Annotated in this window: 900 protein-coding genes, 22 tRNA genes, 3 rRNA genes, 3 other RNA genes and 15 pseudogenes; 312 read left to right on the top strand and 631 right to left on the bottom strand. The window is 39.2% G+C overall.

Annotated features, from left to right (window positions below; translation table 11 throughout):
* Positions 1–74 precede the first annotated feature (74 nt).
* From CVT00_RS04645 to CVT00_RS04635, 3 genes are read left to right on the top strand one after another with little or no spacing between them, the layout of a single operon-like run.
* Complete coding sequence (locus CVT00_RS04645) at positions 75–707, top strand: nucleoside recognition domain-containing protein (RefSeq protein WP_103558114.1); 633 nt, start codon at positions 75–77, stop codon at positions 705–707.
* Between the two features lie 3 nt (positions 708–710).
* A complete protein-coding gene (locus CVT00_RS04640; RefSeq protein WP_002942766.1) occupies positions 711–1,166 on the top strand; it encodes a YjiG family protein in 456 nt (151 codons plus the stop codon).
* A gap of 9 nt (positions 1,167–1,175) precedes the next feature.
* On the top strand, positions 1,176–2,294 hold the full coding sequence (locus CVT00_RS04635; RefSeq protein WP_107715152.1) for a M20/M25/M40 family metallo-hydrolase: 1,119 nt from the start codon (positions 1,176–1,178) through the stop codon (positions 2,292–2,294).
* 60 nt (positions 2,295–2,354) lie between these two features.
* On the opposite strand, the gene CVT00_RS10195 is transcribed toward CVT00_RS04635, so the two are convergent.
* The 5 genes from CVT00_RS10195 to CVT00_RS04610 form a co-directional block, all read right to left on the bottom strand.
* Positions 2,355–2,534 carry a 3-octaprenyl-4-hydroxybenzoate carboxy-lyase gene (locus CVT00_RS10195; RefSeq protein ID WP_107915246.1) on the bottom strand — a complete coding sequence of 60 codons (180 nt, stop codon included), beginning with the start codon at positions 2,532–2,534 and terminating at the stop codon, positions 2,355–2,357.
* A 445-nt stretch (positions 2,535–2,979) separates the two neighbouring features.
* A complete protein-coding gene (locus tag CVT00_RS04625; protein ID WP_103558117.1) occupies positions 2,980–3,783 on the bottom strand; it encodes a 3'-5' exonuclease in 804 nt (267 codons plus the stop codon).
* Positions 3,780–4,427, bottom strand: coding sequence for a ribulose-phosphate 3-epimerase (gene rpe, locus CVT00_RS04620; protein WP_103558118.1), 648 nt, complete (start codon positions 4,425–4,427; stop codon positions 3,780–3,782). The genes CVT00_RS04625 and rpe overlap by 4 nt, the downstream gene beginning before the upstream one ends.
* 9 nt (positions 4,428–4,436) lie before the next feature.
* Entirely contained in the window at positions 4,437–5,810 is a 1,374-nt protein-coding gene (locus CVT00_RS04615; protein ID WP_107915245.1) for a prephenate dehydrogenase, read from the bottom strand.
* The gene (locus CVT00_RS04610; protein ID WP_196376891.1) at positions 5,807–6,532 is read right to left on the bottom strand and encodes a hypothetical protein; all 726 of its coding nucleotides are present in this window, start codon (positions 6,530–6,532) and stop codon (positions 5,807–5,809) included. Before CVT00_RS04610 ends, CVT00_RS04615 begins: the two co-directional genes overlap by 4 nt.
* A gap of 174 nt (positions 6,533–6,706) precedes the next feature.
* Between CVT00_RS04610 and rpmB the strand changes: the two genes are divergently transcribed.
* The 3 genes from rpmB (at position 6,707) to CVT00_RS04595 (ending at position 8,381) form a co-directional block, all read left to right on the top strand.
* Positions 6,707–6,898 carry a 50S ribosomal protein L28 gene (gene rpmB / locus CVT00_RS04605; protein ID WP_002942221.1) on the top strand — a complete coding sequence of 64 codons (192 nt, stop codon included), beginning with the start codon at positions 6,707–6,709 and terminating at the stop codon, positions 6,896–6,898.
* Positions 6,899–6,920: 22 nt separating this feature from the next.
* Positions 6,921–8,051, top strand: a complete 1,131-nt coding sequence (locus tag CVT00_RS04600; protein ID WP_009293929.1) for a potassium channel family protein — start codon at positions 6,921–6,923, stop codon at positions 8,049–8,051.
* 123 nt (positions 8,052–8,174) lie between these two features.
* Positions 8,175–8,381 carry a DUF465 domain-containing protein gene (locus CVT00_RS04595; protein ID WP_021089071.1) on the top strand — a complete coding sequence of 69 codons (207 nt, stop codon included), beginning with the start codon at positions 8,175–8,177 and terminating at the stop codon, positions 8,379–8,381.
* Between the two features lie 105 nt (positions 8,382–8,486).
* Here CVT00_RS04595 and htpG read toward each other — a convergent pair whose 3' ends face one another.
* The 11 genes from htpG to CVT00_RS04540 form a co-directional block, all read right to left on the bottom strand.
* Positions 8,487–10,343, bottom strand: coding sequence for a molecular chaperone HtpG (gene htpG / locus CVT00_RS04590; RefSeq protein ID WP_107915587.1), 1,857 nt, complete (start codon positions 10,341–10,343; stop codon positions 8,487–8,489).
* A 717-nt stretch (positions 10,344–11,060) separates the two neighbouring features.
* On the bottom strand, positions 11,061–11,600 hold the full coding sequence (gene mog, locus CVT00_RS04585; protein WP_021092391.1) for a molybdopterin adenylyltransferase: 540 nt from the start codon (positions 11,598–11,600) through the stop codon (positions 11,061–11,063).
* Positions 11,601–11,613: 13 nt separating this feature from the next.
* Positions 11,614–13,266 carry an ATP-dependent metallopeptidase FtsH/Yme1/Tma family protein gene (locus CVT00_RS04580; protein ID WP_107915591.1) on the bottom strand — a complete coding sequence of 551 codons (1,653 nt, stop codon included), beginning with the start codon at positions 13,264–13,266 and terminating at the stop codon, positions 11,614–11,616.
* Positions 13,253–14,491 (bottom strand): tRNA (N(6)-L-threonylcarbamoyladenosine(37)-C(2))-methylthiotransferase MtaB, encoded by a 1,239-nt coding sequence (gene mtaB / locus CVT00_RS04575; RefSeq protein WP_107915585.1) that lies wholly within the window; start codon positions 14,489–14,491, stop codon positions 13,253–13,255. The genes CVT00_RS04580 and mtaB overlap by 14 nt, the downstream gene beginning before the upstream one ends.
* Entirely contained in the window at positions 14,491–16,080 is a 1,590-nt protein-coding gene (locus CVT00_RS04570; protein ID WP_107915583.1) for a mechanosensitive ion channel domain-containing protein, read from the bottom strand. The genes mtaB and CVT00_RS04570 overlap by 1 nt, the downstream gene beginning before the upstream one ends.
* A complete protein-coding gene (gene aroB / locus CVT00_RS04565) occupies positions 16,077–17,114 on the bottom strand; it encodes a 3-dehydroquinate synthase (protein ID WP_107915581.1) in 1,038 nt (345 codons plus the stop codon). The genes CVT00_RS04570 and aroB overlap by 4 nt, the downstream gene beginning before the upstream one ends.
* Positions 17,115–17,117: 3 nt before the next feature.
* Positions 17,118–18,536 (bottom strand): COG3400 family protein, encoded by a 1,419-nt coding sequence (locus tag CVT00_RS04560; protein ID WP_107915579.1) that lies wholly within the window; start codon positions 18,534–18,536, stop codon positions 17,118–17,120.
* A 103-nt stretch (positions 18,537–18,639) separates the two neighbouring features.
* Positions 18,640–19,200, bottom strand: coding sequence for an ABC-type transport auxiliary lipoprotein family protein (locus tag CVT00_RS04555; RefSeq protein WP_107915578.1), 561 nt, complete (start codon positions 19,198–19,200; stop codon positions 18,640–18,642).
* Complete coding sequence (locus tag CVT00_RS04550; protein ID WP_107915576.1) at positions 19,197–20,129, bottom strand: MlaD family protein; 933 nt, start codon at positions 20,127–20,129, stop codon at positions 19,197–19,199. Before CVT00_RS04550 ends, CVT00_RS04555 begins: the two co-directional genes overlap by 4 nt.
* The gene (locus CVT00_RS04545) at positions 20,130–20,870 is read right to left on the bottom strand and encodes an ABC transporter ATP-binding protein (RefSeq protein WP_012001687.1); all 741 of its coding nucleotides are present in this window, start codon (positions 20,868–20,870) and stop codon (positions 20,130–20,132) included.
* The gene (locus tag CVT00_RS04540; protein WP_107915573.1) at positions 20,867–21,973 is read right to left on the bottom strand and encodes an MlaE family ABC transporter permease; all 1,107 of its coding nucleotides are present in this window, start codon (positions 21,971–21,973) and stop codon (positions 20,867–20,869) included. Before CVT00_RS04540 ends, CVT00_RS04545 begins: the two co-directional genes overlap by 4 nt.
* A gap of 79 nt (positions 21,974–22,052) precedes the next feature.
* On the opposite strand from CVT00_RS04540, the gene tgt reads away from it, so the two are divergent.
* The gene (gene tgt, locus CVT00_RS04535; protein WP_107915571.1) at positions 22,053–23,183 is read left to right on the top strand and encodes a tRNA guanosine(34) transglycosylase Tgt; all 1,131 of its coding nucleotides are present in this window, start codon (positions 22,053–22,055) and stop codon (positions 23,181–23,183) included.
* The gene (locus CVT00_RS04530) at positions 23,173–23,871 is read left to right on the top strand and encodes a CorA family divalent cation transporter (protein WP_103620347.1); all 699 of its coding nucleotides are present in this window, start codon (positions 23,173–23,175) and stop codon (positions 23,869–23,871) included. Before tgt ends, CVT00_RS04530 begins: the two co-directional genes overlap by 11 nt.
* 50 nt (positions 23,872–23,921) lie before the next feature.
* Here CVT00_RS04530 and CVT00_RS04525 read toward each other — a convergent pair whose 3' ends face one another.
* On the bottom strand, positions 23,922–26,495 hold the full coding sequence (locus CVT00_RS04525) for an ATP-dependent Clp protease ATP-binding subunit (RefSeq protein ID WP_107915570.1): 2,574 nt from the start codon (positions 26,493–26,495) through the stop codon (positions 23,922–23,924).
* A 252-nt stretch (positions 26,496–26,747) separates the two neighbouring features.
* Between CVT00_RS04525 and CVT00_RS04520 the strand changes: the two genes are divergently transcribed.
* Genes CVT00_RS04520 through CVT00_RS04495 form a run of 6 tightly spaced genes read left to right on the top strand, consistent with a single transcriptional unit; the run spans position 26,748 to position 31,612 of the window.
* Positions 26,748–28,022, top strand: coding sequence for a S41 family peptidase (locus CVT00_RS04520; protein WP_230853806.1), 1,275 nt, complete (start codon positions 26,748–26,750; stop codon positions 28,020–28,022).
* A gap of 16 nt (positions 28,023–28,038) precedes the next feature.
* A complete protein-coding gene (purC, locus tag CVT00_RS04515) occupies positions 28,039–28,749 on the top strand; it encodes a phosphoribosylaminoimidazolesuccinocarboxamide synthase (RefSeq protein ID WP_009293856.1) in 711 nt (236 codons plus the stop codon).
* An 8-nt stretch (positions 28,750–28,757) separates the two neighbouring features.
* Positions 28,758–28,994: a phosphoribosylformylglycinamidine synthase subunit PurS gene (purS, locus tag CVT00_RS04510; RefSeq protein WP_009293857.1), complete on the top strand. Its 237-nt coding sequence runs from the start codon at positions 28,758–28,760 to the stop codon at positions 28,992–28,994.
* Positions 28,991–29,656 carry a phosphoribosylformylglycinamidine synthase I gene (purQ, locus tag CVT00_RS04505; RefSeq protein ID WP_107915566.1) on the top strand — a complete coding sequence of 222 codons (666 nt, stop codon included), beginning with the start codon at positions 28,991–28,993 and terminating at the stop codon, positions 29,654–29,656. Before purS ends, purQ begins: the two co-directional genes overlap by 4 nt.
* Entirely contained in the window at positions 29,650–30,957 is a 1,308-nt protein-coding gene (locus CVT00_RS04500; RefSeq protein ID WP_107915564.1) for an SH3 domain-containing protein, read from the top strand. Before purQ ends, CVT00_RS04500 begins: the two co-directional genes overlap by 7 nt.
* A complete protein-coding gene (locus CVT00_RS04495) occupies positions 30,944–31,612 on the top strand; it encodes a lysophospholipid acyltransferase family protein (protein WP_107915562.1) in 669 nt (222 codons plus the stop codon). Before CVT00_RS04500 ends, CVT00_RS04495 begins: the two co-directional genes overlap by 14 nt.
* Before the next feature lie 540 nt (positions 31,613–32,152).
* Here the strand turns inward: CVT00_RS04495 and lpxD are convergent.
* From lpxD to CVT00_RS04430, 13 genes are all read right to left on the bottom strand, one after another.
* A complete protein-coding gene (gene lpxD / locus CVT00_RS04490; RefSeq protein ID WP_107915560.1) occupies positions 32,153–33,106 on the bottom strand; it encodes a UDP-3-O-(3-hydroxymyristoyl)glucosamine N-acyltransferase in 954 nt (317 codons plus the stop codon).
* Positions 33,106–33,567 carry an acetolactate synthase small subunit gene (gene ilvN / locus CVT00_RS04485; protein ID WP_223227413.1) on the bottom strand — a complete coding sequence of 154 codons (462 nt, stop codon included), beginning with the start codon at positions 33,565–33,567 and terminating at the stop codon, positions 33,106–33,108. The genes lpxD and ilvN overlap by 1 nt, the downstream gene beginning before the upstream one ends.
* Before the next feature lie 2 nt (positions 33,568–33,569).
* Complete coding sequence (locus CVT00_RS04480; RefSeq protein WP_230853805.1) at positions 33,570–35,264, bottom strand: acetolactate synthase large subunit; 1,695 nt, start codon at positions 35,262–35,264, stop codon at positions 33,570–33,572.
* 207 nt (positions 35,265–35,471) lie between these two features.
* Positions 35,472–36,038 (bottom strand): hypothetical protein, encoded by a 567-nt coding sequence (locus tag CVT00_RS04475; protein ID WP_196376890.1) that lies wholly within the window; start codon positions 36,036–36,038, stop codon positions 35,472–35,474.
* A gap of 113 nt (positions 36,039–36,151) precedes the next feature.
* Positions 36,152–37,159 carry a tRNA 2-selenouridine(34) synthase MnmH gene (mnmH, locus tag CVT00_RS04470; protein ID WP_103636839.1) on the bottom strand — a complete coding sequence of 336 codons (1,008 nt, stop codon included), beginning with the start codon at positions 37,157–37,159 and terminating at the stop codon, positions 36,152–36,154.
* On the bottom strand, positions 37,146–37,631 hold the full coding sequence (locus tag CVT00_RS04465) for an HIT family protein (RefSeq protein WP_103636860.1): 486 nt from the start codon (positions 37,629–37,631) through the stop codon (positions 37,146–37,148). Before CVT00_RS04465 ends, mnmH begins: the two co-directional genes overlap by 14 nt.
* Entirely contained in the window at positions 37,631–38,416 is a 786-nt protein-coding gene (trpC, locus tag CVT00_RS04460; protein WP_087583171.1) for an indole-3-glycerol phosphate synthase TrpC, read from the bottom strand. Before trpC ends, CVT00_RS04465 begins: the two co-directional genes overlap by 1 nt.
* Positions 38,413–39,675 carry a tetratricopeptide repeat protein gene (locus CVT00_RS04455; protein ID WP_107915556.1) on the bottom strand — a complete coding sequence of 421 codons (1,263 nt, stop codon included), beginning with the start codon at positions 39,673–39,675 and terminating at the stop codon, positions 38,413–38,415. The genes trpC and CVT00_RS04455 overlap by 4 nt, the downstream gene beginning before the upstream one ends.
* On the bottom strand, positions 39,654–40,019 hold the full coding sequence (locus CVT00_RS04450) for a YkgJ family cysteine cluster protein (RefSeq protein WP_103575896.1): 366 nt from the start codon (positions 40,017–40,019) through the stop codon (positions 39,654–39,656). Before CVT00_RS04450 ends, CVT00_RS04455 begins: the two co-directional genes overlap by 22 nt.
* Entirely contained in the window at positions 40,016–40,723 is a 708-nt protein-coding gene (locus CVT00_RS04445; protein WP_107915554.1) for a tRNA1(Val) (adenine(37)-N6)-methyltransferase, read from the bottom strand. The genes CVT00_RS04450 and CVT00_RS04445 overlap by 4 nt, the downstream gene beginning before the upstream one ends.
* Positions 40,720–42,972 (bottom strand): vesicular transport factor Uso1p, encoded by a 2,253-nt coding sequence (locus CVT00_RS04440; protein ID WP_107915552.1) that lies wholly within the window; start codon positions 42,970–42,972, stop codon positions 40,720–40,722. Before CVT00_RS04440 ends, CVT00_RS04445 begins: the two co-directional genes overlap by 4 nt.
* Entirely contained in the window at positions 42,969–43,931 is a 963-nt protein-coding gene (locus tag CVT00_RS04435; protein WP_103558145.1) for an NAD(P)/FAD-dependent oxidoreductase, read from the bottom strand. Before CVT00_RS04435 ends, CVT00_RS04440 begins: the two co-directional genes overlap by 4 nt.
* A 24-nt stretch (positions 43,932–43,955) precedes the next feature.
* On the bottom strand, positions 43,956–45,296 hold the full coding sequence (locus tag CVT00_RS04430) for a class II 3-deoxy-7-phosphoheptulonate synthase (protein WP_107915550.1): 1,341 nt from the start codon (positions 45,294–45,296) through the stop codon (positions 43,956–43,958).
* Positions 45,297–45,439: 143 nt separating this feature from the next.
* Between CVT00_RS04430 and rarD (CVT00_RS04425) the strand changes: the two genes are divergently transcribed.
* Genes rarD (CVT00_RS04425) through CVT00_RS04415 form a run of 3 tightly spaced genes read left to right on the top strand, consistent with a single transcriptional unit; the run spans position 45,440 to position 47,643 of the window.
* The gene (rarD, locus tag CVT00_RS04425) at positions 45,440–46,327 is read left to right on the top strand and encodes an EamA family transporter RarD (protein WP_021092375.1); all 888 of its coding nucleotides are present in this window, start codon (positions 45,440–45,442) and stop codon (positions 46,325–46,327) included.
* Complete coding sequence (gene rarD / locus CVT00_RS04420) at positions 46,311–47,198, top strand: EamA family transporter RarD (protein WP_107915548.1); 888 nt, start codon at positions 46,311–46,313, stop codon at positions 47,196–47,198. Before rarD (CVT00_RS04425) ends, rarD (CVT00_RS04420) begins: the two co-directional genes overlap by 17 nt.
* Positions 47,191–47,643: an aryl-sulfate sulfotransferase gene (locus CVT00_RS04415; RefSeq protein WP_107915546.1), complete on the top strand. Its 453-nt coding sequence runs from the start codon at positions 47,191–47,193 to the stop codon at positions 47,641–47,643. The genes rarD (CVT00_RS04420) and CVT00_RS04415 overlap by 8 nt, the downstream gene beginning before the upstream one ends.
* 109 nt (positions 47,644–47,752) lie before the next feature.
* Here CVT00_RS04415 and CVT00_RS04410 read toward each other — a convergent pair whose 3' ends face one another.
* From CVT00_RS04410 to gatB, 3 genes are read right to left on the bottom strand one after another with little or no spacing between them, the layout of a single operon-like run.
* Complete coding sequence (locus CVT00_RS04410; RefSeq protein ID WP_103558148.1) at positions 47,753–48,808, bottom strand: glycoside hydrolase family 3 N-terminal domain-containing protein; 1,056 nt, start codon at positions 48,806–48,808, stop codon at positions 47,753–47,755.
* Entirely contained in the window at positions 48,805–49,695 is an 891-nt protein-coding gene (locus tag CVT00_RS04405) for an NAD(P)H-dependent glycerol-3-phosphate dehydrogenase (RefSeq protein WP_103558149.1), read from the bottom strand. Before CVT00_RS04405 ends, CVT00_RS04410 begins: the two co-directional genes overlap by 4 nt.
* A 12-nt stretch (positions 49,696–49,707) precedes the next feature.
* Positions 49,708–51,129, bottom strand: a complete 1,422-nt coding sequence (gene gatB / locus CVT00_RS04400; protein ID WP_103558150.1) for an Asp-tRNA(Asn)/Glu-tRNA(Gln) amidotransferase subunit GatB — start codon at positions 51,127–51,129, stop codon at positions 49,708–49,710.
* 213 nt (positions 51,130–51,342) lie between these two features.
* Here gatB and CVT00_RS04395 point away from each other — a divergent pair, with 213 nt between their 5' ends.
* Both CVT00_RS04395 and CVT00_RS04390 read left to right on the top strand, forming a co-directional pair.
* The gene (locus CVT00_RS04395) at positions 51,343–52,725 is read left to right on the top strand and encodes a purine-cytosine permease family protein (RefSeq protein WP_107915544.1); all 1,383 of its coding nucleotides are present in this window, start codon (positions 51,343–51,345) and stop codon (positions 52,723–52,725) included.
* Positions 52,722–53,495, top strand: coding sequence for a creatininase family protein (locus CVT00_RS04390; RefSeq protein ID WP_021089789.1), 774 nt, complete (start codon positions 52,722–52,724; stop codon positions 53,493–53,495). The genes CVT00_RS04395 and CVT00_RS04390 overlap by 4 nt, the downstream gene beginning before the upstream one ends.
* Before the next feature lie 127 nt (positions 53,496–53,622).
* Here the strand turns inward: CVT00_RS04390 and CVT00_RS04385 are convergent, their stop codons facing one another.
* The 11 genes from CVT00_RS04385 to CVT00_RS04335 all read right to left on the bottom strand — a co-directional run bounded on the left by CVT00_RS04385 (position 53,623) and on the right by CVT00_RS04335 (position 61,545).
* Complete coding sequence (locus CVT00_RS04385) at positions 53,623–54,306, bottom strand: F0F1 ATP synthase subunit A (protein ID WP_103595324.1); 684 nt, start codon at positions 54,304–54,306, stop codon at positions 53,623–53,625.
* A 65-nt stretch (positions 54,307–54,371) separates the two neighbouring features.
* On the bottom strand, positions 54,372–55,133 hold the full coding sequence (locus CVT00_RS04380; protein ID WP_103558152.1) for a TSUP family transporter: 762 nt from the start codon (positions 55,131–55,133) through the stop codon (positions 54,372–54,374).
* 144 nt (positions 55,134–55,277) lie between these two features.
* Positions 55,278–55,814 (bottom strand): superoxide dismutase family protein, encoded by a 537-nt coding sequence (locus CVT00_RS04375; RefSeq protein WP_002942317.1) that lies wholly within the window; start codon positions 55,812–55,814, stop codon positions 55,278–55,280.
* 66 nt (positions 55,815–55,880) lie between these two features.
* Positions 55,881–56,648: a TIGR02757 family protein gene (locus tag CVT00_RS04370; RefSeq protein WP_107915543.1), complete on the bottom strand. Its 768-nt coding sequence runs from the start codon at positions 56,646–56,648 to the stop codon at positions 55,881–55,883.
* Positions 56,645–58,516 carry a flagellar hook-associated protein FlgK gene (gene flgK, locus CVT00_RS04365; protein ID WP_002942291.1) on the bottom strand — a complete coding sequence of 624 codons (1,872 nt, stop codon included), beginning with the start codon at positions 58,514–58,516 and terminating at the stop codon, positions 56,645–56,647. The genes CVT00_RS04370 and flgK overlap by 4 nt, the downstream gene beginning before the upstream one ends.
* A 3-nt stretch (positions 58,517–58,519) precedes the next feature.
* Positions 58,520–58,951, bottom strand: a complete 432-nt coding sequence (locus CVT00_RS04360; protein WP_107915541.1) for a flagellar export chaperone FlgN — start codon at positions 58,949–58,951, stop codon at positions 58,520–58,522.
* 16 nt (positions 58,952–58,967) lie between these two features.
* Entirely contained in the window at positions 58,968–59,171 is a 204-nt protein-coding gene (locus tag CVT00_RS04355; RefSeq protein WP_035142326.1) for a flagellar biosynthesis anti-sigma factor FlgM, read from the bottom strand.
* Between the two features lie 58 nt (positions 59,172–59,229).
* Positions 59,230–59,529 (bottom strand): rod-binding protein, encoded by a 300-nt coding sequence (locus CVT00_RS04350; RefSeq protein ID WP_107915539.1) that lies wholly within the window; start codon positions 59,527–59,529, stop codon positions 59,230–59,232.
* Positions 59,529–60,581 carry a flagellar basal body P-ring protein FlgI gene (locus CVT00_RS04345; RefSeq protein ID WP_107915537.1) on the bottom strand — a complete coding sequence of 351 codons (1,053 nt, stop codon included), beginning with the start codon at positions 60,579–60,581 and terminating at the stop codon, positions 59,529–59,531. The genes CVT00_RS04350 and CVT00_RS04345 overlap by 1 nt, the downstream gene beginning before the upstream one ends.
* 56 nt (positions 60,582–60,637) lie before the next feature.
* On the bottom strand, positions 60,638–61,204 hold the full coding sequence (gene rsmD, locus CVT00_RS04340) for a 16S rRNA (guanine(966)-N(2))-methyltransferase RsmD (protein WP_107915535.1): 567 nt from the start codon (positions 61,202–61,204) through the stop codon (positions 60,638–60,640).
* On the bottom strand, positions 61,201–61,545 hold the full coding sequence (locus tag CVT00_RS04335) for a hypothetical protein (protein WP_012001654.1): 345 nt from the start codon (positions 61,543–61,545) through the stop codon (positions 61,201–61,203). The genes rsmD and CVT00_RS04335 overlap by 4 nt, the downstream gene beginning before the upstream one ends.
* Positions 61,546–61,664: 119 nt before the next feature.
* Between CVT00_RS04335 and CVT00_RS04330 the strand changes: the two genes are divergently transcribed.
* Genes CVT00_RS04330 through CVT00_RS04315 form a run of 4 tightly spaced genes read left to right on the top strand, consistent with a single transcriptional unit; the run spans position 61,665 to position 64,424 of the window.
* Positions 61,665–62,060 (top strand): FlaG family protein, encoded by a 396-nt coding sequence (locus CVT00_RS04330; protein WP_002942325.1) that lies wholly within the window; start codon positions 61,665–61,667, stop codon positions 62,058–62,060.
* Between the two features lie 2 nt (positions 62,061–62,062).
* Complete coding sequence (gene fliD, locus CVT00_RS04325; RefSeq protein ID WP_107915533.1) at positions 62,063–63,823, top strand: flagellar filament capping protein FliD; 1,761 nt, start codon at positions 62,063–62,065, stop codon at positions 63,821–63,823.
* Positions 63,824–63,832: 9 nt separating this feature from the next.
* Positions 63,833–64,204: a flagellar export chaperone FliS gene (gene fliS, locus CVT00_RS04320; RefSeq protein WP_009293744.1), complete on the top strand. Its 372-nt coding sequence runs from the start codon at positions 63,833–63,835 to the stop codon at positions 64,202–64,204.
* Positions 64,197–64,424, top strand: a complete 228-nt coding sequence (locus CVT00_RS04315; RefSeq protein ID WP_012001652.1) for a hypothetical protein — start codon at positions 64,197–64,199, stop codon at positions 64,422–64,424. The genes fliS and CVT00_RS04315 overlap by 8 nt, the downstream gene beginning before the upstream one ends.
* Before the next feature lie 101 nt (positions 64,425–64,525).
* Here the strand turns inward: CVT00_RS04315 and rnpB are convergent.
* An RNA gene (rnpB, locus tag CVT00_RS04310) (RNase P RNA component class A) lies at positions 64,526–64,852 on the bottom strand.
* Between the two features lie 508 nt (positions 64,853–65,360).
* On the opposite strand from rnpB, the pseudogene CVT00_RS10475 reads away from it, so the two are divergent.
* Together CVT00_RS10475 and CVT00_RS10470 are read left to right on the top strand one after the other, a co-directional pair.
* A pseudogene (locus tag CVT00_RS10475) lies at positions 65,361–66,473 on the top strand (Cache 3/Cache 2 fusion domain-containing protein); the annotation flags it as partial.
* A 303-nt stretch (positions 66,474–66,776) separates the two neighbouring features.
* A pseudogene (locus CVT00_RS10470) lies at positions 66,777–67,331 on the top strand (methyl-accepting chemotaxis protein); the annotation flags it as partial.
* A gap of 113 nt (positions 67,332–67,444) precedes the next feature.
* Here the strand turns inward: CVT00_RS10470 and truD are convergent.
* Positions 67,445–68,569, bottom strand: coding sequence for a tRNA pseudouridine(13) synthase TruD (gene truD / locus CVT00_RS04300; RefSeq protein WP_103559046.1), 1,125 nt, complete (start codon positions 68,567–68,569; stop codon positions 67,445–67,447).
* Complete coding sequence (locus CVT00_RS04295) at positions 68,547–69,368, bottom strand: thiamine-phosphate kinase (RefSeq protein WP_107915451.1); 822 nt, start codon at positions 69,366–69,368, stop codon at positions 68,547–68,549. Before CVT00_RS04295 ends, truD begins: the two co-directional genes overlap by 23 nt.
* 63 nt (positions 69,369–69,431) lie before the next feature.
* Here CVT00_RS04295 and CVT00_RS04290 point away from each other — a divergent pair, with 63 nt between their 5' ends.
* The 3 genes and pseudogenes from CVT00_RS04290 to CVT00_RS10465 form a co-directional block, all read left to right on the top strand.
* Positions 69,432–70,451 carry a hypothetical protein gene (locus CVT00_RS04290; RefSeq protein WP_107915449.1) on the top strand — a complete coding sequence of 340 codons (1,020 nt, stop codon included), beginning with the start codon at positions 69,432–69,434 and terminating at the stop codon, positions 70,449–70,451.
* Between the two features lie 527 nt (positions 70,452–70,978).
* The gene (locus CVT00_RS04285; RefSeq protein ID WP_159071278.1) at positions 70,979–71,131 is read left to right on the top strand and encodes a hypothetical protein; all 153 of its coding nucleotides are present in this window, start codon (positions 70,979–70,981) and stop codon (positions 71,129–71,131) included.
* A gap of 804 nt (positions 71,132–71,935) precedes the next feature.
* Positions 71,936–72,107 (top strand): annotated as a pseudogene (locus tag CVT00_RS10465) (UbiD family decarboxylase domain-containing protein); the annotation flags it as partial.
* 24 nt (positions 72,108–72,131) lie between these two features.
* Here CVT00_RS10465 and CVT00_RS04280 read toward each other — a convergent pair.
* Positions 72,132–73,940, bottom strand: a complete 1,809-nt coding sequence (locus tag CVT00_RS04280; RefSeq protein WP_103559049.1) for a menaquinone biosynthesis decarboxylase — start codon at positions 73,938–73,940, stop codon at positions 72,132–72,134.
* A 186-nt stretch (positions 73,941–74,126) separates the two neighbouring features.
* Here CVT00_RS04280 and CVT00_RS04275 point away from each other — a divergent pair, with 186 nt between their 5' ends.
* Positions 74,127–74,849 carry a lecithin retinol acyltransferase family protein gene (locus CVT00_RS04275; protein WP_103607809.1) on the top strand — a complete coding sequence of 241 codons (723 nt, stop codon included), beginning with the start codon at positions 74,127–74,129 and terminating at the stop codon, positions 74,847–74,849.
* A gap of 569 nt (positions 74,850–75,418) precedes the next feature.
* On the opposite strand, the gene CVT00_RS04270 is transcribed toward CVT00_RS04275, so the two are convergent.
* From CVT00_RS04270 to CVT00_RS04225, 10 genes are read right to left on the bottom strand one after another with little or no spacing between them, the layout of a single operon-like run.
* Positions 75,419–75,769 (bottom strand): Imm10 family immunity protein, encoded by a 351-nt coding sequence (locus CVT00_RS04270; protein ID WP_103559051.1) that lies wholly within the window; start codon positions 75,767–75,769, stop codon positions 75,419–75,421.
* Positions 75,770–75,771: 2 nt separating this feature from the next.
* Positions 75,772–76,701, bottom strand: coding sequence for a hydroxymethylbilane synthase (hemC, locus tag CVT00_RS04265; protein WP_103559052.1), 930 nt, complete (start codon positions 76,699–76,701; stop codon positions 75,772–75,774).
* An 8-nt stretch (positions 76,702–76,709) separates the two neighbouring features.
* Positions 76,710–77,141, bottom strand: a complete 432-nt coding sequence (locus tag CVT00_RS04260) for an FxsA family protein (RefSeq protein WP_103559053.1) — start codon at positions 77,139–77,141, stop codon at positions 76,710–76,712.
* Positions 77,138–78,838: a proline--tRNA ligase gene (locus tag CVT00_RS04255; RefSeq protein WP_103559054.1), complete on the bottom strand. Its 1,701-nt coding sequence runs from the start codon at positions 78,836–78,838 to the stop codon at positions 77,138–77,140. The genes CVT00_RS04260 and CVT00_RS04255 overlap by 4 nt, the downstream gene beginning before the upstream one ends.
* Positions 78,828–80,111 (bottom strand): glutamyl-tRNA reductase, encoded by a 1,284-nt coding sequence (gene hemA, locus CVT00_RS04250; RefSeq protein ID WP_002940193.1) that lies wholly within the window; start codon positions 80,109–80,111, stop codon positions 78,828–78,830. Before hemA ends, CVT00_RS04255 begins: the two co-directional genes overlap by 11 nt.
* Positions 80,111–81,004 carry a polyprenyl synthetase family protein gene (locus CVT00_RS04245; protein ID WP_103607803.1) on the bottom strand — a complete coding sequence of 298 codons (894 nt, stop codon included), beginning with the start codon at positions 81,002–81,004 and terminating at the stop codon, positions 80,111–80,113. Before CVT00_RS04245 ends, hemA begins: the two co-directional genes overlap by 1 nt.
* 10 nt (positions 81,005–81,014) lie before the next feature.
* A complete protein-coding gene (locus CVT00_RS04240; protein ID WP_103607802.1) occupies positions 81,015–81,446 on the bottom strand; it encodes a hypothetical protein in 432 nt (143 codons plus the stop codon).
* Entirely contained in the window at positions 81,439–81,693 is a 255-nt protein-coding gene (locus CVT00_RS04235; RefSeq protein ID WP_103606987.1) for a DUF2018 family protein, read from the bottom strand. Before CVT00_RS04235 ends, CVT00_RS04240 begins: the two co-directional genes overlap by 8 nt.
* 48 nt (positions 81,694–81,741) lie before the next feature.
* Entirely contained in the window at positions 81,742–82,365 is a 624-nt protein-coding gene (locus CVT00_RS04230; RefSeq protein ID WP_107915447.1) for an HAD family hydrolase, read from the bottom strand.
* Complete coding sequence (locus CVT00_RS04225) at positions 82,362–82,694, bottom strand: hypothetical protein (RefSeq protein WP_107915445.1); 333 nt, start codon at positions 82,692–82,694, stop codon at positions 82,362–82,364. The genes CVT00_RS04230 and CVT00_RS04225 overlap by 4 nt, the downstream gene beginning before the upstream one ends.
* A 106-nt stretch (positions 82,695–82,800) precedes the next feature.
* On the opposite strand from CVT00_RS04225, the gene CVT00_RS04220 reads away from it, so the two are divergent.
* On the top strand, positions 82,801–84,072 hold the full coding sequence (locus tag CVT00_RS04220; protein WP_107915444.1) for an O-acetylhomoserine aminocarboxypropyltransferase/cysteine synthase family protein: 1,272 nt from the start codon (positions 82,801–82,803) through the stop codon (positions 84,070–84,072).
* A 38-nt stretch (positions 84,073–84,110) separates the two neighbouring features.
* On the opposite strand, the gene CVT00_RS04215 is transcribed toward CVT00_RS04220, so the two are convergent.
* The 5 genes from CVT00_RS04215 to CVT00_RS04195 all read right to left on the bottom strand — a co-directional run bounded on the left by CVT00_RS04215 (position 84,111) and on the right by CVT00_RS04195 (position 88,473).
* On the bottom strand, positions 84,111–84,290 hold the full coding sequence (locus tag CVT00_RS04215; RefSeq protein ID WP_103559060.1) for a transformation system protein: 180 nt from the start codon (positions 84,288–84,290) through the stop codon (positions 84,111–84,113).
* Between the two features lie 295 nt (positions 84,291–84,585).
* Positions 84,586–85,023: a pyridoxal-5'-phosphate-dependent protein gene (locus CVT00_RS04210; RefSeq protein ID WP_103559061.1), complete on the bottom strand. Its 438-nt coding sequence runs from the start codon at positions 85,021–85,023 to the stop codon at positions 84,586–84,588.
* Between the two features lie 30 nt (positions 85,024–85,053).
* Positions 85,054–86,295, bottom strand: coding sequence for an ArsS family sensor histidine kinase (locus CVT00_RS04205; protein ID WP_103559062.1), 1,242 nt, complete (start codon positions 86,293–86,295; stop codon positions 85,054–85,056).
* Complete coding sequence (locus tag CVT00_RS04200) at positions 86,295–86,972, bottom strand: response regulator transcription factor (RefSeq protein WP_002940190.1); 678 nt, start codon at positions 86,970–86,972, stop codon at positions 86,295–86,297. Before CVT00_RS04200 ends, CVT00_RS04205 begins: the two co-directional genes overlap by 1 nt.
* Before the next feature lie 97 nt (positions 86,973–87,069).
* Positions 87,070–88,473: a Do family serine endopeptidase gene (locus CVT00_RS04195; protein WP_103559063.1), complete on the bottom strand. Its 1,404-nt coding sequence runs from the start codon at positions 88,471–88,473 to the stop codon at positions 87,070–87,072.
* A gap of 155 nt (positions 88,474–88,628) precedes the next feature.
* Between CVT00_RS04195 and CVT00_RS04190 the strand changes: the two genes are divergently transcribed.
* From CVT00_RS04190 to CVT00_RS04180, 3 genes are read left to right on the top strand one after another with little or no spacing between them, the layout of a single operon-like run.
* Positions 88,629–89,525, top strand: a complete 897-nt coding sequence (locus CVT00_RS04190; protein WP_103559064.1) for a DnaJ C-terminal domain-containing protein — start codon at positions 88,629–88,631, stop codon at positions 89,523–89,525.
* 3 nt (positions 89,526–89,528) lie between these two features.
* Complete coding sequence (locus tag CVT00_RS04185) at positions 89,529–89,903, top strand: heat shock protein transcriptional repressor HspR (protein ID WP_107791571.1); 375 nt, start codon at positions 89,529–89,531, stop codon at positions 89,901–89,903.
* Between the two features lie 3 nt (positions 89,904–89,906).
* Positions 89,907–91,532: a cation:proton antiporter gene (locus CVT00_RS04180; RefSeq protein ID WP_107915442.1), complete on the top strand. Its 1,626-nt coding sequence runs from the start codon at positions 89,907–89,909 to the stop codon at positions 91,530–91,532.
* A 271-nt stretch (positions 91,533–91,803) separates the two neighbouring features.
* On the opposite strand, the gene CVT00_RS04175 is transcribed toward CVT00_RS04180, so the two are convergent.
* The 3 genes and pseudogenes from CVT00_RS04175 to secA all read right to left on the bottom strand — a co-directional run.
* The gene (locus CVT00_RS04175; RefSeq protein WP_103559066.1) at positions 91,804–93,003 is read right to left on the bottom strand and encodes an ABC transporter permease; all 1,200 of its coding nucleotides are present in this window, start codon (positions 93,001–93,003) and stop codon (positions 91,804–91,806) included.
* Between the two features lie 51 nt (positions 93,004–93,054).
* Positions 93,055–93,156, bottom strand: a pseudogene (locus CVT00_RS10460) (SEC-C metal-binding domain-containing protein); the annotation flags it as partial.
* A gap of 108 nt (positions 93,157–93,264) precedes the next feature.
* Positions 93,265–95,661, bottom strand: a pseudogene (gene secA / locus CVT00_RS04170) (preprotein translocase subunit SecA); the annotation flags it as partial.
* Between the two features lie 97 nt (positions 95,662–95,758).
* Here secA and lolA point away from each other — a divergent pair.
* Entirely contained in the window at positions 95,759–96,271 is a 513-nt protein-coding gene (gene lolA, locus CVT00_RS04165; RefSeq protein ID WP_103559068.1) for a LolA-like outer membrane lipoprotein chaperone, read from the top strand.
* Positions 96,272–96,298: 27 nt separating this feature from the next.
* Here the strand turns inward: lolA and CVT00_RS04160 are convergent, their stop codons facing one another.
* From CVT00_RS04160 to CVT00_RS04135, 6 genes are read right to left on the bottom strand one after another with little or no spacing between them, the layout of a single operon-like run.
* Positions 96,299–96,838: a hypothetical protein gene (locus tag CVT00_RS04160; protein ID WP_009293697.1), complete on the bottom strand. Its 540-nt coding sequence runs from the start codon at positions 96,836–96,838 to the stop codon at positions 96,299–96,301.
* The gene (locus CVT00_RS04155; protein WP_107915441.1) at positions 96,835–98,154 is read right to left on the bottom strand and encodes an ATP-dependent DNA helicase; all 1,320 of its coding nucleotides are present in this window, start codon (positions 98,152–98,154) and stop codon (positions 96,835–96,837) included. Before CVT00_RS04155 ends, CVT00_RS04160 begins: the two co-directional genes overlap by 4 nt.
* Positions 98,155–100,170, bottom strand: coding sequence for an SH3 domain-containing protein (locus CVT00_RS04150; RefSeq protein WP_107915439.1), 2,016 nt, complete (start codon positions 100,168–100,170; stop codon positions 98,155–98,157).
* On the bottom strand, positions 100,167–100,661 hold the full coding sequence (locus CVT00_RS04145) for a chemotaxis protein (RefSeq protein ID WP_103559071.1): 495 nt from the start codon (positions 100,659–100,661) through the stop codon (positions 100,167–100,169). The genes CVT00_RS04150 and CVT00_RS04145 overlap by 4 nt, the downstream gene beginning before the upstream one ends.
* Positions 100,654–101,097: a DUF523 domain-containing protein gene (locus CVT00_RS04140; protein ID WP_103559072.1), complete on the bottom strand. Its 444-nt coding sequence runs from the start codon at positions 101,095–101,097 to the stop codon at positions 100,654–100,656. The genes CVT00_RS04145 and CVT00_RS04140 overlap by 8 nt, the downstream gene beginning before the upstream one ends.
* Positions 101,094–101,960, bottom strand: coding sequence for a D-amino acid aminotransferase (locus CVT00_RS04135; RefSeq protein ID WP_107915437.1), 867 nt, complete (start codon positions 101,958–101,960; stop codon positions 101,094–101,096). Before CVT00_RS04135 ends, CVT00_RS04140 begins: the two co-directional genes overlap by 4 nt.
* A gap of 104 nt (positions 101,961–102,064) precedes the next feature.
* Here CVT00_RS04135 and CVT00_RS04130 point away from each other — a divergent pair, with 104 nt between their 5' ends.
* The gene (locus CVT00_RS04130; RefSeq protein ID WP_103559074.1) at positions 102,065–102,571 is read left to right on the top strand and encodes a hypothetical protein; all 507 of its coding nucleotides are present in this window, start codon (positions 102,065–102,067) and stop codon (positions 102,569–102,571) included.
* On the opposite strand, the gene CVT00_RS04125 is transcribed toward CVT00_RS04130, so the two are convergent.
* From CVT00_RS04125 to rsmH, 3 genes are read right to left on the bottom strand one after another with little or no spacing between them, the layout of a single operon-like run.
* Positions 102,550–104,499, bottom strand: a complete 1,950-nt coding sequence (locus CVT00_RS04125) for an FUSC family protein (RefSeq protein ID WP_103559075.1) — start codon at positions 104,497–104,499, stop codon at positions 102,550–102,552. The genes CVT00_RS04130 and CVT00_RS04125 overlap by 22 nt on opposite strands.
* Positions 104,490–104,783 carry a hypothetical protein gene (locus CVT00_RS04120; protein ID WP_002940285.1) on the bottom strand — a complete coding sequence of 98 codons (294 nt, stop codon included), beginning with the start codon at positions 104,781–104,783 and terminating at the stop codon, positions 104,490–104,492. The genes CVT00_RS04125 and CVT00_RS04120 overlap by 10 nt, the downstream gene beginning before the upstream one ends.
* Before the next feature lie 2 nt (positions 104,784–104,785).
* Positions 104,786–105,709: a 16S rRNA (cytosine(1402)-N(4))-methyltransferase RsmH gene (gene rsmH, locus CVT00_RS04115; RefSeq protein WP_103559076.1), complete on the bottom strand. Its 924-nt coding sequence runs from the start codon at positions 105,707–105,709 to the stop codon at positions 104,786–104,788.
* 126 nt (positions 105,710–105,835) lie between these two features.
* Between rsmH and CVT00_RS04110 the strand changes: the two genes are divergently transcribed.
* From CVT00_RS04110 to ftsZ, 4 genes are all read left to right on the top strand, one after another.
* Positions 105,836–106,423, top strand: coding sequence for a class II aldolase and adducin N-terminal domain-containing protein (locus tag CVT00_RS04110; protein ID WP_103559077.1), 588 nt, complete (start codon positions 105,836–105,838; stop codon positions 106,421–106,423).
* A 139-nt stretch (positions 106,424–106,562) separates the two neighbouring features.
* A complete protein-coding gene (locus CVT00_RS04105) occupies positions 106,563–108,020 on the top strand; it encodes a peptidylprolyl isomerase (protein WP_103559078.1) in 1,458 nt (485 codons plus the stop codon).
* A gap of 5 nt (positions 108,021–108,025) precedes the next feature.
* Positions 108,026–109,444: a cell division protein FtsA gene (ftsA, locus tag CVT00_RS04100; RefSeq protein WP_103559079.1), complete on the top strand. Its 1,419-nt coding sequence runs from the start codon at positions 108,026–108,028 to the stop codon at positions 109,442–109,444.
* Between the two features lie 14 nt (positions 109,445–109,458).
* Positions 109,459–110,598: a cell division protein FtsZ gene (gene ftsZ, locus CVT00_RS04095; RefSeq protein ID WP_087581845.1), complete on the top strand. Its 1,140-nt coding sequence runs from the start codon at positions 109,459–109,461 to the stop codon at positions 110,596–110,598.
* 276 nt (positions 110,599–110,874) lie between these two features.
* Here ftsZ and CVT00_RS04090 read toward each other — a convergent pair whose 3' ends face one another.
* The 17 genes from CVT00_RS04090 to rpmH all read right to left on the bottom strand — a co-directional run bounded on the left by CVT00_RS04090 (position 110,875) and on the right by rpmH (position 126,234).
* Positions 110,875–111,171 (bottom strand): metal-sulfur cluster assembly factor, encoded by a 297-nt coding sequence (locus tag CVT00_RS04090; protein WP_012001609.1) that lies wholly within the window; start codon positions 111,169–111,171, stop codon positions 110,875–110,877.
* Positions 111,172–111,174: 3 nt separating this feature from the next.
* A complete protein-coding gene (locus tag CVT00_RS04085) occupies positions 111,175–112,365 on the bottom strand; it encodes a peptidase M50 (RefSeq protein WP_107915435.1) in 1,191 nt (396 codons plus the stop codon).
* Between the two features lies 1 nt (position 112,366).
* Positions 112,367–112,705: a hypothetical protein gene (locus CVT00_RS04080; protein ID WP_107915433.1), complete on the bottom strand. Its 339-nt coding sequence runs from the start codon at positions 112,703–112,705 to the stop codon at positions 112,367–112,369.
* 73 nt (positions 112,706–112,778) lie between these two features.
* Positions 112,779–113,819: a peptide-methionine (R)-S-oxide reductase MsrB gene (gene msrB / locus CVT00_RS04075; RefSeq protein WP_107915431.1), complete on the bottom strand. Its 1,041-nt coding sequence runs from the start codon at positions 113,817–113,819 to the stop codon at positions 112,779–112,781.
* Positions 113,820–113,896: 77 nt separating this feature from the next.
* Positions 113,897–115,429: a bifunctional phosphoribosylaminoimidazolecarboxamide formyltransferase/IMP cyclohydrolase gene (purH, locus tag CVT00_RS04070; RefSeq protein WP_107915429.1), complete on the bottom strand. Its 1,533-nt coding sequence runs from the start codon at positions 115,427–115,429 to the stop codon at positions 113,897–113,899.
* 22 nt (positions 115,430–115,451) lie between these two features.
* Positions 115,452–116,024 carry a hypothetical protein gene (locus CVT00_RS04065; RefSeq protein WP_107915427.1) on the bottom strand — a complete coding sequence of 191 codons (573 nt, stop codon included), beginning with the start codon at positions 116,022–116,024 and terminating at the stop codon, positions 115,452–115,454.
* A complete protein-coding gene (locus tag CVT00_RS04060; protein ID WP_107915425.1) occupies positions 116,025–116,759 on the bottom strand; it encodes a TerB family tellurite resistance protein in 735 nt (244 codons plus the stop codon).
* A 1-nt stretch (position 116,760) separates the two neighbouring features.
* Positions 116,761–117,813 (bottom strand): SDH family Clp fold serine proteinase, encoded by a 1,053-nt coding sequence (locus CVT00_RS04055; protein WP_107915423.1) that lies wholly within the window; start codon positions 117,811–117,813, stop codon positions 116,761–116,763.
* 3 nt (positions 117,814–117,816) lie between these two features.
* Positions 117,817–120,006 carry a phosphoribosylformylglycinamidine synthase subunit PurL gene (purL, locus tag CVT00_RS04050; protein ID WP_107915421.1) on the bottom strand — a complete coding sequence of 730 codons (2,190 nt, stop codon included), beginning with the start codon at positions 120,004–120,006 and terminating at the stop codon, positions 117,817–117,819.
* Positions 120,007–120,062: 56 nt separating this feature from the next.
* Positions 120,063–120,782 (bottom strand): hypothetical protein, encoded by a 720-nt coding sequence (locus CVT00_RS04045; RefSeq protein ID WP_107915419.1) that lies wholly within the window; start codon positions 120,780–120,782, stop codon positions 120,063–120,065.
* 74 nt (positions 120,783–120,856) lie between these two features.
* On the bottom strand, positions 120,857–121,438 hold the full coding sequence (locus CVT00_RS04040; protein WP_103559090.1) for an NAD(P)H-dependent oxidoreductase: 582 nt from the start codon (positions 121,436–121,438) through the stop codon (positions 120,857–120,859).
* 42 nt (positions 121,439–121,480) lie between these two features.
* On the bottom strand, positions 121,481–122,806 hold the full coding sequence (mnmE, locus tag CVT00_RS04035; protein WP_103559091.1) for a tRNA uridine-5-carboxymethylaminomethyl(34) synthesis GTPase MnmE: 1,326 nt from the start codon (positions 122,804–122,806) through the stop codon (positions 121,481–121,483).
* Positions 122,803–123,885, bottom strand: a complete 1,083-nt coding sequence (locus tag CVT00_RS04030; protein WP_103559092.1) for a Jag N-terminal domain-containing protein — start codon at positions 123,883–123,885, stop codon at positions 122,803–122,805. The genes mnmE and CVT00_RS04030 overlap by 4 nt, the downstream gene beginning before the upstream one ends.
* Positions 123,882–125,438, bottom strand: a complete 1,557-nt coding sequence (yidC, locus tag CVT00_RS04025) for a membrane protein insertase YidC (RefSeq protein ID WP_103559093.1) — start codon at positions 125,436–125,438, stop codon at positions 123,882–123,884. Before yidC ends, CVT00_RS04030 begins: the two co-directional genes overlap by 4 nt.
* The gene (gene yidD, locus CVT00_RS04020) at positions 125,439–125,780 is read right to left on the bottom strand and encodes a membrane protein insertion efficiency factor YidD (RefSeq protein ID WP_103559094.1); all 342 of its coding nucleotides are present in this window, start codon (positions 125,778–125,780) and stop codon (positions 125,439–125,441) included.
* Positions 125,777–126,112, bottom strand: a complete 336-nt coding sequence (rnpA, locus tag CVT00_RS04015; protein ID WP_035142427.1) for a ribonuclease P protein component — start codon at positions 126,110–126,112, stop codon at positions 125,777–125,779. Before rnpA ends, yidD begins: the two co-directional genes overlap by 4 nt.
* Entirely contained in the window at positions 126,100–126,234 is a 135-nt protein-coding gene (rpmH, locus tag CVT00_RS04010; RefSeq protein WP_002940373.1) for a 50S ribosomal protein L34, read from the bottom strand. The genes rnpA and rpmH overlap by 13 nt, the downstream gene beginning before the upstream one ends.
* A 285-nt stretch (positions 126,235–126,519) precedes the next feature.
* On the opposite strand from rpmH, the gene CVT00_RS04005 reads away from it, so the two are divergent.
* Positions 126,520–127,011, top strand: coding sequence for a uracil-DNA glycosylase family protein (locus CVT00_RS04005; RefSeq protein ID WP_230853798.1), 492 nt, complete (start codon positions 126,520–126,522; stop codon positions 127,009–127,011).
* On the top strand, positions 127,008–128,288 hold the full coding sequence (locus tag CVT00_RS04000) for a hypothetical protein (RefSeq protein WP_107915417.1): 1,281 nt from the start codon (positions 127,008–127,010) through the stop codon (positions 128,286–128,288). Before CVT00_RS04005 ends, CVT00_RS04000 begins: the two co-directional genes overlap by 4 nt.
* Positions 128,289–128,300: 12 nt before the next feature.
* Here the strand turns inward: CVT00_RS04000 and CVT00_RS03995 are convergent, their stop codons facing one another.
* From CVT00_RS03995 to abc-f, 14 genes are all read right to left on the bottom strand, one after another.
* Positions 128,301–128,690 (bottom strand): YbgC/FadM family acyl-CoA thioesterase, encoded by a 390-nt coding sequence (locus tag CVT00_RS03995; RefSeq protein WP_107915415.1) that lies wholly within the window; start codon positions 128,688–128,690, stop codon positions 128,301–128,303.
* 20 nt (positions 128,691–128,710) lie between these two features.
* Positions 128,711–129,226 (bottom strand): threonine/serine exporter family protein, encoded by a 516-nt coding sequence (locus tag CVT00_RS03990; RefSeq protein ID WP_002940362.1) that lies wholly within the window; start codon positions 129,224–129,226, stop codon positions 128,711–128,713.
* The gene (locus tag CVT00_RS03985) at positions 129,219–130,001 is read right to left on the bottom strand and encodes a threonine/serine exporter family protein (protein WP_009293667.1); all 783 of its coding nucleotides are present in this window, start codon (positions 129,999–130,001) and stop codon (positions 129,219–129,221) included. Before CVT00_RS03985 ends, CVT00_RS03990 begins: the two co-directional genes overlap by 8 nt.
* Positions 129,985–130,464, bottom strand: a complete 480-nt coding sequence (locus tag CVT00_RS03980; protein WP_107915413.1) for a DUF4149 domain-containing protein — start codon at positions 130,462–130,464, stop codon at positions 129,985–129,987. Before CVT00_RS03980 ends, CVT00_RS03985 begins: the two co-directional genes overlap by 17 nt.
* 10 nt (positions 130,465–130,474) lie before the next feature.
* The gene (gene prmC / locus CVT00_RS03975) at positions 130,475–131,287 is read right to left on the bottom strand and encodes a peptide chain release factor N(5)-glutamine methyltransferase (RefSeq protein ID WP_107915411.1); all 813 of its coding nucleotides are present in this window, start codon (positions 131,285–131,287) and stop codon (positions 130,475–130,477) included.
* On the bottom strand, positions 131,277–132,479 hold the full coding sequence (locus CVT00_RS03970) for a M48 family metallopeptidase (protein ID WP_103559101.1): 1,203 nt from the start codon (positions 132,477–132,479) through the stop codon (positions 131,277–131,279). Before CVT00_RS03970 ends, prmC begins: the two co-directional genes overlap by 11 nt.
* 8 nt (positions 132,480–132,487) lie before the next feature.
* Entirely contained in the window at positions 132,488–133,606 is a 1,119-nt protein-coding gene (locus CVT00_RS03965; RefSeq protein ID WP_107915409.1) for a hypothetical protein, read from the bottom strand.
* 4 nt (positions 133,607–133,610) lie between these two features.
* On the bottom strand, positions 133,611–134,984 hold the full coding sequence (locus CVT00_RS03960; RefSeq protein ID WP_103559102.1) for a sodium-dependent transporter: 1,374 nt from the start codon (positions 134,982–134,984) through the stop codon (positions 133,611–133,613).
* 161 nt (positions 134,985–135,145) lie between these two features.
* Positions 135,146–135,592, bottom strand: a complete 447-nt coding sequence (locus CVT00_RS03955; protein WP_196376889.1) for a hypothetical protein — start codon at positions 135,590–135,592, stop codon at positions 135,146–135,148.
* Between the two features lie 586 nt (positions 135,593–136,178).
* Positions 136,179–138,119 carry a BCCT family transporter gene (locus CVT00_RS03950; RefSeq protein ID WP_107915501.1) on the bottom strand — a complete coding sequence of 647 codons (1,941 nt, stop codon included), beginning with the start codon at positions 138,117–138,119 and terminating at the stop codon, positions 136,179–136,181.
* Between the two features lie 126 nt (positions 138,120–138,245).
* Positions 138,246–139,691, bottom strand: a complete 1,446-nt coding sequence (locus tag CVT00_RS03945) for a DKNYY domain-containing protein (RefSeq protein WP_107915499.1) — start codon at positions 139,689–139,691, stop codon at positions 138,246–138,248.
* Complete coding sequence (locus tag CVT00_RS03940; protein WP_107915497.1) at positions 139,691–141,202, bottom strand: DKNYY domain-containing protein; 1,512 nt, start codon at positions 141,200–141,202, stop codon at positions 139,691–139,693. The genes CVT00_RS03945 and CVT00_RS03940 overlap by 1 nt, the downstream gene beginning before the upstream one ends.
* 74 nt (positions 141,203–141,276) lie before the next feature.
* A complete protein-coding gene (locus tag CVT00_RS03935) occupies positions 141,277–141,711 on the bottom strand; it encodes a hypothetical protein (protein ID WP_107915495.1) in 435 nt (144 codons plus the stop codon).
* Between the two features lies 1 nt (position 141,712).
* Positions 141,713–143,644: a ribosomal protection-like ABC-F family protein gene (gene abc-f, locus CVT00_RS03930; protein WP_107915493.1), complete on the bottom strand. Its 1,932-nt coding sequence runs from the start codon at positions 143,642–143,644 to the stop codon at positions 141,713–141,715.
* 95 nt (positions 143,645–143,739) lie between these two features.
* Between abc-f and CVT00_RS03925 the strand changes: the two genes are divergently transcribed.
* From CVT00_RS03925 to CVT00_RS03915, 3 genes are all read left to right on the top strand, one after another.
* The gene (locus CVT00_RS03925; RefSeq protein ID WP_107915503.1) at positions 143,740–145,059 is read left to right on the top strand and encodes an MATE family efflux transporter; all 1,320 of its coding nucleotides are present in this window, start codon (positions 143,740–143,742) and stop codon (positions 145,057–145,059) included.
* On the top strand, positions 145,035–145,697 hold the full coding sequence (locus CVT00_RS03920) for a M48 family metallopeptidase (protein ID WP_230853797.1): 663 nt from the start codon (positions 145,035–145,037) through the stop codon (positions 145,695–145,697). The genes CVT00_RS03925 and CVT00_RS03920 overlap by 25 nt, the downstream gene beginning before the upstream one ends.
* Before the next feature lie 70 nt (positions 145,698–145,767).
* Positions 145,768–146,253: a tetratricopeptide repeat protein gene (locus CVT00_RS03915; protein WP_103558193.1), complete on the top strand. Its 486-nt coding sequence runs from the start codon at positions 145,768–145,770 to the stop codon at positions 146,251–146,253.
* A 94-nt stretch (positions 146,254–146,347) separates the two neighbouring features.
* On the opposite strand, the gene CVT00_RS03910 is transcribed toward CVT00_RS03915, so the two are convergent.
* From CVT00_RS03910 to CVT00_RS03885, 6 genes are all read right to left on the bottom strand, one after another.
* Positions 146,348–148,414, bottom strand: a complete 2,067-nt coding sequence (locus CVT00_RS03910; protein WP_107915491.1) for a TRAP transporter permease — start codon at positions 148,412–148,414, stop codon at positions 146,348–146,350.
* A gap of 86 nt (positions 148,415–148,500) precedes the next feature.
* On the bottom strand, positions 148,501–149,442 hold the full coding sequence (locus CVT00_RS03905; RefSeq protein WP_103575974.1) for a TAXI family TRAP transporter solute-binding subunit: 942 nt from the start codon (positions 149,440–149,442) through the stop codon (positions 148,501–148,503).
* A gap of 204 nt (positions 149,443–149,646) precedes the next feature.
* Complete coding sequence (locus CVT00_RS03900; protein ID WP_107915489.1) at positions 149,647–150,519, bottom strand: carbon-nitrogen hydrolase; 873 nt, start codon at positions 150,517–150,519, stop codon at positions 149,647–149,649.
* A gap of 1 nt (position 150,520) precedes the next feature.
* On the bottom strand, positions 150,521–151,447 hold the full coding sequence (locus CVT00_RS03895; protein WP_107915487.1) for a cation diffusion facilitator family transporter: 927 nt from the start codon (positions 151,445–151,447) through the stop codon (positions 150,521–150,523).
* A 2-nt stretch (positions 151,448–151,449) separates the two neighbouring features.
* A complete protein-coding gene (locus CVT00_RS03890) occupies positions 151,450–152,418 on the bottom strand; it encodes an agmatine deiminase family protein (protein ID WP_107915485.1) in 969 nt (322 codons plus the stop codon).
* Positions 152,415–152,660, bottom strand: a complete 246-nt coding sequence (locus CVT00_RS03885) for a CBU_0592 family membrane protein (RefSeq protein WP_021089339.1) — start codon at positions 152,658–152,660, stop codon at positions 152,415–152,417. Before CVT00_RS03885 ends, CVT00_RS03890 begins: the two co-directional genes overlap by 4 nt.
* Before the next feature lie 109 nt (positions 152,661–152,769).
* Between CVT00_RS03885 and CVT00_RS03880 the strand changes: the two genes are divergently transcribed.
* The 4 genes from CVT00_RS03880 (at position 152,770) to CVT00_RS03865 (ending at position 155,765) form a co-directional block, all read left to right on the top strand.
* The gene (locus CVT00_RS03880; protein WP_103585795.1) at positions 152,770–153,423 is read left to right on the top strand and encodes an amino acid ABC transporter permease; all 654 of its coding nucleotides are present in this window, start codon (positions 152,770–152,772) and stop codon (positions 153,421–153,423) included.
* Positions 153,410–154,078 (top strand): amino acid ABC transporter permease, encoded by a 669-nt coding sequence (locus CVT00_RS03875; protein WP_107915483.1) that lies wholly within the window; start codon positions 153,410–153,412, stop codon positions 154,076–154,078. Before CVT00_RS03880 ends, CVT00_RS03875 begins: the two co-directional genes overlap by 14 nt.
* 1 nt (position 154,079) lies before the next feature.
* On the top strand, positions 154,080–154,817 hold the full coding sequence (locus CVT00_RS03870; protein ID WP_103567186.1) for an amino acid ABC transporter ATP-binding protein: 738 nt from the start codon (positions 154,080–154,082) through the stop codon (positions 154,815–154,817).
* A 90-nt stretch (positions 154,818–154,907) separates the two neighbouring features.
* On the top strand, positions 154,908–155,765 hold the full coding sequence (locus CVT00_RS03865; protein ID WP_103567185.1) for a cysteine ABC transporter substrate-binding protein: 858 nt from the start codon (positions 154,908–154,910) through the stop codon (positions 155,763–155,765).
* A gap of 429 nt (positions 155,766–156,194) precedes the next feature.
* Here CVT00_RS03865 and CVT00_RS03860 read toward each other — a convergent pair whose 3' ends face one another.
* From CVT00_RS03860 to groES, 3 genes are all read right to left on the bottom strand, one after another.
* The gene (locus CVT00_RS03860) at positions 156,195–157,562 is read right to left on the bottom strand and encodes a phosphomannomutase/phosphoglucomutase (RefSeq protein WP_103611869.1); all 1,368 of its coding nucleotides are present in this window, start codon (positions 157,560–157,562) and stop codon (positions 156,195–156,197) included.
* Positions 157,563–157,692: 130 nt separating this feature from the next.
* Positions 157,693–159,327, bottom strand: coding sequence for a chaperonin GroEL (gene groL, locus CVT00_RS03855; protein WP_021085219.1), 1,635 nt, complete (start codon positions 159,325–159,327; stop codon positions 157,693–157,695).
* A 17-nt stretch (positions 159,328–159,344) separates the two neighbouring features.
* On the bottom strand, positions 159,345–159,605 hold the full coding sequence (gene groES, locus CVT00_RS03850) for a co-chaperone GroES (RefSeq protein WP_002940431.1): 261 nt from the start codon (positions 159,603–159,605) through the stop codon (positions 159,345–159,347).
* Positions 159,606–159,773: 168 nt separating this feature from the next.
* Here groES and CVT00_RS03845 point away from each other — a divergent pair, with 168 nt between their 5' ends.
* From CVT00_RS03845 to CVT00_RS03830, 4 genes are all read left to right on the top strand, one after another.
* Complete coding sequence (locus CVT00_RS03845) at positions 159,774–162,317, top strand: tryptophanyl-tRNA synthetase (RefSeq protein WP_107915481.1); 2,544 nt, start codon at positions 159,774–159,776, stop codon at positions 162,315–162,317.
* Positions 162,318–163,475, top strand: a complete 1,158-nt coding sequence (locus tag CVT00_RS03840; RefSeq protein ID WP_107915480.1) for an MFS transporter — start codon at positions 162,318–162,320, stop codon at positions 163,473–163,475.
* A gap of 98 nt (positions 163,476–163,573) precedes the next feature.
* The gene (locus CVT00_RS03835; protein ID WP_103652360.1) at positions 163,574–164,272 is read left to right on the top strand and encodes a hypothetical protein; all 699 of its coding nucleotides are present in this window, start codon (positions 163,574–163,576) and stop codon (positions 164,270–164,272) included.
* Between the two features lie 3 nt (positions 164,273–164,275).
* The gene (locus CVT00_RS03830) at positions 164,276–164,629 is read left to right on the top strand and encodes a hypothetical protein (RefSeq protein WP_103558182.1); all 354 of its coding nucleotides are present in this window, start codon (positions 164,276–164,278) and stop codon (positions 164,627–164,629) included.
* A gap of 849 nt (positions 164,630–165,478) precedes the next feature.
* Here CVT00_RS03830 and uvrB read toward each other — a convergent pair.
* Positions 165,479–167,455: an excinuclease ABC subunit UvrB gene (uvrB, locus tag CVT00_RS03825; RefSeq protein WP_107915478.1), complete on the bottom strand. Its 1,977-nt coding sequence runs from the start codon at positions 167,453–167,455 to the stop codon at positions 165,479–165,481.
* Between the two features lie 125 nt (positions 167,456–167,580).
* On the opposite strand from uvrB, the gene CVT00_RS03820 reads away from it, so the two are divergent.
* From CVT00_RS03820 to CVT00_RS03775, 10 genes are all read left to right on the top strand, one after another.
* Positions 167,581–167,814: a hypothetical protein gene (locus CVT00_RS03820; RefSeq protein WP_002940382.1), complete on the top strand. Its 234-nt coding sequence runs from the start codon at positions 167,581–167,583 to the stop codon at positions 167,812–167,814.
* 23 nt (positions 167,815–167,837) lie between these two features.
* On the top strand, positions 167,838–168,074 hold the full coding sequence (locus CVT00_RS03815; RefSeq protein WP_012001557.1) for a hypothetical protein: 237 nt from the start codon (positions 167,838–167,840) through the stop codon (positions 168,072–168,074).
* Positions 168,071–168,481, top strand: coding sequence for a type II secretion system protein (locus CVT00_RS03810; RefSeq protein ID WP_103558180.1), 411 nt, complete (start codon positions 168,071–168,073; stop codon positions 168,479–168,481). Before CVT00_RS03815 ends, CVT00_RS03810 begins: the two co-directional genes overlap by 4 nt.
* The gene (locus CVT00_RS03805; RefSeq protein ID WP_107915476.1) at positions 168,481–170,331 is read left to right on the top strand and encodes a primosomal protein N'; all 1,851 of its coding nucleotides are present in this window, start codon (positions 168,481–168,483) and stop codon (positions 170,329–170,331) included. Before CVT00_RS03810 ends, CVT00_RS03805 begins: the two co-directional genes overlap by 1 nt.
* A 51-nt stretch (positions 170,332–170,382) precedes the next feature.
* Entirely contained in the window at positions 170,383–171,837 is a 1,455-nt protein-coding gene (locus CVT00_RS03800) for an MBOAT family O-acyltransferase (protein WP_107915474.1), read from the top strand.
* A gap of 9 nt (positions 171,838–171,846) precedes the next feature.
* Complete coding sequence (locus CVT00_RS03795) at positions 171,847–172,797, top strand: hypothetical protein (RefSeq protein ID WP_196376888.1); 951 nt, start codon at positions 171,847–171,849, stop codon at positions 172,795–172,797.
* 84 nt (positions 172,798–172,881) lie between these two features.
* A complete protein-coding gene (ispG, locus tag CVT00_RS03790; protein WP_107915471.1) occupies positions 172,882–173,940 on the top strand; it encodes a flavodoxin-dependent (E)-4-hydroxy-3-methylbut-2-enyl-diphosphate synthase in 1,059 nt (352 codons plus the stop codon).
* A 4-nt stretch (positions 173,941–173,944) separates the two neighbouring features.
* Positions 173,945–175,357, top strand: a complete 1,413-nt coding sequence (locus CVT00_RS03785) for a replicative DNA helicase (protein WP_107915469.1) — start codon at positions 173,945–173,947, stop codon at positions 175,355–175,357.
* Positions 175,358–175,359: 2 nt separating this feature from the next.
* Entirely contained in the window at positions 175,360–176,607 is a 1,248-nt protein-coding gene (locus CVT00_RS03780) for a ComEC/Rec2 family competence protein (protein ID WP_107915467.1), read from the top strand.
* Positions 176,608–176,659: 52 nt separating this feature from the next.
* Positions 176,660–177,031, top strand: coding sequence for a hypothetical protein (locus CVT00_RS03775; RefSeq protein ID WP_107915465.1), 372 nt, complete (start codon positions 176,660–176,662; stop codon positions 177,029–177,031).
* A 72-nt stretch (positions 177,032–177,103) separates the two neighbouring features.
* Here CVT00_RS03775 and CVT00_RS03770 read toward each other — a convergent pair whose 3' ends face one another.
* Genes CVT00_RS03770 through CVT00_RS03735 form a run of 8 tightly spaced genes read right to left on the bottom strand, consistent with a single transcriptional unit; the run spans position 177,104 to position 186,504 of the window.
* Complete coding sequence (locus tag CVT00_RS03770; protein ID WP_107915464.1) at positions 177,104–177,967, bottom strand: EamA family transporter; 864 nt, start codon at positions 177,965–177,967, stop codon at positions 177,104–177,106.
* On the bottom strand, positions 177,964–179,199 hold the full coding sequence (locus CVT00_RS03765) for a TolC family protein (protein ID WP_107915462.1): 1,236 nt from the start codon (positions 179,197–179,199) through the stop codon (positions 177,964–177,966). Before CVT00_RS03765 ends, CVT00_RS03770 begins: the two co-directional genes overlap by 4 nt.
* On the bottom strand, positions 179,196–182,222 hold the full coding sequence (locus tag CVT00_RS03760) for an efflux RND transporter permease subunit (protein WP_107915460.1): 3,027 nt from the start codon (positions 182,220–182,222) through the stop codon (positions 179,196–179,198). Before CVT00_RS03760 ends, CVT00_RS03765 begins: the two co-directional genes overlap by 4 nt.
* Positions 182,219–182,962, bottom strand: coding sequence for an efflux RND transporter periplasmic adaptor subunit (locus CVT00_RS03755; RefSeq protein WP_107915458.1), 744 nt, complete (start codon positions 182,960–182,962; stop codon positions 182,219–182,221). The genes CVT00_RS03760 and CVT00_RS03755 overlap by 4 nt, the downstream gene beginning before the upstream one ends.
* The gene (locus tag CVT00_RS03750) at positions 182,959–184,224 is read right to left on the bottom strand and encodes a TolC family protein (RefSeq protein WP_107915457.1); all 1,266 of its coding nucleotides are present in this window, start codon (positions 184,222–184,224) and stop codon (positions 182,959–182,961) included. Before CVT00_RS03750 ends, CVT00_RS03755 begins: the two co-directional genes overlap by 4 nt.
* On the bottom strand, positions 184,224–184,946 hold the full coding sequence (gene fliP, locus CVT00_RS03745) for a flagellar type III secretion system pore protein FliP (RefSeq protein ID WP_411148868.1): 723 nt from the start codon (positions 184,944–184,946) through the stop codon (positions 184,224–184,226). Before fliP ends, CVT00_RS03750 begins: the two co-directional genes overlap by 1 nt.
* Before the next feature lie 11 nt (positions 184,947–184,957).
* Positions 184,958–185,737: a flagellar motor protein MotB gene (locus CVT00_RS03740; RefSeq protein ID WP_004318176.1), complete on the bottom strand. Its 780-nt coding sequence runs from the start codon at positions 185,735–185,737 to the stop codon at positions 184,958–184,960.
* Complete coding sequence (locus CVT00_RS03735) at positions 185,737–186,504, bottom strand: motility protein A (protein WP_021086711.1); 768 nt, start codon at positions 186,502–186,504, stop codon at positions 185,737–185,739. Before CVT00_RS03735 ends, CVT00_RS03740 begins: the two co-directional genes overlap by 1 nt.
* A gap of 136 nt (positions 186,505–186,640) precedes the next feature.
* Between CVT00_RS03735 and glmU the strand changes: the two genes are divergently transcribed.
* Genes glmU through truA form a run of 7 tightly spaced genes read left to right on the top strand, consistent with a single transcriptional unit; the run spans position 186,641 to position 193,016 of the window.
* The gene (gene glmU, locus CVT00_RS03730) at positions 186,641–187,951 is read left to right on the top strand and encodes a bifunctional UDP-N-acetylglucosamine diphosphorylase/glucosamine-1-phosphate N-acetyltransferase GlmU (protein WP_107915455.1); all 1,311 of its coding nucleotides are present in this window, start codon (positions 186,641–186,643) and stop codon (positions 187,949–187,951) included.
* Positions 187,938–189,110 (top strand): bifunctional phosphopantothenoylcysteine decarboxylase/phosphopantothenate--cysteine ligase CoaBC, encoded by a 1,173-nt coding sequence (gene coaBC / locus CVT00_RS03725; RefSeq protein ID WP_103558165.1) that lies wholly within the window; start codon positions 187,938–187,940, stop codon positions 189,108–189,110. Before glmU ends, coaBC begins: the two co-directional genes overlap by 14 nt.
* A complete protein-coding gene (locus CVT00_RS03720; RefSeq protein WP_103558164.1) occupies positions 189,107–189,793 on the top strand; it encodes a hypothetical protein in 687 nt (228 codons plus the stop codon). Before coaBC ends, CVT00_RS03720 begins: the two co-directional genes overlap by 4 nt.
* 3 nt (positions 189,794–189,796) lie before the next feature.
* Positions 189,797–190,468 (top strand): polyprenyl diphosphate synthase, encoded by a 672-nt coding sequence (gene uppS, locus CVT00_RS03715; protein WP_103558163.1) that lies wholly within the window; start codon positions 189,797–189,799, stop codon positions 190,466–190,468.
* Between the two features lie 7 nt (positions 190,469–190,475).
* A complete protein-coding gene (locus CVT00_RS03710; protein WP_103558200.1) occupies positions 190,476–191,264 on the top strand; it encodes a prepilin peptidase in 789 nt (262 codons plus the stop codon).
* Positions 191,257–192,285 (top strand): LptF/LptG family permease, encoded by a 1,029-nt coding sequence (locus tag CVT00_RS03705; protein WP_103558162.1) that lies wholly within the window; start codon positions 191,257–191,259, stop codon positions 192,283–192,285. The genes CVT00_RS03710 and CVT00_RS03705 overlap by 8 nt, the downstream gene beginning before the upstream one ends.
* Positions 192,285–193,016, top strand: coding sequence for a tRNA pseudouridine(38-40) synthase TruA (truA, locus tag CVT00_RS03700; protein ID WP_103558161.1), 732 nt, complete (start codon positions 192,285–192,287; stop codon positions 193,014–193,016). Before CVT00_RS03705 ends, truA begins: the two co-directional genes overlap by 1 nt.
* A 42-nt stretch (positions 193,017–193,058) precedes the next feature.
* On the opposite strand, the gene CVT00_RS03695 is transcribed toward truA, so the two are convergent.
* Positions 193,059–193,135, bottom strand: a tRNA-Arg gene (locus CVT00_RS03695).
* Between the two features lie 109 nt (positions 193,136–193,244).
* Between CVT00_RS03695 and CVT00_RS03690 the strand changes: the two genes are divergently transcribed.
* From CVT00_RS03690 to CVT00_RS03680, 3 genes are all read left to right on the top strand, one after another.
* Entirely contained in the window at positions 193,245–193,430 is a 186-nt protein-coding gene (locus tag CVT00_RS03690) for a hypothetical protein (RefSeq protein WP_021086974.1), read from the top strand.
* A gap of 50 nt (positions 193,431–193,480) precedes the next feature.
* A complete protein-coding gene (locus CVT00_RS03685; protein WP_103558160.1) occupies positions 193,481–194,305 on the top strand; it encodes an adenylosuccinate lyase in 825 nt (274 codons plus the stop codon).
* A gap of 223 nt (positions 194,306–194,528) precedes the next feature.
* Positions 194,529–195,335, top strand: coding sequence for a hypothetical protein (locus CVT00_RS03680; RefSeq protein ID WP_103558159.1), 807 nt, complete (start codon positions 194,529–194,531; stop codon positions 195,333–195,335).
* Between the two features lie 676 nt (positions 195,336–196,011).
* Here CVT00_RS03680 and rrf read toward each other — a convergent pair.
* The 10 genes from rrf to mqnE form a co-directional block, all read right to left on the bottom strand.
* Positions 196,012–196,130, bottom strand: a 5S ribosomal RNA gene (rrf, locus tag CVT00_RS03675).
* A gap of 133 nt (positions 196,131–196,263) precedes the next feature.
* Positions 196,264–199,169 (bottom strand): 23S ribosomal RNA (locus tag CVT00_RS03670).
* Between the two features lie 434 nt (positions 199,170–199,603).
* Positions 199,604–199,679, bottom strand: a tRNA-Ala gene (locus tag CVT00_RS03665).
* A gap of 12 nt (positions 199,680–199,691) precedes the next feature.
* Positions 199,692–199,768: transfer RNA gene (locus tag CVT00_RS03660), tRNA-Ile, on the bottom strand.
* A 94-nt stretch (positions 199,769–199,862) separates the two neighbouring features.
* Positions 199,863–201,373: ribosomal RNA gene (locus tag CVT00_RS03655) — 16S ribosomal RNA — on the bottom strand.
* The 16S, 23S and 5S rRNA genes sit together here with 2 tRNA genes alongside, the layout of an rRNA operon.
* Positions 201,374–201,741: 368 nt before the next feature.
* Positions 201,742–202,428 carry a type II secretion system protein gene (locus tag CVT00_RS03650; protein ID WP_103558351.1) on the bottom strand — a complete coding sequence of 229 codons (687 nt, stop codon included), beginning with the start codon at positions 202,426–202,428 and terminating at the stop codon, positions 201,742–201,744.
* A gap of 3 nt (positions 202,429–202,431) precedes the next feature.
* Positions 202,432–203,649 (bottom strand): ArnT family glycosyltransferase, encoded by a 1,218-nt coding sequence (locus CVT00_RS03645; protein WP_107915366.1) that lies wholly within the window; start codon positions 203,647–203,649, stop codon positions 202,432–202,434.
* A 9-nt stretch (positions 203,650–203,658) separates the two neighbouring features.
* Positions 203,659–204,099 (bottom strand): phosphoribosyltransferase, encoded by a 441-nt coding sequence (locus CVT00_RS03640; RefSeq protein WP_103572279.1) that lies wholly within the window; start codon positions 204,097–204,099, stop codon positions 203,659–203,661.
* Positions 204,100–204,111: 12 nt separating this feature from the next.
* A complete protein-coding gene (locus CVT00_RS03635) occupies positions 204,112–205,404 on the bottom strand; it encodes an NCS2 family permease (RefSeq protein ID WP_107915368.1) in 1,293 nt (430 codons plus the stop codon).
* A gap of 11 nt (positions 205,405–205,415) precedes the next feature.
* Positions 205,416–206,480, bottom strand: coding sequence for an aminofutalosine synthase MqnE (mqnE, locus tag CVT00_RS03630; RefSeq protein ID WP_107915370.1), 1,065 nt, complete (start codon positions 206,478–206,480; stop codon positions 205,416–205,418).
* A 110-nt stretch (positions 206,481–206,590) separates the two neighbouring features.
* Between mqnE and CVT00_RS03625 the strand changes: the two genes are divergently transcribed.
* The 7 genes and pseudogenes from CVT00_RS03625 to CVT00_RS10185 all read left to right on the top strand — a co-directional run bounded on the left by CVT00_RS03625 (position 206,591) and on the right by CVT00_RS10185 (position 213,111).
* The gene (locus CVT00_RS03625; RefSeq protein ID WP_107915371.1) at positions 206,591–209,089 is read left to right on the top strand and encodes an HD domain-containing protein; all 2,499 of its coding nucleotides are present in this window, start codon (positions 206,591–206,593) and stop codon (positions 209,087–209,089) included.
* Between the two features lie 3 nt (positions 209,090–209,092).
* On the top strand, positions 209,093–210,904 hold the full coding sequence (gene glmS / locus CVT00_RS03620; RefSeq protein WP_107915373.1) for a glutamine--fructose-6-phosphate transaminase (isomerizing): 1,812 nt from the start codon (positions 209,093–209,095) through the stop codon (positions 210,902–210,904).
* 128 nt (positions 210,905–211,032) lie between these two features.
* Positions 211,033–211,827 carry a CsgG/HfaB family protein gene (locus CVT00_RS03615; protein ID WP_012001529.1) on the top strand — a complete coding sequence of 265 codons (795 nt, stop codon included), beginning with the start codon at positions 211,033–211,035 and terminating at the stop codon, positions 211,825–211,827.
* A gap of 1 nt (position 211,828) precedes the next feature.
* Positions 211,829–212,254, top strand: coding sequence for a gamma-glutamyl phosphate reductase (locus tag CVT00_RS03610; protein ID WP_103558357.1), 426 nt, complete (start codon positions 211,829–211,831; stop codon positions 212,252–212,254).
* A 47-nt stretch (positions 212,255–212,301) separates the two neighbouring features.
* Complete coding sequence (locus tag CVT00_RS03605) at positions 212,302–212,817, top strand: DUF4172 domain-containing protein (RefSeq protein WP_103558358.1); 516 nt, start codon at positions 212,302–212,304, stop codon at positions 212,815–212,817.
* Positions 212,818–212,822: 5 nt separating this feature from the next.
* Positions 212,823–212,882: pseudogene (locus CVT00_RS10455) on the top strand (hypothetical protein); the annotation flags it as partial.
* Between the two features lie 13 nt (positions 212,883–212,895).
* The gene (locus tag CVT00_RS10185; RefSeq protein ID WP_230853796.1) at positions 212,896–213,111 is read left to right on the top strand and encodes a hypothetical protein; all 216 of its coding nucleotides are present in this window, start codon (positions 212,896–212,898) and stop codon (positions 213,109–213,111) included.
* 30 nt (positions 213,112–213,141) lie between these two features.
* Here the strand turns inward: CVT00_RS10185 and CVT00_RS03595 are convergent, their stop codons facing one another.
* Together CVT00_RS03595 and CVT00_RS03590 are read right to left on the bottom strand one after the other, a co-directional pair.
* Positions 213,142–213,636, bottom strand: a complete 495-nt coding sequence (locus CVT00_RS03595) for a hypothetical protein (protein ID WP_002939504.1) — start codon at positions 213,634–213,636, stop codon at positions 213,142–213,144.
* An 11-nt stretch (positions 213,637–213,647) separates the two neighbouring features.
* Entirely contained in the window at positions 213,648–214,847 is a 1,200-nt protein-coding gene (locus CVT00_RS03590; RefSeq protein WP_107915375.1) for a 2,3,4,5-tetrahydropyridine-2,6-carboxylate N-succinyltransferase, read from the bottom strand.
* Between the two features lie 158 nt (positions 214,848–215,005).
* Here CVT00_RS03590 and CVT00_RS03585 point away from each other — a divergent pair, with 158 nt between their 5' ends.
* On the top strand, positions 215,006–215,602 hold the full coding sequence (locus tag CVT00_RS03585; protein ID WP_107915377.1) for a YagU family protein: 597 nt from the start codon (positions 215,006–215,008) through the stop codon (positions 215,600–215,602).
* Positions 215,603–215,779: 177 nt separating this feature from the next.
* On the opposite strand, the gene CVT00_RS03580 is transcribed toward CVT00_RS03585, so the two are convergent.
* The 6 genes from CVT00_RS03580 to thiC form a co-directional block, all read right to left on the bottom strand.
* Entirely contained in the window at positions 215,780–216,232 is a 453-nt protein-coding gene (locus CVT00_RS03580; protein WP_103558362.1) for a hypothetical protein, read from the bottom strand.
* A 155-nt stretch (positions 216,233–216,387) separates the two neighbouring features.
* Entirely contained in the window at positions 216,388–217,077 is a 690-nt protein-coding gene (locus CVT00_RS03575; protein ID WP_103558363.1) for a cytochrome-c oxidase, read from the bottom strand.
* Positions 217,078–217,181: 104 nt separating this feature from the next.
* The gene (locus CVT00_RS03570; protein ID WP_009294468.1) at positions 217,182–218,519 is read right to left on the bottom strand and encodes a PFL family protein; all 1,338 of its coding nucleotides are present in this window, start codon (positions 218,517–218,519) and stop codon (positions 217,182–217,184) included.
* Between the two features lie 9 nt (positions 218,520–218,528).
* Entirely contained in the window at positions 218,529–218,795 is a 267-nt protein-coding gene (locus CVT00_RS03565) for an ACT domain-containing protein (RefSeq protein ID WP_002939508.1), read from the bottom strand.
* A gap of 142 nt (positions 218,796–218,937) precedes the next feature.
* Positions 218,938–220,038 carry an Mrp/NBP35 family ATP-binding protein gene (locus CVT00_RS03560; protein WP_107915379.1) on the bottom strand — a complete coding sequence of 367 codons (1,101 nt, stop codon included), beginning with the start codon at positions 220,036–220,038 and terminating at the stop codon, positions 218,938–218,940.
* A complete protein-coding gene (gene thiC / locus CVT00_RS03555; protein WP_107915381.1) occupies positions 220,032–221,327 on the bottom strand; it encodes a phosphomethylpyrimidine synthase ThiC in 1,296 nt (431 codons plus the stop codon). Before thiC ends, CVT00_RS03560 begins: the two co-directional genes overlap by 7 nt.
* 146 nt (positions 221,328–221,473) lie before the next feature.
* On the opposite strand from thiC, the gene CVT00_RS03550 reads away from it, so the two are divergent.
* From CVT00_RS03550 to CVT00_RS03535, 4 genes are read left to right on the top strand one after another with little or no spacing between them, the layout of a single operon-like run.
* Complete coding sequence (locus CVT00_RS03550; RefSeq protein WP_103617964.1) at positions 221,474–222,592, top strand: bifunctional 2-C-methyl-D-erythritol 4-phosphate cytidylyltransferase/2-C-methyl-D-erythritol 2,4-cyclodiphosphate synthase; 1,119 nt, start codon at positions 221,474–221,476, stop codon at positions 222,590–222,592.
* Complete coding sequence (locus CVT00_RS03545) at positions 222,589–223,479, top strand: response regulator (RefSeq protein ID WP_107915383.1); 891 nt, start codon at positions 222,589–222,591, stop codon at positions 223,477–223,479. The genes CVT00_RS03550 and CVT00_RS03545 overlap by 4 nt, the downstream gene beginning before the upstream one ends.
* Positions 223,457–224,638, top strand: coding sequence for a sulfate adenylyltransferase (locus CVT00_RS03540; protein ID WP_107915385.1), 1,182 nt, complete (start codon positions 223,457–223,459; stop codon positions 224,636–224,638). Before CVT00_RS03545 ends, CVT00_RS03540 begins: the two co-directional genes overlap by 23 nt.
* 8 nt (positions 224,639–224,646) lie before the next feature.
* Positions 224,647–225,114 carry a phosphatidylglycerophosphatase A family protein gene (locus CVT00_RS03535; RefSeq protein ID WP_021090015.1) on the top strand — a complete coding sequence of 156 codons (468 nt, stop codon included), beginning with the start codon at positions 224,647–224,649 and terminating at the stop codon, positions 225,112–225,114.
* Between the two features lie 67 nt (positions 225,115–225,181).
* Here the strand turns inward: CVT00_RS03535 and CVT00_RS03530 are convergent, their stop codons facing one another.
* From CVT00_RS03530 to CVT00_RS03370, 33 genes are all read right to left on the bottom strand, one after another.
* Complete coding sequence (locus CVT00_RS03530) at positions 225,182–225,736, bottom strand: hypothetical protein (RefSeq protein ID WP_107915387.1); 555 nt, start codon at positions 225,734–225,736, stop codon at positions 225,182–225,184.
* Between the two features lie 78 nt (positions 225,737–225,814).
* Positions 225,815–226,249 (bottom strand): hypothetical protein, encoded by a 435-nt coding sequence (locus CVT00_RS03525; RefSeq protein WP_021087193.1) that lies wholly within the window; start codon positions 226,247–226,249, stop codon positions 225,815–225,817.
* A complete protein-coding gene (gene ccsA / locus CVT00_RS03520) occupies positions 226,250–229,345 on the bottom strand; it encodes a cytochrome c biogenesis protein CcsA (protein WP_103558372.1) in 3,096 nt (1,031 codons plus the stop codon).
* Between the two features lie 45 nt (positions 229,346–229,390).
* Entirely contained in the window at positions 229,391–229,948 is a 558-nt protein-coding gene (locus CVT00_RS03515; protein WP_002941036.1) for a c-type cytochrome, read from the bottom strand.
* A gap of 93 nt (positions 229,949–230,041) precedes the next feature.
* Positions 230,042–231,265 (bottom strand): OprD family outer membrane porin, encoded by a 1,224-nt coding sequence (locus tag CVT00_RS03510; RefSeq protein ID WP_103558373.1) that lies wholly within the window; start codon positions 231,263–231,265, stop codon positions 230,042–230,044.
* A 269-nt stretch (positions 231,266–231,534) separates the two neighbouring features.
* On the bottom strand, positions 231,535–231,972 hold the full coding sequence (locus CVT00_RS03505; RefSeq protein WP_103558374.1) for a hypothetical protein: 438 nt from the start codon (positions 231,970–231,972) through the stop codon (positions 231,535–231,537).
* A 124-nt stretch (positions 231,973–232,096) separates the two neighbouring features.
* On the bottom strand, positions 232,097–232,684 hold the full coding sequence (locus CVT00_RS03500; RefSeq protein ID WP_103558375.1) for a hydrogenase-4 component G: 588 nt from the start codon (positions 232,682–232,684) through the stop codon (positions 232,097–232,099).
* A gap of 83 nt (positions 232,685–232,767) precedes the next feature.
* On the bottom strand, positions 232,768–233,202 hold the full coding sequence (locus CVT00_RS03495) for a Dps family protein (protein ID WP_103558376.1): 435 nt from the start codon (positions 233,200–233,202) through the stop codon (positions 232,768–232,770).
* A 152-nt stretch (positions 233,203–233,354) separates the two neighbouring features.
* The gene (locus CVT00_RS03490) at positions 233,355–233,732 is read right to left on the bottom strand and encodes a rhodanese-like domain-containing protein (protein ID WP_103558377.1); all 378 of its coding nucleotides are present in this window, start codon (positions 233,730–233,732) and stop codon (positions 233,355–233,357) included.
* Positions 233,733–233,812: 80 nt separating this feature from the next.
* Positions 233,813–235,240: a thioredoxin reductase gene (locus CVT00_RS03485; RefSeq protein WP_230853795.1), complete on the bottom strand. Its 1,428-nt coding sequence runs from the start codon at positions 235,238–235,240 to the stop codon at positions 233,813–233,815.
* A 65-nt stretch (positions 235,241–235,305) separates the two neighbouring features.
* Positions 235,306–235,920 (bottom strand): tRNA 2-selenouridine synthase, encoded by a 615-nt coding sequence (locus CVT00_RS03480; protein WP_103558378.1) that lies wholly within the window; start codon positions 235,918–235,920, stop codon positions 235,306–235,308.
* A gap of 105 nt (positions 235,921–236,025) precedes the next feature.
* Positions 236,026–236,102, bottom strand: a tRNA-Arg gene (locus CVT00_RS03475).
* A 78-nt stretch (positions 236,103–236,180) separates the two neighbouring features.
* Complete coding sequence (fusA, locus tag CVT00_RS03470; RefSeq protein ID WP_021090006.1) at positions 236,181–238,259, bottom strand: elongation factor G; 2,079 nt, start codon at positions 238,257–238,259, stop codon at positions 236,181–236,183.
* Positions 238,260–238,271: 12 nt separating this feature from the next.
* Entirely contained in the window at positions 238,272–238,742 is a 471-nt protein-coding gene (gene rpsG / locus CVT00_RS03465) for a 30S ribosomal protein S7 (RefSeq protein WP_002941142.1), read from the bottom strand.
* A gap of 78 nt (positions 238,743–238,820) precedes the next feature.
* Positions 238,821–239,216: a 30S ribosomal protein S12 gene (gene rpsL / locus CVT00_RS03460; RefSeq protein ID WP_002941121.1), complete on the bottom strand. Its 396-nt coding sequence runs from the start codon at positions 239,214–239,216 to the stop codon at positions 238,821–238,823.
* Between the two features lie 80 nt (positions 239,217–239,296).
* The gene (gene iadA, locus CVT00_RS03455) at positions 239,297–240,430 is read right to left on the bottom strand and encodes a beta-aspartyl-peptidase (protein WP_103558380.1); all 1,134 of its coding nucleotides are present in this window, start codon (positions 240,428–240,430) and stop codon (positions 239,297–239,299) included.
* The gene (gene nhaC, locus CVT00_RS03450) at positions 240,427–241,839 is read right to left on the bottom strand and encodes a Na+/H+ antiporter NhaC (RefSeq protein ID WP_107915389.1); all 1,413 of its coding nucleotides are present in this window, start codon (positions 241,837–241,839) and stop codon (positions 240,427–240,429) included. Before nhaC ends, iadA (CVT00_RS03455) begins: the two co-directional genes overlap by 4 nt.
* Positions 241,840–241,975: 136 nt before the next feature.
* A complete protein-coding gene (locus CVT00_RS03445; RefSeq protein WP_107915391.1) occupies positions 241,976–242,365 on the bottom strand; it encodes a DoxX family protein in 390 nt (129 codons plus the stop codon).
* A 132-nt stretch (positions 242,366–242,497) separates the two neighbouring features.
* Positions 242,498–247,012 carry a DNA-directed RNA polymerase subunit beta' gene (rpoC, locus tag CVT00_RS03440; RefSeq protein ID WP_087583693.1) on the bottom strand — a complete coding sequence of 1,505 codons (4,515 nt, stop codon included), beginning with the start codon at positions 247,010–247,012 and terminating at the stop codon, positions 242,498–242,500.
* A complete protein-coding gene (gene rpoB / locus CVT00_RS03435) occupies positions 246,999–251,144 on the bottom strand; it encodes a DNA-directed RNA polymerase subunit beta (RefSeq protein ID WP_107915393.1) in 4,146 nt (1,381 codons plus the stop codon). Before rpoB ends, rpoC begins: the two co-directional genes overlap by 14 nt.
* Positions 251,145–251,262: 118 nt before the next feature.
* Positions 251,263–251,640: a 50S ribosomal protein L7/L12 gene (gene rplL / locus CVT00_RS03430; protein ID WP_012001504.1), complete on the bottom strand. Its 378-nt coding sequence runs from the start codon at positions 251,638–251,640 to the stop codon at positions 251,263–251,265.
* 27 nt (positions 251,641–251,667) lie between these two features.
* Positions 251,668–252,153: a 50S ribosomal protein L10 gene (gene rplJ, locus CVT00_RS03425; protein ID WP_103567743.1), complete on the bottom strand. Its 486-nt coding sequence runs from the start codon at positions 252,151–252,153 to the stop codon at positions 251,668–251,670.
* 103 nt (positions 252,154–252,256) lie between these two features.
* The gene (rplA, locus tag CVT00_RS03420) at positions 252,257–252,958 is read right to left on the bottom strand and encodes a 50S ribosomal protein L1 (protein ID WP_107915395.1); all 702 of its coding nucleotides are present in this window, start codon (positions 252,956–252,958) and stop codon (positions 252,257–252,259) included.
* 59 nt (positions 252,959–253,017) lie between these two features.
* A complete protein-coding gene (gene rplK, locus CVT00_RS03415) occupies positions 253,018–253,443 on the bottom strand; it encodes a 50S ribosomal protein L11 (RefSeq protein ID WP_021092996.1) in 426 nt (141 codons plus the stop codon).
* 10 nt (positions 253,444–253,453) lie between these two features.
* Entirely contained in the window at positions 253,454–253,987 is a 534-nt protein-coding gene (gene nusG, locus CVT00_RS03410) for a transcription termination/antitermination protein NusG (protein ID WP_180385147.1), read from the bottom strand.
* 12 nt (positions 253,988–253,999) lie between these two features.
* Entirely contained in the window at positions 254,000–254,179 is a 180-nt protein-coding gene (secE, locus tag CVT00_RS03405; protein WP_002941070.1) for a preprotein translocase subunit SecE, read from the bottom strand.
* A 17-nt stretch (positions 254,180–254,196) separates the two neighbouring features.
* Positions 254,197–254,272 (bottom strand) — tRNA-Trp (locus CVT00_RS03400).
* A gap of 19 nt (positions 254,273–254,291) precedes the next feature.
* Positions 254,292–254,450: a 50S ribosomal protein L33 gene (rpmG, locus tag CVT00_RS03395; protein WP_002941157.1), complete on the bottom strand. Its 159-nt coding sequence runs from the start codon at positions 254,448–254,450 to the stop codon at positions 254,292–254,294.
* A 53-nt stretch (positions 254,451–254,503) separates the two neighbouring features.
* Positions 254,504–255,703 (bottom strand): elongation factor Tu, encoded by a 1,200-nt coding sequence (gene tuf, locus CVT00_RS03390; RefSeq protein ID WP_002941132.1) that lies wholly within the window; start codon positions 255,701–255,703, stop codon positions 254,504–254,506.
* Positions 255,704–255,775: 72 nt separating this feature from the next.
* Positions 255,776–255,850: transfer RNA gene (locus CVT00_RS03385), tRNA-Thr, on the bottom strand.
* Between the two features lie 124 nt (positions 255,851–255,974).
* A tRNA-Gly gene (locus CVT00_RS03380) sits at positions 255,975–256,051 on the bottom strand.
* Between the two features lie 7 nt (positions 256,052–256,058).
* Positions 256,059–256,143: transfer RNA gene (locus CVT00_RS03375), tRNA-Tyr, on the bottom strand.
* Positions 256,144–256,195: 52 nt separating this feature from the next.
* Positions 256,196–256,271 (bottom strand) — tRNA-Thr (locus tag CVT00_RS03370).
* Positions 256,272–256,527: 256 nt separating this feature from the next.
* On the opposite strand from CVT00_RS03370, the gene CVT00_RS03365 reads away from it, so the two are divergent.
* Positions 256,528–256,776 carry a flagellar biosynthesis protein gene (locus CVT00_RS03365; protein WP_103589490.1) on the top strand — a complete coding sequence of 83 codons (249 nt, stop codon included), beginning with the start codon at positions 256,528–256,530 and terminating at the stop codon, positions 256,774–256,776.
* On the opposite strand, the gene CVT00_RS03360 is transcribed toward CVT00_RS03365, so the two are convergent.
* The 12 genes from CVT00_RS03360 to hemB all read right to left on the bottom strand — a co-directional run bounded on the left by CVT00_RS03360 (position 256,773) and on the right by hemB (position 270,297).
* Positions 256,773–257,267, bottom strand: coding sequence for a transglutaminase-like cysteine peptidase (locus CVT00_RS03360; RefSeq protein ID WP_230853794.1), 495 nt, complete (start codon positions 257,265–257,267; stop codon positions 256,773–256,775). The genes CVT00_RS03365 and CVT00_RS03360 overlap by 4 nt on opposite strands.
* 124 nt (positions 257,268–257,391) lie before the next feature.
* Entirely contained in the window at positions 257,392–258,027 is a 636-nt protein-coding gene (locus CVT00_RS03355; RefSeq protein WP_107915399.1) for a response regulator transcription factor, read from the bottom strand.
* Between the two features lie 17 nt (positions 258,028–258,044).
* Positions 258,045–258,542, bottom strand: a complete 498-nt coding sequence (locus tag CVT00_RS03350; RefSeq protein ID WP_107915401.1) for a DUF5416 family protein — start codon at positions 258,540–258,542, stop codon at positions 258,045–258,047.
* Positions 258,542–260,008 carry an HlyD family type I secretion periplasmic adaptor subunit gene (locus CVT00_RS03345; RefSeq protein WP_012001499.1) on the bottom strand — a complete coding sequence of 489 codons (1,467 nt, stop codon included), beginning with the start codon at positions 260,006–260,008 and terminating at the stop codon, positions 258,542–258,544. Before CVT00_RS03345 ends, CVT00_RS03350 begins: the two co-directional genes overlap by 1 nt.
* 2 nt (positions 260,009–260,010) lie before the next feature.
* A complete protein-coding gene (locus CVT00_RS03340) occupies positions 260,011–262,149 on the bottom strand; it encodes a type I secretion system permease/ATPase (RefSeq protein ID WP_021085509.1) in 2,139 nt (712 codons plus the stop codon).
* A 3-nt stretch (positions 262,150–262,152) separates the two neighbouring features.
* A complete protein-coding gene (locus CVT00_RS03335) occupies positions 262,153–264,102 on the bottom strand; it encodes a bifunctional diguanylate cyclase/phosphodiesterase (protein ID WP_107915403.1) in 1,950 nt (649 codons plus the stop codon).
* A complete protein-coding gene (locus CVT00_RS03330) occupies positions 264,099–264,758 on the bottom strand; it encodes a transglutaminase-like cysteine peptidase (RefSeq protein WP_103636458.1) in 660 nt (219 codons plus the stop codon). Before CVT00_RS03330 ends, CVT00_RS03335 begins: the two co-directional genes overlap by 4 nt.
* Positions 264,759–264,778: 20 nt before the next feature.
* Complete coding sequence (locus CVT00_RS03325; protein ID WP_107915405.1) at positions 264,779–266,458, bottom strand: TolC family outer membrane protein; 1,680 nt, start codon at positions 266,456–266,458, stop codon at positions 264,779–264,781.
* A gap of 112 nt (positions 266,459–266,570) precedes the next feature.
* Complete coding sequence (hemN, locus tag CVT00_RS03320; RefSeq protein WP_107915407.1) at positions 266,571–267,932, bottom strand: oxygen-independent coproporphyrinogen III oxidase; 1,362 nt, start codon at positions 267,930–267,932, stop codon at positions 266,571–266,573.
* Entirely contained in the window at positions 267,925–268,410 is a 486-nt protein-coding gene (locus CVT00_RS03315) for a DUF2603 domain-containing protein (protein WP_103558393.1), read from the bottom strand. Before CVT00_RS03315 ends, hemN begins: the two co-directional genes overlap by 8 nt.
* Positions 268,407–269,324, bottom strand: a complete 918-nt coding sequence (argF, locus tag CVT00_RS03310; protein WP_103558394.1) for an ornithine carbamoyltransferase — start codon at positions 269,322–269,324, stop codon at positions 268,407–268,409. The genes CVT00_RS03315 and argF overlap by 4 nt, the downstream gene beginning before the upstream one ends.
* 1 nt (position 269,325) lies before the next feature.
* Positions 269,326–270,297 carry a porphobilinogen synthase gene (hemB, locus tag CVT00_RS03305; RefSeq protein ID WP_103558395.1) on the bottom strand — a complete coding sequence of 324 codons (972 nt, stop codon included), beginning with the start codon at positions 270,295–270,297 and terminating at the stop codon, positions 269,326–269,328.
* A gap of 68 nt (positions 270,298–270,365) precedes the next feature.
* Here hemB and ribA point away from each other — a divergent pair, with 68 nt between their 5' ends.
* The 5 genes from ribA to htpX are packed head-to-tail and all read left to right on the top strand — an operon-like array spanning position 270,366 to position 272,920.
* Complete coding sequence (ribA, locus tag CVT00_RS03300) at positions 270,366–270,929, top strand: GTP cyclohydrolase II (protein WP_012001491.1); 564 nt, start codon at positions 270,366–270,368, stop codon at positions 270,927–270,929.
* Positions 270,926–271,495, top strand: a complete 570-nt coding sequence (gene rsmG / locus CVT00_RS03295; RefSeq protein WP_103558396.1) for a 16S rRNA (guanine(527)-N(7))-methyltransferase RsmG — start codon at positions 270,926–270,928, stop codon at positions 271,493–271,495. The genes ribA and rsmG overlap by 4 nt, the downstream gene beginning before the upstream one ends.
* On the top strand, positions 271,492–271,686 hold the full coding sequence (locus tag CVT00_RS03290; RefSeq protein WP_009294554.1) for a hypothetical protein: 195 nt from the start codon (positions 271,492–271,494) through the stop codon (positions 271,684–271,686). Before rsmG ends, CVT00_RS03290 begins: the two co-directional genes overlap by 4 nt.
* Positions 271,683–272,045 (top strand): hypothetical protein, encoded by a 363-nt coding sequence (locus tag CVT00_RS03285; protein WP_103558397.1) that lies wholly within the window; start codon positions 271,683–271,685, stop codon positions 272,043–272,045. The genes CVT00_RS03290 and CVT00_RS03285 overlap by 4 nt, the downstream gene beginning before the upstream one ends.
* Before the next feature lie 8 nt (positions 272,046–272,053).
* Complete coding sequence (gene htpX, locus CVT00_RS03280) at positions 272,054–272,920, top strand: zinc metalloprotease HtpX (protein ID WP_103558398.1); 867 nt, start codon at positions 272,054–272,056, stop codon at positions 272,918–272,920.
* A 1,092-nt stretch (positions 272,921–274,012) separates the two neighbouring features.
* Here htpX and CVT00_RS03275 read toward each other — a convergent pair.
* The 5 genes from CVT00_RS03275 to CVT00_RS03255 are packed head-to-tail and all read right to left on the bottom strand — an operon-like array spanning position 274,013 to position 277,059.
* On the bottom strand, positions 274,013–274,354 hold the full coding sequence (locus tag CVT00_RS03275) for a hypothetical protein (RefSeq protein ID WP_181000488.1): 342 nt from the start codon (positions 274,352–274,354) through the stop codon (positions 274,013–274,015).
* Between the two features lie 50 nt (positions 274,355–274,404).
* The gene (locus CVT00_RS03270) at positions 274,405–274,836 is read right to left on the bottom strand and encodes a peptide deformylase (protein WP_103558400.1); all 432 of its coding nucleotides are present in this window, start codon (positions 274,834–274,836) and stop codon (positions 274,405–274,407) included.
* Between the two features lie 9 nt (positions 274,837–274,845).
* Positions 274,846–275,859 carry an alanine racemase gene (locus CVT00_RS03265; protein ID WP_103558401.1) on the bottom strand — a complete coding sequence of 338 codons (1,014 nt, stop codon included), beginning with the start codon at positions 275,857–275,859 and terminating at the stop codon, positions 274,846–274,848.
* Positions 275,852–276,091, bottom strand: coding sequence for a CmeU family protein (gene cmeU / locus CVT00_RS03260; protein WP_009294264.1), 240 nt, complete (start codon positions 276,089–276,091; stop codon positions 275,852–275,854). The genes CVT00_RS03265 and cmeU overlap by 8 nt, the downstream gene beginning before the upstream one ends.
* Before the next feature lie 2 nt (positions 276,092–276,093).
* Positions 276,094–277,059 carry a L,D-transpeptidase family protein gene (locus tag CVT00_RS03255; RefSeq protein ID WP_087581996.1) on the bottom strand — a complete coding sequence of 322 codons (966 nt, stop codon included), beginning with the start codon at positions 277,057–277,059 and terminating at the stop codon, positions 276,094–276,096.
* A 137-nt stretch (positions 277,060–277,196) separates the two neighbouring features.
* Between CVT00_RS03255 and CVT00_RS03250 the strand changes: the two genes are divergently transcribed.
* From CVT00_RS03250 to CVT00_RS10445, 5 genes and pseudogenes are all read left to right on the top strand, one after another.
* Positions 277,197–277,619, top strand: coding sequence for a copper chaperone PCu(A)C (locus tag CVT00_RS03250; RefSeq protein ID WP_103558402.1), 423 nt, complete (start codon positions 277,197–277,199; stop codon positions 277,617–277,619).
* A complete protein-coding gene (locus tag CVT00_RS03245) occupies positions 277,619–278,083 on the top strand; it encodes a hypothetical protein (RefSeq protein WP_103558403.1) in 465 nt (154 codons plus the stop codon). The genes CVT00_RS03250 and CVT00_RS03245 overlap by 1 nt, the downstream gene beginning before the upstream one ends.
* A gap of 9 nt (positions 278,084–278,092) precedes the next feature.
* Positions 278,093–278,635 carry an SCO family protein gene (locus CVT00_RS03240; protein WP_107916040.1) on the top strand — a complete coding sequence of 181 codons (543 nt, stop codon included), beginning with the start codon at positions 278,093–278,095 and terminating at the stop codon, positions 278,633–278,635.
* A gap of 147 nt (positions 278,636–278,782) precedes the next feature.
* Positions 278,783–279,391, top strand: a pseudogene (locus CVT00_RS10450) (cache domain-containing protein); the annotation flags it as partial.
* A gap of 147 nt (positions 279,392–279,538) precedes the next feature.
* Positions 279,539–280,702 (top strand): methyl-accepting chemotaxis protein, encoded by a 1,164-nt coding sequence (locus tag CVT00_RS10445; protein WP_413784360.1) that lies wholly within the window; start codon positions 279,539–279,541, stop codon positions 280,700–280,702.
* A 458-nt stretch (positions 280,703–281,160) separates the two neighbouring features.
* Here the strand turns inward: CVT00_RS10445 and CVT00_RS03230 are convergent, their stop codons facing one another.
* The 15 genes from CVT00_RS03230 to CVT00_RS03160 form a co-directional block, all read right to left on the bottom strand.
* Positions 281,161–281,502: a chaperone NapD gene (locus tag CVT00_RS03230; RefSeq protein WP_103558441.1), complete on the bottom strand. Its 342-nt coding sequence runs from the start codon at positions 281,500–281,502 to the stop codon at positions 281,161–281,163.
* Entirely contained in the window at positions 281,499–282,434 is a 936-nt protein-coding gene (locus CVT00_RS03225; protein ID WP_107916036.1) for a WD40 repeat domain-containing protein, read from the bottom strand. Before CVT00_RS03225 ends, CVT00_RS03230 begins: the two co-directional genes overlap by 4 nt.
* Positions 282,431–282,898 carry a 4Fe-4S ferredoxin gene (locus tag CVT00_RS03220; RefSeq protein WP_107916034.1) on the bottom strand — a complete coding sequence of 156 codons (468 nt, stop codon included), beginning with the start codon at positions 282,896–282,898 and terminating at the stop codon, positions 282,431–282,433. Before CVT00_RS03220 ends, CVT00_RS03225 begins: the two co-directional genes overlap by 4 nt.
* On the bottom strand, positions 282,898–283,425 hold the full coding sequence (locus CVT00_RS03215) for a nitrate reductase cytochrome c-type subunit (RefSeq protein ID WP_012001478.1): 528 nt from the start codon (positions 283,423–283,425) through the stop codon (positions 282,898–282,900). The genes CVT00_RS03220 and CVT00_RS03215 overlap by 1 nt, the downstream gene beginning before the upstream one ends.
* A complete protein-coding gene (gene napH, locus CVT00_RS03210; protein ID WP_107916032.1) occupies positions 283,422–284,213 on the bottom strand; it encodes a quinol dehydrogenase ferredoxin subunit NapH in 792 nt (263 codons plus the stop codon). The genes CVT00_RS03215 and napH overlap by 4 nt, the downstream gene beginning before the upstream one ends.
* Positions 284,210–284,968, bottom strand: coding sequence for a ferredoxin-type protein NapG (napG, locus tag CVT00_RS03205; protein WP_430516358.1), 759 nt, complete (start codon positions 284,966–284,968; stop codon positions 284,210–284,212). The genes napH and napG overlap by 4 nt, the downstream gene beginning before the upstream one ends.
* A gap of 11 nt (positions 284,969–284,979) precedes the next feature.
* Complete coding sequence (gene napA, locus CVT00_RS03200; RefSeq protein ID WP_107916028.1) at positions 284,980–287,760, bottom strand: nitrate reductase catalytic subunit NapA; 2,781 nt, start codon at positions 287,758–287,760, stop codon at positions 284,980–284,982.
* Positions 287,761–288,586: 826 nt separating this feature from the next.
* Complete coding sequence (locus tag CVT00_RS03195; RefSeq protein WP_196376887.1) at positions 288,587–290,566, bottom strand: methyl-accepting chemotaxis protein; 1,980 nt, start codon at positions 290,564–290,566, stop codon at positions 288,587–288,589.
* A 114-nt stretch (positions 290,567–290,680) separates the two neighbouring features.
* Complete coding sequence (locus CVT00_RS03190; protein ID WP_107915880.1) at positions 290,681–291,250, bottom strand: ComF family protein; 570 nt, start codon at positions 291,248–291,250, stop codon at positions 290,681–290,683.
* Entirely contained in the window at positions 291,250–291,807 is a 558-nt protein-coding gene (locus CVT00_RS03185; RefSeq protein WP_103617557.1) for a YajG family lipoprotein, read from the bottom strand. The genes CVT00_RS03190 and CVT00_RS03185 overlap by 1 nt, the downstream gene beginning before the upstream one ends.
* A 10-nt stretch (positions 291,808–291,817) precedes the next feature.
* Complete coding sequence (locus CVT00_RS03180; protein WP_021090057.1) at positions 291,818–292,540, bottom strand: outer membrane lipoprotein mapA precursor; 723 nt, start codon at positions 292,538–292,540, stop codon at positions 291,818–291,820.
* Positions 292,534–292,764 (bottom strand): 2-hydroxymuconate tautomerase family protein, encoded by a 231-nt coding sequence (locus CVT00_RS03175; protein WP_103566346.1) that lies wholly within the window; start codon positions 292,762–292,764, stop codon positions 292,534–292,536. Before CVT00_RS03175 ends, CVT00_RS03180 begins: the two co-directional genes overlap by 7 nt.
* Positions 292,765–292,959: 195 nt before the next feature.
* Positions 292,960–294,750: a translation elongation factor 4 gene (gene lepA, locus CVT00_RS03170; protein ID WP_107915878.1), complete on the bottom strand. Its 1,791-nt coding sequence runs from the start codon at positions 294,748–294,750 to the stop codon at positions 292,960–292,962.
* Positions 294,751–295,250: 500 nt separating this feature from the next.
* Positions 295,251–296,174: a cation diffusion facilitator family transporter gene (locus CVT00_RS03165; RefSeq protein WP_230853793.1), complete on the bottom strand. Its 924-nt coding sequence runs from the start codon at positions 296,172–296,174 to the stop codon at positions 295,251–295,253.
* Positions 296,149–296,922, bottom strand: a complete 774-nt coding sequence (locus tag CVT00_RS03160; RefSeq protein ID WP_107915874.1) for an ABC transporter six-transmembrane domain-containing protein — start codon at positions 296,920–296,922, stop codon at positions 296,149–296,151. Before CVT00_RS03160 ends, CVT00_RS03165 begins: the two co-directional genes overlap by 26 nt.
* A gap of 152 nt (positions 296,923–297,074) precedes the next feature.
* On the opposite strand from CVT00_RS03160, the gene CVT00_RS03155 reads away from it, so the two are divergent.
* The 3 genes from CVT00_RS03155 (at position 297,075) to CVT00_RS03145 (ending at position 298,626) form a co-directional block, all read left to right on the top strand.
* Positions 297,075–297,449, top strand: a complete 375-nt coding sequence (locus CVT00_RS03155) for a cupin domain-containing protein (protein ID WP_107915872.1) — start codon at positions 297,075–297,077, stop codon at positions 297,447–297,449.
* 27 nt (positions 297,450–297,476) lie between these two features.
* Positions 297,477–298,112, top strand: a complete 636-nt coding sequence (locus CVT00_RS03150) for an NAD(P)-dependent oxidoreductase (protein WP_107915870.1) — start codon at positions 297,477–297,479, stop codon at positions 298,110–298,112.
* A gap of 100 nt (positions 298,113–298,212) precedes the next feature.
* Positions 298,213–298,626, top strand: coding sequence for an Rrf2 family transcriptional regulator (locus CVT00_RS03145; protein WP_107915868.1), 414 nt, complete (start codon positions 298,213–298,215; stop codon positions 298,624–298,626).
* Positions 298,627–298,672: 46 nt separating this feature from the next.
* Here the strand turns inward: CVT00_RS03145 and CVT00_RS10440 are convergent.
* Positions 298,673–298,762 (bottom strand): annotated as a pseudogene (locus tag CVT00_RS10440) (hypothetical protein); the annotation flags it as partial.
* 204 nt (positions 298,763–298,966) lie between these two features.
* Positions 298,967–299,896: a ribose-phosphate pyrophosphokinase gene (locus CVT00_RS03140; protein WP_021084389.1), complete on the bottom strand. Its 930-nt coding sequence runs from the start codon at positions 299,894–299,896 to the stop codon at positions 298,967–298,969.
* Between the two features lie 173 nt (positions 299,897–300,069).
* Between CVT00_RS03140 and CVT00_RS03135 the strand changes: the two genes are divergently transcribed.
* A complete protein-coding gene (locus CVT00_RS03135; protein WP_107915866.1) occupies positions 300,070–300,432 on the top strand; it encodes a DUF488 domain-containing protein in 363 nt (120 codons plus the stop codon).
* Here the strand turns inward: CVT00_RS03135 and mnmA are convergent.
* The 11 genes from mnmA to aroQ are packed head-to-tail and all read right to left on the bottom strand — an operon-like array spanning position 300,419 to position 309,260.
* On the bottom strand, positions 300,419–301,471 hold the full coding sequence (mnmA, locus tag CVT00_RS03130) for a tRNA 2-thiouridine(34) synthase MnmA (RefSeq protein WP_430516357.1): 1,053 nt from the start codon (positions 301,469–301,471) through the stop codon (positions 300,419–300,421). The genes CVT00_RS03135 and mnmA overlap by 14 nt on opposite strands.
* Before the next feature lie 16 nt (positions 301,472–301,487).
* A complete protein-coding gene (locus CVT00_RS03125) occupies positions 301,488–302,078 on the bottom strand; it encodes a TIGR00730 family Rossman fold protein (RefSeq protein WP_103572264.1) in 591 nt (196 codons plus the stop codon).
* Positions 302,078–302,932 carry a flagellar motor switch protein FliY gene (gene fliY / locus CVT00_RS03120; protein WP_103630624.1) on the bottom strand — a complete coding sequence of 285 codons (855 nt, stop codon included), beginning with the start codon at positions 302,930–302,932 and terminating at the stop codon, positions 302,078–302,080. Before fliY ends, CVT00_RS03125 begins: the two co-directional genes overlap by 1 nt.
* Positions 302,922–304,025: a flagellar motor switch protein FliM gene (fliM, locus tag CVT00_RS03115; RefSeq protein WP_012140115.1), complete on the bottom strand. Its 1,104-nt coding sequence runs from the start codon at positions 304,023–304,025 to the stop codon at positions 302,922–302,924. The genes fliY and fliM overlap by 11 nt, the downstream gene beginning before the upstream one ends.
* Entirely contained in the window at positions 304,025–304,729 is a 705-nt protein-coding gene (locus tag CVT00_RS03110) for an RNA polymerase sigma factor FliA (protein WP_103570278.1), read from the bottom strand. The genes fliM and CVT00_RS03110 overlap by 1 nt, the downstream gene beginning before the upstream one ends.
* Positions 304,701–305,045 (bottom strand): hypothetical protein, encoded by a 345-nt coding sequence (locus tag CVT00_RS03105; RefSeq protein ID WP_012140116.1) that lies wholly within the window; start codon positions 305,043–305,045, stop codon positions 304,701–304,703. Before CVT00_RS03105 ends, CVT00_RS03110 begins: the two co-directional genes overlap by 29 nt.
* A 13-nt stretch (positions 305,046–305,058) precedes the next feature.
* The gene (locus CVT00_RS03100; RefSeq protein WP_107915862.1) at positions 305,059–305,925 is read right to left on the bottom strand and encodes a P-loop NTPase; all 867 of its coding nucleotides are present in this window, start codon (positions 305,923–305,925) and stop codon (positions 305,059–305,061) included.
* The gene (gene flhF / locus CVT00_RS03095; protein WP_107915860.1) at positions 305,918–307,276 is read right to left on the bottom strand and encodes a flagellar biosynthesis protein FlhF; all 1,359 of its coding nucleotides are present in this window, start codon (positions 307,274–307,276) and stop codon (positions 305,918–305,920) included. The genes CVT00_RS03100 and flhF overlap by 8 nt, the downstream gene beginning before the upstream one ends.
* Positions 307,277–307,285: 9 nt before the next feature.
* Positions 307,286–307,762, bottom strand: a complete 477-nt coding sequence (folK, locus tag CVT00_RS03090; RefSeq protein WP_021087347.1) for a 2-amino-4-hydroxy-6-hydroxymethyldihydropteridine diphosphokinase — start codon at positions 307,760–307,762, stop codon at positions 307,286–307,288.
* Positions 307,759–308,784, bottom strand: coding sequence for an aminopeptidase P family protein (locus tag CVT00_RS03085; RefSeq protein WP_107915858.1), 1,026 nt, complete (start codon positions 308,782–308,784; stop codon positions 307,759–307,761). Before CVT00_RS03085 ends, folK begins: the two co-directional genes overlap by 4 nt.
* Positions 308,781–309,260: a type II 3-dehydroquinate dehydratase gene (gene aroQ, locus CVT00_RS03080; protein ID WP_004317604.1), complete on the bottom strand. Its 480-nt coding sequence runs from the start codon at positions 309,258–309,260 to the stop codon at positions 308,781–308,783. Before aroQ ends, CVT00_RS03085 begins: the two co-directional genes overlap by 4 nt.
* An 84-nt stretch (positions 309,261–309,344) precedes the next feature.
* Here aroQ and mqnF point away from each other — a divergent pair, with 84 nt between their 5' ends.
* On the top strand, positions 309,345–310,562 hold the full coding sequence (mqnF, locus tag CVT00_RS03075; protein WP_107915856.1) for an aminofutalosine deaminase family hydrolase: 1,218 nt from the start codon (positions 309,345–309,347) through the stop codon (positions 310,560–310,562).
* Complete coding sequence (gene sppA, locus CVT00_RS03070) at positions 310,550–311,413, top strand: signal peptide peptidase SppA (protein ID WP_107915854.1); 864 nt, start codon at positions 310,550–310,552, stop codon at positions 311,411–311,413. The genes mqnF and sppA overlap by 13 nt, the downstream gene beginning before the upstream one ends.
* A gap of 250 nt (positions 311,414–311,663) precedes the next feature.
* On the opposite strand, the gene CVT00_RS03065 is transcribed toward sppA, so the two are convergent.
* The 3 genes from CVT00_RS03065 to CVT00_RS03055 all read right to left on the bottom strand — a co-directional run bounded on the left by CVT00_RS03065 (position 311,664) and on the right by CVT00_RS03055 (position 314,361).
* Positions 311,664–313,460, bottom strand: coding sequence for a WG repeat-containing protein (locus CVT00_RS03065; RefSeq protein ID WP_107915852.1), 1,797 nt, complete (start codon positions 313,458–313,460; stop codon positions 311,664–311,666).
* A 107-nt stretch (positions 313,461–313,567) separates the two neighbouring features.
* Positions 313,568–313,926, bottom strand: a transfer-messenger RNA (tmRNA) gene (gene ssrA, locus CVT00_RS03060).
* 30 nt (positions 313,927–313,956) lie between these two features.
* Positions 313,957–314,361: a hypothetical protein gene (locus CVT00_RS03055; protein WP_004317574.1), complete on the bottom strand. Its 405-nt coding sequence runs from the start codon at positions 314,359–314,361 to the stop codon at positions 313,957–313,959.
* A gap of 85 nt (positions 314,362–314,446) precedes the next feature.
* Here CVT00_RS03055 and panB point away from each other — a divergent pair, with 85 nt between their 5' ends.
* Positions 314,447–315,262, top strand: a complete 816-nt coding sequence (panB, locus tag CVT00_RS03050) for a 3-methyl-2-oxobutanoate hydroxymethyltransferase (protein WP_103557959.1) — start codon at positions 314,447–314,449, stop codon at positions 315,260–315,262.
* Positions 315,263–315,348: 86 nt separating this feature from the next.
* Here the strand turns inward: panB and CVT00_RS03045 are convergent, their stop codons facing one another.
* From CVT00_RS03045 to galU, 16 genes are all read right to left on the bottom strand, one after another.
* Positions 315,349–316,236 (bottom strand): cache domain-containing protein, encoded by an 888-nt coding sequence (locus CVT00_RS03045; RefSeq protein WP_021093479.1) that lies wholly within the window; start codon positions 316,234–316,236, stop codon positions 315,349–315,351.
* Positions 316,229–316,600 (bottom strand): HIT family protein, encoded by a 372-nt coding sequence (locus CVT00_RS03040; RefSeq protein ID WP_012140125.1) that lies wholly within the window; start codon positions 316,598–316,600, stop codon positions 316,229–316,231. Before CVT00_RS03040 ends, CVT00_RS03045 begins: the two co-directional genes overlap by 8 nt.
* Positions 316,601–316,614: 14 nt before the next feature.
* Positions 316,615–317,655: an AI-2E family transporter gene (locus CVT00_RS03035; protein WP_021093486.1), complete on the bottom strand. Its 1,041-nt coding sequence runs from the start codon at positions 317,653–317,655 to the stop codon at positions 316,615–316,617.
* A gap of 202 nt (positions 317,656–317,857) precedes the next feature.
* On the bottom strand, positions 317,858–318,937 hold the full coding sequence (locus CVT00_RS03030) for a hypothetical protein (RefSeq protein WP_021093489.1): 1,080 nt from the start codon (positions 318,935–318,937) through the stop codon (positions 317,858–317,860).
* Positions 318,938–318,960: 23 nt separating this feature from the next.
* Complete coding sequence (ruvB, locus tag CVT00_RS03025; RefSeq protein WP_103557958.1) at positions 318,961–319,971, bottom strand: Holliday junction branch migration DNA helicase RuvB; 1,011 nt, start codon at positions 319,969–319,971, stop codon at positions 318,961–318,963.
* Between the two features lie 49 nt (positions 319,972–320,020).
* Positions 320,021–321,127: a sensor histidine kinase gene (locus CVT00_RS03020; protein ID WP_107915850.1), complete on the bottom strand. Its 1,107-nt coding sequence runs from the start codon at positions 321,125–321,127 to the stop codon at positions 320,021–320,023.
* Entirely contained in the window at positions 321,111–321,779 is a 669-nt protein-coding gene (locus tag CVT00_RS03015; RefSeq protein ID WP_021087309.1) for a response regulator transcription factor, read from the bottom strand. Before CVT00_RS03015 ends, CVT00_RS03020 begins: the two co-directional genes overlap by 17 nt.
* A gap of 89 nt (positions 321,780–321,868) precedes the next feature.
* On the bottom strand, positions 321,869–322,804 hold the full coding sequence (gene nrfD / locus CVT00_RS03010; RefSeq protein ID WP_107915848.1) for an NrfD/PsrC family molybdoenzyme membrane anchor subunit: 936 nt from the start codon (positions 322,802–322,804) through the stop codon (positions 321,869–321,871).
* Positions 322,797–323,360, bottom strand: coding sequence for a 4Fe-4S dicluster domain-containing protein (locus CVT00_RS03005; protein ID WP_107915846.1), 564 nt, complete (start codon positions 323,358–323,360; stop codon positions 322,797–322,799). The genes nrfD and CVT00_RS03005 overlap by 8 nt, the downstream gene beginning before the upstream one ends.
* A gap of 9 nt (positions 323,361–323,369) precedes the next feature.
* Complete coding sequence (gene phsA / locus CVT00_RS03000) at positions 323,370–325,643, bottom strand: thiosulfate reductase PhsA (RefSeq protein WP_107915844.1); 2,274 nt, start codon at positions 325,641–325,643, stop codon at positions 323,370–323,372.
* Between the two features lie 301 nt (positions 325,644–325,944).
* Positions 325,945–327,288 carry an anaerobic C4-dicarboxylate transporter gene (locus tag CVT00_RS02995; protein ID WP_004317491.1) on the bottom strand — a complete coding sequence of 448 codons (1,344 nt, stop codon included), beginning with the start codon at positions 327,286–327,288 and terminating at the stop codon, positions 325,945–325,947.
* A 91-nt stretch (positions 327,289–327,379) separates the two neighbouring features.
* Positions 327,380–328,780, bottom strand: a complete 1,401-nt coding sequence (locus CVT00_RS02990) for an aspartate ammonia-lyase (RefSeq protein WP_107915842.1) — start codon at positions 328,778–328,780, stop codon at positions 327,380–327,382.
* A 495-nt stretch (positions 328,781–329,275) separates the two neighbouring features.
* A complete protein-coding gene (locus CVT00_RS02985; protein WP_103590755.1) occupies positions 329,276–330,865 on the bottom strand; it encodes an ABC-F family ATP-binding cassette domain-containing protein in 1,590 nt (529 codons plus the stop codon).
* A 60-nt stretch (positions 330,866–330,925) separates the two neighbouring features.
* Entirely contained in the window at positions 330,926–331,471 is a 546-nt protein-coding gene (locus tag CVT00_RS02980; RefSeq protein WP_107892285.1) for a DUF1287 domain-containing protein, read from the bottom strand.
* A gap of 3 nt (positions 331,472–331,474) precedes the next feature.
* On the bottom strand, positions 331,475–332,695 hold the full coding sequence (locus CVT00_RS02975) for a glucose-6-phosphate isomerase (protein ID WP_107915884.1): 1,221 nt from the start codon (positions 332,693–332,695) through the stop codon (positions 331,475–331,477).
* A complete protein-coding gene (gene galU / locus CVT00_RS02970) occupies positions 332,692–333,513 on the bottom strand; it encodes a UTP--glucose-1-phosphate uridylyltransferase GalU (protein WP_103557951.1) in 822 nt (273 codons plus the stop codon). The genes CVT00_RS02975 and galU overlap by 4 nt, the downstream gene beginning before the upstream one ends.
* Positions 333,514–333,639: 126 nt before the next feature.
* On the opposite strand from galU, the gene CVT00_RS02965 reads away from it, so the two are divergent.
* The 8 genes from CVT00_RS02965 to CVT00_RS02940 all read left to right on the top strand — a co-directional run bounded on the left by CVT00_RS02965 (position 333,640) and on the right by CVT00_RS02940 (position 342,603).
* Positions 333,640–334,275, top strand: coding sequence for an IMPACT family protein (locus CVT00_RS02965; protein WP_103557950.1), 636 nt, complete (start codon positions 333,640–333,642; stop codon positions 334,273–334,275).
* A 48-nt stretch (positions 334,276–334,323) separates the two neighbouring features.
* On the top strand, positions 334,324–335,157 hold the full coding sequence (locus CVT00_RS10180; RefSeq protein ID WP_103557949.1) for a type I restriction enzyme HsdR N-terminal domain-containing protein: 834 nt from the start codon (positions 334,324–334,326) through the stop codon (positions 335,155–335,157).
* Positions 335,158–335,469: 312 nt separating this feature from the next.
* Positions 335,470–337,437, top strand: a complete 1,968-nt coding sequence (locus CVT00_RS10175; RefSeq protein ID WP_230853792.1) for an N-6 DNA methylase — start codon at positions 335,470–335,472, stop codon at positions 337,435–337,437.
* A 109-nt stretch (positions 337,438–337,546) separates the two neighbouring features.
* Positions 337,547–338,176 (top strand): restriction endonuclease subunit S, encoded by a 630-nt coding sequence (locus CVT00_RS10170; protein WP_230853791.1) that lies wholly within the window; start codon positions 337,547–337,549, stop codon positions 338,174–338,176.
* Positions 338,177–338,224: 48 nt separating this feature from the next.
* Entirely contained in the window at positions 338,225–339,040 is an 816-nt protein-coding gene (gene lgt / locus CVT00_RS02955) for a prolipoprotein diacylglyceryl transferase (RefSeq protein ID WP_107915888.1), read from the top strand.
* Between the two features lie 119 nt (positions 339,041–339,159).
* Positions 339,160–339,858, top strand: a complete 699-nt coding sequence (locus tag CVT00_RS02950) for a fumarate reductase cytochrome b subunit (protein ID WP_035142502.1) — start codon at positions 339,160–339,162, stop codon at positions 339,856–339,858.
* 14 nt (positions 339,859–339,872) lie between these two features.
* Positions 339,873–341,891: a fumarate reductase flavoprotein subunit gene (locus tag CVT00_RS02945; protein WP_103644086.1), complete on the top strand. Its 2,019-nt coding sequence runs from the start codon at positions 339,873–339,875 to the stop codon at positions 341,889–341,891.
* Positions 341,884–342,603 (top strand): fumarate reductase iron-sulfur subunit, encoded by a 720-nt coding sequence (locus CVT00_RS02940; RefSeq protein ID WP_004317555.1) that lies wholly within the window; start codon positions 341,884–341,886, stop codon positions 342,601–342,603. Before CVT00_RS02945 ends, CVT00_RS02940 begins: the two co-directional genes overlap by 8 nt.
* Before the next feature lie 26 nt (positions 342,604–342,629).
* Here CVT00_RS02940 and CVT00_RS02935 read toward each other — a convergent pair whose 3' ends face one another.
* Positions 342,630–342,881 carry a hypothetical protein gene (locus CVT00_RS02935; RefSeq protein WP_107915889.1) on the bottom strand — a complete coding sequence of 84 codons (252 nt, stop codon included), beginning with the start codon at positions 342,879–342,881 and terminating at the stop codon, positions 342,630–342,632.
* 62 nt (positions 342,882–342,943) lie between these two features.
* Here CVT00_RS02935 and CVT00_RS02930 point away from each other — a divergent pair, with 62 nt between their 5' ends.
* The gene (locus tag CVT00_RS02930; RefSeq protein WP_103557945.1) at positions 342,944–343,321 is read left to right on the top strand and encodes a restriction endonuclease; all 378 of its coding nucleotides are present in this window, start codon (positions 342,944–342,946) and stop codon (positions 343,319–343,321) included.
* Between the two features lie 58 nt (positions 343,322–343,379).
* On the opposite strand, the gene CVT00_RS02925 is transcribed toward CVT00_RS02930, so the two are convergent.
* From CVT00_RS02925 to CVT00_RS02880, 10 genes are all read right to left on the bottom strand, one after another.
* Positions 343,380–345,212, bottom strand: coding sequence for a dynamin family protein (locus CVT00_RS02925; RefSeq protein WP_103557944.1), 1,833 nt, complete (start codon positions 345,210–345,212; stop codon positions 343,380–343,382).
* Positions 345,205–347,286 (bottom strand): dynamin family protein, encoded by a 2,082-nt coding sequence (locus CVT00_RS02920; RefSeq protein ID WP_107915891.1) that lies wholly within the window; start codon positions 347,284–347,286, stop codon positions 345,205–345,207. Before CVT00_RS02920 ends, CVT00_RS02925 begins: the two co-directional genes overlap by 8 nt.
* A gap of 203 nt (positions 347,287–347,489) precedes the next feature.
* Complete coding sequence (locus CVT00_RS02915; RefSeq protein WP_103557942.1) at positions 347,490–348,233, bottom strand: hypothetical protein; 744 nt, start codon at positions 348,231–348,233, stop codon at positions 347,490–347,492.
* A gap of 192 nt (positions 348,234–348,425) precedes the next feature.
* Positions 348,426–349,436, bottom strand: a complete 1,011-nt coding sequence (gene tsaD / locus CVT00_RS02910; protein WP_103557941.1) for a tRNA (adenosine(37)-N6)-threonylcarbamoyltransferase complex transferase subunit TsaD — start codon at positions 349,434–349,436, stop codon at positions 348,426–348,428.
* Positions 349,433–350,731 carry a M99 family carboxypeptidase catalytic domain-containing protein gene (locus CVT00_RS02905; RefSeq protein WP_103557940.1) on the bottom strand — a complete coding sequence of 433 codons (1,299 nt, stop codon included), beginning with the start codon at positions 350,729–350,731 and terminating at the stop codon, positions 349,433–349,435. Before CVT00_RS02905 ends, tsaD begins: the two co-directional genes overlap by 4 nt.
* Positions 350,731–351,966, bottom strand: coding sequence for a uracil-xanthine permease family protein (locus CVT00_RS02900; RefSeq protein WP_103557939.1), 1,236 nt, complete (start codon positions 351,964–351,966; stop codon positions 350,731–350,733). The genes CVT00_RS02905 and CVT00_RS02900 overlap by 1 nt, the downstream gene beginning before the upstream one ends.
* Positions 351,953–353,062, bottom strand: a complete 1,110-nt coding sequence (gene dxr / locus CVT00_RS02895) for a 1-deoxy-D-xylulose-5-phosphate reductoisomerase (protein WP_103557938.1) — start codon at positions 353,060–353,062, stop codon at positions 351,953–351,955. Before dxr ends, CVT00_RS02900 begins: the two co-directional genes overlap by 14 nt.
* Entirely contained in the window at positions 353,044–353,775 is a 732-nt protein-coding gene (locus CVT00_RS02890) for a phosphatidate cytidylyltransferase (RefSeq protein WP_103557937.1), read from the bottom strand. Before CVT00_RS02890 ends, dxr begins: the two co-directional genes overlap by 19 nt.
* 456 nt (positions 353,776–354,231) lie before the next feature.
* Positions 354,232–355,338 carry a D-TA family PLP-dependent enzyme gene (locus CVT00_RS02885; RefSeq protein WP_107915893.1) on the bottom strand — a complete coding sequence of 369 codons (1,107 nt, stop codon included), beginning with the start codon at positions 355,336–355,338 and terminating at the stop codon, positions 354,232–354,234.
* Between the two features lie 88 nt (positions 355,339–355,426).
* On the bottom strand, positions 355,427–357,880 hold the full coding sequence (locus tag CVT00_RS02880) for a molybdopterin-dependent oxidoreductase (protein ID WP_107915895.1): 2,454 nt from the start codon (positions 357,878–357,880) through the stop codon (positions 355,427–355,429).
* A gap of 162 nt (positions 357,881–358,042) precedes the next feature.
* Here CVT00_RS02880 and CVT00_RS02875 point away from each other — a divergent pair, with 162 nt between their 5' ends.
* From CVT00_RS02875 to CVT00_RS02865, 3 genes are read left to right on the top strand one after another with little or no spacing between them, the layout of a single operon-like run.
* Entirely contained in the window at positions 358,043–358,336 is a 294-nt protein-coding gene (locus CVT00_RS02875; RefSeq protein WP_103557934.1) for a putative quinol monooxygenase, read from the top strand.
* 32 nt (positions 358,337–358,368) lie between these two features.
* On the top strand, positions 358,369–358,590 hold the full coding sequence (locus CVT00_RS02870) for a hypothetical protein (RefSeq protein ID WP_002941152.1): 222 nt from the start codon (positions 358,369–358,371) through the stop codon (positions 358,588–358,590).
* A gap of 51 nt (positions 358,591–358,641) precedes the next feature.
* Positions 358,642–359,544, top strand: a complete 903-nt coding sequence (locus tag CVT00_RS02865; RefSeq protein ID WP_107915897.1) for a hypothetical protein — start codon at positions 358,642–358,644, stop codon at positions 359,542–359,544.
* Positions 359,545–359,899: 355 nt separating this feature from the next.
* Here CVT00_RS02865 and CVT00_RS02860 read toward each other — a convergent pair whose 3' ends face one another.
* From CVT00_RS02860 to CVT00_RS02835, 7 genes and pseudogenes are all read right to left on the bottom strand, one after another.
* A complete protein-coding gene (locus CVT00_RS02860; RefSeq protein ID WP_107915899.1) occupies positions 359,900–362,638 on the bottom strand; it encodes a M16 family metallopeptidase in 2,739 nt (912 codons plus the stop codon).
* A 100-nt stretch (positions 362,639–362,738) separates the two neighbouring features.
* Positions 362,739–363,455: a basic amino acid ABC transporter substrate-binding protein gene (locus tag CVT00_RS02855; protein ID WP_107915901.1), complete on the bottom strand. Its 717-nt coding sequence runs from the start codon at positions 363,453–363,455 to the stop codon at positions 362,739–362,741.
* Positions 363,456–363,836: 381 nt separating this feature from the next.
* Entirely contained in the window at positions 363,837–364,427 is a 591-nt protein-coding gene (locus tag CVT00_RS10435; protein WP_232527126.1) for a methyl-accepting chemotaxis protein, read from the bottom strand.
* Between the two features lie 579 nt (positions 364,428–365,006).
* Positions 365,007–365,702: pseudogene (locus CVT00_RS10430) on the bottom strand (cache domain-containing protein); the annotation flags it as partial.
* Between the two features lie 215 nt (positions 365,703–365,917).
* The gene (locus tag CVT00_RS02845; protein WP_107916075.1) at positions 365,918–366,688 is read right to left on the bottom strand and encodes a basic amino acid ABC transporter substrate-binding protein; all 771 of its coding nucleotides are present in this window, start codon (positions 366,686–366,688) and stop codon (positions 365,918–365,920) included.
* A gap of 12 nt (positions 366,689–366,700) precedes the next feature.
* On the bottom strand, positions 366,701–367,429 hold the full coding sequence (locus CVT00_RS02840; RefSeq protein ID WP_009294566.1) for an amino acid ABC transporter ATP-binding protein: 729 nt from the start codon (positions 367,427–367,429) through the stop codon (positions 366,701–366,703).
* A complete protein-coding gene (locus CVT00_RS02835; protein ID WP_012140157.1) occupies positions 367,422–368,132 on the bottom strand; it encodes an amino acid ABC transporter permease in 711 nt (236 codons plus the stop codon). The genes CVT00_RS02840 and CVT00_RS02835 overlap by 8 nt, the downstream gene beginning before the upstream one ends.
* Before the next feature lie 148 nt (positions 368,133–368,280).
* Between CVT00_RS02835 and putP the strand changes: the two genes are divergently transcribed.
* Complete coding sequence (putP, locus tag CVT00_RS02830) at positions 368,281–369,768, top strand: sodium/proline symporter PutP (protein ID WP_103558565.1); 1,488 nt, start codon at positions 368,281–368,283, stop codon at positions 369,766–369,768.
* A gap of 594 nt (positions 369,769–370,362) precedes the next feature.
* Here the strand turns inward: putP and CVT00_RS02825 are convergent.
* The 7 genes from CVT00_RS02825 to CVT00_RS02795 all read right to left on the bottom strand — a co-directional run bounded on the left by CVT00_RS02825 (position 370,363) and on the right by CVT00_RS02795 (position 377,082).
* Entirely contained in the window at positions 370,363–370,503 is a 141-nt protein-coding gene (locus CVT00_RS02825; protein WP_430516355.1) for a hypothetical protein, read from the bottom strand.
* 721 nt (positions 370,504–371,224) lie between these two features.
* Entirely contained in the window at positions 371,225–371,536 is a 312-nt protein-coding gene (locus CVT00_RS02820) for a hypothetical protein (protein ID WP_196376885.1), read from the bottom strand.
* A gap of 312 nt (positions 371,537–371,848) precedes the next feature.
* The gene (locus CVT00_RS02815) at positions 371,849–372,931 is read right to left on the bottom strand and encodes a DGQHR domain-containing protein (RefSeq protein ID WP_196376884.1); all 1,083 of its coding nucleotides are present in this window, start codon (positions 372,929–372,931) and stop codon (positions 371,849–371,851) included.
* Positions 372,932–373,849 (bottom strand): DNA-methyltransferase, encoded by a 918-nt coding sequence (locus CVT00_RS02810; RefSeq protein WP_103558567.1) that lies wholly within the window; start codon positions 373,847–373,849, stop codon positions 372,932–372,934.
* Between the two features lie 20 nt (positions 373,850–373,869).
* Positions 373,870–375,402 (bottom strand): glutamine-hydrolyzing GMP synthase, encoded by a 1,533-nt coding sequence (guaA, locus tag CVT00_RS02805; protein WP_107915971.1) that lies wholly within the window; start codon positions 375,400–375,402, stop codon positions 373,870–373,872.
* Positions 375,403–375,412: 10 nt separating this feature from the next.
* A complete protein-coding gene (gene nhaD / locus CVT00_RS02800; protein WP_103558569.1) occupies positions 375,413–376,801 on the bottom strand; it encodes a sodium:proton antiporter NhaD in 1,389 nt (462 codons plus the stop codon).
* 113 nt (positions 376,802–376,914) lie between these two features.
* On the bottom strand, positions 376,915–377,082 hold the full coding sequence (locus tag CVT00_RS02795) for an LptM family lipoprotein (protein ID WP_012001408.1): 168 nt from the start codon (positions 377,080–377,082) through the stop codon (positions 376,915–376,917).
* Between the two features lie 30 nt (positions 377,083–377,112).
* On the opposite strand from CVT00_RS02795, the gene CVT00_RS02790 reads away from it, so the two are divergent.
* The 4 genes from CVT00_RS02790 to CVT00_RS02775 are packed head-to-tail and all read left to right on the top strand — an operon-like array spanning position 377,113 to position 382,976.
* Positions 377,113–377,565 (top strand): hypothetical protein, encoded by a 453-nt coding sequence (locus CVT00_RS02790; RefSeq protein WP_103558616.1) that lies wholly within the window; start codon positions 377,113–377,115, stop codon positions 377,563–377,565.
* Positions 377,559–379,376, top strand: coding sequence for an excinuclease ABC subunit UvrC (gene uvrC / locus CVT00_RS02785; RefSeq protein WP_107915973.1), 1,818 nt, complete (start codon positions 377,559–377,561; stop codon positions 379,374–379,376). The genes CVT00_RS02790 and uvrC overlap by 7 nt, the downstream gene beginning before the upstream one ends.
* Positions 379,373–380,110 carry a hypothetical protein gene (locus CVT00_RS02780; RefSeq protein WP_107915975.1) on the top strand — a complete coding sequence of 246 codons (738 nt, stop codon included), beginning with the start codon at positions 379,373–379,375 and terminating at the stop codon, positions 380,108–380,110. The genes uvrC and CVT00_RS02780 overlap by 4 nt, the downstream gene beginning before the upstream one ends.
* Entirely contained in the window at positions 380,097–382,976 is a 2,880-nt protein-coding gene (locus tag CVT00_RS02775) for a histidine kinase (protein WP_107915977.1), read from the top strand. The genes CVT00_RS02780 and CVT00_RS02775 overlap by 14 nt, the downstream gene beginning before the upstream one ends.
* Positions 382,977–383,257: 281 nt before the next feature.
* On the opposite strand, the gene CVT00_RS02770 is transcribed toward CVT00_RS02775, so the two are convergent.
* From CVT00_RS02770 to mscL, 6 genes are all read right to left on the bottom strand, one after another.
* Entirely contained in the window at positions 383,258–384,055 is a 798-nt protein-coding gene (locus tag CVT00_RS02770) for a phosphatidylserine decarboxylase (RefSeq protein ID WP_107915979.1), read from the bottom strand.
* Between the two features lies 1 nt (position 384,056).
* Entirely contained in the window at positions 384,057–384,800 is a 744-nt protein-coding gene (locus tag CVT00_RS02765; RefSeq protein WP_230853790.1) for a metallophosphoesterase, read from the bottom strand.
* 588 nt (positions 384,801–385,388) lie between these two features.
* Positions 385,389–386,759: a multiheme c-type cytochrome gene (locus CVT00_RS02760; RefSeq protein ID WP_107915983.1), complete on the bottom strand. Its 1,371-nt coding sequence runs from the start codon at positions 386,757–386,759 to the stop codon at positions 385,389–385,391.
* A gap of 9 nt (positions 386,760–386,768) precedes the next feature.
* A complete protein-coding gene (locus tag CVT00_RS02755) occupies positions 386,769–387,341 on the bottom strand; it encodes a cytochrome c3 family protein (RefSeq protein ID WP_107915984.1) in 573 nt (190 codons plus the stop codon).
* 120 nt (positions 387,342–387,461) lie between these two features.
* On the bottom strand, positions 387,462–388,100 hold the full coding sequence (locus tag CVT00_RS02750; protein ID WP_107915986.1) for a Crp/Fnr family transcriptional regulator: 639 nt from the start codon (positions 388,098–388,100) through the stop codon (positions 387,462–387,464).
* 98 nt (positions 388,101–388,198) lie between these two features.
* Positions 388,199–388,606, bottom strand: coding sequence for a large-conductance mechanosensitive channel protein MscL (gene mscL, locus CVT00_RS02745; protein ID WP_107915988.1), 408 nt, complete (start codon positions 388,604–388,606; stop codon positions 388,199–388,201).
* 147 nt (positions 388,607–388,753) lie between these two features.
* Here mscL and gltX (CVT00_RS02740) point away from each other — a divergent pair, with 147 nt between their 5' ends.
* From gltX (CVT00_RS02740) to CVT00_RS02730, 3 genes are read left to right on the top strand one after another with little or no spacing between them, the layout of a single operon-like run.
* Positions 388,754–390,049 carry a glutamate--tRNA ligase gene (gene gltX, locus CVT00_RS02740; protein ID WP_107915990.1) on the top strand — a complete coding sequence of 432 codons (1,296 nt, stop codon included), beginning with the start codon at positions 388,754–388,756 and terminating at the stop codon, positions 390,047–390,049.
* Positions 390,050–390,057: 8 nt separating this feature from the next.
* A complete protein-coding gene (locus tag CVT00_RS02735) occupies positions 390,058–390,351 on the top strand; it encodes a YggT family protein (protein WP_107915992.1) in 294 nt (97 codons plus the stop codon).
* Positions 390,329–391,966 (top strand): lytic transglycosylase domain-containing protein, encoded by a 1,638-nt coding sequence (locus CVT00_RS02730; RefSeq protein WP_107915993.1) that lies wholly within the window; start codon positions 390,329–390,331, stop codon positions 391,964–391,966. Before CVT00_RS02735 ends, CVT00_RS02730 begins: the two co-directional genes overlap by 23 nt.
* Here CVT00_RS02730 and CVT00_RS02725 read toward each other — a convergent pair.
* Positions 391,887–392,366: a hypothetical protein gene (locus CVT00_RS02725; RefSeq protein ID WP_107915995.1), complete on the bottom strand. Its 480-nt coding sequence runs from the start codon at positions 392,364–392,366 to the stop codon at positions 391,887–391,889. The genes CVT00_RS02730 and CVT00_RS02725 overlap by 80 nt on opposite strands.
* Before the next feature lie 121 nt (positions 392,367–392,487).
* Between CVT00_RS02725 and mobB the strand changes: the two genes are divergently transcribed.
* The 5 genes from mobB to CVT00_RS02700 are packed head-to-tail and all read left to right on the top strand — an operon-like array spanning position 392,488 to position 396,976.
* Positions 392,488–392,967 (top strand): molybdopterin-guanine dinucleotide biosynthesis protein B, encoded by a 480-nt coding sequence (mobB, locus tag CVT00_RS02720; RefSeq protein WP_107915997.1) that lies wholly within the window; start codon positions 392,488–392,490, stop codon positions 392,965–392,967.
* Positions 392,967–393,830 carry a class 1 fructose-bisphosphatase gene (locus tag CVT00_RS02715; RefSeq protein WP_002940090.1) on the top strand — a complete coding sequence of 288 codons (864 nt, stop codon included), beginning with the start codon at positions 392,967–392,969 and terminating at the stop codon, positions 393,828–393,830. Before mobB ends, CVT00_RS02715 begins: the two co-directional genes overlap by 1 nt.
* Positions 393,830–394,048, top strand: coding sequence for a hypothetical protein (locus CVT00_RS02710; protein ID WP_103617010.1), 219 nt, complete (start codon positions 393,830–393,832; stop codon positions 394,046–394,048). Before CVT00_RS02715 ends, CVT00_RS02710 begins: the two co-directional genes overlap by 1 nt.
* A gap of 15 nt (positions 394,049–394,063) precedes the next feature.
* Entirely contained in the window at positions 394,064–395,998 is a 1,935-nt protein-coding gene (gene metG, locus CVT00_RS02705) for a methionine--tRNA ligase (RefSeq protein ID WP_107915999.1), read from the top strand.
* The gene (locus tag CVT00_RS02700; RefSeq protein WP_103594123.1) at positions 395,999–396,976 is read left to right on the top strand and encodes a ferrochelatase; all 978 of its coding nucleotides are present in this window, start codon (positions 395,999–396,001) and stop codon (positions 396,974–396,976) included.
* A 33-nt stretch (positions 396,977–397,009) separates the two neighbouring features.
* Here CVT00_RS02700 and hcp read toward each other — a convergent pair whose 3' ends face one another.
* Positions 397,010–398,338: a hydroxylamine reductase gene (gene hcp, locus CVT00_RS02695; RefSeq protein WP_002940097.1), complete on the bottom strand. Its 1,329-nt coding sequence runs from the start codon at positions 398,336–398,338 to the stop codon at positions 397,010–397,012.
* Positions 398,339–398,552: 214 nt separating this feature from the next.
* Between hcp and CVT00_RS02690 the strand changes: the two genes are divergently transcribed.
* Positions 398,553–399,197 (top strand): flagellar biosynthesis protein, encoded by a 645-nt coding sequence (locus CVT00_RS02690; RefSeq protein ID WP_107915747.1) that lies wholly within the window; start codon positions 398,553–398,555, stop codon positions 399,195–399,197.
* Positions 399,198–399,253: 56 nt separating this feature from the next.
* Here the strand turns inward: CVT00_RS02690 and queC are convergent, their stop codons facing one another.
* Positions 399,254–399,952 (bottom strand): 7-cyano-7-deazaguanine synthase QueC, encoded by a 699-nt coding sequence (gene queC, locus CVT00_RS02685; protein ID WP_107915749.1) that lies wholly within the window; start codon positions 399,950–399,952, stop codon positions 399,254–399,256.
* Between the two features lie 24 nt (positions 399,953–399,976).
* Here queC and ybeY point away from each other — a divergent pair, with 24 nt between their 5' ends.
* The gene (ybeY, locus tag CVT00_RS02680) at positions 399,977–400,414 is read left to right on the top strand and encodes an rRNA maturation RNase YbeY (protein WP_107915751.1); all 438 of its coding nucleotides are present in this window, start codon (positions 399,977–399,979) and stop codon (positions 400,412–400,414) included.
* 13 nt (positions 400,415–400,427) lie between these two features.
* Here ybeY and CVT00_RS02675 read toward each other — a convergent pair whose 3' ends face one another.
* Together CVT00_RS02675 and CVT00_RS02670 are read right to left on the bottom strand one after the other, a co-directional pair.
* Complete coding sequence (locus CVT00_RS02675) at positions 400,428–400,982, bottom strand: DUF1523 family protein (RefSeq protein WP_107915753.1); 555 nt, start codon at positions 400,980–400,982, stop codon at positions 400,428–400,430.
* Between the two features lie 71 nt (positions 400,983–401,053).
* Positions 401,054–403,285: a nitric-oxide reductase large subunit gene (locus CVT00_RS02670; protein WP_107915755.1), complete on the bottom strand. Its 2,232-nt coding sequence runs from the start codon at positions 403,283–403,285 to the stop codon at positions 401,054–401,056.
* Between the two features lie 218 nt (positions 403,286–403,503).
* Between CVT00_RS02670 and CVT00_RS02665 the strand changes: the two genes are divergently transcribed.
* From CVT00_RS02665 to CVT00_RS02645, 5 genes are all read left to right on the top strand, one after another.
* Entirely contained in the window at positions 403,504–404,559 is a 1,056-nt protein-coding gene (locus CVT00_RS02665) for an ABC transporter substrate-binding protein (protein WP_107915757.1), read from the top strand.
* Positions 404,560–404,562: 3 nt separating this feature from the next.
* A complete protein-coding gene (locus CVT00_RS02660; RefSeq protein ID WP_021084752.1) occupies positions 404,563–405,570 on the top strand; it encodes a FecCD family ABC transporter permease in 1,008 nt (335 codons plus the stop codon).
* Positions 405,570–406,343, top strand: a complete 774-nt coding sequence (locus tag CVT00_RS02655) for an ABC transporter ATP-binding protein (RefSeq protein ID WP_012001386.1) — start codon at positions 405,570–405,572, stop codon at positions 406,341–406,343. Before CVT00_RS02660 ends, CVT00_RS02655 begins: the two co-directional genes overlap by 1 nt.
* A gap of 111 nt (positions 406,344–406,454) precedes the next feature.
* Positions 406,455–406,778: a hypothetical protein gene (locus CVT00_RS02650; RefSeq protein ID WP_107915759.1), complete on the top strand. Its 324-nt coding sequence runs from the start codon at positions 406,455–406,457 to the stop codon at positions 406,776–406,778.
* 89 nt (positions 406,779–406,867) lie between these two features.
* Complete coding sequence (locus CVT00_RS02645; protein WP_107915761.1) at positions 406,868–407,179, top strand: hypothetical protein; 312 nt, start codon at positions 406,868–406,870, stop codon at positions 407,177–407,179.
* Between the two features lie 361 nt (positions 407,180–407,540).
* On the opposite strand, the gene recG is transcribed toward CVT00_RS02645, so the two are convergent.
* The 3 genes from recG to CVT00_RS02630 are packed head-to-tail and all read right to left on the bottom strand — an operon-like array spanning position 407,541 to position 411,627.
* Positions 407,541–409,361 (bottom strand): ATP-dependent DNA helicase RecG, encoded by a 1,821-nt coding sequence (gene recG / locus CVT00_RS02640; protein ID WP_107915763.1) that lies wholly within the window; start codon positions 409,359–409,361, stop codon positions 407,541–407,543.
* Positions 409,351–410,580: a M16 family metallopeptidase gene (locus CVT00_RS02635; protein WP_107915765.1), complete on the bottom strand. Its 1,230-nt coding sequence runs from the start codon at positions 410,578–410,580 to the stop codon at positions 409,351–409,353. Before CVT00_RS02635 ends, recG begins: the two co-directional genes overlap by 11 nt.
* Positions 410,581–411,627 (bottom strand): dehypoxanthine futalosine cyclase, encoded by a 1,047-nt coding sequence (locus tag CVT00_RS02630; RefSeq protein ID WP_107915767.1) that lies wholly within the window; start codon positions 411,625–411,627, stop codon positions 410,581–410,583.
* Positions 411,628–411,759: 132 nt separating this feature from the next.
* On the opposite strand from CVT00_RS02630, the gene CVT00_RS02625 reads away from it, so the two are divergent.
* A complete protein-coding gene (locus CVT00_RS02625) occupies positions 411,760–411,972 on the top strand; it encodes a hypothetical protein (protein WP_107915768.1) in 213 nt (70 codons plus the stop codon).
* A gap of 20 nt (positions 411,973–411,992) precedes the next feature.
* Here the strand turns inward: CVT00_RS02625 and CVT00_RS02620 are convergent, their stop codons facing one another.
* Together CVT00_RS02620 and CVT00_RS02615 are read right to left on the bottom strand one after the other, a co-directional pair.
* Positions 411,993–412,385 carry an NfeD family protein gene (locus CVT00_RS02620; protein WP_107915770.1) on the bottom strand — a complete coding sequence of 131 codons (393 nt, stop codon included), beginning with the start codon at positions 412,383–412,385 and terminating at the stop codon, positions 411,993–411,995.
* Positions 412,382–413,296: an SPFH domain-containing protein gene (locus CVT00_RS02615; RefSeq protein ID WP_021089647.1), complete on the bottom strand. Its 915-nt coding sequence runs from the start codon at positions 413,294–413,296 to the stop codon at positions 412,382–412,384. The genes CVT00_RS02620 and CVT00_RS02615 overlap by 4 nt, the downstream gene beginning before the upstream one ends.
* 80 nt (positions 413,297–413,376) lie before the next feature.
* Between CVT00_RS02615 and CVT00_RS02610 the strand changes: the two genes are divergently transcribed.
* Genes CVT00_RS02610 through CVT00_RS02600 form a run of 3 tightly spaced genes read left to right on the top strand, consistent with a single transcriptional unit; the run spans position 413,377 to position 416,257 of the window.
* Positions 413,377–413,805 carry a copper resistance protein NlpE gene (locus tag CVT00_RS02610; RefSeq protein WP_103558598.1) on the top strand — a complete coding sequence of 143 codons (429 nt, stop codon included), beginning with the start codon at positions 413,377–413,379 and terminating at the stop codon, positions 413,803–413,805.
* Between the two features lie 48 nt (positions 413,806–413,853).
* Positions 413,854–415,059, top strand: coding sequence for a copper resistance protein NlpE (locus CVT00_RS02605; RefSeq protein WP_107915772.1), 1,206 nt, complete (start codon positions 413,854–413,856; stop codon positions 415,057–415,059).
* Between the two features lies 1 nt (position 415,060).
* Complete coding sequence (locus CVT00_RS02600; protein ID WP_103558600.1) at positions 415,061–416,257, top strand: MFS transporter; 1,197 nt, start codon at positions 415,061–415,063, stop codon at positions 416,255–416,257.
* Between the two features lie 7 nt (positions 416,258–416,264).
* On the opposite strand, the gene CVT00_RS02595 is transcribed toward CVT00_RS02600, so the two are convergent.
* The 24 genes from CVT00_RS02595 to CVT00_RS02480 form a co-directional block, all read right to left on the bottom strand.
* Entirely contained in the window at positions 416,265–417,533 is a 1,269-nt protein-coding gene (locus CVT00_RS02595; RefSeq protein WP_103558601.1) for a WG repeat-containing protein, read from the bottom strand.
* A gap of 103 nt (positions 417,534–417,636) precedes the next feature.
* Positions 417,637–418,488, bottom strand: a complete 852-nt coding sequence (locus tag CVT00_RS02590; protein ID WP_103558602.1) for a universal stress protein — start codon at positions 418,486–418,488, stop codon at positions 417,637–417,639.
* An 18-nt stretch (positions 418,489–418,506) separates the two neighbouring features.
* Entirely contained in the window at positions 418,507–420,705 is a 2,199-nt protein-coding gene (locus tag CVT00_RS02585; RefSeq protein ID WP_103558603.1) for a polyribonucleotide nucleotidyltransferase, read from the bottom strand.
* Positions 420,695–421,393, bottom strand: a complete 699-nt coding sequence (locus CVT00_RS02580) for a sodium:proton antiporter (RefSeq protein ID WP_002941705.1) — start codon at positions 421,391–421,393, stop codon at positions 420,695–420,697. Before CVT00_RS02580 ends, CVT00_RS02585 begins: the two co-directional genes overlap by 11 nt.
* A gap of 13 nt (positions 421,394–421,406) precedes the next feature.
* Complete coding sequence (locus CVT00_RS02575) at positions 421,407–423,569, bottom strand: LPS-assembly protein LptD (protein ID WP_103558604.1); 2,163 nt, start codon at positions 423,567–423,569, stop codon at positions 421,407–421,409.
* Complete coding sequence (locus CVT00_RS02570) at positions 423,562–424,026, bottom strand: RDD family protein (RefSeq protein ID WP_230853789.1); 465 nt, start codon at positions 424,024–424,026, stop codon at positions 423,562–423,564. The genes CVT00_RS02575 and CVT00_RS02570 overlap by 8 nt, the downstream gene beginning before the upstream one ends.
* Positions 424,008–425,252 carry a phosphoribosylamine--glycine ligase gene (gene purD, locus CVT00_RS02565; protein ID WP_103558606.1) on the bottom strand — a complete coding sequence of 415 codons (1,245 nt, stop codon included), beginning with the start codon at positions 425,250–425,252 and terminating at the stop codon, positions 424,008–424,010. The genes CVT00_RS02570 and purD overlap by 19 nt, the downstream gene beginning before the upstream one ends.
* A gap of 232 nt (positions 425,253–425,484) precedes the next feature.
* A complete protein-coding gene (locus CVT00_RS02560; protein ID WP_107915774.1) occupies positions 425,485–426,123 on the bottom strand; it encodes a uroporphyrinogen-III synthase in 639 nt (212 codons plus the stop codon).
* A complete protein-coding gene (locus CVT00_RS02555; RefSeq protein ID WP_103558608.1) occupies positions 426,116–427,276 on the bottom strand; it encodes a multidrug effflux MFS transporter in 1,161 nt (386 codons plus the stop codon). Before CVT00_RS02555 ends, CVT00_RS02560 begins: the two co-directional genes overlap by 8 nt.
* Before the next feature lie 117 nt (positions 427,277–427,393).
* Positions 427,394–428,038, bottom strand: a complete 645-nt coding sequence (locus CVT00_RS02550) for a cupin domain-containing protein (protein WP_107915776.1) — start codon at positions 428,036–428,038, stop codon at positions 427,394–427,396.
* Positions 428,039–428,112: 74 nt separating this feature from the next.
* The gene (gene mnmC / locus CVT00_RS02545) at positions 428,113–429,978 is read right to left on the bottom strand and encodes a bifunctional tRNA (5-methylaminomethyl-2-thiouridine)(34)-methyltransferase MnmD/FAD-dependent 5-carboxymethylaminomethyl-2-thiouridine(34) oxidoreductase MnmC (RefSeq protein ID WP_107915778.1); all 1,866 of its coding nucleotides are present in this window, start codon (positions 429,976–429,978) and stop codon (positions 428,113–428,115) included.
* Complete coding sequence (locus CVT00_RS02540) at positions 429,975–431,420, bottom strand: N-acetylmuramoyl-L-alanine amidase family protein (protein WP_103558611.1); 1,446 nt, start codon at positions 431,418–431,420, stop codon at positions 429,975–429,977. Before CVT00_RS02540 ends, mnmC begins: the two co-directional genes overlap by 4 nt.
* The gene (locus CVT00_RS02535) at positions 431,417–432,508 is read right to left on the bottom strand and encodes a nitronate monooxygenase (protein ID WP_004317256.1); all 1,092 of its coding nucleotides are present in this window, start codon (positions 432,506–432,508) and stop codon (positions 431,417–431,419) included. The genes CVT00_RS02540 and CVT00_RS02535 overlap by 4 nt, the downstream gene beginning before the upstream one ends.
* Positions 432,509–433,717 carry a tyrosine--tRNA ligase gene (gene tyrS, locus CVT00_RS02530; protein ID WP_021088624.1) on the bottom strand — a complete coding sequence of 403 codons (1,209 nt, stop codon included), beginning with the start codon at positions 433,715–433,717 and terminating at the stop codon, positions 432,509–432,511.
* Between the two features lie 9 nt (positions 433,718–433,726).
* Positions 433,727–435,916, bottom strand: a complete 2,190-nt coding sequence (locus CVT00_RS02525) for a RelA/SpoT family protein (RefSeq protein WP_103558612.1) — start codon at positions 435,914–435,916, stop codon at positions 433,727–433,729.
* Positions 435,903–436,118 (bottom strand): DNA-directed RNA polymerase subunit omega, encoded by a 216-nt coding sequence (locus CVT00_RS02520; protein ID WP_004317259.1) that lies wholly within the window; start codon positions 436,116–436,118, stop codon positions 435,903–435,905. The genes CVT00_RS02525 and CVT00_RS02520 overlap by 14 nt, the downstream gene beginning before the upstream one ends.
* An 18-nt stretch (positions 436,119–436,136) precedes the next feature.
* Positions 436,137–436,853, bottom strand: a complete 717-nt coding sequence (gene pyrH / locus CVT00_RS02515) for a UMP kinase (RefSeq protein ID WP_009294284.1) — start codon at positions 436,851–436,853, stop codon at positions 436,137–436,139.
* A 73-nt stretch (positions 436,854–436,926) separates the two neighbouring features.
* Positions 436,927–438,144, bottom strand: a complete 1,218-nt coding sequence (locus CVT00_RS02510; RefSeq protein ID WP_021088579.1) for a murein hydrolase activator EnvC family protein — start codon at positions 438,142–438,144, stop codon at positions 436,927–436,929.
* The gene (locus tag CVT00_RS02505; RefSeq protein ID WP_004317184.1) at positions 438,141–438,956 is read right to left on the bottom strand and encodes a cell division protein FtsX; all 816 of its coding nucleotides are present in this window, start codon (positions 438,954–438,956) and stop codon (positions 438,141–438,143) included. The genes CVT00_RS02510 and CVT00_RS02505 overlap by 4 nt, the downstream gene beginning before the upstream one ends.
* Positions 438,943–439,614 carry a cell division ATP-binding protein FtsE gene (locus tag CVT00_RS02500; RefSeq protein ID WP_004317228.1) on the bottom strand — a complete coding sequence of 224 codons (672 nt, stop codon included), beginning with the start codon at positions 439,612–439,614 and terminating at the stop codon, positions 438,943–438,945. The genes CVT00_RS02505 and CVT00_RS02500 overlap by 14 nt, the downstream gene beginning before the upstream one ends.
* Complete coding sequence (gene trmB / locus CVT00_RS02495; protein WP_107915780.1) at positions 439,598–440,785, bottom strand: tRNA (guanosine(46)-N7)-methyltransferase TrmB; 1,188 nt, start codon at positions 440,783–440,785, stop codon at positions 439,598–439,600. The genes CVT00_RS02500 and trmB overlap by 17 nt, the downstream gene beginning before the upstream one ends.
* Positions 440,785–441,342 carry a hypothetical protein gene (locus CVT00_RS02490; RefSeq protein WP_230853787.1) on the bottom strand — a complete coding sequence of 186 codons (558 nt, stop codon included), beginning with the start codon at positions 441,340–441,342 and terminating at the stop codon, positions 440,785–440,787. The genes trmB and CVT00_RS02490 overlap by 1 nt, the downstream gene beginning before the upstream one ends.
* Positions 441,317–441,991: a fibronectin type III domain-containing protein gene (locus tag CVT00_RS02485; RefSeq protein ID WP_180995389.1), complete on the bottom strand. Its 675-nt coding sequence runs from the start codon at positions 441,989–441,991 to the stop codon at positions 441,317–441,319. The genes CVT00_RS02490 and CVT00_RS02485 overlap by 26 nt, the downstream gene beginning before the upstream one ends.
* Complete coding sequence (locus CVT00_RS02480; RefSeq protein ID WP_107915784.1) at positions 441,924–442,895, bottom strand: RluA family pseudouridine synthase; 972 nt, start codon at positions 442,893–442,895, stop codon at positions 441,924–441,926. Before CVT00_RS02480 ends, CVT00_RS02485 begins: the two co-directional genes overlap by 68 nt.
* Before the next feature lie 52 nt (positions 442,896–442,947).
* Here CVT00_RS02480 and CVT00_RS02475 point away from each other — a divergent pair, with 52 nt between their 5' ends.
* A complete protein-coding gene (locus tag CVT00_RS02475) occupies positions 442,948–444,054 on the top strand; it encodes an FtsW/RodA/SpoVE family cell cycle protein (protein ID WP_107915782.1) in 1,107 nt (368 codons plus the stop codon).
* Positions 444,055–444,627: 573 nt separating this feature from the next.
* Here the strand turns inward: CVT00_RS02475 and CVT00_RS02470 are convergent.
* The 4 genes from CVT00_RS02470 to CVT00_RS02455 form a co-directional block, all read right to left on the bottom strand.
* Positions 444,628–445,380 carry a hypothetical protein gene (locus CVT00_RS02470; protein ID WP_103557745.1) on the bottom strand — a complete coding sequence of 251 codons (753 nt, stop codon included), beginning with the start codon at positions 445,378–445,380 and terminating at the stop codon, positions 444,628–444,630.
* Positions 445,381–445,471: 91 nt separating this feature from the next.
* Entirely contained in the window at positions 445,472–446,083 is a 612-nt protein-coding gene (gene thiE / locus CVT00_RS02465; RefSeq protein ID WP_103557744.1) for a thiamine phosphate synthase, read from the bottom strand.
* Positions 446,076–446,828: a bifunctional hydroxymethylpyrimidine kinase/phosphomethylpyrimidine kinase gene (gene thiD / locus CVT00_RS02460; protein ID WP_430516354.1), complete on the bottom strand. Its 753-nt coding sequence runs from the start codon at positions 446,826–446,828 to the stop codon at positions 446,076–446,078. Before thiD ends, thiE begins: the two co-directional genes overlap by 8 nt.
* Complete coding sequence (locus CVT00_RS02455; protein ID WP_103557748.1) at positions 446,821–448,149, bottom strand: aminotransferase class V-fold PLP-dependent enzyme; 1,329 nt, start codon at positions 448,147–448,149, stop codon at positions 446,821–446,823. Before CVT00_RS02455 ends, thiD begins: the two co-directional genes overlap by 8 nt.
* Before the next feature lie 110 nt (positions 448,150–448,259).
* Between CVT00_RS02455 and CVT00_RS02450 the strand changes: the two genes are divergently transcribed.
* The 6 genes from CVT00_RS02450 (at position 448,260) to CVT00_RS02425 (ending at position 452,530) form a co-directional block, all read left to right on the top strand.
* Positions 448,260–449,093 (top strand): DUF234 domain-containing protein, encoded by an 834-nt coding sequence (locus CVT00_RS02450; RefSeq protein ID WP_103557743.1) that lies wholly within the window; start codon positions 448,260–448,262, stop codon positions 449,091–449,093.
* Positions 449,090–450,076, top strand: coding sequence for a sensor histidine kinase (locus CVT00_RS02445; protein ID WP_103557742.1), 987 nt, complete (start codon positions 449,090–449,092; stop codon positions 450,074–450,076). Before CVT00_RS02450 ends, CVT00_RS02445 begins: the two co-directional genes overlap by 4 nt.
* Positions 450,076–450,732, top strand: a complete 657-nt coding sequence (locus tag CVT00_RS02440) for a cysteine hydrolase family protein (protein WP_103557741.1) — start codon at positions 450,076–450,078, stop codon at positions 450,730–450,732. Before CVT00_RS02445 ends, CVT00_RS02440 begins: the two co-directional genes overlap by 1 nt.
* Positions 450,733–450,950: 218 nt before the next feature.
* Entirely contained in the window at positions 450,951–451,379 is a 429-nt protein-coding gene (exbB, locus tag CVT00_RS02435; RefSeq protein WP_103557740.1) for a TonB-system energizer ExbB, read from the top strand.
* The gene (gene exbD, locus CVT00_RS02430; protein WP_103557739.1) at positions 451,366–451,749 is read left to right on the top strand and encodes a TonB system transport protein ExbD; all 384 of its coding nucleotides are present in this window, start codon (positions 451,366–451,368) and stop codon (positions 451,747–451,749) included. Before exbB ends, exbD begins: the two co-directional genes overlap by 14 nt.
* A gap of 61 nt (positions 451,750–451,810) precedes the next feature.
* Positions 451,811–452,530 carry an energy transducer TonB gene (locus CVT00_RS02425; protein ID WP_230853786.1) on the top strand — a complete coding sequence of 240 codons (720 nt, stop codon included), beginning with the start codon at positions 451,811–451,813 and terminating at the stop codon, positions 452,528–452,530.
* A gap of 34 nt (positions 452,531–452,564) precedes the next feature.
* Here CVT00_RS02425 and CVT00_RS02420 read toward each other — a convergent pair whose 3' ends face one another.
* The 8 genes from CVT00_RS02420 to gap form a co-directional block, all read right to left on the bottom strand.
* Positions 452,565–453,242 carry a DUF4272 domain-containing protein gene (locus tag CVT00_RS02420; protein ID WP_107915713.1) on the bottom strand — a complete coding sequence of 226 codons (678 nt, stop codon included), beginning with the start codon at positions 453,240–453,242 and terminating at the stop codon, positions 452,565–452,567.
* 39 nt (positions 453,243–453,281) lie between these two features.
* On the bottom strand, positions 453,282–454,628 hold the full coding sequence (locus CVT00_RS02415) for an FAD-dependent oxidoreductase (RefSeq protein WP_107915714.1): 1,347 nt from the start codon (positions 454,626–454,628) through the stop codon (positions 453,282–453,284).
* A 130-nt stretch (positions 454,629–454,758) separates the two neighbouring features.
* Positions 454,759–455,781 (bottom strand): NADH:flavin oxidoreductase/NADH oxidase, encoded by a 1,023-nt coding sequence (locus CVT00_RS02410; protein ID WP_103557736.1) that lies wholly within the window; start codon positions 455,779–455,781, stop codon positions 454,759–454,761.
* A gap of 229 nt (positions 455,782–456,010) precedes the next feature.
* Positions 456,011–456,676: a DUF2625 family protein gene (locus CVT00_RS02405; protein WP_103557735.1), complete on the bottom strand. Its 666-nt coding sequence runs from the start codon at positions 456,674–456,676 to the stop codon at positions 456,011–456,013.
* A gap of 76 nt (positions 456,677–456,752) precedes the next feature.
* Complete coding sequence (gene fabI / locus CVT00_RS02400) at positions 456,753–457,571, bottom strand: enoyl-ACP reductase FabI (RefSeq protein ID WP_009492765.1); 819 nt, start codon at positions 457,569–457,571, stop codon at positions 456,753–456,755.
* Positions 457,572–457,788: 217 nt separating this feature from the next.
* Complete coding sequence (locus tag CVT00_RS02395) at positions 457,789–458,472, bottom strand: triose-phosphate isomerase (protein ID WP_107915716.1); 684 nt, start codon at positions 458,470–458,472, stop codon at positions 457,789–457,791.
* A gap of 3 nt (positions 458,473–458,475) precedes the next feature.
* The gene (locus CVT00_RS02390) at positions 458,476–459,675 is read right to left on the bottom strand and encodes a phosphoglycerate kinase (RefSeq protein WP_002941208.1); all 1,200 of its coding nucleotides are present in this window, start codon (positions 459,673–459,675) and stop codon (positions 458,476–458,478) included.
* A 16-nt stretch (positions 459,676–459,691) separates the two neighbouring features.
* Positions 459,692–460,690 (bottom strand): type I glyceraldehyde-3-phosphate dehydrogenase, encoded by a 999-nt coding sequence (gene gap / locus CVT00_RS02385; RefSeq protein WP_107915718.1) that lies wholly within the window; start codon positions 460,688–460,690, stop codon positions 459,692–459,694.
* 79 nt (positions 460,691–460,769) lie between these two features.
* Between gap and nadD the strand changes: the two genes are divergently transcribed.
* Positions 460,770–461,651 (top strand): nicotinate (nicotinamide) nucleotide adenylyltransferase, encoded by an 882-nt coding sequence (gene nadD, locus CVT00_RS02380; RefSeq protein WP_103557731.1) that lies wholly within the window; start codon positions 460,770–460,772, stop codon positions 461,649–461,651.
* Here nadD and CVT00_RS02375 read toward each other — a convergent pair.
* Positions 461,635–462,618, bottom strand: a complete 984-nt coding sequence (locus CVT00_RS02375; RefSeq protein WP_107915719.1) for a YeiH family protein — start codon at positions 462,616–462,618, stop codon at positions 461,635–461,637. The genes nadD and CVT00_RS02375 overlap by 17 nt on opposite strands.
* 103 nt (positions 462,619–462,721) lie before the next feature.
* Here CVT00_RS02375 and CVT00_RS02370 point away from each other — a divergent pair, with 103 nt between their 5' ends.
* On the top strand, positions 462,722–463,657 hold the full coding sequence (locus CVT00_RS02370) for a sugar transferase (protein ID WP_107915721.1): 936 nt from the start codon (positions 462,722–462,724) through the stop codon (positions 463,655–463,657).
* 34 nt (positions 463,658–463,691) lie between these two features.
* Here CVT00_RS02370 and argS read toward each other — a convergent pair whose 3' ends face one another.
* The 20 genes from argS to gpmI form a co-directional block, all read right to left on the bottom strand.
* Positions 463,692–465,275 (bottom strand): arginine--tRNA ligase, encoded by a 1,584-nt coding sequence (gene argS / locus CVT00_RS02365; protein WP_107915723.1) that lies wholly within the window; start codon positions 465,273–465,275, stop codon positions 463,692–463,694.
* Between the two features lie 9 nt (positions 465,276–465,284).
* A complete protein-coding gene (tatA, locus tag CVT00_RS02360; protein ID WP_021087958.1) occupies positions 465,285–465,506 on the bottom strand; it encodes a twin-arginine translocase TatA/TatE family subunit in 222 nt (73 codons plus the stop codon).
* A 51-nt stretch (positions 465,507–465,557) separates the two neighbouring features.
* Positions 465,558–466,169 carry a guanylate kinase gene (gene gmk, locus CVT00_RS02355; protein WP_103557726.1) on the bottom strand — a complete coding sequence of 204 codons (612 nt, stop codon included), beginning with the start codon at positions 466,167–466,169 and terminating at the stop codon, positions 465,558–465,560.
* Positions 466,170–467,699 (bottom strand): Highly acidic protein, encoded by a 1,530-nt coding sequence (locus tag CVT00_RS02350; RefSeq protein ID WP_103557725.1) that lies wholly within the window; start codon positions 467,697–467,699, stop codon positions 466,170–466,172.
* A gap of 56 nt (positions 467,700–467,755) precedes the next feature.
* The gene (fliR, locus tag CVT00_RS02345; protein WP_087582853.1) at positions 467,756–468,517 is read right to left on the bottom strand and encodes a flagellar biosynthetic protein FliR; all 762 of its coding nucleotides are present in this window, start codon (positions 468,515–468,517) and stop codon (positions 467,756–467,758) included.
* A gap of 90 nt (positions 468,518–468,607) precedes the next feature.
* The gene (locus tag CVT00_RS02340) at positions 468,608–469,252 is read right to left on the bottom strand and encodes an ABC transporter ATP-binding protein (RefSeq protein ID WP_103557724.1); all 645 of its coding nucleotides are present in this window, start codon (positions 469,250–469,252) and stop codon (positions 468,608–468,610) included.
* On the bottom strand, positions 469,252–470,316 hold the full coding sequence (tsf, locus tag CVT00_RS02335; RefSeq protein ID WP_103557723.1) for a translation elongation factor Ts: 1,065 nt from the start codon (positions 470,314–470,316) through the stop codon (positions 469,252–469,254). The genes CVT00_RS02340 and tsf overlap by 1 nt, the downstream gene beginning before the upstream one ends.
* A complete protein-coding gene (rpsB, locus tag CVT00_RS02330) occupies positions 470,316–471,104 on the bottom strand; it encodes a 30S ribosomal protein S2 (protein ID WP_085658056.1) in 789 nt (262 codons plus the stop codon). The genes tsf and rpsB overlap by 1 nt, the downstream gene beginning before the upstream one ends.
* A gap of 190 nt (positions 471,105–471,294) precedes the next feature.
* Positions 471,295–472,434, bottom strand: a complete 1,140-nt coding sequence (gene iadA, locus CVT00_RS02325; RefSeq protein ID WP_107915725.1) for a beta-aspartyl-peptidase — start codon at positions 472,432–472,434, stop codon at positions 471,295–471,297.
* Positions 472,435–472,444: 10 nt separating this feature from the next.
* Complete coding sequence (locus tag CVT00_RS02320) at positions 472,445–472,651, bottom strand: acetyltransferase (RefSeq protein WP_107915727.1); 207 nt, start codon at positions 472,649–472,651, stop codon at positions 472,445–472,447.
* On the bottom strand, positions 472,644–473,360 hold the full coding sequence (locus tag CVT00_RS02315) for a polyphenol oxidase family protein (RefSeq protein ID WP_107915729.1): 717 nt from the start codon (positions 473,358–473,360) through the stop codon (positions 472,644–472,646). Before CVT00_RS02315 ends, CVT00_RS02320 begins: the two co-directional genes overlap by 8 nt.
* A gap of 10 nt (positions 473,361–473,370) precedes the next feature.
* On the bottom strand, positions 473,371–473,985 hold the full coding sequence (locus CVT00_RS02310) for a riboflavin synthase (protein WP_107915731.1): 615 nt from the start codon (positions 473,983–473,985) through the stop codon (positions 473,371–473,373).
* 167 nt (positions 473,986–474,152) lie between these two features.
* Complete coding sequence (locus tag CVT00_RS10165; protein ID WP_230853785.1) at positions 474,153–474,518, bottom strand: hypothetical protein; 366 nt, start codon at positions 474,516–474,518, stop codon at positions 474,153–474,155.
* Between the two features lie 62 nt (positions 474,519–474,580).
* A complete protein-coding gene (locus CVT00_RS02300) occupies positions 474,581–475,423 on the bottom strand; it encodes a YwqG family protein (RefSeq protein WP_107915733.1) in 843 nt (280 codons plus the stop codon).
* A gap of 12 nt (positions 475,424–475,435) precedes the next feature.
* Complete coding sequence (locus CVT00_RS02295) at positions 475,436–476,290, bottom strand: CbrC family protein (RefSeq protein ID WP_107915735.1); 855 nt, start codon at positions 476,288–476,290, stop codon at positions 475,436–475,438.
* 202 nt (positions 476,291–476,492) lie between these two features.
* Entirely contained in the window at positions 476,493–477,428 is a 936-nt protein-coding gene (gene accA, locus CVT00_RS02290; protein WP_103557988.1) for an acetyl-CoA carboxylase carboxyl transferase subunit alpha, read from the bottom strand.
* 1 nt (position 477,429) lies between these two features.
* Positions 477,430–478,641 (bottom strand): beta-ketoacyl-ACP synthase II, encoded by a 1,212-nt coding sequence (locus tag CVT00_RS02285; RefSeq protein WP_107915737.1) that lies wholly within the window; start codon positions 478,639–478,641, stop codon positions 477,430–477,432.
* A 34-nt stretch (positions 478,642–478,675) separates the two neighbouring features.
* Positions 478,676–478,909 carry an acyl carrier protein gene (gene acpP, locus CVT00_RS02280; RefSeq protein WP_002941395.1) on the bottom strand — a complete coding sequence of 78 codons (234 nt, stop codon included), beginning with the start codon at positions 478,907–478,909 and terminating at the stop codon, positions 478,676–478,678.
* Positions 478,910–478,995: 86 nt separating this feature from the next.
* Positions 478,996–479,739 (bottom strand): 3-oxoacyl-ACP reductase FabG, encoded by a 744-nt coding sequence (gene fabG / locus CVT00_RS02275; protein WP_021083753.1) that lies wholly within the window; start codon positions 479,737–479,739, stop codon positions 478,996–478,998.
* 36 nt (positions 479,740–479,775) lie between these two features.
* Positions 479,776–481,239, bottom strand: a complete 1,464-nt coding sequence (gene gpmI / locus CVT00_RS02270) for a 2,3-bisphosphoglycerate-independent phosphoglycerate mutase (RefSeq protein WP_107915739.1) — start codon at positions 481,237–481,239, stop codon at positions 479,776–479,778.
* 79 nt (positions 481,240–481,318) lie between these two features.
* On the opposite strand from gpmI, the gene mraY reads away from it, so the two are divergent.
* From mraY to CVT00_RS02170, 20 genes are all read left to right on the top strand, one after another.
* Positions 481,319–482,383 carry a phospho-N-acetylmuramoyl-pentapeptide-transferase gene (gene mraY, locus CVT00_RS02265; RefSeq protein ID WP_021086091.1) on the top strand — a complete coding sequence of 355 codons (1,065 nt, stop codon included), beginning with the start codon at positions 481,319–481,321 and terminating at the stop codon, positions 482,381–482,383.
* 3 nt (positions 482,384–482,386) lie between these two features.
* Complete coding sequence (locus CVT00_RS02260) at positions 482,387–482,902, top strand: hypothetical protein (RefSeq protein WP_107915741.1); 516 nt, start codon at positions 482,387–482,389, stop codon at positions 482,900–482,902.
* Between the two features lie 4 nt (positions 482,903–482,906).
* Complete coding sequence (gene murD, locus CVT00_RS02255; RefSeq protein WP_107915743.1) at positions 482,907–484,124, top strand: UDP-N-acetylmuramoyl-L-alanine--D-glutamate ligase; 1,218 nt, start codon at positions 482,907–482,909, stop codon at positions 484,122–484,124.
* A gap of 155 nt (positions 484,125–484,279) precedes the next feature.
* A complete protein-coding gene (locus CVT00_RS10160) occupies positions 484,280–487,747 on the top strand; it encodes a M23 family metallopeptidase (protein WP_230853784.1) in 3,468 nt (1,155 codons plus the stop codon).
* Between the two features lie 478 nt (positions 487,748–488,225).
* Positions 488,226–489,014, top strand: a complete 789-nt coding sequence (locus CVT00_RS02245) for a hypothetical protein (RefSeq protein ID WP_103558683.1) — start codon at positions 488,226–488,228, stop codon at positions 489,012–489,014.
* Between the two features lies 1 nt (position 489,015).
* Complete coding sequence (locus CVT00_RS02240) at positions 489,016–489,666, top strand: hypothetical protein (protein ID WP_196376882.1); 651 nt, start codon at positions 489,016–489,018, stop codon at positions 489,664–489,666.
* A gap of 620 nt (positions 489,667–490,286) precedes the next feature.
* Positions 490,287–490,934 carry a glycoside hydrolase family 24 protein gene (locus tag CVT00_RS02235; RefSeq protein ID WP_196376881.1) on the top strand — a complete coding sequence of 216 codons (648 nt, stop codon included), beginning with the start codon at positions 490,287–490,289 and terminating at the stop codon, positions 490,932–490,934.
* 10 nt (positions 490,935–490,944) lie between these two features.
* Positions 490,945–491,496 (top strand): hypothetical protein, encoded by a 552-nt coding sequence (locus CVT00_RS02230; RefSeq protein ID WP_103558685.1) that lies wholly within the window; start codon positions 490,945–490,947, stop codon positions 491,494–491,496.
* A 38-nt stretch (positions 491,497–491,534) separates the two neighbouring features.
* Positions 491,535–492,077, top strand: coding sequence for a hypothetical protein (locus tag CVT00_RS02225; protein ID WP_141090415.1), 543 nt, complete (start codon positions 491,535–491,537; stop codon positions 492,075–492,077).
* A 235-nt stretch (positions 492,078–492,312) separates the two neighbouring features.
* A complete protein-coding gene (locus CVT00_RS02220) occupies positions 492,313–492,498 on the top strand; it encodes a hypothetical protein (RefSeq protein ID WP_196376880.1) in 186 nt (61 codons plus the stop codon).
* A 200-nt stretch (positions 492,499–492,698) separates the two neighbouring features.
* Positions 492,699–493,490: a hypothetical protein gene (locus CVT00_RS02215; protein WP_103558688.1), complete on the top strand. Its 792-nt coding sequence runs from the start codon at positions 492,699–492,701 to the stop codon at positions 493,488–493,490.
* Positions 493,477–493,953, top strand: a complete 477-nt coding sequence (locus CVT00_RS02210; protein ID WP_103558689.1) for a hypothetical protein — start codon at positions 493,477–493,479, stop codon at positions 493,951–493,953. The genes CVT00_RS02215 and CVT00_RS02210 overlap by 14 nt, the downstream gene beginning before the upstream one ends.
* A gap of 2 nt (positions 493,954–493,955) precedes the next feature.
* On the top strand, positions 493,956–494,369 hold the full coding sequence (locus CVT00_RS02205) for a hypothetical protein (protein WP_103558690.1): 414 nt from the start codon (positions 493,956–493,958) through the stop codon (positions 494,367–494,369).
* A 59-nt stretch (positions 494,370–494,428) separates the two neighbouring features.
* Positions 494,429–494,911 carry a hypothetical protein gene (locus CVT00_RS02200; protein WP_103558691.1) on the top strand — a complete coding sequence of 161 codons (483 nt, stop codon included), beginning with the start codon at positions 494,429–494,431 and terminating at the stop codon, positions 494,909–494,911.
* Positions 494,895–495,602, top strand: coding sequence for a hypothetical protein (locus CVT00_RS02195; RefSeq protein WP_141090416.1), 708 nt, complete (start codon positions 494,895–494,897; stop codon positions 495,600–495,602). Before CVT00_RS02200 ends, CVT00_RS02195 begins: the two co-directional genes overlap by 17 nt.
* Positions 495,595–496,134: a hypothetical protein gene (locus tag CVT00_RS10155; RefSeq protein WP_219810330.1), complete on the top strand. Its 540-nt coding sequence runs from the start codon at positions 495,595–495,597 to the stop codon at positions 496,132–496,134. Before CVT00_RS02195 ends, CVT00_RS10155 begins: the two co-directional genes overlap by 8 nt.
* Before the next feature lie 190 nt (positions 496,135–496,324).
* Positions 496,325–497,107 (top strand): formate dehydrogenase accessory sulfurtransferase FdhD, encoded by a 783-nt coding sequence (fdhD, locus tag CVT00_RS02185; RefSeq protein WP_103558693.1) that lies wholly within the window; start codon positions 496,325–496,327, stop codon positions 497,105–497,107.
* Entirely contained in the window at positions 497,100–497,843 is a 744-nt protein-coding gene (locus CVT00_RS02180) for a winged helix-turn-helix domain-containing protein (protein ID WP_103558694.1), read from the top strand. The genes fdhD and CVT00_RS02180 overlap by 8 nt, the downstream gene beginning before the upstream one ends.
* A 24-nt stretch (positions 497,844–497,867) precedes the next feature.
* On the top strand, positions 497,868–498,056 hold the full coding sequence (locus CVT00_RS02175) for a hypothetical protein (RefSeq protein ID WP_002941192.1): 189 nt from the start codon (positions 497,868–497,870) through the stop codon (positions 498,054–498,056).
* An 82-nt stretch (positions 498,057–498,138) separates the two neighbouring features.
* Positions 498,139–499,464 carry an aminotransferase class V-fold PLP-dependent enzyme gene (locus CVT00_RS02170; RefSeq protein ID WP_103558695.1) on the top strand — a complete coding sequence of 442 codons (1,326 nt, stop codon included), beginning with the start codon at positions 498,139–498,141 and terminating at the stop codon, positions 499,462–499,464.
* 679 nt (positions 499,465–500,143) lie between these two features.
* On the opposite strand, the gene hisG is transcribed toward CVT00_RS02170, so the two are convergent.
* The 5 genes from hisG to CVT00_RS02145 are packed head-to-tail and all read right to left on the bottom strand — an operon-like array spanning position 500,144 to position 503,270.
* Complete coding sequence (gene hisG, locus CVT00_RS02165) at positions 500,144–500,758, bottom strand: ATP phosphoribosyltransferase (protein WP_012140323.1); 615 nt, start codon at positions 500,756–500,758, stop codon at positions 500,144–500,146.
* Positions 500,755–501,384: a type III pantothenate kinase gene (locus CVT00_RS02160; protein ID WP_103558696.1), complete on the bottom strand. Its 630-nt coding sequence runs from the start codon at positions 501,382–501,384 to the stop codon at positions 500,755–500,757. Before CVT00_RS02160 ends, hisG begins: the two co-directional genes overlap by 4 nt.
* Positions 501,371–501,703 (bottom strand): hypothetical protein, encoded by a 333-nt coding sequence (locus CVT00_RS02155; protein WP_103558697.1) that lies wholly within the window; start codon positions 501,701–501,703, stop codon positions 501,371–501,373. The genes CVT00_RS02160 and CVT00_RS02155 overlap by 14 nt, the downstream gene beginning before the upstream one ends.
* Entirely contained in the window at positions 501,700–502,707 is a 1,008-nt protein-coding gene (locus CVT00_RS02150) for an L-seryl-tRNA selenium transferase (RefSeq protein WP_103558698.1), read from the bottom strand. The genes CVT00_RS02155 and CVT00_RS02150 overlap by 4 nt, the downstream gene beginning before the upstream one ends.
* Positions 502,707–503,270 carry a hypothetical protein gene (locus CVT00_RS02145; protein WP_103558699.1) on the bottom strand — a complete coding sequence of 188 codons (564 nt, stop codon included), beginning with the start codon at positions 503,268–503,270 and terminating at the stop codon, positions 502,707–502,709. The genes CVT00_RS02150 and CVT00_RS02145 overlap by 1 nt, the downstream gene beginning before the upstream one ends.
* A gap of 124 nt (positions 503,271–503,394) precedes the next feature.
* On the opposite strand from CVT00_RS02145, the gene gatC reads away from it, so the two are divergent.
* The 10 genes from gatC to CVT00_RS02095 all read left to right on the top strand — a co-directional run bounded on the left by gatC (position 503,395) and on the right by CVT00_RS02095 (position 511,959).
* On the top strand, positions 503,395–503,682 hold the full coding sequence (gene gatC / locus CVT00_RS02140; RefSeq protein WP_002941258.1) for an Asp-tRNA(Asn)/Glu-tRNA(Gln) amidotransferase subunit GatC: 288 nt from the start codon (positions 503,395–503,397) through the stop codon (positions 503,680–503,682).
* A 3-nt stretch (positions 503,683–503,685) separates the two neighbouring features.
* Entirely contained in the window at positions 503,686–504,819 is a 1,134-nt protein-coding gene (locus CVT00_RS02135; protein WP_009294808.1) for a type IV pilus twitching motility protein PilT, read from the top strand.
* Positions 504,819–505,436 carry a CvpA family protein gene (locus tag CVT00_RS02130; protein ID WP_107915364.1) on the top strand — a complete coding sequence of 206 codons (618 nt, stop codon included), beginning with the start codon at positions 504,819–504,821 and terminating at the stop codon, positions 505,434–505,436. The genes CVT00_RS02135 and CVT00_RS02130 overlap by 1 nt, the downstream gene beginning before the upstream one ends.
* The gene (locus CVT00_RS02125; protein ID WP_002941362.1) at positions 505,433–505,900 is read left to right on the top strand and encodes a Fur family transcriptional regulator; all 468 of its coding nucleotides are present in this window, start codon (positions 505,433–505,435) and stop codon (positions 505,898–505,900) included. The genes CVT00_RS02130 and CVT00_RS02125 overlap by 4 nt, the downstream gene beginning before the upstream one ends.
* A gap of 4 nt (positions 505,901–505,904) precedes the next feature.
* Positions 505,905–507,413, top strand: a complete 1,509-nt coding sequence (gene lysS, locus CVT00_RS02120) for a lysine--tRNA ligase (protein WP_223231786.1) — start codon at positions 505,905–505,907, stop codon at positions 507,411–507,413.
* Positions 507,410–508,654, top strand: a complete 1,245-nt coding sequence (locus CVT00_RS02115; protein ID WP_107915360.1) for a serine hydroxymethyltransferase — start codon at positions 507,410–507,412, stop codon at positions 508,652–508,654. Before lysS ends, CVT00_RS02115 begins: the two co-directional genes overlap by 4 nt.
* The gene (locus CVT00_RS02110) at positions 508,654–509,196 is read left to right on the top strand and encodes a DUF1882 domain-containing protein (RefSeq protein WP_103558727.1); all 543 of its coding nucleotides are present in this window, start codon (positions 508,654–508,656) and stop codon (positions 509,194–509,196) included. Before CVT00_RS02115 ends, CVT00_RS02110 begins: the two co-directional genes overlap by 1 nt.
* A gap of 9 nt (positions 509,197–509,205) precedes the next feature.
* Positions 509,206–510,099 (top strand): SPOR domain-containing protein, encoded by an 894-nt coding sequence (locus tag CVT00_RS02105; RefSeq protein WP_103558701.1) that lies wholly within the window; start codon positions 509,206–509,208, stop codon positions 510,097–510,099.
* On the top strand, positions 510,096–510,887 hold the full coding sequence (locus CVT00_RS02100) for a shikimate dehydrogenase (RefSeq protein WP_103558702.1): 792 nt from the start codon (positions 510,096–510,098) through the stop codon (positions 510,885–510,887). The genes CVT00_RS02105 and CVT00_RS02100 overlap by 4 nt, the downstream gene beginning before the upstream one ends.
* A gap of 673 nt (positions 510,888–511,560) precedes the next feature.
* Positions 511,561–511,959, top strand: a complete 399-nt coding sequence (locus CVT00_RS02095) for a hypothetical protein (RefSeq protein WP_103558703.1) — start codon at positions 511,561–511,563, stop codon at positions 511,957–511,959.
* 153 nt (positions 511,960–512,112) lie between these two features.
* Here CVT00_RS02095 and CVT00_RS02090 read toward each other — a convergent pair whose 3' ends face one another.
* The 4 genes from CVT00_RS02090 to CVT00_RS02075 form a co-directional block, all read right to left on the bottom strand.
* On the bottom strand, positions 512,113–513,948 hold the full coding sequence (locus CVT00_RS02090; RefSeq protein WP_107915358.1) for an aryl-sulfate sulfotransferase: 1,836 nt from the start codon (positions 513,946–513,948) through the stop codon (positions 512,113–512,115).
* 202 nt (positions 513,949–514,150) lie between these two features.
* Positions 514,151–514,894 (bottom strand): ABC transporter ATP-binding protein, encoded by a 744-nt coding sequence (locus CVT00_RS02085; protein WP_107915356.1) that lies wholly within the window; start codon positions 514,892–514,894, stop codon positions 514,151–514,153.
* Positions 514,891–515,616, bottom strand: coding sequence for an ABC transporter permease (locus CVT00_RS02080; RefSeq protein ID WP_107915354.1), 726 nt, complete (start codon positions 515,614–515,616; stop codon positions 514,891–514,893). The genes CVT00_RS02085 and CVT00_RS02080 overlap by 4 nt, the downstream gene beginning before the upstream one ends.
* On the bottom strand, positions 515,613–516,530 hold the full coding sequence (locus CVT00_RS02075; protein ID WP_107915352.1) for an ABC transporter substrate-binding protein: 918 nt from the start codon (positions 516,528–516,530) through the stop codon (positions 515,613–515,615). The genes CVT00_RS02080 and CVT00_RS02075 overlap by 4 nt, the downstream gene beginning before the upstream one ends.
* 153 nt (positions 516,531–516,683) lie before the next feature.
* Between CVT00_RS02075 and cooS the strand changes: the two genes are divergently transcribed.
* A complete protein-coding gene (cooS, locus tag CVT00_RS02070) occupies positions 516,684–518,723 on the top strand; it encodes an anaerobic carbon-monoxide dehydrogenase catalytic subunit (RefSeq protein WP_087586796.1) in 2,040 nt (679 codons plus the stop codon).
* 216 nt (positions 518,724–518,939) lie between these two features.
* On the opposite strand, the gene CVT00_RS02065 is transcribed toward cooS, so the two are convergent.
* The 7 genes from CVT00_RS02065 to gltX (CVT00_RS02035) all read right to left on the bottom strand — a co-directional run bounded on the left by CVT00_RS02065 (position 518,940) and on the right by gltX (CVT00_RS02035) (position 525,465).
* Entirely contained in the window at positions 518,940–520,376 is a 1,437-nt protein-coding gene (locus tag CVT00_RS02065; RefSeq protein WP_103558707.1) for an SPFH domain-containing protein, read from the bottom strand.
* 281 nt (positions 520,377–520,657) lie between these two features.
* Complete coding sequence (locus CVT00_RS02060) at positions 520,658–521,338, bottom strand: MqnA/MqnD/SBP family protein (protein WP_103558708.1); 681 nt, start codon at positions 521,336–521,338, stop codon at positions 520,658–520,660.
* On the bottom strand, positions 521,335–521,607 hold the full coding sequence (locus CVT00_RS02055) for a barstar family protein (protein WP_103558709.1): 273 nt from the start codon (positions 521,605–521,607) through the stop codon (positions 521,335–521,337). The genes CVT00_RS02060 and CVT00_RS02055 overlap by 4 nt, the downstream gene beginning before the upstream one ends.
* Complete coding sequence (locus tag CVT00_RS02050) at positions 521,604–522,110, bottom strand: ribonuclease domain-containing protein (protein WP_103558710.1); 507 nt, start codon at positions 522,108–522,110, stop codon at positions 521,604–521,606. The genes CVT00_RS02055 and CVT00_RS02050 overlap by 4 nt, the downstream gene beginning before the upstream one ends.
* A 9-nt stretch (positions 522,111–522,119) precedes the next feature.
* A complete protein-coding gene (gene upp / locus CVT00_RS02045; protein WP_012140343.1) occupies positions 522,120–522,746 on the bottom strand; it encodes a uracil phosphoribosyltransferase in 627 nt (208 codons plus the stop codon).
* Positions 522,747–522,835: 89 nt separating this feature from the next.
* Positions 522,836–524,089 carry a malic enzyme-like NAD(P)-binding protein gene (locus tag CVT00_RS02040; protein WP_004317644.1) on the bottom strand — a complete coding sequence of 418 codons (1,254 nt, stop codon included), beginning with the start codon at positions 524,087–524,089 and terminating at the stop codon, positions 522,836–522,838.
* A complete protein-coding gene (gltX, locus tag CVT00_RS02035) occupies positions 524,086–525,465 on the bottom strand; it encodes a glutamate--tRNA ligase (RefSeq protein WP_107915350.1) in 1,380 nt (459 codons plus the stop codon). Before gltX (CVT00_RS02035) ends, CVT00_RS02040 begins: the two co-directional genes overlap by 4 nt.
* 70 nt (positions 525,466–525,535) lie before the next feature.
* Between gltX (CVT00_RS02035) and CVT00_RS02030 the strand changes: the two genes are divergently transcribed.
* A complete protein-coding gene (locus CVT00_RS02030; RefSeq protein WP_021084537.1) occupies positions 525,536–526,366 on the top strand; it encodes a peptidylprolyl isomerase in 831 nt (276 codons plus the stop codon).
* Positions 526,367–526,452: 86 nt separating this feature from the next.
* Here CVT00_RS02030 and CVT00_RS10145 read toward each other — a convergent pair whose 3' ends face one another.
* The 16 genes from CVT00_RS10145 to ileS all read right to left on the bottom strand — a co-directional run bounded on the left by CVT00_RS10145 (position 526,453) and on the right by ileS (position 542,965).
* On the bottom strand, positions 526,453–526,644 hold the full coding sequence (locus CVT00_RS10145) for a hypothetical protein (protein ID WP_052292722.1): 192 nt from the start codon (positions 526,642–526,644) through the stop codon (positions 526,453–526,455).
* Positions 526,645–526,872 (bottom strand): hypothetical protein, encoded by a 228-nt coding sequence (locus CVT00_RS10140; RefSeq protein WP_230853782.1) that lies wholly within the window; start codon positions 526,870–526,872, stop codon positions 526,645–526,647.
* 81 nt (positions 526,873–526,953) lie between these two features.
* The gene (dapE, locus tag CVT00_RS02020; protein WP_103558712.1) at positions 526,954–528,045 is read right to left on the bottom strand and encodes a succinyl-diaminopimelate desuccinylase; all 1,092 of its coding nucleotides are present in this window, start codon (positions 528,043–528,045) and stop codon (positions 526,954–526,956) included.
* Positions 528,045–529,955 (bottom strand): EAL domain-containing protein, encoded by a 1,911-nt coding sequence (locus CVT00_RS02015; RefSeq protein WP_107915348.1) that lies wholly within the window; start codon positions 529,953–529,955, stop codon positions 528,045–528,047. The genes dapE and CVT00_RS02015 overlap by 1 nt, the downstream gene beginning before the upstream one ends.
* Before the next feature lie 90 nt (positions 529,956–530,045).
* The gene (locus tag CVT00_RS02010) at positions 530,046–532,250 is read right to left on the bottom strand and encodes an endonuclease MutS2 (protein ID WP_107915347.1); all 2,205 of its coding nucleotides are present in this window, start codon (positions 532,248–532,250) and stop codon (positions 530,046–530,048) included.
* The gene (locus CVT00_RS02005) at positions 532,247–532,591 is read right to left on the bottom strand and encodes a hypothetical protein (protein ID WP_103558715.1); all 345 of its coding nucleotides are present in this window, start codon (positions 532,589–532,591) and stop codon (positions 532,247–532,249) included. Before CVT00_RS02005 ends, CVT00_RS02010 begins: the two co-directional genes overlap by 4 nt.
* Positions 532,585–532,902: a hypothetical protein gene (locus CVT00_RS02000; protein WP_103558716.1), complete on the bottom strand. Its 318-nt coding sequence runs from the start codon at positions 532,900–532,902 to the stop codon at positions 532,585–532,587. Before CVT00_RS02000 ends, CVT00_RS02005 begins: the two co-directional genes overlap by 7 nt.
* Positions 532,902–534,209: a UDP-N-acetylmuramate--L-alanine ligase gene (gene murC / locus CVT00_RS01995; RefSeq protein ID WP_084109279.1), complete on the bottom strand. Its 1,308-nt coding sequence runs from the start codon at positions 534,207–534,209 to the stop codon at positions 532,902–532,904. Before murC ends, CVT00_RS02000 begins: the two co-directional genes overlap by 1 nt.
* A gap of 86 nt (positions 534,210–534,295) precedes the next feature.
* Positions 534,296–534,649: an MmcQ/YjbR family DNA-binding protein gene (locus tag CVT00_RS01990; protein WP_103558717.1), complete on the bottom strand. Its 354-nt coding sequence runs from the start codon at positions 534,647–534,649 to the stop codon at positions 534,296–534,298.
* Positions 534,650–534,652: 3 nt separating this feature from the next.
* Positions 534,653–535,213 (bottom strand): DNA-3-methyladenine glycosylase I, encoded by a 561-nt coding sequence (locus tag CVT00_RS01985; RefSeq protein WP_103558718.1) that lies wholly within the window; start codon positions 535,211–535,213, stop codon positions 534,653–534,655.
* Complete coding sequence (locus CVT00_RS01980; RefSeq protein WP_103558728.1) at positions 535,210–536,004, bottom strand: carbon-nitrogen hydrolase family protein; 795 nt, start codon at positions 536,002–536,004, stop codon at positions 535,210–535,212. Before CVT00_RS01980 ends, CVT00_RS01985 begins: the two co-directional genes overlap by 4 nt.
* A complete protein-coding gene (xseB, locus tag CVT00_RS01975) occupies positions 535,997–536,188 on the bottom strand; it encodes an exodeoxyribonuclease VII small subunit (protein ID WP_004317712.1) in 192 nt (63 codons plus the stop codon). The genes CVT00_RS01980 and xseB overlap by 8 nt, the downstream gene beginning before the upstream one ends.
* A gap of 3 nt (positions 536,189–536,191) precedes the next feature.
* Positions 536,192–537,298 carry a homoserine O-acetyltransferase MetX gene (gene metX, locus CVT00_RS01970; protein WP_107915345.1) on the bottom strand — a complete coding sequence of 369 codons (1,107 nt, stop codon included), beginning with the start codon at positions 537,296–537,298 and terminating at the stop codon, positions 536,192–536,194.
* Positions 537,298–538,746, bottom strand: a complete 1,449-nt coding sequence (gene guaB, locus CVT00_RS01965; RefSeq protein WP_107915343.1) for an IMP dehydrogenase — start codon at positions 538,744–538,746, stop codon at positions 537,298–537,300. Before guaB ends, metX begins: the two co-directional genes overlap by 1 nt.
* A 4-nt stretch (positions 538,747–538,750) precedes the next feature.
* On the bottom strand, positions 538,751–540,109 hold the full coding sequence (gatA, locus tag CVT00_RS01960; RefSeq protein ID WP_107915342.1) for an Asp-tRNA(Asn)/Glu-tRNA(Gln) amidotransferase subunit GatA: 1,359 nt from the start codon (positions 540,107–540,109) through the stop codon (positions 538,751–538,753).
* 99 nt (positions 540,110–540,208) lie between these two features.
* Positions 540,209–542,965 (bottom strand): isoleucine--tRNA ligase, encoded by a 2,757-nt coding sequence (ileS, locus tag CVT00_RS01955; protein WP_107915340.1) that lies wholly within the window; start codon positions 542,963–542,965, stop codon positions 540,209–540,211.
* 95 nt (positions 542,966–543,060) lie between these two features.
* On the opposite strand from ileS, the gene CVT00_RS01950 reads away from it, so the two are divergent.
* The gene (locus tag CVT00_RS01950; RefSeq protein WP_107915338.1) at positions 543,061–544,158 is read left to right on the top strand and encodes a CinA family protein; all 1,098 of its coding nucleotides are present in this window, start codon (positions 543,061–543,063) and stop codon (positions 544,156–544,158) included.
* Between the two features lie 9 nt (positions 544,159–544,167).
* Here CVT00_RS01950 and CVT00_RS01945 read toward each other — a convergent pair.
* The 24 genes and pseudogenes from CVT00_RS01945 to CVT00_RS01830 all read right to left on the bottom strand — a co-directional run.
* Positions 544,168–545,721, bottom strand: a pseudogene (locus CVT00_RS01945) (retron Ec67 family RNA-directed DNA polymerase/endonuclease); the annotation flags it as partial.
* A gap of 284 nt (positions 545,722–546,005) precedes the next feature.
* Entirely contained in the window at positions 546,006–548,252 is a 2,247-nt protein-coding gene (locus CVT00_RS01940; protein ID WP_107915333.1) for a hypothetical protein, read from the bottom strand.
* The gene (locus CVT00_RS01935; protein ID WP_103647473.1) at positions 548,249–548,767 is read right to left on the bottom strand and encodes a LolA family protein; all 519 of its coding nucleotides are present in this window, start codon (positions 548,765–548,767) and stop codon (positions 548,249–548,251) included. The genes CVT00_RS01940 and CVT00_RS01935 overlap by 4 nt, the downstream gene beginning before the upstream one ends.
* Complete coding sequence (locus tag CVT00_RS01930; protein ID WP_035142697.1) at positions 548,764–549,192, bottom strand: acyl-CoA thioesterase; 429 nt, start codon at positions 549,190–549,192, stop codon at positions 548,764–548,766. The genes CVT00_RS01935 and CVT00_RS01930 overlap by 4 nt, the downstream gene beginning before the upstream one ends.
* Complete coding sequence (locus CVT00_RS01925; RefSeq protein WP_107915332.1) at positions 549,189–550,799, bottom strand: glycosyltransferase family 2 protein; 1,611 nt, start codon at positions 550,797–550,799, stop codon at positions 549,189–549,191. Before CVT00_RS01925 ends, CVT00_RS01930 begins: the two co-directional genes overlap by 4 nt.
* Positions 550,796–552,352: an AMP-binding protein gene (locus CVT00_RS01920; RefSeq protein WP_107915330.1), complete on the bottom strand. Its 1,557-nt coding sequence runs from the start codon at positions 552,350–552,352 to the stop codon at positions 550,796–550,798. Before CVT00_RS01920 ends, CVT00_RS01925 begins: the two co-directional genes overlap by 4 nt.
* Positions 552,342–552,887: a hypothetical protein gene (locus CVT00_RS01915; RefSeq protein WP_107915328.1), complete on the bottom strand. Its 546-nt coding sequence runs from the start codon at positions 552,885–552,887 to the stop codon at positions 552,342–552,344. Before CVT00_RS01915 ends, CVT00_RS01920 begins: the two co-directional genes overlap by 11 nt.
* Positions 552,877–553,122, bottom strand: coding sequence for an acyl carrier protein (locus CVT00_RS01910; protein WP_087582919.1), 246 nt, complete (start codon positions 553,120–553,122; stop codon positions 552,877–552,879). Before CVT00_RS01910 ends, CVT00_RS01915 begins: the two co-directional genes overlap by 11 nt.
* 2 nt (positions 553,123–553,124) lie before the next feature.
* On the bottom strand, positions 553,125–553,382 hold the full coding sequence (locus CVT00_RS01905) for a phosphopantetheine-binding protein (protein WP_012140381.1): 258 nt from the start codon (positions 553,380–553,382) through the stop codon (positions 553,125–553,127).
* On the bottom strand, positions 553,366–554,175 hold the full coding sequence (locus CVT00_RS01900; RefSeq protein ID WP_230853781.1) for a lysophospholipid acyltransferase family protein: 810 nt from the start codon (positions 554,173–554,175) through the stop codon (positions 553,366–553,368). Before CVT00_RS01900 ends, CVT00_RS01905 begins: the two co-directional genes overlap by 17 nt.
* On the bottom strand, positions 554,102–554,770 hold the full coding sequence (locus tag CVT00_RS01895) for a beta-ketoacyl synthase chain length factor (RefSeq protein WP_107915325.1): 669 nt from the start codon (positions 554,768–554,770) through the stop codon (positions 554,102–554,104). Before CVT00_RS01895 ends, CVT00_RS01900 begins: the two co-directional genes overlap by 74 nt.
* Positions 554,770–555,186 (bottom strand): excinuclease ABC subunit A, encoded by a 417-nt coding sequence (locus CVT00_RS01890; RefSeq protein WP_103557895.1) that lies wholly within the window; start codon positions 555,184–555,186, stop codon positions 554,770–554,772. Before CVT00_RS01890 ends, CVT00_RS01895 begins: the two co-directional genes overlap by 1 nt.
* Before the next feature lie 12 nt (positions 555,187–555,198).
* Positions 555,199–556,452: a beta-ketoacyl-ACP synthase gene (locus tag CVT00_RS01885; RefSeq protein ID WP_103557907.1), complete on the bottom strand. Its 1,254-nt coding sequence runs from the start codon at positions 556,450–556,452 to the stop codon at positions 555,199–555,201.
* Positions 556,452–557,171 carry a 3-oxoacyl-ACP reductase FabG gene (gene fabG / locus CVT00_RS01880; RefSeq protein ID WP_103557894.1) on the bottom strand — a complete coding sequence of 240 codons (720 nt, stop codon included), beginning with the start codon at positions 557,169–557,171 and terminating at the stop codon, positions 556,452–556,454. Before fabG (CVT00_RS01880) ends, CVT00_RS01885 begins: the two co-directional genes overlap by 1 nt.
* Positions 557,164–557,607 carry a thioester dehydrase gene (locus tag CVT00_RS01875; RefSeq protein ID WP_103557893.1) on the bottom strand — a complete coding sequence of 148 codons (444 nt, stop codon included), beginning with the start codon at positions 557,605–557,607 and terminating at the stop codon, positions 557,164–557,166. The genes fabG (CVT00_RS01880) and CVT00_RS01875 overlap by 8 nt, the downstream gene beginning before the upstream one ends.
* Complete coding sequence (locus CVT00_RS01870; RefSeq protein ID WP_107915323.1) at positions 557,604–558,770, bottom strand: beta-ketoacyl synthase N-terminal-like domain-containing protein; 1,167 nt, start codon at positions 558,768–558,770, stop codon at positions 557,604–557,606. Before CVT00_RS01870 ends, CVT00_RS01875 begins: the two co-directional genes overlap by 4 nt.
* Positions 558,757–559,134 (bottom strand): hypothetical protein, encoded by a 378-nt coding sequence (locus tag CVT00_RS01865; RefSeq protein WP_230853780.1) that lies wholly within the window; start codon positions 559,132–559,134, stop codon positions 558,757–558,759. Before CVT00_RS01865 ends, CVT00_RS01870 begins: the two co-directional genes overlap by 14 nt.
* Positions 559,135–559,159: 25 nt before the next feature.
* Complete coding sequence (locus tag CVT00_RS01860; protein ID WP_107915321.1) at positions 559,160–559,681, bottom strand: 4'-phosphopantetheinyl transferase family protein; 522 nt, start codon at positions 559,679–559,681, stop codon at positions 559,160–559,162.
* Positions 559,662–560,345, bottom strand: coding sequence for an ABC transporter substrate-binding protein (locus CVT00_RS01855; RefSeq protein WP_107915319.1), 684 nt, complete (start codon positions 560,343–560,345; stop codon positions 559,662–559,664). The genes CVT00_RS01860 and CVT00_RS01855 overlap by 20 nt, the downstream gene beginning before the upstream one ends.
* A 411-nt stretch (positions 560,346–560,756) precedes the next feature.
* Entirely contained in the window at positions 560,757–561,611 is an 855-nt protein-coding gene (locus CVT00_RS01850) for a TPM domain-containing protein (protein ID WP_103606791.1), read from the bottom strand.
* Positions 561,611–562,204: a LemA family protein gene (locus CVT00_RS01845; RefSeq protein ID WP_021088893.1), complete on the bottom strand. Its 594-nt coding sequence runs from the start codon at positions 562,202–562,204 to the stop codon at positions 561,611–561,613. Before CVT00_RS01845 ends, CVT00_RS01850 begins: the two co-directional genes overlap by 1 nt.
* Positions 562,205–562,313: 109 nt before the next feature.
* Positions 562,314–567,458 (bottom strand): retention module-containing protein, encoded by a 5,145-nt coding sequence (locus tag CVT00_RS01840; protein ID WP_107915317.1) that lies wholly within the window; start codon positions 567,456–567,458, stop codon positions 562,314–562,316.
* Between the two features lie 293 nt (positions 567,459–567,751).
* Positions 567,752–568,159, bottom strand: coding sequence for a pyridoxamine 5'-phosphate oxidase family protein (locus CVT00_RS01835; protein ID WP_107915315.1), 408 nt, complete (start codon positions 568,157–568,159; stop codon positions 567,752–567,754).
* Positions 568,160–568,528, bottom strand: coding sequence for a hypothetical protein (locus tag CVT00_RS01830; RefSeq protein ID WP_009294964.1), 369 nt, complete (start codon positions 568,526–568,528; stop codon positions 568,160–568,162).
* Between the two features lie 84 nt (positions 568,529–568,612).
* Between CVT00_RS01830 and CVT00_RS01825 the strand changes: the two genes are divergently transcribed.
* Complete coding sequence (locus CVT00_RS01825) at positions 568,613–569,134, top strand: ATP/GTP-binding protein (protein ID WP_107915313.1); 522 nt, start codon at positions 568,613–568,615, stop codon at positions 569,132–569,134.
* A gap of 18 nt (positions 569,135–569,152) precedes the next feature.
* Here CVT00_RS01825 and CVT00_RS01820 read toward each other — a convergent pair whose 3' ends face one another.
* Positions 569,153–569,893: an EI24 domain-containing protein gene (locus CVT00_RS01820; protein ID WP_103557886.1), complete on the bottom strand. Its 741-nt coding sequence runs from the start codon at positions 569,891–569,893 to the stop codon at positions 569,153–569,155.
* On the bottom strand, positions 569,890–570,585 hold the full coding sequence (gene dut, locus CVT00_RS01815) for a dUTPase (RefSeq protein ID WP_103557885.1): 696 nt from the start codon (positions 570,583–570,585) through the stop codon (positions 569,890–569,892). The genes CVT00_RS01820 and dut overlap by 4 nt, the downstream gene beginning before the upstream one ends.
* Positions 570,586–570,714: 129 nt before the next feature.
* Between dut and CVT00_RS01810 the strand changes: the two genes are divergently transcribed.
* Positions 570,715–570,903, top strand: a complete 189-nt coding sequence (locus tag CVT00_RS01810; RefSeq protein ID WP_002940779.1) for a hypothetical protein — start codon at positions 570,715–570,717, stop codon at positions 570,901–570,903.
* On the opposite strand, the gene CVT00_RS01805 is transcribed toward CVT00_RS01810, so the two are convergent.
* Positions 570,900–573,269 (bottom strand): putative bifunctional diguanylate cyclase/phosphodiesterase, encoded by a 2,370-nt coding sequence (locus tag CVT00_RS01805; protein WP_107915311.1) that lies wholly within the window; start codon positions 573,267–573,269, stop codon positions 570,900–570,902. The genes CVT00_RS01810 and CVT00_RS01805 overlap by 4 nt on opposite strands.
* A 312-nt stretch (positions 573,270–573,581) precedes the next feature.
* Between CVT00_RS01805 and CVT00_RS10135 the strand changes: the two genes are divergently transcribed.
* Positions 573,582–573,878, top strand: a complete 297-nt coding sequence (locus CVT00_RS10135; RefSeq protein WP_230853779.1) for a hypothetical protein — start codon at positions 573,582–573,584, stop codon at positions 573,876–573,878.
* Positions 573,879–573,896: 18 nt separating this feature from the next.
* On the opposite strand, the gene CVT00_RS01795 is transcribed toward CVT00_RS10135, so the two are convergent.
* Both CVT00_RS01795 and ciaB read right to left on the bottom strand, forming a co-directional pair.
* The gene (locus CVT00_RS01795; protein WP_107915510.1) at positions 573,897–576,257 is read right to left on the bottom strand and encodes a putative bifunctional diguanylate cyclase/phosphodiesterase; all 2,361 of its coding nucleotides are present in this window, start codon (positions 576,255–576,257) and stop codon (positions 573,897–573,899) included.
* Positions 576,250–578,094, bottom strand: a complete 1,845-nt coding sequence (ciaB, locus tag CVT00_RS01790) for an invasion protein CiaB (RefSeq protein WP_103557881.1) — start codon at positions 578,092–578,094, stop codon at positions 576,250–576,252. The genes CVT00_RS01795 and ciaB overlap by 8 nt, the downstream gene beginning before the upstream one ends.
* A gap of 90 nt (positions 578,095–578,184) precedes the next feature.
* Here ciaB and CVT00_RS01785 point away from each other — a divergent pair, with 90 nt between their 5' ends.
* A complete protein-coding gene (locus tag CVT00_RS01785; protein ID WP_103557880.1) occupies positions 578,185–578,598 on the top strand; it encodes an acyl-CoA thioesterase in 414 nt (137 codons plus the stop codon).
* 149 nt (positions 578,599–578,747) lie between these two features.
* Positions 578,748–579,386 (top strand): Crp/Fnr family transcriptional regulator, encoded by a 639-nt coding sequence (locus tag CVT00_RS01780; protein WP_103557879.1) that lies wholly within the window; start codon positions 578,748–578,750, stop codon positions 579,384–579,386.
* A 6-nt stretch (positions 579,387–579,392) separates the two neighbouring features.
* On the opposite strand, the gene CVT00_RS01775 is transcribed toward CVT00_RS01780, so the two are convergent.
* From CVT00_RS01775 to CVT00_RS01765, 3 genes are read right to left on the bottom strand one after another with little or no spacing between them, the layout of a single operon-like run.
* A complete protein-coding gene (locus CVT00_RS01775; protein WP_103557878.1) occupies positions 579,393–579,860 on the bottom strand; it encodes a molybdate transport repressor in 468 nt (155 codons plus the stop codon).
* 10 nt (positions 579,861–579,870) lie between these two features.
* The gene (locus CVT00_RS01770) at positions 579,871–580,305 is read right to left on the bottom strand and encodes a molybdopterin synthase catalytic subunit (RefSeq protein WP_009295363.1); all 435 of its coding nucleotides are present in this window, start codon (positions 580,303–580,305) and stop codon (positions 579,871–579,873) included.
* Between the two features lies 1 nt (position 580,306).
* Positions 580,307–580,528 (bottom strand): MoaD/ThiS family protein, encoded by a 222-nt coding sequence (locus tag CVT00_RS01765; protein WP_002941462.1) that lies wholly within the window; start codon positions 580,526–580,528, stop codon positions 580,307–580,309.
* A gap of 84 nt (positions 580,529–580,612) precedes the next feature.
* Between CVT00_RS01765 and nspC the strand changes: the two genes are divergently transcribed.
* Positions 580,613–581,752 (top strand): carboxynorspermidine decarboxylase, encoded by a 1,140-nt coding sequence (gene nspC, locus CVT00_RS01760; protein ID WP_103557877.1) that lies wholly within the window; start codon positions 580,613–580,615, stop codon positions 581,750–581,752.
* A gap of 327 nt (positions 581,753–582,079) precedes the next feature.
* Here the strand turns inward: nspC and CVT00_RS01755 are convergent, their stop codons facing one another.
* Positions 582,080–582,676, bottom strand: a complete 597-nt coding sequence (locus tag CVT00_RS01755) for a DJ-1/PfpI family protein (RefSeq protein ID WP_103557904.1) — start codon at positions 582,674–582,676, stop codon at positions 582,080–582,082.
* Positions 582,677–583,074: 398 nt separating this feature from the next.
* Here CVT00_RS01755 and CVT00_RS01750 point away from each other — a divergent pair, with 398 nt between their 5' ends.
* The 10 genes and pseudogenes from CVT00_RS01750 to CVT00_RS01705 form a co-directional block, all read left to right on the top strand.
* Positions 583,075–584,022 (top strand): formate dehydrogenase subunit gamma, encoded by a 948-nt coding sequence (locus tag CVT00_RS01750; RefSeq protein ID WP_021092159.1) that lies wholly within the window; start codon positions 583,075–583,077, stop codon positions 584,020–584,022.
* Between the two features lie 147 nt (positions 584,023–584,169).
* Positions 584,170–584,772 carry a sulfurtransferase-like selenium metabolism protein YedF gene (gene yedF, locus CVT00_RS01745; RefSeq protein WP_103558622.1) on the top strand — a complete coding sequence of 201 codons (603 nt, stop codon included), beginning with the start codon at positions 584,170–584,172 and terminating at the stop codon, positions 584,770–584,772.
* Complete coding sequence (gene selD, locus CVT00_RS01740; protein ID WP_103558623.1) at positions 584,769–585,791, top strand: selenide, water dikinase SelD; 1,023 nt, start codon at positions 584,769–584,771, stop codon at positions 585,789–585,791. The genes yedF and selD overlap by 4 nt, the downstream gene beginning before the upstream one ends.
* Positions 585,792–585,902: 111 nt before the next feature.
* Positions 585,903–586,523 carry an NAD(P)H-dependent oxidoreductase gene (locus tag CVT00_RS01735; RefSeq protein WP_103558624.1) on the top strand — a complete coding sequence of 207 codons (621 nt, stop codon included), beginning with the start codon at positions 585,903–585,905 and terminating at the stop codon, positions 586,521–586,523.
* Positions 586,524–586,643: 120 nt separating this feature from the next.
* Positions 586,644–590,696, top strand: coding sequence for a diguanylate cyclase domain-containing protein (locus CVT00_RS01730; RefSeq protein WP_230853778.1), 4,053 nt, complete (start codon positions 586,644–586,646; stop codon positions 590,694–590,696).
* Entirely contained in the window at positions 590,689–591,549 is an 861-nt protein-coding gene (locus CVT00_RS01725; protein WP_103558626.1) for an ATP phosphoribosyltransferase regulatory subunit, read from the top strand. Before CVT00_RS01730 ends, CVT00_RS01725 begins: the two co-directional genes overlap by 8 nt.
* Before the next feature lie 2 nt (positions 591,550–591,551).
* Complete coding sequence (locus CVT00_RS01720) at positions 591,552–592,802, top strand: adenylosuccinate synthase (protein ID WP_103558627.1); 1,251 nt, start codon at positions 591,552–591,554, stop codon at positions 592,800–592,802.
* Positions 592,799–593,221, top strand: a complete 423-nt coding sequence (locus CVT00_RS01715; RefSeq protein ID WP_103558628.1) for a flagellar export protein FliJ — start codon at positions 592,799–592,801, stop codon at positions 593,219–593,221. Before CVT00_RS01720 ends, CVT00_RS01715 begins: the two co-directional genes overlap by 4 nt.
* Positions 593,221–593,784 carry a MotE family protein gene (locus CVT00_RS01710; protein WP_103558629.1) on the top strand — a complete coding sequence of 188 codons (564 nt, stop codon included), beginning with the start codon at positions 593,221–593,223 and terminating at the stop codon, positions 593,782–593,784. Before CVT00_RS01715 ends, CVT00_RS01710 begins: the two co-directional genes overlap by 1 nt.
* Positions 593,785–593,881: 97 nt before the next feature.
* Positions 593,882–594,390, top strand: a pseudogene (locus CVT00_RS01705) (NAD(P)/FAD-dependent oxidoreductase); the annotation flags it as partial.
* A 38-nt stretch (positions 594,391–594,428) separates the two neighbouring features.
* On the opposite strand, the gene CVT00_RS10360 reads toward CVT00_RS01705, so the two are convergent.
* The 8 genes from CVT00_RS10360 to CVT00_RS01670 form a co-directional block, all read right to left on the bottom strand.
* Positions 594,429–594,560, bottom strand: a complete 132-nt coding sequence (locus CVT00_RS10360; protein ID WP_258030998.1) for a hypothetical protein — start codon at positions 594,558–594,560, stop codon at positions 594,429–594,431.
* Positions 594,553–594,720 carry a hypothetical protein gene (locus CVT00_RS01700; protein ID WP_181000499.1) on the bottom strand — a complete coding sequence of 56 codons (168 nt, stop codon included), beginning with the start codon at positions 594,718–594,720 and terminating at the stop codon, positions 594,553–594,555. The genes CVT00_RS10360 and CVT00_RS01700 overlap by 8 nt, the downstream gene beginning before the upstream one ends.
* Before the next feature lie 232 nt (positions 594,721–594,952).
* The gene (locus CVT00_RS01695; RefSeq protein WP_103558630.1) at positions 594,953–595,591 is read right to left on the bottom strand and encodes an HAD family hydrolase; all 639 of its coding nucleotides are present in this window, start codon (positions 595,589–595,591) and stop codon (positions 594,953–594,955) included.
* Between the two features lie 71 nt (positions 595,592–595,662).
* On the bottom strand, positions 595,663–596,676 hold the full coding sequence (locus tag CVT00_RS01690) for an OmpA family protein (RefSeq protein WP_103558631.1): 1,014 nt from the start codon (positions 596,674–596,676) through the stop codon (positions 595,663–595,665).
* Between the two features lie 154 nt (positions 596,677–596,830).
* Positions 596,831–597,220 (bottom strand): 30S ribosomal protein S9, encoded by a 390-nt coding sequence (rpsI, locus tag CVT00_RS01685; RefSeq protein WP_002939337.1) that lies wholly within the window; start codon positions 597,218–597,220, stop codon positions 596,831–596,833.
* Between the two features lie 2 nt (positions 597,221–597,222).
* Entirely contained in the window at positions 597,223–597,651 is a 429-nt protein-coding gene (gene rplM / locus CVT00_RS01680; protein WP_002939292.1) for a 50S ribosomal protein L13, read from the bottom strand.
* An 80-nt stretch (positions 597,652–597,731) separates the two neighbouring features.
* The gene (locus CVT00_RS01675; protein ID WP_107915511.1) at positions 597,732–600,551 is read right to left on the bottom strand and encodes a RecB-like helicase; all 2,820 of its coding nucleotides are present in this window, start codon (positions 600,549–600,551) and stop codon (positions 597,732–597,734) included.
* A complete protein-coding gene (locus tag CVT00_RS01670) occupies positions 600,548–602,893 on the bottom strand; it encodes a PD-(D/E)XK nuclease family protein (RefSeq protein WP_107915514.1) in 2,346 nt (781 codons plus the stop codon). Before CVT00_RS01670 ends, CVT00_RS01675 begins: the two co-directional genes overlap by 4 nt.
* Positions 602,894–603,043: 150 nt before the next feature.
* Here CVT00_RS01670 and CVT00_RS01665 point away from each other — a divergent pair, with 150 nt between their 5' ends.
* The 3 genes from CVT00_RS01665 to CVT00_RS10355 all read left to right on the top strand — a co-directional run bounded on the left by CVT00_RS01665 (position 603,044) and on the right by CVT00_RS10355 (position 605,375).
* Complete coding sequence (locus CVT00_RS01665) at positions 603,044–603,631, top strand: flavin reductase (RefSeq protein WP_107915516.1); 588 nt, start codon at positions 603,044–603,046, stop codon at positions 603,629–603,631.
* Positions 603,632–603,980: 349 nt separating this feature from the next.
* Positions 603,981–605,141, top strand: coding sequence for a Na+/H+ antiporter NhaA (nhaA, locus tag CVT00_RS01660; protein WP_107915518.1), 1,161 nt, complete (start codon positions 603,981–603,983; stop codon positions 605,139–605,141).
* A 105-nt stretch (positions 605,142–605,246) separates the two neighbouring features.
* Positions 605,247–605,375, top strand: a complete 129-nt coding sequence (locus CVT00_RS10355; protein ID WP_258031521.1) for a hypothetical protein — start codon at positions 605,247–605,249, stop codon at positions 605,373–605,375.
* Between the two features lie 66 nt (positions 605,376–605,441).
* On the opposite strand, the gene CVT00_RS01655 is transcribed toward CVT00_RS10355, so the two are convergent.
* The 24 genes from CVT00_RS01655 to CVT00_RS01540 form a co-directional block, all read right to left on the bottom strand.
* Complete coding sequence (locus CVT00_RS01655) at positions 605,442–605,912, bottom strand: FixH family protein (protein WP_107915520.1); 471 nt, start codon at positions 605,910–605,912, stop codon at positions 605,442–605,444.
* Complete coding sequence (locus tag CVT00_RS01650) at positions 605,905–606,474, bottom strand: hypothetical protein (protein ID WP_107915522.1); 570 nt, start codon at positions 606,472–606,474, stop codon at positions 605,905–605,907. The genes CVT00_RS01655 and CVT00_RS01650 overlap by 8 nt, the downstream gene beginning before the upstream one ends.
* 103 nt (positions 606,475–606,577) lie before the next feature.
* Positions 606,578–606,793, bottom strand: a complete 216-nt coding sequence (locus CVT00_RS01645) for a DUF4006 family protein (protein ID WP_103647397.1) — start codon at positions 606,791–606,793, stop codon at positions 606,578–606,580.
* Positions 606,793–607,656: a cbb3-type cytochrome c oxidase N-terminal domain-containing protein gene (locus CVT00_RS01640; protein WP_107915524.1), complete on the bottom strand. Its 864-nt coding sequence runs from the start codon at positions 607,654–607,656 to the stop codon at positions 606,793–606,795. The genes CVT00_RS01645 and CVT00_RS01640 overlap by 1 nt, the downstream gene beginning before the upstream one ends.
* Positions 607,644–607,856 (bottom strand): cytochrome c oxidase, cbb3-type, CcoQ subunit, encoded by a 213-nt coding sequence (locus CVT00_RS01635; protein ID WP_002939259.1) that lies wholly within the window; start codon positions 607,854–607,856, stop codon positions 607,644–607,646. Before CVT00_RS01635 ends, CVT00_RS01640 begins: the two co-directional genes overlap by 13 nt.
* Before the next feature lie 9 nt (positions 607,857–607,865).
* The gene (gene ccoO / locus CVT00_RS01630) at positions 607,866–608,531 is read right to left on the bottom strand and encodes a cytochrome-c oxidase, cbb3-type subunit II (RefSeq protein WP_002939297.1); all 666 of its coding nucleotides are present in this window, start codon (positions 608,529–608,531) and stop codon (positions 607,866–607,868) included.
* Positions 608,531–610,021 (bottom strand): cytochrome-c oxidase, cbb3-type subunit I, encoded by a 1,491-nt coding sequence (gene ccoN, locus CVT00_RS01625; RefSeq protein ID WP_021084787.1) that lies wholly within the window; start codon positions 610,019–610,021, stop codon positions 608,531–608,533. Before ccoN ends, ccoO begins: the two co-directional genes overlap by 1 nt.
* A gap of 92 nt (positions 610,022–610,113) precedes the next feature.
* Positions 610,114–610,797: a response regulator transcription factor gene (locus CVT00_RS01620; protein WP_012001191.1), complete on the bottom strand. Its 684-nt coding sequence runs from the start codon at positions 610,795–610,797 to the stop codon at positions 610,114–610,116.
* On the bottom strand, positions 610,790–611,530 hold the full coding sequence (locus tag CVT00_RS01615; RefSeq protein WP_103637482.1) for a sensor histidine kinase: 741 nt from the start codon (positions 611,528–611,530) through the stop codon (positions 610,790–610,792). The genes CVT00_RS01620 and CVT00_RS01615 overlap by 8 nt, the downstream gene beginning before the upstream one ends.
* Entirely contained in the window at positions 611,523–612,167 is a 645-nt protein-coding gene (locus tag CVT00_RS01610) for a sulfite exporter TauE/SafE family protein (RefSeq protein WP_107915531.1), read from the bottom strand. Before CVT00_RS01610 ends, CVT00_RS01615 begins: the two co-directional genes overlap by 8 nt.
* 22 nt (positions 612,168–612,189) lie before the next feature.
* Positions 612,190–613,308 (bottom strand): glutamine-hydrolyzing carbamoyl-phosphate synthase small subunit, encoded by a 1,119-nt coding sequence (carA, locus tag CVT00_RS01605; protein ID WP_107915526.1) that lies wholly within the window; start codon positions 613,306–613,308, stop codon positions 612,190–612,192.
* Entirely contained in the window at positions 613,308–613,859 is a 552-nt protein-coding gene (locus tag CVT00_RS01600; protein WP_002939254.1) for a DUF507 family protein, read from the bottom strand. The genes carA and CVT00_RS01600 overlap by 1 nt, the downstream gene beginning before the upstream one ends.
* A gap of 49 nt (positions 613,860–613,908) precedes the next feature.
* Entirely contained in the window at positions 613,909–614,349 is a 441-nt protein-coding gene (locus CVT00_RS01595) for an isoleucyl-tRNA synthetase (RefSeq protein WP_107915528.1), read from the bottom strand.
* A gap of 249 nt (positions 614,350–614,598) precedes the next feature.
* Positions 614,599–615,459, bottom strand: a complete 861-nt coding sequence (locus CVT00_RS01590) for a formate/nitrite transporter family protein (protein WP_103567768.1) — start codon at positions 615,457–615,459, stop codon at positions 614,599–614,601.
* Positions 615,460–615,644: 185 nt separating this feature from the next.
* On the bottom strand, positions 615,645–616,091 hold the full coding sequence (locus CVT00_RS01585; RefSeq protein ID WP_021087517.1) for a hydrogenase 3 maturation endopeptidase HyCI: 447 nt from the start codon (positions 616,089–616,091) through the stop codon (positions 615,645–615,647).
* Positions 616,091–616,435, bottom strand: a complete 345-nt coding sequence (locus CVT00_RS01580) for a formate hydrogenlyase maturation HycH family protein (RefSeq protein ID WP_002939326.1) — start codon at positions 616,433–616,435, stop codon at positions 616,091–616,093. Before CVT00_RS01580 ends, CVT00_RS01585 begins: the two co-directional genes overlap by 1 nt.
* Positions 616,432–617,256 carry an NADH-quinone oxidoreductase subunit B family protein gene (locus tag CVT00_RS01575; RefSeq protein ID WP_103567767.1) on the bottom strand — a complete coding sequence of 275 codons (825 nt, stop codon included), beginning with the start codon at positions 617,254–617,256 and terminating at the stop codon, positions 616,432–616,434. The genes CVT00_RS01580 and CVT00_RS01575 overlap by 4 nt, the downstream gene beginning before the upstream one ends.
* Entirely contained in the window at positions 617,253–617,792 is a 540-nt protein-coding gene (locus tag CVT00_RS01570; protein WP_103646020.1) for a formate hydrogenlyase complex iron-sulfur subunit, read from the bottom strand. Before CVT00_RS01570 ends, CVT00_RS01575 begins: the two co-directional genes overlap by 4 nt.
* The gene (locus CVT00_RS01565) at positions 617,789–619,525 is read right to left on the bottom strand and encodes an NADH-quinone oxidoreductase subunit C (RefSeq protein ID WP_009294856.1); all 1,737 of its coding nucleotides are present in this window, start codon (positions 619,523–619,525) and stop codon (positions 617,789–617,791) included. Before CVT00_RS01565 ends, CVT00_RS01570 begins: the two co-directional genes overlap by 4 nt.
* On the bottom strand, positions 619,522–621,003 hold the full coding sequence (locus CVT00_RS01560) for a hydrogenase 4 subunit F (RefSeq protein WP_107915529.1): 1,482 nt from the start codon (positions 621,001–621,003) through the stop codon (positions 619,522–619,524). Before CVT00_RS01560 ends, CVT00_RS01565 begins: the two co-directional genes overlap by 4 nt.
* Before the next feature lie 2 nt (positions 621,004–621,005).
* Entirely contained in the window at positions 621,006–621,650 is a 645-nt protein-coding gene (gene hyfE / locus CVT00_RS01555) for a hydrogenase 4 membrane subunit (RefSeq protein WP_012001181.1), read from the bottom strand.
* 1 nt (position 621,651) lies between these two features.
* Positions 621,652–622,572, bottom strand: a complete 921-nt coding sequence (locus tag CVT00_RS01550; RefSeq protein ID WP_002939300.1) for a respiratory chain complex I subunit 1 family protein — start codon at positions 622,570–622,572, stop codon at positions 621,652–621,654.
* Positions 622,573–622,581: 9 nt separating this feature from the next.
* Positions 622,582–624,549, bottom strand: coding sequence for a proton-conducting transporter membrane subunit (locus CVT00_RS01545; protein ID WP_012001180.1), 1,968 nt, complete (start codon positions 624,547–624,549; stop codon positions 622,582–622,584).
* 1 nt (position 624,550) lies between these two features.
* On the bottom strand, positions 624,551–625,120 hold the full coding sequence (locus CVT00_RS01540) for a 4Fe-4S dicluster domain-containing protein (protein ID WP_009294859.1): 570 nt from the start codon (positions 625,118–625,120) through the stop codon (positions 624,551–624,553).
* Between the two features lie 417 nt (positions 625,121–625,537).
* Here CVT00_RS01540 and CVT00_RS01535 point away from each other — a divergent pair, with 417 nt between their 5' ends.
* Together CVT00_RS01535 and CVT00_RS01530 are read left to right on the top strand one after the other, a co-directional pair.
* On the top strand, positions 625,538–626,623 hold the full coding sequence (locus CVT00_RS01535) for an MBL fold metallo-hydrolase (protein WP_103558647.1): 1,086 nt from the start codon (positions 625,538–625,540) through the stop codon (positions 626,621–626,623).
* Between the two features lie 44 nt (positions 626,624–626,667).
* Entirely contained in the window at positions 626,668–626,955 is a 288-nt protein-coding gene (locus CVT00_RS01530) for a hypothetical protein (RefSeq protein ID WP_103558648.1), read from the top strand.
* Positions 626,956–627,465: 510 nt separating this feature from the next.
* Here CVT00_RS01530 and crcB read toward each other — a convergent pair.
* The 6 genes from crcB to mnmG form a co-directional block, all read right to left on the bottom strand.
* Complete coding sequence (gene crcB, locus CVT00_RS01525) at positions 627,466–627,819, bottom strand: fluoride efflux transporter CrcB (protein ID WP_103558649.1); 354 nt, start codon at positions 627,817–627,819, stop codon at positions 627,466–627,468.
* Positions 627,819–628,658, bottom strand: coding sequence for a biotin synthase (locus CVT00_RS01520; RefSeq protein WP_103558650.1), 840 nt, complete (start codon positions 628,656–628,658; stop codon positions 627,819–627,821). Before CVT00_RS01520 ends, crcB begins: the two co-directional genes overlap by 1 nt.
* A 351-nt stretch (positions 628,659–629,009) precedes the next feature.
* Positions 629,010–630,050 carry a c-type cytochrome gene (locus CVT00_RS01515; RefSeq protein ID WP_103558651.1) on the bottom strand — a complete coding sequence of 347 codons (1,041 nt, stop codon included), beginning with the start codon at positions 630,048–630,050 and terminating at the stop codon, positions 629,010–629,012.
* Positions 630,051–630,052: 2 nt separating this feature from the next.
* The gene (locus tag CVT00_RS01510) at positions 630,053–631,297 is read right to left on the bottom strand and encodes a cytochrome b (protein WP_103558652.1); all 1,245 of its coding nucleotides are present in this window, start codon (positions 631,295–631,297) and stop codon (positions 630,053–630,055) included.
* A 10-nt stretch (positions 631,298–631,307) separates the two neighbouring features.
* Positions 631,308–631,811: a ubiquinol-cytochrome c reductase iron-sulfur subunit gene (gene petA / locus CVT00_RS01505; RefSeq protein WP_103558653.1), complete on the bottom strand. Its 504-nt coding sequence runs from the start codon at positions 631,809–631,811 to the stop codon at positions 631,308–631,310.
* Positions 631,812–632,189: 378 nt separating this feature from the next.
* Positions 632,190–634,055 carry a tRNA uridine-5-carboxymethylaminomethyl(34) synthesis enzyme MnmG gene (gene mnmG / locus CVT00_RS01500; protein WP_196376879.1) on the bottom strand — a complete coding sequence of 622 codons (1,866 nt, stop codon included), beginning with the start codon at positions 634,053–634,055 and terminating at the stop codon, positions 632,190–632,192.
* A 171-nt stretch (positions 634,056–634,226) separates the two neighbouring features.
* Here mnmG and CVT00_RS01495 point away from each other — a divergent pair, with 171 nt between their 5' ends.
* From CVT00_RS01495 to CVT00_RS01470, 6 genes are all read left to right on the top strand, one after another.
* Complete coding sequence (locus tag CVT00_RS01495) at positions 634,227–637,679, top strand: acyl-[ACP]--phospholipid O-acyltransferase (RefSeq protein ID WP_107915953.1); 3,453 nt, start codon at positions 634,227–634,229, stop codon at positions 637,677–637,679.
* Positions 637,680–637,821: 142 nt separating this feature from the next.
* A complete protein-coding gene (locus tag CVT00_RS01490) occupies positions 637,822–638,601 on the top strand; it encodes an amino acid ABC transporter substrate-binding protein (RefSeq protein WP_107915955.1) in 780 nt (259 codons plus the stop codon).
* A 9-nt stretch (positions 638,602–638,610) separates the two neighbouring features.
* Complete coding sequence (locus tag CVT00_RS01485; protein ID WP_107915957.1) at positions 638,611–639,363, top strand: amino acid ABC transporter substrate-binding protein; 753 nt, start codon at positions 638,611–638,613, stop codon at positions 639,361–639,363.
* A 9-nt stretch (positions 639,364–639,372) separates the two neighbouring features.
* The gene (locus tag CVT00_RS01480) at positions 639,373–640,125 is read left to right on the top strand and encodes an amino acid ABC transporter substrate-binding protein (RefSeq protein WP_103558657.1); all 753 of its coding nucleotides are present in this window, start codon (positions 639,373–639,375) and stop codon (positions 640,123–640,125) included.
* 23 nt (positions 640,126–640,148) lie between these two features.
* Positions 640,149–640,817: an amino acid ABC transporter permease gene (locus CVT00_RS01475; protein ID WP_021089366.1), complete on the top strand. Its 669-nt coding sequence runs from the start codon at positions 640,149–640,151 to the stop codon at positions 640,815–640,817.
* Positions 640,817–641,554: an amino acid ABC transporter ATP-binding protein gene (locus CVT00_RS01470; RefSeq protein ID WP_103558658.1), complete on the top strand. Its 738-nt coding sequence runs from the start codon at positions 640,817–640,819 to the stop codon at positions 641,552–641,554. Before CVT00_RS01475 ends, CVT00_RS01470 begins: the two co-directional genes overlap by 1 nt.
* 28 nt (positions 641,555–641,582) lie before the next feature.
* Here the strand turns inward: CVT00_RS01470 and fldA are convergent, their stop codons facing one another.
* From fldA to CVT00_RS01450, 4 genes are all read right to left on the bottom strand, one after another.
* On the bottom strand, positions 641,583–642,074 hold the full coding sequence (gene fldA, locus CVT00_RS01465) for a flavodoxin FldA (protein WP_103558659.1): 492 nt from the start codon (positions 642,072–642,074) through the stop codon (positions 641,583–641,585).
* Between the two features lie 11 nt (positions 642,075–642,085).
* Entirely contained in the window at positions 642,086–642,799 is a 714-nt protein-coding gene (locus CVT00_RS01460; RefSeq protein WP_103558660.1) for a UDP-N-acetylmuramate--alanine ligase, read from the bottom strand.
* A 3-nt stretch (positions 642,800–642,802) separates the two neighbouring features.
* Entirely contained in the window at positions 642,803–643,114 is a 312-nt protein-coding gene (locus tag CVT00_RS01455; protein WP_002939277.1) for a DUF2325 domain-containing protein, read from the bottom strand.
* A 136-nt stretch (positions 643,115–643,250) separates the two neighbouring features.
* Entirely contained in the window at positions 643,251–644,417 is a 1,167-nt protein-coding gene (locus tag CVT00_RS01450) for a sugar transporter (RefSeq protein ID WP_103558661.1), read from the bottom strand.
* A 156-nt stretch (positions 644,418–644,573) separates the two neighbouring features.
* Between CVT00_RS01450 and nifJ the strand changes: the two genes are divergently transcribed.
* Together nifJ and CVT00_RS01440 are read left to right on the top strand one after the other, a co-directional pair.
* The gene (gene nifJ, locus CVT00_RS01445) at positions 644,574–648,152 is read left to right on the top strand and encodes a pyruvate:ferredoxin (flavodoxin) oxidoreductase (protein ID WP_107915958.1); all 3,579 of its coding nucleotides are present in this window, start codon (positions 644,574–644,576) and stop codon (positions 648,150–648,152) included.
* 97 nt (positions 648,153–648,249) lie between these two features.
* Entirely contained in the window at positions 648,250–648,756 is a 507-nt protein-coding gene (locus CVT00_RS01440; RefSeq protein ID WP_107915960.1) for a DNA-deoxyinosine glycosylase, read from the top strand.
* 204 nt (positions 648,757–648,960) lie between these two features.
* Here the strand turns inward: CVT00_RS01440 and CVT00_RS01435 are convergent, their stop codons facing one another.
* From CVT00_RS01435 to CVT00_RS01320, 23 genes and pseudogenes are all read right to left on the bottom strand, one after another.
* On the bottom strand, positions 648,961–651,744 hold the full coding sequence (locus CVT00_RS01435) for a hypothetical protein (RefSeq protein WP_107915962.1): 2,784 nt from the start codon (positions 651,742–651,744) through the stop codon (positions 648,961–648,963).
* Entirely contained in the window at positions 651,744–652,937 is a 1,194-nt protein-coding gene (locus tag CVT00_RS01430; RefSeq protein WP_107915964.1) for a lysozyme inhibitor LprI family protein, read from the bottom strand. The genes CVT00_RS01435 and CVT00_RS01430 overlap by 1 nt, the downstream gene beginning before the upstream one ends.
* 365 nt (positions 652,938–653,302) lie before the next feature.
* On the bottom strand, positions 653,303–654,154 hold the full coding sequence (locus CVT00_RS01425; protein WP_196376878.1) for a lysozyme inhibitor LprI family protein: 852 nt from the start codon (positions 654,152–654,154) through the stop codon (positions 653,303–653,305).
* A gap of 79 nt (positions 654,155–654,233) precedes the next feature.
* Positions 654,234–654,593: a hypothetical protein gene (locus CVT00_RS01420; RefSeq protein WP_181000500.1), complete on the bottom strand. Its 360-nt coding sequence runs from the start codon at positions 654,591–654,593 to the stop codon at positions 654,234–654,236.
* 31 nt (positions 654,594–654,624) lie between these two features.
* A complete protein-coding gene (locus tag CVT00_RS10350) occupies positions 654,625–654,756 on the bottom strand; it encodes a hypothetical protein (RefSeq protein ID WP_262367837.1) in 132 nt (43 codons plus the stop codon).
* Positions 654,757–655,087: 331 nt separating this feature from the next.
* On the bottom strand, positions 655,088–655,462 hold the full coding sequence (locus CVT00_RS01410; RefSeq protein ID WP_141090412.1) for a hypothetical protein: 375 nt from the start codon (positions 655,460–655,462) through the stop codon (positions 655,088–655,090).
* A gap of 1,417 nt (positions 655,463–656,879) precedes the next feature.
* Complete coding sequence (locus CVT00_RS01405) at positions 656,880–657,251, bottom strand: hypothetical protein (protein WP_196376877.1); 372 nt, start codon at positions 657,249–657,251, stop codon at positions 656,880–656,882.
* 2 nt (positions 657,252–657,253) lie between these two features.
* On the bottom strand, positions 657,254–657,901 hold the full coding sequence (locus CVT00_RS01400; protein WP_196376876.1) for a hypothetical protein: 648 nt from the start codon (positions 657,899–657,901) through the stop codon (positions 657,254–657,256).
* Positions 657,902–658,177: 276 nt separating this feature from the next.
* Complete coding sequence (locus CVT00_RS01395) at positions 658,178–658,462, bottom strand: hypothetical protein (RefSeq protein ID WP_107915969.1); 285 nt, start codon at positions 658,460–658,462, stop codon at positions 658,178–658,180.
* Positions 658,463–658,600: 138 nt separating this feature from the next.
* The gene (locus CVT00_RS01390) at positions 658,601–658,984 is read right to left on the bottom strand and encodes a hypothetical protein (RefSeq protein WP_196376875.1); all 384 of its coding nucleotides are present in this window, start codon (positions 658,982–658,984) and stop codon (positions 658,601–658,603) included.
* Positions 658,985–660,014: 1,030 nt separating this feature from the next.
* Complete coding sequence (locus CVT00_RS01375) at positions 660,015–660,167, bottom strand: hypothetical protein (RefSeq protein ID WP_196376874.1); 153 nt, start codon at positions 660,165–660,167, stop codon at positions 660,015–660,017.
* Between the two features lie 3,842 nt (positions 660,168–664,009).
* Entirely contained in the window at positions 664,010–664,258 is a 249-nt protein-coding gene (locus CVT00_RS01370) for a hypothetical protein (protein WP_196376873.1), read from the bottom strand.
* Positions 664,259–664,974: 716 nt separating this feature from the next.
* Complete coding sequence (locus CVT00_RS01365) at positions 664,975–665,217, bottom strand: hypothetical protein (RefSeq protein ID WP_196376872.1); 243 nt, start codon at positions 665,215–665,217, stop codon at positions 664,975–664,977.
* 749 nt (positions 665,218–665,966) lie between these two features.
* Entirely contained in the window at positions 665,967–666,602 is a 636-nt protein-coding gene (locus CVT00_RS01360; RefSeq protein WP_196376871.1) for a hypothetical protein, read from the bottom strand.
* Positions 666,599–668,935: a DUF637 domain-containing protein gene (locus tag CVT00_RS01355; RefSeq protein ID WP_196376870.1), complete on the bottom strand. Its 2,337-nt coding sequence runs from the start codon at positions 668,933–668,935 to the stop codon at positions 666,599–666,601. Before CVT00_RS01355 ends, CVT00_RS01360 begins: the two co-directional genes overlap by 4 nt.
* 75 nt (positions 668,936–669,010) lie before the next feature.
* Positions 669,011–669,283: pseudogene (locus tag CVT00_RS10425) on the bottom strand (hemagglutinin repeat-containing protein); the annotation flags it as partial.
* 200 nt (positions 669,284–669,483) lie between these two features.
* Positions 669,484–669,759: a hemagglutinin repeat-containing protein gene (locus CVT00_RS10420; RefSeq protein ID WP_196376895.1), complete on the bottom strand. Its 276-nt coding sequence runs from the start codon at positions 669,757–669,759 to the stop codon at positions 669,484–669,486.
* 842 nt (positions 669,760–670,601) lie between these two features.
* Positions 670,602–671,024 carry a hypothetical protein gene (locus CVT00_RS01340; protein ID WP_196376869.1) on the bottom strand — a complete coding sequence of 141 codons (423 nt, stop codon included), beginning with the start codon at positions 671,022–671,024 and terminating at the stop codon, positions 670,602–670,604.
* Positions 671,025–671,200: 176 nt separating this feature from the next.
* On the bottom strand, positions 671,201–671,671 hold the full coding sequence (locus CVT00_RS10125) for a hypothetical protein (protein WP_230853774.1): 471 nt from the start codon (positions 671,669–671,671) through the stop codon (positions 671,201–671,203).
* A gap of 63 nt (positions 671,672–671,734) precedes the next feature.
* Positions 671,735–671,962 (bottom strand): annotated as a pseudogene (locus CVT00_RS10415) (DUF637 domain-containing protein); the annotation flags it as partial.
* Positions 671,963–672,121: 159 nt separating this feature from the next.
* Positions 672,122–672,313, bottom strand: coding sequence for a hypothetical protein (locus CVT00_RS01330; RefSeq protein WP_196376868.1), 192 nt, complete (start codon positions 672,311–672,313; stop codon positions 672,122–672,124).
* Positions 672,301–676,530 carry a filamentous hemagglutinin N-terminal domain-containing protein gene (locus CVT00_RS01325; protein ID WP_196376867.1) on the bottom strand — a complete coding sequence of 1,410 codons (4,230 nt, stop codon included), beginning with the start codon at positions 676,528–676,530 and terminating at the stop codon, positions 672,301–672,303. Before CVT00_RS01325 ends, CVT00_RS01330 begins: the two co-directional genes overlap by 13 nt.
* A 9-nt stretch (positions 676,531–676,539) precedes the next feature.
* The gene (locus CVT00_RS01320; protein WP_107915675.1) at positions 676,540–678,312 is read right to left on the bottom strand and encodes a ShlB/FhaC/HecB family hemolysin secretion/activation protein; all 1,773 of its coding nucleotides are present in this window, start codon (positions 678,310–678,312) and stop codon (positions 676,540–676,542) included.
* 457 nt (positions 678,313–678,769) lie between these two features.
* Here CVT00_RS01320 and CVT00_RS01315 point away from each other — a divergent pair, with 457 nt between their 5' ends.
* Entirely contained in the window at positions 678,770–679,522 is a 753-nt protein-coding gene (locus CVT00_RS01315) for a DUF4198 domain-containing protein (RefSeq protein ID WP_107915673.1), read from the top strand.
* A 636-nt stretch (positions 679,523–680,158) separates the two neighbouring features.
* Here CVT00_RS01315 and CVT00_RS01310 read toward each other — a convergent pair.
* The 6 genes from CVT00_RS01310 to CVT00_RS01285 form a co-directional block, all read right to left on the bottom strand.
* Positions 680,159–680,233 (bottom strand) — tRNA-Glu (locus CVT00_RS01310).
* Positions 680,234–680,381: 148 nt separating this feature from the next.
* Positions 680,382–681,302, bottom strand: coding sequence for a phage late control D family protein (locus CVT00_RS01305; RefSeq protein WP_107915671.1), 921 nt, complete (start codon positions 681,300–681,302; stop codon positions 680,382–680,384).
* Complete coding sequence (locus CVT00_RS01300; protein ID WP_107915669.1) at positions 681,293–681,499, bottom strand: tail protein X; 207 nt, start codon at positions 681,497–681,499, stop codon at positions 681,293–681,295. The genes CVT00_RS01305 and CVT00_RS01300 overlap by 10 nt, the downstream gene beginning before the upstream one ends.
* On the bottom strand, positions 681,496–681,978 hold the full coding sequence (locus CVT00_RS01295) for a hypothetical protein (RefSeq protein ID WP_107915667.1): 483 nt from the start codon (positions 681,976–681,978) through the stop codon (positions 681,496–681,498). The genes CVT00_RS01300 and CVT00_RS01295 overlap by 4 nt, the downstream gene beginning before the upstream one ends.
* Positions 681,975–682,346, bottom strand: coding sequence for a hypothetical protein (locus CVT00_RS01290; protein WP_103601962.1), 372 nt, complete (start codon positions 682,344–682,346; stop codon positions 681,975–681,977). The genes CVT00_RS01295 and CVT00_RS01290 overlap by 4 nt, the downstream gene beginning before the upstream one ends.
* Before the next feature lie 9 nt (positions 682,347–682,355).
* Entirely contained in the window at positions 682,356–684,767 is a 2,412-nt protein-coding gene (locus CVT00_RS01285) for a phage tail tape measure protein (RefSeq protein WP_107915665.1), read from the bottom strand.
* 61 nt (positions 684,768–684,828) lie between these two features.
* Between CVT00_RS01285 and CVT00_RS01280 the strand changes: the two genes are divergently transcribed.
* Entirely contained in the window at positions 684,829–684,990 is a 162-nt protein-coding gene (locus CVT00_RS01280) for a hypothetical protein (protein WP_159071282.1), read from the top strand.
* Positions 684,991–685,105: 115 nt separating this feature from the next.
* Here the strand turns inward: CVT00_RS01280 and CVT00_RS01275 are convergent, their stop codons facing one another.
* The 25 genes from CVT00_RS01275 to CVT00_RS01155 form a co-directional block, all read right to left on the bottom strand.
* The gene (locus tag CVT00_RS01275) at positions 685,106–685,372 is read right to left on the bottom strand and encodes a hypothetical protein (protein ID WP_103644884.1); all 267 of its coding nucleotides are present in this window, start codon (positions 685,370–685,372) and stop codon (positions 685,106–685,108) included.
* A 13-nt stretch (positions 685,373–685,385) separates the two neighbouring features.
* Positions 685,386–685,880, bottom strand: a complete 495-nt coding sequence (locus CVT00_RS01270; RefSeq protein WP_103644885.1) for a phage major tail tube protein — start codon at positions 685,878–685,880, stop codon at positions 685,386–685,388.
* A gap of 12 nt (positions 685,881–685,892) precedes the next feature.
* On the bottom strand, positions 685,893–686,987 hold the full coding sequence (locus tag CVT00_RS01265) for a phage tail protein (protein ID WP_107915663.1): 1,095 nt from the start codon (positions 686,985–686,987) through the stop codon (positions 685,893–685,895).
* An 87-nt stretch (positions 686,988–687,074) separates the two neighbouring features.
* A complete protein-coding gene (locus tag CVT00_RS01260; protein ID WP_107915661.1) occupies positions 687,075–687,431 on the bottom strand; it encodes a hypothetical protein in 357 nt (118 codons plus the stop codon).
* A gap of 96 nt (positions 687,432–687,527) precedes the next feature.
* On the bottom strand, positions 687,528–687,776 hold the full coding sequence (locus CVT00_RS01255; RefSeq protein ID WP_107915659.1) for a hypothetical protein: 249 nt from the start codon (positions 687,774–687,776) through the stop codon (positions 687,528–687,530).
* The gene (locus CVT00_RS01250) at positions 687,757–688,107 is read right to left on the bottom strand and encodes a hypothetical protein (RefSeq protein ID WP_107915657.1); all 351 of its coding nucleotides are present in this window, start codon (positions 688,105–688,107) and stop codon (positions 687,757–687,759) included. The genes CVT00_RS01255 and CVT00_RS01250 overlap by 20 nt, the downstream gene beginning before the upstream one ends.
* The gene (locus CVT00_RS01245) at positions 688,097–688,729 is read right to left on the bottom strand and encodes a DUF7338 family protein (RefSeq protein WP_107915655.1); all 633 of its coding nucleotides are present in this window, start codon (positions 688,727–688,729) and stop codon (positions 688,097–688,099) included. The genes CVT00_RS01250 and CVT00_RS01245 overlap by 11 nt, the downstream gene beginning before the upstream one ends.
* Positions 688,729–688,869 (bottom strand): hypothetical protein, encoded by a 141-nt coding sequence (locus CVT00_RS01240; RefSeq protein WP_196376866.1) that lies wholly within the window; start codon positions 688,867–688,869, stop codon positions 688,729–688,731. The genes CVT00_RS01245 and CVT00_RS01240 overlap by 1 nt, the downstream gene beginning before the upstream one ends.
* Entirely contained in the window at positions 688,866–689,126 is a 261-nt protein-coding gene (locus CVT00_RS01235) for a hypothetical protein (RefSeq protein ID WP_107915653.1), read from the bottom strand. The genes CVT00_RS01240 and CVT00_RS01235 overlap by 4 nt, the downstream gene beginning before the upstream one ends.
* An 11-nt stretch (positions 689,127–689,137) precedes the next feature.
* Positions 689,138–689,479 (bottom strand): hypothetical protein, encoded by a 342-nt coding sequence (locus tag CVT00_RS01230; RefSeq protein WP_107915651.1) that lies wholly within the window; start codon positions 689,477–689,479, stop codon positions 689,138–689,140.
* A 13-nt stretch (positions 689,480–689,492) separates the two neighbouring features.
* Positions 689,493–690,968 (bottom strand): phage tail protein, encoded by a 1,476-nt coding sequence (locus tag CVT00_RS01225; protein WP_107915649.1) that lies wholly within the window; start codon positions 690,966–690,968, stop codon positions 689,493–689,495.
* An 11-nt stretch (positions 690,969–690,979) separates the two neighbouring features.
* Positions 690,980–691,591: a phage tail protein gene (locus CVT00_RS01220; protein WP_107915647.1), complete on the bottom strand. Its 612-nt coding sequence runs from the start codon at positions 691,589–691,591 to the stop codon at positions 690,980–690,982.
* Entirely contained in the window at positions 691,584–692,624 is a 1,041-nt protein-coding gene (locus CVT00_RS01215) for a baseplate J/gp47 family protein (protein WP_107915646.1), read from the bottom strand. The genes CVT00_RS01220 and CVT00_RS01215 overlap by 8 nt, the downstream gene beginning before the upstream one ends.
* Positions 692,621–692,902, bottom strand: a complete 282-nt coding sequence (locus CVT00_RS01210) for a GPW/gp25 family protein (protein WP_103644895.1) — start codon at positions 692,900–692,902, stop codon at positions 692,621–692,623. The genes CVT00_RS01215 and CVT00_RS01210 overlap by 4 nt, the downstream gene beginning before the upstream one ends.
* Before the next feature lie 59 nt (positions 692,903–692,961).
* Positions 692,962–693,594: a phage baseplate assembly protein V gene (locus CVT00_RS01205; protein ID WP_107915681.1), complete on the bottom strand. Its 633-nt coding sequence runs from the start codon at positions 693,592–693,594 to the stop codon at positions 692,962–692,964.
* The gene (locus CVT00_RS01200; protein ID WP_107915644.1) at positions 693,591–693,977 is read right to left on the bottom strand and encodes a hypothetical protein; all 387 of its coding nucleotides are present in this window, start codon (positions 693,975–693,977) and stop codon (positions 693,591–693,593) included. The genes CVT00_RS01205 and CVT00_RS01200 overlap by 4 nt, the downstream gene beginning before the upstream one ends.
* Before the next feature lie 2 nt (positions 693,978–693,979).
* Positions 693,980–694,267 (bottom strand): hypothetical protein, encoded by a 288-nt coding sequence (locus tag CVT00_RS01195; RefSeq protein WP_107915642.1) that lies wholly within the window; start codon positions 694,265–694,267, stop codon positions 693,980–693,982.
* Position 694,268: 1 nt separating this feature from the next.
* Positions 694,269–694,553 (bottom strand): hypothetical protein, encoded by a 285-nt coding sequence (locus CVT00_RS01190; RefSeq protein ID WP_107915640.1) that lies wholly within the window; start codon positions 694,551–694,553, stop codon positions 694,269–694,271.
* Between the two features lie 13 nt (positions 694,554–694,566).
* Positions 694,567–695,097, bottom strand: coding sequence for a putative peptidoglycan-binding domain-containing protein (locus CVT00_RS01185; protein ID WP_230853772.1), 531 nt, complete (start codon positions 695,095–695,097; stop codon positions 694,567–694,569).
* Positions 695,098–695,120: 23 nt separating this feature from the next.
* On the bottom strand, positions 695,121–696,827 hold the full coding sequence (locus tag CVT00_RS01180) for a phage major capsid protein (RefSeq protein WP_107915638.1): 1,707 nt from the start codon (positions 696,825–696,827) through the stop codon (positions 695,121–695,123).
* A complete protein-coding gene (locus CVT00_RS01175; RefSeq protein WP_107915636.1) occupies positions 696,802–698,205 on the bottom strand; it encodes a phage portal protein in 1,404 nt (467 codons plus the stop codon). Before CVT00_RS01175 ends, CVT00_RS01180 begins: the two co-directional genes overlap by 26 nt.
* Positions 698,205–698,435 (bottom strand): hypothetical protein, encoded by a 231-nt coding sequence (locus tag CVT00_RS01170; RefSeq protein WP_103601941.1) that lies wholly within the window; start codon positions 698,433–698,435, stop codon positions 698,205–698,207. Before CVT00_RS01170 ends, CVT00_RS01175 begins: the two co-directional genes overlap by 1 nt.
* 89 nt (positions 698,436–698,524) lie before the next feature.
* Positions 698,525–698,971 (bottom strand): DUF1441 family protein, encoded by a 447-nt coding sequence (locus tag CVT00_RS01165; RefSeq protein ID WP_103601940.1) that lies wholly within the window; start codon positions 698,969–698,971, stop codon positions 698,525–698,527.
* 13 nt (positions 698,972–698,984) lie between these two features.
* Positions 698,985–699,236, bottom strand: coding sequence for a gag protein (locus CVT00_RS01160; RefSeq protein ID WP_107915634.1), 252 nt, complete (start codon positions 699,234–699,236; stop codon positions 698,985–698,987).
* On the bottom strand, positions 699,223–700,941 hold the full coding sequence (locus CVT00_RS01155; RefSeq protein ID WP_107915632.1) for a phage terminase large subunit family protein: 1,719 nt from the start codon (positions 700,939–700,941) through the stop codon (positions 699,223–699,225). Before CVT00_RS01155 ends, CVT00_RS01160 begins: the two co-directional genes overlap by 14 nt.
* A gap of 285 nt (positions 700,942–701,226) precedes the next feature.
* On the opposite strand from CVT00_RS01155, the gene CVT00_RS01150 reads away from it, so the two are divergent.
* Positions 701,227–701,781, top strand: a complete 555-nt coding sequence (locus CVT00_RS01150) for a hypothetical protein (protein ID WP_107915630.1) — start codon at positions 701,227–701,229, stop codon at positions 701,779–701,781.
* Complete coding sequence (locus CVT00_RS01145; RefSeq protein ID WP_159071281.1) at positions 701,778–701,951, top strand: hypothetical protein; 174 nt, start codon at positions 701,778–701,780, stop codon at positions 701,949–701,951. Before CVT00_RS01150 ends, CVT00_RS01145 begins: the two co-directional genes overlap by 4 nt.
* A gap of 710 nt (positions 701,952–702,661) precedes the next feature.
* Here CVT00_RS01145 and CVT00_RS01140 read toward each other — a convergent pair.
* Genes CVT00_RS01140 through CVT00_RS01130 form a run of 3 tightly spaced genes read right to left on the bottom strand, consistent with a single transcriptional unit; the run spans position 702,662 to position 704,264 of the window.
* Positions 702,662–703,567 carry a BRCT domain-containing protein gene (locus CVT00_RS01140; RefSeq protein WP_107915628.1) on the bottom strand — a complete coding sequence of 302 codons (906 nt, stop codon included), beginning with the start codon at positions 703,565–703,567 and terminating at the stop codon, positions 702,662–702,664.
* A 3-nt stretch (positions 703,568–703,570) separates the two neighbouring features.
* Positions 703,571–703,879 (bottom strand): hypothetical protein, encoded by a 309-nt coding sequence (locus tag CVT00_RS01135; RefSeq protein WP_196376865.1) that lies wholly within the window; start codon positions 703,877–703,879, stop codon positions 703,571–703,573.
* A 1-nt stretch (position 703,880) separates the two neighbouring features.
* A complete protein-coding gene (locus tag CVT00_RS01130) occupies positions 703,881–704,264 on the bottom strand; it encodes a helix-turn-helix domain-containing protein (protein ID WP_107915626.1) in 384 nt (127 codons plus the stop codon).
* Between the two features lie 155 nt (positions 704,265–704,419).
* On the opposite strand from CVT00_RS01130, the gene CVT00_RS01125 reads away from it, so the two are divergent.
* The 12 genes from CVT00_RS01125 to CVT00_RS01070 all read left to right on the top strand — a co-directional run bounded on the left by CVT00_RS01125 (position 704,420) and on the right by CVT00_RS01070 (position 710,726).
* Positions 704,420–704,647, top strand: a complete 228-nt coding sequence (locus CVT00_RS01125; RefSeq protein WP_107915624.1) for a hypothetical protein — start codon at positions 704,420–704,422, stop codon at positions 704,645–704,647.
* Positions 704,648–704,658: 11 nt separating this feature from the next.
* Positions 704,659–704,883 carry a hypothetical protein gene (locus tag CVT00_RS01120; RefSeq protein WP_107915622.1) on the top strand — a complete coding sequence of 75 codons (225 nt, stop codon included), beginning with the start codon at positions 704,659–704,661 and terminating at the stop codon, positions 704,881–704,883.
* A gap of 111 nt (positions 704,884–704,994) precedes the next feature.
* Positions 704,995–705,864 carry a hypothetical protein gene (locus tag CVT00_RS01115; RefSeq protein ID WP_230853771.1) on the top strand — a complete coding sequence of 290 codons (870 nt, stop codon included), beginning with the start codon at positions 704,995–704,997 and terminating at the stop codon, positions 705,862–705,864.
* 10 nt (positions 705,865–705,874) lie between these two features.
* Complete coding sequence (locus CVT00_RS01110; RefSeq protein WP_107915618.1) at positions 705,875–706,348, top strand: DUF4406 domain-containing protein; 474 nt, start codon at positions 705,875–705,877, stop codon at positions 706,346–706,348.
* The gene (locus CVT00_RS01105) at positions 706,348–706,530 is read left to right on the top strand and encodes a helix-turn-helix transcriptional regulator (protein ID WP_103601986.1); all 183 of its coding nucleotides are present in this window, start codon (positions 706,348–706,350) and stop codon (positions 706,528–706,530) included. Before CVT00_RS01110 ends, CVT00_RS01105 begins: the two co-directional genes overlap by 1 nt.
* Before the next feature lies 1 nt (position 706,531).
* A complete protein-coding gene (locus tag CVT00_RS01100; protein ID WP_107915616.1) occupies positions 706,532–707,467 on the top strand; it encodes a DNA-methyltransferase in 936 nt (311 codons plus the stop codon).
* Between the two features lie 9 nt (positions 707,468–707,476).
* The gene (locus CVT00_RS01095) at positions 707,477–707,755 is read left to right on the top strand and encodes a hypothetical protein (RefSeq protein ID WP_107915614.1); all 279 of its coding nucleotides are present in this window, start codon (positions 707,477–707,479) and stop codon (positions 707,753–707,755) included.
* Between the two features lie 9 nt (positions 707,756–707,764).
* Positions 707,765–709,168, top strand: a complete 1,404-nt coding sequence (locus CVT00_RS01090) for a DEAD/DEAH box helicase (RefSeq protein ID WP_107915612.1) — start codon at positions 707,765–707,767, stop codon at positions 709,166–709,168.
* 10 nt (positions 709,169–709,178) lie between these two features.
* Positions 709,179–709,316: a hypothetical protein gene (locus CVT00_RS01085; RefSeq protein WP_159071280.1), complete on the top strand. Its 138-nt coding sequence runs from the start codon at positions 709,179–709,181 to the stop codon at positions 709,314–709,316.
* A gap of 1 nt (position 709,317) precedes the next feature.
* Positions 709,318–709,557: a hypothetical protein gene (locus CVT00_RS01080; protein WP_103644917.1), complete on the top strand. Its 240-nt coding sequence runs from the start codon at positions 709,318–709,320 to the stop codon at positions 709,555–709,557.
* Positions 709,550–710,023, top strand: a complete 474-nt coding sequence (gene ssb, locus CVT00_RS01075) for a single-stranded DNA-binding protein (protein WP_107915611.1) — start codon at positions 709,550–709,552, stop codon at positions 710,021–710,023. Before CVT00_RS01080 ends, ssb begins: the two co-directional genes overlap by 8 nt.
* Before the next feature lie 10 nt (positions 710,024–710,033).
* Positions 710,034–710,726 (top strand): antA/AntB antirepressor family protein, encoded by a 693-nt coding sequence (locus tag CVT00_RS01070; protein WP_159071279.1) that lies wholly within the window; start codon positions 710,034–710,036, stop codon positions 710,724–710,726.
* Positions 710,727–710,764: 38 nt separating this feature from the next.
* Here CVT00_RS01070 and CVT00_RS01065 read toward each other — a convergent pair whose 3' ends face one another.
* The 35 genes from CVT00_RS01065 to CVT00_RS00895 all read right to left on the bottom strand — a co-directional run bounded on the left by CVT00_RS01065 (position 710,765) and on the right by CVT00_RS00895 (position 742,547).
* Positions 710,765–711,952, bottom strand: a complete 1,188-nt coding sequence (locus CVT00_RS01065) for a tyrosine-type recombinase/integrase (RefSeq protein ID WP_107915607.1) — start codon at positions 711,950–711,952, stop codon at positions 710,765–710,767.
* Positions 711,953–712,140: 188 nt separating this feature from the next.
* Positions 712,141–712,216 (bottom strand) — tRNA-Lys (locus tag CVT00_RS01060).
* A gap of 123 nt (positions 712,217–712,339) precedes the next feature.
* Positions 712,340–712,416, bottom strand: a tRNA-Asp gene (locus CVT00_RS01055).
* 12 nt (positions 712,417–712,428) lie between these two features.
* Positions 712,429–712,504 (bottom strand) — tRNA-Val (locus tag CVT00_RS01050).
* Between the two features lie 17 nt (positions 712,505–712,521).
* Positions 712,522–712,597 (bottom strand) — tRNA-Glu (locus tag CVT00_RS01045).
* A 15-nt stretch (positions 712,598–712,612) separates the two neighbouring features.
* Positions 712,613–712,688: transfer RNA gene (locus tag CVT00_RS01040), tRNA-Lys, on the bottom strand.
* A gap of 182 nt (positions 712,689–712,870) precedes the next feature.
* On the bottom strand, positions 712,871–713,599 hold the full coding sequence (locus tag CVT00_RS01035) for a HEAT repeat domain-containing protein (RefSeq protein ID WP_107915113.1): 729 nt from the start codon (positions 713,597–713,599) through the stop codon (positions 712,871–712,873).
* A 6-nt stretch (positions 713,600–713,605) separates the two neighbouring features.
* Positions 713,606–715,975: a tetratricopeptide repeat protein gene (locus tag CVT00_RS01030; RefSeq protein ID WP_107915117.1), complete on the bottom strand. Its 2,370-nt coding sequence runs from the start codon at positions 715,973–715,975 to the stop codon at positions 713,606–713,608.
* Positions 715,976–715,997: 22 nt separating this feature from the next.
* Positions 715,998–717,488, bottom strand: coding sequence for an NADH-quinone oxidoreductase subunit NuoN (gene nuoN / locus CVT00_RS01025; RefSeq protein WP_103645794.1), 1,491 nt, complete (start codon positions 717,486–717,488; stop codon positions 715,998–716,000).
* Positions 717,485–718,996: an NADH-quinone oxidoreductase subunit M gene (locus CVT00_RS01020; protein WP_107915111.1), complete on the bottom strand. Its 1,512-nt coding sequence runs from the start codon at positions 718,994–718,996 to the stop codon at positions 717,485–717,487. Before CVT00_RS01020 ends, nuoN begins: the two co-directional genes overlap by 4 nt.
* Entirely contained in the window at positions 718,996–720,834 is a 1,839-nt protein-coding gene (nuoL, locus tag CVT00_RS01015) for an NADH-quinone oxidoreductase subunit L (RefSeq protein ID WP_107915109.1), read from the bottom strand. Before nuoL ends, CVT00_RS01020 begins: the two co-directional genes overlap by 1 nt.
* A 3-nt stretch (positions 720,835–720,837) precedes the next feature.
* Positions 720,838–721,140, bottom strand: a complete 303-nt coding sequence (nuoK, locus tag CVT00_RS01010; RefSeq protein ID WP_004317991.1) for an NADH-quinone oxidoreductase subunit NuoK — start codon at positions 721,138–721,140, stop codon at positions 720,838–720,840.
* Positions 721,137–721,676 (bottom strand): NADH-quinone oxidoreductase subunit J, encoded by a 540-nt coding sequence (locus tag CVT00_RS01005; RefSeq protein ID WP_107915107.1) that lies wholly within the window; start codon positions 721,674–721,676, stop codon positions 721,137–721,139. The genes nuoK and CVT00_RS01005 overlap by 4 nt, the downstream gene beginning before the upstream one ends.
* Positions 721,669–722,307, bottom strand: a complete 639-nt coding sequence (gene nuoI, locus CVT00_RS01000; RefSeq protein ID WP_103558219.1) for an NADH-quinone oxidoreductase subunit NuoI — start codon at positions 722,305–722,307, stop codon at positions 721,669–721,671. The genes CVT00_RS01005 and nuoI overlap by 8 nt, the downstream gene beginning before the upstream one ends.
* 8 nt (positions 722,308–722,315) lie before the next feature.
* Positions 722,316–723,311 (bottom strand): NADH-quinone oxidoreductase subunit NuoH, encoded by a 996-nt coding sequence (gene nuoH / locus CVT00_RS00995; protein WP_107915105.1) that lies wholly within the window; start codon positions 723,309–723,311, stop codon positions 722,316–722,318.
* Positions 723,304–725,604 (bottom strand): NADH-quinone oxidoreductase subunit G, encoded by a 2,301-nt coding sequence (locus CVT00_RS00990; RefSeq protein ID WP_107915103.1) that lies wholly within the window; start codon positions 725,602–725,604, stop codon positions 723,304–723,306. The genes nuoH and CVT00_RS00990 overlap by 8 nt, the downstream gene beginning before the upstream one ends.
* The gene (locus CVT00_RS00985) at positions 725,601–726,311 is read right to left on the bottom strand and encodes a hypothetical protein (protein WP_103558222.1); all 711 of its coding nucleotides are present in this window, start codon (positions 726,309–726,311) and stop codon (positions 725,601–725,603) included. The genes CVT00_RS00990 and CVT00_RS00985 overlap by 4 nt, the downstream gene beginning before the upstream one ends.
* Entirely contained in the window at positions 726,308–726,538 is a 231-nt protein-coding gene (locus CVT00_RS00980; RefSeq protein WP_021086350.1) for an NADH-ubiquinone oxidoreductase subunit E family protein, read from the bottom strand. The genes CVT00_RS00985 and CVT00_RS00980 overlap by 4 nt, the downstream gene beginning before the upstream one ends.
* Positions 726,535–727,764, bottom strand: a complete 1,230-nt coding sequence (gene nuoD, locus CVT00_RS00975) for an NADH dehydrogenase (quinone) subunit D (RefSeq protein ID WP_103558223.1) — start codon at positions 727,762–727,764, stop codon at positions 726,535–726,537. The genes CVT00_RS00980 and nuoD overlap by 4 nt, the downstream gene beginning before the upstream one ends.
* Positions 727,761–728,525: an NADH-quinone oxidoreductase subunit C gene (locus tag CVT00_RS00970; protein WP_103558224.1), complete on the bottom strand. Its 765-nt coding sequence runs from the start codon at positions 728,523–728,525 to the stop codon at positions 727,761–727,763. Before CVT00_RS00970 ends, nuoD begins: the two co-directional genes overlap by 4 nt.
* Positions 728,522–729,034 (bottom strand): NuoB/complex I 20 kDa subunit family protein, encoded by a 513-nt coding sequence (locus tag CVT00_RS00965; RefSeq protein WP_012001120.1) that lies wholly within the window; start codon positions 729,032–729,034, stop codon positions 728,522–728,524. Before CVT00_RS00965 ends, CVT00_RS00970 begins: the two co-directional genes overlap by 4 nt.
* Positions 729,016–729,405, bottom strand: a complete 390-nt coding sequence (locus CVT00_RS00960) for an NAD(P)H-quinone oxidoreductase subunit 3 (RefSeq protein ID WP_012001119.1) — start codon at positions 729,403–729,405, stop codon at positions 729,016–729,018. The genes CVT00_RS00965 and CVT00_RS00960 overlap by 19 nt, the downstream gene beginning before the upstream one ends.
* Before the next feature lie 106 nt (positions 729,406–729,511).
* Positions 729,512–731,149, bottom strand: a complete 1,638-nt coding sequence (locus tag CVT00_RS00955) for a cyclic peptide export ABC transporter (RefSeq protein WP_103635689.1) — start codon at positions 731,147–731,149, stop codon at positions 729,512–729,514.
* Positions 731,149–732,513 carry a coproporphyrinogen III oxidase family protein gene (locus tag CVT00_RS00950; protein ID WP_103635688.1) on the bottom strand — a complete coding sequence of 455 codons (1,365 nt, stop codon included), beginning with the start codon at positions 732,511–732,513 and terminating at the stop codon, positions 731,149–731,151. The genes CVT00_RS00955 and CVT00_RS00950 overlap by 1 nt, the downstream gene beginning before the upstream one ends.
* A 190-nt stretch (positions 732,514–732,703) precedes the next feature.
* Positions 732,704–734,020, bottom strand: a complete 1,317-nt coding sequence (locus CVT00_RS00945; protein WP_107915101.1) for a hypothetical protein — start codon at positions 734,018–734,020, stop codon at positions 732,704–732,706.
* A gap of 223 nt (positions 734,021–734,243) precedes the next feature.
* Positions 734,244–734,906 (bottom strand): hypothetical protein, encoded by a 663-nt coding sequence (locus CVT00_RS00940; protein WP_103635686.1) that lies wholly within the window; start codon positions 734,904–734,906, stop codon positions 734,244–734,246.
* 157 nt (positions 734,907–735,063) lie between these two features.
* Positions 735,064–735,855, bottom strand: a complete 792-nt coding sequence (locus tag CVT00_RS00935; protein ID WP_103635685.1) for a YegJ family protein — start codon at positions 735,853–735,855, stop codon at positions 735,064–735,066.
* A 273-nt stretch (positions 735,856–736,128) separates the two neighbouring features.
* A complete protein-coding gene (locus CVT00_RS00930) occupies positions 736,129–736,626 on the bottom strand; it encodes a YajQ family cyclic di-GMP-binding protein (RefSeq protein ID WP_107791248.1) in 498 nt (165 codons plus the stop codon).
* A 3-nt stretch (positions 736,627–736,629) separates the two neighbouring features.
* Complete coding sequence (locus CVT00_RS00925) at positions 736,630–737,559, bottom strand: D-2-hydroxyacid dehydrogenase (protein WP_107915099.1); 930 nt, start codon at positions 737,557–737,559, stop codon at positions 736,630–736,632.
* Between the two features lie 2 nt (positions 737,560–737,561).
* Positions 737,562–738,743: a glutathionylspermidine synthase family protein gene (locus CVT00_RS00920; protein WP_107915097.1), complete on the bottom strand. Its 1,182-nt coding sequence runs from the start codon at positions 738,741–738,743 to the stop codon at positions 737,562–737,564.
* A 2-nt stretch (positions 738,744–738,745) separates the two neighbouring features.
* Entirely contained in the window at positions 738,746–739,369 is a 624-nt protein-coding gene (locus tag CVT00_RS00915; protein ID WP_107915095.1) for a UPF0323 family lipoprotein, read from the bottom strand.
* Between the two features lie 81 nt (positions 739,370–739,450).
* Complete coding sequence (locus tag CVT00_RS00910; RefSeq protein ID WP_103607312.1) at positions 739,451–740,068, bottom strand: UPF0323 family lipoprotein; 618 nt, start codon at positions 740,066–740,068, stop codon at positions 739,451–739,453.
* Complete coding sequence (locus tag CVT00_RS00905) at positions 740,065–740,697, bottom strand: hypothetical protein (protein WP_012001111.1); 633 nt, start codon at positions 740,695–740,697, stop codon at positions 740,065–740,067. Before CVT00_RS00905 ends, CVT00_RS00910 begins: the two co-directional genes overlap by 4 nt.
* Positions 740,698–740,800: 103 nt before the next feature.
* A complete protein-coding gene (gene rpsU, locus CVT00_RS00900; RefSeq protein WP_009294994.1) occupies positions 740,801–741,013 on the bottom strand; it encodes a 30S ribosomal protein S21 in 213 nt (70 codons plus the stop codon).
* A gap of 58 nt (positions 741,014–741,071) precedes the next feature.
* Positions 741,072–742,547, bottom strand: coding sequence for an FAD-dependent oxidoreductase (locus CVT00_RS00895; protein WP_107915093.1), 1,476 nt, complete (start codon positions 742,545–742,547; stop codon positions 741,072–741,074).
* Between the two features lie 105 nt (positions 742,548–742,652).
* Between CVT00_RS00895 and ccoG the strand changes: the two genes are divergently transcribed.
* The 6 genes from ccoG (at position 742,653) to CVT00_RS00865 (ending at position 750,657) form a co-directional block, all read left to right on the top strand.
* Complete coding sequence (gene ccoG, locus CVT00_RS00890) at positions 742,653–743,978, top strand: cytochrome c oxidase accessory protein CcoG (protein ID WP_107915092.1); 1,326 nt, start codon at positions 742,653–742,655, stop codon at positions 743,976–743,978.
* A gap of 30 nt (positions 743,979–744,008) precedes the next feature.
* On the top strand, positions 744,009–744,635 hold the full coding sequence (locus CVT00_RS00885) for a TetR/AcrR family transcriptional regulator (protein ID WP_107915090.1): 627 nt from the start codon (positions 744,009–744,011) through the stop codon (positions 744,633–744,635).
* Positions 744,636–744,742: 107 nt separating this feature from the next.
* Entirely contained in the window at positions 744,743–745,900 is a 1,158-nt protein-coding gene (locus CVT00_RS00880) for an efflux RND transporter periplasmic adaptor subunit (protein ID WP_107915088.1), read from the top strand.
* Positions 745,901–745,910: 10 nt separating this feature from the next.
* The gene (locus tag CVT00_RS00875) at positions 745,911–749,036 is read left to right on the top strand and encodes an efflux RND transporter permease subunit (protein WP_107915086.1); all 3,126 of its coding nucleotides are present in this window, start codon (positions 745,911–745,913) and stop codon (positions 749,034–749,036) included.
* Positions 749,026–750,408: an efflux transporter outer membrane subunit gene (locus CVT00_RS00870; protein WP_103558238.1), complete on the top strand. Its 1,383-nt coding sequence runs from the start codon at positions 749,026–749,028 to the stop codon at positions 750,406–750,408. Before CVT00_RS00875 ends, CVT00_RS00870 begins: the two co-directional genes overlap by 11 nt.
* Before the next feature lie 21 nt (positions 750,409–750,429).
* Entirely contained in the window at positions 750,430–750,657 is a 228-nt protein-coding gene (locus CVT00_RS00865) for a hypothetical protein (protein ID WP_004318043.1), read from the top strand.
* 128 nt (positions 750,658–750,785) lie between these two features.
* On the opposite strand, the gene aqpZ is transcribed toward CVT00_RS00865, so the two are convergent.
* From aqpZ to CVT00_RS00725, 28 genes are all read right to left on the bottom strand, one after another.
* Positions 750,786–751,493 (bottom strand): aquaporin Z, encoded by a 708-nt coding sequence (gene aqpZ / locus CVT00_RS00860; protein WP_103558239.1) that lies wholly within the window; start codon positions 751,491–751,493, stop codon positions 750,786–750,788.
* A 285-nt stretch (positions 751,494–751,778) separates the two neighbouring features.
* A complete protein-coding gene (locus tag CVT00_RS00855; RefSeq protein ID WP_103558240.1) occupies positions 751,779–752,231 on the bottom strand; it encodes a hypothetical protein in 453 nt (150 codons plus the stop codon).
* Positions 752,232–752,570: 339 nt separating this feature from the next.
* Positions 752,571–754,103: a M23 family metallopeptidase gene (locus CVT00_RS00850; protein WP_107915084.1), complete on the bottom strand. Its 1,533-nt coding sequence runs from the start codon at positions 754,101–754,103 to the stop codon at positions 752,571–752,573.
* 258 nt (positions 754,104–754,361) lie between these two features.
* On the bottom strand, positions 754,362–755,807 hold the full coding sequence (locus tag CVT00_RS00845; protein WP_107915082.1) for a hypothetical protein: 1,446 nt from the start codon (positions 755,805–755,807) through the stop codon (positions 754,362–754,364).
* On the bottom strand, positions 755,804–756,301 hold the full coding sequence (locus CVT00_RS00840) for a hypothetical protein (protein ID WP_103558242.1): 498 nt from the start codon (positions 756,299–756,301) through the stop codon (positions 755,804–755,806). Before CVT00_RS00840 ends, CVT00_RS00845 begins: the two co-directional genes overlap by 4 nt.
* An 18-nt stretch (positions 756,302–756,319) precedes the next feature.
* Positions 756,320–759,172, bottom strand: a complete 2,853-nt coding sequence (locus tag CVT00_RS00835) for a type VI secretion system Vgr family protein (RefSeq protein WP_181000481.1) — start codon at positions 759,170–759,172, stop codon at positions 756,320–756,322.
* Complete coding sequence (locus CVT00_RS00830; RefSeq protein WP_230853769.1) at positions 759,172–759,729, bottom strand: hypothetical protein; 558 nt, start codon at positions 759,727–759,729, stop codon at positions 759,172–759,174. The genes CVT00_RS00835 and CVT00_RS00830 overlap by 1 nt, the downstream gene beginning before the upstream one ends.
* On the bottom strand, positions 759,726–760,217 hold the full coding sequence (locus CVT00_RS00825) for a hypothetical protein (protein WP_230853768.1): 492 nt from the start codon (positions 760,215–760,217) through the stop codon (positions 759,726–759,728). Before CVT00_RS00825 ends, CVT00_RS00830 begins: the two co-directional genes overlap by 4 nt.
* Before the next feature lie 178 nt (positions 760,218–760,395).
* Complete coding sequence (locus tag CVT00_RS00820) at positions 760,396–760,917, bottom strand: Hcp family type VI secretion system effector (protein WP_012001093.1); 522 nt, start codon at positions 760,915–760,917, stop codon at positions 760,396–760,398.
* Positions 760,918–760,981: 64 nt separating this feature from the next.
* On the bottom strand, positions 760,982–761,899 hold the full coding sequence (locus tag CVT00_RS00815) for a hypothetical protein (protein ID WP_103574908.1): 918 nt from the start codon (positions 761,897–761,899) through the stop codon (positions 760,982–760,984).
* A gap of 9 nt (positions 761,900–761,908) precedes the next feature.
* Entirely contained in the window at positions 761,909–765,397 is a 3,489-nt protein-coding gene (gene tssM / locus CVT00_RS00810) for a type VI secretion system membrane subunit TssM (protein ID WP_107915079.1), read from the bottom strand.
* Between the two features lie 77 nt (positions 765,398–765,474).
* On the bottom strand, positions 765,475–766,371 hold the full coding sequence (locus CVT00_RS00805) for a type VI secretion system baseplate subunit TssG (protein WP_069722350.1): 897 nt from the start codon (positions 766,369–766,371) through the stop codon (positions 765,475–765,477).
* Entirely contained in the window at positions 766,368–768,086 is a 1,719-nt protein-coding gene (gene tssF, locus CVT00_RS00800) for a type VI secretion system baseplate subunit TssF (RefSeq protein ID WP_107915077.1), read from the bottom strand. Before tssF ends, CVT00_RS00805 begins: the two co-directional genes overlap by 4 nt.
* Positions 768,086–768,475 carry a hypothetical protein gene (locus tag CVT00_RS00795; protein ID WP_012001091.1) on the bottom strand — a complete coding sequence of 130 codons (390 nt, stop codon included), beginning with the start codon at positions 768,473–768,475 and terminating at the stop codon, positions 768,086–768,088. Before CVT00_RS00795 ends, tssF begins: the two co-directional genes overlap by 1 nt.
* An 8-nt stretch (positions 768,476–768,483) precedes the next feature.
* A complete protein-coding gene (gene tssC / locus CVT00_RS00790; RefSeq protein WP_021086376.1) occupies positions 768,484–769,932 on the bottom strand; it encodes a type VI secretion system contractile sheath large subunit in 1,449 nt (482 codons plus the stop codon).
* Between the two features lie 2 nt (positions 769,933–769,934).
* The gene (gene tssB / locus CVT00_RS00785; protein ID WP_012001089.1) at positions 769,935–770,420 is read right to left on the bottom strand and encodes a type VI secretion system contractile sheath small subunit; all 486 of its coding nucleotides are present in this window, start codon (positions 770,418–770,420) and stop codon (positions 769,935–769,937) included.
* Positions 770,421–770,500: 80 nt separating this feature from the next.
* Positions 770,501–771,781 (bottom strand): type VI secretion system domain-containing protein, encoded by a 1,281-nt coding sequence (locus CVT00_RS00780; protein WP_107915076.1) that lies wholly within the window; start codon positions 771,779–771,781, stop codon positions 770,501–770,503.
* Positions 771,782–772,546: a type IVB secretion system protein IcmH/DotU gene (gene icmH, locus CVT00_RS00775; protein WP_021086306.1), complete on the bottom strand. Its 765-nt coding sequence runs from the start codon at positions 772,544–772,546 to the stop codon at positions 771,782–771,784.
* A 9-nt stretch (positions 772,547–772,555) separates the two neighbouring features.
* Positions 772,556–773,950: a type VI secretion system baseplate subunit TssK gene (tssK, locus tag CVT00_RS00770; RefSeq protein ID WP_021086322.1), complete on the bottom strand. Its 1,395-nt coding sequence runs from the start codon at positions 773,948–773,950 to the stop codon at positions 772,556–772,558.
* Position 773,951: 1 nt separating this feature from the next.
* The gene (tssJ, locus tag CVT00_RS00765) at positions 773,952–774,419 is read right to left on the bottom strand and encodes a type VI secretion system lipoprotein TssJ (RefSeq protein WP_103565622.1); all 468 of its coding nucleotides are present in this window, start codon (positions 774,417–774,419) and stop codon (positions 773,952–773,954) included.
* 115 nt (positions 774,420–774,534) lie between these two features.
* Positions 774,535–775,869 (bottom strand): thioredoxin reductase, encoded by a 1,335-nt coding sequence (locus CVT00_RS00760; RefSeq protein ID WP_107915074.1) that lies wholly within the window; start codon positions 775,867–775,869, stop codon positions 774,535–774,537.
* A 3-nt stretch (positions 775,870–775,872) separates the two neighbouring features.
* Positions 775,873–776,712 (bottom strand): 3-deoxy-D-arabinoheptulosonate-7-phosphate synthase, encoded by an 840-nt coding sequence (locus CVT00_RS00755; RefSeq protein WP_107915072.1) that lies wholly within the window; start codon positions 776,710–776,712, stop codon positions 775,873–775,875.
* Between the two features lie 18 nt (positions 776,713–776,730).
* Positions 776,731–778,065, bottom strand: a complete 1,335-nt coding sequence (locus tag CVT00_RS00750) for a thioredoxin reductase (protein WP_107915070.1) — start codon at positions 778,063–778,065, stop codon at positions 776,731–776,733.
* A 3-nt stretch (positions 778,066–778,068) separates the two neighbouring features.
* Positions 778,069–781,845, bottom strand: coding sequence for a hypothetical protein (locus tag CVT00_RS00745; protein ID WP_196376864.1), 3,777 nt, complete (start codon positions 781,843–781,845; stop codon positions 778,069–778,071).
* A gap of 24 nt (positions 781,846–781,869) precedes the next feature.
* Positions 781,870–785,436: a hypothetical protein gene (locus tag CVT00_RS00740; RefSeq protein WP_107915068.1), complete on the bottom strand. Its 3,567-nt coding sequence runs from the start codon at positions 785,434–785,436 to the stop codon at positions 781,870–781,872.
* Between the two features lie 2 nt (positions 785,437–785,438).
* Positions 785,439–786,089 (bottom strand): tRNA 2-selenouridine synthase, encoded by a 651-nt coding sequence (locus tag CVT00_RS00735; RefSeq protein ID WP_103558261.1) that lies wholly within the window; start codon positions 786,087–786,089, stop codon positions 785,439–785,441.
* A gap of 101 nt (positions 786,090–786,190) precedes the next feature.
* Complete coding sequence (locus CVT00_RS00730; RefSeq protein WP_196376863.1) at positions 786,191–787,630, bottom strand: hypothetical protein; 1,440 nt, start codon at positions 787,628–787,630, stop codon at positions 786,191–786,193.
* A 2-nt stretch (positions 787,631–787,632) separates the two neighbouring features.
* Positions 787,633–788,262 (bottom strand): tRNA 2-selenouridine synthase, encoded by a 630-nt coding sequence (locus CVT00_RS00725; protein WP_103558264.1) that lies wholly within the window; start codon positions 788,260–788,262, stop codon positions 787,633–787,635.
* Positions 788,263–788,579: 317 nt separating this feature from the next.
* Between CVT00_RS00725 and CVT00_RS00720 the strand changes: the two genes are divergently transcribed.
* Both CVT00_RS00720 and CVT00_RS00715 read left to right on the top strand, forming a co-directional pair.
* Positions 788,580–789,770 (top strand): NifS family cysteine desulfurase, encoded by a 1,191-nt coding sequence (locus CVT00_RS00720; protein WP_103558265.1) that lies wholly within the window; start codon positions 788,580–788,582, stop codon positions 789,768–789,770.
* 16 nt (positions 789,771–789,786) lie between these two features.
* On the top strand, positions 789,787–790,779 hold the full coding sequence (locus tag CVT00_RS00715; RefSeq protein WP_107915066.1) for an iron-sulfur cluster assembly scaffold protein: 993 nt from the start codon (positions 789,787–789,789) through the stop codon (positions 790,777–790,779).
* A 75-nt stretch (positions 790,780–790,854) separates the two neighbouring features.
* Here CVT00_RS00715 and miaA read toward each other — a convergent pair whose 3' ends face one another.
* Both miaA and CVT00_RS00705 read right to left on the bottom strand, forming a co-directional pair.
* Positions 790,855–791,730 (bottom strand): tRNA (adenosine(37)-N6)-dimethylallyltransferase MiaA, encoded by an 876-nt coding sequence (miaA, locus tag CVT00_RS00710; protein ID WP_107915064.1) that lies wholly within the window; start codon positions 791,728–791,730, stop codon positions 790,855–790,857.
* 2 nt (positions 791,731–791,732) lie between these two features.
* A complete protein-coding gene (locus CVT00_RS00705) occupies positions 791,733–792,947 on the bottom strand; it encodes an NAD(P)/FAD-dependent oxidoreductase (protein ID WP_107915062.1) in 1,215 nt (404 codons plus the stop codon).
* A gap of 103 nt (positions 792,948–793,050) precedes the next feature.
* On the opposite strand from CVT00_RS00705, the gene mqnP reads away from it, so the two are divergent.
* The 24 genes from mqnP (at position 793,051) to CVT00_RS00585 (ending at position 810,277) form a co-directional block, all read left to right on the top strand.
* Entirely contained in the window at positions 793,051–793,911 is an 861-nt protein-coding gene (gene mqnP, locus CVT00_RS00700) for a menaquinone biosynthesis prenyltransferase MqnP (RefSeq protein ID WP_413784148.1), read from the top strand.
* Entirely contained in the window at positions 793,908–794,429 is a 522-nt protein-coding gene (locus CVT00_RS00695; RefSeq protein WP_002942437.1) for a hypothetical protein, read from the top strand. The genes mqnP and CVT00_RS00695 overlap by 4 nt, the downstream gene beginning before the upstream one ends.
* A gap of 9 nt (positions 794,430–794,438) precedes the next feature.
* Positions 794,439–794,945 carry a DUF6115 domain-containing protein gene (locus CVT00_RS00690; RefSeq protein WP_012001066.1) on the top strand — a complete coding sequence of 169 codons (507 nt, stop codon included), beginning with the start codon at positions 794,439–794,441 and terminating at the stop codon, positions 794,943–794,945.
* A gap of 134 nt (positions 794,946–795,079) precedes the next feature.
* On the top strand, positions 795,080–796,048 hold the full coding sequence (gene moaA / locus CVT00_RS00685; protein WP_107915060.1) for a GTP 3',8-cyclase MoaA: 969 nt from the start codon (positions 795,080–795,082) through the stop codon (positions 796,046–796,048).
* Positions 796,048–796,803 carry a 7-carboxy-7-deazaguanine synthase QueE gene (locus tag CVT00_RS00680; RefSeq protein WP_103558270.1) on the top strand — a complete coding sequence of 252 codons (756 nt, stop codon included), beginning with the start codon at positions 796,048–796,050 and terminating at the stop codon, positions 796,801–796,803. Before moaA ends, CVT00_RS00680 begins: the two co-directional genes overlap by 1 nt.
* Positions 796,803–797,384 carry a 6-pyruvoyl trahydropterin synthase family protein gene (locus CVT00_RS00675; protein WP_103558349.1) on the top strand — a complete coding sequence of 194 codons (582 nt, stop codon included), beginning with the start codon at positions 796,803–796,805 and terminating at the stop codon, positions 797,382–797,384. The genes CVT00_RS00680 and CVT00_RS00675 overlap by 1 nt, the downstream gene beginning before the upstream one ends.
* Positions 797,384–797,587: a hypothetical protein gene (locus CVT00_RS00670; protein ID WP_009295012.1), complete on the top strand. Its 204-nt coding sequence runs from the start codon at positions 797,384–797,386 to the stop codon at positions 797,585–797,587. The genes CVT00_RS00675 and CVT00_RS00670 overlap by 1 nt, the downstream gene beginning before the upstream one ends.
* Positions 797,584–797,985 (top strand): hypothetical protein, encoded by a 402-nt coding sequence (locus CVT00_RS00665; RefSeq protein WP_107915058.1) that lies wholly within the window; start codon positions 797,584–797,586, stop codon positions 797,983–797,985. Before CVT00_RS00670 ends, CVT00_RS00665 begins: the two co-directional genes overlap by 4 nt.
* On the top strand, positions 797,986–798,642 hold the full coding sequence (locus tag CVT00_RS00660; protein ID WP_103558272.1) for a 16S rRNA (uracil(1498)-N(3))-methyltransferase: 657 nt from the start codon (positions 797,986–797,988) through the stop codon (positions 798,640–798,642). It begins immediately after the preceding gene.
* A gap of 81 nt (positions 798,643–798,723) precedes the next feature.
* Positions 798,724–798,924 (top strand): 50S ribosomal protein L31, encoded by a 201-nt coding sequence (gene rpmE / locus CVT00_RS00655; RefSeq protein ID WP_009295018.1) that lies wholly within the window; start codon positions 798,724–798,726, stop codon positions 798,922–798,924.
* A 3-nt stretch (positions 798,925–798,927) separates the two neighbouring features.
* Complete coding sequence (gene rsmI, locus CVT00_RS00650; RefSeq protein WP_103558273.1) at positions 798,928–799,743, top strand: 16S rRNA (cytidine(1402)-2'-O)-methyltransferase; 816 nt, start codon at positions 798,928–798,930, stop codon at positions 799,741–799,743.
* Between the two features lie 100 nt (positions 799,744–799,843).
* On the top strand, positions 799,844–800,524 hold the full coding sequence (gene rlmB, locus CVT00_RS00645; protein ID WP_103558274.1) for a 23S rRNA (guanosine(2251)-2'-O)-methyltransferase RlmB: 681 nt from the start codon (positions 799,844–799,846) through the stop codon (positions 800,522–800,524).
* A complete protein-coding gene (locus tag CVT00_RS00640; RefSeq protein ID WP_103558275.1) occupies positions 800,517–801,458 on the top strand; it encodes a helix-turn-helix domain-containing protein in 942 nt (313 codons plus the stop codon). The genes rlmB and CVT00_RS00640 overlap by 8 nt, the downstream gene beginning before the upstream one ends.
* Positions 801,452–802,234 carry a hypothetical protein gene (locus tag CVT00_RS00635; protein ID WP_103558276.1) on the top strand — a complete coding sequence of 261 codons (783 nt, stop codon included), beginning with the start codon at positions 801,452–801,454 and terminating at the stop codon, positions 802,232–802,234. Before CVT00_RS00640 ends, CVT00_RS00635 begins: the two co-directional genes overlap by 7 nt.
* Positions 802,235–802,243: 9 nt before the next feature.
* Positions 802,244–803,452: an LL-diaminopimelate aminotransferase gene (locus tag CVT00_RS00630; RefSeq protein ID WP_103558277.1), complete on the top strand. Its 1,209-nt coding sequence runs from the start codon at positions 802,244–802,246 to the stop codon at positions 803,450–803,452.
* Positions 803,449–804,711 carry a homoserine dehydrogenase gene (locus tag CVT00_RS00625; RefSeq protein ID WP_021089485.1) on the top strand — a complete coding sequence of 421 codons (1,263 nt, stop codon included), beginning with the start codon at positions 803,449–803,451 and terminating at the stop codon, positions 804,709–804,711. The genes CVT00_RS00630 and CVT00_RS00625 overlap by 4 nt, the downstream gene beginning before the upstream one ends.
* A gap of 1 nt (position 804,712) precedes the next feature.
* On the top strand, positions 804,713–805,054 hold the full coding sequence (locus CVT00_RS00620) for a YraN family protein (protein WP_107915056.1): 342 nt from the start codon (positions 804,713–804,715) through the stop codon (positions 805,052–805,054).
* A 73-nt stretch (positions 805,055–805,127) separates the two neighbouring features.
* The gene (gene trxA / locus CVT00_RS00615; RefSeq protein ID WP_107849458.1) at positions 805,128–805,442 is read left to right on the top strand and encodes a thioredoxin; all 315 of its coding nucleotides are present in this window, start codon (positions 805,128–805,130) and stop codon (positions 805,440–805,442) included.
* Positions 805,442–805,888 carry a hypothetical protein gene (locus CVT00_RS00610; protein ID WP_021089433.1) on the top strand — a complete coding sequence of 149 codons (447 nt, stop codon included), beginning with the start codon at positions 805,442–805,444 and terminating at the stop codon, positions 805,886–805,888. The genes trxA and CVT00_RS00610 overlap by 1 nt, the downstream gene beginning before the upstream one ends.
* Positions 805,889–805,897: 9 nt before the next feature.
* Positions 805,898–806,836 (top strand): NAD(P)/FAD-dependent oxidoreductase, encoded by a 939-nt coding sequence (locus CVT00_RS00605; protein WP_009295038.1) that lies wholly within the window; start codon positions 805,898–805,900, stop codon positions 806,834–806,836.
* Between the two features lie 134 nt (positions 806,837–806,970).
* Positions 806,971–807,741, top strand: coding sequence for a 4-hydroxy-tetrahydrodipicolinate reductase (gene dapB / locus CVT00_RS00600; protein ID WP_103558280.1), 771 nt, complete (start codon positions 806,971–806,973; stop codon positions 807,739–807,741).
* Between the two features lie 259 nt (positions 807,742–808,000).
* Positions 808,001–809,338, top strand: coding sequence for an amidophosphoribosyltransferase (gene purF, locus CVT00_RS00595; protein ID WP_103558281.1), 1,338 nt, complete (start codon positions 808,001–808,003; stop codon positions 809,336–809,338).
* Positions 809,335–809,997 carry a hypothetical protein gene (locus CVT00_RS00590; RefSeq protein WP_103558282.1) on the top strand — a complete coding sequence of 221 codons (663 nt, stop codon included), beginning with the start codon at positions 809,335–809,337 and terminating at the stop codon, positions 809,995–809,997. The genes purF and CVT00_RS00590 overlap by 4 nt, the downstream gene beginning before the upstream one ends.
* Positions 809,998–810,118: 121 nt before the next feature.
* A complete protein-coding gene (locus CVT00_RS00585) occupies positions 810,119–810,277 on the top strand; it encodes a hypothetical protein (RefSeq protein ID WP_159071273.1) in 159 nt (52 codons plus the stop codon).
* Positions 810,278–810,393: 116 nt separating this feature from the next.
* Here CVT00_RS00585 and CVT00_RS10345 read toward each other — a convergent pair whose 3' ends face one another.
* The 6 genes and pseudogenes from CVT00_RS10345 to CVT00_RS00560 all read right to left on the bottom strand — a co-directional run bounded on the left by CVT00_RS10345 (position 810,394) and on the right by CVT00_RS00560 (position 814,303).
* Positions 810,394–810,525, bottom strand: a complete 132-nt coding sequence (locus CVT00_RS10345) for a hypothetical protein (RefSeq protein WP_258033494.1) — start codon at positions 810,523–810,525, stop codon at positions 810,394–810,396.
* Positions 810,526–810,735: 210 nt separating this feature from the next.
* Complete coding sequence (locus tag CVT00_RS00580) at positions 810,736–810,897, bottom strand: hypothetical protein (protein ID WP_159071272.1); 162 nt, start codon at positions 810,895–810,897, stop codon at positions 810,736–810,738.
* Between the two features lie 7 nt (positions 810,898–810,904).
* The gene (locus tag CVT00_RS00575; protein WP_103558283.1) at positions 810,905–811,579 is read right to left on the bottom strand and encodes a hypothetical protein; all 675 of its coding nucleotides are present in this window, start codon (positions 811,577–811,579) and stop codon (positions 810,905–810,907) included.
* Between the two features lie 127 nt (positions 811,580–811,706).
* Positions 811,707–812,279 (bottom strand): annotated as a pseudogene (locus CVT00_RS00570) (IS1595 family transposase).
* A gap of 103 nt (positions 812,280–812,382) precedes the next feature.
* Entirely contained in the window at positions 812,383–813,540 is a 1,158-nt protein-coding gene (locus tag CVT00_RS00565) for a double-cubane-cluster-containing anaerobic reductase (protein WP_107915053.1), read from the bottom strand.
* Positions 813,527–814,303, bottom strand: coding sequence for an acyl-CoA dehydratase activase (locus CVT00_RS00560; RefSeq protein ID WP_107915051.1), 777 nt, complete (start codon positions 814,301–814,303; stop codon positions 813,527–813,529). The genes CVT00_RS00565 and CVT00_RS00560 overlap by 14 nt, the downstream gene beginning before the upstream one ends.
* A 152-nt stretch (positions 814,304–814,455) precedes the next feature.
* Between CVT00_RS00560 and CVT00_RS00555 the strand changes: the two genes are divergently transcribed.
* From CVT00_RS00555 to CVT00_RS00530, 7 genes are read left to right on the top strand one after another with little or no spacing between them, the layout of a single operon-like run.
* Positions 814,456–815,364 (top strand): MATE family efflux transporter, encoded by a 909-nt coding sequence (locus CVT00_RS00555; protein ID WP_230853767.1) that lies wholly within the window; start codon positions 814,456–814,458, stop codon positions 815,362–815,364.
* Complete coding sequence (locus CVT00_RS10120) at positions 815,306–815,809, top strand: MATE family efflux transporter (protein WP_230853766.1); 504 nt, start codon at positions 815,306–815,308, stop codon at positions 815,807–815,809. Before CVT00_RS00555 ends, CVT00_RS10120 begins: the two co-directional genes overlap by 59 nt.
* Before the next feature lie 44 nt (positions 815,810–815,853).
* Complete coding sequence (locus CVT00_RS00550; RefSeq protein ID WP_009295049.1) at positions 815,854–816,522, top strand: CsgG/HfaB family protein; 669 nt, start codon at positions 815,854–815,856, stop codon at positions 816,520–816,522.
* Positions 816,507–816,911, top strand: coding sequence for a DUF4810 domain-containing protein (locus tag CVT00_RS00545; RefSeq protein WP_107915050.1), 405 nt, complete (start codon positions 816,507–816,509; stop codon positions 816,909–816,911). Before CVT00_RS00550 ends, CVT00_RS00545 begins: the two co-directional genes overlap by 16 nt.
* Positions 816,901–817,578, top strand: coding sequence for a DUF799 domain-containing protein (locus tag CVT00_RS00540; protein WP_087581966.1), 678 nt, complete (start codon positions 816,901–816,903; stop codon positions 817,576–817,578). The genes CVT00_RS00545 and CVT00_RS00540 overlap by 11 nt, the downstream gene beginning before the upstream one ends.
* Before the next feature lie 5 nt (positions 817,579–817,583).
* Entirely contained in the window at positions 817,584–818,486 is a 903-nt protein-coding gene (locus tag CVT00_RS00535) for a DMT family transporter (protein WP_107915048.1), read from the top strand.
* Positions 818,464–818,886 (top strand): hypothetical protein, encoded by a 423-nt coding sequence (locus CVT00_RS00530; RefSeq protein WP_021088754.1) that lies wholly within the window; start codon positions 818,464–818,466, stop codon positions 818,884–818,886. Before CVT00_RS00535 ends, CVT00_RS00530 begins: the two co-directional genes overlap by 23 nt.
* 1,059 nt (positions 818,887–819,945) lie before the next feature.
* Here CVT00_RS00530 and typA read toward each other — a convergent pair.
* Positions 819,946–821,748: a translational GTPase TypA gene (gene typA / locus CVT00_RS00525; protein WP_004317297.1), complete on the bottom strand. Its 1,803-nt coding sequence runs from the start codon at positions 821,746–821,748 to the stop codon at positions 819,946–819,948.
* Between the two features lie 1,250 nt (positions 821,749–822,998).
* Between typA and CVT00_RS10410 the strand changes: the two are divergent.
* The 5 genes and pseudogenes from CVT00_RS10410 to CVT00_RS00500 all read left to right on the top strand — a co-directional run.
* Positions 822,999–823,197: pseudogene (locus CVT00_RS10410) on the top strand (flagellar hook-length control protein FliK); the annotation flags it as partial.
* 121 nt (positions 823,198–823,318) lie between these two features.
* Positions 823,319–824,026 carry a flagellar basal body rod modification protein gene (locus tag CVT00_RS00515; RefSeq protein WP_087581957.1) on the top strand — a complete coding sequence of 236 codons (708 nt, stop codon included), beginning with the start codon at positions 823,319–823,321 and terminating at the stop codon, positions 824,024–824,026.
* Positions 824,027–824,031: 5 nt separating this feature from the next.
* Entirely contained in the window at positions 824,032–825,633 is a 1,602-nt protein-coding gene (locus CVT00_RS00510; protein ID WP_103581632.1) for a flagellar hook-basal body complex protein, read from the top strand.
* Between the two features lie 166 nt (positions 825,634–825,799).
* Entirely contained in the window at positions 825,800–826,369 is a 570-nt protein-coding gene (locus CVT00_RS00505; RefSeq protein WP_107915046.1) for a hypothetical protein, read from the top strand.
* Between the two features lie 20 nt (positions 826,370–826,389).
* Positions 826,390–828,831, top strand: coding sequence for a molybdopterin-dependent oxidoreductase (locus CVT00_RS00500; protein WP_107915044.1), 2,442 nt, complete (start codon positions 826,390–826,392; stop codon positions 828,829–828,831).
* A gap of 1,739 nt (positions 828,832–830,570) precedes the next feature.
* Here the strand turns inward: CVT00_RS00500 and CVT00_RS00495 are convergent.
* From CVT00_RS00495 to CVT00_RS00465, 7 genes are all read right to left on the bottom strand, one after another.
* Positions 830,571–830,655, bottom strand: a tRNA-Leu gene (locus tag CVT00_RS00495).
* 14 nt (positions 830,656–830,669) lie between these two features.
* A tRNA-Arg gene (locus CVT00_RS00490) sits at positions 830,670–830,746 on the bottom strand.
* Between the two features lie 15 nt (positions 830,747–830,761).
* Positions 830,762–830,838, bottom strand: a tRNA-Arg gene (locus tag CVT00_RS00485).
* 6 nt (positions 830,839–830,844) lie between these two features.
* Positions 830,845–830,921 (bottom strand) — tRNA-His (locus CVT00_RS00480).
* Between the two features lie 9 nt (positions 830,922–830,930).
* Positions 830,931–831,008, bottom strand: a tRNA-Pro gene (locus CVT00_RS00475).
* A 164-nt stretch (positions 831,009–831,172) separates the two neighbouring features.
* Positions 831,173–831,643 carry a type II secretion system protein gene (locus CVT00_RS00470; RefSeq protein ID WP_107915042.1) on the bottom strand — a complete coding sequence of 157 codons (471 nt, stop codon included), beginning with the start codon at positions 831,641–831,643 and terminating at the stop codon, positions 831,173–831,175.
* Between the two features lie 132 nt (positions 831,644–831,775).
* A complete protein-coding gene (locus CVT00_RS00465) occupies positions 831,776–832,285 on the bottom strand; it encodes a type II secretion system protein (RefSeq protein WP_107915040.1) in 510 nt (169 codons plus the stop codon).
* Positions 832,286–832,432: 147 nt separating this feature from the next.
* On the opposite strand from CVT00_RS00465, the gene CVT00_RS00460 reads away from it, so the two are divergent.
* Both CVT00_RS00460 and CVT00_RS00455 read left to right on the top strand, forming a co-directional pair.
* The gene (locus CVT00_RS00460; RefSeq protein WP_107915038.1) at positions 832,433–833,296 is read left to right on the top strand and encodes a cytochrome-c peroxidase; all 864 of its coding nucleotides are present in this window, start codon (positions 832,433–832,435) and stop codon (positions 833,294–833,296) included.
* A complete protein-coding gene (locus CVT00_RS00455; protein WP_107915036.1) occupies positions 833,289–835,706 on the top strand; it encodes a bifunctional diguanylate cyclase/phosphodiesterase in 2,418 nt (805 codons plus the stop codon). Before CVT00_RS00460 ends, CVT00_RS00455 begins: the two co-directional genes overlap by 8 nt.
* 211 nt (positions 835,707–835,917) lie before the next feature.
* On the opposite strand, the gene CVT00_RS00450 is transcribed toward CVT00_RS00455, so the two are convergent.
* Positions 835,918–835,992, bottom strand: a tRNA-Glu gene (locus tag CVT00_RS00450).
* 65 nt (positions 835,993–836,057) lie between these two features.
* On the opposite strand from CVT00_RS00450, the gene CVT00_RS00445 reads away from it, so the two are divergent.
* The 5 genes from CVT00_RS00445 to CVT00_RS00425 are packed head-to-tail and all read left to right on the top strand — an operon-like array spanning position 836,058 to position 842,035.
* Positions 836,058–836,528 (top strand): hypothetical protein, encoded by a 471-nt coding sequence (locus tag CVT00_RS00445; RefSeq protein ID WP_021086600.1) that lies wholly within the window; start codon positions 836,058–836,060, stop codon positions 836,526–836,528.
* Entirely contained in the window at positions 836,525–837,376 is an 852-nt protein-coding gene (nfo, locus tag CVT00_RS00440; protein ID WP_103574122.1) for a deoxyribonuclease IV, read from the top strand. The genes CVT00_RS00445 and nfo overlap by 4 nt, the downstream gene beginning before the upstream one ends.
* Positions 837,373–838,626, top strand: a complete 1,254-nt coding sequence (locus CVT00_RS00435) for an OmpP1/FadL family transporter (RefSeq protein ID WP_107915034.1) — start codon at positions 837,373–837,375, stop codon at positions 838,624–838,626. The genes nfo and CVT00_RS00435 overlap by 4 nt, the downstream gene beginning before the upstream one ends.
* 8 nt (positions 838,627–838,634) lie before the next feature.
* On the top strand, positions 838,635–840,302 hold the full coding sequence (locus tag CVT00_RS00430) for a fatty acid--CoA ligase (RefSeq protein ID WP_107915032.1): 1,668 nt from the start codon (positions 838,635–838,637) through the stop codon (positions 840,300–840,302).
* Positions 840,302–842,035, top strand: a complete 1,734-nt coding sequence (locus CVT00_RS00425) for an ATP-binding protein (RefSeq protein ID WP_103570541.1) — start codon at positions 840,302–840,304, stop codon at positions 842,033–842,035. Before CVT00_RS00430 ends, CVT00_RS00425 begins: the two co-directional genes overlap by 1 nt.
* 1,269 nt (positions 842,036–843,304) lie before the next feature.
* On the opposite strand, the gene fliI is transcribed toward CVT00_RS00425, so the two are convergent.
* Entirely contained in the window at positions 843,305–844,612 is a 1,308-nt protein-coding gene (gene fliI / locus CVT00_RS00420) for a flagellar protein export ATPase FliI (RefSeq protein WP_004317323.1), read from the bottom strand.
* Complete coding sequence (gene folE / locus CVT00_RS00415) at positions 844,609–845,181, bottom strand: GTP cyclohydrolase I FolE (RefSeq protein ID WP_103625140.1); 573 nt, start codon at positions 845,179–845,181, stop codon at positions 844,609–844,611. Before folE ends, fliI begins: the two co-directional genes overlap by 4 nt.
* Positions 845,182–845,318: 137 nt before the next feature.
* On the opposite strand from folE, the gene tig reads away from it, so the two are divergent.
* The 9 genes from tig to CVT00_RS00370 all read left to right on the top strand — a co-directional run bounded on the left by tig (position 845,319) and on the right by CVT00_RS00370 (position 854,582).
* Positions 845,319–846,650, top strand: a complete 1,332-nt coding sequence (tig, locus tag CVT00_RS00410; protein ID WP_103630005.1) for a trigger factor — start codon at positions 845,319–845,321, stop codon at positions 846,648–846,650.
* Positions 846,650–847,240: an ATP-dependent Clp endopeptidase proteolytic subunit ClpP gene (clpP, locus tag CVT00_RS00405; RefSeq protein WP_004317374.1), complete on the top strand. Its 591-nt coding sequence runs from the start codon at positions 846,650–846,652 to the stop codon at positions 847,238–847,240. The genes tig and clpP overlap by 1 nt, the downstream gene beginning before the upstream one ends.
* Before the next feature lie 8 nt (positions 847,241–847,248).
* The gene (locus CVT00_RS00400) at positions 847,249–848,283 is read left to right on the top strand and encodes a GGDEF domain-containing protein (RefSeq protein WP_103558308.1); all 1,035 of its coding nucleotides are present in this window, start codon (positions 847,249–847,251) and stop codon (positions 848,281–848,283) included.
* A gap of 1 nt (position 848,284) precedes the next feature.
* Positions 848,285–848,803 (top strand): peptide deformylase, encoded by a 519-nt coding sequence (gene def / locus CVT00_RS00395; RefSeq protein ID WP_103558309.1) that lies wholly within the window; start codon positions 848,285–848,287, stop codon positions 848,801–848,803.
* Complete coding sequence (locus tag CVT00_RS00390; protein ID WP_103558310.1) at positions 848,800–850,305, top strand: YifB family Mg chelatase-like AAA ATPase; 1,506 nt, start codon at positions 848,800–848,802, stop codon at positions 850,303–850,305. The genes def and CVT00_RS00390 overlap by 4 nt, the downstream gene beginning before the upstream one ends.
* A gap of 1 nt (position 850,306) precedes the next feature.
* Positions 850,307–851,710 carry an NAD(P)H-hydrate dehydratase gene (locus tag CVT00_RS00385; RefSeq protein WP_103558311.1) on the top strand — a complete coding sequence of 468 codons (1,404 nt, stop codon included), beginning with the start codon at positions 850,307–850,309 and terminating at the stop codon, positions 851,708–851,710.
* On the top strand, positions 851,692–852,279 hold the full coding sequence (gene purN / locus CVT00_RS00380; protein WP_021088807.1) for a phosphoribosylglycinamide formyltransferase: 588 nt from the start codon (positions 851,692–851,694) through the stop codon (positions 852,277–852,279). The genes CVT00_RS00385 and purN overlap by 19 nt, the downstream gene beginning before the upstream one ends.
* Complete coding sequence (locus tag CVT00_RS00375) at positions 852,272–852,997, top strand: TerC family protein (RefSeq protein ID WP_103558312.1); 726 nt, start codon at positions 852,272–852,274, stop codon at positions 852,995–852,997. Before purN ends, CVT00_RS00375 begins: the two co-directional genes overlap by 8 nt.
* Before the next feature lie 253 nt (positions 852,998–853,250).
* Positions 853,251–854,582, top strand: coding sequence for an MATE family efflux transporter (locus tag CVT00_RS00370; protein WP_103558313.1), 1,332 nt, complete (start codon positions 853,251–853,253; stop codon positions 854,580–854,582).
* On the opposite strand, the gene CVT00_RS00365 is transcribed toward CVT00_RS00370, so the two are convergent.
* Genes CVT00_RS00365 through CVT00_RS00350 form a run of 4 tightly spaced genes read right to left on the bottom strand, consistent with a single transcriptional unit; the run spans position 854,563 to position 858,589 of the window.
* Positions 854,563–855,369 (bottom strand): metal ABC transporter permease, encoded by an 807-nt coding sequence (locus CVT00_RS00365; RefSeq protein ID WP_103558314.1) that lies wholly within the window; start codon positions 855,367–855,369, stop codon positions 854,563–854,565. The genes CVT00_RS00370 and CVT00_RS00365 overlap by 20 nt on opposite strands.
* A 9-nt stretch (positions 855,370–855,378) precedes the next feature.
* Positions 855,379–856,161 carry a metal ABC transporter ATP-binding protein gene (locus CVT00_RS00360; RefSeq protein ID WP_107915030.1) on the bottom strand — a complete coding sequence of 261 codons (783 nt, stop codon included), beginning with the start codon at positions 856,159–856,161 and terminating at the stop codon, positions 855,379–855,381.
* A complete protein-coding gene (locus tag CVT00_RS00355) occupies positions 856,158–857,651 on the bottom strand; it encodes a nickel/cobalt transporter (RefSeq protein WP_107915027.1) in 1,494 nt (497 codons plus the stop codon). The genes CVT00_RS00360 and CVT00_RS00355 overlap by 4 nt, the downstream gene beginning before the upstream one ends.
* 2 nt (positions 857,652–857,653) lie before the next feature.
* On the bottom strand, positions 857,654–858,589 hold the full coding sequence (locus CVT00_RS00350) for a metal ABC transporter solute-binding protein, Zn/Mn family (RefSeq protein ID WP_103558317.1): 936 nt from the start codon (positions 858,587–858,589) through the stop codon (positions 857,654–857,656).
* 146 nt (positions 858,590–858,735) lie between these two features.
* On the opposite strand from CVT00_RS00350, the gene CVT00_RS00345 reads away from it, so the two are divergent.
* On the top strand, positions 858,736–859,095 hold the full coding sequence (locus CVT00_RS00345; RefSeq protein ID WP_103558318.1) for a Fur family transcriptional regulator: 360 nt from the start codon (positions 858,736–858,738) through the stop codon (positions 859,093–859,095).
* Here CVT00_RS00345 and CVT00_RS00340 read toward each other — a convergent pair.
* Positions 859,086–859,478, bottom strand: coding sequence for an acyl-CoA thioesterase (locus CVT00_RS00340; RefSeq protein WP_103579171.1), 393 nt, complete (start codon positions 859,476–859,478; stop codon positions 859,086–859,088). The genes CVT00_RS00345 and CVT00_RS00340 overlap by 10 nt on opposite strands.
* Positions 859,479–859,524: 46 nt before the next feature.
* Here CVT00_RS00340 and CVT00_RS00335 point away from each other — a divergent pair, with 46 nt between their 5' ends.
* Complete coding sequence (locus tag CVT00_RS00335) at positions 859,525–860,250, top strand: class I SAM-dependent methyltransferase (RefSeq protein WP_103647305.1); 726 nt, start codon at positions 859,525–859,527, stop codon at positions 860,248–860,250.
* On the opposite strand, the gene CVT00_RS00330 is transcribed toward CVT00_RS00335, so the two are convergent.
* Positions 860,247–861,125 carry a DMT family transporter gene (locus CVT00_RS00330; RefSeq protein ID WP_103647306.1) on the bottom strand — a complete coding sequence of 293 codons (879 nt, stop codon included), beginning with the start codon at positions 861,123–861,125 and terminating at the stop codon, positions 860,247–860,249. The two genes, CVT00_RS00335 and CVT00_RS00330, sit on opposite strands and share 4 nt — an antisense overlap.
* Positions 861,122–861,871 carry a DUF4197 domain-containing protein gene (locus CVT00_RS00325; RefSeq protein ID WP_107915025.1) on the bottom strand — a complete coding sequence of 250 codons (750 nt, stop codon included), beginning with the start codon at positions 861,869–861,871 and terminating at the stop codon, positions 861,122–861,124. The genes CVT00_RS00330 and CVT00_RS00325 overlap by 4 nt, the downstream gene beginning before the upstream one ends.
* Before the next feature lie 109 nt (positions 861,872–861,980).
* Here CVT00_RS00325 and CVT00_RS00320 point away from each other — a divergent pair, with 109 nt between their 5' ends.
* On the top strand, positions 861,981–862,538 hold the full coding sequence (locus CVT00_RS00320) for a manganese efflux pump MntP family protein (RefSeq protein WP_087581929.1): 558 nt from the start codon (positions 861,981–861,983) through the stop codon (positions 862,536–862,538).
* On the opposite strand, the gene CVT00_RS00315 is transcribed toward CVT00_RS00320, so the two are convergent.
* Positions 862,535–863,293: an exodeoxyribonuclease III gene (locus tag CVT00_RS00315; protein WP_107915023.1), complete on the bottom strand. Its 759-nt coding sequence runs from the start codon at positions 863,291–863,293 to the stop codon at positions 862,535–862,537. The two genes, CVT00_RS00320 and CVT00_RS00315, sit on opposite strands and share 4 nt — an antisense overlap.
* Positions 863,294–863,346: 53 nt before the next feature.
* Between CVT00_RS00315 and CVT00_RS00310 the strand changes: the two genes are divergently transcribed.
* Both CVT00_RS00310 and CVT00_RS00305 read left to right on the top strand, forming a co-directional pair.
* Positions 863,347–863,712 (top strand): diacylglycerol kinase, encoded by a 366-nt coding sequence (locus tag CVT00_RS00310; protein WP_107915021.1) that lies wholly within the window; start codon positions 863,347–863,349, stop codon positions 863,710–863,712.
* Positions 863,703–863,936 (top strand): replication/maintenance protein RepL, encoded by a 234-nt coding sequence (locus CVT00_RS00305; protein ID WP_012000996.1) that lies wholly within the window; start codon positions 863,703–863,705, stop codon positions 863,934–863,936. The genes CVT00_RS00310 and CVT00_RS00305 overlap by 10 nt, the downstream gene beginning before the upstream one ends.
* Before the next feature lie 29 nt (positions 863,937–863,965).
* On the opposite strand, the gene CVT00_RS00300 is transcribed toward CVT00_RS00305, so the two are convergent.
* From CVT00_RS00300 to rpsT, 4 genes are all read right to left on the bottom strand, one after another.
* Positions 863,966–865,531 (bottom strand): flavocytochrome c, encoded by a 1,566-nt coding sequence (locus CVT00_RS00300; RefSeq protein ID WP_107915019.1) that lies wholly within the window; start codon positions 865,529–865,531, stop codon positions 863,966–863,968.
* A 354-nt stretch (positions 865,532–865,885) separates the two neighbouring features.
* Entirely contained in the window at positions 865,886–866,305 is a 420-nt protein-coding gene (locus tag CVT00_RS00295; RefSeq protein WP_103573643.1) for a TOBE domain-containing protein, read from the bottom strand.
* A 319-nt stretch (positions 866,306–866,624) separates the two neighbouring features.
* Complete coding sequence (prfA, locus tag CVT00_RS00290; protein WP_103558328.1) at positions 866,625–867,692, bottom strand: peptide chain release factor 1; 1,068 nt, start codon at positions 867,690–867,692, stop codon at positions 866,625–866,627.
* 14 nt (positions 867,693–867,706) lie between these two features.
* Complete coding sequence (gene rpsT, locus CVT00_RS00285) at positions 867,707–867,976, bottom strand: 30S ribosomal protein S20 (protein WP_004317319.1); 270 nt, start codon at positions 867,974–867,976, stop codon at positions 867,707–867,709.
* Between the two features lie 157 nt (positions 867,977–868,133).
* Here rpsT and glmM point away from each other — a divergent pair, with 157 nt between their 5' ends.
* From glmM to CVT00_RS00255, 6 genes are all read left to right on the top strand, one after another.
* On the top strand, positions 868,134–869,474 hold the full coding sequence (gene glmM / locus CVT00_RS00280) for a phosphoglucosamine mutase (RefSeq protein ID WP_107915931.1): 1,341 nt from the start codon (positions 868,134–868,136) through the stop codon (positions 869,472–869,474).
* On the top strand, positions 869,467–869,919 hold the full coding sequence (gene lspA / locus CVT00_RS00275) for a signal peptidase II (RefSeq protein WP_107915933.1): 453 nt from the start codon (positions 869,467–869,469) through the stop codon (positions 869,917–869,919). Before glmM ends, lspA begins: the two co-directional genes overlap by 8 nt.
* Positions 869,909–870,271: an NINE protein gene (locus CVT00_RS00270; protein ID WP_103558331.1), complete on the top strand. Its 363-nt coding sequence runs from the start codon at positions 869,909–869,911 to the stop codon at positions 870,269–870,271. The genes lspA and CVT00_RS00270 overlap by 11 nt, the downstream gene beginning before the upstream one ends.
* Positions 870,272–870,280: 9 nt before the next feature.
* A complete protein-coding gene (locus tag CVT00_RS00265) occupies positions 870,281–870,715 on the top strand; it encodes a CopD family protein (protein ID WP_004317437.1) in 435 nt (144 codons plus the stop codon).
* Positions 870,716–870,724: 9 nt separating this feature from the next.
* Entirely contained in the window at positions 870,725–871,270 is a 546-nt protein-coding gene (locus CVT00_RS00260) for a hypothetical protein (protein ID WP_103558332.1), read from the top strand.
* 116 nt (positions 871,271–871,386) lie between these two features.
* Complete coding sequence (locus CVT00_RS00255) at positions 871,387–872,826, top strand: acetyl-CoA carboxylase subunit A (RefSeq protein ID WP_103558333.1); 1,440 nt, start codon at positions 871,387–871,389, stop codon at positions 872,824–872,826.
* Between the two features lie 42 nt (positions 872,827–872,868).
* Here the strand turns inward: CVT00_RS00255 and CVT00_RS00250 are convergent, their stop codons facing one another.
* Positions 872,869–873,798, bottom strand: a complete 930-nt coding sequence (locus CVT00_RS00250; protein ID WP_103558334.1) for a PQQ-binding-like beta-propeller repeat protein — start codon at positions 873,796–873,798, stop codon at positions 872,869–872,871.
* 99 nt (positions 873,799–873,897) lie between these two features.
* Here CVT00_RS00250 and CVT00_RS00245 point away from each other — a divergent pair, with 99 nt between their 5' ends.
* Positions 873,898–874,470: an SMI1/KNR4 family protein gene (locus CVT00_RS00245; RefSeq protein ID WP_103558335.1), complete on the top strand. Its 573-nt coding sequence runs from the start codon at positions 873,898–873,900 to the stop codon at positions 874,468–874,470.
* A 130-nt stretch (positions 874,471–874,600) separates the two neighbouring features.
* Positions 874,601–875,959, top strand: a complete 1,359-nt coding sequence (gdhA, locus tag CVT00_RS00240; RefSeq protein ID WP_103558336.1) for an NADP-specific glutamate dehydrogenase — start codon at positions 874,601–874,603, stop codon at positions 875,957–875,959.
* A 1,437-nt stretch (positions 875,960–877,396) separates the two neighbouring features.
* On the opposite strand, the gene infC is transcribed toward gdhA, so the two are convergent.
* The 3 genes from infC to CVT00_RS00225 form a co-directional block, all read right to left on the bottom strand.
* Positions 877,397–877,915, bottom strand: a complete 519-nt coding sequence (infC, locus tag CVT00_RS00235) for a translation initiation factor IF-3 (protein WP_087585065.1) — start codon at positions 877,913–877,915, stop codon at positions 877,397–877,399.
* Complete coding sequence (thrS, locus tag CVT00_RS00230; RefSeq protein ID WP_103558337.1) at positions 877,912–879,732, bottom strand: threonine--tRNA ligase; 1,821 nt, start codon at positions 879,730–879,732, stop codon at positions 877,912–877,914. The genes infC and thrS overlap by 4 nt, the downstream gene beginning before the upstream one ends.
* A gap of 341 nt (positions 879,733–880,073) precedes the next feature.
* Positions 880,074–880,649, bottom strand: coding sequence for a YbaK/EbsC family protein (locus CVT00_RS00225; RefSeq protein ID WP_107915935.1), 576 nt, complete (start codon positions 880,647–880,649; stop codon positions 880,074–880,076).
* A gap of 63 nt (positions 880,650–880,712) precedes the next feature.
* Between CVT00_RS00225 and ung the strand changes: the two genes are divergently transcribed.
* Positions 880,713–881,405, top strand: coding sequence for a uracil-DNA glycosylase (gene ung / locus CVT00_RS00220; protein ID WP_107915937.1), 693 nt, complete (start codon positions 880,713–880,715; stop codon positions 881,403–881,405).
* 1 nt (position 881,406) lies between these two features.
* Here the strand turns inward: ung and CVT00_RS00215 are convergent, their stop codons facing one another.
* A complete protein-coding gene (locus tag CVT00_RS00215) occupies positions 881,407–881,700 on the bottom strand; it encodes a hypothetical protein (RefSeq protein WP_103567407.1) in 294 nt (97 codons plus the stop codon).
* A gap of 79 nt (positions 881,701–881,779) precedes the next feature.
* Here CVT00_RS00215 and CVT00_RS00210 point away from each other — a divergent pair, with 79 nt between their 5' ends.
* The 4 genes from CVT00_RS00210 to CVT00_RS00195 all read left to right on the top strand — a co-directional run bounded on the left by CVT00_RS00210 (position 881,780) and on the right by CVT00_RS00195 (position 885,548).
* The gene (locus CVT00_RS00210; RefSeq protein ID WP_107915939.1) at positions 881,780–882,310 is read left to right on the top strand and encodes a pyridoxamine 5'-phosphate oxidase family protein; all 531 of its coding nucleotides are present in this window, start codon (positions 881,780–881,782) and stop codon (positions 882,308–882,310) included.
* 20 nt (positions 882,311–882,330) lie between these two features.
* A complete protein-coding gene (locus tag CVT00_RS00205; protein ID WP_230853802.1) occupies positions 882,331–883,497 on the top strand; it encodes a replication-associated recombination protein A in 1,167 nt (388 codons plus the stop codon).
* A gap of 28 nt (positions 883,498–883,525) precedes the next feature.
* The gene (locus CVT00_RS00200; protein WP_107915943.1) at positions 883,526–884,041 is read left to right on the top strand and encodes an ATP-dependent DNA helicase RuvA; all 516 of its coding nucleotides are present in this window, start codon (positions 883,526–883,528) and stop codon (positions 884,039–884,041) included.
* An 88-nt stretch (positions 884,042–884,129) separates the two neighbouring features.
* Positions 884,130–885,548, top strand: a complete 1,419-nt coding sequence (locus tag CVT00_RS00195; protein WP_103645896.1) for an alanine/glycine:cation symporter family protein — start codon at positions 884,130–884,132, stop codon at positions 885,546–885,548.
* A 46-nt stretch (positions 885,549–885,594) separates the two neighbouring features.
* Here the strand turns inward: CVT00_RS00195 and CVT00_RS00190 are convergent, their stop codons facing one another.
* Together CVT00_RS00190 and CVT00_RS00185 are read right to left on the bottom strand one after the other, a co-directional pair.
* The gene (locus CVT00_RS00190) at positions 885,595–886,899 is read right to left on the bottom strand and encodes an Ig-like domain-containing protein (protein ID WP_107915945.1); all 1,305 of its coding nucleotides are present in this window, start codon (positions 886,897–886,899) and stop codon (positions 885,595–885,597) included.
* Between the two features lie 245 nt (positions 886,900–887,144).
* Positions 887,145–887,220: transfer RNA gene (locus CVT00_RS00185), tRNA-Val, on the bottom strand.
* A 223-nt stretch (positions 887,221–887,443) separates the two neighbouring features.
* On the opposite strand from CVT00_RS00185, the gene CVT00_RS00180 reads away from it, so the two are divergent.
* Both CVT00_RS00180 and CVT00_RS00175 read left to right on the top strand, forming a co-directional pair.
* Positions 887,444–887,881, top strand: coding sequence for a cytochrome c3 family protein (locus CVT00_RS00180; protein WP_103557872.1), 438 nt, complete (start codon positions 887,444–887,446; stop codon positions 887,879–887,881).
* Entirely contained in the window at positions 887,878–888,582 is a 705-nt protein-coding gene (locus tag CVT00_RS00175) for a cytochrome c3 family protein (RefSeq protein ID WP_103557871.1), read from the top strand. Before CVT00_RS00180 ends, CVT00_RS00175 begins: the two co-directional genes overlap by 4 nt.
* Before the next feature lie 60 nt (positions 888,583–888,642).
* On the opposite strand, the gene CVT00_RS10340 is transcribed toward CVT00_RS00175, so the two are convergent.
* The 20 genes from CVT00_RS10340 to CVT00_RS00080 all read right to left on the bottom strand — a co-directional run bounded on the left by CVT00_RS10340 (position 888,643) and on the right by CVT00_RS00080 (position 910,185).
* On the bottom strand, positions 888,643–888,771 hold the full coding sequence (locus CVT00_RS10340; protein ID WP_269059490.1) for a hypothetical protein: 129 nt from the start codon (positions 888,769–888,771) through the stop codon (positions 888,643–888,645).
* A 340-nt stretch (positions 888,772–889,111) separates the two neighbouring features.
* Positions 889,112–889,858: a glycosyltransferase family 2 protein gene (locus CVT00_RS00170; protein ID WP_103557870.1), complete on the bottom strand. Its 747-nt coding sequence runs from the start codon at positions 889,856–889,858 to the stop codon at positions 889,112–889,114.
* Positions 889,855–891,006 carry a glycosyltransferase family 4 protein gene (locus CVT00_RS00165; protein WP_103557869.1) on the bottom strand — a complete coding sequence of 384 codons (1,152 nt, stop codon included), beginning with the start codon at positions 891,004–891,006 and terminating at the stop codon, positions 889,855–889,857. The genes CVT00_RS00170 and CVT00_RS00165 overlap by 4 nt, the downstream gene beginning before the upstream one ends.
* Complete coding sequence (locus CVT00_RS00160) at positions 891,003–892,028, bottom strand: glycosyltransferase (RefSeq protein ID WP_107915947.1); 1,026 nt, start codon at positions 892,026–892,028, stop codon at positions 891,003–891,005. The genes CVT00_RS00165 and CVT00_RS00160 overlap by 4 nt, the downstream gene beginning before the upstream one ends.
* A 345-nt stretch (positions 892,029–892,373) precedes the next feature.
* A complete protein-coding gene (locus tag CVT00_RS00155; protein WP_196376862.1) occupies positions 892,374–892,973 on the bottom strand; it encodes an acyltransferase family protein in 600 nt (199 codons plus the stop codon).
* A gap of 36 nt (positions 892,974–893,009) precedes the next feature.
* Entirely contained in the window at positions 893,010–893,549 is a 540-nt protein-coding gene (locus tag CVT00_RS00150) for an FkbM family methyltransferase (RefSeq protein ID WP_196376861.1), read from the bottom strand.
* A gap of 167 nt (positions 893,550–893,716) precedes the next feature.
* Entirely contained in the window at positions 893,717–894,490 is a 774-nt protein-coding gene (locus CVT00_RS00145; protein ID WP_196376860.1) for a glycosyltransferase family 2 protein, read from the bottom strand.
* A complete protein-coding gene (locus CVT00_RS00140) occupies positions 894,487–894,903 on the bottom strand; it encodes a glycosyltransferase (RefSeq protein ID WP_196376893.1) in 417 nt (138 codons plus the stop codon). The genes CVT00_RS00145 and CVT00_RS00140 overlap by 4 nt, the downstream gene beginning before the upstream one ends.
* Before the next feature lie 812 nt (positions 894,904–895,715).
* Positions 895,716–896,402: a DUF268 domain-containing protein gene (locus tag CVT00_RS00135; RefSeq protein WP_196376859.1), complete on the bottom strand. Its 687-nt coding sequence runs from the start codon at positions 896,400–896,402 to the stop codon at positions 895,716–895,718.
* Positions 896,392–897,489, bottom strand: a complete 1,098-nt coding sequence (locus CVT00_RS00130; protein ID WP_103557862.1) for a DegT/DnrJ/EryC1/StrS family aminotransferase — start codon at positions 897,487–897,489, stop codon at positions 896,392–896,394. The genes CVT00_RS00135 and CVT00_RS00130 overlap by 11 nt, the downstream gene beginning before the upstream one ends.
* Positions 897,490–897,494: 5 nt before the next feature.
* Positions 897,495–898,007, bottom strand: coding sequence for a nitroreductase family protein (locus CVT00_RS00125; RefSeq protein WP_430516356.1), 513 nt, complete (start codon positions 898,005–898,007; stop codon positions 897,495–897,497).
* Positions 898,008–898,807: 800 nt separating this feature from the next.
* The gene (locus CVT00_RS10405; RefSeq protein WP_196376858.1) at positions 898,808–898,996 is read right to left on the bottom strand and encodes a polysaccharide pyruvyl transferase family protein; all 189 of its coding nucleotides are present in this window, start codon (positions 898,994–898,996) and stop codon (positions 898,808–898,810) included.
* A 524-nt stretch (positions 898,997–899,520) separates the two neighbouring features.
* A complete protein-coding gene (locus tag CVT00_RS00115; protein ID WP_230853763.1) occupies positions 899,521–900,843 on the bottom strand; it encodes a flippase in 1,323 nt (440 codons plus the stop codon).
* Positions 900,833–901,888 (bottom strand): GDP-L-fucose synthase family protein, encoded by a 1,056-nt coding sequence (locus CVT00_RS00110; protein WP_103557859.1) that lies wholly within the window; start codon positions 901,886–901,888, stop codon positions 900,833–900,835. Before CVT00_RS00110 ends, CVT00_RS00115 begins: the two co-directional genes overlap by 11 nt.
* A 3-nt stretch (positions 901,889–901,891) precedes the next feature.
* A complete protein-coding gene (gene gmd, locus CVT00_RS00105; RefSeq protein WP_103557858.1) occupies positions 901,892–903,034 on the bottom strand; it encodes a GDP-mannose 4,6-dehydratase in 1,143 nt (380 codons plus the stop codon).
* Between the two features lie 3 nt (positions 903,035–903,037).
* Positions 903,038–904,408: a mannose-1-phosphate guanylyltransferase/mannose-6-phosphate isomerase gene (locus CVT00_RS00100; protein ID WP_103557857.1), complete on the bottom strand. Its 1,371-nt coding sequence runs from the start codon at positions 904,406–904,408 to the stop codon at positions 903,038–903,040.
* A 209-nt stretch (positions 904,409–904,617) separates the two neighbouring features.
* The gene (locus CVT00_RS00095; RefSeq protein ID WP_107915120.1) at positions 904,618–905,502 is read right to left on the bottom strand and encodes a methylenetetrahydrofolate reductase; all 885 of its coding nucleotides are present in this window, start codon (positions 905,500–905,502) and stop codon (positions 904,618–904,620) included.
* 4 nt (positions 905,503–905,506) lie between these two features.
* Positions 905,507–905,965, bottom strand: a complete 459-nt coding sequence (locus tag CVT00_RS00090) for a hypothetical protein (protein WP_035169741.1) — start codon at positions 905,963–905,965, stop codon at positions 905,507–905,509.
* A gap of 25 nt (positions 905,966–905,990) precedes the next feature.
* Positions 905,991–908,264 carry a 5-methyltetrahydropteroyltriglutamate--homocysteine S-methyltransferase gene (gene metE, locus CVT00_RS00085; RefSeq protein ID WP_107915122.1) on the bottom strand — a complete coding sequence of 758 codons (2,274 nt, stop codon included), beginning with the start codon at positions 908,262–908,264 and terminating at the stop codon, positions 905,991–905,993.
* Positions 908,265–908,688: 424 nt separating this feature from the next.
* Entirely contained in the window at positions 908,689–910,185 is a 1,497-nt protein-coding gene (locus CVT00_RS00080) for a C69 family dipeptidase (RefSeq protein ID WP_103557852.1), read from the bottom strand.
* Between the two features lie 201 nt (positions 910,186–910,386).
* On the opposite strand from CVT00_RS00080, the gene rpmI reads away from it, so the two are divergent.
* Together rpmI and rplT are read left to right on the top strand one after the other, a co-directional pair.
* Positions 910,387–910,578, top strand: a complete 192-nt coding sequence (gene rpmI, locus CVT00_RS00075) for a 50S ribosomal protein L35 (RefSeq protein ID WP_004317422.1) — start codon at positions 910,387–910,389, stop codon at positions 910,576–910,578.
* A 100-nt stretch (positions 910,579–910,678) separates the two neighbouring features.
* On the top strand, positions 910,679–911,035 hold the full coding sequence (gene rplT / locus CVT00_RS00070; protein ID WP_009295119.1) for a 50S ribosomal protein L20: 357 nt from the start codon (positions 910,679–910,681) through the stop codon (positions 911,033–911,035).
* A gap of 169 nt (positions 911,036–911,204) precedes the next feature.
* On the opposite strand, the gene dapF is transcribed toward rplT, so the two are convergent.
* Positions 911,205–911,948: a diaminopimelate epimerase gene (gene dapF, locus CVT00_RS00065; protein ID WP_107915124.1), complete on the bottom strand. Its 744-nt coding sequence runs from the start codon at positions 911,946–911,948 to the stop codon at positions 911,205–911,207.
* Positions 911,949–912,023: 75 nt separating this feature from the next.
* On the opposite strand from dapF, the gene CVT00_RS00060 reads away from it, so the two are divergent.
* Complete coding sequence (locus CVT00_RS00060) at positions 912,024–912,644, top strand: DNA alkylation repair protein (RefSeq protein ID WP_107915126.1); 621 nt, start codon at positions 912,024–912,026, stop codon at positions 912,642–912,644.
* Here the strand turns inward: CVT00_RS00060 and coaE are convergent.
* Positions 912,634–913,236 (bottom strand): dephospho-CoA kinase, encoded by a 603-nt coding sequence (gene coaE / locus CVT00_RS00055; RefSeq protein WP_107915128.1) that lies wholly within the window; start codon positions 913,234–913,236, stop codon positions 912,634–912,636. The two genes, CVT00_RS00060 and coaE, sit on opposite strands and share 11 nt — an antisense overlap.
* A 79-nt stretch (positions 913,237–913,315) precedes the next feature.
* Here coaE and purM point away from each other — a divergent pair, with 79 nt between their 5' ends.
* Genes purM through CVT00_RS00040 form a run of 3 tightly spaced genes read left to right on the top strand, consistent with a single transcriptional unit; the run spans position 913,316 to position 915,010 of the window.
* Positions 913,316–914,299, top strand: coding sequence for a phosphoribosylformylglycinamidine cyclo-ligase (purM, locus tag CVT00_RS00050; RefSeq protein ID WP_107915130.1), 984 nt, complete (start codon positions 913,316–913,318; stop codon positions 914,297–914,299).
* The gene (locus CVT00_RS00045) at positions 914,299–914,589 is read left to right on the top strand and encodes a hypothetical protein (RefSeq protein WP_103557847.1); all 291 of its coding nucleotides are present in this window, start codon (positions 914,299–914,301) and stop codon (positions 914,587–914,589) included. The genes purM and CVT00_RS00045 overlap by 1 nt, the downstream gene beginning before the upstream one ends.
* Position 914,590: 1 nt before the next feature.
* Positions 914,591–915,010, top strand: a complete 420-nt coding sequence (locus tag CVT00_RS00040; protein WP_103557846.1) for an RDD family protein — start codon at positions 914,591–914,593, stop codon at positions 915,008–915,010.
* Between the two features lie 375 nt (positions 915,011–915,385).
* Here the strand turns inward: CVT00_RS00040 and CVT00_RS00035 are convergent, their stop codons facing one another.
* Entirely contained in the window at positions 915,386–915,820 is a 435-nt protein-coding gene (locus CVT00_RS00035; RefSeq protein WP_103557845.1) for a hypothetical protein, read from the bottom strand.
* A 113-nt stretch (positions 915,821–915,933) separates the two neighbouring features.
* On the opposite strand from CVT00_RS00035, the gene ffs reads away from it, so the two are divergent.
* Positions 915,934–916,031: signal recognition particle sRNA small type (ffs, locus tag CVT00_RS00030), an RNA gene on the top strand.
* Here ffs and CVT00_RS00025 read toward each other — a convergent pair.
* From CVT00_RS00025 to dnaA, 5 genes are all read right to left on the bottom strand, one after another.
* Entirely contained in the window at positions 916,018–917,253 is a 1,236-nt protein-coding gene (locus CVT00_RS00025) for an HD domain-containing protein (RefSeq protein WP_103557844.1), read from the bottom strand. The genes ffs and CVT00_RS00025 overlap by 14 nt on opposite strands.
* Positions 917,253–917,870, bottom strand: coding sequence for a preQ(1) synthase (queF, locus tag CVT00_RS00020; protein ID WP_230853761.1), 618 nt, complete (start codon positions 917,868–917,870; stop codon positions 917,253–917,255). The genes CVT00_RS00025 and queF overlap by 1 nt, the downstream gene beginning before the upstream one ends.
* A gap of 17 nt (positions 917,871–917,887) precedes the next feature.
* Positions 917,888–920,197 carry a DNA topoisomerase (ATP-hydrolyzing) subunit B gene (gene gyrB, locus CVT00_RS00015; RefSeq protein ID WP_021087013.1) on the bottom strand — a complete coding sequence of 770 codons (2,310 nt, stop codon included), beginning with the start codon at positions 920,195–920,197 and terminating at the stop codon, positions 917,888–917,890.
* A 17-nt stretch (positions 920,198–920,214) separates the two neighbouring features.
* Positions 920,215–921,282: a DNA polymerase III subunit beta gene (gene dnaN, locus CVT00_RS00010; protein ID WP_021088742.1), complete on the bottom strand. Its 1,068-nt coding sequence runs from the start codon at positions 921,280–921,282 to the stop codon at positions 920,215–920,217.
* Between the two features lie 153 nt (positions 921,283–921,435).
* Positions 921,436–922,746 carry a chromosomal replication initiator protein DnaA gene (gene dnaA, locus CVT00_RS00005; RefSeq protein ID WP_002940543.1) on the bottom strand — a complete coding sequence of 437 codons (1,311 nt, stop codon included), beginning with the start codon at positions 922,744–922,746 and terminating at the stop codon, positions 921,436–921,438.

Here is a 922,746-nt window from a genome sequence, read left to right as displayed (position 1 = left end):
AATTTTATATTTTAAATATTACATAAGCATAGGCGTTATAATATTTAAACAAATTCCAAATCAAAGGAGGCTTTATGAAAGAGAGTAGTGATACTAAAAAACTCATCATCGGTACGATCACTCTTGCAATTGCGATCGTTTTCTTTGGAGGTTTTTTACAAAACACCTATGGTGGTATCTTTGATTTTAGCAAGCTAGCAGGTCAATTTCCAGAATGGTTTAAAACAGGAAGTGGCACTAGCGCAAAAGGTGGATTTTTATTTGCCCTTAGTCTTGCCCCTGCCGTTATGCTCGCACTTGGCTTTGTTGCTATTTTTGAGAAATACCATGCACTTTACGCAGCTTCAAGACTGCTAACACCTGTTTTAAAGCCACTTATTGGCATACCAGGATGTTGCTCTATCTCTTTGATAGCAAGCACACAAAGCACCGACGCAGGCAGCTCAACGGCTAAATTTTTGCGTCAAGATGGCCTCATCTCACACAAAGAGCTTCTCATCTTTGCAGCGTTTCAGTTTAGCGCTGGTGCGATGATCACAAATTTCTTATCTTCATTTGCTCCGGTTTTACTAGTGACTGACAAAGCTGGCAACACAGCCCCTGCTACCATAGCCATGGTGCTTGGCATAGTCTTTGTCTTTAAAATTTTAGGAGCAAATTTGATGAGACTTTATGTCAAAAAATTTGTCAAAGATGATGAGGAGTAAGAGATGACTGAAAATAAACTAATAACCGACGTATTTGTAGAGGGCGCTAGAAAAGGCTGGGACATCGCCGTAAAAAACACTATCCCAAACGTACTTATGGCCTTTGTCATCATCCACATCCTAAAAGTATCTGGCGCGCTTAGCGTGATAGGCAAATTTCTAGGATTTATCATGCTCCCACTTGGTCTTCCAGGTGAGTCCATAGCCGTTTTCATGGCTGCGTTTTTGAGCTGGGGCGGCTCAGCAGGCGTGTTAGTCGCACTTGTAGGAGATGGTACGCTAAATGCAAACGATATCGCCGTCTTGCTTCCTGGCATGGCGCTAGTTGGCTCGACTGTGCAGTACATGGGACGAGTTTTAGGCGTGCTTGAAGTACCGGGCAGACACTATCTAGTACTTTTTGGAATTTGCATCCTAAATGCCTATTTAGCGATGTTTGTGATGAGCTTGCTCGTATAAGGATCAAAAATGAAAGATAGCGAAATAGACAAATATTTGACCGATCTAAAGGAGATAACCGACATCGAAAGCCCAACTTCAAGCATCGACGGCGTAAATGAAGTTGCAGCTTGGTTTAAAAAAAGAGCTGAAATTTTAGGCTTAAAAAGTAGGAGCATAGAGCTTGGCACCAACAAGGTTGCACCCTGCCTTTTTATCTCAAACGACCTTGAGGCAAAAAGCTACGACTTTTTATTCATAGGCCACATGGATACCGTTTTTCCTGTGGGCACAAAGGCTGATGTGCCATTTAAAAAGATAAACGAGCGCATAAATGCACTTGGCGCAATCGACGATAAAGGCGGCAGTCTGCTCTCGCTCTACGTCATCAAAGAGCTTGATCTTAGCAAGCTAAAGATCGGCCTCTTTTTAAACTCCCACGAAGAGACTGGCTCAAATTTCGCTAAAGACGCCATAAGAGAGCTAGCCAAGAAGTCTCGCTACGCCCTAGTAGTCGAGCCTGCAAGAGAAGATGGCTCGATGGTAGCCACTAGAAAAGGAGTGATCTCTTATGTGCTAAATTTCCATGGTGTTAGCGCGCACGCTGGCAACCACCCAGAGCGCGGCCGTTCAGCTGTCGTGGAGGCTGCAAATTTCATCGTTGAGCTCTCAAAACTCACTGATTTTAAGGCAGGCCATACATTTAATAGCATAATGACAAAAGGCGGCGACGCCCAAAACGTCGTGCCAGACTTTGCTAGCGTGACATTTGAGATGAGATATCGCCACGCTAGCTCGGTAGAGTTTTTACATAAGAAGATGGACGAAATTTTATCTCACCATCTCGTGCCAGACGTTACTTGCGAGCGCATCCTGATAAATGAAGAAGCTCCAATGATAGACGAGGTAAATTTACCAAATATCAAAAAGGTCTTTGACGAGGCTGCGAAGGCCACTGGCACAAAGGTCACTTGGGTTGATGCTGGCGGACTAAGCGATGGCAACATCAGCGCATCGGCAGGATGTCCTACGATAGATGGCCTTGGTCCAACTGGTGGCAACATGCACACAAAAAACGAGTATCTAGAGATAAACTCGGTTGTTAAAAAGTGCAACCTCATAGTTGAAGCGATCAAAAAACTTTCGTAGTTTAGGCAAGTGATATGCTTGCCTAAATTTTTAAATTTACAACGACGCAGCAGTCAAAACCTACCCAAATATCTCAAATTTATGAAAAAGCTCTGGCTCATCTTTTACCACGCCACGCTTCACAAGATCAGCCACCACTTCGCGGTCGCAGTCAGTTTGCATAGGCCAGCCACGAGTATAGCCCTCTAGCTCGTCCTTGCTCGTCGCATCCACGCAGAAATTTTTGATTTTACCACGCAAATAGGCGTTTTACTCTCCTTTTTAAACTACCTAAGCTCTTTAACATTTGGTGCAACGCTTTGAAATTTAGCCAAAAGTTCATCACCACATAAAACCGTAAATTTAACTCCAAATTTAGCCAGCAGCTTTAACAAAAAGAAATTTATTCAATTTAACGTAAGCTCTAAATTTAGCTACAAAAGCAACCCGCCTACAAACTGCGTCATCAGTAGCGACGGTTTAGCTATTTTACGCATACAAAACTGGCATTCACAAGAAATTTACCACAATGGCAACGTTGTTTTAGGGCTTTTATAAAGATAGGCGCTTGCAGGGCGATAGATCGCGACTTTATTGAAAACATAATGATCGCAAACCACGAAAAGATAGGCGATCTCGTTTAAATAGGTCATAGCTAAATCAAATTTCTAAATTCCCAGCCAAGTGGCTTAAATTTAAACCAGCCCTACTCCAAAGCTTTTAAAACTGGCTCTGGTTTTAGCTTTACGCTTGGGGCATTTTTGCTAAAGTTTATGAGATCCTCTGTCGTTTGGATGCTAAAAGGCAGGCGCGTGAGACAGACTTTAAAGATTTCGGCTGCTGCTACCGCGTCATTTAGAGCTCTGTGGTGGGTGTTGTTTATGCCAAGAAGCTCTTTTAGCGAGCCAAGGCCGTATTTTTGCGAGGCGATGGTGCGGCGGCTAAGGTCGATAGTACAAAGCTTTCTGTTTAGCAGTATGCCAAGGCCGATCTCATTTAGGCTGTGCGAGATAAATCCGTAGTCAAAATTCACGTTGTGCGCGATAAAGACGCTAGTTCCTAGAAAAATTTTAAACCGCTCAAGCACGTTTAGCAAATTTGGCGCACCAACTAGATCGCTAGCCTTTATGCCAGTTAGCTCTGTGATATTTTCAGGCACCACACTAGCTGCTATAAAGCTTTCAAAGCGCCCTATTTCAACGCCATTTTTTATTTTTATCGCACCTATTTCTATTATCTGACCGCTAGTCGTGCCACCAGTCGTTTCGATATCAACCACGCAAAATTCCTGCTCACTAATGTCTCGAAATCTCGTGCCAAGCTCAATCTCGTTGCTTTCATTTCTAGTGATATCAAGCCCAAGAGTTCGCCACATATCAAGGTCACGCACGTCAATGAGCGATGAAATTTCCTCAATATCACTAAATTTTAAAATAAACTCGTGATAGCCTAAATTTTGCCTAGCTAAAATTTCAATGCTATTTTCTAAACGCTGTTTTTTTGGCTTCAAAACTCAAGCTTTATGGCGCGAATGGCTTGTTCGTATGAATTTGATGAGAAGATATAGCTGCCAGCCACCAAGACATCAGCTCCAGCCTCTTCAAGATCAGGCGCATTTAGTCCATTTACGCCGCCATCTACTTCGATGAGACACTTGGCGTTTTTGCGCTCTATTAGCTCTCTCAGCGCCCTTGTTTTCTCAAGCACGACTGGCATAAATTTCTGACCGCCAAAGCCAGGATTTACGCTCATTAATAGTACCATATCGACTTCATCAATGATATGCTCGATCGCGCTAACTGGTGTGTGTGGATTTAGCACGATACCAGGGCCAACGCCGTTTTTCCTGATGTGATCGATGAGCCTCATCGGATGCTTCTCTTCTTCGATGTGAAAGGTCAGAAATTTTGGTTTTAGTGGTAAAAAAAGATCAGCAAAAAATGAGTTATTTTCAACCATCAAATGTATATCAAGTGGCTTTGTAGCAGCCTTTGCAACGGCACTTACCACGACTGGTCCGATGGTTAAATTTGGTACAAAATGCCCATCCATAACATCAACATGCACCAGATCGCACCCAGCCTCGCAAATGTCTCTTATCTCGGCTGCTAAATTTCCAAAATCAGCCGACAAAATACTAGGTGCAACGTACATTTTAAATCCTTATTTACTTATAAAAATCATGCCAGTTTGGCTCTCTTTTGCATTTAATGTGGCAAAAATTCCACTGCTTGCTCTGTCAAAAAACATCTCATTTTCGTAAAATTTAAAGTTGCTAAGCTTTACCTTTAAATTTCTCTCGATGAAAATGTCTAAAATTTTGCTTGCAATGATACTAAAAATTTGAGAAAATCCGCTTAAACAGCCACACTCCAGATCGCCATTATCTGAAAAAATGGAGCAAATTTTGCTAAGCTTGTCCTTTTTAACGCCAAGCAAAATTCTCATCTGTACGTCGCCATAAAAGAGCACACAAGCCCGCAAATAGTCATTTTCGCCCTCTACATTAAAGTTGCTAATCTTTGCATCAAGGCATAAAATTTCACTCTCTATCAAAGGCGAGAGCACGTCTGTGACGCTTGAGATCACAAGTGGCAAAAACTCAACTAAGCTTTTATTCATCTTTGTGGGCTCTATATCGATAAGGCGCTTTTTAAAATAGAGCGTCGAGTCATCTTTGAAAAAATCATCCATCTTTTTATATAAAAGTATCTTTGCCGCTTTTAAATTTGAGGCAAGTGTCTCTGAGATGTTGCCCTCATTTAAGCCGCAAATCACCAATATACCGCCACTTTTTTGGCTCAGCTCAGATAGCTTTATCAAAAAACTAGCACCTATGGTATTTAAAGCACCAACCGAATCAGACCAAAAAACAAAGAATTTAAAGCCTACCTTTTGCAACCTTTCGTGAAATTTATAGTCAAATTTCTGCACAAAAGAGCTATCTATGAGCCCTACTGTCTTGTAAATGACGACGTCACCTCTTATAAAGGCGCTAAACTCTTTTTTGCCTAAAACGATGTGATTTAGGGTGCTGATGGTGTATTTGTAAGCTTGCTTGGCAGCGTTAAATTCTTCTACGCTTTTTACAAATTTACACTTATAGCACTTTTGCTCCAAAAGCGAGTTGATATAGTCTTTATACTGCTCGTTTTTGTTATAAATCACAATGGCTTCGCTGCTATCTGCTAAAGTATCATTTAAAAATAGCGTCGCAACTTTTTCATTTTCAAAGAGTGAAAATCTCAAAATATTTTTTGAAGTCTTTGCGACAAGCTCGTAAAAAGTATCGTCATAATCGCAGACTGCAAACTCAGCGCCTATCTGCTTAGCGATGCTTGATAGATGCTCGCACGTGCTATTTAGCCAAAGAGGGCTAAAAAATGTGACATTTTTTAATGAAAGCAAAATGGCACTTATCTGCCTTGCGCAAATTTGCTCTACTTCGGCCTTTTTGATGCTTGAAGGGGTGATATTAACCTCTAAAAATCCAAATGGCCTAACAATTGCCAAAGAGCCCTCAAAAGTTACTTTCATTTTCTAAGAGCCTTTTTTAAATTTATAACCATATCAGCCGAAGCATGGACGCTAACATCGGTGATCCTATCGATGCCAAAGTCAAAAAATTTAGCAGTGCTAGCCTCATAAGAGAGCAAAATTTTAAAGTATTTTAAAACCAAAACCTCTTCTCTAGTGAGCCTATCGCTCTCCCATCCTGCAAGCTTTAAAAGCACTCCAAATAGCGAAATATCAAACCTTCGCTGCAAGATCCTATCAAAGCTCATATCAGAAAAGCCAACGATATGTTTAAGCGAGTGTGGATACTTCAAAAAGATAAGCTCGCAAAATATAAGCAAAATTAGCGCGTAGGCAGCTAGAAACAAATTTTTTTGATTTTTTAACCCAAGGTAGTTTAGAAGTTTGCTCCAGTCAGATAGAAATTTGGCATTAAACTCCATCATCGAGTGTAAATTTACACCAAAATTTTTATATCTTTTTGGAGATTTGATAAAAACAAAATAAGAGCAAATTATCATTTTTAGGTTGTCTATGCCTAGCGGATAAGCCATCGCATAGATATCTCTAGTGTGGTTTTGAACGCCAAAATCGCCTAAATTTACTATCGTAGCAAAGTACGCTTTAAAAGTCTCACTACCCCTCAAAAGCTCCATAGCAGCAGTGATGTCGCCCTCATCCAAGTGCTTTTGGCACTCATAAAAAGCATCGGGCATTTTATAGATAAAAATTTGAAATTTCATCTATTTGATTTTTAGTTAGCATTTTTTGTTTTTACCGATTTTTATTTTGGGGCTATTTTTAGCCTTAATTAAATAAAAAAATCAACAAAACTTATAAATATAAATGTTCATTTTTAAGCAATACTTTGGTTTTTGTTTAGATAAAAATCAGCAGAAATTTTTGTTTATAAAAAAATGTCAAAAAGATGTGCAATAACTGGTAAAGGACCAATGGTAGGCAACAACGTGAGTCATGCCAACAATAAAACTAAAAGAAGATTTTTACCAAATCTTAGAACTATCCGTGTTACTCTAGAAGATGGCACAACAAGAAGAATAAAAGTTGCTGCTTCTACTCTAAGAACTATGAAAAAGCAATCAAACTAAGAGATAAAATGAAGAGGAATTTATGTCTTTTCTCTCAAGACTTTTAAAATTCCTCAACTGGTCAAACTCCGCAAAACCAGAAATAAGCCTAGATACTGAGCTTTACGAACAACTAAAACCTTTTAGATTTCCACTAATTTCAGTCGTACTACTGTTACTTTTTGGAACACTGGGTTATATCTTTATAGATAACTTCTCTCTCATAGATGCCTTTTACCAAGCAGGTATGACCTTCACGACGGTCGGTTTTACCGAAGTTGCGCCCATAACTCCAAAGGGGCGAATTTTTACTATAACTTTTATCCTTGTTGGCTTCATTATTTTTACACTATCAATCGGTATCGTTGTAGAAGTTCTAAAAAGAGGCACATTAATTAGCATTTTAAAGGAAAGGCGCATGCTTTACAAGATCGCAAGACTAAAAAATCACTTCGTTATTTGTTATCACAACCTCTACACGATCGAGCTTAGCGCTCAGTTTCGTGAAAATCACATACCATTTGTAGTGGTCGATGACAGAGAAGATATCGCAGAATTAGCTCAAATTTACAAGTATCCATACTTCATAAAAGCTCAGCCTCACACTCAAATCGCCTTTTTAAAAACGCATCTATCAAGCGCAAAAGGACTAATCACTCTTAGCCCAAATATCGCTGATAATATCGCACTTATCGCATCTGTTAGACTTTATGAAAAAGAGATAGGCCGCAAAAAACCTTACCATATTATCACAAACTCCGACAGTGAAGATGACACACAAAGACTTAAAAAACTTGGCGCTGATAACGTCGTAAGCCCATCTCGCCTAGTCGCACAGCGTCTAAGTGCCATGAGCGTAAGACCTGATATGGAAAATTTACTCGAGCAATTTCTATACACAAAAAGTTCGCCTATCGACATAGAAGAAATTCTTGTGCCTGACTACTCTTGGATAAGGTTTAAAAGACTAAAAGAGACACACCTAAGAAATATCACTAATGCTGACGTGGTAGGCATTAGAGACATAAATAATAAATTTATCCCTATGCCAAATGGTGACACTCTAATCGGCACTGGCACAAAGCTTTTAGTCATCGGTACAGTTGATGGCATACGTCTAACCAAGCGCCTAGTAAAGAGCAAACACAAGCCAGAAGAGCTAAAATACGTTTAGTTTTTGCATTTGATTTGTGGCATAAATTTGACTTAACCACTAAGCTTTTATAGATCTAAATTTAGATAGCCAAACATTTACAAAGCCTTGTTAGAATTTATAAATTTTTTACAGGAGCTACGTATGTTACACGAATACACTGATCTCATAAATGAGTTGAAAAAAGCTGATGTTCATTTTGCCGCACTTTGCAAAAAGCATGACGAGCTAAATGAAAAAATAGATAGCAAAGCAGCGCAAGCCTCTGAGCTTGATGCCTTGAAAAAAGAAAAATTAAAACTAAAAGATGAAATTTACGCTCAAGTTTTAAAATACAAAGAGCAAAAATAAGCAAAAGTCAAACTAATAATGGAGCCAAATTTAACTTAGCTCGTATTTTAGGCTTTTACTAGACTACAAATTTAAAAAGCCCAAATTTATTTGGGCTTACAAATTTTATATAGCTTTTATCATCACTTTTGTTAGAAGTTCTGAAAATTTAGCTGGATTTTCTAGGCTCATGCCCTCATTTAGCCTTGCCATATCAAGAAGCAAAGGCGCTATGTCATAAACCATCGCCTCATTTTTCTCAAGTTTAGCAAAAATTTCATGATCGGCATTTATCTCCAAGATCGGCTTAACTTTTGGAGCATTTGCGCCTTGTCCCATCTGTTTTAACATCTCTTGCATAGCGTAATCAGGGTCGTTTTTATCATATATTAGCACCGCAGCCGAGCTTGAGAGCCTTGAGCTTAGCCTAACGTCTTTAACTTCGTCTTTTAATATCTCTTTCATCTTAACAAGCGTGTTTGCGACCTTGCTCTCATCGACCTTCTCATCACTTTTGATCTCGTCGTTTATATCAGCGTGTGAGACTGATTTTAGAGGTGTTTTATCAAATTCATTGACCATTGGCATGACGATCGTGTCGATCTCTTCATCCATAATAAGCACTTCGATATCGTTTTTCTTAAAGCTCTCAAGAAGCGGCGAATTTCTTAGCATATTTTCGTTGTTGCCGCTGATGTAGTAGATCGACTTTTGATCCTCTTTCATCGCCTCTTTGTACTCTTTTAGACTGATAAGCCCATCTCTTTTTGAGCTTTTAAATAGGCAAAGATCTAAAATTTGCTCTTTTTCAGCGTTAAAACCATAAAGCCCCTCTTTTAAAACCTTGCCAAATAGTTTGTAAAATTTTATGTATTTTTCGCGGTCGTTATCTTTTACTTTTGCAAGTTCGCTTAAAATTTTCTTCACACTTTGCTCTTTAACGGTTCGCATTATCGCATTTTCTTGTAAAATTTCGCGGCTAACGTTTAGCGGCAGGTCTTCAACGTCGATCACACCTTTGATAAACCTTAGATAAGGCGGCAAAAGCTCTTTTGCATCGTCAGTTATAAAAACCCTCTTCACATAGAGCTTCACGCCACTTTGATAATCAACCCTAAAGAGGTCAAACGGCTCAGTGCTTGGCACATAAAATAGTGTCGAGTACTCGATCTTACCCTCAGCTTTTGTGTGGATATAAAGGAGCGGGTCGCTGCTATCGTGTGAAATTTGCTTATAAAAGTCGTTGTAGTCTTGCTCTTTTAAGCTGGCTTTATTTAGTCTCCAAAGCGCATTTGCCTTGTTTATCTGCTCGTTTTTAGTCTCATAAGTGCCTTCTTTTTCGCCTTCTTTTGGCGCGACGTAGCTCTCTTTATCCATAAATATAGGATAAGGGATGTGGTTTGAATACTTTTTGACTATCTCCTCTATACGCCAAGAATTTGCAAACTCATCGTCGTTTAAATGCAGGATTATATCCGTACCAAAGCCATCTTTTTTAGCATCTTCGATCTCGTAGCTTTTTGCGTCAGATGTCCATTTATAGGCCTTCTCGCTTAGCGCTCGTTTGCTTATAACCTCGATCTTACTTGCCACCATAAACGCTGAGTAAAAGCCAACGCCAAACTGGCCGATCAGCGAGCTATCTTTTTTGGCATCGCCGCTTAAGCTTTGCATAAAGCCCTTTGTGCCACTTCTTGCAATGGTGCCTAAATTTGCGATAAGCTCGTCTTTATCCATGCCGATACCGTTGTCGCTGATGGTTAAAGTCTTAGCTTTTTCGTCGATTTTGATGTCGATCCTTGGAGTGTAGCTTAAGCTTTTATACTTTTCATCGGTCAAGCATAAGTAGTTTAGCTTGTCAAGTGCGTCGTTTGAGTTTGATATGAGCTCTCTTAAAAATATCTCTTTGTTTGAGTAAAGAGAGTGGATCATCAAATTTAAAAGGTCATTGACCTCGGTTTGAAATTCAAATTTATCTGCCATTTTCTTTTCCTTGTTTTAAAATTTTTGGCAGATTATAGCACAAAGTGATAAAAATATACTTAACCTTGATAGTAATGCTATCAAGGTTTTTTATAAATTTTTAGACATATATGACAATTTTTAAATAAAATAAAAATATAAATTTAATTTTTATTATTAAAAATACTAGTTTGTATAATAGTATTTATTTAAAATAATGCAAATTTAGCTATAAAATCTTTTAGAAAATGTTGCTAGCTTGCTTTACAAAATAAGAGACAAATATCTATATAAATAGATATCAAAGATAAAAAACAATAAATTTAAGCCCTTTGGTTAAAAATTCAAATGTTTTATCTATATTTTCTAATACAAGAGGTTGTAAATTTAAAAACTAAAACATAATAGCCCTATGATGTTTTTAGTTTTAAGGGCACTTAAGTCAAAGCTATTTTAAAAATTTAATTCACCAATAATCCCTATGCAAGAAATCTTTAGCGCCATGCTTTGCAAATTTTTCATCACTCTAGCTTAATCGCAAAATATGACATAAAAGCTATTCTTCATCAAATTTAACAACAACAAATCAAAACAAATAAGCAAGCTAAAAACTAGTCAAAAAACATGCATACTTAAAATAGCAGCTAAAAAGGCATCAAATTAAAAGAAGCAGTAGTAAAATTTGCCACCTCTTCATAAAAGTGGTGGCTTAAATTTCAGTGGTTTAACAAAATTTGTTTATGAAATTTTCTTTTGTTTTGGGCGGAAAACTTTCATCACGTTTTCATCTGTCTCGATAAATGCACCCTCTATAAGATCGATGCAGTATGGCACCGCTGGAAATACCGGCTCCAAGCACTCTTTTATAGCCTTTGGCTGACCTGGTAAATTTATGATAAGCGCATGGCCTCTGATGCCTGCTGTTTGGCGTGATAGGATCGCTGTTGGGACATATTTTAAGCTCGCAGCTCTCATTAGCTCGCCAAAGCCTGGCATCATCTTCTCGCAAACTGCCTCAGTAGCCTCTGGAGTGACATCTCTTACGGCTGGTCCTGTGCCTCCGGTCGTTAGCACAAGGTCGCATCCTAGCACATCTATCATGTGCACGAGCCTCTCTTTTATAAGATCAAGCTCATCTGGGATCACCTCGTAAAAATACTCTCTCTCGCTTACTATCCAACTATCAAGCACCTCTTTGATTGCTGGGCCTGATTTGTCCTCGTATGTGCCTTCACTTGCGCGATCGGACATAGTTAGAATTCCTATTTTTGCTTTCATTTTTTCTCCTTTATTAGTAGTTTTCATTTAAAATTTTAGCAAGCGTCTCTTTATCTACGCTCTCATAAGCAAGCAGATATGAGCTTATCCTTGCGATTTGCTCGTTTGTGCCCTTTAAAAAGGAGATTATCTCATCTTTTGCTTGTTTTAAAATTTCTTCCACATCATTTGGATTTGGCACGAAAGAATTTCCCATGCCGTATTCATAAACCATCTTTGAAGCGATCTCTTTTGCCAAATTTAGATCGTTGCTTGAGTTTGAAAAGATGTCGTTCTCATCTATCTCGAGCTTGCACATGCCAGAGATTAAAACCTTTATGCGTGAGAGCATCTGTGACTTTGACTCGATCTCTTGCTCAGTCGCCATAAAGCGGTCTTCAATGAGCGAAATTTTTTCAAATTTCACATCAAACCAGTAAGCACTTAGCGCCTTTGCACCTTGGTAGATGGCTTGAATTTTCTTCTCGCTCTCGCTGTAGCTTAGCACCTTTTTCTTGCCGAGCAAGACCTTGTTTAAAACAGCCTCAAAATCCCTCATTCTAAGCACGCTTTCGCCGTTTCTTAGAGCGTTTATCGCTGCTTCATTTACAAGCGTGCTAAGTGCCGCACCAGAAAAGCCAACGCTCATTCTAGCGATATCCTCGGCTGACACTTCGCAGTTTTTATCTCTTAGATATGTGTTTAGGATCGCCACCCTGTCGTTAAAATCAGGCATTGATAAAAATATACGCCTATCAAAACGGCCTGATCTAAGTAGCGCCTCGTCGATCATCTCGATCCTATTTGTTGCAGCTATGACGATGACGCCTGAGTTATCTTCAAAGCCGTCCATCTCGGTTAGCAGCTGATTTAGCGTGGCTTCTCGCTCGTCGTTTCTAGCCCCACCCCTGCTCTTGCCAACAGCGTCTATCTCGTCGATAAAGATAATTGAAGGTGCGTAGGATTTGGCTCTGCTAAAGAGCTCTCTAACTCTTTTTGCGCCCATACCGACATAAATTTGCACGAAGCTTGCACCATTTTGGTAAAAAAACGGCACATTTGCCTCGCCAGCGACCGCCTTTGCCACAAGCGTCTTGCCAACGCCTGGAGGGCCTATCATTAGCACGCCTTTTGGCATTTTGATACCAAAATTTCTATATTTTTGTGGATTTTTAAGAAAATCAACTATCTCGCTAAGCTCGCTTTTGACCTCGCTAATGCCAGCTACATCGCTAAATCTAACGTTTGAGATGACTGGCATCGCATTTTGATTTAGCACGTTTTCTATCTCAAAAGCGCCGTCCTTTTTGCTTAAAAGGCTCTCCTCTTTTTTCTTGATAGCCCTAAAAATATATGCATACCAAAGCACAAGACAAACAAAGATGATGCTTCCCCAGACCATGCCAGGCGTGATATATTGCACGCTTCGCTCGACTGGGACCTTTTTTATGAGCTCTTTTATGTCTATGCCCTCTTTTATGATGGCAAAGCGGTTATTTTGCGCATAGAGGATGACCTCGTCTTCGTCGATGACCGCTTTATCGATGAAATTTCCATCCATTAGTTGCATATATTGCGAGTAGGTGATGTTTCGTGGCTCTTTACTAACAGCAAAAAGTAGTGCTATTATCAGAGCCATAGCGGCTATTATCAGGATGTTTTTCTTGTTAAATTTAAATTTTTGCATAATTGGCATCTGGCTTAATTTCATATTCGCTTACCTCCAACCACTCTTTTGTTATGTCATTCTTACTAGAAATTTTAGCTTTGTTGTAAAACTGATCAAAGCCCTCGTAAAAGTCGCCGTTTTTTTGCTCGACTAAAATTTTTAAAGTTTCGTTATGTTTTTTTCTAAAATTTTCATTATTTTGCAAGGCAATGCCCTGTAAAACTTTCAGCCTTGCCTTTGCCACATCGCCACTAACGTCGCTTTTTAGCGTCGCTGAGTGCGTATCACGCCTAGGCGAATAGACAAAAGCATGCAAATGTGTGATAGGAAATTTCTTGAAATTTTCCACCGCCTCTGCCCAAATTTCTTCACTCTCTCCTGGATGACCCACGATGTAGTCAGTCCCCAAAGCAAAGCCAAGGGAGCTTAGCTCATTAAAAAGCTCTAAGTCGCTAAATGCGTTGTTTCGCCTGCGCATGATCTTTAGCATCGCCTCGCTCGTGTGCTGAAGTGCGATGTGAAGATGGCGCTCCAGCCACTCCTCTTTTAAAATTTCTCTAAAGCTCTCATCTATCTGGCTTGGCTCGATACTGCCAAGTCTTATGCGTCTGATGCCTGAAATTTTACCTAAATTTGCTAGCAGTTTGCCAAGAGAGCTATTTGTATCTTTGCCGTAACTGCCTATGTTTGTGCCAGTTAAGACGAGCTCATTATAGCCATTTTGAGCTAAAATTCTAGCTTCTTTTAGTATCATCGCCTCATCCATGCTTCTAGCTTTGCCACGCACTGATGGGATGATGCAGTAGCTACAGTTAAAGTTGCAGCCTTCTTGAATTTTTATAAAAGCCTTTGTGTGATTTTCGTAGTTTGTGACGATGTTTTTATCGACTGAGTTTAAATTTCCAAGCTCAAAAAATGGCTTTTCTTGCTTTAAAAGCTCGTTTATATCGCTCTTTTTACTAGCTCCTAGCACACCAAAGACGCCGCTACTAAAAAGCTCCTTGCCCTTACTAACTGCGCCACATCCTGTTAGTATAACCTTTGCGCCACGTCTTTTTACGCCGTTTATATAGTTTCTAACGCCGCTATCAGCCGAATTTGTCACGGTGCATGAGTTTATGACTACGATATCAGCGACCTCTTCGTCATTTGTGATCTCGTAGTCTTTGATGTAGCTCTTTAAAAGCTCGGTGTCATAGATGTTTGTGCGGCAGCCAAATGTCTTAAAAAATATCTTTTGCATTAGATATTTTCGCCCTCTTGCTCAGCGTGAGCTACGTGATCGCTTGGCGTTTCTTTTTTGCCTATAAACATAGTTTGCGTTGGGTAAGCTATCTTTATATCATCGTGAGCCAAAAATGCTTCGATGATCTCAGCGCTTATCGTGCTTCTAAGAGCGAGCGTGGCGTATGAGTTGGACATATACCAGCATGAGATATTGATACCATAAGGCTCAAAAAATGTATAAATTCTTGGCTCTACGTTTGGATTTTTGATGCTGTACTGGCTTCTTAGCTTGTTCATCTGGCGTTTTGCGATGTCTGTATAGCCTTTTGAATATTTTTTTACTATATTTTTTGCTAGATAGGCGGCCTTTTTGTGATTACTATCAAAGCTTATCACGACATCTATGCCGTCCCAAACGGTCTTCATGCCGTAGTGTGAGTAGTTTGCGATGAGGTCTGTAAAGATGTAGTTATTTGGCACAAAGATGATCCTACCTGCACGGCGGTTTGTTTTATAGGTCGAGTAGCTAACGTCTTCAAAGACGGTTAAGCGAAGCAGCGAAATGTCTATCACATCGCCCACAAATTCGCTACCGTCGTGATAGACCCTGACGCGGTCGCCCACGTGGATAGTGCCACCAAACATGATAACCATCCAACCAAGCATGCTCATAAACATATCTTTCATCGCAATGGCGATACCAGCTGAAGCAAAACCTAGCACGGTTACTAGATATGTGACGTTTTCGATGTATGAAAAGAGCAGGATTATGATGATAACGGTGATGTTTAGTACGTTTAAGAATTTATTGACCGTGTAAAATCTCTCGTTATCTGTGATCGTTCTTTTAACAATAAATTTAGCGATAAATGTTAGTCCGATCGTTAAAAGGATGACGATGGCTGTGTAGCCCATGCTTAAAAACTGAGCCTTGATGTCAGATGTCGTCATATTTACCGCTTCATCTGCCCTTTTTTCATAGACGCTATAAGTGGTATCAGCGATCTGTTTTGCCGCTTTGAAGTCGCCTATCTCTTGCTTTGCAAGGTTTAGACTTGCCCTATTTTGCTCGCTGTCATCTACCAAATTTAGCCTATTTAGTAAATTCTCTTTTGCTTCAAGCTTCTCAAGCAAGGTGTCAAGCTCTTTGATGTGCCTTTGGTACTCGATCTTGTCGCTTCTTATCTTTTTGATGTATGAAAAGCCAGATACCAGCGCCACTGGGCTATTTATCCTAGGTGGTGTCTCCATTTCTGGGGCTGCTAGCATATTTGAAAATGGCGTTTTCTCATACTCTTTTAGCAAATTTATCTGCTCTTTTAGAGTTTGACTTCTCTTTATGAGATCGCCACCTCTTTTCGAGCCTTTATCAAGCTTTTTAAGCTCATTTTCATTTTGCTCTAGCTCATCAAGAAGCTTTTGATAGGTGTTGTAGTTAGCGTATCTTGTGATCCAGATGTTGTTTTTTAGGGAGTTATCTAGGTTTGAAATTTCTTTTATAAGCTCGCTATTTTGTAAATTTTGTGAGACATTTTGCTCAAGTGTAGCGTTCTCTTCAGCGTAAAGTGCAAAGCAAAAAAGTAGAAAAACTAGGATCTTTTTCATTTAAATTCTCTCAAAGTTTCTAAAACGTCCTCTTTTTTGACGTCATTTTTGATGAACGCACTGCCGATTTTATCTGCGATGATGAAATTTATCTTATCACCTTTTGTCTTTTTATCCATAAAAAACGCCTCGTAAAATGCATATTCATTTTCTATTTTATAGCTTACGGGCAGATCAAATTTCTCTAAAACCTGCCTTATCTCCTCTGCCTGCGCCTCGCTCATGAGACCTAGTCTAACGCTTAGGCGATTTGCCATATTCATACCTATCGCCACCGCTTCGCCGTGTAAAAATTCTTTGTAGTTTGTCTCATTTTCGATAACGTGAGCAAAGGTGTGGCCGTAGTTTAGGATGGCTCTTAGTCCCTTTTCTTTCTCATCTTGCTCGACCACCCTAGCCTTTAAATTTATCGACTTTTCAACAAGTTTTGCTAAGTTTTCATCGTCTAAATTTACGCTCTTTAGCCAGCCAAACATCTCTTTATCAAAGGTTATCGCCATCTTTAAAGCCTCAGCCACACCAGCTGCAAATTCTCTCTTTGGCAATGTTTTTAAGAAATTTATCTCGCAAAAAACTGCCTTTGGCTGATAAAATGAGCCGATTAAATTTTTACCAAATTTGTTATTTACCCCAGTTTTTCCGCCCACACTAGCATCGACTTGCGCCAGAAGCGTGGTTGGGATATTTATGAAGCTTATCCCTCTTTCATATATGCTTGCCGCAAAGCCAGTCATATCGCTGATGACGCCACCACCAAGAGCTATGAGCGTAGATGAGCGGTCAAATTTACTAACAAAAAGCTGCTCTAAAATTTGCCCTATCGTTGTTAAATTTTTATACTCCTCGCCGTCTGGCACGCTTATGATAAATTTCTCATCACACTTTAAAACGCTAAGTAGCTTTTCAAGATGAAGCCCCGCCACTTTGGCGTTTGTGACGATGCCGACCTTGCCCTTTAGCTCTAATCTCTCAAGCTCGTTTATATAAATTTTATAGCTTGACGCCTTTTCCTTAAGGTTTAAATTTATCTGCATTTTCTACTCACTTACTGGCACAAAAAGCTGTGCGTTTTGGCTTAGTTTTTTATAAAGTCTATTTAAATTTGTTGATAAAAAGGCAAAAGCGCTGCCATTTGCCACGCTCTTGCTAAACATCACAAAATGAAGCAGATCATTTGTGCCTTTTAGCTTTACAAGCGGGTTTTTAAGGCTGTGATTTTCTATCTTTATGCGCTTTGAAAAGAGTGTGCTAATACTCTCAAAGTGCTCTTTTAGCGCCTCATCGTCGCTATGTTTGTTATCAAAATAGTAAAATCTCATCTCCAAATCAAGCTGCGCGCAGCAGTCTGTAATGACAGCTGATTGATTTTCTACCTCTTGGCTTTGATCGCCTAGTATCACGCCCTCTTTTACCTTTGAGAGCAAAATTTTACCCGTTTTTAGCACTGGGATTTTAAGCTCATAAAATAGCTTTTGAAATTTAAAAAAGTATTTATTATCGCTTATGATTAGTCCGATGTCGTGCTTTAAAACGTCATCTTTTATCGATTTATTGTCGCTATTAAAATAATCCATCAAAACAAGGATATTTTTCTCTTTTATCGCCTTTAACGTCTCTAAATTTTCGCCTAAAGTTGGGTTTATCACCCTAAAGATAAGGCGTTTGTTATTTAGCTTTGAATGTACATATAGGCTATCTTTTATTAGCTTGCTAACGCGCTCTTTGCTCATTGACTTCATATCTATTAGCGTGTAGATGTTGCTACCAAATGGGCTTGGGAACTGCCCACTCTCGCGTTTTATCGAGCGGTAGACGTTTTGAAGCACGTTTGGATCGCCAACGATCAGCAAGATGTCGCTTGGCTGTATCATCAAATTTGGCTTTGGCAAGATGATCTCATTACCCCTATAAATGAGCGCTATACGCCACTTTTTCTGCGCGACTGAGCTGATGTGACGATACATGTATGAGCTGCCTATTGGCACTTTAACCTCCATGATCTCGCCCTCGCTAAAGCCGATATTATCAGCATATACAGGCATGTCTGGCAGATAGTCCATAAGCCTTGAAGCTGCGATATCTCTTATATCAACCACGCTTAGATGCTTGTCGCTCGCGAAAGTCTCCTTGCACTTTTCATCTAGCTCCCACGAGTTCATAAAAATGGTCTCAGTCTTTGTGCTGATCTGTCTTAAATTTTCATAAACAGCAACCGCCTCTTTTTCGTTGTCGCTCACTATACAAAACTGGCTAAAATAGCCGTCGCTTATGCTCTTTAGCTTTGAAAGGCTCGTTGGGTCAAACTGATAAAATGTGAAATTTTCATAATTTGCCTTTTGACTAAGGTCTTCGTTTGAAACAACGATGTAGTGGTGTAAATTTGACTTTGCTCCAAGAAGTCTATCTAAAAAATTTCTTGCAAAAGCTCCATCTGCGATTATTAAAATTTTTTTCATTAATTCTCCGTATTTTAAAGCCACATTATAACAAAAGGTCTTTAAAATAAGCTATTTTTGGCTGTAAATTTAAGCTTTCACAGCCAAAAAATTTAAGAAAATTTTAGTAGATTATTTCAGAGATTAAAGTATCGATAGCTAAATTTGTAGCCTTGTTTATCGTATCAAAAATAGTGCTTGAGCTTGGGTCTGGGCAGAAAATTTCTTTTGTTATCATGCCTGATTTTAGCGAAGTGTTTGCGTTAAATAGCTCGTAAGCTAGCGAAACTTCGGCTTTGTCGCCTCTTATTTGAAGTGAGATGATGCTAACTTTTAGCCTAAGATCCTTTGCATTTGGCGAAAATATCGGCTTTGCAGCGCAGTTTGAGTAAAGCCCTTTTACGAGCGACTTATAGACCATCTCACTTGGCTCAGAGACAAATTTAGCATCGCTCAGGTATCTTATCTTGTTGTTTTCAGCAACGATCAAAATTTTTCTAGTATCGACCATATCAAGGGCGCTCACGTTTTCGATGAAGACATTTTTTAGCTCTTTTTGCTTGTTTTCAGCCGAGCACTCCTTATTTGAGTAGTGTATCTCATACATCGTAGCTTGTGGTACGTCGGTCTTTAGCGAGCAGCCAAAAAATAAAAATGCAGCCGCTAGAAAGATTAAATTTCTCATTTTTTATCTCCTTTGTCATTTGGCACTGGATTTGTGAAGAAAAACTCGTAAGGATTGTCCTCAAGTCTTTGCAACGCGCCCCTAAACTCACGAAGCGTCTTGTCAAATCCATTTAAAAAATCACTAGCCTCTCTAAGCAGCGGCGAGAGCGTGTTTCTAAGGTCATATTCGCCGTTTTTTACCTTTTGAGTGACGATATCTTGAAGCGAGCTATATCCAGTGACGGCTGAATTTGCTGATTTGAAAACTGAATTTGCGCTTGCGATTAGTGTGTTTAAATTTTTAGCAAGCTCTTTTGTGTCGGTTTTGTTTAAACTATCGGTGAAATTTTTTACATTTTTAACGATGCTATCAACCTCGCTTAGACCATTTTCATCGGTTAAAACCTGTGTAAATTTATCGATATTTCTTAGGATTGATTCGATGTGAGAGATATTTTCAGCTGAGAAAAAGCCATCAACTTTATCAAGGGTTTGATTTATCTTTAAAGTGATGTTTTCAGCGTTGTTTCCAAGCTTTGAAAGAAGGCTCTCTTCAAGCTTTAAGATAGGCTTATCGCCCGGTTTAAAATCCTTCGTGCCTCGGCTTATATTGATACTAGCCACACCGCTAATAGCCTGAACTTCGATGCTTGCTATGCTATCAGCCTTGATAGGCAGGTCCTCTCTTATCTTCATCGTGATGTTTATAAGAGCGTTTTTATCATCGACAAAATTTATATCACTGACGCTTCCAGCTGGTACGCCGATAAATTTAACCGTAGAATCCACCTTTAATCCGCTTGGTAGCTCGGTCGTGTGGATGTAATACTCTTTAAAATCAACCTTTGTGTTATTTTTGCTAGTCATCCACCAGATAAATATCGCAAATGCTGTAAGGCAGGCTATGAAAAACATGCCAACAATGGTATAAGAATTTCTATTTTCCATCTACTTTTTCCTCATTTTAAATAGCTCTTCAAGCGGGTTATTTTCAAGATGCTCAAGCTCTTTTATATCTCCCTCAAAGGCTATCTTTTTGTTATCTATTATCAAAAATCTATCCAAAATATCAAAAATACTATCAGCATCATGCGTCACCATGACGACTGTTACGCCGATGCTATCACGAAGCTCTTTTATGAGCGCATCCATCTGGCGCGAGCTAACTGGATCAAGGCCGCTGTTTGGCTCATCTAAAAATAGCACCCTTGGACTTAGCACCAAGGCTCTTGCGAGTGCAGCACGCTTTTTCATACCGCCACTTAGCTCGCTTGGATAAAGCATAGAAACTTCTTTTTTAAGCCCAACTTTTTGTATCCAAAACATCGCTATCTCATCGATCTGGCGCTTGTTAAATTTAGAGTACTCATGAAGCAAAACACCCACATTATCAAGGATCGTCATCGAGCTATAAAGCGCTCCAAACTGAAACATCGTCCCACTTTTTAGCTTTATCTCTTGTTGTTCTTGTTGGCTACTTTTCCACATATTGACGCCGTCAAACGTTATATCGCCCTTATTTGGCTTTTTTAGATATATCATCGTCTTCATTAGCGTCGTTTTACCAGTGCCACTGCCGCCTAAAAAGCCGTAAATTTCAGCCTCTTTGACGCTCCAGCTCACATTATCGTGCATTATCTTATCGCCATAACTTGTCGTTATGTTTTTTCCAACTATTATCTCGTTCATATCTTTAGCCACATAAAAATTATCGCGAAAAATGCATCAAGCGCAATGACCCAAAATATCGCATTTACAACGCTAACGGTTGTCATCGCTCCAAGGCTTTGGGCGTTTTGACTAACGCCAAATCCCCTCATGCAGCCAATGATCGCAATTACCGCGCCAAAAAATGGAGCCTTTATCATACCAACAGCAAAGTGCCTAAGCTCGACCATCTCGCGAAATCTATTGAGATAGTCGCTAAAGCTGATATCAAGTATTGTTTGGCAAATGATCATCTGCCCTAAAATGCTTATACTATCAGCTATAAAGATGATGACAGGCACGCAAAGCACCATGGCGATGATGCGCGGCAGCACCAAGAAGTTAAAGGGCTCAAAGCCCATAGTCTTCATCGCGTCTATCTCCTCAGTTAGCTTCATAGCGCCAATTTGCGCGGTAAAGCTAGAGGCCGACCTGCCCGCCACGACGATAGCGGCGATGAGCGGAGCAACCTCTCTAAGCGTTAGCATGCCCATGATCTCAACTATAAATATACTTGCCCCAAAGCTTGCAAGCATCGCACTGCCAAGATATGCAAGCACGACGCCTATCAAAAAAGCGGTGAGCGATACGATGAAAACAGCATTTACGCCACCATCTTTTATGTAGTTGCTAAATTCTCTAAACCTTAAATTTGCAGGATTAAATAAAATCCTCACGCTTTTTATCAAAAACTCGCCCAAAAACGAGCCAAACTCAAGCAAATTTACAAATCCCTCGCAAATTTTCTCACCGAGACGTGAGAAAAAATTTAGGCTATTGTGCGGTGGCATATATTTAAAATCAATCTTCTCATCATTTAAAAGATCGCCCATCGCCTTTATCTTTTCATCATTTGTGATGATCTCAAATTTCTTGCCATTTAGCGTGTTTTTTAAAAGGATCAAAACAGCATAATCAATACTCTTTAGCTCGCTAAAGTCAAATTTAACATTGCCGTTAAGCTTTTGGATTTTTTTAAAAATGCTTTGTAAATTTTTTGCGTCTTTGTAGCTAAACTCACCTGCAAATTTTATGGTCGCAGTGCCGTTTGCTTCGCTAAAAACGATATCATTTCTTTTTTGCAAAAAGTTCCTTTGCCTTAAAATTTCTGGATTATATTATAAATTTTGTTAAAATAAAAAATCAAAAATTTTAAGGACTTAGATGAAATTTGAAGTTATAAAAAAAGATGGCAACGCAAGGCGAGGCGTTCTAACAACCGCTCACAGCGTGATACAAACGCCAGTTTTCATGCCAGTTGGCACTGTTGGCGCAGTTAAAAGCCTAGATGCCTTTGATATGAGTGAAATTTTAGACGCAAAGATAATCTTAGCAAACACCTACCACATGTATCTGCGTCCTGGCAGCAAGGTCGTGCGTGAGTTTGGCGGACTTCACGGATTTTCTAAATTTGATCGCTCGTTTTTAACTGATAGCGGCGGATTTCAGGCATTTTCGCTTAGGTCAAACACCAAAAACGATGATGGCGGTATAAAATTTAAAAGCCACATCGACGGCAGCACACACTACTTCACGCCAAGATCCGTCCTTGATACGCAGTATGAGCTTGGCAGCGATATAATGATGATACTTGATGACCTAGTCGCCTTGCCTGCTGAGCCAAAAAGGATAGATCTAAGCATAAAGCGAACGATAAAATGGGCAAAAGAGGCGATTGATTATCACAAATTTATGCAAAGCAAGGGCGTTGGCTTGCAGCAAAATATCTTTGGTATCGTCCAAGGCGGCACCGACTATGAGGCACGTAAATTTTGCGCTGAAGCCTTAAATCAGATGCCATTTGACGGCCTTGCCATAGGTGGGCTAAGCGTTGGCGAGAGCAACGAGGCGATGTATGACACGGTTGAGGCGGTTATGCCATTTATGGATGAACTTAGACCTCGCTATCTAATGGGTGTTGGTACGCCTGAAGACCTAGTTGAAAACGTCGAGCGAGGCGTTGATATGTTTGACTGCGTTATGCCAACTAGAAACGCAAGAAACGGCACGCTCTTTACTAGCTTTGGCAAGATAAATATAAAATCAGCCAAATTTATAAACGACCACGCGCCGATTGATCCGCAGTGTCAGTGCTACACCTGCAAGCGCTACTCCAGAGGCTATCTAAACCACCTTTTTAAGGCTAGAGAGCTCACATTTTTTAGACTAGCAAGCCTTCACAACCTACACTACTATCTAAATTTGATGAAAGAGATGAGAGAAGCGATAGAGGTCGGCGAATTTGCTAAATTTAAGCGAAATTTCTACGCAAAAAGGAGCACAGATGAGCTATAAAAGCGCACTTTGTGGATATTTTTATGGAGATGCATTTGACTACATCACGCTCATCTCATCATCGCAAAAGCAAGTTTTTAAATTTTTATTCAAAGATGGCAAAATTTACAAAGAAGATCTTGAGCATGAATGTGATAAAAGCGCGTTTGAAGTAGCTATTAAAGGGATTTGTAACGAATATGCAAATAAAATTTTAGAGCACCAAGACGAGCTAAATGAGTATGAGAAAATTTATGCTAGCCAGAAAAATTTTGAGAAATTTATAAAAAGACACCACTTTTTAAAGTATGAGATCAGAAAATTTCAAAATAGCATTTCGCACTTTTACGAAGCTCTTGCGATCTGCCAAAGTGAGCAACAAGGGCTTAAAAAAGAGCTTAAAAACAGCATCCACGAGGCAAGTGTCTTTAAAACAATAGCCAACGAATATGCCTGCAGGGTTGAAGATATCTATACATTTATACAAAGTGCCAAAAACGACAAGATAAATAAAAATATCTATCTCTTGACGCTCATTTCGGCTCTATTTTTGCCGCTAAATTTCATCACTGGCTTTTTTGGTATGAATACAAATGGCATGTTTTTAAGCTCATTTAAAGACGGCACATTGATAGTTTTTGCCTTTGTAGCGATGCTTTGTGTGCTATTTTTTATATTTTATTACAGATCAAATAAGGATATTAGTTAAATTTATGCGAGGCTTGGCAAGTTGATCCAACCTGCCAAGTAAATTTGAAGTTATTTTTTCTTAATGATGATCTTCTCGCCGTCGCTATCGATAGTGATCTCATCGCCACTTTCAAGCTCATCTTTCAAGATCATATCAGCGATCTTATCTTCAACTAGCTCATAAAGCGCTCTTCTAAGAGGTCTTGCGCCATAAACTATGTCAAAGCCAGCTTTTGCGATAAATTTCTTAGCCTCTTCGCTTAAAACTGCCTTGATGCCGCGGTTGTGAAGAGTTTTTTCAAGCTCTTTAAACATGATCTCAACGATAGATATCAAGCCTTGCTCGTTTAGAGGATTAAAGATGATAGTATCATCAAGCCTATTTAAAAACTCAGGTTTAAAGTAGTTTTTAAGCTCGTTTTTAACAGCCACGTCACGGTCTTCACCCTTTAGCTCCATTATGAAATTTGAAGCGATGTTTGAAGTTAAAATGATGATCGTGTTTTTAAAATCAACCGTTACGCCTTTATTATCAGTCGCGCGTCCATCATCAAGTATGCCCAAAAGTATGTTAAATACATCCTTGTGAGCCTTTTCAACCTCGTCAAAAAGTATGACTGAGTATGGTCTTCTGCGAACCGCCTCTGTTAGCTGACCGCCCTCATCGTAGCCTACATATCCTGGAGGCGCACCAAGAAGCCTGCTCACGCTATGTTTTTCCATATATTCGCTCATATCAAAGCGGATAAGCGCCTTCTCATCGTCAAACAAGAACTTAGCCAAAGCCTTAGCAGACTGAGTTTTACCAACGCCTGTTGGTCCAAGAAATAAAAACGAACCAATCGGCCTTTGACCCTCATTTAGCCCTGCTTTGTTTCTCTTAACAGCACGTGCAAGTGCGTGTAGTGCGTCATCTTGACCGACAACGCTCTCTCTTAGATGCTCTTCGATGCGCAGATATTTCTCTTTTTCGCTTGTTAGCATCTTTTTAACTGAAATTCCAGTCCATTTGCTCAAAATTTCAGCCACAAGCTCTTCATCGACTTGATTTTTAAGAAGCACACCCTCTTTTTTCATGTGCTCCCATTTTTCTTCAAGCTCGTGTTTGTGCTTTTTGGCGTCTGCTATTTTGCCGTATTCTATCTCGGCAGCTTTTTGAAGATCGCCATTTCTTTTTGCTATCTCAGCTTGTGATTTTAAGCTATCGATCTCTTTTGTCGCTTTTGAAATTCCGCCAAAAACGGCCTTTTCGTTTTCAAATTTAGTATCAAGTGCTAGCTTTTTCTCATTTAGATCAGCTATCTCTTTTTCGATCTCGCCAAGTCTTTCTTTGTTTTTATCCGCATCCTCCATCTTTAGAGCTTCTTTTTCTACTTGAAGCGTTACGATCTCACGTTTTATCTTTGAAAGCTCGTATGGTTCGCTCTCTATTTGCATCTTAAGCTCAGCTGCTGCCTCATCTATAAGGTCTATCGCCTTATCCGGCAAGAAGCGGTTTGCGATGTAGCGGTCGCTTAGCCTTGCTGCGGCAACTAGCGCGCTATCAGTTATCGTGATGCCGTGATGAACTTCAAGACGCTCTTTTATACCACGTAAAATTTGCAATGCCTCATTTACACTTGGCTCTTTGACGTCTATTGGTTGAAAACGTCTTTGAAGTGCTGCGTCTTTTTCAAAGTATTTTCTATACTCTTTTAATGTTGTCGCACCAACAGCGTGAAGCTCGCCACGCGCAAGAGCTGGTTTTAGGATATTTGCTGCGTCCATTCCGCCCTCGCTAGCACCAGCTCCTACTATGGTGTGAATTTCATCTATAAAAAGTATGATGTTGCCAGCTTTTTTGACCTCGTCGATGACAGCTTTTAACCTATCTTCAAACTCGCCTCTATACTTTGCTCCAGCTACAACTGCGCTCATATCAAGTGCGATAACACGCTTGTTTGCAAGGCTTGTTGGCACATCGCGAGCCACTATCTTTTGAGCTAGCCCCTCAACGATAGCTGTTTTACCAACGCCTGGCTCACCAAGCAAGATAGGGTTGTTTTTACTCTTTCTTATTAAAATTTGCATCATTCTAGTGATCTCTTCATCACGGCCGATGACTGGATCAAGCTCTTTATTTAGGGCTTTTTGCGTTAGATCGATACCAAATTTCTCTAAGCTATCAAGAGTATCATCGCCAGTTTGACTATCTATCTTTTTACCGCCTCTTATGCTCTCAAGATTCTTTTTGATCTCTAAGATGTCGCAAAATTTGCTTAAAATTTGTTTGATCTCACTAAGCTCAAGAGCAGAGATGATCCATGTATCAACAGCTATGTAGCTATCGCCCATGCTTACCATTAAAGCTTTTGCATTTTCAAGCGAATTTATAAGCTCTCTTGAAACTGAAACGTTATCTTTTGTAACGTTTGAGCTGCTTGGGAGTGACGAGATCTTGCTTTTTATCTCAAGCTCGACTGCGTCTTTGCCTATGTTCATCTTATTAAATACTTGATTTAAAATAGAATTGCTATCAGCAAGCAAAGCCCAAAAGACGTGAAGTGGCACAACTTGTGGATTTTTAGAAAAGATCGCTAAGCTAACGCCTTTTTCAAGTGTCTCTTGCATCTGCGCTGTTAAATTTTCTGTTATGTCAGCCATTAAAGCTCCTTAAGTTATTTTATAATGGCGGCATTATATAACTTTAGTCTTATATTGTCAAGTATTTTTATAGCCTTTGTCACTCTTTTTATATAATTGCTAAAATTTGCTGTTATAAATTTGTGTTAAAAATAGACAAAAGCTAAAAATATAAGGTTAAATTTATGCTTTTTTTAGCCAAATGTTAATAAAATTAAGCCAAAAAATATAGGAGATATTTTGAATAAATTTACTAGATCTTTTGCGCTAAAAATAACAGGCGCCCTACTCATCTCAAGCGTAGCAGTAAATGCACTTTTTGCTAAAACTGAAGATGAGGCGAGTGCGAAACTTGAAGCACTTTCAAAACTTACAAAAACCATCTCAACTGTTGAAAAATACTACGTTGATGACATTAAATTTAAAGAGATAATTGACAAAGCCATCGCTGGTTTGATGCAAAATTTAGATGCTCACTCGAGCTTTTTAAATGAAAAAGCATATAAAGATATGCAGGTGCAAACAAGCGGAGAATTTGGCGGACTTGGCATAACAGTTGGCATGAAAGATAGCGCACTAACCGTTATCTCGCCTATCGAGGACACTCCAGCTGATAAAGCAGGCATAAAAGCTGGCGATATCATTTTAAGGATCGATGGCAACTCAACTATCGGCACAACGATAGATGAAGCTGTAAATAAGATGCGCGGCAAGCCAAAAACTCCGATAACAATTACGATTTTGCGAAAAGGCGAGCAAAAGCCATTTGACGTAAAGATCATAAGAGATCTTATAAAGGTTGAGTCTGTCTATGCAAAAATGATAGAAAACGATAACATCCTTTATATACGCGTCACAAATTTTGACAAAAACGTCGTCACAAAGGTAAAAGAGGCGATCAAAGAGCATCCTAAAGCAAATGGCATCATACTTGATCTTAGAAACAACCCTGGCGGTCTTTTAAATCAAGCTGTTGATCTAGTGGATCTTTTTGTAGATAACGGTATCATCGTATCTCAAAAAGGTCGTGATGCATCTGAAAATGTAGAGTATAAAGCAAGCGCTAGCAAAACCTTATCAAAACTCCCACTTGTAGTGCTGGTAAATGGCGGAAGTGCAAGCGCTAGCGAGATCGTAAGTGGCTCACTGCAAGATCACAAGCGTGCGGTGATAATTGGCGAAAACACTTTTGGTAAAGGCAGCGTTCAAGTAATCCTACCAATAGACGATACAGAAGCGCTAAGACTAACCATCGCAAGATACTACTTACCAAGTGGCAGAACTATCCAAGCTGTTGGCGTCACGCCTGATGTAGTCGTGCATCCTGGCAAAGTGCCACAAAGTGATGATAGTGCATTTAGCATCAAAGAGAGCGAACTAAAAGCGCACCTAAAGAGCGAGCTAAACAAGATAAATCCAACAAGCGAGGGTAATAAAACTGAAACAAAAGATGATAAAAATATAATCACACAGAAAAAAGTTGATGAGGATATTCAGTTAAAAACAGCGATTGATACGATCAAAATTTTAAAGATAAAACAACAATAATCTAAAGGAGAACAACATGCAAAAAAGAGAGCTTATCTACGAGGGAAAAGGCAAGAAAATGTACGCCACAGACGATCCAAATCTACTTGTGGCTGAATTTAAAGACGATCTAACAGCATTTGATGCTCAAAAAAGAGGCAACGAAGCTGGCAAAGGCGCACTAAATAACAAAATCTCTACTCAGCTTTTTAAACTGCTAGAGAGCAAAGGTATCGTGACTGACCTAGTTGAAACGATCAGCGACACTGAGCAAGTGGTCAAAAAATGCGAGATCATACCTCTTGAAGTTGTTGTGAGAAATATCGCAACTGGCTCACTTAGCAAAAGGCTTGGCATAAAAGAAGGCACAGTTTTACCTTTTACACTTGTTGAGTTCTACTACAAAAACGACGATTTACACGATCCACTAGTTACTGATGAGCACTGCATCATCATGGGGCTAGTAAAAAGTGAAAAAGATCTTCAAACTCTAAGACACACAGCAAGAGAGATCAACTCTATCTTATTTAAATTCTTTGCAGAGAGAAATTTAAAACTGGTTGATTTTAAAGTTGAATTTGGTATCGACAAAGATGGCAACATTATCTTGGCTGACGAGATAAGCCCTGATAGCTGCAGATTTTGGGATGCTACAACAAACGAAAAACTTGACAAAGATAGATTTAGACAAGACCTTGGTAGCGTAAAAGTAGCTTACGAAGAGGTTTTAAGAAGAATTCTTTCTTAAGGACAAAGATGAAAGCTGTCGTAAATATAGCATTAAGAAGCGGGGTCTTAGATCCTGCTGGTAAGGCAGTAGAGCACGCGCTAAATTCGCTTGGATTTAGCGGTGTTTCAAATGTCAGGATAGGCAAACAAATCGTTTTAGACATCGACGAGAGCGATAAAAACAAAGCAAAAGAGCAGCTAAAAGTGATGTGCGAAGAGCTTCTAGCAAACACCGTCATCGAAGACTATGAGATCGTGCTATGAAAGTAGCGATCATACTTTTTCCTGGCACAAACTGCGAAGAAGACACAGCTCACGCCTTTAAACTACTTGGCTGCCAAACGCAGATCATCTGGCACAAAGAAGATAAGATCGATGCTGATCTAGTCGTTTTGCCTGGCGGTTTTAGCTACGGCGACTATCTAAGAACGGCTGCGATAGCTAAATTTAGCCCAGCAATGCAGGCTGTAAAAGAGCATGCAAAAAAAGGTGGCTACATCCTAGGAATTTGCAATGGCTTTCAGATGCTTCTTGAGCTTGGACTTTTAAAAGGTGCAATGAGAAGAAATGAAAATTTAAATTTTGTCTCAAAATACCACCATCTAAAAGTGATCTCAAATAACAATAAATTCCTAGCAAATTTAGCCAAAAACGAAGTGGTAAATATCCCTATCGCTCACGGCGAGGGCAACTACTATACCGACAAAGATACGCTAAAAAGCCTATATGACAACGAACAAGTTTTACTAAAATACTGCGACAGCCACGGCAATGAGATAAATCCAAATGGCTCAGTTGATAGCATAGCTGGGATTTGCGATGAGAGCAAGAGGATATTTGGTCTTATGCCTCATCCAGAGCGCGCTTGTGAGAAAATTTTAGGTACAGATGATGGCATGAAGATGTTAAAAGGGCTAGTTTGGTAAAACGAACACTTTTTATCGCCCTACTCGCGCTAAATTTATTTGCCGCAAACACTGATGAAGTCAGCGTTTTTGACATGATGGATGAGGCAAGAGAGGATAAATTTGTAAATAGCCCAAGTTCAAAGCCACAAACAAAGACTCCAAGTGAAGAAGATATATCAAGAAAGCTCGTCTCTCCACGCTCTATCGCCCCACAGCCAGAGCGTATCACTCCAGAGCAGATGCGAAATATCGTGCCGACAAACGAACCAGATATCAGCGTCCCTGATAATCAAGTCTATGACAAGATCAAAATAAAAGACCTCCTTTTAAAAGCGACAAATATCCCTAAAAATGTCATAGTAGGAGAAATTTTTAGCGTTGAGATCGTAGCTGATACGCAAAGTGACCTTGAGTTTGAGTTTGAGACACAGCTTGATGAGACAAATATCAAATGGCTAAATAAGAAGAATTTTCAATGGGTAAAAGGCGATGAAAACAAATACATCGGCACTTTCTACCTTGAAGCAACGAGCATTGACGCAAAGACTTTACGAGTTAGCTTGGATCTAAAAAGAAATGGTGAGAACTATCAAAACTCAAACATAAATATCTTTTTACCAAAGCTAAAAGAGCTTAGAAGTGACGAAAACTACAACCACATCGTCGCTGACAACCTTGAGGTAAAGAAATTTAAAACGACTAAATTTGATGATATAAACAACATCATGGTCGTTGAAATTTATGGCAACAATGTCGATCTAAGCGCCTTTAATATCGAAAACAAAACGATCCTAAAGCAAGGCGTAGATACGATAAATGGCGACTTTAACTCGCAAAGTGCATATTATTTTGCAGTATTTAAGCCAAACAAAAAGACGCTTGACTTTAACTACTACAACCTAAAAAAAGCTAAATTTGAGAGCTTTTCGCTGCCTGTGAGCGTCGAAGAGGATGAGGTTAGTACGCAAATCGGGCTAAATCCAAAACAAAGCGAATTTAGCACCTACAAAGATATCACGATCTACTCTTTGGTTGCTATCTTTATCTTGCTAGCGATCTGGCGTAGAAAGCTAAGCTACTTCTTTGTAGCGGCCGTTTTTATCGCACTTGGAATTTACACTTACAATCCTTTTGGCAAAGCAGTGCTTAAGCCAGATGTGAGCGTCACTATCTTGCCAACTAAAAATTCAACCGTTTTTTATACATCTCGAAAAAATGAAAATGTTGAAATTTTAGACACAAAAGATGACTACTCAAAAATTTTATTCGCAGATGGCAAAATCGGCTGGGTAAGAAAGGGTGATCTTGTCAAAAATTAGAGCTTTTTTCTTTTCTATTGAATTTGTGATAAGCGTCGTTATTGTCGTATTTTTTATGTGGCTCTTTAACTCAAAAAATAGAGCCATAAGAAAATTTTGGGGCAGATCGCAGAGGTTTTTTGGCGGATATAAGCTTGAAGTGATCGGCAAATTTAGCGACGAAGCAAATATCTTGCTGATAAATCACCAAAGCATGCTTGATATCATCGCACTTGAAGAGATCCATCCTAAAAATATATGTTGGATCGCAAAGGCGCAGATAGGTAAGATCCCGATCATCGGTAAAATTTTGAGCCTTCCTAAGATGATAGCAGTCGAGCGAGAAAATAAGCACTCGCTAATAAAGCTTTTAAGCGAAGCAAAAGACAGAGTGGAAAATGGCCGTGTTTTAGCGATATTTCCAGAAGGCACAAGGTCTCAAACCAAAGAGCTACTACCATTTAAAGGTGGCGCAAAACTGCTAGTTGAAAAGCTAAATTTAAAGGTTCAGCCTATCGTGATCGTTGGAAGCGATGCGATGAAAGTGAAAGAATTTAGCTTTAAAAAGGCCGACATCAAGCTCTTTTGCCTTAATCTAGTCGATACCTCAAAACAAAACTGGCTAGAGGCGACTAGAGAGAGCATGCAAAAAGTCCTAGACGAAAATAGAAAATAAATTTAGCTTTGTAAATTTACTATTAAAATTTCATATTTCTAAAGCAAATCACTGTAAAGGTTTAAAGTCATAAGGCTACAAAGCAGATGTTAGTGTGATATTACCTTGTAAATTTATACAAATCATATTAGTAAAATTTTACTTGCCAGCGATTTGTTTGATATTTTTTATAAGTTTTTTGTATATCAAAGCATGTGTCCAAATTTGCTTTTACCACCATGAGCAAGAACCAATTCACGCAGTAGATGGACTTGCTCCCTATATCGTTAAGTACAAAAATTACTGCATCTTACTAGCGCCTCGCTCATATTAGTTAAGCTATATTTTATTATGAGTGTTAATTTTACTTAATATACAAAAATTTGCTTTGACAATAAAATCCACTACTTAGCCAAAACTCTTACTAGCTGCTTCTTATTAGCCGTAGGCTTTTATTTGGCCATAAATGTGGTTTGTGATTGTGGCAATAATAAAAAATAGAAAAATTTAAATTTAAATTATAGAAGTGCGACAACTATTTGGCGGAGAGCTCCGCCAAATTTAGTTTTTCTTAAAAAATCTCAATACTTTTGCTTGAAATTTAAAATGCTCTGAAAGCTCCATTATCGGATATGCTCCAGCGTATTTTTTGCCTCCAGGCAGGTCTTTACTAACGCCTCCGCGTGCTGCGATCTGAGCAAAGTCGCCCACTTTTACGTGTCCAGCTGAGCCGCTTTGTCCGCCCATGACGACGTTTCTGCCTAGCACTGTTGAGCCAGCAAGTCCAGTTTGTGAGACGATGAGGCAGCCGTTTCCAAGCTCGCAGTTGTGACCTATTTGAACAAGATTGTCTATCTTTGTGTAGTTTGCGATCATCGTGCTTTCAAAAACGCCACGATCTATCGTCGTGCAAGCGCCGATCTCGACAAAATCGCCCAAAACAACATTGCCATTGTGATAAATTTTCACATGCTCGCCAGTTTTTGTATGCGCATATCCAAAGCCGTCGCTACCTATAACGCAGTTTGCTAGCAGGTGACACTCATTGCCGATGACGCAGTCATTGTAGATGACGACGTTTGGGTGGATGATGCAGTTTTTACCGATAGTTACGTTATCGCCCAAAAACGCCCCAGCCATCACTATTGTGTTTTCGCCCACACTCACGTTTGAGCCGACATAGACATTTGGCATTATCTTTGCGCTCTGGGCGATATTTGATGGTTTTGGCTCGCAAAAAAGCGGCTTAGCGTAAATTTTACTAAGGATAGCAAACGCAAGGTGCGGGTTGTCGCACACAAGCGCTACCATGCCAGCTGGCACTAAGTCCAAAAGCGATTTTGTCACCAAGATGGCTCCAGCGTTTGAAGTGCTTATAAATTTAGCATTTTTCTCGCCATCGCAGTATGTTAGCTCAGCTTTATTTGCGTTTTTTAAAGAATTTAGAGCAAAAATTTCAAGATCTTCTCCGCTAAAAGTAGCATCTACTTTTAAGGCTATTTCGCTTAGTTTCATCATATATCCATTATCACAGATCCGCCGCGCACGACATCAACTGGGTTAAATTTCTTTATTGACTTCAAAAAACTCTCTACCCTGCTCGCATCGTCAGCCACCATGACAACGATGTAGTTTTCATTTGTGTTTGTGACGATGCCATTGTATGTCTTTAGTATCGCCTCAAGACCAGCAAAATTTTCACCAAGCGGAATTTTCACAAGTGCCATCTCTTTTTCGACAAATTCGCCACTTTCTATGACTTTATATGTTGGTATGAGCTTGTGAAGCTGTTTTACGATCTGCTCCAAAACTCTCTCATCGCCGCTTGTGACGATGCTTAGTCTTGAGAAGTTGCTCTCAGGTATCGGAGCAACCGTGAGCGTGTCGATGTTGTAGCCCCTGCCCGCAAAAAGTCCAGAAATTCTAGCCAAAACGCCATGTTCATTTAAAACTATAACCGAAATCGTTCTTCTGATACTCATTTTTCTTCCTTGCTCTTTAATATCATATTATAAATCGCAGCCCCTGCTGGAACCATAGGAAGCACGTCCTCAAAGCGGTCGATCCTCACGTCGATAAGAGCTGATTTTTTACTCTTGATCGCCTCTTTTAACGCCTTTTTAAACTCATCTTTACTCTTGCAAACAAAGCCAACGCCGCCAAATCCCTCAGCGATCTTTACAAAATCAGGCTGAAGGCTAAGGTCAGTCGATGAGTAGCGCTTTTCATAGAAAAATGTCTGCCACTGGCGCACCATGCCTAGGAAGTTGTTGTTTAAGATGATGTTTATGACAGGGACATTTGTCTCATAAGCGGTCATTAGCTCTTGGATATTCATAAGTATCGAGCCATCGCCTGTGAAATTTACAACCAAATGCTCAGGCATAGCGCACTTTGCTCCGATCGCTGCAGGGAGGCCATATCCCATCGTGCCAAGACCGCCACTTGTGACAAGCTGCCTTGCGCGGTTAAATGGATAAAACTGCGCTACCCACATCTGGTGCTGACCAACGTCAGTTGCGATGATAGCCTCAGGGCCAACTATCTTTGCGGTCTCTTCAACCACCCATTGAGGCTTTAAGACCTTGTCACTATCTGTGTAGCCAAGAGGATTTAGCTTTTGATATCTATCTAAAATTTCTCTCCAAGGCGCATAGTTTTTAGGCTCACCTTTCACCTCCTCATAAAGCTCGCTTAGCACGTTTGTAAGGTCGCCAACTATCGGATAGTGAGCGTTTATGATCTTTGAGATAGAGCTTGGATCGATGTCGATATGAATGATCTTTGCATGTTTGGCAAACTCGTCAGTTTTGCCTGTGACCCTATCGCAAAATCTAGCTCCAAGCGAGATAAGAAGGTCACACTCGCTAAGCGCCATATTTGAAGCGTAGCTGCCGTGCATGCCTGCCATGCCTAAATTTAGCTCATCTTTTGCGTCAAGCACGCCAAGAGCCATAAGTGTCTCAACCGCTGGGATGCCAGTTTTTTTCATAAATTTACGTATGATCTCGCTTGCTCCAGATGCGACTGCGCCACCACCGATGTAAAGAAGTGGTCTTTTTGCTTCATTTATCGCAGCTGCGGCTTTTTTTATCTGCTTAGAGTTGCCTTTGTATGTCGGCTTGTAGCTTGGGATAGAAATTTCTTTTGGATAGACAAAGTCGCCAAGCTTTGAAGTTACGTTTTTTGGGATATCGATATGAACTGGTCCTGGGCGGCCTGATCTTGCGATGTAAAACGCCTCTTTTATGATGCGAGGTAGCTCCTCGACGCTATTAACCAAGAAGTTGTGTTTGACACAGGGGCGTGAAATTCCGACTGCATCGATCTCTTGAAAGGCATCTGTGCCGATCATAAAGGTTGGTACTTGACCGCTTATAAGCACAACTGGGATACTGTCGCTGTAAGCCGTAGCAAGACCTGTCACTGCGTTTGTAAAGCCAGGACCGCTTGTTACAAATGCAACGCCTACTTTTCCGCTAACCCTAGCGTATCCGTCTGCTGCGTGCACGGCTGCTTGCTCGTGGCGAACCAAGACGTGTTTAAAATAAGTTTGTTTATATGTCTCGTCGTAGATATTTAAAGCTGCACCGCCAGGATAGCCAAAAACTATCTCAACGCCCTCTTCGTGCAAGGTTTCGCTTATCATCTGCGAACCAGAAATTTGTTTTATCATCACTTTAGCCTTTTGATAAATTTATCGCAAATTATATCCCAAAGCATTTTAAATCCATTTTAACTTTTTAGCGAAATTTGGGCGTTATCTTAAATTCTTTGAAAAAATTTTAACACTGGAGCAAGGATATTACAAAGTATTTTACATATAATTTAACGTAATATTTTTAGTATTTTTATAAATTTGGCAAATTTAGAGCAAAACTTAGAAAATAGGCAGAGGGGCTACAACCAAATTTAATCCAGCCAATCCAGCCAATCCAGCCAATCCAGCCAATCCAGCCAATCCAGCCAATCCAGCCAATCCAGCCAATCCAGCCAATCCAGCCAATCCAGCCAATCCAGCCAATCCAGCCAATCCAGCCAATCCAGCCAATCCAGCCAATCCAGCCAATCCAGCCAATCCAGCCAATCCAGCCAATCCAGCCAATCCAGCCAATCCAGCCAATCCAGCCAATCCAGCCAATCCAGCCAATCCAGCCAATCCAGCCAATCCAGCCAATCCAGCCAATCCAGCCAATCCAGCCAATCCAGCCAATCCAGCCAATCCAGCCAATCCAGCCAATCCAGCCAATCCAGCCAATCCAGCCAATCCAGCCAATCCAGCCAATCCAGCCAATCCAGCCAATCCAGCCAATCCAGCCAATCCAGCCAATCCAGCCAATCCAGTAACCAAATTTAACCCAGTAACCCAGAAAATTTGGCTAGAAATTTCACAAAAAAAGCAAGAAATTTTATATTGAAGCGTAAAAATAGCCTTAAAATAAGCCATTTTTAAGCGCAAAAACCAATATATTTTAAATTTAAAAGTAAATTTGACCTAACCAAAGAGAGCAAATTTAAATTTGTAGATGAAATTTAGCCCAAATAAAGCACCAAAAAAATTTAAAATTTAACTTCATCTCTTATCAAATTTAGCTTTTTTACCGCCTCGTCAAGATCATCAGAGCTTACAAAAACGCTAATGTTTTCATTTTTCTTATAGACCTTGTCGTAGTATTTTGTGAGTAAAATTTCAGCCACTTTGGCGATGTCATTTTCATTAAATTTAGCCACAGCCTCATCTCTGGCCTCTTTGTCAATAAAGGGCGAAATTTTCTTTATGCACTCATCAAAAAAGGCTTTATCCACACTTTTATAGTCGCTTGTGATGCAAAAAATTCTATTCTCCAAGCTCGCACTAACCTCGACGCAGATGCCGCTTCGCATCGCCTCATAAAGGCTTTTTGGAAGCGTTAGCGAGCCGATCCTTCTGCTCTCGCCCTCGATAAAGCAAATTTGATCTTTTAGTGCAGAAAGCTCCTCAAATAACGCATCTTCAAAGCTTTTTTGGCTAGGCTGCGCGCCATTTATCGCGCCAAAGACTGAGCCTAGGTGGTTTGCCATCGCTTCAAGGTCGATTGACGGCGAGAGTGCCCTTATTAGCTTGCTTTTATAGCAGCCGGTGTTGCCAAAAAGAGTGATAAATTTCGTGCTTAAAGGACGCTCTAAAAACTCTAAAACATGGTTTCTATATGCCTTATAGCCGCCATTTAGCCTAAAAACCCTATATCCTATCATGCTTAGCACAAAACCAACCGAGCTTGATCTAAGCCCGCCCTTTGCGCAGTAGATGCCGATCGCAGAGCCGACCTTAGCCCTTTTATAGACCTCGTCGATGATATTTTGCAAATTTTTGCAGATGTATTTTGCGCCAAGGCTCTTAGCTAGGGCCCTGTCGCTTTTATAGATCGTGCCTACCTCTTTGTGCTCAGCATCATCAAGCGCGTATAAATTTAGAGCATCTTTTATGTGCGAGTAGGCATACTCATGCGGCGATCTAGCGTCTATCAGGACTTCAAACTCGCCTCTTTTTTCAAGCCACTGCTCGATATCAAGCTCAAATAACGCCACTAAAAGCCTTTTTTAGCTTTTGATAAAGCGGATGAAACGGCGTGCCATTTACCCTGACATCGGCGATCGTTGTGATGAAATTTGTATCCCCGCTCCACCTTGGTACAAGGTGATAGTGCACGTGCTCAGCTATGCCAGCGCCTGCTGCCTTGCCTAAATTCATACCGATATTTACGCCTTGCGCGTGAAGCTCGCGCTTTAAAATTTCAACCCCAAGCCTTACAAATTTACTCATCTCAAACCACGTCTGCTCGTCAAGCTCCTCGATCTTGTCGGTGTGATGGTTTGGTATGATCATAAAGTGTCCTGGCGAATATGGGTATAAATTCATGATCCCAAAGCAGTGCTTAGCACGAAAAAGCACGCCATTTTTCTCATCGTCCTCTTTTGAATTTATGATCTCGCAAAAGACGCAACTATCTTTTTTTGTGCTGAAATACTCGCTTCTCCAAGGGGCACAAAGGTGCTGCATCACTCGCCCTCCTTTATCTTTTTAACGGCATTTTTTATATCATCTTGCCTCATGAAATGCTCTCCTATCAAGAAGGCATCAACTCCGATCTTGTTTAGCTCGCAAAGCTGCTCATGCTCGTAAAGTCCGCTTTCAGCGACTATTATCTTGCCGTTTGGCAAAAGCGGCACGAGCTTCTCACAAAGGCTCATATCCATCGTAAAATCATCTAAATTTCTATGATTTATCCCTATTATATTTGCTCCTGCAAAGACCGCCTTTTTCACATCGCTCGCGTCATGGGTCTCTACTAAGACCTCAAGCCCCAAGTGGTGCGCGTACTCAAGTAGCTCTTTTAGCTCGCCTTGAGTTAGCGCCTTGGCGATGAGCAGGATAAAGTCCGCTCCATAAACAAGTGCTTCTAAAATTTGATACTTATCAACGATAAAGTCTTTTCTAAGGATAGGCCTTGAGGCGTAGCGGCGAACTTGCGTGATATACTCGATGTCGCCCTTAAACCAGTGAGGCTCTGTTAGGATACTAAAAGCATTTGCATATTGCTCGTACTCCTGAGCGATCTTGATCGGCTCAAAGTCCTCTCTTATCACGCCTTTGCTTGGGCTTGCTTTTTTTATCTCGGCTATTATCTTTATAGGCTCATCTTTGCTTGATCTAAGTGCGCCTAGAACATCTCTTGGCACGTATGGGTTATATGCTAGAGAGCGACCTAGCCACTCTTGTGGATAGTCAGCTTTTCGCTTTTTTAGATCCTCTTTTGTCTTTTTTATGATCTCATCAAGTATCATTTTTTAAGCCTTTTGTTTAAATTTATTATGCAGCGCTCGATTAGATGTAGGTGCTCTTTTGCCTCTTTTGAAGTCCTAAAATCAACATCTTTCATCGCGTGAATCATTATGCCCTTTGCCTTTTTGCACTCGCCAAGCTTGAAGTACCCCCACGCTAGCGAGTCCTCATAGTAAGGCGAGTCTGGCGAGATCTCAAGCGCTTTTTGCACCATCTCCACACCCTTTCTTGGGTCTATCTCATGATCAATTAGCAAGTAGCCGTAGTAGTTAAAAAACATATCGTTATTAAGCTTTGGAACGCTAACTTCAAATTTATCTAAGATATCAGTGATTTTTTTCTCATCTAGGCTATCTTTGTTCATCTCATACTCGTAGATGGCGGCCTTTGCCAAGAAATTTAGATCCCTGCTGTCATTATAAATTTTAACAGCCAAAACGTATGCATCGCCAAAATTTCCAGTAGCAGCGTAGAGATCCATCAGCGTGGCGTCGTTGTAGCCATATTTTTTCAAAATTTCAATAGCCGCTTTGTAATTTTTAGCATAGACAAAATACTGCACGATCTTGTCAAGATAAGATGTGTCGTGAGTGATGTCGTAGATCTCTTCAAAAAGTTCGATCACCTTTGGGAAATTTCTTTGCTGAGAGTAAATTTCAGCCAAAAGCTCACATGTCTTTTGAGTGCAGCCCTGCTCCTCACGGAATTTCTCGAGGTATTTTGTCGCATCATTTACATTATCCATGCGGTTTAAAAGGATATCAACGATGCGGAGTAAATTCTCCTCTTCAGGCTTTAGCGAGTATGCCTCTTCAAAGTATTTTAGCGCCGTTACCGTATCATTTTGCATCATGCAAATGGTGCCAAGCATGAGCAAATTTTGAGCATTTGGCTCTTTTGTGGCAAGCTCTTGCATCAGCTCTTTTGCCTCGTTTAGCTTAGAGAGATTGACTAAATTTGCAACCTTGATCCTGATAAAATCGCTATCATCTTTTAAACTCTTTTCGCCCTCAGCCATGAGACTATCTAAATTTTCATTTTTTGTAGCAAAGGCTAGCTTGATCGCCTCTTTTAGATAGGTCTTTTGATTTGTCTCTTTAAAAAGCCCAAGATAGGTCTGGATGCTAGCATTTACATCGCCACTATCTTGCGAGATGAGAGCTTGCATTAGGCGTAAATTTACACTTTTGTTATCATCTGCAAGCAGATGTGTGCTAAAAAATACGCTTATAAAAATTATTAAAATTTTACGCCAATGCATTCTGCTCTTAGCTCCTTTAAATTTTTTTTAAAATAATCCCAAAACGGAAATGTCCTGCACTGCTTAGGTCTTAGCTCATAGACCGAGCAGTTTTTATTTTTCTCATCAAAAAATATGCAAGCAAAACCGTCATCATAAGGCTTTTCTTTTATGCTTCGCCTAAGCCCGACACGTATTAAAAATTTGCTCTCAAACTCATCTTTTGGCATACCAAAAGCGGCACAAAATTTTAAAATTTCACCCTCATCTATCCAGATGTAGCCGCTCTCGCCAGTGCAGCATTTGCCCCCGCAACTCTCGCAAAAGCTAGGATCAAACTCATAGCTAAAACCATCAGCCCTCACGCGATCTCCTTGTAAGAGATGCTGTTTGTATCTGCTTTTTTAAAGATCTCGCTTGCCTCTTTCGTGTGCGCGCCATCCTCGCTCATCACAAGAGGCGGCAGGACTTTTAGCTTTGAGCTTGAGTTGTTTCGCACTTCAAGCAAAGCCAAATTTGCTGGCTTATCCTTTTTGGTATGGATAAATTTTAAGCTCACCAAATTTAGCTTATACTCTTTTAAGCAAGCCACTATCTCGCTAAGATCATCTGGCGCATAGCAAAAAAACGCCCTTTTATGTGGCTTTAAATTTACGCTTATGCCTCTTATAAAATCCTTTAAATTTAGCGAGCTTGCATATCTGCTAACTTTTATGTGCTCATTTTGGCTTTTTGTAACACCGTCATGATAAAAAGGCGGATTTGAGATTATTAGATCAAATTTCTCACTATCTTTAAAATTTGCAAAATCAGCCGTTATGGCTCTAGCCTCTAGGCAGTTGCTATTTGCGTTAAAGATTGAAATTTCGCTATTTAGCTCCAAAATGTCAAGCATACTTAGATCTATCTTTTTAAAGTCACGCTTAATCAAAAGTCCAAGTATCCCGCACCCTGCTCCAACGTCCAAAACTCTACCAGAAATTTCGCCAAAGCTCGCGCAAATAAAATCATAAAGAACGAGCGTATCGCTGTTGTAGCGATAGCCATTTTCAAGCTGGGCTAAGATCATCTATAAACCTTGATGATAAAGCCGCGCGTCACATCTTTTACGATCACTTCAGAGCTAAAGCTGATCCTTGCAAAGTCGCCAAATTCCTCTTTTATAAGCTCAGCCGCAGCCTTTGCACGCTCTTTACCAACGCCGTAATTTACGTAGTTGTTTAGCTTGCCAAGGTCATCTTTTTTGATATTTTGAGCGACATTTGATGGGATGACAAAATTTTTCTTATCCACGATCGGGATGATCTCATACATATAGTTTGAGTTAAATCTCTGTAAAAACTCGCTCACTCTGTTTTTGCACATTATGCTGACCTTGTCTTTTGCGTCCATGTCGTCACACTCGATGCTAGAGATGAGGACGAGCTTTGTTGGGGTTTCAGGCTTTGTCGTGGCTTGTAAGATATTTTTTAAATTTACATTTTCATTTTCAAGCTCGTCTTGTCTGTTTAAATTTTGCTCGATATCTTTTTGAAGCTCGATGATCTGGGCATTTACGGCTCCGCCTTTATGACCGCTAGAGCTTAGCTCACTTATCTTTGAGTTTAGCCGTTCGATCGTCTTATTGCTCTCGTTTAGCTTTTGTTTTGCATTTTCTAGTTCATTTTGCAAGCTTAGTAAATTTTTGCCGCCACTTTTGTTGTTGTCGGTTAAAAAGGTTGAGGTATCGACTATCTTTTTTTGTAGCATATTTATTTGCTGACGCAAAATTTCATAGTTTTGCATATCGATCTTTAGCGTTCTTTTTTGCGTTTCTAGCTCGTTTTGCTTGGCGAGGAGCATCTGGCTTGTCTTTGTGACATTTTCTTCAAGCTCTTTTATCTTCGCATCTTTTAGATCAAGTTTTGAGATTAAATTCTTTAGCTCGCCCTCGTTTGAGCCAAGTTTTTGTGACTGCAAAGAGATAGTTTGGTTTTGATCAAATAGCGTTTTTATAAATTTAGTTGTCTTTGTATCGAGTGCTTTTAGCTCCTCTTGGCTCTTTTTAAAGCTCTCTTCGCTTAAACTTAGCTTTTTACTTAGCTCATTTAGAGTTGAGTTTGCGTCTAAATTTTGCTTTTCAAGCTTTTTATTTAGAGCATTTGCCCTCTCAAGCTCTTTTTTAAGCGAGCTTATATTTTCATTTGCAAGCTTGTTCTCTTGCTCGCTTTTTAGGCTCTTTTGTTTTAGATCATCAAAGCTTTTATGAAGTGCCGCAAGCGAGGCATTTAGCTCTAAATTTTTGCCATTATAGCTTTGTGCCATTAGATCTTTTGAGTTTAAATTTTTCTTGATCTCTTCAAGCTCGTAAATTCTATCTTTTAGTGCAGTCTTGTTTGACTCAAGAGCCTCCTGCAGATCGATTATCTTGTTTGCCTTTTTAGAAAGCTCATCCTCCATAACGCTCTTTTGTGTCTCAAAGCCATCATTTAGCGCATTTATCTCTTTTTCGTAGCTAAATTTTTGAGTGTCGGCGTCATTTTTAACTCGCTCGATCTCCTCTTTTAAAAGCAAAATTTCTTTTTTCTCGCCTCTATCTTTTTCACTTTGAGCTTTTTCATACTCTTTTATAAGAGCCTCTTTTTGCGCAAGTGTCGCATTTAGCTCGTTATTTTGCTCTTTTAAAGCAGTGTAGTTTGCCTCAAAGCTCTCTTTAAATTTATTAAAGCTGGCCTTGGCATCTTTAAGTTTGCTCTCATCGCCATTTCTAGCGTCATTTATCGCATTTTCAAGGTCGATTATCTTTTTCTCGTAGGCCTTTGAACTCTCTATCATATCAGCTTGCGCTTCATTTAGGCGCTTTGTCAAAGCTTGGATATTTTCAAAGTGTTGCGCCTCAAGCTCGCCAAGAGCCTTTTGATTTTTTTCTACTATCTCATTTTTTTCATTTTCGATATTTCTTTTCATCTCTGAAATTTTACTTATGAAGTCTAAATTTTTCTCGCTCATATCGACATTATCAGCGGCCAAAATTTCATTTTTTTTGCTTAACTCGCGCACTTGCTCTTGAAGCTCTTTAACATTGTCTGATAAATTTAGATCCTTATCATCAACAAAATTTTGCATGTAGCTTTTTGGCGTGATGTAGCCGCCATACTCGTAAAGATCGTCTTTGCTTACATATCTTTGCTTCTCTTCTTCAGGAAGATCATCAAAATTTATAGAATAAATCGTTTGATTAGTATCTTTTGGCGCCTCGTCCTCTTTTTGAAATTTCAAAAATGAGAGAGAAAAGCCAGCTATCAGACAAACAATAGCTAGTGCGATTTTATTTATCAAGCTTGTGCCTTGCCTTTTAAGATGTCTTTGATGACGCTATGAGCGTGATTTAGTCCGACTACTATCGAGCCGCCATTTTTTAAAACGATGTCGCCTCCCACATATAGTCCTGGCACGCTGCTTTGGTAGCTGCTATCAACTATCGGAGTGCCTTTTTCATCAGTTTTTATCTGACATTTTTGTAAAAAATCAACCGGACTTGAGCCACCGATCGCATAAACAACCCTGTCATAGACACGAATTTTGCCATTTTCATAATGCACTCTTACCTTGCCTGATTCGTTATCGATCTCGGTTATATCGTGATTTAGCCTTACTTTTATCTTATTGTGCTTCTCAAGCTCCCAAAGAGCGGTTAAATTTGTCTCATTTACACGGCTAAATTTATCTTTTCTGTAAGCGATCGTCGTTTTGTTGTACTGGCAAAGCTCGATAGCGTACTCAACCGCAGAGTTGCCACCACCCACAACTAGCACTTTTTCGCCGTTTGTGCAGTTATCAAGGTTAAAATTTACAACTGAATTTAGTGATGGCGGGATCTTATAATCAGGCTTGTTTGGTCGTCCCATTTTGCCGATAGAGACCATCACGTTTTTGGCTTCATAGACAGCTTTTGAGGTAGTTACTTTAAAGATTTCGCCCTCTTTTTTTACGCTTTCAACCTCAGAATTAAAAAAAGCCTCGATATTCTCAGAGTCAAGTAGCTTGTCAAAATAATCAAGCGTGCTCTCTTTTGTGCCATCTTCAAACGAAACTAGCCCATGTATCGTGCTATCTTGCCCTTTATACTCTTTATCCACGCGTTTATTATCTTTATAAAATTTTCTTATAGTCTGGCTGTGGTTGTCGCCTTTTTCAAGGAGTAAAACATTACTTAAGCCATTTCTTTTAGCCTCAACTACGCTAGCTATGCCACAAGGTCCGCCGCCAACTACTATTAGATCATAAATATTTGCCATATTTTTCTCCAAATTTTATAAATTTTAAGCTTTTTTAACTAGATCAGCCATCAAAAATGCAAGCTCTAAAGCCTGATCAGCATTTAGTCTTGGATCGCACTGCGTCTCATATCTCTCTTTTAGCGAGCTTTCAGTGATGTTTAGCGCGCCACCGGTGCACTCTGTCACATCTTTGCCAGTCATCTCAAGATGCACGCCACCTGCTCTTGTGCCCTCAGCTTTGTGAATTTCAAAAAAGCTTCTAACCTCGCTTAAAATTTTACTAAATTCACGAGTTTTGTAGTTGTTCGAGGCTTTAACGGTATTGCCATGCATAGGATCGATGCTATAAACGATATTTAGCCCCTCGCGCTTTAGCTCTCTTAAAATTTTTGGTAAATTTTCGCCAATCTTATCAGCGCCCATTCTGATTATCACATTTAGTCTGCCAGCTTCATTTTCTGGATTTAGCTTATTTGCGAGTGCGACGACGTCTTCAGCTTTTGCGCTTGGTCCAATCTTAACGCCGATAGGATTTTTAACGCCGCTTAAAAAATGCACGTGAGCGTCGTTTATGCCGCGCGTTCTCTCGCCTATCCAAAGCATGTGAGCCGAGCAGTCATACCACTCGCCACTAAGGCTATCAACCCTAGTTAGCGCCTCTTCATAAGGCAAAAGCAGTGCCTCGTGAGATGTATAGACTGCTGTTTGATTTATCGCTGGAGTGTTTGCTGAAGTGATGCCACAAGCTGCCATGAAAGATAGAGTTTTTGTTAGATCATCAGCTAGTTTTGCGTATTTCTCACCGATCTCTGGCTTTTTAACAAAGCCTAAATTCCACTTATGCACCTGATGAAGGTCTGCCAAACCTCCTCTTGAAAAGGCTCTTAAGAGGTTCATCGTAGAAGCACTTTGATAGTAGGCCTCTATCATGCGTTTTGGGTCGGCAATTCTAGCCTTTTCGTCAAATTCAAAGCCATTTATGATGTCACCTCTATAGCTTGGCAACTTAACGCCATTTACCTCTTCATAATCGCTACTTCTAGGCTTTGCAAACTGCCCTGCTACGCGGCCTACTTTGACCACTGGACAGCCACCGCCAAAGGTTAAAACTATCGCCATTTGAAGTAAGACCTTAAACATATCTCTGATGTTGTTTGCGTTAAAATTTGTAAAGCTCTCAGCGCAGTCGCCACCTTGAAGCAAAAAAGCCTCGCCATTGCAAACTTTTGCAAGCTCATTTTTAAGACTTCTAGCCTCACCAGCAAATACCAAAGGCGGAAGTGCTTTTAGTTTTTCTTCAGCCTCTTTTAGCTCTTTTAAATTTGGATAAGTTGGTTGTTGCAAGATGTTAAATTCTCTCCAACTATCTCTGTTCCAAGTCATAAATTTTTCCTATCTTTTACCTTGATTTAGCGCTGATTATATCACGCAAAACTTAAAAAATAAAAGCCATTAATGGGTTATTAAAGATATTTTACATACAATCACTACTTTAAATTTACCCAGAAAAAGAGAAGATTTTTTTCATGATAAAAGGCATTTTTTATTCGCTTTTGGCATCAGTTTTATTTAACTGCATCTACTACATGTCAGTGCTCATGAACCCCATCAGCACGCAAGCTCTTATTGGATACCGCATGATCTTTGCCATGCCTTTTGTCATCGCCGCCATTTTTTTGTTAAAACAGCAGCGAAATTTCAAATTTTTACTTCTAAAAATAAAGCTAAAACCTAAAATTTTACTAGTTTTGCTTGCTACCTCGCTCATCGTCTCATTTCAGATGTGGCTCTATCTCTGGGCTCCAAGTAACGGCGCAGCGCTAAAAGTCTCTATAGGCTACCTCATCATGCCAATAGTCATGGTCCTTTTTGGACGGATATTTTTCAAAGAGCACCTCTCAAAAACAAAGCTAGCATCGATATTTTTTGCAGCTCTTGGCGTCTTTAGCACAGCAGTCATAAGCGGCGGAATCTCGTGGGAGAGCGCTGTAGTTTTTTGCCTTTATCCAGTCTATTTTACCATTAGAAAGTACTACAACCTTGCAAATTTCTCAAGCTTTGTTATCGAGATAATTTTTATGTTTTTATTCTCATTTTATTTTGCGCTCACAGCCGATATGGACTACGTAATGAGCCAAAATCCAAACATCTACTATCTGCTCATCTTGCTTGGTGCTATCAGCGGCATAGCCCTCATCGCCCAGATCCTCTCAAGCACGCTCGTGCCGATAAATGTACTAGGTTTGCTTACATATTTTGAGCCTATAATGATGCTTTTTGTCTCATTTGCCATCGGCGAGAGACTGGAGAAAAGCTCATACTTTTTGATGATCTGCCTAGCCATCTCTGTCACGCTTTTGATGATAGATAGTATAAATTCTATAAAAGGCGACAAAAATACCAAGACTAAATGAGAGCCAAAAAGGCGTTATTTTAGCGCTTAGCGCCTTTTTTATGTGGGGATTTTTGGCGGTTTATTTCAACCTATTTAGCAAAGATGTCGATGCTTATGAAATTTTAGCCCACAGGATCATCTGGTCATTTTTCTTGATGGCGGCAGTGCTTTGCATTAATGGCAAAATGGGCGAAATTTTTGCGCTTCTTAAGGATATCCGCTCGCTAAAGGCTCTATTTTTAAGTGGTATTTTTATCACCATAAACTGGGGCGTTTATGTCTATGCGGTGGGTAGCGGCAAAATTTTAGACACGAGTTTGGGATATTTTATAAATCCCTTGATAAGCATGCTCCTTGGCGTCATCATCTTTAAAGAGAGCTTGAGCAAAGCTAGCGCCATAGCCGTTTGCATCGTCATCGTAGCCGTTTGCGTGCAAATTTATGCCAAAGGTGGCCTGCCACTTGTCTCTATCATCTTGCCACTTTCGTTTGGATTTTACGCGATGGTTAGAAAGATGGCTAAGATTAGCGCATTTAACGGGCTTTTTATCGAAACATTTTTTATGTTTCCATTTGCGCTTGGCTACGTTTTATGGCTGGTTTTTCACTCACAAAGCCACTTTGGACTAAACGAGGACTCACTTTTAATGATCGCTTCAAGCATCGTCACTATCGTGCCACTTGTCGCTTTTAACGCAGCTACGACAAGGATAAATTTAACGACTATCGGCTACTTGCAATACATCTCACCAACCATCGCGATCCTTTGCGCGGTCTTCATTTATGGCGAAATTTTAGATGGCTACAAAGTCGTCTCATTTTGTATGATCTGGCTGGCGCTTGCGATAATTAGCGTAGATAAATTTAGAAAAAGGAGTAAAAATGAATAGCATTACGATTTATTTGCTGCTTGCATTTTTTGCGGCGCTTATTTTATATTTTCAGATACAAAAACTAACCAAAAAGCTTGACGATGAGGGGGCAGTGCCTGCTTATCAAAAGGCTGCGCAAGAGGTTTTAGAAAATTTAAGCAACGCAGAGAAATACCCTAAATTTTGCAATGTCATACAAAAAAAGATAAATACTCTAAGACAGGACATACTCTTTGAAGATGCGCTAAACGAGGCTAGTGACAAGGACAAAGCCCTTGATCAGCTCGAGCAGACAAGAGATAAGCTAGAAGCACTTTTGAAACAAGAAAATGCAAACTGGGAGAGCGAACTTGTTGAAATTTTAGACGAGATCGATGGTTTTGTAAAGGCAAATTTCAAAAATGGCGAAAATAGAGCTGAAGAGCTAAGGGATGAGCTAAAAAAAGAATTTGATGGGTTGTGAGAGTGACTTTGGCATTTTAGGCAAGCTCTAAATTTTACGTCTAAAATATTGATTTTTACTCAAATTTACATCTATTAATTGAGTAAATTTAAACTCATTAGAGCCAAATTTAAAGCTTCGCTTTTAGAGCCATTATCCTCTTGTATGAAGCGTCAATTCGCTCTTTGCTGATCTTTTTCTCATTTACAGCATCGATTATGATCTGAGCCACTAGATCAGCTGTTCTTTGGTTATTTATCTTAAACTCGCTAAAAAGCAAAATATCGCCACCAGCGTTTATAAATTTCACCACTTTTTGCGCCAAAGCTTCGTCGCCAACGCCTTTCATCAGCATATCATCGCTGATAACCACTCCATTAAATTTAAGCTCATTGCGAAGCAGATCGGTTATTATTTTTTTAGAAAGCGTGGCTGGATTGTCCTCGTCGATGCCCTTTACAAAAAGGTGTCCAACCATGATGATCTGCGCTCTACCTGTGCTTATGGCGTCTTTGTATGGCAAAAGCGCATCTTTACTTAGCGTGACCTCGCTCTTATTTTTATGCGAGTCCTCTTTTGAGCTGCCATGCCCTGGAAAGTGCTTAAGTGTCGTTAGGATGCCCTGCTCTTTAAATGCGTCCATAAAAGCATCAGCATAGATCACCACTTTGCTTGCATACTCGCTAAACGCCCTTTGCTTAGCGGCGATGATCGGCGAGTTTTCATCATGCAGATCGACCACTGGGGCGAAATTTAAATTTATGCCGCACTCTTTTAAATTTATAGCCATTTTTGAGTAGAGACCATAGGCACTTTTGATATCAAGCGTGCTTGCGACCTCGTATGCGCTAGGATATGGGCCATCAAAGCTCTTATCCTTCATGCGGCTTACATTGCCGCCCTCTTCGTCGATAGCGATGAAAATTTTAGGGCTTTTCTCTTTGATCGCCTTTATGCTAGCTTTTAGCTGGGCTTTGCTGGTGACATTTCTGCCAAGTAGCATCACACCGCCAAATCTCTCGTACCCAGCATCGCTTAACATCGCGCGAAACGCAGCGTCTTTTGTGCTAGCGCCGTTAAAGCCGACCATTATCATCTGCGAGACCTTGGCTCTTAGGCTCACTTCTGCGCCGTTTAGACCAAGAGCAAAAACCGCCACAAAAAGTATAAATTTAAAAGCTCTCATCTTCTTCCCAAAAGCGATTTAACGCTCTCAAAAACGTCTTTGCCATTTAGCATATTTTCAACCTCACTGGCTATGGGCACATATATGCTCTTTTCTTTAGCGATCTTGCTAATGGCCCTTGCAGTATCCACGCCCTCTGCCACCTCGCCAAGCTCATTTAAAATTTTCTCTAGTCTCTCGTGCCTTGCGATACCAAGACCAACGCGGTAGTTGCGTGAAAGTATCGATGAAGCGGTTAAAAACAGGTCCCCTGCACCGCTTAGCCCCATAAATGTCTCATCTTTTGCGCCAAAAAATTTACCAAATCTAGCCATCTCGACAAGCCCACGCGAAATAAGGCTCGCCCTTGCGTTGTTGCCAAGACCAAGACCGTCGCAGATACCACCAGCTATGGCGATCACGTTTTTATAGGCTCCGCACACCTCAGCGCCGATCACATCATCAGATGTGTATGCTTTCATATAACTTGGGAAAAATGAGGCAAATTTTAAAGCTAAATTTTGATTTTTAGAATTTACCACCAAGGCGCAAGGCAGCTTTTGCATGATCTCTTTTGCAAAGGTCGGTCCAGAAAGAAAGGCCAAATTTTCACTATCCACAAAATCCTCGTAAATTTCATTTAGAAATTTGAGATTTGCCGTGTCTATGCCCTTGCTGGCGACTAAGATCTTTTGACCTTTGTTTTTGTAGTTTTGTTTTAGCCATAAATTTGTAGCTTGCGTTGGGATCGTGCAGACTAGATACTCGCACTCCAAAGCCTCCTCTAAGCTTACAAAATTTGGCATCTCTCTTGGCGTTCTTGAGCTGATGACACACTCGTTATTTTCGCTAAATGCGTAAAAAAGCGCACTGCCCCACTTACCAGCTCCGATGACTGCTATGCTCATTTTAGCCCTTTTTTAGCCTATTTTGGCCTTTAAAAGCTCATTGACCTTGCCTGGGTTAAAGGCACCCTTGCCCTCTTTCATCACCTGACCGACAAAGAAGCCAAACATCTTATCTTTGCCGTTTTTATACTCTTCGACTTTGTCGGCGTTTGCAGCCAAAATTTGATCTATAATGGCAACGATCGCTGAGTCGTCGCTCACTTGTTTTAAGCCAAGCTTTTCGATGACGCTATCAACGTCCGCGTCATTTTCCATTAGATAGTCAAGTACCTCTTTTGCAGCCTTGCCGCTTATCGTGCCATCTTCTATGCGTTTTAATAAATTTATCATCTTGTCACTACCAACTGGGCTTGTCTCGATCGTTACGCCATTATTTAAGCGGCCAAGAAGCTCGACTATGAGCCAAGTAGTAGCTAACTTTGGAGAAATTCCAGCAGCGATCAGCTCTTCAAAATATCTAGCCATCTCAACGCTTTGAGTTAAATTTAAGGCATCGCTCTCTTTTACGCCTAGCTCGCTAACATATCTTGCGACCTTTTGCTCGGCAAGCTCTGGAATTTTGATCGCTTCGTTATACATCTCTTCTGGCACTTCAACAGGGAGCAAGTCAGGGTCAGGAAAGTACCTATACTCCGCGCTATCCTCTTTGCCACGCATAGATCTTGTTACTAAATTTGTCGTGTCAAAGAGCCTTGTCTCTTGATAGACTTCTTCGTCATATTTGCCATCTTCCCAAGCTGCACTTTGGCGCTCTACCTCGTAGTCGATCGCTTTTTGGATAAATTTAAATGAGTTTAGGTTCTTTATCTCAACCCTTGTGTAAAGCTTGGTGTCGCCTTTTGGACGGATAGAGACGTTTGCGTCGCAGCGGAAGCTTCCCTCTTGCATATTTGCGTCGCTGATGTTTAAAAAGCGAAGAATCGAGTGCAATTTTTTAAGATAAGCCACCGCCTCGTCGCTACTTCTAAGGTCTGGCTCGCTAACTATCTCAAGAAGCGGCGTGCCGGCCCTGTTTAGATCGACCAAGCTCTCGTTTTCTTCGTGGATATTTTTACCAGCGTCCTCTTCAAGGTGCGCTCTAGTTACGCCGATGCGTTTTTTAGTGCCGTTTACGTCGATGATAAGCTCGCCGCCTTCTACGATAGGGATCTCAAACTGTGAAATTTGATATGCCTTTGGAAGGTCTGGGTAGAAGTAGTTTTTTCTATTAAAGACTGATTTTTTATTTATCTTAGCGTTTATCGCTGTGCCAAAGCTGATCGCCTTTTTGACCGCCTCTTTGTTTAGCACAGGTAGCGCTCCAGGCAGAGCTAGGCAGGTCGGACAAACGTGAGTGTTTGCCTCGTCGCCAAAGCTAGTCGAGCAAGAGCAGAAAATTTTAGTTTTTGTATTAAGCTGAGTGTGAACTTCTAAACCGATAACGACTTCAAACATATTTTTACCTTTAAATTTATGCAAATTTTTAGTGCGTATTTTAGCGATACTTTCTTTTAAAATATCTAAAGGGGAGCTTTGAAGGAAATTTAAAAACACTAACAATTCGTAACATTAATGATAAAAATTTAAATTACAAATTAAATATTTTTCGTAAGAAAAAAATAATATAGCTATAATAAAAAAAGACAAAATTTTATGAAAGGAGCTTGTATGAGCGACAAAGAAAATGTTGTTTTAGAAGATGGCGAACGCATGCTGTCTCCAGTTCCGATGTCTGAGCGACGCCCAACATTTAACCAGATAATGGTCTGGGTAGGTTTTGGCTACGTCGTTACTGGACTTTTCATAGGTGGCGTTCTAGCCGGTTTTGGCGGAAAGCCTGGCGTCTCACCTCAAACTGCCCTTTGGGCGATCATTTTAGGTATGGGCTCGCTAAGTATCATCACTGCGCTACTTGGCATAATGGCTCAAAAAACTGGTATGAGCCTAGCTCTAGTTTCTAGGTACTCTTACGGCATAAAAGGTGCAAATTTGCCAATGATCATCATGGCACTGCTAACACTTGGCTGGTTTGCCAGCATCACTGGCATGGTCGGTCAAATTTGGGGTTCATTTATAGGCAATCCAAGTGGCGTCATCGTCTTTGACCCAGCAAATTTTGGCTACAAAGATATCACACCGATCACGCTTGAGGTCTTTCTTGCTTGCTTTATCTTTGGCATCATCTTTACCATCACAGCATACGTAGGTATCAAAGCTATCGAGGCTATCGCGATCCCTATAAGCCCTGTTATCTTAATCATCGCAGTCTATGTTGGCTACGAGATGTTAGCAGAAGGCGGCGGAGCTGCAGCCTTTTTGGAAAAGACCAAAAATATACAAGGTCTTGGACTTGGAAACGCTATCACAGCTGTTGTTGGTAGCTGGATAGCAGGAGCTGTTATGGGCGTTGATCTATTTAGATTTAACAAATCAGTAAAAGCTGTCATAGCTGGTGTCGTAGCTTGCTTTATACTAACAAACCCTCTTTTAAACATAGTTGGCTACATCGGCGCAGTAAGCGTTGGTCAGTTTAACTACGTAGAGTGGATGCTAACAAAGTCAGCCCTTTTAGCTATCATCGGTGTCATCGCTTGGACAGCATCACTTTGGACTACAAATAACGCCGAGCTCTACTGCAACTCGCTATATACCGGTCCAGTGCTCTCAAGCATAAATTTAAACATCAATAGAAAAAAACTAGTGCTACTCGCTGGCATAGTAGGCACTGTGCTTGGCTCATTTGCCTTTTATCAAATGTTTTTTGCGTCGTTCATCACGATACTTGGTACATTTGCTCCGCCTCTTGCTGGTCCGTTAATAGCTGATTATTACATCATCAAAAAAGGAAAGTACGACATCGCTAAATTTAACAGCGAACCAGACTATCACATGGCTGGCGTTATTTCATTTGTCATAGGCGCTTTGCTTGGATTTATCTTCCAATACTATTTGCCACTTCCATTTGACCTACCATCAGGTCTTGTAGCGTTAGTTATTACGATTATTATCTATCCGATATTTTATAAAATTTTTAACAAGGAGATGAGATGAAAAAGGTAGTTTTAAACGAATTTAGCGCAAGAGAGCTAAAGCAAAAATTTGAGGCGCACGAGATAGATAGCGCTATCACGACCTTTGGTAGCTGCGAGAGCCACGGCTGGCACCTGCCGCTTGGCCCTGACCTTTTTGTGCCTGAAGAGATCGCAAAAAGAGCAGCTCTAAGACTTGGAAAGACTATCGTTGTTCCAGGCGTGCCTTTTGGTACTTCTATCCACTACAATCAATTTCCTATGTCAGTCACTCTTAGATTTGAAACCACGATAGCGATCGCTGAAGACATTTTTGAGAGCCTTATAAACAATGGCATAAAACATATCATCATCCTAAATGGCCACGACGGCAATATACCTGCCCTTGAGATCGCTGCTAGAAAGGTAAAAGATAGACATAAAGACGCTGTTTTGGTCTTTATCCCTGCTTGGTGGAACATCACAGGAGCTAGACTTAAAGGTACATTTGACGTCTGGGACGGACTTGGTCACGGCGGAGAGGGCGAGACTTCTATAACTATGGCGGTTAAACCTGAGCTTGTAAATTTAGAGTACGCAAAGTCACAAGTGCCTCATGACGTTATCGGTTTTGGCGAGTTTAGCACCATCATCTGGGATATCAAAGAGGTAACAGAGACAGGTGCTACTGGAGATAGCACAAAAGCTAGCCTAGAAAAAGGTCAAAAGATGCTTGATTGTGTGACTGACTACGTTGTCGAGATCGTTGAAAAGCTTGAAAAAATGGGCTGGAAATACGACCACAGAAAATAAATTTATGTGCGCTAGAAATGGCGCACATTTTTACTGCTTAATTATTCACTAAATTTATAAAACAAAATTTGAAATATAGTAGAAATTTAAAAAAGAGAAAAGCCATATAAAAATATGGCTTTAAATTTTAATGCTCGTGCTCGCTAATAGCGACTGCGCCAGCTAGATAAACGTAAGTTAGCATCATGAAGATAAATGTTTGCAAAACAGCCATAAGTGTTAGAAGTGCAAAGGCTGGAAGTGGAGCAAACCATGGTGCAAGTGTAAGCATCGCAAGTAAGAACAAGTCATCGCCCTTGATGTTACCAAAAAGACGGAAAGATAGCGAAACTACACGTGAAAGATGCGAGATGACTTCGACTGGAAACATAATAGGAGCTAGAAATTTGTTTGGTCCCATAAAGTGTCCAAAGTATTTGAAAAAGCCATTTTCTCTAATGCCCTCAAAGTTGTAGTAAATAAATACAACCAAAGCCAAAACTAGAGTTAAATTTAAGCTTGAGCTTGGTGACTCAAAGCCAGGGATGATGCCGATGACGTTTGAGAAAAATACGATAAAGCCGATAGTTGCGACAAGTGGGAGGTATTTTCTAGCTAGCTTTTCGCTACCTAAAGTATCCTTGCCCATAGAGATAACGCCCTCTAAATAAGCCTCAACTATGTTTTGAAGGCCCCTTGGCACAAGTTGCATTTTACTCCTTGCGATGTAAGCAACGATGAGGATGATCAAAGCTACAAGGCAAAAGTGAAATGCGTAGATGAAGGCATGTGAATGGTTTAGCAAATTTGAGAATAGAAACAAATCTTTCATTGATTTACCTTAGATTTAGAATTTTGCGTGATTGTAACAAAATTATTGTTAAAACATTTTTAATTTTAAGCCTTGAAGTAGTCAAAAAGTAGTTTGCAAATGGTCGCTGCGACAACTATCAAAAACATCGTTCTAATAAATTTGACCTCTTTTTTGATGACTAAATTTGAGCCAAAATATGCTCCTAAAATTTGTCCCACAGCCATCAAAAAGCCAACTAGCCAAAGTATCTGCCCGCCGGCTATAAAAACGCCAAGTGCTACGATGTTGCTGGTGAAATTTAAAGCCTTTGTGTGAGCGACTGCCTTTTTTAAATTTAGCCCGATAAGTGCCACCATCGCAAACATCCAAAATGAGCCAGCTCCTGGGCCAAAAAAGCCGTCATAAAAACCTAAAATAAGCCCAAATATGACATAAAATAGCCTCTCATTCATCTTTGCAGCCCTGTCGCTCTCGCCTATCTTTGGCGTAAAAAGCGTGTAGATGAAGATGGCGATTAGCAAAAATGGGATGATGATCTTTAAGAAATTTGCATTTAAAAATAAGATGAGCGTTGCGCCGACGAGAGCACCAATGAATGTAAAAACTATGCCAACAAAGCACTCTTTGTAATCAATCAGCCCTTTTTTAGTGAAATTTAGCGTTGCCGTGAAGCTGCCAAAGACGCCTTGAAGCTTGTTTGTGCCAAGGGCAAGATGCGGTGGCACGCCCATTGCCATGATGGCTAGCAAGGTGATCAGTCCGCCGCCTCCTGCGATCGCGTCGATAAAACCACCCAAAAATGCAGCCACAAAAAAGACGACGTAGCTAAGTAGGTCAAATTCCATTTTTGCTCTTTGTAAATTTAAGTTTAAAAGCGGATTGTAGTTTAAAGTTTTGAAATTTCATCTTAGAAATGGGAGTTAAATTTGAGCGAGAAATTTAAAAAAGCCTTTAAACATTAAATTTAAAGGCTTTTTGTGGAGGCTTTATTACTTAATAACTCCGCAAAGCATTCTAGCGCCGCCACCGCCAAGTGCTTTTGGCTGGTCGCTGTGGTTGTCGCCACCGACGTGAACCATTAGCGAGTGACCTTTTAGCTCGTCAAGATTTTTTATCTTTGGAGCTAGCACTGGGTAGTTTGCATTGCCCTCGGCATCTACGTAAAGTGCTGGTAGATCGCCTTTGTGACCCTTGTCGTCCCATGCGAATGAGTGCATCTTTGTCTCAGCTGGATCCCAGTGACCGCCTGCTTTCATGCCTAGACCTTTCTCGGTCGCGCCACAATCAGCATTTTGATGAACGTGAAAGCCGTGAAGTCCCGCAGGAAGACCTTTTAAATTTGGAAAAAACGCAACGCCGTAGTTTGTCTTAACAGCCACTACTTCGCCAACACTCTTATCGCCCTTTTCGCTTAGCTCATTAACTGGGATCACAAGATGCTCTCCAGCCTTTGGATCAAAGTGATGACCCTCGTGAGCAAAAAGCAAAGTTCCTAAAACTGCACTTAGTAAAACGATTTTTTTCATACAAGCTCCTTATGGATAAAATTGTATGGCAAGTCTATCCTAAATTTAAAAATTTAGCAATAATTTTTATTTTTTGAGATTTTTTACGATGGTTTCTAGCTCTTTGCTCTGCCCTATCCTGTAAAGCGCAAAGTCGTATTTTATCGGGTCAAGCTCGTCAAATTCTCTAAGTTTTTTTGTAAGATCCATGACCGCTTTGAAGTCGTAGCTCTTTCTGTTTATAAGTCCTAAATTTAATGAAACCCTATGCGTATGCACGTCAAGTGGCATCAAAAGTCTATCTTTTGACAAATTTTTAAATAATCCAAGGTCGATGTCGCTATCTCGCACCATCCAGCGAAGATACATGTTATAGCGTTTATATGGACTTTGCGGCTCTTTGCTAAAGCTCTTACCAAAGAAAAACTCATATCCGTCTGAGCGGTAAGAATTTAGTCCATATATAAATTTAATAAGCTCATTTACTGCTTCTATCATCTCACCATTTTTTACAAGCCCTTGGCGCAAAATTTCTTCTATGCCGCCCTCTTTTTTCAGGCGTGAAAGTGTGATGAAAATTTCTTTTACATCATTTTCATTTTGAAAGCGGTATTTAAAATTTGACAGATTTTTCTTGATATTTTTCTCGCTCTCATCAAGCAAGCTAAAATCAAGCGAATTTAGAAATTTCACTATCATTTTTGCGTTGCCATAGGCAAATAACGCACAAATGAGCGCTATGTTTGGCTCTTTAAATTTAGTAGCCACTTGAAGAGGATCTGGGGCGTCAAATAGCCCCGAATTTGTATTTTTACTAAGTACGTGTGCGTCTAAAAGGCTCTTTAGTTCGCTCATTGTTTTAGTGAAAGAAGGGTGTCTAGCATCTGATCAACGGTCGTGATGATCTTTGCAGCTGCGCCGTAGCTTGCTTGAAAGCGGATTAAGTTTGTAAGCTCTTCGTTGGTATCTACGCCGCTTGTTGATTGAAATTCCTCTTCAGCAGTCCTTTGCAAAGATGTGTTTGTGTCGTGGATAGTGTTGTTCGCCTCGGTATCGCTTGCCATATCGGTCGTAAAATATCGGTAATATCCCTCGATCGTCTCATCTCTGTCAAGCGCAGTGCCACTTGAGTAAAATGTCTGCTTTTGGTACTGAAGCTGGATCATCTTGTTTGCAACTTCGTTGTTACCCACGACTGGCTTTGAGTAGGCACGAAGCTTTGTGTGATCCTGAGTGAAATTTTGATTGATACCTATTGTATTTGAGTTTGTACCAGAGAAAAATCTGTTGATACCAACAACGCCTGGGAAATTTGTGCCGTGATCGACTATTGAGATGCTATAAAGCCCTTGAGCTTGCTTTGGTATGAGCGCAAATGTGCCTTGATGCGTGTTTTTATCATAAAAATACGACGCTTCAAAGAAGTCATCGACGTCATTTAGCATGTTGTTGTCGTTATTATCGTCTGAATTTGAGTTAAAATCCTGCACAACAGAGTTGCCGTATTTTGTATCATTCATCGTCGTTGTGCCGTTTATCTCGATAGTTTTTTTAGCTACGACGTTACCCTTGTTGTCATAAACGATAGCATCAAAACTGCCGTTTCTTATGCTGTTGTCGTGGTTCATCAGCGTCTTGTCGTTTTCTAGATAGCTGATCGGATCTGAGTTTGAAATTTCAACCGCAGACTCGGCATAGACGTTGTTTGTGCTAGTTATTAAAGTTTTTGAAAATGTATTTAGGTTGTCGATATATTTTTGGATGATACCATCGCTAAATTTATCATTATCTGGCTCGTAGTTACGGCCTCTAAGATCAAGCGCGGCGCCTATCTTGCCATTTGTGATCTTCTCCTCCATAGGGATACGTCTGCCATCTTCTCTTTCATAATAAATTTTAGTGTATTGCCCACTCTCGGTTGAGCTCATAGAAATTTCATGAAAATTTACACCATCAACGATACTCACACCGCCGATATTTAGGTTGTAGTATCTTCCTTGATCGCTTATGCCTGTATCTATCCTTGACTCGCTTTTTAGATCGCTTTTATAAACAGCCGTATTTACTAGCTTTGACATAGCAAGCTCTAGCTCATCGCGCTTGTCGCGAAGGTCGTTTGCGTTTATCTTGATGCCAGCGTCCGCACCTGATTCAACTCTTTGAATTTGTTTATTGATATTTGCTATTTGCTTGCCAAGTGAGTTTATCTCGTTTATATTTATCTTTATAGTCTCATCTATCTGAGTATGCATATCATAAAGCATCTTTGATGAGCGGTTGATGCTAGCTGTTAAAACGCTAGCTTTATTTATCAAATTTACCTTTTGAGCGCCCTCGTCTGGGTTTGAAGCAAAGTTATTCCACGCTGCAAAATACTCTTGGATATCTTTTACCATGCCGTTATCTTTTAGATCTGGGAAGTATTTTGTCGCCTCTTGTAAAATTCTTTGTTTATAGCCTGTATTTTCTAAATTTGATGATGAATATTTTAATCTTGAGTAGGCAAACTCATCGTGAAGTCTTGTCACAGTATCTACTTGCGTACCTGTGCCAACGCCACCAGGGACTGTGTTCATCGCTGGAGATGCAGACTGGACTACGCGCTGCCTTGTGTAGTAGTTACTATCGGCGTTTGTTATGTTGTTTCCAGTTGTGCTTATTTGCACTTGGGCTGCATTTAGCCCTGAAACGCCTGTGCCTAATGACATAAAGATATTAGCCATTTTTTAAACCCTTGATTTGTAAAAATTATTATCTGTGCCGCTGCCGTCTTGGCCATACTCATTTACCTGAGTGCCAAAGACCTTTTTGCTAAGCGAGTCGAAAAACTCCTTAACAACAACGACGTGTCTTGCATATTCTTTATTTACTTTATGCAAAATTTCAAGCTTTGAACGCATAAGCACTAGCTTTGACTTCACTTCATCATCTAAAACGTTTGCAAGTGTCGTCGTGCCACTCTCTTTTGAAACCCTTAGTAGCTCTTTATCCAAAGCTCTTTTGGTATCTTCAAAAGCACGCACAAGAGCATTTTTCTTCTTCACGCTCTCATCAACGCTTGAGTGTTTCGCCTCTTTTATATTGGCGATATCTTGCATCGTTAAATTTATAAGCTCGTCTAGCTCACCTATGGCCTCGTCCAAAAGCTTCTTTATCATTTAAATTCCTTTAAATTTAGAGCAACGCATCAGCCACAGCCTTAGCTGTTTTTGAGATATCCACCTGATAGGTGCCATTTGCTATTGCATCAGCTATCTCTTTTACTCTTGCGTTTTCGTTTGTTTTTACTTCTTTGTTTTCATTTTCAACTCTAGCATCGCTATTTTTATTTAGCGTATTTGCCTGGTAGTTTGGTCTTTGGTTCAAAGGAGTTATCATATCCATACCTCTTAAAATAAAATGTTTATATCACTACATCGGCAAAATATAAATTTACTTAAGAGTCTCTCTTTAAAAAATCGTATAAAAGTTCTGAAAAACCTAAATTTCCACTCAAAGCTTTGCTCATAGCGTCATTATACATAGACCTGTAAATGTCGCTGCCAGCGGCTTTTGGATAGAGTGAGTTATGCTCATCTTCTTTTAAAGCGATATCAAGAACAGCTTTTACCATATATGCTTCAAAAGCGTCAGTTTGCTCTTTTAAAAGTGCATCTTGTTTGGCATTTGCATTTTTTATCTTGTTTGCTGAGATGTCATTATATGAATTTAGTGCTAGGGTGTTGTCTATTTGCATTATATTATCTCCAGATCTACTTGTATCGCGCCAACTCGTTTTAAATTTTCAAGTATCGAGATGATATCACTTGGTGTTGCACCAAGTTTGTTTAGCGCTCTTGTCACGTTTGCAACGGTTGTTTTCTCGCCTGAAATTTTAAGTAAATTTTGACTAGGAGCCACCGAGGTGTCGCTACCTATATTTACATCATTTTGCGCCGCCTCTTCGTAACTGTTTGGCTCTATCTTTATTGTAATTGCGCCATGAGTTATCACAACTGGACTAACTACCGCGTTTATACCGCTAACTATCGTGCCAGTTCTCTCATCAACTACGATCTTCTCATCTGGCTTATACTCCACATCAAGATCAAGCACAGCGCTTGCAAGCTCGATGATACTAACGTCATCTGGCTTTTTAACGATAACCGTTCTTGGATCGATCGCCTTTGCAGTGTCGTCTGAGATATTTGCATTTATGGCATTTTGGATATCAAGAGCGGTTTTAAAATTTGTATCTTTAAGGCTTAGTTTTATACTATCTTGGTTGTAGATGTCGTAAGTGACCTCGCGCTCCACAAGGGCACCATTTAAGATAGCACCAACGGTTGGGTGGTTGCCGCCACTTCTGCCTGCACTCTTGCCACCGATGCTTAGAGGTCCTTGAGCCAAAGCGTAGATATCGCCATCAACGCCTTTTAGTGGGGTCATAAGAAGGGTACCACCTTGCAAGCTTTTTGCATCGCCGATAGATGAGATCTCGATATCAAGCTTGTCGCCATGCCTTGCAAATGCAGGCAATTTTGCTGTCACCATAACAGCAGCTGCGTTTTTAGACTTGATATCATCTGGATTTATCTTGACATTTACGCCTTGAAGCATGTTTGATAGCGACTGGATCGTAAATTTTGACGTTGAGCCATCCCCTGTGCCGTTTAGTCCGACGACTAAACCATAGCCTATTAGCTGATTATCCCTTACGCCAACGATATTTGCAAGCTCTTTTATCTGCGTAGCAAAGGCTGAAGTAGCTATCACTGAAGCTGCTACAAAAGATAAAAATTTATTCATATTTTTTCCTAAAATTTAGCTATTTTAGGTTTTTAAAGCAAAAGATGTTCCAAAATTTACTGAAAATAAGAGAGAGAAGTAGCTCCAAATTTTTTAAATTTAACAAGTTTAAATGCAGAAATTTCATCGCCAAATTTAAAATCGCTGTTATGCTCAAAAACTATCATATAAATTTTCTCTTTTTTTAGCTGCGAGATCAAATTTACAAGCTTTTCATAGATATCATCAAAGCCAGCCCTTATGTCAAATGGCGGATCAAGATAGAGTAAGACCTTGCCGTTTTGCGAATTTACAAGATCAGGCAAGAGCGCAAAGCTATCGCCATTTATCGCTTTTAAATTTGAACTTTGCAGGCTTGCAAGATTGCTTTGCGTGATCTTAAAAGCAGCCCTATCTTTTTCGATAGCGATAGCCTCGCGCGCTCCGTTGCTAACAGCCTCGCTTGCCATCACGCCGCTTCCGCCAAAGCCCTCTATAAATGTAAGCGAATAAATTTCATCTCTAATGACGTTAAAAAAGGACTCTTTTACGATGCTTTTTGTGCTTCTTGTCGTGCTTAGACTTGGCAATTCAAGCCTTTTGCCTTTAAATTTACCACTTGAAATTTTGGTGTAGAGTTTCACTGATTTGCCCTTAAAATTTCAAGCAGATCAGCTTTAAATTTATCAATTAGTAGTGATACTTTTTGCTCCAAGCTCTTTTCATTTACTATCTGATCTGGCTCTTTTGCCTTTGAAATTTGCGTGGCTGAGTAAAACTCCTCGAGTGTATCAAGAAGAGTGGCTCTTGTGAATGGATGAGAAAGATGAGCGTTTTTACCTATTATAAATAGCGGTTTTTTTGTGACGATCTCGCGGTCACTTACTACAAAATCACAATCCTTATGATGAGCGGCTAAATTTCCACAAAAAAGCAGCAAAGTCTTTTGCAGCAAAATGCAGTCGCATTCAAATGAAATTTTCATATCCCGTCCTATAAATTTTGCTCGATTTTAACCTAAATAATCAAAAATTTATATAAATACTAAAGGAATTTAAAATTTTACCGATGTAGGAGCTAGCGTAAGTTTTAAGGAGTAAAACTATGGAAATTTTCAAAGCAGCGGCAAATCAAACACTTGATGCAAGCATGAGCACGTCGGCTCAGCGTCAGATAGACAGCAGACCTATCGAGCACTCTGATGTCAAAGTAAATGCCGACAAAAACGGCAAGTCAAAGGATGCTAACGAGCTAGATGGACTTAGCAACGAGGATCTTGCTAGAAAAACAAGAGAGGTCACTGATAGGCTAAACTATCAGATGCAGCAGCTCGATACTAATGTAAGATTTGCTTACAACGAGAAGTTAAATTTAATGGTAGTGCAAGTAAAAGACGCCAAAACAGGCGAAGAGATAACACAGCTTCCGAGCAAGGAAGCTATAAAAATCAGCGAGTATTTCAAAGAAAGTATCGGAATACTTTTTGACAAGGAGAGTTAAAAATGGCAGTAGGTAACATAACAAATTTAGGCATCGGTACAAAAAATAGCGGCCTAAACGACGAGCTTATCAAGAAACTAAAAGATGCTGATGAGGCTGGACAGATCAAACCGCTTACAACAAGGCTGGAGAAAAATGAGCTTAAGCAAAAGGACCTTGCGGCTCTAAAAACTCTTGTTAGCAACGTAAATGTTAGTGGTAAGACACTTGGCGGCGAGGCACTTTATCTAAAAAGAAATACCAATAACGCCGGTAAAAGCGTCACTGCTTCAGCGGCAAACGGCGTTAGCGTGCAAAGCTTTAGTATCGACGTGCAAAAACTTGCTCAAAAAGACACATTTCAAAGCAAGAATTTCAAAAATTCTTCAAGCATGGTGGGTGCGACAAATACTGGCTCGTTTGATGTTGAGATCGATGGACAAAAATTCTCTATCGGTGTGACAAGATCGACAACTTATCAAGATATCGTTGATAAGATAAATGACGTAAGTGGCGGTAAATTGCAAGCTAGAATTTTAAATGTTGGTGGCGATAAACCAAATCAAATAATGCTTCAATCAGGCAGCACTGGTGCTACACAGACTATCAAATTTTCAAACGATACAGCTGGCATTTTAGACAAGCTTGGCTGGGATGATACGCAGTTTCAAGATACAGACGAGCACGGCACAGCGCTAACAAATCCTGATGGCACACCAAAGATGACATCAAATTTGGAGAAAAATAGAATTCTAAAAGCACAAGATGCAGAATTTACATATAACGGCGTAAATATCAAAAGAAGCAAAAATAGCTTTGATGATCTAAGACCTGGCGTAAATATCACGCTAAATGAGACTGGCAGAACAAATGTCAGCATCTCTCAAAACACTGAAGAGGTCGTAAAAGCGGTTGAAGAGTTTATAAAAGACTACAACCTAATGACAATGAACCTTGAGATCGCTACTAAGTATGACGAAGAAAAAGGTGCTGGTACTTTCCAAGGTGTGAGCGAAATTTCAAGCCTTAGATCAAACATCGGACGTCTAGTAAATGGTCAAGATAGCGAAGGCAAAGCGCTAAGTAAATTTGGCATAGTGCCTGACAAAGACGGTCAGCTTCAGCTTGATCTAAATAAATTTAACGCAGCTCTTAGCAAAGATCCAGAAGAAATTCAGAAATTTTTTATGGGTTCAAGCAAGACTGAGCCGATAAGCTACATGGGTAACTCAACCGTTAGCGCAGGTGCGTTAAATATCCAAGCTGGTGATCTAACGATAAATGGCAAGTCAGTTATATTTTCAACCACAGCTGGCGGGACAGCTGAGGACAACGCTCTAAAGCTTCAACAAGCTATCAATGATGCTGGCATCGAGGGAGTCACAGCTAGTCTTGATCAAAGCGGCAAGAGGATCATATTAAAAAGAAGCGATGGCGAAAATATCGAAGTAAAAGGCAAGGCTTCTGCACTAGCAACTCTTGGCATGAGCGAAGCCACTGTAAATCCAGTGACTAAAAAAACTGATGGACTTTTCACAAAGCTAGCTAAGATGCTTGATGGTGCTGTTGGCAAAAAAGGCACGATGATAGCTATGCAAAATCAGCTAAAAGATGAGAGTGAGTCTATCACTAAAAATAAAGAGAGCACTCAAAAGCTTTTAGATGAGAAATATACAACGATGCAAGAGCGCTTCATCAAGTATAACTCTATCATCGCAAGTTTAGAAAATCAGTTCTCAACTCTAAAATCAATGATAGATGCTGAGCTAAACAATAAGAACTAAGAGAGAAAAATGAATCAAAGTGCATATAGTGCATACGCACAGTCGAGTTTCGGGGGCATCGAGTCCCCGACTAAATTAATAGAAATGCTTTATGATGGAATTTTGAAATTTATATTTCGCACCAAAAAAGCGATCGAAGCTGGAGATATAGAGAAAAAAGTCTATTATATAAACAGAGCAAACGCTATCTTTGTCGAGCTTTTAAACTCGCTTGATTATTCTCAAGGCGACGTGGCTCACTACCTTAGCGGACTTTATACAAGGCAGATGCAGCTTCTTGCTATGGCAAATATCCAAAATGATATTAACGCGCTAAATGAAGTAACAAATGTCGTAAAGCAGTTATCAGAAGCATGGAGGGAGGTAACATCAGGTGAATAGCTGGATCAATGAATTTAAGCTAGCATTAATAAACGAAGATACAAGAAAGCTAGCTGCACTATCACAAAGCTTTAGCGAAGATATGTTTAAAAGCTTAGCTTCGGCAAAGGAAGCACAAGCGCTAATTGGCGGTGCGATAGAGCTTTTTAAAACTAAATCTTCACACATCCAAAACGAGCTTACAAAACTACAAAAAGCTCAAAAATACGTAAAAAACTAATCTAAACTCAAACTTTCAAGGCACGGCATATTTGCCGGTTCTGTCTTGAAAAACTTTTAAATTTACTAACTGCTTGCTACTTGAAATTTACTCTAAATTTAAGCGAAGGCACGGCGTTAAGCCGAGTTCTGTCTTGAGCGATCATTTATCTACGCTTGCTTTTACAAACAAGCTCTAGCGAAGGGTTTTAATATAAGACCAAAACCATCCCTTCTTACTGCAAGTTGGGTTTATATGGCCACGCAAGTTACCAAGCGCGCCGGTGGGCTCTTACCCCGCCGTTTCACCTTTACCGCCAAGGCGGAAGTTTGCTTTCTGTTACACTATCCCTTAGGTTTCCCTAGCCATCCGTTAGATGGAACTTTGTCTTATCGCAGCTCGGACTTTCCTCTTTTGCAAGATGCAAAAGCGACCGCTTACCGTGCCAGAGCGTGATTATATTTAAAAATATATAAATTTACCCTGCGACCAAATTTTTCATTAAATTTTGCAAATTTATCTAGGAGTTTTTTTGATTTTTGAGCATAAATTTTGTCACAACTTGGTATGAAATTAATTTTTTTATTTAATCTTTTTAAAATTTCTTTACAAAATCAAGAGTAAAACGCTCCAAATTTCACTTTTTTGTTATTTTGCTTTGAACCTTAAATAAATATAATAAAACAGACAACAAATCAACAAAACGATATAAATTTAAATTTTAATCCCTCAAAAGCGCAAAAGTTCTTGCTTTTGCCAAACTATAAATTTTGCTTAAAAAGCCAAATTTAAATAGCAATTTTTATAAATTTACTCCAGTTTCATAAAAGTTATAATTATAAATATAAAGCAAACAAAAATTTTAAAAATTCGTTATTTTTTTCCCCAAAATTCTATATGTTTTACGAGAAAAATTTGTATAATAAACCCTTAAAATCTAAACCAAGGAGGATATAGATGAATTTGCGTAGCATCTTAGTCAAGGTCTCAGCGGTCATCGCTTTAGTTCTTGCCATTTGTATGGCTTGCTTTGTATTTTTTATATCACATGTCTTAGAGCGTGAGATCAAGGAGGGAGTAGAAACAACTATCCAGCAAAACGTTGCGCTTGCGATGGACACAGTTGAGCTATTTGATGAAGATAACGAAGATAATGCAAAACTATATATGCATGTCTTAAAAGAAGCTTTAGGTAACATAAGAGCCACTAGCCAAACCATAAAAACTGAAAATGACGACGCTTTAGAGCTTATCTCAGACAAAATGGGCGTGTTAAATAACAACCATGAGATATCTGATAAGATCAAAAAGCTAACAAACGGCGGTATCCCAACCATCTTTGCAAAATCAGGCAATGAATTTGCTGCTGTATCTACCTCACTTTTACTAGACGATGGTAGTAGAGCGCTTGGTATGCTAAATAAAACGATCTATCCAAAGATGATGAACAAAGAAACATATGTGGGTGCTTTAAATATTTTTGGTAGAAACTATATGTGTGTTTATGAGCCAGTCGTTCAAAACGGCGAAGTTGTAGCGGTTTTATTTATAGGTTACGACTTTACTGAAGGCCTAGAAGATCTTCAAAAGACAATGTCACAAATGAAGCTAGGCGAGCGTGGCTACTTCTCTATCTTTAATACAAAAACAAATGTCTATGACATCCACCCAAAACTAGCTGGCAAAGCACCAGAAGGTCAGCTAAAAGATGTAGTTGATGACATAGTAAAAACTAAAGAAGGTGTCAAACTCATAAATGTTGATGGAGTTGAGAGAGTAGTTGCTTTTGAGCCATTTGACAAGCTTAACTGGATCGTGCTTGGCTCAGCTGTTACTGATGACTTTTTAACACCTCAAAAGGTAGTTAGCAAAAACTTCATCATCGCAAGCATTATAGTTACATTGCTTCTTATCATAGTATCTATCTTCTTGCTTAAAAAGCTAGTTGCAAATCCTATCGATAGACTAGGAGCAAATTTAAATGCTATAACATCTGACTTTACTCTTAAAATCCCAATCTACGGCAAAGATGAGATAGCTAAAATAAGTAATGATATAAATAACTTCATAGAGCGCATAAGAGTGCTTATAAGCGATACTAAAAACCTTTCAAGCGAAAACAGCTCAGTCGCAAACGAACTAAGCTCTACCTCACTTCAAACAGGCAAACGCGTAGAAGAATCAACCCAGATCGTTGAAGAGACAAATCAAAGATGTAAGTCTATGCAAGAAAGCATGAAAGAGTCTCTATCTATAGCTCAAGCTGGCAAAGATGATCTTCAAAAGGCAAGCACTCATATAAAAACAGCAACTGATGCTATCAGATCTCTATCATCTCAGATTGTTAATTCTGCTAATGTTGAAAATCAAATGGCTGGCAAGATCGAGCAGCTTAGCCGTGACGCTGAGCAGGTAAAATCAGTCCTTGTTGTTATCAACGATATCGCCGATCAGACAAATTTACTAGCTCTAAACGCAGCTATCGAAGCAGCAAGAGCAGGCGAGCATGGACGTGGCTTTGCAGTCGTTGCTGACGAGGTTAGACAGCTAGCTGAGAGAACTCAAAAATCTCTAACAGAGATAAATGCAACTATCAACGTTATCGTTCAAGCGATAAATGATAGCAGCGAGCAAATGGGCATCAACTCTAAGCAAATTCAAGAGCTAACCCACGTTGCAAGCGACGTTGAAAAGACGATAAATGATATGAGCGCAACGATGAATAACGCCATAGCGATGTCTGATAAGACTATGCAAGACTACATCGCAACTGGCAAAAACGTAAATGAGATCATGGATGGCATCTCAGAGATCAATCAAATTTCATCTGAAAATGCTAGAAGTGTCGAAGAGATAGCTTCTGCAGCTGAACATCTAAACAAGATGACAGATGCGCTAAATACAAAACTAAGTGTCTTTAGAACTTAAGTTTTTACCTCTTAAATTTAATGTTTTTTAGGTCTAGCTTTGGCTAGACCTTTTTAAATTTCACCTAGCTAAATTTAGCTAGCAACCCTTTTTGCCCTATCTTTAAATTTAGCCTATTCAAATATATTTTTATGCAAAATTTCTTCTAACACAACTGTGGCATATGAGCCCTTTTGAAGTGTGAAATTTAGACTAAAGTGAGCGTTTTCTTCGTTGTATTTGTAGCTTGTATTTTCTAAATACGCCCAGTTAAAGCGCCTTGAACCAGCGATCTTTGAAGTAAGCAAAAACGCCTCAGCGAAAATTTCATCCTCAAGCTCTTTTGCTACGCCGCTTGCCTCATAGGCCTTTGCACCGACAATGAGACCAAGGCTTGTGATATCGCGCCTAGCAAATCTTTGCGCCTCTTGATCTAAATTTTCACACAAAAAGAGCTTACCAAATGGATAGTGCCCCAAAACCTCTCCAGGAAGCAGCTTAAAAAAGCTCTCCTGCGACTTCATCACCTGGAGAATTCCTTTGCTAAATTTTTTATAAATTTCGCCTAGCTCATTTAGGCTAAAGTCGCTTACAAACCTTGAAATTTCGACCCTTTTGCTAAGATAGCGGTTAAAAAGATCACTTTGATAGGCTGAGATCAAAAAGTCATTTAGCTTTACATTTTTACTCTTTTTGCCATTTATCGTGCCGTTTTTAAGAAGTTCTAGCCCAGTTACTGCGTTGTCGCCAAATTTACCAAAGCGCTGATAGCCAAAGTAGTTTGCATAGCCCATTTTATCGATATTAGTAAATGCCTGCTCGAGCTTTTTAGCGCTACTTGGCAGCACCTTTTTTAGGCGGATAAAAAAGCTATTGCCCTTTAGATGTCCGATGTGAAGCTTGTTTTTATGCACGTTTAGGTTTAAAATTTTCATCTTTTCGTGGCTAAAGTTTGCAAGCGCACTCTCAAATTTACGAGGCATAGAGATAAACTGCGTAGTCATCCCCTGCTTGTCCTTTAGTCCAGCATAGCCAAAGTCACGCATTTTTGCCCCTGTAACCTCGCTTAAGGCGTGCAAAGCATCGCTTGTCGTCATATCTTTTTTAGAAATTTCAACGATCAAGTGCTCGCCGTCGCCACTAAATTCATAAAGTGGTATCTCGCGCACGACAAAATCATCTGAATTTTTAGAAAAATATGCCTCGATGGGCGCATGAGTGAGCGCATAGAGCGGCTTAAAAGTGGTGGCTTCTTGCATTTTGTCTTAACCTTTTGTGTGAAATTTTTGCAAAGATATTGATCTTTGTCCTAGTTTTTGCGGCGATCCTTTTGATAGCGCTTAAATTTTTAGGGCTAAAGGTAAATAAAACCTCATACTCCTCGCCGCTACTAAGCTCAAATTTGCTTAGTTTTTTTGTAAATTTAGCGCCCTTTTTGCTAGCTTTTAAAAGCTTGCCAAGGTCGGTATTTAGCCCGTCTGAGATATCCATGGCAGAGTTTATAAGATGAGCTACTTTGTAAAAAAACTTATCTCTTAAAACGGGCCTTTTAAATCGTGAGTTTTTTGAAATTTGAGCTAGTCTTAGAAGCGAATTTAGCCCCTTTTTGCTCCCGCCAAGCTTGCCAGTAAATGCGACTAGATCGCCGAATTTAGCATTTTTTCTTAGCACAGCTCTGCCCTTTAGCTCACCGATCACGCTAACGCTTATGTTTAAAATAGGGCTACTTATCGTGTCGCCGCCTATTATCTTTACGCCAAACTCCTCGCACGCCCTATTTATGCCGCTACTTAGCTCGCTGATCTGGCGCGGCGTGAAGCTCTTTGGCAGACTAAGCCCTAGAAGAGCAAATTTAGGCTTAGCATTCATCACGATCGTATCTGAAAAATTTACGATCATCGCCTTGTAGCCGATCTCTTCAAGGCTTAGCCAGCCAAGCTTAAAGTGCGAATTCTGCGCAAAAATGTCCTTGCTAAAGACCGTTTTGTCGGCAACCGCCGCGTCATCGCCGATATATTCGTTACTAAAGCATGCAATCGTAAAATTTTCTTTATCCATTGAGCTATTATAATGAAACTCCTTTTAAATTTAGGATAAAATAAGCCCAAAAAAAGGATACAGATGCAAAGAGTTGAGATTTTTAGATTTGACGCGAAAAGAGATGTTTTGGCATATTTTAAGCCCTATTTTTTAGAGATTTCAGACTTTGCAAACTTAAACGAGCTTTTTGCCCACGTAAAGAGTATAGACCCATACTTTAGCCCATTTGAAGGCTTTGTCAAGGTAAATGGTGTCGTAGTTAGCACCGCTCAGCCACTTGCAAATTTAGCTCAAAAATTTGGTAGCGAGCTTTGCATAGCCCCGCTTGATGAAAAAAGAGCTGTTTTAGACCTTGCCATAAATGATGATGACTTTTGGGAGAAATTTGAGCCATTTGCTAGCTTTTGTAAAAGAGCTGACAAAGAGCTTTACGCTAGCTTTAAGCCATATTTCTACGCTGATTTTGTGAGAGAGTATGAGCCAAATTTCATAGGAGCTGCCGCGATAATGCTAGCTCATCATCTTTATAAAAACGAGAAAAATGATGAAATTTTAAAGCTAGTTGGCGCTAAAAATGGCGTTTTGATAGCCTGTGAGCTTGATGATCTGCTCTTTAAAGGTAGCGAAAAATACACCGAAGCGATTGATTTTTTCAAAGAAATTTTAGGCGTAAAAGATGCAAAAAAGCACGAAAACGAGCTTGAAAAGATAGAAAAACTTAGTAAATTTAAAGATTTTAAGATAGCCATAAAAGATAAACTGCCCGCAAATTTAAGCGCATACAAGGCAAATTTTATAGAGCTAAACGCCAAAACGCCTTGCGGATATGATCTTTTAAAGACTGATGAAGAGCTAGCTTGCAAGCTTGCTAGTAAGATAGTTTTTGCTGCATTTGATAGTGGGGCTGACTTTTTGCTAGCTAGCAATGAAGCGGAGTTTCATATCTTTGACACGCTAGCAAAAAAGCTTGAAAAAAGTGCCAACAGAAGCTTGCAAGACTTTTACGTCTTAAGAGTAAGCGAGCTAATGGCGCTTGAAAATGGCGAGATACCAAGCGGCCTAAAAGAGCATGTTTTAAAGGTCGGTTTGGTAAATTTGTGAGCTAAATTTACTACGTCAAATTTAATGCCTTATGGCACTTGTGCGATTTTAAATCTTGTATTTAGGGTTTATATTTTTTCTAAAAACAAAAAACATCATCCAAAACAAGCCATTTTAAACGCTTGTGAGATTAGATTACGCTTTAAGATAACAGCAAGTAAGCTATGTATTGACTATCGTCAAAGCTAACAATAAAAACCAAGAACACTCAAATTAAAAAGTGTTTTTAAAAATCAGACAACAAATTTAAGAGTTTTAAAGCCTCCATAGAGCCTATTAAATTTAAATTTTCAAATGCTTTATTCTAAATTTTAACCTCTCATGCGATCTTTGTATATTTGAAACACAGGTAAAACTTGTAAATTTTATTTTTATTACAAACAACGGAGCTCTCCCCTAAAAGCAAAACGTCGGTAGTTAAAGGTAAATTTTCAAACTAGAGTTGTCAAATTTATGATCCATTTTTACTAGCCACTTCTAAAAATTATGCTTACATTTGCCTTGCAGTACAAAAATCAAAACAGCAGATGATCTTTAAAAAACTTGATTTAGTAAATTTTGACCAAATTTCGGCTATATCTAAATTTATAACACCGCTACCTATCGGTACAAAAATAGCGCGAGCCAAAAAAACAACCAAGCAGATCGCCACACAATGGCATTATCTAGCAAATTTATAAGCCAAATTTACTAGCTTTATTTTAAATTTTGTCAAGCTTGCTTTTAAATTTGTTCTCTTGCACCAAATTTGTTTTAAAGCAAAAGACCAGTAGGCAAGGTTTTATAGTTCAACGCAAAACAAGCACGTAGCCTAACTTAAAATACTTTAAATTCCACAAGCTCACTATTTTAAATTTGATCCAATACGCTAACTTTAACCACTTAAAAACTAAAAAAATTATTAGCAAAAGTCAGGCAAGTAGGCTTTGTATTTACATGCAAATTTACCCAAGAGCAGATAAAACACAGCTTTATAAAAACACGCCTATAATCTGCTAACTTTGTTAAGTTTAAATGTTTTGACACTTTCAGTTTTTAAAAAAAGTTTTCAAACTTCTGTTTTTTAAATTTAAATGTTTTAACACTTCTAGCTTTTAAATTTAAAAGTTTTTGCGCTCATCGCAATAGATCAAATTTAAAATTTCCTAGCACACCACTCTAAATTTTACCTCCAATAAAGCAAAATCATATTATTTTACATAATTTTTTACATATTATTTTTAGTATTTTAAGAAAATTGAAGTGCTAAATTTAAAAATTTTCGTTTGCGCCAACCAAGCCAACAGAAAACCTAGAAAAACAGATAAATTTAACTAGAAATTTTATGCTGTGATATAAAAATAGCCTTAAACTAAGCCATTGTTAAGTGTAGAAGCTGATCTATTTTAAATTTCAAAGCAAATTTATCAAGCCAAAAATGATGAATCAAATTTAAAGCCTAGCAATAAAGGGATTCGCCGATACGACTATAAGCGAGCTTGAGCGATCACACCGGCTTTTATACGAGGGTTGAGCCATTTTTAGTGATGGAGGTCACGGCGATAACGAGCAAGCCCCCCAGCATTTCACACGACTGCGACCGGCAAGCAGTCACTTAAATATACGTATATGGGCTGGGCTACGGAGCGCATTTTCTTACCTCTTTTACGCACAACCACCCAAAGCCACTAGGCTACAACCCTACCCAAATATCTCAAATTTGCTAAAAAGCTCTGGCTCATCTTTCACTACGCCTCGTTTAACAAGCTCAGCCACCACTTCGCGGTCGCAGTCAGTTTGCATAGGCCAGCCACGAGTATATCCCTCTAGCTCGTCCTTGCTCGTCGCATTTACGCAGAAATTTTCGCCATCAATGTAGATATCACGCAAGGCGTCAATATTGTTTGTCACACGCCAAAGCAGCATATATGGGTTTTCTAGGTAGTTTTGCATATCGACGACAACAAGAAGCTTGAAAAATTCTTTAAATACTAAAAGCTTGATAAAGAGTTCTTTTACAGGGCTTTCTTTTTCAAATTTCACCATGCAAATAGGCGTTTTGCTCTCTTTTTTAAACTGCCTAAGCTCCTTAACATTTGGCACAACGCTTTGAAATTTAGCCAAAAGCTCGTTATCGCTTAAAACCACAGGGGTAAATTTACAAAAATCCTGCGTCGCGTCGATGCCTAGCTTACCACCAAAGCACGAGTTTGGACTGGCGTGATCGAGCTGATCGCACACACCTTGGCTTATCAGCACACTCTCACTGCCAAATCTATCAAGCACAAAGTCCGCAAATTTATCGTATTCTGCTAGCTCTGGTGCATCGTTACCAACAAAGATAGCGTGCTTTACAAAGCTCATCTGCCCAACGCCCCAAAATGCGTGCATCGCCTGCTTTGCGTGCGCTGGATAAAGGGCATTTATCTTGGCTAGGATAAGGTTGTGAAAAACACCATTTTCAGGCATGTTGTAGTCAAGTAGCTCTGGCACGGTCGTTCGCAAAAGTGGCAAGAAAATGCGCTCAGTCGCCCAGCCCATATACTTATCCTCAAGCGGCGGCTTGCCAACTACGGTCGCGTGAAAGACAGGGTCTTGCTTACTCGTTATCGCCGTGACCTCCATCACTGGAAACGGCTCAACCGGCGTATAAAAGCCGGTGTGATCGCCAAATGGCCCCTCAAGCTCGCTCTTAGTCGTATCGACAAAGCCCTCTATCACGTAGTCGGCGTCTTGCGGGACGTAAATTTCATTAGTGAGCGACTTTACAAGCCTTGCTGGCTCTTTGCGGATAAAGCCGTAAAGTAGCAGCTCAAAGACGCCCTTTGGCAGCGGCGCTTGACCGCACCAGATATAGAGCGGATCGCCACCGATCGCCACAGAGACTGGCATCTTTTTGCCAGCGCACTTATACTCGTGAAAGAAATTTGCGCCGTCTTTGTGTATCTGCCAGTGCATGCCGAGGCGATTTTTATCATAAATTTGCAGTCTATACATGCCTAAATTTTGCAGCGCACCGTCTAGGCTTTGCGTATAGACCTGCCCCATCGTGATAAAAGCACCTCCGTCATGCGGCCAGGTCTTTAGCGCAGGCAGGCTCAAAAGATCAGCCTGCTCGCCCATAAATTTGACCTGCTGGCACTCGCCCTCGCCTTTTAGCCTTTTGGTAAAAATTTTTCTCATACTAAAAAGATATGATAAAAAGTCAAGCTTCTCTTTGAAATTTTCAGGCTTTTTGGGCTTTAAAAGCCTCTCTATCTGGGCTGCGATCTCATCAGGCTCCACGCCAAATATCAGCTCAAGCGCCCTTTTTGAGCCGTAGATATTTGTAAGCACAGGGGCAAATTTACGCCCAGTTTTTTTGCAGACTGGGTTTGTAAAAAGTAGTGCTTGTGAGCCCTCACGCTTGACCTCGATGTAGCTAGCGTGTGCGATCTCTAGGTCGATATCTGTTGGCTCATCGATCACCCTAAGTAGGCCGTTATCTTTTAAAAGCTTGATGTAGTCCATATTTTTCCTTAAATTTTTAAAGATGATAGCCAAAATTTACTTTATTTATCACAGGCAGTTAGCTCGTAAAAAGGCGTTTTGCCTGCCACATCCTGAAAAAGTAAATTTACGCCATGCAGAAACTATTTGAAATTTAGCAAAATTGGGCTAAATTTGTCGTTTTATTAAGAAATTTTAGAGAGAGATATGGGAAATTTACTAAAAATAGGCGATCACATCTTCGTAGACAGAAGCGTGTTTGGCGTAAAGCTTTACGAACATCACGGCATCTACGTCGGAAATGATATGGTCGTGCATTATAACGGCTTGGCGCGTGGGATCGTGCTTGAAAAAAGCTGTTTTGAGGAGATCTTAAGCAACGTCGTACCGCTAGATAAACGCAACATCGCAAAGGTAGAGATGACTAGCCTCGAGGAGTTTGCTAGTGGCGATACTTGGCAGATAAAAGAGTATACAAATGCGCCATTTAGCGGCCAGGAGGTGGCGCGTCGGGCTAAGGAGCGCGTAGGCGAGCAAAAATACAACCTGCTCATCAACAACTGCGAGCACTTTTGCAACGAATGCGTCTTTGGCGAGCATGTGAGCCAGCAAGTGCAAAATGTGAAGCAAAATTCCGCCCTATTTAGTGAGATAGAGCCGTTTTTAGAGCAGGTCATAAGCGCGCTTTTTGGGGCGCAGAGTAAGGACGATATCAAGCAAGTTTTTGCAAACTCACTCACCAAACTCGCCCAAAATAGCAAGGATAGCGCAGAACAGAAAGCTCGCGAGATGATAAAAGAAAAAGGCAATGAGATAAATTTACAAATAGAAAAATTTATGAGCAAAAATGCCGAAATGAACGCTATGTTTAATAAGATCGGCGAGGATCTAAGAGCAAAGATCGCAAGGGATTTTAATATCAAATTTTAATCCAGTGTGGTTTTCAAGAGCGTTGTAAAGGCGTTTTGGCTTCTAGCTATGTGCGCTACTTTTGCCGTTTGTGGATTTTTATCTAAATTTTTTAGCCGTAAAATAGCGGTAAATTTAAGCCATTTTTGGTCACTTCTCTTTTAGTTTTAGATGAAGTAGCGCAGTAAAGTTTTTGGTTTTCAAGCTATGCAAAACTGCGTTAGTTGTACGATATGTAGCTTTTATTTATCCAAATTTTAACTTTTATTACCACAAAATGGCAGTAAATTTTAAAAATTTCGTATTTTAACTACCTTAAAATCATACGGCAAATTTAACCCGCAAACCCACCTTGCCCGCCTCAAAATTTAACCAAAGTCACCATATCATCATAAATTTACCAGACACAGCAAACCAGATTTATCTAATTTATCAAATTTGGCAAGCCTTTTGGCAGCCCACCAAATATCTGCATTTTAAAACGCTTTATGCGAGTTTTACTTTGCTAAATTTACTCGCCATCTAACACCATAAAGCTGCAGTGAAATTTAAAAAATTTGAACTTTTTAGCAAAAAGATTAAATTTACAACTACTCTAACAGCTCGCCAAATATCTCTTTGCTATATTTCATAAAGCGCTCATTAAGCTTAACGCCCTCGGTATCTACGCAAATGAGGCTATCTTGCACCTCAAAAATAATGCTCATATCAGTGATCTTCACCCTTTTGCAAGCGTTGTAGCAAATGTCGCCATTACACTCTGCATATAGACCGTTTATCTCGACGTTTTCGTCGTCGCCCTTTTTTAGTTTGATCGGTCTTTGAAAGATTATGTAGTTTTTGTAGTCATATTTGTCGTCTGCAAGACCGATCATATAGTAGTTGTCTTTGCTATTTTTGGTGGCGCTTATGGCTTTTGCTTTAAAATTTATCTCAAACACGCTTACGCCATCTCTTCAGCGCGCCTTAAAAGCTCTTTCGCCCCTTTTTCTATAAATTTATGCGCTAGTTCTTTGCCGATGCTTTGAAATTTATCTTTGCTAGTCTTTAAGCTATCTTTTATAAACTCGCTTCCATCAGGCAGACCAACGATCGCATTGATAGAAATTTCATCACCTTTTAGCCTTGCGCTTATGCCTATTGGCACTTGGCAGCCACCCTCTAAAACGCTTACGAAGTCACGCTCTATGGTCGTTTCGATGACCGCATTTTCATCATTTAAAAAAGAGATCTCATCTAAAATTTGCTTCTCATCTCTAGCCTCGACGCCAAGAGCACCCTGACCCATCGCAGGTATCATCTCGTCAAAGCCAAATGTGTAGATGTGCGCCACTTCAGCCTTGATATTTAGGCGGTTTATGCCAGCCATAGCTAAAATGATCGCGTCAAATTCGCCCTCTTTTAGCTTTCTAAGTCTAGTTTGCACATTTCCACGAAGCGAGATGATCTCAAGATCAGGTCTCATGATAAGTAGCTGCATCTTGCGGCGCAGGCTCGTTGTTCCAACCTTTGCGCCGTGCGGTAGGTCGCTAAATTTAGCAAATTTCTCACTTATCATCGCATCTCTTGTGTCCTCGCGTGAGCAAATGGCCGCTAGTTTAAGCCCTTCTGGAAAGACTACTGGCACGTCTTTTAGGCTATGGACTGCGATGTCAGTCTCGCCTTTTAGCATGCTATCTTCAAGCTCTTTTGTAAAAAGCCCTTTGCCGCCGATCTTGGCTAGTGGCGTGTCAAGGATCACATCGCCCTTTGTCTTCATACCCTCAAGCACGACCTTCACGCCCTTGTGCTGCGCCTCGATCCTAGCCTTGATATGCTCGCTTTGCCAAAGTGCTAAGATGCTCTTTCTAGTTGCTATTTTTATCTCTTTCATCATCTCTCCTAATTTACTCTTTTTGGCTCTTCGATGACCTCAACATCGATGATCTCACCATCATCTTTTTTACTTCCATGCTCGCTAAAGTTTTGAAATTTAAATTCCTGATAGCTCTCATTTTTCGATGCATTTTTCTTAAATACTAAAGAAAAAACGATCACGGCAATACCAAAAATATCTGTCAAAATCCCTGGTAAAAAGAGTAGCGCTCCGCCAAAGCTAAGCCCTAGCTGGCTAAATAAATTTCCGCCAAGAAAGCTCTTAAACGCCACTTGAGGCGAATTTAAACTAGAAAATCCAGCATTAAAAAGAAGTGCGATGCCAACAAGTCCAGAAACCAGCACCTCAAGAAAATAGTTTAAAAAGCCAAATTTATCTACAAAAAGATAGATAAAGACCGCTTCTATCAAAAAAAACAAAAATACAAAAAATCTCATAAGCTCTCTTTTATCTTTCTAAAGGCATCGTTTGCCTCTATCGCCTCTTTGCTTAGCCCATCTCTCGTGATAAACTCAACCTTGCCATTTGCAAATTCTTTACCCACAAGCAGCGCATAAGGGAAGCCTATAAGCTCAAAATCATTCATCTTAACGCCAAATCTCTCGTTTCTATCGTCGATGATGACGCTAACGCCAGCTTTTTTAAGGCTCTCGTAAAGCTCAAACGCAAATTTTACGCCCGCTTCATCTTTTAAATTTGAGATGATGATCTCCACGTCAAACGGCGCGCACTCTTTTTTCCAGATGCAGCCCTTCTCATCGTGGCTAGCCTCTATCATCACAGCGATAAGCCTGCTTATGCCAATGCCGTAGCAGCCCATCAAAAATGGCTTTGCCTTGCCGTTTTCATCAAGATATGTCGCATTCATCGCAGCTGAATATTTATCGCCTAGCTGAAATATATGACCGACTTCTATGCCTTTGCTAAGTTTTAAATTTCCGCCACAAACTGGGCATTTATCGCCCTCTTTTACCTTTACAAGGTCTTTAAATCTCTCTTCGTTAAATCCGCTAACACTAACGCCAACAAAGTGATAGTCTTTTTCGTTAGCGCCACATATCATGTTATTTGCGCCCCTTAGCTCGTTATCTATGAAAAATTTCACATCCTTTAGCCCAACTGGCCCGCAAAAACCAGCAGATAATCCAGCTTTAGCCACGTCAGCCTCGCTAGCATCGACAAGTTCAAGCGCCTTGCAAGCGTTTTGCGCCTTTGTCTCTTGAAGCTCGTCATCGCCCCTTACAAAAAAGACCACAACCTCCTCTTTATCCTCGTAAATCGCCTTTTTCATAACAGCTTTTATGCAGTAAAACTCGCTAACTTTAAAAAACTCCGCCACATCTTTTATAGTTTTTGCATTTGGCGTTAGAAATTTAGCCGCGTCCGCCTCTGGCGCCTCAGCCTCGCTTACTCTTGGTTTGCGTCTTGCAGCCTCGACGTTTGCAGCGTATCTGCAAGCCTCACAGCAAAGTATGTCGTCCTCGCCGTTACTTGCAAGCACCATAAATTCTTTACTTCCGCTACCGCCAATGGCTCCGCTATCAGCCTCAACAGCTCTAAAATTTAGCCCCAAACGGGTAAAAATCTTACTATAAGTTGCCTCCATAAGGTCAAACTCACGCTTAAGATCCTCTTTGCTAGAGTGAAAACTATAGCCATCTTTCATCGTAAATTCGCGACCTCTTAGCAAGCCAAAGCGTGGTCTTGCCTCGTCACGAAATTTGGTGTTTATCTGGTATAAATTTAGTGGTAGTTGCTTGTAGCTAGTCACCTTGCCACGCACTAAGGCAACGGCTGCCTCTTCGTTTGTCGGGCTTATAACAAAGTCATTATCCTTTCTATCTTTAAAGCGCAAAAGCTCCTTGCCAAAGACATTGTAGCGGCCACTTTGCTTCCAAAGCTCGCCTGAAGTGACCACGCTAAAGCTCACCTCTAGCGCGCCAGCCTCGTTCATCTCCTCTTTTACCACGCGTGAAATTTTATCATGCATGATCTTTCCAAGCGGTAGATAGTTATAAAGCCCAGAGCCGATCTGCTCGACAAAGCCACCTCTTATCAAAAACTGATGACTTGGTAAAGATGCATCTTTTGGTGCTTCTTTGGTCGTTGGGGCGTAAAATTTACTAAATTTCATCTATATCTCCTGCTTGAAAATTTTGTTCATCTTTTATGTCAAATAAAAATTTAACTCCGTTTGAAAGCTCGCTCGCTCTCTCCTCGTCTGCAAGCCCTTTTAGCTTCATAGTTGGCTGGTGTAAAAATGCTTTAAAGACTTGGTGAATGAGCTTTTGCGCTTCGTCGTAATCGCTATGCTTTAAATAGCCCTTTTTCATCGCCTTTTCTAGCTCATTTTTAGCGCAAATTTCAGCCTGTTTGCGGATAGATTTTATAAGAGGCACGCTCATATCTTCTTTTAAAGTCTTTAAAAACTCGCTCGTATCTTGACCGACGATCGAGTAAGCCTTTTGCGCCTGCTCCTCTCTTAGGGCTAAATTTTTACGCACGATCTCCTCCAAGCTATCGACCGTATAGACGCTGATAAGCTCTGTATTTAAAAGATCGATATCTCTTGGCACGGCGATATCAAAAAAGTATCTGTGAAATTCTCTTGGTTCGATGATCTCGCCTGTGATGATAGCGTGCGGGGCTGCGGTGCTTGAAAAGATGAGATCGTAGTTATTTACATACTCTTTTAATTTCAAAATACTATCCCAGCTCGCGTTATCTCCTAGGCTATCAACTAGCTGCTCGACGCGCTCAGAGCTTCTGTTTATGATGATCACTTCTGCGCCGCTTGATATGAGGTGCTTTGCTGCTAGCTCGCCCATCTCACCAGCGCCCACGACGATAGCAGTTTTACCCTCAAGCGTGCCAAAAATTTCTTTTGCCTTTGCCACGGCGACGCTTGAAACTGAGATCGGGTTTTTAGAAATTTGAGTTTCGTTTCTAACCTTGGCAGCGCACTTACATGCGTAGTGGATGATCTTGCTGATATCTTCGCCACATGAGTTGTTATCATAGGCAAATTTAAAGGCATTTTTTAGCTGGCCAACGATCTGCGTTTCGCCAACGACTAGGCTATCAAGCGAGCTTGCCACAGCAAATAGGTGGTGTGCGGCACCGCTGTTTTCGTAGATATCCGCCCTCTCATAAAGCTCATCTTCAAAAACGCCTGAAAATATCGACATACACCTGATGATATGAGCAGTAGCGGCCTTTACATCCTCCACGCTTGCTATGATCTCGACGCGGTTGCAGGTGTTTAGCACCATGCTCTCTTTTATGTTTTTGTTTGAGTTTATCAGCTTTAAAATTTGCTCTTTTTTATCGTCACTATCAAATGCAAGCTTTTCTCTGACTGAAATATCAGTGTTTTTATATGTAAAACTTATATCTAAATAGTGCATCAAAATTCCCTATCTATCATGCTTTTTATGATCCCTTCAAGCTCGGCGTTTTTATACTCTTTTATCGCTTCTATTGCTTCAGCTCCAAGCCTTTTTGCCTCGCTTACAGCCTTGCTAAGTGAGCTAGTTTTATCAAAATTTTCTTTTAGCCACGAAATTTCGTCCGCGTTTAATTTCTTTGCCCAAAGCGATCTAAGCTTTGCCCTGCCAGCCTCGTCCAGGCTCTTATAAAGATATATGTAAGGAAGTGTCGTTTTGCCCTCGACAAAGTCGTTAAGTGCTGGTTTGCCAAGCGTTTTTTCATCTTGAGTTATGTCTAAGATATCATCAACGATCTGAAATGCGAGACCTAAATTTTTGCCATAAATGCCAAATTTCTTGCTATCTTTGCCAGCTAGCTTTGCCCCACAAATAGCCGTGGCCTCTATCAAAACAGCTGTTTTATAGTAGATCATTTTTAAATATTCTTGCTCATTTTCGTTAAAATTTTCAGCCATTTTCACATCCATCATCTCACCGATACTTAGTTTGCTGACCGCATCTGAGATGACAGCTGCGATGCTTGGATCAAATTTTGTAAGCTCGAAATAAGCCTTTGAGTAGAGGATGTCGCCTAGCATGACTGAGTTTTTACTGCCAAAAAGTGCGTTTATGCTTGGCTTGCCGCGTCTTATATTTGCCTCGTCTATGACGTCATCGTGTAGCAAGCTTGCAAGGTGGATGAGCTCGATGATAGCGCAAAGCTTAAGAGAAATTTCACTCTCGCCTGCGATCTTTAAAAGAAGTTTTGAGCGTAGCTTCTTGCCTGAGCTTATCTTTAAAAACATCTCAAACGCCTCTTTGTAGCCAAGCTCGCTTATAAATTTGCTCATTATTTCATCGATTTTATCCATTTTTATCCTTCTATTTATCCTCGTGCGGATCTCGAAAACCCACATCCACACGCTTGCTCTCATCTAGCAGCGCCACCCTAAAATGCGCCTTTTTATCCTTAAAATCAACAAACGATATATAAAGGCTCACACTCTCGTTTGGCGGCATCATAAAATCAGGCAAAACTCGCTGCATGTAGGTGTTTTGTCCTTGTCTTAGCGAAAAGACCATCTGCCTTGGATAGCGCCTAAAAAAGCTTTGCACAGTGATATTTGTGCTATCAAACAGCGTCCAACGAAAGTCAAAAGTCTCAACTCTTTGAGTTTTTTTCTCGGTTATAAAGACCCTCGCCCACTCATCTTTTTTAAGCTCAAATGTATGCACCGAATTTGGGTCAAAATTTGGCTCTTTTGCAAAGACAAGAGCGGCTAGCAAAGCAATGAGCGCAAAAATCTTACTCATTTTGGCTTAAAATTTCTCCGCTAAGCTCGATATATAGGTCATTTACTCCGTTATAAACTTTATCTTGCTCTGAGGCTATAAAATTTCTGATCTCGTCCTCGCCAACGCCATACTTTTCGCAAAGCTCGCTCATAGCCACAAATTTCTCAAAAATTTTATCTATCTCGTTTTTAACTAAAACGGCATTTGCGTTAAACAAAATGTCATAAAATTTATCTCTCGCACTGCCCTCAAATATATCTATCATCGCTGTTTCTTTGAAAATTTCTTAAGATTATAGCCAATTAAAACTAAGTTAAAAATTTAATATTATCTCCCAAGCCTCGCTAACATTTTTGGCGTTATACGTGGCAGTTTTGCTCTCCTCGCCAAATCCCCAACAAACTTGCACGTAAGGCATATTTGCATTTTTAGCGGCTAGCTCGTCTTTTAAGCTATCTCCTACAAAGATCGCCTTGCTAGCCCCAGTTTTACTAACAGCTAGGTGAAGCATCGCAGGATCTGGCTTTTGCGGTATCTCCTTGCTAGCGCCGATGACCTCGTCAAATAGCTCATAAATTTCATTTTTCTTTAAAATTTTCTCTAGCGTATCGTGCGGTGCGTTGCTTGCCAAAACGACCTTATAATGAGCATCTCTACACTTTTGCAAAAGCTCTTTTACGCCATCATAGGTAGTCGCACACTCATCGTAAAATTTCTTAAATTTCTCTTCAAAACCCTCTTTTAAGCTCCTGCTTGGCGTGTCGATGCCGTAAAACTCAAGGGCCAAATTTCTACCTGGCTCGTTGATCGCTTTTATGATAAATTCTTTTTCAAGTGGCGGCAAATTTAGCTCATCTCTTACTTCATTTACCGTCTTATATATCGCCTCGCCACTATCGATCACCGTACCATCCATATCAAAAATAACTACTTTCAATCCTCATCCTTAAATTTATTTTTATGCTTCTCTTTTTTATATGTCTTTTGATTTTTTAGCTTATCAAGTAGATTTGCCGCCTTTAAAAGCTCCTCTTTTGGCGCATTTTTGATAAGCAAATTTATAAAATTTTCTAGCGCCTTTGAGTATGGCTGATCAAGATAAACAGCCTCTACTTTTTCGATGACTTTCGCGTTTTTCTCCACTCTTTGGCGAAATTCTCCCTCGTCAAAGTCATCTCTTTTTAGTCCATTTATCGCTGATTTTGCAAATTTCTCTAGCGCACGAAGATATTTTACACGTTTAAATTTATCCGTGACTTGGTTCAAATTTTTCCTTTTTTTGGCAAATTATATCAAAATTTGATTTTATCCCCTAAATTTTGGCTTTGCTAATGTATAATTTACGCCAAAATTACTTAAACAAGGAGCAAAAATGAGGCAAGAAACCGCTGCGATCCACGTAGGCTACGACACAAACGAGGGCTTTGGCACGATGGCTGTGCCTATTTTTCAAAGCACAGCTTATGACTTTGGAAGTGCCGAGACAGCAGCTGCTAGGTTTGATCTAAAAGATAGTGGCTACATCTACACAAGACTTAGCAACCCAACGACAGATATCTTTGAAAAAAGGGTCGCCGCACTTGAGGGCGGAGCCGCTGCGATAGCGACTGCAAGCGGTCAGTCAGCTTTGTTTTACAGCATAATAAATTTAGCCCAAGCAGGCGATAATATCATCATCGCTAAGAAAATTTATGGCGGCACGACGGTGCTTTTTACGCACACACTAAAAAGATTTGGCATAGAGGCTAGAGTCTTTGACAGCGACACTGCTGATGATCTGGAGAGTTTGATAGATGATAAAACGAGGGCTATATTTTTTGAAACGCTTTCAAATCCGCAAATTTCTATCCCAAATATCGAAAAAATCGTAGAAATCGCAAACAAATATGGCATCATCAGCATCACTGATAACACCGTGCCAACGCCTATCATCTTTCAGCCACTTCGCCACGGAGTCGATGTTTGCGTGCATAGTGCGAGCAAATATATGAGCGGTCAGGGCCTTAGCCTAGCAGGTGTCGTTGTAAGTGCAAATCACCTAAACGAAAAGCTAAAAGGCAACAAGAGATATGAGCACTTTAACGTGCCAGATGCGAGCTATCACGACATCGTTTATGCTGATATGACGGACCATTTTGATATCTACACGCTAAGAATGAGGCTTGCCATCGTGCGCGACATCGGCGCTGTGATCTCTCCGTTTAACTCTTGGCAGCTCATACAAGGGCTTGAAACGCTCGCTGTTAGGGTTGAGAGACACTCGCAAAACGCGCTAAAAGTGGCTAAATTTCTAAACTCTCACAAACATATAAAAAGCGTGGCTTATCCTGGGCTTGCCGACAACATAGATCACGCAAAGGCGCAAAAATACTTTAAAGACGGCATGGCAAATGGGCTTTTTTGCTTTGAGACTGATAGTTTTGAGCGCGCAAAAAAGATGCTAGAGCGCGTAAAACTCTTTAAGATCGTAGTAAATATCGGCGATACAAAGTCGCTCATCACGCATCCAGCCTCGACAACTCACCAGCAACTAAGCAGCGAAGAGCTCATCAAAGCTGGCATCACAAAAGAGCTGATAAGAGTTAGCATAGGTCTTGAAAACGCCGAGGATCTGATAGCTGACCTAGCCCAAGCCCTAGAATAATGAAATTTCTAGCTCATTTTGGGCTAGAAATTTAAAATTTACTCAAGCTTGCCATGTATCCTCTCGCACTCTTTTACTTGCCTTATAAATTTTATAACGATGTAGATGACAAGTAGCGGCACGCTTATATACCAAAATGCAAAAAAGGCGAGTATAAAAAGCATAAATAAGAATGTTGCGAAATATACTAAGACTGCAAGTATGATACTATCAAGCATTTTGCCTCCCATTTTGCTAGTGTTTTGGTGATTTTATAAAAAGCAAAATAAAATGAGACTGAACGGATTTGTTTTGGCTCTAAAATTTGAGCTAAGTTGCAAGCGAAGTCAAATTGTAGTAGCCAACTCTTGCGAGTGAATGGAATTTTAAAATTTACGACACAATCTAATTAAATTTAATGCTAAGAGCTAATAGGTTTAAATTAAAAATCCTCTTAGCTAATATAACGCTATGGGTGCAGATAGCGCTAACACACTACCTGCTTTTTCTAATAAATTATTTTATTAAATTATCTCAAACGATATCTTCAAAAACTTCAAATTTATCTTGATTTACAAGCATCTCAAGCAAGACGCCGTAGTTGTCTTTTATCTCATCTTGAAGTTTTATAGTAAGCTCTTTTGCGTCTTTTCCATCTTTTGGATAGGTAACTACTAGATCGATCGGTTCAGCGTTTAAAAACTCTTGTATACCAGTTAGTAGCTCACTAGCGCCTCTCTCGTTTGTGCCGTGAAGTACGACCACGTAGTGTTCGTTTTCTCTTATGACAACATCTGTTTGTCTTAGGATTTTTTCAAAAATTTCGCCATATTCTTTACTATTTGGCAAAGAAAAATATATCAAAGATAAATTTTTCGCATAGTCCTTTACGTTTTTGTATCGCTTTATAAAAGCTATCTCAAGATCAATTATTGATAAAATATCAACTGCCGAGAAGATTTTTGCCGCCATTTTTACACTCCTTTTTTTGCGGTTTTGATTTTACGCCGCTATTATATCTTGTAAATTTTCAAAAATAAAGACATTCATTCCATTTTTGTATTCATAGCCAAATTTTAGTCCATGAGCCTCAAGGATGTTGCTAACTATATATAAACCTAGACCAAAGCTCTTTTGCGCGTCCTCGCCCTTGATAAATGGCTGGATGTAAAAGTCAAGGTCATTTTTTAGCTTCTCGCCTTGGGTTATAAATTTCATATGATCTTTGCTAACCATGATATTTACATGTTTGTCGGTTGAATACTTTATGCCATTATCTATCATATTTTTTATAGCGACTGAAAATAGTTTAAAATCAACCATCACCCTAACCTCGTCAAGCTCGCTGATACCAACGTGCTCTTTCTCGATCATCGCTATATCTATCGCCTCGTCGATAAGGTCTCTCATAAGACAAGGCGTTTTGTTTGTAAGGCCTATTTTTGAGGTTATCTGCTCGATCGCAGCAAGCTCATTTATCAAATTTTCAAGCTTGTGAAAGACAGATATTAGCCTCTCTTGATTTTTGCTTTTTTCTATCATTTGAGCGGCGATCAGCCCCTTTGTGATAGGCGTTTTTAGCTCGTGCATGATATTTCTTAAAAAAAGATGCCTTGAGTCATTTAGTGCTTTGATCTGACAAACAGCCTCATAAAATGCCTCTGAAACTTCAGAAATTTCATCCTTGCCGTTGCCGACATTTTGCACGCCGTCAAGCTCACCATTTGCAAATTTCACGATCTGACGCTTTAGCTTTCTAAGCGGCTTTATCTTATAGATGACAAAGATATAAGCAGCCAGCAAAATGACCGCAACTACGGCAAACACAGCCTTTATCACCTCATATCTATAAGGCTGAAATTCTTTATCCATCAAAAGCTTTAGCTCGTCTAAATGCTCGATCTTTAGGTAGTGATGCTTATCATAAAGCAAGATAGCACTTGATCCTAGATCGCTTGAAATTTCTTCTAAAACGGCTGCATTTTTTAAAATTTCTTCTTTTTCATTTTTGGCGGTGATCTCTGGCATGTCGATGCTTGAGAGCTGACGATCGTACTGGGCTTTGTTTATGATGCCACCCATGTAGAGCAAATTTGTCCTAGCGACGTTTGAGTATTTGTTATTTAGCTCTCTTGTGTAGTTTTGCTTGTCAAAGCCCATAAGCCACAAAAAGGCTAGAAATATCGAAACGAGCGCAAGTCCAAAGATAAACGTTATCGTGATAAATATAGAAGATCTTGGCATCAAAGAACCAACTTATAGCCGATGCCGCGGATCGCGTGGATGTATTTTGGCTCTTTTGGATTTTCATTTAGTTTTTGGCGAATTCTGCCGATGATGACATCGATACTTTTGTTTGAGCTATCTTCGTTTATGCTCTCGCAGTTGTAGATGAGCTCCTCTCTAGTGACCGCCCCGCCCTCTTTTTGAAGCAGATATTTTAAGATGTCATACTCCGCTGCGGTTAAATTTAGCACGCTTCCTTTAAATAAAATTTCACGCTCAAATTCTTTTAATACCAAGTCTTTGTTTAAATTTCTTGCCTCATTTGCAGGGGCGATACTCTGCCTTCTTAGATGGCTTTTGATGCGAGCAAGAAGCTCTTGTGGGTCATAAGGCTTTGGCAAATAATCATCCGCACCGTTATCTAGGGCATTTACTTTGTCTGTTATATCGTGCCTTGCGCTTGAGATGATTATAGGGATGTTGTGCTTTTTTCTTATCTCTTTGCAAACCTCCAGCCCGTCCATGCCAGGGAGAGTGAGGTCAAGTATCACTAGGTCAAATTCGCTCGTATTTAAGGTAGATAGTCCGATATATGGCTCTTCAGCCGTCGTCACCTTGATATCGTAGTTTTCTAGGTATTCAGTTAAAATTTCAGCAAGCTCCATATCATCTTCTATCATTAAAATTCTAGTCATGATCTTTCCTGATGTAAATTTATTTTTAAGGATTATAGCAGATAAAGGTTTTAAAAATTTAAAAGAGTTAAGAGCTGAAATTTCAGCTCTTAAGTGGTTATTTTATAACAAGACCTTGCATGATGCCACCGCGGTTTATCCACACTAGCGTCTTTTTGCCTTTTGCGTTTTTAACTGTGCTTGCAAATGTTTGAAGATCTTTTATGCTCTCTTCGCCAACTTGAACGATCACATCGCCTCTTTCAAAGCCAAAGTCTTCAGCTTTTGAGCCAGATTTTACGTCAGTTACAAGCACGCCTTGAGTATCTGGGCTGATCTTATACTTAAATCTTATCTCATCGATTAGATTGCTAACGCTAAGACCTTCTATTATGACGCTTTTTGTCGCATCTTTTGCGTTGTGATCCATATTTACAAGTTTGATTTTTGTATTCATCACCTTACTTGATCGCTCGTAAGTTATATCAACGCTGCTATTTGGAGTTAGTGAGCCGATGAAATTTTTAAGATCATTTGCATTTTTGATAGCTTTGCCATTTGCTGAGATGACCAAGTCGCCTCTTTTTAGCCCTGCTTCATCTGCTGGCATGCCCTGCTCTACACCGCTTATTAAAGCGCCTTCTTTATTTGTGTAAAGTTCTTTTTGCTCATCAGTTAAATTTGCGATAGTTACGCCGATAAATCCACGCTCGATCTTGCCGTCAGCTATCAGCTTTTTAGCGATATCTTTTACCATATTTGACGGGATCGCAAAGCCTATGCCGTTGTTGCCTCCACTTTTTGAAAGTATGGCTGAGTTTATACCGACTAAATAGCCCCTGCTATCAACCAAAGCGCCGCCTGAGTTGCCAGGGTTTATAGAGGCGTCTGTTTGGATGAAATTTTCATATTGATTAAGCCCGATATCGTCTTTATTTAGCCCTGAGACGATGCCTTGAGTGATGCTCTCACCAACGCCAAAAGGATTGCCTATAGCAAAGACTACGTCCGCATCAAGCAGCTTTGATGAGTCGGCAAATGTTATCGCATTTAGCCCATTTGCCTCTATCTTTATGACGGCTAGATCGGTCTTTGGATCGCTGCCTATTAGCTTTGCTTTATACTCCTTGCCACCCTTTGCCAAGGTCACAACGATCTGGTCGCTATCTTCGATGACGTGGTTGTTTGTAACGATGTAGCCGTCATTTGAGATGATGACGCCAGAGCCAAGAGAGGTTGTCTTTTCTTTCTCTTTTGGCTTTGCAAAGTTAAATCCAAAAAATTCATTAAAAAACGGATCATTAAACATCTGCTCGATACCCGCATTGCTTACTGTTTTTGTAGTCGAGATATTTACTACTGAAAGTTTTGCCTGAGCGATAGAGTCGTAGTATGAGAGCACGCTATTTTTATCGCTTAACGGCGAAACTCTAGTTACATCTTGGTTTGCTTCGTTAAATTTAATATCAGCTCCCATTAGCAAAGAAGCCGCTGCTAATGAAATTAGCATAAATTTTTTCATTTTTTTCCTTTAAATTGAAAATGTCTTGAAATTATAAATAGAGCTTAAAAATAAAATCTTAACGCTTTTTTATCCTTTGTAAATAAAAATAAACTTGACTTGCATAGACTAAAGTTTTGTGATATAATCCGTGTCAAAAAACATAAGGAGAATATATGAGCGAAAGCTTATATGAAACTTTAGGAGTTTCAAAAGGCGCATCAAGCGACGAGATAAAAAAAGCTTATAGAAAACTTGCTAGAAAGTACCACCCAGACATCAACAAAGACCCTGGAGCAGAGGATAAATTTAAAGAGATAAACGCTGCTTATGAAATTTTAAGTGACGAGAAAAAACGTGCCCAGTATGATCAATATGGCGACAATATGTTTGGCGGTCAAAATTTCCACGACTTTGCCAGAGGCTCGGCCGATATGGGCGATCTAAACGATATCTTGAAAAATATCTTCTCAGGTGGATTTGGTGGAGGTGGCGCTAAATTTAGCGGTGGCTTTGGTGGAGGTTTTGAAGGATTTGAAGGCTTTGGCGGAGGTGGATTTGGCTTTGGAGGAGCTGATCTAGATGTAAATGCCAAAATTTCTATACCATTTGACGTGGCTGTAACTGGCGGCGAGCACAAGATAAATTTTAATGGCGAAAGCATCAAGATAAAGATCCCAAGCGGCATAGAAGGCGGCGAAAAACTTCGCATAAAAGGCAAAGGCAAGAGTGCTGGCGGTCAAACTGGAGATCTCATACTTGCCATTAGCGTTGAGCCAAGCGACGAATATGAAAGAGTTGGCGACGATCTTTATAAAGATATAGAAATTCCACTAAAAACTATGCTCTTTGGCGGTAAGATAAATGTGCATACATATAAAAAAGATGTAACCATTAAAATCGCTGAGAACTCAAAAACAGGCACAAAGATCCGCTTAAAAGGATACGGCGTGCAAAACAGAAAGAGCGGAATTTATGGCGATCTTTACTTAAAGGCCAGGGTAAAACTTCCAAACATTAGTGAGCTTGACGAGGGCTTAGTAAAAGAGTTAAAAGAAAAATTACCGGAGTAAAAAATGCAAAATTATGAAGAACCACTTTTTTTAATAAGCGTTGTAGCAAAGGTTTTAAGCATACATCCACAAACTTTAAGACAGTACGAGAGGGAGGGGCTAGTTGAACCCTCAAGAACAGATGGCAAGATGAGGCTCTACTCACAAAAAGACGTTGATCGCGTCAAAACGATACTAAATTTGACCCGCGAACTTGGCGTAAATTTAGCAGGTGTTGATGTGATACTTCAGCTAAAAGAGAAAATTGACGATTTAGAAGCAACTATTGATGAGTTAAATAAAAAATTACACGAAGCTACCAGTCAAACTAGCACCAAAAGATCGCTTGTAAAGAGAAAAAATAGCTTTGATCTTGTATTTTACGAAGGCAAAAAATAATATATGGAACAAATTTTAGAAGGCTTCTTGCTTGTCGCTGCGATCTCAGTCGCGTTAAATGTCATTTTTAAGAAATTTCAGATACCAACCATCATCGGCTACATCGTAACCGGCACGCTTATATCAGAATTTTTCAACCTAAAAAGCAACGATGAAATTTCTCATATCGCGGAATTTGGTATCGCATTTTTGATGTTTACGATCGGACTTGAGTTTAGCTTTAAGCATCTGATGAGCATGAAAAAAGAGGTCTTTCTAAATGGCGGTCTGCAAGTTTGTTTAAGTGGCTTTGTGATGGGCGTGATGCTTTACTACGCGCTTCATCTAAAGGACGAGACAGCACTTATCGCTGGTCTTGCCTTTGCTCTATCATCAACTGCAATCGTGCTAAAAACGCTAAATGACAACGGCGATGTGAGTAAAATTTATGGTAGAAAGGCACTTGGAATTTTGCTATTTCAAGATATCGCCGTCATCCCGATCTTGCTTATGATAGATATGTTTAGCTCGCAAGATGCCTCGATAAATGAGCTTTTGTTAAAGACATTTACGAGTGCGGTTATCCTTATCGTTGTGCTATTTTTGCTCGGCAAATATGTCATCAACTGGATATTTTACAAAGTCGTTCAGACAAACTCTCAAGAGGTCTTTATAGCCACGATCCTCTTTTTAGTCGTTGGCGCCAGCACACTAGCTCACTTCTTTGGCTTTTCATACTCTCTTGGTGCATTCTTAGCTGGCATGATGATGGCGGAGACGCAGTATAAGCACCAGATCGAGGTCGATCTCATACCTTTTAGAGATCTGCTTCTTGGACTATTTTTCATAACCGTTGGCATGCAGATAAATTTTGTAGTCGTGCTCTCAAACATCTGGCTAGTTTTAGGTCTAGTCTTTAGCATAATGGTCGTAAAAGCCATCGTCGTTTTTGCCGTTTTAAATATCTACTTAAAACGCAGGGTCGCTGCTAAAACCGCACTTAGCGTCTGTCAGATCGGCGAATTTGCACTGGCTGTCTTTGGGCTGATGACTACAAGAAATTTACTTGATGTCCAAACAGCTCAAATTTTCATCGCAGCCTCTGTTATATCGATGTTTGCAACACCTTTTATACTTAAAAAGCTTGACGTTTTAGCTGATCTTGTAGAGCGTGAGGTGGTAGTTGAGTCAAACGAGACCTTAAAGCCACAAAAGCTAAAAAATCACATCGTAGTCTTTGGCTACGATAGGCTCGGTCAAGAGGTGGTTTTAAGGCTAAAAGAGACAAAGCTTTTATACATCGTGCTTGATAATGATATCAGCCTAGTTGAGCTTGGCAGGAGCCGCGGGGAAAATGTATTTTTAGGAAACGTGCTGCAAAGCGACACTCTTGAAAATGCCTGCCTAAACGACGCAGCAGCCGTTATCATAACAGTTAGCAACGAGCAAAGAGTTGAGCTGATCGCGCAAAAGATCAAAGACTACGGCGCAAATATCCAAACGATCATCAAAGCAAATGGCGAGGGCAACAAAGATATCTTTGGCGAGCTAGGCGCAAATTTCCACCTTATAATTGAGGAGCGCGTCATGGCAAAAACCCTTGTTCACGAAGCCCTTCAATGCAAGATCGACCACGACGTAAGAGCGTAGTAAATTTAACTTCTTAAAACACGCTTTTTTGTTAAGTTCGTTTAAATAAATTGATAAAACTATTAGCAATATTTTTGATTATATAAGAAACAATAAGAAGCTAAAAATTTGTCTGGTCAAAACATCAATGCTAGTCTTAATGAGAAAGAAGTAAAAATTAAAGAGCTATCAAAAGATAAAAAAATAGAATTTATTACAAATTAAAATAAAAGCATATTAGCCAATAATATGCTTTTTAAAACTAAATTTAAAGCCTAGCTTTGCCAGGCTTTTATTCATTTCTTAAAGTTTGAAGGACATTTACCTCTGTGGCTTTTTTTGCTGGATAGTAGGACGAGATAGCCACGATAAATACAGCTCCAACTACGATAAGCACAAGATCAATAGTTGAGAGTTCAAGCGGCAGTTTGCTTGAGCCATAGACGTCAGCTGGGAGGTCTATGATGTTGAAATTTCCAAGTAAAAATAGCCCCAAAAAGCCAAGCACTAAGCCAAATATAATGCCACCTCCACCTATTACTAACCCTTGATAAAAAAAGCTTCTTTTTATCTCGCCTTTGCTAGCACCAAGCGCTAAAAGCAAGGCGATCTCCTGCCTGCGGTTCATCACGGTCATTAGTAGTGAGCTTATGATATTTAGCGACGCCACAAGGATAATTAACATCAAAACGATAAAAAGCGCTCTTTTTTCAAGTGCGAGCGCTGAGAAAAAGTTGCCATTTTGCTCCCACCAGCCAATAGCAACCGTGCCAGCTGGAAGCCCCTCGCGCACCCTTTTTATATCATCAAATGGCTTACTTGAAAAGATGTGAATTCCATCATAAACGCCTTTTGGGTAGTCTAAAATTTTCCTTAATGCATCAACCGAAGTATATGAAAATGCCTTGTCATAGGCGATTAACCCAGATGTAAATGAGCCACCGATATCAAAGCGCTTCATCTTTGGCGTTAGCGAAAAGCCAGCAGGATCAGCCTTTGTAAAGATAAGCGTTAGTTTTTCATCGTTTCTTAGCCTAAACTCACTCGTTATGCCACTTCCCACAAGTATCTCAAAGCCCTCTAGCTCTTTTTCTTTCAAAGCTTCATTTACAACTGAATTTATCTGCTTTTCATCTTTAAAATTTACGCCATAAATTAGCCCACCTTCAAGCGCATTTGCCGAGCGGTAAATGACCTGTGTGCTGATATATGGACTAAATTTAAGGTCGCTAAATTTAGCCTTTAGCTCATCTACAAAGCCATCATCTATGGAGCCTTTAAAAGCGCTTTGAACGGTTATAGGATAGTTCATCGTAAAAAGTTTGCGCTCAAATTCTTTATCAAATCCGTTCATGATCGCCATCGCAACTATTAAAACCATAAGTCCTATGCTAACACCAAGAAAGGCGAGTAAGGCACTTAGAGCGATAAATGGCTGAGTTTTATCAAATCTTAAATATTTAAAAAGTAGATACTTTGGTAAGCTTGTCATCAAATAGCCTTTAAAAGATTAAGGCGCTTTGGCGCCTTAAAAGTAGAAATTTTAAGCAAATATGCCTTTTTTAGGGCCACTTTTGCCGTGGCAATCTTTATATTTTTTACCGCTTCCGCAAGGGCATGGGGCGTTTCTTGGTATCTTTTTTTCAGGCGTAAAATTTTCTTCTTCGCCTTGGTTGTTGTAGTTTAGAGGCTCATTTTCAGCATTTTGACTAGCTTCAAGCATCATCCTAGCTTGCTCTTCTTGCTCCTCGCGGCTCTTAAATCTAACGATTTGAAGCGTTTTAACGCTCTCGGTTTTTAGTCTGCCAACTAGCTCCATAAAGAGGTTGTAGCTCTCTTTTTTATACTCCACTAGCGGATCTTTTTGATTATACCCTCTTAGACCGATACCAGTTTTTAGGATATCCATCTGATAAAGGTGCTCTCTCCACGCATTATCAAGCACTTGAAGGTATAAAATTTTCTCTATATCTTTTCTTTGCTCCTCATTTAGCACGCTCATCTTTTCGTTATATCTAACCTCTAAAATTTGTGCTATTTTTTCTACTAGTTCATTATACTCTAGCCCTTTTAGCTCACTCTCGTCGATCTCTTCGCCGCAGTCCGCAAGGATGATAGAGCATAAATTTTTAATGTCATAGTCATCTTTCAAACCGCCATGGAAAATTTCAGCCGTATCAAGTAAATTTGTAGCGTATTCAACCCTATTTTGAGCTATCTTCTCACTCATATCGTAGCTTTTATCAAGTAGCTCATCGCGGTATTTGTAGATGGTCTTTCTTTGCTCATTTGCCACGTCGTCATACTCAAGCAAGTGCTTTCTAGCCTCAAAGTGCAAGCTCTCGACTTTCTTTTGAGCATTTTCAACAGCTCTTGTCACCATGCGGCTCTCGATGCTTTCGCCCTCGTCGATACCAAGTCTATCCATGATAGCTTTTATACGGTCACTACCAAAAATTCTTAAAAGATTATCCTCTAAGCTTAGATAAAATCTACTCATACCAGGGTCGCCCTGACGTCCAGCACGGCCACGGAGCTGATTATCTATCCTTCTACTCTCGTGCCTTTCGGTGCCTATGATATATAGACCGCCAAGGTCTCTCACCTCATCATTTATCCTGATATCAACACCACGTCCAGCCATGTTTGTAGCGATAGTTACAGCACCTTTTACACCAGCTTGCGCGATGATCTCGGCCTCTTTTTCGTGGTTTTTAGCATTTAGCACGGAGTGTGGGATGCCAGCTTTTTTAAGCATCTCGTGAAGCACCTCACTACGCTCGATACTTGCAGTTCCCACAAGCACTGGCTGACCTTTTTCGTGAGCCTTTTTGATCTCGTCGATGACAGCTTTAAATTTCTCATTTTGAGTTTTATAGATAAGGTCGTTTTGATCGATCCTCTTAACTGGCACGTTTGTTGGGATCGAGATAACTTCAAGATTATAAATTTGAGAAAACTCGGTAGCCTCAGTCTGAGCCGTACCAGTCATACCTGCAAGCTTTTTATACATCCTAAAGTAGTTTTGGTAGGTTGTGTCAGCTAACGTTTGGCTCTCTTCTTGGATTTTCACGCCCTCTTTTGCTTCAAGCGCTTGGTGAAGCCCCTCGCTAAAGCGTCTACCCTCGCTTAGACGTCCTGTAAATTCATCGACAATTACAACCTCGCCATCTTTTACGACATAATGAACGTCTTTTTCAAAGAGATTGTGAGCTTTTAGAGCTTGATCTAGGTGGTGGCTTAGCACGGCGTTTTCAAGGTTGTATAAATTTTCAACCCCAAAGAGCTTTTCAGCCTTGCTTATGCCAGCCTCTGTGATCATTATCGTTCTATTTTTTTCATCTACTATAAAATCCCCCGTTGGCTTTGAGCCTGGCACGTTTGGATCGGCTGGAGTGCCTCTAGTTAGTTGCTTTGCGACTTGATCAGCTCTTATGTAGCCATCAAGTGTGCGGTTTGTTGGACCAGAGATTATAAGTGGTGTTCTAGCCTCATCTATCAAGATACTATCGACCTCATCGACGATAACGAAGTTATGGCCTCTTTGCACCTTTTGACCAGCTTCAAATTTCATATTATCACGAAGGTAGTCAAAGCCAAATTCTGAGTTTGTACCGTATGTTATGTCGGCGTTATAGGCAGCTTGTCTTACCTCGTCGTCATATCCGCCACTTAGTATCACATCGACGCTTAAACCTAAAAAGTTATAAAGCTCGCCCATTTGCGTCGCGTCACGCTTTGCAAGGTAGTCATTTACTGTTACTACATGCACGCCCTTGCCACTCATAGCGTTTAATATAACTGGCAATGTCGCCACCAAGGTCTTACCCTCGCCTGTCTTCATCTCAGCGATCCTGCCCTCGTTTAGCACCATGCCGCCTATTAGTTGCACGTCAAAATGGCGCATCTTAAGCACCCTTTTGCTAGCCTCTCTAACTAACGCAAAGACATCATTTAAAATTTGATCTAAAGTGACTTTCTCTTCGATGACTTGGGCTTTTAGCTCGTTAAATTTGATCTTAAGCTCATCGTCGCCCATCTTCTCATATGTAGGCTCTAGCGCGTTTATCTGCGCCACACGTTTTATATATTTTTTGACTTCTCTATCGTTTTTCGTGCCAAAAATCTTTCTAAATACCGATGAAATCATTACTTTACCTTCCTAAATTTTTAAACTTTGGATCTTAGCATAGTTTAACTATTTATTTAATTAAACTGGGCTAGAATACGCCAAAAAAGGATAAAAAATGAGAAAATTTTTGATAGCTTCTCTCGTTGCGGTTTGCTCATTTGGGGCTGGCTTAAATTTTAAAAGCCTGCAAAGTGACTTTACTCAAACTGTCTTTAGCGAGGGCAAGAGTGTAAATTATAAAGGGAGATTTTACGCTAAAAGCGACAACACTGCGCTTTGGATATATGAAAGTCCGACACCAAAGAGAATTTACTTTGACAAAGACAAGGTAGTCGTGATCGAGGATGAGCTTGAGCAAGCCGTCATCTCAAGGCTAGATGATACGCCAAATTTGACGCAGGTTTTAGCTCACGCAGAGCAAATTCAGCCGACACTTTATAAGGCGATATATGACGGGGTTGAGTACTTTATAACGATCAAAAACACGCTTCCAACGACGATTGATTATAAAGACAAACTCTCAAATAAGATAAAAATCACTCTAAGCAACCCTGTAAAAGACGCGCTCATCCCAAAAGAGACGCTAACTCCAATCATCCCACAAGGTTACGACATCGTAAATCAATAAATTTGGCTAGCTTTTAGCCAAATTTACTCACTTCTCTCCGAAGTCTTTCCCAAATTCTTGCACATTATTTAGATCGATCGGCTTTTGCACCACGTCATTTGGATCAGGTGCGACGATGATCTCATTGCCCTTTTTCTTCTTTTCTGGCTTTGTCATCACATCTTCATTTACGCTTGGATCAGAGCATAAATTTTGGCTTTTTATCGCTTTTATGATCTCGCTTAGCTCCAAATTATTTATCACTTTGATGTTTAAAATAAGCACATCATCGATGTCAAGCGAGTGCTTTTTGGCTGCATATTTCATAAAGAGCTCTTTAAATTTCTCTTTTCCCATTGAGGTTAGGATATCCTCCACGTAAAAGCTGCCAACAACTACGTTTAGCGCATCAAGCACGTATGCTTCGTTCTCCTCGACGTCACGTCCGACAACTTCAAGGTTCATGCTTATCTTTTTTGTTAAATTTTGTCCAGCTTTTGAGTAGATATCTGTTTGAAAGTCACTCACTTTTAGCACGTCTGCAAATGCAAAAACGCCAAAAACAAGGCTTAAAAATAGCTTTTTCATAAACTCTCCTTAATATGCAAAAATACGTTTTCTTGGTAAAATTTCTTAACTTCGTCGTCAATTTTAACCACTTTTCTTAAATGCTGCCTAAAATCACTTTTCTTATCATAAAAAAGTTTTAAATTTTTAGGATTTACCGCGCGAGAAAGTGCGACGTAGAGCTGTCCTTTGGCAAAGATGTGGTTGATGTTGCAAATGAGCGAATTTATACTCATGCCTTGAGACTTGTGGATAGTTAGCGCATAGGCAAGCTTAAATGGAAACTGATAAAGCGAAGCTTGCACGTTCTCCTCGATCTCATCTTCATTCAAATTTAGCGCGCAAAAGTTATAAGCACACTTTTCTATCTCGCAGATCTCGCCGCTATCTTTTTGCACGATCACACTTGAAATGGCGCCATTTTCTTTTAAAATTTGCATGATCTTACCCTGCTCGCCGTTGTAATATTCACCCCATTTATTTGAAGTAAAGATGATTTTTGCGCCTATCTTCATCTCTAAATTTCTTGAGATATTTAGCGTATTTGCCCACTTTTCAAACTCTTTTTTATCTAAATTTTCATCCATAACAAGCACGTCCGAGTTTGAAATTTCAAGCGGTACATTAAGCGCAAGAAGTCTTTTTTGATTTAGCATCTCAGCCTCGGCATTTCTGCCAAAAAGCACGCTAGTCTCGCTATCTGGCTCAATGACATCCACTCGCAAGCTCTCGATATAAGCCATCATCTCATCATCTAGCTCACCAACTCTAAGACGAGAGAGAATTTCATAAAATTTAAGATCATTTGTGCGTTTTGAGACGAGCAGCTCGACATTTGTAAATTTCATATCCTCCCACGCACTTGAGTTAAAAGCGTATAAAAAGTTAAAAAGTTTGCTCTCATTTTGCTCTTTTTGCACTGGTGGGAGCTGATAAAAGTCGCCCACTATGAGCACCCTGCCCTTAAATTTAGAGGTAAGCAAGCGGTATCTTATCATCTCCATGACATTTGAGCTCACCATCGAAATTTCGTCTATTACAAGCAGATTGCAGGCATCTAGCATATTTCGTAGCTTGCTTAGCTTATCTTTTTGGCGGTAGTCAAGCCGTCTTAGCTCCTCGTAGTCCTTGCAGTAGCCAAATTTAAAAAAGCTATGCAAGCTCACGCCCCCAAGACTAACAGCGCTTATGCCAGTTGAGCCAAGGATGACGACGTTTTTGAAATTTTCTTTGTAGTGTCTGATGATGGAGGCGGTTAGATAGCTCTTGCCAACACCGCCGCCGCCTGTTAAAAAGACGTTTGAGCGAGATAAAATTTCTAAAATTTGATCTTTCATCTACTCAAACATCTCTGGGCGATACTCAAAATGCATCGTATCAAAGTGCTTCCAGCGTCCGCCCCAGACAAATTTATGCTTCTCAAAAACTCGCACGATCTTTTCAGGGATCAAGTTTTCATAGCCCTTGCTCCACTGCCAGTAGTGGCTCTTTTTTACATTTATATCGATCGCGATGCCGTAGCTGTGCGCGCTTAGGCGGTTTGTGCCAGCGATGATGCGCCACTTAAATGTCCCGCCAGGATCTTTTAGGTATTCAAGTAAATTTGGATCGCTCTTTACCATCTCATTTAGCTCGTTACTTACCTCTTGCAAGGCAGCTGCAGCGCCATTTTTAGAGTTAAATTTTAAAGGCAAATTTAAAAAATCCTTTAGCCAGATTACATCAACTAAATTTGCCTTTACTGCGCTCTCGCTTGAGCCATAAATTTTGCCTAAAAGCTCGTAGTTTCTGCATCTACCAGCATCACTTAGAGCTGTGCTAAGTGGCGAAAATGCAGCGTAGTCAAGTGCGTTCATATCCTCTATATCAGCGCCAGTGCTGCACTCTTCATCTTTTTGTTTAAAATCATCATAGACTAAACTCGTGCCATCACTAAATTTAACCAAATTTTCTTCGATCTTTACGCCATAAGCTCTTTGCAAAGCTGAGATCTTTCTAGCCTTATCTAGCATCCCTTGCTCAGGCCTCATCACATTTATAGAATCAACCTTAGAAATTAGCAAATTTGCACTTTGTATGTCGCTTCTGTTTTGACCGATATTTAGCGTAGTTATCGCGGTCGCTCCGATAAGCGCGCGGCCGTTGTTTGCAGTCTTTAGCCCCCAAGCGTCATGCACCACGTAGATATCATCGCCCTTATATCCAGCATAGAGCATGATGTGACCTGGCAGATGCACGAGAGTGAGATATGGCACGCCCTTTTCTTTTATCTCTTTGCTCTTTGCAGCGTTACTAAGACCTTTTAGATTGATCTTTTCTCCCATATTTGCCTGCGCCCTTGAGTTCCTAGGTAACCACACGCCAAAGCTTGCTAGCAAGTCTTTTGTAAAGAGCGAGCAGTCTCTTAGCTTATCCACCCCGCCCCAGCCATAAGGCTGAGTAAGAAGCGAGCTAAGAAGTGTTTTTAAATTTGAGTCATTAAATTTAAGTGGAAAAAGGGCGCTAAAAGACTTTGGGAGGACAAACTCCCTAAGCATATTTCTTACATAAATTTTGCCGTAGTAGTTTTTGTCATCTTGCGCCAAAACTGGCAGTATTGCGCCGACACGCGAGTAAAATAAAAAGTTTCCGCCCTTGTCATAAACTGGCATCTTGTCGGTTTTTATCGTTACAAAGCTTGATTTTTGATAGGCAAGCGCCTCTTCATCGCTGATAAATTTGATATCTTCAACCTTCACCCAGCCCCAAACCGCATCATCGCTCACAAACGCCCACGCCCTATCTTTTGAGAGGTGCGATACAAAGAGCGGATGAGCGATGCTTAGGGTTGATTCTTGCAAATAGTCAAACGGATAGCCCTCACCTGGGGTTTGCGGGTTTAAAAATATCGGCTCGTCGGTTGGGAAATTTCTTACAGCTGTGTTTGCTGAAGTTAGAGCGTAAGCTGAAATTTGCAAAAAGCCAGCGAAATTTGCATTGTCCTTTTGCGCGTCAAACCAGCTTTGAGGTATCTGCCTAAAATTTGAACCAAAATACTTTCTTTTTTCGCTTGGCTTATATACATTAAACGCCCAAAAAGCGTCATTTGGGTTAAATTTCACGCCTCTTAGAGTAAAAACTTTAAATCTTCTTTTTAAAATTTCATCTTGAGTAAAACTCGCACTTTGCATATTTTGAGGTAGCGACGATGCGTCTTGTTTTACTTCAAATTCAAGCAAGCTGATGCGCTCATTTGGCTTATAAACATTTTCGTCTGGCAGGGCATTTTGCTGCTTGTTTGGCTCTGGTTTTGTTGTCTGCGAACAACCCAAAAACAAAGCAACACTAAGTGCTAAAAATATACCTTTTTTCAAATTTCTTCCTTATCCTTAAATATAGCTTCGACGATCAAAACAAAGATATAAAACATCTTTTCATCGTTGTTTTTGCAAATTTGCTTCATCGTCTCGTTTTGATCCTTGACCTTTATATCGTTTGATCTTAAAATTTCTACAATGTCTGAACCAAATTTCTTTGAAAGCTCGCCCACTTTGACATCATTTAGCGCGTTTAAAAACCTTGTCGTGTTGCAGTCCATCTGAACTGGCTTGTGCTTTAAGATATTTTTAAACTCAAGGCTTAGCTTTTTTAGTTTTTTCTTCTTGACGTAGCTGTGAATGATAGTTAAAACAACCAAGCTAAAGCCAAAGAAAATGTGCAAATTTAGCGAAATTTCGCTCATCTCTCCCTTTAAAAAGATCACGCCGCTTACAAAAAGCCCCACCACGCAGACAAAAAGTAGCAGCAAGATGATGTATTTAAAGATGACCTCGAGCCAGATGTTCTCTTTTAGTCTCTCAAACATCAAGCCGCCCTATCTCATCTTCGCTAAAAACTAAAATTTCATTTTCTTTTAGCAGCTTTGCCGCTACGCCGTCGCCAAAGATTAGCTTTTTAGTGAAGCTTCCATCATAAATTTGCCCGCTCCCACAGCTTGGGCTTCTAGCTTTTAAAACAGCCTTTTTGCAGCCATTTAGCTTAGCTATCTTTAGGCAAATTTTAGCTCCATTGATGAAATTTTCGCTCACATCTTTGGCGGTTTTTGTGACAACAAGCCCATCTTTCATCTCAGCTGGCTCTCTTGGCGTGCTAAGTCCTCCAAAAACCTCTGGGCAGACAAAAAGCAGATGATATTTTTTTGAAATTTCATCCAAAATGCCACTACACAAAAGGTTGTTTTCGCCATTAAATTTGCAGTTTATGCCAGCAAGACAAGCGCTTATTAAGAGCTTTTCTCTCAAAGTCCAGCTTCTTTTAAAAGCTCGCTAGCATAAATTTCACGAAGTTTGCTTGAAATTTCGCCCACTTTTGCGCCGTTTATCGCCTTGCCATCGGCGTAAACCACTGGCAAAAGTATGAGCGTAGCAGCCGAGATAAAGACTTCATCAGCACTATAAACCTCGTCCATGCTAAATTTACGCTCCTCTATCTTTAGGCCGATATCTTTAGCGATCCTTAAGAGCCTCATACGGCGAATGCCTGGCAAAATTTCATTTGAAAGTGGCTTGGTGATGAGGGTTTTATTCTTGATGATAAAAGCGCTCGAGCTACAGCCCTCTGTGACAAAGCCGTTTTCGACCATAAAGCCCTCGTCCGCGCCATTTTTGTGAGCCTCGTTTTTAGCGTAGCACTGAGCTAGAAGCGAGATCGACTTTATGTCGCGCCTCTTCCACCTGATGTCCTCGACGCTTACCACTTTTATGCCAGTTTTTGCAGCTGGATTGTTTAAAATTTCACTCTCATAGCAAAAGATAAAGACACTTGGGGTTAAATTTTCCATAAAATAGAAATTTCTAAACGCCACGCCTCTTGTTACTTGCATGTAAATTCCACCCTCTTTTAAGGCGTTTTTGGCGATCATCTCATTTAATATCGCTTCAAATTTATCTTTTTCGTAAGGCAGGCTTATATCTATCTCGTTTAAGCTTCTCTCAAACCTCGCCCAAAAGCCATCTTTATCGACCATTTTTGAGTTTATCACAGGCACGACTTCGTAAATTCCATCGCCAAATATAAATCCTCTATCAAACGCACTGACTTTTGCCTCATCTTTTGGCAAAAACTCGCCATTTAAAAAGACCGTTTCTAAAGCTTTATCTGCCATTTTTAGCTCCTTAAATTTTGCGCAAATTGTATCTAATTTTGTTTGAATTTATAGATTTTTAGATACAATGAGCTGAAATTTTTAAGGTAAAAAGTCTATAAAAAATGAAAGAAAATTTAAGAAACACTATCATTAAAAACGTTTTTTTCGTATCAAAACAGCCAGTTTTATTTAGAGATTTACTTGAAGCAAATGCCCTTTTTAACGAAGGTATGCTAGTTGATGGCGCAAAGCTAAATTTTAGATTTAACCACGTGAAGCTCTACCAAATTTACGCACTCATATGTTTTGTTGTCTTATTTCCGCTTCTCATCATCACGCACCACTTTTTAGCAAATACTGACGCTCACATCTCAATAATTGCAACCACTATCGTCACTTCAGCTGTTTTTATCGGCTTTGACATGTTTAAGGTTTGGGCAAGAAGAGAGATAAGTTTGGAGCTCATAAAAAAGGCTTGGAGCGTGCATTTTCCATATTTTGGATATGAAAAGTATTCAAGCAAAGTTGAAGAAATTTACAACACTGCTCTTAAAAATGACGTTTCAAAAAAAGATTTAGAACAATATATATATGAAAAGCTAATCTCTCAAAAAGAGAGCGCTGAGTAAATTTCATTTTGCCCTAAAGCAACTCGTAAAATTAGCTTTTTAGCGTTTTCGTCTTTGCAAAGCAGTTTCGTTTCTATCTCACTTATGAAATAATATGGAAGTTTTTTGATCTTTTTATCTAGCATCAAAAATCTATCTGAGATGATTTTTACATCATTTTGCAAGGCGTTTTTCTCTTTTAGCTCATCTAAATTTAGATAATTTCTAAGCTTAATCAGGTCGCTATTTATATCATCAAGCTTGCTAGCTATAAATTTTGCATTTTTTATATTATCATCGTCTAAATTTTTACTAACTTTTATAGCGTAGTTTAGCTCATTTAGCGAGCCTAAAATCTCTTTTTCATCCATGCTAAAAGCATCTTTGTTTGACTCATTTAGAGAAATTTGCACTAAATTTCTAAAACCTATCAAGACATCACTTAAGCTATCTTTTACCTTAGTATAGTCATTTTTTCTAGTTAGCAAATATGCGGCAAAAACTATCACAAAGCCAGCCGCCACGTCAAGCAGTCTATCAACCATAAGGGCTAAAAAGTCTCTTTTTATAAGCGAAAAAATGGATGTAAATTCAAACATAAAAGCCGTTGCAAAGACGATTTGTTTATAGGCTTTAAGGTAATAAACCAAAAACATACCGATAAAGACAACCGCGTAAAATGCGTATGATTCACCCATAAATTTCACGAAAACAAGAGAGATAAAAAAGCCGATAACTCCACCAAGAAGGCTATCTCTGCCTGCATTTTTTAAAGCATCTTCGTCGCTTTTGTTTAGGCTCATCACAGCTATGGCGATCCAAATTCCATGATTTATATGCAAAGCTTGCGCTATAAAAATGGCTAGCGACATACAAATGGCAAGCCTTAAAGACTCTTTTAATACTTCATTTTTTAAATTTATCTTTTTAAACGCCTCTTTTAGCGTGATCTTTTTTGTGTTATTAAACGAGAGCTTATCCTCGCCGCCCTCTTTTATAAGTAAAAATTTATCATATAGCACGCCAAGCGAGCTCGCAAAAATTTTAAAATTTGAGTTTTTGGCTAAATTTAGCGCTTCAAATTTTAGCTTTGGAGTTTGATTTTTGAAAATTTTTTTAAGCTCAAAAAGGTTGTAAGCGATCTCATTTTTTACCTCATTTAAAAGCGCTTTGTCATCGATCCTTTCAAACGAAGCACCTAATGTTCGAAGCAAAAGAGCGATCTCTTCAACTTTATAAAAATAAAATAGCGCCTTGGCTTGATTTCTAACTAGCTTAACATCTTTTATCTTTAGGCTTTTGTTTGCAAAAATTTCTTTTGATTTGTCAATCAAACTCATCAAATCTGCGATACTTGCGTAAAAATGGCTCGTGCCAAGCGCCTTGCTCGACAAGATGGCGTTATCTAACAAGAAGCTGATGCTCTTTTTAGTAAATTTGCCGTATTTGCCAAAGTTTTCAAATTTTATGATGATGCTTAGCACGCCAGCGAGCACCAGACCGCCGATGCTTTCAATCACATTTAGCCCAACTGCGGCCTTTGTCACAAAAGCAACTAGCCCTGTTGCATTTACGGCAAGCAAAATTTTGTTTAAATTTGAGCTATAAATTTGGCTAATACCTACCACAAATATCCAGACAAATACGATAAGCGAGAGCCAAACGCCAAGGCTAATAAATGGATCAACAAAGGGCATAAAAGCGCAAGAAAGCACGATGTAAAGAAGCAAAAAGGCAAATTTGCTCCTATCTTTGCACTCAAGCTCGCCAAGAAAGAAGATGCCCATCGTGATATTTATAGCCATGATGGCGCCGCTTAGATGAAAGAAGTAAAAGCACAAAAAGCAGTTAAAGGCGATGGTCGTGGCAGCCTTTAGCGAGTAGATGAGCTGAAAATTTGCAGGGTCGTAGTAGTGGATAAAGCTTTTAAATTTCTTAATTATTTCCATTGGCGCTCTTGCATATTGTTTAAAATTTGATTTTTATAACGCAAATTTTCAAGCTTTATACTAAGAGCCCTGTTTTCCTCAAGAAGCATATCTCGTTTGCCGCTGATATCGGCGATATCTCTACTTATATAATAAATTTGATTTGCTATGTAAATTTTTGGCAAAAATAGAGCCAGCGCTATAAAAACCGCCAGATAGACCATCACTAGCGTCTTAAAGCTTAAATTTACCTCACGTTTTTGCTCCTCGTCGTGAAGTGTTAGCAGCTCTTCTTTTTCTTGCATCTTTATCCTTTTATCTTAAAAACACGCAGTTTTGCGCTCTTGCTTCGTGAGTTTTGCGATAGCTCGCTTTGGCTCGCTGTTAGTGGCTTTTTGGTTAAAATTTCGCCCAGTTCGTGGTTATTTCCGCACTCACATCGGTAGATTCCAGGCGGGCAGATACAGCTATTTGCCCACTTTTTGAAGCGCTCTTTTACGATCCTATCTTCAAGCGAGTGAAATGTAATAATCGCCACCAAGCAATCCTTAAAACCACCTTTTTCTATGCTATCAAGCAAATTTGTTAGCTCGTCTAGCTCGCCATTTACCTCTATCCTGATCGCCTGAAACGCCAGTATCGCAGGGCTAACACCACGCCCTTTTATCTGAGCTGTGCCTATTATGTTTGCAAGCTCTTTTGCACTTGTTATCTTGCCTAAATTTCTAGCATTTATTATCTTGTTTGCGACCCCAGCGGCATTTTTTAGCTCGCCGTAGTCCCTAAAAATCCTAACTAACTCATCAAAAGAGTAGTCATTTACAATATCATAGGCGCTAAAATCTCGCTCTTTATCCATGCGCATATCAAGAGTGTTTGAGCCGATGCTAAAGCCCCTATCATCTTTATCTATCTGAAGCGAACTAACGCCAATATCGGCTAAAATTCCTCTAACATTTAAAATTTCATCGCCACTAAGTTTGCTAATAAGCTCAGAAAAGTTGCTCTTATAAATTTTCACTCTGCTGCCAAATGGCTCAAGTTTTTTGAGCGAGAAATTTATAGCTTCGATGTCTTTGTCGCAAGCGATCAAATTTAAATTTTCATTTTGAGACAAAATGGCACTAGAGTGTCCAGCATATCCAAGCGTGCAATCTATAAAATTTCCACGCAGATCTTTAAAAAAAGATAAAACTTCGTCAAGTAAAACGCTAATATGTGGACTTTGCAACACTGCCTCTTTAATGAAATTAGTGTGAAAATTTATCGAAATTTTACTTAAAAAGCTATCATTACATAAAATTTTACACAAATTTTAAGATAGCTTAAATATAATCACCCAAACATAGGAGAAAAAATGGACTTAATGCACTCAACAAATGAGATAAAAAAGATATCTCTTTCGATGTTTAGAAAGAATTTTTTTGGTGTTTTTCATGGTTCTATCTCTGCAAGAGTAGAAAAAAATCAATTTATCATCAACAAGCAAAGTGCCATTTTTGACGACTTACAAGATAGCGATCTAACGCTTCTTTCATCAAAAAAAGACTACCGCTGGAATGATGCGAGTTTGGATGCTGATATACACTTAAATATCTACAAAAACATAAATGAAGCAAAATTTGTCTGCTACGCCATGCCTCCATATGCGACAGCTTATGCAATGAAACATGAAAAAATAGCGCCAAAAGACTATTTTGGGTGCATTAGATTTAGTGAAATTTTAGTCTATGATCCAAAGCAGTTTGACGACTGGTATGAGCGTGCTGAGACAGAAATTTATAGAGCTATGATAGAGAGAAATACTAACGTTGTCGTGATCAAAGGATACGGCGTTTACGCGTATAGCAGGAGTCCTCAGCTACTTGCAAAAGATATAGCTTTGTTAGAAAATAGCTGCAAACTGCTTCATTTTACTGGTGGTTACAGCGATTTTAGCATTTAAATTTTTGCTAACAAAGATAAAAAATGTTAGTAAAAATTTAGCAAGAAACGTTTTTATAAAGCCCCATTTTAAGCTTATTTAAGCCAAATTTCTATAAAATATCGCACAAGCTTTGTTAGTATTTTAAAGGAAGAACTTAATGTTATCTTGGATGCAAAAACATAAAAAATACCTAGTCGTGACAATTTGGGTAAGCACGATAGCTTTTGTCGGTGCTGGTTTTGTCGGCTGGGGCGCATACGATCTAAACAGCAACAGAGCTACTTCAGTAGCCAAAGTAGGACATAGAAATATAAGCGTTCAAGAGTTGCAACAAAAATACGATAGGTTATATCAGTACTACAACAATGTATTTGAAGGCAAACTAACTCAAGAGAAAGCTGAAGAGTTAGGTTTAGAAAATGCTGCACTTCAAGCTGCTATTCAAGAAAATTTACTATTAAATTTTGCAGACGACATCGGTCTTAGCGTAAATAAAGACGATGTTTTAAAATATATAATCGTTGATCCAACATTTCAAAAAGACGGCGTTTTTGACAAAAATTTATACTATGATGTGCTAAGAAGAGCCAGGATAAACCCAACTGATTTTGAAGATAATCTAAAGCTAACTATCTTACTAGACAAACTTAGAACTATTTTAAATTTACCTGCAAGCAAAGAAGATATCGCTATGATGGAAGCTAGCTTTTTTATGCAAGATAAATTAGCTGTACAAATAGTAAATGCCGATCAAAGCGAGATCAAAGTAGATGAGAAAGAGCTAAAAGATCTTTGGGAGATAAATAAAAATAACTATATGACAAAGACACTTTATGGCATAGATACATACTTTGTCGAGTCAAAAAAAAGTGATGCAAACGAGAGCGTTTTAAAGTCTTACTATAATGAAAACCAAGATAAATACAAGGGATCTGATGACAAGATAAAACCTTTTAGCGAGGTAAAAGCTGAGGTTAATAAAGACTATAACATAGAACAAAGCAAAACTAACGCTTTAGAAAAGTATGTCGCTGTCAAAAAAGCTGAACTTGCAACTAATGGTTTTGTAAGCGTAAATGAGGACAACGCTACTTTTTCACTTGACGAGATAAAGGGTGCAAAAGTTGGCGAAGTTATAAAACCATTTATCTACAAAGATGGCTATTTAATAGCTAGAGTAAAAAGTATAACTCCTCCACAACCTATGAGCTTTGAACAAGCAAGAGCTAATGTGCTTGAAATTTATAAAAGTAAAAAAGAAAAAGAAATTTTAACAGCAAAAGCAAAAGAGACTCTACAAAACTTTAAAGGCACAGATGTTGGCTTTGTTAGCAGAGAGGTAAATGGCTCTATTGCGGGCTTAAATGAGAGCGATACAAGAGCTTTTGTATCTCAACTTTTTGACACTAACAACACAAAAGGTTATGTTATATTAGATGACAAAGCCGTAGTGTACGATATTTTGGAACAAAGATTGCTTACTAACAATATAAATAACAACTATAAGCAAATAACACAACAAAATGTTGCGATGCTTAAAAATAACGAGTTGATAAAAGATTTAACAAACAAACTTCTAAAATATTATGAAGTTAAAGAATATGTCAAAAGGTAAAAATTTTGAGTACTAGAATTTTAGGCATAGATGTCGGATCATTTCAAATTTGTGCTGTTATAGCAGAGCAAAATGATGATGGCATAAAGATAATAGGAATAGGCACAGAAAAAGCACAAGGTATAAAAAAAGGTGCTATAAATAACATCGAACTAGCTGCAAAATCTATAAAAAATGCACTTATAGAAGCACAAAAAGTTGCGGGCACACACTACGAAAGAGTAGTAGTTTCGATATCTGGAAAATATACTAAAAGCGTAAATAGCAGTGGCGTAGTAAATATACCAAATCATGAAATAGGTATAAAAGAGATAGAGCGTGCCATGCAGATGGCAGATCACAATGCCGAGACTTCCCCAGAATATGAAAAACTTCATGTCTTGCCTTACAACTTTAAAGTGGATGGACAAGAATTTATAGAAGATCCTATCGGTATGAATGGCACTAGACTTGAAGTACAAACTCATATCATAAGTATCCAAAAATCACAACTAAGCAACCTAAGAAAAGCTGTAAATTTAGCAGGTGTGCAGGTTGATAATGTAGTTCTTTCTGGTTACGCATCAGCCATAGCAACACTAACAAAAGATGAAAAAGAACTTGGTGTTGCACTCATAGATATGGGCGGCGAGACATGTAATATGGTAGTGCACGCTGGAAATTCACTAAGATATAACTCATATCTACACGTTGGCTCTGCAAATATAACCATAGATCTTTCAATGGCGCTTCATACCCCTTTACCAAAAGCTGAAGAGATAAAACTAGAATATGGCAAACTGGTAAATAAATCAGTCGATCTTATCGAGCTTCCAAGACTTGGCGATGAGCAAAAAACTCACGAAGTTTCACTTGATGTTATATCAAATGTCATCTCAGCTAGAGCAGAAGAGACTGTGATGGTGCTTGCAAATATGCTTGAAGATAGTGGATACAAAGATCTTGTTGGTGCTGGCATAGTACTAACTGGTGGCATGACAAAGCTTGATGGGTTAAAAGACCTAGCTTCTGCGATATTTGATAACATGCCAGTTAGGATCGCAAGACCAAAAGAGATGGATGGTTTATATGAGATTTTAAGAGATCCAGCAAATTCTTGTGCCATCGGTTTATGTATGTATGGCGCTGGTGAATTTACACCTTATGAGATAGACTCAGAAAAAAAGATGAGATATAAAGGTGAGTTAAGATCAAAGCCAAAAACAAATTTCAACATTTTTGAAGAAGAGAAAAAAGAGAAATTTGAAGCAAAAAAACAGGATAAGGATGATTTTGAAGAGGGCATTGAGCTTGTAAATATGGATATAAATTTAGAGCAAACAAACAACAAAAACGAGCTTGCAAATATTGCTGATATAAGTAAGCAAGAAAAAAAACCAAGTGCTTTAAAGAAATTTTGGCACAGCATGACACAACTATTTTGAGGAGAATTTTTACTATGAGCAACAGTTTCACAATCGAAGAGAACAAGAGCCTATATAGCGCAAAGATAAAGGTAGTAGGCGTAGGTGGTGGCGGTGGTAATATGATAAACCACATCATCAGAGAGAATCCAAATTTAGACATCGATCTAATGATAGCAAACACAGATGCTAAGGCACTTGACAATTCTCCTGCACACACAAAGATACAGCTTGGTGAAAAAAAGACAAAAGGTCTTGGCGCTGGTATGAGACCAGAGATTGGCAAAGAAGCTGCACAAGAGAGCTACGAAGAGATAAAAAGCGCTCTTGAAACTTCTGATGTTGTGTTTATCGCTTCAGGTCTTGGTGGTGGTACAGGTACAGGTGCTGCTCCGGTTGTTGCGCAAGCTGCAAAAGAGATAGGTGCGCTAACAGTTGCTGTTGTTACTATGCCTTTTTCATTTGAGGGTAAAAAACGTAGCAAGCTAGCAGATATAGGTCTAAGCGAGCTTAGAAAAGAGAGCGACTCTATCGTTATCATACCAAACGACAGACTTTTAACTTTGATAGATAAAAAATCAGGCATCAAAGAGAGCTTTAAAATGGTTGATGAGGTGCTTGCAAGAGCGGTAAATGGTATGTGCTCTATCGTGCTTGACTCTGGTGTCAGCGATATCAACCTTGACTTTGCTGACGTAAAAACAGTTATGAGCCACAGAGGTCATGCTTTGATGGGCGTTGGCGAGGCTTATGGCGATGGTGCAGCTCAAGAAGCCATCAAAAATGCTATCCAATCACCACTACTTGACAATATGAACATAAACGGAGCGCTTGGTGTTTTAGTTCATTTCAAAATGCATCCAAACTGCTCACTTGATGATCTTCATAGCGCGATGTCAATGATCGAAGAGGCATCTGATGATGATGCTGATGTGATCTTTGGTACAACAACTGATGAAAACATAGAGGATAATAAAGTCGAAGTTACTATCATCGCAACTGGATTTAAAGGTGCAGAAAAAGAAAGTGAAGAAAAAAAAATAGCCCAAGAGCCTGAAAACGATCTTCTAAATAAAAATATCGTTTTAAAAAGAAGAGTAAGTGGCGGATATAACAGCGACGAGTATATCTCTCAGCTAGATATCCCATCATATCTTCGCCACCAAATGGACTAAGTCCTAACTAAAAATTCTCCTGTTAAATTGCAAGTTTATCTTGCAATTTACCTTTTAATATATTCAAAATTTTAACAATAATCCAGCAAACACTTAAACTTGCATTATATTTTTTAGCTTTTACTTGCATAAATTTATTTGTAAATTTATTAAAGAGCTTAAGCATCACCAAAAAAAATTAACTACGCTTTTATGATATTTTTAAAATTTAAAGTAGAAGTTCAAGAAGAAAAGCTAGAAATTTGCTGACTAAGCTAAATTTCTAGCCAATAAATTTTAATTCACTCCAAGTTGTGCTTTTACAAAATCGCTTGCCATTTGGATATTCCACTCTGGCTCCCAAACTAGGTCGATCTCACACTCTTTTACACCCTCCACGCCAAGCACAGCCGTTTCAACCCAGCCAAGTATCATCTCATGAAGCGGGCAAGACTTAGTTGAAAGCGTCATCGTCACCTTTGCTTTGCCGTTTTCATCGCAGCTCGCATCATATATGAGCCCAAGCGAAACGATGTCAAAGCCAACCTCTGGATCTACGATATTTGATAGAGCATCATAAATTTTTTCTTTCATTTTTTATCCTTTAAAACCAGTAAATTTAAAAACATTTATCATATTTACAGCAAGTAAAATGATGCTTAAAACCATAAAAATCATACTTGCATAGATCAAATTTCTCATCTCAAAGCTAACCGCCAAAGGATAGCACACAAGCGAAATGACATTAAAAGCTATGGCAAAATATGCAGCCTTTTTTAATATCATCGCATCAAGCAGCGGCACTTTTGCCTTGCCAACAAATGGCGCCACATAGTGATACCAGATGAGAAATGGCGCGATCTTATAAAGATGAGCCACGATAAAAGCAAACAAAAAGCCATATATCATAAAAAATGCAGCCAAATTTAGCTTTTCAAAAACCATAAATGTAGCAGCGCAAAGCAAGGCAAGCAGCGAAAGAGCGATATTTACATTCCAGTAGTCATACGCCTTTCTCACGCGCTTTTTTAAGATATAAAACGCTTGAGCTATAAAAAGCAAAGCTGCCACAGCCACTGCAAAAATAGCTAAATTTTCATCGATTGCCAGCAAAACTCCAGCTAAAATATAGCAGGCAAGAGAGGCTTTGCTAAGTGTAAATTTAAGATCATGCGCCAGCGCAAACATCGGTAAAAGCACGCTTGCGGCCCCAAGTATGACAAAAAATACAAAGCCCAGCACAAAATATACATGAAATTTTAATGTCATCATAAAATCAAGCATAAGCGTGCCGCCAAGTATCATCACTAAGCAAAATCCAAGCGTTATGCCAACTAGCAAAAATATCGCCGATACAAAGAGCGCAAAGGCGGCAAAGCTTCTTTTTTGATTATTTAAAAAGCTTAGTGCATAAGTCGAGCCAAAAAACACGAGCGAGAAAAAAAGTAAAACTCCGCCAACTTGCAAAATTTGACCCTCGCCAAATATCATCGCATAGCTCATAGCAAGCAGTGAAAAGCAAAAAACGGCTAAATTTAAAATAGCCCCTTTGACCGTGAAAAATGGCTTTTCTAAGATGACCGAGGTTAGCTGATAGAGTGCTCCGATGATGATGCTCATCACAAAGCCCACGAAAAATATATGCAAAAAGCCAGCCGTATTTAGCGAGCTAATCGCCTCAAAATCAGCGTAAAAAAAGGCCGAGACGCTTAGCGCTAAGAAAAAAATGCCAGCGATAAAGTAGCCGCCAACTAGCTTAAATGGCGGCGCATAGGTGTTTAAAAGCATTTTAGTGGCAAAGGCTGGTGTCTATGTTTTTTATGCTCGCACCCTCTTTTAGGCTAAAAGTCATCTTCACAGCCCCGCCCTCAAGGTCCTCGCGCTCCACATCAAAGCTCTTTTCTATCTTTGGGATGAGCCCAGCTGGAAATTTGTGATTTACCATCACGATCTTTGTGTTTTTATCAGCAAATTTTATCGCCAAAAGCGCATTTACCATAGGCTCAGGTGGCACGCAAGGACGTGAGTCAAAGCCTATAAAATTTACCCCATTTTCACTAAATTTATAAAACGGCACCGTCGCACCCTCTACATTAAACTGCTCTGCATTTTTGAAAAATTCACTCATTTTTTCTCCTTTTGATTTTGGAGAATTATACTCTGATTAAACTTTTCAAACCATTGATTTGCTTCAACAAAAGCTACTTAACGTAGGGGATAAACTCCTCGTATCCAAGCCTAGCCATATCCTCAAGCGGTATAAATTTAAGGCTTGCGCCGTTTATGCAGTATCTTAGTCCGCCCTTATCACTTGGTCCATCGTCAAAGACATGCCCAAGGTGTGCATCGCTGTTTTGCGACCTAACTTCAACCCTTTTCATCATAAAAGAGTTATCCTCGCTATATGAAAGCGCCGTTGTCGTGATAGGCTTTGTGAAGCTTGGCCAGCCACATCCCGCATCAAATTTATCAGCGCTTGAAAAGAGCGGCTTGCCGCTGGTGATATCGACGTAAATGCCCTTTTTGTCAAATTTATCATATTCGCTACTAAATGGCTTCTCAGTCGCCGCCTCCTGCGTCACGGCATACTGCTCGCTACTTAAATTTCTCTTTAGCTCCTCTTTGCTAAGCGGCTTAAATTTAGCCTCATCGTAAAGTGGCTTGCTCGCTAAATTTAGATCGATATGACAGTATCCAAAAGGGTTTTTATCAAGATAGTCTTGATGATACTCCTCGGCAATGATGAAATTCTTAAGAGGTGCTACCTCAACCACGATCTTATCTTTAAATTTCTTTTGCTCTATCTTCATAAAGCTCTCAATAACAGGTAGATCGTCCTTGCTAACATAGTAAATCCCGCTTCTATACTGCCTGCCAACGTCATTGCCCTGTTTGTTTAACGAAGTCGGGTCGATCACCCTAAAAAAATGAGCCAAAATTTCAGCCAAAGCGACCCTATTTTCATCAAATTTGACATAAAGTGTCTCGGCATGATCGCTCTCATGTAGCTCGCGGTAGCTCGTGTTCTCGCTCTTGCCATTTGCGTAGCCCACTTTTGTATCCACCACGCCAAATATCTTTTTAAAATATCCCTGCATGCCCCAAAAGCAGCCACCTGCTAAATAAATTTCTTTCAAATTTTGCCCTGCCATCGTCTGCTCCTTTAAAAACTCATCTTTTGCCATCAAATTTACACTCAAAAATACCGCCAAAACCAAGAGAAAATTTAACATCTTTTTCATGAGAACTCCTTTTTTGAAGGATTATATAAAATTTAAAGTTATAAAGTGTGAAGTAAGGGGCAAAGCGCCCCTAAATTTTAGTGCAAGAAGTGTCTAACGCCAGTGAAATATAGCGACATGCCGTGCTCATCGGCAGCCTCTATCACCTCATCATCTCTGATACTGCCGCCTGGCTCAATGACGCATTTTACGCCCACTTTGCTAGCGATGTCAATGCTATCTCTAAACGGAAAGAACGCCTCGCTTGCAAGCACGCAGCCATTTAGGTCGATCTTTAGCTCCTTTGCCTTCGCTACGGCCGCACGAGCAGCATCCACACGGCTAGTCATACCCATGCCAATAGCCACCATAGCGCCATCTTTTACATAAACTACGCAGTTGCTCTTCGTTAGCGCAGCCACTTTCCACGCGATCTGAGCGTCTTTTAGCTCGCTGCCAGTTGCAAATTTCTTGCTCATTTGCTTCATATTTTCAAGCTCTTCGTCTTTTACAAAGTCTCTTTCTTGAAATACAAATCCACCATCGATGTGCTTAAAGTCAAATTTATCATTTGCACGCACTAAAAATTTATTATCTTGTGTGAAAATTTTGATGCGTTTTTTACTCTCAAATACCTTAAGCGCGGCATCATCAACATTTGCAGCGATGATTACTTCAACGTAAATTTCATTTATCTTTTTAGCAAGCTCCTCATCAAGCGTGCCATTTATCGCGACCACGCCACCGTATGCTGAGATCGGATCGCACTTAAGCGCTGCCACGTAGCTCTCTAGCAACGTATCTTTTACCGCAAAGCCGCAAGGGTTAGCGTGCTTGATGATAGCCACTGCTGGTGCGTCATCAAAGCTAGTTGCAAGCATTAGTGCGCCATTTATATCGGTCATATTATTGAAACTTGCCTCGCCTTTTAGGGCTCTAAAGTTGTTTGTGAAGAAATAATCAAACTCATAAAGCGCGCCTTTTTGGTGTGGGTTTTCGCCGTATCTGGTGTCAAAAACCTTGCTTCCCACGATAAATCTAGCATCGCCAAAACCGCCATTAAATCTATCATTCATATAGTTTGCGATCATGCTGTCATATGCCGCTGTATGCTCGAACGCCTTTATCATCAGCGATCTTCTAAACTCAAAATCATCGCTTTTTTCTCTTAAGCGCTTTAAAATTTCATCGTAGTCAAGTACGCTTGTGACGATAAGGACGTCTTTAAAATTTTTAGCCGCACTCCTTACCATAGCTGGGCCACCGATGTCGATATTTTCGATGATTTCGGCAAAGTCATCGGTTCTAATCGTAGTCTCTTTGAATGGATATAAATTTACGCAAACCAGATCAATCCCCTCGATGCCATGCTCTTTTGCCTGAGCCACGTGCGTAGCGTCGTCACGTTTATGCAAGATGCCGCCATGTATCTTTGGATGAAGGGTCTTTACCCTGCCCTCAAACATCTCAGGCGACGCCGTAAATTCGCTAACTTCAGTAGCTTTGACGCCCTCATCCTTTAAAAGTTTGTAGGTGCCACCAGTTGAAAGTATCTGCCAGCCAAGCTCTTCTAGCCCCTTTGCAAACTCCAAAATGCCCTCTTTATCGCTAACGCTAAGCAACGCTCTCATTTTTTCTCCTTTATTAAATTTTTTATCTTTTTGTTAAACACATACCTTTTACAAGCAGAAGCTGCCCCATTTTTATATCCTTTGCGATATTTTTTATCGATAAGGCTTCTAGCGTCACCATAACATTTGCAGCTGCATCTATATAATAGTCTTTTCTCTCTACAAAGTTTTCACGCTTTTGACCGACGATATCAACGCTAAAGGCATAACTTGAAATTTGATTACCATCAAAGTAACTAGCATCTAATACGCTTAAATTTACAGGTTCCTCTTTCTCAAGCGCCTCGCATATCGGCTTTTTCGAGCTAAATTTCATCACCTTTATGCCACGATCATACGAAAAGATATACTCACTAATTTCATTTAATTTTTTTGCTTGAACTGACATAATGTCGCTCTTGTTGCCATCTTTATCGACAAATATTATGCTCACATTGCTATCTTTAACATCGTAGTTGCTGACGACCAACCTTTGATCTTGATAAAGCTCGCTTTGAGTAAGCTTAAATATTATCTCTTTTCCATCGATATTTACCACTTTAAAATCATTACAAAAGCTAGCCACCGCTAGTAACAAAATAATAAATTTCTTCATCTAAACTCCAAATTTCTCTTTTAATCGCCCATAAGCCTCATTTATCTCCTGAAGCTTCTTAGTCGAGCGCTCTATCACCTCTTTACTCTCGCCTCTGCCCATCAAAATGTCAGGATGATACTGCCTCACAAGCTCTTTGTAGCGAGCCTTTACCTCATCAAGGCTTGCATTTTTACTAAGTCCTAAAACCTCAAACGCATCGTTTTCTTGGCTCACCTCATCGCGGTCTGCCCCAAATCTTGAGCCATAGAAGCTATCAAATTTATAGATTATCTCATCAAGCGTCTCTTTATCTATGCCAAATCCATAAGCGATGTTTCTTATAACATCTTGCTCGCTTTTGTTAAATTCTCCATCTATATAGGCTAAATTTAGAAAAAAAGTGAGCCTAGCTACGCAGGTATCGTAGTTTAGATTAAACGCGCGCTTGTAGTTTCTGGCGGTTTCATAGGCATTATCTACATTTTCTTTTTGGCTATTATAGACCTCTTTTAGATACTCGCGCACGCCGCTAACACCGCTAACTTTCTGGCTTAGATCATCAAGCACTTGAGTGATCAGCCTAGCCTCTAGCTCGCTAACCCTGCCGTCACTTTTAGCGACTTTTGCAAGCAGTGAGACTAGAAATTTAGCCTCATTTACATTTGCTTGTTTCTTGCGGTTATTGCCTATTTGCACGCTCATAAAGAAAAATATCGCACCGCCTAATATCAGTAAAAACAAAACTCCAGACATATTACCACAAGTGATAGATCGTATTTTTTATCTTGCCATTTACTAGCTCGTTTTTGCGCCATGAGCTCTCGTCATTCATAACATTCCAGCGGCGCTCCTCAGGGCGATAAAACCAGTCTTTATCGATCTGATAGTAAATTTGTTTGCCGTTTGTCTCGATGATGTTTGCGATGTTGTTATCGTGATAGCTGTTCTCATCGTAGTCGGTAAAGGCTCGCTGTCCCATCTCTGAGTAAAGTAGCGTTAGCTCCTGAAGCATCTCGTTTAGATCATCGTCCATTTTTTTGACATGCAGGCCGATCTCCTGCGCCTCACGAAAGAGTATCGGATACTCGTGCGCTGGGTAGTCTGCGTTTAGTCGCTCTGAAATTTCAACGATCTTTTTGTCATCATCTATGTGATATCTAAGTAGCTCAGAGCAAATTTTAAGTGAGAGCGAGCTAGCACGATCAACCGCACCAAAAACTAGCGGATGAATATACTCATATAGCGAGTTATAGGGGTTTGTGTCGTTTGGTCTATCTTTATCCTGCTCTTTCCAAAGCTTCACTACACGGCTAAGCTCGTCCATAGAGACGCTAACAAGCTCGTTACCCTTGTTTGTAGGGCTCAGCTCGTGTTTTAAAGAGGTATCAACTGGTGTTAGATAGGCAAGTGGGCCCATTACGATCTCATTTGCGCCAAGCGCCATCATCGTAGCAGCTGAGGCGCAGTTTGATGGGATCAGCGCTATTAAATTTTTGCAGTAGTTTCTAAGCGTACTAATGATCCTAAGTGCAGCTATGCCGCTTCCGCCATCACTTTTTATAAAAAGATAGGCAGTATCTATCTTTTTACCCTTTAAAATTTCATACATTGCGCTTGCATCGTTGCCGCAGACATTACCAGCGTTTGAGTTGTAGTAGGTTATCAAAGGGGCATTTAGCCTTTTTTCTATCGTACTTATCAAATTTTGAGTATCGCTAAAGAGCACTGGCGGTTTTGCCACGCCCTTTTTCTCGTTTTGCTCTACTTCCTTTTCCCCGCTTACTTTTTGAGACTTTTTAGAAAACATCTTTTAGTCCTCCTTTTTTACGATTTTCGCAAACTCATTTAGATAAATTTCTCTTACGTCCTCTAAGCTCTCATCTATATCATTTAGCTTAAATCTCTTGCCTCCGCTAACGCCGATCTTCTCAAATTTCACACCAAATTTAGCAGCAAGCGCTTCAAATTTAGCCTCGTCTTTTACACCCACGACCGCCCTTGAAAAGCTCTCGTCAAAGATGAAATTTGGCTCTTTAAATTTAATCTCGCAGTTTGCGCCGATGTTTGAAATGCTAGCCATTTTTGCTAGCGTAATAGCAAGACCGCCTACGCCTACGCTATTTGCAAACTCTAAAATTTGCTCTTTATTTGCCTCTATCACTAGCTCCCAAAGGGCCCTTTCAGCTTTATATTCAACCTCTTTTAGCTTGCCACCAACCACGTTAAATAGCGCCTTTGCGTAAAGTGAAGCAGCAAATTCGCCACTTGTCTCACCAAGCAAGTAAATCGCCCTGCCCTCGCTTAAAAATGTGCTTTTTAGGTTTAAATTTGCATCGTCATTTACCCCAACTGTTACGATAGCTGGCGTTGGATAGACGCTAACGCCGTCAGTGTCGTTATAAAGGCTCACGTTACCGCTAACGACTGGCGTATTTAGCTCACGGCAAGCCTCTTTTATGCCCTCGCAGCCCTCTTTAAACTGCCACATCACCTCTGGATTTTGCGGATTGCCGTAGTTTAGGCAGTCGGTGATCGCAAGTGGCACAGCGCCGCTCATCGCTACCTTTCTACCAGCAGCAGCGACGGCTCTTGCAGCACCGATCTTTGGATCGACGAAATTTGCTCTAGGATCGCACTGCGCAGCCATAGAGACGGCCTTTTTAGTGCCTTTTACTCTGATGCTTGCAGCACCTAAGTGCCCTGGCTGTTTTATCGTATTTGTCTGGATATTTGCGTCGTATTGGTCGTAGATAAAGCTCTTATTTAGCACTTCTGGCTCTTTTAAAAGCTTAAAAAATGCCGTTTTGTTATCAACATTATTTGGAATTTCTAAATTTGCTATCCCATCAAGGTATTTTGGACGTGCGACTGGACGATCAAGCACAGGAGCTGCCTCGCTAAGTGGGCCGATAGGGATTTCGCCTGCAAGCTCGTCGTGCCAGTAAAGCTGCATCACGCCGCTACTTGTGACCTCACCGATGATCTCAGCGTCAAGGTCCCACTTTCTAAAAATTTCAAGCACTTTTTGCTCAAAACCTTTTTTGGCGCATATTAGCATACGCTCTTGAGACTCGCTTAGCATTAGCTCATAAGGCGTCATGCCAACTTCGCGCATCGGCACGCGCTCTAAATACATCTTCATGCCGCTGCCGCTTCTGCCAGCCATCTCAAAGCTAGAGCTTGTTAGCCCTGCTGCACCCATGTCTTGGATACCGATGATATAGTCTTTTTTGAAAAGCTCTAGGCACGCCTCCATAAGCAGCTTCTCGGCAAATGGGTCGCCTACTTGCACCGTTGGGCGAAGTGATTTATTTTCGTCGTTAAAGCTATCGCTCGCCATCACAGCGCCGCCAAGTCCGTCCCTGCCGGTCTTTGAGCCTACGTAGATGACTGGGTTGCCAACACCTTCAGCCTTGCCGTAGAAAATTTCATCACTCTTACAAAGACCAAGCGCGAAGGCGTTGATTAGGATATTGCCATTAAAGCTAGGATCAAAGGTGGTCTCGCCGCCAACAGTTGGGATACCCATGCAGTTGCCGTAGTGTCCTATGCCAGCCACGCTTCCTTTTAACAGATATCTATGCTTTTTGGCTAGCTCGCCCTCGCCTCTTATCTCGCCAAAGCGAAGCGAGTTCATGTTCGCAACAACTCTTGCGCCCATCGTAAAGACGTCTCTTAAAATTCCACCAACGCCAGTTGCAGCGCCCTGAAACGGCTCGATAAAGCTTGGGTGGTTGTGACTCTCCATCTTAAACACAGCTGCAACCCCGTCGCCAACGTCAATGACGCCAGCATTTTCGCCAGGTCCTTGAATGACCCAAGGTGCCTTTGTCGGAAAGCCGTTTAGGTATTTTTTGCTTGATTTGTAGCTGCAGTGCTCGCTCCACATCGCTGAAAATATGCCAAGCTCTAGTAAATTTGGCTCACGGCCTAAAATTTTTAAGATCTCCTCATACTCTTCGTCGCTGATTTTATGTGCTTGTATGGTAGCTTTATCCATTGATGTAACCTTTTAAGAATTTTAAGCTATTTTACAACCTTGCTTATAAAAAGTTACTAAAAAGCCTTTTGGAATTTACTAAAACAAAGCACATTTGAGAGAATTTCGCCTTGTTTTACAAGGTCGCTTTCGATAAAAGTTTTATAAAAATTTTGCGTTAGCGTCTCAGCCTTAATATTCTCTTCATCTTCGCTTGAAAGGTTGAAATAATAGCTCGTCTCTCTTAGAAAAAAGCCTTGATCATTAGATATATCTGAGTTTAAGATCACCGCAAAAAAGCCATTTTTCAAAGGGTGATTTGTCACACTTTTTACTTTTATCACCTCTTTGCCACCTGCAAAAGCTTCGCAAACTGGCATGCTCTTTGTGCTATAAACTACGCTTTTGATAGCTTTATTTGAAATTTCATAAAATTTGATATTTTTTGCATTTGCTAGCTCCTCTATGTCACTAGAATTTGACAAGATGAGATCATGGTTTGTGCCCAAATTTTTAATAAGCACCATTTGATCTGCTTCGCTGCCTTGCATGAGATCGCCAAGAGCGCTAAATTCTGCATTTACTCCGGCTGCTTTTATCTCAGCCTTGCCAACAATGTTTGCAAATTTATTAAAGTCATCTAGGCTATTTTGCAGCTTATAAAATTTCATCTCATGCAAAGTTTCGTTATTTTCAAGGTAGAGTAAATTTGCCTCATCGCTTGGCGCTAAAATTTGCCTGCCAGCGCACCCTGCAAATAAAATAACAGCAGCTAAAAGTAGAAATTTTGTCCTCATTTTCCCCACACAAGATAGATATAAATTTAAATGGCCTCTAGCGCAAATGGCTAGAGGGCGGTAGAAATTTGTTTTTACGCTTTGAAAACTTTTTCAAGATGCGCCTCATACTCTTTTAGATCTCTTGGCACATCTGGCATCTTAATGACATCGTAGCAGACAAAATATGGAAGAGGCTTCATGCCCAAAAACTCATTTGCCTTTCTAAAATGAAAATAAACTCCATCAACTCCGCGCGCCTCAAAAAACTCATTTGGATCGCTAAATGCCTCGGCTGGGGCATTCCAAGTAAGGCTTAGCATAAAATTCTTGCCATTTAACAAGCCGCCTTTGCCGTAGTTTTTGGCTGGATCTACCCTGTGCCTGCCATCACTCGTATAAAGCTTGCCATGACCTGCTGTAAAGACCTCGTCGATATATTTTTTCACTATCCAAGGCTCGCCCATCCACCAAGCTGGCATCTGCCAAACTACCGCATCCATCCAGAGAAATTTCTCAACTTCAGCCTCGATATCATAGCCTTGATCTATCACGGTTTGTTTTACCTCGTGACCCATTTTCGCTAGTTTTTCGCACGCAAGATCGTGAAGTGTTTGATTGAGCCTGCCATCTGAATGGCCAAATTTTTTGCCACCATTTATAAGTAAAATTTTCATATTCTCTCCTTTAAAAAGCGCAAATTTTAACCAAAAAAAGTATCATTTTCCTAAACAAAAATGGCTAAACATCTCGTCTAAAATTTCACTTCTCTCAAATGGCTTTGTGATACTTGCAAGTGCCTTTATCGCGGTATTTAGCTCATAAGCAAAAATTTCTAGTTCCTCTTCATTTAGCCTAAAAAATGCCCTTTTTAAAGCCTCGCTCGCCTCTTTGCAGCTTAAAATTTGGCGGTTTGAGCTTAGCATGATCTCATCAGTGTCTTGCGTCTTGAGATAACTTTCAAGCTCTTTTAAAACTACGCTCGTATCATTTTTTGCAGAAATTTTGATGGCGCCATCCAAATTTATGTCAAATTTAAATGCCAGATCGCTTTTGTTTAGGATAAAAAAGGCTTTTTTATTTGAGTTAGAAACGAGCCTAATTATCTCTTTGTCTTGCTCATCACTTGGGCAAGAGCCATCAAAGACAGCTAGGATGATGTCAGCCTCGTTTATGGCTGAGATTGAGTAGTTTATGCCGATTTGCTCGATCTTTCCAGCATCTTTTCTGATGCCTGCGGTATCTATTATGCGAACTAGATGCGAGCCGATCTTGAAATTTTCTTCTATCCTATCTCTAGTTGTGCCAGCTTCGTCGCTAACGATCGCGCGCTCATAAGCCAAAAATGAGTTTAAAATGGAGCTTTTGCCGACATTTGGCTTACCTACTATTGCAATCTTAAAGCCATCTATGAGCCCTCTTCTTTGCTCGCTAAGAGTGGCTATGCGCTCTAGTTTTTCACTATTTTTTAAAAGCATCTGCTTAGTCTGCTCTAGCAAATTTGCAGGCAGATCATCATCAGCATAGTCGATCATAGTCTCGACAAAGGCAAGCGTTTTGACCACTTCGCCTCTTATCTCGCCTACAAATTTACTAAGATCACCTTGCATCTGGCGGGTTAAAATTTTAGCAGCGATCTCGCTTTTTGAAGTGATGAGCCCTTGCATCGCCTCGGCCTTGGCTAGATCCATTTTGCCATTTAAAAATGCTCGCTTGCTAAACTCGCCAGGCATTGCTAGCCTAGCACCAGCTCTTATTAGCTCATTTAAAATTCTCTCGCTCACCATAACGCCGCCATGAGTTTGAAACTCAACGATATCCTCGCCAGTAAAGCTTGCAGGAGCCTTAAAATATATAACGATAGCTTCGTCTAAAATTTCATCATCAAGGGAGTAAATTTTGGCTAGCTTTGCATATCTTGGCTCTAAATTTGAAAGTTTAAGAAGTTTTAAAGATGTGGACAGGGCGTCCTTGCCGCTAAGCCTTACAATAGAAACTGAGCCGATGCCATAAGCGGTGGCAAGGGCTGCGATAGTTTCACTCATTTTTTAAAAAAATCATTTACAACGACAAATTTGCCGTCATTGCCGCTTTTTATGCCGACATATTTATCTGGGAATTTCTCGCGAAGTTTCTCAAGCGCGATCTTAACCAAAACCCCATCAAGTGGCTTTGTTTGGGCTCTGCCGCTATTTTGCACACGCTCGATCACACCATTTAGATATTGATCCATCATCGCTTCTTGATTTTGCAAAAATTGCGCGATCTCAAGGCGGATAGCGAGGTTGTATTTTGAATTTAGCCAGTTATAGAGCATATAAGAGATCGCTTTATATCTATAACCCTCTTTGCCGATAAGTAGTGCCGCATCAGCTCCGTCTATCTCGATAAGCACGGTCTCATCGTTAAATTTACTAACTTCTACCTTGTCTATCTCAAAGCAGCTTGCCTTAAAAAGACGCGTCATGCCCTCTTTTATCTCGGGTAAAATTTTATCAAAGTCGATTACAACTTTCTCTTTTTTCTCTTTTGGTAAAGCTTGAGGCGCGCTCTCTTCATCACTTTGGTTGAAATTTTCGATGATTGAAGTATCTAGGATATTTTTAGGAGCACTTTTACCAGCTTGTGGCTCTTTTGCCACTTTAGTCTCTTTTTGCTCTTTTGGCTCATCAAGTCTTTTTATGACATATCCTGGCTCTTCAGCCTCTTTTTCACCCTTTTCAGCAAAGGCATCTTTTGCAAGGGCTGAGTTTTTTTCACTCAAATTTGGCTTTTCATTTTTATGCTCTTTTTGCTCAGACTTAGTTTCATTTTTCTCATCTTTATGCTTTTTAGGATTTCGCTTTTTATCATTATGATCGTGTTTTTTACTCTGTTTTTTCTCTTCTTTTATACTCTCATTCTCATCACTTTTTTTAGCAAAATTTCTATCATTTTTTGGTTTATGTTGTGGTTTTGGCTGATTTTCTAAATTTGCCTCGATGATCGCTGTCTTTTTAAAAAAACCAAAAATTCCGCTACTTGGATGCTGTAAGACCTTTATATCAAGCTCAGTGACCGAGCAGTTAAGCTGCTCGGCTGCCTTTTGAAATGCCTCTTGGAGAGTATTTGCTTCTATTTTCATTGAGCTTTTACCTCCGCAGCTTTTTTATGTTTTTCAAAAAGTTTATTTACAAAGACTTGTTGAACGACCGAACAAACGTTATTTACAAACCAGTAAAGCGTAAGACCTGCTGGGAATGTCACAAAGAAAAATGTGAAGATCAAAGGCAAGAATTTCATAACCTTTTCTTGCATAGGATCGGTAAATGTCGTTGGTGTAAGCTTTTGTTGTAAAAACATCGTTAGACCCATTAAGATAGGCAGCACAAAGTATGGATCCATCACTGAAAGATCGTGTATCCAAAGTATCCAAGGAGCGCCTTTTAGCTCGATCGCATTTAGTAAAACGCGGTAGATCGCAAAAAATACCGGAATTTGAAGCAAGATCGGCAAGCAGCCACCCATCGGGTTTGCGCCATGTTTTTTGTATAGCTCCATCATATGGACTTGCATCTTTTGCTTATCATCTTTATATTTTGTTTGGATCTCTTTTACCTTTGGAGCAAGCTCTTTTAGCTTATTCATCGATAGCATACCCTTATATGTAAGTGGGAACAAAACTATCCTTATAACAAGCGTTAGCACGACTACCGCCCAGCCCCAGTTGCCAATGTAGTTATGTAAGAAATTCAAGAACGCAAACATCGGCTTTGCTATAAATGTAAACCAACCATACTCGATAACGTCGTTTAGTCTCTCATCCATCGAGCTTAAAATTTTATGCTCTTTTGGTCCGATATAAGCGCCTAGTTTTAGACTATCGTTTGCCTTTACAAAGACGATAGGATTGTTATTTGCATCTTTATCCACAACGGCTTCAAATGGCTTGTTAAATGAATAAAATAGCGCTGTGTAGTATCTATCAGATGCAGCCGCTATAGTTGTATTTGCGTAGTTTTTAACCTCTTTTGCATCGCCATCTTCTATGATGTTTAGGCTATCGTCTGTATTTCTAAGCATGACACCATGAACTGTGTAGCTATCTATCGCGATATTTGGTCTAAAGCCAGGAGTGATGAAATAATCAACACTTTTACTTAAATTTACTTCAACTTCATAGCGACCATTTGGGTAAAATTTGATATTTTTTGTGACTGTAACGCCATCTAAATTTTGAATGAGTTTTATGGTTTTAGGCTCGCTGCTAGCATCTACCTCGCTAGCGTCACTACTATATGCAACCTTAAAAGCATCAGCATTTAAAGTGCTATCGTTAAATCTAAGCTCAAGCGGCAGTGGATTTTGCGAAACAAGCTCGATTTTGTTGCCATCTTCTGTTTTGTACTTATCTTCGGTGAGATAAAATTTCGCAATCCTGCCTAGCTTATCTATCTTTGCTTCGTAGCTTTGACCTTTGATGGTAGCGATTATCTCGTTTGAAGCTAAATTTTCATTTGATTTTGGAGTATCGTTAGCAGAGGCTGGAGCTTTGCTTTGATCCATTGTTTGAGAGATCGTTGTCTGGTTTTGCTCTAGTGGAGCTCTTTTTGGCATAAAAAAGTCATATACTATAAAAAATACGATAGACAAAAGTGCTGCAAGAAGCAGTCTTTTTTGCATAGACATCTGTTCCATTTAATTTTTTTCCTTTAATTTATCTAATACTTTTACGACATAAAATTTACTATTTTGGCAAGGGATAAACCAGAAATTTACATTTTTGGTATCGCTTTTTTGAAATATAAAACATGAGTTAAATTTTTTGCGGATGATTGGGTAGTTGATACCGCCTTTGAAAAATTGATTGCATCTTAAAATTCGCATAAATGTTGCAAAAAAAGCAGAGAAAAAGCTATTTGTTTGAAATTCCCAAATGGCGTATTGTGAGCAAGTCGGATAGTAGCGACAGCTTTTTGGCAGAAGTATGGAAATATATTTTTGATAAAAAGCGATAAATTTAATCGCAAATTTTTTCATTTTAGACATCCCATTTTTTTTGTAGACCAGCTCAAATTTTTACAAATTTTGTCAAATGAAATTTCTGTAATTCCATTTTTTGCGACCATAATGTAAGTGCCATCTTTTAGCTCATTAGAAATAGAAAAAAAAGCAGCTCTTAAAAGCCTCTTTGCTCTATTTCTAACTACTGCCTTTCCCACTTTTTTGCTAGCAACAACTGCTAATTTTTTTTCAATTGTAGGCTTATAAAAAACTACGCAAGCGTCACAGTGCCATTTGCTGGCTTCTTTATAAACCTGAGAAAATTCTCTCGAGTCACTTAGTGACTCAAAACCAGCTAAGCAGCCAATCTTTTTCTACCTTTAGCACGTCTAGCGTTGATAACCTTGCGGCCATTTTTAGTTTTCATTCTTAAACGAAAGCCATGAGTGCGTTTTTTAGGGGTTTTATGAGGTTGATAAGTCCTTTTCATTTCTATCCTTAAAGTTAATATAAAAAGTGGGATTTTATCAAAGCAATACTTAAATTCCTTTGAATAAATCAGCCCGAAAAAACTATAATTTAAACTTTAAGTAAATCAAGTTATAATCCAAAAATGAAATTTCATAAAAATAAAGATCTCTTAGAAAAATTACTTTTTTTAAAAGCGATCGGTTACAATTTTATAGATGAAAATTTTCTTAATTTAAGTAAATATCAAGATTATAACAGCATAGACGAGCTAAATAGTGAGATAAAAAAGTGCTCTCTTTGCTTTTTGAGAAACAGTTCAAAGTGCGTTTCTACTGGCTTTGGTGATAAAAATAGCAAGATAATGTTTGTATTACTTTGTAAAAAAGATGATTATTTTGAAGGCACAAGTGGCAAAATTTTGCAAAACGCTATAAAAGAAGGCTTAAATTTAGAAAAAGATAATGTCTATATAAGCTTGCTTTTGCGCTGTGAAATTTCAAATAGTGATGCGAAAAATCCAGCACTAAAGAGCTCGTTTGAGCTTTGTAGGCCATATCTTTTAGAAGAGATAAGACTTATTAAACCAAAAATTATCATCACTTTAGGAGAGGAAGCTTTCATGCATCTTTATCCAAATTTGCTCTCAAAAGGCGGATTTTCAAGTATAAGAGGAAGCATTTTAAAAGATGATGATAGATTTATAATGCCAACTTTTTCACCAGAGTGGATCAGCAAAAATCCAAGTTTTGAAGAAAATTTTATAGATGATTTGAAAAAAATCAAGGGAGTGATATGAAAAGAATTTTTCTTTTTTTAGTTATATTTGTAAGCCTTTTTGCAGCGCAAAATGAGGCCTTAAACGAAATGCAAGACGAGATCACTGATGCAAAATTTGAAAGCAACATCACTAAAAATCAAAGCCTCTCAAGCATACCACCAGCAAAGATCACTTACATAAATTTAGAGCCAGAATTTTGTGATAGCTCTTGTTTAAATGAGCTTATTAAGAGCGATATGCTAGCTAGCTTTATGGCAAGATTTGAGCCAGCAAAGATAGATGATAAAGCACTTTTAGACCTTTACACCTCACTTGGCGGAGAGATGGTTTTAAAACTTGCACAAAGCGACAAGATAGCAGTCATCATCCCTCAAAAGGTTATAAAATCATACGCAAATGTCGTATCAAACGCTATTTTGAGCTACATCTTAAAGCAAGATGCAAATGTTGAAGTGAAATTTATAAATAGCAGCGACGAAAGTTTGCCTAGCCTTCAAAACGCGCTTCAAAACGCTAGAAATGAGGGCTTTATCTACTTTATAGCAGCCCTTACTCAAAATGGCGCAAACACGGTAAATTCTCTCATCTTGCCAAACGAACTCATCTACATCCCTAGCGTTCATAGCTCTTTTGTGGCAGCTCCAAAGCCAAATTTGATCTTTGGCGGAGTTGATTACAAAGCGCAAATTTCAGCCCTGCTGGCTTTTGCCAACGAAAAAATAGTCGCCTTTGACGATGGCAGCGCGCTAGCACAAAAACTAAATGAATATGTACGCATGCAAAGTAGCGACTACTACGAAAGCTCGATCACTGGCAAAGATATAAATTTAAACAACACTTTAAGCAAAAAGTCTAAATTTGATAATGCAAGCGTCTTTTTAAACATCCCTATAGTTAAAGCTTCGCTTGTAGCAACGCAGATGAGAGGCTTTGAGATAAAGCCTTACGCGCTTTTAAGCACGCAGATAAATTTCTTGCCAAATATCTTTAGTGCCATCACGCAAAGAGATAGACAAAACCTCTTTGTGGCAAATTCGCTAAATTTACTTGATGAGAGTTTTTTAGGGCTTGGAGATCTTTTTGGAGTTGATTTTAGATACTCACAGATCGGCTACTCAAGTGCGCTGGGAGTGGAGTATATCTATACAAATTTCATAAACAAAAGTGCCATCAAAATTTTTGCTGAGAGAGTTGAGGGCTCGCAAGTTTTATATGATGTAAAAATTTATGATACAAAAAGCGATCACTTTAATGAGGTAAATTCGCAGGAGCAAAACAGCACAAGCGGGATTTAGCAGTTTTACTTGCTAAAATTTAACCCCATTTATAAAAGTTTTCATGCTCTCATCTATCTTTGCTAGCCTGCCCTCTTTCATAAAAGCTAGCGTGATAGTCGCTTTAAAGAGCACTTTTTCGGCATCTTTTTCTTCAAATTTATAAATTTCTTGCTCTAAAACAAGGCTTGCCTTTTTAAGCTCTATGAGCTTTGTTCTTACAAAAACCTCGTCGCCAAGCACGGCTGAAGCGAGAAATTTAGCCTCAAGAGCTGAAACGACAAAGTATCCGCCCTCTTTTGTGAAATTTAGCCCAGCCTCAAAAAACGCTTCACTTCTAGCTCGCTCGCAATATTTAATATAGTTTGTATGATAGACGATGCCGCCTGCATCGGTATCTTCGTAATAAATTCTTATCTTCACAGCAAAGCTCCTTTAAATTTTCATTTGCTCTTACTAGGCTTGCCTTTAGCGCCTCTAGTTATCGTAAGCGACTGATCATAAAATAAAATAAGCACCACCGAAACGCCCACACCAAGCGCTAGCGAGACCGTCGTAGTCGTGATAGCATTATCAAAAAATATGATCAAATACTCATTTTTCTTAGCGATACTTGTCTCATTTAAAAATGAAAAAAGTGCCAATATCCCTTTATACGCAAAAACTCCTGGCACCATCGGCAAAAGCGCTGGAAATGCGATGATCTCAGCTGGCACCTTTAGCCGTTTGGCAAAGAGCATGCCTAAAATCCCACTCATAAAAGAGACGATGAGCGTTGCGACACTGATGTTAAAAAATCCCATCTGCATGATCCAAAAGCGGCTAGCATGCGCAAATGCAGCGAGCAAAGCACAAAAGATGAGAGTTCTTTTTGGAGGCGAGCTAGCATAGGCAAAGCCCAGCCCAGCCACCGCAGCAAAGCCAGCATCTACAAGCGTTTCACTAAAAAGCTCAAACATTTAATATCTCCGCGCTGCTAAGCGTTAGCGTGATATAGACGCCAACAGCCATGCAAAGTATGAGGATGCCCGTGCTTATGGCCCTGCTGATGCCAACAAGGGTGTTATCATTTAGTATGTCAAAGACTGAATTTATGAGAAAAACGCCAGGCATCATAAAGAGCACAGACGAGCCTATCGCCACGTCGCTTGTGTGCGTAAGTCCGTAAGATACGCCAAGATAGGCGATAAATGAGACGACAAAGGATGTCAGGACGTATTGAATTTTTAAATTTACGCCCATTTTTGCAAGGGCAAATTTAAGAGTGTAGCCAACAAGCGTTGCAAAAAATATGCAAACAACCGAGCCAGCATCACCTCCAAAAAGTCTGCAAAATGCCGCATTTGCAAGGCTTATCAAGATAAGTGAGCTAGCAAATTTATTTGCACTGACACTCATCACGCTATCAAAGCTCTCTTTAGCTTCATCTAAACTTAAACCTTCATCTAAAATTTGCCAGCTGAGCGAGGATAGCTCGGAAATTCTATTAAAACTAACCTGCCCTAGAGGGATCTTTCTCACATAAGTTCGGCGCAAGGAGTTGTCCTGCGAGTCCATCACGCTAATGGTAAAATACTTCACAAAAATGGTCACGCTAACGTCGTATCCGTAGTGCTTAGCTATGCGGTCGACGCACTTTTCTACACGCGCTGTGTATGTGCCAGCGCTCACCATCGCTGTCGTGTATTCGGCGAGGAAATTTGTTAAGATTTGGATATCAGGCTTGGCGTTCATTTTGACTGATCTTAAATTTCACAAAAAACAAAATGAGCTGCAAAACAAGCATCACTTTCATCACATATTCGCTTGCGCTATGCATCTTGGCAAACTCCGCTGTCTGCGTTGCTTCAGCACCAAGACTTTGAGCCTGCACGATAAAAGGCGTAAAGATAAAGACAAAGCTTAGCGCTAGGGCTAAGTTTAAAAACGAGAGCATAAATGTGCTAAATTTTAGTGAAAATGCAAGCTTTTTTCTTAGATTAAAGAGCTCGCTAACCGCCACAAATGCGCTTACAAATAGCAAAACGTAGTTAAATTTTAAAAATATCTTTGTCATCATCTGTCCGCTCATAAAATGCGTGAGCACGCCCTCGCCTATGATGCTTTGTGGGAAAAATATGACTGGCGCGACCAAAATACCAAGCGTTAGCTCAGTGCCGATCACCGCTGCTAATAGTAAAAAATAGATGCTTCTCAATCTCTCTCCTTTATAGTTTTAATCTCGCGCAAAAGCCCCTGTCAAAGCCCGCCAAGTCCTTGTAAAATGTGCTTTTATAGCCATTAAATTTTAACGCCATCTCCATGCTCGCCCTTTGATCATAGCCCATCTCGCAGGCGATATTTTTTATGCCGCGGTTTCTAGCGATAAGGATGATGTTTTTTAAAATTTCATCTCCGACCTCGCCACCAAATAGCGCCTCATGCGGCTCGTTTATCACAAATTTATCAAGTTTATAGTCTCGCGCGATATATGGCGGGTTTGAGACCAAGATGTCGATATCACCTGAAATTTCATCGATATATGAGCATTTTACAAAGTCGATTTTATCACTTACATTAAATTTAAGCGCATTTTTTTTAGCTAGTTTTAGAGCCTTTTCGTTTATATCTGTGGCTACTATTTTAGCGTTTGTTTTAAGAGCTAGCATGATGCTTATTACCCCGCTGCCAGTGCCGATCTCAGCGATCTTTGGCGCTTTATAGCCATTTGCTATCTCTAGCACTTTATCAACTAAAATTTCAGTCTCAGGGCGCGGTATCAAAACGCCACTTTCTACCTCAAACTCCAGTCCATAAAAGCCAGCCTTGCCGGTAATGTACTCAAGTGGCTCGTAGTTTTCAAAGCGCTTTACAAGGGCAAAGTAGCCGACATCATCAAATTCCCTCTTTTGGTTTAAAAATATCCACTCGATGCTCACATCAAGGTAGCTCATAAGCAAAATTTTAGCCACCCTGCTTGGGTTCTCACAAAGTGGCTTTAGCCTTAAATTTGCTTCTTTTAGAGCCTCTTCAACTCTCATTTTCTAGCTCATTTATCCGCTCAAAAAGGCTTGGGTGCGAGTGATAGACAAATGAGTAAAGCCAGTGCGACTTTGGAAATGCTTTGTTTTCGCTGCCAAGCTTGGTTAGGGCGTTTATCATGTCAGTTTTGTTTGAAATTTCTTTTGAAAATCTATCTGCGCCAAATTCATTTTTGCGGCTAAAGTGCGAGATGATCGGCGAGAAAAGAAAGCTAAAAATAGGCGAGAAAAGCACCAAAAAGATGATGATGCTAGCGCCATTTTGCCCTAGTCCTATCGCCTCGTATGCGCTTGCACCCACGTTTCCAAAGATGAAAAATAGACAAAATAGCATGACCGCACTTAGCGCTATCATTTTTAGGATATCTTTATGCTTAAAGTGCCCAAGTTCGTGCCCCAAAACCGCCACGATCTCCGCGGTGCTTAGCTTTTTTATCAGCGTATCAAAAAGCACCACTCGCTTTGTCGCTCCAAGTCCGCCAAAATAGGCATTTAAGCGGTTGTCGCGCTTGCTAGCGTCGATCGTAAAAACGCCGCTACTTTTAAAGCCACATTTTGTAAGTAAGCCCTCTATCTTACCCTTTAGCTCGCCATCTTCAAGTGGCGACATCTTGTTAAAGATAGGCGCAATGAGCGTTGGATATATTAAATTTATAATTAAAGCGATACCAAAACTTAGTAAAAACGCCCAAAACCACCAAAACTCTCCAAGAAAATTTATACATAAAAGCACGAGCCAGACGAAAGCCGAGCCAAAAATGAGCATTAGCGCTAGCGACTTTATAGTATCAATCAAAAATATCTTTGCGCTCATATTTGAAAAGCCAAGCTTTTTATCTTTTACAAAGCTCTCGTAGATATTTAGTGGTAGATCAAGCAGCGATGAGATCAGCAAAAAGCTCATCACAAAGAGGATATTTTCAAGCGTAGTGCCATCTTTTAGGCAAGCGTTTGAGAGCACTTTTAGCCCAAAGCTTATCCACGCAAAGAAGATAACGGCGTGATAGATGAGGCTAAAAATTTCAAATTTTAGATTTGTCACGGCGACAACAGCGGCGTTTTTGTATTCGCTCGCTTCAAGCACGACTGGCTCTTTTTTAGCTTCAGCTCTTACAAAGCCGATCTGTAAATTCGCCAAAGAAAGCTTAAAAATCACATAAAAAATATAGATAAATAAAAGTGTATAAAACATATTCTCCCTTAAATTTCATAAAGACTAAAGCAGCCATAGTCCGTTCTAACTGCGAGCTTGACATCTATAAATTTAGCCTCACAGTTTTTCACAACGTGATCTAGCATAAATTCCACCATCACATCGCCACTTTTTAGATTGATAGCGTAGGCTCTGCTTTGATCTATCACCACAAGCTTGCCAGCTGTGCTGTCTAGGCAAAATTCGCTCGCTCTTAGGTATTCGTCCTTTATCCAAGGCTGCTTTGAGACTTTTGCGCTTTTGATATCTACACAAAATAGCTTATTTTCAAGGTAGCGCCTAACTAAAAGTGTGTTTTCGTCTAAAAAGCAAATTTTATCAAGTACACCAAATTCTGCTCTTAGCTCGCTTAAAATTTCGCCATTTTTTGCGTTTAAAATTTGCAGCTCATTTTCTTTGGTGCAAAGTGCAAGCATGCTAGCATCCGCACTAAGAGCCGCGCAAAGTATCGGCACATGGTTTTTTGTGCTGCATTTATACTCGCCAAGCTTTGAAATTTTACCCTCGCAAAAGGTAAAAATTTGTCCAAACATGCCGAGTACTGCTACATCATTTGAAGCGCAGATAAAGCTCGCTATCTCACTACTTTTCTTAACATTTTGCTCGGCTAAAATTTCACGAAATTTAACCTCTTTTGGCTCAAAAATGTAAATTTCATGATCAAGGTCTAAAAGCAAATTTTCGCCTGCACACTGAACATCCCACGCAAGCGGCTTTGGCAAGGCGGTCTGCTCTTTTATAGTGCCACTTCGATCAAGCTTCACTAAAAGATCGCTAGGCTTGCCACCATCTTTTTGACCGCCACTTTTATAAACATAAATTTCATCTCTTAAGCTGGCAAACGAAAGCGCACCAGTGTATCCACCGCCGATATAAACGTGCAAGCTCACTTCTCCTGCTTTTGCCTCGCTATCTTGCAGGATAAAGCCCTTTTTTAGGCTCTCCCACTCTTTTTTGACGCAGGCCTTTTTAGCCTCTTGCTCGCTTGCAAATTCTTTTTTACTCTGCTTTGTTTTAGCGCCTTTTAGGCTCACGCTCACTAAAGCTTTATCCTCTACGCCAAGCCCCAAACGCTCACCGCTATCAAAATTTACAAGCTCGCGCATATTTTTACTTTAAAAAGTTGTCGTAAAAGCTACTGATAAATAGCACCAAAATGACAAAAGGCACGATAAATTTGATATAAAAAAACCAAACATCTATGAGCTTTGCGTGCTTCTGGCTGCCTTGTAAAATTTCCTTTTTCGCTTCATCTTTTAGCACCCAGCCGACAAATATCGCACATCCAAGCGAGGTCAGCACGAAAAATATGGTCGCACTTATCGCGTCGTATGCGTCAAAGATATTTTTACCAAAAACACTCACATGGCTTAGCAAATTTGTAGCCATAAGTGATGGTAAATTTCCTAGCACGAAAATGACGCTAAGCACTAAAAATATCGCTTTTTTGCGCTTTATCTTAAATTTCTCTTGCAGCGTAGTAATGATCACTTCATATATCGGTAACGACGTCGTAAGCGCAGCTATCATAAGAAGCGCGAAAAACGCCACCGCGAAAAATCCGCCAAACGGCATGTGCGAAAAGACGATCGGAAGCGACTTGAAAACTAGGCTAGGACCGCTATCTGGCGAGACGCCGTAGCTAAAGAGCGACGGAAATATCATAAAGCCAGCAAGCACGGCTATGACGGTGTTTAAGATGCCTGTGATGATAGAAATTTTAACCAGCCCTTCGTCTTTTTTAACAAAACTTGAGAGCGTTATCATCACGCCAAATCCAAGCGAAAGCGCAAAGAAAACCTGCCCCAAAACCTCGACAAAAAGCTTTAAATTTATCTTTGAAAAATCAGGCGTTAGATAAAATTTCACACCACTCATCGCGCCATCAAGCGTGATATTTTTAGCGATCATTACTAGCATTAGGATAAAAAGCAATGGCATTAGATATTTTGCCGAACGCTCGATGCCGCCAACTGCACCTTGCACCAAGATAGCGTAATTCACTAGAACAAAAACAAGGGTCGCAAAGCTTATGGCAAGCGGGTTGCTAACGATATTTTGCTCGTAAAATGCGCTAGTTTGCTCAAAGCTCACGATGTGCGAGAGATCAAGCAGGCCAAATGAAATTTGAGCGATATAGTTTAAGACCCAGCCGCCGATAACCATATAATAAGCCATGATGCCAAATGCGCCTACAAGCCCCATCCAGCCGACTATCTGCCACTTTTTGCTGATCTTTTTGCCATTTATCGTACCGCCAAACGCATCAACGGCGTTGCACTTTAGGCGCCTACCGATGGCGTTTTCAACCAAAATCATAGGAATACCAATGACTATCATCGCTATGCAAAACACGAGAACATAGGCCCCGCCGCCGTTTTGACCGACCAAGTAAGGAAACCGCCACGTCGCGCCAAAGCCGACCGTAGCCCCTGCAACAGCTAAAATGTATGTAAGTCTTGAACTCCACGATTTTCTATCCATATTATCTACCTTTGTGAAAAACAGGGATTATATAAAAAAATTGATTAAATTTTGCTAGCGACAGGCGATGCTCGCGTGTAAATTTGGCTTTTTTGCTAAATTTGAGGACTTTTATGGACGGAATTTATTTTTAAATTTGCGTGTAAATTTATTCAAAAAGCCTATTTATCTAAAACGCCAAATTCTACGTATCCTTCCATCGCAATTAGCAATATCCAACCCTCTTTTGGGCTGCAAAAATAGTGATGTTGCGGGATATTTTTAACCATAAATTTTAAAAAATCATAAAAGCATTCAGGTGCAAATTTAAGCTCTAGGCTAGTTAAACTGTCACCGATATAGCTTATCTCGCCACTTAAAATTTTACTTTGAATGTCTATATGCGAGCTTAGAAAATTTTTAATATCAGCAAAATTTTTATAATCAGCCGTTTTATAATCTTTTAAATTTTGTAAAAGCGGTTTTGAGCCGACAAATGTAAAATTTCGCTCTATAAAATTTGCTACATCATCGCTTTTGCGCCATTTATAACCCAAATTTGACAAAAAAGCAAACACCTCATCATCAGCTGAAGTAAAAATTTGGAAACTGGACTTTTTCTGGCTCATTTGCCTCCCTTTTTGTAAAAAGTCGCTACGCCTTTGTAAAAGAGGGATTATATAAAAATTTATGGTGATTTTTTTATATTTTTTTAGTAACGGTTAGCGAGCAAATTTTAAAATTCCATGAACGAGTAATTTCGACTCTAAAATTTGAGCTAAGCGGTAAGCGAAGCCAAATTTTAGTAGTCAATTCTTGCGAGTGAATGGAATTTTAAAATTTGCAAGAATAGCTTGATTAAATTTGTAAATTTCTTTTTATTCAAATTATTCAAAAGGGAGACAAGGGGACTCGAGTTACGAGGCCGTCCCCTTATCCCCCTTTTTAAATCCCCTAAACCCCTCGCACGTTCAAGGTGCATGCAATGGTGCTAGCGCACTGCATGCGGTTTATCATCGGGCAAGTGTCAGGTAAATTTTAAAATTCCATGAACGAGTAATTTCGGCTCTAAAATTTGAGCTAAGCTATAAGCGAAGCCAAATTTTAGTAGTCAATTTTTGCGAGTGAGTGAAAGTTTAAAATTTGCGGAACAACTAGACTAAATTTGCAAATTTGCCTAGAAATTTTAAAATTCCAGGCAAATTTCACTCGAATTTACTCTCTAACGACATGTAAAAACTGCATGTGTTTGCGGTATTGCTCGATGACGTCGTTTATCAGCGTAGCTTCGCTCCAGCCAAGCACGTCGTAGTCTTGACCGCCCTCTTTTAGATAGACCTCAGCCCTGTAGTAAAGATCATCGCCGTCAAGCTCCCTCGTATAGTCTGGGCTCTGGCTCTTGGTGAGATAGACACCATATCTAAAGTCCATCTCGTCGCCAAGTCCGACATTTAAATTTACAAAATTTTCGCCATTTGTGACCTTTGCTTCAAGGCCATTTTTGGCAAATTCCTCTTTTAGCTCGTTAAACGCTTTTAGCACGACTTCGTTTAAAAATTTCTTGCCATCTTTCTTGCCTGGTAGCGTAATGATCGCACTTAGACGCTCTTGCCACGGCTTTGAAAGATCACTAATGGGCATGTTGCTAAAGTTATTTGTCTCTTTTTTGGTTAGATCCACACGTAACGCCTTAAATAGCCCGTAAATGGCGCCAAGTAGCACTATGGCAAATGGCAGCGCGGTCGTGATCGTAAGTGCTTGAAGTGAGGCAAGACCGCCTGCTAGCATCAAAAATGCCGCCACGACGCCCACTGTAACGCCCCAAAAGACCTTTTGCCAAACCGGCGTATCGTCCTTGCCGTTTGAGCAAAGCATGTTCATAACGATCGCCGCAGAGTCGGCAGAAGTTACGAAAAATATGACGATCATAAAGACTGCGATCACGCTTAGCACGCCTGAGAAGCTAAATTTCTCCAAAAACATAAATAGCGCTGAGGCTGAGTCGGAATTTACAGTCGTTGCTAGCTCGCTAAAACCACTTTGCACCAAAGCGATCGCCGAGTTACCAAAAAAGCTCATCCAAGCAAAGGTAAAGCCAGTTGGCACGAGAAGCACGCCTATGACAAATTCTCTGATCGTTCTGCCTTTTGAAATTTTAGCTATAAAAAGCCCCACAAACGGCGACCAAGATAGCCACCAAGCCCAGTATAGCAGCGTCCAGCCGCCAAGCCAGCTCTCGTTTTGCCTCTCGTAGGCGTAGAGGTTAAAGGTATTTGAAATGAGCGTAGAGACGTAGTCGCCGCTGTTTTGCACAAACGACTTTAAAAGCTGCGTCGTATCGCCTAAAAATAGTATCAAAAACATAAAACATATAGCTAGCGCGATATTTGCGTTTGATAAGATTTTGATGCCCTTATCGACACCACTTGCCGCTGAGATGGTAGCAGCTAAGCAAAGCACTATTAGAAGCGTGATATGCATAGTCGGCAGACCAAAAACGTGCGTAAGGCCAGCATTTACCTGAAGTACGCCGTATCCTAGCGATGTCGCCACACCAAAAAGGGTCGCCACAACGGCAAATGTATCGATGGCGCTACCTATCTTGCCGTAAATTTTATCGCCAATGATCGGATAAAATGCCGATCTAAGCGTGAGTGGCAAGCCGTGCCTATACGAGAAAAAGGCGAGAATTAACGCCACGATAGCATAGACCGACCATGCGCCCATGCCCCAGTGAAAAAATGTGATATTCAACGCAAGCTTTTGCGCTGCGATAGTTTGCGCGTCGCCAACTGGTGGGTTTAGATAGTGCATGAGCGGCTCGGCCACACCAAAAAATACTAGACCTATGCCCATGCCAGCGGCAAAAAGCATAGAAAACCACGAGATATTTTTGTGCTCTGGCTTTACGTGATCAGCTCCTAGCTTGATCTCGCCAAGCTTACTAAAGCCAAGGATGATGACGCTTAGCAATATGACGGCAACGACTAGGATATAAAACCAGCCAAATTTGGCCGCGATGTAGTTTTGCATACCCTTAAAAAACTCATTTGAGAAATTTGGAAATATCGCTGCAAATGCCGCTATTAAAAATATGATAACAAGCGATGGGATAAATACTGAATTGTTAAATTTTGACCTTTGAAATTTAAACATTTTTCTCCTTTTTGTAAATTTCAGTCTCGCTTTAAAATAACAAAAAAGAGTAAATAGGTCAAATTTTCTCTTTAAAATTTTTATGAAATTTTAAGCTTTAGCCACCAAAAATAGCCACTTTGAAATTTATCTCAAGTCGCTTTTATCTCTCTTTGGTTTTGCAAGAGTTGTTAGCACTATGACGACAAAAGCGATGCCAAATGTGATATACAAGATGATCTTTGGCGAGTCATACTCTATCCTCGACCTTGCGACCTCTTCGCCGCTTGCCTCCACTAGCTCGCCGCGCTTTATCATCTCGCTGATATCTTTTGCGCTAAGCTCTTTAGACGGCCTTGTTAAAATTTCTATGACACTAAGATCAGCCACCTCATAAACGCTATGTTTTATGCCATAAAATGGCTTTATCTTGCTAAAAAAATAGACCTTATCGCCATTTGCATACACTGCGCCATACTCGCCATCTTTTACCAGCCCTACTTCGCGCCAAGAGCTACTTGTGGCAAATTTATATAAAGAGACTGTTTGCGCCTCTAAGTGCCTGCCGTGCTTTGAGCGCCGCCACTCTTCGCCTTGTTGCAAGAAATACGCTGAGCTCTCATCTACAAAAACGTCAGCATAGAGCCTTTTTAGCTCGCCTTTTAGCTGGTAGTCTGAAATTTTAGCTTGTTCGTTTTTCGTGCTATCCCAAAAGTAAATTCCATCTTTGCTGGCAAAAAGAGGCCAAAACGAATGCACGTTATCCACGCTATAAATGGCGCTATAAGGCATATTTTGGGCGCTAAATTTACGCTCATTTGCAAACACCGCCCCACTTTTTGGCTCAAAAAGATATTCTATATCGCGCTTATCATCATAGCATATCTGGCGCACCTCATCTGAGTAGCTTGCATCAAGCTTATAAAAGCCTAAAAATAGGCTCTTGCCGTCTGTGTAATATCCGCTAGCAGCGCCGCTTTCTGCTGTGATGTATCTTAGCTCACTAGGCTGCGCGTCAAGCTTTTCGCCCTTGTAGTAAAGCGTAGCTCCGTCTCTTGCAAAGCCAGCGTCAAATATAGGCTCTAAATTTGTGCTTTCAACCCTTTTTGTCCTGTAAAAATAAGGGCTATCATCGTAGCTTTTGATAAAGGTGTGAGCAAGGTTTTTCATAATGGCGCCAAATTCGCTAAATCCCGCCTCTTTCTCGCTTCTAGTGGCGCAATAATAGCTTATCTTGCCGTCACTTAGATAGCCATTGCCAAGCACTTTTGTGCTGTTTGGATCAAGACCAGGCAAAATTTCTCTAGCACAATAGACATGATTTTTATCAGCCGCCACGTTTGAGTAATCATACGCGTGTTTTAGCTTTAAGACCCTAAAACTAGCCTCATCGACGCCTTTTAGCTCATACTTGCCACTGCCTGAAATTTGAACGTAAATTTTACCCTCAGGCGAGCGGTAAAACTCGCTATTATCAATGTTTGCAAAGCTTCTTTGATACTCGCCCTCATGCCATAGATAAAGCATCGCCAAAACAAAAAATAGCGTCAAAATGACAAAAAGATAAAGGATCTTAGTCGCAATTTTTCTCATTATCTATAATCATCCACCCTTTTTTTAAGCTCGCTGTTTTGCTTTTTGTTTTTAAAAATAGCGCCAACCACCGAGGCCACAAATGCTATGGCAAGAAATATCCAGTAGGCATATTTTTGCGAGTAATCATCAAAGTCGCTTATCGCATCGATCACCACCTCGCCCTCAGCTGGCGTCATAGCGCCTTGATCTACCATTTTTACTATCTCATCAAGTTTTAAATTCTCAACATTTGGACCATAAGGACGAGTGAGAATTTCAACTACGCCAAGATCATTTATATCATAAACACTGCTGTTAAAACGCCAGCCGTAGCCGACGTTATCAAAATAATATGTCTTATCGCCGTTTGCATAAACCGCTCCGTAGCCATCGTTTCTTACAAGCCCTATCTTTCGCCACTGCTCTTTTGTATCAAGCCTTACGATACACGTGTGGCGTGAGCTTAGGCTGTGATTATTTTTTGTGTTGTGCCAAATTTCATAAATTTTTAAAAAATATGTCTTGCCATCACTTATCACCACGTCGCCATATAGCGGCGTTATCTCGCCTTTAAACGGATCATCACCGTCTCTTACAAACTCGCCCTCATCTATGCTGTTATACCACTGCCACTTTCGCTCCCAGTGATAGATCCCGCCTTTACCACGAAAGAGCGCATGATAGGTGTGCCTGTCTTCTAGGTTAAAAAGCGGTTCGTATGGGGCAAATTTTGGGTCAAATTCGTGATCGTTTGCATAGACCATGCCAGAATTTGGCTCATAAAGATAGTGAATGCGCCATATCTCGCCGATATCACGCATTTGCGGGCTAAATTTGATCCCTAGCTTTGAGCTGTCATAATAGACATTTTCTCCGTCAGTCGTAAAATGCATGCTCTTTCTGCCAGATGCCTGCTCGATGTATCGCATTTTGCTGGCATTTGCGCCCTCTAGCTCTTTGCCCTCATGATAGACCTTTACTCCGTCGCTTGCATAGCCAAAGCCCAAGATCGCTGCTAAATTAGCGTTATCAACCTGTCTAAATTTATAGATATGAGTTTGCGCTTTAGGGGTGTTAAACATTTTATGTGAGACGATGTCCCAAAACTCTTTAAGTGCGGATATTTCAAGGTTCGTCTCGCTTTCGCTATCGCAAAAGTATGTCACCTTGCCATCACCAAAATAGCCATTACCAAGCGCTCTAACGCCATTTGGATCAAGACCACTCATCACAAGGTTACCGCAATACACCGCCTTATCGCTAGCGCCAACATTTCTGTTGTCGTATTTGCCGGTGTCAATGTATCTAAATTTACTGGCCCTCACGCCTATTAACTCAAATTTACCGCCACTTGGCACCAAGGCATAGACCTTGTCGTCTTTGACGTAAAAATAGCTATTATTTAGCTCTTTACTATCGCCAATGTCGTCATCTAAAATAGTAGCTAACCCAAAGATAAAAAAATAGACAGCAAAAAATATCACAACAATGGCGATCACTACAGAGATTAGCGGATGTTTTTTTAGCATTTTAGCTCCGTTTTAAACAAATTTAGCGACCTCATCATGCCGCAAACCTTTCATACATTTAAATTTCACAAAACCTATCCAAATATAAAATATCTAAATATCAAAAACCTAAAATATACAAATTTACCCATCCAAAATAGAAAACAAGCGGCTGCTAATGTAATAATAAGCCTAATAATATCAAATTCCAGCGTAACCCCATAATAAATAAAGACTGACGCAATAAAGCAAAAATAAAAACAACCAATCATGAAGATCAAATTTGTAATCCTTGCAAAAAGCCCTGACTCTTCGCTGCTTTTTGCAATTAGCCTAATGCTCTCTATCTTATTTAAAAATCCAACCTTTTTATATTTTATCCGGACTAGATCGCCTACTTCATATTTATATATATCAGGTGAAAATGTCTCACTAAATCTCATCTTATCAACGATAATGCTAAGGCTTACAACAGAATTTTTTCTAACAACTCTCGTATTTAGCGCGCTTATCCTACCGATCTTTTTCAAGCTACTCTAGCTCCTCAGCGATCTCAAGCACTTCAAAATACTCATTTTCTAGGCTTTCAAGCTCAGCTTTTGCCTTTTCTAGCTCTTCATAAAGCTTAGTTAGCCCCACTTCTTGATAAATTTTTGGATCACTTAGTCCCTCGTTTAGCTCAGCCACTCTTGCTTCAAGGGCTGAAATTTTATCTGGATATGTGTTTAAAATTTGCGTTTGTTTGTAGCTTAGTTTTGCGCCAGATTTACTCTTTTGTTTGGCTTCATTTTGGCTGTTTGTTAGCTCTTTTTCAAATTTATCAAGCTCTTTCATCTCATCTTCAAGCTCCAAATAGACGCTATACTCTTCATGCAAGACATTTATCTTTGTGCCCTCAAACGCCCAAAGCTTATTTGCCATCTTATCAACAAAATATCTATCGTGGCTAACTAGCAAGATAGCCCCCTCAAAGCTTTGCAAGTAGTCTTCTAAGATGTTGATAGTTGCGATGTCAAGGTCGTTTGTCGGCTCGTCAAGCACCAGCACATCGTAAGTTTTGGTAAAAAGCATCGCAAGCGCGACGCGGTTTTTCTCGCCGCCACTTAAAACACCTATCTTTTTATCTAGAAATTCCTTTGGAAAGAGGAAATTTTTAAGATAGCCATAGACGTGCATATTTCGCCCACGAACCAGCACGTGATCGCCGCCATTTGGGCAAAATGTCTCTATAAGGCTCTTGTCATCATCAAGGACATTTCTAGCTTGATCAAAGTAGCCGATGCTCACCTCGCCTCTTTTTATCTCGCCGCTACTTGGCTTTTCAAGCCCTAGCAAAATTTTAAGCAAAGTGCTCTTGCCACTGCCGTTTCGCCCCACAATGGCGATCCTCTCGCCCTGCAAGATTCTTGCGTCAAATTTTTCAAAAAGCACCTTGCCGTCTATACTTTTGCTTAAATTTTTAAACTCAAAGAGCATCTTTTTGCGGTTTTGGCTCTGAACTTGGTTGAAATTTTTACTCGCTCGCTCTAGCTCAAGCCTCACACGCCTTATCACGCCTGGGTTTTTCTTAGCCTCCTCGCGCATGGCTAGCACTCGCTCTTTTCTGCCCTCGTTTCGCTTTAGCCTAGCTTTTACACCGCGCCTTAGCCACTCCTCTTCAGCCTTTAGCTGCTTTAGTAGCGTCTCATGTGACTTTGCAAGGCTTGCTAAAATCTCCTCTTTTTTGGTTAGATAGTTTGCATATCCGCCCTCGAAATTTTTTAAGCTTGCATCCTCGACCTCAACGCACCTAGTAGCGAGTGCATCGATAAAATACCTATCGTGGCTTATAAAAACTATGCTTTGATTTGAGCTTTTAAGCATATCTTCAAGAAATTTGACCATATAGACGTCAAGGTGGTTTGTAGGCTCATCAAGCAAAAGCACATCTGGCTTTTTAAGGATGAGAGCGCCCAGTGCCACGCGCCTGATCTCGCCACCACTTAGTGAGCAAATGGGTCTGTTTTCATACTCTTTTAGCTTAAATTCTTGCAAAATTCGCTCGATCTTGTGCTCGATATTCCAGCCGTCTTTTGCCTCTATAAATTTTAAAAGCCTCTCTTGCTCTTTTAAAATTTCTTTGTTTTCAGGATCATTTGCTAGCAAGACGCCACTTTTTTCATACTCGCTTATCGCGTCAAATATCTCTTTTAGCTCGTTATTTAGCGCATCTCTTACGCTAAATGTGGCGTTAAAATTTGGATTTTGCGCTAGCATCTCGACGCTTATTAAGCTCTGCACTATGCGTCTGCCACTATCTGCTGCCACCTCGCCAGAGATGATCTTCATAAGCGTGCTCTTGCCACTGCCGTTTTTACCGATGATAGCTATCTTTTCATTTTCATTTACGCTAAGACTTACACTGTTTAAAATTTCATTTGCGCCAAATTTTTTACTTACGTCTATTAGGTCGATTAATGCCATTTTTCTCTCAAATTTTAAATTTTTTGGATTATATCAAAAGGGAGCTAAAACCTAATTTGGCTATAATCGCCCAAAATTTAAAAAAGGAGAAATTTATGAATCTTTCTATGAAAAAGCTGGTCGTCCCTATATTTTTAGATATGTTTTTACACTTTATAACGCTTATCATAAACACCTACATGGTGACAAAAGTGAGCGTGCATCTAGTTGGCGCCATGGGTGCGGGCAATCAAGTGATGGACCTTTTTATGACCATTTTTAACTTTTTAAGCATGGGCTGCTCAGTCGTCGTCGCACAAGCACTTGGAGCAAAGCAAAACGAGCTAGCTTCAAGCGTCATACACGCAAGCATCACGTCAAATACGGTCTTTGGCATCTTTTCAGCCATCATCATCTACGTCTTTGGCTACAACATCTTAAATTTACTAAACGTTCCAAACGATCTCATAAACGATAGTTTCTCATACCTTCACATACTTGGCTTTGCATTGCTCTTTGATGGCATCGGCATGGTGCTAGCTGCGGTGCTTCGCGTCTATAATCTAGCAACTGCCGTGATGCTAACTTCAGTTTTGATGAACATCATCACCATCTTTGGCAATGCCATCGCCCTTTTTGGCTGGTTTGATCTGCCAAATTTAGGCTTGCAAGGTGTTGCTATCTCGACATTTGTAGGTAGGCTTATTGGCGTTTTTGTCCTACTTTACATGCTTATACGCGTGGCAAAAGTTAAAATTTATCTTAGCAAGCTACTTGTCGTGCCGTTTGGAATTTTAAAGAAAATACTCTCAGTTGGCTTGCCAAGTGCTGGCGAAAATTTACTCTGGATGGCGCAATACATGGTCGCATTTGGCTTTATCGCGAGCATGGGCGAGGCAACTCTTAGCGTGCAAACGATCTACTTTCAGATTACGCTTCTCATCTTACTTTGTGGAGCAAGTATCAGCGTGGCAAACGAGGTCATCGTTGGGCATTTGGTTGGGGCAAGCGAGTTTAACGAGGCCTATACAAGAACCTTTAAAGCCTTGTGGCTTGGCATTTTTATAACGCTCGTCGTCGTTTTGATCGCCTACGCCTTAAAGTATAAGATCATGGACGCACTAAATTTAGATGAGGGCTTGCGCAAGATAATGCTACCGCTCTTTACGCTCTCGATCGTGTTAGAAGCTGGCAGAACCTTTAACGTCGTCATCGTAAATGCCCTTCGTGCAAGTGGCGACGCGAAATTTCCACTTGCAACTGGGCTTATCTTTATGTGGGGGCTTTCGCTGCCGCTTGGATATTTCTTAGGCATACACCTTGGCTGGGGGATCATCGGCGTTTGGATAGGATTTTGCGCTGATGAGTGGCTAAGAGGCCTTGCAAATACCTGGCGCTGGAGAAGCAAAAAGTGGCAAGAAAAACGCCTAGTTTGAGGCAAAAGAGCCTAAATTTAGACTTTTATGGCTTAAGCGTTTTAATAAATTTTAAAACAAATGTAAAGGCTATGCGATTAAGAGTTGGCAAGGATGCTAAGATCACGCTTTCTATGCCATTTTACAGCACGCAAAAGATGGCTCTTGGCTTTCTTGAAACGCACAGAATTTGGCTTGAAAACTCTTATAAAAAAGCTCTTTTAAATTTGCCAAAAGATGATGAGATGAAATTTCTTGGGCAAATTTATAAGATCAAATTTGATGAGAGCGTAAATGTGCCTTTTTTTGAAGATAAATTTATCATAACGCCAAATTTAAAGGCGCTAGAGCGCTTTAAAAAAGCAAGGGCAAAAGAGCTATTTTTAGAGCTTGTAAGCTACTATCAGCCTCATATCAATAAGCCAGTTAGTCGCATTGTCATAAGAGATAGCAAAACTCGCTGGGGCAGCTGCAACCACAAAAAAGGCTATATAAACTTAAGACTAAGACTAATCGAAAAGCCGCTCTCAGCCGTGCGATACGTCGTGCTTCACGAGCTTACTCACCTGCTCTATCCGCATCATCAAACCAGCTTTTATAAATTTATAGAAGCCATCATGCCTGATTACAAAGAGCAAGAGCAAATTTTAAAATCATAATTATTTTTCATCAAGTAAGTGTAAATTTAATATGTTAAAATTGCATATTACTTTACAAAAGGAAAATTTGATGAAAAAAATGATTTTTATCTCGCTTCTTGCAGCTTGCGCTCTAGCAGGCGACTTTGAAGATGGCTTGAAGGCTTATGCTGACTCAAATTTCACTGAGGCTTTATCTAAATTTGAAGCAGGTTGCGCGGCAAATGACGCAAGATCATGCGTAATAGCAGGTGCGATATACCAGGTTGGCAAAACTGACGTGCCAGATAGCAACAAAGCGTTAGAGTTTTACAACAAAGCTTGCCAAGGTGGCGAAAAAGAGGGTTGCTCAGCAGCTGGTGGAATTTATCTAGATAACGATCCACAAAAGGCAAGAGAGCTTTTTAACAAAGCTTGCGAGCAAAACGACGGCTACTCTTGCGGCATGATAGGCTCGATACTAATAGAAGCTAAGAAATTTAAAGAGGCTTACACCTTCTTAGAAAAAGGCTGCAAACTAAACGATAAGATGTCTTGCGAGTTTGCAGGCGATCTAAAACGCTCAAAACAACTTTGATCTTTAGGCTTTTAAAGCCTAAATTCTCACTTTTTATAAAATCAATAGAAATAAATAAATTTAAAAGTTTAGGCAAGAGAGCTCTTGCCTAATGTTAAATCGCTCTTATTTGATCAAGCGGTTTATCTTTTATGCCCCACTGGGTCATAAAGACAAAACCATAAAGAGCCGCTGCTACGATGTAGGCTGTGTATTCGTTTGGCATTAGGCCAAATTTCACGCAGATATTTGGCACAAGTGCTAGAGGCACGACTGGGATAAGTAGCGCCCTCTCCCAGATCCTAAGCTTAGTGACGTAGTAGCCTTGAAGCAAGCTTGAAAAGGCAAACATCCCCACGATCGCCATACCAAAAACAAGTAAAATTTCAAGTGGGTTGCTCATCCAAACGATACCTTTTGAATCAAGCGGATCGCTCGTGTTTATGCTATCAATTAGCATAAGTTTGTTGTTAAAGAAAAAGGCAAATGGCAAGATCGCCGTTCTTAGATCGTAAAAGAACCCTTGAACGCCAACGGTTATTGGATTTGCTTTAGCGATGCCCGCTGCTGCATAGGCTGCGATGCCAACTGGCGGCGTATCATCGGCTAAAATTCCAAAGTAAAATACAAAAAGATGCACAGCAATGGCAGGGATCAAAAAGCCATTTTTATGCGCCAAAAATAAGATAACTGGCGCAACAAGGCTTGAGACGACGATGTAGTTTGCTGTCGTTGGAAGACCCATACCAAGGATAAGCGACATAAGAGCTGTTAAAACTAGGATCATCATGATGTTATCGCCTGCTAAAAGCTCGACTAGATCAGAGAGCACCTGACCAAGGCCAGTAAGCGAGATAGAGCCCACGATGATGCCAGCAAGCGCGGTTGCAATGGCTATTGTAGTCATACTCTTTGCAGCTGCGACCATCGCCCAAAATATATCCTCAAAGCCTAAAAGCACGTCATTTATGCCTACTTTTTCGCCTGAAGCAAGCTTTTTAGTTGGCTCTTGAAATATCATTATCAAAAATAAAAATCCGATCGCATTAAAAGCTGCTGAGATGGCCGACTCTTTTGCGATTAGCAATGTATAAAGCAAGATCAAAATAGGCGTTATATAGTGAAGGCCACTAACAAAAATTTTAAATCTTGAGTGAAATTCGCTCTGATCTATGCCTTTTAGTCCAAGCTTAACGCTCTCTAAATGCACGATAAAAAATAGCGACAAATAGCACGCAAACGCTGGGATAACCGCTGCCATCATGACATTTGTATATGTCATGCCTAAAAACTCAGCGATGATAAAAGCAGCCGCACCCATGATAGGTGGCATGAGCTGTCCATTTACACCAGCCGCAACCTCGATAGCACCAGCTTTTGTGCGTGAAAGACCAGCTTTTTTCATAAGCGGTATGGTAAATGTACCAACGGTTACGACGTTTGCTGTTGAACTGCCTGAAACCATGCCTGTTAGGCCGCTTGCGATGACTGAGGCTTTGGCCGGGCCGCCTCTATATTTACCAAGAAGCGAGAAGGCTAAATTTATGAAGTATTGTCCAGCGCCTGCTCGCTCTAACAATGAGCCAAAAAGAACGAAAAGATAGATAAAACTAACGCTAACACCGATAGGCACGCCAAAGACGCCCTCTGTCGTTAAAAACATATGTCCCGCGATCTTTTCTAAGCTAGCGCCCTGGTGAGCGATGATGTCTGGCATATAAGGTCCAAAGTGATCATATATCAAAAATAATATACAAATGATAGGAAGCGCTGGTCCCATGACACGCCTGCCAGCCTCAAGTAAGACAATGATCGCCAAAAACGATATGACGATATCTTGAGTGATATAATCCCCTGTCCTATCAGCTAGCTCATAAAAATAAACAGCTGGATAAAGCACGGCAACAACGCCTACCACGCAAAAAACTAGGTCGTAAAATGGCAAACTTGAGTGAGCCTTTTTATGAAAAGTGACTGGATAGAGCAAAAATACAAGCCCAACCGCAAAAGCTAGGTGAATAGAGCGTGAAATGTTAGTATTTAGTGGGAAATACGCTATATAAAGCTGAAAAACCGACCAAGAGAAACACGCAAATGCGATGAAATAGTTGTAAAAATTGCTATTTATCTCTCTTGTCTTTACTTCGACAAATTGTTCTTCGTTGTCATTAACTTCGTTCATCTCTCTCCTTTAAAATTTAAATATATAAATTTAGAAGAAATTTGCATATTTAAATTTTATCCAGAGGCAAAGCCCCTGGAGATGGATTATTTTAAGATACCTGCCTCTTTAAACGCAGCCTCTGCAGCTGGGTGAAGCGGAGCTGAAAGACCTTGGACGAGATCTTCTTTATTTACTGATTTTAGCGCTGGGTGAAGAGTTTTATACTCATCAAAGTTGTCTAAAATAGCTTTTATCACAGCTTTTACAGCCTCATCTTTTGTATCTTTGCTAGTTACTAAAACAGCCTTTACGCCGATAGTATTTACATCGTGATCGACGCCATCATATGAGCCTTTTGGGATCACACCTTTTGCAAAGTATGGTTTTTCTTTAAGAAGTTTATCGATCTCGCTGCCTTCGATGTTTAGGATATCAATAGGCAAAGATGTCGCAGCGTCAGTGATGTTTGCGGTTGGGTGACCAACGACAAAGCTATAACCATCTATCTTTTTATCTTTTAGTGCGTGTGGGCATTCACCAACTGTTAAAACGCCGCGGTATCCTAGTTTTGAAACATCAAAGCCCTTTGCTTTAAAGACTTCAAGCGTGCTCACTTCGTTGCCGCTGCCTGGGTTGCCTACGTTGTATTTTTTACCTGCAAAAGACTGGATATCACTTGTTAGACCGCTATCTTTTGCCACGACAAATGCAAGAAGCTCTGGATAGATAGCCACTACTGAGCGTAAATTTTCATCTTTTGCTCCGTCAAATTTGCCAGTGCCGTTATATTTGTCATAGACGACGTCACTTTGAACAAAGCCAAAAGTAAGCTCTTTTTTAAGGACGTTATTTACGTTATAAACAGAGCCGCCAGTTGATTGAACAGAACATTTTACGTCTGTATTTTTGTTTGCCAAACGGCAGATCGCTCCACCTATTGGATAGTATGTACCTGTCATACCACCAGTGCCGATACTGATAAATTCTTTTGCTGAAAGTGTTGTTGCTAAAAGCAATCCAGCAAGTGCCAAAGAAGTAGTTTTCATCTAAAATCCTTTCAAAAAATTTAAGGCTATTTTATTCTATAAATTTAGCTTTGTATCTTTTTGTTATGATATTTTTATGCCATTTTTGTAAAGTTGCAACTATTCTACACAATCAAGGCTTAAAAAAATATTTTCTTAAGAATAAATTTATATTTCTTTTACGAGCAATCTAAATTTTAAGAGCTAGAAATTCTAGCTCTAAATTTAGTCTATAAATCTCTTTGTGATATTTGCGTAGGCATCGATCCTGCGGTCACGTAAAAATGGCCAAATTCTGCGAACTTCTTCACTTCTTTTCATGTCTATCTCAACGATCTTGCATAGCTCGTCTGTGCTATTTGCGCGGAAAAGCTGCTCGCCTTGTGGCCCGTAAACAAAGCTATTTCCCCAAAATTTTATCCCATCCATCACGCCACTATCATCTTTTTCAAAGCCCACACGATTTACTGCGACCACTGGCAGTCCATTTGCCACGCTGTGACCTCTTTGCACTGCCACCCACGCTTCAAGCTGCCTTGACTTTTCATCCTCGCTATCGCCCTCAAACCAGCCAATAGCCGTTGGATAGATGAGAATTTTCGCCCCTTTTAGTGCCATTAGCCTTGCAGCTTCTGGATACCACTGATCCCAGCAGACCAAAACGCCAAGCTTGCCAAGACTCGTCTCAATAGGCTCAAAGCCGATATCGCCAGGCGTGAAGTAAAATTTCTCGTAAAATCCAGGGTCATCAGGGATGTGCATTTTTCGGTATTTGCCAGCTACGCTGCCGTCACGCTCGAAGACAAAAGCGGTGTTGTGATAAAGTCCGTCAGCCCTCTTTTCAAAGAGCGAAGTGACTAAAACTACGCCATTTTCCTTAGCCACCCTGCCCCAAAAAGCGATATCTTCTTGCCAGTCGTTTGCGTGATCAAAGAAATTTGTATCCTCGCTTTGGCAAAAGTACTGCGTCTGGTGTAGCTCTTGGCAGACCACGAGATCAGCGCCACCTTTTTTTGCCTCAGCTATTAGCTCAAGCGTCTTTGCGATGGTCGCCTCTTTTGTGCCTTTAAATTCTTGTTGAAGTAGTGCTACTTTCATCTCATTTCCCTTCTTTGTCGTTGTATGGGTCTAAATGCGTGGTTATCTGCCACGAAAAATCCTTAAATTTCTCTCTTATCTCAGCTTCAAGCGATTCGGCCACCTCGTGCGCGTCGTAAAGCGAGATATCTTTGTCAAAAACTAAATGCAGCGTTAAAAATATGGTATTTGCGCTCTGCCTTGTGTTTAGATAGTGAAAGTCTGAAATCCTCTGCTTTGCCTTTATCATCTTGATGATCTCAGCTGTGACCTCAGGGCTTGCTGCGTGATCTAGCAAGACACCAAAGGCGTCTTTGCCAAGACTTATGGCGCTTTGAGCGATGTAGCCGCTTATCACGATACCAAAGATCGCATCTATCATCACAAATCCGCTAAATTTAATGATAAGCAGCGAGATGATGACTGCAAGGTTGCTAAAAAGGTCGATCTTATAGTGCAGCGCGTCTGCTTTTATGATAAGGTTGCCACTTTTTTTAGAAATTTGGTTTAAAAATAGCACCAAACATAGCGTCACCACGACTGAAAACACCATCACACCAAGGCTTAAGCCAAGGTCTATCTCTAAATTTGGCTCTCTAAATTTCTTAATGCTCTCATAAAAGATAAAGCCTGCCGCTAACACGATGATGACGCACTCAAATAGCGCTGCCAAGGCCTCTAGCTTTGTGTAGCCAAAGTTAAATCTCTCATCAGCTTGCTTTCTTGACTTTCTAAGCGCAAATAAATTTAAAAGCGACACAATAAAATCAAGCATTGAATCTATCGCCGAGCCAAGCACGGCGACCGAACCGCTAAAAAGTCCCGCCGCAAATTTCACAAGTGCGAGCAAAAAGGCACAAGCTCCCGCTGCGATGACAGCCTTATTTTCGCTCTGCGTGCACTCCTGCTTATTTATGCGGTTAAACTCATAATCAAACGGACTTGACAAGACTAAGCCCTCTTGTATCTATTTTGGCTTGAGCAGTGAAGCGAGCCATTTTGACGGACAAAAACTAGCGAATTTACACCGATGATCTTTCTGTCTGGTAGCGCCTTGGCAAGTAAATTTAGCACCTTTTCGTCGTTTTCGTCGTTATATGTTGGCACGATTAGCGCACCATTTATAAAGATAAAATTTGCATAGGTGCAGCCAAGCCTTTTGCCCTCATAAAATTTAGGCTTAGGTAGTGGCAGAGCAAGTAGCTTAAAGCCAGTTTTTTTAAGCTCATCCTCCATCCTTTTTAGCTCATCAAAGTGCTCGTCGCTCTTATCATCGCAAGCTGCGTAAGCAATAGTATCAGGCGTGATAAAACGCGCTAAAGTGTCGATGTGGCTATCTGTGTCATCGCCTCTTATAAAACCATTTTCAAGCCAGATGATACGCTTTAGGCCAAATAAATTTTTAAGCTTTTCTTCTATCTGCTCTTTGCTTAGAGATGAATTTCTATTTTCATTTAGCAGGCATTTTGAAGTAGTTAAAAGCACGCCATCTCCATTAAACTCGACACTTCCGCCCTCTAGTATCATATCAACAGGCTCAAGCTTAGTTTTGTAAATTTTAGCTAGCTCTAAATTTATCGCATCATCTTTTGAGCTCTTAAATTTACCGCCCCAAGCGTTAAATTTAAAGTCATAGCTCTTTACACCGTCCTTGGTGCAAACGTCGATCATACCGTAGTCTCTGATCCAAGTATCGTCAGTATCGAGCTTAACAAACTCAACATTTTTAAATTTCTTAAACCTAGTGAAATTTGCCTCATCAGGGCAGATAAGCACCACCTTTTCAAAGGGCGTAACAGCAGCCACGAGCTCCTCATAGCTCGCTAAAATCTCCTCTAAATAAGGCTCCCAGTCGCTCTTACTATGTGGCAGCGATAAAAACAAAAGCTCCTGCTCTTCCCACTCTGCATACGCTCTCACGCTCTCTCCTTGTAAATTTTATAAATTCCATAAATCGTAATGATTATCCAAAAGACCTCTATCAAAAATGAGCCGAGGTTAAAGTGCACAAAAAGCGAGATTATAAGCAGCACCGCACCTGCTAAATTTATTATCTGGTAGGCTAGATCGCGGCTATTTAGGCGGCCGATCTGAAGTAAAAAGTAGCCCATCACGATGCAAATCATCCCTAAAAAGCCGATGATCTGAAAAAGATCGATCAAATTTTATCCTTTTTGTAAGCTTAAATTTAAAGCGTGATCATATCTAATTAGTTTTAAATTTATTATTATGGGATAAAATAACTCCATTTTTCAGATTGGATTAAAGTTTATGGATTTTGAGTTTATTGAGAAATTTTACCCCCTTTTTGTAAAGGCTGGGATTCTCACCTGCCAGATCGCCTTTTTGGGGATCGTTTTTTCTATTTTGATAGGCATTTTTTGCATGGCTGTGAAATTTTACAAGCTAAAATTTCTCTCAAAACTAGTTGATTGCTACGTTGAGCTTTCAAGAAACACGCCACTTCTTATCCAGCTCTTCTTTTTATACTACGGCTTGCCAAAGCTTGGGGTGTCGATGAGTGGCTTTACCTGTGCGGTCGTGGGGCTTAGCTTTCTTGGTGGCAGCTACATGAGCGAGAGCTTTAGACTTGGCTTTGAGGCGGTGAGAAGGTCGCAGATAGAAGCAGGACTTAGCATCGCACTTAGTAAAAATCAGCTCTTAAGATATGTTATCTTGCCACAAGCCTTTAGCGTGGCACTTCCAAGCATCAGCGCAAACGTCATATTTTTACTAAAAGAGACAAGCATCGTTAGTATCGTGGCACTTGCTGATCTAGTCTATGTCGCAAAAGATCTCATCGGACTTTACTACAAGACAGATGAGGCGCTTTTTATGCTGGTTATTAGCTATCTTGTCATCATCTTGCCAGTCTCGCTGGCGCTTAGCTACGTCGAAAAAAGGGTGAGAAATGCAAGGAGTTAGTATATTATTTGACATGCAAAATTTACTAAGACTGCTTGAAGGTCTTGTAGTAAGCACTGAAATTTCGCTCATCTCTATCATCATCTCCGTCATCAGTGGCCTCATACTTGGCGTTTTGATGAGCATGAAAAACAAATTTATCTATCTTATTTTAAAAATTTGCCTCGAGATCGTTCGTATCATGCCTCAGATCGTCTGGCTATTTTTATTTTACTTTGGCGTTAGCAAGGCTTTTGGACTGCATATCTCGGCATTTACCGCCTCGCTCATCGTCTTTAGTCTTTGGGGCGTTTTTGAGATGATGGATATCGTGCGAGGGGCGATCACCTCGATACCAAAGCACCAGTTTGAGTCAGCCGCCTCGCTAGGACTTAGCAAATTTCAAATTTACTTTTATGTCATCATCCCACTTGCTACTAGAAGGCTGGTGCCTGGAGCTGTAAATTTACTAAGCCGTATGATAAAAACGACCTCTATCGTCGTACTAATCGGCGTTGTAGAGGTGGTCAAAGTCGGCCAGCAGATCATCGAGCGAAATGTATTTACAAATCCTATGGCGCCATTTTGGATATACACGCTCATATTCTTTTTATATTTTGCGATCTGCTATCCAGTCTCAAAACTATCGAAAAAACTAGAAGAAAAATGGAGCTAAAATGAGCGAAAATATCTTGGAACTTAAAAAAATAAACAAATTTTATGGAGAGCTTCACGCCTTAAAAGATATAAACTTAGAGGTTAAAAGTGGCGAAGTGGTCGTGCTTCTTGGACCATCGGGATGCGGCAAGAGCACAACTCTTAGATGTATAAACGGCCTTGAGAGCATAGCAAGCGGCGAGATCATCATAGACGGCGAAGTGATAGATGCTAAATTTAAAGAGTGGCAAAGGATCCGCCAAAAGGTCGGCATGGTCTTTCAAAGCTACGAGCTATTTGATCATATGAACGTCATCGATAACGTCCTTCTTGGGCCTTTAAAGGTGCAAAAAAGAGATAGAGCCGAGGCTGAAAAGACGGCTGATATGTGGCTTAGCAAGGTTGGGCTACTTGATAAGAAATTTGCCTATCCAAAGGAGCTAAGTGGCGGTCAAAAGCAGCGCATAGCGATAGTAAGAAGCCTTTGTTTAAACCCTGAGATCATGCTATTTGACGAGGTTACGGCTGCGCTTGATCCAGAGATCGTTAGAGAGGTGCTTGATGTGATACTAAATTTAGCCAAAGATGGCATGACGATGCTAATAGTCACCCACGAGATGAGCTTTGCAAGAGCAGTTGCAAACAAGATCGTATTTATGGACGCTGGAGCGATAGTGGAGATCAGCGAGCCAGAGGAGTTTTTTACTAATCCAAAGAGCGAGCGAGCAAAGAAATTTCTAAATTTATTCTCGTTTTAGAAAAAATAAGAGATAATTTGCCTGTTTTCAAAATGCGTTTAGAGCGAGATTTAACCGCTCTTATTTACTAAATTTTCTAAAGGAGAAAGAGTGAGAAAATTTAAATTTTTCTTATTAGCATTAGTCGCTACCGTCTTTCTAACGGGTTGTGGTGATGACAAAGGTGCGGACAAAGCAGCCGCTTCAAATCAAACTGACGCTATCGCAAAGATCAAAGAGCGTGGATATGTAAGGATAGGCGTTTTCAGCGACAAACCGCCATTTGGCTACGTCGATAAAGACGGCAAAAACCAAGGCTATGACATCTACTTTGCAAAACGCATCGCAAAAGACTTGCTTGGCGACGAGAGTAAGGTCAAATTTGAACTAGTGGAGGCTGCTGGCAGGGTTGAAGTGCTCACAGCTGACAAGGTCGATATCACGCTTGCAAATTTCACAAAAACGCCTGAGCGCGCGCAAGTTGTTGATTTTGCGCTTCCATATATGAAGGTCTCACTTGGCATCGTTAGCCCTGAGGGCGCTGTGATAAAGAGCGTTGATGAGCTAAAAGATAAAACACTAATCGTCAATAAAGGCACAACCGCAGACGCATTTTTTACAAAAAATTATCCTGATATCAAGCTTTTAAAGTATGATCAAAACACCGAAACTTTCGCAGCTTTGGTTGATAAAAGGGGTGCAGCTCTAGCACATGATAACGCCCTACTTTTTGCCTGGGCGAAAGAGACTCCTGGCTTTGTCGTTGGCGTTGAAGCGCTTGGCGATGTGGATGTGATAGCTCCAGCTGTCAAAAAAGGCAACAAAGCCTTGCTTGAGTGGCTAAACAACGAGATCATCGAGCTTGGAAAAGAAAATTTCTTCCACAAAGACTATGACGCAACGCTAAAACCAATCTATGGTGACAGTGTAAATCCTGAATCTTTAGTCGTCGAAGGCGGCAAACTCTAAATTCAATGGCGTAATCTTTACGCCATCTCTCTTTTTTAAATTTAACAAATATATTTGCAAGTTTTACGGCAAGCGACATCACTTTAAAATCCAGACGGCGGTTTTGCAATTCTTGTCAGCAAGCTGTTGGGTGGGTTTTATAATAATGTTTCTAATTTTTTGTCAGTAAGTGGAACTGCTTTAAAATCTATGATGAAGTAGCTTTGCATACCTGAGCGCTAAACGAGAAAAATAAGCTTATAGCGTAATGAACTCTTTTTGAAAAACACCGATACCGATAGGCTATTTGTTGATTTTAAATTCTATATATTTGATAAATTTAGAAAACTGCGAAAGCCAAATGAGAGAGAAAACCTTAGTTTTTGAATATTTAAATAAAATTTTGAAAAGCATTTTGGAGTAAATTTAACCCAAAATGCTTTTTGTTAGCTACATTAAGCTCTTTAGCAAATTTGTTACTTTTTGCTCGATCTCTTCTAGAAATTCCTTGCTCTTTGCTTCAAATCTAGTGACGATAACTGGCGTTGTATTTGACGCACGCACCAGTGCCCAGCCATTTTCAAACTGAATTCTTATGCCATCAATGTCGATGATATTTTTTATCTTCGGTAGGTCGCAGTTCTCGTTTTTCACGCACTCTTTTAGCTTAGCAACTATCTTAAATTTAGCCTCGTCAGTCGTCTTTATCTTGATCTCATCGGTGCTAAAGACAAGCGGCATCTTATCAAGCTCGCCGTCAAGGTCAAAGCCCTTATGAACTAACTCAAGCACCCTCATCATCGCATAAAGCGCATCATCAAAGCCAAAATAGCGCTCTTTAAAGAAGATATGCCCACTAACTTCAGCCGCGAGATCTACGTTTAGCTCTTTCATCATCTTTTTTATATTGCTGTGTCCTGTCTTACCCATGAAGACTTCGCCGATTTTTGCGATCTCATCATACATATTTTGTGAGCATTTTACCTCGCCAAGCACTTTTGGATGTTTCATATTTAGCGCATAAAGATATGCTAGTTCATCGCCTTTTATATCTCTTTTTGGCGTTATAACTGCGATCCTGTCGCCATCTCCGTCAAAGCCAAATCCAAGGTCAAATTCCTTCTTTTCGATGAGCGAAAATATCTCTTTTAAATTCTCTTTTTCGCTTGGGTCTGGGTGGTGATTTGGGAAGTTTCCGTCTGGATCTTCATATAAAATTTTTGCATTTAGACCAAGCGCTTTAACGATAGGCACCAAGCTCACGCCAACAGCGCCATTTGCGCAGTCGATGACAAAAGGCTTTTTGAAATTTTTAAGTTCGCTAAATTCTTTTACAAAAAACTCGACATATTTTTCTAAGATGTTAAATTTCTCACAGCTCTCATCGTCTGCGATCTGCTCACCAGAGGCGATTATCTCATTCACCTTATCTTTTAAAATTTGCAGATCTTTGCCAAAAAAACTATCCTTTTTGATAGTAATCTTAAAGCCGTTATAATCTTTTGGATTGTGAGAGCCCGTGATCATGATGTTTGCATCAAAATAATCAGCATAAACGCTAAAGTAGCCAACAGGAGTTGGTAACAAGCCGATGTTATAAATTTTAAAACCACCAGCCTTGTTTAGGCCACTTAACAGATACCTAAAAAGCGTGCTAGCACTTAGCCTTGCGTCAAAACCAACGCTTAAAGTTTTCACGCCAAATTCGTTAAATTTCTTGCCTAAAGCGAGCCCTATAGCCTTGACGCTATCTTCTGTCAAGTCTTTTTCATAAATACCACGGATGTCGTATTCTCTAAAAATTTCATCATATTTCATTGTAAATTCTCCCTAAAAGAATGCAAAAATGATACAAGAATAAATTTAAAAAGGAGTAAATAATTTTATAAATTTAGTGAGATTAAAAATTTAAATTCGAGCTAGAAAAGCTCTAGCTCGAAAATGGCTGCTACATCATGCCGCCCATGCCACCCATTCCGCCCATGTCAGGCATTGCAGGCATTGCTTTTTCTTCTTTTATCTCGCTGATAGTTGCTTCAGTAGTTAGTAACAAGCTAGCCACGCTAACAGCGTTTTGTAGAGCAACTCTCTCAACCTTAACTGGGTCGATGATGCCAGCTTCAAACATATTTACATATTCGCCGGTTGCAGCGTTAAAGCCAAAATTTGCATCTTTACTTGTCTCAACTGCGTTTGCTACTACGCCTGCGTCAAAGCCAGCGTTCTCAGCGATTTGGCGAAGTGGAGCACGAAGCGCTCTTCTAACGATCTCAGCGCCGATTGCCTCGTCACCTTGTAAATTTAAATTTACACTCTTTGAAGCTAGGATAAGAGCTGAACCGCCACCTACTACGATGCCCTCTTCTACGGCTGCACGAGTAGCGCTTAGAGCGTCATCTACGCGGTCTTTTTTCTCTTTCATCTCTGTCTCAGTCGCAGCACCTACTTTGATAACTGCCACGCCGCCACTTAGTTTTGCAAGGCGCTCTTGAAGTTTTTCTTTGTCATAGTCGCTTGTTGTCTCAGCGATTTGAGCTTTGATCTGAGTGATTCTAGCGTCTATTGCTGACTTCTCGCCTGCGCCATTTACGATAGTTGTGTTGTCTTTGTCGATAACTACGCTTGAAGCTTGTCCAAGATCGTTTATACTAGCACTCTCAAGTGTTCTGCCTAGCTCTTCGCTGATAACTTCGCCACCTGTTAAGATAGCGATATCTTCAAGCATCGCTTTTCTTCTGTCGCCAAAGCCAGGAGCTTTTACAGCTGAGATGTTTAGCACGCCACGAAGTTTATTTACAACAAGCGTTGCAAGTGCCTCACCCTCGATATCTTCAGCGATGATTAGAAGTGGTTTGCCACTCTTTTGTACTTGCTCAAGCACTGGCAATAAGTCTTTTAAATTTGTGATCTTCTTGTCAAATAGCAATATGAAAGGATTGCTTAGCTCAACTTGCATCTTTTCAGGGTTTGTGATGAAGTATGGGCTTAGGTATCCGCGGTCAAACTGCATACCCTCAACAACACTTAGCTCGTCTTGGATAGACTTTGCCTCTTCTACTGTTATAACGCCATCTTTGCCGACTTTTTCCATCGCATCAGCGATAAGTTTGCCGATGCTCTCATCTGAGTTTGCTGAGATAGTAGCGATCTGCGCGATCTCTTTTGAGCCAGAAACTTTTTTAGAGATGTTTTTTAGTGCATCTATAAGAGCTGCTACTTCTTTATCCATGCCGCGTTTTACTTCGATAGGATTTGCGCCTGCAGTTACGTTTCTAAGACCCTCTTTAAATATCGCGTGAGCTAGCACAGTTGCTGTTGTAGTGCCGTCGCCTGCTTGGTCGTTTGTCTTGCTTGCTACTTCTCTAACTAGGCTTGCACCCATGTTTTCGATAGTATCTTTTAGCTCAACCTCTTTAGCCACGCTAACGCCGTCTTTTGTGATGTTTGGAGCACCAAAGCTCTTTTGGATAAGGACATTTCTGCCTCTTGGTCCCATTGTCACTTTTACAGCGTCATTTAGTTTTTTTACGCCCTCGTATAGGCGGTTTCTTGCGTCATCAGAGTAAAAAATTTCTTTTGCCATTGTTTTTCCTTTTTAAATTATTTAATCACACCTAAAACGTCGTCGATGTTTAAAACAAGATATGTTTTATCATCTAAATTTACCTCAGTGCCAGCGTATTTAGCAAATACTACTTTTTCACCAACTTTTACGCCCTCAGCTTCAGCGCCAACTGCTTTTACCTCGCCGCTTAAAGGTTTTTCTTTTGCGTTATCAGGTATAATTATGCCCGAAGCTGTCGTCTTTGTCTCTTCTACGCGTTCGACTAGGACACGCTTGCCTAATGGTTGAAAGTTCATTGTTCATCCTTTTAGTTTAATTGTCTTTTTTAGCACTCTTTATTTTTGAGTGATGAAATCCTAGCATTTTTTTCTGAAAAAGTCAATAATTTATAGCAAATTTAAATAAAACCTTTAGTCCATTTGACTAAAGTTTCGTGATATATAAAACTAATATAAAGGAATTTTATGAAAAAAGTAGCTTACATAGTTGGCGCGCTTGTGCTCATAGTGGCTTGCATCTTTGGCCTTTTATTTAGCCCATTTGGGAGTAAATTTATCGCTGGCAAGATCGAAAAAGAGGCACTCGGTCGTGGCGTTGAACTCAAATTTAAAGATTTTAGCCTAGGATTTAGCACGCTAAATTTAGAAGCGACCGTGATGAACGCCATAAATTTAAAGGCAAATGGCGATCTCTCGTTGCTTGCTCAAAGTATGAATTTAAACATAGATATAGACGCTGACAAGGCAAAGGCTAGCGAGCTTGGGTTAAAAAAAGATGTAGCTCTTAAAGCAAAAGTGGCTGGTAAATTTAGCGACTTTAAGCTAGTGGCAACTGGTACGGCGCTTGGCTCAAACATAAATTTAAACGCAAATTTAAAAGACTACCTGCCAAAAGCTCTAAATCTTGACGCTAAAAACATCGAGCTTTCTGAGATCTCAGCGCTTGCACAAAAGCCAAATTTAGCTAGCGGCAAGCTTGATCTAACGAGCAATATGCAAGGGGTTGATGAGAAAAATGAGCCCATCATAAACGCTCAAATTTTAGCAAGCGATGCAGCGATAAACAAAGAAATTCTTAAAAACGAATTTGGACTAAATTTGGCAAAAGATATAAGCTTTAAAGGCGGCGTAAATGCTAAATTTGCAAATGAAAAAGTGAGTGCAAAAACCATTATCATCGCACCAGAAGCCACTTTAAAGGCAAATGAGACGACCTATGATCTAGCTAGCAAAAATTTAAAGAGCGACTTTTCGCTAAATGTGCCTGATCTTGCCCTTTTTGGCAAGCTCTTGGGCGAGCAGCTAAGTGGCGCAGTGGATGCAAACGGCGAAATTACGATGCAAGAAAATGCTCTTAAAAACCTAAAAGCTGAGATAAACGGCCTTGGCGGCAAGATAAATGCAAATTTTGATAGCAAAAACTTAGCCCTAAATGCAACTAGCATCAAACTAAAAGAGCTTCTAGCGCTTGCCTTGCAGCCTAGCTACGCAGACGGGCAGATAAATTTAAACGCAAATTTTAGCGGCTTTGACGAGCTAAAAAAGCTTGCAGGTGAGGCTAAATTTGAGATAAAAAACGGCCTTATAAATAATGGTCTTGCAAAACTTAAAAACGCGGCTAAATTTGAGCTAAAAGGCGGTGCCACCGCAAAAAATGAACTTGTAAATTTTGACGCAAATGTGCTTAGCGACCTTGGCGAGCTAAAGGATATAAAGGGCGTTTATGACCTAAAAAACAGCCAAATTTTTAGCAAATTTGCCCTGCTTATTAGCGACCCTGAGAAATTTAAAGCGGTTAGCGGCTTTGAGGTGGGCTCAAAAATGGCGCTTGCGGGCGATGTGAAGGTTAAAGCAAGCAAGATAGATGAGCTAAATTTAGGCGGCGATGCCTTTGCTGGCAAGCTAAACGCCACCATAAAAAATGAAAATCTTGATCTTAGCCTAAAAGAGGCGCAGCTTGGAGAGATACTAGCACTTAGCGGCAACGACAGACTGGCAAACGCCAAGGCAAATGTCCAAGCAAAGGGGCAAAATATCTTTAGTAAAAGCCCAAGTATCGCTGCAACGATCGCTTTAAATGAGGGTAAATTTAACGCCGTAGCGCTTAGCAAAATGCTTGATAAAAAATTCCCTGAAAATGAGAAATTTAGCTCAAATTTGAGCCTAGACTATAAAGGCGACGTAGCAAAATTTAGTGGCGACTTTCTTAGCTCGCTAGCTGATATAAAGGGCATAGATGGCAGCTTTGACACGGGCAAAAGCACGCTAAACCTAAAGCTTCAAGCGGTGGTTTCAGAGCTAAATAAGCTTGCATTTTTAGCTGGCCGCGAGCTTCACGGTAAATTTGCAGCCCTCGTAACGGCAAATGGCAAAGTGGATGATCTAAGCGTAAAAGCCACTTCAGATGATCTATTTAAGGGTAAACTAGAGGCAAACTACAAAGGTGGTACGCTTGATGCGGTGCTAAAAAACTTCGAAGTCAAGGGGCTAACGCAGACTTTGGGTTTAGAGCATCTTTATGATGGCAACGGCGATGCTAAATTTGACTACGAAACGAAGCAAAAGCTCGGCAAATTTGACATCTTGCTAAAAGAGGGTCACCTAGCCAGCACAAATCTCACAAACAACATAAAAACCTTCACTGGCAAGGACATCACAAAAGAGATCTACAAAGACGGTAAAATTTACGGCGATATAAAGGGCGACAACGTCATCTTTAACGTAAATTTAAGCTCGCCAAAGAGCGATATAAAGGTTACAGGCGGCACTTACAATACTGCGACAAAAATGCTTAATGCACCACTTGTTTGTAGGCTCGAAAAGACTGACCTAAACGTGCAAATTTCAGGCACGACAGACAAGCTAAAATACGATGTCAGATCGCAATATCTTGAAAATAAGGTCAAAAAAGAGATAGGTAGATTTTTAGATAAAAAGCTGGGCAAAGATGATGAGAGCACAAACGGCGAAAAGCAAAATTTAAAGGGGCTTTTAAAAGGGCTATTTTAGATGAAAAAGGCGGAAAATTTAAAGTATCTAATGGGGCTTGGGCACTTTTGTAGCGACATAAACCAAAGTGCGCTTGGCGCGATGCTGCCATTTTTCATCGCGAGCTACCACTACGACTACTCAACAGCCGCCTCGCTCGTGACCGCCACAAATTTAGCAAGCTCGCTCATCCAGCCACTTATCGGCCGCTTAAGCGACAAAAAAGAGCTACCATGCGTCATCCCGCTTGGGCTACTGCTTGCAGGCGGAGGCATGAGTCTCACTGGCTTTGTGACAAATTACTACATCATCCTAATTTGCGTGATGATAAGCGGTATCGGCGCCGCGCTCTTTCACCCAAGCGCCGCAAGGATCGTAAACTACGCCTCAAACGCCAAAAATAGAGCCAAAAGCATAAGCATATTTTCATTTGGTGGCAACGTAGGCTTTGCAGTTGGGCCCATTTTAGTTGCCATTTTTGTGGGAAATTTTGGCCTAAAAGGGACGCTGGTCTTTATAATCCCTCAAATTTTTCTAACGCTTTTATACCTTAAAAAGGGCAAATTTATAAAAGCGCTAGAAGGCAATCACAAAAAGCAAATTTCACAAAAAAAAAGCGCCCTAAAAGACGATCTGGGCGCATTTTTGAGGCTTTGTGTCTGTATATTTTCACGCTCTATCGTCGCTTTTGGCTTTGCGGCATTTTTCAGCATCTATCTCATCAAAATTTTTGGTCTTAGCAAAGAGGCTGCAAATGTAAATTTAAGTATGTTTTTTGCTGCAGGTGCGATCTCTACGCTATTTGGCGGAGCGCTAGCAGATAGATACGGCTTAGTTAGGCTCATCAAAATAAGCCTAAGCATCGCCGCGCCGCTAGTCGTGCTAATGCTCTTTATCGACAGCTACGCGCTATTTCTCGCAGCCTCCATGTGCGTGAGTGCCTGCATCAGCCTGTCTTTTAGCCCCTCAATCGCCCTTGCACAGCTTTATCTACCAAATCAAATCGGCCTAGCCTCCGGCGTAACGCTTGGACTTAGTATCACAATCGGCGGTATATTTGCAACGGTCATTGGCAAGATCGCTGACATCTTTAGCCTAACGCACTCGTTTTACTTTATCGCCGCAGTATCGCTTATCTGCGCGGTGTCTAGCTACTTTTTAAAGCCAGTCACGAGATAAATAAATACCAATTTAAAATAAATTAACCTGATTTAAAATATTTAAACATTTTTTAAAATAATTACAATAAAATAACTATTTTAATTTAAGGAGTAAATTTGGAACCGCTACAACAAGAAAAACAATATATGTTAAAAAATGCCAGAGAGTTGGGACTTATATCTTGTATTGTGATGATATTTAAGTATCTAGTGTTCATTTCAGGACTTCGCAAAATCCTTGATGATAATTTCAGCCTTATCTTCAAAGTATGCTGTGACTCTATCAGTTGGCTACTTTTGTTTTTTGCAATTTCATTGATATGCTCTGTTTATAATTCCTCAAAACTAAGAACATATTTTAAAATTTTTACTATTTTAATTTTGATATATGTGATTTTATCTTTTTTGACTTTTAAAATTGTTATGTATCTAGGAGAAAGAAAAATTGATTATGATGATTTTATCTTTACGATATTGAATTATTTTTATAGCAACGAAGAGATCATGTATAATCATGACCTGTTTAAACAGATACTCATTTATCGTAGTTATTTATTGAGAGTATTATTTACAATAGCATCACTATTTTTATTTATATCTATCGCAAAATTAATAAAAATAACAAAAGAAAAAATGTTTTGGGCTTATGTATTATTTGGTGCATTTCATATAGCAATCTACTTTATTAAAATTGACCACAAAATTTATGATTATATTGATATTGGGGTTTTCTTTCTTGCTTTAATCGCATGGTGGCGACTAAAGACACAAGCAAATAGTGACAAAATCCAAGCAACTAGCGAAGGTGAGATTTAAAATGTGGCTACTATCAAATCTTCAAGCCAATTAGCCGCAACAGCTTGTTTATTTGGCCTTGTTGCAACTTTTATTTACTATATATTTTTTGAATATTTGTTAGTACATCAAGAAAGAATGTCTCTTCGACCAATAATATTTATAAAGCCTCTTGCTTACGCGGTAGTATTAGCGGTTATTTACTCAGCCATTAAGCAGATAGCACATACATTAAATGAGATAAGACTGCGTATAAATTTCTTATTTTTCTCTATCCTTTTTGTGATATTTACAATAGCAAAAGCAACAACTGACTACATCTATATATATGCTTACGATTATACTTTTTTAATATCTTTGGTATACGCGATGCCTTAATTGTATCTTTAACTTCTAGTGCCAATACAATCTTCTACATTGGAATATTTGCTCATTTGTTAGCTACGGTATTTTTATTTTTATTTACAACAAGATTAGTAAGTGCAACTAAAAGTAGGCTATTTTGGATAAATTTTATATTGTTTGCGATAAGTTCCGGTCATACTTTTAGTACTATTATTTCCAGGCAAACCAGACTTTATAGGCTTTTTAACCAAAAACATAGACCTTTTTAATATAGCAGAGTTTTTCTTTCTATTAATTGCTTGGTATAGCGTAGAAAAAGACACAAGAGAGCAGGGATCGATAATAAAAGGGTATTTGGCGATAAATTTGTAGTTTAAACAGCTAAAGACAAGATGATTTTCTCTTTAGTTTCTCTCTATAATGAGACAAGGCGAAATTTTGCGATACAAAGGAGCATGCATATAATATGTGACTGCAGTAGAGTGAAATTTCAACGACGTATAGCAGAAAAAGACAAATCGCCAAAGACAAGAACTTTTTTGTTTTTTGCTTCGCTTTGCTCGCAACGAGATTTCACTACGAGGAGACAAGGCGGATGAGCAAAAACGAGGGAGCGTATAAAAAATACTAAATGCACGAAAAATTAAAATTTAATTTTATTTGGTGGCAGTATTTTGTGATCGATTTAAATGTTGCGCAGTTAAAATTTGCGCAGACCAGAGACACGTAGAAATTTAAATTTTAGCTACCAAAGCATCGAGGCAAAGTATCTTGTGATGATTTTAAATGTTACGAAGAAATTTTCGACCGAAGATAGAACACATAGTTCATCAAGGGAGAAAATTTCTAGTTCATTTAAAAGCGCGCAAGAGACGAGCCTTTTTAAAGTTTTCTCATCTTTGCTATCTCATCTCTCAGCGCCGCCGCCTTCTCAAACTCCAGCTGCGCCGCCGCTTCAAGCATCTGCTTTCTTAGCTCTTTTACGATCGCAGCTCGCTCGCTAGCTGGCATCTTCTCTAAATTTTTACCACGCTTGTAAATTTCACCATCATCTTCGACATGCAAGCTCTCTTCGATATTTCTGCTTGCAGAGTGTGGCGTGATGCCGTGAGCTTTGTTGTATTCATCTTGAAATTTACGCCTAGCTGTCGTTGTATCGATCGCCTCTTTCATCGAGTGCGTGATCTTTTTGGCAAACATTAGCACCTTGCCATTTACATTTCTAGCTGCGCGACCCATCGTCTGTATAAGGCTCGTTGTCGAGCGCAAAAAGCCCTCTTTATCGGCGTCCATGATCGCTATCAGGCTCACTTCAGGCAGATCAAGCCCCTCACGGAGCAAATTTATGCCTATTAGCATGTCAAATTCGCCACTTCTAAGCCCCCTAATGATCTCATTTCGCTCGATCGCGTCGATGTCTGAGTGCATATACTTGACCTTTATGCCAAGCTCGATGTAGTAGCGGCTTAGCTCCTCGGCCATCTTCTTAGTTAGCACCGTAACTAGCACGCGCTCACCTCTAGCGATCACCGCCTTTGCCTCGTCAAATAGCGCCTCGACCTGGTTATCACTATCTTTTATCTCGATGAGAGGATCAAGCAGCCCAGTAGGTCGCAAAATCTGCTCATAGACGTGTCCCTGGCTGATACCAAGCTCGTATTCGTTTGGCGTGGCTGAGACAAAGAGAAATTTCGCCTTTTTGCTTATGAATTCATCAAATTTAAGCGGCCTGTTATCAAGCGCTGATGGCAAGCGAAATCCATACTCCACAAGCACCTCTTTACGGCTCCTGTCACCCGCGTACATGCCCCTAAACTGCGGCAAACTCACGTGACTCTCATCGACGATGACTAGATAGTCTTTGCCACTTATCTCAAAGTAGTCAAACATCGAGTACGGCGTCTCTCCAGGCTTTTGTCCGGTTAGGTGGCGCGCGTAGTTTTCGATACCTTTACACATGCCAGTGCTTGCCATCATCTCAAGGTCAAACTCCACCCTTTGCTTTAACCTCTGCGCCTCGACTAGCTTGCCCTGCTCGTTAAACTCTTTCAAACGAAAATCAAGCTCCTCTTCGATCTCTTTCATTGCGATCTTTAGCCTATCAGCGCCCACGATAAACTGGCTGGTGGCATAAAGCGTAAATTTAGAGATATCCTTTAGCCTTTTGTTATCAAGCACGTCAAAATGATACATCGCATCGATCTCATCGCCAAAAAACTCGATCCTTAGGGCTTCGTCGTTGTAGTAAGCTGGGTAAATATCCACCACATCGCCATTTACACGAAAATCCCCTCTGTCAAAATAGTTGTCATTACGCTTATAGCCCATATCAACAAGCTGCTCTAAAAGCTTTCTTTGGCTTATCTTCTCGCCCACGCTAAGATATGCCACCATCCCCTTATACTCGCTTGGATTACCAAGGCCGTAGTTTGCAGAGACTGAGGCGACACAGATGACATCGTCAAAGCTTAGCAAGCTAGCCGTCGCAGAGAGGCGCAGACGCTCAAGCTCCTCATTTACTGAGCTATCCTTTTCTATATATAGGTCGCTTCTTGGGATGTAGGCCTCTGGCTGGTAGTAGTCGTAGTAGCTTATGAAGTACTCGACGTGATTTTTTGGAAAAAAGCCCTTAAACTCGCTGTAAAGCTGAGCAGCAAGGGATTTATTATGCGTCATTATAAGCGTTGGCATATTTAGCTCACGTATGACGTTTGCCATGGTAAAGGTCTTGCCAGACCCTGTCACGCCTAGAAGTGTTTGGTATTTGTTGCCTGATTTTATACTTTTTACTATCTCTTTTATCGCTCTTGCTTGGTCACTGCTTGGGCTAAATTTAGATGAAATTTCAAATTTACTCATTAACTACCTTTAAATTTGGGCGAATTTTATAGCAAAGATAGTGCTTTGTCAAATGAGAATTTTAAAAAGAATTTAGCCTCTGCGTGTTAGAATACGGCATTAATTATTATTTTAAAGGAACCTTTATGTTTGAAGATAATGCGATCTTAACCACACTAAGCGATAAAGTAAATGACCTCATCACTAAATACGATGAAGTTTGCAGAGTAAATGAAGAGCTACGTAACGAGATCGTAACATTAAAAGCACAAAATGAGGCAAAAACCAACCAAATCATGCGCCTAGAAGAGGATCTAGATAAGAAAAATAGCGAAGCTGATGATGTAATGAAAAAGATCGAAGCCGTCCTTGGTAGATAAGCTAGGCATTTTTGGCATAAAAAATGAAACAGATCACGCTCACCGTATCATCTCGCGACTATACGATTACGCTTGATGATGATTTTGCTGAAATTTTCGAGCGCGACTGGCAGAAATTTATGGGGGGAAAGAAATTTATCGAGCCTCGTGAGCTTATAAACGCCTTTGTCGAAAAGAGCTACGAGAGCTACACAAATTTGCGCGTCGTAAAGGACGTCACAAAAGAGATAGAAGAGATACTAAAACCGGAAAATAAATGAAAAAAAGAGCTTTTACCCTAATAGAAATTATATTTGTCATCGTCATACTTGGCGTCTTGAGCGCTATTGCTATACCAAAGCTTTTCTTCACTAGAAGCGACGCCATAGTCGCGAACGCAAAAACGCAAATCGCTGCCATAAAAAGTGGCATCTCACTAAAATACAACGATAGCGTTCTAAAAGGCACTCCAGTATATCCAGAGACGCTTGATGATGGAAATAAACTTTTCAACAAAGTAATAAGCGTAAATATCGCTGATAGCGGCACAAAAAACGGCTGGCATAAAACTGGAGCAACCACTTATACCTTCAAGCTAGACGGACAAACAGCAAATTTCACTTACAACAAAACCACTGGCGAATTTGACTGCGAGAGCAGCGACGGACTTTGCAGCGCCCTTGAGTGATGAGATACTACGAGGTCGTATTTAGCGGAGTAAATTTAGCTGCGCTCACGTATAAAAGCGAGCTAGATATTGCGCCATTTCGCGCCGTCAGCGCAAAACTTAGAGGCAAAAGTCTAACTGGCTTTATCCTGCGCGAAGTTGATGAGTCAAGCTTTAAAACAAGCCTAATTGATGAAATTTTACCCCTCAAACTAAACGACATCCAAGCAACTTTGGCTAAATTTATCGCCTACTACTACACCTGCGAGCTTGGCGTTGCTATAAATTTATTTGAGCCACAAAGCCTTATAGATGATGAAATTTATAGTGGCGCAACCGACTTTAAAACGCCAAATCTAAGCCCAAAGCAGCAAGAAGCGCTAAATTTTATAAACACACGAAAAAGCTCGCTCATCTTTGGCGACACTGGAAGTGGCAAAAGCGAAATTTATATAGCAAAGATCAGAGAAATTTTAAACGCAGGTGGCCAAGCGCTATTTTTGATGCCTGAAATTTCACTAACACCGCAGATGCAAAAGCGCTTAGAGAGCTTCTTTGGCGAGGCTGTGGCTGTGTGGCACTCAAAGATCACGCCAAAGAAAAAAGAGCAAATTTTAAAGGATATTAAAAGTGGCAAGGCAAGGCTCATAGCAGGTGCGAGATCTGCCCTATTTTTGCCACTTGAGCGGCCAAAACTCATCATCATCGACGAAGAGCACGACGATAGCTACAAAAACACAGGCTCAAAGCCCCACTACAACGCAAGAGACCTAGCGCTCTTTCTAACTAGCAAATTTGACCTGCAAGTGGTACTTGGAAGCGCCACGCCAAGCCTCACTAGCTTTTATAAACAAGAGCATTTTCGCCTAAAGGGGACATACTTTGCGTCACAAAAGAGCTATATATTTGACGAGAGCGAGACTGGCATAAGTGAAATTTTAAAAGAGCAGATCGCAAAAACGCTTGAAAATAAAAAACAAGCCGTCATCTGCCTGCCAACAAGGGCAAATTTCAAATATCTAGTCTGCAAAAACTGCGGCGAGACGGTGAAGTGTCCATTTTGTAGCATCGGCATGAGCTACTATAAAAAACAAAACGTGCTAAAGTGCCAATACTGCGAGCACAAAATGGCCGTGCCAAAGACTTGTCATCAGTGCGGCAGTGAGATGATAGAGGCTAAAAAGATCGGTACAAGCGAGCTTTTAGAGCGACTGCAAGCCGAGTTTGCAAACGCTAGGATCGCTAAATTTGACAGGGACGAGATCACGACGCAAAACAAGCTTGTAAAGGCATTGAAAGAATTTAACGACGGCAAGATAGACATCCTGCTTGGCACGCAGATGCTAAGCAAGGGACATGATTATCACAACGTCGAGTTAGCCGTCATCATGGGCTTTGACGAGCTTTTAAATTTTCCTGATTTTAGAGCTAGAGAGCGCACACTTGCCCTTGCTATGCAAGTAGCTGGAAGAGCCGGCAGAAACGGAGCTGGCAGGGTCATCATTCAAAGCAAGCAAAGGGAGTTTTTCGAAAGCTTCATTAGCGACTACGACGCGTTTTTAAAGGATGAGATCGGCTACCGAGAGGGACTGTATCCGCCATTTACTAGGCTTCTTCGCGTAGTCGTTTCGCATAAAGATGAGAGCACCGCAAAGGGTGCAATGAACGAATTTGTGCAAAGGCTAGAGCCACTAAAAAGTGACGAGCTAGAGATCGTTGGATACGGCAAGTGCCAGGCTGAGTATCTTGTGGGTAAATTTAGATATGAAATTTTACTTCGTTCAAACTCGCACACCATGCTTTTAAAAGCGGCAAACCTCTGCAAAAGCGAACTTAGCGATATCGATATAGACCCAGTAAATTTTAGTTAGAGATTAGCTAATGTTGATTATAATCTCACCAAAAATTTAACGGATGCATCAATGCTTTTTAACTCTTATGAATTTATATTTTTATTCTTGCCATTTACATTTTTTATATACTTTTACCTAAATAAAAAGCGTCTTACAGAAGTAGCAAAAGGCTTTTTGGTTCTATCATCTCTATTTTTTTATAGCTGGTGGAATGTCATATATCTGCCGCTAATCTTAGGCTCAATGGTGTTTAACTACTGCTTTGGAGTGGAGCTAAATAAAGAAAATAGTAAAATTTCTAAAAAATTTATTCTTGTACTGGGCATCGCAGCAAATTTGATGCTACTTGGATATTTTAAATATTCAGACTTTTTCATAAGCAATGTAAATTTTATCTTTAACACCCAGATACCTCATTTAAATTTGCTACTACCTCTTGCGATATCATTTTTTACTTTTCAGCAGATAGCCTATTTGGTCGATAGTGCTATGGGGGGGGGTACGAAGCAGTATGACTTTTTAAACTACTGCTTATTTGTTACCTTTTTTCCGCAACTAATCGCTGGTCCGATCGTGCATCACAAAGAGATGATGCCGCGGTTTGCAAATGTTAGAAATAAAATAATTAACTATAAAAATATAGCACTTGGTCTATTTATATTTTCGATAGGACTTTTTAAAAAGGTAGTTATCGCTGATAGTTTTGCTGTTTGGGCAACAAATGGTTTTGACAAGGCGACTGTCTTAAATTTATTTGAAGCATGGGCGACTAGCCTAAGCTATACATTTCAGCTTTACTTTGATTTTAGCGGATACTGCGATATGGCTATCGGTGCAGCACTTCTTTTTAACATTAAGCTTCCGATAAACTTTAACTCACCTTATAAAGCCTTAAACATTCAAGACTTTTGGCGCAGGTGGCACATAACACTAAGCCGCTTTTTAAGAGACTATATCTATATCCCGCTAGGTGGTAACCGAAAAGGCAGGCTTCGAACATATGCAAATTTAATGGCGACCTTTATAATAGGTGGTATATGGCACGGGGCTGGCTGGACATTTGTCTTTTGGGGATTTTTGCATGGCGTTGCCTTGGTTATTCATAGAATTTGGAGTGAACTTGGCTTTAAGATGAATAAAATTTTGGCTTGGTTTATAACTTTTAACTTTATAAACATTGTATGGATATTTTTTAGAGCAAAAGAGTGGAGTGATGCTTTAAAAGTGCTAAAAGGGATGTTTGGGTTAAGTGGTATTGTTTTGCCAAATTTTTTATTAGCAAAGCTTGGGTTTTTAAAATCTTTAGGAGTTGGTTTCGGTGGATTTTTAGAAAAAGTTGGAGATAAAAATATATTTTTATTTCTTTTATTTGGTTTTATTTTGGTTTTAGTATTTAAAAATAGTGCAGAAATTTTGAAACAATTAAAATTTGAAATTAAAACTGCTATATTTTGCTCCATTGTTTTTATATACTCTATTTTTTCGCTAAATAATATATCTGAATTCTTATATTTTAATTTTTAAGGAATAAAAATGTTTTACAAAAAATGGCTTATTGTTTTTTTAACAACGTCTATTTTTATTTTGCCAATAATATTTTGTATAGAATTCATGCCATATCACAATTTAAAGCTTTTAGCACTCAACAGTAACGACATTGTTTATTTTTCAGATAGCGTAATGAAATCACACTCAAAATGTGAAAAAAATCCAATGGGTGTAGATGATATATTAAGAGAAATGGGACTGCATGTAATAAATTTAAATAGTTCAGCCTATTCACCAATATTATATAAAGATTACATAAAAATTATTCCAAAAAATACAACTGTTGTAGTACCTATAAATTTACGCTCCTTTTCCGAAGAGTGGTTTTATTTTAACCAATATAGATTTACTGCCCAAAGGATTAAATATTCAATACTGGCATTAGATATAAAGGCTGCATATCAAGCAATATATGATTATTTTATTTATACTAAAGAAAAATATAATTCTTTAAATATTGTAAGGGATAATGAAAATTTAGGAACTGCAAACAACATTCAAAAAATAAAAATTGATGAAGATTTTTATTGTAATGACAAATTTTATTACAAAAAAGAGGAATTTAAAGACAAGCTCTCTTTAAAATACAAGTCTTCTTACATGTACAAACTTGATAGAAACCATGATATGTTCAAGTATATTAATGAAATGATCAATTACGCAAAAAACCACAATATCAAGTTGATATTTTACATCACACCAATAAATATCGATCATGGAAAAGTAATTGTTGGAGATGATTTTAAAAGCTCTGTTGATAATAATGTAAAAATAATAAAACAGTTTTTTATTGATCATAATATTTCAGTATTAGATCTATCATATGGTGTGCCTGGTGAAAATTTTATAGATCAAAACTATGTGTGTGAGCACCTTGATTATTACGGTCGTAAAATTATTGCTAAAAATATTATTGAAATATTATTGCAAAATTAACATTTTTTTTAAAATATAGTATTTTCATAAAATTCAAAACAAATTTTTACTACAATTTTGTATTGAAAATTTAAAGGCAAAATTTTGCAACGATACCCAACAAAACAGATAAAAATTCGCGATGTTTTAATAGGCGGTGACGCACCGATCTCCGTGCAGTCAATGACATTTTCAAAGACAAAGGACGTAAAAGGCACGCTAGAGCAGATACAAAGGCTATATTTTGCAGGCTGTGACATCGTGCGCTGCGCAGTTTTTGATAAAGAGGACGCCAGCGCACTAAAAGAGATCGTCGCCAGCTCACCCATCCCAGTCGTTGCAGACATACATTTTAACCACACCTACGCGCTCATCGTTAGCGAATTTGTCGATGCTATCCGCATAAATCCAGGCAATATCGGCTCAGCTAAAAACATAAAAGCAGTCGTTGATGCCTGCAAGCAGCGAAACTTACCCATCCGCATAGGCGTAAATTCTGGCTCGCTTGAAAAGCAGTTTGAGGACCGCTACGGCCGCACGGTGGAGGCTATGGTGGAGAGTGCAATGTATAATATCAAGCTTCTTGAGGATTTTGACTTTACAGATATTAAAATTTCGCTCAAATCAAGCGATGTCGAGCGCACGATGCAAGCTTACAGAGCGCTTCGCCCAAAGACAAACTACCCATTTCATCTAGGTGTAACGGAGGCTGGCACGGCGTTTCACGCGACTATCAAGTCTGCCATCGCACTTGGAGGGTTACTACTTGAGGGCATCGGCGATACGATGAGGGTTAGCATCACGGGCAAGCTTGAAGAGGAGATCAAAGTCGCAAAGGCGATCTTAAAAGATAGTGGCCGCCAAAAAGAGGGGCTAAACATCATCTCATGCCCAACTTGTGGGCGTTTGCAAGCTGACCTCATGGCGGCAGTAAAGCTCGTAGAAGAAAAGACAAAAGGGATAAAAGAGCCGTTAAACGTCTCAGTGATGGGCTGCGTGGTAAATGCGATCGGCGAGGCAAAAGGCGCAGACGTAGCCATAGCATTTGGCAAGGGAAATGGCATGATCATGCGACACGGCGAAGTGGTCGCTAGGCTGCCTGAGAGCGAGCTTGTGGATAGATTTTTACAAGAGATCGACGACGAGATAAAGAGCAGAGGATAAAGAAGTGGCAAAAGAGAGACTTAACGAGATAGAATTTAGCAACCTTTACGACCTTGATATGGAGCGAGCCATACTAAGCTCAATCATCGCAAACAACGACGCTTTGGGCGAAATTTTTGACACGATAAAGGCTGGAGACTTTTATCTAAAGGCTCACGCTCAAATTTACAAAGCGATGGTTGATTGTCTAAACGGCGATGTGCCTATCGCATCGACATTTATCAAAAACAAGCTTGGCGAGAACTACGATGACAACGTCATGGCGAGCATTTTAGCCACAAACTCGATCATCGACATCCAAAGATACGCAAACGAACTTAAAGAAAAGTCGATCAAACGAAGTCTAGTCAAGATCGCCCACGACATTCCAAGCAAGGTAAATGAAGACAAAGCTAGTCGCGATATGGTCGATGAGTTAAGTCAGGAGTTTTACTCTCTTGTCGATGGCAGCGGCACTGGTAGCATCAGAGATAGCGAAGATATCATAAAAAGCTTGATCGTGCATATGCAAAAGCAAGCAGCTCTAAACGAGCGCGATATCATAGGACTAAACACCGGCTTTAAAAAGCTAAATGAGATGATAAAAGGCTTTAAAAACGGCGACCTCATCATCATCGCAGCACGCCCTGGCATGGGTAAAACGACGCTTTGTCTAAATTTCATGGGGCACGTTTTAAAAAGTGGCGCTGGCGTTGTATTTTTCTCACTTGAGATGCCAGCAGAGCAGATCATGATGAGGATGCTAGCAGACAAGACCTCGATCCCACTTCAAGAGATAATGACAGCGAACCTAGACGACGAGAAGCTCGCTCACTTTAGCCACGCATGCAGCGAATTTTCGCACGCCAAGCTCTTTGTGCACGATAGCGGCTACGTAAATATCCACCAAGTAAGGACACAGCTTCGCAAGCTAAAGTCGGCTCATCCTGAAATTTCACTCTGCGTCATCGACTACATCGGCCTTATGATGAGCACAAACAACTACGCTGAACGCCACATACAAATAGCTGAAATTTCTCGTGGCTTAAAGCTTCTAGCGCGCGAGCTAGATATGCCTATCATCGCACTTTCGCAGCTAAACCGCGGCCTTGAGGCACGTGCGAACAAGCGCCCTATGCTAAGTGACCTAAGAGAGTCAGGTGCGATCGAGCAAGACGCCGACATCATCCTTTTTGTCTATAGGCACGAGGTCTATCTGGAGCAAGAGGAGAATGAGAAAAAGAGCAAGGCAGCAGCCGAGGGCAAACCTTATCAAAGCGAGCACGTTTTTAACAAGCTTCAAGAAAACGCAGAGATCATTGTTGGCAAAAATAGAAACGGCGAAGTGGGATCCATCGACGTGCTCTTTCAAAAGCAGTACTCTCGCTTTTGCGATATCGCCACCACACCGGTGCAATCAACTGAATTTAAAGAGTAAATTTGCCAAAAAGCAGGCGTGTATTTTATTTTCTCCTGCTTTGCCTTTTGCTTTTTTGTCTAAATTTAGCGCTTAAATTTCATGAATATAACGCTTTTATGGAGCTTGGTGAGCAAGATATCGTTGGCAAAGTAAGCGTAAATTTCACCAAAGAGAAAAATGGCAAAAAGCGCCAAATCATCAGGATCGACACTTCAAATTTTAGCTTTTATACAACCGCTTCTAAAAAAGATGAGATCAGCCTTTATGATGTCGTGGCGCTTAGCGTTCAGCCAATAGACGTTAGCTTCATGGACTATCTTTCTGGCACATTTTACATGCCTAGCTACGATAGAGCCGTTATCAAAAGAGATGAGAGTCTAAGGCAAAGGGCTATAAATTTCATCTCCGCCCAGCACGAAAACGCTAAAATTTCGCAACTTTACTCAGCGCTCTTTTTTGGCACAAACGTCTTTGGCGAGCTAAGAGATGACGTCTCAAACTGGGGCGTGGCGCACCTCATCGCCATTAGCGGCTATCATCTTGGCGTTATAAGCGCGGTTTGCTTTTTTCTTTTAAAGTTCGTTTTTAAGCCCATCTACGCAAGATATATGCCTTACCGCTCATACATTTTTGACTTTACGATCGCCGTATTTTTGGTGCTTTGCTTCTATTTTTACATGATCGGCTTTATAGCAAGCTTTTTGCGGGCATTTTTGATGAGCGTGGCTGGCTTTTATATGATCTGCAAAAAGATAAAGATATTAAATTTCTACACACTTTTTGGCGTTATCTTATTTAGCGTCGCCCTATTTCCGCAGCTTCTTTTTAATGTTGGCTTTTATTTTTCATTCCTTGGCGTCTTTTATATTTACGTCTATCTTTTATACTTTGCGCCCAAATTTAGCCTGTTAGCGAACTCGCTACTTTTAAATTTATATGTCTTTTTTGCGATGGAGGTTGCCGTGCTTTACTTTTTCCCGCTCATTAGCCTCTTGCAGCTTAGCGTGCTAGCTATCAACTACCTATTTGGCGTATTTTATCCACTAAGTTTTTTACTTCATCTCTTTGGATATGGCGGCATTTTTGATGAAATTTTAAGCAAAATACTAGCTTTTAGACTAAGCTCTGGTAGTCTTCACATAAGCACATTTGTCTTTTTACTTTATAACGCCATCACGATTTTATGCGTTAAATTTAAATCACTAGCTCTACTTCCGCCACTCTTTGGCGTGGTAGCGTTTTTGCTTTTCTTGCTAAATTTTTCGTAGTCAAAGTTTTACTTAAATTTGCCGATATGCTTTTAAATTTAAAGGCAAGGCGATGCAGATAAACTCAAATTTTATAAATTTAAATAAAAGCACTCCCAAAAGTGGGCTAAATTTAAAGACAGATGAGGCAAATTTAAAGAATGAAAATTCTCAAAGCAGCGATAAAAGCACTATCTTGCATGACGCTTCAAATTTAGTTAGCGAAACAAATAACCAGAGCGAGAGTAGCGCCGATGTCATAAAAAAGCAGTTAGAAAAACTGCAAAAACAGCTAAAAGAGATCGATAGCGCGATAAAACAGGCAAGTGCGAGCAAAAATCCATACGCAAAAGAGCTGGTTGCTTCGCTTCAGAGTAAAAAGGGAGCTATCTTTGCTCAGATAATGCAGCTAAACGCCCAGCTTGTAAAGATGCAAGGCGCTTAAAAAGATCAAATTTGATGCTTTTAAAATTCTCTACTTAGTTTAAATAACTCAAATTTAACCCTAAATTTAACCTCACACAGCCTTTACGCCGTAAAATTTCATGATTTTATTGTGAATTAGTAGCGAGATGTACATTATCGCAGCGCCTAAAATGAGCCTTGTTAGGTTAGCGTCCTTTTGCCAAAAAACTAAATTTACGATGATAGCAGCTGGTATGAGGGCGTTGTTCATTATGGCAAGCACGCCACTATCGACCTCGCAAGCCCCTTTGTTCCACATAAAATACCCCAGCCCGCTAGCGACTATGCCAAGCCACAAAAGCACCAAAGTTTGCGTTAGATCAACGTGAAATTTAGCTGGATTACCAAGGGTTATGAGCGCTATGACAGCCACAAAAAACGCTCCAAAGTGAAAGTAGCCAAAGACCTTTTTTTGATCCACGTCATATCTCTCCAAAAGCGCCTTATACGCACTCTGCCCTGCTCCAAAGCAGATGTTTGCCCCTTGCACTAGCAAAAAGCCCTTTATCGCCCCTTCGTTTATCGCGCCATACTTGATGATAAGCGCGCCAAAGACCGCCACGCCAACGCTAAAGAGATAAAGCGGTCTAAATTTAAAGCTAAACGCATCATAGATCAGTGTCACATAAAACGGCGTGAAAATGGTAAAAAGTGCGACTTCAGGCACGCTTAGATACAAAAACGAGTTGTAGTAGCAAAGATACATAAGCCCTATTTGCACCGCTCCGATCGCCATTATGCCAAGGGCGAGCTTGGGGCTGATGCCGCGAAATTTCGTAAATGGCAAAAAGACCATGCTAGCAAGTGCCACGCGCACAAAAACGGCTAGGTAGCTATCTACTTTGCCCGCTAAAAACTCGCCTATCAAGCTAAAGCTAAATGCCCATAAAATGGTCACGAAGATCAGTTTATTCATTCTATCACCACCTCATTTATATTTCTTGCGCACTCAAAAAAGTATTCAAGCTTGTTTAGCTCGAGCAGATCGCCATTTAGGATAAAATTTGCCCTGTCACTAAAATTTTTCTCGCTCACAAATAAAAACTGCTCAAATTTTACCTTGCCGCTAAGATAGCCATTTAGCAGGTCATTAAAGTCGCTATCAAGGTTATCTTGCTTTAGCGAGTCTAAATTTAGCCTAGCACTCAAGCCCTCTATCACGCCTCTTAGATCCTTTAGCCTAGCCATTATCCTGTTTTCTTCGTCGCTTAGATCAAGCGCGGCCTTTTGCTCCTCTATGCGCTTAGTTTGGCTTTGCTTGCTGAGGCTTAGGCTATCTGGCAGCTTCCACTCAAACTCCACTCTAGGCTTGTTCGCATCAGCGTATGCCTCAGCCATCTGCGAAGTCGTCCTCTCGCCTTTTTTAAAGCTGTTATTATTCACACTTTGCGTATCTTTTAGGTAAATTTTTGGAGCAAATTTGCTCTTTTGCTTCTCATTTTCTTGCTCTTTTATATATTTTTCCTGCTCCATCGCCCCAAGCTTGGCACTTAGATCATCCTTGCTAAAATCAGGCATCACTATCTTTGAGCCAGCATTAAAGCCGATCTCGCCGTTTGAGAGTAAATTTATCCTTGAGTTTAGCTCGGCTAGCTTAAGCCCAAGCTCGTCTAGCTCGGCTCTTTTTTTATTAAGAGTGAAATTTATCGCATCAAATTCGCTCTTATCTATCTCGCCATACTCAAACCAAAATTCATTTTCAGCCGCAGCCTTAGCAAAGCTATCAACAAATTTTGTCTCTAAATTTATAAGAGAATTGAGCGCAACAGCATTAAAATAGACCTTTGCGACCTGAAAAGCGGTTAAATTCATCAGCTCTTCATCTTTGTAAATTTTCTCCACGCCCTTGTGGTCTAAAATCTTATCCGAAGCCTCGCTAGCACCGCCGTCAAAGATGAGATACTCGACCTTTGCCGTGATCGATCCAGCCTTTGTCATATATCCGCCCTTTAGCTCATCAGGCACAAAGGTATATCTGCCATCAAGGGATAAATTTAGCTTGTTGCTCTTGTTTTTATTTATATATTCATTTTTATTAAATTCTTTCAAGCTCTCAAGCTTCGCACTTTGCGCCAGAGCGATGATCTCTAGTAAATTTCCAGCCCAAAGGGGCAAAGCAAAGAGCAAAACCGCCAAAATCTTCTTCAAATTCTCTCCCTTTCATAAAATTTTCTTATAAATTTATCAAGATTATAAACCCATGCAAAAAGCACTGGCACGACAAGCAAGCTTAACAAAGTCGAGCTAATGAGCCCAAAGATGATGCTTATAGCCATAGGCGAGTTGGCCTCATAGCCAGCACCCCTGCTAAGTGCAAGAGGCAGCATGGCAAATATCATCGCAAAGGTGGTCATCAAAACAGCCCTTAGTCGCTTTTTAGCAGCCATTTTCACAGCTTCGTTTGCCTCCATGCCGCTATTTGCAAAGTGGTTTGCAAAATCAACGACTAAGATGGCGTTTTTACCAACCATGCCAAAGAGCAAGATGACGCCAACCATGACAAATAGACTAAATGGATTGCCGCTTATAAAAAGTCCGATCACCACGCCACAAAAGGCAAGCGGCATGGCAAGCATGATGAGAAATGGCAGCAAAAAGCTCTCATAAAGCGCAGCAAGCACCATGTAAATAAGCACCGCACTAGCGCTTACTGTAAAGATAAACGAAGCGTTTGTATCGTCCATGAGCTCGACAAATCCAAGAAATTTATACTTGAAATTTGCTGGCAAAATTTCATCAAGCTTCTTTGAAATTTCATTTGCCACGCTATTTAGCGGAGCATTATTTTTGGTATTTGCTAGAAATTTGATCTCATCGGCTCTATTAAACCTTGAAATGCTAGCTGGCTTTTGCTCAAAACTAATCGTCGCCACATCGCCAAGTGTGACAAAAAAGCCCTCATTGCTTCTTATTTTGGTCTTTAAGATATCATTTGTATCGCTTCTAAATTTATCATCAAGACGCATGTAAAGCTCATACTCTTTGCCATTTTCGTTTTCAAAAACAGAGACCTCGTTCTGGCTAAATGCGCTATAAACGGCGCTTGCAACGCTGGCTTTGTCTAAATTTAGCCTCTTAGCCTTATCTTCATCTATAGAAATTTGCACGCGTTTTAGCAGATCTTCTTCGGGCGAATTTACGTCCGTTGCGTCATTTATCTCTTTTAGCATCTTGCTGATCTTTGGCACAAATTTCTCTAACTCTTTGCCATTTTCAGAGGTGATAGTAAGCTTAACTGGCTGCACATCGCCACCTTCAACCACTGGCAAATCAGCTACAATGACGCTCATATCATCACTTTTTAGCTTGTCGCGAAACCTCTGCATGATAGCGTTTTGCCGCTCGTGATTGGCTCTATCTTTTAGCTCCTTTAGCCTAACGTAAGCTTTTACAAGATAAGGCTGCTTGGCGTCTGTGTAGCCAAGGATGAAGTAGGCATAAGCGACCTGAGGATCGGCGTTTATGAGTGAAATTTTATCTTTTAGCCTCTCTTTGCTAGCTTGCAGGCTAAGTGAGGGATCAAGCTTAAAGTAGATGTTAAACTCCGAGTTGTCCTCGCTTGGCATGAAGTCACCGCCTACAAATTTAGCCAGCCCAAACGAGCAAACAACGACCGCAAGCGTTATAGCTAAAAATATGAGCTTAAATTTAAGCGCTAAAGTTAAAAGCTTCTCGTAGCCATTTTCAAGCGCTTCAAAAAATGGCTCGCTCTTTATATAAAATTTGCTCTCCTTAGCATTTACAAACCTAGCACTAAGCGTTGGCACAAGAAATATACTCACAAAAAACGAGATGACGATGCCAGCTGCTACGCTCATCGCAAATGAGTTAAAGTACTTGCCAACGATGCCACTCATAAAGGCTATTGGCACGAATACGCAAAGCAGCACGAGCGAGATCGCAAAGACGCTAAATGCTATCTCTTTTATGCCTGCAAAGCTTGCTTTTAGGGCATTTGGCTCATCTTTTAGCTTGCTAGCGATATTTTCAGTGACAACTATCGCATCGTCGATGAAAATTCCGATGCCAAGGGTCAGCGCTATAAGACTTAAGCGGTTTATGTCGTAGCCTAGGGCATTTATGATGAAAAATGTCGCTACGATGCTAGTTGGTATCGCTACGACTGAGATGATAGTGATCGAGAAATTTCTTAAAAACAGATATACAATCACGATGGTCAGCAAGACGCCTAGGATCATATCAAAGGCGGTTTGATCGATGTGCTTTTGTATCACTTCGCTCTTATCATAAGCTATTTTTACGTCGTATTCACTGCCAAGCAGGCTTTTAAACTGATCTAGCTTTGACTTAGCTAGAGCGATCACGGTTAGAGCGTTTGCGTCTGGAGCTAGCTCAAGACCCAGCAAGACACCACTTTTTTTATCCATTATCGCTGCTTCGTTTGCGTCTTTGTAAGCGAGATCAACGCTTGCGATATCTTTTAAAAAGACCCCTTGTTTGATCGTTAAATTTCTTATCTCATCTATGCTTTTGGCACTGAAATTTGACTTGATCGCCATTTGGATCTGCTCATTTTCTATCTTGCCAAGTGGCGCTTTTAAATTTTCAACCTTTATCAAATTTGCCACTTCATTTGCGCTAAGGGCGTTTTTATCTAACTTAAATCTATCTAGTAAAATTTTAACCGCTGGCTCTAAAAAGCCATTAGTCTTGACCTTTGAAACGCCGCTTATGCGCTCTAAAAATGGCTTTGCCACGTCGTCGATCTCTTGCATGAGCCTAGTTTCGTTGCCATCAAGCCTTGTGATAAAGAGGCTAAATACAGAAGAAGAGAGCCCGTTTAGCTTTTCTATCTCGTAGTTTGCGCCAACTCTCGCCTTTTGCATCTTGTCGCGGACATCGTTTGTAGCGCTCTCTAGGTCTTTGTTTAGCTCAAATTCGATACTTACCACGCTTAGGTTGTCAAAGCTAGTTGAGTAAAGCTTTTTTATCCCCTCGATGCTTGAGACCTCGTCCTCGATCTTTTGCGTGATCTTTGTCTTGATGTAGTTCATATCGCCATTTGCGTAGGTCGTGATCTTTACTATCGGGATATTTACTTGCGGATATAAATTTACATTCATCGTCTTTAGCGAGTAGATGCCAAAGACAACAAGGCTTAAGAATATCATAAGCGTAGTTATGGGGCGGTTTATGGCTGTTTTTATCATTTATTTTCGCCGATTATCACTTTTCCTTGACCAAACATGCCTGGCTTCATCCCCACATCGTAAGCTTCGGCGTAAAATTTTCTAGTCTCTCTTTTTATCTCTGGATGAATGAGCGCGATTTTTAGCTCTTTTTCTTCACTTGTTGCGTCAAGCTTAAATTTAAACATGTCGCCTATTTTTACTAAATTTACATATTTTTCATCGATCGCTATTAAAATTTTAACCTCTTCGGAGTTTAAGATAAAGGCTGGCTGAAGCGGCGAAGCACTCTCGCCAAGCTCGACATTTTTACTAGCTATGACGCCATCAAAAGGAGCTTTTAAAACGGCCTTTTTAAGATGATCATCTGCGTTTAAAATGGCGATCTGGGCACTCTCCACCCTAAGAGCTGCCTCGTCAAATTTATATTTTACCTCATCGAATTCTTGCTTTGAGGTGACGTCCTTTACTTGGTTAAATTTATTAAAAGTGCTTTTAGCAAATTCTTTGGCATTTTTGGCAAGCGCTAGGTCGTTTTTTGCCTTTTTTAGAGCGATCTCAAGGCTTGTTTGATCAAGACTAGCTAAAGTATCGCCCTTTTTAACGTGGCTTGAGACATCTACAAAAATTTTATCTACCTTGCCGCTGCTCTCAAATGCAAGCTTTGAGCTTTGCTTGGCATAGACTTCAAAATCAGCAAAAATCTCCTCCCCTGCAAATGAAAAAACGCAAAATATCATCAAAAAAAGTATCTTTTTCAATCCCTAATCCTCTCTAAAATGCTCTCCCCGCTTTCAAAAAAATACTCCGCTTTTTTGATCTCTAGCTCATCTTTCGCCCCTTCAAAAAGGCTAATGGCGTCAAATTTTTGTGAAAGCGCCTCAAGCAGGTCGCTATATCCTAAAAGCCCTGAGCTATACTTCTCAAAGCTCGCTCTAAGTGCTAGATCGCTCGCCTTTACATACTCATTTAGCGAGGCGATCTTTGAGCTAAGAGTTGCGATCTCGTTTTGTAAATTTTTAAGTTTTGTCTCGTTTTCACGCTTTTTATACTCTAAATTTAGCCTCGCTTCATCAAGCGCGATCTTGCTAGCTTGGCTCATCTTGCTAGTGGCAAAAAAGTCAAAAATTTTCCACCTGAAGCTAACGCCAAATTTATTGCCGTGCGTATCTTCTTTTAGATATTTATCAAGATATGGGCGATAAGCGTTATACTTGCCAAGGTCGATGTCGTAGTTGTTTTTGTAAAACCCATAGGTGTCATAGAGCATGATTTGGGGCAAAAAGCCAGCTCTTGTCTCGCTAAGCTTAGCTTCGCTTATAAAAATATCTTGATTTAGCCTGTCAAGCTCGGCGTTTTTTGAAGCTAAATTTGAGCCAATCTCAGCCATTTTTGCCCCGCTAAGTGGCGAAATTTGCTCGCCTGTTAGCAAATTTATCTCATTTAAAATTTGCTCCATTTTGTTTTTGTATTCAAGCTGCGTGCTGTTTGCCAAGTGGTATTTTGCCCGCACATTTTCCAGCTCATCTTTTGCGGCAAGTCCTGCTTTATTTGCCTTTTCAAGCTTGTCTAAAACGCCTTTTAAGAAATTTGCCTGAGCGTTTTTGGCAGCTATTATATTTTCAAGCGCGCAGGCGTTAAAGTATAAATTTACAGCCTTAAAAGCAAGGTAATTTTTAGCTTCATCACTTGCGATGGCGGCTTTATTTTTTAAAAGCTGGTTCATCTTTAACCTAGCCTCTCTCGCCCCGCCGTCGTATAGTAGAAAATCGATCCTTGCTAGCACTCCAGCTGACTCTTTAGCGACTATACTTGGAAAGGTGCTTGCGTTTTTGCCGTATGAGCCCTCTAAACTAAGACTTGGCAAGTAGGCGCTTGATGTCGCTTCATCATTTAAATTTGCTCTTTTTAGCTCAAGCTCTTTGATCTTTGAAATTTCGTTTTGAGTGGCTTTGTTTGCTATCTCGCTCAAATTTGACCCAAGCAGTGCCAAAGGCAAAAGTGCTAATAAAATTTTCTTCATCAGTGAAAGCTCTTTACTAAATTTCCTATTAGCAAATTCCAGCCATCAACTAGCACGAAGATGAGTAGTTTAAATGGCAGCGAGATCATGACAGGAGGGAGCATCATCATACCCATCGCCATCAAAACGGAGCTTACGACCATGTCGATGACAAGAAATGGCAGATAGAGCAAAAAGGCTATCTCAAAAGATGTCTTTAGCTCACTTATCATAAAGGCTGACATCGCGATGCTTAGCGGTATATCCTCGATATTTGCTGGATTTTGCAAATTTCTTATCCTAAAAAATAGCGCAAGATCTTTTTCTCTAGTGTTTTTAACCATAAATTCTTTAAACGGCTTTAAACTCCTATCAAGCATCTCCTCATAGCCTATCTGCTCGGCTATATAAGGCTTTATGCCCTCATCGTAGCTTCTTTGCCCGACTGGCTCCATGATAAAAAATGTAAGCACCATCGCAAGCGAGATAAGCACCGTTGAAGGCGGCACTTGCTGCGTACCCATCGCTTGACGCAAAAATGAAAAGACAATGACAAGGCGCAAAAAGCTAGTCATCATAAAGATGAGTGAAGGAGCAAGTGCAAGTGCGGTGAGGATTAGTAAAACATTTAGAGAATTTACAAGCTGCTCGGCATTTTGCGGTGAATTTAGGCTTAAATTTATAGTTGGTAGCGCAGGATCAGCGCCAAAAACTACACAAAACAAAACCGCTAAACTAAGCAGTGCTTTCACGACTAATTCCTCGTATCAAGGATACTTTTCTTAGTAGCCTCTTTATTTTTTGGCTCGAGCGAGACGAAGTGAATTTCCACCCTATTGTTTTTAGCTCTGCCCTCGTCTGTGCTGTTGCTAGCGATCGGATCAAAAGAGGCTCTGCCAGAAGTGATAAGCCTCTCTTGTGGTACGCCATCGCTAACTAGCTCCTCAAGCACACTTAGCGCCCTTGCAGTAGAGAGCTGCCAGTTATTTTTATATATAGAGTCTTTACTTGGATTTGTATTATCAGTGTATCCGATGATATCTGTTTTTACCTCATTTGGCATTTTGGCTATGATCATGCCTATTCGCTTTAAAAAGAGCTTCGCATCCTCGCCAGAAATTTCAGCGCTGTCTTTATCAAAGAGCATCGCAGCTGGAAGCCTAACGATAAAGCCATCCTCGCTCTCCTCCATCGTGATCTCAGGTGCCCCACTAGCCGTTAGTAGCTCATTTATCTTTTTAACAGTCGAAGTGACCTCGTTTTGAGCGCCTTTTTGAGCTTTTGGCTTTGGAGTGCGTCTGCTTTCAGGATCTGTCTCTTTTTCTACCTGACTATCTGGTCTTGCGCCACCCTCTAGCACACTTAGCGCACCAGCTAGCGAGCCAACAGCAGCCTCCATCTTTTTAGCATCCATCGTCGCCATAGAAAGGAGCAAAACAAAGAAGCAAAGTAGGAGCGACATAAGGTCGCCAAAGGCAGCCAGCCACTCAGGCATACACTTTGGGCACTCTTCTGGTTTTATTAACTTACCCATTATTCAAACTGACTTTTTCTATCTTTTGGAGGTAAAAATGCTAAGAGCTTAGCCTCAAGCGTTCTTGGGTTGTCCCCTGCTTGTATCGCCATGATCCCCTCTAAAATGACTTGCTTCTCAAGTGCCTCATCAGCATCGCGGATCGAGAGAATGTTTGCAACAGGCGAGCCGATGATGTTACCTATCATCGCACCATAAAGTGTCGTAAGCAAGGCAACCGCCATAGATGGACCGATCGCACTAGGATCTGACATATTTAGAAGCATCGCAACAAGGCCAATGAGTGTTCCGATCATACCCATCGCACCTGCAAAACCGCCTACTTGCTCGAAAATTTTGATGTTATTTGCATGTCTTGTGCTAGTTTGATCTATATCGATCTCCAAAAGCGCCCTGATCGCATCTGGCTCATTGCCATCAACTGCCATCGAAAGCCCTTTTTTTAAAAACTGATTTGTCTCATTATTTACTTCGCTCTCAAGTGCCAAAATGCCATCTCGCCTAGCTTTGGTTGAGTAATCAACTACTTTTTTTATAGTCTCAGGTAAATTTACAACAACTGATGGCTTAACAGCGACACCATAAAATTTACCGATACCTTTAAGCGTCTCCATCTTGAAGCCAACCATCATAACGCCGATAGTACCACCAAAAACGATCATCACAGAAGGGATATCGATGTATGGTCCTATACCAACGCCTATCGCCATTGATCCAAACAAAAGCACCAGGGTCAAAACCCAGCCGACGACGGTTCCTAAATCCATTTAAACTCGCTTTATTTATAAATTCTTAAGAATTGCTATTTTATTAGCTTTTTGTTGAAACAATCGTTAAATTAAAAAAAATGTTTGCCATTTTTTGCTACAATCTGCGAAATTTTTAACGTTAAAAGGCTTAAAAATGAACAATAATACTTCAATCATAATCCTAGCTGCTGGTCTTGGTACCAGGATGAAATCAAAACGCCCAAAAGTCCTATTTGAACTATGCGGCGAGCCGATGATCATTCACATCTTAAAGCAAGCTTATGCGATCACAAACGACGTTAGCGTCGTGCTTCACTACGAAAAAGAGTTAATTAGCAAAAAGATAAAAGAAATTTTTCCTCAAACTAAAATTTTCGAGCAAGATCTAGCAAATTTCCCAGGCACTGCCGGCGCGATAAAAGGCGTAAATTTAAGCGGCGAAAAGGTGCTTGTCACTTGCGGCGATATGCCACTTGTTAGATCAACTGATCTTATGCGCCTAGCAAATGCCGAAGCAGACGTGGTTATGAGCTCATTTGAAGCGGCAAATCCTTTTGGCTACGGCAGAGTCATCATAAAAAACGGCAAAGTTGAGGCCATCGTCGAGCAAAAAGATGCGAGCGAAGCGCAGCTTGCCATAAAAAGTGTAAATGCTGGCTGCTACTGCTTTAAACGCGAGGCGCTAGAGCAAATTTTACCGATCATAAGCAACCAAAACGCACAAAAAGAGTATTACCTAACTGACGCCATAAAAATAGCAAATGAAAAGGGTTTAAAGTGCGTTGCAGTAAATGTTAATGAGCAAAATTTCATGGGCATAAATGATAAATTTCAGCTAAGCATCGCTGAAAAGATCATGCAAGATGAGATCAAGCAAAATTTGATGAAAGCTGGCGTTTTGATGCGCATGCCTGAGAGCATTTTTATAGACAGCAGGGCTAAATTTGAAGGCGAGTGCGTGCTAGAAGAAAACGTAAGCATCCTTGGCGAGTGCGTCATCACTGAGAGCATCATCAAAAGCTCATCGGTGATCGAAAGTAGCGTCATCAAAAACTCAGACATCGGCCCACTAGCTCATATAAGGCCAAATTCTGAAATTTCTGACACACACATAGGAAATTTCGTCGAGGTTAAAAAAGGTGTTCTTAGCGGCGTAAAAGCAGGACACCTAAGCTATCTTGGCGACTGCGAGATAGAAAGTGGCACAAATATCGGTTGTGGCACGATCACATGCAACTACGACGGCAAGGCAAAATACAAAACCAAGATCGGCAAAAACGTCTTTGTTGGCTCAGATACGCAGCTAGTTGCCCCTGTAAATATCGCCGATAACGTCATCATCGCAGCTGGCAGCACCATCACAAAAGACGTTGAGAGCGGGGCTCTAGCTATCAGCAGAGGTCGTCAAGAAAACAAAAGCGGCTTTTTTGAGAAATTCTTTGGCAAAGACGATGTTAAAAAATAAGAAAATTTTACTTGCCGTTTGCGGCAGTATCGCCTTTTATAAAGCTTACGAAATTTTATCGCTGCTTAAAAAGCAAGGCGCTGATGTTTATGTGGCTTTAAGTGACGGAGTGTTTGAGTTTTGTAGCGTAAGCGGCTTTGAAGCGCTAAGCGAGCATAAAATTTTAAGCTCACAAACGCAAAACTGGCAAGATGGCGTAAATCACATAGCCTACTCCAAAATGGATCTAGTCTTAATAGCGCCAGCCTCGGTAAATACGATAAATAAGCTAACAGCTGGTATCTGTGACAATGTCTTCATGCAAACGCTAATCGCCGCCTCGCACGTGCCTTTGGTTGTCGCCCCAGCTGCAAATAACAATATGATCGAGCATTTTGCGACGCAAAATTCACTTGAAATTTTAAAGAAAAACGGCGCTTTAGTGGTTGAGCCAGTTCTTAAAACTCTAGCTTGTGGCGACGTTGGTAAAGGTGCTTTAGCAAGTCCTGAAGTGATAGTAGAAGCTGCCATTAAAAGGCTTAGCAAGCCACTTTTTGCAGGCAAAAAAGTGGTGATAACGGGCGGTGCAACAACTGAAAAGATAGATGATGTAAGAGCCATTACAAATTTCTCAAGCGGCAAGATGGCAAGAGCTTTGGCTAAAGCCTTTTACTACGCAGGTGCAGAGGTGAAACTGCTTGCTAGCTTTGAGGCTAGTAGCGAGCCGTTTCTTAGCCTTAAATTTAGCTCAAGTGGAGAGCTTTTAGAGCTTTGTAAGAGCGAGTGCGAGGGGGCAAATTTACTTGTAATGTGCGCTGCGGTGAGCGATTTTGTGCCAACAAAAATTGATGGTAAGATAAAAAAAGAGGACGTTGGAGAGAGCTTAAATTTAAACCTAAAGAGAAATGTCGATATTTTGCAAAACTTAAAAGAGCTTAAATGTAAAAAGATCGGCTTTAAGCTTGAAATTTCAAGCGAAAGCGCTCTTAAAAGTGCTAGATCAATGTTAGAAAAAAAAGAGCTTGATGCAGTTTGTCTAAATATTTTGGGCGAGAAAAATGGCTTTGCAAGCGAGCAAAACGAGGTAAATTTCATCACAAAAAATAACGAGATTTTACTGCCGCTTGCCTCAAAAGACGAGATCGCAGGGCGCATAGTGGAGCTAGCAGCAAATTTATGATAGAGCAGATCTCACGCATCCAAAAGATAGCAAAAAACAACCAAGCTCCGCTAGTAGCGATAAATTCGTCCCTGCCACTTAGCATTTTGGTGAGCCAAAAGGTCGGCTTTAATAGATACATATTAAATTTCGCAAATAGAAATTTAAACACAAAAAGCGTAAAAGAGCTAAACGTAGGCTCTAGATACTGGGGCGAGGTGCATAGTCAGGGTGAAAATATCGTCATAAAAAATTTATACGAAAAACCAAAAATTTTAGATGAGGATGTTTTGGCTGACGGGCTAAATTTGATAGAAAATTTAGTAAAAAATGAGAATTTATCGTGGCTTTACAGCTATTTATTTAAAAACTTAAGCGAAGTTAAAACAAAAGATGAGATGAGAGTGCTAGCAAAAATGCTCTTAGCCCTGCAAGAAAACGTCGTGCATATACCATTTTCGTATAGCGGTACAAACGGCATTTTTCAGCTTAAAAAAGAGAAAAATGAGATGAGAGTTTTTCTAGTATTTTCAAATTTTGCGCCGCTTGTTTTTAAATTTAAAGATGAAATTTTGTGTGAGATCGCAACTCCATTTAGCAACGTCGCAAGCTTGCTAAAAAGCGAATTTGACACGCCAGTTGTGGTGCAAAACGTAAGCACTCTTTGGAGTAAAAAAGAGCAGATAATTGACTTTAAAGGCTAGACATTGAACAAACTTAACCACCTCGCTATCATCATGGACGGCAACGGACGCTGGGCGAAAAAGCGTGGATTTTTGCGGACAAATGGGCACGAGGCCGGAGCAAATGTGGTGAGCGATATGTGCGAATTTTGCATCGATAACGGGGTGAAAATTTTAAGCCTTTACGCATTTAGCACCGAAAACTGGAAAAGACCGCAAAAAGAGGTTGATTTTTTGATGAATTTGCTTAAGAAATTTCTTCTTTTAAAGCGTGATGATTTTATAAAAAATGGGATCAAATTTAACACGATCGGCGACATCTTGCCATTTAGCGACGAGCTAAAAAATGAGATAGAAATCACAAAAAATGCGACAAGAAAAAATACAAATTTGCTTTTAAATTTAGCGATAAACTATGGCTCAAAAGATGAGATCATTAGAGCTGTGCGAAAACTAAATTTAAAAGGCTGCGAGATAAATGAAACGAGCCTAAATGCGGCACTTGATGAGAGTGAGCCGGTGGATCTTCTCATTAGAACTGGTGGCGAGAGCAGGCTTTCAAATTTCATGCTCTGGCAGGCAAGCTATGCGGAGCTATTTTTCACACCGACACTTTGGCCAGATTTTGGCAAGGATGAGCTTGCAAGCATCGTGGCTAAATTTAAAGATATAGAGCGAAGATTTGGCGGAGTTTAGTGAGATAATGGATATTTTAGTCATCTTTTTTGCCTTTTTTGCTTTTGTTTTTGGCATCTGCGTGGGATCATTTTCAAATGTGCTGATATACCGCTTGCCACGAAGTGAAAGTATAAATTTCCCAGCCTCGCACTGCCCAAAATGCTCTCACAAGCTAAATTTTTATCACAATATCCCTCTTTTTTCATGGCTATTTTTAGGCGGCAAATGCGCTTTTTGCAAGCAAAAGATAAGCCTTGTCTATCCACTAGTTGAGCTAGCCTCTGGATTGCTTTTTTTGATCTGCTTTTTTAAAGAGTGCGGCGAAATTTTAAGCGTAGAAACCTTGCTTTGTTCGCTATTTTTAGGGCTTTGCTTTATCATGCTACTAGCCCTTAGCGTCATAGATATAAGATATAAAGCCGTGCCAGATGCGCTTCTTTTTGCGGCGCTATTTTTTGCATTTGCCTATGCCTTGTTGCTTTTTATCTTTAAAGGGAATTTTGCTCAAATTTTAAATTTAATTCTCTTTGGCTTTATATTTTGGGCGCTTAGATTTGTCGTGAGCTATGCGATGAAGCGCGAGGCTATGGGCAGTGCCGACATCTTTATCGCAGCGATCATCGGAGCCATTTTACCAGCCAAGCTAGCCCTTGTGGCGATCTATCTAGCCGCACTTCTCACACTTCCAGTCTATGCGCTCGTTCGCAAAAAGGGCTATGAGCTAGCCTTTGTGCCATTTTTAAGCCTGGGGCTGCTTGTCACCTACACTTTTAACGGGCAAATTTTAGAAATTTTAAGGTTCATTTATGAGTAGAGTAAATAAATATCTTTTGTTTAACTTTTTAGGCACGTTTGCATCGCTATTTAGTACGCTTTTTTTGATCATGTCGATCGTCTTTTTCATCCAGATCGCGCGTATCACCTCATATATCGAGATCAGCTTTGGTGAGCTCTTTAAACTCTACTCATTTATGCTCCCACGCGTGCTGCTCTTTGTCGTGCCCATCGCATTTTTCGTCTCACTTGCGATGACACTTTTTAGACTATCAAAAGAGAATGAAAGTATCGTTATCTTTACACTTGGTGGCTCGCCAAATAAAATAGCAAGATTTTTCTTAGCATTTTCAGCCCTTTTAAGCGCTGCCTTGCTGGTAGTTGCCATCGTCATGATACCAATAGCCGCTCAGCTAAATGCAAATTTCATCGACTATAAAAAGACAGTTGCTAAGCTAAATTTAAAGCCAACCCAGTTTGGACAAAAATTCTCCGACTGGATGGTCTATGTGGGCAGCGAAAGTGAAGACAAAAATGGCACGACCTACAAAGATATCGTGATGTTTAACCCCTTTGTTAAAGACTCACAGCGCCTAATAACCGCCAAAAATGCAAAGATCATAAACGTGGGTCAAAGCGTGGAGCTCTCTTTAAACGAGGGCAAAATGTATGACATCAGAGATGAAATTTATCATCAAAGCAACTTCAAATCGATGAAGATAAGAACCGCCCAAAGCGAGGAAATAAGCGACATTGGCAGCATCAAAGAGTACTGGATGGAGGCAGCTAGCAGCGATAAACGTAGAAAAGACCTTAGTACTTACGTCCTAGTGGCCCTCTTCCCGCTTGCTAGCACGCTCTTTGCGATCAGCCTTGGCATCGTCACATATAGATATGAAAAGGGTATGGTCTATGTTGGCACATTTGGCGTTTTGTTTGGATATTTTACGCTCATCATGCTCTTTTCATCAAAGCCATCGCTTGCGATACCGCTCATATTTTTCGTATTTTTACTAGCCGGCGTCTTGCTTTATAAAGCCAAGATCACACGAAGATACTGATGAAAATTCAGCTAATCTACAGCTACGATGGCTCGAAATTTCAAGGCTCACAGACCCAGCCGCACGAAAATGGCGTAGAGGATGAGCTTGCGCGCGCCTTAGCTCACGTTGGCATTTTTGAAAGAGTAGTATCCAGCTCGCGCACCGATAAAAGCGTGCACGCAAACAACCAAAGCTCAAGCGTCATTTGCGGCGATCACTTTAAAAATTTAAGACGCTTACAAGATCTTATAAACCGCCACGCGCACCCAAGCATTCACATAAAACGCATAAATTTAGTAGATGATAGCTTTCAAGCGAGATTTGACGCAGTGGCAAGGTCGTATAGATATGTGATAAATCACGGCAAATTTGATGTTTTTAGCTCAAACTACAAGGTCTTTTTGCCTAAATTTGATACCAAAATAGCAAATGAAATTTTGCGAAATTTTATCGGAGAGCATGATTTTAGCGCATATATGAAAACTGGAAGCGACACAAAAAGCCCAGTGCGCGAAATTTACAAAGCATTTTGCTACGCATACAAAGAGCAAACTATCATCGTTTTTAAGGCAAATGGTTTTTTGCGTGGCCAGGTACGCCTCATGGTTGCAAATTTACTAAAAGCGCTAAAGCAAAAAGATGGTAGCAAGCTCATCAAAGCTTCGCTAAATGGACATCCTGCCCTAACTCGCATACCAGCACCAGCTGAAGGGCTATATCTAAATAGAGTTTTTTATAAATTTAACTAATCTAAAAAGTGGTCTGAAAATAAAATTTGGGGAGAAAAAGGATGGTGCGCCCGAGAGAATTCGAATCTCTGACCTTTTGAACCGCAATCAAATGCTCTATCCAGCTGAGCTACGAGCGCACATGAAAAATTAAGTTGTAATATTAACCAAACTTTCCTTAAAAAGAGATTGTATTCATTTTAAATTTATAACCTTTTTAGTAAAATCCTTTGTGCAAAAGGAGCAAAAATGAACGATTTTTTCGATAGTCTAAAAGAGATCAAAAAAGAGCTTGCAAAAGAGCAAGGCGTGGCTAAAAAGCCGCAAAAAGAGGCTCTTTCTCACACAAAAGAGGAGGCAATCTTACACAAAGAACAAAAGCTAAAAGATGAGTTTTTGGCATATACAAAAGATAGCAATATCAGGAAAATTTAACTTTGGAACGCTAGTTGCTTTAAATGGGGATATTTTGAATGGAGAAACCCATGAATATAACCCAAACTTTAGAATCTTTAAGCATTTTAACCGATAGCGATGCTCTTTTTTGCGAGCTTCGCGCACTGATAAGTAAAAATTTCACAAAAACCCTAGCAAACAAAGACAAGATCATCTCTTTTTACGAAGAGAGCGAGATCCCGCAACGAAAATGCTTCTTAAAATTTATAAAAAAACTCTACGAAAAACAGGGCAACGAGCTTGACGTGACCTTTGCAAAATACAAAACCATAAAACTATCTTTAGTGCAAAGAAACGCCCTAACAAACATCTACAATATCGACATAGATTTTTTTAATGACGAGATGATCTTTACGCTAAACAATACTCCAAGAGCTTTTGCTAGCTACATTTTGCAAAATTTTAAAGGCAATGAGTCTAAATTTGATGAAAAAAATCATAAATTTAGCCTAAAAATAAAAAAAGATAGCGACTTTGACTTGATAGAAGAGATCATTTCAAGACGCGAACATCTAAAATTTATAGTAAATTTTAACTACAATGAAGTCAAATTTAAAGAATTCAAGAGAAACTACAAGATCCAAAACTCAGCCAAATTTAAAAGTCGCTTCAGCGCTTTGGCAAATTTACTAGAAGAAAATTTTGAAATTTTAGGCTGCTCAAACAATGATAGCTTTGAAGCCGTAAGAGATAGCTACCTAGCCCTTGCTAAAATTTACCACCCAGATAGACACTCAAACAAGAGCGAAAGCATCAAAAACGAGTATAACACTAAATTTAAAAAGATCCAAGCAGCTTATGAGGCACTAAAACCATTTTTTAAAAACCAAGAGAATTTTATAAAGGTAGGATAAAAGGTTTTAAAAATTAAAATTTGAAAAATATATTTAAAAGGCTAAAATCAACTAATTAAAAAATATATAAGAACTACAAAAATAAGTTAGCCACAATGCAAATTAGGATACTTAGTTTGACTTTAAAGATGTAATTTGATAAATTTGCTTTTTGCAATGCAAATTTATTGCGCCACCCTAACAGAATTGGTATTCTTAGCATAAAAATTTTAAAGGATACAATATGAAAAGAATATTCTTGATAATAACTTTTGTATTACTTAGCACTTTATTTGCTTCTGATAAAGTAATAGAACTTGACACAAAGGCAAAAGAGTTACAAGAAAAAATTACAAATTTAACCGAACTAAAACAACTATCTTCGGAAAAGCAAAAAGAATTTTTAGATATCTTTTTGGCAACCGAACGGATAAAATATGCTGGAACATATATAGAAACCGATGGTAAAAACCAAAAAACATTAGACAGACTCTACTTACAAAAATGGAATGACAGAGTGTCCTACCTTTTAAAACTTGCCGTGTCTGGCAATGATTATCTTAAAACACTACAAGGATACAAGAATTTAAGAGTTTGCAAAGACGCTTCTTGTGGACACACAAATGAGCTTTTTATCATACAAAATAAACTTGGGTATATTGAGAATAATAGCCCAAAAGATACTAAAAAAGCCAAAGAAATAGCACTTTTTGGAAACGAATCATATAAACAATATATTATCGCCAAAGACGACTTTTGGAAAAGCCTACACACTGTGCTGACTAAATCAGAAAAGATGGACAAACATCCGATCGTAAGTATCCTTGAAAAGATAAGACAATATGATTATGAATTTGCTGGACTTGATAATTTCTTTGTACAGCAGAATCTAAAAAGCCTTTATTCTGCAAAGTACTATATGAATTTGCTTGTCAACCCAAAAGCATTTGGTGAGAGCTACCAAGAAATAGAACTTTGCGAGATCAAACCGGAGTTCTTAAGTGACGAGCTTCATGCAAAATGTATAAAAAATAACAACAAAGTAAAATAAATTCATAACTATAAAACCAATAAGTTAAGTATATTTTTTTATTATAATTTTATTATTAATCGATCAAACTATAAAAATTATTAGAAGTTAAGAATAAATTATTTAAATAATAGCAATGTAATATCAGAAATATAAAAAATAAAATTTCTAGGAATAAACAAAATTCATTTTTTGTAAAGTTTTGAAAATTAGTATGCTAAAATTTAATAGTAAAAGACATATGTTTTAAATAGCTAAAAGGTTGTTTTAAAAATAAACCAATAATACATTATTTAAGGTTTAACAAACTATATAAAAATGTAAATTTAATCTGATTATTAGAAATATGCCTGAATAATCAAGGCTTACTAGAGCATAAGACCTTCTAAAAAATAAATTTGCACTAATAGTAATTTTACATAAATGGTATATAAATCTTCAACTGAAACTTTATATCTTGCTACTACAAGTAAATGTAAATATGCCAAAATATATCTAAATTTTAGAGATTTTTATTTTAGCTTAAAATAATGCGATTTAGGTAACCCTATAACATAAAAACAAATATAAAAAACACTACATTTAATCAATAAAAACTAATTAAAAAAGTACAAACCAATATTTTATACTTAAATAGAAAGTATCACTAATAAAAACCAGAATTAATAATATAAGAATTAAAGCAGATAAACAACAAAGCCCGCAACGACCTACTTTTCCAACATCCCAGTAAGGGAGAGTATCATCAGCCAGGACGAGCTTAGCTTCTTGGTTCGAGATGGAGCAAGGCGTTTCCTCGTCTGTATAGTCACGGGCAGTGTTAAATAAAAGATATATTAGCTAAATCTCTTATTTAACACTACTAAATAAAGTTAAAAGTCATAAACAAAGTTTTGTAAAAACATATCTTATTAAGTTTTTATCCTTAACAAGGAAGTGATGCTTATTAAAAGATAAGCAGACGAGCTATTAGTACTGGTCAGCTAAAGGACTTTCATCCATTACACACCCAGCCTATCAAACACATAGTCTATATGAGCTCTTAAAAGAAGATTCATCTTGGAGTTGGCTTCCTGCTTAGATGCTTTCAGCAGTTATCACATCCCAACATAGCTACCGAGCGGTGCCCTTGGCAGGACAACTCGTACACCAGTGGTTGGTTCGACCCGGTCCTCTCGTACTAGGGTCAACTCTCCTCAATCTTCTTACGCCCACGGCAGATAGGGACCGAACTGTCTCACGACGTTCTGAACCCAGCTCGCGTACCGCTTTAAATGGCGAACAGCCATACCCTTGGGACCTGCTCCAGCCCCAGGATGCGATGAGCCGACATCGAGGTGCCAAACCTCCCCGTCGATGTGAGCTCTTGGGGGAGATCAGCCTGTTATCCCCGGGGTACCTTTTATCCTTTGAGCGATGGCCCTTCCACACAGAACCACCGGATCACTAAGACCGACTTTCGTCTCTGCTTGACGTGTATGTCTCGCAGTTAAGCTGGCTTATGCCTTTATACTCTACGAACGATTTCCAACCGTTCTGAGCCAACCTTTGTAAGCCTCCGTTACATTTTGGGAGGCGACCGCCCCAGTCAAACTACCCACCAGACATTGTCCTACTTGAGGATAACTCAAGCTAGTTAGCTATCAGAATAAAAAAGAGCGGTATCTCAACAATGGCTCACCATAAACTGGCGTCTATGGATCAAAGCCTCCCGCCTATCCTGCACATTTTTATCCCAATAGCAGTGTCAAGCTGTAGTAAAGGTCCACGGGGTCTTTCCGTCTTGCCGCGGGTAGGAGGAATTTTCACCTCCACTACAATTTCACTGGATCCCTCTTCGAGACAGCTCCCATCTCGTTACGCCATTCATGCAGGTCGATATTTAATCGACAAGGAATTTCGCTACCTTAGGACCGTTATAGTTACGGCCGCCGTTTACTCGGGCTTCGATCAAACGCTTCGCAGAGCTAACGTCATCAATTAACCTTCGAGCACCGGGCAGGCGTCACACCCTATACATCCTCTTACGAGTTAGCAGAGTGCTGTGTTTTTGGTAAACAGTCGGGAGGGACTCTTTGTTGTAACCTTCAATGCTTACGGAGTAAATCCTTCACAAAGTTAGGCACACCTTATACCGAAGATACGGTGCTATTTTGCAGAGTTCCTTGAAGAGAGTTCTTCCACGCGCCTTAGAATACTCATCCCACCCACCTGTGTCGGTTTACGGTACGGGCAACTATAACTAAACTTAGAAACTTTTCTTGGCTCGACAGTATTAAGGAATTACGATTCATTCCGAAGAACTTCACGCACCTTTCGTAGTCTCGGCTTAAAGGAATTCGGATTTGCCTGAACTCCAACCTACACTCTTAGACCAGCTATTCCATCCGCTGGCTCCTCTAACTCTAAGCGTCCTTCCATCGCACATTATAGTTGGCATTGGAATATTAACCAATTTTCCATCGCATACCCCTTTCGGACTTTGCTTAGGACCCGGCTAACCCTACGATGACGAGCATCGCGTAGGAAACCTTGGGTTTACGGCGTTGGGGATTCTCACCCCAATTATCGCTACTCATGCCTGCATGCTCACTTGTATTCGCTCCAGCACTCCTTACCGGTATACCTTCAACGCAAATACAACGCTCTCCTACCACTTAGTAAAACTAAGTCTAAAGCTTCGGTACTCATTTTAGCCCCGTTATATTTTCCGCGCAGAATCACTAGACCAGTGAGCTATTACGCTTTCTTTAAAGGATGGCTGCTTCTAAGCCAACCTCCTGGTTGTTTAAGTAACTCCACATCGTTTTCCACTTAAATGAGATTTAGGGACCTTAGCTGTTAGTCTGGGTTGTTCCCCTCTCGACGACGGATTTTATCACTCGCCGCCTGACTGCCATGATTACACACTAGGTATTCGGAGTTTGATAGGGTTTGGTACATTGGTGTATGCCCTAGCCCATTCAGTGCTCTACCCCCTAGTGTTACTACATGACGCTATACCTAAATATATTTCGGAGAGAACCAGCTATCACGATGTTTGATTGGCCTTTCACCCCTATCCACAAGTCATCCCATAGCTTTTCAACGCTAGCGGGTTCGGTCCTCCACCGGCTCTTACACCGGTTTCAACCTGCTCATGGATAGATCACATCGTTTCGGGTCTGCAACGTCTGACTAAACGCCCTATTAAGACTCGCTTTCGCTACGGCTCCGGGTTTCCTTAACCTTGCCAGACATCACAACTCGCAGGCTCATTATGCAAAAGGCAGTCCATCACCCTGATAAATCATAGGGCTCTGAATGATTGTAAGCAAATGGTTTCAGGTTCTATTTCACTCTGATCACCTCAGTTCTTTTCACCTTTCCCTCACGGTACTTGTGCACTATCGGTCTAGTAGTAGTATTTAGGGTTGGATAGTGGTCTACCCAGCTTCAGACAGAATATCACGTGTTCCGCCCTACTCAGGATACTGCTAAGTAAAACAAAGCTTTCATATACGGGGGTATCACCCTCTGTGCCTAACCTTTCCAGGTCGTTCTATTAGCTAAGTTTAGTCTATATTGCAGTCCTACAACCCCACTAGTAAACTAGTGGTTTGCCCTCTTACGCGTTCGCTCGCCGCTACTAGCGTAATCTCTTTTGATTTCTTTTCCTGAGGGTACTAAGATGTTTCAATTCCCCTCGTTTGCTCCGTTATACGGTAACTAATATCTCTATTAGTTGGGTTGCCCCATTCAGAAATTCCCGGATCAAAGCCCCTTGACGGCTCCCCGAGACTTATCGCAGCCTGGCACGTCTTTCATCGCCTCTACTAGCCAAGGCATCCACCACTTGCTCTTTGTAGCTTACCTTTTCTATATTAGATTATTCTAATTCGCATCACTTCCTTGTTAAAGATAACTTTATGTTACTACATTTAAATTCTAGCTCTCAAGACGGAAAGCATTGACTACTATTTAGATAAGTTTTAAATCCTAAATAGATTGTGATGTCAAACTTTTGCATTAAATGCAAAGATGATAGAAATTTAAATCTTTAACAAGTCCTGTAAAATTGTTTTTAAAACTTGCTTGTGACTATTAACAATATTAATTAAAAGAACATTTAGACTTCGCAGACTAGCAAGCTAGTCTTTACGACCAAAGAGTTACACCCTTTAGAAACCCCTAAAGCACAAAGTTGCTTTCGGCAACTTTGTCATCAATAAAGATTAAGTACGCTTAAAAGTCTAAAGTAAATGTTTCTAAAAACACTTAATATAGACTTTTACTGTTAAACTATTTTATGGTGGAGAATAGCGGGATCGAACCGCTGACCTCCTGCGTGCAAAGCAGGCGCTCTCCCAGCTGAGCTAATTCCCCAATTAAATTCTCTGGTGGGCCTAACAAGACTTGAACTTGTGACCTCACCCTTATCAGGGGTGCACTCTAACCAGCTGAGCTATAGGCCCCTATAGGTCTATCAATCTTTCAAAACTAAACAAGGATGATTGAGAATATCTTTCTTATAGATATCTTGTGAGAGAATATCTATATGTACTCTAGAAAGGAGGTGATCCAACCGCAGGTTCTCCTACGGTTACCTTGTTACGACTTCACCCCAGTCGCTGATTCCACTGTGGACGGTAACTAATTTAGTATTCCGGCTTCGAGTGAAATCAACTCCCATGGTGTGACGGGCGGTGAGTACAAGACCCGGGAACGTATTCACCGTAGCATGGCTGATCTACGATTACTAGCGATTCCGGCTTCATGGAGTCGAGTTGCAGACTCCAATCCGAACTGGGACATATTTTATAGATTTGCTCCATCTCGCGATATTGCTTCTCATTGTATATGCCATTGTAGCACGTGTGTCGCCCCGGACATAAGGGCCATGATGACTTGACGTCGTCCACACCTTCCTCCTCCTTACGAAGGCAGTCTCATTAGAGTGCTCAGCCGAACTGTTAGCAACTAATGACGTGGGTTGCGCTCGTTGCGGGACTTAACCCAACATCTCACGACACGAGCTGACGACAGCCGTGCAGCACCTGTCTTAACATTTCTGCAAGCAGACACTCTTCTATCTCTAGATGATTTGTTAGATATCAAGTCCGGGTAAGGTTCTTCGCGTATCTTCGAATTAAACCACATGCTCCACCGCTTGTGCGGGTCCCCGTCTATTCCTTTGAGTTTTAATCTTGCGACCGTACTCCCCAGGCGGTATACTTAATCCGTTAGGTGCATTACTGCCAAGACTAGCTTAGCAACAACTAGTATACATCGTTTAGGGCGTGGACTACCAGGGTATCTAATCCTGTTTGCTCCCCACGCTTTCACGCATTAGCGTCAGTTGAGTTCCAGCAGATCGCCTTCGCAATGGGTATTCCTGGTGATCTCTACGGATTTTACCCCTACACCACCAATTCCATCTGCCTCTCCCTCACTCTAGATTATCAGTTTCCCAAGCAGTTCTATGGTTAAGCCATAGGATTTCACAAGAGACTTGATAATCCGCCTACGCGTCCTTTACGCCCAGTGATTCCGAGTAACGCTTGCACCCTCCGTATTACCGCGGCTGCTGGCACGGAGTTAGCCGGTGCTTATTCGTTAGGTACCGTCATTGTTCTTCCCTAACAAAAGGAGTTTACGCTCCGAAAAGTGTCATCCTCCACGCGGCGTTGCTGCTTCAGGGTTTCCCCCATTGAGCAATATTCCCTACTGCTGCCTCCCGTAGGAGTCTGGACCGTGTCTCAGTTCCAGTGTGACTGATCATCCTCTCAGACCAGTTATGCGTCATAGCCTTGGTGAGCCATTACCTCACCAACTAGCTGATACAATATAGCCTCATCCTACACCGAAAAACTTTCCCTATCTAACTTATGTCAGACAGGAGTATAGAGTATTAGCAGTCGTTTCCAACTGTTGTCCTCTAGTGTAGGGCAGATTAGCTATACATTACTCACCCGTGCGCCACTAACTCATAAGAGCAAGCTCTTACTTGTCCGTTCGACTTGCATGTATTAGGCACGCCGCCAGCGTTCACTCTGAGCCAGGATCAAACTCTCCATATTAACATTCTTTAGCGTAAAGCAGAGCTTTACTAAGAAGCAACACTAAAGACTAAGATTGCTAATGCAATCTAGTAATAATGTTTTTACTAAAATTGCTTTTAGTATTTATTATGAAGTTTTTAATCAAAAAAACTTTTAGTTTTTATATTAGTTTGTCTAATCTATTATTTAATCATAATAGACTGGCTCAATCGATCACTTGTTTAGATTTCAAAGATTGACTAATAGTTTAACAATTGTAAGTTAAAAGAACTTTCTGCTCTGCGTTCTGCAAAACAGAAAGTGAAGTATATAGAAGTGATGCTTAAATACAGATTAAAAAATGGCAACTTTTTTAAAAAATAAAAACTATAAATTTTTAATCAAATTTAACTATTTTCTTTTATAGATGCAAAGCCGCTTTCTTTTTCTATAGTAATGGTCGTTTGATTGCCACGTTTATCAGTTATTGTTATACTGCAATCTTTTTTAACAAGTCTATCGTATGGTCGCTTTAAACCACCACCAACTGTGCTTATTGTCCACATCGGTCGTCCCATCTCATCAAAGGCTACTTTTTTATTTGCCTTACCTTTTACACATCCACCAGATAGAGTTACATCTATTATGCCAAATCTTTTTTCTATATTTAGCTCTTTGTTTATCTTTTTGCAGTCACCACCTGACATACCACTCCAGCCAGCTGTTAGTAACTTTCCAGTCTTATAAATATCACTTGCAAACTCATCTTGCGAATTTGGATTTCCGGTCATACTTTTATCATAATAAACACTATATTTCCAAGTTAGCTCATTATTTTTATCAACCGAACAACTATCTACTTTATCTTTAGCAAAAGCTATCGTCCAGCGCTGTTTTGCCCATCCTTTTTCAGTGATAGAATACTTATCATCCTGCATAGCAAGGTGTTGAGTATATCTTATATGAGTTAGGATCTGATTTGCGGCTTCTCTTGAGGCATTTCTATTTAGTTTTGGGATCATAATGGCAGCTAAAATTCCAACAACAACAATAACAAAAACAAGCTCTATCATCGTAAAAGCTCTTTTTTTCATAGATTATCGTTCCTTGATATTGAAATTTGCAACTACTTTTCCCATTTTTTCTATACTAAATTTTGACTTCTCATCTAAATCGGCACTTGATAATAAATTTTTAGAGTAGCTTTTTGTTTTTATCCCATAAAATTTAAGCCTTAGTGCAAGCCTTGTATCTTCGGTCGCTATATCTTGCACTCCAGCCTCTTTTAGCTTATCTGCAAGCTCTTTTGCTACATCAAATTTATAAGTGAGATGTTTTGTAGGATCGTTTAAAAAGAGGTAAAAAATTTGATTAAAGATGATCGCTGACCAGTTAAATACCAAAAAAAGCATCACTAAGCCAGTGCAAATTTTGTGTCCTTTTCTAAATTTTGGCAGTCTCACGCGATAAGAGTTGAAAAAAACTCTTACCATAAGTGGCGTTGCGATCACGCAAAATGGCAAAAACTGCTCAAGCTCCAGCCTTTGGCGCACAGAGACTATCATACAAAAGCAAAATGAGCAAATAGCGATAAACCACAAAAGATCCTTCTTTTCCTTAACCCAAATTCTATAAATCGTATATACAAAAAAGATAAAGACAAATGGCGAAAATACAGCAGCAAATATGCCAAAAGTATCGATAAAATGCCCACTTGGTCTGCCATTTGTTTCAAAGCCAAAAAAGTAAAGTGTCAGCAAAAATAAAATGGCGCTGAGCCATGCAAGTGGCGGCTTTCTTTTATAAAGTGCAAATATAAAAAAACCTGCATAAAATATCAAAAAATCGCCATCTATGAAAAAGGCTAGGCAGAAAAAGAGACTAAATAAAATTTTCTTTTTAATATGGAAAAGATATATGCACAAAAGCGCTAGAGTGATGCAAATTCCGGCGTTATTTATGATAAGGGCTGAAGCTAGCGTGCCAGGAAGTAGCACAAAAAGTAGGACCGCTACGATCCTGTCAAACTCAAGCTTGATGTAAAATTTGCTCACCTTATACATCAAAACCACGCTTGCGATGTGAAAAAAGATCATCACGCCTCGCACAGCAAGGTCATTTTGACCAAAAAAATGGGCGCTTAGTTTTAAGATGTAGCCAAGAAGGCTGTGCTTTTGAAAGAAAATTTCAGCCTCATTGTAGCTTATACTAAGAGAATTTGCCGCATAAAGTAGAAATACAAAATCAATCAAACATATCAAAAATACGCTAAAAGCAATGTGCCTGCTAGCAAATTCTCTAACTCTTTCTAACAAATCGCGCCCTTAAATATGTATATCCCAGAAAAACTCAACCCAGTCATGAGCCTCTTTTACTTTAAATTCAGGCAAAAGCAGAGCCTTCTCTTTATAAAATACAGTAGCTATCTTTATATCTAAATTTGGATAGCGTTTAAGCAGCTCTCTTTTTATCTCAACCATGCTCTCGCCGCTATCGATGATGTCATCAACAAGCAAAATTTTAGTGTATCTGCTAAGATCTGGCACATTAAAAATTTGTATCGTATCAAGCTTGTTTGTATCCTCGTAGTGGATAGAATTTAAAGTAAATAAATTTCTATTTTCAAGCGCAACAGCTAGCGAGTGACCAAGCGTTAGACCGCCTCTTGCCACAGCTAGTATTACCTCTGGATCAAACTCATCTTTTATCTGTTTTGCCATCTTTTTAGCATCAACGGCAAATTCATCGTAGCTATAAAATATCATCTTTAATCCTTATCAATGCACTAAAAATACGATAAAACTAATGAGCGCTAGCACGACTACACCTAAATTTATATCGCTAAATTCTCTCTTTATGAGCTTAACTATGACGTATGACATAAATCCAAATGCAAGGCCATTTGTGATCGAGTAAGTAAGCGGGATGAGCACAACTATGAAAAATGTCGCAACGGCGATGGCTGGATCTTTGAAATTTATACTAGCAAGCTCAGCAAACATAAGCACGCCAACCATTACAAGGATCGGATAGATGGCGTTACCAGGGATCGCTTTAAAAAGTGGCAACATAAATAATGTAAGTATAAATAAAAGCCCACAAAATACAGCCGTTAGACCAGTCCTACCGCCCTCTTCTACGCCACTAGCGCTTTCTACAAACGATGTGGTCGTACTTACACCTACAAGCGAGCCAGCTGCGGTAGCAACAGCGTCAGCTTCAAGAGTTTTTTCAAGTTTTACGACGCCATCTTTTTTGTTTTCGTCAAATATCCCAGCCCTCGTGCCAACGCCAGCTAGCGTGCCTATCGAGTCAAAAAGATCAGTCACAAAAAACGTGATAACAACTGGTAGCAAGGCTAGGCTAAACGCACCTTTTATATCAAGCTCTAAAAATATCGGAGAGATAGAGGCTGGAGTTGAGAAAATTTCTTTTGGATGAGGAGCGATGCCAAGCACCCAAGCTATCACTGAAGTAGCAAGCACAGCTAGGATAAATGCACCCTTTATCTTCCACGCCCAAAAGCAAACAACCAAAAATAACCCCAAAACGCCAAGAAGTACGTTTGGATCTTTGAAATTTCCTATGCCAACTAAAACCGCATCGTTATTTACGATAAAACCCATTTGCTGAAATGCAACAAAGCTGATAAATGTGCCTATACCAGCGCTTATCGCTCTTCTTAGATCAAGTGGGATGGATCTTATTATCCACATTCTAAAATTTGTAAAAGACAAGACGACAAATATCACGCCACTTAAGAAAACAACGCCAAGAGCCGTTTGCCAAGGCACTTTCATACCGATGCAAAGACCAAATGTAAAGTAGGCGTTAAGCCCCATGCCAACGCTCATCGCAACTGGCGTGTTTGCCCAAAGACCATTTAATATCGTAGAAAATATGGTAATTAGCGCTGTTGCAGTGATTAGTGCCTCATAAGGCATGCCAGTTTTGCTCATAATGATCGCATTTACCGGCACGATATACATCATCGCTAAAAATGTCGTAAGTCCCGCTCCAAATTCCTGCTTCACACTCGTTTTGTTTTGTGCTAAGTCAAAAAATTTCACCCCAAGCTCCTTTAGTAAATTTTAAGTTCGTTATATAAGCTATCACGCTCAACCGGCGTAAAACCAGATGTTTTAATAAGATCGCAAAATGTCTTTAGTGTAACGCCATTTGCGCTATTTGCGCCAGCTGCACTTTGTATGCTCTCTTTTTCTATCGTGCCATCAAGATCATCAGCGCCAAATTCCTGAGCGATCATCGCTAAATTTAGCGTCGATGTGGCCCAGTATGCCTTTATATGTGGGACATTATCAAGCACCAAGCGAGATATCGCCATAGTCTTTAAAATTTCAGCCGATCCTAGAAATTTCACATCTTTTAAGTAGTTATTTTCTCTTTGATAAACTAGCGGGATAAATGCGTTAAATCCGCCAGTTTCATCTTGCAAGTCCCTTATCCTTAGCATGTGATCGATCCTATTTTCGCGGCTTTCTATGTGGCCAAAAAGCATTGTTGCGTTGCTTTGTCTGCCTTTATCGTGCCACATTTTGTGGATATTTAGCCAGTTCTCGCTACTTACTTTGCCTTTGCAAATTTTAGCCCTGATCTCTTCATCAAAAATTTCAGCCCCGCCGCCTGGCATGCTATCGACGCCATATTCGAGCATCTTTTCTATCACCTCATCGTAGCTTAAGCCGTAATGCCTTGATAAAAAGTCGATCTCAGCCGCCGTCATCGCCTTTACATGAAGCTCTGGATGAGCTGCCTTTATCTTTTTAAAAATTTCTAAGTACCACTGCCAGCCGCTAGTTGCGTTGTGGGCGGAGACGATGTGTATCTCTTTTACGCCGTGGCTCACGCTCTCATCAACGATCTTTAAAATTTCTTCGTGGCTCATTAGGTATGGATTTGGATTTTTTCTGTGGGCCGAAAATGCGCAAAATTTACAGATGTCAGCACAGATATTTGTTGGATTGATATGGCGATTTACGTTAAAAAAGACCTTGTTGCCGTGCAGTTTTCTGCGCTTTTTGTCGGCAAATTTAGCCAAGGTAAAAAGATCAAGCTCATAAAGCGAAAAAGCCTCTTGCTTACTTAATCTCTCGCCACTTTCTAGTTTTTGTAATAGATTCATTATTTATATCGTCCTAAAGCTGAACTTAAGGCTTTATTATAAGCAAATAAAGCTTTGTTTTTGCAAAAATTATGTAACATTTGCCAAGATATTTTTAACAATGGAAACACTAAATGCTAGCTGATAAAAGTGCCAAAAATAGCGATAATTATTCAAGGATCAAAGAGAAATTTCTTGATTTTAAGGCAAATTTGCCAAAACATTTTCAAAAAAATCAAGGCAGAAATTTCACAAATTTCTTAGCCAAAGAGTATGATGATTTTATAAAATCTTATTTAAATGAAACTATGCGAGAATTTTTTGATGAGTTTGTGCCACAAAATGACAGCTTTGCTTTTAGCGTTCTAGCCACTGGTAAATACGCTCAAACGCTACTTAGCGCAAATAGCGAGCTTGAAATTTTACTAGTTTATAAAAATTTAAAGGGCTATAATATAAAAAATTTCTTAAAAGAATTTTCTGAAATTTTAGATGGCTCTGGCATAAAAATTGTGATAAAAATTGCCGAAGTGGATGAAATTTTTGTAAATTTCAAAGATGACCTTAAATTTAAAAGCGAAACCTCACAACTTCGCTACATCTGCGGCTCAAAAAGCCTCTACCGCCTAGTAAAAAGCGAGATCATAAAGATAAAAGAATTTGATAAAAAAGCCTTTTTAAACTACCATTTAAAGGCATTTTTGCCATTTTCTAGCATAAGCTACTTGGCACAAGAGCCAAATTTAAAAAGTGGCTTTGGTGGGATCGATGAAATTTACCACTTAAACTGCATACTGAACTGCCTTGATAGCGACGTTTCAGTTAGATCACAAGCTCTTAAAGTGATGAATGAAAAAGAGATCGCTAGTTTTAATCTAAATGTGGATTTTTTACTAAGCTTGCTAAGTGCTTTAAATTTAACACAAAACACCGATACTTTCAGCGCTTCAAGTGTCGAGATCACGACAAATTTTATGCAGACAAAGTCCAAAAAACTGCAAGACAACGAAAGCGTCATCAGCCAAAAGATGCTAAGCTCGATGAATAATATAGCCATCTACTCAAGATTTATCGCAGCTTCGCTTTGTAGGCCATTTTTCAAAAGCGAGCTAAGCTTCGAGCAGAGAAAATTTGCTAGGCTAAAAAATGGCTTTTATGAGATAAATGGCGTCATCTACGTGCCACTTCACAAAAAGCCAGCGCTCATCGAGGATCTCATAAATGAGCTTTTAGAGCTAAAAGATGTGGATTATAAATTTGATATAAGCGCGATCTTTTATATCAAGCGAGCCATCATCACAAAAGATGGTCTAGAGCGCGCTATAAGCGAGTTTAAGAAGATATTTTTAAGAGAAAATTCCTACGCTATCTTAAAATCATTGCTCGATGCACAGATGATACAAATTTTGATAAAACCGATGGAGCACATCTCCCAGCTAGCAGAATATGACGGCTATCACGAATTTACGGTTGATGAGCATAGCATCTTAAGTGTCAAATTTCTTGAAAATATAAAAGATAAATTTATAAAAAATCTCTACACTGAGCTTTGCTTAGAGGGCAAAACGATGCTAAAGATCGTGACGCTTATGCATGACGTTGGCAAAGGACTTGGCGGCAAAGATCACGCAAACATCGGCGCAAACATCTTTAGAGCCTACGCGAACAAGCTAAATTTAAGCCAAAAAGCTATCAACATCGGCGTCATCTTGATAAAATATCACACCCTAATGAGCAACGTCTCAAACAGAGAGGACATCTACTCACAGCGCGTCATCTTCGCCTTCATATCAAAGCTTGGCGACAAACAGGTCTTAAAGCTACTTTACATCCTTAGCTACTGCGTGATAAACGCCACAAATGAGAGGCTTTACAACGCCTACACAGCAAAGCTTTTAAGAGAGCTTTATGAAATTTCTCTTAGCGCATTTAGCGATGAAAATTTACTTGATGAAGCGACAAGGCGGGTAAAAAAAGAGCAGTCTATAAAACGAAATAGCGAGTTTTTGGCGCTTGAGCCAAAGCTGCAAGAGAAAATTTTTAAGATCACATCAAATTTGGTCTTTACAAAATATAGCGCGAGCGAGATCATAAATTTAAGCAAAGTGGCTGACAGCTTAAACGAAACAGAAATTTTCATAAACAATACTAAAAATTTAAGCATTCAAATTTATACAAACAAGAGCCTAAATTTAAGCGCCCTGCTCTATGAATTTGCCAAATTTGACCTTGCATATATGGAGATATTTGAGCTTTTTGAGAAGAAATTTTATATCAGGCTTGACTTTAACCAAAATGTAAAAAATCATGAGCTTGAAAACACTAAAATTTTAGCCCTAAAATCCCTAAATAGCGAGGTTTTAAGAGAGCCTTTGAAACCAAATATTAACAAAGATGAGATAAACTTCGAGCTAAATCACTCAAAAGATTACGCCAAACTTAGCATCAACGCAAAAGATCAGCGTGGGCTAATGGCTTATGTGATGAGTGTTTTTGACAGGCTTCATTTTCAAGTCACGAGTGCTAGAATTCAGACGGTTAAAAATAGAACGAGAAATCTCTTTTTGATCGAGAAAAACGAGCGACTTGAGAGTAAAGGCGAAGAGATATTAAATTTATTAATAAGCGAGTAAAACATGTGTGGAATCGTAGGATACATCGGAGATAAAGAGAAAAAAGAGGTCATTTTAAGCGGTCTAAAAGAGCTTGAGTATCGCGGATACGACAGCGCTGGCATGGCTGTGATGAGTGATGGCAAGATCGACTTCTTTAAAGCGGTCGGCAAACTTGAAAATTTAGCCCTAAAGACAAAGGACTTTACATCAGAGGGCTTTGGCGTGGCGATAGGTCACACACGCTGGGCAACTCACGGCAAACCAACTGAGATCAATGCTCACCCGCACCTTGGCGAGCACTCATTTGTCGTTCATAACGGCATCATCGAAAACTACAAAGAGCTTAAAGATGAGCTTGAGGCAAAGGGCGTGAAATTTATGAGCCAAACCGACACCGAAGTGATCGTGCATCTTTTTGAAGAAATTTTAAAAGAGAAAAAAGACCCATTTAAAGCTTATGAGGCGACTATCGCAAAGCTAAGAGGCGCTTATGCGACGCTACTTATCACTAAAACTGCACCTGATAAGATATTTTTCGCAAAAGATGCCGCCCCTATGGCAATAGGCAAAAGTGACAAAAAAGAGGTATATTTTGCCTCATCAGATGCGCCGCTTATTGGCAACGCAACCGAAGTGGCATATCTTGATGACAATAACTACGGCTATGTGAGCTTAGACGAGATAGCTGTTTTTAAACACGGCAAAAAAGCTAGCATAACCTTTAACGCACTGCCAAAAGATAAGAGCTATGCCCAAAAAGAGGGTTATACATTTTTTATGGAGAAAGAAATTTACGAGCAAGGTGCAGTCGTATCTGAAACCATCATGGGCAGAGTTAAAAACCACAAAGTCACCCTTGAAAATTTAGACGACGAATACCTAAAAGGCATCGATGATGTCGTACTTTGTGCGTGCGGTACGAGCTATCATGCAGCACTAACTGCAAGCTATCTTTTTGAAAGACTTGCTAAAGTTAGAACAAAGGTCGAAGTGGCGAGCGAATTTAGATATAGAAAGCCTTATCTAAACAAAAACTCGCTTTTTATCGTCATCTCACAAAGTGGCGAGACAGCTGATACTCTTGAGGCACTTAGGATAGCAAAAGAGGCTGGGCTAAAGACACTTGCGATTTGCAACGTCGATAACTCTTCTATCGTTAGGCTAGCTGATAACACGCTTCTAACTCGCGCTGGCATCGAAAAAGGTGTGGCAAGTACAAAGGCATTTGCAACGCAGATCATCGTGCTTTGGATGCTTGTACTTCAAATGGCATCTGCAAAGGGATCTATCAGCAAAAAAGAGCTTGATCATGAGATCAAAACGCTTCTTCATATACCACAAATTTTAAATATAGATAACACTTTGCAAGAGAAGCTTCACCGCCTAAGCAAGCACTATTTGCACGGTCATGGCTTCTTCTTCATCGGTAGAGACATCTTCTATCCGCTTGCGCTTGAAGGTGCGTTAAAACTTAAAGAGATTTCATATCTTCACGCCGAAGGCTATCCATCAGGCGAGATGAAGCACGGTCCTATCGCACTTGCAGATGAGAAGCTATTTACGATCGCTTTAATGCCTCAAAATTTACTTTATGAAAAGGCAAAGAGCAATGTCGAAGAGCTTGCTGCAAGAGATGCATATATCCTAGCGATAAGTCCGCTTGAGTTTGAACTAAGTGATGACTACGTAAAAACAAGCGTTCAAGATCACTATATGAGCGAATTTTTCGAGATGATGCTTGTGCTTCAGCTACTTGCACTTGAAATTTCTGTTAGACTTGGCAACAATGTCGATATGCCAAGAAACCTCGCAAAAAGCGTAACTGTCGAATAATTTATGTGGCTGGCATCTTGCTGGCCGCTTAAATTTTACTTTTATATTTTTCTTTTAAAATTTAAGTTTTCACAAAATATTATTTTCTTATAATATTTGAACTTCTAATTACATTAAAAAGGATCTTCATGAAAAAGAGATTTTTAGCATCTAAGGTCTTTAGCAGCGTTGCCGCTCTTTGTTTATTTGCTGGATGCGCTAGCAGCAATAGCGGTGTAACTGGTGCCGCAGCAGGAGATACAGCCAAAAATGCCAACACGAAAATCGAGCGTTGCAGCCAAACGCTAGGAACATTGTCTTTTTACGAGGATCAAAGTAGTTCATGGTACTCATATCTAACTAGAGATTATCAGCTTGGCTCAACAGTGCCGGTGCTAAGGATCTTAGCTCAGCAAACTGGCTGCTTCGTCATCGTAGAGCGTGGCAGAAGTATGGATAATATGATGCAAGAGCGCGCGCTTGAAGCTAGTGGCGAGCTAAGAAAAGGCTCTAAATTTCACAAAGGTCAAGTCGTAGCGGCTGATTATACCATGCAGCCAGAGATCACATTTAGCAAAGAGGACACTGGCGGTATCAGCGGACTTGTAGGCGCTGTCTTTGGCAACGTTGCTGGCAAGGTAAGCGGAGGCTTTTCAAAGAGCGAAACACAAACATCTTTGCTTCTCATAGACAACCGCTCAGGCGTACAGATCGCTGGTGCAGTCGGCAGTGATAGCAACTTTGACTTCTTTGGCATGGGGTCAAATTCATTTTCGCGTGTGAGCGCTGGACTTGGTGGCTACACAAAGACACCAGAGGGCAGAATGATCGTAAATGCTTTTATGGACGCTATGAACCAACTTATAGTCGCGCTAAAAGACTATAAAGTCCAAAATGTAAAAGGCGGTCTTGGCAAAGGCGGAAATATAAAAATAGGAGACTAAGATGAAATTTATAGCCATTTTGTTTTGTACATTTACGATGTTGCTAGCTGTAAACTATACTAAAAAGATAGAGATCGGGCTTTGCAAACTTATAAACGAAAGAGAAATGGCTAAATTTTATGGCGACACGAGAAACTACGACGCCCTTAGTAAAAAGATAGACGGATATAAATTTCGTTTTGGATTGAAAGATTTTGATGAGGATAGCTGCCGCATGAGTGGCTACTATCCTATTGATCCAAACTATGCGCCATATCCGCCTAACTACCGCCCATACTATCAAAATGAGTACGAAAGATTTGATAGATTTCAGCGTGGTTACCGTGGAGGCTACTATAACGATGACGACTACGACGATGGTTTTGAGCGTGGATATAGACGTGGCTACAATGACGCTAGAAGAGAGTATAGAAGACCTTATAGATAGGCACAAAAGCCATAATTTTAAAGAAATTTGATGCAAAACCTGTGGATATGGCACATCCCAACTACCCAAATTTCTCTTTCGATAAAAGAGAGATAGACGCCATCATAAAAAAGCTAGAGCAAAATCACGAAATTTTAAAAGAGATAACAAGCAAGATCAGCAGAAGCGATCTTTTAAAGGCGCAAATTAGCGCACTTGAAGATGAAATAATAAGCTCATCTCTCATAGAGGGCGAGAGACTTAATAGATCAAGCATTCGCTCGTCGGTAAAAAAGAGACTAGATGAAAATTTTGACTGCTTAGCTGACACTTATGCGACTAGACATAGCGATAATCTAGTCTCGCTTTTGCTTGATGCAAATTTAAACAAAGCTCCTATGAACTTCGAGCGGCTACATGGCTGGCACAATGCCTTGTTTGAATATAGCCAAAGCAAAAACCACAAGATAAAAAGAGCTAAATTTAGAGATGATGAGATGAGTGTCGTCTCAGCTCCTTCAAAAAATGTGCAAATCCACTACGAAGCCTTGCCAGCAGAGCGCGTAGAGGATGAAATTTTTTAAATTTTATCAATAAAAGCCCTGAAAACGCCTATGTAAAAAGTGCCTTAGAGCACCTTTGGTTTGTGATAATCCATCCTTATGATGACGGTAATGGCCGTATGGCAAGGGCTTTGGCGCACTACTTTTTCTATCTCCAGCGTTATTTATGCAAATAAAAAAGATTATTATGAAATTTTAGAGCAGACAACAAAGCTTGAAAATAATTTAAACTTTGACTTCACAACGTGGATAAAGTGGCATTTAGAAGCGGTAAATAGCGCCATAAAACAAGCCATAAGCTCATTAAAAAGATAAAATTTCTATCAAATTTAAGAGCCAAAGCCCTTAAATTTTATCTTTACTTAGGATTTTTGCAAGCTGCTCTTTGATCTCATCATCAAATTCGCTAACACTTATCACACCCCTGCTCTCGCACATCTTAGCGTCATTTACCTCGCAGTAGCCACTCAGCGCGTTTTTGTATCCGCCCCTTATGCAAGCCTCTCTGTCCTCTAAAAATCCAGCCCCGCCAAGGATGAGCACGCCAAGGTCAAAGCCGATCTTAAATTTCGCACTCGCTGAGCTTTTTATCCAGCTTAAAAATATCTCATCATACCTTAGCCCAAGCGCTCCAACGCCATCTGGCACGACCAAGATATCTACGCCGTAAAGGCTCTCAGCGTAAATTTCAGGATGAAGCCTGACGCCAAATTCATCGACTATCTCAGGCTTTAGGGCGTAGGTTTTGATGTTAAAACCTTCAAATTTATGCAAAAAATCATAAATTTTGGCAAAGCTTAATAAATTTATCTTGTCAAACATCAAAATGCCAACTTTCATGCTAGCTCCTTTTAATGAAGTGCCTCATTTAGCTTGATCGCCCTTTTGCTTGCACTTGCAGTGATCTGACCTGTTTGGCTATTTTGTCTAAAATGAAGCCCGTTTAGCCCGCCAAGCTCAAGCGCTTTGTAAATTTCAGCTTCAAATTTAAAGCTAGGATTTAGCTTAGCTAGCTTTTCGCGCTCGCTGGCCGAGATATAGACCTTTGTGCCCTCAAGTACCGCTATGCCAGCATCCACGATGCAGTTATCGCCAAGTGGCACGCCAGTAACTGAGTTTGCGCCAAGCAAGCAGTGTTTGCCTATGCTTACAGGGTTGCCATTCGTGCCGCTTAGCACGCCAAGTATGCTAGCTCCGCCGCCAACGTCACTGCCCTCGCCCACGACAACAGAGCTGCTAACCCTGCCTTCAACCATCACGCCGCCAGTCGTGCCTGCATTAAAGTTGATATAAGCAGCTCCTGGCATGACGACTGTGCCAGGATGCACAGCAGCGCCCATGCGGACTTTAGCAGCGTCTAAAATTCTCGTGTTATCAGCTGGGATGATGTGACTTAGAAATCTTGGGAATTTATCCACGCTCACGATCGCTGGATACTCGCCAAACATCTTTAAAGAAATTTCATTTTCTCTTAGCCACTCAAGCTCGATCGGTATGTTTTGGCTAGTCCATGCGACATTTGGTAGCACTCCAAAGGCTCCATCAAGCACGATCGTCCTAGGTGCGACCTTGCCAAGCGAGATCAAGTAGAGCTTGAGATAGACGGCTTCTACGCTAAGTGGCTTTGCGTCATCAAATAAAAATACAAGCTTAAATTTATTCTCGTTTAGCTCAAGATCGTCATCAAATGCCATCTTCACAGCGTGTAAATTCTCCACGTTTTTATGCGATTTTATATCTTTTTCAAAGACGCTAAAGAGCTTGCTAGCCTTTTTTGCTACCTTTGGCGTGAGATCAGTCACGAACTCGGATGCGCTAAAATCAACCTCAACATCACACTTTTGCAAAGCGTAGATAAAAGCAGCTGCGCTTAAAAAGCTCTCTTTGTAATTTACAACGGCGTAACTTGCTTGCAAAATTTTGTCGCTATTTTTTTGTCCGCGATCGACTCTTGCGATGCCAAAAGCAACTGGATCTTTGTAACCATCTTTTTTTCTAAATTCTTCAAAAAATTCCTTAAATTCGTTTGCGTCTTTAAACTCTTTAGACATCTATTCTCCTTTAAATTTTTTCTTAGTCTAGCCAAAAATGGCTAAAAATTTTATGATTTTAAAACATTTGAGCTTTGATAAATTTATAAATTATAATAATGATTAACCTTATCATAAAAAATAGAAATAAAATGCCTCAAATTTTACAAGGAGACAAAATGTCAAATTTAGCTACCAAACCAAAATTTGCCTTAGCTGCGCTGATCGGTTTCGTCGCTGGCGTAGTTTCAGCTTTTGTCAAATGGGGTGCAGAAGTGCCACTTCCACCAAGAAGCCCTATGGATATGTTTAACGCAGCTTGTGAGCCAGAAAGTGCCATCAGAGCGGCTGATGCGATCGACTGCTCGAGAAATTTTCTAAACCCACCTTATGTGTTTTTGAGAGATTATGTCGGTATCGCCGATCCAAACGCCGCTATATACGAGTTTGCAGGGCATGCATTTAACTACGTGATGCTAACGCACATCATATTTTCAATAGTCTTTGCCGTTGGCTACTGCGTCGTGGCTGAGAAATTTCCAAAGATCACGATGTGGCAAGGCGTGATGGCTGGTATCTTAGCAACTATCGCAGTTCACGGCATCTCACTGCCGCTTCTTGGCCTCACTCCGCCACTTTGGACACTTCCTTGGTATGAGTATGTCTCTGAGTTTGTGGGCCACATGGTCTGGTTTTGGTCGATAGAGATCATCCGCCACGACCTAAGAGTTAGGATCACAAAAGAAAAAGATCCGAGCGACTGCTGCAACGCATAGCTTATAAATTTGCTGTTTTGGCGTAAAGGCTAAAACAGCAAAATTTAATCATTTAAAAACTCTAGTGCCTCTTGTTCGCAGCCAATACCTAAAAACAAAATTTTCATCATTTTTTGCAAGGCTTGAAAAACTTAAATTTACATAGCTTTTAATGCATAAATTTAAAAATTTAAGCACTTAGCACTCACTACTAAGCTCTAAATTTTCTAAACGAAGCGGCTTTTCATCCTCAAAAATCACCCCTATACCATAAGGCTCACAGATATCTAGCGCACCCTCGGCAAAGCTCATCAACCACTGCTTATCACGCGCATAAAAGGTGCATTGCGGCGAGCTAAAGGGCAGGTAACAAACTGGCACGTCAAGCAAGCTAAGCTCATCATCACTCAAACAATGCTCTCGCCTAAGCTCATCTTTTAAAAAGACAAGCGCCTCTTTTACGTGCCGATCGATATCACTGGCAATTCGCTCTGCTAGCAAAATAGTCTCATCGTATGCGCCAGTCTCGTCTTTACAGACAAGGCAAAACGGCACTTCTCCAAAGCTCTCGCTTTTTAGCCCCGTCTCTGCATACCAGATAAAGCCATCATCTGTTGCGACTTTTTCAAGCTCGCCAAATTTCAAAGTCATTTTTTATTCTCATTTTTGTGATTTTACTACTCTTGTAAAAGAGTCAAATTTAAGCAAATTTATCGTGATTTAAAATAGAGACAGCTTGTAAATTTGCCCTTTTAACATAAAGCAAAAGCTAAATTTACAAGCAAAATTTCAGTTTTTCTCACTATTTAAAAGCAGAATTTCTCATCAGTGCCATTTTGCTTGCGCATAGCTTTAAAGTTAGCAAGATTGTCTTTGTCTAAAAAGTAATCTTTCTCTTTTTTATTGCGGGCTTCAAGCTTTTCTATGCCTTTTGCAAGGGCTGCTTTTCTATCTTCGTGAGGCGAGCTAAATTCTGGCGAAAACATCGCTTCATAGGCATTTTTCTTGGTCCATTCAAGTGCTTTATCAGCGATCTCTTGTTGTTTTTTGATATCGCAAAATGCGTAAGGATTGACCACGTCGCCAACAAGCTTCATAAACGCCCCTATCGCAGCCACCACGTCAGTAAATTTCTCGCCCTCCATGTCTATAACACCTCTTAGCAAGATCGCGCGATTTTTTGCCACGTAAAACCAAAATACCGCATCATCGCGAAGTCCAAGATCATAAGCGCGAGCTGAGAGGACAAAAAGAGTTATCGGAGAGACCATCTGTGGAGCGTCCTGCACGATCTTTTCTGCCTTTTTAAAGTCCTCTACTTTGCCACTTTTTAAAAGCTCATCTATCTTGTCATAGACCTTGACATATTCCACCTTGCCAGCATTTGCTGAGTAGTAAGGCGTGACGTAGGTGTCGATAGTTCTTACTTTGCCGTCGTTTGCAAAGCCACATACCGCCCCAAAAAGTAGAGCTGTAAGCAGTGATAAAATTTTCATTTTAACTCCTTGGTTTAAAATTTTTATTATTTTAACTAAAAGCAGTTGAAAAGTTTGGGATAAATTTAAGAAAAAGTCCGCAAATTTAAAGCGGACTTTGAAGATTAGTTTTTAAAACTATGGATAGGTGCTGGAATTTGTCCGCCACGAGCGATGAAGTCAGCACTTGAGGCTTTGTTTATCTTCATCACAGGTGCCCTTCCTAAAAGGCCGCCAAACTCGATCATATCGCCCTCACGTCCAAGAGGTATGATACGAACGGCCGTTGTTTTTTGATTTATCACGCCGATAGCCGCCTCATCAGCGATCATCGCAGCTATACTCTGGCTTGGTGTATCCGCAGGTATGGCGATCATATCAAGCCCTACCGAGCATATCGCCGTCATCGCTTCAAGCTTTTCTAAATTTAGCGATCCCGCGCGCACCGCAGCTATCATACCCTCATCTTCTGAGACTGGGATAAAAGCACCGCTTAAGCCGCCCACTTGATTGCACGCCATGACGCCACCTTTTTTGACCGCGTCATTTAGCAGGGCAAGTGCCGCAGTCGTGCCGTGCGTACCAACAGCCTCAAGTCCCATCTCCTCAAGCACGCGGGCCACCGAGTCGCCCACAGCAGGCGTTGGAGCAAGAGAGAGATCGACGATACCAAATTTAACCCCAAGGCGCTCGCTCGCCATTTGACCAACGAGCTGACCGATACGAGTGATCTTAAATGCCGTCTTTTTCACAGTCTCAGCCACCACGTCAAAGCTCTCGCCACGCACCTTTTCAAGCGCTCTTTTTACGACGCCTGGGCCTGAAACGCCGACATTTATCACCACGTCAGCCTCGCCCACGCCGTGAAATGCACCAGCCATAAAAGGATTGTCCTCGACTGCATTTGCAAAAACTACAAGCTTCGCACAGCCCATCTCTGAAGCTGCTGCGGTCTCTTTTATGATGCGTCCCATGTCACGCACTGCGCTCATGTTTATGCCACTTTTTGTTGAGCCGACATTGACACTTGAGCACACTTTTGCAGTTTGTGCTAGTGCTTGGGGGATAGAATTTATCAAAATTTCATCGCCCTTTTGATAGCCCTTTTGCACTAGAGCCGAAAAACCACCTATAAAATCAATACCAACTTCAATAGCCGCCCTATCAAGCGTCTTTGCGATCATCACATAGTCTTTTGCATCCGTTGCGGCGCCGATTATTGAGATAGGCGTCACGCTCACTCTTTTATTGACGATTGGTATGCCTAGCTCAGCGGAAATTTCGTTGCCCACACGAACTAGGTCTTTGGCTTTAGTGGTGATTTTTGCGTAAATTTTGTCGCAGGCTTTGCCTATGTCAGGGTCGATGCAGTCAAGCAAACTAATGCCCATCGTGATCGTTCTGATGTCAAAATTTTGCTCCTCGATCATCGAGATAGTTTCAGTTACGTTTTTGATATCCATCTTTTGTCCTTAAATTTTGTGCATCGCATCAAAAATGGCTGAGCTTTGGATATTTATCTTTACTTTTAGGCTCTCTCCAAGCTTATCAAGCTCCGCTCTTAAGGCTGTAAAGTCCTTATTTTCATCGCTTGAAACCACCGCCATCATCGTGAAAAAGTCGCTTAAAATAGTCTGGCTTATATCATCTATGTTTAGCCCTAGCTCGCTAAGCTTTGCTGAGACGCCAGCAACGATGCCAACTCTATCTTTTCCGACTACGGTTACGATCGCTTTCATATTTTCTCCTGTTAAATTTTCTTTTTAATGATTGCATTTTGGCTACAAAATTTAAATCCTGCAACAAGCAAAGCCAAATTTTTGTAGCCAAATTTAAACTGGCAAATTTTAAAATTTGCTCTAAAATTTATCTTTTGTAAATTTACTTCGAGCAAGCACTCTTGCCGTCATTTACTGGCTGGATCGCTGAGTTATCAGCCCCGCCGCCGTTATTTATATTTTCTATTATCTCCCAAAGCCTTGCAGCTGCGCTCTCGTAGCGTTTTGCAGTGACTGAGTTTGGCTCATAGAAGCTAACTGGTTTGCCATTATCGCCACCCACTCTAACAGCTGGCTCGATAGGAATTTCAGCTAAAATTTGAGTGTTGTAAGCCTTTGCCACCTCTTCAGTCGTGCCTTTGCCAAAGATATCATACTCTTTGCCGTTATCTGGGCAGATGAAGCCGCTCATATTTTCGATGACGCCAGCGATTGGGATGTGAAGCTTCTCAAACATATCAAGCGCACGTTTGCTATCATCAAGTGCTACTACTTGAGGCGTTGTGACGCAGACACCTGCTGTTACTGGCACGCTTTGAGCTAGAGTTAGTTGCGCGTCGCCCGTTCCTGGAGGCATGTCGAGAAACAATACATCAAGCTCGCTCCAAAGCACGTCTCTTAGCAGCTGCTCGATCGCTTTCATGATCATCGAGCCACGCCAGATAAGGCTCATACCCTCCTCCATCAAAACGCCCATACTCATCATCTCCACGCCATGGCTAAGTATCGGTTTTAGCTTGTTGCCAACGACTTGTGGCTGAGTATTTACTTCGCCAAGCATTCTTGGGATATTTGGTCCGTAGATGTCAGCGTCTAAGATACCCACTTTTTTGCCTAGTTTTGCCATTGAGATGGCTAAATTTAGCGTCGTGGTTGATTTACCAACGCCGCCTTTTCCAGAGCTTACCATTACAAAATTTTTAACTTGAGGTGCGATATTTTTGCCACTTTGAGTGTTACTTTTCTCCTCAGGTATCTTTGGCTGGATCAAATTTAGCACGTACTCATTTGAGCCCATAACACGCTTGATGTCCGTTTTTAGCTCATTTGCCACGTCAGAGCTTGAGCTAACGATCTCTACTTCGATTAAAATTTTCTCGCCGATCTCCACGTTTTTTACAAAACCAAAGCTAACTATATCCTTCTCAAATCCCGGATATATGACACCTTTTAGTCTGTTTAAGACCTCTTCTTTATTTAACATTTTTCTCCTTTTTCTAGATCTTTTGAAATTTTATATGCACAAAATTTTGGTCCGCACATCGAACAAAAATGAGCGCTCTTAAACGCATCTTCTGGCAAGCTCTCATCGTGAAGCTCTCTAGCCTTTTTTGGATCAAAGCTAAGCTCAAACTGCTTGTTCCAGTCAAATGCATACCTAGCATCACTCATCGCATGATCTTTTTCGATGGCTCCAGCTTTGCCAAGTGCGACATCTGCGGCATGAGCTGCTATCTTGTGAGCTACGATGCCCTCTCTTACGTCATTTTCATTTGGCAAGCCAAGGTGCTCTTTTTGCGTTACGTAGCAAAGCATGCTAGCGCCGTGATATGCTGCCATCGTACCACCTATCGCTGAAGTGATATGATCATACCCTGCGCCGATATCGCTAACAAGCGGTCCAAGCACGTAAAATGGGGCGTCATGGCAGAGCTCTTGTTCGATTTTCATATTATACTCAATTTGACTTAATGGCACATGACCAGGGCCCTCTATCATCACTTGCACATCTTTTTGCCACGCACGAAGTGTTAGCTCTCCAAGCACCTTTAGCTCGCTAAGCTGCGCCTCGTCTGTCGCGTCATAAAGGCAGCCTGGGCGAAGTCCGTCGCCAAGCGAGAGCGAGACGTCATATTTTGCGCAAATTTCTAAAATTTGATCAAAAATCTCATAAAATGGATTTTGCCTATTTAGCTTTGACATGTAGCTCGCGCTCAGGCTGCCGCCACGGCTAACTATGCCCATTTTACGCTTTTTAACAAGTGGCAAAAACTCACGCAAAAAGCCAGCGTGTATCGTAAAGTAACTAACCCCTTGCCTTGCTTGCTTCTCTAGCACGCTTAAAATTAGCTCATTTGTGATATTTGTAACCTCTTTTGCCTCTTTTAAAATTTCATACATAGGCACTGTGCCAACTGGCACGCTTGAGTGCTCTATGATAGCGCTTCTAATGGCATCTAAATCGCCGTCAGTGCTTAGATCCATAACCGTATCAGCGCCAAATTCTAGGCAAATTTCAAGCTTTCTAAGCTCAGCGCAAATGTCGCTACTTAAGCTTGAGTTGCCGATATTTGCATTGATTTTTGTCTTTAGCTTTCTGCCTATACCCATTGGCTTTAAATTTATGTGATTTACATTTGCTGGGATGATGATCCTGCCATTTGCCACCTCATCCACAAGCAAATTTTCGCTCACTCCCTCGATCTTTGCCACGTAGCTCATCTGCTTTGTGAGCTCGCCTCGCCTAGCATAGTACATCTGCGTCTTTGTCATGACTAGCCTTTTTTTAAAATTTAAGGGTTCATTTTAGTCCTTTTTTGTTTTGATCTAACTAAATGCTAGACTTAAATTTATTTCTATAAAAAGAAATATTTAGCTTTTAGGTGTATAATTCCGTAACAATCTTCAAAGGAGCTACCTTGCTTGATATCTCACTTATAATGCTAGGAGCAGGAAATTCCAGTCGTTTTGAGCTACCTGTAAAGAAGCAATGGCTTCGCATCGGCAGCGACCCACTTTGGCTATTTGCCACTAAAAATTTGAGTAACTTTTACACATTTAAAGAGATCATCGTCGTTAGTAAAGAGTGCAAATATATGTCCAAATTTGCTCCAAACTATAAATTTGTTGATGGTGGTGAGACAAGACAAGATAGCCTAAAAAACGCACTCGAGCTAGTAAGTAGCGAATTTGTCCTAGTTAGCGACATCGCGCGCCCTTGCATATCAAGCGAGCTCTTTCACAAGATCATTGAGGCGGCCGCTCAGGCTGACTGCGTGGTCCCTGCGCTAAAGATTGCTGACACTGCCTATCTTGGCGAAAATGCAATCGATAGAGAAAAGGTAAAACTTATCCAAACGCCGCAACTCTCGCGCACAGCACTTCTTAAAAAAGCTCTTAGCGGCGCTGAAATTTACACAGATGATAGCTCAGCCATGAGAGCCATAGGCGCAAGTGTTTGGCACATTTTGGGCGACGAGATGGCTAGAAAGATCACTTTTAAAGAGGACCTTGCCAAAATTTCAGCCCTAAAAGCACCAGAAAACGAAGTCTTTGTCGGCAACGGCTTTGACGTGCATGAGTTTGAAAAGGGCCGGCCGCTTGTGCTTTGTGGCGAAAAGATCGACTATGAGTTTGGGCTAAAGGCTCACAGCGACGGCGACGTGGCACTTCATGCGCTAACAGACGCCATCTTGGGAGCTGCTGGCCTTGGCGACATAGGCGAACTTTTTCCTGATACGGACGCTAAATTTAAAGATATTAGCTCTATTTACTTGCTGCAGGAGGCCTATAAAAGAGTGCAAAGCGTGGGCTTTGTGCTAACAAATGCTGATATCACGATAATGGCGCAAAAGCCAAAACTTTCAAAGCTAAAATCAAAGATGGAGGCAAACATCGCTCAGGCTCTAAATTTGAGCCAGAGCCGCATAAATGTAAAGGCAACGACGACTGAGGGGCTTGGCTTTGTCGGCAGATGTGAGGGGATCGCTGTCATGGCAAGTGCGAGCCTTAAATTTTACAACTGGACACAAATATGAAAATTTTAATAGTAGAAAACGAAATTTATCTAGCTGGCTCGATGGCTAGCAAGCTGGCTGACTTTGGCTACGACTGCGAGATCGCAAAGAGCGTCAAAGAGGCTTTGAAATTTGAAAATTTTGACGTAGTGTTACTTTCTACCACACTTCCTGGGCAGGACTTCTATCCAGTCATAGAGAAATTTAAAAGTTCTATCATCATCTTACTCATCGCCTACATAAACAGCGACACCGTGCTAAAACCGATACAAGCGGGCGCGGTGGATTACATCCAAAAGCCATTTATGATAGAAGAGCTTGTTAGAAAGATAAGACATTTTGAAGAGTTTAGAGGCTTTAAAAACGAGATAAAAAACTACGAAAACTATATAAATTTCACCCTAAAAGACTACGAGATACCTTGTTTTGAAGCTAAAAAGATCAAATTTCCACTTCTTTTAAAATCAAGCAAGAATGGCTACAGCGATAAATTTATCTTTAACTATGTAAAGGCAAACAAAACGCCATTTTTGTTTTTGGGTAAAGCCTGTTTTAGCGAGCTTGAAAAAGCACTTTCTCAAAGTGGCAACGAGCTAATATACATCACAAATCTTGAAGAGCTAAAAGATGATGAAAAAGAGAAAATTTTAGAGCTTTGCAAAAAGAAAAAAGTAGCTATCCAAACTAGCGATTTTGCGCAAAGTGCGCCATTTGACGAGCTTGAATTATCCATCCGAGACAAAAACTTTGACATCGGCGAGATCGTCACGATCGATGAATATATAAAATATATCATAGTTAATTATCAAGATAAATTCCCCGACACCGAGCTTAGCAAAAAGCTTGGAATTTCTAGAAAATCACTTTGGGAAAAGAGAAAGAAATATGACGTCAGCAAGAAAAAATAGTGAAATTTCTATAAACACCGAAGTTTATGGCGCCTTAGAGCTTATCAAAAACAAAATTCTCTCAAATTTTAGCGCACTGATGGACGATGAGCAGATCAAAGAGGTCGCGAAAAAGGGCTACTTTAACGGCGAACCGATGCCCTACTCTTTTGGCTTTGCCCCATTTGGCGAGATCAATCAAAATACCGCTAGCAAGCTGCATACTGGGCAAAGAGTAAATTTAAATATGGACGGCAAGATCGTTGGACACATCGACGTGGCAAAGGTCTTTAAATTTGACGAGAGCATGCGAGCTAAAAATATATTTTTAGCAAATGAATCAAACAGCGAAATGTCGCTAAATTTAGGCAAATACGGCATAAGTGGCGAGTTTGAGCTATATGATGAGAGCCTACAAATTAGCAAAGATGCGCTAAATGAGCTTATAAAAGAGAGTGGCGCTAAGAAGATAACGGCTGTTTTTTTAACGGCTGACCCATTTAACCGCGCGCATGAACGCCTAGTTAGGATGACTATCGACAAGGCCGATCTCGTGGTCGTTTTTCTGGTAAGAACGCGCGAAGAGAGGCATATTGATTACGAGATCAGAAAGCAAGTGCTTGACTTTTTTAACCAAAACTATCTGCCGACAAAAAAGGTCTTTGTCTTTGCGCTAAAAAACACGACCCTTTTTAGCTCGCACGCCAACCCAACGCTTGAGTGCATCGCGGCTTCAAGACTTGGCGCAAATAAGCTAGTCATCGGACAAAACCACTCTGGCATTGGCATGTTTTTTGACCACAACGAAGTTCATACGATACTTGACATCTACAAAAACGATCTAAATTTAGACGTGATCGTCCTGCCAGAGCTAGTTTATTGCAACAAGTGTAAGACGCTAGTTAGCACCAAAAGCTGCCCACACGGACAGCACCACCAGATCAAATACCACCCAGACGTGATCAAAGAACTGCTATTTAACGGCATCATGCCACCAGCCATACTCGTTAGGCCTGAAATTTCAGCGCTCATCTTAAGCAAGCTCTATGTAAATCGCTTTAAAGATATACAAAAGCTCTGCGACGATCTCTTTGTAAATTCTGGACTGCTTGAAAACAAGACCGACCGCGACTTTTATGAGGAGCTCATGAAGCTCTACCAGACATCATCACTCACTTAAGGAAATTTATGCAAAAGCTATTTTTGACATTTTTTGGATTTGGACTTTTACCAAAGGCGCCTGGCACTTGGGGCTCGGTGGCTGGAGCTGTGGCAGCTTATTTTGTGTTATATTTTTTCTCATCTACCACGCTTTTACTGGCTAGCATTTTGTTATTTTTGGTGAGCATCAGCGTCATTGATGATTTTGAAAAAAAGGCAAATTCGCACGACGAAAGTTTTATCGTGATCGACGAAGTTGCTGGCGTTTGGCTTGCTATCGCCATTAGCGGAGCGACGATCTCACAGCTAGTTCTCTCGCTCGTGCTTTTTAGAGTACTTGATATCAAAAAGCCTTCGATCATTGGCAGGATCGACCGCAACGTAAAGGGCGGGCTTGGCGTTATGGGCGATGATATGGTTGCTGGATTTTTCGCTGGCATTATTAGCGCGATGATATATGGCGTAGCTATGAAATTTGGCGTAGTTTTGCCGTAAGCTGAGCTAGCGATCTTGCTGGCTCTTTTTAATTTTAACTATCCCTGCTTTTATTTTAGACCTCTTTTTAGATGAGAGCTTTATCGTTAGAATTTATCTCATCCCTGCCTGCAACTTTATCTTTGTCATAATTTTTTCTAAAGACGATCATATTATAAAGCGAAAATCTAAGCTCTTCAAAAAGGCTTAAATTTTTTGCATTTTCAGGGGTTATCTCATTGCCATTTTTATCACGTCCTTTGCCACCTAAAAACAGCAAATAAACAAGCGGAGTCATAAAGTTAAATCTTAAAAGTAACGCCAAGAAGCAGTTTAAAAAGCCGTGATTGTATTTAATGCAAACGTAAAAGCCAAAAACGGCGTAAATGGCTATTATAAAAAGCATAGTGTAAAAAATATAAGATAGCCCATCATCGTTTGAAACGCCAAAATACTCGGCCGCTTCACTAAAAATAGCTACAGATATAGGAAATATCACGAGTGGAAAAATGAGATGTAGTCTAACTAGGTCAAATTTACTCAGATAGACTTTTATATTTCGCCTGCCAGCAAAGATCATCAACAAAATAGCTAGCACTATCGGCAAAAAGACTAAACTAGCATAGAGATCACTTATATACAAGTTGCGCTCCTATTTTTGCTTTGTAAATTTGAGTTTTGCTAACGACGTTTTGCGTTCTTAAATTTAAAAAAGCTAAATTTACCTGCGATTTTTGCGGTTTTCTATGCCTATCCTCTCGCTATCTTCGATCTCTGCAACATAGCTTGGATTTTTCTTTTTAGCCTCTTTGTCTAAAAAGCTAATAAGCTTTGCATCGGCATTTTGATGAGAGCAGATGAGGATTATAAAATTTATGTAGTTGCTAGCTTCTTTTGGAGCAACCTGATTTTTTTTCGCTGGTATTATAAATTTCTCTCCAAAAATTTGTATAAGCTCGAAAAGCTCGTTTTTGCTTAGAGTTTTATCACCAGCAAGTTCTTCAAGCTTTTCGATCGTGATCTCTTCTTCGCTTTCGGGCTCTAGCCCTCTTGCCAAGACTTGATGATCTTTGTTTTTTAGCAAAAGATAGACTAGCGCGCAAATGGCCACTATAAGCAAAAAAACAAAAAAGACTATCAAGCCTTTAAGAAGCATCTATAACCTTGTGCAAAGAGAGCGTTTCGTAAATGCAAGAACGCTCATCACTATCATCACGACGATGCTTATCCAGACAAAATCAGGCACTGGAAGCGGATCTCCAGCTGCGTATGAGTGCATGCCAGCTAGATAGAAATTTACCCCAAAATAGGTCATTATGATCGACCAATAGGCAAAAAATGAGGCTACAGCAAATGCGTATTGATTATTAAGCTTTGGTATAAATCTCATGTGAAGCACTGCCGCATAGACAAGGATCGAAACTAGCGCCCAAGTCTCCTTGCTGTCCCAGCCCCAGTATCTACCCCAGCTCTCATTTGCCCAGACACCACCTAAAAAGTTTCCAAGCGTGAGCAAGCTAAGACCTAGTATCATCGCCATCTCATTTATACGTGTCGCTTCAGTGATATTACGCGCGATCTCTGCATTTGGCTTTTTCTTGTTTTGCAAGATGATAAGCAACAAAGTAAAGCCACCAAGTAACGCACAAAGGCCTAAAAATCCATAACTTGCAGTTATGATAGAGACGTGGATAGTTAGCCAGTAGCTCTGAAGCACAGGCACAAGTGTCGTGATCTGCGGATCCATCCAGCTAAGGTGTGCGACAAATAGCGTAACGCCAGCCAATATAGATGTAAGCGCAAGTGCGATCGGACTGCGTTTTGCAAAGATGATGCCAGATAGACCAAGCGCCCAAGCGATATAGACCATCGACTCGTAGGCGTTACTCCAAGGGGCGTGCTCAGCGATGTACCAGCGAAGACCGAGGCCTACCGTGTGCGCGAGAAAGGCTAGTAAATTTATAATATATACAGCTTTAACTATGCCATTTATCTGCACTTTTGGCGCTAACATCTTGACAAAAACAAATAGTAAAAGCGCAAGTCCAGCCAAAAGATATATCGGCGTCAAGCGGTCAAATACTTGAAATTTATTAAATAAAATTTCTATGTCTATTTTTTTCTCACTTGGCATGACGGCAGAGCCGTATTTGTGCTGATAAGCTGAAATTTTCTCAAGCGCCGCATCCGCCTTACTCCAGTCATTATCCTTTGAGGCTGCATCAACAGCTGAAAAATACTCTCTCATCATACCAACTACTAGCTCAGCCTCTTTTGGCGAGAAGTACATCATCGCACTAGCTGGCGAATACCAAGAATTTGACGGATCATCTTGTTTTGGGAAAATTTTGAAAATTTCACCGATAAATATCATATAAAATACATTTAGTCTCTCGTCGATCTTTATCACATCTTTGTCAAAAGTATTGCGTGAACCTGGGTGTTTGCGGTTTGCTATCTCGGCAAATTTTGTTAGTTTATACTCGCTTCCACCATCTTTTGTCGCTTTAAAAAATTCATCAAAGCTTGCGTATCTTGCATTTTCATCAACGCCTAGCTCTTTTTTTAGCTCCTTGCTTTGACCAAGTGCGATGATCTTCTCATTTCGCCAAAAATCAGGCGTTACCATTATAGAAAGCATCGCTTGGTTTGAATTTAGGCTACCTATGCTCTCGCCTCTGTGAATTTTGTTTAAAACCTCTTTGCTAAGCGTATCAAATGGCTTCATCCTGCCGTCTGGACTTTGCACGATGAGTCTAGCAAGCTTGTCTGCATGCTCTTTGCTGATATGTGGTAAGAAGTCCTCAGCCTTTAGCGAGCTAAAATTTAAGCCCAAAAGTAAGACTGCTATGAGCGCAGCTACTTTTTTACCGCTTTTTGTTGATTCATTATCTATTAGTTTTGCTAGCTTTCTAAAGCGACTGTTAGGGTTTATGACATTTAACAAGAAGCCAAGACCTAGCAAAAAGTAGCCGATATATGTCGGGATCTTGCCTGGGTCTTTATTGACAGAGAGGATCGTGCCTTTCTCGTCGGTATCATATGAGCTTTGGAAAAATCTATATCCATCATAATCAAGCACGTGGTTCATATAAATTCTATAATCAAACCCCGGATCATTCGTGCCATCTTTTACCACAACCTCACTTGAGTAGCTCATAGGCGAATTTGAGCCAGGATATCTTTTTAGCTCAAAGTCTTTTAGGTAGAGGCTAAATGGGAGTTTTATCTGCTGAGCTCCCCATGAGGCGTTAAATTTCTCTCCAGCCACGGCGATACGTGAAGGCTCTGTTAGGTTGTAAAATACATGCATCTCTTTACTCTCACCTTTATAGTTTAGCTCAGCTATCAACGCGTTAAACTCGCTATCCTTTGAGCTGACCAGTTTTCTTGTAGCGTGCGCTGAGACTAGCCTTGGGGCGAAATTTATATTTGAGATAGTATATAGGCTACCTGTGCCAAATTCATTTACGCTGCCAGCTTTTAGCTCAGTTTTTGAGCTATCCGCCATAGTAAATTTTAAAAGATCAGCATTTGAAGTAACTGTGAAATTTCCATCATTTAGTCTAAAAAGAACGTATTTTTTATTTTCATCTGGTTTGGCATTAAAGATAAAGCTGATATCTCCAACCCTTGCCTCTTCTTCTTCAAGTAAAAATATCTCTTCGCTTTCGCTCTCGTTTGAGACTACAAACTCAACGACAGGCTTTCCACTATCATCATTTACAAATTTATAACTTGCATTTGGCACAAATTCTTTAAATTTTAAACTAGCCTCGCCATCTGCTGTTTTTAGCTTTAGATCAAAGCCTTTCTTTACATCAGCAAGTCCCAAAGGCATAGCCGAGCTGATCTCTTCACCTTTGTCGTTAAGCGCTGTTAAATTTATATACGAAACCTTTGTACTAACAACGTTTGAAGCAGTGTTTTCACGTATATGCATATCAGCTTCAAAGCCAAGGTATCTTGTGATGCCAGCACCGATTAAGATGACGATAAAACCTAAGTGAAAGATGAGAGATGGGAGTTTTTTAGGATCGATTAGGTTATATCTAAAGATGTTGAAGGCTAAATTTATACCAAGGAGTAGTTGGATGAGCGCAAACCAGCTAGCACCATAAACATAGTACCAAGCTGCTTCAGTGCTAGTTTTGCTCTCTATTATTGTGGCGGCTCCGCTAGCTACGGCAAAGATTATCATCAAAACGATAGCTGAGCCCATACTTAAAAATAATGTTTTTGGATTTAACATCTGCTTCCTTTTATTTATATTGTGGCAAAGCTACCGAAGTGAAATTTATCTTAAATAACTGCCCTGCTTTGTTTCGGTTGAAACTGGTTTATTTTCGTTTGTATCTTGATCTGCAAGTGCATCTTTACCTTTTAGATAAGCAAGTATTGCGCCTAGATCATTGTTTGAGACGATTTTAGCTTGGTTTTGCATCACGTTTTTACCGCTACCACCAAAGCTTGAGTCGCTTCTATAAGAGATGATGCTATCTTCTATATCTTTAGCATCCATGTTTTTAAGTGGTGTTGAGCCAAATGGTCTTTTGTCTGCACTTTCGCCATGGCAGCTAGCACATTGTTTCTCATAAAGCTCTTTTCCTAAAGAGACACTATATCTACCTTTTCTATCAACGCCAAATTTTAAAATTCTATTGTCTTTATACCGTCTTGGATCTTCATCAACATAGACATTTACTTTTTCATTTCTGTCATTAGCCTGCTTTTTTGCCATTTCGGCAAGCTCTTTACCAAACTCGCCACGAGCCTCTATATAATAAACCTGAGAAGCTGCAAAGGCATTTGCCACCAAAAAACACGCCAAAAAAGAAATTTTGATATTTTTCATGAGTTTCCTTGAAATTTTGCTCTAAATTTAAAAATCCCGGATCAGATTGCTCCGACCCAGGATTATATCATAAGTTGATTAACGAGCTATGAATTAGAATGAGTATTTAGCTTCAAATCTAAATTTGTCTTCTTTTGTCTTCACATCATCAGGTAGTTTGTGAGTTTGGAAAGAATAGAATGAGCTAAATGTTAGCTTTTTGTTGTATTGGTAAGCAAATCTTGGAACAAATTCTTCAACTTTATCTTTTACATCTGGGTTACCAGCGCCACCTGAAGTTTTTTGAGTACCTTTAACATAGTCTAAGCCAACAGTGAATTTATCAAATGTATATGCACTTGTTGCATAGAAGAAGTTACCTTTACCCTCTGCATATGTCCAGTCAAATACATCTTCACCAGCAGTTATTAGACCACCTTGATCTTCAAATGTAAATGCTGACACACCCTTATCTTGAGCTTTCCAGCCGATATAACCAGCAGCTAGATCAAAACCAAATAGTGAAGTTGAAAGTTCGCCAGCATAGAAGTTACCATCATTGTAGCCAAGGATGTTTTTAGCTTCTTTATCAGCTGTGCTATTTGCATAGTTAAGTCTTGCACCTAGAGCAAAGTCATTAGTGATGTCGAATTTAGCTGAAACGTCAGCTGCAAGTACATCAGCTAGGTTAGTTAATGTGCCATACCATAGTTGGAAGCTAACTGGATTAAATGAACCAGCAATACCAGCTGCATATAAGTTACCAACGTCATAGCTATCTAATTTATTAGTTACAGCTGCATCATATAATTTGCCATCGCTCTCGCCATTGCCTTCAAGAGCATCAAAAGCTAAAGCTGTTAGAGTAAGACCTTCTATATCTTCATTTACTACTCTTACACCAGTACCGATAGCGTCATCAGTAAAGTATGAGTCAATAGTTTGTTTACCAGCTGTTATAGTAGTACCACCGATCTTATAGCCAAGATAGAATTGGTGAACACCAAAAGTTCCAGTTGTGTTTGTTTTATCTGTACCAGTACCAGCATTATCACCTGATCCATCAGTATCATTGTATCTTAAACCAACAACGCCAAAGAAATTATCATCGATAGCAGCTTTAAAATTTGTGATCATTTTAAAGTTATGACCAGCACCATTTGACTTTTTAACATCTTTTTGTGTTTTGTCATACTTATGTAAATGAGTATATCTGTATCTTGCCATACCAGAAAGATCAACATTTTTTATAGCTTCTTCAAGTGGAGTAGCACTTGCTACACTTGAGAATGCGCCTAAAGCAACCAAAGCGGCTAAACTAATTTTTGTTAGTTTCATTTTTTCTCCTTTTAAGGTTTTTGTGTCGACGATTATAATCAATAAATTTTAAGATGAAGCTTAAAAAATCATAAAATTTTGCATTTTTGTTACCGATCGTTTACCGATTTTGACCAAAAAGAGGTATATTTTGATAATTTAACTTTTGCAAATGAGACTTTCAAAAAGGGACATAAAAAGAAAAAGGGGCCGTTGCTTTGCCCCTTAAAAGGAGTTCTAGTTTTGATTGCTGATGAAATTATATATGCTAGCAGTAAATCAACGGTAATCTAAAAAGAAATTTTCTCCTCTTTTGGTACTTCGATATTCGTTTTTATATTTTTTCTTTTTACGACTACTTCATTTTGTGGTTTTCTTATGCCATTATATGCGCCTCTAGAGCCGCCCTCTTTTATAAGAAGCATGTCTATGAGCTTATCTGCGTAAAAAGTCGCATAGACAAGATCGCCCTTATCGTAATAATATCTGTTTGCACAAAAATTTGCTTTGTTTAATTTGTGATTTTTCACATCGCTGGCTACTATCTCGTAGCAGTATTTCAAATCTTTATAGCTGACATCTTTTATGAAGCCTTTGATGGAGCTTTTTGCAGGTGTAGTTTTAGTGGCTTGCCTTGGTTGCTTACGGACTGGTGGGTTGTCATCAAAAAATGAACAACCCAAAAACATAGTAGCAACTGTTAGAGGAAGTAAAATTTTAGCTTTCATCTTTTCTCCTTAATACAAAGAGAAAAGTATAGCTTTTAAGATTAAATAAAATTTGTGAGTTTTTAAAATTTGAGTTTTGTGCTTACATTAATATATAAATTTCTTGGGAGAGACCCCAAGAAAATTAGGCTGATACGTTTAAGACATTACCGCCAAGCTCAGCGATCTTTTTATCAAGCGTCTCAATGGTCTTTTCGATAGTCTTTTGTGAAATTTCAGGCAGATCACCGCCCCAAATTTTCTTTGCGTCCTCAAAGCCCTTTGCCACGCCCTCTCTACCAGCTTTTAGCTTCTCTACATCATCACCTGCGCCATTTAGTACAAAGCCGGCTATCCTATCAGCTGTATTTGCGATGCCAAAAAAACCATTTTCACTAACTAGCTCACTCGCCTCATCGCTACTTAGCTCTCCTAGAGCTTTGCCGTTGTAGCCGATACCTGCTAGATCAAGTCCAGCTAAAATGTCTGATAAATTTTCAGGCACACTAAAGCTTAGACCACCTTGGGCTAGTAAATTTGAACTAGCATTTTGAGTAATATCTTTTTGATACTGCAAAAAGTAGCTATTTGAGATCTCTTTCGCGCTTAAATTTGAAATCTCGGGCTGCTTTTTAGAAACCTCTTTTTCATCTTTATGAAGCGAAATTTCTGATTTTACATTTTCTTTTACGCTTGATGTGTTGTATGAGCTTACGATTTGACTGATTTGCATATTTAGCTCCTATAAGTTTATAAAAACTATATCGCCAAAAGGTGGAATTTATTTAGAGTAAAGCGGGAGAGCTCCCGCTGTGATTATTTGCCAAGTGTTGCGTTTAGCATCCAGATGGCTTTTTCAAATTTAGCTATTTGATCTTGTGCGTACATCTGAGTTGTTGTGTCGCCCTCTGCAAGCTCGTCAAGCTTTTTAAACTCGCCCAAAAGGTGCTTGTAATCAGCCAAAACAATATCCAAAACTTCAGTCGGAGTGTAGTTCTCTTTTGGCTCGTGTTTTATGTGAGCGACTTTTGCTAGTTCCTCAGCCTTGACGATAGGTCTGCCACCAAGCATAAGAGCCCTCTCAGCTGCATCATCAAAAATCTCACTCATATCCTCATAAGCTTTTTCAGTATACTCGTGGACGCTAAAAAATTGAATACCTTTTACGTTCCAGTGAAGATCGTGAAATTTAATGTAAAGTGCGTTTGCATCAGCCTGAATTGTGTTTAACTGTAAAATAACTTTTGACATTTTGTCTCCTTTTTTATTGTTTAAATGTGATGAAATTATATGCGGTTAGAGTTAATCAGTAGTTAATCAAATAATAAAATTTATTATTTAGTATAAATTTTGACTACAAGATAAATTTATCTTGTAGTCAAATGTAGAATTTGGAAATTTGTCTATTTTTTATAAGGTGTAGTTTTGTAGCCTTGCTCGATTAAACTACTCATGCCACCATCTAAATTTATAATCTTAAGATCTGAGCTATCTATCGCTGCGGCTGCTGCTGTGCTTCTTCTGCCACTTCTACAAACAAGTGCGATAGGCTTTTTGATATCAACTGCCTTTGAAAGCTCATCTAAAAATGCACTCTTGTCACTTGGATCAAAAGTGATGGTTTTAGCACCAGTTATAATGCCAGTCTCTTGCCACTCAGATGGAGTTCTAATATCGACAATCTGATCATATTTTTTGATCTCATCTGGACTTATACTAACAGTTTTGACATCAGCTGACAACATACAACAAACGGCTCCTAAAAGTAAAATTTTTTTCATCCACTCTCCTTAAATAAATTTTTGAAATGTTAGCATTGTTTTATTAAACCAAAAAACTATTTTTACATAATGGCTCAAATTTAGTCCGTTATATTATGCTCTTTTGCATATCTTAGTATATTTCGTCTAAGATCTTTTGGAAAACTATCTCTGTACATTACAGGGATAAGAGGATTTAGTTTCTTATCTAGTTTGCCAGCCTCATATAGTCTTGTTAGCTCTTCTGGTGTGTTGTAGTACGGTGCATTAGGATATCCCTCTGGTGGCGTTAATGACATCACCAAAGAGCCTAAGATGGTTGTATCTATAAAATCCTCCATTTCCCTATACTCCCATAGATCTGAAAAGCCATACTCTTCAAATTTATATTGATATGATCCTATATTTTTATTGACATACTTTACAAATTCTTCCCTTGTAGTCTCGTTTGCATCAATATCTCTTGGATCCTTTAGCTCTTTTTTATCCTCTACAAGCTCTCTTAGGTCTTTATATAAAGAATTATCTGGCATTGCTGCCACTCCACCCCTATTAAAATCCATCACAAAATAGCTTCCTGCTATCTCATCAAGATAAGGTATCATTCCATATTCATCTAGTGGGGGATTTCTATATAAATTCTCAAATTTTGTTTTTGTTTGCAAGTCTTTATTTGAGCCTGATATATAAGATGAAGAAGAAAAGTATCTAGCTAGTACTTTTAAAGCATCTACATCTCCTAGTTGAGCTGCTAAAAATACTGCTTGTCTGGCTCTTGTTTTAAAGCCTGAGTTATTTAATACAGTAGCTGAAGAAAACGATTGTCTATCTCCTAATATACCTGCGCAAATTCTCCACTCACCATTAAATAATCTTGATTTAAGTGTATTTTTATTTCTATCTACTTCATCATAAATTTCAGCATACTCTGGTTTAGTTAGTTTGCCATTGCTATCTACTCTACCTATGGCATCATCAGGTATGTGTATCATTGCGCATTTTAGATTGCTTCTTTTTACCAAGTATGCATATCTCTCTTTTCTAGTCTTTAAGCTCTCAAAGTAGGCTTTTTCCGATTTTGTCCAAGGTGAAATTTTAGTAGAGTTTGAAAGATAGCTTATGTCTAGCCATTTTTTAAATGACTCATAATCGCTCTTTGTATCATAGTACTCTGGCTCATAGTGTCTATATGGAGATGAGTTTAGTATCTGACGAGAATCTATGACTAGTTGGGCTGCAGCTTCTGGGGCTAATTGCCTTTCATCGTTCTTTTTAGCGACTATCAAATTTGTTATTTTGTCTATTTTTACTTCTCTGCCGTTAAGTGCCATAACACTATAAGTATCATGGCCTTTCCACTTAAAATATATTATTGCCGCTACTACCACAACTAGAGCCAAATTAAAAAGCATAAATTTTTTATTAATGCTGTTATTTTTGATTTGCAAATTTTCTACATCTTCTCTTGGTTTATTTATGTAGTTTATAGATGAATGTTTTAATTTTTTTATACTTTTTTGTTTTGCCATACAAGCCTCGTTCATACTATTTTACGTGATTATATATAAAATTTAATTACTCTTTTACTGAAATTTCACTCATTTTTATTTACTTTTTCAAATTTATCGTTAGTAAGGATAAATTTATTTCCGCCTGGTACATATCTTGACTCTTTTCTTGACGTATAAAAGCCTCTACCTTCATCACCAAATAGCCCATATATTTTGACTTCATAGTCATATGTCACTGTGAGTTCGATAGGTACTATATTGCCGTTGTCATCAAGATAAAAAGACCAGACACTAATATCTGGCATAAATTTAGAATAATCATCTTGACCTATATAGTCTATCACCTTATTAATATATTCCTTTGATAATTTTACAGCTTTACTATAAGTTCTAAGAGTATAGTATGGCTTACCATTTGAGAGGATTTGAGGATATTTTGTATCAAATCCTTTTAAATTCTTTCGCATATCAGCATCTGTTTTTGAAGCATTTACTATTGCTAGCTCCGCTTCCCGCCTTGTCTTTTCTTTGGTGGCTATCTCTTTTTCAAATTTCTCATTAAATACATAAACTCCACCATGTTTCTTAGCTAATTTTCTTAACTCAGAAACACTTATATTATTATATGTTTGATTTACAGAACAAGATATTAAAAATATGTTTGTTAGTAGTAGAACTATAATGCTATTAATTTTCATATCTAGTGTCCTTTTTAAAAAGTCTTATTTTAAATATTTCATTATATTTTTTATAGATTATCTTAAAATGATCTGATAGTGATTTATGTAAAAATACTTTATTTATGGTGTCCCCAACAGGGTTCGAACCTGTGGCCTCAGAATTAGGAATTCTGCGCTCTATCCAGCTGAGCTATGAGGACAAATTTGCAAGATAGTTTAAATTTTTACTCAAGTAGTTAAATTTTAAAGGGCAGATCGCTCTGCCCTATTTTGGCCAATTAGCCATTTCTCTTTTTAATAATCTCTTCACTTACGTTTTTAGGAACTTCTTCATAGTGATCAAATTCCATAGAGTAAGTCGCACGACCTTGAGTCATTGAGCGAAGATCTGTTGAGTAGCCAAACATTTGAGCTAGTGGACAATAAGCTGCAATGATTTTTACACCATTTCTGTCATCCATTGAATTTACTTGACCACGGCGCTTATTAAGGTCACCGATAACATCACCCATATACTCTTCTGGAGTCTCAACTTCAACTTTCATCATAGGTTCAAGGATAACCGCACCTGCTTTTCTAGCGCCCTCTTTAAAGCCCATAGAAGCAGCAAGTTTAAATGCCATTTCAGATGAGTCAACTTCGTGGTAGCTACCATCAAAAAGCGTAACTTTAACATCTTCAACTGGATATCCAGCAAGAACACCGCTTTGAAGCGCTTCTTTACAACCTTTTTCAACAGCTGGGATGTACTCTTTTGGAACAACACCACCTTTGATGTCGTTAACAAATTCAAATCCACTAGCTGCTGGAAGTGGCTCGATGCGTAAGAATACGTGACCATATTGACCACGACCGCCTGATTGTTTAGCATACTTATACTCTTGCTCAACTGCCTTACGGATAGTTTCGCGGTAAGCAACTTGTGGCTGACCAACTTCAGCATCAACTTTAAATTCGCGAAGCATACGATCAACAATGATCTCTAGGTGAAGCTCACCCATACCACTAATGATAGTTTGTCCGCTCTCTTCATCAGTGCTAACTCTAAAGCTTGGATCTTCTTGAGCTAGTTTTTGAAGAGCGATCGCCATTTTTTCTTGATCTGCTTTTGTTTTTGGCTCAACTGCGACACTGATAACTGGCTCTGGGAAGTCCATTCTCTCAAGGATAACTTTATCTTTTTCACTTGCAAGAGTATCACCAGTTAGGGTATTTTTTAGACCAACAACAGCACCGATTTCGCCAGCGAAAAGCTCAGTAATCTCTTCACGTTTATTTGAGTGCATTTTTAGTAAGCGACCGATTCTCTCTTTGCAGTCTTGAACTGTGTTGTAAGCATAGCTACCACTTTCAAGGCTACCTCTATAAACACGGATAAATGTTAGCTGTCCAACAAATGGGTCAGTCATAATCTTAAACGCAAGAGCGGCAAATTCGCCATCATCTGTACTTTCAACAGTCACTTCAGTACCATCTTCGTAAACACCATTTATCGCTGCGATCTCATCTGGAGCTGGCAGATAATCAACTACTGCGTCAAGTAGAGGTTGAATACCTTTGTTCTTAAACGCAGTTCCGCAAAGCATAGGCGTAATAGTCATTCTTAAGCAGCCTGCTTTTATACCTTTTTTGATCTCTTCTTCAGTTAGTTCTTCGCCTGCAAAGAATTTCTCCATCAAGCTATCGTCTGTCTCAGAAACAGCTTCGATTAGTTTTGCGCGGTATTCTTCAGCCTTATCTTTAACTTCAGCTGGAATTTCTTCTTCAACATAATCAGTTGGCTTTTTCTCGTCATTCCAAACGTATGCTTTCATTCTTACAAGATCAACCACGCCTTTAAAGTTATCTTCTGCACCGATTGGAATTTGAATAGGCACTGGATTTGCTTTTAGTCTTTCTCTGATCTGCTCTTCAACTCTAAAGAAATTTGCACCAATTCTGTCCATTTTATTTACAAAAACGATTCTTGGTACGTGATATTTATTTGCTTGTCTCCAAACAGTTTCAGACTGTGGCTGAACACCACCAACAGAACAAAATACCGCAACAGCACCGTCAAGAACACGCATAGAACGCTCAACTTCAATTGTGAAGTCAACGTGTCCCGGAGTGTCGATTAGGTTTACTTGGTAGCCCTTCCAAAACGCTGTAGTTGCAGCCGATGTAATAGTAATACCACGCTCTTTTTCTTGCTCCATCCAGTCCATAGTAGCAGCACCATCATGAACCTCACCTATCTTATGGCTCATACCAGTGAAGAACAAAATTCTCTCACTGGTAGTTGTTTTTCCAGCATCAATGTGAGCCGCAATACCAATATTTCTTACCTTATGTAAAGGCGTTTTTCTCTCTGCCATACTAATTCTTTCTTACCAGCGGTAGTGAGCAAATGCTTTATTAGCCTCTGCCATCTTGTAAGTATCTTCCTTCTTCTTGAAAGATGCACCTTTTGAATTTGCCGCATCTAAAAGCTCATTTGCTAGTTTATCAACCATTGTTCTTTCGCTTCTTTTTCTAGCAAAAGTTATAAGCCAGCGGATAGCAAGAGCTTGTTGGCGAGCTGGGCGAACCTCAACTGGCACTTGATAAGTAGCACCACCAACACGGCGTGATTTAACTTCTAAAATAGGTTTTACATTTTCGATAGCGTCGTTAAAAACGTCGATGCCTTTAACCTCAGCATTTTTCTTTTCGATAGCTTTAATAGCACCATACATTATCTCTGTAGCGACGCTTTTTTTGCCATCATACATAAGAGAATTAATAAATTTAGTGATTATTTTATTTCCGTAAATCGGATCAGGTAAAACTTCCCTTACAGGAGCTTTTCTTCTTCTCATTTTGATTTTTCCTTCAAATTTTTATGAAATTTTACTCAAACGTTTGCAAATTTAAGCAACGTCTGCGAACCTAATTTTTTACTTTTTTGGAGCAGCAGCGCCAGCTTTAGGGCGTTTTGCACCATATTTAGAACGAGAAACTGTTCTTTTTGCAACACCAGCAGTATCAAGTGCGCCACGAACGATGTGATATTTAACACCTGGTAAGTCTTTAACCCTACCGCCGCGAACTAAAACGATACTGTGTTCTTGTAGGTTGTGACCTTCACCGCCGATATAGCTGATGACTTCAAAACCGCTTGTAAGCCTAACTTTGGCAACTTTCCTCAAAGCTGAGTTTGGTTTTTTAGGAGTTGTAGTATAAACCCTAGTGCAAACTCCTCTTCTTTGAGGGCACTCTTTTAACGCTGGAGATTTTGACTTAACAGTCACTTTCTTGCGTTCATTTCTGACCAATTGATTTATGGTTGGCACAATAATTCCTTTCAACTAAATTTATTAAAAAGACCTAATTTTATTTAAAAAAAGCTTAAATATCGGTTAATAAGTTAGACTTATTCATAAGTTCCTTTTTTTATAAAACCACTGTCGTCTTTTAAAATTTCACCCCTTGCAACGACAAATTTAATCTCAAATTTCTCATCGATTAGCAAAATATCTGCATCGAAATTTTCTTTTATCTCGCCTTTTTTGTTTTGCAAGGCCACGCTTTTTGCCACGTTTGTTGTGAAATATGGCAACGCCTCCTCGATGCTAAAACCATCTTTTACAAAATTTATAAACTCTTCATATAGGCTCTTAACGCTAGCGATGCCAATTTTTAGTAAATTTCCGTCGCTATCGTAGCTAGAGTAGCTACCAAAGCCGTCTGAGCTTATCGTGAGCTTGTTTGTTGGTAAATTTTCTTTTTTGATGCGCTTCACAGCTTCAAGTGGCGTAAGACCAGGCATGCAGGTAAAGTCGATATAGCCGCCATCTTTTATAAATTTAAAGCTTTGTTTAAAAAGCTCCTCGTTTCTATTTACGTGCGTTGGCTGAAATAGCGTGATCGGCATGTCGTACTCATTTAGCACTTCATAGATCAAATTTAAGCCTTTTTTGCCGTCGCCCATGTGAAGTGTGGTGTGGCCTGACTTTGAGCTGATCATACCAGCGACCCTGCCAGCCGAGACTATGTGAGCTAGCTCATCTTTGCTCACGCTTGATGAGCGGTGGTCACTTATGGCTAGCTTGGTTCCGATTATGGGACCAACAAAGACAATATCTTTTTCGATCTCGCCAGTTATCGTTGGCGTTTTAGAGCTATATGCGCCCGTGTGAGCGTAGCATGTGATACCCTCGTCGTTTAATGCGTGTGCTTTTGCGACTAAATTTTCAACGCTTCTTGTTGTGCTATCAGTTCCAAGTAGTCCGACCACGGTCGTTATGCCAGCTTCTATTAAATTTGATAGCATGATCTCAGGCACTCTAGTCTTAAAGCCGCCCTCTCCGCCGCCTCCAGTGATATGCACGTGCTTATCGATGAGGCCTGGTATGGCTACTAAATTTGAAGCGTCGATCACCTTTACATTTGGTAAATTTGGCTCTAAATTTTCAGCTATGCTGACGATCTTGCCATTACATATAAATATATCTTTTTTACCAAGAAATTTTGGCGAGTAAATTTTGGCATTTTTTATAAGTATCATTTGGCATCCTTGTTTATCTTAGCTATGCCGATGCCAGTAAGTGCTAAAATGATTGCAAAGACAACACCCATGTAGTTTAGTATCGCCCAAGGCAAGTACTCTACCGTTGGCACTCCAAGTGTAGCTGTCATATATGCGCCTGCTGCTGACCAAGGGATGAGTGGGACGATCACGGTGCCAGAGTCTTCAAGTGTTCTTGATAGGTTTTTGGCTGCTAAATTTTTCTCTTTATAAAAGTCCTTAAACATCTCGCCAGGGATGAGGATAGAAAGATATGAGCTACCTGTGACAAATGCTACAGTTAGGCATGAGCCGATAGTCGAGATGATGACGCCTGCTGTTGATTTGACCTTCGCCATGATGGTATGAAGTACCTTTGTAAGCATGCCAGTTTTTGAGATGATACCAGCAAAGCCCATAGCGCAGATAACTAGGATAGTGGTTGAATTTACCGAGCTCACGCCGCCTCTGTTTAGAAGCTTAGTGATATCTTTTGAAAACTCCATATTGATGCCGCTCATCGTGACGTTAAAGCCAGTCATCACTGAGATAAAGCCATTTTTAAAGCTAAAATCTTGAACGATAACGCCAAGAAGCACTGAAAATAGCGAAGCTATGATCATGACAGGTATCGTTGGCCACTTTAGCACCGAGCCAGCCAAGACAAAAAACACAGGCAAAAGCAAGATGATGTTCCAGTGAAAAATTTTATCAAGCTGACCTTGAAGCGCCAAAACCGACTCTGAAACATTTGCACCACTACTTGCCGCCTCGCTACCAAAGAATAGATAAGCTGCTATCGCAACGATAGTTGCTGGGATAGTCGTATAAAACATATGTCTTATGTGCTCATAAAGCTCTGAGCCAGCAGCTATCGGAGCTAGGTTTGTCGTGTCTGAGAGTGGAGAGAGTTTATCGCCAAAGTATGCTCCTGCAACTACCGCACCAGCAGTTGCTGCTAAATTTACATCAAGACCTTGAGCTATGCCCATGATGGCGACACCGACTGTGCCAGCAGAACCCCAAGATGTGCCAGTTACGGTTGAGATGATAGCTGCGATGACAAAAGCGGTTAGGACTAGATACTGCGGACTTATAAGATCCACGCCGTAGTAGATGATCATAGGGATGGTACCTGAAAATACCCACGAGCCAATGAGCAGACCGACTGCCCAAAGTATCATAAGTGCTGGCAGTGAGCTTGAAATTTTCTCTATTACCCCTTCTTGAAGCTCACTCCAACTATATCCTAGCCTCCAAGCGATACCACCAGCCACGAGGGCTGCTATCAAAATGATCGGCTCAACCTTTAGTTTCATATAACCAACGCCAAGCGCAAGACCTACGATCATAACCAAGATAGGCGTAAGGGCTAGCAGAAACGAAGGCTCTTTTTTTATAGAGTTCATCATGTGTCCTTTAAATTTGAGATATTTTTTGAATTTAAAGGCTACAAACTTAAATTGTTATAAAAAAATAAAATAAAATTAAAATTTAAACAAAACGTGTGAAAATTTAGCACATCTGATATGTGCTAAATTTAGATCAGTCTTGTTTGATAGCGTATTTGCCACTACCAGTCGAGATGATGCAAAGTGACATAGCGATATAAAGATATATAAGCTCTGCTTTAAAGCCATTTACATTAGTTAGCTCAAGTAAATTTGAAAACCCATAAAATGAGTACAAAATGACGAGACTTGAGCCAAAAACTAGGAGCGCGCCAAGCCTTGAGTAAAAACCAACAGCGATCATTATAGGGGCCAAAACCTCGCTAAGATAGGCAAAATATGCCAAAAAGCCTGGCAGCCCAGTATCAATTAAAATGCTCTTTACGCCACCGACCCCGTGTAAAATTTTGCCAAAGCCGTGCATAAAAAGGCAAATTCCAAGACCTAAGCGTAGAAATAAGAGTCCAAGATCAACATTTTTCATAATATCTCCGTTACATATTTTTAGTTAGGGATTTTATTTAATATTGATTAATGGCTTGTAAATTTTGAAATTTTGTAAATTTAAGTGGGAAATTTATGAGAGGTTTAAGCCCCAAAAGCGGGGCTTAATATATTAGTTTTCTTTGATCTTTATCTTTTTGTCTTTGTAAAAACCAGTACCAACTGGGATCATACGTCCAAGGATGACGTTCTCTTTTAGATCTTCAAGATAGTCAAATTTAGCAGCGATTGACGCTTCTGTTAAGACCTTAGTTGTCTCTTGGAATGATGCAGCCGAGATCACACTATCACTTCCGATAGCCGCTCTTGTAACACCAAGAAGGATCGGTTCAGCGATAGCTGGCTCACCACCCATTTTCATAATGCGCTCGTTCTCTTCTTTAAATTTGTTTCTTGAAACCATGTCGCCAACGATGAAATTTGTATTTCCACTATCGACAATTTTGACTTGGCGAAGCATTTGAGAGACGATGATCTCGATATGCTTATCAGCGATCGCAACACCTTGGCGGCGATAAACTTGCTGAATTTCACTGATCAAATAGTAGTGAAGCGCCTTTTCACCTAGAATCCTTAAGATATCATGGCTTGAGATAAGTCCGTCTGTTAGCTTCTCGCCAGCATGGACAAATTCGCCGTCTCTTACTTGGATCTGGCGGCTCTTTTCGATCAAATACTCAGCTGTCGTGCCATCTTCTGCTTGGATGATGATGCGTTCTTTTGAGCGAAGTGGCTTGTCAAATCTAACAACGCCATCGATCTCTGCAACGATAGCTGTATTTTTAGGGCGTCTTGCTTCAAATAGCTCACTAACTCTTGGAAGACCACCGGTGATATCTTTTGACTTAGCAACAGCTTTTGGAGTCTTAGCCAAAATATCAGCTTGTGCCACTTCATCGCCACTTGAAACAAAGATCGCAGTTTTTGGATCAAGCGGATACTTGATCAAATGTCCGCTCTTTGTAGTGATAATGATCGCTGGTTTTACGCCGCTTGGCAAATACTCGTTGATAACAAGACGTCTTTGACCAGTTGCCTCGTCAGCTTGCTCAGTCGCACTATATCCTGGCTCGACATCTTCAAAACTAACCACACCAGCCTCTTCTGCGATAGTTGGAGTTGAGTATGGATCCCACTCAGCGATTATTAGCTTGTCATCTTTTTCAGGTAGTGAGACCACTGTCGCTCTTTCTACCGCATCATTATCTGATACTTGGATGATAGAATTTCTTGGGATGTAGTGGCGAACTGCCTCACGTCCGTCCTTGTCAGAGACGACAACAAAGAAGCCTTTTTCAGTTACTTTGTGACCTTTTTTGATATCTTTTAGTCTATCAAGGAAGTCACCTTTTAGTATGAAAAATTTAACCACACCATTTGCATCTGCGGTGATCTTTCTAGTTACTGGATCGCCATCTGAAATTTTAAGCTCACTAGCATAAGGGATACGATTTGGAACGTTCCATCCCTCTTTTATGATCTCGACGATACTCTCATTCTCTTTTACCTTATCGCCATTTGCATAAGGGATATACATCTTGCCTTCGATCTTACCGCTAACGCCAGCTAGTTCGTTTGGTTTAGCAAGGTCGTTTCTTCTGATGGTATATTTTATCTCTTCTTTTTTGCCTTTGATAACGATATTTACGTCTTCGTGAGCATATTCGATCTCGATTTTACCATCGATTGTTGATTTTATCTTTGGCTCAACAAGTAGCACAGCTGCACTTCTTCTGTTTGCAACGATCTTCTTGCCGTTGTTCTCGTATGTACTAAGGTTGTAATACCTAATAAAACCCTCTTTTTGAGCGATGACTTGGCGGTCTTGTTGCTCAGTAGAAGCCGTACCACCAATGTGGAATGTTCTTAGCGTTAGCTGAGTACCTGGCTCGCCGATTGATTGAGCCGAGATGATACCGACAGCCTCGCCTGGTTTTACAAGTTTGCCCTCACCCAAATTTAATCCGTAGCATTTTGCGCAAACGCCTTTTGGCGCCTTGCACGTGATAGGTGTTCTAATGCTTACTGATTTTATGCCAGCTTCTGTTATAGCCTTAGCTTTCTCTTCATCAAGCAATGTGCCTTCGCTAAATAAAATTTCATTTGTTATAGGATCGATCACATCATCTGCTAAAACACGGCCTAATACTCTCTCTTCAAGGCTCTCTATTAGCTCGCCACTCTCTGTGATATCTGTGATCTCAACGCCCTCGTGAGTACCGCAGTCGTGCATTGTCACTTTAACGTTTTGAGCAACGTCGATTAGCTTTCTTGTTAGGTAACCAGCGTTGGCAGTTTTTAGCGCGGTATCTGCAAGACCTTTTCTAGCTCCGTGAGTAGAGTTGAAGTACTCCATTATGTTTAGACCTTCACGGAAGTTTGAAATGATCGGTGTTTCGATAATCGAGCCATCTGGTTTTGCCATAAGACCACGCATACCAGCTAGCTGGCGAATTTGCGCTGCACTACCTCTCGCACCAGAGTCAGCCATCATATAAATTGAGTTAAATCCACCCTTATCACTTTGGATAAGCTTCATCATCTCACTTGCAACGCTGTTATTTGTATCTGTCCAGATATCGATAATCTTGTTGTATCTCTCACTATCTGTTAAAAGACCGGCGCCATATTGTTTTTGAATTTCACGAACTTTTTTCTTAGCTTCGTCGATATATTTTTGCTTGCTATCTGGCACAATGATATCTGCGATAGAGATAGAAATTCCCGCTTTTGTAGCATATCTAAAGCCTAAATTTTTAAGCTTATCAAGGAAGTCAGCCGTTACTTCAAGGCCGCCATTTCTATAAACATAATCAACCAAATTTGCAATGTCTTTTTTCTTCATGATCTTATTCCACATATTTTCAGGGACAAAATCAGGTAGTATCGCTCTTAGGATCAAGCGACCAGCAGTTGTAAAGATGATCTTGTTATCAACCATTGTTTTGATTTTAGCGTGAAGACCAAGAGTATTAGCCTCTTCAGCGATCATTACTTCATCAACACTTGAGAAAATTTTGTTTGCGCCTTTTTCATCGTTTCTCTCTAGACTTAGGTAATAAATTCCCAAAACCATATCTTGTGAAGGGACTGTAATAGCCTTACCACTTGCAGGAAGCAAGATGTTCATTGAGCTAAGCATCAAGATTTTGCACTCAGCGATAGCCTCTTGAGATAGTGGTACGTGAACAGCCATTTGGTCACCGTCGAAGTCAGCGTTGAACGCCGCACAAACTAGTGGGTGAAGCTGGATAGCCTTGCCCTCAACAAGCACTGGGTGAAACGCCTGGATAGAAAGCTTGTGAAGTGTCGGAGCACGGTTTAGCATGACTGGATAGTCTTTAACGACCTCTTCTAAGCACTCCCAAACCTCATTTGTCTTATCTTCTATCATCTTTTTAGCTTGCTTAACGGTTGTCGCATAGCCTTTTTCTTCAAGGCGAGCAAGCAAATGTGGCTTGAATAGCTCTAAAGCCATCTTCTTTGGAAGACCGCACTGATCCATCTTTAGCTTTGGACCAACGACGATAACAGAACGTCCAGAGAAATCAACACGCTTACCTAGCAAATTCTGACGGAAGCGGCCTTGCTTACCTTTGATGATCTCGCTTAGTGATTTTAGTGGGCGCTTATTTGCACCTTTTACTGCATTTGCTCTGCGGCCATTGTCAAATAGCGCATCAACAGCCTCTTGAAGCATTCTCTTTTCGTTTCTTATAATGATCTCAGGCGCGTCAAGCTCAAGCAGGCGTTTTAGACGGCTGTTTCTATTTATTACACGGCGATATAGATCATTTACGTCCGAAACAGCAAATTTACCACCATCAAGATTAACAAGTGGTCTAAGATCAGGCGGAAGAACTGGTAAATTTGTTATCATCATCCACTCTGGGCGGTTGCCTGAATTTAAAAAGCTCTCGATAACCTTTAGACGTTTTACGATAGTTTTTTTCTTGGCCTCAGAATTTGTAGCCTCCATCTCTTCTTGTAGCTGATTTAAAATTTGAGTTAGATCAAGCTCAGCTAACATATCATAGATGACCTCGCCACCCATTCTAGCACTAAAGCCAGTTTCTTCATATCTTGAAGCTAGGCTTTGATATTGCTCTTCGTTTAAAACGTCATATTTTTCAACTTTTTTAGAATTTTCATTGTCATAATAAGCCTCGCCAGCATTATCAACAATATACGCCTCATAGTAAAGTACGCGCTCAAGATCTTTCATCTTAATACCAAGAAGCGCACCTATACGGCTTGGCAAGAAATTTACATACCAGATATGGGCCACTGGAGTTACAAGCTCGATGTGACCCATGCGAGAGCGACGAACTTTAGATGTTGTTACTTCAACACCGCATTTTTCGCACTTGATGCCCTTATAACGCATCTTTTTATATTTACCACAAAGACACTCGTAGTCGCGGATCGGTCCGAAAATTTTGGCACAAAATAGGCCATCACGCTCAGGTTTTAGCGTGCGATAGTTGATGGTTTCTGGCTTTTTAACCTCACCATAACTCCAAGATTTTATCTTCTCAGGACTTGCTAAACGAAGTTGAAAAGCTTCAAAATCACGAGGTCTATGCTCTTCTTTTATCTCAACTGGTTTTAAATTAGTTAGTTTCATTTGTCTCATCCTCATCATATACTTCCACATCAAGAGCTAGTGATTTTAGCTCGTTTGTTAGAACAAAGAACGTCTCAGGGATACCAGTCTCAGGAACGTTTTCACCTCTTGTTAAAGCTTTGTAAGCAGAAAGTCTTCCCTCGACATCGTCTGATTTTACAGTTAGCATCTCTCTTAGTGTATGAGCAGCGCCATAAGCCTCAAGTGCCCAAACCTCCATCTCACCAAACCTTTGACCACCAAATAGCGCCTTACCACCGACAGGTTGTTGTGTAACAAGACTGTATGGTCCGGTACTTCTTGCGTGAACTTTTTCATCAACCAAGTGGTGAAGTTTTAGCATATACATACAACCAACATTAACGCGTTCTCTTATCTTTGAGCCTGTGCGTCCGTCATATAGCTCAGTTTTGCCGTCGCTATCTATCTTTGCCATTTCAAATAGTTTTGCAAATTCGTCAGCTTTAACGCCTTCAAAAATCGGAGTTGCAAATCTTACGCCATTACTCCAGTCTTTTGCATACTCAAGAAGCTTCTCATCGCTCATCTTACCAAGAGCTTTTTTAGCGTCCATTAGCTTAGCAACGCTTGCGATCTCTATCATCTTAGCTCTTAGCTCTTTTATCCACTCGCCTTTTTTAGTCTCAAAAATTTCATTGATCTGCTCGCCTAAGCGGTAGCCAACAAGACCAAGGTGGCTCTCTAAAATTTGACCGATGTTCATACGGCTTGGAACGCCTAGTGGGTTTAGTACGATATCAACGATCTGACCACTTGGAAGATACGGCATATCGACTTCTCTAACTATATTTGAAACGATACCTTTGTTTCCGTGACGTCCAGCCATCTTATCACCAACTTTTAGTTTGCGTTTTGTAGCTATATAAACTTTTACAAGTTTTACAACGCCACTTGGTAAAATGTCATCTTTTTCTAAAATTTCTATCTTAGCGTCATGCTCTTCTTTGAGCTTTTTCTTCTCGTTTTGGAAGTAATTTTTTAGCTCATCATATTTCTTTTGGATATCTTTTGAAAAGCTCTTTACGATAGCATTTAGGGTAAATCTGTTGATATTCTCAAAGTCAGCTTTGTTGATCTTTGAGCCCTTTTTATACTCTTTTTTATTTACCTCTTGATCGCTCGCTAGTGGGTTTTTAGATAGAAGCGCTGTAACTTTTAGCATCTCTTCGCGGTCTAGCATAAGTAGTCTATCGTGGTGCTCTTTTTCTAAAAGTGTCTTCTCCTCTTCATAAGCTTTGTTTGTTCTGCTATCTTTTTCATAGCCTTTTTTGGTGAAAATTTTAACATCAACAACGACGCCTTCCATTGAAGCTGAAGCATAGAGCGATTTATTTACAACGTGGCCAGCTTTTTCACCAAAGATAGCGCGTAGTAGCCTCTCTTCTGGAGTTGGCTTAACCTCGCCTTTTGGCGATACTTTACCAACTAAAATCATACCAGGCTTGATCTCTGTACCGATTTTAACAATACCACTTTCATCAAGGTGCATAAGCTCCTCTTCTTTGACGTTTGGTATATCTTTTGTTATCTCTTCAACGCCATCTTTTAGCTCACGAGCTTCGATCTCTTTTTCATAAATATGAACGCTTGTAAAGGCATCTTCACGTATCATTTTTTCACTAATAACGATCGCGTCCTCGTAGTTGTAGCCGTTCCAAGGCATAAATGCGATTAGCGCGTTTTTACCGATAGCTAGTTCGCCTTTTTCCATGCTTGGGCCATCAGCTATGATTTGATTAGCAACGATCTCATCGCCTTTTTTAACGATAGGGTGTTGTGAAAATGTCGTATTTTGGTTTGTTCTTAAATTTTTCTCTAAAGAGTAGTGATCGATATATGGGCCAGCTTCATCTTCACCAAGGATAAAGATATTTTTATTATCAACCTTTTCAACTATGCCACCACGTTTTGCTTTTACGCTCTCCCAAGCATCTCTTGCGATAACGCTCTCCATGCCTGTTCCAACGATAGGGGCAGTTGAGCGAAGCAGTGGGACTGCTTGACGTTGCATGTTTGATCCCATAAGCGCACGGTTGGCGTCATCGTGCTCAAGGAATGGGATAAGCGAAGCTGCAACACCAGCTATCATACCAGAGCAAAGGTCGATTAATGTAACATCTTCTCTACGAGCAAGCATCATCTCGCCCTCTTTTCTAACCTCGATCAAATCCTCAACGATATGTCCATTTTCATCAAGTTTAGTTGATGCTGGAGCGATAACATTGCCCTCTTCTTGAGTCGCTGTTAGATAGACTATCTCATCAGTCACCTTGCCATCAACAACCTTTTTATATGGCGCTTCAACAAAGCCAAGCTCATTTACTTTTGCATAAGTTGAAAGGGTGTTAATAAGACCGATATTTTGACCTTCTGGAGTCTCAACCGGACAAATTCTGCCGTAGTGAGTTGGGTGAACGTCACGCACCTCAAATCCGGCACGCTCTTTTACCAAGCCACCCTCGCCAAGCGCAGATAGACGGCGCTTGTGAGTAACCTCACTAAGTGGGTTTGTCTGATCCATAAACTGGCTTAGCTGACCGCCTGTGAAAAATTCCATAATTGTCGCTGTGATCATTTTTGGATTGATAAGATCATAAGGCATGATCTCGTCAGTATTGTTGCTTAGACTTGTAAATTTATCACGGATAGCCTTTTGCATCTTGACAAAGCCAAGGTGTAGCTCACTAGCAAGTAGCTCACCAATAGATCTTATACGGCGGTTGCCAAGGTGATCGCGGTCATCAATGTGGCCTTGTCCATTTTTAACTTTTATAAGATATTTTGCAGTTTTGATGATATCTTCGCTAGTTAGCAAAGTAACATACTCTGGCACATCAAGCGAAAGCTTGTGGTTCATCTTCATACGACCAACTTTTGTTAGGTCATATCTTTCAGGGTTAAATAATATATCATTTACAAAGCTTTTTGCGGCCTCTTTAACTACTGGCTCGCCAGGTCTCATAACCTTATAAATTCTAATCGCAGCAAGGTCATTTTCATCATCAACACCCTCAGTTTGTTTTAAAACTTTAAGCATATCATTGTCAGCGATAAATGAATTTATAATAGCGTCGTCAACACCGGCTGCAGAGTTGTTTATGATCTCGATACTTTCATGCTCAGCTAAAATTTTGGCAAGTTTATTCTCATCAAGAGCAGATAGTGTGTCATATAAAATTTCACCGCTTTCTGTGTTTATCACAGGGTTTGCTAAATATCTACCTATAAGTGCTTCGATCGGATACTCGACAAATTTAACGCCATCTTCTATTAATTTATCAGCTTTTTTCTTTGTTAGGCGCTTGCCAGCTTGGTGAAGAACATCGCCCTCTTCATTTTTTATATCATATTCAACTCTTCCTAGGTAATCCTCTGGGTTGAAAAGAGTTAAGAATTTATTATTTTTTATCGTTAAATTTTGTATTGAATAAAATAGCTTAATAATGTCTTGTTTTTTATATCCCAATGCCCTAAACAAGATAGTTACAGGCACTTTTCTGCGCTTATTTATCCTAACATATAAAATATCTTTTGTATCATATTCAAAGTGCAACCAAGAGCCGCGATCTGGGATTATTTGGGCTGTATAGATAAGTTTATTTGCAACTGTCGCACTCTCTTCTTGCTTAAAGATAACGCCAGGGCTTCTATGAAGTTGATTTACAACAACACGTTCAACGCCATTTATAATAAATGAAATTCTATCTGTCATCAACGGAATTTCACGTATGAAAATTTCTTGCTCTTTTATATCTTTAACGCCAACTTTATCACCAGTCTTATCATCTTTCTCATGGACGATAAGGCGTATTTTCATCTTTAAATTTACAGAGTATGTAAGACCTCGTTCTATACACTCTCTAATTGTGTATTTTGGTTTTCCAATCTCTGAACTAACATATTCTAAAGTCAAACGATTTTGCGGATCATGTATAGGGAAAATCGACTTAAAAACTTTTTCGATACCGCTTTCTGTTTGATTGTTATTTAGATTTAAAAAATTATCAAAGCTCTTTTTTTGTAGTTGTAGTAGGTTCGGAACGTCTATCTCTTTAACGACATTAGAGAAGTCAACCCTAAGACGATTTCCTGAGTATAAGCTATTTAACATTGCATCTACCTCGTGGTAATTTTGAAAGAAAAGTATAGCCTTTTAACAAGGCATCTAAAATTTAAAAAAGAGAGAGCCTCTGCCCTCTCTTGAAATATTAAGCCTAAATAATAAAAAATTATTTAAGTTCAACCTTAGCACCAGCCTCTTCAAGCTCTTTTTTAGCCGCTTCAGCTTCGTCTTTGCTAACGCCTTCTTTAAGAACAGATGGAGTTCCTTCAACTGCGTCTTTAGCCTCTTTAAGGCCAAGACCAGTAAGTGCTCTAACAACCTTAATAACGTTGATTTTCTTATCACCAGAATCAACAAGAACGATGTTAAATTCTGTTTTTTCTTCAGCAGCAGCTGCACCACCAGCAGCAACTGCACCACCAGCTACCATTACAGGAGCTGCACTAACGCCAAATTTCTCTTCAAACTCTTTAACAAGTTCGCTAAGTTCAAGTACAGAAAGATTAGATATAAACTCTAATACGTCTTCTTTTGTAATTGCCATTTTTAATCCTTATTATTTTTAATTTAATTAAGCTGATTGTTCTTTTTTCTCTTTAAGCGCATTCAAACCAATTGTGAAATTTTGAATTGGCGCATTCCAAACTTGCAAAAGCATCGCAATAAGCTCATCACGGCTAGGCATTTTAGATAGAGCTTTAACTTTATCAACGCTTGCAACTTCGCCATCGATATATGCTGTTTTAATTTTGAAAAGATCAGCATTAGCCTCTTCAAATTTTGCGGCTACTTTAGTTACTGCTAATTGATCTTCACTCCAAAGATAGATGTTTGTATCTTTAAGTTCCATTCCGACTTTATCAGAATTTTTAAGAGCAATATTTGCAAGAGTATTTTTAATAACTTGAACTTTTACATTTTGTTCTTTTGCAGAATTTCTTAAAACTTCAAGTTTTTTAACTGAAAGACCACGATAGTCACAAACTACAATAGCTTCAGCAGTTTTAAATTCACTCTCTAATTTTGCAACAACTTCAGTTTTTTCGTTACGTGTCACTTTTTCTCCTTTCCGACCGGTAATTTCAAGCAGAGCGGGTCGAATCAATTAAGCCCAATGGCCTCGGCTATCTCCAATCTAAGATATAAATTTGTCTAAATTCTTATTTTAAGTCCATAACCTCTTGAGTATCAAGAGTTACAGAAGGGCTCATTGTTAATGACAATGAAGCCGTTTTTACATATCTACCTTTTGCGGTCGCAGGTTTATGCTTATTAATAGCTTTAATAAATGTTGAAATATTTTCATTTAATTGTTCTTTAGTAAAATTGACCTTACCAAGACCTGCATGTATATTTCCTTGCTTATCAACACGGAAATTTACTTGACCACTTTTTGCATTATTAACAGCTTGTGCAACATCCATTGTAACTGTTCCAGTTTTTGGATTTGGCATTAAACCTTTAGGTCCTAAAATTCTACCGACTTTGCCTACAAGACCCATTAAATTTGGAGTAGCTATAAGAACATCAAAATTCATTACACCTTTTTGGATATCTTCAACTAGATCATCAGCACCAACTATATCGGCACCAGCAGCTTTTGCCTCATCAGCTTTAGCGTCTTTTGCTATAACAGCAACTCTTACAACTTTACCTGTACCAGCAGGTAAAACAACTGAACCACGAACCATTTGGTCAGCATGTCTTGGATCAACATTTAATTTCAATGCAATCTCAACTGTCTCATTAAATTTAGCAGAAGCTAAAGTTTTAACTGTATCGATAGCCTCACTAAGGTTATAAATTTTATCTTGCTCTACTTTTTTGAGCAATTCTTGAAATCTCTTACTAGTTTTTCCCATAAATTTCTCCGCATATAAATTGCTTCCGTCTTTTGAAAATCAACCTGACGGTAAAGGTTTTAGTCTATTACTTCGACACCCATTGAACGAGCTGAACCAGCAATAATCTTAGCTGCTTGCTCTTTATCATTTGTATTTAAATCAACAAGTTTTTTCTCAACTATTTCTAAAACTTGAGCTTTTGTTAATTTACCTACTTTATTTTTTAAAGGATTATCTGTTCCTTTTGTTATACCTGCAGCCTTTTTGATAAGGTCCGTAGCAGGTGGTTGTTTTGTGATAAATGTAAAACTTTTATCAGCATAAACAGTAATAACAACTGGGATATTAAATCCAACCATATCTTTTGTTTTTTCATTAAAGGCTTTACAAAATTCCATAATATTAACGCCTTTTTGTCCTAATGCTGGACCAACTGGCGGGCTAGGATTTGCTTTTGTTGCGGCAATTTGTAATTTTATTTCACCTATAACTTTTTTAGCCATTTCTTGCTCCTTAAATTATCTTCTCAACTTGCGAATACAAAATATCAACAGGGGTACTTCTACCAAAAATAGAAACATTGAGTCTAAGCTTGCCATGTATCATATCGTATTCTTCAACAATACCTGTAAAGTTAGCAAAAGGACCTTCTGTTATGCGAACGCTTTCACCATCCTCAAAAAATATTTTAGGTTTTGGTGCCGCTCTTTTTTGAACTTTCTCCAAGATAGTATTTATATCTTTTTCAGTCAGTGGCGTAGGCTTTTTAGCCTCACCAATAAAACGTCCAACCTTTGGTAAAGACTGAATCTTATGCCAAAGAGCTGTATCAAGATCTAAACATGCAAAAGCATATCCAGGATAAAGAGTTCTTTCATTAATTTTTTGCTTACCGTTTTTTATCTCTATTACGTCTTCTGTAGGAACTATAACTTCTTTTAGTTGATCTTCAATACCGTGATCTCTAACTAAATTTTCAATTCCTCTTTTTACTGCCATTTCGCTACCAGCGTAAGTTTGTATAGCATACCATTTATGCGACATTATTTTTTCCTCATCCTATATAACTTTAGAAAGAACAAAGGACATAATAACATCAACAAGAGCTAAAAAAAGTGAAACAACAGCGACCACGATAAAAACTGCAATAAAAGCATTTCTAATTTGTTCTTTGGTAGGAAAGATAACCTTCATTATTTCCAATTTAGATAGCTTTATATAATTTATAAATTTTTCCATAATCTTAACCTTAATTGTGGCAGGGCAAGAGGGATTCGAACCCCCAACCATTGGATTTGGAATCCAGCGCTCTACCGTTGGAGCTATTGCCCTAATAGCTACTTATTCTTAATTAACTTTTTAACTTAACTTCTTTATGAACAGTATGTTTTTTTAATCTTGGGCAATATTTTTTGAGCTCAACCTTATCTGTAGTGGTTTTACTGTTTTTTGTAGTAGTATAATTAATATCACCACACTCAGAGCATTTTAAACCAATTTTAATTCTCATATATATTCCTTATAGAAAGCCAAAGGGTTTCCCCTTTGGCATAATTTTATAAATTAACCAAGTATTTTTGAAACAACACCTGAACCAACAGTTCTACCACCTTCACGGATAGCAAAACGAGTACCTTCTTCAAGTGCAACTGGAGCTATAAGTTCAACAGAAATTCTTACGTTATCACCTGGCATAACCATCTCTGTGCCTTCTGGTAATGTAATAGAACCAGTAACGTCAGTTGTTCTTACGTAGAATTGTGGTCTATAGTTGTTAAAGAAAGGAGTATGGCGACCACCCTCTTCTTTAGTTAAGATATAAACCTCGCCCTCAAATTTTGTGTGAGGAGTAATTGATTTAGGTTTGCAAAGAACCATACCACGTTCAACGTCTTCTTTTTTAGTACCACGAAGAAGAACACCAACGTTATCGCCAGCTTCACCTTGATCCATCTCTTTTCTAAACATCTCAACACCAGTAACTGTTGTTGTTTGTGTAGGTTTGATACCAACGATTTCTATAGTGTCACCAACTTTAACAACACCTTTCTCAATTCTACCTGTTACAACTGTACCGCGACCTGAGATTGAGAAAACGTCTTCGATTGGCATAAGAAGATCTTTATCTGTAGCACGAACTGGAGTTGGGATATAGCTATCAACTGCATCCATTAGTTCCATAATTTTTGCTGACCATTCACCATCTTGTCCAGCTTTTGCCTCTTCAAGAGCTTTAAGTGCTGAACCAGAAACTATCGGAGTATCATCACCTGGGAAGTTATATTCGTTAAGTAGTTCGCGAATTTCCATTTCAACTAGTTCAAGTAACTCAGCGTCATCAACCATATCTGCTTTGTTCATGAAAACAACAATGTAAGGAACACCAACTTGGCGAGATAGCAAGATGTGCTCTCTAGTTTGTGGCATTGGGCCGTCTGCTGCAGAAACAACAAGAATAGCGCCGTCCATTTGAGCAGCACCTGTAATCATATTTTTTACATAGTCGGCGTGACCTGGGCAGTCAACGTGAGCATAGTGACGTTTTTCTGTCTCATACTCAATGTGTGAAGTAGCAATTGTAATACCACGCTCTTTCTCTTCTGGAGCATTATCAATATTATCATAATCTTTTAGCTCAGCAAGACCTTTGCGTGAAAGAACAGCAGATATTGCAGCTGTTAAAGTAGTTTTACCATGGTCAACGTGACCGATAGTGCCTATGTTTACGTGTGGCTTGTTGCGTGAAAATTTTTCTTTAGCCATCTTTTCCTCCGTTATGATATGTGTCTTTATCTAATTCAAATTCGTATAGTAATATAAAATCATATAAACCAGTGGAGCTCATAGCGGGACTTGAACCCGCGACCTCTTCCTTACCAAGGAAGTGCTCTACCTCTGAGCCATATGAGCGAAAAACGCTTGGCTGAGATGATTTTAATCAACATACAAACAACTAAAAATTCATGAAAATAAAGATGGAATAACTGTGTTTAGCAAAATCTAGATACAGCTCCCAGTTTACTTTCCCAAATTTTGGAGCGGGAAACGGGGCTCGAACCCGCGACCCTCAGCTTGGAAGGCTGATGCTCTAGCCAACTGAGCTACTCCCGCATAACAATGGTGGTGAGACGTGGATTCGAACCACGGAAGACATAGTCAGCAGATTTACAGTCTGCCCTCGTTGGCCGCTTGAGTATCTCACCTTAAACATTAATAAGTTATTTTGGTATTTTCTGGTCAAACACTGTTACAAAATGGAGCTGGTGAACGGACTTGAACCGCCGACCCACTGCTTACAAGGCAGTAGCTCTACCAACTGAGCTACACCAGCACCTGTTTTGTGAAGTGGCAATTATAGCCCAAAATAAAATAAAAGTCAAGGAGATTTTGAAAAATATTTCATCTAATTTTTTTGCAATCAAAAATTTATAAAATTTATAACAAAATTCAAAAACAGCCCACTAATCTGAGCCCCTTTTACCAAAAATCAAAGATAAATTTTACATATAAAATTTCATATTTTCATAATTTTATTTTTTTTAAAAGCTAAAATTTCTATAATTACGAAAAATTACAAAGGATTTAATATGCAATTTTTACCTTGGGCGGTAATTTTACTGCTAATTTATGTGATCTACTTCTTAATGATCCGCTATGAAAAAAAGATAGCGACGCTAAGCAAAATGATCGAGCAAAACAGTGATGGTATCAAAGAAAATAGAGACCTTATAGGTCAAAACAGATCACTAATCGAGAAAAATAAACACAGCATTGAGAAAAATACTAAAGATATTACAACAAATGTTGAAAAAATAGACATTGACTTGGAAGATTAATTCTTCCAAAATTTCTCTTCTTTTTCCTTTTTTATCAAATTTTCGTAAGTTTGCATTCTTATATTCACTGGCTCTAAATTTATGCCATCTTTTTTTATCTTAAAATATTTTCCATCCATCAAGCAATACTCTGGCACCAGGTCGTAGCGCTTCGAAAGTGGCAAAACTCTAAAGCTTAAATTATCTAGTATCAAAGGCTCTTTGTGTAAATTTTCCCAAACAGCTAGCACCATATGATATTTTTTTGTATTTTTTTCCTGAACTACTAGAAGGCATTTTTGATTATCCACGCCAAGATCTTTTAGGCTATCGCGCTTTGATATCGCGTACTCCTCGCAGTCTCCACCACCTCGCCTTAAAAACTCGCTCCTAGTGCTCCACACATCGACATTTGTATTGTAAAAATCATCATATCTTGGCATTAAGGAATTTAAGTATGAATTTATGAGTTCTAGCTTTCTTGTAAAGCTTTCGTGTTCTATTTTTTTCATAAAATTTGCATAGTGATTTAGGATATTTTTGCAAATTTGATTTTTGCATTGAGATATATTTTTTGGAGAAATTTCAAAATTATTTGCAAAAAGTGAAGAGACAAAAAAGAAAAGAAGCAAAATTTTACGCATGTAGCTGTTTCATCAAAAGTACAAGACCTATTCTATCTTTCACATTTAGTTTGCTATAAATCGACGTGGTGTGCGCCTTTACTGTCCTTAAAGTAATGCCTGTTTGCTCTGAAATTTCATTGTTTGTTAGACCTTGATAGATTAAGTTTGCGATCTCTTTTTCACGTGAGCTAAGCTCGCTTAGATCAGACTTTTTCTCTAAAGTCTCACTTTCATTATTTATATATGAGCCAGTTAGCTCTCCGATCATCGCTTGGATAAATTCTGGATAAAGCCAAACTTTGCCATTTAAAATCGTCTCAAAGGCATCTTCAAAGTGCGTTTTTCTCATGTGTGAGTTTGCATATCCTTTGACACCAAGTGCCAGCAGATGTTTGCCTTCACTAAATTTTGGTTCGTTTGCAAGAATTAGACATTTTATATTTGGAAAACTTTCATGAATGGTTTTAATATTTTCATCAAGACTATCTTTAAAAGCGTTTGTATCGATACCAACGATATCAACCTCGTCGTTTAAATTTACAAAAAAATCCTTTTTATTGTGAGTAAATTTCACATCTTCATCTGAAAAATACCCTCGCCAAAGATTATTAAGCGAACCATTTTGAGTAAAAAAAACCACATTCATAACCATATTTCCTTATATCACATATAGGTTTGCTCGTAAATTTTTAACTCATTTACGAAAACGATCAAGTAGCGCTCCTTGCCACTATTTGCCTCAAATTTGTAACTAAAAGTGGATAAGAATTTCTCAACCACTTCTTTGTATTCTTTTAAAAAGATACTCATCTCAAAACAACCATTTGATATAGCGTATCTATATGGCACGCTAAGAGATAGTAAATTTAGATCAAAGTCCAAGCTATCACTGCTTTCATCGTAGCCGCTAATAGATATTTTGATGCTCTTTATAAGCTCATCTTTGATCTCCACACCAGACAAATTTATGCATTTTTCTCTTTTTAAATTTATCATCTCATCAAAGTTTTTTTCACAGTCTTTAAAGAAAAATTTAATGATCTCTCTTCCGACTAGATCGCATATTTTGCCATCATTTACAATGACAAATTCATCAGCTAGCTTTGCTCTTGAAATTTGATATTCGCTAAAATTTCGCTCAAAGCTAGCTGATTTTTGCATTATCGCTCCGTTAAAGCGTTTTGTTTTGCTTTTAAGATAGGTTTTAACAAATAGTCAAGTATCGTCTTTTTACCAGTGATGATATCAGCTGAAACTATCATACCAACCTTGATCCTAAGTGGCTTCTCTTCGCTACCAAGATAGTTTTTCTCAGTTTCTATCCTGACTAGATAGTAGCTCTCGCCTGTTTTTTCATTTGTCTCAGTATCGGCACTGATCTGCGTTACTTTGCCTTTTAAGCCGCCATAAATACTAAAATCATACGCCGTAAATTTAACCATCGTATCAAGTCCAGGTCTTAAGAACGCAACATCAGCTGGCTTAACCTTTACCTCAGCGATGAGTTTATCTTCTAGTGGGACGATCTCAGCGATATTTTCACCAGGCTTGATGACGCCAGAAACTGTATGCACCATCATCTTACTAACGATACCATTTACCGGAGATCTTACATAAGTTCTTTCGACCCTGTCGCTTAGGCTGATTTGCGACTCGTTTATCCTTGCGATCTCAGCAGAGACTTCGTTTAGCTCTTTTTTTGCATTATTTTTAAATGCCAGCTTTGCCTCTTCTATCTTATTTTTTGCCTCTTTTATGGTTGATTCGACCCTTGGCACAGCAAGCACAGATGCGTCAAGCTCGCCCTTTAGGTCATTTACACGTCTTTGAAGCTGGATATACTCGACCTCACTAACAAGACCTTTTTTAAAGATAGGCTCCATGATCGCTTTTTCTTTTAAAACAAGGTTGTAGCTATTTTGAGTTTGAGAAATTTTGTTTCTAAGCTCGGTTAGCTCACTTTGGCGCTGGTGAATTTGCTCTGTTAAAATTCCTATTTGCTCGTTTAGGTGATCGATGTTTGAGTTATGCAAGCTTATCTCGTATCTTACAGCTTTGCTATTGTTCGCATCTCTTGTTTCGTTGTAGTCAAATTCTTTATCATTTGCTTCAGCATCAAGCCTCATAAATTTAGCCTGAAGCTCATCAAGTCTTAGCTTTGACTCGCCGTAGCTACTTGTAAAGTTTTTATTATCAAGCCTGATTAAAATTTGATCTTTTTTAACCTCATCGCCCTCTTTTACAAAAATTTGATCCACGATACCACCCTCAAGGTTTTGTATCGCTTGGTTTTTGCCTGATGGGATGATCTTGCCGCTACCTCTTGTTATCTCGTCTATCTGTGCCCATGAAGCCCACAAAAGTAGCCAAAATACAGTTATACTAACTGCATAAAGTATCTTTTTTGAGGTTGATGGAGCCTTTGCCAAAACCGCTTCTGAGAGGCTTGACATAAATTTCAAGTCATAGGCATCGTAGTTTTTAGCTTGGATGTTTGACTTGATGCCATCTACGCTATTTAAAATTTGATCTCCAGCGCTCTCTTGATCTTTTATGTCGCTTTTTTGAACCGGCTTTTCGTCTGGCTTTAAATTTTCATTTTGTTGGTTTTTTATATCTTCTTGCATAATCACTTCCCACTAAGTCTAGCTAAAACTTCATCTCTTGGACCATCTAGTAAAATTTTGCCGTTATCCATCACTATGAGCCTATCAACAAGATCGAGCATCGATGTTCTGTGAGTTACTAAAATCATAGTTTTATTTACGGTATTTACCTTTAAATTTGCTTTTAGCTTGCTCTCAACTGTGTTGTCTAGTGAATTTGTAGGCTCGTCAAGCAAGATGATAGGACTATCAAGTAAAAATGCCCTAGCCACGGCTATACTTTGACGCTGACCACCACTGATGCCATCGCCTCTTTCAAAGACAGGCATATCAAAACCAAGTGGGTGAGCATTGACATATTCATCGACGCCACTTACCTTAGCCGCCTTAATGATCTGCATATCATCGACATAAGGAGCTTTTTGAACGATATTTTCTCTAACCGTTCCTTTAAATAGCACAACGTCTTGTGGCACGTAGCCGATATTTCTTCTAAGATCAGCTGGGTCTATTTGATTTATGTCGATACCATCAATTAGCACTGAGCCCTCAGTCGGTGCGTAAAGACCTAGGATTATCTTTTGCAAGGTTGTCTTACCAGAGCCATTTCTACCGATGATGCCTACTTTCTCACCCGGCTGAATGACAAAATTTATCCTATCAAGTGAGCCTTTTGTGGTGTCTGGATAAGTAAAGCTAACGTTTTTAAACTCTATCTTGCCATCAAAAGAATTTCTTCTAACAAATTTCTTGCCCTCAGGTCTTTCAACTGGCATCTGCATGATCTTGCTAAGGCTTTGATAAGCTGTCTTTGTCTGCTCGAAATTTGCAGCTAGTGAGGCTACTTGACCCATAGGAGCGATCGCACGAGAACTAAGCATAACAGCAGCGATCAAACCACCCATAGTAAGGTGCGTATCTTGTATCATATAAACGCCAAGAACGATGATGGCGATAGTGTTTAGCTGCACCAAAAATGACGTAACTGTCGTGATTGAAGTAGTGATTATTTTTGATTTGATACTTCTATTTGCTATCTCGCCAGTCGCCTCTTCCCAGTTCCACTGCACATGGCCGCTGGCACCAAGAGTTTTAATGGTTTCTAAGCTACTAAGGCTCTCTATCAAAATTCCATTTTTCATAGCTGAAGCTTCAAATGTGCTTTTAATCGCGTTTTGAAGCGGATCTTTTATAAAAAATGTGTAGCACAAAATAGCTATCATAATAACGATAGGCACAAGCACAAGGTAGCTTCCTATAAAGTAGGTAACTATCAAGAAGATTAACGCAAATGGTAGATCCACAATGGCAGCAAGCGACGCAGATGAGAAAAAATTTCTAACTGTGTCAAATTCTTTCAAGTTGCTAGCAAATGAACCAACCGACTTTGGCTTATTGCTAAATTTCATATCCATTACACGCTCAAAGAGGATTGAGCTCATAATGATATCGCTCTTCTTGCCTGCGATCTCAAGAAAATATGAACGAACAAATTTTAAAAATAGATCGATACCATAAACGACGCTCACGCCAAGTGCTAGAACCCAAAGTGTCTCAACTGCGTTATTTGGCACAACGCGGTCATAGACGTTCATCGTAAAGAGCGGGCTTGCAAGGACAAATAAGTTTATGATAAAGCTTGCTATCACGACGTCAAAGTAAATTTTCTTAGAGCGCTTTAAAGTGCCCCAAAACCAATGGTCATTGCCAGCGTCGATAAGCTTTGTCGAGCTTGTATCTTCTGGGACGAATTCACGTTTTAGGTAGTAAGCATAGCCTAGGTACTCATCTTTTAGCTTGCTTGTTTCTATCGTGCTAGTGCCAGTTGAAAGATCAGGTGTGATGATGTTTGCCATCTTTTTGTCTTCGCTGAAAGATTGCAAGATGCAAGCTTTTTTACCTCTAAGCATCAAGATACAAGGCAAAACTAAAGGCGAAATTTGATCAAGGTCTTTTCTAACAAGCGTCGATGCAAAGCCAGCACGTGAAGCTGCACGAGAAAATAAAGACTTCGAGCTCTTTAGTGAAAAAAGCTCGATCTCTTCGCCATCTTTTACAGGCAGACCGATAGTCAAAGCATCGGCACTATATGGGTTATTGTGAAGTTTGGTAAAGATCACCAAACATTGAAGCAGTTCGTCTTTTATCTTATCGCTATGCATCTATCATCCAATATTTTTGATTTCATCTATATAAATTCCTTGCATATTTTTAATGCCAAGCTCAATTAGCTTACTCTTTTGCTCTTCACTCTCAACACCAATCGCAATCAAAATGATATCTTTTGAGCTCAAAACAACATCTAGTGATTGTTTTGTATTTGCTCCTGATTTATCACTTAAAAAGTCGATTAAGACATTTGACTGGATCTTTACGTAGCCTGGATTAAATTCTTTTAACTTCTCAATGCCTTTTGCATTAAGATCAAAGTGGTCAAATCCAAAACCAAAGCCGAGTTCTTTTAATTTTTTAGTAAGTCTAACTATACTTTCGATACTAATATCGTCTTTGTTTGGAATTTCTATATAGTTTTTAAATTTTGAAATTTGAGCGATTTTCTTAAGCGTAGCTTCAAGCTTTGAGAAATTTTCATCCGAGCTTAATATCTCTTTTCCTAAATTTATCGCTAAGCTTCCTTGAGGCAAGATATTTTCAGGTAAAATTCTAGCGATCCTATTTAGTATGTGAAGGTCAAGCATTGCGCCTAAATTTAGCTCATTTACCATTGGCATAAAGTATGATGCCATACGCCATTTGCCCTCGCTATCAACTAGCCTTAGATAAAGTTCGTACTGCTCAAAGCTTGAGTCAAAACCAACTACTTTTTGAGCTGCAAATTTAAATTTATCCTCTTTTATAGAGTCAAAGATAAGCTCTTTATATTTCTCTTTGCCGATGACTAGGGTGTTTTGATTTGCATTAAATTCTTTGCAAGTAAAGCAGCCAGCCAGTCTTGCACTAGCCAAAGTAACGTCAGCTGAAGTAAGTAGTGTTCTCATGTCAGTGCTTAGTGAATACTCGACAATAGCAGCATTGACTGGGCATTCGCTATCATTTATAGAGAAATTTGCATAGAGTTTTTTAAACTCAGCCATGATCTTATCGTTTAGAGCTGAGAAATTTGATGAGTTTTTACCGTATGACATAACGATAAAATCGTTGTCGTTTAACCTTGCGACGATCGCATTTTGGTCATTTTCAGCCGATTTTTCTTGTAAAATTTGAGCTATTTTTATGATGACACTTTGCCATTTTTCAAAGCCAAGAACGCCTTTTAATCCAGCTAGATCTTTAAAGCTAATAAGTGATGCAACACCGCTTGAATACTCTTCACTCGCTAGATACTCGCTAAATTTAGTTTGAAAAAACCTTCTATTATAAGTGCCACTCATAGAGTCTTTGTATAAAAGCTCTTGATACTTGCTAAGCGTAGCAGCCTCTCTTTCAAAGATGTCTTGAACCTTGCTAACCATCGAGTTCATGGCAAGCACCATCTTTTTAAGGTCAGTTGTGAATGGAATTCTCTTTTGGATGATAAATTTATTATCAAGTATCGCTTCAGCTTGATCTTGAACCTTAACAAGTGGTCTAAATATCGCCTTTAGGGCGAAAAAAGCCACGATAAGAGCGATGATGATCATTAAAGCTAGAAAGTTAAAAATATTTTTTGAGTTTGAGTAAAGCTCATTGTAAGCAAGTGCTGTGCTACCTTGAACATAGAGTGTGCCAAATTTTGCCCAGCCAGTCATGATCTCACTTGTTGCCACTGGAGCTTCAAATTTAGCGATCTTATAAAACCACTCGGGGATATCTTTAACGATAGTTTGTTGAGAATTTTCTATAAGTACCTTACCATCGACATCTTCAAGTTTAATGAGCTTGTATCTGCCGCTATCAAACATAGAATTTATCATCGTTTGTGCTAAAGACATATCCTCAGGATCAACAATCGGCTTTAAAGCAAGTCCAAGTGAGTTTGCTGTGTGTCTTGCGTTTTCACCGAGCTGGTCGTTGATGTATCCATTTAGGCTCTTAAAATTTAAGTAGCCAACAGCCATAAAAATCACGATGCCAAAAGCTATCACAGCGATCATAATCTGTTTAAATAGCGTCATAAATCCTCTTTTCCTATCCTATCTATTAGTTCCATCCACTTAGGATTTTGTTTTTTATTTCCACCTGGTATTGCCTGACCAAGACCTTCTTGTTTTGCCAAGTATAGCGAATCACCGTTGAAACTATAAACTGGCACTAGGTCTGTTCTTTGAGTTGCGATTTTTATTTTACCATTTATGTTGTCTAAAATTAATGGAATAGACTTTGGTGTATCATAATATGCCAAAACCATATGTGCTTGGTTGTATCTTAAGGCTTTAACGTATGTGAAGTATAATTTTTGAGTTGGAATTCCAAGTTGCTTTAGGGTGAAATATTTTGCGATAACGTAGTCTTCGCAGTCACCAGCGCCTTTTCCTACAAATTCCATTCTGGTAGCCCAGTAATCTTTTTTATGCCAAAGTTGCATATCATCAACCCACCTAAAAGAGTTAAAAAAATCATTTACTTTTATTAATTTCTCTTGTTCGGTTGCATCTTGCAATGAAGTCATTAAAGAATTTAATGCCGATGCCCTTCTTCTTGCATCTTCTCCGTAAATTTTAGCCACCTTTGCTATCGTTGTTTGTTTTACAAAATCCCCAACAGCATTTATTGCTAATAACGAAAAAAGGACGCTTAAAGTAAGCGTCCAAAATTTTGCTTTGACCCTCATGGTCATCACTTTTTAAATTTTTATCTTAAGTCGTTTTGAATACTGCAAGCGCCTTGAATATATCTCTTAGCAAAGCCTGGCTCAAAACTATCTGAAACCATACCCATGTTATCTAGCAATCTATATTTTGCATAAGATAGCGCAGTCTCAGTTGTAGCGATCTCTTTTAAAGCTGTGTTGTACTCGTTTTCTGCATCAAGTAGGTTGATAAGGTCACGGCGGCCGATTCTAAACTCATCTTGATATGCATCAAGAGTAGCTTTTGAATATTCAACGTGTTGATTTAGATATCCCATTTTTTCTTGGTCAAGAACATAGTTTTGCCATGAAAATTCCAAAGACTCTTTAAGCTCTCTTACAAGGTTGTCCATAGTTTGTTGCTCTTGTTGAACGGCAAGTTGGCTCTTCTCTTTATCTAGCTTATCATTACCTTTGTTGTAAAGGTTATAGTTTAGTCTTAAAAGAGCGTCAAATGTTTGCTCTTCATAATCATCATATAAAACATTTGAGTGATCATAAGCACCTGATACAACAAGATCTAATTTTGGCAAAAATGGTGCATTTTTCTCTTTTACAACAGACTCTGCCATAGCGATGTTTGATCTTTGAACTAGAAGTGTTGGGTTACAAAGAACAGCTTTGTCATAAACAGCCTCTTTAGTGCTTGGTAATGGCAGGTTAAACTCAGGCATTACTAGGTTTTTAGCAGCAACTTTTCTTCCATATAGTTTTTCAAATGTAGAAAGTGCATCCTCGTAATTGTTTTTAGCAGCTACATAGTTTGATTGAGCCAAAGTATAGCGTGATCCGGCTTGTCTCTCTTCAGAAGCTACACCGTAACCTGATCTTGCTCTATCTTTGATTTGATTATAAATTTCTTCATGGCTTTTTACATTTTCTTCTTCAATGTCAAGAATTCTCTTTGTTTGAAGAACTTGTAGATAAGCATTTGCAGCGCTTAGTGTTAGTCTATCTGCAGCTTGAGCTACTGTGTAAGCAGCTGAGTCAAGTCTTGCACTTTGAGAGTTGATTCTGTTTTTATCAGCACCACCATTATAAAGGTTTTCAACTAAAGTTAAAGATGCGCCAGATACTCTGCCATCGCCTCTTCTTGTTGAGATGCCATCATCAAGACGTTTTCTCTCATATCCTACTCTAGCAGCTGCATCAAGTGTTGGATAGTAGGCATTTTTAGCTATTTTTAGGTCTTTGCCTACTTGTAAGTAGTTAAATTCTGTAGCTTTTAAGCTTGGGTTTTCATTTAAAATAGTTTTTACAACTTGATCCAAAGTCAATACGCTATCATCAGCTTGTGCTGTAGCTGCTGCTTTAGGCTCTGCTGATATAGTTTGCTCTATATTAGATTTTTTAGCTGACTGAGCATTTGTTACAGGTGACTTAGCTCTCATTAAAGCATCTTTATAACCTGACTCATTTTGAACTTTAGCTAACAACTCATTAGCTTCATTTTCAGAAACTGGAGTTGTATCAACATATAAAAACTTTCTTCCACCAACTTCATAAACGCCAGTAGTTAGTCTGCTATCTGATATTTTGCTGTTTACTTTACTAACAGCACTATCGATTCTAGCAGCGCTATCATCTTGAGCGAATGAAGCTAGAAAAATCCTATAAGGGACATCTTGAGCAGACAGCAACGTTGCTGCGGCCAAAGCACTAATTGCTAACATCTTTTTCATAACTAGATCCTTTTACCTTTTTATTGTCAAGCTTTGGCTCGACTTTTAGTGCGAATTATACACCAAGAAATATTAAACGTATTTTAAATACCTTATGACAAAAAAATAATTTTTATATCGTCTTAGAAAATCGCCTTAAATTTTCAGGAATTTTCTTAAGATACTCATCAAAACACATTGCAATATTTCGTATTATCAGCGTTCCTGTCTCATTTACGCTGATTTTATCTGTCGTAACATCGACAAATTCACTTAAATTCTTTAGCTCCTCAAGCTCATTTTTGAAATGTTCAAAGAAATTTATATGAAATTCATCCTCGACTGCCTTGATATTAAGCCCAAAATTACTCATCAAACTCATGATCACACTTTTTCTAAGCAAGTCTTCATTACTTAGATAAATTCCCTTTGCGTATGGCAACTTTCCGCTATCGATCGCTTTTTCATACTCATCCATATCTTTATGATTTTGCGCGTAGTGTCTTTTGCACTCACCGATACTTGTGATGCCTATGCCGATAAGATCAGCGCCACCCTTTGTCGTATATCCTTGGAAATTTCTATGCAAAGTGCCATTTGCAAGAGCGCCAAAAAGCTCATCATTTGGCTTTGCAAAGTGATCCATGCCTATCATTTTGTAGCCATTTTTAGTTAAAAACTCAGCTGTAAATTTTAAAATTTCAAGCTTCACTTCTGGACTTGGCAGTGTTGTCTCATCGAATTTACGCATCGACTTTTTTATCCATGGCACATGAGCGTAGTTAAATACTGCAAGCCTATCTGGATCAAGCGTGAGAGCCAGCTCAAGTGTCTTTTTAAAGCTCTCTAGGCTTTGATATGGCAGGCCGTAGATCAGGTCCATATTGATTGATTTTATGCCTTTCTCTCTAGCCATTTTTACGGCATTTTGAGTGATCTCATAAGGCTGAATTCGGTGAATTTCTTTTTGCACCTTCTCATCAAAGTCTTGCACGCCGTAGCTTATGCGGTTAAAACCGTGAGATATGAGCACATCAAGCTGCTCATTTGTCAAAAATCTCGGGTCTATCTCGCAGCTTATCTCAGCCTCTTTTGAGAAATTTTTAAATTTAGTCTTAATAAGTTTGATGATCTCATCAAGTTGAACGGCGTTATAAAATGTCGGAGTACCACCACCAAAGTGCATCTGCAAGACCTCAGTGCTTGTATCTAGGTGGCGAGCTAAAATTTCAAGCTCTTTTTCAATATACCTTATATATCTCTCTTTGCGGTCCTCTTTGCTCGTGTAGATGACGTTACAGCCACAAAAATAGCAAGCACTCCTGCAAAAAGGCAGGTGCAAATAAAGCGAAAGCGGCCTTTTTTTATCGCGGTTTTCAAGCTCTTTTATATAAGCCTCATAGCTAAATTTATCGCTAAACTCTGGTGCTGTCGGATAGCTCGTATATCTTGGCCCTGGCCTTGAATACTTCACATACGCACTAAAATCAATCATCTGCCCTGCTCCTTGCCATTTGGATCATCTCTTTTATATCTACAAATAGATTTGGATGCTCTTTTTTTATATTTTTTACTAGTTTTTCAAGATCTATGTTAAACTGCCTGCTCTTTTTATCGTGAGCGATCTTTTTGATCTCATCCATCGCAACCACCCAAACATCGCTAAAATCAACTGGGATATTTTGCCAGATCGTCTTTTCAAGTCTTAGGTCAAAATTCTCTTTTTGCGTCTCTTTTAAAGCCTCTATCAAAGCTGAGAGCGATTGTACTGAAATGACCGTGTGTAAATTTTGATTTTCATCAATGCCAAACCACGGCTCTTTCGAGTCCCAAGAGCCACTTTTTAAATTTAAGATATGCTCGTTTGGATTTTTTGTTGAAACTATCTCAAAGACCGTTTTTTCAGGGCTACTTAGCCCAAGTGTAGTGCCGATCTCATCTATCTCATCATATATATTTTTCTCTTCACTCATCTTCTTCTCTCATCTAACCAGACCATCACGCCTTTTTGGGCATGAAGTCTATTTTCCGCCTCGCTAAAAATTTCATCCGCGTGCCTCTCAAAGACCGCTTCGCTCACCTCGTAGCCTCTATAAGCTGGCAAGCAGTGCAAAAATATCGCATCTTTTTTAGCTAAACTCATCAAATTTTCATCCACGCAGTATCCAGCAAAGTCTTTTAGCCTCTTTTCTTTCTCAGCCTCTTGCCCCATCGATACCCAAGTGTCTGTAGTCACTACATCGGCACCATTTACAGCTTCTTTTATATCATTTGTGATAAAAATTTTCGCCCCTGAAATTTTTGCGTTTTCACTAGCCATTTTTAAAATTTCAGCCTCCGCCTCATAGCCTTTTGGCGTAGCCACTCTTAGCTCAAGGCCAAGTTTGCTTGCTAGCATGAGCCACGAGTGAGTCATGTTGTTGCCATCTCCTACATATGCGACCTTCTCGCCTGCGCTAAATTCAAGCATAGTTAGATAGTCCGCCATGAGCTGAACTGGGTGAAATTTATCACTTAGCCCATTTATCACTGGCACGCTTGAAAATTTAGCAAATTCTTCTAGCGTCTCGTGCTTATCAACCCTTAGCATAGCCATGTCGCACATCCTGCTTATCACTCTAGCGGTGTCACGTATGGGCTCGCCGCGGCCTATTTGTATATCATTTTTACTTAAAAATAGCGCATATCCGCCAAGCTCATGCATGCCCACATCAAAGCTCACTCTCGTTCTAGTCGAGCTTTTTTCAAATATCATCGCAAGCTTTTGGTCTTTAAGATATGGCTTAAATTCTCTAGCCTTCGCCTCTTTTTTGATCTTGCGAGCTAAATTTATCATCTGCTCGATTTCGTCTTTACTAAAGTCATTTAGCGTCAAAAAGTGCCTCATCTTAGCCCCTTAAAATTTTAGCCGCTTCTTTTGCGTGATAGGTGATGATCAAATTTGCCCCTGCTCTTTTAAAGCCGATTAATGTCTCCATCATAACCCGCTCGTAGTCGATGATGCCAGCTTTTGCGCCAGCTTTTAACAGTGCGTACTCGCCGCTTACGTTATAGACGCAAAGTGGCAGAAGTGTTAAATTTCTTAGCTCTCTAACGACGTCAAGATAGGCGAGTGCTGGCTTTACCATCAAGATATCAGCACCTTGCGCCTCGTCCTGCAAGCTCTCATTTATAGCTTCAAGGCGGTTTGCGCTGTCCATTTGGTAGCTCTTTCTATCGCCAAAGCTTGGAGCGCTTTGCGCCACATCGCGAAATGGTCCGTAGTAGGCTGAGGCAAATTTAGTCGAGTATGCCATCACTGGCAAATTCTCAAAGCCATTGCTATCAAGCGTCTCTCTTAGCGTTGCGATGATACCGTCCATCATACCGCTTGGTGCGATCATGTCGGCGCCATTTTGAGCGTGTATCAAGGCTTGCTTAGCTGAAATTTCAAGCGTTGCATCGTTGTCGATGGTGTTATGTACGTGATCGATTATGCCGCAGTGGCCGTGGTCTGTGTATTCGCAAAAGCAAAGATCTGTGATGACAAATAAATTTGGAAATTTATCTTTTATGGCACGAAGCGCAGTTGCGATGATGCCGTCATTACTTAGTGCGTCGCTGCCAACGCTATCTTTTAGGCTTGGTATGCCAAATAAAATGATCGATTTTATGCCTAAATTTACTATCTCTTCACACTCTTTTAAAATTTCATCGATACTCATTTGATAGACGCCTGGCATCGAAGCGATCTCGTTTTTAACGCCTTTGCCCTCGACTACAAAGAGTGGATAGATGAAGTCATTTACGCTAAGGCTAGTCTCTCTTACCATCTCTCTTAAAGCTGGATTTATTCTTAATCTTCTAAAACGTTTAAACATATTTTTGCCTTTTCTTTGTTAAAATGCGTGATTTTTAGCTAGTTTAGCACAGTTGGAGTAAATTTAAAATGAAAATAGAAATTTCAAACGCCGCAAATCTACCCTCAAGATTTGGCACTTATAAGGTTCAAGCTTTCAAAGAAGGGGCAAAAGAGCACCTCGTGATCTATAAAGAGCCTTTAAGCGAAGTGGTAAATCTTAGAATTCACTCTGAGTGCCTAACTGGCGATGCGATCGGAAGCCTAAAGTGCGACTGCCGCGATCAGCTTGAAGCGAGCCTAAAATATATCGAAGAAAATGGCGGTATGGTCATCTACCTGCGTCAAGAGGGCAGAAATATCGGGCTTTTAAACAAGATAAACGCTTACAGCCTCCAAGACAAGGGCTTTGACACCATTGAGGCTAATCACCAGCTAGGTTTTAAGGCCGATGAGAGGACGTATGAAGTGGTTGATTTTATCCTAAATCACTACGGCATAAAAGAGGTAAATTTACTCACAAATAACCCTTTAAAACTTCACGGACTAAGCTCAGTAAAGATCGTAAAACGTGTGCCTATCGTTATAAAACCAAATAAATTTAACGAAGGCTACTTAAAGGTCAAAAAAGAGCAAATGGGACACATCTTGTGAAGAAAAATGGGCTCTGTTTGCCAGCTGAATTTAACGAAAAAGTAAAGGCTTACGCTCAAATTTTTGCTAAATTTAACAAAGTTCATAGCTTAAGCAACTATAAAGATATAAGCGAGCAGGTGCTTGATAGCATAAAGCCGCTTGAAATTTTTGACCTAAGCGCCAAAACGGCGATCGATGTTGGTAGTGGAGCTGGCTTTCCAGCGATATTTTTAGCCCTTGCGATGCCTCAAACGAAGTGGCACCTTTTTGAGCCGATAGCCAAAAAGTCATCATTTCTAAGCTACGCTAAGATCGAGCTTGACTTACAAAATTTAGAAGTTCATAGCCAAAAGATCGAGCTTGTAGATAAATTTATGGCTGATCTCATCACCTCAAGGGCGCTTAGCAAGACAAAAGAGCTTATAAAAATTTGTGAGGGATTTTACGATGAGAGCACTAAATTTCTCATCTACAAGGGCTCAAGCGTCATGGATGAAATTTCAGGCATCAACGCGCAAATTTATAATGAAAAAAATAGAAACTACATATATTTTAATATCAAAAACCGAGGGGAGATACGTTGAAATACTTGCTTTTTGTAGCGATTTTGGTTGCGATTTACATCATATTTTTTAAAAATAGAAAAAAAAGCGACAAGATAAGCACCAGCAACTTCGAAGAGTGCAGCAAATGCGGTGTCTTTAGCGACATCGATCAAATGGTGCTAAGGGACGGAAAATACATCTGTAAAGAGTGCATAAAGGGTGAGAGATGAAAATTTTAGGTGATGAGCTGATAAAATTTGAGCCGCTGTTTCTTTGCAAATGCGAAGATGAAATTTCAAACAGCAGGCAAAATCTCTTTAAATTTGATAGAAATTTGATAAAAAGAGCGCTAGAAGCTGGAGCAAACTTTAGCATCATCGCAAATGACATAAACGAAGCCATCATCGCAAACGGCGCTGGAGCAAAATTTATTATTGCCGATATTACGCTAGCTAAAGATCTGGCAAAAGTTGCGCAAAACTACTTATTTGACGCACTTATCGCTGTTTTGATAGAGAGTGAAGCAAGCCTTTTCGAGCTTGCGAAATTTGAGATCGACGCAGCGATCTTACCAAATGCTATAAAATAAGGACAAAAATGGAAATTTTCAAAACCGCTTTTTTAATGGTTGCTTTAATGCTAGTTTTCATCGCTGTTGGAGGCTATGTGGGCGGCGAACAAGGCATGATGATCGCCTTTTTGATGGCAGCTGGCATGAATATCTTTTCTTATTTTTTCAGCGACAAGCTCGTTCTAAAAAGATATAACGCCATCCCAGTTGATGAGAGCAACGCTCACGGCCTTTACGAGATCGTCTCTCGCCTTACGCAAAAGGCGAATTTGCCGATGCCAAAAATTTACATCATCCCAGAAGAGGTGCCAAATGCCTTTGCCACAGGCCGCAACCCAAGCCACGCAGCCGTCGCAGTTACTGAGGGGCTTTTAAAAATTTTAAATGAAAACGAGATCGAGGGCGTGCTAGCTCACGAACTAAGCCATGTAAGGCACTACGACATCCTAACTGGCTCAGTTGCTGCCATACTAGCTGGGGCTATCGCGATGGTCGCAAATTTTGCCAAAATAGGCACCGTCGCTGGTCAAAATCAAAACTCGCAGCGAAACGGCAACGCGGTATTTATGCTAATCATAGCTGTCGTCATGCCACTAGCTGCCACGGTCATACAAATGGCGATCTCAAGGGAGCGCGAGTACAAAGCCGACAAAGGCGCAGCCTATCTAACGGGACACCCAGAGTGGCTAGCCAGCGCACTAACCAAGCTTGAAAACTACTCAAATTCTTACGTCATGCAAAACGCAAGCGAACAAAGCGCGCATATGTTTATCGTAAATCCATTTGGCTCGCTAACTAGCAAGCTTAGCGTGCTTTTTAGAACACACCCAAGCACCAGCGACAGGATAGCTGAGCTTCAAAGACTAGAGCAAGAGATAAAAAGAGGCATGTAGAATTTAGCTCTTAGTAAATTTGGGCTAAATTTTTCGTTTTTTGGTTTAAATTTTAAATATAGTAGTCAAATTTTAAGGCGAGTATTTCGGCTCTAAAATTTGAGCTAAGCGGTAAGCGAAGTTAAAATTTAGCAGTCGCTCATGCAAGCGTTGAGACTTTAACAAATTTTAAAATTAGAGCTGGCATATCATGGCTCTAAATTTAGTACTAAACGCAGTGCAGCCTAAATTTAGTAGTCTGCTAAGGCGAGTGAGTAAAGTTTTAAAATTTGTCTTGCGATGCATGCATTTTATTGAAATTCCAGTAACTTTAAAATTCCATGAATGAGTAATTTCGACTCTAAAATTTGAGCTAAGCAATAAGCAAAGCCAAATTTTAGTAGTCAATTCTTGCGAGTGAATGGGATTTTAAAATTTCTAAAGCAATCTAACCAAATTTATAAATTTGTTTTATCCAAAAATGGAGACAATGGGACTTGAATTTTGCTTCGCAGGCTTGAAACTGCAAAGCAGACACGAGGTCGCCCTTATCCCCCCCCCTCCTTTTTAAATCCCCCGTCTGCTTGCAGTTACGAGACGAAGCCCCGAGTAAAAATCCCCCTCGCACGTTAGAGGTGCATGCAATTGTGCTAAAGCACTGCATGCGTTTTGTGTCATAGAAACTCAGGCAAATTTTAAAATTTATGAACTAGCATATCACGGCTCTAAATTTAGTAGTCTGCCAAGGCGAGCGAATAAAGTTTTAAAATTTGTAAAATAGCTTTATCAAGTCAGATAAGTGTCAGCAAATTTTAAAATTTCATGAACGAGTAATTTCGACTCTAAAATTTGAGCTAAGCTATAGGCGAAGCTAAATTTTAGTAGTCAATTCTTAGGGGTGAGTGGAATTTTAAAATTTGCTTTGAGATATAAATTGATTAAAAGGGAGACAAGGGGACTTGAATTACGAAGCCGTCCCCTTATCTCCCTTTAGATCCCACAATCCCCTCGCACGTTAGAAGTGCATGCGATAGCACTATCGTGCCGCATGCGTTTTATCCAATAAAATTCCACCAAATTTGCAGGACAAAAACTGAAATTTATCCCCAAATTTCACTGCAGTTTCTTACAGTCTTCGTCCTTTATAGTGTATTCAAAGATTAGTTCGCCGTTTTCTGAGTAGAAAATTTCATCCAAGCTAACGCCGATGCTTAGCATATTTAAAATTTCTTTATCCTTGCAAGCGGTTCTTAAATTCTCTTTTTTTATAGCCTCGATAAATTCCAAAAGCTCTTTTTCTTCAAGCCTTTTGATCTCTTGTTTTCTTGCGTGTTTGACGGCGTATCTGTAGATGAGCGTGTCGCCGACGTTTAAGATATCATTAAGAGTTAGCGTCGGCGTGCAGATAAATGGGAGCTTTTTTTTGTAGTATGTTGCGTGATTTTTCGCTACCATATCTGGCGTCAGAGCCAGAGCTAGCGAGCAAAAAACCAGAGCAAAAATGGCTACTCGCAACTACTCTTATCCAGCTTCAAATCAAAAAGATGCCTGCCCTCAAAGCCATAGCTACCACTTAGCGTGATGCCGCGATTTAGCGCAGCTCTTGCCATGCCTGAGTTGCAAAGCGCCTCTTTTCCGTTTTGATAAAATTCATCTTTTAAAGCCGAAATTTGAGCCTTGTTATAGCCTTTTAGCTTCTTTGTCTTGGTCTCATTTAAGACAAACTCGCCATGTATATTTAGTCCGTCACTGCTTACATCTTTTAGCGTGATCATCTCATCGACCCTGCTTGGTAAATTTGGCTTTGCGGTTTGGACGACAAAGGCTGGGATCTGCTTTGTATCAAGCTGATTTAGTATCTGCTCATAAACTTTAAACTCACTCTCTTGCAAACCAAAAGCAAGGCTTGCAAGAGCTAATAAAACGATCTTTTTCACATATTACCTTTATATAAATTTTCTAGTGATATTTGGCGAGAGTTTGACCAAGATGTCGTAGTTTATCGTGCCAAAAAAGTTAGCCCAGACATTTGCGTCCTCAAAGACACAGACCCACTCGCCACTATCCTTGCAGCTAAAGCTATCCATCGAAATTTTGCCAAGTATCAGCTCGCCATTTGCAATCCTTAGCTCACCAAGTCCATTGTATCTTAGCAGTCCGTCGCCATATCCAAGATCATAAGTAGCGACGTTTATATCATCTTTTGCTATAAATTTAGCCCCATATCCCACACTTTGACCACTTTTTAAGACCCGCCTGCTAACGCGCTTTGCCCAAAGTGAAAGCACTGGCTTTAAATTTAAAGAGCTATTAAACTGAGCATATCCATACTGAGCGATGCCTACGCGCACCATCTCATCTTTTATCTCGCTCGCTCTTTCAAGGGCGGCTGAGTTGTGAGAGTGAAAGATCGGTTTTTTTATACCAAACTCATCGCAAAGAGCTAAAATTTTCGCTTTTGCGGCGTTAAAATTTTCTCTTTGCACGAAATAATCAGCATTTAGTTCATCGCTTGCGCGAAAGTGCGTATAAGCGCCAAGAAGCTCTAAATTTCTTCTAGCTAAAATTTTAAATGCATAATCAAGCTCGCTTATATCAAGCCCATTTCTATGCATGCCTGTGTCGATGGCGAGGTTGATTTTTGTATTTTCTTTTATCTTTAAAAGTGCGTCTATGTCGTTTATGGCGTAGGTAAATTTAGCGCTCTCATCGCCTGTTGGGATGTGCGAGAGGATCAAGATATTTTCAAAGATATCAGCGATCTCATTGGCTTCAAATTCGCTCTTTACAGCGCAGTTTTTTATGCCAAATTTCTTAGCCTCGCTAGCTATGAGCCTTGCGCCATGCCCATAAGCGTTATCTTTTAGCACGACGATCACTTTTTCTTTTCCGCCAGCTTTGTCACAAATTTTAGTTAGATTGTGGATGTAAGCTGCTTTGTTTAAGCGTATCTCAGACATTAAAATTCACATCATAAGCTTTATAAACATCAGGCAAGAGCTTTCTTACGTTGTAGTCAAATGCATAAAATTTAGCGTAAATTTCTTTTAGATCAGCCTCTTTGACCTTGCTAAAGTCAAAGACGTCAGTGCCATTTTTCTTTGGCACTTGGCGGTCTAGCTCAGCAAAAAATGCAGACCTTGCCTCTAAAATTTTCTCTATCTTCTCTTTTACTTCTTGAGATTTTTCCACTTCTACTCCTCTATAAAAATTTTCATCTCATCGCCATAAAGCTTGACATAAAGGGTCTTTTGACCTGCAAATTTATGCGTATCAGCAGCATAATCCTCATAAAAACTCACACGAAATAGCTTGTCGTTTTTAAGGTTTGGATAAGGCGTGATGAGAAAATTTGAAAAAGCGATATGTTTTTTCTCTTTTTTAGAAAAGATCGCTCGTTTCATATTTTTAAAATTTTCTAAGCTCATACCGTCATATCGCTCAAAATCTTTATCATAAAATTTCAAATAGCTATCGATGTCGCTCTCGCTCCAAGTCTTTTTCCAGTTAAGAATTCCAGAGATGATCACTGCTATGTCGTTCGCGCTTGCTTCTGGGCGCTTGTCCTCGTAGATAAATGCGAGCGTTTTTTTGTGGTCTATAACTTCGTCAAATTTCATCAAGATGTCATTTTGCATAGCCACGCAGCCTTTTGTCTTTAGCTCATCTGTCCTTTGACCATCGAGCGGATAGCCATGTATCCAGATGCCGCTGCCATTACGTTTGGCAAGTTTATCAAGTAAATTTGGATATGAAAGAGAAAAAGCAAGTGGGCCAAGATATCTATCATTTGGCGTAAATCTACGTGTGAGCTGATAGACGCCAACTGGCGTTTTTAGGTCGCCCTCAAGCAGTTTATCGCCATTTTTGCCAACGATAACGCTTGAGCTAAAGAGTTTTTTTGTAACTCCGTCTTTATAAGAGATGACCTCAAGCTCTTTGTCAGTCTTATCAACCACGCTTAGAAGTATCTCATTGTCGTAATATCCGTATCTAACGTCCTTGTCTTTGAGCTTGTTTAGCCAGTAGTCCTTACTTAAAATGTTCTTTTCAATGGCTTCTATGACGGCAGATGGGCCATTTTTTAAGTAAATTTCTTCGTAATTTTGGGCAAAAAGACAAGGCGCTAACGCGATGAAGAAAAATAGTATCTTTTTCAAGTGAAGTGTCCCAAAAAGTAAAATTTAGTGCGTAATTATAACCTAAAAAATTTCAATTTTTAAATTTTAAAGGGAATTTTAGTTTCTTTATATGTATAATCTGAAAACCATTATTAATTTACCATAAAGGAAAAAATATGAAAAAACTTGTTTTTGGTGCATTGCTTGCGGCATCTACACTAATGGCAGCTGACATCAGCCTAGAAAATGTCAGAGCAAGAGACACAAAGCCTGGCACAAACAATAGCGCTATTTTCATGAATATCAAAAATGCTTCAAATGCCGATGTAAAGCTAGTTGGCGTTCATTCAAGTGTTTGTAAAAGCACTGAAATTCACACTCACAAGATGGAAAATGGCATGATGGCTATGGTTCAGGTTGAAGACGCTATTATCCCAAAAAATGGCGAGACAAAGCTAGCACCTGGCGGTCTTCACATCATGCTAATGGATCTAAACAAACCCATAAAAGATGGTGACAAGGTTGATCTGGAGCTAAAATTTAGCAACGGCGAGAGCATCAAGCTTGATAATATCGGAGTAACTAAAAACTTTAAATAATGAAAAAAATTCTAACCCTTTTTTCACTCATCTTTATAGTAGCAGGCGCTTTTTGGATGGGTCATAAATTTATGGTCAGTAAAGAGGATCCGCCTGAATTTGCCGATGTAAATACATCGCTTGATCCTTTAAAATGCGATCTAAACAAAGATGCTTGCGAGGTGAAATTTAATGGCGTTAAGCTAAAGATAGACATCTCGCCAAGACCAATCTTTGCGATGAGACCGTTTAGCTTTAAGATCATTAATGGCAAAAATTTAGGGCTAAAAGATCCAAATCTTGTAATCGATGGCATAAATATGAACATGGGTTCTATAAAGGCAAGGCTTGATCAAAGGGGCGATAATCTAATAGCCCAAGTCGTGCTAAGTGCTTGTGTGGTCGATCTTATGAGGTATAGATTTAAGCTGCTTGATGGCGAAAAAGATACTGGATTTTTTGTCGATCTCGATCTAAAAATGTAAGGGCAAATGATGAAAAAGACACTTTGGGGCTTAATAATAATCTTAATATGCGCAGGTCTTGCGATGCTTTTTATAAAGCCAAACAAGTATGATTTTAAGGCGCTTTCAGAGCATGGCGAAGTGAGCCTTAAAAACTATAACGGCAAATATAAAGCGATATATTTTGGTTATCTTTACTGCCCCGATGTCTGCCCTACTACGCTCTCTCTTGTGGGCGATGAGCTAAATAAACTAAAAAGAGACGACTTTGAGCTACTTTTCATCACGCTTGATCCTGAGCGTGACACGCCTGAAAATTTAACCCTAATGGCTAAAAATTTCTACAAGGACGCAGACGGACTAAAGCTAAACGATCTGCCAAAAGTCGCTAAAAACTACGGCGTAAAATACCAAAAAGTGCATCTTAAAAACTCTGCTATGGGCTACTCTGTCGCTCACAGCTCTGCTATCTATCTGCTAGATAAAGATGGAAATTTTTACAGCGAAATTTCAAATTTAACTAGCGAAAATATCAAAGAAAATCTTTTAAATTTAATAAAAGATAGACCATAAATTTATCTTGTAGATCAAAATTTCTTATTTTTAAAGAAAAATTTCTTAAACAGCTATACAATTCTTTTTAAACTAGCCGATATTGCGACAATGTAAATCATATGTAAAGGAATTCGTGTGAAGTCAATCACCAATAAAATAGCACTAATGCTAATAGTTGCTCTATGTATCTCGTTTGTGGCTATGTCAGTCGCTAGTTACTACACTGCCCAAAACAAGACAGTCGAGCTAGTCATACAAACTCAGCGTCAAATTCTAAAAGATGTAAAAAACGCTATGAATACATTTTTTAACAGCAACACGCACGCTGCAAACGGCATCGCCCAAAGGCTAGAAAAACTAGAGGATAGAAGCCAGATAAATGAAGTTTTAAGCACAGGCAAACTCATAGTCTCACCTGAGATCGAGAGAATTTTTGCAGGATATGAGAGTGATGGAGCGATGTACCGCTCAAATGGTAAGAATGAGATGCCAAAAGACAATGGCTACGACCCAAGAACAAGAGATTGGTATAAGATCGCAAAAGGCTCAAAAGCAACTTTTTCTGATCCTTACAAATCATCAAGCTCAAATGCCATGATGATCGCATTTTCAGCACCTATCGGCGATAAAGGTGTCGCTGCTATGAATGCTGATATCTCAAGCCTTAGCGACGAGATCATGGATATTAGCAAAACCGACTATAGCTATGTTTATGTGATGGACAAAAACGGCAAGATCATCATCCACCCTAATAAAGAGCTAGTTGGCAAAGAAAATGCTACAACGACAAAGCTGGTTGAAAGATATAAAAATAAAGACTTCAATAAAAATGGCCTTATTGCTTATCAAAACTCAAAAGGCGAAGAGAGATTTGCTGACTTTATCGAGCTAAATGATCGTGGCTGGATAGCTATCTCGGCTATGCAAAAAGATGTATTTACGTCAAATACTATCCCTCTCCTAAAGATCCAGCTAATCCTAGCAGTGCTATTCATCGTTATCCTCTCAGCATTTGTCTATTTCTTACTTAAAAAGTCTCTTAACCCTATAAAAATCATCCAGTCTAAGCTTGATGATGTATTTAAATTTGTAACTTACGAAGCAAAAGCACCAAGCAAGCTAGAGGTAAGATCAAATGATGAATTTGGTGAGATGAGCAAGGCGATAAATGAGAACATTGACAAAGTCATAGCTGGCATCAAAAAAGATAGCACTATGATAGATGAGCTAAATAAGGTAGCAAATTTGATGATCAAAGGAAACCTTGGAGCAAAGATAGGCTCAACTCCAAACAACCCATCACTAAATGAACTAAAAGAGCTACTAAATAAATTCTTTACATCTATCTCGGCAAATTTAAAGGGCATAACAAATGTTCTTAGCTCATATACTAAAAATGACTTTACAGCAAAGGTTGAGATAAATGAGGAGCTAGAGGCTGACCTAAAGGCTATGATACTTGGAGTATCAAACATGGGAGAGGTAGTTTGCTCTATGCTAAACTCAAATTTAAGCCAAGCACAGCTACTTAAAGAAAAAGCTACAACTTTGGCTTCAGCTATGAAAGAGCTAACGCAAGGCGCTAGCACGCAAGCAAGCTCACTTCAAGAAAGCGCAGCAGCAGTTGAGCAAATGTCTAGCTCAATGAATGCCATCTCTCAAAAGACAGCTGATGTTATAAGACAATCAGATGAAATTAAAAACATCATAACTATCATTAGAGATATAGCAGATCAAACAAACCTTCTAGCACTTAATGCTGCAATAGAAGCAGCTAGAGCTGGAGAGCATGGTAGAGGATTTGCCGTTGTTGCTGATGAAGTAAGAAAGCTAGCTGAAAGAACTCAAAAATCACTTGGTGAGATAGAAGCAAATACAAATGTATTAGCTCAATCAATAAATGAGATGAGTGAATCAATCAAAGAGCAAAGTGAAGGCATAAATATGATAAATCAATCAGTTGCTCAAATAGATCACCTAACAAAAGAAAACGTTGTAATTGCTAATAAAGCCAATGAAGTAACAAGCGATGTTGATAATATGGCTAAGACAATAGTAAGTGAAGTAAGAAAGAATAAATTTTAATCAAACTGCTTCATCAACCCTCATAAATTCCAACCTAGTTTAAGCTGGGTTGGAATTTTAATCTTTTAAATTTAATCATTTATATAGCCACTTTAAATTTTAAACTTTAAATTTAACATACAAAAAGCTTCAAATAAATTTTAAAATTTATGAACGAGCATATCACTCTTCTAAATTTAGTGGCGAATGGCTATGAGACCTAAATTTGGTAAGTTGCTAAGGCGAGTGAGTAAAGTTTTAAAATTTGCTTTGAGATGTAAATTTATCAAAAGGGAGAAAAGGGGACTTGAATTACGAAGCCGTCCCCTTATCCCCCTTTTTAAATCCCCCAATCCCCTCGCACGTTAGAAGTGGCATGCAATGGTGCTGGTGCACTGCATGCGATTTGCTATGTTAAATTTGAAATTTGTTTGGGCTTACTAAAGTTTAAATTTACACCCCAAAACAAAAATTTAAATTTATCTCACCTTATAATGCACGCTACCGCCATATGCGATATCTTCGGCTTTTACGTCATCGCTTGTCAAAATTTCACTTATCTTGCCGTTTGCTTCAAGCCTTTCTCTATTTTCCTCGGCGTCCTCTTGATAGCTATAAACCATCGCAACGCTCACCACGCCGCTAATGCCCTCTATCATCTTAAAAACTCTGATCTCATCTTCGATGCTCTCTGAGCTAACGACCACCACGATCCTATCTTCTGCGTCAGTGATGATCTCGCACTCTTTTAGTTTGCTTATTTCGCTTTTGACGCTCTCATTTTTATTATCTGTATAGACTATCAGGCTTGAAATATTCATCTAACTCTCCAAAATAAAATTTTCTTCTCATAAGCAGAGGTTACGACCTCGTTGTCGCTTATGAAAACTATGCTATTTATCGTGCTTTGACCAGTTTTTAGCATCGCGATCTTATCCAAAGTGACGCTATCAACCAAATTTACATCGCTCATCTCGTCGCTCATATACGCTGCGATCTTACCGTCGCTACTAAGCCCAACACCATAAACCAAAAAGCCAGTATTTATCTTTTTTAGCGTTCCAGCTGAGAAGATGCCAGCGATCCTATCGGTGCCTCCGCTGATCATGACGCCATTTTTGTAGGCGATGTCGTAGATATTATCAGTATGGATGTCTAAAATTTTGTCCATCTTTTTAGTGCGAACGTTGTAAAAATAGACCTTGCCACTCTCACAAGCGATCGCTAGCGTGCCTCTATCTTCGCTTATCTCCATGTCTGAGAGCATCGCGATAGAGATCTTAAAGCTATTATAAATTTCGCCACTTTTTAGATTTAAAAAGTAAATTTCATTGCTGATTGAGGCAAGTGCTATATGCTCATCATCTAAAAATAGAGCCTTTTTTATCGCTTGATTAGCCATTTTTATGCTTCTCATCTGCCCATTTTCTCTTATATAAAGCACCTTTGTGGCGTAGTCACCCTCGCTTAGGATGAGCATCTTGCCATTTAGCTCATCGACATTTAAAATTTTTGGCCTCTCATGGTCGCTAACGTAGGTTTTTATATCATCCATTTTGATGATCTCATCAAATTTAGACTCTTTTGGATCGTAAATTTCAACCGTGCCACCATCAGTTGCGATAAAAAGTTTGCCATTTATCAGCGTGGTGCCAAGCACATTTGCACTAGCTTCTATCTCTTTAATAGGCGTTGTGATCTCATTTGCAAAGACAAAATTTAACAAGCAAAAAAAGAAAAATAAAACTCTCATAAAGCCTCCATCTCAAGCGAATTTTTAAAACAAACATCAAAGCACTCGCCGCAGCTGACGCAATTTTGATTGATTATAGGGCGAAAAACACCAAGAAACTCAACCGCTTTAAATTTACAAGCATCAAGGCAGTTGTAGCAAATCGTGTCATTCCACGCTAGGCAGCTAGCGACGTTTATGCTAACCTTTGCGTTTATGCTCTTTGGCGAGTTTAAGCTTAGTGTCAGGTGACCACTACTTTGACAAGCTTTCGCGCACTCTTCGCAAAAGTCGCAGCCTAGCTTTTTAACTTTAAAAACAACTCTTTCATTTTCAAAGCTAAGAAGCTCTTTTTCACACGCACTTACGCAGCTAGCATCGCATCCTGCGCAGTCAAATTCTCCGCTAAAAAATGGTGGATCTATAAATTTGGGAGCAGGTTTTGCCCCCAAAATTTTACTAATTAGCTCTCGCCTGCTTTGCATTACTTAACGCCGTCATTTAAAACGTCTAGTAAATTTGACTTATGTGAGCCGTTTTTATCTCTAAAGTCAGGCTTAAATTTATTGCCAACAAGCTGAGTTACACCATTTTGTTGTTCGACGTGGCAAGTTGTACAGTTATATCTCTCATCATCAAGCTTGCCTGCAAGATCTTTTTTGTTTCTGATGTCATAAAGGTGAGAAGCTGGGATAGGAGTAGCTCCGCTATCTTTTGCAAACTCAGGCATGTGGCAGGTTACGCACATATTTGAATCTTTTGTGATAGGCACCAAACCCTCAGTGTCGTGTGGGATAAACGGAGGTGCATTTTCAAAAGATCTGTCAAATCTCTTTGCCATACCCGCTGGCTCTTTTGTGTAGTTGATGTCTTTTAAAACAACGTCTTTATCATCTAACAAATCGACATTTCTAAGGCCGATTTGCGAATCGCTAATGCTTGGATTATTCAATGCACATGCCGCTAAAAAGGCAGCGCATAGTGCTCCAAGCGCCATTATTTTCATTTTCATTTTTCTCTCCTTAAATTTCTAATACTAAAATTTAACGCCCCGTCGCCGCAAACGTCGATGCATCTACCGCAGCTTATGCACTCGCTTGAGCTAACCGCGCGGCTCTCTTTACCTATCATATCTAGCACTTGCACCTCTGGGCAGACGAGCTTGCACTTCATACATTTTGTGCAGGCATTTGCGTCGTGTTTTACTCTGATGAGTGCAAATTTTGATATCACCGCGTAAAATGCACCAAGAGGGCAGATGTGTGAGCAAATTCCGCGCTTTAGCACGAACATATCAAAGGCAACTATGCCAATGGCGATGCCAATGGCGCTAACTGAGCCGTAGATGATGCCACGCTGGATGATACCAACAAAGCTAATGCTCTCAAACGCTGGCATTGACAGAGCAAGGCTTAAGATAAGAGTGAGCGCTAGCAAGTAGTAGCGCAAATTTTTACTTACGTTTAAAATTTTCTCACCCTTAAAGCCAAATTTCTCTCTTAGCTTGTAAGCAATGTCGGTTAGTAAATTTACTGGGCAAACCCACGAGCAAAATGCCCTTGGGGCGATGAGCGCGTAAAATGCAAAGACGATAATAGCGCCAATTATTGCATTTATGCCTACGCTAAAGCCTGCTAGTAAAATTTGAAGCACCGCAAATGGATCGCTTAGTGGAATTTGTCCAAAAAGCAAAGATGAGCTTAAATTTCCGCTAAGTATCTTAACTCCATAAACATTTCCTAGGATAAATAGCACTAGGATAGAAATTTGAGTTATTCGTCTTAAGATTAAAAATTTCATAGCTCACCGCCATTTAGATAGTCAGTCGCCTTTTTGATGTCGAGCTTTATCTTGCTGTTGGCATCATCCACGCGCCTTTCATCTTCTTTTATCCAGCCTTTGACGTAGTTATCGCCAACTTTACCAAGCACAACCTCACGGTTTAGCACAGTAATGGCTGCTTTTTCGGTGATACAGGCTCGTTCGCATACGCCGCATCCTGTGCAGATATCGCTATCAACTACTGGGAGTAAAAATGCATGCTTTTGCGTCCTTTCGTTGCGGCGATACTCAAGATACAAGGCCTTATCTATGAGCGGACAGGATCTGTAGCAAGCATCGCACTGTATGCCCCAGTATGCCACGCAGTTTTTCATATCGACCACTGCAACGCCCATTTTGGCTTTATTTATGTCTAGTTTGCCAGCTGTGCTAACTAAATTTGCGTCCAGTGCCCCAGTCGGACAGGCTGGCACGCAAGGGATATGCTCGCACATATGACAAGGAATTTTTCTAGGCTCAAAATAAGGCGTACCGACACTTATACCATCTTCAAGAGTAGCGAGTTTTAGCGTATCAAATGGACAGGCCTCTACACAAAGCCCGCATTTGATACAGCTCTTTAAAAACTGCTCCTCTGCTTTCGCACCAGGCGGTCTAAGAAGTATAAGCGGTGAGGCTTTGGCACTAAGTGACCACACAAAGCCTCCGCCAAGAGCTAAGATCGCTGCCTTAGCTCCAAATTTCAAAGCTTCACGCCTACTTGAAAATTCCATATCAGCCACTTTTATGCCTTGTAAATTTTAACCGCGCACTTTTTATAGTCTGTCTCTTTTGAGATCGGGCAAGTAGCGTCAAGGCAGACTTTATTTATAAATACGTTTTCGTCAAAGAAAGGCACATAAACAAGACCTACTGGCGGCTTATTTCTACCTTTTAGATCTACCCTTGCTTTTACCTTTCCGCGGCGTGACTCGACCCAAACGATCTCATTTTGAAGCACGCCAAGCTTTTTAGCGTCATCTTCGTGCATGTAGCAAAGTGCCTCTGGGACGGCTCTATAAAGCTCAGGAACACGCATAGTCATCGTACCTGTATGCCAGTGCTCTAGGACACGGCCAGTACATAGCCAGAATGGATAATCTTTGCTTGGCATCTCGCATGGATCCATGTAAGGGCGGAAGAAAATTTTTGCTTTGTTTGCAAGAGGAGTTTTCTCTTGATTTTTTACGCCTTTTAGATCGCCTGTTGGAAGGGCTGCGTTTTTGTTGCCGTAGAATGCAAATTTATCATTTGGAGCAGCTTTTTTAGCGTATGGGTCAAATTTAGTGTTAAATCTCCACTGAGTCTCTTTGCCATCAACTACCGGCCATCTTAGACCTCTTACTCTGTGGTAAGTGTCAAAGTCAGCTAGGTCGTGACCGTGACCAACGCCAAATTTTCTATACTCTTCCCAAAGATATTTGTGGATGAAAAATCCATATCCTTTAAATTCTTTACCATCAGAGCCGATAACTTTTCTGCTGTCGCCAAAGACTTCTGTATTGTCGTAGTTTTCCATGATCGGATCATTTGCGCTAAATTTCTTAGCATCTTCATTTGCAAAAAGCACGTCAAATAGCGTATCTTCTTCGCTATATCCCATAGCTTTTGCAGCTTCAAGCACGCTTGGAAGTGTCACTTTGTCATTTACTTTTTTCTCACCCCAAACATCTTTTAGCTTAAAGCGTTTACTAAACTCAAGCATTTGCCAGATATCAGGCATCGCTTCGCCAACAGGGAGCACTTGCTGTCTCCAGTGCTGTGTCCTTCTCTCAGCATTACCGTATGCGCCCCATTTTTCGTAGATCATCGCAGTTGGGAGGATAAGGTCAGCTACTTTTGCAGAAATTCCTGGATAAGGGTCACTTACGACGATGAAGTTGTCCATTTCGCGAGCTGCTTTGATCCAGTGGTTTGCGTTTGCAGTGTTTTGCCATGGGTTATTTACTTGAACCCAGATAAATTTAACCTTGCCATCTTCAAGATCACGCATCATTTTTACATAGTGTGAGCCTGGAGTGCCGCTTAGTGTGCCAGCAGGAAGTTTCCAAAGTTTTTCAGTGATCTCTCTGTGTTTTGGATTAGCGACGACCATATCAGCTGGTAAGCGGTGAACGAATGTTCCAACCTCTCTTGCAGTTCCGCACGCACTTGGTTGGCCAGTTAGAGAAAAGGCGCCTGAGCCTGGGAGTGCTTGCTTGCCGAGCAAGAAATGCACCATATAAGCTTGCTCATTTACCCATGTGCCACGTTGGTGTTGGTTAAAGCCCATAGTCCAGAAGCTAACGACTTTGCGGTTTTTCTCGATGTAAAGATCAGCAAGTGCTTTTAGTTTTTTCTTAAATTCATTGATATCTTCGTTTGGATCGCCTTTTGCTACCTTAGCTGTAAAGTCAAGTGTGTAAGGCGCAAGAGCTTTTTTAAACTCTTCAAATGTTATTTGCCAGTGTGCATCAGCCTTGGCAGCATTTTTGTTTTCTAGTGTATCGCCAGCTTTTAGTCCAAGATATGCAAGTGTAACACCCTCAGCCTCGCTTAACACCTTTGACTTCTCAGTCGCTGCGGTGTCTAGCTCGCTTGGAGCATATTTTTTGTGGTGGATGTCTGGACGTAAGCCATATCCGATGTCAGCTGGACCAGTTGTGAAGACACAGTGTTTTTTAACAAATTCTTCATCGATCATCTCAGGGTGATTATAGACTATCTCACGAGCGATGTAGTTCCAGATAGCAAGGTCAGATGACGGAGCAAAAATGATCTCGATATCGGCTAAATTTGATGTTCTAGTTGAGTAGGTGCTTAAATTTACAACCTTTACTCTATCAGGATCACTAAGCTTTCTATCGCTCACGCGTGCCCAAAGGATCGGGTGCATCTCAGCCATATTTGCTCCCCAAGCTATGATGGTATCTGTTAGCTCGATGTCATCAAAGCAGCCTGCTGGCTCATCGATACCAAAAACTTGCATAAAGCCAACAACCGCACTTGCCATACAGTGTCTTGCGTTTGGATCGATGCTGTTGCTTCTAAAGCCGCCCTTTATAAGCTTAACTGCTGCGTAGCCCTCTGGGATTGTGTATTGACCAGAGCCAAGCACGCCGATACCGTGAGGTCCAAGCTCGTTATAAGTCTTTCTAAACTGAGCTTCCATCACGTCAAATGCTTGCTTCCAGCTTACTTGCTTAAATTTGCCTTTTTTGTCAAATTCGCCCTTTTCATTTACGCGCAAAAGTGGATGAGTGATCCTATCTTCGCCGTACATGATCTTAGCGTTAAAGTAGCCTTTGATGCAGTTTAGACCGCGATTTACTGGTGCTTCTGGATCGCCTTTTACGGCTACTATCTTGCCCTCTTTTGTAGCAACCATGATGCCACATCCGGTTCCACAAAATCTACAGGCAGCCTTATCCCAACGCCAGCCTTTTTCAGCTTCATTTGCCGCACTTAGCGAGCTTGGCACAGCGATACCGGCACTAGCACAAGCAGCACTAGCTGCAGCACTTTTGATGAAATCTCGTCGATTCATTTTTTCTCCTTAAAAGATTTAAACAAATTTAATAGATATTATCCTCATTAAACTTATTTACCCCTGATTTACATAGATAAAATTTTTAATAAACTTAAAATATAAAATTACATATTAGTTTAAGAAAATTTATATAAATAGCCCTTGATAAAAGAGATGATGTGATAGTTTAAAGCAATTTTTCTACATATTTATGGGGATTTTACAAGTAAATCTTAAAAAATAAATTATAATTTATTTAAATAGCTGAGTAGAAATGTAACACATATAATAGGATGAAAATTATGTTTTATTTGGTAAATAGTGTAATTTATTAAATATCTTAATTATTTTTATAGATTAATTTAAAGCCCTCCTCAAGCATAAACCCGGTGAAAGAGGATAAAAAGGGATAAGGAGACGGGCTTTGCTTCACTAGCTCGCAACTGCAAGCAGAGCGTAGTTTAAGCCCCCTTGTCTCCCTTTTAATAAATTTATATCTAAAAGCAAATTTTAAACTTTCACTCACTCGCAAGAATTGACTACTAAAATTTGGCTTCGCTTACCTCTTAGCTCAAATTTTAGAGCCGAAATTACTCGTTCATGAAATTTTAAAATTTACTTGAAGTTTCTTTGTCATAAAACGCATGCAGTGCTTCAGCACCATTGCATGCACCTTGAACGTCGTAGGGGTTGGAGGATTTGTTAAGGGGGAAGGGAGCTCTTTTGCTTCGCAGGCTCGCAACTGCAAGCAGACCGTAATTCAAGCCTCTTCCCCCTTAATAATAAAATTTATAATTTGTTTTGTAGTCTTGTTTAAACAAATTTAAGTTTGTTTATTAAGAAGTTAAAACCTCTTCTTCCTAACCTCTTCAACTATAGCTTTAGCCATCTCATCTACTTCTGATGTGACTTCATTAGCTTGGTTAGCAACTACCACATTCTCTTTTGTTAGATGATCTATTTGAGCAACTGATTGATTTATCATATTTATGCCTTCACTTTGCTCTTTGATTGATTCACTCATCTCATTTATTGATTGAGCTAATACATTTGTATTTGCTTCTATCTCACCTAGAGATTTTTGAGTTCTCTCAGCTAGCTTTCTTACTTCATCAGCAACAACGGCAAATCCTCTACCATGTTCTCCTGCACGTGCAGCTTCAATTGCAGCATTAAGAGCTAGAAGGTTTGTTTGATCTGCTATATCTCTAATGATAGTTATGATGTTTTTAATTTCATCTGATTGTCTTATAACATCAGCTGTCTTTTGAGAGATGGCATTCATTGAGCTAGACATTTGTTCAACTGCAGCAGCACTTTCTTGTAAGCTATTTGCTTGAGTGTTTGCTGAGCTTGCTACTTTAGAAACTGAGCTTGCTAGAAGTTTAGCTTTTTCTTCTAGTACTTGAGCTTGGTTTAGATTGTCATTTAGCATTTTAGATATTTCTATGCCTAGAGAGTTTATACCACTTGCTATCTTACCATCATCATCAAGTCTTTTTGTAAAGTCTTGGTTTTTATAAGTGTTTAGTAGATCAAGTACATCTTTACCATTACTTGATATTGCATTTTTAAGAGCAAGTTGTAGATCTTTAAATGTGCTTTTTAGTTGATTTAGAGCTGGGTTATTAGTATCAGCTTCTAAGCTTGCTTCATAGTTACCATCTTTTATCTCATTTACAAAGGTGTTGGCTTTTTGGATGAAGGTGTTTTCTTTTTCTTTAGATGTTTGGATCTTTTGGATGTTTTCGTTTATAAGAGAAGACATAACGCCAAATTCATCTTTAGAAACGATATTTGACTTAACTGGCTCTTTGATCTCGTAGTTTAGAAATTTAAAGAACGAAATAAGCGAATCAGATATCTTTGAGAGTGGCTTAAGCGATCTGCTAACGATAAATATAAGAAGCGCTACGATGACTATTATAAATATAACTGATGAGATGACTTGTGAGACAAGTGTTTTGCTAAGGCTTGCGTCATAATCGCTCCAAGAGTTTGCAGAGCACACAAGCCAGTTTGCTTGATCGTAAAGCTCGCAAGCAAGAAGCCTCTCTGTGCCTCTAAGATTGTAAGTAAATGTTTTATCTCCATTTTTCTTATACTCGTTTGAGTAGTCGTCAATGATCTTCATAGCTTCGCTAGCATCAGATAAAACAAGATCCTTATGAACAAAATGAATTATCTTTTTATGCTCTAGATCAAATAAAGCTATCGCGCTACTTGGAGTTGGTTTTATCTTATTAAGCTCATTGTCAAGCTTATCTATGCCCATATCCACGCCAAAGACACCAACAACCTTGCCATCAACAACTATCTTTTTAGCGATAGTTAAATTTAAGCCACCAGCTGAGCTTGTATATGGAGCTGAAAAGATAATGCCCTCTTTTGCAATAGCGTCCTTGTACCAGCCTTTAATCCTCGCATCATAGTTTTTTCTCTGATCAAAAACCATAAATTTACGCTCTTTGCCATCAAGCACAGCGTTATAAACAGCACCATCAGCCGCATAACCAAAGTAAAACTCAGAAAAATCAGTAACCTGTGCTGCGTTCATCAGCACTTTTTCTAAAGCCTCTTTGTCATCTAAAATTTGCGGATGCGCCTCGATGTAACTAGCAAAATTTTGAACGGCTGCAAGCTTGTCTTCAAAAAATGCATTCATATAAAACTGCAAAACTTTTGAAGATGAAGTCTTAGACTCCTTTGCTAGATCGTAAATCCTCTCCTTGGTATTTGTGTAATTCACCGTTGAAAACACGCCAAGCGAGACAACTAAAAGCACCACGATAATGAGTGCAATCTTGTTTGCTGCTTTTTTCATAAACAAAATCCCTTTGTGTAAAATTTTATCTTTATATCGGCAAAAAATTTTTATGGTTAATAGCTATTTACAATTATTTAGGTGTGAAATTTCAAGTCAAATTTCACATAAATTTTAGTTTCTAGCATCTGCTAAAACAAGCGCAAAAAGCACATCAACGCCTGCTTTTTGGAGCGTATCTCTAGCTTCTAGTATCGTTGTGCCAGTGGTTACGATGTCATCTATCAAGATAACTGGCGCCGTGATCTTTTTTAAAATTTTAAAATTTCTTGGATTGTTTTGTCTAAATTTAAGATCCTTGCCGCTGTAGCTGACGTTGCTTGTCGCATGCAGGGCGTGAAAGATGGGTTTAAGGTTTTTAGCACGAAGTTCATTTGCCAAAATAGCCGTGTGCGAGTAGCCATGATGCACTCTATCATCTATCGGCAGAGCATAAATTTGCTCTGGAAAGCTAAAGCTTTTAGCAAATTTCTTAAAAGCAAATTTGGCTAAATTTTTATAGATAAAAAGTCCGTGCATTTGGTGCTTTGAGTAGATGAGCTCTTTGATCTCAGAGTAGCCGTAAAAGCTATAAATTTTAAAGCCCTCCAGCTCTCTTGCCACAGGGCTTGGCTCGCTTAAAATTTGCGAGCAGGTTTTACAAAATGTCTTTAGCGTAAAGCTCTTGCAAAACGCACAAAACATCAGCTATTTAAGATAGCGATCGCAGAGCGCTTAACAGCGTCATTTATGATGTCTGTTAAGAATGGCTTAAATGCTCCGCCAGTGCGAACTAGCTCAAATTTGGTTTGGTTGTTTGAGATATTTTTGATGATGCTTTGATCGCCTTTTTGGATTTTAAGAGTGATCTTTATCTTGCCCCTTGTGTTGTCGCTGTTATATCCGCTCATATTTGCTTCAAATTCGTTTATGAAAACTTCAACCACAACGCCACCCATGCCATTTACATTTGCGCCACGTGCTGCAAGCTCTCTTTTAAGAGAGTCGCTAAAGTAAGTCGCAAGATCGTTTTGAAGCACGACATACTCTTTTACAGTGCCTCTACCATCGGTTATAGTTGCAATAGTGCTTTTGTTTTTGCGATTATCATGCACCGCGCTTATATAGACTTCAAGGCCGTTAGCTTGCTGACTTGCAGCAGTTTTGTAAGGATCGAAGGCAACTACTGTCTGAGTAGGCGCACAACCGCTCAAAAATAGGACAAAAAGTCCAAAGATAGCTAGAAATTTAAATTTACTCATATTTTTCCTTTCAAAGTTTAGTGATCTCATCAGCCACTTTTATGGCAGCTTGCTTGACTAAAAGCGCGATAAAGAAGTCAAACTGACCACTTTTTGACGCCTCAAGCTCCTCCACGTGGTGTCTAGTCGAGATAGGAATTCGTTTTTTGAAATTTATATCTGAAAGCACGAGCTCGCCGTATAGATGTCCGTTTAAAATTTCTGAGCTTCTTGAGTAAGTGCCTCTAAGCTCGTCAAATCTAAAATCAAGCCTATATGTATAAGGCGATGTTTGCGTATCCACGACCACGATGCCACGCGAATTTAGCTCACGTTTTAAAAACATATAAAAGAGCACTTCAAGGCGTGGGTTTGAGTTAAAGACTACGCCACTACCATCTTCTCTTGTGTAATAAATCGACCTTGCGCTGCTTCTAGCATCCACGATCCTATGAAAATATACCTTTTTTAGCCCAACATTTATGTCGATCATATTTTTTTCCAAGCAGCAATTTATCGCCACGTCGCTTCTATACTTGACGCCATTTATAAAGACGCCATCGCCCCTGCCCCTGCAAGCGCTGCAGTCAGCTGGGATCCTCATAACCTCTTCAAAATAGGTCTTATCTTCGCTACTTATGCTTGCACTTTGCACGCCGTCTATGCCCTCGCACGATAGACAAAGGCTAGCTTTTGCCACGCAGCCAGTTAGAAAGACGGCTGCAAAAATTGCTAATAATGTCGCTCTTAGCATTTCACTTCCTTTTGCTCTTTTTGTTTTTTGCGGAGATTTTTCACGCTCTCGCCAGCGATGCCGTAGTTGTTCGTATCGATCTCATCGATAATGACAACGGTATTTTGAGCGCTTCTACCTAAAATTTCGCTTATTAGTTTTGTAACTCCGCTTATCATCTTCTCTTTTTGCTCCACACTTGGGCTATCATTCTCTTTTGTCACGCAAATTTTCACAAATGGCATGATGCTTCCTTAATTTCACGTAAATTTAGCATTTTAAATTTAATCAAAAACCTATTTGCCAAAATAAGATCCTTGCTGCGGCAGTATCGCAAAGTCAGACGAGGCGTGGGTAAAATTTACGACGGGAGTTACCATGGCAGGTAATGACCGAGTAAATTTTAGTCACAACGAAGTATGACAAAGCGAGACAACGCATTAGTCTATTTTTAAAACGCTCAAAAAGGCTTCTTGCGGCAAATTTACCTTTCCTATCGCCTTCATCCTCTTCTTACCCTCTTTTTGCTTCTCAAGCAACTTCCTCTTACGAGTGATATCGCCGCCGTAGCACTTGGCTGTGACGTTTTTACCCATTGATTTTACGGTTTCACGAGCTATGATTTTGTTGCCGATACTCGCTTGTATCGCCACCTCAAAGAGCTGACGTGGCACGATCTCTTTCATCGCCTTTACAAAGTCCCTGCCCTTTGTCTGCGCCTTGCTCTCAGGCACGATGATAGAGAGCGCATCGACCGTTTCGCCAGCTACTTTTACATCAAGCTTTACTAGATCACCCACGCGGTAGTCGCTAGGCTCGTAGTCAAAGCTCGCGTAGCCTTTGGTGCTTGATTTTAGCTTGTCATAAAAGTCCATCACGATCTCATTCATCGGTATGTCATACTCGAGTAATACGCGGTCAGTCGTAATGTAGTCCATCTTTGTTTGTATGCCACGGCGGTTGTTCAAAAGCGTGATGATGTTGCCCAAAAACTCGCTTGGCGTGATGATAGTGGCCTTCACGTATGGCTCAAGGATAGAGTCTATTTTATTGACTGGTGGTAGCTGGCTTGGGTTTTGAATTTTTAAATTTAGCCCATCAGTTTGGATGACTTCATAAGTCACAGTCGGCGCTGTGGCGATGAGATCAAGGTCAAACTCACGCTCCAGCCTCTCTTTGACGACCTCCATATGAAGAAGACCCAAAAAACCAACCCTAAAGCCAAATCCAAGTGCGACCGAGGTCTCTGGCTCATAACTAATGGAGCTGTCATTTAGCTTTAGCTTATCCAGAGCGTCACGCAGATCTTCAAATTTATCAGTTTCAATAGGATAAAGTCCCGCAAATACAAACGGCTTAGCCCTCTCAAAGCCGCCAACTGGCTCTTTTAAGGGATTTCTTGACCGCGTTATCGTATCTCCAACTTGCACGTCGCTAACGTTTTTAAGCCCCAAAACAACGATACCAACCTCGCCAGCGCTAAGCGTTTTAGTCTTGATCGGTGCGATCGGATTTGGGTACATAAGGTCAAGCACGATATGTTTTTTGCCCGTGCCCATGACCAAAATTTCATCATTTTTTGAAATTACACCATCATAAACGCGCACAAGAGCAAGCGCGCCAAGATAGTTGTCAAACCAACTATCGTAAATGAGCGCCTTTGTAGGCTTGCTAGCATCGCCATTTGGTGCAGGGATCCTCATGATGATCGCTTCAAGCAGCTCTTTTATGCCAACGCCTGTTTTTGCGCTCACTTCGATAGCTCCTGAGCAGTCAAGTCCGATGATGTGCTCGATCTCGTCTTTTACCCTAGCAGGGTCAGCCGCTGGTAGGTCGATCTTATTGATGACTGGGATGATCTCTAGGTTATTTTCAAGTGCGATATAGACGTTTGCGATGGTTTGCGCCTCCACGCCCTGAGAAGCATCCACGACAAGTAGTGCGCCCTCGCAACTAGCCAAAGAGCGGCTCACCTCGTAGCTAAAATCAACGTGTCCTGGGGTGTCTATCAAATTTAGAACAAAATTTTGCCCATTTAGTGCGTAGTTTAGGCGGACAGATTGGGCTTTGATCGTAATGCCACGCTCTTTTTCTATATCCATCGTATCCATGATCTGCGAGCTCATCTCACGGTCGCTAACAGCGCCACACTCCTGAATGAGACGGTCAGCAAGCGTGCTTTTGCCGTGGTCGATATGAGCGATGATGCTAAAATTTCTAATGTTTTTCATGAAATCCCTAGTTAAATTTTAGGCGATTTTATAAAAAAAATCGTTAAAGTTGAGTAAAAATGAGTTTGCTAGGCTAGCAAGGCTTAAATTTAAAGCTCAAATTTAGCTCTTAAACTTTTACACAAAGCGCAGAGCACAACGCAAAGTGAATATAAAAAAATAGGCACAAGCCACAAGTGGCAAAAAGCCTAAAAATGCCGAGGCATAAACTAAAACTTTAAGCCCATAAGTCGCATTTGCAAGCGCTGGCACGTGATAAGTCCAAAGCTCTGGTTGTTCAAAAGGGGTGTCTATGACATTAAAATATAGAGCAAAATTTAGCACCACCAACAAAATAAATATATAATCCTTTTTCATGCAAAATAGAGCACAGATCAAGGCTACTGCAAATTTAATACAACAAAACTGCTACCAATAAAAGCACAAATTGACGACTATTAGACAATTATTTTATACGCAACATTAAATTTAACTCTTTTACGTCAAATTTCACTCAAATTTTAGTGATGATGCCCAAAGTGCTCGTCTTTATGCTCGCTTTTTAGCTCGCAGATGAGATCGTCTTTGTGCCCAAGGCTCTCGCTCTCAAACTGAAGCGTGACGTGGCCGATGCCAACGTGAGAAAGCTCGTGCTCGATGCGCTTTATCATCTTTGAAATTTCAGCTACGCTTAGCGCGTCATCCACCACTACATGAGCTATGAGCGCATTTGTGCCGGCATTTATCGCCCATATATGCAGATCATGCACGATTTTAACGCCATCTACGCCCTTTATAACGCCTAAAATTTCATCAGTATCAAGCTTAAGCGGCACAGCTTCGATTAGGATATTAAAGCTATCTTTTAGCAAGCTAGCACCGCTTTTTATGATGAGTATCGATACAAAGATACTTGCGATGCTGTCAGCCTGCGTGAAGTCAAATTTCATCACAAGAAGCGCTGCAACGATCGCTCCAACCGAGCCAAGCGTGTCACCAAGCACGTGCAGATAAGCACCTTTCATGTTTAAATTTTCTTTTGTATCAGCACTTTTGTGCATGTAAATAGCCACGACTAAATTTATCACAAGCCCCAAAATACTAACAAAAAGCATCGTTTCAGCTTTGATCTCTGGCTCGTTAAAAAGCCTAATGATCGCTTCAACTACGACAAAGATAGCAAGCGCGATAAGAGCGATAGCATTTATGAAAGCAGCGATTATCTCGACCCTTTTGTAGCCAAAAGTCTTTTGCAAATTTGCCCTTTTTTCTGCGATCTTAAAAGCGACCAGCGACAAAAAGAGAGCCGCGGCGTCTGAGAGCATGTGAAATGCGTCGCTAATAAGCGCAAGCGAGTTTGAAACGAAGCCAAAAACGGCCTCAACTATCATAAACGTGAAAATTAGAAAAAACGAATTTCTAAGAACGCTCTTGTTGTGCATCATTGTCCTTCTTTTGGGCGTCGACCCTCTTACCGATATCTTTTAAATTTGAAAACTCTTCGATGAGCTTTGGCGAGTCGTCAAGACTGATAATAAAATAGCTCATCGCTTCCCTGTTTGAGATCGCTATACGAAATTTAGAAACGACATCATAGTGCCTATTTAGCGTGCTTTTATTAAAAACACCTATCACCTTTGCCTCTTTTTCTAGGCGGTCATTTAAGCGAAGATAAAGGTCGTCATTTTTCTTGATATATCTTGGTAAAAATATAAGAAAAAAGGTCATCACTACAAAGCACGCCACAGCGACCTTTGGCTCGACAAAGATGAGCATAAACGCTGAGCCGATGATCGAAATAACCGATGTAAAAAACATAGGGAAATGCGTCTCAAAGAAATTTACAAACTCTCGCGAGAGCGCTACTCTGGCGATGATGGCGGAGTCGTCTTTGGCATTTTGTTTTTCATTCATGATGACATTTACAGCAAGCTTTGCGTAGATATTTGCAAAAACTTGCGTATCCACGCGGCGCCTAATGGCTCCTACAAGCCACGCTACGAGCACAAAAAGTGCGTAAATGAGGGCATTTAACGTATTTCCTTGCATGATTGCATTGATCGCAAAGCTCGCAAATATCGGGTATGCTAGAAAAAGTCCGTTCTCTGCTAACACTAAAGCAAAGGTTAAAATGAGCTTTTTGTTGTGCTCGGTCGCTATGCTCTTTAGCGTTTTAAAGGTGTTATTTTGCAAATTTACTCCTAAAAATTTTGCGAATTTTAGCTCAAATTTATAAATTTTGATAAATTTTTGTTGTAACTCTTGACATTACAACAAAAAATCACTATACTTCGCTCATCGGTTGTAAATAAAAAGATTACAACACAAAAAACAAGGAGAACAAAATGAAAAATTATCAGGTTGCAAAGATCACAAACGAGCCAAGAGTTGAGCTAAAAGAGGCTTTAAATTTAACTGGCTGTGAGGTATCTATAAACGAGCTTCCAGCAAACGTGAGCGTGCCATTTGTCCATGCGCACAAGCAAAACGAGGAGCTTTACATCATCATTGAGGGCGATGGCGAGCTTTTCATCGACGGCGAAGTGATAAAAGTAAGCAAAGGCGACGCGGTGCGCATAGATCCAGATGGCAAAAGGTGCTTTAGGGCTGGCAAAAACGGCATCAAAATGATCTGCATCCAAACAAAACGCGGTAGCCTAGAGCAATACACAATGAGTGACGGCGTGATAGTTGATGACGTAAAGCCAAGCTGGCTCTAAATTTAAAGACAAATTTAAAGGAAAAACATGAAAATAGCAATCATAGGTGCAAACGGCAAAAGCGGTACAAATTTAGTAAATGAGGCACTAAAACAAGGTTACGACGTCACAGCGATCATTAGAAACAAAGAGTATAAAAACGAAAGCGTAAAGGTCGTTTATAAAGATATTTTCGAGCTTACAAAGGCCGATCTAGCAGGCTTTGACGCCGTTATCAGCGCATTTGCAGCATGGAGCGAAGAAACCTTCCCACTTCACAAAAAAGTGGCCGCTCACCTAGTAAATTTACTAGAAGGCACTAGCACAAGACTCATCGTAGTTGGCGGCGCTGGCACGTTATTTGTTGATGACAAGGGCACTATGCTCATGGACACCCCAGACTTCCCAGCGGCATATATGGGCGTGGCAAAGGCTACGGCGGAGTCTTATTTTGTGCTAAAAGGTAGCGCAAACGTGCTTTGGACATATGTAAGTCCAGCAGCCGACTACGATGAAAATGGCGCTCGCACCGGCAAATACATGCTTGGCGGGGACGATCTCATACTAAACTCACAAAATGAGAGCTACATAAGCTACGCAGACCTTGCGCTTGCGATCATCGATGAGCTAAAAAATAAGAAATTTATCCAAAAGCGCTTCACTGCAGTTGGCGAGAGAGCGTGAGTTTATAAATTTGACAGCTAGCAAAGGCTCGTAAGTCAAATTTAGCTGGCTGTCTTTGGCAGAAAATTTAAGTATAATCACGAAAAATTTAAGGACGATCATGCAAGTTGGCATTAAATTTTCAACCGCAATACACGCGCTTTTGTGTGCTAAATTTTTTGAAAATGAGAAGGTTACAAGCGAATTTATAGCTAGCAGCATAAATACAAACCCAGTTATCGTTAGAAAGTTACTTGGCGTCTTAAAGGCTGCAGGGCTCGTAAATGTCGCAGCTGGAGTTGGTGGAGTGAGCCTTGCAAAAGAGCCAAAAGATATAAATTTACTTGAAATTTTTAACGCAGTAAATAATAAAGAAAAACTTTTTAAAATTCACTCTGATTCACCAAAGGCCTGCCCGCTTGGTGGCAGGATAGAGGAGCTTTTAGGCGGACACTTTTTAAGGGCACAAACTGCGCTAGAAAACGAGCTAAAAAGCGTTACTTTGCAAGACTTGCTAGACGAACTTGCAAGGTAAATTTAGGCTAGGGCTTGATCCTTTCTAGCCAAAATAAATTTACAAACTACTCCTGCACCGAGATCCATTTTTGTGCGATCCTTACAGCATTTGTCGCAGCTCCAACGCGGATCTCATCGGCACTGCACCTTAAATTACGGCTTATTTAAATTTTAGTAGCTAGCGTATAGAAATTTAGTGGCGAGATTTCATTGCGATTTTTGTTTATTTGACTTCAAATTTAGGCTTGTTACAAGCAGGATTTTAAGTCTTTTGGGCTAGAAATTTAACCCAAAAGATAAATATCAATCAGCCAAATCGGATAAATTTAGTAGGCTAGAGATCCAGCCTGCAATGGTTACTAAAACAAGCTATTTACGCTTTCATTGTGATAAACACGGCGTATCACTTCGCCAAAGAGTGAAGCTGTGCTTAGCACTTTTATACAAGGGAGTTCTTCTTTTAATGGGATCGTATCAGTCACCACTAGCTCGTCTAAAAAGCCAAGTTTTAGCCTATCATAGGCTGGTCCGCTAAGCACTGGGTGCGTGCAAAACGCCATTACGCTAGTTGCGCCACGCTCTTTGAAAATCTCAGCTGCTTTTACTATGGTGCCAGCGGTGTCGATCATATCATCGACCAAGATCACATCTTTGCCCTTTACGTCGCCAATCACGTTCATCACTTCGCTCTCGTTTGCTTTCTCGCGGCGTTTATCAACGATGACCATATCTAATAAATTTAGATTTTTCGCCAAGGCTCTAGCACGAGCCACGCCTCCTACATCTGGGCTTGCGACGACTGGGTTTGGTAAATTTTTAGCTTTTACATAGTCGTTAAAAACGATACTACCATAAAGGTTATCTACTGGGATGTCGAAAAATCCTTGAATTTGTCCTGCGTGAAGGTCCATAGTAACGACCCTGTCGATGCCTGCTGTTTGCATCATATTTGCCACTAGCTTTGCAGTGATAGGCACTCTAGGAGCTGCTTTTCTGTCTTGTCTAGCATAGCCAAAATACGGCACAATCGCTGTTATAGAGCTTGCGCTACTGCGTTTTAAAGCGTCAGTTAAGATAAGAAGCTCCATTAAATTTATATTTGCTGGGGCACATGTTGGCTGGATGACAAAAACATCTTTCCCACGCACGCTTTCGCCGATCTGCACGCTGATCTCACCATCGCTAAATCTTTTAATGCTAGCTTCACTGAGTGGAAGCGACAAATATTGCGAAATTTTCTTCGAAAGCTCGATGTTTGCGGTGCCTGAGAAAATTTTATAGCCTCTCATAATAGTAACCTTTTTTAGTAATTTTTATGTTGTGATTTTATCAAAATGAGCTTTAAATTTAAATTTATTTACCAACTATTTTTAGTCAAATTTTCTACTCCAAAAGCCAAAATTTACACCAAATTTTTAAACCATTTTACATTTGTAAATTTATGAGGACTAAGATAACAAACATGTTTAAGATATGTAGAATTTACGACTTTATTAAAAGCGACGACGAGAAATTTAAAGGTGTCTTTATCGATAGACTTTATCCTAGGGGCGTGAAAAAAGAGATATTTTCTAGCTTTATCTGGCTAAAATCAATCACTCCGTCAAACGAGCTAAGGTCATGGTTTCATGAAGATAAAGAGGCTAGGTTTGATGAGTTTTGCAAAAAATTTAGGCAAGAGCTAAATGGCAAAGAGGAGCAAAAGGGGCTAAAAGAGCTTAAAAAGCTAGAAAAAGAGTATAAAAACGTGGCGCTTCTAACTGCTGTCAAAGAGCCAGAATTTAGCCACGTCAAGGTGATAAGAGAGGCGCTTAGTTCTTTATAAAGCCACTTGCAATGACGCGGTCACCCTCATACATCACGCAAAGCTGACCTTGCGCTACGCCAAGTGCGTTTTGATTTAGCGTTAGCTTTGCGGTTTTGCTAGCTTTATCAACCTCTACAAAAGCCTCAAGTTTAGGGCTTCTATATCTTATCTTGGTTTCGCACTCAAATTTATCTTCATCTATAAATAAATTTACATTTTCAAGCTCGACCGTCTTTTGAGCAAGGTCGTCCTTCGTGCCGACAACGATCTCGTTTTTTTCGGCATTTATCTTGATGACAAAGTGTGGCTCATGAGCGCCAAAAACCTCAAAGCCACGGCGTTTGCCGATAGTGTAGTGCATGTAGCCTTGATGGCGGCCGATGATATTGCCGTCTTTACCCACCACATTGCCTGGTAAATTTGTGTTGTAGTGCTTGTTTAAAACCTCGATGTAGGTATTTTCCACAAAGCAAATTTCACTGCTTTCTGCCTGCGTAGCGAACTCTTCAAGCACTTTTACGCCTCTTGCTAGCTCTTTTATGTCTTTTTTAAATTTGTCTCCAAGTGGGAAAATGACATCTTTTAGCACCTCTTTTGGCACCTGAGCTAAAAAGTAGCTTTGATCCTTGCTAGGATCCTTGGCGCAGGTTATAAAGCCATCAACCACCTGCACGTAATGCCCAGTAGCAAGCTTCTCGCAGCCATTTGCCTTTGCAAAGTCAAGTAGCGCTCCAAGCTTTATAAATTTATTACACAAGGCGCAAGGATTGGGCGTTTTACCCTCTTTATAGAGCCTGACAAATGGATCATAGACATATTCGTTAAATTTATCCTGCAGATCGAGGATATGCACTTTGATGCCAAGGTATTCGCCCACTTTTTTGACTTTTCTGATGTTTTCTTCGTGGTATCCTGGCTTTTGATGAAGCATCATGTAGCAGCCTTGCACCTCATGCCCAGCCTCTTGCAGAAATTTAGCCGTCATCGTGCTATCTACGCCGCCGCTCATTGCAACCATTATTTTCATATTTTTACCTTTTTTAAATTTAAAGGCGATATTTTATATCTTATTTTTAAATAGCCAAAATTTCGCTTACGATAAGCTCTAGATCATCGGTGATTTTATATAAATTTAGATCTTCTTCGTTTATCGTTTTTTGAGGGATCAGCGTCTTTCGTATAAACTCATCAAGCCCTTGCCAAAACTCGCATCCATAAAGAAAAATTTTCACTTTTTTGCTGCCAACATGAGCTAGCACCAAAATTTCAAATAGCTCATCAAGTGTGCCAAAGCCGCCAGGAAAGACGACAAATGCGATAGAGCTGTCAGTTAGGGCAAATTTTCTTGGGCTTAAATTTGAAAAGAGATATTTTGCGGTGACGTATGGATTTGTTTGCTGCTCAAATGGAAGCCTCACGTTTAGTGCAACACTAGGGGACTTTGCGCTGTCAAATGCGCCCTTATTTGCAGCTCTCATTATGCCATCTCCTCCGCCAGTTAAGATAGCAAAACCTAGCTCATTTAGCTTGTAAGCTAGCTCGTATGCCTTTTTGCAGTAGAAATTTTCTTCATCAAATCTAGCCGAGCCAAAGAAGGTTACATTTTTGTTTTTATACTTTAAAACGCTTGGAAATTTTAAGAGATCATTTACTAATTCATTCATTATTTTAACTGCTGAAGCCTCTCGCGTTTTGAGCCTATCTGCGTGATCTGGATGCCAAAGTTACCGTCTATTATAACCACTTCGCCAAGGGCTATCACCTTATCTCCTATCAAAATTTCAAGCGGGTCGTTTGCAAGTTGATTTAGCTCGATGACTGAGCCTATATCCATAGTGAGCACATCTTTTAAGAGCATCCTTTTTGAGCCGATACGAACGCGCATTGGTAGCCTTACGTCCATGATAAGGCCGATGTTTCTCATCTCTTCTGCGCTAAATTCGCCCTTTAGTGCATGAGGAGCAGCTGCGGCTTTTGCAGCATCTACTGGCTCGCTTTTAGCAGGCTCAAAAAATCTCATAAGCGTGTGATCGCAGACAAAAGCCACATGCTCATTTAGATCCTCGATCTTTATGTTAAACAAAAAAAGCTTTTCAAAAACGCTAAAATCAAGCGATGAGTTTTCATCTAAGAAATTTACATTTATCACCTCAAAGCTGATCTTTGGCATGCCTTTTTGTGCTCCAAGAGAGGTGCTAAATGCACTAAAAAGGTTTGAAAATATCTCTTTTGCAGCGTCAAGCTCGTCGCTACCGAGGTTTTCATTCTTTGAAATTTCCTCCTCGCCCATCATCCACTCGCTAACTGCACTTATGAGCACTGGCGTGCAGGCGATCTCAGCTTTTGCATTGATGTCGCCACTTAATGTCACGCTAGCCATGACAACTGGCGGTTTTATACCATTTTGCGCTGGTGCGTCAAATTCATTTCTCTCGCCGATCTCTGGCGCTCTGCCAGTTAGCCCTTCGATGGTCGCTTTTAACTCATTTGAAAAGATGTTAAAAAATTCATTCGTCATTATCTTCGCTCTCTTCTTCGTTGTTGTGTTCGTTGGCCTCGTCGTATGCCATTAGTTTTGCTTTTCGCTCTTCTTCGTATTTTTCTAGGATGTGTTTGATCTCGTCTTTGTCAGAGCGGATTAGCTGCTCAATCTTGATAGACTTTCTAAATCTATGAAGCCCAACTTCAGCTAAAAATACCTCTTTTTTATCGATACAAACGATCGCCTTATCATCAGCTCCTCTATCAAGCCTTAAGATATCGCCCTCTTTTAAATTTAAAAACTCATTTACGCTAACGATTGATTTACCAAGGATCGCCTCATAAAGCACCTCAGCACGGCCTATTAGCGTTTTTAGCTCTTTGTTTCTGCTCTTTTTAGCGCTCGTTTCGCCAAGCATGATGTCCCTGTTTGCAAGGCGCGAAAGGATCGGCTCTAGGTAGATGACTGGATAGCATAAATTTATCATGCCGCTTGAGCCACCAACGATGATCTCCATGACGACCATGATGACGATCTCGTTTTGAGAGACGATCTGCACGACGTTTGGACTGCTCTCTTTTGCCTCGACGTTTGGATACATATCAGTTATCATCGACCAGCTCTCTTTTAGGCGCTGCATGATCATCCTAAGCACCGCATCAAGTAAATTTACCTCGATGTCAGTTAGCTCTCTGTTTGCCTCGAAATTTTCACCAGTTCCGCCAAGCAAACGATCTATCATAGGAAATGCTATGCTTGGGTTTATCTCTAAGATGCAGTTTCCATCAAGTGGCTTGATAGAAAAGACGTTAAAGCTAGTTGGGCTTGGCAAACTCATCAAAAACTCGCCGTATGTCATCTGATCTACGCTGTGAAGTCTAAGCTCGACGATACTTCTCATAACGCTTGAAATTTGACTAGCCAAATTTCTAGCAAGCTTATCGTGGATACCTTTTATCGCACGAAGTTGCTCTTTACTGACGCGGTTTGGACGCTTGAAGTCATAGATAATGATCTGTTTTTGCTCGCCTTGCGGGCTCTCTTCTATCTCGATATTGCTCGTATCGCCGTCTTCATCGACGACTTCAAGTAGCGCATCTATCTCTTCTTGACTTAAAATATCAGCCATTAAACCCCCAAGCTGCGTCTGATGCGATCAAGCAAACGTTTATGAATTTGTGAAATTCTACTCTCGCTGATGTTCATTATCTCGCTGATCTCTTTTAAATTTAGCTCTTCGTAGTAATAGAGCTGAACTATCATCTGATCACGCTCATCAAAGTCTTTTAACGCACTTTCGATCTTTAAGATAAGATCCTCTTTTTCTACGCTTTTTTCAACATCGCTTTGACCGATTAGCTCCATTTGCTCGTCTATTGGCAGGATGGTGATGATGCCACTAACCCCCCTTGCCTCTCTTATCTTTTCGATATCTTCATTTAGTTTATCAGCCAGATACTCGTCGCTTGGCTCTTCTTCGTGTGTGTTAAAGTAGTTATCTATCTCGGTATTTATGCTCTTTACTAGCTTTCTATCGCTTCTACTAACGACGTCAAGAGCTCTTAGGTAGTCAAGCATTGAGCCATAAATTCTCTTTTTGCCATATCCCCAAAATGAGTCGTTTTGCTCTTTGTCATACTTCCTGCTAAGCTTTATCATCTCTTCAACGCCAACACTTATAAGGTCGTTTACGTCGATACTTGAAGGCAAGCGCTCCTTTAGCCTAAACGCCATAGCGCGCAGAGCTGGCATGTATTTTAAGACGATCTCGTCTTGCTCTTTTTTAATGGTGCTTTTATAAGCGTTAAGCTGCTTTTGCTTTAGTTCGTACATTTTGCTTACCAGAGTCTAAATTTTCGGTGGTTACTTTTAGCATGATATTTTCCATCCGTTTTTCCCTAACGTTTAGCTCAGAGATGAGATAGTCTGCGATCTCCTCATGTCTTTGCTTGTCAAAAAATTTCTTCAAAGTCCTTTTTACATCGACGTAGTTCATTATCACGATGTGAATTATAAGGTAAAAAAATAAAGTAATAACTAGCGTATAAACGAGCATTTCGATAGGCTCGCTCACCTTTAGCAAGGTAAAAACTATGCCTATGAAAAATCCACAAACCGTAAAAAATGCTATAAAATTTTCTGCACGCAAAGCTCAATCTCCATTAAAATTGTTCTATCAAACGCTTAAAGAAGCCCCCAAAGCTCCTGCTTTGCTCATCTTTAAGCACTTTTCGTTCCAACCTATAAAGCAAATTCGAAGCAATCTGTTTGATCTGCACGCTAGCAGAGCCGTAAGCTTCGTCATCTGTAAAGAGTGTCCTTTGTTTTATACTCCTTGCCACGCTCTTATCAGAAGCCACGTAGCCAATTAGCTCTAAATTTAAGCTTGGCCCGATATTTGCATTTGCAACTCGCTTTACATTTTCATAAATTCTAGTGGCCTCAGCCTCGTTTTTTACCATATTTAAAAGCAAAAGCTCGCTATTTTTAAACCTTGAGACGATCTTTATGACCGCATACGCGTCGGTTATCGCCGCAGGATCAGGCACAGTCACCACGACAACCTCATCAGCTGCTTCTAAAAAAAGCTGCGTACTGCCGCCTATGCCAGCTCCAGTGTCGATGATCAAAAAGTCAAGCCCATCAAGCTCGCTAGCCTCATCTAAAAATCTCTCAAATAAAAATTGATTGTTAAATTTCAAAATTTCATCGCCGCTTTCGCCAGGGATGAGGATCAAATTCTTATTTATAGGTATCAAGATATCTTTTAGACTGCACTCGCCTTTTAACACGTGAAGCAGGTTTTTGCCCATTTTAACGTTTAAAATAACATCAAGGTTTGCAAGGCCGATATCAGCGTCAAAAAGCCCTACTTTATAGCCATTTTGCGACAAGATATTCGCCAAATTTGCACTTATCGTGCTCTTGCCAACGCCACCCTTGCCGCTTGTAATCGCTATAAAATGCGTATTTTTAGCCTTATTTTGAGACTGGACTAAATTTTGTAGTTTTTGCGCTTGGTTATTCATCGCTAGCCTTTTGCTTTGTAAAGCCGTCAAACACGCACTCTACTAAAAATTCGCTCTTTGCCTCTACAAGATCATCAGGTACCTCTTGACCCACGCTAAAGTAGCTAACTGGCGTGTTTGTCTCATATATCAGCGAAAATACGTTGCCAAAAATTTTGGTCTCGTCAAATTTGGTGATTATTAAAGTATCGATCTCTAAAAATGAAAATCCATTATAAATTTCTATTAGATCCTCGACCTTCGAGCCAGCTGAGAGGACTAAATTTACATCGATCTTTGCACCGCTATGCTTTAAAAATTTATCAAGTCTTTCAAGTTTTTCTTTGTCATACTGCGAATTTCCAGTGGTGTCGATTAGTATCACGTCGCAGTAGCTAAGCTGCTTTATGGCGTTTTGAAAGTCCTCGACCTCTATGACGTCAAGGATCGGTAGCTTCATCATCTTAGCGTACTGAAATAGCTGCTCGACTGCCCCGATACGGTACGTATCAAGCGTGATGATGCCCGTTTTATAGCGCTTTTCGTTGCCGTAAGCAAAACGAGCCGCGAGCTTTGCAAGAGTCGTCGTCTTGCCAACTCCAGTTGGGCCAACTAGCATCATTATGCGCTGTTTTTTATCGTTTAGCTCTTTTCTACAAGGTAGCATATTTCTCAAAAGCGAGTAAAAGTACCTTTTTACTGCGGTTGGGTTGCTTTTCATAGAAACAGGCAAATTTTCAAGCGTAGTTTGCATGATCGCCTCTAAATGCTCCTCTTTCATGCCGCTTTGTTTTGCGAGCTTGTAGATAGTAGCAAACTCTGGCGGGATCGAGAGATTGTTGCGATTTGGGGCTTTTTCGTCCCAGATCATATCTGTTATCAGCCCTATTTTCTCGCTTAGCACGCTTACTTGCTTTGCCACATCATCTATTTTTTTATTCATGCCATTTGTATTTGGCTCTTTGATCTCGTTCATATCGACATTTGCGATCGCGCTTATCTCTTTTGCGACGTCTGAGATATTTAAAAGCACGCTCTCATTTGGATCGTAAGGCTCAGGCGACGTCGTCTTTGCTTCAAATTTAGCAGGCTCCTCTTTTATCTCAAATTTTGGCTTTAGTGGCTCGTAGTTTTTGCTAAATTTAGAGTAGGCATTTTCATAATTTATTGCTTTTACATTTGGCTTTGGCGGCTGTTTTACCTCGTCCTCTTCAACGCTTACTAAAATTTCATAAAGCGGCTTTTTGTTTATCGTTTTGGCTTGAATTTGCTTTGTGGTAACGAGTATGGCCTTCTCGCCGCACGTTTCTTGAGCCTTTTTCAAAGCTTCGATAGTGCTCTCGCCTGTAAAAGTATGAAATTTTGTAGCCATTTATATCCTTTAACCTCTCATAAGCCCTAGTGGCACGATCACGCTAAGCCTCTTACTAGCCCCTGGGTGCGGGACGATAAGGCGTGGCGTCTTATAGACTTTTTTACTAAAATACAAAATATCCAGATCAAGCGTGCGTGGCGCATTTTTAAACGTTCTCACACGCTTAAATTTACTCTCATAATGCCCCAAAATTTTTAGCAAATTTCTAGGGCTCATAGATGTTTGTAAATTTATAACAGCGTTACTAAAATCATCCTGCGCTTCGTAGCCAAACGCCGCATTTATAAGGATCGGCGAAACTTCAACCACATGAAAACGCCTATCTTCACTAATCGCTCTTATAAATTTATCAAACCTCTTTGCGCTATCGCCGATGTTACCACCCATGCCAACTAGCGCCTCATACTTAAACTCATCTCTTTTATGAAAAAAACTAGGGCAAAAACGGCTTTTTACGATCTTTCTTGCTCCAGCTAGCCTCATAAAATTTCGCACCCACCTTCTCTTGCGACCACGACGTCTTCGATACGCACGCCAAATTCATTTTCTAGATAAATTCCAGGCTCCACGCTAAAGACCATGCCCTCTTTTATGAGCGTTTCGCTCCTTGCTGAGATGACTGGAAGCTCGTGTATATCCACACCCACGCCGTGTCCTGTCGAGTGAAAAAAGGCCTTTTCATATCCAGCCTTTGCTATCACACTTCTTGCTGCAAGGTCTATCTCGCACGCCCTAACGCCAGCTCTAGCGACCTTTATCGCAGCAACCTGAGCCTCTTTTACGATCTCGTAAATTTCTTGCATCTTGGCGTTTTTAAATTTTTGCTCCTTTGAGAAGTTAAAATTTTCATCAAAGCAAGCAGTTCTAGTGCGATCAGAGCAGTAACGCTTAAATTTAACCCCAGCGTCAAGTAGCAGCAAATCACCCCTTTTTAAAATTTTATCACCAGGCAGCGCATGCGCCTTTGCGGCATTTTCATTTATCGCTACGATCGGATCAAAGCTAAGACCTAGCTCGTTTTTTTGCCTAAAGATGAGCGAGGCGTTAAAATGAAGCTCTTTTTCGCTCATTCCTTCGCCATTTTCACGCACAAATTTAGCAAATTCGTCAAAGCATTTCGCTCCAAATTCGCTAGCTTTTTTTAAAATTTTTATCTCATCTTCGCTCTTGCAAATTCTCTTTAGCCTAGAGAAATTTGCCTTTGGCTTGAAATTTATCTTAAATCCCTTGCTAAGCGCATTAAACTCGCTTAAGCTTAACTCGTCAGGATTAAAAACGAGGCTGCTTGGCTTCATCTTTCTTAAAAATGCTCTAACCTCGTTTATTAAATTTCTCTGCGCCAAAAGAACGACCACGCCTGCATTTACGCAGCTTTTTGCCTCAAAATAATACCTCGCGTCCGTGAAAAAGTATTTCACGCCATCAAGGCATAGCAAAAACTCATTGTCGCAGCTGTAGCCGCACTCGTAAAATACGGCGTTTTCGTCCTTTAAGATGAAATTCATTGTGCTTTTTGATTTGCTCTTACTGCTTTGATTTGCTCAAAAATTTGAAGCATGCCTATCATCGCCAAATGGTAGCCAACTGGTCCAAAGCCCACGATCTGGCCTGCTGCAACTGGTGCGATGAGGCTTTTGTGGCGGAACTCTTCTCTTCTATAAACGTTGCTGATATGCACCTCGATAACTGGTAGCGCAACCGCACTTAACGCATCACGGATAGCGATAGAAGTGTGAGTGTAAGCGGCTGGGTTTATGATGATGCCGTCAGCATCGCCCAAGCACTCTTGGATCTTATCGACTAGCTCGCCCTCAAGGTTGCTTTGAAAAAACTCTATCTCAACGTCATTTTGATCGGCAACGATCTTCATTTGAGAGTGGATATCCTCCATCTTCATAACGCCGTAAATTCCTGGCTCTCTAGCGCCAAGCATGTTGATATTTGGGCCTTGGATAACCATTATTTTTAGCTTCTTATCCATGTCACTCCTTTTTGATTAAATAGCCCAAATTATACATTTTCGTTCCTAAATTTTCGCTACAATAACAAAAATTTAAGGCTAGAAATGGAAATTTTAAAAGCAAAAAAGATCATCACTGGCGGAGAAAATCCAAAAATTTTAAGAAATTCTTGTCTAGTCATCGATGATGATAAAATTTTAGAAATTACAAGCGAAAAAGAGGCGCAAAAGAAATTTAAAGATGCGAAAATTTGCGACTTTGGTGATAGCGTGATCGCCCCAGCGTTCGTAAATACGCACGTTCATTTGGAGTTTAGCTCAAACGTTAGCACTCTAAAATATGGCGACTTTATAAAATGGCTTGGCTCTATCGTCGATAAAGGCGGCGAGCTAGCTAAAATGGACGCTAAAAAAGCGATGAATGAAGCCATAAATTCGCTGTTAAAAAGCGGAGTTTGTACCATTGGTGAGATATCTAGTTTTGGCTTGGAGCTTGAAATTTTAGCCGCTAGCCCGCTAAAAGTCGTGCTTTTTAGTGAAATTTTAGGCTCAAATGAGCAGATGGTTCAGCAAAATTTGCAAAATTTCTTAGCTAAATTTGAAAAAACAAAGAGCTATAAAAGCCAAAATTTCACCCCAGCTATCTCGTTGCACTCGCCCTACTCTGTGCACCCAAAGCTCGCCAAAGCCGCCCTTGAGATAGCTAAAAAGGATGGTCTTCTTGTAAGCACGCACTTTTTAGAGAGCAAGGCTGAAAAGCAGTGGCTAGAGCACGGCAGCGGTGGCTTTAAAAAGCATCTTTTAAGATTTAGCCAAGATCCAAGGCCGATGTATGACGCGCAGGGCTATTTTGCGATGTTTCGTGAGATAAACACGCTCTTTACGCACTGCGTTTATGTGAGCGATTTTGCTAAATTTAAGCCTCACCACAGCGTGACACACTGCGCTGTTTCAAACAGACTGCTTGGTAAAAAGGCGCTAAATTTAAAAGAAATTTTCAAAAATAACGTCAGTCTAAATATCGGTACAGACGGCCTTAGCTCAAATATCAGCCTAAATTTCTGGCATGAACTAAGAGCCGCCCTTTTTACCCACGCTAGTCTTGATCTAAACGAGCTTGCCACTAGGCTTTTTGTCGCTGCAACGCATGGGGGCGCAAAGGCGCTTAGGACAAATAACGGCGAGATAAAGGTAGGGCGTGCGGCTGATCTTGCCGTCTATAACGACCTAGAGTGCGATGATAGCGAGCTAATACTTCAGCTCATACTTCATACAAACGAGGCTAAAAAACTATATATCGGAGGCAAAATTTGCAAATTTTAAGGCTTATTTTTAGAGGGATTTTGGGAATTTTTAAATTTATAAATAGCTACTTTAAAGCGCTCATATTTTTACTCATATTATTTTTTATTTTCGCGCCAGATAGCAAGATGAAAGAGCCAAATTTAGCCCGCATAGACATCACCGGCACGATAGTGGATACTAGCGAAATTTTAGACGAGCTCGAAAAAGCAAGAGCTGATAGCAACATCAAAGGTGTGCTGCTCTACATCGACAGCCCAGGCGGCGCGCTAAGCCCCAGCGTAGAGCTAGCCATGGCGGTCAAGCGACTAAAGGAGGGCAAAAAAGTGCTCGCATACGCCGCTGGCAACATGGCAAGTGGTAGCTACTACGCTGGCGTAAATGCCGATACTATTGTAGCAAACCCAGGCGCTTTCATCGGTTCTATCGGCGTCATCATGCAAGGGGCAAACATCGAAAATTTAGCCAAAAATTTAGGCGTGAGCGAGCAGGTAGTAAAGGCTGGCGAGTTTAAAGAGGCTGGCACCTTTATGAGGAGCTGGAGCAAGCAGGAGCGTGAGAGCTTGCAAGGGCTCGTAAATGACGCTTACATGCTCTTTGTAAGCGACGTGGCGGCGGCTAGAAATTTAGATATCAATAAAAAAGACGAGTGGGCAAATGCAAGGGTATTTTTAGCGCACAATGCCCTAAAAATGGGGCTAATAGATAGCCTTGGCAGCTACATAGACGCTCAAAATGAGCTAGCTAAAATGAGCCTCGTAGATGAGCCCGTCTGGCAAGAAAAACCGCAGCTCGAAAAGATAATGGAGAAATTTACAAAGCAAGGCATAAACTCACTTTTTAACGCATTTTTCGAGACAAAGCTTAGATAATGAAAAACCAGCCAAGTTAAATTTAACTGGCTGGCCGCTAAAGTTTTAAATTTTTTGTTTATAACTTATACGCTTACCTTTAATTTAACCAGCCTTTTTACGAGTAAAATTTCTTCAAATTTATTCTACTATCAATTTTTTAAGAAAATATCTTTGTTTGCTTTTGAATTACTTCAATTTTGTGTTTTATGCTAGTTTAAAAAACAATCTTTCCTTTTTATAATTCAAACCAAATAATAATTTAACAATATTACGAAGGAAAAAAACTCTTATACTCTATAATTACTTCACCACTAGTGTTGATATATCCATATGCACCACCTATTTCAACATAAGCCAAACCTTCACTAAAACTCCAAGCATTATCAAATTTATACTCTATGACTTGCTCACCTCTAGTGTTTATAAATCCCCATTTACGATCTTTTTTAACCTTAGCCAAACTCTCACTAAAATAACCAACACCATCAAATTTACACTCAATAACTTGCTCACCTCTAGTGTTTATAAATCCCCATTTGCCATCTTCTTTGACACTAGCAAAGCCCTCGCTAAACTCATTAGCATCATTAAATTTACACTCTATAATTTCTTTACCTTTAATATTGACAAAACCATACTTATCGTCTTTTACGGCTAAAGCTAGGTGCTCTTTAAAATTTGACACACAATCAAAGTCTCTTGAAATTTCTATTCTATTTTTATTTTCATCCAAGACTATAAAATCACCATTGATGTTTACCTTATATGTTTTATTATTAATTTGAACCTCAGCTAAACCTTTACTAAAATTGCAAGCATCATCAAATTTATACTCAATAACCTTCTCTCCCTTGGTATTTATAAATCCCCATTTATGATCTTTTTTAACCCTAGCCAAACCCTCACTAAAACAACCAACACCATCAAATTTACACTCAATAACTTGTTCGCCTCTAGCGTTTATAAATCCCCATTTACCATCTTTTTCGACTACGGCAAAGCCCTCATTAAAATTGTAAGCATCGTCAAATTTGCACTCTATGACTTCCTCGCCTTTGGTATTTATAAACCCGCGCTTACCATCTTTTCTTATTACAATTAAACCCTCGCTACACTTTAAAGTGTCATCAAATCTACTACATCCTATGACCTTTTCACCATCAATATTTATATACATCCATTTATTATCTTTTTTAACTTTAGCAAAACCATTTCCAAAATCTCCAGCATCATCAAATTTATACTCTATAACTTGCACACCATTTTTGTTTATATATCCATATCTATCATTTTTTTTAACAGCAGCTAAGCCTTCTTTAAAAGAACTAGCATAATCAAATTTGTATTCTATAACCTGTTCCATTTTGATGTTTACAAATCCCCATTTGCCATCTTTTTTAACGCTTGCAAAATCCTCACTAAAGTATTTAAAATCATCAAATAAACATCCATTGATCTTCTCACCATTAATTGTAAAAACATCAAATTTACCATCTTTATTAAGTGCAACAAATCCGTTTTTAAAAAAATAGACGTGGTTAAACTCGCACTTTATAATTTGCTCACCTTTGGTATTTATAAACCCATATTTATAATCTATTTCAACCTCTGCAAAACCATCTTTAAACTCGCCAATATTATTAAATTTACATTCTAAAATCTGTTCGTTTTTTGTATTAATTAATCCCCACTTACCATTCTTTTCAACCTTAAAAAAGCTATCTTTAAAATCACAAGCATCATCAAATTTACACTCTATAACTTCCTCGCCTTTGGTATTAATAAAGCCATATTTACCATTTTTTTGGACCTTAGCAAAGCCATTTTTAAAATCGTCAACATAGTCGAATTTGCACTCTATAACTTCTTCTCCTTTGGTATTTATAAAACCATATTTACTATCTTTTTTTAAACTAGCAAAGCCCTCATAAAAAGTGCTAATAAAATCAAATTTACACTCTACAATTTCTTCTCCTCTAGTATTTATAAAGCCATATTTACCATTTTTTACAGCCATTGCTAAACCTTCTTTAAAATCACCAACATAATCAAACTCTTTTACCATATAAGCCTCCTTTGTTTTTTAAATATTGTAATTTATATTTTTTAAAAAATAAGTAAAATTTCAAATAATATTTAAATCGTAGAATAAAAAAGAAATTTAAAGTAAGATGGTGGAAGCGAGGGGGATCGAACCCCTGTCCAAAAACAAAATCCATACAGCCTCTACACGCTTAGCAAAAGTGAAAATTTCATCTAAAAAGGCTCACTTTCCAAAACCAAAATTTAGACTAAGACTAAAATTTCAGCTAGCAAGCAGTCACTTTGCTGGCCTACTCTAGCTAAATTACTCGCTTACATCCTAGCTAGAATGAGACAAAGCGAGGCTCAACTGAACTTACGCAGCTTTAGCGTAAGCAGGAGCGAAATTAACGTTGTTTGCGTTTAAATTTAATTTGAGCTTTTTACGCTTTGCTCAAAGCGACGTGCCACCGTACACACTCTGCTCCTGTCGAAGCCAAATCGCTCCCATAAAAAATGAAATGGTTTAGTTGGATTGTTTAGTCAAGTTTTGCAGGTACGTCAATGATCTTTGGCTCAAGGACGCTAAAATACTCTAGGTCTTTCTCGACGTCGCCTTTGTATTTATGAAACTGATCGCTAATAAGCAGCAACCAATCTATAAATTTATCATTTGCTGGACCTTTTAAGCTTCTAGCCTCTTGAGTGACCTCTTCAGCCAAAGTCGTTAGTTTCAAGATCGGGTCAAGATGCATAAAACCTGCTGCTGATTTGATATTGTGAAAGATCCTAGAAAGCTCTAAAATGCTCTCCTTATACTTGTCAGCTCTTCCTAAATTTATTATCAAAGGCTCAAGTAAATCGCACATCAAAGTGTAGTGAGAGAGAAACTCCTCAACTATATCATAAGAATAATCGACTTCAAGCCTTTTTAATATACCCATTTTCATGTCCTTAAGAAATTGGCGTAATTGTAGCAAAATTTTGATAAAATTGTTAGCATTATCACAAAATTTACCGGACTTAGCCATGAAAGATGAAACAATCGCAAAGAAAAAACTCACTATAAATGATATAAAAAACAAAAAAGGCGTCGAGCCTATCGTGATGATAACCGCCTATGATGCGCTATTTGCGAAGATTTTTGATGATTATGCTGATGTTATCCTTGTTGGCGATAGCTTAAATATGAGCTTTAACATGAAAGAGAGCACGCTAAGTGCCGATATGAGCACCATGCTTTATCACACAAAGGCCGTTTGTGCCGGTGCTAAAAAGACTTTTATCCTAGCTGATATGCCATTTGGCAGCTACACAAACGAAAAACAAGCGATCAAAAATGCGATGAAATTTTTTAAGCAGACAAATGCCGATGCGGTGAAGCTTGAAGTTGGCATGCATCAGGTAAATTTAGTAAAGCGCCTCTGCGAAGAGGGCATAAACGTGATGGCTCACATCGGACTAAAACCGCAGTTTTTTAAATTTGAGGGCGGATATAAGATAAAAGGCAGAAGCGAGCTTGAGGCAAAAAGGCTGGTTGATGAGGCTTTGGCATTTGAGCAAGCTGGTGCGTTTGGCATACTGCTTGAAGGCACGCTTAGCAACGTGGCAAGCGAGATAACAAGGCAGGTTCGTGTGCCAGTTGTGGGCATAGGCTCTGGGTCAGACGTCGATGGGCAGGTGCTTGTCTGGTCTGATATGTTGGGATTTTTCGAGGACTTTAAACCTAAATTTGTCAAGCGCTATCTTGACGGAGCCACTCTTGTGCGAAAAGGCGTGCAAAGCTACGCTAACGAAGTAAAAAACAAAATTTTCCCAAGCGAAGAGTTTTCGTATCAGGGTTAAATTTATACTCCAAATTTAAAAGTAGCCCATAAAAACTCTGCAAAAAGCTCTATCAACACCAAAGCGCTAGAGCATACTTTTTAAATTTAAAAAAGCTCTTCTGATTCAAGATAGTTTTGCGAGATATTTCGCTCTTTTTCGTCGGCATTTACATGAAGGACGTAGTAGCCTATCTGCGTGTTGCTAGCATCAAGTAGCGGCACAACACAAAAATAGTGTGTCTTATATACGTAAAATTCATACTTTTTAAGGTCTATGTCACGCAAAATTCCAACTATATTTAAATTTGCACTGCTCAAATTTTCGATGTAATAATCCCTTAAAATTTGATCACTCGGCGCGCTTTTGTGTGCTGGCATCTTATCTTTTGATAGGAGCACGAAAAGGTCTATGCCTTGCGTTTTATAAAAATTTCCAAGTGAGTCGTAGTTTAGCAAAACCTCGATGCTACCGATGTTTTTACCCTCATGCATCACATTTGAAACAGCCCTTATATGCACTCCAGCATACCATGCCTCGATGCCAACCATGGGTCTATCTTGACGCCTTGACTCTTGGACTAAAAACCTACCACTAGCGATCATATCGCCATATCTGTTTAGATCCCAGCTTCTTACGTAGCTTTTTAGATCTTTGTCGTAAAGATGAAGCTTGATGTTGTTATACATCGACGCTGCGCCAAGAGTTTTGGTCAAATTTTCGATGTTTTTTACGCACTCATCGCGGTTTTGACCCAGCAAACACATCTGTATAGACTCATTTTGAGCAAGCAGGATCGAGATCGCCATTGATGAAAATTTCTCATCATCGATGCTTTTGTTTAGCTGCTTTACGTGGTAGTCAAAAAAGACGCGCATATTGTTTTGCTTTTTTTCAGCCATGTATGAGCTGTAAAGAAAGTAAAATAGGCTGCCAAGTAGCGCAAAAACGACTAAAACGATATAGATATTAAAATATTTTTTGTATTTACTCAAAACTAAGCCTTAGTTTTTTTTCTAAAAATTTAGCAAACTCATCAAATTTAGGCAGCTCAAGCTCGCTTTTTCTTTTGGGGCTAGCCCAAACGCTATCTGGGAAAAATGCATCATTTTCAAATCTCGCAATGACGTGAATATGCACGTGTGGCACGTAGTTTCCAAAGCTCGCGATGTTTATCTTAGTTGGTTTATAAAACTCAAGCATCGCCTTTTCAGCCACCAGCATCGCCTCAAAAAGCCTAGCTCTACTCGCCTCATCGCAGTCACTTAGCTCGCGGTAGGGCTTAGCTGTAAAAATTTTCACCCACGGAAGCTCGTTCTCTTCGCGCTCAACCCTTATAAATTTATCTTCATATATCATATTTTGCCCCTATTTTATACGAAATTTCTCTCTCGCAAAAGCGTGTAAAGCTTGATCGTTGAGACAAAAAATGTCACGATCGCAGGCCCAAGTATCACGCCCCAGAAGCCAAACGTCGTGATACCAGCAATCATCGCAAAAAAGATGAGTAGCTCATTTATCTTTGTTGGTATCTTGACTAGTTTTGAGTTTATAAATTTAATGACAAGTGGCTTTAGCAAGGTATCAGCGCCAAACGAGATCACGATGATGGTGTAAAGTGCGATCGTGATAGCAGCTGCTGTATTACCATTTGCAAACTCATAAATACTAATAGGCGCCCAAGCTAGCAGACCGCCAACGACTGGGATGAGCGAGGCGAAGCTAAAAAATATGCCAGTTAGCACACCGTCGTAGCCGTAAAAACTGGTGATAATGGCAAATAAAAAGCCTTGGATGATCATATTTGCAATGGTTGAGTAAAAAACGACGCTCATCACGTTGCCAACCTCGCTTAGCAAAAACTCAGTGTCGTCTTTTTTAAGCGGCAAAGACTCTTTTAAATAGTTGATAAGCTCGTTGCCATAAAGGTTGCAAAAGAAGAAAAAGACCAGGATGATGATCATATCGACGCCAAATTTAAGGCTTAGCTTGCCAAGGCTCGCGAGATTTGCCGCTAGTTGTGAAAAGAGCAGCTTAAGATCAAGGCCACTTATAAATTCCTTTATCCTCGGCTCTAAGAAATTTATCGACTCTGGCAGGCTAAAATCATAGTTTTTAATAAATTCAATGGTCTTCGTGACGTTGTTTATATCAAAGCCAGCTGCGTATTTTGCGATCTCTACGACTGCGTAAAGAAGTGGCGCGATAAACAAACAAAGAAGTGCAAATGTCGTAAGTCCTGACGAGAGCGTTTTGCGGTTTTTAGTAAGCGTTAAAAATGCGATCTGCACGTTTGCAACAGCCACCGCGAGCAGTGCTGCGATAAAAATGTCAAGTAAAAATGGTTTAAAAAGATAGACCACCAAAGCCAAAGCACAAAACGCAAAAATTCCAAAAAATAGCCTATTATTCATCTCGCTCCCTTAAAATGGGGTAATTATAGCAGATTTATCAAAGCTACTCATTTGCTTGATAAATTTGCTAAAACGCTTTGGCACCAAATTTGCAAAGAGTGGGCTTTTGGCATTTTAGCGTGGCACTGATGCTTAGCAAATTCAGATAAATTTATGCCTTACGTAAATTTTCTAGCTCAAAAGCTTCTATAAATTTAACCTTTTACGTGCACTGGAAATTTGCTCCGACGACCTCGCACTCATCACAAATTTGCATATAGATCGTGCCCTCGCCGTCTATCAAAGCACCAAAAGGAATTTGCGCTAGATATCTCATCGTTTTGCCACATTTTGGGCATGCTAGATACTCGCTGTCTTGCTGCCACTGCGGATATCCTCCAAGCAAAATTTCACCATCAATCATAGCCGCATAGTGCATACAGACCTCGTTTGCTAGCTCAAATTTCTGCCCGTCAAGCGTTGCCACAGCCTCTCTTACATAGTCTTCGCTCTCACCATCACCAACGGTGTCAGTTTGCACACTACTGCCATCATTTTGGCAAAAGTACTGCACAAAACCAACACAGGTTGGACAAAATTTAAGCACAGCGTCATTTTTAAGCTCTAGCTCAAGTCGCTTTAGGCTCTCTTTTTTGATACTAAGCTCCACCATTTCGCCGCTACAAAATTTACACTTTTCATCATTTGCTGCTTTAAATTTAACGCTTGCGTCTGCGCTTTGACTTGGCTGGCAGGTAAAGCACTTATCAAAAACTAGGCTTCTTCTCTTGCCACTGCTATCAAAGCTCCAGCCAGCAGTCTGCGAGTATCCATCAGTGTCGGCATAAAGCTTCGTCTTCCAAGGCTTTGGCGCACCATAAAGCTTAAAAAATAGCTCCCTTACTACCTCATCGCCCTGCCAGGCAAGTGCCGAGAGGATGTGATTTAGCTTGACTATATTTTCTTCGTTTGAGAGCCTGCTTATAAGCTCATCTCTGATCTTTGTTGAAGCCTTTTTGTAAATTTCAGGTGGATAGTACTCGCCGTTTTTTGTCAGCTCATTAATGATCTGCTCATCGCAAATGTCATGCAGATAAAAAATATATGTGAGGTCGCTGTAAATTTCATCAAATTTATCTAGCTCGTCAATGTGAGCGAGGATATTTTTCTGCCTCTTTTTGATCTCGTCCTCGCTTAGGCCCTCGTAAAATTCCAGCTTCTCTTTTTGCCTGCACCAGTAGCAGATCCCGTCAAAGTAAATCGTCCTTTGCTTGCACTTAGGACAAAGATGTGGCTCGCCCATTTTTGCTCCAAATTTAAATTTCGCTACTCAAAAAGCCCTTTTTCGATGTCGATCTTGACGTTAAAGGTCTCAAAACACTTCGCACTTGCGATCCTGCCCTTTGCGGTGCGCTCAATAAAGCCATTTGCAAGCAGATATGGCTCTATGACGTCCTCAACCGTGCCCTCGTCCTCACTAAGTGCCGCTGCGATCGTGCTAAGCCCCATAGGACGGCGCCTTGCTTGCATTAAAATTTCTAAATACCTAATATCCATCTCATCAAATCCAAGCGAATTTACACCAAGCGCATTAAGCCCCTCTTTTGCGCGCTCGTGACTGATGATTTGCTCGTCATTTACCTCGGCAAAGTCGCGGATACGCTTTAGCAGCCTAAGGGCGATCCTTGGCGTGGCACGTGAGCGTTTGGCGATCTCAAGCGAGGCATTTTTATCGCACTCTTTGCCAAGCTTAGCAGAGGCGATCTGCACGATACGGCTTAGCTCGCCGCTTGTGTAAAACTGCAGCCTAAAGTCCATCCCAAAGCGGTCTCTTAAAGGCGCCGAGATCATGCCAGCACGAGTGGTCGCGCCGATGAGCGTAAATTTTGGCAAGTCTATCTTGATAGTCTGAGCTGCAGGCCCTGAGCCTATGATGATGTCTAGCCTAAAGTCCTCCATCGCAGGATAAAGCACCTCTTCGATAGCTGGGCTTAGGCGGTGTATCTCGTCGATAAAAAGCACGTCGCCCTCTTGTAAATTTGTAAGGATCGCCGCTAGGTCACCGCTCTTTTCTATCATCGGCGCTGCAGTCATTTTGATACTCACGCCCATTTCGTTTGCGATGATGTGAGCAAGGGTCGTCTTACCAAGCCCTGGAGGGCCGTAAAATAGCACGTGATCTAGGCATTCGTTTCGCTTTTTGGCTGCTTTTATAAAGACGTCTAAATTTTGTTTTATCTTTTCTTGACCGATATAGTCTTCAAATTTGCTAGGTCTTAGCGAGACTTCAAAGTCATTTTCAAAGCTTACTTTTTCGATTTCAACGATTCTATCCAAAGTTTTTCCTTCTAAATTTAAGGCTTCATTTTACGCTTTTATGCTTAATCTAAGCTCGTTTAAATTTATAGTAAAAGGTGCTGCCCTCGCCATAAACGCTATCAACGCCGTATAAAATTTCATGTTTTTGGCAAATTTCACTGACGATATTTAGCCCAAGACCAAAACCGCCTTGAATTTCATCCTCTCTCACGTATCTTTTCCAGACCCTTTTGACGTCCTTTATCCCCTTACCAAAGTCCTGCACGCTAAGATTTATGCGATCTGCTTCAAGCTCTAAATTTACTATTATCTCACTCTCTTTTGGGCTGTATTTTATGGCGTTTGTGATGGTGTTATCGATGATGCGCTGAGCTTCGACCTTGCTTAGCATAGTAAATGCCTCGCTTGCTAAATTTGTCTTTATCTCGATACTCTTGACCTCCGCCACGCTTGAGAGAAATTTCACTCGCTCTTTAACATACTCGCCTAAATTTAGCCTCTCAAGTGGAAATTTGATGTAGCCACGCTTTATGAAATACTCGACATCTTCGTAGGTTATTTGCATCTGTTTTAGGGCGTTTTTGATGCGGGTTATATACTTGTTTTCAAGCCCCAGCATCTCAAGGTTCATGCCAGCCACGCCAAGGGGTGTCTTTAGCTCGTGCATAGCGTCGTTAAAGAAATTATTCATATACTTTTGAAACTCTTTATAAGGCTTAACGCTGCTTAGATATAAAAAATAGACGATAAATAGTACTGCCACAAGGATAACAAGCAGCATGATAGCTGTTAAAAAGAGGCTCTTTTTATTATCAAGCTCCTTTTCTACGACGATGTAGTAAGGGGTCTTATCTTTTATAAAAAAGCTCTTGTAAAAAAGGTACCCGCCCTCTTCTAGAGTTACAAATTTAAAGCTGCTTGGCTCTTTGGTAAGGGTTGAGATGATGGGTTTAAAATTTACGTCGTAAATCGCAAATTTATATTTTAATGAGCTAGCTATATTTTCGTTTTTTAGAAATGAATTTTTGATGATGGTTTCATGCTTCATAGCACCAAAAAGGGCTTTTGAGCTGCTGTTTTTCTGGCTTAAATTTAAGATCACAAAGCTTTGAAAGCAAAAAAGCGACATTATGACAAATGTCGCTATGATCTGGATCTTAAAGCTCTTGTGCATCTATCTTGTAGCCTATGCGCCTCTTTGAGATGATAAAGTCGTTTGTTGTCTTGTTTCTTATCTTTAAAACGTGCATTCTTATATCAGCGCCCTCGATATCTTTGTCATTCCAGACAAGATCTCTAAGCTCCTCCATACTGACGTAAGAATTTAGATGTGAGACCAAACACTCGACCAAAGCGACCTCTTTTGCACTAAGATCAACAGCTTTGTCGTTTTTATATAGCACACGCTTGTTTAGGTTGAAGCTAAACTCGTCATTTATCTTAACTATGTTTTTATCGTCAGTGCCATAGTATTTTCGCATAAGCTCAGCAACTCTAAATTTAAGCTCAGCAAGCTCAAATGGCTTTTTTAGATACTCATTACAGCCAAGCTCATATCCGATCGCCATATCATCAATATCAACTAAAGATGTCGTTATCATGATAGGAGCGTTTGGATTTAGACTTCTTATATACTTGATGACTTCGTGACCATTTACTCCAGGCACTTTTATGTCAAGTATAAAAAGGTGATAGAAATTTTTCTCTATCAGATCGCAAGCCTCTTGACCGTCGCTCACCGCTGTAACTTCATAACCAAGCGTCTGTAAAAACTCACAGACGCTCTCTTGAAACCCCAAATCATCTTCTAAAAGTAAAATCTTCAAAACGCTCTCCTAAAAACAAACTTTAATAAGATTTTTATCTATTGTAATACTTAATAGGTAAATTTCAAATTAAAATTCTTTTTTAAGTATTAAATAAAAATTTGTCCTGCATAGACTATGTAATATCTTAGCAAAAAGACACCACAAATGACTAAAATAGCGTTAAGCACGGCAAATTCGCGTTTGAAATCATGCACCTTTAAAACACTTAAGTCTAAAATGATAGGCACAGCCATACCAAGACCTATGACGCCGATATAAAACATCAGCCCAAGAGAATTTGCACTAAGTGCGTTTGCTACAGCATCTGCGCCGCTTGCACTTGCACCTTTTACGACCATAAAAAGAGCAACTATTAGCAAAAACTCGACTATTATCGCAAAAAAGTCAAATTTTAATAAAAAGTGTGCAGTTTGATTTTGCTCTCTTGTTTCATCTTTTAGCACTCCAATAAGCAGCGTAAATGCACCAGCACAGCTTAAGCCAGAGACTAAGAATAATAGTGGCAAAACTGGCGTGTTCCAAAGTGTGACCTTGTGAGCTGCACTTAGCAAAAAGCCTGTATATGCGCCAACGCCGATGCCTAAGATGAAAAGCAAAACTCCAAGCAAACCTGAAAGCTTGCTAGCTAAATTTGCAAGCGCGTCAAAAAGAGAAATTTTAAGCATTGCTATCTCATTTTTAAACGCACCAATCGCGTATATAACGCTAAGAGGCGTATAAACTAGAAGCAGTGCAACGCCTATTGACATAACTGAGTCAAAGTTGTAAAGCAAGAGTATCCAGTAAAAGCTAAGCGGCTTGCCAAGATCAATCACCAAAAGAGCAAGTCCAAGGACGATCGCCACTGGAGCGATAAGAGCGGCTGCTTTAAAGTAGTAGTTATCCTTGCCAAATTTATTTGAGATAAGCACAGCAACGATGCTAGCACCTGCACTAAGTCCTGCTAAAAACAGATAAAAAGCTATGGGCCAGCCCCAGTAAATTTCTGTGTATTGAGCTAAGCTTCCTGACATGTTATTCATGGTGTGCTCCTTTTGTATTTGCGATCATCGCAAGTGAAGGTTTTGTGTTTAACTCCGCTTTTGGCAAGTAATATTTGCTCTCTTTTAGTTTCTTTGAAATTTTAGAGTTTTCATCATTTACGTCGCCAAAAGTTAGTGCATTTGTAGGGCAGACGCTAACACAAGCTGGGTCTTTGCCCTCTTCTAGCCTGCTCTCATAGCAAAATGTGCATTTGCCTATCTCGCCATCTGGCAAGACGTAGCGAGCGTCGTATGGACAGGCTAGGATGCAGTACTTGCAGCTAACGCAAATTCTATGATCAAGCAGTGTCACGCCATCAGCCGTTTTAAAGCTAGCGCCAGTTGGGCAAACCTCAACACAAGGTGCATCTTCGCACATAACGCAGCTTTGACGTAAAAAGTCAGTCTTTAAATTTGGAAATGTCCCACTCATCTTTGCATGCACCTGAAAGCGGTAAACGCCCATTGGTACTTTGTTTGCACTTCTGCAAGCTACCGAACAGCCTTGGCAGCCGATGCATAAATTTTCATCATGTATCATCATATATTTTTTCATTTTCTATCCTTACGCTTTACTTATGCTAACGCCAACATTTGTAACCATAGTCGCAGCCACCGGACCCTCAGCTGGATCAAGAAGCACGCTTGTGTTAAGCCCTACGTGATCTATGCTTTTAAGGCCTGGCGTGATGTGTCCAAAGCCGTGATAGATAAAGAGTGTATCTTCTCTAATGCCCTCAGTCACCATAAGCTTGCCCTTTTGCTCGCCAAATTTATTTTTGACTAAAACCGTGTCGCCGTCACGTAAATTTTGCTTTTTAGCTGTGTTTGGATTGATCCAGATAGGGCTATCGCTCATAAGGTCATTTAAAAATGGCACTGCCTGAGTGTGGCCGTTGGTATGGATAGGCGTTTTGCCGCAAGTTAAGCAAAGCTCGTGTCCGTCAAATGTGTCCATATCTTTGTCATTTAGCGCGCCATACCCTGCAAACTGTGCCTCGACATCAGGTAAAAATAGCTCTATCTTGCCGCTTTTTGTTTTAAGCTTAGCCATATCGTCCATTAGGCCATTCTCGCCTACAAATTTAGATGCGACTGGATATTTAGCGATAAATTTATCGATCATACCTTTTTCTCTAAACAAAATTCCCGGCTCATCCCACGTGATAAAACCGTCTTTTTCTAGTGCGGCAAGTAAATTTACATCTCCGCCGGCTTGTTGCATCCTAAACTCGCGTATGTCGTTCCAAGTGTAAAGCTCATCTATCTTCATGCGGCGTGCTAGCTCTCTAAAGATAAACGCCCCATCTTTCGTGTCGCCAACTGGATCGACGACTTTATTTCTTATCATATAAGCTGGTTTTAGACCTGACTTGTCCTCTATGCCCTCGTCGCGCTCTAGGTAGCTGCTCTCAGGCAAGATGACATCAGCAAAGGTCGCCATATCGTTTAGATAGACATCGCTCACTACGATTAGCTCAAGCTTCTTCATCGCCTCTATGCTCTTCATCGTCTCAGCAACGTTTATTAGGTGATTAAATCGGATATTAAACCAACCTTTTATGGCGTATGGCTTCTCGTTTAAGATAGCGTTATCTATATCCATCAAAACGCCATGTTTTCTGCTTACAAATTTATGCCTACCAGTCTCGCCAGCGAAGTCTAGTCTAGTGACTTTTGGCACTTTAAATTTCTCATCTGGGTTTTTAAGAACTGGAAATTTATCCTCGCCAACTAGCTTGTTAAAGGTCTTTGCGTTTTTGCCACCAAAAAGACCGCCCTTAACCTCCCAGTTGCCCATCATCGCATTTGCAACCATGATGGCTTTTGTCCTCATGTATTCAGCTCTTGTGGTAGTTGTCTTATGCCCAAAATCAAAAATAACTCTTGGAGCAGCTTTATAAATTTCATCAGCGATGCGTCTAACATCACTTGCTTTTATGCCAGTGATTGTCTCTTGCCATTCAGGCGTTTTGCCCTCTACGCTTTTAACAATCTCATCAAAGCCAGTTGTAAATTTCTCAATAAATTCTTTATCGTAAGTGCCATTTTGTATCCAAGTGTTGATGAGCGCTAGCACAAAGGCAAGGTCAGTGCCTGGTTTAACTGGTAGCCACTCATCAGCCTTTGCAGCTACAACGCTAAATCTTGGCTCAAGCACAAGTAGCTTTGTATCCTTGCTGGCTGCAAATTTAGCAAGCTTTTTGGCATCAGCTATGACGATACCCTCAAAGAGGTTGTGACCAAAATTTACAACGTATTTTGCATTTGCAAAGTCTCTTTTTAGCTTAGCAATACCATACATCTGCTCACAGACCATTTGGTAGGTGATCGGACAGCATGAAAAGTGTGAAAAGCAGTTTGGCGAGCCATAAGCTGAGGCAAAATTTACCATTAGCTTGTGTGTTTGCGAGCTTTTACAGGTAAATATAAAGCTTTCAGGGCCATACTTTTGCTTGATATCAAGCATCTTTGAAGCGACATAGTCAAGCGCCTCATCCCAGCTAACCTCGCGCCATTTATTTTCGCCTCTCTCACCAGCTCTGATTAATGGCTTTTTGATCCTATTTTCATCATAGAGCTGACTTAAGCCTGAGCCACCCCTTGCACAAAGAGAGGTTGCTGTGCCGCCAGCTTTTGGATTGCCACTTAAAAAGCGAACTTTGCCATCAACGACTTTTGCTTCGATAGGACACCTTGAAGAGCACATCTCACAAAAGCTATGAACGTGTTTTTCGCCTCCATTTGCAGCACCTTGCAAAGCACCACCTGATAGAGATGATGCAGCCGCGCTAACTCCTGCACTGAATTTTAAAAATTCTCTTCTATTTAAGCTCATCTTTCTCCCTTTAAAAGAAATTTTACTTTTGTTATTTTATTATTTAAAGTTGAAACTAAAATTAAATTTTATTTAATAATTTTTTTTAATTTTAATTTTTTATGATATGTGATATTAAATATCATAATAGAGCAAATTTTAAAAATGATAAATTAAGGAGGATTAAATTTTAGAGCGATTTTTGCGTGATTTGTAAAAATAAAAAATTTAAAATTTAAAAAGAGATATTATTTAAGGATTTGATATAAAAATTGAAAATTTAAAGAAGAATAAAAAGCCGAGATCTCTCTCGGCTTAAGTTTTATATAAGAACTGGAGCTACTATAAATCCAAGGATAACTGATAATGCAACCATTATAGTTCCTGGGATGAAGAATGAGTGGTTAAATACAAATTTACCAACTCTTGTAGTTCCTGTATCGTCCATCGCTATCGCACCTAGTGTTGTAGGATATGTTGGCAATACAAATAGACCAGAAACTGCAGCAAATGAAGCTACAAGGATCCAAATTTGACCTGAATTTTCAGGGCTAGTCATACCAAGAGCAGCAGCAACAGCAGGCATCATAACCTTTGTTGTAGCAGCTTGTGAGTATAGCAAGCAGCTTAAGAAATAAAGCGCAACAGCTAGGATAAATGGATACTGAGTAACGAAGTCTTTTGCAGCCTCTTTGATAGCGTCAAGGTGTCCATTAACAAATGTTGTACCAAGCCATGCGATACCAACAACGCAGATGCACGCATTCATACCGCTTTGGAAAGTGCTAGTTGAAAGAAGTTTGCCTGTCTCAACTTTGCAAGCTACTGCTATCGTAAAGCCGATAGTTAGCATAAAGCTAATGATAGCTGCATCTCTTGAAAGGATAGGTTTTTCTACAAGACCTAAGCTCTTTGAGATATATAGTGCATAGCAAACAACGATCAAAACACCAACTGCAAAGATCGCAACTGATCTTTTTGCGTATGGTTTTGGCTCGTGATACTCGACATCCTTAACCTCTGCAACCAAACCTTTTGCGAGTCTATCTTGATAGATAGGATCTTTTGAAAGGTCAAGATCGTAAAATTTATTGATAATAAACGCAGTGATAATCATAGCCACAAATGTAGTTGATATACAAATAAATAGCAACACTGGATAGCTAACACCTAGCTTCTCACATAGACCACTCATAGCAACAAATGCAGCTGAGATAGGGCTCGCAGTGATCGCTACTTGAGAAGAGACAACCGAAAGCGCAAGTGGAGCTGAAGGTTTGATGTTTTGTGTTTTTGCAACCTCAACGATAACAGGGATCATAGAAAACGCAGTGTGTCCAGTTCCTGCAAGGATAGTTAAAAAGTAAGTAACTATCGGAGCAAGAAAGTTGATTTGTTTTGGATTCTTGCGTAAAATTTTTGTTGCTACTTGAACTAAATAGTCAAGTCCGCCAGCAACTTGCAAAGCTGTGATCGCTGAGATAACTGAAGCGATGATCAAGATAACATCCATAGGGATGTCTTTCATATCGACTTTCATACCAAGTAAAGCAAGTATCACAACGCCTAGACCACCTGCGTAGCCAACGCCCATACCACCTAGTTTGACACCAAGATAGATGCCGCCAAATAGGACTATAATCTGTAAGATCAGCATTATATCCATCGAAAACTCCTTTATTAAATTTTATTACTAAAATCACCACTTAAGCGTGTCAGAATTTTGGCACGCTTTTAATAATACTTTGCTTAAAATTTTACTTAACCATGCTCGGATTTAGCATATTTTTAGGCTCTAAAATCTTATCGATCTCTTCTTTGCTTAGATAGCCTCTCTCTAGGCAGATATCGCCAACAGCTTTGCCTGTTTGAAGGGCTTCTTTAGCGATACTTGCTGATTTTTCGTAACCGATATATGGGTTAAATGCTGTTACGATACCAACTGAGCCAAGAACTGATTTTAGGCAAGCCTCAGGGTTTGCTGTAAGTTTTTTGATAGCTTTTTGGGCTAGTGTTTTCATAGCATTTTCAAGGATAAATATAGAGTTAAATAGCGCATAAGCGATACCTGGCTCAAACGCATTTAGCTCAAATTCGCCTCTTTCAGAACAAAGCATGATAGTTACGTCGTTGCCAATAACCTCATAGCAAGCTTCTCCAACAACCTCAGCGATAACTGGATTTACTTTACCTGGCATGATTGAGCTGCCTGGTTGCATTTGAGGTAAATTTATCTCACCAAGACCGCATCTTGGGCCAGAGTTCATTAGTCTTAAGTCGTTTGCAATTTTTGAAAGTCTAACAGCTGCGGTTTTAAGCGCACCACTTACGTGTACGAAGTCTGCAGTATCTTGCGTAGCAGCGATGAAGTCATCAGCTTTTTTGAAATCAACGCCAGTGATCTCTTTTAGTTTTTTAACAACTACATTTTTATACTCTGGGTGGCAGTTGATACCTGTACCTATCGCAGTTGCGCCCATGTTTAGATGTGTCATTGACTCACGAGCAGCTGTGATCTTTGCAATGTCGCTTTTGATATAGCTTGCAAATGCGTTAAAAGTGTTGCCAAGTGTTGTAGGGACGGCATCTTCAAGCTCTGTTCTACCCATTTTAATGATATCTTTAAATTCTTTTGCTTTTTTCTCAAGCTCATCTTTTAGTAAATTCATAGCAGCAAGCAAGTCAGTAAGTTTTGCATAAGTTGCTACTTTAATAGAGCTTGGATAAGTATCATTTGTGCTTTGTCCAAGGTTTGTGTGATCATTTGGATGGATGTATTGATACTCGCCTTTTTTGTGACCAAGGCTCTCAAGTGCGATGTTTGTGATGACCTCGTTTGAGTTCATATTTGTACTTGTTCCTGCACCACCTTGAACCATATCAACGACAAATTGATCTAAAAACTCACCAGCTATTACTCTATCAGCAGCTTTTGCCAAAGCATCAGCTATCTTTGGATCTAAAACGCCAACCTCTTTATTTGCAAGCGCAGCAGCTTTTTTGATCTGTGCAAATGCCTTTACAAAGTATGGATACTCTTTTAATGTTCTGCCACTCATGTGGAAGTTTTCAGTAGCCCTAAATGTTTGGATGCCATAGTAAAAATTGTCAGAAATTTCCAACTCGCCAATAAAATCATGTTCTCTTCTGGTTGCCATAACAGCTTCTCCTTAGTAAAAAATTGTTACCGAGTGAAATTATATAGGTATTTGAGTTTTTAAATATTAATGACTACTTATTTTTTTTAAGCTTTAAGTTTTTGACTTGATATGGCGCTCTTTGAAAGAAAATTATATTTCATATTTAAGCTAATTTTTAGGAATTTGCTTGTCTAAATTGTTATATTACTAATAATATCACTTTTTTATTATATAAAAAGGGTCAAATTAACTCAGATTTTATCCTACACTTTAAGTTTAAAAGCCATTTTTGAGAAGTAATCGAATAAAATATTAATATAATTCAAAGTTATCAAAATAGTAAAATAGTAATCTTAAGTTATATTTTCTTTATAATATTACTTCGTGACACATTTATATGATGAAAATTTAAAATTTACGGTTCTATCTAAATTTACAAACTCGCTATGAATGGTAAATTTAAGGGGATAAATTTAAGCTGCCCCTAGAAATTTCCTAGAGGCAAAGTAGCATTTAGCCTTCAAGGCCTAAATTTGCTCTATACTCTTCATATGTGCCTTTAAAATCAACGACTTCGCCATTGCCTTTTAGATGTAAAATTCTATTTGCAAAGGCGTCTATCAGCTCCCTGTCGTGGCTTACGCAGATGACTGAGCCATTAAAGTTGTAAAACGCCTCGCCAAGCGCGATAATAGCCTCAAGGTCGAGGTGGTTGTTTGGCTCGTCCATGACAAGTAAATTTGGTCTATGAAGCATGAGCTGAGCTAGTCTTACTCGGTGTTTTTCACCACCGCTTAGTGCGCCAACTGCTTTTTCTTGCTCGGCACCGCTAAAGAGCATCCTGCCAAGGCACTTTCTGATCTCGTCGATGTCCTTATTTTTGGCATCTTGCAAGTACTCATAAAGCTTTAGCTCTCCATCTATCTTATTTACTGTATCTTGCGCAAAATATCCTAGCTCAATGGTCGCGCCTATATGCACCTCGCCCGCATCAGGTTTTATCTCTCCCATTATGATCTTACAAAGTGTGCTTTTGCCAACGCCGTTGTGGCCGATGATGGCTAGTTTGTCGCCCTTTTCGAGCTTAAAGTTAAAATTTTCAAATATCACTTTATCATCAAATTTCTTACTAATGTTCTTTAGCTCAATTAGCTCATTGCCTATCTCGCGGTTTGCACGAAACAGAATGCTAGGATCACGTCTGCTTGAGACTGCGATCTCGGCGATGTCGAGCTTTTCAAGCTGTTTTGCACGTGAAGTCGCCTGCTTTGCCTTGCTCGCATTTGCTGAAAATCTCGCGATAAATTTCTCCAGCTCCTCTTTCTCTTTTAGTTTCTTATCACGCTCCATTTCGTGCTGCTTTGCGATCAAATTTGCAGCCATGTACCAGTCGTCGTAGTTGCCTGAAAACTCGCGAATTTTCTTAAAATCCACATCCAAAATGTTTGTGCAAACTCTATTTAAAAAGTGCCTGTCGTGGCTAATAACTACAAGTGTGCCCTCATGGCGGTTTAGCTCGTTTTCTAGCCATGCGATCGCGTCTATGTCAAGGTTGTTTGTCGGCTCGTCTAAGAACAAGATGTCTGGCTTTGGAAATAGCACTTGAGCCAGCAAAACCTTAACTTTATCTGAGTTTTCAACCTCGCTCATTAACTTATCAAATTCATTTAGCCCAAGCGAGCTTAGGATTTTTTCTATCCTAGTCTCGTACTCGTAGCTTGGGTCTTCTTCAGCGCTTATCATCTCAAGTTCGCTTAAGCGCTCATTTATCTCATCTGTAAATTCCTCGCTCATATAGAGCTTTTCTTTCTCTTTTACAGCGTCGTATAGGCGTTTGTTACCATAAAGCACCGCATCTTTTAGAGTGAAATTTTCAAACGCAAACTGATCTTGCCCAAGCACGCCAACCTTTAGTCCATTTTCTATGATGATCTCGCCGCTAGTTGGCTCGATAGCTCCGCTTAAAATTTTTAAAAATGTCGATTTGCCAGCGCCATTTGCGCCGATTAGTCCGTATCTGTTGTGGCGATTTAGCTTTAAATTTACATCCTCAAATAGCAAACTGCTTGCAAATCTTTGAGTAAGTCCCCTAACTTCTAACATTATTTTTCCTTGAATTTATTTTTTGCGATTTTGCCTAAAATTTGATTAAAAAGCCATTTGCTACTTTAGCCTAAAATGCCCAGTGATCTTGTAGCTATAAAGTATGTTTTCTTCTTGCACACCAGAGCCGATATTGTGGATGACAAGCGGCGTTTTGGCATAAAATTTATCTGAGATCACGCCGATGTGAGGTAAATTTCCTGGTAGCATCCAAGTGACGATATCGCCTGGTAAAAATTTATCATCACTCACCTCAAAACCTTTTCTTTTTAGATAGGTAGCGATGTTTAAAACACGCCTGTGATCGATGTTTTTATCAGCCTTTTTAAGCCCCCATTTTTTAGGATAAACTGAAAAATTTTTACTCATATCTTCAAAAATGAGCCTTTGCAGATCCATATCTTGATGCCGCAAAGCCCTTACTACAACGTCGGTGCAAACGCCCTTTTTGATATCCACGTCGCCCATTGGGTAAGCAAGCCTTTCGTAGCTTGGATCGTAACTTATCGTCACGCCGATCTGCGACCTAGCGTCATTTACAAATTTACTCGCCGAAAAGGCAAAAATTTGCGTGGCAAAAAGAGCTAAAAGTAGAAATTTCTTCATTTTCTACTTTAAAAGCATGGTTTTTAAGATACGTTTTCCTATCTCAACACCTGGCTGATCGTAGGTGTTGATGCCTAGCATGATACCAGTGGCCGAGGTTAGTAGCTCGTAGTAAAAAATAAGCCAGCCAGCGTGAAACTCATCAAGCCTCTCAAGCGTGATCGTATCGACACTTATGCCCTCTTGCACCAGCGCCATTGCCGTCGCGTCGCACTGTAAATTTATAAGATCATTTAGGCTTAGACCCGCTACAAAATCGCACTCTTCAAGCCCTTTTAGGCTTAAATTTGGGATAGTCTTGTCGCTTGCGTGATCTTTTATCTTTATAAATGTCACGCTCTTATCTTTTACACCGTCCATGATAAGCTGCAAAAAGCTGTGCTGATCGCGGCTGCCAACAAGTCCAACTGGCGTAAGTCCGACCCTTTTATAGCCTCTTTTTTTACCAAGGCTCTCCGCCCAAAGCTGCACGTACCAGTCGTTAAATTCAAAAAATCTATCGCAATAGCTAAAAATGACATTTATACTGGCATTTCTGCTAGTGGCGTAGTGGTAGGCTTTAGCGACTATTGAGCTATCTTTTTGCTCGATGTATTGCTTTTTGCAAGCAAGCGCGCCCTCCAAAAGTGCCTTTATATCGTAGCCGCAGATACCAAGAGGCACAAGGCCGATCGCACTTAGCACGCTAAATCTCCCACCAACATTTTTTGGGATGTTAAAAAATTTTATCCCATTTTCTTTGGCGAAATTTTCTAAATTTGTCCCAGGATCAGTTATTATGAGGAAATTTTTGCCTAAATTTTGAGGCTTAAAGTCATCAAGCAAGCACTTAAAAATAGTGATCGTCTCGATCGTGTTGCCTGATTTTGAGCTTATTACAAAAAGTGTCTCGTCAAATTTAACCCCATCAAGCGTGCTTTTGTAGCTGCAAGGATCGACGTTATCTAAAAATAAAAGCTCTCTTTTTATCCCCTTTGTGCCTTCAAGCATTGATTTTAGCGCCTTTGCGCCAAGACTGCTGCCACCAATGCCAACAAGTACTACATTTTTGATATGAGCTAGCCCCTTTTCATACTCCTCGATCTCGCCAAGTAAATTTTGCCCAAGAGCTGGCAAGTGGTAGTAGCCTATCTCGCCGCTTTCGTACTCGTCGTTTATGCGTTTGGCATAGGAGTCGATGACCTCGCTGCTTGCAAAGTTAAATTTAAACGAAGTCTCTATCATTTACTGCGCTCGTAAAAGAAATTTGTAGCCTCGACAAAGCCATCGATGCTGCCGCAGTCAAACCTCTTGCCCTTAAATTTATAAGCTAGCACCATGCCATCTTTTGCCTGCGTTTTTAGTGCGTCTGTGATCTGAATTTCGCCGTTTTTGCCTGGTTTTGTTCGCTCTAAGATATTAAAAATATCTGGCGTTAAGATGTAGCGTCCTATTATCGCTAAATTTGTCGGAGCCTCGGCAGGATCGGGCTTTTCAACCATATCATCAACCATTATAAGATCATCTTCTATAAACCTACCACTTACGACGCCATAAGACTTGGTCTGCTCTTTTGGCACTTCCATCACAGCAACAACGCTGCAGCGGTACTTTTCATAAATTTTAACCATCTGCGAAAGCACGCCCTCGCCGTTTTCATTTATGCATAGATCATCTGCCAAAATGACTCCAAATGCTTCATCTCGAACTAGCGTTTTGCCTGTATAAATGGCGTGTCCAAGCCCTTTCATGGCATTTTGTCTAGTAAATGAGAATGTGCATGAGTTCATTAAATTTCTAACTTCGCTAAGCAGTGACTCTTTTTGGCTGCCTGCAATCTCTTTTTCTAGCTCATAGCTGATATCAAAATAGTCCTCAAGCGCCCTTTTTCCGCGTCCTGTGACAAAGGCCATATTATCCATGCCAGCCTCAAGAGCCTCATCAACGCCGTAGTGAATGAGCGGTTTTGTAAGGATCGGTAGCATCTCTTTTGGGAGCGATTTTGTAGCTGGTAAAAACCTCGTTCCATATCCAGCCGCTGGAAATAGGCAAGTTTGTATCATTTTAGTCCTTCGTGAAAAATTGCAAAATTCTACTATCTTTTCCTTAATAATATAAATTTGTCTGAATTTACAAGGCTTTAATTAGCAAATTGATAAGATTTTTAAAATTTTATAAAAAGAGTAAATTTGCAGACGATTGATAGGATTTTCAAAGCCCAGCTTGATATAAAAAAGTCAAATTTCTTAGCATTTTTATGCCCGATAAGCTCGTTTAAAAGCTTGCATGAGCGCCTAAAAGAGGAGCATTTTAAGGCTGTTCACGTAGTTTGGGCGACAAGAGAGCTAAACAAATACGGACAAATCGTTGAAAATCAAAGCGATGATGGCGAGCCAAAGGGCACTAGCGGCCAGCCAAGCCTAAACGCGCTAAGAGGAGCCCAGCTTATAAACGTTGCTGTCTTGATAGTTCGCTACTTTGGCGGGATAAAGCTTGGCACTGGAGGACTTGTCAGAGCCTACTCAGGGGCTGTGAATGAAGCGATAAATGAAGCCATGAAAGATGGTGGCGTGATGAAATTTGAAATAAAAGATGAGGTTAAATTTTTTACCCCATTTTCGCTGATGAGCCGTTTTGAGCACTATTTTTCCACTAAAAATTTAAGCGAGTGTGAAAGAGAATTTAATGACCTTGGAGCGATATGGAGCGTAAATTTAAACGAGGCCGAGTTTGCTGAGCTATTTAAATTTTGCAAAGAATTTGAAGCAAGCGAGTTTAAATTTCTAGCCTTGCCACTTGATAGCAAAGCGCTGTTTATTTATTAAAAGCCAAATCATTGTAAAATATCAAAAATTAAAGCAAAAAGAGAGAAAATGATAACAAAAGAAAATTTAAGAGAAGTTCTCCAAAAACTAAATTTTACGTTAGACGAAAATGGTGAAATTTTTACTAAAAATTATCAAAACGACAATATCCTAGTAAATTTTAAATCTCAAAAAATTATCTATCCAAAAGAGCTTATTTGTGGCGATAAAACTAGCTCAAATTTCGATCATGCCGAAAATTTCGTTGTTTTAGAGTGTATAGATCGCCTTTTAACTAGCGGTTATACACCTTCAAATTTAGAGATAGAGCGCAAATGGAAACTTGGCAGAGATCAGAAAAGCGGCAAAGCTGACATTATTGTAAAAGACAATCAAGGCTCAACATATATGATAATAGAATGCAAAACTTTTGGTATGGAGTATAAAAAAGAGCTATCCAAAATGAGAGAAAACGGCGGTCAGCTTTTTAGCTATTATCAGCAAGAAACATCTGCAAAGTTTTTGCTTCTTTATACGGCTGATTTTGATAGCAATACACCTAAAAACGAGTACTTTGCGATAGATTTAAGCGATGATGAAAATATAAGTAAAAACACCGATAAAACCTATGAAAATGCTACGAATAATATAGAAAAATTTCAAGTTTGGCGAGATACTTATGAGTATGATGGCTTTAGTGTAGGCGTATTTGATAGCAAGCCGTTTAACATAAAACAAAATCAAAAAACATTACGTAGCTTACAGGAGATTACTTTAAGCGACGTGGGCGGTAAATATAATGAATTTGCGACAATTATGCGAAAGCATAACATTAGTGGACGAGAAAATGCTTTTGACAAACTCTTAAATTTATTTCTTTGTAAGATTATTGATGAGTTATAAAATCCAAACGAGCTTAAATTTAACTATCGCGGAAAAAGATATGACGATATTTATGCTTTTAGCGATAGGCTCCAGCAACTTTATCAAAAAGGCATGATGAAATTTTTGCAAAAAGAGATCGCATACGTCTCTGACAAGCAAATTCAAGATGCTTTTAAATTTCTTAAAAAAGATCCCGACGAGACTAAAAAGACGATAGAAAAATATTTTAGAGAGCTTAAATTTTACACAAATAACGACTTTGCTTTTGTAGAAATTTATAATGAAGAGCTTTTTAAGAAAAACGTCAAAATTTTGACCGAAGTAGTCGAAATGTTTGAAAATATTCGTCTAACAAATAGCGAGCATAATCAATTTTTAGGCGATTTATTTGAGGGCTTTCTGGATCAAGGCATCAAGCAAAGCGAAGGTCAGTTTTTTACTCCGCTTCCTATCGTTAAATTTATTATTCAAAGCCTGCCGATAGAGCGAATTTTAAAAGACAATGAAGACGTTAGAGTAATTGACTATGCTTGCGGTGCGGGGCATTTTATAAACGAATACGCAAGCTTTATTAAAGCTCATTATATAAAAGATGCGGACGAATTAAAGCGTCATCACAAAAATATTTATGGAGTAGAAAAAGAAAGCCGTTTGGGAAAAGTAAGCAAGGTTGCAAGTTTTATGTATGGGCAAGATTTAAACATTATAGATCAAGACGCGCTAGCTTACCATAAAGATATCGATAAAGGAGGTTTTAGCATTCTGATTGCAAATCCGCCTTACTCGGTAAAAGGCTTTTTGACAACGCTAAAAGATGATGATAATTATGAGAAGTACGAGCTTAGCGCATTAGCTAACAATTTGGAAACAAATGACGATATTCAGTGTTTCTTTATTGAACGAGCGGCGCAGATTATGGCTAAAGACGGCGTATGCGGTATTATTTTGCCAAGCTCGCTTATAAATAAAACCGGTAAAATTTACGAGAAAACGCGCGAAATTTTGTTAGGAAATTTCGAGATTATCGCCATTAGTGAATTCGGAAATAAAACATTCGGCAAAACGGGTACGAATACGGTTATTTTGTTTTTACGTCGCCTTGCAAACGAGCCAAATGCCTTACTTCATACCAAAAACCGCGCCGCTAGCGTTATAAACGACAGAAGCTTTTTAGCGCAATATAACGACAGGCTAAATTTAGGCGAATACTGCAAATTTATGGGCTACGACAAAGATAAATACGAAAAATTTATAACGCAAAAAGTGCTTTTGGAAAATGAAATTTTTAGTGAATACGAAGTAGCTTTTAAAAATTCAAGCGAATATAAAAGTATAATTAAAAAGAAAAATTTAAGCAAAGAAGAAAAAGAAAAGCAAATTTCTAATAAGATGATCGAGTTTATAAAAGGTATCGAAATAGATAAATTTAGCATTTTCCAACTTGTAAATTATCAAAATACGCTAATAATAAAAGCTCCAAACGATAACGAAGAACAGAAAAAATTTCTGGGATATGATTGGAGTAATGCCAAAGGCAACGAAGGAATAAAGTATATAACGGATGTAGCTGCTAGTGGTGATGACGACGAAACGATAGAAAATATAAAGAAGATAAGTTCTATCAAAACCACTCTTTATGATCCTGCGGTTTTAGATAATCCCGAAAAATTAAATTTTATCATTCGAGAAGCTTTCGACGGAAAATTGAAACAAATTAATGAGAATTTAAAGCCATATGCGAATTTGGTAAATTTACGCGATTGCATAGATTTTCGCCGTGCTAGTTTCGATAAGGCGATAAATTTAAGCATGAAAAGTAGAGTAAAGATAATGAGTAAGTATCCGATGGTGAAGCTTGGGACTTTGCTTAATACAATAGAAACTGGCTCGCGTCCAAATGGTGGAGTTGGTAATTTAAATGAAGGTGCGTTAAGCCTTGGTGGAGAGCATATCCATAATACAAACGGCATAATAAATTTGGTAAATCCAAAATTTGTAAGCATTGAGTATTATGAAAATAATCAAAAAGGCAGATTAGAACAAAATGATATTTTGCTTTGTAAAGATGGAGCATTAACTGGGAAAATTGCACTTTTAAGAGATGAGCTGAATAACAGAAAAGCTATGGTAAATGAGCATATTTTCATACTTCGAGCAGCCGATATAATTACTCAGAAATATATTTTTTATTTTTTATATTCTCCGTTGGGTCAACAAATTTTAAAACAAAATATTACCGGTGCAGCACAAGGCGGGCTAAATTCTACAAATTTAAAAAAACATAAGTATTCCTTTTAGTAATAATAAAGAAAATAAAAAAGTGTTTCAAAAAATCGTAGCCGAATGCGAAAAAGTAGATAATGAGTTTAAAACTATTAGAATGGAAATTGACGAGCTAAAAGCTAAAATGAGCGAAATTTTTACAAAATTCGGAATAAGTTTTAACACAAATGGGGGGGGGTATGAGCCGTTAAGGAATTTTGGCGTCGTATTTAACCCTTCAAAATCTGAAATTAGAAATTTACCAAATGACTTGCCAGTATCTTTTGTGGATATGCAAAGCGTTAACGAAAACGGATATATAGAAAATAAAATAACTAAGCCATTAAAGGAAGTAAGGATGGGTAGTTACACGTATTTTGCGGAAAACGACATAATAATCGCAAAAATAACGCCTTGTATGGAAAACGGCAAGTGTGCCGTGGCGAGCGGTTTGTCAAACAGCATAGGACTTGGAAGTAGCGAATTTCACGTTTTAAGGTGCGATGCAAGTAAAATTTTACCTAAATTTTTATTCGGATTTTTAAATAGACAAATAGTTAGAGATGAAGCGGCAAAAAGTATGACGGGAGCAAGTGGTCATCGTCGAGTCCCAATAAAATTTTATCAAGACCTAGGAGCTAAATTTCCATCGATTGAAATCCAAAAGCAAATCGTAACCGAATTTGAAAATTTAGAAAGCGAAATTCTGCAAAGAGAACAAAAGCTGACAAATTTACAAGGTAAATACAATGAAATTTTAAATAGACATTTATAGTTTAAGCCTTTACATTATAAAATCCATAAAAAAATAAAGTGAGACTTTATGGAAATTTGGAACGACATTTATAACCACTTTAACCCAGTCGCCTTTAGCCTCTTTGGCTTTAGCGTGCATTGGTATGGGCTTATGTATATTTTAGCCCTTGTTTTAGCGCTTGCCATGGCAAAGTATCTCGTTAAAAAAGATGATATCCCTATCTCAAATCAGCTTTTGGATAACTACTTTTTTTGGGTAGAGATAGGTGTCATTTTAGGCGCTAGACTTGGCTGGGTTTTAGTATATTCAGGTGAAGCAAGCTACTATCTAACGCAGCCTTGGCAAATTTTTAATCCGATTCACAACGGCGAGTTTATAGGAATTCGCGGCATGAGCTATCACGGCGCCGTGGTTGGCTTTTTGCTAGCGACAATTTTATTTTGCAAAAAATATAAGCAAAACGCTTGGCAGCTACTTGATCTTTGCGCCATCTGCATACCTTTTGGCTACACCTTTGGCAGGATAGGAAATTTCTTAAATCAAGAGCTTTTTGGACGAGTCACAGATGTGCCTTGGGCGATAAACGTCTTTGGTCAGCCAAGACATCCAAGCCAGCTTTACGAGGCATTCTTAGAAGGTTTAGTTATTTTTGTCATTTTATTTTTATATAGAAAATATAAGAAATTTAATGGCGAACTCATAGCACTTTATGCCATTTTATACACATTTGCAAGATTTATTTGCGAGTTTTACAGAGAGCCTGATTCTGGACTTGGATTTATTATATTTGGTCTATCGATGGGGCAAATTTTATCACTTATTATGTGTGGGTTGGGAATTTTTGTCTATATTAAACTTTATAAGAGTTTTACGAAAATTTAATGTCAATATTTAAAATTTATTAAAGTAAAGTTCTGATAGCATTAGCTTTATCAATTAATGCTAATGTTTAAATTAGTATTAAGAAATGATAACTTATTTCAAATTTCTTAGGAGGGCTCATGACCGGGCTTATAGAAGGTTTTTTGGGGAAACGGTCGGACGGCAAAAAAAGCCGCACTCCAGCCGCTTGGGATAGATGGCAAAGTATTACAGGATTTATTCTAGCCTGTTTCATATTGTGCCATATGGTTTTTACTTCTACTATACTACTTGGCAAAGACGCATTTAACGCTGTCGTAGGATTTGCAGAGGCTAAATTTTTATTTGGTGAGGCTACTTGGTGGATCACAAATGTTATAGCTGCTGTTATCTTTGTAGTTTTTGTTACTCACGCCTTCTTGGCCATGAGAAAATTTCCTGCAAATTACAGACAATATTTAATGTTTAGAGGCCATAAAGACCGCATGAAGCACCTTGATACCACACTTTGGTGGTTCCAGTTTTTAACAGGCTTTGCTCTATTTTTTGCAGCAAGCGCCCACATAATCGACATCATCTTTGGTGGTCACATCACAGCTGATAAGTCAGCTGCTGCGTTTCACAAACTAGAAATTTTCTACTTCGCACTACTTGTTTTCATGGTTGTTCACGCTGGCGTTGGCATGTACCGCTTATATGTCAAGTGGGTAAGTATTGATGGCGCAAACAAACACGAAATGCTTGCCAAAAGAAATAAGGCAAAGACAGTTGTATTTGTCATTTATGGCATACTTGCTGTGATTGCGCTAATCGCCGATTTCGTGTGGATCAGCCATTAAAAAGGAGCTAGAAGATGAATGTAAAATATTATGACGCATTGGTAATTGGTGGCGGTCTAGCTGGTCTTAGAGCTGCTGTGGCTGCTGGAGAAAAGGGCTTAAGCACCGTAGTTTTGAGCCTCATCCCTGTAAAACGCTCTCACTCTGCTGCTGCGCAAGGCGGCATGCAAGCAAGCCTTGGTAACTCTAAAATGAGTGAAGGTGATAACGAAGATGTACACTTTGCTGATACGGTAAAAGGTAGCGACTGGGGTTGTGATCAACAAGTTGCACGTATGTTTTGTCAAACTGCTCCAAAAGCTATCCGTGAGCTTGCAGCTTGGGGCGTGCCTTGGACTAGGATCACAAAAGGCGAAAGAAGCGCTATCATCAACGCTCAAAAAACAACTATCGTTGAAAAAGAAGAGGTTCATGGCCTTATCCATTCACGTGACTTTGGTGGTACAAAAAAATGGAGAACTTGCTACACAGCTGACGCAACTGGTCACACCATGCTTTTTGCTGTTGCAAACGAAGCGCTTAAACACAATGTAGAAATTCACGACCGCAAAGAGGCGATCGCCTTGATACACCAAAATAACCGCTGTTACGGCGCGATCGTTCGTGACCTGGTAAATGGCGAGATCACAGCTTATGTTTCAAAAGGCACACTTATAGCAACTGGCGGTTATGGTAGAGTTTATAAACACACTACAAACGCTGTTGTTTGTGAAGGTATCGGCGCTGCGATCGCACTTGAGACTGGCGTAGCTCAGCTTGGCAACATGGAAGCTGTTCAGTTTCACCCAACTCCGATCGTCCCATCTGGTATTCTTTTAACAGAAGGTTGCCGTGGTGATGGCGGAATTTTACGTGACGTTGATGGATACCGCTTTATGCCTGATTATGAACCAGAGAAAAAAGAGCTAGCTAGCCGTGACGTCGTTAGCCGCCGTATCATGGAGCACATCCGTGCAGGCAAAGGCGTACCTAGCCCTTATGGCTATCACGTTTGGCTTGATATCTCTATCCTTGGACGCGAGCACATTGAGAAAAATTTACGTGACGTTCAAGAAATTTGCGAAATTTTTAACGGCATCGATCCTGCTGACACTGAAGTATATACTGACGAGACAGGACATCAGCGTGGCAAAGGCTGGGCACCGATCCTACCTATGCAGCACTACTCAATGGGCGGCATCAAGACAAAACCAACTGGCGAGAGCCCAACACTAGCAGGTCTATTTAGCGCTGGTGAGGCTGCTTGCTGGGATATGCACGGCTTTAACCGCCTTGGTGGTAACTCAGTTTCTGAGACAGTTGTCGCTGGTATGATCGTTGGTGATTATTTTGCAGATTATTGTGCTAGCCACGAGATCGAGATAAACACAGCTGATATCGAGAAATTTGTTAAAAAACAAGAAGACTATCTAAATAGCCTCGTTACAAAAGAGGGTAAATTTAACGTCTTCGATATCAAAAACAAGATGAAAGAGGTAATGTGGGAGCACGTTGCGATATTTAGAACAGGCAAAGGTCTAGAGCTTGCTGTTAAAGAGCTTGAAGCACTTTATAAAGAGTCACTTGATGTAAAAGTAAGCAACAAAGCACTATTTGGCAACCCAGAGCTTGAAGAGGCTTACCGCGTGCCAAAGATGCTAAAACTAGCGCTTTGTATCGCGAAAGGTGCGCTTGATAGAACAGAGAGCCGTGGTGCTCACTGCCGTGAAGACTATCCAAAAAGAGATGACCTCAACTGGCTAAACAGAACGCTTACAAGCTGGAAAGAAGGCGACACTCTGCCAACTATCACTTATGAGCCACTTGATATCATGAAGATGGAGATGCCGCCAGCATTTAGAGGTTATGGTGCAAAAGGAAATATCATCGAGCATCCAAACAGTGCTATCCGTCAAAAAGAGGTCGATGAAATTCGCGAGAAAATGCAAGCAGAAGGCAAGAGCAGACAAGAAATTCAAGAGGCTTTGATGCACTATGACCTTCAACCAAAATATAAAGCACCAAATGAAAGAGCAGGTATAGGAAATGAGTAGAAAAATAACCATAAAAGCTTTTAAATACAATCCTTTAAGCAAAGTTTCAAAGCCTCATTTTGCGACTTATGAGCTTGAAGAGACTGATGGTATGACGCTATTTATCGCGTTAAATCAAATTCGTGAGAAATTTGATCCAGATCTCAGCTTTGACTTCGTTTGTCGTGCGGGAATTTGCGGTAGTTGTGGCATGCTAGTAAATGGCAAGCCAAGCCTAGCTTGCAGAACCTTAACAAAAGACTTTGAAAGCGGTGTCATAGAGCTTATGCCTTTGCCAGTCTTTAAACTACTAAAAGATCTAAGCGTAGATACTGGTAACTGGATGAACGCTATGAGTAAGCGAGTCGAGAGCTGGATACACACAGATCATGAGACAGATATCTCTAAGCTTGAAGAGAAAGTTGAGCCAGAAGTCGCTCAAGAAGTTTTCGAGCTTGATCGCTGTATAGAGTGCGGAATTTGCGTCGCATCTTGCGGAACAGCTATCATGAGACCTGATTTCATCGGCGCTGTTGGTCTAAACAGGGTTGCTAGATTTAAGATAGACGCACTTGATAAAAGAACTGACGAGGACTTTTACGAGTTAATAGGCGATGATGATGGCGTATTCGGTTGTATGACTTTGCTTGGTTGCGAAGACAACTGCCCAAAACACTTACCACTTCAAAGCCGCATAGCTTATATGCGTAGAAAAATGGCTGCTATAAAGTAGCAAAGGGGCTGTAAAAAGCCCCAAATTTATTTAAAAACTCTGCAAACAGACACCAAGATGCAGATACAAATGTCTAGCGTTGCAAATAAGAAAAAGATAAATATTAAAAGCGGAAACGACAAGACTATGCCCATTATATAGCCAAGCGGCAAGGTAATAAAAAACAAAAGACCAAAGCCAACACTAAAGCAAAAAAATATCGCAAACAATGAAGCGATTACGTTTATAAATAAGTTGATATTTTCAGAGAAAAACTCTGTTAGGCTTACGTATTTCATGCGGTGATTATAGCTTTTAAGATTACAAAAATTGATGAAAATTTATCTAGCATTTTAGAAAAATGAACTATGGGACTGAACTTATAAATAAAGGTCCAGAAGGTGGGATAGATGGCATCATGGATGAGCTAGGACTTTCTAAAATTTACATCCAAGCAAAGAGATATAAAGATGGCAGCAACATAGGCAGGCAAGAGATCCAGCAGTTCATCGGCGCTATCTCAAACAAAAATACTAAAAAAGGCGTCTTTATCACTACAGCAAAATTTACAAAAGAGGCCCAAACGTTTGCCAAAGATAGTCAAAACTTTAGCGTAGTCTTGATAGATGGAGACAGACTGGCTGAGCTAATGATAAAGTATAAAGTAGGCGTTCAAACAAGTCAGATATATGAAATTTGCAAGATCGACACCGACTTTTTTGATGAAAATAATTTTTAAAAATGCTAGCGAATTTAAAATTTGCAAGGCGCTCACATGTGCAGTTTGAAGTCAAATTTTACTTTAATATCACCGAACTCTCTTGCAGTTTTTCTAGCTTTAAAATTTGCTCTTTTGGTTTTGCTTTTAGGCGCTCAAGCATCGCTATTTTTTGGGCGTAAATTTCATTAAATTCGGTCTTTATATCAAGCAAAGTTTTATTTAAAAACGAGTTGTTTGAGCACATAAGATCGTCAAATTCATAAAGGCTAAAGGCATTTAGCATGCGATCAAAAACCTCTTTTGCGCTCGGGATGTAAAGCGGTGTGCCCATTTGCAGGTGCGAATTTAGCGAGTTTTCGATCTTTTGCTTTAGAAAATAAACCGCAAGCTTAAGCGCATTTTCGTAGTTTGATGCGACCTTTACGTCAAGCTTTTCAAAAAAGAGCGATATCTTTTGTGTCGCCTTAAATTTGGCATTTTCATACTCTCTTAAGAAGTTCTCATAGGTTCTGCCAGCGTAGGTGTTTATAGATTTTGTCTCGTAGTTTGAGGCAAACTCATCAAATGGGTTAAAACTCTCATAGCGAGATTTGTAAATAAAAAGCTCATCTTCTAAGCTTTTATAAAGCTCATCAAAAGCCGATATGATCTCGTTTTCAAGCTCTTTTAGATCTTTTTTGTAGCGTTTAAAAAATTTAGAAAAGACGATATCTTCATAGATGAGCTTTAAAAAGACCTCGTCCGTGTCAAGGCTTATCATCTCAAAGTTCTCACGCTTATAAATTTCTTTGTTTAAAAGCGTCTTTACTGGGTTAAATTTTGTCCTAGAAAATGGCTTAAGTAGCTTAAAAACCTCATCGCTTGCAAGCTTTATAGCCTCGCTCATATCGCTATATCGCAGGGCGATTTTAGGCTTAAACTCCTCTTTTATCGCTTCTAGTTTTTCTTCAAGCGTGCCATTAAATTTATCTAAAATTTCACCAGCTGCGTTATAAACTTTGAGGCGATTTTCTTGCTCAGCGATTAAAAAATTTACTATCTTTTTCGCCCTTGCTTTTATGAAATTTTCTTTAAAGTTCGTGTTTAAAAACGCCTCTTTTACCGCGCTTAGTGCTTTAGCAAAATTTGAGCTTTCTAGCTCGCCCTTGTTTTCATTTGTGATGCCATTTAGCGCCTGCTTTGACGAGATGGCGATGATATCTTCAAAAAGCTCGCCATAAGTTTGCCTAGCGTGCTTTAGCAAACTTTCAAGCTCGTCCTTGCTAAGCTTGTCCTTTTGGTTGATGAAACAAAGCGCTTTTAGGTCGTTTGTCCTTAAAATTTCTTCTACACTTTCAAGCTCGCTTGCCTTTGCTGCGTTATTTGCAAGGCTTAGCCAGATCGCACCACAGACCTTTTTTAGCGTGTTTTTGGTCTCTTTTGTGTCGGCATCTCTTAGCGAGTTTAGCCCTGGCGTGTCGATGAAATTTACCTCTTTTAAAATTTCACTTGGCGCGTAAAGTGTCATGCTCTTTATCTGCTCGCTCATGGCGTTTAGCTGGGCAAGCTCGCTGCTAGCTAGCAAGCTCTCGCTGCCATTTGTAAATTTCACGCTAAGAAGCGGCATCTTTGCAAATTTTAGCCGCACAGCCTTTGCCGTGACAGGCGTTAGACCTGATGGCAAGATGTTTTGTCCAAGCAGAGCGTTTAAAAATGTTGATTTGCCACTTGAAAACTGCCCGATGACGGCGATGAGAGGTGGCTCATTTAGAGTGTCGATTAGTAAATTTAGGCTCTCTTTTATCTCATCGCTTGCGTGCAGACTTGGATCATTTAGCTCATTTACTAGCCTTGCTAGCTCGCCCTTAAAGTCGCTTGTAAAAACCTTAAAATATCTCGCCTTATAGGCATTTATGAACTCATTAAACATTTTCTAGCTCCCCTAAAAGCGAGCAAATTTCATCTTGCAAGGCGTTTTGCTCTTTTAGTTTTAAAAGTGAGTTTTGATTTTGCGAGCTAAGCTTTTCTAGCTCATGATCTAGCTCTTTTAGCCTCTTATCAAGCGTGGCTTTTTGAGCGCTTTCATAGGTTTTTATGAGGTATAAAAGGCGATTTTTTTCATGATCAGTTAAAATTTCACAAAATTGGGAGATATTTTTATCTTTTAGCAAGCCCTCTTTTAAGCCTAAAAGTGCTTCACTTGCATCACTTGAAATTTTCGCTCTAAATGCAGCTAAAAGCTCCTTAAATTCAAGCTTTACGCCCATTTGCTCTAAAAAGTCATTGATGTTAAAAACCTCATCTTTACTCATCACATAATCATCAAAATTTAAAGCGATATTTTGCTCGCACGATCTTGTTTGCACTAAAGTTTCGTTTCTAGCCTCTCTCATAAGTGCCATCACACCGTCACGAAGCGTCGTTTTTGCGATCTGCTCTAGTCGCTCTAAATTTAAGCTTTGCTTTTTGCTTTTACAGTAGGCTATCTCGCTTTTTACCTTGTCGTTTAGGTTTTGTAAAAGCGTCTCAAGCCCCATTTTATAGATATTTTTGGTGTTGCTGCTTTCAAGCTTTGCAAGCTCATTTTGAGTTAGACTTTCAAGTTTAGAGAAATTTTCACTAAGTGCGTTTTTAACGCTTGCCTGCTCATTTTGAAGCTTTTTAAGCTCCACCTCATAAGCTTTGAGCGACAAAATTTCAGCCTTAGTAGCTTCAAGCTTGTTATTTAGGATATTTTTTAGCTCCTTTTGATACGAGCTTAAGATAAGGGCTGATTTTTTAGAGTTTTTGCCAAAGAGCACCTCGTAAAGATAGTCTTTAAACTCCTCTACACCGCTATTTGCAGCGCCTTCTAAGTAGCTTTTTGCACTAAGCGCAAAATAATCAATCTCCACGCCATTTATCTGCTCGCCGATCGCTTTTTTAGTGTAGTTTAGCGTCTCGTTTAGCTCTTTGGCACTTAGCTCATCAGCGTGAGTTAGCACCACGGCAAGCCTTACGATATGCGAGTTTTCAAGACATTTTTTCAAAAATAGCGCGTCCTTTTGCGTGGCACTTTGTGAGGCGTTCATTAGGTGGGCTAAAAGGTCGCACTTTTTCATAAAATTTGTAGTGATCTGCTCTCTTAAAATCACCGCATCATCGATACCTGGCGTGTCTATGATGCAGACGTTGTCCTTTAAAAGCTCCAAGTCGTCATAAAGCTCGACGCTTTTTACGAGATTTGCTGTTTTTGAGCTTGAAGAGGTGTAGTTTTTTATCTCATCTATGCCGATATCTACGCTTTTGCTTGGCAAATTTTCGCTTGGTATACCAAGTGCTAAAAGCTCATCTAAGGTGTAAAAATTTACCCTTGCAAAGCTATCTTTGGAGTATTTTAAAATGGTTAAATTTATCGTTTCTGGCACGTTTGAAGCACCAAGGACGGATTTGTTTAAAAGGGCGTTTAAAAGGGTTGATTTGCCAGAGTTTATGACGCCGCTTGCAGCTATGTTAAAAAGCGTTTCGTTTGATCTTTTTTTGGCTGCCACAAGCGCCTCTAAAAATGTTTTTTCATTATCAAACAAGCTTGCTTTTTTGTTTATCTCATTTAAAAAGTCTAGGTTTTTATGGAAGTGATCTTTTGGCTTTATATGAGAAATTTTAGCCTCATTAGTCCCTTTGTTTTTGCTTATGATCTTTTCTAAAAAGCCAAATTTCTCATCATCTATGATCTTTTCATCACGCAATATTTCTAGATATTTTACTATCTCATCGCTTGAAATTTTAGCCTCATTTAGTGCCTTAAGAGTCGCAAGCTGCGCACTTTGTATGCTAAATATATCTAGCTCAACCTTAAGCCTTTTTAGCACCGCTCTAAACTCATCAAGCGCCATAAACTGATCTAAATTTTTCTCGTCGCAAACTAGAAGAAGAGCTAGCAGATCTGGGTAAAATGGCACGCTAGCAGCAGCATTTGTATAAATTTTATTTGCACGCCAAGCCTGTTTTAAAAACTCATCCATAAAGACTCTTTTTGTTGATATTTTAGGATTTTATTAAATTTTTACTTATGAAGCTATCAAAGAAGAGTTACGAGCTTTAGTAGATGGTAAAATATAATTTTAACTTCTCAAAATAACAAATTTGCTCTTATCAAAATAAGCAAGAGCATGCTTTTAAAATGTAATACTTTTAAACTTAAATATATTTATTTTAGTAGCAAAATTTATCTTGCATAAAACATCGCAACCAAACCGCGGTTTATATCTTTCGTATCGCCGTCATCTATCTTTGTAACCTTTGAGATATTAACACTTTTATCGCTATTTATCATGAAGGTAAGCTCAATAACTCTCTCATTTATCTTTTTAGTATTTTCACCAAAATAGATCACTTCTGGCTCTTTTTGCGAGTAGTAGGCAGCGTATTTGCTTTGGACTACGACGTTGTCAAAGACCCATTTTTGCTTGATATCTAAAATTTGAGCAAGCTCATTTTTAAACTCAAGGTCACAGCTAACAGAGGCTATATAGCTAGCGCTTTCTTTCGTCGGATCAAATTTACAGTGCTTGTTTGCGATGGATAAAATAGTCTCTTTATCTATGCTTTTACCGTTCTTTAATATGCTATTTGCGCTATCAAGTGCTAGCTCCAAGCTGTTATCAACTTTTTTTTGCTGAGCAGCCTTGGCATTATTTAGAGCTTTTATGTAGCCATTATTTTTTCTTTTAAACTCATCTTCAAGTACATTTTTCCCCACTACGCAGCTTACTTTAACCACTTTCTTTCCATCGCTACTAATGTCTTGCCACTGAGTACTTGAGCAACCTTTAAAGCTATCTATCGCCGAGCCTATCGTTATTGATTTATTACCTTTTAAAATATAGTTTTTAACAATGCCTATATTGCTTTCCTTGCAGCCCACTAATAATAAAAGTGCGCTAAATCCTAGAAATAGAGCCTTTTTCATCATTTTACCTTTTTGTAAATCTGACAAAATAGTACCAAACTAAAGTTTAAATTATTATGATTTTATTAAAATAAATTACATAAATATAATTTATTAAAATAATTATTTAAATTTTAAGCTTGAAATAGTGCAAATTTGCATTATTTCAAATTTTAAAAATAGAAGATTTTAAATAAAAGTTTTTGAGGAAATTTAGATATCTAGCTCAAACTTCTTAAAGCTAACCCTTGGATTTATAGTTAGCTTATCATGTGAGATAAACTCTTTTTTTAAGTATTTCTCACGTCCAGCCCTTGCTATCATCAGAGCATTATCAGAGCAAAACGCAAGTGGAGCTAGCAAAAGCTCGCACCCATTTTTTTGACAAAGCGCTTCAAGTCTTTTTCGTAAATTTAAATTCGCGCTCGCTCCACCAACCACGCCAAAGCGCTTAAAGTTTCTTAGCTTGAAAACCTTTTTAAGCTTATTTAAAATGTGCTCGCAAGCCGTATTTTCAAAGGCATAGCAAATATCTGCAATATCTTTTTGTGTGATGGTTTCAAGCTTTGAAATTTCAACTCTGACTTGGTTTTTTAGCCCTGAAAAGCTGTACTCAAGGCGTTTGTCGTAAAGAAGCGGGACAGTAAATTTAAACCTATCTTTATCCTCGCATAAAAGTGCGTTTTGCTGCACCACAGCACCCCCTGGATAGCCAAGATCAAGCATCTTTGCCACCTTGTCAAAGCTCTCGCCAAAGCTATCATCGCTAGTGCTTGCAAGCTCTAAAATCTCGCCATTTTCGCTAATCTCAAGAATCATCGTATGTCCGCCACTTACTAGCAAAACGCCAAGCGGAAAGGTGGCTTCGCGGTCTAAAAATAGCGAGTAGATATGACCAACTAGGTGATTTACGGCGATTAGTGGGATATTTAGGGCGATACTTAGCGATTTTGCCATGCTCACACCACCTATTAGGCTCACGCTTAGCCCTGGCTCGTTTGTCACGGCGATCGCGTTTATATCTTTTAAATTTAGCAAGATATCATTTAAAAGTGCTGGCAGTGCCTTTGTGTGAAGCCTCGCTGCAAGCTCTGGAACCACGCCACCAAAGATAGCGTGCTCCTCTTCTTGTGAGATCTTTTTATAATAAATTTGCTCCAGCGTGCCTTCATCTATGAGTGCGACAGAGCTGTCATCGCAGCTACTTTCGATGCCAAGTATCATCTAAACTCCGCTAGTATCATGCCAGCAAATTTCTCTTTGCCATTTTCGCTTTTGTAAAACTCAACTCGGTAAATTTTGCCATCTTTATCTATGCTATAGCTTTTGTTTAGGCTGTTTTTATCGATGTCCTGCTCGCTCTCATCGATGCTTTTAGTACCATATCCTATAACATTTACGCGCACGTTTTTGAGTGATTTTACTTTAAAGCTCTTTTTAACGCTAAATTTGTCGCCACTTTTTAGCACCTGCTCGTTGCCATCGCTCAAAAGAGAAATTTTATCAAGCGGCTTTGCAAACTCGAAGTATTGCGGTTTTAGCCTTGTGACAGAGCGGTTACCATACTGCACTTTGTAAGTGTCATTCTCTTTTATGACGGCGATTAGTGGATTTGGCGAGTGGTAGTTTAGCTCGCCCTTTTTAAATGGCACGAAGCTTATCACTGGTTTTAAATTTTTAAGGCTAAGAGCGTAGCTGTCAAATAGCTCAAGTCTGATCTCTTTTTCGATCGCCTTTTTCACGCTTTTTACATCAAGCTCAAATGGCCTAGTAAAACTAATACCAGCCTTTTTCATATACTCTTCGATCGCCACTAGGTGATAATATGTCCTTTGCTCGGCATTTAAATTTTTACTAGCTTCGTTTGCAAAGGCTGACTTATTTTGCGTGATAGCGTAGTAGGTGAGGCTTTTTAGCATCTCTTTATCGCCCATCGCGGTGTGCGTATTTTTGACGTGATACCGATGTTTTGGGTCTATAAGGTGCTTATTTAGCACGTCTTTTACGCTTGAGGCGATGCTTTCAAGCTCTGGGTACTTTGAGCCTGGTAGCGTGCTTTGGTCGATGATGCAGGTGTTGCCCCATTTGTCTGGATTTTCATCCTTGCTTATAAATTTATCTCTATAATATCCGCTACCATCGTGTAAATTTAAGATGAGAGTGACGTTTTTGTCGGTGATGACGTCTTTTATCTTCATCACTGAGTTGTAGTCTGGATCGTCCTTTTCGACATGGGCAAATTTTCTATTCATATCGCCCTTTGTGCCGCGACTTCGCTCGATGATGCTTGGGAAATTTAAATTTGGCACGACCCAAAGCGAGCCTTTTGTGATGTTATAATCAGTCGCCACGATAGAAGCCGCCAAAAAACCGCCTGGCTCGTCGCCTTGTATGCCTCCGATTAAGAGCATAGTATTGCTACTTGGCTCACCTTTTTTGATAAGTGCATAGTCCAGTGCGCTTGCATTTGCAAGGCTTGCAGCCACTAGAGCTGCCAGAAAAAGTCTAAATTTACGCATTAATATCCTTCGTAATGCTTTGTCTTTGGCAAAAGCAAATTTAAAACTATACCAGTAACCGCGCCAAGTCCGATACCTGAAAATTTAACCGCTCCAAGGTCAAGCACCATGCCACCGATGGCAAAGATGAAGATGAGGGCTACGATTATCATATTTCTAGGATCGGCAAGATCGACTTTATTTTTTATAAGTGTCTCCATGCCAACGCTTGCAATGATGCCAAAAAGTAGTAGCATGATACCGCCGATAACTGGTGCTGGGATGGTCGAGAGCACCGCACCAAGCTTGCCAACGAAGGCTAGCACGATAGCAGTGATCGCTGCAAAGGTCATGATCGCTGGATTATACGCTTTTGTAAGGCTAACTGCACCTGTGACCTCTGAGTAGGTGGTGTTTGGCGGACCACCAAAGGCAGCAGCTAGCGAGGTGGCTAGGCCGTCGCCTAAAAGGGTATTTTTAAGGCCTGGATTTTTCAAAAAATCCTCTTTTGTGACGTTTGAGATAGCAAGCATATCGCCGATGTGCTCGATCGCTGGGGCGATGGCGATAGGTATCATGTAGATGATCGCTTCGAGTTCAAATTTTGGTGCGCTAAAGCTTGGCACTCTAAACCAAGGAGCGTTAGCGATGGCGCTAAAATCAACCATGCCAAAGCAGTAAGCCACGATGTAGCCAGCGATGATGCCAAGTAGGATCGGTATAAGTCTAAACATCCCACGTCCTAGCATCATGACAACGATAGTGGCTATAAGCGATGTGGCCGCTACCATCATAGCTACGTTTTGAGTGTAGGTCTCAGTAGCTGAAGTTGCCATTTTGACGGCATTTGGAGCTAGTATGAGGCCTATGGTCATGATGACTGGACCAACAACGACTGGAGGTAAAATTTTATGCAAAATTTTCTCTCCGCCAAAGCGAACAACAAGACTTAGCGCGACATAGAAAAATCCAGCAAATATAACTCCGCCCATGGTCACTGGTATACCCCATTTTTCGATGCCGTACTGAAGCGGAGCGATGAAGGCAAACGAGCTTGCTAGAAAGATCGGCGGGACATTTTTTCTAGTTATTAGCTGAAAAAGCAGCGTGCCAAGACCAGCGGTAAAAAGCGCTACGTTTGCATCAAGCCCCGTAAGGATAGGCACGAGCACGAGCGCACCAAAGGCGACAAATAAAAACTGCACACCGATCAAGCTTTGCTTAAGATCAAATTTATACCCCTCATACCTTTGCATTTAGCATCCTTTTTGCGTATTCTCTAACCTCTTTATCAACTTCATAAATTTCATCTATGCTTGAAATTTTTATATCTTTAAATTTTTTAGATGAGCCCAAAATGAGCCTTGATATATCTAAAAATGAGCACTTTTTCTCTAAAAAGCTAAATACTCCAACCTCGTTTGCAGCGTTTATGACGACACCTAGATCAGGACTAGCTAAGACTTCATCTTTTAGAGAAAAGACTGGATATTTTTTAAGGCTGATCCTCTGAAATTTGATATTTTTTAGATCAAGTAAATTTGCGTGTGAAACGATATTTTGCTCAACTTTTTCAAAGATAGCATGCGAAATGGCCAGCTTCATATCTGTGCGTGAGAGATGCATAGTGCTTGAGCCATCGATAAACTCAACTACGGCGTGGATGGCTGAGGTTGGCTCTATCACGGCCTCAATATCTTTTATGCCGTAAAGCCAGTAGGCCTCCATCACCTCAAAAAGCTTGTTTGTCATCGTCGCGCTGTCAATCGTTATCTTTGCGCCCATATCCCAGTTTGGATGTTTTAGAGCGTCGCTTGGCGTGGCATCTTTTAGAAATTTGATCGGTTTTTTATAAAATGCCCCACCGCTTGCTGTGATGATGAGTTTTTTGGCTGGAGTTTTGTTTTCTAGTAGAAATTTAAGCCCAAAATGCTCGCTGTCTATTGGCAAAATTTCTCTTGTTTTTAGAAATTTACCGCCAACAACAAGGCTCTCTTTGTTTGCAAGGGCGAGCCTTTTGCCAAGCGCTTGTGTCTTTAGACTAGGAGCAAGCCCAGCAAAGCCAACAAGAGCATTTATCACCTTTTTTGAGCTTGAAATTTCAAGCATCTCAAGCAGTCCAGCCTCGCCAAAAAAGATATTTCTTGGCTCAATATTTTTTACATTTTTAACTAGCTTTTCGTCGCCCACACAGACAAATTTTGGCTTAAATTTTAAAATTTGCTCATTTAGCAAAGCTACGTTTTTAGCGCAGCTTAGTGCCTCGACGCTAATGTCAAATTTCTCGCAGAGCGCTAGAGTATTTTTGCCGATCGAGCCAGTGGAGCCAAGTATTACCACGATAGCGACCAAAGTAGCGCAACAACGCCAAATAAATAGCCATCTATCCTATCAAGCATACCGCCGTGTCCTGGAAAAAGCGTGCCGCTGTCTTTGACTCCGCAAAGTCTTTTTAGATAGCTCTCAAAGAGATCTCCCCAGACCGCAAAGACGCAAACCAAGAAGCTTGAAAATAGAATTTGAAAAAAGCCTTCTGTTACGAAATTTCCAACGACGCAGCCAATTATGGTGCCCACTACCACGCCGCCAACTGCACCTTCGATGGTTTTGTTTGGTGAGCTTGGGCTAAATGGGTGCTTGCCAAAGGCTTTGCCAACGAAAAATGCGCCACTATCGCTTGCAACTACGCTTAAGATAAGCCACGCAAGATAGCCCATGCCATACTCCGAGTAGAGCATCCACATCATAAAAATAGGAGTTGTTGGATAGACAAAAGGTGCAACTAGCTTTAAATTTTCGCTTTTTATGTGCGCAAGGATAGATGCCACTAGCATGATCGCAAGGATCGCGATGAAGATCGGATTTGTAAAATATGTAAGCACGTAAAATGCGAGCGCTGCATAAACTAGCTGTTTGTGATCGATGCCATAAAGCTTGAGCGACTCATTAAAGGCAAAGTAAAGCACAGCGCCAAGCAAAATAAAATTTAAAATATAATTATCTATAAAAAAAACTACCAAAATAGCAACAAACATCAAAACGCCAGTGATAATGCGTGAAGACATACACTCTCCTTAAAATCGTTATTTTGCCGTAATTATAACACTTAAAATTTAGACGGCGTTTATAAGAGTGAAATTTGGTTTAAAATGTGTTTGAAAATTTGATACGAGCATGGAAGGATGTTTGATAGAGCTTAACATTGCATGCGTTTTATTAAATTTTTAAATTTCATGAACGAGTAATTTCGGCTCTGATTTTAGTGGTAAGCTTTGCGAGACCTAAAATCAGTAGCCAATTCTTACGAGTGAATGAAATTTTAAAATTTGAAAATACTAAATTTCTATTTTTAAGAATATAAACTTTAAATTTAAAAGATTTTGTTCAAAAGGGAGACAAGGGGACTTGAATTACGAAGCCGTCCCCTTATCTCCCTTTATATCCCACAATCCCCTCGCACGTTAGAGGTGCATGCGTCAGTGCTAAAGCACTGCATGCGCAGATATATCAACCAAATTTACTTACTCTATCTTACCTCTTGCTAAAACTGGCACCTTTTCGCAGACCTCATCGCCGCTTACAAGATAGGCGTAGTCGTACAAATTTACCACCGGGCAGATGTGATTTGGATATATGCGCACGAGATCGCCCACGCGCACACTTTTTGCAAATTTCTCGTTTAAGATGATCGCATGCTCGTCAAACAGGCTATCTATCCACACTTCATGCTCTGCGATGAGCCCCATGCCAGGCGTCGTGCAAAAGCCCTCACTGCGCCTCTCTTTTGTTAGAGCCTTTGCCCCAGCATCAAGGATCGTGCGGGTCGCAGTCGGCCTTGAGATCACGACGCTAAGCACGCTAGCAGCGTTCATATCAAAGCTACCATAAGCATTTGCCTGCGACGCATCCATAAATATATATGTGCCAGGGCGCAGCTCGGTGACGCCTTTTGGTATCTCAAAGTCGTTTATGAGTGATGGCGTCGAGCCTATGCTAACAGTAAAATTTTCATATCCAAACTCGCGCGCGATATCAGCAAATTTTAGCGTTCTCATGGTTGCCACTTTAAAAATTTGCTCGCATTCACGCTTATCTTTTGCCTTGTACGAGTGGCCCTCATGCGAGAAAACGCCGCAAAATTCCACGTTTTTGCACTCTTTAAAAGCACTCATCAAAGCTCTAAAATCGTCCTCTTCTATGACGCCTGAGCGGTTTTCGCCAACTTCTATCTCGACAAGTAGCCTAGCTATCTCACCAGCCTCGCCAAAGACCTCATCAATGAGCCTTAAAACGCCCACGTTATCGACGCCAAAGCTCACTTTTGCGCCAGATTTTAAGAGAGCTATAATGCGAGCAAATTTCTGCCTTGTAACGATCTCATTTGCGATGAAAATGTCGCTTAACCCCTCTTTTGCCATCACTTCAGCCTCGCCTACCTTTGCCACCGTAACGCCCTTTGCGCCGTGAGCCACTTGCATTTTCGCAAAGTATGGCATCTTATGTGTTTTGGTATGTGGTCTTAAGCTTACATTAAATTTATCAGCATATTTTTGCATTTTTTCTAAGTTTTTTAACACTATATCTTTATCTATGAGCAGTGCTGGAGTGTCTATTTCGGTGATTTTCATGAGCTATCCTTTCTTTTTTCTTAGATTTTAACTCTAATTATTTTAAAAAGGATAGCTTTTAGCGCTTTAAATTTTCAAAGTGTTACTTTTAGGCCTTTCTTGTGCCGATCTTTGGTGCGTCAAACGCCCTGACACGTTTTGGCGTGCCCTTAAATTTCTCGACCTCGACAAGGCTCGTGTGGGCGGTGTTGCTCTGGCTCATCTTGCTTGATGGCACGTCTTTTGTGAGCACGTTTAAATTTCCGTGCAAGCAAAGGCTCTTCTCGCCTGGCACATCTGGGTCATACCAAGCGCCCTCGCTCACGATAACGACGTTTTGTGGCACGTCCTCGGTCACAAATGCACCGCATAAAATTTCGCCCCTGTCGTTGTAAATTTTCACCACGTCGCCCATTTTTATCCCTCTAGCCTCGGCCGTTTTTGGGTTTATGAGCACTGGCTCACGCTCTGCGATCTCGTTAAAATGGCGAAGAACAGAGTTATTTAACTGCGAGTGAAGTCTAAATTTAGAGTGCGCACCGCTGATAGCGATAGGGTATTTTTTATTTTTTGCGCCCAGCCACTCAAATGGCTCAAGCCAAGTCGCATGCGGTGGGCAGTCATCGTAGCCAAAGCCAGCGACCGTTTCAGAGTAAATTTCTATCTTGCCAGATGGCGTTTTTAGCGGATTTGCAACTGGGTCGTCGCGGAATTTCTTGTAGTTTGTAAAGTAGTGTTTTGACTCATCGACCTTATCAAATCTAAAATAACCCTTCTGCCAAAACTCATCAAAGCTTGGCATGCTCTCATATCCAAGCCCAGCGGCCTTTTTAACGGCATCTTCGTAAATTTCCTTGACCCACTCCAGCTCAGTTTTACCCTCGCTAAATGCCTCTTCTCTGCCCCACTCTTTTGCGATGAGCCTTGCGATCTCGAAGTCGCTCTTGCTCTCGCCAAATGGCGTGACAAGTGGCTTAATGGCAAAGAGATATTCGCTAGTTGAGTTTGCCATCTCGATGTCCGTTCGCTCGCACTCAAGCGCAGCTGGCAGGACTATGTCGCTAAATTTGGCCGTGCTCGTCCAAAACGGCTCGCAAGTGATGATCGCTTGCACTTTTTGCATAGCTTTTATCGCTCTATTAGTCTCTGGATGCCTTGTAAATGTCGAGCCGTTGGCGTTAAACATCACTCTGATTTTTGGTAGCTTGTAGCTCTTGCCATTTCTAGTTATTTCCTTGCCAGGGATTAAAAGCGCGTCTATGAGTCTTGAGTTTGGCAGCTCGTAGCCCTTAGTCTTTGGTACAAGGCCGCTGTCAATAAATTTTTGTGGCACCTTCGTCTCAAAAGCCGCTAGTTTAGGCGCTATGAAGCTTTCATCAGCATTTTTGTGCATGCCGTCATTTGTGACAAAGCCACAACCCTCTTTGCCGATGTGTCCAAGCATCGCATTTAGCGTCACAAGCGCCCAGTACGCCATCTCGCCGTGATCTTGCCTTTGTATGGCGTAGCCGCTAACTATGACTGAGTCGTTTTTGGCTAGATCCTCGCTAAATTTCGCCAGTTCTTGCTCGCTCACGCCACAAATTTTACTTGCCCAAGCTAGGTTTTTATTGACTCCGTCTTTTGTGCCAAGCATGTACTCTTTAAATTTATCAAAGCCAACTGTGTATTTTTCTATAAATTCTTTGCTGTAAAGCCCCTTTTCAAAAAGGTAGTTGCACATACCTATCATCATCGCCGTATCGGTGCAAGGCACGACTTCAAGGTACTTTGCGCCAAAATATCTTGCGCTTTCGTTGTGATAAACATCTACGCTATAAATTTTCATCTCGCCGCTCTCGCCCTTTTTTCTGATCTCATCGTAGTATTTATATGAGTTGTGAAGCGGCACGCCAATGGCGATCTTGTTTGAAACGACTGGGTTTGTGCCCCAAAATACGATCGTTTTGGCATTTTTTAAGATAGCCTCCCACTTTGTTGGTGCTAGTGTTGGGTCGATCGAGCCAGTGATATGAGGCATGATGACAGTCGCTGCGCCGTATGAGTAGCCACCAAGCTCATTTACATATCCGCCAAGCACGTTAAGTAGCCTCTTTGCGGTCTTTTGACTGTGACCAACTTTGCCAAGGCTACCCCACTGATAAACCTGTCCGTATATCGCTTCAGAGCCGTATTTATCGAAATTTTCTTTTAAAATTTTCGCACTTAGTTTTATCGCCTCATCCCAGCTAACGCGCACAAACTCCTCTTTGCCACGAAGCTCTGGCTTTGGGTTGTTTGGGTCAGCCAAAAAGCTCTTTCTAACAAATGGATATTTTACACGGCTTTCGTTTTGGATATGATCAAGAAGTGCGTTATTTAGCTCATTTGGGCACGCGTCCCCCTCAAATGGCTCAGTCTCTACCACGCGCCCTGCGATAGTTTTTACATAAAATGGGCCAAATTTGTTCGCACATAGTCCGCTTTGCTTATCAAAAAGAGCCTGAGCTGCTCCGTCAAGCTCTTTTGCTTGAAGGCTTGCTGCGCTTAAGGCACCAAGTCTCAAAAAGTCTCGTCTTTTCATTTTTTCTCCGATTTTGGTTAAATTTACTGTTTTTGGTTGGTTTTATGAGTTATAAATTTAGTATTTTGTATCATCTTGTCATGAAAAGGCCTTGTAATGTAATACGCAAACTTGCGTCTAAATTGCGTTATTTTAGCCAAAAAAACATTAAAGGATAGGCAAATGGTAGGATTTTATGTAAATGTAAAGTTAAAAGCTGGATGTGAGGCGAAATTTGAAGAAATTTTAAAAGAGATCGTGCCAGCTTCTAGAAAAGACAAAGGCTGCATAAGCTACGAGTGTGGCGTAGTTGTGGGCGCTAAAAGCGAATACTGCTTTATGGAGAGCTGGGAAAATTTAGAGAGCCAAAAAGAGCATATGAAGAGCGCTCACATGGTGAAAAACGCAGCTGCTCTGGAGGCTTGCAAAGAGAGCCAAGAGGTGAAAATAATAAATTTTGTAAGCATAAAGGAATAATATTTGCTTAAAAAGGGGCAAAATTTAGAAAAATGAGCGAAGAAAAGATGCTTGAGATGATAAACGCGACTGCCGATATTATGTTTATGGCTATACTTAGAGGGCGTGTGAGCCTTGAAGCTTGTAAAAAGGACAAGGAATTTATCGACGCTCTAAGAGAAGAGCTGCTTAGCAAAAACCCAAACAAGCTCAAAGTCGCGCAAGACTCGCACCAGATGATCGCCATTTTCGAAAAATACCGCAATAAAAAATAATCCATTTAAAATTTAAATCCATTTGCCGATATTGTGTTGAAAGGATTTGACATGATAAACGCGCTAAATGGATTTAATCAAAGCTTTAACTATCAAGACGCTTTTAATAAGCAGCCAACGACTATCGCAAATTTAGGCAAAGTAAAAATTTCTCCCAATACCCTAGACATCAAGCATCTATCGCTTTCTGGCTACTCGTCAAATGATAAAATTTCTATCTGGGGCAAGATAAATGGCATTGATAGCAAGATGGGCAAAGATGAAGTTGCTAGCCTTAAAAATTTCGTTGATAGCACGAAGCTTTGGCGAGCAAGCTCCATCCTAACTAGTGAGAAAAACGGCTTTAGCGTAGATGAGTTTAATAAAACCTACAATATATCCGCTAGTGCCACCGACGCTCTTGGCATCATGATCAATCACAATAATGGCGCGCTTTATCTAAGCCCTGAAGCTAGAAATTTGCTAGATTCTGATCTAAGCATAGATGAATTTAAAGACAAATGGCTGGAATTTACCGCCGAAAGGATACTTGGCGAACATGCAAATGTGAAAATTTCTTTTAAAGATGGCGCTCTCTCTTATGAGCAAACATCAGCTAAGAAGCGCATAGAGATCTTAGGTCAAGCGATGCCACAGCGTGTAAGCTACGCTGATAAAAACAGCAAAGATGAGTTTTTGAAATTTCTAAAAACAAGTTATGAAAAGGGCGAAAATATCGCTGATGTGCTGCAAAATATCGCTCTTGTGCCAGTTAGGGAAGATGGCGATGAGGATATAGAAGAAGAGAAATTTAAGCCTATGCAAGTTACCAAAAAGAGCGTGACCTACACGGATAAGGATATAAAACGCGAGTTTTTTGAGGAATTTATCAGGCGTGAGGTCGAAAATGGCGCAAGCTTTGATGATCTAGTGCAAAAGCTAAACAAGCTAAAACCAAAGGATATACTGGCTTAGCTTTAGGTTTAAATTTTGGGGCTGGCTTAGCTCTTTAAATTTCTACTCAGGTTTAAATTTCTGGAGGCTAGTTTCACTTCTCAAATTTCTGCTCAGACTTAAATTTAAAAAGCTAGCCAGCTTAACCTACTAATTTTCTACTTAGTCTTAAATTTTAAAGAGCCAGCTTTGCCAACTAGATTTTTATTTAGATTTAAAGTTTTGCGAGCTGCCTTGCACTTTAAATTTCTATTTAGATTTGAATTTAAAGAGTTAGTTTAGCTCCAAATTTTCTACTCAAGTTTAAGCTTAGCTCCAAAATTTCTACTCAGGTTTAAAATTTAAAGAACCAGCCAGCCTAGCCCCCAAAAAATTTCTACTTCGGATTATTTATACTTATCACCATATTTTTCTCATCAAGATATAGCTTTGCGGCCTCTTTGATGTCGTCATTTGTGAGCGCTTTGACCGCATCTATATACTCATCAGCCGTGTAAAGTGGCGTGTTAAAAATTTTATTTGAGATGATGAGATTTTGCCAAAACTCAGGCTTTTCATAATCTTTCTTTATAGAAATTTCACTTTGCGCCTTAAAATCCTCCAAATGTTTTGGCAAGAGCGCGCCACTGCGCTTGATGCTAGCTATTATCTCCTTTATCTCGGCGATGATCTTGTCCGTGTTTGCAGGGTCGCAAGTAAAGCCGATCACCACCTTTGAGTGCTCATACGGATAGCGAGCGAGCTTGGCGTTTAGGCTAAAGCCGTATGTTTGCCCCTTCTCCTCTCTTATCTTTTCTCGAAGCGCTGTTTTTAAGACCGAGCTTAGCGCCCTTAGCTTGACCACTTCTTTGAAGCTATATTTTGTATCTAAATTTATTATATCCACGCTCACATCGCTTCTTTTTGTGCTTTGATACTCTCTTTTAAATGTGTGCTCTCCCTTGATGCTTCGCACGCCGTCATCTTTAAAATTTTCAGCCTCACCAAGCTTTGGCAAGGTGGCGATATACTTTTTAACAAGTGGCAAAAGCCTCTCCTCGTCGGTGTCGCCGATGATTACGAAGGTGTATGAGGCTGCGTTTGTAAATTTATCTTTGATGACCTTTTTTAGCTCATTTAGCTTTAGCGCATCGATCTGAGCCATCTCAATGGGTGCTACACGCTTGTTGTTTTCGTAAAAAAACTTGCTAAATTCGGTGCTAAATTTATATTCAGGCAAATTTTGCTCTTTAGCTAGCTCATCTTTTGCTCTTTGTTTTATCCTCTCAAGCACGTTTGCATAGGCTCTTGGTGAGCTAAACTCTAAATTTATAACAGCTAGCAGCGAGCTAAGATCACCACTGCTTGAAGAGCCGTAAAAGCCCTGCGTAAGCGCCTCTATGCTCTTTTCGTAGCTTACTATCTTGTCGTTTAGCACCTTTGAAAGCTCGTAGTTGTTAAATTTGCCAACACCACTTTCATTTGTGAGCGCAACCGCAAAACCGCCAAGCTTAGGATCAGCTAGATCTGAAGTGCCGCCCTTGCTAATGGCTGCAAACAAGATGCTATCTTTTTTGGTAGCTAGTGGCTTAAAGATGACTTGCGAGCCATTTGGCAGCTTATAAGTGTAGATGCCATGCTTTTGGTCAAATTCGCTAGAAAGGATATCTTTTGGCTCTAAATTTTCATTGCCAAGGCTCTTATTTAGGCTCTGGTTAGCTAAATTTGTATCGTAAGGTTTTGCCTCATCCTTTAGCTTCAAAAAGGCATCTTTGCTAAGCTTAAAGCCATCTTTACCAAAGACCCTCACGCGCTCATCAGGTATGGCTAAAATTTGCCTAAATCTAGCATTTACCTCTTCAAGCGTGATCTCGTTTAAGAGCTTTAGGCTAAGGTTTTTGCTATCTTCATCGCTTAGCACAAAGCCGCCATTTTCGATCATGTTTAAAATTTCACCTGCATAAACACTTGATTTTTTAGTTTTTGAGCGTTTAAATTTAGCCTCCACGTTTGCCACAAACGCCTTTTTCACATCGCTAAAGTCGCCTTTATTAAAGCCAAATTTCTCAATACCCTTTAAAACGCTTAACATATCTTTAAGGCTAGCGTTAAAATCATCCCCGATCACATTTGCCTCAAAACTATAAATTTTTTGCTTTGCTTGAAGCGTTTGCACCATAAAATCAACGCTTAAATTTGATGAATTATTTGCATTTTTTTGCTCATAAAGCATATTTATAAGGCTTGCTATTAGCGCATCTTTTAAATTTCGCTTCATGTCAGCCTCGTCTGAGACTGGCTTAAATTTATCAAAAAAGCTAAGTCTTACAAACTGGGCCGCCGTCTCGTTTGCGTCGTAGTTAAAGACATTTAGCCCATCTTTAAAAGCGATGCTTTTGTCTGGATGAGCGTAAGAGTTGCTATTTTTTGCTGCGCTAAAGCTTTTTTTTATCAGAGTTTTTATCTCGTTTTTATCAAAGTCGCCAACTGCCACAAAGCTCATAAATCTTGGCTGATAAAGCCTCTCGTAAAACTCTTGCATGTGCTTAGCATCCACGCTTTTTATCACGTTCATATCGCCTATTGGCACTCTTTTTTGATAGATGCTACCTGCAAAGATGTCCTTGCTTTGGGCAAGATAGAGCCTATAAGCTGGCGTGTTTCGCTGGCGCTCCTCCTCCATGACGACGCCACGCTCCTTATCAAGCTCGCCTGCATCGATCTTTACGCCATCGATCCAGTTTGAAAAGACCTTGAAAACATCCTTTAAATTTTTCTCATTTACATTTATACTTAGCGTGTAGCTCGTCTGATCGTAGCTGGTTTGCGCGTTTAGATCAGCGCCAAATTTGACCCCAAGGCTCTCAAGCTGTTTAATGAGCTCATTTTTGCTAAAGTCGCGGCTGCCATTAAACGCCATGTGCTCCAAAAAGTGCGCAAGCCCCTGCTCGCCCTCTCTCTCATCGGTCGAGCCTGAGTTTACGACTAGGTAAAAGATGGCTGTATTTTGTGGGAGTTTATTCTCTTTTATATAGTATTTAAGCCCGTTTTCAAGCTCGCCACTTAGCATATCTTTGTCATTTTGCAAGGCAAAGAGGCTAAGCGCTAGGCATAAAAGTAGCAGAATTTTTCTCATAATCCGTCCTTTAAATTTCTATGTAAAAGCGGATTTTAGTATAAATTTTAAAATGCAAGATAAAGCTAGCCTGCTAAAATTGCAGGCTAGTTGGGAGGTGTTATTTTAGTTCGTATTTTTTAAGCAGTGCGTCGTAACTGCCGTCTTTTTTCATCTCCTCTAAAATTTGATTTATCTTAGCGATAAGCTCACTCTGCTTATTTTTATCAAAAGCGATTGAAAAGCCCTCGCTGCCATCAACCTCTTTGAAAAATGCCTCTACTTCAGGGTTTTTCTTGATAAAGCCATAGCCGATCGAGCTATCAAGGATAACCGCGTCAAATTTGCCAACTTTTAGCCCCATGATGAGCGGCACAGTATCTTCTGAAGGCACTACTTTTGCACCATTTATCGCATTTGCAGCTAGCTCTTGAATGGTGCCTTGTTGCACGCCTACTTTTTTGCCAGCTAGCTCCTCTTTAGCTTTTAAAGCGTCGTTACCTTTTTTCTTTAGGTAGATGTTTTCAGTTAGATAGTATGGCTTTGTAAAATCAATCGACTTTAGTCTATCAGGAGTCGCACTCATCGCACTTATGATGCCATTTATCTTTCCAGCTTTAAGCGCTGGGATGAGGCCATCGAAGCTCATATTTACTATCTTATATGAAAAGCCAGCACGCTTTGAAATTTCATCTATCAAGTCGATATCAAAGCCTGTTATTTTGTTGTTTTCATCGATGTATTCAAATGGCGGGTAGTTTGCCGCTGTACCAAATTTTAGCTCGTTTGCACAAAGAGCAACAAAAGCTGTCAGTAAAAGAGCAAAGATCTTTTTCATGTCTATCCTTTAAGGTGATTTAATGCCCTAATTATCGGCATTTATCTATTAAAATTTGTTTAAATTTAGCGTAATGACAGAAATTTACATAAGCTTGTAAAGTGTATAAACAAATACGCTAAAAGAGGTCAGGCAAATTTTAAAATTCCTTTTGCTCACACGAATTGGCTACTAAAATTTATCTTCACCTATCGCTTAGCTCAAATTTTAGAGCCGAAATTACTCGTTTATGAAATTTTAAAATTTGCTTGAAGTTTCTTGAGTGTTAAATTTAAGATTTAGAATTTAAAAATATTAAACCCCAACCCAGCCTAAACCAGGTTGGAGTTTATTAAATTCAGTAGTTTGCCTTAAACAAATTTAAGTTTGTTTATTAAGAAGTTAAAACCTCTTCTTCCTAACCTCTTCAACTATAGCTTTAGCCATCTCATCTACTTCTGATGTTACTTCGTTTGCTTGGTTAGCAATTACTACGTTTTCTTTTGTTAGATTATCTATTTGAGCAACTGATTGATTTATCATATTTATGCCTTCACTTTGCTCTTTGATTGATTCACTCATCTCATTTATTGATTGAGCTAATACATTTGTATTTGCTTCTATCTCACCTAGAGATTTTTGAGTTCTCTCAGCTAGCTTTCTTACTTCATCAGCAACAACGGCAAATCCTCTACCATGTTCTCCTGCACGTGCAGCTTCAATTGCAGCATTAAGAGCTAGAAGGTTTGTTTGATCTGCTATATCTCTAATGATAGTTATGATGTTTTTAATTTCATCTGATTGTCTTATAACATCAGCTGTCTTTTGAGAGATGGCATTCATTGAGCTAGACATTTGTTCAACTGCAGCAGCACTTTCTTGTAAGCTATTTGCTTGAGTGTTTGCTGAGCTTGCTACTTTAGAAACTGAGCTTGCTAGAAGTTTAGCTTTTTCTTCTAGTACTTGAGCTTGGTTTAGATTGTCATTTAGCATTTTAGATATTTCTATGCCTAGAGAGTTTATACCACTTGCTATCTTACCATCATCATCAAGTCTTTTTGTAAAGTCTTGGTTTTTATAAGTGTTTAGTAGATCAAGTACATCTTTACCATTACTTGATATTGCATTTTTAAGAGCAAGTTGTAGATCTTTAAATGTGCTTTTTAGTTGATTTAGAGCTGGGTTATTAGTATCAGCTTCTAGGCTTGCTTCATAGTTGCCATCTTTTATCTCATTTACAAAGGTGTTGGCTTTTTGGATGAAGATACTTTGATCTTTCATGCCATCTTCAATGGCCTTTGTATTTTTGTTTATTAGCTCTGCCATTTGGCCAAATTCATCTTTAGATGTTATCTCTATAGGCTGGGCTTTGTTTGTCTTGTGATTTAGTAGATCAAAGAAAGATAGCAGGCCTGTTTTTAGTTTGAGGATGATTTTTAGGAGGTAAGAAGATAGGTAAAGTGAAAGCAATAGTCCTAAAATAAGCACCACTACAAGTACTCCGACAGATGCATAAGCAAGTGAGTTTAGATCCTCTAAAAGCTCATCTTTGTCAAGCTCGCCGATAAGATACCAGCCCATACTTTTGATATATTTTGAGCCGATCAATAAATTTCTGCCATCTTTATCTAGCGAAATGTAGCTGCCATTTTCGTTGATTAGCTTTTTAAGGTTTGCATCGCCAACTAAATCTTTTAGATTGCCGCTTGCATCTTTACCGATCTTGATGTCGCCTTTTTCATCGACCAGTAGAAATTTACCGCCACGACCTATCTTTTGTGACTGGACAAAATTTACTATCTCACTTAAATTTACGCCAGTCGCTGCGATACCATAAAATTTATCATCTTTTTGAACTTTATAGTTTATATACATCATTATCTTGCCACTGCCATCTTCGGCCTTGTTGATGTCGATTAGGCTTAGGCTGCTGCCATCTTTTAAGGCGTAGTACCATTTGTCATTTTCTGGGTTAATGACCTTTAAAATTTTATCTTCGACGTAGTAGTTTAGGGTTCTATCTGAGCCAAACATTATCGTATCTAGCTTTAAATTTTTAGCAAGAGTTTGAAAATAGTCAAACAAGACCTTTCTGCCGTGCTCGTCCTCGCCGTTTTTAACCCAGTCTATTAAAAAGCTATTTTGAGTTATTTGATAAGAAGCGTCAATTATCTTATCGATGTAAGATTCTATTTTATAACCAACCTCATTGACAGCAAGTGGGAATTCTTTACTTTCGACCCTGTCGGTATATAAATTTTTAGCCATGTTATAGGTCACAAGACCAACCACACTAACACAAACCAAAAGCATGACACTTAGCACAAGTGCCGTTCTCATCCTGAGTGACTTCATTATATTCTCCTTAAATTAAACGAGTAATTCTACAATATTTACTTTATATTTTCTTAAAATTTAAAAATTAGAAATTTGTGAGATTTTTTGCAAGAAGCATCTTGCCTCTTGCAAATTTATATTAGGATTTATTTTTTAAGGCCGTATTTAGCGAGCATTTTGTCAAATTCGCCAGATTTTTGTAGCTCTTCGATCGCAGCATCTATCTTTTTGATAAGATCAGTATGTTTGCCCTTATCAAATGCCATCGCAAAGCCCTCTGTACCGTCAGGAAGTCTTAAAAACTCTTCTAAGTCTGGATTTTGTTTCAAAAACTCAACACCTATTGGGCTATCGGTTAGCACAACATCGATTTTGCCGGCATTTAGTGACATTATAGCTGCCGCTACATTTTCAGCTGGGATTGACTGAGTTGTGATATTTTTAGCTGCCTCTTCTTGAAGCGTGCCAACTTGAGCTGAAATTTTCTTATCTTTAAGGTTATCTTTATTTACATCTGAGCCTTTTTTGCGGATAAATAAATTCTCTGAAAAATAATATGGCTTAGTAAAATCAACAGACTTTCTTCTCTCATCAGTCGCACTCATGCCGCTTATCGCGATATCGATCTTACCTGTTTTTAAAGCAGGTATTAGCCCATCAAAACTCATATTTGCCACGTCAAATTTGATCCCAGTTTTTTTAGTGATCTCATTTAGAAGATCGATCTCAAAGCCAACGATTTGATTTTTATCATCAAGATACTCAAATGGAGGATAATCAGCACTTGATCCAACTTTATAAACTACCTCTTTGCTAGCTTCTGGCGCAGTTGCAGCTGTTTTTTTGCCACTATCATCACCACAACCTATAAAAAACATAACTAACCCTAACGCTAAAACTTTTAATAAATTTTTCATTTTACTCCTTTATTAGTGGTTTAAAATTTTGCCTAAAAACTCTCGCAGACGCTCGTGCTGCGGATTTGTAAAGACATTTTTTGGCGTGTCATCAACTGCTATCTTGCCTTTGTCCATAAAGAAAATTCTATTTGCCACGTTTCTTGCAAAGCCCATTTCGTGGGTCACCACAAGCATCGTTATGCCCTTTGCTGCGACATCTTTCATGATATCAAGCACCTCGCCGATCATTTCAGGATCTAGCGCACTTGTTGGCTCGTCAAATAGTATCACCTCTGGCTCCATAGCTAAGCTTCTAGCGATGGCGATACGCTGCTTTTGACCACCTGAGAGCTTGTGCGGATAGGCAAATTTCTTATCGCTTAGCCCAACGCTCTTTAGCAGCTCATCTGCCCTCCTCTCAGCACTCTCTTTGTCTAAGATCCCAGCTTTTATCGGAGCTAGAGTTAAATTTTGCAAGACGTTTTTGTTTGCAAAAAGGTTAAAGTGCTGAAAGACCATGCTCACTTTTTGGCGAATTTTATTTATGTCTGATTTTTTATTGAGGATATCTTCGCCATTTATCTTGATATGCCCGCTATCTGGCTCTTCAAGGCGGTTTATGCAGCGCAAAAATGTACTTTTTCCACCACCACTTGGACCAATTATCGCTATAACTTCGCCTTTTTTGATATCTACACTGATGTCATTTAAAACACGTAAATCGCCATAGCTTTTGTTTAAATTTTTAATCTCAATCATGGCGATTTAATCTCCTCTCAAGTAGTTTCACCAAAAGGGTGAAAAATTTAACACTCACATAATATACAATGCCCGTAAAAATGACTGGCTCTGGGCTGTAAAAGACCGCTTGAAGGCTCTTGCTTTGCATCGTAATATCAACGACGCTTATGTAGCCAACGACTGAGGTCTCTTTAAAAAGCGATATAAACTCATTAGCAAGCGCTGGCAAGATATTTTTAGTAGCTTGTGGAAAGACTATCTCACGCATCGAAACGTAGTAGTTTAGCCCCATCGCCCTAGCTGCCTCCATCTGACCTTTATCGACGCTATTTATGCCACTTCTTACGATCTCAGCGACGTATGCTGAGCTATTTAAGCCAAGTGCGATCACAGCTACATAGAAGTTATCGCTCCAAGTGGCAAAAATCACCACAGAAAATATTAGAAGTTGAAGTATTACAGGCGTTCCACGCAAGATATCGATATACTCGTCTATGACGAAATTTAAAACCTTGATATCTAAAAATTTAATAAAAGCTAAAATAAATCCAAGTGTTATACCTATAGCGATACCGCCTATCGTAAGGCCAAGTGTTACTCCGTAACTTTTGATATATGCGATCTCTTGCGCCTCGCTGAGATCTCTTGGATAGAAAAAATATGTTCCAAGTGAGACAATTATTATAAAAAATAGAAATTTGGCTAAATTTTGAGCGTTCAACTTCGTCCTTTCTTTAAAATGTAGCCTTAAATGATACGAAAAAAAATATATCATTTTGCTTAAAAATTTTTAAGGAATGAGCCCGCTCATTGAAATTTAAATATTTTTGTAATAACATAACCGTTTTATTTTATTTGAAAGGAATTTTATGAGCTTTGGGTCTTATTTAGCCATCGCCATCTATTTTGGTTTCTTGCTCTTCATCGGACGATATTTCTACGATAAAAATGCAAGTATGAACGAATATCTGCTAGATAACCGTCAAATGGGTCCAGTCGTCACCGCACTTAGTGCTGGCGCTTCTGATATGAGTGGTTGGATGCTACTTGGCGTGCCCGGGGCCTTATACGCAACTGGCGTAGCAAATGTCTGGATGATAGCTGGTCTTATCGTGGGAGCTTACTGCAACTACCTATTTCTAGCAAAAAGGCTTAGGGTCTATACTGAGGTCGCAAGCGACAGCATCACGATACCTGATTTTTTAGAAAACCGCTTTAAAGATAGGACTAAAATTTTAAGGATAGTATCTGGCCTTATCATTTTGATATTTTTCACGCTTTACGTAAGTAGCGGCATCATCGCTGGTGGCAAGACTTTTGAGAGCTTTTTTGGCTTAAAATTTGCATACGGAGCGGTCTTTACACTCATAATCGTGGTTTTTTACACATTTTTTGGTGGATTTAAAGCCGTTAGCATAACTGACGCATTTCAGGGTCTTTTGATGTTTTGTGTCCTAGTCTCGATCCCAGTCGTGGCATATCTAAATTTAGACCTGCCAAGCGATACAAATTTGATAAAAGAGATAAGCAGGCTTGATGCAAATCACCTAAATCCATTTAGAGATCAGACTTTCTGGGGCATTTTGGGCCTTCTAGCTTGGGGCTTTGGCTACTTTGGACAGCCACATATCATAGTTAGATTTATGGCGATACGTAACTCAAAAGAGCTTGCAAAGGCAAGAAGGATAGGCATTGGCTGGATGACGATCGGCCTACTAGGTGCAATTATGAGCGGACTTATCGGCTTTGTCTATTTTAGCCAAAGAGGCGGACTTAGTGATCCTGAGACCGTGTTTTTAAAGCTTGGTGAGCTACTTTTTCCACCATTTTTTATAGGTATCATCATCTCAGCCGTGCTTTCAGCGATCATGAGTACCATCTCAAGCCAGCTCTTAGTCACTTCAAGCTCGGTCACAAAGGACTTCATCTTTGCCTTTTATAAAAAAGAGGTGAGCCAAAGCACGCAAACAGCAATCAGCCGCTATGCAGTCGTGGTCGTAGCGCTAATTGCCACAGTGCTTGCCTTTATCTCTACAGATAACGTTCTAAACGTTGTTGGCAACGCTTGGGCTGGATTTGGCGCGAGCTTTGGACCAGTGCTTCTTTTTAGCCTTTACTGGAAACGCATGAGCGCACTTGGAGCGCTTGCTGGCATGATAGCTGGCGGTGCGACTGTGATATTTTGGATAACATCAGGGCTAAATGCCTATGTTTATGAAATTTTACCTGGCATTTTAACCTCAAGCCTAGCCATCATCATGGTCAGCATCTGGGGCGACGCGATAAATAAAATGACTAGTGAGCCACACGAACAAGTGATAAAAGATGAATTTGAAAAGATGAAGACAAGGCTTTAGGTCTTAAATTTACAAGAAATTCCTAGTGCTGGCTGGGAATTTCTAAAATTTATTTTACCGTATTTATTAGATAATCATTTAAATTTTAAGATCGAAAAATTTAAATCATAAAGCACTCTCGTTAATCATATAAATTTACAAAATAAAAATTTGTGGTGTTTTTTATTTCTCTCTTGTATGCAACAACACTGCAACTTCTAAATTTGCACTTTAACTATTCTAAAATTTAACTATTCATATTTATTTTTCTTCCATCTTATATGCCACAATCCATCTTGCAGTTTCTAAGTCTTAAGGGTCGTGGATTGTACTCTTTTTAGTGTCTTTTTTCATATCTTCATCAGTAAGAGCAAAATCAAAAACTTCTATTTTGTTTCACGCGCTCCTTCTTTACAGATTTTGGGACAACGATGACATTTCTTTGGATTAGCCATCTTAGCATAACCTGCCCTGTAGATTTATTATATTTTTCCCTATTTCTTTTAGTATATCTACATTAAAAACATCATTATTCCCCTCTGTGTATGAGAAGTCCAAGCCATAGACTCTTTGTCTTGCTCAAACTGCGCTTCACCCTCTATGACCCAAGTTAGACTATCTACAGTGATCTAGCTCCTCTCTTTCGTCAAATGCGTATATATCGACGCTTGCGTTTTTATTTTGAAAGAGCCTTTTGCTAACAACGCTTTTTTCAACTATATTTGTGTCGGCGTTTAGATTGTAAATTTTACTCATTTTGTTCATTTCGTAAATTTACGCGTCATTGTAGCTAAAATTTTTGGGCGATTTATTGATAAGGATTATCTCTTGTTGGTAAATTAGAGCTACTTTTTCAAATTTACGCAAGCCAAGAAAAACGTTTTTTCGGTACATCTTTAACCTGCGCCAACCAAGCCTTTTGCTCAGTCTCGTAGCTATCCATAATCACTCTAAACATCAACCGCTCAAAAGTTTTTATGCCGCAAACATTAAAAACGCAGCTTTTTTAAATTTTCTCCAGCAAGCCACTAAAAACCTCGTTTTTTCTAGCTTCCTGAGTGCTAGATGCATTAAAAACTACAGCGATTGCGATATTTAAGAGCCCTACCGGAAACTCACCACTTCTATCACCCTATGCGAAATCACAGGCAGCGCCCCTGCCTAAACACTCAGTCAATCCAGCCTTTGAGGCTGGTGAGTGGCTCGCCCACACTAGTTTGGATGGACAATTGGGTTTTTGATGTCTTCTGGTACGCTTTTAGTAGCTCGTCATCGCTTTTATCGCTTACGAGTTCGGCACCAATAATATCCGGATTAAATTTCTTCTTGTACAGATCATAAAAAATTTAACCTCATAGTCGTTATTTTACATGATTTCTACCACAACATTCGCGATGGCTGAGTTTAAGCTCTTTTCATAAGGATACGCTAGGATGATGCAGATTTGTTTCATTATTTGTTTTTTTTCGTACTACTATTAAATTTCTAACTTTCTTATAATTTCTCTAGAGAATTTTGCATATTGACTTGATGTATATGGAAAATTATCTTTTGAAAAATCGAAATCTAACTTATTTAAAAGCTCATCATAAAATTTAAAATCTTTAATTCCATATTTATCAATAAGTGCAAGATAGCTCATAATAAACCCATTTATAGATGTTACAGATAATATCTTAGATTTAGGATCATTCCATTCACTATTGAAATGTTTTCTTATTACCTTAAAATATATTGAGATTTTTCTACACAAAATTCTTTTATATTTATTCAAGGTTGCATCATCCATTTTTAGTGCCTCTTTATCGCCATCCCAGTGAAAGAATAGATTTTTTTCTACCATCCTTGGGATCTAAAGTTATTAAATAACGCAACGCAAATTTTAATTATTGACGCAATTTTAATTTTATTTTCATCCAATAATGACATTTCAAATTTATTTTTGAAAAATACTTTTTATTTAGGAGATCAATGATTGACCTAGATAAAACCAAAAAATCCGAAATAGGATCTTTTAACCATTTGAATATGTAGTAATACATCTTGAGATACTGGTTTGGAATTAGAATTAATATCTAAAAAAATATTTCACTCTGTATCTTTATTTTTGAGTATCTGACATACCTTTTTGGAAAAAAATAAGACCCGTAACTAATAAGTGTAACTCTTTTCTTAACTGTGATATTTTAGACTCATCACTATCTGTTTCCAAACCTTCATAATGAGCATAAATACGATGTTGTCCATCGATAATACATATACTATTCATACAATTTGGGATAAGCATAGTGCATACATCAAGCTTATTAATTTCATCAATATTAATAGGTGTATTATCTCTTTTAAAGGAAATATCTTCAGGCAAAGCTACAATAATATTATTATAAAAAGCTTCTTTATTTGTTACTAAAAATTTTCTTATGCTGTTAATTCTTTTATCCTGAATTAGACGTTGATAAAGCAAAGAAGAATCTTCCCAGTTATCTTTTCTTAAGACATAGGAGTTTTTTATTAAAGTCTCTGCAGACATCATGAAGGATACTATTCTTACATTGTCTTTAATGCCGGTAAACGACTTTGGAGTAATTATTGTAGTTTTTATTTCTTTCTGGCTACTTTCTGTAGTAACAATACCTATGTCATCATCATTTAATCCTAAGAATCTAAAAATTTCATATCTGGCCGACCTTTTTATACATTTTGACATTTTAGATAAATACATTAAAGCATTATGGTCAACAAATTTTATCAATGGATATAATTTATAATCATCATCACTAAAATCAAGTTTTTCTTGAGGAAAATACAAAAACTTGATTTTATATCTATCTAATGAATATTGTTTAATAAATGAACCTTGAAAATTATCATATAGCCATTGGCAAAACTCTGCTGTATTGTTATTGATTTCTACAAATCCCTCATGCTTTTTTCTAACATGATCTTTAATTTTATCTGTTTTTGTTGCTGTATCTTCACAAATCAAAATTATATTCTCATAAATAAATATAAAATCTAATTCTACAGTCCTATGTCCTACTTTAAAGTGTTTATTTAGTGTATTTAAATATTCAAAACCAGCCATAATAAAAGTATTTTTTATACTATTCCTAAAAATTCTAGACAATATTGCTTTTTTTATCTCTTCCGGAGATTTTTTTGATTTTCTAATACTTTTAGGCATTTATACTTGTCCTTCTCTAATTTTACGGAATCCTTCTGGTAACATCGCAACCGAACTATTTAAGTCAGGCTCCATAACTGGTACATCCTTTCTGACTTTTATAACCCCATCAATAGCTTCCTGAATACGCGTTTTGGCAATATTAAAGTATTCTTTTTGTATCTCTGCTCCCACAAAGCATCTCTGCTCTAGTATGGATGCTACACCTGATGTTCCAGAACCCATAAACGGGTCCAAAACTATTCCATTGATGGGCGTTAATGCTTTAATTAGCCTCTGTGGGATAGCAATTGGAAATTGACATGGGTGCTTTGTTTTTTCTATATGGTTGGCCTTAACATTTGGTATATCCCACACATCCGATGGGTTCTTACCCAAGGGGTTACCGCTAAATTCCCCTTTATTCCCTCCTTTATATGAACGTTTGCCTGGGTATTTTTGTGGTATACGTACATTGTCTAAATTAAAATTATATTCTTTGCCTTTTGTAAACCATAGTATTGTTTCATGTCTTCCGCTAAAACGTTTTGAACTATTTAGACCATGTCCAAAAGTCCAAATAATTCTATTTCTTAAAACAAGTGGGATTTTATGCTTTAAACTACTTTCATAAAACACCTGATACACATAGTAGTCTAAAGGAAATATCTCTGCCTTGTTAACATGATATCCCACCTGCCAACATAAACTACCACCAACTTTTAAAACCCTATAAATATCATTAAATATTTTTGATTGTTGCTCCTTAAAACTAATAATATCATCATGAATATTTTCATACTCTTTGCCCATGCAATATGGGGGTGATGTAATAATTAAATCACAAAAATTGTCTGGAATTGCCTTTAATAATTCCAGACAATCTCCATTAAAAATAGTTACTCTATTGTCTATTGCAAATTTTTCGTTTACTTCCATTTTGTATACCGATGTAAATTTTACTCCCACTCTATCGTTGCAGGTGGCTTGCTTGAGATGTCATAAACTACGCGGTTTATACCATTTACTTCGTTTATGATGCGGCGGCTTACGTTTTCAAGCAGATCATAAGGAAGCCTTGAAAAGCTTGCAGTCATGCCATCACTTGCATCTACCACGCGCACGCAAACAGCGTTTTCGTAGGTGCGATTATCGCCCATAACGCCAACAGAATTTACATTTAAAAGTACGCAAAATGCCTGCCAAGTTTTGTTATACCATCCACTACTTTTTAATTCATCACGCAAGATCACATCAGCTTTACGAAGTAGCTCAAGGCTTGGTTTATTTACCTCGCCCATGATGCGGATAGCAAGACCGGGTCCTGGGAAAGGATGGCGGAAGACTAGCTCGCGGCTTAGTCCAAGCTCAAGTCCTAGCTTTCTAACCTCGTCTTTAAAAATTTCTCTTAGTGGTTCTATTAGCTCAAATGTCATCCAGTCAGGCAAGCCTCCAACGTTATGGTGGCTCTTTATCGTCTTGCTTGAGCCGACAACTGAGCTTTCGATGATATCAGTATAAAGAGTGCCTTGAGCGAGAAATTTTACATCGCCATGCTTTTTAGCCTCTTTTTCAAAAATTTCTATAAATGTCTCACCTATGATCTTGCGTTTTTTCTCAGGGTCAACGACGCCGGCCAAGCGACCTAAAAATATCTCACTCGCATCTATGCTAACTAGCTCAACGCCAAGTTTCGTTCTAAATGTAGCTTCAACTTGTTCTTTTTCGTTTGTTCTAAGAAGTCCGTTATCGACAAAAACAAGGATCAAATTTTCAGGCACAGCGGCTGCTAAAAGTGCTGCAGTCACAGAGCTATCCACACCGCCGCTAACCGCGCAGAGCACCTTGTGAGTACCCACTGTTTTTCTTATCTCTTCTATTTTGTTCTTAGCGAAGCTTCCCATATTCCAAGTGCTCTCGCAGCCGCAGATATGTTTAGCAAAATTCTTTAAAATTTGCGTGCCATACTCGCTGTGTTGTACCTCTGCGTGAAACTGGATCGCATAAAATTTACGTTTATCATCACCAAAGGCGCAATAAGGCGAATTTTCGCTGACCGCAATCGCCTCAAAGCCCTTTGGTAGGTCTTTTACATAGTCGCTATGGCTCATCCATACGATTTGTTTTGAAGGTGTATCTTTAAAAAGATCGTGCTCTTTTACGACGCTAAGTTCAGCCTTGCCGTACTCTTTGTGATCAGCTGCTAAAACCTCAGCACCATGCGTGTGAGCAAGTAACTGCATGCCGTAGCAAACGCCAAGTATAGGGATATTTAGCTCAAAAACGCCATTATCACAAAAGTAAGCATCTTTAGCATAAACGCTAGCTGGACCACCACTTAAAATGATACCTTTTGGATTTTTTGCCTTTATATCGCTTAGTTTTGCGTTAAATGGCAAAATTTCAGTATAAACTCCCTCTTCTCTTAGCCTTCTAGCTATTAGCTGAGTATACTGCGAACCAAAGTCCAAAACTATAATCGTATTGTTCATTTATAACCTTTTAAAAGTAGATGTGAAAAATTTCAAACTGCACATACCAAACAATGAGTGATACGATGTATCCCAAAACTACCATCCATGCATATTTCATATGCGCACCAAAGGTATAAATTCCTTTTAATTTACCCATTACTCCAACGCCAGCTGCTGAGCCAAAACTAATCATCGAACCGCCGATACCAGCTGTAAGTGTCACAAGTAGCCACTGACTCATAGACTCGCCTACATCAGCTCCCATGGCTGGATTTGCTTTTAGCACAGCTGACATAACAGGGACGTTATCAACGACTGCTGAGAGGAAGCCAACACCGATATTTACAGGTGTTGAGCCAAATTTATCATAAAGTGACACAGCGTAATTTAAAAATCCAGCAAAGTGAAGAGCGCCAACTGCAGCTAAAATTCCAAAAAAGAAAAATAGCGTGTTGTTCTCGATCTTTGACATATAGTGAAAGACATTCATAGGTTCTTCGCCTTTGTGAGCTTTTTTGAAATAATATGTATAAAGGCTAAGTAGCGAGAAGCCAAACATCATGCCCCACATAGCTGGCAAGTGAAATAACTGGTGCATCATAACTGCACAAAAGATAGTAAATGCACCTATAAAGATAACCGCTTTACCGCCTTTTTTCATAACCACTTTTGGCTCATTTGCGACGTCAAAATGAGGCGCAGTATTTGGCACGATGCGTGAAAGTAAAAACGCTGTCACAAACCAGCCGATAAATGAAGCTGGGAAAAGTGCGAAAAAGTCTAAAAATGGTGACTTGCCAGCTGCCCAAACCATAAGTGTAGTGATATCGCCAAATGGACTCCACGCTCCGCCTGCGTTTGCTGCTACGACGATGTTTATCGCGCCTGCGACTAGGAAATTTGTATTATTTCTATCTATCGTTAAAAGAACGGTTGATAGGATAAGCGCTGTTGTTAGGTTATCAGCCACTGGGCTAATGAAAAATGCCAAAATTCCAGTTAGCCAAAATAGCTTTCTGTAGGTGTAGCCTTTTGAAACTAGGTTGTATTTAAGTGCGTTAAATACATCTCTTTCAACAAGTGCTTCGATAAATGTCATCGCTACCATTAAGAAAAAGACGATCTGAGCTATCTCTAAGATCAGGTGATTTACCTCGTGCTCTAGCGAATGCACATCCATGCCGTTTATAAGCATATAAACGCCGATTAGCAAAAACATAAAAGTGCCGATAAAAATGGCAGGTTTTGCCTTGTCGATGTGAAAATTCTCTTCTGCTGCTATGAAAAAGTATCCAACAACAAAAATGATAAGCGATAAAATTCCCGCCCATGTAGTAGTTAAGTCAATAGCCGCAGCTTCTCCGTCAGCACCAAAGGCTATAGCAAAAAACAAGCCTAGAAGTCCAAATAACCTCATATACTCTCCTTGTAAGATAAAAATTTGCGTATTTTACTTAAATGAGCCTAAAATTTAGGTTAGTTAAATTTATTAAGCTTGCATTACATTTTTATCTTACGCGAAATTTAAGATCAAATTTTATTGATCTTGTCAGTTTTTTTCTCTTTCACAGGCGCATCGCCATAAAATGGATCGTCCTTGTAGCCGCAGCCACTAAGTGCAAAAAGAGCGAAAATTAAAATAAAAGATGATAAGATTGCCTTATGAAAAACGCCAAATTTATGATAGATGCTATCCACGAAAATCCTTTGTATAAAGAAAAATTAAGCATGGCAGACGAGTGCCAAGAGCTTCTTCGCCTCATGGGTAAAGCAAAGCGATTTTACATAGCTTTTTGCTATGTTAGAGAAGGCATATTAACCTTCGTTCTCACTCATCCCTCAGGGCTTTTGGAGCTTAGACGTGATAGTAGTATAAATGATATAAAAGGGTTATTAAAAACCTTTTGCAAATTTAATAAAGATAGCATTTTTGCAAGCGTCATCGAGCCAAAACCTCTTAGCGAGATCAACTATATAAAAAACAAAAAAGAAGAAAATATAAGATTTATCGTGAGCAAATATCTAAAATTTTTCACGCCTCAACCTACGCAAAGGTCAAATTTCATCGCGCCAGCAAGCAAAGGCGAGTTTAAAAATTTAGCCACAAATGAGCAAATTTATAATAAATTTGAAGAGCTAAGAGAAATTTTGCTAAAGAAAAACGAGCAGGCAAGATGCTAATAGACGAGATAAGAACGCTTCCAAATGAGCCTGGCGTATATCAATATTTTGATACTCAAAATAGACTTTTATATGTCGGCAAGGCCAAAATTTTAAAAAACAGGGTCAAAAGCTACTTTAAATTTACCCCAAGCTTAGCTCCAGCTGAAAAGCTAAGCCCAAGAATTTTAAAGATGATAAGCGAGGCTGTGCATCTTGAATACATCGTCACGCCAAGCGAGGCAGACGCGCTCATACTTGAAAATTCATTCATCAAGCAGCTTAAGCCAAAATACAACATCTTGCTTCGTGACGACAAGACCTACCCTTATATCTTTATAAATTTAAACGATGAATTTCCGAGATTTGAGATCACTAGAAAGGTTGTAAAAGGCTCAAATATACGCTATTTTGGGCCATATTTTAGTGGAGCAGGAGAGCTTCTTGAGGCGCTTTATCTAAATTTCAACCTAGTTCAAAAAAAGTCCTGCATCAAAGGCAAAAAAGCCTGCCTATTTTACCAGCTAAAACGCTGCTACGCCCCATGTGAGGGCAAAATTTCAAAAGAGAGCTACGCTAAAATAGTCGCTGACGCCACAGCCGCTTTGCAAAATCCAAATTTGTTAATCGCCCGCCTTGAAGAGCTCATGCTAAACTACGCCAAAGCCGAAGACTACGAGCAAGCAGCCGCGACTAGAGATAAGATGCAAACGCTTAAAAATATGCAAACAAAGGTTGAAGTTGATCTAGCCAAGCTTGAGGACTTTGAGGCCTACTCGGTCGCTTGCGTGCATGATATGATCTGTGCGGTGAGATTTAGCGTGCAAAGTGGCAAGATAACAGGCGTAAAAACCGATATCACGCAGGCTAAAAACGCTCAAAAAGACGAGATAAACGAGGCTTATAAGCAGGCCATTTTAAAAAGCTTTATCGCTGGTCAGCCAATAATTAGCACCAAAATTTACGTCAATGAAAGCTTTGAAGATAGCGAGCTTGTTGAAGAAATTTTAAACGAGAGGTTTGGGCGTAAATTTAGCATCACTTGCCCAAAAATAGGCGACAAGCGTAAAATTTGTGAGATCGCCACCAAAAACGCTGAAGTTAGCATCGAAAAATACCTAAAAACGCACGACAACGAGCTACTAAATGAGATAAAAGAGTATTTTAATCTAGCTCACACGCCTTACGTGGTCGAAGCCTACGACAACTCGCACCTTTTTGGCGAGGCAAGTGTTGGGGCGATGGTGCGCTATGAGCATGGCGAGTGGACGAAGCAAAACTACCGCCACATGCACCTAAATTCCAAAAACGACTACGATCAGATGAGAGAGAGCCTCACTGCTAGAGCACTTAGGTTTGACAAGCTTAGTCCGCCTGATCTTTGGGTCATTGATGGTGGCGAAGCGCTTTTAAATTTAGCCTGCGAGATTTTAGCAAGTAGCGGGGCAAACGTCGATGTGATCGCTATCTCAAAAGAAAAAATAGACGCCAAAGCTCACCGCGCAAAAGGCGAGGCGAAAGATAAAATTTATACAAAAAATGGCAGCTTTAGCCTAAGCACGAGCGATAAAAAGCTGCAGTTTTTCCAAAAAATGCGCGATGAGAGCCATAGATTTGTCATCAGTTTTCACAGAAAAACAAGGCAGAAAAACGATATGCAAAGATCAGTGCTAAGACAAGCTGGCGTTTCTGAGGGCAGTATCGCGAAATTAATCAGCTTTTACGGAAGTTTTGATAAAATCAGCGAAGCAAATTTAGACGAAGTGGCAAAAATAACAAACAAAAGCGTAGCAGCAAAGCTTTTAACGCTCAAAGAAGGAAATTTGAAGTGATAATATACGACAAAAACGGTCAAATTTTAGCGATGGGAGATATCTCTCTTGGCCTGCTTGAATTTAAAGATATAAGGGAGTTTTTAAGCGAGCATAAAGACATTGACGAGCTAGTTTTAGACTACAAAGAGTCTGGAGTTTTTATAGATTATCTAGCTAAAAGACCAAATTTAAGAGTAAATTTAAAGACCAAAAACGGCAAAATTTTAAATGCGACGCTTAAATTTTCAAAGATCAGCTCAGTAAAAAATGAAGAGTATTTTGAGCTTTTAATCCTCGATCAAACAGAAATTTACAGCCAAAACCAGCAAGCTGCGATAAAAGCAAAGACCAAACTTCGCTTGCCAAATTTAAGGGTCGATGAAAAAGAGCTTTTAGACAAAGAAGAAGAGGTTTTAAACGAGAGCTGGTTTAGCGAGACGGCTAGCTTTTTAAATTTAAGCAAAAGCGAGTTTGCGACCTATCTTAGTATATTTTTAAGCAAGGCAAAAGACAAGATGATCTTTATCCAAAGTGCGGTGCAAGCAAGAGATACTAAATTTTTAGAAGAGAGCATAAAGATCTTAAAAGAGCCAGCTCTAAATTTAAAGATCACTCCGCTTGTGGCAAATTTCGATGCGCTACTTACCAGACCAAACAAAATGAAAAAGATCGCTCATATCAATGAAAGACTAGGCGAAATAAGCACGCTTTGCAATAAATTTTCAAAAAGGCTTGGTAATGAGGGTCAGTAAATTTTTGGTTCTTTTGCCGATATTTTTGGCGGCTTTCGCTTGCTTTTACAATGGCGTGCTCTACTTTGATAATTTTAGGATCTCTTATGGCATAAATAGCGAGGTAAAAAGAGAAAGTTTAGTAAGAAGCGCTGCAGCTTCTATTATCTCAGAGAGAAAAGCCTACGAAAAATATAGTCAGACTAGGTCACCACAAGACGAAATAACACTAAGAAAAGCAAATGCTGCTAAAAATCTAGCTGTAAAAATATTTTTAAATAGTCTCTCCAACACTTCAGATGATACAAGGATGAGAGATAGGCTAAATGAAGTTTTAAAAAACGCAAATGCAAGCTGGGAGAGCTTTAACCTCTCGTTTTATAGCTTCGTTGAACTGGCAAATTCTGCGGTAACAAGTGGGCAAGTAGTGTTTAAAGATGTTGCTTTAGATATTGATATCAAGCGCTATATACTCTCTTTAATCAGAACCTATGAGCTACTTCAAAATGTAAATACCGCAAAAGAGCACATCTTAGCTGTGCTTATGGGTAAAGAAAAAATTACTGAAGGTTCGTTAAAACAAACTCTAAATGGCCTTAAATACAACGATATAAATGCAAATTTACTCCCAAGTGGCGATATAAAAGATAGCATAATAAGAGATATAGAAAGGCTTGACAATATAGAGATCTCTCAGGGCTATGACGAGATCCGCTTTAAGCTAAAACTAAACAATGAGCTAACACGTGATGAGATCTTGCAGATAAATAATTTTGAAAACAAAAGAGCTGATCTTTTTGGCAAGATAGCAAATCTCTTAAGCGACGGGCTAAAGAGGCAAAATGACAATTTTAGGATAAAGGTGCTTAGTCTAATATTTTTGATGTTTTTTCTATCGCTTTGGCTCTTTTACGCTGGCTATAAAACATACATCTGGCTAAAAGATCTGGAGAATTTAAATCAAAAAATGAAGCTTATAAGAGATGAGATTTTAAAAAGAGGTGATAGAAATCCACAAAATTTAATAGAAAGCTTCATAACCCTATATAAAGAGCTGCTTCAAAAGTATGAGCAAGAAAGAAGCTTTGCTGCGATAAAAGATAGACTGCTTGTTAGGCTAAGTAAGAAATTTTATCAAGCAAAAGAGCAGATCTTTAGCTCGGTCGCTACCCTAAAAAAAGATGAAAACGTGGTAAAAAATGAGCTTCTTTTTGAAAATTTAGAAAAAAATAGCCAAATAATCGCGCTAAATTATAGCAATATAAAAGGCTTGCTTGATAGCAAAAATGGCGAAGTTGGACTAAATTTAAAGCCATTTAACCCACAAATTTTATTTTCAAACATACTTGAAGCACAGATACCTTTTACGCAAGAGAAAAAGCTAAATTTCTTAACCTATCTTGACGCAAATATTAGCGACGAGCTAGAGGGAGATAGCGAGAAGATAAGCGTTGTATTTGGCTCTATCATGCAAGCTATCGTGACAAAATGCGATAAATTTGCCAACTTGATAGTGGAGATAAAAAATGTCAGCGACGCTCTTAGCCAAAGTGGTCTTTTGCTCATCGAAACAAAGATAAGGACAAATCAAATTTTCATAAATGAAGAACAGATAAAGGCTTTAAGCGCAGAAGATGAAAGCGAGATAAATGACGAAGAGAGCGAGTTTTATCTAAGACTTGCTAGCTTTTATCTAAAGCTTTTTAACTCAAGCCTTGACATAAGCACGCTAGGCGGAGCTGGTAATGAGTTTAAATTTATCCTCAGTCTAAAAAAGGTGCAAAAACTGCAAAATTTCAGCCTAAATCACGAGCTAAGGATCGCGTATCTGCCTGATATAAATGCAAAATATAATGAATTTTTCGCAGCTACTTTAGAAGATATGGGGCTTAGGTTTCAAAATATCATCTCAAACAACCAAGCACTAGCGAAAAACTACGATATCGTCTTTGCAAGGCAGAGTGCGAGTAAAAATATAAATATAAAAAATGTGGTCTTGTTAAAAGATCCACTAACTCCACTTAGCGTTGCGCGGCTTGTCTATATGGAGAAAAATAGGGGCGAGAGCTTGGCTGAAGAGAAGGTGCTCTTTTTGCTTTGCGACAAAAACCCACTTAGCCTTGAGATGTTTTCGCGCGCTTTTAGTTTCTTAGACTGCGAAGTCATAGGCGTTAGCAGTCATAAAGAGCTTAAGCAAGCACTACTTTTAAATAGGTTTAACGCTGTTTTTATCGACGCTTCATTTTTTGAAAATGGCGTGGCAAATTTCGTAAAAGAGATAAGATCGCTTCAAGAAGAGAAGATAAATTTAGTCGCTGTGGTCTCAAACACCTCAAATATCCCTGAAAGAGAGCTGCTACCTGCTTTTGATGAGAAGATCAGAAAGCCTTTTAGCAAAGATGATCTAAATCAAATTTTGCCTAAATTTATCAAAAACTATAAGCCAAGCAAAGAGAATAGATACTTTAGCAAAAATGAAAATATAGTGATTTACAAGAGCACGAAGCTTGAAAATAAGATATTTGCTGGCGCTCTTGGCGAGTTTCAAAACACGCTTGAGATCGCAAATAGCTTTAGCGAGCTTTTGATAAAGATAAAGACAAAACCTTGCTCGCTAGCGCTTGTGGATGAAACAGCGGAGGGCTTTGATATAAAAGAGCTAATAGCCACGATATCTGAGCTTAGATCGGGACTAAAACTAGATGCTAGAGTGATACTTTTTAGCAACAACTTGGAGCTTAAAAATCAAAAAGAGTATATAAAAATCCTATCTCCAAGCGTGAGCAAGATAGAGCTTACAAACTTCGTAAAATCAGAGCTTAGCGAGATAAATTCGACCCAAAATGAACTAAAGAACAACTTTAAGTTTATAAAATTTAAGGTTTGAGTTTTTGCTTAGCCTATAAATTTAAACTAAATTTATAGGCTTGTATCTTTAGTAAATTTACGTGAGATAAAATTTAAATTTTTGCTGGGAAATTTGCCGCTTTGATTTAAAGTGACTTGCGTTTTAGCAAAACTATTTTAATCAAATTCTGGCTAAGGATTTGTAGGTTTTTGAATTGATCTAAGCTGCCAGTAGATCAAATTTGTTTTCAAAGTGGCTTAGGTAAAAATAGAAATTTAACTAGCCTGTAAATTTGACATCAGGCTAGCCCTGGATCAAATTTACTCTTTTATCCTACCGATAGCTTCAGCAAATTTAAGCTCTTTGTTTTCAAAGAGGTTGTACTCGATCGCATCTTTTTCGCTAAGTATGACGATGGTTGAGCCAAGCTCGAAATTTCCAAGACGCTCACCCTTTTTGATGTGTAAATTTTCATATTCATAAATTTGCGTAAAATTTGCCATCGCATTTGTCTGGATACGCTCATCAAAGCAAAATTTCATCTTACCAACGTTTAGCGCACCCACGAAGACTAGCCAAAGTTTTTTGCCATTTTTCATCTCGCAAAGTAGCGCCACACGCTCGTTTTTGGTATAAAGGCTATCGACCTTGCCAAGCCATTTTACTGCCACGCTGTAAAGCTTACCAGGGATATAGACCGCTTTTTTTATCGTAATATCGCAAGGTGTATGATAGTGATGATAGTCTTTTGGGCTAAGATATATGTTGGCAAAGTCAAACTCGCCATCAAGCTCGCCCTGCCCCAAAAGCTCCTTCACACCGTAGTTCATGCCTTTTATGCTAAAAGCTTCTAGCTCTTTCGTGGTGCCAAAACTAAGGCAGGTACCATCAACAGGACTTATAAATATCTCATCTGCTGCGTCAAATTCTCTTGGCTTTATAAGCTCCCTAGTGAAAAGTTCGTTTAAATTTTTATACTCACTTGCTGGCTTAAACTCACTCATGTCGATCTTAAATAGCTTTACATAAAAGGAGTTGATAAGCTCTTGAAGCGGCTTGAAAAAGTTTAATTTAGCAACCTTGCCAAAAAATTGAGAAAAGAGATTGTCCTTGTTCATTTTAGTCCTTGCTTAAATTTAAAATAGCGATCTCACTAGGAGCAAAGATCCTAACCGGAGGTCCCCAAAATCCTGCACCGCTACTAACATAAGCTTGCATTTTATCATTAATCTTATAAAGCCCATGTAAAAAACCTTGATCCAGCAAAACAAGGATACTAAAAGGAAAAATTTGCCCAGCATGCGTGTGTCCGCAAAGAACTAGATCAACATCTTTTTGCATAGTTTTTATAAATTTTGGCTGATGAGATAGTAGGATAATCGGCAAATTTGGGTCACATCCTGCTAGCGATTCGTCTAAATTTGGCTCTAAATTTTTAAATCTTATGCCAGCTAGATCATAAACCCCTGCCAAATTTATACCAGCTATTTTTTCATTTTTATTACCAAGTATCCTAATGCCAAGAGCGCGAATTTTTTCTAGTATCCCATCAACTCCGTGGTAGTATTCGTGATTGCCAGGGACATAAAAGGTGCCATAGGTGCTTTTAAGATTTTTTAATGGATCTAAAAAATCCCCTATAAGTTCAGCTCTCATATCGACCAAGTCGCCAACTATCACCACCAGGTCTGGTCTAGCTAAATTTATCTCTTTCACAAGCTCAGCCACAAAATCCTTTTGCAAAAACTCGCCAATGTGCACATCGGTTATCATGGCTATTTTTAGATCATTTTGTAAATTTTTTATTTTTATACTAACTTGTCTGATCTTTGGCGGAGTAAGTGCGTTAAAAATTCCTTTCAAAAAGCAAGCAACTACAAAAATGACAAATGTCACATCAAAGCAAAATTTAATAAATTTTCGTCTCGTGGAATTAAAATGAGCTTTTGAGCAAATAGATCTAACAACATCATAAAATAAACTAACGCCAAATAAAAATAGAGAAAAACCAATGAGCGTTCCTGCTATCAGATAGAGTTCTATATTTAAAAAAGAAAATCTTAGTTGAAGAACAAATACAAACTCGAGCACACTAATAACATAGAAAAATATACGAATTTTTTTAAGATGTGGAGTAAAAAAAGATACCTTTTTTATAAAACGTTTATATGAGTATAAATTTGTAAAAACACTAAAGATAAATGCCCCAATAATAATCCGAAAAAGTCCCAAAATATCTCCTTGAAAACAAGGATTATATTTTATATTTTTAAATTTACATTATAAATTTTATTAATTATTTAGAACAATTTGTAGTGCTAAGCCGTATGATTTTATAATTTAAATTTACAAAAATAATTATTAAAAGATATTTGCCTTAGGATAATAACTAAAAGATAAAATTTGGAATTTAAAAATAAAAAGGTGGGAAAACTCCCACCTTAAAAAAGATTACTGGACTTTGCCAGATTCAATTCTTTCTTTATAGATTTTGCGAAGTTTTCTAATGTCGTTCTTAACTTCGAATACACCATGCCAGTGTGAATAGTCAGGACCGCCCATTAGAGCGCCTTGTCTCATACGACGACCTTCATGGTGCCACATATGATAATAGACATCTTGGAATTCATCTGACCAAGCATCTTCTAGTAGTAGGTTTTTAGCTTTCAACTCTTCAAGCATCTTAGTTGCTTCAGCGCTATAAACGTTATAAAGCTCTACTTGTTTATCACCCATAATGAAGAAGTTATCTGTGTGAGTTGTAGAGTGGCAAGCTTTACAAACTAGTTTCATCTCAGCACGTGCTTTTTCAGGATCGCCACTTGGGTGACCTGCTAGAGGTGTTCCTATGGTTAGTTTGCCAGTTTTTTCGTAAACAACAGCAGCTTGTTCATCACCAGCTGTTCTTAGCTTACTACTGATGCCCCATAGGTTCCATTTTAGTCTTCTTGAAACGTTGTGAGTTGTTGTTGTTTCACCAACACCGCTCATATGACAAGCTGCACAAGTTGGAGCTCTAAAGTCTGGTACATCCCATGTATCAGGAGCAGCATCAAAGTTCCATTTGTGAGCTTCGCTGTTGTAGATATGTCCGTGCATTGAGTTGTTGAATATCTCAATATCTGGGTGATCAGGTCCAAGGTGACAAGACGCACAAGCAGCTGGTTTTCTAGCTTCAGCTACGCTAAATGTGTGCGCGCTGTGACATGATTTACAGTTACCTACGCCACCATCAGGATAAACATTGCCTATACCATAGTTTGGCCAAGTCTCTTTTGTAGGTTTGTGATCAGCGTCTAGTTTGATGACGGTTCCGTGGCACTGAGAACAACCAGTGGCATCTGGAGCCATTTTGTATTCTGGATGATCCATACCTTCATAGTGATACATTAGTTTTACCATCGCAGGGTTAGCATACATTTGCATAGCAGCTCTTGCGTGACCGCTCTTTACTAGTTCATCAACTTCGTTTTCGTGGCACTTAGCACAAGTTTTTGGGCTAACTAGCATTGAAACATGGTTGTTAGAATCTTTTGGATGCACCTTAACTGAAGCCATAGGATTATCTGCATTTACAGAGTGGCAATCCATACAACTTACGCCAACGTGAGCGTGGCGACTATTTTTCCAATCGGCAACTATGCCGGGTGTCTCTTTAGCGTGGCACTCAACACAGCTTTTTGATAAGTCTGACATTTTGTGAGCAACTTTAATGTTTTTTACAACATTAAGGTTTAAAGCGTCAGATTTATTTGCATCCATGTTTGCGGCAAAGCCAAAAGACATTAGACAGGCTAATAACATTAGCGACTTTTTAAACATCTCTCCTCCTTACTTGGTTTTATTGTTTTCTTGTTTTTTAATTGCTTCAAATTTATCCATTTGTAGTCCTAAATCCTTGTGGCCAACATGCTCATGGCAATCAACACATGATTTCTTATTAGGATTTCCAAGAACGAAATAATCTCTATGTGGCAAGAATGATTTACCAGCTTGAATAACATTTTTTAAATTTGAGTGGCAAGTCATACAACCACTATCATAGACAAAGTGAGATGCATGCTCGCGTTTTTTAAGCCAGTCGATCTTGTCTGTATCTGTAAAAAATGTCTTATAGCCATCATTTATCGATACTTTAAGTTTTGTAAGTACATAGGTATAGGCACTTGTGTGGTCCAGGTGACAGGCTGAACATTCAGCTTTTATGCCAAGCTTGTTATTGCCACCATGTACATCTTCATGATATTGCAGCATCATAGGATCCATCGTGTGACACATGGTACAGACAAATCCACTACCAGTCGCATGAAGTACATCAGCTATACCCATAGACGCAATAAGTCCGATCACAATGCCGATAACAACAGATGACCAAACAAAAAATTTCTTCTTAACTTCAGCCAAAATTTCCTCCTGAATTTATCAATATATCGTAAATTTTTACGAAAATTTTAGGTGAATGTTATCCAAAAAAATATAAATTTTTTCTTTAAGTAAATGAAAATATTTATTTGATATTAACTTTCAATAAGAATAAATTTCTTGTAGGCCACCTACATCTTTTTCCAGAATTTGGTTCTTCTCATCAAGTTTAACCAAACCATTTGTTTTAAATTTATTTAAAATTCTCGAAAAAGTTTCTGGAGTCATATTGAGTATTGATGAAATTTTTGTATGCTTTAGCTCATTAAATAGATCTTCGTGATTTAAAATGAACCTAGCCACCTTCTCTTCGGAGCTAAGTATTAGTTCCTGGTGGAGTAAATTTGTAGTTATTCTTATCTTTTGAGCCATTGATTTTAGAAATTTCATGCAAATTTCTGGCTTTGTTAAAAATTGTGCTTCAAATTTTTCATAATTTATCTTTAAAACCTCGCCAGAGATAGTAAAAATGGCGCTCGCTGGATAAGGGATATTTTCAAAATTTACAACTTCAGCTACAAAATTCATAGGTGCAAGCTGATGGATAAAAATTTCTTTACCATTTGCCGTAGTTTTATAAAGTTTAACCGAGCCAGTTATCAAAAATGTAAGCCACTTTGGCTCCTCGCCCTCCATAAATAAAAACTCACCTTTTTTATATTTTTTAACAACGCTTATTGCTTCAAGTTTGGCTAGGTCCTCGGCGCTAAGACCTTGAAAAAATGGGATTTTTTCTATCATATTTCACTCGCTTTTAATATAAAAAAGCATTTTAGCATAAAAAATAGGACAAAATTTAACGGATTTCAAAGGGAGCTTTATCCCTTTAATTTAAGAATTTATTTTTTAAGAAGATCTCTGATCTCAGTTAGAAGTGCTATATCAGCTGGAGTTTCAGGCTCTGCAGGAGCTGCCTCTTCTTCTTTTGGTAGTTTATTTTTAAGTGTATTTAAAGCTTTGATAACGCAAAAAATACAAAATGCAATGATTAAAAAATCAACCATTGTTTGTATAAATGAGCCATAGTTTATCGTAACAGCTGGCGCACCTTCTGCTGCTTCTTTTAGTGTTAGCTTAAGATCAGTGAAATTTACACCGCCTGTTATAACACCGACAACTGGCATGATAATATCACCAACTAGCGATGAAACGATCTTTCCAAATGCCCCACCGATAACAACACCAACTGCCATATCTATGACATTTCCGCGCATCGCAAATTCTTTAAATTCGCTTATAAAACCCATTGCTTTCTCCTGTAGATAGTTAAATTTTCGTGCGGATTTTATAAAAAATATGCTTTGCCTAGCCTAAAAATTTAAAATTACATAACTTTAAATTTATCAAGCTAGTGTTATAATCCAAACTTCAAATTTAACGTAAGGAATGAGCTTATGTATCGTTTTGCACCCTCTCCAACAGGAGATATGCACATAGGAAATTTACGTGCTGCTATTTTCAACTATATTTGTTCTTTGCAAGATAAAAGTGGTTTTATTTTACGCATAGAAGATACCGACAAAGAGCGAAATATCGAGGGAAAAGAGAAAGATATCTTAGAAATTTTGAGCAAATTTGGCATAAAACCAGAGCAAATTTACATCCAAAGTGAAAATTTAAAATTCCACAGACAGCTTGCATCAAAGCTTCTCATCGATAAAAAGGCCTTTGCTTGCTTTTGCACCGAAGAAGAGCTTGAGGCAAAAAAGCAAAAAGCAAAAGAGCAAGGCGTGGCATATAGATATGACGGCACCTGCGAGAGGCTAAGCGACGCTGAAGTTTTAAACTGCGAGAAGCCATTTGTCATCCGCATGAAAAAACCAACACGCACGATGAGCTTTACAGATGCGATCAAAGGCGAGCTAAGCTTCGAGCCAGACGCAGTTGATAGCTTTGTCATCATGAGAGCAGACAAAACTCCGACTTACAACTTCGCCTGCGCGGTTGATGATATGCTTGAGGGCGTGACCTTTGTCATACGCGGCGAGGATCACGTGAGCAACACTCCAAAGCAAGACCTCATACGCGAGGGCCTTGGCTACACTGGCAAGATGAACTACGCACATTTACCTATCCTTTTAAATATAGAGGGTAAAAAAATGAGCAAACGCGAGAACGAATCAAGCGTAAAATGGCTCTTTGAGCAGGGATTTTTACCTGAGGCGATCGCAAACTACTTGATACTTCTTGGCAACAAAACTCCAACTGAAATTTTTACGATAGAAGATGCAGTAAAGTGGTTTGATATAACCAAAATTTCACGCTCACCTGCTAGATTTGACGTGAAAAAGCTTGAGCAGATAAATAGAGAACACATCAAGCTTGCTTCAAAAGAGCGCATAAAAGAGATCTTTGGCGTAGATGAGAGCAAGGTTGAGCTAGTTAAATTTTACACTCAAGAAAGCTCACTAGTACCTGAGATAAAGGCAAAAGTAGAGGCTATATACTCACCGAAAATAGCTCCAGATGAGTATAAAAACGAATTTGAGATCATAAAAAAAGCAGCTCTAAATTTAAAACCGTGCGAAACATTTGATGAGTTTAAAAAAGAGCTTATGAGCGCTACAAATTTAAAAGGCAAAAACTTTTTCATGCCGCTACGTGCGCTACTTACAAACGACCTTCACGGCCCTGAGCTAAGCGAGCTCTATCCGCTCATTAAAGATGATCTAGCAAAAATTTTAATCTAGGAGCAAAAATGATACTTTCCACCCTATTTTCAGCGGTCGCAAACATTTTGCACCTTATCATCACGGTCTATACGTGGATCGTCATCGCAGCGGCTCTCATTAGCTGGGTCAAGCCTGATCCTAGCTCGCCAGTCGTGCAGCTACTTTATAGGCTGACTGAACCTGTTTATAGCTTCATCAGACGTTACATCAAAACAGAATTTAACGGCATCGACTTTGCCCCACTCATCGTGCTTTTAGCACTTCAACTCATAGATCAATTTTTAATAAGGCTTTTATTTGTTTTTGCTGCGTCACTTTAGTATCATCTCTTTAGCCTGCGTCGCTCTTTTAGCTAAAATTTACACCTACGAGGAGCTAAAAAACGAGCCAAAAAGCCTTGCAAAAGACTACTACATAAACCGCCTCATCAACGAGGGCAGCTACACAAAGGAGCAGATAGCAGAGCTTTCACGCGACGTTTTTAGAAAAAGTGGCTTAGTTCAAAAATCAATCAATAAAATTTTACCTCCCAAAGCAGCCCCTAGCAAGTGCCCTGGCATAAACGCAAACAACATCACAAGTGCTAGCTTGGCTTGCCAAAATTTACTAACAACGATGAGCTTTTCTCTAAAGCTTGATAGCAAAACTCGTGAAATTTTAGCGGCAAATCTTGCAAATACAAACCCAGAAAAAGCTAGAATTTTACGCACTTTAAACGAGCCAAATCCAGCTCTTAGCTTTGCAAATGCAAACGATGCAAAAAGCTTTTTAGAGCTTTTTAACGCCTCAAACCCGCAAAGTAAAAGTGAGCTTTTTAGCGTAAATTTTGAAGCAAATTTTATGAACAAGCTCTACATGCAAAAGGGCTTTACAAATTTATTAAACGATGTCGTATTTAATAAAAAATATGAAAGCTTTAGAAGAAATTTACTTAGCATAGATCCAGCTGTCACTGAGAAGAGTGACGCATTTACCCTTGGATTAAACGCCATCTTGCTTGGTCAAAATGACATTGCATTTAGTTTTTTTACAAGAGCTAAAAGCACCTTTGATAGGGCTTGGCAAAGGGACAATGCCACATTTTGGCAGTATGAACTAAGCGGCGATGAGAGTTTTTTAAAAGAGCTAAGTGCTAGCAAAGATGCAAATATATACTCACTTTATGCAAGAGATTTGGTCGGTGGAGAGCCACTTGAGGTGATCGTGCCAAGACCCAGCAAGCAAAATATCGAAAATTTTGATGTAAGCGATCCATTTTTATGGAACAAAACCGCTGCCCTTGCAAAGGATATGAACGCCACGCAAGCAAGCGAATTTGCGATGAGATTTTACACAAACGAGAGCATCGGCGCATACGCATACTTCATGCAAAAGGCACATGGCTGGGAGAAGCAGTACTTTTTGATGCCAAACTCGCCTGAGCTTGAGGGCATCAGCACTGAGCGAAAGTCGATGATCTACGCACTTGCAAGGCAAGAGAGCCTCTTTATCCCAAGTGTCGTTTCTACCTCTTACGCCCTTGGAATGATGCAGTTTATGCCATTTCTTGCAAATGCGATCGGCAAAAAAGAGCTAAAAATTCCAAATTTTGACCAAGACGATCTTTTTAAAACCGATGTTGCATTTAAATTTGCAAATCACCACCTAAACTACCTTGATAAATTTCTTTACCATCCGCTCTTTACAGCCTACGCGTATAACGGCGGTATCGGTTTTACCAAAAAAGTCATCACAAGAGATGATATGTTTAAAGAGGGGAGATTTGAGCCGTTTTTATCGATCGAGCTAGTCCCTGTGGCTGAGACTAGAAACTACGGCAAGAAGGTGCTTGCAAACTACGTGATCTATATGGCGCTTAATGGTTCCAGTATAAAGATTTCGCAACTTTTCGAAAATTTAACAAAACCGGCTTTGACTGATAAATTTCGAAACTAAGCGCAAGGTCATCGCTTTGCTTACTTGGTGCGGTCACTTCATAATAGACCGCCCAAGGCATAGAAAATCCAGCAAATTTAAGCATCTCGTCACTTTCATCAAGCAGCCTTGCATTTGTGGCATTTGAGTCACCATTTACCTTTATGTTGCTCAAATTTTGCGCATGCTCTTTTGGGTTTATGGCTACTAAAAAGTGCTCTTTGCTCTCGTCTAAATTTGAGTTATATATAGGATTTAAATAGGTTGCGATTATAAGCGTTCGCTCGATGCCATCTATGATCTCGCTCTTGCTTGTGTAGGCTAAAAGCTCATTTTTTAGTGGCTCATGCACGATCACTTTTTGATCAGCGCAGCCAAATATCATCAAAATAAATATAAAAAATAGTGTAAATTTTCTCATAAAAAACTCTTAAAAGGTTAAATTTTCTCGCATTTTAGCATTTTATTTTTTAAATTTCACTCATAAATTTTAAAGCCAATATGAGCTATAATCGCAAGAAATTTTAACGAAAAAGGCTCTTATGAAAAGACTTGCCATTGCTTTTTCTGGCCCTTCAAATAGCGGAAAAACGACGCTTATCTTAAAAGTCGCAAAAAAATTTATAGATGATGGGCTAAAGGTCGTTGTGGTCAAGCACGACCCAGGCGACAAGGCCAAATTTGACGTTGAAGGCAAGGATAGCTTTAAATTTTCCCAGGCAGGAGCCGACGTAGTCGTGATGAGTCCGACTAGAACGACTTATTTTTCACAAAGCTCACAAGAGATAGACGAGGTCATAAGGATGATCGGCGAGTTTGACATGCTCTTGGTCGAGGGGCTAAAGACGCTACCACTGCCAAGACTAAGTGTCTTTAAGGGCGAGATCGACGAAGCATATCTTAGCTTTTCAGACGCGATCGCCACTTATAAAAAGCAGATCCCATACGAGATCACAAATCTAAATTTAGACGATATAGACGCCATTTGTGCGTGGATAATCAAAAATGCAAAGGCTGTATAATGCAAGAACTAAACCAAATTTTTAATACGATAAAAGATATCGCAAAAGAGATAAGCGAAGTCATAAAATACGCCGATCTTGGCTACACAACTCACGAAAATGCAACTGGCGACACCCAGCTAAAGCTTGATGTGAAAAGCGACGAAATCATCACCGCTAAATTTAAGCAGCTTTCATGCGTAAAAGCGCTAATTAGCGAAGAGAAAGAGGATGAGCTTGAGATAAACAAAAATGCTAAATTTATCATCGCTTACGATCCACTCGATGGCTCAAGCCTAGTTGATGTAAATTTCGCCGTTGGTTCGATCTTTGGCATCTACGAAGACGAGGTAAAACCAGAAAATTTAATAGCCGCAGCTTACAGCATCTATGGTCCAAGACTTGAGCTAGTAATTGCTGAGAAAAAGGGCGCTTTGCCTAAATTTTACAGGCTTGGCAAAGATGGCGAGTTTAAATTTGTAAAAGAGCTTGAGCTAAAAGAAAAAGGCAAGCTAAATGCCACGGGAGCAACACAAAAAGGCTGGAGCCAAACGCATAGAAATTTCATAAACGAGCTATTTAACGAGGGCTACAGGCTAAGATACTCAGGTGCGATGGTGAGCGACTTGCATCAAATTTTACTAAAAGGCGGCGGTCTTTTTAGCTACCCAGCAACGAGCGATCACCCAAATGGCAAGCTAAGGGTTGTCTTTGAAGTGTTGCCATTTGCCTTTATATATGAAAACGCAAAGGGCGCAACCTCAAACGGCAAAAACCAAACACTTTTTGATATAAAAATAGAAAAAATTCACCAAACTACGCCATGCTTTTTTGGCTCGCGTGATGAAATTTCACTTTTGCATAAATTTTACGAGCAAAAATAATGCAAGAAGCACAAGCAAACGAGCCACTTGACGCATTTGAGCTAGCCCTAAAACAAAAAGCTAAAATCATGCAAGAGTGCCAAGAGCAAAAAGGTCGCAAAAGCTGTTTTAACTGCGAGGCATTTTTTGACTGTGAGATAAGGATAGAGTATGTAAATAGCTGCTACAACTCGATGTCAAAAGGCAACACCGGCAGTGACGGCGGATTTGATTTTTAAATTTAAAGGAAAAAAATGAAAGAAAAAGCTTATATAACCACTCCGATTTATTACGTAAATGACGTGCCACACATCGGCCACGCCTACACGACTATCATCGCTGATACGCTTGCTAGATTTAACCGCTTACAAGGCAAAGAGACCTACTTTATGACTGGCACAGACGAGCATGGTCAAAAGATCGAGCAAGCAGCTCGCGCTAGGGGCAAGACGCCAAAAGAGTATGCTGATGAGATCAGTGCGAAATTTAGAACACTTTGGGATGAATTTGAGATAAGCTACGACCACTTCATAAGGACAACCGACGAAGAGCACAAGCAAACCGTGCAAAATGTCTTTGAAAAGATGCAAGCAAACGGCGATATCTACAAGGGCGAGTACGAGGGCTTTTACTGCGTTAGCTGCGAGACATTTTTTAACCAAAGAGACCTGCTAGAGGACAACCGCTGTCCAGACTGCGGCCGCGTGACATCTTTAGTCAAAGAAGAGAGCTACTTTTTTAAGCTTTCAAAATATGAAGACGCGCTTTTAAAATGGTACGAAAACGACGAGCTTTGCGTCATCCCAAAGGGCAAGAAAAACGAGGTCGTAAGCTTTGTAAAAGGCGGACTAAAAGACCTCTCTGTGACAAGAACGAGCTTTGATTGGGGCATAAAGCTACCAAAGAGCGCAAACGACGACAAACACGTTATGTATGTCTGGCTTGACGCGCTCATAAACTACCTAACAACACTAGGATACTCAAGAGATAACGCTAGAATGGACTTTTGGCCGCACACCACACACATCGTTGGTAAGGATATTTTGCGCTTTCACGCAGTTTATTGGCCGGCATTTTTGATGAGCCTTGGCTTGCCACTGCCAAAACATGTCGCAGCGCACGGCTGGTGGACGATAGATGGCGAAAAGATGAGCAAAAGCAAGGGCAATGTCATAAACCCAAGAGAGGTCGCAAATGCTTATGGACTTGAAAATTTCAGATACTTTTTGCTTAGAGAGGTGCCTTTTGGACAAGATGGCGACTACAGCCAAAAAGCCTTGATCGAGCGCATAAACTCAGAGCTTGGCAACGGACTTGGCAACTTGCTAAGCCGAATTGTAGGCATGAGCGCAAAGTATAGCGACTACAAAATCGACTCAAAAGATGTCTCAAGACTTCACGGCACCGAGCTTGATGAGGCGAAGGGCTATCTTGACGAGGCGATTAAAAATTTAGAAAATTTAGCGACAAACCGCTACTTAGAGGATCTTTGGAGGGTCGTAACGCTTGCAAACGCAGCCGTTGCGAAGTATGAGCCATGGTCACTTGTAAAAGCTGGCAAAAGTGACGAGGCAAACGCACTTGTGGCACTTTGTGCAAATTTACTTGCAAAAGTGGCGATACTACTTAGCCCAGCTATGCCAAAAACTTGTGCCAAGATAGCTGACACGCTTGGCTTTAGCATAGATACGGCTTCTTACGATAGCCTTGTATTAAAAAATGAAATTTCAAATTTTATGGCAAAAGCCACTGAGCCACTCTTCCCAAGGATAGAAAAAGAGCTAATGGGCGAGGCTAGCAAGCCAAAAGAAGAAGCAAAAGTAGAGGCAAAAGCTGAGCCAAAAGAGGAGAAAAAAGAAGAAGGTACCATTAGCATCGATGACTTTGCCAAGATCGTGATAAAAGTAGGCGAAGTGCTCGAGTGCGAGAGGGTTGAGGGTAGCGAGAAACTGCTTAAATTTAAGATAGATCTTGGCGAGGAGCAGCCACGTCAAATTTTATCAGGCATCGCCAAATACTACGAGCCTAGCTCGCTTGTGGGCAAGCAAGTTTGCGTTTTAGCAAATTTAAAAGAGCGAACGATGATGAAAAAATATGTCTCACAAGGCATGATCCTAAGCGCATCAGATGGTTCGCTAACGCTTCTTGGCACGCAGGGCAAGGTCAAAAACGGCGCGATCGTTGGCTAAATGACGATAGAAAATTTAACCCACATAATAAATGGGCAAATTTTAAACAACCCAAGCATCTCAAGCGTGACTAGCTTCGCGTTTGAGGCTAAAAATATAAAACGAGGCTACGCTCTCATCGCCACACAAAGCGATCAGATCGCACCTGCGATAAAGCAAGGCGCCTACGCTATCATTAGCGAAGAGGACATCACGCCAAGCGACGAAGAGATAGCCTTTATCAAGGTAGCAAGCCTGCAAACGGCTATCATCAAGCTCATGCGCTTTGAGGCGATCCATAAAAATATCAAATTTTGCGCGGTCAATCCCTTCATAAAAGCGCTTTTAGAGAAGTCGCACCTTGAAAAAAATGCCCACGTCATACCTGAAAATTTAACCGAGCTTTTTTACAAAATTTTTCATGCAAATTTGTTTGACACATTTTTTAGCGACGATACGAGGATACTTCAAAGACTCTCACTACTTTACGAGACAGCCTGGACTGACACAAACATAAGCGTGCTAAATCCAAGCTCGATCTTTTTTACAACGCTCATTTACGACGACAAATACTATCAAAATTTATCCATCCCTAGAGTTTTTGCTGGGATGTTTTGCGGACTTCTTGGCTATCTTAAGAAAAACAATATCGGCTTTAAAGTGACAGAAAGCAGGATTTCATCGCACTTTGACCCAGTCTTTATCGACAAAGACTTTAAGCCAGTTGGTTTTGGCAGCAGTTTTAGAGCGGTGATAGCCGAAGAAGACGAGGAGTTATTTTTGACTGAAAGTATATTTCTAAGGCGAAATTTCAGCGAGAGCGAGCTTAAATTTTGTCTGCCAAAAGATAGCACGCTAAAGGTTGAAAACGCCATTTTTTATGAAAATTTAGACGAGATAAAGAAGCTACAAAATTTCGTCTACGCCCTTGTGCTTTGCAAAAAAGAAGAACTACTTGATAGCCTAAGTCAAAGTAAAGAGCAAGGCGGGCTGTTTTAAATTTAGAGCCAGAGCCTAAGCCCTGGCAGTTTTTTACTCACCTAAGAAGTATTTTAGATCAGCTTGCGCGTCGCCGCTAATTGGTCTAACGTTAAATTTATCCACTAAGAAATTTATGATCTCTTCATTGAAAAATTTAGGCAAGCTTGGTCCGACGTTGATGTTTTTGATGCCAAGGCTAAATAGCGCTAGCAAGATGATGACCGCTTTTTGCTCCATCCACATTAGCACGATAGAAACTGGTAGGTCATTTACTGCGATGCCTGTTGCCTCGCTTAGCGCAAGAGCGATCTTAACTGCGCCGTTGCTGTCGTTGCACTGGCCAAGGTCGATGTAGCGTGGTAGCTCGGTGCCTGGGACGTTGCCAAAGTCGATGTCGTTAAATCTAAATTTACCGCAGCTTGAAGTAAGTATCACACAGTCTTTTGGAAGGCTAGCAGCTAGCTCTCTATAGTACTCACGTCCCTTGCCAGGCGCGTCACAGCCAGCGATCACGAAAAATCTGCGGATCTTACCAGTCTTAATCGCGTCTAAAATTTGTGGGGCTAAAGTTAGTATAGTCTTGTAGTGGCCGCCAGTTACTAGGCTCTCGTCGCTATCAAAGCCGCTAACGTCGCCACAAGCTAGTGCACACTCGATAAGTGGTGTGAAGTCGTCGTTTTCGATGTGTTTTACGCCGTTTGTGCCTGCGATCGAGTAGCCAAATAGCCTGTCAGCGTATGTACAGTTTGAGCGTAGTGGCACGATGCAGTTTGTTGTCATTAGTATCGCGCCTTTAAATTCGTTAAATAGCTTAGTTTGGTCAAACCACGCCTTGCCGACGTTACCTTTTAGGTGGCTATACTTGCGTAGTTCTGGGTATCCGTGAGCTGGTAGCATCTCTGAGTGAGTGTAGATGTTTATGCCTTTATCCTTTGTCGCTTCAAGTAGCGCTTTTAGGGCGTGTAAGTTGTGACCGCTTACTAAGATCGCCTTGCCCTCGACCTTGTTTTGGCTCACCCTAACTGGCGTTGGGATACCAAATTTAGCCGTGTGAGCCTCGCTTAGCAGGTTCATCACCTCAACGCCAGCACCGCCTACTTCAAGAAGCTGTTTGATGTGCTCGTCGAAGTTGAAATTTGAGTTTGTAAGCGTAAAATAAAGCGTATCAGCCATAACGCGATCGACATTGCTAGTATCAGCGCCTAGCTCGTGCGCGTGGTGACGGTATGCACTAAGTCCTTTTAAGCCAAAAACCATCGTATCTTGCAAAAGCGCTAGCGTGTCGCTCTTGCCACAGGTGCCCATAGGCTGGCCCTTTGCACCGCATCCATCCTCAGCGCTCATCTCGCACTGATGGCAAAACATCTTCATATCTTTCATCTTTTCTCCTTGTGAATTTAAAAAATTTAAGTGGATTTTATCCTAGGTGGCTAGTCATTTTGGTTGATAGCAGTCAAGGAAAATTTGAAATTCTTTTTAATTGTTGGGTTTTAAGATTTTATGATTATGGATATCAAAATATAACTTTGAAATTTGTCACAAAGAGTTATTACAAAAACGATTTACATTTGAAAATTTATTTAAAAGGATGAAAATGAAAAATTTATTACTGGCGATATTTGCCGCCTTTATGCTTTGTGGCTGCGCTCCAAAGGGGATATTTGTGAGTTTGCCAGACGAGCAAGCACCTTCAAGTATTAGCAAAAAGACAAAAATTTACATCGAAAGCGTCAAGGATGTAAGAACCTTTGAAAACGACCCAAAACAAGCAAGCACCCCATCTTTATACAAGCACAATGTAAATGAAGTTAGTGCAAAAGAGAAGCAAAAATACATCGGCAGGACGAGAAATGGCTATGGCAAAGGGCTGTGGAACGTCATTTTAGAAAACAACCAAAACGTGAGCTTAGTGCTAAAGTCACGCATAGAGGAGGCCTTTAAGGAAAACGGCTATCAAGTCGTAAAAGACAAAAGCCTAATCGATGAAAACACGCTCACCGCAAGCGCAAGGGTAGTCAAATTTTGGTCGTACATATCGCTTGGTTTTAGCAAGGTTGGGCTAAATATGGATATAGACACGCTTTTAAGCGTCAAAGACAAAGAGATAAAGACCGATCTTAAGCGCTCTGAGTTTTATTTTCTAGTGACAAATGATGACTTTTCAAACATCATAAAAACGTCTTTAAAAGAGTATAAAGAGAAGCTTGCAAAACAGATAAGCGAGCTAAATTTAGAATAAATTTTAGGCTAGCTACTAAATTTATAGTGGCTAGCTTTTAAATTTCAAGGCAAATTTCACTTTTTATAAGGGATTTTATCAACGGCGTTTGCTTTTTTAAAGCCATTTAGCCTTAGCCTGCAACTATCACAAAGCCCGCAAGCCTCGTCCTCGCTCTCGTAGCAGCTCCATGTAAGCTCTATTGGTGAGCCAAGCTCAAGCGACTTTGAGACGATATCAGCCTTGCTTAAATTTACAAGTGGCGTGATGATCTCGCAAGAAAAATCAGCCGACGTTCCTAAATTTATCGCCTCATTTATGCTTTTTATAAAGCTCTCTTTGCAGTCAGGATACCCAGAGCTATCCTCCTCGACCACGCCTATGTAGATAGCCTGCGCCCCCTCTTTTTCGGCAAGCGCGGCGGCGATTGAGATAAATACGCCATTTCTAAACGGCACGTAGGTGTTTGGCACGTCCTTACTAACGCCTTTTTTTCTTATCTGCATGCTCTTATCAGTTAGCGAATTTCCGCCTATTTGAGCGATGAAACTAACGTCTAAATTTATCTTTTTAACCACGCCCAGTCGCTCACAGATCTCGTCAAACGCGCGCTTTTCTCGCTTCATAGTCCTTTGGTTATAGTCAAAATGAAGTGCGACCACATCATATCCAGCCCTCTTTGCCATCACAGCGCAAAGCGTGCTATCCATGCCGCCGCTCATTATACAAACTGCTTTTTTCATATTTTGCCCTTTAAATTTGCTAAAATTATACAAAAATTTACTAAGGACAAGCCAAAAATGATACTTTGCGAAGAGAGTTATCCAGAAATTTTAGATCAAATTTGCTCATATCTAACGCCTGGAGAAGTTGAGCTTCTATTTATCAACAAGGATGAGATGAGAGAGCTAAATAGATCTGAGCGTGGCATAGACAAAACCACTGACGTTTTAAGCTTCCCCTTAGAATTTGTCATCCACGCCCCACTTGGCTCGGTAGTCATAAACAAAGATATGGCAAAAGAAAAAGCTGCGGAGCTAAATCACAGCGAAGATGCCGAAACTGCGCTACTTTTCACACATGGCTTGCTGCATATCTTAGGCTTCGATCACGAAAAAGATGATGGGCAAATGAGAGAGAAAGAGTGCGAGGTAATAGCTAAATTTAACTTGCCAAAGAGCCTAATCGTAAGAAGCGAGGACGTTAGGCTCATTGATCTTATAAACAAAAAGGGCTGATAAAGCCCCTGATTTAAAGAGCCTCTTTTTTTGTCTCTAAATTTTCAACTTTTGGCGCAAAAGCCTTGTTTATCTTTCTTATCCAAATGATGAGCGAGATAAATAAGATGAAGTAAAGCACGTAGCTAGCGATAGGCCAGCTGGTGTTTGTGCCGCTATCTTTTATCGAGATCACGTTTCTAAACTCATTTAGCATAGAAATTCTATATCCGTAGTACTTGATAGTGACGTTGTTGTCGCTATTTGCAAAGCCTTGAGCCATGGCTTGGATGTCGGCTGAGTTAAATTTAAAATAAAATGGAAAGCCCCACGCCGTATCTTCATTTCTATAAGCCATCACCTTTTGGTCATTTTGCGCATCTTTTGCGTAGATAAAATAGACATCTCTTACAGGCCCATCGGCTGGGTTTTTAGCGTCTATTATGCCATCTTTGTCCATGCGTTTTACGTCGCCACCAGTTATCTGCACGCTTGCGTAGTGTGGGAATGAATAATCAACTACAAGAGCCAAAAATAGGTGCAAAAGCACGACAAAACTAACGCAAATTCTTTTTATAAATTTGATCATTTCTATCCTTTAAATTTGCGCTATTTTATGAAAAGATAGCTTAAACAAAGGGGCAAAGCGCCCCCATAAATTTAAGCCTTTTTGTTAAGCATAAATTTTAAAAGCTGAGCAAAGAAGCAGATGCCGCCGATTATCAAGATCGTGTCGCCAAGCATCCTTAGCCATCTTAAATTTTGCAAGTGTGACTGCTGTAAAAGCTCAGCGCTTCTAGCATACCACATACCTTGATCTAGACTTGCAAATGCCTGATAGATGCCTATTGGAAGTAGTGAAAGCACGATCATTAGCATAAGTCCTGCATTTAGCCCCCAAAAGCCAACTTTCATCAAATTTTCATCAAATTCTTGCCCTTTAAATAGATAAGTAGCCACAAGCCAGACAAAGCCAAGCGCCAAAAATCCATAAACGCCAAATAGCGCTGCGTGTCCGTGAACTGGCGTTGTATTTAGCCCCTGGATGTAAAATAGTGAAATTGGAGGATTTATCAAAAATCCAAAGACGCCAGCGCCTAGCATATTCCAAAAGGCAACTGCGATGAAGCAGTAAAGTGGCCATTTAAGCGTTTTGGCCCAGCTTTGAGCAAACTGAAGTTTGTAGTGCTCATACGCTTCAGCGCCAAGAAGCACCAAAGGCACGACCTCAAGCGCTGAAAAGCTTGCACCAACTGCCATTATAGGCGTTGTAGTGCCTGCAAAGTAGAGGTGGTGGAAGGTGCCTGGGATCCCACCTATCATAAAGAGTGACGCACTTGCAAGCGTTTGAAATGTCGCAAATCTTTTTGAGACAAGACCAAGGCTAACAAACACAAAGGCAAGTGAAGCAGTAGCAAAGACTTCAAAAAAGCCCTCAACCCAAAGGTGTACAACCCACCAGCGCCAGTACTCCATCACTGGAAGCGGGCTTCTTTGACCATAAAATAGCCCTGCTCCGTAAAACAAGCCAACCGCAATCGCTGACATAGCAAAGATAGCTAGTAAATTTTTATCTCCTTTGTTTTTAAACCCGCCTGCAAATCCACGAAGAAGCAGAAGCATCCAGATGACAAGACCAACAAACAAAATGATCTGCCAAACTCGTCCAAGATCGATGTATTCATATCCTTGATGTCCAAGCCAGAAGCTTAAATTTATAGGCATGATGTTTGCGATAGCTAAATATTCACCCACAAAACTGCCAACTACAAGGATAAGTAGCGCATAAAAGAGCAGATCAACGCCAAGCTTTTGAAACTTTGGATCCTTGCCGCCATTTATGATAGGAGCTAAAAATAGTCCAGCTGCCAAAAATCCAGTCGCTATCCAGAAGATACTAGCTTGTATATGCCACGTTCTAGCAAGCGAATAAGGAATGTAGGCTGATAAATTTATGCCATAAAATTCTTGTCCTTCGACTGTGTAGTGAGCTGTAAAGCCGCCTATTAAAATTTGAAACGCAAATAGCGCTAGCGTGACAAAGAGATACTTTTTAAGCGCCTTTTGTGATGGTGTTAAATTTAGCTTTTTAAGCGGATCTTCACTGATAGGCTCAAGCTTTTCATCATCTTTTTTGCCGTAAAATGAGCTAAACCAAACAAGCAAGCCAATGCCAGCTAGAAGTATCACGACGCTTGCAATCGACCAAAAGACATTCTCACTTGTTGGCACGTTATCGATTAGTGGTTCGTGCGGCCAATTGTTTGTATAAGTTGCCTCGCTACCAGGTCTGTTTGTCGCTGTCGCCCAGGCTGACCAGAAGAAGAAGTTGTTAAGATCGGCTCTGTCGCTAGCATTTGGAAGTGTATTTTCTTTCATTGCATAAGCTTCTCTTAAAGGCTTAAACTTAGGGTCATTACCAAAAAGCGCAGCATACTCGCTAGCTACTTGACTTATTGCCTTTAGCCTATCAGCGCTTAGCACAAATTTATCGTCCTTTACGCTATTTTCTCTATACTCTTTTTTGAGCAAAACCTTTAAATTTGCTTTTTGCTCGTCATTTAGATCAGCGTATTTTAGATGATAAATTTCATCAGCTTTGATCTCTAAAAAAGCAACTAGCTCTTTGTGAAGCCAGTCCGCACTCCAATCAGGCGCTTGATACGCCCCATGCCCCCAAACAGAGCCAACCTGCATACCGCCTATGCTTTGCCAAGCCTCTTGACCTTTGTAGATACTCTCTTTGTCGATTACGACCTTGCCATTTTCGTCAGTAAAATTTACAACTGGAGGCGAATTTCTATAAACCTCAACGCCATAGTAGCCTAAAATACTAAAGCAAACTACCAGCACAGCAACAAGTGCGAGCCAGTATCTTTTGTATTCACGCATTAATTCTCCTTTTTTAAAATTTAGGAGAAAGTTTATCTCATTTCAAAATAGTGACTAATGATATATGTCAATAAAAAGAGAATATTTATCCTATTAGCTTTATATGAATTTACAAAACATGCAATTTTTTCACAATGAACATGCAAATTTTACATAACATTAATGTAAATAGCAGTAACATATCAACCAAACTATTTCACACGAAAAAAGGAAAAAATATGCAAATGAATTTCATGCACAAAGTGGCTAAAATAGGCCTTGTTGCTTCACTTTTTGCAGCTCTTAGCCTAAGCGCAGCTGAGTCTGCTAGAAGTATCACAGATATGAAAGGTGTCAAAGTAAGCGTGCCTGAGAAGGTTGAGAAGATCGCAGCACTGTGGAATGCAAACAACGAGATCATCCTAGCACTTGGCGGTATGGATAAGGTTGTAGCCACAACTGATCTGATCAAAAACAACAAGTGGTTTGAGCACGTCTATCCAAAACTTAAAAATTTGCCAGCCGCACTAAACGGCAAAGACCTTCAGATCGAAGAGCTTGTTAAACTTGCTCCTGATGTTATCATAGTTTTTAACAAAAACTACCAAGATGAACTTATCAAAAATGGCTTTAGTGCTGTGAATTTGATCTTTAGAGACTATCCAGATATGGAGAAAAGCATCTACGCAACAGCTGAAGTCATAGGCACTGATGACGCTAGAAAAAAAGCTGAAAAACTTGCTAATAAAATCCACGATAACTCTGAGTTTGTAACAGCAAGAACAAAAAACATCCCTGATGCTAAACGTCCAAAAGTACTTCACCTTCTTGGTGGAGCGAATTTGCTAAAAATTGATGGTACAAATACTATCCAAAACACTTGGATCAAGCTAGGTGGCGGCGTAAATGCTATCAATACCGAGGGCTCAATGATCGAAGTTAGCGCCGAAGAGATCATCAATGCAAATCCTGATATCATCATCGTTGGTGGCAACGACACAGACGCACAGATCAAAAAGATAAAAGAGCACCCTGCATTCTCTGGCTCAAACGCTGTTAAAAACGGCAAAGTTTATGGCAACCCAAAAGGTGTATTTAGCTGGGATAGATATGGTGCTGAAAACGTACTTCAAATTTTATGGGCAGCAAAAACTATCCAACCATATCTATTTAAAGATGTCGATATGAAAGTAAAAACAAAAGAGTTTTATAAAGAGTTCTTAAATCACGATCTTACCGACACAGAGTATGGCTATATCCTAAAAGGTCTAAATCCAGACGGTAGCAGTAAATAAGATATGAAAAACGCAAATTTTTCAATAGTTGTTATCTTTTTAGCTCTACTAACGCTTCTTTGCGCCTTTGTCGCACTTGGCGTTGGTAGATTTTACATACCTTTTAACGACGTCTTTAGCGTGCTGGCTCACAGCTTTGGTTTTGGAGATGGCGCCGCTAGCAACATCACAAACGTGATAGAAAATTTACGTATCCCACGTATCATCGCAGCCATCCTTGTTGGAGCTGCTCTTAGCGTGAGTGGTGCAGCCTATCAAGGCGTCTTTAAAAACCAGCTAGTTAGCCCTGATTTGCTTGGCGTCTCGGCTGGCGCTTGCGTGGGAGCTGCCACTGCGATCATATTTGATCTATCGCTATTTTGGGTGCAGGCTTTTGCCTTTGGCTTTGGCCTAGCAGCCGTTGCTATCACGCTAGCCATACCAAAGATGATGGGACGCACGAGTACGCTTATGCTAGTGCTTTCTGGCATCATCGTAAGCGGTCTCATGGGCTCAGTGATCGGCTTTTTAAAGTATGTCGCCGACCCTGAGACAAAGCTACCTGACATTGTTTATTGGCAGCTTGGTAGCCTTGCAAAGCTTGATAGTGACAACTTAAAATACATAGCTCCAGTGATGATCATCTGCGCCATTTTACTTATCGCCATGAGCTGGCGTATAAATTTGCTCTCTCTTGGCGACGAGAGTGCGGCAAGACTTGGCGTAAATGTCTCATTTGAGCGCGCTGTCATCATCATCTGCGCTACGCTTCTAACAGCCTGCAGCGTCTGCATAAGCGGCATAGTCGCTTGGGTGGGACTTCTCATGCCACACTTAGCGCGTATGCTAGTTGGCGCAAATAACATAAAAAGCATGCCTGCAAGCATATTTATGGGTGCGATATTTTTGCTATTTGTCGATACTCTAGCGCGTAGCATAAGCGTGAGCGAAGTGCCTCTTGGCGTGCTTACTGGCTTTATCGGCACGGTATTTTTCGTCTGGGTTTTATGGCGAAATAAAAAGGTTGCGTGATGCTTGAAGTTAGAAATTTAAACTTTAGCTACCCAAATGGGGCTGGCAAACTAGAAAATGTAAATTTAAAGATAGGTGCTGGAGAAATTTTAACCATACTTGGTCGAAATGGAGCTGGCAAATCAACAACTCTTGGGCTAATAAGCGGCTCGCTAAAGCCAGTTTCAGGAGAGATCTTTCTTGATGGCAAAAACGTAGATAGCCTAAGCAACAAAGAGCGCGCTAAGATCATGGCGTACGTGGCTCAAAGCGAGGTTACTGAGTATGACTACACCGGACTTGAGTTTATCACGATGGGTCGCGCGGCACACCTTGGTATCTTTGCAAGACCTAGCAAAGAGGACGAAGAGATCGCTAGAATTTACACTAAAAAGCTTGAGATCGAGTATCTTGAGGATCGCTTTATCACGCAGATGAGTGGCGGTCAAAAGCAGATGTGTATGATCGCTCGCGCGATGGCTGCGCAGCCAAAGATGATCATATTTGACGAGCCAACGAGCGCGCTTGATTTTGGCAACCAGTATAAATTCCTACGCACCGTCAAGTGGCTAAAAGAGCTTGGCTACTCGGTCGTGCTAACCACTCACAACCCTGACTTTGCCGTGCTTCTTGGCGGATATGTGGCACTTGTTAAGGGTGATGGCGAGGTTGGATTTGGCACGGTTGATGAGATCATTAGAAGTGAGAATTTAAGCAAGCTTTACGGACTAAATTTAAATGTAAGCTACATCGACGAAGTAAAAAGAAACTGCTGCCTCACTTATCCACTATAAATTTATCTGCTCTTAGTTTTTAAGGGCAGATCACTCGTTTTATCTAAAAAATTCTACTTAAATTTGCTAACCATAAATGCTAAAATGCAAAATAAATTTAAAGGAAAAACTATGGCTTACCCACTACTAGGCACAAAGATCGTGATCGATGAAGAAAAGGTTATAAGAGAGAAAAAGTATAAGCTAGACGTGATCTATGAGTATTTAGACAAACTTGCCAAGCAGTGTGACTTGATCAAGATTGACAAAAATACTTTTCACGCAAAAGGCGATGAAAATGACTTGGCAAATTTGGGTCTGTTTGTTTATAAACACGCCATTAAAAACGAGTGGATAACTAAAAATGTTAAAGAGTGGGTTTGGATTAGCGAGCGAAGTGGCGAAGAAGACATGGTAGCAAGGTTTAAAAGAGAGAATATAGGAGTTTGGGAGTGAGCGACAAAAAAGAGAGAATTTATCCTGCCATATCAAATTTTCATGTAAATTTTAAAAAGAGCCTGCAAAAGGTTAGATAAGGAAAAACAATGGCTTACCCACTACTAGGCACAAAGATCGTGATCGATGAAGAAAAGGTTATAAGAGAGAAAAAGTATAAGCTAGACGTGATCTATGAGTATTTAGACAAACTTGCCAAGCAGTGTGACTTGATCAAGATTGACAAAAATACTTTTCACGCAAAAGGCGATGAAAATGACTTGGCAAATTTGGGTCTGTTTATCTATAAACACGCCATTAAAAACGAATGGATAACTAAAAATGTAAAAGAGTGGGTTTGGATTAGCCAAAAAGAGGGCAATAGCAATATAATCGGCGACGATATGGGAGTTTGGGAGTGAGCAAAAAAGCCAAAGGCAGATTTATATCGTCATCAAATTTCATATAAATTTTAAAAAGCCTGCGAAAAGGTTAAATTTTGCTAGGCAAGATAAATTTAGATATAGCGCAAAAACAAAGGCGCTTTTAAAACCCTGAGCCATTTTGCCACAGAGAGCCTAGACTGGTTTGCTAGCAACCTTTTTTTAACAGCAATATTGAAAAGTCGCGATAAAGCTAAATAAGCCGCGTAATAGTTGGCCATTTTCTATCAAATTTAAAACTAGTCATGAAAGCTTATAGCCTTACCTTAAATTTGACGCAAATTTAAATCCTCTTAGCCAAAAGTAATTTTCTACTCTAAATTTAACGCAATCCGCAAGATCAAATTTGAGCTTTACTTTTAAGCTCAGCCACTCTCGCCTTTGCAGCCTGCGTGATATCATCCTCGTAGTCGTAGAAGTTAAAGGTCGCTCCGTGCTGGAAAAAGCCATTTAATATGTCGCCACTTTGTCGGTTTTTCAGATCAAGCTCGGCCACCTTAAAGCCGTCATTTGTCGCGCAAAATTCTTTTAGCCTAGCTGGCGCCTCTTTTAGCTTGGTAAATAAAAAGCAGTATCCATCGCCGCCATTTCGCCCCACTCTACCGCGCAGCTGATGAAGTGTGGCAAGCCCAAGCCTCTCAGCGCCCACGATCACTATCGTGTTTAGTCTTGGTAGCGAGATACCGACCTCAACAACGGTGGTTGAGAGCAAAATTTCGCCCTCTTCTCTAAATCGCCTTAAAATTTCCTCTTTTTCTTTGTCTTTGCCGTGCGTGACGAAGACATTTTTGAAATTCTTTAGCCAAAAGCCCTGCGCCTCGCTTAGACTTTGGTAGTTTGAGCTCTCGCTGCTCTCAACTAGCGGATAGATGATGGCTACTTGAAAGCCGCCCGCAAGCTGTTTTTTGATGTGAGCGAGCAAAAAGCCAAACTCGCTAGCGCCTAAAATTTGGCTCATTATATTTTTCTTAAACGGCATCTGCTTTAAAAAGCTAAAATTTACGATCTCAGACTGGATTAAACTTAGCGTCCTAGGTATTGGCGTAGCTGAAAACTGCACGAAATTTGCCCGCTCCTCCTCGTTTGAGGCAAGCTCCTCTATCTTTTTGCGCTGGTTTGAGCCAAAGCGGTGCTGCTCATCGACCATGACAAGCGGCGAGTTTGGCAGCTCGTGAAAGAGCAGCGCATGCGTGCCAACGATCAAATTTACCCCGCCAAAATCTATCTTTTTCTCCCCGCTTCGCACCAGCATCACGTTCATAAAAGCAGGCAAAAGCCTCTTTGCTTCATTATAAATTTGCTCGCTTAAGATGCTCGTTGGCGCCATCAAAATGGCACTTTGCGGATAGACGCTAAGAGCAGCTGCTAGGATCACAAGCGTCTTGCCGCTTCCCACATCGCCCATTATGACGCGCCTTTTTGCCTGCACAGCACTAAGGTCGTCTCTGATGTCATTTACTGCGTTTAGCTGATCATTTGTCGGCGTAAATGGCAAGCTCTTAAGCCAAGAGCTTATGTCAAAAAGTTTGATTTTTGGGCTTTTAAAGTAGGTTTTTTTCGCACTTAGCTTTTTTATGTAGTTAAAAATTTCTACAAATTTTAAGATTTCCACGCCCTCGCCCTCATTTTTTAGGCGGTATAAAATTTGAACGCTTTGCTCATCTAGCCGCTGCAAATCAGCTAGAAATTTAGCCTCTTTTTCATTTAAGCCCTCATCAAGTAAATTTTGCAAATTTAGATATTTTAAGATGAGTTTTTTTAGCTCCTCATCTTTTAGCTCGGTCTTAAATTTAGGCACGATCTGACCTATTTTTGTGGTGATCTTTGGATTTACTATCTGCCAAGAGCCAAAGGCGTGCGAGCAAAGCCCATATATCGCCATCTCTTTGCCAAGCTTAAAAGCGCCGTAATGCCAAGACTTTGCGTTAAAAATGACGATCTTTACGCTACTTTGCCACTGCTCGCAAAAGGCAAGTGCTGTCAGCATGCCAGGGCGTGAGGCGAGCGAGGTGATCTTTACATTTATGCAGACCTGCCCTTCTCTTGGGCTCTTAGCGATCGTCGTATCCTCAAAGCCCTTTGGTAGCACGAGAGCAAGGTCAAGAAGGCCAAGCACGCCTATTTTTAGAAGTTTTGCTCTGTCGCTTGCTTCAAATTTCATTTTTTAGGACACAAAAACTTAGCTCATTTATCTCTGCGTGGGCTTTTATGAAGCTATTTAGCTCGTTTAGCGAAAGGCTTGAAATTTTATCAAGGTCCTTTAAAAATGCCCCAAGCTCGCCATATTCGTAAAACTCGCCTTGCGCGATGTCAAGGCGTTTAAAAAGCGTCTCAAGTCTAAGAGGCAACGAGCCAAGTAAAAATTTCTTCGCCTGCTCAAGCTCGGCCTTGCTAACGCCTTTTTTGCTAAATTTTAAAATTTCCTCTTTTATAACGGCGATCGCCTCGTCTTTTTTCTCATTTTTTGTCTGCATGTAGCCGTAAAGCTGGCTGTAAGAGAGATTTAGCAAATTTCTAGCGTAGGCGCTGTATGCAAGCCCTCTTTTTACGCGGATCTCCTCCATGAGCCTCGAGCCAAAGCCACCCTCGCCTAAAATAAATGTCGCCACTGCCGCCTTGTATTTTTCTTCAGGTTTTACATTAAACGGCGCGCCAAAATAGATGTATGCCTGCTCGCTTTGCCTTATGATCTCGCTACTTTCGCACTTGTTGCTTGGGCTAAAGCGCTCTAGCTTTCGCTCCTTGCCAGGTTTTAGTATCTCTAAAACACTTGCAAGCTCTTTTGTCTGCTTCTCGTCGATGTCGCCACCAAGCACGCAAAGCAAATTTGAAAGGTCTAAATGCTCGTTTAAAAATTTCCTCACATCTTCAAGCGTGATCGCTTTTATGCTCTTTTTAGTGCCGATACTAGGCTGTGCAAGCACGCTTTTTGGATATAAAAGCTCAAAGAGTCCCTGCCTTGCCACGTAGTCAAAGTCGTTTTCATTTGCTGCGATCTCGCCAAGTGTGACGGTTTTGCACCTATTTAGAATTTCATCAGTTAAATTTGGAGCGCTTATAAGCTCTTTTAGCTTGCCACACGCAAAGACAAAGTGCTCTTTTAGGCAGTTTAGATCGATGCAAAATGTCTCAAAGCCGCAGCTTGCGTTTAGGCTAATAGCCCGCACTTCAAGCTCTTTAGCAAATTTAGCCGAGCCTAGCTTCATATCGCCCTCGTTTAGCAAATTTGCACTTAGTCTTGCAAGGCCTGCTAGCTTGCCATTTTGCGAACTACCAGCTGCTTTGAAAACTAGTTTTAGGCTCACTACTGGCATCGCTTTTGAGCTTTCAAAAACGACTGGAATTTTTACATTTTTTACATTGATATCTAAAATTTTCATCTAAAATTTCTCCAAAATATCGTAGTTTGTGTTGCGCTTAGCTGGAATTTCTCCGACATCTTTTATAAGCTCGATCATCTGGTCTTGATTCATCCTAAAGCTTGCTCCTGCGGCCTTTACGACGTTTTCTTCCATCATCGTGCTACCAAGGTCGTTTGCACCAAAAAGAAGCGCTAGCTGGCCTACGTAGCTGCCCTGCGTGACCCAGCTGCTTTGGATATTTTTAAAGTTATCCAAAAAGAGCCTTGAGACTGCAAGAAGCCTTAGATAGACGTTTGAGCTTTGCTTTTTGATCTCTGGGAATTCTTGCATGAGCTTTGTATTTAGCCCTTGAAAGCTCCAAAGTATAAATGCCCTAAATCCAGCCGTTTCATCTTGTAAATTTCTGATATGCTCCCAGTGTTCCACGATCTCACGAGTGCTCTCAACCGTGCCAAACATCATCGTCGCAGTCGTTTTCATGCCAAGCTCGTGCGCCTCTTTGTGTATGCGAAGCCAGTCTGCGGTGTCACACTTTTTAGGGGCGATGATGTCACGCACTCTGTCGCTTAAGATCTCCGCTCCAGCCCCTGGCATCGAGTATAAGCCCTTTTCGTTTAGGCGTCTTAAGACCTCTTTTGTAGAAATTTTTGAAACTCTTGCGATGTAGTCGATCTCAACGGCAGAAAAACCATGTATCGTGATGCTTGGATAGTGCTTGCTGATGTAGGCGACAAGCTCCTCGTACCACTCGATCTTTAGCTTTGGATGAACGCCACCTTGAAATAAAATTTGCGTGCCGCCAATGGCGATTAGCTCCTCGATCTTCTTGCCGATCTCCTCAAAACTTAGCACATAAGCGTCCTCTTCTTTTGCGTGGCGGTAAAATGCGCAAAATTTACAATCCACCCAGCAGACATTTGTATAGTTGATGTTGCGATCTACGATGAAGGTCGTTATATTATCTGGATGAAGCTCTTTTTTTCTAGCTAGCGCCATCTTGCCAAGCTCGTAAAGCGGTGCATTTTCTATAAGATCGATGGCTTCATTTACACTAAGTCTTTTCAAATTTAACCTTTTATTTTGCTTATTTTTGGGCGAGAGTTTAGCCAAAAATGCTTTTAAATATGATAAATCAGGCGTTATGAAAAATTAATTTTTAAAGGCTAAAATGTGAGAAATTCTTTAAAGGAGCGAGTTATGAAAAAGGTGATATTTGCCGTTATCTGCGGGCTATTTTTAGTTGGTTGTGCTAAAAATGAGCCAAAGCCAGCTGGGCCTCAAGGAGCAAGTTGTGGATGTGCTCATCATCAAAAAATGATGCAAGAAAATATGCCAAGCTGCCAACATCACGGCATGCAAGGTGCGATGCATGAGCAAATGCCAGCAGGCTGCCCAGTTCACGCAAAATAGATAAAGTGCCAAATGGCACTTTATTTTAATATAACTTTGTCGCCTTTAGTGCCTAAAACCTGCACTTTTTCGCCATTTTTTAGCGCTCCGTCATACTTCCAAAGAGTGCCTTTAAAATAGACCATATTTTCTCTGATCTCACCAACGCCAGCTTCGTCTAAAAATTCCTCATTAAAGCTCTCTTTTTTAGCCATAAATTTACTCTTTAACGGCGCTTTTAAGAGCACAAGCAAGATAATGGCAAGTGCTGCAACACCTAAAATTTGATATGGCCACTCAAAATTAAAACCAAAATTTATCGCCCCAACGATGATAAAAGCGACGCCAAAAAAGAGCAGATAAAACGAAAATAGCATAAGCTCAGCCACGCACAAGAGCGCGCCTATGGCTATCATTATAAAAGGACTTATCACGCCTTATCCTTAGCTAAGAAATTTTTTAAAACACTAAGCGAGCCGATGAGTTCAGCCGCCTCATAAGGGACTAAAATTTTATCTTTTGAGCTATTTTTAGCTAGCTCGCTAAACGCCCCGACCCTGTCGCGCGCAAGCAAAAATTCAGCCGCATTTGCGTTTTTGCTCATGCTGTCATTTATCATATCCATAGCCTCTTTTTGAGCCGTTGCGATGGCGATTTGCTCGTATTTTTTCGCATCAGCCATACGCTCTATCGCCTCTGCTTGAAGCACTTTTTCTTGTTTTAGTGCCTCTGCGTTGCGGATGAGTGCCTCTTTTTCAGCCAAGGCTTTTAGCTCGATCGCGCGCTTTTCACGCTCAGCCTTCATCTGCATATTCATCGCCTCTTCGATGCCAAGTGGGACAGAAATTTCAGAAATTTCAACCCTCATGATCTTTACGCCCCAGTTGCCAGCTGCGTCGCCAAGGGCTACTTGAAGTGCGGCATTTAGGCGGTCACGAGAGCTTAGCGTATCATCAAGATTCATCGCGCCTATCTCGCCACGAAGCGTTGTCATGGCTAAATTTGCAATGGCACGCTTGTAGTTATCTACGTTATAAACCGCCATTTTTGCGTCAAATACCTTTAAAAAGACGATACCATCAACGCTAATATTAACATTATCTTTTGTGATAACTTGCTGTTTTGTGATATCAACAAGCTGCTCTTTTATAGTTATGATAGCTCTTATCTGATCGACAAATGGGATTATGATGTGAAATCCCCCGTCAAGCACCTTGTGAAATTTACCAAGTCGCTCGATCAGCAAGTTATCTGCTTGCGATACGATCTTGATGCCAGCTTTTAAAAACAAAAATGCAAAAATGACCAAAACAACGACTAAAACGCCAAATGTCTCAACTTGCATCTTCTCTCCTTTAATTTATAATTTGTTATTTTCTTAAGTATTATAATACATTTTAAATTTTATTTTCAAAAAGGATCAGCATGAAAAATTTTATCTTTGCACTAAGTGCGGCTCTACTATTAGCAGGTTGCGCTACGTCAAACCAAAGCGCGAGCGTTCCACAAGGCAAATGTGAAGTAAAAGGTAGCTGCATGGCTCCAGTAAGCAGCATCGAAGGCACTTACAAGGCATTTTTACCTTGTGCTAGCTGCATGGGCATAGACTCAACCCTTACACTAAAAAAAGACGGCACATTTGAAAGTGTGATGAACTACAAGTCAAAAGATAACTACAAAGCCGTTAGCAAGGGCAAATACTCGGTCAAAAATGGCGTTATCACAACCGTTGATGAGTATAAAGAAAAGAGCTTTTATAAGATCGATGGCGAGAACCTAAAGATGCTTGACATGGATCAAAAAGAGGTCACTGGCGAGCTAAAAGATAAATACATCTTTAAACGCGTAAAATAAATTTTAAAGGCAAAATGATATAATTTTGCAATTTTTAAGGAGTTGCAAATGAAATATCTTTTTGCCATACTTATCTCATTTTTCATCATCGGCTGCGCGAAAAATGAAAATTTAAAGCCACAAAACCAAGAGCAAACACAAAAATCAAAAGAAGAAAAACCACTTCTTAGAGACGAAAAACCCAAAAAACCAGAAAAACTAATACTTTCAAACTCTATCTACACGAGCTACTACACGACCTTGCCATGCTCAAACTGCGAGGGCGTAAAGACTATCTTAACTCTAAATAAAGACAAAACCTACACAAAAACTATGCTTACGATGGATAAGGCTGCTACCTTGGTAGAAAAAGGCGGCACTTTCGATGTCGATGAGAGCGCTATCGTGCTAAAAGATGAAAGTGGCGCACTAAGCTACTTTGTGCCAAACAAAAACTCACTTCTTCAGCTTGATGATAAGAAAAATAAGCGAGTTGGCGTGCTAGCTCAAATTTATAACTACGAGCCAGTAAATAAGGCTTATAAAGATAGTTTTTTTGCTAGATTTTCTAAATTTAAAGACAAAAATGGCTTTTTAGAGCTTGTGCTTGTGCCTAGCAAAAACGGCGCAAAGATAAGCTTTTACTCATCGCTAAAAGATGGCTCGCCACTTTGTAAATTTAACTCAGAGCTGCTTTACGACAAGGGCATTTTTTACCTTTTGGATGAAAAAGGCGTGGCTTTAAGCGTGCATAAAACCGCTAACGACATCTTCGTAATCGCAAACGATAAAATTTGCAAAAATGCTCACATAAGCGGACACTACAAAAGAGAAAAAGGCAGATCTAGCCTCTTTGGCAAGGGCTTTTTTGCGAAACTTACAAACGAGTCAGCAAATGCTGATGTGATGAAATTTTATGGCGCAAAAAACATAAAAAGAGACAATACTAAAAAAGAAAATAGCTACATCGTCACAAATAAAAACGAGAGAATTTTTGAATACACATTGCTAAATGGCATCATCACAAGCATCGAAATTTACTCAAATGAGTTTAAAACTCCTGAAAATATTAGCCTAAAATCAAATTTCAAAGATATAAAAAACGCACTTGTCATCTCTAAATTTCAAAGCGACGCAAACAATATCTATCTAAAAATAGACAGCCACGACATGCTCATAAAGCTTAAAAATCCGCTCGCACAAGATATAACAAGCTTAAGCCAGATATCAGACGAGGCGCAAATAGAGCAGATAACTCTGATGTGGAACCAGTAGCTTGAAAGAGTATCTTAAGCTTTTAAAGGACGAGAGAAATTTCCGCCTTTTAAGCACCATCCAGCTCATGTGCTACTTTGGTGTGTGGTTCTCGCACACTGGCATCTTTACGCTACTTATCTCGCTTGACGCTCCTGTATGGGCACTCACGCTAAGTGCGGCGATGGCATTTATCCCAGGTGTTGTCATCGCTCCATTTAGTGGCATTTTGGTGGATAAATTTAGCCCAAAACCTATGCTTGTGATCATGATGGCGGTTGAGACCATAAGCGTTTTTATGCTGCTTTTTATAAACTCACTTGATTTTTTATGGCTACTTTTGCTTATCATTTTCGTTAGAAACGGCGTTGGCGGGATGTATTTTCAAGTAGAGATGAGCGTGCTACCAAAAATTTTAAGCAAAAAGAGCCTAAAGCTCGCAAACGAGATCCACTCGATCATCTGGGCGGTCTCATACACCGCTGGCATGGGGCTTGCAGGCGTTTATATACACTTTTTTGGCATCAAAAGCGCCTTTTTGCTTGATGGAGCTCTTTATCTTTGCAGTTTTGGCTTTTTATATCTTTTAAAACTAGACGAGCTAAAGCCAGAATTTATAGAAAAACCTCTAAAAATGCTCAAAAATGGGCTTAAATACCTAAAAGAAAATAGACTCATCGTGCATCTTATATTTTTGCATGCCTTTGTTGGTATCACAGCTTATGACGCGTTTATCGCACTTTTGGCTGACTATAGATACGCAAATTTACTCTCAACTTCACTAGTTATTGGCCTGCTAAACGCCTCAAGGTCGATCTCGCTTATGTTTGCACCGGCCTTGCTTAGTAAATTTATGAACAAAAAAACGCTCATCTACATCTACATCGGTCAAGGGCTTGGCATCATCATCTGGGCGCTCTCTTTGCGAAATTTTTATCTCTCACTCATTGGCATCATCTTTGCAGGATTTTGCACGTCAAGCCTTTGGAGTTACACCTACACACTACTTCAGCAAAACTGCCAAAAAGAGTTTTACGGCAGAGTGATCGCGTATAATGATATGATTTTTCTTGGATTTAGCGCACTTATCTCATTTGCGATCGGCTTTTTATACGAGCTTGGACTAAGCGTGGAGATGATCGCAGCCTTTATGGGAAGCCTCTTTTTCGTTGGAGCCTTTTACTACCACGTAGTTTCAAAAAGGTATGAGATAAGGTAAAATTGATCTATCTTTTAAAGAAACTAACTAATAAAATTATAACTATAAAGATAACTACTGAAGACAAAAGCTCATGTTCAGAAGACTCTTCCTTCTTACCCTCACTCTTTTTCTCCTTTTCCTCAAACCAATCTCTAACATTGTGTTTAACAGAACCTTTTTTTAAACTCCCACTACTACTAGCTTGTGATAAATTTTCTTTTTTATTGGCTTCATTGGCTGTAACAGTATTGCCATTTTTTGAAATTTCTGATTTTTTACTTTTGTCATCTTTTATCATAGTATCTTCATCTTTTAAAGGTACTACTTTGATATCATTTTGACCAAATTTTTCCTCGCCATCTATTTCTTGCCATTTGCCATTTATATTAATCATATTTTTAACGACAGTTGAGCTCTCTTTAGAGACTTTCATATCGCTTGGATTTAGAGGAATTTCTACTTTGTTATTGCCATCAATGATTACAGCGTTGCCATCCTTTGAAATTTCTATTTTACTATCTCCATCACGGATCACAAATGTGCCATCTTTTGATGGAATGATCTTATTGTTGTCTTTATCAAAAAACTCACTCTTTCCATTGACACTAACCTTGGTCCACTCTTGAACCTCACCATTAGATAGCATATCTTTAAGAGCGTCAGGTCTTGCAAAATTTATTGGGAGTTCTACTTTATTGTTATTTTCATCAACTATTACAAAATTTCCATCTTTTGAAATTTCTATTTTACCTTCGCTGTTAGTTGCACCTACCTCATGCCATTTTCCATCTATCTCAACCATATTTTTAACCATAGTTGAGCTTTTAATATCATCAATTTTTATTGACTTTTCTACTTTGTTATTATCACTAATAACTACATCGTCTTTTGAAATTTCCGCTTTATTTTCAGATTCATCTTTTTTAAGCTTGATAACATCAACATTGCCAATCTCTGTTTGAATTTCTTCGCTACTCTCACTGACATTAGGATCTTTTCCGCTACTATCTATCTCAAGCCATTTGCCATTTACTTTAACCTTTGCATAGCCATTGCAAAAATCGTTTGCATCATCAAATTTACATTCAATTACCTGAACACCATTCTTATCTATAAAGCCAAATTTGCCAAATTTTTTAACCCTGGCCAGCCCTTCACAAAAGTCGCTTACATCACTAAAATTGCACGCAATGACCTGTTCTCCTGCTTCATTTATAAAACCATAGTTGCCAAATTTCTTGATCCTAGCTAAGCCTTCTTTAAATTCGCCAACTATCTCAAAAGTCTGCTTCATCCTTCACCACCTTTTTTTGTGACTATTTTATTTATATTTTTTTAAAAAGATACTAAATTTAATATTTTAAAAAGAGAGTGCAAGAGCATAAGCCCTTGCAATTTTATAGATAAACTGGGATATTTGTATGTTCTAAGAAAAATCTTGATGTTCCGCCAAGGACCATCTCCATTAGTCCGTTTTCGCCGTATCTGCTAGCTACGATAAGGTCTGCGTTTCTATCATTTGCAGCTTTTAAAAGTGCCTCGCCAGGTATCGTTGTAGTTGCTATAACTTCAAAACTAGCACTGATATTATGAATCTTAAAGTACTCTTCAAGTTTTTTAAGATTTAGCTCGGCATTATCACCAAGGCTTGCTTTTGAAGTGATGCACTGAACTTTTTTAGCGCTCTTTAAGAGATCGATCGCGCCAGTTAGGGCTCTTGAGCTTTGAGTAGTGCCTGTCCAGCTTACAAGGATGTTATCAGCCCTAAATTCACGCATCTTTCTAGGGATAACGATCGCATTTTTGCCGCTTTTTAAAACAGCTGACTCAAATGTGCCAGTGATCTTGCCATCAAGTGGCACTGCAGCTACGACTAGATCGCAAAATTTACTCTCTTGCTCAACTATGGCACTTCTTTTTCCATTATGGATCGTGAAATTTGCAGTGCAGACATCTTCGATGACCTCGTCGCTCACTTTTATGCCAAGCTCTGCGCAAATTTTATTAAAAAGCTTTTCGTTCTCTTCGTGTTCAACCGCAAGCTCTGACTTGGCTGATTTTAAGAATTCCTCAAAAAGCACTCCACCACGAAGCGTCATTTTCATATTATAAACCACGCTTGGATCTAGTTGGCAAGTGAGGATCTCCATGTGAGCTTTAAACCATTGTGCAACCTTTAAAGCACCGTAAATTCTTGGCTCGATATCGTCCCCTGCTCCTATTGGAAAAAGCAACTTTTTGTATTTCATCATCTATCCTTTAAAAATTTATTCAACCAAAGAGAGCGAAATTTTGTTTCCTTTTTGCTCGCTCACACACACTTTTACCTGATCGCCTACGTTTAATGGGCTCTTTATCTTTGAGATGTGAAGCAGACCATCAACACCGTTTTTTAGCTCGATAAATACTCCAAAATCAACTACGCTTTTTACGCTTCCAACAAATTCATCTCCGATATTAAATGTCGGTTTTACGCGGTCTTTGTCGTGTTTAAATGGCTTTTTGCCAAATGAGCGAGAGTTCTCTTTTGAAGTGATCGAGATGATGTAGTCTTTTGCCGCATCGACGTTTTTCTTAGCGCCGCCTGCGATTTTAACTTCGCCTTTTTCTCTATCAAGGTCGATTGAAACTTCAAATTTCTCAATGATCTCTTTTATAGTCTTGCCAGCTTGACCGATGATATCTACGATCTTGCTTGGATCAACGCTAAATAGCTCAAGTTTTGGAAGCACATCTTCGTTTATCTCTATATTTTTATCAGCCTGTGTCATTAGAGCAAGGATATGCTCTCTGCCGCGTTTTGCTTGATAAAGTGCCTCTTTTAGCACCTCTAGGCTGATGCCTCCAAGCTTGATATCCATCTGAAGCGCTGTGATGCCATCACTTGTGCCAGCAACTTTAAAGTCCATATCGCCGTCGTGGTCTTCAAGTCCCATGATATCAGTTAAAACTGCGTGTTTATCGCCTTCAAATATAAGACCCATCGCAACACCAGCGACTAGTTTTTGGGTATTGACCCCAGCTGCTCTAAGTGCGAGCGAACCACCGCAAACGCTAGCCATAGAGCTTGAGCCGTTGCTCTCTAAAATTTCTGAAACGACCCTTATCGTATATGGAGAAGCTAGATCGATGCTTGGTGCAAGGGCACGTTTGGCTAAATTTCCATGTCCAAGCTCACGCCTGCCTGGAGCTTTAAGTGGGCTTGCTTCACCTACGCTAAAGCCTGGGAAGTTGTAGTTAAACATAAATTTCTCAACCAAAGCTGTCTTTTCAGTGAGCATATCATACATCTGAGCGTCGCTGTCAGTGCCAAGCGTGGCAACAACTAGCGCTTGAGTTTGACCTCTGGTAAACAAACAAGAGCCGTGAGCGTTTGGAAGCACGTTTGTCTCGATGCTAATAGGTCTAACCTCTTCAAGCCCGCGTCCGTCGGCTCTAACGCCTTCATTTATGATCTGCTCTCTTACTATTTTCTTTTTATATTTACCAAGGACATTTGAGATAACAGCCTCGTCCCAGCCCTCTTTTTGAGCTACCTCATCGCTTGAAATTTGCTTAGCGATCTTGCCAAGCTCGCTAGCACGCTCACTCTTTGCCATTTGGTTGATCGCATTTTTAACCTCTGCTTTATAAAATTTATCGATGTAAATAGCGATATTTTCGTTTTCTATCTCTGGTTTTAGCTCAAGCGGGGCGTCCTCTTTTTTATGCTCTTTAAACGCCTCTTCATAAGCGTTGCTAGCTCTTAATATAGCCTTGCCAGCAAAGTCTATCGCCTCAACCATCTTATCTTCGCTAAATTCATTCATCACTTGCTTTTGCGCCATACTATCGCTTAGGCTTGGATCTATCATCGGCTCGATCGCTACCATCGGTATGAGCTGCGTAGTTTGCTGAGGCAAGCTCCTCATCTCTATCATCAAAAGCTCATCTTTTGTGCCAGCTACATAAAGATCGATCGCACTTTGTTTTAGCTCAGAGTTGCTTGGGTTTATAACAAATTTATCATCTATATATCCAACTCTTACACCACAAACTGGGCGATTTACAGGGATGTCGCTAAGGTAAAGTGCAACTGAAGCCGCATTTAGGCTCACAACTTGCAAATCAACCTCAGGATCAGCCGAAAGCACCATGACAACGATCTGCGTTGGGTATGCGTAGCCTTTTGGGAAAAGTGGGCGAAGCGATCTATCTATGATGCGAGCTGTTAGCGTCTCAAAGTCGCCTGGCTTGGTCTCACGCTTGACGTAACCGCCTGGGATTTTACCAGCAGCGTAGGCTTTTTCGATGTATTGCACCGTTAGAGGCAAAAAATCCTCTTCAACTTGCACATCTTCTCTTGCCACAGTTGCTAAAACTACGGTGTTTTTCACCCTTAAAAGCACTGCCCCGCTAGCTTGTTTAGCTACTTTATTAAGGTCAAAAATTTCGACCTGATTATTGACTTCTATACTATATTGCATTATTTTTATCTCCTTGTTGTTTTTGTAACGGTAAATAGTGAGGGCTCTCTTCTAATATCGACATGATGCGTTCGCTCGTAGCCTCGATCTTTTTCTCGTAATACGAATCCACATCGATAAAATCAACGATCTTGTTTATCGTGTAAATTTCATCGACCATATCATTTAAATTTGCAAAGACATCAGTGGCTATCATCGGCGTTGCGTATGAGATGGATTTTACCTTCACATCAAGCAGCGTCTTTATACAGATGAGTGCCGTCATGCCAGTCTCACACCCTTCATCGATTAGTAAAATATTCTTGCCCTTTAGCTCTCCTATCAAATTTCCTTTTCTGTATTTATAGACATTTTTTAAAATTTTCTCTTCATATTTTCTATGCGCCTCGCCGTAGATGTAGTCATAGCTTATATTAAAAGCTTTTATAAGAGGATCGTTTAGCACGATATCCTCAGTTTCACTAACTATCGCTACGTCGCATTCGCTGTTGTTTGGCGCAGGGATTGGCTCGCTAAAGAGCATCTCATAGCTTAAATTTAACCCCCTGCAAACCACATCAGTCAGGATAACTGACTCAAGCGACATGCAAAGAACTATCGTCTTAGCGTCATTTAGCTCTTTTTTTGGCAAGATCTCGATGAGCTTGTTAGCTGCATCTAGTTGATCTTTAAATTTAACGCTTGCCATTTATCTAGCCATCTTATTTGCTACTTGATGAAGCGGTGCTGCTTTGTGAAAAGTCATAGTGCAAGCCGCCCATCGGATAGAAATTTATAGTAAAGTAGATGCCGCTTTTCTTAGTTGAGGCTGAGCCATTTGTCGTTGTTGTCGGCTCGACATCGTGTTGATAAATTAGCCCGTAGTTCCAGCACTTCCTTTGATGAAGCACGCCAACTCTCCAGCTCTTTGTGTAGCTCCTCTCAAGGTCGTATTGCCAGTCGCCAATTAAGCTATATTGATGCGGGAGTTTCACGCCAGCACTACTTGTAAAGTAGCTATCTTTTGTTGCACTATTTTTGGCAAGGCTGTCGCTCTTTTTCATCGTATGGAGCATATTTATCCAAAATAGATCGTGCGTATAGTAAAGTCCGTTTTGCACCTTTTTAAGCTCTCTGTCTTTGTGTGAGTACTCAAGCTTGTTATAAACGCTAAAATTCTCAAACGGATATAGGTAGATGGCATTTTTTAAATTTGAATACTCATCATCTTTTGTGTAGTAACCTTGTGAGATGCTGTGTTTGACGACTTTTCTGCCACTGCCGTTAAAGAAATACTGCGTCAAATAGCCAGAAACCTCTTCTTTACTTTGATCTTGAGCTAAGAAATTTTCATACTCATTTAGATCTTTGTCATAGATAAACTCGTCGTCTAAATTTCCTTTTCTATAGCCTGGTAGCAAATACTCAGCACCAAAATTTAAAGTGTGATAAAAGCTCTCATACGCCTTTGCAAGGTCTGTGTGAAGGGCAAATTTATGGTAGTTATTTACAAAATTTGCGTGTTTATCTTCTCTTTTGTCATCAAATGAATTTATCTTGTTTTCGTAGTTTATCCTTGAAGCGTAAAGGTACTCGTAAAATGAAAATGTTAGACTATCATCAAACAGTGGCACATGCACTGAAGCTGGGAGTGTAAATTCATACTGAGTTGCTCTAACTCCTATCTTTCTATCATATCTGTGTGATTGAAGGTCGATTGAATATAAGATATTTGGCAAGACTATGTCATCTGTAAATTTATGATACTGAAGCGATGGAAGCTCTTGAAGCGTATCTTTGTTTTCGTTCTTTGAGCCGATCTTTTCGGTATCTATGTAGTATTTTGCATAGGCGCCAAAGTAGTGATCATCATTTGCGATAAAGTAGTTAAATTTAGAGGTGACAAGTGAGTCATAGTCATCGTCCCTGCCCTTTAAATTTAGATAGTCTATGTCATTTAGCTTGGTTGCATCTATCCACATACCCTCTTGCAGATCAGCCTCGCTAAGGTATTTTATGAGTTTATCTCTTTCATATTTTAGCCCGACACCTTTGTGAGTTTTGTTTTTTAGCTCAGCTCTGTTTGAAGTCTCGCCTTTTTGCTTTGCTCGGTAGCTGTTTTTATCAGTAAATGAACCAAAGCTGATCTCACCTCTTGAATCAGGCGAATCAGTAAATCTAAAAGCACCGTAAATTCCAGCGCCTCTGTTTGTTCTTATCTGCGGATCAAACTCTAGATCCCACTCATTATAAGGCGCAAAATATACTGGCTGCTTATAGTAAAAACCCTCTGACTTGCCGTATCCAAGCTCTGGTGGCAAAAGACCTGTCCTTCTTGTGGTATCAGTTGAGAAGCCAAAGTATGGCAAGTAAAAGACTGGCACATTTGCTATGCGAAAGACTGGGTTAAAAAGGTGCAAAAATTTACTCTCTTTATTTAGCATGGCTGAGCTTGAAGTGATGCTCCAGTCAGGATCTTGGACATTACAGCTTGAAACCATAGCCTTTCTTACTCTGTAGTACTCGCTATCAGAGCTACTCTCGTCGCTTCTCATCCACACTTCCATGTCTTTGTTCATCATAAAGAGCGACTCAAAGGCAGCGTTGTTGTTTTTTAAATTTAGCTTGGCATAGTTTGAGCGAGAGACCTCGTCTTTACCTTTCATCATATTGACATTGCCAAAGAGCTCGATGACAGAGCTATTTTGATCATAAACAGCACAATCAGCCGTCACAAGATACTCTTGCGAATATACAACGACGTTTTTGTTTGCCGTTACGATGCCCTTATCTTGCTTCACGTCATCAGCTAATAGCTGAACATCTTGCACTGCTGCACTTAAACTAAAAACACAAATCGGAATTAAAAATAAAATTTTACGCATTTATCACCACTGTTTTTGCTATTTTGTCTTGCCACGTCTGCCTTGCAGGGTTTGAAAGCGCCCACGCAAAGCCAAGATAAAAACAAGCTTCACTAACTATCCTAAAGATCGCCCTAACAAGACTTTGAGTTAAATTTGGCTTATCTAAAATTTCTACATTTATACACATCGTCTTTGTTATCATCTGCCCTAAACTAGCGCCATAATACCAAACAAAAAATGTGTGATAGATGACTTTTAAAGCTACCACTTGCCAAAATAAATTTAATACTAAATTTCTAGCGTCATCATAGTTAGTGCTAGTAGAAAGAGGCTCCCAATAGATGATCATAAAAAGAAATGCAGTTATGGTCTCATCGATAGAAAACGCCATGATCCTCTTAGCAAAAGGAGCAAGTGAAATTTCTTCGTTTTGAAGCTTCTCTTCTATCTGCATACTCATTTTAGAGCCTGCCACGCGATATCTTTTCTAAAGTGTGCTCCGTCAAATTTGACATTTTCGCAAAGCTCATAGGCCTTATCACGTGCCTCTTTTATGCTCTTTGCGGTCGCCACGCAGACTAGCACTCTGCCGCCATCTGCGTAAATTTCATCACCCTCTTTGCTAACACCTGCGTAAGCTATATGGGCATCTTTTACATCATTTAAAACTGAAATTTTAGCCTTTGGGCTACTTTTATAAGGATAATTTTTGCTAGACATCACGACACCAACAGCAAATTCATCTTTTAAACTGATAGGCTTTAGCTCACCCTTTGCAGCATTTAGTAAAATTTCACTCAAATTTCCGTCTATTAATGGCATCAAGACCTCGCACTCAGGATCGCCAAATCTCACGTTAAACTCAAGCACATAAGGCTCATTTTTCACGATCATCAGCCCCACAAAAAGCACTCCACAAAACGGACTGCCCTCGTTTTTCATCCCTTTTAACGTAGGTTTTACAACCTCTTCTTCGACCCTTTTTACTAGCTCTTTTGAAGCAAGCGGACTTGGAGCATAAGCGCCCATGCCGCCAGTATTTGGACCCTCGTCGTTGTCAAGCAAGCGTTTGTGGTCTTGCGCCACTGGTAAGCTTACAAAATTTTCGCCGTCACAAATAGCAAAAAAGCTAAGCTCAAAGCCGTCCAAAAACTCTTCAACCACCACAAATTTACCAGCATCACCAAAGCTAGCCCCACTTAGCATGTCGCTAACTGCTTCTTTGGCTTCTTCTTTGGAATTTGCGATGATCACGCCTTTTCCAGCGCAAAGTCCGTCAGCCTTTACGACCATCGGAGCGCTTAGGGTATCAATAAATTTAAATGCTTTTTCTTTATCATCTGTGTTTAAATATTTTGCAGTTTTTATATTATTTCTAGCTAAAAAGTCCTTCATATAGGCCTTGCTAGCTTCAAGTCTGGCTGCTGCTTTGCTTGGTCCAAAGATGAGCAAACCCTCTTTTTTAAATATATCCACTACGCCTTCGCTAAGTGGCGCTTCAGGTCCCACGATAGTTAGCTCGATACTATTTTTTTTAGCAAATTCAGCTAGTTCATGAAAGTCTTTTATGTTTAAATTCTCACCAAGGCGTGAGGTCGCACCATTTCCGGGCGCAAAATATAAATTTATATTTTTTTCGCTTTTTAGTTTTAGAGCAATGGCGTATTCGCGGCCGCCACTTCCTATTATGAGAATGTTCATATTATCTCCGTAAATTTAAAAACCCGAGTGGGCGTCGCATAGAAGAGTGGCCCATAAACAAAGCCAATCTTGCAAATAGATGAATGCCAAAAGGTTGCAACTTCTCGCTGGTTAAGGCTCAAACGAAGCCACATCACAAGACACCCATACCTTTTCGCTAACAAAAAAGTGTTGGACCCCGTAAAATGCTGACTCGCTTCACTCAGGCTTAGAAATTATATAAATTTTTTGCTTAAAGTAACGTTTTGGCAAGTGCGATACAAGCGTTTATATCTTGGTTTTGGCTCACTATTGGCGTGGTAAATTTTAGCTCTTTTGCGGTGACCTTTCCGATGCTTATCGTCTGATAGCTCTCGTCCCAACCAAAATTACTAAGAAAATTTCTCACATTTATCGGAGATGCAAATATCAAAATGCTATTTTTTGGTGGTTTTAGCTCCATTTTGCAAGGATTTAAGACATTTTCATAAGCGATGATCGCTTTTATATTTACGCCGCCATCTTGCAAAATTTCTAAGAAATTTGAAGCGCTATCTTTGCCCTTTAGATAAAGCACCTTTTTGCCTTTTAAAAGTGGCAAAATTTCTCTTGCAAAGTCATCTCCATGAGCATTTTGCCCAGTGTAAATTTGGGTAAATCCAAGCCCTTTTGCAGCCGCTGCGCAACTATTTGCGATAGCAAAAACTGGCAAATTTATAGGCGAAATGCCATTAAATTTTAAAGCTTTAAAAGCGTTTTTTGAGGTTGCTACAAGCGCGTCATATTCGCTTAAATTTATCTCAAATTTCAAAAACTCGATCTTACTAACGCTTAAATTTATAACGCTCTCATCAGTCGTTTTTGTGTTTGATACAAGATAAATTTTACGCAACTCTTTTTAGTCCTAAAAATGAGATAAAAGCAAGCACGCTGCAAGTTAAAATGGCTATTGATGTCGAGTAAAAAATGTCACCAAGCCCAACTAATGGAGAGATGACGCCGCCTAAGAAAAATGGGCAAAATCCAAGCACTGCTGAGGCCGAGCCAGCGTACTCCCTGCCCTCGTTCATCGCAAGTGATGAGGCTGTTGGTAAGATAAAGCCAGTAAAGAGCAAAAGTAAGAAAAATGCGATGATAACGCCGATCACTTCAAATTTAAAGCAAAGCATGAGTGCAACAAAAATGCTAGCAAACAAGGTGCCAAAAAGCCCAGTTTTTAGCGCTTTTCGTTCATTTAGCAAGCTTGCAAGCCTAGCACCTATGACGATGGCTAGACCATTTGCCCCAAAGCAAAAACCGTAGCTTAATGGACTTAGCGAGTAAAAATCCTGAAATATAAAAGAAGATGCCGCGATATAGGCAAACATCGCGCCCATAGTAAATGTCTGTATCGCGATAAAGAGCATAAATTTCTTTTTTCTTAAAATTTTGCCAAAGACGCCGTAAGTCTGAAGCAAAGGCACTTTTAGGCGGTCTCGCTGGCTTAGACTCTCTTTGAAGTAAAAATTTGCGACAAATAGCACAATGCCAATGATAGTTAGTGCCATAAAGATGCCGCGCCAGTCGGTAAATTTAAGTAGCAAGCTGCCACCTATTGGCGAAAGTATCGGAGCAAGACCATTTACAACCATCATAAGACTAAAAAATTTAGTCATCTCGTGACCCTTGTAAAGGTCGCTCACAACGGCTCTTGAGATAACCAGACTGCCCGCACTTGCAAGACCTTGGATGATACGCATAAAGATAAAAAACTGGATATTTTGCGCAAAAAATATAAAAATCGTGCTAATCGTGTAGATGATGAGTGAGATGGTAAGTGGTGTTTTTCGCCCAAATTTATCGCTGATTGGGCCAATTATTAGCTGACCGATCGCAAGGCCTGCCATCGAAGTAGTTATAGTTAACTGCGTGGCAGAGATACTTGTACTAAACCACTCAGTTATAGCTGGGAGTGCTGGTAGATAAAGGTCTGTGACAAATGGTCCAAAGGCTGAGAGCACGCCTAAAAATATCAGTAAAAATAGTTTGGAATTTTCTTTTCTCATCGCTCTTCTTTTTTAAAAACGATTATATTATGGCTTTGCTTTTTTGATTATTAAAGGTAAATTTAAAGTTAAATTTGTAGTTTTTGATATGAGAAAAGCCCTAAAATAGGGCTTATTTTACATTTTGTCTTTTGTGACGATTAGAAGCATTTTGAATTTGTCTTTCACTTTTAGGCCGTGTGGGATCTTGCCTGGAAGCACGATGCTATCGCCCTTTACTAGATGAAAACTTTCATCAGCTATCTTTAAATCAAGCTCGCCATCAAGCGCGATAAGTAGCGCATCGCCAGGGGCAGCGTGGGTTGAGAGCTCTTGGTCTTTGTCAAAACTAAGTAGCGACATCGAGCCATTTTCGTTTTTGACAAGCGTCTTGCTAACTATCTTGCCACTCTCGTAGCTAACGGTATCTGCGAGGCTAAAAACACTCGCTTTGTCTAAATGATCTATCATAACATTCTCCTTAAAATCTATTAGTAAATATTTTGTCTTCTTTGTAAATTTGAGCTTTCGCCAGGTTTTTGCCTCGATAAGGCAGGCCTCATCGCGCCCAAGCTTCATCTGCGTTTCGCCATACTCAAGCTGTGCTTCGCCATCAATGACGAAGGCAAGGCTATCTATAAAAAGCATCTCGTGATCAAGCTCCTCGCCCTCGTCAAATGCGTATATATCAATGCTTGCGTTTTTGTTTTGAAAGAGCCTTTTGCTAACGACGCTTTTTTCAACTATCTTTGTGTCTTTATCGAGATTATAAATTTGACTCATTTTTTAACCTTTTTTTGTGAAGGATTATAATGCAAGTTTTGATAACAGTTCTTAACATATGTTAAGGAATTTGACTATTTTAGTCCTTTTTTTAGCTTTCTTATCAAAAACCTAGCAGGATGAAGCTCGTAAAATAGCGATCTTTCTATGCAAAGTGGGCGAGCAAGCACAAGATCTATTATCAAATTTGCTCCAAGTATCGCCGTGCCAAGGCCACGTGAGCCGTGAGCAAAATTTACAAAGAGATTTTTTTCGTAGCTTGCTTTTGGATTATTATCTTTATTTTTGCTCCAAAATAGCCCTTTGTAGTTTTGCTTGTAAAACTCCTCGTCGTGCAGGGCACCGATTATCGGAAATCTATCTCCACTGTAACTTCTATATCCCACACGTGAGCCGATGATGGTGGCTTTTGTGGCGTCAAAAAACTCGCTCACGTCGCTTAAATTTTTAGCATTATCCTCGTCTTTTGGCGTGTCGCAAATTTCATTTCTAGCGTAGGTTGCGCCGATGACTTGCACGCCTTTTACGGCTGGGCAGATGTAGCCTTTTGCGCTTAGTGGCAGCTCATTTTTTAGCACCGGTTTTAGGTGCGTAACTTGACCTCTGACGCTACTTATTTGCATGTCGTAACCTTTAAATATCTCGCTACTCTTGCTACCTGTGCAAAAGACCAAGATATCAGCCTCCAAGCTTTTTTTATTTTTAAATTTAACACTTATCTTGCCATTTTTCAGGTACGCCCTGCTCTCATACTCGTGGTTAAATAAAATTTCAAAGTTACTTGATAGAAATTTACAAATTTCTTTTGGTCTAGCGTATGCCGCCTCTTTTATAAATATCCCAGGATATGGCTTTAAACTCTCATCAAATTTAAAAACATCCTCCGCACTTTGATCCTGCCATGAAGCGTATCTTTTAATGAGCTCATCATCAAATGCATAGTCGATGCAGCCATTAAATTTGATGAGGCTTTTTGGCAAATTTGCCTTGTAAAATCTCACTGCTTGCAAAAACGCATTTATATGCATGCGGCCTAAATTTACCCCAGGCTTGGTCACTAGTGGCATCAAGGCACCGCAGTGGTTGCCCGAGCCATTTGTCGCGACCTCACCCTTTGCCTCGGCGATCACCACTTTAAAGCCATTTTTGGCTAGCTCACCAGCTGTTGCAAGCCCAGCCACTCCAGCTCCTATGATAAGCGCGGTTTTACCATTTGCACTGCCAACAGGCTCGCACCTCGCAAACCAAGCGTCCTTTAAATTTTCATCCTTTTTCTCTAGCACGGCGCTACTCATCTGGCGTTTTCTAGCGTAGCCCTCTTTTAGGCTCAGTAAAAAGCCAGCATTTTTTAGCCCATCTTTTACCATTTTTGCGCACGAGTAGGTTCTAACTATCGTGCCAACCCTGCTTAGCCTTGCGATCTGTTTAAAGACATCCTCGCTCCAGATCGAGCCATTTTTGCTTGGGGCAAAGCCGTCTAAAAACCAGATATCAGCGCTAAATTCAAGCTCAGGCAAAATTTGATCTGCCTCGCCGTAGCAAAGATCAAGGGTGATATTTGGGGTGAAATTTATGCGGTGTATGCCTGAGATTAGCGGCGGGTAGAGTGAAACTAGCTTTTTAGCATAGGCTTTAAAAATGCCTAAATTTTCATAAATTTTTAAAAGATCTTCTTTTTTGATAGGACTTTTTTCGATGCTAACGAAGTGAAGTTTTTTAGGGCTATTTTTAAATTTCTTACAAAGTGTGAAGAAATTTAGCCCAGCACCAAAGCCAGTCTCGGCGACTATAAAGCTATCTTTGCTCTGCCAAGTTTCATCAAGTGCGCTCGCAAAGACAAATTCGCTCTCAAGCCAGGGTCTTTCGGTGTTAAAGTAGATATCGCCAAACTCTTCGCTAAATGGAATTTGTCCTTTAAAGCTTAAATTTGCATTTTTCATCTATTTTTTGCGAAATATCCATCTATGCCGTTTGCGATGCCGTTTGCAAGGGCTTTTTGATAGGCCTCGTTAAATAGTTTTTCGCCCTCGACTGGATGTGTGATGTAGCCGATTTCTACAAGAACCGCTGGCATAAGAGCGCCCACGAGTACCCAAAATGGCGCCTCTCTCACGCTACCGTCGCTGGCTGCATAGACCTTTCTAGCGCTTGCTAAAATGTCCTTTTGGATGTCGATACCAAGCTTGTTTGAAGCGATGATCTTCTCGCGGTTTAGCACGTTTAGAAACGTTTGCTGCGAAAAGTAGTTCATCTCTTCGATGTCTGATTTATTTTCAAGCGCGGCTGCGTTTTTGCTGCGCTCGCTTCTTGCAGGCGATAAGAAAAATGTCTCGATGCCGTGCATGCTCTTTGCTTTGGCAGCGTTTGGAGCGGCGTTTGCGTGGATGGAGACGAAAAGATCAGCCATCTTGTCATTTGCAAATTTCGTTCTTGATCTTAAATTTATAAAAACGTCAGTTGATCTGGTGAAATAGACCTTGTAACCGCGAGCTTTTAGTATCTCACCAAGCTTTTTAGCTACGCCTAAAACGGCTGTTTTTTCTTTTAAACTGCCATTTACCGCACCAGGATCCGTGCCGCCATGCCCTGGGTCGATGACGATCGTTTTGTTGCGTGAAAATTTACCCGCTGCAACTGGAGGCAAAGGCTCTTCTACTGGCTCACTTTGTGCTGGCTCAGACTTTAAATTTGGCTCTACTGCGCTTTGTGCTGGCTTTTCATTTTTATTTTTAAGCTTATGAAGTGGCGCTCTTACGTTTTCATTTGAGATGAAATTTTGAGCGCTGATTATTAGCAAGTCCCCAGTTGCATTTGCCTTTATCGTCTTTTGCGCCTTGTCAGAAAAAATGATCCTAACGGTGTTTTTATCATACTGCGAGATGTGGATGTAGTCTGAGATGAAATTTTTATAAGTTAGTGGGTTGCCATTTAGCCTGCCATCAATGTCCATGATGTTTTTGTAGGCGTTTTGCTGTTTGGCAAATGATGTTTTTAGCCTTGCGGTATCTAGCTTTGTGTTAAATTTAAGCACCAAGGTGTCATTTACCTTTGTAGCACTTAGTAGCGTTAGAGCTGGCGAAGCTGCTGGCATGCTAGCACCTTTTACACCATTTATCGAATTTAGATCTCTTATATATGCGCTTGAGTCAAAGCCAAGCGCCTTTGAGCTTGTTATTAGCCTTGATAGCGCTTGTTTTTTCGTGTTTTTATCGTTTTTAATGATCGCATCGACATAGATATTTTTTATATCGTTGTGAAGTTTGATCTTAGCGCTTCTGTTTAGAGTCATAAAATTTCTATCGAAATTGGCAAAAGTCTCCGAATTTGTCGTCGCAAAAAGAAAACTAAATGCTAGAAAAAGAGATATTAAAACCCGTTTCATTCACCATGTACCAGCTTATGCATTAGCTCTTTTACGCTTATTAGCTCTTTTAGTTTGTAGCCATTTGCCCCTGTGAAAAATAGCCCACTCTCTTTTTTGCCGCTATATGCGTCAAATAGCCTATCTGCGATGCAATACCCAACTTGCTTTGCCTCTTTGCCTCTTTGGCAAGGGCTCACGCAGTTGCTTATGCACTGGATCTTTGGACCCATTCTTTTATCGACTAAATTTATCAAATTTGTTCTTATCCCGCGAGCTGGGTAGCCAACTGGGCTCTTTATAAGCTCGATGTCTTTCTCTTCAGCTGCAAGCAAGACCTCTTTAAAGCCAATATCAGCGTCGCACTCGTGAGTGCCGATGAAGCGTGTGCCCATCTGAACGCCATTTGCTCCAAGCGATATCGCCTTTTCGATGTCGTTTTTATCCCAAATTCCACCAGCTGCGATGAGAGGGAAGTCGCCCCACTCTTTGATCTCAGCTTTTACCTGCGGGATGAGATTAAATAGTGAAAACTCAGGATCAAGGCACTGCTCGTATGTAAAGCCCTGATGGCCGCCACTTAGCGGTCCTTCAAGCACGACAGCATCTGGCAAGCGCTCATATCTTTGAAGCCAACGCTTACAGATGATCTTTAGTGCTTTTGCGCTTGAAACGATCGGCACAAGTGCTATCTCTTTAAAATTTTGTGTAAATTCGGGTAAATTTGTAGGCAAACCTGCACCTGAGACTATGATGTTTATACCAGCCTCGCAAGCATCCTTAACCACCCTTGCGTAGTCGTTTGCAGCATACATTATATTTACGCCAAGTGGCAAGTCGCCACAAATTTTACGTGCATTTTCTATGACAGCTCGAAGGCCTCTTGTAGAGTAGAAATTTTCGCTTCCAAAAGGCTTTGCGTTTAGCTCTTTATCTATAAATTTGCGGTTTTCATAGTAGCCTGTGCCAACTGAGCTAATTATGCCAAGACCGCCTTCTAAGCTCACATTGCCAGCTAGTTTGTCCCAGCTGATGCCAAGCCCCATACCGCCTTGAAATATCGGGTATTTTATCTCGTATTTACCTATTTTTAATGGCTTTAACTCCATTTATTCAACCTTTATCTTCGCAAATTTACGCTTTCCAACCTGCAAGATATACTCGCCTGCTCCTAATTTTAACTGCTCATCACTAATTTTTTCTTGATTGATGCTAACTGCGTTTGCTTTTATATCTCGCCTTGCTTGAGAATTTGACTCACTTAGCCCACACTGAGATAAGGCTTCAACTATCCAAATCGGTGCCTTTAAGCTAAATTCTTTCATATCAGTTGGGAGCTGATTTTGAGAGTGCACGCTGTTAAATTCAGCCATAGCAGCCTTTGCCGCCTCCTCGCCGTGATACCTCGCTGTTATCTCATAAGCAAGATCCTCTTTTGCCTTTTTTGGATGATATTTGCCACTATTTACATCATTCATCAGCTCTTCTATCTCGCCAAGATTTTTTGTGCTTAGTAGCTCATACCAGCGCCACATAAGCTCATCACTTATGCTAAGCGTTTTTGCAAACATATCATTTGCATTTTCAGTAACGCCTATGTAGTTGCCAAGGCTCTTGCTCATCTTATTTACGCCATCAAGTCCCTCAAGAAGTGGCATCATGATGACAGCTTGCTCTTTGCCGATATTATATGTTCGCTGCAAGGTTCTGCCCATTAGAAGGTTAAATTTCTGATCCGTACCGCCCATCTCGATGTCACACTTCATAGCAACGCTATCATAGCCTTGAAGAAGCGGATACATAAACTCTGAGATTGATATAGGATTGCCCGCTTTTATCCTCTTCTCAAAATCATCTCGCTCTAGCATTCTAGCTACTGAAAATGTGCTAGTTAGCTCAATCATCCCAGCAGCGCCAAGCTCATTTGACCATTTTGAGTTAAACATTATCACAGTTTTTTTAGGATCTAAAATTTTAAAAACTTGCTCTTCATAGGTTTTGGCATTTTTTAAAACGGTCTCTTGATCTAGCTTTTTTCTAGTGGCTGACTTGCCTGTTGGATCGCCTATTTGAGCGGTAAAATCGCCTATCAAAAACTGCACTATCGCACCGTGCTTTTGAAGCAAAGCCATCTTGTTTAAAACGACTGTGTGACCTAGGTGAAGGTCTGGAGCTGTTGGGTCAAAGCCTGCTTTTACGTAGAAATTTTCGCCTTTTTCATAATAATTTTTAACTAAATTTTCAACTCTCTCAGCATCGATCATCTCAGCAACGCCGCGGTTTATCTCTTGTAAAATATCATCTATATCTTGAACCATTTTTCTCTCCTAATTATGATATGGGTCGCTTTGCGAAACAAAATCAATAATCTTATATCTATCTTTGATCTTCTCTTTGATCTCGTTTGCATCGATGTTTTCTGCTATTTCGACGCTTATTTCAAACGTATCTCCGCTAAGATCATTTGCTTCGTTTAGCGAGATTGTAGCTAAATTTATATCAAGTCTAGCAAGATATGTTAAAAATTCAGCCAACGCACCTTTTCTGTTTTCTAAATTTAATAAAATTTTATACCTATGTGGGGCATTTCTCGTCCATTTGACAAAGATGATCTCATCGCCTTTATCCATGAGCTTGCCAGCGCGCTCGCAAAGCTTGTGATGCACTGTCACGGTGTGACCATTTTTAAAGCCAACTATGCTATCGCCTCTTTTTGGATTGCAACAATAATCAAACTCGACATTTGAAATTTTGTGATTTGAGTAGATCACTATGTTTTCAAATTTTTGCTTTTTTATCTGGTATTTGTCGCCCAAAGAAATCATAAATGGACGCTCTTTTCTGATGTATTTTTTAAGCATATTTGCCACTTCTTGCAGATACTCGCTATCAGTTGCCGCGCGAAAGACCTTTTTGCCTAAATTTTCGCTCTCTATCCACTCTAAAATTCTATCTTTTGAGACGTTAAATACTGATTTTAAGATATCTATCGCCATTTTGTAGTTTATATCTCTTATCTTTTGCTTGCAAAATGACCTTATCGTCGCCTTTGCCTTGCCTGTTCGCACACTATTTATCCACGAACAGCGAAATTTAGCCTCTTCGCCAGTTACTATCCTAACGATGTCGCCATTTTTTAGCTCTGTTAGAAGCGGCATCCTAACGCGGTTTATATAAGCTTCTTTTGCGTAAAGTCCGATCTCTGAGTGAATCTCATAAGCATAATCAAGCGCCGTAGCACCACGTGGCAACGTAAAGACCTCTCCCTTTGGAGAATAAACTGCGATATCTTCGATATAAAGGCTATCTTTTGCATATTCATAAAGCTCTTCGACATTGCCCTCGTTCTCGCTATTTTGCATGCTGATGTCATTTAGCCAGTCAAGCTTTGGATTTAAGAGGCTGCCCTCGCCATTTTTATATTTCCAGTGCGCAGCAACACCGTATTCAGCGGTTTTATGCATATCATAAGTGCGAACTTGCGCCTCAAAGATGCTTTTGTTATCAAAAATGGTTGTGTGTATCGTTTGATAGCCATTTTGCTTTGGAAGTGCGATATAGTCTTTAAATCTAGAAATTAAAGGGTTGAAATTTATATGTAAATTTCCAAGTGCTAGGTAGCAATCAAGCGGCTTTTGCACGATGATCCTAATGGCAAGCAAGTCAAGCACCTCTTCGATAGAAATGCCCTTTCTTTGCATCTTTAGATAGATCGAGTAGTAGTGCTTTATGCGTTTTTGTATCTCAAAAGTGCCCTCGATAAAGCCATTTTCAAGTAAAATTTGACTTACCTTTTCGTGAAAAGCATTTAGTTTTAAGCTAAGCTGCTGCTTGTTTTTGTTTAGATAACTATCGATCTTTGCGTATTCTTCTGGCATCGCATACTTAAAGCTTAGATCTTCAAGCATGTTTTTGATCGATGAAATTCCCAACCTATGAGCGATCGGAGCATAAACCATAAGCGTCTCTTCAGCTATGCGTTTTTGCTTTTCAGGCCTTAGCGCCTCAAGGGTTAGCATGTTGTGAAGTCTGTCGCAAAGCTTTACGACAAGGACTCTCACGTCTTCTATGGAGATTAAGAGCATCTTTCTAAAAGTTAGCGCCGAGCTTGCCAGTTTTTCGTTGCTATCTGAGCTTGCAAGCTTGTTTTCTCTAATGGCAACTATCTTTGTAAGCCCTTCAACTAGCTTTGCCACCTCATCGCCAAATTCAGCCTGAAGCTCACCTAACGTTACGTCGGTATCTTCGACCACGTCATGAAGGAGTGCAGCTATGACCATGCTCTCATCGCCGCCCATGTTTGCTACGATAGAGGCTACTAAGATGGGATGGATGGCGTATGGTTCGCCACTTTTGCGGTATTGTCCAGCGTGAGATGTGACGCAGCTGTCGATAGCTTTGTCTAAAATTTCACTTCTTTCACAAAGAGAAAAGAGCAGTTTTATCGCTTCTGAAACGTTTTTACAAGCTAAAATTTGCTCTATTAACTGCTCTAAAAAAAGACTATTTTCCTTCAACTATTGCCTCTAAGCCTATTTTGCCCTCAGCCACTTCAAGTAGTGCGATGTCAGCAAATTTCATCTTTGAAGTATCAGCATCAACTAAAGCTATGGCGCCATTTGCTAGCGCTTCTGCACGCTTTGCAACGATAAGTGAAAGCTTATATCTGTCATCTCCTACTTGTTTTAGCGCTCTTGCTGTGATTTGTTCTGTTCTCATTTTTATCCTTTTTGAAATTTATTTTACAACTGAGTATAGGGCTGCTTCTTCTTCATTTATTATTTTTAATAAATTTCCAGCCTTAAACATATTACAAACTAAGATCGGCAGTGCGTTATCTTTTGCTAAAGCTATGGCAGTATCGTCCATAACCTTGATATCATCGCTCATCGCCTTTTCGTAATTTAGTGATTTTAGAAGTTTTGCATCTTTGAATTTTTTAGGATCTTTGTCATAAACGCCATCAACTTTTGTCGCTTTTATGATCATATCTGAGCCGATCTCGATAGCTCTTAGCGTGGCTGCTGTATCTGTTGTGAAGAATGGATTACCAGTGCCTGCAGCAAAGATAACAACTCTGCCCTTTTCTAAATGGCGTTGCGCACGTCCTACGATAAATGTCTCACAGATCGCCTCCATCTTGATCGCGCTTTGCACTCTTACTTCAAGCCCGCTTCGCTCCAAAGCTTCACGCATCGCGATCGAGTTGATGACAGTTGCTAGCATGCCCATGTGATCTCCACTCGTTCGTTTGATGATACCATCTTTTGCAGCGCTCACACCGCGCACTATGTTGCCACCGCCTATTACGATGCCAACTTCGATATCATTTTCTATAAGCTCTTTTATCTCGCTTGCTATAAATTTAAGCACAGCTGTGTCTATACCAAAACCATTTTCTCCAGCCAAGGCCTCGCCTGAAAATTTGACCAATACGCGTTTTCTCTTACTCATTGTCATGCTCCTTGAAATTCACGCATTTTAGCCAAAAAGGCTTTAAATTTAGCTAATAACGCTTACAAAGTGACTATTTTGAGATCATTTCAAGTGGGTCGATATGGTAGTTTCTTTGCGTTACTTCAAAGGTTAGATCGTTTCTAACTCGGCCTATGACGTAGCCTTTTTGCACGACTGAGCCTACTTTTACAGTTGGCGCGATCTGGCTTAGGTGAGCGTAGATCGTGTGGATGCCATTTTCGTTTTCGATGATGACGACATTTTCAAGCATCGGAGTTGCTTTTGCAAAGACCACCTTGCCATTTAGTACGCTTTTAACCTTCGCATCTGGCGTGCTTGAGCGAAGTATGACTGACTCGTTAAAAATTTTGATGTTGTATATCGGATCTACGTAATTGCCAAATTTTTGTTTTACAGAGTAGCTATCAAGCGGAGCGATCGTCCTCGCGCCTGAGTATCTCTTAACTGAGCTTGTCTGATAGCCCCCACCCATTGGCTGGCTCTTTTCGCCTTTTTTGCCACCTTTGCTAGCTGCTCTTTCTTGCTTTTCTCTAGCTGCACGTGCTGCTTCATCCTCTTGCTTTTGCATGATAGCAAGCTGCTCAAGTGTCTTTCTTAGCTCGTCTTGTTGGGCTTGAAGTTTGGCTAGCTTTTTGCTGTAAATTTCTTTATCACGTTTTAGCCCGTTTATTGTATTTTTCTGCGTGCTCTCTAGGCTTTGTAGATCATTTTGCTTGCGCCTATAGTTTTTTATGCTTGAGTTTATCTCATTTATCTTACTTGATTTATTTTTTATCTTTTCTATCGTATCTTCGTAGTTCTCACTAAGCCTTTTAAAGTCCTCTTTAGCTATGGCGTTTAGCTTGGTTAAAATTTGCGACGAGATGATGCTCTCTTCGCTTTGTTTGCCCTCGCTTGCTGACATCATAAGATCAAATGAGAGATCTTCTGCGATGATCCTTATCATATTTTGCTCTAGCTCTTTTTGGGTGCGCTCTAGCTCTTTGTTTTGCTTTGTTAGATCATCAAGCTCAAGAAGCGCTTTTGAAGCATTTGTCTCAAGAACTGAAATTTGACCTTTTAAATTTGTGATATCGCCGCTTATGCCGCGCAGTTTTTTCTCGCCATTTACGATATCGCCAGCCAAGTCATCAAGCTTTTTACTAAGCTGCTCGCTCATAGCCTGCGTCGATCTTAGCGAGTTTTTGGAATCTTTTATCTTCTCTTTAGTATTTGATGCAAAAGCTAGACTAAATGCTAGCAAAAGTGTAAAAATTCCTTTTTTCATATCGTGCTTTTTCTAGCCTTACTCATCACTAAACTAACAGCAAAAATGCTTAAAACCACAGCCACGCCAAATAGGATAAAAATATCTCTTGAAAGATCAAGGCTAGGCAATACTACATCGATACTTGCGGCATTTTCTCTAAAAATTTCAATACTAGGCAAGAAAAAGAAAAACGCACCAACAACAATGGTCGCAACTATGCTATCAACCATGGCTGATTTATAGAGCATGGCTGATTTTAACCAAAATGGCGCTCCAAAAAGTGTCATGATCTCGATGCGCTCTCTATGCTCAAATAGCCAAATTTTAGTCTGCTTAAGCATAAGCATAAGCCCAACAACACAAAGTATCGCCATAAATGCATAAGATATGCTTTTGGCTAAATTTAGCATCTTAAAGACCTTGTCATGGGTCTTTGAAAATGTCTCGACCTTGCTTATACCATCAAATTTCAAAAGCTTTTGCTTTATCTCCTCCATATATTCTGGCGATGGAAATTCGCTAAGTCTTAGCGAGTAAAATTTAGGCAAGGCGTTTTGAAGGATAGATAAATTTTTAGCCGAGATGTCGTTTGATAGGCGATCTATGATCTTTTGCGGGCTTAGTGGCTCGACACTTGCCAGCGTGCTAACCACTGGCTTTAGCACTGGCTCGCTTAGCTCTTTGTTTGAGACCACCACGATGTTGTAGTCATTTCCCATAAGCCTCTCATACTCTCTTACGATCTTGTCTGCTGTAAGGCTAAACTGCACTGAAAATAAAAGCGCGATTAACGGCAGGATAAATCCAAGGTGGTTTTTAAGCGATCTCATGCACGCCTCCATTTTCTATGACGAAGTGGCGGTATGGGATGCGAAGCGTTGATGGGATGTGATGTGTCACCACGACCACGCTTGTGCCTAGAAATTCTCTGGCTGATTTTAGAAGCGACCAGATAACGTCGCTTGAGTATTCGTCTAAATTTCCCGTTGGCTCGTCACATAAGAGCAAATTTGGATTGTGTGCGAGTGCTCTTGCCATGGCAACTCTTTGCTGCTCGCCACCACTTAGCTCGCGAGGGTATTTATCGGCTTTGTGAAGCATATTTACATGTTTTAAAAGTTTAGCCACCTGCTTTTTGCTCACATTTTGATTGACGCCTTTGATGATGAGTGGCAGCATGACGTTTTTTTCGACATTCCACTCATTTATCAAGCGGTAGTTTTGAAATATAATGCCAACTCGCTGCCTAAGCTCGCAAAGTCTTTTGTCATCGATATCGTCCATTTGCGTCATGCAGACATTTAGCTCGCCAGCTAGAGGCGAAATTTCTCCGTAAAATGACTTTAAAAGCGTGCTTTTCCCGCTTCCACTCTTGCCTGTGATAAAGACAAAGTCATTTGCGTAGATGTCTAAATTTACGCTATTGATCACAACCTCGTTGCGCTCATAAGCTAGGCTTAAATTTCTTGCGCTAATTATCTCTTGCATCAGCCAAATACTCCTTCAAAAGCTCGTGTGCTGCTAAATTTTCACGTATTAAGATCGGTTTTTTTATAAAATATTCGCTTTTCTCATCGCTTATTTTGATGAAACACTGCTCTGGCTTGTTAAACGCTCCAAAGGCGACTTTTAGCAAAATTTCATCCTCGTTTATGGTGTAAATTTCTTCAAGATGTAAAAAATGATCCTCTTTTTTTATGATGAAATTTTTGAAATTTTTAATGATATTTTTTACGCTTGTCTTTTCTTTAAAGCTAAAATCCCCAGCCAAAACGCTCTGGCTACTTTCAACCTCACAAGTATAAATGACGTCATAGATATCCTTATCTTGGCGTCTCCAGCGGTCTTCATATTTGCTTGTTACTTCTAAATTTCTATTTTTAAAAGCTTCTATTTTTGAATTTGTAGGCTCTAAAAATTTACTCAAACTAAAGTCGCAATACTCCTTGCTATCAGTCCTTAGCTCAAATTTACCACCCACTTTTAGTATCCTCTCGCACTCAAGCGCAAACGCCGTTGAGACCACGCGTCTATGCTCAGCCTTATCCCACGGCACCGGAAAGTGCAAAAACACTCTATCAACCAAATTTGATCCAACTAGCGAGAGTAAGAGCCTTGCGTCGGTGTTTATGAGACGCACGTTTTCTAGGCCATTTGCCTTGGCTAGCTTTGCTACTTGCTCGATACTTGGTTTATAGACCTCTATGCCGATAACTAGGGCATTTGGATTGTTTTTAGCCTGATAGAGCAAGTGTCTGCCAGAGCCAAAGCCTATCTCTATAAAAATCTCTTTAAATTTATCCTTTAGCTCGCTAAATGCTGGTGCAAACTCTTCAAGGCTTAAAATTTCACTCACTTTTTTGGTCAAATTTGTCTTTTTCACGGCAAATGCTTGGCTGATGATGCCGTTACAACTTTGCTCTTTAAAAAGCTCAAGTGCTTCTTGTAAAAGTCCGACTTTAGCTGGCTTAGTAAGCTTTTCTCCCTTTACGACGACGCCATTTTTACCAGGTTTTACGACTAGAAAAAAGCCTTCATCTTCATTTTTTGTGTAGATGAGCCTCTCGTTTCGGCCATTTGCTTGCCAAAGAAATTTGATCTTGTCGTTACCAAATGGAAACGAGAGCTCTTTTAAGGACGAAGCGATGAAATTTGGCATTATTTTATGCTAACTTCTGCTTTTGATGACTTATCAGATGCGATGCCGTACTCATCAACTGCTACGACGCTGTAAGAGTAGCTAGCTCCTTTTTGGACGCTGTCATCTCTAAGTCCAGTATCACTTATACCGCTAAAGACTTTCTCGCTAGCACCACTTCTATAAACTGTGTATGAGCTAGCTCTATCAACTGCACTCCAGCTTACATTTACACCACTACCATCGTAGCTAGCGCTTATGTTTGGAGTTTTTGGCGCGCCAAGTGTGCTACCAACGATCGGCTCTTCTTGCTTCAAGCTTTCAAGACCGTCTTTATCGACCGCTGTCACTCTATAGTACCTTGTCGCAGCGTTTGTATTTATGAGGTCTTCGTAGGTGTTGCTAGTCGTTTTTGCTAGATATGTGTAAGGTAAAATTTTACTTGTCGTTCTATAAACCTTAAAATAAGCAAAATCCTCAGCTGGCGCATAATCCCACGTTAAGATGATCTTTTTTGGCGCATTTTTGGTCGCCTGAACGTTTGTTACTGATTTAGGGTAACTCCTTTGTTGTGGCACTTATGTTTTGGCTTGGTTTTGAGATGACGCCAGAAGAAGTTTTAACTAATATCCTATACTCATAAGACCTGCCAGGTTTTACCTCAGTATCGATATACTCGGCATTTAGTCTGCCATTTACCTCTGCTACTTGGCTAAATTTATTAGCTCCTGCATCGCTTCTTTGGATGATGTAGCTTGCTACTGTGCTATCAGGATGTGGTCTCCAGATCACTTTTACACGGCCTGGAAGCCCTGTGATAGCTTGCGCAAATGGCACAGAGTCAAGTAGCGGCTTAGTTGTAGCAGTTGCAATCGCACCTGGTTGAGAGATGGCGTTGCTTGAGTAGGTTCTCATCTGATATGAGTAAGTTGTCTCTGGAGCTAGGTCGCGATCCACGTAGTGCGTAGCAAAGCGGTCTTTTATGTTTGCAACTAGTTGCATTTTTGAGTTTGCATCGTTTGGATTTGAACGGTAAAGGTAGTAGCCAACGACGCTCTCGTCGCTCACTGGGTTCCACTCGAAGCCAACTTCTGTCATGTCTGAAATAGTTTTTAAGCTTGTAATAGTTGGTAGTGACGTGCTTTGCTGAGTCGGTACGCTAGAGCCGCATCCCGCTAAGAAAGCTACTAAAAATGGTGTCAATATGCGTAGGGCAAATTTTTTCATCAAAAATCTCCTTGGGAATTTTTTTGTAAATTATTTGGTTAAAGTCATCATACGTTTTTGCGATAAATTCTACCCTTTTACCAGTTCGTGGATGGATAAAATAGAGCATATAAGCGTGAAGCATAACCCTGCTTATTTTATCGCCTTGGCTCTTAAATCCGTATAAATCATCGCCTAAAATGTGGCGATTTATGCTAGCAAGATGCACTCTTATCTGATGTGTCCTGCCTGTAAAAAGCTTTGCTGCTATCAAATTTACTCCGCCTTCGCTTAACAAATTTACAAAGGCGCTTTTGGCAAATTTAGCGTCCGCGACGATCGCTTTTTTTAGGCGGTTGTTTGGGTTTCTGCCGATTGGCTTATCGATGATGACGTCCTCTTTTAGGGGCAAGTCGGTAAGCGCTAGATAAATTCGTCCCATGCTCTTATCACTTAGCTGCTCGCTAAGTTTGGCGTGGGCGAAGTTGTTTTTAGCAACGACGATAGCGCCGCTCGTGCCCTTATCTAGGCGGTGGACGATGCCAGCTCTTACGTCGCCGTTTAAATTTGAGAGCATAAAGCCCTTTTTGTTTAGCCACTCAACAAGTGTCGCCTCTTTGACGCTTGGAGCTTGGTGGACGACGATTTGCGGGGGTTTATTTAGCACTATGAGATCGTCGTCTTCATAGATGATAGGGATGTCAAAATTTACTTCGTACTCGTTTTGCACCTCTTTTTTTGGGGCAAAATTTACGCAAATTTCGTCGTTTTCGTTTAAAATAAAACTTGGTTTTGAGACTGGTTTTAAATTTACGCTTACAAGAGAGTCTTTTATCAAATTTAAAGCTTGATTACGTGAAATTTGAAGCTCCTGTGCCACTGCAACGTCGAGTCTTGAGCTATTTGAAACATTAAATTTAACCAAAATCAAAGCCTTGTTTGTGATATAATCTAGCCCAAAAAACAAGGTTTGCTTCTTGATAAAACTAGATCGGCGTATTTTAACACATTTTGATTTTATTCAGCCGTTTTTAATAATCCCAATCATAGCCATCTCATACATCCTAGTTTCCGAAGCAAACGACGTTTTAGCAAACAAACAGCTTGTGTATTTTGGCATAGGATTTGTCTCATTTTTCATAGCATTTTTGCTGCCTATTAGGCGCATCGACTGGATCATTCCGATGTTTTACTGGGTTTGCATCGTGCTGCTTTTAAGCGTCGATATCTTTGGTGTTAGCAAGCTTGGAGCCAAACGCTGGCTGGAAATTCCATTCGTTCACTTCACACTTCAGCCATCAGAGCTCATGAAGCCAGCTTTTTTGCTGATGCTAGCCTATCTAGTTAAGCAGCGCCCACCAGAAGTCGATGGATACGGGCTAAAAGACTTTTTAAGGCTTAGTTTTTACATACTTTTGCCATTTGCGCTCATCATGAAAGAGCCTGATCTTGGCACCGCGCTCATACTTTTGATAGTTGGCTACACCATCCTTTTTGTAATCGGCGTAAATAAGAAAATTTGGATCTGTATCATCCTTGCCATAGGCTTTTCCGCGCCGGTTTTGTATGAAAATTTGCATGATTATCAAAAAAAGAGGATCCACGACTTCATCGCCGAAGAGCCAAGCTACCACGTAAAGCAAAGCATCATCGCCATAGGTAGCGGCGGGCTAAAAGGCAAGCCAAAAGATGAGGCTACGCAGACGCACTTTAAATTTTTGCCAATTGCCACAAGTGACTTCATCTTTGCTTATAATATCGAGCGTTTTGGCTTTTATGGCGCACTTCTTTTGCTGGGACTTTATGGAGCGCTTATAACGCACTTACTTAGCCTAAACTACGGGCTTAAGAATGATTATTTCACGCAGGTGACCGCCACTGGCATAGCCGCGCTCATCTTTGTTTATGTGGGAGTAAATGTCTCGATGACGATCGGATTTGCGCCGGTTGTTGGCGTGCCACTGCCGTTTTTTAGCTACGGCGGAAGCAGCTTTGTCACCTTCATGGTACTTTTTGGGATACTGCAAAATTTGCTAACATTTAGGTTTGATCAGACCTACCGCTCAGTGAAATTTAAATTTTAAGCTCATGCGTTTTTAATCAACAATAATCGTCGTAGCAAATTTTAAAATTAGAGCTGGCATATCACGCTTCTAAATTTAGTAAGTTATTAAGGCGAGTAAGTAAACTTTTAAAATCTGCTCAAAATGTATAAATTTATAAAAAACTCTGGCAAATTTTAAAATTTCATGAACGAGTAATTTCGGCTCTAAAATTTGAGCTAAGCTGTAAGTGAAGCCAAATTTTAGTAGTCAACTCTTGCGAGTGAATGGAATTTCAAAAATTTGCAAGAACAGCTTGATTAAATTTGTAAATTTCTTTTTATTCAAAATGGGGATAAGGGGACTTAAATTTTGCTTCGCGAGCTCGCAACTGCATGGCAGACACGAGGCTGTCCCCTTATCCCCCCCCCCTTTTAAATCCCCCAAACCCCTCGCACGTTAGAGGTGCATGCGATAGCGCTTTGCGTCGCATGCGTTTTATGTGAGAAAATTTATAGCAAATTTTAAAATTTCGTGAACAAGTAATTTCTTCTCTAAAATTTGAGCTAAGTGATAAGCAAATAAACTTTAAAAATTTGCAAAGCTAAAGTCAAATCATCTTTTATAAAAATTTCCTATAAAGTAACGTCCAAGTTCTTTGGCTTGACCATCAACATAAAGTGCTATCTTTTGTATATTTACCGTTTTATCTGTGTTTACAACAAACATGACTTGTATTTTTTTATCTTTTATCTCTTCTGGTCTTTGATTATAAAATCGGACATCTGGCTCTTCTTTAGAATATTGTGCAACAAATTTCAGATCTTCAAGCAAGTGTTTAAAGTTCATCTTTGTTGCAAGCTCGCCAAGTGCTTTACTATGAGGCTCTTTAAAAATTTCCTTAGCTTTTGTATTTAATTTTTCTTCATCACATATAACTTTTGGGAATATCGGTGCTTGATCTTTTTTTGAGATATCGTATTCACAAAACTCATTTGCTATCTTTAGAACACTCTCTTTGTCAAGATTATTGGTATTTTCCAAAACATCACCAATAGCCTTTTCTAATTTTTGCGCTTGTTCTTCTTTTGCCTTTTGCAAGGCTTCCTCATATTTTGCCTGCACCTCCTTGTTTTCAGCTTCTATTAGCTCTTTTTTGATCTCGCATGTAGCACTTACAAGCTTTAGGTCTTTTGTACTAGCATCCTTCCAATCAACCTTGGCACACTCTATATATCCATCTATGGCCGTACCTACTGTCATTGACTTATCTTGAGGAAAGGTGTAATTTTTAACAGTATTTACATTATCATCACCGCATCCTAATAGCAAAACCCCTGTTAGAATAATAGAAAATTTGCATCTCATATCTTTTCCTTAAAAGTAAAATAAAAACTAAATTATAACTAATTTTTTCTTTTTAACATCAAGTCATACAAAATATTTATCAAGCAAAAATTTAAAAAATTTTAACAAGTTTTTGTAAATTTTTGATATTTTCTTTGATGTTGCGATCTTTGTAGATCGCTGAGATGACGGCGATGAGATCGGGATTTGCATAGGAGAGTGAGCCGATATTTGTCTCATTTATGCCACCTATCACGCAAACAGGTAGGTTTAAAATTTGCTTTGTCTCTCTAACTACTTCAAGGTCGCATTTTGGGGCATTTGGCTTTGTGGGGCTTGCGAAAACTGAGCCAAAAGCGACGTAGCTGGCCCCGTTTTTAGCAGCATTTATAGCTAAATTTATATCGTTATAGCAGCTAACGCCAACGTATGCGTCTTTGCCTAAAATCTCAAACGCCTCTTTTATGCCCTCATCGTCTTTGCCTAGATGAACGGCCTTTGCGCCTATCTTTTTAGCAAATTTGACATCGTCATTTACGATAAATTTCGCGCCAAATTTCTCACATAAATTTAAAATTTCACTCGCAAGCTTCTCGTTTTTGACCGCTTTTTTTGACCTAAACTGAAAAAATTTAACCCCGCACTCCAAAATCTCTCTTGTGTACTCCAAAGCCAAATTTTCAGGCATTAGCACATCGTCACTAATAGCGTAAATTTCAGCCATTAAGCCCCGCTTTATGGTTTATAAGCCGTGCGCCAAATTTACTTTTATGAGCATTTTTTATCCCATTTGCCACAAATTTTTTAGCCATTTTTATGGCGCTTACTAGATCACTTTGCTGCGCTAAAATAGCCGCTAGCGAGCTTGAGAAGCTACATCCAGCCCCATGCATCACCTTTGGCTCAAAAAGCTCCTCGCTAAATTTCATCACTTCGCCACCTTTTAGATAGAGCGTATCCTCGCAAATTTCATCAACCTTCGTTCGCTTTAGCACCATATCGCAAGGCAAATTTGCAAAGTCAATGCCCAAAATCCTAGCCTCATCTACATTTGGCGTGGCGACACTTGCTAGGTTTAAAAGCTCTTTTAGTGCTTTTATCGCTCCATCTTCAAGCAGTTTCGCACCTGACTTTGCCACACAAACTGGGTCTATCACAACTGGCACATTTTTAGCTCTTAACTCCTTTAAAAACGCGCTTACAACGGTTATTATCTCCTCGTTAAAGAGCATGCCAACCTTCACAGCGTCTATGTCAAGCTCAGCTAGCACCATCTCAAACTGAGCTTTCACCATACTTGCTGGCATCGCAAGCACGCTGCTAACGCCATTTGTATTTTGTGCGGTCACGGCTGTGATGACGCTTGCGCTAAAGCAACCAAACGCCTCGCAACTTTTTATATCCGCCTGCACTCCTGCACCGCCGACGCTGTCGCTTCCAGCAACTATCAAAACATTTTTTTTATTCACCCACACACCCACTTATCTCTTTTACGTCAAAAGGGTCTTTGACCTGCCACGAAAGTGCGTATTTCTCGATACTTTTCTTGATCGCACTCACCAAATAATCAATATCTTCAAAGGTATGCGTATAGTGAAGGCTGACCCTCACCCAGCCTGGCTTGTGGGTGAAATTTGGATCCTCTTTTAGCCCCAAAAGGTCGTGTCCGTATGAGCCCGCGCACGAGCAGCCAGCACGTGTTTGTATGCCATACTCTTTGCTTAAAATTTTTGAAAGCTCATATGGAGCTACGTTTTTTACATTAAATGAAAATATCGCAAGACGCTTTAAATTTGCTGGGCAGTAGCTAACTAGCTCTGGGATCTCTCTTAGTCTTTGACAAAAGTATTCGCTAAGCTCACTCTCGTTTTCATAGATGGTAGCAAGTCCTATCTCTTCTCTTAGTCTGTAGGCTAAATTTGCACGTATAAGCCCCAAAATAGGCGGTGTGCCAGCCTCTTCAAGTGCCTCTTGATCCTTTAAAAATATATGGTAGTTTTTGCTCACATAGCTTACCGTGCCGCCACCTGCAAAGCTTGGCACATCGTCATTTGCTAGCACTTTTTTGATTGCCAGTAGCCCACAGCTGCCAACTCCGCCAAGAAGCTTATGCGGCGAGATAAAAAGAGCGTCAAAGTAGTCGCAGTCTAAATTTGCATATGCGCTAAGGCTCGCCACGTCAAATGCCACGATGCCGCCAAATTTCTTAACAAGCGTGTAAATTTGCTTGTAGTCGCTTATGACGCCTGTGACGTTTGAGGCTGCGCTAAAGCTAGCGATGATCTCGCGCCCTGCATTTATCTTTAAAATTTGCTCCAAGTGAGACAGGTCGATGCTGCCGTCTTTTGCAAGCCTTATGCGCTCAACCTCGCAAAGCGCCTCTTTAAAGCTGATCTCATTTGAGTGGTGCTCATAAGGGCCAAGTATGACTAGGGGCGAGTCGTTGTTTGGCTTTAGATCAAACCTTCTTTTGGCAGCTGGAGGCACGTAAAGCCCCAAAAGCTCTTGAAATTTCTTGATCGCACCAGTGGCACCGTATCCTGTGGCTATGAGATAAAAGCTATCATCAAGCCCTAAAAATCGCTTTAGCTCGCTTCTAGCGCTATCATACAAAAGCTGCGTTTTATAGGCATTTGAGGATGTTAGCGAGTGGGTGTTGGCGTAGGTTTTTAAGATATCAGCGACCTCGTCCTCGATAGGCTTATACGCAAGCCCAGAGGCGGTGTAGTCGAAGTAATGTATCCCTTTTTTTAAAATAATATCTCTTCTAATGTGCTCTAAATTTACCAACTTTAGCCTTTTAGTTTTTGCGTGATTATAATTAAAATTTTCTAAAAATATGCTACAATCCGCCACACAAAGGATACGAAATTTTAGCCATAAAATCGACATTTGAGCGGATGAAGCACCTTGGTATTGCTGAAGTTATAAAATTTCATCTTGTTTTTGATGACTTTTTATTAAAGGGCTCATACTACGATGTTTTTGAGGCGATTAGGGCTGAAATTTTAGATGATTATAAAAATTTGATGGCTAGGTTTTACTTTGACGAGGATAGCGACGAGGCCATCAAAATGGCTCTCATTAAGCTTGCTAGAAGCGACAGAAAGAAATTTAGCGTAAATAAAATTTTGCCCCAAAGCATGACAAATAGGGTCTATGCAAAGCTTTTTAGTAAGGATTTTTTAGTGCTTGAAAAGAGCAAAGAAAAGCCACGAGTAAAAAACAAACGTCAAATTTTAAAAAAAAGTGAGCGAGCTTATAAGATAGAGGATAAAATTCACTTCAATAGCCATTTTTCAAGGTTTTGGTTTAGATTTATCGAGCCAAATTTAAGCCTTTTAAAAGAGGGCAGGAGTGAGGAAATTTTAGAGCTTATAAGAAAAGAATTTGACGAGTACGCGAGCCTTGGCTTTGAGCTTTTAAGCGGCGAGCTAATGGCTAAAAAGCTTGGGCTTGATGGCATTTTGCTAAGCTCATTTTGGAGCAAAAATATAGAGCTAGACATGCTTTTTAGCATAAATGGCAAGATAATAGTCGGCGAAGCAAAGTATAAAGAACGAAAAATTTGTAAAAATGTCTTAAATTTAGTCCTTCACAAGTGCGAAAGACTTGGCATAAAGCCTGATATCGTGGCACTTTTTTCAAAAAGTGGCTTTAGCAACGAGCTTTTGGGCTTAAAAGATGAGCGACTTAGGCTTTATGAGATAAAAGATTATGAGGAGTTGCTGTGAGTGATATCGATATACAAAATGGCCTAAAAAGCCTAATAGAGCAGACCTATCTGATAGAGCGTGAGTATAAAAATTTGACCGCTTCTTATATGAGCTTGCAAGGTTTTATAAAAGATATCGTGGAAATTTTGCCAAATGCCATTTGGGTGCTTGATGAAAATGATGAAATTTTCTTACAAAACTCAGAGGCGCAAAAGCTTGGCAAAGCGCTAAATTTCATCCCAAAAGATGAGGGCGAGCTAAATTTTGGCTCACAAATTTATCTAGTAAAAAAGGTGGTCAAAGACGATAAAAAGATCATCTCTGCTACTGACATAACGCAAGAAAAACGCACCGAGCGCCTAGCCTCGATGGGTCAAGTAGCAGCGCACCTAGCTCACGAGATAAGAAACCCCATAGGCTCTATCTCGCTTCTAAACTCCACGCTTTTAAAAAGGGCTGAGCCAAAAATTTTGCCTATCGTCGAGCAGATACAAAAGGGGATCTGGCGTGTTGAGCGCATCATCAAAGCCACACTTCTTTTTACAAAAGGGCTTAGTATCACGCCAAGGGAATTTAACTTTTTAGATATCAAAAGCGAGTGCGAGGAGGCGCTTAAATTTTATGAGTATTCAAAAGATATAAATTTTGAGCTAAATTTCCCTGACGCCCTTTATAGTGGCGACTTTGACCTCATCGCGATGGTCTTTCAAAACATTTTATTTAACGCCATAGACGCCATCGAAGAGGACGAAAACGACGAAGGTGTGGTGAGACTAAGCTACGAAAAGACGCCAAATGAACATAAATTTATAGTCTATGACAGCGGAGTTTCTATAAAAAATGAAAACATCGTCTTTGAGCCGTTTAAGACGAGCAAACTAAAGGGCAATGGCCTAGGACTGCACCTTTGCTTGCAGATCATCGAGGCACACAAGGGCAGCATAGAGATAACCCTTGAGCCAAAGACATTTTGTATAAATTTACCTATAAAGGAGAAGTGATGAGTGAAATTTTAGATGAGTTAAATGCGTGGCAAAATGGCCTAAAAGCGCTTAAATTTAGTGAAATTTTTAAAAATGGCAGCGAAAAAGTGGTCTTTATAAGCGTTGATATGATAAATGGCTTTTGTTGTGAAGGCGCACTAGCTAGCAAGCGTGTGGGTGAGCTCTCAAAGGGCATAGCAGATACTTTTAGGCTGGCAAGGGATAAATTTGACCTTAAAAACTGCGTCCTCATCCAAGATGCTCATGAGCCAAATTCAGCTGAGTTTGCGAGCTTTCCAGCTCATGCTTTAAAAGGGCAAAATGAAGCAGAGGCAGTTGATGAGCTACGAAATTTAGACTTTTTTAATGAGATGAAGACTTTTTATAAAAACTCACTTAGCATTGCTTATTCGCAGGAGTTTAATAAATTTATAAGTAAATTTGATAGCTTTGTCGTAATGGGCGACTGCACCGATATGTGCATCTATCAGCTTGTTTCTCACCTAAGACTTAGCGCAAATGAGCAAAATTTAAAAAGGGAGATCATCGTGCCTGCAAATTTGGTGCAAACCTACGACGCACCAGGGCATAGTGGGGACTTTTATCAAAATGTATTTTTACATCACATGCAAATGGCACTAAATGCACGCGTGGTAAAAGAGCTAAAAATTTAGCCATATATTTATATTAAAAACAATTATCAAATTATAAGATTTAGCGCTTATCTATCGTATTAATATAATTAATAACATAGTTTTGCGCTAATTTCAGATCTATTCTCTTTAAATTTCTTTTCTTATAAAATATTTTTAGGTTACATTTTTACAATATATTTGACATTAACTATCAATATAGTTATAATCACGCTCAAATTTTAAAAATAAGAGGCATTATGGAACTTTTAAAACACAACATTGACTATATAATCATCGGTATTTTGGGCGTTATGAGCTTTTTTGTGCTTTGGTATACGATAGAGCGTATCATTTTTTACTCACGCGTCAATATAAATAGCTACAAAAACATTGAAGAGCTCGATGGGGCGCTGACAAAAAATTTAACCACACTTTATATCATCTACTCAAACGCCCCATATATCGGACTTCTTGGCACGGTTGCTGGCATAATGATCACATTTTATGACATGGGTATGGCTGGCGGCATCGATACAAAAAGTATCATGATCGGCCTATCTTTAGCACTAAAAGCGACTGCATTTGGCCTACTTGTGGCGATCCCGACGCTCATGATCTACAATGGCTTTGTTAGAAAAGTCGATGTCATGATAAACAGATACAAGGCCAAAAATGCGTCTAAATAAAAAAGATGGGCTAAATATCGTCCCATTTATCGATATCATGCTCGTTTTGCTAGCCATCGTGCTAAGCATCTCGACCTTCATCGCCCAGGGCAAGATCGCAGTCGATCTACCAAGTGCGAGCAGCACCGAGCAGATCAAAGAGGACGAGAAAAAAGTGAGTGTCGTTATCGATAAAGATAATAAATTTTTTATAGATGACGCGGAAATTTCGGAAGATGAGCTGAAAGATAAGCTAAATGCCATTGATACTAAGACTTTAGTGCAGCTAAAAAGCGACAAAAACGCTAAATTTGACAGCTTTGTCAAAGTAATTGATATCTTAAAAGAAAAAGGTCACGAAAACTTTGCAATCCAAACAATCTCTGAGTAAAATTTCAAACTATAGTGGCCTAGCGGTATCAGCAATAGTGCACGTGGCAGCGGCTTATTTCTTGCTTTCACATAATTTTAGTGAGATAAAGATAGGCGAGCAAAAACCTATAAAAATAGCTCTAAATTCTTTTACTCCGGTGCCGCAAACTACGGCTCCGCAGATAAGCGAACAAGTGATGATACCAGAGCCAACACCCCCAGCTCCACCACCACCGCCAGAGCCGCCAAAACCAAAACCTAAGCCTGAGCCAAAACCACTACCAAAAACAGAGCCAAAAAAGATAGAAAAGCCTAAACCTGAGCCAAAAAAGGTGGAGAAAAAGCCACTGCCAAAGCCTGAGCCTCGCCCTGAGCCAAAGGTGGAGCCAAAACCTGCTATCACTGCGCCAGCTCCTACCGCGACGCCAGCACCTGCTGTAAATTCAAATTTACCAGCAAATAATAAGTCTATCGCCGCAGCTCCAGCCCAAAAAGTAGCCCAAGAGTTAAATTTATCAAACGCGCAAAGTGATGAGGACTTTAGCAAGGTTATAGCAGCTGTGAAAAAGCATAAAAACTACCCAAATAACGCTAGAAGGATGAAGCATCAAGGCGTTGTTGAAGTTAGATTTTTGCTTAAAACAGACAGCAGCATAGACGAGCTAAAGGTTACTAAAAGTTCAGGCTTTGAGTCGCTTGACAACGGTGCTTTAGAAAATGTCAAAAAAGCAAGCTCTGAGTTTCCAAAGCCAAAAGAAGCTCGCTATCTTCGCTTTCCGATAGCATTTACATTAAAATAAATTTTAAGCTCATTTGAGCTTAAAATTTCTTATATCAAGTGTTTAGATCAGGATAGTCCCAGCAGTTAAACTCAGCGCTCAAGTCGTCATTTTCCTGCCCTTTGCAGCATAGCCACTCAAGCCCTGCACGCCTCTCCATAACGACCTCTTCGTCAAGTCCAGCCGCCTTTGTGCCATTTACTCTTGCATTTACGCACGCCCAGTGGTAGCGATAAACTAGATCGAGCTTACTTAAAATTTCATCCATACTGCGAAGCTTTGAGCGGCTTTTTAGCCCGCCCTCTTTAAAGACATTCATCACAAACTCGCAGTCGCAAATTTTATCCATCTGGCCGATATCTTCGGCTATGCCAAGCGCCCAAAGCAAGATCCAAAGCGACTCATATTTCCAGCCCATATTCACAGCCGTGTCCATATCGGCTCTGTCTTCAACGACCTCTTTTTCTTTTACACTTAGTCCGTCGTAAGCTTCACCTAAAAAGCTCTTTGCCCACGCCATATTTTCTTTGCCCAAAGAGCCCTCATCACGGATCGTGCAAGCACACATGATCGCTGTAAATGAGCAAACTGCGCGCTTTATTATCTCGTCAATATCTCTTGGCGTAACCTCGCTATTTTCATAGCGAAGCGGCAAGCTCTCAAGCACCGCTATGCCCTCTTGCTTTAAAATTTTTATGTTCTCATCTTTTCTTTGTTGTGCTGTTTTTGGCATATCTGCACCTCCTTTAAAAATATCAAACACTCCCATTTTCTACCCAAAAAACTCGGCGTTAAATTTATCTTCGTCGAAATTTTTGCCCAAAAATTTGCAAATTTCCTCCATATCAGCCCTCGCCGTTTCAAAACAGCTAGTAGCCCCCGGGCTTGGCGTCATGTTAAAGCTTATGCCCTCGCCTGTGCTGATCTTGCCCTCACCAAGCTCGAGCCTTTTTTTATTGCGGTCGATCACCTGCGGCCTTACGCCACCAAAATTTACAGCGTAGCTTAGGTCATTTTCGCTTAGACTTGGCACGATCTTTCTAGCGTCTTTAACAAATTCTTTTTTGTTGATAAATGGCACTTCAAATAAGAAATTTCTTAGTATATAGGACCTTATATCCTCGTCTTTTAGTAAATTTGTAAAGACTTCAAGGACATTTTTGTCAAATTTTAAGCACTTTAAAAAGTCAAAAAAGCTAGAACAGCCGTGAAATCTCTCAAGCTTTGGTATGACAAGGGCAGTTGGACCAAAGCGAGTGTTGCCATTAGCTAGGATATCTGGGTCGCCGTGGAGTGCGGCAAATGGCAGCTTGTCGTTTTGCACCATATAGACTTTGCCGTTTAGCAGGCGCTTGTTAGCAAAGTAAAAGCTTCCAGCAACTGGTAGCGTGCTAAGATGTAGCCCATAACCCATCTTGTGAGCTAGAAATAGCGAGTGCGCTCCAGCATCGACTACGACGTAGTTTGCTGTGATCACCTCGCCGTCATTTATCTTGATGTGAAAGGCATCGCCCACCTTTTTCGTATCAGTCACTTCTGAGCTTAAGCTGATCTCATAGCCATCTCCGCCTAAATTTAGCGCATTTTGCACGAGCGAATTTGCCACGCCGCCAAAGTCCATCGTAGTGTACTGGCCATTTTGCGCGCCTATTGCGATGATATTTTCAGGACGTTCATTGCCATTTGCGTCAAAAACGACATTTGGCTCGATCTGCTTTAACTTCTCTTTGTCATAAATTTCAAGATAAGGAAATAACTCTTTAAAACTCTCATATCGCTCCTTGATGCGCTCTACTTCGGCATCTCCGATGGCTAGCGTCATCTTTTGATGAGCAAACATATATTTGCCCTCTAGGTTGTATTTTAGGGCGTATTTTACTGGCATATTTGCCACTTGTGAGACTTTTTTTGCCTTTTCTAGCGTGTAGTTTGTCTCGATATCGCCGCAGTGGATGGTCTGTGAGTTGCCCTTGCCGCTTGAATTTAGCGTCGCTACGCCATCATATTTTTCTAAAAGCGCGACCTTTTTTATATCGCTAAATGCAGCCAACTCGTAAAAGAGTGCCGTCCCGCTAATGCCCGCTCCAACAATTGCCACTTCAAAGTGCTTTTGCCTCATTTTTTCCCCTGAAAGTTTAGTTGCACAAATGATACTATATTAAATTTAAATCAAACAGCAAAAAGCAGAGCGTGAAAAATAGGCTGTGTAAAAGTGAAATTTGGCAAGGCTCTCACCTTGCCATAAAATCTTAGTATGCCCTTTTATAGGCGTTTTCTATCTTTTCGCTTTCGCCAAATTCTTTCATGGCGCCAAAAGAAAAATATGGGTTGCGTAGTAGCTCTCTACCAAGCGCCACGCCGTCGCAGACATCGCCAAGTAGCAGCGCCTCGCACTCGCTTGCCTTTGTGATAAGGCCGACTGCAAAGACTGGAATTTTAACTGCGTTTTTCACCGTTTTTGCGTAGCCAGCCTGATAAAGTGGTGTAAATTTTGGCGCGCTATCAACTTTTGCATAAACTCCGCCAGATGAGACGTGGATAAAGTCAGCTCCATTTTTCTCTAGCTCACGTGCTAGCTTTACGCTCTCTTCTACGTCCCAGTCGCACTTAAGCCAGCTACTTGCACTTATCCTAACACCAATAGTGATATTAGCACCAGCCTTGATCTCTCTTAAAATTTCAAGCAGCAGCCTTATGCGGTTTTCAAAAGCGCCTCCGTATTCGTCACTTCGCTTATTTGTGCCAGCGCATAAAAATTGGTTTATCAAATATCCATGCGCCGCGTGTATCTCCACGGCCTCATATCCTGCGCTCTTTGCACGCACTGCGGCATCTACGAAGCTTTGCTTTACGCTTGCGATATCCTGTGCGTTCATCTCTTTTGGCGTGGCGTAGTCATCGCTAAATTTGATCTCACTTGGCGCAATAATGCCATCACACGTGCCCTTTCTGCCAGCGTGAGCAAGCTGAACGGCCATTTTGGCGCCATATTTAGCGCAGCCTTTTACCAGCTCCGCGTGAGCCTCGATCTGCTCGTCACTCCAAAGCCCAAGGTCTTTTTTAGTGATCCTGCCGCGCGTCTCAACAGCTGTCGCCTCAACGATGATCATACCAACGCCGCCGATCGCCCTTGTAGCGTAGTGTAGCTTGTGAAAGCACCTTGGGCGGCCATCCTCTTTTTTGACCTCATACATGCACATAGGAGCCATGATAATGCGGTTTTTGATCTCGATGCCACCTATCTTAAGCGGCGTAAAAAGCTTATTTTGCATGAAATTTCCTTTAAATTTTTTGGTTATTTTAAGATATTTGTTTAAATTTTTGGATTTGCAGGAATTTATCTCTTGCGACTTAGAAAGTTCAAACAAATTTTAAAATTTCATGAACGAGTAATTTCGGCTCTAAAATTTGAGCTAAGCTGTAAGTGAAGCCAAATTTTAGTAGTCAATTCTTGCGAGTGAGTGGAATTTTAAAATTTGCAAAACTACTAAAATTTATCTATTACTCACCCTTAAACAAAGAAACAAAATACTCATCGATACCAATGCCATCTTTTTTCATATCTTTTAGTCTTAGCCTTACGTCGGCGTCTTGCCAAAGAAGTGGCGGCAACGTAAACATCACCTTATCAAGGTTAAAATCTCTCACATCCTCGCGCCAGCCATCCCAGCGGTAAAGCTCGTAAAATTTAGATATATCCCCACTTAGCGCCCAGTATAAAAACTGCGAGTAGCCAAGCTGCGTATCTTCCCATTTGCCACTATCTGGTGCGTAGTAAAAGACGTTGCCAGCTTTACCAACAAAGGCGCCGCCATTTACCGCGAAAAATCCGCCCAAAACATCGTCCGCCACGAGCAAATAGCCAGGCATCTGCCCTGCTTGGCTAAAGCTTTTGCCAAGGTTGAAGCTGTAAATTCCGCGCTTCATCTGCTCACATCCAGAGCCAAGCACACGCAGCCAGCCGCCATCTATCACTATGCCGCCGCACCCATAAACAAGCGCTCCCATCGGCGAGCGAGTAGTTACCTGAAGTCCCAAAAGCTCACTTTGCGCCCTGCTCTCATCGCAAGGCAAAATTTCATAGTCGTTTTTGGCCTCTTTTAGCCACTCTTCGATCAGCGCCCAGCCTGGCTCATTTGTGTCTATAAGCTCATCTAAAGCTCTCATTTTCTGTCCTTGCGATAAATTTGGTGAAATTTAAAAGAAGAATTTGGCGAGCCGCCCCGCCAAATTTATATATAGGTTATTTTGCGTCCCAAGCTAAGATCGTGTTGCCCTCGGCGTCGGTAGCCACATCGCCCATGCCCATGATGTTATATCCGCAGTCTACGTAGTGAACTTCGCCTGTTACGCCGCTAGCTAGGTCGCTAAGCAGATACATAGCGCTGTTGCCGACGTCTTCTGTGGTGACGTTGCGTTTTAGTGGGCTATTTACCTCGTTGTAGCGTAAGATCATCCTAAAATCGCCTATGCCACTTGCCGCAAGCGTTTTGATAGGACCTGCACTGATCGCATTTACGCGGATATTTCTCGCGCCAAGGTCGTGAGCTAGGTAGCGAACTGAGCTCTCAAGTGCCGCTTTTGCAACGCCCATTACGTTGTAATGTGGCACAAATTTTGGTCCGCCAAGATATGTAAGAGTTAGCACCGAGCCGCCCTCTTTTAGCACCGGTAGCACCGCGCGAGTAAGGCTTAGTAGCGAGTAAACGCTAGTGCCCATCGCTATGTCAAATGCCTCTTTTGTAGTATTTACAAACTCGCCCTCAAGCGCCTCTTTTGGTGCGTAAGCCACTGCATGCACGACAAAATCGATCTCGCCAAGGTCTGCTTTAATGCGATCTGCAAGGCCGTCTAGGTGGGCTTGGTTATTTACGTCAAGTTCGTAGACAAATTTACTTCCAAACTCCTCAGCGATCGGCTCAACGCGCTTTTTAAGAGCGTCATTTAGGTATGTAAATGCCATCTGCGCACCTTGATCGTGACAAGCTTTTGCAATGCCATAAGCTATTGATTTAGCATTAGCGACGCCTACGATCAGACCTTTTTTACCTTTTAAAATCATTATTTCTCCTTTAAAATTTTGCAATTCAAATTTTAAACCAAATTTAATAGCGGCAGTATCACGCAACTCCAGATGTTTAAATTTGCGTTTCGAAATTTAAACAAACCAACAAGCGGATATATCGCTAGGTAAATTTAAATGTTTCGCAGCAAATTTCATCCCAAGACTAGGCAAGTAGCCTGTCGCAGGGTGAAATTTGCAAGATCGTTTAAATTTATCAGCGAGATGCCGCGCTAATAAGCCCTAGAAAATTATTCGCATCCCAGCTGGCTGTCCCTACCAAAACCCCATCGCAGCTCTTTATACCTGCGATATCAGCGATGTTTGCTGCATTGACGCTTCCGCCGTAAAGTAGCGGCACGTTTGCCTTTGTTTTTAAAAAACTTAGCACCTCATCTATCTGCTCTATGCCAGCACTCCTGCCAGTTCCTATCGCCCAGATCGGCTCGTAGGCGATGACTAAATTTTCATAGCCAAGGTCTATATTTTCAAGCTGGCGGCTTAGAAATTCTTTGGTCGCTCCGCTTTCATTTGTGCTTAAATTTTCACCTATGCAGTAGATGATATTCCAGCCATTTTTTGTAGCAAAATCAAATTTCGCTCGCAAAAACTCCTCGCTCTCTTTTAAAATTTCACGCCTCTCAGAGTGGCCGATCAGCACGTCTTTGATATCAAATTCATCAAGCATAGCCTTGCCGATCTCGCCTGTAAATGCCCCACTCTCGCACGGGTAGAAATTCTGCGCTCCAAGCCTAAAAAGATGCCTTTTTTCATTAAAGGCACTAGCTGGAGCAAATACGCTCACATCATCGTTTATGCTTAAATTTGCATCTAAAATTTTCGCGTACTCTCTAAAGCTCTCTCTTGTGTGGTTGCACTTTAAATTCGCTAGAAATTTCAAGACCTACTCCTCTTTTCTAAGCGGCTTTATGCCAGGCAACTCTTTGCCTTCTATTAGCTCCAAGCTCGCACCGCCGCCAGTCGAGATAAATGTCATCTCATCAGCGTCGCCTGCACGCTCGACCACGTCAGCCGTATCGCCACCGCCAACGACGGTTGTCGCGTGAGTGTCGATGATAGCGTGGCTCATTTTGATGCTACCTTTGCTAAATTTATCCATCTCAAAAACGCCCATAGGTCCGTTCCACCAGATGGTTTGCGCATCGGCGATGACCTCTTTAAATAGCCTAATCGACGCTGGTCCGATGTCAAGCCCCATCCAACCATTTGGGATCTCTTGAGCTGGGACATATTTTACGGCACTTTCAGCTGAAAATGTCTGAGCAGCGACGACATCTACTGGTAGGTAGATTTTCACTCCTAGCTCTTTGCCTTTTTGTAAAATTTGCCTTGCATCTTCGATGAGCTCTTCCTCAAGGAGCGAATTTCCGATGTTTTCGCCAAGTGATTTTAAAAATGTAAATGCCATACCGCCGCCAATTATGAGCTTATCTACGCGTGGCAGAAGGTTATGTAGGGCTTGAAGCTTGCCACTCACCTTTGAGCCACCTACGACTGCGACAAATGGACGTGATGGATGTTTTATCAAATTTTGAGCGAAATTTATCTCTTTTTGCAACAAAAATCCAGCTGCCTTATGCTTTTCATCGTAAAATTTAGTGATCGCTTCAACCGATGCGTGAGCCCTGTGACAAACGCCAAATGCGTCATTGATGTAAAATTCGCCAAAGCCTGAAAGCTCTTTTGCCAAAGCCTCGTCATTTTTGGTTTCGCCCTTTTCAAAGCGTAAATTTTCTATCATTAAAATTTCGCCTGGCTTTAGAGCCGCAGCCTTTGTTTTAGCGTCATTTCCGATCACATCTTCAGCAAATATCACCTCTCTATCAAGCAGCCTTGATAGCCTCTTTGCCACGCCTTGAAGTGAAAATTTCTCTTCATAGCCATTTTTTGGACGTCCTAAGTGACTAGCCAAAACCACGCTGCAGCCATTATCCAAGCAGTAGCGGATAGTTGGTATCGCCGAGCGGATCCTGCGGTCGTCGGTAATGTTTAAAAATTCGTCCATAGGCACGTTAAAATCGCACCTTATAAAGACTTTTGCACCATTAAGCTCAAGGTCGTTGATCGATAAAATATCACTCATTTTTCACCCTTTAAATTTACTTTGTAGCCACGATCTTAGCAAGATCAACAAGCCTTGTTGAGTAGCCCCACTCGTTGTCGTACCACGCAAAGACCTTCACCATATCATCAGCGATAACCTGTGTAGTGTCACTCGCTACGATGCTGCTAAAGGTGCTTGTACAAAAGTCGCTGCTAACTCTGTAGTCGTCATCGACGAATAAAATTCCCTTTAAATTTGACTCTGCAGCCGCCCTAAATGCCTCGTTTATCTCCTCTTTGCTAGCTGGTCTTTTTAAAACCGCCGTTAGATCGACCATTGAGACATTTGCCACTGGTACGCGCACTGCTTGGCCGTGTAGCTTGCCACTTAGCTCGGGGAGCACTTTAGCGATCGCTTTTGCAGCTCCGGTGGTCGTAGGTCCGATATTTAGCGCTGCTGCACGTGAGCGGCGGAAATCTTTAGCCTTTACATCAACTAGGCTTTGGCCATTTGTATATGCGTGGATCGTGGTCATTAGACCCTTTACGATGCCAAATTTATCGTTTAGCACCTTTGCCACTGGAGCTAGGCCATTTGTGGTGCAGCTTGCATTTGAGACGATCGCTTCGCCTGCGTATTTATCGTCATTTACGCCAACTACAAATGTCGCTGTATCATCTTTTGCCGGAGCACTCATGACGACTTTTCTGACGCCGCGAGCAAGATATGGCTCACATTTTTCAGTGGTTAAAAACTTGCCAGTGCACTCTAAAACCACGTCTACGCCGTAGTCTGCGTAGCTAAGCTCGTTTAAATCTCTTGTAGAAAAAACTCTTATCTTTTTGCCATTTACCTCTATAAAATCGTCGCTTATCACCTTAACGTCTTGCTTAAATTCGCCATGCACGCTGTCGTATTTGAGCAAGTACCTCGTCATATCCCTTGTTGCGGTGTCGTTAATAGCGACAAGCTCAACATCATCACGCTCTAAAATAATACGAGCAGCACACCTACCGATACGCCCAAAGCCGTTTATTGCTACTTTAACTGACATCTTAGCTCCTTTTGATATAATTACGCCTAATTCTACAAAAAAGAATTTTAAAACAAATATAAACAAGGCACTTTAATAGATGAAGTTAGCACTTTTTGGCGGGAGCTTTGATCCGGTTCATTTAGGACACGATAGCATTGTGAAAATGGCACTAAGTGGCCTTGACATCGACAAGCTCATAATCATGCCAACTTTTATAAGTCCCTTTAAGAGCGAATTTTCAGCTCCACCAGAGCTTCGCCTAAAGTGGATAAGAGAAATTTGGGGCGGCCTAGAGAAGGTCGAGATCTCAGACTATGAGATAAATTTAGCTCGCCCAGTGCCTACCATAGAGACGGTTAAGTATTTGTATGAGAAATTCAAGATAGAGAAATTTTATCTCATAATAGGCGCAGACCACCTAGCTACGCTTGATAAGTGGCATGGCTACGAGGAGTTAAAAAATTTAGTGCAGTTTGTGATCGCCAAGCGCAATCACATAGAAATTCCGCAAAATTTACAAAAAATGGACGTGCATGTGGATGTTAGCTCGTCGCAGATCAGGCATCAAAAGGGGCTTGATGAGCTGCCTAGCGAGATAAAAGATGAGATTATAAATTTTTACCAAGGATTAAAGATGCAGGAAAGATCGATGCAAGAGCGCACCGAAAGTATAGTTAAGGTTTTAGACGCAAAAAAGGCTGAAGAAATACAAGTGTTTGATATGAGTGGGGATGATTATTTTGTAAAGGCCGTAGTTATCGCTACTACGCTTGGCGAGAGGCACGCTTACTCGCTGGCTGAAGATCTAAAAGAGGAGCTTAAGCCTCTTGGAGAGAAATTTATAGGCACTGAGAGCTCGCCTGATTGGATCGTAATGGACCTTGGCGACATTTTGATACATCTTTTGAGCCCAGCTTACAGGGCAAAATACAACATCGAAGAGTTTTTGCAAAAGCTAAAAACTAGCAAAGAGTCTTAACAAAGACAAGCGATGAGCAAATAAGCCATAAAAATATAAAAAATGCTAACAAAAATGGCTTTTTGCCCGTCGCTTTAAATATACTCCTATCTATCCCAAACCCCAAAGCACACATCGCAACGCAAAGGCAGATACTAGCGGCTAGCTTTAAAATCTCCACCAAATTTTCAGGGAAAAATGGCAAAGATCTAACGCAGATCGCCACTAGGAAAAATAGCGCAAACCATGGTATGCTCTTTAGCTTTGAGCCACCACTATTTTGGCTTAAATTTAAGAAATTTAGCAAAAACAAAAATGGCACAAGCATGATGACGCGAAGCATTTTTATGATGACGGCGGTGCTGCTTGTTGTGCCGTCAAATGCCGCTGAGGCTGCGACCGCATGGGCTACCTCGTGAAGTGAGCCACCGATAAAAAAGCCAGTTTGGTGCGGCGTGAGAGCTAGAAATTTAGCGATAAATGGATAGATAAACATGCCAATCGTCCCAAAGAGCACCACCGTGCAAATGGCGATAGCAAGCTTGTTTGCGTCTGCTTTTATCTCATTTTGTGTAGCCATAACAGCAGCTGCGCCGCATATGCTAGCCCCTGAGCCAATAAGCACGGCACTATCCTTGCTAAGCCCCAAAGCTTTGGCTACAAAAAGCGCAAAGCAAAAGGTCGCAAATACCATAAAAGCTGCGTATATAACGCCTAGAGTGCCGACACTTGCGATCTCGCTAAGGCTTATATTAAAGCCAAAAAGTATGATACCAAGCCTTAAAATTTGCTTCCCAGCGATCGCTACAACGCCGCTATTTTTTAAAATTTGAGTCTGTTTGGTAAAAAGATTTGCAAAAATAGCGCCTAGAATAATAGAGATGATGAGCGGGCTAGTATGAAATTTAGCCAAAACCGTGTTTGAGAGCGCAAAAGAAATTGCACAAATCAGCGCTAAAACAAGCACAGCAAGAAATTTATGAGACATATTTTAACCTTAACTCTTTTTTTAAAAATGCAATTAGCACGTTTGGGTATAATTAGGCGAATTTTATAATACAAATTTAAAATAAAGATAAAGGGATAGGCCTATGATCATCCTTGGCGAAAAATATACTTTCACCAAACTCGAACTAGAGAAGCTTAGAAAGAAATTTGGCCAGGTAAATTTTCTATCCCACGAAAATAGCGACGCAAAGGCTTTGCGAAGTGCGCTAGAAAATCTCATAAAATCAGGCGATCAGAGGCTAATAGTGCTAAATACCCAAAAGCCCGTTGATAGCAAACTGGTGAGATTTCTCACGCTTTTACAGTTTAAGACGAAGTATAAAAAGATCAAATTTCTAAATGTGGAGAGCTTTTTAGAAATTTACTTGCAAAAGTGCTACATCCCAGAAAATGGCGAAAATTTAAACTTTTTAAACGATATCAAGCCTTACAATGCCTTTGAATACGCCTTAAAACGCGTGATCGACTATGTAAGCTGTTCACTGCTTCTTGTGATACTTTTTGTGCTTAAATTTTACGTCAAGAAAAAGATAGACGAGCAGTCCCCTGGCAGCCTTTACTTCTTGCAAAATAGGGTCGGGCTGGGCAACAGGGAATTTGAATGCATCAAATTTCGCTCGATGGTGGTTGATGCTGAAAAAGATGGAGCTAAATTTGCTAGCAAAAATGATGAGAGAGTCTTTGAATTTGGCGAATTTATGCGTAAAACTCGCATCGACGAAGTGCCACAGTGTATAAATGTGCTTCGCGGGCAAATGCACCTAATAGGCCCAAGGCCAGAGCGAAGATATTGGATAAATTTCTTTGAAAAAGAGATACCGTACTACAATGAACGCCACATCGTCCGCCCAGGCATCACTGGCTGGGCGCAGGTAAATTACCCTTACGGCGCAAACACACACGACGCCAAACAAAAGCTAATGTATGATCTTTACTACATAAAGCACTGGTCACTTTGGCTGGAGATAAAGATCATAGCAAAAACTATTGCAATTATATTTGAAAAAAGGGGTATTTAGCCAACTTTTTGACTAATGTCTGGCGGCTATAAAGCTACATCCTATCTTTAGCTGTGATTCCCATTATATTAAATGCTGTTTTTATCGAGATAGCAACGACTGCAAAGACTTTTAGCAAGCTATCTTCATTTTCATTTCCAACCACACGGTTTTCATTATAAAATTTATGAAAGCTAGCAGCTAGTGACTTTAGATAGTCTGGTATTTTTTGAAGCTGCCTTGAAGCAAAAGCATCCTCTAAAATTTCAGGCAATATAAGCGCTTCAAAAAGTAAATTTTTAGCATTTTCATCTAGGCACTCAAAGTCTGCATTTATTACGTCACTAACGCTTTTTCCAGCCTTTGCAAAGACCTGATTTATCCTAGCGTGAGCGTAGTTTATATAAAAAATAGGGTTTGAGCTATCCTCTTTTTTAAGCTCATCCACGTCAAATTCCAAACTACTCGTATTTGCCTTGCTTATAAAGATAAATCTAAGCGCCTCAGCACCGATCTCACTCGCAATATCACTCATCAGCACCGCATTGCCAGCACGCTTGCTCATTTTATATGGCTTGCCCTCTTTTAGTAAGCTAACCATCTGCATAAGTATCACTTCAAGCCTGTTTTCATCGTAACCAAGGAAATTTATCGCAGCCTTTAGCCTTGCGATATATCCGTGGTGATCCGCGCCCCAAATGTTTATATAGTGGTCAAAATTTTTCTCAAATTTAGCGTTATGATAGATGATGTCGCCAGCTAGATATGTCGGTCTGCCGTCATTTCTAACCACAACCCTATCGTTGTCGTCGCCAAGCGTGGTCGAAGCGATATAGATAGCGCCCTCTTTTTCATACATTTGATTTGAGCGTTTTAGCTTTTCTATTGTTGGCTCAAGACGGTCGTAAAGTGCTTTTTCGCTAGCCCAGCTCTCTATAAAAATGCCAACATCAGCCAAGTCTTTTTTGATTATCTCAAGCACGATATCCTTGCCAAACTCGGCAAGCTCAAGGTTTCTGCTCTCGTCATAAAAAATTTCCTTGCCAAATTTCTCATTTGCAAGCTTAGCAATATCTAAAATATAATCCCCGCGGTAGTATTTCTCCGGATAGACGACGCTTTCGTTAAAAAGCTGCTCTTTAGCCGCAAGTGATATAGATGTGCCAAGCAGATCTATTTGATTGCCAGCATCGTTTATGTAGTATTCTGTTGAGATGGCGTAGCCAAGTCTTTTGCCAAGTCTAGCTAAAGTATCGCCATAAACTGCGCCTCTAACGTGTCCGATGTGAAGCGGTCCAGTCGGATTTGCGCTGATGTATTCTATTAAATAACTATCTTTTTTCGCATCTTCTTTTGCAAAATTTTCACTATCTAGCAAAATTTGCTTTGAAATTTCATCTAAAAATTCGCTCTTAAGCTTGAAATTTAAGTAGCCATTTACCGCGCTAGCTTCAACTATCTTACTGTCACTAAATTTATCAGCAAACTCGCTAGCTATCATAGCTGGAGACTTTCTTAGCTCTTTTGCAAGGCTAAAAAGCGGCATCGCATAGTGGGCTAAATTTTTATCCTTTGGCTTCTCAAGCACAAATTCACGCTCTAAAACCTTTGAAATTTCAGATTTTACTTTATCTTTCAACTCTAAAACCTATGCGTTTTTAGTTGTTTCTTCTATCTTTTGACTAGCTGCACTCTCTTCTTTATGCTCGACTTTTTCGCTCTTTTCAGGGGTTGTATCCTCCATCTCAGCTTTAAAAGTCTTTATGCCCTTGCCTAGTCCTTTCGCAAGCTCTGGGATCTTCTTTGCTCCAAAAAGTAATACAATGATCGCTAAAACGATCAACCAATGGCCAATACTAAAAGAACCCATCTTTTCTCCTTATCAAATTTTCTCAAAATATTATCATAAATTCCTGAATTTCTAACAATCTATCCACTCGTCGATGACATTTCTTAAATTTATCTTAGCACTTTTTAACCTCATCGCTCGAAGGATTGATTTTAGCCCTTTATAGCTCTTTTCTATATCATCATTTACTAAAAAATAATCATACTCTAAAATATGCTCCATCTCACCAACTGCGTTCATTAAGCGATTTTCTATCGTCTCGTCGCTATCTGTTCCACGGTTTTCCAAGCGCCTTTTTAGCTCTTTTTTATTAGCAGTTGTTATAAAAACTGAAGTGATATAGCTTTTAAATTTCTCAAGTGCGATGTGAAAGCCTTGCACATCGATGTCAAATATCACTATCTTACCGGCCTCAAGTGCTTCTAAAACTGGCTTTAAGCTCGTGCCATAGTAATTTTTATGCACCTGCGCCCACTCTAAAAACTCGCCTTTTTCGATGCCGCTTTTAAATTCATCTTCTTTTATAAAATAATAATCAACCCCATCAACTTCGCCTTCTCTTTTGGCTCTTGTTGTACTTGAGATAGAAAAATATAGGTCTTTCTCCTCCTTTAAAAGACGGCTAAGTAACGTGCTTTTACCGCTCCCGCTAGGTCCCGAAACTACTAAAATTTGTCCTTGCAACTACTTTTCCTCGAAACTTATATTTATCTTGATGTTCATATCTTTTAGCACATCTCTTAGCGAGCTCTCATTTAGCGACTCGTGGACGTGTTTTGTGATCTTTTTAGTTAGCTCTTCTTTGTAGTCTTCTTTTGCATCATTTTTTGAGCTTGTTTGAGGCATATCTTTTAGTCCAAATGCTGCTAACATCGTGTTTTCATCTATATCATCTATCGATGACGCGTCAAAATTTAACTCATTTGATGCTACGTCTTTGCTCTCTTCTTTCGTGTCTTCTTCTTGTTCGTCATCTTCTTGAGTATTTTCTTCTTCAAAAGTTTCATCCGCAAGGCCTAGATATTCTTTGGCTTCTGGCTCACTCACATCTTCTAGCTCTTCTACTGGCATCTCATTAGAAGAATTTTCACTCTCACTAGGATCTAAATTTTCCAACTCCTCACTTGAAATTTCATCCAAAGCCTCTTCTTCTATATCCTCTTCTGCCTTTTCATCATCTACTTGAATTTGCTCTTCATCAGCCTCAGAGATCTCATCTAAATTCTCCTCATCTTTAGGCTCATCTTCTAAATTTAGCTCATTTTCAAGGCTATCTTCATCATCAAATTTAGCTAGCTCGTCTATATTTAGCTCTTCTTGCTCCAAATTTTTAGCATCACTCTCGTCAGCATCATCTAAATTTTTATTTTCCTCATCAGTCTCTTCACTATTTGGCTCTTCATCAAGCGAATCGATCTCACTAAGCTCAAATTTACTCTGATCTATCTCATCAAGCTCGCCATCTGCCTTCTCTTCATCAACCAAGCCTGCAACGTCATTTTGGCTAATAATATCATCTAAATTTTTATTTAGCTCTTCATCTGCTTCAGACTCTTCTGGCATATTTTCTATCTCATCGACAAGCGCACTAAGCTCTGCTAGATCGCCATCTTTGCTCTCTTCGCTCTCATCAGCAAGGTCTTCGCTAGCAAGCTCTTGCAAGTCCTCAAACTCTTCTAAAGACTCCACATCGCTAGCTTCATTTTCCTCTTGCAAGTCACTCTGGCTAATCTCCTCGCTTGGGCTATCTATGCCACTTTCTAAAAGCTCTTTGTCAAGATCTGCAAAATTTTCTAAATTTGTATCGATATCAGGCAGTTTAAACCCTGACATCTCGTCAAAATTTATAGCCTCATCGCTAAAGTCGCCAAAGTCACTTTCACCCTGCTCACTCTCGCCATGCTCGGCAGCTGGCTCATCTTTTGGGATATTTTGCTCAAAAACACTTATAAATTCAGTTGGTAAAAATGGTTTTTCAAGCATCAAAGTAGCAAATTCTGGTTTATTCTCGCCACGACTTGCTAGATACATCACATCTTTTGTAGTCGCAAGCTCACTGCTGTCCACGTCGCTGTCGATTATGATAAAGTCAAACTGAGCATCGTCAAATCCATTTAGATCCTCAAATTCGCTATATTCGGTACCGATTTTATTCAGACTTAAAGTTATCAGACGTGAAACTGCTGGATTTTTATTTATTAGAGCAACTTTCATCATCCCTCCTTGTAATAGTAAAAGCCTATTCTATGATAAATTTCATTGCTATTTTCTTAAAAAAACAGAGCCGGCAGATCATTTATCACTTTTAAAAGTAGGTCGCTCATTATCTTCATAATGCCTGCTAAAATGGCTATCAAAACAGAAAATCCGATCGTCACTTTGATAGGATAGCCGATGACTAGTAGGTTAAACTGCGGCATCGTCTTCATGAGCATGCCAAAAATGGAGTCTGAGAGCAAAGAAAGCGCGATGATCGGAAATGACATGATAAAGCCAAACATAAACAAATTTGTAAATAAATTTATCGCATAGCTCATGATGCCGGGGCGTGGATAAAAGTCGCCAAGTGGCACCACAGCAAGTGAGCTAGCGTAAAACTGAAGGAGCAAATGATGCCCATCAAAAGCTAGAAATGTTAGCAGCGCGATGAAATTTATGAGGTTTGCAATGACTGGAGAGTTTGTGCCAGTTTGTGGGTCAAGCACCGACGCCATCGAAAAGCCCATGACCATGGAAATTTGCTCCCCTGCCATTTGAAGTGTGGCAAAGATGATGGTTAGCATAAGTCCGGCACTTAGTCCTAGCATAACCTCGCCTAAGATCTCGCCGATTAAGAAATTTATAGAGTTTTCATGAGCTTTTGAGATGGGAAATAGCACGACGCAAAGGACAAAAACTAAAAGCGTTTTTACGCTAAGAGGAATTTGATTGTGCGAATAAAATGGAAAAAAAACGATGAGACCGCTTAGGCGTGCAAACAAAAGCATAAAAACTATTGCTTTATCGGCTCCAAAAAATTCTACTAGTTCCATTTTGCTCTTTTAATTTTTTTACTAATTTTACAAAATTTTACTTTGTTTTTTAAATTTAAGCGGTCGTTTTTAGAAATTTGAAGCTAAATTTTAAGAAATTTGCACAAGCTCTTTATTTTCAAGCTTGTATGAATTGTCACATTTCGCGGCTAGGTCGTTGTCGTGAGTGACTAAAACAAGGGCAGCGCTATTTTCATTTATATAGTCAAACAAAACTTGCATCACTTCATTTGCCGTTTGCTTATCAAGGTTGCCCGTTGGCTCGTCTGCAAAGATGATCTTTGGCTTTTTGGTAAGCACTCTAGCGATGCTGACACGCTGCTGCTGGCCGCCACTTAGCTCGCCAACTTTTTGATTTATAACGCTTGAAATTTTTAGCGCTTCAAGATCATTTTTTTCTATATTTTCGCCAGATAAGATACTTGCAAGCTCGATATTTTCATAAGCGCTAAAACCTTTAAAAAGATAGTGCGACTGAAAAATAATGCCAAAATGAAGCCTTCTAATGGCCAAAAGCTCGTTTTGAGAAAGCTCGTAGATCGATCTATCTTGATAGATGACCTCGCCAAAATTTGGTTTTAAAAGTGTTGAAAGTATGTGTAAAAGCGTTGATTTGCCACAACCGCTAACACCTGTTATCGCGATGCTTTGTTTTTGATTGAGAGTTAAATTTATATTGTTAAAGAGCGTATAATCATACGCAAAGCCTAGATTAGACGCTCTTAAAATTTCCATTAGCCTATTTGAGCAGCAACTTCTGCAGCAAAGTCATCTACTTTTTTCTCTAAGCCTTCGCCAAGCTCGAAACGAACGTATTTTACGATCTTGATCTTGCCGCCAAGCTCTTTGCTCTTCTCTTCGATAACTTGTTCGATAGTCTTTTTATCATCCATTACATAAAACTGACCTAAAAGTGTAAGGCGTTGGTCAAGCACTGTATTATCAGCGTAAAATCTCTCGATCTTGCCAGGGATGATCTTATCCCAAATTTTCTCAGGTTTGCCCTCAGCTTTTAGCTCTTCTTCGATCACTTTTGTAGCTTTTGCAAGCTCTGCCTCACCTATCTGGCAGCGGCTAGCATACTCAGGGATGTGGTGAAGTGGCTTGCCTAGGCGTTTTAGCTCTTCATTTTCTTTTTCAAGTTCGGCGCGAAGTGCGATAAATTCTTTCTCAACAAAATCTCTATCAAGATCTTTGTAACTTATAACGCTTGGCTTCATAGCAGCTGCATGCATACATAAATTTCTTATAAATTCAGCTGCTTTGTTTGCAACTTCAGCACTTTCGCAAGCTGCACCGATAAGTACGCCAACACGGCCATTTGAGTGAACGTAACCATTTACCACGCCCTTATCATCAGCACTAATAGTCTCAAAGCGGCGAACTACAAGGTTTTCGCCGATAGTTGCGATCTGGGTTTTGAAATATTCTTCAAATTTAACACCATTTAAAGTACTTGTATTTAGCTCTTCAACTGTTTTTATACCACTTGATTGGATGTGAGCTGTTGTGTCTTTTGCAAGTGCTTGAAACTGTGGGTTTCTAGCAACGAAGTCAGTCTCAGAGTTGATCTCACTGATAGTTGCTTTTTTGCATTTTGAGCAAACTTCAACGCTTACTAAGCCCTCGCTTGCAAGGCGGTCAGCCTTTTTAGCAGCTTGACCTAGGCCTTTTTCACGAAGGATATCAACAGCTTTTTCCATGTCGCCATTTGCTTCGCCAAGTGCCTTTTTGCAGTCCATCATGCCAGCTCCGGTTGATTCGCGGAGCTCTTTTACCATTTGTGCAGTTATTTCCATTACTCTTCGTCCTCGCCAAAGTCTTCTTCGCTCATAGCCTCAGCTACAACTGCATCTTTCTCATCTTGGCTTACTTCTTCGCCAGCAGCTTGCTCGCCACCATCTTGCTCAAGAAGTGATTTGCCCTCGTTGATCGCCTCAGCCATCTCTTGGCAGAAAAGCTGAACAGAGCGGATCGCGTCGTCGTTTCCTGGGATAGGATAATCAACAACGTCAGGATCGCAGTTTGTATCTATTGGTGCTACAACTGGGATTTTTAAGCGATTTGCCTCTTGAACAGCGATCTTTTCTTTAACTGTATCAACGACAAATATCATATCAGGTAGGCTTTTCATATTGCGGATACCGCCTAGAGTTGCGATAAGCTTCTCTTTTTTGCGGCGAAGCATCAAAGCCTCTTTTTTAGTTAGTAAATTTATCGAGCCATCTTCTTCCATAGCCTCGATAACTTCTAGTTTGCGGATAGACTGGCGGATAGTACCGAAGTTTGTCATCATACCACCTAGCCAGCGGTGATTTACATAAGGCATTCCGCATTTCTCAGCGTACTCTTTGATAGCGTCGATAGCTTGTTTTTTAGTACCGACAAATAGCACTGACTTGCCTTCAGCGGCTGCGTCACGAACAATGTTGTAAGTGTAGCGGAAGTAGCGGATAGTCTTTTGTAGATCTATAATATAGATACCTTTTCTCTCGCCAAAGATAAATTTTTTCATCTTTGGGTTCCAGCGGCGTGTTTGGTGACCAAAATGTACGCCACACTCTAATAAATCTCTCATAGTTACCATGAGTTTCTCCTTGTTTTAGGCATTTTGCCTTGAATTTAGTTTTATCCTCCACGACCATTAATGCTTTCGCACAACCAAATTTAGGATTGTCGTGTGTGAAATAAAGCTTGGATTATATTGAAACTTGGCTTTATTGAAGCTAAATTTAAAGATTTCTTTAGCTACAAATAAAGCTCAAATTTCTTTAAATTTACTCGAAAAAGCCTTTTTTAACGACCTTTTCGTCCTTGACACAAAACTCGCCTTTTGCGATCACGTCGTATAAATTTAGCTCCTCATCAAAGACGCAAAGATCAGCGTCATTGCCCACTTTTATCTCGCCTTTTTGGCTTAAATTTAGATATTTCGCCACGTTTTTACTCATCAAAGCCAAAGTGTCTTCTATCTTTAAAATTTTATTTCTTACCAAAGCTTGCAATACCTCTAAATTTGACGCACATGAGGCACAGCCGTATCCCACAAGCTCGCCATTTTCATTAAATTTAGGCACGCTGCCGTTGCCGTCTGAGCTCATCGTTAGGCGCTCTAAATTTAGCCCATTTTCAACGCCATAAGCCACCACCTCGTGAAGTGGGGCAAATTTACTCCCACCGCTTGTAATATCGATATTTCCGCCCATTTTTTGAAATTTCAAAGCCTCGTTAAACAGATCCTTCGTCCTAGCGCAGTGTGTCGGCGAGAAGTAATGAACTGGAAATTCGTAGTCTTTTATCACCTTAAAGACGTTGTCAAATTTCTCGCTCAGTCCGCCCATATGCATGTGAAGCACGCCGCCTTTTTTAGAGACCATGCCGCCTATGCGTATCTTGCTTAGGATCTTGATGAGCTCCTCTTTTGAGACGTAGCTGCCGCGGTTGTCGGTCAGTGCGATCTTGACGCCGATCACTTTGTCGATTAGTATGAGATCCTTTGCGATGTCGCCGGTAAATGTCACACAGGGGCTTGCGTATGAGCCAGTGTGGATGAAGGTCGAGATGCCCTCAAACTCGAGCGCTTTTGCTTTTGAGTAGAGATTTTCCAAGCTTCTAGTGACCCCGTCAGTCCCCAAAACGCCAACAAGCGTCGTTGTGCCGTATTTTACGATCTGGCTAAGCGTGATCTCAGGCGTTCTTGAGTGATATCCAGCCTCGCCGCCACCACCCGTAATATGCACGTGCTGATCAATGAGGCCTGGAGCCAAAATTTTGCCTTTTAGGTCGTAAATTTCAAGCCCTTCTACGCTAAAGCTTAGCCCCTCGCCGATAGCTAAAATTTTACCGCCACCTACCAAAACATCGCGCTTGCCAAGAAATTTTGGCGTGTATAGATTAGCATTTTTAAGCAAAAGCATATTTTCTCCTTTATTTGCTAAGTTGTACTTTTTCTTCTATCTCCATCAGTTTTATAAAAATTTGCTCGATATTTTCCCTATCCACGGCGCTTAGCTCCATCTTTTTTGAGCTAAGTAGCATCTGCACAAACTCTTCGTTCATAAGCTGCTCAAAGCCCAAATTTCTAGCGTTTTGAGCTATTTTTGCCGCTAGTGGATTTTTAAAGCTCTCATACATTTTTATCCTTAAATTTCACTGCAAATCCGCAAAATCTACCGCACACGCCGTCTCTTCGGTATGAAAAATATCTCTCGTCACAGTGCGTGCAGACCTCGCTAAAGTTTAAATTTCTAATCCCAAGTGCGCTAAATTCATCTCTCAAGGCTGCGTTCATATCAAAATTTCTACCTATCTTATATGCGTTAAATTCCCCAAGATCAAGCTCGCCCACCTCGTAGCAGCCGCCTTTTATATTTGCTCCGACAAAGACGCTCATCTCGCCCGCTCTTGAGCCAAATTTCTCGCCCATAAGCATAACGGCTTTTGTGCAAATTTTTAGCATCACGCCGGCTCTGCCCGCATGAGCCACGCAGATGGCACCCTGCCTCTCATCTATCATCACAACTGGCGAGCAGTCCGCCACCAAAACGCAGATGCCCACATCGCTTAAATTTGTGATCACAGCGTCGCACTCTGGCAGCTCATCCTCCTCGTTTTCAAGGACAAAAACCTTGTCCGAGTGGATCTGCTTCATAAATTTAAGCTGCCTAACGCCCAAATTTTTAGCCAAAATTTCTCTATTTTTTATGACATCTTTTGGCTCATCGCCCACGTGATCGCCCAAATTTAGCGAGCTAAATTTACCCTCACTCACGCCACCAAATCTATTTGTAAAGCCAGCCACTATGCCATTTTTATCAAAAACGATCTCTAAATTTTCACGCATCTTCGCTCGCTTAGTAGAGGCTTGAAATTCTCTCGACCTCGTCCCAGCTAAGGCCGCCATTTTGCTTAGCCTCAAGCATCCTAGCCACGTAGCGAGCCAGCAAGTCGCTCTCGATATTTACGCGTCTGCCGACCTTGAAAGTGCCAAAAAGACTATCTCTAAACGTGATCGGTATGATGGTTAGCCTTATGCCCTTTGGCAAAATTTCATTTATCGTAAGGCTCACGCCCTCAACGCCCACCGAGCCCTTGTTTGCCATCAGAGCTATCGCCTCCTTTGGCAGGTCGATGTAAAAATCAACGCCGTTTTCATGCTTTTTGATAGCTGAGATCACGCCGATAAAGTCGATGTGCCCTTGCATCAAATGCCCATCTACTCGCTCTGCTAGCTTCATCGCAGGCTCGATATGCACCCTGCCAGCTAAATTTTCAACCGCGACATTTGCCCTGCTCTCTGCGCTTAGCTCCACGCTAAAGCCGTCCTCATATAGTTTGGTCACGCTTAAGCAAGCGCCATTTACTGCGATGCTGTCGCCTAAATTTGGGCGAAATTTAGCCTTTAGCCGTAGAACATTTTGCGAGTAGCTAATGACCTCGGCAAGCTCTCTGATTAAGCCATTAAACATATTTTGCCTTTAAATTTTTGAAGATTTTACTAAAATTTGCCTAAATTTGGGCATTGATAAGCTTGGTATTTTATAAAAAGAAAAGATAAATTTAAAGCCTTGATGGGCAAAAATGCTAGTAAAATTTAGCTTCAAGCTACTCATTTAAAGTGGCTTGTTTTATAAAATTAGATCAAATCCGCAATCTCAATGAGCCAGTTTGCCAGCCCTTTTGGCTGTGAGATCATCAAAAGATGCCCACTTTTGTCTTTGCATTTATCTGCTTTGCAAAACGCTGATGCAAGAGAAGTTAGCGGATTTTGCACAGCAACGGTGTTAATGCCAGCTTCTTGCAAGTGGCGGATCAACTCAGCGTAGCAAGAACCATCAACAAATGTGCCATGAACTAAAACGATATTTTTAATCATCTTTTTTAAATTTGTTTGGCTTCGACCTTTTGTGGACGACGTGTGAGCAAAAGTAGGCAAAATGACACTTACTGCAAGCAAAGCAATCGTAGCAAGAAAGTGCCTACGTGATGAAATTTTAGGCATAAATCCCTTTAAAAGGATTGTCAATGATACAAAAAACAAGCGATCTTAATAAATTTTCATAATTAGCTTGTTTGCAAAACTAGCCACATCTTGCTAAAGTTGCGCACCGCCAGGTCATCCCTCTTTATCCACAGATAAATTCTGCCCTCTCCGTCCCAGTCCATGTCGCTTTCCCAGTCGCTATCTATCTGCAAAAGCAGCTGCCACTGGGCGGCATTTTTCTCAAACTCAGCGATATTTTGGTGGTGATAAGCGCTACCATCGCCGCAGTCAAGGCCATTTGCCACGAGCTCGCACTCTAGCTCCATGCCGTCTTGAATGTTGTCAGAGTGACCAAGGAGCTTGTTTTCTTTGGCCTGCCAGCTTGGCTCGATGATCTCGTGATATGCCTCCCACTCCTCCTCGCTAAATTTACCAAATGGCACGAGCGAGCTTTGCAAACTTGGCAAATTTAACTCGTTTTTAAAGCTAAGAGAGCGTGCGCCAAATGTGAAATTTCCACTATCCATGTTTTGGCGAGCAAGCTGGTCTTGAACTGCCTCACTAAAGATCACGGCAAAGCCCTTTTTATCAGCAGGGTCATAGCCCCAAATGCGTAAATTTATATCATAAAAAAGATAGAGCATGCCACTTTTTGGCAAAAGTCCGTCGGTGTCAAATTTACTAACTTCAGCAAAATTTATCTGCGCCACAAAGCTAAGCGCGCCGTTTTCATTTGAGGGCCAAGGCACGCTAGCTGGCAGATCTGGCTGTCCGCCAAATTTAGACGCTCCAACAGCGATATCACCGTCATCTTTAGCCTGCGTATCTATCTTTATAGCATTTTTAGCCATTGGCTTTAAAAACTCAAAAAGCTCATCCAAGCCGCGCTCTTTGCAGCCTTTAGAAATTTCATTTAGATCCATATTTTTCCCTTTCTAGCAAGCATCAATGTAGATGTGATACTTTTTGCAGTGCAAGCAGCGAAACAAATACCCAGCAAAATCGCCGCCCGCTACGAGTAGCTCGCGAGCCATTTTCACGTCATACTCGTCTCTTTTTGCGTAGTCCGCAAAAACCTCGTCTGCGATGCCGAGCTCCTCAAGCTCCTTCGTGCCCACATCGCCCAAAAATGCGCAATAATCATCACAACACGCCACCCAGTGCTCGCCTTGCCAGCTCTCATAACCAGGTGTTCTTTCAAAGAGTTCCTCATCTTTTTTGGCGTCATCTGTGACAAGATTATCGGCGCCCTGCACAAAGGTAGCGTCAAATTTCTTAGCAGCTTCACCATTTGCAATGCAGGCTGGGCAAAGATAGGTGACATCTTGCTCGCTGTAGATGCCATTGTTGTAATAAATTTCTGTGTTTTTGCCACAGCACTCGCAAATGACACTCATATTATCTTTAAATGCACCAGTTTTTAATGGCTCTGGGTGATAGCGAAATTTTGGCAAGGTGGCAGCCTTTGCCTTTTGGGCTAAAATTTGCTCTTTACTCTTTGGCCTTGGCACCGCCCATTTGTCGCCCTCATCCACAAACTGCGCAAGGTAACCAAGTGTTTTTAGCTGCTTTTTATCGTTTTTATCGTGTATCTTTAAAAGTAGCTCGTAAGCACTCTTTTGCATAGACAAAATTTGATAAATATCTACTAAAACGCTCTTTGCCTGCATATCCTCGCTTGCCTCAAGCTCTTCTTTGAACTGATACAAAGCCTCCACGCTTGCCGCATTGCCGTTATTTTTGTAGTAATCTTTTGAAAGTTTTATATATTTTTCTTGAAATTTATCCACAAATAGCCTTTATGAAATTTGCTAAGAATTTTAGCTTTAAAGACTTAAAAGTCGCATAGATGAGTTAATAAAATTTAAAAGAGTGGGATAAAAATATAAAATTGTTTAATTTTTAAAATTTAAAAAAGTTACATTAAATTTAGCGTCAAGGAGAGCCACAAGTAAATTTACTTAAATTTCAACTCACTTGTGACTATAAATTTTACTCTTCATAAGCTCCGATAGAGAGAATTTTATCTATTCTTTTTGTGACAAGCTCGTTTATATCAAGCTTCTCAAGCTCGGCTAGCTCTGAGATGAAGTAGTTTGCAAGTGCTTTTGCGGCACCGTCTTTATCTCTATGGGCTCCATTTATCGGCTCGTTTATCACGTCATCTATAAGCGATAAATTTTTTAAGTCATCAGCCGTTATCTTCATAGATTTTGTAGCTTGCTCTTGTTTAGCTGGGTCGTTCCAAAGTATCGCTGCACAACCTTCTGGCGAAATGACTGAAAAGACAGAGTTTTTCATCATGGCAAGTCTATCAGCCACGCCTATTGCTAAAGCACCGCCACTTCCGCCTTCGCCGATAACGACAGCTATTATTGGAGTTTTTAAATTTGCAAATTCAAATAAATTTCTAGCTATGGCCTCGCTTTGACCTCGCTCTTCAGCGCCAACACCAGGATATGCACCTGGAGTGTCTATCAAAAATAAGATAGGTAGGTTAAATTTTTCAGCCAATTTTGCTACGCGTAAAGCCTTTCGGTAACCCTCCGGATGAGGCATGCCAAAATTTCTTTTTAGTTTATTTTTAGTGCCACGACCTTTTTGCTCGCCTATAACGACAGTCTTTTTGCCTCCGATATAGCCGATGTAGCAGACTATTGCTGGGTCATCGCGAAATGCCCTGTCGCCATGGATTTCATAGCCATCAACTAAAAATGAATTTATATAGTCAATAGCGTATGGTCTGTCTGGATGACGAGCAAGTTGCAAACGTTGATATTCGTTTAAATTTTTATATACTTTTGATATCTCTTTAGATAGGTTCTTATTTAAAATTTCAACAGCATGTTCATCGCCTCTGATCTTAGCATTTGCTATATCTTCATCAATTTGCTTTATGCTCTTTTCAAAATCTAAATAATTTGACATCTTAATCCAACTTTTTAAATATCACGACGCCGTTTGTTCCACCAAAGCCAAACGAGTTGCTCATAACAGCTTTTATATCAGCTTTTCTGGCTTTATTTGGAACGTAGTCTAGATCGCACTCTGTATCTGGCGTTTCGTAGTTTATCGTTGGAGGGATGATGCCATCTCTCATTGCCATTATAGATATGACAGCTTCGATCGCACCAGCACCGCCTAAACAGTGTCCAGTCTGACCTTTAGTTGAACTAACTGGTGGGCACTTATCGCCAAAAACAGCCTTTAACGCAGCTGTCTCATTTTTATCATTTACTGGCGTTGAAGTACCATGTGCATTGACATAGTCTATCTTTACGCCTTTTGCCATATCAAGTGCTTGTTTCATCGCGCTTAATGGACCTTCAAGTGTTGGTGATGTGATGTGGTGTGCATCTCCGCTCTCACCAAATCCAACTACTTCAGCGTAAATTTTAGCACCTCTTGCAACAGCCGACTCGTACTCTTCAAGCACAAGTGCGCCAGCGCCCTCGCCCATTACAAAGCCATCGCGGTTTGCATCAAATGGCCTTGATGCCTTACTTGGCTCTTCATTTCTTGTTGAGAGTGCTTTCATCGCTGCAAAACCGCCTATACCAACGCCACAGATAGTTGATTCAGCACCGATAACTAGCATATTTGTTGCTTGACCGATCATTATGCATTTTGCAGCTTGTGATATCGCATGAGTGCTTGCTGCACAAGCTGTTACGCTTGATAAATTTGGACCTTTTAGTCCGTGGTTTATTGAAACTATGCCACCTAGCATATTTACAAGTGCCGATGGGATGAAAAATGGCGAAATTCTCTTTACGCCTTTTTCAAAATATGTGATTGAGTTTTTCTCAATATTTGGCAAACCACCTATACCAGCTGCTGAGCTAACGCCAAATTTATGAGCATCAAACTCCTTAAAATTCGCATCAGCCATAGCTTCGTTAGATGCTTTTATGCCAAGCTGTATGAAACGATCTACTTTTTTCACCTCTTTGCCGTCTAAAATGCTATTTGGATCAAAATCAGTTATCTCGGCAGCAATTTTAACAGGGAATTCGCTTACATCAAAGCTCGTGATCTCTTTCACACCTGTTTTACCCTCGCAAATAGCCTTAAAAGAGCTCTCTTTATCAAGACCAAGTGCGTTTATCATGCCAATACCAGTTACAACGACTCGTTTCAATACATCTCCTTAAATCAAACTATGCAAATTTAAATTATTTGCCTAGTTTTTCTATATAATTTACAACGTCTTGAATGCTTACTAATTTCTCTGCTTCGCTATCAGGAATTTCTACTTCAAATTTCTCTTCTAAAGCCATAACTAGCTCTACAACGTCAAGTGAATCAGCGCCTAAATCTTCGATGATTTTAGACTCTAGTTTTACCGCTTGTGGATCTACGCTTAGTTGCTCTACAACTACGTCTCTTACGTCTTCAAATACTGCCATTTAAGGTCTCCTTATAAAAAATGTCTGTTATCTTATAATATTTACGCTTTTATTTATTTTAAATTTCAAAACTTGTTGAAATTTCATTACATATAAAGTCCGCCGTTTATTTTTAGCGTCTCGCCAGTCACGTAGCTAGCGTGATCACTTAGTAAAAATGCAACCGCCTCAGCTACTTCGCTAGCACTGCCAAAGCGTTTTAGTGGGATATTGTCGCTATAAGTTTTTTTCACCTCATCACTTAGTCCATGCGTCATATCAGTCTCTATAAAGCCCGGAGTTACGCTGTTAAAGCGGATATTTCTGCTCGCACCCTCTTTTGCAAAGCTCTTACTCATGGCGATTAGTCCGCCCTTGCTGGCTGAATAATTCACCTGTCCAGCATTTCCCATCTCACCAACAATAGATGCGACGTTTACGACTGCTCCGAAGCGCTTTTTGCTCATCACTTTTAAAGCCTCTCTACATCCTATGAAAGCTGAAGTTAAATTTGCATTTATCACATCTGTAAATTCGCTAGTTTTCATGCGAAGTGCTAGCTTGTCGTTTGTTATGCCAGCGTTATTTACGAGGTAGCTTAGCTCGCCGTCGCTATCAACTATCAAATTTATACCTTTTATAAACTCATCTTCGTCTGTCGCGTCAAATTTTATCACTGCAGCCTTGCCGCCATTTTGCTCGATTTCAGCTTGCAAAGCGTCTGCTATTTCAGGCTTTGAGCGGTAGTTTATCCACACTTTTAAGCCCATATTTGCAAGCGTCTTTGCGATTTGTGCGCCGATGCCTCTGCTTGCACCTGTTATTAGCACGTTTTTTCCACTAAATTTCATAAATTCTCCTTATAAATTTTGCTTATATTATCAAATTTAAAATAACGCCTCGTCCATTTCAGCTGGAATTTCAAGCCCCATGAGCTTTAAAACACTAGGCGCAATGTTGTTTAGGCCGCCATTTTTTAGCTCTTTAACCCCATCAGCCATCACAAAGCAAAAGACGTCATAAGTTGTGTGATTTGTCAGTAGCTCACCGCTGCTATCACGCATCTCTTCGCAGTTTCCGTGATCGCTCGTGATGATCATCGCGTAGTTTTTCTCTTTTGCTTTAGCATAAATTTCTCCAAGAGCCATATCCACTGCTTCAACCGCCTTTATAGCAGCCTCGTAATTGCCAGTGTGTCCAACCATATCGCCATTTGCGAAATTTACTACGATAAAGTCTTGCTCATCCTCCATGCCCTTTAGCACAGCCTTGCAAACCTCAGCAGCGCTCATTTCTGGCTTTTCGTCGTAGGTTTTGACCTTTGGACTAGGGATGAGCACCCTTGTTTCGTTGCTGGCTAGTTCCTCGACGCCACCATTAAAGAAAAATGTTACGTGGGCGTATTTTTCAGTCTCAGCCGTGTGAAGTTGCCTTAGTCCAGCCTCTGCTATGACCTCGCTTAGAGTGTTTTTTATCTTTTCATTTTTAAAAAGCACTTCAAATTTAAAATTTGCGTCGTATTCGGTCATGGTGATTAAATTTTTGATAGCAAAAGGTCGCTCAAACTCGCTAAATTTCTCCTCGCCCAAAGCCTGGCAAATCTCTCTTGCTCTATCATTTCTAAAATTTATAAAGATCACGCCGTCATCTTTGCCTATGCCACTAAAGCCATTAAAGCTTGCTGGCTTTACAAACTCGTCAGTCACGCCCTCGTCGTAGCTTTTTTGCAGATACTCGCTTGGCGTTAAGCTGCTTAAATTTGCTCCCCCTACTAAGCTATCATAGGCCTCTTTTATGCGCTCCCAGCGTTTATCTCTATCCATCGCGTAAAATCTCCCGCAAACGGTTGCTACCTTAAATTTAGCCTCCAAGCTTTTTATGAAATTTACGCCGCTATTTGGGCTAACGTCGCGTCCGTCGGTGATAGCGTGGGCAAAAACTTCGCAGCCACTTTTGCTAGCAAGCTCGCACATGCCATCAAAATGCTCCATGTGAGAGTGCACGCCGCCGTCGCTATAAAGCCCTATGACGTGGATCTTTTTGCACTTTTTAAAAAGGGCTTTTAGCGCTTCATTTTCTGCTATTGAGCCATCATTAAAGCCGCGTGAAATTTTGACCAAATTTTGATACAAAACTCGACCGCTTCCTATGCACATGTGCCCTACTTCGCTGTTTCCCATCTGCCCTTTGGGTAGCCCCACAGCGTTTCCAGAAGTTTTTATGAGCGAGTTTGGGATTTCTTTAAAAAATTTATCGTAGTTTGGCTTTTTGGCCGCCTCAAATGCATTAAATTTGCCATTTTTGTTTGATCCTATGCCATCAGTTATTATAAGTATAGTTTTTTGAGCCATTTTTAAATTTTATCCTTAAATTTAGATAATTTTTAAGGCCATTATACTAAAATTGCTTTTTTTTAAAATAAAGGCCCCTATGTTTTACTATATCTACGAAATTTTAAATTTTAATATCTTTCAGTATATCACCGTTCGCGCTGGCATCGCGTTTTTCATAGCATTTATCTTGACAGCTTATCTGATGCCTAAATTTATCGCCTGGGCAAAGGCAAAAAACGCCGCCCAGCCTATCTACGAGCTCGCGCCACAAACTCACCAAAAAAAGGCAAAAACGCCGACCATGGGCGGACTTGTCTTTGTCTTTACAGCCGTAATCGCCACGATCATCTGCGCTAGGCTTGATAACGCTTTCGTGCTAGCCTCGCTCTTTTGCCTAGTTTGCTTTACTTTGCTTGGTTATAAGGATGACTACAGCAAAATTTTAGGTGCTAAAAACCACGCCGGCCTAAGCCCAAAGGCAAAGCTCTTTTTTCAGTTTCTCATCGCCTTTTTACTCGCAGCCTTTTTATACATCAGCAAAGAGCTAAACACCGAGTTTTACCTGCCATTTTACAAGCAGCCGATCTTTGATATGAAAATTTTTGCCATTTTCTTTTGGACGCTAGTCATCGTCGCAGCCTCAAATGCGGTAAATTTAACAGACGGACTTGACGGACTTGCCGCGGTGCCATCGATATTTTCGCTTCTAACTCTTGGCGTTTTTGCCTACATCTGCGGTCACGCCGTCTTTAGCTCGTACCTGCTTTTGCCAAAGATCGCAGGCGTTGGCGAGAGCGTCGTCGTAGCCTCTGCGCTCATTGGCTCACTTATGGGCTTTTTGTGGTTTAACTGCCATCCGGCTGAAGTCTTTATGGGCGATAGCGGTAGCCTGAGCGTCGGCGCATATATCGGTTTTATGGGCGTTGCGACCAAAAACGAAATTTTGCTCATTATCATCGGCCTCATCTTTGTCGTTGAGACGTTAAGCGTCATCTTGCAAGTTGGTAGCTTTAAAATTTTTAAACGCAGAATTTTCCTCATGGCGCCTATACATCACCATTTTGAGATAAAAGGCTGGGCGGAAAATAAGATCATCGTGCGCTTTTGGATCATCGCGCTTTTAGCAAATTTGATCGCACTAACAGCGCTAAAGATCAGGTAGATCATGCGAGCGCAGATAGAGCCTGACTTTGAGAGTGCTAGAAAAAAATATGATGAAATTTTGGAGCAAATTTTAGCCTACACCGACTATTGCGACGAATTTGGCGATGAGGACAGCGAAGAGTACCACAAGGTAGAGCAGCGTCTAGCCAAGATAAGCGGCAAGGATATGAGTAAATTTAGCCTGCACGAGTGGTGGGAGGCTGAGGGCGCTGAAAATCTCGCCTTTGACATCGCCCTGCCAGAGCCAAAAGTGGTGCCTGACATAACAAAAGACGAGCTTAGGCAGATCGTAGAGCGTATGTTAGCGCCTGTGCCTGAATTTGATGATGATTTTTTAGAGGCATTTTATGTAAGAGTAAAATTTGCTTGCAAAGGCGCATATTTTGCGGAGTTTTTGAAGCTAAATTTTGCTGATACGTTTAGATTTGAGCTCTTTGAACGCCGCGAGATAGAGGGCGTGATGCGTGAGCTAAGTGCAAATGAGATAGTAGAAATTTTATGGGGCAAAAGAGGATAAAAGCATGAGAAAATCACTATTTGGCTATGGTGGCACGACAAAAGCTATCGCTAAAAACTTCGTAAACGACGGACTTTGGGATATCTATGATGATAAATTTAGCGAAATTTCAAAAGATGAGTTTGGTAACGCACTTTTGCCAGTTAGCGAATTTGACCCAGCAAAAAGCAGCCTAGAGATACCAAGCCCGGGCATCCCGCCTCACCACGAGCTTATCAAAAAAGCTAAAAATTTAGTTAGCGAATATGACTATTTTTATGAAATTTACAAGGCGCATTTGCCATTTAACGTCTGGATAAGCGGCACAAACGGCAAGACGACGACCACAAAGATGATGCAGCACCTGCTAGAGAGCAAGGGCTCAGTGATGGGCGGAAATGTCGGCATCGCGCTAGCAAATTTAGACCCGCACGCTAAAATTTGGATACTTGAGACTAGCTCATTTACGCTTCACTACACAAAGCGCGCCGTACCAGGAATTTACGTACTTTTGCCGATCACGCCAGATCATCTAAGCTGGCATGGTAACATGAGCGAGTATGAAAAAGCCAAGCTAAAGCCGCTTGTTAGCATGAGCGAAACTAGCGTAGCGATAGTGCCTGAAATTTACGCTAGCACGCCTACAAAGGCCAAAGTGATCGCCTATAAAGATGAGAGCGATCTTGCTCGTTTTTGCGGCGTAAATTTGGGCGATATAGCCTTTAAAACGCCATTTTTACTTGACGCACTGCTGGCACTTGCGGTTGAGAAAATTTTATTTGACCGCTGTGATGTAGGGCTTTTAAACACATTTGTCATCGAGGCAAACAAGCTTGAAGAGCTCACCGACAAGATGGGGCGAACTTGGGTCAATGACACAAAAGCGACCAACATAGACGCCAGCATTCAAGCCGTAAAACGCTACAAAGATCACTTCATGCACCTGATCTTAGGCGGCGACGACAAGGGCGTTAGCATGGACGAGCTATTTGAAAACTTAAGTGGGCTTAAGGTCAAAATTTACGCCATCGGCTCAAACAGCGACAAACTTATGAATTTAGCCGATAAATTTAACGTGCCTGCCCTAAAATGCGACTTTTTACAAAACGCTGTAAATGAGATAAGCAAAGAGCTAAAAAAAGGAGAGATAGCGCTTCTAAGCCCAGCAGCTGCGAGCCTTGATCAGTTTAAGAGCTACGCTGAGCGAGGAGATAAATTTAAAGAGTTTATAAAGGCTCTTTGATAATTTTTTGTGTCATAGCTTTTAGTTGTTCGCTGTTCTAATATAAATTTAACTATCAAATTTCTTAAAAAGACAAAAATTTCATAAAAATAGTTTTTTATTGAAAACTTTTTAAGTTTGTGCTAATATATCAAAACAATAATCAAGGAAGTTTTATGTCTATAACCCCTAGAAATGATGCAAATTTTAAAGAAAACTTAATAGATATCATCAAACTATCATATAGCGCCGACATCAGCAAGCCATTTGTCTCTGGTGACAAGCTACTTATGGGATATAGCTTTAGCTTAAAAGACGACCTAGACGCGATATGCACTCAAATTTATGGTACCAACAAACCAAAAGTGATCGAGGCTGCTAGAAAAACTATAACAAACACTACAACAAAAACCGTAGTTTCAAAGATAGATGCAGAAAAACTTTTTAACGATATAAATGACGCTGCAAGGGCTGCTTATACAAAGGCGTCTGGTGGTGCAGGCGCAGAGTTGCCTGAGTTTAAATTTAGCCAAGATGAGCAGTTAAATGCCATATTAGAGTCAAAGCTAAAGCCACTAGCGGCTGATATAAAAGAGAAACTAAGAGGCTCATCGCTTGCAAATTTAGAAGAGGTCAAGCTCACTTCATCTGGGACATCTAATGTCTCAAAAGAGCATGTCGCACTTCTAGCCCTGCTTCACATAAGCAGTAAGAAAAATATCGACCCAGCTTTAGCAAAATACATCAAGAGCAAAAGTCGCTTTAAAGCGTGGTTTTGGCTAGCTTTTGAGAGCTTTAGCGGTGATAATCCACACAACCTTAAACTTTTAAGACAAAAGATATCAGCTCAGTTTGGCCTTTACGAGTCATACGAAAACAACAAGGCACTTAGCGACTCATCTAGCGCGGCTAGCATGGAGCGTGTCAGCTTTGGCGAGTGTATAGACCTCTTTACCCACCTAAATATCTCTAAAGCTATGTATGTAACAAAACACAAAAACGGCAAAGAGCACAAAGAAGACGTCACTCACTTAGAATTTATTCAAAAAGATGAAGAGAGATCAAACGGCACCGCTTCAAAGTGTGATGGGCTATTTAAGCCATTTGCTGAAAAGCTAAATTCTCTTTTGAGCTCTGAAACATCAAAGAAATTTAGCACCGAAAATATCTACTGCGTAAATTTAACATCCTCTTCTACATCTAACGCTTCAAGGATAAACAAACTCCTAAAAAGAAGAGAAGAAGAGCTTTATAAACAAGAAGATATGCTCATACTCTGCCCTATAAAGACGGCTACTCCTATTAGGATATTTCAGCCTAAAAAGAGCAACTTTACCATCGTGCTAGCCAGCCAAACAGAATTTGACTGCAGCGAGCTAAACCCAAAAGAGCTAAATCCTAGCAGACCAAACTATGGCAAGCTAAATTTATGCGAACTAATACTGACTGACTTTAAATTTGACTCTTATGAGAAAGAGAACAAAGGCGTTTCGTCTGATAGAGATATCAAATTTAAAAACGCAAAGACAAAGTCAGATAGCGTGATACTTTATAAAGAAAACGATGATGGCAAAGATGATAAAAACAAGACAAAGGGTGCTTGCTTTACTAGCGTGAGGCAAAGTAGCGATGAGATAGAGTACAAGCTAGAAGATGGCGTGGTAAAGATGAGCCACTTTAAGCTCCCCTCATCTAAAGATGAATATCTAAATTTCAACCTTCTAAATTTCGCTAAGGAGAATAACTTTACCCTTAGAGATGATAAAGACTCAGCTATGTTTGACATGAAGCTTCGTCTAGCTCTTGGTAATAATGCAGAACCTACATCAACATCTAGCTCAAGCCTAGCTCTAACACTAGATAATCTCATCATTGAAAACGAAAAAGGTGAAGCTAGTGATATAGATAAGGTATATCTTCACCACTGCGGTGATAAGAGTATATATGAGAGTACATCTTTAGTTAAAAATAAAGACTCAGATATGAAAAACTCATATAGGGCTACATTTAATATCCCTATAGATAGAAATGATAAGAAAGATACTAAGCTTATAGTCTATTCATCTGATCTAAGTAAAATTTATGATACTAAAAGCATACATGCCTATACTGGTACAGCTATCATATCTATAGGATATAAAGATAAAAGTGGTGGTAGCTATAACCATACAAACAAGGTATCTTTAAGAGATATAACAGATCATATAGTAAATGTAGTCTCTGATAATGAGTATCCATTTAAGACAAATGAAGAGATAAGCCTAAAGGCTATATATAAACAAGAAAAAGGAGACAAGAGATATAAAGAGGTACTTTGGGGATATATGGTGATAAAGAGCATAGAGTATAACGAAGTATCTAAAGAAAAACCTAGAGAGGTGGTAGAGCTAAAAGATAAAAAGGGTAAAGAGATAAGATTTAAAATTTCAGATCTTATAAAAAAAGATGATCTAGATAAGCTAAAGCAAGGTGGTCATACTATAGTATTTTTTGCATATCTTGAAGGGGAGAAGGATAAATTTAAATACAAAAGCGTATATGGTAAAAACCATATAAGGATAGATATAAAGATACCTCTATATATTAAATTTAAAGATGATAAGCTAATCATATATGAATTTGAGCATGCTATAAAAGAGAAGAGTTTTAAAGCTAGTCTAAATCATGATGATGCCTTAGTAAATAAAAGTGGCTACTTATATATAGATAAAGATATATCTAAGCAAGATATAAATATCTATGAAGATGACAAACTTACTAAAGGGCTAAAGAGTGAAGATAGTACAAATAAGAGATATCAAATTTACATAGATGAAGCAAATTCCACAAACTATCAAAACCAAAGCAATACAAACCAAACAGGTCAAACAAAGATAAATAAAGATACCAAGTATGGTATCAACCTACTAAGCAAAGATAATATGGATAGCTTTATAAACTCTTTTAATGAATCAAAGAGCATAACTAGAGTAGATAAAGGTATGTGGGTGGATGGGGATAGGGAAGCCTTAGTCAAGATAGAGATAGGAAATGAGATAGTCTTTCCACTAAAAATCAAGCCTTTAAATGATAAAGGTATGGAATTTGACTGGACACTTATGATAGGCGATACAGGAGAGAGTCAGGCTATATTTAATTGGGATAGACCTGGTGGCAGAAAGCATGCTGCAAGAGATCTATATGCAGACAGGATAGCTAGAACAAATGCAAATGAATTAGCTTTTACATCAAATGTAGAGATAGTATCTATAGCTGATGGCGAAGTAATAAAAGCTGGTCCTTTTTACTATAAAACCAATCATATAACGATACAATACGACACAGTAGAATTTGGTAGCTTCATAATTAGATATGGAGAGGTCGATCCTTCAAGAGTAAAAGTAAAAGTAGGTGACAAGGTGAGAAAAGGTCAGGTTATAGGATATGCAGGATTTATGATCAATAATGGAAAGCATCCAGGAATAATTAAAAACGAGATAGTAACTATGCTTCACTTTGAGTACTTTACAAATGGAGCCAACACAAAAGATGCCTTTACCGTCACAAATGATCCAAATAATAAATTTAAAAGGCGTAAAGACTTAGCAGATCCTATAGAGATACTAAAAGAGGGATATAAAAACACGTTTGGAGAGATACTATGAAAAATACATTTTTAAAAATAGTCTTAGCTTTACTTGTAGCTGTAAATTTTTCATTTGCGACAGATGACTATGATAATAGTTGGGAGAAAAAGGCAGTACCTAAAAAGTTTTTTTAAATAAAGATTGTAAAAAGCTTGTGAAGAAAAATTTTGGATTGAAACTAAGTTTACTTATTACGAAAACACCATATTAGATGTATGGAAAGATTATGTTTTAATGCTATCCGCCTAAGCCAGAGTTAAAAGATATAGAGCGTATGAAAAACACAAGATATATAACCCACGATGCAAATAACTATTCTTATGACTTTGATTTTAAATGGATAAATAAAAAAATACTCTTTTGGTTCAACTATTTGATACAAGCCCTGAAAATAGCTGTGAGTTATGGCTATTTGAGGAAAAAAATAGCAATGTAGATGTCTATAAATTTACATCAAGATATTTACCTGATTAATAAATTTATAAAGGACTAAGATATGAAATTTAAAACTATATTATTATTAAGCTTTCTAATAAGCTTAAATTTAAGTGCTTTTGAGCCTATGAACCCTAGTATAGCTACCAAAAAAGCTAGTGATGATTATAAACAGGTTGATACCTTGGTATGGTGTGACGCAGACTATGGCAGTGACTTTATTGATCCTAGCTTTAAATGCTATGACGATAGTGGCAAGTATAAATTTAAAAAGTATTCTTTAGAAGATTTAATATGCCAGTCAGACTATAACTCTTTTAGAGATAACTACTTTGCTGATCTTTATAATCTAATCGTAAAAGAAAAACCAAATTTAAAGGTTCAAGCCGAAAAGATAAATAGGGATAGAATAAAAAACAGTAAGAAAAAGTGCATAGCACGTAGTTATAAAAAATTTGAGGTAAATTGCAACGATACTGATGTTATGTCAAATACTATTCACTGCATAAAATCACACTATAGAAGCTATACTGCTAAACTAGCTTTACTTCTTTATAAAAACGACAAAGAGCTATTTAAGAGAATTTACGGCGAAGACTATGAGAAATTTAAAGAGGTCTTTGAAGATACTTTAAAGTATGTGCCTATACTTTACTCAGAAGTAGAGCTAAATGGTATTAAAAATACAGATGATAAGCCTTATGCTGAGTTTTTAAGAAAGTATGATGACTATACCGGCAATTATGGTAATTATAAAATCCATGATCTAATTTATATAGTCTTAGTCCAATACTCCCTAATAGATAAAAATGGTCACTTAGTTTTGCCAGAGAATAGAAAAGAGGAGTAGTGTGCCTACTCTTCATAACTTCCCCCTCCCCTCATCTAAAGACGAATATCTAAATTTCAACCTTCTAAATTTCGCTAAGGAGAATAACTTTACCCTTAGAGATGATAAAGACTCAGCTATGTTTGATATGAAGCTTCGTCTAGCTCTTGGTAATAATGCAGAACCTACATCAACATCTAGCTCAAGCCTAGCTCTAACACTAGATAATCTCATCATTGAAAACGAAAAAGGTGAAGCTAGTGATATAGATAAGGTATATCTTCACCACTGCGGTGATAAGAGTATATATGAGAGTACATCTTTAGTTAAAAATAAAGACTCAGATATGAAAAACTCATATAGGGCTACATTTAATATCCCTATAGATAGAAATGATAAGAAAGATACTAAGCTTATAGTCTATTCATCTGATCTAAGTAAAATTTATGATACTAAAAGCATACATGCCTATACTGGTACAGCTATCATATCTATAGGATATAAAGATAAAAGTGGTGGTAGCTATAACCATACAAACAAGGTATCTTTAAGAGATATAACAGATCATATAGTAAATGTAGTCTCTGATAATGAGTATCCATTTAAGACAAATGAAGAGATAAGCCTAAAGGCTATATATAAACAAGAAAAAAAGGAGACAAAAGAGATATAAAGAGGTACTTTTGGGGATATATGGTGATAAAGAGCATAGAGTATAACGAAGTATCTAAAGAAAAAAACCTAGAGAGGTGGTAGAGCTAAAAGATAAAAAGGGTAAAGAGATAAGATTTAAAAATTTCAGATCTTATAGATGATCTAGATAAGCTAAAGCAAGGTGGTCATACTATAGTATTTTTTTGCATATCTTGAAGGGGAGAAGGATAAAGTAAATACAAAAGCGTATATGGTAAAAAAACCATATAAGGATAGATATAAAGATACCTCTATATATTAATTTAAAGATGATAAGCTAATCATATATGAATTTGAGCATGCTATAAAAAGAGAAGAGTTTTTAAAAAGCTAGTCTAAATCATGATGATGCCTTAGTAAATAAAAAGTGGCTACTTATATATAGATAAAGATATATCTAAGCAAGATATAAATATCTATGAAGATGACAAACTTACTAAAGGGCTAAAGAGTGAAGATAGTACAAATAAGAGATATCAAATTTACATAGATGAAGCAAATTCCACAAACTATCAAAACCAAAGCAATACAAACCAAACAGGTCAAACAAAGATAAATAAAGATACCAAGTATGGTATCAACCTACTAAGCAAAGATAATATGGATAGCTTTATAAACTCTTTTAATGAATCAAAGAGCATAACTAGAGTAGATAAAGGTATGTGGGTGGATGGGGATAGAGGGGTTGGGGTAAAGACGGATGGAGATATTAGAATCCTTAGAATAAGAGCCTTTATGTGTGCCATAAAATACGGCGAAGGAACAAGTGGAAATAACGGATACGAAATAAATGTCGGTGGAAAGTTATTTACTAAAGATTACGGAAAAGACTTTTCAGATCATCCAAGATATTATGTAAAATCTGTTAATTCAACTGCTGCCGGAGCCTATCAGATAATGCCTGATACTTGGGATACAATTATCAAAAAGTACGGAAAAACTTACAATATCACTGATTTTTCACCAGCAAATCAGGACAAAGCATGTCTTGTATTAATAAAACATACAAGAGACGCTCTAAAACTAATAATTAATGACAAAATTGATGAGGCAGTTAGGAGTAGAACAGACAGTATAAATAAAAGATTAAATCGAGAATGGGCTAGTATGCCAGATTCTCCATATAAACAGAGAACTATAACTATGGAAGAGTTTTTGGAACACTATATGCATCATTTGGAATTAGAAAAAAGAGACATAAGTGACTTGGCTATAGATGATGAAGAGATTAAAAGATTTTTAGATTAAAGGAGATGTTATGAAGTTAAATAGAATGGTGCTTATTTTTGCTTTGCTCACATCAGCTTTTGGTGCTGAGCTGGAGCAAAAACTGGAAGCTAAATTTGACAAATATAAGGTTAAAGAAGTATATAAAGGTGAGATAAAAATTCCAAATAGTTACAAAAAAGATGAAGAAGGAAAATATAGAGATAGTGCCGGTAAATACGTAGGTAATCAGCAAGATTTTTACATAAATTTTGCAGGTAAGTATATGATAGTCACGCATAGTTGTGGCACTAGTTGTTATTATAGAACAGTTGAGGACTTAAGTGCAGGCGAGAGCGTAAAAGTAGATGGAATGAGTAAATTTGATAATAATCTTGCCAACTTTGCAGTTGGGAATAATTTTTTAGCAGGATATACTTTGCTTACCACTAGAGAAGATAGCACTCTAATGCTAGTTCAGTACCTAGAAAATGATACAGATATTTGCAAACAAGAGTATTTTGTACTAAAAACACTTAAAAATGGCAAGATGAAGCTAAAAAGCATATCAAAAAGAACACCTTGCGATACACCTATAAAATAGCTATGAAATTTAAAACCATACTATTATTAAGCTTTCTAATGAGTTTAAATTTATATGCGTACGAGCCTCCAAAAAATGCCAATAGAGCCGAAATAAACTGCATGTTTATCTCTAAAAAGCTTCAAAGCCAATGGATAAAAGATGACTGGGAGCAATGCAAAATAGATAGCAAAGATACAATGCCTCATAAACCAGTCGTAGTAAAACTAGACGGTGCTTTAGCTGTACTTGCGTTTTTAAAAACACAAAACAACAAAACACAAATGGCGCTTTTAAACACGGATAAAACCTTAATAGAACCTGACATTATAGATATCTTTGATGAAACAAAGTCAGTGTTTTTTACGGATATAAATAAAAAGAAAAATCTTTGTGTCATCAATAGCTACTCTTTAAATGGCACAAATAGCAACTTAACTAGCTGCTATGAGTTAAACAAAAAAGAAAATTCGATCATTATTTCACCTCTAACAAAAATCATAGACTTTCAGTGTGAAGGCGATTGCGAAGGATATGACGCGGATGCTGTTAAAAAATTTCTAATAAAAAATCCCGATGGATACATTATTGAGGGATCATAGAATATGAATTTTTTCAAATTTTTAAATAGTGCATTTTTATTAATATTATTGCTGGCTTGCAATGGTATGGGAAAAGATGAAATACCAAATTTTAAATACAAAGACGCATCTAATTATTATTTTTAAAAATAGGCAATGATGACTATTCTGTAAAAGTTTTACGTGATTATAATGAAGACAATCTAGGTCGGGCAATAGATATAAAAGAGTGCGCCATTATTTGCAAAGACAAGATATGGAGTTTTTTTGTTATGACGATATGTCTATGTGGAGCGTTACGGCCAATGGCAATATAATTGAGTTTAAAGGCGGAACACAAGATAGAAACGGAAACATAGTAGATTTTTTTATACTTTTTAAAAATTTAGCCTCAGAATTTTATTTGTATGAGTACTTTTGGAAATTTTGGATATATAGATGAACCTACAAACGATGAAAAATTTAATAAAATAGAAAACTACTACACAGATCATGGTAAAAAGAATAGACTTTTATATAAATCAAATCACTCCAAAAATTCTTAATGACATAAGAAAAAACTTTTATAAAAATAAGCAGTAATTTAGGTAATTTGAGTAACGTATTTAAAAGTAAATATATTTAAATAAGTAGAATATTGTGATGAAATTTAAAACTATATTGTTAGCCCTGATTGCTAGTTTAAATTTAAGCGCTTTTGAACCTTTAAGCCCTGAAAATGCTATCAATAAATTTAATAATGATTTTTGCCAACTAAGTGATTATGATTCAAGCCCCTGGAGAGATTACGGCACAAAAAGCAAGCCAAGCTTTGCCTGCTATGATACCAAAGGAAAGTATAAATTTAAAAAATACTCCTTAGAAGACTTTATATGCCAGTCAGACTATAACTCTTTTAGGGATAACTATTTTGCTGATCTTTATAATCTAATAATAAAAGAAGCTCCAAATTTAAAAGACAAAGCTCAAAAGGTAGCTAGAGAAAGGATAAAAGATAGCAAAAAAGAGTGCATTAGATACTCAAAAAAAGAGTATGACTATAGCTTTATTGCTAAGTCAGTATTTTTTGTATCTGAAAGTATCTACTGCATAAAGAATTTCTATAGAGAGTACACTGCTAAGCTATCTTTAATGCTTTATGAGAACAATAAAGAGCTATTTAAAAGAATTTACGGCAAAGACTACGAGAAATTTAAAGAGGTATTTGAAGATACTTTAAAATATGTACCGATAGAAAATGGTAGCATACCAAGAGATGTAAAAAGAGCTGAAATAAACAACGACTTTTTACAAAAATACAAAAGTTACCACTATGATGACGACTACCCACAGATAGATGATATGCTATATATCATGCTCGTGCAATACTCACTCATTGACAAAAATGGTCATTTAGTTTTACCAGAGAATAGAAAAAATGATGTCAAAAACTAGTTTTTTATACTTATTGCTACTTTTAGCTATATTTTCTAATGCCAAAAACTTAAGCATAGAAACATACAGCAAGGATAACAAATGCTCCATAAGTATAAATGATGAAGAGATTTATAGCAGGGAGTGCGAGTATGAGCTTGAACCAAATTTGATCTTTTATACCAAATTTAATCGTAGCGAAGTGTGGATATTTCAAGACATACAAAACTATGCCGCCTGCAGCGGACACGGCTCTTTGAGAATTTTTGAAAAGAAAGATGACGACAAGATAAAATTTCAAGGTGAGATAGATTGGTGCACGAGTGTGCCATTTTTCGAAGTCACCAATGAAGGCATCTTGATAATAGACAAACCACACAAAAATGCACTAACCAACAATGGTGAGCCAAATTTTAAAAGTAGCGGAAAACTATCAAATGAAAGAAAATATAAATTTGAGAATGGGAAGATCAAAAAGATATAGTTTTGCCTTTGTTAAATAGATATAATGCACTTAAAAAAGAGTGGATAGATATGACAAACAAGATATTTATTTTTTATTTTATGGTGCTAGCCTTTATAGCGCATAATGCCTGCGCAAAAGATATAAATTTAACGGGGATTTACAAGAATGAGCCTTGTAATATTTCAATAGAAATAACGAAAAATACCAATAAGGCAAAGCATTTTTACAAGATAGTTGATAATAATCAGACAAAATCACAAGGCTATATATCAAGCATAAAAAGCAACGGCGAAGGTGGATTTTACATAAAATTTAAAAAGATTGGCGGAGTGTATGAAAATGGTAGTATAGTCATACAAAACTACGGAAACTCTATGAACGAGTATAATCATTTTGAAGATTGCGATAGTAAATACTTAAAATTTGATAAATAGGGCTAGCGTGCGTGATTTTGTAATTACTATTTTGCAGTAAATTTTAATAGAAAGAACTTATGATAGTTTTTAGATTTTTTATTTTAATCAATTTATTCTTTGCATTTATCAAGGCTGACAAATTCGGGTATTACTATGAAAATGAAAAATTTTTAATAGCTATTCCAATGTTTGAATGTGAGGGTGACATACATTGTACAAATGGTGGTTATTTTGGGGTAAATAAAAGAAATGCCAAAAGTTTAGAAATTTTATCAAAACCCACACCGATAAAAAATAGTGTAAATGAGCGCTTGATGGGATATAAATTTAAAAATTCAAACTACATATATGAAATTTATGGCGACATAATGTCTGGTGGAAAAATGTATTTAAACGTTTTTAAGCAAGGAAAAACTATTTTTAAAAGCGATGATTTACAACAGATAGAACAAGAAGAATTCCTATCCAAACTTAAAGAAATAGATAAAATGCTACCTGCGAGCTTTGAAAAATTTTACAAGAAGCTACAAAACAAATACAAAAATGAAAACTATCAATAAAATAATTCTTTTTTATCTAGTGCTATTTATGTCACCAGCTCTTTTTGCAGAGCAAGCCACCAAGCAGTGCTTTAGTGGATATTTAGATAGTAAAGCTCGTTTTATAGATGAAAACAAATTTGATGAATTTGACTTTTCTGGCATTTTGACTGACACTCGTGCAAAATTTTTAGGCTATATCGGAGCTGATTATCACAGGCTACATATAAATTTTAGTAGCGTCAAAAAAGCCTCAAATACAAAATATATCGTATCTGGTGAGTACAAAATAACCGCAGATGCTCGCCCATTTAACGGCGAAATTCAAATAATCAAGATAAAAAAATATGTAAATTTAAACTACGGCGTTGATGACTTTATGAAAGGCAAGATCAATGCCCAAGGCATAGCCTTAGCGAGCTATATCTTAAAAGGTGATGGAGGTTTTCAAGCCAAAGGTCAAATGCTCATGAAATGGTACATTAATAGCGATCAAAGGCTAGCGTATGACGATATATTAGAAGATGAAGATATGCACGCAAATGATTTATTTTGCGGAGAGTGCAAGGTGGGCAAGGCGCAAACAAAGCCATGCGCGTGGGGGCATTATAGGATACCAAACAGCGGCGATCTTGACATAGGTGCTGGGGAGTTTAGTCCTAGTCCAAAATATCTTAACAACGGCTGGAGCGACTTTAACAAGAATGAGTAAATTTTCTATAAAAAGCTTTTTAATACTATCTCTAATTGTAGGATTTCTAAATTTAACAGCTAGCGAAAATTTACCACACACGACAGGCGTAGGTGAGATCAAAATCGGTCAAAATTTAGCTTTGAAAAACGTCAAATACTTCTTAGATGGCGAAAAAGCAAGCTTTGTAAATTTAGACAAAACGCAGATTATGACACTTGATTTTTGCTGTGGCGGTAACGGCGAAATTCAAAGGATAAACGTCAAATTTTATGATAAAAATTTAACCAAAGACTATATAAATTTCAGCAAGACAAAAGAATTTACTACAAATTCTGGTATCAAACTTGGCGACAAACAAGAGCAAATTTTAAATAAGCTTGGCAAGCCAAGAGACCAGCAAGAGCAAAATGGCACAACCGCTGCGACCTATATCACCGAGCAAAATGAGAGCCGCCTCTTGCAAGAATTTGACATGCCGCTATACTATGAGAAATTTATCTTTTATAGCGGCGTTTTAAAAGAATATGAATTTGGCTTTGAGTATCCGTGATATAAAAAATAAATAGCAAAATAAGTTTAAGAAATATGCCTATCTTGCATATCAAATTTTAATCACAATAACGTTTATTTCGTATCAAAATGCGTTTAAGCTTTTTGCTTTGTTTAAGCAAGTTTTTACTACAATCCAAAATTAAATTTAGCTTTTTGGGCTATCATTTGTGAAAACTTCAAGGAGCAAGATGGAACCGATTTATAAAACGCAGATCATCAAATATAAAGGCGAGCAAAAAGCACAGGTTGATGATATTTTGGTGCGTGAGATCAAGCTTGAAATTTACATAAATGACAAAAAATTTGGTGCCGTTATGGCAACGCCAACGGATCAAAAGGCGCTTGCCGTGGGCTATTTAATCAGCGAAAACGTCATCACGAAGCCAGAAGACATAATAGAAGTTAGGCTCTCAACCGACGAGCTAAGCGTCTATGTAAGCGCCAAAGTGAACGAAAAATGCCTAGAGCAGTTTAACGAAGAGAAGGTCATAATAAGTGGCTGTGGCAGAAGCTCAACAGCAAATATTGACCCACAGGCGATGGCGGCAAGAGCCGTAAAAAGCGGGGCTAAATTTAACAAAGATATGATCCTTGCCCAAATGAAGGAGTTTTACACGCAGTGCGAGCTTTATGAGATGACTGGCTGCGTGCATACGGCAAAGCTCTTTGTGAGCGAAGATAAATTTTACATAGGCGAGGATATCGCTCAACACAACACGATCGATAAAGCCGTTGGCAAGGCCGTTTTAGACGGAGCTAACTTAGCAAATTCATTTTTGATGGTGAGTGGCAGGCTTAGTTCAGAGATGGTTGCAAAGGCCGTTATGCACGGCATCCCAGCGCTTATCTCAAGGACAGCGCCAACTAGCCTTGGCGTGGTGATCGCTCGTAAATTTGAGCTCACGCTTTGCGGCTTTGCAAGGGGCGAAAATATCAACGTTTATAGCGGCGAAGAGAGAATTTATGAGTAAAAATTTAGAAGAGCTAATAAAACAAACGCTAAATAAAAGCGGCAAACTTGACTGTGGCACGGCTTTTAAGATCGCAAACAAGCTTGGCATAGAAGTTGGCAAGGTAAGTGACGAGGCAACCAGACTTGGCGTCAAGATAGATAACTGCGAGCTTGGACAGTTTGGTGGCTTGGATAAAGACCGCGGTAAATTTACATTGTCACTAAAACTAAAAGAAGTGTGCGACGAAAAGGGCAGAGTTTTTTGCGAAGATGCAAGGGAGATGGCGGCAGCTAATGGCGGACTAAAGACCATGCGCTCGACGCTTAGAGACTACGGCTTTGACGTGAAGTACTGTCAGCTAGGCTGTTTTAAGGAAAAGAAAGGCAAAAAGATGAGAGTAAAGACAAAGACTTGGATAGAAAACGACGAGGGCGAGCTTATATTTGGCAAGGGTAAAACCGAAGTTTTAGACGTGATAGCCGAGGTTGGCTCGATATCAAAGGCAGCTGAAATTTTAGGCATGAACTATAAAAAATGCTGGTCGCATCTGCAAATTTTGCAAAAAAATTTAAAAGAAGATCTCTTTACGACCAAGCAAGGCGGCGGAGATAGCGCTGGCACTACGCTAAATGATAGAGCTTATGAGCTCATAAACGCTTATAAACAGCTTCAAAATGACATCGAAGACTATGCAAATAAGCGCTTTAAAGAGCTATTTTTAAAACAAGACGATAAGAAAAAAGATAAAAAATAAACCAAATTTTTAAAAGGAGAAAACATGTATGTAAAACTAAACGATAGGACTTATCTAAACAAAGATAAGATCACGAGAATCAAGATCGATAGCGTTCAAGACGGCATTCGTATCCGTTTCTATGAGGGTGCAAACCAAGTTGCTAAGAGCCAAAGATTTGAGAGTGAAGCAAAAGCTAACGAGTGGTTAGAAAAAAACTTCTTAAACAAATAACGCGAGTGGGCGCCCTGCCCGCTTGTAACCTCACTTTATACAAAATTTCATTATAATCGCACTTTTAGCCAAAGGGAAAATCGTGCCAACTATAGATGAAGTAAGAAAAAATATCATTTTAAAAGATGGAATTTACTATTTTGACTACACGGCCTCAGGCCTTGCCTATGCGCCTATCGAAGATGAAATTTCAAAATTTTTAAAAACCTACGCAAACACACACTCAGACAGCAGCTCAAGTGCCGTGCTAACGCAAAAACGCTACGAAAACGCAAGGGCTGAGTTAAAGGAGCTTTTGGGGCTTGATGATAGCTTTTATCTAATAGCAACTGGTCAAGGCGCAACGGCTGCGATAAAGAAATTTCAGGAGATAATGGGAATTTATCTGCCGCCAACGACAAGAGCCTTGATCGGCGAAGCAAATTTAAGAAGCGTAAATTTACCACTCGTGCTTGTTGGGCCCTATGAGCACCACTCAAATGAGATCAGCTTTCGTGAAGGGCTTTGCGACTGCGAGCGCATCGGACTTGATGAAAATGGCGAGATAGACTACGTGATGCTTGAGAGGACGCTAAAACTAAACGCAAAAAGAAAGATCATCGCCTGCTTTAGCGCCGCCTCAAATGTCACGGGCGTAAAAACCGACTATAAGAAAATCTACTCGCTCGTTAAGAAATTTGGCGGAGTGGTAGCATTTGACTGCGCAGCGACCAGCTCGCATGAAATTTTAGACGCCGCCTATTTTGACGCAGCCTTTTTTTCACCTCACAAGCTACTTGGTGGAGTTGGGAGTTGTGGGCTTTTGGCGATCAAAAAAGAGCTTTATACAAGCGATATACCAAGCTTTGCAGGTGGCGGCACCATCGCACTTGCGACGCCTTCAAAGCACCTTTTTATAAAAAATGTCGAGCAGCTTGAAGAGGCTGGCACGCCCTCTATCTTGGGGCTGGTACGAGCAAGCCTAGCTTACAGCCTGCAAGCAAGTGTCGGAGTAGAAAATATCAAAGCTCGCGAAGATGAGCTAGCAAATTTCTTTGAAAAAGAGCTTAGCAGCATCGAAGATATCACCATTTATGGCCCTAAAAATGCAGAAAAGCTACCTATTTTTTCATTTAATGTACGCGACATTTCGCCTTATGACTTTGCTGCAACACTTAGCAACAACCACGGCATACAAAGCCGCGCTGGTGTGATGTGCGCTGGGCCTTATGCTTTTGACCTGTTGGGACTTAAAGAAAATAAGATCTTAGAGAAAAAGCCAGGTTTTGTAAGGGTGAGTATGCACTACACGCACACAAAAGAGGATGTGCTCTATCTCATAAACGCTATCAAATCATCTATCAAAAAGCACCGCGAGCTTTGGGGCGAGGAAAAGGCGATGTATGAGATGTTTGGCGGGAAAATTTAGGTTAAATTTTTTGAGTTAAATTTAATAGGTTCTGGAGATTAAGCGCTTTATTTTTAAATACCAGCACAGATACAACTAGCTATATCATAGTCATATTGAAATTTTAAACGCTTTGCTTTAAATAGCTTTCGCAAAATTAGCTATGTTTTTTAAATTTAAACCAGCTTATCTATATCAAATTTAGTCAGTCTGAAATAAAATTTAAAATTTATCATAGCAACCCAGAAACCTAACCGCCAAAGCAAAGCATATCTGCTTCCCCTTTTAAATTTAACTTATAAATTTAGCTGTGGATACAACTTTTGATTTGCCTAAATTTTAACAGCAAAGTCTTTTAAAAATAGATTTTAAAATTTAAGCATTTTATTTTTTAAACAGCCTCTGTAAAGCTAGCTCTGTTTTTCAAATTTAAACTGGCTCTACCTATATCAAATTTGGTTTCGAAATAAAATTGATCATGCCAGCTCATAAGCCTAACCGAAAAACATATTTTAGCACAACAAAATACATTCAAATTTAACTTTTAAATTTAGTGGCAGCACGGCTTTTACGCTATCTTATTTAGCTTAAATTTTAGTGGCAAAGCTTTTAAAATTTAGATAAAGTAAGCCATATAAATTTAATATCTTACATGGTTAAATTTAGTAGCTTTAAATTTAAAAGCCGAAATTTCAAATTTTTACTTTGAAATTTCATCTTTTATCTTTTGATAAAGCTCCAAAATTTCATCTTTTTTGATGATAAAGCTATTTTTATTTGCGATCAGATAGGCTGAGCTTTGCATGATATCGCCAGCCACTTTTAGCCCATTTTGCTTCATAGTTGAGCCAGTTTCGACCACATCGACGATCGCATCGCTTAGCCCAACAAGTGGCGCTAGCTCGATCGAGCCATAAAGCTTGATGATCTTCACGCCAACGGCAAGCTTGGCAAAGTAGTTTCTAGTGATATTTGGCATCTTAGTAGCGATCTTTAGCTCAGACCTTGAAAAATCAAGCTCCTCTTCGTTTTTTATGCCGATACAGACCTTGCACTTGCCTATTTGTAGATCAAGCAGCCTTACTACATTTGGCTTATGCTCTTCAAGCACGTCAAGGCCGACCACGCCGATATCTGCAGCGCCTTCGGTGACGTATGTTGGTATATCTTGGTTGCGAACCATTAAAAATCTAAAATTTCCCTCTTCAAGGATAAGCTTTCTATCCTCAAACATAAAGCTAGAACCAAAAATTTTTCTAAAAATTTCAAGTGTATCTTCTGCGATCCTGCCCTTTGGCAAGGCTACTGTTATCATTTTAAAATTTCCTTTTTCTCATCGATTATTTTTTGCATGGCACGAAAGATCAGCATCTTGTCGCAAATGGCATTTTTAAAAAATTTAGATAAAAAGTCGCCATCTCCGCCAGTAAAATATACTTTTTTGCTGCCTGCAAGCTTTGAAATGAGCGTGATAATGGGCTTTATGATGCCGTAACTCACAGCATCGCTCGTTTTTTGCGGCAGTGCGTCGATGTCGATTTGTGAATTTAGTGTCACATCAAGGCGTGATGAGATGCTTTTATAGGCATTTAACATAGTTGCGATGCCTGGCAAGATGTAACCGCCAAGATGAAGTGAGTTTGCCATTATATCAACGGTGATAGCACTTCCAGCATCTACTATAACGCCATCATTTATCATATAACAACCCGCTTTTCTATCTACTCCAAGCCCCTGATAAATCGTGTCTATCTCAAAGTAAGACTCTAAATTTACAAACATTTCATCCTTATCTACCATGTGTAAAATTTCTTCATTTACACAGATAAAATAGACCTTTTCATCTGGCTTGTAGTTTTTAAATTCGCTAACTTTTATGTGTGTGATCTTGCCATTTTGCAAAAAAGAGGCGTTGGTATTACCTATATCACACAAAATCATAACAGCTCCAGCCTTGCTCTTTGAAGTAGTTTAGGGATTTTGAGCAAATTTGAGAGTTGTAAAAGATCACACGTTTTTTGATCTTGGTTTGAAATTTATCCTCAAATTTAGTGCAAATTTCATTTATCTCGCCGGCTTCTTTAAGTAAAAGCCTGCTTTTTGCACTTCTTAAAAAAACGATCTCGTAGAAATTTTTTGTATCAACACCAAAAAACGCCTCAAGTGAGCGTTTCTTGGTAAATTCACTAAGATCAAGCCTTTTTATATCTCTTAGCAAGATCTTTTTAGCTTCAAAAAGCTCCCAAATTTTCTGGCTCATTGCCCTAGATTAACATACTCATTATCATAGTAAAATGCGCCATTACCCATGAAGCTTTTATCTTTTATCTCGTCGCTAAACTCGTAAATTTCAGCTCCGCTAAGGTCTAAATTTGTCTTTATAACATAGCCTGTTTTTTCGATGACATAGAGCTTATTGTTGATGATAGTAGCCGCTGAAAAGATAGCAAATTTGAAATTTACCTTATTTTGCTCTTTTAGCATGAGGTCTGTTCTTATGATCGTGCCATCTTTTTTAAAGATGTAAATTTCATCGTTATGAACTAGCACATCTTTGATCTCGCCGTCATAATAAACTGTCTGGCTTGGGTTGATGACGATTAGTTTTTTGGCTGTTGCTGCGATTAGGTTATCACCCTCAACGCCTAAAAATATGATGTTGTTAAAGAAATTTTCAGAGCTTACGACAACGTCGCGCAAAATTCTACCAGTCTCTTTTTGTACGATGTAAATTTTACCATCAAGCGCTGGATAGACGATAAGTGAGCTCATAAAGTAAGGTGCAACAACTCTTGAATCAACCGCTGCGATATCAGATGAGCTATACTCCATTAGTGTCGTAGCTGTGTTGATATCGATTAGATAGATGTGGTTTGATGCGCTGATAGCTGCAAGTTGGTTTTGATCAAGCGAGGCTGCTACGATCGCAGTTGGAAATTTACCACTATAAACGCTGTGGCCGCTAGGATCAGTCACGTTTAGATCGCCATTTATGCTAGCTGAGATGACAAAGCCGTTGTTTTCGTTTAAGAAATTGAAATTTTCAGGCAAGGTAATGCTTTTGTTTAGCCCATTTTTCGTGATGATGTTGCCATTATCAAGCGTTGCGCCATTTGCATTTGCTGATTTGATGTAAGAAGGAAGATCTTTTGACAAAGATATCTCACCAGAAGTTTGCGCAGGCTCAAAATATTGTCTTTTTGTGCCGCATCCGCTTAGAACTAAAGCCAAGGCAAAAGCCAAGAATAGTGTAAGTTTTTTCATTATTTTATTCCCTGATAGTGTTTTAAATTTTTAACTAAAGTTTGAAGTTGTGAGTCAAGTGCGATCTTGTCAAATTCCACATTTGCCTCTTTGATTTTATTTTGTTTTAAAAGCTCAAAACCTTTTAAAAGTGCGTTGTATTCGCTTAAAATTTGAGTATTTGCATCGCCAGTTTGTGAAAGAATGATATCTTTTACGATCGGATTTACTTTTAAATTTACAAGCTCGCTAATGCCTTTTGTATCGTTTTTATCGAGCATTTGTCCAAGTGAGAAAAGCGCATACATGCTTGGCTCTTTCTCCTTTAAAACATTTAAAGCGTTTGCGTCATTTGGGTTTAAGATAAGCTTTGAATAGGCTAAATTTGCCTCCTCAACCCTGTTGTCGTTTAAAACCTTACTAGCGTAAAATCCGATGAGTGCGACGATAGCTGCAACGCATAGCACGATCAGCAAAGTTTTGTATTTCCTAAAAAAACGCTCTCCCTTGATCATACTCTCAAGAAACTGCTCTTGGGCGTCGATCTCTTTTTTTATCTCGGTTAAGTCTTCTTTTATAGCCAACGTTTTTCCTTGCTTTTAAAAAATTTTAATTCGCAGATTTTAGCATAATTAAATTAAAAGTAGCCCAAAATTAAAGCTTGAATGTGATATAATGCCTCAAAATCAATTAAAAGGTTGCTTAATAATGCAAATAGACGACACTCTCTTAAATAAACTAGAAAAACTCTCAGCATTACAAATTAATGATGAAAAAAGAGAAGAGATCAAGAAGCAATTAAGTGAAATCGTATCTTTTGTCGATGTTTTAAACGAGCTTGATCTAAGTAGCGATGAGGCCGTAGTTAGCTCTATAAAAGGCGGCACTCCATTAAGAGAAGATGAACCACATTTAAGTAACGTTGTCGATGAAATTTTAAAGCACGCCCCTTCACGCGAAGGACACTTTTTTGCCGTGCCAAAGATCATAGAGTAAAATATGGATCTAATCGAACAACTAAGAGCGCAAAGCTCGGACGCTCAAGCCAAAGCATCGGAGAGCAACCTCTCTGGTGACATCCAAACGCTTCTAAAAACCGTTGTTTTTAATAAAGCCAGTGACCTCCACCTAGTCTCAAGGTCTGAACCTCAGATAAGGATAGATGGCACTTTAAGACCGCTTGAATTTGGCGTGCTAAGTGGCAAAGATATAGAAAATTTATGCTACGCTCTGATCACAGACGCCCAAAAGAGTGAGCTTGAAAACAATAAAGAGCTTGACTTTGCCATAGAGCTTCCAAATATCGGACGCTTTCGTGGCAACTACTACTACACGATGAATGGCGATCTAGCAGCAGCTTTTCGTATCATACCTATCGACATCCCTTCGCTTGATGATCTAAATGCACCACAAATTTTTAAATATATCATCAAACGAGAAAAAGGCCTTATCCTAGTTACTGGACCAACAGGTAGCGGTAAATCAACGACGCTTGCTGCGATGCTTAATGAGATAAATTTAAATTATAGAAAGCACATCATCACCGTTGAGGACCCAGTCGAGTTTGTGCATAACAACAAAAAAGCCCTATTTTCACATAGAAATATCGGCACCGACACACACTCTTACTCAAAGGCGCTAAAATTTGCACTTCGTGAAGACCCAGATATCATACTTGTAGGCGAGATGAGAGATAGGGAGACGATCTCTACGGCTATTACAGCAGCTGAGACCGGACACCTAGTCTTTGGCACTCTTCACACAAACTCAGCCATACAAACTATAAATAGGATCGTTGATAGCTTCGATGGAAGCGAGCAGCTTCAAGTAAGAAACATGCTTAGCGTTTCGCTAACTGCTGTCATCTCACAAAGTCTGATACCAAAAATAGGCGGCGGAAGGTGCGCTGTGCATGAAATTTTGATAAATAACATGGCGATTTCAAACTTGATACGCGAAAACAAAGTGCATCAAATTTACTCTCAAATGCAGCTAAATCAGCAACAAACTGGCATGAGCACGCAGACTCAAGCGCTGATGAAAGCGCTAAAAGAGGGCTTGATCACAAAAGAAAACGCGCTAGCCTACTCAACTAGCCAACAAGAACTTCAAAATTTAATAGGAACTGTATGATGGATTTAGTAACTTGGTTTGACATTATCGTCATCGCCCTTGTCCTGATACTTGGTGTAAAAGGCATAATAAACGGGCTTATAAAAGAGACTTTTGGACTTATCGGACTTATCGGCGGTCTAGTTGTCGCTAGTAGATTTTCAGATGTAGCTGAGAGTTTCATAAGCAAAAATATCTATAAATTTGAAAATCCTTCATTTTTACAATTTGTCGCATTTATCGGACTTTGGCTAGTTTTTTGGCTAGTTTGTCTGCTAGTTGGCAAATTTTTATCAAAGATAGTTTCAGTAAGCGGACTTGGCTTTTTAGATAGGCTTGGTGGATTTGTCATGGGAAGTGGCAAAATTTTCCTCACATTTTCAGCAGTCGTCGCCGTAATGTCAGGCACTTCGCTAAATAAAATGATCGAGCCATACTTCACAAATAGCAAGGTCTATCCGCTCCTGCTTGAAACTGGTAGATGGATAACAAATATCGATGTGAAAAACATCAAAAATGGGCTAGATGAGATGGTAGTAAGACCAAAGGATACAAACAAGAGTGATGCATTTATATCAATGGATGCAAATGCGAGCACAAACACCGACACAAACGTCACCAAAGGGGAAGAAAAATGATAGAAAATTTAGAATATGATGCCTTGCTTGAGAAATTTAAAAGAGTTCTTCGCGACAATGGTTTAAAATATACAAAACAGCGTGAAATTTTACTAAAAACGCTTTATAACAACGATGAACACTTTACGCCAGAGAGGCTATATCTTTTCATAAAAGAGACCTATCCTGAGCTAAATATCGGCATCGCAACTGTTTATAGGACGCTAAATTTACTAGAAGAATCAGAGATGGTAACATCTATCAGCTTTGGTTCGCAGGGCAAGAAATTTGAGCTTGCCACAAAGCCACACCATGACCACATGATATGCAGAAAGTGCGGCCTTATCATAGAGTTTGAAGATCCTATGATAGAAAAAAGGCAAATAAGCATCGCAAAAGAGCATGGCTTTAAACTAACTGGTCACATGATGCAGCTTTATGGAATTTGCGAAAAATGTTCAAAAAATAATATAAAGGGAAAGTAAGGTGATATTTGACAACCAACACGAAATTCAAAGATTAGAAAGCATAGATGAGCTTAGAAATTTAGGCATAAATCCGTATCCACATTTTCTTAGAAGAGATATGAATATCTCTAAATTTAGACTTAAATTTAACTATATAAAAGATACAGAAGAGAAAAAAGCAGAGGGGCAGCTAGTTGGCCTTGCAGGCAGGATAAAGCTGATCCGCGACGCTGGTAAAGCGGTCTTTGCAAACATCGAAGACGAAAATGGAAATTTACAAATTTACTTTAGCAACAAGACGCTTGATCCAGAGTGGTTTAAAATCGTTAAAAAATATGTAGAAATAGGCGATATCGTCTATGTTAGAGGCTACGCTTTTATAACAAAAACTGGCGAATTTTCAATGCACGTAAATGAGCTTAGCTTAGCTACAAAATCAATTAGTCCGCTTCCTGAGAAGTACCACGGGCTAGTTGATGTTGAGACAAGATACCGCCAAAGATACCTTGATATGATAATGAACCCTGAAGTTAGGGCTGATTTTAAAAAGCGCTCGGTGATTATAAGCACGATTAGAAGATTTTTTGAAGAAAAGGGCTTTTTAGAGGTTGAAACTCCGATGCTTCACCCAATAGCTGGTGGCGCAAATGCAAAACCATTTGTGACATTTCACAACGCTCTTGGAGTTGAGAGATACCTAAGAATCGCTCCCGAGCTATATCTAAAACGTCTTGTAGTTGGTGGCTTTGAGGCTGTTTATGAGATGAATAGAAACTTCAGAAATGAGGGCATGGACCTAACCCACAACCCTGAATTTACAAGTATCGAGTTTTACTGGGCATATCACAACTACCACGATCTAATGGGTATCACAGAGGATCTATTTAATGTCATTTTAGAAAAACTTGGCATGGAGAAAGTAATAAATTTTGATGGCATGGAGATTGATTTTAGCAAGCCATTTAAACGCATAAGCTATAAAAAAGCCTTAGTTGAGATAGGCGGACTTGCTGAAGATGTCGTAAGCGACAAGGCTAAAATTTTAACAAAACTAAGGGCAGATGGCTTTGAAGCAAACGAGAAGCTTGATCTTGGCCACTTGCAGGCTGAACTCTTCGATAACTACGTAGAGAGCAAGCTAATACACCCAACTTTTGTCATCGACTATCCGATCTCTATAAGCCCACTTTCAAGAAGAAGCGACACAAATCCTGACGTGGCAGAGAGATTTGAGCTATTTATCGCTGGTAGAGAGCTGGCAAATGGCTTTAACGAGCTAAATGATCCGATCGATCAATACAACCGCTTTAAAGCGCAGATCGATGCTAAAAACGCAGGCGATGACGAGGCTCATGAGATGGACGAGGACTATGTAAAAGCCCTAGGATACGGCATGCCACCAGTTGCAGGCGAAGGCATAGGTATCGATAGACTTGTGATGCTTCTAACAGATAAAAAATCAATACGCGACGTTGTCCTCTTCCCAGCGATGAGGCCACTAAAAACTGAGACAAAGGAGAACGAAAAATGAGTTTGCAAAGCTATGATAAAGATATTTACGACCTAGTAAATTTAGAGTTAAAACGCCAGTGTGACCACCTTGAGATGATCGCTAGCGAAAATTTCACATATCCAGAAGTCATGGAAGTGATGGGTTCAATACTAACAAACAAATACGCCGAAGGCTACCCTGGCAAGAGATATTATGGTGGCTGCGAATTTGTAGATGAGATCGAGCAAATCGCGATCGATAGATGCAAAGAGCTTTTTGGATGCGAATTTGCAAACGTTCAACCAAACTCAGGCTCTCAGGCAAACCAAGGCGTTTATGGTGCTTTGCTTAATCCAGGCGATAAAATTTTAGGCATGGATCTAAGCCACGGAGGCCACTTAACGCATGGTGCAAAGGTAAGCAGCTCTGGCAAGATGTATGAGAGCTTCTTTTACGGCGTCGAGCTTGATGGTCGCATAAACTACGATAGAGTTATGGATATCGCAAAGATAGTAAAACCAAAAATGATCGTTTGTGGCGCTAGCGCATACACAAGAGAGATCGAATTTAAGAAATTTAGAGAGATAGCTGACGCTGTTGGTGCGATACTCTTTGCAGACGTTGCTCACATCGCTGGTCTTGTAGTAGCTGGTGAGCATCAAAATCCTTTCCCGCACTGCGACGTCGTAAGCTCAACTACTCATAAAACTCTAAGAGGCCCAAGAGGCGGTATCATCATGACAAACAACGAAGAGTACGCTAAAAAGATAAACTCTTCTATCTTCCCGGGCATCCAGGGCGGACCACTAGTTCATGTCATCGCTGCAAAGGCAGTTGGCTTTAAGCACAACCTTAGCCCTGAGTGGAAAATTTACGCCAAACAAGTAAAAGCAAACGCTAAAAAACTTGGCGAAGTGCTAATAAGTAGAGGCTTTGATCTAGTAAGTGGCGGCACTGATAACCACCTAATCCTAATGAGCTTCTTAAACCGCGATTTTAGCGGAAAAGACGCAGATATCGCTCTAGGAAATGCTGGTATAACTGTAAATAAAAATACAGTTCCAGGCGAGTCAAGAAGTCCGTTTATCACAAGCGGCATACGTGTAGGTAGCCCAGCTCTAACAGCTCGTGGCATGAAAGAGGCTGAATTTGAGCTAATAGCAAACAAGATAGCTGACGTGTTAAGCGACATCAACAACGCATCTTTACAAGAGAAGATAAAAGCCGAACTAGTCGATCTTGCTCATAAATTTATAATCTATGATAAAGCGACATTTTGATGCAAAGTATTGATACATCTCTTATAAAGATAATAACGACCCACTACTACATCAAACGTGACACGATCGTCAATAAGATAGAGTATAAGGGCAAAATTTTCTTTGATAAATTTGAAAAGGTTAACGAACCACTAACTTATAGCGTTATGAAAGAGCATGAAGAGGGCAAAGCTATAATCGCCCACTCGCTAATCAATGCAAGTGACAAGGTCGAAAACATAGTCTTTGACTACAACGGCAGAACTCCAGATAGGTTTTGGCATAGAGCGCAGCTTCTTTTAAGAGAAGAAGGCTTTATAAATTTCACAGCCTACGAGACCAAGACGCCAGGACATTTACACCTTTATGTGCATAAAGGTCACACTACACTAAATGAGGCTTGTACGCTTGCAAATATGCTAAGCGCAAAGCTCTCACAAAAGTTAGCCAAAGAGTGGAGAATGTTCCCAAATATCGACATGCCAAAAGAATTTAACATCCTAACTTTGCCATATAACCTCTATCAAAAAGAGCGTGGGGCAAGTTGGTCAAAATATATGTAAGGAGAGATAATGGAAAACGAAGAGTTAAAAGATATACTTTTAGAAAAAGATGATGAGGCAAAGGGCGCAAAACTAAAGAAACTTCTTATGTTTATAGCGGCTCTTGTTATACTATTTTTAATCATCATCGTAGCCATGAAGCTTATAAACTCAGGCGACTCAACACAAGCACAAAACGAAGCTGACTCAAGACTAGTTCTGCCTCCAGTGCCAGCAGAGCAGCCAGTCGATACACAGGTGCCTGCACAAGATACAAATTCAGATGTTAAAAAAGGCGATACTCAGCTTTTCGAGCAAGTGCCTATCGTGCCTGAAAACAAGCAGCAAGATGATTTTGAAGATATGATCAAAAAGCTAAAAGATAAAGAAGGTGCAAAATCAGCTCCTAAAACTGAAGAGCCAAAAGAGATAGTAAAAGCTGTCGAGCATCCAGCTGAAACACCTAAAAAAGCTGAGACAAAAGTAGAAGCTCCAGCTAAAAAAGCTGAAACAAAAAGCGAAGCTAAAGCAGAGAAAAAAGCTGAAGCAAAGCCAGCCAAAACTGAGGCAAAAGCAGAGAAGAAAGCTGAAACTAAAGCTGAGAAAAAACCTGAAACTAAGGTAGAAAAAAAGGCTGAAGCTCCTACAAAAGCAGAAAAAGTAGAAAAAAAAGCTGAAGCTCCAGCAAAAGCCGAGAGCGTGGCAAAAGGCTCTTATGTACAAGTATTTGCAACTAGCAAATTTAACCCAAATGCCGACTATATGAAAAAAATAGCAGCCAAAGGATATAGCTATAAGACTATAAAAGCTGGTGAGCTAACTAAAATTTTAGTTGGTCCATTTGATGAAAAAGGACTACAAAAAGCTGTAAATGACATAAGAAAAGATGTCAATAAAGACGCTTTTGTCTTTAGAGCAAAATGAAAACCTTCGCAGTTTTTGGAGATCCGATAGCTCACTCGGTATCTCCAAGACTACACAACAAAGCCATTGCCGATCTAGCTCTTGATGCCCTATATACTAGGGTCTTGCTAAAAGATGGCAATGAGCTAATCAATAAATTTAGATCCTTAAAACTAGATGGCGCAAATGTCACACTCCCGCATAAAGAATTTGCTCTAAATTTAGCCGATGACGCCTCAGAAGCAGCACGTAAAATAGGCTCTGCAAACACTTTAGTACTAAAAAATGAGAAAATTTATGCCTACAACACCGACGCACCTGGCTTTTTAAAAGCGATAGCAAATTTCAAAGAGGCAAAAAGCGCCATCATCCTTGGAGCTGGAGGCACTGCAAACGCCCTAGCCTACGCGCTTAGATCGCAAAACATAGATGTTTGCATACTAAATAGAAGCAAGGCAAGACTTGATAAATTTAAAGATCACTATGAGTGCTTTAGCTGGGATGATTATAAAGAGCATAAATTTGATCTAGTGGTAAATTCAACCTCAGCAGGGCTAAAAGATGACCTTTTACCAGCACCAAAAGAGATTTTAGATGGCATTTTAAAAAGCGCTAAATTTGCATTTGATGTGATATACGGCAAGCAAACGCCATTTTTAAAAGAGGCTAAAAGGCAAAATTTAGCATGCAAAGACGGAGCTGATATGCTCTTGTACCAAGCGGTCTTGGCGTTAAATTTATTTTATAATGGCAGCCTCGATGAGAAAAAGATAGAAGCTTCTATGCGAGAAGCGATGTGCCTAGCCTAAGCTCCGTCTCAGGCTAGGCAGATGCAGGAGTTGCGCTGGTGCATTTTTCACGCGGAGTACGCACGGCACGGCATACACATCCGGCAGGGCAAAATTTAATCGTCACGCTGGGTAAAATTTACACCAGTACGGCGGATGGGATAATGCAAATCTACGAAATGCTTGCCCAGATAGGCTATATCGACGCTAACGCAACGACTAATAAAGACAGCGCAAAGAAGACGAAGTAGAGCGGAATATAAAATTATAAAATTTCAGAATTCTACTCGTCCTTCGCGGGCTTTAAATTTTAAAATTTATCCGCTTCCGTAAGTCTGAAATTTTAAAATTTCATGCAGGCTAGAGGTATAGAATTTATCTTGTCTTTAGGATTTGGAATTTTAAATTTCATACAACACATGCCTCGTCTGCTTTAAATTTTAAAATTTAATGCAGCTTAGAGGCGCTAAATTTTTATAATTCTACCCAGCAATGGGCTTGGAATTCGGCAAGGCTAAATAATTTTTAAATTTTAAATATATACTAAGAATAAAAATATAGAATGCGACCGAATATTTTTTCAAAAATGGGGAAATTTTATAAGGGATTATAATAAGGAGCCGATAATTATAGGAAGCTATTATATACGTAAAATAGATTTAATGGTCAATATCTCTTCTATACAGGAAGGTATATGAGCTATTACATACAGTGTGATTGCGGTAAAAAACTTACCAAAAAGCCGATGAAAACGCTAAGATGCCCAAGATGCGGCAGTGTGTATAAAAAGTCAAAAAAATTTTTATGCACTATCCATATTTGTTCATTTTTGATAATACTTTTTGGTTTTCTTTTATACTTAGATGCCGATCTTGGTACAAAATTATTGTGCGGAGTTTCTATGTATTTAGTTTTAGCTCTTGCGACAGATATTGATATATTGGATATCGCAATATTGCTCTGCGGATTTTTTATATTTTACTATCTTTCGCAAAGATATGATGAGCCGTTGATTACCGGAGCTATAGCCATTTTATTTTGCGTAGGTGTGGCAGCTATTTTTGTAATTTTTTTTCCGTACAGAAAACAATAAACATGACAAGTTAGATAAAGTTGGATTTGATACTGGTGTTTTTGCGGAATATATTTTCCTGATAAAAACGCTTAAAAATTTTGGCTGTGTACAAGAGGTAGTTTCCTCTCCATATTAAACGGAGAGGAAAATTAATGAAGAAGTTAAAAATTTTTATTTCTCAAACGCCTTTTGCAAGCTAAATGGAAACGCTTGATAGCCCATAGCATTTGTCATCTTTATCTCGATGCTAGGCTCTTTTGCACCCCACTCAAACTCATCGATGTGCGGGCTAGGAAGTCCTACTGGGCGACCTTTTGCGATGTCAAACTGCATACCAGCAACAGCTGAATAGACCATCACGCTATCAAGGTCATCTTGATACTGCGTAAGGCTAGTAACTGAGCTATACCACTCTTTACCGCGCTCTTTGCCGTACTCCCAGATCTGCTCAACGGTCTTTTTGTTCTCATCGATCTTATAAACTACAGCACGAGAGTACTTCATGCCAGCGATGGCTGGTTGCTCCATGCCTCTTGTGTCGCCGTTGTCAAAGACACTTAGATAAATTTCGCCCTTTTTAGACTTGCTATCTATCCTAAATGCTGTGTGCTGCGTCCATTGCCAGTCAAAGCCACCTTTGTCGCTCTCGTATCCTGGGCATTTTGAGTACTCATCTTCGCAGATGATCTTGTTGCCTTTGCTATCAACTGGCTGAAGAAGCTTATCTTTAAATTTATCGCTCCAACCCTTGTGAGCGCCCATGATCCATTTTACTTGTTTGTCACGGCCGATCTTTATAACTGCGTCTTGGTGGCGGCTTGAGATGATGATGCTATCGTCGCTTGGGTCATAATCCACGCTATTTACGTGCGCCCAGTTGCGTCCTGGACCTGCTCCTACTATGTCGCCCCATTTATCATGCGTATCCATAGACTGAAGCTCATCAGAGCTTGCAGTATGGCCTGCTTTCTTAGCGTCTATATTTAAGCAAACTGCGCCTTGATCAAGTGTTTTTAGCACGATATCGCGGTAAGGATCAAGGATCTCATATAGTCTAAAGTCATCAACTACGTTGCCGTCGCGGTCAAGCTCAACGATGACGTCGCGCACTGTTCTTACGTTTTTGCCATCAGCCCTTTTGTAGTCGGCATTTGCCACACGCAAGAAGTAGTGTCCATTTTGTGCTACGTCCATTGAGTGAGAGAAGTCGTTGTAGCTAGCTGGTAGCTCGCGGTTGAAAATTTCTCTACCCATGATGTCGTATTTTGCATATCTTTGACCGTATCCCCAAGTCATCGCACCATCGTCATTTTGCTTAAAGCCCATCATAACGCCAGCGTGAAATGGCTGTTTTAGGTCGTAAATTTTACTTGGCTCAAGATACCATCTAACCTCGCCTTTTGTATCAAGGATGAAGTTATTTGGACTGTAGTTCCACTCTATCGCACCGCCAGCTGGGTTGTTCCAAACGACTTTTGTGCCCTTGCCTGTTTTATTTACAAAATTATTTACATAGTAGAGGCGGTTTGCAAATTTAGCGCTCGCTGGCTTAGTAACCTCGATCTTGTCAAATAGCGCACCCTTTTGATTTGGCGTGCCAGCGCTCTCTAGGTAGATAGCTGGTGCGTAAATTTTATAGCTCTCTTTTATATGCTCAGTCTTGCCCTTGTAGCTCTTGTCATACTCGACTTCAACGGTGTTTTGATAGTCAGGATACATGCCAAAAACTGGGATGCCGCCATGTGTGCGAAGATGCTTGTCAGCCACTTTGTAGCTTATCACCTGACCGCCTTGTTTTGGCACGATAGTGACCTTAGCGTTGCTTAGTGTGTAGCCGCCATTTTTGATGACTGCTGTAAGTGGCGCAGTATCGTATGGATTTACCACTACTTCGCCGATAGCTCCAGTGATAGCGTAGTCAAGTTTAGCCCCGCTTGGACCGCCTATCGCAAAAGCGCTCGAGCAAAGCACAGAGGCTAGTGCAACACAACTCAAAGTCTTTTTCATAACATCTCCTTTAGATAAATTTTATAAACTCTACTCATAAAGCTTATAAAATTTAAAAAAGCCTTGGCTAACCAAGGCCTCAATCAGTAAAAGGAATAACAAAAATGATTTGCTTTGTGTGTAATTGTAGTAAATCTTTATAACATAAATTTCACGCTAAAGTTAATACTAGCTTAAAATTTAAAAATATATTTAAAATTTATTAAATAGCGTATTCAACCTCGTTATCTTCGCCATTTATGAGGTCAAAGATCTTAGCTTTTAGCTCAAAATACTTTAGATCATGTACGCCAAAATTTGGATTGATTATCTCTTTTATGATCACGCCATCGTGTAAGATCACGATCTTATCAGCCAAAAATAGCGCCTCATCGATATCGTGCGTGACAAAGATAGTGGTTTGAGTCTTTGACATCTGCTTTAAGCTTTTTTGCAAATTTGTCCTTGTTATTGGATCAAGCGCAGAAAATGGCTCGTCTAAAAAGAGCACCTCAGGGCTTAAGCTAAGTGCCCTTGCGATGGCGACACGCTGCTTTTGACCGCCACTTAGCGAGTGCGGGAAGAGCTCGGCCTTATGAGAAAGGCTAACAAGCTCTAGAAATTTACTAGCTCTCTTTTCTTGTTCAAATTTATCCTTTATGCCAGAGCATTTTAGGGCAAATTTGATGTTATCTTTTGCACTTAGCCATGGCATTAGCGAGTAGGTCTGAGTGATGATCTGGCGCGATTTATCTAGTGAAATTTTCTTTGTATAAATTTTATTTTGCATTGAAATTTCACCGCTACTAAGCTCGCTCGTGCCACTTAGGATGTTTAAAAGTGTCGTCTTGCCAGAGCCACTGCCACCAAGCAAAACGCAAAATTCATTCTGCTTTATCTCTAAATTTATCCCTTTTAAAATTTTAGTGTCCCCAAAAGATTTGGTTAAATTTTTTATCTTTATCATCGTCCAAGCCTCTCCCCTGCGTATCTTTCAATGAGCGAAAAGATGAAATTTATCACGATGCCTATCACGCCGATCACAAAAATCACCGCCATTACGCTATCTATCCTAAGCTGGTTTCTAGCGTCTATTATGAGATATCCTAGCCCGCTTTGAGCTCCCACCATCTCGCCAACTACTAAATTTATCCAAGCAAGGCTCGCTGCTAGCTTTAGCCCTGAGATGATGCTAAAAAGACTTGCTGGCATGATGACGCCAGTGATTATTTGCATTTTGCTAGCTCCAAAGCCACGAGCCGCTAAAACAAGCTCATTTGGCACGCTTTTTACGGCACTTATAGTAAGAAGTAGCATAGGGAAAAATATCGCATAAGCGATGATGAAAATAGTCGGTTTATCTCCGATGCCAAAGGCAAGAACTATCAAAGGTATCCAAGCAATCGGCGAAATAGGACGCAAAAGCCCGATAAGCGGCTCAAACGCGTTTGCAAATTTTGGGAAAAGTCCAAATATAAGTCCGACCAAAACCGCAACAAACGAGCCAACGAGAAGTCCTATGACGTATCTAATGAGTGAGTCAGTGACGCCAAGAAGCAGTTTGCCGCTTCTTGCAAGCTCGAAAAATGCGCTTACCACCTCTTTTACGCTTGGTACTAAGTCCCCACTAAAAGCTTGCCAGATAAGCAAAGCTAGGGCTAAAACGAGAATTTGAAAAAGGTATTTCATCTTTGCTCCAAGTATGAGTTTATATCTAAATTTGCTAGTTTTTGATTGCCTAAATTTTTGCTGATTAGAAATTCTTTTAGCTCCTCTAGCTCTTCTGCCCTTAGGCTTAGATCGTCGTAGCTTACGATCTCTTTATCAAGCACTAGCTTTAATAAATTTGCATTTTGACTTAAGATCTCATTGCCCAAAAGTGCGCTTTTTTCGTGATCTTTTGTGATAAAGCTTGCTGCTTTTCTAAAAGCATCTAAAAGCTCGTTAAAATAAGGCTTTGAGAGAATTTCTTCTTGAAAATTTAGTGTGCAGCAGATGTGGTTTGGCTTTATATCTTTTGAAAAGAGCAAATTTTTCGCCCTGCCTTTAAAATTTACCGCCATTTGCCCAAATGGCTCAGCCACGATGTAAGCATCTATCTGATGGCTAAGAAGCGCAAAAGGCATCTCAGGTGGCACCATCTCGGTGATATCTGCGCTCATATTTTCACGCTTTAAGATCGTATCAAGTAAAAAATAGTGCATGCTAAATTTTGAAGGCACAGCGATCTTTTTGCCAGCAAGCTGCTTAAGACCGGCCACGTCGCTTCTAGCCACAAGGGCTGAACCATTTTTGTGAGCTGATAGCACGGTCTTTATCTTTGCGCCATTTGCTCTTAGCATAAGACCTAGTGGAGCTAGCATAAAAGCCCCATCAATCGCCCCTGCCCTAAGCGCCTCAGCTAGATCAACCCAGCTAGCAAATTTAATAGGCACTATCATGAAATTTTCACTTTTATAGAGCTTTGAAGCGATGATGCATAGATGATCGCTTATCGGCACAAAGCCTATTTTTACGCCGATCTTTGGAGTGCTTGCTAGAGCTTTTTGGCTACTAAGAGCCAAGAAAGAGCCTAAAATTTGTAAAGCGTAACGCCTGGTCATAAATTTTCCTGAATTTTATTTTAAGTGTGTAATTATAGTAGCCAAAGCTAAAATTTACACTAAATTTATCCCAAATCAATCTCTGTGAAAATTTTTGATGATATAATCCAAGACTTATCCAAAAGATAAAATTTACTTGCATAAGGAGCAAAAATGCAAACAAACGACGAAATTTTAGGTATCAAGATCCAGAAATACGGACTTGATAAAGAGGCCAAGCCAAATGAAAAAGGCTTTTATGACTACAAAGACGAGGCAGAATTTACAGACTACTCAAACGCTATCTCACTTTATAAAAAAACCTTTCCAAATAAGCAAAAAGTAATCGAAGAAACACCTGATCCAGCCGTTAGCGAAATGCTCCTAAAAATGCAAGATATGGGGATCGAGACTGTTTTTGATAGATTTGACAAGCAAAAGCCACAATGCACCTTTGGCATGGCTGGAATTTGCTGTAAGATCTGCTTTATGGGACCATGTAAGATCACATCAAAGGCAACTCGTGGCGTGTGCGGCGCTGATGCGGACGTCATCGTAGCTAGAAATTTACTCCGTCACGTAGCTGGCGGTGCAGCGGCTCACGGCGCAAGAGGCAGAGAAAACATGCTAGCTCTTAAAAACGCAGCAACTGGCAAGCTAAATATCCCAATAGAAGGCGAAGAGAAAGTGCGTGCAGTTGCAAAAGCTTTTGGACTTGATGAGAGCAAAAGTATAAACGAGCTTGCCTCGCAGATCGCTGATATCTTACTTGAAGATCTATCTCGCACCTTGCCACAAGAGCACAAAGCCATAAAGACCTTTGCTCCAAAAGAGCGTCAAGAGGTGTGGAAAAAGCTTGATATCTTGCCAATAGGCGTCTATCACGAGGTTACAGAGAGCCTTCATAGAACAAGCACAGGCACAGATGGCGACTGGCGAAATGTAATGAAGCAGTTTTTCCGCACAGGTCTAGCTTACGCTTGGTCAAGCACGCTTGGCACGTCTATTGCGATGGATTGTCTATTTGGCCTGCCAAAGCTAAATGACTCAAAGATAAATTTAGGCGCTATCAAAAAAGGCTACGTAAATATCGCGCTTCACGGACACTCTCCACTTTTAGTAAGTGTCGTCGTTAAGCTTGGCAAGAGCGAGAAATTTCAAAATTTAGCCAAAGAAAAGGGCGCTTTAGGCATTCAGTTTTATGGTGTTTGCTGTAACGGACTTTCGGCTATGTATCGCTACGACGGCGTTATACCGCTTTCAAATGCGGTTGGCGCAGAGCTTGTTGTTGGCACAGGTGCGCTCGATCTTTGGCTAGCTGACGTGCAAGATGTCTATCCTACCGTTATGGAGGTGGCAAGGTGCTTTAAAACGACAGTCATCACTACAAGCGACTCTGCAAGGCTTCCTGGGGCTGAGCATATCGGCTTTGATCATCATCACTCAAATATGAGTGAAATTCACGAGATCGCAGAGAAAATTTTATATAGAGCGCTTGAGAGCCACGAAGCTAGAAAAGGCATACCAGTGCATATCCCGCAATACGAAGTCGAAGCTAAAATGGGCTTTTCACTAGAAAATGTAAATAAAATTTTTGGCTCAACGCAGGTTATCGCTGATGCGATAAAAGAGGGTAAGATCCTTGGACTTGTAAATTTAGTCGGCTGCTCAAATCCACGCGTAGTTTATGAAAAAGCTGTCGTAAACGTAGCTAGAACGCTTCTAAAAAATAATGTCCTAATAATGACAAACGGCTGCGCCTCATTTCCACTACTAAAAACAGGACTTTGCAATGCAAATGCGCTTGAATACTGCGGCGATAGCTTGAGAGAATTTTTAGCCCCTTATAAGATCCCGCCGATCTGGCACATGGGCGAGTGCTTGGACAATGCTAGGGCTTCAGCGATGTTTAATGCGCTTAGTCAAAACTTAAGCACTGACATCAAAGACCTGCCATACGCATTTTCAAGCCCTGAGTGGTCAAATGAAAAGGGCATAGATGCCGCACTTGGCTTTAGACTACTTGGAATTTCATCTTACCACTGCGTATTTGCCCCTGTTCAAGGCTCAAAAAATGTTGAAGAATTTATGGCAAATGGTACATTGCCGATCCTTGGCTCAAAAATGGTAGTAAATCTTGATCCTGTCGCACTTGCTGAAAATATCGTAGCTGACATGAAAGCAAAACGAGAAAAACTTGGCTGGAGAGCGTAAGGTAAATTTAATATTATAGCCTCTTTACAATATACAAAAGAGGCTAGCTTTATAATTTTTTATCAATATAAGGTTTTATAAGGCAAGCTAGCGGTGTAAAAATTTATATTTTTGTTAGCAAATTTCAAAATACTTTTAAAATTAAAATAGAAAATCTATCTTATAGCATAGATAAGTTTTATTGCAATCAGGGAAATTCCCTGATTGATTTTGTGTTTATTTTTGTGGCTTATCGCGATCTGAACCACCATTTGGTTTTATAAATTTATCGATTAGTCCTTTGCCTATCTCGCTTTGGTTTAAGCCTTCAAGCATTGAGGCTAAATTTGTACCACCTTTTGAGCTTAGCACATCACTGATCTTAGACAAGCCATTTGAAACACTACCTTCATTAGCAATGATCTTTAGATCAGCCGCACTTAGCGCTTTAGCCTGTTCTAAGCCCACATCTCTATTTGCCTCGATCTGTTTAATAGAAATAAGATATGTTTGATAACCTTCATTTTCGCCGATCTCTCTAGCAAGCTCGATCTGTGCATTTACAGGTGCAAGCTCTTTTAGTCTTAGTGCCTCAGCCTCAGCAGAGCCTATCTTTTGTATACCTTGTGACTCTTTATCTTTAGTCTCCAGTAAAGCAGCAGCCTCCAAAAATGCCTTCTCTTTCTCACCCTCAGCTGTTAGAATTTGATTTTGTTTATGTGCTTCAGCGTCTTTGATCTTCGCGTTTTTCCTAGCTTCAGCGTCGATCTCTATCTTTCTTTGCTCTTGCTCAGCTTTGACGATCTCTACTTGTTTTGAAATTTCAGCTTGCTTAACATCAGTAACTCTGATAACTTCCATCTCTTTTTCTTTAGTGACCTTCTCTTGATCAGCCACTTGTTGGCAAGCTTGCTGACGAGAAATAGCAACCTCTCTTTCGTTTTCAACTGTTTTTAGACCTACTGCCTTTTCAGCCTCTTGTTTTTTAACATCAGTCTCTTGTTTTGCATTTACTTCAGCGATCTCTGCAATCTTTTTATTCTCAGCCACAGTCATACGAGACTCTTTCTCGATTTCTGATTTTTTCTTCTCCATGATATTAAAGATAACCTTGCTATCTCTACTATCGCGGATGTCCATTAACTCGATATTTTTAACAGGCTCTATGCCCCAGTTTTGAAGCTGCTCTTTGACTGCGGTTGTAAATTCTAAGCCAAATTCGCTTCTTTGTTGAAGAATTTCTTCTAGCTGCTTGCTAGCTAAGATAGAACGGATCGAGCCTTGGATGATGTCAGTTAGCTGAAGCTCCATATCTTTAAGATTTATGACGCGTTGTGCTGCTAGGTTGCTATCTTTTATCCTAAAAAATGCAGTGATATCAACCATAAATGGCAAACGACCGACATCATATGCCTCATAGCCATCTATCTTTATACTAAAAACAGAAACTGGCAAAACTATCTTTGTTACACCAATTATTGGTATCCAGCTTGGAAATTCATAGTAGCTATTTCCGTTGGCTGTATCTTTGCCGTAAGATGTGGTGCTTTTTGATGTTTGAACGATATGCACCTCATTTGTTGCAACAACGCGCCTAAATAAAAGCGGTATTAAAATGATAAACAGTATAACCACTGCGCCTACAATCATTGGAATTGAATATGCAAATTCCATTTATTCTCCTTTTTATAATTTTTATAAAATATTAATAACCTACACATTTATGCTAGGTTATACACTTTAGACTTTAACTTTAAAATGAATTATTGTGCCCAAATTGGCGTGTTTGAATTAATTTTATATCTACCTCCTTTTAAATATTTTAGTTTTATAAACAAGAATTATTTTTGGCAATTATAGTCAGTAATCCTTAAAATATAATGTAAATGTATTTATTATATTATAAAAATTTATATTGAAACCTTAATCTAGAAACAAAACCACTATGCATAGCATTAGACTTTCATTGCCTCTCTTAAAAACCTATGTTCTTTAAAAAATTTTCGGAGTGATTTTTGCTCTTTTAGGCCAATCTTGTAGCTTATAAATTTAAGGTACCACTTGATATCTTGCTCGCTTATGTCGCGGCTTTTAGCATACTGGGCTAAGATATAGTTTGGGATCTTTACATTTTTTTGTAAAAATTTTGCGACCAGCCTTTTGTAAAACGAGCCATTTTTTACGTAAGAAAATCTACCAAAAACAAATGGCAAATTTGTCTTTTCGTGCCAAATTTGACCAAGGTCGTAAAAGCACTCTTTACCCTCGCTTAAGTATGCCTTTAGCGCCCTATCGCCTATGATCACCTCGCCTTTTAGATGAAGTATATTTGCTAGGGCGTTTGAGCTAGCTGAAGCTGGGTCAAATTTCATAGCGGAGTTTTTGCGAACAAGCACGCTTTTGACATCTTTTTTGGCGACTATTCCAAAATTTAGCTTCTTTAAATTTGCCTTTTTACTTGCTATGCTTGAGATCACCGCAGCGTCGATCTTTCTAGCGTTTAGCGCTCTATTTAGCTTACTTGGCACGCCTTTTTTAAACTCGATCGCCTTTTTTACCTGAGTTTTGAGTGGAGCTGCCTTTAAAAATACATGAAATGGGAGTAAATTTAGATAATCAATCTTTCCAAATATCATTTTTCATCTTTTATAATCTCAAATTTAACCATCTCGTTTTCCGAACAAACGTCGTAAAATAGCGTTACCAAGCTCTCTTTTAGCCCTGTTTCTAAGGCATCTTCGTTTTTTAGCTTTATAAGAGTTGGCTCATTTATCTCGCAAAGACAGTCAAAGAGCGCGTCTAAATTTTTGCCGTAGTACTCTGGCAGGTCAAATTTCTTTGCAAAATACTCATGCATCTTCTCTTTTTCGAGCATTTTTTTAGCATCCAAGATCACGATTTTCATTGCATCCTCTTCTCATAAAGCAGATAAAAATGCTCGTAGTGATCGGGCGTGTAGTAGATAAGTCCGTCGTTTGAATATAAAATTCTCTCAGCGCCACGCCTGCCGCCATTATAATTTACATCGCACTCAAACCACTTTCTACCATCAGCCTCAGGCAGCCTCTTTTCTCGGTTTGAAAATCTATCTCCACCGATGCTTTTGCCGCCACTTACCTGCCATAAATTTCCGCTTTTTGCGTCCCAGCCAAGTTCAAGTGCCTCTTTTTTAGTTATAAAATTCTTTGGCAGCTTGTTAAATTTATAGATATAAAGTGCGACCTCATCTTTTGAGGTGTATGAGCCGTTTTCTGCAAGGCTCTGGCTCTTTTGCCCCTCTTTGTTTAGCTGCTCAAGTAAAATTTGAGCGTTTTTGTTTGCCTCTCCGCCCTCTTTTGAAAAAAAGAAGGTGCCTATGATGATAGCAATGACAAAGGCAACTAAGGCTGGAAAAAGTCTTTTGTTCAAATTTTGCCCTTAAAGTGTGTTAAAAACTCTATCGCCAGCGTCACCAAGGCCTGGAACGATGTAGTTTTTCTCGTTTAGCTTCTCATCGATCGATGCCGTATAGACCTCGACGTCTGGGTAAATTTCGCTAAATCTCTTTAGTCCTTCAGGTGCAGCGATGATAGAGATAAATTTGATCTCTTTAACGCCTTTTTCACGCAAGAACTTAACCGCGTCTATCGCCGTGCCGCCAGTTGCAAACATAGGGTCGATGATGATCGCCATGCGCTCTTTTGCGTCTTTTGGAAGCTTTGCGTAGAAAAACTCAGCCTGCGCTGTCTCCTCGTTTCGCTGAAAGCCCAAAAAGCCCACACTCGCATCTGGGATGATGGTAAAAACGCTATCAAGCATGCCAAGCGCAGCCCTTAAGATAGGGCATATCATCACCTTTGTAGTAAGCCTCTTTGCGTCTGCCAGCGCAACTGGGGTTTGGACTTTGACATCTTTTACCTTTAAATTTCTAGTCGCCTCAAAGATCATAAGGTAGCTGATCTCATCAACTAGCATGCGAAACTGAAAAGGCTGGGTGTTTTTATCACGTAAGATTGTTAATTTATGCTCGATCAATGGGTGTGAGATGAGCTTCACGTTTTGCATTTTTTGTCCTTAAATTTACTGTTTTTACAGGGTTTGTCTTTTACAAAATGCCAAGAGAAGAATTTAGCCCAGAATTGGGCTAAATTTGATTAAAAACCTTTTGCAAGTTTGGCTTTGTAAGCCTCAACATCAAAGTCTTTTACCCTCGCTACACCATCTTCAACTGCAGCTTTTGCAACTGCTGGAGCGACCGCTGTTAGGACGCGCTTGTCAAATGGTTTTGGGATGATGTACTCTTTGCCAAATTTTAGCTCGCTAACGCCACTTGCTTTTAAAACTTCAGCTGGCACTGGCTCTTTTGCAAGCTGCGCAAGCGCTTTAGCTGCAGCCATTTTCATATTTTCAGTGATCTTTTTAGCCCTAACATCAAGCGCGCCTCTAAAGATAAATGGAAAGCCCAAAACGTTATTTACTTGGTTAGGATAGTCGCTTCTGCCTGTGCCCATCATAACGTCATCTCTTACAGCTACGACATCCTCTGGGAAGATTTCAGGCACTGGGTTTGCCAAAGCGAAGATGATAGGCTCTTTGTTCATCGACGCAACCATCTCTTTTGTCACAACGCCAGGCTTAGAAAGGCCTAAAAACATATCAGCGCCTTTCATCGCATCAGCCAAAGTCCTATCCTCGGTCTCAAGCGCAAATTCAACCTTTTCTGGAGTTAGGTCTGTTCTTTTTGAGTGGATGACGCCTTTGCTATCTATCATCACGATGTGTTTTGCCCCAAGTGCTTTATACATCTTTGCGCACGCGATGCCAGCTGCACCTGCGCCGCTAACTACGATCTTTATCTTAGATATATCTTTGCCAGAAATTTCCATCGCATTTATAATGCCAGCGCTTGTTATCATCGCTGTGCCGTGTTGATCGTCGTGCATTACAGGGATATCGACCGCTTCTTGAAGCTTTCTCTCGATCTCAAAGCACTTTGGAGCGCGGATATCTTCTAAATTTATACCGCCAAATGTAGGAGCAAGAGCCTTGCAAATTTCAACGATCTTATCAGGATCATGCTCATCTAGCTCGATGTCAAAGGCATCAACGTTTGCAAATTTCTTAAATAGCACCGCCTTGCCCTCCATAACTGGCTTACCAGCGATAGCGCCGATGTCGCCAAGTCCAAGAACAGCCGTGCCATCAGTGATGACAGCCACCAAATTTGCTTTATTTGTATATTTATAAGCTAGCTCAGTGTCTGCATTTATCTCACGGCATGGCTCAGCAACGCCTGGTGTATAGGCCATTGAAAGGTCTCTTGAAGTCTCGCAAGGTGTCTTTACCCTGATCTCGATCTTACCGCCGATGTGGTAGTTTAGTGCCTCTTCTTTAGTAACGTGTGTCATTTCTTTTCCTTTAGTAAATTTTGTATTCTTTTTTTGATCTCGTTGCTACCTACTACTTCAAGCACTTCAAAGATACTTGGGCTCACGCTTGAGCCAGTTAGCGCTATCCTTAGGGCCTGAGCTAGGTCTTTTAGTTTTAAGCCATTTTGTTCTAAAAATTTATTAGTTAGCTCCTCGTAGCCCTTTGCGTCAAGGTCGCGGTCTAAAATTTGAGCAAATTTCGCCAAAATTTCTTTGCTATTTTCATTTATAAATTTAGCCCAAGCTTTCTCGTCGTAGCTTTTTGGAGCGTTGATGATAGCATTTGCGCTATTTGCCATTTCGATTAGCGTCTTTGATCTCTCACGGAGCGAATTTAGCAGTAGTTCACCCTTTACCAAAGCCTTAAAATCCACGCCAAATTCAAGCATATCATGCGCTAGCCTCTCATAAGGCAAAGTTTTTATATAGTGAGAATTTAGCCAGTCAAGCTTTTGAGCGTTGTAGGTGCTTGAGCTTTTGTTGATATCGTTTGGATTGAAGTATTTAAGCATATCCTCGATAGTAAAAATCTCATCATCGCCGTGGCTCCAGCCAAGACGAACGAGAAAATTTAAGAGCGCTTCAGGCAAGTAGCCCATCTTTTTATACTCCATAACGTCGGTCGCGCCGTGCCTTTTGCTAAGCTTTTTGCCGTCCTCGCCGTTTATCATAGCGACGTGATAAAATTTTGGCACCTTAAAGCCAAGCGCCTCGTAAAGAACGATCTGTTTTGGGGTATTTGAGAGGTGATCATCGCCGCGGATAACGTCTGTTACGCCCATTAGCGCATCGTCTATCACAACTGTGAAGTTATATGTTGGCGTGCCGTCGCTTCTTGCGATGATGAAGTCGTCTAAGATATCTTCAACCTTAAATTTAACCTCGCCCTTTATACCATCATGTATGACGATCTCGCCGCTAAGTGGGGCTTTTATACGGATGACTGGCTCGATGCCAGCTGGAGGCGTGCCTTTAAAACCTCTATATCTATTATCATATTTTGGGCGTTCTTTTCTAGCCTCTTGGCTAGCTCTAAGCTCCTCAAGCTCCTCTTTGCTCATATAGCATTTGTAGGCTTTGCCCTCATCAAGCAGCTTTTTAACGTACTCTTTGTAAAGATCAAACCTCTTTGACTGATAGGTCACTTCGCCGTCGTGATCTAGCTTGCACCAAGCAAATGCCTCTTTTATAGCTTGTGTGGCTTCTTCTGAGTTTCGTTTTAAGTCAGTATCTTCGATGCGGAGCAGAAATTTTCCATTGTTAGCTCTTGCGTATAAATAATTATAAAGAGCTGTCCTAAGTCCGCCTATGTGTAGGTATCCAGTAGGCGACGGAGCAAATCTAGTAACTATCATTTTGTGCCTTATTTTTATGTTATAATTGCCCAAAATTATATTTACTAAATACTTAAATAAAGGTTTCATTATGAAAAAATTGCTCTTTTTGGCTGCTGGCGTGTTAAGTGCCTTAAATTTATATTCAGCTCAGATGATAAACGGCATCGCAGCTATCGTGGAGAACGAGCCTATCACGCTTTACGAGGTTTATAGCTTGAAGGAACAGCTAAAGACAACAGAGCAGGACGCTTTAAATTTGCTTATCAGAGATAGGCTTGAAGATGCGCAGATAAAAAACTTAAATTTAAGCGTTACACCTTTTGAGCTAAACGACAGGATCGAGGCGATCGCAAAGCAAAATGGCATGACAAATTCGCAGTTTAGAAGCTCTATCCAAGCTCAAGGCATGGACTTTTTGGACTTCAAAAACAACCTAGAGCACAAGATGCTTCAAGAAAAACTTTATAAAAGCATAGCTGCTGAGGCTGGCAAAAATATAAATGAGCAAAAAGCAAAGGCGTATTTTGACGCTAATCCTGATAAATTTAAGGTCTTTAGCACCGCTAGAGTCGTAGTTTATAGAGCAAAAGACCCTGATCTGCTTGAAGCTCAAAAGACAAGTCCGAAGCTACTAGACGGCGTGCAAACGCAAGAGGTGAGTTTAGACTATCAAAGCATAGATCCAAGACTTGCTGCGATCATCTCAAGCACAAATAACGGCGACTACACACAGCCTTTGCAAGGACCTGATAGCTTTGATATGTTTTTAGTAAAAGAGAAGATCGGCTCATACACACCAAGCTTTGCTGATGTAAAAGATAACGTTATAAACGAGCTTTACCAAGGCGAGCAAGAAAAATTAATGAGTGATTACTTCGAAAAACTCCGCGCAAAAGCAAAAATTCAAATCCTAAGATAACTTCAAATTTAGCCACTTTGGTGGCTAAATTTCTCTAAAATTTAAATTTAAAATTTATAAGCAAAAACCTGCAAAAGTAGCCAAATTTATTTAAGCTTTTTTAGTGAAAAATCCAATATAGATAGCATAGATATAAGGGTTGCTACAGCATAAAGAGCAAAAGGTGTGATGCCAGCTCCTGAGCTTGCTAAGATAAAGTTGTGACTTATAGCGGCTCCAGCTCCCATGCCTAAAACAAAAAACTGAGCTTCAAAGCCAAATTTGTATTGATTTAGCACTCAATTTGTGATACTTGCGCAAACGATGATAGAGATGACGCCATAAAACATCGAAAAATCACGCTCAAAAATCTTACTGATCGCACCAACTGAGCAAAATTTACTTATTTGCATAAATGCGCCATTTTCACCAAGTTTTAGGTCAAAGATAAGTGCTATCAAAAATAAAATAGCAATGATAGTTAGCAAAAGTCCTATCGCCTTTGCAGTGGTTTCATTTTCAGGCAAAGCGTAGCCGTTTTTTGAAAATTTATTCTAAAAAACGCTAGAAGTGGCGATTAAATTTAACTACTTGGTGGTAAAAATAGATTAGCGGAAATTTTCTATAAGGTCTTTAAAAACTTCATAAAGTTTATTTACTTCGCTGATGCTGACACGTTCGTTTTTGGCGTGTATGCGATCGTTTATTACACCAAATTCTATCGCATCTACGCCAAACTCAGCAAAGTGCCTTGCATCACTCGTGCCGCCCTTTGTGTTTAAAAGTGGCGTAACGCCAGTGATCTTTGCGACAGATGCCATTAAATTTCTTACGATCTTGCTATCTTTGTTGGTTAAAAATCTCTTCGAGCTTTGCTTTATACTAAGCTCGTAACTAAGCCCATCTAAAACGATTCTAAGATAGCTCTCAACGTCATTTGCGTCAGTTAAATTTGAGTTTCTAACGTTAAACATTATGCTAAGCTCACTTGGAGTGACGTTGCAAACTTGCATGCCACCACGAATGTCCGTCACCACGATCTTGCTTGGGCTAAAAAACTCGCTTCCGCCGTCCATATCGTGATCAGCTATCTTGCTTAAAAGTGGAGCTATTAAATTTACTGGATTTACGCATTTTTCTGGGTATGCCACGTGACCTTGAACGCCCTTTATCACGATCTTGCCATTTATCGAGCCACGTCTGCCAACCTTTATGCTATCGCCAAATTTCTTATCGCAAGTTGGCTCAGCTACGACGCAAAATTTAGGCAGATCCCCTATCTCACGCAGATATTCAAGTGCTAAAGGCGTGCCATAAGTGCCATCGCCCTCTTCATCGCTTGTTAAGATGAGGCTTAGTTTGCCATTAAATTTTGCATCTTTAGCAGCACAAACAAAGGCAGCCACGCCACTTTTCATATCCTGCGCGCCTCTTGCGTAGATGTAGCCATCTTTTTCTAGTGGGTTAAATGGCTCGCTCTCCCAGCCATCTCCTGGAGGCACGACATCTATATGCCCTGCAAAAGCAAGATGCTCGCCGTCTCCATAAATTTTAGAAAGTATTAAATTTTTTGTACCATTTTTTTCTATAAATTTAGCCTCAAAATCAGGCATAAATTTAGCGATAAACTCCAAACTACCTGCATCTTCTGGCGTGATAGAGCGAAAACTTAAAAGCTCTTTTAAAAAGCTAACTACCACTAAAACGCCTTTTTAGAAGGAATTCCCAAGTAAAATCCCTGAAATTCGTCGATGCCTATCTCCTTACAGACGTTAAAGACTTCTTTAGAATGAACATACTCTGCGATCGTTTTTATGCCAAGATCCTTTGCAAATGCCACGATCGCGCTTGCGATAGCGTATGAGTCTTTATTGATATCGATGTCTTTGATGATAGAGCCATCGATCTTCACGTAGTCTGGCTTGATTTTTATGATGTAAGAGAAATTTGAGTAGCCAGAGCCAAAGTCATCGATCGCTATCATAGCGCCCATGCTCTTTGCTCGCTCGATAAAGACTGAGACGCGCTCAGCACTCTTTAGCTCCTCGTCTTCAACTATCTCAAACACTATCCTGCCAGCGACATTGTGCTTGTTTAGCAAATTTAAAACCAGCGCAGAGACGTCGCCATCTATCATATCTCGGCTGCTTAAATTTATAGAAAGAACCAAATTTGGATCTTCAATAAGGTGCTCAAAGCACTTTTTGATGAGCTGTTTTTCAAGGTCTGCGTAACGCTTGATACGCTTTGAGATATCTAAAAATACACTTGGCGAGATGACATCGTCGCGGTCTAAAATTCTTATCAAGCATTCATATTTTATAGGGATCTTTTTCTCGTCAAATATCGGCTGAAAATACGGCACAATGTTATCATTTATCGTGGCGTTTTGGATCAGCTTTGAGCGCTCGATCTGATTTGCGTATTCATCTTTTTGACTTAGCCCTTTAAAGTAGCAAACATAGTCTTTATCAAGCGTCTTAGCTGATTTTAGCGCGATGGTTGCCTTTCTTAAGGTCTGGTCGCTATCAAGCGCAAAGCCTATGGTGTTGTGAATTTCTATATCATCGACCTCTACGCCATTTTCATCTTTTATGCTAAGCATCCTGCCTTTAAATATATCTAGTAAATTTTCAGCAAGCTCTTCGTATCTGTCGATAAAGTCGTTATTATCTTCGACCAAAGCAAATCTGTCCGCCTCGATACAATAAGCCTTCATATTCTCATTTTTTGCAAATTCTTTGATGAGATTTGCCATCTGTTTTAGTATCTGGTCACACACGTATTTGCCGTAGTAGTCGTTCATCTTGCCAAAATCATCAATATCCATAAGTATCACTTTTGGATATTTATACTCGCTCACATCTTTTAAAAGCGCAGCCTTGTTAAAAAGTCCTGTCATCGGATCGATATATAGCCTCTCTTTTAGTTCAGCGATCTTAATAGTGCTCTCTTCTTTTACTTTTAGATAGTCAAATTTGATGTTTAGATACTTAAATACAAACCAAAGACAGACCGCAAGCCCTAAAAATAGACCGATCGAGCTTAAGATCAAAGTAAGAGCCATGTTTTTCATCAGCCACTGAAAATAAAATTCATCGCTAGTGCCAGTTATCCTTTGATCTATATGCGCTTTAAAGCCTAAAATATATTCATTTACTGCGACAAACATACATACTTTAGCGCTATTTTCTGGCAAAATTTCAGCCTTGAAATAATTCTTTTGAAAATCATGTGAATAGATGTCGCCACAGCTCTTGTCTTCGTAGTCTTTATTTACGAGGCTTTTGTCTGACGATGCCTCTATCTTAAAGCCATTTTTGCCATTTTCTTTTAGTAAAAAGACATCACCAAAGGCGGCATTGCTTATGTAATTTTGAAAATCTAAGACACTAAATTTACTTATATTTTTAAAGTAATTCACATATTGATCTGTTAGATACTCAGTCTTTTTTTTGAGGCCAAAGTTGTTTGTAGAGAGCGCATTATTGTATTTATATGAATAGACAGTTAAATTTTCAATTACAAAGAAAGCAAAAAGCAAAACCACGACCAAAGTGACGGTTTTAACCATACTAAAGTGCTTTTTTTGCGATTCGTCGCTTGGCATAAAGTTTAAACTTCCTTTCTTAAATTTTTCTAATAGATTATATCTAAGCTAAATAAAAAATTTCTTTCATTTTTTAATTAAAAATTTAGCTCAAAGTTTAACGATCTTTGCACCATATCCGCCTTGATTTGCCGGTGCATCATGAAATTCTTTTACGCTTGGATGCTCTTTTAAGAAATTTTTAACAGCAAAAGCGAGCTTGCCAGTGCCGATGCCGTGAAATACGCTAACCTCATCAAATCCCATAACAAGACTATCTGAGATAAATTTATCAAGCTTTGCTATCGCCTCGTCAGCTCTCATGCCGTGCAGATCAAGCGAGAGCGAGGCAGTTTTTGGCTTATCTACACTTAAACTTACGCCACCTTTTTTAGGCAAGACTACTTCGTTGCCATTTTTTCTTAAAAGCTCCAGTGGCACGCGCAGATTTATACCATTTGACTCGATCATAGCGTCATTTTTAGAGATGCTTAAAACCGTGCCTTTTATATTTTCATACTTTACTCTATCGCCTACTTTTAGGCTCTCACGCTCAGTTTTCTTAGGCTTAACGATAGCGGCTTTTTTCTCATTTGCCACATTTAGCGCCCTTTGTTTATCTTTTATCTCTTTGAAATTTATAACAGCTTTTGCCGCATTTATCGCTTCATAATACTCTTTTTCAAGGCGCGAAATAGTCGCATTTAGCTTGATCTCATTTCTCTCTTTTAGCTCTTTTTGCTCTTCAAGCAAGCGCTCCAGCCGCTCCTCTTTTGCCGTGACCTCTTTTATCCCCTCATCAAGCTTGGTTTGTAAATTTAGCGTCTTTGTGATGATCTCGTTTAAATTCTCTTTATCTTCGCCGTAAATTTTCTTTGCCTGCGCCACTAAATTTTGAGATATGCCGTATCTTGCCGCCGTTTCAAAGGCGTAAGACTTGCCGATCGTGCCCTTTAAAAACTCAAATTTAGGTCTTTGAGCTGCCTCATCGTAAAGTGCCGCCACTAGCTCAACCTCTGGGTTTTTAGCTAGCAACATCGCAAGGCGCTTGTGGTGGGTCGTGATGATCATTTTGATATCTTGAGTGATGAGACGCTCTATCATGACGCCATACAAGCTCGCAGCCTCCTCAAAGTCGGTGCCAAGCTCGATCTCGTCGATGCCAATGATGATCGATTTTTTAGTAAAAAGCTTTGCAAAATGCACCATCCTGCCAGCAAAGGTCGAGATGTCGTTTTTCACACTTTGCGGATCTTCTATGATCGCGTCAAATTCTTTAAAAGAGCCGATCGTTGAGCGGTTTGCGTCGATACGCATAGGCAGCAGATACTTTGCAAGCAGCGTGGCTGAGATGATTGATTTTAAAAGCATCGACTTACCGCCAGCATTTACGCCGGTAATGAGAAGCACCTTTTTGCTAAAATCCACACTCACACTCTTTGGGTTTTTTAGCGCTGGATGGGCAAATTTCTCAAGCTTTATGACGTGCGAGCTATTTGGTAAAACAAACTCATAGTCACGTGACCTAGCCAAATTTACGCGCGCTTGATATGCGTCAAACTGATCAAAAGCGTTATTTATAAATTTCAAAAAGAGCAGGCTCTTGCTCATCTGCAGGCTAAATTTCTTGCAGTGCTCAAAAATGATCTCCTCTTTTCTATCAAGCAGCTCGCTTTGCTCCTTTTTTAGGCGCTCGGTGCTTGCAGGTGCGACGTAGAAGTAGCCGCCTGAGCTTCTGGCGATGACGGTGCCTTTTAGGGCGTGATTAAAGCCGCCACGCACCAAAAGTGCCTCTTGTGAGTTGATGTAGTGCGTCTGGGTATCGACTAGATAGGGCGTGATGTGCTTTGAGTAGATGAGCTTTTTAAGCTCGGCGTCGATCTGGCGCTTTTTCTCGCTAAAAGCCTGCTTTATCGCGTAAAATCTCTCATCCACGCTGTCGCTAAACTCGCCGTTTTCATCAAAGCTGTTTGCCATCTGGCTCATCGCTTCAGGGATTTCTACCTTTGCGATCCACTCGCCAAGCCTGCCTTCAAATTTTTGCTTTTTTAGATATGAAAAATACTTAATAATCTTTGCAAACTCGTAAATTTCACTGATGTGAAGCACTGCTTGCTTACTAAGTCTCATAAGCGCGTCATCAAGCTCTTTTATCTCGTCAGGTGCCTTAAAATCATACTTTGAAAGCTCGCTAATGTTTTCAAAGTGGATTTTGCTGTCACCTTGTAAAAATAGCGGTTTTTGCCTTGCTAAAAAGGAGTTAAATTTATCCAGATACTCGCCCAGATCTAGCTTTAAAAATATCTCTTCAGTCATTGCTCACAACTTTTTATAGGCACGATAACGCCTGAGAGATCGCTAAATTCTCGTTTTGGCAAAAATGACGCCGTGCCAAATTCGTAGTTAAATTTCTCAGCGCTCACGTTGTATTCGCCACATTTTAGTGTTTTGCCTTGTTTAAAATCGCTAACTAGCTTTGAGATGGCATCCTCGTTTTTTGACAAATTCTGCTCGTAAAAATAAACGCAAACAAGGATAGCTACAAGCACCGCGCTAACGAGCACTTTAACGCCTTTGCTGATCTTTTCATCTTTTATCGCCCAGATCGCTCCAAAAAGCAGCATCACGCCGGCGATTATTATCAAATTTCTTACCATTTCACGCCTTTATACTTTGCGATGAGCTCTTTGTAAAGCTCAGCATGAGGCTTGATCTTTTCTAAAATTTCAGCCCTAACCTCGCTAATATCTTGCTTTTCAACTAGCAAGCAAACGGCTAGATAGGGGGCATTTGGCAGCATTTCTTTTATCTGAGTGCTATTTAGTTTTTGCGACCTTGAAAGGGCTATCAAAATATCTTTTTTGCCTAAATTTATAAGGCTTGAAATTTCTTCTTCACTAAGCTCTTTTTCTTTTATCTCTTTTAAAATTTCATTTTCATCTTGAGGCTTAAAGTTGCTTAGATCCATTAATATCCGCCTCTTAGTTGCACGCTGATATCGCCCGCTCCAAAGCCAACTACGATGCCGTCACTTAGGCGGTTTTTCACGCCAAATTCATCTGTAAATTCTATCCCCTCTTCAACCCTCTCGACCTTGTCGGTAAAGATCGGGTTATACTCGCTAAATTCGCTCTTCATATCAACTTCGATAGGATTTTCTCCAGCTGCATAAACTGGCAAGATGACAAGCTCATCAACGCCCTTAAAGCACTCTTTAAAGCCAGGTAAATTTGTGCTAAGCCTTGTGTAGCGGTGTGGCTGAAATATCGCTGTGACGCTGTTTATACCTAAAATTTTGGCGTATTCAAAGACTGATTTTAGTGTCGCTTTTATCTCGGTTGGATGGTGTGCGTAGTCGTCTATTAGGACGAAATTTTTGTTTGCGCTAAGTATGTCAAAACGCTTTTTGATGCCTTTAAAATTTAGTAAATTTTCTCTTATGTCTTTAAGCGGCGTCTCGTGCATCGCAGCTAAAATTGCCAAAGATGCGTCTATAGCGATGTGCTCGCCCATGCCAAAGGCTTCAAATTTGCCTAAATTTTTAAGGTTAAAGCTGGTGTATGGCTGATAGTCCCTTACAACCATCGTAAGCTCGGTGATATCACTGCTTGGATAAAGTCTGATCGCATCAAGCTTAAGCGTGCTCAAAAACTCATCCTCAGCGTTTATCACTCTAACTTTCGCGCGCTCCAAAAAGCCCTTGTATGCTGCGTAAAATTTAGCTAGATCGTAGTCATAGTGCTCCATGTGCTCTGGCTCTGCGTTGGTGACGATGGCTAGATATGGGTTTGAGTTTAGAAAGCTAGAATCGCTCTCATCAGCCTCAAATACGACGTTGTCGCTTTTGGCGTAGCGCATATTTGAGCCAAACTGCTTTGATATGGCGCCGATGATGACTGAACCTTCAATGAGGCTTGCTAGCATCGCTGAAGTCGTGCTCTTACCGTGTGCGCCAGCTACCGCGAAAACGCACTTATCTTCAAGCACGTAAGGCAAAATTTCTTTTCTTGAAAAGCACTTTATGCCCTTGTTTCTGGCCTCCACTAGCTCGATGTTGTCCTCTTTTATCGCAGCTGAATAAACCACGAAGTCTTGGTCTTTTATCGCCTCTTTGCAGTGCGGCGTGATGACCTCGATGCCCTCATTTTGAAGCTCAAGCGTCGTCTTGCTCTCTTTGATGTCGCTGCCGCTTATCTTGTGGCCTTTTTCGTGTAAAAATCTAGCAATGGCTGAGATGCCGATGCCGCCGATACCTATGAAATGGACTTTTTTGATCTCGTTGTTTAGCTCTTGCAAATTTTATCCTTAAGTTTTTCGTGATTTTAACAAAAACTACTAAATTTAAGGCTGAAAAATGGCTTTTATTTGCTTAAGCTAAAGCTTTCATCTATCAGGTCAAAAACGGTTTTTTGTGAGATTTTGGAGTTTAAATTTACGCTTATCCAGTGCTTTTTATTCATGTGATATGCTTTAAAAATTTGCTTCTCATCAACTAGCACCATGGCTAGATCAGGGCTACATTTTAGATTTAAAACATCGATCATCTCGTCACTTTCAAGATCTAGCTTGCTAGCGCTTAGCTGCATAAGTAGCGCAAACCACTTCTTGTTTTTCTTGTGACGAAATACGCTAAATTTTGGATATTTTGGGAAAATTTGCTCACCCAAAATGTCAAATTTCTCTTTTATATATTTTTCAATCTCGCTTCGTTTCAAATTTCACTCCGAAATTCCTTTACAAAAGCACTCATTTTCGTGATCATCGATGATGCCAACGCCTTGTAAAAACGAGTAGATGATCACAGCACCTACAAATTTAAAGCCACGCTTTTTCATATCTTTTGAGATGCGCTCTGAGAGCTCACTACTTGCTGGCATATCTTTGGCGCTTTTTATGTCATTTATCACGCGTTTGCCATTTGTAAATTTATAGATGTAGTTATAAAACGAGCCAAACTCAGCACAAAGCTCTAAAAAAGCCTTGGCATTTTTTGGCAGAGAGTAAATTTTAAGGCGGTTTTTGATCGCTCTATCGTCACTTAGAAGGCTTTGAAGCTTTGCCTCGTCATAGTTAGCGATCTTTTTTGCATCAAAGCCGTCTAAAATTTGAGCAAGCCCAGCTCTTTTTCGTAGCACATAGTCCCAGCTAAGACCCGCTTGAAAGCCCTCTAAAATGAGCATTTCAAAAAATTTCTTATCATCTTTAACTGCCCTGCCCCACTCAAAGTCGTGATAGCTCCTGCTAAACTCGCTCTTTTCAGCCCAGGCGCAGCGCTTCATCTTTTAAATTTAGCCTCTATCTGCATAAAGCCCCAGGTGCTTCTAGCCTCGCTAAGCTCCTTTTTGCTAAGCTCATCGATCATCATCTCTTCATTTTTACCAAGCCTGTTCTTAACCTCGCCAAATGGACTAATGAGCATCGAATCGCCGTAAAAACTCCACTGCTCGTCCTCGCTCTTGTGGCTCCCCACGCGATTTACGCGAAGCACATAGAGGTTGTTTGTAAAGGCTCTAACCTTTAAAAGCTCCTCCCAGCGCGCCTGAGAAAAAAACGTGCAAGCCGTTGGCACAAGCACGATATCGACCTTTTTAGCGCTCATATACGCCCAGCAAATGTCAAAGTGCGCCTCGTAACCAAACATGACGCCAACCTTAAATTTATCGTATGTAAAGATGGGTAAATTTAGCTCCTCGCTTGCGTTGCTAAAAAACTTCGCCTCGTTCCAGTGTGCATAAGACATGAGAATTTGCTGGTCATATAGTTTTACTTGTGTTTGGCTAAATTTGGCTAGGCTCTTAAAAATCTCCTTGCCTTTTAAATTTATGATAGGTGCGATGATGTTTAGATCATACTTTTTTGCCATCGCAAAGAGTGCCTCTTTTTTGCGCTCGCTCTGCTCTTTTATGAGGCTTTTTGGCATGCTGGCAAGCTCTTTAAAGAAGCTATTTAGCACGTATTCGCCAAGCACAACCAGTCTTGCGTTTTCGTCCGCGCAAATTTTAAGGTAATAATCAAGCCTCGCCTCGCTTAAGGGCTGCGTTGGTAGCTGAAGGGCGCAAATTTTACTCATCATCCACCTGCTTTATGCTAAGTTTTGCGTTTTCTAAAATTTCTCTTGCCTCGTTTAAGAGTTTTTTGCCCTGTTCGTGCAGCTTTATGCTGTTTTCTAAGCTCACATCATCTTTGTTTAGATCGTTTAAAATTTTATCTGCAAGGGCTAATTTCTCTTCAAAACTTTGCTCTTTTTGCTCCATTTTCTATCCTTTTAATATATTTTTTATATATCCATCAAATTTTTCTATCTCGACCAAAAAGGCGTCGTGGCCGTAATTGCTATCTATCTCTATAAAATTTGTCTTTGCCTCTCTGCCCATCTCGCAAAGTGCGTCATAAATTTCTCTCATGCAGCTTGGCGGAAAGAGTAGATCGCCCTTAAATGCGATAAGGTGCAAATTTGCTTTGATCGGCGCAAGCGCGTCTTTTAGGCTATCGTAGTGCCTTGTGCAGTCAAAGATATTCATCATCTTTACGATATATAGGTAGCTTAGCGGGTCAAACCTCTTTGGGAAGTTGTAGCCGTTATACTCCATGTAGCGATCGACCTGAAAATGCCCAAAAAGATCGTAAAGGCCGTCAGTTTCGACGTAGTTGCGTCCAAATTTTTTATCCATGCTATCAGGGCTTAAGAAGCTGATGTGCCCTGCCATCCTGCCGTAAGCCATGCCTTTTAGCCCATTTTTTCTTATAAATTCCACGTCGTATTCGCCGTTTTTGAAATTTTCATCGTTTAAAATGGCTTCGATGGCGATCTTGTTAAACGCTATCGCCCAAGGCTTCGTCTGATAGGTGCTTGCAAGCATTATGATATCTTGCGCAAATTCTGGAAACTCGATAGCGTAGCAAAGTGCCTGCATACCGCCAAGACTGCCGCCTATCACAGCTCTTGCCCTTGTGATGCCAAGTTCGCTAAATAGCCTCATCTGCGCCTTTACCACGTCACTTATGGCAAGGACTGGGAAATTTAGCCTATACTCTTTGCCGCTACTTCGATCAACGCTTAACGGCGAAGTCGAGCCAAAGCACGAGCCTAAGATATTTACGCAAATAACGTAAAATTTATCGGTATCAACCGCCTTTTTGCTGCCTATTAGCCCGTCCCACCAGCCAGCTTTCTCATCGCCTGCGTAGGTGCCAGCAGCGTGGTGTGAGCCAGTTAGGGCGTGGCAGATCACGATAACGTTGCTTTTATCAGCATCTAGCGTGCCGTAAGTCTCATAAATAAGCTTGAAATTTGATAGCATACGGCCACTCTCAAGATAGAGTGGCTCGTTAAATTTAATAGTTCTAGTTTGCAGGTCTAACACTAATTAACTTTGTAGTTTGGTGCCTCGTGAGTGATAACTACGTCGTGGACGTGGCTCTCTTTTAGTCCTGCGCTTGTTATCTCGACAAATTCAGCTCTTTCTTGAAGAGTTGGGATATCTTTTGCGCCAACATAGCCCATAGCGCTTCTTAGGCCGCCTATTAGCTGATGGATCACATCTTTTATGCTGCCAGCAAATGGCACACGGCCTTCGATGCCTTCAGGTACAAGCTTGTCTTGAGCGGTGCCCTCTTGGAAGTAGCGGTCTGAACTGCCCTTTGTCATAGCGCCTATTGAGCCCATGCCGCGATATACTTTATACTGGCGGCCTTGGAAAGTGATGAGCTCGCCCGGGCTCTCTTCACATCCTGCAAGTAAGCTACCAGCCATAACGCAAGCTGCACCTGCTGCAAGGGCTTTTGCCACGTCACCTGAGTATTTTAAACCACCGTCAGCGATAACTGGGATGCCATATTTCGCTGCTTCGCTTGCGCAGTCATCGATCGCTGAAATTTGAGGCACACCAACGCCAGCAACGATCCTTGTAGTACAAATAGATCCTGGTCCGATGCCCACTTTTATGCCGTCCGCTCCTGCTTCTGCTAGGTCTTTTACGGCTGCTGGATTTGCGATATTGCCAGCTACGACATCGACATTAAAATTTGCTTTTACCTCTTTTAAAGTGTCGATGATGCCCTTTGAGTGGCCGTGAGCTGAGTCGATGACGATGACATCTACGCCAGCATCAACAAGTGCTTTAGCGCGCTCTATCTGACCCACGCCAATAGCCGCAGCCACACGAAGCCTGCCGTAGCTATCTTTATTTGCGTTTGGATACTCTTTGCGTTTTTTTAGATCTTTTATGGTGATAAGGCCGTCAAGTCTGCCATCTTTATCGACGATAGGTAGTTTCTCAACCCTATTTTGAGAGAAAATTTTCTCCGCATCATCAAGCGTGCAGCCCTTTGGTGCAGTTATAAGCGGTGCTTTTGTCATGCGGTCTTTTACCAAAGTGCTCATATTTGTTTCAAATCTCAAATCGCGGTTTGTTAAAATTCCTATTAGTTTGCGGTCTTTGTCGATGACTGGAACGCCTGAAATATGAAGATCTGACATAAGGCTTAGAGCTTCAGCCACGGTCGCTTCTGGATTTATAAAGATAGGATCGATGATAACGCCACTTTCGCTTTTTTTAACGCGTTTGACCTCTTTTGCTTGGCTTTCGATGTCCATATTTTTGTGGATGACGCCGATACCGCCCAGCCTTGCCATCATGATAGCAGTTCTATGCTCAGTCACCGTATCCATCGCAGCAGAGACGATTGGGATATTTAGCGTGACGTTTTTGCTGATCCTGGTTTTGACATCAACTTGCTTTGGCAAAATTTCAGAGTATTGCGGCACAAGAAGCACATCTTCAAACGTTAAAGCTCTCTTTACTATCTTCATATTTTTATCCTTTTATTAAATTTTCTAGGCTCTTAGCACCATTTATCAAGGTCTGTTCGTCCCACGCTTTTGCGATGAGCTGGGCGCTCACGTTTAAATTTTGATCATCTTTGCCAACTGGCACAGAGATAGCTGGCAGGCCTGCTAAATTTACGCTGATCGTGTAAATGTCGCTTAGATAGGCTTGAAGCGGATCGCTGTGTGCTCCAAATTTATAAGCTGTGCTTGGGGCAACTGGCATGAAGATGAGATCATTTTCTTCTAAAATTCTCTCATACTGAGCTTTTATATGCGCTCTTGCTTTTTGCGCTTTGATGTAGTAAGCATCGTAGTATCCGCTACTTAGCACAAATGTACCAAGTAAAATTCTCCTCTTCACCTCGTCACCAAAGCCCTCTGAGCGTGAGTTGATATATAGCTCTTTTAAATTTCTAGCCTCTGCACGCCTGCCGTATCTTACGCCATCGTAGCGGCTTAAATTTGCGCTTGCCTCTGCGGTTGCGATGATGTAGTAGGCAGCGACGTCATATTTTGAGTCTTCAAAATTTGTGTAAGTTACGCTGTGACCGTGTGATTTTAGCTTTTCAATAGCTAAATTTAAAGCGACTTTTGTCTGCTCACTTGCGTTTTCTACGTAGTTTTTGATGACACAAATTTTTAGCTTTTTGTTGCCATCTATCTTGTCGCTAATGCTAACAAACGGCACATCTGCGCTCGTGCTATCTTTTGGGTCGTGTCCAGCGATCGCGTCATATAAAATGGCTGCGTCTTCTACGTTTTGAGCGATAGGGCCTATTTGATCAAGGCTGCTTGAGTATGCGCCAAGGCCGTATCTGCTCACTCTACCGTAGGTTGGCTTAAAGCCCACACATCCGCAAAATGCCGCTGGCTGGCGGATCGAGCCACCAGTATCGCTACCAAGTGCTGCGACTGCAAGGCCAGCTGCGACTGCTGCTGCTGAGCCGCCACTACTGCCGCCTGGAACGTGAGCGTGATTTAGTGGGTTTAGTGTTTTGCCGTAAAATGAGCTCTCAGTCGTGCTTCCCATCGCAAATTCATCCATATTTGTGCGGCCAAATGGAGCTAAATTTTTACCAAGTAGCTTTTCGATGACAGTTGCGTTATAAGGCGCTACGTAGCCTTGTAAAATTTTTGAGGCACTTGTTACGTTCCAGCCTTTTACTTGGATGTTGTCTTTTATAGCGATAGGCACGCCCTCGCCTAGTTTTGCTATCTCTAAATTTGCTAGCTGCTCGACATAAGCACCAAGCTCTTTTTCTTTTATGATCTTCGCCTCAAGCTCGGCTCTTAAATTTTTTATCTCTTCAGCTGAAAATTTCAAAGCTTCTTTTAAAGTTACCACTATTTTTATCCTTTAAATTTATTAACCAAAAATATGCCAAACAAGCTAACAACGACCACCGCAGCGATCGTTGCGACTATGATAGTTGCGCTTACTGGCTCACTTAGCACTTATGACTTCTTCACATCTTGGGCATAGCGCGTCTTCTTTGCTAGCGTTAAATTTCCAGCATCTTGGGCATTTGTGAAGGTTGCTTGCTATGATCTTAAATTTATCGCCCTCTAGCTCAAACTCAGCTAATGGCTCGCTATCATCATAAGGCCTAACTGAGCTTACCATATAAAGATCAGCCACTTCGCGCTCGTCGTAGCCTGTGATGCTGTGGTTTGTGGTCTCTAAGCTTAGCTCTAGAGTTGATTTTATCTTTTTGTCCTTTTTAAGAACATCCACGATCTCGTTAAATTTCTCCCTGCTGGCAAAAAGTATCTCATCTTCAAAGCTAAGGTCAAAAATGATTGGCTCATAGACTAGATCAAACGCGTCTTTTGCGTCGTCTTTGATGATCTTTGGAGCGTAGTCCATCACCTCATCGACGGTGTAAGTAAGCGTTGGAGCGATGAGTGGCAAAAGTGCCTTTGTGATGATCGCCATTGCGCTTTGAGCTGATCTTCTTCTTGGGGCGTCTTTTGCGTCGCAGTAAAGTCTATCTTTGCAAACGTCAAGATATACGCCGCTAAGATCGGCTGAAAGGAAATTTAAAAGGATGTTAAAGCCCTTTGAAAAGTCATAATTTTTAAAGCAAGCGCTCGCATCGTCAAAGACCTTTTTAGCGCGTGCTAGTATCCATTTATCAAGGATGTTAAACTCTGTATTTAGGCTCTCAAGGTCATTTACGTTTGCTAGTAAAAAGCGGATCGTGTTGCGGATTTTGCGGTATTGCTCGCTTATTTGTTTTAATATATCTTCGCTTATTTTTAGATCACTTGAATAATCACTCATGCCAACCCAAAGGCGTAAAATTTCCACGCCGTGAGTTTTGGCCACGTCTTGTGGAGCGATGACGTTGCCCTTGCTCTTACTCATCTTCTCGCCCTTGGCATCGACGGTAAAGCCGTGAGTTAGTATGCTCTCATAAGGTGCGTGAGAATTTACAGCTGTGCTTACTAAAAGCGAGCTTTGAAACCAGCCGCGGTGCTGGTCTGAGCCCTCTAGATACATGCTTGCAGGGTATTTGCCAGCGTCGTAGTTGTCGCTTTGTAAGACAGCATGCCATGTCGAGCCGCTATCAAACCAAACGTCAAGGATGTCCATCACTTTTTCTAAATTTTCAGCTTTGTATTTTGAGCCCTTTGGTAAAAGCTCGTCTATGCTTAGCGCCCACCACGCATCAGCGCCTTTTTCTTTGAAAATGCCTGCGATGTGGTCTAAAATTTCACTATCAAATATAACTTCTTTTGTCGCTTTATCCCTGAAAAACGCGATCGGCACGCCCCAGTCACGCTGACGAGAGATACACCAGTCTGGGCGATTTTCTATCATCGAGCCTATTCTTTTTATGCCTACGCTTGGGTAGAATTTAACCTTTTCAAGCTCTTTTAGCGCTGTTTGCCTAAGCGTTTTACCACCTAGTTTAGCCTCGTCCATAGCTATAAACCACTGCTTTGTGGCTCTATAAATGACAGGCTTATGCGTTCTCCAGCAAAATGGATAAGAGTGTCTAAATTTAGAGACACTAAGTAAATTTTTGCCAAGTAGCTCTAAAATTTTCTCATTTGCTTTAAAGATGTGCATACCGACAAACTCATCTACCACGTCGCTTCTAAATAGTCCGTGGTGCTTCAAGCTCTCATCGTAGCAGCCACCATCATCAACTGGCATCAAAATTTCACTAAAGCCATATTTCAAACATACGTAGTAGTCGTCCTCGCCATGCCCTGGAGCTGTATGAACAAGTCCGGTACCGCCGTCCATCATGACGTGGTCGCCTAGTAAAAATCGCGACTTTCTGCCGTTTAGTGGATTTATCGCGTGGGCGTTTTCAAGCAGGCTTGATTTAAACTCTTTTTTGATCTCGCCCTTGCTTAGACCGCTTTGCACTACGCTTTCAAGTAGTGGCTTTGCAAAGATCAAATTTTCAGCTGTTAGGACATAATTTTCATCTGGATTTAGGCTTATAGCTTGATTTGCTGGAAGTGTCCAAGGTGTGGTCGTCCATATGACAGCGCTTGCCTCTTTTACGCCAAGCTTCTCTAGCGCATCGCTGTCAAGACCAAAGGCTACATAAATAGAATAGTCCTCTTTTTCCTCGTACTCGACCTCAGCTTCAGCTAGCGCTGATCTAGCCGCCCAGCTCCAATAAACTGGCTTGCTTCTCTCTACTAAAAGCCCCTTTTTAGCGATCTCGCAAAGCGCTTTGTAGATGTCAGCCTCAAACTCAAATTTCATCGTCATGTATGGATTTTCAAAGTCGCCGATGATGCCAAGGCTTTTAAATTCATTTCTTTGAATGTCTATAAATTCTCTCGCGTGCTGCCTGCAAAGCTCCCGGATCTCGACCTTGCTAAGCTCTTTTTTCTTATCGCCAAGCTTTACTTCTACTTGCTGCTCGATAGGCAAGCCGTGGCAGTCCCAGCCTGGCACGTAGCGGACGTTTTCGCCGTAAAAATAGTGCGTTTTTGTAATGATATCTTTTAAAATTTTATTTAACGCGTGGCCGATGTGAAGGTGGCCGTTTGCATACGGAGGGCCGTCGTGGATGTTGAAGTTTTTAACCGAATTTTGGCGATTTTTCTTCATTTTTTCATAAACCTTACGCTCTTCGTACCATGATTTTAGTCTTTGTGGTTCATTTTGTGGGAGATTTCCGCGCATCGGGAAATTTGTCTCTGGGAGTAAAAGTGTCTCTTTGTAGTCCATTTTTTACCTTGATTTTAAAATTTGCTAATTTTACACCTGTGCTGGTTAAATCACACTGAAAAATAGTATAATGAGGCAAAAAAAGGAGCTTAAAAATGAGACAAAGTATCTTGATAATAGGCGAAGATCTTGAGATAAATAGAGAATTTCTAAACTACATTTTTCAAAGTTACGAGGATCATTTTGGCGAGCTTGGAGTGGTCAGTTTTGCTCCAAAAAATAGCAAAGAGCTACCTTTTATCATCGAAAATTTATCAAAAGATTACGACTTTGTAAGCATTTTTGGCTCAGATGAAAATTTTGCCATCGCTGCAAAGATCGTAGCGACGCTAACTGGGGGCTCGCTCGAGCTAAAAGATAGCACGACTCTTGCACTTAAAGATAGCTTAGACTACTCTAAAAATAGCTTTCTAGCCAGCCTAAATAACGCTCAGATAAATCTCATAAAAGCTAATCCAAATGAAGAGCTAGGCGAGTTTTTAACCGAGTATGAGCCTGATTTTAGCTACTTTCATCTAATAGACATCGACGCAGATAGCGCGAAGATCCTTATGCTGCCACTTGCTAAAACTTATGAGGTCGATATCACTCTTGCGCAGATCCTGCCAAATTTAATACTAGTAAGGGCAAAAAGCAATAAATTTGGTCAGATCGAGAGCTTTTTACAAGGGGTAAAAACGCTATTTTCGCAAAAATTTATCCCACAAAAAGATGTGATCAAATTTGTAGCAAAAAAGCTCATGCAAAAGGGGCTTAAAATTTCATTTGCTGAGTCTTGCACGGCTGGGCTTGTGGCGGCTAAATTTGCAAGATATGGCGGCATCTCGGCTAGCTTTGATGGCTCCTTGGTAACTTATGCAAACCACATAAAGCACGAATGGCTGGGCGTTGAGGATGAAATTTTAGATACTTACGGAGCCGTGAGTGAGCCTTGCGTAAAAGCGATGATAAAGGGCACGCTAAGCACGACAAATGCGGACTTTGCACTTGCTATTAGCGGTATAGCTGGACCTGGTGGGGGCACAGCTAGCAAGCCAGTTGGCACGGTATATGTCGCAGCTGGTGATAGAAACGGCAACATCGAGGTTGAGAGGCTACTTTTAAAAGGGGAGCGCAACTACATTAGAGAGCAGAGCGTGCTAAGTGCCTATCTATGCCTACTTCGGCTAAAAAGCGAGATATTTTTCGCGTAAAATATATTTTTATATTTTTATTTCATATTCTTCAATTATATTTTGTAGAGTATCGAGTAATTTTTTAAAATTTTGGAAATTTATATTACTATAATTTTTAAAAACATATTTTGAAAGTTCATTTTTTCCATATTCATTCCCGTTTTTAGGATCCTTTGAAAAGCTTCTGTTATTTATTTTGTGTTCTAACACCTCCTTATTTAGAAGATCTTCTATTTCAGCCTCTTGTTTATTAGTATCTACAATCGGTATAGTTGCTAAATAAAGATTACCCAAAAGCTTGTTATATAAATTTTTTTGTATTATTTTTTTAAAATTATCCTGATTTTCTTTTACAGATTTTCTAATAAATTTAGATAGCGGTTTTTCAATTCCATTTATTTTATGTAGTTCATTATCATAAAGCAAAATCGCTGGTTTGCATGATTTAGTTTCTTTTTTTTCAAAAAAATTAAGAAGATTTAATTTAACATCCTCTCCAGAATAGTAATTGTAGATATTAATTAAACTATCCGCACCATCTTTTGTGATACCAAAAAAATATTCAAGTCGCGAGCTCCTTTCTAAAAAAGATATTTTAAAATTAAATTTATTATTAACTTTTTCAATAAGTTTTGGATATTCACTATATAAATTTTTAAGAGCTGCTTTAATATAAAGAATATCTGTTTTTCCTTCTGTTAAAATCAATGGCTTATTATTCGCATAAAAATATTTATAAAAAAGAAATTTTTGATATTCCTTTTCCCTAGAATTTAACATTCTATGATTTTTATTTGTCTTTTGAATTTTATTATTATATCTGTCTATTTGATCTATAAAGTTAAACCTACCCTCAAGCTGGTTTAAATTAGCTTCTTTTTCATTAATATGAAAAGATCCATTGTTATATAGTGTGTTTGCCATAGCTCTCGTACTTTTTACATATTCCCTTTTTATACTAATCTTTTTATTTACAATAAGACCGGTTACTTCTTGTCTAGAGTCTTTATATAAAAGTCTCGTTTTTTTATCATTAATATTAAAACCCGCTCTTTTTACTTCATTGTTAAGTTTAGTCATAAAATCATCATAGAATTTTATAAAATTTTTATCATTTGTAGAAAAACTCAAATCATCAGCATATCTTGTATAGTCAAGCTTAAATTTTTTAGCTAGCTTAAGTATCCTCATATCAAAAATATTACAGATCAAATTTGAAATTATAGGAGAACTCGGAGCGCCTTGCGGCAATTTACCATCACAACAAAATATTTTTGCTAATAAAATAGAAGTTTCTCTAGAGAATTTTAATTCTCTATTTTTTTCAAAGTAGCCAGCAACTCTTCCAAAATGAAAACTGTCAAAAAAATCTTTAAGATCAATATTTAGAATAAATTTTTTATTTCTATGAATTTTTGCATTCGTAATAATACTTTTTCCTTTCTCAAATGCATGCGAAATATTTGTTTTTATATATTTATCCTTTTCTGTTTCTCTTATGTGATCTAAAATTTTAAAAACTATAGATTTTTGGATTTTTTTTAACTCTTTTTTAGGAGCATGGATTGTTCTATATCCGCCACTTTTTTTGGAATATCAAATGAAATATATGCTTTACCTGCTGTTATGTTATATAACAACTTTTTAAGTAACACGGTTTTAATTTTTATTAAGTTTGCAAATTGATCGAACGTAGTTAATTTATCCAACATAATAAAAGCCTAAAATTTTATCGGCGTAGCCACTCATTAAGTGCATAAGATGCTATGTATTAATATGCTGATGTAGATAAAAACCTCTATAACATTTTAGTCAATACTTGCGAAACACAAGTACAAAATCTAGCTACGCCTTAAAACACTATTTTACACTGCATTTGTAACTTTAAAATAAATTCTTTTACAAGCCAAAACGCTAGCACATAGCCCATATATCAGCACGCAAAGGCTAACGCTTAGCCCAAAGACGCTAAGAGCGGCGGTCTGGCTAAAAGAGAGCGTAAAAAACGAGATAAAACTCGTGATAAATGCGCAAAATATCCCATAAATTCGCTCTTTTTCGCTAAGGCTCTCATTTAGCGCAAATATCATGTAGTCAATCCCCACAGCGCTTGCAAGGATGAGCCCAAAGACGCCAAATATGCTTAAATTTACGCCAAAAATGGCAAAGATAAAGAGCGTAAGAAGCACGCCAAAAATAATGACACCCATCACAAGTGCCGAAATAAGCGCACTAAAATAAAACCAAAGTAGCAAAAACGCGATCACAAGCGCTGCTATTTTTAGCTTTAGTGCAAGCTCTTTTGCCTGAGTTAGGCTCTCATTTAGTGAGCTAGCGAAATTTAGACTAAAAGCGTTGTAGCGCTCGAGCAGCTCATCACTTGCCGCCCCTTTTACAAAGCCACTCACGTAAGCCACACTTGCATTTTCATCAAGCATAAATTTCTTAAAATCCTTCATCGATTTTAGAGCTAAAATTTCACTCACGCTAAGCTCTTTTTCGCTCAAAACCTTTAAAATTTCACTTCGCACTTCATCTTTGCTAAAGCCAAATTTCTCATAAACCCCATAAATTTGCTCATCATCAAGCGCTTTTTTAAAGGCCTCTTTTAGCTCAGACTGCTCGCTTTTACTTAAAAACATATCGCTTAGCGAGCTCTCATCTTTTATCAAATTTCTCTTTTTTAGCTCATCTAAAAGGCTCTTTTCATCAGCCAAAATGTCACCTCTTGATCTTGTCACGATCATCGTATTTTGGTTGTTGCCAGTTAGGCTTAAGATATAAGAAGAGTCCGCTAGCAGGCTATTTGGCATATTTGAGTAGTCTTTTACGTTTTCGCTTTTTGATAAATTTTTAAGATCAAAAACAAGAAAAATAGCTAGCAAAATAAGTGAGATAGCTAGAAATTTAACCCCCAAATGCCTAGCGATCAGGCCTGAGAGCTCGCAAAATTTAGTTAAGAACGCGTCAAAAACCTTTGATCTATAAAATTTAACCCCTTCAAAGACCAAAGGCATGAAAAAGTAGCTAGCTAAAAAGGCAGCAATGAGCGCAAACGCCGAAAAGAGCGCCACTTCTTTAAGTAGCCTAAGATCAGAAAAAGTAAAAGCTAGATAGCCACTAAGCGTGATAAGAAGGCCTAGCAAGAAAATTTTTAGCATATTTTTTATGCTGCTAGCCCTGATCGCTTCGCCCTCGTTTTTGCTAAGCCAGTGCAAGACGTAGTCGAACATAAGGCCAATGAGGCTCGTGCTTATTAAAATAGTAAGGATGTTTAGCTCATTTAGACAGAGCAAAGTACCCGCAAATGCCACGCTAAAGCCAAATACAGCGATAAATATCACATAAAAAATTCGCAAATTTCTAAAAGCAAGCATCAAAAATATAGCGGTCAAACTAAGCGAAACCACGCTCATATAAAGGCTCTCGCTCTCGTTTTTTTGCTTTGAAAATGCCTGATAAAGCGCACTTGAATGCACAAAAAGCTCGTTTTGCCCAACTTTTAGCGCATTTAGCTCGTTATAAAAATTTATTAGTCCTTCGCTCGAAACTCCCTTTTTTAGCTCGCCTTTTAGTAAGAAAAAGCTCTTTTTGCCATCCTTTACCTCAAGCATGAGATCTGCTAAATTTAGGCTTACGTTGCCATTTTTTGCGCTAAAGCCACTACTTAGCGAAAAAAAATCATCATTTACATTTAAAAGCCTAAAGCTAAAGCTATTAAAAATTTCCTCTGCGCGCTTTTTAAAAAAGGTGTTTTTATCGCTTTTTAAAAGCTCTAAATCAGCCCTACCTAAAAGCGCGATCTTTGAGCGGTTGATGTCACTTTTTATATCGTTTAAATTTATGTCAATGTTCGCCTCAAAGCTCTTAAAAAGCGAGCTTTTAAGCGCCAAGCTTTGCACGTTTTTGGCTAGCTCTTTGGAATTTACAAGTACCAAAAAATTTGATGCCATCTCATCTTGCACCTCTTTTAGCACCTTTGCCTCTTTGGCGTCTTTGAAATTTATCAGCGAAAAGATGTCAGTTTGGACGTTTTTTAGATTCGCAAGCGAATATCCAAGCGAGGCTAAAAAAACAAAGATAAAAGCCAAGATCGTGGCTAGTTTTTTCATTTTATACTAAACTCATTTAGCGTTTTATCGCCGCTTACCTCGTCAAGCTCGATCTTTTTTACCGCCTTGTCGCCACTTATCTTTATGGATTTAAAAATTTGTTTAAAGAGTAAATTTTTAGGGCTTAGCTCTATGCTCCACTCTTTTAGGCTGCCACTTGTCTTTATGTCAAATTCTTTTCTAAGCTCACTCTCATCAAGGCTGATGATAGCAAGAAAGAGCTTTTCATCAAAATTTGCCGTTGTCTTTTCAAGCTTGCCATTTTCGTTTTTGAAAATGCCATCTTTGTTTATAAAAACCTTTGAAGTGACAGGCTCAAGCGTATCCCAGTAAAGACCGCCCTTTTCTAGCCTAAACTCGCCAGAGCTTTTTATGCTTTTGTTAAAGCCAGCCAGACTCTTTGTCTGCGTGAAATTTCCGCTTACTCCATCTGTTTTTACTATATTTTTAAGCTCACCCAGCTCGTAGCCAAAGCAAGATATAAAAATGGCTAAAAAAAGAGCTATTTTTCTCATCTTTTCTCCTTTTCATTGTAGGCTTTAAGCGCCTTTTTTAGGGCTTCTGGCATCTCAAAGCAAGTTTGCAAGCTCTTCATTTCTATGACGGCTTGGGCGGTATTTGCCTCACTTAGTTTTTCGCCCTTTTCATTTTCTATAAGGTAGTGAAATTTCAAAAACGTTTCGCACTCGCTAAGCGTCGTCGTGACCTTTATGACGTCGTTAAAAAAGGCTGGGCGCACGTATTTTACGTCAAGTTTTACGATAGGAAAGGCGTAACCATCTTTTTTCATAGCGATGTAGTTGTATCCTAGCTTGTCAAGTAGCTCGCAACGCGCCATTTCTAGGTACTTGACGTAGTTTCCATGCCACATCACCTCCATGCTATCAACGTCAAAAAACGCCACTTTAAATGTGCTAACGTGTGAAATTTCCACTCTCATCTCCAAAAATCAAAAAAGTTAAACCACTGCGACGGGTTCTTGCACGCTCTTGCTTCAAGCTGCCTTACATAGCTTTGCACGTATGGCAAGACGCTTGCCTTGCGGTCTCTGCTAAGCTTTATCTCATCAGCGATATCGCTTAGCTCTATATCAAATTTATCGCCCTTTTTTATGCACCAAAGCGCGCTCATTTTTACTCCCAAAATGCCAGCTAGCAAGTATGGGCCGTAGTTAAATTTAGCCTCCTTGCCAAGAAAGCTAAGCCTTATAAATTTATCCCCATTAAGCGGTGTCCTATCGCCCATTATGCCGATATTTACGCCATCTTCAACCGCCTCTTTTAGCTCAAGCATAGTAGCCGCATCAAGCTTTTCAACGCTTATTAGTTTGATCTGCCCCTTGCTGATCTGCTCTAAAATTTTATAAAAATTCTCGCTACCCTTACTATAAACCAAGATGATCATACGAAAATTTGGCGACCTAAGCGAGAGTGCCTTGCAAATTTCTACATTACCAAGATGGCTTGTAAGCACGATCCTGCCGCGCTTTGAGGCTTCAAACTCATCTTTGATGCTATTAAATTTACTAAGCTCTAGCTCGCTTTCAAGCACGCCATTTTGCCAGATGCGAAATTTATCACATATTGCTATGCCAAAGTCATAAAAGTTGCTAAAAACGCCAGTAGTCGGCTTTTTACCGCTAAATTTCTCTACATTTAAAAGAAATTCTCTTATATTTTCTCTCTCAACTTTTGAAAAGAGATAGTAAAAGCAAACGACGATAATAACAATAGGTTTTATGAGAAATATAGGCAAATTTCTAGTTAAAAATAGGCTAACTCTAAGAAAAAATTCGTTCGATCTCTCGCCCTGTTGCCACCATATGTACTTCTCTTTACCAGTGATCTTGCCAAGCAAAAATGGCACTAAACTAAAAAAATATCTTGCATGCATGAGGCTTATTAGTGCGTTATCTTTTAGCATTTTAAAGTGCGAAACACCGCCAGCCTCGTATCTTACTTTTAGCGCTATCCACTTGATCTCTACGCCAGATCTTATGGCATTTACCAAGATCTCCATGTCAAATTCCATCCTATTTGAGCTGCTTTTAGAGGTCGCGATCTCAAGCTCTTTTAGCGGATAAATTCTAAAACCACACATCGCGTCTTTGATGTCAGAGCTTAAAGAGTTGATCTTGACCCAAAAATTTGTGATCTTTCTGCCATAAAACCTCGACTTTGGCGCATCTTCGCCATATACTGGGTCAGCTAAGATCATATCATGTGGATACTTTCTGCTAAGCTCCAAAAACTCCGCCACCTCACTTATGTCATGCTGAAAGTCAGCGTCGATCTGAAATGCGTGCGTGTAGCCATTTTGCAAGGCGTGCCTAAAGCCATCTTTTAGCGCAGCTCCCTTGCCACCGTTTTGGGCTCTAGTTAAAATTTCTACGCCAAATTCGCTCAAATTTTCCAACGCCTTTTTTGATACCTCGTTTGAGCCATCATCAACTATCAAAATGTGTAGATTGTAGCTTGCAAGCGCCTCACAAAGGGCTTTGATCTTTTCTGGATGGTTGTAAAATGGTATGAGAAAGAGCGTCTTCATAGGCCCAGCTTTATCCTACCACCAGCACTCTTGGTGCCGTTACAAAATATCTCAAAGTAAATCTTCTCATCTTTTTGTGAAATTTCTATACAAAGCTCGTCATTTGGCCTTACAAATTTTAAAAATTTCAAATTCTCCACCACGCATTGATCGCCTATTTCTGTGCCAAGTTCTCTTGCAAATTTAAATACAAAATCAAGCTGCACAAAGCCAGGCAAAAGCGGTAAATTTGGAAAATGCTCCATAAAAATGCCAAGCGCAGGACTTAGCTTTGTCTTAAATTTATAAACGCCATCTTCGCCACTTTTCTCCCAAGAAAGCTCCTCATTTTTTTCTAAAAGCATCTTAAAATTTGCCTTTAAAAACTTGCTTTGAGCGTTTTTGCAAAGCGAGCTAACGATCTTAAAATACCTAACGCTATTTTTAAACTCAGGCCTTAAAAGCTCATTTAGCCTTGCTACGACGCCCTTTTTACCGCTATCTCTAAAGAGCTTCACACCCTCTTCATTAAGCTCCAAAAGCGCAGCTAGACGCTTAAATTTAGGATGTGTGTCGCAGTAGCAGTCTTTTAAAAGACCACTTTCAAACATCTTATTTTCTATACTTATTAGATTGACCCTTTTGTCATTTAGCTTAACGATCCTATCGATCCTGCCCTTTAGCGTGAGCCTGCTACCATCTATCTGCGCCCAGTCACTAGTTTGGAAAAACTCGCACCAAGGCGAGCTCACATTTAACGCCTCGTCCTCGCTAAGGCCTGCTTTTACCTTGCTAAAAAGCAAAAGCTCATCGCCTAAATTTCTAGCCACCGCGCCAGTTTCGGTGCTGCCGTAGATGTCAATGATACGCGTGCTGCTTAGTTTTGCTATGCTGGCTCTTAGCTCGCTCTTTAGCGCCGAACCTGCGCAGATGATGTTTTTTAGCCCTGAAATTTCAGCCGCTCTTGGGCTAGAAACTAGCGTTTGAAGTAGGACTGGGCTTGTTACAAAGCTTAAATTTGTAAGGTCTAGCTCAAAGATCGCTTCTGGGTAGTTTAGCTCCTTGCTAACGGCTTTTGCGCCAGAGATGAGCGGCAAAAAGATCTTAAATGTAAGGCCAAACATATGCTGGTGCGAGACGCTAGCAAAAAATTTATCCCCTTCGCCAAATCCAAGCTCATCTTTTAAAAATAGCCCCTCTTCTATCATCGCTCCAAGGCTTTTTTGGATATTTTTACTAGCTCCACTAGAGCCTGAGGTCTGAAGGAAAAATGTAGAATTTTGATCAAATTTTAGCTCCATGCTCTTGCTAAAGTCTAAAAAATCACCAAAATTTTCATCATTAATAACAAATTTATCCCCGCTATATATCGGCTTTGCAAGCAAGATAGGTTTTACGCCAACTCCAAGCGCTCCAAAAAAAGTGGCGCAAAAGTCAAAGCTCTGGCTTAGATAAATTTCTATCTCGCTTAAATTTTTCTCTTTTAAATTTGCCCCAAAGGTGGCCGCGTACTCGTAAAGATCCTTGTTGATGTCCACAAATTTAAATGCCTTTAGACACTTTTTAAAATCCATTTTCCCTCTTTAAAATAAAAATTTTACGATATAAAATTTCGCCAAAAAACAAAACTCCCATCAAGATATAAGATACAAATGAGCAGTAAATGCTCCAGTAAATTTTATCTTCAAACTGCGCCAAAACAAAGGTAAAAACTGCGTTAAAAACGAAAAACCAGCACCAAATTTTAGTTAGTCCTCTTGTGTAGCTAACGACCTTTTCATCTATGTTTTTCTCTTTTAGCCTAGCAAGCCTAGTTATCACTGCCTCACCCTTTAAGCTGTAAAAAAATACCGCCAAAAAGCCAAGACTTACGATACTTGGGTATAAAAGCGCTAAATTTACGCTTCTAAAAATAGCGCAGACTGCAAAAAATAGCCCAGCTGCTAAGCAAACCTGCCTTGTTTTACCGCTTTCAAAATAAGCCCTAGCCAGCCAAAGAGCACATAGCACACAAAAGATAAAAGCGGCACCCTTTTGCCAAAAAAATAGCACCAAAGGGTAGGCGATGCTTGCTAAAACTAGCGCTACTTTTACTATCTTATGCTTCAAATTTCTTTGCTACGGCTTTTACGATATCATCAAGCGTTTTTACGTTTTTAAAATCCTCTGGCATCAGCCTATAGCCAGTTTGGCGCTTGATGTAGTCAATCATATCAATAGCATCTATGCTATCTATCTGCAAGTCCTCATATATCCTAGTTTCAGGCCTTATCTTGCTCTCGTCTATCTCAAAAAGCTCGATCAAAGCCTTCTTTAAAATTTCAAAAATTTCTACTTCGCTCATCGTTATTTCCTATTTTCATAAATGTATTTTGCAAGAGAAGATACGCTAAAGAATATCTCTTTTAAATTTGCTGTCTTTGAGTCAAGCACGAGGCCATATTTTTTCTGCACAGCAAGCCCAAGCTCTAGTGCATCGACGCTGTCAAGCCCGAGCCCCTCGCTAAAAAGCGGCGCGTTCTCGTCGATATCGCTTGGCTTCATATCCTCTAAATTTAAGCTTGTGATGATCAGCTCTTTTATCTCATTAACTAGTTCTTTCACTAAATTCCTCCTTATAAATTTTACTTATCTCTTCGTGTAGCGCCCTCGCCCTTACGGGGCTTGGCCTATCTTTTAAAAACTCACCAACTTCAAATTTCTTTAGCTCTTTAAAGACGTACTTTATCTTTTCATCTGGCGTTTTGTACCATGGCTCATTTTTTCTAAGGCTTCTTGGAGCCATATTTATACCCACGCAAACCACGTTAGACGCGCCTTTTATGCCCATGTATGCGGCCGCTTTATGAAAGATGATCTCATCTTTCGTGCGTGTGCCCTCTGGGAAAATGAGCAAATTTTCGCCGCTTTTTAAAACATCTACGCTTTTTTGTAAAAATTCCTCGTTATTTGTGTTTGGTATGTAGTTGCACGCCCTAATCGCCGCAAATAAAAATATATTTTTGCCAAGCTCGCCCTTTACGATGCAGTTTATCCTTTTAAATTTTGAGACCAAAAAGACCACATCAAGGAGCGAAGGGTGGTTTGCGATGACTAAATTTGAGCCGCCATTTAGCTTAGTAAGCTCAAATTTATAGTCTAGATACCCACAAATTTTAGTAACTTTTATAAAAAATCCCCAAGAAACTCTAACAATATCTCGGCATAAATTTTGCACAAATTTAAATTTATTTAGCCCTAAAAGCACGGCTGGCACTAGCAAAAGATCGCCACTTATGCAAATGAGTGCAAAAAAGAAAAATAAAAATCCAGCTCTTAAAATTTTAAGGCTCATAGCTAAAATTCCAAGAAGCGAAATGACTGCTACTTTGCCACGTTTTTGCCAAATTTGGGTCAAAATTTACGATGAAACTTTGCAGTAAATTTTCTGAAATTTCTTCTTCTTTTTCCACTCTTTTTAGAGTTAAAACTCTCTTATCTTTTGCCTTTGAGACGACAAGCGCTAGCATAAATGATGGCTTTTGCTCATCAAAATAGCTCTGTGATATCGACTCATGATAGGCTAGGATAAGCACCTTTTCATATCCGTCATTTAGCCTTAAAAACGCAGCTTGCAGCGCGTCTTCCACTGGGCTAAATGATGAGATGGCTAGAATTTCATTGTGATTTTTAGCTTCGATGCTAAGAAGCGACGAGATAGCGTTATGCACAGAGAGCGAAAACGACGTTGGCGATACTGGCTCAGCCTTTGCAAGTGCAGTTTCTAGCTCAAAGCAGCGATTTATCTCGCCCTCATAAGAGCTAAAAATGACTGGCATGTCGATCTTATCAAAGCCGCTAATCAGGCTAAAAGCGCACTTCGCGGCACTACTTAGCCTCCTTCTTTGCATAGGCGGGATCTTTGCTAGATCAAATTCTTTTTTGTATCTAGCTATATCCTCGCTGATCTCGCCGTAAGCTATAGCGTCATAAAAATCAACTTGAAATTTCATTATTTTGCGATGTCGCCTCTTAGTGTGACTCCAGACATCAAAGAACCGCTGCCGCACTGAAACTGAGTCTTAGAGTTAAATGGCTGTTTTTTGTAATATCCAGTCAAATTTACAACCTTCGTGCCGCCCTCTTTCACCGCTCTTTCTTGAAATGACTTTAGAGCAGAGAGAAGTGCGATCTGGCAAGCCTCTTCGTCGCTTTTGTTAAAGCCATTTGTCTTTTTGTTTGATGTTATATCTCTTACGATCACCTTGCCAGTGTATCCTGTGCCAAAGCTAATGCTAACGTTTGGTAGCAAAAATTCTTTAGCCTTTGGGCCGTTTAGAAAGTCAAGTGAGTGATACTTCACGTCATCTCTAGCGCTAAGGCTTGAGGCAAATGCCAAAACGGCAACTAATGAAACTAATCTTTTCATTTTCTATCCTTTTTAAAATTTGTTATCTACTCTTTTAAATATCAAAGATGTATTTACACCGCCAAATGCAAAGTTGTTACTCATCACAAAGTCCGTCTTTATCGGCGTTGGCTCCTTTAAGTAGTTTAGCTTTGCACACTCAGGATCAGTTACTTTTAAATTTATAGTTGGGAAAAAGAGCTTTTCTCTCATCATCATTATGCTAGCGATCGCCTCTAGTCCGCCACAAGCGCCAAGCGTGTGACCAAGATAGCTTTTAAGTGAGCTAATGGCGATGTCCTCTCCAAAAAGCTCGTTTGTAGCGATACTTTCAGCTATATCGCCATGTTTTGTCGCGGTCGCATGGGCATTTACGTAGCCTATGCTTTTTGGCTCTAGTTTTGCCGCGCGGAGTGCTAAGCTCATCGCCGCTTTCATCGTAGCGCTTTGTGGTCTAGTGATATGCGTGCCGTCACACGTAGAGCCAAAACCAACGACCTCAGCGTAAATTTTAGCTCCTCTTTTTAAGGCGCTCTCTTCGCTTTCAAGCACTAAAAATCCAGCTCCCTCGCCAAGTACCAAGCCATCTCTATCTTTTTCAAACGGCGTTGGTGTCAAATTTGGAGTGCTGTTTTTCACACTAGTCGCGTAGAGCTTGTCAAAGACGTATGCCTCACTCACACAAAGCTCCTCAGCCCCACCAGCTAGCATCATGTCTATGCTGCCATTTTTTATGCTCTCATAAGCATAGCCAATGGCGTGTGAGCCGCTCGTACATGCCGAAGATGTAGGGATGATGCGTCCTTTTAGCGAGTAAAATAGCGCGATATTTGCCGCTGTGGTGTGAGGCATCATTTTTATATAGGTATTTGCGTTAAAGCCGCTATCCATGTCCAAAACTAGCTTTGCCATATCAAGGATAGAGTCCGTGCTACCAGTGCTTGAGCCACTAGCTACGCCCATCCTGCCATCTTGCACGCTTGGGTCTAAATTTGTAGCCTGCAAGCCTTCGCCATTTAGCAAACCAGCATCTTTTAAAGCAAGCCCAGCCGCATGCACGCTATAACACGAGACCTTACCAAGGCTTCTTAGCTGTTTCCTGTCCCACTCCTGCGGGTGTTTGTAGTCTATGATAGGAGCTGCTAGGTGCGTGTTTAGCTCCTTATAGCCCTCCCACTCGCTCATATATCTCACGGCATTTTTGCCTGCAAGAAATTTAGCCCTCATCTCCTCCCAGCTGTTGCCAAAAGCACTGACTGCGCCGATACCTGTGACAAATACACGCATTAGCAAAGTCCTCCATTTACGCCGATAACCTGCCTTGTGATGTAGCTAGCCTCGCCACTTAGTAGAAATTTAACAAGTCCTGCCACCTCATCTGCCTCGCCAGCTCTTTTTGCAGGTATGGCCTTTAGCACCTCGTCTAAAAAATCGCTATTTAAAATTTCTTCGCTCATATCTGTCTTTATAAGCCCAGGTGCCACGCAGTTTACTGTTATGCCCCTACTGGCAAGCTCGACTGCAAGGGCTTTGCTAGCTCCTATGATGCCTGCCTTGCTAGCTGAGTAATTCACCTGACCTCTGTTGCCAATGACCCCTGAAACAGAGCTTAGCGTCACTATCCTAGCTGGCTTTCTAGCCCTTATCATAGGCATTAGCGCTGGCCTTAGGACGTTGTAAAAGCCATTTAAATTTATATCTATCACATCAAACCACTCTTCATCGCTTAGCCCCACAAAGGTATTATCCCTTGTTATGCCAGCGTTTAAAATAACGCCGTAGTAGACGCCATTTGCCTCCATGTCAGCTTCTATCGCCTCTTTAGCTGCAGCGGTATCAGCCACGTCAAATGTCATAAATTTAGCCCCAAGCTCGCCAGCCATCTTTAAAAGCTCATCGCTCTTACTTCTTGCGTGAAGCACCACTTCGTATTCATTAGCAAGGCGCCTAGCGATGCTAGCTCCTATACCCCTACTTGATCCAGTTATCAATACTCTCTTACTCACTAAGTGCCTTTTTTACAAATTCTTCATCAGGGCTCATCACGTTTAAAACCGCCCTTGCGTCAAGCTCGCCATTTACAAAAAGCTCGCTGTCATAAACGCCAAAACCACTCTCATCTTGAATGGAGCACTTTGAAATGATCACTATCTCATCGCCCACTTTAAAATATGGCCTAAAAATTTCAAATTTTCTACTACCAAGCAAAAAGCCAAATATCGCCTTTTCGCCCCTTAGCTCACGCATCTTGGAGTCGTAGATGCCAAGACTTTGAGCCATCATCTCTATCGCCTTTTGCGTGTGAAATCTCCCATCTTCTAAAAAAGGATTTTGCTCATTTATCACGCTTCTTACTTTTATGCTCTCACAAGGGATAAATTCTAAAATTTCATCGATCAGGGTTATGGCGCTGCTGTGTGGCAAATAATCACTTATCATCATCTCACTCTTTTAAATATTATCGCGGCGTTATCTCCGCCAAAGGCAAAAGATAGCGACATCGCTGTTTTTACGTCAAATTTCGTGCCGCTTTTTACTAAATTTATAGCCTCTAAGTTCTCATCATACTCGCCGTCATAAACGTGTGGCGGCAAGGTGCTATTTTCTCGCATGCAAAGCATGGCGCAAATGGCGCTTTCTATTGCTCCAGCAGCCCCAAGCGTGTGACCGATCTGTGGCTTTAGCGTGCTTGCAAAGGTGGCACCAAGCGTTAAATTTATAGCTTTTGCCTCCATTTTCTCATTTGCCTGCGTGCCGGTGCCATGTAAATTTACATAGTCCACGCCACACATGCTAGCTCTTTTTAGCGCGTTCTCTATGCAATTTACCGCCATTTTAGCGCTAAAATCAGGCTGCGTCATGTGAAAAGCGTCGCAGTTTGAGGCTGAGCTGGCGACTGCGACGTTTGAAATTTCATCACGGCTTAGCAAAAATAGCCCAGCTCCTTCGCCGATATTTATCCCCTCTCTATTTTTAGAAAATGCCTGGCTTGGGGCGCTGCTTAGGATACTAAGCGAGTTAAAGCCATTTATCGTAAGCGTATTTAGGCTGTCTACTCCTCCACAAATGACCGCATCACAAAGCTCACTTTCAATTAGCCTTTTTGCTTCTATGATTGCTTTAACGCCTGAAGTACACGCAGTCGATACGCAGTAGCTTGGACCGCTAAGCTCGTAAAAGTCGCTCACAAACTCGGCCACGTTTGCAAGGCAGTTTCTGTTTATGCCAAACCTGCTTTTATCAAAAAATCCAGTCGCGATATAGCCTTTAAATGGCTCGAAATTCTCCTCAACGCCGCTTGTTGTAGTGCCAAGAACTACTCCCACACGGCTTTTGCCATATTTTTTGATCGCTCTTTTTATCTCCTCATCGATCTCTAGCATCGTGTTTAAAAGCAAGGCGTTGGTGCGAGTTTTGAAGTGCTCTTTAGTTTTGCTTGAAAAGCTAGGCAAAGCGCCATTAAATTTACCCACCAAAAACTCATTTTGTGGGTGAAATTCGCAGCTTTTACTTAAAAATCTCTTGCCACTTAAAAGCGAGATTAAATTCTCATCACTACTGCTACCTGCGGCGCTGATAATGGCTGGTTTGCTAACGTAGATCAACGCTTTTTACCTCATAAATTTGATCATCTATCATAAATTTTTGCTCATTTTTTTCATCTTTTATCATCTCAAGCACCTTGATAAAAAGCTCATTGTAGGCGCTATTTGGCGGCAGGAAGCCCAAATTTGCAAACGTGCCGTCCTTTAAAACTCGCCTAGCTTCTGGTGCTCCAAGTGCATTTACAAGGCTAAATTTATACTCATTTTCGCTATTTTGCACATAGAGCATTAGCGGCCCTTTTGATGAACTGACCTTAAATGCCTTTAAGCTAAAATCCGCCAGCTTTGGCGTATCAAATTTCTTAGCACAGCCAAGAGCTAGAAGCGTTACCACAAGGATCATAGCTATCTTTTTTACAAGCACTTTTTGCCTTTTTAGTGTTTAATAATCATAAAAATTTAACAATTATATCTTTGCAATGCTTAAATGCAAGGCAAATGATAAATAGATTATTAATAATCAAGTATCTTCTATCCATTTCATCAAATTTAGCGCCAGCAAGGTCGCTAAAGGCTAAATTTTTGGCTTTTATAACAGCTTCTTTTGCGGTGTAAATTTCATAAAATTTTTGCATTTTGTCTTTGGCATTTGCGTAAATTTCGCTCTCTTTTTTGTTAAAGCAAAATTTGATCGCTCCGTCAAAATTTCGCTCTTTTAGCTCCTCCACATCAACGCCAACTTTTTCTTTTGAGATAGCCAAAACGGCGATATTTTCTTTGTGAGAGAGGCAAATTTTACCCCGTTTTTTTGCTTTAAATTTTAAATAGCGAGAGAGTTTAAATGAGTTTGAATTTGCTAAATTTGGATATCTTTTTAGTCTCCTGCGATCTTTTTTAGAGAGCATTTTGGGGCTAAATTTCTCAGCCTCAAAGCCGATAAAAAGATAAATTTCACCCCTTTTTATATGCATTTTCAACTCTTTTTTTATACTCTTTTGCGCTTTTAAGCGCCTCTTTAAACTCGCCACTAACCGCCCTTAAAGCGTCATTTTTAAGCTCGATCTCATCTTTAAACGATCTAATCCTTGGCGTAAAAGCGACCTCATCCTCTCTAAAATCAGCCTCTTTTAGATCAAAGTTTAAATTTTTAACTTTTGCATTTAAAATGCAAAGGGCACATTTTCTTGGTCCAAAGATGAAATTTCGCTCTTTTAATGGCTTTAAACTTCTTACTAATATGCCGCCATAAAGCGCTGGCTCACTCTTAAAAGAGATGTCAAAACCAAAGTTGTGAAAGTAAATTTCGCCAGCCTCGCACGATCTTTTGTAGGTGTTTGCATCAAAGCAGGTGTAAATTTCAAGCTCGCCAAATTTATACTCCACGCCGCTTACAACTAATATCTTGCTTTGCATCAGCTCACGCAAAAAGCCCTGAAATTTTGCATCAAGATACGCCTTAAAACCTGCTATTTTAAGAAGCTCATCTCTTTGGCTCTTATCTAAGCTTTTAAAGCCATCTCGCCTGAGTGCTTTAAATTTTTCTTTGTCAAAATGACTTTGCTCTAAAAACCCACTAAGCATTGCCGATAGATCAAATTTAGCAAAATGGCTTTTAAGTAGCTCTCCTGATAGCATTTTTGCTCCTATTTTTTTGGCATATTTTAAGAAATTTAGCTTTTATATGCAAATGCTGGGTCTAAAATTTACAAAATGATCCTTTGTTCTACAAAGAAAAATGGCAAATTTTAAAATTTCGTGAGCGAGTAATTTCGGCTCTAAAATTTGAGCTAAGCGATGAGCGAAGCCAAATTTTAGTAGTCAATTCTTGCGAGTGAATGGAATTTTAAAATTTGCAAGAATAGCTTGATTAAATTTGTAAATTTCTTTTTATTCAAAAAGGGAAACAAGGGGACTTGAATTACGGTCTACTTGCAGTTACGAGACGAAGTCGAAGTAAAAACCCCTCGCACGTTAGAGGTTGCTGTGCTTCGCACAGTTTTTACAAATTACAAAACATAATAAATTTACTTCTAAAGCGCGCAAATTTCACCAGCTGCCACTAGCTCCGCCTCCGCCAAAACCACCGCCGCCGCCACTAAAGCCGCCTCCTCTACCACTTGAGCGACCGCCACCATTTGAGCCAGAATTATCACGTCTAAAGCCCATTGACAAAGAGCCGCCTTGGCTATTTCTCTTAAAAACATCTTTTAAAATAAAGAAAAATACCGCAAAGATAAAGGCAAAAGCGCCAAAGATGATAAGGTAGTTTTGCACGCCAAATCCCTGCTCAAGTGCGGTTGATACAAGTCCAGCAAAGCACGTGCTAAAGCCAGTTCGCATAAAAAATTTACCAAAGATCACAGAGGCAAAGCAAGAGAGCATGCCAGCAAAAAAGGCAAACACGCCAAAAGGTAAGTCGCCAAGGCTAAATTTGCTCTTAAATTCCTCGCCACTAGCTACCTTTATGATCGCTACCACGCCCTTTTTTATGCCAGCGCTCATATTGCCATTTTTAAACTCAGGTATCATCACGCTATTTATGATCTGGCTTGCCACGGCGTCAGTTAGCGCCCCTTCAAGGCCGTATCCAACCTCAATGCGGACCTTTTTCTCATTTGGAGCGACAACTAAAAGCACGCCGTTACTATCTTCTTTTTGACCTAGTTTGTAGCCTCTAGCTATCTCTAGCGATAGCTCTTCTATGCTTTTATTTTCAAGCGAATTTAAAGTCACTATGGCGATTTGCGTGGTGCTGTTTTGCTCGAAATTTTGCACTAAATTTGAGAGCTCATCTCTTTCGTTTTGTGAAAAGATATGAGCCTCGTCGTTGATCTGCTCATTGAAATTTAGAGCAAAACAAAAGCAAAACGCAAAGAGCAAAAGGCTAATGATTTTTTTCATTATTTCTCAAACGAAACTTTTGGGTTTTTCATATCTTCGCTGCTAACCTCGATGCCTTGCTTTGGCTTCATCTCTGGATGAAAGATACTAGCTATAAATTTACCTGGAAAGCTTCTAAGAGCTACGTTATACTCTTTTACAGCCTCGATGTAGTCGCGCCTTGCTACGCTTATGCGGTTTTCTGTGCCTTCAAGCTGGCTTTGGAGTGAGAGGAAATTTTGGTTTGCTTTTAGCTCTGGGTAGCTCTCGCTAACTGCCATTAGCCTGCCAAGCGCAGAGCCTAGCTGACCCTGAGCTGCCATAAATTCTTTAACCTTTGCCTCGTCGCTAAGGCTACTTGCGTCGATGCTTACTTGCATGCTCTTGCTTCTTGCGTTTGCCACGTCTTCAAAGACCTTTTGCTCGTGAGCTGCGTAGCCTTTTACAGTTTCAACTAAATTTGGCACGAGATCGGCTCTTCTTTTGTATTGATTTAGCACCTGAGACCACTTCTCGTTGGTGTTTTCATCAAGCACGACAAATGAATTTGCGTATTTGAAAGCGCCAAAAACAAGTGCGGCGATGACCACAACTATGGCTATTAAATTTTTCATGTCTTCTCCTTTAAAAGGGGTGATATTAGTAAAATAAGGCTTAAAAAATGATGTGAATTGAGGTTAGGTAAGTGAAGTGAGTGCTTAAAGCGCACTCACTTTTTGGGGATTATAGGTCTGTTTGGACTTTATCGTCTATTTGTATATGGATAGTTTGTCCGCTTACTTGATCGACGCTTGAGTAGCCCTTAAAGCCACTAGCATCATAGTTAGAATCAGCAGTCCATTTGTGATCTAGATCGACCTTTGTAGTTGAGTTGCCATGCTCATCAACAGCACCTTTTATCTTAAGGATAGTGTTTAGATTATCAGTGATATCAAAGATTGCATTTGCATTAAATTTGATCTCAGAGTTGCCTTGAAGTTGGATATTTTCAAAGCTTTCAACTTTAGCATCAAGACCAGCCACATGACTAAAATCAACTGTTTGTCCATCAACTATTAAAGTGTCATTATTGTTATTGCCACCTTTCATAGTTGTGTGTTCATCATATTTAACCGTATAGTCTTCGATCTCTATATGAAGTGTTTGCGCTGGAAGTTTAGTCTCTAATCCTTGTGAAGTTTTAAATGTTGCATCAACTTTTAGATCATAGGCTGATCTTGCGTTGATATCAAGTGATTGCTCAAATGAACCTTTACTCATATCATCAGCTGTTAGCACATGATTTACTGTCTTTGTTTGAGCGTGATTGTCTGGATCAGTATATTTGATCTCAACTGTATCGCCAGCTCTTGCATCTTCGTTCAGATAAACTTTGATAGGCGTTGTGTCCTGATCTTTAGAATTTTCATAACTTTGCAACGCATTATCTCTACTTGCATCCTCTGTAAATTGAATACCTCTTACAACATCTATCTCAGCATGTGCTTTATCTTCTTTACTTACGCTATTATTAAATGCATCAGTTAGAGTTACTTTTGCCACTGTATCTTTGCCAACTGCGATAGCTGCATCAAGCACAAGAGGATCATTTGCAGAGACATGGATAGGTGTAGCAGAGCCCGCCTCTTTTAGTGTTATGTTGCCATTAACATCTTTGTCTATAACTTCGTAATGTTTAGTTGCTTGAGAGTTATCAGGATTTGTTATCTCAACATCTATCTTATCGCCTTTTATCACGCTTCCTGGAAGAGAAACTTTTACTTTTGAAGCATTGCTACTTGACTCATCTCTTGTGATAATGCCATTATCATTTGCATCAGCAGCTATGCTTATGTTTAGTCCTGCCTCGCTTAGTGGAGCAAGTTGTGCTTTAGCTTCAGGAGAAGTTGCAGACATATCACCAGCAGCGTTTGTTATGGTTGCAGTTGCGCTAGTCTCTTTGCCTGGGAGCATTTTAACATCGCCAATCTCAATAGTATTGTTACGTAAAGGATGAGTGCCAGCCGCATCTACTAGTGATATATCGCCATTAGGAGCTTTTGAAACCGTATAAGGTAGAGTTCTAGACGCCATAGTGCCATTAGCTTGTGGCTCATTGATAGTTACTGCTATTTTGTCACCATCTATAACATTATATGGCACTTGAACGCTTATAGTTGTTACTTTTACGCCATCAACTGATACAGCTTCATCTCTATCTATCTTGCCATCTCTACTTGCATCATCTTCTTTAAATTCAACCTTTAAATTTGTAGCATCAAATGTTTCTAGCTTAGCTTCAGCTGTTTTTGTTTCTCCGTTTATAGTAGCTTCTACTTTAGCTGGATGATCTTTGTCTATATGAACATCAGGTATTTTTAGCTTGTTGCCTGCCTCAAGCGTGACAGGAGTATTAGTTGCTGCGTCTTTTATAGTAACGTTTGTACCATCATTTGAAACAACTGTATAAGTTTTAGGAGTTCCTCCATCTACATTAACTGTTATAGTATCACCTACATTTACACTTGTTGGTATCTGAAGCGTAGCAGAAGTTGTATTTAATTGGTGATCTTTCATAGCTTCTTCTCTATCTAGCACACCATTTCTATCTTTATCTTCATCGATAAGTAGTCTAAATCTTGTTCCAGTTCCAGCACCGGTGTCAAGTATGATATTGCTCTTTGTCTCTGATACATCGCCAGCAGCACCAGTTACTTTAGCAGTGATAATAGTCTCTTCGCCATTTTGTAAATTTGTTAGAGGATATTTAACTGCATTGCCATTTACTATTAGAGGAGCGCCTCCATTATCATTTGTAACAGTAACAACGCCATTATTTTTGTTTATCGTATAAATTTCCTCAGGTGCACTATTATTACCTGTTTTACTGTTTATTATGAGCTTATCACCATCAACAAAATTTGAAGGTAACTTAATGGTTGTCATCGTAGTGGTTCCATTTGCTTCTGCATTACCTAGGATACCATCACCATCATCTGCATCAAAAGTGATCTTCATATCATCATGAAGTTTTTCGAGAGTGTTATGGTTTTGTGCTTCAGCTTTTTTGCCACCGCTTGCATCAGTAGTCTCTGCAGATACGTTGATAGGCTTACCAGCTTCTATATGAACGCCTTCGATCTTAAACTCATTTTTATCATTTACGGTTATAGAAGTATGAGTAGAAGTATCTTCTAGTGTGATCTTACCATGATCATCCCTACCTGTAACCTTATAAGTTTTAGGTGAAGCACCATCTATTGTTACATTTACTATATCACCTTTTATAACGTTATTTGGTACTTTTACTGCGATTGTAGTTTCGTCTAGCTTGTTATCTCCGTCTTTACTCTCAGCTCTTGTTAGAGATACATTGCCATCACCATCTTCTACAAATCTTATAGCCATATCGTTTATACCAGCAATCGTAACACTACTTGATCCTGTTGCATGTTGGATGCTACCGTCACTATCTACTATCTCAGCTGTTACTTTAGTTTCTTCGCCAGTTGCTGTTTTGATACCAGAAATTTTGAAACTTCTGCCATCTGTTTCTGTATTTATTTCATTACCAGCACTATCTTTTACAAAAAACTTACCATTCGCGTCTATTCCAACAGTATATTCTTTTGTTTTAGGAGTCTCATTTGGCTCATTTATGGTTACAGTTAATTTATCTCCACTTACTGCATTTTTAGGAAGTTTGATAGTAACTGTTGTGTTATTAAGGTCATGGTCGCTGATAGCCTGCTCTCTAGTCATAGTCTTGGCTCCATTAGCCTCTTCAAAGATAACTTCAGGCGCTTTTACATACTCTAAGCTAGCTGAAGCCTCTACTGGAGCTATAGGAACGTTCCTGTTTGGATTTATGTGGGTGATACTAGCATTTATAGTTGTATCGCCTTCGTGTCTTACATTAAATCCTTCAACATTAATAGCCCATTGATTAAGCTCCTCTTTTAAAGGAGTGTAATCAACATCACCAGAATTAGTATGCTCTACTACTTTAGTTATAACACCTTTATCGTTTACACGTATAGTAAAGTCTCTTGTGGTGTTTTCATATAATGGTGTCTTGCCACTAGGATCAGCTGGATCCATCAATACTGTTCTGCCTGTACTGTCATTAGGGTCTAGCTTAGGAGTTTTTATAGAAAGTGTAAGCTTATCACCATCATCAACTCTATTTGGCAATGTGATCTTTGCAGTTGTATGATTTACTTTTTCATCACCCAAATCTTCATTGACACCATTAAAATTCTTATCAATCTTAGTAACACTTTCTTGTCTTGAAATTTCATGAAGAGTTTTTTGTTCAGATAGTTCTATTCTTAATCCTGATCCAATTGGATATACATTATCTGTATCTGACTCTGCACTTTTTATAGCACCATTTTTATCCACTACATGAACACTAGCAGTTGTTCTTACTCCAGGGAATATATCAAGTGGTACACCAGTTACTTTATGATCTCTAACCATTTCTGGAGTTAGTTCTACTGTGATTGTTTTTTCATGTGGAACTGATGGATTGGTGTTATTATAATTTAACGGATCAGTATAAGTTATAACGATCTTATCACCAACTACTACATCTTTTGGAAGAGTTATATCTACTGGAGTGCTTCTGTAATTGCCATCTCGTCCATTTTCAAGATCACTTAACCCAGTGTCATTATCAATATCTTCAGTAAATATCAAAGTCGGTCTTATGTCTGGTGTAACACTATCAGATGCAGTATCACTCTTCCAAGTGTTAGAGTTTGTACTATCAGTAACATATGCTTCTACTTTTGAGAGTTTATCTTCAGCAACTGGCATATCTGTCATCTTGTAGCCGTTATTGATTATATTTTGATCGATAGTAACTTCTCTATTTTCAGTCGAACCATCTGGTTTTGTTAGCGTAATGTGAAGCTTATCTCCAGGGATAACATCACTTACTTTTATAAGTACTGGTGACTCATTTTGTTTACCATCATTTTTATTTTCTGTATATGTTAAAAATCCATCGTCATTTCTATCTTCTGTAAATTCAACACTTACGCTAGATCTATTTGGAGTTACACTATCCTCACTGCTACCACTAACATGTCCTTGGAAATTTGTAATAGTAGCATCTACTGTTGAAACTTTGCCCGGTTTTATAGGTGCGTCAAGTGGATAGCCACTGCTTATGATAGCTGGTGTTATAACAACATTTGTTACAGTTTTATTGCCATCTGGGTCAGTTACAGTGACATTTAGCACATCGCCAGCTCTTACTGTACCATCATTTGGCACTGTGATAAGAACTTTAGACGTATTTATATCTGTATCGTTTCCATGCTCAACTCTACTTAAAGTGCCGTCATTGTTAGTATCGTTTACGAAAGTTACAAGCGGTGCACTTGGAATTATAGTATCATCGCCGCTATTTCCATCATTGTAGCCACCAATTGGGCTATCGTATGAAGCAAAAGCTCTATTTGTATCAGTTAAATTTCTATAAGTTTCATTGATGTTTGAGTAGTGACCACCCTCAGCAAATCTGGCTTCGCCAAGGCTAACGCCATCTCCACCACCAGCAGCAGCATTACCACCAGCAGCAGTCTCTTCAAGTTTTGTTAGATCGCCACCATTTAAAATAGCATTTTGTAATGCGCTTATATCGGCTAAGCCCTCAGTGCCTATCGTATTTGGATTTAAAGAAAGCGTGTCACTGCCTAGTACAGTTAGCTCTTTGCCATTATTTGCAACAATAGTTACTTTATCGGCTGCATCGCTAGTTTTGACACTCTCGCCCATATAAACGATGTCGCCAACTTTTAGCTCTCTCTCGTTTCCGTTTTGATCAACTGCGACCGCCTTGCCACTTAGCGATTTTACTACACCCGCTTCTTTAGCCATAAAACTCTCCTTAATAATTTTTTCGACGATTATATAATAAGAGTGAGGCTGGGGATATTAAGTAAAATTTGGGTAAATTTAAGTTTATTTTTAGTTATTTAATGCTCTTTTATCACACTTTAATATTTTTAAAATTCCCCCTAAAAAAGGCATTTTACGTAACTTTTGTGTAAAAAATTTTTAAAAAAAATTTTATATGGTACATGTACCTTTCGTTTCATAAAAGCGTTATTCTGAATGCCTTAAGAAAGAGCATCTTTTAAGCTAACACGAAAATATTATGCGATTTTTAGCTACTTTTGCCAAAAAATTTTCTTGCCAAAACCTAGAGTGTTGCTCGTAAATTTAACCTTTTCAAGGCTTATAGACCAAATTTTTGGATCCATCGCTTTTGCGTAAAAAAATCTTTTAAAGTAAATTTCTCGCTCGCTTGTGCTAGCCTCTCTCATCACTCCTTGAAACTGCACGCCCTCTATCTTGCCAACGATCTTTGTATCAAGAGCGACCGTGCCAGCAACGAGCTTTGAGTTTTTTAAAAATTTAACATGCGAGCTCTCATCAGAGCTAGCCAGTAAAAGGCAAAAGCTTAGCTCATCAAAGGCGTAAAACGCGCTAAAAGCGTAAGGCTGACCCTCATCATCAATGGCGCAAACGCTTGCAAGGTGCATCTTTTTTAAAAATTTAACTATCCTCTCATCCATCTAAATTCCCCTAAAAATGTCAAGAATGGTTTGAAATTTAAAGATGACTATGGCGATTATTAGCACCCAAAGCGTAAAAATAATGAGCTCTATTAGAGTAAATTTATCTTTTGCAACCTTTTTAAAAGCAAGCATCGTTAAAAACGCCCCAAAAAAGCCACCAATGAGCGAAAAATAGTGGATCGCATTTACCTTTACGAAGCTTGGCAAAAGCCCTTTAAAAAATAGTGAAAACATTAAAATGGCAAGTAAATTTGCAAGTATTAAGTAATAGCCAACGACTGGTAAAACTGGGCAAAGCTTAGCAAAAACGAAGCTTAAAACAGTGATAAGCATCAGCAAAAAGATCCTAGTCCCAAAACAACACATCGCCCGTCCTTTTTTGACGCATTTTACAAAATTTTGCTTTATGAAATTAAAAATTTGCCGATTTAGCCTCAAAAGGATTTAAAAATGCAAACAAATTTTTACTCTCAAGGAAGCTACAACAACATGAGCTTTTCGATGAAGACTAGCTCAGGCGACGAGATAAGCTTTTCGATGTATGACAACAAAAATTTAGAGTTTTCAAGCCAGAAAAATGGCACTTCAAGCCAAAGAAGCTTAACTCTCACGCACGAATACGGCTATGAGTTTGCTTATAAAGGCAATGGCATAGACGAACAGGATATGAAAGAGATCGAAGAGGCGATGAAGCAAATTCGCCCGCAAGTAGATGAATTTATGAAAAACGTCAAAGAGGGCGACAAGATCGCAGGTAGCAGCCAAAGCATAAGTGAGCTTTCAAACAAGATCAAGCAGATGTTGCCTGACGCAAAAGATATGGATCACAAAAATTTCATAAATGACAATATGCTAAAGATGTTTGACGAACTTTTAGCTAAAAATGACGCTAATAAAAATCTACTAAGTGCGACAAAAAGGTTATTTGATACCTTGCTTGATGAGAGCAAAAAAGTATCTTACTACGCTTAAATTTAGAGCTTTCTGGCTCTAAATTTTAACTAGCGCCTCTCTTTGATAAAAGAGGTGTGACAAGACTATCACGAAATAAAGCTGAAAAAATAATCCCACAAGCGGCACAAGCGAGATGAGATAAAATAAAAGCGTAAAAGCGATAAATTTAACCCCACCGCCTTCAAGCAACGCTAACTCAAATTTATCGCTATCAAGTGTGTTTGAGCCAACGTCTATTAGCAAAAGTTTGTAGTAGATGTAAAAAAACGGCACGTTGATGATGAAAAAATTTAAAACTGGCACAAACAAAAGTGGCAAGCAAACGAGCAAGATCCCAAGAAATTTCATGATCTCAACCATCATCACCTTTAGCACTCTAGCCGTGCTAGCCTCGCTTTTAAGCACGTAGTTGTAGTGCCTTTTGTTTATCTCTTTAGCCACAACTGGCGTTAAAAAGCCAGCTACGATTAGGGCGATCACGATACTAATGATGATCGTTAAAAAGGTACTTAGAACGTAAAAAAGTATGCTAACTATCCACTTTGTAGCGCTAAAGCTTAAAATTTTAATAGCTATAAAAGAGAGCGTCGAGTTTGACTCTAAAAAGGCAAAATTTTCATTTTTAGCGCCGTCACTTAAAAGGTCAAATATCTCGCCGCCTCCCCAGATACTTAGCCAAGCTAGGCAAAGCATGCTAAGAAAAAGCGGCAATATAGATAGCGTTATAAATTTGGCTGTAAAAAAGTCTTTAAAGCCAAGACGAAGAAGATTTATCATTTTACCTTTTTGTACTCACGCTCAAGTGCGGCGTAAATTTCATCTATCTTACTAACGCCATTTGATAAAATTTCACTCATCACTTCGTTATCTTCGTGTCCGTTCCAAATTTTCTTATAACTTCCCTCTTTGTAGCCGTTGTTTTGGCGGAAGCGATTTAGCACATTTTTAGCGATGTAGCACTCATAAAGCGAGTATAAATTTACGCCACATTTTAAAGACATTGAGAAATAAATTTTAAAGATATCAAAGATATCATAGTCAAAGCCGCTGCACTCATGTATAAGCATCTCAACATCGTTCATGATCTCGTAAATGCTCTCGTCTTCGACACTTAGTGGCTCTTTGCAAAAGTCGCTAAAACCGCTTGCTTGGCAAATATCCTCAGCCAAAGTTTCAACATCGCCAAGCTGTTTTGCCTTATAAATTTGTAGTGCTAGGCTCATTATAAAGTGCCAGATATCGACAACCTCGATGCGTAAATTTTGCTCATTAGTCTTGGCATCTATGCTCTTCCAGTGCTTCCACGCAAAGCTGTCAATGAGCTCAGCGCACTCCATATATATGCAACGCCTCCAGCTTATGAGTTTATTTTTATTTGTATAGCCATTTTCCCAACCAAGCCCGTTTGTCTCGTCATTTAGGCTTTGTTGCATCTTTAACATCTCTAAAACAATAGTTCTTTCATCCATTTTTAAACCTTTTAAATTTTAAATGATTATAACAAAAAACAATTAATGCTTAAGCGACAAGCTTGACCCAAATCATCTTAATGCAAGCTTACAAGATGTAAAATCACCCAAAATTTCAAAGGAGAAAAGATGAGAGAGAAAGATCTAGTAGTTTGCAACGTTTGCGGACTAAAAAGCAGCGATGATAAAAATGCAGTTTTCATCCACGCTCACAAAAACGGCGAAGAGGTCGATATCTGCACAAGCTGTATCCCAAGCGTGATACATGGCTCAGGCATGGTCGTAAAATCAAACGAAGAGATAAAGGCTGAAATTTAAATATCAGCCACCATGTGAGAATTCTGCCTTAAAGAATTCTCAAACTCCTCCGCACTCATCGGACGAGATAAGAAATATCCTTGCATTTCATTACAATTAAGCTCTTTTAAAAGCTCTTTTATCTCGTGGCTTTCCACGCCTTTTGCTGTCACTTTTAGCTTCATTGATTTTGCTATATTTATGATAGCAGCGACTACTTGCATATCTTTTTTGTTGATCACTGACTGAGCAACAAAGTCATTTGCTATCTTTATGCGGTCGATCTTATACTTTCTGATATAGACAAATGACGTATATCCAGATCCAAAGTCATCTATACAAACATCTATGCTATTTTTCTCCAAAAGTGAGAAAATTTTATCAAGTGTCTCTTGGTCGTTTTTCCATATATCTTCGCTAAATTCAAGCTCAAACTGCTTTGGATTTAGGTGGTGCGAGTTTAAAGTTAGCATAAATTCATTTACAAATTTTTCAGATGTGCTTTGAATTTGCGCTACGTTTATGCTTATTTTTGGCACTTTTAGCTTTTTGTTTTGCCATCTTACGGCTTGTTCTACTGTTTTTGAGACAGAAAGCGTGCAGATGTCGTTTAAGATGTCGCTATTTAAGCTAGCTATATCCATAAACTCTCCAGCTTCTTTTTGTCCATACTCTTTTGACTGCCATCTAAGTAGCGCTTCTACGCAGATGATCTTTAAATTTTTAATGTCATAAATCGGCTGAAAATATACCTCAAAATCCTCTTGTAAATTTGCTTTTTTAAGAGCTATCTCTATATTTGAGCTTTGTTGTATTTCGCTATCTATCTCATTATTATAAACCATCGGGTTTTTGGCTGGATTTTGCTTAGCGTAGTACATCGCCATATCAGCTTTTTTGATGATATTTCTAGGATCGCTGATGTTGTCTCTTGTGACAACGTGGATACCAACGACACTCTTGATCGCAAAGTGATACTTATCTATTTGCAAAGGTTTTTCTATCGTATCTCTTAGCTCCATACCAAGCTTCATGCGTTTAGTGTGGCTATTTTCTTCCATTTTTGAAAGCACGATGAACTCATCAGCGCCGATCCTTGCGGTGACCTCTTGTCTGTTGCACGCTTCACGTATGCGCTTTGCTATCGCTTTTAAAATTTTATCGCCAACCTCATGTCCATAAGATGTATTTATATTTTTAAAGCGACTTATATTTATATAATAAACTGCGATCTCTTGCTTCTCGCCCAAAACACTACACATACCTTTTAGCTCATTTAGCAAAGAGTCTCTGTTGCCAAGAGAGGTTAGATAGTCTTTTTCAGATACACCCTCTAAGCTTAAATTTATCATCTCAAGTTCGTTTGTCTTTAGGTGTTTCTCTTTGTTTTTAGCATCATGTAAATTTTGCTCTGCGTTATATATCTCTTCGCTTTGATCAAGCACTTTCATAAAATAGCTAATAACCGCCCCAGCTACAACAACAAAAATTATAAGCAGATCAACATAAGATGAGAGGTCAGTTTTTATTAGTATTAGTGCAGCTGAGATAATAGGCACGAGCTTAGATGTTGTTTTTATGCCAACATCTGCTGCGCTTATACGCTTGTTATCACCCCTTAAGTAAAAAGCCCCGAGCATTAAGAGAAAAAATGGCACAAGATAGATAGAGTGCAGAGTAAAATCATGCCCTTTGTTTATAAGCTCATTATAAAAAACATATAAATTTAATAGCGTAAAAATCGCACTTGCGATTATCAAGAAAAAGCCGCTATGTCTAATATAAAGATGGTTGCTATTAAAAATTTCACTAAGAGCGATGAATAAAATAGATAAATTTACAAAAATAGCAATGCTAGCAGCAAGCTCACTAGGGCTTTTAGGATGGATCAATATATTAAAATCGCCCATATCTCCAACAATACAATAAGCAAGCGTGAAAACTAGCAAAAGAACGTTAAAGCTATCGGCTAGAACTAGGATCTTTTTATCGCTAGCTATAAATTTGACCACAAAAAATATACCAACAGCAGCTAGGAGTAAAAACATAGGGAGTAGATCGAAAAAATGAAGATAAGAAATTTGCTCTTTGCTTCTTAAAAGAAAGTCTTCATTGACACTCCTAATGGCGTCAATAATAGTCCAGATAAAGACTCCAAAGCATGCAGCAAGCCAGTGCATAGTTTTAAGCTTTGATCTGCTCATGGAGATGTAGATACCAAAAACTACAAAAACAAAGCCCAAAAATATCAACAAATTTTCAAAATTTTTATAGTTTAAAATGCCGGCAAACTGAGAAAATATAAAAAGAGCTATAACGGCATAGAAAATTTGTTTTTGTCTTAGGATAAGTGACGAATTTGACGTAAAAAAAATGTTTCTCTCCATTGTTTATTCTATTTCAAACCTTATTTTTAGTTATAATTTTGCAAATTTTTCTTTAAGGTTAATCATGAAATGTAATATCGTCTTATCTGGAGAAAAATTTAATAGACTACAAAGCATTTAATCTATTTTTCTCAAAAAGGCTAGAAAAACAGTATTTTATAAATGTTTTTATGATTTTTTTACGGAGGCCATTATAGCTGGATTTATCGCTGATATGCTTTTTAAAAAAACCAAAAATTTTTACTATTATCGGCGTCATTTTTTTGCTATTTTTTGATTTTTTATCCAATTTTTTTAAAAAATAGACGAAGAGTGGCGCTAAAAAGCTTAGAAATTTCAGACTTTAAAAAAGAGATGATCTTTGAAGTAAATGAAAAAAATTTGGCATTTTATGAAAATGAGCCAAAAGAAAATGAAATTTTTGATATAAAAGATGTAAGTGAAATTTACGAGCTTAAAAATATCTTTGTCATCTTTATAAATGAAAAAATCCATCTTGTCTTGCCAAAAAATAAAGAAACCTCAGAGCTAGTAAAAACACTTATAAAAGAGAGCAAAAAAGAGCTACTGCTTTTTGAAAATTTAGACTACAAAAGCGTTATTGGCTAAGCTCGTAAATTTACAAGCTTAGATGTGATCAAGCGTGCTTCTTATGAGCTCTTCAAAGTCTTTAGCGTTCATCGGCTTGCCCCAGAAATAACCTTGTATCTCATCGCAGCCTAGCTCTCTTAAAATTTCAAGTTGAGTTTCATCCTCAACACCCTCAGCGATCGTCTTTAGCTCGATATTTTTAGCTAGCGTTATAACGCTTTTTACAACGTCTCTATCGATCTCATTTATAGCGATGTTATCAACTAGCTCTTTTGCGATCTTTAGCCTATCTAGTGGATATTTTTTGATGTAGTTCATCGATGAAAAACCAGTGCCAAAGTCATCGATCGAGATACTCATGCCTTTATCTGAAAATTTCTTTAAGACTGTTTGCATGATCTCTTCGGCATTGACGAGGCTTGCCTCTGTAAGCTCGATATCAACGCACTTTGGATCCATACCAAATTCTTCAACATAGCCAAAGATATCCGATGCAAAATTTACATTATCAACCTGTTTTGGCGAGATATTGATGCCAACTTTTAGGCTGATACCATACTTTTTGTTCCAGTAGCTCATCTGCCTTATGGCCTCTTTTGCCACCCATATTCCTATTGTATTTATAATTGAGCTTTGCTCGGCTACTGGGATAAATTTAGCCGGACTTACAAAGCCTTTTACTGGAGAGTTCCATCTTATAAGAGCCTCAGCACCTATTATCTTTTTACCATTTAGTAGATACTGCGGCTGGAAATTTAGGCTAAATTCCTCATCAAAATTCATAGAATTTAGCAAAATTTCTATGTAGTTTTTCTCCTGAATGATCTCTTTTATATCATCGTAAAAGACATATTTTGTATTAACATCTCTTTTTGCTGCATCAAGTGCCGCTCCAGCTTGCATGATAAGATCATCAGCTAAAATTTCACTTGTTTGCGTTGAGCTAACGCCAACCTTTGCTCCAAGAGCTATCTTATAATCGCCAACTGAGATTTGCTCGGCTATGATGTTTAGCAGATAGTATAAAAATTCTCTATAATGCCCCTCATTTTTTTGCTTTAAAACTATCATAAAGTCATCGCCGCCAAACCTTGAGACGATAGCGCCCTCTGGCAAGATTGCTTTTATATTTTTAGAAAATTTCAAAAGCACCTCATCACCCACGTAGTGGCCGTATGAGTCATTTATAGCCTTAAAGTGGTTGATGTCGATGCTATAAATATCTATCTTTTCGCCAAGCGCTTTGGTCTTTATCATCTCTGATAGTTTGCTTAAAAATGACTGTCTATTTAAAAGCCCAGTGAGTGAGTCAAATTCGCTAAGCTGCCTTAAGCGCTCATTTTTCTCTTCAAGCTCTTTTAAGCTATCTTGGATCTCTTCGTCAAGTTGAGCGATAATATGTCTTTCAGATCTAGCTAAATCCCTCATAGCAACTGTGCTTGAGATACTATAAATTAGCGCTGCATAGGCTAGCAAAACCATAAGTAGAAAGACTATCCAAACTGAGTAAATTTTATCGGTATTAGCAGCTCCCAAAAAAAGTAAAGAGATGAAAAGCAAGGTGACAAATTTATATATAAGCGCCCTTGTATAGTCTTCTCTGTAGCTTCTTATCTTGATATTTGCCTCGTTTTCTTTTAGGTGTAAGCAAGCTACAAATATAATAAAAAACGCAACTTTAAAGAAAAACTCATAATGAACATTTGTGCCGCCATGTGTCAAAAAGGCCTTTGATGAGTAGTATGCGTCGCAAATGCAAATGATAAGCAAGGCTAATAAATATAAAAGTAGGCTAACTCTTTTATAGCTAAAAGCTGGTTTTTTTGATACGAAATTTAATGAAAATGCGACAACAAAGACAAAGCAAAAGATAAAAATATCCATTATGATGTATGAAAGGCTAGTTACGAATTCTTTATTAAGCGCTACTGCTAGACTTCTATCAAAAACTACAAACCAAAAAAAACTAACCGTAATAAGCATCAAAGCAAGCGCATCTACCACGACTTGCTGCCATATCACTCTTTTTAAAATTCTTGCAAAAAAAGCAATAGCAGATACAAGAAACATAAAAAATGGGATCAAATATAAAATTTGCATAAGATCCGTGCGGGAGATGTTTCCTTGCATAAGAAGCGATCTATCATAAAGCAATAAAAGGATATCAGCCAGCGCCCAGCTCGCGATAGCTAAAAATATATAGGTCCAGTATGAGTTTAAATTTCTACTACTTTTTAAAAAAAAGAACAAAAACAAGGCGATCACTACATCAGTGCCGACCGATATAGCTGTCAGATAAAACTGATCTCCCAGATAAATAGCAAAAAAATAAGCAATAATCAGGACAAATATAAATAAAAACGAGCCGTTGTGAAAATTTGTTATCCTATCAAGCACGGCCACTCTCCGATTCTTGGGCTAGCTTTTGCCACCTTTGCCACTCGCCGCTATCATCGACATCGTTGCCGATAGCCTCGTATCTAGCGTAAAAATGCTCAACAAATTTCTTACACTCTTCATCTTTTGGCAGATAGCTCTGCTCATCTTTTTGGCAAAATTTCTCCAAAAACGTGCTCGCATCATCTTTTTTGGCGTATGTTTGCGCTAGATCGAAGTAGTTTTGCAAGCAAATTTCTTTAAATTTAGCGTAGGCTTGCTCGCTCATATCCACGCTTAGCTTGCCGTCAAATTTAAGCACTCCAGCCCTAAAAAGCAAGCTAAGATGTATGAGCCCCTCGCAATAATAAGCCCTCACCTCATCGACCTTTCGCCACGCGATAAGCCCAACCGCGCGAGCTATTAGCTCGTGAAAGACGGCCATTTTATACTCCGCCTCTTCGTGCAAGAAGAAATTTACCAGCCCACCAGTCGTTGCCTTGTACTCTTCTATAAATTTAAAGACGCCACTTTTATTCATACTCATCTCAGTATCAAGTCCGATAAAGAGGATATGCCCAAACTCATGACCGATCGTTGAAATTTCATATACTTTTTTCCAAATTTTTGGCTTTAAAAATAAAATTTCTCTACCAAAATCCAAAAATTCCTTGCTAAAAATTTCAGCCCCAAGCTTCATAAAAGGCTTTGCCTTTGCGCCCTCATAGACGTGATTTACAAAGGCAAAAATTTTCTTGCCACATTTTGCACTCACGCTCTCATCATTTGGCACGACCTGAGCGCTAAAAAGTCCGTTTAGCTCGGCTGCGTAATAGATCATCGGCACGCTTATATAAAGCTGCGTTCTAGCGATATTTTCGCTAACTGCCCTGTTTGTCTCGGCGTTATCAAATTTGATCTCTTCGCAAACGCTTTTGTAAGTTTTTGCCACTTTTTCTTTAAATTTAAGCTCGTCAATGCCCTCGCTATCGACCAGCCTGATGTCCCACTCAAGTGCGACTGCGTGCGTGTAGGCATCCTCGTAGTACTCTAGCGGGTGGCCTGGCTGAAGCGCGCCTTTTACATCCATCCACGCTATTTCAGCCTCTTGCCAAGCATTTATCACTTTAGCATTATCCTCTTCACAAAAGGCATTTTGCAGCTTTTCAAGGTATTTTACATAAGATTTTTGCTCGTCATTTTTGGCTAAATTTCTTAAAATTTCAAGATTTTTTGCAAATACTTTTTTAAGCTCTCTAACCTCATCTTTAAAGGCAAGCGCGTAAGGCAAAAAGCTAAATTTCTCACCCTCTTTGCAAACTGCGCCGTAAGTTCTATCAGCTCTTACGCCATTACTATCACACTGAAACAAGCCGTTTTTAGTGATAAACTCATTTGCCTCACTTAAATCTTTAAATTTAGCTTCAAACTCTTTATTTGTAGTGTCTATTATCTTTTCTTGCCATGAAATTTGCCACGCATTTAGACTAAGCCCAAGCTCATGCATAGCCTCTACAAAGGCTTGAAAAAACTGGTCTAAAATTTGCTCATCACGTGCCTTTTTTATAAGCTGGGCGTGCAGATTTTCATATAAATTTCTAACGTAGCCATAGATCAAATTTAGCACGCGTTTTTGCTCGTCCTCGCCTAAATTTAGCTTTTTTAGCTCATTTTGAAGTGGATCAACTTTAAGATCAACTATCCTTCTTGCAAGGGCTAGTTTTTGGCTCGGCGTGCCAGCAAGAGCACAAATTTTCACAGCCTCATTTATAAGCTCGTTGTCTAAATTTTTATAAATCGCATTTAACTTGGATTTTTGCTCTTTTGTAAGTTCGTTTAGTCTTTTAAAATCATTCATCTTTTCATCCCTTAAAGTTGCAGGATTTTAGCATAAAGCCATTAAAATTTGCTACAATTTACCAAAAATTTAAAATCTAAAAGGCAAAAAATGGACATTTTAAAGGACTTTGGCGAGCCACGCATCAAGCAAGTGATGCTACCAAAAGATACAAACTCAGCTGGCAATATCTTTGGTGGCTGGATAATGAGTCAGATAGACCTTGCAGGTGCTCAGGCTGCTAGAGAAATTTCGCCTGAGCGAGTTGTGACAATTTCTATGAAAGAGATCATCTTTAAACAACCAGTCTTTGTTGGCGACGTGCTAAGCTGCTATGCAAAGATCATCGCAGTTGGCAAAACATCGATAACAACGCAGATAGAAGTGACTGCACTTAGGCTAAATGACGGCGGTTTTAGAGAGAGCATACACGTCACAAGCGCCATCGCGACCTATGTTAGCGTGACAAAAGATGGGCACAAAAAACCGATAGATGAGAAGATAAAAGAGCTTCATGGCTTTTAAATTTGGTTGCAATTTATGCAGCCAAAACCCCCGAATTTATCACTATTTTAAAAAAGATTTGAAAAAAAGTAACACTAAAAAAGAGAAATTTCAACTTATTTAAATGCTTTATAAAGTAAAATCTGCCCTTAGACTTTTTTGGGAGAAAGATGAAAAAATCACGCTTAGGGCTTTTGCAAACGCATATTTTGGATATCTTGACACAAGATGAGCTGGAGAAATTTGAGTTTAAAGAGCTGCCAAAAACAAGCACAATCTACACAGAAGATATCGAGATAATTATCCTAAAAAACGGCTCAGCAAAGCTCTCATTTTTTGAAGATGGCGAGGAATTTATCCTTTATCATTTAGAAAAAAACAACATCGCTATACTCGATGACAACTGCGCCTTTGAAGTGCTCGAAGATGCCCAAATTTACGTCATTAGACTAGATAATATCGGCGAAATTTTGCACAATCAAAAAGCTGCAAGCGAGATTTTAACAACCACGCTAAACACCATAATCGTGCAGCGCCAGATCACAAAGTCGATACTTTTTGAGGACGCAAAGGGCAGGATTGCAAATTTCTTAATCGAGCTTGCAAATGAGCAAGATCTAAAACAAAATGGCTACCGATATGTATTTTTGCCATTTTCTCTAAAAGTGCTCTCAAGCTTTGTTGGTCTCAAGCGTCAAAGCGCCTCAACAGCCTTTAACGAGCTTATCAAAGACGACATCATCAGAAAGATCACACCGCACGAATTTCTCATCATCGACCACGAAAAACTTGAAAGTTATACCAATTAAAGAGTTTTATGCCCTATCTTTAAATTTAGCGAGCCTATCTCGAATCTCTTTTGAAAGTGTAAATTGTGAGAGTTCGTATCTGTCAAAAATAACGATCATATCATCGCCAAGTGCCTGAACTAGCCCAAAACAAGCATCTCTATCTAGGCGATTTTTTCTAAATTTAACACTTAGCGCATCGACTTTTTTCTTATCGCCAAAGCTTTTAATGGCGATCTCGTCGATATCTTTGAAGAAAAATTTGATATTTTTTGAGCCTTTTGTGATGACAAATCCATCATCATCTATCTCAAAAAAGTTGTTTTGCAAAATTTTTCTCACGCAAAAAAAGGCTGAAACGGCGCCAACAATGACACCAAAAAGAGAGGGCTTGCCAAGATCAAGATAAAAGTAGCCAACAATACTAAAGACAAAGAGCCCAAGCCCAAAGGCTAGCGCCCAAAAAACATCTTTTTTACTCTCTTTGGTTATCATTTTTGCCCTTTTATGCCAAAAGTCCGGCGCCATTTATCGCTTGGCTGCGCTCTTTGGCGTAAATTCTCTCGCCATTTATCACGTCATATTTCCAGATCGGCGCATTTGCCTTAAAGTCCTCGACAAACTCGTTTATAAGCCTTAGCGCGACCTTTCTTTGAGGGCTTACTACACCTGCTACATAAGAGCTTGTATGCACGGGCACATCGCCTTTTGAGTGAGCAAAGAGCACGTAGGCATTTTCTTTTTTGGCTCGCTCCTGCCAAGCATCTAGCCATTTTTTAAGGATCGGCTCATAGATATCAAAGCTAAGCGCCGAAATTCCGCCCTCTTCTCTTACTATGCCTACAAAAGTGATGAGTGCGCCGCAGTTTTTATCTTTAAATTTATCATACCACTCGTTTGTGATGCTTTGAACATCCAAGCTTCCATTATAAATTTGCATTTTAGCCTCCGCAAACTGGTGGCAAGATAGAAATTTTATCGCCTGATTTAAGAGCGAAATTTATATCGCTCACGATCTCGTCATTTACAGCCACAGCGCAGATATTTAGCCACTTTTTAAGCTCCTCTTTCTCGCTTAAAGCCGCTTTTACCTCGCCTAAATTTTTTGCTTCTACTTTTATACTCTCAAGCCCGATAGGCCCAAGAAATTCGATCTCTACCACATTTTATCCTTTGAAATTTTTGCTGATTTTACTTAAAAATAAATTTAGATATACTTATTTGAAAATTTACAAAAGAGAAAGCAAATGAACGAAATTTTAAAAAGCATAAAAACCCCAGCCTACGTCTGTGAAGAGGCCAAAGTACGTAAAAATTTGGAGCTTTTGAAGTATGTAAAAGAGCAAAGTGGAGCTAAAATTTTAGTGGCACTTAAGGGTTTTGCATTTAGCGGAGTGATGGACTTGGTGGGCTCATACCTTGACGGAGCGACTTGCAGTGGGCTTCATGAGGCTAAATTTGCAAGCGAGTACCTAAAAGGCGAGATCCACACGTATAGTCCAGCCTTTAAAGATGAGGACTTTGATGAAATTTTAAAAATTTCAAAGCACATTACGTTTAACTCTTTTGCGCAGTGGCAAAAATTCAAGGGTATTGCCCTACAAAATGGCATCATCTGCGGCCTGCGGGTCAATCCTGAAGTCTCGCTAGCCCCAACTGATAGCTACAATCCATGCGGTAAATTTAGCAGGCTTGGCATCACGAGAGCAAATTTTAAGCCAGAACTTCTTGATGGCATCACTGGACTTCATTTTCACGCACTTTGCGAGGAGAGTGCGAGCAGCTTGCAAGTCGTGCTAGAGGCGTTTGAAGAGAAATTTGGCGAGTTTATACCAAAGATGAAGTGGATAAATATGGGCGGCGGCCACCACATCACGAGAGCCGACTACGACGTGGAGCTGCTTATAAATATCATCAGACGCTTCCGCGAGAAATACGGCGTAGAGGTCTATCTGGAGCCTGGCGAGGCCGTGGGCTGGCAGACTGGCTTTTTGATAAGTAGCGTGCTTGACATCGTGCATAACGAGAGAGATATCGCCATCCTTGACACCTCAGCCGAGGCGCACATGCCAGATACTGTGCTAATGCCCTACCGACCGGCCGTTAGGGGCGAGAGCGAAAATGGCAAATTTGCTTATAGATTTGGCGGCAATACCTGCCTAGCTGGCGATATAGTGGGACTTGAGGCTGGCGATGCGGAGTATAAATTTGATAGCGAGCTAAAAATCGGCGACCGCATAATATTTGAAGATCAAATCCACTACACGATCGTGAAAAATACGACATTTAACGGCATAAAACTGCCTGATCTGATACTTCTAAAAGAAAATGGCGAGGTTAAAATGATCCGTGAATTTGGATACGAAGAGTATAGGCGCAGAAACTAGGCTGAAATTTATTTTTTGAAGGTAAATTTGGCTTTTTAAATTTAGGTCAAATTTATCTGCCCTGCAAATTTGCCAAAATGGCTTTGGACTACCGCCTAAATTTAAGCTCTAAAACTTTTTGGATTTGTATTTAATATAAAAAGATGGGCTAAATTTAATTTCTACAAATTTATCTTGGTGGCATTTTTGGCAAAGTTATTTTTATTTTAAAATTTAAACTCGCCGAATTTGGCGAATTTCTAGCTAGTTCTGTGAGCTACAAACTACTTTAAATTTAAAGCTACATCACTAAATTTAATTTACTAAAAACCGCAAACCGCTTTAAATTTAATACCCATAAATTTTGGCAAATTTATCTATCTTTGAGCTTTTTTGCCAGTTGTATTCAGTTTCGTTTGCGATATTTTGGGCTAGCTCCTTGCCAAAATGATCACTGATAAAGCCAAGCGCCATATCCATACCAGCAGCCACGCCTGAAGCTGTGTAAAATTTACCTGCCCTCACCCACCTAGCGCGCTCTTGCCATTTTACCGCCTTGCCGCAACTTTTTACCCACTCAAGCGATCTTTTATTTGAGGTAGCCTTTAAGCCGTCAAGCTCTCCAGTGCGAGCGATGAGCGCCGAGCCAGTGCATACACTTAGGCAAAATTTAGATGCCAAAACGCACTCTTTAAGCTTTAAGACAAACTCACTATCATTTACAAGCGCCCTTGTGCCCTGACCTCCAGGGAGTAGCAAAACGCTCTCTTTTAGCATCTTGCTAAACTTTTTTGTTTTTATAAGAAAGCCTTGCTTGCTTCTTTTTGCCCCACCTTCAAATGAAACAAAATTTAAATTTAGCTCAGGCACTCTGGCTAAAAATTCGACCGGCCCCATAAGATCAAGCGTCTCATAATCATCAAAGATAAGGGCATAAATGTCCATTGCTTCGCCTTTTAATAGAGATCTAAAATGCTTTTGATATTTTAATTCAATTTTTAGAAAATATAAATTTAATAAGGTATTTTGAGCTAAAAAGCTAAATTTATAAATCATTGGCTTTTTGATAAAAATATTCAAATTTATCTAGTACCATTTCCAAATTTGAGTTTAACCACGTTTTTAGGTAAAAAATTGAGATTTTTACTGCTCAAAATTTATATCAGCGTTTATCAAAATTAACAAAACTTAAATATTTTTTATAAAAATTTTAGTAATCTTTTTTGCTAAGGTTTGCTTGTGATTAGCTCTGATATAATAGCCACAAAACGGCATAGCTGTGTGATTTTAGCATATTTAACCAAAGCTTAAATCATTTAAGCTTTAGCAAATAAAGGAATAAAATGACGAGAATTCTTACTCTACTTTTTACATTGTCCGTTGCGGCAATGGCCATTGAAGGACCAACTGGCGTCAATCAATTTGACAGCACCATTTGGGCAGCACAGAGGATAGAAAATATCAAGCCTTATGAGCATGGCTGGGGCCCGATATTTACTTTTATACAAGGCAACGACTACTTCGCGATAGCTGCACTTTCTATCATTTTAGCTGTTATCGGCGCGTTCGTGCTACACTTCTTGATCATCGGACCAAAACACTTTAGTCACGATGGCAAAAAAGTATTTGCGTTTTCACTGATCGAACGTATAGCTCACGGCTTAGCTGCGATCTCTTGGATCATCTTAGTGCCAACTGGCATCATCATCATGTGGGGTGCAGAGCTTGGTGGTGGCACATTTGTGCGTTTCTGTAGATACTTGCACGATATAGCGACTATTATATTTGCTATTTCTGTGCTTCCTATGTTATTTGCTTGGACTATCAGAATGCTTCCGGCTGTTTATGACATCAGATGGATGATGATAGTTGGTGGTTATCTATCAAAGAAGAAAAAACCAGTCCCTGCTGGTAAATTTAACGCTGGTCAAAAGGCATGGTACTGGATCGCTATACCTGGTGGTATCGTGATGATCATCACTGGTGCGATTATGTATTTCATGGATATTAAAGAGCCTGCAGTTGCTAGTTGGTTTGGTATCTCTCAAATCGATCTTCTAAGATATAGCGTAGTTATCCACAACTGCCTTGGTATCGTCTGTGCGGTATTTTTCCTAGTTCATATTTATATGGCTGCGATCGCTATACATGGCGCTATCTGGTCAATGGTCACTGGATACAAAGAAGAAGAAGAGGTTTATGTACTTCACCACTACTGGTATCAAGAGCTTGTTAAGGAAAACAAGATTCCAGTATCTGACTACGAGAAATCTTACACAAATTTAAAATAATCAACCTTGACCTTGCGACTTACGCAGGGTCAAACTCTCTTTTATAGCAAATTTCACAGCACAAATCCTTTTAAAAATTTAATATTTTTTTAGCTATAATCCAAAATCAGTTTCAAGGTTTGAAATACTAATCACAAAGGAAAAACAATGACAAGAACAATTGATTGTAGAAATTTAGAGTGCCCAAAACCAGTCATCATGACTAAAAACGCACTTGAGGGCCTAAACGAGGGCGAAAGCTTAGAGATCATCGTAAATGCCTTGGCACCAAAAGAAAATATCTCAAGATTTTTAAAAAATCAAAATATAGAATTTAGCCTAGAAAGCAACGGCAATGAGACTAAAATTTTAGCCATCAAGGGCAAAAGCGCACTTGAGCTTACAAATTTTGACGAATTTGTCTGCGATATAACACCAAAAAACGAAAAAGTGCTCTATCTAAACGAAGAGCGCGCAGGTAGCGGCGAAGTTGGCATAAATTTGCTATCAAAATTTCTAGGTGCACTTCTTCAAGTAGAGAAAAAACCAAAGATAATCATCTGCGTAAATAACGCCGTCAAGATGACGACAAACCGCGCACATCCAAGCTTTAAGCCACTTAAAGATCTTGAAGCTACTGGCGTTCAAATTTTAAGCTGCGGAAGCTGCTTGGAGGCTTATAAACTAGTGAGCGATCTTGCAGTTGGCGAAATTTCAAACGCCTATGAGATCATCGACATACTCTCAACTCACGAGCAAATCAAACTATGATCTATCACGACAAAAAGCTTACGCAGTTTGTTAGAGCCGCTGGCTGAGCTGCTAAGCTTGACCCGTCGGGTCTTCACAAAACGATTAGTAGTTTAAATTTATCTCATCCAAATTTGCTCTCAAGCATCGGCTCAAACGAAGACGCGAGCGTTTTTAAGCTCTCAGACGATCTTGCACTTGTTCAGACGCTTGACTTTATCACGCCAGTAGTTAATGACCCATTTATCTATGGTCAGATCGCTGCTGCAAATAGCCTAAGCGACGTCTTTGCGATGGGCGGCGAGGTGATAAACGCTCTAAACATCGTGGGCTTTGATAGCTGCAACCTTGCGCCTGAAATTTTGGGTGAAATTTTACAAGGAGGAGCCGATAAAGTAAGAGAGTGTGGCGGCGTCATCGTTGGCGGACACACGATAGAGACGCAGCAGATGTATTATGGGCTAAGTGCGACTGGCAAGGTAAATCCTAAAAATTTCTGGGCAAACAACACAGCAGAAGTTGGTAACGTTTTGATCCTTACAAAGCCTCTTGGCAGCGGCATCTTAAGCACAGCGATCAAGGCTGATCTGTTAAGTTTGCAGCAAATAAATGAGGTCGCAGGCATCATGGCTCAGCTAAATTTCTACGCTCTAAAAGCACTAAGTGGCATCAAAGTTTATGCGGCAACCGATGTGACTGGATTTGGATTTTTAGGGCATTTAAGCGAGATGTTAAACGACAAGATCAGCTTTAATGTCTTTGAAAAAGATGTGCCAGTGATCGCAAGCGCGAAAGAATTTGCCGATATGGGCATCATCCCAGAGGGAAGCTACAAAAACCGCGAATTTACAAAGCATTTTGTGAGCAAAGAGGCTGATATCATGCTTTTTGACGCGCAAACTTCTGGCGGACTTTTGCTAGCTGTTAGCGAAAATGAGGCAAATTTAGCTCTAAAGCGCCTAAAAGAGGCTGGCTATGAGCACTCAGCCATCATCGCAGAAACAGTCCAAAAAGGCGAGTTTGATATATTTTTAAACTAACTCTAGGCTAAATTTAGCCTAGTTTTCATGCACTAGATGATAAAATTTCTAAATTTCTTTTAATTTACCTAACCACTTTATAATGTCAAGAAATTTAACAAAGGAGATATGATGAACTATCTTGAAATTTTAAAATTTCGTCACGCTTGCAAAATTTTTGACGAGAGCAAAAAGATCAGCGCTGGCGAATTTGACTTTATCCTAGAGGCTGGCAGACTAAGCCCAAGCTCGACTGGGCTTGAGCAGTGGGACTTTTTAGTCGTGCAAAACAAAGAGCTTAGAGAGAAGATAAAAGCTGTTTCGTGGAACCAAGTGCAAATCACCTCTTGCTCGCATTTGGTTGTCATCTTAGCTAAGATCAAAGAGGTAAAAGTTGGCAGTAGCTATATCGATAAAATGATCGCTAGAAGAGCCGACAAAAATATTGAAGCTATCGCTGCAAGACAGAAATTTTTTCTACTATCAAATTTTAAAAATGACGATGAGCTAACATTTCAGTGGTCACACGAGCAGTGCATGATAGCTGCGACAAATATGATGAACGCAGCCGCGAGCCTTGGGATTGACAGCTGCCCGATGGAAGGCTTTGACAGACACGCTTTAAATGAAATTTTAGGTCTTGATGAGAGCGAGCAAAGAGTGGCCATCGTAGTGCCATTTGGCTACCGTCTAAATCCACAACCAGAAAAACTACGCAGACAAAGAGCCGAAGTAGTTACTTGGATCTACTAACTCACGGGGCAAAAAGCCCTGTGATCTCTTTAAATTTAAACAAAAAGGCATTTTATAAGCTAAAAAAAGTAAATTTGCGTTAAAATCATGGCTAGTTTTAAAAAGCGAGGCTTAAATTTAATGCAAAAAAATAGCGCTAAACCAGTTTTGCAGATTTTTAAGAGGTTCTATGTAAAGATTGCACTACTTCTTTTTGCCTTCATCTTTCTTGCACTCTTTGTCATATTTGCTGGCATAAACGACATAAAATATGAAATTTCCACTCTAAATTTAATCACTAAAAACAATATCACAAACGCATTTTCAGATGTAAAAGATAACATCTCCACAAAGGCAAGACTCATTGCAAACGGCATAGAGCCGTTTTATGAAAATACTATTATAAGTAAATTCTACGCCGCTTTTTACGTGATAGCAAAAGATAACTCTTTGCTTTACGAGCGTAAATTTGACAGCGCTTTTGAGCTACACGACTACGATATCGCATGGTTTTCAGATATCAAAGAGGGCGAGTTTAGGCTTTCTGATAGATTTTATAAAAATAGACGATTTAAAGATATCTACATAGCTTATGGGCTAAAAAATGGCAATAAAATTCTTGTTCAACTAAGTCAAAATTTTTTAAAAAACAGAGTTGATACAAGTTATAACAAAAATTTTGGCGCATACGTCTTTTTGGTTGATAAAGACGGCAACCTCTCAAGAGATGAGTTTTATAAAAAATTTATAAAAGAGGACTTTAATAAATACATCTCACAAGGTGGCGAGTTTAAAAGTGACAAGATCATTTTTATACTAAAGGATATGAATTTTTACAAAATCAGCTACCTAGAAGAGCAAAAACTATTTGTCATAACAGGCTCTAGTAGGCAGCTTCAGATCTTTATCCAGCTAGTTCTAGTCGTGCTTTCGTTCTTCTGCTTTGTAGCATTTAGCATACTTTGGCTACGCGACAACTCATATATAAAAGACAAAATTCTCTCTGCATTTACCAGGATCGCTCTTTTTGCGACAGATAAAAGCAAGCCAACTGATGAGGACTTTGACGTAAAAGAATTTATCTTACTAAATAACAGCATCAAAAAACTATATGAAGATAGAGATAAAGCTTACGAGACAGCACAAAGCTACGAGAGTAGATTTGGCTATGTCTTTGAAAAGAGCTTTTTAAAGATCGTGGTCTTTGACGCTTATACTGGCGTCATCACGGACATTAGCAACGCTCTTTTAGAAAAACTAGGCTACAAAAAAGATGACGTAGCGGATCTAAATATAAAAGAACTTCTTGAAGATGAGTCTAAGAATTTAGCAGAAGATAGAAAAAACGCTATCAATAATAATCTATCATACGAGGCTAAGCTAAGGCGTAAAAATGGTGAAATCATCGATGTTTTAGTAACCCAAAGTAGCTTTGAGCTAGAAAACACTAGGCTAAATTTCATACTTATAAAGGATATCACCCAAGAAAAGATGACGCAAAAAAATGACGATATCATCAAAAGCTACGTCTTTTTATCACCAAATGTCATTGCTATCGCTTCGGCACAAGAGCCATTTTTGATCATCCAAAGCACAAACAATGTCGAGAGAATTTTTAATGTCCAAAGCCAAGGTCTTATAAATTTAGAAGATATCATCGCAAGCGAGGACTTTGATAGCTTTAAAGCTGCCGTGCTAGCAAGCAAAAAAGCCTTTTTGCAAGCAAGCTTTAAAAATGAAGAGCTAAATTTCATAGCAAATATGACAAACGCTTATGGCAAGAAAATTCCATTTAAGATAAAGGCTAAATTTATCGATGCAGACGAGCAAAAGGTCATCTACTCATTTACTGATCTTAGCGATATGTTAAAGCTTCAAGAGAGATTTGAAAAACAAAGCAAAGAGAGCAAGGCGCTACTTTGGGCGAGTGAGGCAAATGTCTTTACTTGGGATAAAAGAAGCGACATGCTTAATATCTCAGACGAGCTAAGCAAGGTTCTTGGCACGCAAAGCACTCTAAATTTCGAGCAGGCAAAGTCGGTCTTTGTCGATGAATTTGATAGCTTTTATAGCTTTTTTGAGAGTATAAGAGACGCTCAAACATACATTAAAGATATCAAACTTTATAGCATAGATAAAGAAATTCTACACTTTAGACTAAGGGCAAAAGCGCTTGAATACGATGAATTTGGCGAAGTAAGCTTGACAAAAGGCACGTTAAGAGACCTTAGCCTAGAAGATAGCTTCTTTGTCTGCCAAGACCTGCTTGCAAAAATTTTCTCATTTAGCAAAGAAGAGGTTGTCTTGCTTGATGATGAGATGAGGGTCATTGACGCAAATGATACATTTTTTGAAAGTACGGGCGCAAAAGATAGCGTATATCTAAAAGATATCACCTTTATAAAGCAAGGCTTAAGCGATATAAAACACCAGATCATAGAGACTATAAACCAAGGCGGCTCGTGGAGTGGCAAGGTTTGGAGCGAAAATAATAAAAATAAGAGCAAGCTTGAAGTCATAGAAATTTTACCGCTTATCGATGCGAATGAGAAAAAAACTGGCTACATCATGCTAGCAATGCTTGCAAATAACGAAGCACAAAATGAAAAATATCTAGAATTTATCGCATATCACGATCCGCTCACAAAGCTACCAAATAGATTTTTACTCTACAACAAGCTAAATTCTCTCATACAAAAAAATGAACAAAAAATAGCCGTCATCTACCTTGATATGGATGATTTTAAAAGCATAAATGACAACTTCGGTCACCAAATAGGCGATAAATTTTTAGTAGCTATCTCTGAAAAAATAGGCGTTATGTTTAATGGCAAAAATATCTTTGCAAGGATAGGCGGAGATGAGTTTGTAGGCGTCATCAACTACGAAAATTTAGGCGAAGTCTATGAGATAGCGCAAAATATGCTAAGGCTAGCTTCAGATGAAGTAAAGATAGACGAGCTAAAACTAAAAGCAAGCGCTAGCGTAGGCATAGCCTTGGCTGATAGTGAGCTTGGGGCTGATGATGTGCTACAAAGAGCCGACTGGGCGATGTATCAAGCTAAGATAAGCGGCAAAAACAGAAGCTATACATTTGATGCGAAAAAAGATGTCTATTTTAAGAGCCAATACGAAGATGGCTCAAAAATTTTAAAAGCGCTTGACGCTGGCGAGATGTTTTTAGAATTTCAACCAGAGATCAGCTTTAGCACGGGCGAGACTTTAAGTTTTGAAGCGCTTATTAGATGGAGAAAAGATGGCGAGATCATCTATCCAAGCAACTTTTTACCACTTATAAAGACAAGTAGCGCATCGAGTAATATCGCTTTATTTACGATAAAAGAGGCGCTTTTAGCAAGAAAAATGTGGCTAGAAAATGGCATAAGCGCAAAGGTCCGCGTAAATTTAAGCGTTAAAAAGCTCTTTACAGAGGAGTTTTGGCATAAATTTAAAGCGATATTTGATGAGGATAAAAGCCTTGATCCAACTGGGCTTATCATCGATGTTATCGACGCTGCAACAGCTACAAATTTAGAAGTTTTAGAAATTTATGTTAGAAAGTATAAAGAGCTTGGCATACACTTCTCGCTTGATGATTTTGCCTCATACTCAAGCTCGATCGAAGCTCTTGGCATGCTAAAGACAAATCGCTTTAACATAGATAATAAATTTTGCAAACACATCTTTAGCTCAAAAGAGGCGCTTGAGAGTATAAATATGATAAGGTTTGTGGCTGATAAATTTGGACTAAATACGACTATAAAAAATATCGATGATAAAAGAACACTTGAGTTTTTGCTTGGTCTTGGATTTGATAAATTTCAAGGCAACATTTTCTCATTAGCGCTTTTGGCAAAAGATGCAGCTTCATTTAAATTTGAAAGACCATATCTACACATAAAAGACTATAAAAATAGTGAAAATTTCGAGCTTTTCAAAGGCTTAGTTGTGCTAAAAGAGCTTGCAAATGAAGTGATAGCAAATTTAAATCAAGACGACAAACTAGCACAAAGCCTAAAGCAAAAAATAGAAGATGAGATAAAAAATATAGGTAAATATAATCAAGAAATTTCTATAAATTTAAGCAAACTAGCAAGCAGTAGCGACAGCGGCGAACTCTATAATCTAGCCGTGTCCATCATCAAAGAGTGCGATATAAATTTAGGTTTTAACAAGGAGATAAGAGTTGAGTGATGTAAATGTTTATGAGCACGAGATCCCAAACGGAAGCAAACTTTACTTTGCAAAAAGTGCAAAACTAAAGAGAAAAATCGAGCAAAAAGCGAGCGAAATTTTAGAAGATGAAGGTTTTAGCGAGATCGTAACGCCGTTTTTTTCGTATCATCAACATCTAAGCGTAGATGCGACAAATCTTCTTCGCTTTAGCGACAGTCTAAACCACGAGATAAGTCTAAGGGCTGATAGTACGGTTGATACCGTTAGGATCGTGCTTAGAAGGCTTAAAGCAAACGAGCCAAGGAGGTGGTTTTACATCCAGCCAGTCTTTCGCTACCCAAGCCAAGAAATTTATCAAATAGGCGCTGAGCTTATCGGCGAAAACGACATTTTAAAGAGTATAAATATCGTAGCAAAGCTTTTTAGCGAGCTTGAGATCGGCGCTTGTTTGCAGCTTAGCAATATGCAAATCCCAAAGATAATTTGCGAAATTTTAAACTTAGAGATAGAAATTTTTGAAAATTCATGGCTAGAAAAGATCTTGGCCCAAAACGTGCCATGGCTTAGCAAACTAGCCCTTTTAAAGGACGCTAGCGAGCTTGACGAGATAGTAAATTTAGTCCCTGACAAGCTAAAAGAGGCGCTAAGAAATTTACAAAGTGTAGCCAAATCACTAGAATATAAAAATTTAAGAATAGTTCCGCTATATTACTCAAAAATGAGATATTATGATAGTTTATTTTTTAGATTTTTAAAAGATAACGCCATCTTAGCAAGTGGCGGAAACTATGAAATAGACGGGATTTCAAGCAGTGGGTTCGCTGTTTATACTGATGCATTGATAGAAAAAAAAATTAATTTAAGGAAGTAAGAATGAGAAAGGCTGATTTAGTAGTTGGTGTTCAATGGGGTGATGAGGGCAAAGGCAAGATAGTTGATATGCTAGGACTAAACTATGACATGATTTGTCGCTCTCAAGGTGGCCACAACGCTGGTCATACGATCTGGGTCGATGGCGTTAGATACGCGCTTCACCTTGTCCCAAGCGGAATTTTGCACAAAAATATCGTAAATATCATCGGCAACGGCGTCGTTGTCTCTCCAGAGGTGCTCATCACTGAGATGGCGCAATTTGACAACTTAGAGGGCAGACTTTATATAAGCGACAAAGCGCACTTAAATTTAAGCTACCACAGCCAAGTCGATCAAGCAAAAGAACGCTTAAAAGGCGAAAAAGCGATCGGAACGACTGGCAAAGGCATCGGACCAACATATGCAGACAAGATAAGCAGAAGCGGCCACAGAGTTGGCGAGCTACTTGAGCCAGAGCGCTTGTGCGATGCTTTGATGCATGACTTTGAAACAAATAAATGCGTATTTGACGCTCTTGGCGTAAAGATACCTGAAGAAAATGAGCTACTTGAAGAGCTAAAAAGATATAAAGAGGTGCTTGCTCCATTTATCGCAAACACTACAAATTTAGTTTGGAAAGCGCTTGATGAAGATAAAAAAGTCCTACTTGAAGGCGCTCAAGGCACACTTTTAGACATAGATCACGGCACATATCCTTACGTAACTAGCTCAAATACCATAAGCGCTGGTGCTTGCACTGGTCTTGGACTAAATCCAAAAGAGATAGGCAAAGTAATAGGCGTCATCAAGGCATATACAACTCGCGTAGGCCACGGACCTTTCCCGACTGAAGACAAGGGCACAAACGGCGATAAAATGTGCGAGATAGGTAAAGAATTTGGCACAACAACAGGCCGCCGCAGACGTTGTGGCTGGTTTGACGCAGTAAGCGTAAAATACGCTTCAAGGCTTGATGGCGTTGATACTTATGCACTTATGAAGCTTGACGTGCTTGATGGCTTTGAAGTGGTAAAAATTTGCAAAGCATATCAATATAACGGCGAAACTATCGACTACGTGCCAACAGATCTTGAAAATGCAACGCCTATTTACGAAGAGCTTGCAGGCTGGGACAGTGTAAAAGGCATCAGCCGATATGACGACCTGCCAGCAAACGCAAGAGCATATATCGAGCGTATCGAGGAGCTAACTGGCGTGAAGGTTGGCTACATCTCAACAAGTCCTGAGAGATGCGATACGATCATTAGATGAAAAGCAAATTTACCTCCGTCGTCCGCGTCAAAAAGCAGGAGATGGATAAGGTAGAGGCTAAGCTCGTCGTTGCTAGGCTAAATGTAAGAAGTGCTGAAGAAAAAATAGCACTCTTAAGAGCCAAGCTCAACGAGTTTAGCCTGCCAAAAAGTGGAAACATAGGTGAGCTAAAAGAGAATTTAGAGCTCATAAATATAGCAAGAGCTGAACTAAGCGCATGCAAAGAGAGCTTAGAGATAGCAAAAAAAGAGGTCTTGCACTACGAGCACAAATATAAAAATGCAAATTTAGAGTATGAAAAGATGAAATATCTAGAAAAAGAAGAATTTAAAAAAGAGATAAAACGCATACAAAAGGCTGAAGCGCTTGCTCTTGATGAGTTTGCAGTTATGAAATTTGCAGCCAAAAGCGAGGCGTAATGAGAGCTGTTTTACTCTTTTTTATAGTTATAAATTTTGCATTTTGCTTTGAAGTGCCGGTTGATTGCACTCAGATCTTTGAAGCTAGAAAAGAGGAAATTTCAAAGGAGCTTGAGGTCATCGACGAGCAGCGCCAAGCCCTAGAGGTCTTTCGAGCAAGCTCGGCTGCAGCTTATGAAGAAAATAACAAAAAGCTCGCCAAAAAAGAGGCTGATCTAAATGCGACGATGAAAGTGATCGAGCAAAAACGCAAAGAGATCGACGAAGTTGTCGCTAAAAATGAGAAAATTTTAAAAGAGCTTCGCACGATGACTACCGATAAAGTCAATGAATCCTACGCCAAAATGAAAGATGGCGCAGCAGCCGAAGTGCTCTCGCAAATGCCAAGATCAAATGCAGCCACTATCCTTTACGCCCTTGATGCAAAAAAGATCTCAACCATCATGGCTAAAATGGATCCAAAGGTTGCCTCTGAAGTGACGGCACTACTTCAAAAAGGCCCTCCTTTCGTCGATGAAAAAGGTGATATGCCATCTCCAGCTGGAAGCATAAATATGCAGTAAATTTAACTTATTGCTGCTCTATAAAAGCCAAATTTAACTAATAAATTTAACCTATTTGCTCACCCGTCTCTTATTTTTACCCCTGCTCTTGTTGTATAAATTTAGTGGCGATGTGCTTTTTACGCATAGAGGCATAAGTGGTCCAGCGATACTAAACGCTTCACTCTTTTGGCAAAAGGGGCGAATTTGCATAAATTTTTTGCCTAAATTTAGTGAGAAAAATTTAGTAAATGGCAAAAAGCAGCTTAGCTCGATTTTGCCTTTGCCAAAGAGATTTGTGCTGGAGTTTTTAAGAAATTTTGGCTTAAAAGATAGAGCGTTTTTGAATTTAGTGATGATGAAAAAAGTATCATAAAAAGGCTTTTTGATTACGAATTTGCCCCAGCTGGGACATTTGGCTTTGAAAGGGCTGAAGTTACAAAAGGTGGTATAAAAACAGAGTTTTTAGATGACAATTTAGAGTGCAAAAGCGTAAAGAGGCTTTATTTTATAGGTGAAGTTTTAGATATCACTGGTATGCTTGGCGGATATAACTTGCATTTTGCATTTGCAAGCGCTCTAAAGGTGGCTAGCGCTTTAAAAATAGCTAATCAAATAGAAAAGTGAAATTTAGCTAGTGGCAGCCAAAACTGCCACTCAATTTATTATTTCTCACTTAGATACTCTTGTAAGCTTTTTACTTCAAGTGCTTTGCCAGTTTGAACTGTGCTTAGAGACTTGGCAGCTGCGAGTGCTGCACGGATGGTTGTAAAATATGGAATTTTAAATCTAGCCAAATTTTAAGCTCTCAAACATTTTTAAATCACCAAATTTATCTCTAAATTTTATAAAATTTGCCTCTAACTCAGCCTTTCGCTTAAGCGCAATATCTATAAATTCTTGCTCTTTTTCAATGCCTACAAAATTTCTACCTAATAAATTTTCTAATACAAGCATTTTAATTGCATATTTTGCTAGTAAATTTATCTAAAACAACAAATCAAATGCAGAATTTACTAAAACCAAGAATTATCTAGATTAATCAAATAGTAGCAGGTATTTTTGATATGAAATTATAAAATTCTTTTTTATCTATTTAAAGCATTTTGTAATAAGTTAAAACAAAAATTTATGAATAAATTTACGTTTGAATAATATCAGGTTCAGGAGCTTTAATAAACTTTCACTATTATGCTTCTTTGATAAAACTGACAGCCTCATGTGGGTTTGCAAATATATGCACGCTAAACTGCCCTAAATCGGACTCTTTGCCATATCCGCATGTAAGGCCAACGCCCGTTATAAGAGCAGCTTTAGCAGCCTTTAGATCCATGATAGTATCGCCAACCATAAACGCATTGTCTTTTTCTTTTTCTAGTCTCTTTAAAGCTAAATTTATAGGTTCTGGATCTGGTTTTGGATTAACGACATCATCTCGTCCGACAACCGTTTTTATAAATTTCATAACACCTAAATGTTCAAGTAAAATTATAGAAAATTTTGATGTCTTTGTCGTAACAACACCAACATCAGCAAACACGCTAGCTTCTTTTAAAGCATCCATAGCATGCGGTAAAAGCACGGTCTCGTCTAAATAAATCTTCTCGTAGCAGGCCTTATACTCTTTTACGTATTCACCTATTAAATTCTTCTTGGCACCAAGTTTTTCAAACATTATTTCAAGCGGATATCCTACTAGGGACTTTAGTGCATCATGATCAGGCTCTTTCTTGTCGTGAGCTAAAAACGACGCATCAAAACCTTTTAAAATAGCAGAAGTAGAATCTATAAGTGTGCCGTCTAAGTCAAAAAGTATAGTTTTTTTCATGATAATCTCCGCAGAAATAAAAAAGGCTCAGCCGAAGCCAAGCCCTAAAGAAGTAATTTTAAATAGTAAAATTATTTGTTGAAAGTAGCTTCAACACGTCTGTTTTGAGCGCGACCTTCTTTAGTTTTGTTTGTAGCGATTGGTTTAAGTTCGCCGTAACCAACTGTAGAAATTTTAGCTTTTTCTACACCGTAACCAGCAAGAACCTCAGCCACTGCTTTTGCTCTTTTCTCAGATAGTTTTTGGTTGTAAGCTTCTGCACCTACGCTATCAGTGTGACCAGCAAGTACAACTTTATAATCTGGGTGTTCGCCCATAAAGTCAGCTACTTTTTTGATCTCAGCTGCATATTTTGGTCCAACTTTGTAGCTATCAAATGCGAAGTTAACATCTAGATCTCTAAGAACGATAACTTTCTCGCATCCTCTTTCGTCAACAACTACACCAGCTGGAGTGTTAGGGCATTGATCGATATCGTTTGGCACGCCATCGTTGTCATCATCAAGAACTGGTGCTGGAGCTGCTGCCGCTGCTACTGGAGCTGCTGCTACAACTGGAGCTGCTTTTGAATCAAGACCGATGCCAAAGCCTAGTGAATAGAATAGGTTGTGATCAGCGTGCTCAAATTTGATTGCGTCTCTTGCCTCTGCTTTAAGAGCAAATCTATCAGTAACTTGATATCTTAAACCAAGACCATATTGACCAAAGCCACCATCTTCATTTTTAACAAAGATAGCTGGAACATCTTCATAACCAGCACCGATTAAACCATATAAGCTAACTGGTCCAAAGTCAACGATATTTTTTACAAGGTTTGCGTGGTATCTAAGAGCTCTACCCTCTCTTACAACGTTACCTGTTCTCTCTTTTAATTTTTGAGAGTAATCAACACCAAGTTCAACTTGATCAAAAAAGAAATCTTCAAGGTTTCTAGCCGCTCTAATACCAACAAAGTTGTGGTCTTTTACACGTAGATTTCCTTCTGGATGAACACCACCGATAGTTGGAGTGATCTCATAGTTGTATGCTGCGTTAGACGCAAAAACCGCTGTTGCGGCAACCATAGCTAAAGCAATCTTTTTCATAATAGAATTCCTTTCAAATAGGGATTTTTAATGTTGACTATAATTTTACCTAAATAAAAATAAATCAACTTTAAATTATAACCAAATTCTTAATGTAAATCTGAAATTTACATAACCTAAATTTTGCAAATGCAAAAGCACTTGCAAAAGACCATTAACGTTTAGAGAATTGTGGGCTTCTTCTAGCCTTTCTTCTACCAAATTTCTTACGTTCAACAACACGAGAATCTCTAGTTAGTAAGCCTTTTGGTTTAAGCGCTGCTCTAAAATCAGCATCCATATCAGCTAAAGCACGTGAAATGCCGTGTCTTAAAGCCTCAGCCTGTGCTGAATAACCGCCACCTAAAGTTGTAGCTACTACGTCTATTAAACTCTCTTGTTTTGTTACTAAAAGTGGTTGAATAACTTTAAGCTTGATAGCCTCGTGACCGCCAAGCCAAGTGTTAAGATCCATACCATTTACTACGATTTTACCGCTTCCAGACTTTATCCAAACCTTTGCTACGGCAGTTTTTCTTTTACCAGTTGCATAAACTTTTGCCATAATTATTTTCCTTCTTTTTTAGCTATTTGTGCCGTATGAGGATGCTCACTGCCAGCATAAACTTTTAGTTTTTTTATCATCTCTCTTCCAAGTTTTGTCTTTGGAAGCATGCCACGAACAGCTAATTTAAATAGTTTTTCTGGCTTATTTGCTATCAAATCGCCAAATTTCTCGCTCTTTACGCTGCCAAAATATCCTGAGTGTCTGTGATAAAGTTTATCTTCAGCTTTGTTATTACCAGTAAATTCTACTTTAGAAGCATTTATGATGATAACATAGTCGCCACAATCTACGTTTGGCGTGAAGCATGGTTTGTTTTTGCCACGAAGTATAGTTGCTACCTCAGTTAGCAATCTACCAAAGCGCTTACCAGCTGCATCAACTACGATCCAGTCTCGCTTAACTTCGTTTGGCTTTGTTATTTTTGTCATTTTCTTACCTTTGCCAAGTTAATTTTTGAGTTGTGATTGTATTTAAACAATGCTTTGACAAAGCTTAAATTAAGTAGCATTTAAACTTCAATATATGAAATTTTGCCTTCAAGTGCATAGAAAATGACGGCGATTATACTATGTTTTTCATAAAATTTAGCAAGCGCATCTTTATACTCTTTTACCTGCTTTTTGTTCTCTTCTATATTTTTGTCTGTCGTTTTATAATCAATCACACAAATTTCACGCTCATTAAAGCAAAAAAGGTCCATCTGTTTTAGCTCATTTTTTACTTTAAACGGCTGCTCTTTATAAATTTCTTTGCCTTTTATGCACTCTATAAATTTTGGCTCTCTTATGAGCATTTTTGCCCTAGAAAAGACATCTTCAAGTGCTCCAAGCGGCAAGAATTTATAAAATTTATTTAGCATCAAATTTTTAGCCTCTAAAAGCGAGTTTTCATCAAATTTCTCGCTCATCTCAAGCAGATAGTGAAACGCCAGACCAAAATATATCGCACTTAAATTTTTTCCACTCGTCTTTTGCTCTTTCGCCTCAACTTCTTGCCTCTCTATCTTTAAAATTTCAGGCATTTTTTCATCTTTTTTTGCCTCTTTTTGCTCAGTTTTACTAGGCAAAATTTTGCCAAAGCTAAACTCTTTTAGATCAAGATAGTCGTTTGCTTCGCTCTTGTCGCTTTTTGTGTAAAATGAAAAAAAGCTTGGGCTATTTCCGCTTGGGACGGCTTGTTTGATGATGATGAGCGACTTTGTTGCCCTTGTGAAAGCGACATAAATTTTATTGATATTTTCTTGCTTTTCAAGCTCTTTCATCTGCTCCAAAACGCTTGCATAGTCGCTATCAAAATTTTCTCTACCTGAAATTTTACTCTTTACGATCCAATCGCCATTTTCGCTGTATTCGGTTATGAAATTTGAGTCATCACCCCTGCCCTTGCCCATCATGTCGCAAACTATGACGTGAGCGAATTCTAGCCCCTTTGACTTATGCACGGTCATCACTCTCACGCCGTCGCTACTTTTTGGACTGATCTTTGAGCTAAAGTTTTCAAGGTTAAATATAAAATCACTTAAATTTTTATAGCCTGCGCTTAACTCAAAAAGCCTCAAGATATCAACGTCTGCCATGCTTATGCCTAAATTTTTAGCTAAGTAAAATAGGCTATTTGTAGCGCTTTCTTCAGGCTTTATATTTAGTTTTTTGACATTTGCATTTACTAGCGCTTTTACATTTTTCTCATAAATTTCTTCTTTAAATAGGCAAAATTTCGCATACTCGATGATCGCTGCAACAAGTGGCGTTCTTTTTAGCTCCAAAGTGCCTTCATTGACGCTTTTTATCCCCTCGCTGCTAAGCACTTCTGAGATGAGGCTGATGTCGCTATTTTTCCAGCAAAGCACGGTTATGTCGCTCGCATTTACGCCAGCTTTTAAAAGCTCTTTTGCCTGCGAAACGACCGCACCTGCGATATCTTCATCGCTTAGCACACGCAAGTAGCCGTAGTCATCTTTTTCTATTTCAAAATAGTCGCACTCGCCGCTTACCTCGTAGCTTAGTGTCTCATCTTTTTTAGCTGGCTCTTGTGGCTCAAAGCTAAGCCCATATCTATGATAAATTTCTTCAAAAACGGCGTTGTTAAATTTCACCAAAGCCTTCAAACTTCGGTAGTTGCTTGGCAAATTTTCTATATCTATCTGACTAAAATCATCTCCAAGCTTGTCAAAAAGCTCCTTTTTGCCACCCCTAAATTTATAGATGCTCTGCTTCGTATCACCCACGTAAAAGAAGCTTCCAAGCCCGTTTTGTCCGTATCCAGAGACGATTTCAGCGATGAGCGGCAAGATGATCTCGTACTGGATCACGTTTGTATCTTGAAACTCATCGACTAAGAGGTGATTTATCCTGCCATCGAGCCTAAAATAAAGCGCCTCTTTATCCAAATTTTGCACCAAAAGCTTAAAAACCAGCTTGTTTATATCAGCAAAACTTAGCGCATTTATCTCCTTGTTTAGCTCTAAATTTGACGCCTTGTAAAGCTTTAAAAGCTTGCTAAAGCCACTTAGCCTATACTTTTCGACCTCTAAAATATAGTTTTTCGCTGCCTCTTTTAGCTCAAAAAAGAGCCTATCAAGCTCAGGAGTATAAATTTTGTTAAAAGTGCGGTAGTCTAGGCTTTCTCTAGCAAAAACCTTACTTTTAAATAGCTCAAATAAATTCTGCTCGCTAAATGTCTTTTTAGCCGTATCGCTAGCGCCATTTTGCAAGGCTATATACTCATTTATAGCTCTTTGCGCCGCCCTTACCTTGTTATCATCTGGATAGCTTGCACCACTATCTTTTAGCTCGCCGCCAAAGCTCTCATAAAATTTCGCCAAAGTCTGCGAAAAGCTAGCCTCTTTTTGGCTTGAAATGATCATCATTAAGGCAAGCTCACTAAGAAGCTTTTTATCCTTGCTCGCCTCTTTTACAAATTTTTTCCACGCCAGATCTTGCAGGCTATCTTGCACGCTGTAATCAGGACTAATGCCTAAATTTTGGCTAAATTTCTTTAAAATCCCAGAGAAAAACGCATCAAATGTATAAATTTTTAGCTCACTTTGCAAAAAGACGCCAAGCCTCTCATCTCGCCTTTTTATCGCCTCATCTTGGCTTATACCAAGCTCCGCGCACACCACTTCAAGCTCGCCCTTTTTGTTTTGCAAGTCCAAAAAAGTTGCGATTATGCGCTCTTTCATCTCGTTTGCTGCTTTTTTTGTAAAAGTTAGAGCGACGATCTCGTTTATATTTTCGCCTCGAAGCACCAAAGCGATGTAGCGAACGCTCAGCGCAAAGGTCTTACCGCTTCCAGCGCTTGCTTTTAGGGCTAAAAAATTTTTCATAACTCTCTCCTACAAAGTGTGACATATTCGCAAAATGCGCAAGCACCGCTCTTTCTTTCAAAATTTATCTTGGTTTTGTTTATGGCTTTTAGCTTTTCTATCTCGTCACCTAGATCCTCTACGCTTTTTTTAGAGCCAACTAAGCTAGGCTCGTTTTTTAGGGCATAGTAAGCACTTCGCACCTTGCCGCCGTAAAGTGCTTCATAAAATGCAAGCTGGAGCGAATTTACATTTGCTTCGCCCGTTTTATAATCAAGTATAAGCACATCTCCGTTTGCGCCAACGTCGATCCTATCGATAAATCCCTTTATCTGCACGCCGCAAAGCTCGCTTTGCACCTCTTTTTCGCACTCAAGCACCCTAAAACCAGCCCTTAAACGCTCGTTTTCATAAATTTCATACTCTTTAAATTTATGTGTCCAAATTTCAAACTCAAGTGGCGTAAGATTTTGCTTTGCTAGCATCTCTTTAAAAACGGCTGGATCAAAGGTGTTATTTTGCTTATAAAACTCACTCGTATAGTATTCAAAAAGTGCGCTATGAACGCTATTTCCTTGCTTTGTACCAAGCTCACTTGCTACACCCTTTGGCGCATTTATGTGAGCTATCTTTGTGTAGTAGTATTTTCTTGGGCAGGTTAGAAATAAATTTAGCGTCGAGAATGAGAGTGGATTTGTGAAAAAATCATGCTCTAAAATAACCTCATCGTCACTTAAATTTAAGCTCGCAATTCCTTTTAAAAATAGCTTCAAATAGGCCTCATCGCTAAATTTCTCATCTTTTATCGTTTTGAAATTTTTTAAAAATCTTGAAGGTATGCTCTCCTCATTTACGCAGCAGCTTATCGCCACTTTTTTGGCGTTATTTATGAGGCTTTCGTAGTAAAATCTCTGCAAATTTTCACGCTCAAGATAGCTTATAAGCCCCGCTTTTTGCCTCACTTTTGAGTTTAAAAACATCTCGTTTGCGCTTCTTGCTGGGATGAAGTTGTCGTTAAAATCAACTATGATAACGCCATCAAATTTCATCCCGCGGCTCTCTAGCATGCCCATGACGCTGATCTTTCCGCCGCCCACATCATCGATGCTTAAGCGCGAGATATTTAGCAAGAAAATTTCACTTAGCTGCTTTAGGCTAAAGCTAAAATACCTGCATAAATTCTCCATCCTAAAAAGCTCAAGTGCGAGCTTTTCTTCGCATCTTGGCTCATTTTCAAGCACCAAAAGCTCATCTATTAGCTCTTTAAATTTGCCAAATTCACACGCCTCAAAGTAGCTAGCCTTAAATTTCTCAAAAAGCTGCTCGCTCACGCCAAATTCGCTTAAAATAAAGCCAAGCTCCTCATAGCTCTCACACTTGCTTTGATCAAAAACTGGGCTTGCCTCTTCGTTGATCGCTCTTGTGATGTAGCAAAGCGCTTCATAAAATTTTGTATTTTTAAAGCTCTCGCCCATAGCGTAGTTGAAAATTTTAGCGTTATCATGAAGCCTTAAAATCTCGCTAAAGCTCTCATCTGGCAAGATGACAGCGATGTTTTCAGGCTTTATGCCCTCACGCACAAACTCGCTCGCCTTTGCCATAGCATAGGCACACTGCAAGCTTCTTGTAGCGAAATTTCTTACTAAAACTGGCTCAAATTTTGTGATATTTTCTAAGCAAGTTAGCTCGTTTGTGTTTAAATTTAGCTCATATTTTTTATAGTTTTCAAACTCGCTAATGGCTGAAATTTGCCTTATCTTTTCGATAAGTTTTTTATTAAAAACGCTGGTTTGAAAGATGATCTTTAGCGTGGTTAGTTTTGAAATTTTTTCTAAAATTTCCCACTCAAACTCGCTTAAAATGCCATCAATGTGCAGTGAAATTTCACTAAAACTTCTTATGTAGGCTTCATTTATAGAGTAAATTTTTGGCAAGGTTATATCATCATAAAGATCCTCTTTATCAAGCAAGCTCTCATACTCTTTTAAAACCGCTTCAAGTATGCTTAAATGCTCCTCAAAATCAGCGTAAATGTCGTTAAATTTGATCTCAGCAATGCTCTTTTTGCTAATGGCTAGCTCTTTAAAAAATGAAAAAAGATAGTCGTTATTTTTCAAAAATTCAAAAAACTCAGTTGGGATTTTAAGCACCGAGTTTGCCTCTTTGACGCTGGCACAGGCTCTGTTCATAAGCACCAAAGCGTAGGTGCTATCGCACTCAAAGCGGCCATTTACAAAAACGACCTTTTTGTAAAACTCTGCGATGCTTAGACTTTTTGGGATTAGCTCGTCATTAAAGCAAGCGTTAAATTCCCTGATCTTACGTGAGTTTGTAAAGACGAAAAGTTGATTTAGATTGCGCATTTTTCTCTCTTAAATTTTTAAAAAATGATAGCCAAAAGCTGATAAAAGAGCGCTTTTTCTCACTTAAGCTAAGCTTTGAAAATTTTTCTAAATTCTTTAAAAATTTAAGCCTTAAAGTGCTGGGGGATACAATTTCAAAAAGGAGCAAAAATGCATAAAGAGTTAAACAGATCTGGCTTTTACTACGGCTTTCCAGTTTTGCTTGCAACCACAAAAGATCAAAAAGGGCGAGACGATATCACCGTGCTTTCATCCTCTTGGACGCTAGGAGATAGCGTGGTGCTTGGCATCGGAGTTGATAACAAAGGCTATAAAAATATCCAAAATGGCTCAGATATCACGCTAAATTTATGCGATGAGAGCTTGCTTGAAGCTATAAAAAAGATAGAAAAACTAACAGGCGACGAGGAGGTGCCAGAGGAGAAAAGAGCCCTTGGATACAGCTACGAAAGCGATAAATTTAAGGTGGCAAATTTACACAAAGAGCCTGGCATAAAGGCAAAAAGCGCGCGCATAAAAGAGTGCAAGATACAGATAGAAACGACCCTAGAAAAGTGCGAGATAAAGGAGTGGTTTTGCGTAGTCACTTGCAAGATAGTTGGCATCTTTGTAGATGAAAATTTATTAAAAGATGAAAAGCTAGATACTAAAAAATGGTCGCCTCTAATCTATAAATTTAAAGAGTACGTTAAAACTGGCAAGCGTTTGGGCTTAAATTTTGGCTTTAAAGAGGTTTGAGCTGGAGTTTTGGCTGGCTAGAAAGTAAAATTTACGGGTAAATTTATTTGGTTTTGACCTTGGCTAAAAACTTTTGGATGCAAATTTAGCCCTGCTATCAAGTCTCAAAAGCTCGCCGCAAACAGCCTTTGCACGCTTACATATATCTAAAATTTCATTCATTTTCGCTCCTTAATCTATAAAAACCGTGCGCAAGCATCCCGCTCCCGCAAGCGCGGCATGGCAAATTTTAGCGACGCGTCTACTAAATTTACCTTTAAATTTGACTTGATTATAGCCAAATTCGCCCGAATTTTATGCGAGTGTAAAAATACGTTATAATCGCCAAAATTTATAAAAAGGAAGCAAAATGGGCGGAATAAAAGAGTTTTTAAAACACGAAGCCAGCGGCGGGATTTTGCTGATGGTCGCTACGGTCGCGGCGCTACTGTGTCAAAATACGTTTTTGAGCGATTTTTACAATGAATTTTTAAATACCAAATTTACCATGAGCTTCGGCGAATACGGACTAAGCAAACCTCTGATCTTGTGGGTGAACGACGGGTTGATGGCGGTATTTTTCTTTCTCATCGGACTTGAGCTAAAGCGCGAGGTGCTGGAGGGCGAGCTAAAAAATCCGTCGCAAATCGCGCTGCCAGCGATCGGCGCGGCAGGCGGCCTGATAGTGCCCGCGGTTATCTTCTATCTTTTTACGAAGCACGACTCCTTCGCGCTTGGCGGCTGGGCGATACCGACGGCGACGGATATCGCGTTTGCTCTGGGGATTTTGAGCCTACTCGGGCCTCACGTACCGACTAGTTTAAAAATTTTCCTCATGACGCTAGCGATCGTCGACGACCTTTGCGCGATCGTGATTATCGCGCTATTTTACACGAGCGAGCTTAGCGCCCAAATGCTTGCGGTCGCGAGCGTTTGTCTAGCCGCGCTTTTCGTGCTAAACAGACTCGGCGTAAAGAGCAAGGCGGCGTATCTGATCGTAGGCGCGGTGATGTGGGTATCGGTGCTAAAATCAGGCGTTCACGCCACGCTTGCCGGCGTCGTGGCGGCCTTTTTCATACCGCTTAGCTTTAAAGACGAGCCGGGCAAATCTATGCTAAAAAGCATCGAGCACGACCTACACGGCTGGGTGGCGTTTGGCGTGCTGCCGATATTTGCCTTCGTGAACGCAGGCATCTCGCTGCGAGGCGTCGGACTGGACGAGATTTTGTCTCCGGTTGCGCTAGGCACGGCGCTGGGGCTTTTCGTCGGTAAGCAAGTCGGGGTATTTTCTTTTAGCTTTTTAGCGATCAAATTTAAGCTAGCCAAGCTGCCCGAGGGGTCAAATTTTATCCAGCTTTACGGCATCGCCGTGCTTTGCGGCATAGGATTTACGATGAGCCTTTTCGTTAACGGCCTAGCCTACAACGACACGGACGCCTTTGCCTACACCGACAAGCTCGCTATCTTGCTAGGTTCGGTAGTTTCGGGTGCCGCGGGGTTTATATTGCTTAAATTTAGCGCCAAAAACTAAAGCGCGCGCATAAAAGAGTGCAAGATACAGATAGAAACGATCGTAGAAAAGTGCGAGATAAAGGAGTGGTTTTGTATAGTCACTTGCAAGATAGTTGGCATATTTGTGGATGAAAACTTGTTAAAAGATGAAAAGCTAGATACTAAAAAATACTCGCCTCTTATCTATAAATTTAAAGAATACGTTAAAACTGGCAAGCGTTTGGGCTTAAATTTTGGCTTTAAAGAGGTTTGATCTAGCGTTTAGTAAAATTTATTTGTTTTTAACTTTGGCAAAAGAGATTTTGGATGCAAATTTAACTTACTTTGTAGCATTAAAATCAAATTTATAATATCTCGTATCTTGCTTGTCGCTTAGCCTTAAAAGTAGCTGCCACCTGCCCTCTTTTAGGCCAACACTCTCGCTTACAAGCTCGTTTTCTTGCCATAAGGCGCTTAATGTTTTGTTATCTTTATTTGTTTGCGGGCGAGTGAGTAAAATTTCATAGCTAAGGCTTGAAATTTCGCCATTTTTTGGCGTTATGAGAAATTTAAACTTACCCTGCAAACCTTTAAATTCTGGCTCGAATTTAAGCTCAAATTTTTCATCAAATCTAGCCTCACTCTCTTTTATAAAAGTGATGTTTTCATCGACGCTTTGGTGACTTTGCATATAAGCACTATCCATCTCGACTGGGTTGTTGATCGCAACAACGATAGTTGCGGCGCAAGCTAAGATGATAGCCACTATGCTAAGCACGATGCCGTAAGGCCAAAAGCTCTTTTTAGCCATTTTTTACCTTTTTATAAAAGATGATGAGAACGAAAAATGCGATCAAGCCATAGATAAAAATTCGCAAGAAATTTAAGGTCGTTTTGTTTGAGCTGCCGATACTGCTTTCTAGCTTTAAATTTAAGCTCCCAGCGATCTGCTCGGCGATATCAGCGTAGCCGTTTAAAATAGCGGCATTATAGACATCTTTGCCATTTTTTGAGACTAAAATGGGGATGATGGTGCCTGATTCTGGACTTACGCTTAAAATTTGCTCCTTGTTAAAGAGCTTTGAAGTGTTTGTATCGCTAAAAATTTCAACCTTTTGCTTATCTTTTATGAGCACTAAGAAGACAAAAGGCGAGCTTAAATTTTGCTCTTTAAAAAGCATGCCAAGCTCGCCATCTTTATATACGCCAACTACTAAATTTATGCCGCTTTTTTGATAAAGCTCGTCTCCTATCTCATTTAGTTTTTGGCTCACTTTTTGGCTTAAAATTCCATCATCATTGATAACGAAATTTGCACCCCAAGCCAAATTTTGCCAGAGCAAAATGATAAAAATGAGTGCAAATTTCTTCAAATTTAGCCTACAAAGAGGTGATTTGGTGTAAGCACTGACCACGCACAAATGGCGCCTGCGACGATTATTAGCAGGATAATGGCTTTTTCTATTATGCCTAGCATCACTTCTCCTTTACAATGACATGTTTAGCGTTATCTACGCTCTTCATCTCGATGCTAGCTGCATCTTTGAGTGAGTAAGGCTTGGTCGCGACCTCTTTTTGCAAGCCGATGCCAACGTATGTAAGCACCGCTAGGATAGAGAGCAAAAGCACCACCGCTATTAAAAACCCGCTAATGCCGTTTAAGGCAAAGATGTTTCTATTATTATTTTCCATTATTCGCCCTTTGATAGCGATATGACGTACTCGCCAACTGCGCTTTGCTGGATCTCATTTAGTCTGCCATCATTAAATTTAGGCATAGTGCCGATCGCTCCTTTTTTGCCACGATTTAGCACCTCAGCCACAAAGCTAGCCGAGCCATATTTGCTAAGATCAACCGACATGCCATCCATACCCTTGCCATCTTCGCCGTGACATGCCGCACATGCAGCGTAAAGCTCTTTGCCAGTTGCTACTAAATTTTCATTTTTTGTGCTTTTAATAGCGCTTATCTCTTTAGCTACGTAAGCTGCGATCGCCTTTGCGCCATCAGCGTCAGCTAAACCCGCTGGCATCTCACCCATAGGATAATCAAGCCCTTTTGAGCCATTAAGTATAGTCTCAACTATGCCTTTTTCGCTGCCCCAAACTTGTAAATTTGCAGCCTTGCCGCCTATGCCATCGCCTGTGATGCCGTGACATGCTGAGCACTGCACGAGATATATGCTTTCGCCCATAGCGTGAAGCGTCTCTTTGCTTGGGTTTGCGTACTCTTTTTCAAATTTAGCGTTTGCCTCTTTAACCTCTTTGTTGTATTCGCCTATTTGCGAGTAAGAATTTAAAGGATAGCCTAACAAATAGTACCAGATCGCCCAAACTAGCGTTAGCAAAAAGACGACCGCCCAGCCAAGTGGGACAGGGTTTTTGTACTCACCTATGCCGTCCCAGTTATGCTCGCTAAGCTCAACACTCTCATCTTTTTTAACCTTCATCTGCCCCACGTACCTGCCAGCCACAACGATGGTAAGCACGATGATTAGAGCCGCTCCTATAAGAGCTAGTAAATTTACATTATCTTCTAAATTTAGCCATTGCATACGCTCTCCTTTGTAGCCTTACGCTCTAAAATTTCGCCACCGATCTCATCGTTAAGCGCTAGTTTTGAGTACTTCTCGTAGTTTCTTCTGCCAGTTTTTTCGCTCTTATAAAGATGAAAAAAGTAGGCATACAAAGTGATCGCCAAAAATGCTGTCAAGAAAAAATAGCCATAAGCTTGAAACTCTCTAATGTTCTCCATCTTACGCTCCTACTTTAGGCTATTTAGATAAGCTATGAGTGCGACGATCTGGCGAATTTCACCTTTTTCAAATGCACTTTTTACCTGCTCATCTTTCATGTTTTCAACGATAGCTGCAGCCTCAGCCTTGACGTTAGCATTTGTCTGCTCTAACGTGCCAAGTGCTGGCATATCTTTTTCGTCATAAGGCGTGTTAAAGACCTTTTTAACCGTTAGCGCTTCAGCGTAAGCAGTCTCGATATCAGCATTTTTCTTAAATAAAAATGGATATGCTGGCATGATCGAGCCTGGCACTACTGAGGCTGGATTTAGCATGTGATTTTCATGCCAGTCAGTCGTTCTATAGTTACCCACACGCATAAGATCAGGTCCCGTTCTTTTTGAGCCCCAAAGGTGCGGACGATCGTATGCAAACTCGCCACTTAGCGAATACATACCGTATCTATCGGTCTCTGCTTTAAACGGACGGATCATTTGAGAGTGACAAGTGTTGCAGCCATTTTGCATATAGATGTTTTTGCCAGCTAGCTCCAAAACGGTGTAAGGCTTTGTACCCTCAAGTGGTCTAGCTCTGTTTGCAAAGTCTGGTAAAATTTCAACTATGCCAGCGTAAGCGATGACTATAAAGACGCAAACTGCAAAAAAGAATGGATTTTTTTCTAACCAAGCAAACATTACATCACCTCCGCGCTAGCTTTTGCCCCGCCACCCATTGGCGAAGCGCTTTTTGGCTCTGCTAAGATAGCTTTAGCAGAAGTTGATTTATAGATGTTATAAGCAAACATCAAGAAGCCAACTAGATAAAGAAGTCCGCCAATAGCCCTTATATAGTAGTATGGGATAAGCACGACTACCGTGTCTATAAACGAGTAGAGTAAATTTCCGTAGCTATCAGTCGCTCTCCACATCATACCTTGCGTGATACCAGCGATCCACATAGATGCAAAGTATAAGACGATACCTGTTGTTTGTATCCAAAACTGAGCTTCCATTAGCGACTTTGAGTAAATTTCACGCTTAAATACACGCGGTGTCATGTGATAAAGTGCCGCCATGATCATAAAGCCAACCCATCCAAGAGCGCCGTCGTGAACGTGTCCTGGTACCCAGTCAGTAAAGTGCGCTAGGGCATTTACAGACTTGATAGAAAGTATCGGGCCTTCAAGTGTTGAGAACATATAAAATGTCGAAGCTAGAACCATAAATTTAATAAGCGGACTCTCTCTAAGCTGCGCCCACTCGCCCTTCATCGTAAGAAGGATGTTTATCGCTGAACCCCACGAAGGCAGGATCAAAACGATAGAAAAGACCGAACCCATAGTCTGCATCCAATCAGGCGTAGCAGAGTATATGAGGTGGTGTCCGCCAGCCCAAAGGTAGATGAACATCAGACCCCAAAATGAAAATAGCGATAGTTTATATGAAAATATCGGCTGACCGCTCTCTTTTGGTAAGAAATAATAAATTTGAGCGATGATCGCCACTGTAAAAACGAATGCAACCGCGTTGTGGCCGTACCACCACTGAACCAAAGCGTCGTTTGAGCCAGCGTACATAGAGACAGAGTGTAGCCATGAGCCATATCCGCTAACAAGTCTTGTTGGAACTTCCATGTTGTTAAATAGATATAGCATCGCAACGCCTAAAAATGTAGCGATGTAGTACCAAACTGAGATATAAAGTGTCTTTTCACGGCGGATACCGATTAGGCCAAATATACTAACACCCCAAAGTACCCAAACAACAACCACTGCGATATCTAGTGGCCACTCGAGCTCAGCGTACTCCTTAGCTGTGCTCTCACCCATAAAAAGCGTAACAACAGCCAAAACCATAACAAGCATATATAGCCAAAAATGAAGCTTGCCGATAAACATCAAAAATGGCGACTCGCTCATCGAGACCTTTAAAACACGCTGTCCGATGTAGTACCAAGTGGCAAAGATGCCTGAGAGCATGAAGCCAAAAATGATGCCATTAGTATGAAGAGGACGCAACCTCCCAAACGCCGAATATTCGCCGGCTATGTAGTTAAGCTCTGGACAGGCCATTTGAAAGGCTATAACTACGCCAACAACCATGCCTATGATACCAAAGAGTATCGTGGCAAACATAAATAGCTTTGCTACACTATAATCATAGTGTAGTAGCTGAGATGGTCGCATAAAATATCCTCCTAGTTAAATTTATATTAATGATTCGTTATTTTAAAGTATAAGAACTATAAAAAAACTTAATTAATATAAATTCTCATTAACTAGGAAAGTCTTCTGTCTATTTTGTAACCAAGTCCTGGGACATTTTTTATAAAGTTGTTGCCAACTTTATCTCTAACGCGCTTAACAAAGGTTCTGATAGCTGCTTCTGTAACGCTCTCACCAACCCAAACGACGCTTTTGATCTCATCGTGAAGCACGAGCGTACCAAGTCTTTTTATCAAAAGTGAGATAAATGCAAGCTCTTTTTTAGTAAGTGAAATTTCAACACCATCTCTGATAAGTACGCGCTTGATCTTATTAAAGCTATATCCGTTTGCAACTTGGATGATGTTTGCAGTTTCTATCTTGCTTTTTGCGACATTTTCTATCGTTTTTAAAAGATCGTCTGCCATGATAGGTTTTATGAGATACTTATCAACGCCAACATCGATAGCCTTTAATAAAGTCTCTTTTTCGCTATGCGCACTTAGGACGATGACAGGTGTGTCTTTAGAAATTTCCTTGATATATCTTGTCATATCAAGTCCATCACTAATTGGCATAAATACATCTGTAATTACCATATTTGGGTTGTATTTTTTAAATTTTTTCAAACCTTCATCACCATTTTGAGCAGTAAAAACTTTTTCAAAATTGTCACTTAGCACATCGTGCATGATCTTTTTGCTGTCGCTATCGTCTTCGACAAGCAAAACCGTTAGGTTCTTTAAAATTTTATTCATCTATCTCTCCTTTGTGTGGTAACTTTATTAAAAAACAGGCTCCATTATCGCTGTTGCCCGCTGTTATTTCTGCGTTAAATTGATCGATTATTTGCTTTGACATATAAAGTCCTAAGCCAGTGCCTTTGGCATCTTCTTTGGTGGTAAAATACGGCTTAAATATCTCATCTATCACATTTTTATCTATGCCACCACCGTTATCTTCTACGCTTAGGTAAGCAAATTTTTCATCGCTATCAATCTTTATTTTTATATTTTTTTCTTCTATCTTTTGTAAATTTAGTGCGTCTTTTGCGTTATTTAGTAAATTTATGATGACTTGCATGAGCCTGTTTTTATGACCATAAATTTTAGAGTCCCCTAGCACCTCAAGCTCTATATGAATGCCCTCTTTTTTCATTACGCCTTTTACGATCTGTATAGATGCTCTGGCTGCGTCTGCTAGGCTAAATTCTTGAGAAAGTGTGTTTGGATTTAAAAACGAGCTAAACTCATCAGTAGTTTCTGACATATACTTTATGATCTGCATAGCCCTCTCATAAGAGCCGATAAATTCGCCATCTTCGCTGCGTGCTAGCTTTTTCATCTTATATAAAACTAAGCTTAGCTCATTTAGCGGCTGCTTCCACTGGTGAGTTATATTTGCCATCATCTCGCCCATCATCGCAAGCTTAGCAATCCTCATGCCATCGCTACTTGATAGAAAATTTTCATCTAAATTTAAACTAGGCATTTGCTCTATATCCTAAAAATGATAGATAAAGTCCGTTTAAGATCATTATGCAAGCTGAGAGCTTAAACATGATCTCTTTAAATTTCTCTCTTAGCAAACCAAAAACAAAGCTAGCTAACAGCATCACTGGTAAGGTGCAAAGCCCAAAGATAAGCATTATCAGGGATGCGTCAGCCACATTTGCGCTTAAAACCCCAAGCGCTAAGAAATAATAGACCACGCCGCAAGGCAAAAGCCCATTTAAAAAGCCAAGTAGCAAGAAATTTGCCAAATTTCTCTTTTGTGCGCTTGTTTTTGCCATTTTTACTATAAATTTAAGTGCTTTTTCATTTTCTATAAATTTTAAAAGCTCACCCCTAAAAAGCAAGGCGATACCGATAAATGCGATCACTAAGCCAACTATGAAAAATATCACGCCTCTTGCTTGCATACCAAAACTAATGGCTGCTCCAAAAGCGCCAAACAAAGCTCCCAAAGCCACATAAGCAAAAATTCTAGCTAGGTTATAAAGCGCGCTTAGCATTAAAATTTCACTCTTGCTTTTGCCTTTAAAAAATAGAGCTTGCAAGCTCAAAAACCCGCTACACATGCCGATACAATGACTAAAGCTGCTCAAAAGCGCAACTGTGATAATCATGTAAAGGCTTATGTTTTGCATATTATAAAATTTCTAAGAACTGCTTAAATATATATTTGCTCTCGTTAGGACCGCTGCTTGCTTCTGGGTGATGTTGCACCGAGAAGATCGGATAGTCCTTGTATCTTACACCCTCGATCGTGTTGTCAAACAAATTTCTATGTGTCACAACCGCTACTTCAGCGATGCTCTCTGGTACGTTATAGTTGTGATTTTGCGTTGTTATCTCGATCGCTTTTGTCTCTAAATTTAAGACTGGATGATTTGCTCCGTGCTGACCAAATTTAAGTTTATATGTCTCGTATCCAAAGGCATTTGAAAGCAGCTGATGACCAAGGCAGATGCCAAATATCGGGATCCTGGCCTCTATCATCTTTTTGATCTCGGCGATCTCAGCCTTTAAATTCTTTGGCTCACCTGGGCCATTTGATAAAAATACCCCGTTTATCTCGCCATTTTTAAATTTCTCTATCAAAACCTCAGCCTTAGTATCGTGTGGTACGACGATAACCTCAAGGCCAGTTTCGCATAGTTCATTTAGGATGTTTCTCTTTACGCCAAAGTCAAAAACAGCTATCTTTTTGCCAATACTTTTTAGCGGCTTATATGACTTTAAATTTCTATCCCAAGCGCCTTTTTTATGCTCGTACTCGTCCATAGCGCTGACTGTTTTTACGTAGTTTATATTTTCTATGCGTCCGCTACTCTCAAGCCTGCGTTTTAGCTCGTCTTTGTCGCTTATCTGCGTTGAGATATAAGCCATCAAAGCGCCCTCGTCACGTAGCATCTTTGTCAAATATCTAGTATCAACATCATAAACGCCAAATTTGCCCTGCTCTTCGAAAAATTTGCCTAAAGATTTTTGCGAGCGGTAGTTTGATGAAATTTCATTGTAGTTTCTCATTATGACGCCACTTGCATGAATTCTAAGGCTCTCCATATCATCTTCGTTTATGCCAACGATGCCGATCTCTGGCATAGTAAAGACGATAAACTGACCAGCATAGCTTGGATCGCTCATGATCTCCTCATAGCCAGTCATAGAGGTATTAAAAACGAGCTCGCCTGCGCACTCGCCGTGAGCACCAAAGGCTTTTGCCTCTAAAAAAACGCCGTTTTCAATGTAAATATAAGCTTTCATTAAAGCATTCCTCTTTTTTTAAGCTCATCTTGATACAAACGCTCGAAAATCAGGTCGTATTCGTCAGTTCCAGGGATAAGTTTGCGTTTGTAGTTTTGCATCATCTCATAGACGCTATCTTCTATCTTCTCATAACTTTTTAGATACTCATCTATCGAGCTATAAATGACATTTTTCACGCGGTTTTCTGATACGTTATACTCCACCAAATCGCTCTTCCAGATAGCTTCAAGTATCTTGTGAGCGACATTGCTAAATCTATCTTCATGAGTTAAAATGACGTCAAATTCGCCAGCAAGTTTCTTTTTAACGAGCCAAAACATATTTTTGCGGTCGATTTGCATAGTTTGCATCTCGTCCTCGTTTTTCTCTAAAAGCTCATTTACTCGCTCGTCCAGCGCTCTTTCTTTTTGAACGTCAGTAGTTAAAATTTCACTTGCTTTTGCTACGATTGGCTCGATACCTTTGTTTAACTTTACAAAACCACAGTTTAAAAGATCTATTGCTATTTTATGTGAGACATAAGGGACGTGTGGAAGTTTTATACGCATTTTAAACCTTTAAATTTTTATGCCATTGTAACTAAATAAAGGTAAAACTTTACTTTGAAATTTTAACGACTTTATCATTGTCACTTCTTAGAAAATAAATTTCTCTTCGTCCGTCATAAAGGACTTTGCCGCTTGTTTTTTGCTCGCTTTGTAAATTTGAAGATAGATCCATCTCAAGTGGCTTACTCATAAAATAAGCCTCGCCCAAGCTTCGTCCAAAATCAGGATACCAACTGAGTGCGCAAAGCACAAGTAAGAGCAGATAAAAGGCTCTAAAAATTTTCCTAAATGGCGCGTAAAAGAAACAATATCCAAATATAAAAAACACAGGTAAAAGCCACAAAAAAGGCACATTATCCACAAAAATCACATTGAAATACTCGTTTATGCCATAAAATGAAAAGTAGTTATTGTAAATTCCGACAAATAGCGTAAAAATAGGAGCAAGAACAAATATAATGCCAGTAAAAAATGCATTGAAAAATTTCATAGACTCTCCTTTTTTCGTGGGATTATATTAAATTTTAGCTTTATTATTGCTCTAAATTTATTAGCCAAGATGTTTTAAACTCCAAAATGTCACAAATTTTCAAATAAGGGGGAGTTAAAACGATAAATTTAAGATGAGTGTGACATTTTTTAGATAAAAAATAAGAGATTTTTTTGAAACTTTTAAGGTAAGGAAGAGAGAAATTTAAAATTTAGCCTTTGCCATAAAAGCAAAGACTAAAAGTTAGTTTTAAGCTTTTTTCTTCATATCAAATTTATTAGCCATGAAGCCAACAAGACCAACAAAGAAAAGACCACCGCAGATGTTGCCAAGTGTAACTGGAAGCAAGTTTTTGCTTAAGAAATTTGTCCAGTTGATGACATCTAGCTTATCAGCTGTAGTGTGAAGTAAAGCTGCTGCAGCGTTGATATCGCCACCGCTTGCTGCTATGTAGTGAGCTTTAGAGATGATAGCTTCAGTGATGATGAACATATTTGCAACGCAGTGTTCCATTGAGCAAGCAACGAATGCGCCGATCATCCACATAATGGCAAAGAATTTACCAGATAGGTTGCTCTCGCTTGTCGCAGTCCAGATAGACATACAAACAAAGACATTACAAAAGATACCACGAAGAAATAACTCATGAAATGGTGCTGTGATCTTGCCAATAGCTGCTGGTACGAAGTGTTGCAAGATGTAGCCGTCGTATTTTAGTGGCAAACCAGAGTAGTAGTACATATAAGCGATCAATGCGCCACCAACGAAGTTAAATATCCAAACAATTACCCAGTAGCTTATGGTTTTGCCAAGTGGCAATTTGCCATCATATGCACTAACACCACTTAAAACAGAGCTAGTAAATAGGTGACCACCATAAAATACAACCATCATGAGGCCGCAGCTAAATGTGATACCACCGATGAAGTTTGAAAGACCGATAGACTGTTTTTCAGCCATACCAACTGTTGAGTGAGCCCAAAAAATATCACCCATTGCAATAGCAGCTCCAGCCATAATAGCAAGGAAGATAATGCTTACAAGTGGCGTATGAGCTTTATGCTCCATAGAACTTGACACCGCTTGAGCGGTTTCTGCCGGATTTAACATCACGTCTCCTTTTTATTTGACCTTCTTTGATCTATAACAAATATAAAGCAAAGAAGTAGTGCCAAAGATAGACATTTTAGCGTCAAAATTTAATGTTTAAAAATTAGTTTTACACTAAATTTCAAATCCAAAATGATCAAATTTATCTTTAGCAAACCCCAGATTAAATTTAGCTCTTACTAAATTTAACCAACTAAATTTTTATCAATCTCTACAATTCTTAAAAAAGCTTTTCTAGCACTTTTTTTAGCCTGCTCGCTTAGTCCCTCTTCAAAATCAAGGACATTTTCAAGCAAGACGCTAATGCCAAGAAAAAGCGTCTTTGGGCAAATTTTACGCAAATAGCTTAAAAGCACCGGCGTTGGTAGGTTGTGAGTTGAGTAGATGTAGTCTCTATCGTCACTTAGGTCAAAAAACTCTATCTTATCCTCATCAAAGCCGCTCATCGCATCAACTACTATCAAAATGTCAGGCGCAAATTCTCTAATAGCTGAAAATTCATTCTCAGGCACATCTTGCCCAAAAAAGACCTTCCACTCTTTTAGCTCAGTTTCTACGATGCGGCCGACTTCATTGCCAACATCATCGTCGCCACGCATAGGATTACCGATGCAAAGGATGGCCTTTTTCATCAAAAGTCCTTCCTAAGCACGATATATCCCTCTTTTAAATTTGCCAAAATTTCTTTAAGCTTACACTCACAAAGCTGTGGCAAGAGTCTAGCGATATGCTCAGCAAAAATTTCAACTTCAAAATACTTGCTTAAATTTCCGATCTTAAATTTCACATATTCGCCTGAGTTTTTGATCATCTCGTCAAATTCCTCATCGCTTAGCTCTAAGATCTTCTCACTAAAATCAATCGTACCAACGCCGTGTCCCACGCAAGTGGAGAAAATTTTTATCTCCTTTAGCTCGCGTGGAAGCTTTTCGTTGTCGTCCATATGCCTTTTTGTAAGCTTATAAACTTGTATCATCTTTTACTCCAAACCTCACTATCAACATCAATCGCAAAATTTTTACCAGCTTTTGCATATTTTAGATAGACATCGTTGTGTAAAAGTGCCATACACTCAGCATATCTAGGATCATCTTCTTTTTTGATAGCTGCTATAACCGCTTCACGTGCAAGCTCTGGGTTGTGGATGTCGCTTGAAGCTTTGATAGCGTCCATATATTTTTCAAATAGTGTTCTACCAAAGATATAGCTCATTAGCCTTTTACTTTCAGCATGCAAGTCACGTTCAAACAAGATATCGCCCATTACTGACTTTTTAACTGGAGGAGGCGTAGTGCTATCATTTTCGTAGCTTTTTTTGTGTAGCTTTTGATCAATGATGCCAAGAGCCATACCTAGACCATAAATAACACTTGCTGGGTGTGGAGGGCAGCCTGGGATATAGACATCAACTGGGATTATCTTATCTATACCGCCCCAAACGCTGTAAGCATCGTGGAAAATTCCGCCAGTACTTCCACAAGCACCAAAAGCAACTACGATCTTAGGATCTGGAGCTGCTTCATAAGCACGAAGAAGTGGATAATACATCTGTCTTGTGACTGGTCCTGAGCAAAGCAAGATATCAGCGTGTCTTGGGTTTGCTACAAGCTTAAAGCCAAAGCGCTCAGGGTCCCACATCGGCGTAATAGCAGCGAAAATTTCGATCTCGCAACCGTTGCAGCTTCCGCAGTCGATCCTATAAACGCTAAAGCTTCTTTTGATATTTTTTAAATGCTCTAGCTTTGCAGTTAGGTCATTTGCTGTTTTTATGTCCTCTGGGACTTGATATAGACTCATTTTATAGCCTCCTCAACGCCTTTTGTTAGCCTCTCAGCAGATTGATTTTTCTTGCACTCTGGGCAGATAAAAAGATACTCTTTTGCCTCTTCAAGTCTGCCTGGGAGTAAATTTGCTGTGCCAAGCTTTTCAAGGGTGAAATTTATAAGCCTTTTTGGCGTAAATGGCTTGCCGCAGCATTTGCAAGTTTGCATCTCAAGCTCGCCTCTTTGGATAAGAGCGCTCTTGTCAAATTTAACCGCAAGCTCAAAGCTATCGCTAAGTCTTACGGCTCCAGTTGGGCAAACCTCATCGCAGCGACCGCAGAATATGCAGCGACCACAGTCAAACTGCCAAACAAGCCTTGTTTGCTCATCGTTCATCTTAAGCTCTATTGCGTTACTAGGGCAAGCGACACCGCAAGCTGCACAACCTACACAAAGATCGTATGTATAGTCTGGCTGACCGCGGAAATTCTCAGGCACAATATATGGCTCAAATGGATAGGCGTATGTCGCCTTTCCATATTTTTCTGTGATGTCAAATAACTTCATCATCTTAAATCCTTCTTACTAACCCCGCCATCTTGACAGAATTTTTTAAGGTCTTTTTCTGTTAAAATTTTACTTTTTTTAGTCCTTACATCAACCAAAGTAACACGCTCGGTGCATGAGTAGCAAGGGTCAAGTGAGCAAACGATAAGTGCAGCGTCACTTATATTGTTTCCTCTAAATTGATACCTTAGGCTTGGCCAGTTGTTATATGTCGCAGCCCTACATCTCCAGCGATATACTTTTTGAGCGCTACCTTGCATGATCCAGTGGACGTTCTCACCACGTGGTGCTTCGTCGTGACCAAGTGCGAAATTCTCAGGCTTGATCATAGTCACAGGATCGATCATGATCGGAGTTTGAGGCATCATCTCAAAGCATTGGCGGATGATGTGGATAGAGCTTTTTAGCTCTTTATATCTAACCATCTCACGAGCAAAAACGTCGCAACCATGCTCAACTGCTACTTCAAATTCTATCTGTTTGAAGAAGTCGTATGGGTGATCGTAGCGGTTATCACGTTTAAAGCCAGAACCTCTCATATTTGGACCAACTGGGCTAAAGTCACGTGCTATTTGACGATCTAAGATACCTACACCCTTCCAGCGTCCGATTTGGCGTTTATCTTCCAAAACTGCATCCCAAATTTCTGAAATTTGAATGTCAAGTTTGTTAATGATCTCTAAGCCTTTTTTGATCTCATGGTTTGTCATATCACGTCTTAAGCCGCCCATAACGACGTTGCCGTATGTTTTACGTCCGCCAGTTACAAGTTGAGCTAGCTCCATAGAGTATTCACGAACCCTAAAGATGTGCATGAATGCATTGTAGTTACCAGTGACCTCACAAGCTAGACCGATATTTAAAAGGTGGCTGTGAAGACGCTCAATCTCAAGACAGATGACGCGTATAGCTTGAGCTCTTAGTGGGATTTCAAGCTTGATAGCTTTTTCTGCTGCCTCGATACACGCAATAGCGTGAGCATAACCACAAATTCCGCAAACGCGCTCTGCAAGATAGCCCATTTGATCATAGTTCATTCTGTTTTCAGCTAGCTTTTCCATACCGCGGTGTTGATAGAACAAGCGGTAGTCAGCGTCAATAATCTCATCGCCGTCGCAGAAAAGTCTAAAGTGACCTGGCTCATCAGATGTAACGTGTAGTGGTCCAAGTGGCACATCGACTACTGCGTCACCTGTTGGAAATAAAAACTCCGCATCAGGCTCATCTCTGTGATCAACTGGATCAGGGCGATAGCGGTAGTCCATAGCATCTTTTCTAAGTGGGTGAAGTCCGTCTGGCCAGTCATCACTTAAAACTAGACGTCTTTTATCAGGCAGACCCTCAGCTACTAGACCAAACATATCATAAGCTTCTCTTTCATACCAAACACAAGCTGGCACAAGCGGAGTAACTGATGGAAATGTCGGATCGCTTCCTGGGATAAGGGTTTTAACTGTGATAAAGCACTTATCCTCAGCTGCAAAGTCGTCGGCCTCAGTCATCTTGCTACCTTCCATTGAGATAGCATAGTAAAGCGCATAGCAGCCATTTATCTGGCGCTCGTCGTTTGGTATCATAGTGCTTATAAAGCCACCGATATCATAATAAAGTGTCTTAACAGCTAGTGGAAGATCGTTTCTATCAACTAAAACTGTGATCTGATCGTCTGCTTGACGAGTTACTTCTAAAATTTTTACCTTTGTTTTTAGGATTTCAACAAATTTATCGCCTCTCATTTTAAAGCTCCCATCATTATATTAACACCGTTATTTACTAGCGTATAAAAGCTATCTACGTGCCATACGCCAAAGATTATGATAAGGGCACAGAGTGCTATAAGAGGTAAATTTTCAAACAAACTCATCTCTTTATTATGAACAACCACACCTTTTGGCTCGCCAAAGCTTGCCATATTAAAGTGTGCAAAGTCAGCTATGAAAATAACTGCAAGTGCAATAGCAAATAGTGCAACTGCGATGTATTGACCGCTTGTGATAGCTCCAACAAAGACGTTATATTCGCTAACAAATATAGCAAACGCTGGAACACCAACAAGTGAGCAAACAGCCGCGCCAAACATTATAGTGGTGATCGGTGCGATCTTAACCATACCGCCCATCTTACTCATATCTTTGTGGCCGTAAATTCTTGCGATATTGCCTGTTGAGCAAAATGCCAAAGCTTTTGTGAAGCTGTGAGCTAAGCAGTGGAATATCGCTGCAAATAGACCAAATTTACCGCCAACACCAAGTGCAAATGCGATAACACCCATGTGAACGATTGAGTGGTATGCAAACATTCTTTTTACGTTGTGTTGTCTTATTAGGAAAAATCCCGCTACAAAAAGTGTGATAGTTCCTGATACGATCATTATGCCTTCAACAAAGCTAAATCCAACTGCTTGAGCTGCGATAGCGTAGTATCTTAAAAGTGCAAGCATCGCACATTTTAAAAGTACGCCTGATAGCAATGCTGAGATAGGTGCTGGGCCTTCAGCGTGAACGTCTGGCAACCAAGTGTGAGTTGGAGCAAGACCAGCTTTTGTACCAAAACCAATTAGCGCAAATACAAAGATAAGTTTTGCAGCATCTGGATTTAGGTTTTTAGCATTTTCCATTATGCTTGAAAACTGCATAGAAGCCTCACCATCTCCTAAAGTGCTATATGTAGCTGAGTATAGAAGAACGGTTGCATAAAGAGCAAATGCTAGACCAATTGAGCAAAGAACGATGTATTTATAACCACTCTCTGTTGATTTTTGATCTTTGTGGATAGCAACCAAAAATACAGAAGCTAGTGTAGTAGCCTCGATAGCTGCCCACATAAACGCAACGTTGTTGCAAATAACACTTAAAGTCATTGTAAAGATAAATACATGGCTTAGTGCGTAGTATTTTTTAAGATCACTTAAATGAATGTGTCCATCTTCAAGTTCCCATCTCATATAGTGGATAGAGTAGAAATTTACTATAAATCCAGTTACGGCGATAAGCACTAAGAAAACACAGCCTAAGCTATCTAAGAATAAAAATTTATCAAAACTATAAAAAGTTCCGCCACTTAAAACTTTAAGAACATTGTTAAGTAAAGCCACTGATGTCGCAGCAGAAAACAAGACATGAAGTCCGCTAAGTACTGCATAGTTTTTAGGACTTAAAAACAAGATCAAAGCACCAAGGAGCGGTATGATAAGTATTAAAGCTAAACTATCCATCTCTAACCCCTTAAATTTGAAGCTTTAGAAGTATCTAAGCTATCATAAGCTTTATAAAATCTAATCGCTAGAACGCTCATGATAATAACAGCAAATATCGCATCTGTTAGAATTCCAAGCTCAACTAGCTCATGTGAGTTGTAAGCCATTAGAGCAAGGCTTAGGTGGATACCGTTTTCAAACAAGCAGTAAGCTAGAATTTGTTTTATAAATGAGTTTCTTAACATAAAGCCAAAAATTCCCATCATAAAGACTGTTCCAGCAGCGATTAACATAATCTCTTCTTTGATAAGAGAGAATTTTAAAAATATAGGGTGGATACTCATTGAAAGAGCTAGAGAAAATCCCATAGCAATAACAGGACTTACAAAAAATCCACCAACTGGCTCATCTTCGCTAACTACGCCAAGTTTTTTGATAAGCCAGAACAAAATTCCTGGCACGAAAAGAACTTTGGTAAAAAACGCAACGATCGCCCAAGTTTTTAGCTGCTCAGCGTTAAATTTCTCAGATAGCAAGAAAAATATACTAACTAAAAGTAGTGTCTCTATCGCATAAGCGATGATTGAGAGTTTCAAGCTTCTAAGGCCAAAAACCGCAAGCGAAGTTACGATCATGCAAATGGCTAATATATCTAGTGTTTGCATCTCACGCTCCTACTACATAAAGTGTTAGTGCAACAAACGAAATAGCAAGTGCACCAAGAGCATTTTTGCGTAAAGATGAAGTCATTTTAAAGCGTGGTCCAAAGTTGTCTATAAATACAGCTGCGACGTAAAATACTCCAGTTTTTATCACAAAAACGATAATAGCTAAGAAAGGATTGCTAAAATTCCATGGCTCAAATATGCTTAGGAAAAGTCCTATCATAGCAAACTGTTTTAATATAAGTGATGCTTGAACTAAGCCAAGGTCGCTACCAGCATACTCACCAAGAACACCCTCTTGAAGCTCTTGTTCTGCTTCAGCTAAGTCAAATGGCTTTCTACCAGTCTCAACATACATACACCACAAAAATGCGATAGAAGCAACGGCAAAACTTGGAATTTGATATCCGATAACGCCAGTTCTTACCATCTCTTGGATCTCAACTAAATTTGATGTTTTAGCTGCAAGCATAACTACGATTAAGCACATAATCATAACTGGCTCAACATAAACACCAAGCATTTGCTCCCTGCCGCCGCCTGTTGCCGCAAATGGGTTGCCGCTATCCATTGAAGCTGCACCAAATACAAATCTAAGTAGCGCACCAAGATAGAGGATAACAAATATATCTGAATATGCTCCAAATACAGTGTCTTTGCTATAAGTGATAGGTATAGCAGCTAGCACTGCAGCTGAAGTTGCAAAAAGGAAAAATGGAGCCCATCTAAATACCCAGTGTGAGCACTCAGGGACGGTTCTTCCTCTTCTAAAAAGCTTTATAATGTCGCGATATGTTTGAAAGAAATCGCTACCTTGTTTTGATTGAAGTTTAGCTCTAAGTTTTCTTGCCATACCATCAAACAAAGGAGCTACCAAAACGATAACGACTACTTGAAATATCATTAAAAGTATAGTTTGCATTTTCGTCTCCTAAACTAAAAAGTAGCTCACAGCAAGTATGACACAAAGATATAGCAAGATATAAAGTGTATATACATTTGTATAACCACTTTGAACGATACCTAGCTTATCAGCAAATTTCACACACCATTTAATGACTGGCTCATAAAACATTCCCCACCAAATATCTTTTGGATGGTTGTGATACTCAACCGCGTCAAAATAATTTCTAGTAACTACTTTTTTATCAGCTCTAAATAGCCATTGCATAATCTTTCTAAGGTCGCCAGTGAATGGACCACCTGTCATTTGCATACGTGAGCTATATTTAAAGCCACAAGCCCAAGGATCAGTTTCGCGCGGTTTATCTCTGTTTGCTTTCATAACAGCAAGGATGATAAATGGCAAAATCATAGTCGCACATAGGACTAAAGCGATAAGTGGAGTTGAGATCATGCTACCCATAGGTGAAGTTACATTTATAGCACCAAGGCTAGCTTTATAGTCACTTATAGCGATAGAATTTACAGCTTGCATGATGTAATCAACTATGTAGTTTGCGCCAAGACCAAAGCCAACGCAGCCTATCATTAGAATGATCATACCAAGAACCATACCTATCGGACTCTCTTTAGCATTTTCCCAAATTTTTTGATCTCTTGGAGTACCTGCAAAGATAACAGCGTAAAGTTTAAGGTGCATACCGACCAAAACGCCTGTTAGCGCAAGAGCTACGACGCCAAGTGTAAATGCATATCTAACTAATGTTCCTTCTCCCATCGCACCTTGAAGCATACCTTGATATGTAAACCACTCTGAAACAAAGCCATTTACTGGAGGTAAAGCTGCGATACCCATGATACCTATAAACATACCAAGGCTTGTCCATGGCATCTTTTTAGCAAGACCACCAAGGATGTCCATATTTTGTGTATGAGTAGCGTGGATAACTGAACCAGCGCAAAGGAAAAGCAGACCTTTAAATATAGCGTGGTTAACTACGTGGTAGCAACCTGCTAGAAAACCTACTGCTGCAAGTGTTAAATTTCCAGCTGCAACGCCGTATATACCTGTTCCAAGACCTAGTAAGATGATGCCTATGTTCTCAACTGAGTGATAAGCAAGCAAAGCCTTAAAGTCGTGTTGGCAAAGAGCGTATAAAACACCAAATAGTGAGCTAGCTGCACCAAGAGCGAGTATTGTAAGACCAAAATATGTGCTAAGTGGTAGATAAAGTGTAAATTTAACTAGTGTAAATAGAGCAACTTTAATCATAACGCCTGACATAAGGGCTGAAACGTTTGATGGTGCTGCTGGGTGAGCTTGTGGAAGCCAAACGTGGAATGGCCACATACCAGCTTTACTACCAAAGCCAACCAAGAATAGTATAAATACAGCAGCAGAAGCGCCAAATGGCATCTTAACACCCATAAATGCGCTAAATTCAAAGCTTCCTGCATAGTAAGCTGTGATAAGCAATCCACAGGTTATACAAAATGCACCGATTTGCGCGATACCAAGATATACCATAACCGCTTTAAGTGTATTTTTACCGTCATTGACGATGATAAGAAATGATGATACAAGAGTCATAAGCTCCCATAAAACAACAAAGCAAAATACATTATCAGCGCTGATTACTAGAAGCATTGAAAGGATAAATGTGTTAAACAAACATGCAAACACACCAACGTTTGCTTTTTTTATGTACTCTTCTGCATAGCTCATACCATAAACACTACTTGCAAATCCGATGAAAACAACGACAAAGCTGAAGAAATTTCCAAGTGGATTTAGTGCAAATTTTGGCGAATACAAAAAGCCATCCATAAGAGCAAAGCTATCACTTACTCCCATATTTGCAACGAAGTGACACATCGCATAAAAGCAGCTTATAGCACTTAGTCCAAAACCAACTTTAACAGCGGCTTTTGGAGCGCAGTAGAGCAAGATACTAACGACGGCACTTACAAGAAATAGCATATAAACCGTAGTCATCTTATGCTCCTTGTCCGTTTAAAATTTTAGTAGCAAATTTATTCGCTGCATCGTAGTCTATCCTCTTGCCAAGCTTATGTTTGCCCTCTTCTGGATCTACCATTATAAGAGCACTTGTTGGGCATACATCAACGCAAGCTGGACCATTTTCACGGCCAAAGCACATATCACATTTTACTGCGATGTTTTTTGCGCCTGATTGTGACTCTACTTCAAGATAGTATTTTGGCTCGACAGCGTAATTTACTGAAGGCATAAGCTCTGCACTTGAGCTTATCGCACCATAAGGGCAAGCGATCGTGCACATCTTGCAACCTATACAAATTTCCTCGTGAAGCTCGATGCAATTATCGTTAAATCGCAACGCTCCAGTTGGGCATACATTTGCGCAAGGACCATCGTCGCATTGTCTGCACTGAGTCGGCATAACACCGCTAGCTTCTCTTAAGACGCTTAGCCTTGCACGTGATAGTTTGCCGCGTTCATAAGCACTTTTAAAACATGCAGCCATACAGGTCGCACATCCTATGCAGCGTTTAGAATCGGCAATCACAAATTTATGTTTTTTCATAAATTCCTCCTAAAAAACAAGGCAAGACCGCCCTGCTCACTAATAGAGTGATTGTTAATCACATGAATAGAGATAGTTAAATTTTTATTTAACATCTCAAACGCTCCTTCCTGAAATTTTTGAAACAATTCTATAACTTCTGGCGATTAAATTCCGTCAGCTATCTGACAAATTTTGTATTTTTGAAATTAAATTTTTATTTTATATTAGTTTAAGATATGCTATTAAAAGGCGTTGTTTTCGTATGATTAATCAAAAAAGATTAATATTTCATAACAGATAATTAGTAAAAAGAGTAAAATTATCTTAATTAAGTTTAAACTTAAAAATTAATTCATTAAGCTTGGGTTAATTAAATGAAACTGAAATTTAAAAATCTAAAATATAATCCAACCTTTAAATTTAAAAAGGTTATTGATGGAAATTTTTATAGTCATAGTTTTATTTATTGCTTCAGTTTTTGCATTTATGAAATTTGCCCCTGTTTTTGGTGGCACGCCAGATGTTAAGAGTCAAAAGCTCATGGAAGCATCGCCAAATTTTAACGGCAAAGTTTTTGTAAATTTAGAGCCAACGATCGATCTAGTAAAGAAAAGTCCGCAAGCATCTATGCTAAATTACGTCCCGCAAGCACTCTTTCCACCAAAGGGCAAGCTGCTAAAGTGCCATTTGCCAAATTTAAAATTTAACGCAAATGCCCTCAAAAATGGCGAGTTTATCTGGCTTGGGCACGTTAGCCTTATCTGCAAGCTTGATGGCAAAAAGATCGTCACGGACCCAGTTTTGCACCGAGCATTTCCGTTGCCAGTTGGCGGCAAGCCCTTTGCCTACGAGCATGCCATCACCGCTAGCGACTACCCAAAGGTGATCGACATCGCCCTTATCTCGCACGATCACTACGACCATCTTGACTATAAAACGATCCTTGAGCTAAAGGATAGAATAGCCAAATTTCTAGTGCCACTTGGCGTCAAAGCTCACCTCGTAAAATGGGGCGTAGATGAAGGTAAAATTTACGAGTTTGACTGGTTTAGTGAGCAAAAGATAGGAAATTTAAACTTCACTTTTTGTCCCTCAAGGCACTTTAGTGGGCGCACATTTAAGAGAAACACCACGCTTTGGGGCGGCTGGGCGGTAGAGGAGGCTGGCTTTAGCTTTTATTTTAGCGGAGATGGTGGATACGGCAAGCATTTCAAGATGATAAATGAGAAATTTGGCGGCTTTGATCTAGTTTTCATAGAAAATGGCGCTTACAGCGATGGCTGGCCCTACGTGCATATGAAGCCAGAGGAGTCGGCGCAAGCGCTAAAAGATCTTGGTGCAAGGCTTGGCGTGCCGGTGCATTGGGGCAAATTTGATCTTTCTTATCACGCTTGGAATGAGCCGATCAAGCGTTTTGAAAAGGCAGCAACAAAACTTGAGCTAAACTACGCCACGCCGATGATCGGAGAGGTTTTCACCGCGCAAAATCCACCTAGCAAAAAGTGGTGGGATGAAATTTAGGAATAAAATTTGCTCTAAATTTTAAAATCCAAAAGGAAGTGCAGATGAAAATTTCTGAAAATTTATCAAATTTAAAAAATGCCATCGACAAGGCGGCAAAAAATGACCTTGACTCGAGTGCGGCTGGAAGCTTTTTGCAAAATTTAGAAAAAGCCAACAAAGAGACAGAAAAGATCTACGAGAAGCTTGAAAAAGAGCTAAAAAGCGATGCGCAGATGTTTAAGCAGTTTGACTTCATGCAGATGATGACAAAGCTTCAATACGGCAACCTAAAATCAAGCGAACGCGAAGAGCTGATAAATAAAATGAGCAAGATCGCTAAAGAAATTTAGCCGTTTAGTGTGGCTTTACGGCGAGCTAAATTTTGCCCTTTTGCGTGAAATTTAGTGCTTTTTGATGAGTAAATTTGCCAAAAAATGTAAATTTACTCGCTTGCTAGTTATTAATATCCTCGTATTTGCCGTATTTTGTCAAGCACATCTTTTCTTACAAACTGCACGTATAACGCCATTAATGCGCAAAATTCCAGCAAATTTTAAAATTTCATGAACGAGTAATTTCGGCTCTGATTTTAGTGGCAAGCTTTGCGAGACCTAAAATCAGTAGTCAATTCTTGCGAGTGAATGAAAGTTTTAAAATTTGCAAAGATTGCTTGATTAAATTTGTAAATTTCTTTTATCCAAAAGGGAAACAAGGGGACTTGAATTACGAAGCCGTCCCCTTATCTCCCTTTATATCCCACAATCCCCTCGCACGTTCAAGGGGTATGCAATTGCACTATCGTGCCGCATGCGGTTATAAACTCTAGTGAATTTTAATTTTGCAAACAGTTTTACTTAAATTCATAAATTTTTGCCAAGCAAAATGCCAAGATAGCTTGCGATCAAGCAAAGGCTAAGGTTTAAAAATATATTTAAAAAGCCTTTTACGAGTTCGCCTTCTAGTAAAAATTTAACGCTATCAAGGCTAAAGCTTGAAAATGTGGTAAAGCCGCCAAGTATGCCAACGACCAAGAAAACCCTCACGCTTTGGCTTAAATTTAGACAAAATAAAACGCCGATAATGAAGCTGCCAAGCACATTTACACCAAGCGTGGTTATCGGGAAGTGACTAAATTTTAGTAGCTCGCCAGCTAAAAACCTGCATCCAGCTCCGATAAAGCCTCCAAGCCCTGCAAAAAGTAAATTTACAAGCATTAGTGGCAGATGCTTGCAAAGCCAAAGCCGCGCTTTGTAAGCTCCTCGATGTCCTTGCTTGCCTTCTCGCCCTTTGCGGTGAGGTAGTCGCCTATCACGATCGCGTCTGCGCCATTTTCAAAGATCTCGTACTGCCTCTCGCCCAAAATCTTCTCCCTGCCACCAGCTATCATGACCCTAGTTTCTGGCAGTGCGCTTTTGGTCTCGCGCACGATTTTTAGGGCTTCATCCGCGCTAAGAGGTGGCTGATCGAGCCTTAGTGCATCACTTTTTATGAAAAAATTTATAGGCGACGAAAATGGCTCAAGCTCTTTTAGGCTAGCTCTAAAGCTCACCCTGTCGGCCTCGCTCTCGCCAACGCCGTAAATGCCGCCAGTGCAAAGCATGAGCCCAGCCCTTTTTGCGTCTAAATTTGTCTGATATCTCTCGTCCCAAGAGTGCGTTGTGCAGATTTTTGGGAAATATTCGCGACTTGTTTCTAGGTTGTGGTTGTAGCTAAAAACGCCAGCATTTTTAAGCTCACAAAGCTGCTCGTAAGTCGCCATGCCGTTACATGCGATGAGCATCAAATTTGGCACTTCTTTATGCACAGCTCTTGCTAAAGATGCGATATAGTCGGTCTTTTTATCATTTAGCCTAGCGCCACTTGTGACTAAGCAAAAGCCAAGAGCGTGATTTTTATAAGCCATTTTGGCTTTGTCCACCACCTGCTGCACGCTTTTTTCTTTAAATTTCGTGATATCAGCGCCAGCTTTGGCACTTTGCGTGCAATAAGCGCAGTCCTCAGCGCAGTTTCCCTGCGTGACGGAGCATATCGCACAAAGCATAATCGTTTTCATTTTTGATCCTTTTTTTGGGGCGTATTATAGCTTTGGTAGGTTTAAAATTTAAGTATGATCGCCTTGAATTTACGAAAAACAGGCAAATTTTAAAAATTTATAAGCGAGCATATCACGGCTCTAAATTTAGTGCTAAACGTAGTGTAACCTAAATTTAGTAGTCTGCTAAGGCGAGTGAGTAAGATTTTAAAATTTGCAGAATTGCTTTGTTAAATTAGATAGGTGTCAAGCAAATTTTAAAATTTGCAAAAATAGTTTGATTAAATTTTTAAAAAATAATTATAAAGAATACCTATTTATATATGTAAATTTGCTAGAGAGAATTTAAGAGCCAAAAAAGGCTCTTAAATTTTAGTGGAGTTCGCTCCAAACTTTGCGTTTCCAAAGCCAAGCGAAAATTCCTAATATAAAGAAGTAGATCATCACGTAAACGCCTGTGCTCTCGCGCTCAGCTTTTTTACTGTCGCCTACTTTTTGGATGTAAGATACTATGTCGTCTTCAGCGGCTTTGTTTAAGCCAACTCTAGGCATCGCAGTGCCTGGAAGCATCTTTTGAGTATCGTTTATAAATTTATGCAAGTAGTCTGCACCTTTTGAGCGGATCATCATAGATAGATCAGGTGGGTTTGAGCCCATATAAGCTGCAAGGCTTACTTTGTTACCAAGAGTATATTTTTTATCATACTTCATATCGTGGCATCTTTGACATGCGTCAGCAAAGACCTTTTCTTCAGTGATCTTACTCTTTGCATCTGCGTCAGCTGATACCTTTTTAAGGTAAGCAACTATGTCAGCAACCTCAGCGTTTATATCGCCGCCAGCACCCATAAATGCAGTCATCGGATAAGGATGCTCGTCGTTAAATTTATGAGATAGTTTTACAGCCATAGTTGGATTTTTGATAAGTGCAGCTAAAAATCTCTCGTCATAAATTTTACCAGCTGTGCTAAGATCTGGTGGCACTACGCCAAAGCTTTGGCTAGCTGTCTCAGCGTCCATACTAGCTGGCATGCCAGCTGCTTCGATGCCGTGGCATCCTGTACATCCAGCTGCCCCAAATGTCTCAGCGCCTTTTGCAGCATCACCCTTTGCAAGGTCGATTGAATTTATATCAGCCCAAAAAGCTGTATAGTCATCAAGAATTTTTTGTGCCGTCTCAACATCTTTTGTAGCTGCATCGATGCTAGCTTTGTTGCCACTAGCTTTTGCAGCCTCAAGCGCCTCTTTTTTTTGCTCTAAAAAGTGTTTAGCGTAGTCAGTATCTTCTTTTGAGAAGTTGTACTCAGCATTTGCGGTATGTGGATGAAGCTTTGTGTGAGCGTAAGGCTCGATACCCCAGTATAAAATACCTGAAAGGATAACAACGATGGCAAAAATTTTAAGCTCTTTCATGATTAGCCCCTTTTTCTTTCAAGTATTGTGATAACTGGAAGTGCGATTATAAATAGCACTAAAAATAGCAGTGACGCATAAAATCCTATCCAGTCGTTGATACCGCCTGTTGGAAGCTTGCCATATATAGATAAAACGATAAGATCTGCAACTAGTACCCAAAACCATACGAAAAATAGTGGTCTTTTGTGAGCTGGTGCTACAAGGCCGCTTCTATCAAAGAGCGGTATAAGCATAAATGCCACGCCAGCAAAGGCAAACGCGATAAGACCGATGTTATAAGCTGAAATTCCTGCTATATCAAAGAAGAAGCCACGTAAAATTTCATATTGCCACAAGAAGTACCACTCTGGGTAGATGTGTGGTGGAGTTTTTAGCGGATTTGCTGGCTCAAAGTTGATAGGATCCATCGCAAAGTTGAAGTGATAGCAAACAAGATATATGACAAAGATCATGAAAAATGATACATACATAAAGTCTTTTGCCAAAAATCCTGGCCAAAATGGTATAACTTTAGCTTTTGCTCTGTCACCATGCAAGTACTCTTGCGCCTCTACGTCAAAGTCGATATCTTCGCTTGTTAGGTTATTTACGTGAGGAACTCTTAGTGAGTAGAAGTGGATAACCAAAACAACGATAGTTACAAGTGGTAGCAAGCAGACATGAAGCATGAAAAATCTTGTAAGTGTTGAGTCACCAACTGCGTAGTCTCCTCTAATCCACTCAACCAAAGCATCACCGATAACTGGCACACCACCAAAAAGCTGAGTGATAACAGTAGCCGCCCAGTAGCTCATCTGACCCCATGGGAGCATATAGCCGCTAAATGCCTCTGCTGAAAAGCAGATAAATAGCACCATACCACTTACCCAAATGACCTCTCTACCTCTTTTATATGAGCCGTAGTAAAGTCCAGTAAGCAAGTGGATATACATGATAAGAAATATCGTAGAAGCTGAAACTGCGTGGATATGACGCCAAAGCCAGCCATACTCGACCTCTTGCATAATAGTGTAATTTACGCTATCAAAGGCCAAATTTACATCTGGCTTGTAATACATCATAAGCAAATAGCCAGTGATGATCAAAAGCAAGAAAAGCGTCGTTAGGATAACGCCCATCGCCCAAAGGAAATTTATATTTTTTGGGATCCAGTATTCGCTAACTAGAACCTTCATAAGCTTTGTAAAAGCTAGGCGTTGGTCAAGCCAGTCAATAACGCCAGTTGATTTATGAGATAAAGACATCGCTAACCTCCTAAGCTTTAGCTACTAATTTTTCATATTCTGGGCTTGTTTCGCCTAGAACTAGCTTGGTTCCATCTATCTTAAATGGTGGGATATCAAGCGGTCTTGGTGGAGGTCCGTATGTCTGCATGCCATCGACGTTAAATTCGCCGCCATGACAGGCACAGACAAAAATTTGCTTGCTAGACTTGTACTCAGGGATACATCCTAGGTGTGTGCAAAGTCCGATAAGAACTACATATCTCGCATCTCCAACGACAACATCTCTCTTGTCGTTTTTAGCCATATCTGGACTTTTTTTGAGGATAAAAATAGGCTTTTTACGCCACTCAACCTGTCTCATCTCGCCATCTTTGATCGGGCTTAGATCGACAGTTGTAAAACCAGCAGCTTTTACGCTAGGGAGCGGATCCCAGGTCTTTTTCATGGCAACTAGTGACATAGCGCCACCCACAGCTGCCACAGCACCAAACGCAAGGCCGATAAAGCTTCGTCTTTCTTGCTTTACTGACATTAATTTCCTTTCTATAAATAAAAATTTTAAATGATTATACTCCCAAAAATTAAAAAAACTATAATCTCACAATATAGTTTGTAAAAAAATAAAAAGTGAATTTAAGCTTTTTACACTAAAATTTGAAATAAATTTATCTAAAAAAACGCCTGTATATCGCGACTTAGAGCTTCTTATAAAGAGAGAGATTGACCTAATGCCCAAACGTTAAGATAAAAATTTTTCTATTTTGGCACTCGTAAAATAGAAAAATTTTAATAATAAAAATTTATTAAACTTAAAAAAATTATAAATAGCAACTATTAAAAAAATGAGCAACTTTGTTTTTAAAATTTTTAAACGCTAGTTAAACTTAAAAAAATCATAAAAGGCTTAAATTTAAGCCTTTTTTTCTCGCTCATTTTTTATGTATATATGTAAGATATCGATCGCTGCTGGCGTGATACCTGAAATTTCGCTCGCCGCAAAGAGCGTTGGAGGGGCAAATTTCTCAAGCTTTTCGACCACCTCGTTGCTAAGACCACTTATGCTTCTAAAGTCGAAATTTTCAGGGATTTTCACATCCATCATATCTTTCATTTTTTCGATCTGATTTTTTTGCTCGCTGATGTAGTGCTGATACTTGCACTCGGTTAAAATTTGGTCCATGCTCGCATCGTCTAAATTTACAAATCTCTCATCAAGCTTTCTTAGTTTCTCGGCCGTAAAGCTCTTTCTAGCTACGATCTTTTGAAGGCTCACGTTTTGGCTGATCGGCTCTTCATCAAGACTTGCCAAAAGCTCTAAATTTGCCTTATTTGGCGTGATCTGAGTATCATTTAAAAACTCCAGCCCCTCTTTTAAATTTCTTCTTATATTTTCTATCTCGCTAAAAGTCTCATCATCAAGCAGCCCAAGCTCATGACCATATCCGCCAAGCCTTAAAATGGCATTTTCCTCACGCAAAAGCAAGCGATACTCCGCCCTACTCGTAAACATCCTATATGGCTCTTTTGTCCCTTTTGTCACAAGGTCATCTATCAAAACGCCGATATACGCCTCATCACGGCGCAAGATAAGCGGCTCTTTGTTATCTAGCGAAAGCGCTGCATTTATACCAGCCATTAGCCCCTGAGCGCCGGCCTCCTCATATCCTGTCGTGCCGTTTATCTGCCCAGCCAAGTATAGCCCTTTTACTTTTTTGGTCTCTAAGCTATGTTTTAGCTGTGTTGGCTCGACGTAGTCGTACTCGATAGCATATCCATGCCTTACGATTTTGGCGTTTTCAAAGCCCTTTACAGAGCGAAGCATCTGCACTTGCACCTCATAAGGCAGGCTCGTTGAAAAGCCGTTTATGTAGTACTCTGTCGCTTCAAGGGTCTGAGGCTCGATGAAAAGGTGATGTCTGTCGCGGTCGCCAAAGCGGTTTATCTTATCCTCGATACTAGGGCAATATCTTGGTCCGATGCCCTCGATCTGGCCTGTAAAAAGCGGCGCTTTGTCAAAATTTGAGCGGATTATCTCATGGGTGGTTTCGTTTGTATAGGCGATGTAGCATGGCAGCTGCGTTGGAGAGAAATTTTTAGTTCTAAAGCTAAACGCAACTGGCTTTGCATCGCCATCTTGCTTCTCTAAAATTTCAAAATTTATCGTTTTTGCATCGATCCTTGGGCATGTTCCAGTCTTTAGCCTGCCTAAATTTAACCCAAGCTCCCTTAGGCTGCTGCTTAGATCCTTTGCGCTTAGCTCGCCCACACGGCCGGCTTCAAGTTTGTTAAATCCAACGTGGATTAGTCCGTTTAAAAATGTGCCAGTGGTAATTATCACTTTTTTTGCGTTATAGATGTTATTTAGGTGAGTTTTAACGCCTGTTATCTCGCCATTTTCGCTTAAAATTTCAGTAGCGATCTCTTGAGAAATTTCTAAATTTGGAGTGTTTAAAAGCAAATTCCTCATATAAACGCGGTATCTATCCATATCGATTTGAGCGCGGCTACCACGTACTGCTGGGCCTTTGCTCTCATTTAGCACGCGAAACTGGATACCAACTGCATCAGTTGTAAGCCCCATTTGACCACCAAGCGCGTCGATCTCTTTTACAAGATGCCCTTTTGCAAGGCCTCCGATGGCTGGGTTACAGCTTGCAGCGCCTATTTGCTCGGCTAAGATCGTGATCAGTAAAGTTTGTTTGCCCATTCTAGCAGCCGCAAGACTTGCCTCAATGCCAGCATGTCCGCCGCCAACGACGATGATTTCATAGTCCATGATAAATTTTTCCTTATTTTTGATAGGTGGATTTTATCAAAAAGCATATAAAATTTAAATTTTTTCAAAGAAATTTCACCACAAAATTTATGGCTAGAGTTTTTTATTAATGATATTTTAAATATTTTGCTGTTAGATTTACAAAATTTTAAATCCAAAAAGGCTTTATTCATGAGGAATTTACTAAAAGTCACTGGCTTTTTGCCCTACCTTGCGATCGCATTTTTAAACGCAAGTGTCGATCTAGCGCACAAAATAACCATCCAAAACGTCCTTTTAAAGACCTACTCAGGCGACACGCTTTTTATCCTAACAGCCGTTATAAATGCGATGATCTTGCTTCCATTTATATTTTTATTTTCACCTTCAAGCTTTATAAATGACAAATTTGCAAAGACAAAGGTTATTAGAATTTGCGCCGTCTTTGGCGTTGTTATCAGCGTTGCGGTGCTTATTAGCTACCTTTTGGGTGCCTTTGGCGTGGCATTTGCGCTCACACTCATTTTAGCTGCTCAAAGTGCGATCTACTCTCCAGCAAAATATGGCATCATCAAAGCACTTGTCGGCACTGAGCGACTTGGCACAGCAAACGGCGTCATCCAAGCGCTTACCATCGTAGCGATACTCGCTAGCTCATTTTTGTTTTCATTTATATTTGAAAATTTATACATCCAAGGCGAAAACTCAGAAGAAATTTTAAAAAGCGTCTATCCTATCGGCATCTTTTTGGTTGTATTTAGCGCACTTGAAGCATTTTTTGCCTACAAGCTACCTTATATCAGCGAAACGAACGAACAAAGCGGAGAATTTGAGCTTAAAAGATACATCAGCCTTAGCTACTTAAGAGAAAATTTAAAAGAGGTAAGATCAGATAAAAATATCTGGCTAAGCATCGCTGGTCTTAGCATATTTTGGGGAATTTCTCAGATCATCATCGCAGCCTTCCCAGCTCACTACAAGGCAGTTTTTAATGACGACAGCTCACTAGCAGTGCAAGCGATCCTCGCAGTAAGCGCCATAGGCATCGCATTTGGCTCATACGTGGCTGGCTCTATGTCAAAGCTTCACATCGAGCTTGGCATAGTGCCGATGGGCGCTATTGGTATATTTTTCTCGCTTTTATTTTTCGCATTTGGCTCAAGCATCGGCGTAGTAAGCCTTAGCTCATTTGCATTTGGCTTTTTTGGAGGCATATTTATAGTGCCGCTAAATGCGATGATCCAGTACTTTGCCCCGCAAAAGAGCACCGGCAAGATAATGGCGGCAAACAACTTCTTGCAAAACGTCTCGATGCTACTATTTTTAGCCATTGGCATAGGCTTAGTATATTTTGAAATTTCAACCACTGGGCTCTTTGTCTTTACAGCGCTTGTTTGCTTGCTCGGCAGTTTTTACGCCATTTTGCAGCTTCCACACCTTTTTACAAGGCTGCTTTTGTTACCATTTTTAAAGACAAAGTACCGCTTTTTCGTTGAAGGACTTCAAAATTTACCGCAAAGTGGCGGCGCGCTACTTCTTGGCAATCACATCAGCTGGATCGACTGGCTCGTGCTTCAAGCTGCAAGCCCAAGGGGCATAAGATTTGTCATGTATAGAACGATCTATAACAAATGGTATCTAAAGCAAATTTTTAAATTTTTTAAAGTGATCCCAATAGGCGCAGGGGCTAGCAAAGAGTCGATCGAGCTAGTTAGAGAGTGCCTAAAAAATGGCGAAGTGGTCGCACTTTTCCCAGAGGGCCACATCAGCTACAACGGCCAGATAAACGAGTTTCAAAAGGGCTTTGAGCTTATCATCAGAGATCTAGAAGAAATTTGTATCGTGCCATTTTACCTTCGTGGCCTTTGGGGTTCGAGCTTTTCAAGAGCTAGTAAATTTTACAAAGACCTCACTTCTAAAAACGGCAGACGCGACATCATCGTCGCCTTTGGCAAGCCAATAACTACATTTATAAACGCTGCAAAGATGAAGCAAAAGGTGCTTGAGCTTAGCTTTTCATCGTGGGAGAGCTTTATCTCAAGACAAAAACCACTAACGAGCGAGTGGCTAAACAACGCAAAAGAGGATAAATTTAAAGAGTGCGTGAGCGACAGCACTGGGCTAAATTTAAGCAACTTGAAATTTATAACAGCCGTTTTAGTCTTTATCAAAATTTTCAAACGCGAGCTAAAAGATGAGAAAAATATAGGCATCTTGCTACCTAGCTCAAGCATCGCAGCCATCGTAAATATGGCACTTCTTGCCATGGGCAAAGTGAGCGTAAATTTAAACTACACGCTTAATGTTACCTCGCTAAATCACGCCCTAAAAAAGGCAAATATAAACACAGTGATCACCTCTAGCAAATTTCTTGAAAAGCTCGTACTTAAGGGCTTTGATCTAAAAGATGCGATGAGCGGCAAGGCTAAATTTGCAGAAGATCTCTCAGCTAGCGTCTCAAAAAAAGAGAAATTTCTTGCGCTTTTAACCGCGTTTTTTGCTCCAGTTTGGCTTATTAAGCTTTGCTATTTTAAGCGTGTAAGCTTAGAAGACACGGCTACAATTTTATTTAGTAGCGGCAGCGAGGGCGAGCCAAAAGGCATCGAGCTAAGCCATAAAAATTTACTTGCAAACATTAAGCAAATAAGCGAACTTCTAAATTTCAAAAAAGATGACGTGATCTTAAACTCACTCCCTGTTTTTCACTCATTTGGACTAACAGTCACCACGCTCATGCCGCTTTGCGAGGGCATAAAAATGGTAAGCGTACCTGACCCAACAGACGGAGCGACTATCGGCAAAATGGCTGCAAGACACAGCGCTAGCATCATCTTTGGCACCTCAACGTTCTTTAGGCTCTACACTAGAAACAAAAAGCTTCATCCGCTGATGTTTCAAAGTGCCAGAATGGTCGTAGCTGGGGCTGAAAAGCTAAAACCTGAGATAAAAGACGAGTTTAGGCTCAAATTTGGCATAGAAATTTATGAAGGATATGGCGCGACCGAAACTGCGCCAGTAGCTGCTGTAAATATGCCAAATATCCTAGAAAAAGAGAGCCTAAAAGAGCTTACATTTAATAGACCTGGCAGCGTTGGCATGCCTCTGCCTGGCACTATCATCAAGATAATCGATCCAGAGACGCTTGAAGAGCTAGAAACTGGCACAGACGGGCTCATCGTCATCGGCGGATCGCAGATGATGAAGGGCTACCTAAACGACGAAGCTAAAACAAGCGAGGTCATCACGCACATTGATGGCGTAAGATACTATAAAACTGGCGATAAAGGCCACATCGATGAAAACGGCTTTGTGTTTATCGTCGATAGATACTCAAGATTTGCCAAGATAGGCGGCGAGATGATAAGCCTTGGAAGCGTCGAAGAAGAGCTTGCAAAGGTGCTTGGAGGCGATGTTGTATTTAGTAGCGCAAACGTGCCAGATAGCAAAAAGGGCGAAGCGATCGCACTTTTGGTAAAAAGCGGCACAGAGCCTGAAAATATCGAGCAAATTTTAAAAGAGAGTAGCTTAGCTCCTATAATGATACCAAGCTATATATTTATCGTTGATGATATCCCAACGCTTGCAAGCGGCAAGGTTGATTTTAAGGGCGTTAAAGCTCTAGCGGTCTCACTTTTAGCGGAGTGAGCCGCCGCCATTTTATTTTTGTGATAAAATAGCACCAAAATATTACCTAGGTCGCAGTTGCGACTGACATTTGCATAAATCTTAAATTTATCTTTTTTTGCAAATTCCGTTATTGATTTTATTTTTCTATAAGGAGTTTTGTATGAAATTTTCTAGTGCTTTTAAATTTGGTGCGCTCTGCGTAGTTGGCTGTTTGCTCTCTTTAAATTCTGCCTTGGCAAATTCTTACGAGCAGATCAAAAAAGATGGCGTCATAAGGATAGCAACAGAAGGCGTTTATTCGCCATTTTCATTTCACAATGAAAAAGATGAGCTAATGGGCTATGATGTAGAGATAGCAAGAGCCGTGGCTAAAAAACTAGGCGTAAAGCCAAAATTTATCGAAGCTTCATGGGATGCGATGCTTGCGGCATTTGACGCTGGCAAGGCGGACGTGGTGTTTAACCAAGTAAGTATAACCGACGAGCGAAAGAAAAAGTATGACTACAGCGTGCCATATATGGTCTCTTACTCAGCCATCGTCGTGCATAAAGATAATAACGACATCAAAAGTTTTGCTGATCTAAAAGGCAAAAAAAGTGTGCATTCAGTAAATAGCATGTGGATACCAACCGTTGAAAAGTATGGCGCCAAGCTAGTTGTGGCCGATAGTTTGAGCGATCAGATAAATTTGATCATCACAAAAAGAGCAGATGATACGATAGATGATGCGGTGATGTTTTATGACTACATCAAACAACATCCAAATGCCCCTATAAAGATCATCGAAGCTGGTGATGAGCCTATGTATACGGCTGCGATTGTTAAAAAAGGTAACAAAGAGCTACTAAATAAGATAAATAATGCCCTAAATGAGCTTAGCAAAGAAGGAGTTTTAAGCGAAATTTCGCTTAAATACTTCGGCAAAGACATTTCTAAATAAGGAGAATCAATGAATTTTAAGCCCATTTTTGGCTTTATCGCAGGTGCTTTTTTAGCTTTAAATTTAAATGCTTCAACTATCAAAAAAGGCGAGCTTATAGTTGCAACTGAAGGCACTTACTCACCTTACTCATTTTATAACGAAAAGGGCGAGCTAGTAGGATATGACGTAGATATCGCAAAAGCTGTTGCAAAGAAGCTAAATTTAAAGATCGAGTTTCTAACAGCCCCATGGGATGCGATGCTTGCGGCATTTGACGCTGGCAAAGCGGACGTGGTGTTTAATCAAGTTAGCATAAACGAAGATAGAAAGAAAAAGTATGATATGAGCGTGCCTTACACCATGCCATATCCAGTAATAGTCGTGCATAAAGACAATAACGACATCAAAAGTTTTGCTGATCTAAAAGGCAAAAGAAGCGTGCACTCTGCAACTAGTAACTGGGCAGCGATAGCTGAGAAAAACGGTGCAACAGTGATCGTGGCTGATGGCTTTAGCAAAGGCGTGGAGCTTATCATCTCAAAAAGAGCTGACGATACGATAAATGACAATGTCACATTTTTTGACTACATCAAGCAGCGTCCAAATGCACCGCTCAAGATCGCATACACTAGCAATGAGCCGATGCCAACAGCTGCACTTCTTAAAAAAGGCAACACCGAGCTACTAGAAGCGATAAACAAAGCGCTTGATGAGCTAAAAGCCGAAGGCAAGATAAGCGAAATTTCGATGAAATATTTTGGAAAAGATATTTCAAAATAAAGGATCAAAGTGAAATTTACAAATTTATTAAAAGTAGTAGTAGTGCTTGCAATGGCTTTAAATTTACAAGCAAAAACTATAAAAGATGGCGTGCTAACAGTAGCAACAGAAGGCACTTACGCGCCTTTTACATTTTATAATGACAAAAATGAGCTAATAGGATACGACGTAGATATCGCAAGAGCTGTGGCGCAAAAGTTAAATTTAAAAATTGAGTTTCTAACAGCTCCATGGGACGCGATGCTAGCAGCATTTGACGCAGGCAAAGCAGACGTTGTGTTTAATCAAGTAAGCATAACTGATGAGAGAAAGAAAAAGTATGCTTTTTCAGTGCCTTATACTGTGACATTTGGCGCTATCATCACTAGAAAAGACAATAACGACATTAAAAGTTTTGCTGATCTAAAAGGCAAAAAAGATGCCGACTCAGCAACTAGCAACTGGGCGAAAGTAGCCGTAAAATACGGTGCTGAGCACGTCGTAACAGACAGTTTTGCTAAAAGTATGGAGCTTCTTATATCAAGGCGTGTAGATGCTGTTGTAAGAGATAACATCGTATTTTACGACTTCATAAAAGAGCGTCCAAATGCACCTGTAAAGATAGCTGCCTCACTTGACGAGAAAGACTACACAGCAGCAGCTGTTAAGAAAGATAACGCCGAGCTTGCAGAGCAAATTTCAAATGCTTTAACTGAGCTTGCAAAAGAGGGCAAACTAGAAGCCATCTCAAAAAGCTACTTTGGCAAAGACGTCTCAAAATAAATTTATAAACCAACAAGGCAAAAATGGAAAATTTAGATAGAGTGATCGAGCTTGTTTCAAGCTCGACGCTACCGATGATCATCGCACTTTTAAAAGTGACGATCCCACTTACTTTGCTCTCGTTTTCGTTAGGGCTTGTCATCGCAATTATCACAGCAGTAGCGAGGCTTTCAAATATAAAAATTTTAAAATTTATATTTGCCACCTACGTTTGGATATTTCGCGGCACACCGCTTCTTGTGCAGCTTTTCATCGTATTTTACGGGCTTCCTAGCATCGGTGTCACGCTTGATACTTGGAGTGCTGCTACTATCGCATTTAGCCTAAACGTGGGCGCTTATGCGTCTGAGTCTGTAAGGGCTGCCATACTTTCTGTGCCAAAAGGTCAGTGGGAGGCGGCCACATCGCTTGGCATGACGCACTATCAAATTTTAAAGCGTATCATTGCACCTCAAGCAGTGAGGATCTCACTCCCTCCGCTTTCAAACACATTTATAGGCCTTGTTAAAGACACTTCACTAGCAGCTTCTATAACGATGGTAGATATGTTTATGGTCGCTCAAAGGATCGCAGCAAGAACCTTTGAGCCACTCATCCTCTACATCCTAGCAGCACTCATCTATCTAGTGGTTTGCACACTTTTAACCTATCTTCAATCAAGGCTTGAAAAAGCTGTCTCAAGGTATGTCTAATGGCTATAAATTTTAAAAATATAAGCAAATCTTACGGCGATCATTTGGTGCTAGATAACATAAATACAAGCTTTAAAGAGGGGCAAACAACCGTGATAGTTGGCTCATCTGGTTGTGGCAAATCAACGCTTCTTAGATGCATAAATTTACTTGAGATCCCACAAAGTGGCACTTTAGAGGTAGATGGTAGGAGTGTAAATTTTAAAGAGAAGCTTAGCTCAAAAGAGCTTTTAGAAATTCGCAAAAAAACAGGCATGGTCTTTCAAAGCTTCAACCTCTTCCCGCACCTAACAGCGCTTCAAAATGTCACCGAAGCTCCGATCTACGTTCAAAAAAAGGATAAAAACGAGGCGATAAAAGAGGCAAAAGAGCTTTTAGCCAAAGTAGGGCTTAGCCACAAAGAAGATACCTATCCAAACAGGCTCTCAGGCGGACAAGCACAGCGTGTAGCCATCGCTAGAGCACTAGCTGTAAATCCATACTTTTTACTGCTTGACGAGCCTACAAGTGCGCTAGATCCAGAGCTTGAGGCTGAAGTTTTAAAGGTCATCTTATCTCTTGCAAAAGAGAAAAAGTCTATGATCATCGTCACTCATAATATGAATTTTGCTAGAAAGATAGCTGATAGAATTTTGTTTTTAGATAAAGGCGTGATCGCGTTTGATGGCTTAGTAGATGAGTTTTTTAATAGCCAAAATGAGAGGATAAAAAGCTTTATCTCGGCTATGGATATATAAATTTAGCTAGAAGATCTAGCTAAATTTATTACGCAAAATATGGTTTTATCTGCTCGATCCAAGCTGAAATTCTACCCTCTGTCTTGTCACTTTGGTTATCAGCATCAAGCGCTAGACCTACAAATTTACCGCCTCTTACGGCATCAGAGCCATCAAATGTATATCCATCAGTGCTAACCTCGCCCACTATCTTTGCGCCTGCTTTTACGACCTCATCGTAAAGCTTTGCCATGCCGTTACAGTACTCATCTGAGTAGCTCTCGCTATCGCCCATGCCAAAAACAGCGACCGTTTTGCCACTTAAATTTAACGCTTTAAAGTCAAATGCGTCCCAGTCGTCTTGCAGGTCGCCACTGCCCCAGGTCGATGTGCCAAGAATGAGCTTATCAAAGCCATTTAGCTTCGCTGCATCCACGTCAGAGACGTTTAAAAGCTCGTTTTCAAGCCCCAAACCCTCGCTTATAAGCTTTGCTGCATCTTCGGTATTTCCCATGCTACTTCCATAAACTATACCTATCATTTTTATCCTTTTTAAAAAATTTTACTAATAATCGTATAAGGCACGAGCTTTATGCACCCTCTTGCAAAGCAGTGTCTAACCTCAACGTGCCGCCTAAATTCCTCATTTCTAGGGCAGACGATATAAACCATCTCGCACTCACTACCAAGCGCGCAAACGGCTGCATCGATGTCCTCGTTTAAATTTCTCATATCATCAAAGCTCACCCTTTTAAAGCTTGGCATGACGCTGAGTAAATTTTTGCCATCTTTTTTGACTGAGATGACGCCGCCATTTAGCACGACCTCTTTGTCCTGATGGCGGAGGCGTATTTTATCATAAACAAACTGGCAAAACATCTGCGCTGCGTCAATGAAAAACTCAAATTTCCCGCTTTTATAAAGCATCTTTATCATCTTTGCAGCTGCCATTTTTGGCTCTTTTGCTACAAATTTCAACGCTTTAAAGTCATTTTTCAAATAAGCATTTATGATGATGTTTGAAGGCATGCAAAAGCTATCAACTGGTTTGAAATTTAAAAATTTCTCACGCAGCAAGAAATTTATCCTAGCCTCAAAAATATCTTTGAAATTTAGAAATTTAGCGTAAGAAAGCGGGATCTTTAGCTCGCTTTCTACGCCAACATTATAAAGTGCGATGAAAATTTTTGCACGCGAAAACTTGTCAAGCTTTGCAAAAATACTTGGAGTTATTTCGCCAATATCTGATAAAAACCCGAACTTCATCGATTATTCTTTGCATCCAAATTCCTTATCTAGGCCAAAGACCTTACAATACTCGCAAAATACGCAACTAACGCTTCTTTTTGCACAAACGATAGGGATATTTCTCTTTTTTGCTTGAGTTTTAATGGTCTTCATCGTGTTGTGATTTAAAAAGCTAGTTAGCATCACCACGCACTCAGTATCTTGTGGGATCGGCTTGCGATTTACGCGGTTTTCATTTCTAGCGTCCCAGTGCTCTATCTTTTCAGCTCCCAAATCATGCAAAACAGCCTTAATAGGCGTGATCTCATCTGCTCCGATAACTAAAACTGACATAACAAGCTCCTAAAATTTATTCGTTTTCTGATAACGATTATAAAAAAGTTTAGCTAAAATTATTCTTAGTTATGATATTTATTATCACTTATTTGTAGAAATTTGTAACGTTTTTGGTTTTTTAAAAAGGCTAAATTTAATTAGCCTTTTTAAATTTAATTGCCGCAACGAAAAAAATGACAAGCCCAGCCACTGCAAAAAGGCTGCCAACGTTGCCGATATTTTGCTCGCCAAGATGAACTATCGTTTGATGGCCTATTAGCGCGCCAGCTCCTATGCCGATATTATAAATAGCTGAATATATCGCCATCGCAGCGTCCGTGGCATTTGAGGCTAAGCTTAGCACCTTGATCTGAAAGCTCATATTTATCCCAGCTATGCCAAGCCCCCAGATAAAGGCAAGCGCAAGCATCAAGCTCTCATTTGTAGCGATGAAATTTAACGTCAGTAAGCAGGCTAAAATGATCGCTATTGAGGTAGCTGTAAAAGCATTTGGTATGAGCTTATAAAATTTAGAGAAAAGCCAGCTTGCTACGATGCCAGCGACGCCAAACAAAAGCAAAAATATGGTGATAAATTTACCATCAAAGCCGCTTATATCTTTAGCAAATGGCTCGATGTAGCTATAAGTGCTAAAATGCGCACTGATAACGATAGCAGTTAGCAAAAATACTACCATCAAAAAGCCATTTCTTGCAAGCTCCGGCAAGCTCTTTAGCGAGCCTGAGTTTTTGCTAGGCAAAAGTGGCAAAATTTTATATAGCCAAGCACCAACGCCCACAGCAAAGATCCCTATGAGCCCAAATGTGACACGCCAGCCCAAGCTATCGCCTAAAATCCTACCAAGCGGCAAACCAAGTATCATCGCCATCGATGTGCCAAGCGCTAAAAGCCCCAGAGCTTGCGAGCTTTTATTGATAGGTGCCACCCTAACAGCAAGCGAGGCAGTGATCGACCAAAATATGGCGTGTGAGATAGCTATTAGCACGCGAGCTATGACTAAAACAGTAAAATTCCAAGCAAGAGCGCAAAGTGCGTGAGAAGCCACAAAAATGATAAAAACCTTTAAGAGTAGCGATCTTCGCTCTAAATTTGCAGTTAACAGCATAAATGGTAGCGAGAGTATCGTCACACTCCACGCATATATCGTGATGATGAGCCCAGTATCAGCCGTACTCATGCCAAAATCCTTTGCTATGTCGCTTAAAAGCGGTACCGGCACGAACTCAGTTGTATTAAATATAAAAGCTGCAAAAGCTAACGCGATAACCCTTAGATAGGCTATTTTATGAATATTTATCAAAATTTCATCCTTTTTACTTTGCCTCTACAATATTAAAATTTGACTTACATCTTAGTTATTTATAAATTTTAATTTTTTAATGATAGAGATTAATGACAAATTTTGGATTATTTCCTTATAATAAAGCCATTTTTAAGATAATTTTAAGGCGGAAATATGTCAAAAATAATGAAAACTATGGATGGAAACGAGGCCGCAGCTTACGCATCGTACGCATTTACAGAGGTGGCTGGAATTTACCCTATCACTCCTAGCTCGCCTATGGCTGACTACACTGACCTTTGGGCAGCGCAGGGCAAGAAAAATTTATTTGGTATGCCAGTAAAAGTAGTCGAGATGCAAAGCGAGGGCGGCGCAGCTGGCACGGTACATGGCTCGCTACAAGTTGGCGCGCTAACTACGACCTACACAGCTTCTCAAGGCCTACTTTTAAAAATTCCAAATATGTATAAAATAGCAGGCCAGCTCCTCCCTGGCGTCATCCACGTCTCAGCTCGCTCGCTAGCGGCGCAGGCACTTTCAATATTTGGCGACCACCAAGATATCTACGCCTGTCGCCAAACTGGCTTTGCTATGCTAGCAAGTGGCTCAGTGCAAGAGGTGATGGACATCGCTGGTGTGGCGCATTTAGCAGCGATCAAGGGTCGCGTGCCATTTTTACACTTCTTTGATGGCTTTAGAACGAGCCATGAAATTCAAAAAGTAGAAGTGATGGACTACGCGCACTTTGATAGGCTACTTGATAGAGAGGCGCTACAAAAATTTAGAGACGAAGCACTAAATCCAGAGAGCCCAAAAACAAGAGGCACAGCGCAAAACGATGATATCTACTTTCAAACAAGAGAGCTAAGCAACCGCTTTTATGACGCGGTGCCAGACATCGTGGCAAACTACCTAGCTGAAATTTCAAAGATCACTGGTCGTGACTACAAGCCATTTAACTACTACGGCGACCCAGAAGCGACACGTGTCATCGTAGCCATGGGCTCAGTGACGCAAACTCTTGAAGAGGTCATGGATTATCTAAACGCAAAAGGCGAAAAAGTGGGCATTATCAAGGTGCATTTGTACCGCCCGTTTAGCACAAAGTATCTATTTGATGTGATGCCAAAGAGCGTGAAAAAAATAGCCGTTCTTGACCGCACAAAAGAGCCTGGCAGTCTTGGCGAGCCGCTATATCTTGATATAAAAGCTGCATTTTACGGCCAAAAGGACGCCCCGATCATAGTTGGCGGCAGATACGGCCTAAGCTCAAAGGACGTCGATCCTGCGCAGATGCTAGCTGTGTTTGAAAATTTAAACCAAAGCGAGCCAAAAAATGGCTTTACGGTGGGTATCGTTGATGACGTCACTTTTACGTCGCTACCAACTGGAGAGAAAATTTCACTAAGCGATGAGAGCGTTAAAGAGTGCTTATTTTACGGCCTTGGCGCTGATGGCACCGTGGGCGCGAACAAAAACTCAATAAAGATCATCGGCGATAAGACTGATCTTTACGCACAGGCATATTTTGCCTACGATAGTAAAAAATCGGGCGGTTACACGCGCTCGCACCTTCGCTTTGGCAAAAAGCCGATCCGCTCGACATATCTCGTCTCAAACCCGCACTTTGTAGCCTGCTCAGTCGCAGCATATCTTGAAATTTACGACGTGATTGATGGCATCAGAGAAAACGGCACATTTTTATTAAACTCTATCTGGGACGCAGAGCAGACCATAGCGAAGCTACCAAATAAAGTTAAGAAAATTTTAGCTAGCAAAAATATAAATTTCTACATCATAAACGCAACCAAACTAGCGCACGATATCGGCCTTAAAAACCGCACAAATACCATAATGCAGTCGGCATTTTTCAAGCTTGCTGATATCATACCATTTGAAGATGCGCAAAAATATATGAAAGAGTACGCTCACAAAGCCTATGCTAAAAAAGGCGAAGCGATCGTGCAGATGAACTACAACGCTATCGACGTTGGCGCAAATGGGCTTATAAAGGTGTCAGTTGATCCTGCGTGGGCAAATTTAGCAGATGACGCTCAAAAAGATGAAAAATACATCGGCAACAGCTTCATCGAAAACGTCGTAAAACCGATAAATGCAGCTCGCGGTGACAGCCTGCCAGTCTCAGCCTTCATAGGCTACGAAGACGGCCACTTTGAAGCTGGCACGACGGCTTACGAGAAGCGTGGTGTTGGCGTCATGGTGCCAAAATGGATCGAGCAAAACTGCATCCAGTGCAACCAGTGCGCATTTGTCTGCCCACACGCTGTAATCAGGCCATTTTTGATAGACGAGAACGAGCTTAGTGCAGCCCCAGATGGCGTAAAAGAGCACAACCTAGAAGCCAAAGGCAAAGAGGTCAAGGGACTAAAATACAAGATCCAAGTAAGCCCGCTAGACTGCACAGGCTGCGAGCTGTGCGCGCAAAACTGCCCAAGCAAGGAGAAATCGCTCGTAATGGTGCCGCTTGAAGAAGAGCTAGGCAAAAACGAACAAGAAAACGCTGATTATCTATTTAAAAAGGTCGCTTACAAAGACGATCTCATGAACAAAGAGAGCGTTAAAGGTGTTGGCTTTGCTAAGCCGCTCTTTGAATTCCACGGCGCTTGCCCGGGATGTGGCGAAACTCCGTATATCACGCTTATTACAAGGCTCTTTGGTGAGCGCATGATCGTTGCAAACGCGACTGGTTGTAGCTCGATATATGGCGGCTCAGCCCCATCTACTCCGTACACCACAAATGACGATGGCAAGGGCATTGCGTGGGCAAATTCGCTATTTGAAGATAACGCCGAGTTTGGCATGGGTATGAACGTAGCGATCGAGACTATGCGCCACCGCATCGAAGATATCATGAGAAACAACATAGACAGCGTACCAAACGCACTTTCAGCGCTTTACAACGACTGGATAAATTTCAAAAATGATGGCGTTAAAACGCAAGAGATCACGAAAAATTTATTGCCTATTTTAGAGCAAAATTTAAACGCGCCAGGCGTAAAAGAAATTTTAGAGCTTAAGAAATTTCTCGTCAAAAAGTCGCAATGGATCATCGGCGGCGACGGCTGGGCGTATGACATCGGCTTTGGCGGACTTGACCATGTGCTAGCTAGCGGCGAGAACGTAAATGTGCTAGTGCTTGACACCGAAGTTTATTCAAATACTGGCGGCCAAAGTTCAAAATCAAGCCGCGCAGGCTCGATAGCACAATTTACAGCTAGCGGCAAACCGGCTCAGAAAAAGGACCTTGGCTACATCGCGATGACTTACGGCAACATTTTTGTAGCGCAGATCAACTCAAACGCGAGCCAAGCAAATGTGATAAAAGCGATCACAGCAGCCGAAGCGTATGATGGCCCAAGTCTCATCATCGCCTACTCTCCGTGCATCGCTCACGGCATCAAAGGCGGCTTATCGCAGTCAGGCGGCCAGGGCGAGCTCGCTACAAAATGCGGATACTGGCCGACATACCTATACGATCCGCGCCTTTTAAAAGAGGGACAAAATCCGCTCAAAATCACCTCAAAAGAGCCAGACTGGTCGCTTTATGAAGAGTTTCTGCTAAACGAAGTTCGCTACAACTCGCTTAAAAAGACCAACCCTGAGCACGCAGACGAGCTACTAGCTAAAAACAAAGCTGATGCGCAAAGACGCTACCGCCAGCTAAAACGCCTAAGCCTAGCAGACTTTAGCGACGAGATAGAGAGCAGCGAAGCTGCGCAAAGTGCTGAGTAAATTTAAATTTCTCTTGCCAAATTTAAACGGCAAGAGAAAATTTCATTAAATTTAGCCGTTTTTTGGCGGCTAAATTTTCAAATTTAAAAGGTGGAAAATGAGCCAAACGCACCCTTTTAAGCCCATTTTTGATAAAAACTCTAAAATTTTGATCCTAGGCTCATTTCCCTCTGTCATCTCTCGTAAATTTGGCTTTTATTATACAAATCCGCAAAACCGCTTTTGGCGGGTATTGGCTGGGATTTTAAATGCTGATGTACCAGAAAGCACGGATGAAAAGATAAAATTTCTACTCTCTCATCACATCGCGATATATGACGCAGCGCTATCATGCGAGATAGAGGGCTCAAGCGATGCAAAAATGAGCAAGATCGCACCTGTAAATTTAAAGCCATTATTTAAAGAAGCAAATATCACGCAAGTCTATGCAAACGGCGGCAAGGCTTATGAAATTTGCAAAAAATACTTAGAAGGTGAGATCATAAAAGCGACAAAAAATGAAGTAATCAAACTACCATCAACCAGCCCTGCAAATGCTAAATTTAGCCTTGAAAAGCTCATGCACGAATGGAAAGTAGTAGCCAAAACAGTAATAGAAAGTTAAATTTAGTTAATTTGCTTGTCTGTTATTGCAAATGCTAAAATATAAAACAAAGCCTCACTTTCTGGCCAATTTCATAAACTCCAATTTTTTCTCTTGAAAAAATTCACATATTTAATAGTGCTTAAGACAAGATATTTATGAAGTCTGAATCTATAATCATAAATTTTCCATCACACTACTTATATTTTTAAGATATCGCCCCCCCTACCCAACTTCTAGCTTAACCTCTTTGCTATCTAGTCCAACTCTTTGTTTTACTTCGTTAAATTTTTGGATAAATCTATTTTTATTCTCACTATCTATCAAATTTATTCCGCTTTTCGTAGATGATACTCTTTGTATATTGCTATCTCTTACATAAATTTTACATGGCTCTACATATGATCTATCTTTGCCATCTATGCTTTGGTAGCATGTCTCACTTAGCTTATCATCTTCATATATATCTATATCGCCACCGCTTAAATTTGAGTTTATATAATAAACCCCTTTAGGCATATGCTCTACTTTCTCATCTTTGCTCTCTTTATCAAAGATACCGCCAGACAAGCTTGTATCAAAGCACATAGTGGCATCAGTATGCCCAAACTCATATATACAAAGCTTGCCATTAGAGTATTTTAAATAGATAGGCGCTTTTATATCTACTCTAATATGCGTCTTTCCAAATTTAGTCTTAAACGCAGGTAATCTTAGATAGGCAAAAAACATTATGATATGGTTGCCATGATTTAGTCTTTTTAGTAGCTCTTTATCTTTTATATCATCTTTTGGGCTAAAGGTGATCTTTTTACCTTTAAATTTCTCTTCGCTTAAATTTATCGCCCCTGCTACCTTATCTACCATAACCTCACTATTATATTTATCCTCTCTTATCACCTTATAAGCCCAGCTTATCTCTTTGTAGTCATCATCTCCCTTGTTTGGCAGATAAACAGCCTCTAAATTTAAAGTATCCTTTATGCTTAGATTTGTAGCGTCACTACTTTCTGAAGTATTTAGCCTTATCTCAGTTATATTTTTTTGATAAACGACCGTAGATACTTTGATATCAAACTCAGCACCCCCATCTTTTTTATCTTTACTAGCCAAAGTTACAACAGCGGTGTCTTCTTTAGCATGTATCTCGCCAGTGTCATACCTTTTGCTTAGATCAAATGTAGCTATGATAAATTTTGAAGTTTTTTTAAAGCCTGAAGAGTTTTTGTCTAAATTTATATTTATTCTAAATTTAGCCGTGTATGAGTTTTCAGAGCTACTATTACTATCTACATCTTTATCATCGTTTTTCTTTAGGTAGTAAGAGGGATAGACCCTTTTATCTTCACCATTATGAAGATACACCTCTTTTATATCGGAGCTTTTACCCTCTTCATCCTCTATGATCAGATCACTCACTACTAGGTTGAAATTTCCTTCATTTTTTGTAGAGATACTATCAGTAGCGTCTGGTAGCCTTAGCTTTATATCAAACATGCTTGAAGCCTTGTCGCTTCTTATGCTATAGCTGTTTTCTTTAGCAAAATTTAAGAGATTAAAGTTCATTTTTTCAAAGAAGTTAAGAGTTATTACATTGCCGCTATTAAAGGCATATCCCTCATCTTGTGATATGAAAATTCCATTAGCATTTTTATATATGATAGTCTCACCATTTGTAGAAGGCTTTATAAAGCTTATCTCTTCATCTCTTGAGTTTTTATTAGGCTCTCTTACATCTTGCTTATAGTTCATAAGCACTATCTCACTCTCATTGCTATTTCCATCTGGGTTTAAATTTGAACAATCAAGCGATGTATTATCTGCTAAGACGATAGTAAAGGTTGTGTTTTTTGGTTGGATAGGCATTACAGGAAGGGCTGAAGCTGTTGGATATATAAGCAAGATATCTCTCTTAGCCTCAGGCCTAAACTCACCATTTTCTGCTCTTATCTTTAAGAGTTTATTTATCCTTGAGATATTATGGCTATTATCATCTTTTGTGGTGATCACATAGATATCTTCTAGCTTAAAGGTTTTTGAGGTGACATCTTTTAAAAGAGCATTTATCTTATCTGCAAAAAATTGCAAGATAGTATTGTATTTTCTGTAGTGTGTGTTGAAATCAGCATTTCCCCTTGAGTAGCCAGCTATAGTTCTATTGCCTTTAAATTCCTTAGTGGTCTCATAAGCTATAGCGTTTTGTAGATAGGTTATAGATGGTTCATCTTTCTCTTTTATCTTTGCTACGTTTAAAAGAGAAAATAGATCCAAACACTCTTCAAAGGATATTGCGTTTATGCTTATGTTAGTTAGGGCATTATTATTAAGCGCTTCATTATTTTCATTACTTTCAAAAAGTCCAAATTCATTTGACTCTATAAATCTTCGTTTAGCTATGCCTATATTATTATCACCATTACTCTTATATCTTATCTCATACCAAGCTCCAAAGCGGTTTCTAGCTCTTAAGCGAGCTTTTAGACCGTCTCCTACAAGGCTTGGATTATTATATGTCATGCTCATTAGGGCTATATATTCATTGCTACCTATACTATTTTCATCTATCTTACTCTCTTGTGGGCTTATAGAGGTATAGGCTAGTTTTTTATTTAGACCATCTCTAAATATTTCAACAACCTCTGGCAATATATCGCCGATTTGTTTATCATCTAAATTAAATTCTCCAAATTTAGCACTCTTTCCATCTTCTGTCTTTATGCTATCAAGATACTCTGATACCTTAGATCTTAGATTTTCATTAGTTTTTACCTCTACTCCATTGATAGTATTAAGTAGTCCAGTAAATTCTTTTTCATCCATCTTAGGATCAGAATATTTCTTATCACAAACTTTTTGTAATATATCTTTTAAGGTTACATTAAAACCGCAACCTATAGTAGCTATCTTATTAGTATCGTAATATAGTTCATATATAAAATCTTCAGCATCTTTTAATGTATCTCTTAGTTTATTTTTAAAATTGCTAGCATTTCTCTCATTTATTGGCATTAAAACTCCTTAAACTGGTTAAGATACTCTCTTATAAGCTTAGTATCATTTCTATCTTTAAATCTGCTTTGGATAGGCATTCTACATATAAGCTTATTACCATGTCCTCCTGCAAAAACTCTAAAGAAAAATTTATCAGCTATAATAAGAGAAGGCGTAGTGGAATAATTATTTGTGTCAACATAATCTCCAAATTTGTCCTTAACGTCTACTCCTAAACTTGAAGCATATAGTATCCTAACCATTCCATCTGAAAGTATATTTGCATCATAGCTTTTATCAATACCATATATTGCACTACTAAAACCATATGTATCATTTTTTATAACTTTTTTATAGACTTCTGTTGGAAAATTTTCATCCTTTTCATAGTCTAAGCCTCTTTTTTTAAACTCTTCCTTGGTATCTTCTACCTCTTTAAATTTAGGGTTTTTACTATCTATCGTAGAGTATCCATATAAAAAATCATCAAATCTCATACTAGACCTTGTGCAATAAGGCTTATATGTTTTACTTCTTAGATCATATATCTCTTTCTCTTCTCCGCCTATGCCTACGCACATGATAAAGCTTCCAACTGGAGCAAAATCAAGCTTTGTGTAGTAATAGTTCTTAGTGGTATTTAACTCTCTTTTCGCAATGTCTTTACCAAGAGCATTAATTAGAAATTTCTCATAAAACTCTTTATCTTCCCCGTAAGGTGGATTATCTTTATTTACAGGCTTTGGGGAGTCCATCCAGAATTTTTGAGTAAAGTAGTTATAGCATAGATCATTTGTGCTATTTTTATCATTTATTGAAAACCCTGTTTTTACGTCATAATCTGATATTATAATACTTAGCCTATTGTCGTAGCTACTAAAAACACAACTTCTAAATTCTTTCTTGTCCTTTTTACTACTGCATGCATCTCTATCCTTAGTCCATTTTATCTGACTTTGTTTTAGCTTTTCTAAATATGGCTTTATCTTCTCTTTAGCCTCTTCATTCATATAAGCAAGGTCATATTTGCCCATCATTAGATCATAGGCTTTTTGCATATCTCTATCTAGTGTAGAAAGAACTTCGTCAGAACATACTAGTTTTTCTACTCTTGTTTTAGCTTTAGAACAATCAAAGCTAGGCTGGATTTTTTCACTTGAGTAGAGGTTTGATGTAAATAACAACAAAGATATAACTATAATTTTTTTCATTAAAACTCCTTAAACTGATTAAGATACTCTCTTATAAGCTTAGTATCATTTCTATCTTTAAATCTGCTTTGGATAGGCATTCTACATATAAGATTATTAGCATATTCTCCCGTAAAAACCCTAAAGAAAAATTTATCAGCAACTATAAGAATAGGCCAATCAGAAGATTTACTTGAGAGAAAATGTTCTCCAAATTTCTCTTTTGATTTTTCCCAGCCTAAATTTGAAGCATATAGTATTCTTACCATCCCATCTGAAAGTATATTTGCATCATAGTTTTTTTAGAAAAAAAGTATATAAGAAGTTAATAAAGTGATCTGTATGATTTTTTTAACAGTTTTTATAGACTTCTGTTGAAAAAGCTATCATCTTTTTTCATAGTCTAGACCTCTTTTTTTAAACTCTTCTTTAGTCTCTTCTACCTCTTTAAATTTAAGTCCAGACTCTGGTTTTCTCCCAGGTTTTATATAATCCCCATTTAAAAAATCACCAAACTGCATACTAGACTGTCTGCAATAAGGCTTATATGTTTTATTTCTTAGATCATATATATCTTTCTCTTCTCCGCCTATACCTACACACATGATGTAACTTCCAACTGGAGCTCCATCAAGTTGTGTGTAGTAATAATTTTTAGTGGTATTTAATTCCCTCGCTGCGATGTCTTTGCCAAGAGCATTAATGATAAATTTCTCATAAAACTCTTTATCTTCTCCATAAGGTGGGTTATCTTTATTTACAGGCTTTGGGGAGTCCATCCAGAATTTTTGAGTAAAGTAGTTATAGCATAGATCATTTGTGCTATTTTTATCATTTATTGAAAAACCTATTCTCCAATTATAACTTGGCACTATAGATTGTATTCTATTAATATATCTACTAAAGACACAGCTTCTAAATTCTTTTTCATCTTTTTTTGTATTGCAATACTTATCTCTATACTTAACCCAGTCGATCTGACTTTGTTTAAGCTTTTCTAAATATGGCTTTATCTCCTCTTTAGCCTCTTCATTCATATAAGGGATGTCATATTTGCCCATCATTAGATCATAGGCTTTTTGCATATCTCTATCTACTCTTGATATATCTTCGTCAGAACATACTAGTTTTTCTACTCTTGTTTTAGCTTTAGAACAATCAAAGCTAGGCTGGATACGATCGTTTGAGTAAAGATGTGAAGTGATGAGTACTATTGACATAACTATAAATTTTTTCATTAGAGTTCCTTTTTGTGATAATAAAATCTTGTTATTGTATCTTTTATGGGATTTATTAATCATAATTTAAAAGCGTATTTTAACGCAAATCATCTACTATTTCGTATTTGTCGTTACATTTTTTATATACAATTTTTCTAAGCTCATTGATTTTTTGCATGTATTTTGCTTCGGATTTGGGACTGGCAAAACCCTTATAGCTAAATTCTTTTTCATTGTTTATAAAAAGACTATTGTATTCTTTCATAATTTCCGTAGAGAGCCTTTTTATATCTGGGCAAGATAGCAGTTCATCTGGAAGTTTGCTATCCCAAGATATTTCATCTTCTTGCTCTACCCACGTTCCACCATTTATGTTTTCACCAAATTCATCATATATCCAAAATACGCTATCACATGCGAATTCTGTTTGTAAAACTATTTTTAACTTTTTATTCACCGCAAACTCTTTTTTGAACTATCCTGCAAGATTATTGATTTTTTACCAAAAACCACTCATCTTTTTTTACGCCAAATTCAAATTCTGCTTGCCCAAAAGCATCTTCTAAAGTCTCATGATACGTATCTGCCTGCTCTTCTCCAAATTTGTCAAGATAAAGCAAATAATATCCTTCATTGTCACTATACTTGACAATACTTAGTGCAAATGGCTTTGGCAAAAGAGTGCTGCCAGAATAGTGAATTGTTTTTGGTGTCTGCCCTAATTGCGCATTGCCCTTTAAATAAATCTTATAAAGCTCTCTCATTTTTGACTATCCCCAATAATTTCTACCGCCGTATTTTCTATTATTTTTCCACCACTTTAAGTATAAATTTAGCCTATCAATGCTTGTCATCGCTTCAAATTTACCCTCATCTAGTTTTATATAGCACCATCTTAGAAATAGTAAATGCAAGGAAGTAAATTTATTGATTTTTACCAATACTACATTATTAAACTTTATGTTCAGCTATCAAGTTCGCATCTTCATCAAAATCATTATCTGTATCCGTATTATTATTTTTACAAATAGTATCAAGTTTATTTTTATATTCTTTTATAGCTAGGAGCTCATTATTATCAAATAAGTACTTATTTTCTGGCCTTTGTATAAGTTCTAATGGATTAATTATCTCATTTACTAATTCATCGCCCCAAGTATATTTATCAGTAGTAGCATTGTCTATATATTTTTTTTGATATTCAGTAGAAGCTAATTCAAATAGCCTTTCTAATAATATTTTTTTAGTTGATACATTTTTATTTTCCCATAATAGCATTAAGATTTCCGTAAATTGGTATATGCGTTCTATTTTCTTTTCTACCACCAATATTTCCAAAATTATCTAAGTAATTGCCACTTGTATCTTGTATTCTTAAAATCCAACCTTGTTTAGTATTAAGAGAACTATCTAATTTGTGACTTTCCACAATGCTATGGCTTCTTTAATCTCTGTTTTTATAAGCCTTAAATGGCACTATAACTTCTTCTTGCTCCCAAACCTTAAGCTCTTTTATACTCTTTTGTTTTGGTTATATTGTAAATTTCATCATAAATTTTTGCAAAAATTCAACAATTATCTCTTTTTCATCTATCTTAAACTGCAAAAAAATCTATACGTTTTTTCATTAAGCAAATCTGATTTAAAAAAATACTTGTATAAACATGTCTTCGACTATAAATTCTGACCACATCAAATAAAAAAATAGATAAATTGTGGCAAATAATATCTAAATGCTTCATCATTAAAAATTTGCAAAATCAGTAGATAAAATTTTTATTTTTATCTTTTTCAAGTTCAAACAAATCCTTTCCTTGCAAATCATTTTCAATCATTGTATCCTGTAAGCATGGATTTGTTATCATCTTTGGTCTTGGCAAATTTTCTATTACTAAGCAAATTTTTTATTTTTATTTTTGTAAGTTCATTTATAAATTGTTCATACTCTTTTTGGCACTTGTGGGTTTTCATTAAATAAAAAGTGGCATATATTTATAAATATCAACCATTAAAATTTTCTTGATATACATTATCCAATCGCCAATCTATCGTATTATAATGTATAGTTGTATCTTCTACATTTTCTATAACTAAATCTCCGTTTTTTTAATGCCAAAATTTATTATTTCATTTAGTTCATCTAATGAATATTCTCCATTCGTTATGAAATAAATTATAAATTCTACTTATTATCGCATCTTCTTCAATAGTTGAAGATAAAAATTCTATTAAATCGTCTTTTTCATTTTTTTGCCTACTTTAACGGAATATGAACAATTTCACTACCGACTGTTACTTTCAGATACGGATTACCATGAATATCATCCTTGGATTTTTATATCCTTGATTTAATTCAAACGAACCACCTTTACCATCATAATATCTCACACCTTCTCCTTTTTAAGCGGTTCCTTAGTCCAGTTCTGTAACTCCTTGCCATAGTACTTCTCCATTATCATCTATCTCGATTTCTATATTTTTTTGTATTTATTATAATTTTCTAGATATAAAACTTCTTTTTAGATATTTTTTTCTCCATTTTTGTTATGCATATCCAAGGCATATATGCAAGCCAAGTACAAGGATGTCGCCACATATCTTTAAAAAGAAATTTAATATTTTCGTATTCATCTTTATCAAATCCGCTTTTTATAAATTTTTCTTGTTATAAAAATAATTATTTCTAAAATAAATCCATTTTTTCATAAATAGTCATACCTAAATCTATTTTGGATAATTTGTCTCAAAAATCCGTTCCGAGTTCATCTAAATTACCATCTTCTACACCAAAATCAATAAATCCAGCTAAAAAAAGTTGCCCCACAACAGCATAAAATTCACTTGCGTAAGTTGCATTGGGAGAATTTTCACCAAATTTATTATCTAATTCTTCGTGTATATAATAATTTCGAGACATATCTGGTTCATAGAAATAACATAATTCCAAAATTGCTAGTTCAAAATATTCTAAAATATCAATTTTTGTAATATTTGGAATTTGAATTAAAAATTTTAAAAAGGTGTCATCATCGTCTAATCCAAAATATCTGATCATTTCAAAATCATCATTAAAATACCAACCATCACTATCGCTTTTTATTATCTTGTATTTCATTTTTACTCCTTATAGTGAATTTTACGAATTCCACCACCTACCGGCTCAATTTCAATAGTAGCTCCGCCACTTTTAGAGGTGGGTCTATATTTTATTATAGTTCCATCATCAAGCTCTTTTCTAATTATAATTGTCTTATCATTAGCTAAAACTGGCTTAATATCTTTTGCATCTTTTGTTAATTTATCCCACACCAAGTTCAATTCATTATTGTCTTTAACAAGTCTAACTCCTTTACTCCCTTTTCCGATAGATCTTACACCAACTGTATTAAAAATTTCTAATACGGTTTCTTTACTTGTAATTTTATTCTCAACAATGTCTCCAACAGTGCCAGTAGCTACCCTATCTTCATTTCCAGTAACCCCAACCCCATCATTACCACTATTTCCATTGTGTTTTATATTTGTGTTAGAAGTTGGATTGTCTATTTTAGTAACATCACTAGTTACCTCACTAGGCTTTTTACCAAACCTATCCCAAGCTGCTTTTCCAGCTTTGTTTGCAACAGCACCAGAGCCAGTAAGTCCAGCTATAAATTCAGTATCTCTTGCAGTTACACTCTCATAGTCACCTAATACTACATCAAGGTCGCCTTTGTCTATACCTTCTTTTATTTCACTTGGTATATTTGGGATATTAGCTAACACATTGACAAATTCTTTTGGGTTACTTACTAGATAATAAACTCCCGTTATTGTATCTTTTACAAGATTTATTCCACCTTTTGCAAATCCTGTTGCAAAGTTTGCTATATCATTACTAAGCTTTGTATCTACTTTTAGATTTTTATCATAGAATTCTCTATTGTTAATAAAACTATCTAGATAGACATACCTATCCTCATATTGCTTCTTATTTGGATTAAAGGCATTTGAAAATTCCTTAATATTACCAAAGGTATTTTTCGACTTCTATAATATTGTCTAGTTCATATCATTTTCAAATTTATACAATATGTCTAATAAATTATCTATTTTTTCACGTACATTCTTTTTTAATTCAGCATCTTCTAATGTAAACATAGATAATTCAATTTTATTTTCTATATTGGATAATATCTTTCTTAGCCATTGCTCCTCTATAGCAACTATTTGCATTTCTGTTTTATATATCTTATTTTGAATAGTTTGAATATCAATATCGCCATTAATAAATCTATTACAATAATACTTCAAATCATCAATTAATTGTGGATATATCCATTTCATTGGCTAGCTCTTATAAAACTAATTATAATATTATCATTATTTTCAGTTACTACTCTAGCATCACCAAGCTGATAAATATTTCTATCAACACTATCTTCTTGGATTTACACCTTCTTTTATAATGTCTTATTATAATCTTTAATCATCTTCGTATCTTATATAAAACCAATCCATATAATGCGGCTGTTTTTTAATATTTTTCCCATTGTATTTTGTTAATATAATTTTTTCTTTATATTGTCCGTTTGCATCTAGTTCTGGTGATACAGAATATAATTCAGTTAAAGCATACGAAAAAATATCATAGTCCTCATCTGTTGGTTCATTATCTAAATAACCATATAAATAAACAGTGCCATCATCTCCATAATCAAAGGCAATGCCTCTTATATTTGGTCGTATTTCTCCTAAAAAACCTACATGCAATCCGAATAGAAGTATCGAATAAATATTTTTTTCATAATGCACCTTTAAATTTGTCTGGAAATGCTGGAACGATATGAGCCCCACCATTTTTATCAATATGGATTATTCCCCCAAGTAGTATTTTGCGATGATGAACCATCGTATTTTTTACTTCGCCTATGATCCGACCAAAATCAATTTTAAGTTTATTTTCATTTATAACTCGTATTTTTTCACTTTGTTATTTTTTAGATCATTGATTAGCTCTTTTGGATCCATATTATAAGATAATGTGCTTCTATTTTTAGCAAACCAGAAGTTTTAATGGTATCCACAGTAGTTAGCTCGGACATTTTTATTGAAATTTGTAACATTAGCATAACTTTGAAATATCATAAAATACAAAAAAATACAAATGCAAAACTTAAAGTTAGTAACTTAAATTTGAGTCTTAATTTGTATTTGGTTTTTTTATAGGCTTGATAAGTCATTTGCTAACCTAATAAATTTTTCCTGTTTTTCTATTGACCCAGCGAATATCTGGGCAATCTTTATACCAAAATTTTACAAAACTATCATTATCGTTAATTCTACCATATAATGAATTTAAATTTTTAGAAAGTTTTTGCCTTATATATTCTATTATCGTATTCGAAGTAGTATCCCAAAATTTAATATTTTGAATAATTTTTTCTTTTTCTCCACTTAGTGGCGATACAACAAGTATAAGCCCACTATCAATAAATTTTTTAACAGGTATAGGAAAGCTTCAACTTCATATTCAATTGTTTCAAATTCTAAATTATCTTGTGTAAAGAGTGTTAGCAAGGAACAGCCAAAATAATCAGCATATATTTCCATATAATTACTATCTATATTTTTTTACGTATTTTGGAGATATTTTTTTCATTTGAATTTTAGCTCCTTATATATTTGCATTCCTTTTTGTTGTGGTAGGCAAATTATATAATGTTAAATATTTTTATTTAATGTCAAAGTGTATCCAAATTCACTTATTTTTAATTACATTATCATTTTCATCGAAAAATTCAACTTCACAATCTGTTGTATTATAATTCATTACAATTGTTCCCTTTTGTTCCTTTTTAATGATAAAAAAATAATATCCTTATTATCAATTCCACTTTTACAATGAGTAATCAAATAACCATTTTTTTATTTTTACTAAATAAATATTATATTTAGCTTCTACAATATCTAATTCATTAAACATTTTATATCCTATTTTTGTTGAAATAGATGTTATTAACCTAATATTTCCATCATTATTTTTATCCATACAAATGCCAACCATTTTGATAGACGAAGATACTCACCCTACTACTATCGCCATTTTATTATTTTTCATCTATCATTTCATATTTTTAATTGTCCCATATTTTTTGCCAAACTAAGCAAAAATTTTGCAAAATTCAATAACTTTTGCTTTATCACTAAAGGATAGAAATACAAAATTTTTTCTTCATAGTTATTTTTATATTAACTTTTTCTTTAAATAATGATTTATCTATTTCTATATATTGATTTTTGTATATTTAAAATTTGAGAACTATCTTCCATATCGATTAAAGAAATTTACAACTTTTTACTTGCCAATCTAACCCCATTAACAATATCATTATTTAAATTGGGTATAAATTCAAAAATGGTACAAAAATCTTTATCAAGAGCACGATATAATAAAATTTTTTGCAAAAATAAAAATAAAGCCAAATCGGTACTAAAACAAAAAGCAGATTTGTCTTTTTATTTAAACTAACAGATAAAAAAATGTTTTTTTATCTAAAATTAGATCATCATCAATCGTAACCTTGTTTTTCATCGGTTGGAATTTTATTTATTAAAAGTTCTGACATTTGCCTAATTCACGTAAGTTGTATGTATAACTCTTAATTTTTTTATTATATGCACAAATCTTTTTATCATTTGTTTAATATCTAAAACTTGTTTATGTCTTCAAAGAAAGTATTTTGCTGCCAAAAAAATAGCACTCTATCATTTTTTTAATAATCCATTTTTCTAAAAAAATATCATTGCACCGCCAATATTTTTCATTGGAAAGTATTAAATTTACATTGCCAATAAAACCATTATTTTTTTACTTTTTCCATATCTTTTTTAAAGCCAAAATAACAATAATATCCGGCAGTAGAAATCTCTCTTTTTATAATTTCTGAATTTTTCAAATTGTTCGTAAAGTGCATAATCGCCCAAATCATCACTTATCAATTTAACAATTGCAGCTTCAATATCTACAATACTTGTAAATTTATCAAGGTATAAACATTGTTCCGATTTCTGGTTTTCCATTTTTTTAACTCATAAATTTAATGTTATCAAAATTTTTCTAATTCCAAATAATTTTCACCGGCTGCATTAAAAATTTCAAGTTCTCGCACTTGGTTATCAACAACATGCAATAAAAAGTCAGTAGGGTAATGGTTTTTACTATTTACATACATTTCCACAACAATTCTAGTTTGAAACTTGTTTATATCAAGCGATGCAACATTTTCATCTTTTTTTCAAATATATATGCCAAAAACCATCGTATTTTTTTCTATACATTTTTAGCGAAAGAGCATTTAGATGCGCAATAAGTTCATCTTTATAGGCAATATCTTTTTAACATTACATTTAATATTCTATTTAAAATATCGGGGAAACTTATCGTTGTTTATAGAATTATTTTGTTTCTGGCACATAGTAAATTCTATATTTATAACTCCATTATCTCGTTTAAAAGCATTATATTCTATTGTTATGCCATTTACTTCAATGGTATTTTTTTATAATGCTTATTTATTTCAAGGTTTTTTTACCATATAGTTCATTAGCTATTGCATTTTCAACTTCCGTATGATTAAGATTTACATTTTTCATATAAATGCCACCCTACGATACTAATAAATCTTTCTCATTTTTCTTTATCAACCCAACGGATTTGCGGACAATCATCATACCAAAAATACCATAGTTTTTTTACTATTTGAATAGTTACTTATATCATTCAAATCTTTTCGGTAAAAACACTGCGTGTATAATTTATAATTTCATCAGATGGAATATCCCAAAAATATCCCGCTCACCATTTATTCTTTTTTAATTTTTTTGTTGAATATGTTTTTTTGTTTGTTTGTCATAAAAACAATATGGAACTAAAAACCAAAATTTTCTCCATTATCTATCAATTTTTTAACATATACAAAAATGCTTCAAAATTATATTCTAGATTATCCTTAAATTCATCATAGTTCCAAAACAATATGTGAGAAGAACATCCAAAGCACTCTAACGCCTCATTATAATATTTATTTACAATTTTTTGATATATGAAATTTCTGATTGTTTCATAGAAAATTCTCCCTATTTAAATTTAATTTCATAAAGATTTTTACCATTTTTTTACCAACAAAATCTCCATTGGAATATCTATCGTCCATCTTGGTTTTGTTCCATCAGTAAGTGTGGAATATGATCCTTGATGTTTGCCTTGTTTATCATAAATTTCGATTCATCCATTTTTCATTAAATTTATAAGTAATAAGCATAAAATCCTCTATCATCATATATATCAAATAGCATAGAGAATTGATCATCAAACTTTATAAAAAAATTGAACTCTAATATTTAGTGACGGTTCTTTTTGCTAATTCAAAATTAAAAATGTCTCAACAAGATAAAATCGATAAATTAGTATCAATCTTATCTTGCTCTATAAATATAATGCCCGGCCTAATACCATTTTTTTATAGGATTTTTATTTTTATAATTCCAAAAAGACAAACAACTTTCTAGCACCTCGTCTTTTTCCCCAAAAAGGATTTTATACACAATATTTCCAACTAAATTTTTGTTGGTAATTAGAAAATTTAATCAATTCTATACTGACACAAACATTTTCAAAATCAAATTTCGATTTTTATCACACACTTTTTATTTTTTTATTTTTGAGTAAAGTTTTAAAATTCTTTTATCAAAAATTTTTCTGAATTAACAATATAATTATTTTTTTCACATACAATCACTTATGAATTTTGTTGTATAAAAAAATCATCTGAATTTTTCTATATTTTCAATATTTTTTTAATCAAATCCAACAAATTTATTTTTCAATATATTTTTCGTTTTTAGATCCCCCACAAACACCGATAAATTTTCAAATTATTGATATTTTCTCCAATAAGCCTACCTTTTGAAAAAAATAAGAACCCATAAATTTTTCAAAAGAAATATAAGATAATATCTTTGTAAGAATTTCGCTCTCTTTTTAATTTTAATAGAACACAAGATTTTTGCATTAGCTATTTCTTTAACAATATCAAATTCACCATAGTCATATTTTCTATCAAAAATATTGCAAATTAAGCTTATGTATTATTTCATCATTTTCATTATCCATTGCTGCTATAACAGCAATTGCCCTAAAATCATTATCTATATTACCGAATATATCTATTTTTTTAAACAATCTCCATTATATTTTGAATAAATAAATTCTTTTTAAACTATCATAGATTATGAAACTAGAAGCATAAGTTAATTCAGTTTTTCAAATTAGAATTTTTTAAAAATTACTTCACTCATTTTAAATCCTTAATTTTATTTGCGTAGTCTAATGCTTTTTTTAGTAGCTTCTTGTATTTTTTTGAATTTTTAGATATGCTACTTGATAACTGACTTCCACTATTTGAAATATATTTTCCTTAGCTTTACTATCATCTTTTTACCTACTTGGTAGTTAGCTCCTATACTAAGAGATGATCCTTTGTTATAGCTTGTATTTGATAGGTTCTCATAGCTTAGGGTATTTGTTTTTAAAGTAGGTTGTGGTTATCTATAAAGGTATTGTCTTTATCATACTCTCCTGTTGCTAATAGTGATCCTTTTTAGATGAGTGTTTTTTTGGCTAATTATATGATATGTTATTAATTAACTCTAAAATTATGGTGAATTATAGGCTTCTAGCTTTCAATAACTATTGTAATATTTAATAAGTCATTGCCATTATCTGTTGAATATTTGGCTGTTTCACTAATGACATCATTAAGTAAAACCAATAAATCATTGGCTATATTTTTTTATATTTCTGTTTAATTATTAAAATTTAAAAATGTATTGTCATATCATCTCTAATACCAAATTTATTTTTAACCCATATTGTGAATTTTTCTGATTTTTTTCTTGCAGATATTCTTCATAGCTTCCCCATTCATCTACTTCTCGATATTCTTCCCATTCTTTATATCTAATCAACCAAAAATCCTTAAAACCATCTGGTCCGAAACGCAATGGCAAGTTTAATTTTTGATAAATAGCCATAAACTTTTTTTCAATTATATTTTTTTGGTTTATATTCACCAAATTCATCAGCATATATTACATCTTTTTCTAGTTCTTCAAAATCAATTTTTTTACATCTATCATTGTATATTACCAAAAATTTGTTTTATCGTTCCTTGTGGCAATTTGCCAGCTTTGTAAAAGGGATTCCGCTACTATATTATTAAATTTTATGCTCGGCTATCAATTTCGCATCTTCATCAAAGTCATTAATGGAATAACCTAATAAATTTTAGTAAAATTTTACAGAACTTATAATTATCTTATTCCAAATTTCTGGCATTTCATATAAATCTGTATCCGTATTATTATTTTTTTACAAATAGTATCAAGTTTATTTTTATATTCTTTTATAGCTAGGAGCTCATTATTATCAAATAAATACTTATTTTTCTGGCCTTTGTATAAGTTCTAATGGATTAATTATCTCATTTACTAATTCATCACCCCAAGTATATTTATCAGTAGTAGCATTGTCTATATATATGATATTCAGTAGAAGCTAATTCAAATAGCCTTTCTAATAATATTTTTTTAGTTGATACATTTTTTTATTTTTCCCATAATAGCATTAAGATTTCCGTAAATCTGATTTTTGTTATTTTATTTACCAAAATCATTGCAGTCTATATTATCTATTGTATTATAATCAAAATCTTTTTATTCGATAACCCAAAATATTTAAAGAAATTTTTTTCTGCATCTATTTTTTTAATCCAGCCCATATAGTTGTTCCGTATATATCACCATTTGGCAGGTTGAGTATTTTTATTTCGCAATATATTTGCAAATTCTAATTCTCGTTCTGAAAAATTATTTTTGAAACAATCTAATTGTGCTTCTCTACAAAAATTTGCAACTTCTTCAATTAAGTCTTCTGGCGCCACATACTCGTAAATAGTAGAATTATCAATATAATGTATTTGATAATCTGTTGAAGCAAATCTAAACAAAGACTTTGCCAATAATTCCCTTATTTTTCTCATTTTAATTTCCCTTAATAGCATTAAGATTTCCATAAACTCGATTTTATTATTTTATTTACCACTTTATTTTTTTCCTACACCATTGTATGTAAAAACTGTGTGTTGGTATCATGAGCAGGCTCTAAACCACAATAATAAAACTTTGTATTTAATGCATTTGCCATTTTCTTGCAAAAAAATCAATAGAATTTTGTAAGGGATTTTATTTGCTTCATTAAAATCAAAAGATAATGTTAGTTCGTTTTCATTATTATATATTAGAATATATAGTTCAAAAATTCAAAATTTTTAAATCAAAAAATTTTGAATTTCTTTGAACTGAAAATATATATACCCATTTTGTGTTTCATCAAACCTAAAAATTTTTATAATTTTCTTTTTGATAAATTAGGATAAATAGTGGATTTTACATTTAATATTTCCTCAGATTTTTCTATCAATACTTTTGTTAAATTTAAGCAATCTTCTAATTTTACTTTATCTAATAACAATTCTAATATTTCCATCAATCTATAAAACCTTTAAAATTTCCATTTAATTCCAATCTAATGCCACGACCATCTGGTAATCTTTTTCCAAAAATGTTATACCTTTACTATTTGTAACTTTCTTAAATTTAATATTAGAATTTAAAAATATCTTTCAAATGCTTCATGCCTTGCAAATTCCCAAGTATCCATACTACCAGTTGTTTTACCCCATTTCTCAGGTTTTCTGCTGAAGTATGCAACTATAATAATTATTACTAGCTATTCATCCACCACTTCTATCCCACTTGGACAAATTTTGGCAAGTGGGTTGTTATATTCTTGGTGGCATTTTTCGCACTTTATAACACCTAGTTCTGCGCTTACTTGCTCTGCATTATAACAATGCGGACAAACCACATAGCTATCTTCTTGCGTATCTACTCCGATAGCTTTGATACTTGGATCTTGATAGTCGTTAAAGATTTTTCTAAATTCTCTTTTATAAATTTTAAAATCAATAAAACCAGCAAACTCAATCAGATAATTTCTGAATGCAAAATAGTATCTCTTATCTTTTTCTCTAAAATTTAGATCATCTTCAAAGATTTCTTGTAAATCCGACCAAAAATTTTCATAATTAATATTTCTTGGGGCAATACTTAAGACATCGTTTATCCTAACAATATTCCATCTATTTGGGATACTGCCATCAATAATATCAAAAAGCTCAGCACTAAATCCGCAAATGCCATCAAAATCATCCTTGTCATACACAATGATAAATTTTACCTTCCCTTCATACATCTCCATCAGCAAGACATCATAAATAGTATCTTTTTTAAGCGCATCAAATGCACTTAGCTCGCGAAGCTCAAGCGATGAAATATCAATGGTTGATTTTAGTTTTACTTTCATTTTTTACCACCAAATTTTGTTTTATAATCCATCTCATAGTACACTTCATTGGTTTTTAAATTTTTATAAAAATGGACTTCATCTTTACCTACTTTTACCTTTGCTTTAACCCAATCTTTTATATCACCACGTTTTGATAGTTCTGCAATAAGCTTTTTATTGCCTATCTTCTCCCCAGAGGAGGAATTTATTATTTTAGATGCTTTAATAGCATTTTCGGTTAAGGTGCCATCGGAATTAAATATCTCCAAAAAATAAAGTTCCTTCTTATACTTTTCATACAAAGCAACATTTGCGGCACTATCTTTGTCTTTTACTGCCTCTATGGCTGGATTGTCTATTTTAGTAACATCACTAGTTACCTCACTAGGCTTTTTACCAAACCTATCCCAAGCTGCTTTTCCAGCTTTGTTTGCAACAGCACCAGAGCCAGTAAGTCCAGCTATAAATTCAGTATCCCTTGCAGTTACACTCTCATAGTCACCTAATACTACATCAAGGTCGCCTTTGTCTATACCTTCTTTTATTTCACTTGGTATATTTGGGATATTAGCCAACGCATTAACAAATTCTTTTGGGTTATTTACTAAATGATAAACTCCCGTTATTGTATCTTTTACAAGATTTATTCCACCTTTTGCAAACCCTGTTGCAAAGTTTGCTATATCATTACTAAGCTTTGTATCTACTTTTAAATTTTTATCATAAAATTCTCTATTGTTAGTAAAACTATCTAGATAGATATACCTATCCTCATATTGCTTTTTATCTGGATTAAAGGCATTTGTATTATCTAGGCTTGTATTGTAAAAGCTACTTTGCTTTATGAAATTTGTTGCTAGTTCTATATTGTAAAGATCATTTGAGCTTAGGCTTTGTCTATATGCTTCGTTAAATGATCTATCTGTTAGAGATAGTGCTGCTTTTGCTAGGATAGATTTTGCTTCATCATCACTATAAATTTTATTTGTTGTAGTTTGAAGCTTTGATTTAAAGCTTTCTATATTGTTTTTATTGTTTATAAAGTCTATCTCTCTTTGATGAAGCTGTCTATTATAAGTATCTGCACTTGTGGTTATCTTATATCCTGTGTTTGCTCCTTTATCTCCATTAGCTATGCCTCCAGCTATTATTCCTATTAGCTGGGATGCTAGTAGGCGTTTATTGTTATAAGCTTCTATCTCTTTAGTGCTCATATTTGATGTGTCTTTATATAATATAGAAGAGACTGCTTCATTTACAGCTCCACTTAATGCACCAGCTGCAACGTTTTCATGAGATAACTTTGCTGATAGTGCTCCTACGGCTGAGTGAAGAGCTATCTTACCTAAGCCTGATTCTTTAAATAGTGAGTTAGAGTTTATATTTGCTTCACTGCTTGAGTAGCCTCCTACTGCCTTGTAAGCATTGTCTGTTGCTTTAGAGATTAAATTTGATAGTAGTGCATCTTTAAAGTTTGTTTTATAGATGGCAGAGTTTATTGCTGCGTTTGATGTGGAGCTTAGTAGGTCTGCATAAGAGAAAGTATAAGTTGGTGTATTTATGATATTAGTATTACTTAGAGTGCTTATACTTGATATATAGCTACTAACATATGAGCCTACCCCTGCACTAATGGCTGATTTAGCTAGGGATGATGCGTCAAATTTAACCTTGCCATGAGATAAGAGATTGTTTGTTAGTTGGACTGTTGAGTTTGCTATGACAGCTGTTGTCATAGCTGATATGGCTGCACTTGCGGTTGAGCTAGCAGCAGCTCCAAGTGCTCCAGCTACAGCGGTTCCAGCTCCTGCTGTTAGGAATGTAACGATGGCTGTTATTATTAGAGCTCCCATACCGCTAAGAGTAGTTGTCTTATCTTCCCACTCTTTAGAATTTAGAACTGCTTTTACTTGATTTATTGTCTCTTCATCTATTGGGGTATTTGAGTTTGATCTTAGCTCTCTTATAACTCCTTCTTTAAATTCCTCTGAGTTTAAAGAGTCGTTTATGGCTTTAAAGGCTGTAGTGTCTAGCTTGTCTGTTATATCTTTACCATTTAGTGTAAATTTATCTTTTACTTTGATGATGGCAGGTATCTCTATCTCTTCTATCTTGCCTTTTGTTTTTATAGTAGCTGTTAAAACTCCTGCATTGTTGCTTAGGCTTGTATTTACAGATGTGCTCTTTGCTGAGACTAAATTTAAAAGCTTTGTATTTACATCTACATTAGTAGCCTCTATTACAGATGCTAGAGCGTTTATGGTATTTGAGCTTAGGCTTATATCTTTTGCCGATAGTGTGCTTGTAGCAAGGTTATAGTTTGAGCTACTCTCTTCACCATTTGATTTCATTAGATCGCCAAAGCCTGAGTCTTTAAATTTAGATGAGCTCTCTAGGCTATATGATGCTGGGAGTAAATTTAAATTATCAGCTTTTATATCTAAGCTCTCATCTGCGCTGATATTTGAGCCTATAAGTGTAGTATCTTGGTTTGAGGCTATGTTTATGTTTTTGGAGTTTAAATTTGAGCTAACAACCTCTTCATTTGTTGAGCTTGCTGACGCGCTTTGTTTGCCTAGGATTTTTCTTGCGGTTGATTCTGACTTGGCATTAGAGATGCTATTTGTAGATGAAATTTCTATCGCTTCATTAGCCTTTAAATTTAAGTTCTCTTTAGCATCTACATTTGAGGCTACTATGTTTATATCTTTATTGGCATTGATATTTATATTATTGCCAGCTTTTTATGTTAGTGGCTTTTAGCTTCTAGGCTATTGCTTTCTGAAATCTTGGTAGATGTTTTTCCTATTACAAATGTAGGTGTGCTAAGTGAGCTAAATTTATCTTTTGCTTCTTTTTAGAGGGTTTAGCTTTCTTTTTAGATCGACAACGATATCTTTTAGCACTTCATTAGGCTTTTAAGATACCCTACTCTGCTACTCTTATGCTCCTCTTTATGGTAGCTTTCATCATTTGTGTTTGATATAGCTATAAGCTCTGCGTTTAAATTTGTATCATTGCCAGAGTTTAGGTTTGCACCTTTTAGGCTAAGAGCACTTTTGGCATTTAAATTTATATCATTGCCTGAGTCTATAGTGCTATAAACTGCCTTTTTACTGCCATTTGCAACAAGATCAAAGCTGCTCTTATAAAATGCGTTTGGATTTAAAGATATCTTGCTCTTTTTAGAAGTATGAGAGCTAGCCTCTACGTTGTAGCCATTTTCAAACTACTATAGATCAAGCGATGATTTGAATTTTAATTTGACTCCGTTTTTACACCTTCAAAATTTCTAACTTCACTTGTTTATTTTGAGTTATTTTCATCTTTTAACTTTTGATAACTACTGTAATATTTTAAAAATCATTATTATTTTTTTATCACAGTAATTTAACATTTCACTTTTTCACATCGCTGATGAAATCCAATAATTTATTTGCTAATTCGTTATGTTCTTTGTAAAATTTATTAAAAATTTATAAAAAAATTAACTTTAAATTATCCCTAACGCCTTGTTTATTTTTTTAACTCCACATTTATTATCTTCTTCTTTTTATCATTAAAGTAATTCATCATAGCTAGCCCAACCGTCTTCTGGTTTAAATTCTTGCAATTCCTTAAAAATGCAAATATTGATAGAATCTTTAAATGTATCCCAATTATGAGTTGGAGGTAATTTAGTTTTAGCGATAAAAAATATAGCATCTTTTCTTTTATATTTTCTGGAATACGATTGCCATAAGCATAGTTCAATTCTCTAATCTTATCAATTTCATCAAAAATCAATTCTAACTTCTATCATTTAATACCTCCAAACATTTTATTTATCGTTTCTTTTTGGCAATACACCAACTCTATAAAAAGGGATACCATTCCCATTTTTGTCCATAATGGTTGTTTGAGTAATATAGTTCCGTCGCTTCCCACTACTATTCTATGAACATTTTTGCTTTATCTACTGGTTCCACCCTGTATTCTCTATATTGTATTTCTTTTTCCGTTAGATATAGATGGTAATCAAATTTTCTCATAATTGTTATAGATAGAGCCATTATGTTTTTTAAGTTGTGTATTTGTTTTTATAGGTTCCTTAATAATATCTTGCACCGCTTTATTTATATTTTGTGCAAGTTCTCTATTTGGAATATTGCCAATGTTTGGTATATTTTTTGAAAAATTGTCTAAACCACTCAAGGTATTATTTATATGATATTTCGAAAAACTATCAACAATATCGTCAATTGGCTTTAAAACACCATCGCCAACTCTATCCCAAGTTGCTTTTCCAGCTTTGTTTGTAATAGCACCAGAGCCAGTAAGTCCAGCTATAAATTCAGTATCCCTTGCAGTTACACTCTCATAGTCACCTAATACTACATCAAGGTCGCCTTTGTCTATACCTTCTTTTATTTCACTTGGTATATTTGGGATATTAGCCAACGCATTAACAAATTCTTTTGGGTTATTTACTAAATGATAAACTCCCGTTATTGTATCTTTTACAAGATTTATTCCACCTTTTGCAAACCCTGTTGCAAAGTTTGCTATATCATTACTAAGCTTTTGTATCTACTTTTAAATTGCTTTTATCATGTGTCCTTCTATTGTTAGTAAAACTATCTAGATAGATATACCCTATCCTCATATTGCTTTTTATCTGGATTAAAGGCATTTGTATTATCTAGGCTGTTGTATTGTAAAAAGCTACTTGCTTTTATGAAATTGTTGCTAGTTCTATATTGTAAAGACTCATTTGAGCTTAGGCTTTGTCTATATGCTTCGTTAAATGATCTATCTGTTAGAGATAGTGCTGCTTTTGCTAGGATAGATTTTGCTTCATCATCACTATAAATTTTATTTGTTGTAGTTTGAAGCTTTGATTTAAAGCTTTCTATATTGTTTTTATTGTTTATAAAGTCTATCTCTCTTTGATGAAGCTGTCTATTATAAGTATCTGCACTTGTGGTTATCTTATATCCTGTGTTTGCTCCTTTATCTCCATTAGCTATGCCTCCAGCTATTATTCCTATTAGCTGGGATGCTAGTAGGCGTTTATTGTTATAAGCTTCTATCTCTTTAGTGCTCATATTTGATGTGTCTTTATATAATATAGAAGAGACTGCTTCATTTACAGCTCCACTTAATGCACCAGCTGCAACGTTTTCATGAGATAACTTTGCTGATAGTGCTCCTACGGCTGAGTGAAGAGCTATCTTACCTAAGCCTGATTCTTTAAATAGTGAGTTAGAGTTTATATTTGCTTCACTGCTTGAGTAGCCTCCTACTGCCTTGTAAGCATTGTCTGTTGCTTTAGAGATTAAATTTGATAGTAGTGCATCTTTAAAGTTTGTTTTATAGATGGCAGAGTTTATTGCTGCGTTTGATGTGGAGCTTTAGTAGGTCTGCATAAGAGAAAGTATAAGTTGGTGTATTTATGATATTAGTATTACTTAGAGTGCTTATACTTGATATATAGCTACTAACATATGAGTCCCTACTCCCCTGCACTAATGGCTGATTTAGCTAGGGATGATGCGTCACTTAACCTTGCCATGAGATAAGAGATTGTTTGTTAGTTGGACTGTTGAGTTTGCTATGACAGCTGTTGTCATAGCTGATATGGCTGCACTTGCGGTTGAGCTAGCAGCAGCTCCAAGTGCTCCAGCTACAGCGGTTCCAGCTCCTGCTGTTAGGAATGTAACGATGGCTGTTATTATTAGAGCTCCCATACCGCTAAGAGTAGTTGTCTTATCTTCCCACTCTTTAATATTAGAACTGCTTTTACTTGATTTATTGTCTCTTCATCTATTGGGGTATTTGAGTTTGATCTTAGCTCTCTTATAACTCCTTCTTTAAATTCCTCTGAGTTTAAAGAGTCGTTTATGGCTTTAAAGGCTGTAGTGTCTAGCTTGTCTGTTATATCTTTACCATTTAGTGTAAATTTATCTTTTACTTTGATGATGGCAGGTATCTCTATCTCTTCTATCTTGCCTTTTGTTTTTATAGTAGCTGTTAAAACTCCTGCATTGTTGCTTAGGCTTGTATTTACAGATGTGCTCTTTGCTGAGACTAAATTTAAAAGCTTTGTATTTACATCTACATTAGTAGCCTCTATTACAGATGCTAGAGCGTTTATGGTATTTGAGCTTAGGCTTATATCTTTTGCCGATAGTGTGCTTGTAGCAAGGTTATAGTTTGAGCTACTCTCTTCACCATTTGATTTCATTAGATCGCCAAAGCCTGAGTCTTTAAATTTAGATGAGCTCTCTAGGCTATATGATGCTGGGAGTAAATTTAAATTATCAGCTTTTATATCTAAGCTCTCATCTGCGCTGATATTTGAGCCTATAAGTGTAGTATCTTGGTTTGAGGCTATGTTTATGTTTTTGGAGTTTAAATTTGAGCTAACAACCTCTTCATTTGTTGAGCTTGCTGACGCGCTTTGTTTGCCTAGGATTTTTCTTGCGGTTGATTCTGACTTGGCATTAGAGATGCTATTTGTAGATGAAATTTCTATCGCTTCATTAGCCTTTAAATTTAAGTTCTCTTTAGCATCTACATTTGAGGCTACTATGTTTATATCTTTATTGGCATTGATATTTATATTATTGCCAGCTTTTATGTTAGTGGCTTTAGCTTCTAGGCTATTGCTTTCAAATTTGGTAGATGTTTTTCCTATTACAAATGTAGGTGTGCTAAGTGAGCTAAATTTATCTTTTGCTTCTTTTAGAGGGTTTAGCTTTCTTTTTAGATCGACAACGATATCTTTTAGCACTTCATTAGGCTTTAAGATACCTACTCTGCTACTCTTATGCTCCTCTTTATGGTAGCTTTCATCATTTGTGTTTGATATAGCTATAAGCTCTGCGTTTAAATTTGTATCATTGCCAGAGTTTAGGTTTGCACCTTTTAGGCTAAGAGCACTTTTGGCATTTAAATTTATATCATTGCCTGAGTCTATAGTGCTATAAACTGCCTTTTTACTGCCATTTGCAACAAGATCAAAGCTGCTCTTATAAAATGCGTTTGGATTTAAAGATATCTTGCTCTTTTTAGAAGTATGAGAGCTAGCCTCTACGTTGTAGCCATTTTCAAAGAGGATATTGCTCTTTGAGTTTAAATTTATATCTTTGTCTGATTTTAGCTTAGATGATACTAGATATATATCATTAGCTGAGTTTAAATTTATATTATTGCCTGATTTTAGGCTAGTGCTTACTACTTCTGAGCTTACGGCGCTATCTATGGTTTGCTTTTTAGAAAGGAGTGATTTAGAGCTATTTATAGCTGTTGCTTCGCTAGTGTTTGACTGCGCTGCTAGTATGATATCACTAGCATTTAAATTTATATCTTTTAGTGCGTTTAGATGAGTTGATGAGACTAAAAGAGTATTTTTAGCATTTAAATTTATGTCGCTATTTGCGTTTAAATTTGCAGCGCTTACTCTTTTTACACTCTCATCAAATTTCATCCCTTTAGAGCTTACATGATGAGTGTAGCTAAACTCATCTGCTTTTATCTCTATATTATTGCCTGAGTTTAAATTTATATCTCTACTCGCATCTAAATTTGAGCCAGATACTTTTATGTCATTGCCAGCTTGTAAATTTATATCGTTTGTAGCCTCTAGGTTAGAGACTTTGCTAAACTGAGATTTGCTTTGATCTAAATTTATATTATTCTTTGCATTTAAGCTTAGATTTTTAGATTTTAGATCAGAGCTATCTATCTCTATATCATTAGCCAAAATGTTAGCATCTCTACTAGTTGCTAGATCTGCACCTTTTAGCTTTATCTTTTTATCTGCATTGAGATTTAAGCTATCAGCCACTACGCTTCCAGCTAGGCTTATGTTGCCTTTAGCGTCTAGCTCTATGTTATTTGCCATTACTAAAGCTGAGGCTTTTACGTTTTTGTCTTTGGCCTCTTTTTTAAATTTACTTATGCTCTCATTTCTTGCTTCATATAAACTGTCAAGGATATTTGCTATATAAGCAGAGTTTATACTATCAAGGCTGTAGTAGTATCCTTGGTTTTTCACCTTTCTATTTAGGTTTTTAATTATTGGGCTATTAAATATTGGCTCAGAGAATTTATCTAGATCAACATTTGCTAGTTTTATATCATCATTTAGTGCGTAGCTTGAAAAGTCCTGCGTGCTTCCTACTATATTATTGCCCGCTGCAAATACTGCTGGCAAGCCAACATCTGTGTATGAGAAACTGAAAACTTTTCCTGTTCCACCTTTGGTTTTCCAGCCTCCACCTCTATACCATTTCTTTTTCTCTTTCCACTTATAAACGCTATAGCTATTTACGTGGTTATTTAGCATTAGAGCTATGTTTTCTACATTATCGCTATTTAGCTTTAGATCTCCTCCAGCATATATAACGCTCTTATCGTTTAAGACATCATTTACATTTAAATTTATATCATTGTTAGCTATTATGCTACCTGGGATGAAGTTGGCTTTATCATCTTCGTTTAGCACATCTTTAACTATGCTATATGTGATAGTTCTTTTTTGTTCATTATTCTTTGCTCTACTAGTATCAACTAGAACCTCATTTGTATCATAGTCTAGTCTTAGATTATGAAATATCTTTTGGCTAGTGCCAACTAGATGCGAGTCTTTGTGTAAATTTAGAGCATATAGAGCGCCATCTTTATTTGCAGCCTCTTTTAATACTAACTCATTTACCTCGTTTTCATCTAGCTCGCTTATATCTTTGCCTAGCTTCTTAGCTAGTTTGGTGCTTATCTTCTCTTTTAGCTCTTTTAAATTTACACCAAGCTTATATCTATTTACTCCCTCTTTTTTTAGGTGCATAGTGCCTTGTTTGTGCACTGTATCCACCCTAGCCTGCGAGCTTGAGTTATTTACCAGCTTTTTAGCCTCTACATTTATATCTTTAGCATAAATTTGACTAGAAGTATTTACCAAAGTGTCTGCTTTTATATTAAGGCTCTCTTTTGCACCTATTAGCGCTTCATCTTTGTTTGTTATAGTCTTTGCCTCTATCTTAACATCTTTGTTAGAAGCGATAGCGCCAGCATTAACTATGTCGCCATCAAGGCTTATCTCTATGTTGTTATTTGCTATCACTAGGCCGTTATTATTTACGCCTACGCCGTTACTTGTGCCAACTAGTTTGATTTTATTAGCATACATACCGCCAAGCGCGCTACTATCTAGGCTAAAGCTGTTTTCTTGGTTTTTAGTTTTTACGTCGTTATAAAGTCTATCTTTGCTTGAAGCAACCGCCTTTTCACCGATGATGTTTAGCTCATTTGCGTGGATATTTGAGTTTAAATTTACAGCATTTGAGATGACATTTGTATAGTCGCTACTCTTATCGTTTAGGCCGTCCCCTACGATGTCGATAGAGTTATTAGATATTAGCTCTATCTCTTTGGGGCTTAGTTTATTGATATTACCTGTTGTTAGTGTGAGTGAGCGAGAGTTGATCATATTTAGACCATCTACGCTTATGCCATTTGGGTTTGCTATGACCACATCAGCTCTGCTACCAGCAACCTCTAAATTTCCTTTTAGAGATGATTTCTCAGCCGAATTTACTTTGTTGATAATAAGGCTTGCCTCTTTTGTAAGCCTATAGTTTGCATCTATCTGGCCAGCTATCTTTGTATCTATGTTTTTATTAGAGTTATTAAGGATAGTGCCAGTGGTTGGCGTATTAAATCTACTATATTCATTTATAGAGACGCCCTTGCTATCAGGGTTTGTGATATTTATTATTAGCGTCTCATTAGGAGCTTTTAGTATATCAGGGCGGTTACTAGCACCTGGGTCAGCTATGATACTTGGCTCATTTGCAAGGGCAGGCATAGTACCAAGTAGCAAAGAGAGACTTACGTAGAAATTTAAGCCTATGGTTAAAAGGCTAGGCTTTTGCGCATTTGAAATTTGGTTTTTCTTTAGCATATTTTATCCTTAAAATTCGTAGCTTATGATGAAATTTACATTTGTTGATTTAGTTTCAAAGCTCTTTGGTTTATAAATAGGTTTAGAGACAGATATGTCGTAGCTTAGGTTGTTGTAGGCTTTTATGCTGCCTCTTAGACCTATGGCGTATCCTGCAAGGGTGTTTTTATCCTTTATGCCACTACTTGGGGCTCTTACCATGCCAGCGTCAAGCCCTGCATAGACAGAGTTGCTCTTATAGTAGTTATATGAGAGGGTATTTCTTACGCTTACTCCGTGATTTCCAACAAGCGAGCTCTCCCCGTCAAATCCTCTAACACTGTAGTATCCACCGATACTAAATTTATCTTGCAAGCTTAGTCTATTTAGACCATATCTTGCGTTGATATTTAGATCGTAGCTTAGTGGAAGTTCAAATTTATATTTGTAGTTTAGGTTTAAATTTATTAGAGCAAACCTAGATGTTGCCTCGCCACTATCCTCTAAAGGATCAGGCTGTGAGTTAAATATCCCAGTGCCCTTTTTATAAGCTAGCTTAGTGCTAAAAGCTTGATTATATGAGTTGTAGCTTGTTTTTACGCCTACCTCATATCCAGCATTTCTTCTAGCTTGGTTATCTAGCTCGTAGTCCTCTAGATAGTTTTTATTTTTTCTCTTAAATAGCTTTACATAGGCGCTATTTTTAAAATTTGAGTCCCTATAAAATGTATAAGCAAGGCTTAGTGAGTCACTCTCGCTTCTACCTTTATATGTGTAGAGGTTGTAGGCTGCGTTTATGATCTGGGCGTAGTCATATTTACTCTTTTCATACTCAAGCATGAAATAGCCAAATGGGATACTAAAGCCGTAATAGTAGTTATTTGAAGCTCCGTGATCACTAGCGCCATTAAATTTATTTGTGACCTCATATTTTTTAAATATATCTTTGCCACGTGAGAAGCTAAAAATTTCGTTAAATCCAAGTAAATTTAGCGTGCTTAAATTTAGCATTCCTTGATACTTGCCGCTTTGTTTTGAGCCAAGGTTATCAATGCTTATAGCAGCTTTTAGAGGGAAGCTATCAACTCTAGTGATCACTATATTTGAAAAGCCAGCTCTATTTGAAGGTAAGAATTTAATACTAACGTCATTTTTCGAGACGTTTTGAAGTGACTCAAGAGCCTGCTCGATATCTCTTATGTTTGCCACTTTATTTTTATGAGAGTACTCACCAAATGCGCTAAATAGGCTCGCTCTATTTCTTTGAGTGTCAAGCTCATTGATGCTTATATCATCTATTAGACCAAGATTTATGACAAACTCTAGCTTGGCATCTTTTAGGCTCTTTGTAACTAGGCTCGCACTTGAAGTGATATAGCCACTTTTTATTATCTCGTTATTAAAAGAGTTTATGATTAGATTGATAGAGTTTTTGCCAAGACAGCTGCCAGATTTAAAGTCAAGCTTGTTTAAGCTAGCCTCTAAAATAGAGTTAAATTTAGAGTAGTTTGTATTATAAGCTTTTCTTATTATAGCCTCATCAGCACCACTACTAGCATTAAAGCTAGCTACTTCGTTCTCACTAAGAAGTGAAATTTTATCTATTTTAAAGCATGGGGTTTCGTTTAAATTTAGCTTACCTTCTGAAGTTGGTTTTTCGTTAAGTAAATTTATGTTGGAGCTTTCGTTAAAAGAGCTTGCCATATTCGCCCTAATCTCTTCGTTGTTTAACTCGTTTTTTAGATTAGTCTCATTAGCAAGTAGCGCAGCACACACCATGCTTAAAGATAAGAGAGTTCTCATCTTAACCTTCCTTGGAAATAACTATAAAGTTATATTTTTTAAAAATAATTTAGTGACATTATAAAGGATATAATCTTAATTAAATATTAAAATATAATGAGAAAAAAGAATTTTTATATAAAATATTTTCAGAAATAAAACTTTTTAGTTATATAAATGGTAAAGACAAAATTTATTTTTGGTTTATCCCTTTGTGGATAAAATTTAATTTTATATTGATATTAATTATTATTTTTGATATAATTGCACAACTGATTTATATCTCGTAATTTCAGTTGTTAAAAGTATTTTTTTAATACTTATGTTATTTTATAAATTTAAATGAATAAAATCAGTTTTTGATTACTAAATTGTTAAGTAAATAGCGAAAATTTAGTCATGTAGAAATTTAACAATATTTTTTTGTGACATATATTAGAAATAGAAAAATAGACAATTTAATCTGAAAGGATATGTAATGAACAAGCATTTATTTGCACTTTTGGCTTTGGCGGCTTTTAGCAGTCACTCTTTAGCTCACGAATTTTGGCTTTTTGGAAGCAGCAAAGAGGTAACAAGCGTTGATATCGGCTACGCAGACGACTTCCCAACTGTTGAAAAGATCCCAGACAACAAGACCGGACTATTTGAAGCCCCATACATTATAAACAAAAATGGCGAAAAACTGAGCCTAAAACAAAGCGGCGAAAACTACCATTATGAAAGAGCCAAACTAGAGGACGGCTCATACCTTATAGCTGGCGAGTACAAGCCTACGTTTTGGACAAAAGCGAGCGATGGCACATGGCACATGGGCAAAACCAAAGAGGACATCAAGGACGCCAAATACTGCAAAAAAGCGAGCATGAGCGCAAAAGGCGTCATAAATAAAAACGCAAAAGATAGCTCAGTCACAAAGCCGTCCAACCAACGCCTAGAGATAGTCCCACTTGACAATCCAGCAAATTTCAAAGTGGGCGTGCCATTTAAAGTGAAAATTCTATTTGAAGGCAAACCACTAGAAAATGCTACACTTGATGGAACATTTGATGGCTTTTTGAAAGAAAAAAGCGCATTTCACGGCCAAACTGAGTCAGATGGTACGATAGAAGTGCTTGCGCTTAAACCTGGAAAATGGCTACTGCAAACTGTGCATAAAATGCCGTTTGCTGACTCAAAAATTTGTGATGATGAGACGATCGCTGCAACACTTGCGTTTGAGCTAAAATAGATCAAATTTAAGATCAAGCAAGTTTTCATCTTAAATTTATAAAAGGGCGTATTTTAATGCGTCCTACCCCTTTTATCTTATAAGTCAAATTTATCAAGTCAAAATCAGCAAATTTATCAAATTTATATTGCAGCTAAATTTTAAATTTGTGTATTTCTAGAAGATTTAATGAAAATGTCAAACTCCAGCAGTCATGATTTCATCATTATTTGTAATCTCTAGATTTTTATAAATTGCTGATCCGTTTTCGCCTAAAAATCTTTTACAAAACCTCAAGCACTTCCCCCGTTATTAAAAACAAGTTTTTTTAGACCTTCATGAAATAATTATGAGATTTTTAAAAATACGGCATTGTGATATAATTTCTACTATTTGAATACCCAAAATTGCTTCGCATATTAGCAAGCAATAAAGAAAGCGTTATAATCCATAGATGTAAAATTTACTGAAAAACAAATATAGAATATTTTTACTGTGGAAAACGAGCGCTCCATTGCTTTCTACATATGCAACTCTGGTAGCTTTTTAAAACAAATTTACCTTTTATAAAAATAGAAAGAAATTTTAAACATTTTTTAGTCAAATTTATTGCACTAGCAGTAAATTTTAAAAATTTGAGTTAAATTTAGAAAAAAATGGTGACCCATACGAGACTCGAACTCGTGTTACCAACGTGAGAGGCTGGTGTCCTAACCGCTAGACGAATGGGCCAAAAGATGGTGCCCCGTGTAGAGACCGCAAAACTGCATAAAAACGCCGAAAATTTAGCACTTAACACTTTAAGCTTTGCTTAACTCCGTTTTAACTCCGTAAAAATATTTTATTTTTTCGGTTCGTTTCCATTTGTAACATTTTTGTGTTAAAAAAACTCAATAGTGCTAAGCCAGTTATTATTTATGCTATGCGTGATCTTTGATATTATCGCTCTTAGCGTTTTTGGCTCGTCTTTGAGCTTGATATTAATATACCCACCTGCAAAAAATGGGCGACCATGTATCGACACGGTGCCAGCTAATACGCTATTTTTTTGCCTCTTTAGCTTTGCCTCTGCTTTTGATAGTGCTTCTGCTTCATCACGTGCAAAGTCGCTAAATTTAAGCACTGGTGTTCCTTCTCCTACCTTTGAGACGACTGATTTATTTTTTTCGCTGTCAAACCATTTTATCTCACAAGCATTATACTTTTTTGTGTGATTGATTTGGTAGTTTAGATCGATGATCTCGTCTTCGGTTATGGTATATTCTACTCGGTCATGATCCTTGTCTTTGTCTATAAAAATGAGCGTTTTATTTTTCACACAAAAGGTTATTTCGAGATCATCGGCTATCTTTTTACAAAACGCGCAGTCGCTTAGGTCGTATTGCTCGATGTCGCCTACCTCGTCCATTCGGCTAAAATCGATCTTGATGTTATAGCCGTTTTCTTTGGCTATCGATTTTAAAATTTCTTTATAGCTTTGAGCTTTAAAAGTTCGGTTCTTTTTTTCGCGAAAAGCTTTAAAAAAATTTGCCGATATTGCCTCGATCTCGTAGCTTTGCTTATAGTTATACTTTATCGTGGCAATCGTAAAATCACCCAAAAAAGCACCATCAATATAAATTTTAATCTCGTCTTCTTCTCTTGGCAGTGGTGCGCTCCAGTGCATAAGCACATTTAAAACATCACTTTCGTCACTCTCGTAGTCGTCTATGCCTATATCGATCCATGGTATCTCATCCGTTTTATCTACGCCGTTATATAAGATTTTAATTTTTGGCGCTCTATATCCTGCTATTCCCATAAGTATTTAGCCTTTTTTTCTTCTTGGGGCTCGATGCTTGGTAAATTTACCTCATCACCACTTTTTAGCTTTGTTTTGTGTAAAAGATGCTCGTTTTCTCTTAGAAATTCACTATAAACGTTTTGATCTAAAGAGCCGTAAATTTTAAAGCATATCATGTCCATGCTCTCGTCATCTTTTGCTATATAAATTTTCATTTTTTTAACTCCTGCGAAAATATATACTCTGCCTTAGCTAACACTGCATCGCTTATCTTTAGTGCCTCTGTGTCAAGATCGGATAGTTTTCGTAAATAAAAAAAGCTCCTGCCATCTTTTGCCACTGCCTGACCTGTCAAAAATCCGCTTGTGTTGCCTTTGTTCTGCCTTGTTTTGGTAAGCCCCCTAACATAGAAATGCCGCCCCTTTGGTATGCCGTAGTCATATCCTTTTGGTCTTGCGTGAGCTTCGAGCATGAAAGGCGTTATAGCTTTTGGCATGGCAAATATTTTGATACTTAGGTCATCTGCCCTTGCTCCGCGTCTTACAAGACGCTTTTTATCAAGGTATCTCTTTTTGATTGATACTCTTTTTGCGATTAGTTCTCTTTGCTCTTTTGATACTTTTGTGAGCGTTCTATTCATCGCGTTTCTTAATACCCTTGTGACCTCTTTGCTGAATTGATTAAAATCGCTCATAGTAAATAGCCTGAAATTCTGATTTTTTTTGTGTAATACCAAATGCCATTAAAAAAGAGTTTGACAAAGTTATCGGTGCTTTGTGTCATCGAGTAGATAAGTATATAGTTGCCTCGCACGAGATCAAAAGCTGAAATTTTAAGCGGTATCGCCTGCTTTACTAGCTCTTCAAATCCGCTAAATTTAAGCACGTCATCGAGCAATATAGTAGCTTCAAAGCTAAATTCCTCATCATATCCGCCTAGATGTGTATATACTGGTCTTGTGATCGTGTTTTTCTTGTCGTAATTTACGCTTAAATTTTTCTCTATACCTGCGACGTTGTCATCTATGCTAAAAACATATTTATCAATCGTTATTATCCTCATATCTACCCCTTAGTCGCCATAACTATAGCTCGAGTTTTGCACCGCTTTGGCTACCGCCTGCGGCGTGGCGTTTGACCCGCTCATCGTGATATTTACTACTTTGTTGTCGTTGATAGTCTGATTTTTATTGTTCGCTGCGTTTTGTCTTTTAGCTTCCGCGTTCTCGCTTATCGCTCCGCTTGTGCTTTGCGTTTTTGGCTTGCTATCGTAAAATAAATTTAAAGGGTTATACCAACTGCGATCCGCTCCATCCTTAGCCCCTAGCATATCTTTTAAACCGCCACTTATATCGAGATTTTTAAAGCCATCTACAATACTATTAAATGCATCAACTACTGGCTGAAAAAATGCCAAAAGGTCATTTAATAGGCTTTTTGCTTCTTCGATCCATGTGCTAAATTTAAGCCTCACTATGTCTATTATAAGCGCTATTGCGTTTATAATGTTACATACTGCTTGAAGTGGGAATGTAATAATATTTAAAGCATAGCTCATCCATTTCCCAAACTCTCGCCCTGCGTTTGTTGCTGCGCCAAGCTCCTCGGATGTGGCGTTGCTTTGATTAAAAAGTAGCTCAAAAAGTGAGGCTATGCCTGAGAAAATAGGCTTTATGGCATTATTCCAAACTCCACTAAGTGCATCTGTGAGCCACCCACAATTTTGACTAAGTGCCTCAAATGTGCCTAACAAAAAAGCTTTTACGTGATCCCAATATTTATAGATTAGCGCTCCAGCCGTTGCGATCGCTGCTAAAACAAGACCGATGGGATTACTTAAAAATGCAAGGCTTAGCGCTCTAAAGCCTAAAACTATCTTTTTAAGCCCTCCGACAAATCCTAGAGATGCGCCACTTGCTGCACTGCTTGCCAATCTAAAGCTTTTTAAGTTGTTATTGACAAGCCCTGAAAGCATCGCCTTTGTCTTCATTAAGATATTGCACTGCGACAAAGATGCGTTTAGCTTTAAACAATCAAAAGGCAACATCATTAAAATTTGGCGGTATCCACCAAGTGAGAGCGTCAAAATCGCCGATGATGCTTTTAGTGTTGTCATTGCCACGTTGAAGCCGAAAAAAGCAGCTACACTAAAACCTATTTTTTTAACTAGGTCTTCATTACTTCGCACAAATTCGGTTATTTTTTGTATAAATTCCGTGATTTTTTCTACTCCTCTTTTAATATATGGTAAAAAAACCCTACCAAAACTTACACTAAGCTCATTTAACGCGTTTTTCATTAGTTGAATTTTATTTTCCGTAGTATCACTTCTTGATTGAAATTCCGCTTCCATTGACCCAAAGCGTTTATTGTCACCACTTAGTGCCATAGCCTTATCAAAGTTCTCTATCGCACCAGTTAGCAAAGAAATATCATCCCCAAAATTTTTGCCAAAGATAGTAGTTAAAACGCCAGTCTTTTTCTCTTTTGGGACTTTTGAGAGTGTATGCAAGAAGTCCGTTAGCGCTTTTTGTGGATTTTTTAAAATTTGTGCTTTTAATTCTTTACCGCTAAGCCCTATGCTTTTAAATGCTTTTTCGAGATCGCCACCTGCTTTATCGGCGTTATTCAATACTGTAAGCATTGAGTTTATTGCCGTTGCTGCTACTTCTGGCTGCTTGCCAAGAGCGATAAAACTACTCGCAAGTCCAGCTGTCGCATCTGCACTTAACCCCATATCTTTTGCATTACCTGCGATCCTACCTACTGCATTTACTATCTTGTTTGCCGTTGATGCTGAGTTGTTAGATAGGTGGTTTATCGTATCTCCAAGCCCTCTAACGCCATCTACACTCATATTAAAAATATTCATAAGTGTTGCCATGTTATCGCCTGCTTCTTTGGCGCTCATATCAAAAGCAACTCCCATCTTTGCCGCCGTTTGTGTAAAGTCCATTAAATTTTCTTTTGCTATGCCAAGCTGTCCGCCTGATGCTGTTATTGATGCTATCTCATTTACGCTTAGCGGTATATCGCGGCTCATATTTAAAATTTGGTTTGAAAATTCCTTTAACTCATCTGGCGTTTTAAAATCAACTACTTTTTTTACATCTGCCATCGAGCTTTCAAAATCAATCGCACTTTTGATCGGTGCTGCGATCGCTGCTACTGATGCCACGCTTGCGACGATCTCGGTTTTTAAATTTGCTAGCTTTTGCTTTGCCTCGTCCATATCGATGCGGATCTTGGCTTTTGTGGCTCTTTGCAGGTCTTCTTTTAGCTTCGCCATTTGTGTGTGAAAGCCTGCTTTTTGAAACGGCTCAACTTTTAGCTTTTGCAAGGCTGTGTTATACTTTTCTATGCCTGATTTTATGTTTGCATTTAGCTTATCGCCTAGGCTTATAGTGCTTCTATCAACGGCTTTTAAGATATTATTTAGCCCCTTAAGCTCCATGTTAAAGGTTAATGTTGCTTCTTGTGCCATATATTGCCTTTTTATTTTGATATTAGTAAAATATTAGTGATTTTTATACAAGGTGGTTAAAATGGATTATTTAGGCGCTCTTTTGGCTGGGTTTATGCTCCCTATCATTCTCATGGTCGGTGGCTTAATCGCCTGCATGTTTTGGTATATAAGCGTGCCCTTGCTTGTGCTTTTTGTCATTGCTAAAATTTATAAGAGCAAGAGCAGCAACGCCGCTCTTTAGTTTTGATGTAAGCGTTTTGCGATCTCAAAATAATCTACAAATTCGTTAAATTCTAATCCCATAACGTCGGATAGTGTAAAATTTAGGGAGTGCGTGATTAGCGCAATCCCCTCTATTAGTTTTTTACATCAACGCCCATAAATCCGCTTATCGTCTTGCTAAGCTCGACCCACTCGCTTATCGGCAATGAGTTTAAAAACTCCTTATTTAACTCGCCGTCACTCATATCAACGAGTAAATTTTTAGCTTGCTCGATCTCGTCACCCTTTGCGTTTTTTGTGGCGGATTGGATTTGTAGCAGAGTAGGGGCTTTTAAATAGACCTTTTGCCCATCCGAAAATGTGAATTCTTCTTTTGGTAGTTCGATTTTTTGAAGTGGCATTTTTTATCCCTTTTTATAAAATATTTTTGCGTATAGTGCCAAATAGATCGACGCCATCATTTTCGAATATATGGTTCAGTGCGTCATAAAGTATCACTCTTGCCCCTGCAACTTCGAGCTTATAAAATGTTAGGCTTACTTCAAAGCTTAAATTTGCCTCTTTATTAAACTCAAATTTAGCTCCATCGAGGCTTTTTATCTTGCCCTCAAAAGTAGCGATAACTTGTTCATCGTCGCCGTTTGAATTTGTAGCGTTTGCTTTTAAGTATAGTTTTTGTGTCTTTGAACTATCCAGCATCTTAAAATATAGCTCGTTTAGGTTATTTACGGTGATTTTGGTATTTAGTGGCTTTACCACTGGCAAAACTGCTTCAAATTTGCCGATGCCGCTACTTGTTTCGATCGTCTCTTTTTCGATCTTTGGCAGTTCAACCTCAACGACCTCACCCATCAATCCGATGCCATCAATAAATAAATTCCCACCTGTAAATGCTTGCGCTTTTAACATTTTTACTCCTTTTTATAGTTCTTCGATTAGTTTTTGCGAGTAATCGGTTACTCGGTAAATTCTATTGACTATGCGTTTTATTAGTGGCATTTCTTGGACGTTGTGTTTAATATACACTATGCCCTCGCTTATAGTCTCGTTTGAGTTTAGATCCTTTGGCACTGTGATCTCAAAGCCTACTACCACGTTATTGGCGGTTAGCCTTAGATAAAACGCTTCTAAGCTATCAACTACATTTTTGAGTACGTCGCGCATGCGTTTATCGATAGCCGTTTTTTGTGCTTTGAAAATCGTATCTATGGCGGTATAAAAAATAACATAAGTATGTATCGAGCCAAATAAGTCATCATTGCAAGTCTCTCCACCCCATGCCCTTATGCCATCATCGGCGATTATAAGGCTTACGCCTTTGCCTCTTAGTCTGTCTGCCTCGCAGTCCTCGCCTTGTATAAGCTCGACTTTGTCTTGAATTCCTATAACTCCGTCGATAACTCTATTTGAATACGTTTGTGAAAATCCGTACTCGGTTTCTGCCATAATTTTCGCGTAGAGTGCTATTAGAAACGCACTAGCAGGGCGCACAACCTTATCAACTCTTATCACTTTTTGATATGTGATGATCGCCGTTTTGGTGCTATATTCTTGCAGTGTGGTATTTATCTCGCTCTCTTTTGTTTTGTTTAGCTCGATTGCATAAACTCCACGCAGATAAGCGGCTATCTGTTTGAGCTTCTCGTGTGTGCCTTTGTCGTTGTAGCCAACTGCCAAAAAGAATTTAGGTTTTGTTCCGATCGTGGCTTCGCATTTTTTTAGCTCATCGATAGCGTTTTGGCATGCTACCTCATCGGCATTTTGATCGCTTGTTTTAGCAAAAACGCTAAGCACGATTTGATTATGTAGCCCAGTGGCTTTTAGGTCTGTTAGCGTGTCTTTTATCGACCCCTCACCAACTTCTTTAAGCGCCTCTAGTATATCGCTATATAAGTATAATCCAGCGGTTAGCTTTGTATCGTCGCCGATTATGGCGATAGGGCGTTCATTGTTTATCTTGTATGGTGCAAGCGAGGCGTTATATAGCTCGACATTTACTCCAAATTTTGCTGCCATTTTCTCTCCTTTTAATTTTTGCTTTTTATGCGTTTTTTATTAAATTTGATTTTATTTTATTAGTATGCTTTTTATTTACAAGGGCATTTAAAAGTTAAAATCTCTTGGCGGTTTTTGCGAAAAATCATCACTGCCGACATCAAAGCTATTTATTTTTTTATCTATTACTTTATCAACTGTTGAGCTTATCCACGCAGTTCCACGCCACGCAAAAAAGCCACCGATCGCGAGGCTAAAGCGGTTCTCTTTCATAAAATAAAATGTAACTTCGTAAAAAATCCAGCATATAAACATCGAGCTTATCGCGCTTATGATCGAATTTATTATTGCCTTGCCGCTGTGTAATGGCTTATGGCTGTCATTTTCAAGGCTTAGTACTCCGCCGACAAAGCCAACGACAGCGACCCAAAAATAAAAACCTGCCTTATTTAGTAAGTCCTCCATTACCTCCGCCTTTCTTAGTATTTAAATGTGAAAATATACATTATGACAACGGATAGTATTAGCTCAAAAACAACCATTTTATTAAGCCAAAATTTCTTAGTTTTTTTTATGATCGCTTCCATTTACGCACCCTTTTAAAAGTTCTTCACACGTCAAAAAATAGCCCATTAGCCCCTTTGCGCTTTGTAAATCACTAGGGCTATACTTTGGCTTTGTTGGCATCTTTTCAATGCACGCCACCGGCACATATACATCTTGATATTGCGTTTTTACGATTACTTCAGGCTTTGAAGCGCATCCAACCATAAAAAACGCCACCAATAGGCTACTTATTATTAGCTTCATTGAGTAGCCTTTCGTAAAAATTTAGTTTTTCCTCGCAGGCGGCGTCCTTGATAGGCACTGCCACGCGCTTAACCCTTGTTACAACGCGTTCTTTTATCTTAGCCTCGTCTTGTTTTGGCACACTTAGAGCTTTTAGGCTTGTGTTGGCTAGCTCGATCTTGGCGTTACATGTTTCCAAATTAGAAACAACCACTGCATTGCTTGCCTCTTTTAACGCTATCTTTTTAGTTAGCTCGTCTATCTTATCGGCTGCATTATTATTCAGCCAATAAAGCACGCCAACGACAAAACTCAAAAATAAGATAGCCCCTATATAGAATTTATCGCTCATTTTGCACCCTCTTAAATGGATTAACCGCCCACACGCTCTTTAAAAATGCCTTGTCGTCTGATTGCAAAAAGGTATCTTTGTTATACTCGTTCATCTCTGCCACGTCTAGCAATTTCCACCCTACATAAATACGACAATAAAAGCCACTTAAAAAGCCTCTATAACGGATCGTTTTGAAAAGTCCAAATCGTGATCGTCCGTCTTTTAGCTTTAGTGTCACTTTGCAAAAATCGCTAACCGCTCCGCCGTTGCTTGTTACTTTTGGATTGCCTTGCACTCTTACGCTTGATGGCTCTATCTCACTCACTTTTACGCCGTTTATTCGGCTTGAAAAGTAGCCGATACGATTTCTATATAGCCACCTTAACCTTGCAAAATACGTCCTATTTTTGCCGTTTGGATAGTGCTCTTTTTGCCAGCCACTATCGCCATTTATCGCCGAGTTTTCGCCGTCGTAGTAGTCGCTTGCATCCTCAAAGTATCGCGCCCACTTTGGCAAGTGTTCGCTTTGTTTGTTGCAAAACGCTAGAGCGATCGGCACTATTATGTAGCCAAGTATCTCGAGCGGTAGCTCAATAGCTATAATGCAAAAGAGTTGCAAAAACTCTCTAAATTTAAGCATCACTCATCCTTTTTGTCTTTTGGTTTTTCTTGCTCTTTTTCTTTATATTTAGGGCTTTTAGGGCATCCGTCCCAAGTGCAGTTTCCGTCTTTATCAAGTTTTGATGCGCAAATTTCGCACCTTTTTATTCTTGCTCTCATTTATTCTCCTTTGGTCTAGTTTTCACAATATCCGTAAATTCATCGCCGCTCAAATACCAGAACGGCTTTTGTCCGTCCGGGTATTGCATTTTTGCAAAGTCATCAGGGTGCGTTGCAAGATGAGCAAACACCCTGATAATGTTTGTCATGTTTGAGTTGTCCCACTGGTCGCACTTTCTAGCCCTTAGAAAAATCGCGATAGGGCAGAGTAAAACGCCTAAAATTAGCGACAATATGCAAATTAAAAAATAGCTCATTTTAATCCCCTTTATAGATGATCTGTCGGCGCTACCGTTATCGGCTCGCTCGTAGTATTTAGCTTTTCGCGCTCTGCAATTAGCTCTTTATACTCGCTTCTTAGATTTTCAAGTACGGCGTTACTTCCAATAATTAGGGCGTGGCGTATATAGTTTTCACACTCAGCGATTTCGGCTTCAATTTCCGATAGTTGTTTTGTTTTTTCATCTACATTTGGGGCTAAATACTCCTCTATCTCCTTTTGCGATAAAGGTGTCAAACAAAACTTTTCTACGCTTTTAGATAAAACTTCATTGCTCAAATCATCTTCATACGCATATATCTCATTATTTTTATCTTTATAGTATTTCATTATTTTTTTCTCCTTATTTTAATTCCGCCCAAGAGCTAGCTGTATTGATGTTGTTGCATATACCCAGTTTTTTAAGCGTAGCATTCTCTGGTGTTGCTATTTTGTATTTTGATCCTGCTGGCACAATAAATTGTGCATCAGCAAAATAAAGTCGCTCTGATTGTATTTTTCTCACTACTACATCATCAATGACAATGTGAAAAATATAAGATCCTGATGTGCTTTCTAAATTGAAATCGACCATTATAGGTCTGCCTGCGGTGTTTGGATAATAAGTATTTAATTCTCTTTGACCCCACACATCTTGCCAAGTCTGATCTACCCCTATGCTCTTGTTTGCCTCTATCGCATCGCTTACGGCTTTTTCGCTCACTGCTGCATCTTCTTGCTTGGCAGTTATGGCGTTTTTGAGCTTTACTATACCTGCTTTTATTTCGGTAGCTAGTATGGTTTTATCAATTTGCCCAGCCGTTGGAGTATTTACGTTTTTGACTTTTATAATAACCACTACTGCCATATTGTAGGGGCGATTTTCGTTTGCGGTCGGCACTACTTTAGAGGCTGAAAACAACATACTATAAGACTCTGACCCACCTATAAGTGGCAAAACCGAATATCTAGTATTCCCTTTTGTAAAAGCCCCTGACGCTGAAGATGAAGTAGTGTATATTCCTGTGCCATCTCCAATCCTAAATTCGCCTTGAATGTTCCTAATTGCATCCCCTTGAGCTGTGCCAAGTGCGGCAGCATTGCCGCCAATGCCACGCATAAACTTACCATCGGCGAAATTTGGCAAGTTAAAATTATCGCCACTTCCGCCGTATGTGTATCCTATCACGTCAAAAAGCTCGGTGTATTCTGCTTTTTTAAGGCTTTTGCCATCCGCTATCAAAAAGCCAGCAGGGATAGTCTTTTGGCTTGGGTAGCTTAGATACGCGCCTATTGGCAAGCCGTCCGTTAGCTCGGCTTTTAGAACAAATTTATCGTCGCTTTCGCGTTTTGTGTAGGCATCTATCTTGTCGGTCTTTTTTAAAAACGTGGCATCACTCCACTTTCTTGTGGCAAGTACTACGTTATTATCGACTTTTAAAATGATGCTCTCGTTTGCATTTGCAATTTGAAGTTTAAAATTTAGCGTGATGTCTTTGCTCGACCCCTCGTTTAAAAGTGGCTTATATGTATCTGCAAGGCGTGCCACCGCGAAGAGCGAGCCATCATCGCAGTATATGCCAGCCGTTTTGATATAAAATCCGCCAACTTCAGGCGGTATGATGGCATCGACGTCAAGGATATTATTATCGTTTTCGTCTATCGTTATGGCATTTATAGCACCTCTATATTTCTCATTTGGTATTGATGTAGTCTGCTCGCTTAGCTCTCCATCGTAATCGCTTACTACGATCTCTTTTAGTGCTATCTTTGATCCATCACTAGCGGTTTTTAGTAGCTTATTTATGCCGCTTGATGTTAAAAGTGTGTATTGTTTCATTTATCATCCTTTTATCTTGCAAAAATTTGTTTTGTGTTGATTGGTATGCTTATGATCTCGTTTATCTGCGTAGTAGCGCCAAATTTAAAATGTGCGTGTTCGTTTATGTTTGATACTACGTAAGGATATACGCTGACATTTTCGCCGCTTATTGCATAAGAGTAGGCTTTTACATCTGCTTTGATACCTACTTTTATATTTGCGCCGTCATATACGCTACGCACGTTTTTATATGTTTTGATTAGCTTATCGGTCTTTGCTACTTGCTCTTTGCTTAGCCCTTTGCTTGCTTCCAAAATAAGCTTAAAATGATAAGGCTCTCCACCGTATTCGATCCACTGCTTTGTGCTTGCGCCGCTATAATATGCCTTTAGTCCAGTTTCTAGGCTCTCACTTGTCCCCTCAAAAAAGTAGGTTTTTAGCGGTGTTTTTAGCAGCTCTTTTGTCTCTTCTATGCTTAGACTTTTTGGTTCGGTATCAAATTGGTGAGCTAGATAAGCCCTATTTAGCTCGGTTCGGTTATAAAAAAAACGTTCGTCAAAGGCTAAATACTCATCCATTTTTGGCGCAAAGACTTCATCAACCCTAAAAAGTACATCGTTATAGGCTCTTAAATCAAGCATGATTAGCCTTGTTGATTTGAAGTGAATTTAAAACAATAATGCTATCTCGATCGGCTGCTGGGATTGGCGTTTTTACCTCAACGGATGCGGTATTTTCATCAAAAGCCACTTCAATTATCTGCGAGATGTGCGGCGTCTCGTTGATCTTTAGCGTGCTAAAAAACTCTTTCAGCCTAAAATCTGCATTCGCTAAAATTTCATTAAACATAAAATTCTGCTTTGGCGCTATCTCGATAACTAGGTCAAGATTTATTTTATTAGCCTCTTTTATGCGTACATCATCGGTTAGTGGGATTTTGTCCTTTAGTGCCTCTTTGATCTTTTCTTTAGCAATTTGCCCACTAAATTTGGATAAATAGACTACTTGCACGACACCAGCACTTAGCTGATATACATTTGCTTTGCTTATGCCCTCAACGCTTAATACATGAAAAAGATAGGCTTTTTCACTGCCTGCAGTGCTAAAGCGATGAAGTGCGAGCAAAAATCGCTCTCTTAGCTCGTCATCTCTCTCACGTGCCTTAAACCCACCAAATGGCTCTTTTATATTTATCTCGTTTATGTAGATGTTTGGTATTTCGAGCGTCGTGGTTTCGTAAGGCTCTTTAAAATAGTCTGCCGCTTCGATCTCAACTATCGCCGTGTCGCTTACGTATATATCTTTTAGCAGATATGCAAAATGCCCTTTGGTATCTGTAAATTTAGTCCCTTTACTTAAAAAAGTTGAGCTATTTACTTTGATTTCGACCTTTGCGATTGGCTTTATCTCTTCATTTCGCTTTATGCCGATTAGTTTTACAAGCTCATCGAGATACTCGCCATTGCTAAAAAGTAGGTAATTTTGAGAAATTTTGACGTTTGTAAGCTCGATAAAGTTGTTAAGCTTAAACAAAAATATATCAATAAGCGTCATATAATCATCCCCTATTAGTGGGATATAGTCTAACTTTCCGCTCCTTACCCTAAACTCGTTTATGATACTTTCTCGCTCTTTGTCTATATTAAGAGGCTTTATAAAATTTGGCACTTTCATATATTTAGCCTTAAAAATTTAGCTTCTTTGTCTTGTGTGTATGATATTTCGCAGATGATCGAGCCGTTATCGTCCTCAAAGCTTATGCTGTCAGTTTGAATGCGTGGCTCGTGCTTTTTGATCTGCTCGGTTATATCCTCTTTTAGCGCCAGCAGATTATAAAGATCGGCGCTTTTGTCTATATGCCTATCAAGTCCAAAAAGAGGGCGTAAGGTCTTTGTATATTTGTTTGTGATAAAAATACGCCTTAAATTTTCCTCTACTTCGATTTGATACATTTTTGCCCTTTTTTTGCTTTGATTGTATAAAATGACATAGACAAAAATTTACAAGGGGGTTAATCTCTAGTGTAGCCGTGGTTAGTGTGATTTGTTAGATCGCCTTTTGTGTCTGTGATGCTGCCGCCGATCCTTGCGCTACCGCCTGCGCTTAAATTTGCCCCTATTTTTACATCACCAGTTATTTTTAAATTTCCGTTGATACTAAACTCACCACTTCCGCCGCCGTCTCCTGACGTGGTGATCGCGCCTTGTATGTTTGTGTTGCCTAAAATTTGCACGCTAGGACTTTTTATAGTGGTTTTTTGCGCAGTTAAATTTGCGTTTTTGCAAGTTACGTTTATGTCGTTTTGCACCACTATATTTATCACTTTTGGATTTGTGATTTCAAGCGTTGAGCTTGATGTGTCGTAGCTTATTATCGTGCCGTCCTCGTACTGGCTTACTTCTTTTGTTGTGCTTGCGCCGCTTGGTGTGTTAAAGTCTGAATTTAAAAAGCTGCCTATCGCGATCTTTGCTCCGCCAAAATCAACTAGCATAACTTGCTCGCCAACTCGTGGCGGCGTAAAGCTTCTTTTGTATGAATTTGCAAATTGCAAGTAAGGTATAAAAGGTGTTATGGTGCCTAAATAATCAACCCTTACAAGCTCGTTTTTAACCTCGCAGATTTTTCCTAAAAATAGCTCTCTCATGCTTCCCAAAGCTCGCTTTTATAATAAATTTTTAGTGTGATCGTGCTTAGGATATACTCGTCATCGTATAGCTCAAAACTCTCACGATTTAGACTTGTTTGCTCTATCTTTAGAAATTTGCTTTTATACCCTTTTAGCGCATTCAAAACGGCTTTTATTATATCGTTTGATGCGCTATATTTCGCAGTTATCATTCGCACCTCAACGCTTAGAGCGTGCGAGATGCTGGCAAAGGCATCGTTTTCGATAGTGTCGTCGGTGTCTTTTATGATGATTATGGGTAGGTCTTTGCGCTCAAATGCTGGAGTTAAAAAAAGTTCCACATTCTCGCAAAGTGGCTTAAGCAGGGTAAAAAGATCGTTAATGATTGTTTCTCTTTGCATTTTTACGCCTCTTTTAGATATAGCCGTTTTGTTACTTGGTTTTCAAGCTCGATTTTGGTAATGATATATCCTTGCTCGTTTATCATTACCTCATCTTTTACTCTTAGCTTTATGCCGTCGTCATCATTAATTAGCGCCGTTGTTTGCGTTGCAACTGCGCCGTCATCAAAGATCACTTTGGCGTATTTGTTGAAGTGACAATTAAGCGCTATATCGTCTTTTGTTAAAGTGGCGTTTGTCTTTGCAAAAAGGCTCTTTACATCTCTTTTTACCATCTGCATATTAAGCATTTTACCCCTCGATGCCGTCTAAATCAACGCCTAAGTCATCATCCTCGCTATCATCTGGTCGCTTTTTGTCTTGCTTTTTAGCTTGTTTTTCTTGCTCTTTTACGTTTGTGCCTCTTAGGTTTTTAGTCTCTTTTTGCTTTTCGCTGCCTGCTACTGGCTCGATGCATTTTATATCGACAAGCCTTTTTATAAAAAGCTCGTCCGTGCCAGATGCGAATTCTATCTCGTCGCCTGCTTTATAGTTTTTTGTTGATATTCTCGTGTTGTAAAGAATTTTATACTTCATTTTTTTACCCTTTTTAAATTGCCAACGCTCTATTTTTCCAGCCGTTGGTGTAAATTTTTAGTTTTGGATTTTTACTGACTAGGCTTGCATAATATGCGATCTCATAGCTGTCAAATTCAACGTTAAATTTGTCCTCGTCGTATGCATTTAGCGCATTTAATGTTTGCGTTCCCATAACTCCATCAACCGCCACATTTAAAAGCGTTTGAGTGAGCTTTATGGCTACTTTTGTGCCTACATTTACGCCAAAAACAAATATCTCGCTGGCTTTTAAGTCACTTTCTACCTCATCAAGCCGCATCTTATCCCAAAACTCTCGTTTATAAAACTCATAGACTAAAGCCACAAGATCGCTGTTGTTATAGAGTGTAACGCTAGCTTCTTTTAAGCTTTTGCCCTTTAGCACTTGTTTTACAAGCTCCCATCCCTTAAAATTAGGATGGGCACACTCATAAATTCCGAAAAATGTCAAGCCGTTTTCGGTTTCGTTCTTATGCAGTGCAAGGCTTGGGCTGCTAAATTCAAGCCTCATTAAAAATTGCATAGACTTAGTGAAATTTGACATTTTTATGCGCTTGTCTTTGAAATTACAAATGATTTTTCACGTGCAAGTTTGGCATCTACGTCCAAATATAGCTCTAGGATAATATCACCGCCTCTTTCGTTGTGAGTAAGTAGCTCAATCCCCTTAAATGAGCCAATAAAGATGTCTTTAAAATCGCCAAATACTACATCACCGCTTTTAATAAGCTGTGTTGTAAAGTATGGATAGCCTTGTAGGTTTCCTAGCTCTTCGATTAGCATCTTTTCGTTTGATACGCCGCGCGCTGTTGCTTTTAGCTTGCTTACATCGCTATTTTTTAGCGCAAATTTAGCATTTGCGATATTGCCGTTGTTATTTTCTAGTGTGTCGCCAAAGCTTAAAGTTTTTTCTAATGTCGGAGCAGTCATATACGCAGCGATGCTTGGTACTCCGCTTATCTCAAAAATGCCTTTGATTACGCCTTTGCCATAAAGGATCACTTCTTCAAGCTTTTTACGTATTGCGAATTTCATTGCTTTATAGGTAAAGCTCTCTAGTCCAAAGGCTGACATATTCATCATCGTTCTTGTGATCCTAATAGTTGCGAGCAACGTATGAGGCTCAAGAATGATCTTGTCAAATGATAAGTTTTCGCTATCTCTGCTTTGTCCTTCTTCTACAAAATCAGCGGTAATGTTTGAGTTATTGCGTGGGATTTCCACTCTTTGGCTTAGCCCATCAAGCCAGCTGCACTCGCTTAAAAGTGGGCTTTCTTTTTTTACTTCTTCAATGAGCAAATCATCTCTAAATTCAGTCGCGATCGCGCCTGCACCTTGTGTCGTTGTTGTGATGCTATCGTTAAATCTCGCACCAAAGTCAGGCGGTAAAACAAAGCGACCATTGCTTTTATTAAAATAGTTTTCTACTTCAAAGCCTAAATCTGCCGTGCTAGCGTTGCCTGCATTTTTAATTATGTTTGCTAGGCTAAATTCTTGTGTGTTCTCTCTTTTCATAATGTTAAACTCCTTTATGTCGTTGGTTTTTTGTTGTTGTTCTTTTAATTTGTTGCTAAATTCGCTAAAGCTTATCTTATTTTTTATTGCCTCTAGTGCTTCAGCTTGTTTGCCTAAAATTTCGGCTAACTCAATGATCTCTTTTGTCTCGTCTTTTTTTTCAGCTTTAAATTCAGTCTTTTCATCCTCTTTTTGTATCTCTTGTTCTACTGCTTTTGGTTTTTCTTGCTCTTTTGCAAAATTTGCCACTTTCGCATTTGGATCAGCTCCTTGCCATACTGCGCTAAGCTCATTTATTACGCCGTTTTTTATCTCAAAATGCTCGATACCATCTATCGGCTCGCACTCTTTTAGCTCGTAATTCTTAAATCCTACGCTCACGCTATCGCTAAAGCCTGCTTTAAATTTGGCGTATGCTTCACGGCTTTGGCTTACCTCATCGTTAAACTGCACGATCACTTTAAAGCCCTTATCATCTAGCTTTGTATCTATGATCTTGCCGATAGCATTTTCAAAGCTTACATCATGATCTAAATATAGCGTCGTGGCTTCAAATTTCACGCCACTTAAATCCACGCTTAGGTAGTACTCGTCACCAAAAAATGAGTAGCGTTTATGCAAATTATTATGACTTAGCGCCAAAAAGCTTATTGTTTTGGCTTCGTCGTTTATCGCGTTATCTGCCAAAACGGCTTTAAATTTAGATATATCCTCATTTTGCAGATTGATCTTGTTCATCAATTTCTCCTTTTAAAATTTTAATTTCCCTTAACTTTTCTACTAATTCTTTCTCTTTTTCTAACTCATCCATAAAATCATCAAGCTCGACGCCTTTCTCTCTTAAGACTTCGGTTATCGTCTTAAATCCTGCGCCAATGGCGATCTTGTTCGCATTTACCTCTTTTACTGGGTCGATATACTCCCAACCTTGGGATTTAAACGTGAAGTGTCCTATTAGCTGTTTATAGTCGCTTGGCTTGATACGCCCTGCGATTAGTTCGCACTCCATCCACCTTTTAAAAACTTCGTCGTGGAATTTACGTTTTATGAAATTTTGTATTCTTTTAAAATTTCGGCGCTCTGCGATCGTGCCTTGACGGATGGAGCTGTAATTTACTTCCCTTAAATCGCCAGTATAAGTGGAGTAGCTAAGCCCTAGCGAGCGAGCGACATCCCTATCGGTGCTTTTTAAAAAATACTCCATATTAATCGGATTGTGCGGCTCTACAAATTGCGGAGTGATGCCATCCTCCAAAAACGTAAATGTGCCAGTCTGCACGCTTTCAGGTAAATTTATCTCTTTTTGTCTTATCTCGCCATCGTCTCCGTACTCGACATTACCAAGTATCGATCCCTCATCTTTGTGAGTAAAAAACCCAGTTAGCTCGCTCGCAAGCCTTGCGCGGTCAAGCTCTGCTTTTTTTAGCTTGTCTTTGCTGTGAGTATCAAAGATCGCACTTGCTAGCTTGCTTACGCCTCTTTTTTGTTTTGAGAGTGATGACTTTTTAATGTGTATGATCTCGGATGCTGGGATTACCTCATATTTGCCATTTTTTAGTAGTCGGTAGTATGCTTTTGGTGTCATCTCTCGCTCGGCATCGTATTCTATGCCGTAATATATATGTTTGCTCTCGTCGGTTAGGTCGTTGTCTATGTCTTCGGCGTCGATTAGCTCGATTTGTAGCATATCGCCTTTGTGTAGTTTGATAAATGCCTCGCCGTCGCGATAAAGCGCAGTTAAGATCATCTCCTCATAATCGCCAAAATCATAAACGCCATATTTGCAGCATATATGTTCCCACTCAAAAAATGATTTTTGCACGGCTTGATTTAGATTTTTCTTTGGCGTGGTTATATCAAGGATAAAACCTTGCTCGCCGTAAATTTCGCTACATAGCGTCTCAAAAAAGCCACTTGTTAGAGATACCGACGTGCTTATGCTACGTGCTTGCTTTCTTAGCTTAGCGCTTACTTTGTCGATGTCTTGATTGCGCAGTAGTTGGCTTATTTCATATGAATTTATGCGGTTTGGCTCCAAGCTTGGATATTTAAAAAAATTTATCTTTGGCTTCATAGATATGTTTTTAGATAAATTTTGCTTTGTTTTTCGCTTCATTAATATCTATCTCCAAAAATATATGTTTTGCTAGTCGCTTTTGCCTTTTGTGCGTCTTTTATGATGCTTGCTCTTATTCTTCTTAGTTCGCTTATTAGCTCTAGTGGGCTACGCTTTACGACTTTTAAGTTATCGATCCAGTATTCTTTTATCTCGATGCCATCTTTGAGGTTATCCAAAACATCATCGATCGCGCTGTCGATTAATAAAATTCTCTCTTGTGTAGTCATCAGCCTTTAGCCCTTTTGCTTTTTTGGCTCATTTTAGAGAAATTTATAAATATTTTTTACAAGTGAGAAAGAGGGGATTTAAAAGCTATCTACGCAAAATCTTTATAAATTTTGGCGTCCTTTAGCTCGGTTAATATGCTTTCAACTTCATTATTGATCGCGTTTTCTACCTCATCGCTTAAATTTATGCTACGTTTTAGCTTGTTTGGCAGTGAATAAAGCTTATTTGATACGGCGGCGGCGATGTCGCTTAAGTCCTTTTCTAGTCTATCAATGGCTATTACTTCGCCCTTTTCTTTGGCTAGTCTTAGCTCCTTTAGCTCTGCATCTGCCAGTTCTTTTTTGGCTCTTGCCTCGCTTAGTTCAAAGCTTTGAGTGGCAAGTTTTATTTTGTAGTCGAGGTAAGCGTCAATGCAGGCGGTCAAATCCCACTTATTACGCTCTAGCTTCTTGATAACGCCCTCGCTCTCTAGTTCTTGCACTCTCCTATCGGTTAGCCCTAAAGCGTTGCTTAGCTCTTTTGTGCTTACTTGCATTTTAAATTCCTTTTTAGTTTGTGCCAAATAAGCTCATATCGTTTTCAACCTTTTTTCTAAACTCTTCTTTTTTGATGTTCAAATTTACTAGATATTGCTTATATCTTGGATTGCCTTTGCAAAAATTTTCAATGATAAAATCCGCCATGTCTGACTTTTTCATCTCATAAGCTTCGCAAAGTTGCTCAAAGCGTGATGCGTTTTCTACGCTCATATTTAGATCGTATCTTGTCTTTTTTACCAGCACCTTTTTATGAATTTGCATTTTTAATCCTTTTTCGTCTTAGCTCGTTTTTGATAAGTTTTGCTGCTGCGTATGCTAGCACTGTTATATCTAAAGCTTCGTTTCTCTCCCTAGTCTTGACGTATTGCAATTTTGTATATCCTCTTTTATTTTTGACTTCTTGCAACTTCTCGGCGGTTAGTTGCAAAAAGAATTCATTTGTGAAATTTTTGTTATAGTGAAAATATCCCTCGCCAGCTTCTTTTATGCTTAGTAGCCTAAAAAACTCGCTTTTACCTTTAAATGTGCCTATGTTTATCAGCCTAACGCCTTTTTTTAGCACTCTTACTTTATTTAAAAATTCTACTTTTTGGCTCGCTTCGCTTGCGCCTTTTGATGCTATGAAATTTGGCGCTAAGCTCACAAAATCATAAACTCGGCTGGAGTTAAAGCCACTATCAATTAGTGCTAGCGTAGTGCTTAGGATTTTGCCGTCCTCCCTTTTAAATTTACGCTTTAGCTCCCTAAAGAGCTTTTGCCAAACTTCATCTTGATCGGTATTGCCATAAATTTGCTTATAATCAATATTGTAAGCTTCATACCCTTTGCACCAGCCGATGAAGATAACCTCAACGCGGTTTCCTTGTATATCCACACCAGCAGTTACAAAGCTTATATTTTGTGATAAATTTTGATCGTCATACTCTTCAACCCTATTTAATAGCTCATTTTCGTTAAAGCTTGTATTTGGTGGCTCATAGGCTAGAGCCTCGATCGTGTTTTTAAACGTTTGAATTTTTAGCTCATCGCCTTTTGCGTCAAGGTAGGTTTTAACGATCTCGCTCATTTTGTAAAAAGGGCTGTATATGGCATTTAAAAAAAATCCTGCTATTTTTGATTTTGGATTTTGTGCGATCCATCGCCCATTTTTTACGGCTTCGTTCTTGTCTTGCTCGCTTAGTAGGCTACCGCACTCGCTGCATTGATATTTTACGCTTTCGTTTATTAGCTCTTTGTGTTCGTCTAGCTCGTATATGATGCGCTCAAATATTAGCTTTTGCTCATGCTGACAAAAAGGGCACTTTACAAAAAATAGCCTTTGATCGGAGTTTATAAATTCTTTCTCGATCGTACTAGCTCCTGAAATGGTAGGCGTCGAGCTTATGACTATTTTGCGGTCGTAAAATGTAGCTGTCCGCCTTTGTGCCAGTTCTATGCTGTCGCCCTCTTTAGTAGCCTCGCATCGATCCGCCTCATCAACCAGCAAAACTTTTATAGGCTTACTTGCTAGCTTTGATGGTGAGTTTGAGCCAACTAAGGCTAAATTTCCACCCCTAAAATTTTTAATAAGTATTGTATTATTTGCGTCGTTTGCGTTGATTAGCTCGCTTAGCTCGTGCGTATCTCGAAACATCGGAGCTAAACGCCTTTTTGAGTAGTCCTCTGCGTCGTCTTTGTTAGGTAACATAAACAAAATAGTGCTTGGCTCTTGGTGGATGTAATAACCCAAAACATTATTTATTAACTCACTCTTACCCAGCTGTGACGCCCAAAGCAAAATAACCTTTTCACGTTTTGGGTTTGAGATTTCGATCATAGGCTCACGCTGGTAAGAAAAAGCCTTAAATTTTCCAAAGCTTGATGAGCTTTCTTTACTCAAAAACCTATATCGCTCCGCCCACTCTAGCAAATTTAAGCGAGGCTTTATAAAAATGGATTTTGCAAAGATCTCTATAATTTTACTCATTGATTTGTCTATAAATTTAAAAAAGGGGCTTTTGAAGTGATAACCGATAACAAGCGTATTATATCATTTTTGTTGGTATTCTAACTATTGTTTAAGAAATCATTAATTTTTTTCTTTTTCTAGTACAATATTTAATATAATTTAATTATATACTAAGGTTGTTTTTTGTAAATTTACAAACTTTAAATATCAAAAATATCTAACATTGATTAAGTTCTTTAAAATAAAAACACTTTAAGCGTTCAATTAAAATAAATCTTTATAATTAGGATATGTGGTATAATTATGTTAAACAATGCAACTAAAGAAGAATTAGAAAACCTACTTGAAAGTTGGTTAAAAATTTGTGAGGATCAAGGCGACGAAGGTTCTGTATTTGCCCAAGATATCGATGATAAAATAAAAAGACTTATTGATGATATTCAAAAGGAAGAGTTTTTTGCTTATATTTTACATGACGAAGATAGCAAAGAATGTGTTGCTTTACTTGATGTTATCCGTGCTCTTCCGCGTTCGGATGTTGGTTGGTTAAAAATATTTGATATGACAATAACGCCAAAATGCACTCTAAACGGTGGCAATGATGACGAAATAGTCAAAGCTTTACAAAGCGTTTTTATGGAGTCCTTGAAACTCCTTATAAGTAGTAAGTGCGAAGACATAAAAGAAATAAAAATAATTGCTAGAAATGAAATAACTATAGAATTGTTTAAAAATATAGCAAATAATGATACTCTAAAAAAAGAGTTAAATAATATCGATGTGGTAATTTTCTTTACATCAAAATGGCTTATTTTGAGAAAAAAAGATCTGATACCAGCCCAAAAGGAGATAGTATGAATAAACAACAAGAACAAAAAATAAAGTTAGCTTTTGAAAAAGCCATTAAATATGCTTTAGATAAGCATTTGAGTAGTTGGTCTATAAAAACTCTTGACTTTGTAAATGCAAGCCAAGAAACTACAGACTTTTATATAGCTCGCGAAAGCGAAAAGCTACATATAGCATAGTCACATCAAATACAAGGAGACATTTGTCTCCTTGTATAAAATACTTATACTCTCTTATGTCCTTAGCCTTTTTTTGCTCATAATTTTTTTAGCTTTTTTTAACTTCAACAAAAATAATCAAAAACTTTTATACATTTTTCCAAAATAAGAGCAATTCTGGAATAAAGCTTTGATTAATGAGTCAAAGCTTATTTAAAAATAAAATCTTAATTTTTATTATGCTTTTTTTCGCTCTATTCTATACCATAAATTTGATGACCCTTTTTGTTGCTCTTTTTTTAAAACATAGTTTTGACATTTTTAAACTTACTTTTTATTTTTTTATTTTTTTAAACTTCTTTTTATTTTATCGCTAAAAATATCACATTTTTTTATATTTATTTAAGAAAAATACACTTTCTTAAAAATAACCATTTTTATCAAAAACGATAACGAAGTGCCCTAAAAACGATTATAACCCCATTTTTCGCGGTTAAGCACCGCATCTAAAAAAATAAGGGCTGAGGAGGACCCATGAGAATTTTTTACTCTATTACGCCACTATTAAGAGATGGGATTTTTAATTGATGCTTAAAACGCATTTGTAAAAGGTCATAAGCATAGCGATAAGCTCGGCAATTATCGCTCTTTTTTTGGCATAGATATATCCTTTATATTCAGCGGAGATTAAGCCGAAATATATGCCGTATTTGTCGGAGCGATGTTAAATTTTATATATATTTGCATCCATTTTTAAAGAATTCTCTTATCTCATTTAGCTTTTTTGTCTTGATGCCTTTTATTGATAGTAGTTCATCATCGCTTGCTACTTCGATCTCTTTGAGCGATCTATACCCTGCGTTATATAAGGCTCTTGCGCTTGGCATATCTTTTAAAATGCCTTTTATAAACAAACTTATCAAAGTCTCATCATCTAAATTTTTAAAGATATACTCCACCAACTCACTATTTGATAACTCTTTGCCATTTCTTTTGTCTATGGCCTTTATTATCCTTTTTATGTCGTATCGCTTGTTATCTCCGATAAAAAAACCATCATGATAACATTGATAGTTCAAATCGATTTTTATAATTCCCATATTGCTATGGTTATATATTATTTCAAGAGGTAATCCAGTATAAAATTCGTTTTGGTCTAGCGTTATGCCATAGAATGTTCTATCTTCTTTTGGTATATCTTTTTGCCTAAAAGGCATCATATGCCCCTCGATTATGTCTTTATGAATTTCCATGCTATCTAATTTTTTTATAACACCACTATCTTTTATAAATTTTATAAAGTGTTGTTCGCTGATTATCGCAATTTTTATGCCTAGTTTTTTAATATCTATTGCTTCTTTTATTTTTGTGCCATAGTTGCCATTGACGTAAGCACTGCTAGCTACTTCAGCGGTCACCACATAATCCGTGCTTCTGGTTACTGCCTTAGATGTCTTGCCACCACGCTCTAGTATCATTCTTGCAACTTCCGATCTATCTGCTATTGTAAAAACCCCAGTCAAAACAAAAGTTTTGTCTTTAAATTCAACGTCTGGCGCTGGATCATCCAAAAAACTATCATTTGTCTTTATAATGTTGCCATTTTCGTCATGTGCTGGTCTTTGGTGATTATCCATTTTTTACTCCTTTGCGATGTTATTGTGACTTCCTGCGATAACTATGTTTTGCGAGCCATCGACATTTATATCTATTTTTATATACGCTCCATCTTTTAGCGCTTGTAAAAAATCCTCATTTGTAAAAACAGCCAATATTCCCCCTGCTACCCCATCGCTTATCCTACTTACTTCTTCTCTTCTTATTGCTTCGTATTCCTTTTTGTGGCGTTCTCTCTCGCTTTTGACATTGCTGATATAAATAAATGCAAAAAAAGCAATAACTACAAGGGCCATCCCATATTTGCCAAAAAAATCAATAGCTGCACTCATTTTATCCCTCCGATAATTCTTTCACTTTTTTCAGCTTTTCTATAAAAGAAAGCAACATAGTATTATTCCCATACTCCTCATACAACTTTTCAAATTCTTTATAAAGCGGTGTGTTGAGCTTTTGATTGTGTGGCTCATTGATTTGATTGTCGTTACCTTTTATTGATATATTGCCACTACCTATCGCTACAGCGCCAGTTATTTGCCCCATATCAACTCCTAATATTTTTGATATTTGCATTAGTTTTTTGTAATCCACCCCGTCGCCATCAATCTCATATCTTTGATATGTTCTAAGCGACACCCCTAGCTTATCCGCTACTTCTTGCTGTGTAAATCCAGTTTGCTTTCTTACTTCTTTTAAATTTATGTCATTTTTTTTCATTTTACGCCTTTTTTTGTCATATTTAAGTTTAATTTAATTGACATATGACAAAAAGTGTCATATAATTCACTCATCAATAAAACAATTATAGCAAAAAGGGTAAAAAATGATGAGAAACAAGACGCCAAACAAAAAGACAAAACAAGAGGTGTAAGATGAAAACACTAGCGCAGCTTATATATGACAAAACGAGATGGACGCTAAAGGCTTATTGCGAGATGAGGGGAATAGCTTATTACGCACTTAGTGGCGGATATGTGAGTAAGGCAAATGCAAAAATACTAGAAAACGATGGTATCGACTGGCGAAGTGCATCAAACGCCAAAGTAGGCGATGGCACGTGTGCAGGCTCTATCTATCTAAATAAAAACAAAGCAAGCTAAAAGGACAACAGATGAGCCAAAAAGATAGAAATATAGGCGAAATTTTAGCCTTTATCGAAGCGATGGCGGCGCTTGGCTATGCGGTCGAGCTGACAAAAGGCGGCAATTTTAGAGGTGCAAAAAACTTGGACGAGAGTTTAAAAGAGCTAAAAGATGAGCGTAAAAGCTCACTTGAAACACTGGATCGACTAACGGATGAGCTTAAAGACGTTTTGAAAAAGGAGAAAGAATGCTAACGCCAAATCTTTTATTCTTATTTATGCTCTGCATTGCAGCTGTGGCATTGATTTATACAAAATAGTTTTTAGTTGGTCGTTGAGACCTAGAAAAAAATAAAAGGATTGATTTTGAATTTTAGCACTGGGATTGATGCTTATCGTTTCATTTTGTCAAAGTCGAGCTTTTTAAAATTTATGCGCAAGATCGAGCTTAGCACGAAGCTTCGCAGCATAAACCGAAACAAAGCGATCACGACTTACGTGAAAGATAAATTTAAAGCTGATAAACCAGATGAGCCGCTTTTATTGCCTGAAGGTGTGAAATATAAAATCCGCTATGTGAGCTTTAAAAAGGGTGTGACGAGCTTAACTAACTCGATGATCGTAATTGAGAATTCAAACGAGCTAAACGATCTTTGTAAAAAGCGTAAAAAGCCCTATGGATACTATATTAAAGTGGTATTTGCAGGGCTTTACCAGCCTAGCCGTGAAGTTTTTAAAGAAACTTACAAAGTGCTAAGTAAATTTTTGCGTCGCTTCAAACCTTACGAGTGGGATATAGCTCATGACTTTAAGTGCGACGAGCATGCAGGAGCAAGCTCAAAAGAGTGGCTTAAAAAGCGTCTTAATCGTTTTGGTGACAAGTTCATAAGCTACAAGAGCACCATTTACGCTAACGCCTGCTATGAGCGTTTTTATGGACTTAAGAAAATTTGCTTTTATGACAAATTTGAGAAGCAAACAAACTACCATCATCAAAAGCTAGATGAGAGCTTAAGTGGATGGCATAGGCTAGAGCTTACTTTTAAGCTCAAAGATAAATTTATAGATCACGCAGAATATGACCGCTTGGCGGAGTATGTCGCCGTTATGGATGAGATGATCAACCGACTAACTGGCAACGCTTATCCTTATGGCGTTGATATTGGCGTGCTTGGCGAGCAAGTGGAGTTTTTAAAAGATAATAGACGTCACTTATCTTTTACAAAATCCGCATAAAAGGCAGAGTATGTATAAGACACAAAAAGCGGCATTTGCATTTAGCAAGGATGAGCTAAGAAATTTAGTTGAGGGCTATCCCTCTATAAGACACTTGAGAGAGGCTTACGCGATGAAAGCAGAAAAGACGCTTAGAGTATATGTTGCAAGCCCCTATGATACGGTGCTAAATGCAGGCTTTAGCGTTGGCGATGCCTTTTATTTAGCAGGTAAAGCACAAGATAGGGCTAAGCATATCTTTAGCTCGAAATTTAACTTTTTTATGCCAGTTTTGGAATTTGGCGAGCTTAATATAAGCCGCGATGAGGCTATGAAAAAGTGTTTTGGTGAGCTTAAAAAGTGCGATTTTCTCTTTATCGCCGACGTGCTTTATAACGACAAAAGCAAAGGGATAAAAGAGGAGTACGAATTCGCAAAAGCTAATCATATATGTGTAGTTTTTGAGAATTTGCAGATCAAAGAGCGATTTTTAAAGGGCGAGTGATGAAAATAGAAAAAATAAACTATATGAGCTACAAGGACGCGGCGGCGATGCTAAATTTAAGCATCATAACGATCAAAAAATGGGCGCAAAAGGGCATCATAAAGCGCTACGCCGTAACTGCTAGAAGTGTTTTTGTCGATCGTGATGAGATTTTAGAGCTTATCAAGAGCAAAGGGGCGTAAGATGGACGTTTTAGATCAAGTAGTAGCCGATGATTACGCTATTTATAACGGTGATAGCTGCGAAGTGATAAAGGGCTTTGAGGATGAGAGCGTGCATTATATTATCTACTCGCCACCATTTGATAGCCTTTATACTTATTCAAACTCGGATCGCGATATGGGTAACTCGGACAAAGGCGAGTTTATGGTGCATTTTGAATTTTTGGCTCGTGAGCTCTTTAGGGTGCTTAAAAGTGGGCGCTTGATGAGTTTTCACTGCATGAATTTGCCATATTCTAAATTTAAAGATGGTTATATCGGCATCCGTGATTTTAGAGGTGAGCTTATAAAGCTTTTTGAGAGCGTGGGGTTTATTTTTCACTCTGAGGTGTGTATCTGGAAAGATCCAGTTGTAGCACAGCAACGCACTAAAGCGCTCGGACTACTACATAAGCAGATCGTAAAAGATAGCGCGATGTGTAGGCAAGGTATAGCCGACTATCTCGTCACAATGAGAAAGCCAGGCGACAATGCCGAGCCGATAAGTGGCGGCTTTGATCACTACGCAGGAGATGGCACGCCGATCACAGCTAAATTTGACGAGACTAAAGGCAACCTCAACAGAGGCAGCATCGAAGTATGGCAAAGATACGCAAGCCCAGTATGGATGGATATAAATCAGTCTAATACTCTATCACTGAAAGGCAGTAGAGATGACAACGACGAGAAGCATATATGCCCTTTACAACTTGACGTTATCGAGCGCGCCTTACAGCTTTGGAGCAATGAAAATGACATCGTATTTACTCCGTTTCTTGGTATCGGGTCGGAGGTTTATCAAGCTCTAAAAATGAGACGTAGAGGCATAGGCATCGAGCTTAAGCCGTCTTATTTTTATGTCGCTCGTAAAAATTGCGAGCTTGCACTTCGTGAGCGAGGCGAACAAAGCTTATTCTAGGGGCTAAAAATGGATGATAAATTTGAGCCATATAGGCAAAAAGCTAAAGACGCTTGTAAAGATGAGATTAAAAAATATATCGCTTTAAATAAAGCGCTCTTTTTATCAAGGCTTGGCAAAAAAGAGATGGATTTATTAAGGAGTGATTTTGAGATCACGAGGCTTAAGACGCTATCAAAACTCATGGCGTCGCTTAGTCTAGAAGAGCATTTTGAGATTAGGGATTTGATAGTTGATGATGGCGAGATTAGATCCTTGCCTGATTTTTTTCAAAGTTGCTTACATTAAGGATAAAAAATGAGTGTTTTGGATTATGAAAGTTTTTTAAGACAAAAAGAGAAAAAGATAAATTTCAAAAGCGTTGATATAAAAAGAGAGGATTTGCATAGCGCGCTCTTTGAGTATCAAAAGGATTTAGTATATTTAGCCCTTAAAAAAGGGCATTTTGCAATATTTGCGATGACTGGCAGTGGCAAAACAGCCATGCAAGGCGAGTGGGCTTATAGAGTGTGGCAAAAAGAGCATAAGCCAGTGCTTATCATCGCTCCTTTAGCGGTCGCTCATCAAAGTATCGATGAAATCAAAGAGCTTCTAGGTTATGAAGTTAAATTTTGTGAGAGCAGCGAGGATGTTATCAATGGCTTAAATATCACAAACTACGAAAAGCTGGATAAATTTAACCTATATGAGTTTGTGGGCGTTGTGCTTGACGAGAGTAGCCGCATAAAAAGCTACACATCAAAGAGTAGAGATATGATCATAGAGGGCTTTAAACACACGCCTTATAAGCTCGCTTGTAGCGCTACACCATCGCCAAATGATTACACTGAGCTAGGCAACCATACTGAATTTTTAAATGTTATGAGCCTTAGCGAGATGCTGGCGACTTACTTTATCCATGATGGCAGCGACACATCGAAATGGATATTAAAAGGTCATGCGCAAAAGCCGTTTTGGCGTTTTGTAAGCTCTTGGAGTGCGTTTTTTACAAAGCCTAGCGATCTAGGATATAGTCTCGATGAAGACTCTAAATTTAAACTACCGCCTCTAAAAATGCACCATATCGAGGTCGAGCATCAGCCAAAAACTTCACTTTTTGCAACCTCAGCGCAAACACTAAGCGAGAGGCGAGAGGCAAAAAAAGAGAGCCTAGAGGATAGATGCGAGGCGGTCGCTAATATCGTAAATAATAGCGATGAAAACTATCTTATATGGTGTGAGCTAAACGACGAGGGCAAATTACTAAAAGAGCTAATAGCTGGCGCAGTTGAGATCAAAGGTAGTGACACGGATGAGTATAAGGCTAAGATGATGAGCGACTTTGCAAATGGCAAGATAAGAGTACTCATCACAAAGCCAAAGATCGCAGGCTTTGGTATGAACTGGCAAAAATACTGCAAAAACGTAATATTTGCAAGTCTTAGCGATAGTTTCGAGGGCTTTTTTCAAGCGCTGCGCCGAGTATATAGGTATGGACAGAAAAAAGAAGTTGATTGCTATATCGTGACAAGCGAGGCAGAGATAAACGTACTCGCAAACATCAAGCGAAAAGAGGATGAATTCTTAAAAATGGTGAGCAGTGTGATCGATGAGACGCGCGCGCTGGTGCTTGACGAGATAAAGCAGATCGCGCAAAACAAGACAGAGTATAAGCCAAATATCAAAATGGCACTACCTAAATTTTTAAATCACGCATCATAGAGGAGTTGAAATGTATAAATTTATTGACGGACAAAAGGCGAGGTTTTGGAGTAAATTTTATTATGTTAGTAGTGACGGCTTTATCGTCTCAAAAGTAGGCGGCAAAGTAGTAGATATTGCTTGGATCAAATACGACTTAGGAGCTTAAAATGACTTTTGATGATGCGGTCGCGCTATTTCACTCACGCGACAAAATAGATCGCAAGCTAGACGTTAGGACATTGCGCCCTAAAAATGAAGTGATAGCAGAATTTAATAAGAAGCTTGATGAGTACTGGCAAAGCGTACTTGACACGAGATTAAAAGATAAATTCGCAGGCAAAGAGACGTTAGTGCTACAAATTTTAAAAGGGGTTAATTTAAACGAGATAGGGGCAAAAAATGTTTAACAAAGTAGTAATAGTTGGCAATTTAACAAGAGATATTGAGCTTAGATACACTCCAAGCGGTGCAGCGATAGGCAAAAGTGCGATCGCCGCTACCCATAAATTTGCTATCAACGGAGAGAAAAAAGAGGATACTTGCTTCATTGATATTAGCTTTTTTGGTAAAGGCGCAGAGATTGCCAACCAATATCTGAGAAAAGGATCAAAACTTTTGATTGAAGGACGGCTTAAATTTGAGCAATGGACGGATCAAAACGGACAAAATCGCTCAAAGCACTCAATCGCCGTTGAGAGTATGGAGATGCTAGGTAGCAAAGACGGCGAGCCACAAAAAAGCAACGCATATCAAGTTAGCAGCACGTCACAGCAAAGCCAAGACGCGCAGCGCAAAAGCGTACCACAATATAATGACGTGCCAGATATAGATGTCGATTGTGTTGATTACGATAGCCAAGATATACCATTTTAAGAGGTGCAAAATGAATGAAATAATCACAATTAGCCAAGCAATGATAAACAATACTGAAGTAAATGCGGTAAATGCTAGAGACTTACACGAGGTTTTAGAAAGTGATACTAAATTTTCAGACTGGATCAAAAGGCGACTTGATGAGACGGATGCTATCTTGAACGCCGACTATATGATCGTTTCTCAAAAAAGAGAAACGATCACAGAGTACGGCAAAAAGGCGAGTATAATAACCGAGTATATTCTCACAACCGACATCGCGAAAGAGATAGCGATGATGGAGCGAAACGAAAAAGGCAAGCAAGTAAGGCGTTATTTTATCGAAGTTGAAAAGGCTTACAAAAGAGATAAGGTCACCGTTAGCCAACTCGACTATATGCAAATCCAACTAAACTACCTAAAAGAGCAGGATAGAAAGATCCACGAGCTAGAAAATAGGACGGATGAAATCCACAAAGAGCAGCTAAAAGCAAAGCACAATATCAACCGAATTTTAAACAACGATAACTATATGACGCTTATTGCCTACATGAATTTGTATGGTATCTCACAAAAAGGCTATCACATCCCAAGTTTAGGCAAAAAAGCTAAAAAGATGAGCGACGAGCAGGGCGCTTTTATGGGCGCGGTGATCGATCCGCGATATGGCAGAATAAACACTTATAGCGTCGAGATATTAAGGCAAATTTTTAACATTGCCTAAATTTAATGGGCGATTTTGTAGTCGCTCTTTGCAATAACTCAAAGACTATCTAGAAAATCCGCCCACCACTGCATAAGTTTACGCATTTGTGTCAAGTTGCCAGCGTGGTTATATGTATTTCTTATTTTGTTAGTGCCTTTGTGTGCGAGGCACTTTTCTATAATGTCAAAATTTAATCCATGTTCGTCAATATACTCGTTGCAAATAGTGCTAAACATAGCACGAAATCCATGCGATACTATCTCATCTTTACTAAACCCCATCCGCCTAAGCGCAACGTTAAGCGTATTTTCGCTCATATATCGATCCTCGCTTTGCAAGGCACTAAAAAGATAAATTTGGCCAAGTCTTAACCCTTGATACTCTCTTAATAAATTTACCGCCTGCTTTGATAGCGGCAACGTAAATTCATCTCTCATTTTCATATCGCCAGCAGGTATTTTTAAAGTCTCTCGATCAAAATCGATATACTCCCACCTCATCGATCTAATATTGAATGGACGCAAAGCCGTAAGTATTGCAAGTTTTAGGGCGTATTTTGTTCGCACGTCGCCGTTATATTCGTCACATCCCTGCCAAAGCGCCTTAATGTCCGCCTTTTTTGTTAGTGTCGCGTAGTTATTCTCTTTTGGTTTTTTAAATGTCAACTTATAGTTGACAGTTGCAATTATATTGTTTTGAGTGATGTTATACGCAGACTGCCAAATTTGATTTAAAAATGAGTATAGTCGCCTCGTACCATCAAGTAAACCTTTGCCCTCAACTCGTTTTAAAACATCTATCACATCATCTACACTTATATCTCTTATGTCTAAATTTTCAAAATAAGGGTATATGTGTGTTTCAAGCAGCCTAATATCCCTACTTAGCGTCTGCTTTGTTACACTTGCGGATTTTACCTCTAACCATTTTTGTGCGATCATTTTAAAATTTGCTCGCTCATCCTTTTTGGCTTTCGCTTTGATGTCAATGCCACCCCTTATTTTTTGCTCCATCTTAAATCGCTCTTCTCTCGCCATTGCAAGAGTATATCTAGGATAATCACCTAAATTTATACGTTTTATCTTTTGATCTATTGGACTTTTATATTCGAGTGCGAAATATTTGCGACCATCTGGATTGATAAAAATATATAGCCCTCTGCCATCACATTTTTTATAAATTTTGTCTGTAGGCTTTAGCGATCTTATCTCCATATCGCTTAGCGGTTTAGGTATCTTTGGCATTTTTTACGGAGCTCCTTTTATCATTTTTCTCTTACTCCGTAATTGTTCCGTAAAAAATAATTATTTGCAAGGATTTTTATATATATTATTATATGTTGTCGTATGTTTAACAATGTATGTAAAAGCCCTTTTTCTAGGTGCTTTTATATGCTCTTATATGTTTTTTGATTTTTTAAGATATGGGTTAGTGGTGCCCCGTGTAGGTCTCGAACCTACGACCCCATCATTAAGAGTGATATGCTCTACCAACTGAGCTAACGAGGCAAGATTAAGTATCAATAACAAATCATAAAGTGTTATCTTAGAACTTATAATCTTAAAATTTAATTTGATCACTCAAAAAACAAGAAAAATAGAATCAAGAACCTTAACCTAAGGTTTAGTAGATGGCGCAGCGGACGGGGCTCGAACCCGCGACCTCCGCCGTGACAGGGCGGCATTCTAACCAACTGAACTACCGCTGCACCTAAAAGTAATGGTGGTCGCTATAAGACTCGAACTTATGACATCCACCTTGTAAGGGTGGCGCTCTACCAACTGAGCTAAGCGACCTAAAAATTTAAAATATCTGGCGACCCTTAGAGGATTTGAACCTCTGTTCCTACACAGAGAAAGTAGAGTCCTGAGCCACTAGACGAAAGGGTCATAAACCCAAAAAAATGGTGTCCTGCGTTGGATTCGAACCAACGGCCCCCTCATTAAAAGTGAGATGCTCTACCGACTGAGCTAGCAAGACATGATTATTTAAAAAAGAATTGAGATTATACAAAAAACATTATTGTATGTCAAGAAAAATTAAATTTTAAATCAAATTAAAGCTATTTTGTCCGCTATTTCTAAGCAAAAAATATAAATTTATAGACTAAATTTTCTTAACCTTTAAACCATTTATTCAGATAAATTTTTTAAATTTGCATTCTAGCTCTTGCCTAAAAACCTTACTGCCATTTTTCTAGCTTTTTCTATCTTTTCAGTGTCTTGATCTTGGACTGCAATAGAAGATATCCGCTTTTTACCAAATAAATTTTGAGCTATCTCTATCATAACTGCGCAAGCGTATAGATCTTTTTCGCTAGAGATACCTTGCAAAAAAGCGGCTTTTGTTTTATCTCGCAAGATTGCTTGGCTAACCCTGTGAAAAGACATCTGCATAAGGCCAGCTGCCGCCCATGCCCTGCAAAGGCTATCCTTGCTTTCTAGTATCTCGCTTATTAAAATTTCTATTTGCTCTAACGTGCCAACCCAACCAAGCGCTATTATAAGCTTGCGGCGAAGGACATTTTCTACGCTTGTAAAAGAGAGGATATACGGGATAAGGCGGTCACAAAACGCCGCATAAAAGTCTCTATGCTTAGACTTAGAAAGGATTTGCGCTATAAGATAGATGGTTTCTATTTTTAGTTTTTGATCACCCTCCTTGGCTAAGCGCTCAAACAAAAACTCCAGCCCAGCGCCTCCATGCCTATCAAAACTACTCTCAAAATTTAGCTGCCCGCCCTCTTGCCACTCTTTGCAAATGAGCTCATAGTGATACGCTATCTCATCGCTAGCGCCTAAATTTGCGATAAATTTGATCCTTTTGCCGTCTAAGAAATTCTCTTTTTCTAGCTTTAGATACTCTTTTTCAAGATCATTTAAACTTAGCACTAAATTTTACTTTATCATCTCAAGTTTGGCTTTGCAGGCATCTTTGTAAGCACTTGTGAAATTTGAGCTAACGCACTCGTCCAAATAGACCTTAGCCAGCTTATACTGCTTTTGTCTGATGTAAATTTCACTTGCTAAATTTAGAGCATGCAAGCGGTCTTCTGGCTCAAGCTTCATATTTAGTATAAATTTCGCCTCATCAAGCGCCTCGTCAAGATTATCTGTCTTTAGTGAAGCCTCTGAGTAGTCAAAATTTAGCTTTGGCGAAAAGGTATTTATCTTGGCTCTGGTTTGTAGCTCAAGCGCCTTTTTAGCGTAGGTTGCAGCGATAGCGTAGTCGTTGCTTTTCATCGCATAGTCGCTTATAGCTGCGTATGCCTCGATGATCTTAAAGTCCTGTCCTCTTAGCTGCTCGATCGCACTGATCGTAGAGACCGCCTCAGTAAAGCGCTTTAGCGCAAGTAGCGAGTAAAATCTATCAAAAAGCGATGGCGTAGGGTCCGAGTACTCGACTGCTGAGCCAAGCGATAGCGCGTCATTTGCCGCAGTGATCGCATGCTCGTAGTCTTTATTTTTATATAAAATTTTGCTCAAATTTACCAGCCATTCGACTCTATCTTCTAAATTTTCATCCTTTACATGCGCCTTTGCAAGCTCTAGCGCCTCATTGTAACGCGCCGTTCTAAAGTAGCAGTTAAATAGCTTAAACTGCGGCAAATAGACCTTGCTCACATCGTAGTTTTCGAGTAAATTTACAACCGCTGTGCAGTCATCTTTGATGAAAAACTCTTTTGTTAGCTCAAGCGCAGCCTCATTTACAAGCTCCATTGCCCGGCTTAAATTTTCATCTTTTGCGAGGTTGTTATAAGCTAGCGCATCGGCAAATTTACGCTCTTTTAGATCAAGCTCAAGCTCGCTGATTAGCGCCTTTTGGCTGATATTTGTGCCAGCATATTTTTCGATGAGCTCTTTATATCTTGCGTGAAGTGCGGTGGCGTTTTTGTCGTCCTCTTCAAAAAATAGCCCATCCTTTGCCTTAGCGACCTCATCGATATAATCGCCATACTTAAACTCTTTTTCGTATCTGTTTAGATACTCATACGCCCTTTTTTCATCTTTGGTTTTGGCTAAATTTAGTGCTAAATTTTTTAGTGCTGCCTCGTAAAAATCCTTTGTCCTGTCGCTATTATTTACCAAAATTTCATAAATTTTAGCAGCTACGTCTGGCATATCTTTGCTGGCAAATGTATAGGCTAAATTCATCGATTTTGTCGGATCGTTCATGAAAAATTTCTCATTTGCATTTGCGATCTTTAGTACAAATTTCTTTGCCTCTTCAAATTTCTCTTTATCGATATTTGCGTCTGCTAGACTTAGTGCAGCTCTACTTGCAAGGTCAATGTCATTTGTTGAGTAGAGCACCTTTTCATAGTCGCTTAGCGCCTCTTTTTGCCTGCCTATTTTATATAGGTAGTCAGCATAATCAAGCGTGGCAAGCTTTGTAAATTTTGACTCTGCGTGCTCTTCGCTTAGTATGTCAAGCATATATTTTGCATCACTTGCGATGCTATCTTTTAGGTAAGCTCTGGCGATGAGATACAGCACCTCAGAGTAGTTCTCATCAGAAGGGAATTTCCTTATCCAAGCTCTGCCCTCGCTTACGATATCTTTTGGCTCGAGCCCCTCAAACTCGCTCTTTGTCTCAAAAATTTTATCAAGCGCTCTTAGCCTAAAAAGTAAAAACTCGCTTGAGAAAAGACTGGCTGGATGCCTTTTCATCGCTGTTTGTGTATCTTTTACCACGCTTTCATAAGCGCCTTTTTCGTAAGCTCTTTTTATATTTATATAGATGTCTATATCGTTGCTATCAAGCCCAGCAATAGGCGCTTTGTTAAGATCAAGAGCTCCTATGCTTGGACTTAGCATATCTCTAAAATCAGGCGAAAAATTTAGCCCAGATACTCTTTTGTTGTTTTCGCTTAGTGAAGTGTCGATGATGATGCTAAAGTGCTTTGAGATGGTCGTCTTTGGCGTGTCCTGCACGCTTGAACTGCTGTAAAGCTCGGTTTGAACGTTTAGCAGCTTTGAAGGTGCCTTTGGCATGATGACGATAAAGAGTTTGCCATCTTGCTTTTTATATTTTATATCCATTAAAGGCAGTGTCGTATCTTCGATCTTTGGCAAGATCCCATCATCGAGCATACAAACGTAGCGCTTTGTATCATAGGCTAAAATTTGCTCCACACATTCAAATTCTTTCTCGTCGCTTAGTTGAAGGACGCTATAAGGCTTATTTGCGTTTGCGCCGCTGTTTAGGCTAAGGCTAAAGGCGGATAGATAAAGCGGTAAAAATAAGATGGTTAAGAGCTTTTTCATGCCGCCATTATAGTTAAATTTTCTAAAATCCTGAAGCAAAGACAAAATGCTCGATAAATTCCAAAATCGCCCCAGAAAACAAAAAGGCAAAGACCGTGCCAGCAACGGCAACTCCAACGATCACCTTTAGCGCCATCGAGACGTTTGAGATGTAGATATTTTTATCTTTTACGATAGGCTCTTTTAAAAACATAAAGACGATGAGTTTTAGGTAGTAATAAATAGCAATCGCCGAGTTTATCATGATGATGAGGCTAAGCACGATATAATCAGACTTTATAAGCGATGAGATAAGCACCATCTTGCCCCAAAATACGCTAAAAGGCGGTATGCCAGCAAGTGCGATCATGAAAATTCCCATTATCACAGCGTAACTTGGCAAAATTTTAATAAGCCCTGAAAATTTCTCATACGGGTGTTTAAAGCGCTTGTCCCAACAGACGACGTCGTCGCACCTTGCGACCCAGAGCATAGAAAATGCACCCAAATTTGCAAACAAAAACATGATCCAGTAGAAAAACAAGGCGACATTTGCCTCGTGAGAATTTGCCACAAGCGCGCAAAGCACGACACCAGCGTGAGCTATCGAGCTAAAAGCGAGCATCCTTTTGACGTCTTTTTGCACTAGAGCCATGATGTTTGCAAGGCTCATCGTAAGCACGGCGATGATGTAGAGCATATCTTTTATCCATGAAATTCCAGAGCCCTCAAGCATTGCAAAAATTCTTAACGCGACGATAAATCCAGCCACCTTTGGCACGATAGACATATAGCCAGCTAGCGGGGCATTTGAACCCTCATAAACGTCTGGTATCCATGTGTGAAATGGTATGAGCGAGAGCTTAAAGCCAATGGCTGAAGCGATGAAAACGCAGCCGAGCAAGATGATTAAGTTTTGATTTAGGCTAAGATCTTTTATGACAACGCCTATGCGAGCGATGTCTATTGAGTTTGTTGCCAGATAAAACATCGCTATCGCCATCGCAAAAAAGCCAGCTGAGAGCGAACCCATCGCGAAGTATTTGATAGCAGCCTCGACGCTTTTTGCCTTGTTGTGAAGGGCGATTAGGGTGTAGAGGCAAAGCGAGCTGATCTCAAGGCCTAAAAAGATGATGAGTAGGTTGTTTGAGCTCACCATAAATAAAAATCCAGCGATCATAAACAAAAATAGCGCGTAATACTCGTAAATTTTATACTCAAAATACTCTTTTGTGCTAAGTGCCAGCGGGATGAAAAGTGCTGAGGCGATTAGGATAATGATCTGCGAGATGATAGAAATTCCATCTACTAAGAGCATGTCCCAAAAGCTTAGGCTAAGCCCGTTAAAATCAAGCGTAATGCCTAAATTTACAAATATAGCGATGATACAAAATACGCAGTAGAAATTCCTCGAAAGATCCTTTTTTATCGCTCCAACTATGAGGATAAAAAGTGCAAAAACCATCATGCTTAGCATCGGCGAGAGCGATTGTAGCGAGATCTCGTTTAGGTCTAAAAAGGCTATTTCGTTCATAGTTTGCTCCCGCCATTTAAAGATGAAATTTTATCCTTTGTGCCGTTATTTACAGCTCTAGTTTGCATTTTACTTATGATATTTTGCACACTTGGCTCAAGTGGTTTTAGTATCAAATTTGGTGCGATACCAAGAATGATTATGAGCAAACAAAGTGGCACAAGAGCGGCTAACTCTTTAAAATTTAGATCTTTTAGGCTTAAATTTTTCTCTTTGCACTCGCCAAAAAAGACCCTTTTATAAAGCACCAGCATATAAACTGCGCCCACGATTATACTAAAGCCACCAAGTAGCGCAAAGAGCTTGTTTAGCTTAAAGACGCCAATTAGGCTCAAAAACTCACCCACAAAGCCAATGGTTAGCGGCAAACCGATACTTGCAAGGGTCGCTATAAAAAATATGAGTGCGTATTTTGGCATTATCTTGGCAAGACCGCCAAATTCGCAAATTTCTTTAGTATGAGCCCTCTCGTAGATGACGCCAACTAGCAAGAACAAAGCGCCGCTTACGATACCGTGGCTTATCATTAAAAATATTGAGCCGTCAAGGCCTATTAAATTTAGTGAAAAGATACCAAGCATGATGACACCCATGTGTGAAATGGAGCTATAAGCGATCACTTGCTTCATGTCGCTTTGCGCGTAGGCAACAAGGGCTGCGTAGATGATCATGATGATGGCTATGGCACAGACAAAGCCGCTTAAAAGTAGGCTCGCATCTGGAAAAAGTGGTAGTGAAAATCTCACAAAGCCGTAAGTGCCCATCTTTAAAAGCACGCTAGCAAGCAGCACTGAGCCGATCGTTGGAGCCTGTCCGTGTGCGTAAGGTAGCCACGTGTGAAACGGAAATAACGGAGTTTTCACGCCAAAAGCGAAGAAAAATGCTAAAAATAGCCAAATTTGAGCATTTTGCCCGATACCAAGCTTGTACCAATCAAGCAGGTTAAAGCTAAATACGCCGCTTTTTTGGTAGCACAGATAGCCGATAAATATGATCGCCACTAGCATAAAGACAGAGCCTAAAAATGTGTAGATAAAAAATTTAATCGCAGCGTAAATTCTATTTTTACTGCCAAATGCGCCGATGATGTAAAGTAGCGGTATGAGACTAAGCTCCCAAAAGCTGTAAAACAAGATCATATCAAGCGCGCTAAAGACGCCCATCATCGTGCTCTCTAAAAATAGCACGCTAATAACCAGGTGTTTTAAATTTCCATCGTCACTAAGTGCGGCGATAGAGATGAAGCTCATAAATGCGCTAAGGACTATAAGCACAAGTGAGATGGTGTCAATGCCGACAAAGTAGCTGATATTTAGGCTTGGTATGAGTGAGACTTGATGCGTTAAAACAAAGTCATAACCCTGAAAATCGACATTTACGCAGATAAAAATGGCTAGCAAAAGCTCGATTAAAGCGATGCTTGCTCCATAAAATTTGATGCTTTTATTTTCTATCAAAAAACCAAGTATTGCGCTTATTGCTGGGAAAAATATGATGACACTTAGCATTATTTGGCTCCGTTTAATAAAAATATAAAGCTTAAAAGCAAGGCAAATCCTGCGACCATAAATCTAAGCATGACGCTTAGATCGCCACTTTGCATTTTGTTTGCAAGATACGCAAATTTAGTAACCAAAAGTGCGACAAAATCAACACTACGATCGACTATCATCTCATCAAATTTCTTACAAATTTTAGAGATAAAAGCGTAGCCATTTATAAAAAATTTCTCATAAAATTTTGGTATAAAGTAGGCATTTTGCAAAATTTTGTAAATTTTACTCTCGCAAATGCTCTCTTTAAAAATTTCTTTTTTATAAGCAAACACAGCAAAGCCAGCACTTGCAAGCACTAAAGCAAGCGTTAAAACGAGTAAGAAAATTTCACTACTGTGAGATAAATTTAGCTTAAAATCCCCAAGGCTGTTACTTAAAAACTCACTAAAGTTGCTCCAAAAAAAGCCGCTGATGACTGAGAGAACGCCAAGCAAGCTCATGCCAACAAGCATGTAGTTTTTGGCTTCATGTGCGTGCTCCTCGCTCTTTGGCCTTGCAAAAAAGACTAGCATGACAAGCCTAAAGCTATAAAATGCCGTAAGCACCGCACCAAATAGCAAGACGGCCCACAAAATTTGATTTTCACTAAAGGCGACCTCTAAAATTTTATCTTTAGAAAAAAAGCCAGCAAATGGATAAAAGCCAGCCAGCGCGCAGCTTGCGATGATAGAAAGAAGTGCAGTTGGCTTCATAAATTTATAAAGTCCGCCCATTTTTTTGATATTTAGCTCGTCATTCATCGCGTGCATAACGTTGCCAGCGCACAAAAAGAGCAAAGACTTGAAAAATGCGTGCGTGACAAGGTGAAAAAGTGCGATCTTGTAAGCGCCAAGACCAGCGGCTACAAACATATATCCAAGCTGCGAAAGCGTCGAGTAGGCGACTATCTTTTTAAGGTCGTTATGCACTAGCGCGATGCTAGCGGCAAATATCGCTACAAATGCGCCAAGGCAGGCTATAAAGTGCGATATTTCAGGCACGTTTGCAAAGATGAAATTTGCACGTATGACTAGATAGACGCCAGCTGTTACCATGGTCGCAGCGTGGATGAGGGCAGAAACCGGCGTTGGGCCCTCCATGGCGTTTGCAAGCCAAGTATGAAATGGAAACTGCGCGCTTTTACCCATAGCGCCTATAAAAAGAAGTGTGGCGATGATGCCTAAATTTAGCCCAGAAAGGTCGCTTCTAGCGTTAAAAACCTCGCTAAATTTAAGCGAGCCAAAGCTATAAAATATATAAAAAATGCCAACAAGCATGGCTAGGTCAGCCACTCTGTTCATCACAAAGGCTTCGTTTGCAGCGATGTTTGCGCTAGGCCTTTTATACCAAAAACCAATGAGCAACCACGAGCAAAGCCCAACGCCCTCCCAGCCGATAAATAGCCCTATGAAGTTATCGCTTGATACAAGGACATTCATGCAAAAGACAAAGAGCCCAAGGTAGCTAAAAAAGCGGTTAAAACTCGCGTCATCTCTCATGTAGCCAATGGAGTAGATATGCACGATGCTAGCGACTACGCCCACGGTGCTAAGCATCACAAGGCTAATCGCGTCAAGGTAGAAGCTAAAGCTAAGATCAAGCGAGCCAAAATTTATAAACTCTTTTAGGGTTAAATTTAAAGGCTCATCTACGCTAAGGCTAGCCGTTAGCATAAGCGAAGCTGTGGCGCTAGCGATCATGAGAAGCGAGCAAAAAAGACCGATAAATAAATTCTTACTGCTATGCGAAAAGATGCCAGCTATGATGAAGCTAAGAAGCGGGAAAAATAGCGAAATACAAAATAAAATCATCTCTTAGCCTTTCATATTTGTCATCGAATCTAAACTGATGCTACCAGTCTTTTTATACCAAAGCACGAGCAGTCCAAGCCCCACAGCGACCTCGCTAGCAGCGATGGCTACTATAAAAAATGCGATGATCTGCCCAGTTAGGTCAAAGTAGTATTTCGAGATAGCTGCAAGCGCGATGTTTGCTGAGTTTAGTAAAATTTCGCTTGAGAAAAATAGCATTATCAAATTTCTTCTTCTCATTATGCCAACTAGCCCTATGACAAAGACTAGGCTTGCTAGGATGAGGTAGTGAGTAAGGCCTATCATAGCATCTCCTCAAGGCTGCTTTGCGCGTTCATATCTTTATGTATCAAGATGATGCCAGCTACCATCGCCACAAGCAGCATGATGGCGCACATCTCAAAGGCTAGCAGATACTTGCTAAAGAGCAAAATTCCAACCGCTTCAATGTTGCCAAGGCTAGCGAGGGTAGAATTTACCACCTCTTGCTTTGCGCCATAGATCGGCGCTAAAAAGATAAATATCAAAAGAAGCGCTATGAAGCTACTTAGAAGATAGATGATGATCTTTGCTTTTTTATTACCACTTTTTGGCTCGCACTCCTTACTGGTGTCAAAAAACATCATCGCAAATGCGTATAAAACGACCACCGCGCCTGTATAGACTATGATCTGCACCACGCCTAAAAACTCAGCCCCAAGCAAGAAAAATATAGCCGAAATAAAAGCCATGCCAGCAGCTAGCGCAGAGACCGCATTTAGAGCGTTTTTGCAAAGCACGCTAAAAGAAAAACTAACTAATATAAGGGCGCTAAAAAGATAAAATGCAAAGCTCTCATACATCGCTTGACCCTTTTAAATTTATATCCATTGTTTCTGCCTTATCTTCATTTGTAAGCGCATTTGGCGTCTTTTTCACCAAGCTATCAGCATTTTTAGGTAGTGCGCCATAGCCCTCAAACTCGGTTTGATCTTTTAAAAATTTATCATCTGTTAAAAACTCAGCCTTTGTGCCAAAGAGGATTTTGTTTTCACTTGCGACCTCGTACTCTTGCCCGCAGACGATAGCAAGCTCAGGGCAGACATCAGCGCAAAATCCGCAATAAACACACCTGCTTAAATTTATCGTGTAGCTTGCGACCTTTTTGCGGCCATCTTCACCAAGAGAAGTCTTCATCGAGATGCAGTTGCTAACGCAAATTTTCTCGCATAATCCACAGCCTATGCAGCGCTCATTTTCGCTTTCAACAAATTTTAAAAGCCTATGAATTCCCCTATATCTGGCGTTTAGCTGCATCTTTTGCATAGGGTATTTTAGAGTGTGCGACTTGCTAAATAGCATCTGTTTTAGCGTGATCTTTAGCCCCACCAAAAGATCAAGCTTAAAAGTAGCGGCGATGAAGTGCTTAAATTTATCAAATGCCCCTTTTGGCTCTATCTTTTCGTCTATCAAAATATATCTTTTCTCGCTCATTTTACGCCTTAGATAAGTAGTGCAAAGCCGGTGATTACGACATTTAAGATGCCAAGCGGAAGTAAAATTTTCCAGCAAAGCATACTAAGCTGATCGACCCTTAGATGTGGCCACGACGCCCTCGTCCAAAGGAAAAAGAAAAAGACTAGGCTTGATTTTAAGATGATCATCAAAGCACCAGGGATAAATAAAAACTCGTTAAAACCGCCTAAAAATAGAAGCGTGATGATGATGCTTGCTGCGATCATGTTGGTGTATTCGCCGATAAAAAACATCGCCCATCTCATGCCGCTATACTCGGTGCCGTAGCCTGCTACGATCTCGGTCTCGTTTTCTGTTAGGCAAAACGGCGTTCTGTTGCACTCCACAAAGCTTGCCATTACAAAAAGCACAAAGGCAAGTGGCTGCTTGAAGATGAGCCAGTTAAATATGCCTTTTTGATAGTTGTTTATATCAACTAGCGAGAGCGAGCTAGTCACCATGACAACGCTTAAAAGTGCCATGCCAGCGACCACTTCGAAGCTAAGAAGCGCCACGACTGCGCGAGCAGCGCTGATTAGTGCAAATTTATTGTAGCTTGCAAGACCTGCTGCAAGTGGCGAAAAGACGCAAACTGCTGCCACGCCAGCGATATATAAAATGCCCACGTTTATATCTGCAAGTATCGGTCTAATCGTATGCCCAAAAACCTCAAACTCAGGCAAAAATGGCACAGGCGCAAGCGCTGCAAATGCTGCGATAGCAGAGATTAAAGGCGCTATTAGAAAGATAAATTTATTTGCATTTGCAGGCACGATATCCTCTTTTGTAAAGAGCTTTATCATGTCAGCCACGATCTGCAGCACGCCAGCAGGCCCCACCATATCAGGTCCCACGCGGCGCTGCATGTATGCAAGCACCTTTCTTTCAGCGTAGGTCGCAAGCCCTGCGAGGCTAGCCATGACGGCCAAGATGACGACTGCTTTAACAATAGTTGTTATCACAAAAAATAGCATTTCACTCATTCTCTGCCTTTATTATTTTTACGCTAGCAAAACTCTTGCCCTCAAAAATGGCGCCTACATCAAGCTTATCATCGTAGTCGCCAAGATAGGCTGCCACGCCTCCTAGCTCACTATCAAGCTCCACGCAAATGGCAAGCTTTTGCCCATTTTTTTCTAAAATGATCGCTTCGTTTTGTGAAATTTCAAATTTAGCCATAAACTCGCTACTTGCGTAAAGTTTCGCGCGTTTAGCAGTCCCGCTGGCATAGTTTGCAAAAAACGATGGCAAATTTATAGGATTTGCAAGGCTTATTAGCGCTTCGTCATCTTTTAAATTTAGCTCATTTTTCTCTTTAAAAAGTGGCTCTATGTCCTCTTTTGGCGTGAAATTTGAGATTTCAAGCCTGTAGCCTCTGTGACTTGTGCCGTCGTTTGCGTAAAAATTTTCTAAATCATCAAATTTAACGCCCCTGTAGCCCTTCTCTTTTGGTAGCTGCGCTGTGTAATCAATCGTGTTTTTAGCCACCAGCCCAAGTGCGTTTGCGATGTCGTTTAAGAAGTAGCCACCATGTGTCAAAGCCGCATTTGTCGGCACCACTTCGTTATTTATGCTTGTAAGTGTGCCCTCTTGCTGATTTAGCGCACCAGCGTCAAGATCACCCTCAAAAATGCTAAATTTAAACTCGCCCATTTCGTTATATCCTAGCGTCTTGCCGGGCTTTTTCTCGCGTGAAAGCGTGCAAATTTTAGCCACGCCAAGCGAGTTAGTTCTAGGTGGTATGAGCATCACATGAAAGGGTGTAGTTCTTGCGATCACTCCAGCAAGGGCTGCAAGTAAATTTGCATTTTCATGAGCGTAAAAGTCACTACCCAAAATGAGCGTAAATTTAGCCTTGCCCTCGCTCAAAGTGGCTACTTCTAAGCCAAAGTTTTCATCAAATTTTTCAACTCTTGCCTGAAGTACTGCTGGTAAATTTACGCCCCAGTTTTTAAGCACAAAGAGTAAAATTTGCTCCAATTTGCCAGCCTCATAACTCACACAGGCGAAATTCTTTGAAAATTTCTTCACAACCTCATCAGCGATGTGATGAAAGTAAATTCCAGCCGCTTTATTCATCTTAAGGGCATTGTTTAGCTTATAGCTAGTTACTGGGCTCTCATGGCGCAAGAAGCTACCAGCAGAGATGATAAAGTCGCTATTTTTTAGGCTCTCATAGTCTGCGTTATACGAGCTAAGGCCGCTAAATTCGCTAAAAATATTTAAGAAATTTTGAAATTTAAAAGCCTCATCGTTTAGTAAATTTAGATCAAATTTCTCTCTCAAGCGCTCCAAAATAAGTGCCTCTTCGTTTGTTATGAAGCTATTAAATTTTATATTTTTTATGTTGCCGTTTTTAAAATTTAAGACTAGCTCATTAAATTTCACCTCATTTTTACGCGCTTTTTCGTTGTGAAAGTCGTAGCCAAACCTTGCTGCACCACTTATCTCGCCAAAGTGAAAATCGTTGCTAACGCGGTAAATTTGCTTGCTTCTATCGCTAGTGCTTTTTTCTTTTATGTCATAAAAAATGAGCTCGCAGTCGCTTTGGTGCGGATTTGCCGCTGGGACGCGGCTTAGCTCCCAGACATTTGAGCTATACTGAAAATTTGAGCTAACAAGCGCTCCAACAGGGCAGACGCTGATGCACTCGCCACAAAATGAGCAGTCCAAATTTTCGCCCGCACTTGGGCCAATTAGGCTCTTTTGCATCTTGCTAAAGACGGCATAGGCATCTTTAGGCATGCTCTCTTTTAGCTCTTTTGGCACTTCAACGCCCCTTGGCACCGTTTTTAGCGCGCTCTCGCCGATCTTATCTTTGCAAACCGTCACGCACCTCTCGCAAACCACGCAAAGGGCTGGGTCGTAGTTTATGAGCCCCCATTTTTTGTGCGGTTTATGCGTGTCCTCTATGGCAAAACTTTGCTCATTTATACGCAGATGCGCCGTTAAATTTTGCAATTCACACTCGCCGCTTTTATCACAAACACCGCATTGAAGGGGGTGATTGACGCAGTAGGTCTGCATGATCGCATTTCGCTCAGCAGCGATCTCTGGCGTATTTGTGTAAATTTGCATATCCTCTTTGGCTTTGGCATTGCAGCTATAGACCACTTTGCCGTTTGCTTCGACCATGCAAAGCCTGCAAGCAAGCGTTGGCGAACAGCCGCTAAGGTAGCAAAGCGCAGGGATGTAGATGCCATTTGCCCTTGCGATATTTAGGATGCTCTCGCCCTCGTTTGCCTCTAAAATTTGATCGTTTATGGTGATTTTCATTTGCTAACTACTACTTGTTTAAATGCATATCCATCAAAATTTTTTGCGCCAAGCAGGGCAACCGTGCCTTTTAGCGCTCGATCAAGCCTAAATTTAGCGCTCACATTAAAGTCTTTTGCCTTTAAATTTAATGTTTCGCCATCCTTTGCCTTTGCCACGATGCCAAACTGCACGCCGCCCACGATCTCATCGCTTGCGTTTTTGTTTAGATAGACGACCGCTCCGTCAAAATTATCAAGCTCTCTTAGTTCGCCAACTTCGCCGCCTACTGCAAATTCTCTCACTTCGCCGCCTGCTAAGACGACATTTTTACCTAAAATTTCAAGAAGCCAAAAGATCGCATCTTTATCTGGATGAGTAAAAAAGGAGTCATCAATGATCACGTTTTTAACGTCCTTTATCCACTCACCAAGCTCTTCAAACTCCTCTTCGCCCACGTTGCACTCGCCACTTATCAGCCCATCATCAAGCTCGTCAAAAAAGTCATTTTGCGCCAAATTTGCATACTTGCAAAGAAGCGCTAAGACGTAGCTTATCGATCCTATCTCGCAGCGGATCAAATTTTCGCCACCAAGCTCGTTATCTTCGAAGCATGAGATGTATTTAAACTCGTGCTCTTTTATCTTTTTTGCTAAATTTTTGTCGCTCAAACTTAGTAAATTTGCGATACTTAGGCTCTTGCCTGCTATTAGATCATTAAATTTCATATCTTGCCCTTTTTTATCGTTAATGCCCAATCAACTTGGTTAAATTTAAGCGAGTTCATCACCTCGCAGTTTAGGTTATAAGCCAAATTTACGGCCTTCTCTACACCGCTGTAATCACCTATCTCAAACAAAAATATCACAACTTCGTCTGGCTCGCTAGCCTTTATCTGCTGCCCAAGAGCGCTCAAAAACTCGCCCTTTAGATGCCTAAGATCGACTCTTCTCATCTATCAACCTCGCCTAAGATGATATTTGTGCTGCCAATTATCGCGGCCACATCTGCCACATACTGCCCAACTAGCATATCTTCATAAATAGCGCAGTGCCAAAAGCTTGGCGTGCGAATTTTTAGGCGATACGGGCTTGCGCTGCCGTCTGAGTTTATATAAATTCCAAGCTCACCCTTTGGCGACTCACTAGCAAAGTAAATTTCGCCCTTTGGTGGCTTTAGCCCCTGAGTTATCAGCACAAAATGCTGCATCAAAGAGTAGTTTTGGCTCATTATCTGCTCTTTTGAAGCACTCACATACTCTGGCACGTCGGCGATGATGGCAGGGCTACTTGTATGATACTTGCTAACGCACTGCTTTAAAATTTTCACGCACTCGCGCATCTCTTTCATATAAAGCAGATATCTCGCGTAGCAGTCGCCCTTGGTGGCGTAAGGCACGTCAAATTCTAGCTCGTCATAGATGAGATATGGCTCTTCTTTTCTGATGTCGCGCGCGATGCCACTTGCTCTTAGCATGACGCCAGAGCAGCCGCTACTAAGGGCTAGCTCCTTGCTAACTACGCCCACATCTATTAGCCTTGCTTGCCAAATTCTATTTTCACTTAGCAGATCTTCGTAAAGCGTGATGTCGCTTGGAAATTTCTCGCAAAATTTAAGTAGCTCCTCGCACCAGCCATCAGGCAGATCAAGTGGCACGCCACCGATCCTTATGGAGCTATGAGTTAGCCTTGCGCCGCAGTATTTTTCTATGAGATCAAGGATGTATTCGCGCTCTCTAAATGCGTATAAAAAGACGCTCATTGCCCCTACATCAAGGGCGTGCGTAGCTAAAAATAAAAGGTGCGAGCTGATGCGGTTTAGCTCCAAAAGCATCACTCTAATGATCTGCGCACGGCGAGGCACTTCTATGGCGCAAAGCTTCTCCACAGCCGCGCAAAATGCGTAGTTATTCGCACTTGAGGCGATGTAATCGACCCTGTCAGTCACTGGGATAAATTCCTGATAGGTCATATTTTCAGCCATCTTTTCAACGCCTCGGTGCATAAAGCCAACCTCTGGCATAGCGCGCACAACCTTTTCTCCGTCAAGCTCAAGCACAAGCTTTAGCTGGCCATGAGCACTTGGGTGTTGTGGGCCAAAATTTAGTATCATCTTGCCGTCATTTTGCTCAAATTCTAAATTTTCAAAAAATGGTTTTAAGCGGTTTGGTGCCTGGCTCAAGGTCTTTCCTTTACTATCTGGCTTTGGTTAAATTTAGCCTTTTTGACAAATCTCACGCCGCCTTCTTCTTGATACTCGTACTCTTCATTTTCGTCAAACACTCTTGAAAAGCCAAAGGTATCTTTCTCGTTCACAAAGGCTGGGTCGCGGTTCTCTTCGCCGATCTGCTCTCTAAACTCACGCCCAAAAATTTTATCCACCTCGTACCATTTAGCAGCCTCGTCGCCAACTAGTGGATAGCTCTTTAAAAGCGGGTGCGAGTGCCAGTCATCAGGCATTATAAGACGCTTTAAATTTGGATGATCTTTGATTAAAACGCCGCTTAGATCATACATCTCACGCTCTGCCCAGTTTGCGCTTTTATAAAGCTCACAGACGCTTTTTAGCATTTCGTCCTTTTTGACAAAGCACTTTACGCGTGTGCGCCTATTTTTACTAACACTTAGAAGCTGATAAAATACCTCATATCCACCTTTTTGCGCTATATAATCAACCGCCGCAAGCTCACAAAGCTGCTCGTAGCCAAAGTTTTTTAACGTTTCAAGCGCTTTAAAATTTTCACTAGAATTTACGTAGAGAACAAGTTGGTCAAACTCCACATAGCTAGATAAAATTTGCACTCCGCTTTGCTCTAAAATAGCTAGCTCTTCATCAAATTTAGAACCACTTGCCACTTCTTTTGGCGTCTGCTTGGCGATATAAAATTTCTCGCTGTAATACTGCTTTTTTTGCAGGTCGTTTTTTGGCTTATACTCTCTCATATTTCAAGCTTTCTTGGTTTTTGCGCCCTAAATGCGCTCTGTTTTCTTATCTTTTTTTGAAGCATCATAAGTGCGTACTGAAGCGTCTCTGGGCGCGGGGCACAGCCTGGGATATAGATATCGACGGGTATTATGCGGTCTACGCCTTGAACGGTTGAGTAGGTGTTAAACATGCCGCCAGTGTTTGCGCAGCTACCCATCGAGATGACCCACTTTGGCTCAGGCATCTGGTCGTAAAGCCGCCTTGTAAATTCAGCGTGCTTTTTAGTTAGCGTGCCAGCTATGATCATCACCTCAGAGTGCCTTGGACTAGCGCGAAAAATGGTGCCAAATCTATCAAAATCATATCTGCTAGCGCCACTTGCCATCATCTCGATCGCACAGCATGCAAGCCCGTAGCTAAGCGCCCAAAGCGAGTTACTCCTACCCCACTGCACGAGCTTATCAACGGTTGTTAAAACTACTGGCAGACCGCCATTTGCAGCGTAGTTTATCTGATGCTTTGCCATTTAAAGACTCCTTTTTGCCAAGCGTAGGCAAAGCCGATGAGTAAGATCGCCACAAAAAGTAGCATCTCGATGAGCCCAAATAGCCCAAGCAGCCTAAAATCCACCGCCCACGGATACATAAAAATGACCTCAACGTCAAATAAAATAAATAAAATTCCATAAAAAAAGTAGTGGATATTTATCTTATTTGGCTGTTTTACGGTTGTCGGTCCGCACTCGTAAAAGCCAACTTTTAAACGCTCAGTGTTGCGGTTGGCTAGCTTTTTGCTTATCTTTGAAGATAAAAATGTTATCAGACTAAATGAACAAGTAGCTAACAAAAGTATGATAAAAGCGCCAAGATATGTGCTGTCAAGCTCTGAGTGTGACATACTTCACCTTTTTTAATTTTTCAAAATTCTACTAAATTTAAATTTATTTGACCTTGAAATAGCTCAAGAGTAGCGATGTAAATCTCTTTTTGTGTAAAAAATACTCTTATTTTATCTTTTCCACGGCGTCTTTTGCGGCACTTATGCGCTCCGCCTCATCAAGCTCACGCACAAAACCATCTTTTACTAAAATGATCCTAGTTGCCACGTCAAAGTAGCTATCATCGTGGCTTACGGCGATGACGCTTATGCCTTTGCTTTGCAAAAACGGCAAAATTTCTTTATAAAATTTACGCTTGAATAATGGGTCTTGATCGGCCGCCCACTCATCAAGGATAAGGATAGAGCGGCGCTCTAATATGGCTATTAGCAGGCTTAGGCGCTTTCTCTGACCGGTTGAGAGCTGCGTGGTGCTAAGCTTATTATCAACGACGACACTTACCTTTTTATCTATCTCAAGCAGAGCCAAGAGCCCCTCTATATCGCTTTGGCTGGCAAAGCCATCACGACAGAGTGTTTGCGAAAATAGATAAAAATCAGCAAAAATAGCGCTTATTTTTGCTTGGTAGCTTTGTAAATTTGCATCATCTATCTTTGTGCTATCAAGGTAAATTTCGCCGCTACTTGGGCGGATAAGTCCGCAAAGAATATTTATAAGCGTGCTTTTACCGCTGCCATTTTTACCGATGATAAATGTTATCTCGCCGCGTTTGATCTCTAAATTTACATCATTTAGGCTAAATTTGCCGTGGTCGTAGTTGAAATTCAGATCCTTTAGCCTGATACTTTGCCACTCATCGCTTAGGCTATCGTCAAATTTAAAGCCTTCTTTAAATTCATTTAAATTTAAACTCATGATCTTCTCTAAACTCACCTTTGCGCTAAGTGCGGCTGGTATGGAACCAACCATACTCATAAATGAGCCTCTTAAAAATAGTATCGTTAGGCTTATGCTTAGTGCTGTTTGCACGCTCGCCCAGCCAAATGCCACGCATAAAAATACACAAAGTCCGACTGAGCCAAGGAGCATTACATTTGTGAAATTATCACTTAGCGCGTGAAATACGTCAGCTTTTACCATGCTTTGACGCTTCTTATCGCCTGTAAAATTTAGCTCATCAAAGCAAACTTGCGCCCTTGCTCTATTTAAACTAAGCTCTCTATGCCCCTCAACGATGTCGTCATAGTGCTTTTGCAGCGCATCATCTTGCGTCCTTGAGTCTTTAAAATAGAAGTGAATTTTCTTCATAAAAAGCGTGTTTATAAAAAGTGTCGCACCGATCCAAACGGCTAGAAATATAAAAACTTTTGGCGCGATGTAAGCTAGATAAAAGCTCGCACAAACGATAAAAACTAGGCTTTGTATGAAGCCAGTAGCGCTCATAAAGGCAAATGTGATCGTTTTTATGTCGTTGTTTAGACTAGCTATGATCTTTGCCTTGCCGATCTCGTTTATCACGCTATTTGGCGTGTCTAAAATTTGCTTTACGCTTTGATATCTAAGCTCGTAGATAAATTTATGTCCAAAATTTGTAAGCGAGATGTTTGCAGCGATGGCGCTTAGAAAAAATAGAAGCAAAACAGCTATAAATTTAACCGCCACAAAGGCGTCAAATTCTTTTAAATTTACAAGTTCATTGTTGATAAAAGAGAGCGTCCAGACGCCAAGCCCGCTAAAGGCAAGCGTCAGGATCACTATTTTGATTATTGAAAAAAGATTGCTTTTTATTAAATTCGCAAGCATTACATGGCAGCACGTGGCTGGATGATGTTTTGATCAAATTTTTGCTCGGTATTTTCACTCATGATGTGAAGCACCTTGCTGCGTTTGATCTTCGCGTCATCCTTAAATATCGCGCGCACCTTGTCCATGCCAGCGTAGAAGTCGCGCATGAGCACGACGCAGATGTATTTTCCAAAAAATGTTGGCTTGATAACACCATTTTCTTCGTAGATCGCATTTACAAGTTTTAACAAGCTAAGCTCGACAAATAGGTCTTTGTTGATGTTTGCGTTGTTTTGTTCGTTGTAGGTTTTGATATCAACAGCACCGTCAAAAAGCCTTGTTAAAAATGTATATTTTAATCTCTCTTTTTTGCTAAATGCGCATTTTGCGATGACTGGGCTTTGTCTTTCTTTGACCTTTCTGCCGTAGTCAAGTAGGTTAAAGGCATTTATCACAAGCTCGCCGTTTAAGAAGCTAAATGCGCCACTACCAACACCCACGTACTCTAAATTTGAGCCTACATATTCGTCGCGAAGGTCTGCACTTTTTTCATTTGAAAATGCCCAAGCGTTGCTTTGCCTGTAGCCACCCTTGGCAAATTCGCTCACGATGATCTCGTAAAATTCGCGTTCATTATCGACGTTTGAGACGCCAAGTGCGCGAGCGATGTTCTCTCTTGTTAGCTCTGATTTCATTAGCGGATAGAAGGTGATTTGCTGCGGAGAGATCGATTTTGCAGTATTTATGTCGTTTATTAGCTGCTCTTTTGTTTGATTTGGCAGGTTAAAGATGAGATCTAGGCTGATGACTGGTATCTTGCCGATAGCCTGCTCAAGCTTTCTTTTTGTCTCTTTAGCTGAGCCAAATTTCTCGTATCTGCCAACTCTTTTTAGCGTCTCATCATCAAAGCTTTGCACGCCAACGCTTAAGCGGTTGATGAGCCCATCAAAACGGCCTAGACTCTCTGGCGAAATGTGATTTGGGTCGCTCTCTGCTGAGATGTCCTCTATGCTAAAGAGATCTTTTGCGAGTTTTAGCGTTTTTTCAAGCTCTGGCTCGTTTATAAGCGTCGTGCCACCACCCACATAAAGCGAGTCAAAGTCAAAGCCAGCCTCTTTTATCTGCCTCATCTCCTCGCGTAAATTTTCAAAGTAAATTTTTGCAAGCTCCTGCTCGTAGTGGTACTTGTGAAACGAGCAATACGGGCAAAATGTGTGACAAAATGGCACGTGAGCGTAGAGCATATATTTTTTGTCTTTTTTTGGAGTTTTGGTGTAAGTCGTGTTTAAAATGTCTATGTTAAATTCGTTATATAGCGATTTTTGTATAGAATTATGAGCGTAATTTACAGCAAAACTCTCAATGATATTTTTAAAAATCATAATTAATCGCCTTAAATAAGTTAATTTTAATTTAGTACATTAGGATAGCCAAATTTTAATAAATTTAGCCTTGCATTAACGTAAATTTTGAGTAAAAAATGCAATCATTTTTTAAATTTTCTATTTTTACAAACCTGCGATTTTTACATATCTAGCTCGCTTTTGCTCTATAAATTTAAGCTTAGCCTACTTACTCTTTTACCCTTGAGATAACCTTGCTTGAGTCAAGCTCAAATTTCACTCCGTCTTTTGTCTGCAAGTAGTAAAATTTACCGATATTGCAAATCGACTTCACGTCATAAATTTTAACCGCCTTTTCATCTATCTCGCAAGGCGTTTGCTCTTTGTCTTTTGCCCCGCAAAGTGAGCTAGGTAGCGCTTTTAACACACTTTTATCTACAAGTAAAAATTTATAATCCACATCGCCTATGTTAAAGGTTTTTGCTGTGTATTTGATAAACAAAAGCGAGTTTGAAACGATCATAAGCGAAAGCGCAGCGTAAAAAACAAATGAAAAATCCTTTGTCTCTTTGATGCTTGCAACACCCAGCATAAAAGAGAGCATAAACGAGCAAAAGAGTATCCAAAGTGCCAAAAATCCGCCATCTTTTAAGACGACAACCGAAATGATAAAGAGCAAAGACATGAGAAATGACAAAAGATAGAGGATGAAATTTGATCTATCTTTAAAGAAAACTGCCAAATTTACCCCAGCATAAGAGAGCAAAAGTAGCGATAAAATGGCACTCCAGCCGTAGTTTAGCTTGAATGCCGCAAAGGCTAAAATGGCAAATGAGATGAGCGTTAAAAAATAGATGAAATTTGAACTATAAAAAAATAGAAATTTTGGCTTTTTAAATTTATATTTTTTATCATCATTTTGATAAAGGTAGGAGACAAAGACCAAGATAGCGATCTCAAAAGCCGTTACGATCGCTGTCGCACAAAATAGCAAGATGCCTGTAAATATCATCTCTGAGCTATCTAAGCTCGGAAAGTAACCGATCTCAAAGCCAAAATATAAAAAGTAGCAAAGCATGCTGACAACTGGGACGATGAAATTTGAGTGCTTGAAGAAATTTGTAGCGCACTCTTTTATGAAATTTGCCTTTAAATTTGCCGAGTGCTCACCAAGATGGCTCTCAAAAAATGAGTTTAAAAGCAGCTCATTTTTTATCTTTTCAAGGCGCTCCTCGTCACTATTTGCTGCACCTTTATAAATTTCATAGTTTTTGTCTTCAAAATCCTTTGTGATCTCATCTTTTATATCTAAGATCACGAAGCAAATTCGCTCTTTTAGCTCCTTTAACTCCTTTGAAATTTCAGCGTAATTTGTCCTATTTAGCCTGTCAAAAAGGTCGTTTTCTTCGTTTAAAAGAGCGATCAAACGCGCTTGTTTGCTGCTTCTTATCTCATAGTTTGAAAAATTTGCCTTTATAAAATTTACAAATTTCTTAGCGTTTTTAACGCTCTCATCTTTTTCATCTAAAATGTCTTGATAACTCAAATTTACCTTTCTTGTTTCTCTCTTGAGATGATTTTACTTGCGTCAAGCTCAAACCTTACTTTGTCTTTTGTCTCTAGGTAATAAAACTTTCCTAGTGTTGAAAGAGCTTTGATGTTGTGAAGTTTTATAACATTATCTGGATACTTTCCAACATACTATGTTACTACCATATTTTTGCTAACTTACTTGCTAAAAATCTTTGAAAATAATTAGAACACTAATTTTATTTTTTTATTTCATAGCTACCAAAAAATTTATTTATAGTATCAATTTCATCTGTAAACATTATTTTTTTATTTTTTATGAGATATATGAAATAACAATTTCTTATTAGAAATATAATGGTGCCAGAGAATACAAGGAAATAGCTCAATATTGGATCATAGGTAACATTATCATATGAATTCAAGAAAAGTATTCCGAAGAAACAAATACAACAAAATGTACTATCTATATTGGTAAGACTATGTTTGATTGCCTTTTTGCAAGTTGTTTGTACCAAAAAGAATCCTAAACTAAATTGTGCTACCAGAAATACAAATGTTTGATCAATTAAGATAGGATCATACTTTCTTGGCATTGAAAATATATAAACCAAAACTATTAAAAACATATAAACAAACAAAACACCCAAAGAGTTTTTTGCCTCCTCTGATACATATTTTTCAGGTTGTGTCTTTGGGCTATAGTCCATTTTACGAAAACGATAAGCGACAGCTGACAGCAAAAAGAATAACACTGCTATACACATACCAGAGAAAAAATAATACTTAGAAATATTTTCAGTTACATATCCATTTTTTAAAGAAGCTATTAAGTTGGTATCCGACATAAAAGCATACTTTGGATTTTCTGACTGGTATCTTATTTGCAATAAAATAGTCATAAAAACGCCCAATGAAATAAAATATCTATATGTGCCAAAAAATAAAACTTTTAAGTAAAACACTTTTTCGTCTCCGATATTGATTTTTATATCAGATTATACTACATAAATATTTTGATAATTCAGGTAGCTCAAATTTTTCCTCTTTCTATTTTAACTATGCAAGCACCTTTGCGATTTCGCTCCAGCCCATTTGATCGGCAAAGTCAGCCGCTGTTTTGCCACTTTTTGTGCGAGCATTTTTATCAGCACCGTATTTTAGCAAGAGATTTACAAGGTTTAAATTTCCAGCGATCGCCTCGTGGTGAAGCTGCGTATATCCAAACTCATCGGCGTCTGTGGCAACGCTTGGGTGTTCTTTTGCATAGTTTTCAAACTGCTCGGTCATATTTTTACTCATCGGATGCTCGATCAAATTTTCTGGGTGCTCTTTTTGCTCGAAAACTACCAAAATGTCGTTATAATCGCCAAAGTCAAGCCCCCAAGCTGCGTCATGCTCGGCTAGCTCATCTTTTTGCATGCGTGATCGCATCGCCTGCACGCTAAATCCGCCGTATGCGCGCCCACCAATGGCAAAAAGCCAGTCGCTCATCTCACCTATCTTCGCGCTTATTTGGTCGCCAACTTTTACGTTTTGCACGGTGTCTGGCTCATTTACGAGCGTGCCATATATCGTTTCGCCGTCAAATTCCACGTCGTTTATCCACATGTGCTCGCCCACCTCTTCGCCGTTTATTGTGTCAAGAAAGCAAATTTTTACCATCGCATAGTCAAGCCCGGGCACGATCCTGCGGCGCTCCCAGTAAAGCTCACGCCAAAAATATCTAAAGCTCTCACGAGCCTGCTCAAATGCACGCTGCATGTAGTCTTCGTCGCTACTTACAAAATAGATCGGCATCTGCTCGCCAAGATCGATTTGCTTGCCAAAAATTTTCTTAAAAAAACTCATTTTTTATCCTTAGTGAAATAAATTTAAGTGCAAATTTGCAAAAACTGCCAAATTTAGGCTAAATATCTAAATTTTTAAATGAAAAATTTAGTGGCTATTTCGCAAAACTAGGCGAGGCGATTTCAAAAATTTAGCCTACCAACTTACCAAATTTAAACAAAAATATCGTGAGACGGATTTAAATGTTGCGACGAAAAACTAAGCGTGCGCTAGGTATATAGCCTGCGAAGCGAGAATTTTTCTAGCTCATTTAAAGGCACTCGCGAGAAGCCATTATTTTAGGTTTTTAAAGCTTATTGGGAGCTCTAGATTTAACCCCCTAACGAGCTTTATACACTCCTGCAGATCGTCTATGCTTTTGCTTGTCACCCTGATCTCTTCGCCCCTGATCTGCGCGCTCACCTTGATCTTTGAGTCTTTGATCGCTTTGGTGATCTTTTTTGAGTTTTCACTATCAAGCGTGTCGTTTAACTTTAGCGTCGCTTTTAAATTTCCGCCACTAGCTGGCTCTCTTTTTGTCTCTGTGATAGCAACTGGCGGGATGTTACGCTTGATGAGCTTTGAGATCACGATGTCTTTTAGCGCGTCGATCTTATTGTCGCTTGAGCTAAGAAGCGTGATAAATTTCTCTTTTTCATTTAGCTCTACCTCAGCCGCAAGCCCCTTAAAATCATACCTTGCTGCGATCTCTTTTTTAGCCGTCTCAAGAGCGTTTTTAACCTCCATCATATCGACTTCAGCGCTTATATCAAAGCTGTGTTCAGTTGCCATTTTCTATCCTTTTATAAATTCATCTATATTTTTAACTATGAGTGAGATCAGCCGTTTTCTAGCCTCCAAACTGCCCCATGCTACGTGCGGCGTGATTAATAAATTTTCTTTGTTTTTTACATTTAAAAATGGGCTATTTTCGCTCATTGGCTCACTTTCTAAAACGTCGGTGCCAAAACGCAGATTTCTCTCATCTATCGCCCTTGCCATCGCAGCTTCATCAACTATGCCGCCACGTCCTAAATTTAGCACTATCGCATCATCTTTTAGCAAATTTATCTCGTTTGTACCCAGTAAATTTCTAGTTTTTTCATTTAGTGGTGCGTGGATGCTGATGATGTCGCTGCTTCTTAGTAGCTCGTCTAAGCTTTTTTGCTTAAATTCACTATTGTTATTTGCTCCACTTGTCGAGTAGTAGCTTACCTTTGCACCAAATGCACGTGCTGCTGCTGCCACGCCGCGTCCTATCTCGCCAAGTCCGATGATGCCAAATTCTTTGCCAGCGATCTCGCTGATATCTGCGCCAAGATAGGTGAAAATTTCACTCTTCACCCACTCGCCGTTTTTTACGTACTCATCATAAAATTTGATGCGGTTTGTTAGCTCAAAAAGCAAGGCAAATGTGTGCTGCACGACGCTTGCAGTAGAGTAGCCAGCGACGTTTTTCACAGCTATATTTTTAGCTTTTGCATGCTCAAGATCTACGTTATTCATGCCAGTTGCACTTATGCAGATAAGCTTTAAATTTAGCGCATCCATCACGGCTTTATCGATGACGACCTTGTTTGTGATGACGATATCAACGCCCTTTAGACGTGGCACGACCTCATCGCTTTTGGTTTTTTGGTAGCTAATAAACTCGCCAAATTTCTTAAAAACACTAAGATCAACGTTTTCGCCAAGCGTGGCCGCGTCTAAACAAACGATCTTCATCCTTAGTCCTTAATGAAATGTCCTACAAATTTAGAGTAGTTATCTAAAATTTTACCGCCCTTTCTATATCCAAGCGCGCACGCTTCATAAGCGTAAAATACGCCAGCTTGGTAGCTCTCGCCTCTCTCATCTTGGTTAAACTCGTAAAATTCTTGATAGATGGCTTTGTTTGAGTCGTATTCGCCGTCATTGCTTGCTATTTGTGCGCCGTTTTCATCGTATATCGAGACGTTTGCACCTTCTCTGCCAAATACTGGCTTTTTCACATATTTTTTGCCTTTTAGTGGCTCATTTGAGGTCTCAAGCAAGAGCGGGTGATTAGGATATAGATCCCAAAGGATTTTTAAAATTCCTTTGCTTTGGAAAAGTAGCGTGTAGGCTGGATTTATGATGATAGCTTTTTGGTTTTTGATGATGTTTGAAAGTATCAGAGCCAGCTCGCCCTCATCGATCGCTATGCTCTCCCAAGGGACAAGCTTAAACCAGTACTCGAAATTTGCATCGCCTTTAAAAATGCCCTCATCATCGTTAAAAACGACCTCATCAACGTAGGCAAAGTCTGTTTCAAAGCCAGCCTCTTTTGCGATGTATTGCAGTAGTTTTACGGTCTGCTCGTCCTCGATACTGCCAGCGATGCTGCTAAAGAGTATCCCCCAGCCCTCGTAAAGCTCGTCAAAGTCAGCATCCTCGTCGCCAAGCGTGATAAGGCGTTTGAAATTTTGCTTTAGCGACTCGTAAAGGTCGTTAAACTGGGCCGCTTCGTCCATGTGATTTAGCTTTAGCATCGCCCACTGGATGATCGCCGTCTCAAAAACTGCCGTTGGCGTGTCGGCGTTAAACTCAATGAGCTTTATAGGCTTACCATCAAGCCCGCCCGCCAGGTCAAACCTGCCATAAAGGTGCCAATGAACGTCATTTTCCCAGCTATTTTTTATGATATCAACAAGGTTAAATGGTATGCCTATCTCGTGAAAAAGGTTGTTGTCGATCACGTGTTGAGCGGCATTTACATACATATCATATAGCTCGTTTGCCGCCTCGTAGTAGGCATTTGCCTCTTTTTCGCTTACTTGCACGATCTCATCTGCGATATACGAGCTGTTGTCGTTATCTGTATGCCATGCAAAGCCTATTTTCTCCATAAATTCGTTGTTTAATGGTTCTATCTTTTTTAAATTTATCATTTTTATCCTCCAAAGTGTAAATGTGATTTTTTGCCACCACTAAAGAACCCGCTTCTGCCACTGCTTTTAGTTGAGCTATCGCTTGAGGTTCTATACCTTCTCTTACTCTTGCTATAACTTTCAGAACTTCTTGAATAAACGCTCTGATGAGCATAACTACTTGCTTGACGAACTGCTTGATAGGTTAAGTTACCAATAAGCTTACTGCCTATCCAACTACCAAGTATCGCGCCGGCTGCTGAGGATAGTATCGTCTCGCCAAGGCTTAGACCACCGCTACTTAGCTGTGCGTCGCTCTCTTTTGTTGAATTTAACGTATTGCTATCTTCTGTATCACTTTCACGAGTTAGTAGATCTTCTATCTCGTCATAGCCTAGCACGCGCTCGGTGCCGTTTATATCTTTTAAAACGACCCTAGTTTCAGTGCTTGGATACTCTTCTAAAATTTTATAAACGCCAGGCGCGCTCTCTTCGATGATGACAAAGGCGCCGTTTTTTTGCGCAACTTCGTTTAGTGCGTTTTCATTGCCGCCATCGTCGCTTCCGCAACCAGCAAGTCCAGCCATGATAATGGCACCAAATCCTCCAACCGCAGCATAAGTTGCTATCTTTTTAATGTGTTTCATATCTCTTTATATGCCATGCAAAGCCGATTTTTTCCATAAATTCGTTGTTTAATGGTTCTATCTTTTTTAAATTTATCATTTTCAGCCTCCAAAGCTTGATGAGCTAGAGCCTGACTTTGAGCCACCACCGAAAAATCCACTCTTGCCACCACTACTTCTTGCAGCAGAATTTGCCGCTTTTTGCTTGTTAAAACTATCCACACTTCTTGTATAGGCACTTGGATTTTTATATGTGCTTTGGCGATTTGCTTGGAAATTTTGGTTGCCAAAGAGCTTACTGCCTATCCAGCTACCAAGTATCGCGCCAGCTGCTGAGGCAAGGATCGTCTCGCCAAGGCTTAGCCCGCCGCTACTTAGCTGTGCGTCGCTAGTTCTTGTCAAATTTGAAGTGTTATTGTCGATCTTTGCGTTTGCTTGCGCTAGAAGCTTATCGATCTCATCTTTACTTAGCACGCGCTCTGTGCCGTTTATATCTTTTAAAACGACCCTCGTTTCAGTGCTTGGATACTCTTCTAAAATTTTATAAACGCCAGGTGCGCTCTCTTCGATGATTACAAAGGCGCCGTTTTTTTGCGCAACTTCGTTTAGTGCGTTTTCATTGCCGCCATCGTCGCTCCCACAACCAGCAAGTCCAGCCATGATAATGGCACCAAATCCCCCAACCGCAGCATAAGTTGCTATTTTTTTGATGTGTTTCATATCTCTCCTATCAACTCTTTTAAATTTTTATGTCTTCTAACAAGTATCACGCCGCGTTTAAATTTGATAAATTTGGAGTGATGTATCGCTTTTATTATCTTTTCACTGATCTTTTTTGTCGCTTTTGGTTTTAAATTTAACTCCTTTAGATATTCGCTTAAATTTATCCATTTTGACTCGTCTTCTATCTGCGCATCTATCGCCACTTCGCTTGTGGCACTTTCATTTTTAGGTGCTAAAAGAGGCCTTTGCATGGCGTTTAGAAACTGCATGAGCTTCTCGTCTCTATCCTTGTAAATTTGCAAAATTTCATTTTTGCGCTCGATGAGCATCTGCTCTTTTTCTTTAAAAAGCCTATCTTTATCGGCTTGCAAATTTAAATTTAAGCTCTTAAGCTCATTTAGCTCATTTAGCAAATAACTTACAAACTCGTCGTTTTGGGATTTAGTTTTTGTGCTTTTTGAAGCGGTTTTTGCGGGTTTTTCGCTACTTGGTTCCTCGTCAAGGATGACAAATTTTGTGCCATTTTCAATGAGCGTTTTCAACGAGCCTCGGCGGATTCTATTATAGACTGCTTCTTTTGTTATGCCTAAAATTTCTGCAGCTTCATTTACAGCTAGCTTTTGCATCGGATTTCCGTTTAAAATAAAATAAAAAAATTGCTTTGATTATAAAAAAATAAGGCTAAAAGAAGAGTTAAACAAAGAGAGCAAAGCTCCCTTTGTCTTGGTTTTAGAGTCTTGACTCGTAGCGTCTAAGCATATAAAGACGTTTAAGCATTTTCTTGCGAGCTGCAATTTTTTGTTTCTTGCGGATCTCAGTTTTAGGCTCAAAGAAGCGTCTAGCTCTTGCTTCAGTTACGACTAAGTTACGGTCAGTTTGTTTTTTAAACTTTCTGTAACCCTCGTCAAATGACTCGTTAGGATGTACCTTAATACCAGGCAACGTCCTCACCACCTTTCAGATTAAAATAAGCCGTGAGTATAGTTTAACTTTCATAAATTTAAGCTTTCAAAATATGCTCAGCAGCTATCAAACCAGAACTAATGCAGTCTGGTGTAGAGCAGCTTGTTAGCCTTGCATAGCCGTGAATTCCGCCTGTTGCTTCGCCTATGGCATATAAATTTTTAATAGGCATATTATCTTTTAAGCCTAGCACTTCAAAATTTAAACTAACCCTTACTCCACCTGGCGTGTAGCTTATGCCAGGAGCCGCTAGCATGCCGTAAAACGGAGCTTTCAAGATAGGATTTACCTTGCTAAGGTCCTTTTTAAAGTCACTATCGTCTTTTTTCTCTATATTTTCATTATATCGCTTGATCTCGCTGTTTAAAACCTCTAAATTTAGCCCAAATTCCTTTGCCAACTCATCTAAATTTTGAAATTTCTTCATCTTTCCATCTTCTACAAATTTGTTTAGCCTTTTTGGATCGTGGCTACTTCCAAAACCAACCTCATCAAAGATTATCACTGCAAATTTATCTGAGCTGTTATCTTGCATATTTTCTAAAATTTTATCTGACAAGCCCTGCCTGTCGCCATCTTCATTCATAAATCTTTTTGAGTTTTTACCATCAACTATCATTGAAAAGACTAGGTCTTCTGTTGGGATACCAAAAGAGTACCTGCCAAGACTTAGCTGTATAGGCGTTGCTCCAGCTGCTAGCATGGTTTTTAGCGCTCCAGCTGTTGCGCCTGGGCTTGAAGGTGTTTTAGCAAGGGCTAGTCTTGGATTTTGAGCGGCTTTAAATTCCTTATCTGCCGAATATCCACCGCTTGCAAAGATGACAGCTTTATTTGCTTTGTAAAATTTGCTATCACCTGTTGTATTTTGCATGTCATCATCAGCCAAGCTCTTATCAAATTTATACTCTTCTCTCACCTTTAAGCCTGCTACCTTGCCACTTTCGTCAAATATAATCTCATCAGCCTTTACGCGCTTAAGACTTGTCCCGCCTTTACTTTCAAAGTGCGAATTTAAAGTCTGAACAAAGGCTCCACCACCGCCCTCTGTCTCTAAGCTTCTAGCTACGCTATGTCCGCCAAGATGTTTTAGTTTGCTAGCAAATTTAACACCTCTTGCCTTTACAAATTCATACGATCGTTTCGAATTCTCAGCTATACGTAAAGATTGTGCGACGTCGTTAAAGCCCTTGCCAGCCTTGTTTAGATCTTTGACAAAAAGTTCTATGGAGTCTTTTATGCCAGCATCTATCTGCTCGTCTGATCCAACGCAGGCAAAGTCAAGTTGCGAAATGACCGAGTTACCGCCAAGTCTTGACATTTTTTCAATCAGCGCTACCTTTAGCCCAGCCTCAGCCAAAACTATGCCAGCTACATTTGCGCTAAGTCCGCTACCAACGATAAGTACGTCAAATTCCTTATCCCATTTTGGCTCATTCGCTGACGCCTCTAAATTTAAAGCAGCTAGTGTTGTGGCTGCTAAACTTGTCTTTATAAATTTTCGCCTAGAAATCATACACACTCCTTTAATAAATTTGTAAAAATATACCTTAGAAAAGGGGCAAAAATGGGTTTAAAGCGGTTTTAATGTATAATCACAAAAAATAAAAAAAGGCTCACCATGTCAAAGGACATTCACTTTAGCTACGCCAAGAGGCGTTACATTTTTTTCGCCTGTATCACGTTATTTGTATTTATTTTGCCATTTATTAGGATAAACGACGCGCAGCTATTTTTGCTGAGCTTTGATAAGAGCAGGGTCGATCTATTTTTTACAAAATTTGATATGCAAGAGCTATATTTGATGCCATTTTTGTTTATCACTTTGTTTTTAAGCATATTTTTCCTAACGACGCTTGCAGGGCGAGTTTGGTGCGGTTGGAGCTGTCCGCAGACCATTTTTAGAACGCTCTTTCGTGACCTTTTGCAAACTAAAATTTTAAAGATCAGAAAAAATATCCAAAACAAACAAAATGAGCCACAAGGTCAAATTTTAAAACGTGCAATAGCAGTTGGAATTTGGTCTGTTTTGGCTCTTATCATAGCTGCAAATTTCATGTGGTTTTTTGTGCCGCCATTTGAGTTTTTAGCCTATATAAGTGACCCCGCGGAGCATAAAATTTTACTTGCATTTTGGCTTGGTATAGCAGCTTGGCTAGTCTATGATGTGGTCATTTTAAAAGAGAATTTCTGCGTCTATGTCTGCCCGTATGCGAGGGTGCAGTCAGTTATGTTTGATAGCGACACGATACAAGTTATTTATAATCAAAAACGAGGCGGCGTCATATATGAGGGCCGGGAGAAATTTAAAAAGCCAAAAGAAGATGGCGCACTTTGCACTGGCTGCGAAGCCTGTGTGAGGATATGCCCAACACATATAGATATAAGAAAAGGCATGCAGCTTGAGTGCATAAACTGCCTTGAATGTAGCGATGCGTGCGCTAAAGTGATGGGACATTTTAACGAGAGCTCACTCATCGAGTGGAGAAGTATAAATTCTCAAAATGAAAATAAAAAGGTGAAAATTTTTAGATTTAGAACGGTTGCCTATCTAGTCATTTTGTGCGCTACTTTAGTAGCTGCAGCGCTGATGAGCGGCAAAAAAGAGAGCATGCTTTTAAATATAAATAGAACCAGCGAGCTTTACAAGGTTTTAGGGCAAGGTGAAGTCGAAAACTCATACGTCTTTTTGGTACAAAATACCCAAAATAAAGAGCATACATTTTTCTTTGAGATAGATGATAAAAGTATAGAAATTTCTCGCCCAAGCAAGCCGATCACGCTAAAAGCTGGCGCAAAGCAAAAGGTCATCGTCACGCTAAAATCAAAAAATGAAAACACGAGCGAAAAAGATCTTTTAAAACATATAAATATAAGAGCTTACGCCACTGACGAGCCAACTATCAGCGTGCAAAGGGCTAGCACCTTTATCTATCCTAAAAGATGATAAAATGGCAAAAATTTAGTGGGAAGTGAAATGGCGATCTCAGAAAAAGGCAAAAAACGATACGAACTCATCGTAAAAACAGCGCTTGAGCTATTTTTAAAAAATGGCTACGAAAAGACAAGCCTTAGCGATATCGTGGCGATAAGTGGCGGCTCGCTTGCTAGTATTTACACTTTTTTTGAGAGCAAGGAGGGGCTTTTTCAAGCGATCATCGAGCAAGAGATAGATGCGCTTATAAAAGAGGTCGATGAGAGGATAGATCTTAAAATTTCTCATAGCTTGGAGGAGTTTTTAACCAAATTTGCAACCATCATCTTCTCCATCGTCTGCACCAAAAAAAGCGTCTTGCTTAGCAGGACTATGATAAGCGAGAGCTCTAAAAATGGTGGCAAGCTTGGCAGGGTATTTTTGGATCAAATTTTAAATAGGATCGACCTTGTGCTTATAAATTTCTTTGAAAGAGATGAGATAAAAGCCCAGCTTAATCCAAAATTTCCAGCCAAATTTGCTGCAAAATGCTTTATAGAAAATGTAAAGGGGTCACATTACTACAACGCCCTCATATTAGACGAGGAGCCAAAACTAAGCAAAAAAGAGCGTGAAGAGCACGTTGCCTTGTGTGTTGAGCTATTTTTAAATGGGATTGTTAAAAGATAAAATTGACTTTTAATTTATTTTTGGTTATATTCATGGCATTTAAAATTTTGTAATTAAGATTACAAAACTAAACTTGGGATTAAATTTTAAAATTAAGAGAGGTTTTTATGTTGAAATTTAAAAGTTTTCTTGTGCTTTCGGCTGCCGTTTTTTTCTTTTCTGGCTGCTTTGAAAGTGGTGACAAAAAGGCTGCTGCAGGCCGTCAAATGCCACCATCTCACGTTGATATTTTCGTTGCACAAAAAGCAGATGTGCCTATTAGTTTTGACTATACAGCCACAGTTACTAGCAACCAAGATGTCATCATCTATCCAAAGGTTGGCGGCACGATCATAAAGCAGTTTTTTAAGCCAGGCGATAAGGTAAAGACTGGAGAGAAGTTATTTCTCATAGATCCAGAAAAATACGAGGCTAGCTTTGACTCGCTTGACGCAGCTGTTGGCGTGGCAAATGCAAATTTAAAAAATGCGCAGACTGAGTTTAAAAGAATTTCTGCCCTTTATAAGAAAAATGCAGTCTCTCAAAAAGACTACGACGCAGCCGTTGCAGCTTATGACATCGCAAATGCAACTTTAGTAAGCGCAAAAGCAACTTTAAAAAATGCCAAGATCGATCTTGGCTATACAACTATCACGGCTCCATTTGACGGCGTTGTTGGCGATAATAAAGTAGATGTTGGCTCACTTGTAGTAGCAAGCCAAACTCAGCTTGTAAGACTAACAAAAATAAATCCGATCGAGGCTGACTTTTACATCGCAGACGTGGATAATCTAAGCAGAAAAACAAATTTAGATAGTGGCGCTTGGCAGCAACTAAATAGCGAGGCTGTCTTAAATTTAAACAATGAAAATTTCACTGGCAAAGTGATATTTATAGATAACGTCGTAAATACCGCGACTGGCAGCGTTTTGGCAAAGGCTAGTTTTGATAACAGCGAGGGTAAAATTTTGCCAGGTGCGTTTGGTCATATAAAGATGAGTGGATTTGTGCAAAAAAATGCCTTTAACATCCCACAAGTTGCCCTTCAACAAAGCGCTACAAACACTTATGTTTTGGTCGTGAAAGATGGCAAAGTAGGTCAAAAAAATGTAAAAACTAGCTACCAAACAAAAGATATGGTCGTAGTGACTGAGGGTCTTGAAGAGGGCGATAAGATAATAGTTAATAACTTCCTTAAAATCGGAGTTGGCGCACCAGTAGAAACTGATAAAGACCTAAGCGCAAATTTCTTAAACAAAGATGCAAATGCTACAAGTAGCAAGTAAAGGCAGATAGATGTTTTCAAGATTTTTCATAAACCGCCCGATATTTGCAACTGTTATATCTATCATCATAGTTATAGCAGGTTTTATGGGTATCAAGGGGCTTCCAATAGAGGAGTATCCAAGTCTTACACCGCCTACTGTCTCTGTAACTGCGACATATAGCGGCGCTGATGCGCAGACGATCGCTGACTCAGTCGCAAGTGCCATTGAAGATCAGATAAATGGTGTTGAAAATATGCTTTATATGCAAAGCACCTCAAGCTCAGCTGGTACAATGAATATAAGTGTATATTTTAAGATCGGCTCATCGTCAAAACAAGCTACGATAGATGTAAATAACCGCGTCCAAGCTGCCCTTTCAAGGCTACCTCAAGAGGTGCAAAATATGGGCGTAACGGTGCGTGAAAGAAGTGGCTCGATCCTTCAAGTAGTTGGCTTTACAAATCCAAATATGAACCTAGTTGAGCTATATAACTATGTGAATTTAAACATCGCAGACGAGATCAAAAGAGTAAAAGGTATCGGCGATACAGCGCTCATTGGCAACAAAGAGTACTCAATGAGAATTTGGCTAAAGCCAGACAGACTTGCTAAGTTTAAACTAACTCCAAGCGACGTCATCTCTCAAGTAAAAATTCAAAACTCACAATACGCAGCCGGCAAGATCGGCGAGCAGCCATCAAAGGGTGAAAATCCTTATGTTTACTCGGTCGTTTCCGAGGGTCGTTTTAAAGATCCAAAGCAGTTTGGCGAAATTTTGATAAAGAGTGAGGACGGCAGTGTCGTAAAACTAAAAGAGGTCGCCACAGTCGAGCTTGGAGCTGCTAGCTACGCATCAGATGCTATGCTAAATGGTAAGCCAGCAGTGCCACTTTTGCTATTTTTGCAAAACGATGCAAACGCACTTGCAACTGCAGAGGCAGTCGCTGCAAAGCTTGAAGAGCTAAAGAAAACCTACCCAGTTGGTCTAGAGCACACCATAGCCTACAACCCAACTGAATTTATCACCGTCTCAATCAATGAGGTTATCAAAACTTTCATTGAGGCGATGCTACTTGTTCTTGTCGTAATGTACTTCTTCTTAAAGAGCTTTAGAGCCACCATCATACCGATGCTCGCCGTGCCAGTCTCTATCATAGGTACATTTGGCGGACTTTATATCATGGGCTTTAGTATAAATTTGATCACGCTTTTTGCCCTGATCCTAGCCATCGGTATCGTCGTGGATGACGCCATCATCGTTATAGAAAACGTCGAGAGAATTTTACATGAAGATAAAAACATAAGCGTAAAAGACGCGACATTTAAGGCAATGGAGGAGGTACAAACCCCAGTTATCTCTATCGTGCTCGTGCTTTGTGCGGTTTTCGTGCCAGTTTCATTTATGGAGGGCTTTGTTGGCGTTATACAAAAGCAGTTTGCGCTAACACTTGTTGTCGCCGTTTGTATCTCAGGCTTTGTCGCTCTTACTCTTACGCCAGCACTTTGTGCGGTTATGCTTAAAAAACAAGAGAACAAGCCATTTTGGATAGTTCAGAAATTTAACGACTTTTTTGACTTTAGCACTAGGCTCTTTACAGCAGGCGTGGCAAAAATTTTAAAACACGTCATCATTAGCTTTATAGTCATTGGCATAATGGGATTTGCGACGTATGGCCTTTTTCAAAAGGTGCCAAAAGGGCTTGTGCCTTCAGAAGATAAGGGCGCTTTGTTGGTTATCACCTCGCTTCCACCTTCAACAAATATGCTAAAGACCAAAGAAGAGGTAAAATCTATTAGTAACGCCATTTTGAGCAACCCAAATGTCGAATTTACCATGGGATTTGCAGGCTATGATATGCTAGCTAGCTCACTTAGAGAAAACTCAGCCATCAGCTTTATCAAGCTAAAAGACTGGAGCGAAAGAAAAGGTGCAACGGACGGTGCAGATGCCTTAGTAGGTCAGTTTAACGGCATGCTTTGGGGTTCAAAAAACTCAATGACCTTTGTCGTAAATGTGCCACCTATCATGGGTCTATCAATGACTGGCGGCTTTGAGATGTATCTACAAAATAAGAGCGGCAAGAGCTACAACGAGATAGAAGCGGATGCTAGAAAGGTAACTGCAGCTGCAAACGCAAGGCCTGAGCTAACTGGCGTAAGAACGACGCTTGAGACAAACTACCGCCAGTTTAAGATAACAGTTGATAAAGAAAAGGCAAGGCTATTTGGCGTAAGCGAGAGCGAAATTTTTAGCACGATAGCAGCTACTTTTGGCTCTTACTACATAAACGACTTCAACCTTGCAGGTAAATCATACCGCGTATATGCAAGGGCAAGCGATAACTTTAGAAACAACCCTGAGGATCTAAGAAAAATTTTCGTCCGCTCAAAAGATGGCGGCATGGTGCCATTAAATTCAGTAGCGACGCTCACAAGATCGATCGGACCTGATATCGTTGATAGATTTAACCTCTTTCCAGCGGCTAAGATCATGGGCGATCCAAAACCTGGCTACACATCAGGCGATGCGATAAGAGCGATACAAGAGGTCGTAAATGACACACTAAGTAGTGATGAGTACGCTATAAGCTGGGCTGGAACGGCGTATCAAGAGGTAAATTCTCAAGGAACAGGCACAGTCGCCTTTATATTTGGTATGGTCTTTGTCTTTTTGATCCTTGCGGCTCAGTACGAAAGATGGCTCATCCCACTTGCAGTCATAACTGCCGTGCCGTTTGCAGTATTTGGCTCGTTGCTAGCTGTTTGGATAAGAGGGCTGACAAACGATATCTACTTTGAGATCGGACTCTTGCTACTCATCGGTCTAGCGGCCAAAAACGCCATTTTGATCGTAGAATTTGCTATGCAAGAGCGCGAGAGCGGAAAGAGCATATTTGAATCAGCTGTAAATGCGGCCAAACTTCGCTTTAGACCTATCGTAATGACCTCGATCGCATTTACTCTAGGCGTTTTCCCAATGGTTATAAGCACGGGTGCTGGCGCTGCATCTCGTCACTCACTAGGAACTGGCGTAGTTGGCGGTATGATCGCATCAACAACGATAGCGATATTTTTCGTGCCTATGTTTTACTATTTGCTTGAAAATTTAAATGAAAAATACTGGAAAAAGGGAGCAAAAAAAGATGAGAAATAAGGCGTTTATACTTATAACAGCGGCGTTTTTGGCTGGTTGCTCGTTTCGCCCAGATATGCCAAATGTGGATACAAATTTCACCTCAACATACACTTTCGAGACAAGCGATATAAGAGATCTTTGGTGGAAAGAATTTCACGATGAAAATTTAAATTCTCTAGTCGAAAGCGCACTTGAGAAAAATACAAATTTACGCATTGCATATTTAAATTTACAAAAAGCAAAAGCAAGTCTTGGCATTGCTGAGGCTGACTTGCTACCGGGGGTAAATTTAAATGTAAGTTATACCAAAGCAAAAAGCAGTGGTGAAACTTACACAGGGCAGCCTCAAACACGCTATAGAAGTTCGAGCATAAATTTAGGACTAAACTACGAGATAGATCTTTGGGGTAGAGTGCGAAATAGCGTGCTTGCAGCTAATGAAAATTTAAATGCGAGCAAATTTGACTATGATAGCGCTAGACTAAGCCTTAGCTCAAGTGTGGCAAAAAGCTACTTTGCTCTAGTGTCGCTAAACATGCAAGAAGCAGTGCTAAAAGAGACACTAAAGACCTACGAAGATACGTTAGCGCTTCGCAAGACGCAGCTTGATCTTGGTGGCATAAATGAGATGACCTATCTGCAAAGTAAGGCTGAAGTAGAAAGGGCAAAAACAAGCCTAACTTCAGTGCTAAACTCAAAGTCGCAAGCGCTTACTTCGCTAGCCATCCTAACTGGCAAGAGCAATGATGAAATTTTAAAAGGAGCCGTTGCTAGTGCGCAAAATTTACCAAGCTCACCTGAGATAAAGGCTGGCATCAGCTCAGATGTTTTGCTTAGAAGAAGTGACGTGGCAAAGGCGCTAGCAGATCTAAAAGCTACAAATGCCCTTGTTGGCGTGGCAAAGGCTGATTATTTCCCTACGATCTCACTCACTGGACTTTTGGGCTTTACAAGTATTGATTTTGAAAATATATTTGTAGGAAATGCCAATACTTGGAATATAGGTGGCTCTTTAGCGCAAAAAATATTTGACTACAGCAGGACAAAAAACAACGTCCGTGTTGCTGAGACAAACGAGCAAATCGCAGCTATCACTTACGAAGCGACCGTTAGATCGGCCCTTGGAGAGGTTAGAGACGCCCTTATCTCAAGGCAAAATGCAAAGCTCTCTTTGGATCAGGTAAAAAATTTGCTACAATCGCAGCAAAAAATTTATTCGCTTGCTAAAGATCAATATAACGCTGGCTATATCGGTCACTTAGAGCTTCTTGATGCGGAGAGAAATTTGCTTCAAGCAAAGCTTCAAGATGTCTCTGCAAAGCTTGATGAAGTAGATAGCGCGGTTGAAGTTTATAGGGCACTTGGCGGCGGATTTAAGGTAGATAAATAAACTCAAAAAGGAGAAAAGTTGATGACTAAGATTTTAAATTTTTTATTTTCTTGGGGATTTTTTGTTTTTGCTATCGCTCTTGGCGTAGCATTATGGTTTGCGATAAATTACGTGGATACCATTAGGCTTGAGTCAAGCTTTTATGATATCGGCGAGATATTTATGATGGCAGCTGTCTTTGGTATCGTTTTTTACCTTATTGCAGCGATATTTGTTATACCTATTAGGGCGATGACAAAAAAGGCCTAAAAACTCTTTTCATCTAAGAATTAAATTTCTTAGATGAACCCTCAAAACATTTTATAAATTTCTTTTTACTTATTTAAATTTGAAAGAGTAGAAAGGGCGAAGATCGCCCCTTGAAGCATAAAATTTGATTATTTTGCACTTTTGCAGCCGCATGTGCAGCCTAAAATCCTATAAATGATAGCTCCGATGATCGCTCCAACGATAGGTGCAACCCAGAAAAGCCAAAGCTGCTCTAGTGCCCAAGTACCTTGAAATATCGCAACGCCAGTTGAGCGAGCTGGATTAACCGATGTGTTTGTGATAGGTATCGAGATAAGGTGGATAAGCGTCAAGCCAAGGCCAATAGCGATCGGTGCAAAGCCTTTTGGAGCACGCTCATCAGTCGCACCTAGGATGATGATAAGGAAAAACGCAGTTAGAACGACCTCTGCAACTAGCGCTGAGACTAGATTGTAGCCATTTGGTGAGTGCTCGCCGTATCCGTTGCTAGCAAAACCGCTCGCAGTAGCGTCAAATCCAGCCTTGCCTGAAGCGATAAGATATAGCACAGCAGCAGCTGCGATCGCTCCGATAACTTGCGCGATGACATAAGGCACGAAGTCTTTTTTGTCAAATCTTCCACCGACCAATAGACCAACTGAGACAGCAGGGTTGAAGTGTCCGCCACTGATGTGACCAACTGCGTAAGCCATCGTAAGAACTGTAAGACCAAAAGCAAATGCAACACCCACAAAACCAATACCAAGCTCTGGAAAAGCCGCAGCAAATATCGCACTACCGCAACCTCCAAAAACTAACCAAAATGTGCCAAAAAACTCGGCTAAATATCTCTTCATTTTCTCCCTTTTAGGTAAATTAAAAGGGGCGATTTTAGCAAAAACGTGTGACATTACAAAATATTGTAAAGATAGAGTTTTATATCTGGTTTGGGCTAAAATTTTAATACTTATTCAGCCAGTATTTATTGTTCTTTATATCATCGTAAATTTTTATTTTAATCCTAGCTAACACAACATCGATAACTCACACAAAATAATATTCAAAATAGATATAAATTTATGCCGACCATCAGCAGTATCAAAACTATGTTGTTTATCTAAAATAAGGCAAATTTACCAATTTTATGCGCCGCTATCGCCATCCAAAATTACTTCTATTCCATTATTAACTTTTTTAAAATCAACATTAAAAAGAGATTCGTTAGAACAGTCATTATATTCGAGTTTGAGATAGTTTTTGCCAGCTCTTGTTAGGCTAAAATAGCATATGTTTTCACTATTTTCTGGTCTACTTTTAAATTTATATTCAAGCCTTGTGGTTTTATTTAAATTTGGCATTTTCATCTCTTTGGAAGCGCTCTTATATATCTCTTTTGTGTCGTCTTGAAAATATTGTTTTAAATAGTGCTTGTAAGCCCCAAGCAAATCTGTATTTTTATATATACACTTTGACGCAACGCAGCTATAATCACCATTACAAATTTTTTCTTCATAGCTCTCATCACAATCAACTACAATCTCACTTGACCAGCAAAACATAGATATTGCACTTACTATAAGCAGTATTTTTTTCATAATTTTCTCCAGAATACTTTTATAAATTTATAACCACTTACCTGATTTTATCCTTTACGATGCCTAATCACAATATATAAATTTAAAATCAAATAAAGATCGCATAAGGACAAAGACCATCATGCTCCATATAAAGCCAAAAGCATAACTGCCTTTTGTATCTTAATATTGAGCCTCTAAATTTATTTAAATTGAGCCAAGCAAATCCAATAAAAATCATTTATAATAGTCTAATTATTGCACAAATGATCATAAAAGAGACATGGTCCAATATTAAAATATCTAAATTTTAGCCACTGTGATTTAAATTTTTATATTATTAATACAATAAAAGCATTTTTATTTTTTAGTCTTGAAGCTATTTCCATAACCAATTCTTAAAATTTCTAAAGGATCTGATAAATCGCTCCTTCTTTTAAATTTATTATTTGGATCGCGAATAGTCAATGTATCTTTTGTATTATTTCCATCTGTGTAATATTCAAAGTGAATCATATATATTGTGTATCCTGAAACAACATTAATATGTTGATTTCTATCATTTAATAATTTACCAGTTTGCCCTAAGAATTGACCTTTTTTTACCCTATCTCCTGCTTTTACAGGAATGTTAACCAACTCTCCATATCTTATTATAATTTTTCGGCCTTTGAAGTAATGCATAACGGTGACTTGATTTGTTTTACAATAAAAGAAGCTTGTATTTAAGACAACCCCATCTGCTATGGCAACAATCTCTGCATTTGCTAAAGTATATAAATCCCTACCCGCGTGCCTTCTCTTGCCACCGCTTCTGCCACTGCCAAAAGAGGCCTGATGTGCTCCTGGCGCACTAGCCCAGTAATACCTACTATGAACTCCGTCTTTATCATTTAATGGCTTTACTTTAAGAGGAAAGATTATCTCATTATCCTCCTCAATGACTTCAAGGCTAACACTATCGATATTTTCTAGTTTAACTCTTTGCTTTACTTCGTTAAATTTGGAGATAAATTTACTTTTATTTTCACTATTTATTAAATTTATTCCATTTTGGAAATTAGATATTGAGCTTTTAGTGTTGCCACCTGATGCATAAATTTCTAGAAGTGCTCTAGCAGGTCTATTGCGATCATTTATAGAACAATAAGCTAACTCTTTTAATTTATGATCTTTATAAATACTTATGCTTTGAGAATTTATATTTGCACTTATATAGTATCTTCCTCTGGCATTATCTGTTTTTTTAGTGTCATTAATCTCATTAATAAAAGCATTTGACAAACTTGCATCAAAGCTTAAACTCTTATCAGTATGCCCAAATTCATATATATAAAGTTTATTATTTTCATATTTTAGCTCCATAGGAACCCTAAAGTCTGCTCTTATATGTGTCTTACCATATCTTGTCTTATAAGATGGGCTTCTTAAATAGGCAAAAAACACTATCATGCTGTTATTTTCTTTTAGTTTTTCAAGCAACTCCTTATCTTTTATGTCATTTTGCGGAGTAAAGCTTATCTTTTTACCTTTAAATTTATCGCCTTCTAATACTATATATCCTGTAGGATTATTATCTTTTACCTCTTTGTTGTATTCATCTTGTCTTATGATCTCATAAGCCCAGTTTATATCTTTATAGTTATCATCGCCTTTATTTGGTTTATACATTGCTTTTAGTTTAATGGCTTCTTTTACATTTAGCTTGCCTGTATTTTCTATAACAACATTAGTTATGTTATTTGCGATATCAACAAGTGAAGTTTTTAGATCATATGTAGTATTACCTTCAGCTTTTTTCTTTGCTTCAAGTGATATAACGCCATTATCACTCATGCTATGAATTTCTTCTGTGGAGTGATCCTTACTAAGATCTCGTGAAGCTAATATCATCTTTGTCGTCTTTTTAAAAGCACTTTGATCTTTATCCTGTATAAGATTTATATTAAATTTAGCCGTATATGAGTTTTTATCTGCTTCATTGCCACTAGAACTGTTTTTTTCAAGATAGTAAGACTTATATACCCTTTTATCTTCTCCATTATGTAAATAAATTTTTTTGATTTCTGTACTATTTTGATTTTCATCAGTGATAATTAAGTCCGAAACAGTCAGATCGAAATTTCCTTTATTCGCAGTTGAAACACTTGGCTATTTATCTGATAGTTTCAACTTTATTTTAAACATTGAAGAAGCTTTATCATTTCTTAGATTAAAGTTATTTTCTTTGGCAAAATTTAATAGGTTAAAGTTTAGGTTATTAAAAAAATTTAGAGTTAGCTTATTTGCATTATCAAAAAAATACTTGCCATCTTGAGAAACAAACTTGCCAGTATTATCTTTGTAAAGAGTTACTTCTGTACTTGTAGAAGGATCTATAAATTTTATATTGTCGTTCTTATTTGTATTGTAAGGATTATACTTATAGTTAGTTAGTATGATCTTGCTCTCATCTTTTTTTCCTGATGGATTTAAATTTGCACAATCAAGATATGTCTTATCTGCTAAAATGATGGTAAGTTTTGTGTTTTTAGGCTGATATGGTGCTATTGGTTGAGCTGATTTATATGGAAGGATTAGTAAAATTTCCTCTTTAGATCCTTCTTTGAATTCAGAATTTCGCTCCCGCTCTTCTAATGCCTTGTTTATCTTTGAGATGTTATTAGTACCATCGGAATTCAAATTTACAACATATATATTTTTAAAATCAAAAACAGTGCTTGTTACTTCTTTTATAAGAGAGTGCAATTTATTTAAAAAAGGTGCAACGGTATCTTTTATCTTATTATATTTAAACGAAAAATGACTGGTAAGATTTCTGCTTGTAGCATCTTTTTTAAAAGAGCTAATATTTTCTTCTGTAAAATTTCTTTTTTCATATGCTAGTATATATTTAATCATTCTTTCTTCATTAAATTTAAATATATTTAAGCTACTAAAAATATTGATTACCGCTTCAAAATCATCCTTATATATGAGATCAAAAATATCTGATTCCCATAGCCTTCTTTTAGTTAGGCCATTTAACTCTTTGCCTCTTTGAGTATTTATGGTATAACGCAGATGAAACCATATTAAAAACCTATCTCTTTGCGATACGGCTTTCATAAGAGCGGAGCCATAGTGGTTGTATGCTCTTGAGACTAATGCCAGTCTTTCGTAGGATTTTGGAATGCTACTATTGACTTTATTTTCATAAGTACTAAGAGTTAAAGAGTATAGTTTATATGCATTATCTCTTGTTTTTAAATCTAAGCTTAAATTTTGAATAGAGCCAAATTTACTTAATGCTGCTGAGGTTGTTATTTTTCCATTTTTATAGTCTTTTAAAACCAAAGTCTCTTCTTGCGTTAATTGCCATTTATCTCCAAAGACACCTCTATACATTTTTGTAATTTGAGCTATATCATTTACTTTTAAATCAAATCCATAGCCAATAGCGATATTTCCTTGATTAACATTTTTATAATTATCAGCGTGAGGCTTGAGAAAGCGTCCTGACTTAACTAGCTCAGAGTTTGGATGCACTTCTGTATTGCACATGAATATGCCCAATAATTTGCCATATTCATCTTTACTTAGCTCTTTAAAGATCATTTATCTTTCCTTATAAATTCTCCATCCCAATACGGATCAGTTCCTTCTCCACAACCATAATCTATAAGTATATTTGCACACTCATTTGCATTTATTTCTGGCTTAGTAAATTTAAAACCTTTATCAGTCTTTATGATATTTGCGCTACACTTTTTACTTTTGTCATTTGTTGCTAATTTTAAAACTGCTTCTTTAGAAGAAAGAATTTGCAAATTCATCGCTTTATCCTCAACTTCTATCAGACAAATATTTGCACCTTCGCTATCTTTATCTCCTTTAACGCCATACGTACGGTAACTTTCAAACCTAACATTGCAAATATTGTTTTTACACATCGATATATTCAAATCCTGAATATGCCCACGATAATTTTCTTTATCTAGCATAATCTGATCTTCAAACGAATAATTTCCTACCCACTCTTTTGACTCAAAATTTTCATTATCTGAGTATAAATTTACAATTAAAAATAGTATAAAAAAGACATTCTTCATATTATTCTCCATTTATTTTTACAGCGCCTTGATATCTCCGCCGATGACCCTTAGACCCATGCTGTCAAATATCGCTTTTATGCCGCCAACTTCTATCACGACACTTGCGCCATTTATGGTTACTTTGGTGCTGCCTACTTGGTGGATGATCTCATTTTTAGCATTGACCTCGTATGTCGTCTCGATCTCGCTAAACTTAGAGTCTGCCATCTCGGTGTGCTGCGCGGCTGTCTTTGTAGTGAAATTTGACTTAGCATTTATGTCGATGTAGTTGTTTGCCTGAAGTACTATGTGCTCGTTACTAAACTCATTTATACCTTTTTGCGAATTTAGCTTATAGCTACCATCTATGTTTTGCTCTTTAGTACCTTTTATCTCTTTGGTTTCGTCGTTGTGTATGGTTGTGTTGAGGTTTGATTTTATCTCGACAAATTTATCATTGCCGACAAACTCATGCCTATCTCGACCAACTCTAGTTGTATCATCAACAGCTACATTTAGTGTGTTTGAGACACCTACTACTGTATCTTTTGAAAGTCCAACCGTCGTTAGATATTCGCCGCCGACATTTACATTTTTAGCAAGATCTATCGTTTGGATGTGCGCTTTTTTGACCCTTTCAGTGTAGCTACCATGCACTTGAGAGCTTTTGTCGTTTAGGATCGTTTGAGAAAAGTCGTTATTTACTAGCTCGTCGTAGTCTTTCTCCGCTTTTACATAAATTTGCTCTTTATTTTTTAAGTTTGACAAAGTGATCTCGTTTATGCCAGTCTCGTTTGCACCGATTGTTTTTGAGCTAAGCGATGTTTGGTGGTAGTTGTTATCTACATTTACTAGTGGCATATTTGAGGCATTATAGAGGCTGCCGCTTACCACTGGGTTGTCTATGTCGTTTTGCAAAAATGAGATAATCACCTCATCGCCGACCCTAGGTATCGCAAAGAAGCCAGAGCTGTTGCTAGCTATCGGCGTGATCACTCTTAGATAGGCGCTTTTATGATAGCTTGCGTTTATGGTGTCGTCTTTATCTATCTGCTCTTGTGTGCTAAATGCGTTTAGTCTTACCTTTACCCTGCCGTAGCTATCCGTATGGATGGTGTTTGTTTGGCTATTTAGCCCATCTTGTCCTACAACAAGGCCTAGAGTGATGTCAGGCGCTTTTGGCTTTTGCTTGTAACTTGGTACAAATTTCACACTGCTTGGGATAATGCTTAGTTCATTTGTGTATGAGCTTATAAATTTCTTATCTTTTAAAGGGACATTGTCACCTAAATTTAGAGTATTTTCTAAAACGCTTTCGTCTATATAAGTGTGTTTTATAGCTATTATTTTAAACTCATACTCGCCGCTACTTTGATCTATGGCGACTGAGATATTGTCGTTTAAATTTAGAGCAAAGACGTTTGAGCTAGCGACAAATTCTTTCAAAAGCATATCGCTTCTTAGCTTTTTAAGATAGGTGCTAACCTCAAGCAACCTCGTATCACTAAATGAATACTCATCTAAATTTATATGCTTATCATAGATATTTACCTGCTCGTCAAATATCTTCTCATTTTTGCTCTCTAGCACGTTTGGATAGGCCGTGTTTTGAAATGAGTGGGTGAAGCTGTTTGCTTTTAGAGTTTCGCTCTTTGTGATTTTATTTATGTGTTCGCTTGCGAGATTGTTGTTTAAATTTACATTAAAGCTTACTTTTCTAGCCTCTTTACCTTTGCTCGGCTCGCTTTGTGCTAGGCCTTCAGCTTGGTTGCTATAAGCTAGGATAAAGGTATCGTGAAAGTAAATTTTCTCATTATCTTCATAAAAATATATACCGCTATCATGGCAAAGTCTTGTTATAAAGGCTAGGTCGCTTTCGTTGTACTGCGCTATAAATTCTTTTTTATTGTAGCTATTTTTGATATTTGAGAAGTCTAGCTCTTTAGTTAGCCTTTGCTTGTTAAAAGACAAAATTTCTTTTACCACTTCAAGCACGCTTTGATCTGTGTAAATTCTATTTGCTCTATTTATACTTAGTCTATATAGCGAAGATGTGAGTTTAAATTTGAAGAAGTATTTTTTGTCTATATTTGTACTACTATCGTCATCAACGCCTAGATACTCGACATCGCTTACTATGCCGCTAAAGTAGATATAGTCACTGCCATTATTGCCTGGGATGATACTCTTGTTCGTAGAAGATGGTCTTTTTATACTTAGCTTCATACCCTTATCAAGGTATCTATATATGCCAGTTTGAGCGTTATCGTTATAAATGCTCTCTAAATTTTCATAAAGCGGATTTTTGACTAAATTTATATAGGCAAAGCACTCTATGCTAAATATATCTTCTAAACTCTCATTTATATCAGCCCTTGTGACTATAAATTTATCGTTTGCTATCTGAAGAGTAGAGAAGGCATCGTTAGATACGCCATAATCTACAAAGCCGTCTGTTGCCACCGAGTTGCCAGATGCTAGCATGACTGGCTTGGTTAGTGATGATGTTGGTGATGTTATGTTTTTGTCCATTTGTTGCTCTTTCAATCTTTTTTCGTTTTCTTCTTCTTGTAATGCCTTTTCAAACATTTCGATATCGGCGTCAGTGAGGTTACGGTAATTTTTAAACCACTCCACTTGATCCATTTTTTTAATTTCTTTAAATTCTCTGTAGTCTTTATCTTTTGTGATATCAATCTGCCTTTCGGCCATATCAGCAACTTTCCTATAAACAAAGCCGCCAGGTCCAGCAATAGTACTAAATGCACCACCAGCGGCTTTTGTCGCTCTTGTTGCATCTCCATATTTACTTTTTTTATCAACGCCTGCTATTTCATTATTTTCATTTTTTATATCTAACTTCTTTTTATTTATATTTAAAAAATCCATTATTTATTCTTTCTATTTAATATTTTTTCTAGATCTTTTTCGTCATTTATGAGCATTAATATATTTTTTAAGAAGCCATAATCTTTTGGATCTTGTCCATACTCTAATAGTTTTTTGATTAGCCTAAATTTCTCTTCTTTAAATTCTTTATATTTTTGAGTTTTTATAAATTTTAGTAGCTCAGGGCTTGCTTTTTTGTTGTCTATACCGACACCATTTTCTCTAAAGAAAAATGCAAAGTCAAATCCTATAGATGTAGCTAATTGCATATTTGGCTTAGCACCATTATCCAAAAGCAGATCGAAAGTCTCATTTTTTTTATAATCATGTGCAAATTCGAGTAAATCATATGTTCTATTAGAAAGCTTTTTATTTTTTAAAGTTATATCTGTCGTACATCCATATTTTTTAATATATTCCTCAATATATTTTCTTGTATCATTGTCGCTTATATTTTTATCAGCTATTATGTTAAACATATCAGCACAATTTATTGTATGTGAATATTGTGAATATAAAGATGTTATAAGAAATATGATTATTGCCAATTGCTTCATTGCACTAATTCCTTTTGAGTTCTATTCTTTAATAAATTATCTAAATCTTCTTCATCATTTACAAGCATTAATACTTTATGTAAAAGGATATAGCCTTTTGGATCTTGACCATGTTCTAAAAGCTTTTTGATTAGCTTAAATTTATTTTCTTTGAATTCTTTATATTTTTGAGTTTTTATAAATTCTAGTAGCTCAGGGCTTGCTTTTTTGTTGTCTATACCGACACCATTTTCTCTAAAGAAAAATGCAAAGCTCATACCTATAGATGTAGCCAAGCTTGCATTAGCGAATGTACCTTTTGCCAAAAGAGTATCAAAAGTTTTTGTTTTATTTGTATCATAAGCATACTCTAATAAATTTGGTCTTATTGAAATATCTGGTATTTTAATAGTCATATTAGCATCGCATCCAAGATCATCTATGTAATATTTGATGTACTTAGCTGTTTCAGCGTCACTTAAATTTTTATTAAAAATGAGTCCAAACATATCCGTGCAATTTGCTTCGTGTGAATATAAAGATGTTATGAGAAATATGATCATAGTTAGGTGTTTCATATCGCATTTCACATATCATGGTGTTTTAAGAGATAATGATAAAAAGGGCTCATTTGTGTCCTTCCAACGAGAAGATTGATATCCCTAGGGAGGATCCCTAGGTTATTTTTTAAGCTTTTTTAGTAGCTTCTCTCCAGTCATCGCTTCCGCTTGTGCCTGCAGCTACGTGCTCCCAAACTATCTTTCTATAGTTCATAGAAACTTTAAAAAGCTCAGTTTTGTCGCTGTTTAGCTTATCTTGAGCATTTGGACTTACTAGAGTGATATCTGTTATAGTTGCATCTTCTAGCTTTGTAGTGAAGAAGTGCTCAGCACCTCCACTAGTTGATGTTCTGTACCAGTGGATCTCAACCTCTGGAAGTCTCTCGCCTTGAGTTAATGCGTTGTAAAGAAGTGGCACAGCTTTATTTAAAGATGTTGTAAAGCTAAATGGCTTATGTACTCTTTGTCCTGATGGTTGGCCACTTTGTGGATCTACTGGAACAGTTACAATGTGAGAAACCTCTTGTGCCATAATCTCATCTTCGTGACCTGACTGATAGCGATTACCGATACTAGCTTCTGTTGAAGCACCACTTGAGATAAGTCCTTGAGTAGAACCTTTCACCTTAATATACACTGGTTGTGACATATTTACTCCTATTAAAAAATTTGGTTATTTTAACTTTTATTAACTTTCTATTTTATTAAAAACATTACTTTTTTAACATATAGCTTTCAAGTGCTTTATGTAATAAATAATTAAACGCCTCTTTATCTTCTTTGGTGCTTTTTGTTACAGCACCAGAGAGATATTTGAAAAATGAATTATTCTCGACTATATCGTACATTTGGCTATATAGCTCCTTGCATATTAGTTTAAGCAAAACAGCATTAACAAGCGTCGTGTTGTCGCTTAGAGGCAGCGTTTTTATAATAGTTTCCATATCTTTTGTATTTAACGTCCTGCTTTGCTCGCTTATAGGGCTCATGTTTGGCTGCACTTTTATGCTCTCAACTAAATTCATCAAAAGCTCATCCATACTTTTTGCTGTTAGCATCCTTTGACTATTTATATCTTCTTCATCTAAATTTTGAGCGCTCTCATTTAAATTTAAAGGCACATCATTAACATTTTCATTTAGAGTGATATCTTTTTCTTCATCTATGAGAGAATTTATCTTTGGCTCTTCTTTAAAATCAACATTTGAGATTTTCCCAACTGGCTCAAATTCTTTATTATCAAGCTCATCAAAGTTTTTGGTATTTTCTATGATCTTGTGAGCTTTGCCGACATATTCGTCTATCCTAGAAGGATCTATAAATATAAATTTAAGCTCTCCTATCCTAAAAATATCTCCTGGATTTATCACGCTTTCATAATCATCAGGCAACTTCGAATAAGAATCGCTATAAAATATCTCGCATCCTTCGTATCCGCAAATGGTAAAAACACCCTCTTCAAAGCCTATATGAGCGTGCTTTGAAGCTATGGAGCCACTTGTATCGCTGCACGGAAATTTAACCGTATCTAGCGAGCCTATGTCTCCGCCGTTTTCATCAAAAATGACATACTGCGCCAAAAAGCTCGAAGCTTTATCGAAATTTTGTATAACCGCTGCTATCTCTTGCATATTTTTTCCTTAATAAAGCATCTTTCTTGGTAAATCAATAGTTGGTATGATATTCATAAGCTCTAAAAGCTCTCCACCATTTGGAGTAACTTCAAAGCCAAAATATGACTCTTTTTTACCATCAAAGTTAAGCGTGCTAACGCCAATGCTACTGAAATTTGAAGCCTTTAATAGCTTGTACCAGCCCCACTCGCCGTCAAAGCTGATCTCTTTTTTGTCGCTACCTGCATTTGAAACTGCATTAAATTTAAACTGCGTTGAGATATCAAAGCTTTTACTTGAGACAAGTAAATTTGATGGGATCGTATGATCATACGCCAAAGAGTTATTTCCGTAACCTATATTTATGTGGCTGAAATTTGCCGATAGATCAACTGCTTTTAAGTTATAGTTTAGTTTTAGTTCATCATTTGAGTCAAGCATCAAATTTGAAATTCTATCGATATAAGCGATATTTTCAAGGAAACTTTTATTAAATCTTAGCTCTTTTGCATATTTTGGTCTTACTTTGTAGCCACTGCCAGTTTTGCTCAAAATTTGTTTTAGATACTTATCATAAAAGCTATTCCACGTTCCGTCTTTACCAAAAAATCTCTTAAATTCTTCGATGCTAACAGCTTTTGCTGAGTTTTCATTAAATGGATAATAAGGCTTTATAAGACTTTCAAAGTCATCAAGAACATCATCTTTATAAGCTGTTGCCAAAAGCGATGAAGCTCCGTTTTCTACTTGTTTCCAAGCAAGCTTTGATAGCTTTTGATAGTACTCATTTAGCTCATCTGGAAGCTTTTTGGCGTCATTATTTAGCACGATAAATGGATCATTCTCATTTTTTATGCCATTTATCGCATAAACGATCTTATCGTCACTGCTTTGAAGCATCTCAAAGTTATAGTCACTAACTTTTTTATATACATTTGTGACGTCATTGCTGATAAGATCTAGCGATCCGTCAGAATTTAGCGCATGATAGTTTGTAAATTTAGTGCTAAAGTCTGTAAATACGCGTTTTATCTCGCTTGAAGCAAAACCTAGAGAGTAGATGTATTTTAGTAAATTTTCATCATTTAAATTTGTATTTTGATTAGTTAGTTTTATAAGAGAATTTAGTGGGTTTTCTCTTTTTGACAAAATTTCAAGCTCGTCTATGACCTCTTTTTTAGTAGCAAATTCATTTGGCTCGATCGCTCTTAAAATTTGGTTCCATTTATCAGCATAGTTTTGCAAGTAAAGCTCTACAACTGCGATGCTTAGCTCTTTTTTCTCATTTGAGCTGATATCTTTTAAAGATGAGTTGGTATCCATCAGCCATGACTCTATGCCTGCAGTCTCATCGATGTTTGAGCTAAGTTTTGCCAAGAAGTCTCTTAAATTTTCTTTTGTATAAATTTTATTAAATGGATTAAACGCCTCTTTTTCTTGAACTACTTGGTTTAAATTTTCAACCTCTTTTTTGATGTCGTAGAATGATTTTTCATCTTTAAATGAGATAAACTCAAGTATCGAGTAGAGCCTTTTTGCTCTTTGAACAGGTGTTAGTTTAGTATTTGCTGCACTTTGGGCGCTCTGATCTGCTGAAATGCTTAAATTTTTAGCATTTAAAATGGCTTCAATGTGTGCTAAAAACTCATTTTTAGCAACGCCATATTTTTCAAATTTATCCCAGTTTGCAGCTATCCAAATTTTAAATAGATCTACGTTTGTATAGTTTTTATCAAAAAGTGAATCATACATATAAAAGGCTTTTATAAGCTTATCTGGATCACTCTCTGTTTTTAGGATATTTTCCATCTCAGTTAAAACTGTATTTTTGAAAAAGTCAGCACTAAGATCGTAATAAAGCGCTTTAACAGGTGCAAAGCCCTTATAAGAGGTATCAAGAGTGATGTACTCAAATTTAGTATCACCGCTAAAGATCCTTGGATAGTCGTTTAGACTTTGTTTTAGCAGATTTAAAAGCTCGATCTTTTGTGTAGCGGTAAGATCTTTATACTTTTTGCTATCAAGATAGTTAGAAATTTTATCTACGTTGTTAGCCGCAATTTGCTCTTTTGTATTTTTGATATTTAAAATATAACTAGAGCCAAAATAAACTCCCGCACAAAGTGCAGCCACTAAGGCGAAATTTATAAATTTAATAAATCTATTTTGCGCACCAAATTTCGTTACATTTGCTTTAAAAGCGATCTCTTTTAAAAATGATTTTACAAAGTAGCTTTGTTTGCTGTAATTATTTACCGCTCTAAGAAGTGGTTTTTTGATGCTATATTTATCGCAAATCGTATTTGTAAGGTAGTTTATAGGGATGTTTTCTTGATATGCACTTACAAAATAAACTCCATTTATCACAGATGTGTTTTTAAGAGCATTTTGAGAGCTTAGCTTTGTAACAAAGTCTTTTACTAGCACGAAGAAATTTTCAAGCTGTTTTAAGAACAAATATGAGCGTTTTTTATCTTCTAGCATGTGTGAGATCGAGTTTTTGCTCATTAGGTGTTTAAATAGCGAGTCGCTTAAGCCCTTAAGCTCTGTCTCAAGTGTTTGAGCGGTGAAATTTGAGTCTAAATTTATACCAAGAGCTTTATTTGCCACGTCTTCATTAAATAATTTGAAATAATCACCCATACCATCTATAAGATCAAGCTTGCTAAAGACTACGTAAATAGGAAATTTAATGCCAAGGTGTTTCTCGCAGTCATTTATCCTCTTTACCATATATCTTATAAGCTCGTCAAAATACTCTTGAGTGCCTTCTAGGAATTTTTTAGTATCGATGATAAGCACGGCGCCGCTTAGTCTTGAGTTAAAGTCATTTCTCTTTAAAAAGTGTAAAAACTCGTTCCAAACGCCTTTTTTAAGTAGATAGTCTCTGTTTTTCTCTACATCATCTTCAGGAAGCTCCTCTGTTGCAGTTGGCTGATAGAGGCTCTCTTGCGCAAAATGAATGCCCTCAGTATCTAATAGTGCTCCAAATTTTGATACATAAAGGTTAAAATTTGTCGTACTTTGGTGTATCTTTTTATAAGTATCTAGGCTATCAGATAGAGGAAATTCGATATTTGAGTAGTTTATAAAAGCACTTTTGCCAGCACCCTCGTTGCCTATTATCATTATTAATGGCAATTTTTTAAAATTTATATCTTTCTTCCAAGTCGTTTTGGCGTCTTTTAGCGAAAGTAAGAAATTTCTCTTTGCCTTGCCAAAACTATCCATTGACTCTTTTTTTATCTCTTTTAGTTTGTCGTTTTTCTCATCTTTGCGTGATGCAAAATAGTTCATCAGCGGTCTGAGCAAGACAAAAAACAATATAACTGCCCAAAAAGCAACTAGCACGCTAACTCGTGAGCTAACGCTAGCAAAGCTATATATATCGTTAAATGCTACAAGCGGGGCATAGAGCCAAAACAAAACACTAAGAGCGATAGAGGTTACTAAAACAACACTGTGTTTAAACCTAAAAAATGTGAAAAATCTGCGTAAGTAGTCGATAAATGCCATAGCTGCAAATCCTTTTACAAATAAATATATTTCTTTTATGTAATTATATCAGATTTTTTTGATTTTGGAGTTAAATTTTATGAACAAAGTCTAAATTTTATAAAATTTGACATTTTTTTATCATTTTTAAGCCTTGAACCAAAGCCAATTTGACTACTTGTATATTTTGACCCGAGCTTAAACTGCATCTTGTGAGAGTAATTTATCTTCAAATATAAATCAGAAACAAATTCATCATTAGTAAAATAAGAAAGAGTCTCTTGAAGCTCTTTAAATTTATCTTTTTTGGGGAAGAAATTCACAGCCTCTTCATACTCTATGCCGTTTATAAAGACTGCGATCTTGGTTTGTTTTTCAAAAAGCTTTTTACCAAGGATGAAATTTTTACCAAGTGTCCTATTTTTATGACCTAAAGAGTTTAAATTTGATGGGGCTATAAAAATTTGATTTGGTAAATTTTCAAGTATAAAAAGCTTATCTTTTAGCCCAAAGTGGCTCTGAAGTGCAAATTCAACCTCTTTTTTTGGCCTTCTTTGGCTAACTGCAAGTGGCGAAAATGGCAGAAATTTCTTTGCCAGCAGCTTTTCTTTTATATTAAGCATATCAAGTAATATCTTTGAAATTTTATCATCAAGCTCATCTTCAAAAGATCTTGCGTAGTTTTTCAGACTAATGCTGTCAAAAAAAAGCCAAAGCAAGTAGTTGTCAAAAAAATCAAAAAATAGCTCATAGCTATTGTCATTAGTCTTTGAAATTTTCTCTAAAATGTAGCTTGTTAGGTGCGAGCCGCTTCCTAAAAGACCCATAAAATTTACAATTATCTTTGTAAGCTCCTGCTCATCTAAGCTCTCGAGCTCTTTGATCGGGTAGGCAAAACTCGAGCTATTTTTTAAAAATATCTCGCTCCTATCCCTATTTTTTAGGATGTTTTTTATCAGCTTAAAAAAAGAAGCTTGGCTTATCTCTTCGCTCATACAAGCTCTTTCGTGCCGCTTAAAAACCCATAATCAAATAAAATTTTACTCTTTACGCACTTTATCTTAAGCTCGCAAAATGAGTTAATAGAAGCAAATTTTGATAAAAACTTAGCCAAATTTATACCTAAAACATAGACATTTCCAAGGCTTTCAAACTCGCTCTCATCTATATAAAATATACAAAGCACTCCTCTTTTTGCAAAGCCGCCATCGACCCTGTGGATTTGTTTTGTCTTTATCTCATGAAGCGAGCTAGAAAATTTCTTCAAAAACTCATCATCAGGTAGCATAAAGGCATTAAGCAGTGCCAAAAAAGAGCCTTTGTTTAGTATGCTTTGATAGCTAAATGACAAGATACTAACCAGCCTCCAAAGTAAATTTCCATCTACATTTACACGTTTTACGCTAGTTGGGATAGTTAAATTTTTGGTTACTACGCCTTGGTGATTTTGGATTTTGTTTATCTCGCCTAGTTTTAGATTAATTGGTAGGTCGCTATTACAGCAAAGCGTCTCGATGCTTACGGTCTGCTCTTTAGCGTCATTTTTAAAAAATGAAATTTCTTTGTAAGAGTTTAGCTTCATATCTATTTTGTTGCTTACAAAGTAATAATCCTTTGATCTTTGACTATTTAAAAACTCAAACCTCTCAAAGCTTTTGTAGTTTTTAAGTATCCTTTTTTCATTATTGCTGCTGTGAGCGACGACCTTTGTGATAGAGACTATCTCGTAAGCATTTATGTTTGAGCGGTCGATGAAAATTCTATACTCGCTTCGTTTGTTGTTATTTTGTATAGGCTCAGCGCCTTTGGCAAACAAATTTATCGCTGGTGTGGCAAAGAGAGAGAAGTACTCTAGCCTTGGCACATAACCATTTGGCATATCTTTTGAAAAGACAAATTTGATGTTAAAGCTTTTTGCGTCAAATCTCTTTAAAAAACCAAGTCCGTTTATACGGATGAAATTTAGTTTAGATGAAAAATATGAAAGCTCTTTTATAAGCTCAAACGCCTCAAAACCAAACTCATCGCTATTTATCAAAGCTTCATCAAATTCATCCAAGCTAAGCTTATCAGCTCCAAGTTTTATCTCCTCATCGCTATCTTCAAAGCTTATTACTATAAATTTCAAGTAGTTTTTTAGCCACATCAAAAGAGTTGAAGAGAAGTATATGTTATCGCCAAGGTATAAATTTAAAAAGTTGGTATCAAGCTCTTTGGTACTAAGCTCATCTTTGGTAATAGATATGTTTAAATTTAAAAGATAGTCGCTTTTGTTATTTGACATAAAAGCTTTTGATATCTTTAAAGGAAGTAAATTTACGTCATATATCGTCTGAAATTTACAAGCCACGCCGTTTATTGGCTTTGACTCTATGATGCTGCCCTTTGGTATAAATTCTTTTTTTTCTGAAAAGTCATCTCTTAGAGCAAATTCTTGCATGCAAACTGAGGGGAAAGGATTTGTGTAGCTTGGCATTAAGATATTTATCAAAGACTCAGCTATTAAAGGGATATTTTCATCTAGCTCTTGTCTAATCCTTGATGTCAAAATAGCCATATTTTCTATGATACTCTCAACATCAGGATCTTTGCTCTTAGTATCTAAAAATGGTGCGACTTTTGGGAAATTCTTTATAAAAAGTGCTCTTGTTTCATCAAGATACGCCATCTCTTTTTGAAAATAAGCTAAATTATTTTCATTATAATCCATTATAAAATCTCACAATATCTATTGTTTTTAAAAATAACCTTTAGCAAATACTCTTTGAAATTGTCGTTTTTATGCTTATAGTTTATGTTAAAGATGATACGCCAAGGCTTTAGCGAGTCATCATAGCCGATAGAGGTTATCTCTATTCTATTTTCGTTTGAGGTGATTAGTTCATATATCGCCATGCCAAGTCTATGGCCAAGCTCGTTTATCTCGACCCCAACCGACCAAAGATCGATGATACTATCATTTAAACGGCCGTAGTTTCCTAGCCTTGAGTTTAAGATAGTATCGATATGATCTTTGATGTCGCTGTCTAGATCTTTAAAATATGGACGAAATTTTGACTCATCACTAAATTCATATAAAATTTTATCTATCAGCGACATGCTTAAATTTACTCTTTATCCAGCTTACCAACCAAAGAAAGCTCGAAATTTGCCCCCATAAATTTAAAGTGAGGTCTAGCTAGAAGCTCTATCTTATACCAGCCTGGCTCGCCAGCTATATCGCTAACGATGACTTTTGCGCTTCTAAATGGTCTTCTACTTCTTACATCAGCTGGTGGATTTTCTTGATCTGAGATGTACTGTCTTAGCCACTCATTTAAGCCACGTTCAACGTCACTGCGCTCTTTCCAAGTACCGATCTCTTCTCTTTGAAGTACTTTTAGATAGTGAGCCAAACGAGAGATCAAAAATACATATGGAAGCTGTGTGCCAAGTCTGAAATTTGTCTCAGCAGCTTTGCCTTCTGGAGTATTTGGGAAAACTTTAGGTTTTAGCACAGAGTTTGCTGAGAAGAACGCAGCGTTGTTGCTATCACGTCTTAGCGTAAGCGTGATAAAGCCATTTTCTGCAAGCTCAAATTCTCTTCTATCTGTGATCAAAACTTCGGTTGGAATTTTTGTCTGAACGCTTCCGTAGTTTTCATAAGTGTAAGTTGGTAGGTCTTTTACAGCGCCGCCACCTTTTGGTCCGATGATGTTTCCGCACCATCTATAGTCCGCAAAACTCTCTGTAAGTCTTGTAGCAAACGCATAAGCGCCGTTGCCCCAAAGCATATCATCGTGCTTATCAACGCTTTCGCGGTAGTTAAAGCTTTTTATAGGGTTATCTTCTGGGATATATGGAGATCTAGTAAGAAATCTATTTACCATACAACCTGTGTATTTTGCGTCTTCGTTCTCTCTAAAAGTTCTCCATCTTGTGTATTGAGGACCTTCGAGTAGGCTCTTTAGATCTTTTATGTTTTCAAGCTCGCCAAAGTTATCAAGTCCGAAGAATTTAGAAGATAACGAAGTTAGAAGCGGAGAGTGGCTCATCGCCGCAATTGAAGACATTTTGTTTAAGAAAGTCATGTCTTGATTTGACTTATCTAGCTCATAGTCAGCAACTATCGCGCCAACTGGCTCACCACCAAATTGACCATATTCAGCTGAGTAAATTTGCTTATAAAGTGTGCTTTGAGTTATATCTAGATTGTTTTCAAAGTCATCTAAAATTTCTTCTTTTGTTGCATCTAAAAGATCGATCTTTACGTTTTCGTTGAAATTTGTTCTCTCAACCAAAAATCTAATGCCACGCCAAGTAGATTCTAGCTCTTGGAAAGATTTATTGTGTAAAATTTCATCCATCTGAGCTGATAAAAGCGTATCTATATGGGCTATCATCTCATCAAGTGCTAGCTTATTTATCTTCTCTTCAGCGTTGTTTGTTGTAATGATATTTGAGATAAACTCAGCAACTCCTTGTTTTACTACGCTATAACTTTCATCATCTTTTGTATATTTGCTCCTTTGCATTATGCTTTCGATGATAGGAGTTTTTACTTTAGTTTCAGACATTTTTATTCCTTATCTTTTTCGTCTTTAAGCTCTAAAAGAAGCTGTTTTCTACTATCTTCATCCTTAATAGCCTCTAAAACTGCTTTTCTAAAATCAGGCATATTGCCCATAGGTCCTTTTAACGCAACTAAAGCTTTTCTAAGCTGTAATAGCTTTTTTAGCTCAGGTACTTGGTTGATGATATTGTCTGGATTGAAGTCTTGAATGCTTTCAAAATTTAGATCGATATTTAGATCTTCGCTACCAGAATTTAGTCTATTTTTCACTGAAAATTCAGTATGAATGTCTAAACTTTTCATAACTTGATCGAAATTTATCTTATTTATAGAGACAACTTCGCGATCTTCAAGTGGAGTTTGGTTTTCACCAGTCAAATTTGAAACTACCATCAGCTTTAATGGAAGCTCAACATCTGCTTCTTGGTTGTTTGTTTTGGTTCTATAAACAATGTTTATACGTTCTTTTGGTGGGATTGAATTCTCTGCCATAATAACATCCTTTTTTTGAGTAAATGATTTAAGAATTATAATTAAATAAAATTAAAGAAGTTTTAAAAAAACATATTTTATCACAAAAATGTTTTTGCCTTTATATAAATATCTGACAAATAATCCTTAAGCTCGGTGTTTTCTATAAATTTAACTATTTGCGAATATACAACTTTCGCATTGTTATCCATGCCTTGGCTTGTAAAAATTTTGGAAAGCTCTAACAAAAAGCTAAGCTCACTTTGCGAATTTGTTGTATATTTGCTTCTATCAAGGGCTTTTATCAGCTCTTCAAAGCTCATATCCTTTTTCATATCATCACTAGAGATAAAATTTGAAGTCACTTTTTTACTAAAAAATTTAGCACTCTCTTCGCTGAAAAATGCCTCTTCACTTTGAAATTTAAGCTTTTTCATATCTGAAAATTTTTCTATAAAATTTAAAGTCATACTAGAAACTAGTTCGCTTTGCTCGCTTAGTCCAGATGATCTTAAAAATTCACAAAATATCCTAACGCCATCTATCCAAAATGGATTAAGAGCTAAATTTCTTATAAATTTCTCTAAATTACCAAGGTTTGCTTCTTTCATATTTTTAAAAAGTAAGATCAAATTTTCATCAGGATAGCGTATCTGCGTCACTTGCTCGCTGCTAACTGGCAAAGCCTTGATCCTGCCCCACATCGCCTCAAAAATAAGCGAGTAAGCGGTCAAATTTTTTATATCATTTTTTAAAAGCGAGATGGATAAATTTACAAAATACTCCCTAAACTCTCTATCACTAAATGTGCTAATGTCGCTATTGCCAAAAGAGACACTTTGCGAGTAGTTTGGTTCGGTCTTTTGCGGCTGTTTTGGCTCCTCTACTTTTTGAGTTTGCTCATTTTTCTCTTCTATATAAAGCGTGTCAAAGTGCGTGCTAAGCTCGCGTGAGAGCTCAGGTACAAGCTCATTAAAAGCTCTTGCGTCCGCTTCGTCTAAATTTATACCGTCCCTATGAGCTTGCGTAAAAAGCTCTATCGTTTGGGCAAATATCTTTTTTTTAGCAGGCACTTGCTTTTCATTTTTGGCTAATAAATTTGGCTCTTGTTTTAGGGTTGTTAGAAAAAATGAGAAGGCCTCGATCAGAGTTTTAAAACTATCTTTTTGGTTTAAATTTACAGCAGAGATAGCTAAGAAATTTAAAAGCTTTACATCGAGGCTAAATTCGCTTAATGCCTTTAAAGACGAGCTAAAAACAAAGTCCCATTTTATCGTATCATGAGTCAAAGTCTTATACTTTGACATCTCGTCTATAAGGCTGATGTAGAGTTCGTTTTCTGAAAAGTTTTCGTTAAATTTGTTGAAAAACTTATCTTGCACTTACTTTTTGTCCATAAAATTTTCTATTTTATTGTTTAGAACGCTGTCGTTTTTAACGTTGTTTTGATCCATCGAATAGGTGCTATATAAAAACGCAGCTGCAATCGCTGCAAGCGCTATAAGGATAAAATAAAATTTCAAATGTCTTAGTGAAAATATCTCAAAAAAGCTTCTCTTTTTAGTTTTTAAATAGCTCTTTTCAAATACATTTTCATCAGCCTTTATAAGTGGCGAAACGGCTGAGGCTATATTTTCACAAAGGTATGAAATTTTCTCGTTGCAATCTTCTTGCGCTTCGTATTTACCCTTGTAGCCAAGCACCAAACAAGCGTAGATAAACTCTAAAAAGTCCTTGTTTTTGCCAACATTTTCAAACCATTTATCCATGATGCCAAAGAATTTGTTGCCACCTAAATTTTCGTTGAAAAATCTCGTTGTCAAAGTGTTGTTCGCCCAAAAACTATTCATAAAAATTTCATTTTTGAGCAAGCTCTCATCGATGAAAACGCAAAGGCAATATCTAAGCCTAATGATGTCATCCTCTTCATAAATGCCCAAATTTGAGATCTTTGAAGTGGTGCTTAATATATCATTTATCAGCTTTTCACGTAAATTTTGCATCTCACTTTGTGAAAAATTTTGTAGTTTTGATACTCTGTTTGCCAAAAGAAGCAGTGGTAGCACGTGATCTAGGGCAGGATTTGCGCCAAGTCCTAGAAGCTTTGTCTGGCTTAAAACTGAAATGTCATTTTGATTTTCACTCATTTTTTGTCCTTATAATAAAGCCCACATCTTAATGTCAGCGTTTGATAAATTTGCTGTTATATAGACGCTAATAACGCTTTGATTTGCGAAGCTTTTGAAAATTTCATCTTTTTTATCGATCTTGTAGTAGATATAGTCATTTAGCTTTGGCAATGTGCTAGGTATAGCTGAAATTTGCTCTACGTTTATGCCGCGAAGCTGCGATGAGACGATACTTTTGATGTTTGATTGGGTGTGGATTTTGCACTGCTCTTTGAAATTTTTAAGCAGGTACTCATTTTTTGTATCGCTATGGATAGCAAAGTAAATTTCTGAGTTTTCTATGATGCTTGGGTTATCAAAGACGCAGTCAAAAAAGCCGTGATTGTTTTTGACGATCTGTGCCATGACGTATTTTGGCGACAAGATATGCGAGAATAAAAGCCTAAGATTGTTTATTAACGGTACAAAAGTTTGACTTAAGTTGTTGTGATCATAAGCTATAAATTCGCTAAAACTATCATCGTGACTTAGGGCTAGCAGATCAGCTTGAAAATCAACTAGCTTTTCATATAGATACTCTGGATGAATTTTGTCTCTTTTGAAAAGATATGAGAATATCAAGTGCCATTTTTTAAGCATATTTAGCGTCAAATATGTTGAGATATCAAGCCTATTTTTAGCCTGATCTATACCGCCTAAAAGCCCAGTATAGCTCTCTTGATGCTGCTTTGTAGCAAAGCTAAACTCATCTATAAAGCTAGTGATGAAAGAATTTTTACTTATATCGATGCAGGTTGGGATAAATTTCTCATCAAGCGTTATTTGCTTGTTTAGGTCAATGTTTTTTATCCTGCAAATAGGCACGCTAAGCTCATAAGGTGTCTTTGAGCCAAGCACTCCTAGAGCCGATCTTTGGCTTGCCAGGATCAAATTTTCTTTATCCTGCGTAAAAGCAGACGAAAGCTCAAAGTCATCTTTGTCATCTAACTCGTTCAAGATATCGTTGCTAGCTTCATCATGCACTCTTGAGCTAATGAGCGCTTGTTTAGCTGTAAATTTTAGATTTGGCAGGTTGTTTTGCAAGCTAACATCAACAAGCCCTGAGCTAACTGGTAGCTTTAGCACTATGACAGCAGAATTTAGCTCGCTAGGACTTATCTCAAGAGGCTCTGGTAGGTCGTCTTGATCTGGGGCGTTAAATATCGTACCATCTTGCGAGATACAAGAAATTTTATTTAGCCCTATCTTGCCTTGAAGTAAAAGCTCGCTTGAGATCTCAAGCTCCAAAACTCCATATAAATTTGATAAAGACGAGACGGTTTTTAGATTTAAATTTCTCTCAAAATACCTCTCTTGTTGCTCGAAATGAACCTTGTCAACGTTCATCCCGTTGTACCAGACAACTTTTAATTTATCAGACATTTTATTTGCTTGCTTGGATCTTAGAGCCGCTAGCGTCTATGGTATTTACGCCATTTTTAGTTATCTCAAAAACTATATTTTTCTCTTTTGCTTCTTTTGTTGATTTATAAGCTTTGATATTTGTCTTGCTTTGATCAGCATAAAGCACCAAAATGCCCACGTATGGCACTTCGTCTGGATCGACATTTGTAAAAGCGTATCTGTTTGTATTTGGCTGAATTTGCGTTTTTATCGAGTCTATCTTGTCTTGACCAAGTATGTCACCATTTTTCTCAGCTAGATCAACTATGCTAGCTTGCTGAAATTTTGCCACATCTCTTAGTTTATAAGCGATGATGGTCACTGGAACGTTGTCACCGTGGTAGTTTAAATTTGAATTTGGAGTGTTGCTTATGATAAGATCTTTTGCACATCCTGCGATAAATAGCATAAAAATTAAAGAACAAAGAAATTTAAACGTTTTCTTCATGGTTTCCTTTACCTCACGTTAATAATATTATTTTTATGTAATTCTATCTAAAGTTATTTTAGAAGAAACTTATTTTAAAATCAATATTCTTAAATAAAACTTTAATGAGCGTTAATCAATCCTTTATATTATGCTCTTTGGCATAGCTTAATATCTTTTGCCTAAGATCTTCTGGGAAGCTGTCTCTATACATCACTGGTGTTAGAGGGTTTAGCTTTTTATCTAATTTACCAGCCTCATATAGTCTTGTTAGCTCTTCTGGTGTGTTGTAGTATGGTGCATTAGGATATCCCTCTGGTGGGGTTAGGGACATTATTTTGGCTTCTAATATACCAGAGTCTCTATTTAACATAACTTGTTTTAATTCAGTATCGTCGGGCTCTGCGACATCATAAGGGGCTTGAAAATCATGCAAGGTTTCTTTTGCATATTTCAAAAATTCTTCCCTAGTTGTCTCATTAGCATCTAGGTCTCTAGGGTCTAGCAGCTTGCCTTTATCTTCCACCATTTCCCTTAAGTGATGAACGGTATCAGCTATTGGATCAAGTATGACCCCACCCCTATTAAAATCCATCACGAAGTAGTTCCCTACTATCTCATCTAGATAAGGTATCATTCCATATTCGTCTAGTGGGGGATTTTTATATAGTTTACGAATTTTTTCGTAGGTGTCTAAATTTTTATTTACTCCCATCCCATAAGTGTAGTATTTAAAAGAGTCTGCCAGATAGTTTAATGCTTCTACTACTCCAAGCTGTGCTGCTAGAAATGCTTTTTGAAAATCTCTGGCTTTAAATCCTGCTGAACCGCCAGTACCAAATGCTGATGGATTACCCAATACTCCAGCACATAAATTCCACTCTCCTATAAAAAGCTCTGATTTAAGTGTATTTTTATTTCTATCTACTTCATCATAAATTTCAGCATACTCTGGCTTTGTTAGTTTGCCACTACTATCTACTCTACCTATTGCATCATCTGGGATATCTATCATAGTGCATTTTAGATTACTTCTTTTTACTAGATAGATATATCTATCTCTCTTATCTTTTAAGCTTTCATAGTAGGCTTTTTCTGTCTTAGTCCAAGGTGATAGTTTAGTTGAGCTTGGTTTATAGCTAATATCTAGCCATGGTTTAAATGATAGATAGTCTGTTTGACCTAATGAATTTGGTTTAGGGTTATAATATAGTGGTTTATAGTTTTTATATGGAGATGAGTCTAGGATGGAGCGAGAGTCGAGGACTAGCTTGGCTGCAAGATCTGGAGCTAGTTGCATATTGGGATTTTTTTCGGCAACTATCAAATTTGTCTTTTTATCAAATGGTATTTCCATTCCATTTGGCGCTATAACCGTATAAATTTCTTTATCCATTAAATTTCCTTTGTTTATTATTAATAATGATCCTGCTAATAAAAGAGCTATGATGATAAATATGATCTTTTTCATCTCTTATCCTATATATAGACCATCTTCCATTACTATGGTGGTGGCTAGACGACCGATTAGGCGAGGAGGGATATTTTTTTCTTCTAAATTTTCTTTTTCTTTCCAGCTCTCCCTACACCCCACATACATACCCTTTACATTGTTGTTTCCTATAACATCTAATGCTTTTAGTAGTCTTCTTGATTTATTATCTACCTCTGAGCCAAAGGTGTTTAAATTTCCATTTTTAAAGTCTTCTAGTATCTCCATAGCTTCGTTGTATTTGTCTATTGGAATACCAAAAGTTGCATTGGCACTTTTGTTTTCAGCTACAGACTCTTTATACATCTCATAAATTTTCTCTCTTTGTTTTATATCTATTGAGTTTGATGGACTTATTGTAAGCAATGTTTTAACTCCTTGTAGCATAAGCTCTTTTGGTGAATATGCTAGTTTTTTATTTCTTTTGTTAAGGTTATTAAAGAACTCTTCATCAGTTTTATTATCTGTTCTTAGCTCATCTAGACATAGATAAGATATCATAGTATCTAGGCTTATATCTTTAGATAGGTTAGAGTCTAGTTTGTTTGTAGTAGTGTTTATATCATAGTAGAAGAAGTTATGATAGTCTAGTCCTCCACTAGATAGTCTTCCTCCTATGATAGTTCTTTTTAGGTCTATATTTATAAAAGATGAGTATATCTCTATAGGATAGTAGGTATATTCACTTGTTTTATTTGAATTTGGTTCATAAGATATATTCTTAACAGCATAGGTATCATTAAATTTATTTGTGAAATACTTATGAAGTATTAGTTCATAAGATCTTTTTTGTTGTTCATAGGTGGCTCCGTTTGGAGCCATAGATATTAAATTTATTCTTTAATCCTTTATATTATGCTCTTTAGCATAGCTTAGGATCTTTTGCCTAAGATCTTCAGGGAAGCTATCTCTATACATCACTGGTGTTAGAGGGTTTAGCTTTTTATCTAATTTACCAGCCTCATATAGTCTTGTTAGCTCTTCTGGTGTGTTGTAGTATGGTGCATTAGGATATCCCTCTGGTGGGGTTAGGGACATTATTTTAGCTTCTAGGAGGGTGGAGTCGATGTAAAGAGATAGCCTTCTTTCATCCCATTCTGCAGGGAAACCTCCTTTAAAATCCTCTTTATTGTCATCTAGAACTTTCTTTATAAAGTTATCAAATTCGTTTCTCGTAGTCTCGTTTGCATCTATATCTCTAGGGTCTAGTAGCTTGCCTTTGTCTTCTACAAGCTCTCTAAGTCCAGCATAAAAACCACCATCTGGTATAACTACTAAATTGTCCCTATTAAAATCCATCACGAAATAGTTCCCTACTATCTCATCTAGATAAGGCATCATTCCATATTCATCTAGTGGGGGATTTTTATATAGTTTAATAATTTTTTCGTAGGTATCTAAATTTTTATTTACTCCAACTGTATATGTATAGTATTTAAAGCAATCTGCTAGTACATGTAGTGCTTCCACTACTCCTAGTTGGGCTGCTAGAAATACTGCTTGAAATTCTCTTGCTTTAAATCCACCTTCATTTCCATTACCTAGTGATTCACTATCTCCTAATACTCCAGCACAAATTCCCCACTCTCCTATAAAGAGTTCTGATTTAAGTGTATTTTTATTTCTATCTACTTCATCATAAATTTCAGCATACTCTGGCTTTGTTAGTTTGCCATTGCTATCTACTCTACCTATGGCATCATCTGGTATATCTATCATAGTGCATTTTAGATTGCTTCTTTTTACTAGATAGATATATCTATCTCTCTTATCTTTTAAACTTTCATAGTAGGCTTTTTCTGATTTAGTCCAAGGTGATAGTTTAGTAGAGCTTGGTTTATAGCTAATGTCTAGCCATGGTTTAAATGATAGATAGTCTGTTTGACCTAGAGAATTTGGCTTAGGGTTATAGTATAGAGGTTTATAGTTTTTATATGGAGATGAGTCTAGGATGGAGCGGGCTTGTAGGAGCATTTGAGATTTTTCTTTTAGATAAGCTTCATCATTTGCAATATTTTTTGAAACAATTAAATTTGTCTTCTTATCGATCTCAATTATATTTCCATTTGGCGCTATAACCGTATAAATTTCTTTATCCATTAAATTTCCTTTGTTTATTATTAATAATGATCCTGCTAATAAAAGAGCTATGATGATAAATATGATCTTCTTCATCTCTTATCCTATATATAGACCATCTTCCATTACTATGGTGGTGGCTAGACGACCGATTAGGCGAGGGGGGATTATAGCCTTAGAAATATTAAATTTACCGTTACTATAGTTATCTTTACACCCCACATACATACCCTTGACATTGTTGTTTCCTATAACATCTAATGCTTTTAGTAGTCTTCTTGATTTATTATCTACTTCTGAGCCAAAGGTGTTTAAATTTCCATTTTTAAAGTCTTCTAGTATCTCCATAGCTTCGTTGTATTTGTCTATTGGCAGGGCTTGTTTTGAGGTGCTTTTATTTGTCTTATACATATCATAAATTTTCTCTCTTTGTTTTATACCTATTGGATTTGATGGACTTATTGTAAGCAATGTTTTAACTCCTTGTAGCATAAGCTCTTTTGGTGAATATGCTAGCTTCTTGTTTCTTTTGTTTAGATTATTAAAGAACTCTTCATCAGTTTTATTATCTGTTCTTAGTTCATCTAGACATAGATAAGATATCATAGTATCTAGGCTTATATCTTTTGATAGGTTAGAGTCTAGTTTGTTTGTAGTAGTGTTTATATCATAGTAGAAGAAGTTATGGTAGTCTAGTCCTCCACTAGATAGTCTTCCTCCTATGATAGTTCTTTTTAGATCTATATTTATAAAAGATGAGTATATCTCTATAGGGTAGTAAGTATATTCACTTGTTTTATTTGAATTTGGTTCATAAGATATATTCTTAACAGCATAGGTATCATTAAATTTATTTGTGAAATACTTATGAAGTATTAGTTCATAAGATCTTTTTTGGTGTTCGTAAGATGAAGTATAAGCACTATCTATAAAAAAATTAAAGCCGGCTTTTGCTAGATTAGATATTGTTGCCTTTCCTGCATTTTTTGCAAATTCTATACCTATCCTTAAAGTTATAAGTTTTATTGTAGTACCTTTATACTCTTGTGCTAATTTTTCCTGATTTAGACGTTGAGCTTTGTCTTCTGCTTTTTGTCCAAAATAAGAAAAAAGGTAGTCATTGCTTTTTAGCTTTTGCATCTTAAAAAATTCGCGACTTTTATGAAGATTAAGATTTTTGTCATCATTTTTGCCGATGAATATTAAATAAGGTTTTTCTTTTATTAGCGTGACCAATCTAAGCTCCCCACCCGTTGCCATAAATATACCTTTAACGACATTAAGAGGAGCAGCGTCTTTTCCTACATAAAACATTGTCCTTATGACACTTTTCCATACAGTTTCACCGCATTTATCTATAAAAAAGCCATAAAATGGAAATATATCGTACAATATATCGTTCATTATAGACTTTAATGAAAAATCTATCATATCCTTATACTCATCATCATTTATCTGTTTTATATATCTTTTAAATTTTTCATCCTCTATACTGCTCGTATCTATATTATTAGGATTACTAAGTGTCTTTTTAAGTTCTTTATATTCTTCGTCACTTAAAGAATTTTCTTTTTTGAATTTACTTGCAAATTTCTCATCACTCATATCATATGTATCTATAGTTGTTGGCTCTTCAAGTATCTTTTTTAACTCACTATATGTATCATCATTCAATATATGATCATCATCCGCCACATGGCTTTTTTCTATTGTTTCCACTATCTCTTCTATACAGATGGCATCCTTTTGTCTCGCTTTTTCCTCTTTTTCTTTTTTTTCTTTTTTTTCTTTTTTAAAGAAATATATAGGAACTTTTGTTTTATCTTCCTTTAGATAATAGGTATTTTTAGATAAAACTAGAAGCGTTTCGCCATATAAATTTATGGCTTCATCCCCGAGATAAGATTCTGGTTTAATTATGGAATTATCAAATATTTGTCTTAATATAAAATATCCCATCGTTAATAAAAATACTTTTGTTGCTGGATAATAGTATTCTGTTTCTATCTTAATTGCATCATTAGACTCCTCTGATAGTAGTTGCATCATACCTCTATCATCGATTGGTATTGAGGTTGGTTTACCCAAAGCATAAACAATGCGATCTCGTTCCGTATTCGAATTCAAATTTAAAAAGAAAGTCTTAAATTCCTCTATATTTGCCTTTAAAAATTCTTTCTCATTTTTGATTATCTCTTCCATGTCTTTAGCATTTTTAAAGTGCTTATCTATATGACTTAAATAGTCGGCAGCTTGTGCAAATTCAAAGAATCTATCTGTGTTTCCAAAGATTTCTTTACCCATTGACGTGTTAAATATAGAATTTTTTGAAATATTGTTTTTAAATTTCTCGATCTTCTCTTTACTAACCCTTGTAAATGGGCTTAAGCTTAACAGATATAGATCTTCATCGTTTTTGGCGTCTATTTGTATAGAGTACTGACTATAGTCTTTTATGCCTTTTAGTTGTTTAGGATCGGTCACCTTCTTATCATCCGTTCTATTTAGACTATCTACTATCTTATAGTTTAATACGTTTTGTAAAAGATGCTCGTTTAGCTTTGCATTTTCTCTTATAGGGGCGTTTGAGATGACAAGATAGTTTTTAGAGATACCGCTACTATTATTTGTATTATGAGTGTTGTCTTTTGTGGTTAAGGATTTGTCTCTTAAAAGATTTGCAAATTTTAAAGAGTTAAAAAATGGATATTGCATATAGACAAAATTTGCTCTATTTGCGATCACGCACTCTTCTATCCTTTTAAGTAAGCTCTCTTCAGTATTATCCTTATCATTTTTACATATTGATATATTATTCTTTTTATCTATATTTTCATATTTACTTATCTTTGCATCAAATAGACTTTTTTCATCACCTTCTAATGAAAAATCAGAACAAATTCCGATGTACTCGTCATAGTTACTTTTTGTCCTAGTAGCTGTTATATCAAACCCTGAAAAATCTATAAATGCTCCACTCTTTTGATCGTCATTTGTAAAAACTAAGATATTATTAAACGACACTGTATTTAATAGCCCTAGTGTAAAGCCAAACTTAGTAGCTAGCAAACTCATAACCGGACCAGAAAAAGCATAAAATCCTCTTTTTTGGAGAAATTCACTTACATTTTTTATAGCAGAAAGGGCATCTGGCACGGCAAGCAGTAGTGTTAGTGGTTTAAAGGTAGACCTTAAATCAGTTATATCAATAAGGCTAAAAAGAAATTTAAATATCTCTTTTGCTATGTAAAGCTTGCCATCCTTTGAAGCCTTTTCAAGATTTTCTTTGATTTCTGTAAATCCGCTCTTGATTGCCTCTATGCTCTCTTTTCCCTTATCGAAATTTTCATGGTTTAATATTATGGTGACTTTTTCTATTAGTGCGTTTTGTAGCTTATCCAACAATGAATTAATTTGTTGATCTAATTTTTTATAGTTGCTCACTAGCTCACTAGATGCTTCTTCGAAATTTTTAACTTTATCATCTTTATCCCTAAACGAATTTGCAAGGTTTGCTAACTCTTTAGTAAATTCTTCTATAATATCCTTTTCTTGACTAAGCACCTCTAAATTTATACTACTGTTTGCGACTTTTATTTCATCAGTTCTTTCAAAACCACGATCATTTTTAAATAAACTAAACTTATCAAAGTATTTATAAGTCTTTATGCTAACATTTTTACCCGCCTTTTTTTGATCATATAGCTTGGTAAATATCTTATTATATAAAGCATCTCCGTTTAGTATATTTGTATTATAAAAATGATTTAAATCACGACAATAAAAGGTTATATTTTTGTATGTCTCACCATTAACACCAAACTCGAAAAGCAATTCCTCTATGCTTCTAATAATTTTCGTATTATCTAGTCTCAAGAACGATCCTTCACTTTAAATTTATCAACTAACAAGCATTACAAAGCTAGTTGTGTTTATGTCGTTTTCATATCCACTATCTAGCCCTTTAGCTATCTCAAGCTCTATACTTTTAGCGCCGGTTGGAGTTAAAAATACTTTCGTATAAGTTTGCTTGTTTTTATCTGTACTAGAGCTGTTAAACTCATCCAAACTAGCATAAAATCCCACACCACTTTCAGGACTATTTGCTTTTTTATAGTTCTCTTTATCAAGTGCGCTAAAATTCTTTGGAGCAACAAATACCAAATTTAGCTTATCTGCTCCATATCTTAGTTTAAATTCTTTTATATCATAGCGCTTATCGTCATAATTGTCCGCCAAAAGAGCCTTTAAATTCTTATCCTCTACGTCTCTTCCCTTGTCTAAGTTGAGCTTGATCTTACTAAAGCCATTTTTATCTTCAAATTTTTTATCAAATAGATAGTATGTAGCCACCAAAAGGTTATCACTCTGAGAAGCAAAAGCCTTTACATGCAGTCTTATCACTGGCTTGTTTAAATTTGGATTTACCACCGCTGGATTATTGTTTTCAGATGTTGGACTACCTACGCTATGAGCTAGCTTTATCCTATTTTCTTTTTTTATGCACCTTAGCGGTGAGCCAGTGTTGCTTAGGCACGCTGGCACTAGATCTTGCATAACAGCATAGTGGTTATTCATACTTTTTAGACTAAGAGCTGCTCTTGGCACGTATGCCACCTTTGTGCAAGGGTTTTTAGCCGAGCAGCCAACTATCGGTGAGTTTATAAAATCAACATCAAGTATCACACCTTGATCATCTGACCTTATGCTTTTGCCTGCTCTACTTTTTAAGATCACATGGCCGCCATGTGGGCAAACTACCACGTCATCTTCTATTATTGGATTAGCAAAGGCAGTTCCAGAAGCACCTACCGCACTACTTCTCTTTTCTAAATTTAGCCTCTCATTTGCCCGCTCAAGCGACTCTTTGGTCTCTTTGTTTGTTGGTTTTAGGTCTATATTTAGGCTTTTGTTTAGTAAAGAGTAGTTTAGCACACAAGCTCGTTGGTTTTTATAATCGATAGTTAGTCTTCCCTTGTCTTTATCCTCATCTCTTGGCTGATGAGCAAAGCTTAGCAGGTTAGAATTTGACTCCTCCCCATCCTCTTCTTTTTTAAAGTATAGTGGATAGTCTGATTGCTCTGTGGCGGTGTTTAGTGGCTTATCTATGATATAAACCTGTGTTTTTAACTTTGTAAAGTCTATATCCAGATCAGAGCTAACTTGATTGATATCAAATATACTCTTATCTCTTAAAAGTATATCCACCTTGCCCTCACTGATATGCATTAGCTCATTTGGCTCTAGCCTTATCACATTTAAGTACTCTTTTGCCACGTCGTTTTTAGCATCTTTTGCCACATTGTCTATTAGCTTAAAGTTATGCGTTAGCACTATGCCTCTTGTTATCTTCTTATCAGTATTTGTCTTAGCTATTACCACATAGTGTTTGTTATCGTCCGCATATTTAAAACTCTCAAATTTTAACTCATAAGCACTTCTATAAATTTCTAGCCTTGTGTTTATATACTGCTCTAGCTCTTTTTCGTTTGAGTTAGAATTTGCATGCGAGCTTGCTATCTTAAAGAAGTCAGATATATAGCTCATGCGGTCCTTAAATGCCTTCAGATCAGCCTTTTTACTTAGCATAAAGTATCTGACCGAGTAGATAGCAAAGAAAAGATTTAGATCACCGCTTTTTACCTTGCTAGCTATATCTTTAGCATCTAGCGCCTTTATCTCCTCTCTATCTATCATATCTACAAATTTATCTTTCTCTTTGTAGTACAAGAGCGAGCTTACAGGGTCTTCTAAATTTGGCGCCTCTTTTTCATCCTCAAAACCAAGAGAATTTACATATAAAGCCACAGGGTATATCACGCTCTCAAGTATACTAAGTCTTTTTTTATCCTCGCTGCCTAGTTTTGGTAGATAGCCTAGAGAAATTTTATAAAAGTAGACGTTAAAGCTTAGACTTTGTATATAGTCATTTAGATAGTCTAGAGCGGCTGGCACATCTTTATCTTTTATCTTTGCCTCATTTTTTTCATTGCTTAGCAGGTACTCCATCAAGTATAGGCTCTCCACGATCTGCTTCATAAAGTGCGAGGCAACTAATATATTTATAAGATGTAGCTTGTCTGTATTTTTATAGTCAAATTCTGCCCCATCACCTACTCTAGTAAGTGGTTCTAGTCCATATCTAAATCCAAGGTCAGATATCACTGAAGTGCTTGGCTCATAGAGTTGGTTCCACTCTCTTTTAAAGCTATCCTCACCACTATCATCACTAGCATCAAATAGCCCCTCATCATTTTTGTCATAAATTTTATGTCTGACGCTATCGCAGTGGTGTATCTCTACTTCATGGCTTCCTTTGCTAGATTTATTGATATTAGAGCTTACCTTTTTATCTCCTACTTCCTTGCAAGCTTTCTCATTATCTTTGATAGTATCTACACACTCTTTTAGTGTGCTCTTGTCGTCTTTAAAGCCAAACATATTTTTTATCTTGTTAAAGATAGAGCTAGCTATCTTTCCTACAAAGCCATTTGGATCAAGCAGCCTTGCTATCCACCTTACACCTTTTAGTATTGCCTTAGCTATAAAGCTAACAAATCTTAAAGCTATAGTGAGCAAACTAGCATATATACCACCAAAGCCAGGAGCGTTAAAAGTATATAGCTCTTTTACATCTTTAGTGTATAAAAAGGCAAAGGATTGAGCTAGATGGCCACCTAGTGAGTGACCTGATAAGACAAGATTAGAGACTTCGCTTTTATCGTTTGGATTTAAATTTAGCTTATGCTCTCTTATAGCATCATACATATCACCTTTTAGCATAGCCATAGAGGCTATTTGGCTTAGTCCTGCACCTAAAAAGGTTATCATGCCATCAGCCAAAACTAAGTCATTAAGCTCAGTTTCAGTTCCCCTAAAGCCTATGATGTAGTTTTTAAATTTACTATCATAAAAGAGTGTCGAGCTAAAACCAGTGATAGATGTATTTTTGATGTGATGGACTAGCTCGTAGCGATTGACAAAGGCTTTTGTGCGGAGGGAGATGTTTTTGTAAAAGATATAGGGCTCTTGATTTTTTGGGACAGCAATAAAATTTTTAACATTATTATCAATGGCAACGTCTTCAAATTCAGTATCGGAGCCCCTTTTGGGTCTTTTTATTACCATATCTTGATTAAAACGGGCTTCGATAGATAAAGCATAGGCTGTAGGCTCACCAAATTTACGATTATTTGATTGTGATGTATCAGTTTCGTTGCTTTCATCTATTTTATCGCCTTTAGTTATATCATCTGCATATCTCCAAACAGGTTTTTCTATTTCTTGCTCTTTATATGAATTTACAATCTTTTCAGGGACATTTTCCTTACCAAGCTTATCTTGCAGGTCATCAAGTCCATTTCTTTCATTCTCAAAGACATTATGCAAAAAGGCATAAGAAGCGTCAGCTATATCTGCATAGTCTTTAAATTTTATTATTTGTTCTTTGATTGAAATTTCACTCATTTTTATTTCACTTTTTCAAATTTGTTGTTATTAAGGATAAATTTATTGTCACCGCTAATATTTTTTAAAGTTGTTTGACTTAAAGAAAATCCTCTACCCTCATCTCCATATAGGCCATAGTTTTTCTTTTTGACATAATAATCAACTGTCATCACAATAGGCACTATACTTCCATCGCTTTCTATATAAAATTTAATCAAGTCTATATATGGTTTATGTTTGTTGTAGTCTTGCATACCAATAAATTCTTTTATTTTATTAATATAAATTTCAGGGATTACTGATTTTTTGCCAGTCTTATTTTCATAATCTGTCCAGCGCGTATAATATGGCTTGCCATTAGAAAGAACTTGCTGCATTTCAGGATTATTGTAAAACTCAAGCTTTAAAATTTCTCTCATTTTTTTGTTTCTCTCATTTTTGTTAGGTATTGTCTTTATTCTTTCTAAAATTTCCTTTCTCTTACTATCTCTTATTTTCTCTTGTTTCTCTATCTCTTTTTCAAATTTCTCATTAAACACATAAACCCCACCATATTTACTAGCTAAATTTTCTAGTTCAGAGTTGTTTATCTTGTTGCTTGCTTGGTTTGCAGAGCAAGCTATTAAAAATATGCTTGTTAGTAGTAGAAGTATAATGCCTATAAATTTCATCCTATATCCTTTTAGAAGATTTATTTTGCTTATTTTATTGTCTTTGAAATTATAATATTATTAATTTATTATGCTTTATTTGTAGATTGTTAAATTTTTTATTAGGCAACTAATATATTTATAAGATGTAGCTTGTCTGTATTTTTATAGTCAAATTCTGCCCCATCACCTACTCTAGTAAGTGGTTCTAGTCCATATCTAAATCCAAGGTCAGATATCACTGAAGTGCTTGGCTCATAGAGTTGGTTCCACTCTCTTTTAAAGCTATCCTCACCACTATCATCACTAGCATCAAATAGCCCCTCATCATTTTTGTCATAAATTTTATGTCTGACGCTATCGCAGTGGTGTATCTCTACTTCATGGCTTCCTTTGCTAGATTTATTGATATTAGAGCTTACCTTTTTATCTCCTACTTCCTTGCAAGCTTTCTCATTATCTTTGATAGTATCTACACACTCTTTTAGTGTGCTCTTGTCGTCTTTAAAGCCAAACATATTTTTTATCTTGTTAAAGATAGAGCTAGCTATCTTTCCTACAAAGCCATTTGGATCAAGCAGCCTTGCTATCCACCTTACACCTTTTAGTATTGCCTTAGCTATAAAGCTAACAAATCTTAAAGCTATAGTGAGCAAACTAGCATATATACCACCAAAGCCAGGAGCGTTAAAAGTATATAGCTCTTTTACATCTTTAGTGTATAAAAAGGCAAAGGATTGAGCTAGATGGCCACCTAGTGAGTGACCTGATAAGACAAGATTAGAGACTTCGCTTTTATCGTTTGGATTTAAATTTAGCTTATGCTCTCTTATAGCATCATACATATCACCTTTTAGCATAGCCATAGAGGCTATTTGGCTTAGTCCTGCACCTAAAAAGGTTATCATGCCATCAGCCAAAACTAAGTCATTAAGCTCAGTTTCAGTTCCCCTAAAGCCTATGATGTAGTTTTTAAATTTACTATCATAAAAGAGTGTCGAGCTAAAACCAGTGATAGATGTATTTTTGATGTGATGGACTAGCTCATAGCGATTGACAAAGGCTTTTGTGCGAAGGGAAATTTGGTGGAAGTTTTCTTTATTTACAAAGATATATGGTGGTTTGTTTATATCTTTTGATTGATAAACAAAGCTTTGAACCTCATTATTTATAAGTTTTATTTCAGGTTTATCATCTTCTTTGTCGGTTGGTTTAGTTATTACCATATCTTGATTAAAGCGAGCTTCGATAGATAGAGCATAGGCGGTTGGCTCGCCAGCTTCTTTAATAATATTGTCGTTTTCATCTTTCTGATCTGATTTTAAAACATCACCCTTAACAACGCCATCTGCATATCTCCAAACAGGCTTTTCTACTTCTTGTTTCTTATATGAATTTACAATGCTTTCAGGGACGTTTTCTTTGCCACGCTTACTATAAAGATCATCAAGTCCGTTTCTTTCATTCTCAAAGACATAATGTAAAAAAGAATAAGAAGCATCTGCTATATCTGCATAGTCTTTAAATTTAAGTATTTGTTCTTTTGTTGAAATTTGGCTCATTGTTATTTCACTTTTTCAAATTTGTTGTTATTAAGGATAAATTTATTATTTCCACCTATATCTTTTATGTCTTTTCTAGATAGAGCAAAACCTCTACCCTCATCACCAAATAAGCCGTATTTGGTATACCCCTCATAAAAGCTTACATCTAGAGAAATAACCTTTAAATTTTCGTTATCAAAATAAAACTCATCGATTATTATAGATGAAAGTTTATAAGCTGTTTCGCCCATAAAGTTTTTTAACTTGACAACTACATCTTCAGGTATTACTACTTTTTTAGAGTAGCTTCTTCTTTGGTAATATGGCTTGCCGTTTGAGAGAATTCGCGGAAGTTGTTTATTTATTAACGTCATATCCACATCATATATTGTTATAAATTTATCCCCTTGTTTTATTTTTCTAGGGTTTGATCTTATCTTGTCACCAAGCGATTTGCTTAGCTCTTTCCTCTCAGCCTCTCTTTTCTCTATCTCATCAACAAATTTCTTGTTAAATATATAAACCCCACCATATTTACTAGCTAAGCTTTCTAGTTCAGAGTTGCTTATCTTGTTGCTTGCTTGATTTGCAGAGCAGGCTATTAAAAATATGCTTGTTAGTAGCAGAAGTATAATGCCTATAAATTTCATCCTATACCCTTTTAGAAATTTTATTTTGGGTATTTTATTGTCGCAATATTTACAATACCATTAATTATCTGGCTTTTAAATTTTTAATCCTTAAGAAAAAGAATTAATATTAAGAGTAAAATAGGCTCTTTTAGGCGAAATTTCGCAAATGGCGCATCTGTCAAATATTGATAAAGAATTTCAATATTTTTTACTATCAAAATGAGCTAAATATTGAAAAAACTAAAGCATTTTTTTAAACTTGCTTTTAACTTTTTTGTTATAATATCCCATCAAAAATAAAAGGGATATTTTTTATCCGAATTAAGGTTTTAAATTTGAGAGTATATTTAGACAATAACGCTACAACGATGGTTGATCCAGAGGCTTTTGAGCTTATGAAGCCGTTTTTTTGCGAAAAATACGGCAATCCAAACTCACTTCACAAATTTGGCTCAGAAACCCACCCAGCGCTAAGAACAGCGCTAGATCAGCTCTACGCTGGCATAAACGCAAAAGATAGCGATGACATCGTCGTTACCTCATGTGCGACCGAGAGCAACAACTGGGTTGTAAAAGGCATCTACTTTGACAAAATAGCAACTGGCGAGAAAAAACGCATCGTTACAACCGCGGTCGAGCATCCAGCCATTTTAGCAACTTGTAAATTTCTAGAAAAATATGGCGTGGAGCTTACGGTTTTAGACGTAAATAGCGATGGTATCGTTACTCCAGATCAGCTAAGGACTGTCATGGACGAAAACGTCGCACTTGTCGCCATAATGAGCGCAAACAACGAAACTGGTATGATCTTTCCTATAAAAGAGCTTGCCAAAGTCGCTCACGAATACGGCGCATTATTTCACACCGATGCCGTGCAAGCAGTTGGCAAGATAAAGATAGATGTTCAAGACCTAGACGTTGATTTTCTAAGCTTTTCGGCGCATAAATTTCACGGACCAAAGGGCGTTGGCGCGTTATTTATAAAAAATAGCATGCCACTAAGCAGCTTGCTTCACGGTGGCGAGCACATGGGCGGACGCAGAAGCGGCACGCTTGACGTACCAGGTATCGTTGGCATGGGCAAGGCGCTTGAGCTAGCAAATAAATTTATGGATTACGAGCACTCACACGTTCGCCGTTTGCGTGACAAGCTAGAAGACGCACTACTGCAAATTCCTGACGTTAGCGTCGTTGGTAAAAAAGAGCAGCGCGTGCCAAACACCATCCTAGCTTCTATCAAAGGTGTCGAGGGTGAGGCTATGCTTTGGGATCTAAATAGAGCTGGCATAGCAGCATCTACCGGCTCTGCCTGTGCGAGCGAGACGCTAGAGAGCAACCCTATCATGGAAGCTATCGGCGCTGACAAAGAGCTAGCCCACACCGCACTTAGACTCTCACTTTCTAGGTTTAACACCGAAGAGGAGATCGACTATGCGATAGAGCAGATAACAAATGCTGTAAATAGGCTAAGAGGCATATCAAGCACCTTCGCGTACGCCCCAGAGTGGCATAAGAGTGGATTATAAAATTTAAAGGAAAAACATGGCAAAAAATAACTTAATCGGCGGCTCTATCTGGGATGAATACTCAAAGGTAGTGCAAGATAGGATGAATAATCCTAAATTCATGGGAGAACTAACCGAAGAAGACGCCAAAAAAGCAAACGCAAAGCTCATCATCGCTGACTTTGGCGCAGAAAGCTGCGGCGACGCGGTCAGGCTTTACTGGCTCGTTGATGAGAAAACTGACAAGATAATAGACGCTAAATTTAAAAGCTTTGGCTGTGGTACAGCTATAGCTAGCTCTGATACGATGGCTGAGCTTTGCATCGGCAAAACGGTTGATGAGGCGGTTAAGATCACAAACCTTGATGTCGAAAGAGCTATGCGTGACAACCCAGACACTCCAGCCGTCCCGCCTCAAAAGATGCACTGCTCGGTCATGGCATATGACGTCATCAAGGCAGCTGCTGCAAGCTACAAGGGCATAGACCCAGAGCACTTTGAAGATGAGATCATCGTTTGCGAGTGCGCTAGAGTAAGCCTTGGCACGATCAAAGAGGTGATAAGACTAAACGACCTTCACACGGTTGAAGAGATCACGCAATACACCAAAGCAGGCGCATTTTGCAAATCATGCGTTAGACCTGGCGGACACGAGAAAAAAGACTACTATTTGGTTGATATCTTGCGCGACACTAGGGCTGAGATGGAGCAAGAGAGGCTTGAAGCTCAGGCAAATGCTCAAGCAAACAACACACTTAGCGACGTTAGCTTTGAGAGCATGACGATGGTTGGCCAGCTAAAAGCGATCGAGTCGATCATCAACAAAGAGATCCGCCCGATGCTTATGATGGACGGCGGAAATTTAGAGATCATAGACATCAGAAACGACAACGGCGAAAATATCGACGTTTATATCCGCTATCTTGGCGCTTGCTCTGGCTGTTCAAGCGGCTCGACTGGCACGCTTTATGCGATAGAAAATGTCTTACAAGAGAGTCTAAGCCCAAAAATCAGGGTCATGCCTATATAAATTTATCGAACGGCTTCTTTTGGAGCTGTTCGCCCCCCCCTGCTAAATTAAATTTACCACCTAGACAATTTAAATTTACCCTTTTAAAAATTTCAAAATTTCACCTCTAGTCTGTGCCAAGTCACCCACAAATTTCTTCTCAAACTGCGATCGATTAAAGGTTCGCTGACGCTTAGCAAGCTGGGCTGTATGCGTGGCGATGAGCGTTTCTAGCTCGCTTTTTGAAATTTCACTCTCCAAAAACTGCTTGCACTCCTTTAGACCTATCGATTTTAGGGGTTTTGGCTCGCTTTTATACTTGCCAAATAAAAACTTCGCCTCATCTATCAAGCCCTCATCTAGCATATTTTTCGTCCGCTTTGCTATGCGTGCCCTAAGCTCCTCTTTATCCCACAAAATTTCAAATATCGCAAGCTCTTTTATGACGCTCTCTTTGGTATTTTGCTTTAGCCAAACGCTTGGAATTTGGCCGCTAAATTTATAAATTTGATACCATTTTTCGAGACGATAAGAGTCGTTTTGGCTAAATTTACTTGCAAATTCAGGGTCGTTTTGTAAAGCTAGCTCGTAAATTTCCTCGTTGCTTAAATTTATCTCGCATTTTGGCACATCTGGCGCAAGACCGCTTAGCATCGCCTTTAGATAAAAGCCGCTGCCTCCCGTGATGATGAGCAAGCACTCTTGCGAGCGTGCAAATTCTTTTGCATTTTTATAAATTTCAAAAAATGCCCCAACGCTAAATTCCTCATCAGGGTAAATTTCATCCACCCCAAAGTGCCTCACAGCCCCCAGCTGCCAAGGCTTTGGCTTTGCGCTGGCGATATCTATCTCTTTATAAAGTGCGAGTGAGTCAAGGCTTAAGATGACGCCATTAAATTCCTTTGCTAGCTCAAAGGCTAGATCGCTCTTACCGCTTGCTGTAGTGCCGATTAGTGCTAGCTCGCCAAACAAGCTTAGCCCTCGTAAAGTGAGCTAAAAAGTAAAATTTCATCACTTTGCTCGTTGCTTTTGCCCTCTTTTATAAGATCAGCCAAAACGCTTGCAAAGTGCGGTGCAAAGCTTAGTTCATTTAGCCCGTACGCTTGGTTGTAGAGTAAATTTTGATAGGTCTCATCACGTCCGATCGCTGGCTTGTCGTTTGAGCTAAGAAGCACGAAATTTGCCCTAAAACTAGGCTCTTTTAGCTCGCTTATGCCAAGGTGTCTTTTTAGTTCGTTTAAAAATGCGTTGATCTTTTCTGTTTTTACAAGCGTATCGATCGCGCCCACTTGTAAATTTGTGATGATCGTGACGCCATTTTTGGTTGGATAAATTTTGGCAAACATATCATTTAAAATGATCGGTTTTTTAGGGATTTGACCCTCGTTTAGCGCGAGATCTATCGTGTAAAATTTAGCCAAGATGGCGCTTAAATTTGTCCCAAGCTTGCTTGAAAGCTCTAAATTTCTGCTCGCCACGACAAAGCTATCAGCCTCGTACTCGCCAGCTGCACCAACAGCCTTTTGCACGGCTTGCCCCTGCGTTTTTAGCTCATAAATTTCATCATTTATAAACTGCACTCCGAGTTCATTTAGCTCGCTAACAAGCGCTTTTTTTAGCTCTCCTGCATCGATACTCGCGTTTTTAGCTAAATTTAGCGCACCTTTTATGTTTTTATTTATCAGGCCAAAATTTGCTAGCTCACTATCCACGCTTAAAATTTCTTGCTCGCTATCAGCGACCCTTGTCTCATCAAGCCTTTTTTTAAAGCTCTCATCCTCGCTAAAGATGAGATAAACGCCGCTCTCATCAAAATTTATCTGCGGATATTTTTCGTTTAGCTCTTTGAAAATTTCAAAGCTCTTTTGTCCAAATTTCTTAAACAAAATTCTCATCTTTTTATCGTGAGCCTTTGTTGATTTAAGCGTAAAATTCGCCATCCACGCCCTAAAGTTTTCATTTAGGCAAAGTGCTATATCAAGCTCGCTTTTTTTACTAACTAGCCCCAAAAATGAGCTAGATATCGCTCCATCTCTTGCGAGCGCTGGGGTGTTAAATGGGGTTAAAATTCCGCTCTCAAACTCATCTTTTTGGCTACTAATAACTAAAATTTCCTCACCCTTTTTAGCTAGCTCAAGTGCCGTAAATAACGCACTAAAACTATCTCCGATAATCGCTATTTTACTCATCATAACCCTTCATTTTAAATTGCTCTCGCAATGATAATATAAATTTAGATTTAAAGCAAAATGATGTAAAATCAAACACTTTTTAAAAAACATGGAAATTTATATGATTAAAAAGCTAAAAGATATCGCAGAACTCATCGTTTTTAAGCACTCGGTTTTTGCCCTGCCATTTATCTTTGTGGCGATGATAGTTGCGAGCAAGATAGAAAACGGCTCGGCTTGGTTTGGCTTTAAACTGCTTATTTTAGGCACTCTTTGCGCAGTCAGCGCTAGAAATTTCGCCATGGCGTTTAACAGATACCAAGACGAAGACATCGACAAGCTAAACCCACGCACCGCAAGCCGTCCAAGCGTCGATGGGCGCATCGGCAAGGGCAATATGCAGCTCTTCATCGTAGCAAACGCGTTTATCTTTATCATCTGCGCTTATTTTGTAAATTCGCTCGCATTTTGGCTAAGCTTCCCTATCCTTGCCGTGCTTGGCGGATACTCGCTGTTTAAGCGATTTAGCGAGCTAGCGCACTTGGTGCTAGGCCTTAGTCTTGGACTTGCCCCCATCGCTGGCGTGGTAGCAGTGAGCGCTGCCATACCGCTTTGGAGCGTGCTACTTTGCCTTGGTGTGACATTTTGGGTGGCTGGATTTGACCTGCTTTACTCGCTTCAAGATATTAAATTTGACCAAGAGAACAAGCTCTTTAGCATACCAGCCATTTATGGCGACAAGGCGACACTATTTTTATCAGCCATTTTTCACGCTCTAGCCTTTATACTTTGGCTACTTTTTGCTTGGGCGGCTGGGCTTGGAGCGATGGCGTTTTTTGGCATTGTGGTAAGTGGCGTGATATTATTTTTCGAGCATAGGATCGTAAGGCGCGACTTTAGCAAGATAGATCGGGCGTTTTTCACGCTAAATGGCTACTTGGGAATTTTATTTTTCATCTTTGTTTGGATCAGTGTATTATGAGCGAAGTAAGGCTTTTTAAAGCGCCTCTTAGCATGGTTTATGAGTGTGACAGAAGTGGAGATGAGAAATTTTTAAGAGAATTTAACTCTATCTTGCCAGGCGACGAAGATGCGCTCGGAGCGTGGCTAAAACGAGCCAAATCACGCGGCGAGACCAAAGAGAGCGACCAAGTCTTGCTAACGCTTGTCATCGAGCTTCATAGAAAGATCGATGCGCTTAGTGATTATATAAAAAACGAGCACAAGCAATACTTGCCACTAAAAGAGAGCGCAGATATCGATGAGATCGGCTTTACGCATATAAAAATAAGCGAAGATAAATTTAAAAAAGATGAAATTTACTACGCAAGGATCGCAATGCCTATCTTTCCAAAGAGAAATTTGAGCCTTTATCTAAGGGCGCAGGATGAGAGGCTAGCAAAGATAGAGAACATGCACGAAGAGGACGAGGCCGACTGGAACGCTTACGTGACGGCTAGAGAGCGTGTGATGATAAGAGAGCTTAGAGCGAATTCGTAAAGGAAAAATATGGAAATTTACATTTTTTTAGGTTTTGGCATCGTTTTAGCGATAATAATAGCTTTGATATTTATAAAAGATAGCGAGACAAATAAGAAATTTGCAAGGTATGAGCGTGCCATAGAGAGCGCCATGCAAGAAAACTACAATCTCAAAAAGCAGCTAGCCGCACTAGCAAGCTTCAAGCCTGATGATGACGAGCAGCTAAAAGATGTAAAAGATGAGCTAAAAGAGCAGATAAATGAGCAGATAAATGAAAAAATCGTGCCGATAATCCGCGCTATAAAGAGCATCGAGCGAGTGATCGATGACTTTGCAAACGAGCAAAAAGATAGGATGTTTAACCTTGAGGAGCGAACAAGAGATATCAACAAAATCGCCCCGAGCGTTATAAATGAAGAAGAGCAGATCCTAAAGATGTTTAAAGATGGCAAAAGTGCAGCCATGATCGCTAAAGATCTTCACGTGGGTATGGGGAGAGTTGAGTTTGTGCTTAAATTTCATAAATTAGCCTAAATTTATAGGATAATTTTAAAAGACAAAACTACTCTTAAACTACAAAAATTAGCTTAAATTTTTATTTAAATTTAAATCTTTTAACATATAATTGAAAATTAAAAAGCTCTAACCAAGCTTAAAAAAGGTGCTTTATGCTAATAGATAAATATGGTCGGGTTGTTGATTATTTAAGAATTTCCGTGACGCAGCGCTGCAATTTTAGATGTAGATATTGCATGCCTACGACGCCATTTAGTTGGACACCAAAAGAGAATTTACTGACATTTGAAGAGCTATTTTTATTTGTCAAAGTAGCTATCGACGAGGGTGTGAAAAAGATCAGGATCACAGGCGGCGAGCCACTCGTGCGCAAGGATCTGGACGTCTTTATAAAGATGATAAGCGATTACAAGCCAGACATCGATCTAGCGCTTACGACAAATGGCTTTATGCTGCCACACTTTGCCAAAAGGCTAAAAGACGCTGGTCTAAAGCGCATAAATATGTCACTTGATACGCTAAATGAGCAAAAGGCTAAATTTATCGCTCAAAAGAGCGTCTTACACGAGGTTTTGGCTGGCTTTGAAGCAGCACTTGATGCTGGGCTAAAGGTCAAGATAAACACGGTCGCTCTAAAAGGCTTTAACGACGATGAACTCGTAAATTTGCTTGAGTTTGCTAAATTTAGAAACTCTCAGATCAGATTTATCGAATATATGGAAAACTCGCACGCCAAAGAGGATCTAAAAGGGCTAAAAAGCGATGAAATTTTGAGTATCATCTCGCAAAAATACAACATCACAAAAGATGAAAAGTTACCAAACGCACCTGCGTCTATTTATAGGCTTGATGACGGCTATAAATTTGGCATCATTGACCCACATAAACACGACTTTTGCGAGAGTTGCAACCGCATTAGGCTAAGTGCTGAGGGGCTTTTGATACCTTGCCTTTACTTTGAAGATGCGCTAAGTATCAAAAAAGCAGTTGCAAATGGTGACATCGTCGCAGCAAGCGAGATCTTAAGACAAGTGCTAACTAACAAGCCAAAAGAGAACAAATGGGCGCTAGGAGCTGAAAACGAAACCTCCTCAAGGGCCTTTTACCAAACTGGTGGTTGATGAGCAAAGAGCTAGAATTAGTTGAGGCATTTTTAAGCATCCAAGGCGAGGGCGCTTATCAGGGAAGACTCGCCATATTTTTACGCTTTTTGGGCTGCAACCTAAACTGCTCTGGCTTTGGCGTAAAGACAAGGTCTTTAAAAACAGGCGAAGAGCTTTTGGGATGCGATAGCATAAGAGCCGTTTTTAAGGGACATTTTCACCACAAAAGATATAGCGCAGATGAAATTTTAAGCCTAGTTGATGGGCTTTGTAAAGGCTTAGAGCAAAAGCCGATCATCGTTTTAACAGGCGGCGAGCCACTCATCTGGCATCAAAATGAAAATTTCATAAATTTGGTAAGAAATTTGCTTATAAATTACGAGGTGCATTTTGAGACAAATGGCACGATCTTGGTTGATTTTGATAAATTTGAAATTTATAAAAACTGCCATTTTGCACTTGGCGTAAAGCTAGCAAATAGCGGAGTTAGCGAGCAAAAACGCATAAATTTAGATGCCATCTTGGCTATCAAAAATAACGCAAAAAGCAGCTTTTTAAAATTTGTCCTCTCGCGCTTTGATAAAAGCGAGCTGGAGGAAATTTTATATATAAAAGATAGAGCAAATTTGCCAGTTTGGTGCATGGCGATGGGCGCAAATGAGGACGAGCTAAGCAAAAATGCTCTAAAAACAGCGCAGTTTGCCATAAAGCATGGATTTAACTACTCAGAGCGTATCCACATCAGGCTTTGGGGCGACAAAGAGGGTGTTTGATGATTATTAGAAAACTTTTTAGATTTGAAAATGCGCATATCGTGAGGTTTTGTAGCTCAAAGCGCTGCAGGACGAGCATCCACGGCCACAGCTACGTGGCTGAAATTTTACTTAGCTCAAATTTCTTAGACAACGCTGGCATGGTCTATGACTTTGGGCTGATGAAGCAAAACATAAAAACGATCATCGATAGCTTTGACCACGCCACGACCATATATTCAGGCGATAGCGACGAATACAAAAACGACCTTAAAAAGCACTCTGCAAGGTGGATCGAGATCCCGCTAAATCCCAGTGCAGAGCAGTTTTGCCGTATATTTTTTGTAATGATCGAGAGGCTGCTTGAGCTTAGCGTGATGAACAACGGCGAGCGCGAGGTGAAGCTTTACAGCGTCATCGTGCACGAGACCGACACTGGCTATGCGCAGTGTTTCAAAGAGGACGCGATAAACCCACAAATGGGCGAGATAAGGCTTAGTGATATCAAATTTTCTGAGGCGGTTATGGACGAGTGGGAAGATAAAAATTTGCTTGAAAAGATGATAAATAAGATAAAAATAGAAAATCCAAAGGACGTTTAATGAAAAAATTTATAACCTCTTTTTTGCTTATAGCTGGCGTATTTTTGGGATGTGGAGATAAAGAAGAAGCCAAAAGTGACGTTAGTGAGCCAGTCCCCAGTGATGTTACGATAGCTCAGCCTGATGCGAACGTAACTATCGACGAGCAGCTCCCACCTGAGCCAGTAGTCGAGGAAAACGAGCCTCCTAAAGAGAAGAAATGAACGAACATTTAGCCTCGCTTTTTGCCTACACTTTGCCATTTCACGTGACATTTTTTTATGCGCTACTTGCTTTAGCGGTGCTTTATCTAGCGCTTACTCAGTTTGGAGTGAGGACTAAAAACTACGTGCTTCGCATAAGGTATTTTTTGCCTATTTATCATATGCTACTTAGCTTTTTGGTGCTAACTGGGCTTATTTTGTGGGCATATTATAGCTATGAGCTAAAATTTAACGCCATAAAAATGCTTCTTGTTTTGATAGCTTTGATCGCACTTAGCGCAGTTGGATATAAAAGGCTAAAAAGATACGCCGTTGCTGGCGAGCTAGAGAAATTTAAAAAATTTGCCCTTATTAAAGGCATTTGTGAGATTATTTTGATTGTTATTGCAGGGATTTAGATGAAATTTTTATATGATAAAAATGCTGGCGAAGAGCGCCTAAAAATAGTAAATGAGGCATTTTTACACCTAAAAGCTAGAAGGGTTGAAGCAGGAGAGCGCGTAAGCGTTAGAAATTTATACGATGGCAAAGAGTACATCTATGAGGTTGATGAGATAGAGCGCAGAAGTGCAAATTTAAGCCTTGTCTTTGCCAGCCTAAACTGCGAGCATAAATTTGACTTTACCATCGCTTGGGCGGTCGTTGATCCAAAGACGATCGAAAAGGCTCTACCATTTTTAAATGAGCTTGGCGTTGGCAAGATCGCCTTTGTCTACACTAAATTTTCTCAGGCAAATTTCAAGATCGACCTTGAAAAGCTAAACTACATAAACGCACTTTCATGCGAGCAGTGCGGGAGAACATCGCTAATGGAGTTTGAAATTTATAAAAATTTAGACGAGCTAATGAGCGTTTATAAAAATGTCTCAGCCATAAATTTTGGCGGTAAAAATTTAAATGAAAAAAGATATGATGAAATTTTAATAATCGGTCCAGAGGGCGGATTTAGCGAGGATGAGACGGCTAAATTTAAAAATATCTACGGCCTAAATACAAAAAATATCTTAAGATCACAGACCGCAGTCATATCTGTAGCGGCAAAATTTCTTGCCTGATTTATTTGATTTTTAGATTAGTTTTTATATAATCAGCAACTTTTAAGGTAACAAATAGCCCAAAATAATAAAGGAAAGATGATGAAAAAAGAGATCCATCCAGAGTATGTAGATTGCACCGTAACTTGCGCGTGTGGCAACACTTTTAAGACAAAGTCAAACAAAAGCGAAATCAGAATTGACATTTGCGACAAGTGCCACCCATTTTTCACAGGCAGCGAAAAAATAGTTGATAGCGCTGGCCGTGTTGAGAAATTTAAGAAAAAATACGCTCAAAAATAAGCCTTGCTCTACTTTGTTCCTACTCCAATAGGAAATTTAGAAGATATCTCGCTTCGTGCGATCAAAATTTTGCGTGAATGCGAGATAGCTATCTGCGAAGATACAAGAGTTTGCAAAAGCCTTGTAAATCTACTAAACGAACGCTTTGACGCAAATATAAACATCTCAAATTTTATCCCGCTTCACACCCACAACGAAGATGAATTTTTTGCAAATTTAAGTGATGAAATTTTGAGCAAAAATATAGCTTATATGAGCGACGCTGGCATGCCAGGCATAAGTGACCCAGGCGTTAGCCTAGTAAGATATGCTCAAAAAAATGATATCAAATACGAAATTTTAAGCGGAGCAAACGCTGCACTTTTAAGCGTGGTTGCAAGCGGACTTTGCGATAAAGAGTTTGTTTTTTTAGGCTTTTTACCAAATACCGGTAGAGAGAGGGCTTTAGCTATACAAAATGCTTTAAATTTAGCCTATCCAGCCGTGATCTATGAAAGCCCAAAACGCATATTAAGCTTAGTGCAAAGCATCGCAAATTTAGAACCAGAGAGAGAAATTTTTGCCATAAAAGAGGCCACCAAAAAATTTGAGACTAAATTTAAGGGCACAGCCAAAAATTTATTCCAAATTTTAGAAAAAGCAAATTTAAATGGCGAGTGGGCAGTTGTCGTCTCAAAAAGTGCTAACATAGCCACTCAAAACATCACAAAAGATGAGATCATCTCTCTTGATATAGCCCCAAAGGCAAAGGCAAAACTGCTTAGCAAAATAACTGGTGAAGATGTCAAAAAGATATACGACCAGCTCATAAAAGCATAAATTTAAAAGCTCAAATTTACCCACAAAGTTTCAAAAATTCACTCAAATTTAGAAGCAAAATAAGTTAAATTTTACTTGACTTTAGCTACCATAAGCAACCATGATAATATACGGAAAACAGCTATTTTTACATATTTTGAACAAGCGCCCACAGATCCTAGAAGAGATCTATCTCTCAAAAGAGTGTGATAAAAAACTCTTCTCAAAAATTTGTGGCACAGGCAAGAAGATCATCCGCGTGGATAATCAAAAAGCTCAATCTATGGCGCATGGCGGCAACCATCAAGGCTTCTTAGCAAGCGTTAGCGAGTTTGAGTTTTCAGACTTTAGCGAGCTAAAAAAGCTAAATTTCATCGCCGTGCTTTACGGCATAAGTGACGTCGGAAACATCGGTGCCATCGCTAGAAGTGCCTATGCTCTAGGCTGCGAAGGGCTAGTTGTCGTTACAAAAAGTGTAAATATGCAAGGCGTTTTAAGGTCAAGTAGCGGTGCTGCTTACGAGATACCAATAGCCATTTTTGAAGACGGACTTAGCCTGCTAAATGAGCTAAAACAGTGTGGTTTCAGGCTCTATGCTACGGCGAGCAACGGCAAAAATATAAAAGAGATGAAATTTGCTGGCAAGAGGGCTTTGGTGATGGGCTCAGAGGGTGAAGGCATACCGCAAAAAGCTCTAGCAAAGTGCGATGAGTGCGTCGGTATCAAGCTAAAAGATGGCTGGGACTCCCTAAATGTAAGTGCAGCTTTTGCGATAATTTGTGATAGGATGATAGATGAATGAATTAGAAAATTTAAAAGAGATAGGCATAAAGGAAATTTCGCGTAAGACGCACATTGAACCGACATTTTTACAATACATTTTTGACAAAAATTTTGAAAAATTATCACGCTTAAACATCAGAGGCTACGCCAAAATTTTACAGCGTGAGTATGGCGTCGATCTTAGCGAACTTCTAGCCGAATACGACGCATTTATGCAAGAAAACATGCCTGATGAGAGCAAAAAAACAAAAGTTAGCCCAAAAATTTCATCATACACACCTGAAGATGTCTCGATCCAAAGGCAAAGTAGCGGTGGCGGGGCTGGATTTTTCTTCTGGATCATCATTTTAGCTATCATCGCTGGCGGCGCTTACTACTTTGACGCTTATAAATACGTCCAAAATTTCATAGCAAGCTTAAATGAAGACAACACAAGCGTGACCTACTCGCAATCAAGCATCGTAAATGAAGTTAAGAAAAACATCATCGACACAAACGTAACGATCTCTCAAAACACTCCAAAGATCGATGCAAACGCTTCAAGCGTGAAAATTTCAGCTCCAGCTGAGCAAAACGTGACTGTAAGTCCTGCTAGCGTTGATCAAAATGCCCTAAAGCCTAGCATGACAGCCCAGCCAGCTCCAAAAGTAGAGCAAAACGCGACAAAGCCGCTAAATGAGGCTGTCATCACACCAAAACAACGCGTTTGGATAGGTATCATCAACCTTGAAAATGGCCAAAAAACATCAAGCGATACAAGCAAAAGTGTCAATATAAATTTAGACCAAAGACAGCTAGTCGTTTGCGGAAATGGCAACATCGAGCTTAAGATAGGCGATAAAGTAACAAAATATAACCCAAGCCGTCCAGCTAGATTTTTAGTAGAAAATGGCGATATGAAATTTTTAACTTATGACGAGTTTGTCGAGATGAATAAGGGCAAATCTTGGTAAAAAAACTAGCCATATTTCTTCTTTTTAGCGTTTTTTCATACGCTTTTGATCTAAATAGCAGTGCAAACGCACTAAGTAGCGGAAAAGATCTGCAAATTTCTTTAGAAAATTTAGACACCAACGGCTCGCTAAACGTCGGCGAGCTGGTCTCAAGGCTAAAGCAAAGCTCAAACTACGATGCTCTCTCTTTTAGCTCAAATAGCTTAAATTTAAAATTTATAAGCACGCAAAAAGCCCCCTCAGCACTATTTGTAAAATCGATAAATTTAGCTCTTGAAGATGCAAACATAAGCGTGGCAAGGGTAAATTCTCTAAAAAATGGCAATGAAATTTCTTATGGGATTTTAGCTCTAAAAAGTGGTGGCATAGATCCAAATTTGCTAAATTTCACGCTTAGTAAAAGCAGCTTTAAGATCATGGGATTTGATAGAGTTGATGGAAATTTAGCGCTTTATTTGGACGCTAAAAATATGAGCCTAAATGCCTCAAAAGTAAATTTTAACGAAGAGACCCCACTTGTCAAAAGTGGCGGCGTCTATATCGTCGACGTGGCAGGCGCAAGTAGCCTAAATATCATCTCAAACGAGCCAAACAAATGGGTGCCACTTGTTAGAATTTATGATAAAAATTTAAACCAAATCGATCTAAAAAGAGAAAACGAGATAAAAACTAACTACACCATAAATTTAGCTAACGACGCAAAATATGCGTTAATTAGCGATAATAACGACATAACTAACATTAAAAACGAGATAATTATCAAGCTTATAAAATAGGAGCAAACAGTGTTTGATGAGATAAGATTTAATACAATTGAGCGTTTGCCAAACTACGTTTTTGCCGAAGTAAATGCTATAAAAATGGCAGCACGCAGAGCTGGCGAGGACATCATCGACTTTTCTATGGGCAACCCAGAGGGCAGAACACCGCAGCACATCGTTGATAAACTATGCGAAAGCGCGCAAAAAGATAAGACCCACGGCTACTCAGCCAGTGCTGGAATTTACAAGCTCCGCCTTGCCATTTGCAACTGGTATAAGAGAAAATATGGCGTAAATTTAGACCCAGAAACTGAAGCAGTAGCCACAATGGGTAGCAAAGAGGGCTTTGTGCATCTTGCTCAAGCCGTGATAAACCCAGGTGACGTGGCTATCGTGCCTGATCCTGCATATCCGATACACACGCAAGCGTTTTTATTTGCTGGCGGAAGCGTCGCAAAGATGCCGCTTCACTATAATGATAAATTTGAGCTAGATGAGAATAAATTTTTTGAAAACTTAATCCAGACGATACATGCAAGCTCGCCAAAGCCAAAATATGTAGTCGTAAATTTCCCACACAATCCAACGACCGTGACCGTGCAAAAGAGCTTTTACGAGCGCCTTGTAAGCATCGCAAAGCAAGAGAGATTTTACATCATCTCTGATATCGCCTACGCTGATCTTACCTTTGATGGCTACAAAACTCCAAGCATCTTTGAAGTAGAAGGCGCAAAAGATGTCGCGGTCGAGTGCTACACTCTTTCAAAAAGCTACAACATGGCTGGCTGGAGAGTTGGCTTCATGTGCGGAAACAAGAGACTTTGCGCTGCGCTTAAAAAGATAAAATCATGGGTTGATTACGGCATGTTTACGCCGATACAAGTCTCTGCCACGGTCGCACTTGACGGCGATCAAAGCTGCGTTGAAGAGATACGCCAAATTTATGAAAAAAGAAGAGATGTGATGATAGAGGCCTTTACTCAGGCTGGTTGGGAGCTTAAAAAGCCAAATGCTAGCATGTTTATCTGGGCGAAACTTCCACCAAAGGTGAGCCACTTAGGCAGTCTTGAGTTTTCAAAGCAGCTTCTTACAAAGGCTTCAGTTGCTGTTAGTCCGGGCATTGGTTTTGGCGAGGGCGGAAACGACTATGTGCGCTTAGCTCTTATCGAAAACGAAAATAGGATAAGACAAGCAGCAAGAAATATAAAAAAATATTTGAAAGAATTTGAATGAATGTAGCGATATTAGGCGTTGGAACCGTTGGTGAGTCGGTTGCAAAAATTTTACTAAAAAACAAAAAGCTAATCGCAGCAAGATGTGGCGAAGAGATAGTGCCAGTCATCGGTGTGGTTAGAAATTTAAATAAAAAAAGAGACGCTGGCATCCCTTTGACTGACGATATAAATAGCGTCATAAATCGCGATGATATCGATGTTTTTGTTGAGCTTATGGGCGGTGTTGAAGAGCCTTTTAGAGTGGTGAGTGAAATTTTAAAGCGCAAAAAAGCGGTCGTCACTGCAAACAAGGCACTTCTTGCTTATCATAGATATGCTTTGCAAAATTTAGCCAAAAACACGCCATTTGGCTTTGAAGCAAGCGTAGCTGGTGGCATACCGATCATCAGAGCCTTAAGAGAGGGGCTTAGCGCCAACCACATCCTAAGCATAAATGGCATACTAAATGGCACTAGCAACTATATCTTAACCTCGATGATGAATGAGGGCTCAAATTTCAAAGATGCGCTTAAAAAGGCACAAGAGCTTGGATACGCTGAGGCTGATCCTACTTTTGACGTGGGTGGCTTTGACACGGCTCACAAGCTTCTCATCCTTGCAAGCATCGCATACGGCGTGCACGGAGATCCAGAGGACATCTTGATCGAGGGGATACAAGGCATCACGCCAGAAGACATATTTTTCGCAAAAGATTTCGAATACTCAATAAAACTTCTAGCTATCGCCAAAAAAAGTGAGGGCAAGGTCGAACTACGCGTGCATCCAGCGCTTGTACCACAAAACAAAATGATAGCAAAGGCAAGCGGTGTGACAAATGCAATCAGCGTCGTTGGCGAGGTCGTTGGCGAGACTATGTACTATGGTCCAGGAGCTGGTGGCGACGCAACAGCGAGCGCAGTAATTAGCGATCTTATCGACATTGCAAGAGATAGCAAGTCGCCTATGCTTGGATACAAAGCGCCATTTGAGCTAAACACCTTAGAGCTGCTTGATCGCGACAGGATAAAGACAAAATACTACTTTAGGCTAAAAGTCGAAGACAAAATGGGCGTGCTAGCAAAGATAACAAATTTGATGAGTGAAAACAACCTCTCGATTGATAGCTTATTACAAAAGCCAAAAGATGAGAGCGAGTATGCCGTGCTATTTTTCACGACGCACACGAGCTTAGAGGCTGATGCAAAGCGAACGATAGAGCTTCTAAAAGAGCAAGAGTATATAAAAGAAGAGCCATTTATGATGAGGATCGAGGAGTAGCTTGGGGCTAAAAGAGTATCTCTTTGGCAAGAGCTCAGAAGACAGGGCGTGCGAGTTTTTGCTTAAGCTTGGTTTTGTAATTTTAGAGAGAAATTTCCACTCTAAATTTGGCGAGATCGACATCATCGCGCTAAGTAACGATAAAATTTTGCATTTTATTGAAGTAAAAGCAACTAGCGGAGAATACGAAGCGGAGTATAGGCTAAACAAGGCAAAATATATGAAAATTTTAAAAACAATAAATTTTTATATGATGAAAAATGAGCCAAACAGGGACTTTCAGCTTGATCTACTTGTTATTAAAAATGAAAATTTTAAGCTAATAGAAAATATTAGTTTATAATAAAATTTATTATTTATCTAAAATTTAAATTTGATTTTGTATAATTGCCACATCTTGAAAATAAGGAGAACAAATGGGAAAATACATCGAACTCACAAAAGAAAATTTTGATGTAACAAAAGAAGGCGTTGCTCTAGTAGATTTCTGGGCTCCATGGTGCGGACCTTGCCGTATGCTAGCTCCAGTGATCGAAGAGCTTGCTGAAGACTTCGAGGGCAAAGCGAAAATTTGCAAGGTAAATACTGATGAAGAGCAAGATCTTGCAGTTGAGTTTGGCATCAGATCGATCCCAACATTGCTATTTTTCAAAAATGGCGAGCTAGTTGAGCAAATGGTCGGTGCGCAGTCAAAACAAGCCCTAACTGACAAACTAAATTCGCTTCTTTAATGAGCGAAAAAAGAAGAGGAAGTCTGCTTCCTCTTACCTATATATTTGGTTCATTTTTTGGTGCAGCTATGATAGCGGCTGCATTTGCGTACAGCAACTATCGTTTTTCACAGTATAAATTTGTTGATTTTGCGAAGCTAGTTTTTTACGAAAAAAGCGAAATTTTCACTCCAAAAGAGCCAAAATACACGCTTTTAATCTTCAGTTCAAATCAGTCAAAATTAGATGAAATTTTACCAACCAAAAATGAAACAGTTGTGGCGATCGATATCTTTCAAAAAAGATATGAGTCAAACTCAACACTAAAATACATAAGCTCTGATATAAATACAGTTTTAGAGCTGATGCGAAATTTAAGCATTACAAAGCTTCCTAGCAGTGTTGAGATAGTTCATCAAAGGGGCGAAATTTACAAACAAAATTCGTCCATAAAAGTTTTAGAATAAAGGAAATTTATGCTTGATTTAGCGATCATCGGAGGCGGTCCAGCAGGACTAAGCGCCGGACTTTACGCCACTAGAGGCGGATTAAAAAATGTTGTAATGTTTGAAAAAGGCGAGCCTGGCGGTCAGATCACCTCTAGCTCAGAGATAGAAAACTACCCAGGTCAAAAAGCCCCTGGCGAAAGCGGCTTTGACTTTATGAGCACTTGGTGGAAGCAGTGCAGCGCATTTGGACTAGTTCACAAGTGGGCAAACGTCGTTGGTGTTAGAAAAAATAGCGACGGTAGCTTTGAAATTTTACTTGAGGGCGGCAAAAGCGAGCAGGCAAAAGCTGTCATCGTAGCGACTGGCTCAACCCCAAGACGTGCTGGCTTTAAAGGCGAGGACGAGTTCTTTGGCAAAGGCGTTAGCACATGCGCGACATGCGATGGCTTCTTTTACAAAAACAAAGAGGTAGCCGTCCTTGGTGGTGGCGACACAGCTGTTGAAGAGGCACTTTATCTAGCAAATATCTGCTCAAAAGTTTATCTTGTGCATAGACGCGACGAGTTTAGAGCAGCGCCAACAACCGTTGAAAAAGCTAGAAAAAATGAGAAGATCGAGTTTATAACAAGTGCGACTGTAAAAGAGGCGCTTGGCGATAAGATGGGTCTAACAAAGATCGTGCTTGATACCAAAAATGGCGAGCGTGTGCTTGATGTGCCGGGCATTTTCACCTTTGTCGGACTAAATGTAAATAACGAAATTTTAAAAGATGAAAACGGCAAATTTATCTGCGAAATGGCTGATGGCGGACAAGTTAAGACAAATCTCAAGATGCAAACTAGCCTAAAAGGGCTCTTTGTAGCAGGCGACATCAGAGAGGATGCTCCAAAGCAAGTCATCGTAGCAGCAGGCGATGGCGCTGTGGCTGCACTTAGTGCTATGAGCTACATAGAAAGCTTACATTAATACTCAAATTTAGCCAAATTTTTTGGCTAAATTTCTCTTTTTTATCCAAATTTCCACATTTTTTAAAAGCCAATTCGTAATCTCCCTATAATAAAATTTATGCTAAATTTCAACCAAAATTCAAAGGATAAATTTTGGTAAAAATAGGACTTTACGGCGCTAGCGGCAAGATGGCTCAAAGTATCATCTCTTGTTTAAAAGATGAGAAAAATGCCATTTTAAGCGTCGCTTTTAGCCAAAAAAATGAGGTTGAAAATTTAAGTAGCGAGCTTTTGACAAACGACTTTGCTAAATTTTTTGAAGCGTGCGACGTCATCATCGACTTTAGCCAAAAAGAGGCGACCGTAGCACTGCTAAACTACGCTAGGACCAACCCAAAACCACTAGTCATCGGCACGACTGGACTAAATGACGATGAGAAAAACTTGCTTCACCTAGCATCAGGAGCTATGCCGATACTCTACGCAACAAACATGAGTCTAGGCGTAGCAGTGTTAAACCGCATAGCAAGGATCGCCTCGAAAGTTTTAAGAGAATTTGATATAGAGATCGTCGAGCAGCACCACAGACACAAAAAGGACGCTCCAAGTGGCACTGCAATGACTTTAGCAGGCTGCGTCGCAGAGGCCAGAGATCTAAATTTAAAAGATGTTTTAGTAACTGGACGAGCTGGCATGGTGGGCGCAAGAAGCAAAGACGAGATCGCTGTTATGGCGCTTCGTGGAGGCGACGTGGTCGGTCGTCACACGGTTGGCTTTTACAATGACGGCGAATTTATTGAGCTAAACCACACGGCAACTAGTAGAGCGACCTTTTCAAAAGGTGCGATCAAGGCTGCTATCTGGCTAAAAGATCAAAGCAGTGGTCTTTACTCAATAGACGATAGTTTGGGGCTTGATGATTAAATTTAGTCTTGATGATGTGCAGAGCTACAAGCTAGAATTTGGCGATAAATTCTACCTGCCAGAGCGCGAAAATCGCCAAAATTTAAGAGCTGGTGAGTTTGATTTAAGATGATAAAATTTAGTTTTAGCGTATTTGGATTGTTATAAATGGTGCAAATAACGGCAAATGTGCCAGCCATTAGACAACAAACACTTATAAAAAGTGTTTAGCATTGGCTATGAAATTTAAAAATTTAAAAAGATGAAAAGAGGATAAAAGATGTGTGCGATAGTTGGTATCATAAATTCTAAAGATGCGGCGAAAACGGCGTATTATGCGCTATTTTCTATGCAACACCGCGGTCAAGAGGCAAGTGGCATCAGTGTCTGTAACGACGGAGAAATTTCCACTCACAAGGGCAACGGCCTAGTCACCGAGGTCTTTAACGAAGAGATATTAAGCTCACTAAAAGGCGACATGGCGATCGGTCACAACCGCTACGCGACAGCTGGCAAAAACTCAGGCCGCGACGCCCAGCCAATAGCCGCCAACTACGCCTTAGGTCAAATCTCGATCGTTCATAACGGAAATTTGGTCAATAAAGACGAGGTTAGAGACGAGCTCATCAAAGATGGCGCGATATTTCAGACAAATATGGACACAGAAAACATCATCCACCTCATCGCAAGAAACCACGACGAACACTTGCAAGACCGCATCATCGCAGCACTTGACAAGATAAAAGGTGCTTACTGCTTGCTCGTACAGTCACGCCACAAGACTTTTGCCATCAGAGACCGCTGGGGAGTTAGGCCGCTAAGCCTTGGCAGGCTAAAGGACGGCGGATATATCGTAGCTAGCGAGACTTGCGCGTTTGACCTTGTGGGAGCGACATTTATAAGAGATGTTAGACCTGGCGAGATGATAGTTTTTGAGCATGGCAAGAGCGAGTTTCAAAGCTTGCAAATTTTCGAGCCAGAGCCTAGAGTTTGCGCCTTTGAGTACATATACTTTGCACGCCCAGATAGCGTGATAGAGGGCAAAAGCGTCTATGAAGTGAGAAAAAAGATGGGCGAGGTGCTTGCTAGAAAGAGCAAGGTAAAGGCTGACTTTGTAGTGCCTGTGCCAGATAGCGGCGTGCCAGCAGCGCTTGGATACGCAAATGAGAGTAAGATCCCATTTGAGCTAGCCATCACTAGAAATCACTATGTGGGCAGAACCTTTATCGAGCCAAGCCAAGAGATGAGAAATTTAAAGGTCAAACTAAAGCTAAACCCAATGTCAAGCGTGCTAGCTGGTAAAAGCATCGTAGTGATCGATGATAGCATCGTTCGTGGCACTACTTCTAAAAAGGTGGTCGATCTTTTAAGACACGCAGGGGCGAAAGAAATTCACTTCAGAGTTGCGTGCCCTGAGCTCAAGTATCCTGAGCGATACGGCATCGACACACCAAGCTTTGAGGAGCTAATAAGCGCTAAAAAAAGTGTAGAAGAGGTCAGAGAGTACATCGGCGCCGATAGCTTGGAGTTTTTAAGCATCGAGGAGCTTAAAGAGAGCATCGGCAACGAGAGAAAATACTCGCTTGTAAGCTTTGATGGTGATTATTTCATAAAATGAGAAATTTAGTAGTTTTGCTGCTTGCAGCGCTCTTTTTTGCAGGCTGCTCGCAAAAGACGCCTAGCAAAAAGGATGAAATTTCCATCATGGTGAGCTACTTTGAGCTAAACGGCGAAAAGCAGCAGCTACTAATAAAAAACATGCCAAATTTGGCTGATAAAAATGCCAGCGTGCCATTTTTTGGCATGGTAAATTTTCTTGATCAAAACAAAACGACAAGAGCTTACTCTCTAGTAAGTGGCGTTATAAACGTCATTAAAGCTAATAGCTCCTCTATAAATTTAAACAAAACTAGTGACGTTTTGGCTCTTAAAAAATCTAGCGAGATAAGGTTTTACGAGATAAGACCTGACGTGGTTGAGAGTGTTAAATTTAGCTCACAAAACGACGTTTGCGGTGAGTTTTTGGCTCAAAAGTCAGTTTTTGTAAATGCGGCCACCAACTACTATTTAAGAGATGATAGCTTTTTTGCAAGTTTTATCGAGGCAAAATTTGTTTATAAAAAGGGGGCAAAGATCCTAAAAAAGGAGTTTGCTTATAGCATTGCTGAGCCCAAAATCCTAGACGAAGCTAAAGAATTTACACAAAAACCAAACCAGCTTTTCTTAAATGATATGCAAAAACTTGGAAGACTGCTTGACATACTCTGCACCTATTAAACGCTAAAATTTAGACTTTTTAACAAGCCAATGCCTTTTTAAACCAAAATGAAAAAACAAATTTTAGCTTCGGTTTTAGTTGGCTCGTTGGCTGTAAGTAATACTCCTGCTTGGAGTTTATTTGTCGGATATAGAGAAAAAGCCTAAAGAGTATAACGACAAAATGAAAAATGGCGATGAAAAGTGGAATTCGGTTCTTTATGATTATAAACACATGAGATATATTTATAAAGATGCTTCTGCATGGTGGCTTTTGCTTGATTTTAAATATACAGGATGATTTCCTGCATATTTTTTAAAAAATATCTATTTTTAAATTGAAATTTTTCACTTTTTTAATTTTTAGTTATCACTTTTAATCAATATACTTTCGCTTAAGCTTATTTTGTATATAGGTTATAAAAAAAGAAATAAAACAACACCAATTATTGCAAGGACAATTTCACTTCTGTATAATGGCAATATATCATCTGGGACTTCAAATACCTTAGCTATCCCTCTTAAAAATAACTTAATATTATTCGTCATCTTGTTCCTTTCTGTTTTTATAATAGCCGTATTTTACCAAAAAAAGAAATCTTTTATCATACATTTTTTATGGCTTTATTTTTAAGAAGTTTTTAAACTTTGTTCAAAATCTCTAGCACTATGTGCCATTTACATAATGCTAGAGCTATGGAGTTTATTTAATAGGCGAGTATAGCACACTTATTCTATCGCTTATAGTTTGGGCTATATCTAACATCGCACCTTCTTTAATGCCTTTACTATCTCTGGAAAGTTACCTATTGCTGTAAAGTCAGCTTCTAGCTGAGATATTATATCTTTTGGAACTAGAAGCTTATGGACCGAGTTATGGCTAAACTCAAAAAATTCATCGTGGGTTTTTAGTTCGAGCATGCTACTACTATATAATGGTTATTATTTTTACAATAGAGCACACAAAAAGAGCAGGTCCGATGAGGCATGCCAATAGAAGCATAAGCCATCGTCCGTTAAATAAAATTTTATCATCATACGTGAAAACCTTGCAAAACAAAATATATCTCATAAGAAAATAAAAAATAATACAAGTTATGACTCCTTGCTGAAACCTGACATTAAATGGAATAGTTTGTATTCCAGTAGAGTCGAATGTAGCAAAAGAAGCATAATAAAGAGCTATTATAAAAGCAAAGTATGTAATAATAGCAAGAACTTTGAGAACCATTTTGCTCTTTATTTTTTCTCTTTCGACAATATATTTATAACCCCAAAAAAGGATCGGTAGATATATTAAAGTTATAAATAAGACTATTCCAATCAAAAAGGTCGAAGTAATAAATTTAAACCTAAGAACAATAAAAAAAGCAATAAACCAAGTAATTATTATCTTTACAAAAACGTTCTCAAATACACTTATTTTATTACCATGAAAATCCTCTTTATCTTTTGCAAAAGTAACTGCTGTATATAAAAGTGCCACAAAGAAAAAAAATGGTGGTGGAATAAAAGACACATCAAGCATGTGATTGCCAAATAGCCACATACAAAAAAATGCACCGATCCACGCCAGGGCTATTTTTAAGAATTTGCTTTGCATAACCACTCCTCTTTTAAATTTTCTTAATTATATATTTAAATTTGGCTCAGATCAATACATTTTTAAAATTATAAATGACTCAATTAAACTTAAGCGGTTTTTCTCTTATCAATTTAAATAGTTTCTGCTATAGGTCCTTTTGTGTAGTTTTATAACTAAACTCTACTTCGCTACGCTCGTAGCTGCAAGCAGAACACACTCTTTAAGATGAAGCAGGAAATTCTCTTTTCTATCCCTTTAAATTTAGACAATCTATGTTTAGCATAGCCTTTAGAATTCTCATGCCATTTATATGGTTATTAGCGAATTTATTTTTGGAGTGTTTTACTCTGTAGTGCGCTAAAGCTTCGTAATCCACCAATCCATCATAAGCTTTTTGACAATCAGAGTATATAGTAAAGCTTTAAGCTCGCTATATTGTGATAATATTAGTATTAGTTCACTAACAGAGCAATTTTTAACTATCCTAGTATAAACTTTGCCGTCACGCTTTAGCATACCGTCTATTTACAGCTGCAAGCGTAGTGAGGTAGAGTAGCTTTTGTCTATTTCAAAGCAAAGCTTCTAGGCAAGTTTGGAAATTTCCCCTGAAAACTTAGATATTTTTTCACACTTGCTAGCAATTAAAATTCTGATATTTTACAACTTCTATGCCAGATGAAAAATACCATAAAATTTCTCTAAATTTCTTTTCTGAAATTCGGGAACTGCTGACTTGTAAATTTAGTAAATTTCACCATCTCTCAAGTCAGCTATTTTAAATTTAAAGCTAAATTTAGCCACCCTGCTCTTTTAAATTTATCCTAAAGCATCTCTATAAATGCCTCCAGCCTTGTCTTGATTTGCCCAGCGTCGCTCGTCGAAAAGTCCGTCTCAAGCGCCATATAAGGCGTATCTACGTCGTTGCACGCCCTTTTTATATTGGTAGTTTCTACGTTGTAGGTGTGACAGGCTTGCAGCACAACGTCGATCACGCCGTCCGCCTTATACTCTTTTATCATCTCTTGAAGCACATTTTCTCTATCTTTATTTGGCGACATGATAGAGCAAGGTATCGCCATGTAGCGCTTGGCGATGGCGCTAATAGGATCGTCATTTTCATCGACAAGGTTGCTAAAGTTTTTAGTTCCAGTGCAGTTTTCGTAAGCCACCACAACGCCGCCTGCCTCTTCTATGGCTGGGACTATCTTGTCATAGACCCCGCCACTTGGACAGCCTGTGATGATGATGCGTTTGGCATCTTTATGCACGGGTGAAATTTTATCTCTCACGCACTCTTTTAGCTTATTTACGATGATCTCAAGGTCGCTTATCTGCTCCTTTTTATCAAATATAAAGCCATTTCCATATAGCAGTGCGTGCAGCTCTTTGCCATTCATCGGTGGTGGCGTTAGCTTCATGAAATTTTGTATTTCTCCCATTAGCTCGCGCTCTTTGTTAAATAGCCTGATAGAGTTTCTAAGCTCCTCGTCGCTCACTTTCACGTCAAATTTAGCCTCCAGCCGCTCCTTTAGCTCCCTAACCTCATCTTGCCAAAGCTCCAAGCTCTTTTGGCTCTTGAAATGTGGCAGGTGCATGACGTGGACGTCTTTAAACTCACCCATTAGCTCATACATCTTTTTCTTGCCGTCGCAGGTAGTCTCGCCGATAACGATATCAGAGTTTCGCACAAATGGGCACTTGTTTGCCTTAGCAAAGCCATAGCTTGCCTTTATGAGCGGGCAGAGGTTTTTAGGCAGGTACTTTTCACCCTCAACCACCGCGTTATCACCAGTAGCGCAGACACTCACGCTGTGGGCATTTGCTGCGTGGATGATCTCTCTTGGCGTGTAGGTGCAAAATATCGCTGCAATCTTTTGACCGCTATTTTTGACCGCTTCGACGTTTTGGGCTAAATTTTTCTTAGCGCTGTCATAGGTAGCGAAAATTTCGCTTAAATTCATACTCTCATTTATTGCCATCTTCTCTCCTTAAATTTCTTATCCCTGCAAGGCCAGCACCGATCGCACCGCAGTAGATCGCATCTTTGTGCGTGGTGACGCTAGCTTGCAAGCACGCTTCTAAATTTTCTCTCACATACTCGCTCTTACTAAAGCCACCGCTTAGAAAATAGCTCGTATTTGCCTGTTTTTTGACCAAATTTGAAATTTTATTTATAGCTGAGACGATCACTGCTTTTGCGATATTTTCTCGTGAGACGTTTTGAGCGATAAGGCTTATGATCTCAGACTCCGCAAAGACCGTGCACATCGAGCTTATAGCGATATCTTTGTCGCTATTTTTAGCAAGGCGTGTAAGCTCATCAAACCTAACTCCAAGGCGGTTTGACATAATTTCAAGAAATTTACCAGTGCCGGCTGAGCATTTATCATTCATCGTAAAGTCCGTCACTGCGCCATTTTCAAGCTTGATAGCCTTCGTATCTTGACCGCCCACATCGATAACGGTGCAGTCGCTTTTGCAAAAGTAGTGCGCCCCAAGTGCGTGGCAGGTGATCTCTGTAAGGGTTTTATCAGCGTATGGCACCGAGACTCTGCCATAGCCTGTCGCTGTAAAATATAGCTCGCCAAGGCCTAAAGCTAAAACTTGCTCTTTTATAAGCATGGCCGTATCTGCGCTGCTCCAGCCTGTTGGGAGTAAAAATAGCTCCTTTATCTCGCCGCTAGCTTCCATGACTGCTACTTTTGCAGAAGTTGAGCCGATATCGATTCCGATTGAGTGCATTTTATATCCAAAAAAGGTCTTTCTAAAACTTAGAACTGGCGTGATTTTACTCCCTTTAAGACAAATTTGTCAATAAATAAGACCCAAAAATTTATAGCCTTTTCACCTTTTAAAATTTATAATTTACCCACACTTTACAAAGGGGATGAAATTTGAAAAATTTGACAAACGAGCAGAGATTTTTCTCAAATGCCGACCTTACAAGGCTATTTTTCCCTATCGCCGTAGAGCAGTTTTTAGAGTATAGCCTAGGGCTTGCTAACTCGCTAATGGCAGCAAGTGTTAGCGAAAGTGCGGTAAGTGCGGTAAGCCTTGTGGAGTTTGTCATGGCGCTATTTATTAGCATATTTACCGCTATAGCCACTGGTGGCTCGGTGGTCGCTAGCCAGTATCTAGGTAGCAAACAAAGTGGCAACGCCAGAAATACCGCCGATCAGCTAGTTTGGTTTAGCCTAATTTTCGCCATCTTTATAGCCATTGCCATCATCCTTTTAAAAGACCTCATCTTAGATAAAGTCTTTGGCGATATCGGCGAGCAAGTGAGGAGCGATGCTAGCCACTATCTCGTTTTCTCCGCCATTTCAGAGCCCTTTCTAGCAGTCTATGCAGCAGCTGCGGCGATCTTTCGCACGATGTCAAACGCAAAGCTACCTATGTATATCATGGCGGCTGCAAATTTACTAAATGTGCTGCTAACTGCCATTAGCATCTACACATTTCACACAGGGGTGCTTGGTATCGCCATTAGCACGCTCATAGCAAGAGCGATCGCTTGCTTTGTCATCGTCTATCTGCTACTTGATATCAAGCTAAAACTTCACATAAGAAAGAGCCTTATCTATAAATTTGACTACGAGATCATCAAGAAAATTTTAAATATCGGCGTGCCTTATGGCTTTGAAAATTCGATGTTTTACGTGGGTCGCATCATCGTTTTGAGCCTTGTTTCGCTCTTTGGCACGGCGAGCATCGCTGCAAATGCCGTGGGCGGGGACTATCGTGATGTTTCAGGTGCTCCCTGGCATGGCGATAGGCACAGGCCTAAGCGTCGTCGTGGCTAGATGTATCGGCGCAAATGACTTTAATCAGGCTAAATTTTACGTAAGAAAATCAATGCTAAGCATCTACATCGTGCAGATTTTTAGCACGGCTGCCGTGTTACTGCTTCTTGAGCCGCTACTTCGCGTTTATAATCTCTCAAGCGAAGCCATAAATTTAACAAGGCAGATCGTCTGGTATCACGGCATCGCGATGTGCCTCATCTGGCCGCTTGCCTACACCTATCCGACCGTTTTTCGTGCTGCTGGGGACGCAAAATATCCGATGATAGTAAATTTAGCCTGCATGTTTGCCTGCAGGATCGTGCTAGCTTATATCTTTGCGCTCACCTTTAATCTTGGCATGATAGGCACTTGGTTTGCGATGTTTGCCGACTGGGCGGTAAAGGCGGTGCTCTTTGTGCGCAGATACGCAAATGGCACGTGGATGAAATTTCGAGCCATTTAAAAAAAAGTAGTAATATACACACGATTTTGTCACAAAGGATAAAGATGAAAAATGTTTTAAAATTTAGTGCAGCTCTAGTGATCGCAGCGCTTTTTGCAGGGTGCGCTAGCGAGAGCTCAAGAGTGGTAGAAACTCCAAAAGTAGCAAGCTACGGCTCAGTTTATAACGGCAAAAAGGTCTCAGTTTCTATTGGCCGCTTTAATAACCAATCAGCCTATCAAAACGGCGCCTTTAGCGACGGCGAGGATAGACTTGGCAACCAAGCTCAAAGCATCCTAATCACAAATTTACAGCAAAGCGGTAGATTTTCGGTGCTTGAGAGATCAAATATGTCAGTCCTCAAACAAGAGAGCGAGCTAAGCAAAGAGGCTCAAAATTTAAAAGGCTCAAGATACGTCATAACTGGCGATGTGACTGAGTTTGGACGCAAGACAACAGGCGATCACCAGCTATTTGGCATACTTGGCAAAGGTAAGCAACAAACTGCCTACTCAAAGGTAAATTTAAACGTTGTCGATACCAAAACGGCTGAGGTTGTATATTCAGTTAGTGGCGCCGGCGAATACACCCTTTCAAACAGAGAGATCATCGGCTTTGGCGGCACCGCAGGATACGACTCTACGCTAAATGGCAAGGTGCTAAGCCTAGCGATAGTTGAAGCGGTAAATAACCTAGTAAATGGCATAGAAAGCGGAGCATGGCAAGTAAAATAAAGCTTGCCAGCCTTGGCGCTCTTGCGCTCGTGCTAGCAGGGTGCAGCAACGCAAGTGGCCCAAGGTCGCTTTACTACTGGGATGGCACATATAGTAGCTCGCTATATAGCTATCTAAGCGAAGATGGCGACGCAACTGAGCAAATTTCACGCTTAGAAAATTTAGTGCAAACCTCAACCCAAAGGGGCTACAAGGTTGCGCCAGGGCTATACGCGCACCTTGGACTTTTATACTTAAATAATGGAAATTTAGGCGCTGCAAATGCAAATTTTGACAAAGAGGTGCAAAATTTCCCAGAGTCAAGAGAATTTATAAATTTCATCAAAGGCTCTAAAAATTTAACCCCGAAAAAGCAGAGCAAAAAAGAGGGAGCGAAAGATGAAAAATAGCCTGAAATTTATAGCTGTGACGCTTCTTGCGCTGTTTTTTGCGGGTTGTTCTTTCAAAGAGCCTGAGCCATACGACTACTCAGCCTTTTTGCAAAAAAAGCCACGCTCCATCCTAGTGCTCATGCCAACAAACGATAGCACCGAAGTAAGCGGCTCAGCAGCGGTTTTGGCTAACTCAGTAGCCCCACTTAGCGAGGCTGGATACTATGTATTTCCAGTGGCTCTTGTAAATGATACATTTAAGCAAAATGGCATAACCGAGCCAAGCGAGATCGCAGCCGTGCCTCTAAATAAGCTTGATAAAATTTTCCACGCCGATAGCGTGCTTTACATAAATATCAAAGACTACGGCACAAGCTACGTCGTGGTCTCAAGCTCGACAAAGGTAGTGCTTGAAGCAAAGCTAGTCGATATAAAAAGTGGCGCGACGCTCTGGCAGGGCGAGGCAGCAGCCGCAGAGGATAGCGGTAATGGGCAAAACAGCCTGCTTGGCATGCTAGTCTCAGCCGTCATCACGCAGGTAGCAAACACTATCTCAGATAGATCATACGACCTAGCAGTAAGGGCTGATGCCTACCTCTTTTCTAGAAACTGCCGCGACTGCATACTTTATGGGCCTTATTCGCCTCACTACGGCAAAGACGCCCAGCTATATAAAGATAGATAAATTTAATGTCTAGCCATCAACTTGGAGTGCTTTTTACGCTAGTTGGTGGCGTGCTTTGGGGATTTAGCGGAGTTTGCGGGCAGTATCTCTTCTCGCAAAGCATTAGCGCTGATTTTCTAGTGCCTTATAGGCTCTTGCTAGCTGGTGCTTTTATCGTGCTCTACTACGCTTTTAAGGCTCCAAAGGCCGTTTTTGCGCCAGTTACTGACGTAAAACTGATGACCGAGCTTCTCACATACGCCCTGCTTGGACTTATGATGACGCAGTATGCTTACTTTTACTCGATCGAGCTCTCAAACGCCGCAGTTGCGACCGTCATTCAATACACCGCTCCAGTCCTCATCCTAGCTATCATTTGCCTAAAAGAGAAGCGAGCGCCAAGGCCGCTTGAAATTTTAGCACTACTATGCGCGATGCTTGGTGTATTTTTCTTGGCAACTCATGCGCAAATTTCAGCCCTTGTCATCTCGCCAGAAGCGCTATTTTGGTGCTTAGTAAGCGCTGTTTGCGTCTGCGTTTATAACCTAGCTCCCGCAAGGCTAAATGCCAAATACTCAGTCACGCTCACGCTTGGCTGGGGCATGGTGATAGGTGGCGTGGTGCTTTGCCTTTATATGAGAGTGTGGGAGTTTGCAGGGCTTAGTGGCACGGCGCAGTGGCTGGCATTTTTCGCCGTTATCACGCTTGGCACGATATTTGCATTTAGCTTTTATATGACTGGAGTTAAGCTCATAGGCGCCTCAAAGGCCAGCATGATAGCCTGCATAGAGCCACTAAGCGCGGCATTTTTTGGCTACTTTTGGCTTGAGACGAAATTTGTCTTTTGGGACTTTTTAGGCTTTGCTCTCATCATATCATGCATATTTTTACTTTCAAAGAAGAGAGATGATATACCTAGCGCAAACTGACACGACAGCTGGCTTTTTAAGCAAGGACTACAAGGAGATAAACCACGCTAAAATGCGAAGTGAGGGCAAACCCTGCCTCATCACGACGGCTAAATTTAGCGTTTTACGTGAGCTTGCTAGAGCGCCAAAAAAGTATAAAAATTTCATCCGTCGCTCGAGAAAGACGACATTTTTATATCCAAATTTAAAGGCGATCAGGGTCGTAAAAGAGTGCGAACATGAGAAATTTTTAACCAAATTTGACTGGCTTTACTCAAGCAGCGCAAACAAAAATGGTATGAAATTTGACGAAGTTTGGGCTAGAAGCGTGGCTGATGAAGTTGTTGATGAACGATTTTTTGAAGATACGCCATCAAAAATTTATAAAATTTCAAAGTCAAAACTAAAAAAGATCCGTTAGTTAAATTTACGCCTTGCACTTTTTATAAATTTAGGTAGTTTTGTTGTGGTTTGAGGTGATAAATTTGCTAAATTTCACAGCTTGCAAGAGCGGTTTTAAAAGCTAGTTTTTTAGACAAGGTTTAAATTTAATCTACTAATTAGATAAATTTACAAATGTCCAAACTAAATTTAGCCTATCTCGTATTATAAGCCTCGCTCCAGACTATATTTTGAAATTTAAAGTCTGCCAGATGCTTTAGCCAAGCACTGGCTGATATAAATTTGCGCCAATATCTAAAGTTACCAGCTAAAACCAAATTTAAGTCATTCAGGCTCCGCCAACTCACATAAATTTACAAATTTAGAGCAAGAAAGGACTAAATTTCATTAAATTTAGTCTGCTTTTTCACCATAAAGCTCTCTCCAAATCCGCGTCATAGAAATTTAAATTCTGCCAACTGCTACATTATCTTTTTACTCAAGCGCTAGCCGATATAAATTTAAATTTACAAAACCTCTATCTTGCATAATTTTAGAAGCAAAAACCAAATTTCACTATTTAGCTCGTTTGTGCGAATAAAGTAGCCATTCGACGCAACACCACTACAACCACGCAAGTAAATTCAGTCAAGCCACAAATTTAAAATTTTAGCCACTACAAAAATTTGGATGCAGAGATAGTCAAATAAGCAAATTTAACAGCTCTCAAAACCTAAATTTAACCCTTTTACAAATTCAAAAAAACAAATTCAATCACCACAGCTACTTGCTTTTTCACGTACAAAAATAGTCTTTGTAAAACGCAAACTACTCTATAAATTTCTCATGACGGCATCAGATCAGACAAATTTACTTATCAAGCATAAATTTACAAATTTGAAGCGCCAGAACCAAAAAACAAAAAGCAGCCTTTCTAAATTTACATCAGTTAAAACCAAAAATTCACCTAAATTTAACCAGCCCAACTTGACATAAACAGATAAATTTACAAACTAGATTATTAAATTTGCTTTTGGGATTAAATTAACTTGCTAGCCCCTTTGGCTGGTATCAAAGGGATTTTGCTAGCAAATTTGGATTATAGTTTTGCTTTTCTTTTGCGCTCTGTTGGGTCTAAATAGCGCTTGCGAACGCGGATATTTATAGGCGTAACCTCGACTAGTTCGTCATCTTCTATCCACTCTAGCGCGCGCTCAAGACTTAGCTTTCTAGGCGGCACTAGCTTGATCGCATCGTCACTGCCACTAGCACGCACGTTCGTTAGGTTTTTGCCCTTGATAGGATTTACGTCAAGGTCGTTTGGACGGCTGTGCTCGCCGATGATCATGCCCACATATACTTTTGCTTGCGGATCAAGAAAGAGCACGCCACGATCTTGTAAGTTAAATAGCGAATAAGCAAGCGTTACGCCGTTTTCCATAGAAACTAGCGCGCCATTTGTTCTATGCTCGACGGTGCCGCTAAGCGGTCTAAACTCCAAGAAGCTGTGGTTCATAACGCCCTCGCCTTTTGTATCAGTCAAAAACTGACTTCTAAAGCCGATAAGGCCACGCGCTGGGATCTCAAATTCTATCCTTGTTTGGCCGTCGCCTGTTGGGTTCATAGAGACCATTTCAGCCTTTCTTTTGCCAAGTTTTTCTATGACAGTGCCTGTCGTATCATCAGGTGCATCGATCACTAAAAGCTCGTATGGCTCGCATTTTACGCCGTTTATCTCTTTTACGATGACCTCAGGTCTGCCAAGTAAAAACTCATAGCCCTCACGGCGCATATTTTCAGCCAAAATGGTGATCTGAAGCTCGCCACGGCCGCTTACTTTAAATTTGCCCTCGCCGATGTTTTCATACTTCATCGCGATATTTGTCTTCATCTCGTTTGCAAGGCGCTCATCGATCTTATTTGATGTGACGTGTTTGCCCTCAGTGCCTGCTAGTGGGCCGTCATTTACAGAAAATACAACGCTAAGTGTTGGCTCTTCGATATGGAGCGGATCAAGCGGATGAGGGTTGTTTGGATCAACGACGCTATCGCCAACGTCAAGCGCGTCAAAGCCAGCGATCGCTACGATGTCGCCAGTGCCAGCCTCGTTTATATCGATCCTATCAAGTCCCATAAAGCCGATAAGTTTTGAAATTCTACCAGTTGTTTTTGTGCCATCAGCTTTTGCAAGCATGACGTTTTGGTTTTTAGCTATCTTGCCGTTAAAAATCCTCGCAATGCCGATCTTGCCGACGTAGTTATCATAATCAAGCGTGAAAACTTGAAGCTGAAGTGGGTTCTCGTCGCTACCGCTTGGAGCTGGTACGTGAGCTAGGATAGTCTCAAAAAGTGGCTGCATATCTTTGTTTTCATCGCTTAGTTTTAGCTTTGCGTAGCCATTTTTAGCAGCAGCATAAACGACTGGAAATTCTAGCTGCTCGTCGTTTGCATCAAGTGCAACAAAAAGGTCAAAAATTTCATTTATAACGCGGTCTGGATCGCCTGCAGGTTTGTCTATCTTATTTACGACGACGATTGGGCGAAGTCCAAGAGATAGCGCCTTTTTGACGACAAATTTAGTTTGTGGCATAACACCTTCTTGCGCATCGACAAGTAGTAAAACGCCATCAACCATCTTAAGAACACGCTCTACCTCGCCACCAAAGTCGGCGTGGCCCGGGGTGTCAATGATGTTGATCTTTGTATCTTTGTAGCGAATGGCGGTGTTTTTAGAAAGGATCGTGATGCCACGCTCTCTTTCGATGTCGTTGCTATCCATTACGCGCTCGCCAAGGTTTTGATGCTCGTTAAATGTTCCTGACTGCTTCAAAAGCTCATCAACCATTGTTGTTTTACCGTGGTCGACGTGCGCGATGACGGCTATATTTCGTATCTTTTCCAAATTTTTCTCCGTTTATTAGTTTGATATTTTTCGCTTTATCAGTTTTAAAATAGGGGCAGATTATATCCAAATTTTTATAAATTTTAAGCTGATATCAAGAAATTAATTTTTGGAATAGATTTTGCATGTAAGCGTTAAGTTTTTAAATTTAAAGGGATTAAATGCAAGCTTACACAGCGAAAAACAACGTAGATTTGCTAGCTCCTGCGGCTACTAAAAAGCCTGCAGCTGCGAAGAAGTCTCAAAACAACGGCGAGTTTTTGTCGATGGTTTTAGATGCGGCTGCGAGCAAGGCAAATAGCGGTCAAAAGATCACCGAAAAGGATGTCAAAGAGATAGTAAAAACTGTTGATATCCAAAAAGAGACGATAGAAAAGGCACAAAACGAAAGCGTGGCAAAAATTTCAGCCGCACTTGAAGAAAATTTGGACGAAGATACAAAAAATGAGCTCTATGAAAATGCAAATTTCATGCAGCTTTTGCAAGTTTTAGAGATCCTAAATGGCAATGAAAAAGTAAGCAAATTTCCAAATTTCAGCGACAAAATAGCAAATTTCTTAAGTGTGCCCGAAAACGTCGAAGAGCTTAGCAACGTTAAAAGCGTTAGCGATCTTATCGACCTTGCTAAAAAATTTGACCTTGGCCTTGAAAATATAGAAATTTCAAATGAAGATGTGCCAAAACTAAACGATATGTTTAAAAATTTGGGCAAGCAGGAATTTTTCACGCCGATAAAGACCGAGGACAAGCCTTTTTACCTAAAAGAGCTAAAAAACGAGGTCGAGCAAACTATCATCAAAAACGAGCCAAAAGAGGTCGTAAAGCTTGATACTTTGCTAAAAGAGGTGGTGGCAAATCCAACAAATGAAGTTAAAAATTTAGTCAAAGAAGAGCCTAAAAAACTAGATGATAGTAAAGTAAAGCTTGATGATGAGATAGTAGATGTTGAGCCAGAGGAGCAGCCAAAAGAGCCAAAAGTAAAGGTAAATTTACACGAGCAAAAGGCACAAAAAGCCCCAACTCTTGAGTCGCTACTCTTTCCAGAAAGAGAGCAGATGAGCGAGGCTGAGCCAAGCGAGGAGACCTTTAGCAGCGACAATAAATCAGAGCTAAATCAAATGGTAAAAGATATCGCAAACAGCGCTAAACACCAGCTTCAAACAAAGGCGGAGATAAAAGAGACGCTTAGCAACTTCTCTTCTACGCTAAAAGAGCAGGTGCAAAACTACAAAGCGCCGATCACTCGCTTTAACATCACGCTTAATCCGCTAAATTTAGGCGAGGTTGAGATCACGATGGTAAATCGCGGCAATAACTTGCATGTAAATTTTAGCTCGACCACAGCTACGATGAACCTCTTTTTACAAAACCAAGCTGAGTTTAAAAACAGCCTTGTAAATATGGGATTTACCGAGCTTGAGATGAATTTCTCAGACCAAAACCAAAGACAAGAAAAAAGAGAACAAGCAAAGAACAAATATAGCTCAAATCAAAGCGATGAGAGCGAAAACGGCCAAGCGGAACAAAGCTTGCTTGAGCTAGTAATACCAAGATATATTTAGGAGAGATTATGGCTTCAGTTTCAGATATAACTACACAAACAACGCAGCAAAAAAACGCCGAGAAAAAGGCAAAAGCAAGACAAGACGCTGCAGCTAGCACAGGAACTAATCCAAATGGACAGCTAGACAAAGATGCATTTATGAAGCTACTTTTGACAGAGCTTCAGTACCAAGACCCAACAAGCCCTATGGATACTGAAAAGATGCTAACGCAAACTAGCCAACTAGCATCAGTCGAAATGCAAGAAAATACAAACAAAGCGATGAAAGAGCTAGTAAGTCAGCTAAAGTCAAACGCAAACGCCTACGCCATATCAGCCCTTGGCAAGATGGTCTCGACTGGCTCAAATGCAGTCACACTAACAGATGAGAAAAAAGATGCAAAATTTGCGCTTTACTTTAAGACAGATCTTGCAAATGGCAAAATCGAGGTCAAAAATGCAAATGGTCAAGTCGTAAGAACAACTGATCTAAACGAGACAAATGCAGGCGTTCATAACCTAGCTTGGGACGGCAAAGACGCGTCTGGCAACCAAGTGCCAAATGGCTCATATACCATTTCGGCAACTTACACTGGCAAAGATGGCAAAGAGTATAAAACGCAAATAGGCAACTACCCAGTCGAGGCGGTGAAATTTGTAGATGGCAAGGCTATGATGAAAGTAGCTGGCGAATACGTTTCTATGGATAAAGTATCTGAATATTACGAGGGCTAAAAGCCATGATGAGAGGTTTTTACAACGGGGTTAGCGGCATCAAGACGCAAAGCTTTGGCATGGATGTTTGGTCAAACAACATCTCAAACATAAACAATGTCGGTTTCAAAGCTTCAATCCCTGAGTTTAAAAATTTAATAAACCAAAATCTAGTCTCAGCTGGCAGTGGCCCAACTAGCGATCAAGTGGGACTTGGAGCTACCAAGCAAACGACTGCGCTTGACATGTCAAATGGTAGCTTTCAAAGCACTGATAACAACTTTGACCTTGCTATAGGCGGAGATGGCTTCTTTGGCGTTGTCGATAAAACAGGCAAAAACTACTACACAAGAACAGGTACTTTTGACATAGATGCGGCTGGAAATTTAGTAGATACTAGGGGAAATTTACTCCTTGGCACGCTTGCAAATTTCACTCCAACCACGCCAAGTGCGAGCGCTCTTAAAAAATATGGTCAAACCTCAAGCGCCCCACAAGCTTACACGGTCTCGCAAGAGGAACTAAATCTGGGCGATCCTGGCTCGCAAAAGGGTATAACCCTGCCTCATTTTTTATTTATGCCAGCTGAGGCTACTACAAATATCAGCTTAAAAGGCAACCTAAACTCAAGCCGCATAACAGATAAAAAAACGACAGCCCTTGAGGCTAGCGAATACGCCTACACGCTTGATAATACAAACAAGACGATCTCACTAAACGGACAGATCCCGCTAAGCACCACATCACTTGGCGCAAAAGCTGGTGACAGCGTGGTCGTAAAAGTAAAAGACGGCGATGGTAAATTTAGCGAGTTTTCAACCACACTTGAGGGTGACGGCACTTGGCAGATAAACGACAAGAGCCTTAAATTTATGGATTTTGCAAATTTAGAGGTAAATGCTGAAGTCACCTCGCTCGTTGAAGTGCCAAACAAAGAGAAACTAACCTCTGATATCTACAACGCAGACGGCACAAAAAGTTTGGTCACTATAAATTTAACCAAGCAGATCCCACAAACTGGCGACCAGACTATCTGGGACGCGGTGGCAACGATAACTGACGCTAGCGGAGCCGTGCAAAATACGGCGATGGGCTCACTTACATTTAATGGCAGTGGCAGGCTTGTGGCAAATACACTAACGAGCGTTGGTGGCGTAAATTTAAACTTCGAGGGCGACGGCGATGCGGACGTTTATAACGGTATGACAAGCTCAGCAAACGCTAGAAAAGATTTCAACATAAAAAGAGATGGCTACGCTGAGGGGCTTTTATCAAAATATAGCGTCGATGATCGTGGCAACATCATGGCAAATTTCGACAACACTCGAGCATTTCCTGTGGCAAAAGTGGCGCTTTATCACTTTATAAACGACCAAGGCGTGGCAAAAGTTGGCGACAATCTCTATGAAGCCACCGCTAACTCTGGCGAGCCATTTTTTTACAAAAACAAAGCTGGCGAAACCGTTTATGGGGCGCAAATTTTAGCAAACAAGCTTGAGATGAGCAACGTCGATCTTGGTCAAGCACTAAGTGAGGTGATCGTCACACAAAAGGCCTACGAAGCGAGCGCAAAAAGCATCACAACAAGTGATGAAATGATACAAACTGCGATCCAGATGAAGAAATAATCCTTAAATTAAATTTGGGCGAGCAATCGCCCTATTTTTATAACTTTAAATTTACTTTAAACCTTTCAAATCCCCTAAAATACTTACTTTTCTCTAAATATAGCAATATAATTTTAAGCATGCTGGTTATAAAATTCATTTAATTTCTTTTTTTAAGGATTGTCAAATGAAAATGCTATTTTTAGCCCCAGTGCTAGTATGTAGTCTTGCCTTTGGTGCTGATGTGATCGCAAAAGACGCAAACATTACACTTGATGGCAAGATGATCGGTAAGATCGAGGTTTTAACGCCAGTTGAAGTCGTCGAAAAAGGCGATAAAACGAGTAAGATCAAGGTTAGTGGTGTAGTGTCGGCAAACTACTTAGCTCAGCTTCAAAGAAGCGTAGAAGATCCTGAAGTTTTTGTAGCTTTTGATAACGAGAGCGAGGCAAATTTCAAAAAAGTAAAAGATCTTGAAGATGACTACGGCGAGGTTTGGTATCAAGCTAATGGCATTTATGAAGTGCCAAATGACGCGCTTGGTGGCAACCAAAAAGAGCTTTACGCAAAGGCAAAGAAAATTTACGAAGAGACCTGCTCAGCATGTCACAGGCTACATGAACCAAACAGCTTCACAGCCGCTCAGTGGCCAGCAAATTTATCTGGTATGGTCGATGCTAAATTTGTCGCACTTGATGAAACTGACCTAAATTTAGTGCTTAAATACCTACAACACAATGCCAAAAAAGTAAAATAAATTTTCATAAGGGAGAAAATATGAAAAGACGAGATTTTATAAAATTTTCTGCACTTGCTGCCACAGCAGCGCAGGCAAACAAGATAGAGGGCGTGACTAAGACCATTTTTGACCAAAACAAAACCTTTGGCGCAAATAGATTTGGGCTATTTTGGGCAAATACCAACTCAAACCAAATCGTCTCTGTTGATCCATTTGAGGGCGATAAATTCCCAAATACCATGAACAACAGCTTGCCAGACCTCATCCAAAACGAAAGCCGCGTGCTCTATCCATACGTGAGAAAGAGCTACCTAAAGGCAAAGGGCGCAGCAAAGAGCGAGCTTCGTGGCAAAGAGGAATTTGTGCGTGTTAGCTGGGAGACAGCCCTTGATCTAGCAGCCAAGGCTCTAAAAGAAAATTTTGATAAATATGGCCCAGAGAGCGTCTACGGCGAGTGCTACTGGTGGGGTGGTAGCGGTAAGATCAGCTGGGGCAGGACAGTGGCCCACAGGATGCTAAAAGTCCTTGGCGGATATGTCGAAGAGAGTGGCGACTACTCAACAGGTGCTGGCCTTGTCATCATGCCTCACGTCCTAGGTAGCAGCGCAGTTTATGACTCTCCGACAAAGTGGGAGGCCATCGTTAAAAACGCTAAAAACGTTGTATTTTGGGGCACTGACCCACTTGTAACTGGTCAAATTTCATGGCAGCCACCAACACATGATGGCTATCTTGGTATCAAAAAGATAAAAGAGGCAGGCATCAAAACTTATAGCGTTTGCGTCTTTAAAAACGACACCGCAAGATACCTTGAGTCTGAAACCATCATCGTTCGCCCAAATACCGACGTAGCGATGATGATCGGCATGTGCCACTACCTATATGAAAACAAGCTTTATGATGAGGAATTTATCAAAAAATACACAGTCGGCTTTAATAAATTTAAAGACTACTTCCTTGGCACAACCGACAAGGTGGTCAAAGATATCAACTGGGCTAGCAAAATTTGTGGCGTAAAAGCCGAAGATATCGCGGCTCTAGCAACTAAACTCGCCAAAGAGCCAAGCACTATCGTAGCTGGTAGAGCACTGCAAAGGCAAGACCACGGCGAAATGGCATTTTGGGCGATCGTAACGCTTAGTGCGATGCTAGGTCAGATAGGCAAAGAGGGGCTTGGCTTTGAGTTTAACCACTGCTACGCAAACGGCAGCACCGACAAGATCGCACCTGCGCTAAAAGGTATCAGCACTAGGATCAGCGAAAAATACGAAAACGTTGATGGCGCTCCTTGGAAGAAATTTAAAAACGTCACCATCCCATCTTCAAGGTCTATCGAGGCGCTGCAAAACCCTGGCAAAGAGATAGACTATGACGGCTCAAAGATCAAGCTACCACACATGAGAGTGGCTTACATGGCGTCTGGATCGATGTTTACAAGACATCAGGATGTAAATAACGCCGTAAAAGCGTGGCGTAAATTTGACACCGTAATAACCGCTGAGCCATTTTGGACAAGCACAGCAAAACTAAGCGACATCGTCTTGCCAGTAGCCCTTGAAGTAGAAAGAAATGACATCAACCAAAGCGTGCCTACAAACGAATACATCGTAGCTTACAAGCCTGTCGTAGAGCCTATGGGCGAGAGCAGGAGCGATTACTGGATCTGCTCACAAATCTGCAAACGCTGGGGCAGAGAAGAGGTCTTTACAGAGGGCAAAGATGAGCTTGGCTGGGCGAAAGAATTTTACGCAGACGCAGCCGAGCAAGCTAAAGGCATAAATGTCAAGATGCCAAGCTTTGATGAGTTTTGGAAAGAGGGATATGTTAGATTTGAGCAAGATGACGAAGCTAGCAGATACTACACAAGGCTTAGCGCTTTTAGAGAAAATCCTCACAAAAACCGCCTAGGCACGCCATCTGGCAAGATAGAGCTCTACTCTCCAACTATCGCTAAATTTGGCTACAAAGACTTTGCGCCGCACGTTGCTTGGATCGAGCCGTTTGAGTGGCTTGGCAGCGAAAAAGCCAAAAAGTATCCATTTAGCGTCACAACCCCACACTCAAGATACCGCCTCCACTCACAGCTAAATAACTCAATAATCAGAAACTACGCTGAGGTGAGCGCTAGAGAGCCAATGCTCATAAACGTAAATGACGCCAAAGCAAAAGGCATAGCAACTGGCGACGTGGTGAGAGTATTTAACGACAGGGGCGAAATTTTAGTCGGCGCGCTTGTCACTGACATCATCCCAGAGCACGTCATCGCCATCTGCGAGGGTGCATGGTACGACCCTGAAGTGCTAGGCGAAAAGAGCCTTTGCAAACACGGCTGCGTCAATGTCCTAACTCGCGACAAGGGCACATCTAGCATCGCTCAAAGCAACTGCGGACACACGATCCTTGTAAATTTAGAAAAATATAAAGGCGAGATCAAGCCGATCACTGCGTTTTCTAAACCAAAAATTTTACAATCTTTGTAGAATTTATAAATTTAGCCCTCGCTTGGGGGCTAAATTTGATCATTTGCCACTTTTAATCAAAATCATCTTGTGACTTAAATTTGATCCATAGTTAGTCAATCAACCTGCTCTAAGGCGCTAAATATCACTTATTGAAAAAACTGGCGCTAGAATTTATCTATGAAACCAAAAACGATCACTACTAAATTTACATTTTCGTAATTTTAGGCACACTTTATCGCCTAGTTAAAAGCTACGAAGCAAAGAAATTTCTATATCTTTAAAAAGGCAAACTGCTATCTAAAGGCGCTTTTAGATCAAGCTGATTGCTGAGTAAATTTTGAAGCAAGTGTAAATTTGGCTAAAAATTTGCTAGTAAAATTTAGATTTATGTATGAAGCGACTAAATTTCGTCGTAAATTTTCATAATGCTAAATTTTGTAGTCAAATTTAATGAGAGCAGAGCAATCATAGCTAGCTCCATTGTCGCTAGTTATCAAAACACTGCCACCAGCTCAAGGCAACCATTTTTCTAACAGCCCAAATTTATAATTAACTCTGTTTTTACTCTTTAAATTTAGCTCAAGATACAAATTTACTAGTAGAATTTGGCTCCTGAGATAGTTAAATTTGGTCGTAAATTCTATGTTATTAAAAATTTTGATGAGAATACATCAACTATAACCAACTGCGTTGTCGATAGCCACAAGCAATGCCCCCGCACATAATATCAGCATTTTCTAGTAGTTCAAATTTATTACTTCTTTTTGTAAATTTTACCCTGTTTTATCTTTTTAAATTTGGCTCCAGAAATGTTTAAATTTAGGCGTAAATTTCTATTTATAGTCAAATTTAACAACTCCGTAATTATTCGCCCCTATTATCACGTGCCATTAGGACATCGCAAGGACATAAACTATAAAAACGCATCTTTTCTGGTAGCTCAAATTTAGCGCTTTCGTTGTAAATTTGATCTCTTTTTTAAATATCGTAGCTTCAAAAATTAAGCCATAGCAGATAAATTTAGCCATAAATTTCTATCTCATTTGGTTTTGTAGTTAAATTTAGTGGGCATATCAACCGTAACCAATTCGCTACACTGATAAACCTTGCCTTCATGCAACCTACAAAAGCCATCTTTACCCGATAATTTTACCGCCCACCTTTCATTTTATTATTTGAAATCACAGCTTCCAAATTTTTAAATTTAAACCTAAAAAACTAGATTTAGCCCTGAAATTTTATGTTTTTAGACTTTACGACTAATTGCTACAAACCGCACAAGAATATGTTTGTCTAATAGTTCAAATTGACTGCCTCTATTGTAATCACAGCCTTAAAGTTTTTAAATTTAAACCCAAAACGACTAAATTTAACCCCTAGATTTTTAAAATTTGCGCTCAAATTTAGCAATAGCGCCTCATCTGCAACCAAACAATCTTTCTGCCCACGCCGATCGATCTTGTTTAAGTCAAAAGTATGTTATCAAACTCATCAAAAATGGCTCAAAATATCTCATCAAGCCCAACAGCGCACGCCTTTAAGTGTTACTAAAAACGGCAGCCTCGACACTAACGCACTTGCCCTAGGTTTTTATTGTCTCTTTGTTTCTAATGGCGCAAGAATTTGATCTATAAATTTTATAAATTTAATGTAGATCGTTTGATAAGTGAAAATTTCTACTAAATTTTGAATAAGTAAATTTGATAAATTCAAATGAAAATTGAGTTTTTTGGGGATTTTAAAAAGATTTAAAAAGATGGTGCGGATGAGAGGACTTGAACCTCCACGCCGTGGGGCACCAGATCCTAAGTCTGGCGTGTCTGCCAATTTCACCACATCCGCACAACAATAATAAGTGGTACGCCCATCAGGATTCGAACCTGAGGCCTACGGCTTAGAAGGCCGTTGCTCTATCCAGCTGAGCTATGAGCGCATAAAGTCTTTTAAGTGGCGCGCCCGATAGGAGTCGAACCCATAACCTACAGATCCGAAGTCTGTCGCTCTATCCAATTGAGCTACGAGCGCCCAAAATGGGGTGAGTGATGGGAATCGAACCCACGACCCTCAGGACCACAATCTGATGCTCTAACCGACTGAGCTACACTCACCATTTAACATGGTCGGGGTGAAAGGATTCGAACCTTCGGCCCTCTGGTCCCAAACCAGATGCGCTAACCAGACTGCGCTACACCCCGCCTGAGTCGTGTTTGTAAGTTTATGCCACTACCTCATTAAAAAGTCGCATTCTATCTAAAAATGTTATTGTTGTCAAGAAAAAATTAGTTTTGGACTTTATTTTTATAAATTTTCAAGAATTAAGTGTAAATTTCAGACTTTAAGCTTTTGATAAAAAATCTTGCTAAAAAACGATGCGAACAGCGCTAAAGCTGATATGAGCTGGTAATGCTCCTTGTGCTGGCTTTATCATGCTTTGACTAAAACGCTTAAATTCTGGAGCTTCCCAAAGCTTTTTACATAGGCCTTGCTCGCTGATATCTACCCCCAAGCAGCTTTGGTCTGCAGCAAAGAATTTTAATGAAATGCACTTTTCATTTTTAGCAAAAAAGCCAAGATCGCCAGAGCTATCCACAATCCCAGCATTTGTCATCTCTTTAAATTTAACTTTATTGTTCGCAGTATCAAGGGCTAGTTTGCCTTGTGATATATAGTAGGCATTTATCTCTTCGATAGCGGTTCTAATCTCCGCCATAGTCTTTACTAAGACCGCATCATCTCTTGTAGCGCTGATCCTTGGGATAGCAATAGCTGCTAATACACCAATAACAACTATTACAAAGATGAGCTCTATCATAGTAAAAGCTTTTTTCATCACTTCATCCTTGAAATTTGAAGTTGGGAGATTATAGCTAGAATTTTTATAAATGAAAGATAAATTTTAAAATTAAGTTAAAGAAAGAGTGGCAAGGAATTTCTCCTTGCCAAAAATTTGAGTTTAGAAGTATTAGAACGCTACGCTAAGACCACTAACTGGGTATTCGCCTTCGCTACTGTCTGTTTCGGCTCCGCTAGCATTTATGAATTTAAATTTGTTTTTAAGCAATTTATCTACACCGGTGTTTGCTACAATTTTAGAGCAAATATTAGTTGTACCAGCTGCGGGAGAAGCATCATCACCTTTTTCTACTTTTATGTATGCTGGTTTTTTTGTTGTAGTATCAAAGTCAGTTAGTGTAACTTTTATACATTTTTTGCCAGCTGCTAGTAATTGACCAACCTTGCCAGTTGCGGGATCTAATGATACATTTGTCATTTCTGATAAGTTAGTAGCAAATTTACCTTGAGAAGTATAATAAGCACCAACATCACCCAATAAAGTAGATAAGTTTGTAGCGGCCTTAGTTACCTCTGCATCATCCCTTGTTGCAGCTAGTCTTGGTATAGCGACTGCGGCTAATATGCCTAAAATCACGATCACGAAGATCAACTCGATCATTGTAAAACCTTTTTTCATGGTTTCCTCCTTGAAATTAAAAATTTGGCGGATTATACAACATTTTTTTCAAAAGACAAATAAAAACTAAATTTTTTACAATTTAGCCGATTTGGTAGTTATGAAAAAGAATTCCGCTATAATGACGCTCAAGAATATGGAGATTTTATGAAAAAAGTTTTATTTTGGATGGTAGTATCTTTTTGCATTTTGAGCGCAAATTCATCATTTGAGCCAGTGCTTTCATCAAAATATAACGAAAAACAAGCCTACATCGGTAAGAAGCTCTTTTTTGACAAAAGGCTAAGCACCACTGAAAACTACTCATGCGAAACTTGCCACAACTTATACTGGAATTTAAGTGGCACAAACTCATCTTACACCAGCCAAAAAGGCGTTATAAACCCACCTAGCGTGCTAAATTCGGCTTTAAATTTTCTATTTTTTACTGATGGCAGGGTAAGAAGCTTAAAAGATCAGGTAAAAGAGTCGATAAATTCTAGAAATGAGCTAAATTCAAACAAAGATGAGATAGTAAAAAAGGTAAAAAGCATAGGCGAGTATGGGATTTTATTTAATGATGCATATAGTGATGGCATAAACTATGAAAATATAGTAGGTGCTTTGGCAGAATTTGAAAAGGCTATTTTAAGCATAGATTCGCCATTTGATGAGTATCTAGCTGGCAATGACGACTCCATAAACGCTGAGGCAAAAAAAGGCTTTGAGCTCTTTAATAAAGTAGGCTGTGTGGCATGCCACAATGGTAGAAATTTAGGTGGAAATTTGATGCAAAACGTGGGCTTAAAAGATGCAGGTGAGAGCAGACGCCTTATGCGTGTGCCTTCGCTTAGAAATGTAGCAAGAACAGCTCCATATCTAAGTAGTGGCGAAATGAGCGATCTAAAAGAAGTCATAGGCTTTGTGAGCTATCATCAACTAATCCATACACTAAATAGCGAAGAGTTAGGGCAAATTTATAAATTTTTGCTAACACTAAATGGACGCAGACCTAGGATACTAAATGAATAAAAGACAAGCAAATATCATCTTAATCGTCCTAGCAATCATCTTTTTCTTTAGCTCAACCTATATCTACATGGCAAATAAAGCAGTTACTGCTGTTAGTAAATTTAACGATACGATCTTAAGTCTTATCTTACTAGATAATGAGCTAAGCTTCACCCTAGAGAACAACGTACTTCGCTTAAACTACGACGATGTAAATAAAAATTTAAGAAGTTTTGATCAAAATTTAACCAAGCTTGATGAGCTAAACGCGATCATACAGGTCTTTTACCAAGAGAAAAATGCCAAAACTTTAAAGGTCATAAACGACGACTTTTTAAAAAAACAAAGGCTTGTAGATAGGTCAAACTACGCTAGCTCGTCAATGGCTGCTTATATCTTATCAGGTGAGTTTGAAATAGCATCAGAGAAGAAGCTAGATGCGCTTAATGTGATATTTCACGCGATAAAAAGCTCAGCCCTAATCAGCCCCGAAACGCTAAATCAAACAAAAGAGCAGATAGAAAAGTATAAAGATACTTACAAAAACGACACAAAAGCGATCTTGGTGCTAAACAAGGCAACTTATGCGCTTGAATTTGCAAAAAACCTAAGTGCCGTAGCTCAAGACTCTGTTGATCTAAAACTTGGAGAAACACTAAGAAAATTTAGAGATGATACCCTAGCCTCTTACAAAATAATGATACGAAATATAGTAATAATGCAAGTGCTTTGTTTTATCAGTTTTGTGTTATTTTGCGCTTTAACTTTTTATCAAGCAAGGGTACTAACTAAACAGCTAAAGCAGATAAAACTACTAAAAACGACAGTGGATGCAGGACACAGCTCGATAGTCTTTTGCGACAATGACAATAAAATTTTATATGCGAATAAAACCTTTGAGTCAAAAACTGGCTATAAACTAAAAGATGTTGTCGGCAAAAGCCCTAAAATTTTAAAATCAAATATGCACCCAGAGAGCTTTTATGCTGAAATAAGAAATGCCATAAATAAGCATACTTCTTGGGAAAGCGACGAGCTGATAAGCAGAACAAAAAGCGGCAAACTGCTCTATGAAAAGGTGCGTTTTGCGCCATTTTTCTTTGAGGGCAAGCTAGAAGGATACATGGCTATAAAGCTTGATAGGACAAAAGAGCTTAGCATGCTTAAAGAGCTAACTCAAAAAAATGAGCAGATAAAAATTCAATCCTCAATCGACAAGCTAACTGGCTTTGGCAACTACTTCGCTTTGACCGAGATGATAGAAGCGAAAAAAGATGGAATTTTGATCAGCATAAGCATCAAAAACTATAAGATGCTAAGATTTTTCTACCAAAACAAGGTCATCGAAGCCATGCTAAAAGCGGTGGCAAATACGCTAAAACTTTGCGTTGATACCTACTCTATAAATGCTGAGCTATTTAGATTTCAAGATGATGCGTTTTACATCTGGTATCAAGGCGATGACATCGTTAGAGATATCGGCTTTATAAAAGAGTATTTTAACTTTAGCAGGATGAATATCGAGATAGATGGTAAATTTGAAAACCTGCCTGGCATCAAGATAACTCTTGGCGTATCTTTATCAAATGACACACCGCAAACAAACCGCCTAATGCAGTCGATCCTAGCCAATCAACAAGCAAGCGATAGCGGCAACGAGATCTACTACTACCTAGAAAACGACGCGATCGAGATGAGATACTATAAAAACCAACTCATAACCGAACTAATCGAGTATGCTCTAGAAAACGACAAGGTGATAGTCGAGTGTCAGGGAATTTTTAACGTGCATGAAAATGAGACAGAGGCAAAATACTACGAAGTTTTGGTGCGCATAGTCGATCAAAACGGCAAGATCCGCTACCCAGGCGAATTTTTAGAGATCGCTATGAAAACGCAACTTTATCTTCAGATAACAAAAAAAGTGATCGCCCTAGCCTTTGATCTAGTGAAAAAATATCCAGACTATACATTTTCTATCAACCTCTCAAGCTCGGATCTAACAGATCCTGGTGTTAGAGAAATTTTAGATGAAAAGCTAGAGAACTGCCCAGATCCAAGTAGAGTTTGCTTTGAGATGCTAGAGAGCGAAGAGCTTAGCGACTACGGCATGGCAAATGAATTTATAAAAAGAGCTAAGAAATATGGATGTAAAATCTCAATCGACGACTTTGGCTCTGGCTACTCTAACTACTACCGAATTTTAGAGCTTGATATCGATAACATCAAGATAGATGGCTCGATCATCAAAAAGCTACCAACCGATGAAAACGCAAGGGTTTTGGTTGAGACTATCGTGAGCTTTGCTAGAAGACAAGGCTATAAGATAGTGGCTGAGTTTGTGAGCAACGAAGAAATTTTAGAATATATAAAGAAATTTGGAATTTCGTATGCGCAGGGATTTTTACTAGGCAAGCCACATCAGATGTAAATTTTGCAGTTAATTTAGAGCCTTTTAAAGGGCTAAATTTAACTGCTTTTTGCTTTTATACTCGCGTGAAACCTCTTTTTTAAATTTTGCTAGACGTGAAATTTGATCTCTTTTTACAAAACGAAAATTTAAGAATTTATTTTTAAAAGGCTTGAAATTTGGATTAACTAGATTTTAAAGCTTATGTGGATAAGATTTTGTCTTTTAGAAGTGGTGACCCATACGAGACTCGAACTCGTGTTACCGCCGTGAAAGGGCGATGTCCTAACCGCTAGACGAATGGGCCACGGTCGGTTATGAAGTTGGGATTATATTACTTTTTAACTTAAATTTACATAAAAGGACAAATCGTTGAAGAAATTTTCACTTGTTGTATTATCTGCTCTCATTTTTTCAGGCTGTGTTGCGACTAAAACACCGCAAAGCTCGCAAGCTTTTCAGGTCACTTTATTTTCTCCGATGATAAAGATAAATGATGTTGGATTTTTTCACATTTATAAAAATGATCTAAATTTGCAAATTTATAGCTCTGGCGTAAATACGGCAAATATCAACATAAAGGACAAAATTTGCGTAAATAGCGCTTGTTTTAAAAAGACTGAATTTAACGAGAAATTTTTTCTAGCGCCGCATTATGAGAGCCTTTTTGAAGAGATTTTGCAAAGGCAAAAAATTTATGACGGCAAAGGTCTAAGCACCACAGAGTGCGGCTTTAGACAAGATCTAAGTTCTTATTTTATAAAATACGAAGTTTGCGATAACTACGTCAAATTTATCGACAGCAAAAATAAAATAAAAGTGATAATAAAAGAGTTAAAATGAGATACATAGGAGCTCACGTAAGTGCGGCTGGAGGCGTATTTAACGCGCCGCTAAATGCTGCAAAAATAGGAGCAAATGCCTTTGCGCTTTTTACAAAAAACCAGCGTCAATGGAGCGCAAAAGAGCTAAGCGAGGGCGAGATAGAGCAGTTTAAAGCAAATTTAAAGGCCTCTGGCATAAGCGCTGATCACGTCTTGCCACACGCAAGCTACCTCATAAATTTAGGCCATCCAGAAAAAGAGGCAAGAGCTAAATCCCTTGAAGCCTTTATCGATGAGATAGAGCGAGCTAGCCAGCTTGGACTAAAGCTTTTAAATTTCCACCCAGGCTCGCACCTAAAGCAAATAAGCCAAAATGAGTGCCTAGATAACATCGCTAGTTGCATAAATGAAGCGCTAAAACGAACAAGTGGCGTAAAGCTTGTCATCGAAAACACAGCCGCACAAGGCTCAAATTTAGGCTTTGACTTTGCGCAGCTGGCGTATTTGATCGAGCGAGTTGATGATGAGAGCAGAGTTGGCGTTTGCATCGATACTTGCCACGCATTTGCCGCTGGATACGATCTAAGAAGCAAAGAGGCTTACGCTAAGACGATGGGCGAATTTGACGCGATCATCGGCTATAAATTTCTATCTGGCATGCACCTAAATGACGCTAAATTTGGGCTTGGCTCAAAAAAAGATAGGCACGAGAGCCTTGGCAAGGGTGAGCTTGGGCTTGGCGCTTTTGAAAATATAATAAATGATGATAAAATAGGCGAAATTCCCTTGATTTTAGAGACGATTGACGAGAGCATTTGGGAAGATGAGATCAAAATTTTAAGAAACCTAGAAAAGGAAAAGCTATGAAAAGAGTGCTTTTAAGCATTGTTGCGACGTGTTCTTTATTAAATGCTGGGGGTTATAAGGTCACTGAGCAAAGTGCTGATTCTTTGGGGCTTGCTGCTAGCAACGTAGCCTTTAGTTTTGGGGCTGATGCGGCTTATTTTAACCCTGCAAATATGATGTTTTTAGACGGGCTTCACCATTTTGAAAGCACGCTTGGTTGGTTTCATATAAATTCCATCGACTTTAAAAGCGATGATGGCAAGAGCTACAGCTCAGAGAAATTTGACTCACTAGCTGGCACATTTAGCTTTGTAACGCCAGAAATTTATGAAAACTGGAGATTTGGATTAGCCCTTGCTGTGCCTGCTGCTGTTGGCATCTCGTGGGAGGATCCAGAGACTGCTTTTACTGGCAAGAGGTTCAAACTACAAGTTGTCGAGCTAAATCCAACCGTGGCTTACCGCATAAATGACAAACTTGCCATTGCTCTGGGCGCTAGAGGCGTTTATAGCAAAGGCAAGATAGCAAGCGACTTTGGACGTTTTGGCTACAGAGAGATACAAGGCGATGGCATAAACTACGGCTACAACGTCGCTCTTACATATAGACCTATCGAGGATCTAAGCTTTGCGGTGACTTACCGCTCGAAGGTAAATTTAGAGCTTAAAGGTAGCGCTGATGCTGATTTTAACGGACCGCTAGCGCCTATAAGCTATCATGGCAAGACAAAAGTTGAAATCCCTCTACCTGCACAGCTAGTGCTTGCTACTGGATATAAATTTAGTGATTTTACCCTTTTGCTAGCTTTCGAGAGGACATACTGGTCTAAATTTAAAGATTATGACTTTGAATATGATGATAAGACGGCAGCTCATTCACACCCTATTCTAGGTAGATACTTTAAGGCATTTATGGACGATCCAGTCGTTAAAAATGCAAAAGATACAAACACATATAGGATAGGTCTTGCTTACGACGTAAATGAAAAACTTAGGCTAATGGCTGGCTTTTCATACGATGAGGATATCACTAGCAGCGAGCATACTGGCTTAGAGCTTCCAAACACCACCTCTCAGGCATATTCGTTTGGGGCAAACTATAAATTTACGCCAAATTTAGAGCTAGGACTAGGCTATCTCTATCAGCACCGAGACAAAAAGCGTGCGACAGGTATAAAAAATGGTACTATCAATGGCACCGGCTCAATGTCTGGCGAATTTGACGCAAGTAGCGTCCAGATAGCTGCAATGACATTTAAATACTCTTTCTAGGGCTAAAAATGCAATACTCTTATAATAATTTTTATGAAATTTTAACCAAGGTGGCAAAAGAGAGTCCAAACCAGATAGCGATCTTTGATGAAAAAGAGAAGCTAAAATACCACGAACTAAAGCAAAATGTCGATAAAGTGGCGGCTTACTTGCAGCTTTGCGGGGTAAATTTTGGCGATAAAGTGGCTATGGCGGTGGCAAATTCGAAAGAGTTTATCATCTCATACCTTGCTATCACGGCTATCGGCGCGGTCGCAGTGCCGATGAACACCTTTTTAAAGACGACAGAATTTGAGTACATCATAAATGACTGCGGTGCGAGGGTGCTTTTTGCCTCCAGCTCGCTTGCAAAGGAGCTAATCGCACTTAGTGAGCTTGAAATTTTAAGAAAGATCGTCTGGATCGGGCAAACGCCAAAAAAACTTCAAAGTGCCTCAAAGGACGACTATGTAAGCGTTGATGAGGAGTATGGCGAGAGTGCCTATCTATCTTCAACTCCACAAATTTCAAAAGAGGATATGAGTAAGGGCTATGAAAATAACGGCGTTGTAAAAAATGTAAATTTCAGCGAAGCGCTAAATCACAAATACACCCTAAGCATCACAAAATACCCTAAAATAGACGATCTCATGCACATCATCTACACCTCAGGCACCACAGGCAAGCCAAAGGGTGCGATGATAAGCTATAAAAATATCTTCTCAAACGTCATCGGCGCTCATGAGCGTTTTAAGGTTAAAAAAAGCGATAGATTTATCGTATTTTTACCGATGTTTCATAGCTTTACGCTCACAGCGATGGTGCTTTTACCGATATTTTCAGGTGCTTCGATGGTGCTTATAAAGTCGGTTTTCCCTTTCTCAAACGTGCTAAAACAGGCTTTACTAAAGCGAGTCACTGTATTTTTGGGTATCCCAGCCATCTATACAGCCATTGGCAAGGCAAAAATTCCTTGGTATTTTAGATGGTTTAACCGCATAAGGCTATTTGTAAGTGGTGCTGCTCCGCTAGCTAAACAAACTATCGATGACTTTAGAGTGAAATTCCCGCGCGCGACGCTCGTTGAGGGATATGGCCTTAGCGAATGCTCTCCGATCGTGGCGGCAAATTTATTTGACAAGCAAAAGCTTTTAAGCGTAGGTCCTGCGCTAAATGGCTATGAGGTTAAGATCGTAGATGATGAGATGATGGAGCTTCCACTCGGCCAGATCGGCGAGATCATCATAAAAGGCGACTGCGTCATGCAGGGCTACTACGGCATGCCAAGCGTGACTGACGAGACTATCATAAATGGCTGGCTAAAGACTGGGGACCTTGGCAAGATCGATGAAGAGGGCTTTATCTACATCGTTGATCGCAAAAAAGACCTCATCATATCAAAAGGCATAAACATCTATCCGCGCGAGATCGAAGAGGTCATTTATAAGCTCGAAGCAGTCGAGGCGACCGCGGTAATCGGCGTAAAAGACGTGCACGCAGACGAAGAGGTCGTAGCTTTCATACAGGTAAAAGATGGCATGGATCTTGATGAAAAGACGGTTAGAGAGCATCTAAAGAAAAATTTAGCAAATTTCAAAATTCCAAAAAGCATTTATTTTGCCGAGGAGCTGCCTAGAAACGCAACTGGCAAGGTGCTAAAACGCGTGCTAAAAGAGCAGATAAAGGATAAAATTTAGTGAAGTATTTGCTTGATTTTCTAAACCAAGACCTCAAAAAAAGTAAAATTTACGAGCTTATAAAATGCGGCGATGAAGAGGGAGAAATTTTAAAATACCTAAGCAAAGCCTACGTACAAGGCACGGCTAGCATGAGCGTTTTTGAGCTACTTGGAGCTGTTTTTGGCACGCAAAATGAAAAGCAGCTTTTATACCTTAAATTTATAAAAAATTTGCTGGGTAGCGGCTGGATAGTGCAAAACTACAGCCTCTTTAAAATGCCAGAAAACTCGCAAAAAAGCTCAAACCAAGGGCTACTCTCGCTACTTCACTCTGAAATTTCACTCTCTAGCACATTTTTAAAGATCCTTGAAGATGGCAACGCTGATATAAATTTACCAGAGCTTGCGCCTTATGAAGATCATTTGGAGTATTTAAAAGATCAGTTTTTAAAGATAGAGCTTTACTCAAAGGCTGCGATCTTTGAAGGTGGCTCAAATGACGCTAAAAAGCGGATAAACGAGCAAATTTCTGAGCTAACAAAGCGGATAAATGAGCGTGTAAAACTAAGCAAGATCAGCCTAAAAATAGAGCAAATTTTTAAAGAAAACTCACTTGATGAAAAAGAGCAGATCATATTTTTAGCCCTTTTAAAAGAGGAGTATGCGGGCGACTTTGAAAACGGCCGCGACCTAAACACGCTAGTTGGGCTAATAAGCAAAGACGAGCTTGAACGCATCAAAAATCGCACACTTTTAGAGGACGGCTCAAGGCTCATAGAGGGCGCACTAATCGACTACGACGAGGTTTTAAACGCTTATGGCAACGTAAGCAAGAGCTTTTTTATAAACGAAGAAATTTTGCAAAGCATAATGCACCCAAAAAATGACAAAAACAGCAAAAAAATCAAGATCGAAAGCCTAGTAAAAGAGCAAGAAATTTTTGAGCTCATTGAGCCAGTAACAAGCCTAGAAGACGTCGTGCTAAACGAAAAGACAAAGCAGCTTTTAAGCACGATACTAAAGCAAGTCGATAAAAAAGTGCTCGCTAGACTTAGCAGCTGGGGCATAAAAACTAGGAAAAATATAGACGCCAAGATCATCTTTTATGGCGAGCCTGGTACTGGTAAGACGATGAGTGCCGTTGGGCTTGCAAAGAGCCTAAAGAAGCAAATTCTAAGCTTTGACTGCTCAAAAATTTTAAGCAAATATGTCGGCGAGAGCGAGCAAAATGTAAGGAAAATTTTTGACACTTACAAAGAAATTTGCAAAAAAAGTGGCAGCGAGCCAGTGCTTTTGCTAAACGAGGCTGATCAGTTTTTAAGCACGAGAGTGGAGAGCTCGAGTGGGGCTGAAAAGATGCATAATCAAATGCAAAATATCTTTTTAGAGCAGATCGAGCGCTTTGAGGGCGTGCTGATCGCAACGACAAATTTCTTACAAAGCCTTGATGTGGCGTTTTCTAGGAGGTTTGACTATAAGATCGAGTTTAAAAAGCCTGATTATAACGGTAGGCTCGCCATTTGGCGTAAAATTTTGCCTGAAAATGCGAGCTTTGAAGATGGCTTTAGCGTAGAAAGGTTGGCTGAGTTTAACCTAAGTGGCGCTCAGATCGTCCTTGCGCTAAAAAATACCGCTTTGAAAGTGGCGATAAAAGATGATGGGATTTTCACCTTTGAGGACTTCAAAACCACGATAGAGCGCGAGCTAAACTCAAGCTTTGGCGAGGATAAAAAGATGGGATTTGGCTCTTAAGCCTTATCTTATTTTATAAATTTGACTTTGCACTACAAAAATCACTGACGTTTATAAGAAATTTGCTTCACTCAATAAAATTTAGACGAGTTTTATCACTAAAACATGAAAAACGTGAGTTAAATTTAAGCTTTGGCGATAAAAAATGTAGATAACTGCCGAGAGTGTTAAATTTTGTTTTTATGCGGAGCATGCTCCTAAAAGCGATAGGGAAAGCGGGCTAAATTTGAGCTTTGACAAGAAAAAGGATAGGCTTGCTCTTGGGTTTTTAAAGTGTCTTGTAGGCTTTACGTCACCACAAATACAAAGTGCGGATATCAAATTTGCTTTTATCTATTAAATTTACAAGAAACCTGCCACTAAAGTTATAGAAAACGCAAAACAAATTTGATCTTTGGCAAAGTAAAAAGAGGCTTTTCTCTTTGGCTTTTTTTAAATATACGCTTTGCGCTACGAGGCGAAGCATAAAGTATCGGTACTTGCCAAACTAAACGCGGAATTTTTTTTACAACTAGTTTTTCGTAAAAAACTACGACAGGATGATGTCACTCATAGGCTCTTTGTATAAATTTAACTAGCTCGTTTGCTTTCAATTTTAAAATTTATCTGCTCTGTAACTCCCGTTTAGGCAGATAAATTTTTACATAAGATGTTTCTTCACTTTTTCATTAAAGTAGATGACTGCAGGACAAAGTATGAAATTAAATTTGAGCGAAAAATCACAGCACGGCAGATACTCACTTATAGAAATTTTAACTATTCGTCTGCTATAAATTTATTACCGCAACCTTTGCTAATGGGTAGCTTTTATCCAAAAAACCGCAAAATTTTGAAATTTATCCACTCCCCATTAAACACCAAGCGCACAAAGTGCATATCTCTAGTTGCGTATGTTTTTGCATTAAATTTTTTATCTATGAAAATTTACAAAGGCCACAAGCATGATAAATGCGCTCATAACCGCTTAATGTAAATTTGGCTCACTGCTTCAAATTTTCTATCGCATTTTTGCCAAAAAAATTTTAAATTTTATCCGCCGTGTGAAGCGTGGGCGTGAGTGCTTTTTTAAAACACTTTATCATTTTTCCTAATACAAAAGTCGCCCACTTCACGAAATTTAACGACAAAAAACCCAGTAAATTTCAAACTAACTTCCGCGACTTTTGCAACATCACTTTTTGCACTAAAAAAAGCAAAATTTATCGATATTTTTAATAATAAAAAATTTAAAAGGCTATAAAATTTTAGTAGTCAAATTTATAGAGAAATTTACTGATTGATCTTATCAAGCAGCTCTTCAACCTCTTCAAGCGCAAAGGCCTCTTCTGAGCTTTGTTTTAAGAAGCTCTCCATAAATTCTTTCTTTGAGATCGCAAGGTCAAGCTCCTTGTCGCTGCCCTTTTGATATGCGCCGATGCGAAGCAGGACCTCATTTTCTTTTAAAAGCGAGTAAAGGCGCTTAAATTTCATAGCATTTAGCTTGTGTTCTTTGCCGATCACGTCGCCCATGACACGCGAGGCCGAGTTTTGGATATTGATAGGTGGGTAGATGCCAAAGTCCGTTAGCTCGCGGCTTAGCACGATGTGTCCGTCTAGGATAGAGCGGCTTTGGTCAGCTATCGGGTCGCTCATATCATCGCCCTCGACTAGCACGGTAAAAAACGCTGTGATACTGCCCTTGCCCTCCTCTTTGCCCGCGCGCTCCATCAGCTGCGGCAAGAGTGTGAGCGAGCTTGGCGGATAACCCTTTGAGGTCGGTGGCTCGCCAAGCGCAAGGCCGATCTCACGCTGCGCCATCGCAAAACGCGTCACGCTATCCATGATGAAAAGCACGTCGTTGCCCTGCTGTTTGAAGTATTCAGCCACGCTCATCGCACAAAATGCGCCGTATTTTCGCATGAGCGAGCTATCATCACTGGTCGCTACGATGATGACCGTGCCCTCTAGGTCGCCACCTAGGTTTTTTTCGATAAATTCAGGCACCTCACGGCCACGCTCGCCTATTAGCGCGACTACTTTTATGGGAGCTAGCGTATTTTTTACGATCATGCCCATGAGGGTTGATTTGCCCACGCCTGAACCTGCGAAAATTCCCAGCTTTTGCCCCTTGCCGCAGGTAAGCAGCCCATCTATCGTCTTTATGCCAACACTAAAAGGCTCGTTTATAAGCCCCCTTTTCATCGCATCTATCGGCGCTCTCATGATCGGCATATATTCAGTTGTATCGATCGCCCCTTTGCCGTCAATTGGCTTCATAAATGGATCGACCACGCGACCTAGCAAATTTGGTCCCACCGGTATGCTCATGCCCTGATCGCTCTCATAGACAAAGTCGCCTATCCTAAAGCCCTCGACAAAGCCAAATGGGCTGATGTAAGCGCCATCTGTCTTTATCTGCGTGACCATGCCAAGGCCGTTTTTACTCTTGTCTTTTGCGACTATGCGCACGATGTCGCCGATACTTGGGCGAAGTCCGGTGATCTCTATCGTAGTAGCTGTGATCTTTGTGATGACGCCGAAGGTATTTGAGAGCTTCACGCCCTCTTTAAGCCTTGAATTTATACGCTCTAAACTCAAAAATGCGTTTCCCTAGGCGAATTTATCAGCGAGAAAAACTCCCTTCTTGTGTCTGCGTTTTTTATAAAGCAGCCCCTAAGCGCCGAGGTCGTGGTAGTCGAGTTTATCTTTTGCACACCTCTCATCTCAACGCACATATGCCTAGCCTCAACGACTACTCCAACGCCTTTTGGAGCGATCACGTCCTCAAGCGCCTTTGCGATCTGCTCGGTCATCTGCTCTTGAATTTGCAAGCGTCTGGCGTAGATATTTACCATGCGTGGAATTTTACTAAGGCCAACAACCTTGCCATTTGGGATGTACGCCACATGCACGCGGCCGATAATAGGCAGCAAATGGTGCTCACAAAGGCTGTAAAACTCGATATTTCGCATTAAGACCATTTCGTTGTTTGAGCTAGTAAAAAGAGCGTCACCAAGCACCTCTTTTGGGTCTTGATCGTATCCGCTAGTTAGAAATTTAAAAGCTTTATAAACGCGCTCTGGAGTTTTTATAAGCCCCTCTCTGTTTGGGTCTTCGCCGATGATAGTTAGCATATTTTTAACTGAATTTTCAAAGCTCTCTTGCATAAATTTTCTCCATAATTTTATCGCCAAATTCTACGTTAAAACGCCTTTTATATCTATAAAAATTTACAAATTTACAATGAAATAAGGAAAATTCTGCTATATTTTGGGCTAAAAATTTGTATTCATAAAGGAATTCGATGGAAATCAAAATCAAAGCTCTAGATAGCGTAAATACCCTAGCAAGCACGACTGTAAGTGCAGATGCTATAAAGTCTAGCGTAGAAAAACTAGCAAAAAAAGCGGCAAAAACTATGAAAGTAGATGGCTTTAGACAAGGTCATGTGCCAGTCGCTGTTGTGCTAAAACGCTACGAGAAAGAGCTAACAAACGACGCTGAGCAAGATGTCTTAAGAGATGTAGTCGAAGAGGCTATCAAACAAGCAGGCAAGAAGAATGACGACCTTATCGGCGAGCCTATCGTTTCAAAATTTGACAAAAAAGATGACAAGATCGACGTTGAGCTAACAGTTTCATTTAAGCCAAGCGTCGATGTGAGTGGCTATGAGAGCTTGATACCTGAGTTTTCAAACCCACGCGTTTTGAAAAAAGATATCGATGAGAAGAAAACTGAACTTTTAAAAATGATAGCTCCGCTTGAAAAAGTAGAGGGCAAAAGAGGCCTAAAAGTGGGCGATTTTGCTAAATTTGACTTTGAGGGCTTTGTTGATGGTGTTGCATTTGAAGGTGGCAAGGCTGAAAACTACGTGCTTGAGATCGGCTCAAATCAATTCATCCCAGGCTTTGAAGATGGCATGGTAGGCATAAAAGCTGGCGGAGAAAAAGATATAAACGTTAAATTTCCAGAAAACTATGGCGCTGCACATTTAGCTGGCAAAGATGCTGTTTTTAAAGTCAAACTTCATGAAATTCAAGAGAGAAAGATCCCTGAAAAACTAGATGAAGAGATGCTAAAAACTATCCTTCCAAACGAAGAAAAACCAACTGAAGAGCTACTTGAAGAGCGCATAAAAGAGCAAATTCGCCAAGAGAAAATTTATAAACTTATAAACGAAGAGCTAAAGCCAAAATTTGCTGAAGCTGCGGTTGAGAAATTTAAATTTGATGTGCCAAAAAATATCGTCGAGCAAGAGATCGATATGCAGTTTAGAAACGCATGGAGCACATTTACTCCAGACGATATGAAGAAATTTAGAGAAGACAAAGATGCCCTAGCTAAAAAACGTGACGAGTATAGAAAAGACGCTGAAAATAGTGTTCGCCTAACTTTCATCATCGATGAGTTAGCTCGCGTAAGGGGCGTAAAAGTGAGCGATCAAGAGGTCGTTCAAGCGATCTATTTTGAGGCGTATAGAAGCGGACAAGACCCAAAAGCGCACCTTGAGATGTACCGCAACCAAGGCATGCTTCCAGCTATAAAGATGTCGATGATCGAAGAGAAGCTATTTAGCGAGCTTTTCAACAAAGAGAAAGACGAGAAAAAAGCAAGCAAAAAAGAGAAGGCTGAGTAATGAGCTATTACGTTCCTGTCGTAGTTGAAAGAACTAGCAGAGGTGAGCGAAGCTATGATATATACTCCCGTCTTTTAAAAGACAGGATCGTTATGCTAAGTGGCGAGATAGAGGACGGCATGGCCGCTTCTATCGTCGCTCAGCTGCTATTTTTAGAGGCTGAAGATCCAGACAAAGATATATACCTTTACATAAACTCACCAGGTGGCGTCATAACAAGTGGCTTTAGCATATATGACACGATGAACTATATAAAGCCAGATGTTTGCACGATCTGCATCGGTCAGGCCGCTAGCATGGGTGCGTTTTTGCTAAGCTGTGGCGCACCTGGCAAGAGATATGCACTGCCAAATTCTCGTATCATGATACACCAACCACTTGGTGGCGCTAGAGGACAAGCGACTGATATCGAGATACAAGCACGTGAAATTCTACGTTTGAAAGAAATTTTAAATGGAATTTTGGCAAAAAATACAGGCCAAAAGCTAAGCAAGATCGTAAAAGATACTGAGCGCGACTTCTTTATGAGTTCAGCTGAAGCTAAAGAATACGGACTTGTCGATAAAATTTTGGAGAAAAGTTTTAAATAAGGCCCAAAGTGATAAAGATAGATAACGCACCAGATCCAAAGAAAAAAGCAGCTGAAGCAAAACCAGCTGTCAAAAAAGAAAAGGTAAATATCTATAAATTTTCAGAGGACGTTTTGCACGAGTTAAGTGACGACAACGTCCCATCTACGCCAACAAACTACTCAATATATTTTGAAAAGATGCTTGATGGGCAGTCAGATGAGTTTAGAAAAGAGATCGGTGATATCATCGTGGCAAATTCTGAAAGCTCGGTGCCTACAAATGGCAACATCTCTATCGAAAAAGAGGTAAAACAAGGCTTTATCCAGATAAAGAGCATGCTTCAAGCTGTCGTGCTCATCTATAAAAATTTAGGTGTTATGAGAGGCCTAGTGCAAAAGCGTATGGATGGGCTTAAAAACAACACAAATGTCCTTGCGCTCCAAAATGTTTTAAGCGCCTTTAACCAAGACCTCATCAAGCTAAACGACCTCATGGACAAGCATCTTGACGTCATCAAGATGAGCTATGAAGAGGTCGGCAAGATGTTTAAGGCGATCGAAGAGCAGTCGATCTACGACACGACCTACGAGGTCTATAACAAGAAATTTCTAGTAGCGACCATAAGCAGTGAGATCGAGTCTGTTAGGCGCTACGGCTATAATGCCTCATTTTTGTTAGTCAAGATAAAAGATAAATTTGCAAACCGCGTTAAAAATTTAAAAGAGCGAAACAATATGTTTAAAAGTATGTCACAGCTTCTTTTAAGGACTTCACGTAGAAGCGATATAGTCGCACACTACGGCGATGGCTGCTTTGCTATGGTGATGAAATACACCGACGAAAATGGCACAAAGCAAGCGTGCGCTAGAATTTTAAACATGCTCTCATCTATGCCATGGAAGATCGACAACGAAGAGTGCAAACTAGATGTGCAGATCGTCTCAAGCATGATCTCAAAGACAAAAAGTACCGAAGAGTTGCTCTCTCACGCACTTGACAAGTTAGAGACCAACCAAGATCTAAATGAGCCGCTATTTTTAGACGAGAAAGCAGAGAATTAGTTTGATCCTAGAAGTTTTATCCTATCCAAATAAAAAACTTTATGAAATTTCAAAAGAGGTTGAGGTTTTCGATGAGAAGCTTCACAAACTTCTTGATGATATGTATGAGACGATGATCGCAAAAGAAGGCATCGGTCTTGCGGCCATACAAATAGGCGTTGCAAAGAGAATTTTCATCATAAATTTAGCCAACGAAGAGGGCGTGCAAGATAAAGAACATTTAATCGAGATCATAAATCCTAAATTTGAACTACGTGAAGGCGAGTGTGTCTATCAAGAGGGCTGCCTTAGTGTGCCTGGCTACTACGAGGACGTTAAGCGAAGTGAGGTCGTTAGCATTAAATTTCAAGACCGCTTTGGCAAAGAGCAGACCTTAAAAACTGATGGGCTACTAGCGATCGCTATCCAGCATGAAAATGACCACCTAGACGGACATCTTTTTATAGAAAAAATAGGCTTTAACAAGCGCAAAAAATTCGACAAGGAATACAAAAAGCAAAAAAAAGAAAAGACATCATGAAGTCCCTAAAATGTGCTACATACGGCGACGGACTAAAGATCATTGATGTTGAGTCGATCTTTTCTCGTGGGCTTCCTGGCTTTAGCATCGTGGGTCTTGCAAGCACCAGCATCAAAGAGAGTACAGAGCGTGTAAAGGCGGCACTTTTAGCGCTTGACTTTGCCTTTCCAGCGCAAAAAATAACTATAAATTTATCCCCCTCCGACCTGCCAAAAAGTGGCTCACACTTTGATCTAAGTATCGCACTTCTCATCGCCCTTCAAAAGGCAAAAAGCTTGGAGAAAATTTTCGTTTTTGGTGAGCTTGGATTAGACGGGAGCGTAAAAAGCACGGCAAATTTGTTCTCTATCCTGCTTTTTTTAAGCACGCAGGTGCAAAATGCAAAAATTTTAGTGCCAAGTGAGATAGCAGCTAAAGCCTCGATGATCCCAAATTTAGAGGTTTATGGCGTTAGCACACTAGAAGAGGCGATCAAGTTTTTTAGCGACGCAGAATTTGCTAAAAGCACGCATTTTAGCGCCACGCACGAGCTATTTTCAAATGTGATAGAAGTTGGCGGCAAAAGATATGTTCCAAATTTAAACTTCGAGCTTGATTTTAAGGATGTTTTGGGTCAAGAAAGAGCCAAAAGGGCCTGCGTCATCGCAGCCGTTGGTATGCACAATATCTTATTTGAAGGCAGCCCAGGCAGCGGCAAGAGCATGTGCGCAAAACGCCTCGTTTATATCATGGCGCCACAAAGCCTAGAAGAGGTGCTAAAGTCCGCCGCCTACCGCTCGCTAAACCTGCAAGATAGCGAATTTACAAGCACTAGAGCCTTTCGCTCACCACATCACACCTCGACAAAAAGCTCGATCTTTGGCGGTGGCTCAAACGTCGCAAAGATCGGCGAGATTGCACTTGCAAATGGCGGAGTGCTATTTTTTGATGAGTTCCCACACTTTCCTAAACAGGTGATTGAAAGCCTTAGAGAGCCACTTGAGGACAATCAAATCCACATCGCAAGGGTAAATTCAAAAGTGACTTATGAGACTAAATTTATCTTCGTCGCAGCGCAAAATCCCTGCCCTTGTGGAAATTTATTCTCACGCAATTTAAACTGCAAATGCAGTGAAAATGAGATAAAAAACTACAAAGCCAAAATTTCAGCCCCAGTGCTTGACCGCATAGACTTAAAAGTCGCGATGAACGAGAGCTCGCCAGACGACAAGGCTAGTTTGAGCTCGCAGCAGATGAGCGAGATGGTTTTAAAAGCCTTTATATTTCAAAAAAAGCGCGCTCAAGACGAGCTAAATGGCAAGCTTAGTGACGCACAAGTGGCTAAATTTTGCACGTTAAACGCCGAAGCGAGTGAAATATTACAAAAGGCCGCCACGAAGTATAACCTCTCACAAAGGGCCATAAAAAGGACGCTTAGAGTGGCTAGAAGCATCGCTGATCTTGATGAGAGCGAGCAAATTTTAAAGCCCCACATCTTAGAGGCGCTTAGTTTTAGGGCATAGAATGAAAAATTTATATTTAGACACGAGAGTTTTAGACGAGCGAGCGAGCGAAAAATTTGGCCTTAGCGAAGAGCTCTTGATGGAAAATGCAGCCACAGCCATAGCAAATTTTATCCGTAAGAAATTTAAAAAAGGCGAGAGAGTGCTTGGCGTTTGTGGCGCAGGAAACAACGGCGCTGACGTGCTTTGTGCTTTAAGGATGCTAGGGGGTGAGTTTGAGTGTGAATTTATCCTAGCTAGTAAAAATTTAAAGCCACTTGCCATTAAACAGCTCGAGCGAGCTAAATTTGCTGGTGTGCGTGAGAACAAAGAGGTAGAAAATAGCTTAAATAGCGCAAAATGCCTCATAGACGGGCTCTTTGGCTCAGGGCTAAATAGAGCTTTGGATCAAAATTTAACTAATCTCATCTCAAAAATAAACGCTAGCCCTGCTTACATCATCGCTTGCGACGTGCCAAGTGGGCTAAGTAACGATGGCAAGGTGCTTGGCGCTTGCGTAAAAGCAGACGCTACTATCACAATGGGAGCTAAAAAGCTAGCTCTTTATAGCGACGCAGCAAAAGACTACGTTGGCAAGATAAAGGTCGCCACTCTTGGCGTAAGCTCGCAAAACTACGAGCGCGAGAGCGACTACCACCTGCTTGAAAAATGCGACCTTATACTTCCAAATAGAAAAAATCAGTGCGTAAATAAGGGCAACTTTGGCCATGCATTTATCATATCTGGCGAGCACATAGGAGCTAGCAATCTTTGCGCAAAGGCGGCGTTTGCCTTTGGAGCTGGGCTAGTTAGCGTGATATGCGAGCAAGGTTTAAATTTACCAACTCATATCATGCAAGCTAGCAAGATAAGCGAGAAAATGAACGCTGGAGCCCTTGGTATGGGGCTTGGCAAAAAAGGCGTAGAAGAGCTTGAGGTGCAAAATTTAAAAGGCAAAAAGCTTGTGCTTGACGCTGATATCTTTTACAGCCAAAAAGTGCTTGACCTACTAAGCGAGAACTGCGTCTTGACACCTCATCCAAAGGAGTTTTGCTCGCTTTTAAAAATTTGCAAAATAGCCGATATAAATGTGCAAACTTTGCAAGAAAACAGACACGCTTACGCTAAGGTTTGGAGCGAGAAATTTAAGGCTGTTCTTGTGCTAAAAGGGGCAAACACTATAATCGCAAAAGAGGGGCAAATTTACGTCATGCCTTATGGCAAAAACGCACTTGCAAAAGGCGGCAGTGGCGACGTGCTAAGCGGTCTTGTGCTAGCACTTTTGGCTCAAGGCTATGAGCCACTAGATGCTGCCATCTCAGCCACCTTAGCTCATGCGCTTAGCCTTAAAAATTTTGGCAAAAACAGCTACGCGCTCGAGCCAACAGACATCATCAAAGGAGTAAAATGCTTACGAAAAAGATAGCCGTGCTTTTTAGCGGCAGTGGCTCAAATTTAGAAGCGATACTTAAAAAAGTTCATAATCAAATTTTTAACGGCGTGAAGATCGAAGTTTGCCTTTGTATCTGTAACAAGCCTGGTGCCTTTGGCATAGAGCGTGCTAAGAAATTTGGGCTTGAAACGACGATAATAGAAAGTGCTAAATTTGACAAACGTGAGGAATTTGACGCTGCTTTGGTGGAGCAAATTTTAAAAAGTGGGGCAGGTCTTACGGTGCTTGCAGGCTTTATGCGGATACTAACGCCAGTTTTTACGACGCAAGTAAAAGCTATAAATTTACATCCTTCTATCCTACCGCTTTTTAAGGGCGCACATGCGATAAAGGAGAGTTTTGAGAGCGATATGATGATAGGCGGTGTGAGCGTGCATTATGTGAGTGAGGAGCTTGATGGGGGCAAACTGATCGCGCAAAGGGCGTTTGAGCGTGAGGATGGCATGAGTTTAGATGAGTGGGAGGCTAAAATTCACGCCATAGAGCATGAAATTTTGCCCCAAAGCATAATAAAAATTTTAACAAAGGAAGTAAATGTTTGAATGGTTAAGTTCGCCAGAGGCGTGGATATCGCTACTTACGCTAACTGGCTTGGAGATAGTTTTAGGCATAGATAACATCATATTTATCGCTATTTTAGTAGGCAAACTGCCGCCAGAGCAAAGGGGCAAAGGCCGCATTTTAGGGCTTGGCTTTGCGATGATCACTAGGATCATCCTGCTACTTTCGCTATTTTGGATCATGAAGCTTACAAAGCCGCTCTTTAGCATAGGCGAGCTTAGCATCACTGGGCGCGATCTAGTGCTCATAATAGGCGGTCTATTTTTGATAGTAAAATCATCAATGGAGATCCACGCAAACGCCACTGGCAAGCATGAAGAGGCTCACGAGAGCAAGTCTCATCCAGGATTTTTTGCGACTATCCTAGAAATAGGCATTTTAGACATAGTCTTTTCGCTTGATAGCGTTATCACCGCAGTTGGTATGGCTCAGCACATCGATATCATGATACTTGCTGTCATCATCGCAGTTGGTGTGATGATGTTTGCCTCAAAGGCGATCTCTGAATTTGTCGATAACAACCCAACGATAAAAATGCTCGCACTTGCATTCTTGGTGCTAGTTGGATTTGCGCTCGTGCTTGATGGCTTTGGCGTGCATGTGCCAAAAGGCTACATCTACTTTGCTATGGGCTTCTCACTAGCGGTTGAATGCCTAAATATCTACGCTAGAAAAAGGGCATTAAGAGATCAAAAATAAAAAATGTGAGCTAAAATTTAGTTTCAAATTTGGCTCATAAAAGATAAATTTAGATAGGTTTGAAGGCGAGCTTTGCTAGCGACATATAAAGCTCTCGCCTTCGCCCGTGATGATATAAAATACTCGCAAAAGACGCAGGGATCAAGCTTAGCAAAGTGGAGCGAAACGGAGCATTTAAAGCAATGAAAATTTATACATTTGTGGCAGAAATTTGATAGAGCTTAGCCCAGATGAAATTTAACAAGAAGACAGCTTGGACCTACTAAAAGACCCGCTAAATAAACTAATCATCTCGCTCTCGCTGCCAGCTGGCGTGGGCATGATGTTTAACACGCTTTACAACGTCACTGGCACATTTTTTGCCGCTAAAATTTCTACCCTTGCAGTTGCTGGCATGGCGATGAGCTTTTTGCTCTATCTAAGTGTCGTAGGCATCGGTCTTGGCTTTGGCTCGGCACTCACCGCGCTAATAGGCAACAGCCTAGGCGCAAACAAACCAAAAATGGCTAAACTTTATGCGGCAAATGGCATCGTTTTTGTTCTTCTTTTTGCCTTATCTATGGGGCTTTGTGGCTACTTGCTAGCGCCAAATTTACTAGTCATTTTAGGTGCTGATCATCACTACATCAAAGAAGCACTTGACTACGCTGGCGTCATCTTTCTTGCGGCTCCATTTTTCTTGCTTATAAAATCGCTTAATGGCGTTCTAGTCGCACTTGGCGATACTAAAAGCTACCGCAACTGGCTATTTTGCGGCCTTTTTATCAACGCATTTTTTTGCTATCTTTTTGCTTTTATCTTTGCTCTTGGTGTAAAAGGTCTTGCTCTAGCAACGGCTAGCGTGCAGTTTTTAGGCATGATCTATCTCTTTTTTAAAGTCAAAAAAAGCAAGATGATAGAGCCTAGAAATTTAGGCTACTTCGTGCCAAATTTAACCGTCTGGGCAAAGATACTAAAGCAAGCCTTGCCAGCTTGTCTAAACTACCTTTCAATGTCACTTGGCTCGCTCGTGCTTTTAAAATTTGTAAGCTTTTACGGCGTCAATGCAGTGGCAGGTTATGGCATAGCCTTAAGGATCGAGCAAATTTTAGTGCTTCCAACCATCGGCATGGCAGCAGGAGTGCTTAGCATCATCTCAAGAAACTACGGCGCTAAGAGCTTTCAAAGAGCGATGCAGTGCTACAAACTATCGCTTATTTTTTTGCTCATCTACTGCGCCTTTGCCTACATCTTCATCAGGCTTTTTGGCGAGAGCGCGATCAAGCTCTTTGACAGCACACCAGCCGTGCTAGAAGTGGCAAAGCTCTACCTTGGCATCAACTCACTTGCCTACATGGCTTACGGCACGATAAACATCTCAGGCAGCACACTACAAGCGATAAAACGCCCAGTGGCGATCTTTTTGCTAAATGGCTTTAGACAGCTCGTGCTTCAATGCTCGCTCTTTTACATGGTAGTCTTTTGTCTAGGACTTGAGATCAAATTTATGTGGCTAGCGCTCTTTTTTAGCGTCTATTTTACGGCGATTTGCTTTTTGGCTTGGACGCTTTTTAGGTTAAAAAGAGCTACGAGCGCAAGCTTTTAAATTTAAAGCTAAATGCAAAAAAGCAAAGTGAGGCGACCAAGATGATACTAGCTCCACCTGTGAGGTTGTAATAAAAGCTGATCACAAGGCCGATAAAGCAAAAAATGATAGAAAAAATGGTTGAGATAAGCATCATGAGCCCCAGCCTTTTGGCAAAAATTTGCGCTATATAAGGCGGTATGGTAAGTAGTGCGATGACAAGTATTAGCCCCACCACGCGGATCGTAGCCACCACGCAAAGCGCCATCATGCAAACTAGCAGATAGTGAAAAAAAGTGGTATTTACCCCGCGAAGTTTTGCAAACTCCGCATCAAAGCTGATCGCCACAAACTGGCGGTAAAAAAGTGCGATGAGCGCCAAAAACAAGAGGTCTAAAACGCTCATAAAGATAATATCTGTGCCGCTAACTGCAAGGATCGAACCAAAAAGATAGCTCATAAGATCAGCGTTATAGCCAGGAGTGAGGTCGATGAAAATGATACCAATCGCCATGCCAATCGCCCAAATAGCGCCTATTACGGAGTCGATGTTTGTCTTATCTTTTAGCGTGATCGTGGCTATTATGAGTGCTAAAAATAGTGAAAATATACTCGCACCAAAAAGTGGCTCGAGTGAGAAGAAAAAGGCAAGCCCTATGCCGCCATACGCGCCGTGTGCGATGCCTCCAGCGATGAAAGTCATATTGTTTATCACCACAAGCGAGCCTATCATGCCGCATATTATGCTTACTAAAATGCTCGCAATAAAGGCATTTTGCATAAAATTTAACTCTAAAATTTCACTCATTTTCTCTCTTTAAAATTTAAAAACATTGCTCTTTGTTTTTTCGCAGCCACACTCGCCAAGTGCGATCTCAACATCACAAAAATGGCTATGCGTTCTAGCTAAATGCTCGATAAATTCCCTCTTTGCAAGGTTTTCATGCGTTTTATGAATGTGTAAATTTTTACTCACGTAAGCGATCTTTGTAGCGTAATTTAGCACGATATTTAGGTCGTGACTAACTAAAACTACGCCAACGCCATTTGCATTTATGCCCTTTAAAATTTCATAAATTTCAGCCTGCCCTTTCGTGTCGATGCTAGCTGTTGGCTCGTCTAGGATGAGCACTTTTGCATTTGCACAAAGCGCTCTAGCGATATAGACGCGCTGCCTTTGACCGCCACTTAGCTCGCCGATCCTCGCGTTTGCAAACTCGCTCATGCCGACCTTTTCAAGGGCACTTAGCGCTAGAGCTTTTTCATCTTTTGAGTAAAAGCCAAAGATTTTTTTATCGATTAGCCCCATTAAAACGACTTCTAAAACCATCATCGGAAAGCTTTGATTTGAGAGGAAATTTTGCGGCACATAGCCTATAAATTTACTTACATCGCTTGGCTCTTTGCCAAAGAGCTTGATCTCGCCGCTTTGAGGCTTAAGCAGACCCAAAATGAGCTTTAAAAGCGTGCTTTTGCCCCCGCCATTTGGACCGATTATCGCTAAAAACTCGTCGCTACTATAGTCTAAATTTATATCCTCTAAAACGACTTGTTTATCGTAGCTAAAGTTTAAATTTCTAATTTTTATAATATCTTTCAAAACAGACTCTTTTGCGTAAATGTCGTGACAAAAATGAAAAGTCCAAGCCAAAGCATGATGCCAAGGGCTGCAAATTCTGCGTAGATTTTAAACTTTTTTAGCTTAATGTTCGTGCTGATCTTGGAGCCAAAAACTGCCGCTACAAATATCACCACACTCATGCCAAGTGCCATAAACAGGCCACTTATCACGCCTGCAAAGTAGCTACCTATCTCATTTGCCAGCACAAAGACTAAGATCGTGCCAGGACAGGGCACAAGAGCCGCAGCGGCCGCTACTAGCCACTCCTCTTTACTCTTTGGTTTTTTGGTTGAGCAAATTTGACAGCCACAATCACTTTTAAATTTTGTATTTTTACTCAAATTTTGGCTTAGATTTGATCTAAAAATATAAAATTTAGTCTCATTTTTGTTTGAAAGGTAAAATTTGATCTTTTTAACAAGCATAAAAATCGCCACAAAAAAAATCACGACGCCAGAAAATGCAGTCGTTATGCTAGCTGTGTCCTTTGTGAGGTCGCTGCTTACTTCACGAAGCAGCAAAAAGCTAGCAAAGACAAAGACAAATGCGCCCACAACGTGCAAAAAGCCGATCTTTAGTGCAAATAAAAACGCCCTTTTGTAGCTGCCTCCAGTTGCGGCAAAATATGAGCTTGTTAGCACCTTGCCATGGCCTGCGCCTGCAGCGTGCAAGAAGCCATAGCCAAATGAGATGAACGCCAAAAACAGCAGCGCAAGCGGACTTTTGTAATCCACGCTTCTTAAAATTTGCTTTAGCCTATCAAGCAAGCTTAGGCTAGTTTTTGAGACGATGTCAAATTTAGCCTCATCGATCTTGTCTATCTGGCTTAAATTCTCATCGCTCGCGCCTACTACTGGCTCTTTTAGCAGTTCTTTAAGCGCTGGCTTCTCGTTGTGAGCTTTGGCCGCTTCTTTGCTTGAAAATGTAAAAAATATCAAATTTGAGTTTGAATTTGGTATCGCCCAGAAGCTTTCACCCACCAAAAATGCGTTATTTTGCGTAAATTTGAAGTTAAAATAGCCCTCTTTATCCTCCATATCAACCGACACGACAAGTCCGTCAGCGACCACTAAATTTGTTTTAAAACTCACGTCAAATTTAAGCCTGCCCTCGTCAAAGTAGAGCTTGTATTCATTTAAATTTGGCTCTATTTTAGTGGCGTTTTCATCCTTGTAATAATACTCAATATCCGTCAAATAGTGCCTTGGCACGAGGTAGTCTAGCAAATTTAAGCGGATCTTTCTAAGCTCTTTTTCGTCTATCTTTTCATCTTGATTGAGGTCAAAATTTTGCTTCATAAGATCTGAGAAATTTTGCGAAAAGGTCCAAGTAAAAGCTATCTGAGTGATGTTATTTTCGTGTGCGACGAATTTCGCGCTAACGTGAGCTGTTGGGCTATAAAGCGAGCATAGAGCACACCCGAAGGCATTTATGGCTAGTAGGCAAATGACGATCAGGCGTGCTAACATTTCTATAGACTTTTTGCGAAAATTTCAGCCGTTTTTTTCATCTCAGCTAGCCAGTTTTCAGGCAACTGATCTATCATGACGACCTTTGAGCCAGTCTCTTTTGCAATCAAATTTGCAGCCTTTGTTGGAAACTGTGGAGCTACGAAAATGACCTTTACACCGTGCTCTTTTGCCTCTTCTATAAGCTCTTTTAGCTCAGCTGGCTTTGGCTCTTTGCCCTCTATTTCAATGGCTATTTGCTCTAAATCATAGCGCTTTGCAAAGTAGCCCCAAGATGGGTGATATACGATAAATTCGCGAGTTTTGATATCTTTTAGCTCATTTTTGATAAAGCCATCAAGCTCGTCAAGGCTAGCTTTAAATTTAGCCAAATTCTCCTCATAAAGCTTTGCATTTTGCGGGAATTTCTCTATTAGCGCCTTTGCGATGTTATCAGCTTGAGTTTTTACCAAGATAGGGTCAAGCCAGATGTGTGGATCAAGGCCGTCGTGGTGGTGATGGTGCTCATGCTCTCCCTCATGGTCATGGTGTTTGTGAGCGCCATGGTCGTGGTGCTCATGTTTATGTTCGCCCTCATGCTTGTGCTCGTGGTGCTCTTCATGTTCATGCTCCTCGCTCATAGCGATCTTTTCGATGCCTTCCTGCGTCTTTACGATGCGTAAATTTTTAAATGTCTTTGAGAAGCGATCAAGCCACGCATCCTCAAACTCGATGCCGATAGCAAAGTAAAGCTCGCTCTTTTCAAGCTCCTTCATCTGCTTTGGTTTTGGCTCGTAGGTGTGCGGATCAGCCCCTTTGCCAACCATCGCATTTACATCTAGCGTATCTCCAGCGATCTGCTCGACGAAAAATTTCGTTGGCAGTATGCTAGTAGTCACAACCGGCTTTGCAAAAAGAGACAAAGCACAAACAGCTAAAAAAACGATAATTTTTCTCATTATCTCTCCTTTAAAAAAATAATTGCGAAGTTTAGCAAAATGCAACTTGGTTGCAACTTAAAGTTCAAAAGCCTAAATTTAGCCTTTTCTTTTAAATATAGTTTAAATCTTTTAGCGTTAATATACGAAAAATAAAAAGGGCAAAGATGAACGCGAGAAATTTCTTAGAAGAGCACAATATCAAGGCCACGACGCTTCGCATAAAGCTTGTTGAAATTTTACAAAACGCCAAAGCACCGCTAAGCTACGACGAAATTTTGCAAATTCTTGACGCAAACAAGACGACCTTTTATAGAAGTATGGAAATTTTTGAGAAGGAAAATCTCGTCATAAAAACCGAAAACAACCACAAGAGCTACTACGAGCTAGCAAACGAAGCCAAAGCCTACTTCATCTGCGACGTCTGCCACAAAGTAACAAACATCGATATGCCCCACCTAAACGTCGCTAAAAATATAAAAAGTGCCGTGATAAAGGGCGTTTGCGACGAATGCGGTCACGAGTAAAGCGCGATGATCTCAGCTGGGATAGCTTTTGGGCGGTTTGTCTTTAGATCGATATAGACAAATTCCGTCTTGCCAGTTGCTATTAGCTCGCCATCTTTTTTAAACTCGAAATATCTGCAAGATGTCGCCTTGCCCTCAGTCTGCGTGTAGGTGTAAATTTCTATCTTATCCATCAGCTTTGCGCTTTTTATATATTTTGCTTCATTTTTTCTAATGAGCCAAATTTCACCCCTTTTATACTGCGCCTCAACAGTGTCGCCAACAGCGGCGGAGTGGGCAAATGCAGCCTCTTGCATAAGTGTAAAATAATAGACATTATTCATGTGACCGTGCATGTCGATGGCTTGTGGTGGAATGGTGACGTGATATATAAAATCTCTCATTTTTGACCTTTTTTGCTAAAATTATAACCAAAAATAAGGAGCTAAAATGCAAAATTTATGGGATAAAAAGGCGTCAAACTACCAAAGATTTGACGGCAAGATCAGCGCTATCCAGCAGCAAATTTTTGGTAAAGCCTTGGCTTGGGGAGTTGATTTTAGTGGCAAAGATATCCTTGATATCGGCTGCGGCACGGGCGTTTGGAGCATATTTTTATCAAAAACGGCTAAGCATATAACAGGCATCGATAGCTCAGAAAAGATGATAGAAATTTTAAATGAGGACGCAAAGAGATTTGGCATGACAAATTTAACCAGCGAGGTTTGCTCTTGGAGAGAATTTAAGCCAGCAAGGCTCTTTGATATCGCCATTTGCACGATGAGCCCAGCCATTGCGAGCGATGAAGATTTTGCTAAATTTCAAAACTGCGCCAAGCAAAAGCTCTATCTTGGCTGGGACAAGCCTAGAAGCTCTGATCTACTTGAGCCATTTTTTGAAAAATTTGGCCGCGTGCTCTCTCAAAAAAACGTCGTAGATAGGCTTGAAGCGTGGCTAAACGAGCAAGGCATCGCTTATAAGAGTCAAATTTTAAACGAAACTAGGATCGCTAGACGAAGCGTGCAAGAAGCAGCTGAAAATATCTGCTGGCACCTTGAGATAAACGGAGCTAAAAACTACGATGAAAAGACGGTTTTAGCGATGTTAAAAGAGAGATTTGAGGGCGAGTTTATAGATGAGAAAATAGACTCTCAAATGAAGCTTTTTGTCTTTTAGAGCTTAAATTTAGAGCAAATTTGCTTGCCAAATTCGCTAAAAATGACGCCAAAGATGATGAGCATGGCTCCAAAAATTTGCCAGATACTAAGTATCTCGCCAGCAAAAAAGTAGCCTATTAGCCCAGCAGAGACTGGCTCTAGGCAGAAAAATAGGGCCGCCTTGCTAGCGGTCGTGTATCTTTGAGCGATGGTTTGCACAAAGTAGCAAAATATGGTGCCAATCACCGTAGTGATAAATATCGCTATGAAAAATTCCCTATCAAATTTTGGCACGATACTGCCCTGAAAAAGCGCAAAAACAAACGAAAGCAAAGAGACGGTGAGTAAGACAACAAAGACAAGCAAATAAAGCTCGCTCTTTCTTACAAAGTGGCCATTTAGCGTCGTATAAAGCGCATAAAATATCGCGCAAATAAGCGCTAGTGCCTCTCCAGCCCCAAGTGCGAGCGTGGCGCCACTTAATAGCCAAAGCCCAAAAATAGCGATGAGTGCGCCCAAAATGGCAAAAATGCTTATCTTATTTTTAAAAATAAAAGCCGCCATAAAAGGGACTATCACACACTCAAGCCCCGTGATAAAGGCAACGCTCGAGCTAAAAGTAAGCTTTAGGGCGTAAGTTTGCGTGGCAAATGACAAAAAGAGCACCGCTCCAAGGATAATGCCGTGGGTGACGCTCTTTTTGTTAAATTTCTTAGTAAATTTAAGCGCGACAAAGCCCATAAAGATAGCCGAGAGAAAAAACCGGCAAAAGAGCATGACAAAGACGCCATTTGTCTTTAGCGCGTTTGCCATGGGTAAAAACGTAGCGCCCCAAACGATAGCAACTACGATAAGAGCGATGTCAGCTTTGTTTTGAGCACTTAAATTTCTCATTTAAAGATCGAGTCTAGCACCTTTTTGCCGCTATCTAGGCTAAAGCCGCTTCTTAGCCCCTTTTCCTTCTCGCTCATCACGTTAAATAGCCCATCTAGCGTCTTTCTAGTGATATATGCGTTTAGGTCTTCGCCTTCATCTGGCACATATTCGCTTGCGCCTAAATTTTTAGCTAGGCTTTTGACTGATTTTATCGTTTCGTTGTTTTTAGCTGAGCCGCCGATGAAAGAATTTAGCCCATTATAGGCAGTCGCAAAGCTATTATCGCTCATCATTTTTTCAATTATCGGTGTAAATGCCGCCTTTAGCTTTTGACTGGAGCTTTTCTCTAAATACTTCGTAACGCTGTCGCTGCCGCCGTTAAAGAGCTTTTTGACATCGGCCTCGCTCATATTTTTTATGCTCTCGCTAAAAATCTCAGCTGCCTTTGGCACAGCCGTGGTCGCAGCGTTGTTTATCGACTTGCTAAGGTCTTGCGCCCACTTCTCGCCGCCCACTTTTTTGGCTAAATTTGACGCCATTTCAAGGCTTTTTGGGAGTGGGATTTTAGCTGTGGCGTTGTTTATAAAGCCCTCTTTTGAAAGCTCGCTCACAGCTGCATTTAGCGCCTCGCTAACTAGGCTTTTATAGTCGCCACTTGATGCGTGAGTGGCGATTTTCACACCTTTATTTATCATATCATCCATGCTTGCTGCTTGTAAATTTAAAGCAAGCGCGCCACAAAGAATAACAAGAGATTTTTTCATCTTCTCTCCTTTTTTTAAATTTAAAGCAAAATCATACAAAAAATATCTAAACGCTTAAAATAAATTTAATATTTTTGCACTAAAATTTGCTCTTTTTTAAATGGAATTTATGCAGCTTTTACTTCTTAGCTTCGCTCTTAGCATGGATAGCGCAGCTCTAAATATGGCAAACGGCGCAAGGTATAAAAGCCTTGGCTTTGACAAAATTTTATTTATCGCTTTTATGCTCGGCTTTTTTCAGTTTCTCATGCCGCTTCTTGGCTATTTTCTAGGCATTAGCTTTGCTAAATTTATAAGCTCTATCGATCACTTCATCGCATTTTTTATACTTTGTTTTCTTGGCTTTAAAATGCTAAAAGAGGCCTGTAGCAGCGAGGCTGGCGAGTCCTTAAGCATGGATATTAAGACCATTTTTGTTGGTGCATTTGCCACGAGCATCGACGCACTCGCCGTTGGCGTCACGCTTAGCTTTGAAGCGGTTAATGTATTTGAGAGTGCGCTCATCATCGGCATAGTCTGCTTTGTGCTAAGCCTAGCTGCCTTTTACATCGGTAAATTTATGGGTGAAATTTTAGAGAAAAAGGCGCTATTTTTAGGTGGAGCGATACTTATATTTCTAGGCTTTAAAATCCTCATCACCCACTTGCTAGAAGAGGGCGTGCTCTAAATTTCTATCTCTATGCCAACTGGGCAGTGGTCGCTACCAGCGATCTCTGGTAGGATAAAGGCGTCTTTTAGCCTATCTTTTAGCCCTTGTGAAATGAAGAAATAATCAATCCTCCAGCCGACATTTTTCGCCCTTGCATTAAAGCGGTAGCTCCACCACGAGTAAGCGTCCGTAACGTCGCCATTTACGGCTCTAAAGGTATCTATAAAGCCACTTTTTAGCACCTCATCTATCCACGCGCGCTCGATAGGCAAAAAGCCTGAAGTTTTGGCATTTGCCTTTGGATTTTTCAGGTCGATCTCGCGGTGAGCGGTATTTACGTCGCCACAAAATATCACCTCTTTGCCGCTTTTTACAAGCTCTTTGCAGTAAGCCAGAAATTTCTCGTAAAAGTCCATTTTGTAAGCTAGCCTCTCGTCGTCCTTTTGGCCGTTTGGAAAGTAGATGTTAAAAAGCACGATATTGCCAAATCTATGCTCCAAAACTCGCCCCTCCGTGTCGTCAAAAAAAGCTGCTTTTTGCGTTTGCACGTCAAATTTAGCAAGGCTCATCACACCAGAGTAGCCAGCCCTTGCGCCTGAATTTACACTGATATCTTTAAATCCAAGGTTGTAAATTTCTTTTGGCACGTCATCTTCTTTGACCTTGATCTCTTGCAGTCCCAAAAAATCAGGCCTAACCTCATCAAGCCAGCCAAAGCCATCTTTTGCCACGACTGCGCGCAGCCCATTTACGTTCCAGCTAATAAGTTTCAAATTTCATCCTTTTTTTAATTATAATTATGCCAAAAATCACAAAAAGGAAAGTTATGAGAAACCAGCCAACGTATAAATTTTTTAAAAATTTTGGCTACGCAAGAGAGGGTTTGGCTGAAATTTTTAAAAACGAAAAGAGCTTTCGCATAGAAATTTGCATATTTTTGATAGCTACGATCTCGCTATTTTTTTGGAAATTTGACCTTATTTTTAACCTATTTTTGATCTTTAGCATGGCATTTGTGCTAGTTTGCGAGTGCTTAAACTCGGGCCTAGAGCGAGTGACTGATCTTGCAAGCCCAGACTATCACACCCTAGCAAAAGCGGCAAAGGACGCTGGAAGTGCTGCCGTGATGATCGCAAATTTCTTATGTGGCGCGCTTTGGTGCGTAGCGATAGGATATAAAATTTGGAGCTAGAAAAAGAAATTTACAAAGCGCTTCTTGGCGAGAAAAAGGCAGAGATCATAAATTTACTTTGCGAGCTAAGCGATGAAAATGGCTTTATCATGCTTAAAATTTCAGAAATTTGTGAAAAGCTAAATGTGAGCAAACCAACCGTGATAAGCACGTTTAAGTTACTTGAAGAGAAGAAAATTTTTGAACGAGTAAAAAACGGAGTTTATAGATTTAAAAATTTGTAGTGGCAAGCAAATGCCTGCCACTAGTAGTTTTAGCCTATGGTCTCAGCAGCGATCATACCAAATGTCAAGCAATCAGTTATCGCAACTGATCCTAGACGGCTGGCTCCGTGAACGCCACCTGTGATCTCGCCAGCTGCATATAAATTTGGTATAGGCATAGCTGTTTGAGAGTTCATGACTTGGGCTTTTGTGTTGATATTTAGACCACCCATTGTGTGGTGAACTTTTGGCGTGCCACGCTCTGCGTAAAACGGCGGAACAGAGATATCAATGCCCTTTGTCGTAGTCGCAACAACTGGTTTGCCAAAGTCCTCATCAACGCCTTTTTTGACAAATTCGTTGTATCTTGCGACTGTTTTTTTGAGCTCATCAACTGGGATCTTATACTCAGCTGCCAAAGCATCAAGTGTGTCAAATTTCTTGCAAATTCCAGCTGCGATAGCCTTTTCATAGTGAGCTGGAAGCATGTGAGGAAGGGCTCTTGAGTCGCAGAAGTTGATAGGAAAGTTTTTATCGTCTTCGCCCTTTTCATGGATGACTTTAAACATAGCTTCTGTTCTTGTCCTGCGGTCAGCTAGCTCGTTCATGTAGCGTTTGCCAGTTCTTGGATTGACTGAAATTCCAAACGGAAAAGCACCATTTACGTTAAACATAGATCCAACGCCAAAGCCTGTCTCATCAGCACATCCCCAAGGGCCATATTGGATCCAGCTTGGCTGAACTGGATAAGCACCAGCTCTAAATGCTGCTAGAAGCGCACCTGCTGTTGAGCCTGGTTGGTTTGTTGAGTCTGTCTCAGGTGTAATCCTTGGATCTTGAAGGCGTCTAAAAATTTTATCCCTACAAAAGCCACCAGCTGCTAGTACGACGCCTTTTTTGGCTTTTATATATTTTGTATCGCCGCCTTTGTTTTCGACATCGTCACTCATCAAATTGCCATCAAATTTGTAGTTTTCTCTGACGATGACGCCCACAACTGCGCCCTTGTCGTCAAAGACGAAATCATCAAATTTTGTCCTTTTTTTGATCGATGCGCCCTCTAACTTTTCAAATGTCGCAGTCATAGGGAGCACGATGCCAGCGCCGCTGCCGACCTCTGTTTGAAGGCTTCTTGGCACTGAGTGACCGCCTGCGTGAGTGATCTGGTCGATATATTTTGCACCACAATCAATTGTGAGTTTGTAAGCATCTTGCGCTCTCTCGCCGATCTTTGCCAAAAGATCAACGTGGTTGATGCCGCGACCTGCTTTCAAGCAGTCTTTGATAAATAGCTCGGTGCTATCTTTGATGCCAGCTTTCTTTTGCATGTCGCTGTTTGGAACGGCAAAAATTCCGCCATTGATGACAGAGTTGCCACCTGTGCGGCCCATTTTTTCGATCAAGACAACTTTGTTGCCTTTTTTGGCTGATGTCACGCCAGCTGCAAGAGCTGCAAAGCCTGAGCCGATGATGACTACGTCATACTCCTCGTCCCATTTGACATCTTTTTCGTTCATCGCACTGGCCATTAAATTTGTAGCGCCCATGCCAAGTGCCGTGGCTCCGATAGCGCTAAATTTCACAAAATCTCTTCTAGATAAACCTGAATTTTTCATGCTCTCTCCTTTGAAGTAAGATAATTGCTATTAAGCATTATAGGGTAATTTATTAAAATTTGCAATTTAATTTTTATAATTAAATTTTATTAAAGCTAAGTGCGAAAGGAGCGTAGTTTGGTAATATTTATTGACACTATTTTTATCCAAATTTGACTTTGGATTGACGTAAAATAGGCATTTAAAGTAAATTTAGCATAAAGTTTAGAAATTTAAATTTTAAAATTTGCCAGAAATAAATATGAATTAAATTTTTTATAGATCAATTTTTTTAGATTTTTGGGAGGATTTTCTTTTTTAGCTTAATAAAAAATATTAGTTTAAAGGGAGATCGGAGCAAATTTGCTCCGAAAATTATTTAACACCAACTATTATTTGAGTTGCTTTAATGATAGCAGTTACTTTGTCGCCTACTTTTAAAGCTAAGTTATGAACTGACTCTCTAGTGATGATAGCTGAAATTTTGCTGCCATTTGCGTCGATGATAACCTCAGCATTTACAGCGCCGTCTTTTATCTCGCTAACAACGCCTTTGATTTGGTTTGTTGCGCTAAGTTTTATGCTGTCATCTTTTGAAACGATAACGCTTGAAGCCTTGAATAAAAATATAGCTTTTTTGCCAACTTTAAGATCAAGAGCTTTCTCGCTATCAACCGTAATAGTTGCTTTTAGCACCTCACCGCCTGCGATTTTACCAGCTATTAGCGAATTTACCGCGCCTGTTCTTACTTCTGATATCTCAACATTAAGTTGATTTCTTGCACTTAGTGACATATTTTTCTCCTTGTTTTGATTTAATACTTTAAAATTATATAGTATGATTATTAATGTGAACTTATGATCAATTAATAAAATTTTTTAATATCACAAGTAAAGGCTTATAATTTATAAAAGCCCAAAATACCACGCTAAATGAACTAAAAATCTAAAAATTTAATTTAAATTATTTTTTTGAAAAAAATATATAAATAAATATTATTTTTTTATTATAAAAACAGACAAAGTAAGATCGTTTCAAGGTCAGATGACTTTATATCTTAGTTTATAGATTTTTGATTTTTAATAACTTGGTGAGAATTTATAAATTTTGCTCTTAAATGCCAGCCTCAAGCATCGCTTCTGCTTGATAGTGAGTGATAAGCGGCTCGATGATCTCGTCAAATAATCCTGCTGCCATGATCGCATCAAGGCGGTAGAGAGTTAAATTTATGCGGTGATCACTTATGCGGTTTTGCGGGTAGTTATAAGTTCTTATCCTGCCAGAGCGGTCGCCAGTACCGACCTGACTTTTGCGCTCACTAGTCTCTTTTGCAAGCCTCTCTTGCTCTTGCATCTCGTAAAGTCTAGCTTTTAGCACCTTCATCGCAGCTTCTTTGTTTTTGTGCTGGCTCTTGCCATCTTGGTTTGTCACAACAAGCCCTGTTGGTATGTGCGTGATCCTAACGGCACTATCAGTTGTATTTACTGACTGGCCGCCGTGGCCTGAGCTTCTCATAACATCAACTCTTATATCATTTGGGTTGATCTCGATCTCGCTATCTTCGACCTCTGGCATGATAGCCACAGTCACAGCCGAGGTATGCACCCTGCCCTGGCTCTCAGTCTCTGGTACACGCTGAACCCTATGTGTGCCACCTTCAAATTTTAGCCTAGAGTAAGCGCCTTTGCCTTTTATAAGCACTATGATCTCTTTAAAACCGCCAGTGTTACCCTCGCTTTGGCTAACGATCTCAAATTTATATCCACGAAGCTCTGCATATCTGATGTAAGCGTTAAAAAGATCTCCAACAAATAGTGCAGCCTCATCGCCACCAGTGCCTGCGCGAATTTCTAAAAATATATTTTTATCATCGTTTGGATCTTTTGGAAGAAGTAAAATTTTGATCTCTTCTTCAAGCTTCTCTCTTGAAATTTCTAAATTTTTAAGCTCATCTTTTGCAAGCTCGCCAAGCTCAGAGTCCTCAAGCAGGGCTTTGTTCTCGTCAATATCATTTAGAATTTGTAGATATTTTTTTGCAGCAGTTGCGACTGGTTCGATAGATGATTGCTCTTTTGAGAGCTTTGTCATCTTTTCGATATCGTTTGCTATATTTGGATCGCTTAGAAGCGTAGAAATTTCATCATAGCGATCCAAAAATGGATGAAGTTTATCAGCAAACATTAAAATTTAATAGATTAAGCAGCTTTTAGAGTATTTACTAATTGAGCAAGGCGACTAACGCGGCGAGCAGCAGTTTGTTTCTTCAAAAAGCCTCTACTTACGAAGCTGTGGATGCTTTTGTTAGCAACTTTTAAAGCTTCATTTGCAGCATTTAGATCTTTAGCTTCTACAGCTACACGCACTGCTTTTGTGATATTTTTAAGTCTAGTGCGGTAAAATCTGTTTCTTTCTGTTCTTTTTATAGTTTGTCTAGCTCTTTTTTCAGCAGATTTATGGTTTGCCATAATATACCTTTTTTGATAATTTTAGTCCGTGATTATATGAAAAATATATTTAATTGTAACTGAATTTAAGTCTGCTTTAAAACAAATAAAATTTTAGATTTTAAATTTGATAATTTCTGATAAAATAGCACCATTTTATAATAAAAAGGATAAATTGATGAAACTTTTTGGAACAGACGGAGTTCGTGGTAAGGCTGGCGAAAAGCTTTCAGCTCAAACATCTATGCGCCTTGCAATGGCTGCTGGAATTTACTTTAGAAAGACCTCAGCGACAAATGTGATTTTAGTTGGAAAAGATACAAGAAAAAGTGGCTATATGATAGAAACTGCCATCGTTGCAGGACTAACTGCGGTTGGCTACAACGTCCTTCAAATAGGCCCTATGCCAACACCTGCGATCGCATTTTTAACAGAAAATATGCGCTGTGACGCTGGCATAATGATAAGCGCCTCACACAACCCATACTACGATAACGGCATCAAATTTTTTGACAGCTTTGGCAACAAGCTTGATGAAAAAATAGAAGCTGAGATAGAGAAAATTTTCTACGATGACGAGCTCATCGCAAACGCCCAAAAGACGATGACAGAGATCGGTGCAAACAAGAGGATCGACGATGTTATCGGCAGATATATCGTGCAGATCAAAAATTCATTCCCAAAAGAGTTAAATTTAAAGAATTTACGAGTAGTTTTAGACGTGGCAAACGGAGCTGCTTACAAGGTCGCACCAACTGTATTTAGCGAGCTTGGAGCTGATGTCATCGTCATAAACAACGAGCCAAATGGTAGCAACATCAACCAAAACTGTGGCGCACTTCACCCAGAAGATCTAGCAAGCGAGGTAAAAAGGCTTCGTGCTGACATCGGCTTTGCATTTGACGGCGATGCTGATAGACTTGTCGTTGTCGATGAAAACGGCGAAGTTGTGCATGGAGATGCGATACTTGGCTCACTTGCAGCATTTTTACACGAGCAAAAGGCACTAAAAGGTGGAGCTATCGTGGCTACAGTGATGAGTAACGCCGCACTTGATGACTATCTAAAAGCTCACAAGATCAAGCTACTTCGCTCAAACGTAGGCGATAAATACGTGCTTGAGATGATGAAAGAAAATGGCATAAATTTTGGCGGAGAGCAAAGCGGTCATGTCATATTTAACGACTACGCCAAGACTGGCGACGGCCTTGTTACTTCGATGCAAGTCGTTGCGATGATGCTTAAAAAAGGCAAAAAAGCTAGTGAAATTTTTGGCGAGCTAAAGCCGTATCCGCAAATTTTACTAAATTTAAAGATCACAGAGAAAAAGCCACTTGATAAGATAGAGGGGCTAAAAGAGCTTGAGGCTAGCCTTGCAAAAGAGGGCATAAGATCGCTCTTTAGATACTCTGGCACTGAAAATTTGATCAGACTTTTGCTTGAAGGTAAAAATCAAACTTTAGTTGAAAAACGCATGGATGAAGTTAAGAAATTTTTTGTAAAAGCCCTAAATGCGTAAAAATTTGGTTAAATTTTTCATCGCGTTTTTTCTCATTTTTATCGTTGATCAAGCGATAAAGATGATATTTATAGATGGTTTTTCGTGGGAGGGCGAGTTTTTCTCGCTAGTTCTTACATATAATAAGGGCGTTGCATTTTCGATGTTTGCCTTTTTAGATGAGTGGCTTAAATTTATCCAGATAGCCCTCATTTTAGGCGTTTTTGTCTATCTAGTAGTTGAAAAAAAACTGCTTTGCTCGCATGCCATTTGGCTTGGAGCTTTGCTAGGAGCTGGCAGCTCAAATATCACAGATAGATTTATCCATGGCGGCGTCGTGGATTACGTCTTTTGGCACAAGTGGTTTAACTTTGCGGTCTTTAACTTTGCTGATGTGATGATCGATCTTTGCGTCGTGATGATACTTTGGCAAAGTTTTAGAAAAAGGAGAAAGAGTGGGAAATAATATCTACGTCGCATACGCGCTTTGGCTACTTACTGGCTGGCTTGGAGCGCATAGAATTTACCTTGGTAAATTTATCACTGGCTTTTTGATGATGGGACTATTTTTCGTTGGCTACTCTACGTTTTATTTCATTATAGGCATACCATTTTTAATAATTTGGGGCGTTTGGTGGCTTATTGATGCATTTTTAGTTGGTGCTTATGTCGAGAAAAATTTACAAAAGGCCGAGCTAAAAGAGAGGCTAAAACTAAAAGATAAAGAGGACGACTTAAAAAGGCTTTACGAGCTTTTTGAGAGTGGTGCGATCAGCAAGGCTGAATTTGAAGCTAGAAAAGAGATACTTTTTAGATAAGGAGACGTTATGGCAGAATATTATCTTTACTTAAAATACCTCCACTATTTGTTTTTCATATCGTGGATGGCAGTGCTGTTTTATCAGCCAAGGCTCTACGTTTATCACGTAGAAAATATGGACAAGCCAGACTTTGTAAAAGTGGTTGAGGTGATGGAGTACAAAATGTATCACTACATCGGCTGGGTCGCACTCATTGGCTCATTTGTCACTGGCATTTTGATACTTATCGCGATGCCTGATCTTATAAAAACTGGTCACATCCACGTCAAAATTTTAGTTGTCATCTTAATGGCCATATATCACCTAGACCTTGGACGCTACATGAAGCAACTCAAAGAGAAACGCTGTAACAAAAGTGGCATCTTCTTTAGAGCTTACAACGAAGTGCCAACTATCGCGATGCTCATCATCATCTGGGTCATGATAGTAAATCCATTTTAAAGGAATTTGATGAAGAAATTTTTAGCATTTATCGCTTTGCCAGCGCTCTTGCTCGCAGCAACTCAGTATTTTGAGCCGATGCAGATAAAATTTGACAACAGACTCTACTCGCTAGCAAGCTCAGCCAAGCCTGTGCCAAATTTATTCACGCAGGAGTACTTGCTCCCTGGTGAGAAGCTAGATAGTTTTAGCTACATGCTCTCGCTAAATACCCTTAAATTTGACGCTACGCCAGAGCAAGCAGTCGAGCAAAAGATAAATGATCTAAAAGAGCTAAAGGCAAAAGGGCTAAAAGTAGCTTATAAAAAGGGCTCACTAGCAAATGAAATTTATCTTGATATCACGATATTTTCAAATTTAAATGGCGTGCCAACAGCCGAGCACTCGATATACCGCTACACCAAACAGGGCGGAAATTTAGTCCTTTTCACCATCCAAAGGCGTGCATATAAAAAAGAGGGCATTCAAAGATTTGCTACAAATTTCACGATTGAGTCGCAAGATTTTAGCAAAAAAGCCCTAGCCACACCTTTCCCACAGATCGTTAGCAAATAAAGAAATTTGAGTGTAAATTTAGCCTTTGCACTCAAATTTTAAAACCAGACTTAACAAATTTATCTAAAAATAAAACGAATAGTTATATGATAAGAAAAACTCAAAAAGGATAGCCTATGATACATAAAATTCTTATCGCAAATCGTGGTGAGATCGCAGTTAGGATAGTCAGAGCTTGTAGGGATTTACACATCCAAAGCGTAGGAATTTACACAGCACCAGACAGCGAATGCTTGCATGTAAGGATCGCTGACGAGGCCTATCAAGTTGGCGACGACCCAATAAAGGGCTATCTTGACGCCAAAGCGATCGTAAAGCTCGCAAAAGAGTGCGGAGCTGACGCCATTCACCCAGGATACGGCTTTCTTAGCGAAAACTACGAATTTGCAAAGGCGGTTGAGGACGCTGGGCTCATTTTCATCGGTCCAAAGGCCGAAGTCATCAAGAAAATGGGCGATAAAAACGTCGCTAGATATCTGATGAAGAAAAACGGCATACCAATAGTTCCAGGCACTGAAAAGCTAAACGACGAGAGCATGGACGCCATAAAAGAGCACGCAAGGCGTATAGGCTACCCTGTCATCTTAAAAGCAAGCGGAGGAGGTGGCGGCCGTGGCATTAGAGAGGTTTGGCAAGAAGAAGATATGCAAAACGCCTTTGAGTCGTGCACCAGAGAGGCAAAGGCATACTTTAACAACGACGAAGTTTTCATGGAGAAGCTTGTCGTCAATCCTCGCCACATCGAGTTTCAAATTTTAGGCGATAACTACGGCAACATCATCCACCTTTGCGAGCGTGACTGCTCTATCCAAAGGCGCCACCAAAAGATCATCGAGATCGCACCTTGCCCTTCGATTAGCGAAAATTTAAGAAAGATCATGGGCGTGACCGCAGTGGCTGCTGCAAAGGCTGTGGGCTACTCAAACGTAGGAACTATCGAGTTTTTGCTAGATGACTACAACAACTTTTACTTCATGGAGATGAACACCCGTATCCAAGTGGAGCACGGCATCACCGAAGAGATCACAGGACATGATCTTGTCGTTAGGCAGATAAGGATCGCTGCTGGTGAAATTTTAGAGATCGAGCAAAGCGACATCAAACCACGCGGCTACGCGATAGAGGCTAGGATCACGGCTGAAAATGTCTGGGAGAATTTCATCCCAGCGCCAGGCACGATCGAGGGCTACTACCCAGCTCTTGGCCCATCTGTACGCGTCGATAGCCACGTCTATAAAGACTACACCATACCGCCATTTTACGACTCACTTATCGCAAAATTGATCGTCAAGGCGACTGACTACGATCTTGCGGTAAATAAGCTTGAAAGAGCACTTGAAGAATTTACTATCGAGGGCGTGCGAACGATCATCCCATTTTTGCTTACGATCAGCAAAAGTAAGGAGTTTAGAAGAGGATTTTTCGATACTAGCTACGTCGAGAAAAACTTAAAAACTATCCTTGAAAACACCTACGACGATATGAACAAAGAGCCAAATGACGATCTAGAAGAGGTCATCGTAGAGGCGATAAAAAGATATAAGAAGAAGAGATAAATTTACCTCACGATATGGCTTTGGCGATAAATTTCGCCAAGGCTAAATTTCCGCGCAAACTGCGTAAATTTTAGCTCCGTCATTTGCCACAGCGTAGAGCCTGCCACCGCTTACTAGCATGATCTGATCTGCGCTAAGTCTAAATTTCTCAAACCCTATCTCTTTTAATAGCAAGCCATCTTTGGCACTTATCAAAACTGGCTTATTTTTGCGGTTTGCGAGTAAAATTTGACCTTTGATCCAAACAAAATGCTCCGTGCCGCTGGTTTTAAACTTAAACACTACTTCGCCACTTTTTGCATCCACGGCGTATAGATCTCCGCCCTTGCCAGCGGTGCCAAAGTAAAGCACTCCCTCACGCAGGCAAACTGGCGTGTAGAGATATGCGCCAAGCTTTAGACGCCAGATGGTCTTGCCTATCCTTGCGCCCTGCTCTTTACGTGGCACACTCGCGTTTAAATTTTCATCTTTCGCCGCACTTTTGAACTCTGTGCCGCCCAAAATTTCTTTACACTCCATCATAAATGGCGAGCTCATTCGCACGCAAAAGCCATCAAATTCATACGTTTTAGCGTCGTTATATATCTCTTTTATGGGCTCATTAGCAACGCCGAGCTCGCTCATCTGCCCGTTATCTATCTTTATGAGCTTTGCTGGGGAGTTTATGCAGCCCTTGTAGTATCTAGTATTTAGCACGAAGTAGCCATTTTCTGGGTAGCAACGCGCATTGCTGGCTATGAAAATTTCGCTTTGTTTGTAGGCAAGCGTTGATCTCTTATGCTCGCTAAAGTCACGTGAAAATGTATCTAGTAGCACGTAGTTTGGCGTTAGTTTTTGAGCTATCTCTAACTCGCTAGGCACCCCAAAAGCAAAATGTACAAATGCAATGCGCCCATTCATCTCATAAATGCCAGTTACGCCGTGCCCGCGAAACTCCACGCCAGGCATATCAAGAGGATATGATCTAACCACGCTAGCTCCTTAAATTTATGGCGATTATAACCCAAATTTAAAAGCGCACTAGGCTAAATTTGATAAAATTTGCCAAATTTAGCAAATTTAAGGAGCGATATGTTTTTAAAACTAGATGAGATCGCTAGAAAACTAGATCAAATTTTCTTGCCGCTAGAGCAAGAGGGCATAACTGGCATGAGACTTTTGCCACAAAAGGATGCTTTGGCGCTTATACAAGCGCAAAAGAGCCTTGGCGTAAATTTCCCAGCCAAATTTACAAAGCTTTTAAGCAAATTTGATCTTGGCAACTTTGAAATTTGCAATCTCAGCTTTGGCTCTAGAGGCGACTACGCGAGCGAGCTAGTGCGGCTAAACAGCGTAGATGAGTTTGGTGGCAAATGGTGGCAGGGTGTAGCTCGCCCAGCAAATTTGATAGTTTTTGCCGTGGGTGATCCATGGATATTTTTGCTTGATTGCACGAGTGGTGCGGTCTATGCGTGGCTGCTTGAAGATAAAAAGCTTTGCAGCAGGCGCGTCGCGAGCGACTTTGAAAAATTTTTCATAGCGCTTGCCAGCACCTATATAGCAAGGCTAAATGATGAAGCCCTGCCATCAGCCCAGCATATACTAAATTTTGTCCAAGCAGACGACGCAGCACTTGATTTTTGGCAAGAGATGGCGCAAATTTAGTAAATTTTATAAATTTAGTTTCGATATGTAACACTCATTGCCTAAAATAAAAATATTAAAATATCTTTAAATAAAAATTTTTTCTAGCCGAGCTAATATTTAACTACAAAAAAAGGAAAAAGGAGCAAAAATGAGCGAGTACATCGAACAAACGATGGAGTGGATAAAGAAGACCAACCCAGGTCAAGGCGTCTTTGTCCAAGCTGCGACTGAGGTTCTAAACAGCCTAGAGCCGCTTATCAAAAGAGAGAGCAAGTACCAAAAACACGCGATCCTAGAGCGCATCGTCATCCCTGAGCGCACGGTGATCTTTCGCGTGACATACACAGGCGATGATGGCAGACCAAAGGTAAATAACGGTTACCGCGTGCAGTTTAACTCAGCTGTTGGCCCATACAAGGGCGGTCTAAGGCTCCACCCAAGCGTCGATCTTGGCGTGCTAAAATTTCTTGGATTTGAGCAAATTTTCAAAAACTCGCTCACTGGCGTAAATATCGGCGGTGCAAAAGGCGGCAGCACCTTTGATCCAAAGGGCAAGAGCGAGGGCGAGATAATGCGCTTTTGCCAAGCATTTATGAGTGAGCTTTACCGCCACATCGGCAACACCGTGGATGTGCCAGCAGGCGACATCGGCGTGGGCGCTAGAGAGATCGGCTATATGTTTGGTCAGTATAAAAAGCTAACTGGCAGGTTTGATGGCATATTAACTGGCAAGGGGCTAAACTGGGGTGGCAGCCTAGCGCGCACAGAGGCTACTGGATACGGACTAGTATATTTCACTCAAAACATGCTAAAAAAAGCTGGACTTGACTTGGAAGGCAAAAAATGCAGCATCAGCGGTAGCGGAAATGTTGCCATCTACACAGTCGAAAAGCTCTATCAAGCAGGCGCACTGCCTATCACCGTCTCTGACTCAAACGGATATGTCTATGACGCTGAGGGCATCGATCTAGCGGTGCTTAAAGAACTAAAAGAAGTAAAACGCGCTCGCCTTAGCGAATACACCAAATTTAGACCAAATGCAAAATATGTAAGCGTGAGCGAATACAAAGAGGGCAGAAACGGCGTCTGGGACGTGCCATGCGACGGAGCCTTCCCATGTGCGACACAAAACGAGCTTCACCTAGCTGACATAAAAGTGCTTTACGCAAATGGCTGCCGCTTCGTGGCTGAGGGCGCGAACATGCCAAGCACGCTTGATGCGATAAATTTCATGCTTGCGCAAAAAGACTTTCACTTTGCTCCAGCAAAAGCAGCAAACGCTGGCGGCGTGGGAACAAGTGGTCTTGAGATGATGCAAAACGCTGGTATGACTTCGTGGAGTTTCGAGGAGGTCGATCACAGACTTCATGGCATCATGAACCACATCTTTGAACTAAGCTACGAAACGAGTAAAGAGTTTGGCGATGAGGGCAACTTGGTGCTTGGCTCAAATATCGCTGGCTTTAGAAAAGTGGCTGATGCGATGATAGATCAAGGATATGTGTAGGCCAATTTGGCTCTTTGTTTTGTAAATTTACGTCCAAGCTAAATTTGGACGTAAATCGATACAAGGTAGGCTATGATTTTTAGCCAAAAAAGTGTTTTGCCTTTTATATGGCAAACTTTACTAGTAAGCTAGCAAATTTACGCTGCTTTTATGCATTTTATGCGGTGTTCGTTTTGACAAATTTTTGCTGGTGTGGCAGATGTGAATTTGAAGCTTGGTTAAATTTCATTAGGGTGGCTAGCAGATCACTTTTTTAGAGCATTTAATAGAAATTTTGTCAAAAGAGCTAATATAGTGGCAAATGGTGGTATGGCAAGGCTCATCCAGTAAAATTGAAAGTTTTTGCTGTGGGTGATCCGTGGATATTTTTGCTTGATTGCACGAGTGGTGCGGTCTATGCGTGACTACTTGGCGATGAAGAAATTTGCAGCAAATGCGTTGCGAGCGAAAAATTTCATGGCACTTGCAACTTCGACATAATAAGGCTAAATGACAAAATCCTACCAAAAAGCGAGCAAAACCTAAAATTTCACAAGCAGATAAAAAACACTTTTTTGACAAGAAACGGCTTATGAAATTTAGTAAATTTAGGCTCGTCCAGCCTAAATTCTCTTTTATAAATTTAAACTACAAACAAGCGAATTTCTTACTAAATTTAGCTTAAAACACCCGCACCGCATTTAAATTTACAAGCTCACAAGAAGTTCAAATTTACTCTAATAGGCTGCGTTTGCTTGGTCAAATTTCAATAAAGTGACCCACGCTAGCTATAGCAAAATAATTAAATTCTGCTAAGCAAAGATTAAAATTTGATAAATTTAAGCTACAAATAATCAAGTTTCTTACCAAATTTGCTTATCAAATAAAACCAAAAGTAGTCAAAGCTTTTGTAAAAAGTATTTATTAAAGCGATATTCTCTTTGCCAAATTTAGCCTCAAATACTCACGCAAGCATATAAAAAACAAAATTTAAAACTCACAAGAAGTTTTAGACACAGCGCTTTTGCGAGCGACAGTAAGATAATCAAATTTGGACAAGGGAATTTAAAATTTGATAAATTTAAGCTACAAATAATAAAGTTTCTTACCAAGTTTAGCCTGCAATTAGACAAAATTTGGTTTAAAACACCCACGCAAACACTAAATATTTGCAAGCTCACAAGAAAGTCAATTTGCCTAGATTATTTTCAGCACAACGTCTATACAAGTGATGTAAAAGTATTAAACTCCAGCAATTAAAAATCAAAATCCACTAAATTTAAGCTACGTCTAAATTCATCCTACAAAATTTAACCGCAAGCCACATCAACCGCAAACGCCCTGGCGTAAATTTAGCATATATAAAAATGATAGAATTTTTGAAAATAGTTATTTGTGAGTTTTTGTATTAAAAATTTAATGAAAAAGAGCAAGCCCTAGCCTGCTCTTTGTGAGAATTTAACCCTTTTTTGGAGTTACAAGCATATTTACATAACGACCTTCTATTATAGGCTCTTTGTCGCGGTCAGCCTCATCTTTGATCATCTCCCAGACCTTCTCAAGCATGGCTACGCCAGCCTCTGGGGTGCTCATCTCGCGACCCTTTAAAAATACACGAAATTTAACGTGTTTGCCATCTTGCAAAAACTCGCTTGCGTGTTTAACCTTATAGTTTATATCGTTTTGGGCGATCTTGACAGAGAGTTTTATCTCTTTTATCTCGATGGTTTTTTGCTTTTTCTTAGCCTCTTTTTGCTTTTTCTCTTGCTGATAGCGGAATTTACCATAGTCCATTATCTTGCAAACTGGCGGCTTTGCATCTGGCGCTATAAGCACCAAGTCAAGCCCAAGCCTATTTGAGATCTCTAAAGCCTCATCTCTTGAGATGACACCGTATGCCGTGCCATCATCCCCTACACATCTTACCTCTCTCGCCCTTATATCTTCATTGAGCAATACTTCATTTTCCTTACTCAAAAATGTACCTCACTAAGTTTCTCCTTCGTTAAATTTATAAATTCCGCCAAGCTCATATCGCTCTGCGTCCTAGCCTGTCTGTCGCGCAACGCAACGCTCTTGTTCGCTACTTCGTTGTCTCCTAGCACGACTATCATAGGCACCCTTTGTTTTTCTGCCGTTCTTATTCTCTTATTTAAACTCTCGTTTTTACTTGCGATCTCGCTATCGACGTTGATCTTTCTTAGCTCGCGTGAAATTTCTTTTGCATAGTCTAAATGCGCGTCGCTAATAGGCACGATGACGACTTGCGTTGGCGCTATGAAAAATGGTAGCTCGCCAGCAGTGTGCTCAAGTAAAATTCCTATAAATCTCTCAAAACTGCCAAGTAAGGCTCTGTGAAGCATTACAGGGCGCTGTCTTTCGTTGTTTGCGTCGATGTAGCCTAGATCAAAGCGCTCTGGCAAGTTAAAATCAACCTGGATCGTACCGCACTGCCACTTTCTCTTAAGTGCGTCAGTGATCTTAATGTCGATCTTTGGTCCATAAAATGCGCCGCCGCCCTCGTCGATGCCGTATTTAAAGCCATTTTCATCAAGGGCTTCTTTTAGCGCTTTTGTAGCTGTATCCCAAATTTCATCGCCACCTATCGCTTTGGCTGGCTTGGTTGAAATCTCCATCTCGTAGTGGAAACCAAAATTTTCCATTATCGTGCCAGCAAATTTTAAAATTTCTAGGATATTTTCTTTGATCTGACTTGGCATACAAAAGATATGTGAGTCATCTTGTGCAAATTCTCTAACCCTGAAAAGTCCGTGAAGCACGCCACTTTTCTCATGGCGATGCACCACGCCGTACTCAAAAAATTTAAGCGGTAGATCGCGGTAAGAGCGGATGTCACTTTGATAAACTTTGATGTGACCAACGCAGTTCATCGGCTTGATGCCATACTCTGTCTCATCGATCGTTGTAAAGTACATATTTTCTTTGTAGTTTGCGTAGTGGCCGCTTCTTCTCCACACATCAGCCTTTAAAAGCTCAGGTCCTCGCACTGGCTCATAGCCGCGATCTCTGTGAGCTTTGTATAAGAGCTGCTCTAGTTTTGATCTTAAGCGTCCGCCATTTGGTAGCCAGATAGGCAAACCACCACCCACTTCTTCATCAAATGTAAATAGCTTCATCTCGACGCCAAGCTTTCTGTGATCGCGTTTTTTAGCCTCTTCGATGATGCGGATGTGCTCTTTTAGGCTCTCTTTATCAGCATATGCTGTGCCATAAATTCTAGTTAGCATCTCGCGTGTTTCATCGCCGCCAAGATATGCACCAGCCACGCGTGTAAGCTTGAAGAATTTTAAAAATTTAGTATTTGGCACATGTGGTCCGCGGCAAAGGTCTTCAAAATCGCCTTGTGCGTAGCTACTCACTTCGCCATCTGGAATTCTTTTTAAGACCTCTTGTTTTAGATCGTCATCTTTAAATTTATCGCTCATATTAGCTTTGGTTGAGCAGGTTTTAACTATGTCAAATTTATTCTCAGCAAGCTCTTTCATCTTATCTTCGATCGCTGCTAGATCGCTCTCACCTAGCTTAGTGCCCTCATCATCAACTCTAAAATCATAATAAAATCCATCTTCTACGTTTGGTCCGACAAAGAATTTCGCCTTTGGATAGAGTGACTTGATAGCTTGTGCCATGAGGTGCGCACAGGAGTGTCTGATAACGTGTAGTGCCTCTTTTGAGTTGTCAAAATAGATAGGCTCAGCACTACTCTCACGCCCTGCGATACTTTGAGTATCGACTATTTCGCCATTTAGTTTGTATGCGATGATATCGCTCATTGTTTTTCCTTATATCAAATTGTCTTTTTTACGATAAAAGAACGATTAAGGATTTTATCTAAATGGGCTTTAAGCTAAACTTAATATTTGCTAAGCAAATTTTTATAAATTATTTTTAAATTTTGATAAATTTGAGCTAAAATTTTTGGATTATTAAATATATATTTTTATATAAAATTATAAAAATACCTAAATTTAGCATATTTTATTTATATAATTTATTATATTTTAATATTACCACTGATAATATTTGCTCCTGAAATGAATTTAGCAATTTCTCGTCTTTGCATTACTTAAATTCATTTTTCTCCCGACTAATTTAGTGCTAGGAAGTGGTTAGCCTAGCACTTTTCTTTTGCAAATTTAACAAACACCGGCTTTACTATCCTGGCGTAGTCTTTTGCATTTAGGACGATAGATCTATCAAGAAGACCTGCATTAAAGGCGATCTCCTCGTTTCGCTCTAGCAAGCTCTCGTCCACAACAAGGTGTAAATTTTTATGAAAGCTAAATGGCGGAACCGAGCCAAATACGCAATCAGCCAAGGCCGTAACCTCCTCTGGGCTAGCAAGGCTTGCTTTTTTACCATCAAATTTTTGCGTAAGCGCGTCGAGATCAGCCTGCTCGTCCGCTGGTAAGACCGCTAGCAAGTAAATTTTACCAGCCTTCATCGCTGGTTTTTCGTCATCTAGCAAGTAGCCATCTAGCACATTTTCATCTTTAAAAATTTGCCTAAATTTTGCTTCATCAATGCCTTTTATAGAGCACACCAGCGCCTTTGCGCCCTGGCTCATCTTCGTGCCCCTTATCTTCGCAACCTCCTCTGAAGTTCTCGCGCTCTCATGCTCTATCACTCTAAATTTAGCCCCATTTTTGCTAAGAAGGTTGTGGATTTTATTAAAAATTTGCTCTGACACAGCTCTTTCCTTTGGATAAATTTAGTTAAAATTATACCGCTAAAACCAAAAAAGGGCAGGAAAATGCAGATAAATTTAGATGACGTAAAGATCGAGCCAAGCTGGAAAGAGGTGCTAAAGGATGATTTTTTGAGTGAAAATTTCGCACGCATCAAAGAAAATTTCTTAAAAGCAAAGAGCGCTGGCGTCGTCTATCCACCAAGCGGGCTTATATTTAACGCATTTAATCTAACGCCATTTCACGCCGTAAAGGTCGTCATCCTTGGCCAAGACCCATATCACGGCGCAAATCAAGCCATGGGGCTAAGCTTTTCAGTGCCAAGTGGTGTGCGCGTGCCACCAAGCCTTGTGAATATCTACAAAGAAATTTACGCCGATCTTGGCATAAAAGAGCCAAATAGCGGCGATCTTACAAAGTGGGCAAAGCAAGGCGTGCTTTTATTAAATTCAACTTTAAGCGTTAGTGCTGGGATAGCAAATTCTCACGCTAGCTTCGGCTGGCAGGGCTTTACAGACGCTGTCATAAGAAAGATTAGCCAAAATTTACAAAACGTAGTTTTTATGCTCTGGGGCAACCCAGCCAAGGCAAAAGCACCGCTTATAGACGCCAGCAAGCACCTCATCTTAGAAGCAGCGCACCCAAGTCCGCTAGCTCGTGGGGCATTTTTTGGTTGCAGGCACTTTTCAAAGGCAAATATCTACCTAGCAAACCACGGCAAAACGCCCATCGAGTGGGACTTAAACGCTAAAATTTGAGCTATTTTTTAAGCTCACTAAGAAGCTTATTTACCTTTTCAAGCTCGCTTTTGCAAAATTTCTCGTCGTTATTTTGCATTATCATCGCCTCTTGGCCGCTTTGTCTTTGCTTAAACTCATCAAATTTAAGCTCAAAAAGCCTTAGCGCCTTCTCATCACCCGCAAGCTTCTTGCTCTCTTTGGCATAAAGCTCGTCAAGATAGAGCCTACTTTGCTTGACATACTCCTTGCAAACCTCGCTTGCACCAAATAAATTTACGCCCAGCAAAAGGGCAAAAATGGCAAATTTTTTCATATTTTTCCTTGAAATTTTTGCGTTATACTAGCCTTTAAGCACTTAAATTTTAAAATATTTTGCAAAAAAAGGATGAAAAATGAGGCGAAAAGATAGAGAGCTTAGTCGTGAAGAGGCGCTTGAGATCATCGATAACTGCGAATATGGCGTGATCTCATGCGTGGATGATGAGGGAGAAATTTTTAGCGTACCTATCTCGCCTGTTAGGGTTGGTGAGAGCATTTTTGTGCATGGAGCGAGCGCAGGCAGCAAGGCAAAGCTGCTTCAAAATGGGCGAAAAGTGGAGTTTGTCTGCGTTAGCTTTAACAAAGTCCCACATCTAAATGATAGCGAGCTAGAAATGATAAAAGACGATGGCAAGGCGCTTGGCGGCAAGGTCTTTACGACTGAATACAAAAGCGCCATCGCAAAAACAAGAGCCTACGAAGTGACAGATGAAGCCAAAAGATATGAAATTTTAAAAATTCTCAGCCAAAAATACACCGCCTACGCGATGAGCACCTTTGACGTGGCGGCCGAGTATGGGCTAAAAAATATGAAAATTTACGAGCTAAAGATAGAGAGCCTTAGCGCAAAGGCCAAAATTTTGCCAAAAGCGGTAAAGGAGTAAATTTGAGCTCACTTGCACTGATGTTTAGACCAAAAAACTTGGATGAAATTTGCGGCCAAAAAGCAGTTAAAGCGGCCTTTTTAAAATTTATAGCCACAAGCAAGATACCGCACTCCATATTTTATGGTCCAGCAGGCTGTGGCAAGACGAGCTTTGCAAGGGCTGTGGCAAGCGGCGCAAACTACGACTTTTACGAGTTTGATGGCGGAAATTTAAAGATAGATGACTTTCGCAAAATTTTAAAAAACTACGAAAACGCCCTAAATAAGCCACTCTTTTTCATAGACGAGATCCACAGGCTTAGCAAAACCCAGCAAGAAGCACTGCTTATACCCATGGAAAACTACAAAGCCCTAGTCATCGGCGCTAGCACGGAAAATCCCTTTTTTACGCTAAGCTCAGGCATCAGAAGCCGCTCGATGCTCTTTGAGTTTAGACCGCTTAGCAGTGGCGATTTTGAGGAGCTTCTTGGCAAGATCAGAGAGCAAATTTCATTTAGCATAGATGAAGAGGCGAAGGAGTATCTTTTTAAAAGTAGCGGCGGCGACGCAAGAGCTATGCTAAATTTACTCGAATTTGCCGTCACGCTTGATGAAAATGTGAGCCTAGAAAATTTAAAAACACTTCGCCAAAACGCCCTAAAAGAGGGAGCAAAAGAGGACGACACACACTACGAGCTAGCAAGCGCTTTTATAAAAAGTCTGCGTGGAAGCGACGAAAACGCCGTCATATACTACCTTGCAAGGCTCATAGACTCTGGCGAGAGTGCTGACTTTATCGCTAGAAGGATGGCGATATTTGCCAGCGAAGACATCGGCAATGCAAACCCAAATGCGCTAAATTTAGCCGCAAGCACGCTTAGCATCGTAAAAGATATAGGCTTTCCAGAGGCTAGGATCATACTGGCTCAGTGCGCCATCTATCTAGCCAGCTCGCCAAAGTCAAACTCCAGCTACAACGCGATAAATGCCGCACTAAGATACGTGCAAAGCGAGGAAATTTTAAAGATCCCGCCATATCTAAAAAACCACACAAAAGAGAGCAAAGACTACCTTTATCCGCATGATTTTGGCGGCTGGGTCGAGCAAAAATACCTAGAAATACCGCTCGTTTTTTACAAAAGCAAGGGCATAGGCTTTGAAAAAACGCTAAATGAGTGGCTAGAAAAGATAAGATCAAAGGGCTAAATTTAGGATAAATTTCAAAAGAGTGCAGATGAACGAGCAAAATTTAGAATATATCGCAAATTTAAAGATAAAAGACGTGCCGTGGGAGAGGCTAAGCTGTAGTTACGGCACGGCGGAGCTTTTTGATAAAATTTTAAAAAGCCTTTCGCAAGCTCTGAAAAGCTCTAAATTTGATGAAAATGAGCTTGGCGAGCTACTTGATGAGATAATGGATCAGTGCGAGTATCAAGAGACATTTTGGCACGCTACGCCATTTGCGCTCGTTTTTTTGGTGAGAATTTATAAAAGTGCGCTAGACGAAAAAGGCGAGGCAGCTAAATTTATCTCACGTAAGCTTGAAGAGTTTTTTAAGCTTATGCTTGAAATTTGCGAGAAAGTAGAGCAGATGGAGCATGCAAAGCCGCTTGCAAAAATGGAGCAAATGCTAGAGCCAAAGTATCTTGAGATCATCGAGCAAGATGAGTTAAGCTATGACGATAGGCTATTTTACAGCTTTTACTACTATTCAAGCGTGGTTTTGCAGGGCTCTCTTGTAAAAATTTAGCTCGGGCATGATTTTTTAGCTATTAATTTAAATTTTATATTTATTCAAATATACTTCTCAAATCCAAATCAATCACGAAAGTTTAAAAATGCCTACGAATTTTGCTGAAATTTTGAATAACTGCGTTGAAAGTATAAATTCATTTCTTTGGGGTCCATACTTCCTTATCGCCCTACTTTGCGGCACTGGACTATTTTTTACCATTAGACTTGGCTTTGTTCAGATTTTTAAATTTAAGATGGGTTTAGGCAAGCTTTTTGGAAATTTCTCACTTCACGGCGAGGCTGCTGGCAAGGCTGGTATGAGCTCATTTCAAGCAGTCGCAACGGCGATCGCCGCGCAAGTTGGCACTGGCAACCTAGTAGGCGCGACGACAGCTCTTATCATGGGCGGTCCTGGAGCCATATTTTGGATGTGGTGCGCAGCCTTTTTAGGCATGGCTACAAATTTTGCTGAAATTTGCCTCGCTCAAATTTACCGCACCAAAGATGACAGCGGTCATACGATAGGCGGTCCAGCCTTTTACATAAGCCGCGGATTAAAGGGCAAATGGGCGAAATTTCTAGCTGGATTTTTCGCTATCGCTATCATCATCGCACTTGGCTTTATCGGCAATATGGTTCAAGCAAACTCCATATCAGACGGCTTTAGCGGCGCTTTTGGCATACCGCAGTGGCTAACAGGGGCGTTTTTGGCTCTCATTTGCGCGCTAATTTTCATAGGTGGCGTAAAGGCGATCGCAAGGGTCGCTGAAAAGATCGTGCCGCTAATGGCGCTACTTTATATCGTTGTTGGCGTGGTTATCATCGCTTTAAATTTTCACCAAATCCCAGAGGCGATCTCACTAATATTTAAAGCTGCGTTTGATCCTTCGGCTGCTTGGGGTGGGGCAACTGGCGCTAGCATCGCAGCTGCTATGAGATACGGCATCGCAAGAGGACTTTTTAGCAACGAAGCTGGCATGGGTTCAACTCCGCACGCACACGCTGCTGCAAATGTCAAACACCCAGTCGATCAAGCCGTCCTTGGCATAATGAGCGTCTTTATAGACACCTTTGTCATCCTAAATATAACCGTTTTTGTGGTGCTTACTGCAAATGTCATCAGCTTTGAAAACGGCAAGGCGGTCTTTACTGGCATCACCTTGGTGCAAGAGGCGTTCTCGTCACATATCTTTGGCAAAACTGGCGGTTATAGCTTCGTGGCGATCTGCCTATTTTTCTTCGCATTTACGACGATCATTGGCTGGTACTACTTCGCTGAGATCAATGTGCGCTACCTTTTTGGCGCAAAAGCGGTTAAAATTTTTAAAATTTTAGTTGTTGTTTTTGTCTTTTTAGGTAGCTTGCAAAAGGTTGATTTTGTCTGGAGTTTAGCAGATATGTTTAACGGCCTTATGGTTGTGCCAAATTTAATCGCCATAATCCTTCTAAGCCCAGTCGTGGCTAAACTTTTAAAAGATCACGACGCTGGCAAAGAGTACGACGTAAAAGAGTATTTGAAGTAAATTTAAGAGTGCGTGGAGAGAGGACCTCTCCACATTAAATTTAATATTATAGATGGTCTGTTGGAGCGACAGTTATAGGCTCAAGTGGCATATAAAATGTCGTTGCTTGAGGCTCAGAGTATTTGTTGCCAGCCTCATCTACCGATGAAGCTTCGACTTTGTATTCATAATCTCTATTATTTAAAACACCGCTCTCAACTTTCCAGTTGCCTTCAGCATCAGCCTTGACACTTAGTTCTTCGACTACTTGAGCTGCTTTGCCTAGCCAAGAGTTACCTAAGCCGTCGTTATAAAAGACATCAGCCGTTTTGATAACTATATTTACATCAGCAAACGCCTCTGCCTTGCCCTCGATAGTCGGTGAAAAGTCATACTCTTTATTGCTATCATACATTGTGTTATAGTGTGACAAGTCAGTAAAATCATCAGTAGATATTTTTGTGATAGATAAAGTGCTATTGTCTGTATCAACAGTTATCTCTTGTGTGCTTGTAGCTTTTAGCTCTTCGCCGTTTGCAGCTACTTTACTAGCTTCGATAGTAAATTTATGATCGCCGTCAGCTAGAGGCGAGCTTGGTGTGTATGACCAGTTGCCATCATTATCGGTAGTTGTCGTGCCAAGTAGTGGTGCGCTCTCGCCTTCGCCATCAAATATACTTATAGTAGCGTTTGAAGTAGCCTTACCTACCAAAGTTGGAGTGTTATCGTTTGTGATATGCAGACCTGTTCTTTGTGAATTTTCATGCTCTAAGATATTGCCCTCGATGTCAAGGTTGCTGCTTACTGCCTGATCTGTATTACCAGTCACTACATTATCATCAACTGCTGTGACAGATACTTCTAGGGTCTGTGGCAATATATTGTTATATGCATTATCTATCGCAGCTGCAAGCGTATCAAGGCTAAAGCCCTCACTAGCAGCGCCATTTACATTTGTTAGAGCCTCTGCACTAGCGATTGTTTGAGAAGCTAGATCGCCAAAATTTGCATTTACGTTTGAGTAGTGACCACCATTTGCAAAGCCAGCAGCGCCAAGGCTCACGCCATTCGAGCTTACTCCACCTGCTGATTGAGTGCCGCCAGCTGCAGTCTCTTCAAGATCAGAGATATTTTTACCATTTAATAATTGCTCTTGTAGCGATGCTATCTCTTTGCCAGTCTCATCGCTAGCATTTTCATTTTGAGTTTGCGCAGCCTGCAACTCAACCTTTACGCCATCTTGTTCTTTTATGACCTCATTGTCATAGATCACGTCGCCTGCTTTTAGAGTTCTTTCATTTCCATTAGCGTCTATAGCGACAATGGCATCCGTGCCGATTATTGATTTGATTAGTCCTTTAACTTTACTCATAGTATTTCCCCTTTTTTATATTTTTATATCAGCAATTATAAGTAAAAAATTTATTTTATATCTATTGTACTTTGGTACAGTTGTGACATTTTAGGAATGTGAAGTTGTAAATTTTTGAGTTAAATTTAGTAAAAATTTACCGTATTTTAGGGATTTAGTTTAAAATTTAAAAATGGTAGAGTTATAAAAAATATTTTTAAATTTTATTTTTTGGACTTTACGTTTTGGGAAATTTTATATAGAAATGGTGGCCCCGAATGGACTCGAACCATCGACCACTACCATGTCAAGGTAGTGCTCTACCAACTGAGCTACGGGACCAAAGATTTGGGATTATATTTTATTTTCCTTTTTATTTAGCTTAATTACCTTTTTCTTTAAAATTCAACTTCATAAAACTAGTCTATATTTTAGCACTCTAAAATATTATTAATGCAGATTTAATCAAGCAAGGACTATAATTTTATAAAAATAAGTTTAAGTAAAAATATTAGTTTTCCATTGAAATTTGATGTTTATAAATCTTAAAAGAAAGGAAAAGGGTATGAATAAGCTTAAATTCATCGCTATTTTTGCCTGTTTATTTTCGCTTCATCTCTTTGGTGCCGATATGCCAAAGGGCGATCTAAACGTCACAAAAGTAGCAGTCTCCGATGAGCTACGAGCCAAATATAAGATCAAGCCTCATCACGAACATCTAAGCTTTGACTGCGTTGATTGTCACCAAAACCAGGGCGATGATCCTAGCAAATTTAAATCGATCGGCGACGCTGGCTGCCTATCCTGTCACAAGAGCAAAAAGCTTTTAGCTCAAAGGCTAAAATTTATGGATACTCTAAAGGCAAATCCTCACAACTCTGTTCACGATGGTCCGACTTTGTACTGCGACGAGTGCCACAACGAACACAAACCATCTACAAACATGTGCTCTGAGTGCCATGAACACGAGGTGCCACAATGGATGAACGGAGTAACACCATGAAAATTTCAAAAAAATTACTAGCGCTTATAATCTTCATAAGCGGAATTGTTGGATTTTTAGTCGTTCTGCCAGTTCATTACGCACTTGATGAGACGAGTGGGGATAAATTCTGCATCGTTTGCCACGAGATGGATCCTATGGTGATCGCCTACAACGACGACATCCACAGCGGCAAGGGCAAAACTGGTATCAAAGCAAGATGTGTGGATTGTCACATACCGCATGACAACATCGCAAAATACGCCCTAAAAAAGGCGAAAAACGGCATTTTAGAGGGCTGGGTGCATTTCTTTGGCGATCCTAATGCGATTGATTGGCATAAAAACCTCAAAAATCGCGAGCATTTTGTCTTTGACAACGGCTGCACAAGCTGCCACGCAAACGTGATAGATAGCAACAACACTTCAGCGCAAGCTCAAAAGATGCACGCTCACTACAAAAAGCTCCTTGACACTCCTAAAGAGCTAAAATGTGTAAGCTGTCACTATGACGCAGGTCACAGCGCTGGCTTTAGAAACTATCTTGAGTACTGGAAGCCATCGTATAAAATTTACGATAAAAAGATGATCGAAAAGAGGATCGAAACTAAGCAAAAATTCTTCAAAGAGGAGTACAAGCCTACAAAAGAAGAAGAGGAATTTTTAAAACAAAAGGCTGAAAAAGATGCCAAAAAACCAGCTGGTGGCGGTCTAGCTGGCTGACGAGAAAGCTTAACCGCTCTCAAGTGGCTTTTGGCAAAATGTCATCCTAAACACATCGCTTTATCGCTTTGGGTTTAGGATGATACAGCTAAAAAGCGCGTGCTCGGTCATCAAGGACTTTGAGTGCGGCGATGGATAAAGAAATTTAAACCTTGATCTGGTTAAATTTATAAGAGATAGCCAAAACATCACTCCCATTATGCTTTTGCGGAGCGTTAGCGTCCCTAGCGTTTTTAAGACGATTTACTACGCTAGGGTTAATGATTTTATCATTAAGCCATTTGTTTTTATTTTATGCATTTAGCTTTGCAAGGTGCTTTTAGACTCTAAATTTGAGCTAAATCTTTAACAAAAACTCGCCCCACGTCGTCACCTATAACGAGATAGATCACCACCTATATAAAAAACCTTGTCGCAAGAGTGTATAAGATCGCTCGTGCGAGAGATAAGAGCTAAGATCCCAACTATTTGCCTAAAAACCGTGCGAGGCACTGGATATAAGGTGGAGTGAGGGGGTTTGCATATAAATTTATTTTTTTATAAATTGAATTATCTTTGAAAAAGGCTTTAGTAGAAACCTTAATGGGTTTATGCAAAGACCATTAGCTTTCCATGCCATATATGACTCCATATTTGCTTTTATGATATTTTTAATGCTCTTGTTGCTCTCGCCACCTATTCTCATTTTTACAAAAACTTCATCGACATAGCTACTTGTGATTTTGTATTTTTCAAAAAATCTTAACATAAGCTCATAATCAGCGGCGATTTTAAAACTAAGATCAAACACTCCATACTTTTCGTAAATTTCTTTTTTAACAAAAAATGTAGGGTGTGCTGGGTGCCAGCCAGATCTAAAAAGGCCTTCTTGGTACTTTTTTGACCTCCAGTATCTTATAACTCTTTTTGGATCATTTGTATCTATGTATTCAAGATTTGCATATACACTATCGATATTACTCTTTGAAAACTCATCAGCCACTATCTGCAGAATTTTATCACTTGCGTAAAAATCATCACTATTTAATATGCCAACAACGTCCCCAGTAGCCATTCTAATGCCCTTATTCATAGCATCATATAGACCATTATCCTTTTCACTGATAAATTTTATCTTATCTCTATAGCTTTGCACTATCTCTATAGTGCCATCGGTACTATATCCGTCTATGATAATATACTCTATATCTTTATAGCTCTGATTTAAAACAGAATTTATGGCATCTTTTATCGTTTTTGCATTATTCCAGACTACCGTTATGATTGATATTTTCAAATTTTATTCTCCAAGATATTTTTATAAATTTCAATCTGTTTTTCAATAACATACTCATTTTTGTATTGTTTTGTGCTCTCTTTTGCGGCCCTTGAAAGTCTATCGTAGCTCTCAAATTCATATGATCTTTCTATCACACTTTTTAACTCATCGGGGCCACTTAAAAATCCATTTACACCATCTTTTATAAAATCACCCCTTGTTCCTATGTCATATCCTATGACGGGCACTCCTACGCTCATGGCTTCTACGATAGTCAATCCAAATGTTTCATATAATAGCGATGGTTGCAGTAAATACTTTGAATGTGAGATAATAGTCATGGTTTCTTCTCTTGGACACTTACCTTTAAATATTATGTTTGACTTTGTATATCTTTGTCTAAGTTGTGCTTCAATATCTCCGCCACCAACAATGGTTAAAATATACTTTTCGTCTAGCTGATCCCAAATTTCTAAAAGCCCTAAAATCCCTTTTGACTCCTCTAGCCGCCCTACATATACATAGTTATGTTTTTGTGTCTCTATGCTAAATTTCATTTGTAAGCTATTTGGCTTTAGAATGATCTTGCTTTCACTCACTCCAAGACTTTTAACCTTATCTTTTTGAAAATTTGTTAAGACAAAAAAGTAGTCGATACTTTTAAAAGCTCCAATTAACTTATAAAACCAAAAAGCCAGCTGCGCCACAAGACTTTGAAGAAGTGACTTTCTATAACATCTATTTAAAATGCCAGATAAAGAAAATGTTTTATGCGCGCAAATTTCACAAATACCAAAACCATCTCTATATAAAATTCCAGATATGCACCACAATCTATAATTATGCAAAGTATGGATCACTTTTGTTTTACTATCTTTAGCGGCCTTAAAAACAGCAGGCGTAAGAAGTGGGAAAAAGTTATGAACATGAACAATTTCAATACCATTTTCTTTTATTATTTTTCTAACCTCTTTGTAATATTTTTTTGAAAACCATATCTCAAAAAGAAGTTTAAATTTATTTATATTATCATTTGAAACTTCATAGCAAAAAACATTTTCATCTCCTAGTTTTTTGCGCAGGGCGTTTAGCTCATTTTTATAAACGATATCCTCACCGCCAATATTCTTTGATTGGTATTTATTGTGGATTATTAGAATTTTCATAAGTATGCGCTTATTTGCTGTGCATCTTTGGCATTAATGTCATAACTATCGGCATTGCTACATAAATTTTGCAACATTTCATCGTCAAAATTTCTTATTATTTGCATAAGGCTATTTTTGTCAGTAGGATCAAATACAAAGCCATTTATGCCATTTTTGATTAATTCAGAAGAGCCACAACGATCACTTATCAAGACTGGTAGTCCAAAATACAATGCCTCCTCTACCACCAAGCCCCAAGGCTCGATCAAACTAGGTAAAATGAAAACATCATTTTTGGCGAATTCGGCACCTATAAATTTATTTTCTATAGCTCCTCTAAAGATTATATTTTTATTTGAAATAGACTGCAAAAACTCCTGCTGCTCACCAACACCGATAATAGCGAGAGTAAAATTTGGCATAGCATTAAAAATCTCTACTAGAAATTTTAAATTTTTGATATCCACAATCCTGCCAATATATAAAAATCTACCGCTAAATTTCTTTTGAGTTTTTATAAATTCTGGTTTATTTATGATGCCGACACCATTAGTAATTTTAATATCTCCATGGAAATTTAATGCTTTTAATAGATCACAATGCAAGCTACCAGAGGCAAAAACTGTAGAAATCCTTGACAAAAAGATCTTTTTTATAAAACCCTTTAATCCCTTATAACTACTTTCAAATATAGTTGACTCAAGAGCCAGGCAATTTTTGCTTTTTTTGCTCGTAAAGGCTATATACCAAAATTCTGGCAAGTCCCATCCGCTGACCAAAATCCTCTTAAATTTTACTGTGCTGAGTATGGTTTGAATAGCCAATATATTTTTAAAAATTTTTCTTTTTTGAAAATCTCCTTGATATAAGACCTCATAATCAAATAGTGCATCATTTACACTAGAAAAGTTATTTGAACGCTTTTGCGAAGTATCTGATGAGATAAATATAACAAATATCTTTAATCTTTTTGCCAATTCATTATATAAATTTATCTTATAAAAAGCTGGTATATGAGTCACTATCAAATAATCATACATATTTAAAAACCAACCAATTTTTTTATTTCTCTCTTTTATAAAAAAATCATAAGAGAAAGTAACACTATAGAAATAATAAATTTAAACAACCAGTAATCAGACTGTAAAACCTTTTGAACAGCTATGTGAGCGATATTGTTGGTATATGGGTGTAGTATAAAAAGTAGCATGGTGTTACTGCCCCATATTTTTGATAAATTTACTATTTAATCTTATATTTTTATACAAAAATAAGCACATAGACAAAAGAGACAGCCCAAATCACATTTAAAAATTTATTAGAATAAACTTTACTTGCCATGTCTAGATTTAAGTTAAATCCAAAAAGATAGATCACCACAAGCACTACAAAAGACAGAAAAACAAATATATTAGGCAATCTTTTTCAAAAATAATATTACCAGCATAGACAAATATCAATGAATTTAGGGCGCTATCGAGTCCGAACGGAAGGTCGATATGAAAGCTAGCCATAAATAAAAACACGACTACAAATGATTGTAAGAGCAAGCTAGGTATTTTATTTTTTATCAAATATAAAAATATCCTTGAAAAAAATAGTGCTGGCAAAAACCATAGCACGAAAGCATAGGTGTTGCAAAGTCCAGCAAAATCCATATCTATAAAAATACCTTTGATATCATGTGCATAATCCAGAGCCTCTCTATGCAGTAGATATCTTTTTAGTATCTCCATAAAAAGACCAATAATAGAAAAAATAAAGTATGGGATCATTAATCTTTTGAAATTTTTAACTATAAAATCTTTAAAAAGTGTGTCAAATTTTATAAAAAAACCAGAGATCATAAAAAATAATGGCATATGCCAGGTATATATGAAGCCATTTAATGGGAAAGTATATGCCCTAGTATAACCGACAATATCCCTATAAATTTTTAAGGTGTCAACCCAATCAACTCTTTGTTGCACAATAGTTATTCTCACTTAACTTTTTAATTTCTGTAAAAACCATACGTTTTTTTAATATATCAAATACTCTATTTTGAGAAAAAAACATTCAAATACAATAGCTTGAATATTATATTGTGTAAAAAAGTTCTTTCCTCCCTTTAACACTTGTTCTTCGAAGCCTTCAACATCAATTTTTACTATATACCTATTATCTTGGGCAAAATTATTATCAACGATAAATTTATCTAATGTTATTGCTTGTACCTTTATGCCATCTTCCATTTTAATTATATGATTTACAGTCGAGCTTCCGCCATAATCTGAAAAATGGACACTACCTATACTATCTGACAGAGCCAATTGTTTTACAAGTGTTTCGTCCAAATTATTTAGCAAAAAATTCATTTTGCATCTTTTGGAGGTAAAAGGATGCGGCTCAAAGGCTATGACACTATCGCAAACATCTATCATTGAAATGCTATAGGAACCAATATTTGCACCAATATCTAAAAATATAGTTTTTCCACATTTCTGACAATTGTTTTGCTTTGCAAATTCTCTTAATAGTAAAATTTCTTCTCTATCTGGTATATCGGTATATGTATACATGCTCGATACATTGCAATTAGGATATAAAAATATTTTTTTGCCATTAAAAATGGTCTTTGATATTATCTTTTTGATAATCTTTTAAATATCTGAAAAGACATACCAACAAATAGATATTTTTATTTTATATATGCCATCGTTTTTATTCCATATATATTTTAATACATTTAGCATTCTATGATCTCCCAATCAACCTTTTTGACATAGTATTTAAATAAAATCCAATATTTAATTAGATCCAAAACTAATGCACTGGCTACTTTATTATCTCTTTTTATCTTATCATACTCTTTAAATATCTCCAGAGTTCTTCCATTCCCAATGCCGTCATCTCGCCATCTGGCAGAAACGATATCTTTAGTTATAACGCTTGGAAAATTTTGATAACTTCGAAGCAAATGTTCATAGTCCATACAAAATTTATTATTTAGATCAAAAAGTCCATATTTTTCAAAATAACTCTTTGGCACAAACAACCCCTGGTGTGGCAAAGACATCCTAAAGAGCAACGATCTTTTATCAAAATTCTTTAAAAATTTGGACCTATAAATTTCATTTCCATTTTCATCCACCCTTTGTATCCTTGTGCTAATTATAGATGACTCTCCAGCCTTGATATCTTTAAAAACCTCTTCTAAAGTTTTACTAGATAAAAATCCGTCACCATCGCCTTGAAAATTTATATAATCACCTTTTGCAGCTGTTACACCCTTATTAAAAGCATCGCTTATACCCTTATCTTTTTCGCTAATCCAATATGAAATTTTATCTTCATATTTTTTTATGATTTCTAAAGTACCATCAGTACTTTCACCATCTATTATGATATACTCAAAATTTTTATATGTCTGATTTATGATACTTTTAATAGTTTGCTCTAAATATTTCTCGCCATTAAAAACAACTGTTATGATAGAAATTTTTGGTTGTTCTAAACTCATGAATTTATTATCTCTAGAATAGATTTTTTGTAAGCCTCATAATCAAAACTATTTATCTTTAAATACCCTTGTTCTGCTTTTTCAGTCAGTAGCTCATTATTCCTTAAATACATAATCATCTTTTTAGCAATGTCTTTTTCATTGTTTGGATCAAAAAGCAAGCCAGCCTCTCCCACTTGTTCGGGCAAAGCTACAACATTAGAACAGCAAACTGCAACTTTTAATGAAAATGCTTCATATATGGGGATGCTAATGCTCTCAAAAAGTGTGGGCATCACCAAAAATTTAGACATCTTATATAAGAATGGAAGATCAGAATAATCTATATATCCAAGATAAATAACATTATTTTGCAATTGTAGTCCTTTTATTTTATCATCTACATTTTGAAAGTTATTTTGCTTTTGAACCAGTAAAGACTAATTTTTAAATCCTTGAATTCTAACAATACTAAAAAGCTTCTAATAATTTTTATATGGTTTTTTTATGTGGCCAAAATTGAGCTGGATAGAAGATATATTCTTCAGGAAGGTTATATTTTTGCCTTTATAGTTTTATACAAAATTTTTTCATCTATGGTACTACTATTAAAAGCACTTTGGAGGCGGTGATTGGACTACGTGCACCTTATTGGGATCAACTCCCAAGAAATTTTATAATATCACTTTTTACAAATTGAGATTCGCATAGTAAATTTTTATCTGCTGATTTTGATAGAGCTCTATTATTTAACCATCTTATAATTTTTATCTTTTTAATGTAAAAAAATATGGATAATATCTTTCCTGCATATCATGCAATGTAAAGATAAAAGGCTTATTGAGATAAAAAAATGCGGGTATAGGGATATAACAGGACAAACAAATTTATCTATATCACAAAAATATCTTTTTCGTCTTTTTATAGTGGCTTTCTAATAAACAATAAAAATTTGAAAAACTCTTATTAGCTTATTTTAATATAAAAATATTTGGTTTATTTATCTTTCTAATCTCTATATTATATTCATCAAAACTATCATTATTGGTATCGGTAAATACAATATATGTGTTATTTTTTTATCTTGCGTGATGACATCTATGATAGAACGAGTATATTGATAAAACCCCGCCGCCTTTTGGATCTCCAAACGCAAGAATACCAATTTTTCATTTAGAGAGCTCTAAATATATAATTTTATAATCACCTATTTTAAAAATCAGATACATCTATATCCTTGTTAAATCTACCACAAGATGGCAAAGGCAACTTTGAAATAGTTCCAAATTTCTACTAGATTATCTACCATATAATCTGTAACATTCCAATATTTAAATATCTTTACTATAGACTCATAAGAATAAATAAAATGATATCCGAACAATAAAGCATCTTTACCCAATGGAAGCATGATATAGACCTTGGAACTATCTTTTGTTACCCTATTTAACTCCTCTAGAAATTCCAATAAGGCACAAGGATTTAATTCATCGCCATATCTTCCTTGTCCAATAAGATGTAACGTACTTGGTGAAGTAAAAACATCAAAAGTTTTATCTGAAAATGGTAACACATTTGATATATCATGTTTTATATATTTCACGTCCGATATACTGTCCAAAGGCTCCTCTAGTACTAATGCAGTAACATTATTATTAATACTATTAAACATATTAGAAAATTTCGTATTTCCCACATCTAGTATTTCCAACTTAGATTCACCCCCCCCTATTAATCTATTATTAAGTATTTTTTTTGCTATCCAGTATGCAAATATTGCATAGTGATCTGGATTTTCCATAGGGTTTTCTTTGCTAATAGGATAATTTACAGTATGGAATTCTATATCCAATTTTTCATATTCTTTGTTAACCGTTTTTTTAAAATTATCAAATTCTTTTAACGGATGCCTTTTAAGAAATCTATAAAGCATTGCGAATAGTCCTACAAATATATTTGACTTGTTCTTGAGTAATAGTATAGTAACTTGGCAAATTTACTCCGGTCTTGTAAATCATACGAGTGATCTTAGTATCACAATTGACACCACTATACATTGGCATGTCAGATATAGGATAAAAATATGGTCTAGAGTCAATGCCCAATTCCTTAATCCTTTGCATAAATTCCGTTCTTTTCTCTTCTGAATAATCTTTTAATTCTAAACACACCATCCAATAAACATTTCTCGCTAAAGGGTGCTCATAATTTAACCTTATGTTTTTAATACCACTTAGTTCATCCTTATACCATTTAAAGATAAGTCTTTTTTTATCTATAAATTTGTCAATACTCTCCAACTGGGCCAACCCTAATGCCGCCTGGATATTTGTCATCCTATAGTTAAAGCCTATATCCGTATGCCAATATCTTTTCTCTTTGCTCATGGCATGATCTCGTAAAAATTTAAGTCTATTATATATGTTTTCATCATTTGTTGTAATCATGCCTCCTTCTCCAGAAGTTATAATCTTATTACCATAAAAACTAAAAATTCCAACATCTCCAAGACCACCAACTTTTTTACCATTCCACTCGGCACCATGAGCTTCAGCCGCATCCTCTATGACAATAAGATTATTTTCTTTAGCTATATTATTTATTTCATCCATGTTGGCTGGATGACCATATATATGAACTGGTATTATAGCCTTTGTTTTTTTTGTTATTAGTTTCTTTATGCCGTCTACACAAATACACAAACTATCTTTGTCTATATCAGCAAAAACTACATTTGCGCCAGTATATTTTACAGCATTAGCTGTAGCAACAAAGGTAAAATCTGGTACAATTACCTCATCTCCGCTTGAAATACCAAATGCCGCTAAAGCCAAATGCAAAGCAGTGGTACCATTTGATGTAGTTAGGGCAAATTTAGTATCACAATATTTTGCAAATTTTTTTTCAAAAGTATCTATGTATTCACCTATAGATGACACCCATCCAGATTCTAATGCTTTAAGAACATATTCCTTTTCTTTTTCGCCTATATAAGGCATAGATATTGGTATATTTTCCATTTTAACTACTCCACTATTTTCATAATTTTATTTAATTTTTTTCTATGTGATGACGCTATGTTTATCTCTTTTGCTTCATATGTGCCAATAGCTATTAACGCTATAATAACCCTTGAGTCATGAATTTTCAACAACCCCCTAAGATTCTTATCTGTCTTTGGGTCTGTAGACCAGTTTAGCGTGCAACTTGCTATATTATTAAAATGAAGACAATTCAATAGGGACATTAAAAATATCCCACCATCTATATATGGCTGATTTTTCTCATTTGGTCCAAAGAACGATGGTATCAAAGAACAAACTACAATTATATTTTGAATACCGCTTATTCCACTATTACCATTTTGTAGTGCCAATATTTTTTTGCAGGTTTCTTTGTTTCTTACAACCAGTGCTTCATATCCTTGCCTATTACACACAGATGGGGTTGTGTTTTTTGCCATATATATAGCCTTGGCAACATCAGAATCACTTATCTTTACGTCGCCAAAATTTCTTATAGAGTGTCTACTTAATATAACTTTTTTAAAACTACTAGATGTATTAAATCTGATATGTTTATATTTTTTTATACGGTTTTATCTCTAAAAATATTTTTCCTTGGAATAATCATGATATTTATTATATTCCGCAATAGCACTATTAAAAAGCGCTAACTCGTATTTATAATTCTCATTGTTTTTATAAATTTAATATTATTTTTCAAAACTACTTACTAATTCTTTCCCAAACTCCTTTTTAATATTTTTTTAAACTAAATGCTCTTTCTATCGAATGTATTTGAGCCAATACTATAGAACTTATATTATCATCTCTAAATCTATTTGCTGGGTTCGCTAATGAGTATTTAAAATACCTATGTATGTCTGGGAAATACGAAAAATATAACATAATATAAGCTTTTTATAATTTTTAATATCTTTTATCATTTTAGTGCTTCCATTAAAAATTTTTATAGATGCGACTCTATGCCTTTGAATACTATTATGAACATATTCATAATTTATATCACTAGTAATATTTTTTTAAAATGATCTTCATTATATATTCTTTGTCTCAATTCAAACATGTTAATTAAAAAAACTCTAGTTTATTTTTTTCTATAAGTCGTAATATCAACCATAAAATTTTTATCAAATAATATAGAAAAACTGTCCCATGAAACTATATTAGTAACTACGAAATCGGAATATTTTAAATAACTTAACCACTCGAATGGATCTATAGAAAATAATATTTTTTAAATCTTTTTACTCTTGTATCCAAAAGAAACGATATTAAGTGATTTTTCTTTTAGCAAAAGCTATCATTTCATCTTCTAAATTTTTATTATTGCCAAGATAGTAATAAAAATATACTTACCATCCAAATTTGGCTTTGGAACGTTATGATCTATCAAAAATGTCGGATCAAGAACTATGTCTACTGGCATATTAGGAAATTTTTCTGACACAATATCTTTTGAATTTTGGTCTCTAACCGAGATAGATGAAAAGTCTAAAAGCATATTTTTTTAATACTACTTATTTTTTCCATCATATACATCCGTACTTCCGAAGCTGGCTGCGTAAGAAATTCTTTTACCAGCCAGCCCATCTCCAAAATACGTATCTATAATGCCACCCAAGGCATTATTTAAATCCCATATCTCATCGCTTCCAAAGATCAATAGGTCATATGAATAATCATTTATTTCTTTAATATTATTAAAATTTTTAGATATATTTAATAGCGAAAAGAACTCTATTAAATTTTATACTTTTATAAAATACCTTCAAAAGATATATTGATTTTTATTTTTATATGTTGCCTTAAGTTCAGCCATCTTATATTCTAAGCTTTTATAATTAACAAGCTCAACATTATGCCCCAAACTTTCTATAAATTTTTGATAATGAATAAGCCTGAAGGTAGGCTCCAAAATTTAATTCGTCATACGTTGTTACAATGCCTACTTTCATATTTTATTCCAAAATATATTTGTAATTTTATTTATGAAATAAGGTAAAATCAAATAAATCTTTTTAAAAATTAAAATTGACGCCATGATAATGCTCTTTTTGTTAAAATAACTGTTTTTAATTTAATAAAAAAAATTTTTCTAGTTTTCTTATTAAAAAAATCGAAAGCTAAGTTTGCAATAAAGTAACTAATCAAAGTTGCAATAGCAGCCCCTTGAATTTCATATTTTGGAATTAATAAAAAATTTAAAATTATATTTAGACTGGCTCCACAAAATGATCTCCAAAATGCAAAAATTTGTAAATTTTCAGCTACAAACCAATCTCCGCTAATAACACCTATGGAAATCAATACGTTGGTCCAAATATGTATCTTTAAAATGCTTCCAGCCTGATAGTATTGATCACCATAAAGTATATCTATAATATTATTAGACAAAATAGTAACTGGAAGAGCTATTGCAATAGCTATCCATACCACTAGATTATAAAGCATTTGAAGCCTAGCATAGTATCTTTCGCTACAATTTCTTGAATTTACAATCGCAGGAAAAAAACTGTAAGATATGGCCAGTGGAATAAAATAAAAAGATTCGCTTAACTTAGTTGCAGCCGTATATTGTCCAACAGCTATTTCTCCTAACATACTTTTAATCATAACTTGATCTATTTTCAAATAAATTGCAATTACTGCTGAACTCAATATAATCGGATAAGAATTTTTTAATAAATCAACTGCAATTAATTTACTAAAATATATTTTTCTTACCATAAGAGTTGAATATTTCAAGAAAAAATAAATAAACCCCAAAGATAAAACTATACTATCAAATAGGATAGCCCATGCAAAAGCTACGAGTGGAGCATCAATAAAAATAAGTATAATTTTTACTATGCTACTTGCAAAAAGAGAGATAATATTAGAAAACACTACATATTTTGATAAAACTTTTGATTGAAAATACATATCTATTACATTAAATGATTGAAATATAGTAGCACTAGCTATAATAAACACTAATAAATTTGTATATCTATCATTAGAAGTAAAATGGATAGCAATTGCCAAAACCAATAAAGTCAAAATAGAACCCACGAGCTTAAGATAAAAAGTAGTACCTATTAGCTCATTTGTTTTACTTTCATCCTTTACTAGCTCTCGTACCACTATACTATCAAGTCCAAGCGTAGCAATAGCAGTAAAAAGTCCTACAAAACTTTGAGCATATGAAAAAAGCCCAAATCTCTCAGGTCCTAAGTATCTAGCCACCCAAATACCTACGAAAAGTCCAACGAACATACGGAGTATTTTTTCAAAAAAAAGCCACGATGTATTTTTAAAATACTTCATAAAGCCTTGATGATTTTTTAATGATATTATGTTATCTATCATTTATTTTCAAATACCACTCATAAAGTGTCTTTATCCCATATTCAAGCTCTACTTTATGTTTCCAGCCAAGAGAGTGGAGCTTAGATGGGTCCGTTAGTTTTAGCATCGTTCCATCAGGCTTGTTATCATTAAAGTATAGCTCGCCTTTAAAGCCAATTATATTTTTAACCAAATTTGCTAGCTCATTTATCGAGATATCTTTGCCTGTGCCTATATTTATATGCGTATTTCTTATCTCTTTGCTATTCTTATCATAAGTATCTTTAAAGTCTCTATTTTCCAGTAAAAACACGCAGGCATCGGCCATATCTTCTGAGTACAGAAACTCTCGTCTAGGCTTTCCTGTGCCCCAAATTTCTACTCTATCTTTTGAAATACCAAATTTATCAAGATAAACCATAGCTTCATTTATATCTCTTACTTTTAGATCTTTTACTACTTCGCCAAATTTTTCTTCGCTTAAAAGCTTTGCTAGGTGTATCTTTCTTATAAGTGCTGGCAATACATGCGAAGTTTCTAGATCAAAGTTATCATTTGGGCCATACAAATTTGTAGGCATTACAGATATGAAATTTGTGCCGTATTGTAAATTATAGCTCTCACACATCTTCATGCCAGCTATTTTGGCTATCGCGTATGGCTCATTTGTGTATTCAAGTGGAGATGTCAAAAGCACCCCCTCGCTCATTGGCTGTGGAGCATCTTTAGGATATATACAAGTACTTCCAAGAAATAATAGTTTTTTTACCTTATGCACATAGCTTTGATGGATCACATTATTTTGAATTTGTAAATTTTCATATATAAAATCAGCCCTATACGTACTATTAGCCACTATTCCGCCGACCTTTGCAGCAGCTAGTACTACATACTCAGGTTTTTCTTTTTCAAAAAACTCACAAACAGCTTTTTGATCCATTAGATCAAGCTCGCTATGAGTTCTTGTGATTATATTTTCATAGCCTTTTGATTTTAAATTTCTCACTATAGCAGAGCCCACCAGTCCCTTATGTCCTGCTACATAAATTTTGCTATTTTTATCCATTTTTTACTCGAAATAGCTCATTATCTCATATCCACCATCTTTTAGATAGACGTCTTTTGTCATGAGCTTTAAGTCTGATTTCATCATATCATTCACTAGATCTTGAAGATTAAATTCTCTCTTCCAGCCTAGTTTTTTCTCTGCCTTACTAGGATCTCCAAGTAGCAAATCAACCTCTGTTGGTCTAAAGTACCTTGGATCCACGCAAACCACAGTTTGACCAACACTTAAATGAGATAAATTTAAATTTAACTCTTTTGCCTTTTCAAAATTTAGTGAGTCCACGACTCCTACCTCATCTACACCAGCCCCTTCAAATCTCAAATTTATACCAGCATAAGCAAATGCAAATTTTACAAAGTCTCTAACCGCTGTCGTTTGTCCAGTTGCTATTACCCAGTCTTCTGGCTGTGGGGCTTGCAGTATCATCCACATCATCTTCACATAGTCTTTTGCATGACCCCAGTCTCTTTTGGCGTCTAAATTTCCAAGATAAAGCTTGTCTTGAAGTCCAAGCGCTATCTTGCTAGCTGCTCTTGTGATCTTTCTAGTTACAAATGTCTCACCTCTAACTGGCGATTCATGATTAAACAATATACCATTACAAGCAAAAATGCCATAAGCCTCTCTGTAATTAACCGTTATCCAGTAGGCATACATCTTTGCAACTGCATAAGGGCTTCTTGGGTAAAACGGAGTTGTCTCGCTTTGGGGAGTCTCTTGCACTTTTCCGTAAAGCTCAGAGGTAGATGCCTGATAAATTTTTGTCTTTTTCTCAAGCCCTAGTATCCTTATAGCTTCAAGAAGCCTAAGAGTGCCTGTGCCATCAGCATTTGCGACATACTCTGGAGTCTCAAAGCTTACATGCACGTGGCTCATGGCAGCTAGGTTGTAAATTTCATCTGGCTGCACCTCTTGGATGATCCTTGTTAAATTCATAGAGTCCGTCATATCGCCATAGTGCAAGAAAAAGTTTCTATTATCAACATGTGGATCTTGATAAAGATGATCTATCCTATCTGTATTAAAAAGACTTGTTCGCCTTTTTATACCATGAACTATATAACCTTTTTTTAGTAAAAATTCTGCCAGATAAGATCCATCTTGACCAGTTATGCCAGTTATTAACGCTACTTTTTTATCCATAAATCACCTTTTAAAATCATCATCTAAGCGAATTATATCATCTTCACCTGTATATTCGCCGACTTGAGCTTCTATTAAAACCACAGGGATCTTACCTTCATTAGATAGCCTATGAATTTCACCCATTTTTATATAGATAGACTCATTAGGACAAACAAGTCTAGTTGTCTCGCCGATCGTCACAGTGGCACTACCTGATAGTACTATCCAGTGCTCATTTCTATGAAAATGCTTTTGCAAAGATAGCCTTTTACCAGGCTTTACTTCTATTATCTTTATCTTATAGCCGTCTTGATTTTCAAGAACAGTATAGTTTCCCCAAGGCCTATTTGTTGTAACATGAGCATTGCAAAGCTCAGAACTTTCCTCTTTTAAAATTTCCACCACATTTTTTACCTTTTGGCTAGAGGATTTTTTAGATATTAAAAGAGCATCTTTTGTATCTACCACCGTTAGATCATCAACATCTATCAAGGCTATTTTTTTACCTCTAGATAGGACTAGGTTATTGTGAGAATTTATCTGCACCAGGTCGCTATTTATTGTATTGCCATTAGCGTCTTTTTCTAGCTCTACGTCCAAACTATCAAAACTCCCAAGATCACTCCAAGAAGCATTTAAGGCTACCATTTTTACGATATCAGACTTTTCCATCACAGCATAATCTATGCTGTTTTGTGGGATATTTTGCATATCAGTAGCGTCTATTTTAATATCAAATTCGTCTTTTTTTGCATTATCAAAAGCAAATTTGCACGCTTCAAGTATCTCAGGGGCAAAAATTTTCATCTGATCCAAGAAAACACCTGCCTTAAAGACAAACATGCCTGAATTCCAGTAAAAATTCTGATCTTTTAGAAATTTAACTGCCCTTTCGTAGTCTGGCTTTTCATAAAAAGCCTTTACATCACCATTAAAACTCTCAATATAGCCAAATCCCGTCTCAGGCGACCTTGGTTTTATGCCAAAAGTAACCAAGAAATTTTGCTCTGCCAGCTCTTTTGCTACTTTTACGCTCTTTTGATACTCTTTAACGTCCTTTATCAAATGATCCGATGGCGTTACTAAAACCACTTCATTTGGATCAAGTGCGAGGCAAGCCAATGTGATCGCTGGAGCAGTATTTCTACCAACTGGCTCGAGTAGATATTTAAAATTTGTGATATTTAAATTTTCTATCTGATCCATTGCTAAGTAGTAATGATCAACATTTGTTATAACAAATGTCCTATCGCAAATTTCACTGTTTCGCAGTGCTGTTAGCTGAAAAAGAGACCTATCATCAAATAATTTAATAAATTGTTTTGGCATCAAAGTCCTGCTAATAGGCCATAATCTCGTACCAGAACCACCGCATAATAATATATTAGTCATAATTTATTTCAACTTTAAATTAGTTTTAAAAATTCTTTTTAATTAAAGCAAAAATAGACTAAGAATCTAATAAAAATGCTAAATTTTAATACTTTAAAATTTAAACTTATGCTGAGCATGGCACTTTTTTTAAAACCATTTTCTAAAGCTATTGCCTTTTTAGCTTGTGTCCAAAGACACCTGTGTGGATTTTATAGCAAGAGCTGGCGTTACACCAACTCTCTTATGCTTTTTGTTAGCTCCAGGCTCGCTTCGATCTCAGCGCGCTTTGCCATGACGCTTTCTATATTTATGCTTAAATTTAGCCCATTTTCATCGCCAAATTTCTTTAGCTCGCACCAAATTTCTTTGATGATCTCGCAGCTACTAGCTAAGTAGTCAGAGCTGAAATTTAGCCTCTCCTCAACCGAGCTTGGCACGCTCACTCCGAGCCATTTGATAAATTCAAGCGTTTTTGCATTGCCAGCTGTGCTAAATGTAAGAAATATCGGCTCGCTTATCTTTACAGCCGCGCAATCCTCTAAAAATTTACGCGCTAGCTGTGCGTCAAATATCGCTTGCGATATGAAAAATTTAGCCCCAGCTGCGATCTTTTCACGCATCCTTTGTGGCTCATCGCCCTTTTTACCGTGACGCTCTGCGATACAGACGCCGCCTACTGCTAACTCTTTAAATTCGCTAGCTATCTCGTAGGCGCGAGCTAAATTTAGCCTCACTTTTTGCGTGCTAGAAGTTGCCCCCACTAGAACGTTTAAATTTGAGCTTTGAGCCTTAAGTGCTGCGCGAAATTCATCCTCGCCGTATCCGCTAGCCACGCGGTAAAATATACTAGGTGTTGCGACGTTTAGATACTTTTTGTAGTAAATTTCTGGGCTTAGCGTCCCACTAAACTCAAATGTCCTCTCGCTATCATTTCTCTCGCTCTCGTCTTGCACCTCGTAAAGCACGAGTCCGTCGGCCTTGATATCATTTATCCGCCAGCTCCAGCGCTCTGAGATCTCACGCAGCTTTGCCTCTTCAAATTCAGCCTTTGGCGGCGTAAGGCCATATAGCACGAGCCCTTTTTCTTTATTTAAAATTTTCTCTTTTAGCATTTTCTCACTTTTGAACTAGATCAGCCCTCATCACCACGCCAACAGAACTTTTTGACGACATGCAGACAAACTCGTCTTTTAGGTATTTTGCATCGGCTCGCCAAAAGCTCACGATATTTGCCACGTCGGCATTTTGCTTTTTAGCAGCTATCATATATCTTTTTATGACGGCGACAAAAGCCTCTTGGCAATAGCCCTTTATATCTCCGCTATCAGTGATAAATCTTTGAACCTTTACATTTGCCTTTATGACGCTTTTATTTTGGTCGTTTGAGCCAAATTCAAGCCTCACATTTTCAAAGCCTGCTAGCTCTTTTTTGGCAGCTTCTAAATTTAAAGCCTCACTGATACTATAGATATTTGTTTGCTTGTACGCACCTTTGTTGAGTGGTATAGAGTGGCGTCCAGAACTACATCCGGACGCAAATATAACTAATATTACAAATAGAAAAATCCTTTTCATTTTTCAAATCCTTTTTAATTAAATTTTATAGACCTCTTACGATCTTGACAGCTTCTACCATGTTTTTAAGGCTTGGCTCGACCTCTTCCCATTTTCTGGTTTTTAGGCCGCAGTCTGGATTGATCCAAAGTTGCTCTTTTGGCAAGACTTCAAGCAGAGCTTTGATCTGAGCGACAATCTCCTCGACACTTGGCACGCGTGGGCTGTGGATGTCGTAAACGCCAGGTCCGACCTCTTGTTTGTAGCCAACGGCTTTGAAAATTTTAAGTAGCTCGTTGCCGCTTCTTGCAGTCTCGATACTGATAACATCAGCGTCCATAGCCTCAATGGTCTTAATAATATCGTTAAATTCAGAGTAGCACATATGCGTGTGGATCTGAGTTTTTGCTTCAGCCGAGCTTACTGAAAGCTTAAAGCAATCAACCGCAAATTTCTCATAAGCTGGGATATTTTCAGCTCTTAGCGGATAGCCCTCTTTAAAAGCTGCCTCATCGACTTGGATCACTCTAATGCCTGCGTTTTGAAGGTCTGCGATCTCGTCGTAGATACAAAGCGCAAGCTGTTTTGCCACCTCGCTTCTTGGAAGATCGTCACGCACAAAGCTCCAGTTTAGCATCGTTACAGGACCTGTTAGCATGCCCTTCATTACGTGTTTTGTGATGCTTTGAGCGTATTTCATCCACTTAACTGTCATCGGCTCTGGGCGACTTACGTCACCAAAGAGAAGTGGTGGCTTGACGCAGCGGCTGCCGTAGCTTTGTACCCAGCCATTTTGGCTAAATGCATATCCGCTGATCTGCTCGCCAAAGTACTCAACCATGTCGTTTCTCTCTGGCTCACCATGTACTAGCACGTCTAGGCCGATATCTTCTTGGAATTTCACGCAGTGATCGATGTATTTTTTGATGCCTGCTTCATAAGCGGCCGCGTCGATCTCGCCTTTTTTGAAATTTTGGCGAAGTACGCGAAGATCAACCGTTTGAGGGAAGCTACCTATCGTTGTTGTTGGCAAGATGCCGTATTTTAATGTTTCGCGTTGAATTTTGATGCGGTCTTCAAATTTCTCGTCACGCTCAAATTTGCTTAAATTTTTGATACGTTTTTGAACGCTTTCAGAGTGGATGAGCTTTGAAGTGGCGCGAGTTTTAACGGCATTTTTGTTCTCTTCGTAAATTTTTGTTTCGCTCTCATCAAGTTTCTCGCCATTTGCTAGTTTTGTGATGATCTTGATCTCATCAAGCTTCTCAACTGCAAAGCTTAACCAGCTTTTGATCTCAGGGTTTAAATTTTCTTCATATTTTAGAGTGTATGGCACGTGAAGAAGTGAGCATGAAGTGCCGATGTAAAAGTCTTTGCCGCCTATTTTTTCTGAAATTTCACCTACAAGTTTTACTTTTTCGTCGATGTTGCTTTTCCAGATATTTCTGCCGTCTATCACACCTACAAATAGCGTCAAATGGCTATTTTTGATAGTCTCAAGTGCTTCAAAATTTCTCTTACCGTGGATGAAGTCAAGTGCGATGCCGTAAATTTTAGTTTTAGCCACTTCGCTAACTGCCTTGATCGCATGCTCAAAATATGTCGCAAATACGATCTTAACGTTATTTGCAACGCCTGTTAGCTCGTTATAAACCTTTGTTATTAGTGGTAAAAGTAGCTCTTCGTTTTTGTCAGTTACAAAGATCGGCTCGTCAAACTGCACCAGAATTTCATCATCAAGCTTAGAAATTTGCTCAAGCAGCTTTTTGTACTCGCCTACAAGTGCGTCAAGGTGCTTAAATGGGCAGCTGCCGTCAGTCGTCTTTGAAAGAGCCAAAAATGTGATAGGGCCGATCAAATTTACCTTACCTTTTATGCCGTTAGCCTTCGCCTCTTTGTATTCATTTAAAATTTTGTCCGCTTTTAGGCTAAATTTACTCTCACTGCTAAGCTCTGGCACGATGTAGTGGTAGTTTGTGTTAAACCACTTTGTCATCTCCATCGCAACGCCGTTTTTGTTGCCTCTTGAGCAAGCAAAATATTGCTCCAAACCGCTTAAATTTGCAAATCTTGGAGGTGTAGCGCCAAAAGCGATGATGTTATCAAGCATTAGGTCGTAAAATGAAAAATCATTAACGCTAATAGCCGAAATGCCAGCGTCTTGTTGATATTTCCAGTGTCTTTGACGAAGCGTCTTTGCAGTCTCTTGCAAATTCTCTTCGCTAAAGCCCTCTTTACCAGCCCAAAAGCCCTCTAATGCGCGCTTTAACTCTCTTTTTTCTCCGATTCTTGGAAAACCTAAAACATAACTTTTTATCATTTTTATCCTTTTTAAATTTAAATTTATACTAAAAACTGTGCAAGGCACAAAATTTGTCACACCACATGCGGTGGATGACACCCGCTTCTTCTTAAACTAAAGTAAAATTTATAAAAAATCCTACTAAAAAGATCCTTGCCAAATTTCAAACACTGCTTAGTTTTATTTTTAAAAATGCAGTTACAATGCAGCGGACCTGCTAGCAAAAATGGATTTATATCAATGTGAAAAAATGTAAAATTGTTTAAAAGTTTGCGTGTTTTTTGAAAATCGCTGATATGTTTTTTGCCGAGATTAACGAGCTTTATGCATGGGACAAGGCATCAGCGTTTTTCCTTTGTAGTGAATTTTTGCCGCATTATAAACGCTCTTTGCCAAATTTTTGTTTAAATTTGGGCGCTACTAAATTTCACGCCCAAAACTTTTAGTCTTTTTTACCTTTGTTTAGGGATTTTAGCTTAGCGTCCATGTCGGCCGTAAGCATAGTAAAGACCTTGTTTGTAAGCTCCATTGTGAGATCTTTAGCCTCTTGCATAGTCTTTTTACTAAATTCATTTAAGAGTTTATCAGCTTTTTTCTTATCTTTTTTATAAATTTTGACGTACTCATCTTCAAATTTAGCCTGTTTTACAGCCAACTCTTTTTCAAATTTAGCATATGCCTCTTTAACCACTGGCGAATACTTCTCATAGTCAGTCATCACAAGGGTTTGAAGCTTTCTATAAACCCAGTATATCGAAGTATCATCAGCGTCATATGAGCCATCTGAGTAGCCTTTTATAAAGCCATCAAGCCCCTCGTAATACGGCAAATAAACGCTAAGATCAGCCATGCCAAGAGCTACGTAGGTCACACGGCCGATCTCTTTTGGTAGCCACGGGCGCACCTGCATGACGTGAGACTCGTATGTTCTAAAGACGCTTATAGCGCGGTAGATGTTTTTCTTATCTTCATCTTTGCTAGCGTAGTTATCAAACGCAGTGCCGTCGTAGTGGGCTCTCATCGCAGCTTTTAGATCTTCAACACTTAGTTTTTTCTCTGGTTTTAAAAATACTGGGAATTTCTGACCATCGGCGAAGTCTTGTTTTAAGCTTGGGTTAAACATGCTTTGCACCCAGCAAACACGTGGGTAGTTGTAAGTCACATCTCTCTCATCGTCCCTTGTATAGGCCTTTGTGAAGTTAAATTCGCCATCTTTTGCAGGGTCATAAGTCTTGTTGTCGATCGCAAATTTGATGACATCTTTTGCTCCCATGAAATTTGGATCATTTTCTTTGTAAGCGTGAAGTCTGCCTTGGTTTGCAGTGACGAAGTACTCATCTTGTGGGATCTTCGAAGCGATCCATTTATGGCCTGTGCCAGTTTCAAAGTACCAAAGCTCGTTTGCATCGACAAATACCACACCAAAGCCCTCTCCAGCGCCTTTTGTCTCAACTATCTCGCCAAGAAGCTTAACGCCCTCTTTTGCACTTTTGATGCGTGGCAAAAGCACGTCTGGGATGTCATCTTCTGTGATGCCAGTCTCTTCGTTGTATGGATCAACTTTTAAAAGCTCATCTTTTGCGTAGATGGTCTCAGTGCCACTAAGTCCAACGCCAGCCTCGTTGTAGCCAACTGCTCCGTGAAGTTTTGTGTGTGAGTTTGCGATGGTTGTGTATCTCATGCCATCTTTTGGGAGCGGATATGTAAAGTCATTTGCGCCGTCATGTGCCTTTGAGCTGTGCATGCCAGTTTGATTTTTCGTAGCTGGGTGTATCAAAAAAACTTGAGCCTTTATAGCCTTGCTATCAGCGCTTCTAGCCACTAGCATAGAGCCGTCGTTTGAAGCTTTATCTCCTACTAAAATGGTAGTGCATGCCAAGCTACTTGTGCCTAAAATCGCACTCATAGCGACGATTGATGCAAGAATTTTCCCTTTCATTTTTACTCCTTTAGTAAAATAAATTTCTTATATGTGATTATATGCCAAATTTAATAATTTAATTATAAATTTTAAAACTTTTTTAAGTTAAATGTAAATTTATTGCAAATTTTGTCTAAGTGAAATTTAAATTTTCTAAAGGATTTTTCGCTATAATCCAAATCTTACGCACTTGCGTATAAAATTTCAAAAAGGATTAGCATGCCAAAGATGAAAACCGTTCGCGGTGCTGCTAAGCGCTTTAAAGTAGGTAAAAATAAGATAAAAAGAGGCTCTGCTTTTAGAAGCCACATCTTAACAAAAAAACCTACTAAGCGTATGAGAGATTTGCGTGGCCCAAAATACGTGGACAGCACAAATGTCCCAGCCGTTCGCAAAATGCTCGGCGTATAAGCAGCTGTAGATTTAAGTTTTTGACAAAAAAGTCATTCAAACTCCCCCAAATTTAGGGGCAAGACTCACTTTGTGAGCGCCAATTTGTAAAAGGATAAATATGGCAAGAGTAAAAACAGGCGTAGTTAGAAGAAGACGCCATAAGAAAGTTTTAAAGCTAGCACGTGGCTTTTTCAGTGCTAGACATAAACACTTTAGAAAAGCTAAAGAGCAACTAGAGAGAAGTTTAGTTTATGCATATCGCGACAGACGCCAGAAAAAACGTGATTTCAGACGTTTATGGATCGTTCGTATCAATGCAGCTTGCAGACTAAACGACATTAGCTATTCAAGATTTATCAACGGCTTAAACAAAGCTAACATAGAACTTGATAGAAAAATTTTAGCTGATCTAGCTATGAATGACGCGAAGGCATTTGCGGCACTTGCAAAACAAGCAAAAGATGCTTTGAAATAAAACCTTTTCTCCGCTTCGGCGGAGATCTTCTTTTTTATACACTTTAAAATTTAATAACAAAACCTCTATAAAACTCTTTGTTTTACACAAAATTTGATATGAAATTTAAATTTACTACCCGCGACCTTTATAAACTACTAGTCAAATTTAACTCCCAGCAGCCAAATAGCTAAATTTCAATACTAGTATCAAAGCAGTGTTTCACCGCTCCGCTAAATAAGATTTTGCCGTTTTCAAGCCTAAGTCCAAGCTCCTCGCCGCTTTTTGGATAAACTTTTAGACATTGCGCTGCGTTTAAATTTAAAGTAGCGCCGTAAAAGCAAGCCGCCATGCCAGTGCCACAAGCTAGCGTCTCGTCCTCCACGCCCCTTTCGTAGGTTCTTACTTTTAAAACTCCGCCATCAAATTTGGCTAAATTTACATTTGCATTGTATTTTTGGCGAAGCGCCCTGCACTCATTGACGTCAAATTCCTCTAAATTTTGCGTGAAATTTACAAGATGAGGCACGCCAGTATCGTAAAAGTACCAAGTTTTGCCACCTTCGTTTAGTGGTTCGCTTAAAATTTTTGGACTTGTTAGCACGACCTCGACGCACTCATCTTTCACACTTGCCATCACCTCGCCGCTGCCAGTTAGCAGAGCAAATTCGCTTGAACTTACAAGGCCGTTTAGATAGGCATATCTAGCAGCCGCGCGCGAGCCGTTGCCACACATCGCAGCGTAGCTTCCGTCACTGTTGTAAAACTCCCATTTCACGCCCTTTTCGTAAGGCAAAAGCACGATGAGCCCATCAGCTCCCACGCCGTTTGTTCGGCTGCAAATCTGCCTTGCAAGCTCGCTTCTATCTTTGCTCAAAAATGTGTGAAATATGACAAAATCATTGCCGCTGGCGTTGTATTTTGAGACTTGCATGAGCCATCCTTTTATTTTTTGTTTGATTTTACTAAAATTTAGATAAGAATTATTAATAAATTTAAAGGAGCCACTTTGAAGAGCTACATCTTAAATTTAGAAAAAGAGTTTTCTTTGATAGAAAATGGCTTTAAAGAGCAAGAAAGAAGGGCTTTGGCTGACTATAAAGCAAAGGGAGCTGCGCACTGCAAAGGGCTTGCATACCTAGCATACGGCTCGAAGCTCTATCAAGTGCGGATGTACGCCGTTTTTCTCTTTGGACACCTATCAGATAGCGAAGAAATTTTGGCATTTATGAGAGATGAAGTCTCAAAAGATGAAAACTGGAGGGTTCAAGAGGTGCTGGCAAAGGCGTTTGACGAGTTTTGTAAAAAAGTTGGCTACGAGCAGGCACTTTTAACGATCGATGAGTGGCTAAAAACTGGCAATGCAAATGCAAAAAGAGCCGTAAGCGAGGGGCTTAGGATATGGACAAACAGGCCTTATTTTAAAGATAACCCAGATGAGGCGATTAGGCGCCTAGCCAGCCTAAAAGAAGACGAGAGCGAGTATCTTAGAAAGTCAGTTAGCAACGCAATAAAAGATATAAGCAAGAAATTTCCAAATTTAGTAAAAGCTGAGCTTGATAGCTGGAATTTGGGTAGTAAAGAGGCCATGCAAACATATAAATTTGCTAGTAAATTTATCAAGAAATAGCGCCGATCTGCTTTAAAAATTTCTCTAGCTCCAGCTTTAAATTCTCCATGTCGCTGCTATTATCGATAACAAATTTTGCCATTTTTTTCTTTTGCTCGATGTCCATCTGAAGCTCTACTCTAGCTTTTGCATCCTCTAAGCTTAAACCATTTCGGCTCATTAGACGGCTTAGCAAAAGCTCTTTTGGCGCGTAGATCACGGCTACATTTTTAAACTCAGCGTAACGCTCCTTTTTTTCAAAAAACAAAGGGATATCGACAAAATAAACTTGCCCCAAACCCTCAAGCTGCGAGGCTTTGAAAAAAATTTCAGCTTTTATCTTTGGATGTAAAATTTGCTCTAAATTTTTAAGCTTTTTTGGCTCACAAAAGACGATGGCACCAAGCTTTTTGCGATCTATCTTGCCAGTTTCACCCAAAATTTGCTCGCCAAACTCACAAACGATCTCGCCTTTACAAATTTCAAGCTGTTCGTGTGCGATCACGTCTGCGTCGATCACACTAAATCCTCGCTCTTTTAGTAAATTTACAACCGTGCTTTTGCCACTAGCGATCGAGCCTGTGATGACGTAGGCGTTTGGAAATTTCTGCAAAGTCGCTCCATTTTTGAAAATTGATAACAATTTTAGCAACTTTTGGCTAAAGTTTTAAAAAATAACCAAAAGGGCGAAAATGATAAGTTATAAAGATGCCGGAGTTGATATAGATGCTGGAAATAGCTTTGTTGAGGCGATCAAGCCTTTCGTAAAATCTACGCAAACACCAAACGTCATAGGCGGCATCGGATCATTTTCAGGTGCGGTCAGACTGCCAAGCGGATATAAAAATCCAGCCATTTTAGGTGCCACAGACGGCGTTGGCACGAAGCTTCGTCTAGCTATCGACGCTAAGAAATTTGAGGGCGTTGGCGAGGATCTAGTCGCTATGTGCGTAAATGACCTCATCTGCAACTTCGCCACACCACTATTTTTCCTTGACTATTACGCGACTGCTAAGCTTGCGATAGAGAGTGCCAAAGAGGTGGTAAAAAGTATCGCAAATGGCTGCAAAAAGGCGCAGTGCGCGCTGATAGGCGGTGAGACAGCTGAGATGCCGTCTATGTATGAAAAGGGTGACTTTGACCTTGCTGGATTTGCCGTGGGTATCGCTGAGGCTGACGAGATCGATAGGAGTAAATTTGTAAAATCTGGTGACGTTTTAGTCGCACTTCCTAGCAGCGGTTTGCACTCAAATGGCTTCTCTCTTGCAAGAAAAGTTGTAAGCGAGCTTGGGCTAAAATTTGATGAAAAAGTGGGTGATAGAGCGCTCATCGACGTGCTTCTTGAGCCAACTAGAATTTACGTGAGCGACTTTTTAAAATTAAAAGATAAGATCACAGCTATGGCGCATATAACTGGTGGCGGCATAGTAGAAAACTTGCCTCGCGTCTTTCCTGCTGGACTTGGTGCGAAGGTGCAAAAAAGCGCTATAAAAACGCCTGAAATTTTTAAAATCCTTGCGCAAAAAGTAGAAGATAGCGAGATGATGAGGACCTTTAACATGGGCGTTGGCATGATCCTTGTTGTGCCTAAAGAAAACGTTGATGCTGTGCTAGCAAATAGCGATGGCTACGTGATCGGCGAAGTGGTAAACGGCAAGGGCGTAGAGCTAGTTTGATGCACACAAATAGTGTAAAACGCCTGCAAAAAACCAAAAATAAGAGCTTTTTTGACCTTAGCATCTATCAGTTTTTAGGCATGTTTGGCGTGCTAGAGAGCGATATCAAAAAGCTTGATTTTTATGAGTATTGGTGTGAGGTCTCGAGAGGATCAGGCATGCTACCTATCATGCAAGACAACAGCGAGGACGGCAATCTTTACGATGAGAGCTGTGAGGTGATTGACTGCCTTATCTACCTATATGACTGGGAGAAATTTAGCCGTATCTACATAAACACAGGAAAATAACTTGGCAAAGCAAAAGGCAAAAATCGCACCGATCTGGGCTAGAGTAAAGGCCTCTATCATCGATCTTTTTATCATCGGTATGCCGATATTTTACGCCACGACCTATCTTTTGCTTGACGGCAAAGAGGCGTTTTTGCACAACCAGCTTGCGATCTTTGGCGTAAATAGCCTCATCTCATTTATAATGTGCCTTTTTTTTAGCATAAAGGCACAAACTCCAGGCTACAAAGCGCAAGAAATTTATCTCATAAATTTACAAACTGGCAAAAAGCTAAGCCTTCTTCACGCGATCTTGCGCCAAATTTGCTTTGCATTTGCTGGCTTTAGCATCATCGGACTTTGCCTTTGCTTTTTTAGAAAAGACAAGCTAAATTTACACGACATCATAACCCATTCAGCTGCAGTGCAAAAATCAGTTTAAATTTGCTTCGCTCCGTGCCAAAGTAGGCTTTTTTTGCGCCTAGCTTTGTGTCGATACTCTCTTTTATGACCTGACAAATATACTCTTTAAAAAGCCCTATGGCCTCCTCTAAGCTTCTTATCCTTTGCAAGGTAGCAAGAAGCGACGCCAAGAAAGTGTAAGCAGGCTAATCTATGCGCTTATTTTTTATCTTAGCAACAGCTTTATCACAAAATAATGCACATTTATCAATGTAAATTTAGCTTATGAAGTTTTGTTTCGAATTTTTAGTCATAAATCGCCTAAACTAGCGAGTTAAATAGAAAAAACAAGGTCAGAAACGAGAAAATTTAGTTACAAGCCACGAAAAATTTTTGATTAAATTTAGGGTGAAATTTAAGCACTCTGCGAGTAGAGCCTGACTTCGTTTATCAAAAACTCATAGACTCTTTGCTGCACTAAAATTTCCTCCTCGCAGCCACTCATCAAGCGGCGAAGGTGCGAAAAGTCTATCTTTTTAGCATATCTTTTGTGGTCTTTCATATCTTTATCTATACATAAAAGAAGCGTGTCAAGCGTGATCCTATCGTTTCTTTTGACCCTTGCGACGTACTCTCTAACGGTTTGAATTAAGAAGTCTTTTCTAGTCTGATCGTTTTCATAAATTTCATTTACGATGTCATTTAAGATGGAAAAATCATCCTCGTCTGGGTCAAATTTAGCTGAAATCATAGCAGCAAAAATTTTTGCACGAAACTCTAAAGACTTGTGATGATAGATGAAAAAATCCCTAAAAGCCGATAAAAAACGAAGTTTGATCTTTCCTGGCATTGCCCTACTTTTGGTAAAATTTATGTGAGATTATATACTCTTAAAGCTAAATTTTTAAAAATGTAACTATAAAACTAAATTTAAGTATAGTTTTTGTATGATTGCGAAGCTCCTTCTTAGACCTGTGCAATGCTTTTTATGAGCACCGCTTCAGGGTGGGAACACAGCAGAGCACTTGTATTAAGTGTGTGCCGCAGTCATCTGAGAGGGGGTCTTTCTAAACCAAAATGCTCATTAAAATCATCGCAAATTTCTAAAAAATCCACTCCATCGATCTTAGGTTTTTCGCTAAAAAATTTATACATATTATTAAAGCCATCAGTTAGCTCTTTTGACTTGACGCCGTAGCTTATGGAAATTCCAGCTTCGATGTAGGCTGAGAGCTTGTCGCAGTATTTTAACGCTTTGCCGTCGATCGGGTTAAATTTATCCTCATTTACGTTCTCCATAGTCCCTTCGTGGCAGATGATCTTGCGCTCGAATGTTCTATTTTCAAACTCATCTTTGATAAATTTCTCGCCATCTTTTCTGATACCAAGGATGTAGCTAAACTCATCTTTGATCTTTTCAGGCACAAATGGCAAAATCCTCTCATCAATAAGCCTCATCTCATACTCGCTGATGATCTCATTTAGCCCCTTTACGCCGTATTTTACAGGGCTTATGATATCCCTTGTAAGGCTCTCTGGTAGGTCGTGAAAAAGGGCGCAAAAGAAGTTATTTTCCAAGCGTTTTTTACAAGCTTTTGCTTTTAGTGAGTAAAAATAGCTAAGTATCGCAACAACTAGCATATGTCCTAAGACCGCAGTTTCAGGGATACGAGGCGTTTGTGCCCAGCGCTTTTGAAACCTTAGCCTGCCACTTAGATCAACAAGGCGGGCTAGTTTTTGGTTCATAGCGATCTTTCTAACGCCAATTAACTCGTAGTAATCCTCCATCTCCTCCTCAACCTTCGCCTTAAGCTCGTCGATATCGCTTAAAAACTGGCTCGTTTGATAGACGATAGAAAATTCCCACCTCGTGGCAAGATAGCTCGCCGCTTTTAAGATGAGGCGCTCTTTTTCGTGGCTTTTGTCGTTTTTATAGTGGTTTTTAAATCTCTCCAAAAACTCGCCTCCCTCAATATCTGAGATGAGCGTCTCAAGGTTACTTAAAACCCAGCTATTTATCTGCTCTTTTTTTGTCTTTTGGATGTGGTGAAAGACGTCAGGGCGTATGTCTGTGACTACGACCCTGCTTAAAAACTCAAAAATTCCAGCCTCGATGATGTAGTTCATATCGGCATTTTGCTCTTGTTTTGCTATGAAATAAGCGATGATAAATTTATGAGCCTGCTTGTCAAGCTCGACTAAATTTGTCATCTTTGGATAGTCGTTCCAACGTGATATAGATGCTGCTTTAAAGATATGTTCTATAAGCTTAGCACTTATCATTATTTATCCTTTTTGACTACTTTTGGCTTCTTATCATCGGCGTAGCTTATCTTTCTAAAGCCCTCTTTGTTTGAGCTTCTTTTTGGCTTGTCATCTTTTTTAAATTTATCATCTCTGCTGCCTCTACTGCTAGCGCGATCGCTTGTGCTACGTCTCTCACGTGGCTTGTCGCTAAAGCTTCTCTCCCTACTTCTTGGAGCGTATTCTTTCTCTTCAGCTGGCTTTTTTACCACTAGATCAGAGCTGATCTCGATAACCGTATGGACATTTCCACGTGGGTTAAAGTCGCCAACTATCTTCATAAATTTAGGCTCAAGCTTTTTCTCTAAAACAGAGTAAATTTCATTTATACTATCTTCGTGGCTGATGTTGCGGTTCATAAAGCTATTTATATAAAGCTTTATCGCTTTTAGCTCGACAACTAGCTTATTTGGGATATACTCAAGGTATATGGTCGCAAAGTCAGGATAACCAGAGCGAGGGCAAAGGCAGCAAAACTCAGGCAGAGTGATCTTTATGACATAGTCCCTTGTTTGCTTATTTTCCCAGACCTCAAGGTCACTCTCTACGTCAAATTCTTTTAAAATTTTCTCGCCATACTTCATCTCTTCGCTCATTTTTTATCCTTTTTCTTTTATATATCCAAGTGTTTAACGTCTTTTGCGTGATCTTGGATGTAGTTTCTTCTTGGCTCGACTTCATCGCCCATGAAGAGATTAAACGTATCAGAAGCGCTTATAGCGTCGTTTATATCGATCTTTAAAAGTCTTCTGTTCTCAGGGTTCATCGTAGTCTCCCAAAGCTGCTCAGGGTTCATCTCACCAAGACCTTTGTAGCGCTGGATATATGCACCTTTTTTCGCATTTTTCTCTACTTCATCAAGCACGTCTATAACGTCACTATGCAAGTCTAGACCACGCTCTTTTATCTTTTGGCTGATATAAAGCGCCTCTTCGTAGAGTGGATTTGTAAATAAATTTTCATTTACCACAAGCTCTTCTAGGCCGCTCTCTGTTTGGACATAAATTCTAACCTCATCTTCGCTAACGTAGTGATTTAGTATGTTATGACCCTCAGCTTTTAAAAAATCTCTTAAAATTTCAAAAATTTCATTGTAACTTTTTGATACGATGTCTGGATTTTCTATCATATAGCGGATCGCTGAAAGGACATTAAAGCGTTTTTCAAGCTCTTTTAAGACGCTTCTATAAGCTGCAACGATTTTTAAAAAGTCGATGAGATCAGCACTACCGATACCCTCTATATCAACGCCTTCGATGCCAGTTTCGATAAGAAATTCGTTTAGCGCCTTTTCATCTTTTAGATAAATTTCTTTCTTACCTTTTTTATAGCGGTAAAGTGGCGGCTGAGCTAGATAAATGTGGCCGTTTTCTACAACTTTATTTAAAAATCTAAAGAAGAAAGTTAAAAGCAGTGTCTGAATGTGGCTACCATCGACGTCGGCGTCGGTCATGATGATGATCTTATGATATCTAAGCTTTTCAGCGTCAAATTCATCTCCAATACCGCAGCCTAGCGCTGTTATCATATTTTTTATCTCATCAGACTTTAAAATTTTATCTAGTCTTGCCTTTTCAACGTTTAGAATTTTACCCTTAAGCGGCAATATCGCTTGAAAAACTCTATCACGTCCTTGTTTTGCAGAACCGCCCGCAGAGTCGCCCTCCACTAGGTATAGCTCGCTAATTACTGGATCTTTACTCTGACAATCAGCTAGTTTGCCAGGGAGCGTGCCTACGCTCATGCTCTCTTTTTTACGAGTTAGATCCCTAGCTTTTTTAGCCGCCTCGCGACCACGAGCTGCCATTAGAGCTTTATCCATTATCGCTCTTGCTTCGATAGGATTTTCTTCAAAGTACTTTGTAAGCACGTCAAAAACCATCTTTTGAACGATAGGTTTTACGTAGCTTGAACCTAGTTTGCCCTTTGTTTGTCCCTCAAACTGCGGCTCTGGCACCTTTACGCTTACAACTGCTATAAGTCCCTCGCGGATATCTTCGCCAGTTATCTTTGTATCTTTTTCACGTGCAGCAGCGTTTGCTTGAACGTAGTTTGTGATAACTCTTGTAAGGCCCGCTCTAAAGCCAGCTTCGTGCGTACCGCCATCTGGAGTTTTGATGTTATTTACAAAGCTTAGTAAATTTTCACTATAAGTGTCGTTATAAAGCAAGGCAAAATCAACCATAACATCATCTTCGCCGCCACTAAATGAGACTGCTTTACTAACAGCATTTGCCTTGTTCATATCAGTTACAAAGCTCTCTAACCCACCCTCGAAATGAAAGCTCTCACTTCTGCCATTTCTTTGATCTTTGAAATTTATAGTTATCTTTGGGTTTAGATAGGCTAGCTCGCGAAATCTTTTTACTAAAATTTCATCATCAAATTCAGTCACTTCAAATATGCTATCATCTGGCCAAAACTCGACTTGCGTACCTGTGCGGTTTGTAGTTTTTATCACTTCAAGATCGCTTTGTGGGATACCTTTTGCAAATTCTTGTCTATGAAGCTTGCCATCGCGTTTGATATTTACGATTAGCTTTTTAGAAAGGGCATTTACAACAGATACACCAACGCCGTGAAGACCGCCAGAGACCTTATAAGTGTCCTTGTCAAATTTACCACCAGCGTGAAGCACAGTTAGAACAACAGTCGCAGCTGAAATTTTCTCAGTCGGGTGCATATCTACTGGGATACCACGTCCATTATCGCTAATGATCGCTGAGCCCTCACGTGTAAGCTCAACATCTATCGTATCGCAGTATCCTGCCATCGCTTCGTCGATAGAGTTATCAACGACTTCGTAGATCATGTGGTGAAGACCGCTTATGTTAGTATCGCCTATATACATGCCTGGGCGCTTCCTAACCGCCTCAAGCCCTTTTAGTACTTTAATATTTTCTGCGCCGTAATTATTTTCCATCATAAACCTTTTTTAACTTATATATTTAATGGACTTATAACCGTTAGAAGCTCTTTTGAGCTAACAACGAAAGGTAAATTTTTATCTTTAAATCCAAACTCAAATTTCTCATCTTCTATGCTTTGTAAGAAGTCTATTAAATTTCTATTTTTTACATTTATGCTGATATCTTCTTCAAGCCCAGTTTGAAACTCTATCATCGTTTTGGCTTCAGAGTTGTCCTCTATGATGCTCTCAAACGTGATGCTCTCTTTTGAAAAAGTTATCTTCATCTGATCGCTTAGCATCGAGATAGTTTTGATGCCTTCAACCATCTTATCTCTGCTTAGCTCAAATCTTATAGCAATATCTTTTGGTATAACGCGCTCATAGTCAGGGAATTTGCCGTTTATCAGTTTTGTGAAAAACTCAAAATTTTGGCTTTGAGCGATGAGGACGTTTTCGTCATAGTAAATTTCTATCTTGTCGAAAAATAGCTTTTGAATTTCATTTATCGCTTTTTTAGGGATGATCAGTGAAAACTCATTGCTCGCTTCATTTGCAAATTTAAATACAGCTAGCCTTTTTGTATCAGTACCGACTATATTTATATAGTTTTGTTTTATGTCTAGTAAAGCGCCGTTTAGCTCAAATTTAGGGTTGTTGCTATCGATGCACGGCAAAATTTTCTTTAAGCTTCTGCCTAGCATTATGGCGTCTATGTCAAATTTAGCCTTGCCTTCTATCGTTGGAAACTCTGGGAAGTCTTCAAATTTATACATAGGAAGTTTGTATTTTGAGTTTTTTTGCTTGATGTAAAGATAGTTATTAACAGTTTCAAGCGTTACCTCTTCATCTTTTAGACTTTTTATGATGTCAAGTAGCTTTTTACCATTTGCAGTCGCATAGCCCTCATCAACTATCTTTGCGTTGCTTAGTTTATATGCTAGTCCTATCTCGTGATCAGTTGCTTTTATGTTTAAAACTCCATCTTTTGCAGAGATATAGATGTGAGAAGTTATAGCACTAAGATCTCTTTTTTCGAGATATGGATTAGTGTTTGTTACTATGCTCTCAAGCATGTTTTTGTTTATTAAAACCTTCATTAAATACTCCCTCTTATTTTTAATTTTCTTTTTGTTGTATTAGTTGGTAGCGTGAAAGTGTGAAAACCATCTTTTCTCACGCCAACATCGTTATTTAAAATGTGAAAAGAATTTTTCATTTCTTCACATTTATTCACGAATTTCATTCTGTTTTTATCCTTTTGTTAAAATTTTGTTCTTTATCTCAGTCACTCTGAGGTTGAAAATTTCGTTGCTCTCCATGAGCTCGTTTATCTTTTTTATATTGTGACTAACGGCGCTATGGTCTTTCATACCAAAATAGTTTGCGATTTGTGGCATTGAATTTGTTGTAAGCATCTTTGCAAGGTAGATGATGATGCGTCTAGCCTCGACGATGTTTTGCACTCTTGACTTGCTTTTTATGTCGCTTGGCTTGATATTTAGCTCTTTGCTAACGATCTCTATAATGGTCTCTAAATTTATATTTTCGTGCTTCTCTTTGATGAGATCTTTTAGTGTGTTTTTAGCAAATTCAAGTGTTATCTCAACTCTCATCAAGCTTGCATAGGCGTTTAAATTTATGATAGCGCCCTCGATCTCACGGATATTATCGCCCATGTTTGTAGCGATGTAGTCGATCACTTCTTTGTTTAGATAAATTTTGTCAAATTCACATTTTTTGATGATGATAGCTATCTTTGTATCAAGCTCAGGTGGCGTGATATCAGCCATTATGCTTTGCTCAAACCTAGACTTTAGCCTCTCATCAAAGCCTTTTAGTATCTTTGCTGGGCGGTCTGAGGTCATGACGATCTGACCTTTTTTGGCGATGAGCTCGTTAAAGGTGTTGAAAAACTCCTCTTGAATTTTATCCGTCTTGCCAAGAAACTGCACGTCGTCTATTAGTAAAACATCGCAGTTTCGGTACTTTTCACGAAATTTAGTCATCGAGTGGCTATTTAGATGCGTGGTAAAATCAATCATAAACTGATCGCTCGTCACGCAGATGACTACTTTGCCTTGATCTAAGCAGTAGTTGCCAACTGACTGAAGCAAGTGCGTCTTGCCAAGACCAGTTGTGCCGTATATAAAAAGTGGGTTGTAAAGCACGCCAGGCTTGTCCGCAACTGCTTTTGCGTTTAAAAAAGCAAACTGATTTGAGTCGCCACAGACAAAATTTTCAAATGTATATCCAGGGTTTAAGATGCTGCTTTGCGCCTTGATCTGCTTTACATTTACTTGGTTTTGTTTTATGTTTTTTAGCTTTGTTTGGCTAGTTATCTCGACTTCTGGCTTTTTGCCGGTTTTTACTTCATAAAGGTAGGCGATCTTTTCTGCATATCTAGTTTTTATAAATTTAGCCATTAATTCACTCGTGGCGTTAAAAACTATAAAATCTTCGTTTGAAGCCTTTTCGTTAAATTTTAATTGTTTGATGTAGCAGTCAAATTCATTAGCTGATATTTTTGTCTGTAAAAGCTCTAAAATCTCGTCTGCTAGCAA

The sequence above is a fragment of the Campylobacter concisus genome, from assembly GCF_003048675.2.
Taxonomy (GTDB): Bacteria; Campylobacterota; Campylobacteria; order Campylobacterales; family Campylobacteraceae; genus Campylobacter_A; species Campylobacter_A concisus_F.
This window is presented reverse-complemented; position numbering and strand designations above follow the sequence as displayed.

Bases quoted from the DNA above. Each gene is read 5' to 3' on its own strand.
- CVT00_RS02300 (WP_107915733.1), bottom strand. From the start codon at position 475,423: ATGGATCTAAATGAAATTTCTAAAGGCTGCAAAGAGCGCGGCTTGGAT.
- CVT00_RS00730 (WP_196376863.1), bottom strand. From the start codon at position 787,630: ATGAGCCAAATTTCAACAAAAGAACAAATACTTAAATTTAAAGACTAT.
- nhaD (WP_103558569.1), bottom strand. From the start codon at position 376,801: ATGAGGTTATTTGGACTTCTAGGCTTGTTTTTTGCTATAGCCTTTGGT.
- CVT00_RS02535 (WP_004317256.1), bottom strand. From the start codon at position 432,508: ATGGAGTTAAAGCCATTAAAAATAGGTAAATACGAGATAAAATACCCG.
- CVT00_RS03750 (WP_107915457.1), bottom strand. From the start codon at position 184,224: ATGAAGAAAATTTTATTAGCACTTTTGCCTTTGGCACTGCTTGGGTCA.
- CVT00_RS00355 (WP_107915027.1), bottom strand. From the start codon at position 857,651: ATGTTAGCACGCCTGATCGTCATTTGCCTACTAGCCATAAATGCCTTC.
- CVT00_RS01520 (WP_103558650.1), bottom strand. From the start codon at position 628,658: ATGAAAACGATTATGCTTTGTGCGATATGCTCCGTCACGCAGGGAAAC.
- CVT00_RS03610 (WP_103558357.1), top strand. From the start codon at position 211,829: ATGAAATTTATAGCCATTTTGTTTTGTACATTTACGATGTTGCTAGCT.
- CVT00_RS10180 (WP_103557949.1), top strand. From the start codon at position 334,324: ATGATAACAAAAGAAAATTTAAGAGAAGTTCTCCAAAAACTAAATTTT.
- CVT00_RS00320 (WP_087581929.1), top strand. From the start codon at position 861,981: ATGCAGCTTTTACTTCTTAGCTTCGCTCTTAGCATGGATAGCGCAGCT.
- CVT00_RS10175 (WP_230853792.1), top strand. From the start codon at position 335,470: ATGTTTGAAAATATTCGTCTAACAAATAGCGAGCATAATCAATTTTTA.
- CVT00_RS01240 (WP_196376866.1), bottom strand. From the start codon at position 688,869: ATGAGAGCAAGAATAAAAAGGTGCGAAATTTGCGCATCAAAACTTGAT.
- CVT00_RS00850 (WP_107915084.1), bottom strand. From the start codon at position 754,103: ATGATATTAGCTTCACGAGATCTTAGTAAGGATCACTCCACAGAAGAA.
- CVT00_RS03365 (WP_103589490.1), top strand. From the start codon at position 256,528: ATGCAATTTTTACCTTGGGCGGTAATTTTACTGCTAATTTATGTGATC.
- CVT00_RS02485 (WP_180995389.1), bottom strand. From the start codon at position 441,991: ATGAAAAAATTTGCCCTACGCATATTGACACCATTTTTAGTAGCTTTC.
- CVT00_RS04410 (WP_103558148.1), bottom strand. From the start codon at position 48,808: ATGAGAGCTTTTAAATTTATACTTTTTGTGGCGGTTTTTGCTCTTGGT.
- CVT00_RS02155 (WP_103558697.1), bottom strand. From the start codon at position 501,703: ATGAGCCAGAAAATTTGGGAGCTTTTTGAAGCTAAAAAGATCTTGCTA.
- CVT00_RS04160 (WP_009293697.1), bottom strand. From the start codon at position 96,838: ATGAAAAAGCTATTTTTAAGCCTTGTTTTTGGCGTTTTTGCATTTGCA.
- CVT00_RS10165 (WP_230853785.1), bottom strand. From the start codon at position 474,518: ATGCCTAAAATTTCATCACGTAGGCACTTTCTTGCTACGATTGCTTTG.
- CVT00_RS04395 (WP_107915544.1), top strand. From the start codon at position 51,343: ATGAGCGACAAAGAAAATGTTGTTTTAGAAGATGGCGAACGCATGCTG.
- CVT00_RS00740 (WP_107915068.1), bottom strand. From the start codon at position 785,436: ATGAGTGAAATTTCAATCAAAGAACAAATAATAAAATTTAAAGACTAT.
- CVT00_RS01835 (WP_107915315.1), bottom strand. From the start codon at position 568,159: ATGGATGAGAGGATAGTTAAATTTTTAAAAAAGATGCACCTTGCAAGC.
- fldA (WP_103558659.1), bottom strand. From the start codon at position 642,074: ATGATAGGTATAGTTTATGGAAGTAGCATGGGAAATACCGAAGATGCA.
- CVT00_RS03220 (WP_107916034.1), bottom strand. From the start codon at position 282,898: ATGCAAAGCAGGCGAGAGCTAATTAGTAAAATTTTGGGGGCAAAACCT.
- CVT00_RS03265 (WP_103558401.1), bottom strand. From the start codon at position 275,859: ATGTCTGAGATACGCTTAAACAAAGCAGCTTACATCCACAATCTAACT.
- CVT00_RS03840 (WP_107915480.1), top strand. From the start codon at position 162,318: ATGAAAAAGGCGGAAAATTTAAAGTATCTAATGGGGCTTGGGCACTTT.
- CVT00_RS04205 (WP_103559062.1), bottom strand. From the start codon at position 86,295: ATGCCAAGATCTTCTATATTTATCACGATAACGTTTATCTTTGGACTT.
- aroB (WP_107915581.1), bottom strand. From the start codon at position 17,114: ATGCAGATAAATTTAAACCTTAAGGAAAAGGCGTCAAGCTATAAAATT.
- CVT00_RS04645 (WP_103558114.1), top strand. From the start codon at position 75: ATGAAAGAGAGTAGTGATACTAAAAAACTCATCATCGGTACGATCACT.
- fliR (WP_087582853.1), bottom strand. From the start codon at position 468,517: ATGGAACTAGTAGAATTTTTTGGAGCCGATAAAGCAATAGTTTTTATG.
- CVT00_RS02880 (WP_107915895.1), bottom strand. From the start codon at position 357,880: ATGAAAAGACGAGACTTTTTGAGACTTGGTGCCTTAAGCGCAGCAAGC.
- CVT00_RS00090 (WP_035169741.1), bottom strand. From the start codon at position 905,965: ATGAAAAGGATTTTTCTATTTGTAATATTAGTTATATTTGCGTCCGGA.
- nuoN (WP_103645794.1), bottom strand. From the start codon at position 717,488: ATGAACGAAATAGCCTTTTTAGACCTAAACGAGATCTCGCTACAATCG.
- tssK (WP_021086322.1), bottom strand. From the start codon at position 773,950: ATGTCTGATAAATTAAAAGTTGTCTGGTACAACGGGATGAACGTTGAC.
- purL (WP_107915421.1), bottom strand. From the start codon at position 120,006: ATGGATAAAGCTACCATACAAGCACATAAAATCAGCGACGAAGAGTAT.
- mnmE (WP_103559091.1), bottom strand. From the start codon at position 122,806: ATGAGTGAAACTATCGCAGCCCTTGCCACCGCTTATGGCATCGGCTCA.
- CVT00_RS01325 (WP_196376867.1), bottom strand. From the start codon at position 676,530: ATGCTAAAGAAAAACCAAATTTCAAATGCGCAAAAGCCTAGCCTTTTA.
- CVT00_RS01210 (WP_103644895.1), bottom strand. From the start codon at position 692,902: ATGTATCAAATCGAAGTAGAGGAAAATTTAAGGCGTATTTTTATCACA.
- CVT00_RS03355 (WP_107915399.1), bottom strand. From the start codon at position 258,027: ATGAATGTGGTTTTTTTTACTCAAAATGGTTCGCTTAATAATCTTTGG.
- CVT00_RS02635 (WP_107915765.1), bottom strand. From the start codon at position 410,580: ATGAAAATTTTAGATATCAATGTAAAAAATGTAAAAATTCCAGTCGTT.
- CVT00_RS00895 (WP_107915093.1), bottom strand. From the start codon at position 742,547: ATGATTTCTAGGCGAAAATTTATAAAGACAAGTTTAGCAGCCACAACA.
- CVT00_RS02135 (WP_009294808.1), top strand. From the start codon at position 503,686: ATGGATCTAATCGAACAACTAAGAGCGCAAAGCTCGGACGCTCAAGCC.
- coaBC (WP_103558165.1), top strand. From the start codon at position 187,938: ATGTTAAAAAATAAGAAAATTTTACTTGCCGTTTGCGGCAGTATCGCC.
- CVT00_RS02340 (WP_103557724.1), bottom strand. From the start codon at position 469,252: ATGGAAATTTTAAGAGCGTCTAATCTAGGCTTTGCGTATGATTATACG.
- CVT00_RS02040 (WP_004317644.1), bottom strand. From the start codon at position 524,089: ATGACACACGTTACTAAAGAAGAGGCACTAAACTACCACATCGGCGGT.
- CVT00_RS03085 (WP_107915858.1), bottom strand. From the start codon at position 308,784: ATGAATTTCATCTTAAAGGACGAAAACGCCGTATTTTACGAGTGCGGC.
- nfo (WP_103574122.1), top strand. From the start codon at position 836,525: ATGAGATACATAGGAGCTCACGTAAGTGCGGCTGGAGGCGTATTTAAC.
- CVT00_RS02390 (WP_002941208.1), bottom strand. From the start codon at position 459,675: ATGAGTGATATTTTATCGATCAACGACCTTGAGCTTAATGGTGCAAAA.
- CVT00_RS01440 (WP_107915960.1), top strand. From the start codon at position 648,250: ATGAGCCAAACGCACCCTTTTAAGCCCATTTTTGATAAAAACTCTAAA.
- CVT00_RS00605 (WP_009295038.1), top strand. From the start codon at position 805,898: ATGCTTGATTTAGCGATCATCGGAGGCGGTCCAGCAGGACTAAGCGCC.
- CVT00_RS01645 (WP_103647397.1), bottom strand. From the start codon at position 606,793: ATGGAAAATAATAATAGAAACATCTTTGCCTTAAACGGCATTAGCGGG.
- CVT00_RS04180 (WP_107915442.1), top strand. From the start codon at position 89,907: ATGGAACAAATTTTAGAAGGCTTCTTGCTTGTCGCTGCGATCTCAGTC.
- CVT00_RS03525 (WP_021087193.1), bottom strand. From the start codon at position 226,249: ATGCTTCTTAAAGGCTTGATAGTCTTTTTTGTTTTTTTGCTTATAGTG.
- CVT00_RS00580 (WP_159071272.1), bottom strand. From the start codon at position 810,897: ATGCTCGAACTAAAAACCCACGATGAATTTTTTGAGTTTAGCCATAAC.
- gatC (WP_002941258.1), top strand. From the start codon at position 503,395: ATGCAAATAGACGACACTCTCTTAAATAAACTAGAAAAACTCTCAGCA.
- mscL (WP_107915988.1), bottom strand. From the start codon at position 388,606: ATGGGTTTTATAAGCGAATTTAAAGAATTTGCGATGCGCGGAAATGTC.
- CVT00_RS00530 (WP_021088754.1), top strand. From the start codon at position 818,464: ATGATATACCTAGCGCAAACTGACACGACAGCTGGCTTTTTAAGCAAG.
- gatB (WP_103558150.1), bottom strand. From the start codon at position 51,129: ATGTTTGAAGTCGTTATCGGTTTAGAAGTTCACACTCAGCTTAATACA.
- CVT00_RS00980 (WP_021086350.1), bottom strand. From the start codon at position 726,538: ATGAGAAGAGTCGATCTTAGGCATCTAAAGGGCGAGTTTTTGAGCGCT.
- CVT00_RS03500 (WP_103558375.1), bottom strand. From the start codon at position 232,684: ATGCAAATCAGTCAAATCGTAAGCTCATACAACACATCAAGCGTAAAA.
- rpe (WP_103558118.1), bottom strand. From the start codon at position 4,427: ATGTACGTTGCACCTAGTATTTTGTCGGCTGATTTTGGAAATTTAGCA.
- CVT00_RS04345 (WP_107915537.1), bottom strand. From the start codon at position 60,581: ATGAATAAATTTTTATCTTTTGTAGCAGCTTCAGTGATAGCTACTTCA.
- CVT00_RS02000 (WP_103558716.1), bottom strand. From the start codon at position 532,902: ATGGATCTAAGCAACTTTAAGCCTCAAGATGAAAATGAAATTTTAAAA.
- CVT00_RS00830 (WP_230853769.1), bottom strand. From the start codon at position 759,729: ATGAAGCAATTGGCAATAATCATATTTCTTATAACATCTTTATATTCA.
- CVT00_RS02735 (WP_107915992.1), top strand. From the start codon at position 390,058: ATGATACTTTCCACCCTATTTTCAGCGGTCGCAAACATTTTGCACCTT.
- CVT00_RS01885 (WP_103557907.1), bottom strand. From the start codon at position 556,452: ATGCGTGTATTTGTCACAGGTATCGGCGCAGTCAGTGCTTTTGGCAAC.
- CVT00_RS02555 (WP_103558608.1), bottom strand. From the start codon at position 427,276: ATGAGAAAAGAAAATTCCAAACTATTTTTACTGATATTTTTAGGCGTG.
- CVT00_RS03180 (WP_021090057.1), bottom strand. From the start codon at position 292,540: ATGCTAAGAGCGACATTATTAGCAATTTTTGCAGCCGTCTTTCTAACT.
- CVT00_RS02925 (WP_103557944.1), bottom strand. From the start codon at position 345,212: ATGTTTAATGAGTTCATAAATGCCTATAAGGCGAGATATTTTAAGGTT.
- CVT00_RS01785 (WP_103557880.1), top strand. From the start codon at position 578,185: ATGGACATTTTAAAGGACTTTGGCGAGCCACGCATCAAGCAAGTGATG.
- CVT00_RS10405 (WP_196376858.1), bottom strand. From the start codon at position 898,996: ATGCTTTTAGACTTTTCATCTATCTCGGTTAGAGACCAAAATTCAAAA.
- CVT00_RS02825 (WP_430516355.1), bottom strand. From the start codon at position 370,503: ATGAGTAAAATTTACAATCTAAACGCCGACACAAATATAGTTGAAAAA.
- CVT00_RS01150 (WP_107915630.1), top strand. From the start codon at position 701,227: ATGTTAAACAATGCAACTAAAGAAGAATTAGAAAACCTACTTGAAAGT.
- CVT00_RS04475 (WP_196376890.1), bottom strand. From the start codon at position 36,038: ATGGCTTATTTTAAGGCTATTTTTACGCTTCAATATAAAATTTCTTGC.
- CVT00_RS00045 (WP_103557847.1), top strand. From the start codon at position 914,299: ATGCACACAAATAGTGTAAAACGCCTGCAAAAAACCAAAAATAAGAGC.
- CVT00_RS01515 (WP_103558651.1), bottom strand. From the start codon at position 630,050: ATGAAAGAGCTTAAAATTTTTGCCATCGTTGTTATCCTTTCAGGTATT.
- purS (WP_009293857.1), top strand. From the start codon at position 28,758: ATGAAAGCTGTCGTAAATATAGCATTAAGAAGCGGGGTCTTAGATCCT.
- CVT00_RS03335 (WP_107915403.1), bottom strand. From the start codon at position 264,102: ATGACGCTATTTAAACAGATTATGATCGCTGTGATAGCTTTTGGCATC.
- CVT00_RS01485 (WP_107915957.1), top strand. From the start codon at position 638,611: ATGAATTTTAAGCCCATTTTTGGCTTTATCGCAGGTGCTTTTTTAGCT.
- dapF (WP_107915124.1), bottom strand. From the start codon at position 911,948: ATGCAAGTCTCAAAATACAACGCCAGCGGCAATGATTTTGTCATATTT.
- gap (WP_107915718.1), bottom strand. From the start codon at position 460,690: ATGTCAGTTAAAGTAGCAATAAACGGCTTTGGGCGTATCGGTAGGTGT.
- CVT00_RS00875 (WP_107915086.1), top strand. From the start codon at position 745,911: ATGTTTTCAAGATTTTTCATAAACCGCCCGATATTTGCAACTGTTATA.
- glmM (WP_107915931.1), top strand. From the start codon at position 868,134: ATGAAACTTTTTGGAACAGACGGAGTTCGTGGTAAGGCTGGCGAAAAG.
- CVT00_RS03615 (WP_012001529.1), top strand. From the start codon at position 211,033: ATGAAAAAGAGATTTTTAGCATCTAAGGTCTTTAGCAGCGTTGCCGCT.
- accA (WP_103557988.1), bottom strand. From the start codon at position 477,428: ATGTCAAATTATTTAGATTTTGAAAAGAGCATAAAGCAAATTGATGAA.
- mqnF (WP_107915856.1), top strand. From the start codon at position 309,345: ATGGAAATTTTAAAAGCAAAAAAGATCATCACTGGCGGAGAAAATCCA.
- CVT00_RS03650 (WP_103558351.1), bottom strand. From the start codon at position 202,428: ATGAAAAAAAGAGCTTTTACGATGATAGAGCTTGTTTTTGTTATTGTT.
- folK (WP_021087347.1), bottom strand. From the start codon at position 307,762: ATGAGGCTAGCTGGAGCAAGAAAGATCGTAAAAAGCCGTTTTTGCCCT.
- CVT00_RS02320 (WP_107915727.1), bottom strand. From the start codon at position 472,651: ATGTATGAGAGCTTTAAAAATCCACTAGCGGCAAAAATAGCTCAAAAC.
- CVT00_RS00665 (WP_107915058.1), top strand. From the start codon at position 797,584: ATGAACGAACATTTAGCCTCGCTTTTTGCCTACACTTTGCCATTTCAC.
- CVT00_RS01100 (WP_107915616.1), top strand. From the start codon at position 706,532: ATGGACGTTTTAGATCAAGTAGTAGCCGATGATTACGCTATTTATAAC.
- CVT00_RS03360 (WP_230853794.1), bottom strand. From the start codon at position 257,267: ATGAAAAAAATAGAACACGAAAGCTTTACAAGAAAGCTAGAACTCATA.
- gdhA (WP_103558336.1), top strand. From the start codon at position 874,601: ATGAGCGAGTACATCGAACAAACGATGGAGTGGATAAAGAAGACCAAC.
- CVT00_RS02225 (WP_141090415.1), top strand. From the start codon at position 491,535: ATGAGTTTAAATTTATATGCGTACGAGCCTCCAAAAAATGCCAATAGA.
- hisG (WP_012140323.1), bottom strand. From the start codon at position 500,758: ATGATAACAGTAGCCTTGCCAAAGGGCAGGATCGCAGAAGATACACTT.
- purQ (WP_107915566.1), top strand. From the start codon at position 28,991: ATGAAAGTAGCGATCATACTTTTTCCTGGCACAAACTGCGAAGAAGAC.
- CVT00_RS02440 (WP_103557741.1), top strand. From the start codon at position 450,076: ATGAGTGAAATTTTAGATGAGTTAAATGCGTGGCAAAATGGCCTAAAA.
- CVT00_RS04065 (WP_107915427.1), bottom strand. From the start codon at position 116,024: ATGAAGAAATTTATTATTTTGTTACTAGCGGTGGCTAGCTTTTGTAAT.
- CVT00_RS03125 (WP_103572264.1), bottom strand. From the start codon at position 302,078: ATGAATGAATTAGTAAATGATCTCTTAAAATTTCCAAGCGTTTTAAAG.
- prfA (WP_103558328.1), bottom strand. From the start codon at position 867,692: ATGTTTGCTGATAAACTTCATCCATTTTTGGATCGCTATGATGAAATT.
- CVT00_RS01425 (WP_196376878.1), bottom strand. From the start codon at position 654,154: ATGAAAAAATTTATAGTTATGTCAATAGTACTCATCACTTCACATCTT.
- CVT00_RS01030 (WP_107915117.1), bottom strand. From the start codon at position 715,975: ATGAAAAAGCTCTTAACCATCTTATTTTTACCGCTTTATCTATCCGCC.
- CVT00_RS03605 (WP_103558358.1), top strand. From the start codon at position 212,302: ATGGCACATCCCAACTACCCAAATTTCTCTTTCGATAAAAGAGAGATA.
- CVT00_RS02215 (WP_103558688.1), top strand. From the start codon at position 492,699: ATGAAATTTAAAACTATATTGTTAGCCCTGATTGCTAGTTTAAATTTA.
- CVT00_RS03875 (WP_107915483.1), top strand. From the start codon at position 153,410: ATGCAAGGAGTTAGTATATTATTTGACATGCAAAATTTACTAAGACTG.
- CVT00_RS01105 (WP_103601986.1), top strand. From the start codon at position 706,348: ATGAAAATAGAAAAAATAAACTATATGAGCTACAAGGACGCGGCGGCG.
- lspA (WP_107915933.1), top strand. From the start codon at position 869,467: ATGCGTAAAAATTTGGTTAAATTTTTCATCGCGTTTTTTCTCATTTTT.
- CVT00_RS01215 (WP_107915646.1), bottom strand. From the start codon at position 692,624: ATGAAAGTGCCAAATTTTATAAAGCCTCTTAATATAGACAAAGAGCGA.
- CVT00_RS03915 (WP_103558193.1), top strand. From the start codon at position 145,768: ATGAAAAAAATGATTTTTATCTCGCTTCTTGCAGCTTGCGCTCTAGCA.
- CVT00_RS00930 (WP_107791248.1), bottom strand. From the start codon at position 736,626: ATGGCAACTGAACACAGCTTTGATATAAGCGCTGAAGTCGATATGATG.
- mog (WP_021092391.1), bottom strand. From the start codon at position 11,600: ATGAAAGCAAAAATAGGAATTCTAACTATGTCCGATCGCGCAAGTGAA.
- CVT00_RS02510 (WP_021088579.1), bottom strand. From the start codon at position 438,144: ATGAAAAAAGGAATTTTTACACTTTTGCTAGCATTTAGTCTAGCTTTT.
- CVT00_RS03035 (WP_021093486.1), bottom strand. From the start codon at position 317,655: ATGAATAATAGGCTATTTTTTGGAATTTTTGCGTTTTGTGCTTTGGCT.
- CVT00_RS03575 (WP_103558363.1), bottom strand. From the start codon at position 217,077: ATGAAAATTTTATCACTGCTTACAGCTCTACTTTTTGGGGCGGTATGT.
- CVT00_RS00165 (WP_103557869.1), bottom strand. From the start codon at position 891,006: ATGAAAATTCTAATAATCCACAATAAATACCAATCAAAGAATATTGGC.
- CVT00_RS01755 (WP_103557904.1), bottom strand. From the start codon at position 582,676: ATGGACATTTATGCCCTTATCTTTGATGATTATGAGACGCTTGATCTT.
- CVT00_RS02575 (WP_103558604.1), bottom strand. From the start codon at position 423,569: ATGCGTAAAATTTTATTTTTAATTCCGATTTGTGTTTTTAGTTTAAGT.
- tig (WP_103630005.1), top strand. From the start codon at position 845,319: ATGGAAATCAAAATCAAAGCTCTAGATAGCGTAAATACCCTAGCAAGC.
- CVT00_RS00680 (WP_103558270.1), top strand. From the start codon at position 796,048: ATGAGCAAAGAGCTAGAATTAGTTGAGGCATTTTTAAGCATCCAAGGC.
- CVT00_RS01365 (WP_196376872.1), bottom strand. From the start codon at position 665,217: ATGAGAAAAATAAGGGAATTATTGGCAAAGTCTTTGTTTAGATTTGCT.
- CVT00_RS03190 (WP_107915880.1), bottom strand. From the start codon at position 291,250: ATGTTTTGTGCGTTTTGCAAGAGCTTTACGCTAAAGACATTTTGTAAA.
- galU (WP_103557951.1), bottom strand. From the start codon at position 333,513: ATGATACAAACTTGCCTATTTCCAGCGGCTGGATATGGAACGAGGTTT.
- ccsA (WP_103558372.1), bottom strand. From the start codon at position 229,345: ATGTTAAATCCAAAAACATTATTTTTAAGTATGGGCTCAGCTATCGTT.
- nspC (WP_103557877.1), top strand. From the start codon at position 580,613: ATGAACGAAATTTTAAAAAGCATAAAAACCCCAGCCTACGTCTGTGAA.
- CVT00_RS00540 (WP_087581966.1), top strand. From the start codon at position 816,901: ATGAAAAATAGCCTGAAATTTATAGCTGTGACGCTTCTTGCGCTGTTT.
- CVT00_RS04085 (WP_107915435.1), bottom strand. From the start codon at position 112,365: ATGCTTTTAAACACCTATGCGCCGCCATTTAAGCTAGTTGGCGGCTAC.
- putP (WP_103558565.1), top strand. From the start codon at position 368,281: ATGAGCTTTGGGTCTTATTTAGCCATCGCCATCTATTTTGGTTTCTTG.
- CVT00_RS02900 (WP_103557939.1), bottom strand. From the start codon at position 351,966: ATGCAAAGGTATGAGGGGTATAAATTTGATCTTAAGCAAAGCTTGATC.
- nuoI (WP_103558219.1), bottom strand. From the start codon at position 722,307: ATGAGCGAGAAAAGATATATTTTGATAGACGAAAAGATAGAGCCAAAA.
- CVT00_RS02675 (WP_107915753.1), bottom strand. From the start codon at position 400,982: ATGATCAAATTTATAAAAAGAATTTGCGTTAGTTTTGTCGTGCTTTTG.
- CVT00_RS00965 (WP_012001120.1), bottom strand. From the start codon at position 729,034: ATGGCAAAGCATCAGATAAACTACGCTGCAAATGGCGGTCTGCCAGTA.
- CVT00_RS01950 (WP_107915338.1), top strand. From the start codon at position 543,061: ATGAGACAAAGTATCTTGATAATAGGCGAAGATCTTGAGATAAATAGA.
- CVT00_RS01615 (WP_103637482.1), bottom strand. From the start codon at position 611,530: ATGCCTAGTTTAAATTTAGATGAAAATTTTCTATCAAGTAGCGATGGC.
- tssM (WP_107915079.1), bottom strand. From the start codon at position 765,397: ATGGCATTTATCGACTACTTACGCAGATTTTTCACATTTTTTAGGTTT.
- guaA (WP_107915971.1), bottom strand. From the start codon at position 375,402: ATGAACAATACGATTATAGTTTTGGACTTTGGTTCGCAGTATACTCAG.
- nrfD (WP_107915848.1), bottom strand. From the start codon at position 322,804: ATGAATAACATGTCAGGAAGCTTAGCTCAATACACAGAAATTTACTGG.
- CVT00_RS01140 (WP_107915628.1), bottom strand. From the start codon at position 703,567: ATGGATAATCACCAAAGACCAGCACATGACGAAAATGGCAACATTATA.
- rpoB (WP_107915393.1), bottom strand. From the start codon at position 251,144: ATGTTAAATAGCTTATACTCAGGAAATCGTCTTAGGGTTGACTTCTCT.
- CVT00_RS01895 (WP_107915325.1), bottom strand. From the start codon at position 554,770: ATGAAATTTCAAGTTGATTTTTATGACGCTATAGCTTACGGCGAGATC.
- CVT00_RS03350 (WP_107915401.1), bottom strand. From the start codon at position 258,542: ATGCAAAAATCAGCTAGCTTTGAGCGAAATTTTAGCGAATATCAAATT.
- CVT00_RS01720 (WP_103558627.1), top strand. From the start codon at position 591,552: ATGAGAAAGGCTGATTTAGTAGTTGGTGTTCAATGGGGTGATGAGGGC.
- CVT00_RS00175 (WP_103557871.1), top strand. From the start codon at position 887,878: ATGAAAATTTCAAAAAAATTACTAGCGCTTATAATCTTCATAAGCGGA.
- rpmI (WP_004317422.1), top strand. From the start codon at position 910,387: ATGCCAAAGATGAAAACCGTTCGCGGTGCTGCTAAGCGCTTTAAAGTA.
- CVT00_RS04370 (WP_107915543.1), bottom strand. From the start codon at position 56,648: ATGAGCGAACTAAAGAGCCTTTTAGACGCACACGTACTTAGTAAAAAT.
- CVT00_RS00845 (WP_107915082.1), bottom strand. From the start codon at position 755,807: ATGATCTTTAAAGAGCTAAGTAAAGATGAATATGGCAAATTATTGGGC.
- CVT00_RS01460 (WP_103558660.1), bottom strand. From the start codon at position 642,799: ATGAAGTTCGGGTTTTTATCAGATATTGGCGAAATAACTCCAAGTATT.
- CVT00_RS00870 (WP_103558238.1), top strand. From the start codon at position 749,026: ATGAGAAATAAGGCGTTTATACTTATAACAGCGGCGTTTTTGGCTGGT.
- CVT00_RS03905 (WP_103575974.1), bottom strand. From the start codon at position 149,442: ATGAAAACTACTTCTTTGGCACTTGCTGGATTGCTTTTAGCAACAACA.
- ccoG (WP_107915092.1), top strand. From the start codon at position 742,653: ATGTCAAAGGACATTCACTTTAGCTACGCCAAGAGGCGTTACATTTTT.
- CVT00_RS00760 (WP_107915074.1), bottom strand. From the start codon at position 775,869: ATGAAAAAGATCATATTTATCATCATAGCTCTTTTATTAGCAGGATCA.
- exbD (WP_103557739.1), top strand. From the start codon at position 451,366: ATGCGTCTAAATAAAAAAGATGGGCTAAATATCGTCCCATTTATCGAT.
- CVT00_RS01280 (WP_159071282.1), top strand. From the start codon at position 684,829: ATGGATTATTTAGGCGCTCTTTTGGCTGGGTTTATGCTCCCTATCATT.
- CVT00_RS00300 (WP_107915019.1), bottom strand. From the start codon at position 865,531: ATGAAAAATTCAGGTTTATCTAGAAGAGATTTTGTGAAATTTAGCGCT.
- CVT00_RS02655 (WP_012001386.1), top strand. From the start codon at position 405,570: ATGCTTGAAGTTAGAAATTTAAACTTTAGCTACCCAAATGGGGCTGGC.
- CVT00_RS01490 (WP_107915955.1), top strand. From the start codon at position 637,822: ATGAAATTTTCTAGTGCTTTTAAATTTGGTGCGCTCTGCGTAGTTGGC.
- CVT00_RS02650 (WP_107915759.1), top strand. From the start codon at position 406,455: ATGGCTTACCCACTACTAGGCACAAAGATCGTGATCGATGAAGAAAAG.
- CVT00_RS01925 (WP_107915332.1), bottom strand. From the start codon at position 550,799: ATGAAGACGCTCTTTCTCATACCATTTTACAACCATCCAGAAAAGATC.
- CVT00_RS02580 (WP_002941705.1), bottom strand. From the start codon at position 421,393: ATGGCAAGCGTTAAATTTAAAGATCAACTAGATGCAGCTAACAAGCTC.
- CVT00_RS04355 (WP_035142326.1), bottom strand. From the start codon at position 59,171: ATGATAACTCCTTTGAACCAAAGACCAAACTACCAGGCAAATACGCTA.
- hemC (WP_103559052.1), bottom strand. From the start codon at position 76,701: ATGAAAGAGATAAAAATAGCAACTAGAAAGAGCATCTTAGCACTTTGG.
- CVT00_RS01300 (WP_107915669.1), bottom strand. From the start codon at position 681,499: ATGAAAATTTATATAGCAAAAGATGACGAGAGCATGGACATGATATGC.
- CVT00_RS04145 (WP_103559071.1), bottom strand. From the start codon at position 100,661: ATGTTTGAGAGACTAAAAGAGAACATCTGGCTCGAGGTCATCTTTAAA.
- CVT00_RS02845 (WP_107916075.1), bottom strand. From the start codon at position 366,688: ATGAAAAATTTATTAAAAGTTTTAGCGTTAGGGTTAGTTATGTTTTTT.
- CVT00_RS01165 (WP_103601940.1), bottom strand. From the start codon at position 698,971: ATGCAAGTAAGCACAAAAGAGCTAAGCAACGCTTTAGGGCTAACCGAT.
- CVT00_RS03800 (WP_107915474.1), top strand. From the start codon at position 170,383: ATGCTTTTTAACTCTTATGAATTTATATTTTTATTCTTGCCATTTACA.
- CVT00_RS01135 (WP_196376865.1), bottom strand. From the start codon at position 703,879: ATGAGTGCAGCTATTGATTTTTTTGGCAAATATGGGATGGCCCTTGTA.
- CVT00_RS00565 (WP_107915053.1), bottom strand. From the start codon at position 813,540: ATGGCAATAAATGAGAGTATGAATTTAAGCGAAATTTTCGCTACCTAT.
- CVT00_RS01575 (WP_103567767.1), bottom strand. From the start codon at position 617,256: ATGAGTCTATATCAAGTCCCAGAGGACATAAAAACAGCAAATGACCTA.
- CVT00_RS04055 (WP_107915423.1), bottom strand. From the start codon at position 117,813: ATGTTTTCTAAAAAGTCTCAAAAAGTAAGCGGGGAAAAGGAAGTAGAG.
- CVT00_RS00715 (WP_107915066.1), top strand. From the start codon at position 789,787: ATGGCAAAAAATAACTTAATCGGCGGCTCTATCTGGGATGAATACTCA.
- CVT00_RS02775 (WP_107915977.1), top strand. From the start codon at position 380,097: ATGAGGGTCAGTAAATTTTTGGTTCTTTTGCCGATATTTTTGGCGGCT.
- CVT00_RS00990 (WP_107915103.1), bottom strand. From the start codon at position 725,604: ATGAAAATCACCATAAACGATCAAATTTTAGAGGCAAACGAGGGCGAG.
- CVT00_RS04125 (WP_103559075.1), bottom strand. From the start codon at position 104,499: ATGGAAATAATTAAGAAATTTAAAAGCTTTATCCACTACTACGACCCT.
- CVT00_RS03805 (WP_107915476.1), top strand. From the start codon at position 168,481: ATGAGATACTACGAGGTCGTATTTAGCGGAGTAAATTTAGCTGCGCTC.
- CVT00_RS03515 (WP_002941036.1), bottom strand. From the start codon at position 229,948: ATGAAAAATATCAAAATTTCTTTTTTGGCGTGTTTTTTGGTGGCAAAT.
- CVT00_RS01935 (WP_103647473.1), bottom strand. From the start codon at position 548,767: ATGAGAAAAATAGCTCTTTTTTTAGCCATTTTTATATCTTGCTTTGGC.
- CVT00_RS01530 (WP_103558648.1), top strand. From the start codon at position 626,668: ATGAAAATTTCTGAAAATTTATCAAATTTAAAAAATGCCATCGACAAG.
- CVT00_RS00515 (WP_087581957.1), top strand. From the start codon at position 823,319: ATGGCTTCAGTTTCAGATATAACTACACAAACAACGCAGCAAAAAAAC.
- CVT00_RS00385 (WP_103558311.1), top strand. From the start codon at position 850,307: ATGAAAAATTTATATTTAGACACGAGAGTTTTAGACGAGCGAGCGAGC.
- iadA (WP_107915725.1), bottom strand. From the start codon at position 472,434: ATGCTTTTGCTTAAAAATGCTAATCTATACACGCCAAAATTTCTTGGC.
- CVT00_RS01195 (WP_107915642.1), bottom strand. From the start codon at position 694,267: ATGCTTAATATGCAGATGGTAAAAAGAGATGTAAAGAGCCTTTTTGCA.
- CVT00_RS00985 (WP_103558222.1), bottom strand. From the start codon at position 726,311: ATGAAATTTAATGATCTAATAGCAGGCAAGAGCCTAAGTATCGCAAAT.
- CVT00_RS04385 (WP_103595324.1), bottom strand. From the start codon at position 54,306: ATGAAAGATTTGTTTCTATTCTCAAATTTGCTAAACCATTCACATGCC.
- yidC (WP_103559093.1), bottom strand. From the start codon at position 125,438: ATGGAACAGATGTCTATGCAAAAAAGACTGCTTCTTGCAGCACTTTTG.
- CVT00_RS00215 (WP_103567407.1), bottom strand. From the start codon at position 881,700: ATGAAAAAATTTGCCATTTTTGCCCTTTTGCTGGGCGTAAATTTATTT.
- CVT00_RS03740 (WP_004318176.1), bottom strand. From the start codon at position 185,737: ATGGGTAAGTTAATAAAACCAGAAGAGTGCCCAAAGTGTATGCCTGAG.
- CVT00_RS10155 (WP_219810330.1), top strand. From the start codon at position 495,595: ATGAGTAAATTTTCTATAAAAAGCTTTTTAATACTATCTCTAATTGTA.
- CVT00_RS02160 (WP_103558696.1), bottom strand. From the start codon at position 501,384: ATGATTTTGTGTGATATAGGTAATACCAACGCCTCTTTTTTGCAAAAT.
- CVT00_RS04530 (WP_103620347.1), top strand. From the start codon at position 23,173: ATGAGCTATAAAAGCGCACTTTGTGGATATTTTTATGGAGATGCATTT.
- CVT00_RS02930 (WP_103557945.1), top strand. From the start codon at position 342,944: ATGAACTATGGGACTGAACTTATAAATAAAGGTCCAGAAGGTGGGATA.
- CVT00_RS00310 (WP_107915021.1), top strand. From the start codon at position 863,347: ATGAGAAACCAGCCAACGTATAAATTTTTTAAAAATTTTGGCTACGCA.
- CVT00_RS02090 (WP_107915358.1), bottom strand. From the start codon at position 513,948: ATGAAAAAGACTTTGAGTTGTGTTGCACTAGCCTCTGTGCTTTGCTCG.
- CVT00_RS03225 (WP_107916036.1), bottom strand. From the start codon at position 282,434: ATGAGAGTTTTATTTTTCTTTTTTTGCTTGTTAAATTTTGTCTTTGCA.
- CVT00_RS01700 (WP_181000499.1), bottom strand. From the start codon at position 594,720: ATGCTTGTATTAGAAAATTTATTAGGTAGAAATTTTGTAGGCATTGAA.
- CVT00_RS01260 (WP_107915661.1), bottom strand. From the start codon at position 687,431: ATGGAGGACTTACTAAATAAGGCAGGTTTTTATTTTTGGGTCGCTGTC.
- rarD (WP_021092375.1), top strand. From the start codon at position 45,440: ATGATAAAAGGCATTTTTTATTCGCTTTTGGCATCAGTTTTATTTAAC.
- CVT00_RS03155 (WP_107915872.1), top strand. From the start codon at position 297,075: ATGAAAAATTATCAGGTTGCAAAGATCACAAACGAGCCAAGAGTTGAG.
- CVT00_RS04390 (WP_021089789.1), top strand. From the start codon at position 52,722: ATGAAAAAGGTAGTTTTAAACGAATTTAGCGCAAGAGAGCTAAAGCAA.
- CVT00_RS00835 (WP_181000481.1), bottom strand. From the start codon at position 759,172: ATGGATTTTTTAAATATAAATAAAAAGAAGTTAGATATAAAAAATGAA.
- CVT00_RS01175 (WP_107915636.1), bottom strand. From the start codon at position 698,205: ATGAAGCGAAAAACAAAGCAAAATTTATCTAAAAACATATCTATGAAG.
- CVT00_RS03100 (WP_107915862.1), bottom strand. From the start codon at position 305,925: ATGAATAACCAAGCGCAAAAACTACAAAATTTAGTCCAGTCTCAAAAT.
- rpmG (WP_002941157.1), bottom strand. From the start codon at position 254,450: ATGAGAATTAAAATTGGTTTAAAATGCTCTGAGTGTGGTGATATTAAT.
- CVT00_RS01355 (WP_196376870.1), bottom strand. From the start codon at position 668,935: ATGAAATCAAATGGTGAAGAGAGTAGCTCAAACTATAACCTTGCTACA.
- gltX (WP_107915350.1), bottom strand. From the start codon at position 525,465: ATGATAGTTACTAGATTTGCTCCGTCGCCTACTGGATACCTACACATA.
- CVT00_RS00660 (WP_103558272.1), top strand. From the start codon at position 797,986: ATGAAATTTTTATATGATAAAAATGCTGGCGAAGAGCGCCTAAAAATA.
- CVT00_RS01305 (WP_107915671.1), bottom strand. From the start codon at position 681,302: ATGGGAATAGCAGGATATAGAGCGCCAAAAATTAAAATCTTATATAAC.
- rpsG (WP_002941142.1), bottom strand. From the start codon at position 238,742: ATGAGAAGAAGAAAAGCTCCTGTAAGGGAAGTTTTACCTGATCCGATT.
- CVT00_RS03945 (WP_107915499.1), bottom strand. From the start codon at position 139,691: ATGAGAAAAATTGCGACTAAGATCCTTTATCTTTTTGTCATTTTGACG.
- CVT00_RS02690 (WP_107915747.1), top strand. From the start codon at position 398,553: ATGAAAAATTTATTACTGGCGATATTTGCCGCCTTTATGCTTTGTGGC.
- napH (WP_107916032.1), bottom strand. From the start codon at position 284,213: ATGAAATTTTTAATCTTAAGACGAATAACTCAAATTTCTATCCTAGTG.
- CVT00_RS00160 (WP_107915947.1), bottom strand. From the start codon at position 892,028: ATGTATGATTATTTGATAGTGACTCATATACCAGCTTTTTATAAGATA.
- CVT00_RS03940 (WP_107915497.1), bottom strand. From the start codon at position 141,202: ATGCTAAAAAAACATCCGCTAATCTCTGTAGTGATCGCCATTGTTGTG.
- CVT00_RS00365 (WP_103558314.1), bottom strand. From the start codon at position 855,369: ATGAGTGAAATTTTAGAGTTAAATTTTATGCAAAATGCCTTTATTGCG.
- CVT00_RS01230 (WP_107915651.1), bottom strand. From the start codon at position 689,479: ATGAAATACTATAAAGATAAAAATAATGAGATATATGCGTATGAAGAT.
- rpsT (WP_004317319.1), bottom strand. From the start codon at position 867,976: ATGGCAAACCATAAATCTGCTGAAAAAAGAGCTAGACAAACTATAAAA.
- CVT00_RS02905 (WP_103557940.1), bottom strand. From the start codon at position 350,731: ATGCGTAAATTTAGACTTTTTCTGGCAGCTCTAGTGGCTGCAAGCCTT.
- CVT00_RS00465 (WP_107915040.1), bottom strand. From the start codon at position 832,285: ATGAAAAAAGGTTTTACAATGATCGAGTTGATCTTCGTGATCGTGATT.
- CVT00_RS02180 (WP_103558694.1), top strand. From the start codon at position 497,100: ATGAGTAAAAATTTAGAAGAGCTAATAAAACAAACGCTAAATAAAAGC.
- CVT00_RS00950 (WP_103635688.1), bottom strand. From the start codon at position 732,513: ATGATTTTTAAAAATATCATTGAGAGTTTTGCTGTAAATTACGCTCAT.
- CVT00_RS03640 (WP_103572279.1), bottom strand. From the start codon at position 204,099: ATGATATTTTATAGCTACGATGAATTTGCCGTTGATGCTAAAAAGATG.
- aqpZ (WP_103558239.1), bottom strand. From the start codon at position 751,493: ATGAAGAGATATTTAGCCGAGTTTTTTGGCACATTTTGGTTAGTTTTT.
- CVT00_RS03965 (WP_107915409.1), bottom strand. From the start codon at position 133,606: ATGCGCGAGCTTGTAAATTTTGATAGCGGTGAGCGTTTGGGGCTTGGC.
- ccoN (WP_021084787.1), bottom strand. From the start codon at position 610,021: ATGCGACCATCTCAGCTACTACACTATGATTATAGTGTAGCAAAGCTA.
- crcB (WP_103558649.1), bottom strand. From the start codon at position 627,819: ATGCTTGTAAATTTACTTTTTGCAGGGCTTGGAGGCTTTATCGGAGCT.
- CVT00_RS00350 (WP_103558317.1), bottom strand. From the start codon at position 858,589: ATGAGAAAAATTATCGTTTTTTTAGCTGTTTGTGCTTTGTCTCTTTTT.
- CVT00_RS02770 (WP_107915979.1), bottom strand. From the start codon at position 384,055: ATGAACAAGGACAATCTCTTTTCTCAATTTTTTGGCAAGGTTGCTAAA.
- CVT00_RS04525 (WP_107915570.1), bottom strand. From the start codon at position 26,495: ATGGCTGACATAACAGAAAATTTAACAGCGCAGATGCAAGAGACACTT.
- purF (WP_103558281.1), top strand. From the start codon at position 808,001: ATGTGTGCGATAGTTGGTATCATAAATTCTAAAGATGCGGCGAAAACG.
- CVT00_RS01590 (WP_103567768.1), bottom strand. From the start codon at position 615,459: ATGTTAAATCCGGCAGAAACCGCTCAAGCGGTGTCAAGTTCTATGGAG.
- aroQ (WP_004317604.1), bottom strand. From the start codon at position 309,260: ATGGATAAGAAGCTAAAAATAATGGTTATCCAAGGCCCAAATATCAAC.
- CVT00_RS02935 (WP_107915889.1), bottom strand. From the start codon at position 342,881: ATGAAATACGTAAGCCTAACAGAGTTTTTCTCTGAAAATATCAACTTA.
- fusA (WP_021090006.1), bottom strand. From the start codon at position 238,259: ATGGCAGAGAGAAAAACGCCTTTACATAAGGTAAGAAATATTGGTATT.
- CVT00_RS00390 (WP_103558310.1), top strand. From the start codon at position 848,800: ATGAAGTCCCTAAAATGTGCTACATACGGCGACGGACTAAAGATCATT.
- CVT00_RS02115 (WP_107915360.1), top strand. From the start codon at position 507,410: ATGAGTTTGCAAAGCTATGATAAAGATATTTACGACCTAGTAAATTTA.
- fliM (WP_012140115.1), bottom strand. From the start codon at position 304,025: ATGGCTGATATTTTAAGTCAAGAAGAGATAGATGCGCTACTTGAAGTC.
- CVT00_RS04135 (WP_107915437.1), bottom strand. From the start codon at position 101,960: ATGGCAGATAAAGCTTTAGAAACGGTCTTTTTAAATGGCGAGTTTTTG.
- CVT00_RS01080 (WP_103644917.1), top strand. From the start codon at position 709,318: ATGACTTTTGATGATGCGGTCGCGCTATTTCACTCACGCGACAAAATA.
- CVT00_RS00430 (WP_107915032.1), top strand. From the start codon at position 838,635: ATGCAATACTCTTATAATAATTTTTATGAAATTTTAACCAAGGTGGCA.
- CVT00_RS01985 (WP_103558718.1), bottom strand. From the start codon at position 535,213: ATGAAGCGCTGCGCCTGGGCTGAAAAGAGCGAGTTTAGCAGGAGCTAT.
- CVT00_RS03245 (WP_103558403.1), top strand. From the start codon at position 277,619: ATGAAAAAAATTCTAACCCTTTTTTCACTCATCTTTATAGTAGCAGGC.
- CVT00_RS10120 (WP_230853766.1), top strand. From the start codon at position 815,306: ATGTTTCAGGTGCTCCCTGGCATGGCGATAGGCACAGGCCTAAGCGTC.
- CVT00_RS03495 (WP_103558376.1), bottom strand. From the start codon at position 233,202: ATGTCAAAAGTTATTTTACAGTTAAACACAATTCAGGCTGATGCAAAC.
- trxA (WP_107849458.1), top strand. From the start codon at position 805,128: ATGGGAAAATACATCGAACTCACAAAAGAAAATTTTGATGTAACAAAA.
- CVT00_RS03570 (WP_009294468.1), bottom strand. From the start codon at position 218,519: ATGGATATCAAAAACGTAACTGAAACTATCTCGATGATCGAGGAGCAA.
- CVT00_RS02010 (WP_107915347.1), bottom strand. From the start codon at position 532,250: ATGACTGAAGAGATATTTTTAAAGCTAGATCTGGGCGAGTATCTGGAT.
- CVT00_RS00335 (WP_103647305.1), top strand. From the start codon at position 859,525: ATGCAAAATTTATGGGATAAAAAGGCGTCAAACTACCAAAGATTTGAC.
- CVT00_RS00920 (WP_107915097.1), bottom strand. From the start codon at position 738,743: ATGATAAATTTAAAAAAGATAGAACCATTAAACAACGAATTTATGGAG.
- CVT00_RS03590 (WP_107915375.1), bottom strand. From the start codon at position 214,847: ATGTCTAAAGAGTTTAAAGACGCAAACGAATTTAAGGAATTTTTTGAA.
- CVT00_RS00755 (WP_107915072.1), bottom strand. From the start codon at position 776,712: ATGGCTCCAAACGGAGCCACCTATGAACAACAAAAAAGATCTTATGAA.
- CVT00_RS02520 (WP_004317259.1), bottom strand. From the start codon at position 436,118: ATGAGAACAGAACAAATCACAGCAAGAGCGCTAAAACAAGTAGGAGAT.
- CVT00_RS02175 (WP_002941192.1), top strand. From the start codon at position 497,868: ATGTATGTAAAACTAAACGATAGGACTTATCTAAACAAAGATAAGATC.
- upp (WP_012140343.1), bottom strand. From the start codon at position 522,746: ATGCAAAACGTGAAGCTCATCTCACACCCATTGATCGAGCATAAATTA.
- CVT00_RS01920 (WP_107915330.1), bottom strand. From the start codon at position 552,352: ATGGATTTTAAAAAGTGTCTAAAGGCATTTAAATTTGTGGACATCAAC.
- CVT00_RS10125 (WP_230853774.1), bottom strand. From the start codon at position 671,671: ATGAGCACTAAAGAGATAGAAGCTTATAACAATAAACGCCTACTAGCA.
- CVT00_RS01535 (WP_103558647.1), top strand. From the start codon at position 625,538: ATGGAAATTTTTATAGTCATAGTTTTATTTATTGCTTCAGTTTTTGCA.
- CVT00_RS00100 (WP_103557857.1), bottom strand. From the start codon at position 904,408: ATGACTAATATATTATTATGCGGTGGTTCTGGTACGAGATTATGGCCT.
- pyrH (WP_009294284.1), bottom strand. From the start codon at position 436,853: ATGAGTAAGAGAAAACGCGTATTGGTCAAATTTTCAGGCGAGGCCTTG.
- CVT00_RS02870 (WP_002941152.1), top strand. From the start codon at position 358,369: ATGAGCGAAGAAAAGATGCTTGAGATGATAAACGCGACTGCCGATATT.
- CVT00_RS01270 (WP_103644885.1), bottom strand. From the start codon at position 685,880: ATGTTAAAAGCGCAAGCATTTACAGGTGGGAATTTATTTATTGATGGC.
- CVT00_RS02125 (WP_002941362.1), top strand. From the start codon at position 505,433: ATGATAGAAAATTTAGAATATGATGCCTTGCTTGAGAAATTTAAAAGA.
- CVT00_RS01775 (WP_103557878.1), bottom strand. From the start codon at position 579,860: ATGATAACCAAAGAGAGTAAAAAAGATGTTTTTTGGGCGCTAGCCTTT.
- CVT00_RS01020 (WP_107915111.1), bottom strand. From the start codon at position 718,996: ATGCTAAGTGTCATCATATTTTTCCCAGCAATAAGCGCAATACTTGGT.
- metE (WP_107915122.1), bottom strand. From the start codon at position 908,264: ATGATAAAAAGTTATGTTTTAGGTTTTCCAAGAATCGGAGAAAAAAGA.
- rpmB (WP_002942221.1), top strand. From the start codon at position 6,707: ATGTCAAAAAGATGTGCAATAACTGGTAAAGGACCAATGGTAGGCAAC.
- CVT00_RS00460 (WP_107915038.1), top strand. From the start codon at position 832,433: ATGAAAAAAGTTTTATTTTGGATGGTAGTATCTTTTTGCATTTTGAGC.
- CVT00_RS03165 (WP_230853793.1), bottom strand. From the start codon at position 296,174: ATGATGCACAACAAGAGCGTTCTTAGAAATTCGTTTTTTCTAATTTTC.
- acpP (WP_002941395.1), bottom strand. From the start codon at position 478,909: ATGGCAGTATTTGAAGACGTAAGAGACGTAGTTGTAGAGCAACTAAGC.
- CVT00_RS01930 (WP_035142697.1), bottom strand. From the start codon at position 549,192: ATGAGAGTGGAAATTTCACACGTTAGCACATTTAAAGTGGCGTTTTTT.
- argF (WP_103558394.1), bottom strand. From the start codon at position 269,324: ATGAGGCACTTTTTGACGCTAAATGACTTTAGTAAAGACGAAATCGAG.
- CVT00_RS02595 (WP_103558601.1), bottom strand. From the start codon at position 417,533: ATGAAGCAGACTTTTGAGATAGTTGGCGAATTTAAAGAAGGCTTAGCT.
- hemB (WP_103558395.1), bottom strand. From the start codon at position 270,297: ATGTTTAAACGTTTTAGAAGATTAAGAATAAATCCAGCTTTAAGAGAG.
- thiC (WP_107915381.1), bottom strand. From the start codon at position 221,327: ATGACAAAGACGCAGATGTACTATGCTAGGCGAGGCGAGCTCACAAAG.
- CVT00_RS03250 (WP_103558402.1), top strand. From the start codon at position 277,197: ATGAAAAAACTTGTTTTTGGTGCATTGCTTGCGGCATCTACACTAATG.
- CVT00_RS01670 (WP_107915514.1), bottom strand. From the start codon at position 602,893: ATGCGCAATCTAAATCAACTTTTCGTCTTTACAAACTCACGTAAGATC.
- CVT00_RS04120 (WP_002940285.1), bottom strand. From the start codon at position 104,783: ATGCAAGAAAAAGAAGAGCTGCTAACACTTCACGACGAGGAGCAAAAA.
- CVT00_RS00940 (WP_103635686.1), bottom strand. From the start codon at position 734,906: ATGACTATTTTATTGCAAATAAGATACCAGTCAGAAAATCCAAAGTAT.
- gmd (WP_103557858.1), bottom strand. From the start codon at position 903,034: ATGGATAAAAAAGTAGCGTTAATAACTGGCATAACTGGTCAAGATGGA.
- CVT00_RS00545 (WP_107915050.1), top strand. From the start codon at position 816,507: ATGGCAAGTAAAATAAAGCTTGCCAGCCTTGGCGCTCTTGCGCTCGTG.
- CVT00_RS01070 (WP_159071279.1), top strand. From the start codon at position 710,034: ATGAATGAAATAATCACAATTAGCCAAGCAATGATAAACAATACTGAA.
- CVT00_RS00970 (WP_103558224.1), bottom strand. From the start codon at position 728,525: ATGAGAGAGTATAAGCCAAAAAACGACCTGCAAAAAAAGCAGTATTAC.
- CVT00_RS01565 (WP_009294856.1), bottom strand. From the start codon at position 619,525: ATGAGAGGCGATAAATTTGTTGAAATCCTAAAAACAAAGGTAAAAATT.
- CVT00_RS02245 (WP_103558683.1), top strand. From the start codon at position 488,226: ATGAAATTTAAAACTATATTATTATTAAGCTTTCTAATAAGCTTAAAT.
- CVT00_RS03545 (WP_107915383.1), top strand. From the start codon at position 222,589: ATGAAAATTTTAATAGTAGAAAACGAAATTTATCTAGCTGGCTCGATG.
- CVT00_RS03185 (WP_103617557.1), bottom strand. From the start codon at position 291,807: ATGAGTAAATTTAAATTTCTAGCTATCTTTGGACTTTTTGTCCTATTT.
- CVT00_RS04220 (WP_107915444.1), top strand. From the start codon at position 82,801: ATGAGGCAAGAAACCGCTGCGATCCACGTAGGCTACGACACAAACGAG.
- CVT00_RS02310 (WP_107915731.1), bottom strand. From the start codon at position 473,985: ATGTTTAATGGCTTAATCAGAGAGCTTGCCGAGGTCATTAGCTACTCG.
- CVT00_RS03240 (WP_107916040.1), top strand. From the start codon at position 278,093: ATGAAAAAGACACTTTGGGGCTTAATAATAATCTTAATATGCGCAGGT.
- CVT00_RS02945 (WP_103644086.1), top strand. From the start codon at position 339,873: ATGAATGTAAAATATTATGACGCATTGGTAATTGGTGGCGGTCTAGCT.
- CVT00_RS04580 (WP_107915591.1), bottom strand. From the start codon at position 13,266: ATGCAAAAATTTAAATTTAACAAGAAAAACATCCTGATAATAGCCGCT.
- fdhD (WP_103558693.1), top strand. From the start codon at position 496,325: ATGGAACCGATTTATAAAACGCAGATCATCAAATATAAAGGCGAGCAA.
- CVT00_RS04295 (WP_107915451.1), bottom strand. From the start codon at position 69,368: ATGGATAAAGAAAATTTTACGATTGCATGCTTTAGTAACGAATATATC.
- CVT00_RS02840 (WP_009294566.1), bottom strand. From the start codon at position 367,429: ATGATTGAGATTAAAAATTTAAACAAAAGCTATGGCGATTTACGTGTT.
- CVT00_RS02415 (WP_107915714.1), bottom strand. From the start codon at position 454,628: ATGAGGCAAAAGCACTTTGAAGTGGCAATTGTTGGAGCGGGCATTAGC.
- CVT00_RS03150 (WP_107915870.1), top strand. From the start codon at position 297,477: ATGAAAATAGCAATCATAGGTGCAAACGGCAAAAGCGGTACAAATTTA.
- CVT00_RS02760 (WP_107915983.1), bottom strand. From the start codon at position 386,759: ATGTTTAAAAAGTCGCTAATGTTATTAGCCTGTCTAATGTCTTTTGGC.
- CVT00_RS02055 (WP_103558709.1), bottom strand. From the start codon at position 521,607: ATGAAAATCGTGATCTTGGATGCTAAAAAAATGCTCGAAAAAGAGAAG.
- fabG (WP_021083753.1), bottom strand. From the start codon at position 479,739: ATGAAATTTAGTGGAAAAAACGTGCTAATAACAGGTGCAAGCAGAGGC.
- CVT00_RS00080 (WP_103557852.1), bottom strand. From the start codon at position 910,185: ATGAAAGGGAAAATTCTTGCATCAATCGTCGCTATGAGTGCGATTTTA.
- CVT00_RS03480 (WP_103558378.1), bottom strand. From the start codon at position 235,920: ATGAAAATTAATAGCATTATAGTTCTACTACTAACAAACATATTTTTA.
- CVT00_RS00915 (WP_107915095.1), bottom strand. From the start codon at position 739,369: ATGAAACACATTAAAAAGATAGCAACTTATGCTGCGGTTGGAGGATTT.
- tatA (WP_021087958.1), bottom strand. From the start codon at position 465,506: ATGGGTTCTTTTAGTATTGGCCATTGGTTGATCGTTTTAGCGATCATT.
- CVT00_RS03960 (WP_103559102.1), bottom strand. From the start codon at position 134,984: ATGGATAGAAAATCGTGGAGTTCAAGACTTACATACATTTTAGCTGTT.
- lolA (WP_103559068.1), top strand. From the start codon at position 95,759: ATGAGAAAATTTTTGATAGCTTCTCTCGTTGCGGTTTGCTCATTTGGG.
- CVT00_RS01715 (WP_103558628.1), top strand. From the start codon at position 592,799: ATGAAAAGCAAATTTACCTCCGTCGTCCGCGTCAAAAAGCAGGAGATG.
- CVT00_RS00510 (WP_103581632.1), top strand. From the start codon at position 824,032: ATGATGAGAGGTTTTTACAACGGGGTTAGCGGCATCAAGACGCAAAGC.
- CVT00_RS02540 (WP_103558611.1), bottom strand. From the start codon at position 431,420: ATGAAACGGGTTTTAATATCTCTTTTTCTAGCATTTAGTTTTCTTTTT.
- CVT00_RS00725 (WP_103558264.1), bottom strand. From the start codon at position 788,262: ATGAAATTTATAGGCATTATACTTCTGCTACTAACAAGCATATTTTTA.
- abc-f (WP_107915493.1), bottom strand. From the start codon at position 143,644: ATGGCATTAATCGACCTAATAGACGTAAGTAAAAAATTTGGCGCAAAT.
- CVT00_RS10445 (WP_413784360.1), top strand. From the start codon at position 279,539: ATGCAAAAAGATGTATTTACGTCAAATACTATCCCTCTCCTAAAGATC.
- CVT00_RS02725 (WP_107915995.1), bottom strand. From the start codon at position 392,366: ATGAGAAAATTTACACTATTTTTTATATTTATTTTGATGATATTTGGC.
- CVT00_RS04040 (WP_103559090.1), bottom strand. From the start codon at position 121,438: ATGAAAATTTTACTTATAAATGGTGGCAAAAAATTTGGCCATTCAGAT.
- CVT00_RS02660 (WP_021084752.1), top strand. From the start codon at position 404,563: ATGAAAAACGCAAATTTTTCAATAGTTGTTATCTTTTTAGCTCTACTA.
- CVT00_RS04280 (WP_103559049.1), bottom strand. From the start codon at position 73,940: ATGGACTACATCAAGCTTTTAAAAGATAACGGCCTACTTAGGGTGATC.
- CVT00_RS02230 (WP_103558685.1), top strand. From the start codon at position 490,945: ATGAAGTTAAATAGAATGGTGCTTATTTTTGCTTTGCTCACATCAGCT.
- CVT00_RS02110 (WP_103558727.1), top strand. From the start codon at position 508,654: ATGCAAAGTATTGATACATCTCTTATAAAGATAATAACGACCCACTAC.
- CVT00_RS04130 (WP_103559074.1), top strand. From the start codon at position 102,065: ATGAAAGAAAATTTAAGAAACACTATCATTAAAAACGTTTTTTTCGTA.
- CVT00_RS01145 (WP_159071281.1), top strand. From the start codon at position 701,778: ATGAATAAACAACAAGAACAAAAAATAAAGTTAGCTTTTGAAAAAGCC.
- yedF (WP_103558622.1), top strand. From the start codon at position 584,170: ATGACAAGAACAATTGATTGTAGAAATTTAGAGTGCCCAAAACCAGTC.
- nhaA (WP_107915518.1), top strand. From the start codon at position 603,981: ATGGGCGGAATAAAAGAGTTTTTAAAACACGAAGCCAGCGGCGGGATT.
- CVT00_RS02645 (WP_107915761.1), top strand. From the start codon at position 406,868: ATGGCTTACCCACTACTAGGCACAAAGATCGTGATCGATGAAGAAAAG.
- CVT00_RS03770 (WP_107915464.1), bottom strand. From the start codon at position 177,967: ATGAATAAACTGATCTTCGTGACCATTTTATGGGCATTTAGCTTTAGC.
- CVT00_RS00095 (WP_107915120.1), bottom strand. From the start codon at position 905,502: ATGCTAAAAGAGAAAATTTTAAATAAAGAAAAAGGGCTCGTGCTATAT.
- ribA (WP_012001491.1), top strand. From the start codon at position 270,366: ATGAAAATAGAAATTTCAAACGCCGCAAATCTACCCTCAAGATTTGGC.
- mqnP (WP_413784148.1), top strand. From the start codon at position 793,051: ATGATTAAAAAGCTAAAAGATATCGCAGAACTCATCGTTTTTAAGCAC.
- nuoH (WP_107915105.1), bottom strand. From the start codon at position 723,311: ATGAGTGAAATGCTATTTTTTGTGATAACAACTATTGTTAAAGCAGTC.
- CVT00_RS02030 (WP_021084537.1), top strand. From the start codon at position 525,536: ATGAAAAAATTGCTCTTTTTGGCTGCTGGCGTGTTAAGTGCCTTAAAT.
- trpC (WP_087583171.1), bottom strand. From the start codon at position 38,416: ATGATACTTGATGAGATCATAAAAAAGACAAAAGAGGATCTAAAAAAG.
- hemA (WP_002940193.1), bottom strand. From the start codon at position 80,111: ATGCACTATTTAGATATAAGTTTTACATATAAAAACACTGATATTTCA.
- CVT00_RS02715 (WP_002940090.1), top strand. From the start codon at position 392,967: ATGCAAGAACTAAACCAAATTTTTAATACGATAAAAGATATCGCAAAA.
- CVT00_RS03505 (WP_103558374.1), bottom strand. From the start codon at position 231,972: ATGAAAGCTAAAATTTTACTTCCTCTAACAGTTGCTACTATGTTTTTG.
- CVT00_RS04260 (WP_103559053.1), bottom strand. From the start codon at position 77,141: ATGAGATTTTTTGTATTTTTGTTTTTTTTGATAGAAGCGGTCTTTATC.
- thiE (WP_103557744.1), bottom strand. From the start codon at position 446,083: ATGGCTGAAATTTACGCTATTAGTGACGATGTGCTAATGCCTGAAAAT.
- CVT00_RS03845 (WP_107915481.1), top strand. From the start codon at position 159,774: ATGAAAAAAGTAGCTTACATAGTTGGCGCGCTTGTGCTCATAGTGGCT.
- truD (WP_103559046.1), bottom strand. From the start codon at position 68,569: ATGCAAGAAGCCACCACTTTTAAGCCGCTCTATGCGCTCACTCATGCG.
- CVT00_RS03880 (WP_103585795.1), top strand. From the start codon at position 152,770: ATGGATTTTGAGTTTATTGAGAAATTTTACCCCCTTTTTGTAAAGGCT.
- nhaC (WP_107915389.1), bottom strand. From the start codon at position 241,839: ATGAACTCTATAAAAAAAGAGCCTTCGTTTCTGCTAGCCCTTACGCCT.
- CVT00_RS04190 (WP_103559064.1), top strand. From the start codon at position 88,629: ATGAGCGAAAGCTTATATGAAACTTTAGGAGTTTCAAAAGGCGCATCA.
- rpoC (WP_087583693.1), bottom strand. From the start codon at position 247,012: ATGAAACTAACTAATTTAAAACCAGTTGAGATAAAAGAAGAGCATAGA.
- CVT00_RS02405 (WP_103557735.1), bottom strand. From the start codon at position 456,676: ATGAGAGCTTTAGATGAGCTTATAGACACAAATGAGCCAGGCTGGGCG.
- CVT00_RS01620 (WP_012001191.1), bottom strand. From the start codon at position 610,797: ATGAATAAAATTTTAAAGAACCTAACGGTTTTGCTTGTCGAAGACGAT.
- CVT00_RS03285 (WP_103558397.1), top strand. From the start codon at position 271,683: ATGAAAATTTTAGGTGATGAGCTGATAAAATTTGAGCCGCTGTTTCTT.
- lgt (WP_107915888.1), top strand. From the start codon at position 338,225: ATGGAAATTTGGAACGACATTTATAACCACTTTAACCCAGTCGCCTTT.
- CVT00_RS00750 (WP_107915070.1), bottom strand. From the start codon at position 778,065: ATGAAGAAGATCATATTTATCATCATAGCTCTTTTATTAGCAGGATCA.
- CVT00_RS02865 (WP_107915897.1), top strand. From the start codon at position 358,642: ATGATAAACGCGCTAAATGGATTTAATCAAAGCTTTAACTATCAAGAC.
- hcp (WP_002940097.1), bottom strand. From the start codon at position 398,338: ATGAAAGATATGAAGATGTTTTGCCATCAGTGCGAGATGAGCGCTGAG.
- CVT00_RS01910 (WP_087582919.1), bottom strand. From the start codon at position 553,122: ATGAGCGAAGTAGAAATTTTTGAAATTTTAAAGAAGGCTTTGATCGAG.
- CVT00_RS02420 (WP_107915713.1), bottom strand. From the start codon at position 453,242: ATGCCAAAAACAGCACAACAAAGAAAAGATGAGAACATAAAAATTTTA.
- CVT00_RS01290 (WP_103601962.1), bottom strand. From the start codon at position 682,346: ATGAGGATAATAACGATTGATAAATATGTTTTTAGCATAGATGACAAC.
- phsA (WP_107915844.1), bottom strand. From the start codon at position 325,643: ATGAGCTTAAATAGAAGAGAATTTTTAAAATTCAGTGCAGGAGTTAGC.
- CVT00_RS01830 (WP_009294964.1), bottom strand. From the start codon at position 568,528: ATGTGTTGTTTTGGGACTAGGATCTTTTTGCTGATGCTTATCACTGTT.
- CVT00_RS00345 (WP_103558318.1), top strand. From the start codon at position 858,736: ATGAACGCGAGAAATTTCTTAGAAGAGCACAATATCAAGGCCACGACG.
- panB (WP_103557959.1), top strand. From the start codon at position 314,447: ATGAAAGATGAAACAATCGCAAAGAAAAAACTCACTATAAATGATATA.
- CVT00_RS04200 (WP_002940190.1), bottom strand. From the start codon at position 86,972: ATGACTAGAATTTTAATGATAGAAGATGATATGGAGCTTGCTGAAATT.
- CVT00_RS02005 (WP_103558715.1), bottom strand. From the start codon at position 532,591: ATGGTAAGAAATTTGATAATAATCGCCGGCGTGATGCTGCTTTTTGGA.
- CVT00_RS03970 (WP_103559101.1), bottom strand. From the start codon at position 132,479: ATGTTTTATACACTTTTATTTATCTATATTTTTTATGTGATTTTTAAG.
- tgt (WP_107915571.1), top strand. From the start codon at position 22,053: ATGAAATTTGAAGTTATAAAAAAAGATGGCAACGCAAGGCGAGGCGTT.
- CVT00_RS04635 (WP_107715152.1), top strand. From the start codon at position 1,176: ATGAAAGATAGCGAAATAGACAAATATTTGACCGATCTAAAGGAGATA.
- CVT00_RS04285 (WP_159071278.1), top strand. From the start codon at position 70,979: ATGATCTTTAAAAAACTTGATTTAGTAAATTTTGACCAAATTTCGGCT.
- CVT00_RS03345 (WP_012001499.1), bottom strand. From the start codon at position 260,008: ATGCAAGAAGATATAAAAAACCAACAAAATGAAAATTTAAAGCCAGAC.
- CVT00_RS00670 (WP_009295012.1), top strand. From the start codon at position 797,384: ATGAAAAAATTTATAACCTCTTTTTTGCTTATAGCTGGCGTATTTTTG.
- trmB (WP_107915780.1), bottom strand. From the start codon at position 440,785: ATGCCAAATTTCATCGCTTCGTCCTTAAAAGAGCTCTCGTTTCCATTT.
- CVT00_RS01125 (WP_107915624.1), top strand. From the start codon at position 704,420: ATGAAAACACTAGCGCAGCTTATATATGACAAAACGAGATGGACGCTA.
- purC (WP_009293856.1), top strand. From the start codon at position 28,039: ATGCAAAAAAGAGAGCTTATCTACGAGGGAAAAGGCAAGAAAATGTAC.
- CVT00_RS03215 (WP_012001478.1), bottom strand. From the start codon at position 283,425: ATGAAAATGAAAATAATGGCGCTTGGAGCACTATGCGCTGCCTTTTTA.
- flhF (WP_107915860.1), bottom strand. From the start codon at position 307,276: ATGGCTACAAAATTTCATACTTTTACAGGCGAGAGCACTATCGAAGCT.
- CVT00_RS02665 (WP_107915757.1), top strand. From the start codon at position 403,504: ATGCAAATGAATTTCATGCACAAAGTGGCTAAAATAGGCCTTGTTGCT.
- CVT00_RS04600 (WP_009293929.1), top strand. From the start codon at position 6,921: ATGTCTTTTCTCTCAAGACTTTTAAAATTCCTCAACTGGTCAAACTCC.
- CVT00_RS03040 (WP_012140125.1), bottom strand. From the start codon at position 316,600: ATGATATATGAAGATAAATTTATAAGGGTTGAGCGCGAAGAGAACGAG.
- CVT00_RS01750 (WP_021092159.1), top strand. From the start codon at position 583,075: ATGACGAGAATTCTTACTCTACTTTTTACATTGTCCGTTGCGGCAATG.
- CVT00_RS01730 (WP_230853778.1), top strand. From the start codon at position 586,644: ATGCAAAAAAATAGCGCTAAACCAGTTTTGCAGATTTTTAAGAGGTTC.
- CVT00_RS01695 (WP_103558630.1), bottom strand. From the start codon at position 595,591: ATGAAAAAAACTATACTTTTTGACTTAGACGGCACACTTATAGATTCT.
- CVT00_RS04110 (WP_103559077.1), top strand. From the start codon at position 105,836: ATGGACTTAATGCACTCAACAAATGAGATAAAAAAGATATCTCTTTCG.
- murD (WP_107915743.1), top strand. From the start codon at position 482,907: ATGAGAAAATCACTATTTGGCTATGGTGGCACGACAAAAGCTATCGCT.
- CVT00_RS00695 (WP_002942437.1), top strand. From the start codon at position 793,908: ATGAGCGAAGTAAGGCTTTTTAAAGCGCCTCTTAGCATGGTTTATGAG.
- CVT00_RS01120 (WP_107915622.1), top strand. From the start codon at position 704,659: ATGAGCCAAAAAGATAGAAATATAGGCGAAATTTTAGCCTTTATCGAA.
- CVT00_RS01735 (WP_103558624.1), top strand. From the start codon at position 585,903: ATGAACTATCTTGAAATTTTAAAATTTCGTCACGCTTGCAAAATTTTT.
- CVT00_RS04235 (WP_103606987.1), bottom strand. From the start codon at position 81,693: ATGATAGATATATTTGAGGGCAGTGCGAGAGATAAATTTTATGACATT.
- CVT00_RS01430 (WP_107915964.1), bottom strand. From the start codon at position 652,937: ATGAAAAAAATTATAGTTATATCTTTGTTGTTATTTACATCAAACCTC.
- napG (WP_430516358.1), bottom strand. From the start codon at position 284,968: ATGGAATTTTCAAGTAGGCGTGAAGCTTTGAAATTTGGAGCTAAGGCA.
- CVT00_RS02505 (WP_004317184.1), bottom strand. From the start codon at position 438,956: ATGAGATCGCTTAAAAACCACCTTGGATTTATCCTGCCGTTAATCGCG.
- icmH (WP_021086306.1), bottom strand. From the start codon at position 772,546: ATGAGTGAAAATCAAAATGACATTTCAGTTTTAAGCCAGACAAAGCTT.
- CVT00_RS03445 (WP_107915391.1), bottom strand. From the start codon at position 242,365: ATGAAAAATGTTGATCTTGGACTCTTATTTCTACGCTTAGGTCTTGGA.
- CVT00_RS02130 (WP_107915364.1), top strand. From the start codon at position 504,819: ATGGATTTAGTAACTTGGTTTGACATTATCGTCATCGCCCTTGTCCTG.
- CVT00_RS02450 (WP_103557743.1), top strand. From the start codon at position 448,260: ATGAAGCACCTTGGTATTGCTGAAGTTATAAAATTTCATCTTGTTTTT.
- CVT00_RS02590 (WP_103558602.1), bottom strand. From the start codon at position 418,488: ATGAAATACAAAAAGTTGCTTTTTCCAATAGGAGCAGGGGACGATATC.
- prmC (WP_107915411.1), bottom strand. From the start codon at position 131,287: ATGAGAGTTGAAGAGGCTCTAAAAGAAGCAAATTTAAGGCTAAAGCCA.
- CVT00_RS04375 (WP_002942317.1), bottom strand. From the start codon at position 55,814: ATGAAAAAAATCGTTTTACTAAGTGCAGTTTTAGGAACTTTGCTTTTT.
- CVT00_RS03815 (WP_012001557.1), top strand. From the start codon at position 167,838: ATGAAACAGATCACGCTCACCGTATCATCTCGCGACTATACGATTACG.
- ciaB (WP_103557881.1), bottom strand. From the start codon at position 578,094: ATGAATGATTTTAAAAGACTAAACGAACTTACAAAAGAGCAAAAATCC.
- CVT00_RS02710 (WP_103617010.1), top strand. From the start codon at position 393,830: ATGCAAGAAGCACAAGCAAACGAGCCACTTGACGCATTTGAGCTAGCC.
- lepA (WP_107915878.1), bottom strand. From the start codon at position 294,750: ATGAAAAACATTAGAAATTTTAGCATCATCGCTCATATCGACCACGGC.
- ccoO (WP_002939297.1), bottom strand. From the start codon at position 608,531: ATGTTTGCTTGGTTAGAAAAAAATCCATTCTTTTTTGCAGTTTGCGTC.
- CVT00_RS03690 (WP_021086974.1), top strand. From the start codon at position 193,245: ATGAACGATTTTTTCGATAGTCTAAAAGAGATCAAAAAAGAGCTTGCA.
- CVT00_RS10345 (WP_258033494.1), bottom strand. From the start codon at position 810,525: ATGACGAATAATATTAAGTTATTTTTAAGAGGGATAGCTAAGGTATTT.
- CVT00_RS01495 (WP_107915953.1), top strand. From the start codon at position 634,227: ATGAGGAATTTACTAAAAGTCACTGGCTTTTTGCCCTACCTTGCGATC.
- CVT00_RS00705 (WP_107915062.1), bottom strand. From the start codon at position 792,947: ATGAGTAAAATAGCGATTATCGGAGATAGTTTTAGTGCGTTATTTACG.
- rplA (WP_107915395.1), bottom strand. From the start codon at position 252,958: ATGGGAAAAACTAGTAAGAGATTTCAAGAATTGCTCAAAAAAGTAGAG.
- rplK (WP_021092996.1), bottom strand. From the start codon at position 253,443: ATGGCTAAAAAAGTTATAGGTGAAATAAAATTACAAATTGCCGCAACA.
- CVT00_RS03860 (WP_103611869.1), bottom strand. From the start codon at position 157,562: ATGAAATATGATGAAATTTTTAGAGAATACGACATCCGTGGTATTTAT.
- CVT00_RS01360 (WP_196376871.1), bottom strand. From the start codon at position 666,602: ATGAAAGTAAAACTAAAATCAACCATTGATATTTCATCGCTTGAGCTT.
- CVT00_RS03735 (WP_021086711.1), bottom strand. From the start codon at position 186,504: ATGGATTTAGGAACCGTCGTCGGCTGGGTTTTGACCCTGGTGCTTTTG.
- CVT00_RS01600 (WP_002939254.1), bottom strand. From the start codon at position 613,859: ATGCGTATAAAACTTCCACACGTCCCTTATGTCTCACATAAAATAGCA.
- CVT00_RS02100 (WP_103558702.1), top strand. From the start codon at position 510,096: ATGAAAACCTTCGCAGTTTTTGGAGATCCGATAGCTCACTCGGTATCT.
- mraY (WP_021086091.1), top strand. From the start codon at position 481,319: ATGTTTTACTATATCTACGAAATTTTAAATTTTAATATCTTTCAGTAT.
- CVT00_RS00865 (WP_004318043.1), top strand. From the start codon at position 750,430: ATGACTAAGATTTTAAATTTTTTATTTTCTTGGGGATTTTTTGTTTTT.
- CVT00_RS10170 (WP_230853791.1), top strand. From the start codon at position 337,547: ATGAGCGAAATTTTTACAAAATTCGGAATAAGTTTTAACACAAATGGG.
- CVT00_RS01845 (WP_021088893.1), bottom strand. From the start codon at position 562,204: ATGAAAAATTTAATAGCCATAGTTGTGGTCATCGCCGCACTTGTTTTT.
- CVT00_RS00145 (WP_196376860.1), bottom strand. From the start codon at position 894,490: ATGAGTTTAGAACAACCAAAAATTTCTATCATAACAGTTGTTTTTAAT.
- CVT00_RS02260 (WP_107915741.1), top strand. From the start codon at position 482,387: ATGCGAGCGCAGATAGAGCCTGACTTTGAGAGTGCTAGAAAAAAATAT.
- CVT00_RS03490 (WP_103558377.1), bottom strand. From the start codon at position 233,732: ATGAAAAAAATTTTACTTTTAGGAGCCGTTTGTTGTATGTTGTCAGCT.
- CVT00_RS02350 (WP_103557725.1), bottom strand. From the start codon at position 467,699: ATGAAAGTTGCTCTAATAAATAAAAATCCAGCAGTTTCACGTCTGATA.
- CVT00_RS03020 (WP_107915850.1), bottom strand. From the start codon at position 321,127: ATGCACAAGAGCTTTAAGATCCAGATCATAGCGACATTTGTCATAATG.
- tssB (WP_012001089.1), bottom strand. From the start codon at position 770,420: ATGGCAGAGAATTCAATCCCACCAAAAGAACGTATAAACATTGTTTAT.
- CVT00_RS01320 (WP_107915675.1), bottom strand. From the start codon at position 678,312: ATGAGAACTCTCTTATCTTTAAGCATGGTGTGTGCTGCGCTACTTGCT.
- CVT00_RS01810 (WP_002940779.1), top strand. From the start codon at position 570,715: ATGAGAGAGAAAGATCTAGTAGTTTGCAACGTTTGCGGACTAAAAAGC.
- CVT00_RS01875 (WP_103557893.1), bottom strand. From the start codon at position 557,607: ATGATGATAAGTGATTATTTGCCACACAGCAGCGCCATAACCCTGATC.
- CVT00_RS03275 (WP_181000488.1), bottom strand. From the start codon at position 274,354: ATGGTAGCGAAAAATCACGCAACATACTACAAAAAAAAGCTCCCATTT.
- CVT00_RS03340 (WP_021085509.1), bottom strand. From the start codon at position 262,149: ATGCATAGCGATAAGATAAAAGACGAACTGCTTCAATGTTTGGTGATC.
- dut (WP_103557885.1), bottom strand. From the start codon at position 570,585: ATGGATGAAAGAACTATTGTTTTAGAGATGTTAAAGATGCAACAAAGC.
- ftsZ (WP_087581845.1), top strand. From the start codon at position 109,459: ATGAGCAACAGTTTCACAATCGAAGAGAACAAGAGCCTATATAGCGCA.
- clpP (WP_004317374.1), top strand. From the start codon at position 846,650: ATGAGCTATTACGTTCCTGTCGTAGTTGAAAGAACTAGCAGAGGTGAG.
- CVT00_RS00500 (WP_107915044.1), top strand. From the start codon at position 826,390: ATGAAAAGACGAGATTTTATAAAATTTTCTGCACTTGCTGCCACAGCA.
- CVT00_RS04105 (WP_103559078.1), top strand. From the start codon at position 106,563: ATGTTATCTTGGATGCAAAAACATAAAAAATACCTAGTCGTGACAATT.
- CVT00_RS01635 (WP_002939259.1), bottom strand. From the start codon at position 607,856: ATGGAGAACATTAGAGAGTTTCAAGCTTATGGCTATTTTTTCTTGACA.
- CVT00_RS02080 (WP_107915354.1), bottom strand. From the start codon at position 515,616: ATGAAATACCTTTTTCAAATTCTCGTTTTAGCCCTAGCTTTGCTTATC.
- CVT00_RS03330 (WP_103636458.1), bottom strand. From the start codon at position 264,758: ATGAGGGTCAAAGCAAAATTTTGGACGCTTACTTTAAGCGTCCTTTTT.
- CVT00_RS03565 (WP_002939508.1), bottom strand. From the start codon at position 218,795: ATGAAAGCGATCGTAACCGTAGTCGGAAAAGATAGAGTTGGCATCGTT.
- CVT00_RS00210 (WP_107915939.1), top strand. From the start codon at position 881,780: ATGAGGCGAAAAGATAGAGAGCTTAGTCGTGAAGAGGCGCTTGAGATC.
- CVT00_RS03985 (WP_009293667.1), bottom strand. From the start codon at position 130,001: ATGAACGCCAAGCCTGATATCCAAATCTTAACAAATTTCCTCGCCGAA.
- CVT00_RS00200 (WP_107915943.1), top strand. From the start codon at position 883,526: ATGAACGAGCAAAATTTAGAATATATCGCAAATTTAAAGATAAAAGAC.
- CVT00_RS01315 (WP_107915673.1), top strand. From the start codon at position 678,770: ATGAACAAGCATTTATTTGCACTTTTGGCTTTGGCGGCTTTTAGCAGT.
- fliY (WP_103630624.1), bottom strand. From the start codon at position 302,932: ATGACGAATGAATTTTTTAACATCTTTTCAAATGAGTTAAAAGCGACC.
- CVT00_RS02210 (WP_103558689.1), top strand. From the start codon at position 493,477: ATGTCAAAAACTAGTTTTTTATACTTATTGCTACTTTTAGCTATATTT.
- CVT00_RS02220 (WP_196376880.1), top strand. From the start codon at position 492,313: ATGGAGTTTTTTTGTTATGACGATATGTCTATGTGGAGCGTTACGGCC.
- CVT00_RS02315 (WP_107915729.1), bottom strand. From the start codon at position 473,360: ATGCGTGAAAATTTAGAGATCGTTTTTGATAAAAATGGCATAGTGGCT.
- CVT00_RS01710 (WP_103558629.1), top strand. From the start codon at position 593,221: ATGAGAGCTGTTTTACTCTTTTTTATAGTTATAAATTTTGCATTTTGC.
- CVT00_RS01250 (WP_107915657.1), bottom strand. From the start codon at position 688,107: ATGAGCGATAAATTCTATATAGGGGCTATCTTATTTTTGAGTTTTGTC.
- CVT00_RS02890 (WP_103557937.1), bottom strand. From the start codon at position 353,775: ATGTCTTCACGCATTATCACTGGCGTTTTGATGTTTGTTGCTATTTTG.
- CVT00_RS01275 (WP_103644884.1), bottom strand. From the start codon at position 685,372: ATGCCACTTCAAAAAATCGAACTACCAAAAGAAGAATTCACATTTTCG.
- CVT00_RS04555 (WP_107915578.1), bottom strand. From the start codon at position 19,200: ATGAGAAATTTAATCTTTCTAGCGGCTGCATTTTTATTTTTTGGCTGC.
- CVT00_RS10185 (WP_230853796.1), top strand. From the start codon at position 212,896: ATGATGACGGTAATGGCCGTATGGCAAGGGCTTTGGCGCACTACTTTT.
- CVT00_RS04155 (WP_107915441.1), bottom strand. From the start codon at position 98,154: ATGAAAGATCAAATTTTAGAAATTTTATCTCGCTCAAACGTCTTTTTA.
- CVT00_RS04445 (WP_107915554.1), bottom strand. From the start codon at position 40,723: ATGATCTTAGCCCAGCTTGAAAATGGCTATCGCTACAACAGCGATACG.
- CVT00_RS01170 (WP_103601941.1), bottom strand. From the start codon at position 698,435: ATGACTACACAAGAGAGAATTTTATTAATCGACAGCGCGATCGATGAT.
- htpX (WP_103558398.1), top strand. From the start codon at position 272,054: ATGGAAATTTTCAAAACCGCTTTTTTAATGGTTGCTTTAATGCTAGTT.
- CVT00_RS01665 (WP_107915516.1), top strand. From the start codon at position 603,044: ATGCATAAAGAGTTAAACAGATCTGGCTTTTACTACGGCTTTCCAGTT.
- folE (WP_103625140.1), bottom strand. From the start codon at position 845,181: ATGCAAGAGAGCTTTGAAAATTCAGTTAAAAATATGCTAACTATCATC.
- mnmC (WP_107915778.1), bottom strand. From the start codon at position 429,978: ATGAAAAATGCAAATTTAAGCTTTAAAGGACAAATTCCATTTAGCGAA.
- tssC (WP_021086376.1), bottom strand. From the start codon at position 769,932: ATGTCTGAAACTAAAGTAAAAACTCCTATCATCGAAAGCATAATGCAA.
- CVT00_RS00190 (WP_107915945.1), bottom strand. From the start codon at position 886,899: ATGAGTAAAGTTAAAGGACTAATCAAATCAATAATCGGCACGGATGCC.
- CVT00_RS01295 (WP_107915667.1), bottom strand. From the start codon at position 681,978: ATGAGCGATTTTAATCAATTCAGCAAAGAGGTCACAAGGGTATTAAGA.
- purM (WP_107915130.1), top strand. From the start codon at position 913,316: ATGATAAGTTATAAAGATGCCGGAGTTGATATAGATGCTGGAAATAGC.
- ileS (WP_107915340.1), bottom strand. From the start codon at position 542,965: ATGGACTACAAAGAGACACTTTTACTCCCAGAGACAAATTTCCCGATG.
- tsaD (WP_103557941.1), bottom strand. From the start codon at position 349,436: ATGATACTTGGCATCGAAAGTAGCTGCGATGACAGCTCTGTCGCACTC.
- CVT00_RS02950 (WP_035142502.1), top strand. From the start codon at position 339,160: ATGACCGGGCTTATAGAAGGTTTTTTGGGGAAACGGTCGGACGGCAAA.
- CVT00_RS02410 (WP_103557736.1), bottom strand. From the start codon at position 455,781: ATGCAAAATAAGCTTTTTACGCCGCTTAAGATAGGTGGCATCGAGATC.
- CVT00_RS02085 (WP_107915356.1), bottom strand. From the start codon at position 514,894: ATGATAAAGATAAAAAATTTAACCAAATCTTTTGGGGACACTAAAATT.
- dnaN (WP_021088742.1), bottom strand. From the start codon at position 921,282: ATGAAGGTTTTAATAAACAAAAACATGCTTGAGAGCATAGTAACAAAC.
- CVT00_RS00840 (WP_103558242.1), bottom strand. From the start codon at position 756,301: ATGAAGAATGTCTTTTTTATACTATTTTTAATTGTAAATTTATACTCA.
- CVT00_RS00035 (WP_103557845.1), bottom strand. From the start codon at position 915,820: ATGCCAGGAAAGATCAAACTTCGTTTTTTATCGGCTTTTAGGGATTTT.
- CVT00_RS01200 (WP_107915644.1), bottom strand. From the start codon at position 693,977: ATGCAAAGAGAAACAATCATTAACGATCTTTTTACCCTGCTTAAGCCA.
- CVT00_RS01375 (WP_196376874.1), bottom strand. From the start codon at position 660,167: ATGGATAAAAATAATGATGGAAATATTAGGTTAATAACATCTATTTCA.
- CVT00_RS02095 (WP_103558703.1), top strand. From the start codon at position 511,561: ATGAGCTATTACATACAGTGTGATTGCGGTAAAAAACTTACCAAAAAG.
- CVT00_RS04210 (WP_103559061.1), bottom strand. From the start codon at position 85,023: ATGGCGGCAAAAATCTTCTCGGCAGTTGATATTTTATCAATAATTGAT.
- CVT00_RS01825 (WP_107915313.1), top strand. From the start codon at position 568,613: ATGCAAACAAATTTTTACTCTCAAGGAAGCTACAACAACATGAGCTTT.
- CVT00_RS01980 (WP_103558728.1), bottom strand. From the start codon at position 536,004: ATGAGTAAAATTTGCGCCCTTCAGCTACCAACGCAGCCCTTAAGCGAG.
- CVT00_RS03820 (WP_002940382.1), top strand. From the start codon at position 167,581: ATGTTTGAAGATAATGCGATCTTAACCACACTAAGCGATAAAGTAAAT.
- CVT00_RS03925 (WP_107915503.1), top strand. From the start codon at position 143,740: ATGAATCTTTCTATGAAAAAGCTGGTCGTCCCTATATTTTTAGATATG.
- CVT00_RS01540 (WP_009294859.1), bottom strand. From the start codon at position 625,120: ATGAAAAAACATAAATTTGTGATTGCCGATTCTAAACGCTGCATAGGA.
- CVT00_RS02875 (WP_103557934.1), top strand. From the start codon at position 358,043: ATGGTAGGATTTTATGTAAATGTAAAGTTAAAAGCTGGATGTGAGGCG.
- rlmB (WP_103558274.1), top strand. From the start codon at position 799,844: ATGATAATATACGGAAAACAGCTATTTTTACATATTTTGAACAAGCGC.
- rplL (WP_012001504.1), bottom strand. From the start codon at position 251,640: ATGGCAATTACAAAAGAAGACGTATTAGAGTTTATATCTAATCTTTCT.
- CVT00_RS04000 (WP_107915417.1), top strand. From the start codon at position 127,008: ATGAAAAGAATTTTTCTTTTTTTAGTTATATTTGTAAGCCTTTTTGCA.
- CVT00_RS01640 (WP_107915524.1), bottom strand. From the start codon at position 607,656: ATGCAATGGCTAAATTTAGAAGATAATGTAAATTTACTAGCTCTTATA.
- CVT00_RS00610 (WP_021089433.1), top strand. From the start codon at position 805,442: ATGAGCGAAAAAAGAAGAGGAAGTCTGCTTCCTCTTACCTATATATTT.
- CVT00_RS00690 (WP_012001066.1), top strand. From the start codon at position 794,439: ATGGAAATTTACATTTTTTTAGGTTTTGGCATCGTTTTAGCGATAATA.
- purD (WP_103558606.1), bottom strand. From the start codon at position 425,252: ATGAACATTCTCATAATAGGAAGTGGCGGCCGCGAATACGCCATTGCT.
- CVT00_RS02790 (WP_103558616.1), top strand. From the start codon at position 377,113: ATGGCAGACGAGTGCCAAGAGCTTCTTCGCCTCATGGGTAAAGCAAAG.
- petA (WP_103558653.1), bottom strand. From the start codon at position 631,811: ATGTCAGTAAAGCAAGAAAGACGAAGCTTTATCGGCCTTGCGTTTGGT.
- rplT (WP_009295119.1), top strand. From the start codon at position 910,679: ATGGCAAGAGTAAAAACAGGCGTAGTTAGAAGAAGACGCCATAAGAAA.
- CVT00_RS02195 (WP_141090416.1), top strand. From the start codon at position 494,895: ATGAAAACTATCAATAAAATAATTCTTTTTTATCTAGTGCTATTTATG.
- CVT00_RS03560 (WP_107915379.1), bottom strand. From the start codon at position 220,038: ATGTTAAATAAAGAAGAGGTCTTAAACAGACTAAAAGGTGTCATATAT.
- CVT00_RS00925 (WP_107915099.1), bottom strand. From the start codon at position 737,559: ATGAAGATCGTTTGTTTAGACGCGGCCACGCTTGGCGAAAACGTTGAT.
- CVT00_RS02550 (WP_107915776.1), bottom strand. From the start codon at position 428,038: ATGAGTCAAATTTATAATCTCGATAAAGACACAAAGATAGTTGAAAAA.
- CVT00_RS02585 (WP_103558603.1), bottom strand. From the start codon at position 420,705: ATGCAATATAGTATAGAAGTCAATAATCAGGTCGAAATTTTTGACCTT.
- CVT00_RS00205 (WP_230853802.1), top strand. From the start codon at position 882,331: ATGTTTAGACCAAAAAACTTGGATGAAATTTGCGGCCAAAAAGCAGTT.
- CVT00_RS02885 (WP_107915893.1), bottom strand. From the start codon at position 355,338: ATGAAAATCACCGAAATAGACACTCCAGCACTGCTCATAGATAAAGAT.
- nuoL (WP_107915109.1), bottom strand. From the start codon at position 720,834: ATGATTTTATTTTGTATTTCGCTATTTTTCCCGCTTCTTAGCTTCATC.
- gpmI (WP_107915739.1), bottom strand. From the start codon at position 481,239: ATGGCTCAAAAAACTATACTTATAATAACTGATGGCATAGGATCAAAC.
- fabI (WP_009492765.1), bottom strand. From the start codon at position 457,571: ATGATTTTAAAAGGTAAAAAAGGTCTGATCGTAGGCGTCGCTAATGCT.
- CVT00_RS01095 (WP_107915614.1), top strand. From the start codon at position 707,477: ATGGATGATAAATTTGAGCCATATAGGCAAAAAGCTAAAGACGCTTGT.
- CVT00_RS01940 (WP_107915333.1), bottom strand. From the start codon at position 548,252: ATGAAAAAACTAGCCACGATCTTGGCTTTTATCTTTGTTTTTTTAGCC.
- CVT00_RS00245 (WP_103558335.1), top strand. From the start codon at position 873,898: ATGTTTTTAAAACTAGATGAGATCGCTAGAAAACTAGATCAAATTTTC.
- CVT00_RS00935 (WP_103635685.1), bottom strand. From the start codon at position 735,855: ATGAGTTTTTTTAAGAAAATTTTTGGCAAGCAAATCGATCTTGGCGAG.
- truA (WP_103558161.1), top strand. From the start codon at position 192,285: ATGAAAATTCAGCTAATCTACAGCTACGATGGCTCGAAATTTCAAGGC.
- CVT00_RS01770 (WP_009295363.1), bottom strand. From the start codon at position 580,305: ATGCAAATTTATAATGGAAGCTTGGATGTTCAAAGCATCACAAACGAG.
- CVT00_RS04080 (WP_107915433.1), bottom strand. From the start codon at position 112,705: ATGAGTGAATTTTTCAAAAATGCAGAGCAGTTTAATGTAGAGGGTGCG.
- rplM (WP_002939292.1), bottom strand. From the start codon at position 597,651: ATGACAAAAATAACAAAGCCAAACGAAGTTAAGCGAGACTGGATCGTA.
- CVT00_RS01155 (WP_107915632.1), bottom strand. From the start codon at position 700,941: ATGAGTAAAATTATAGAGATCTTTGCAAAATCCATTTTTATAAAGCCT.
- CVT00_RS02670 (WP_107915755.1), bottom strand. From the start codon at position 403,285: ATGCGTGAATACAAAAGATACTGGCTCGCACTTGTTGCTGTGCTGGTA.
- CVT00_RS04435 (WP_103558145.1), bottom strand. From the start codon at position 43,931: ATGGCAAATATTTATGATCTAATAGTAGTTGGCGGCGGACCTTGTGGC.
- nifJ (WP_107915958.1), top strand. From the start codon at position 644,574: ATGTCAAAAATAATGAAAACTATGGATGGAAACGAGGCCGCAGCTTAC.
- CVT00_RS02815 (WP_196376884.1), bottom strand. From the start codon at position 372,931: ATGCCTAAAAGTATTAGAAAATCAAAAAAATCTCCGGAAGAGATAAAA.
- CVT00_RS04455 (WP_107915556.1), bottom strand. From the start codon at position 39,675: ATGCATTGGCGTAAAATTTTAATAATTTTTATAAGCGTATTTTTTAGC.
- CVT00_RS01090 (WP_107915612.1), top strand. From the start codon at position 707,765: ATGAGTGTTTTGGATTATGAAAGTTTTTTAAGACAAAAAGAGAAAAAG.
- CVT00_RS04330 (WP_002942325.1), top strand. From the start codon at position 61,665: ATGGAAATTTTCAAAGCAGCGGCAAATCAAACACTTGATGCAAGCATG.
- CVT00_RS01890 (WP_103557895.1), bottom strand. From the start codon at position 555,186: ATGAAAAGATTAGTTTCATTAGTTGCCGTTTTGGCATTTGCCTCAAGC.
- CVT00_RS03720 (WP_103558164.1), top strand. From the start codon at position 189,107: ATGATAGAGCAGATCTCACGCATCCAAAAGATAGCAAAAAACAACCAA.
- CVT00_RS03595 (WP_002939504.1), bottom strand. From the start codon at position 213,636: ATGAAAGTTGGCATTTTGATGTTTGACAAGATAAATTTATTAAGCTTT.
- groL (WP_021085219.1), bottom strand. From the start codon at position 159,327: ATGGCAAAAGAAATTTTTTACTCTGATGACGCAAGAAACCGCCTATAC.
- secE (WP_002941070.1), bottom strand. From the start codon at position 254,179: ATGGAAAAATTTATAAATTATATAAAGCTATCTAAATTGGAAATAATG.
- CVT00_RS01475 (WP_021089366.1), top strand. From the start codon at position 640,149: ATGGAAAATTTAGATAGAGTGATCGAGCTTGTTTCAAGCTCGACGCTA.
- CVT00_RS00675 (WP_103558349.1), top strand. From the start codon at position 796,803: ATGATTATTAGAAAACTTTTTAGATTTGAAAATGCGCATATCGTGAGG.
- CVT00_RS01190 (WP_107915640.1), bottom strand. From the start codon at position 694,553: ATGAAGTATAAAATTCTTTACAACACGAGAATATCAACAAAAAACTAT.
- uvrB (WP_107915478.1), bottom strand. From the start codon at position 167,455: ATGAGTAAATTTGAAATTTCATCTAAATTTAGCCCAAGCAGTGACCAA.
- fliS (WP_009293744.1), top strand. From the start codon at position 63,833: ATGAATCAAAGTGCATATAGTGCATACGCACAGTCGAGTTTCGGGGGC.
- mobB (WP_107915997.1), top strand. From the start codon at position 392,488: ATGAAAAGACTTGCCATTGCTTTTTCTGGCCCTTCAAATAGCGGAAAA.
- CVT00_RS04615 (WP_107915245.1), bottom strand. From the start codon at position 5,810: ATGAAAGTAACTTTTGAGGGCTCTTTGGCAATTGTTAGGCCATTTGGA.
- rpmH (WP_002940373.1), bottom strand. From the start codon at position 126,234: ATGAAAAGGACTTATCAACCTCATAAAACCCCTAAAAAACGCACTCAT.
- CVT00_RS02065 (WP_103558707.1), bottom strand. From the start codon at position 520,376: ATGGAATTTGCATATTCAATTCCAATGATTGTAGGCGCAGTGGTTATA.
- CVT00_RS04415 (WP_107915546.1), top strand. From the start codon at position 47,191: ATGAATAGCATTACGATTTATTTGCTGCTTGCATTTTTTGCGGCGCTT.
- CVT00_RS03900 (WP_107915489.1), bottom strand. From the start codon at position 150,519: ATGAAAGTAGCACTACTTCAACAAGAATTTAAAGGCACAAAAGAGGCG.
- CVT00_RS01470 (WP_103558658.1), top strand. From the start codon at position 640,817: ATGGCTATAAATTTTAAAAATATAAGCAAATCTTACGGCGATCATTTG.
- CVT00_RS04175 (WP_103559066.1), bottom strand. From the start codon at position 93,003: ATGACAAGCTTACCAAAGTATCTACTTTTTAAATATTTAAGATTTGAT.
- CVT00_RS00025 (WP_103557844.1), bottom strand. From the start codon at position 917,253: ATGATAAGTGCTAAGCTTATAGAACATATCTTTAAAGCAGCATCTATA.
- CVT00_RS04030 (WP_103559092.1), bottom strand. From the start codon at position 123,885: ATGAAAATAGAAGCAAATACTCTCCAAGAGGCATTTCAAAAGGCAGCC.
- CVT00_RS01805 (WP_107915311.1), bottom strand. From the start codon at position 573,269: ATGGAGAGAAACATTTTTTTTACGTCAAATTCGTCACTTATCCTAAGA.
- CVT00_RS01435 (WP_107915962.1), bottom strand. From the start codon at position 651,744: ATGCCAATAAATGAGAGAAATGCTAGCAATTTTAAAAATAAACTAAGA.
- CVT00_RS03870 (WP_103567186.1), top strand. From the start codon at position 154,080: ATGAGCGAAAATATCTTGGAACTTAAAAAAATAAACAAATTTTATGGA.
- CVT00_RS03810 (WP_103558180.1), top strand. From the start codon at position 168,071: ATGAAAAAAAGAGCTTTTACCCTAATAGAAATTATATTTGTCATCGTC.
- CVT00_RS02920 (WP_107915891.1), bottom strand. From the start codon at position 347,286: ATGGATGAGTTTTTAAAACAGGCTTGGCGTGCAAATAAAATTTATACA.
- CVT00_RS02375 (WP_107915719.1), bottom strand. From the start codon at position 462,618: ATGTCTCATAAATTTCTTGCTGTGCTTGTTTTAGCGCTGATTTGTGCA.
- rpsI (WP_002939337.1), bottom strand. From the start codon at position 597,220: ATGGCAAAAGTTTATGCAACTGGTAAAAGAAAAACTGCCGTAGCAAAG.
- CVT00_RS03685 (WP_103558160.1), top strand. From the start codon at position 193,481: ATGAATATAACCCAAACTTTAGAATCTTTAAGCATTTTAACCGATAGC.
- queF (WP_230853761.1), bottom strand. From the start codon at position 917,870: ATGAGCGAAGAGATGAAGTATGGCGAGAAAATTTTAAAAGAATTTGAC.
- CVT00_RS00955 (WP_103635689.1), bottom strand. From the start codon at position 731,149: ATGCTTGCGAATTTAATAAAAAGCAATCTTTTTTCAATAATCAAAATA.
- CVT00_RS00910 (WP_103607312.1), bottom strand. From the start codon at position 740,068: ATGAAACACATCAAAAAAATAGCAACTTATGCTGCGGTTGGGGGATTT.
- CVT00_RS00550 (WP_009295049.1), top strand. From the start codon at position 815,854: ATGAAAAATGTTTTAAAATTTAGTGCAGCTCTAGTGATCGCAGCGCTT.
- CVT00_RS04640 (WP_002942766.1), top strand. From the start codon at position 711: ATGACTGAAAATAAACTAATAACCGACGTATTTGTAGAGGGCGCTAGA.
- CVT00_RS03175 (WP_103566346.1), bottom strand. From the start codon at position 292,764: ATGCCATTTGTGAAAATTTGCGTGACAAAAGAGAATGATAGCCCAAGT.
- CVT00_RS04380 (WP_103558152.1), bottom strand. From the start codon at position 55,133: ATGGAATTTGACCTACTTAGCTACGTCGTCTTTTTTGTGGCTGCATTT.
- CVT00_RS03005 (WP_107915846.1), bottom strand. From the start codon at position 323,360: ATGAAAAAATATATGATGATACATGATGAAAATTTATGCATCGGCTGC.
- glmS (WP_107915373.1), top strand. From the start codon at position 209,093: ATGTGTGGAATCGTAGGATACATCGGAGATAAAGAGAAAAAAGAGGTC.
- gyrB (WP_021087013.1), bottom strand. From the start codon at position 920,197: ATGGAAAATAATTACGGCGCAGAAAATATTAAAGTACTAAAAGGGCTT.
- CVT00_RS03775 (WP_107915465.1), top strand. From the start codon at position 176,660: ATGCAGATAAACTCAAATTTTATAAATTTAAATAAAAGCACTCCCAAA.
- lpxD (WP_107915560.1), bottom strand. From the start codon at position 33,106: ATGAAACTAAGCGAAATAGCCTTAAAAGTAGATGCTACTTTTAGCGGA.
- mtaB (WP_107915585.1), bottom strand. From the start codon at position 14,491: ATGCAAAAGATATTTTTTAAGACATTTGGCTGCCGCACAAACATCTAT.
- CVT00_RS03135 (WP_107915866.1), top strand. From the start codon at position 300,070: ATGTTTAAGATATGTAGAATTTACGACTTTATTAAAAGCGACGACGAG.
- fliD (WP_107915533.1), top strand. From the start codon at position 62,063: ATGGCAGTAGGTAACATAACAAATTTAGGCATCGGTACAAAAAATAGC.
- CVT00_RS00640 (WP_103558275.1), top strand. From the start codon at position 800,517: ATGAATGAATTAGAAAATTTAAAAGAGATAGGCATAAAGGAAATTTCG.
- CVT00_RS03230 (WP_103558441.1), bottom strand. From the start codon at position 281,502: ATGAATATTTCAAGCCTGATAGTCTATACAGATAATAAAAATGAGAGC.
- CVT00_RS00435 (WP_107915034.1), top strand. From the start codon at position 837,373: ATGAAAAGAGTGCTTTTAAGCATTGTTGCGACGTGTTCTTTATTAAAT.
- tuf (WP_002941132.1), bottom strand. From the start codon at position 255,703: ATGGCTAAAGAAAAATTTTCACGCAACAAGCCACACGTAAACATAGGC.
- CVT00_RS01860 (WP_107915321.1), bottom strand. From the start codon at position 559,681: ATGCATATAAAAAGGGGTGAAATTTATCTTTTTATCGGCTTTGAGGCT.
- exbB (WP_103557740.1), top strand. From the start codon at position 450,951: ATGGAACTTTTAAAACACAACATTGACTATATAATCATCGGTATTTTG.
- CVT00_RS03760 (WP_107915460.1), bottom strand. From the start codon at position 182,222: ATGATAAAAACAGCCATAAACCGCCCCATAACTACGCTTATGATATTC.
- iadA (WP_103558380.1), bottom strand. From the start codon at position 240,430: ATGATACTTATAAAAAATGCCAAAATTTACTCGCCAAAATTTCTTGGT.
- CVT00_RS03580 (WP_103558362.1), bottom strand. From the start codon at position 216,232: ATGACTTTGAAATTTGGCGAGCTTGAAAAAGTCGCAACAGATGATGGC.
- CVT00_RS01570 (WP_103646020.1), bottom strand. From the start codon at position 617,792: ATGATGAAGTTATTTGACATCACAGAAAAATATGGAAAGGCGACATAC.
- CVT00_RS01085 (WP_159071280.1), top strand. From the start codon at position 709,179: ATGTATAAATTTATTGACGGACAAAAGGCGAGGTTTTGGAGTAAATTT.
- CVT00_RS02810 (WP_103558567.1), bottom strand. From the start codon at position 373,849: ATGGAAGTAAACGAAAAATTTGCAATAGACAATAGAGTAACTATTTTT.
- CVT00_RS00130 (WP_103557862.1), bottom strand. From the start codon at position 897,489: ATGGAAAATATACCAATATCTATGCCTTATATAGGCGAAAAAGAAAAG.
- CVT00_RS01580 (WP_002939326.1), bottom strand. From the start codon at position 616,435: ATGATACAAGTTTATAAGCTTACAAAAAGGCATATGGACGACAACGAA.
- CVT00_RS02820 (WP_196376885.1), bottom strand. From the start codon at position 371,536: ATGGATGATGCAACCTTGAATAAATATAAAAGAATTTTGTGTAGAAAA.
- CVT00_RS03325 (WP_107915405.1), bottom strand. From the start codon at position 266,458: ATGAAAAAGATGTTAGCAATTAGTGCTTTGGCCGCAGCAACGTTGCTG.
- CVT00_RS04570 (WP_107915583.1), bottom strand. From the start codon at position 16,080: ATGAAAAAGATCCTAGTTTTTCTACTTTTTTGCTTTGCACTTTACGCT.
- napA (WP_107916028.1), bottom strand. From the start codon at position 287,760: ATGAATCGACGAGATTTCATCAAAAGTGCTGCAGCTAGTGCTGCTTGT.
- CVT00_RS02370 (WP_107915721.1), top strand. From the start codon at position 462,722: ATGATCATCCTTGGCGAAAAATATACTTTCACCAAACTCGAACTAGAG.
- CVT00_RS03540 (WP_107915385.1), top strand. From the start codon at position 223,457: ATGACGTCAGCAAGAAAAAATAGTGAAATTTCTATAAACACCGAAGTT.
- ssb (WP_107915611.1), top strand. From the start codon at position 709,550: ATGTTTAACAAAGTAGTAATAGTTGGCAATTTAACAAGAGATATTGAG.
- CVT00_RS00455 (WP_107915036.1), top strand. From the start codon at position 833,289: ATGAATAAAAGACAAGCAAATATCATCTTAATCGTCCTAGCAATCATC.
- CVT00_RS02985 (WP_103590755.1), bottom strand. From the start codon at position 330,865: ATGTTAGAAGTTAGGGGACTTACTCAAAGATTTGCAAGCAGTTTGCTA.
- tssJ (WP_103565622.1), bottom strand. From the start codon at position 774,419: ATGAAGAAAACGTTTAAATTTCTTTGTTCTTTAATTTTTATGCTATTT.
- xseB (WP_004317712.1), bottom strand. From the start codon at position 536,188: ATGGAGCAAAAAGAGCAAAGTTTTGAAGAGAAATTAGCCCTTGCAGAT.
- CVT00_RS04195 (WP_103559063.1), bottom strand. From the start codon at position 88,473: ATGAAAAAATTTATGCTAATTTCATTAGCAGCGGCTTCTTTGCTAATG.
- CVT00_RS00880 (WP_107915088.1), top strand. From the start codon at position 744,743: ATGTTGAAATTTAAAAGTTTTCTTGTGCTTTCGGCTGCCGTTTTTTTC.
- CVT00_RS01820 (WP_103557886.1), bottom strand. From the start codon at position 569,893: ATGATAAATCTTCTTCGTCTTGGCTTTAAAGACTTTTTTACAGCCAAA.
- CVT00_RS04405 (WP_103558149.1), bottom strand. From the start codon at position 49,695: ATGAGCATAGCAGTCATCGGAGCTGGTAAGTGGGGCAGTGCGCTTTTT.
- CVT00_RS02200 (WP_103558691.1), top strand. From the start codon at position 494,429: ATGATAGTTTTTAGATTTTTTATTTTAATCAATTTATTCTTTGCATTT.
- CVT00_RS04045 (WP_107915419.1), bottom strand. From the start codon at position 120,782: ATGAGGACAAAATTTCTACTTTTAGCTGCTGTTATTTTATTTGCAGGG.
- CVT00_RS00260 (WP_103558332.1), top strand. From the start codon at position 870,725: ATGAAGAAATTTTTAGCATTTATCGCTTTGCCAGCGCTCTTGCTCGCA.
- CVT00_RS00575 (WP_103558283.1), bottom strand. From the start codon at position 811,579: ATGCAAAGCAAATTCTTAAAAATAGCCCTGGCGTGGATCGGTGCATTT.
- groES (WP_002940431.1), bottom strand. From the start codon at position 159,605: ATGAACTTTCAACCATTAGGCAAGCGTGTCCTAGTCGAACGCGTAGAA.
- CVT00_RS03950 (WP_107915501.1), bottom strand. From the start codon at position 138,119: ATGTTTAAATTTCAAAGGTCAAAATTTAACAATTCAGTATTTATCCCA.
- CVT00_RS01235 (WP_107915653.1), bottom strand. From the start codon at position 689,126: ATGAGCTATTTTTTAATTTGCATATTGTCGCTAATTTTAGGCGTTTTA.
- CVT00_RS01550 (WP_002939300.1), bottom strand. From the start codon at position 622,572: ATGCAAACTATACTTTTAATGATATTTCAAGTAGTCGTTATCGTTTTG.
- CVT00_RS02605 (WP_107915772.1), top strand. From the start codon at position 413,854: ATGAAATATCTTTTTGCCATACTTATCTCATTTTTCATCATCGGCTGC.
- CVT00_RS04290 (WP_107915449.1), top strand. From the start codon at position 69,432: ATGCAAAGAGTTGAGATTTTTAGATTTGACGCGAAAAGAGATGTTTTG.
- purN (WP_021088807.1), top strand. From the start codon at position 851,692: ATGCTTACGAAAAAGATAGCCGTGCTTTTTAGCGGCAGTGGCTCAAAT.
- CVT00_RS01675 (WP_107915511.1), bottom strand. From the start codon at position 600,551: ATGAAAAATTTTTTAGCCCTAAAAGCAAGCGCTGGAAGCGGTAAGACC.
- CVT00_RS03030 (WP_021093489.1), bottom strand. From the start codon at position 318,937: ATGGGCGAGCCACATCTTTGTCCTAAGTGCAAGCAAAGGACGATTTAC.
- CVT00_RS01185 (WP_230853772.1), bottom strand. From the start codon at position 695,097: ATGCAATTTTTAATGAGGCTTGAATTTAGCAGCCCAAGCCTTGCACTG.
- CVT00_RS00905 (WP_012001111.1), bottom strand. From the start codon at position 740,697: ATGCAAAAGCTAGCTGTAAATGAAGCTGCAGAAATTTTAGGCATAACA.
- CVT00_RS01245 (WP_107915655.1), bottom strand. From the start codon at position 688,729: ATGCTTAAATTTAGAGAGTTTTTGCAACTCTTTTGCATTATAGCTATT.
- CVT00_RS04465 (WP_103636860.1), bottom strand. From the start codon at position 37,631: ATGCAGCACCTTTGTGCCCCTTGGAGAAGCGAGTATTTCAGCACAAAA.
- CVT00_RS04245 (WP_103607803.1), bottom strand. From the start codon at position 81,004: ATGGATAAAATCGATGAAATAATGAGCAAATTTATAAGCGAGCTTGGC.
- CVT00_RS04255 (WP_103559054.1), bottom strand. From the start codon at position 78,838: ATGAAATTTAGTAAATTTTACGCCCCAACGACCAAAGAAGCACCAAAA.
- CVT00_RS01130 (WP_107915626.1), bottom strand. From the start codon at position 704,264: ATGAAAAAAAATGACATAAATTTAAAAGAAGTAAGAAAGCAAACTGGA.
- CVT00_RS02075 (WP_107915352.1), bottom strand. From the start codon at position 516,530: ATGACCAGGCGTTACGCTTTACAAATTTTAGGCTCTTTCTTGGCTCTT.
- CVT00_RS00375 (WP_103558312.1), top strand. From the start codon at position 852,272: ATGTTTGAATGGTTAAGTTCGCCAGAGGCGTGGATATCGCTACTTACG.
- CVT00_RS00805 (WP_069722350.1), bottom strand. From the start codon at position 766,371: ATGAGCGAAGAGATAAGCCAAGCTTCTTTTTTTAAGCTGATAAAAAAC.
- CVT00_RS10340 (WP_269059490.1), bottom strand. From the start codon at position 888,771: ATGTTTTGGCTATCTCTTATAAATTTAACCAGATCAAGGTTTAAATTT.
- recG (WP_107915763.1), bottom strand. From the start codon at position 409,361: ATGAAATTTGAAGCAAGCGACAGAGCAAAACTTCTAAAAATAGGCGTG.
- CVT00_RS02915 (WP_103557942.1), bottom strand. From the start codon at position 348,233: ATGAAAAAGGCTCTATTTCTAGGATTTAGCGCACTTTTATTATTAGTG.
- CVT00_RS02750 (WP_107915986.1), bottom strand. From the start codon at position 388,100: ATGATAGAAAAAATCCCATTTTTTCAAGGTCTTAGCGCCGAGGACCTA.
- thrS (WP_103558337.1), bottom strand. From the start codon at position 879,732: ATGAGCGATATCATCGCATACAAACTAAATGGCGAAATAGTCGATACT.
- rpsB (WP_085658056.1), bottom strand. From the start codon at position 471,104: ATGGTAACTATGAGAGATTTATTAGAGTGTGGCGTACATTTTGGTCAC.
- CVT00_RS01840 (WP_107915317.1), bottom strand. From the start codon at position 567,458: ATGGCTAAAGAAGCGGGTGTAGTAAAATCGCTAAGTGGCAAGGCGGTC.
- CVT00_RS03625 (WP_107915371.1), top strand. From the start codon at position 206,591: ATGCTAGCTGATAAAAGTGCCAAAAATAGCGATAATTATTCAAGGATC.
- CVT00_RS00795 (WP_012001091.1), bottom strand. From the start codon at position 768,475: ATGTCGCTGATAGATAAAATTTTATATGAATTTAGTGATGAGTCAAAA.
- CVT00_RS01065 (WP_107915607.1), bottom strand. From the start codon at position 711,952: ATGCCAAAGATACCTAAACCGCTAAGCGATATGGAGATAAGATCGCTA.
- CVT00_RS00815 (WP_103574908.1), bottom strand. From the start codon at position 761,899: ATGCAAGAGATAGCAGCGGTTATACAAAATTTCGATAAAGCTTCGAGC.
- CVT00_RS01510 (WP_103558652.1), bottom strand. From the start codon at position 631,297: ATGTCTTTATCTCATAAATCAACTGGCGTTATTGACTGGCTTGACCAA.
- CVT00_RS00885 (WP_107915090.1), top strand. From the start codon at position 744,009: ATGGCGATCTCAGAAAAAGGCAAAAAACGATACGAACTCATCGTAAAA.
- mnmG (WP_196376879.1), bottom strand. From the start codon at position 634,055: ATGGACTATGAAATCATCGTCGTTGGCGGCGGACATGCTGGCATTGAG.
- cooS (WP_087586796.1), top strand. From the start codon at position 516,684: ATGCAAACAAACGACGAAATTTTAGGTATCAAGATCCAGAAATACGGA.
- CVT00_RS01395 (WP_107915969.1), bottom strand. From the start codon at position 658,462: ATGAAATGGATATATCCACAATTAATTGATGATTTGAAGTATTATTGT.
- CVT00_RS02975 (WP_107915884.1), bottom strand. From the start codon at position 332,695: ATGATAGAGACTTCGTTTAAATTTAACTTTGCAAGCAGCGAGGTCATC.
- ung (WP_107915937.1), top strand. From the start codon at position 880,713: ATGCAGATAAATTTAGATGACGTAAAGATCGAGCCAAGCTGGAAAGAG.
- CVT00_RS01455 (WP_002939277.1), bottom strand. From the start codon at position 643,114: ATGTCAGTTTTAGTTATCGGAGCAGATGAGATCACGCCTATTAAGGCT.
- CVT00_RS01405 (WP_196376877.1), bottom strand. From the start codon at position 657,251: ATGAAATACAAGATAATAAAAAGCGATAGTGATGGTTGGTATTTTAAT.
- CVT00_RS04060 (WP_107915425.1), bottom strand. From the start codon at position 116,759: ATGTCTGGAGTTTTGTTTTTACTGATATTAGGCGGTGCGATATTTTTC.
- CVT00_RS01560 (WP_107915529.1), bottom strand. From the start codon at position 621,003: ATGGATAGTTTAGCTTTAATACTTATCATACCGCTCCTTGGTGCTTTG.
- CVT00_RS01780 (WP_103557879.1), top strand. From the start codon at position 578,748: ATGAAAAAATCACGCTTAGGGCTTTTGCAAACGCATATTTTGGATATC.
- nadD (WP_103557731.1), top strand. From the start codon at position 460,770: ATGAAGTTAGCACTTTTTGGCGGGAGCTTTGATCCGGTTCATTTAGGA.
- CVT00_RS00330 (WP_103647306.1), bottom strand. From the start codon at position 861,125: ATGAGAAATTTAAGTGCTCAAAACAAAGCTGACATCGCTCTTATCGTA.
- CVT00_RS03705 (WP_103558162.1), top strand. From the start codon at position 191,257: ATGAGTAGAGTAAATAAATATCTTTTGTTTAACTTTTTAGGCACGTTT.
- CVT00_RS00960 (WP_012001119.1), bottom strand. From the start codon at position 729,405: ATGTCACACTCAGAGCTTGACAGCACATATCTTGGCGCTTTTATCATA.
- CVT00_RS01855 (WP_107915319.1), bottom strand. From the start codon at position 560,345: ATGCTATCAGGAGAGCTACTTAAAAGCCATTTTGCTAAATTTGATCTA.
- CVT00_RS01255 (WP_107915659.1), bottom strand. From the start codon at position 687,776: ATGAAGCTAATAATAAGTAGCCTATTGGTGGCGTTTTTTATGGTTGGA.
- CVT00_RS01370 (WP_196376873.1), bottom strand. From the start codon at position 664,258: ATGAATTTGGTGAATATAAACCAAAAAAATATAATTGAAAAAAAGTTT.
- CVT00_RS00825 (WP_230853768.1), bottom strand. From the start codon at position 760,217: ATGTTTGGACTCATTTTTAATAAAAATTTAAGTGACGCTGAAACAGCT.
- CVT00_RS03710 (WP_103558200.1), top strand. From the start codon at position 190,476: ATGGATATTTTAGTCATCTTTTTTGCCTTTTTTGCTTTTGTTTTTGGC.
- CVT00_RS01220 (WP_107915647.1), bottom strand. From the start codon at position 691,591: ATGCTTGATTTAAGAGCCTATAACGATGTACTTTTTAGGGTTGATGAA.
- CVT00_RS00325 (WP_107915025.1), bottom strand. From the start codon at position 861,871: ATGAAAAAATCTCTTGTTATTCTTTGTGGCGCGCTTGCTTTAAATTTA.
- CVT00_RS01005 (WP_107915107.1), bottom strand. From the start codon at position 721,676: ATGTATGAGAGCTTTGCATTTTATCTTTTTAGCGCCCTTATATTAGTT.
- CVT00_RS02015 (WP_107915348.1), bottom strand. From the start codon at position 529,955: ATGCCAAGCGACGAATCGCAAAAAAAGCACTTTAGTATGGTTAAAACC.
- flgK (WP_002942291.1), bottom strand. From the start codon at position 58,516: ATGGCTAATATCTTTATGTCATTAGGCACAGGCGTTTCAGGGCTAAAT.
- CVT00_RS00820 (WP_012001093.1), bottom strand. From the start codon at position 760,917: ATGTCACAACCAGTGTATATTAAGGTGAAAGGTTCTACTCAAGGACTT.
- CVT00_RS02610 (WP_103558598.1), top strand. From the start codon at position 413,377: ATGAAAAATTTTATCTTTGCACTAAGTGCGGCTCTACTATTAGCAGGT.
- CVT00_RS01545 (WP_012001180.1), bottom strand. From the start codon at position 624,549: ATGACTACGGTTTATATGCTATTTCTTGTAAGTGCCGTCGTTAGTATC.
- glmU (WP_107915455.1), top strand. From the start codon at position 186,641: ATGAACAATAATACTTCAATCATAATCCTAGCTGCTGGTCTTGGTACC.
- CVT00_RS01610 (WP_107915531.1), bottom strand. From the start codon at position 612,167: ATGATTATCACAGTTGCGCTTTTGAGCAGCTTTAGTCATTGTATCGGC.
- tsf (WP_103557723.1), bottom strand. From the start codon at position 470,316: ATGGAAATAACTGCACAAATGGTAAAAGAGCTCCGCGAATCAACCGGA.
- CVT00_RS02060 (WP_103558708.1), bottom strand. From the start codon at position 521,338: ATGATATTTGGAAAGATTGATTATCTAAATTTACTCCCATTTCATGTA.
- CVT00_RS04090 (WP_012001609.1), bottom strand. From the start codon at position 111,171: ATGAAAGAAAAAATTTATGATGCTCTATCAAATATCGTAGATCCAGAG.
- CVT00_RS01330 (WP_196376868.1), bottom strand. From the start codon at position 672,313: ATGGGAGCTCTAATAATAACAGCCATCGTTACATTCCTAACAGCAGGA.
- CVT00_RS01265 (WP_107915663.1), bottom strand. From the start codon at position 686,987: ATGGCAGCAAAATTTGGAGTAAATGTCGAGCTATATAACGCCTCGCTT.
- CVT00_RS02700 (WP_103594123.1), top strand. From the start codon at position 395,999: ATGACGATAGAAAATTTAACCCACATAATAAATGGGCAAATTTTAAAC.
- CVT00_RS00110 (WP_103557859.1), bottom strand. From the start codon at position 901,888: ATGGATAAAAATAGCAAAATTTATGTAGCAGGACATAAGGGACTGGTG.
- CVT00_RS01160 (WP_107915634.1), bottom strand. From the start codon at position 699,236: ATGCAAATTCATAAAAAGGTGCTGGTAAAAAAGACAAGATACGATCTA.
- CVT00_RS03955 (WP_196376889.1), bottom strand. From the start codon at position 135,592: ATGAGCCAGAAAAAGTCCAGTTTCCAAATTTTTACTTCAGCTGATGAT.
- metG (WP_107915999.1), top strand. From the start codon at position 394,064: ATGAAAGAAAAAGCTTATATAACCACTCCGATTTATTACGTAAATGAC.
- CVT00_RS01285 (WP_107915665.1), bottom strand. From the start codon at position 684,767: ATGGCACAAGAAGCAACATTAACCTTTAACATGGAGCTTAAGGGGCTA.
- CVT00_RS10160 (WP_230853784.1), top strand. From the start codon at position 484,280: ATGTCTATAACCCCTAGAAATGATGCAAATTTTAAAGAAAACTTAATA.
- CVT00_RS04350 (WP_107915539.1), bottom strand. From the start codon at position 59,529: ATGCAAATAGACAACACCCTAGCACTAAATTCATATAATGACATCTCA.
- CVT00_RS02940 (WP_004317555.1), top strand. From the start codon at position 341,884: ATGAGTAGAAAAATAACCATAAAAGCTTTTAAATACAATCCTTTAAGC.
- CVT00_RS03065 (WP_107915852.1), bottom strand. From the start codon at position 313,460: ATGGTAAAAGAGTTTGATTATGTTGGTGATTTTAAAGAAGGTTTAGCA.
- nuoK (WP_004317991.1), bottom strand. From the start codon at position 721,140: ATGATAGGCCTTACTCACTACCTCATCCTAGCAAGCCTAGTCTTTGTC.
- CVT00_RS01205 (WP_107915681.1), bottom strand. From the start codon at position 693,594: ATGAGAGAGCTATTTTTAGGAAAAATCTGCGAGGTTAAAAACGAGCTT.
- CVT00_RS01595 (WP_107915528.1), bottom strand. From the start codon at position 614,349: ATGAAATTTTTCAATGCATTTTTTACTGGCATTATATTTGTTCTTGCT.
- CVT00_RS02500 (WP_004317228.1), bottom strand. From the start codon at position 439,614: ATGCAAGAGATAATTAGCGCAAGAAATTTAAGCCTAGCTTATGAGCGC.
- CVT00_RS03585 (WP_107915377.1), top strand. From the start codon at position 215,006: ATGTCAAATTTAGCTACCAAACCAAAATTTGCCTTAGCTGCGCTGATC.
- CVT00_RS02980 (WP_107892285.1), bottom strand. From the start codon at position 331,471: ATGAAGAAATTTCTACTTTTAGCTCTTTTTGCCACGCAAATTTTTGCC.
- CVT00_RS00135 (WP_196376859.1), bottom strand. From the start codon at position 896,402: ATGCTTTATAGATTTCTTAAAAGGCATCCGTTAAAAGAATTTGATAAT.
- CVT00_RS00340 (WP_103579171.1), bottom strand. From the start codon at position 859,478: ATGAGAGATTTTATATATCACGTCACCATTCCACCACAAGCCATCGAC.
- CVT00_RS03680 (WP_103558159.1), top strand. From the start codon at position 194,529: ATGAAAAGAATATTCTTGATAATAACTTTTGTATTACTTAGCACTTTA.
- CVT00_RS02990 (WP_107915842.1), bottom strand. From the start codon at position 328,780: ATGGCAACCAGAAGAGAACATGATTTTATTGGCGAGTTGGAAATTTCT.
- CVT00_RS04185 (WP_107791571.1), top strand. From the start codon at position 89,529: ATGCAAAATTATGAAGAACCACTTTTTTTAATAAGCGTTGTAGCAAAG.
- gltX (WP_107915990.1), top strand. From the start codon at position 388,754: ATGTATCGTTTTGCACCCTCTCCAACAGGAGATATGCACATAGGAAAT.
- CVT00_RS03140 (WP_021084389.1), bottom strand. From the start codon at position 299,896: ATGAGAGGCTATAAAATTTTCTCAGGCACCGCAAACATCGAGCTTTCG.
- CVT00_RS00855 (WP_103558240.1), bottom strand. From the start codon at position 752,231: ATGAAAAAAATACTGCTTATAGTAAGTGCAATATCTATGTTTTGCTGG.
- yidD (WP_103559094.1), bottom strand. From the start codon at position 125,780: ATGAAAAAATTTGCGATTAAATTTATCGCTTTTTATCAAAAATATATT.
- hyfE (WP_012001181.1), bottom strand. From the start codon at position 621,650: ATGCAAACACTAGATATATTAGCCATTTGCATGATCGTAACTTCGCTT.
- CVT00_RS04610 (WP_196376891.1), bottom strand. From the start codon at position 6,532: ATGAAATTTCAAATTTTTATCTATAAAATGCCCGATGCTTTTTATGAG.
- purH (WP_107915429.1), bottom strand. From the start codon at position 115,429: ATGAGAGCGTTGCTTAGCGTTAGCGATAAAGAGGGCATTTTGGAGTTT.
- msrB (WP_107915431.1), bottom strand. From the start codon at position 113,819: ATGAAAAAGATGTTAAATTTTCTCTTGGTTTTGGCGGTATTTTTGAGT.
- CVT00_RS00255 (WP_103558333.1), top strand. From the start codon at position 871,387: ATGATACATAAAATTCTTATCGCAAATCGTGGTGAGATCGCAGTTAGG.
- CVT00_RS03145 (WP_107915868.1), top strand. From the start codon at position 298,213: ATGCAAGTTGGCATTAAATTTTCAACCGCAATACACGCGCTTTTGTGT.
- hemN (WP_107915407.1), bottom strand. From the start codon at position 267,932: ATGATTGATTTTAGTGCGTATGTGAAGTATTCAAGGCCAGGGCCAAGA.
- CVT00_RS00535 (WP_107915048.1), top strand. From the start codon at position 817,584: ATGTCTAGCCATCAACTTGGAGTGCTTTTTACGCTAGTTGGTGGCGTG.
- CVT00_RS00195 (WP_103645896.1), top strand. From the start codon at position 884,130: ATGCCTACGAATTTTGCTGAAATTTTGAATAACTGCGTTGAAAGTATA.
- CVT00_RS04215 (WP_103559060.1), bottom strand. From the start codon at position 84,290: ATGCTTGATAGTATCATACTTGCAGTCTTAGTATATTTCGCAACATTC.
- tyrS (WP_021088624.1), bottom strand. From the start codon at position 433,717: ATGGTTCAAGATATAGATGATATTTTACAAGAGATAAACCGCGGCGTT.
- uvrC (WP_107915973.1), top strand. From the start codon at position 377,559: ATGCTAATAGACGAGATAAGAACGCTTCCAAATGAGCCTGGCGTATAT.
- CVT00_RS03990 (WP_002940362.1), bottom strand. From the start codon at position 129,226: ATGTTTGAGCTTTTTAGTGAAACGCTTGTAGATGCTGGCTTTGCTGCG.
- CVT00_RS00625 (WP_021089485.1), top strand. From the start codon at position 803,449: ATGAATGTAGCGATATTAGGCGTTGGAACCGTTGGTGAGTCGGTTGCA.
- CVT00_RS04360 (WP_107915541.1), bottom strand. From the start codon at position 58,951: ATGATAAAGAAGCTTTTGGACGAGGCCATAGGTGAGCTAGACGAGCTT.
- carA (WP_107915526.1), bottom strand. From the start codon at position 613,308: ATGAAAGCTTATATTTACATTGAAAACGGCGTTTTTTTAGAGGCAAAA.
- CVT00_RS03910 (WP_107915491.1), bottom strand. From the start codon at position 148,414: ATGAACGAAGTTAATGACAACGAAGAACAATTTGTCGAAGTAAAGACA.
- CVT00_RS00560 (WP_107915051.1), bottom strand. From the start codon at position 814,303: ATGCACTCAATCGGAATCGATATCGGCTCAACTTCTGCAAAAGTAGCA.
- CVT00_RS02150 (WP_103558698.1), bottom strand. From the start codon at position 502,707: ATGAAAAAACTTACACTATTCTTGGCTTTTGCCTTGGCTTTAGTTCTA.
- CVT00_RS04240 (WP_103607802.1), bottom strand. From the start codon at position 81,446: ATGAGTAAGATTTTTGCGCTCATTGCTTTGCTAGCCGCTCTTGTCTTT.
- CVT00_RS02235 (WP_196376881.1), top strand. From the start codon at position 490,287: ATGGATAGCTTTATAAACTCTTTTAATGAATCAAAGAGCATAACTAGA.
- CVT00_RS01850 (WP_103606791.1), bottom strand. From the start codon at position 561,611: ATGAAAAAAATCATTAGCCTTTTGCTCTTTGCGTTTTGCTTTTGTTTT.
- CVT00_RS03195 (WP_196376887.1), bottom strand. From the start codon at position 290,566: ATGAAAAAAGCAGCAAACAAGATTGCACTCATTATCGTGGTGCTTTTA.
- CVT00_RS04275 (WP_103607809.1), top strand. From the start codon at position 74,127: ATGGGAAATTTACTAAAAATAGGCGATCACATCTTCGTAGACAGAAGC.
- CVT00_RS04545 (WP_012001687.1), bottom strand. From the start codon at position 20,870: ATGAACGAGATAATAGTTGGAAAAAACATAACGACAAGTTATGGCGAT.
- CVT00_RS04335 (WP_012001654.1), bottom strand. From the start codon at position 61,545: ATGAAAATTTCATTTGAATGCGACTGCATTTTGCTGCAAAAGACTTTG.
- CVT00_RS00180 (WP_103557872.1), top strand. From the start codon at position 887,444: ATGAATAAGCTTAAATTCATCGCTATTTTTGCCTGTTTATTTTCGCTT.
- CVT00_RS02855 (WP_107915901.1), bottom strand. From the start codon at position 363,455: ATGAAAAAGATCTTTGCTCTTTTACTGACAGCTTTTGTTGCTCTTTGT.
- moaA (WP_107915060.1), top strand. From the start codon at position 795,080: ATGCTAATAGATAAATATGGTCGGGTTGTTGATTATTTAAGAATTTCC.
- CVT00_RS10435 (WP_232527126.1), bottom strand. From the start codon at position 364,427: ATGCTAAATGACAATCTAAACCAAGCTCAAGTACTAGAAGAAAAAGCT.
- CVT00_RS00505 (WP_107915046.1), top strand. From the start codon at position 825,800: ATGAAAATGCTATTTTTAGCCCCAGTGCTAGTATGTAGTCTTGCCTTT.
- CVT00_RS02995 (WP_004317491.1), bottom strand. From the start codon at position 327,288: ATGGATATAATGCTGATCTTACAGATTATAGTCCTATTTGGCGGCATC.
- CVT00_RS01180 (WP_107915638.1), bottom strand. From the start codon at position 696,827: ATGAACAAGATCAATCTGCAAAATGAGGATATATCTAAATTTAAAGCC.
- CVT00_RS00150 (WP_196376861.1), bottom strand. From the start codon at position 893,549: ATGTATACATATACCGATATACCAGATAGAGAAGAAATTTTACTATTA.
- CVT00_RS02470 (WP_103557745.1), bottom strand. From the start codon at position 445,380: ATGAGATGCAAATTTTCTATTATTCTAACAGGGGTTTTGCTATTAGGA.
- guaB (WP_107915343.1), bottom strand. From the start codon at position 538,746: ATGAAGATAGTAAAGAGAGCTTTAACGTTTGAAGATGTGCTTCTTGTG.
- CVT00_RS01690 (WP_103558631.1), bottom strand. From the start codon at position 596,676: ATGAAAAAGATTGCTTTAGCTATGGTTGCCGCAACAGCGGTTTTTGCG.
- CVT00_RS02625 (WP_107915768.1), top strand. From the start codon at position 411,760: ATGAAAAAGGTGATATTTGCCGTTATCTGCGGGCTATTTTTAGTTGGT.
- CVT00_RS03795 (WP_196376888.1), top strand. From the start codon at position 171,847: ATGTTTTACAAAAAATGGCTTATTGTTTTTTTAACAACGTCTATTTTT.
- CVT00_RS03485 (WP_230853795.1), bottom strand. From the start codon at position 235,240: ATGGCAAAACAAAAAAGTATAAAAAAATTAAAACATTCATCTATAAAC.
- CVT00_RS03110 (WP_103570278.1), bottom strand. From the start codon at position 304,729: ATGTACGAACTAAAGCAAAAGCAGCTTAACGCTTATAAAAGCACCATT.
- CVT00_RS02860 (WP_107915899.1), bottom strand. From the start codon at position 362,638: ATGAGAAAAATTCTGCTACTTTTATGCCTAGCGCTTAGCCTCTTTGCC.
- ybeY (WP_107915751.1), top strand. From the start codon at position 399,977: ATGATACTTTGCGAAGAGAGTTATCCAGAAATTTTAGATCAAATTTGC.
- CVT00_RS00470 (WP_107915042.1), bottom strand. From the start codon at position 831,643: ATGAAAAAAGCTTTTACTATGATAGAGCTCATCTTTGTAATAGTTGTT.
- CVT00_RS01585 (WP_021087517.1), bottom strand. From the start codon at position 616,091: ATGAAAAAGGCCATCCTTTGCATCGGTAATCCTATGCGTGGCGACGAT.
- CVT00_RS03510 (WP_103558373.1), bottom strand. From the start codon at position 231,265: ATGAAACTAACAAAAATTAGTTTAGCCGCTTTGGTTGCTTTAGGCGCA.
- CVT00_RS03055 (WP_004317574.1), bottom strand. From the start codon at position 314,361: ATGGGTATATTAAAAAGGCTTGAAGTCGATTATTCTTATGATATAGTT.
- CVT00_RS00115 (WP_230853763.1), bottom strand. From the start codon at position 900,843: ATGATAGATAACATAATATCATTAAAAAATCATCAAGGCTTTATGAAG.
- CVT00_RS03535 (WP_021090015.1), top strand. From the start codon at position 224,647: ATGCAAAAGCTATTTTTGACATTTTTTGGATTTGGACTTTTACCAAAG.
- CVT00_RS01225 (WP_107915649.1), bottom strand. From the start codon at position 690,968: ATGAAACAATACACACTTTTAACATCAAGCGGCATAAATAAGCTACTA.
- CVT00_RS04550 (WP_107915576.1), bottom strand. From the start codon at position 20,129: ATGGAAAATAGAAATTCTTATACCATTGTTGGCATGTTTTTCATAGCC.
- CVT00_RS00590 (WP_103558282.1), top strand. From the start codon at position 809,335: ATGAGAAATTTAGTAGTTTTGCTGCTTGCAGCGCTCTTTTTTGCAGGC.
- CVT00_RS00265 (WP_004317437.1), top strand. From the start codon at position 870,281: ATGGCAGAATATTATCTTTACTTAAAATACCTCCACTATTTGTTTTTC.
- CVT00_RS04595 (WP_021089071.1), top strand. From the start codon at position 8,175: ATGTTACACGAATACACTGATCTCATAAATGAGTTGAAAAAAGCTGAT.
- CVT00_RS02615 (WP_021089647.1), bottom strand. From the start codon at position 413,296: ATGCAAGTTGAGACATTTGGCGTTTTAGTCGTTGTTTTGGTCATTTTT.
- tssF (WP_107915077.1), bottom strand. From the start codon at position 768,086: ATGGATTATAATGAAAATAATTTAGCTTATTTTCAAAAAGAGATGGCG.
- CVT00_RS04560 (WP_107915579.1), bottom strand. From the start codon at position 18,536: ATGAAAAAAATTTTAATAATCGCAGATGGAGCTTTTGCAAGAAATTTT.
- CVT00_RS01655 (WP_107915520.1), bottom strand. From the start codon at position 605,912: ATGGCTAAAAAGAGCTTTTGGCCTTACGGCATCGTGCTTAGCATAGTG.
- CVT00_RS04430 (WP_107915550.1), bottom strand. From the start codon at position 45,296: ATGACTTGGAACAGAGATAGTTGGAGAGAATTTAACATCTTGCAACAA.
- CVT00_RS01110 (WP_107915618.1), top strand. From the start codon at position 705,875: ATGTATAAGACACAAAAAGCGGCATTTGCATTTAGCAAGGATGAGCTA.
- htpG (WP_107915587.1), bottom strand. From the start codon at position 10,343: ATGGCAGATAAATTTGAATTTCAAACCGAGGTCAATGACCTTTTAAAT.
- CVT00_RS03315 (WP_103558393.1), bottom strand. From the start codon at position 268,410: ATGAGTGAAGAGAAAAATATATATGATGAGATAGATGAGATCGGCACT.
- CVT00_RS02105 (WP_103558701.1), top strand. From the start codon at position 509,206: ATGGAAAACGAAGAGTTAAAAGATATACTTTTAGAAAAAGATGATGAG.
- CVT00_RS00735 (WP_103558261.1), bottom strand. From the start codon at position 786,089: ATGAAATTTATAGGCATTATACTTCTACTACTAACAAGCATATTTTTA.
- rpmE (WP_009295018.1), top strand. From the start codon at position 798,724: ATGAAAAAAGAGATCCATCCAGAGTATGTAGATTGCACCGTAACTTGC.
- CVT00_RS00295 (WP_103573643.1), bottom strand. From the start codon at position 866,305: ATGTCACTAAGTGCAAGAAATCAACTTAATGTTGAGATATCAGAAGTA.